The organism is Hyphomonas sp. (genome assembly GCF_036964145.1).
Lineage (GTDB): Bacteria > Pseudomonadota > Alphaproteobacteria > Caulobacterales > Hyphomonadaceae > Hyphomonas.
Genome location: NZ_JBALUC010000002.1, coordinates 286,217 through 981,824, shown reverse-complemented (window position 1 = coordinate 981,824; position 695,608 = coordinate 286,217). Strand labels below are relative to the sequence as shown.

Sequence of the window (695,608 nt, the reverse complement as noted above, 5' to 3'; positions counted from 1 at the left end):
TGTCTGGCAGTCAGGTCCGGGTGAAGACCCAGTATTTGTTGATCAGGAAATTGACCGTCAGCGAGGCCGCCGCCGCAAGGCCGAAATAGACCAGCGCGAGCAGGGGGCCTGGGGCGCGGATCAGTTCGAGCGCGCCGATGATGCCGACCCGTACGCAAAAGGCTGCCCCGAGGGAGGTGAAATTGCGCACCAGCCGCCCGGACGACACTGTCGAGCTGTCATGCCGGAACGTCCAGAATTCATGGATGAAATAGAAAATGAGTCCGGTCACGACAAAGGCGATGGCCGCTGACAGGGTGAGGCTGAAATGCGCGCCGAGGCGCAGCGCCATGGTGAGGACCAGATCCAGGCCAAACGCCGCGATGCTGGCCAGCCCATAGCGGGCAGCCGGCCGGCTGAGCAGGGCGGAGAGCGGCGATTTCATCATTTGAAACAGGTCCCTGGGAGCGAGATGACAGATCCTGTCGAGTGTCGGCGAAAAGCGTGAGGCCTTGGTTAAGGCAAGTTGAAGGGGGGTGGGGGAGCCTGCCACATCTTGCGACAAATGCCGCTCATTCCGGCAAAGTCCCGCAAGACGTCCGCGCTATTCGGGGCGTATGGCAAGACGGATCGATTTCATCATAGCCGGCGTCCAGAAGGCCGGCACCACATCGCTGGACGCCTTCCTGCGCCAGCATCCCGACATCTGCATGGCGAGGAAGAAGGAGCCCCATTTCTTCGACACGCGCCCGCCGACCGGTATCCGCCTGCTCGACTACTGGCTGTATCATCGCCAGTTCGACTGGAACGCCTGGCGCGATGGCTCTGTGCTGGGCGAGGCGACGCCGATCATCAGTTGGTGGAGCGGAGCGCTGGAGCGGGTCTGGACATACAATCCCCGGATTCAGATCGTCGTCATACTGCGCGACCCGGTCGAGCGGGCCTGGTCGCATTACCGTATGGACTGCCGGCTCGGCCGCGAGACGCTGCCCTATCCGGTGGCGATCCGGCAGGAGCGCGAGCGCGCCCGGCGGGCCCTGCCGGAGCAGGACAGGGAGCGCTCCTATCTGGCGCGGAGCTATTACGCGCCCCAGATCCGGGAATTGCGGCGGCTGTTCTCCGACGACCAGCTATTGTTCCTGCGCAGTGAGGACCTGGCCGGGGATTCCCAGAAGGAACTGGCCAAGGTGTGCCGGTTCCTGGGCGTGGCGGCCCATCAATTCGACATAGCGGAGCGTTACAATGCTGCCCCCGATGAAGACCGGATGAGCTCAGACGATCGGGACTATCTGCGACGTGTCTTCGCGCATGACGCGGCTGAAACCCGCGCCCTCCTGGGCTGGGATCAGGGCGCATGGAGCGTGTGAGGACACGGCTGGCGCCACGCCCTCATGCCTCATGGGCGAGGGGGGCGGTCCCATGCAAGAACGAAGGAAGTAGCTTTCCCTTTCCAGGGCTCCCAGTAAGACTTGCGGCCTCACTGCATCTGGAAAGCTGAAGATAGGCGAACAGCTGGGAGCCAGTATCGCAGGACCCGCTGTGGCGGCCATGCGAGATGACATGAGGAACGAGAATTGGCCCGCTGGAACGCTGAAATCCGCCCAATTCGAATTGCGGGCCCTGTTCGGTTTGCCACCTGTCTCGGAAATGCCGCCTGAGCGATAGAGGCTGAGAGTTTTACCCCTGTGAGTCTTTCTGCATAAAAGCTTCACGACTCAGTTGACGCGGGCCTATCGATCCCATAAACCCCCGACTTCGCCGGGATGGCAGCGCTTTATAGAGCGAACGCTCCCTCGAAACAGACAATTTAATCCCACGTAACGCCCTGGCGCACTTTTGCGCCACGTTGGGGCTAACGTGTTTTGTGCGGACGGACCGAACGATGGAACGACAAAATATCCGGATCAGGCTCAAGGCCTTCGATCACCGCGCCCTCGACATGTCGGCGAAAGAGATTGTGAGCACGGCCAAGCGCACCGGCGCTGAGGTCAAAGGCCCGATCCCGCTGCCGACCCGTATCGAGCGCTTCACCGTGAACCGCTCGCCGCACATCGACAAGAAGTCGCGCGAGCAGTTTGAAATCCGGACCCATAAGCGGATCCTCGACATTGTAGACCCGACCCCGCAGACCGTGGACGCGCTGATGAAGCTCGACCTGTCGTCCGGCGTTGGCATCGAAATCAAACTTGAGGGAGGCCGCTAATGGCTCTGCCAGCACCCCGTTCCGGCGTGCTTGCCCGCAAGGTTGGCATGACACGCGTATTCGACGAGACCGGCCGCCACGTGCCCGTCACCGTCCTGTCGCTTGATGGCTGCCAAGTTGTTGGCGTGCGCACCGAAGAAGAGCGCGCCGTGAAGACCAAGAAGGGTGGCGACGTCACCCGCACGGACGGCTACCAGGCTGTCATTCTCGGCATCGGTGAAAAGAAAGCCAAGCGCACGTCCAAGGCGCTGCGCGGCCAGTTTGCGAAAGCCGGCGTTGCGCCAAAGCGCAAGCTGCGCGAATTCCGCGTCTCTGGCGACCTGCCGGAAGTTGGCGCTGAAGTTCAGGCTGACCATTTCGTTCCGGGTCAGAAAGTTGACATCGCCGGCATCACGATCGGTAAGGGTTTTGCCGGTGCGATGAAGCGCTGGAATTTCGGCGGCCTGCGCGCGACGCACGGTGTGTCCATCTCTCACCGTTCGCACGGTTCGACGGGTATGAACCAGGATCCGGGCCGCGTGTTCAAGAACAAGAAAATGGCCGGTCATTACGGCGTTGAGCGTGTCACCACCCAGAATTTGGAAGTGGTCCGCACCGACGTTGAGCGCGGCCTTATCCTGGTCAAGGGCGCTGTGCCCGGCCATGACGGCAGCTATGTCGAAGTCCGCGACGCGGTGAAGAAGGCCCTTCCGGCCGACGCACCAGCGGCTGGCTCCTTCAAGGCGGCAGGCGCGGCTGATGCGCCAGCGGCTGAAGCAACTCAAGAGGGTGCTGAATAATGGAACTCGCAGTCAAAACCCTTGCCGGCAAAGAGGCTGGAAACATCACGCTCGACGATGCCATCTTCGGCATCGAAGAGATCCGTGGTGACATCCTGCAGCGGACGGTTCGCTGGCAGCTGGCCAAGCGCCAGGCTGGTACGCACAAGACCCAGACCCGCGGCGAAGTCAGCCGCACCACGAAGAAGTACATCCGCCAGAAAGGTTCCGGCGGCGCGCGTCACGGTTCCCGTAATGCGCCGATCTTCGTCGGTGGTTCTGTCGCGCACGGCCCGAAAGTCCGCAGCCACGCTCACGACCTTCCTAAAAAGGTCCGCAAGATGGCTCTGGCGCACGCCCTGTCTTCCAAGGTGAAGGCCGATGCGGTCATCGTGCTGGACGAGGCAATCCTGTCGGCTCCGAAAACGAAAGAGCTGGTTGGTCAGTTCGCCGGTCTCGGCATCGAGAACGCCCTGATCATCTCAGGCACGTCCGTGGACGAGAATTTCGCCAAGGCGGCCCGCAACATTCCTAACGTCGACGTGCTCCCTGTCGCTGGCCTGAATGTCTATGACATCCTGCGCCGCAAGAAGCTCGTCATCACCAAGGAAGCGGCCGAAGGCATCAAGGCCCGTTTCGACGGCGCGAAGGAGGCTAAGTAATCATGGCCGACATCAAAGAACATCACTACGACGTCATCCGTCGCCCGCTGATCACCGAGAAATCCACTCTGGTGGCTGAAGACAACAAGATTGTCTTCGAAGTGGCGATCGACGCTGACAAGAAAGCGATCAAGGACGCTGTCGAAGCGCTCTTCAAGGTCGAAGTAACCAAGGTCAACACTCTGGTCCAAAAGGGCAAGACGAAGCGTTTTCGTGGCTATGAAGGTCGTCGCAACGACATGAAAAAAGCCATCGTGACGCTCGCCGAGGGCCAGTCCGTCGACATCACGACGGGCCTCTAGGGGAGAAGGACGAGAAACATGGCACTGAAGACTTTCAACCCAACCTCCCCAGGACGCCGCCAGCTGGTGCTGGTGGACCGGTCTGACCTTCACAAGGGCAAGCCCGTCAAGGCGCTGACCGAAGGCCTGACCAAGAAGGGTGGACGCAACAATACGGGTCGTATCACGGCTCGCCGCATCGGTGGCGGCGCGAAGAAGCTGTACCGCAAGGTCGACTTCAAGCGTAACCGCTGGGACATGCCGGCCACTGTCGAGCGCCTGGAATATGATCCGAACCGCACGGCCTTCATCGCGCTGATCAAGTACGAAGACGGCCAGCTGTCCTACATCATCGCGCCACAGCGCCTTGAAGTCGGCGACACGGTGGTCACGTCCAAGACGGCAGACATCAAGCCGGGCAACACGCTTCCGCTGAAAAGCATTCCGGTCGGTACGATCATTCACAACATCGAGCTGAAGCCCCAGAAGGGCGCGCAGATGGTTCGCTCCGCTGGCACCTATGCCCAGCTGGTCGGTCGTGATGGTGGGTACGCCCAGATCAAGCTGACTTCCGGCGAACTTCGCATGGTGATGGATAGCTGCCTGGCAACCGTCGGCGCCGTGTCCAATCCGGACAACATGAACCAGGTTCTGTCCAAGGCAGGCCGCAAGCGTCACATGGGCAAGCGCCCGTCTGTCCGCGGTGTTGTCATGAACCCGGTTGACCACCCACACGGTGGTGGTGAAGGCAAGTCGTCCGGTGGACGTCACCCAGTGACGCCATGGGGTAAGAAAACACGCGGTCCGAAGACCCGTAAAAACAAGGCAACGGATCGTCTGATCATCCGTCGCCGTAACGCGAAACGCTAAGAGGAGCCGCAAGACATGCCACGTTCTGTCTGGAAAGGCCCGTTCGTAGACGGCTATCTGCTCAAGAAAGCAGAAGAAGCGCGCGCCTCTGAGAAGCGCGTTGTGATCAAGACCTGGTCGCGCCGTTCAACGATCCTGCCTAACTTTGTCGGCCTGAATTTCCAGGTCCACAATGGCAACAAATTCATCCCGGTTTCCGTCTCTGAGGAAATGGTCGGTCACAAGTTCGGCGAGTTCGCGCCAACGCGGTCCTACTATGGCCACGGTGCGGACAAGAAAGCGAAGAGGAAGTAGTCATGGCTAAAGCCAAGAATCCTCCGAAGCAGGCTTCGAATGAATCGCGCGCCGTGCTGCGCATGTACCGTTCCAGCCCGCAGAAGCTGAACCTTCTGGCTCAGCAGATCCGCGGTATGCCGGTCGAGCGTGCGCTGGCCCAGCTGCAGTTCTCGCCGAAGCGTCCTGCCCAGGATGTCCGCAAGCTGCTGCAAAGCGCCATTGCGAACGCCGAGAACAATCACGGCCTCGACATCGACAGCCTCGTCGTTGCGGAAGCCCATGTCGGCAAGAACCTCGTGATGAAGCGTATTCGCGCCCGGGCTCGTGGCCGCGCTGCGCGCATCCAGAAGCCATTCTCGCAGATGACCATCATCCTGCGTGACACCTCAGTTGAAGCGGAGGCCGCATAATGGGTCAGAAAGTAAATCCGATCGGCCTGCGTCTGGGCATCAACCGGACGTCTGACAGCCGCTGGTATGCCGACACGGCCGATTTCGGTCGCCTGCTGCACGAAGACATCGCGATCCGCAAGGAAATCCGCAAGCGTCTGAAGCAAGCCGGCATCTCGAAGATTATCATCGAGCGTCCGCACAAGAAATGCCTCATCACGATCCACACGGCACGTCCGGGTCTCGTGATCGGCAAGAAGGGCGGCGACATCGAAGCCCTTCGCAAGGTTCTGTCGAAGATGACGACCGACGAAGTCCGCGTGAACCTGGTCGAGATCCGCAAGCCGGAAATCGATGCCACGCTGATCGCCGACGACATCGCACGCCAGCTTGAGCGCCGCGCCTCGTTCCGTCGCACCATGAAGCGGGCCATCCAGTCCGCCATGCGCCTCGGCGCTGACGGTGTGAAGATCATGGTGTCCGGTCGTCTTGGCGGCGCAGAGATTGCGCGGACCGAGAAGTATGCAGAGGGCTCCGTGCCGCTGCACACGCTGCGCGCCGACATCGATTACGGCACTGCAGAAGCTGCCACCACTTACGGCATCATCGGGATCAAGGTCTGGGTCTACAAAGGCGAGATCATGGAGCACGACCCGATGGCTCAGGACAAGCGTCTGGAATCTTCCGGCCAGTCCCGTGCACGTGCCAATGCCAACCAGCGCGGACCGGCCACCGGTGCGCAAGCCGCCGGAGCGTAAGAGATGCGTCAACCGAAGCGAACCAAATTCCGTAAGGCCTTCAAGGGCCAGATCCGGGGCAATGCCAAGGGCGGTTCATCGCTGGCATTCGGCGAGTTCGGCCTGAAGGCTCTCGAGCCGGAGCGGGTCACCGCGCGCCAGATCGAGGCAACCCGCCGGGCTGTCACGCGTCACATGAAGCGTCAGGGCAAAGTGTGGATCCGTGTATTCCCGGACCTGCCTGTGTCTGCGAAGCCGATTGAAGTCCGGATGGGTAAGGGTAAAGGCTCTGTCGACCGTTGGGTCGCCCGCGTCGCCCCTGGCCGCATCCTGTTCGAAATCGACGGCGTGTCTGAGGAAATCGCTCGCGAGGCTCTGCGCCTCGGCGCTGCGAAACTTCCGATCAAGACGAAAGTCGTCAAGCGGATCGAGGGTATCTGATCATGAAAGCCCAGGATGTAAGAACCAAAAGCCTCGACCAGCTCAAGGATGAGCTCGTCAAGCTGAAGAAAGAGCAGTTCAACCTGCGTTTCCAGACGGCCACCGGCCAGCTGGAGAAAACGGCCCGAGTGAAGGAAGTCCGCCGCGATATTGCACGCGTCAAGACGATCCTCCGCGAGAAAGCCGAAGCAGGTCAGGCGTAGGAGAGAGATCATGCCAAAGCGTATTATGGAAGGCGTCGTGGTCTCTGCCAAGCAGAACAAGACCGCAATCGTCCGCGTAGAGCGGACCTTCACCCACTCGGTGATGAAGAAGATTGTTCGCCGCTCTAAGAAGTATCACGCCCACGATGAAGCCAATGCGGCTGTCGAGGGTCAAATCGTAACGATCCAGGAGTGCGTTCCGCATTCCAAACTGAAACGCTGGGAACTTGTGACCGGCGGGGAAGGTGACGCATGATCCAGATGCAATCAAACCTTCGCGTCGCCGACAATTCCGGCGCGCGCCGCGTTCAGTGCATCAAGGTGCTGGGTGGCGCAGGCCGCCGGTATGCATCGGTTGGTGACGTGATCGTGGTGTCCATCAAGGAAGCAATTCCGACGGGCCGCGTGAAGAAGGGTGACGTCCGCAAGGCTGTCGTCGTTCGCGTGGCAAAGGACATCAACCGCCCGGATGGCACGACCATCCGTTTCGACTCAAACGCTGCCGTCCTCATCAATACCAATGGTGAGCCAATCGGCACTCGTGTGTTTGGCCCGGTCCCGCGTGAACTGCGCGGCAAGAACCAGGTCAAGATCGCGAACATGGCCCCGGAGGTCTTGTAAGATGGCTGCTAAGATCAAAAAAGGCGACTCGGTTGTCGTGATCGCAGGCCGCGACAAGGGTACCAAAGGCGAAGTGCTGAAGGTGCTGGTCGACGAGGACCGCGTGGTTGTACGCGGCGTCAACGTCGTCAAGAAGCACCAGAAGCCGAGCCAGATGGATCCCGGTGGTCTGAAAACGTTCGAAGCACCGATCCACGTGTCCAACGTGGCTCATGCCGATCCGCGTGACGGAAAAGCAGTGCGTGTTGGTTTCAAAACTGATGAGCATGGCCGCAAGACGCGCTTTGCCAAACGCTCAGGGGAGTCCATCGATGTCTAAGGCATACGAACCCCGTCTCAAGACGAAGTACCGTGATGAGATCCGGGCCAAGCTGCAGGAGCAGTTCAAGTATTCGAACCCGATGAAGGTTCCGAAGCTGGACAAGGTCGTGATCAACATGGGTGTCGGCGAAGCTGTCTCCGACTCCAAGAAGATCAAGGCTGCCCTGGCCGAACTCGAACTGATCGCAGGCCAGAAGCCTGTCGCCACCAAGGCGCGCAAGTCGATCGCTGGCTTCAAGCTGCGCGAAGGCATGCTGATCGGTGCGAAAGTGACCCTGCGCCGTGAGCGCATGTACGAGTTCCTTGACCGGCTCACCAATATTGCGCTGCCGCGCGTGAAGGATTTCCGTGGACTGAACGGAAAGAGCTTCGACGGCATGGGCAATTACGCCATGGGCCTCAAAGAACACATCGTTTTCCCGGAGATCAATTACGATCAGGTGGAAGATATTCGCGGTATGGACATCATCGTCTGCACCACGGCTGAAACCAACGAAGAAGCCAAGGCACTCCTCGCCGAGTGTGGCTTCCCGTTCCGGAACTAGCGCCAGGAGATCTGCTGATATGGCAAAGAAGAGCGCAATCGAGAAGAACAAGAAGCGTCAGAAGCTTGTTGAAAAGTACGCTGCAAAGCGTGCTGAGCTGAAGGCTGTCGCCATGAATGAAGACCTTTCCCTGGAAGAGCGCTTCAAGGCACGTCTCAAGCTTGCTGAACTTCCGCGTAACTCGGCCCCAAACCGTGTGCGCAATCGCTGTGAAGTAACCGGGCGTCCGCGCGGCTACTATCGCAAACTTAAGATGTCGCGGATCGCGCTGCGTGAGCTTGGCTCAAACGGTCAGATCCCCGGTCTCGTGAAGTCCAGCTGGTAAGAGAGGAGGATATCAAAGATGAACATTTCTGATCCCCTCGGAGATATGCTGACACGCATCCGCAACGCTCAGATGCGCGGCATGTCTAAAGTCGTCACCCCGTCTTCGAAAATTCGGGTCCGCGTTCTGGAGGTTCTCATCAATGAGGGCTTCATCCGCGGCTACACCGAAGTCGAGAAAGACGGACACAAGAATATTGAAATCGAGCTGAAGTACTATGAAGGCCAGCCGGTGATCTCGGAGATCAAACGTGTCTCCAAGCCAGGCCGCCGGGTGTACTCTTCTGTCTCCGACATTCCGCTGGTGCGCAATGGTCTGGGCATTTCGATCCTTTCGACTTCGAAAGGCGTAATGTCTGACAATGCAGCCCGCAGCGAGAATGTGGGCGGCGAAGTGCTCTGCCGCGTATTCTAGGAGAGCTATCATGTCACGTATTGGTAAACTCCCGATCGAAGTCCCGAATGGCACGACCGTGTCCGTCGAAGGCCAGACGATCAAGGCCAAAGGCTCCAAGGGTGAGTTGTCTCTCGTCCTGTCCGAGCTGATCACGCCAAAGCTTGAAAACAACGAGCTGACCGTCACGCCACGCGAAGATCTCGTGAAGGCTGCAAATGACCGCATCGAGGCTGAAAAAGCTCGTGGTCGTCGTCTGCCGACTTTCGCCGAAGCCCTTGATTCCAAGGCCCGTACGCAGTGGGGCACCGCCCGTGCCCGCGCCGCGAACATGGTCGAAGGTGTATCGAACGGATATTCGAAGACGCTGGAACTGGTCGGGGTCGGTTATCGTGCCCAGATGCAGGGTAACGATCTCAAGCTCGCACTCGGCTTCTCGCACGATGTGATCTTCAAGGCTCCGGACGGCATCAAGCTGGAAGCGCCGAAGCCAACCGAGATCATCATCTCTGGTGCAGACAAGCAGTCTGTTGGCCAGGTTGCTGCCGAGCTCCGCGAATTCCGTCCGCCTGAGCCATACAAAGGCAAGGGTATCCGTTATCAGGGCGAATATGTCCGCCGCAAGGAAGGCAAGAAGAAGTAAGCCCATGAAAAGCTCACGCGATAAGATGCTGCGCCGCGCCCAGCGGGTTCGTACCAAGCTCCGCAAGGTTGCTGAGGGTCGTCCACGCCTGTCGGTTGCGCGCAGCCACAAGAATATTTCCGCCCAGATCATCGATGACGAAAAGGGCATCACGCTCGCTTCGGCTTCGACGCTGGAGAAGGACGTACTCGGTTCGGCCAAGACCGGTGGTGACGCCGCTGCGGCTGCCCTCGTCGGCAAGACGCTCGCAGAGCGCGCGAAAGAAGCCGGCGTCGAAGACGTCGTCTTTGATCGTGGCGGTTACATGTTCCACGGCCGGGTGAAAGCCCTGGCAGACGCCGCCCGTGAGGGCGGTCTCAAATTCTAAGGAGAGGCCCTATGGCTGAAGAAAGAGGAAGAGGCCGCCGGAATCGCGATCGCGACGAGGAGCAGTCCGACATCGTCGACAAGCTGGTTGGTATCAACCGCGTCGCGAAGACGGTCAAAGGCGGTAAGAATTTCGGTTTTGCTGCCCTGGTCGTCGTTGGTGACCAGAAGGGCCGCGCAGGCTTCGGCAAGGGCAAGGCCCGCGAAGTGCCTGAAGCGATCCGCAAGGCCACGGAAGAAGCCAAGCGCAACATGGTTCGCGTGCCGCTTCGTGAAGGCCGCACCCTGCATCATGATGGCCGCGGCCGTCACGGCGCAGGCAAGGTGGTGCTGCGTGCAGCGCCTCCGGGTACCGGCGTGATCGCGGGTGGTCCGATGCGGGCTGTCATGGAAGTGCTGGGTGTCCAGGACGTGGTCGGCAAGTCGATCGGTTCCTCGAACCCGTACAACATGGTACGTGCAACCTTTGACGCGCTCAAAGAGCAGAACAGCCCGCGGACCGTTGCGTCCAAGCGTGGCCTGAAGGTTCAGGATGTCGTCGGTCGCCGCAATGATGGCGCGTCCGAAGCCGGCATGGCTGACGCGACGAACTAGGGAAGGGCGAAAGAATGGCTAAAAGCAAAGTCACTGTCCGCCAGGTTGGCAGCCCGATCGGCCGCAAACCTGAGCAGCGCCAGACCCTGATGGGGCTGGGCCTGAACAAGGTCGGCCGCACCAAGGAACTCGAAGATACGCCTTCTGTGCGGGGCATGATCCGCAAGGTGGCTCACCTGGTTGAGGTGGTTGGCGAGTAGTCGCCACCATCTGCAGCCGCACGATATCGAAAGATAGACCGATGAAACTGAACGAATTGTCTCCCGCTGAGGGCTCAACAAAGAACCGCCTGCGCGTTGGCCGCGGCGTCGGCTCTGGCAAGGGCAAGACGGCTGGTCGCGGTGTCAAAGGCCAAAAGGCCCGTTCCGGCGTTGCCGTGAATGGCTTCGAGGGCGGCCAGATGCCGATCTACATGCGTCTGCCGAAGCGTGGCTTCACGGCCCGCAACTCCAAGACTCATGCCTGGGTGAACCTTGGCCGTCTGGGCAAGGCGATTGCTGCTGGCAAGCTTGACGCCAAGAATGTGACCGAAGAGTCGCTGGTGGCTGCTGGCCTGGTACGTAATGTGCGCGACGGTGTGCGTCTGCTGGCCAAAGGTGACGCACCCAAGAATCTGAATATCACTGTGACAGGTGCCTCCAAGGGAGCTATTGAAGCTGTCGAGAAGGCTGGCGGTAAAGTCACCGTCACGGGCCCGGCGAAAGACGCTGCTGACGAATAGTTGGCGGTTTTTACCGGGAACCCCTTCACAAATACTGTTTCGCCGCCGATTTAGGCGGCGAACGCTTTTTCAGGGAGGTCAAGCGGCCCATGGCGAATGCTGCCGAACAAATGGCTCGGAACATGAATTTCCGGAGCTTTGCAAAAGCCAAGGACCTGCAGAGCCGGATCCTGTTTACCCTCGGGATCCTGATCCTCTACCGTCTCGGGACGTTCATCCCGCTGCCCGGCCTCGACCCGCAGCAATACGCGCAATTCTTCGAGAGCCAGTCCGGTGGCCTGCTCGGCAACATGAACATGTTTGCCGGCGGCGCCGTGGAGCGGATGGGGGTCTTCGCCCTGAACGTGATGCCCTACATCACGGCCTCGATCATCATCCAGATGCTGACCGCCACCTCTCCGACGCTGGAAAAGCTGAAGAAGGAAGGCGAGGCAGGCCGCAAGCAGATCAACCAGTACACACGTTACCTGACGCTGGGCTTTGCCCTGGTGCAGTCCTTTGCGATTGCCGGCGGCCTGGCCGCTGTGCGAATCGAGGGCATCTCGTCCTGGTTCTTCATCCTGACCGGCGTTGTGACGCTGACCGGCGGCACGATGCTGCTGATGTGGATGGGGGAGCAGATCACGGCGCGCGGCATCGGCAACGGCATCTCGCTGATCATCTTCGCCGGCATCATCGCCGAAATGCCGAAGGCGATCTTCAATTTGATCTCGCAGGCCCGCACCACGTCTGTGAACGTGGCGTTCGTCGTGGCCATTGCCGCCATGGTGATCGCGCTGGTTGTCTTCATCGTCTTCATGGAGCGCTCGCAGAGGCGGCTTCTGATCCAGTATCCGAAGCGACAGCAGGCGCATGGCGTCGCGCAGGGCCAGAAGAGCTTCCTGCCGCTCAAGATCAACACATCTGGTGTTATCCCGCCAATCTTCGCCTCTGCGCTGCTGATGCTGCCGCTGACGGCGGTGGGCTTCCTGGGTGGCAATCCGGCTGATGCCGAAGCCTCCGGCGCTGTGAGTGGCGTTCTAGGCTGGCTGGCGACGCATTTCGCGCCGGGCTCGTGGACCTACATCACGTCTTACGGGGCGATGGTGATCTTCTTTGCCTTCTTTTACACCTCCATCATGTTCAATCCGGAAGAGACGGCGGACAATCTGCGCAAGTATGGCGGATTCATCCCCGGCATCCGTCCCGGCTCGAACACGGCGGCCTATATTGACTATGTTTTGACCCGACTGACGACCATCGGCGCCCTGTACCTGATGTTCGTCTGTATCCTCCCCGAACTCCTGCGGCGATATTTCCCAGAGATACCTTTCTATATTGGCGGTACTTCTCTTCTGATCGTTGTGTCTGTTACGATGGATACAGTTACACAGATTCAGTCGCATTTGATCGCGCACCAGTATGAGGGCATGATCAAGAAGTCGAAACTCGGGGGTCGTAAGAGATGAACCTAATTCTGTTCGGGCCGCCAGCGGCCGGAAAAGGCACGCAGGCGAAACGCCTGGTCGAGGAGCGGGGGTTCGTCCAACTCTCTACCGGTGACATGCTGCGCGCGGCGCGCGCGTCTGGCTCCGAGCTCGGAGAAAAGGTCGCCAAGATCATGGATGAGGGCAGTCTCGTTTCCGATGAGATCGTCATCGCCCTGATCGATGAACAATTGGAAGTTCAGGCCGGCGCGCCGGGATTCATCTTTGATGGCTTCCCGCGCACCGTTGGCCAGGCTGAAGCGCTGGATCGTTTGCTCGAATCCCGCGGCGAAGCCGTCAATCGCGTGATCCGCATTCTTGTCGATGATGACAAGCTGCTGTCACGGGTCACCAAGCGGTTCGAAGAACAGGGTCGCAAGGATGACAACCCCGAGACGTTCTCGAAACGGCTCGAAAAATACTACGAAGATACCGCGCCCCTGGTGCCTATTTATGCCGAGCGTGGTATCCTCGTGGAAGTCGACGGAATGGGCTCTATCGAGGCGGTTGCTGCCGCCATCGACGCGGCCCTGAAAGAGACGGCGTAAAGGTGGGATTCCGCGGTTGACGCGTTAATTTCCATCGTTATAAGCCTCGTTTCTTAGCTTTAGGCTTAATCGCCGGCGCGCAGGACGGATGTTTCCGCCTTGGCGCGCTCTTTATGTATGAACAGTCCGCTTAGGAGATCGGCCTTGGCCCGTATTGCAGGCGTTAACATCCCGACCAACAAGCGCGTGGAAATCGCGCTGCGGTACATTCATGGCATCGGCCCGTCCATGGCTCGTGAAATCATCGAAAAGGTTGGCGTTGAGCCGACCCGTCGCGTGAACGAGCTGACCGACGCCGAAGTCATCAAGATCCGTGAAACGATCGATGCCGACTATCTCGTCGAAGGTGACCTTCGCCGTGACACGTCGATGAACATCAAGCGCCTGATGGATCTCGGTTCTTACCGTGGCCTGCGTCACCGCCGTAAACTGCCGGTTCGCGGTCAGCGTACTCACACCAACGCCCGTACCCGCAAGGGCCCGGCTAAGCCGATCGCCGGCAAGAAGAAATAGGATAGTCTTCAATGGCTCGTGAAACGACCCGCGTCCGCAAGAGAGAGCGCAAGAACATCACCTCCGGTGTTGTTCACGTGAACTCCAGCTTCAACAACACCATGGTCACCATCACGGATGCCCAGGGCAACACGATCTCTTGGTCGTCCTCCGGCATGATGGGCTTCAAGGGGTCGCGCAAATCGACGCCTTACGCAGCCCAGATGGCCGCAGAAGATGCTGCGAAGAAAGCCATGGATCACGGCATGCAGACTGTCGAAGTCAGCGTGCGTGGACCGGGCTCCGGCCGTGAGAGCGCCCTGCGCGCCCTCCAGGCGGCTGGCCTGACGGTTACGGCCATCACAGACACGACGCCAATTCCACACAATGGATGCCGCCCACCGAAGCGCCGCCGCGTCTAGTTCGTAATTTCCCGGCGGCGCAATTTCGCGCCGCCAGACCCATTCTAAGGATTCGTCGCCCATGGCAGACATCGAACCCACCAACGTCAACGACCGTAACTGGAAAGTGCTGATCCGCCCGAACCGTCCTGTCGTTCAGGCCGGATACGATGCCAAGCGCAAAGCCAAGCTCGTGATCGAGCCGCTCGAGCGTGGTTATGGTACGACCCTCGGTAACGCGCTGCGCCGCGTGCTGCTGTCGTCCCTGCAGGGTGCTGCGATCATCGGCGTCCAGATCGACAATGTCGTTCACGAGTTCTCTGCGATCCAGGGTGTTCGCGAAGACGTCACGACGATCGTGCTGAACCTGAAGCAGGTCGCCATCTTCATGGAAAGCGACACGCCGAAGCGCATGGTGCTGAAGGCGAAAGGCCCGGGCGAAGTCAAGGCCGGCCAGATCGAGACCTCGGGCGACACGAAGATCCTGAACCCTGACCTCGTCATCTGTACGCTGGATGATGGTGCGGAAGTTCGCATGGAATTCACGATTGCGACCGGCAAGGGCTATGTCCCGGCCGAGGCGCACCGTCCGGAAGACGCGCCAATTGGCTATATTCCGATTGATGCGATCTACAGCCCGGTTCGCCGCGTTGGCTACCAGGTCGAAGACACCCGTGAGGGGACGGTTCTCGACTATGACAAACTGACCCTGGACATCGAGACAGACGGTTCCGTGACGCCGGAAGACGCTGTGGCCTATGCCGCACGTATCCTACAGGACCAGCTGCAACTGTTCATCAACTTCGAAGAGCCGACCGTTGAAACGGGCGCGCAGACGGAAGAAACCGATCTCGGCTTCAACCCTGTCCTGCTCAAGAAGGTCGATGAGCTCGAACTGTCCGTTCGGTCGGCGAACTGCCTGAAGAACGACAACATTGTTTACATTGGTGACCTCATCCAGAAGTCCGAAGCAGAGATGCTGCGCACGCCGAATTTCGGCCGCAAATCCCTGAACGAGATCAAGGAAGTCCTCGCCGGTCTTGGCCTGCACCTCGGCATGGAAGTGCCGGACTGGCCGCCGGAAGACATCGAAGGCCTCGCCAAGAAATACGACGACCACCTCTAGCCCACTGAGTAATCGGGGGCCTGACCACCTCCTTAAGGAACACGACAATGCGCCATCGCCTTGGATACCGTAAACTGAACAAGACGACATCGCACCGCAAGGCGATGTTCGCGAACATGGCTGCCAGCCTCATTGAGCATGAGCAGATCGTGACCACCCTTCCAAAGGCGAAGGAAATGGCCCCGCTCATGGACAAGCTGGTGACCCTCGCCAAGAAGGGCGACCTGAATGCGCGCCGTCAGGCTCTTTCGAAGGTCCGCGACGAAGCGGCTGTCCGCAAACTGTTCGACGTGATGGGCGACCGTTACAAGGACCGCAATGGCGGCTACACCCGCGTGCTGAAAGCCGGCTTCCGCCATGGCGACAACGCACCGATCGCCGTACTGGAACTGGTTGACCGTGACGAGAGCGCCAAGGGCGCCGCGGATCGTGCCCGTCACGAAGCCGAAATGGAGTCGATGGAAGGCTAGGCTTTCCCCGCTTCATGCAATTGTTTCAGGAGCCCCGGACCGCTGGTCCGGGGTTTCTTGCATTCCAGAATGGGTTTTCCTGCCGTTGGCCAGAAAGCGCAGGTCGCTTGCCGGACCTATTTGCCGGGCGATTTGTGCGTCGTGGCCAGAAAATCGTCGGAATACCAAGGTGAGTCCGAGGCGTGGGGATTGTGGAAGGCTGATGAGGTCAGCGTGATATAGAGCTGAAGCAGACGAGAGGCCGTGCGCGGATGGCACCGGGTCAGTTCGTCGCGAATCCGCCAGCGGAAGCCGGTGGCGAGCTCGCCAATCAACTCGGCGCCTACGCTCGACAAGCTTGCCACGTCGCGCAATCCCTGGCCGATGACATGATTGTCCAGCAATTCCTGAATGCCATATTTTGACTGAGTGCCGCGCCGGGCAAGCCTGCGCTCGGTGTCGGACAATTCGCGTTCCATAAGTGTCGCCGCCATGGCGAAATCCTGCATGGCCAGATCCCACAATTTTTTCCGGGCCATCACCACACCGCGCTGTATCAGCGCCTGACGGCGGCTGGACGGGCCGTCGATGGTTTCGCCACGGGGCAGGAATTCATCGAGCGGCCAAGAGTCATGGATTCTGCCAAAGATGATCTGGTCGTGCTGGATCCAGCGCCGCACCAGTTCCGAGACGGGAAACTTGTTGGCGCCAGCGCCGCGGTCGCCATCATGTTGGCGCTGATGGAAGACGACTGATGGGCAGGCCGCGCCGGTACTGATCCGCGCAGCGCGGAGAATGTAGTCATAGTCTACCGAGCGTCTCAGGGCAGTATTGAACGGGCCGATTGCATCCAGCAGCGTCTTGTCGAACAGCATGCCCGACTGATGGGTGAACATGTCTTCCATCGTGGCGATCAGGAAGTCGCGGGGATGGCAGTCACGCCAATAGCCGGTATCCTGCCAGATACGCGCGCCGCCATCTGCGGGATCGGTGAAACGGTCGTGGCGACCATAACTGAACCCGGCCGAAGGGTTGGCCTCCAGCGCGGCGCTCAGTTTTGCCAGCGCGTCCGGGCAGACAATGTCGTCATCATCAACGACCCAGAGCCGGGTGCCGGTCATCAGCGTCATGGCATGGTTGATCGCGGCAGACTTGCCCTGGTTCTCGGTGCGCACATAGCGCACCTGCGGGTAGCGCGCCGCTATCGCGGGCGTGTCGTCGGTCGAGCCGTCATCAATCAGGAGGATCTCGTCCGGCTGCCGGGTCTGGGCGAGCACGGAATTGAGGGTATCAGCCAGCAGGGACGCTCTGTTGTAGGTCGGAATGACTACCGAGGTCGAATGCATCCCATTTTAGTCCCGTTCTGGAGGCCGAGGCGAGCCAGTAGAGAGTTCGCCAAGAAAAAATCTGTTGAATACAAATGTACCGCAGCAGTTTTTCCAATTCATTACTTATACCTCTAAGACTAACACGAAATAGGCAAAATCTGCTGGAGCTCCGCAGCCTCCCGGAAGAAAACCGCCAAACTTCGCGGCAGATGCGAACCGGCGGCCGGGCGATTGCGCAGCGCGTTCGGCTTCCTCTGGGATTCGGTGCCGCAAGCCTTTTGGGAGGCGGCCTCAAAGCTCCCCGTTTCGGCGGCGTTTCCATTTGTGACGCGGACGTCATCGGTGTAGTCTGCTGGCAAAATAACGGGAGAGAACAACATGGCCGACGGACACGACATGGGCGAGCGCGCGAAGTTTCGCGAAATGCTGGAAGGCACCAAGGAAGACTGGGACATCATTGTCGATCATTCCAAGAGCTTCAACAAAGGCCTTGCGAAACGGGTGCTCAATCATCTGCGCCTGCTCGATGGCGACTTTGGCGGCTTCCCGATCGACCGGCTGGAGCACTCGCTGCAGACCGCGACCCGCGCCCATCGCGATGGCCGCGACGAGGAATATGTCGTCTGCGCGCTGCTCCATGATATCGGTGACACGCTCGGCAGCTACAACCATCCGGACGTCGCCGCGGCGATCCTGAAACCGTTCGTCTCAGAGGCCAATCTCTGGATGGTGGCCAATCATGGCGCGTTCCAGGGCTATTATTTCTTCCATCATCTCGGCCTCGACCGGAACATGCGCGAGCATTTCAAGGACAGCCCGCACTATGAGTATTGCGCGCAGTTCTGCCATCTCTACGATCAGGCCGCCTTCGACCCGGACTATCAGAGCGAGCCGCTGGAATTCTTCATTCCAATGGTCGAGAATGTCTTCTCGAAGCCGGTAAATTCCATGTATCTCAAGGCAATGCAGGAATAAGCGGAGGCGTTACTCCGCCGACGTTTCCAACATGCAGGGGCCTTCGCTGGCGACGCTCGTCATCGCGGCGTGAGCTTCGCATTTATTGCCATAGGTCTTGCCGTCGCAGCCGCAAACCGGCTCATATTGCTTGGTGCACATCGGGCGGACCTCTTCACAGGTGCCGGCCGCGTCCGCAATATTGCGGCAGGCGCCATCTTCCATCTTGCAGAACAGGCCGTCCTCGCACTGGATGGCGGCGATGCCGCCACAGGTCTCGCCCACGCCAGCCATGATCGGACCGGTCGGCTGCTGCGCCTGAGGGGGCGGCGGTGTGTCGGCTTCAACGGGGGGAAGGTCTGCCGGGGGGGACTGGAGCCAGGCGCAGCTGGCCAGAAAAGTGACAGACAGAACAAGAGCGATGAGGCGCATGGTGATCTCCCTTTTTTACAGGAGATACCTGCGCCCCAATCGCGTATTTGGCAAGCCGGAGCCTAGCCTTTCATGCCGGCGGCGACAGCCGCGAAGATGTTCTGGCCGTGCTCGCCGCCAGACTGGAAGGCCGGCTTGGTGGTGGAGACGTCTGTGATCTGGTCCCATTTGGCAGCAACCGCTTCAGCCGACAGGCCTTCGCCCTGGCCAACGAAGACACCTTCGGTTTCGACAATGCGGGCCATCGAGAAGGCGCCGGCGCCCGCGGACAGGATCATGCCGGTCGGGGCGTCATCCTTGACGAGGTTCATCACGCCGGGCGTGACATATTCAGGCTTCAGCTGGGCAAGGACTTCGTCCGGCATCAGGCCTTCGGTCATGCGAGTCGCGGCAATCGGGCAGACGGCGTTGATCTTGATGTTGTTCTTCGCGCCTTCGATCTTCAGCGTGTTCATCATGCCGACCACGCCGAGCTTGGCGGCGCCATAGTTTGCCTGACCGAAATTGCCGTAGAGGCCGGTCGAGGAGGTGGTGACGACCACGCGGCCGAAATTCTGTTCCTTCATGATGTTCCAGGCGGCGTGCACCGGCATGAACGTGCCGCGAAGGTGAACGTCGATCACCAGGTCGATGTCGGCCTGGGTCATCTTGGAGAAGGATTTGTCGCGCAGGATGCCGGCATTGGCGATGATGATGTCGATGCGGCCCCATTTGGCCATCGTGTCGTCGATCATCTTCTTGACGCCGGCCTCGTCGGAAACGGACGAGCCATTCGCGATGGCTTCGCCGCCCATGGCCTCGATTTCCTTGACGACCGCTTCGGCAGCTTCGGAATTGCCGCCCGTGCCGTCCAGCGTGCCGCCGAGATCATTGATGACGACCTTGGCGCCGCGGCGGGCAAGTTCCAGCGCGTGGCAACGGCCGAGACCGCCGCCGGCACCTGTAACAATGGCGACGCGATCGTCGAAACGGATATCTGACATGGGAGGACTCCTCATTCCTTGACTGTTCTGCCCGTGTCTCAACAGACGCTCACGTAAACGTCAAGCATGCTCCTAGCGTCACCTCTTGCGCGGATTGCCGCGCCGTGATTGCGTTTCGGCCAGCCGAAGAAAAGTATCCAGGGAGGATCATCATGCTGGCTTACGTGACATTGGGATCGAACAACAAGGACAAGGCGCTCGAATTCTATGACGCCGTGATCGGAGAACTGGGCGGACAGCGCGTCTTCGCCAATGACCGGCTTCAATTTTATGGCACCGGGCCGGGCCAGCCGATGATCGCGATTGGCGGTCCTTATGATGGCGAAGCGGCCTCTGTCGGAAACGGCGTTATGCCGGCGCTGGGCTGCAAGGACACCGAGACGGTCGACCGCGCCTACAAGAAAGCGCTTGAGATGGGCGGCACCTGTGAAGGCGAGCCGGGCAACCGCATGCCGACCTTCTACGGCGCCTATTTCCGCGACCCGGACGGCAACAAGATCTGCGTCTGCAAGCTGGGCTAGGTCTCAGCCAAGCGCCGCCAGAAAGACTTCGAGCGTCTCTTTCGCGAAGAGGCGCATGTTTTCCGGGCGGTCGCTGAGGCCGGTCTCCAACGTGGTGGAGATCTCGAACCGGTTCGGGCCGACCACGGCGATGCAGGTGTGGCCTGCGGCGTCGCCATAGCCATTGCCGGTCGGGCCGGAGGCGCCAGTTTCGCAGAGGCCCCAATCGGCGGCGAGCTTGCCGCGAATGGTATTGGCGAGCAGGCGGGCATAGGGCTCGGTCGAGGAGCGCATGTCGCCAATATCCTCGCGCGTCAGGCCTAGCAGATGTTTGAACGCCTTGGGCGTGTAGATGACCCCGCCCCCCCGATAATAGGATGAGGCGCCGGGCACGGCGAGCAGCGCCGCCGAGATAAGGCCGCCAGCCGAGGATTCCGAGATGGCCACGGTCTCGCCGCGGGCCTTGAGCGTGTCCGCGATCTGTTGCGCGATGGGGATGAGGGTTTCCATGCGCGTCACTTGAGCAGCCGGGTGGGCACTGTGCAAGCCGGACGTCGGGAGAGGGCCAGGCCCTGGTCTCCCGCGCCGGTGCTTTGACTTCGCCCATCCTTCGACTTCGCTCAGGATGAGCGCTGCAACCTGGCAGCAGAGTGCGGACTCATCCTGAGCGAAGTCGAAGGATGGGCAGGCTGGGGGAGTTGCACGCAGTTGCGCACATGAATACTTCCCCTTCGGCCAAGGCGCCGCTAAGCCTGAATGTGACAGTTTGGGGAAAGGGAGCGGCGAATGCTTTCCATCGCAGGGTATGAATGGGGCTGGGACAATGCGCGGGCGCTGCTCGGCATCTTGCTGATCTATGGCGTGTGCTGGGTGCTTTCGGAGAAACGAAAGCTGTTTCCGTTCCGGCTGATCATCGGCGCGACGATCATGCAATTTGTGTTCGCGCTGATCCTGTTTGGCATCCCCTTCGTGCGAGCGATCCTGTTCAAGGCCAATGACGTGGTTGATGGCCTGCAGAATGCGACGCGTGCCGGCACGAGCTTCGTGTTTGGCTATGTCGGGGATAATGTTGCGGCCGACCAGCTGATGGGCGGGTCTCCACCGCCGCTGTTCTTCTTCCAGATCCTGCCGATCGTGATTGTTGTGGCCGCGCTGTCCGCCATTCTCTGGCACTGGCGCATACTTCAATGGGTCACAAACGGGTTCGCCTATATCTTCCAGCGCGCGATGGGGCTTGGCGGGGCAACGTCTCTCGCCGTGTCCGCTAATGTGTTCATGGGCATGACGGAAGCGCCCGTACTGATCCGGCCTTATATCAAGGGCATGACACGCTCAGAGCTGCTGATCATGATGACGGCGGGCTTTGCGACCATCGCAGGCAGTGTGCTTGTGGTGTACGGGGCGTTCCTTGAAGGCAAGATGGACAATCCGCTGGCGCAACTGCTGACGGCCTCCATCATGGCGGCCCCGGCAGCGGTGGCCGTGGCGCTCTGCCTGATCCCGGAAACGACGCCCGCGACCGAGCGGATGAAGGAACCGGATTTCAGCTATTCTTCCACGATGGATGCTTTTTCGACGGGCGCCTCTGACGGCCTGAAGATCGTCCTGAACATTGCGACCATGCTGATCGCGGCGCTGGCGCTGCTCTGGCTGGTCAATGCAGGGCTGGGCGCATTCCCGGATGTGGCGGGTGCACCGCTCTCCATCGAACGTATCCTTGGCTGGATCTTCGCGCCGCTGATGTACATGATCGGCGTGCCGATGGGCGAGGCGGCGCAATCGGGCTCGCTGATGGGCGTGAAGACGGTGCTGACCGAATTCGTGGCCTTCCTGCAGCTCGCTGAAGTGCCCCAGGACGCGATGGACCCGCGCACGCGCATCATCACCGCGCACGCCATTTGCGGCTTCGCGAACTTTGGCTCAATGGGCATCCTGATTGGCGGCCTGACGATTGTGGAGCCTGCGCGGCGGGATGATTTCCTGGCGCTGGCCTGGCGGACGCTGCTGGCCGGGACGCTGGCGACGTGCCTGTCGGGCGCCGTGGTCGGGGCCTTGCCGTACCAGCTGTTCGCGGGCGTGGGCGGCTGATCTTTCGGCTCGCTTCCCGCACGGTCAGGCCTAGACTTTAGGGCTGAGATTGGCACGAGTGCGGGATATGAAAATGAGACGATTTGGGATTGGACTGCTGGCCGCCAGCGGTATGGCGCTGGCGACGGGGCTACCAGCTTGGGCGGAGGTGGACGTCGAGCCTCTCCCTGCTTGCGACGAAATCGAGCCGCCATATGCCGGAGAAACAGAGGGCGGTGACCTGGTACTCTTTTGTTCCGGAATGCACGCATATGACCCTGTGCGTGTATATGGGGATCGTTGGTATTCTCAGCCCGGCAGCGTCGCGAGGCTCGACGCGGAGGAAGTGTTTGATGCACGAGCAGACCACCCCGCCGAAATCTTGAACAAATTGCCCGGCGTGAACATTCAGATGAATTCCGGGCAGGAGCATCTGGTCGCGATCCGCTCACCCGTCCTGACCGGCGGGGCCGGGCAGGGCAGCTTCCTGATCCTCGAGAATGGCGTGCCGGTGCGGTCACCGGCCTTCGGCAACGTCAACAGCCTGTTCGAGCCACATCATGAAGTGGCGAGCGCGATTGAAGTCGTGCGCGGGCCGGGCAGTGCGAAATACGGCTCGAACGCCGTGCACGGACTGGTCAATGTGATCCTGCCGGAAGTCGGAGGCGGTAGCGAAGCGGTCGGCAGCTACGGCACGCTGGGCCGCTGGCGCAGTGATGTGACACTGGACGAGGGCGAGCATTGGCTGGCGGCGGTGTCGCTACAAAAGGATACAGGCTGGCGCGACAATACGGGCGTGGACCAGCAGAAGCTGACACTGGTCGGAGACTGGATGCTGGGCGACTGGGACACCACGACATGGCTGACCGCGTCAAACCTCAACCAGGAAACGGCGGGCTTTGCGCAGGGACCGGATGCTTACAAGGATGAGGACATTGCCAAATCCAATCCGAACCCGGAAGCCTATCGCGATGCGTGGTCGGCGCGGGCAGGCGCGCGGCTGTCTCGAGACTTCAGTGGCGGCACGCTGACCCTGACGCCTTATGCGCATACCCAGTCGATGATCTTTGCGCAGCACTTCCTGCCGAATGGCGGGGTGGAGAAGAATGGCTCGACCGGCGGCGGTCTGATGGCCCGCTATGAGCGGGAGGTCTCCGACAGCCTCACATGGCGCATTGGCGCGGATGTCGATGTGGCAAGCGGTTGGCTGAAGGAAATCCAGCCCGATCCCTTCGGCTTCTTCCCCGGAGACTCGCGCTTCCCGCAGGGCAAGCATTATGACTACACCGTAGATACGTTGATGGGCGCAGTCTGGGGAGAGCTGGATTTTGCGCTGAGCGAGGATGTGCGTCTGCTGGTGGGCCTGCGCGCGGAAGGCCATGAGTATGACTATTCGACCGATCTGGCCTCCGGCATCAATGGCCGCTTCAATGTGCCCGATGACCGGACAGATTCGTTCGACCTGCTGACGCCGAAGCTGGGCCTGATCTGGTCGGTAAGCGAGGACGTTGATCTCTATGCGAACTATGCGCGGGGCCAGCGCGCCCCGCAGGCCTCTGATCTCTACCGCCTGCAAAGCCTGCAAGTGGCCGGGCAGGTGGAGGAAGAGACGCTCGACAGTGTCGAGATTGGCGCGCGGGGCAACGCGCTGGACGGTCGGCTGGTCTATGATGTTGCGGCCTACTGGATGGAGAAGGACAATTTCTTCTTCCGTGACAGTGATGGGCTGAACGTTCCCGATGGGGCGACCGAGCACAGGGGCGTGGAGGCCTCCACGGCATTTGAACTGACGCCTGCCCTCACTGTATCGGGCTCAGCCAGTTGGTCTGATCAGACTTATGCATTCGACCGGATCACGGGCTCCGGCACCGAGACGATCCGCGACGGCAACGAGATCGACACGGCGCCGGAATGGCTGGCCAATGTCTCGCTGGACTGGCAGGCGACGGACGCGATCAAGCTGTCGCTGAATGTCGATCATGTCGGCGAATATTTTGTCGATCCGGCGAACACGACGACCTACCCCGGACATACTGTGCTGGGCGCGCGGGCCGCGTGGGCCTTCAGCGAAACGGCCGAGCTGTTCCTGATCGTGCGGAATCTGACAGACGAAAAATATGCCGACCGGGCGGATCTCGCCTTTGGCAATGAACGCTACTTCCCCGGCGAACCTCTGAATGCGACGCTGGGCATGAGAAAAACATTCTAGGAGGAAACCGATGAAACTCTATCATAGCCCCAAGGCCCCAAATCCGGACCGGGTCGTCTTTTTCCTGCGCGCGAAAGGCAAGCTGGACGCGGTGGAGCTGGAAGAAGTCTCCATCATGAAACAGGAGCACCGGACGAAGGAATATCGCGAAGTGTCTCCGTTTGCGCAGGTGCCGGCGCTGGTGCTGGATGACGGCACCAAGATCACCGAAAGCCGGGCCATCTGTACCTATTTCGAGAATGTTTTCCCGGAGCCGAACCTCATGGGAACGGACGCGAAAGAAAAGGCCCTGATCGAGATGTGGGATCGCCGGGTCGAACTGATGTTCATGGTGCAGTTCGCGACCTGGTTCCGCAATGCGCATGAGATGATGGCGCCGCTGGAAGTCCCGCAAAGCGCCGAGGCCGCTGCCAAGGGCGAGAAGAACGCGAAACGCATGGCGGAACGGTTCAATGCACATCTCGCCGACCACGAATTCCTCGCGGCCGACCGGTTCTCGATTGCGGACATTACGCTGTTCATTACCTGTGGCTTCTGCCGGGTGATGAAATGGTCCCCGCATAAAGAGCATGAGCATCTCGGCCGCTGGTATGAGGCCATGAAGGCGCGCGGTTTCGCGGGCTAGGAGCGCTGCGTCAGCAACCTTCCACCCAAAGGGGGATGAGTTTGTTGATCTCTGCGTTAAACGCCCAAACGCTGAGAATGTAGGCGGACTCCTTGATCCGTATGATCGGCGCATGCGCTGTCATCAATTCGGCAATGAGTGCGGGGTTCGTCCCTTCCAGGAATATGCCCGTGTCAGCATAATGGCATCGATTGTCCCGGTCTGGTTCACAAAGAGAAGGTTGCATCAGGACGGATTGAAAGCTGTCGGGCAGATTATCGATCGTGTCTTCAGAGCGAAGGCTATCGGTGATGGCGACTTGTGACTCCGCAAGCAACTGCGAACAACTTACATCCGCTTCGTCGATGATTTTCCTGCCTGTCGGAAGGGTGATCGGCTGCCCATTGGAAATGATTAGTTCTCGGGCGACGACCGGGAGAGCGTCATGATCTGAGGAAGTGTGCAAATGGCTTTTCAGCAGGACGGTTTTGCCAATCGCTGCGAACTCAATCTCCACGGCATCCCTTGCCTCGCATGCCTGCGGCTGTGCCATGGCGCTCGGCGCAGCCGATACGAACAAACCGAAAAGGAGAAGCCATTGTCTCATCAATTCGCATTCTTTACCCAGATCATGAGCAAGATATGTCGAAAGTCTGATCAATTTCGCTTATCGGATGAGATCCTCAGGCGTTCTTGATGTTCATGCCGCCATCGACCGGGATATGCACGCCTGTCAGGAAGCTGGCCGCCGGCAGGACAAGCGACAGCGTCATGTTGGCGACCTCTTCCGGAATGCCGTAACGGCGCAAAGGCACGCGGCGCTTGGCGTAGATTTCCTTGTGCTCGTCCTGGATGCCAGCGGTGATACCTGTATGGATCGGGCCGGGGCAGATGGCGTTGACGGTGATGCCTTCACGGCCGAGGTCGACCGCGAGCCCGCGGGTAAGGCCGATAACACCATGCTTGGCAGCGACATAGGGCGAATTACCCGGCGTGGCCCCAAGGCCTTCCGTGGACGCAATATTCACGATGCGGCCGAACCCGGCCTTGCGCATATAGGGCAGCGCGGCTCGGATGGCGCGCTGGTGGGAGGTCAGCATGACATTGATGCTGGCGGCCCACGCCTCTTCATAGCTTTCCTCGGCAACGTCCGCCATCCTTGCGAAGCCGGCATTGTTGATGAGGATTTCGAGCCCGCCGAAATGCGCGGCAGTCTCGTCCACGACGCGCTTGATGGCATCCTTGTCGCCGACATCCAGCGCCCAGCCCTGCACGTTGGAGAATCCTGCGTCGCGGATTTCCTGCACGACAACATCGACATTCTCCTGCTTGAGGTCTGTCACGGCGACGTTCGCGCCCTGACGGGCAAAGAGGTGCGCAGTCGCGCGGCCCATGCCGCTGGCGGCGCCGGTGATGAGGGCGGTCTTGCCTTCGATGGAGCGGGAGAGGTCCTGATAGGGCGGATGGCTCATGAGCGTTTCTTTCGTTTCTTGATCGTGCCGGAGAAATTGAGGACAGGGCGGCCATTGGCCGTGACGATGCCGCGCACAAAGGTGATGGACCGGCCCTTGCGGAGCACGTCTCCGCGCGCCTCGATGAATTCGCCTTCCAGCGCGCCATCCAAGAATTCGGAGGTGAAAGCGACCGTAACACCATACTCGCCCTCCATGCCGTCATGCGCGATGGCAAACAGGGAGAAATCGGCAAAGGCCATCAGGCAGCCGCCATGCATGACGCCGCCGGCATTCATGTGCTTGTGTTCGGCGCGAAAGGCCGCGACCGGGCCCTGGTCGTCAGTCTTGAAATAGAACGGACCGGCGGCGTCGTGTTCGAATGGCTCGTCGGGCCATGTCTGCCATCCGGCAAACTCCCCGGTTTGTAAGGTTTGTGCGGTCATTCCGCCTCCCTGCTGTTTTTCGGGCACGATACCGCACAGTCACCCTTCGACAAGCGTGCCGTTGGGGCATAGATTGCGCGGGAAAGAACATCACCGGAGGAAAAACTATGGCATTCGATGCCGAGATCCGCGCGGCGCTGATTGAACAGGTGCGCCGCTTCGTGACCGAGAAATGCGTGCCGATCGAAGCGCAGGTCGGCGACGAGGACGAAGTTCCGCAGGATGTGGTCGATGAGATGAAGAATCTCGGCCTGTTCGGCATTGCCGTGCCGGAAGAATATGGCGGCCTCGCCCTGGACATGGAGACCGAGGCGCTGGTGGCGATGGAGCTGGGCGAAACCTCTCCGGCCTTCCGCAGTGTCGCTGGCACGAATATCGGCATTGGCAGCCAGGCGCTCGTCCTGTTCGGAACGGATGCGCAGAAGGAAAAATGGCTGCCGGGCATCGCCTCGGGCGATTTGATTGCGAGCTTTGCGCTGACCGAGCCGGAAGCGGGCTCCGATGCGGGCAGCCTGACGACCAAGGCGATCCGCGACGGCGACCATTATGTGCTGAACGGCACCAAGCGCTACATCACCAATGCCAACAAGGCTGACCTCTTCACGGTGATGGCGCGGACCGATGTGGATACGCCGGGCCCGAAGGGCGTGTCCGCCTTTGTCGTGGAGCGCGATACGCCGGGCGTGTCGGTTGGTGTGCCGGAAAAGAAGATGGGCCAGCAGGGCGCGCACATTTGTGACGTGATCTTCGAGGATGCCCGCGTGCCAGCCGGGAACATCATCGGCAAGGAAGGCGAAGGCTTCAAGGTGGCGATGAGCGTGCTCGACAAGGGCCGCCTGCACATCTCTGCCGTGGCGACGGGCGTGTCGAAACGCCTGATCCGCGAGATGGTGAATTACGCGCTGGAGCGGAAGCAATTCGGCACGGCCATCATGAATCACCAGATGATCCAGGCGATGATCGCCGACAGCCAGGCCGAGACCTATGCGGCCGAATGCATGATCATGGACGCGGCGCGCCGGCGCGATGCGGGCGAGGACGTCACCCTGCTTGCATCTTCGACGAAACTGTTCGCCACCGAGGCCTGTGGCCGGGTGGCCGATCGCGCGGTGCAGGTGTTTGGCGGCGCAGGCTATGTGTCCGACTATGGCATTGAGCGGTTCTATCGCGATGTGCGTATCTTCCGCCTGTATGAAGGCACCAGCCAGATTCAGCAGATCATCATTGCGCGCGAATTGGCCAAGGCGGCGAAAGCGGGGAGACTTTAAACCATGTTCGAACACGATCTGACCGACCCGCATGATGTGGGCCTGAATGCAGAACGGCTGGCGGCCATTCCGCAGTACTTCAAGGAAAACTATCTCGACACCGGCAAGCTGCCCTGTGTCGCGACGCTGGTGTCGCGCGGCGGCGAAGTGGCGCTGGAAGACTATTCCGGCACGACGCATCTGGGTGAAGGCGAACCAATCGGTCCGCATACGATCTTCCGGATCTATTCCATGACCAAGCCGGTCACCTCGCTGGCGGCGATGATGCTGTTCGAGGAAGGCCGGTTGCGTCTCGATCATGAGCTCGCGCGCTACATTCCGGAATTCGAAAACGTGCAAGTGTTCGATAGCGGCAATCGCGAGGACTATACGACGCGCGCGCCGGACAGGCCGATCACGCTGCTGGATCTGTTCACGCACACATCCGGGATCACCTATGGCTTCCTGATGCAGGACGAGCCGGACGCGATCTATCGCAAGCACAAGATTTCCACGACGCCGGAAACCCTGCTGGAAATGAGCCAGCGGATTGCTAAACTGCCACTTGCCTTCTCACCCGGCACCCGCTGGGGCTATGGGCACTCGATCGACGTTCTGGGCGCGGTGGTCGAACTTGTGGCCGGCCAGCCTCTGGATGAATTCTTCCGGGAACGTATCTTTGGTCCGTTGGGCATGGTAGACACGGATTTCTGGGTGCCGGAAAACAAGATCGACCGGCTGATGGCCTGCTACAACAAGCATCCGCTGACCGGTGAGGTCACCATGTCCGATGCGGCCGGCAAGGATTCCAAGCTCTACAGCAAGCGGCCCAAACTGTTGAATGCCGGCGGCGGGCTTGCCTCTACCGTACGCGACTATCACCGCTTCTGCCTGATGCTGATGCGCGGAGGCACGCTGGATGGGGCTCGCATCATCAGCCCGAAAACATGGGAGTTCATGCGCCAGAACCATCTGCCGGGTGGCAAGACGATCAAGGAGATGGGCGACAAGACCTTCTCCGAGGCGCGTATGGAAGGCAATGGCTTCGGGCTTGGCGGGTCGGTACTGACCGATACGGTCGCGTCGATGCAGCCGTCCAGCCTGGGCAATTTCAGCTGGGGCGGCCTCGCCTCGACCTTCTTCTGGATCGATCCGGAAGAGGAAATGATTGCCATCCAGGCGACACAGATGATCCCGTCAGGTACCTATCCGATCCGGCCGCAACTGCAGCAACTCGTTTATGCGGCGGTGGACTGGTGAGCGAAGAGAAAGCCAATCCTGTGCGGCAGGCCATCCTGGACCTGACCGCAGCCTGCGGGCCGGGCAAGACGATCAGTGCCGAACAGACCGCCAGGGCGGTAAGTGAGGCGAACTTCCAGCGCGTGCTGAAGGATGTGCGCGCCGAGGCCATCCGCCTGCACAAGGCCGGGACCGTGCTGATCTATCGGAAAGGCAAGCCGGTCGAGGATCCGGACGTGTTCAAGGGTGTCTACCGCCTCGGGCTTCCGGCCTGACGCGGCCTACTCGCCGAAGCGGCGGATTTCGGTCCGGAATCTCCGGCCATTTGCGGTCAGAACGTAGAGCCGGTCATATTCGGTGGCCTCGACAATCGGCGCGCCGGGCTTGCCGCCGAGTTCTTTGACGAGCTGCGGCGTGGTGTTGGAATGGCCGACCACGAGGATGTTTCCGGGCGTCGCGCGGAGCATGTTGGCAAAGGTTTCCAGATTGCTTGCATCGTAGGGCAACACTGTGAGGCCCGTTGCCCTGGCAATCGGTACCGCCGTTTCACGTGTGCGCCGGGTCTCGGTTGAGTAGATCGCCGTGAGACCGGCATCTTTCAGTTCGTTTGCGAGGATCTCTGCGCGGGCGCGGCCTATCAGCGTCAGGGGCGGATTGTCGCCGGTGGCTTTTTCAGCGTGGCGCACGAGATAGATCTGGCGCGCCTCCGGCGGCGGCGATGAGGCGCAGGCGGCGAGTGTGACCGAGGTCAGGAGGGCGAGGACGAAGCGGCGCGTCAGCATCAGGCGGCCACCGGCTTGGCCATCAGATGGTCGAGCGAGAAGGCATCCTTCGTTGGCCCGTTCTTACGCAAGGATTGCAGCTTGTCCCATCCGTCCTGCATCGTGAAGTGCTCCCCGCGTGGCGCCCACCACAAGACAAAGCTCGCCCCGTCGGACCGGTCAAGCTGGTTGGCCAGGCGGCGCATGCCTGCCGGGTGCGTGTGGCCGCCATAGGAGAACTCCCTGAGCGTTTCCACCGACTTCCATCCCGCCATGGTGCAAACGTCTGGCGCCGCCAGTCCATCGGGATAGGGAAAGGCATGCTGCATGCCGTACCAGTCCCCATTGGGACGCCGGATTCCATGCGTGTGCCAGTGGAGTCCTTCAAACGAATCCGCATCCGAAAAGATGCGCGGCAGAATCGCCATGAATACCCGAACGAATTCATTCTCCATATTGAAGGCGCCCAATGGGCGCGCGCAATTGAAGTGAATCAATCGATATTCTGTTGTCATTGAAGTGTCCCCGTCCAATTCCGACAGGGATATGACAAAGCGGTTTCGCAATTGTTAAAAGAGACCAAAACCCTGAAGGGGCTCCCTTCGAATCATTTCCCCTTGAATTCAGCGGGCCTTTTCTGAAGGAACGCGCTGACGCCTTCCTTGAAATCGTCCGTACGCCCCGCAGTGCGCTGGGCCAGCCGTTCGTCATAGATCGCTTCGTCGAAATCGGATTCGCAGGCTTTCCAGATCAGTTCACGGGCAAGCGACAGGGCGATGGTCGGGCCGGTGGCCAGCTTTTCCGCCATTTCCAGGGCGGTCGGCATCAGCTGGTCGTCTTCAACGATGCGGTTGATCATACCCCATTCCATGGCCTTTTCGGCCGGAACCTTGTCACCGAACAGCGCCATTTCCATGGCGCGTACACGGCCGATGGTGCGGGCCAGCAGCCAGGTTGATCCGCCATCCGGCACAAGGCCAATGCGGCGGAATGCCTGCAGGAAATAGGCGTTCTTCGCGCACACGACGATGTCACCAGCCAGGGCCAGCGAACAGCCGACACCGGCGGCAGGTCCGTTGACAGCGGTAATGACCGGGTGCGGATGTTCCCGGATAGCCTGCATCAGCGGATTGTAATGCGTGGTCAGGGCGCGGCCGGCATCGGGCTTGGAGCCTTCATGGCTGAGCTTCACGCTGAGCCCGCCAGGACCGAGATTGGCACCGGAACAGAAGCCACGGCCGGCGCCGGTCAGGATAGTGCAGCGCGCTTCATCGGCGGCAACTTCAAAGGCGTGCAGCAATTCCTGGGCGGTATCGACGCCGCAGGCGTTCAGCGTGGACGGGTCATTGAAGCTGATGATGGCGATATCGCCTTTCAGCTCGTAGGAAATCTTTGTGTAGGCCATGCAATTCGCTCCCGATGGGTGTTTTTTACCACCCTATTGTGTCGTCCGCCCCGCGTGAACGCCTGACCCAACGGAAATGTTTTTTATTTTGTTCAGCGATCAATGCGCGCTACACTTCGGCGAGGAAACGACCCAGAGGAAGAGACACATGGCCCTTGATAGCGCTGCCGGATCCGGCATGAGTTCCATTCTGAGCCGCCAGAAAGCCGCGCATATTCGCGATGGCATTCCATCTGTCGCCAAGCGGATCGAATGGCTGGACAAGTCGATCGACCTGCTGGTCACGCATGGGGATGCCCTGAGCGAAGCGATGCGCGAGGATTTCGGACACCGCTCCGTGGACCAGTCCGCCCTGACCGACATTGCCGGCTCGATTGGCGCACTGAAATTCTCGAAGAAGCATGTTGCCAAATGGATGCGGCCGGAAAAGCGCAAGACCGAATTCCCGCTCGGCCTGCTCGGTTCGCGCGCCGAGCTCCAGTTCCAGCCAAAAGGCGTGATCGGCGTGATCAGCCCGTGGAACTTCCCCGTAAACCTGACTTTCGCGCCGCTTGCAGGCGTCTTTGCCGCCGGCAACCGCGCGATGATCAAGCCATCGGAATTCACCGAGGCGACGTCGGACCTGATGAAGCAGCTGTTTGCTCAGTATTATGACGAGGAAGAAGTCGCGGTCATCACCGGTGGCCCGGATGTTGGCGCCGAATTCTCGAAGCTTGCCTTCGATCACATGATCTTCACGGGCGCCACCTCCATCGCCCACCATGTCATGCGGGCGGCGGCGGACAATCTGGTGCCCCTGACGCTGGAGCTGGGCGGCAAGAGCCCGGTCGTGCTCGGCCGGTCCGCAAATATGGAAAAGGCTGCCAGCCGGATCATGGCGGGCAAGACGCTGAATGCGGGGCAAATCTGCCTGGCGCCGGACTATGCCTTCGTGCCTCAGGAAAAGACGGCGGAATTCGTCAGCGCCGCCACCAAGGCCGTCGAGAAAATGTATCCATCTGGTCTCAAGGATAATGAGGATTACACCTCGGTCGTGAACCAGCGCCATTATGACCGGATCATGAGCTATATCGAGGAGGCCCGCGACAAGGGCGCCGAAGTCCACGAGATCAATCCGACAGGAGAGAATTTCTCCCAGCAACCTCACCACAAGATTCCACCGCACATCATCGTCAATCCAGGCGATGATCTGAAAGTGATGCAGGACGAAATCTTCGGACCGATCCTGCCGATCAAATCCTATGGCGAGACCAAGGATGCCGTGGCTTATATCAATTCGCATGACCGTCCGCTCGGCCTGTACTATTTCGGTGAGGACGCGACCGAGAAGGATTATGTCCTGAACAATACGACGTCCGGCGGTGTGACCGTGAATGACGTGATCTTCCATGTCGCGCAGGAAGACCTGCCTTTTGGCGGCGTCGGCCCCTCCGGCATGGGCAGCTATCATGGCCGCGACGGCTTCATGGAGTTCAGTCACAAGAAAGCCGTGTACACACAAACGGGCAGCGAATTGCTCGCCATGATGCGCCCACCCTATGGCGACAAGTTCCGCGGCCAGGTGAAAGGCCGCATCAAGCGCTAGGCACCAGAGTCAGATACAAGAAAGCCCGCCAGCAATGCTGGCGGGCTTTTTCTTTTGCAGCCTGTTCGGACTAGCGCTTCAGGAAGGCCGGAATATCGTTGCCGAAGCCTTTGACCTTTTCAGGGGCCGGATCGAGAATGGGATCGTCGTCCTTGCGCTTGCGGTCCCGTTCGCGGTCGCGTTTCGGCTTTGCTGCGCGCTCTCGCTTTGGCTTTTCGTTCGGACGGTCGTCCGTTTTGACATCGGATTTCGGCTCAGCCTTTGCCTTGGGCTCTTCAGCCTTGGCTTTAGGTTCGGACTTGGGCTTGGACTCGTCTGGTGTCGCCTCTTCCAGCTTGTCGGTGTTCTCGTCACGCCGACGGCTACGCGAGCGACTGCCGCGTGACTTGTCGTCACGACTTCCCGATCGGGAACGGCCGCGGCTGCGACTTTCGTCCGGTGGCAGGTCTCCGAGTTCCTCGAGCAGGCCCTCGGGCATATAGTCCTCGACATCCTGCTGGATCATTTTGAGGACGAAGCCCCAGGATTTCTCGTCAGACGGCGATACAACCGTGAAGCTTTCGCCCGTGCGTCCGGCGCGGCCGGTCCGCCCGATCCGGTGAACGTAATCCTCGTCTTTGGGCGGCGGCGAATAGTTAAAGACATGCCCGACGTCCGGAATGTCGAGCCCGCGTGCGGCGACATCGGATGCAACGAGCAGCTTCAGGTCGCCGTCACGGAAACGCTGCAGCACCTGGGTGCGGAACGCCTGCGGCAAGTCGCCATGAATGGCGGCAGCGTCGTGGCCATGCTTTTGCAGCGAGGCCGCGACGATATCGACTTCGACCTTCCGGTTACAGAAGACGATGCCGTTTTTCACGTCGCGGGATTCGATCACGCGGCGCAGCGCGGTGCGCTTGGCCTTGGCATCATTGGTCGGAATGTGGACCACGTGCTGTGTGATCGTCTTGGCTGCGTCCGTCGGGCGGGCAACTTCGATCTTGACCGGGTCACGCTGGAAGGTTTTCGCAAGCCTCTGAATGTCGGTCGGGAAGGTTGCCGAGAACAGCAGAGTCTGCCGCTTGGCTGGAATCTTGGAGACGATCTTCTCGATGTCAGGAATGAAGCCCATGTCGAGCATGCGGTCGGCTTCGTCGATGATGAGGTAGTCCACCCCCATCAGCAGCAGCTTGCCACGTTCGAACTGGTCCATCAGGCGTCCGGGAGTCGCGATTAGCACGTCGACGCCGCGCTGGAGCAGGCCTTCCTGTTCCTTGAAGCTGACGCCGCCAATGAGCAGGGCCATGGTGAGTTTCAGGTGCTTGCCATATTTCTCGAAGTTTTCGGCCACCTGCGCGGCCAGTTCGCGCGTCGGGCAGAGGATGAGGCAACGGGGCATGCGGGCCCGAGCCCGTCCGCGCGCCAGGCGGTGGATCATCGGCAGCACGAAAGCCGCCGTCTTTCCGGTGCCGGTCTGGGCAATGCCCGTGACGTCGCCGCCAGCAAGAATATGGGGGATGGCTTCCGCCTGGATCGGCGTGGGCGTTGTATATCCCGCCTCTTCCACAGCCTTAAGTACGTTCGGCCCAAGGCCGAGGTCTGCAAATGTTACGTCAGTCAATTTTATGGTTCCTGGAATGGTTTCTGATTTAACCCGGCGGCCTTGAGAGCCGCAATTTCCCGCGTTCAGCGCCTCAGTGCGCTTTTGGCGGGCCGGGCGAATTCCATGCCCGGAGCGTCGTGTTGCGCTGCACATAAGCCAAATTGTGGATAAATGGAAGGGGCCGTCCCCAGCTTTCGCCCAAGGGCGCGCGGGTCAGACACGATAGCGCTGGACGTCGTCGATCAGATTCTGCAGCACACGCTTGGACCGGCCCCAATCGAAGGCCTGTCCGGGAACGGTAATTGTGCCTGTCAGCAGCGTACCCTCGTCGCGCGATTCCAGCGTGATGATCATATTGCCTTCCCAGGACCAGACCGAAGACGCCATTTTGGAGTTGAGGATGCAGCCATCGCCTGCTTCTGAAATATCGACAATCGGCTGGCTGCGGCTGGCCAGCGAACAAACCACGGCGGCCATGGTCTCGCCGAACGTGTTGCGAAAGCCTTGCGACAGTTCACGATCCGTCTTGAGACCCATCCTGGCATACATCGGGATGGCAATATCCTTCATGGCGGCGAGCGGCAGCCCACCCGCGCCAGCTGCGGCCAAGACCGGTTCGGCGTATTTGAAGAATTGTTCGGCGGTCATGCCCTGCGGCGTGGCACCGGTGACGCGTACCACGCGCGCGCGGACGTCCGGGTGATTGATGATTTCGCCCACATTCATCGAGTTTCGCCAGTCTATGCTGGGGTCAACGATCTGTGGAGGGAGGGATGGCGGTGAGGCGGAGTGCGCGCTGTCTGTAACAGCTGTCCCGCAATTGGCGCAGAAGCGGTGGCCATCTCCCAGCTTCTGTCCGCAATGTGTGCAAAACATGGGAGATCCCCTCGTACATATGACGAGGGGACCTTACCCCAAATCAGGCGCCCGCGTCAGCGAGATTCTGGTTCACGAAATCCCAGTTGATGAGATTGTCGATGAAAGCGTCCATATAGTTTGGACGGCTGTTCTGGTAATCGAGATAGTAGGCGTGTTCCCAGACATCCATGGTCAGGACCGGCGTAGCGTCGATGTCGGTGACCGGCGTTTCCGCGTTCGGAGTCTTGGTGATGTGCAGCTTGCCGCCCTTGTAGACCAGCCAGGCCCAGCCCGAGCCGAACTGACTGCCGCCAGCCGCCTTGAAATCCTTCACGAACTGGTCGTAACCACCCAGATCGCGATCAATCAGGTCGGCCACTTTGCCGTGCGGTTTGTCGCCGCCGCCCGGTTTCATGCAGTGCCAGTAGAAGGTGTGGTTCCAGACCTGGGCCGCATTGTTGAACAGGCCGGCCTTGCCGCTATCAGCTGCGGCTTTCTTGATGATGGATTCGAGCGACTCGTTTTCGAGGTCGGTGCCCTCGATCAGGCCGTTGAGATTCTTGACATAGGCGGCGTGGTGCTTGCCGTGGTGAAAGTTCAAGGTCTCCTCGGAGATGTGCGGCGCCAGGGCGTCGCGTCCATATGGGAGATCAGGGAGGGAAAATGCCATTTTGGGCGTCCTTTCTTGCAGCAAAGTATCTGGTCTAATTACGCGTCTTCCCACATATGGGTTGCATGTCAAACCCGACCAGCCCTCTTTCCAAATCTCAATGGGCCGCGATCGACAAGCGGATTCTTCGCGCAGACGAGGACCGCTGGATTTCCAGCCGCTATGCAAAGGACGATCAACGACAGGCGCTGACGGCCCTTTATGCGCTCGCCTATGAGCTGGCACGGATCAGGCTGGTGGTCTCCGAGGAAGGGCTGGGCCTGATTAGGTTCCAATGGTGGCGAGACGCCATTTCCGAGATCGAAGGGGGCAAGGTGCGTGAGCATGATGTCGCCCGCGCCCTGAAGGAAGAGGTCGAGGCGGGCCGCCTGAAACCCCGCGCCCTGCAGGATCTGATTGATGGTTATCAGGCCGCCTTTGAAGCTCAGGACCGGGCGTTGGAGCCGGAAGGCTGGCTGGCGCTGACGGCGGCGCATGTGCTGACGCCGATGCATGGCTGGGCCGAGGAAATCCGGGACGTTGCGCCCTATTTTGCCGCCGCCCGCCGCTCTGACTCCAAGGCATACGGTCCGATCCTGCCGCCTGCGCCGAAGCCGATCCGGCCAGCCATCGCGCATTTCCGGCTGCGCAAACTCTACACCGAAGGCAAGACGCCGAACGCCATTCAGAAACGGCTCTGCGTGCTTCAGGCGATCCGCAGCGGCAAGGTCTGATCGGAACGCAACTCGTCACGCCGTGACACGTTGGTTCCTCATTCCCGGCCCTCTGCCTGCCCAGTGAAGGAGTGATCCATGTCCGCCAGCAAACCTGTTGCCCGTCTCTACCGGATGAAAACGCCGTCGCATGTCTGTCCGTTCGGACTGAAAAGCCGGGCGCTTCTGAACCGCAAAGGGTATGCGGTCGATGATCATCTTCTGACCAGCCGCGAAGAGGCCGATGCCTTCAAGCGCGAGCATGATGTGAAGACGACGCCTCAGACTTTCATCGATGGAAAGCGGATCGGCGGGTATGATGCCTTAAAGAAATTCTTCGGCCAGCCTGCGAAGGACAAGGACAAGAAGACCTATACGCCGGTCATTGCCATCTTCGCGTCGGCAGCTTTCATGGCTTTGGCTGTCAGCTGGGCCGCCTATGGCAGCCTGCTGACCGTCCGCGCCGCAGAATGGTTCATCGCGATCAGTATGTGCATCCTGGCCATCCAGAAATTGCGGGACCTTGAAAGCTTTTCGAATTCGTTTCTCGGCTATGACCTGCTGGCACGGAAATGGGTCAGGTACGCCTATATCTATCCGTTTGCGGAATTGCTGGCAGGCGTGTTGATGATTGCGGGCGCATTGATCTTCATCGCTGCGCCGGTCGCCCTGTTCATCGGCACGATTGGCGCCGTGTCGGTGTTCCGCGCGGTTTATATTGAAAAGCGGGACCTGAAATGCGCCTGTGTCGGTGGAGACAGCAATGTGCCGCTGGGCTTCGTCTCACTGACCGAAAACCTGATGATGATTGCGATGGCCGTGTGGATGCTGGCCAAGTAAGGCTCAGGTGCCGCGCGTATCGCCATACAGGTGTATGTGCAGGCGGTCGGTAAAATTGTAGCCGGCTTCAAGACACGCCTCGGCAAGCCAGGGCTCTCGCGCGCGAAGTTCGGCTGGCGTCCGGCCCTCGGGCATCAGCCATACACGGCTGGCTGGCATACCAGCCTCGGCAACGAGCGCGTGAACTTCCTCGAGGTCTGAAGGACTGGCCACGACAATCTTGAAGTTCGCGCGCGGGTCGCTGGCATAAAAGTCGAGCACTTCGGGCCTCAGCCGGATCGAGGCCGCATTGCCGGAATGGGCAAGCTTCGGGGAGACGTTAAATTGATCGATCAGCTGTGCGGCGAGGCCGATGGGCTTGATCGTGCCATTGGTCTCGATCTCGATATAGAAGTCTGGGTCGAATCCCTTGAGGCGCTGGATCAGTTCGCCGAGGTCTCGCTGTTGCAACAGCGGCTCGCCGCCCGTGAAGATGATGCGGCGGCAAGGCTGGCTGATCAGTCTCTCGGCCAGCGTCTCCACAGATACATCGACGGTCTCTGCAGCGCGGTCGAATTTCTTCGGGGCGCCCGGCAGGTCATCGCGATGGGAAAACTCCGTTCCCTGAAAATTCCATGTATAGGCCGTATCACACCAGACGCAGTGCAGGTTACACTGGGAAAAGCGCACAAACACGCTCGGCTTGCCGGCCGAGACGCCCTCACCCTGCAGCGAATGGAAGATCTCGGGCACGCCGGGCTCTGTGACGGCGAGGCGCATGTCTATTCCGCCGGGACCAGGCTGGTGGCCGACAACCAGGAATCAAAGTCTTCCAATGCCCGTACAGCCTGCGCACGCTTCTTCGCGCGGCCCTTGTCCTTGCCACGCAGGCGCTTGCCGTCGGGCCCGTGCTTCGGGAAATCGGCAATGTCCGGGAACAGGCCGAAATTGACGTTCATCGGTTGGAAAGTTGCCTTGCCTTCGAGATGGCCGCCGGTGATGTGGCGGATCAGCGAGCCGAGCGCGGTCGTCTCCGGCGGCGGCGCCAAGGGCTGGCCCAGACGCTCTGCTGCGGCGAAGCGACCGGCGAGCAAGCCCATGCCCGCGCTTTCGACATAGCCTTCGACGCCCGTGACCTGACCGGCAAAGCGCAGGCGCGGCAGGCTCTTCAGGCGCAGCTGCTCGTCGAGCAGTTTGGGTGAGTTCAGGAAGGTGTTGCGATGGATGCCGCCAAGGCGTGCAAACTCTGCCTTTTCAAGGCCGGGGATCATGCGGAAGATATCGGTCTGCGCGCCATATTTCAGCTTGGTCTGGAAGCCGACCATGTTCCAGAGCGTGCCGTGGGCATTGTCCTGGCGCAGTTGGACGATGGCATGCGCCTTGATGTCCGGCTGATGGGGGTTGGTCAGGCCGACCGGCTTCATGGGGCCGAAGCGCAGCGTCTCGCGCCCGCGTTCCGCCATAACTTCGATGGGCAGGCAGCCTTCAAAGTAAGGCGTGTTCTTTTCCCATTCCTTGAACTCGGTTTTCTCGCCCGAGATCAGCGCGTCGATGAAGGCGTTGTACTGGTCTTCATCGAGCGGACAGTTGATGTAGGCCGCCGTGTCGCCGCCGGGGCCGGGCTTGTCATAGCGGCTCTGGCGCCAGGCCTTGGTCATGTCGACGGAGTCGAAATAGACGATCGGCGCAATGGCATCGAAGAAAGCGAGATCATCCTCGCCGGTATGGGCGTGGATCGCTTCTGCGAGCTTTAGCGAGGTGAGCGGTCCGGTGGCCACGATCACGCTGTCCCAGTCTTCGGGCGGGATACCGTCGATTTCCTCGCGGACGATGGTGACGTTCGGGTGGGCTTCCAGCTTGGCGGTAACCGCCTCGGCAAAGCCTTCACGGTCCACGGCCAGCGCGCTGCCGGCGGGTACCTGGTGCTCGGCCGCCGTATGCATGATCAGCCCGTTCGCGCGGCGCATTTCCTCATGCAGCACGCCGACCGCGTTCGACACATGGTCATCCGAGCGGAACGAGTTGGAACAGACCAGTTCGGCCAGCTTGTCGGTCTGGTGGGCATCGGTGCCTTTGACGCCGCGCATTTCGTGCAGGATGACGGGCACGCCTGCATTGGCGGCCTGCCATGCGGCCTCGGATCCGGCCATGCCGCCGCCGATGATATGAATAGGTTTGATGCTCATGCGGCGGATGTGCGGGGCAAGGGCGGCGTCGTCAAGGTGGCGTTTGCCGTGATTCCCCGTGGCGAGGCCGCGACCGGGCGTGTAAGGAGTCGGATATGACTCGCAAGCTTTCTATTCCTGACCTCGTAGCAGAGGCATGGTCGTTGGCCCTGGGGGCCGCGCGGCCGAGCCTGGTTCTCATGCTCGCTCTTATTGTTGCAGGCGGCATCTACACCTTTGCGGTAGGGCCCGGATCTGCAATCGGGGATGCAGCGCCCGCGATTGCGGCGCTCGTCGTGTTTGTCGTCGGGATCGAATTCTCGCTCGTGGTCTACCGCGCCATGCTGGAGACGCGCACAGGGGATCGCCTGCGCCTCGCCCATGCGAATCTGGCGATTTATGTCGCCTTCCTGTTTGTGGGTGCTTTCGTCGGCTTCTTCCTGTTGATCCTCCCCGGAATCCTGCTCAAGGCGTCGGGCCGGGTTGAAATCGATGCAGAAACGCCGCCGGACGTGGTTCAGGCGGCTTTGATCGACATGTTGCCTACAGCTTATGGCGCTGTCCTGATCCTCGCCTGTGTGGCCGGGGCTGCGGTTCTATTCTACATGGCGCTGCGTCTGTTGCTGATCGGTGCGGCGACCGTCGCCACAGGCCAGACCCTGGTGTTCCGCACCTGGTCCTGGACGAAGGGACACGCCCTGCGGCTCGGCCTCGGCGCGCTGGTGACGCACATACTGCCGTTTGCCGTGGCCGTGCTGGTCAATTGGGGTTTGCGGAATGTCTGGGGCGACAGCGCCCTTGGCGCCTTCCTGTCAGGCGCCGTCGGCATGGCCCTGCTGGTGCCCTTCCTGCTGGGCGGACATGGCCTTGCGGTGGCCGCCCTGCATCGGCTGCATCCGGAGACGGCTACCACCGAGTGATTGCGCCTGTCACATAAATCGCCCTATCCTGACGCCTGATCAGCAGTTCAGGGGGGCTCTGCCAGATGCCAAGCCGGTTTTCGTTTGATGGCGCGCTGATGTTCGCATTTCGCGCGGCATATGCGCGAAGCTTCCTCTGGATGTTTCCGCTCGCGTTTGCGGGCGCGTTCACGGCTTTCAGCCTGGCGATCCTGATTTTTGCCAAGGATGATTTTGTGCAGGTGTTCCAGTCCATCGAGATGCTGGAACAGGCCTCGGTCGGACAGGATGATCCTCAAGCCGTATTCGCCGCGATTCTCGGCGCCATGCAGCCGCTGGTCGGGTGGGCGATCTTTGGCACGTTGGGCAGCTGGATCATCTGGGCCATGTTCGAGGCCGCCTCGCAGCGGCGCTATGTGCGTGACGAGCGTTTTTCCCTTGGGTTCGGTGGGGATGAAGTACGAATCATGGCGGTCGGGTTCTGTTGGGCGGTCATGCAGACCCTTTTCACCATTGTGCCATTCATCATGATTTTCAGTTCAATCTTCGGCGCGGTGGGCATGGTTGAAGCAGGCGCTTCAGAGAATGAAATCGCGAGGCGCGTCATCGGGCCGATCCTTGGTGCGTTCGGGCTGGGGTTTGTCCTGTTCCTGATCTATGTCTTCTTCGCGACCCGTCTTGCTCCATGCTTTGCTTTGACCATCAAGGACCGGGAGTTCCGATTCCTCGATGCCTGGAATGTGTCGCGTGGGCGGTTCTGGCCAATCCTCGGGGCGTATCTCATCCTCACCATCGTGGGCGGAATTGTTGTCAGCATCGCCGACCAACTGCTCCAGCTTCCGATGATGTTCACGGCGGCGCCCGCCCTTGAGAATGCTCAGACGGGTGAAGACATAGTTGCGGCCTTTATGAGCGGCGGGGTGATCGTTGCGTTGGCGATCTACATGATCGCGCGCCTGTTCCTGTCGGGTCTGCTCATGCATGTCGCCGGCGCACCAGCCGCGTTCGCCGCACGGCATGATCCGCGCGGCAGTGTGGACGATACCTATCGCGTGGATACGTTCAGTTAGAGGGAGGGCATCTGATGAACACTCTGGAATTTTCAGTCGGGAATGCGATGGGGCATTTCAACAAGACGGGGGGACCGAAAGGGTTTCTCTGGAAGTTTGCGCTGGCCTATGCGCTGTGCGCAATCGTGGTCCAGGGGCTCAGCATGTACCTGATGACCCCGATCTATGCGGCCGCCTTTAATCCGCTCGTCATGGAAGACCCGGATCTGATGGATCAGGTCATGCTGGAAAACATGGGCCGGGTTGCGATCGGGTATCTGGTCGCCTTTGTGGCCGGAATTCTGCTCTGGATGATGTTTGAAGCATCAAGCCAGCGTCGCTATATGCGGGCCGAAGGCTTCAGCCTGAAACTGGGCGCAGATGAAGGCCGGCTGCTGGTTGTCGGTCTGTTCTGGATCGGCCTGATACTTGCCCTCTATATCGCGATGTTCCTTCTGATGCTTATCCCGATCTCTCTGGGACTGGCCCTGGGAAGCGACGGGGCTGTGATCACGGCGCTGGTGACATTCGTGATATTTGTTGCCTATATCGTCCTGGCGATCTGGATCATGGTGCGCTTCTCACCGGCGGCCGCCCTTACGATCCGCGACCGCAAGATCCAGTTTGGCAGCGCGTGGCGCGTGACCAAGGGCAAAGTGTGGACCCTGATCGGCAGTTGGCTCGTGCTGGGCCTGATCATGATGGTCGTCATGATGGTGCTCTATATGGTGTTCGCCGTGACAGCGGTCATGTCGCTGATGCCGGTGATGCAAAGCGGCTCGGATGATCCTGCTGAGGTCATCGCTGCCTTCGCCACGCCGGGCTTTATCATTCCAGCCATCATCTTCGGCTTGGTCTATGTCGGACTGGCGGGTGCGATGATGCACGTGTTCGGTGGCCCCGCAGCCTTGGCTGCGAAGACCGACCCGAACTGGACGGATACAGACGCGATCAACGAAACCTTCGTCTAGCGCGGCAATCGCCTATTTGGCAGGGCTCGGCGAACGGGATTTCCGCTTTGCCGGGCTCTTGGCGTTTGGCGTTGTCTTGGTCGTAGCTTTTGCGCGCGCTTTGGTTTTCGGTTTTGCTACAGCTTTCGGTTTCGCGGGGGCCTTGGCCGCGGCCTTCTTTGGTTTGGCGGCGGGCTTTGCCTTGCTCGTGCTCTCAGCTCGCAGGCGCTTGTTGCGTGCGGCGCGGCGCTCATCCTGACGGCGGAAGGTCTCGGCGAGGTGCTTGCCGGTCCAGCTGTCCTCACACGCGGCAATGTCTTCCGGCGTACCGAAAGCGACCAGTTCTCCGCCGCCATCGCCGCCTTCGGGGCCGAGGTCCAGCACCCAGTCCGCCGTCTTCACGACATCCAGATTGTGCTCGATCACGACGACCGTGTTGCCGGTATCGACAAGCGAGTGGAGCACTTCGAGCAGCTTGCGGACATCCTCGAAATGCAGGCCGGTGGTTGGCTCGTCGAGAATGTAAAGCGTCTTGCCGGTTGCGCGCTTGGAGAGTTCCTTGGCGAGCTTGACGCGCTGGGCCTCACCACCTGACAAGGTCGTGGCTTGCTGGCCGACCTTCACGTATCCAAGGCCAACTTCGTTCAGCGTGTCGAGCTTGGTCGCAATGGCGGGGACAGCGGAGAAGAATTTCGCCGCATCTTCGACCGTCATGTCCAGCACATCCGCGATGGACTTGCCTTTGAACAGGACTTCCAGCGTTTCGCGATTGTAGCGTTTGCCCTTGCAGGTTTCGCAGGTGACATAGACGTCCGGCAGGAAGTGCATCTCGATCTTGATGACACCATCGCCCTGACAGGCTTCGCAGCGGCCGCCCTTCACATTGAAGCTGAACCGGCCGGGCGCATAGCCACGCGCCTTGGCTTCCGGCAGGCCGGCGAACCAGTCGCGGATCGGGCCGAAGGCGCCGGTATAGGTGGCCGGGTTCGAGCGCGGCGTGCGGCCGATCGGGCTCTGGTCGATGTCGATGACCTTGTCGAGATGCTGCAGGCCTTCGAGGCTTTGGTAAGGCTGCGGCGGACTGGACGCGCCGTTCAGCTTGCGGGCCAGCGCCTTGTAGAGCGTCTCGATGATCAGCGTGGACTTGCCGCCGCCGGAGACGCCCGTGATGCAGGTGAAGCTGCCCAGAGGGATCGTGGCGTCGACATTCTTCAGATTGTTGCCGGTTGCGCCCTTCAGCGTCACCTTGCGCTTGGCCTTCTCGACCGGGCGGCGCGGCGGGATCGGGATTTCCTTGGTGCCGTTCAGATAGTCGGCCGTCAGGCTTTTCGGGTTGGCCATCACTTCGTCTGGCGTACCCTCGGCGATGATCTGGCCGCCATGCACGCCCGCAGCCGGGCCCATGTCGATGACATGGTCGGCGGTGAGGATTGCGTCCTCGTCATGCTCCACGACGATCACGGAGTTACCGAGGTCGCGCAGGCGTTTCAGGGTTTCCAGCAGGCGGTCATTGTCGCGCTGGTGCAGGCCGATGCTCGGCTCGTCGAGCACGTAGAGCACGCCGGTCAGGCCGGAGCCGATCTGGCTGGCGAGCCGGATGCGCTGGCTCTCCCCGCCGGACAGCGTGCCCGAGGCGCGGCTGAGCGTCAGATATTCGAGACCGACATCATTGAGGAAGTCGAGCCGGTCATTGATTTCCTTCAGGATGCGTCCGGCAATCTCGTTCTGCTGCTTGGTCAGCGATGTGTGGACCTTGCCGAACCATGTGTGGGCATCCTTGATCGAGAAAACCGAGGCATCCGAAATATCGAGGCTGTTGATCTTCACCGCCAGCGCTTCGGGTTTCAGACGCTTGCCGCCGCAGGCCGGGCAGGGCGCGGCCGCCTGGAATTTCGCGATCTCGTCGCGCACCCACTGGCTGTCGGTTTCACGGTAGCGGCGCTCAAGGTTCGGAATGACGCCCTCGAACGTCTTCTTCACCTCATAGCGGCGCATGCCGTCGTCATAGACGAAATTGATTTCTTCCTCGCCCGTGCCGAACAGGATCATCTGGTGGATGTCCTCCGGCAGTTTGTTCCAAGGCTTCTTGAGGTCAAACCGGTAATGCGCGGACAAGGCCTGCAGGGTCTGTGTCTGATAGGGGGAGGTTGACTTGGCCCAGGGCGCGATCGCGCCATTCAGCAGGTCAAGATCCTTGTCCGGAACAACCAGGCCGGCATCCACTTTCAGCTGTTCGCCAAGACCGTCACAGGTCGGGCAGGCGCCAAACGGATTGTTGAACGAGAACAGGCGCGGCTCGATCTCGGGAATGGTGAAGCCGGAGACCGGACAGGCGAAATTGGCGCTGTAAGTGATGCGCTTCGGCTCGGTCTCGCCGTCTTCCAGATCAGCATATTCGCCGATGGCAATGCCATTGGCGAGGCCGATGGCCGTTTCGAAACTTTCGGCGAGGCGCTGTTCCATGCCTTCGCGCACGACAATCCGGTCAACCACGACGTCGATGTCATGCTTGAATTTCTTGTCCAGCTTGGGCGGGTTTTCCAATTCGTGGAACTCACCATCCACTTTCACGCGCTGATAGCCATTCTTCAGCAGCTCGGCGAATTCCTTGCGATACTCCCCTTTCCGTCCACGGACGATGGGCGCCAGCAGGTAGAGGCGCGTGCCTTCCGGCAGATCCATGGTGCGGTCGACCATCTGGCTGACGGTCTGGCTTTCGATGGGCAGGCCCGTGGCCGGCGAATAAGGAATGCCGACGCGTGCCCAGAGTAGGCGCATATAGTCATAAATCTCGGTGACCGTGCCGACGGTCGAGCGCGGATTGCGGCTGGTCGTCTTCTGCTCGATCGAGATCGCGGGCGAGAGGCCTTCGATGCTCTCGACATCCGGCTTCTGCATCAGCTCCAGGAACTGGCGCGCATAGGCCGACAGGCTTTCGACATAGCGGCGCTGGCCCTCGGCATAGATCGTGTCGAAGGCGAGCGAGGATTTCCCCGAACCCGACAGGCCGGTCATCACGACCAGCTCGCCGCGGGGGATATCCACGTCGACATTCTTGAGATTGTGTTCCTTGGCGCCGCGCACGCGGATGAAGGGAGACTCGGCCATTCTGGGGCTCTCTTGAAAAGTTTGGGCTTTGGGAGGCTACGCAAGACAATGTGTGCCGCGAATCTGATCGTTCCACAAGAACAAATGCGGAACTACCGTAAACGCTGCGAAAAAGACCCCAATTCCGGCAAATTATATGAAATTTCATGCAATGTCTGAGCGGGACCTCAACCATGAGCCGGTAAACCTGCCCCTGGAGTTTGAGGGAGCGCAGGCGGGATGATGCAGGTTGTGATGGAGAGATTGCTGAACGTGGCCTTGCCGCTGTTCGTGGCGCCCTTCCTGATCTTCACGGCGCTCGCATTTCTGAAAAAGGGAAAGGCCGCATTCAATTGGTCATCCGGCCTGACCGAAAGCGTGCGGGTGAATACGGCGCTGATGCTGGTCAATTCGGCCCTAGCCCCCTTTATTGCCCTGACACTCGGCCCCCTCCAGCAGTTTATGGATGCTGGCGGCATCTGGAGGCTTGATCCGGCGCTGTGGCAGGCTCTACCGGCTTGGCTGGTGGTGCTGCTCGCCGTGATGCTGGCTGACTTTTCAGATTATTGGGTACACCGCTTGATGCACACGAAATGGCTCTGGCCGTCGCACGTGATCCATCATTCCGACACGGTGATGAACAATACGACGTCGGTGCGCATGCATATCATCGAACTGATAATCATGGCTGCCTCCTTCCTCATGGTCGCAACAGTGATGTCATTGCCGCCAGTACTGGCGGGCCTCGCTGGCCTGTTCATCCCCTTCTACAACCGCTTCGTGCACCTTGATGCCGACTATCATTGGGGGCCGTTGAACCGAATCCTCAATTCTCCGCGCTTGCACCGCTGGCACCATGCCGACGTGCCGGAGGCCTATGGCAAGAATTTCGCGAACATGTTCAGCCTGTGGGATACGCTGTTCGGCACGTACTACCTGCCCGGTGTGTGCCATCACGACCTCGGCGTGAAGGATGGTCCGGAACAGAATTTGCTGCTCAACTATGCTTGGCCGCTCAAGACTCTCGCGGAAGCCGTTCCCCCATTGCGCCAGCGCCTTCTCCGGAACAGCTAGCAAATCAGGGCTTGCCTCTCTGATGATGCAACGGTAAGAACAAATAGCGAACAAACTTTATGCTTGGGCACAGGGTAGCGGGGTTGTGCGGAAGGCAGGGGAATTCTCACCCTTACGGGCGACAGGCTGGCCATTGCAGGGTAAAAGCGAATTCGAATCGAAAGCGAAACAGATCGGAGCGGAGTTGGAACCATGGCAGGATCAGTGAATAAGGTCATTCTTGTCGGCAATGTTGGGCAGGATCCGGAAGTCCGCCAGTTCCAGAATGGCGGTCAGGTGGCCAGCTTCTCGCTCGCCACGTCCGAAACCTGGAAAGACAAGAATACCGGCGAGCGCAAGGAAAAGACCGAATGGCACCGCGTCTCGGTGTTCAGCGAAGGTCTCGTCCGCGTCGTTCAGAACTACATCAAGAAGGGCTCCAAGCTCTATATCGAGGGCCAGCTTGAGACCCGCAAATGGCAGGACAAGGATGGCCAGGACCGCTACACGACTGAAGTCGTGCTGCGTGGCTTCAATTCCACGCTGACCATGCTGGACAGCCGCAATGAAGGCGGTGGCCGGTCATCCGGCAATGATTTCGGCGGTTATCAGGGCCAGAGTGGCGGTCCGCGCCAGATGAGCGGCCCAGAGGAGAGCTTCAGCCAGGATCTCGACGACGAAATCCCATTCTAGGATGAAGCGTGCGGGCTGGCATCCTGCGCACTGGTTCGCGGCCGCTCTGGTCGCTGTGCTGTGCGCCTGCCAGTCCTCCCCGCTCCCTCCGGTCGGGAGCCTTGATGACATCCTCGCAGGGGAATCCCTGACACCAGACACGGCGGCGCTCGTTGTCTATCGGCTGGAAGACGGCCGGACATGGACCAGCAGCGGCGAACGGCCTGCCAAACGGTTCGTGGCGGCCTCGACTTCCAAGATCCCGCACACGCTGATTGCCCTGGAGACCGGCGCGGTCAGCGGGCCGGACGAATGGTTTGACTGGGATGGCGAGACGCGGTTCCTGCCAAGCTGGAATGAGAGCCAGGACTTTGCGACGGCGTTCCAGCGCTCCACCGTGTGGATTTACCAGACAATTACCCCGCGCATTGGCAGCGCTACGCTCGGCGACTGGCTGACCAGATTTGGCTATGGCAATGCCGATACGGGCGGTGAGGCGGACATTCAGACCTATTGGCTGAAAGGCCCCCTGAAGATTTCTGCGCGCGAGCAGGTGGCGTTCCTGGCAAGAGTGTCCGCTCGGACGCTGCCGCTCTCTGCGCGCACCTATGAACACGCCCTTCCCATGATGCTGGCCGAAGAGGGCGATGGCTGGTCAATTCATGCCAAGACCGGCTGGAAAAGTGTTCCGGGCGAGACGGATATCGGCTGGTATGCGGGCTGGCTGGAGCAGACCGGCGGCACTGCGCCGGGCACCTATGCCTTTGCGTTCAACATGAACATGGACGCCGACAATCCGGCGCTGAAAACCCGTCGGGACGCCGTGCAGAAGGCGCTCGAGGCCATTGGGGCTATGACGCCCCCGTCAGAGACCCCTGATTGAGGCGTTTTCGCCCGTAATTACTGCTATTTTGGCCCTGTCGCATTTGTTTCAATGACGGCGGGATGCTAAACATGATCCTGTATCGGAACAGGTGATTCCCGTTAATTTCACCGTAGCCAGGACGAATTCTCCATGAGCGACGACACAACTCCGCCGGACGAGCCGGAAACGCCTGAAAATGGCGGCGAGGGCAGCGCGCCCCTTCCGGACGGCATTGAGCTGATTTCCATCGAATCCGAGCTGAAAAGCTCCTATCTCGACTATGCGATGAGCGTCATCGTGAGCCGGGCGCTACCAGATGTGCGCGACGGCCTGAAACCCGTTCACCGCCGCATTCTCTATGCGATGAATGAGGGCGGCAACACGCCCAGCAAACCCTACAAGAAATCCGCCAATATCGTTGGTTCGGTGATGGGTAATTACCACCCGCACGGCGACTCCGCGATCTATGATGCGCTGGTGCGCATGGCCCAGCCCTTCTCGATGGGCGCAACCCTCGTTGACGGTCAGGGCAATTTCGGTTCGATCGACAATGATCCGCCGGCTGCCATGCGTTACACCGAAAGCCGGATGACGAAAGTGGCGACCCATTTGCTCGCCGACATCGACAAGGACACGGTCGACTTCCAGGACAATTATGACGGGTCCCAGAAAGAGCCGATTGTCCTGCCGGCGCAGTATCCGAACCTGCTGGTCAATGGTGCTGGCGGCATCGCGGTCGGCATGGCGACAAATATCCCGCCGCATAATCTCGGCGAAGTGATCGACGCGACGCTGGCAATCATCGAAGATCCGACGCTGGACGAAGAGGCCCTGCTCGAAATCGTGCCCGGTCCGGATTTCCCGACCGGCGGCCAGATCATGGGCATGTCCGGCAGCCGCAAGGCGATGACCACGGGCCGTGGCAGCGTCATCATGCGCGCCAAGACCGACATCGAGGAAGCCAAGAATGGCCGTCAGGCCATCATCGTGACCGAGATTCCGTATCAGGTGAACAAGGCCGCGATGATCACGAAGATCGCGGAGCTTGTGCGCGAGAAACGGATTGAGGGCATCTCCGATTTGCGCGACGAATCCGACCGCAATGGCATTCGGGTCGTCGTCGAACTGAAGAAGGATGCAAGCGCCGAAGTCGTGCTCAACCAGCTCTTTCGATTCAGCCAGATGCAGACGAGCTTTGGCGTCAACATGCTGGCTCTGAATGGTGGCCGGCCGGAGCTGATGAACCTGCGCAAGGTGCTCGATTGCTTCATCACCTTCCGTCAGGAAGTCGTGGTCCGGCGGACAAAGCACGAGCTGAACAAGGCACGCGACCGCGCCCACCTCCTGGTCGGCCTGGCAATGGCCGTCGCGAATATCGACGAAGTCATTCGCATCATCCGCTACTCGCCCGACCCGAACGCCGCCCGTGAGGCGCTGCTCGAAAAAGCCTGGCCGATCATGGACATGGGCCCGCTGCTCGACCTGATCGCAGACCGCCGCACCCGCAAGGGCGACGGCGACACGATCTATCTGTCCGATGAGCAGGCCCGCGCGATTCTGGCATTGCAACTGTCTCGCCTGACCGGCCTCGGCCGTGACGAGATCGGCAACGAGGCCAAGGGTCTGTCCGAGAAGATCGAGGAATATCTCGGCATCCTGCGCTCGCGCCAGCGTGTGCTGGATATCATCAAAGGCGAACTCTCTGAAGTGAAAGAGAAATTTGCTGTGCCGCGCCGGTCGGAATTCGCCTTTGGCGGCATCGACATGGAAGACGAGGACCTCATCGAGGTCGAGGAGATGGTCGTGGCCGTGACGCATGGCGGATACGTCAAGCGTACCCCGCTCTCGACCTATCGGACGCAGCATCGCGGAGGCAAGGGCCGCTCCGGCATGAACATGAAGGACGAGGATTTCGTCGTGAACGTGTTCTCGGCGACGACGCATACCGAAGTCCTGTTCTTCTCGTCGGCCGGCATGGTCTACAAGGAAAAGGTCTGGCGCCTGCCGATTGGCGGACCGAACTCCCGCGGCAAGGCCTTGGTCAACATCTTCCCGCTGGCCGCCGATGAGCGCATCGAAAGCGTCATGCCGCTGCCTGAGGATGACGAGTCCCGCAACGAGCTGGACGTCATGTTTGCCACCAAGACCGGTACAGTCCGCCGCAACAAATTGTCGGATTTCATCCGCGTGAACCGCAATGGCAAGATCGCCATGAAGCTCGATGAGGGCGACGGCATTGTCTCGGTGAAGATCTGTTCGGAGAAGGATGACATCCTGCTGACGACGGCGCTCGGCCAGTGTATCCGCTTTGCGGTGCCGGATGTGCGCGTCTTCGCCGGCCGCAACTCCACCGGTGTCCGGGGTATCCGTCTGGGCGACGGTGACGAGGTCATCTCCATGGGCATCCTGCGTCATATCGACGTGACCTCTGAAGAGGCGCGTGGGTATCTGAAGCACGCCGCCGCCATGCGGCGCGCTGCCACCGGCGAGGAAGAGGAAATCTCCGAGGATGATGGCGAAGAGACCGTTGCAGAAGCCGCGCTGAGCGCTGAGCGTATCGCCGAACTGGGCGCTGCCGAGGAGTTCATCCTGACCATCGCCGATGACGGCATGGGCAAGCGCTCATCCGCCTATGATTACCGGGTTACCGGGCGCGGCGGCAAAGGCCTCGTCGCCCAGAACATCTGGGGACGCGACAAGAAGCAGGGCCCGGTCAAGCAGGTCGCGCAATCCTTCACGGTGGGCGATGGCGACCAGGTCATGCTGGTGACGGATGCGGGGCAACTGATCCGCACGCCCGTTGAGCAGATCCGCATTGCGGGCCGGTCTACGGGTGGTGTCTGGGTGCTGCGTACGGCCGAAGGCGAGCGCGTCGTTTCTGTCGCACGGCTTGTGGAAGACGCTGAAACCGCTATGGATGGTGCCGAAGACGCGGGAGAGTAAATCCCGCGCCAAAAAAACGGACCTGAAAGGCGGGGAGGACAGGCTTTTGCATCGCGTTGGACTATATCCAGGAACTTTCGACCCGCCGACAAACGGCCATCTCGATATCATTGGCCGGGCACGGAAGCTGGTGGACACGCTGATCATCGGCGTGGCAATCAATGAAGCCAAGAAACCCCTGTTCCCCTTGCAGGAACGTGTCGACATGGTGCGGTCTGAATGCGGCAAGATGAACGGGCCGGGGCTCGCCGAAATCAAGGTCATGCCGATGCATGGCCTGCTCATGAAGTTCGCCGAGGCCTGCGAAGCGCACATCATCGTGCGGGGCCTGCGCGCCGTGCAGGATTTCGAATACGAATTCCAGATGACCGCCATGAACGAGCAACTGAATCCCGACATTGAAACCGTGTTTCTGATGGCCGATGTTAGGCATCAGGCCGTGGCTTCCCGGCTCGTGAAGGAAATCGCGAGCCTGGGCGGGGATATCACGCCGTTTGTAACGCCCGACGTAAAACGGGCTCTTCTAGAGAAGTATGAAAAATGAAGTTTGCCGCTTTCGCGCTCGCCGCTTCCGCCCTCGCCCTGACAGCAACGGCAGACACTCCAGACAGCGCAGCGCCAGCGGAAGACGCTCCGGTAACCTACACGGCTAACCAGGCCAAGGCGGATCCGGCCAACTGGCGCGCGGTCGATCCGGAACGACTTTTCATTTTCAATACGAACAAGGGACGTATCCTGATCGAGGCCTTCCCCGAAGTTGCGCCGAAGCATTATGAGCAGTTTGCGGCCATCATCCGGTCCGGTGACTATGAAGGCACCAAATTCCATCGTGTGATCGAGGGCTTCATGGCGCAGGGCGGCGACATTCGTGCGATCAATGGCGTCGGCTCCGGCCTGCCGAATATCGAGGCTGAATTCACCTTCCGCCGTAATCCCGAAGACATGCCGCTCGACTATGCAATCGGTGATCGGGAAGACACAGATAACGGCTACATCAACGGTTTCCCAATTGCGACGCGACCCCTCTGGCTTGCCCAGGATCTCGGCAATGAAACCATCGAGAGCTGGGTCCCCCATTGCGCCGGCGTTGTCTCCACCGCGCGGCTCGGCAATGATGTGAACTCAGGCAATTCGCAGTTCTTCCTGATGCGCGGCCACACAGAACACCTCGACAAGCAATACACGGCCTGGGGCCGTGTGCTGGATGGACAGGATGTGGTCATGTCGATCAAGAAGGGCCCGGACGGCACCGATGGCGTCGTGCGCGATCCCGACACGCTGGAATCCGCCGCTGTCGCCGCCGACCTGCCTGAGGGCAATCGCCCGGAAGCCTGGGTGATGCGGACCGATAGTGAGCTGTTTGCCAGCCTGATTACCGAGCCCGGCCGCCCGCATGTCTGCAGCCTGCCGCCTGTCCCGACGGTTGTTGAAGACTAGGGACACCCCCGGTCGAGGCACTGCCCCATGGACCTGTCCAAATTCCAGTTTGACCTGCCGGAGCAGCTGATTGCGCTGCGCCCGGCCGAGCCGCAGGATTCTGCCCGCCTCCTCATCGTGCACGGCGATGGGCGGCTGGAAGATGCGAGCGTGCGTGACCTGCCGCGCTACCTGTCTGCCGGCGATATCATGGTGTTCAACGACACCCGCGTCCTGCCTGCTGCCCTGAAGGGCGTGCGACCTGCGCGCGATGAGACAGGGCAGGATGTCGCCTGCGATGTTAATCTGACTGAGCGGATGGACGAGCGTTGCTGGCGTGCCTTGGCGAGGCCAGGACGGCGCCTGAAGGAAGGCGACATGATCGTCTTCGCTGAGGGCTTTATGGCAGCGATCACCGGTCGGCATGAGGGCGGTGAGATCGAGCTGAGCTTTTCGCTGGCGGGCGATGAGCTGACGGCCGCGCTGGAGGCGCATGGGGCGATGCCGCTACCGCCCTATATCGCGCGCCGCCGCCCGGCCGATGCACGTGACCGGGAAACCTATCAGACGAAATTCGCTGGTGAGGATGCGGCGTCCGTCGCCGCGCCAACGGCGGGCCTGCATTTCACGCCTCGCCTGCTGGCGGAAGTCGACGCCGCGGGTATCAGGCGAGAAACGGTGCGACTGCATGTCGGGCTCGGGACGTTCAAGCCCCTTGAGGCCTCGCAGCTGGAAGCCAACCGCCTGCATGAAGAATGGCGTCGCCTGACGCCGGAAGTGGCTGCATGTCTGAATGCGGCGCGGGCCGATGGGCATCGGGTTGTGCCAGTGGGCACGACGGCCATGCGCACGCTGGAAAGCTGTGTGGACACAGGGGGTCAGCTTCACCCGGCGACTGGGCCGACGGACATCTTCCTGAAGCCCGGCGATGCGATACGGGGGACGGACGCCCTGGTCACGAATTTCCACCTGCCGGGCTCCAGCCTGTTCATGCTGGTCTGTGCCCTGATGGGAACGGATATCATGCAGGCCGCCTATGCGCACGCCATTGCGAACGAATACCGTTTCTACTCGTATGGCGATGCCTGCCTGTTGCTTCCATGAAAAATCCCCGTGCACGCGGCACGGGGATTTGGTCAGGGATGGAGTAGGGATTAGCGGACTTTCACCACGGCCCGTACACCTTCCGGCTCGAACCGGCGTCCGCGATCATTGTAGCAAAACGTCGTGTCATATCGGACGCGCTCACCATCTTCCCATGTGTACTGGAAGGATTCGTAGCAGTCATAACCTTCGTAACGGGCATTCCAGCGATGGCTGCGGCGCACTTCATGGCGCGTGTGCCAGTGACCGGATTCATAGCCATCATAAACATAGGTTTCGTGGCGGTGTCGCGGATGGGGATCCGAGGTCTTCACGCCTACATCTACATCTGTATCCACGCCCACGCCAAGGCCCAGCTGAGCGTGTGCAGGGGCCGTGGCAAGCGCGGTTGCGGCACCAAGGGCGCCAGCAGCGGCAACATACTTCAATGACTTCATCATGGTCAGCTCCTTCAATAGCTTACGCTATAAACGGGGCGCTGATGCTCAGGTTCCTGATGTCTTTGTATTGCCTTATTTCGGCAGGGCGGGCTGTCCCAGCTCGTCACGCGTCCTGATGGCCTTGGCGGCGGTGATGCGCGCCAGCAAGCGGCCATTGGCATCTTTCCAGTCGGCTTCGACGAGACCTGTCGTGCGGCCGCGACTGACGAGCCGCCCTTCAATCGTGATCAGGCCGTGGCCTACGGGGCGCAGGATACGGGTCTGCAATTCCATCGTGGTGAACCATTCGCCCTCGGCGAGCGCGCTCGCCATGGTGATGGAGACGATATGATCGGAGAAGCCGGCGACCCAGCCGCCAAAGGCGCGGTTCTCGCTGATGTCACGGTCGCCTGTGTTTGGCCATTCGTACCGCGTATAGCCATAGTCGAATTCCTTCAGCCAGAGATCCGGACGGATGCCGAGATTCTTGAGGCCGAGCGGAGGTTGCCAGGTGCCATCCTGAAGATTGCTGAGAAAGGTTCTTGCCTGTGGGGACAGGGTGCGTTCCGTCATGCGAGTCTCGCGCCGTTGGGGACCGGATGGTCAGATGAAAACAGGACGATTCGGTCGTCCGCATCCGGAAATCCCAGCGTCAGGACTTCCGACATGAATTTGCCGATCTGGCGCGGCGGGAAATTGACCACCGCTGCGACCTGGCGTCCGATGAGCTGGTCGGGCGTATAGTGGTCGGTGATCTGCGCCGACGATTTCCTGGTTCCCACGCCGGGGCCAAAATCGATCAGCAGACAGATGGATGGTTTACGCGCGCCCTCAAGCGGCGCCGCCTCCACAATGGTGCCAACGCGAATGTCGACCTGCCGAAATGTGTCGAAGCTGGTTTCGTCGGCTGGGCCGGATTCAGGGGAGTCAGTCAGATGCATGGATCAGACAATCACGGATCCGCCATCCACAACCACCATCTGGCCGGCCATGTAGGCCCCCGCCTTGGAGGCGAGGAAGACAGCGGCGCCGGCAATATCTTCGGGATCGCCGATGCGGCGCATGGGCGTGCCTTTTTCGACGCGTGCAGCCATTTCCGGGTTTTCCCACAGGGCCCGGGCGAAATCGGTCTTGATCAGGCCAGGCGCGACGCAATTCACGCGGATATTGTGAGGGCCGAGCTCCAGCGCGTAATTGCGGGCCAGCTGGAAGTCGGCGGCTTTGGAGATATTGTATGCGCCAATCGTGCTTGAGCCCTTCAGGCCACCGATCGACGAGATGATCACGATGGCGCCATCCTTGCGCTCTTTCATTTCAGGCGCGACCAGTTGGATCAGCCAGTGGTTCGAAATGATGTTGTTGGACAGGATCTTCTCGAAGGATTCGTCATCAATCTCTTCCAGCGGGCCATAATACGGGTTCGACGCCGCATTGCAGACGAGAATGTCGATCTGGCCGAACTCGGCCCGTGTCTTCTCGGCCAGATTCTTCAGGTCATCCTTTGAGGAGATATTGGCCGGGATAGCGATGGCCGTCCCGTCGCCATGCTTGGTGTTCAATTGGTCGGCGACGTCCTGGCAGGGGCCCGGCTTGCGGGACGAGATCACGACGCGCGCGCCCTGTTCGGCCATCTGTTCCGCAATGGCCTTGCCGATACCACGCGAGGATCCGGTGATGATTGCGGTTTTTCCAGTCAGGTCAAACAGGCTCATGATGGCGCTCCCTTGTGCATTTCGTTTCAGACTCGTTACCACAGGAGTCCGCTGCGAACAGGGGTCACGCTAGGAAAGGGACTCTCAGAGGAGCTTCCATTCCATCATCAGGATTTCGGCGAGCCGCTCGGTGCGCTTGCGGACCACTTCAGAGGTCCAGGCCTCCTGATCGACCAGGTCACGGGTCAGGGCGAAATCCTGCCCGCCGCCGCCATTGAAATAGACATCCTTCTTGGCCCGGTAATCCATCCGGTCGGCCTTCTGGTTCACCTTGTTGGTCAGCAGCACGAAATTGCCTAGCGTGTCGCATTGCTCGCGGCGTTTTGCCGGGTCCGGCCAGATGATCATCCAGTGGCTGTCCTCGCTGATATTGCGCGGCAGGACATGTTCCACGGTCGCGTCGGACTGAGGTGGGATGGTGAAGCCCCCATCCAGCGCCGCATTCAGGCGCAAGGCCATCGACCGTCTCTGGCCGAAGGTCGCAAACCGGCCGAGCATGCGGTCAAAGGCGCGGCGGGACTCGTCCTTGGTAATATTGAACGGGCTTCCGCGACCGAATAGCGTCCGGTTGGAGCTGATCGTCTCATTGACCTTGTTGAAGCGCTTGGTGCGCTGGTCACGGTCGGTCAGCACCAGCATGATGATGTAGGAGAGCCGCTCCAGCTTGGCGAAGAATTCCGGGGCGGATTCGTGATCCACGCCATGCTCCACCAGGAATTTCAGGGCTGGGGCCCGCCAGCTGGTCTGGTCCAGGGCGCGCATCTGGTTCAGCTTGTCGCTGATCAGTTTGGCGTGCGTGCCATGTTCCAGCCGGGCCGTTGTGATGACCTTGTAGGCGTCGACATAGCGCGGGAGCACATCGTCCAGGAAGCCCCGCGCCGTGATCTTGGGAATGACATTCTTGAGGAAGCCTGTGATCAGTTCGCCCTTGGACGATTTGTCATAGATCGACCGGATCTGGCGGAGCAAATCGTCAAAGGCACTACCGCCCAGCGCGGCTTCGTGCTCGGCCCAGCGTTCGGAATAGAAGGCGGCCTCTTCGGTCGTGAATTTCGAGCGCTGGAACAATTCGGTCTTGATGATGTCGTGCGCGCCGGGCTCTTTGCCGCGCGTGTTAAGTACACGGAACACCTTGAATCCCTGGTCCTTGTCATTGACGACCACACGCACCAGCGCGCAGCGATTCATCGAGACATCCGCCAGCGAGCGGCGGTCCTCTTCCGAGAGGGCCCGGACGCGCTTCAGCAGTGTACGTGCATTCTGGACCATGCGTTGCTGGCTGTCGCTTTCGCCGGACTCTCCATCCAGCTTCAATGTCGAGCCCGGAGTCTGGATCATGTGGCGGAAAAAGGGGCCGTCCATATGGTTGAGTTGCAGGCGCCAATTGGCGGCCTCGCCCAGCATAGGCCGTGCCTCGTCGGCAATCAGAGCGTGAATTTCTGCGCTTTTCGAGGGCTCGGATTCAATATCCCGGAGGACCGCCAGAAGAATGGTCAAGGTGGTCAGTCGCTGCTGGCCGTCGACGATCTCCAGCAGGCCTTCTTCGTTCCCACGGTTCAGCACTACGGCACCAATAAAGTGTGGCGTCCCTGTTTCGGCGGCATCCAGCAGATCGGTCAGGAGTTCGCCAGCTTCGCGCTCGCCCCAAGAATAGCTTCTCTGGTAGGGCGGCATGCAGAGCCGTTCGCTGGGCGCGAATATATTCTTGAGCGAACTCTCCTGAGCACGTACGCCGAGATCCATACTGGCATCCTCTATACAAGCTTTCTGCCTAGCCCTTGCCAAGTGTCATCACAACGGCACATGAACGGCTTGCAATGCCTTTGCGGAAAAAGTGTGACAGGAGAGTAACGCAATGAAGCTGGTTCGGTTCGCAGAAAAAAATGGCGCGCGCTACGGGATCCTGAAGGGAGACAAGGTGCATCCCACAGAGGCGGTAACGCTCCAGGATGCGTTGCAGCTTACAGGATCGGTTGCGCCGGCAATTCCCTTAGAGTCTTTGGACCTGCTCGCGCCTGTAGAGCGCCCCCGCAAGATATTGGGTATCGGTGTGAACTATGCTGCCCATGCCGCCGAGAGTGTCAGTTTCGTGGATACAAAATCTCCGCAGGTGCAGAAATGGTTCAACAAGCAGGCCACATCGGCCAATGCGCCCTATGGCCAAGTGCATCTACCCAAGGTTTCGGATCAATTGGACTATGAAGTCGAACTTGTCTTGGTCATCGGCAAGCATGGGCGCCATGTCCCGCCGGAGCGGGCAATGGAGATTGTTGCGGGCTTCTGCGTGGGCTGTGACTATTCGGTCCGTGACTGGCAGAAGGCGAGCCAGACCATGATCATGGGCAAGGGCTTCGATACGCACGCGCCCTTTGGTCCGGCCATTGTGACGCCCGACGAAATTCAGGACCTGCCTTCGCTGGAGCTACGCAGCTATGTGAATGGCGAGTTGCGCCAGACGGGTCATGTCCGCGACATGATCAATGACATCCCGGCCCAGATCGCCCACCTCACAGCCGCGTTCACGTTGGAGCCCGGCGACCTCATCTTCACCGGAACGCCCGCAGGTGTCGGGGCCGCGTTCACACCGCCGAAATGGCTGAAGGCGGGCGACCGGGTCCGGCTGGAAATCGATCAGGTGGGAATGATTGAAAACGAAATCGTAACCGAACCCGGAAACACCTGGATCGGGTAGGGCGGATACTTTCATGAATCTTCGAGGTCTTGTTTTCGGTGCAAGTGCAGCCGCGCTGGTCGCCTGCAGTCCGGCGCCAGCGGGCGATGCCGCAGCCGTGACAGCGGGCACGCCCGTGCGGTCCACGGATTTTGCCGTCCTGCCGTGCGCGCACCGGGATTTGCCCGGGCCCTGCGCCATTGTGCTGGCCGGGGGCAAGCGTGTGGTGTTCGGGGCACCTGCCGGCATGACGCTGGATATGACGGAAGACGGGTTGAGGAACACCGATGCCGTCATGCTGCTGTCCTTGCGCGGGGAGGACATTGAAGGCTTGGACGAGATGCGGAATGCGGCCTGGCGGGCAGGGCGGGGGGCTTCGCTTCCCGTGGCGGGTCCGTCGGGGACAGGCGATTTTCTCGGTCTGTTGAACCGGGCCTATGAAGTGTCCGATGCCCTGATCTATGTCGAAGACCGACCTGCCGGCGGGTTCGACGCCGCGCTGCTGGCCGTGCTGCCCGGAGAGGGAAGGCACATGGCGACCGTGTTCGACACCGGCGATTTGCGCGTCACCAAGACCGAGGCTGGCACCGACCGCGCCTACTATAAGGTGGACTATGCCGGACATGATCTCCTCATCAGCGCTTGCGGGGCAAGCCTCCCGGAAACCGCCGTATCAGAGGCTGACCTAGTGCTGGAGTGCGAATCGGACTGGCCGAGGGACAAACCGGTTTTCGTGTTTCGCGACGGCTCGGTTAACTGAAAGATTAACAGCGGCCTGCTTTTCCACAGCTCTTCGAATTCGTTCAGGACAGGCCCCAGCCAGTTGATCCCGAGGTAAACACCGCGACCGGGACGCCTCGGACACAGGCCGGGCCAGTACTAATCACCTTGTCCCTGCGGGCGACGCCTGCCATGCTTGCCGGGATGGGATTGTGGCTTGTTTACAACGGCGCTGTGACAGGATTGCCGCGGTCGACAAATTCTTTCAATTCCTCGCAATTCGTTAACCAATTAGGCCTAGCTGTTAACATTGATGGGTTGTATCGGGTGCTGACGTAATGACTTTTGTACTGTTCCTTCTCTACGCAGCCATTGGAGGCGGTGCCGGGTACGGCGTCTTCACGCTGACCGATGTAGGCTTGCCAATGTCGATTGCGGCGGGCGGCATCGTCACGGCGTTGCTCGGCCAAATTCACCTTCTTGCCACCTCGGGCCGCTCCAACAAGGAGCTTGATGAGCGCATCGACCGGGTCGAGCGCACGGTTCGGGATTCAGCTGAACGTGTTGATGTCGTTGTCGCGCGCACGGATGCGGTCGAAGCCACGGTAAAGCATGAGCTGACTGAGCGGCGCGACGCCCTCGTGACCGAGATGAAACAACTTGAAAGCCTGATCGACCGGCTGTCGAAAAGCTTCGAGTCCAAGCTTACCGAGACGACCAGTGCCGCCATTGTGGCGCCGGAGGAAGATGCGGTCCTGCGCGATGTGCGCGACGCGTTGAAAGACGGCCGGGTTGATCTTCACCTGCAGCCGATCGTGTCGCTGCCCCAGCGCCGCGTGTCCTTCTATGAAGGGTTCACGCGTCTGCGCCGTCCGGACGGATCGCTGGTCTTGCCGGCAGAATTCCTGGATGCTGCCCGCCGCGCCAAGCTGATGGGCATCATCGACAATTTCACCCTGTTCCGCTGCGTACAGATCGTACGCCGACTGGCCGAACGCGACCGCCGCGTTGGCGTATTCTGCAATATTTCCGCGGCTTCGCTGGAAGATACGACCTTCTTCCCGATGTTCCTCGAATTCATGACCGAGAACCGCGACCTGTCCGGCGCGGTCATTTTCGAGATCACGGCAGATCGCTTTGAAACACGCTCTCGTGCCATGCGGGACAATATGGACAAGCTGACGGCCCTCGGCTTCCGTTTCTCAATCGATCATGCCGACAATCTGGGACTCGACCTGCCGCGCCTCCAGTCGGCGGGTATCCGCTTCGTCAAGATGAACGGCACCCATCTGATGGACCAGCTGCGCGATCCAACCGGCCCACGTCCTGTCTCCTCGATCAATCGCCGTGTGGATGGAGAAGAAGTCAGCGCCGTGTTCTCGCGCTACGGCATCACCATGATTGCCGAAAAGATAGAGGACGAAGCCAGCGTGGTCGAAATCCTTGAATATGACATTCCTTACGGTCAGGGCCATGTGTTCGGCGCGCCGCGCCCGATCAAATCTTCCCTGATGGAAGAGACCGCGCCGCCGCAGGAACTCGTTCAGCGCCTGTCGAGTTTCGGCTAGGACAACCACCTTCAATTCGCCCCAATGCTAGGCTGTCATAGCTCCAGAACAGGAGGTGTCAGCATGAAGCGGTGTTTTCTGATCGGGCTTGCGATGGGGATTGCCCTGCCGGCCCTGGCTGACCCTGATGCCGTGCAGCACATCAGTGCCGACCTGCCGGGCCCTGTCGATTTCGAAGCGCCAGAGGCCCTCGAAATGATGACGGAAGGCGTGGTCCTGCTGGACCTGCGCATCGCGCCGGAACTCGAGCCGGGCATCCTTAGGGCGGATGGCAGCTCTGGAAGCCTTGAAGGCTGCGAGTTTGGCCCTGTCGAGTCCGAGATTGTGAGGGTCGCAACCGGATCAAATCACATGCTCCTGGAGATGCGCATGGGTCAGCCGGACCAGCACGCCGCGAACCTCCTGTCCTGCAATTATGATCCGAGCCTGATCTCGGAGGATGGAGTTGGCCATATGATCCGACTCAAGGGGTGCTTCTTCGCGCATGCCATCGCGATCCCGACAGCGGTGCAGTGGCGGCTCAACCCCTTGCCCGCTTCAGCCTGCAGTTTTGGCGATTGACCGCCTCTGCGGGGCATCCTACGTCCAATCATATGACAGAATTGAAGTTTCCGGGCGGCTTGTCCGAAATCGCTGGCCAGTACGACATCATCCTGTGCGATGTCTGGGGCGTGATCCACAATGGCCGGAAAGCCTTTGACGAGGCGTGCGCGGCGCTTGAAAACTTCCGAGCGCAGGGCGGCAAGGTCTGCTTGATCACGAATGCGCCCGTGCCGAAACAGCAGGTGCTGGACTATTTCAAACCGCTCGGCGTGCCGGATACCGCCTATGATGATTGTGTCTCCTCCGGGGATGCGACGCGCGAAGAGCTCAAAAAGCGGCAGGAGAAAGTGTTCTGGATCATCGGGGAGAATGGCCGGTGGGAACGCGATCCGTTTCTCTACAAGGGGCTCGACCTGACATTCGGCGCGCCTGACGAGGCCGACGTCCTGTTGTGCGTGGGCCTGACCGATTCCCTCAACGACCATCCGTCAGACTATGCCGACCAGCTGAAGCCCGGCATCGAGCGCGACATTCCCATGATCTGCGCCAATCCCGACAAGCAGGTTCGAATCGGGAACCAGTTGCACTGGTGCGCCGGGGCGCTTGCGGAAATCTATGAGGATATGGGCGGCAAGGTCATCTATCCGGGCAAGCCGCATGCGACGATCTACGATCTCGCTATTTCCCGTATGGATGCTGCAACGGCCAGCAAGTCGCGCGTTCTGTGCATTGGCGACAGCCCGACCACCGACATGCGGGGCGCCCGCCTGCAGGGCTATGCTGGCCTCTATGTCGGGACCGGGCTGACTGAGCATGGAAATGACTTCCAGGCCGAAGTTACAGACCTTTTGGCGGACTATGGCGAGCAAGCGACTTACGCAATGACTGGCCTCAGGTGGTGACGTGCTGCGCTGCAGCGTGTAACGAAACTGCCGAAAAGCAATCAGGAGCCCGAGCGGGATGAGTGTATTCACCGGTTACAAATACGAAGACCTCGACATCGGCATGTCGCATGAGACTGTGCACGTGATCACGGAAGACGATATTCAGCGCTTTGCGGAAGTCTCAGGCGACTTCAATCCGCTGCACATGTCCGACGAATTTGCCGCCAAGACGATCTTCGGCAAGCGTATCGCGCATGGCGCGCTGACCGCGAGCTACATTTCCGGCATCCTCGGCAACAATCTGCCCGGTCCCGGCGCGATCTTTATTGGCCTGTCGATGCGCTTCAAACGCCCGGTACACATTGGTGATGAGGTCACTGTGCGGGCCGAAGTCTCCGAGAAGAAGGAACGCGGCAACCGCGTGACGCTGAAGGTGGATTGCACGGTCGATGGCAAGCGCGTCATTACCGGTGAAGCCGAAGTGGTGGCACCGCGCCGGGGGGATTGATGGGGATTTTCGCCGACTATCGCGGCTTGCCGGACTCTGCGCGTGGCGCGTCGATTGCCCTTGGCAATTTCGACGGACTGCATGCGGGCCACAAGGCAGTGATAGCGGCTGCCCGCGAGGCGGGTGGAGGAGCCTTCTCCGTAGCGACGTTCGAGCCGCCCCCACACGCCTATTTCCGGCCAATGGATCCGCCATTCCGGATTTTCCGGCCCGAGCGCCGCAATGCGACCATCCTGGCAGAGGGAGCCGAGTCGGTCTTCGAACTGCCCTTCAATGGTGAGATGGCCTCCAAGACGGATGAGGAATTCGTCCGGCAGGTGCTGGTGGACGGGCTGGGCGTCAGCCATGTCTCGGTCGGGTTCGATTTCCGCTTTGGTCGGGGGCGTATGGGGCATGCCCAGCGGCTGGCGAGCCTCGGGCGGGCGCTTGGCTTTGGCGTCACGATTGTCGAAGAAGTCCAGAACGAAGACGAAAAGGCCTCTTCCACGGCGATAAGGCAGGCGCTGAGAGCCGGCGAACCGGAAGCTGCGGCCGCAATTCTTGGAGGACCCTGGATCGCAGATGGCCCGGTGCTGAAAGGCGAACAGAATGGCCGCAAGTTTGGCTATCCGACGGCCAATACCAATCTCGGCGAATTGATCCATCCGAAATACGGTGTCTATGCCGTAAAAGTGCGCATCGACCGGACCGGTGACTGGATGCCGGGCGTCGCGAATTTCGGGCGCACACCGACCACCGGGCTGCGTGATCCGCTCCTCGAGGCGCATATCTTTGATTTCGTGGGGGATATTTATGGCCGCTGGATGGAAGTCCAGATGCTGGCCTATCTGCGACCGGAACTGATGTTTGACAGTCTGGACCTGATGGTGGTCCAGATGGGGAAGGACGTAATAGAGGCAAAACGACGGTTGAAGGCGTCCTGATTAATTCAGGTTATTGTCAATTCGCCGCCATAATCCATTCGTAAGCAACTGATGCACTGGTTAGAGGGACGACCATGTTGACACGGTTACTGAGTGCGGGACTTGTTCTGGCGTTGGCGCCTCCTGCGTTCGGCCAGGCCGATCCCGTTGAACCGGCCGAGATCAAGCCGATCCAGATCATTCAGTCGATCACAATGGATGATTTGCGGTTCCTGCTGGACGAGTTGGGCGCGCAGTTCGTTGCAGCTGGTCGCACCGGCGACGGCGCCCCATTCGTGTTTGGCCAATTCGATGACGGCCTGACCTTTGGCGCCTACGCGGTTTGCGCAGGGCCGGATGGTACGGATTGCCGAGGTCTTGAAATGATGGCGGTCTATGGCTCCAGCGCGAGCAGTGACGTGATTTCCGGCATCGACCGGGACTATCCCGCAATCTCCCTCTACAAATCTGATACCCAGAAGGTTCGCGTGTCCCGCTACGTGATCCTCGATCATGGCATCAGCTGGGACAATCTGCTGGAGAATGTCACCGTCTTCCGGATGCTCTGCGGCAAGGTTTCGGAGCGTCTCGCCCATTTGCCTGGGGCCGAGGCTGAGGCTGAGTGGAAATAGTGACTCATTAAGCCGCGCCTGCTACGGAAACGGCATGGCACGGACATGTTTCATTCGAATTAGCCGCCCGGCTGCGCGCTGACCCGGTCTCCGGGGCCGCGAAGCCGGGAGCCCATGCTCTGACTGCATGAAAAAAGCCGTGGCCATTGCCCGGCATTTCCGTACAACACGCCAAAACTGCCATAGGCCCGACATGACTGATTCCCTGACCGACCGCGATTATCGCGACACGCTGTTCCTGCCTGCCACCGAATTTCCGATGCGCGGCGGCCTGCCGAAGCGCGAACCGGACTGGATCAAGCGCTGGGACGAACTGAAACTTTATGAAAAGCTGCGCGCGGATGCGAAAGCACGCGGCGCCAAGCCCTGGATCCTGCATGATGGTCCGCCCTATGCGAACGGCCACATCCATCTCGGCACGGCGATGAACAAGATCGTCAAGGACATCATCGTGCGCTCGCACCAGATGACCGGCCATGACGCAGCTTACCTGCCGGGCTGGGACTGTCATGGCCTGCCGATCGAATGGAAGGTGGAAGAGGAGTTCCGCAGCAAGAACCGTGGCAAGGATGATGTTCCGGGTGACGAGTTCCGCGCGGCCTGTCGCGCCTTTGCCCAGAAATGGGTAGACGTACAGGCGAAGGAATTCCGCGCGCTCGGCATCGAGGGCGAGTGGGACAATCCCTATCTTACCATGAAGTTCGAGAGCGAAGCCTCCATCGTCGGCGAGTTCCTGCGCATGGCAATGGGCGGCACGCTGGTGCGCGGCGCCAAGCCGATCATGTGGAGCCCCGTGGAGCGCACGGCGCTCGCCGAAGCGGAAGTGGAATACCACGACCGCAAAGTGCCGGTGATCTGGGTGAAGTTCGGCATTCCGTCCCGCGATGATGGCGCAAAGCTGGTCATCTGGACCACAACGCCGTGGACGATCCCGGCCAACCAGGCGGTCTCCTACAGTACGGACATTTCCTACGGTCTCTTCGAGGTCGAAACCGTGATGAGCGAGGAAGATCTGGGCTTTCCTCCGTATGCCGCTGCAGGCGACAAGCTGATCCTCGCGGACAAGCTCGCGCATGACGTGCTCGATGCTGCCAAGGTTTCCGGCTTCAAGCGTATCGGAGACGTAGACCCTGCGTCACTCGGTTCGCTGGCTCACCCGCTGGCCGGACTGGATCCTTTCTTCCAGCACGAGATCCCTCTGCTCGCAGGTGACCATGTCACCGATGATGCCGGTACAGGGTTCGTGCACACGGCACCAGCGCACGGTGAAGACGATTTCAATGTCTGGGTCGCCTCCGGTCGCAAGGCCTCCGACATTCGTGACATCGTGAACCCGGACGGCGCGTATCAGCATCCGGAGCTTCCTGAAGCATTGCAGGGCCTTGATATCATCCGCACCAGCGGCAAGAAGCGCGGCGAGCCGGGCAAGGCGAACCCTGAAGTCATCAAGCTGCTGGCCGAGAGCGGGAACCTGCTCGCGCGCGGCATCACCACGATCCGCGATGCGCACTCCTGGCGCTCCAAGGCGCCGGTCATACGCCGCGCGACGCCGCAATGGTTCATCTCGATGGACAAGCTTGGCCCGAACGGCAAGAGCCTGCGCGAGAATGCGCTGAAGGCGATTGAAGACACGGATTTCTTCCCGGCCGCTGGCCGCAACCGCCTGCAAAGCATGGTCGAAGGGCGCCCGGACTGGCTGATCAGCCGCCAGCGCAATTGGGGCGTGCCGATCACCATTTTCGTCAACAAGGATGGCCAACCGCATACGGCTGCGCTGGAAGCAGATCAGGCAGAACAGCTCAACGAAGCCATCAAGGCCGCCATCGCCAAAGGCGGGGTCGAGGCCTGGTTCGATACGCCTGCGGAAGACTTCCTGGCGCCGCTAAGTCTTGATGTTGGTGCATGGGACAAGGTCACGGACGTGCTCGACGTCTGGTTCGATAGCGGCACGACACACGCCTTTGCGCTGCGCGAGCGCGGCATCATCGACCCGGAGACCGGGCAGGCCGACCTCTATATGGAAGGCTCCGACCAGCATCGCGGCTGGTTCCAGTCCTCGCTACTGGAATGCTGCGCAACGCGCGGCATGGCGCCTTACAAGCAGGTGCTTACGCATGGCTTCATCGTCGATGCTGACGGCAAGAAGATGTCGAAATCAATCGGCAACACGATCGAACCCGAGCAAATCCAGAAACAATACGGGATCGAAATCCTGCGCATCTGGACCGCATCCGGTGACTATACCGAAGATCTGCGTATCTCCGACGAGATCATCAAGGGCTCGGTCGAAACCTATCGCAAGCTGCGCAATACGGTGCGCTACATGCTCGGCGCGCTTGATGGCTGGACCGACGCCGAAGCGCTTCCGCGCGAAGAGATGCCAAGCCTGGAGCGCTGGGTGCTGCATCGTCTTGCCGAACTCGATGGCCAGATCCGCGCTGCGTATGACGTATATGACTTCAAGCGCATCATGGCGCTGCTGATCAATTTCTGCGGCGTTGACCTGTCGGCCGTCTATTTCGACATCCGCAAGGACAGCCTCTATTGCGACCCGCGCTTCGAGACTCAATCGGCGTGGGACGACGCAACCGCTACCTATGGCAACCGCCGCCGCGCGGCGCGCACCGTGATGGCTGCCGTGCTGGAACGCCTGCTAACCTGGCTCGCGCCCATCATGCCGTTCACCACGGAAGAGGCCTTTCTCGAAAGCCACATCAATGATCGCGCCGACTCCGTCCATCTCCTGCAATTCCCGACAACGCCGGAAGGCTGGAAGGATGAGGCGCTCGCGGCGCGCTGGGCCAAGATTTTCACGGTTCGCCGCGTCGTCACCGGCGCGCTGGAAGTCGAGCGCCGCGAGAAACGGATCGGGGCATCGCTCGAAGCTGCACCAAAGGTCCACATTGCGGACCAGAGCCTTATCGACGCCTTCAAGGGCGAGAACGCGGCGGACATCTTCATCACATCCGGCGCCGAATTGATCCACACATCCAACGGCAATGGCAGCGGGTTCACGCTGGACGATACCGATGGCGTCACCGTCTATCCGGAAAAGGCGGACGGCATCAAATGCCGACGCAGCTGGAAGTATTTCGATCCGGCCACCGCCGATCCGGCTTTCCCGGATATCACGCCGCGCGATGCGCTGACCGTGAAAGCCTGGGACAAGGCCGCAGGATGAGTGCTCAGAATCGCTTGATCAGACTCCCTGAAGCTGCAATCTGCGCGGGATGAAATTGAAACTTTCCAATTACTGGGCCGTCGCGCTCATTCCGGTGTTCGTGCTGGTGGACCAATGGTCCAAATGGCTGGTTCTGAGTGAACCCCGATTCAACGCCATAGCCTGTCTGGAAACGCGGCAGAGCTGTGGGCATATCCCCGTGCCGGGGCCGATCGACCTGACCATGGTCTGGAACCGGGGCATGAGCTATGGCCTGCTCCAGTCCGATGGTATCGGGCGCTGGCTGCTCGCGCTGGTGATGCTGGTGATCGCACTTGGCTTCCTGTACTGGCTGGTGCGCTATGCCGACCATTGGCTGCTGAAGCTGTCGCTGGGCATGGTTGTCGGAGGAGCCTTCGGCAATCTGATTGACCGGGTCCAGTTTGGCGCCGTGGTGGACTTCATCAATGCCGGCGACCTGTATTTCCCATGGATCTTCAACGTGGCCGATGCTGCAATTAGTGTCGGCGCGGTCTTGCTGTTTGTTGACCAGTTCTTACTGTCGGGCCGGAAACAGGCTAAGAAACAGTCCTGAGTATTATTAATCGTGATGGCGAGGACGCCCTGATATGAAAAAACAGATTATCCTTCTGGCCGCAGGCGCCGCACTGGCTGCTTCGACGGCCTGTACGTCTTCCGGCAGTGGGTCTCGCACCCCGGACGAGTTCCGCGTCGTCACCATGGCTCCGCTGACCGTTCCGCCGAATTACAAGCTGCGCCCGCCGGAAGCCGGGGGCGCCCTGCCGCCGGAACTGGATGGCTCGCGCACCGAAGTGACCGCCGCCTTTGGCGCCACCATCGGCCGCAATGCCAGCGCGTCCGAAAAGGCCCTCGTGGCTGCGGCCGGCGCGAATGCTGTGGATCCGGTTATCCGCACGCAGGTCGACTATGAAGAGACCAAGACGATCCGCAAATCGACCAGTATTGCCGACCGCATCCTGTTCTGGCGCGCGGACGACGAGGAAACCGCCGAAGGCGTGGCGACCGATAATGCCACAGGCGGTGTGCCGGTCGTGATCGAGCAGTCCAGTGATGCCCCGCGCATCAAGCTGCCGGGAACCTGATAGCTCTACCCATTATGCGTCAGTCGAACACCTGAGAGGAACAAAGCCCATGAAACGGATACTCACCGGGGGGCTTTTGGCGCTCTCGGTTTTCACGTCCAGTGCCGTCGCAGATGACAGCGCCTGGGCCCCGATCGTCTTCAATCTCGACAATGGCATGGAAGTCGTGGTCGTGCCCGACCATCGCGCGCCGGTCGTAACGCATATGGTCTGGTACAAGGTTGGCGCAGTCGACGAGGCCGAAGGCAAGTCCGGCATCGCGCACCTGTTCGAACATGTCATGTTCAAGGAAACCGACGACCTCGCCCCCGGTGAGTTCGACAACATTGTCTCGCGCAATGGCGGGGTCAGCAACGCTTTCACCAGCTGGGACTATACCGCCTATTACGAGCGCGTCGCCAAGGACCAACTCGGCACGATGATGGGGCTCGAAGCCGAGCGCATGACCGACCTCATCATCAATGACGATCCAAACGGTCCGTTCATTTCCGAGCGGGATGTGGTCAAGGAAGAACGTCGCCAGCGCATCGACAACAATCCCGGCGTGATCCTGCAGGAAATGGTTCTGTCTGAACTCTGGAAGGGTCATCCCTACGAGATTACGGTCATCGGCAACATGGACGAAGTGGCCGCCCTGACACCCGCAGACGGCATGGCCTTCTACAAGGAATATTACAGCCCGGAGAATGCGATCCTCGTCGTTGCCGGAGATGTGACACCAGAAGAAGTGCGCACGCTGGCCGAGGAGCATTATGGTGTGATCGCGCCGACGGGCACGGCTCATGGCGAGCGCAAATGGGCGCCCGTGCCGCCGCTGACCGAAACCAAGGAACTGGTCTATTCAGACCCGAAGGTACGCCAGCCCAGCTGGAGCCGGTATTATTCCGGCACGTCCGAGACTCGCGACCGTGAGCTTTCCTATGCGCTGGATGTCGGCCTCGAAGTGCTCGGCGGTGGCATGACCAGCCGGCTCTACCAGTCACTGGTCGAGGACCAACAGGTCGCAATCAGCGCCAATACCTTCGCGTGGACCACGCTGCACGATGAAGGCCCGGCCGTCATCACGGCCAGCCCGGCGCCGGGTGTCGCCCTGGAAGACCTTGAAGCGGCCGTCATGGCCGAAGTGGAGAAGGTGCTCGACGAAGGCTTTACCGACGCCGAAGTGGAACGCGCCCGCAACAAGCTGGCGGCCCAGGCGATCTATGCCCGCGACAGCCAGTCCAACATGGCCAATACATTTGGTTCGACGCTCGCCCTCGGCGGTTCGGTCGATGATGTACTGGACTATCCGGACGCCATGCGCACCATCACGACTGAACAGGCCATCGCGGCCGTCCGCGAAGTCTTCGGCGCTGACCGTCACTATATCGAAGCACATCTGCTGCCTGCAGAGGGAGACTCCTGAGATGAAACCTTTTGACCTCATCATCGGCGCTGCCCTCGGTCTTGGGCTGACGGCCTGCGCGTCGCTCGACAGCTTGCAGGATGATACGGCAGTTGTCACCGAGCCCTCGCCCGTTGAAGCGGCTGTTGAAGACAGCGGGCTGAACGTCGTCGTCCACGAAGGCGATTTTGCGGAAATCCAGCAATTCACGACGCCGGGCGGGATCTCGGTCTGGCTGGTTTCCGAACCCTCCATTCCGATCCTGTCCGTAGCCCTGGCATGGGAAGGCGGCGAAGCGGCCGACCCTGAGGGGCTGGAAGGCCTTGCCGACGCGGTGACCTATCACATGAATGAAGGCGCTGGCGATCTCGACTCGCTCGCTTTCCAGACGCGGATGGAAGAGCTGAACATGAGTTTCGGCTGCAGCGCGTCCAGCGACTGGACGTCCTGTTCCGCGTCGATGCTCACCGACAATGCGAATGAAGCCATGGACCTTGTCGCGCTGTCCTTTGAAGCGCCCCGGTTCGATGACGGACCCTTCGCCCGCTTCTTGCGTGAACAGGAAGTGTCGCTGAACACACGCGAGACCAATGCGAACTATCTGGCGGGACGGGCCGAGGCGCAGGCTCTCTATCCCGACCATCCCTATGCCCGGGAAAAATCTGCCGATAGCATTGCGGCTCTGACCCCGGAGCTCGCCAGGGCCCACATGCGTAAGCTGATGGTCAAGGATAGCCTGATCGTGACGGCGGTCGGTGCGGTTACGCCCGAAGAGCTTGCCCCGATGATCGACGAGATCGCCGCGAATCTTCCGGACAGTAGCGAATTGCCGGAAACGCCGGAGATCAGCTTCACGACGGACAAGGCCTTTGAGCCCGTCATCGTGGACCTTCCGCAGCCGCAAAGCCTGGTTCGTTTTCTTGCGCCGGGTCTGAAGCGCGAAGACCCTGATTTCTTCACGGCCTATGTCCTGAACTACACTTATGGCGGCGGAGGCTTCGGCAGCCGGCTGATGGAATCGCTGCGGGTCCAGAAGGGCCTCACCTATGGCGTCTATTCCTGGCTGTCCTTTGACGAGAAGTACCAGAATTGGGGCGGCAGCGGCCAAACCAAGAATGAAAGCGTTGGCGACTTCATCGACGCGCTCAAGGCCGAGACCGCGCTGATCGCGGAACAGGGCGTCACTGCAGAGGAACTGGCCGACGCAAAGGCCTATCTCACCGGCTCCTATCCGCTAGCCTTCGATTCGAACGCCAAGATCGCCAGCCAGATGATGAGCGTGCGCCAAGATGATCTGGGTGTGGACTATTTTGATCGGCGCAATGCCCTGATCGAGGCCGTCACACTGGAAGACGTGAACCGGGTGGCCGCAGAATTCCTGCAGCCAGACCGATTCAGTTACATTGTGGTGGGCCAGCCCGAGGGCCTTGAATAAGCTGCTGGCCTAGTCCGCCGTCTTTCGGGGGGCGGACAGGCCGGTAGTTGCCGCATCAAAGGCGCTGTCCCGGTTGTAGCTGTAAAGCTCGGCCGGGCGTCCGCCAGTGCTGGTCTCCATCGCGCCCGTCCCGACAACAAAGCTGGTCTTGTCCAGCGCGCGCCGAAAATTCTGGGTGTGCAGGGACAGGCCGAGAATGCCTTCGACCGCCCGCTGCAGCGAAGAGAGTGTGAACCGGTCGGGCATCAGTTCGAAGACGACCGGGCGATACTTGATCTTGCCGCGCAGGCGCGAAATCGCCGTCGCGAGAATACGGCGGTGGTCGGACGCCATGGGTTCACCGAGGCGCACATCCGGCTCCGGCAGTCCGGCATCGCGGGCGCATTCGATCACAAGGCCGGCTTCATAGAGCAATTCGTACCGGTCCAGCACGCGCTCCTCGATCCAGCGAATGCCATCGAGCGCAAAGGCGGCGCGGGCGCGTTCCAGCCGACGCTCATTCCCGGCGGCCCAAGTCATCAGGCGGGGGGCGATGTGAGCATCAATAAGGGCAGGCCGTCCGTTTCGATGATCTTCCCACGGAAAATACCGGTACCAGGACTGCCAGCGCGCTTCGAAGGAGTCTCCGGCCGGGCGGGCCTCTGGCGTCAGGGCGAGATAGCCGACTGAAATGACGCGCGCATTCGGCGCTGCGCCAGATAGTGTTGCCTCCGGCGTCTCGCGGTCCTTGTCCCCAAACGTATAGAGTTGTTCGACATAGCCGAGTTCGAAGCCGGTCTGTTCGCGGACCCAGCCGCGTAGTGACAGGTCAAAGGTGCGATGACGGTCTGGGTCAAACACACCAAAGGGCAGGGCATATTCCCCCGTTTCGCGCTGGGTGACGAGCACACGCGGCGCGTCTGTCTCCACGGCGACCATCACGGCGGACAGGCCAATCAACAGTGGAGATGACTGGGTCATGCGATGGGCTCTATCTGCTTGTTGATCTGGGCGTAGCGTTTCAGGAAAACTGCCTGAGCATCTGTGACCGATTTCGGTTTCAGCCGCAATTTGGTGTCTTCAGGCGGCTTGCCAAACAGTTTGTTTGATTCGTCCTCGGAGAAACCGGCCAGTTGAATGGCCTCGCTCCAGGCGCAGATCAGGTCGGCCTTCTTGATCAGGCGCTTCAGTCGTTGTGGTGTGACGGGGGCCAGTCCGAAACGGATATGGATCGCTTCCTGCAGCCGCGCCTCGATGGTCTTGTAGCCTTCGCCGAGCAGGGCCTTGAACGGTGAGATCATGTCTCCGATCACATATTCCGGACTGTCGTGCAGCAGGGCCGTCAGGCTCTGCTGCGGGGTAAGGTCCGGTTGCAAGGTTCGGCAGATTTTTTCTACCAGGACGGAATGTTCGGCCACTGAGAATGCATGCTCCCCACGGGTCTGGCCGTTCCACCGGGCGACGCGGGCAAGTCCGTGGGCAATATCCTCGATTTCCACATCCATGGGCGAGGGATTCGCCAGATCGAGTCGGCGGCCCGACAACATGCGTTGCCAGACACGCGGGGCCTTAACAGATTGCTTCACACGGGACGTCATCACCACCTTCTTTAAGGCATTTGTAATAGGGGTAAAGAAACGAGGGCATTCCGGTTACGAACTCGTCCCCTTTTCGCCCTGATTGGCAAATGCGCTGTTAAGGCGTTTCGGGCAAAAGGGGTGGGTGAACAAGGGCCGCGTTCACGAATTCGCGGCCAATCCAAACAAGAGGTGACCATGCTGGATTCTTTGACGAGTGTAGTATCTACCCAGGCCATTGCGTTCGGCGTCCTGCTGATCGGGTGCAGCATTGTCGTTATTGAAGCCGTCCGCGCCAGCAAGGAAATCCTCTGGGGCGACATGTTCATGGACGATCTGGACGACTAGGCCGGATCCAGACCGTCTCAGGCCGCTTTCTCGACAAATACCGTTCCCGCAGAATAGCCGGCGCCGAAAGAGCAGATCAGGCCGCGTTGGCCGTGCTTGAAGTCGCCGGAATTCTTGTGGAACGCGATGATCGAGCCAGCCGATGATGTGTTCGCATATGTGTCGAGCACGGTTGGGCTTTCATCATCTGTCGCTTCACGCCCAAGAACCTTGGATGAGATCAGCCGGTTCATGTTGGCATTGGCCTGGTGCAGCCACATGCGGCGCAGGCCTTCCGGCTTGATGTCCAGTTCTTCCATGTGCTCGGCGATCATGTTCGCCACCATCGGCACGACTTCCTTGAACACTTTGCGGCCTTCCTGGACGAACAGCTTGTCCGGGGCGTCGATGCCTTCCGGCGCGGCGCGGTTCAGGAACCCGAAATTGTTGCGGATATTGTTCGAAAACTGGGTCTTCAGCTTGGTGCCGAGGATTTTCCAATGACCGACCGGGGCGATGCTTTCCTCTTCGACGAGGACGGCCGTGGCCACATCGCCAAAGATGAAATGGCTGTCGCGATCTGTGAAGTTCAGATGGCCGGAACAAATTTCCGGGTTGACCATCAGTACTGATTTTGCGCTGCCGGACCGGATGAAGTCTGCCGCCGTCTGGATGCCGAACGTGGCGGACGAGCAAGCGACATTCATGTCAAAGGCAAACCCGCCACAGCCCAGCGCATCCTGGACTTCTACCGCCATCGCCGGATAGGCGCGCTGCATGTTGGACGCGGCGCAGATCACGGCGTCGATGTCTTCAGCTTTGCGGCCGGAGCGTTCCAGCGCGTCACGCGCGGCATGGACGGCAATCTCGGCGAGCACGGAGATGCGGTCATTCGGGCGTTCGGCGATGCGCGGCGCCATGATGTCCGGGTCGAGAATGCCGGTCTTGTCGATCACATAGCGCGACTTGATCCCGGAGGCTTTCTCGATGAACTCGACCGAGGAATGCGTCTTGGGCTCGATCACACCTGCGCTGATGTCGGCGCCGCGCTCACGGTTCCAGATATCAGCCCACATGTTGTAGCTGTTCACCAATTCCTCATTGGAAATGGAGTTAGGCGGCGTCCAGAGTCCTGTCGCCGAAATCACGGGTGTGTTCATACTGCCCTCTATTCCAGAACCGCCGATCTGCGGACCAATTCTGTTTGAGTCTACAAAGGTTTAGCTTTCCGGGCAGTGTTGGTCGAGTTACCCGGTTTGGCAAGTGCCTGGTGTACTCACTTCTTCGGGACACTGTGCCCGAATTCAGGCCGCTCGCTGCTCCAATGTTGCGGTACGCCGCGAGGCTCCTTCAGGGCTTCAAAGGCCTCGGCCTGTTTTTCAGTGGCGGCGCGGGAAGCCGCATCGCGCTCCTGGCTTGCTTGCATCAGAGCAATTTCCGTTTCAATGCACCGGTCGCGGGTCTCCGGATCAGGGGCAGTTCGGCATCGGCTCCAGGCCTCTGCCCGATTGGCGCGGTCAACCGATGAGGTCGCGCAGGCACCCAATGTTGGCAAAGCAATAAGGGCAGTGGCAATCAAACGCGTCTTCATGGATCAGGTCTCCTGAACGGCGGTGTGTCTGGGACAGGTTACATCATGGTCGTTGACCATGCCAACCGCCTGCGCCCATGCATAGACAATGGTTGGGCCAACGAATTTGAACCCGCGTTTCTTCAGATCCTTGGACATGGCCGCTGACCAATTGGTCTGGGTCGGTGCCTCCCGGAAATGGCCCCAATGGTTTACAATCGGTTTCCCGCGGACGGCCCGCCAGCAATAGTCCGAAAATCCCTCACCTGCCTCTTCCATGGCGAGGTAGGCCTGTGCGTTGCCGATGACGGCCTCGACCTTTTTTGGGCTGCGGATGATGCCGGGATTTTTCAGGGCCTTGGCGACGCGGGCCGGCGTCCAGCGGGCAATCCGCTCCGGGTCGAACTCGTCGAATTCCTCGCGGATGCTGCCGCGTTTGCGCAGGATCGTGATCCAGGCGAGCCCGGCCTGCATGCCGTCCAGTTGCAGCTTTTCCCAAAGCGCGCGGCCATCATATTCGGGCACGCCCCATTCGGTATCGTGATAAGTCCGGTAGAGGTCATCGGTGAGCGGGGCCCAGGCGCAGGGAAAGGTCTCAGTCATGGGCAGGTTCCGCCAGATGTGCGTCGATTTCGGCGCGTTGCCAATCGGTCAGGTCAAATGAGACCGGCGCGCCATTGCAGGTGAAGGATTTGCCATCCTGTTCGGCCTTGGCCAGGCGGTCGGTGCGGATCAGGGCGAGGCCGTTCGTGCCCGCCACGCTCGTCACTGTGCCAATCGGAGCTTCCGCAAGAATGTCCATGCCGGCTTCCAGCGTCTCGCCCGAAACCTTCACGGTGCGCTTGCGGATCTTGCCCTTGCGCTTCATGCGGCTCGCCACTTCCTGACCGACAAAACAGCCCTTCTTGTAGTCGATACCGTGCATCATATCCATGTTGATATCGGTCGGGAAAACCTCTGCCGCGCGATAATCCGCGCCCCATTCCGGCACGCCCGCCGCGATGCGCGCGGCGTGCCATTCCCCGGCCGGCATATCGATCCCGGAGACGCCAACCGGCGTAATCGCGCGATGCGGCAATTGCGGGGAGCGAACGTCGATCCAGCTGCCTTCGGTCACGACATCCCCGGTGAGCCGGTCAATCGCGACGTCATTGCGCATCCTGAACATCTTCAGGCGCTTTTCCAGATCGTCCGCAGCCTCGGCATGGATATCGATATAGATGTTTTCGAGCGCCAGCATGGCGAGATAATCCGCAATCACCTTGCCTTGCGGCGTCAGAAGAGCGCCGTAACGCATCTCGCCGGTTTGCCAATTGTCGACCGAATGGGTCACGGTGCGTCCGAGAAGATGCAACATGTCCGGTCCGGTCAGGCGGATGATGGCGCGATTTGGAAGAATGCGTTTCATCTACCTCTTGTAGGTATGGTTTTGACCCATCTCAAGGGAGCGTCGCCATTTGCCTGTACCGAAAAACCACCCTTGACTTAGCCCCTCCGGAGTCACACCCCATCTGTCATGACCTATGATCTGATCCTTAAAGGCGGCACCGTCGTTTCTCCCGGCGGCATGACCCAAACCGATGTCGGCGTGATCGGCGAACGTATCGCGCATATTGGCGATCTGACCGGCGTGGATGCCGGGGAGATTTATGACGCGACCGGGCTGCACATCCTGCCGGGCGTTATCGACAGTCAGGTCCACTTCCGTGAGCCCGGTCTGGAATACAAGGCCGATCTCGAAACAGAAGCGCGCTCGGCCGCGCTGGGTGGAGTGGTAGCCGTGTTCGAAATGCCGAACACCAACCCTTCCACAACGACGCCGGACGCCATGACTGACAAGCTGGCCCGCGCCAAGGGGCGGATGGATGTCGATCACGCTTTTTATGCAGGCGCGACGCATGAAAATATCGACCTGTTGCCCGAGATGGAAAAGATGCTCGGCTGCTGCGGTGTGAAGGTCTTCATGGGCGCCTCGACGGGCGACCTCCTGATCAAGGATGATGAGGGCGTCGAAGCCGTCCTGCGCGCGATCAAGCGCCGCGCGGCTTTCCATTCCGAAGACGAATACCGCCTCGAAGAACGCCGCAGCCTGGCCGTGCCCGGTGACTGGCAGAGCCATATTGTCGTTCGCGACGTCGAAGCGGCCGTCAGTTCGACACGCCGCCTGTTGCGTCTCGCGCGCAAGACCGGCAAGCGCATCCATGTGCTGCATATCTCGACCGCCGAAGAGATGGAGCTGTTGCGAGACGCAAAGGATCTGGCCAGCGTAGAAGTGTTGCCCAACCACCTGACCCTCGCTGCGCCGGAATGTTATGAGCGTCTCAAGGGCTTTGCCCAGCAGAACCCGCCGGTGCGCGAACAGCGCCATCAGGACGCGCTCTGGCGTGCCTTGAATGCAGGTATTGTCGATGTGCTGGCCACCGATCACGCGCCGCACACACGCGAGGAAAAGGAGCGGCCCTATCCCGCGTCGCCGTCCGGTATGCCGGGCGTGCAGACGATGGTGCCGGTCATGCTGACCCATGTGAACAATGGCAAGCTGACCCTCCAGCGCTTTGTCGAACTGACCAGTGCCGGGCCGCAACGCGTCTTTGGCCTCGCAGACAAGGGACGCATCGCCGAGGGCTATCATGCCGACTTCACGGTGGTGGATCTGAAACGAAAAGAAACCATCACGGAAGAATGGTCGAAGTCGAAATGTGGCTGGACACCCTATGATGGCTTCGAGGCAACCGGCTGGCCGGTCGCGACCATCATCCGCGGCGGCTTCGTCATGCGCGATGGCGAGATCGTGAAGAAAGGCGGCGGACAGCCGGTTCGCTTCAATGAGACACTGGAGCCGATGGGGTGATTCCTGCCCCGTTGCTGAAAGGCTTGCGCACGCGCTATGCCGAGCCGCAGCGTCACTATCACACTTGGTTGCATATCGAGGCGATGCTGAAGCATTTTCGCCGCTGGGAAGACGAGTTCCACCGCCCGGAGCCGGTCCTGTGGGCGCTCTACTGGCACGATGCGATTTATGACCCTGCTGCAAGGGACAATGAGGAACAGAGCGCGCAATTGCTTGAGCGCGAGGCGAGCGGACACCTGACGCCCGAGAACACAGCCTTCGCTGCGAAGATGATCCGTGCCACGGCAGAGCATGTCGTGCCACCCGGTCTGAACGCTCAGGACACCGCCGATCTTGCCCTGTTTCTCGATCTCGACCTGTTCATTCTCGGAGCGCCTAAATCCGTCTACGATCGCTATGAAGCCGATATCCGCGCCGAATATGCCTTCATGCCGGATGATGCATACCGGACGGCCCGGACTGCCATCCTGCAAGGCTTCCTCAGCCGAGAGCGGCTTTACTTCACACAGCAGGCCCATAGAGAATGGGAAGAAACGGCCGGCGCGAATTTGGAGCGGGCCATTGCGGTGCTGGAGCAGGGTGAATGAAGAAGGAACGCAAGGGTCTCAACCGGGCGCTGTTCTGGCTGTACGAAGGTACCGGCCGATGGCCGTTCCTGTTCCGCTGGGCCATGCTGGCCTTCGATTTCGTGACCATTGGCTATTTCCTCTGGGCGCCCTTTGACCAACGCGACCGGACCCATGTGGCCATCGATTACGTCATCGGCGGCATCATCCTGGCAGATCTGCTCGCGCGGTTTTACATTGCCCGGCATCGCTGGAACTTTGTGGTGCGTCCGATCAATATTGCCGACCTTGTCGTCGTGATCACCATGTTTGCGCCGCTGCTGGTGTCGAATTTTGCGTTCCTTCGCGTGCTCCGGGCGGTCCGGGCCATTCGCGCCTTCACCTTTATCAAGCGGGTGAAAGTGATCACGCCCTTCTTCCAGCGGCACGAACGGGTCATCGACAAGGTGACCAATCTGCTCGTCTTCGTCTTCATCATGGCCGCGCTCGTCTATTCCACCCAGGTCGGCATCAATGACGGCATCCACACCTATATCGACGCGCTTTATTTCACCGTCACCAGCCTGACGACGACCGGCTATGGAGACGTGCTGATGGTTGGCCCCGGCGGCCGGCTCCTGGCGATCATCGTAATGGGGTTGGGCCTGACCCTTTTCCTGCAGCTGCTCCGCACGATCGTGGACCCGCGCGACAAGGTGGAACAGGAATGCGAGGAATGCGGGCTGCGACTACACGAACGCGACGCTGTGCATTGCAAGCATTGCGGAGAAGTGATCCATATTCCCACAAGCGGCTTCGAGTGAGCCGGAAAGACTAAAAAATACACGGGAAGAAACGCGCGCACCATGCCTGACACGTCGGACATACCCTTCCGGGAAGTACCCTACCTGCCGCTGAAGCTGGAGGTCGACGGCAGGCCCGACGGCACGATCTATCTCGACAATGGACAGCCACTGAAAACCTGCCCGTCGCACATGCTGGCGGCGCTCGTCCATTGGGCCGAGCATCGGCCTGACACAGTATGGCTGGCGGAACGCGATCCGGAGAACCCGGCCGCCGAAGGCTGGAACACGATCACCTATGCTGCCGGGCTCGATACCGTGCGCCGGCTCGCGCAGGGCTTCCTCGATGCAGGCGCCGGACAGGACGCGCCGCTGATGATCCTGTCGAAGAACTCCATTGCCAACGCCCTGATCATGTATGCCGCCATGTGGGCGGGCAGCCCGGCCGTGCCCGTCACACCAGCCTATGCGCTGCTCAGTGAAGACCTTGGCCGCCTCAAATACATTGATGGCCTGACCCAGCCGAAATTCATCTATGTCGAGGATGGTGCGGACTATCAGCGCGCGCTGGATGGGCTGGATATCGAAGGCCGCCTCGTCATTTATGGTGGCACCGCGCCGGAGCGTTGCGACGCGGTGCGTTTCGAACAATTCATGCGGTCGCCTATCTCGGCGGTGGATGAAGCCTATGCCCGTCTCACGCCGGACACGGTGGCGAAATATATGATGACCTCCGGCTCTACCGGTGAGCCGAAGGCGGTCATCAATCTGCACGGCATGGTCGCATCCAATGCCCGAATGATCCGTTCGGTCTGGGACGAGAAGCGGCTCGATGAGCTGACGGGCGGCCCGCAGGTCATGTGCAATTTTCTGCCCTGGAGCCACACCTATGGCGCGCATTCGATCCTGCACAACATGCTCGACTGGGGCGGCACCCTCTACATTGACCAGGGCGCGCCAACGCCCGCGCGCCTGCCGGAAATGCTGCGAAATCTGAAAGAGGTCTCCACCACCCAGCACACGACCGTGCCGGCGGCATGGGCCGCGCTCGCAACCGAACTCGAACGCGATGATCAGCTGGCAGAGGTTTTCTTCAGGCGGCTCGTTTGCATGGCCTATGGCGGCGCGTCGATGGGGCAGGATATCTACGAGCGCATTCAGGCCGTCGCCGTGCGCACCACGGGCGAACGGATTTCCCTGTCGGCCGGCTATGGAGCGACCGAAACCGCGCCGACAGCCTCGAACGTCCACTGGCCAAATGACCGAATGGGCCTGATCGGCCTGCCGCTGCCGGGCAACACGTTCAAGATGGTGCCTAATGCCGAAAAGATGGAGCTGCGGGTCAAGGGCGTGAACGTAACGCCGGGCTATTTCCGCAACGACGTCAAGACGACCGAAGCCTTTGATGAGGAGGGCTTCTACAAGCTAGGCGATGCAGTGAAATTTGTCGATCCGGGCGATCCTGAGCGCGGCCTCGCCTTTGACGGGCGCACCGCGGAGGAATTCAAGCTCGCCAATGGCACGTGGGTATCGGCCGGCACGGTCCGGGTTCAAGCCGTGGCGGCCACTGGTGGCGCGCTGTCAGACGCCGTGGTCTGCGGCCTCAACAAGAATGATGTCCGTCTCCTCGGTTTCCTCAACGAGGCGTGGTGCCGGCGGCTGGTTGGGAAGGATCTGCCTCTTGACCAACTGGTCGCGCACCCAGCCATACATGAGAAAATACGCGAAGGCCTCGCCCTGCACAACAAGGCACACCCAAATGTGTCTGCGCGTGTCGCCCGTGTGCTGCTGCAAACTTATCCTCCGCTGGCGGATAAAGGCGAAATCACGGAAAAAGGCTATATCAACCAGTCGCGCACCCAGGATCTCCGAAAGGACCAGGTCGACACGCTGTTTGCGGAAACAGGCGAAACGCCTGCGAATTTGCTGATCCTGTAGCGCACGATACCGAACACGAACAAGAATCTCAAAGGGAACCCGGATGACAGACCAGCCAACCCAGTCCATGACCGGCGCCGAGGCGCTCGTATCCACGCTGGCCGATCATGGCTTGACGGCGTGCTTCGCCAATCCCGGCACATCGGAAATGCATCTTGTTACCGCGCTCGACCATGAGCCGCGCATCAAGTCGACGCTCTGCCTGTTCGAAGGTGTTGCAACCGGCGCTGCCGATGGCCATGCGCGTGTGACCGGCACGCCTGCCATGACGCTGCTGCATCTCGGTGCGGGCTATCTCAATGGCGGCGCAAACATCCACAATGCCCGCCGCGCCTGGACACCGATGATCAATGTGATTGGCGATCATGCCGTGCCGCACCAGCGCTATGACGCGCCGCTGGCTTCGGATGTTATCGGCATGGCCGGTCCGAACTCCCGCTGGATCAAATCTGCCGACAAGGTCGGGCAAGCCGGCGATCTGGCCGCGCAGGCATGGGAGGCAAGCTTTGGGCCCGAACCCGGGCCAGTCTCCCTGATCCTTCCGGCCGATACCGCCTGGCTCGAAGGCGGGAAGCCCGGTGCAACGCGCGCCCGGCCATCGCTGCGCCAGCCTGATCCGATTGCCATTGATGCCGCCGCTGCCGCCGTTAAATCTGCCAGCAAGCCGATCATCATCATTAACGGAACCGCACTGACCGAAGCGGGCCTCGCGCAGGCCGCGCGCGTGAAAGCCGCAGGCGTACGTGTGCTGACCGACACCTTCTTCCCGCGACAGGCGCGCGGGGCGGGCCGGTTCATTCCGGACCGGATGCAATACTTTGCCGAAGGCGCCATGTCGGATCTCGACGGTTCAGACTTGATGCTGATTGCAGGCACGCAGGTGCCAGTTGCCTTCTTCGCCTATCCGGGCAAGCCAAGCGTGCTCGTACCAGAAGGCTGCGTGCCCATGATGATGGGCGGCCCGGACACCGACAGCGCCGCGATTCTTGAAGCGCTCGCCGATGCGCTCGGCGCGAAGGAAGCCGCGCCAGTGGCTGAACTGGACCTGCCCGGTGCACCCACGGGCGACTTGAACGCGGCAACCATTGGCGCCTCCATCGCCCGCCACATGCCGGAAGGCAGTTTCGTCTCGGATGATGGCGTCTCCAATGGCCTGCCGAGTTTCCTGATGACCCAGCGCGCGCGGCCGCATGACTGGATGATGCTGACGGGCGGCGCAATCGGGCAAGGCATGCCGCTGGCGCTCGGCGCGTCACTTGCTGCGCCTGATCGCAAGACGCTTTGCATCACCGGCGACGGCGCGGGCATGTACACCAATCAGGCGCTCTGGAGCATGGCACGCGAAGGCGCCAACGTGGTCAATGTGGTCTTCGTCAACCATTCCTACAGGATCCTGAATATCGAGCTGGCGCGCACGGGCGCCGGCAATCCCGGGCCTGCTGCGCAGGAACTGCTCGGCCTCGGCCATCCGGAAATCGATTGGGTCAAGCTGTCAGAGGCGCAGGGCGTCCCCGCGGCGAATGCGACGACGGCGGAAGAGTTCGATGCCGCACTGGAGCGCGCCTTCGCCGCCGACGGGCCCCAGCTCATCGCGGCGCACGTTCCAGCGCGCTAGGCGCTATTCCCGCCCGCGGTCGAGGTCTTCCTCAATCTCGATATCGACCGGCTCTCCGCTGAGGCGGTGACGGTAGACCTGCGTGTTCTCAAGGACGCGCTGGACGTAGTTGCGGGTTTCCGAGAACGGAATGAATTCCACCCAGTCGATCGGGTCGACCTGTCCCGTGCGCGGATCGCCATAATCCTGGATCCACTGGCGCGGACGGCTCGGGCCCGCATTATAGGCGGCGGCCGTCATGATGTAGCTGCCATTGAAGCGCGACAGCAGCGTGTCGAGATGCTGGCCGCCAAGGGTCATATTGTAGCCTGGATCATCCGTCAGCCACGAAGTGCGGTAAGGCAGGCCGCGAAGTCGCGCTTCGTTGCGAGCGGTGGCCGGCATGAACTGCATCAGGCCGCGCGCGCCGACATGGCTGATCGCGTTCGGGTTCATTTCGCTTTCCTGCCGTGACAGGGCAAGCATCAACGGGCGCTCCACCTGCGGCTCACGCAATAGCGGATAGGCGACCACCGGGTAGGCGGCATCGGTCGAGACAATGCCCTTGGCGAGGCCGGCTTTCGCGCCACGCACGCCGACATCCGGCACCTGGTATTCCGCCGCAATGCGGGCGAGCAACAGGTATTCGGTCTCGGTCTCCAGCAGATCGTCGAGGTGATAGGCAAATTCGCGGAACAGGCGTTCCTCACCGCTTTCGCCAAGCAGGCGGAGAGCCTGGACCATAGGCTTGGCTTCGAACGCTTCGATCTGTTCAGCGGTCGGTTCGACGGTTTTCGGGAAGGCGAGTTTCTTGTCGTCCAGCCGCTCAGCGGCGAGCTGTCCATAATAGGTGAATTTGTGCTCGGCGGCGGCCGAGTAATCGGTGCGCGCTGCGTCGGGCTGGCCCAGCGCATCGCGGGCGCGCCCAGCCCAATACTTGCCACGTGCAAGGCTGATCGGCGTGGAGACGCCGTCGGCCATCGTCTCGAAATGTTGCAGGCTGCGGTCCGCATCATTCTTCAGGCGCAACGCAATCCAGCCGGAGACCCATTCGGCTTCGGCAAAATCACTGCCCCCATCCATGCCATGTGGCGCGGCCAGTTGATAGGCGCGCGCCCAGTTGCCATCTTTCAGATCCGTGCGGATCGCGATGTTGCGCTCGTCCCAGAGACGGGACCGGCCGGCTTCCGGAATCTTGCTTCCATCGATATCGGTGAGCAGAGGGGTGGCCACATCCTGATTGCGCAGTTTCTGGCGGCGCCACTTGGCGCGCTCGTACAGGAGGCCGGGATTGTCCTGCAGATGGCTCGGCACCGCATCGACCAGTGCGTCGACATTGCGCGCTCGCGCGGCGAGCGCGATGCGGGCGTCGACCAGTTTGCGATAGTCGGCGGTCAGTAAGTATTTCAGCTTCGAGGCGGCGGTGCGCTGGTTGGTCCAGAGCAGGAATTCGACACGGGCCCGGTGATCGTCCTGCGTCAGCTGCTTGCCATAGGTGGAGAGAACTTCGCGCTCGACCTCGCGTTCAAGGGAATTATTGTGCCAGGCGTCGCGAACGGCTTCCAGCGCCTTGCCCGGTTCGCCAATCGCGCGCCAGCTGTCGGCCAGCGTGATCTTGCCGGCGCCCGTGATCGGGCCGGATTCGGTCAGCCAGTCGATGCGCTCCTTGTGACTGAAGGAGGAGTCTCCGATGATTTCCTCGGCCCGGCGGCGCATGGAGGTCCGCTTCGGCCAGTCTTCCAGCTTGTCCAGCGCATAGGAAACTTCCGAGAAATTCATGCCCGGAACGCCGCGGCTGGCGCGAATCCACATGATGAGGTTGCGCACATCGGCATCAGACGCCTGCGTCTGCAAATGGGCCACTGTGGGCCAGTCATAGCGGTCCGCCGCGCGCAAGGCCTTGTGCAGGATCTCCGCATTCCGGGAATCTGTCACGGAAGACACGTAAGGACGCGCGGGCTTCAGGCTCGGCGCCTCCGGCATAGCGGTAGCTGCAGCGGCCTGTGACAGGGCGGCAAGGGAAGCAAGAACGGCAAGGGGTCGCATCATGAAACGGTTCACCAGAGTTTATTTCTTGGCCAAAGCGTGAGAAGGCAATGACGATTCATACTCGATCAAACCAAACAACACCTGAATCGCGGCAAATTTACGATGTTCCATGGCTCAATCCCAGCGCTCGTCACACCCTTCAAGAATGGTGCCGTTGACCGGGACGCGTTTGCGGCGCTGGTAGAGCGCCAGATTGCGGGCGGCTCCAGCGCGCTCGTGCCGGTCGGCACCACAGGCGAGACGTCCACACTCTCCACGCAAGAGCATAAGGATGTCGTAACACTATGTGTGGAAATTACCAAAGGCCGCGTGCCCGTGATAGCCGGGGCCGGGGCCAATGCCACAGATGAGGCGATTGAGCTGGTCGAGCACGCCAAGACCGTCGGCGCTGACGCCGCGCTGGTGGTTTGCCCCTATTACAACAATCCCAATCAAGAGGGCCTTGAGGCCCATTTCCGCGCGATCAATGACTCGGTCGCGCTGCCCGTCCTGCTCTACAACGTCCCCGGTCGCACAGTCGTCGATCTCGCGCCGGATACGGTCGCGCGCCTCGCCCAGCTGCCGAATATTGTCGGTATCAAGGATGCGACCGGCGACATGGACCGGGTCAGTCAGCACGCCGCCGCGATCCCCGAAGGCACGCAATTTGTGCAGCTGTCCGGCGATGACCCGAGCGCACTCGGCCACCTTGCCATGGGCGGCATGGGCTGCATCTCGGTCACCGCGAACGTCATGCCGGAAGCGTGCGCCGCCATGCACACGGCTTTCCATGCTGGAAACCTCGATGAGGCCCGCGCCATCGAGCGCAAGCTGATCGCGCTGCACAAGGCCATGTTCTGCTCGCCATCGCCCGGACCGGCGAAATATGCCCTGTCCCGGCTTGGCTTCTGCACTGACGAGGTGCGCCTGCCGATCACCAGCCCAGGTGCAGAAAAACGGGCTGAAATAGATCAGGCCATGGCGCTTGCGGGCCTGAACGCTTAAATCAGGGCGATGTCGAAGAAAAACCAGACCAAGGGCCGCTCGGATGGGCTGGTCGCGGAGAACCGCCGCTCCCGCCGTGATTATGCGGTGGAGGACACGCTGGAGGCTGGCCTGATGCTGGTCGGGTCCGAGGTGAAATCCCTGCGCCAGGGCAAGGCCAACATCGCCGAAGCCTATGTCAGCCCGGAAGATGGCGGTCTCTACCTGATCAATGCGGATATCCCGATCTACAATGCGGCCAACCGGTTCAATCATGAGCCGAAGCGCAAGCGGAAGCTGCTCGTGTCGAAGCGGGAGCTGGCCAAGCTCACCCAGTCCGTCGACCGGGCCGGGCGCACCATCGTGCCGCTGAAGCTCTACTTCAACGAGCGCGGCATCGCGAAGATCCTCATTGGTCTCGCCACAGGCCGCAAGAGCCATGACAAGCGCGACGTCGAAGCCAAACGCGACTGGCAACGCCAGAAGGCGCGGATCCTGAAAGAGGGCTAGCCGGTCACGGTTTTCGCCATCGCAAACACATCCTCGAACATTTCCGGCGTCAGGCGGCGTGTGTTCGTATTGTAGCGGCTGCAATGATAGGATGAGATCAGCGCCAGAGGGCGTCCCTCGAATTCCACATCATAGTGCGTGCCATGGCCGAAGGGATAATCCTTCAGCTTCAGGCCGAGCGTGCGCACCGTGGAATCATGGGAAATCTTGCCGAGGCAGATCATCGCCTTGAGATTTGGCAGCGCGGCGATGCGCGCGGCGAGGAAAGGGCGGCACTGGTTGATTTCGGCGCCGACTGGCTTGTTCTGCGGCGGCACACAGCGCACGGCATTGGTGATCATGGCGCGTTTCAGCTTCAGCCCGTCATCTGGCCGCGCCTGATAGGTGCCGGTCGAGTAGCCGAACTTGTCGATCGTCGCATAGAGCAGGTCGCCGGCCCAGTCGCCGGTAAACGGCCGGCCCGTGCGGTTCGCCCCGGTCACGCCGGGTGCAAGACCCACGATCAGCAATTCCGCATCGTCCGGCCCAAAGCTCGGCACAGCTCCATTGAACCAGTCCGGCTCTTTCGCCTCGACCTCCTCCCGATACGCCACAAGGCGAGGGCAAAGCGGGCAATTGGCGGGGGCTTCGGGTGGAATACCCCTCTCCCCATCGGGGAGAGGGGCAGGGGTGAGGGGGCGCTTGGGCAAAGTCAAAGTCCTAATCTCTCCTGAACGAGGCGCATGAGATGGTCGGCGTCAAAGGCATCAGACGAAGGAACTCGCAGGAAATCCCAACCAAGTCCACGCAATGCCTGCTCACTGACGGCATCCCGCGCCTTCACCTCCGGCAGCTTGTGGATGCCGCCATCAATCTCGATGATCAGCCGGACTTTCGTGATGGCGAAATCGACTATGTAGCCGTTAATTGGATGCTGGCGACGGACAGGAAAGCCCTGCTTGCGTAACTGGCGGAGGGCTTGCCAGGCGACCTGTTCGGGCGCGTTGGAGTCCTGCCGCAAGCGACGCGCGCGGGGCGTCGACAGGTTTCTCGTCATCGGCTCCGCACTCCCTCACCCCCGGCCCCTCTCCCTCAAGGGAGAGGGGAGATTATCAGTACCCATCCGCGCTGCCATCCTTGCGCATTTCGGTGGCGGCGATCCAGGCGCCGGTGTTGAAGTCGCGCATGATGGCCTGATAGCCGCCCGCATTGGCCTTGCAGCACTCGACCGCGTGGCCGCGCGCTTCCACCTCGGCGCGGGTTTCCGGTGGAATGCCGCTTTCCAGATGCACGACGCCCATGTCGGTTTCGCAGGCATTGCCATTGAGATCATCCGTCGGCTCGCAGCCACCAACATGCTCCCAGCGCGCTGCGTCGCCAGCCTCCTGAAGCCCCATGTCGAAATCGACAAGGTTCAGGATCACCTGCACATGGCCCTGGGGCTGCATGCCGCCGCCCATCAGGCCGAAGCTGAGCCAGGGCTCGAACGGGCAGGCCTGCTCAATCGGTTCGGCGCGGACCTGACAGCCTGGCATGTCCTTCTTGAAGGCAAAGGCCGGGATGATCGTGTGGAACGGCCGCTTGCCGGGCTCGAACACGTTGGGGTGGGCCGGGTCGAGGCTGAACAGCTGGCCCCGGTCCTGGAACATGAAGCCGAGCCCGTCGGCGACAAGGCCGGAGCCCATGCCGCGATAGTTCGACTGGATCAGCGAGACCATCATGCCGTGCTTGTCGGTGACAGTGAGATAGGTCGTGTCGCCGTCTTGGAGTGTGACATCTGCGTCGGCAAAGCCTGCTGCGGGCGGAGACATCGCCTGTTCAAGATCAATTTGACCAGCCCGTTCAGAATTGTAGCCCTCACGCACGAAGACCTTCGGATCGATGCCGGACGTTTCTGGATCAGCATACCCCTTGGCCCGGTCCGCAAACGCGAGCCGTTTGGCCTCCACCTGCGCCATGATGCTGTCGGCGGACCCGAAGCCCATCTCGCGCAGGTCGAACCGTTCCAGCATCTGTAGCATCTGCAGCGCCGCGATGCCCTGCGTGTTCGGCGGCAGCTCGCAAACCTTGTAGTCCGCGCGATAGGTCACGCAGATTGGCTCGACCCATTCGCCGGTATGGGTGGCGAAATCCGCATAGCGCAGGAAGCCGCCGATCCGCTCGAAATAGTCATCCATGATGTGGGCGGTCTCGCCGGAATAGAATTCATCGCGGCCCTTGTAGGCGATCCGCTCCAGCGTGTCGGCAAGATCCGGATTGCGGAACAGGCTGCCTTCGTGTGGGGCAGGCGAGAAATAGGTCGCCTTGGCATTCTCATACTCTTCCAGCATGCCGCTCTCATAGGCGGGCTCGAAGCGTTTTGGGCCAAAGCTCCAATAATAGGAGATCACTTCCGGGATCGGCGCGCCTTCGCGCGCATAGCGGATCGCCGGTTCGAGATTCATGTTCATCGGCCGCTTGCCGAATTTCTCATGCAGCGCAAACCAGCCATCGACCGTGCCGGGCACCGTCACAGGCGCAGCGCCGAAGGGAGGGATTTCCTCACCGTCCATGAATTCGTCGGCCTTGGCCTGGATATCTTCCAGCGTCGCGCCCTTGGGCGAGCGGCCGGAGCCATTATAGCCGTAGAGCTGCTCGGTTTCCGGGTCCCAGACAATGGCGAACAAATCGCCGCCAATGCCGTTCCCGGTCGGCTCGACAAGGCCGAGCATGGCGTTGGCGGCAATGGCGGCATCGACCGCCGATCCGCCAGCTTTCAATACGTCGAGCGCGGTCTGTGTAGCCAGCGGATGGGCAGTGGCGGCCGCGCCATTCGGGGCCACCACTGAGGAGCGCGTGCCAAGGTCCCGTCCGGTGATCATCCGGTCTCCCGGTCCCGGCGGCGTGGCTTCGGCATCCTTTTCAATGGATATCCGGACCACTTTCTTTTGCATGACCTTGGCGGTGGCGTCTATTTGCGTTTCATCCTGTGCTGGCGGTGTAGCGCATGCGCACAATCCGATAACCAGCGCTGTCACGGCGATTGCCTGAACGGGTCTCATCAGCCTCTCCTGTCCTCGTTTGAGGAGAGCTTAGCGCGCTTCGGGGCAGAAGCGAGTCCCAGTGAGGGCGAACAAACGCGTCGCGCGGTTCCCATGCCCGGCCCACGGTTTCGAGATAGGAGTGGATCAATCCCTCAAGCATAGCTGACCACCTCCCACTCGATATCGTCATGGTCGTGGAAGTAGAACCGGCTGCCAGGGTCATAGGTCTGGTGACTATGGGTACGATAGCCGGCCTCAAGGATCTTCTGCTCGGTCTCATCAAGGTCATCCACCAGGATACCGAAATGATTGACCGCGCCGGTCCGGTAATAGCTTTCCTCATCCGGGCGCTCCTGCTGGGGCAGGGCATAGAGGGCGAGATAATCCTCGTCGGTGCCGACATGCACCGTATAGCCATCATATTTGGATGGCCCTTCCCAGCGCACTTTCCAGTCAAACAATTGCGTCAGCATGGACGCGGTTTTCCTCGGGTCGCTGACCGTAACGTTCACGTGCTCGAACTTGGCAATACTCATTGTTTTCAACTCCATTTCGTCTTCATCAAATCTCTGATAAGGCTGTCGTAATTCCTCAACTTAAGTTGAGGTCAAGCGTGAAATGGGAGATTCTTGATGGCCGTTCAGAAGGGTCTGGCAATCGGAGATGTGGCGGCGCGGACCGGGCTGTCCGTCTCGGCGATACGGTTCTATGAGGGACGGGGGCTGGTCCATCCGGAGCGCTCCGCTGGCGGCCAGCGTGTCTTCCTGCGCTCGGACATCCGCCGCCTGTCCTTCATCCTGATCGCCCAGCAGATCGGCCTGACCATTGAGGAGATTGCGGCGCTTCTCTCCTCCTTGCCGGAACGCCGGACGCCGACCAAGGCGGACTGGGGCCGAATCAGCAAGGCATTCCGCACCATGCTGGATGAGCGCATCGCCTTGATGGAGCGCACACGCGACAAGCTCGATGGCTGTATCGGCTGCGGGTGCCTGTCATTGAAGAAATGCGCGCTTTACAATCCGGAGGACCGCGCGCGGAGCCTAGGCACGGGGCCGCGTTTCCTGCTGGAGAATATTAGCCGGGTCAGCGGTGGCGCCTAGTCTTTGCGCTCCGGCGGCTGCGGAAAATAATGGGTCGCCATGCGCGTGGCGATCTCCTGGCCCTTCACGGCGAAATCGGCCTCGGCCTCGATCGCGCGATTGTCACAGGTCTGGTAGAGGCGGCCCGCGCTGGTGAAGGCCTCATTGAAGGCATCAACCAGCGAACTGCGCACGGCGCCGCGATTGGGGGCCTCATATTTCAGCATGTCGGACATGTAGCGCCGCCAGTACTGGTCATCGCGACCATTGCATTTCACGCGAATAGCATGCGCCGCCCCCAGCGTTGCCGCCAGATCGGAGGCATCGCGGAAGTAATCGGGGCCACGAATCGGAATTCCCGACTGCGCCGAGCTTGCGCCACAGAACAGCAGCGCGCTAAGCAGGAGAGCATGAAAACCTGTTTGCTTCATGCGACGACTTTTGCGCGCATTCGTGAAAGGCTCAAGGGCCTTGAACACAAGATCGAGTTCATCGTGATGGACGAGGATGGCCTCTTCTCCCATGCCGGGGACGGCTCGGTGGTGCATCACCCGAAACCGGACATCGTGTTCGGCAATACCGATGTCTGGTTCGGCAGCCATGCCCGCGATTTCATGATCACTGTGCTCAAGACGGGCGGCATTGACTGGTTCCAGTCTTCGGCGGCCGGGCTGGACAATGCGGCGCTGATCTCGGTCGGCAAGATCTCCCGAATCTATACGACCAACCACACCCAGTCGGAGGCGATGGCCGAATGGGCCTTGTGGCAGGCGTTCGACTTCCTGAAACACGGGCCCCAGCACCGCGCCCAGCAGGCGGACGGCGCATGGGAGCGCGTGGAGATGCGGGAGATAATGGACTCGCGCTGGCTCATCGTCGGTTTCGGATCGATCGGGTCGGCGGTTGGCAAGCGGGTCCAGCTGCTCGGCGGCCATGTCACGGGCGCGCGGCGGTCGCCGGGGCCGGCCAAAGGTGCCGACCATATCGTGCCGATGGCACTGGTGAAGAGTGAACTGGCGCAGGCCGACATTGTCCTGCTCAGCCTTCCGCTGACGGATGAAACGGCTGGCATGGTCGATGCAGAGTTTCTGAGCGCCATGCGGCCCGATGCGCTCCTGATGAATCTCGGTCGCGGGCCCTTGGTGGACGAGGCCGCGCTGCTGGCCGCGCTCGATGCAGGTCGCCCGGCCTTTGCGGCCCTCGACGTCACGGTGGAGGAACCCCTCCCAAAGGACAGTCCGCTCTGGCGCCATCCCAAAGTGGCCGTCACGCCGCATGACAGCGCTGCCACAGCCGCGACCTACATCCGCGCAGATGAAACCTTCCTCGACAACCTCCAGCGCTATCTTGCGGGCGAACCGCTGAAGCATGTCGTGTCACCGGAGACCTTTGCCGACTGACCAATGGGAACCGGCGGCATAGCGGCGCGTTCTGACTGGCAGATATCTGCCACCGGAGGAATTCCCATGTCATCACTCATTCTGCGTTCGCTCATGAGCGGCAGCGCCGCATTCATGCTTATCGGATGTGCCAGCGCCGAGCATCATGAAGCCACGCCGCCGCAATCCATGAACGTCACAGGCACGCAGGGAACGGAGCTTGTCGCCACGCCGCTCGAAACCTTTGACAGCGCCTGGGCAATGACGTTCCTGCCGGATGGACGCGCACTGGTTTCGGAGAAAGATGGCAATCTCTGGCTGCTTGATGCGTCCGGCAAGAAGCTCGGAGAAATTTCAAATGTGCCCGCCGTGACCGCGATGGGTCAGGGCGGTCTCGGCGACATCATCATTCATCCGGATTTCGCGTCGAATGGCACGGTCTTCCTCTCCTATGTCGAGCGCGACGAGAACGATAATGATTTGAGTGGGGCCGCCGTTGAGCGGGCCACGCTGACGCTGACCGAGACGGGCGGCGCTCTGGAAAGCCGGGAGGTGATCTGGCGTCAGACGCCAAAGGTGAAGGGCAATGGCCATTATGGACATCGGCTTGCGATTGCGCCAGATGGCCACCTTTTCATCTCGTCGGGTGAGCGCCAGAAATTCACCCCCGCCCAGAACATGGCAATGAATCTCGGCAAGGTCATCCGCATTAACCAGGACGGTTCGGCGCCCGAAGACAATCCATTTTACGGGAATGGCGCCGTTGCGGACCAGGTCTGGACGCTCGGCCATCGCAATCCGCTCGGACTTGCATTTGACGGCAAGGACCAGCTCTGGGTGGTCGAGATGGGGCCGAAGGGCGGCGACGAGCTGAACCTCATCGTCAGGTCGGAGAATTACGGCTATCCCGAAGTCTCCGAAGGCGACCATTACAGCGGCAAGCCAATCCCGACGCATGAAAGCAATCCGATCTTCGAGGATCCGGCGATTGCCTGGAACCCGGTCATCAGTCCCGCCGGACTGGTCTTCTATGATGGCGACATGTTCGGCGACTGGCAGGGCAACGCCTTTATCGGCGGTTTGTCTTCACAAGCCCTGATCCGGGTCTCCTTCGAAACCCAGCCCACGGACAATCTCGGCCAGCCGCCCAGCTCGGGCCAGACGGAACCGGTCGCCGTGGAGGCTGAGCGTTATGAATGGGGAAAACGCATCCGCGAGGTGGAGCAGGGGCCAGACGGCGCGCTCTATGTTCTGGAAGACAAGGAAGGGGGGCGCCTGATCCGGCTGACACCCGCCAGCGCCTCGGAATAATCTAGCCTGACGTGGAAAAACTGATCGGCCAGAGGGTCCTTGCCGGAGGCGGCAAGGGCCTTCAGCTGTTTCTGGAGGTCTCCGCGAATCTGGCGTTTCACCACAGCGAACGCCGGTTGGCTCGTCAGATCCTGCGCAGCCTTTATAGCAGAAGGTTGCAACTGGTCAGGCGAGGCCAATTGATCCGCCAAGCCTTCCGACATCAGCGTCGAAGCCCTAACGATCTCGCTACTCAGCGTCAGCCGTCTGAGCAAGCCGGAGGAGATCTCATGCCGGATCACCTCCAGGGGACCTGCCGGGAAGGGAACACCAGCGCGCGCTTCGGTGAGGCCGAACTTGGCGTCAGTGTCATCCGTCACCACACGGAAATCCGCACACAGCATCAAGACGAAGCCGCCTCCCAGGGCATGCCCATTCACGGCTGCAATGACGGGTGCGGGGTGGCTGACAATCGCGGACACCATCCGGGTTATGGCACGGATCATGTCGACCTTCTCCGGGCCGGAATAGGCGCCGAACGCCCGCGTATCGACGCCGGCCGAGAAAGCCTTGCCGGTTCCGGTCAGGATTATCGGGGCAGAGGAATCCGCCGTCTCGAACGCAGACCGGACCGCGTTGATTGTGGGCAGGTCGAGGGCGTTGACCGGGGGCCGGTCCAGACGGACCTGGGTCACGCCCTCCATCTGCGAGAGGTGGATGCCCGTGTCAGGCATTCACAGGCGTTTTCAGGCTTGCCATCCGGTCGATAGCCGCTTCGGCATCCCGCATGATGTCTGCCACGATCTCGGCCACCGGCTTGACCTCTTTCACACCGCCAGCCGACTGGCCCATGGCGAAGCAGGAATCGTCGGGGTTGAGCTTGGCTTCATCCGTGATGCCGCCAATGCCGCCGATCACGCCTGTCTTGGTGGAGTGGATCGCCTGATAGGGGAAGGGCTGGATGTCCTGCGGGCGGCCTTCCCAGTCCTTGATATACTCATTGGTGCGGCAGCGCATCGGCTTGCCGGAATAGCAGCGCGTCCGGGTCGTGTCCGTATCGCCTGCGCCGACAACCGTGTCCTTGTACATCTGCGCGGCATGCGCCTCGGTGGAGGCAATGAAGCGCGTCCCCATCCAGACGCCGCAGGCCCCAAGGGCGAGCGCCGCCGCGAGGCCCCGGCCATCATAGATGCCGCCGGCCGCGATGACCGGGATGTTCACCGCTTCCACCGCCTGCGCCACAAGGGGCATCGTGCCGACAAGACCCGTATGCCCGCCGCCTTCGCCACCCTGCAGGATGACAGCATCACAGCCGGCCTGCTCGGCCTTGATCGCATGCTTCACCGCGCCGCCGACGACCATGACTTTCACATTCGCCTTCTTCAGGCGCTCCATGATCGGCATCGGAACGCCAAGTCCCGCGATGAAACTGTCAGCGCCATTATTGATGATGACATCGACGCTTTCTTCGAGGCTTTCCGGGCTGGCGGCCAGAAGATCGACGCCGAAGGGCCGATCGGTCAGCTCGCGCACACGCTTCATCTGGCCTTCAATGAAATCCGGCGTCGTGCCGGCCATGCCCAGAACGCCATAGCCCCCCGCATTGCACATGGCCGCGCAAACCTCGGCATAGGAGACGCCGCCCATGCCCGCGAGCATGATAGGATGTTCGGTGTTCAGCATTTTCGTGAGGTCGGTGTGCAAAGCCATTGTGGCGTCTCCCTGATTTTTTAAGTGTCTGCCATGACCGTAAATTGCCGTCCTTGCGTCAACGCAAGGCGGTTTGATCGAGCCACTCTAATCTGCTGAAACAGCGTCAAAGCGAGGACGATATGAGACAGGTTATTTCCAGTGTTGCGGGCATGTTCGTGTTGATGGGATGCGCGGCGACAAGTGAACAGGCACCGGCTGTAACGGGGCCATCGGAGTGCATGGGAGGTTATATTGCGCTCTCGGCGGGCGATTCGGTGAAACCCTTCGATTCCGATGATATCCGCGAGGAAAGCGAGGTTGAAGAGGCTTGCCCCGACGAATCGGAAATCGACGTCACGGCAACACCAGATGATGAATAAATGCCCGTTCGGCCTCAAAAGTGCGTCGTTAGAGCGCGAATTCGGCGAAATGGGCCTGATTTGCGCTAAATATGCTGCGCCAGATCATCAGCGGAAACCATCTTTGCGTCATGGGCGGCAGATGGTAAACCTGTGCCCGGTCATCTTTGACCTGAAGTAGGGGAAGAAAGTATGAAACAACTCCTGATTATCGGTGCCGCTGCGCTTGTTCTCGCTGCGTGCGCTGCAGAAGAAACCACGGCGCCTGAAGATACGACGGCTGCGGAATCCATTGAAGACGCTGCGGACGACGCAGGTGATGCAATGGAAGATGCTGTTGACGATGCAGGCGACGCACTCGACGAAGCTGGCGACAACATTGAAGAAGCTGCGGACGACGCAGGCGACGCAATGGAAGAAACCGCTGACGACGCTGAAGATGCTGCTGACGATGCTACGGACGAGCCGAACGAGTAATCGGTCTGGCCTCTCCATATACGGAAAAGGGCTGCCCTCGGGCAGCCCTTTTTTGTCTCTGCTATATTGATCAGAATTTCTGGTACGCACCGTCGATCAGCAGCGTGTCGCCGGAATGGAAGCTTGACGCATCGGAGGCGAGATAGACCGCGATGCCGCCAAAATCTTTCGGCTCGCCCCAACGCCGGATCGGTACGCGGGAAATCACCTTGCTATTGAACACTTCGCTGTCTTGACCGCCTTCGGTCATGTCGGTGGCGATCCAGCCGGGCAGGACGGAATTTGCCCGAATTTGATACCGGCCATATTCGACGGCAATGGCATTCATCATGGCGATCAGGCCGCCCTTGGTGTGGCCGTACGCCTGGTTACGGGCTGCGCCGGACAAGGCTGCCAGGGAGGCCGTCCCGACCAGTGAGCCGCCCGGATCGCCTGCCTTGGCCCGTTTGACCATGGATTTGGCGGCCTCGCGCAAGGTCAGGAAGGCGCCTTCGGAATTGATGCGCTGATTGAACTGCCAGGTTTCCAGCGTCATTTCGTGAAAATTGGCCGCGCCCCGTCCAACGCCGGCATTTGCGATGCAGGTGTCGATGCGCCCGAATTCCTCTTCGGTCTCGGCCATGGCCTTCACGATCTGGTCTTCTTCGGCCACGTCCACCTGTTTCGCGGCGGCTCTCCCTGTGCCCAGACCTTCGAGTTTTTTCAGGGCGGCGGCATTGTCGTCCGTCTTGCGGCCCCAGATCACGACGTCGGCATTGGAGGCGGCCAGCGCTTCCGCCATGCCGAGTCCGATTCCCTTGTTCCCGCCGGTGATGACGCAGACCTTTCCGGCCAGATTGAATGGGGCATATGTCATTAGGTGTCCTCCGCGACGTTTATGATTGGGCTGCAGATCAAGCGGGTGACGTAGCGGCGGTCAAGCCTCATTCGGTCCCATGCGCCTGAAGCCGCGCGGCGGCGATGATGCGGCGCGTCTCGTCCCAGAGCGGCAGGTGGGCCAGCCGGTCCGGGCCAATCCATTCGGCATGGGCGGCGTCATCGCCTGCCACCGGGTCGCCGGATACCCAGAGCGCGACATAGTCGAACAATACATAGTGACGGGTGACCGAGCCTGTCTGGCGAGACGTGAAAATTGCGTCCACCACATCGACCAGCCCGATAATGCGCGCTGTGACTCCGGTCTCCTCGGCGAGTTCTCTCAGCGCCGCATCCTCGGCCCGTTCCCCGAATTCGATCCGTCCGCCGGGAAGGGACCAGTCGCCTTGCAAGGGCTTGGTGCCGCGCCGGATCAGCAGGACATCATTGCCCTTGAAACACACCGTTCCAACGGCCGGCACCGCCCGCTGGGGAACAGGATCCTCCATCGTCAGGCTTCGCAGAGCGCGCGCAGGCCCGCCAGTTCCGCCTCAAGCTCCCCACCCGAGCGGGCGCGGGGATTGCCGGTGCGCTGCTGGAGTCGGGACATCAGCGGCATCCTGAGCAGTGGAAGGACCGAGGGGTCGGTTCCGACCAGCCGGGCGGCGCCCACCATGTCCTTGCGCTTCAATGCGGTCACGATCTTGTCGAACACGACTGCGCGCCGGATCGATTTCAGCCGGGCGGCATGGGCAGCGGTCACTTCGGCGTGCGGAGTCGGTTGGCGCAGCGCTTCGCTGGCGGTGCGCTCCAGCGCGTCGAGCGCGACCGCATCGAGGCGATGCGAAATGGAATTCCCGTGCTTGCGATAGAAATACATGACGTCCGGAATGCTCATCATCCGCGCGCCGGTCGACAGGAGCCGCACGATCAGATCGTAATCCTCGCCGATCCGCATGGTCTCATTGTAGCGGAGCGAATGGGCTTCCAGCGCGCTGAACCGGATCAGCGGCTTGGCATAGCCGAGCTTGCTGCCCCGTCCGTACAGCATGTTGGCCTTGATGTATTCGCTCTCCATGATCCGGGCAGGACGGTCGCGCAGATCACCCTCGAACATGGTGAAGATGTTGGCCGGGCCGTCAGACTGGAACACGGCCAGATTGTCGATCAGGATGTCGGCGCCCGTATCTTCGGCCGCATTCAGCATCCGCTGCAGGCGGTCCGGCCGGATCAGGTCATCGCTGTCCACAATGGCAATCCAGTCGCCCTTGGCCTGGTTCAGCGCGTGGTTGCGCACCGGCGCGGGACCGCCATAGCGTGTGCCGCTGAATACTTTCAGGCGGGCATCCTTTTCGGCGATTGCCTGCGCGATCTCGACGCTGCGGTCGCTGGACCCGTCATCAACAAGGATCAGTTCAAGCGCGGGAGTCGTCTGGGTCAGCACAGACTGAATTGCGCTCGCCAGGAAGGCTTCGCAATTATAATTGGCCATGATGACGGAGATCACGGGCTTTGGCGGAATCTCATAAGGCACAGCGGCTTACCTGTTCATCCTGCTTGGTTACGCAGCTTTTATCGCAAGCTATGTGCCAATATCGACCAAAATCGACAGGCTGGTCCAATTTAGCCCGGCCCAGTCGTGGTTCGGGCGGCGCAGGCGTCATACGCCTGTGGTGAGGTCTCATTAAGACCACACCTGCATTGTGAAATCTCAGTCCGGACAACAGGAAAACCGCCATGGCAAAGCAGAAGCAGCGGGAGCTCAGCCTCGCTCTCCAGGGGGGCGGCGCGCATGGCGCCTATACATGGGGCGTGCTGGACCGGCTGGTAGAAGAGAAAGACCTCGAAATATCAGCCATTTCCGCCACCTCTGCCGGGGCCATGAATGCGGTCGCCTTTTCGGCCGGCATGGCCGAAAACGGGATGCAGGGCGCAAAGGACACACTGGAAGCCCTCTGGCACGGCATATCCCGGTCTGGGCGCAACTCGGCGCCCTATGGCGCGCTCAGCCCCATCGTCTTCGCCTATGCCAGCGCCCTGCAGAGCCTGGCCAGCCCGTATGACCTCAACCCGTTCAATATGAACCCCTTGCGCGACGTGGTTGACGATGTGATCGACTTTTCGAAAGTCGACGCCTCCGGCATCAAGCTTTACCTCTCGGCCACCAACGTTCAGTCCGGCCATGTGACCGTCTTCAGCGATGGCGACATCTCCATCGATACGGTGCTGGCCTCGGCCTGCCTGCCGCAGACCTTCCAGGCGGTCGAGATAGATGGCGAGGCCTATTGGGATGGTGGCTTCATGGGCAATCCGAGCCTGTTCCCCCTGATCTATTCGGGCGCCCCGCGTGACGTTTTGCTGGTCATGCTCAACCCGATCCGCCGCGATGGCATCCCGAAACGGGCTGGCGAGATCCAGGACCGGATGAACGAGATCAGCTTCAACGCGGCCCTGATCGGAGAGCTGCGCGCCATCGCCTTCGTCCAGCGCCTGCTTGATGATGGCATGCTGAAGGAGCCTATGCTGAAGAGATACCGACGTCTGAACATTCACGCGATCAAGGGCGGTCAGGATCTGCTTGAATTCAGTCTAAGGACGAAATTCGATACAAGCTGGGATTTCCTGATCAAACTACGCGACATTGGCCGCGGAGCTGCCGAGAAATGGCTGGCCGAATGCGGAGACTTTATCGGGACAAACCAGACCACCCTCGATCTGCGTCAGGAATTCTTCGAAGGCTAGGCCCGCTTCAGGAACCAGATCCGGGCTGCGCCATAGTCGCGCGTCTCGACCGTTTCCCAACCCTTCGGCGTGAGCGTCTCGTCGACCCCCGTCTCGACGACGGCCAGCGCATCATCGGTGAGCCATTTGCCAGACACGAGACCCGCAAGCGCGGGTTCGACGAGCCCTTTATTGTAGGGCGGATCGAGGAAGGCGAGCGTGAAGGGCGCGCCGGCACTGGCCGGCTTCTCGCCCAGATCGGTGGCTGAACGCCGGTGCAGTCGCGTGTTTCCGAAGAGGCCCAATGTTTCGATATTGTCGCGGATCGCGCCGCGCGCGCCATGATCGGTCTCGACGAACAGGCAGAACGCCGCGCCCCGGCTCATCGCTTCCAGCCCCAGCGCGCCGGAGCCCGCGAACAGATCGATCACCCGCGCGCCGTCAATCTCGGGCGCCCAGTCGGCGTGGGCCAGCATGTTGAAGATCGACTCGCGCGCCCGGTCTCCCGTGGGCCGCGTGCCTTGTCCCTTCGGCGCCGCGATGGCGCGGCCCTTGTGCTCTCCGGCAATGATACGCATTCGACAGGCAATCCCTTTACTTTGCGCCCGTGTAAGGCGATCCCATCCATATGACAATTCTCGCTGATCCCATGACCCGCGCGCTGGAACTGGCGCGGCAGGCGGCCGCGGCGGGCGAAGTGCCGGTCGGCGCCGTGATTGTGGATACGGAGACGGGCGAGATCGTGGCCGAGGGGTCAAACCGCCCGATTGCCGGGCATGACCCGACCGCCCATGCCGAAATCGTCGCCCTGCGCGCCGCGGCTGAGGCTAGGGGAAATTACCGGCTGACCGGCCTGCACCTCTATGTGACACTGGAGCCGTGCGCGATGTGCGCCGGCGCGATCAGCCTTGCGCGGATCGGGAAGGTCGTCTTTGCTGCCTGTGATCCGAAGGGCGGCGCCGTGATCCACGGGGCGCGCTTCTTCCAGCAGCCGACCTGTCACTGGCGACCGGAGGTCGAGCAGGACGAGGCAGCAGGCGAGACAGCCAGCGCGCTGCTGAAGGATTTCTTCAAGGCCCGGCGCAGCTGAGGCCATATCGAGTGGGGCAATACTGAGAGGGGCATGGCAGAACCGGGACACGAGATTCTGATCAAGGACGCGATCGTCTTCCTGTTTGCGGCAGGCGTGGTCGTCCCGGTATTCCGTTATCTGAAATTGCCGGCCGTGGTCGGCTTCATGCTGTCCGGCATCGCGCTGGGGCCCTACGCACTGGGCTCACTCGCCCATAGCCATCCCTTCCTCGAATACTTCTCCATTTCAGAACCCGAGGCGGCGGCCCCGTTTGCCGAACTCGGCGTGCTCTTCCTCCTGTTCCTGCTGGGGCTCGAATTCTCATTCGAGAAGCTCTGGGGGCTGAGGCGCGCCGTATTCGGTGCGGGCGGCCTGCAAGCCGCGATCAGCGCGCTCGTCATCGGCCTGATTGCCTGGCAGATCGGCTTGCCCGCAGAGGCTGCCATCATCTGCGGCCTTGCATTAGCCCTCTCATCCACCGCCATCGTGATGCAATTGCTGATCGAGCAGAAACAGGCGGCCCAGCCCGTCGGCCGCGCCGCGCTCAGCGTGCTCCTGTTCCAGGACATCCTGGTTGCGCCGATCCTGATCTTTGTCGGCTTCGTCAATATCGAGGCCGGCACGAATCTGAGCACGGTTCTGCTTGAGGCGCTGGTCAATGGCGTCATCGCCATCATCGTCATTCTCGTGATCGGGAGGTTCGGCCTGCGGCGCATGTTCCGCCTCGCCGCCGCAGCTGGCGGGCGTGACTTCCTGATGGCGCTGACCCTGCTGACCGTGGTGGGCGCCGCCGCGATCACGGCAACGGCAGGTCTGTCGCTCGCCCTCGGCGCCTTCCTTGCGGGCCTCCTGCTGGGTGAGACCGAGTTCAAGCATCAGACCGAAGTGGACCTCGAACCCTTCAAGGGCATCCTGCTCGGCCTGTTCTTCATGACCGTGGGCATGAGCCTGAACCTGCCCTCCATCCTGTCTCAGCCCTGGGTGATCCTGAGCGGGCTCGGCGCACTACTGGTCCTGAAACTGGTGATCGGCTTCGGGGCTTTGCGACTGTTTGCAGGCCCCACACCCATGTCTGTCGAAGCGGCCTTCCTGCTCGCGCCTGCCGGGGAATTTGCCTTCGTCGTGATCGCAGCGGCCACGGCCATCGGGGCGCTGGCATCGGAGCCGGCTGGGCTCATGGCGGCGATTGCCGGGCTCTCGATGTTGCTGATCCCTGTGCTCGGGAAGATCGGCAATTACCTGTCTGATCGGCTATCAGGTCCGGAACCGACCCACACGCTGGAAGATGATTTTTCCGCCCTTGAAGGTCACGTCATCATTGCCGGCTTTGGCCGGGTCGGTCAGGCGGTGGCGCGCATTCTCGCCTCCGAAGAGGCAGAGATTGTCGCGCTTGAGCGGAGCGCCTTCAATGTCTCTCATGCCCGCAATGCCGGCTGGCGCGCCTATCTCGGCGATGCGGCCCGCCCGGAAATCCTGCACAGTGCGGGCGCCGATGGCGCGATGATGTTCATCGTGACCGTGGACGACGTGACCGCTGCCGAGGCGATGGTGAAGGCGTTCCACAAGCTGCGCCCCGACGCGCCGATCATCGCCCGCGCCCGCGATCATGAACACGCCCAGCGTCTGATGAATGCCGGGGCCAAGGAAGTGATTCCGGACGCCATCGAATCCGGCCTCCAGATGGCCGGCCGGACCCTGTCGGAATTCGGCTATAATGACGAAACCATTCGCGACCGTCTGGCGGCCGAACGCGACGAGGAATACCACCGCATCGCACGGTGATCCGGGTCAGATCCAGCCTGCGGTTTCTGCGAGCAGCCAAAGCCCGATTGCCAGGAACAGCAGCGCCGCAATCCGCCGCACCACCGGCAATGGCACGCGCCGGATGACCGCCTCGCCAAAATAGACCGCCGGTACATTGGCCAGCATCATGCCGAGCGTCGTGCCCAGCGTGACGAGAACCACATTCTCGAATTGCGCGCCCAGCGCGATGGTCGCGATCTGGGTCTTGTCGCCCATCTCCACGAGGAAGAAGGCGACAAGCGTCGTCAGGAAGGCGCCGTCGCGAAGTCGCGGGCGTTCATCCTCGTCGAGCTTGTCCGGGATAAGGGTCCACGCCGCCATCAGGATGAAGGACACGGCGATCAGGTAGCGGAACCAGTCGCCCTCCAGGAAAGCCGCCGCCTGCGAACCGACCAGCGCGGCAAGGAAATGGTTCGCGATGGTTGCCGCAAAGATCCCTGCGACGACGGCCAGGGGCCGGCGGAACTGAACAGCCAGCAGGATGGCCAGCAATTGTGTCTTGTCGCCGATCTCGGCGAGCGCGACCACGAGTGTGGAGGTGAACAGGGCTTCCATGAAAGACAGTCTCCAGGCCGGGCAAATCTGACGCAATGACACCACCATTCCGTGCCCGGCCCGAGCAGGAAAGCGGCGTCATTGGTCTCGCCCGAACGGTTGCCCGTTCCCTTCGCGCCACGGCCTGCTGGCCGAGTATGTTGACGCGGAGGCCCGGTCTGGCGACCGGCTGGCTACTCCCCAAGTGACAGGCGTCTGCTACAGGCATGCTCGCCGAGATGCAAGTCTTAGGCGCCTGGCGTATCCAGACCCGCAGCCGCATCGAGAATGAGGGCCCGCAGCCAGGACAGGGCCGCATCCTCGGAATTCTCCCGGCGCCAGTAGAGTTCGCTGTCGAGCTGCGGGAACACGCCGGGCAATTCATGCGCCACAAGCCCCGGCGACTGAGTCAGCAAGGCTGGCACGGTCAGCGCAAGGTCTGTATGCCGCACAATTTCGAGCGCAGGCATGTAATGCGGCAGGCGCATCACCGGCGTGATGCGGGCCCCGTGCGAACGCGCCACTTCCTCGACATAGGACCGGCCTTCGCGGCGGCTGGAGACGACCACATGGCGCAGCGCGATGAATGTCTCAAAGGTCAGGGGTTCCTGCGCGGCGGGATGGTCTTCGGACACTACGCAGACATAGGGCGTTGTCATCAGGGGCTCGCGCTCAAGGTCTGTCCCGCGAATGCCGGGCACATCAATGGCAAGGTCCAGCCGGCCGGAGGCGAGTTCGGTCGAGATCGCGCCCCGGTTCAGCTGGGTCCAGGAAATGCGCACGCCGGGCGCAATGTCCTGCAGATGTCGCGCAAGCCGTGGGGCGATCATGAACGCCCCGGCGTCGCGCGCCGAAATGTTGAACACCCGTGTCGACCGGGAGGGCTCGAACACCGAGCGTGGCTCCAGCCCGGCGCGCAGCCGGTCCAGCGCGTCGCGCACGGCGGGCATCAGCGCCTCGGCCATTGCGGTCGGCTTCACGCCGCGCCCTTCGCGCACAAACAGCGGGTCCTCGAAATGGGTGCGCAGCCGGGCCAGCGCATTGCTGACCGCCGGTTGCGTGATGTGCAGGAACTCGCTCGCCCGCGTCAGGCTGCGCTCGGTATAGACGGCCTCCAGTACGGGCAGCAGGTTCAGGTCCAGAGATCTGAGGTTCATACACGCTCCAATTCATCACAATTGGTGATGTATGGGCTTCATATAATAAATTTCCCGAATGATCGAGGGCGCGCTAATATCAGCCCCAGAATAGAGGATCCTGAATGAGCGCGGCGCTGACGCCTCCAAAAACCAGAGACTTGTGCGCAGCGGCCCTAGAGCCAGCCTGCCGCGCGCATCAGCATGACTGCGCCGACCGCCGTGACGAGATACTTCATGTCCCGCTTGAAGCCCCCGTCACTCATCCGGTCGAGCACCTTGCCGCCCAGCGTTGTGCCCAACATGGACAGCGGCGCCGCTGCAAGGATCAGCCAGGCCGGCGGCAACGCCTCCATGCCTGTCGCCATGATGACGGGCACGCTCCAGAAGATGATCTTCACGAAATGCGCCAGAACCTGCGTCACGGCCTTGGTCGCGACAATCTCATGGCGGTGCATGTCCGTATGCACGAAGAACTGGTCCATCAGCGGGCCGGCGACGCCCGCAATCGTGTTCAGGGCCTGAACAACAAAGCCCGCGCCTTCGGCCTGGAAAGGCTTCTGGATATCAAGGTCCGCGATGGATTTCGGCAGCCAGACCAGCAGCGTCACCAGCCCCAGCATCAGGTAAACCATCTGCTTGTCCGGGCGCCAGCTCAGCGCGAACAGCAACAGGACTGCTGCAGCCGAGCCCAGCGCGTAGCGGCGGAAGATAGTCCAGTCGATATGCGCGCGCCAGAGATACGCCCGGTAACCATTCGACACCATCTGGACCGCGCCATGAATGATCATTGCGGTGGCCACCGGCACCAGCGCGGTCAGCACACCCATGAAGATCACACCACCCGCCATGCCGAAAATGCCGGACAGGAAGCTTGTGGCCAGCACGGTCACCAGAATGATGGAAGCGGCGAGCGAGGTCATGGCGCTGGCCTAGACCGGTTTGCAGGAAAACACCAAATCGCGCACGTCCTCAAAAACGCGCGACACAAAACATTTCAGAGAAACAATTTGCGGTGTCGTTGCCGCAAGGACTACCATTCCCCCAACAAGAAAGTCTGAGAGGAGACCCCCAAATGGCGGATACCGAAGTGTCCATGGACACACAAAACGAGCTCAATGATCTGCGCATGTCAGATGGAGCCGTGCCGCTTTACGAGCATGTGAAGAGCTTCATCAAGGATGTCGTAAATCCCATGAGCGAGGAATTCCATCGCCTTGGCGAAGGCAAGACCGACATCTGGTCCTATGCCCCCGGCCAGCTGGAAGCGTTGGAAAAGGCAAAGGACGAAGCCAAGAAGCAGGGCCTCTGGAACTTCTTCCTGCCGGACGCCGAAACCGGCGAAGGCCTGAAGAACCTCGACTATGCCTATATCGCCGCTGAACTCGGCAAGAACCCGCTGGCCTCTGAATCCATGAACTGTTCCGCCCCGGACACCGGCAATATGGAAGTTCTTGAGCGCGTCGGCACGCCAGAGCAGAAAGAGCGCTGGCTGAAGCCGCTGCTCGAAGGCAAGATCCGCTCGGCCTTCGCCATGACCGAGCCGGCCCTGCCATCATCGGATGCCAAGAACGTCTCCATGAGCGCCGTGCTCGAAGGCGATGAATGGGTCATCAATGGCGAGAAATTCTACATCTCCGGTGCCGGCGACCCGCGCTGCAAGATCATGATCACCATGGTCAAGACCAGCCCCGACGCCGCCCCGAACAAGCAGCAGAGCCAGATCCTGGTGCCGCTGCCGCATCCGGGCGTCACCATCCTCGGCCCCATGCACGTCTTCGGGGATCCGGATGCGCCGCATGGCCACATGCATATCCGGTTCGAGAATGTACGTGTGCCGAAGGAAAACATGTTGCTCGGCGAAGGTCGTGGCTTCGAGATTTCCCAGCTCCGTCTCGGGCCTGGCCGCATCCATCACTGCATGCGGTCGCTCGGCGCCGCTGAAAAGGCACTCGACCTGATGGTCCGTCGCGGCATCAACCGCGAAGCTTTCGGCAAGCCGCTGGTCAAGCTCGGCGGCAACACCGAGATCATCTCCCGCGCCCGCATCGATATCGAAGCCATGCGCATGATGGTGCTCAAGGCTGCCAAGGCGATGGACGTTCTCGGTAACAAGGAAGCTCGCGTCTGGATTTCCATGATCAAGGCGATGGTGCCGGAACGCGTGTGCGAGATCATCGACCAGGCGATCCAGATGCACGGCGCTGCCGGTGTGTCGCAATGGACCCCGCTGGCTGGCATGTACACCCAACAGCGTACGCTGCGCCTGGCCGATGGCCCGGACGAAGTGCACCACATGGTCGTCGGCCGCCACGAAATCCGCAAATACCAGGGCGGCGAGGAAGATGCCTCGCTGGCGTCGGTCTGGCGGAAATAGGCTCAGGCCATACGCAATATCGGGAAAAGGGCGGCTCGCGGGCCGCCCTTTTTTGTTCCCGGTAGGAAAAGCCGGAAAATCATGTAGCTTGTTCGTCTTGGTAGGGAGGACGCCATGATACGCATTTCCAAGATCATTCTGATCGTGTTCGTCGGGCTGCAGGGCCTGTTCTATGCACTCAACAATATCGTGAATTTCGAGGCGGCCACCAGTTTCGTGCAAGGCGTGTTGCCTATGGCGGGTAACGAGGCGTATCCGAACGCTTTCGGCCCGGCGGTAACATCCCCCGCCCTGATCATGATCGTCCTATGGGTGATCATTCTCGGAGAGCTTCTGGTCGCCGCGTGCTCCTTCAAGGGCGCCTTCGACATGTTCCGGGCGCGCGCGGCTTCGCCAGAGGTCTTTGACGCGGCCAAGACATGGGGCCTGATGGGCTGCATCATGGCGCTGCTTGTCTGGTTCGGCCTGTTCATGGTGATCGGCGGGGCCTATTTCCAGATGTGGCAAACCCCGCTCGGCGGCGCGGCGCAGGGAGGCGCTTTCCAGTACGCCATGTCTAGCGGCGTGGTGCTCCTGTTCGTGAATTCGAAGAATTAGGGCCGCCTAGAACGGCACGTTCGGATCGTCTTCGCCCGCGCCGCCGATCTCCAGCCCCGCAAAGTCGAACACGCGCGGATCGTGCAAATGGCTCGGCCGCACCGTGGCCAGCGCGTGCGCCATGACCTGCCGCACGCCGGGCTTCTTGCGTTCCCACTCGTCCAGCATCTGCTTCATCGCCACGCGCTGCAGCCCGTCCTGGCTGCCGCAGAGATTGCACGGGATGATCGGGAATTCCATCGCCGTGGCGAACTTGGCCAAATCGTCCTCGGTAGCAGTGATCAGTGGGCGGAGCACGAACACGTCGCCCTCATCATTCAGCAGTTTCGGCGGCATCGCGGCCATGCGTCCGCCATGCACGAAATTCATCATGAAGGTTTCCAGCGCATCGTCACGGTGATGGCCGAGCACGATGGCCTCGCAGCCTTCCTCGCGTGCGATACGATAGAGGATGCCCCGGCGCAGGCGCGAACACATCGAACAATAGGTCCGCCCGGCCTCGACCTTTTCCGTTACGATGGAATAGGTGTCCTCGGTTTCGATCCGGTATTTTACGCCGACACTCTCCAGCCAGTCCGGCAGGACATGTTTCGGAAAGCCCGGCTGGCCCTGGTCCAGATTGCAGGCCACGAGGTCCACCGGCAGCGCGCCCTGCCATTGCAGATCCAGCAGCACCGCCAGCAGGCCATAGGAATCCTTGCCACCGGAGAGGCAGACCAGCCATTTCGGACGGGGCCTCTCGCCGGCATCCACCGCACGCCGTTCGACCATCTTGTAATCGTCGATCGCCTTCAGCGCGCCGCGTACCAGCCGCTTGCGCAGCTTCTTGAAGCTGACCCCGGAGGGCGCATCCGCAAACAGGGATGGGGCAAGAGGCGGGGCTGTATCGGGCATGGGGGCATTTGCCATGCGGTAAGGGCCGCAGGCAAGGCTTTCTGGCTGGCCCTAGGCAGGAATTGACAGGCCGGAGGGCGTGACGGACACTTCCGCGGCAGTGAAGGACAGACATGATGTGCCCGCCACGTTTCCTTGCCGCGATCCTGGCCTGCCTGGCCGTAATCAGCCCTGGCCCGGCGGGGGCCGAGACGCCGCGCGATCATGTGCGCCGGGCGGAGGCCGACACGGCATCCCCGCCCGCCAGCCTCGCAGAGGTCGACTGGCTGGTTGGCTACTGGATCGGGGACATGCCGGAAGGCCCGGTGGAGCAGGTTTTCCTGCCTGCCGACAAGGGACAGCTGCCCTCCTTCGTCCGGGCGACCAATCCGGACGGCATCATCTTCTACGAGATTTCGAACATCATCGCCCAGGACGGGACGCTCTTCATACGCCTGCGCCATTTCACGCCTGGCCTGAGCGGCTGGGAAGACCAGTCGGGCCCGATCGACCGCAGGCTCCTCGCGATCGAGGGTGACACGCTCTATTTCGACCGCGTCAGCTTCCGGCGCACCGGCCCGGATGCCTATACCGTCTATTTCCTGAACATGGACGGGGACGCAGAGCGTGAAACCCTTGTCATTCCGTTCCGGCGTGTGGCGGCGTTCACCTTCAGCGACTAGCCTAGCGCGCCAGGAACGGGATCCGGAAGAAGCGCTTGATGCTCCACCAGACGCGCAGGCGCTTGTTGTTCGGGGCATCATTGCTGCCGCGCGGGATCAATATGTCGTTCATGCGCGGCTGGTAGCGGCGGATCAGGTCTTCCTCGACCCGCGCCCGGTCGGCCGGCTTCTTGAGGACCAGCACGTGCCGCTCGGTCGCGCCGCGCTTCCACCAGGCTTCCCACCAGCGCTCATGCCCGATCAGGCGGCTTTTGAAGTTCGCGGCCTTGCCGATGTACAGCGGGAACAGGAAGAAGACGAAGCGGCGCTGCACGAAGACATAGATCCCGCCCTCATTCGGCAGGCCTTTCGGCGTCAGCGTGATCTTGAAGCGATAGGGCCGTCCCGACTCGCCCCACCAAGTATGCCACCCGAACAATATCCACATGTCCTCATGCCCTCCAGATTGGCGCGAAGCTCTCTTGCTACGGTTAATCAGCCGTTAAAATGTGGCGGTTTCGGGGGCCTGAGGGGGAGAAATCCTTCCGGATCCGCCCAATTGGTTAAGCTCCGAGCCGGGAGCAGGGCAGGGTGGCCAGGGCCAAATCAGACCCGCGCCATCGCCCGCTTGACCGGCGCGAAGCTCATCCGATGGTGGGCGCAGGGCCCGTGCGCCATCAACGCCTCGGCATGGGCCGCCGTGCCATAGCCCTTATGCCGGGCAAAGCCATAGGCCGGAAACGCCAGATCCATCTCCTTCATCAGCGCGTCGCGCACCGTCTTGGCGAGGATCGAGGCGGCGGAAATGGCGGGCTCCGTCAGATCGCCCTTCACGATGGCCGTCGCCGCGCAGGGCAGGCCGCCGGGCAGGGCGTTGCCATCCACCAGAATGTGCCCCGGCGCGAGGCCGAGCCCCGCCACGGCCCGCTCCATCGCCAGGAAGGTCGCCTGACGAATGTTCAGCCGGTCGATCTCCTCCGGGCTCGCATGCGCCACGCTCCACGCCGCCGCCCGCGCCCGGATCATCGGCGCCAGCGCGTCGCGCTTGGCTTCGGACAGCTTCTTGGAATCGGTCAGCCCGTCGATGGGCTGCGCCGGATCGAGGATCACCGCGCCCGCCGTCACCGGCCCGGCCCACGGGCCCCGGCCTGCCTCATCCACGCCGGCCATGATGATCTGGATCGTCGCCATCGGCCCATCAAAACGCGAGTCGCTCTTGCGCTCCAGCGCGCTCCGGGTTTCTACTGCACACATGACACAGCCATACCGCATCCAGATGCACGAGACCGGCGGGCCTGACGTCCTCAAGGTCGAAGACTTTATCCCCCGCAAGCCCGGCCCCGGTGAAGTGACCGTCCGCCAGAGCGCGGCGGGCCTCAATTTCATCGACACCTATCACCGCACCGGGCTCTATCCCGTGAAATTCCCCTTCACGCCCGGCCAGGAAGGCGCGGGCGCCGTGCAGGAAGTCGGCGAGGGCGTCACCCATCTGAAGCCCGGCGACAAGGTCGCCTATCTGGGCAGCGGCACCTACACGACGCATTTCACCGGCCCGGCCGACCGCATGATCCTCCTGCCGGACGAGATCCTGCCGCAGGATGCCGCGGCGGTCCTGCTCAAGGGCCTCACCGCCTGGGCGCTCCTGTTCGAAATCCGCCCGCTCCAGGCCGGCGAGACCATTCTCGTCTGGGCGCCGGTCGGCGGCGTCGGCAGCCTGCTCGTGCCGTGGGCGGCGAGCCTCGGCGCGCGCGTGATCGCCGTCACTTCGACCGAGGCCAAGGCCGAGAAAGCGAAAGCCCTCGGCGCGTCAGACGTGATTGTCGGTTATGAAGGCGTTGCGGCCAAGGTGAAGGAACTCACCGGCGGGCGCGGCGTCGATGTCGCCTATGACAGTGTCGGCAAGATCAGCGCCCAGGAAAGCCTGAGCAGCCTGCGCCCGCGCGGCTGGTTCGTCACCTATGGCAATGCCTCCGGCCCGGTCGACCCGATCCCGCCCGGCCGCCTCACCCAGGGCGGCTCGCTCATCATGACGCGGCCCTCCCTGTTCAATTTCATTCCGGATGCGGACAGCCTCGCCCGCGGCGCCGGCCTTCTCTTCAGCGCCCTGAAATCCGGCACAATCCACGCCGACATAGGCCAGCGCTTCCCGCTTTCGGAAGCGGCGAGGGCGCACGAGGCGATTGAGAGTGGCACGACGACCGGCGCGACGGTGCTCGTCCCGTAGGGCGGGTCAAGACCCGCCAAACAAAGGCACCAAGGAGAAACGCCATGCCGGATTATAGACGTCTCTATATTCCGGGTGGCACCTTCTTCTTCACGGTCACGCTCAAGAACCGTACCTCGGATGTGCTGACAGCAAACATTGAGGCGCTCCGCCAAAGCTGGCGAGACGTGCGCGCACGTCGCCCGTTCGAAACGCCCGCTGCAGTCGTGCTGCCGGACCATACCCATTTCATGATGACCTTGCCGGAAGGCGACCACGATTATTCAACCCGCATACGCCTCATCAAGGCAGGGTTCACCAAACGCCTGCCGGAGACCATCAAGCGTGAGGGCCGGAAAGGTGAACGGAATATCTGGCAACAGAGGTTCTGGGAACATGCGATCCGGGATGAAAAGGATTATGAGGCGCACGTGAATTACATTCACCACAATCCGGTTAAGCACGGTTATGTCGATGATCCCGACAAGTGGCCCTTCTCGACATGGCATCGCTTCAAACGCGATTATGGAAAAGCATGGAGACCTGGGTTATGGCGGGTTACGCTCCGCTAACCCGCCCTACAAAAACCAAAACCCCCGTAGGGCGGGTCAAGACCCGCCATGCCCCGGAACGCGGCACGGTGACTGGGGCTACGGTGCTGACACCCGTTAGAACGATATTATAGAAGAGCACTTAGCAATCTTTGAAAACTACAAAGTATACGGAATAATTTAGGTGTAATTTAATTGCTTTGGATGCGGTATCCCCGTCTTATGGCATGGGGCCGAAGTGCTTAAAAATACAAAGTGCATGCCCCTATTTTTGCGCAGCGATAACTTTCTCTAAGATTTCGTCTACGACTTCAAAAAATACCTCTGAATTATTGAAAAAACTGGGATATGCTAGCTGCAGTCCCTCAAAGGAGTCAGCTGAAACAAGGGCCACATGCTGGTGTGCTATATCCTTGTATTCTTGTTCCAGCTCCACATAGTGGGCATTTGCGGATGCAAATTCATCAAATGTATAATCCGTATAGAAATATTTTGGTATTTTGGAGTCAAATCTTATAAGGTACCAACTGGCAGTTGTGTTCGAGATGTCAGTGTTTTTCAGGGCTGAGCGGAAGCCGGATAACCACAAAAATGGTCTTAAAATTTTGAGATTATCTACGAGTTGATCGCCAAGTTCAATTATCGAACTAGGCGCATTCGGTGGCTGGGACTCATTTTCAAGATACGCAATTCCGCAAGAAACCAAAAAGAAGAATTGTAGCCACTGCTCATCTCCAACACCTCGCTTGAGATCTTCATTTCGGAAAAATCCGGCAAGTTCGACAGCGGTCGCCCAAGCATGTTGACGTCGAGATCGAACCTGCACCTCACAGAATGTCCCATTGATATGAGGGCGTTTCGATGAGTTATTTTTGTAGACTAAATGTATGCTTCTGTATCCAGTCGATTGTGGCTTCGCGATATAGTCTTGGACCTTTACGAGACTATGTTCTGTTCTGCTGCTTATCAGCCTACGAACTACTTTTTGTGCATCGCTAGAAGATGCAAGTACGGCGCGGCACCCAGAGATGTCTTGCATCTGAGTTAGACGCCCCGCGCGATTTGGGCCTCCCTCAAAGCGGAGCTTTAAAATAATCGAGCGAATTCTTTTCAGTCTCTGAGAATAGAGTGCATCTTTTTGTACTTTATTGGTATGGAGCTTCAAAAGTCTGCTTATACTTTTTAAGTGCGAGTTATGAAGTGCTCGCCACTCAGTTACCGACGCATAAGCAGCATTGAATTCTTTATCGTCGGTTTCTCTCGATAACTTGCGGAGAATATTACCAGCTTTGTCTATTTGATTTTTTGAGAAAGACAATTCACCACTCACTCTCAAAGGGGTGCATCTGATCTGAGGAGCAAATGCATAGTTACCCTCTAAGCGTAACAAGTTTGGTAGGATTATCTATCAGACGAAGAAAATAAATCTTATCCCACCCCTCTGAGCCCTGCCGTATGCTTACTCGCATGTTCGACCGGGACTCCCTCATCAAACGCGCGCTGGAAACGGGCTGGCCTTTTGTGGCCGGGCGGATGGAGGAGGTGCGCGGCGCGCTCACCGCGCCAATTGAGGGCGCCGTGCCGCGCGCACTCTATTACGCATCGCTCCGTACCCTGCGCGCCCTGGAATCCCTGGTCCGGCGCATGCTCTATCTCATGTCGCTGGAGCTGGACGTCAGCTGGACCGCGCCGCGTCCGCGTGAAACGGACTGGAACAGGGTGAAACGGAATGAAACGGTCTGCGACGCGCTGAAACAGGATGACACCGCCTGCAACGCCCTGGCACAGCCTGCGACCCGCCGGATCGCGCTGGCCGACACGCTGACCCTCTATTTCCCGCCGCTGGAGCCGCCCGAGACCCAGGCGGTCACATACGGGGCCCGGCCCTCGATCTGGATGCTGGGCATGCCCCGCGCGCCAGAGCCCGAAGGCCCGCCCGAAACGCTCGATCCCGCGCCCTTGCTCGCCCGGCTGGAGCGGCTCGCCACCAGCTGCGCCGACCCGGCCGCCGAGGCGATCCGCATGGCGCGCTGGCAGGCGCGGCGGCTCGCGCGGATGCAGGCCGGCACGCGCGGGCGGACGCATCCGCTGCGCACGGGCCGCCCGCCGGGCTATGCGAAAGACCGGCTGAGGCGCGATCCGCTGCAGAGAAAGCTCAAGGATTTCTGGCACTTCTGCCATTGGGCCGATGAGGCCGCCTATCGCCCGCCGGACCGGGCCGACGGGCGTCCGGCCCCGGCCTGACCGGGGCGGCGAAAGGTTAAAATTCGGCAATGTGAGGGGGCTGCAATCTCCGCCCACCCGCGCCTTGGGAGGGGCTAAGGGCGAGCGGAGCCATGGGCGGCTGGGTGCAGTTGATGGGTACCGCCCATTAGGGTTCGGTGTGCTGCAGGTATTACAGGTTCTGCAGACCCGAGGGGGCGTGGCGCGAATCCGGGAGAGGGGTGTGTATTCGCGTCACGGGTGAATTATGCGCCACAGGTGTGAAAGCCGCGTTTCCGGAAACGGCGCAATTGCCGGTATGCCGGAAAGCGCGCGCTAACCTTGATTCATCATTTACGATTAAGGCGCGGCCTGTAGCTCCAGCAGCAGGGCCGGGTCGATATAGAAATCGCCGTCCCGGCTGCTCGCCTCCGGATTGCGCCACTTCACCGCCCAATGCAGATGCGGGCCCGTCGTGCGGCCGGAATTCCCGGTCTTCGCCAGCAGGTCGCCGGTGCCAACTTCATCGCCCGCCGCCACATCGACGGACGAGAGGTGCATGAACACCGAGACGAGGCCATGCCCATGGTCGAGGAAAACGGTGCCGCCTTCATAATAGAGATCCGGATCGGCCAGGATCACCACGCCCGGCGCCGGCGCGCGGACTTCGGTGCCGATCGGCGCGGCCATGTCATAGCCGCGATGCACCGATGTGCTCTCGCACGGCTCGCCGGTAACTTTCGAGACGCCGCTATATTTCCGCGTCGGCCCGAAGGGCGACGAGGCCGGGGCGTCGGCAGGCTTCACGAATCCCTCCAGCGCGCCGGGGCCGGGATTGAAGCTGGCAAACGCATCCTGCTTCTTCACCCAGCTGCGCGAGGCATGGGCTTTCTGCTCCGGCGAGCGGGCATCCACCTTGTCGCAGTCGAGCCCGGTCAGCTCGCGATATTCATCATGGCGCTCGGCAATCTGCAGGTCGCCAAAGGCGCCGCTGTCATGCGTCCAGCCGACCACGCTCGGCGCGCGCGTGCTGAGCCCGAACTGCGCCGTGCCCATTTCGCTGACGGTCAGCCTGGTGCCGGCCACCGTGAAATGGCTGCCCGGCTTCGCGGAACAGATCACCAGCCCGCCCTGCACCAGGACGCCGCCACAGTCCGGCGCAGCCGATTCGGCGGGCGCCTCGGCAATGGGCGCGGGGGCAGGTTTTGGTGTGGGCCCGGTTTCCGGAATGGGCGCAGGCGTGGGGGCCGGAGACTCGGCCGCAGCGCACGCCACGACAAACGCCGACAGGCCGACCAGAATTGCGCGGCGCATCAGCTGCCGGCCTTGGCCATGCGCTGGCTTGCCGCGTCGGCATCCCAATAGGCTTCCTGCAGGTCCACGCTCCAATAGCGCAGGCCCTGCAGCGGAATCTTCCGGCTGGTCACGGCGCAGGTGACATAGTCTCCCGGCGTGATCATTTCGATGTCGGCGTCGAGATAGCGAAGGCGGGCTTCGCCGGCGGGGCGGCTGGATCGGTCAAGCATGGACGGGATCATGCCTGAAACGCAGCGAAAAGAAAAGATGTAGCGCGCAGGAAGTTTCCCCTTTGTTCCGCAGAACAAATATGGTACATCGTGCTCAGCAACGGCAAACGGGGGCCTTGCCAAATGCGGCCCCATGGTAGACCTAAGGAGACGACTCATGGCCAAAGCGGCGCTACAACTCGTGGACAAGGAATCAGGCGTGGACAAGCAGAAAGCTCTTGAAACAGCTTTGGGCAATATTGAGCGGTCCTTCGGCAAGGGCTCGGTCATGCGCCTCGGCGACAAGAAAGTCATGGATGTCGAAGCGGTGCCTACCGGCTCGCTCGGTCTCGACATTGCGCTCGGCATTGGCGGCCTGCCCAAGGGCCGCATCATTGAAATCTACGGCCCGGAAAGCTCGGGCAAGACGACCCTGGCCCTGCACAGCGTGGCAGAGGCCCAGAAGAATGGCGGCGTCTGTGCCTTCATCGACGCCGAACATGCGCTGGACCCGCTCTATGCCGGCAAGCTGGGCGTTGACCTTGATGATCTGCTGATCTCCCAGCCGGACACGGGCGAGCAGGCGCTTGAAATCGCCGACACGCTGGTGCGCTCCGGCGCGGTCGATTTGCTCGTCATCGACTCGGTGGCGGCCCTCACGCCGCGCGCCGAACTTGAAGGCGAGATGGGCGATTCCCTGCCGGGCCTGCAGGCCCGCCTGATGAGCCAGGCGCTGCGCAAGCTGACCGGCTCGATCTCCAAGTCCAAATGCATGGTGATCTTCATCAACCAGATCCGGATGAAGATCGGCGTCATGTTTGGCAGCCCCGAGACCACCACCGGCGGCAACGCGCTGAAATTCTACGCCTCCGTCCGCCTCGACATCCGCCGCATCGGCGCGATCAAGGACCGGGATGAAGTCATCGGCAACCAGACGCGCGTCAAAGTCGTCAAGAACAAGGTCGCGCCGCCCTTCCGTCAGGTCGAATTCGACATTCTGTATGGCGAAGGCATTTCCAAGACGGGTGAACTCATTGATCTCGGCGTGAAGGCCGAAGTCGTCGAGAAAGCCGGCTCCTGGTACTCCTACAAGGGAGAGCGCATGGGCCAAGGCCGTGAGAAGACCCGGAATTTTCTGAAGGAAAACCCGGCCATTGCCGACGAGATCGAAGATGCTATCCGGCGCAATGCGGGCCTGCTGGCGGATGAATTGCTGAATGCCGGCATGGAATCCGAACAGGATGACGATCTGCCGGACGCCGCCGAAGGCTGATTGCCCAAACCTTCCCCAGATCTCGATCTGATTATGATCCGGTCCTGAAACCTGCGTTTCGGGGCCGGAAATCCCATCTCTCTCTCAAGAGAACTGTCCCTTTGTGGCGCACCCCGCTTGGCGTGCCGCAAAGGGACCTTTATATCGCCGGTGTAATATTCGTGCCGATCGACTCGGCCGTAACACTGATCGCAAGGACACAGAGCTGCCCATGACCGGCGTAAACGAGATTCGCGAGACCTTTCTCTCCTTCTTCGAGAAGCGGGGGCATTTGCGTCAGGCGTCCGCGCCATTGATCCCGCAGAACGACCCGACCCTGCTGTTCGTGAATGCCGGCATGGTGCCGTTCAAGAACATCTTCACCGGCGCCGAGACCCCGCCCGCCCCGCGCGCCACCACGTCTCAGAAATGCGTGCGCGCCGGCGGAAAGCACAATGACCTCGACAATGTCGGCTACACGGCCCGTCACCATACTTTCTTTGAAATGCTGGGGAATTTCTCCTTCGGCGACTATTTCAAGGAAGAGGCCATCGAATTCGGCTGGGAGCTGTGCACAAAGGAATTCGCGCTTGATCCGAAAAAGCTGCTCGTCACGGTCTATGCCGAAGATGATGAAGCCGCAGCGCTGTGGAAAAAGATCGCCGGCCTCGACGATTCCCGGATCATCCGGATCGGCACGTCGGACAATTTCTGGTCCATGGGCGATACCGGCCCGTGCGGGCCCTGCTCGGAAATCTTCTACGATCATGGCGAAAGCGTTCCCGGAGGCCCTCCCGGCAGCCCGGACGAAGATGGCGACCGGTTCATCGAAATCTGGAACCTCGTTTTCATGCAGTTCGACCAGCAGGCCGACGGCACGCGCAAGAATCTCCCCAAGCCCTCGATTGATACCGGCATGGGGCTGGAGCGGATTTCGGCCGTCCTGCAGGGCGTCCACAACAATTACGACATCGATCTGTTCAAATCGCTGATCGCCGCCGAGGAAGACCTCTATGGCGCGAAGGCCGCAGGCGACCAGCTTGCCTCCTTCCGCGTCATTGCCGACCATCTCCGGACGTCGGCTTTCCTGATTGCCGATGGCGTCCTGCCGTCGAATGAAGGCCGCGGCTATGTCCTGCGCCGCATCATGCGCCGCGCGATGCGCCACGGGCACCTGCTCGGCGCGCGTGAGCCGCTGATGTACAAGCTGGCCCCGGCACTGATTTCGGAAATGGGCAAGGCCTATCCGGAACTGGGCCGCGCCAAGGCTGCCATCGAATCCGCGCTCGAACAGGAAGAGGGCCGCTTCCAGCGCACGCTGGGCAATGGCCTGTCATTGCTCGACAAGGAAACCGCCGCCATGAAAGCGGGCGATGCACTGCCCGGCGATGTCGCGTTCAAATTGTCGGACACGTATGGCTTCCCGCTCGACCTGACGCAGGACATCCTGCGCGGCCGCGACATGAGTGTCGATGTCGAGGGCTTCGAGACGGCCCTTGAACAACAGCGGCAGGACAGCCGCGCTGCCGGCTTCTCGTCAGGCGATCAGGCAACGGACGATATCTGGTTCCGCGTGCGCGATGATGCCGGCGCCACGAAATTCACCGGCTATGACGGCACGGAAGGCAAGGGCAAGCTGGTCGCCATCGCGTCCGGCGGGGCGCGCGTCGATACGCTGTCGGCTGGTCCGGCGGAACTCGTCTTCGATACGACGCCCTTCTATGCCGAATCCGGCGGACAAGCTGGCGACCATGGCGAGATCGTCTTTGATGGCGGCGCGCGCTTCATCGTGCGCGACGTCCAGAAGCGCGCCGGCGACCTGCATGTCCATATCGGTGAACTCGTCTCCGGCGAGGCCAAGCTTGGCGACACGGCCAGCCTGCATGTCGATGCCGGCCGCCGCCGCGCCATCATGGCCAATCATTCGGCCACGCACATCATGCATGCAGCGCTGCGCAAAGTACTTGGCGAGCATGTCACGCAGAAGGGCTCGCTGGTCGAGGCCGACCGGTTCCGCTTTGACTTCTCTCATAACGGCCCGATGACCCAGGCCGAACTCGAAGCCGTCGAGGATGAGGTCAACGCCCAGATCCGCGAGAACCACCCGACCGGCATTCAGGTCACCTCGCCAGACAAGGCCATCGAGGCGGGCGCCCTGGCCCTGTTCGGTGAGAAATATGGTGACGAAGTCCGTGTGCTGTCCATGGGCGCGGGCGATGGTCAGCGGTATTCGGTCGAGCTGTGTGGGGGCACGCACGTCGAGCGCGCCGGCGATATCGGGGTCTTCGTGATCACGTCAGAAGGCGGCGTGTCCGCCGGGGTACGCCGCATCGAGGCGGCCACAGGTGCCGAGGCGTTGGCCTATCTCAAGGGCCGCGCGCAGATCGCCGCAGACCTTGCCGAAAGCCTGAAAGTTCCGCTCAAGGATGTTCCGCGCCGTGTGGCGGCGCTCGGCGAAGAGCGCCGGTCTCTGGAAAAGGAACTGGCCGATGCCAAACGCAAGCTCGCAATGGGCGGGGGCGGCGCAGCAGCCGCAGGCCCGGAAGAGATCAATGGCGTGAAGCTGATGGCGCGCATTGCCGAAGGCGTGGGCGGCAAGGAATTGCGCACGCTGGTCGATGAGGCCAAGGCCCAGATCGGGTCCGGCATCGTGGCCTTTGTCGGCGTGGCCGATGGCAAGGCCGGGGTCGCCGTGGGCGTCACCAAAGACCTCACCGACACCTATTCGGCAGTCGATCTCGTCAAGGCGGCCAGCGAAGCGCTGGGCGGCAAGGGCGGTGGTGGCCGGCCGGACATGGCCCAGGCGGGCGGCCCGGATACCGACAAGGCCGAAGACGCGCTCGCCGCGGTCCGCGCCGCGATCGCGGGCTGACCTCCGGGCATCGGACAATTGACTCACGCTGCGGGGCGCCTATGTAGGAGCCCCGTGGTGATTTGGTCGGTCGGCTTGCAGCCACGTTAAACAACTTGCTAAAAGGCTGCGCGGGAAATCCGAACACGCTTACAGCAAGATTCCGACTGGCCGAAACTGGTAGCGGAGTAGAGCCTATGCCCATTCGAATTCCTGACGGATTGCCCGCGCGCGAACTGCTCGTGCGTGAAGGCGTGCAGGTGCTCGATGAATCCATCGCGACGCGCCAGGATATCCGCCCGATGCGGATCGCCTTGCTCAATCTGATGCCCAACAAGATCGAGACCGAGTCCCAGATCGCGCGGCTCGTCGGCGCGACGCCGCTGCAGGTCGAGCTGACGCTGGTCCGCATTGGCAGCCACGTCGCCCGCAACACGCCGGAAGACCATCTGATCTCCTTCTATCATACCTGGGACGAGGTGAAGGACCGCAAGTTTGATGGCTTCATCATCACCGGCGCGCCGGTCGAGAAACTGCCCTATGAAGACGTCTCCTATTGGGAAGAGCTGAAGGAGATTCTCGACTGGACCGAGACTCATGTCCATTCCAGCTTCTTCATCTGCTGGGGCGCGATGGCGGCCATCCGGCATTTCCATGGCGTGCCCAAGCACATCCTCGACGAGAAGGCCTTCGGCGTCTATCGCCACCACAATCGCAAACCGGACTCGCCTTTCCTGACGGGGTTCTCGGACGATTTCTCGATCTCGGTGTCGCGCTGGACAGAAGTGCGCCGCGAGGATCTGCCGGACGGCAGCGGGCTCAACGTGTTGATGGAGAGCGACGAGACCGGGCTCTGCCTGTTGCAGGAGGCCCGCGGCAACCGGCTCTATATCTTCAATCACATCGAATATGATTCCACCTCGCTGGAGGCTGAATATCGCCGCGATGTGGCCGCCGGGCGAAAGATCGCCGTGCCGGCCAATTACTTCCCCGAGGATGACCCCAGCCGCACGCCGAAGAACCGCTGGCGGTCCCACGCCTTCCTCCTGTTCGGAAACTGGATCAACCAGATGTACCAGACCACGCCGTATCATCTGGAAGACATCGGGACGGAACGGGCCGGGGACAGCAAGGTTCGGTAGCAAATTCTGGTGGGTAAACTGGCAAAGAGCCCTCGCTTTCGCGTCGGGCATTTTTCGCCGAAAATTGATCCACTGGATCAATTTTTGCGCCGAAGGCGCACTGGCGAAAATGGTCGGAGTGAGAGGATTCGAACCTCCGGCCCCTGCCTCCCGAAGACAGTGCTCTACCAGGCTGAGCTACACTCCGCGCCGAAGAACGGGGCTTTTACGCCCGCGCGCAGATTTTTCAAGAGGGGGATCTGAAGGTCGTGGCATCACGCCGCAGCGGGCAGAAATGGCTCGTCTTCGCCCGGTGCCCATTGCGGATATTTCGCCATCACACCTGTGAACAAGGCGCTCTGCTTGTGGCCGTCCAGCCAAGCCTGAAGCGCTGGCAGATCCTGCGCCAGGAACCAGTCCATGTCGGTATGGGCGAACTGGCGGATGAAGGGAAAGATGGCGATATCGGCAAGGCTCCGCGTCGGCCGCGCCAGCTGGCCACCCTGCGCCTCGATGCGCGCATTCAAATCCTGAAGTATCTCCAGCCCCGCCATCCGCGCCGCGCCGGGCGCGAGATCTTCGTCGGAATAGCGATTGGGGTATTTATAGCGGTCCAGCGCGCGTTTGAACGGGCCGTCATTGCGGGAGATCAGCATGTCCGTCGTTTCCGGGTCGGCTTTCAGCCAGCCTTCGGGATCATTCTGTGCCAGAGCCCAGCGCATCACGTCGAGGCTTTCGTCCACAATGTCGCCAGAGGAGGTCACCAGAACGGGCACAGTGCCTTTCGGGCTCGCGGCCAGCATGTCGGCAGGCTTGTCGCGCAACACGACTTCGCGGAGGCGGACCGGAAGTCCGGCCATCGACAGGCCCATCCGGCCCCGCATGGCATAGGGGCAGCGCCGGAATGTGTAGAGCAGATGTTCGGGCGTGCTCACGCGTCTTCGCTCCGGCGTGCCTCCGGGCCCATATGTTCGGCACCGCGCTGGCGGGCGAGGTCGATCTGCTTCTGGCGCTCGGCAAAGCGGGCGCGCTGTTCGTCGCTCATCTCGTCGATGCAATGCGGGCAGGAGACGCCGGGCACATAGGTGGACCTGGCCTTGTCCTCATCGGTGATCGGTCGCTTGCAGGCATGGCACATGTCATAATTGCCGGGAGAGAGATCGTGCTTCACCGAGACGCGCTCGTCGAAGACGAAACATTCGCCGCGCCATTTGCTCTCGGTTTCCGGCACGGTCTCAAGATATTTCAGGATGCCGCCCTTCAGGTGGAACACGTCCTCGATGCCTTCGGCCTTCACGAAGCTCGTGGCTTTCTCGCAGCGGATACCGCCGGTGCAGAACATGGCGACCTTGGGCGTGCGGCCTTCGGCGGCCAGTCTCTCGCGGAATTCGCGGAACCAGTCCGGGAATTCACGGAACGTCTTCGTTTCCGGGTCGATCGCGCCTTCGAACGTGCCGATGGAATATTCATAATCATTGCGCGTATCGATCAGCACGGTGTCCGGGTCGCTGATGAGGTCGTTCCACTCGGTCGGCTCGACATAGGTGCCGACCAGCGCATTCGGGTCGGTGCCCGGTATGCCCATGGTCACGATTTCCTTTTTCAGCCGCACTTTCAGGCGGAGGAAAGGCATCTCGTCGGTTTCGGAGAACTTGGCTTCAAGGTCTGCCGCGCCCGGCAGGGCACGCAAAGTGGCCAGTACCGTCTCGATGCCTTCGGCTGTCCCGGCAATCGTGCCGTTCACGCCTTCAGAGGCGAGCAGCACCGTGCCCTTTACGCCCGCTCCGCAGAGCGTCTCCGCCAGCGCGGCCCGGCGGGCCTCAAAGTCCGGAAAGGAAAAGAATTTGTAGAAGGCAGCAACAGTGTAGGTCATGCCGCGCCTTATGCCAGATCACTGGGTTTCATACCAGTTTCGACACCAGCATGACGGCCACGGGCCTGCCGCATTACCGGACGCGGTTTGATCCAGGCCAAGGCACGTCCGCGCAAAGCCATGAACGCTGGGGGGTGAAGCCTGACGGAAAGGAGGCCTGCATGGGCAGGATCATCTATTATGCGCCGCGTGTGCTGGGCATTCTCGGCATCCTGTACCTGTCTCTGTTCGCTCTGGACGTGTTCAGCATGGACGCGCCCTGGCACCAGCAATTGCTCGGCTTCCTGATCCACATGATTCCGAACTTCGTGCTGATCGGATTGCTGGTGCTGGCGTGGCATTTTGAGCGGATTGGCGGGTCGCTGTTCGTGGCGGCGGGACTGATGCCCATTTTCCTGCTCAGCAATCCGCTCTGGGTCAATCTGATGCTGGGCGGGCCATTTATCCTGACGGGGCTGCTGTTCTGGCTGAGCTTCTGGTGGAAGCACAGGCCGGTCAGGGCCTGACCGGCTTACTCCGCAAGAATGCGCGGCAGTTTGAACGTCACGGTCTCACGTGCCGTTTCCACGCGCTCGACCGACACGTCGAATTTTTCGCTACAAGCATCAATCACGCCCTGCACCAGATCTTCCGGCGCGCTCGCCCCAGCCGTCAGGCCCAGCGTTGAGACCCCGTCGAGCCACGACCAGTCGATATTTTCGGCGCTGGCGATCAGTTCGGCGCGGGCTGCGCCAGCCCGCTTGGCGACTTCGACCAGGCGGACGGAGTTGGAACTCGTCTTGGCGCCAATCACGAGGACGAGGTCGGCGCCGGGCGCCAGCGACTTCACGGCGTCCTGACGGTTGGTGGTCGCGTAGCAGATGTCTTCCTTGTGCGGGCTGGAAATGCCCGGAAACCGCGCTTGCAGCGCCGCGACAATGTCGGCTGTATCATCCACCGACAGCGTGGTCTGGGTGACGAAAGCAACATTGCCCGGATCCTTGGGGGCGAAATGGGCAACATCCTCCACCGTCTCGATCAGGGTGATCGTATCGCCCGGCAACTGGCCCATCGTGCCAATCACTTCAGGGTGCCCGGCATGGCCGATCAGCACGATTTCCCGGCCTTCGCGATGGTGACGCTCGGCCTCGACATGCACTTTGGAGACGAGCGGACAGGTGGCATCGACGAAGATCATGTTGCGGCGTTGGGCCTCGGCCGGCACCGATTTCGGCACGCCATGAGCCGAGAAAATGACCGGGCGGTCTTCCGGGCACTCGTCCAGTTCCTCGACAAAGATGGCGCCAAGCGCCTCAAGCCGGCTGACCACATGCGCATTGTGGACGATTTCGTGGCGCACATAGACCGGCGCACCCCATTTTTCGAGCGCTTCCTCGACAATCTGTATTGCCCGATCGACGCCGGCGCAGAACCCGCGCGGCGCGGCAAGTCGGATCACAAGAGGCTGGCTGTCGTTCATTTCATCCTACTTCCTGCCTGTGGGCGTTGCGCCGAGACGTCTGGGCCTTTAACACATCTGCAGCAACAGATGGACAGGCCTTTGCATCAGGCCAAGAAGGACACGCCGACGCATGATCAAATATGCCCCACTTCTCGCCGCGGTCATTCTCACTGGCTGTGGTGCCGGCAAGATCGCGGACAGTTTCGACACGCGCCAGAATGCGGGTCCGTGCCCGCCCGTTGGTGCCCTCTATGATTCGTCACGCTATGTCGAATTTGATGGCGGCGGAGAGCTTTATTCCAACATCGAGTACACTGGTGAAGTGATCGATGTGCGCCTGTTCTGCCGCTATGTCGGGGACAACCCGCTGGAAGCTGAAGTCGAGATCGACTTTGCCTTCGGCAAGGGGGCAGCAGCAGATTCCAACGCCCATACGTATCCCTATTATGTTGCGGTCACGCGCCGGAACGGCAAGGTGCTGGCCAAGAAATACTTCAACACCGAAGCCAATTTCCAGGGGCAGAATCTGACCGGGAAAACGGAAGTCATCGGCACGATTGAAATCCCGCGCGTGGATGAGTCGATTTCGGGTACCAATTTTGAAGTCGTCGTTGGCTTCGACCTGACCGAAGAGCAGCTTGAGTTCAACCGTCTGGGTAAGCGTTTCCGCATGGATGCCGGGCAGTAAGCAATGGCCAGCCTGATCAATGATCTGTCGGTGGCCGCCAGCGCCGCCTTTGAGGCCATGGGCCTTGAGTCGAAATGGGGCGCCGTGCGCCGCTCTGACAAGCCTGAATTTGCGGACTTCCAGTGCAATGGCGCCATGGGCGCGGCGAAATCCGCCGGCAAGAATCCGCGCGAGATTGCCAGCGAGATCGCCGCGACGCTGAAAGACCATCCGATGGTCCTCTCCGCGGAAGTTGCCGGACCCGGCTTCATCAATATCCGCGTCTCCGACGAGGCCATGTCGGCGCGCGCCGCAGGCATCCTGTCGGACGACATGGCGGGCGGCGAGCTGGCCACCGACCCGAAGGTCACAGTGATCGATTTCGGCGGCCCGAATGTGGCCAAGCCGATGCATGTCGGCCATCTGCGCTCTGCCGTGATCGGCGACACGCTGGTGCGTCTGCTCCGCTTCCTGGGCGACAAGGTGACGGGCGACACTCATCTCGGCGACTGGGGTCTCCAGATGGGCCACCTCGTGACAGAACTCCATGACGAGCAGCCGGACCTGATCTATTTCGATGCGGTCTATGAAGGCCCGTATCCCGAAGAGCCGCCCGTCACGATTGAAGACCTTGCCCGGCTCTACCCGGCCGCCAGCAACAAGGCCAAGGCCGACCCGGCGCGCAATGAGCGCAGCCAGAAAGCCGTCGCCGAATTGCAGGCCGGGCGGCCGGGCTATCGCGCATTGCTGAGGCATTTCATCGATGTGTCGGTTGCGGCGCTCAAGATCGACTATGAATTCCTGAACGTCCATTTCGACCTGTGGAAAGGCGAAAGCGATGTCGACCATTTGATTCCGGGCCTTGTCGAGAAATTCAAGGAAGCGGGTCTCTCCGAAGAGGATGGCGGCGCCGTCATCGTCCGCATCGAGCGCGAGAGCGACAAGAAGGACATGCCGCCGATCATGCTGGTCAACAGCCGTGGCGGCACGGGCTATCACACCACTGACCTCGCCACGATCAAGGACCGGATGGAGCATATGGACCCGGTCCCGGAACTGATGCTCTATGTCGTGGACCAGCGTCAGGCGCTGCATTTCGAACAGGTGTTCCGCGCCGCCGAATTGCTCGGCCTGATCGATGAAGGCCATATGGAACATATCGGCTTCGGCACGGTGAACGGGCCGGACGGTAAACCGTTCAAGACCCGGGAAGGCGGCGTGCTGCGGCTGGCAGACCTCAACGCGATGGCCTTCGAGGAAGCCCAGAAGAAGATTGCGGAAGCCGGAAAGTTGCCGGAAGACATGTCGGAAGACGAGCGCCGCGACGTGGCCGCCAAGGTGGCGCTTGCCGCGCTGCGATTTTCGGACCTGCACAATACGCGCACCAGCAATTACGTCTTTGACCTCGACCGCTTCACGAGCTTCGAAGGCAAGACCGGGCCATATTTGCTCTATGCGGCTGTACGGATCAAATCGGTCCTGCGCAAGGCAGAAGAGGCTGGCCACAAGGCGGGCGAGATCAGGATCGGCCATGATGCCGAGCGTGCCCTCGTGCTGCAGCTGGATGGCTTCGCCGCGACGCTTCTGCAGGCGCGGGAGAAGCGCATGCCGCACATTCTGTGTGAGCATGTCTACAATCTCGCACAGGGCTTCAGCGCCTTCTATGCGGCATTGCCTATTGCCTCCGAAGAAGACCCAGACCTGCGCGCCAGCCGGCTCGCTTTGTCCGCCGCCGTGCTCAAGCAGCTCGAAACCGGCCTCGACATTCTCGGCATCCGCATTCCGGAACGCATGTAGGCTGACTGCCCGCACGTGGGTCGCATCTTATGTTCAAGGATCAGTTGAGATAAGTGGGCCGACCCATACCCTGTATCAGTCGCGGTGACGTAGCAGGACCCAGTCTACCTTGCCGAGTTCGAACCCGTCCTTGGCTGCGCGTTCCCATAAGGGGGTGTGATGGTCGCCGACAATGAGAATGTCCGTGGGCGCAAGTTCCGGATCGGCAGCAATCTCACTCACTTGTTCGAACACGATCGACCACAGATTTGACAATTCACAAACTGTCTTATTGTGGATTCTGGGCATTTCCGAGCGGCACGCCATAGGATCGGCCTCGTTCTTCACAAACGGGATGTGGCTGTTCAGTGTCAGCCAGTAGATGAATTTCGGCGTCTCCGGCTCAGCCTTGAGCGCGGCGTGGACGGCTTCCCCGACATCGGCGTCGCAGAGCCCATTGAACACGCTGCCGCATCGCCTGACGAAGTGTTCAGGCTGCTCGACTTCGAGCTGGTCCAGGAATTCCAGTTTCTGGAAGCCGATGTCCGGGTACCATTTGTCACGCTGGAACATGTCCGTGCCGAAACCGTGAAATGCAATGGTCTCATAACCCGCCGCGGCAAGCTTGTTGGGCAGGCAGTCCCCGGTTGGCGTGCCGGTCAGGTAGTCGATATAGTCGCCCCAGCGATTGCACAATTCCCGCGCAGCGGCGCCGGTGGTCGAGCCGGAATAATATGTCTGCCCAGCCTCAATCACGTAGCGTCCCTGAGGCAGATTCTGCGTCAGCATTGAGTTCAATGCGTCGCGCTCCTCCGGATCGGAGAACGCGCCCAGCCCCTCGACCATGACGATCAACATGTTGGAACCGCCGCCAATGATCGCATCTGCGCTCATGCCCGTCTGCACACGCGCGCTGTCGAACGCCACATCGGGTTTTCGGAAATAAGGCTGCGTCCAGGCCAGGTCGGCGCAGGAGAGTGCGGCTGCGACCAAGAGGGCCGGCACCAGTGAAGCTTCGCGCAGGCTGGCACGGTGGCGGCTGATCAGATACGCGGATAGCGCCGACGTCGCCGTGACTATCACCGCGATGGAAACATAGAGTAGCGATGCCGCCGGATTGATCGAGGCGGAGTATTGCAGCGAATTCAGCGCGACATCCAGAGGCAGGTGGAAGGCGATCATGACGATCAGGGTCACGTCCACGACCGCTGCACCAAAGAACAGAAGAAAGGTCAGTCGGGCGGGCAGGAATAGCCCGACAACCCCCGCGGCAAGATACAGAAAGGGTGAGATCAGCCGCGACGCAATGTAGAATGGCGCTGTGAGAAGGAACAGAAAATTCGGGATCACGACCGCAAAAAGCACGAACAACAGGGAATTGCGCGAGAACACCGCGTATCCGTTCTTGTTCGCGCGCGCCTGAATATTTGTGAGCATGGTCACATATCCGCCAAAGCCGTCGATATGCGGGCATCATAGCCGAAAACCCCTAAAGCCCAATTAACCGCGGGCCCACTCAGGTGAAATGCGCATGCGCGGTTCGGCGCATCCTGCCAGCCCCGCGCATGTGGGAGTGTCGCTCCCGCAGCTTTGCCTCTAGGATTTTCTTTGACGAGATTTGTAGAGGAGAATGGACATGGCCAAGAATCTTCCCGTGTCAGCGGAAGCGGGGCCGGGCGCCTCATCGAATTGGGAGTTTGCCTCCCAATGGTCGAAAGCCTGGAAAGTCATCAAATGGTCCGGCGCGGCGTTGCTGACGCTCGCCTTCCTGACCGTGATCGGGCAGGGCTTCCTGTTCTACCGGCTGTTCGATGATGTGCATCCGGTGCTTGGGTACGCGTTCATCCTGTTGCTGGCCGGATTGCTGATCGTCCTCGTCGGACGGCCGCTGGCCTCCTTCCTGTCCATGCCGGTGGCGGCAAAGCCGCCTCACACCCCCTTCGACATCGAAAATCCCGACATATCGCTCCTGTCGCAGCGTCTGAAATACGACCTCAAATACCTCGCCATGCTGAAGCGCAATCCGCTCCTGACCGAGGAAGTGGCGTCGATTGAGGAAGGCATGGTGGCCGGGCGCGCTTTGCTGGGCCGGTTTGCGGCGGCGGACATGACGGAGGCCGCAATGGTTGCGGCAGATCTTGAGGCCTTCCAGAAGCGCCATATCGAAATTCACCTCAAGAAACTCGATGCCAAGGTCGACAAGCTGATCCATGCGGAGGCCGTGGGCGTTGGTGTGGCCACAGCTTTCTCGATGAACGGGACAGTGGATGCGTTCGTCGTGCTGTGGCGCAATGCCAATCTGATCGCCAAGATCTCCCAGATCTATTTCGGTCGGCCCCATCTGGGCGGCACATTGCTGATCCTGCGAGACGTCGCGGCTATCGTCGTGGTGAGCCGCGCGCTGGAGGATGTCACCGACATGACCGGCGATGTGATCGGCGGGCTGTTGGGGCGCATGGGCGGCCTGATTGCCGGGCCGGTCATGGACGGCGCGGTGAATGCGATGCTGACGCTGAAGATGGGCTATCTCGCCAAGCGCCGCTGCCGGGCCTTCGAGGGCTGGTCCGCGCGACAGGCCCGCTCGATCTCTGCCGAAGCACTTGCACGCGTAAAAAAGGAATCCGGCTCGGTCGCGACGGATCTGCTCAAGCGTTGCGGCGGGCTTACTTCGCGCGCGGCCTGGGCGGCAGAGCAGACCATGTCGGGCTCGAAAAATGCGTGGTCGATGGTTCAGGGCTGGTTCGGGCGCAAGGCGACAGAAGTCTGATGCAAGCCGGCCTGCCTGTTCGCCGGGCAGTGTCGGCGTTCGCGCAGGCGATTGCTGACTCTGCGCTTGCTGGCCACAAGAATCCACGCTAGTTCGACTCGCATAGACGAACTCCTCCCGGGAGAGAGCGGGTACCCAACCCCGCCGCCGAAGGCGCAACCGCCCCGGAAACGCTCAGGCAAAAGGACCGGGAGAGAGACAACACGCTGGAAAGAGACGGGCTGATGGTGCCGTCTCGCCGAAGGAGCAAGCCCGCATGCCGGGCGGAATCTCTCAGGCGCCCAGGACAGCGGGGGCGACGATGCGCAGCTTGAGGCTGCCCCGTCTCCTTATGAAAGGGCGTCATGGCCGACACGACGACAGAGAATTTGAAGCGCACGCCGCTCCATGCCTTGCACGAAGAGCTGGGCGCGAAGCTTGTGCCGTTCGCCGGCTATGAAATGCCGGTTCAGTATCCGATGGGCGTGAAGGACGAACACCTCTGGACGCGCACGCAGGCGGGCCTGTTTGATGTCTCCCATATGGGTCCATGCTTCCTGTCGCTGGCCGATGGCATTGGCGGCGGTGATGACGCGCATGCCGAGATCGCCGCGCTGGTCGAGACGCTGGTGCCGTCCGATATTGCGGGCCTCAAGGAGGGTCAGGCGCGCCTGACCGTGCTGCTCAATGAAGAGGGCGGCATTCTGGACGACCTCATCATCACCCGCCCGATCGGCGAAGAGGCGCAGGGCTCGCTCTACATCGTCGTCAACGGCGCAGTGAAGGATGCCGACTGGGCGCTCTTTGAGCGGAGCTTCGAGGGCAAGGCCGTGCTGACGCGCGCCGATGACCGTATCCTGTTCGCCCTGCAGGGGCCAAAGGCCGCCGATGTGATGAGCGACTTCTTTCCCGGCTGCGAAGAGCTGAAATTCATGCGTCACATGCCCTTCGAGCTGAATGGCTCGCGCTGCATTGTGTCCCGCTGTGGCTATACCGGTGAGGACGGATTTGAAGTGCTCGTCTCGTCTGAGGCCGGCCTGCCGCTGGTCAGGGAAATGCTGACCGACGACCGCGTGAAACCGATTGGCCTCGGCGCGCGGGATTCGCTGCGCCTCGAAGCCGGGCTCTGCCTTTACGGGCATGACATGGACACGAGCCGTGATCCGGTCGAGGCCGACCTTGCCTGGGTGATCCAGAAGAAACGTCGCGAACGCACAGACTTTCCGGGGGCGGAACGTATCCTCAAGGCGCTCACCGATGGCCCCGCAGAACTCCGTGTCGGCATTCGCCCGCTGGAGCGCGCGCCGGCCCGCGAAGGCACAATCATCGAAGTCGACGGCGAGTCCGTCGGCATCGTTACGTCAGGTGGCTTTGGTCCCAGCGTCGATCATCCGGTGGCGATGGGCTATGTGCGCCGCGATCTCGCTGAGCCCGGCACCAAAATCGATCTCATGGTGCGCGGCAAGGCGCGCCCGGCGGAAGTGGTCTCGCTTCCATTCGTTCCCCACAATTACAAGCGATAGGAGTGTCCCTCATGACCCGCTACACCCAGCCGACCACCTTCTTCACCAAGGATCATGAATGGGTCACAGTCCATAATGACCTCGCCACTGTGGGCATCACCCATTACGCCGAAAACCAGCTGGGCGACATTGTCTTCGTTGAGCTGCCGGAAGTTGGGGTGGAGTTCTCCACAGGCGACGACATGGCCGTGGTCGAGAGCGTGAAGGCCGCTTCCGATGTCTACGCGCCGATCAGCGGCAAAGTGGTCGAGGTGAACCCTACGCTGGCCGACAAGCCGGAGACCGTGAACGAATCCCCGCGCGAGAATGGCTGGTTCTGCGTGCTGGAAATCAAGGATGGCGCCGAGATCGCCAGCCTGATGGACGAAGACGCCTACAAGGCATTCTGCGAGGGCCTGTAGGCCCCGAGACTCTGACGGAGCAAGCAAAAGCATGAGATACCTCCCCCTGTCCCCGGAAGACCGCGCAGAGATGCTGGCAACCATTGGCGCCGGTTCGGTCGAAGATTTCTTCACGGACGTCCCGGAAGCCGCGCGCCTTGGCAGCACGATTGAGGGCCTGCCGGACCATCAGGGGGAACTCGCCGTCGAGCGCCACATGACGAAGCTTGCGGCGAAGAACCGCTCGGCCTCGTCCGGTCCGTTCTTTGTCGGGGCAGGCGCCTACAAGCACCATGTCCCGGCGACGGTCGACATGGTGATCCAGCGGTCGGAATTCCTGACGACCTATACGCCCTACCAGCCAGAGATCGCACAGGGTACGCTGCAGACCCTGTTCGAATTCCAGACCCAGGTCGCGGCCATGACCGCGATGGATGTGGCGAACGCCTCCATGTATGACGGCTCCACGGCCTGCGCTGAGGCGGCGATCATGGCGACGCGGGTGACGCGCCGGAAGAAAGTGATCCTGTCGGGCGGGCTGCATCCGCATTATGCCGCCGCCACTAAAATGGTGTGCGAGGCGCAAGGGTTCGAAGTGGTCCAGTTGCCCGCAGCCGTGGATGGCGAGAATGCGCTGGCCGATGCGGTGGACGACCAGACCGCCTGTGTCATCGGTCAGAGCCCGAACATTTTCGGCACCGTGACGGACCTCTCGAAGTCGGCGGATGCTGCCCATGAAAAAGGCGCGCTGCTCGTCTCCGTCTTCACCGAGGCGGTTTCGCTCGGCCTCATTACGCCGCCGGGCGAGATGGGCGCAGACATTGCTGTCGGCGAAGGGCAGTCCATCGGCAACGGCCTCAATTTCGGCGGCCCTTATGTCGGCCTCTTTGCCTGTACCCAGAAGCTGGTGCGCCAGATGCCCGGCCGCCTGTGCGGGGAAACTGTGGACGCCGACGGCAATCGCGGTTTCGTGCTGACGCTGTCGACCCGCGAACAGCATATCCGCCGCGACAAGGCGACTTCAAACATTTGCACCAATTCCGGCCTCTGCGCGCTGGCCTTCACCGCGCACATGACGCTGCTCGGCGGAAAGGGGCTGGAACAGATGGCCCTGCTGAACCACGAAGCGGCCTGCGATCTCGCTGATGCGCTGGAAGCCGTGCCCGGCGTGGAAATCCTGACGCCGCGCTTCTTCAATGAGTTTGCCTTCCGCACGCCGATGGACGCAGAAGCCGTACTGGCTATGCTGGACGAAGCTGGCGTGGTCGGCGGGGTCCGCGCCAGCCGCCTCTTCCCCGATGGGCATATGGGCGACGTTATCCTCTGCGCCGCCACTGAATGCACGACGGCCGACGATATCGCCGCCTACGCCGCCGCCCTGAAGGAGATCATCTGATGACCATGAACGCACAAGGCCGCCCGACATCTCCTGCACAGGCTTCCAACCAATCCGTGGACACCGTGTCTGGCTCCAAGGGCCTGTTGCAGGCCGAGGGCCTGATCTTTGAGGTTGGCACCGCTGACACGACCGGCGTTGACCTTCCCAAGCCGACATACCGCACCGGCCGTCTTGGCGGTGTTGCACGCAGCCAGCCGACCGGCCTGCCAGGCCTGTCCGAACCGCAGACCGTGCGTCACTATATGCGTCTCAGCCAGAAGAACTACGCCATCGACCTTGGTCTGTTCCCGCTGGGCAGCTGCACAATGAAACACAATCCGCGCCTCAACGAGAAGCTCGCGCGTTTGCCCGGCTTTGCGGACATCCATCCGCTGCAGCCACAGGCGACCGTGCAGGGTGCGCTGGAACTGATTGACGAATTGGCGACCTGGTTGAAGACACTCACCGCGATGCCCGCCGTCGCAATGAGCCCCAAGGCGGGTGCGCATGGCGAATTCTGCGGCATGATGGCGATCCGCCAGGCGCTGGTCGCACGCGGTGAGGCCGAGACCCGCAAGCGCGTGCTGGTGCCAGCCTCCGCGCACGGAACGAACCCGGCAACGGCCGTCCAGTGCGGCTTCATCGTTGACGAGATCAAGGCCAATGCGCGCGGCCGGGTGAACATTGAGGAGTTGAAAGCGAAGCTCGAAAAGTCCGACGACATTGCCGGCATCATGCTGACCAATCCGAATACGTGCGGCCTCTTCGAGACCGACATCAAGGAGATTGCCGACCTGATCCATGCGGCGGGTGGCTATTTCTACTGCGACGGCGCGAACTTCAATGCCATCGTTGGCCGGGTCCGCCCCGGCGACCTCGGCGTCGATGCGATGCACATCAATCTTCACAAGACCTTCTCTACCCCACATGGCGGCGGTGGGCCGGGCTCTGGCCCGACTGTGTTGTCAGACGCGCTCGCGCCTTACGCGCCCGTGCCCTTCGTTGTGAAGGATGAAGACGGCGTCTTCCGCCTCGTCGAGGACATGGAAGGCGACGCCAGCGAGAGTTTTGGCCGCATGGTGGCCTTTCATGGCCAGATGGGCATGTTCGTCCGGGCGCTGACCTATATGCTCAGCCACGGCGCAGACGGCCTGAAGCAGGCTTCTGAAGATGCCGTGCTGAACGCCAACTATATTCAGGCACGCCTGAAGACGGTGATGACGCCGGCCTTCGAGGGCTATTGCATGCATGAGGCATTGTTCTCGGATGCCTTTACGGCGGACGGGATCGAGACCATCGACATTGCCAAGTCGCTGATCGATGAGGGCTACCATCCGATGACCATGTACTTCCCGCTGGTCGTGCATGGGGCGATGCTGATCGAGCCGACCGAGTCGGAATCTAAAGCCGAGCTAGATCGCTTCTGTGACTCGCTGGAATCCATTGCCCGACGTGCCGCTCAGGGAGACGAAACGATGAAGGGCGCCCCTTATCTCGCTCCGATGCGCCGGCTCGACGAAACGCAGGCGGCCCGCAAGCCTGTGCTCAAATGGACGCCGCCGGAAACGAGTTCTGTCGCAGCGGAATAAGGATCAGGGCGCAACCTGGCCGAGCGGCTTTGGTCGCTCGCGCCGGAAAATAGCGGCCCGCGCCTTGGCGAAGCCGACAATCATCGGGCGCTCGATGAAGCGATAGGTCAGGGCGGCGACGATCAGGCAGGTCGTCAGCGCCACGATGTAGAGCACGATATTGTCGAGTGGCCCGGCATGCCCCGTCTGGAAGATTGGCGCGAGAACCGGGATCTTCGCCAGCTCTGCGAATCCGAGCCGGATGGGCGCCAGCAGGATCGGATGACACAAATAGAGCGAGAATGACCAGTCGCCGACCCGTGCAAGGCTGCCATAGATACGTAACAGGCCGGGCTTCATGGCCCGGATCCGCGCCGGCATGGCCTGCCCGCCCAACCAGCCTCCCCAGAAGACCACCGCCATCGCCATGCCGCCGACAATGATCGACATGAAGGTTGCGGCCGAGCGGGCGCTCCAGGGGGCCGTGTCGAGGAGGTTGTAACCGAACCCGATCAGGCCGGCGACCACGGCGCCTGCGCCCGCCGGGACAAGCCAGGCTTGCCGGCGCCTCAGTTCCAGCGTGGCGAACCCGTAAACCAGCAGCGTGCAGGGCAGGCCGAACCAGAAGACGCGGCCCCACATCATCAGGTCTGCATCCTCGGTGCCCTGCAGGCCGAGAGACGCCATCATCCAGAGCACGGCAACCATCGTAACCGCTCCGCTGCGCCACGCGACGCCGGAGCTGACCAGCAGGCCGACCACGGCCCCCATGATGAATTCCATCGTCATGGGATAGAAAATCAGCGTTCGGTAGTCCGCGCCGAAGGGCTCAGTGAAACCGACAAAGGTCCCGCCGGCAATTGCGCCGCCCCATGCGAGCAGCACCCATAGCCAGGTGCGCCGGGGCAGGAGGAGCAGGAAGGTGAAGGCGACATAGAAGTAGATCTCATGCACCAGCGTCCAGCCCACTCCCAGCACCGGAGGGGCATTCTGTGGCACGAGCAGGAAGGATTTGATCAGATACGGGATAAGGGGTTGGCCCTGGCTGACATGTTGCCAGCCCTCGCCGAGGCCGAAATCATTGTACACGAAGAACATCAGCGTCATGACGCCCGCGAAAATCCACCAGAGCGGATAGATACGTGTGACGCGGGCGAACAGGAAATCGAGGCTGGACCGGATGCCGGGTTTCATACCTTCGGTCACATAGACCATGATGAAGCCCGAGATTACAAAGAACAGATCCACACCGGCATAGCCGTTCGAAATGACGCCATTCAGAAGGGGAAGTTCCTGCAGATCATTCTTGCCAATGGCCAGAATTTCCATTGCGCGGATATGGTAGATAACGACCAGCAATGCCGCCATACCGCGCAGGATTTGGATGGACTGAAGTTTCATGCCGTCCTCTAGCCAGGTTGCCGCGCATGACAGCAAGAATTCGCATTTTGTAGCAATCAGGTAACGCAGACGCCAGACTTTGACCACATCCTGCCGATAGAACTGGCGGCGCCCTAATATTTCACCATATTCAGCACCATGGCCGACGATGAAACCCCCACGCCAAGCGATCAGAGCGAGACGTCGAAGTCCGCAGCCGGGCTGCGCAATGGCGTGAACGTGGCGTTTCGCCAGATCTTGGCGCTGACCGGCCTGATCATGATCGTGGTGGCCATTCCGATTGCGTTTGTGACGCCAATCATTCCAGTAGGCCTGCCGATCGCCATTGTTGGGGTCGTGTTGCTTGGCCGCAATGCGATGTGGGGCCGGCGCTGGATGGAGAGCGTGTTGGCCCGGCATCCTCGCGTCGAGCGGTTTGCCCCCAACTGGCTCATGCGGCTCGTCTTTGGCCGGGATAAGAAAGACCCGCTCAAACCGGATACGTAGAAGCAAATTGCCGCAGATGTGGCGGCTCTGGAAGAAATTCACGTCTGTTTCCGGATCAGGCCTTGAAGCGCCGGGAAATGTCAGCAGTATGCCGGGACCTATCTGCGGACACGGGGCGACAGAAGATGCGGACATTATTTGGGGTGGCGGCTGCCTGCGTGGCAGCATTAATACTTTCGGCGTGCGGCGGAGGTGACGATGCAAAGAAGACAGCCTCTGCGGATGACGCGTTCGATCGCAATCCTTATCCCTCTACGTATACGCCCTTTCCGAACGCGCCGGTCCTGATCACGAATGCCACCATTCTGGATGGTGAAGGCAATCTGATCGAAGATGGCAGCCTGCTGTTGCAGGATGGCAAGATCGTTGCCCTCGGCGCCGACATAGAAGCGCCGGACGGGGCCGAGACCATCGACGCCACAGGCCGCTGGGTCACGCCCGGCATCATCGACAATCACAGCCATCTCGGCGTCTACCCCTCGCCCGGCGTCACCGCGCATGGGGACGGCAATGAAGTCTCCGGCCCCGTCACGGCGGAAGTCTGGTCCGAGCATGGCGTCTGGCCGCAGGACCCGGGTTTCACCCGCGCCATCGCGGGCGGCATCACCTCCCTGCAAGTGCTTCCCGGAAGCGCCAATCTGTTCGGCGGACGGGGCGTGATCCTGAAGAACGTGCCGAGCCGGACCGTGCAGGGCATGAAATTTCCTGACGCGCCCTACACGCTGAAGATGGCCTGCGGGGAGAACCCCAAACGCGTCTATGGCTATGGCAATGGCGGATTTCCGGGCGGGGCCCCGTATTCTCGCATGGGCAATGTCGCCGGCTACCGGCAGGCCTGGATCCGGGCGGCGGAATACAAGAGCAAGTGGGAGAAGTTCGAAAATGAAGGCGGTGAGCCGCCGGCGCGTGATCTCGAACTCGATACGCTGGCCGGGGTCCTGAACGGCGACATCCTCGTACACATGCATTGTTACCGCGCCGACGAGATGGCGCAAATCATGGATATGTCGAAGGAGTTCGGCTACAAGGTCACCGCCTTCCACCATGCGGTCGAAAGCTACAAGATTGCCGACAAGCTGGCCGAGTATGGCGCCTGTTCTTCCATGTGGGCCGATTGGTGGGGCTTCAAGATGGAAGCCTATGACGGCATTCGCGAGAACATTCCGATGGTCCACAAGGCCGGCGCCTGCGCCATTGTCCATTCCGATAGCGATGTTGGCATCCAGCGCCTCAATCAGGAGGCGGCAAAAGCCTGGTCTGATGGCAAGAAGGTCGGGATCGACATTCCGAAAGAGGTCGCCTGGACCTGGCTCTCCCTGAACCCGGCCAAATCGCTCGGCATTGATGACCGGACTGGCAGCCTCAAGCCCGGCAAGATGGCGGATGTCGTCATCTGGTCCGGCGACCCGTTCAGCGTCTACTCCGCGGCCGATCAGGTCTTCATCGATGGCGCCCTGATGTTCGACCGTGACCATCCTGAAACCAATCCTGTCATGGACTTTGAAATCGGCCAGCCTGGTGAAGGAGACCGGAAATGATCCGCACACTACTCACAAGCGTTGCCGCATTGGGCCTCGCAACCACGCCTGCGCTCGCCGAAACACTGGTTATTCGCGGGGAAACGGTTTGGACCGGCACCGCGCAGGGCGTGATCGAAAACGGAATTGTCGTCATCGAGGATGACCGGATCGTCGCGGTTGGCGGGTCCGGGACAGAAGTGCCGGACGGTGCGACGGAGATTGCCGCAGCGTGGGTCACGCCGGGCCTGATCGCCGCTTTCTCCCAGACAGGTCTGGTGGAAGTCGATGCCGAGGATTCGACCAATGATACAGCTGCGGCGATGTCTGGCTTCTCAGCCGCGCTGAACGCGGCCGATGGCTTCAATCCGGATGCGACCGCGATTGATGTTACCCGCATCGAGGGGTTCACGCGCTTGGTTGTGGCGCCGGGTACTGGCAACTCGCTGTTTGCCGGACAGGGCTTTGTGGCGGATGCGAGCGGGGATCTGGATACCGAACTGGACGAAAAAGTCTTCACCTTCATCAGGCTCGGTGAAGCGGGGGCCGGCCTTGCCGGGGGCTCGCGCCAGGCTGCCATGATGCTGCTTCGCGCCGCCCTGGATGACGCCCGCAGCTATCCTGCGCGCTACATCACCCAGAATGACGGCGCCGTGCTGAACCGGGTTGATGCACAGGCCTTGGCGCCAGCTGCACGCGGCCAACAGCTGATCCTTGTCCAGGCGAGTCGCGCCAGCGATCTCAACGCCATCATGGATCTGGCAGAGGATGAGCCGTCGCTGAAATTTGTGATCGTCGGCGCGGACGAGGCGTGGCGCGTAGCCCCGCGGCTCGCGGACACAGGCATTCCGGTCATCATCGATGCGTTCTCCAATTTGCCGGCGTCCTTTGAGAAACTGGCGGCAACCTCGGAAAATGCGGCCCGGCTGGCTGACGCGGGCGCGACCTTTGCCATCGCGAATGTGGGTGATGGCAGCCATCAGGCCCGCCTCGCGACACAGCTGGCCGGCAATGCTGTGGCCAATGGGCTGTCCTTCGACGACGCAATGATTGCATTGACCAGCGCCCCCGCAGACATTTTTGGTCTCACCGGCTTTGGTCGCCTCGCGCTAGGGGCTCATGCTGATGTGGTGGCCTGGGATGGGGATCCGCTGGAAATCGTGTCCAGTCCTGTGGCCGTGATCATTGATGGCGAACAGCAGTCGATGGAATCCCGCCAGACCCGTCTGCGGGACCGCTATCTCAACCTCGACGAATCCGAACGGCCCCACGCCTATACGCGGCCGTAAGGAGGGCGCGTCCTATTGCTGGGCGCGGGCGTTCAGGTTTTCGATCAGTTCGGGCGTGATGGAGCCCGTTACCGTCAGAAACTGGCTGCTCTGATAGTCACGGATGGCAGCGGCCGTATCAGGGCCGAGGGCGCCGTCAGCTGACCCGATATTGTATCCCAGTGCTGTCAGCGCCAATTGCGTCGCTCTGACCTGGGCCGGATTTCCGAGATTCCAAGCCTGCGCCCCGAACCGGCCATTTGCGGCGGCATTTGCGCGTGAGGGCCGCCAGTCTTCCGACTGGACACGGGCGTGGTTCACGGCTTCCTGGGAAACGCGTTGGGAGAGTTCCATCACCTTAGCGGGTGCGCCGGCATCGCCATTCTTCGCCGCGATCATGAACCAGTAGAGTGCTTCGGTCAGGTTCGGGCTGATGCCCAGACCTTGCTCATACAGCACGCCCAGATTGTACTGGCTGTCCACGATGCCGAACTCGGCGCCCTTGCGAAACCATTCCACGGCGCCCGCATAGGTCTGGTCGCCGCCTTCGCCTTCAGCCATGAAGACGGCAAGATCATGCATCGCCTTCACATTGCCACCTCGCGCGGCTTTCTCGGTCCAGTCCCGCGCAAGGGTCAGATCCTTTGGCACGCCCGTGCCTTTTTCATGCAGTTTCGACAACGTGTACTGAGCGATGGGCAGGCCCTTGTCCGCGCTCTCGCGCATCAAGGCGGCGCCCCCCTTGAGATTGCCATCGGAAAGTTGCTGCTGGGCAAGTTGGAACTGTGCGATGCCGTTGCCGGTTGCGGCCGCGTTCGCCAGCTTGCCCACGGGTGGAATGGGGGAAAAAGTCTTTGCAGGCTCGACGCGCGCGCTTGCGAGGACCGGCGTGGGCTCAACCAGTTCGATGGGGGCTTCGGTTTCGGCTACAGGTTCCACCAGCTCCGGATCTGACACGCCGGTCTCGGTTTCGAACGGGGCGATCCCATCCTCTTCAAACAACAATGCATCTTCAGCTATTGCCGTGTCGTCTGTTTGCGGCGCATCGGCTTCCGCGACGCTGATTGCAGCCATGTCGGCTGGCGCCGAGACTTCTGCGACCGCCGCAGGTGCCTGCTTGCCGCGAAGATAGAGATATCCGCCCACTGCGGCGCCCGTGATCACCACGGCAGAGGCCGCCGCATAGAGGGGCAGCTTTCCATTTCCGCTGAGGCGTGACCCTTTGTCAGCGCGGTTGGTCGACGTTCCGGCGCTGAGGTTCGTGTCCTTCCGACCGGAAGAGGCCGCAATGGCGGCGCGACGGGCCATGTCGATATAATTGGCCGCAGGTTCTTCGGGCTTGGGGGCGCTCTCCTCCGTCTCCGTCAGGGCACGGACCTCTTCCGCAGAGTCGGTATCTGTGTCGAATTCATCATCCTCAAAGATATCCGATTCCCGCGCTTCGGTGCGGCTGTCCTCGTAATCGTCAAGGCCGACCATAGGGTCCAGAGTGACGGCCACCTCGTCATCCCCGGTCTCGGAAAAAGCGTCGTAGAAATCGTCTTCCGCATTATCCAGGCCAGAATCGGCGTCCAAATCATCGCCGGCGAGGTCGTAGTCTTCCTCATAGGCCTTGGACTGAGGTTCGGCGTCCGCTTCGGCCTCGACCTCTACCGGCTCATCCGTTTGGGTCCAGTCGGCCAGGAAAGTTTCGCTGTCATCCGCCGGGACTGAGTCCTGCGGCAGGCCTGGCTCGAATTCCGCATCATATTCGTCAGCCAGGAAATCAGAAGAGTTATCGTCCTCCTGGAATTCCTCCAGCAGGCGATCGGTCTCATTGATCGCTTCCATCGTTGCCAGATCTTTTGGCTCCGTTTTTGCGGACTCGAATGGCACGGCCGAGTCTTCCAGCATTTCCAGGCGGGTGGCGAGAGATGCCATTGCCTTCTGGATGGGAGATAGGGAGACGGCGGTCTGGGTCTGCACTTCTTCGAGGCGCTCCGAGATGCCTGACAGGGCTTCGGACAGTTTCTGGTCCGCCCGCTTGCGGTTCTCGTCGATCTCGCCTGCGAGTGTTTGAAGCGCCTTATCCTGGCGCGCCTGCAGGCGGCTTGCAACGGTGGCGACCTGATCTCCGATCTGGGAAATGGCTTCGGCGCTGCGCTGCTCGCTGGCGTTCACGCGCTTGTCCAGATTTGCCCCGAAGTCTTCCATCCGGCTGCCGACCAGGTCTCCGATACGCTTAATTTCCGAGGAGACCGCGTCCATGTCCTGTATCTGGCGGTCTTCGCCGGCCGTGAGTTTTTCACGGACATCATCGAGCCCAGACTTCAGGTCTGCGACAGTTTCCTCGCTGGTGCCCGTCGCGGCGCGCGCAATCTCTTCGGCCAGCTCTGCGCGGGCTGTGTCGACTGTGCTGCGCACGGTCGACATGATCTCTTCAAAGCGTGACTCGAATTCTGCCCTCAGGCGGTCGGCCAGGTCAGGTTCGACGGTCTTCGACAGGGTTTCGATCTTTGCGTCGAGATTGTTGAAAGTGGATTCAAGGCTGAGCAGGGCCGCGTCCGTGGTCGTCTCTGCGCGGTTAAGGCGGTCCTGCGTTCGCGTCAGCGTGTCTTCCACGCTTTCCATCGACTGCGCCACACGGGCCTCGACGCCGGCCAGACGCTCATCGGTCTTGTCTACGCCGGAGAGGCGAAGGTTCACATGCGTTTCGAGGTTCGACAGCCGGTCAGCCAGTTCGCGTGCGGTGCCTTCGGCGCGCAATTCGGCCTGATCGACAGCGCGTTCGACACGGGAGGCGGCATCAGAGAGCGTATGCTCGACCTTCACTTCCATGCTCTCGACGCGGTCGGTGAGATCGGCGAACCCGGTTTCCACCCGGCCCTTTATGGCCTGGGTTTCATTTTGTGCCAGTTCACTTTCCTCGAACACATGGCTGGCCAGCTTGCCCAGCGCCTGTTCGAGCGATTTCAACGCTTCCAGGTTTTCCCGTGATGAATCGTCGGCTTCCAGCTTCTGCACCTTCGACTGGAGGGCTGAATGCGTTTCCCGCAATTCTTCGATCAGGCCTTCCACGTGCCCGGAAATCGCAGAGGAATTCTGCTCGGCGTCTTCCAGTCGGGCGACCAGACCGAGAATGGTGTGATCCATGCCAGTGATCGCGAGGGTGGAGCGGGCTTCAGTCGCTTCGATGCGGCGGGTCAGCTTGTCGAGTGTGTCATTGGCGGCGTTCGGCGTCGGCCGGCGATTCTCGAAGGGATAGGCCACTTCATTGGGCCGTGGCGCTTCCACGGACATCAATAGCCGGTTCAGATATTCCCCCAGCGTAATGCCTTCGGCATGCGCCGCCTCGCGCGCGGCATCACGCGCGCGCTGGTCAATTCCTTTGACGCTCCAGGGCCCCGTCTGGCTCATCCCCACTCTCCTAATCGCGCTCATTTTGCCCGTGATTATTAATCTTCGGGGCAAAAACGTTCAGATTCAGAATCGGTGATGACAGGCACCGCATTAAGGGCAGGTTAAAGGTAAAGAAAACCCATGGATCTGGTAACTCTACATCAAGGAGAGGCGAAAATTCGCTATCTCAGAAAAAGTTTACGTTGACGTTCGCGTAAGCCGTGATTTAGGTTTGTCGCATGATGACCAACAAGCTCTCCAAGATTTCCGCTGCGGACTCCCGCACCTACACAATTTCCGAGCTTGCTCGCGAGTTCGGTGTGACGCCGCGGGCGCTGCGTTTCTACGAAGACAAGGACATGCTGCACCCCGCTCGTGACGGGATGACGCGCGTCTATTCCAACAGGGATCGCGCGCGGCTGACAATTATCGTCAGGCTGAAACGTCTCGGCCTGCCGCTTGCGGATATCCGCGAGATTCTCGACCTTTACGTGCTGGATGATGGCCAGCGTGCCCAGATGCGAATGTCGCTCGACAAGTTCCGCAAGCAAGTGAAAGAACTTGAAATCCAGAGAGGCGATATCGACACGGCCCTGACAGAACTGCGCAAGGGCATTTCCTGGCTGGAAACCCAGATCGCCAATACCGGCCCGTCCGACGAGAACAAGCGACAGCTTGCGGCGTATGACGAGATTGCCCGCAGACAACTCGACGAAGTCTGATCTGCACTGCCCCAAATTGTGCCCCGCCTGGCAAATGCTAAGGTGGGGCAAATTCATTTAGATGAGCGTGCCGCAGGTCCCTGCGATTTGGGCGCTTGATTGACAGGAAGTACACAATGCCCCGTTACGATGCGCCAATTCGCGACATGCAATTCATCCTGCAGGAACTGCTGCAGATACAGAACTACTCAAACCTGCCGGGCTTCGAAGAGGCCACGCCGGACCTTGTCAATGCGATCCTCGAAGAGGGCGGCAAGTTTGCCAAGGAAGTCCTGTTCCCGCTGAACGCCGTCGGTGACCAGCAGGGCTGTGTTCGCAGTGACGATGCCAGCGTGAAGACGCCGGACGGCTTCCCGGATGCCTATAAGCAGCTGGTAGAAAATGGCTGGCCGCTCCTGTCGGCCGATCCGTCTATGGGCGGGCAGGGCCTGCCGCATGTTGTCAACATCGCCTGGACCGAAATGGTGTCTTCCGCGAACATGGCCTTCGGCATGTATCCGGGCCTGACGCATGGCGCGTTCCAGGCACTGATGGCGGGGGGCTCCGACGAGCTGAAGGCAAAGTACGGTCCGAAGATGGCTTCGGCCGAATGGGCCGGCACAATGAACCTCACCGAGCCGCAATGCGGCACCGATCTCGGCCTGATGAAGACAAAGGCCGTGCCGCAGGGCGATGGCACCTACAAGATTACCGGGCAAAAAATCTGGATTTCCGGCGGTGAGCAGGATCTTACCGAAAACATCATCCACCTCGTGCTGGCGCGCATCGAAGGCGCGCCGGAAGGCATCAAGGGCGTGTCCCTGTTCGTCGTGCCGAAATACATGGTGGGCGATGATGGCTCGCTCGGCGAGCGCAATGCCTGTTCCTGTGGTGGCCTCGAAGAGAAGATGGGCATTCACGGCAACGCGACCTGCGTCATGAATTATGACGGCGCTACCGGCTGGCTGGTCGGCGAAGAGCACAAGGGCATGCGCACCATGTTCGTCATGATGAATGAGGCGCGCCTCGGCGTCGGCCTGCAGGGGCTCTCGCAAGCGGTCATTGCCTACCAGAATGCGGTCGATTTTGCGAAAGACCGTCTCCAGGGCCGCTCCCTGACCGGGCCGAAAGCGCCGGAGAAGCCCGCCGATCCGATCATCGTGCATCCAGACGTGCGCCGCATGTTGATGGACCAGAAGGCTTTCCTCGAGGGCGCCCGCGCGCTGACCTATTGGACCGCGTTCCAGGGCGACCTGCAGCATAAATCCCCGGACGAGAATGTCCGGGAAAAGGCGGGTGACTACATGGCCCTGCTGACGCCGGTCATCAAAGCCTATCTGACCCATATGGGCTTTGAAAAAGCCAATCAGGCGCTGCAGCTTCACGGTGGATCTGGCTTTACGCGCGAATGGGGCCTTGAGCAGATCGTCCGCGATTGCCGTATCACCCTGATCTATGAAGGTACGAATGGCGTTCAGGCGCTCGACCTGGTCGGCCGCAAGCTGGCCTCCAATGGTGGCCGCGCCGTGTTCAGCTTCTTCGGCGAAATCGACGAATTCATCACTTCTGTTGAAGGCAGCGGCGACATGGACCCGTTCGTCCAAGGCCTGTCGACGTTGAAGGGCCAGTTGCAGGAAGCCACGACCTGGCTGATGCAGAATGGCATGACCGATTTCAACAATGCCGGCGCATCCAGCCACGACTATCTCCACCTGTTCGGCCTGACGGGGCTCGCATTCATGTGGGCAAAGATGGCCAAGGTGGCGCTGGACAAGAAGTCGGAAGGTGACCCCTTCTATGACGAGAAGCTGACGACCGGCTATTATTTCGTGGACCGGATGGTGCCGGATGGCGCGGCGCATCTCGCCAAGGTGAAGACGGGTGCAAAATCCATGATGGCCTTGCCGGCTGAGGCGTTCTAGGGCGCCATGATGTGAATTTGGATGGCGCGCACTCTCTGAGCAGGGCGTGCGCGCTATCACACAAAAATTTCATGCGATTCCCGGCGTTGTGACGTTGGGAGAGGGCTGGGAATTCGCCATATCCGTCGTTACATGTTTACGTGAACGTAAGCGGTAACCACAAGCCGCGCCAAGCGGAGGAAGAAGTATGCAAGCCAGTCCCCTAGATGTCCCAAAGGCCGCTTGGCGCCAGGATGAAGAGCTCGAGATTTTCTCGGATGCCGTCGGCCAGTTCTTCGAGAAGGAATGTGTGCCGCACGTGCCTCAATGGCGCAAGGACGGCATCGTCCCGATGGAAATCTGGAAGAAAGCCGGCGAGATGGGCCTGCTCGGCGCGTCTGTGCCGGAAGAATATGGCGGCGCGGGCGGCGACTTCCGCCACGAAGCGATCATCATCGAGCAGCAGCAATGGAAGGGCGTCGACGGGTTCGGCATCACGCTGCACAATGCGATCATCGCCCCTTATATTGTAGCCTACGGTACTGAGGAGCAGAAGCGCCGCTGGCTGCCGGGAATCTGTACCGGCGATTTGGTTACTGCGATTGCAATGACCGAGCCGGGTGCTGGCTCTGACCTTCAAGGCATGAAGACCACGGCCAAACGTGACGGCGACGACTATGTTATCAATGGCTCGAAGACCTTCATTTCGAATGGCCAGACCGCAAACCTGATCCTCGTTTGCGTGAAGACGGACCCGACCCAGGGCGCCAAGGGCATTTCGATTGCCGTTGTCGAGACAGACAAGGTGGAAGGCTTCCGCCGTGGCCGTAACCTTGAAAAGGTCGGCCAGCATGCTGCAGATACATCTGAGCTGTTCTTCGATGAAGTGCGTGTGCCAGCTTCCAACCTTCTTGGCGAAGTGGAGGGCAAGGGCTTCATCCAGCTAATGCAGAAACTGCCGCAGGAACGCCACATCATCGGCCTGCAGGGCGTCGGCATGATCGAGCGGGCGATCCACGAGACCGTCGAATATGTGAAGGGCCGCAAGGCGTTCGGCGGCACGATTTTCGATTTCCAGAACACCCAGTTCAAACTGGCCGAATGCAAGACTGAAGCGACCGTCGCCAAGGTGTTTGCCGATCATTGTACGGAGCGCCTGCTCAAGGAAGAGCTCGACGCCGCCACCGCGTCCATGTCGAAATACTGGATCTCTGATCTCCAGTGCAAGATCGTCGACGAGTGTCTCCAGCTGCATGGTGGGTTCGGCTACATGGACGAATATCCGATCGCGCAGATGTATGCAGACGCGCGCGTTCAGCGTATCTATGGCGGCGCCAATGAAGTCATGAAAATGCTGATCGCGAGGACGCTCTAGTTTCCAATGCCTGACAGTCATCTCATTCGTGATGTCTTTCCGAAGCCGAGCCCGTCCTCGACATCGCTTGGCTTTGAACTCCTGGCGCTCGACATGAAAGCGCTGACAACCCGGGTGCGCTTTGAGGGCCGCCCGGAGTTCTGCAATCCGGCAGGTGTCATCCAAGGCGGCTATCTTGTCGCCATGATGGATGATACGATTGGCATGCTCGCCGGGATGAAGGCGGGCAAGACGAAGCTCCCTTCGACGGTTGATTTGCACACTCATTTCCTGCGCCCTGTCCGTAAAGGCGTCATCGAAGTTTCAGCGCGTCTAAGGAATGTCGGCCGCGCCATGTTGTTCGCGGAAGCCGAACTGTTTGATTCCCGCGGCAAGGAAGCTGCCCGTTCCGCCGCGAGCCTGACCCTCAATCCGGTACTAAAACCGGCAACCTGATCTTACGTTTTAGAAGGAGCCTCTCCAATGACTGAAGCCTATATCTACGACGCGGTGCGTACGCCCCGCGGTAAAGGCAAGAAAAGCGGATCGCTGCACGAAATCACCGCGCTCAGCCTTGCGACCCAAGTCCTGCAAGCCATCCGTGACCGGAATGAACTCGACACGTCCAAGGTGGACGATGTTGTTCTTGGCTGCGTCAGCCCGGTGGGCGAGCAGGGCGCAGACATCGCGCGCGTCGCCGTTCTGAATGCCGATTATGCTGAAACGACCGCGGGCGTCCAGGTTGACCGCTTCTGCGCCTCCGGCCTCGAAGCCTGCAACATGGCCGCGTCCAAGGTCATGACCGGCGAGGCCGACATGGCCATCGGTGGCGGTGTTGAAAGCATGAGCCGCGTGCCAATGGGCGCGTCCGGTGGCGCGTGGTCTTCCGACCCGCAAGTCGCCCTCAAAACGTACTTCGCCCCGCAGGGTATTGGCGCTGACACGATCGCCACCAAGTATGGCTTCTCCCGTGATGACGTTGACGCCTTCGCCGTTGAGAGCCAGAAGCGCGCCGCAACGGCCTGGAAAGAAGGTCGCTTTGCCAAATCCATCGTTCCGGTGAAAGACCAGATGGGCGGCATCCAGCTGGCCCATGACGAACACATGCGCCCTGACGCTGACATGCAGTCGCTCGCGGCACTGAACCCCTCCTTCGCTGGCATGGGCGCCATGGGCTTCGATGAAGTCATCAAGCAGCGCTATCCAGAACTGGAAGCGATTAATCATGTGCACCATGCCGGCAACTCGTCCGGCATCGTGGATGGCGCTTCAGCGGTCCTGTTCGGTTCGAAGGAAATGGGCGAGAAGTTCGGCCTCAAGCCGCGCGCGCGCATCCGCGCCATGGCCTCCATCGGCTCCGAGCCGGGCATCATGCTGACCGGCCCGACCTATGTGTCCCAGAAGGTTCTGAAGAAGGCCGGCATGGAAGCCAGCGACATCGACCTTTACGAACTGAACGAAGCCTTTGCATCGGTCGTCCTGCTGATGATGCAGAACCTCAATATCCCGCATGAAAAGATGAACGTGAATGGCGGCGCCATCGCTATGGGCCACCCGCTCGGCGCGACCGGCGGCATGATCCTCGGCACGATGGTCGACGAACTGGAGCGCTCCGGCAAGGAAACCGCTCTTGTCACCCTCTGTGTCGGCGCCGGCATGGGCACCGCCACGATCATCGAACGCGTTTAATCAAGATACAGACGAACGGAATACACGATATGGAACTCGAAACATTCGGTTGGGACGTCGATGGTGACGGCATTGCGCACGCAGTCTTTGATGTGCCAGGCCGCAGCATGAACACGCTGACGGCAAAAGCTGTTGCTGATATCATCGCAATCTCCAAGGAAGTCGCGTCCAATGACGCCATCAAGGGCCTGGTGATCTCGTCGGGCAAGCCGAGCGGCTTCTGTGCCGGGGCGGATCTTGGTGAAATGAACCAGAGCGCTGGCGCCGGAAAGTCGCCTGTGGACATGTCCGAAGCAGAGCTGAAAAAGGCGCAATTCGATCGCGGCTTTTCGCTCAATAAGACGCTGCGCGAACTGGAAACCTGCGGCAAGCCGGTGGCCGTCGCGCTGAACGGCCTTGCCCTTGGCGGCGGTCTCGAAGTGGCGCTGGCATGTCATTATCGCGTTGCGGCGAATGACAATCCGAAGCTGCAATTCGGCTTGCCGGAAGCCAAGATCGGCCTCCTGCCGGGCGCAGGCGGCACCCAGCGCCTGCCACGCCTGATTGGCGTTCAGGCGGCTCTTCCACTGATCCTGCAAGGCGAAAGCTTCAATGCCGAGAAGGCGCTCGCCATGGGTGTCGTCCAGGAACTCGCGCCGTCGTCCGAAACGGTCGACAAGGCAAAAGCCTGGGTCAAGGCCAATCCGAAGGCGCAAGCGCCTTGGGATGAAAAAGGCTTCAAGGTTCCGGGCGGAGTCGTGCATCGCAGCCCCGGCGCTGGCCAGGTTGCGACCATGTCGAACGCCATGCTGATGGCCAAGACTTATGGCAACTATCCGGCGCAGAAGAACATCCTGTCCTGTGTCTATGAAGGCATCCAGGTGCCGATCGATGCCGGTCTCCGGATCGAGACACGTTACTTCATCAACACGCAGCAGCGCCCGGAAGCGAAAGCCATGATCCGGTCCCTGTTCCTGTCGATGCAGGAATTGTCCAAGGGCGGGAACCGCCCGGCCGGTCATCCGAAGACGGAGTTCAAGAAGATCGCTGTCGTCGGCGCGGGGCTGATGGGCGCAGGCATCGCTTATGTCCAGGCCAAGGCCGGTATCCCGACCGTGCTCGTCGATGTTTCGAAAGAGAATGCCGAGAAGGGCAAGGATTATTCCCGCCGTCTCGTAGAGAAGGCCGTCTCTCGGGGCAAGTCCACGCAGGAGAAGGGCGACGCTTTGCTCGACCTGATCACGACGACGGACAATTATGATGACGTCAAAGGGTCAGATCTGGTCATCGAAGCCGTGTTTGAGAATGTCGAACTGAAATCCAAGATCACCAAGATGGCGGAAGCCGTTCTGGACGAAGACGCAGTCTTCGGATCGAACACATCGACACTGCCAATCACGGGTCTCGCAGAAGCATCTACGCGCCCGGAAAACTTTATCGGCATCCACTTCTTCTCGCCCGTCGAGCGCATGGGCCTCGTTGAGATCATCAGCGGCGAAAAGACCAGCGAAGCGACCCTCGCCAAGGCGGTCGATTATGTGCTGGCCATCCGCAAGACGCCGATTGCCGTCAATGACAGCCGCGGCTTCTATACTTCGCGTTGCTTCGGCACCTATACGCGCGAAGGCATGGAGATGCTGGCCGAAGGCATCAAGCCGGCGATCATCGAGAATGTCGGCCGTCAGTCCGGCATGCCGATGGGCCCGCTGGAAGTTTCCGACTCTGTTGGCCTCGACACCGCACTGAAGGTGACACGGGCAACCGCTGAAGCCGCTGGCATCGATCTGCAGACGGATGACCGGACGCAGTTCCTCGCTTGGCTCGTGGAAGACCAGGAGCGCGTGGGCCGCAAGGCCGGCAAGGGCTTTTACGACTACAACGAAAAGGGCAAGCCGGAGCGCCTCTGGCCAGACCTGAACACGCAGCTTGAAGTGAAGGTGGACGAATGCCCGCCAGACCTGAAGAAAGAGCTGACCAACCGCTTCCTGATCCGTCAGGCTGTGGAAGTGGCCCGCTGCTTTGAAGAGGGTGTCATCACCGATGCGCGCGATGCCGACATCGGCTCGATCCTCGCCTGGGGTTTCGCGCCATACACTGGCGGCTGCTGTTCCTACATCGACCTGATCTGGGGCATCAAGGAATTCGTCGCCGAGGCGGACAAGCTCGCGGACAAGTATGGTGACCGGTTCCGTCCGGGCGACCTGCTCCGCGACATGGCGGCCAAGGGCGAAGGCTTTTACGACCGCTTCCCCCCAGCCGGCAAAGCTGAGAAAGTCGCTGCGTAAGTCCTTGTCGCCGAATATTTTCACGCCTTGAGCGAACATTGAAAGACCGGTCGTGATTGTTTCACGATCGGTCTTTTTTTGTTGCTGACCCTGACAACCAATACGGGAAATGTGTTCTCGCGATCACTAAAGGTCGCGGGGAAAATGGGGAGAATTCCATGCTGAAATATGTTGCGGTCGCTGCGGCCGCGATGAGCCTTTGCGCATGTGCCACGGTCACAAAGGGGACCGAAGACACGGTCACATTTGAATCTACGCCTTCGGGAGCAGCCGTTTCTTTCAACGAAGTCACTGGACGCATCAATCAAAGCGGATGCACAACTCCGTGCACGATTGAATTGAACCGCAAGTACACCTACTCGGTTGAATTCGAGAAAGAAGGTTACGAAACATGGGTTCAGTTGCTTGAGCCGAAACTCTCGGGTGATGGGACAGCTGGCATGGCTGGCAACATTCTGCTCGGCGGAGTTATTGGCGCTGCGGTGGATGCTTCCACAGGCGCGATGAATGACCTCAGGCCGAATCCAATGGTTGCAACGCTGGTTTCTCTTGAAGAGCCAATCGAAGTTGAGCCTACCGAAGAGGTTGCTGAAACAGCGACAGACGCAGCCGATGAGGCTGGTTCATGATCTGCCTCTTTTAGGGCAGCTCTTCATGAAAAAGGCCGGAGCATTGCTGCTCCGGCCTTTTTTTGTTGTCTTGGGGAACTGACCGCCTAGCGCTTGGCGCGGGACCACCAGCCGGAGCGTTTGGGCTCGGCTTTCTTGGCCGGCTTGGCTGCGGGCTCAGGGGCCGGTTCGGGCGCAGCCTGGTCGGCCATGGCGGGTTCGGCCTCTGGCTCAGGCTTTGGTTCCGGCGCAGGCGTCTCGGCCACGGGCTCTGGTTTGGCCTCAACGATCGGCTCAGCTTCTGGCTCAGGCTCGGCCTTGGCCGGTTCACTGGCCTCTGCCTCACTGCTGGTTTCAGCGGCCAATGCTGCGTCCTTTTTCTTGGCGCGTGAGCGGCGGGGGCGCTTCGGTTTGGCCGGCTTTTCTTCACTGTCGGCTGGAGAATCTTCCGTCTGCGCCTCAGACGGAGCGGTCTCTTCAGCCGGTGCCTTGGCCGGCGTGTCTTCCGCAGCGGGCTCTTCGCTTACCTTGGCTTCGCTCGGCGGAATATCGTCCAACATTTCCGGAGCACTCGCAGCGAGGCCGTCCAGATAGGCGCCGCCATCTGCTGGCGCTCCATCGGCTGCCTCGGTGCGGGTGTCTGAAGACCGGCGCCGCCGACGACCTCCGCGACGGCCCCGGCGGCGGCGCTTGCGAGGGGCGCCATCCTCTGAGTCGTCGTCAGTGTCTGACGTGGCTTCGGCGCTGTCGTCGCCGTCTTCATCGCCATCCTCGCCGTCAAGCCTGGCTTCGTCATCCTGCGACTCGGCTGCTTCCTGTTTCCGGCCACGCCCGCCCCGGCGCCGACGGCGCTTGCGGCGGGTGCCTGTGGATTCATCATCTTGTTCGGAGGATGCTTCGGCGGTGGTGTCGTCTTCGCTCTCGTCGTCTTCATCCTCGTCATCGCTGACAATTTGCTTGCTTGGCTTGGCAAGCGAGCGGGGTGGCTTGCGCTTCTTCGGCTTGCCGTTCGGGTCACGCTCGGCATCGATCACGAAGTCGCCCGGAAGCATGTCTTCGGAAGAGTGAATGGAAACGGCAAAGCCGGCCATCCGCTCAACTTCGACCAGGGCTTCCCGCTTGTTGTTCAGCAGATAGAGCGCCACATCGGTCGGAGCCTTCACCGAGATGGCTTTCAGGCCGCCCATGGAAGAGCGCGCCTCAATGGCCCGGATCAGCTGCAGAGCCGCCGACGGGATGGAACGGCGACGGCCAGTGCCGTTGCATGCTTCGCACGGATCGGAGGTCGCCTGCAGCACGCCCTGGCGGCGACGCTGGCGGGAAATTTCCATCAGGCCGAATTGAGAGATGCGACCATGCTGGACGCGGGCGCGGTCCACCTTGAGGTGATCCTTCAGCTTTTTCTCGACGGCGCGATTGTTCTTGTTCTCATCCATGTCGATGAAATCGATCACGATAAGGCCGGCGAGGTCCCGCAGGCGCATCTGGCGGCAGGCCTCTTCCGCCGCTTCGAGGTTCGTGCGCAGGGCGGTCTGCTCGATATTGCGCTCGCGGGTGGACTTGCCGGAGTTCACGTCAATTGCGACCAGGGCTTCAGTCTGGTTGATGACGAGATAGCCGCCGGATTTCAGCTGGACGGTCGGGGAGTAGATGGAATCGAGTTGCTGCTCGACCGCTTCCGCCACGAAGAGCGGATCTTCCTCTTTCCATTGCTGAACCTTCTTGGACTGGCTCGGCATGATCAGCTTGGCGAGGTCCTTGGCTTCCCGATAGGCGTCCTCGCCATGGACGAGGACTTCCTCGATATCCTTGTCGAACATGTCTCGCATCGCCCGGTGGACGAGCCCGCCCTCGGCATTGATCAACATCGGCGCTTCGGAGGTCAGCGTCTTCTCGACAATGTTTTCCCAGAGCTTGGAGAGGTATTCATAGTCGCGCTTGATCTCGGCCTTGGTGCGCTTGGCGCCAGCAGTCCGCACGATCAGACCCATGCCGTCCGGGACATCCAGTTCGGAGACAATGGATTTCAGGCGTTTGCGGTCGGCGCCATTGACGATCTTGCGGGAAATGCCACCGCCGCGGGGCGTGTTCGGCATCAGGACCGAATAGCGGCCTGCGAGAGAAAGGTAGGTGGTCAGGGCTGCGCCCTTGTTGCCACGTTCTTCCTTGACGACCTGGACCAGCATCACCTGGCGGCGGCGGATGACTTCCTGGATCTTGTAGCGTTTGGAGATCGACGCCCGGCTGGACTTCTTGCGGCGCGGCGTAGATGCGGTCTTGGCTTCACCGCCATTTTCCTCGGAGGAGTCTTCGGATTCATCAGAATCCTCGTCGTCCGCATCATTGTCAGCTTCATCAATGTCGTCGAGGTCGGCGCCATCGCCGTCCTCATCATCTTCGTCTTCGATCTGGGCAGCGGCTTCTTCGGCCGCTTCCTTCAGCAGGGCTTCGCGGTCTTCCGCCGGAAGCTGGTAATAGTCGGGGTGGATCTCGCTGAAGGCCAGGAAACCGTGGCGATTGCCGCCATACTCAACGAAGGCTGCCTGCAGGGAAGGCTCTACGCGCGTTACTTTTGCGAGGTAGATGTTTCCGCGGAGTTGTTCGTTGCCAGTTGTTTCAAAGTCAAAGTCGTCGACCTGACCATTGTTGACGATCGCGACACGGGTCTCTTCCGTATGCGAGGCGTCGATTAGCATGAGTTTGCTCATGTAAAGGAACCTTATGAGCCGGCGCGGCGGCTGTGGATGCGTCAACGCACCTCAAGCCAGCCGCAAGGCCGGTCTGTAAATTTAGGGGGAGGATACGGTCACACCGACCCGACTGCCCCATGGGCAGTACAGAAAAATCGGTTTTGACTACTGTACCCGCGTACATCTTCTCTGCTTTCCGGAGCGCGGCGCCCGCTTGCCTTTTCGGTGAAGCCGGGATCGCTGTCGCGACGTTGGGAAACTTGCTTGGTAGGCCTGATTGGCAGCTACCGGACGATACTGCCCAATTTTGACCGTCAAGAAAAGACCAAAAAGGGCGCTGAGGCTGTGTAATACGTATCCTGTGGTCAATGCTGGGTTAATATTCGGTCTGGTAGGGAAAACCCTCGAATCCGGAATACATGAGTTCTGATGACTTTTATACGCCTTCTTTGTCTTGTGATCCCCTGTCTCTACGCGGGTTTTGCTGCCTCGGCCAATATTAACCGGGTGCAGGTGGTGGGCAATGGAGAGCCGACCCGGATCACGGTCTGGGCAGATTCCGAGCAGGAGGGCCGCGCCTTCCTCGCCGAATCGGGCGACGCCCGCAGTCTCGTGCTGCCGATACAGGGACCTGTGACCCCCGCCGTGGGCGATGGCGGCGGCGGAGTGGCCACTTGGGCCTTGTCCGAAGGCGCGCTCAGCTTCGCGCTTGAGCGCCCCCTGATGGTCGCCCGTGTCCTGTCCCTGCCACCCGCAGGCAATGAGCCCTCCTACCGCGTCATCATTGACTTGCAGACCGTCTCCGAAGCCAGATTCAGCAGCGCCGCGAAGAAGGATATGCGCAAGCTGGCCTCCTACCAGGCCAAGCAGCGCAAGGAAGAACTCGCCATCGAGCTTGCCTCGCTTCGGCCGGACGCGCCGTTGCCAGCGTCCCGTCGCATGGTCGGTCAGTCCTACACCGTCGTCATCGATGCCGGCCATGGCGGCAAGGATCCCGGCGCGCGGGCCATTACCGGGGGTGTGGAAAAAGATATCACCCTGCGGGCGGCATTGGCGCTTAAACAGATACTCGAGGCTGATCCGCGCTATACGGTGCGCCTGACCCGGGACACCGACGTCTATGTCGACCATGAAGTACGCGTCAGCATGGCCCGCGATTGGGGCGCCGACCTGTTCATTTCCCTGCATGCCGATGCGGCGGGCAATCGCGAAGTGGCGGGTGCGTCGGTCTATACGATCAGCGCCAATGGCGAACGCCGGATCGACAAGGAAGCCAACCGCAACAATTGGCGCATTCCCCTTGAGGATGGTGCGCCCCAGCGCGTCAGCAGTATTCTCGAAGACCTCGTGAAACGTGAAACCAAGACGCACTCGTCCGAATTTGCGGAGATGTTGTTGCCGGAACTGGAGAAGTCCGGGCCCGTCCTTCGCAATACGCATCGTGAGGCAGGCTTCTATGTTCTGCTCGCACCGGATGTCCCGGCCGTCCTCTTGGAGATGGGCTTCGTGACCAATCGCTCCGATGCCCGGCGCCTGCAATCCGACCGCGACCTGCGCAAGGCCATGTCGGCCGTCAAGCGCGGGATCGACCGGTTTTTCGACAAGCAGGACATCCTGCTGGCGGGGCAGGGTTAGAGCGGGGGAAATCCCTTGCAGCGGCGCACCGATACTGAGAAGTTGGCCTCTATGATCTTGTTGCGTTGCATTGTGATGTCGTCACTTCTGGCACTCTCAGCTTCCTGCTCAAACAGCGGGGGGCTGCGCCATCTCGACCCGTCACTTATCCACAATGGACGCCCGACAGAGGCCGAGGCCTATAGCGATTTCCTGATCGCTCGCTTCGCCGCGATGACCAACGACCCGCAGAAGGCGGCAGAACATTACGCCTTGGCGATTGATACGGCGCCAGAGAAATCCGGCATAGCCGATCGCGCCCTGTTCGCTTCGCTTCTGTCCGGCGATTACCGCGAAGGGGTCCGACTTGCCCAACGCGCAAACACGCTCGGCAGCGAAGCTGCGCTGGTTCGACTGACCCTGGCGGTTGAGGCATTGCGGGTCGGCCGGGACGACGAAGCCCGTCAGATGCTGGAGCAGACCCGATTTGGCCCGTTCAACCGGATGATTGCGCGGGGCCTGTCGGCCTGGCGCGTGGTCGACACGCAGGGAACTGATGCGGCGGTGCGCTATCTTGAGGATGGCTTGTCCGGTGATCCGCGACTGGACAGCGCGACCCTCTACATGATGGGCCTGATCGAGATGTCCGCCGGCAATGATCATACGGCGCTGTCGGTCTTCAATACGCTTTGGGAATCCGGAGCGCGCCTTGCCGTCGGCGTTGAGGCACATGCGCAGCTCCTGGCGTCTCGTGGCCAGCGCGCCGAAGCGCTCGAAATTCTCAACACGTTCGACGAAACTGTTGGCCACAACGCCTCGATTGCGCGCCTGCGCCAAGCGATCGAAGCGGGCGAGAGGATCAAGGTCCGGCGGCTGGACCCGGATGAGGGGGCTGCATTGGCGGTCTACGTTCCCGCCGCCGCCCTGATGAGCCAGACCGATGATGATGTGTCGGCGGTTTATTTCGTTCTGGCCCTTGCTCTGGATTCAGACCTTCACGTCGCCCGGTCGCTCTGGGCGCAATCGCTGTCGAATGCCGAACGCTGGGACGAAGCCATCTCCGTGCTCGCGCGCATTCCGGAAGGGTCGGCCTTCTACGCCACATCCCGTGGCCAGATTGCCTGGGCGTTGCAGCGCAGTGGCCGCAGCCAGTCGGCGCTGGCCGTCGCTGCCGAGGCACTGGACCATTCACCGGACCGGGGCCTGAAGGTGCAACTGGCCGATTTGTATCGCGCCGTGGGCAGGCAGGCTCAGGCCGAGGAATTGCTTGATCAGATCATCCGTGAGGATGCGCGCCATAACCGCGAAGACTGGCGACTGTTCTTTGCGCGCGGCGTATCCCGCACCGAACTCGGCGATTGGGCGGACGGCGAGCGCGACCTGCTCAAGGCGTTGACCCTGCAGCCTGACGATGCGTCGTTATTGAACTATGTTGGCTATTCCTATGTGGACCGCGGAGAACATCTGGACCTGGCCATGGACATGATCCGGCGGGCGGCCGAGATGGAGCCGAATGCCGGATATATCATCGACAGTCTCGGCTGGGCGCACTACCGCTTGGGCAATTATGACCAGGCGACCGAACACCTCGAACGGGCAGTGGAACTGGAACCCGGTGATCCGGTCGTGAACGATCATCTGGGGGATGCTTATTGGCAGACTGGCCGCAAGCTGGAGGCACGGTTCCAGTGGCGGCGCTCCCTGACCCTCGATCCCACCGATGGGGAGCGTGACCGGATCGAAGCGAAACTGGTGGCCGGGCCAAGCATCCCACTGGTGAAGCAGGCGGAGTCCGACGCGGGCGTCCAACTGCCCAAGCCCGTCCGCCCCTAGCCGACATGGCGATCTGAGATGCCGACATCCCTCGCACCTGCCAAGGTCAATTTATTCCTGCATGTCGGCGCCGTTCAGCAGAATGGCCGGCACCCGCTCGATTCCTTGATCATGTTTGCAGGCCCGGAGGCGGCCGACCGTGTTTCTGCGGAACCGGCGGATACGCTGACGCTCGATATTGCCGGCCCATGCGCCGCTCATCTGGATGCCGATGACGATAATCTGGTGCTTCGTGCGGCCCGCGCCCTGTGCGCCAGAGAGGGCAGGGCGCGGGGCGCCGCCCTCACGCTCGAAAAGCATCTCCCGGTCGCAGCGGGCATCGGGGGCGGCTCGGCTGACGCTGGCGCGGCCCTGCGGGTCCTGCAGGAGCTTTGGTCACTGGATAGCGATCTTGTCAGGCAGGTGGCGGCGCCCCTCGGGGGAGACGTGCCCGTCGCGCTGGAAGGGCGCACCGCCCTGATGCAGGGCGAAGGCGAAATTGTCCGCGCTCAGACGGGCTTGCCCCAACTGCCTACCGTGCTCGTCAATCCGGGCCTCGATTGCCCTACGGGACCTGTCTTCCGCGCCTTCGATGAGGGCGCAGGGGGAACCGGTTTCGCAGCGCTTGAGGCCGTGCCCGATTTGCCCTCGCCCGCAGAGGTAATCGAATGGCTGAAGGACCAGCGTAACGATCTTGAGCTGCCGGCGATCCGGCTCGTTCCGGAAATTCGGGGCGTGCTGGACACCCTGAACGTAACACCGGGCGCGCGGCTCGCGCGTATGAGCGGATCAGGGGCGACCTGTTTTGCGCTGTTTGAAACGATTGAAGCCGCCCAATCCGCCGCCAGGACCCTTGAACGCGCGCACCCGTCATGGTGGATTCGCGCCACAAGTTTGGGGGACGCGCGGTGACAATTCTTTATTTGATTGCCGGTTCGGCCCTAATCTCCTTCGTGCTCTGCACGCTCATGCGCCGCGTGCCGCTGCTTGATGCGCCGGATGGCGGCCGCAAGCAACAGAAGGCGCCCGTGCCGCGAACCGGTGGGATTGGCATCCTCGGCGCGATCCTGATCACGCTTGCCGCGTTCGCGCTGTTGTCCGACCCCGCGTCCCTCAACGGGATGGGAGCCGGCCAGTTCCTGTTCGTGGTGGCGCTCGCCCTGACGCCTTGGGTGATTGGATTTCTCGATGATTGGCTCGGCTTGTCGGCGCTCCTCAAGCTTGTGCTGCTATGTGGTTGGGCCCTCGTTGCCGCGGTTCCGTTTTTCCTGTCTGGCGGGGCAGGCGGGTGGCTGATCGGACTGGCCGTGATCGCCTGGCTGATCGTAATCACCAATGCCGCCAATTTCATGGACGGGGCGAATGGCCTGGCCATGGGATCGGTGGCGATCATGCATCTGGGCCTGTTCCCGCTTTTTGCGGTGCTCATGCTATGCTTTGGCAATTGCGTGCGGGATCCGGCCGGCGAGTTCGCCATGGTCGCGCAGTTCGCCATGTTTGGTGCCGTGCTGGGTTTCCTTGTCTGGAACATGCGCGGGGTGCTTTATGCTGGCGATTGCGGCTCCCTTGGCGCGGGCGGGCTGTTTGGCCTGATGGCGGTCTACCATCTGGGCGAGGGCATGGATGGTGTTCGTGCGGCCCTGTTGGGCCTAACGCTGGCGCTGCCCTTCCTGGTCGATGTCTTGCTGACTCTTGTGTGGCGCAGCTTCAAAAGACGCAATCTGTTACAGGCGCATACTGACCATGCCTATCAGCGCCTGATTGCGCGCGGCTGGGGCCATGTCGGTGTGGCGGCATTCTGGTGGGGCATGACACTGATCTGCGCCATTATGGGGGTGGTCACCCTGTTCGGCGCCGCAGAGTCAGCGGAACAGGCGAATGCCTTTCCTGTCCTGCAACTGGTTACGCTGCTTGCGCTTGCGGCGATCGGGGCAGCTTTCTGGTCGCTGGAGCGCTTTCGCGCTCAGTAGGCCCGGCTCACACAGAAATCCGTCAAATCTTCAAGGGCGCGGCGATAGGGCGACTCCTCAAGCGTCCTCAGCGCCCCCTTGGCGAGTGCGGCATAGGCTTCGGCTTCCTGCACGGTTGCTTCGGCGGCCCCAGTGGCGCGGATCAGGTGAACCGCATGAGCGAGGTCTGCGTCCTGCTGGGTTTCCGGGTTCATGGCCCGGTTCCAGAACAGACGGTCCTCATCTGAGCCGCGACGCTTCGCGATGATGATGGGCAATGTAATCTTGCACTCGCGGAAATCGTCGCCGACAGACTTGCCAATGACAGATGTGGTGCCACCATAATCCAGCACATCGTCGATGATCTGGAAGGCCAGGCCGAGATTCTTGCCATAGGTGGCGAGGGCATGCGCGTAACGGTCGCCACCGACCGACATGGCGCCGGTTTCCGCGGCCGCTTCGAACAGCGCGCCAGTCTTGGCCTCGATGATGGCCAGATAGTCCTCGGTGGGCAGGTCACGGGCCTGCATCGCCGCCAATTGGCGGACCTCGCCTTCAGCAATCACGGTCGAAGCTGTCGCCAGCCGATTCAGGATTTCGAGGCTGTTGGTCTCGACCAGCAGATTGAAGGCGCGGGCAAACAGAAAATCGCCGACCAGGATCGAGGCCTTGTTGCCCCAGATCGCTTTAGCGGCGGGTTTTCCGCGGCGCAAATCGCTCTCGTCGACCACATCATCATGCAGCAGGGTAGCCGTGTGAATGAATTCCACGGCGGCAGCTAGAGCATGAGTGGCCTTGTTGGGCTCTCCAACCGCATGGGCGGAAATCAGTGTGATCAGGGGCCGAAGCCGCTTTCCGCCTGCCGAGACGATATAGCCCGACAGGTCCGGGATTACGGAGATCGGGCTCGCCGCGCGGGTGGCCAGTAAAGTTTCGACTTCACCGAGGTCTTTGGCCACAAGCGTCTGCATTCGATCCACGATGGAACCGGCGGCCTCTTTGCCTCTTGGTTTTGGCGAAAGGATCACGTTGTTGCTGGCTCCCATCATTTCTCTGACGAAATGGGAAATAGTCTTAGGATGAGTTCGCATCAAGCGCGCCGTGGCACCCCGACGCATCTGACGGCGATGTGTTGTGGCGAAATCTCGCTTGGTATGCGAAACATATAGGTAATTGGATCGTTGAGAATACTCCAACAAGGAAAGGTTCCCACATGAAGCCATATGCAATCCTGATTGCCGCCGGCCTGCTCGCAGCGTGCGCATCGAATGCCGCCTATGGGCCAGCGTCAAAATCCGGAGCGATGGGCTATTCCAGCCAGCAGATCGAAACCGGCCGCTACCAGGTCTCCTATACGGATTCCGATCCCTCCCGTGCGCGCGACCGGGCGTTGCTCCGGGCAGCCGAACTAACGCTGCAGGAAGGCTCCGACTGGTTCGAGATCACCAGCAGCTTTACAGACCGGTCAGAAGAGGGCCGGAGCGGCGGCTCCAGCGTCTCGATTGGCGGATCTTCCGGGTCACACGGCCGAAGCAGCAGTGTTGGCGTGGGCGTGGGGATTGGTATTCCGATCAACGGGAGCAGCAGCGGTTCGGTGACGGAAGTGCTCGAAATCGTGACTGGCAAGGGTGCCAAGCCCGACCGGCCGGCGGTATATGATGCCCGTTCGGTCGACATCAATCTGCGCGGAACGGTGACCGAATGAAGGAAGTCTTCCGGACCAACGACCTCGTCAAGCTGAGCTATATTGAGCATCTGCTACAGGAAGCTGGCCTCAAATATTTCATTGCCGACCAGCATATCTCGGCTGTGGAAGGCAATATCGGCGCGTTTCCGAGGCGCGTCATGGTGCCCGAAGAGCTTCTGCAAGCGGCCGAAGCGACCCTCTCAGAAGTCGAACGCGGCTAGTGGGCGGGATTACGGAAGACACGCTCTATCAGGGACAGATCACACTGTTCCAGCCTGAAAAGGGATTCAGGGCGAGCACGGATTCGCTCATGCTGGCTGCCGCGCTGCCGGAAAAACAGGGCGGAGCCGCCCTGGAGATCGGGTGCGGATGTGGGGCCGCGCTTTTGACGGCTGCGTTCCGCCTGTCACAGATGCGTGTGACGGGCGTCGATATTGATGAGGGCATGACCAGTCTCGCGCAGCAATCTGTCTCGTCCAACCAGTTCGAAGACCGGGTCTGTGTGGAAACCGGCAATGCCGCCGAATGGGTGCGCGACAAGGAAAACCGGTTCGACGTTGTTTTTGCCAATCCGCCCTATTTTGAGCCTGGCCGAATTTCGGCGCCAGGCGCGGAGAAAGCCGGCGCTTACCTCGAATCGCTCAGTCTTGACGGCTGGATCAAGGCGATGGCCTTTGCGGCCAAGCCCCGCGCGCCTGTCGTCATCATTCATCGCGCTGCCGAGCTCGCCCGGATTTTGTCTGTCCTTGACCGGCTCACGGGGGAGATCACCGTCCTGCCGATTGCGTCCCGGCATGGCGAAGAGGCCCGCCGGGTATTGGTGCGTGGGCGCAAAGGACTGAAACGCGGGCAGGTGCATTTGCTGGCACCGCTGCTCACCCATACGGTAGAGGGACAAGCCAGCCCGGAGCTCAACGCGATCCGGCACGGCGAGGCCATCAACTGGTAATCCGGTTTTTCTGGGAATTGCCACATTTGCGGTCTAGGGTCGTGATTAGGGTAGGGCGCAGAAAAGGAGTTGGCCATGTTCGGATTTTTGTTCTTCGGCTTCCTGTTCATCGGTCTGGTCCTGGCGATGCTCGGTCATGGCGGTTTCTATCGCAAGGTCACCGGTCGCGGCGCAGGATCGAACGATCATGAAGATTCGCGCGGGTCTTTCTGATCGCATTCCCGTGCTTGCCTCGCCCAGCGCGCGGCTGTAACCCGGCATGTAATCGATATCCGGATCCGAGCCATGACCGCCCCCAAGGCACACGCCAAACCGAAATCCTTTCAGGACCTCATCCTGACGCTCCAGGCCTATTGGGCCGACAAGGGCTGCGCGATCCTCCAGCCCTATGACATGGAGGTTGGCGCCGGGACGCTGCACCCTGCGACTGTCCTGCGAGCACTTGGGCCGAAGGAATGGCGCGCCGCCTATGTGCAGCCCTCGCGCCGCCCGAAGGATGCGCGCTATGGCGAGAACCCGAACCGGCTCGGCCATTACTACCAGTTCCAGGTCATTCTGAAACCGAACCCTGACAATCTTCAGGACCTCTATCTCGAAAGCCTCTACGCCATCGGCATCGATCCGACCGTCCATGACATCCGCTTTGTCGAGGATGACTGGGAGAACCCGACTGTGGGCGCCTGGGGCCTCGGCTGGGAAGTCTGGTGCGACGGGATGGAAGTCAGCCAGTACACCTATTTCCAGCAGGTCGGCGGGCTCGACGTGTTTCCTGTGTCAGGTGAGCTGACCTATGGTCTCGAACGTCTCGCCATGTACGTGTTCGGCGTCGACAATGTCTATAATCTGCCATTCAACGATCCGGAAAGCGCTGTGCCGCTGAGCTATGGCGACGTGTTCCTTGAAAACGAGAAACAGCAATCCGCATTCAACTTCGAGCATTCCGATGTCGAGATGCTGAAGCGCTGGTTTGCCGATTGTGAAAACCAGTCGAACGCCCTGCGCGATGCTGGCAAACCTTTGCCAGCTTATGACTATGCGCTGAAAGCATCGCACACCTTCAACCTGATCGACGCGCGCGGCGCCATCAGCCCGACCGAGCGTCAGGCCTATATTGCCCGTGTCCGGGACCTTGCCCGCGGCGCGGCGGCGCAATGGGCCGAGCAGGAAGACGCGCAAGCCTAGACTCGATCTCTGACAGATTTGGTCATTCCGCGCGGTAGGGGTAACCTTGCCGGTGTGGGAGGACGCGTCATGTTACGCTGGATACTCGTTTGCCTTATGGGCCTCTGTCTCGCGCTCGGCGCGGACGCGAAGACCAAGCGCGCCCTGATCGTCGGCGTTGGCGACTACGAACAATTGCCAGACCTGCAGAAGACGACCGGGGACGCCACCGGCTATTCCGAAGCGTTTGGCGAGGAACTGGGCTTTGAAGTCACCCGCCTGATCGATCCGGGCACGATTGAGTTTCTCGAGGCGCTGGACGGTTTCCTCCAATCCATCGAGCCGGGCGACGAGGTGGCTTTCATCTTTTCCGGGCATGGCTGGTCGGACGGGGCCGACAATTTCCTCGCCTTGACCGATGCGCCGCTCGAATCCTCCGAATTCGCCCTGAAACGCCAGACCGTGTCGCTGTCGAATGACGTGTTGGCCGAGATCAAGGCACGCAAGCCGGGCCTGTTGTTCGCCATTGTGGATGCCTGCCGGGACAATCCCTTCGACACCGGAACGCGCAGTGTGACCCGCGGCCTGTCGCGGCTTGAGATCGTGCCCGGCACTTTGGTCGTCTATGCGGCGGGCACACGCCAGAAGGCGCTCGACCGGCTGGGGCCGGAGGACGAGTCGCCCTATTCGGTGTTCACGCGCAGTCTGTTGCCTCGCCTCAGCGATCCGGCCAATCCGTTGCTGCGCAGCGTGGACGAGACGCGCACCGAAGTTGCGACGCTGGCCTCCTTGATCAATCATGAGCAACGCCCGGCGATCTATTCCGATGTGTCGCTGGATTATTGTTTTGCTGGCGCGTGCCGGGTGGAGACCGGCATGGATCAGGAAACCACTGATTGGGTCGAAATCTCCAGCGCCGGTTACACGGCAGTCGACCCGTGTACCAAATATGCGCGGCATTTGGAGCGCTATCCCGATGGCAAATTCGCCGATGTCGCGAAGCGCAATCTTGCCAATCCGCCCTGCGCCCGCACGCGTCTGAAGCTGAAGGAAGTCTCCCATTTCGGAGACCTGAACGGCCATAGCGACGAGATCTATGGGGTCGATTACAGTCCGAGCGGCCGCTTCGTGGCGAGTGCGTCGGCGGACAATACGGCCCGTCTCTGGATCGTCGGCATGAGCGCGGATCTGTTCGGGGAGACAACCGAGTTCAAAGGGCACACGGCACCCGTCCTGACCGTGCGCTTCAGCCCGGACGAGGAACGGTTGGTCACGTCATCGGAAGACGGTACGGCGCGCATCTGGAGTGCAATCGGCGGCGAGGCCCGGCTGGTGCTGGAGGGGCATCAGGGCGTCGTTTCTTACGCCGAATACAGCCCCTTCGGGGACCGGGTGATGACTGCCTCCTATGACGAAACTGTACGTATCTGGGACGCGCGCACGGGCGAGGAGATGTTGCGCCTGTCGGGCCACTCGGGCGCGGTACGGTCAGCGCGGTACAATTTTGATGCAAGCCGTATCGTCACGGCGTCGAATGATGGCACGGTGCGTGTCTGGAATGCCGAGACCGGCGAGCAACTCCGCATGGTCGAGTCCGGCGCTGTGCCGGCAACCTATGCCACCTTCAGCCCTGATGGAGAGCGCATCCTCGTTGCCTCTGCCGACAAGGCGGCCCGCATCTGGAGCGCGGATGGCGAAGTCCTCGAACTGACCGGCCATGACGCTCCACTCTGGAATGCGGCCTTCAGCGCGGATGGGGAATTCGTGGCCACCAGCGCCATGGATTTGTCCGGCAGGATCTGGGATGCCGAGACCGGGGCTTACCTGGCCGGTGTGCAGGATTTGAGCATGTTCGGCGCGAACTGGATCGAGTTTGCGCCGGACGGCAAAAGGCTGGTCGTGTCCATGAAGGGCGGCGCCGTACAACTGTGGCAGCTCAGCTTCGGGGCCGACTAGACGGCCCATCTGCACGTCCAGCGCTTGACCCCGCCGCCCGCGCTAGTATGCCGTGCAAGCTTGTAATTACTGGCTGGACCCCTTCATGGCAGACCTGATTCTCGAACTCTTCTCAGAGGAAATCCCCGCGCGCATGCAGGCGAAGGCCGAGAGCGATCTCGGTGCGGCGCTGGAAAAGACGCTGGGCGAGGCGGGGCTGAACTGGTCGAAGCTGGAAACGGCCTCCGGTCCGCGCCGCCTGGCCGTGTTCGTGGACGGGCTGTCGGAGCGCTCCGCCGATGTGAAGGAAGAGCGCAAGGGCCCCAAGGTCGGCGCACCGGACAAGGCGGTCGAGGGCTTCCTGCGCGGCGCAGGGTTGAGCGATATCAGCCAGGCCGAAGTGCGTTCCGATCCGAAGAAGGGCGACTTCTACGTTGCCGTGATCGAAACGCCGGGCCGGGATGCGACCGACATCATCGCCGAGGCGGTGCCCGCCATCATTCGCGGCTTCCATTGGCCCAAGAGCATGCGCTGGGGCACCGGGGAGCTGCGCTGGGTACGCCCGTTGCAGCGGATTGTTTGCGTACTGGATGGGAAAGTGGTGCCGTTTGATGTGGATGGCATTGCCAGCGGCGACGAGACCGAAGGCCATCGCGTGCATGGCCGCGGACCGTTCAAGGTAACCTCCCGCAAGGATTATGAGGGCCACCTCAGCGGCGCAGGCCATGTGAAGCTGACGCGAGATGCGCGGCGCGAGGTGATCCTCGCCGGCATCGAAAAGGTGTGCGCGGATGCCGGCCTCGAATGGATTGAAGACAAGGGCCTGCTTGAAGAAGTCGTTGGCCTCGCCGAATGGCCGGTCGTCGTGCTCGGCGACATGGACCCGGCCTTCCTGGCGCTGCCGCCGGAAGTGATCCAGCTGTCCATGCGGACACACCAGAAATACTTCGCCGTGAATGACAAGACCACTGGGAAGCTTGCGCCGAACTTCATCCTTGTTGCGAATATCGAGGCCGCTGATGGTGGCAAGAAGCTCGCCGAGGGCAATTCACGTGTCCTGTCGGCGCGGCTCGATGATGGGCGCTTCTTCTGGGAGAAGGACAAGGCGACCCCGCTAGAAGAGATGGCCAAGAAATTGTCGACCATCGCCTTCAAGGCTGAACTTGGCAGCCTAGGCGACAAGGTGGAGCGCGTCGCCGCGCTCGCCCGCGAACTCGCCCCCAAAGTTGGTGCCGATCCGGAGATTGCCGAACGCGCCGCGCGTCTCGCCAAGGCCGACCTCGTTTCAGAAATGGTTGGGGAGTTTCCAGAGCTTCAGGGCGTCATGGGCCGGTACTACGCGTTGGAAGCGGGTGAGCCCGAAGCCGTCGCCGATGCCATCCGCGATCATTACAAGCCGCAAGGGCCGAGCGACTCCGTCCCGAGCGACCCGGTCGGCATCGCCGTTGCGCTCGCCGACAAGCTGGATACGCTGGTTGGATTCTGGGCGATTGATGAGAAGCCGACCGGCTCAAAGGATCCTTTTGCGCTGCGCCGGGCGGCGTTGGGCGTCGTTCGGATATTGTTGGAATATAAGATTTCTTTGCAGATTAACCCTGCTCTGGTTGCCAAATGGTATGCAAATGCTGTGGTTCAAACGTTCGAATGGTCTCTTGAACAAAGAGTTCAGGAAAGCTTTTCCAGTTATAGGGACGAGGATAAGTTAGAGGCCTCATCGTTAGAATGGCTCCTGCTCGATCATGACAAATTGTATTCGGCAAATGTAGCTTCAATTAGGAAACTTACGGCGGCCATAGAGGTCGCACCCGAGAGTTACGGAGGGAGCAAAGCGGAAGCGGAAGCGGCTGAATCTGCGGAAAAGCGCGTCATATCCCGGGCGAAGACTATAGATAAAATTGTTTCACTCGCTGAAGAAATTCAGTGGGAATTTGATTCCGCTGAAGGACGGTTTAATATTGCTTGGGAGCCAGAACTGCCGGAATGTATACGTGTCGTTTCATCGTCGTTGGGTGAAGATCTCCTCTCCTTTTTCGCCGACCGCCTGAAGCAGCACCTCCGCGACCAGGGCCAGCGCCATGACCTGATCGATGCCGTCTTCGCCCTCGGCGAGGATGATCTTGTGCTCATCACGCGCCGCGTGGAAGCGCTGGGTGCGTTCCTCGATACCGAAGACGGCGCAAACCTGCTCGCAGGGTACAAGCGCGCGGCCAACATCCTGAAGGCTGAGGAGAAGAAGGGCGATCTGCCTGCTGACCTCTCCGTCAATGACGCCCTCATCGCCAAGGGTCCAGCCGAGGAAAAGGCCCTCGCGAAAGCCCTGTCCGATGTCGAGGCCGCCATTGAAGGCCCGCTCAAATCCGAAGACTTCACCGCCGCCATGGCCGAACTCGCCAAATTGCGTGGTCCGGTGGACGATTTCTTCGAAGCCGTCATGGTCAATGACGAGGATTCCGCAGTGCGCGCGAATCGCCTTGCGCTGCTCACAAAAATTCGTGGAACGCTTCACCGCGTAGCGGATTTTTCCCGCATTGATGGCTGATACAGGTTAGAGCGCCCCCGCGCCGCTGTGTCAGACTGAAACGGCCCGTCTGCACGGGAACGCGCCAATGTGTCACGAACAACGTTGTCACCCGGCGCGTGCCCTTTCGGACACTGGCCAATGGCGCTGCAATGCAGCATAGGAATTGCAATTCGCCCCGCGTAAGCACGGGGCATTCGAGATATGTATCGGAAGGCAGAATTCATGGGTGAAGCGGCACTGAAACCAGCAGACGAAACCTGGGTGTATGCTTTTGGAGGCGGCAGCGCAGATGGCGACGCCTCAATGAAAAATCTTCTTGGCGGCAAGGGCGCGAATCTCGCTGAAATGGCCAAATTGGGCCTGCCAGTGCCACCGGGATTCACGCTGACGACCGCAGTCTGTACCGCCTATTACGAATTGGAGCGCCAATATCCGGCGGCGCTTGAAGCGCAGGTCGATGCTGCGCTGGAAGCGGTGGAAAAGGAAACCGGCAAAGGCTTCGGAGACCCTGAAAACCCGTTGCTCGTCTCCGTGCGTTCCGGCGCGCGCGCCTCGATGCCCGGCATGATGGATACGGTTCTGAACCTCGGCCTGAACGAGACGGCCGCAGCGGGCCTTGCCAAGAAAGCCGGCGAGCGCTTCGCCTATGATTCCTATCGCCGCTTCATTCAGATGTATTCCAATGTCGTGCTGAACATCAGCCATGACGAATTCGAGCACATCCTGGACGATTACAAGGACCGTCAGGGCTATGATCTCGATACCGAGATGACGGCCGATGACTGGAAGAAGATCATCTCGCTCTACAAGGATGCCGTTCAGTACAATCTCGGTCGCCCGTTCCCGGATGATCCCAAGGAACAGCTCTGGGGCGCCATCACAGCCGTGTTCGGCTCCTGGATGAATGACCGCGCGATCACCTATCGCAAGCTGAACGACATTCCCGAGGAATGGGGCACCGCCGTCAACGTGCAGGCGATGGTGTTCGGCAATCTCGGCGAGACGTCTGCCACGGGCGTGGCGTTCACGCGCGACCCGTCGAATGGCGACCCGGTGTTTTATGGCGAATACCTGATCAACGCGCAGGGCGAAGACGTTGTGGCGGGCATCCGCACGCCTGCGCCGATCTCGCGCGAGCGCGCCGACACGCTGGGCTCCACCGATGCACCGCTCGAAGAGTCGATGCCGGAAGTCTACACCCAGCTGCGCGACGTCGCGAACGCGTTGGAGCAACACTACAAGGACATGCAGGACCTTGAGTTCACGGTCGAGGATGGCCGTCTCTACATGCTGCAGACCCGGACCGGAAAGCGGACGGCGGCGGCAGCGCTCAAGATCGCGGTCGACATGGCCCGTGAAGGTCTGGTGACGGAGGAAGAGGCTGTGCTGCGTCTTGAGCCGTCCCAGCTCGACCAGCTGTTGCACCCGACCATTTCCGAGGATGCCAAGCGCGACGTGATCGTCATGGGCCTGCCCGCCAGTCCCGGCGCGGCGGTCGGCAAGGTCGTGTTCGAGTCAGAAGACGCTTGGGCAATGGCCGAAAAAGGCGAGGATGTGATTCTCGTGCGTATCGAGACCAGCCCTGAAGACATCAAGGGCATGCACGCCTCCCGCGCCATTGTGACGGCGCGCGGCGGCATGACCAGCCACGCCGCCGTTGTGGCGCGCGGCATGGGGCGTCCGTGCGTCTGTGGCGCCGGTGGCCTGCAGATCGACTACAAGACTGGCGTGTTCCGCGTCATGGGACGCGAGATCAAGAAGGGTGAGGTCATCACCGTGGACGGCGCGACCGGCCAGGTGATGATGGGCGCCGTAGAGATGCGCCAGCCTGATCTGTCGGGCGATTTCGGCCTTTTGATGGGCTGGGCCGATAAGGTGCGCACTCTTAAGGTGCGGGCCAATGCAGAAACGCCACTCGACACCCGCACGGCTGTCGATTTCGGCGCCGAAGGGATCGGCCTCTGCCGCACCGAACACATGTTCTTTGAGGAAGAGCGTATTCCGGAAGTGCGCGCCATGATTCTCGCGGATAGCGAGACTGGCCGCCGCGCCGCGCTTGATAAGCTGCTGCCAATGCAGCGCAGCGATTTCGAGGAAATCTTCCGCATCCTGGAAGACCGCCCGGCTACGATCCGTCTTCTGGATCCGCCGCTGCACGAATTCCTGCCGCACACCGATGCAGACATGGATGAGGTGGCCAAGGCCTCTGGTGTCAGCGCTGAGGAGCTGCGCCGCCGCGCCGCCGAACTGCATGAGAGCAATCCCATGCTGGGCCATCGCGGCTGCCGCCTTGGCATCACCTATCCGGAAATCTACGAGATGCAGGCCCGCGCGATTTTCGAGGCCGCCGTTAATGTTTCAAAGGAAACCGGGCGTAAGCCGATCCCGGAAGTGATGATCCCGCTGGTCGCCACCCACAAGGAACTGGCGATCCTCAAAGCGGTCGTCGACGAAGTGGCCAAGTCGGTCTTCTCCGAAACCGGCGTCGCGCTGGACTATATGGTCGGCACGATGATCGAGCTGCCGCGCGCTGCGCTGCAGGCTGGAGAAATTGCGAAATCAGCGGCGTTCTTCTCCTTCGGAACCAATGATTTGACGCAGACGACGCTGGGGATTTCCCGCGATGATGCCGGTCGGTTCCTGAAAGCCTATGAAGACAAGGGCATCTACGAAAAGGACCCATTTGTGACACTCGACCAGGTCGGTGTAGGCGAATTGGTCAAAATGGCCGCCGAACGGGGCCGTAATTCCCGCCCCGGAATCAAGCTCGGAATCTGCGGAGAGCACGGCGGAGACCCTGCTTCGATTAACTTTTGTCACCTGACGGGACTCGATTACGTGTCCTGCTCTCCCTACCGTGTGCCAATCGCGCGTCTCGCAGCGGCACACGCGGCCCTGAAAGCCAGATAGAGACATACGTCACCGCCGAATCGGGCAGGATTTGGGTGTTGCGTTCGCGCAACACCCATTTTTGTGCAGTGCGAAAAGTTTCACGAATTTTGCAGAAATATTCCACTGTATTACAGAGACTTGCCGGGCTTCTCTTCATGTGACGGTTTAAATCTGGAAACCGGGGCTCATCTATCCTGACAGAAAAGTCACTCACATATCTGGCCAGCTTCTTGCTAGGTACCCTGAGAGATGGATATCCAAGTCCAATCGGGGCCTGAAAAGGTCTCATCCTATTAAGTCAAACCAACAACACCCGGGTTTCATATGACGGAATATATCGTCTGCCGGGGGATTGGGGAGCGGTGATGTTAAGAGTTCTTCAACCACGAAGGGCGACTCTATCGCCAATGCGTGGGCTCCAAGAGCAGCTCAAGCGTTGGTGGATGGCTATGACGAATGAAGAGCAAAGAGATATTGTCATTCGCGGTGCGACCATTGCGGTCTGTGCCGTCGCAGCGACTGTAACTCTGCCCCTGATCGGCGAACTCCAGATGGAGAAGCGCGCCGAAGCTGATTTCCACGCGGAAGCAGTACGCCTGGCCTCCATTGAGGACGGCGGCGTGACTGTGCGCGCAGATCCCATGACGCCCAGCCTGCTGGACACGCCGTGGATCCGCACTGTCGAGTACACGCTGAAGCGCGATACCGATTCTTCCATGAGCCGCTATGCGATGCGCGACCGTGATGGTGCAGCGCTTTCATCGCTGGTTTCGTTCCGTCCGGAACACATCAAGCGCGCTGAAAAGATTAATGACGAGGCGCAGTGCCTGTCCCAGGCGATCTATTACGAGGCCGGGACGGAATCGCTGGGCGGCAAGATGGCCGTCGCCGAAGTCATCGCAAACCGGGTCCGCGACCACCGCTATCCTGACAGCGTCTGTGACGTTGTTTTCCAAGGGGCGACGCGCACTACGGGTTGCCAGTTCACCTTCACCTGTGACGGCGCCCTGACCCGCGCCCCACGCGGCCGCAACTGGGACACTGCCCAGAAGGTTGCTGCGCATGTCCTGATGAACCTCAACGAGGAGCGGACCGGCGGCGCGACGCACTATCACGCCACCTATGTGGACCCGATCTGGAGCGCCGGCCTGATCAAGACCGACAAGATCGGCCTGCACATCTTCTACCGCTTCCCGCGGGGCGCCGAATGGGCGCAGGTCCGCCAGAATTACAATCGCAAGCGCGAGCGTGTCATCACGGCTGCGGCCGAGGCGGATGTGAATGCGGCGGCAACGTCCGTTATCAAAACCACCGACGACGCCAAGGTCGAGAAAGTGGCCATGAACGCCCCGGCACCGACCCTGTCGCCTGCTTCGGTGACTACGTCGACGCGCACGATCACCAATGGCGCGCCGAAATTCAACACGGTGCGCAAATCATCTGATGTGTCTGCCTATACGGCGGCCCAGGTGACGCAGGCGGCGGTGAAAAGCTCCGCTTCAGCCGCCGGCGCCATGAACTAGCGTCCTAGTCGCGAGAGGGTACGCCCTCTCGCACACGCTTGCGGATCGCCCCCGGCAACCAGCGCGACATGAAACGGGCTCGTTCGGCATCCTTGCCCACCATGTAATGTGTATCCTTGCCATGCGCAGCGTCCCAGGCGCGTTCCGCGGCCATCGAGACCGGATACACATTCATGCCATTCTCTCGCAATTGGTCCGACATCTTGTGATTGGACCCCTCGCGGTCGCCCATTTCGAGAATCGGCGTTTCGACGAACCAAGGCATCAGGCTGGTGACGCGAATGTCGAGATCGCGGAATTCGGCGTCGAGCGCTTCCGTCAGGCCCCGCACGGCAAACTTGGTGGCCGAATAGACTGCCAGCTGCGGGGATCCGACCACACCGGCTGTTGAGGCCGTGTTCACGACACGCGCGCCAGATGTGGCCTTGAGCAAAGGCAAGGCAGCCTGCACCCCGTTGACCACGCCTTTGACATTAATGTCGATGATTGCGTCATTGTCTTCGCCGGTAATGTCCTCGAACCAGCCATGACGGCCAATGCCGGCATTGTTGAAGAGTACATTCATGGCGCCTTCGGTGGCTTCGCCAAAATCCTTCGTGGCGGCGGCCCAGTCTTCGCGGTTGCGGACATCGAGCTTCGCCTTCATGCAATTGGACGCGCCGATTTCCGCTTCGACAGCGTCGAGGCCTGCGGTATTTACGTCATAGAGACCGCAAAACCAGCCCCGCTTTGAAAAATGACGTGCTGTCTCGGCGCCGATACCGGATGCTGCGCCTGTGATGAAGATACTCTTTCGTCCGCCCGCTCGGGTCATGGGCATTTCCTCTTGCTGTCAGGGACTGGTCGCCCTTTTCAGCAGTGTCAGACGACATCCATGCCCACGTCAAGATTGGGCGCCGAATGCGTCAGGGCGCCCACGGAGATGAAGTCCACGCCCGTCTCGGCGATTGCCGCTACGGTACCCAGATTGACCCCGCCGGAGGCTTCGAGTGTCACGCGGCCCTGATTTATCTCTACGGCGCGGCGCAGCGTGTCCGGGGTCATGTTGTCGAGCAGGACGGCGTGTGGGCCATGCTTCAGGGCCTCCTCGAACTGGTCGAGCGTGTCGACCTCGATCTCGATCATGCGGAGGTGACCGGCATAGGCCTTAGCTCGCTCCAGGGCGAGTGCGACCGAGCCATCGCACGCAGCGATGTGATTGTCCTTGATCAGGATGGCATCATCCAGGCCGTAGCGATGCGCGGTGCCGCCGCCGCAGCGCACGGCGCGTTTTTCCAGCGCGCGGTGGCCGGGCGTTGTTTTCCGTGTACACACAATTGTCGCGGATGTGTGGGAAATCTTCTCCACATAATTGCTTGTCATCGTCGCAACAGCGGAGAGCCGGCCGATGAAGTTGAGCATGGTACGCTCGGCGGTCAGAATTGAGCGCGCGCTGCCATCAAGTCGCGCCACAACATCGCCGGGCTTTACGGCTGCGCCATCGCCCATCTGGATATCCAGCTTGACGGACGGGTCGATCAGAGTGAGCGCATGCGCGGCAACGTCGAGGCCCGCGATCACGCCCGGTTGGCGCGCGGCGATGACGACGCTGAGCTGTGTCTCAGGCGCGATCGTCGCGTCCGTCGTGAGGTCTCCCGCGCGGCCGAGATCTTCGGCCAAGGCCAGGCGGACGATGGGGTCGAGGATAATGGCGGGGAGGGGCGGCGGGATCAGGCTCATGTTCGGGCGGTCTCCTCAAAATCTCTCAGCAGGAACTGGCGCTCCGGCGCAATCATGTCCGGATAGTCGGACCGGAAATGGCCGCCCCGGCTTTCCTTGCGGTTGAGCGCGGCCTGAACGATCAGTCTGGCCGTGGTCAGTACGCGTGCGGCGCCATGAATAGTCTGCAGACGGTCAATCAGGTCGAGAACACGGGTCATGCCGGCAGCGTCACGCACAACGCCGCAGCGTTCGGACATGGCCCCGCGCAGCTCCTGCAAAGCTGGAACGGGCAGGGCACCGGGCACGTGACCGGTGGAGGCGTCAGGCGTTGCAAGATCGGTGTCTCGCAGGCGTTCCGCAATGCGATGCGCGAACACGACGGCTTCCAGCAGCGAGTTCGAGGCGAGGCGATTGGCGCCGTGAACGCCGGTCGAGGTGCATTCACCGCAGACGGACAATCCATCCAGGCTGCTGCGGCCCCAGAAATCCGGAACGATGCCGCCCATATGATAGTGCGCCGCCGGAGCGACAGGGATCATCTCGATACGTGGGTCAATCCCGGCGGACATGCATGTGCCGTAGACGGTCGGGAAATGATCCGGGAAATGTTCACCCACGGCCTTGCGGCAATCGAGGAAGGCGCCGCGACCTGACAGGCGCTCAGTATGGACGGCGCGGGCCACCTCATCGCGGGGCGCCAGCTCTGCCAATTCGTGATAGCTGGCCATGAAGGCTGTGCCGTCGCGATTGTGCAGGGTCGCGCCTTCGCCGCGTAAGGCTTCGGTTGCCAGTGGCGCCGGATCGCGGCCAATGTCGATGGCGGTCGGGTGGAACTGGACAAATTCGAGATCGGCAATCAGCGCGCCGGCTTCCCATGCCATAGCGACGGCATCGCCGCGCGCTTCGGGTGGATTGGTCGTGACCTGGAACAGGCCGCCAGACCCGCCGGTGCACAACACGGTTTCCCGTGCCGTCCGTGTGGAGAGCGTGCCCGATACATCCCGCAGGATGACGCCGGCCACTTGCAGATTGGCGTCCTGCATCAGGCCGGTGGCGCGGACGCCTTCAATGACGGTGATGTGGGGTGCGGCGGCGACGGCTGAGACCAGCGCATCCATGATGGCCTTGCCGGCAAGGTCTCCGGCCACGCGCGCGACGCGTGGGTGCGAATGTGCCGCTTCCAGCGACAAGGCGAGTGCGCCATCGGGCGTGCGGTCAAACGGAACGCCCAGCGCAACAAGATCGCGGACCCGTGCCGGGCCTTCTTCGGCGATGAGGCGCGCGATGATCGGATCGACGAGCCCTGCGCCTGCCGCGACCGTGTCAGCGGCATGTTGTTCGGGGCTGTCCAGGGGATGCATGGCAGCGGCAAGGCCGCCTTGTGCCCATGCGGAGGAGGCAGCCTGGCCAAGCGGGGCCGGGGAGATGACGGTGCAGGGGCGCGGCGCCAGTTGCAGCGCCAGGAACAGGCCAGCAAGGCCGGCGCCTACGATCAGAACGTCATCATCGACTGGCCCACTGGCCGTCAGGGTTTGCGGAATGGAGGCGCTCACGGATCAGGAGATGCCGTCATTCGCGCGGCGGAATTCCGCCGGTGCGGTCACTGCGGATACCAGCGCGCCAAACATCCGGTCCGCCGACTGGATGGTCAGCGTGAAATTGTCCGGCACATAGATCAGGCCTTCGACCTTGGCTTCCAGCATTTCCTCGATCTGCGAGCGGATCGAGATCTGGTCGCCGAAACGGCGGGCCTTGCAGGACTGCCGCACGACTGACCGGCCCCACATGGAGCAGACTTCAACGGCGGTCAGTTCGCAGCTATACTGGCCTTCTTCCGGGTGCGGAGAGAGGTACATGGTGCCAGACATCATGCACTCCCCATTGCGATAGGGTTTTGTCTGGAAGCTCCAGGTGCCGAGGACATCCGAAGGGTCTCCTTCAACTTTGCTGTCGGCATGGGCGGGTGCGCAGGCCAACAGGCCAGCAATCGCCATTGCCGCGAGACCGAATTTGCCTCGGACCATCCTACCTCTCCTTGCGCCCAAAGACACATTACGCCGCTCCCCCGCGTTTGCACAACCTGTCTGACTGCTAGACGACCATTTCGATCTCAAGTGGCTTCAAACCGGTCTTGAAGGCGAGGGGTTTGGCCATTTTCGGCAGGGCCATCATTGCATCCAGGGCCTGCTTGGCGCGGATGCGGACATCCTCGGGAATGAGCACCTCATATTCGCCCGTGACCAAGCAATCATAGATGTTTTCCAGAGTGATACGCTTCATGTGCGGGCAGAGATTGCACGGACGGATGAAGTTCACACCCGGATTGGCTGAGGCGACATTGTCGCTCATCGAGCATTCCGTCAGCAGGACCACCTTGTTCGGGCTTTCCTCGGCCACATAGTTGGCCAGCGCGGAGGTCGAGCCGGCAAAGTCTGACGCTTCCAGTACGTCCGGCGGACATTCCGGGTGGGCAAGGATGACCACGCCCGGATGGGCCTCGCGCAATTGCTCGACATCATCGGCGCTGAACATCTCGTGCACTTCGCACGCGCCCGGCCAGGTCATGACGCGGATGCCCGTCTGGGCGGCCACGTTTTTGGCTAGGTACTGATCCGGCACGAGGATCACCGTATCGGTGTTCCACTCCGCAGCGATGGCTTCGACCACTTGCGCTGCATTGGAGCTGGTGCAGGTGATATGGCACTCGGCCTTCACCTCAGCGGTACAGTTCACATAGGTCACGATCGGGTAGTTCGGGAATTTCTCCTTGATCAGACGCACATCGGCGCCGGTGATCGAGGCGGCCAGCGAACAGCCAGCGCGCGTGTCAGGAATAAGCACCGTCTTCTCAGGCGCGAGGATCTTGGAGGTCTCGGCCATGAAGTGCACACCGGCCTGCACGATGATATCGGCATCCACATTGGCAGCTTCCCGGGCCAGTTGCAGGCTGTCACCGCGAAAATCGCCCACAAGCTGGAAAATGTCCGGCGTCATGTAATTGTGCGCGAGGATGACCGCGTTCTTCTCTTTCTTGAGACGGTTGATTGCCGCCACGAGGGGCGCAATAGCGGGCCATTCCATCGGTGTGATGAAATCCTGAACGAGCGGATAAAGCGCGTCCGTTTCTGCCTTCACGGCGTCATCATAGGAAAGACCACGCGCTTCAGCAGCAGATGCGCCGCGCAGCGGGGTCGGGGTGGGACAGCCGGGGCCTGAATCAATGAGACGTGCCATGTTTTCCTCCTTCGCAGATCGACTTATGCTCGATCTGAGTATAATATAGGCCCGAAATCTGGCGCTTCAAGGGGACTGGCCTCCAAACGTCAGGGATTCAGGTCGCTCTTACGACAGAAACTTGAAGCTTATGCGCACTCTGAGCAAAAGGGGTGTAACGCCTGAGAAAAGATCAGGCAAGCCAATTTTTGACGTGAACCTCGCGTCAGCCCTCGTCGAACAATTCCAGCGCTGCAGCGGTCATGGCTTCGACGCCGGTGGCGATGGTCGGGTCATAATCTGGCGCGAAGAAAGGTGAGTGTAGTGAGGGCAGGGGCAGGGAGCTGTCCTGGGACGCCTCATAGCGCGACGGCTCTACCGCGCCGACCCAGAAGAGGAGGCCCGGAATGTTCTCGTCGGTTCGGCCGAACTGGCTGAAATCCTCGCCGCCCATCACCGGGGGCACTTCCTTGACATTGTCCTTGCCGATCGTATCGGCAATCGCGGCCATCGCCTTGTCCGCAAGGTCGGCATTATTGAACAGGGACGGCGTATAATCCTGCTCCACCTTGATCTCGGGCGCCGGCGCGCCGAAGGCTTCGGCCTGTGCCTTGGCGATGCGCTCGATACCATCGAGCAGCATCTTGCGGGTCGCGTCATCATAGGACCGCACGGTCAGGAGCAGGGTCGCCTCGTCCGAAATGATGTTGTGCTTGGCGCCGGCCTTGAACGACCCGACCGTGACCACGGCGGAATCCTGCGGGTTGGTGTTGCGGGATACGAGGCTCTGCAGGGCGACGACGATGTGCGATCCGATCAACACAGGGTCGCGCGTCGTGTGCGGGTAGGCGCCATGCCCGCCAACGCCTTTGACCGTGATGTCGACACTGTCGACATTCGCCATGGCATAGCCCTTGGTATAGACGACCGTGCCCGCAGGTGCGGAGGCGGAAACGTGCAGGGCGAGATTGTAGTCCGGCTGCGGGAAGCGACTGTAGAGGCCGTCGGCCAGCATGGCCTGGGCGCCAAGGCCGATCTCTTCGGCAGGCTGGGCGATCATGACGAGTGTGCCGTTCCACTCATCCTTGCGGGCCACGAGCGCGCGCGCCGTACCGATCCAGCTGGTCATGTGGATGTCGTGACCACAGGCGTGCATGACCGGGCTCTCGACGCCGGTCCATGTGGTGGACCTGACTTCGGAGGCGAAAGGAAAGCCGGTCTGGTCGGGAACGGGCAGGGCGTCCATGTCGGCGCGGATCATGAGGGTCGGGCCATCGCCATTGCGCAACACGCCGACCACGCCGTGTCCGCCCACGCCATCCTTTACGGCGCCGACATCCTTCATCGCCTTTGCGACGACCCAGTCCTGTCCAATGCCGGTGGTGACGTCAAAGCCGAGATTTTCCAGTTCGGACGCCATCAGCGCAGCGGATTTCGCTTCCTTGAAGGAGAGTTCAGGATTGGCGTGCAGTTGCTTGTAGATCTCGATCAGCTCGGCATCGGCATGGGGCAGGTTTGCCGCCTGGGCGGATGCTGGCCCAACTTCGCCAGGCGCGGCCGGGGTTTCAGTCGCTTCGGAGGTGCCGGCGCCTGCGTCGGAGGTCAGGGTTTGGGGCGTCTCAGGGGCGTCATTTCCGTTCCCGCAGGCAGCGAGCGCGAGGGCGAGGGAAGAGATGGCAACAGTGCGGAACATGGGAATTGGCCTCCGGCTGGGGTAAGCAGTCAGCGTAACGGCGTTTTCCGCGCTGCCAAGGGGGCTAAAATGTCCTGCATTCTACGGCAATCGCCGGGTTGCGCCGGAGTGCTGCGCTGCATATAAGGGGCGGTCCAAAGGAGATTATCTGCTCATGGCCCGCGTTACTGTCGAAGATTGCGTCGAAAAGGTCCCGAATCGTTTCGAGCTCGTCCTGCTTGCCGCACACCGTTCCCGCATGATCCGCGAAGGTTCGCCGATCACCGTGGACCGCGACAATGACAAGGATCCGGTCATTTCGCTGCGCGAGATTGCTGATGAGTCGATCGATCTGAAAGTGGTCAAGGAAGCCCTCATCTCCAACCTGCAGGATATTCGTCCGGGCGAAGAGAACGAGCGCGAAGCCGACCGCATGGCTCTGGAATCCGCACCGGCGGCAACCGAAGAAGACGTCATGCGCGCCTATCAGGCTGAGCTGGAGTCCGGACGGGACGACCGGCTGTAGGAGGCCAGATGGACGGCAGCACCCTTTCCGCGACGGATGAAGGGGCTGGCGACACAGCTGGCACAGAGCGACCGGCTGCGGAAAAGCCCGCGCCGCGTGAGGTTCTCACCCGAGAACAGCTGATTTCAAAAGTTCGGGCGTATCACCCAAGGGTGAAATCCGAACTGCTGGGCGCCGCCTACGATTTTGCGAAAAAGCATCATGGTGAACAGAAGCGCGACTCCGGCGATGCGTATTATTCGCATCCCGTAGAGGTCGCGAGCCTGCTCGCCGACGTCAAGCTGGACGAAATCACCATTGTTGCCGGCCTGCTGCATGACGTGGTCGAAGATACCGAGATCGATATTGGCGATGTCGAGGTGCGCTTTGGCGCCGACGTGGCCGAACTGGTCGATGGGGTCACCAAGCTCGACAAGCTGGAATACAGTTCCAAGGAGCTGGCGCAGGCTGAGAACTTCCAGAAATTCATTCTCGCAACAACCAGCGATATCCGCGTTCTGCTCGTGAAGCTGGCCGACCGGCTTCACAATATGCGCACGCTGCATTTTCGCAAGAAGGCTTCCAGCCGGGAACGCACCGCGCGTGAGACGATGGATATTTACGGCCCGCTCGCGCGGCGTGTGGGCCTCTACCAGATTGCCGCCGAGATGGAGGATTTGGCCTTCCAGGAGCTCAATCCTGAAGCGCGCCGCGCCATTCTCTACCGCCAGGAAGAACTGGCGCTCGAAAATGCGGACGATCTTGAGCGTATCCGGGGCGATCTTGAACAATTGATGGAAGTCTCCGGCATTCCTTGCCGGGTAAAAGGGCGTCGGAAACAGCCCTATTCGCTATGGCGGAAGCTGGAGAAGAAATCGATTTCCTTCCGCGATGTGGCCGACCTGTTCGCGTTTCGCGTGATCGTGGAGAATGTCGACGATTGTTACCGGGTTCTTGGAGAGATCCACACGCTCTGGGCCTGCATTCCGGACCGCTTCCGCGACTATATCTCTGTGCCGAAGCCGAACGGCTATGCGAGCCTTCACACGACTGTGCGGGCCTCAGGCAATCGGCGTGTCGAACTCCAGATCCGCACCGAAGAGATGGACCGGACCGCAGAATTCGGCGTAGCCGCGCATTGGGGCTACAAGAATCGTTCCTATGGCTTCGACATCGACTCCGCGCGCGCCGCTGGCCTCGATCCCTCAGCCAATCTCGAAGCGTTTGCAGAACTACTTCAGGATGGCGGCGATCCGAGCGAGTTCATGGAGCACGCCAAGCTGGAAATGTATCGCGAGCACGTCTTCGCGTTCACCCCGAAGGGCAAGCTGATCATCCTGCCGGCGGGCGCCATGCCGCTCGACTTTGCCTATGCGGTCCACTCCGCAGTGGGCGACACATGTGTCGGCGCCAAGATCAATGGTGAGGTCAAGCCGCTGCGCCGCCCGCTCAAGAATGGCGACGTGGTGGAAGTCATCCGGGGCAAGGCGCCTCACGCCATTCATGGTTGGGAAGCGCTGGCGATCACGGGCCGCGCCCGGTCAGCGATGCGCAAGCTGGTGCGCGAGAAGGAAACGACCGAGTTCCGGCGCCTTGGCCAGGGCCTGATCAACATGGCCCTGCGCCGGGCGGGCATCGATCCGGTCGATGTGAAGATGAACCATACGGCGCGACTCGCCGGCTTCGAGAACATGGAAGACATGGCCGAAGCGCTGGGGCGTGGTCGGATTTCATCGAATGATGTGATTCTGGCGGCCTTCCCCGGCTATCGGCCGGAACGCGAGGGCGACCCGTCCAAGGTGCGCATGGACAGTGAGCACACGCCGCTCATGGTCTCCGGTGCCGATCTGTCGCCGGGCGTGACGCTGCATCTGGGCAATTGCTGTTGCCCACTGCCGGGCGACCGGATCATGGGGGTTCATGAACCTGGCAAGGGCATCGTGGTCCATGTCGCCAGCTGTCCGAAACTGGCTGAATATGACGACAAGCCCGAGCTTTGGGTCGATCTGCGCTGGACCGAACTGGCGCGCACCGGCGCGGTCGCAATTGGGCGAATCCGCATCAATGCCTCGAACGAGCGGGGTGTGCTGGCCAAGCTCTGCGCTGCCGTGGCACAGGCCAGCGGCAACATTACCAGCATCCATACTGTGGACCGCCATGAGGACTTCACCGAAATTCTCATGGAAATTGAGGTTGAAGACCTCAAGCGCCTGACGCAGATACTGGCCGCGCTCCGGTCGATCGCGGTGGTCGACCGAGCTGTACGCGACCAGGAGGGCGAAAATGACGAATGATGATGTGTTGAATGTATTCCGCGAAGCCGGGGCTTTGCTGGAAGGTCACTTCATTCTGTCGTCCGGCCGCCGCAGCCCGGTCTTCCTCCAGAAGGCGCTTGTCTTTTCCCAGCCTGACCTGTCGGAGAAACTCTGCAAGGCGCTGGCGGATAAACTCACTGCAGAATTCGGCAAGATCGATGTCGTGGCCGGCCCGGCTGTGGGTGGCATCATTCCGGGCTATGAACTGGCGCGCCAATTGGGCGCCCGGTCGATCTTCGCTGAACGCGTCGATGGCCAGCTCCAGTTCCGCCGGGGCTTTTCGATTGCCGAGGGCGAGCGTGTGCTGATCGCGGAAGACATTGTGACGACCGGCCTTTCATTCCGGGAAACCGTCGAGGCGCTGGACGCGCTTCCGGGCGACGTCGTGGGCGGCGCCTGTATCATTGATCGGTCGAATGGCCGCGCCGATGTCGGCTGCAAACTGATCTCTCTCGCGGCTGTGGACTTCCCGGATTACGATCCGAACGATCTGCCGCCCGATCTGGCCGCGATGGAAGCTGTAAAGCCGGGCTCGCGAGGCCTCGCCTGATGACAGGCCCGATCCGTCTCGGCGTGAACATCGATCACGTTGCCACGATCCGCAATGCACGGGGCGGAGACCATCCGGACCCGATGCGCGCAGCGCAGATCGCGGCTGAGGCGGGCGCGGACGGCATCACGATCCATCTGCGCGAAGACCGGCGCCATATTCGCGATGGCGATCTCGAAGCCATTCGCGCAGCCTCCAGCCTGCCGATCAATCTCGAAATGGCCGCCACCGAAGAGATGACGGATATTGCCTGCAAGTTCCGTCCGCATGCGGCCTGTATCGTTCCGGAAAAGCGCGAAGAGCGCACGACGGAGGGAGGGCTCGATGTCGCGGGCTTGCACAATCAGATTGCACCTGTTGTTCGCCGTCTCAACGAGTCCGGCGCGAGAGTGTCGCTGTTCATCGAGCCGGATCCGGTCCAGATCGCCGTGGCGGAAGTGCTTCAGGCCCCTGTCGTGGAACTTCACACCGGAAAATATGCCGAACTCTGGATCGAAGGCGGCGCCGAGGCGGCCGCGCCGGAACTCGAGCGGCTGAGAATCGCTGCGGTCGAGGCACGCAAGCGGGGCGTTGAGCCCCATGCAGGTCACGGCCTGACCTTCGAGAATGTGGCGCCCATTGCAGCGATCCCGGAACTTGCCGAACTGAACATCGGGCACTTCCTGATCGGCGAAGCGATCTTCATTGGGCTCGAGGCGGCGATCCGGGAAATGCGCCGCCTGATGGATGAGGCGCGCGCATGATCATCGGTATCGGGAACGATCTCTGCAATATCGAACGCGTACAAAAGACCCTCGCCCGCTTTGGGGAGCGGTTCGAAAATCGCGTCTTCACGGATGTCGAGATCGCGCTGGCGCGCCGCCGTCGCCTGACGGCCGAGACCTATGCCAAACGGTTCGCGGCCAAGGAAGCCTGTGCCAAGGCGCTGGGCACAGGCGTACCCCGGCGCGGCGTGCACTGGAAACATCTGGGCGTCATCAACCTGCCGACCGGCAAGCCGACGCTGGCACTGACGGGCGGCGCAGCAGAACGTCTCGCCGCCATGATGCCGGACGGTCATGAAGCCGTCATCCATCTCACCATCACCGACGACTATCCCTGGGCCGAGGCTCACGTCATCATCGAAGCCTTGCCGGTGCGACCGGCATGAACTCGCCCAGACCGAAGCGCACCCGCCTGCGAGCGAAGGGAAAAGGCAGCCAGCCTTCGCTGGCCGAGGCCGATATCAAAACGCTGGAATCCATTCTCGGACACAAATTCAAAAATCCGGAAACGCTGATCCGTGCCCTGACCCATCCGAGCGCGGTTGCGGCGGTGGACTCGGTGAGACTGTCGAACCAGCGGCTCGAATTTCTCGGTGACCGAGTGCTGAATCTGGTGATTGCCGAACGCCTTATCGACCGGCGCAGGCTGGAAAGCGAAGGCGATCTTGCACCGCGCCTGAACAGTTTTGTCCGCAAGGGGGCGTGTGCAGAGGCCATGCGTTATCTCGGGATTTCCCAATTCCTTATCATGTCGGATGGCGAGATCGCTTCCGGCGGGCGCGAGCGCGAATCCACCTTGGGCGATGCCTGCGAAGCCATTATCGGGGCAATCTACCAGGATGCCGGCCTGTCGACGGCCCGGAAATTCATTGAGAAAGGCTGGGCGCCGCAATTCGAGGCGGCCCCGGCCCAGACCAAGGATCCCAAGACCCTGCTGCAGGAATGGGCGCAGGGACAGGGTTTGCCGCTGCCGGATTATGACGTGCTCAGCCGGTCCGGCCCAGACCACGAGCCCACGTATGAAGTTGAGGTCAAAGTGGCCGACCGAGGCGCGGCTGTTGCCGCGGGCTCGTCAAAGCGCGATGCTGAGCGTAATGCTGCCGCCCTTCTCCTAGAAAGCCTGACCGGAACCCCATGACAGATATCCCCATCACCCATGCTGGATTTGCCGCCATTATCGGCGCGCCGAATGCGGGCAAGTCCACGCTGACCAATCGCCTGGTCGGAACCAAGGTGGCAATCGTTACGCACAAGGTGCAGACGACGCGCTTCCCGGTGCGCGGCGTCGCGCAGGTGGACGGCACGCAGATCGTGCTGGTCGACACGCCCGGTATTTTCGCGGCCAAGCGCCGGCTCGACCGCGCCATGGTCAAGGCGGCCTGGAGCGGCGCGGATGATGCGGACGCCATCGTTCATCTGATCGACGCTTCGGCCTGGGTGGCCGAACGCGAGAACCGGGTCGACGGCGCGCAGAAAAAGTCTCTGGAAGATGACCGCCGCGTGATCGAGCAGTTGAAGCAGAGCGGGCGCAAGGCCCTGCTTGCCTTGAACAAGATCGATCTGTTCCCGCATGATCAGGTCCTGCCCATTATTGCGGAGCTGAACGAAACAGGCGTCTATGAAGAAGTCTTCATGATCTCCGCCGAAAATGGCGAAGGCGTCGAAGCGCTGGAAAAGGCGCTCGCGAAACGTATGCCGGAAAGCCCGGCGCTCTACCCACCGGACCAGATCGCAGACCTGCCGATGCGCCTCCTTGCCGCTGAAGTGACGCGCGAAAAACTGATGCTGCGCCTGCATCAGGAATTGCCCTACCAGCTGATGGTCGAGACCGAAGCCTGGGAAGAGAAGAAAGACGGCTCCGTCCGTGTGCAGCAAGTCGTGGTCGTCGGCCGCGAAAATCACAAATCCATGGTGCTTGGCAAGGGCGGCGCGGCGATCAAGGACGTCGGTCGCAAGGCGCGCGAAGAACTCTCCGAAATGCTCGGCCGCAAGGTCCATCTCTTCCTGTTCGTGAAAGTGGATGAACGCTGGCAGGAACGCCGCGAGAGTTACCAGGGGCTCGGCCTGGAGTTTGATGTTTGAACTGGTCGGATGACGGCATAATCCTGGGCGCACGCCGCTTTGGAGAAGGTGGCCTCATCCTCGACGTTCTGACCCGCACGCGCGGTCGCCGGTCCGGCCTCGTCTATGGCGGCTCCTCCCGCAAGCGCCGCGCGCAATACGAAGCCGGCAATTCCGTATCCCTCAGCTGGACGGGGCGTCTCGAAGACGCGCTCGGCCGGTTTGATGTGGCTGAGGCCAGTCGGGAACGCGCTGCACGCGTGCTGGACGACGCGGCTGCCCTCGCCGCCATTTCCGCCGTCACGGCCATCCTGCGCGGCGGGCTGAATGAAGGCGACGCTGCAGGGTCTGCTCTCTTCGAGGCGACAGAACTCCTGCTCGACCAGATCGAGGCGCAGGAAATCTGGCCGGCGCTCTATGTGCGCTGGGAACTCGGCTTGCTCTCCGCACTCGGCTTCGGGCTCGATCTCGATGAATGCGCGCTCAGTGGCGCGAATGATGGTCTGACGCATGTGTCGCCGAAGACGGGCCGGGCCGTACGGGGCTCAGAGGCGGAGGAATATGTCGACCGCCTGCTGCGCCTGCCGCAATTCCTTGTCGAATCCACAGCCCATGTCGCGCCCGAGGATATTGCGGATGGCCTCAAGCTGACGGGTTACTTTCTGGAAGAGCGGTTGTTTGGCGGTCTCAATCGCGGTGTCCCGCCGGAGCGGATGCGGCTGGTCGGCCGCATCCAGAAGCGGGTCTAAGCGCTGACGCTTGGGCGTTGGCTGACCCGGGCAAACCAGGCCCCGATATGCTTCAGGTCCGGATTGAGCGGCTGGCCGACCTGATGGCCGAAGGCCAGGAAACAGAACAGCATGATGTCAGCCAGGCCGAAGGCCTTGCCTGCCACATACTCACGGCCGTCAGCCATCTGTTCGTCCAGAAAGGCGAGTCCATCCTGTGCGCAGGCTTTCAGACCGTCAGCAGCTTCCGGAAGGCAGCGCATCCGGTCCTGGAACATCGGCAGGCCCTCGGCGGCGCGGAAAGCTGTGGTTAGCGGCTCAACAATCTTGAGGTCCACCCACCGCGTCCAGCGGCGGTTCTGGGCGCGCGCTTCCGGCGTGTCCCCCATCAGGCGGTCGCCGGGCTGGGTTTCGTCCAGATACTCGCAAATGGCGGTGATCTCCGTCAGGATGCTGCCATCATCGAGTTCAAGGGCGGGCAGCTGGCCGGCCGGGTTCTTGGTCGTATACGGCGCCTGCCGGTTTTCTCCGGCCATCAGGTCGACCTCCTCCTTGGGCAGGTCGATGCCGCGTTCCGCCATGAACATGCGAACCACGTGCGGGTTCGGGCCTATGGAATTATACAATTTCATTCTATTTCCTTCCCTCTTGTGGCGCTGACTGTCGCGCGGCGAGATTACACGCGCAAGGGCTGTCATATTCAGAAGCCGTTCATTTTCCGGTGTGCTAGGTAGCCGGTGAGGACTGGGGCGTTCCGTGCAAACGAAAAGGCTGATGCCATGAAGAAAACTGTTTTTGCCGTTACTGCCGTCGCCATGCTGTCACTGGCTGGCTGCATTCACGTCGATGCCGACGAACACGGCCGCGATGCAATGTATGAAAATACTGAAACCGCGCTCCGCGTCTGCGGCGGCGAAGGCCGTGTGAAGGAAGTCAATGAAGACGGCTTCAAATGCATTGACTAGCCCAGTGCGGCGCTAGTCACCGGCATACTTTCCCCCCGCCCATGTCGAGATGAAAATGATCGGCATGGGCGGCATTGTATTCAGGTCCCAACGTCACCGAGAACAGCTCGCACGCGCCCTTGTGGATTCGGCGCAGGAATTTCTGTTCGGGCCCGCCCGCATCCCAATGCGTCTTCACGCTGATCAGGCGGCCATCTTCCAGCCGAAAGCCGGACACGTCGATCGCATTGCCAAGCCCGTGCTGTGACATGCGACCGGTGCCGGCAATGTTGCGGCAGGAAAAGCTGCCATAGGTTTCGATCCGCGCGATGGGAGAGCCGAGAATGTCGACGGCAGCCGGACGGGCGACATGCCGCTCCCATGTATAGAGGGCGGCGGCCTCTCCGCAGGTCATGCGCAGCGTGGCGGAATAGGGAGTCATCGTCTGGTCCAGGGTCAGCGCGTTGTACAAGCCGCAGCCGGCCTGCATGTCCTGGTCTTCCAGCGGCGTGTAGAGCACCCCGGCCTCGTCCAGCGCGGTGAAACAGACTTCGCGGTTCTTCTTGGCACGGGTCAGCTTGTGCCAGGTACCGATGCCGGGCGTTTCGGTCAGATCAACCGGCGCAAAGGGATTGTGGCGCGGCGGGGCCAGCCAGACAAAGGCCAGCAGCACCAGCGCAGGCAGGCTTAGCAACAGGATCCATGCCCGGATTGCATTCATCAGCAGCTGTGCCCTTTTCCTTTCCTTAACCAAAGCGACGTTTGTGTTAACGTGCTCCGGCCCTTGAGTCGCTGACTTTAATCAAGGGCCTGCACCAGAATGTGGCACGAACTGCAAAGAGGCCAGAATGTCCGATTTGATTGACGGGACGCCGGAAGACCGGATCATCAACGAGCCGATGAGCGAGGCGCTCTCCAAGCGCTATCTCGCCTATGCGCTCTCGACGATCACGTCCCGCGCGCTGCCGGATGTGCGCGACGGTCTGAAGCCCGTCCAGCGCCGTATCCTCTATGGCATGCGCGTCCTGAAGCTTGATCCCGAGGGCGGCTATCGCAAATGCGCCAAGATCGTCGGCGACGTGATGGGTAACTTCCACCCGCATGGCGACAGCTCGATCTATGACACGCTGGTCCGCCTCGCCCAGGATTTTACCGTTCGCTATCCGCTGGTCGATGGCCAGGGCAATTTCGGCAATATCGATGGCGATAGCGCGGCTGCGTATCGTTACACCGAGGCGCGCATGACCATTGCCGCCGAGCTGTTGCTGGATGGCCTCAACGAGAACGCCGTCGATTTCCGCGCCAACTATGCGGAGAATGACGAAGAACCGGTCGTGTTGCCCGCGGGCTTCCCCAATCTGCTCGCCAATGGCGCCAGCGGCATTGCGGTCGGCATGGCGACGTCCATTCCGCCCCACAACGCCGCCGAATTGATCGATGCGGCCCGGCTGCTGATCGAGAAGCCGAAGGCGACGACCAAAGAATTGATGGATTTCGTCCAGGGGCCGGACTTCCCCACGGGCGGCATTATCGTCGAAACCAAGGAAGCCATGCTTCAGGCCTATGAAACCGGCCGCGGCAGCTTCCGCATGCGGGCGCGTTGGGAGGTCGAGGATACCGGCCGGGGCACCTATCAGATCATCGTCACCGAGATCCCCTACCAGGTCCAGAAATCCCGCCTGCTCGAAAAGCTGGGCGAACTGATCGAAGCGAAGAAACTGCCGCTGCTGGATGATGTGCGCGATGAGAGCGCCGAGGATGTCCGGCTGGTCCTGGTCCCGCGCTCGAAGACGGTTGAGCCGGAAGTCCTGATGGAAAGCCTCTACAAGGTCTGTGACCTCGAGACACGCTTCAGCCTGAACATGAACGTGCTGCACAAGGGCGCGCCGCAGGTCATGGGCCTGAAGGACGTGCTGCAGGCCTATCTGGAACATCGCCGCGAGGTGGTTGTCCGCCGGGCCGAGTTCCGCCTCGACAAGATCGAGAAGCGCCTGCACCTGCTCGATGGCTATCTGATCGCCTATCTCAACATTGATGAGGTGATCCGGATCATCCGCTATGAGGACGAGCCGAAAGCCGTCCTGATGTCGACGTTCAATTTGACCGATATTCAGGCCGAAGCGATCCTCAATCTCCGTTTGCGGGCCTTGCGCAAACTGGAAGAGATGGAAATTCGCGGTGAGCATGACCGGCTCAGCGCAGAGCGCGAAGAACTCAACAAGCTGATCGGGTCCACACGCCGCCAATGGAGCAAGGTCTCCAAGGAACTGAAAGAGGCTCGTGAAGCGTTTGATCCGGGCTCCGAACTTGGCCGCCGTCGCGCGACCTTCGGCGAAGCTGCAGACGTTGACCTCGCGGCCGCGCTGGAAGCTTCCCGTCCGAAAGAGCCGCTCACCATCGTGCTGTCCCAGCAGGGCTGGATTCGCGGCATGAAGGGACATGGGCTCGATCCGGAATCTGCGAAATTCAAGGATGGTGACGAGCTCTATCTCTCCGAAGAAGTGATGAGTACGGACAAGATCATCCTGATGGCGTCCGATGGCCGGGCCTTTACCCTGCCGGCTGACAAGCTGCCGGGCGGTCGGGGACATGGCGAGCCGATCCGCCTGTCCATTGATCTGGAAGACAGTGTCGACATTGTCGCCATGTTCCGCTTCGAACCTGACCGCAAGCGGGTCGTCGCCTCCAGCGAGGGCTATGGCTTCGTGGTTGAGGAGAAGGAATTGGAGTCCAACCGCAAGGCGGGCAAACAGGCGGTCAATACCGGCAAGGGGGAACTCAACATCTGTGTCCCGGTCGAGGGCGACATGCTGGCCGTGGTCGGATCAAACCGCAAGCTCCTGATCTTCCCGCTGGACGAACTGCCGGAAATGGCGCGCGGCAAGGGCAACAAGCTGCAATCCTATAGCGGCAAGTTCAAGCTCAAGGATCTGATGACCTTCGACAAGCGTGACGGCCTGATTGTCATGACGGGCGGTCGCCACCGCGCCTTCCCGGAATGGGAAGAGTGGATCGGCAAGCGCTCGCAGGCCGGCAAGACCGTTCCGAAAGGCTTCCCGAAGGGCGGGACGTTCAGCGGCTAGGCTGACGGGTCCAGTCCGAAAGCCTTGTAGGCATCCTTCCGATTGCCCCAAAACGGGGTAATGTGGGAGGGAACCTGAAGCTTTGTCACCGGCTGAGCCTCGAACGGCGCGGCAGGTTTCGGGCCGACAAGTATGGCGTTGAACTTGCCACCCCTCGCATCGTTCAGGATCCACTCCGGTCGCTTGCCGGTCAGCTTCTTGATATCCTGACGGTAAAACCGTTTTGCGGCGCGGTATTCCTGTTGCCACTGCGTCTTGTATCGGCTGAGGTCCACGTTCGGATTGAGTTTCCTGGCTGACGCGACCCGGTCCTCAACCGGGATGATGCGGCCCGGAGCTGAGACGTAACATTTCCTGGTTGGAGAATTGTCGAAGGAGATGATCCCCGTTCGCGAGGCATCCACTCCATTTGCAATGGCGCCCGCTTCATAGGAGTTGATGACCACGCCGTCGATTTCCACCCCAGGGGCGCGCTGAATGTTCCACAGAACGGAGTCATAGGATGTGAGGTACAGGAAGACCGGCGTATCGGTCTCCGTCACAAGGACGTCGATCTGGCGAGCATTGTTTACCGCATTCCCGATAGCCATGCCGAGGGCTTCGCGCTGCATGGCCGTCTTGGCGTTTTTTGTGCTCTCCCGGATCATGGCTTTCCGCTCGGCAATTGCTTCCGGCGTATCCTTCCGGTTGATATGATGCAGCGGCGTCCGGACCCCACCGCCATACGTGTAGACATAAGCCGCACGCGCATTGCTGCTGGCCTTCGGGGTCCGGCAGGATGCATTCGTGCGCACGGCCTCCGGCTGGGCGGGAAGGATTGATGGGCTCAGCGAGGGCGTTCCAGTCGTGACCTGTCCATAGGTGACCGGGGCCTGCCCATCCGCGATGACAAGCGGTGTGGAGGCCTCAATGGATGTGCCACCCGCATTGCCGCAAGCGGACGCGAAAAGAAGGGTTGTTGCCAGCACAATATTGCGCATTCCGGGCCTCCCGCCATGAAGGTTTCTTCCGGATCTATATCACTCTAGTGTTTCGATAGGGTTGATCGGGTGGCTGAAATTCCATTTTGGTCGAAAGGAAACGCCGTGGGCAGACGGCTTACCGGTCCAGCAAGGCCATTGTGTCCGTCATCAGCGAGCCGATCTCGGTGTGCAGGACGAGGTCCGCGAAGGGGTCCTGATCGGTCGGTTCGCGATTGATGATCGCCATGCGCGCGCCATTGCGCTTGGCTTCCATCGGAATGGCCGAGGCGGGATAGACGACCAGGGACGAGCCGAGCACGATCACGAGGTCGCATAGCAGCGCTTCTTCGCTGGCGCGCAGCATCTTGTCTTCTGGCATGGATTGGCCGAACGAGACCGTCGCATTCTTGAGCAAGCCTGTGCAGAAGATGCAGGTGAGATCCTCATCCTCTTCCCAGCGAGGCTTCAGGGCCTCGAATTCGTAGCGCTTGCCGCATTGCAGGCATTTGGCATAGCTCGCATTGCCGTGGATCTCGATCACCTTGTCGTCAGGTACGCCGGAATCCTGATGCAGATTGTCGACATTCTGTGTGACCACGGAAGAAACCTTGCCGCGCTTCACAAGATCGGCGATGGCGTAATGGCCGACATTCGGCTTGGCGCCGGTCCAGCCTTCGGTGCGATTGAACACACGCCGCCAGGATTCCCGCCTTGCGTCGCGGGAGGCCACGAAGTCCTGGAAATAGATCGGCGACATCTTGCTCCACACGCCGCCGGGGCTGCGGAAATCGGGGATACCGCTTTCGGTTGAGATGCCTGCGCCGGTGAAAATCATCACGCGTCGAGCGTCCGAGATCATTCTTGCAAGTTGGCCTGAATCCGTCATGAGCATCTTCTATGCATTGCTGTGTGCACTCTCCCCTCTCTAGCAGCTAATGAATTGAAAGGATTTGTAAAGCGGTGCCTTGGGATAGGTGCGTGGAATTATCTATACGACCGTGCCGAAGGCAGCGCCGATCAGGCCGGTCACCAGCATCGCTGCTGCGCCCCAGAAGACAATTCTCACAATCGCCTTCGTCTTGGCCGCGCCGCCCGCCTTGGCCGAGGCCATGCCCAGCAGGACGAGGGCGAGGAGGGAGACGATTGCGACCACCGGCGTGATGAGGTGCATCGGCGCAAACAGGGCCGCGAGCAGGGGCAATACCGCGCCCGCCGAAAAGCTGAGCGCTGAACTGATCGCCGCCTGGACGGGCCGGGCGGTTACGATCTCATTTATGCCGAGTTCGTCGCGCGCATGGGCCTCCAGCGGGTCTTTTTCCATCAGCTGGCGGGCGACTTCATACGCCGTATCCTTTTCGACTCCGCGATTGATGTAGATGTGGGCCAGTTCGATCAGTTCGGCCTCGGGATGGTCGCGCAGGGCAGTGCGTTCAATATCGAGATCGGCCTGTTCGGTGTCAGCCTGCGACGACACGGAGACATATTCTCCTGCCGCCATCGACATGGCCCCGGCGACGAGCCCGGCCAGACCCGCCGTCAGCACCGCGCCCATAGACGCTTCGGCAGAGGCGACCCCGATCACAAGGCTGGCGGTCGAGAGAATGCCGTCATTCGCGCCAAGCACAGTTGCGCGCAGCCAGCCGATACGATGGCTGTAATGATGTTCGCCGAGGGGAAAGGGTGAGGCCATCTCATTTCTCCGGAGTGTTGCTGAAGGAGGCGATATATCCTTGGGCAGGTCAAGTCTGTCGGATGCGGGCGAGGGCGCGGTCCCTTGCGCTTGGCGCCGGGCGCGGATACCTCTTTCACATCTGGTTCTTATGGAGGGACGCCCGATGAGCCCCATTCTAGTCATTCTGGCCGCAATAGTCGCGATCGTCGGCTTTGTGATCCTGATCTACAACGGCCTTGTGATGAAGCGCCAACGGGTCAATCAGGCCTTTGCGGACGTGGATGTTCAACTGAAACAGCGCCAGAATCTGATCCCGAACCTTGTCGAGACCGTGAAGGGCTATGCCTCTCACGAGAAGGAAACGCTGGATGCGGTCATCAAGGCGCGCAATGCCGCGCAGGCTGCCAGCACACCCGGTGAAATGTCTCAGGCCGAAGGCATGTTGACTGCCTCGCTGGGCAAGCTGTTTGCGCTGGCCGAAGCCTATCCGGACCTCAAGGCCAATACGAACTTCCTGCAGCTTCAGTCGGAACTGTCTGCCATTGAAGACAAGCTGGCCGCGGCCCGCCGCTTCTACAATTCCGCGGTTCAGGACTACAACACGTCCCGCGAGCAATTCCCGGGCTCCATCGTGGCTGGCATGTTCAATTTCGAAGGCCGCGAATTCTTCGATGTCGGCGTCGAGGGCCGCGAGGCCCTGTCCACGGTTCCAGAAGTCAAATTCTAGGCTACACTGCCGCCTCCGGATCAGGAGGTGGGACCATGAAATATCTTGCGATCAGTGCGGCGCTTGTCCTTGGGGCTTGCGCCGCAAATTCTGTCGGGTGGAGCGCTTCCACCTGGAGCGGCCTGCCAGACCGCACGGTGGCGGGCGGTGGCTACAGCTTCTTCGCCTCACCGGCCGAGGGGCAGGGCTTCAAGCTGAAATTCTCCGTCAAGACCGATGGCATGTTCGGCGTGGCTGAAGCCCCGACCGAGGACGCGCTGGTCGAGGCCGCCAGGGCCGCGGCGCCTGAGGGCTGCAATTTCGTGTCTCTGGAGCGCAGCGCTGACGGCGGCGCAGTGGCCGACTATGATTGCGGCTGAGCCGCGAACCAGGGTTCCAGCAGGCTGATCGCCTCCTCGATCTGAAGCGACGAGAGCGCAAACGAAAACCGCATGAAGCGATGGCCTTCGACCGGGTCGAAATCGACGCCCGGCGCGGTGGCAATACCGGTGTCCTCGAGGAGCTTCAGGCAGAATGCGAGGCTGTCATCGGTATATTTCGAGATGTCCGCATAGATGTAAAACGCCCCATCCGGCGGCGCGATCTTTTCAAGCCCGAGGCGCGGCAGGGCCTCCAGCATCACTTCGCGATTACGGCGATAGACCTCGACATGGCCATCCAGTTCCTCCGCGCTGTCCATCGCCACGAGGCCGGCATGCTGGGACAGGGATGGCGGCGTCAGGAACAGGTTTCCGACATAGGCGCTGGTCCGCGCGGCGCCATCCTTCGGGGAGACCAGCCATCCGAGTCGCCAGGCGGGCATCGAGAAATATTTCGAGAATGAGTTCACGATGTACGCATCCGGTTCGAATTCCAGCATGGACCGTATCTCCGGCCCGTAGCTGAGGCCGTGATAGATCTCGTCCGAAATGATGCGGATATTTTTCGCCTTGGCCACGGCGGCGATTGCTGCAAGGTCATCCTCGGGGATGATCGTGCCGGTCGGATTGGCAGGGCTGGCGATGATGACGCCCGCCGGCACCGGGTCGAGGGCGTCCAGCGCGGCGGCGATCAGCTGGTAGCGCACGTCTGCGCCGCAGGCGATCTCGACGGGTTCCAGATTGAGCGCGCGCAGCGTGTTGCGATAGGCGACATAGCCGGGACGGGCGAGGGCGATCCGGTCACCCGGACTGAACGCCGTGGAGAGCGCCAGCACGAGGGCAGGCGAGGCGCCGCAGGTCAGCGTCACGCGGCCCGGCGTCAGGTCTACGCCATACTCGTCCTTGTAATGCCGGCAAATGCGCTCCTTGAGCGGACGGCTTTCCCAATAGCCCATCGGGTCGGTGTCGAGCACGTCATGCGCGCGGGCGATGGCGCCCTTCGGCGCAGGCGTCGAGGGCTGGCCGAATTCCATATGCAGGATGCGGCGGCCCTCGGCCTTCAAATCATGCGCGCGCTTGCTGACCGAAATCGCGCGAAACGGATCGATGTCTTGTCCCATACTATCGGGCGGTAACCGCCGGCAGCCAGGTTGCCAAGGCGGGAATTGCCGCAACCAGCCCGATCAGCAAGAGCTGCAGCACGATGAACGGCACCGCGCCTTGCCATATCTGCAGCGTCTTGATGCTCGCCGGTGCCGCGCCGCGCAGATAGAACAGGGCAAAGCCGAAGGGCGGTGTGAGGAAGCTGGTTTGAAGGTTCAGCGCCATCAGGATGGCCAGCCAGACCGGGTCAAAGCCGAGGATAATCAACGGCGGTGCGACCAGTGGCACGACCACGAAGACGATTTCGATGAAGTCGAGGAAGAAGCCCAGTACGAACATCACGATCATCGTCATGACCAGCGCGCCCCATTTGCCGCCCGGCATCGAATGGAGGATGTCCGCGACAATGTCGTCGCCGCCATAGCCGCGGAAGACGAGGCTGAACAGCGACGCGCCGATCAGGATCAGGAACACCATGCTGGTGATCTGCGTCGCGCTCTTCAGGGCCGGCATCAGCTGGCGCATCCGGCGCAACACGACGAGCCCGGTTGCGACTCCGGCAAAGAAGACCACCGAGGCGAGGATTGTCAGGAGGATGCCGATCTCGTTCGCGCGGCCAATCGTGGCGACGCCGGTGCGCAGATCGAACAAATTGCGCAACAGGATGATCGCGATGACGCTGCCGAGGCCCGCCATGAGCAGCCATGTGATGCGGCGCTCATGATCGTCATCGGCAAGGCGCAGACCCGCCAGCAATACCGCGCCAGCCACGCCAATAGCGGCCGCTTCGGTCGGCGGGGCCACCCCGCCAAGGATTGCGCCGAGCACTGCCACGATCAGCAGGAGCGGCGCCCCGAGGCCGAAGGCGACTTCCTTGGCTGTCAGCGGCGGGCTGCCATCATCCTGTACGGGCGGACAGCGTTCCGGGTGGCGGATGGCGGTCAGCGCGATCCAGCCCAGATACAGGCCCACCAGCAGGAAGCCGGGGATCAGCGCGCCCGCGAACAAATCGCCTACAGATACGACAAATGACCCTGCCGAGCCTGTGGCCTGACTCGCCTGGCTGGCGGCATTCGAGATCGCATCTGCGAGCAGGATCAGGACAATGGAAGGCGGGATGATCTGGCCCAGCGTGCCCGAGGCGGCGATGGTGCCGGTGGCGAGGCGCGGGTCGTAGCCCTGCCGGATCATGGTGGGCAGCGCGATCAGCGTCATGGTGATGACCGTTGCGCCGACAATGCCGGTGGAGGCAGCCAGCAAGGCGCCCACAAGCACGACCGCATAGCCGAGCCCGCCGCGCACCTTGCCGAGCAGGCGGCTGGCAATGTGGAGCAGGTCTTCCGCGACACGCGACCGCTCAAGGATAACACCCATCAGCACGAACAGTGGCACCGCGATCAGCGTCTGGTTTTGCATGATGGAGCCGCCAAGGATGCGGCTGGGCAGGTTCCTCAGGAACGCTTCGTCAAACACGCCGATGCCAATGCCCACCAAGGCGAACAGGAGGGCGACGCCGCCCAGCGTCAGGGCAACCTGATAGCCCGCCAACAAAGCCAGAATGGCGCAGACGAACATGGAAATGGCAAGGATGACCTCAAGCTCCATGGACGCCTCCATGCGGCGCTTCTTCGGGCATGTCGTCCAGTTTGCCGTTCAGGCGCAGGGCGGCCTTCAGCGCTTCCGACAGGCCCTGCGCCAGCATCAGGACGGCAAAGGCCGGCAACAGCGTCTTGAACAGGAAGAGCAGGGGCAGGCCATCGGATTCGCGCGAGCCCTCGAACAGCGCCCAGCTGCGCGCAAGGCCCTGTTCGGTCATCGCCAGCAGGCGGATGCAGATCGGGAACAGGAAGAGATAGATGCCGGCGAGTTCAACCCAATTGCGCCCGCGCGCGCCGAAGCGGGGCCGCAGAATATCAACCCGGACATGGGCATCATCGCGCAGCGCCGAGGCCGAGCCGAGCATGAACATGGCGGCGAAGGCATAGATCACGATCTCGTTCAGCCAGGTGAAGGACAGGCCAAAGGCGTAGCGAAGCAGCACGACCAGCAATTGCGCGCCGACCAGGATAATCGCACTGGCAATGGCCCCACCCAGCGCCCAGCTGGAGAGGGCGTCGATGCGCACGATGAGCCATTTGGCAATCCGTTCGACCGGCTCGGGACAGATCGTGATGACCAGCGGCAGCACAAGCAGGGGCGACAAGGCAAGGCCCAGCCATTTCAGCCATCCGCCAAGGGTGAGGAAGATTTCCGGAGACATATCCAGCCCGCCCCCGGCCTATTTGTTCGAATTGCGGGCGGCGTAATACGGCCCTTCGGACACGTCGGCCCAGCCGCGCATCAGTTTCAGGCTCGCCTCGAAGCTCTCATAGATGCGCTTTTCGATGCCATCCCTGCCGGAGGCCGCGCGAACATCCCAGGCGGCTTCGGCCATGCGGCTGACGACTTCATCCGGGTAGCTGCGCATCTGGACGCCATGCTCGTGTTTGAGCAGGTCCAGATGGATGGCGTTCTGATAGGTGAATTCGCCGAGCGAGCTGTGGTTCACACTCTCGCACGCGGCCTTGATGATGGCCTGTTCGCCGGGGGTTAGCCCCTCCCAGACGCGGAGGTTCATGCCGACGGCAAGGCTGGCACCCGGCTCGTGAAAGCCTGGTCCGTAATAATAGGGGGCCTCCCGGTAGAAGCCGAGATAATAGTCATTCCACGGACCGACCCATTCCGTGGCGTCGATCGCGCCGGTCTGGAGGGACTGGTAGATTTCACCGCCGGGCAAGGCGACCGACGATCCGCCGAGGGCGCGCAGCACGTCGCCGCCCTGGCCCGGAATGCGCATCTTGAGGCCGACCAGATCGTCCAGCGTATTGATTTCCTTGCGGAACCAGCCGCCCATCTGGTGGCCGGTATTGGCGGCCTGAATGGATTTGATGCCGAACTGGGCCGACAATTCGTCCCACAATTTCTGGCCGCCGCCAAAATCGATCCAGCCCATGATCTCCTGCGCGGTCATGCCGAAGGGCACAGCGGTGAAGAACGGATAGGCGCTGGATTTGGCCGTCCAGTAATATTCGGCGCCATGATACATGTCGGCCGAGCCATTCGAGACGGCATCGAAGCATTCAAAGGGCGGGACAAGTTCGCCGGCCGCATAGACCTTCACTTCCATCAGGCCGTCGGACATCTGCTGGATACGTTGCGCAACGCGTTCGGCCGCTTCACCCAGACCGGGCAGGCCCTTGGGCCAGGTGGTGACCATGTTGAAGCGGCGCCGGTTGCGCGCAATGGAAGGCGCGGCAAGGTCTGCCGCCTTTTCGGGATTGGCAAAGGCGGCTGCAGCACCGGCAAGGCCGAGCGCGCCTGCCCCCAGCAGGTTTCGTCTATGGATCATCTGTCCTCCCCGTGCCTCCCCGAACTCCCGGTCGGGTTACAGGCTAAATCGTGTCATTCGTCATCGCTCAGCGGACGCCACACGTCGCCATCGAGCACTTCCAGCGGCTTGTAGCGCCGCTTGTAGTCCATCTTCTGGCTGCCCTTTACCCAATAGCCAAGATACACGTGCGGCAGGCCCAGATCCTGTGCGTGCAAAATATGATCGAGGATCAGGTAGTGCCCGAGGCCCCGCGAGGTGAGCTCAGGGTCGAAGAAGGTGTAGACCATCGAAAAGCCATCGCGGAGCACGTCCGTGATCGAGGCGGCGACCAGGGGCGAATCCTCGTCCGGTCCGTCGCGATATTCGAAGATCAGGCTCTGCACCGGGCTGCCGCCGACCATGGCGCTGTAGTCCCGATAGGACATGTCGGACATGCCCGCGCCGTCATGGCGGGTCTTCACATAGGATTTCAGCAGCCGGTATTGTTCGCGGCTCGGCTGGGCCTCGACCGGGCGACGGATCAGCGACGCATTGCGGTTCAGGGTACGCCGATCATTGCGCGACAGCTCGAAATCCCGCGTCGGCACGCGCACGCTGCGGCAGGCATTGCAGCGCGGGCAGGCCGGGCGATACGCAATGGTCTGGCTGCGCCGGAAGCCGGCCTGGCTCAAGGAATTATGGACGAGATCCGCTTCTCCGATGGCCAGATTGGTAAACGCTTTCCGCTCCTTCTTGCCCGGCAGGTACGGGCATGGGCTCGGATTCGTTACGTAGAACCGTAGCGAGCGCTCAAGCCCTGGGGGCAGGATCTGGGAGTCGGTGAACTTCATATCTGCGACGATACACTTACAAATCGAACCGCCAAGGGGCGAATATCGTAAATACGATCCAAAGTATTATGACGAGGGGACCCCCAAACTTCATGAAATCCCCGAATTTGTAATGTCCGGGGCCCATCACCAGCATGTTGGTCTGGTAGGCAATTGGCGTCGCGAAGCAGCAATTGGCGCCATAGATCACGGCCAGCAGGAAGGGCAGCGGGTCTTCGACTTTCAGCTCGGCTGCGGCAGACAGGGCAATCGGCGAGAACAGGATGGCCGTGGCCGCATTGGAGAGAAGGTTGGTCAGCAGGGCGACCGCCAGGAAAATCGCCGAGAGAACGGCCAGCGTGCCATAGGGCGAGGCCAGATTGACCACGGCATGGGCGATCTGGGCGGCTGCGCCGGTCTTTTCCAGCGCCATGCCCATGGCCAGCGCGGCGCCGATGACCAGGAAGATGCGCAGATCCAGAGCCCGGCTGGCCTGGCGCGTGTTCAGGCATCCGGCGATCAGCATGGCGACAGCGGCCAGAACCGATGCGTGCAGGATGGACAGCATGCCCGTTGCCGCAAGGATGACCATGGAAATGGCAATCACGCGGGCGGCCAGCGCCTTGGTGGTGAGAGGGATTTCGGTCTGGGACCATTCCAGCAGGATCAGGTCCCGGCTGGAGCGCAGCTCCCGAAAGGCTTCGACAGGACCGCAGAGCAGAAGCGTGTCACCCGATTCAAGCCGGATTTCGCCGAGCTTGGTCCGGATCATGCGGCTGCGGCGCTGGATGCCGAGCGTTACGGCGCGGGTCAGGCGGCGGAAGCCGAGCATTTCGACGGTCCGGCCAACCATGCGCGAGCCGGGCGCGATCACGGCTTCGGTCAGGGCCAGCGTGCCGGGGCGTGAGGAATCTTCAAGGTCTGCACCGGAGGCCTGCCAGACCTGTTGCAGAAAGTCCGGCTGGCGCGCCAGCACGTTCTGGAGTGCGGCGCGGGTCGCGGCGATGATGACAAGATCGCCGACCTGCAGGCTGATATCCTCATAGGGCGGCAGGAAGGCGCGCTCGCCGCGCTGGATCATGCGCACGGTCATGTCCGGCAGGTCGGCAAACATGCCGGCGACCGGCTTCTTGCCGAGCAGGAAACTGCCATGCGTCACTTCGATCTGGGCGACGAATTGTTTGCCGGAGGGCTGGACAATGTCATCCGACAGGCCGCGCCGGTGCGGCAGCAGGAAGCGGGAAAAGATGAGGATATAGAGGAGGCCGGCCCCGGCAAGGATCAGGCCCATCGGAGTCTGGTCGAAGAAGCCGAGTTGCTCGCCCGTAATCCGGTTATAGGATTCAGCCGCGAGCAGATTGGTCGAGGTCCCGATCAGCGTGGTCATGCCGGCGAAGATGGACGCAAAGCTCAGCGGCATCATCAGGCGCGACTGCGGCGCGTTCATGCGCATGGCGATGGCGGTCATCACGGGCAGGAACATGATCACGATGGGCGTATTATTGACGAAGGCACTGGTCACGAAGACGCCGATAAAGGCCAGCAGCAGCGTGGTGACCGGCCGCTTGTCATATCCGGCGAGCAGGGCCTTGGTCGGGCCTTCCAGTGCGCCCGTCTGGAACAGGCCCTGTCCCACCACGAGCAGCGCCATGATGGTGATGAGCGCGGGGTTGCCAAAGCCGGACAGCAGGTCGGCCGCGCTGATCGCATTGCCATCAACGTCTCGCGCGCCGGGGATGATGAAGACCAGCAACAGGCCTGCAATGACGCAAACCGACACGAACTCCATCGACCAGCGGTCGAGCATGTAGAAGGTGATCGCCGCACAAACGATGGCGAGGCTCGCCCACATCGGCCAGGTTTGGACGAATTCAGATAGCATTATGGCTCCGGTTCATCAGCACGCCCCGGCACGCCAAGAAAGGACTAGCCGTCAGAATGAAGCAATATGCTTATCCGGCGATTGGCTGACAAGTGGGGCTCGCCCGGATTGAGGGGCTGGGTGTCGGCCAATCCTGTTACAGCGCGTACACGCGCAGGAGAAACGCCAGCTGCGACCAGGATGCGACGAGCAGCGTTTGCGCGCTCTGACGAGATGTCCCAATTGGTGCGTTTCGAATCATGGGTGGCGAAGGCATCGGTGTGGCCTTCGATGGTCAGGGGCCCGGCCAGGCCTGACATGACCAGTCCCAATTGACGGGTCAGATCCGCGCCGGCATCGGTCAATGCGCCGCTTTCGCTGGCAAACAGAGGGCGGGCCTCTGTGTCGATCAGGTTGATGCGGATGCCGTCGGCTTCCTGCACCAGTTGAAGATTGTCGCCTGCCGCGCTGAGCGCTCCATCTGTACGCAGCGTCTCATATAGGCGGAAGGTCTCTGTCTGGCGGATTTCGACCAGCGGGCCAGACGTGGCGGCAGAGCTGTTGTCGCCTGTGAAATAGTCGGCAATCACCGTGCGGGATTCCGGAGATACGCCACTCACCAGCCACAACATCAGGAAAAAGGCCATCAGCGCGGTCAGGAAATCGGCATAGGCCATCTTCCATGTCCCCATCTTGCGACGGGGCGCGCCAGGCCTTCTGCCCGGAAAGCGTTGCAAATTGGTGGTGGCAATCGCCATGCGCTACGTGTTCCTTCATTCTGACAGGAACCGTGCTTGTACCAAGGCTTGGTTTATGGGCGTTGAGGCCAAACGGTTGGATTTGCGTGAAATTCAATCTATCAGGTCCGCAGTACATATGGAGACATGGCATGGCGAAAACGGCGTTTCTTGGCCTGGGAGTGATGGGCTTCCACATGGCGGGGCATCTGGCGGCGAAGGGCCATCAGGTGACCGTCTGGAACCGGACTGAGGCCAAGAGCCGGGAATGGACCGCCCAGCACAAGGGTGAGGTCGCCAAGGACCCGGCGGCAGCGGCCTTCGGCGCCGAATATGTGTTCTTGTGCCTCGGCGACGACCCGGATGTGCGCGAAGTGTTCGAGCAGTTGGAGCCAAGCCTCGGCGCGGGCATGATCGTGGTTGATCACACAACGGCGTCGGCGGGACTGGCGCGGGAACTGGACGAGCGCTGCCGGGTGAAGGGCGCGCGCTTCCTGGATGCCCCGATCAGCGGCGGTGAGGCCGGCGCGGTCAATGGCAAGCTGACCATCATGTGCGGCGGCGAGGAGAAGGCGTTCAAATCGGCTGAGCCCGTCATGGCGGCCTATGGCAAGAACATGACCCTGATTGGCGAGAGCGGCGCGGGGCAACTCGCCAAATCGGTCAACCAGATCTGTATCGCCGGCATCGTTCAGGGCCTGGCGGAAGGCCTGCACTTTGCCGAGAAGGCCGGGCTCGACGCCGAGAAGGTGATCGCGGCGATCAGTGGCGGCGCGGCCCAAAGCTGGCAGATGGAAAATCGCTGGAAAACGATGGTCGAAGGCAAGTTCGATTATGGCTTTGCCGTTGACTGGATGCGCAAGGATCTCCGCATCACGCTGGAGGCCGCGCGCGAGAATGGCGCCAGCCTGCCGCTGACGGCGACAGTGGACCAGTATTATGCCGACGTGCAGGCGATGGGTGGCGAGCGCTGGGATACGTCCAGCCTGATCGCCCGTCTGAAGCGGGACTAGGCCGGGATGCGCCTGCTGGAAGTTCACCTGCCGGATGATGAGAGGTTTGACCTGGTCATCCGGGCCGTCAAGGCGGCCGATCCGATCGACTATTATGTTCAGGATACAGAGCGCAAGGACCGCAAGCTGATCTCGGTCTTCATGCGTGAAGGCAGCGGTCAGGCCCTGATGGACAATATCCAGACGGCGCTGGAAACCTGCAATGATTATCGCATCACCGTGTTGCCGGTAGAGGCGACCGCCCCGAACATCGAGGAAGCGACCGACCAGAAGGCCGAGAAACAGGCCCAGGCCACACGCGAGGAAATCTATTCCGACGTCTCGACCGGCGCGCGGCTCGACCGCGACTTCATCATCATGGTCGTTCTGTCGACCATCGTGGCAGCGATCGGCCTGAATTCGGACGGGATCGCCGCCGTTATCGGCGCGATGGTGATTGCGCCGCTGCTGGGGCCGGTGCTCGGTTTCTCGATGGGCGCCGCGCTGGGCGATTTCAAACTGCTGAAGCGGGCCTCGGTGACGCTGGCGTCCGGGATCGGGATTGCGCTGGTCAGCGCGTGGATCCTGTCCTTCTTCCTGCAGATTGATCTGGAAAGCCGCGAATTGATGTCGCGCGCCGAAGTCCGCCTGGACGGTCTGGCCCTGGCCATGGCGGCTGGCGGCGCGGCGGCCTTGTCGCTGACACGGGCGCAGGCCTCGGCGCTGGTGGGGGTGATGGTCGCCGCAGCCTTGCTGCCGCCGGGGGCGGCGCTTGGCCTGTTCGTGGGCTCGGGGTACTGGACCCTTGCCATGCGCGCCGGCCTGCTCCTGTCGCTCAACGTGGTGGCCCTGATTCTGGCGGCCCTGATCGTGTTCCGGCTACGGAAAATAAGGCCGCGGGCCTGGATCGATCAGAAGAATGCCGACCGGGCGGTCTGGATCAATGCCGTGCTGTCCGTGCTGTTGCTCGCGGCCGCGACAGCGCTGATCCTCTGGCTGGACCTTGGTGCAGCCGTCTCAGTGGGCTAATGCGATGAAATTTTGAGGTTTTGCGCTGAATGTGTTAGAATGAGTTTCCGCTCACAATACAGGACTTCGCATATATACATGACGACCACAAAACCGATTGCCAAAACGCCGCAAACCCGTGTCGAACGCTACGTCACCAATTTGAGTGATCCGGTTCGCCGCGCCGAATGCCAGGGACTGCTGGAGATGTTCGCGCGCGTGACGGATCTGCCAGCGGCAATCTGGGGGACGAGCAAAGTTGGTTATGGCCGTTACAAGTACGAGCTTGAGGGCGGCTTCAAGAGTGAATTCATGATGACCGGGTTCGAGCCGGGGAAACGATGGCTGACGGTCTATCTGTCCCCGGACTATGAAGACTTTGCAGAGGTGCTCGCCCGTGTCGGCAAGCATGAGCGGCATAAATCATGCATCCGGATCAAGGCCCTGAAAGATGTCGACCTGGGCGCACTGGAAGAGCTTGTGAAACTGGGGCTCGCATCCACCGCCCGCAACTATCAGACAAGCGAACTGTAACGGGTAGCAACACCGCATGGCCAAAGCCGGGAACAAGACCAGGCCGACGGACGTGTCGCCGGCAGAATTTGTCGCGGCAGTGGGGCATGATACCCGCCGTGCGGATAGCGAAGCGCTGCTCGGCTGGTTCGGGGAGGTCACCGGCTACACCCCGAAAATGTGGGGGGCGAGCCTGATCGGATATGGCCGCTATCACTACAAATATGACAGTGGCCGCGAAGGCGACATGCTGATTACCGGCTTTTCACCGCGCAAGACCAATCTCGTCCTGTACATCATGCCGGGCTATCGCGACCTGAGTGACAAGCTCGCCCGGCTCGGCAAGCACAAGATCGGCAAGAGCTGTCTCTATATCAACAAGCTCGCCGATATCGACATGGATGTGCTGCGCGAGATTGTCGAAGACGGCGTTGCCTACATGACAGCCAATTACGAGACTTGGCCGGATTAGGCCGTTTTCGCAGCCCGTTGGGCGCTTCATCTGAGCGGAGTCCGGTGGGGCGGGTTTACATCTGCCTGAGAAACCCTAGGTATGGCCCTAATTCGACAGAGTACCCGTGCGCGCGATGCGGCCTCTGAAATTCCACCCGCGACGATTGGAGAGAGACCATGACGCAAGTGAAAACGGGCGATACCGTACACATCCATTACACCGGCACCCTGAATGATGGCACCACATTCGACAGTTCCGAAGGCCGCGAGCCGCTGTCCTTTCAGGTCGGATCCGGCCAGATCATTCCAGGCCTCGACTCTGCCATTCCGGGCATGACCGTTGGCGACAAGAAAACCGTCAATGTTGCCTGCGACGATGCTTACGGCCAGATGAACCCGGCCATGCGCCAGGATGTGCCGCGCAACGACATTCCTGCAGAAATCCCGCTGGAAGTCGGCACGCGCCTGCAGATGCAGACACAGGACGGCCAAGTTGTGCCAGTAACCGTGGCCGCTGTTGAAGAGAGTTCGGTCACGCTGGACGCCAACCACCCGCTCGCAGGCGAAGACCTGACTTTCAACATCGAACTGGTGAAAATTGGCGAAGCAGCCTAGCTCCTGGCAGATTTCAAATTGGAAACGGCGGATACCCCGAGGGGTGTCCGCCGTTTTCGTTTCAGGCAGCAGGAAGGACCGGCGAGGCGGCAGCCTTCCGGTTGGGTGGGTCTGAATTCGGGCAGACCATCCGTGTCAGGAGGTATCGGGGGCGACAGGGGCGAATCCTGAGACGGTCGCGGCTTTCGCCTGTGTTACCGGCGCCGCACAGCACCTTGCGAGCGGGATAAAGCCCGTGGCGAGCGTGGCTGGCAGGGCGCTCCAGCGCGATGGGCGCTCCCATGCCGGGATCGCGGGCGCCGTATAGCGGTAGCGGTGCGGATCAGGGGCGTCCGCCATCGCGTCGATGGAGAGATTGCCGAAGCGGTCGATGCGCAGCAGCACAGTGCGCCCGGTCTCCCGCTGCCAGGCTTCGAGCCGGCGCAGATTCAGCCAGAGCCAGGGCCAGAAGAGCGGCCAGACAAAGGCGTAATAACGGGCGTGACGCGGGTCTGTCATGATTTGCATTATAAGCCGGGCACGGAGGGGGTGGGATAAGGTTTTTTGAAGGCCAGTGATTTCAACAGGTTGTGCGGCTGGCATGGGGGATAGCGGGGAAGATCAGTCCGTGTCTCCGGTGCAGGCCTGAGTCCTTGGCGGTCAGAGTGTGGAGCCGTCGCGGGAGGGTCCGGCGTTCGCCGGGAACACGGACGGGAAGAGAGAGTCAGAACACACCCATCTCGATGCCCGCGCCGAGGGCGGCGCCAAGGTCGCGGCAGTTGGCGAGATCGTTTTCCGGGATCGTCTTTTCTGCGAGGATCTCTGTTTCCGTTTGCGCATGCGTGCAGATGATGAGCGGGGACTGGACCTGTTTGAGCCGCCAGCCTGTGGCAATGCGGGCCGCCTGACGCGCCGCATTCTCGCCATCCGAGCCGGCGCAGATCATCAGGCCGTAGGGGCGGCCCTCGATCTTGCCGAGGACGGGATAGTAGCAGCGGTCGAAGAATTCCTTCATGGTGCCCGACAGCGCCGCGAGGTTTTCCGGCGCGGCGAAGAGATAGCCCTTCGCGGCGAGCAGGTCGTCCGGGCCAGTGTCTTCGGCGCGTTTGAGAACGGTTTCGGTTTCCCCGCCCGCCGCCTTCGCTGCGGCCTCGGCCATCTGGCGGGTGCCGCCGGTGCGGGAATGATAGATGATCAGGAGTTTGGTCATGCCCCTTCATTCCAAGCCTCACGTGGCAGGGCAAGACCCTCGCTCAGGCGTCGATGGCCTCGAACCGTTTGCGATAGGCGTGCGGCGAGGTGTAGGCGATCTGGCGGAAAGCGGTGCGGAAGGTCTCGACCGAGGCGAACCCGCTTTGCAGCGCCACATCTGTGATGTCGAGCGGGGTCGATTCCAGCAGCTGCATGGCCCGGAAGACCCGCTCGCGCCGGAGCCATTTCAGGGGCGTGGTGCCAGTGCCTTCCCGGAAGCGGCGCAGGAAGGTCCGCTCGCTCATGCCGGCCTGACGGGCGAAGCACGCAATGGTCAGCGGCTGGTCCAGCATTTCGCGCGCCCAGTCCAGCACGGCGGCGACCGACTTGCCGGGCCGTTCCTGTACCGGCGCCTCGATATATTGGGATTGCCCGCCATCGCGGTGCGGCGGGGCGACGAGGCTGCGCGCAACCTTGTTGGCTACGCCGGACCCATGATCCTTGCGAATGACATGAAGGCTGGCATCGATCGCCGCGCTGCTGCCGGCTGAGGTGACGATGTTACCGTCATCGACATAGAGCACGTCATCAACGACCTCGATCTCGGGAAACAGCTCTTTCAGCCGGGGAAGATGGCGCCAATGCGTGGTGGCCTGTTGGCCATCCAGCAGGCCGGCATGGGCAAAGACAAAGGCGCCGGTGCAGAAGGAAAGCAAGCGCGTGCCGTTCGCATGGGCGGTCCGAACCGCGTCCAATATCTCTTGCGGCGGGGGGGCGATGATGTTCTGCCAGCCGGGAATGATGATCGTATCCGCCTCATAGAGGCTCTCGATACCATAAGGGGATGTGATGGCGTAGCCGCCAATCGCCTGGGTGGATTGGTTTGGACAGGCTACCCGGAACTCGTACCAGTCCTTCTCCACTTCCGGGCGGGGCCAGCCGAAGATTTCAGCCGCGATGCCGAATTCAAGCGGCCAGAGGCCTTCATAAGCCAGAGCGACAATGCGGTGACGCGCAGGGGTGTTCCGGTCCGTCATGGGGGGCTCCCAGATTGGCGAAAATCGACCATATAATGGCATTATTGCCAATTCTGCACGGCAGCGCAATCCCCTACCTATGAAGCATTGAAACGCCAGTTGAGGAGCGCGTCACTATGAAATGGTCAAACATCCTGAACAGAGGGCTTGCGGGGCTGGTTGCCGCTATTGCTCTTGCCAGTACGCCTGCAGCTGCAGATTCAGCGGGCATGTATATCCGTAAACTGTATTTTACGCCGCCCCCGGCTGAAGCCTGTGCAGAGGCGGCGCAACGCGCAGGCGAGGCATCCCGCGACGGTCTTCGGGCCTGCAGCGAAGCGCTGGAAGATCCTGAGACGGATGAAGAGGTCCGGGTGGCGGTGCTGACCAATCGCGCCATCCTCTACCGGCGGGTAGGGAAACTCGCAGAGGCGGCGTCAGATTGCGAAGCGGCGCTAGCCTCTGGACAGGCCGTGCCGGGCACGATCATCAGCTGCGGCGGGGTCTATGTCGATGCCGGGCAGCCGGAAAAGGCGGTGCAGGTACTGTCATCGGCGGATATCTCCGCCCCGGAATTGCAGTCGCGCCTCTACCACAATCTCGCGCTCGCACATCATGATCTCGGCGCGTATGCAGAGGCCTATGACTATCTCGAACAGGCGCTGGCAGCTGAGCCGGGCTTTGCGCCGTCCGCCGAATTGAAGGCGCTCTACCGCGTCGTCGAAACAGAGTGATGAATCAGGGCGTCCCTGCCAGGACGCCCTTTTTTTCAGGTCAAATACCGACCAGGCCTATTCGGCCGCAACCGGCGTGAATTCGGCTTTCCAGTCATCCATGGCGTGGCGATTGTCATGGTCCCACGGGTGGAAACCGGGCTTGAACCAGGACAGCCATGTCTTCCAGCCCTTGCCGAACAGGGACGGCTTCTTCCAGAGAAATTCCTTCACGGCGCGGTCGGCATCCTTGCGGCTATAGCCATCGGCCTCCAGCAACATGGCGGCATAGGTCGCGATATTGGCGGTGAAGTGTTTGGTGATCAGCAGCATGGACAGGCTGCGCCGGAAATAGCGCTTGATGGCGGGCCAGTCTTTCGTGGCCTCCAGGAAGACGTCATAGGCAACCGCCTTGTGCTCGGTCTCTTCCATGGCGTGCCAGCGCCAGAGGCGTTCCAGCGCGGGATCGGTCTTGCTGAAGATCGGGACGCCGTTCACCTCGAAGCCGAACATGAGATCGGCCATCATCGCTGTGAAATGCTCAAGGCAGATCGTGGCCAGCAGCATACGGAACGGTCCGCCGGAGCGTCCGAATGTGATCTTCTCCATGATCGCGGCTTCGATCTCTGCGACCGGGTATTTCTCGCGGTCGATCTTGTTGTTCAGTAGATGATGCTCGCGCGAATGGATGGCTTCCTGCGTGATGAAATCCTTCACGTCAGCGGCGAGCTGGCCGGACACCTCGCTGCGATAAGCCTTCACGGCATCCATGAACATGCGCTCGCCCTCCGGGAAGGTGAGCGACATGGCGTTGAAAATGGCGGTGGCGACGGGGTCTCCATCGAGCCAGGGGCCATTATCTGCGGCGGCCATGTCGAAATGGAGATCGCGCGGCAGAATTGTGATGCCGTCGGGTGTGCGTTTGCTTGTCATTATGTTTAGTGCCTTCAGGAACAATAATAGCAATTGTCTCGAAGCCACAATTGAGGTTACTGACAAAAATGTCAATAACGAAACACAAGAATTCTCCCCGAATCCGTCGCACGCCGGAAGAGTCGCGCGCCAACATCTTGTCGGCGGCGGAAGACCTGCTGGTGGAACAGGGGCCGCAATCCCTGCGGCTGGCCGATGTCGCCCAACGGGCGAGCGTGGCGAATGCGACGGTGCTGCACCATTTCGGGTCCATCGACGCGGTCCAGCAGGCGCTCATGGAGCGGATGATCGCGGATCTGGTCGAGAATATCCTGTCGGTCGAGATTCCGGCCGATGCGCCCCTGGAAGTGCGGACGGCCGGGCTGAAGACGCTGTTCGACGCATTCGAGACCCGCGGCGCCGCGCGGCTCGCCGCCTGGCTGGAGCTGACCGACGAGACCAGCCGGCTGACCGTGGTGCGCGAAGTGGTTCAGGAAGTCGCGCAGAAGAAGATGGGCAATGCCGGCGTGCCGGCAGATGTGGCCGAGGACATCATCCTGCTCAGCGTGACGCTGGCCGTCGGCGTCGGCCTGTTCGGCGCGACCCTCGGCCGCCTGATCGGCAAACCCCCGGAACGCGCGCGGGAGCTGACACTGCAGATGCTGATGGCGAACCTGGAGCGGCTGTCGTCTGACCGCTGATCGTCGCGGGCGTTTAGTCCGTATTCACGGGCTCGCAATTCCTGCGGCGTTGAACAGGGCTGCCCTGCGGGTGAGGTCGGCCGGGGACCAGATTTCTTCATATTGGTAAAATCGGTCAGCGACTTTCGCGCCTTCCGGAAGGTGTATCCAGGGCTGTTTGGAGCACGTATAGATGTGGACATCGGGCGGCATCAGATCAGGAGTGTCCAGTGTGCCGACGCGGATGAAGTGGATGCGCTCTCTCAGGCCGGACATGTGGTAATGGCTCCAGACCGCGACGCGGCAGTGCGGGCAGCGCGCGATGATCTGGCCTTTCCCGCTCGGAGACTCGACGGTGAGCGCTTCGGTGTCTCCTGACAGTATTTGTACGCGGTCAGCTTCGATCAATGCGTTGAGCGCGAAGGCCGAGCCCGTTTGCCTCTGGCACCAGCGGCAATGGCAGCAATGCACGATCATGGGCTTGGACAAGACCGTGTAGCGGACATGGCCGCATGTGCAGCCGCCTTCGACGGGTTCGGATGTTTCGGTCATCTTTTGCCTTTCCATCTGGGCGCTGTGGTCCGACAGTCTGCTCATTATGCCCGGGTGACAATGTCATGCTTGTGGGTATCCAGAAACGCCATGACCTCTCCGCCTTCGGTTGCCCCAACGCCGAGTTCCCCGGCGACACTGACGACTATTTCGAGAAACCGTGTCCAGTCCGCGTGTGTGATGCCCATTCCGGCATGGGCCAGCGCCATGTCACGTCCGGTATAGTACATCTGGCCGCCGGTCTCCCGGACGAGATAATCGACCAGCATCTGAAGATCCCGGGCGTTCCGATCTTCCCCGCGATGGGCCCAGAAGCGCCCGAGCAGGCTGTCGGCCTGTGCCTGGCCAATCAGTTCGCCGGCAAACAGGGCGATGGCGTCATAGCCGCCGAGGCGGTCATAAAGCGATACGGTCATACTTGATGCTCCTGTTTTTCACTCTGTTTTCAATACGGGCCACGGATTGTTCGAACCCGGCCGGGTCTGCGTGTCTGGTTGCCAATTGGGTTGCATTCGCGCACGGTCGCGGAAATCCGGGAAATATCGACAGCGGGTTTGCAAAAATGCACGCGGGAGGACAGGCGGGATGCAATGGGACGATGCGCGGCTGTTTCTTGCGCTGGCCCGCGAAGGCTCTTTCAGCGGCGCCGCCAAGCGGCTGGGCGTGCAGCATTCGACGGTTTCGCGGCGCATCCATGCGCTAGAAAAGGACCTCGCCACGCCTTTGGTCGAGCGCAAGGCGACGGGCTATGTGCTGACCGGGGCAGGCGAAGCCTTGAAAGAGTCCGCCACCAGGATTGAACGGGAACTCCTGTCCTTCGAAGCGGTCAGCGCCGGGCAGAGCGAGGAGGCTTCGGGAGAACTCCGTGTCACGGCAATTGCCAATATGGCCTCGTCGGTGCTGATGCCGCTATTCGCCCGGTTCAGTGCCGCCTATCCGAACATCGACCTGCGGGTGGAGGTGACCAATGATTCCGTGCGGTTGGCGGAACGGGACGCGGACGTTGCGCTGAGGCAGACGAATAATCCCGGTGAGACATTGATCGGTACGCGGCTGACGACGGTCGCCTCCGCGGTATACGGTTCAAGCGACTATTGCGCGGCGCTCGCGGCCGGGCGCGTCCCTGAGAAATGGCTGGGCGTCGATTGCTGCGAATATCACAGGAGCTGGACGAAACAGGCCAGGCCCCAGCTCGATCATTCCTTCTGCGTCGATGACACGTCGCTGACGGCCGCGGCTCTGAAGGAGGGGCTTGGCGTCGGATACCTGCCTTGTTTCATGGGGGACAGCGAGCCCAATCTGGTCAGGTTTCGGGAACCTGAAAAACATCACGAACTCGGATTATGGCTGCTCTACCACCGCGATTTGCGGAGTACGAAACGCGTCATGCTGTTCCGGCAGCATATGCAAAGGGAAATCAAGGACATCAGCGCGCTGTTCGAGGGAGCCGCGTCCTGAGGGGCTGAACCCTCTGGCATGCTGTATGCTGGAAGCAGCTATATTCACCCCAGTTTATCCGCAGCATCTTCCGCAAAGTAGGTGATGATGCCGCTCGCGCCGGCGCGTTTGAAGCACATCAGGCTTTCCATCATAACGCGGTCGCCATCGATCCAGCCATTCTGGGCGGCGGCCTTGATCTGGGCGTATTCGCCGGAGACCTGGTAGGCAATTGTGGGGACGCCGAAGGTGGAGGAGACGCGCTGTACAATGTCCAGATACGGAAGGCCGGGCTTGACCATGACCATGTCGGCGCCCTCGGCAAGGTCGAGCGCGACCTCGCGCAGGGCTTCGTCTGAATTGGCCGGGTCCTGCTGATAGGTTTTCTTGTCGCCCTTGAGCGAGGCGGCCGAGCCGATGGCATCGCGATAGGGGCCGTAAAAGCCGCTGGCATATTTGGCGGCATAGGCGAGGATCATCTGGTTGGTGAAGCCCTCGTCCTCGAAAGCGGTGCGAATGGCGCCGATGCGCCCATCCATCATGTCCGACGGGGCGACGACATCCGCGCCCGCGCCGACATGGACCAGCGCCTGCTGGACCAGTTTTTCCGTGGTCGCATCATTCGGGATAGTGCCGTCTTCGTCGAGCAGGCCGTCATGGCCGTGGCTGGTATAGGCGTCCAGCGCAACATCGGTGATCAGGCCGACTTCCGGGGCCGCATCCTTCATCGCCTTCAGGGCGCGCGGCACGAGGCCGTCCGGGTCCAGCGCGCCGGAACCCGTCTCGTCCTTTCCGTCTGCACCAATGTAAGGAAACAGCGCGATGGCCGGAATGCCAAGCTCGCGGGCGCGGATCGCGGCCCTGGCGGCATCCTTGACGCTGAGCCGGTCAATGCCGGGCAGGCTGCCGACCGGCATGCGGTCGTCGCCATCATGGATGAAGACGGCCCAGATCAAATCGGCGGGTGTCAGCACGTTTTCGCCGACAAGCGAGCGGATCCAGGGGGCCTGGCGCAGGCGGCGCATGCGGATGGCGGGGAAGGCTTGGGGGAATTGGGTCATGTGAGTCTCATTGGTCCAAAACCGGGATGGCTACAACCAGCCAATTTTACGCACCATGAAGCAGCGCTTCGAAACGTCCAGTTCCTCGGCCTGGATGCGTTCAAGCTCCAGCATCCAGTCGGCCATGTCGCCGCGCTTGATCTCGCGGAAGCCATGCTTGGCGTAGAAGGGCCCATTCCAGGGCAGATCCCGAAAGGTTGAGAGAGTGACGCGCCGCAGCTTCCGGCGCTTGGCCTCGTCAATGACGCGGGTCAGCAGGTCCGCGCCGATGCCACGCTGGCCGTGGTCCGGGTGGACGCTGATCTGGTCCAGATAGAGTGTGCCGCCACGCAGGGAGACCAGCGCAAAGCCAATGGCTGTGCCAGAGTCCAGCCGGGCGGTGAACAGGTCGCCATTCTCCGCGGCGCTGGCAAGGATATCGACCGGGACATGATCTTTCAGGGCTTCGTCGGACAGGAGGCCGGTGGGAACAAATAGCGCGCTGGCGGCGCGATCAACCTCGGCCAACAGGCCGACTTCAGATGCGTCCGCACCCTCAATTCCGTAAGGTGAGGTGGCTTGTTGCATTGACATTGCGCGCTGCCCAATCGATTCCCATCCCAACCTCTTACGCGAAAAAACGGGAAATTAACAATGAGTGCTTTGTTTTCCGATGAACAATTGATGATCCGGGATATGGCTCGCAAGTTTGCCGAGGCGCAATTGCTGCCACATTCGGAAGCATGGGACCGCGACAGCCATTTCCCGGTCGATGTGATCAAGCAGGCCGCCGAGCTCGGCTTTGCAGGTATTTATGTCCGCGAGGATGTCGGCGGCAGCGCGCTAACGCGGACCGATGCGGCGCTGATCTTCGAACAGCTTTCCTATGGCGACGTCTCCACGGCGGCGTTCATTTCCATCCACAATATGGCGAGTTGGATGATCGATACATTCGGGTCGGACGCCCAACGCCAGGCCTGGCTGCCGCGCCTGACCTCGATGGACCTGATTGCGTCTTACTGCCTGACCGAGCCGGGCGCAGGCTCGGATGCGGCCAGCCTGAAGACGCGGGCGGTGAAGGAGGGCGATGACTATGTCATCACCGGCACGAAACAATTCATCTCCGGCGCGGGCACGTCTGACGTTTATGTGCTGATGGCGCGCACCTCCGATGATGGCGCCAAGGGCGTCTCTGCCTTCATCATCGAAAAGGATACGCCGGGCCTCAGCTTTGGCGCGAATGAACGCAAGATGGGCTGGAAGAGTCAGCCGACGCGGCAGGTGATCCTGGACGGCGTGCGTGTGCCGGCGGCAAACCGGATCGGCGAGGAAGGCCACGGCTTCCGCTTTGCGATGGCGGGGCTGGATGGCGGGCGCCTGAACATTGCGGCGTGTGCCCTTGGCGGCGCACAACTCGCGCTCGACAAGGCGGTGGCCTATGCCAAGGAGCGTGAACAATTCGGCAAGGCGATTGCGACCTTCCAGAACACCGCGTTCAAGCTGGCCGACATGGAGACCGAGCTGCAGGCCGCACGGGTCATGCTGTATGAGGCTGCCGGTCGGCTGGACGGCAAGACGCAGGATGCGACGCGCTGGTGTGCGATGGCGAAACGGTTCGTTACGGACACGGCGTTCAAGGTGGCGAATGACGCGCTGCAGATCCATGGCGGATACGGCTATCTGGCCGATTATGGTGTGGAGCGGATCGTGCGGGATTTGCGTGTGCACCAGATCCTCGAAGGCACGAACGAGATCATGCGCGTGATCATCTCGCGGGACATGCTGAAGGATTAGGCGCTGCCGGGGCTGCAGAGGCGGCCTTGTAAAATCTGCCTGATTTCCGAACATTACAGATAATTATGCCTGTTTTGAGCGTATAGGGACAGTTTTTTACCGTCCGCGCCTCGACATATGGCCGCGTATGCTATGATCTAAGGCTCTTGTAGAGTTCTGGTGAATAGGAGGGCCCGTGATGAAAATGGTCCGTAAGCTGTCGATAGGTTTTGCGCTCATTGTCATGGGGGCGTGCGCCAGTAGCCCGCCTGACCTGAATGACAATCTGATTGTCCGGGGCGACCGGGTCGGCGATGTCGAACTTGGCATGACCTTGTTCCAACTGTTCGCGGCAAGGGGCGCCCCCCGGATGACCACCCCGATCCCCGGTACGCGGGCCACCACCTATTCCTATGACGGTCTCGTCGTGGCAGCCGATGATGCGGTCTACTGGATCATCGCGCGCGACCCGCGTTACCGCACCGAAATCGGGGTCGGCAGCGGCGCCGAGCAAATCCTTGCGCGCGGCGCCTATGGCAAGCCGAAATGCGTTGTCACGGAAAACGATGTCACTGTGTACGATTATAGCGACATCTATTTCGAAGTGGACAACAAAAGCGGCAAGGTCAAAGAGGTTGGCATTATGCGCGACACGCAGACCTGTGACGGATAATGCGCCATGCCTGCGGGCATAAAGTGTTTGCCCCCGGAAACCATTTGAACCGCAATCCGATCTGCGGCACCGTGCGGCTGAGTTTCAGCTGATCGAAGAGGTGTGCCTGTGCGGGGAATGAAGAGTCTGGTTTTGGCGTTGGTGGCGGCGGTTGTCCTGCCACTGGCTTGGGCCCAATCTGGGGATTGGGCCGAGGAGACCGGGGCGCTCACCCACAAGGACGGGTTTGTCGATCTCTATCTTGATGCCGAGGGCGGGCGCATTCTCGTTGCGCTGCCCGCGCCGGACGAGGAAGGTGTGGCCCTCCGAGCGATCCAGGCCACAGGACTGACGGCGGGCCTCGGCTCCAATCCAATTGGCCTTGATCGCGGGCTTGCCAATGGCGGCGAGATTGTCGCCTTCCGCAAGGTGGGCGACAAGATGGTCGCGGAAATCGAGAACTGGACCTATCGCGCCCGCGCCGACAATCCGCTGGAGCGCAGGGCCGTGAGGGACTCGTTTGCGCGCAGCTTTATCTGGTCCGGCGACATAATCGGCACGGGGCCGGACGGCGAAGTGCTGGTGGACATGTCGAGCTATCTGACGCGCGATGCGCTCGGCGTGCGGGCAGCGCTGAAAGAGCATCCGAAGGGCGGCGTCTACCAGTTGTCAGATGATCTCTCCATGCCGGACGTGGCGGCGGCGCTCGCCTTTACGGACAATGTCGAGTTCGATGCTTTCCTGACGCTGACGAGCGATGAGCCGAAATCCGAAGTCTCGGCCACGGCGGCGGATGCGCGCTCGGTGACGCTGGTCCAGCACATCTCGCTCGTGCGCTTGCCGGATGAGGGCTACACGCCGCGCCTGTTTGATCCGCGTAGCGGGGCGATTGATGTCGGTTTCTATGATTTCTCGGCGCCGCTGAGCGGGCAGGTGGGGCAGGCCTTCGCGCGTCGCTTCCGGCTTGAGAAACAGGACCCGTCCGCGGCGAGCAGCCCGGCGAAAGAGCCGATTGTCTTTTATGTGGATTCCGGCGCGCCAGCGGAAATTCGGGACGCCCTGATCGAAGGTGCGTCCTGGTGGGCCGAGGCCTTTGCGGCGGCAGGGTTTCCGGACTCCTATCGCGTCGAAGTTCTGCCCGATGGCGCGCATCCGCTGGATGTGCGCTACAATGTGATCCAATGGGTGCACCGCCAGACGCGGGGCTGGTCCTATGGCGGCGGGCTGACCGATCCGCGTACGGGCGAAATGCTGAAAGCCAATGTCATTCTCGGCAGCCAGCGCGTGCGTCAGGACCGGATGATCTTCGAGGGGCTGGCGGGCGCGTCGAAGACCGGCACAGGCGCGGCGGATGATCCGGTGCAGATCGCCCTGTCACGCATTCGCCAGCTGGCCGCGCATGAAGTTGGCCACACGCTGGGCTTTGCCCACAATTTCGCGGCCTCTTCAAACGATCGGGCCTCAGTGATGGATTATCCCGCGCCGCTCGTCTGGGTCGGGCAGGATGGCAATCTCGATTTTTCCGCCGCCTATGACACCGGCATTGGTGAGTGGGACAAGGTCTCCACCATGTGGCTCTATCGGCAATATCCGGACGGCACAGATGAAGACGCGGCCGGGGATGAATTGCTGGAATCGGCCTGGGCCAGTGGGCTGCGCTTCGTGGACGATCCGCAGGGGCGGGGCGTTGGCACGGCGCACCCTTATTCCAGCGTCTGGGACAATGGCGCCGATCCGGTTGCGGCCTTGCTGGATGTGGTGCGGGTGCGAAAGGTGGCGCTTGATCGCTTTGGCCTCGACGCCCTGCAGACCGGCGAGCCGACCTCGCGTCTGCGCGCGGTGATCGTGCCGGTCTATCTCTATCATCGCTATCAGGTGAACGCAGCGGCCAAGATGATTGGTGGCTATGATTTCCATTATGCCGAAGCGGGCGATGCGAATGTCGGCGGTTCGCCTGTGCCGGCCGACCAGCAGCGCGGCGCGCTCAGCGCCTTGGTGGCGACGCTGGACCCGGCGGCGCTCGATCTGCCGGACCGGACGCTCGACTTGTTGACGCCGCCTCTGGTGACTTTCCGAGGGGCCGGGGCAGGTGCCGAGTATTTTGCTGGCGAGACCGGGGCTATGTTCGACTTGCTCACGGCCGCCGATACCGCCGCCTCGCAGACCTTGGCTGCCTTGCTGCACCCTGAGCGCGTCGCACGCCTGATCGAGACCGAGCGCCGCAACCGGAATGCGCTCAGCTATGGCGATGTCCTGCGTGAGGTGGAGGACGCCCTGTTCGGCGAGGCGGAGACGCCGCGCCAGGCCGGCATCCTGCGCCGGGAACAGATGCGCTATGTGTCGACCCTGATCGATCTTGCCGCCAATACACAGGCCACGCCGGAGACGGTGACACAGACCAATGCCTATCTCAGCGCCCTGTCGCGCCGGATCGTGTCCCGCTCGCGGCGCGCCGACCCGCTTGATGTGGCCGTGCGGGACGAGCTGTCCCGGCGGATCACCGCCCATCTCGACAGGCCATCCCCGCCGCTCGTGCCATCGGCGCCAGACGTGGAGATTCCGCCGGGCAGTCCGATCGGTGCCGGCAGTGCCGAAGCCTGCTGGCATTGCGACACGACACTCCTGCCGCGCTAGAGGGGCGGTGTGGGGCTTGGCCCCTTCGCGGGAAATGGAGGACACAGGTTCCTGACGGCGCGCCGGGCTTAATCGGCGGCGCGCCCCCTGTAGGGGTATGCAAAACAGAAAATGACCGGCGCACGACGCTGGAGACAAAGGGATAGAACATGTCGAATGAGGTATCGGTCCAGGTCCACCGGGGCATGGGACGCATCACGCTGACACGGCCAAAGGCGCTGCACGCGCTGAACGCACCAATGTGCGAGACCATCCTGGCGGCGCTGGAGCGCTGGGCAGGGGATCCGACTGTCCACCTCATCATGATCGACCATGAAGAAGAGACGCGCGGCTTCTGCGCGGGCGGCGACATTCGCATGCTGGCAGACAGCGGCGCGGGTGATGCGCAGGAGGCGCGGGCCTTCTTCAATGTCGAATATCGCATGAATGCCGCGCTGAAGACTTTCCCCAAGCCTGTGCTGGCGATCATGGACGGGGTGACCATGGGCGGCGGCGTGGGCCTGTCGGTGCATGGCTCCCACCGCATTGCCACCGAGCGGACCCTGTTCGCCATGCCTGAGACGGGCATCGGCCTGTTCCCGGATGTCGGGGGCGGCTGGTTCCTGCCGCGCCTGTCCGGCTATCTCGGCACATGGCTCGCGCTGACCGGCGCGCGGTTGAAGGACGTGGACGTGGCGGCGGCGAGGGTGGCGACACATTACCTGCCCTCGGAACTCGTCCCGAATTTGAAGAAGCAGGTAGAGAGTGCGGATTTTTCGGTTGGTGCGGCCGAGATGCTGAACGAGATATTGCGCGGCATGACCCATCCCGTGCCGGCGGGCAGCTTTGAGGCGCATCGCGACATCATCGATGCCTGCTTTGCAAAAGACACCGCCGAAGAGATCGTCGCCGCGCTGGAGGCATCGAGCGATGAGTGGGCCGCAGCGCAGGCCGCCACGATCCGCACCAAGTCTCCGGAGACGGTGAAGGTAGCCCTGCGCCAGGTGCGCGAAGGGGCGAAGCTCGACAGTTTCGAGGACAATATGCGGATGGAATACCGTATCGGCTGGCGCAAGGTGCAGAGCCATGACTTCCTCGAAGGTGTGCGCGCCGTCATCATAGACAAGGACAATGATCCCAAATGGAGTCCTGCCACTCTGGAAGGTGTCAGCGAAGCTGACGTCGCCAGGTATTTCGATCCATTGGGGGATGACGAGTTGAATTTCGGAGACTGAAGTATCCGGCCTCTCAATTACCTGCGGATATCTTCTTCTGGCATCTGAATACTTCGCCCAGAGTCTCCGTCGATCGCCTGTTTACACTTTGAAAACGGTTTTTGGGCCGCTCTTGGGCGCGCCTGGCCATGAGCGCGTCTGAATTGCGTGCCCCGCATCTCCGGAACCTGCTGGACTGGCAGGTTTACCGGGATTGCGGACCTCCAACTCATTGCGGAGTAGTAACGGTTAATGTATTCGCGCGAATATTAACTCTCTTCTCTTGCGAAAAGGGCATGCTTATCAATTCATTAGGAATGCTCGTGTATTTCTACTCAAACTACAACAAAAGTTGAGTGAATAGTTGAGTGGTGGTGAATATGATGATTGCAGAAACGCAGGATACTGCGAACAATTCGTTGGGCGAGTCTTTCCTGAAGTCTTTGTCTTTGCTTGAGCAGGCGCACCGTCGTCTTCATGATGTTGTGAAGGACGATCTGGAGCGCGGTGGCGAGCGGTCGCTGACAGGCGTTCAGGCGCTCCTTCTTTACGAGATTGGCGAAGGCGAAGCCCCGGCATCTGTTCTGCGGGCCCGTGGCGCCTTTGCCGGCACCAGCCTCTCCTACAACGTCAAGAAACTCCAGGAAGGCGGCTATCTGATCCAGACCCGTTCCGAAGATGACAAGCGCACCGTGACGCTCAGCCTGACCGAGCGGGGCCTGAAGGTTCGCAAACGGGTCGAGGCCCTGTTCGAGAAGCAGGCTGGCGCTCTTGAGCCAACTGCCAGCGTGCGTCCGGATGACCTGTCGCAACTGAACAAGACCATTTCGCGCCTGGAGCGCTTCTGGTCAGACCAGATCCGGTTCCGCCTCTAAGCGCGCCGCATATCTTCGATATGGCAAAAGCCCTCGTCCACTCTGGCGGGGGCTTTTTTATGTGGTGCACTTCGCAGGTTGGCCTGCACGCGGGAGAGAAATGGGTTTTCAACCCCAGATTTCTTCTCTAGGTTTTCCGGCAATGAGGGGATTGGGGATCTTTGCATGGGGATTGGCTGTGGCCGGTCCGGCCTCGGCGGGCCCCTGGGCGCAGGCGCCCGGGGGCTGGTATGCCGAGGCCAAGATCACCGAGGAAGAACTGGAAGGCGTACGGGGCAACCGGGTCGAACTCTATGGAGAGTATGGGGTCGCGCCGTACTGGACCGTCACTGCCAAGTCCGAGGCTGTGGCCTATGAAATCGGCAGCCAGTTCGACAAGGAATTCTGGCGCGCCACGCTGCGGCGGCAACTCGTCTCCCACAAGGGCTGGGCCGTGGGGGTTGAAGGCGGCTTGGTGCATGGCAGTTCGCTGGCCGGCGTGTTTGGCTGTGATGGCTGGGGCGCCGAAGCGCGCCTCAGTGGCGGCCTGTCGGGCCTGCGGGGCGGGCGCAATTTCTATGTGTTCGCCGATGCGGTGGCGATCCGGCATGAAGATGGCTGCGTTCGCCAGCGCGCGGAGTTCGGCTATGGCGTCGATATCTGGCAGGATTTCTTCATCAGCCAACAGCTGTGGATCGAGCGCGGCAATGAAACGGCGGACTCAAACAAGTATGAAACCAAGCTGGGCTATCATTTCGACTGGGCAGATCTGGCCGTCGGCTACCGCGAGGAATTCGCCGGAGAGTTTGACGAGCATGCCGTGCTGCTCGCGCTCATTCTCCGGCGCTAGGGCGCGGGCCTATTCTGCCGGAACGTCTTCCGCCTCATAGCCGGTTTCGCTCATCAGATACGCAACCACGGCAATTCGGTCGTCAGGCTTGCGCACGCCTGCAAACGTCATGCGGTTACCCGGCAGGAAGGTACGCGGATTTTCCAGCCAGTGATCGACCTTATCCGGTGTCCAGATAAAGTCGGCTTCCTGTAGCGCTGGTGAATAGGCAAAGCCCTCCAGCGTGCCGGCCTCGCGGCCGAACAGGCCGTGCAGGTTCGGGCCAACCAGATTGCCGCCGCCTTCAGCCGTGATGTGGCAGGACTGGCAGAGTTTCCAGGTACGGCGGCCGCGCGCATAGTCGGCCGTATTGTAGGGGGCCGGCAGGGCTGCGAAAGGCGATACCGCGTCGGCAGCGGCTTCGACAGCCTCATTCGGCGCCGCGGCGGGCGTTGCCGCAGTTTCAGCCGGGGCTTCTGCCGCAGGCGTCGCAGCGGGCGGGGTTTCGGGGGCGGGCGCTTCGGACTTGCCACAAGCGGCAAGTACCATGACAGCGGCGATAGCGAGGGAAGAAGTCATCTTCATGGAATTACAAGGCTCCGGAATGTCTCGGGCGCACTGTGTGGGGTAACCAGACGGAAGGCAACCGGCCTGCGTCAACAGGACGCCGCGCCCTTGTGGGGCCGCTGCGTTCGTGCCGCGGCCTGTCGAAACGTGCGGGCAGGCGGGGACAAAGCGGGTCGGGCGCGTTATTGTGACCGAATGGCTGATTCCGTCCGATCCCGCCCCGAAATTCGCAAACTGCCGCCCGATGTCGTCAACCGGATCGCGGCGGGCGAGGTGGTCGAGCGCCCGGCTGCCGCCGTGAAGGAATTGGTCGAGAACGCGCTGGACGCCGGGGCGCGCCGCGTGACCATTTCCATCGAGGCGGGCGGCCTGAAACGGATCATCATCGAGGATGATGGCTGCGGCATGTCTGCCGATGATCTGCTGGTTGCGCTGGAACGGCATGCCACCTCGAAACTCGTGCCGGATGCCGGCGGCCGGGTGGACCTCCTGAACATCCATACAATGGGCTTCCGGGGCGAAGCGTTGCCCTCGATTGCCTCGGTCAGCCGTTGCAGCATCTCATCCCGCGCGGCGGGCGAGGATGCGGCGGAAGTGTTTGTCGAGGCGGGCCGGATGGAAGGCCCCCGCCCGGCCGCCTTTACCGGGCGCGGCGAGACGGGCACACGGATCGAAGTGCGCGACCTTTTCTATGCCACCCCCGCCCGGCTGAAATTCATGAAGGGCGAGCGCGCCGAAAGCATGGCCGTGACTGACACGGTCAAGCGTCTCGCCATGGCCAATCCACATGTGGCTTTCTCGCTGGAGAATAATGGCCGCAACTCCTTGCGTTATGCGGCGGAGGCCGAGGGCGCCTCTGGCCAGCTTGCGCGGCTGGGCGCGATCATGGGGCGGGATTTCCGTGAGAACGCGCTGGAGATTGACGCCGAGCGCGAAGGCGTGCGGCTTGCGGGCTTTGCTGGCCTGCCCACGCTCAATCGCGGCAATGCCCAGATGCAATTCCTGTTCGTCAATGGCCGGCCCGTGAAGGACCGTATGCTGAATGGCGTCATCCGCGCCGCCTATCAGGATTTCCTGGCGCGCGACCGCCACCCGCTGGCGGCGCTGTTTGTCGACCTCGACCCGGAATATGTCGATGTGAACGTGCATCCGGCGAAGACCGAAGTGCGCTTCCGCGATGCCGGGAATGTAAGAGGGTTGATGATTGGCGCGCTGCGGCATGCGCTGGCTGCCGCCGGGCACCGCGCCTCGACGACGGTGGCGAATTCTGCGCTCGGAAAGGTCAGGATCGAGGAAGTGACCTCGGCCAATCTCTGGTCATTGCCCCCTGCGCCCGAGAGACAGGCTTCCCCCTCCTCCTATTACCGGCAGCCCTCGGGCATTGATTTCGATCAGCCCTTGCCACCGTCAGGCGATGTGATGGCGGGGCTGCATGAGGCGCCTGCGCCGGACTATCGCCATGACGGCGCGCCCTCAGCCCGTGTCGAACCGGAGGCGCCCCCCGCGCACGGCATGCCTGCCGACTTTCCGCTCGGTGTTGCGCGGGCGCAATTGCACGAGACCTATGTCGTTGCCCAGACAGCCGACGGCATCGTCATCGTGGACCAGCATGCCGCGCATGAGCGGCTCGTCTATGAGGACATGAAACGCCAGATGGCGGCAGGCGGTGTGAAGCGACAGGCGCTGCTCATCCCGGACGTTGTGGAATTATCGGAAGACGAGGCCACACGCGTTCTGGAGCGGGCAGATGAACTTGCCGAACTCGGGCTCGAGATCGAGCCTTTCGGCGCTGGAGCCATCTGTGTGCGGGCGACCCCCGCCCTGTTCGGCGAAATGGATGCGATGGGCCTGGTGCGCGACCTTGCTGATGATTTCGCTGAATATGATGCGGGTCTCGCGCTCAAGGAACGGTTCGAGGAAGTCATGGGGAACATGGCGTGCCGCGGCTCGGTGCGGGCCGGGCGGCGTCTGAATGGCGAAGAGATGAACGCGCTGCTCCGCCAGATGGAAGCGACGCCTCATTCCGGCCAGTGCAATCATGGCCGGCCAACTTATGTTGAGCTGAAACTGGCCGATATCGAACGCCTGTTCGGGCGGCGCGGTTAGGCCGGATGGACGCCCTGATCTTTGATTGCGACGGCGTGCTGGTGGACTCCGAGACCATCTCCATCGCGACCGAACGGGACATGCTTACCCATTGGGGGCTCGACTATCCGTTCGAGATTTTCGTTTCGCGTTTTGTCGGCCTGCACAATCGGGACTTTCATGCGGCGCTTGCAGAAGATGCCATCGCCAATGGCCGCCCCTTGCCGCATGATTTTGCCGACCAGTTGCAGGCGCGAATCTGGCAGCGTTTCGAAACGGATTTGCGCGCCATTGAAGGCGTGCTGGAAGTTAGCGCGGCGTTCGCTGGCGCGCAGGCTGTGGCCTCGTCTTCGGAAGTGCCGAAGCTCGTCCGCAAGCTCCACCTGACCGGCCTGCACGATACTTTTGCGCCGCACATCTATTCGTCCGACCTTGTGACGAATGGCAAGCCGGCACCGGACCTGTTCCTGCATGCCGCAGAGCAAATTGGGGCTCGCCCCGACGGATGCCTTGTCATCGAGGACAGCGTGAATGGTGTGAAAGCCGCGCGCGCCGCAGGAATGATGGCGTGGGGCTTCACGGGCGGTGGTCATGCCGATGCCGGACTTGGCGCGCGACTCAAGGCAGCGGGCGCACATGACGTCTTTGCGTCGCATGCGGAGATTGCCGCAGCGCTTTCCAGCTGATCTGTTCAGGCCTTTGGGAAAACGTGCCGCAGGGGTGCCCACTCTGTTTCATGAGACCCGCTGAAATTCGGCTTTGATGGATCGGTCAGCCGGCCGCGCGGCGCGGTATAGCTGTCGATCTGGCGCACAGGATTTTCCCGCCACTGAATGTTCACGGCCCAGAGCTTCGGAAAGAAGTAGAGCGTCGAATAGGGCAGATGGTCATGGATCCACCAAGCCAGTTTCTGCCAGTCCCCTTCTGCGTGGAAGGCGTCATAGAAGGCCGGGATAACAATGCAGGCCGTCGCGCCCATATTGCCGTTCGCGTCCCGCCGGTCCCATATGTGATGGCCGTAATTGCTCTCGTTCGAGGCGCAATTATAGCCCTTCTTCTTCTCCCGTTGCATCTGGTTGCCGAAGCCATTCACTTCGGCAGAGCGATAGGCGGACCGGATGGCGATGCGCCCGAACACGTCCTGCAAGGGCTCAAGCAGTTCCGTGCAGAGCTTCGTCCCAGCGGCAATGGCAAGGTCCGGGTCCTCGGGAATGTTCGAGAAGCCGTGAAGCGCGGCGATATCCGAATACAGGAAGTCGCGCATGAAGAAGGAGTTCGACAGGCGCGCGCGTCCGAACTCCGAAAGGGCATCGACACTGGAGGGCGGTTTCATGGGCGCGTCTCCTATCGTCTGGGCGTGCGGCTAGTCTTCGTTGCTGATATCTGCGTCGACGACTTCGTACATTTCGGGCGTGCAGGTGCCTTCGGTGATGCGGTCGCGTTTCAGGGTCAGCGTGTCGCCCACTGTCGGGAGGGTGCCAAGATATGAGCCGGGGACCCAAAACTCGCCTTCGGGCCCCTCGAACAGGGCGCCATCCTCATCGACCTCTGTCACTGTTGCCGTGATGATTGAGGTTTCATAGCTGCACGGCCCGCCGACGATTGGGGGCGTGGGTTCGCAAGCCATGAGCGGCGCGAACAGGCCGAGGGCGATAAAAGTGTTCCGCATGTGATGTGTCTCCCCTGTGTGCGCAAACGCTACAGCGATCCACCGGGAAGGCAAGACGTCACCGGGTCAGGAATTGATGACGCGGCCGGGATTCATGATCCTGTTCGGGTCGAGGGCGCGCTTGATGGCGCGCATGGTTTCGGTAGCGGCTTTGGGACGGATGCGTTCCAGTTCGTCTCGCTTCAGTCGGCCGACTCCATGCTCGGCGCTGATGGATCCGTCAAAGCTCATGACCTGATCATAGATGATGCGGAAGACCGCCTGATCCTGACCGCGCAGCACGGGGTGCTCGGCGTTCGCCGGTTCGCAGACGGAGTAATGGAGGTTGCCATCGCCGACATGACCGAAGATCACGAATTCCGCCGTCGGCACCTGCTCCAGAACGGCAGCGTTGCACGCGTCGATGAATTCCGGGATGCGGCTGACGGGGACCGAAATGTCCTGGTTCAGTGCGGTGCCATAGGCGCGCTTTGACAGGGGAATGGTCTCGCGGATGTGCCAGAAACTGTCGGCCTGCGCGACGCTTTCCGCGATCACGGCGTCCTGAACGAGGCTGCCTTCATAGGCAGCGGCGAGCGCGCCCTCCAGCACCTCGCGGGCATGTTCGGCGCGCGACATGGAGACTTCCATCAGCACGCGCCAAGACAGGTCCGAGGGCAGAGGATCGCGCGTGTCGGGCGCATCGGCCTGCACCATCGTGACGGCATTGGCCGGAATGATTTCGAAGCTCGTCACCGTATCGCCCGCATGATCGCGGACGAGGGCGAGCAGTTTCACGACATCGTCTGCCGTCGCGCACGTCACCCACGCGCTGGCGCGCTGGACTTTCGGGAAGAGCTTCAACGTTGCCGCCGTGATGATGCCCAGTGTGCCTTCGGCGCCAGCGAACAGATGTTTCAGATCATAGCCGGTATTGTTCTTGCGCAGACCCGACAGGCCGTTCCAGATCTCGCCATTCGGCAGCACGACTTCGAGGCCGAGGATCAGGTCGCGCATCATGCCATAGCGCAGCACCGCGACCCCGCCGGCATTGGTGGAGATCAGGCCGCCAATGGTGGCCGTGCCTTCCGAGCCGAGTGACAGCGGGAACAGGCGCTGGGCGTCATCGGCAGCCTGCTGGGCCGTGACGAGCGGGGCGCCCGCCTCGATCACGAGCGAATTGTTGAAGGCGTCGAGCGCCCGCACGGCATTCATTCGCTGCATCGAGACGCAGATTTCGCCATGTGGCGTGCCCGCATCGACGAGGCCGGTATTGCCGCCTTGCGGCGTGATTGCGACGTTATGTTCATTGCAGAGACGTACAAGCGCGGCGGTCTCTTCGGTCGTTGCGGGCTTGGCGAGGAACGGCGTCTCGCCCTTGTATGTGCCCCGCCAGGGCGACGAGACCTTGTCGAGATCTTCGGTCTCCATGCTCCACCCTTTCGGGCCGAGCAGATCCTTGGCGGCGGTCAGGAAGTCCGGGCTGAGCTCTATCATGGTTCCAATTTAGTCATTTCGCGTGCGATTTCGAGCCCGCCGGGTTGGTCTTCGAGTGCAGCAATGACGCGCCGGCGCGCCTCGACGGGCTTGTTCTGGTTCAGCTTGCGAATGCCTTCGAAGCGCGTCGCCGTCATCTCGAATCCGGTAATGGCGGTCAGCATCCCATCAAACTTCTGGTCGTTAATCTGGTCGCGTGTCCAAGGTGGTTTTGGGGCCAGATCGGCTTCGAGCTGGCCGCACAGATCGTCCAGTTGCGCAGCTGTGCCGGCATGATCCAGCGCGATGACGGGGCCTTCGGCTTCGACCGAAATATAGTTCCAGGTTCCGACCTGATCGTCCTGTTCATACCATGTCGCTGAGATATAGGCATGAGGCCCGGTGAAAACGACCAGTGCTCGCTTGGTCTCCTCGATGGCCTGCATGGCGGGATTGGCATTGGCAAGATGAAAGCGAACGATCACGCTCTCGCCACGTCGTTCCAGCATGATCGGCGCGTGGGCTACGTGCGACTGGCAATTCCGTGTGCCGATTACAATCGCGAAGGAATGCGCGCGGGCCGTTTCGATCAGATGATCGGGATTGTGTTCGTGAAAGATGCGGTTCGGATGCATGAGGTCACTCCCTGTGGGCGGCGCGGGCGAGACGGTCATTGATCGCTTCGCCGAGGCCTTCGTCTGGAATGTGCGCTACGGCAATGCGGTCGGAATCTGTATCCAGCTTCCGCAGCATAGCGAATAGATTGGCCGCAGCTTCTGCCAGATTACCATTCGGCGACAAATTTGTTCCCCCGAATGTATCCGGCCCGAAGCCGAGCCAGGCTTCCCCGGATTCGGGAGCGTCGGCATTCAGGCGCAGGCGGGCATTGGGCGCGTAATGGCTTTTCAGCTGGCCCGGTGCGGAGATGCCGTCCTCCTCTCCTGCGCGGGTCAGTGGCTCGCCCAGGAATGCGTCGAGGGCGGAAGTTTCGACGGCTCCAGCCCGCAGCAGTACGGGGTGATCCCCGACAAAGGAGACAATCGTGGATTCAATCCCTTGCGTGCACGGGCCGCCATCAAGGATCAGGTCAACCTTGCCATCGAGGTCGGTTTTCACATGGTCTGCTAGGGTCGGGCTGATATGGCCCGACCGGTTGGCCGAGGGCGCGACGACCGGGCGGCCAAAACCCGCGATCAGGCTGCGTGCGCCCGGATGGGCGGGCATGCGGATCGCAATTGTGTCGAGGCCGGAGCGCGCAAGGTCACAGACCGTTCCGGTTTGCGCGACGGGCAGGACCAGTGTCAGCGGGCCGGGCCAGAAGTTCCGGGCGAGCGCCAGCGCAGCCTCGGAGAATACCGCTTCAGCCTGCGCCATCTCGAAGGAAGCCACATGGGCGATCAGCGGATTGAATTGAGGGCGCCCCTTGGCGGCGTAGAGCCGCGCCACGGCATCCGGGTTCGACGCGTCACAGGCCAGGCCATAGACGGTCTCTGTCGGCATGGCGACGAGCCCGCCCTTGCGCAGAAAGCTGGCAGCGAGCTGGAGCGTGCCGGGGTTGATGGGCGCAATCGCAGTCATGCGGCGGGCTTAGCACTGGCGCGCTAGCCCCGGAAGCCGCTGGCGCATCTATTTGCGCGTCGCGGTGCCGGTGACCGTCACAGTGACATCCTCGCCGACCCAATTCCCTGCCGGGTCTGAATCCTGACCGAGATCGAACGCCTTGCGGTTCATGACCGCCGTGCCGTTCAGCGTGGCGGTGTCGCCGTCGATATCCAGCGTGAAGTCGAGCGGGACCGTCACCAGTTCGGTTTTTAGCGAAATCGAGGCGTCAGCCGTATAGCCGGTCTCTGTCTCACGGAAATTGGTGAGCCGGATGCGAGCCTCCGGAAACGTGTTCGTGTCGAACCACTCCCGCCCCTTGAGGCTGTCATTGTAGAGCTTCTTGCCTGCATCCGCTGTCGCCGAGCGAACGGTCACGAGGACGTGCGAGTTGGCCAGATCCTCCGGATAGAATTCCACATCCGCCGACCAGTCCTCGAACGTTCCGGTAAAGTCGGCCTTGTCATAGATGCCAGTGAAGCGGATCTCGGATGCGCCATAGTTCACGTCCCAGTTCGCTTCGATCGTCTCGTCAGCCGGGATGACTGACTCGCCCTCTTGCGGTGCGGCGCCGCTCGCCGGGCCTGACCCGGCAATCGGGATCAGTGCGATCAAGGCGAATGCGATAATGGCGGCGCCAAAGGCGCGCACATAACCGCGCGAAGATTTGGGCGCTGCGGACTTTCCGAACAGGCCCGGCAGCATCTTTTTCAGGACGCCGTCTTCGGCGGCAAATTCATGCTTCACCGCCCCAGCGACATGCAGGCCGAGCAGGACGATCAACACCCATGCGCCCTTGGAGTGAATGTTCTCGAGGATGACATGCCCGATATCCGAGCGCAGGAAATCCGGCGCGGGCAGGTGCGGCCAGCTGACCGATCCGAACAGGACGGTCGGCACCTTGAATTTCGAGGTCGAGACCAGCAGCCACCCTGCCAGCGGCAGGATGACCATCAGGCCGTAAAACGTCATGTGCACGAGATGGGAGGCGAGCTTTTCATAAGCCGGCATGTCGTCAGGCAAAGGCGGCGGCGGGTTCATGGCCCGCCAGATCACCCGAACCAAAGTCAGGAACAGGATCAGGATCCCGATCGATTTGTGAAGCTGGAACCGGACTTCGTTTTCATCCATGTTCCAGCCGAGCCAGATCATGAAGAGAAGAAGGCCCGCCATCACCCAGTGAAGGGTGATGGCGACGATCGTATACCGAGACGTTTCAGCCTTCATAAGGGTCGGTCTTCCTGTCTTATTCGGCGGCTTTTGCGAATTCCGCTTCGATCATGAGGTGGATCTCGTCACCGAGATTTGGCACCATATTCGACAGGCCGAATTCGGAACGATTGAAAGAACCCGTGGCCGAGAAGCCGATCTTCGGCTGTTCCGGGGCCCAGGGGAAGGTCGCGGTACCATTATAGGTCACGTCCAGCGTGACAGGCTTGGTCACGCCCAGGAAGGTCAGATCGCCCGTGACGGTGCCAGTGCTCGGTCCGGTCTCGGTGATTTCTGTCGAGGTAAAGGTGATTTCGGGATATTCGCCAGCGTTGAAATAGGTCGGGTCCTGCGCGATTTCCTCGTCAAACGTGTCGTATGGGGAATCGGCATGGGTGGCCTTGAAGTCAGCCGGATAGTCGGTTTCGACCGAAGTCGGGTCAACGGTCACGGTCAGAGACGTGGCAGAGGCATCGTCCGGATTGAATTCCAGTGTGGCGTCCATCTTGGTGAAACGGGCGGTATAGTTGGACAGGCCGAAATGGTTGACGGTCCAGACCAGCGACGCATGTGTCGGATCGAGGACATACGTGCCAGCCGGGCCCATTTCCGGGACCGGAGCGGCGTCTTCTGCCGACGCTGCTGCGGTTTCAGCGGTCTCGGTCGCTGGCGTCTCGGCTTCAGCAGCCGGGGCGGTGGTCTCGGCCGCGCCGCAGGCGGCGAGGGCGAAGATGGAAATGGATAGAAGGGATTTGCGCATGGTCTGGTCTCCTGGACATCTGCTAGAACGGTCACAGTGATTATAGGGCGCAGTTGGCGTGGCACCATCCCCACGCTAAATGCTTGTCGAGATATAACCTATTCGGATTCTAGGAGAAATACATGGCCTATGACGCGCCGCTCAACGATATGGCGTTCGCGCTCCAGTCAGTTGCGGATCTGTCCCGGCTGGAGGGGCTGGAGCCTTTCGGCAATTACGACCCGGATCTGATTGCGCCAATCCTGGAAGAGGCCAACAAACTTGCGCGGGACGTGCTGGCCCCGCTCAATACGTCTGGCGACGCACATGGCGCCCAGCTCACCGAAGAGGGTGTGAAGGCTGCGCCGGGCTTTGCCGAGGCCTATGCCCAGTTCCGCGACGGTGGCTGGATGGGGCTGTCCGCGCCAGAGGAATGGGGTGGCCAGGGGCTGCCCAAGGCGCTCGCTCTGGCGGTGATGGAGATGTTCCATGCCGCGAACATGTCGTTCGGCCTTTGCCCGATGCTCAGCTTTGGGGCGGTGGAGGCGCTGCTGGCCCACGGCACGGACGAGCAGAAGCAGACCTACCTGCCCAATCTCGTTTCCGGCACCTGGACCGGCACGATGAATCTGACCGAGCCGCAGGCTGGCTCGGATGTGGGCGCGCTGAAGACCAGGGCGGCGCCGAAGGAAGACGGTAGCTATGCGATCAGTGGGCAGAAGATCTTTATCACATGGGGCGATCACGACATTGCCGAGAACATCATTCATCTCGTCCTGGCGCGCCTCCCTGATGCGCCAGCAGGATCGCGAGGCATATCCCTCTTCCTGGTACCGAAACGGATCGTAACCGCAGACGGCAGCCTCGGGGAGCGCAATGGCGTCAAATGCATCGGTCTCGAAAAGAAGATGGGCATCCATGCCTCGCCGACCTGTGTGATGGAATATGATGGCGCCACGGGGTGGCTGATCGGGCAGGAGAACAAGGGCCTCGCCTGCATGTTCACCATGATGAATTCCGCGCGCCTGAATGTCGGCCTGGAAGGCGTCGCCGTGGGCGAGGCGGCCTATCAGGCCGCGCTCGATTATGCCCAGGAGCGCAAACAGGGCAAGGCGGAAGGCGTCGATGGCCCCGCCCCGATCCTCCATCATGCGGATGTGCGCCGTACCCTGACGACCATGCGCGCCCGGGTCGCGGCGGCGCGGTCGATCTGTTACGCCTGTGGGGTCGCGGCCGACCTCGCAGAAGCTTCGCCCGATGAAGAGACACGCGTATCCGCCAAGATGCGCGAAGACCTGCTGACGCCGATTGCCAAGGCGTGGTGCACGGACATGGGCGTCGATGTGGCGAGCCTGGGCGTACAGATACATGGCGGCATGGGCTTCATGGGCGAGACTCTGGCAGGCCAGCTCTATCGCGACTCCCGTATCGCGCCGATCTATGAGGGCACGAACGGTATTCAGGCCATCGACCTTGTTGGACGGAAACTGACCGGCACGAATGGCGAGTCGATGCGCGTCATGCTGGGTGAGGTGGAGGCGACGGCCGCGAATGCGCGGGCGACCAATGATCCGCAACTCGTCCAGATTGCGGATCGCCTGCGCGCTGGCGCCGAAGCCCTGCGCGAAGCCAGCGACTGGATGCTGGAAGCAATGAAGGATCGCGACCAGGACAAGGCGCTTGCGGGCGCGACGGCCTATCTCGCGCTGGCGGGAGACGTGATTGGCGGGCACTTCCTGACGCGGGCGGCGGTCGCTGCGCGCGGTGAGGAGAGTGGGTTCCGCGCCCGCCAACTGGCGCTGGCAGGTTTCTTCGCGGAGACGGTTCTGGCCACCGCGCCGGGCCGGGTTTCCGGCATCACCGCAGGCGGCTCGCCCTTCCTCGACAATAGCGAAGCCCTGTTCGGCATCGCCTGAAATCCGGTCAGGTGCTGAGCTTCGGCAAGGCGATCAGGCAGAGGACAGAGGCGCAGGAGACGGCCGCTGCAATCGCGGCGAGCGGAGCCATGCCCAGCGTGACGAACGGAGCCGCGACGGCTGTGCCTGCGGCGGTCGTGGTCAGGATGGCCACGAGCACGAGCGCCGATCCGCGCGCATCGTCCCCGCGTGCGGCGACTACGGCGCGATAGAAGCCGGGCGGGCCGCGAAAGCCGAGGCCAAGGTTGACCGGCACGAATAGCGCAGCGAGGGCGAGCGGGTCGGTGCCCCCCGCCAATGCGTATCCAAGAATGCCGAGCAGGCCCGCAGCGGACAGGACAGAACCAGACAGGATCATGATTTCCGGCCCTAGCCGGGCGGCCAGCTTGCCGGCGAAATTCGACCCTGCAATGAAGAAGGCGATCCCGGTCACCTGCATGATGATGAAGTCCCCGAGATCGCCGCCCAGACCCTTGGTGATCATGGCCGGGGCGCCGAACACGAAGATCAGCAATCCGCCCAGCGTGAAGGCCTGGCTCAGCGCATATCGCAGGAAGGTCGGGTTGATGAGGTGGCGCAGATAGCTGCCTGGCGCGCGCGTCGAAGGCGGCGCAGGCATCCGGTGGCGCAGCAAGGTGACCAGCGCCGCGACGCCGAGGCTCAACACGCCGAGGACGAGGAACGAGCTTTTCCAGCCAAAGGCCACCAACAGCCATACGCCCAGCACGGGGGCAAGGGCAGGGATCAGGGATTCGATGCTGGCCATGAAGCCGAGCGCGCCGACGGCTTTCTCCTCGGAGAACATTGCCCGGATCATGCCCGGCGCGAACACGGCTGCGGCTGAACTGGTCAGGCCTTGCGCAAACCGCAGGCCCACCAGGGCGGGCAGGGACGGCGCCGCCATGCAGGCAAGGGACACCAATGCATAAGCCGCAAGGGACAGAACCAACAAATTGCGCTGGTCTATCCGTGCGCCAAGTTCTCCGAACACGAGAAGGCCGATACACCCGCCCGTCACAAAGGCGGCAAGCACTATCTGGGCCATCGCCTGTGAGCCCCCGAGCGTGTCCGGCAGGGAAGGAACCGCAGGCAGGACCAAATCTGTTCCTGCAAGACCGAGAATGGTCCCGAGGACTAACAGGCCAAAGGCGAGCAGGGGCGCGGCGGCGCGGCGTTCCGTCATTCTTCAATTCATCTCCGTGCGGGGCGCACGCCTATGCCGGAAATGGCCCGGAATGTCGAGCGGAGCATGTTGATCTGACCGTACGTTTCGGCGTGTGGCCTTGTTCAGGCAGGAACTTCCTGTTCGGCGAATTGTGAAGGTGGCAGGCCCACATGGCGGGTAAATGCCACGCTGAACGCGCTGGCCGATCCGTATCCGACACGCCGGGCAATTTCGGCGATGGTGCCATCGTTCTCGCGCAGCATCTTTTTTGCCAGTGCCATGCGCCAGGAGAGCAGATATCCCATGGGGGAGATGCCGACAGCCCGATTGAACCGGTCGAAGAAAATGGAGCGTGAGAGCGCGGCCTCTTTTGCCAGTTCCGCGATCGTCCACGACCGGGCGGGATCTTCGTGTATTCGGCGAATGGCCGCCGCGAGGCGCTCGTCAGCTAGTCCCCGCAGGAAGCTGGGTGACTCCGTCTGGACCGTCGTTGAACGGAGGGCTTCGATGAACATGACTTCCAACAGGTGGGACAGGATGACGTCTCGTGCGGGCCGGGTCTTGCGCGCTTCGTCCCCAACAAGCCAGACCAGGCTGGCGAGCCGATCATCTGCGCGTAGATGAACGCGGCGTGGCAGGAGCGACAATAGGAGACCGGCGTCAGGTGAGGCGAGGATGCAATATCCTAAAAGAAGCCGCACATCAGCCCGGCCGCTCTGGGCGCCTAGCCGGACGTGCGCTTCTCCAAGCCGCACAGGTTGTGAGTATGGCTGATGGGCAGGTGGCGGATCAGCGCTCATCATTGAGAATTCATGCACCGATGGAATGAGCACGAAGTCGCCCGCCTCAAGCATGACGGGGGCGTGGTCCCTGGCTTCAAGCCAGCACGAGCCGCTAAGGACGACGCAATAGAAAGGACGCCCATACTCCGTGCGGCGGACCCGCCACCGCCCCGCCGCTTCGATCATTTTCGAATAGGGGGTAGTCGGTTGGAGCAGGGAGACAATTTCAGCCAGAGGGTCGGTCAATTCCGGACTCCTGCGAACGAGATACCGACTTTTGATTATAGCCCGTCCGACGCTGCTGGCTATATCTTCAATTCGGTTATTCGCTCACCAAACAGGAGTTCCCATGAATACCATACTCATTACCGGTTGCTCGTCCGGATTTGGCCTTGAAACGGCTCGTTACTTCCATGAGCGTGGTTGGAACGTCATTGCCACCATGCGAACGCCTCGCGAAGATATTCTTCCGACTGATGACAGGTTGCGTGTTCTGCCGCTCGATGTGACGGATCCACAAAGCATTGCGCAAGTGGTCAAGGTGGCAGGCCCGATCGATGTATTGGTCAACAATGCAGGAATCGGCTGGCTGAATGCGCTCGAAGGCAGTCCGATAGAAACCATTCGCGACATCTTTGAAACGAATACGTTCGGAACCATGACAATGATGCAGGCGGTGTTGCCGCAGTTTCGCGAACGGAAGGCGGGAGTGATCGTGAATGTGACCTCTACTGTGACGTGGATGCCGTTGCCCTTGCTGTCAGTATATACAGCCAGCAAGGCGGCTGTGAACGCCTTCAGCGAGTCCGTCGCAATCGAACTCCGGCCGTTCAATGTGCGCGTCAACGTGGTTCTGCCCGGTCGCGCGCCGGAAACTCGCTTCGCTGATAATGCGATGGGGCGCATGAACGGTTTCCCTGAAGTCTATCAGGAGCTGGCTCAGAGCACGATGGAAGGTTGGGAGGAGGATACGTCTGAACTTACAAAGTCGATTGATGTGGCGGAGGCAATTTGGCGAGCCGTCACCGATCCGACGACCCCGTTTTTTGAGCCTGCCGGAGCCGATGCTGTCGCTTTGGGCAATTCCTCCTGACCTGAGCCGGGCCCTGCCATCGGCGTAGCGCTGCGATCAGGCGGGCCCCCCAATGTCGACTGAATGTTGCGGGGGGCGGCCCGCGCCGATATGACGGGCCGCAGCATATCAGGAGGCGCGACACGCCATGGCTTGGACCAAAACCTATTCCGGCGACGAGCCCTTGCGGATCAACAAATGGCTGGCGCTGGAAGGCGTGTGCTCTCGCCGCGAAGCGGACTCCCTGATCGAGCAGGGTCTGGTCAAGGTCGACGGTGAGAAGGCGATCTCGGGCCAGAAGATCGAGACAGGCCAGACGCTGGACCTCGCGCAGAAGGCTTCGCGCCGGCTCGACAACCAGCTTTCCATCCTGTTCCACAAGCCGATTGGCATTGTTTCGGGTACACCGGAGGGCGACGAGATTCCCGCTGTGCGGCTCATTTCAGGCGATAGCCTCTCGGGAAAAAGTCATGCCATTCCGGGGCGCTACAACAAGCTCGCGCCCCTCGGGCGTCTGGACAAGGATTCCCGCGGCCTGCTGATCATGTCTGAAGACGGCGTGTTGGCAAAAGCCGTGATTGGACCGGAGAGCCAGCTCGACAAGGAATATCTGGTCAAGGTGAAGGGTGAGGTTACGCCCGACAAGCTGGGCAAGTTGCGTCATGGTCTCGAGCTGGACGGTCGTCAGTTGAAGCCTGCCATCGTCGAACAAGTGAAACAGCAGGAGCTGAAATTCATCCTGAACGAGGGCCGCAACCGACAGATCCGTCGTATGTGCCAACTGGTTGAACTGCATGTCGTTGATCTGATGCGGGTGCGCGTTGGGCCGTTGGAACTGGCGGGCCTGCCGGAAGGCAAATGGCGCCCGATCAGCGGCCGCGAGCGCGAGGCCCTGTTGAAGGGCGATGCGCCGCGTCCGCGCAAGCCGAGGCCGGACAGACCGGATCGTCTCGCACGTCCGGAGCGAAGCGACCGTCCTGACCATCCGGCACGGTCTGAACGCCCTGACCGGTCCGGCAAACCGCCCCGGCGGCCTGATCGTCCGGATTCACGGGCTGGCGGAAAGCCTGGTGCGCCATCCGGAGAGAAAACGGTCTCCCCGCTAAAGGGCGAGAAATTCAAGCGCACGAAGCTGAAACCCCGCAAGCGCACGCCCATCAAATGAGGGATCTGGTCATCATCATGGGCGTCGCGGGGAGTGGGAAATCCTCCATTGCCGAAGCTCTCTCCAGGGCCGAAGGCTGGCCTTTCGTGGAAGCGGATGTCCACCATTCCGCCGCCAACAAGGAGAAGATGGCCTCCGGCACACCCCTGACAGATGCAGATCGCGCCGACTGGGTGCGCAGCATGGGCGAGACCATGACCGCCATGCCGGAGGACCGGGTGGTCCTGGCCTGTTCGGCGCTCACGCCCTTTGTCCAGACAGGCCTGCGCGAGCAGAGCGGCCGGACTTGCCTGTTTGTCCTGCTGGACGTGCCAAAAGACGAGCTTGCGCGGCGGATTTCCTCGCGCGCCGACCATTTCATGCCGGTCTCGCTGCTCGACAGCCAGCTGGCCGCGCTGGTCCCGCCGGAAGACGTTATCCGGGTCGATGGCACGGCAGCTCCCATCGCTCTGGTTGAGGATATTCGCACACGTCTCGCTGTGGCATGACCTTGCGGTACGGCTCGACGGACGCAAGAAGCTGCGTATCCTCCTGACATGGATGGTACAGAAATCAGCAAGCCGAAACGGCCGCGCCTAGATTATCCTCACGGACAATCGGCACCTGCTCCCGGCGAAATCAGGGAAATTGCACCGGGCCTGTTCTGGCTGGCCATGCCGCTGCACTTCTCCCTTAAGTTCATCAATGTCTGGCTGATCGATGATGGCGACAGCTGGACGATTGTCGACACCGGGATTCCGTATGACGAGACGCGCGCGGTCTGGCGGAAATTGCTGGCCGACCGGATCAGCGAAAAGAAGCCCCTGAAGCGGGTAATCGTCACCCACATGCACCCCGATCATATCGGCACGGCTGGCTGGCTCTGTCACAAATGGGGCGCGGAATTGTGGATGACGCGGCTGGAATACACGACGTGCCGGATGCTCGTCTCCGATACCGGGCGCAGCGCACCAAAGGCCGGGCTCGACTTCTATCTGCGCGCCGGCTGGAACAAGGCCCAGCTGGACCAGTACAAGGAAAAGTTTGGTGGCTTCGGAAAGGCCGTGATGCCCTTGCCTGATTCCTTCCGGCGGCTGGTCGATGGCGACACGTTCGAAATGGGCGGTCAGGTCTGGGAAGTCATTACCGGCAGTGGCCATTCGCCGGAACATGCCTGTCTCTTCTGCCCGGCGCTCAACATCCTCATTTCAGGTGATCAGCTGTTGCCGCGAATCTCGTCGAATGTGTCAGTCCATCCGACCGAGCCGGCGGCCAATCCGCTGCTTGACTGGCTCGAAAGCTGTGAAAAGCTGAAACAGCGTGTGCCCGAAGACGTGCTGGTCTTGCCCGCGCACAACGAGCCTTTCACGGGCGCGCACAAGCGCCTGCAGCATCTGATTGACGGTCACCATGTGGCGCTCGCGCGATTGTTGCAGCGTCTGGGACGGTGCCCCATGAAGGCCGTAGATTCCTTCACCACCCTGTTCGGCCGGGCGATTGCGGATGATGAAGTCGGCATGGCGACAGGCGAAGCGCTGGCCCACCTCAATTACCTCATCTATCGGGGGGATGTGTCGGTGACACGAAATGAAACCGGAATAGACCTCTACAGCCTTAACTAGAGACTGCGTTCGCGGCTTTTGCAGCAGTGGGCGCGTTTTCACCTTCGCAATCACCTATTCTTTCGTCTAAACAGGTCGAACGTCACAAAGACGATCGATGAGGTTCCGATGGCATCAGATGGCAACAGCGCGGCGCACGAAGAAGTCGCCGAAAAGCCGGGCCTGGGGGCCAAGCTCAAACAGGAACTTCGTGAATGGGGCGCCACGCTGGCTGTGTTCGTGCCCGTCTTCCTGCTCTTCTCCGGCCTCGCCTATGAGCAGCGCGTGATTCCCTCCGAGAGCATGGTGCCGACGCTGCAAGTGTCTGACCGCGTCGCCGTGGCGAAATTCGCCTATGGTTATGACCGCTATTCCCTGCCTTTCTCGATGGGCCGGTTCATCCCGCTGCCCGAGGGCCGGATCTTCGCCAGAACGCCCACGCGCGGCGATGTCGTGGTCTTCGAACACCCGCACACTGGCCGGGTCATGATCAAGCGCCTGATCGGCCTGCCGGGTGACCAGATCCAGCTGATCGGCGAACAGGTCTATCTCAATGGGGAGCCGGTCGAGAGCGAGTATATGCGCACGATCCGCTATGTGCCGCACAATGCCGTGGCCATCGACATTGCCCATGAGTGGCAGGAGACAATTGGCGACAAGAACTGGGTCACACATCGCCAGGAAAAGGGCGGACGGGGCGACAATACAGATCTGTTCATCGTGCCTGAGGGCCATGTCTTCATGATGGGCGACAACCGGGACAACTCCCTCGACAGCCGTTTCCCGAGCGGGCATTGCCCGGCCATTGAGGGCGTAGTCGACCGCGCAGGCTGCCAGCCGCGTGTCCCGGCAGATGTGGCCTCGATCGGCTTCGTCCCCATGGACCACCTGATTGGCCGCGCGGAAACCGTTCTCGTCACCTTTCACAAGTGCAAGCTGCAGGACGAGGAACCCTGCCGCAAGCGCGTGTGGAAGGGGCTCTGAGCCACCGGTTTTTCACAGCTTGACCATCCGGCAAGTGTACAAACGCGCCTTGCCGCAGGGGGGCAACCCCGTTAGGGCAATTTTGGAACAGTGGTCACCGGGCCCGCAAGAACGAGTACAGTGTGTATGGCGATGCCAGACAAGACATCGACAGGCCGGCAGCGCGGTCCCATCATTATTTCACGTCATGGTCGGCCGGCTCTGGACCGGACGGCTGGCCCACGCCTGAACTGGAAGCAGTATCGCGACTGGTGGGAGCGCTATGAGATCGGCCCTCTGGCCGACGATCAATCGCCGCCCGAAGGTCTGGTCGAAGCCGTGGTCGATGCCGAAATCGTCTTCGCCTCCGCACGTCTCAGGGCGCAGCAGACTGCCGCCCGCGCCGCGCCCCACATGCAGGCACTGTTCGATCCGGTGTTCAATGAGGCGCCCTTGCCTCCGCCGCTCCTGCCAGGTGTCCGCTATTTGCCGAAGACCTGGAACATCCTCGCACGGGCAGCCTGGTTGAACGGACATGCACTGGATGGGGAAAGCGTGAAACAAGCCCGCCAGCGCGCGGCGTCTGCCGCAGCAAAGCTCGACGCGGCTTCCACCGAAGGCAAGGTCTATCTGGCCGCTCATGGCTGGTTCAACCGGATGCTGCGTCCGGAAATGAAAAAGCTGGGCTGGAAGTGTTCGTATGATGGCGGCGACGCTTATTGGAGCTACCGCATCTACGAATACCGGTAAATCTGGTCTGGAAGTGGTTGTGGACCTCAGGTCGCCGCTCTAATGTCACGGGAATTTCAAGAAAAGACGAGGCCGAAGAATGGCTGATGCGAAAGAGAAACCAGTTGATAAACTGACCTTCGAGGAGGCGCTTGCCGAGCTCGAAATCATCGTTCGCCAATTGGAAGCGGGCGAAGTCGAACTGGAGAAATCCATCGCAATCTACGAACGCGGCGCAGCGCTGAAGGCGCATTGCGAGTCGCGGCTCAAATCCGCTGAACTCAAGGTCGAGCAGATCGTCCAGGGGGCCAATGGGCCAACCACGGAATCCGCCAATTTCGACTAAGGGGGCTTCGATATGGGCGAAGCCCAAGACTTCGAACAGCGCCTGAAAGAGGTCGCCGACCGGGTCACTGTGGCGCTGGATCAGCTGATCCCGCCAGCGGGTGGGCCTGAGGCAAACCTGATGCGCGCGATGCGCCATGCAGCCTTGGCCAATGGCAAGCGCATGCGGCCTTTCTTCCTGCTCGAAACCGGCGCCATGTTCGATGCACCGGAAAAGACGTTGCTGCGGGCAGCGGCCGCGCTGGAATGCGTACACTGCTACTCGCTCGTGCATGACGATCTGCCATGCATGGATGATGATGATTTCCGGCGCGGGCAGCCGACGGTCCACAAGGCCTTCGATGAGGCAACGGCCGTGCTCGCCGGGGATGCGCTGCTGACGCTCGCCTTCAAGATCCTCGCCTCAAACGAAACCCATGATGATGCCTCCGTGCGGGCCATGCTGATCGAGCGGCTGGCCGATGCGTCCGGCGCGCGTGGCATGGTGGGCGGCCAGATGATCGATATGCTGGAATCCGACAGCCCCCGCGACCTCAACACGATCACCCGCATGCAGCGCCTGAAGACGGGCGCGCTGATTTCCTATGCGACGGAGGCCGCGGCGATTGTGGGCCGGGCCCGGGAAGCTGAACGCAATGCCTTGGCGGGCTTCTCGAACGACCTTGGCCTTGCCTACCAGATCGCCGACGATTTGCTGGATGCCACCGGTCATGAGGACAATGTTGGCAAGCCGCTACGCACCGATGAAGCAGCAGGAAAAGCCAATTTCGTGACCATTCTTGGCATAGATGGCGCACGCCAGCGGGTGCACATTCTCGCTGCACAGGCGAAGGAACACCTCGCAATTTTCCGCGAAAAGGCCCATATACTGCTGCAATCAGTCGATTTTGTGCTCGATAGAACGCATTAAGACCTGGTCAGAATTATAAATACGAGATCGAGCTAAAACTGGAATGACCGACGCCCGCCCCAATCGTCTGCTGGACGCAATCAATTCTCCTGCTGACCTGAAAGGCCGCTCCCGAGCGGACCTGAAGCAGATTGCGGATGAAGTGCGCGAGGAAGTCATCGACGTGGTCTCGGTGACCGGCGGGCATCTGGGATCCGGACTCGGCGTGGTCGAGTTGACGCTGGCCATCCATTCCGTTTTCGACATGCCGGCTGACAAGCTGATCTTTGATGTCGGACACCAATGCTATCCCCACAAGATCCTGACAGAACGGCGCGACCAGATGCGCACGCTGCGCCAGCCCGGCGGCCTGTCAGGCTTCACCAAGCGCGCCGAGAGCGAATACGACCCTTTCGGCGCGGCGCATGCCTCAACCTCGATCTCTGCCGGACACGGCTTTGCCAAGGCGCGGGACCTTCAGGGCGGCGACAATCATGTGGTCTGCGTGATCGGTGACGGCTCCATGTCTGCGGGCATGGCCTATGAGGCGATGAACAATGCCGGCGCCGACAAGTCGCGCCTGATCGTTATCCTGAACGATAATGACATGTCGATTGCTCCGCCCGTCGGCGCGATGAGCAATTACCTGTCGAAACTGGTTTCCTCGCGCCCCTATCGCGGCCTGCGCCGGATCGCCAAGAAAGTTATCACGCCGATGGGACTGGAAAGCCCGGCCCGGCGCGCCGAGGAATACCTGCGCGGCTTCGCCATGGGCGGAACGCTGTTCGAGGAACTTGGCTTCTATTATGTCGGCCCGATCGACGGCCACGATCTCGATACGCTGCTGCCGGTACTCGAAAACGTGAAGGCGATGAAGGATGGCCCCATCCTGATCCATGTCGTCACGCAGAAGGGCAAGGGCTATGCGCCTGCCGAAAACTCTGCCGACAAGTATCACGGCGTGTCGAAATTCTCGGTCATCACCGGCGAGCAATCCAAGCCGAAGCCAAAGGCGCCGAATTACCAGAAAGTCTTCGGTCAGACCCTGGCGAAACTCGGCGAAACCGACGACAAGATCTGTGCGATCACGGCCGCCATGCCATCCGGTACCTCAACCGACATTTTCGCCAAGAAATTCCCGGACCGCCATTTCGATGTCGGTATCGCCGAACAGCATGGCGTGACTTTTGCGGCCGGTCTCGCGGCCGACGGCATGAAGCCGTTTGCGGCGATCTACTCAACCTTCCTTCAGCGCGGCTATGATCAGGTCGTCCATGATGTGGCGATCCAGAAACTGCCCGTCCGGTTCGCCATTGATCGCGCAGGCCTGGTCGGCGCTGATGGCGCGACGCATGCTGGCAGCTTTGACATCGGGTATCTCGGCGCGCTGCCGGGCATGGTCTGCATGGCCGCTGCCGATGAGGCAGAACTCGCCCGCATGGTAGTGACCTCTGCCCAAATTGATGACGGCCCGTCTGCCTTCCGCTATCCGCGCGGTGAGGGCACCGGCGTTGCCGTTCCGGAAAATCCTGAACCCCTCGAAATCGGCAAAGGCCGTATCGTGCGCGAAGGCACGACGATTGCCATCCTGTCCTATGGCACACGCCTCGGTGAGGCCGAGAGGGCCGCCGAAATGCTGGCCGCACAGGGCCTGTCGGCCACGGTGGCGGATGCCCGCTTTGCCAAGCCGCTGGATGCGGATCTGGTTGAACGTCTCGCACGGGACCATGAAGTGCTGATCACCGTGGAAGAAGGCGCCACGGGCGGCTTTGGCAGCTTCGTTCTGGAGCATCTTGCCTGTGTTGGCGCGCTCGACACCGGCCTGAAAATCCGCCCGATGACCCTGCCGGACATCTTCCAGGATCAGGACAGCCCGTATCAAATGTACGAGACGGCCGGTCTCAATGCTCGCCACATCGCCGCCAAGGCGATTGAGGCTCTGGGCCGGGGCGACATTGCCGAAATCAACCGCCTCGCCAGCGCCTGATATCTATCTGAAAAGCAATTTGCGACATGCGGCGAACCGGTCTTATGTGCCGCGCATGAGACGCTTTCCCTTTTACACTTCGATCACCGCAGCCTTGCTGCTGGCAGCCTGCGCCACAGCCCCTGAAGCGACAGATTCCGGCCCGCCGCCGGAAACCGTCATCGCGCAGGCCTTGGCCGACTCAAATCCCTATGACGCCGACCGGATGCTGAGCGAATTGCTGGCGCGCAATTCCCTGACGACCGAGCAGAAGGTGCAGGCGCTGTACCATCGCGGTAGCCTGCGCCGTCAGTCCGCCAATGACCGGCGGGGCGCAATCGAGGATTTCGAGAAATTGCTGAAAATGGCGCCGGACCATGCGCTGGCCGCGAATGCGAAGACCGAGCTTGGCTATGTCCGCACGGATGTCGACCAGATCGAAGCGTCGATGAACCGCTTCCTGACGCTGGCACAATGGTTCGACGGTGTCTGGACCTTGGGAAACCATGAAGAGGCCGTCACGCGGTATCGTAAATCCGGCCTGGCCCCGACGCCGGAGCAGGTCGAGACGCTGACGGATGCGGGCTATATCTGCAAGACGAAAGACTCGGATACCCGCCTGCACGAGTATGGCGATGAGCGGGATGACCTTGCCGGGCTGGAATGGTGTGAAGACCTGACCAGTTGAAAGGTCACATAAAATCCACATTAACGCCCTGTCAGCGCGCGCCTTGTGCGACTAGGACTAGGCATTGTCATTCTGTTCCCTTCTGGAGATACCTCATGATTCGTTCCGGTCTTATCGCTGCCGCCTCCGCCCTTGCGTTGGCGGCCTGTACGTCCGCCCCCGATACAGCCGGGACAAAGGGTGCCGCCCCGCCGGCGCCGATGACCGAAACCATGTCCAGCTACGCGCTGGCCATGACCACAGTCGAGGGCCTCGAAGAGGCGGGCAATACGCAGACGGCCATTGATCGGCTCACCCAATTGTCGGGCGATCCGGACCTGACGCGGGAACAGCTGGCCGAGACGCTCCTGCGCCGCGGTGACCTTCGCGTCGGCCAGTCCGGCTATGACGTAATGGGCGCGATCGAGGATTTCGAGGAAGTCGTGAACACGCTCGACGACACGACAGTACATCCGGAGGCCGTTCTGGCGTTGGAAACGGCGCGCGGCAAGGCGGACTCGCTGATGACCGTGCTCAACCAGCCGGAAACAACCCGCCAGCAGAAATTCGATATCCTGATGCAGCTTGGCCGTCATGAAGACGCCATTGATCTGATGATCGCCAGCGACCTGACGCCGGACAATGAAACCCTGATCGCGATGTACCAGATCGGTTATCTCTGCGAGGGGGATGAATTGACCGGGCGCACCTATGACGCGGTCGAGCCGGATGGCACCGACCATGCGCTACGTTTCTGCGATTTCGGCAAATAGTCACTGCCGACCCAACAACGTTTTTTCGCCGTCAGCGCGTAGCTCTTCCAACCTGAAGACGTCGTGCTGGCGGCGCATTGCGTTCAGGGACATGATTTTGCCCTGCTCGCAAAGAATTGTCGGCTGAACGGTCAATTTTTCCTTCAATACTTGGAGTGGGCGTGATTGTGTGGATGAAACACACAATCAGAGGAAACCCATGCCTGCAGACACCTTGCCGAACTGGCCCGCCATGTCCATCGCTCAGGCGAACGAGCTCCTGGCTGCGGAAGGCTCTCCGCTCGAGATCACCGATGCTGTGATCAATGGCGTGGATATGAAGATATACAAGAATGCCCCGCCGACCATTCCGCTCATCCTGCAGCTCGCAAGCGTACAGTTCGGCGACCGGGATTTCATTGTCTATGAAGACGAGCGCGTCACGTTCGACGCCCTTGCCCGGGCCGTGATCAAACTCGCTGGTGTGATGCGCGAGACATATGGAATCGAGAAGGGTGACCGGGTTGGGATCATCATGCGGAACTATCCGCAATGGCCGGTCGCCTTCTTTGCCGCCTCGATGATCGGGGCCATCGCCACACCTATGAATTCCTGGTGGACCAGCGAGGAGCTGGAATACGGCCTGTCCTTCGCCGGCGTGAAACTGGCCTTTGTCGACCCTCAGATATTTGAGCGGATCAGAGCCGAGTGGGAAAACCTGCCGGAGCTGAAAAATGTCGTCATTGCCCGCGATCCGGAAGGAGAATATGGGGACCCGCGTGTGGCTCAGATGGAACAATATATCGGCGGCGCGAACGAGTGGGCCAACCTGCCGGAGGTTTCGTGGCCAGCCATCGATATTGGTCCGGAAGACGATGCAACGATCATGTATACGTCGGGTACGACCGGCAAGCCGAAGGGCGCGCTGGCGCCCCATCGCGCGGTCGTCTCCAACATGTTCAATTCCATGACCTGTCAGGCGCGCATGTTCCTACGCAAGGGCGAGCCCCTTCCCGAGCCGGACCCGAACGAGCAGCGAGCTACCCTGCTGGCCATTCCGTTCTTCCACGCAACGGGCGCGTTCGCGATCATGATCCCGTCCCTGCTGCGCGGTGACAAGATCGTCTCGATGTACAAATGGGATGCAGGCAAGGCCCTGCCGATCATCGAAGAGGAGAAGGTCACGGCGGTCGGCGGTGTCCCGGCGATTGCATGGCAGCTGCTGGAACATCCGGACAGGGACAAATATGATCTGTCTTCGATCGCGGCGATTTCCTATGGCGGTGCACCGTCCGCGCCGGAACTGGTCTCGACCATCAAGAAACGCTTTCCCGATGCCGCCCCCGGCAATGGCTGGGGCATGACGGAAACCTGCGCCACGGCCACGCTGAACATTGGCGAGGATTATGTGAACCGCCCAGCTAGCGCAGGGGCGCCGCCGAAGGCTGTTGAGCTGAAAGTCTGCGATCCTGAGGGCAACACTCTGCCTCAGGGCGAAGTGGGCGAACTCTGGTGCAAGGGGCCGATGAACTGCAAGCTCTACTGGAACCGGCCAGATGCCACGGCGGAGACCTTCCGTGATGGCTGGGTGGTCACCGGCGACCTCGCGCGTATTGATGAAGAGGGCTTCCTGTATCTCGTCGACCGGGCCAAGGACATGCTGATCCGTGGCGGTGAGAACGTCTACTGTATCGAGGTCGAGAATGCCCTCTATGAGCACCCGGCCGTGATGGACGCTGCCGTGGTGGGCATCCCTCACAAGATTCTCGGTGAGGAAGTTGGCGCGGTTGTGCAACTGAAACCCGGCATGCACGTTACCGAGGACGAATTGAGAGCGCATGCTGCAAGTCATTTGGCGGCGTTCAAGGTGCCGGTAAAAGTTCACTTCATGACCGAGCCACTCCCGCGCAATGCGAATGGCAAGATCCTGAAGCCCGTCTTGCGGGAACAATTCAAGTCATAGGATCCACACGATGACTGCAAAACGACGCATTGGAGACCGCGAGGTCTATCCGGTCGGGCTCGGCTGTATGAACATCACGCATGCCTATGGCCCGCCCATGGATGAGGCGGATGCGAAGGCCCTGCTCGTACGCGCGCTGGACCTCGGCTACGATTTCCTCGACACGGCCACCCTCTACGGGTTTGGCCGGAGCGAGGAATTGATCGGGCAGGCCCTGAAGGACCGGCGGGACAGCTATTTCCTCGCCAGCAAGTGCGTGCTGGGCTTCAAAGATGGCCAGCGCACGCTGGATGCACGTCCGGAGTCGATCAAGGCGGCCTGCGAGGCCAGCCTGAAACGCCTGCAGACAGAGGCGATTGATCTCTACTACATGCACCGGCCTGACCCGAACGTACCGATTGAGGACTCCGTCGGCGCGCTGGCGGATTTGGTGAAAGAGGGCAAGATCCGCACGATTGGCCTGTCCGAAATGGGCGAAGCCGATTTGCGCCGTGCCCATGCGGTCCATCCGATTGCGGCGATGCAGAGCGAATACTCGCTATGGGTACGCAACCCGGAAATCGCGATCAAGGCAGCCTGCGAGGAACTCGGTGTGGCGCTCGTGGCTTTCTCGCCAGTCGGGCGCGGCTTTCTGGCTGATCCACCCGTCGATCTCGCTCATTTTCATGAGTCGGATTTGCGCGGGTCGATCTTCCCGCGCTTTGCGCCTGAGAATTATGCCGGCAATCTGCCCTTGCTGGATGAGGCACGGGCATGTGCCAGGGAAACGGACTGTTCGGTGGCCCAACTCGCCCTCGCCTGGACGCTGGCCAAGGGTGACAACATTCTGCCGATACCGGGCACGACCAATCTGTCACATCTGGAAGAGAACTGGCATGCGGGCAACATTCAGTTGTCGGACGACATCGTAGCGCGACTGGATGCGTTCTTCCTGCCCGAAAAGGCGGTGGGCCCGCGCTACAATGCGATGGGGCAATCCGTTGTGACCACGGAAATGTATCCGTTCGAGCAGGCCCAATGACACGCGATCCCGATAGGGCTTACCCAAAGTCCGAAAGCGGCAAGCCGGTGGCTCTGGAGTCGCGCGACACGCAGACGGATGGCCGGCGCTATTCGCCATCGGTCGCGCGCAATCGCGATCCGATCCTGAATGTCTTCCGCGAGCATGTCTGTGAGGCAGGTCATATGCTGGAGATTGCTTCCGGCACCGGCGAGCATGGTGCCTATCTGACTGAAGCACTCACCGGCCTCCACTGGACCTATTCGGACATTGATGCCGAAAGCCGGCGCAGTCAGTCGGCATGGAAGGCCGCAAGCGCACATAACCGGCTGGACGGGCCTGCCGTCGTGGATGCCTCGAAGAGGCAATGGGGCGACGTCGAACGCCCCGGCCATTGGGATGCCATCGTCTCGATCAATATGATCCATATCGCACCTTTTGAAGCGGCCCTCGGCCTGATTGCGGGCGCGGGACGGCTCCTGAAGCCGGGTGGCAAGCTGTTCCTGTACGGCCCTTTCGCGCGCAATGGCGAGATCGCCCCGTCCAATGCCGCCTTCACGGAAAGCCTCCAGTCACGCGATTCTTCATGGGGTGTGCGCGATCTCGACCGTCAGATCATCCCCTTGGCAGAAGAGGTGGGCCTGAGTGTGGCGAACATTGTTGAAATGCCTGCCAACAATCTGAGCGTGATCTTCCAGAATCAGGCCTGATCACCGCCGCCGAACCGCTCCGTCCATTCTTCGACCTGGCTGTCTTCGATCTTCTGAAACAACACGTCCGGCGGAGAAATCTCCATGCCCGGCGGCAGGCTGTTCAGCAGGCCCGGAATGTCGCGGAACTGGAAGCTCCGATGCTCCTCGGGAATGCCGAGCGCATCGAGGATTTTCTTGCCCGCGTCGGGAATGATCGGTAGCGCGAGAATACCAAACAGGGCCGCGAGGTTCAGGCCTGTGCGCACGCCGACAGCGGCCGCATCCACATCTGACTTGTACTTCACCCACGGCTCGGCCTTGGTGAGGTATTCATTGCCGGCGGCCCAGATCGCGCGGGTCTCGGCAGCGGCCTTGCGGAATTCCATGGCTTCATAATGCTCGATCAGGCGTGGCAGGCGCTCCTGCAGCTCTGCCACCATCCACGCTTCGGCGTCGCCGGCCTCGCCCGTCTCCGGAACCTTGCCGTCGAACTTCGACACCGTGTATTTGGTGATCCGGTTCACGAAATTGCCGAGCACATTGGCGAGGTCTGAATTGACCGCGGCCTGGAAACCTTCCCAGGTGAAGGCGGCATCCGAGCCCTCTGGGGCATTGGCGATCAGATACCAGCGCCAGTAATCGGCTGGCAGCAATTCCAGCGCCTGGTCCATGAAGACGCCGCGCTTGTTCGACGTCGAGAACTTGCCGCCATACCAGGTAACCCAGTTGAAGGCCTTCAGTTTGTCGACCGTCTTCCATGGCTCGCCAGAGCCAAGCAGTGTCACAGGGAAGCTGACCGTGTGGAAGGCGACATTGTCCTTGCCCATGAACTGGACATACTCAGTGTCATCAGCGCCCTTGTCGGTGCGCCAGAGCGCTTCCCAGTCATTCCCGGTCGCTTCGGCCCATTCCTGCGTGGCCGCAATGTATTCGATGGGCGCGTCGAACCAGACATAGAAGACCTTGTCTTCATAGCCCGGACGCGGATTGCCATCGTCGTCCAGCACCGGCACGCCCCAGCTCAGGTCGCGCGTGATGGCGCGGGCGATCAGGCCCTCATCCAGCCATTTGTTGGCGATGGAGACGGCCAGGCCAGGCCATTGGGCGCCCTTGCTGTTGACCCATTCGCGGATCTTGTCCTGCATCTGCGCCTGCAGCAGATAAAGGTGGTTCGTGTCGCGGATTTCGATATTCTTGCTGCCGGACACAGATGAGTACGGGTCGATCAGGTCGACAGGATCGAGCAGTCGTCCGCAATTGTCGCACTGGTCCCCGCGCGCCTTTTCGAAGCCACATGTCGGGCAGGTGCCCTCGACATAGCGGTCTGGCAGGAAACGGCCATCATCGACCGAGTAGACCTGCTTGGACGTGCGCTCCTCGATCAGGCCATTCTGTTCCAGAACTTGCGCGAAATGCTGGGTCAACGCGCTGTTGGCCGGGCGCGAGGAGCGTCCGAACCAATCATAGGAGAGGTTGAAGCCTTCGCCGGCCGCGCGCTGGATTCCGTACTGCTCGTCGCAATATGCCTGCACGCTCATGTCGGCGGCCTGGGCGGCCAGTTCTGCTGGCGTGCCATGCTCATCCGTTGCGCAGATATAGGTCACGTCATGGCCCATCAGCCGCATCACACGGGAATACACATCGGCCGGCAGCATGGAGCCAGCCAGATTGCCGAGGTGCTTGATGCCGTTGATATAGGGCAGGGCGGACGTAACGAGAATGCGCCGGGTTTGCGTCATGGAGATGCGATCTTTCCCAAATAGCGTTGCAAGCAGGCCCGGGCCGGGTGTCCGGGTGCCCAGCACCTTTTAGCGATGCACGCCGGAAAGGAAAGAATTGTAACGCCTGAAATAACAGGGCGCCCGTTATAAAGAACGCCCCGAACACGCTGCAAGGGCGTTCGGGGCGAGGGGTTCCAGGACGCGGTGAGGAATCCTGGAATTTCCGGGAGGAAACCTGTTGGCCTAGAGGCCGTAGCCGGTGGTGGCCTTGACGGTGAGGTCGACCCGGCGCGCCATCGGGAAGGTGAGGGCTTCGGTCGGGGTGGCTTCAGCCGCCGGGACAAAATTGGTGCGGACGTCGCGGGCGCGGATGCCGCGGGCATTCAGGGCCTCGAGTACGACCGCAGCACGAGCTTCCGACAGGCTGGTGGCTGCGGAGTCGTCAGAGGCATCGGCAGAAATCACGCGGGCCTGAATATCCGACACCGCGCATCCGGCGAGTTGGTCGCCGGCAGTATTGAGCGAACGAGCAGCATAGGAGGAGAGGACCGATTCCTGCTTTGAGAAATAGACGGTGATCTTTGTGTCCTGACAGGTCTTCTCGAAAGGAACATGCACCGGCTCCAGCGGTGGGGCCTTCGGCGCGTCCGACATGGCGGGAAATGCCAGCGCGATGGCGGCAATGCTGAATCCGGCAAGTATTTGCGCGCGTCTCATATCCGTCTTCCTTCAGGCTCTCGGGTCATCTGACACCCATCCACGCCACATCTTGATGTGTGATCTCGTTAAGGATTGGATAGACCCAGTTTGAGGCGGAAATATGCGGCTCGCGGGGCGAATGGGGCAGAGTTGGGGAATTTGAAAGAAAACGGGAGCCTTGCCGGCACCAAAATGACTGGAAGACCCGCTTGCATGGCCGCGCTGATCGAAGTAGTGACAGCCATTCCAGCGTGGCCGGCTTAGCTCAGCTGGTAGAGCATCTGATTTGTAATCAGAGGGTCGGGGGTTCGAGTCCCTCAGCCGGCACCATTAAAAACAAGGACTTGAGGCGGTTCCTGTTCCCCAGATCATCCGAAAAATCGCTCTGGGGGTCCATTTGGGGTTCCAGCTCAGAAAATTGTGAATTTCTTCAGTCTAAAAGTGGATCAGCGGCATCGCGGATGCCTGCCTGCTTTGTCATGCCGGCTCGATCAAAGAAAAATGTGAAGTCGGACGCTGCGAACCGGGAGCTCCGATCAAGATTGCAAATATATGCTGCAGGCGATCGCCCCCGCCCGCGATATCGAAGCGGCGGTCGGCATCATCGACCGCCTGCCTGAGCCGCGACCTGAAGCAGCAAAGCCGGATGCCGCCAGGTCCCACCGGGAAAGATGGCGCCTGCCGGCCATCTCGCGGGGCGCGGCGGCCGCCTGCCTCCTTGTGGTCTTTGCCATGCCATGCCTGACGCCGGCGGCCGCGCGTACGCCGGAGGTCTATCGCACCGGTATCGGCGAGCGTCAGGACGCCGCTCTCGAAGACGGATCGACCGTGCTGCTTTCTCAGTGACCTATGTGGAATAGCGCTACCAAGGGTAGCGACTTTTAGAGACCTGCGTCGCTGGACCCACTCGTTCCGTTCAAAGGCATTCAATCGTGCTTGCAGCAAATGCGCAATATTCTGGTCTCGGGACAGACGATAAAATGTATGCGTCCCGTAGAAGCCCAAGTAATTCTTGTTAAGGTTGTTTTTTTGCTTGGAGTAGCCGTGATGCCGTGGCACGCTAACTCGAAAGAGCGTGATTCATGGATTTTATTTGGATTGGCACGATCTCGATTGCAGTGGCTCTATTTTCGAGCGGGTGTGAGCGGCCTTCCAAAGGGAAGGAACTCGACGCTATCAAAGCCTACCACATTTGTATTGGGGACCTCCTGCTGACCATTCCCAGCGAAGAGGCGATTCAATTCGGGGCGGATGGGCGTTGGTTGTTGAGCCAGAGAAATTCTGAACTCACTGTCGACACGTTCGGCTGGACGTCAAAGCATGAATTTGCGGTCCAGGCCCCAGACGGGAGCGAGCTTGTCGGGTCTTTCTTCATGTCGGCAGCTGAAGGCGAGGGGGAGAGCGGGCGACAAGAGGAGGCGGCAGCACAAAGAGCGGAACGACTGGCAAATTCGTCAGCTCAGCAGATTGGCCAATTTCTTGGAAAACCTGCCTACTTTACGGTCAGTGAGCTGATTCTTCCGGGAAATGATTATAAAATCCGTAAGATGACGATGTTCAGGAAAATAACTGACCGTGTTGATATGAGCATGCGACTTGATAGCAGAAAGATCAGCAGGGACCGGGTGCCGGAATTCCCCGCGGGGCTGGAAGACGCGCTTACCCGCTGGTCGTCAGGACAAGTGCTGAACGAGCCTGATGGGATTCCTTCATGCCCCCCTTTATCAAATTAGTCGACAGGAGAGAACTGTGTTTGCTTTTACCCAGAGCGAAATAGACCAAATCGAGACTGCGCGCGAATATTTGCTTTACCCGCAGCACGAAAGCATTGCGAGGTTTGAGCTACCGGACGACGACGCGTTCGATTTTTCGGGACTCCTGGCCGGACATTGTCGCCAGCTTCAAAGAGATTTACCCTGAAATCCTGGTAAATATCATTGACGCGCCGGGTGAAGAATTGAGTGAACTTCTTCGCGCAGGCCGGATCGAGATAGCCTTAAGCCATAGTGCTTCGGGCCAGGACATCGAATCCGTATCGTTATTTCATGACCGATTGGTTCTGGTTGGCAACATCAACTCTGCGACGACCTCGAATAGAAGCCTTGCCTGGGCGGACCTCGGTGACGAGCCCATCATAGCAATGGTGAACGGCACGACGATCCGTGCGCTCATTGATGCTGCATGCGCGCAGGCGGGCATCCAGTTGAACATCGTTCTGACCCCCCGTCTGATTCCAACAGCGCTTGCCTTCGTGCGATGCGGGCTCGGATGCGCCATACTTCCAAATTCGGTTCCATCCGGAAGTGAGTTTTCAGATCTGCCCCAATATGAACTCGTCAATCCAAATATCAGGCGCGAAATTGCGATGATGCGGCTGAAGTCTTCCGCCCGTGCACCAGCAGCGGAGGTGTTTGCAAAACATCTGTCAGATCGCTACTGTCAGAGGATACCGGAGTGAGTGACACTATATAGCTAGCGAAGTACGATTGGGGCGCTGGCGCTAGCAGAATGTATCGAACTTTAAGCCGATGCCTCCACAGTCTCTCAATTGAGGCGCAGCCATTGGCTGTTCAAGGCGCAAAGGGAGACATTCGCGACAACGTGATCCCTGCGCGGGCTTTTCCCTTACCTTCAAAACCGGCTAGGTTGCGAACGACGCCCTGTACGGGGCCTGTGCCATGCCTGCTATTTGGGGGATAGAGAATGAGATTTGGTCTGTCGGTTCCGTTCCGAACGCTCCTCAATCTTGAATCCGAGATCGTTGGCGTTCACAGGAAAGATGCTGAGATCGCTCTGAGGCAGGCCTTTGAGCCGATCGGCGATCTGGAAGCCGTCGCCTCATTGCAGATTTTTGCAGGAAATGCGTCGGGCAAATTGAAGACCCTGTCTGATGATGCCTTGCCCTGGTTCTCAAGGCCGATTGCCGCAATGGCCCTCTCCGACAGCTGGCTCGAAGAACAGGGCGCGCGCAAATCAGGGGATGAACCAGATAGATCCGGCTCGGCCGGACGGGGCATAGCGGTAAGCCAGGCGCGGGTCGAGATTTATGACAATACACTCGCCATACTGAGCCTGATTGGCGACATTGATGTTGATGCTATTCCGCCAGACTGGACGGCCGATACGTTCGAGCGATATCTGTCCGAATTCGCAGAAGGCCTTGTTGCCCCGCTCAACAATCTTCTGGTCATGCCAGCCATCACCCGCCTGGAAGCCCGCAAGGTCGACTGGCCCCACAAGCCCTATCTCATGCGACCGCGCCAGAAATACCAGATATTCTTTGATCTGAATGATCACGATTTTCCCAGATGGGACGAATCTCGTTCTGCTTTCTTCTGGGCTCATCGAATCTACCAGCTGGATGAGGACCAGCGGTCGGAGTCAGACCTGACCACCTTGTTGCGGCTGAACGAAATCCGAACCTATGGGCTTCACGGCAAGGATGGTTCGATGGTCTATACCGGGTCCAGTATTGTTCGCGACGAGGCCGACCTCGATGCGTTCCTGAAGGCGTCCTCTTTGGCGCAGTATTTCTATTGCATACTTGATGTTCTGAATGACAATCAGAACTCGGTCTATCGGGCCCTGTCGGCCGCATCGACTCGGCGCGAGGTCGAACGCCTTATCCCCCGGTTTCACCGGATGGAGAATTTTGTCGACTATGTCTTCAATGAAGCGCGAGATGCTGAAATATCTCTACAGGGGCCGCGGCGACGATACTTTGAAACGCTGTTCAAGACGTTTGGGATGGACCATCTGGCCGATACGCTGAGGTCGAGGGACCAGTTGGTACGCTCGAGACTGGATCGCAAATCGTTTCAGGTCGCCAAAACGGACCGACGGCTCCTGCAATTTGCCCTGTTTGTCCTCGGTGCCACGCAAGTTTTCAATTTCGTGCTCGATATATTCGGTTATGTGAAGCGTCCGGAGCCGGGACAGGTGCCGGGCCTGGTCGATTTGTTTGGCTGGCTCGACATCAATCTGACCTTCAATGCCATCATCCTTCTCGTCATCCTGGGAGCGCTGTATGCCTCATTCCGACGAAATTAGCCTTCTGGCCGAACTGATCTCGGATATCCGCTCAGGCCGTGTGCTGGCTGAGCTTTCCGAGGCCCGGTCTCATATTGCCGAGCAGTACCAGGCCTTCGAGGATATCATGGCGGCAGACGCGCCGCCGCATATTTACGGGGTCAACACATTGCCCGGGCATCGGGAGGGCGAGCCCATGCCAGCCGATTTCGCTTTGTCCTATCAGAGAGACCTGATACACAATCATTGTCTTCCGCAAACGGAGTTTGTGGACAGGGAGACGGCCCGGTTCATCCATCTCGCGAAATGTTTGACCATATCGGCCGGTGGCGCGCTGATCTCCCCCGACCTCTACCAAATACTGCTTGACCTATCCGCAGATCCTGAGTTCGCGCCGCAGATTCCGGCTGGTGCCTCCTATTCGTCGGGAGATGTCATTCCGGCTGCCTATTGGGCGCGGTCCGTGCTTGCTGCCCGTCCGGATTATGAATTGAAGCCTGGCGAGGGGATGGCCCTGATCAATGGTGCCTTCGTCCATATCGGAACGGCGCTGGCCGGGTTTGAACGTCTTGAAAAGGCCTGGACGACCTATCTGGAAACCACGCGGCAATTTCTCATGCGGGTGCCGGCCAATGATGCCTTCCTGGCACCTGTCGCTCAGCCCCGGGTCGAGGCCGCGCTGTGCTTTATTACCGAGGCGAGCCGGTATCCCGCTCCAGGCGACCTTCAGCCACCTGTCGCCATCCGCGCCATTCCCCAGACCCTGTCTGCCTTTCACACAGCAATTGCCGGCTTCGCTCGAGAACTCCTCAACACTCTGAGCCAACCAAGCTCCAATCCGCGCATCGGCAAGACTGGCCAGGGCGAAACGCGCATTCTGCCGAGCGGGTCCTTTGTTGCGCCTTCCCTGTCGCTCGCCACGGGCCAGTTAATCGATAGTATCCTCATGCTCGGCTGGACCCTTGTTCGGCGGATGGAATATTTTCTCAGCGGCCAGGTCGAGGGTGTTGCCCGCGATGGCACTGGGCCGAATGATCCCCTGGGGCTGATTCAATGGCCGAAACTGGCAGCGGCGAATCTCGAGCAAATGCGGATGCTGCACAGTCGCCGTGTTTTCGCGTCAGGGGGGGCAACCTCTTATGGCGTTGAAGATTTCTGGACATATGGGATGATCGTCTCTCGACAACTCTCTGACTGCTTGCAGCAGCTGCAGGACATAATGGACATGGAGCAATCTGTTCAAAGACAGACAAGCAATGACAGGTCTATGCAAGCTGGCGAGACGGGGGATCCTGGCGCGGCACGCGCATCCAGGCTTCCGGAAGCGGCAGGATTTCGCCCGTTCGAAGTCAGCTCCTGAAAACAGGATCAACTCATCGCGACCCTGCCCAATTTTCAACTTGGTGCCATGACCTAGAGGAAACCCAGCGTCTGCCTGGAGTCATCTATACTCAAGACCTGGTAGGGCTTCGCTTGGCCTTCGGGGGGCTGCTCTGAGTCACCCGAATTTTTTGGGTGCGATTGCTGCAGACTTGCATCGTTCGTCCATCAGGGAACCAGAGCACAGTCAAATCCATTGTCGGCATCTCTTCTGTTAAAAGTCATCCACCATACTCTGTGACCCGGCATATTATCAGCGGGAAACAGAACTGGCCCATCATTGACTGGGAGCCTTGATCCGTACGCAGTAGGCAATAACTGTTTTCCGGCGAGGATGGGGCGCGTCGCACTCGGGTTCAAGGCGGCTGGTGCGATATAGTTTGCACTACGAAGTACATAATCTGGCACCACAATCGATTGTTACGGCCTACACGTCGCCTAGCATCTGTTTGATCAGAACGGGTCGATCTTGCGACCACGATCTGCCGCCAACTCAAATTGACAGATGCGATAGCTGCCAATGATCGGGCAGTTTTCTCTGATTTTCTGCCTGGAACACAAAAGCTCGCGATATTCATAAAATAGTTGCCAATCCAATCCAACTTGTATTACATGCAATACTAGTTTCATGGAAGAGATTTTTTATGGCTCACGTCCCCTCCAAGCCGCTAGCCGGAACAAAAGTTGTGGAGTTTACCCATATGGTCATGGGGCCTGCGGCTGGACTAGTGCTTGCGGATCTCGGCGCCGAAGTCATCAAAGTCGAGCCAATCGGCGGCGACAAGACGCGTCGGCTGAAGGGGTCAGGAGCCGGCTACTTCGCCATGTACAATCGTAACAAGTCCAGTATTTCCGTTGACTTGAAGTCAACTCGGGGCGCTGACCACGTCAAGGCGTTGATCAATGAAGCGGATATATTCATCGAGAATTTCAGGCCAGGCGCGCTGGACCGGCTGGGGTTCGGGTATGAGACGTTATCGGCCACAAATCCCGGGCTGATCTATTGTAGTGAGAAGGGCTTTCTTCCAGGTCCATATGAGGGGCGAACAGCCCTGGATGAGGTTGCCCAAATGATGGGTGGTCTTGCTTATATGACAGGTCCGCCTGGGCGACCGCTTCGCGCGGGTGCTTCGGTCATTGATGTTGCCGGGGGTATGTTTGGAGCGATCGCGATATTGGCAGCTCTTCAACAGAGAGCTTCGACCGGGAAGGGTCAGCTCGTGTCCGCTTCCTTGTTCGAGACAACCGCGTTCCTCGTGGGGCAGCACATGGCACAATACGCGGTTACCGGGGCGCCTGCTGCGCCCATGCCAGCCAGAATTTCCGCCTGGTCCGTCTATGATGTTTTCGACGTCTGTGACGGCGAGAAAGTCTTTGTGGGAGTGGTATCGGACACGCAATGGCAGAAATTCTGCGAGGCATTTGACCTGTCGGATTGGCTGGCTGACGAAAGTCTGTCCAAGAACAATGAGCGTGTGGCCAGACGCGAAGAGCTGATTCCACGTCTCAAGGCACTGTTTTCGACGTTCGACAAGATGCAATTAATGGAGAAGCTCGAACGGGTTGGCTTGCCTTTCGCGCCCATATCCAAGCCGGAAGATCTGTTCGAAGATGAGCACCTGAACGCGAATGGCGGCTTGCTGGACATCGTCCTTCCCGACGGGGGAGAGACGAAACTACCTTCATTGCCGGTCCAAATGGACGGCCTGCGCCCAGGTCTCGAATTAAATCCGCCCAGAGTCGGTGAGCATACTCGGCGTGTGCTGTTGGACCTCGGAGTCCCCGACCAGGAGATTACGGAATTGTCAGCGCAAAACCTTATTCAATGTGAGTGAGCGTGTCGCTCCCCCAGCCTGGTTTCCATCGAACCATATCCTTTAAACCTGATAGATTGAGCTGTGTATGAGTGTTCCTGAACACAATATTGTCATTGTTGGCGCCGGGCCGGTGGGGCTTTTTACTGCGTTGAGATTATCGGAATTTGGCATTGATTGTGTCGTGTTGGAGGCTGAGGCAGAGCTGCAGGACGACCTGCGCGCATCAACTTTTCATCCCCCCACCCTGGATATGATGGAGGAGTACGGAATCACCGCCAAGCTGCTTGAGGCGGGGCGTATCTGTCCGACCTGGCAGATTAGAATGCACTCTACGGGAGAAAGGGCAGAATTTGATCTGTCCATTCTCGAAAGGGAGACGCGGCATCCGTATCGATTGCAGTGCGAGCAATCCAAATTGTGCCGCTTTCTCTACGATGAATTGCGTGCCCGGAAGAATGTTCAGGTGCTTTTGGGTCATACGGTTAAATCCGTGTCCGAGCATGACGATGGCGTGAACATGACAGTGGAATCGGCCGGGGGAGAGAGTGTGGTTGCGGCCCGATATGTCATCGGGGCCGACGGTGCGCGAAGCATCGTCCGGAAAACGATGGGTCTTCAATTCGAAGGTGTAACCTATCCTGAGACTACCATACTGGCGACAACACATTTCCAGTTTGAGGAGCACTTGGACAATCTGTCTGGTATAAATTACGTCTGGAAGCCGGGCGGTACATTCACCTTGCTCCGCCTACCAGATCTTTGGCGATGCAGCCTGTACCCAGACGAAGGAGAGACAATTGAGGAAGCGACGCGCCTGTCTTCGATTGAAAGAAAGCTTCAGCAAATTGTTCCTATAGATGAACCGCATAGCGTATTGGAGGTTCGCCCATATCGCCTGCATATGCGCATTGTGAATGATTACCGAAAGGGTCGCCTTGTACTTGTTGGCGATGCTGCGCACCTGAACAGCCCAAGCGGCGGAATGGGTATGAATGGCGGGTTGCATGACGCCTACATCCTGACAGACAAGTTCCGGCAAATGGCGTGTGGTGCAAGTGAAAGTCTCCTTGATCAGTATACGCGCCAACGTAGACCGGTAGCTCACGAACAAATCCTGAAACAGGCCGATGGAAACCGTAAAAGGATGCAGGAGCGCGACCCCGGCAAGCGTCAGGAAGCTTTCGATAGGCTCCAGGCAATCATCGCCGATAAGGAAGAGTGCAAGGCGTTTCTGATGAATTCTTCAATGATAACCGGATGGCGGAGGTCCCAGGGCATCAAATGAATTTTTTTCCCGATCCGAGATATGACTATGGCAACAATGGACGGCTGGGAGTGGCGACGCCCCAGGCAAACCCGACGGTTGAAGCCGAGTTTTCAATTCTGTTTCCAAGAACTGTTTCACTACAGGCGAGTCGCCTGATTTGCGACGCCGCGGATCCGAAGCAGAGGTTGATGAGCTATATTCAGAATCTCGACAATACGCTGCTTGGCTATGGTGGGATGAAGCTGACCAGTTTCGGATTTGCTTGTACCGGCTCCTCGTATCTTGTTGGTGCGGACGCAGAACAGGCGATAGAAGAAAAGCTGTCTGACCGGTTCGGCTATCCTGTTGTGATGGCCGCTTCGGCGATCCGGGCCGCTTTACAAGCCCTGGGAGCCGAGCGGATTGTTCTTGTCTCTCCTTATCCGGATTGGCTGTCAGATGCCGCACATGCATATTGGACCGCTTCAGGGTTCCACGTAACGAATGTGCGGCGCGTTCAAACCCGGACATCCAACACTGAAACGATTTACGAGCTTTCCAGTGCTGATGCTCTGCCATTGTTGCAGGATAGCATGATGAAGGGTGTGGATGCTGTGCTGATAAGTGGGACAGGCATGCCCACGCTATCCGCGATACATGATGTAAAGCTCAATGTGCCCATCATCTCGTCGAACCTCTGTTTGGCCTGGCGGCTTCTGCAGATCGCTGGAAAGACAGAGCTTCTAGAGGCTGATGATCCGCCCTACATCCAAGGTTGGGACGTGCGCTTGTCAGAAGCACGATCCAGCGCACTAGCCAGCTAGGTGTGGCGCCATTGCGGGCGGGCCGTCGCGCTGTCGCGCGACAGGCGCATATTGTATTCATATTTGTCAGGCCGATAGAGACTGACTTGAAACAGGAATGGCTTTTCCATCTTATCAAACACGATGCGCCGTAGTTCGATCAAGGCTGACCCTACTGGGACTCTCAGGGCAGAGGCGGCTGGATCTTGAGCAAGCCTGGCACTTAAGGTCTGGTCCGCTGAAGACGCGAACAAACCCGTTTTCTCAATCTGGACGAGAATGGGCTCGCTCCCGAGATCGTCTTGATTCAAGGTCTGGGCAGCGTCAGGCGCAACATAAATCCGGCTGTAGGAAAATGGGGTGTCCGCATGAGATCGTAGGCGCGTGACGGAGAAGCACTTTTCTGAATTCTGCAGACGCAATGCAGATCGGGCATCGGGAGTGGCCAGCTTCCAGCCTGCTTCGATGTTTAGTGCCTTGGCTGCCAAGCCGCGAGTGAGCAGGTTGTCTACAGGGCCTTCAACGATTGGTTCGGGTACGTCATTCTCAAGTACAGCCACGCATGTCCGTGCGCCGCGGCGGCGAACGATAAGGCCCTCTTGCTCCAGCACATCCAAGGCCTTCCGTACTGTGATGCGGGACACACCATATTCAGCCGTCATATTGTTTTCCGATTGAAGCGCCTGACCTGGTTGTAACTCACCGTCGCGGATCTTCTGTGCCAGCAAGACATACAGCTTGTAGTAAGCGGGCACGCCCCCTCTTTGCGAATCTGGCGTAGAGAATACGCCGCCAGTATTGCCAGTCTGTTTGCTCAATTTGATAGCTCCCTGAACGGTGTTTAAGCACAGACTGGCTTCTTCGCCAAACAATCAATCGGAAAGCCGGACACCTTGAAAAAAGTGACAAGTCCGACCGAACTTGTCTTTACTTTAGATCAAGTTCAAATAAGATATATCTTTATAGTCGATTGATGTTTCCAACATGTGTTTGTTTGGATGGAAGTCGTCTGCCGGGGAAACTCGGCTTGCATTGAAATTGGGTGATAAGGAGAGATTCCATCACCTGCGGCAGGAGACGCTTTATGCTTGCGCGAGCAAAACCCGAATTTGCAATTCCCGAGGTGTGCAGGAACTTTGTGAATGGGCAATGGGTGATATCGAGCGTTCGATTGCCCGTAATCAATCCGGTTGACGAGCAGGTCCTGACCGAAATTGCCGAGGCTGACACAGGTCTTGTTGATGAGGCGGTTCGCGCCGCTCGTCTAACCTTCGAACAGGGCGTTTGGTCAAAGCTCGGGCTTGAGGATCGCCAAAAGGTTCTATTTCGAATTGCGGATTTGATAGACGAGCATGCCGACGAACTGGCCTGGCTCGAATCAATGAATATTGGATCACCATTGAGTCAGTGTCGCGGGCGGCATGTTCCCCGCGCAGCTTACAATTTTCGTTTCTTCGCAGAGTATATCTCTCAGAGCCGGAGCGATGCGTATACTCAGCTGGAGAATTATCTTTCCGTTGTAACAAGAGAGCCGGTGGGGGTTGCGGCCCTGATCGGACCGTGGAACGCACCAATCGCCCTTACGTCAATGAAGATTGCTGCGGCTTTGGCGTTCGGCAATAGCTGCGTTGTCAAACCTTCGGAGATTTCTCCGTTAACCGCCGTGCGGATGGTGGAGCTTATTCGGGATTCTGGTGTGCCGGACGGTGTGGTCAATTTGGTCAATGGATCGGGCACGGTCACTGGGGCCGCATTGGCGTCGCACCCGGATATCGACGTATTGTCGTTCACGGGCGGTACAACAACAGGGCGTGCAATCATGTCTGCCGCCGGAAAGAATTTGACGCCAGTGACTTTGGAACTCGGTGGAAAATCAGCGAATATTATCTTTGATGATGCTGACTTTGACCGCGCGCTTGACGGGGCCTTGATCAGTATCTTCAGCAATAATGGGCAGCAATGTCTGGCTGGTTCCCGAATTCTCCTCCAGGAGGGAATTGCTGAAAAATTCATGGATGCGTTTATCCAGCGAACCAGGAATCTGAAAATCGGAGACCCGCTCCTGCCCGAAACGGAAGTCGGTCCCTTGGCGACGAAGCAGCATTTTGAACGCGTGCACAGTTTCGTGGACACGCTGGAGGCGGATGGCTGCAAATTGCTGGTGGGCGGAAAGCGGTGCTCGGGATTCGACAAGGGTTTTTACTACGAGCCGACCGCCGTGCTCGCGCCAGACAACAGTGCGGTCGTTTGTCAGGAAGAAATCTTCGGTCCGTTTGCGGCATTTCAGCTATTCAAGACACCCCAGGAGGCATGGGATATCGCCAATGACAGCAAGTTCGGGCTGTTAGGATATGTTTGGACCAGTAGCTACGCAACCGCGATGGCAGCCCATGAGACTGTGAAATCAGGAGTGCTGTGCATCAACTCCCCGATAATTCGGGAGTTGAGGGCGCCATTTGGGGGGTACAAAGAGTCGGGTGTCGGCCGGGAAAGTGGCGCGGCGTGCGAAGCCTTCTACAGCGAGGTCAAGACAACAGCGTTTCTGACTGGCGATGTTCCATTGAGAAAGCTTGGACTGGGAGAGGCCTGATGTCTGTTAATGCAGAAACAAATCCAGCCGGAACGGGCTCCGCAGAACTGTCGGACAGCGCACTTGGCAAGTTGCCGCTTTGGCTTTGCATGGGATGGGGTATTGGAACTTTGGGCATGTCCGTCATGTTCAATTCGGTGAATCTCCTGCTCGCCAGGTTTGCAACAGATTATCTGGGGATAGCCGCCAGCACCTTTGGTTTGATCTATTTCGTTTCGAAGATCTACGATGCCGTGACGGACCCGACCATGGGCTGGTTGTCTGACCGAACAAAATCGAGATTTGGTCGACGCAGGCCCTATTTGCTTCTGGGCGGAGCAATTTCGGCTATCGCCTTCATTTGTATATTCAATACACCGAGTATTGATACTGCTACCAATGCTGCGTGGATACTGGCATTTGGCATGATCCTGTATTCCACAGGCTACACGGTCTTTAATGTTCCGTATCTCTCGATGCCGGTTGAAATGACGAATGGGTATTTGGAGCGGGCGCGCCTGATTTCCTTCCGGGTTTACGCGATTGGCATCGGCAGCTTAATTGGCCTGTCTGTCGCGCCGACCCTCATCCCGATTTTTGGCGGAGGGAAAGAGGGACACGCGGCTCTGTCCGTCGTATTCGGAGCCGTAATTTTTTCCGCGAGCGTTCTCTGCTTTCTGATGACACGCAATGCGCGTGCGACCCAGAAGGTCGAGTCGTCGTCGCTCAGTAGAAAAGACCAATTCAAGCTGATTTTGTCCAACAAGCCATTTCTGGTGCTGGTTGGCGTGAAATTCATGCACCTGGCTTCCCTCGCGATTACGCAAGCTGCTTTTATCTACTTCGTCGTCTACGTCCTTGAGAAGGGATATGTTGCGGTGGGTATGCTCGGCTTGGCGAATGCGATTGGCATGCTCATTGGAACGCCGATCTGGTATGCGGCTGCACGAAAGCTCCGGGACAAGCGTACGCTTTACATGATCGCCTCTGCCTTGGCGGCCTGTATCATTCTGAGCTGGTGGTTCGCAACGCCTGCCGAGCCGATGGCTGTCACCATGCTGCGCAAGCTACTGCACGGTATCGCGACGGCTGGCTCACTGCTGTTCGGGCAGTCCATGCTTCCAGATGCGATTGCCCATGATGCCAAGCGATCAGGACTACGCCGAGAGGGTATTTTTTCCGGTATTTTTACGACAGCGGAGAAAACAGCCTTTGCGGTAGGCGGGGCGCTGACCGGGATATTTCTTGGGGCGATGGGATATGTTTCATCCACGAGTGGATCTGTCGCGCAGCCAGAGAGCGCTATCTTGGCCGTCTATATCTGTCAGTCGATCCTCCCGGCCCTGATGTTGTTGCTCAGCATCCTCCTGCTGACACAGTACAATTTGAGCGAAGACGAAGTCGAAGCCAATGCCCGGCAAGCGGGCGCATCATGATCAGACCCAGAAACCTCGTAATGTATGGGAGTGCCTGATGGCTCGGAATACACAGCATGAAATGTTGACCTCTCCATCTTCTCGGATCAGAGCGCGGCAGCGATTTGTTCTGGCCCTGAAGAGAAATGGCGAGCAATTACGTCGTCAGCTTGTCGAGAGTGTGGACACCCGCTTTTCTGCCCCCGGGAATGATGCAGAGGGAAATTTTCAGCAGGCCGTGTCCAAACTCTACTCGGAAGACGCGTATCGCGCCGTCTGTCTCGTGAAGCGTGCCGGTCAGGAGATGATGTGGAATACGATCGGCGATGCAATTGACGTCGAATTGCCAAGATTGAAAGGCCTGTTGGAAGATGCCGGCAAGCGCGATGTTGGGGGTAGTCTCAATCTGAGAGACGACGTGTCACTGCCTGAAGAATGGACGACGGCCCGTGTCCACCTCCAGCCTGGTGGATATCTAAGAGATGATGGAGACCAGGACGTGGTCGCCGGCGCTCTCTATGAAGAGGGAGGCGCCCTCTATTCGCGGGGGCAGGGAGTCGGTACGAAGGAAAGCAAGGCCGAGTGCATCATCCGCTTTTTGAAGGGGTGGAAGCCGGATTTTCAGCCTCGCCGCATCCTCGATATTGGCTGTTCTGCCGGGGCATCGTCGGTGCCCTATGCGATAGCGTTTCCTGAAGCGGAGGTTCACGCAATCGATATCGGCAAGGGCCTGTTGCGTTATGCACATGCGCGCGCTCAGTCAATTGGGGTGCCCGTTCACTTTCATGAGATGAATGCCGAGCAAATCGATTTTCCGGATGAATCTTTCGATTTGGTCGTGTCGCACAACGCGATGCATGAAATGGCGTCCTTTACACAGCAAGCGATGTTCAACGAGTCCTTCCGTCTTCTCCGCAGGGGCGGTGTGTGTATTCACCAGGATCTTCCATTGAAGTTCGCTGAGATGTCACCCGTTCGGCAAGCTGATATCATGTTCGATGAATGGTATAATGGGGAATTGCATTGGTCGGACTATGCGGGAACCGATTGTCAGGCTGGACTGGAAGCGGCGGGCTTTGATCAGGCCAATATTGATTGCAAGCCATTTCCATTGCTCGACGAGACGATGAGCTGGCTGTTGGCTGCAGCTGAAAAGACTGTGTCGGATGAAATGTCATGAGCAGGATACCGCCGCCGATATCAAAACATGAAGACAATGGCGTCAGTTTCTTTGAGACGCCCGGCGTGGACATGCTTTACCGAACGTGCCTGGCCTTGGCTGAAGAGTTGGCCATCACTCAGGACCGACTGGATACGCTTGAGCGAGTATTGAGCCAGAGAGGCCAAATCGATCTTGAAGAGGTCGATCACTTCGAACCGGACGCCCATGCGGAAAGCCAGAAGCACTGCCTGGCGGCGCGCTTGAGCGAAAATGTGCTCGCCCCCATCAAGGCACTTGTCGAGCAGTATGAGGTCCGCGATCCCGAGGCAGAACGGGGGAGGCCCCATGAAAAGTAGTTAGCAAACTCACGGACGATTACGTCGACACTACACTTTTTGCAATTCTGTCAACGCCGGGGACCTTGTCATCTGGTGGCAGGATCAGCTTTGCCTTCAAGCGGAGGGGGCTCGCTGTTCAATACAAACATCCGCATGGTGAAGCAGGCTTTATACAGATTAAATGGACTAAGGGAAACAGTCCTAGAAATGCCAATCTTCACGGAAGGGGAATACTCATGACCAAGATTACCGCAATACGAATTGCAGCGCTCGCAACCACGTCTCAACTCGTTTTGGGACTGCCGGCGTTGTCGGGTGCCATTGCCCAGGAGGCTGAAGCGCTTCCCCCAGGGGAACAGGCGGAATCCGACTCTGCCATGAAGCTGAACACGATCATAATCAGCGCGCGAAAGCGTGAGGAATCGCTTCAGGATGCGCCGCTTTCAATTAGCGTCCTGGATTCCGAAGCGATCGCCGAAATGGGTGTGAAAGATATCAGCGAGTTGTCCAACTTCACGCCTGGATTCACCATGGAGAAGTTCGGCGGACGTCGGGGGGCTGAAGGCGATACATCGCGACCCGTCATTCGGGGACAGGCGAATATTCTGGGCGAGACCAATGCAGCTGTGTTTGTCGACGGAATTCCTTTCTCGGGATCGTTCCTGTCCTATCCGTTTGCTTCGGTCGAGCGTGTCGAAGTCGTAAAAGGCCCACAAGCGGCACTGTTTGGTCGCTCGACTTTTGCGGGCGCTGTCAATGTCATCACAAAGCGAGGCACGAATGATTATGAGCATAACGTCACGGCACGTCTCGCCCAGGATGACGAATACGAAATCAATCTGTCGAGCAGCGGCCCGCTGGTCGAGGACAAATTGTTCTATTTCCTGAATGCGCGGAAGTATGAATATGGAGGCGAGTACAAGAACACTCTAACCGGCCAGACAATTGGTGACGAGAGTTCCTGGGGGCTCAACGGGTCTCTGGAGTTCCACCCTTCCGAAAACGTCACCATGCTGCTGAGTGGAGGGTATAATGAAGACGATGACGGCATACCTGCCCAGATCTCGCAGAGCCGTTTGTACAATAATTGTTTTCTGGATCAGGCCCGCCAGTATTATTGTGGTGAAGTTGTCGAGTTCGACGAGGTTACACTCAATACAGACGGTTTGGGAAGTGAGGTCGGTCTGGATCGGCAGATCTCGCGAGTTGTGGGCAAGGTTGAATGGGATATCGGCGGATCCGGATATGTGCTGACGTCCAACTCCGGTCTTACAAAATCAGAGTCGGTTTTCGGACATGACGGTACTTATCTCGGCGACCTAATCAATCTCTATGGAGGGATCTTTACCCGGGTCGAGACCACAGATCAGGAAGAATGGTCCAGTGAACTGCGACTGGATACGCCTGTCGAGAAATCACTACGCGGTACTGTGGGTTTGTTCTACTACGACCGCGAGAAGGAAGCCGAGCGCCGGCGTCCCGAATCGACTGCAACGCTGACGGACTACGGTAACGCCTATACCGAAAACTGGGCGATCTTTGGTGCTGCGGAATATGATCTGACGGATCGACTGACGGCTCGGGCCGAAGTTCGATATCAGGAAGACACGATCGGTGTCGACTACACAACCGGCACTATGTATGAGACGACTTTTGACAGCGTCACGCCCCGGTTCACCCTGAACTATGATGCCAGTGAAGACGTCATGGTCTACGGTGTGATCGCGAAAGGCAACAAGCCTGGATATATCAACACGGCGTCCAGCCTCCCGGAGAATATACGGTATGCCGACGAAGAGGAATCCTGGAACTACGAGATTGGTGCCAAGACTACGTTGATGGACGGACGTCTGCAGCTGAACGGCGCGGTCTATTATATCGACTGGACCAATCAGCAGCTGTCGGACTCGGTATTCGTGAATGGTGTCCCGCAATCTGTCGTGACCAATGCGGGTGAGACTGAAGTCAAGGGTGTGGAGATCGACACGCACTGGTTGGCGACAGACCATCTTGTCTTCAGTCTTGGCTATGCCTACGCGGACACCCAAATAACGGATTTCTGTGACCCGACCCAAGGCTCGGAACTCACAGGGTTTGATTGTGTCAATTCGGATGGAATTCAGGGTGGGCAAGTTGCCGGAAATCAGATTCCGAACGCTCCGAAGCACCATCTAGTCGTGTCTTCCGAGTTCACGTATCCGCTTTTGCGAGGTGGCGAGTGGTTTGTGCGCCCGGACTATTCCTATACCAGCAAGAAGTATGCTCAGGTTCACAATCTGGCCCATACTGGTGATCGGAGCTTGTTTAATCTCAAGACGGGCGTGCGCATGGATAATGGTGTGACCTTCACCATGTTCCTCGACAATGTCTTCGATGATCGCACGCCGTCTACCCTGGTTCGCTATGCGGACCTGGTCAACCTTAACACAGGTCCAAACGGAAATCCGGCGCTCGATAACGTACCGGGTACAACATCGACGGAGCGCGCATTCCTGATGCCGCTTGCGAAGTCCCGTCAATTCGGGATCCAGCTGTCCTACGACTTCTAAGAGTCTCATCAGGCAGGATCATATGAAGGGCCGGGCATTGCTAAATGCCCGGCCCTTTACGTTTTGGCGGCCGACGAACATCTTGCCAAGAGGGGCATTCAGATCATGAAGATGCGACTGAACCGGGGGTTGACTATGGAGCCGTGCTTGCGCCTTTGAAGAGGCGCGATACCAGGTGAGGGACGAACGCGCCGGCCCATGGCGCGATCCTTGCCCAGACCGATCCGGGGCCAGAGGGCAATAGCCATTCATAGGATACTGAAAGTGCAAAGCCGATCAACATCGAGAAGAGGATCGTTGTGCCCGAGGAGCGATGTCTGAGGACTCGCGCCACAAGTGTTGGTCCGAAGCTCGCTCCTAGTGCTGTCCAGGCGAACAGAGTGCGTTCGAAAATTGTAGAGGGGAGCGTGAGGGTAATTATAACTGCCGCAGCACAGACGGATAGAATGGACAGGCGTGTAACGAATATGTCCCGACCTCGGAACTTTCGTGCAATGCCCAGATCATGACTGATTGCGGCCCCAGCCACGAGGAGCTGGCTGTCCACTGTGGACATAATGGCCGAGAGGGTGGCCGCCGCCACAATGCCTGAAAGCATTCCAGGAAGAAGCTCTGCGGTAAGACGGAAGAAAATGGATTCTGGAGCGACTTGCGGGTCGAGAAGAGTTCTGGCGCACAAGCCGAGGATCGCCATTCCGCCATAGACGATCGCGGCCCAACCGATAGCCACGCCGGCCCCGACGACCCTTGACCGGGTGTCACGCGCAGCCATGATCCATGTAACCAGGTGTGGTTGACCGAGGGCGCCAAAGCCCGTTGCGGTCATGCCCAGTGCAAAGCCGCCTGCAATCCATCCTGTTCTGTTGCCAAATATATCAGAATAGGACGCAGGTGCTGTATTAAAGACCTGGCCAATTCCGCTGAAGCCGCCAGCCTCGAAGAATGCCAATACCGGCAACACGATGGCTACGCAGCCAATCAGAATACCCTGCAACGTGTCGACCACCGATATTGCGAGGAAACCACCCAACAGCACGTAGACAAGTATGATCGCGGCTCCGAGCAAGACGCCCGCCACCATTCCGGTCGAGAACAGATCATCAAACGCCTTTCCTGCCCCCTGGAATTGTGAGGCGACATAGTATGAAAAGCAAAACGCGATCATGAGCGACGCGGCAACGCGGATGAGTCTTGATGTGCCGGGGCTACAATCAATGGTCAGGAAGTCGGAGAACGTAACAAGCCCCAGCTTGTGACTATCTGACTGCAGAATCCGGCCGGCCCACAACCAGACCGCAGCGTATCCAGCCAATATACCTGGAACCATCCAGAGCGCGGACAGGCCGACTGAATAAACAAATCCTGAGAACCCCAAAAGTACCCACGCGCTGGAACTGGAGGCTGCATATGCCAATCCAACGATCAGAGGACCCAGTTTTCGCTCTCCCACGAGGAAGGAGTCTTCAGACGTCGCCCTTCGCGCAAAAGAAAGACCTATAGCGACCAGGATTGCCGAATATGTGACGAGCGTAATTAGAGCAGGATAGTTCGTCATGACAGGCAGGTATCAAACCTTCGGGCTTGCACTTGCCGACACATAACCGAGAGGTAATCCTGCCCCAGGAACAAATCCGAAGAGTTCTTCTTCTGGCAGAACTGAGTGTAAAATGTCGCGCGTTGAAACAAGTTTGGAAATATCGATGCCGGTCGTGACGCCCATGGATTCAAACATGAAAACCAGGTCTTCGGTCACGATGTTTCCGCTGGCTCCGGGCGCCGTTGGACAGCCTCCGAGGCCTCCAAGAGACGCGTCAAATGTCGTAATGCCTTCCTCAAATGCCGCGAGTGCATTTGCAAGACCAAGCCCACGAGTATTGTGCAGGTGAACACCGGTCAGATTGTCAATTCCGACCACTTTTTTTACCGCTCTGATCATATGTTTTACGGCTCGTGGATCGGCATAACCCGTCGTGTCTGAAAGGCCGACTTCGTCGCAGCCGGCTTGCATCAGTTTCTCGGCGCAGGTCAAAATTGTGTCCTGAGAAATTCGCCCTTCCAATGTACATCCGAACGCGGTGGAAAGAGACCCTTCGAAATGCGGCCGTCGGCTTTTTGGAAGGCGCTTAATCAGCTTGGAAATCTCTTCAGCTTCAGCGATGACCTGGGCGTGGGTTCTCCGAATGTTGCGAATGGAATGGGTTTCGCTCACGGAAAGTGGCAGAGTGATTTTATCAGCGCCAGCAGCGATTGCGAGTTCAGCACCCTTCAGGTTTGGTACCAAGACAGCGACTTCGAGATCTGGCAGGGTTCGAGCATGTTGGACTATTTCAGCCGTATCCTGCATTTGAGGCAACAGTCTTGGGGAAACAAAGGAGCCGACCTCAATTTCCCGAATCCCTGTTGCCGCCAGGGCGCTGATCCAGTCCTTTTTGGACTGGGTAGGCATAATACTCTTACAGTTTTGAAGTCCGTCACGAGGGCCGACCTCGCTAATTAATACCTGCGCTGAGTTCATGGAGGTGCTTTCTAAGTCTTAGGAAATGATGCGTCCGCGGTCTCAATGCGCAGAGCTGTAAATCCAGGGCCTGAGTGTTTCGTCTTCCCTGTGAAAGTGCCTGATCTGCTCGAAACTCCTTAGCGTCAGCTCAATTGGGTCCAGGCCTTCTACCAGCAACCGTTTTCCGTAGGCGCTGATGTCGAATGGCATCGCTGAATTGTCGCAACGTAGAGTCTGTTCGGGAAGGTCAATCGCGAGTGTGGTATCCCGATCCAAGGCCATGATTTTATCGATGTCTTCGGAATTCAACCGAATGGGCAGTATTCCGTTTCGCAAACAATTATTGAAAAATATATCTCCGAAGGAGCGTGCAATGATGACCCGAATGCCATACTCGAAAAGTGCCCAGACAGCATGTTCTCTTGAGGATCCGCACCCAAAGTTTTCTCCCGATACAAGAATAGTCGTACCTGAGCGCTCTGGATCATTCAGGACGAAGTCAGGGTTCGGGGTCCGGTCATCTGCAGACAAGTATCGCCAGCCTGCAAACAATCCGTCTGCCAGACCTGTGCGCCCGACGGTTTTCATCTCCCTCGAGGGGATGATCTGATCTGTGTCAATATTATCGACTGGCAGGATAGCGAACTTTCCTGAATGGCGTATAAAGGAAGCTCGTTTCATGCGTCAATTTCCGCCATGACGGATCCAGATTGTGAGATCATACCCGCAACAGCAGATGCTGCGACGGTTGCCGGACTCGCGAGATGGGTTCGAACACAGGGCCCCTGTCGTCCTTCGAAGTTCCGATTGGTAGAAGAGATCACCCTGGCTTCGGGGGGGAAGGTCACGCCACCGGCATAGAAGCACATTGCGCACCCTGGAGCGCCCCATTCAAATCCGGCAGACTTGAATATGATGTCCAATCCCTCAGCTTCTGCCTGTCGCTTAACTAGCTGGGATCCGGGCACGCATATGGCCTGTACGTGACTGGCCACTTTGCGCCCAGCAAGAATTTTAGCGGCCGATCTTAGATCAGACAATCGCCCGTTGGTGCACGAACCAATGAAAGCGCCATCAATCCTTAGTCCAGCCAAGTGGACACCAGGTTCAAGCCCCATATAGGCGAGGGCGCGCGAATCTGCTTTCTGCGGAATAGGGGTGTTGATCGCAGAGGACTGCGCCGGGCTGGTTCCCCAGCTTACGAGTGGGTTCACCTTGCTGGCATCAATCGAAAGTTCATAGTCAAATTCGGCGTGTTCGTCGGTTTCAAGTGCCATCCACTGCTTTGCGGCGCGGTGCGAGTGTTCTTGCGCCGGTGAGAAAGGCCGGCCTTTGACATATTCAAATACTTTGTCATCCGGCCGGATAATCGCCGTAAATGCGGAAAATTCGACAGCCAGGTTACACAGCGTCAGTCGTTCTTCGACGGACAGGTTCTCAACGGCACTTCCGGCGAACTCGACGGCGCAACGCTTTCCTCCCGATGCTCCATGTCGCGCTATGATGTGCAAGGCGAGGTCTTTGGCTCCCGTTCCCTCCGGCAGTTCGCCATGAATGGTAATTCTCATCTGGGGCGGCTGGTTCACGCGAAGGGCTCCCGTCGCCATCGCATGTTCAGCTTCGCTTGATCCTATACCCCAAGCCAGCGCGCCAAGTGCACCCAGGCTGCAAGTATGACTATCCGGGCAGACAAGTGACGCGCCAGGTATGGCGATGCCAAGTTCTGGAGCAATGACATGAACAATGCCTTGGCGAGAGTCATTGCTGTCTATGAGGTGGATGCCAGCGTACTGGGCCATATTGCGGGTTTCGCGGATGAACACTTCTCCACCGGGCGAGCGTGCATCGTCAGCCGCCCGATCTGAACGATACGAGACAATGTGATCCATAATTGCAAAGACGCGGGACGGTGCGTGGACGGCATGTCCCGTCTCCGCGAGCATTTTCAGGGCTACACCACCGGTGCGTTCGTGCAAGAGAATGCGGTCAATCGCGATGAGGTCAGCCCCATCTCCAGCGCTTCCAATTCTGTGCGATGCCCAAAGCTTGTCAAAGAGTGTTTGCGGTTTCGAGCTCAATTCTGTCTCGCTATTTTTGTGCTACCGGGTTTCTGACGGGATCAGTCGACAAGGTCGACGGTAAGACAGGTGCTGGCCCCCTCTGCTTCGCTCTCGACTTGAATTATCCGTATAAAAAGATATAACATTTGTAAAGTGCGTAATTAATGTCAGATATTGCGCATCACAGTCAACCCAGCGCCTCCATTATGAACCCGTGTGCGAAAGTCCGCCGCTATGGACTGGACATCGCTCAAAAGATATAACATTTAGAATGTGGATGTCGAGAGGGGCAATAGTATGAGCGAAACAGGCAATCACCCAACGATGGAGCGGTCCGACCTAACGGCGAGAGAGATTTTCGAACAAGTTCGGTCAAACCCCAAGCGAGCCCGTTTCGGATTTGGAGAGAAGATCGCAATTGTAAACGTCGACCCGCAGAAGGCTTACACCCGGCCCGACCTGTTTCCGCAATCAGGCTATATTACAGACCCGGATCAGATCACGCACATAAACGCTCTTTCAGGTGCAGCTCGCCGAAAGGGGCTACCAGTTGTGTGGACTCATGTCTACTATATGGACAATGCGGCGGATGCGGGCGTATGGGGAACGCGCACGAACACCGAAAACAGTCTCCAGAATATCAAGGCAAACAGTGTTCGCTCTGAGTTTGATGACAGACTGGAGATCGATCGCTCGGTCGATGCAATTTATGAGAAGAAAATGCCTAGCGCCTTTTTCGAGACGCGTCTTTCCAGTTTCCTCACATGGCACCGCGTTGATACGGTCGTTGTTACCGGCGGATCGACCAGCGGATGTGTTCGGGCCACGGCAGTGGACTCGCTGTCGCATGGATACAGGACAATTGTTCCGATCGAATGCGTGGCCGACAAGCATGAAAGCTTCCACTTCGCCAACCTGACAGACCTGTTGATAAAATATGCAGACGTTGTGTCGGTTCGACAAGTATTCGACTGGATAGAGGAGTACGTCGGCTAATGCTATCAGATCCCAACCTCTATGATTACTGGCCATATGCGGGAAGGCCCAAACTTGTCTGGCCGGGGGGAAAAAAACTGGCATTCTGGATTGCCCCCAATATCGAGTATTATGAGTACGCGCCGCCAGCCAACCCAAAACGGCAGGCGTGGCCAAGGGGCAATCCGGACATTGTAGGCTATTCACAAAGAAGCTGGGGCAACACAATTGGCCATTGGCGGCTAATGGAGCTTCTCGACAAATACGGCATGCGGGGGTCGATCTCCCTGTCGATTGGGTTGATCGACCATCATCCTGAAATCATTGAGGCCGTTGCGGAAAGAAACTGGGAGTTCTTCTCTCATGGAATTTACAATACGCGATTTTCTTATGAGATGACGGAAGACCAGGAGCGCGCGGTTATCCGTGACTCTATCGAGAGCGTGGAGCGGGCAACTGGACAACGTATACGTGGATACCTTGCTCCTGCCCTGACTCATACGGAGCGGACGATGGATCTGATAGCGGAAGAAGACTTCTGGTATACGTGCGATCTTTTTCAGGACGACCAGCCCCAGCCCGTCAAAACAAAGAGCGGGAAGCTGATATCTCTTCCGTACTCACTCGAAGTCAACGACGTCATCACCTATTCGGTAATGGGGTATACTCCTGATCAATATACCGACATATTGAAACGACATTTTGATCAACTCCTCGAAGAGGGGGAGGAGAGTGGTACGGTCATGTGTATCCCGCTTCATGCATATCTTGTGAGTCAACCACACCGGCTCCGGCCCTTCGAGGAGGCTCTTGCATATATCGCATCCCATTCCGATGACGTCTGGATCACTACCGGACAGGAAATCGCCGACTATTTCCGGAACACATACTGGGACCAGAGCCTGATGGATATTCGGGCGCGCGGCGTTACTAAGGGAGGGAGCGGTTTTGAAATTGCCTGAGAGCTACCTTGAATATTCTGAGCGGAGCTACGGTCTGGATCATGATCGGCATGATTGGATACCTGCGGACCGACGCGATCCATTGCAACTGAAGAGTGGGAAAAAGGCTGCAGCCTTTATTGTCGTGCCGCTTGAGTTCTTTCCCCTGGATCCGCCTGCGAAGCCTTTCTCGCACCCTGGTTCAATGAAAACGCCTTACCCGGATCTTCGGCACTATACCACGCGGGACTATGGCAATCGAGTGGGTGTCTATCGGATACTCAAAGCTCTGGCAGATGTTGGTCTGAAGGCTACGTTTGCTGTGAATGCCGCTGTCGCCGATCGCTATTCGCCACTTTTGAAAGCCGTGGAGCAAGCTGGGCACGAAATAGCGGCACACGGAGTGTCAACTGCGCATATCCACCATGAGGGGCTTTCATGCCAACAGGAAGAGGAATTCATTGCCCGGTGTCGCGCTGAGTTCCCGGATGCCAAAACCTGGATGAGCCCGGCTAGAAACCAAACTTATAGAACCCTCGACCTGCTTGCGAAGGCAGGTTTCGAAGTCTGTCTTGATTGGGAGCCTGACCAAAGGCCGCTTGCCCTCAGGACAGAAAATGGCTCGATAACGAGCTTGCCACTGATGAATGAGTTGTCGGATTTCACATTGTTGCTGGATCGACGGCAACAGGCCGACGATTGGGCGAGGCAGATTCTGGAAGCCGCGCAGTTTCATCTTGATGCCTATGCTGATGCTGGCGCGCAATGCTTCGGCTTTACGCTCACGCCCTACATCGTGGGACAGCCCTTCAGAGTATTGTCACTCAAAAATCTGTTGAGCGGGTTGGTTGGAATGCCGGAACTCGAGGTAGTCACTGCAGCACAAGTCAGTTCATTATTTCTGTTGCCGGGCCAGGCATGATAACAGCTTTGGATGCTTACACGCCTGCAAGAAGTAACTCCGCCGATTGATGGCTTTCAGACGACAAATGCCAGTTCAACGGCTATATAAAACAAAGACCCTGTCTGAGCCAGAACGCGGAACCATAGAATTATGCTCGTAGATGTCGATCTCAAGATTTCGGCGGATCAGCTCAACGAAGAGTCTGACACCCCCCTCTATCAACAAATATATGGGTTGATCCGCAAAAGTATTCTTTCTGGAGAAGTCGCTTCAAAGAGCAGGCTTCCTGCAGAGCAGGTGCTTATCGAGCGTCTGGGCGTATCCCGTATCACAGTAAAGCGCGCCTTCGATGAGCTGGCACTGGCAGGGCTCGTTCGACGGCATCGAGGAAAGGGAACGATCGTTGCCTATGATGCGACCGCAGCCGTCGTAAAAGGCAGTTTTGATAATTTGATCGACGGTCTCAAACGTATGGGCCTCGAGACGGAAGTCGAATTGCTGTCGTCCGAGATGATGAATGCAGATTCGTGTATTGCGGAGTCCCTGGGCCTGGTTCCCGGTGACTCGGTCCAACAAATTGTCCGATTGCGGAGATTGGATGGAGAACCCTTTTCCTACTTGATCACGTTTGTTCCCGAGGACGTAGCGGCTGAATTCAGCAAACATGACCTGGCTACCCAGAACCTCCTTGAGCTGCTGGAAAAGTCTGGGCATTCTCCGGTCTCTGCGGACCAAACAATCATGGCTGCGTCCGCCGCCCCGGATGTTGCATCAGCCCTCGGACTGAACACAGGCGCACCAATCCTTCGTATTCATCGCATCATGCGGGACCGGAACGGGCGCTCGGTTCAGGACGTGACGGCCCACTACCGCGCGGACAGATTTCACTACCAAATGCATTTGACGCGAGATGATCCAGAGTCGGATTGGATGACGAAATAGCCTGATGGCAGTATTGGGTAATATCGCGGATCTAAGCGACTTCCATGCACGGGCCTGGAGGTAGACGACGTGAGGAAAATACTTCTACGATCCCGCCTCGCCATTGCCGTGATCTATCGTGATCCCCCGTCATACTACTAGGCGCCCGAAGAGGGGCCGGCGGAATTCGTCATGTGCACCACGATGGCCAATAAGGGAATTTCCAAATTCGTCACGGGGGATCCGGACCCGCACATGCCAGCCGTGCTCCAGGAGGCGGATATTCCCGTCTGGCTGGGAGACACCGGTGCCAGCCTGGACGAGGTGCGGGCCTGCCTGCGCCCCTTCGAGGATGAGGGGGCCTGGGAGATGCGGCCGGAGGCGGGTCGCAAGGCCTCCCGGCGCGCATTGCCGCCGAAAAGGGCGCAAGGCGACCTGTTCTGACACCTGATCCACAGGTTTCATCATGGCCTCGCTGCTTCAGACTCCGATGACTGGCTTGACTCTGGTCACGCATAAAGAACAAAAAGAGAACTTGAGGCGTGGACATCAGCTTTCCGAAACGGACCGGCGGACGGAGACCGGCATGCTCCGAGGCCGGGCGCGCGGCAATGTATGCCTTGCGCCTGGGCTCGCACTCGCGCGCGGGCGGGTGCACGAGATCATGGGCGACAGCGCGGATGTGTTTGCGCTGCTGGCCGCCGGGGCCTGTGATGGACTTGTCGTGTGGGCTGCGAGTTGAAAATTAATCAGTAAACGGATTTGATTCGCAACTCTCAAAGACCTCATCGGCCCAAGCCTGAAGTGCGGTTCGCTTTTCTCCATCATAGGAATGCAACTCGTCAATCTGCGTGACGCCACTTTCGACGTGCCCAAGTATCTTTGAGACAACAAGTCTCTGGAAACCCAATCTAGCGATATGCGTTCCGGCTGTGCGGCGCAAATCGTGGTAGCGCCATTCGTCCATCGGGGCAGCTTCATCGAGACGATGTTTCAATTTGGAGTATCCCGAGAATGTGCTGCGCCCGTCATGCGTGATGACGATGTCCTCGTCTCCTTGGCGGGAAAGACTTTCAATCAATTCCAGGAGTTGGCTTGAAAGGGGGATCGAATGGGTCCTGTCGCCTTTCATCTTCTCTCTGGGTATTGTCCAGACGCCGCTCTCGATATTTGATCGCCGCATGGTTGCGACGGTCTCACGGCGTTGTCCGGTAAGGAGTAGGGTCTTCACGAAGGCTGCCTGGGTCGGGTGAACGCTGTCGAGTGCTGACCAGAGCGATTTGATCTCGGACATCGACAGGAAGCGGGTCCGCTGCTTCTCCTTGGAGGGGGCTTTCAGTCCGTAGTAGGGAGTCATATCCATGATGCTGCGCTCGACGGCCCAATTGAACAGCTTCCTGACGACGGCGAGATTTCGGTTCGCATGAATGGGGGTGCCATCATCGACCATATCATCGAGCATGGCGCGCACTTCGCGCTTGTTGATCGTGACGGGATCCCGGCCTTTGAAACGCTTGGCAAAGTGATTCAATGCGTTGCGGTATTGTATTCGCGGCTGAAGTCAAACATGTTCCTGAAAATGTTTTTCGGAGACTTTCATGCCGGGTGCCCGTTTCTGCGTAACGACAGCATTAAAGATGGCAGCGTACGCGTCATGCTCACTTTTAGAATGTGAATGCTTCGTCGTGACTGCCGCCACTGTTCCTTTTGTATTCTGACTATATCTGTCAATCGACCTCGCAGCTATCGGCCGGGGATAGGGCTGGGCAAAGAAAGGGCCGGTTGAACCAAGCGGGAGTGTCTGCGTTGCTTGTAGACAAGACAGGAGACAGAACATGACAGGGAACAAGAATGAGAAAGCGCCGACAGCGGATCAGCTCAGAAGCCGAATTGATTCCGGTGGCATGGGCGACAAGACCGACCATCCCGATCTCGCGGCAGCGCCGCTGGGTACGGATGACGAAGCTGCTGGAACACGGCCAACGCCAAAGCGACGGGCAATGTCGGCGAAGCCTGACCCATCAGGAGAGGAGGATAATGCGCCCGACAAGCCGCAATCATTCTGGGGCGTGATATCTGTTGTGCTGGCCATTGCCGTACTGGTTCTGATCTTTACGATTTTATGAGTGTGTGGTCGTTGAATATGCAGGGCCTCCCCTTCTACTGCACTGGGATTAGGAAAAAATCAGGTCTTTGCCCCGAGTAGAGGGAATAATGTTGGCTAGTTGGTGCCTACAGACCATGCCAGTATAATCGCCGCCAGCCAGGAGCGATGTACATGCCCGACCGATTTATGATATGGTCGGCGAGTGACGTTGAAAAACGGCCTAGATGTGGATGACATGCACTTACTGACCAACCTTTTTGGAAGCGGGATACTTGAAACGGACGCGGGACGTAAACTCCCAACCGAATATTCGATACAGATGTATTCCACCCATGGCACGCTGAGACTGGCGGGAGATCTGCATTTTGATTCCCCCGCACCCCAGACTTTGATGATGGGTCGCAAGCTGGCTCTACAGCTGCAGACCGGAGAATCAATCATTTTGTCTCTGCGGGAATTGCAACAAGAAAACTTTGTCGCTCGGGCCGAAATTCATGAAGGTTTACTGACCATTCTGTATCCTGGAATGCGGCTGCATTGAGGTCAGGCGGTCGCTACTGGCTGGACAGGGCGGTTACTCCGGCCAACGCGCAGAACCCGACGGCAATGGCAAGAGTCGAGCCCCATCGGGGAGGTTTGGGAGCATCACCTTCCGGCACAAGGTCTTCCAGCGTCGCCACAAGCAGGAGGCCTGTGACGAGTGCCAGGCTCGCGCCGCGCATCTGGTCATCTGCATCGCGCAATATGAGATACCCGAGACCTGCGCTCACAAATGCGCAAAGGCTGACTGTCCCCCCTGCAGCCCATAGACTTCGGGCCCCCAGATCCGTGCGTCGCAAATTCGATCCGGCCGCAAATCCGCCTGGAATATTGGCCACGAGCTGCGCCCCTGCCAGGAGTGCGCCAAGTTTCAGGGACGCGGCAGAACCCGCCCCTGTCATAAGGCCGTCCGTTGTCAGGTCGGCGCCAAGTGCGGCGAACACCATCCATGTTCCGGCCCGCCCGCCTGTGCGGCCCGCCAGGTAGCGCGCGGCGTAGAAGAGCAGCAGTGACAAGGCGGCGCCGGCAAAGATCGCAAAGACAAGTTCTACGAGCGGGGTGGTTTCCTGTATCCGAGGCATGAGTTCGAGCGCGATCAACCCCATCGCCACACCCGCTGAACTGTGGAGCAAGACCCCGATAATCCATCGCGGCAGGGCAATCAGCCTCGCCAGGAGAATTCCCAGGAGATTGCCTGCAGCGGGGAGGGCTGCATAGCCAAGAATTTTCAGAAATGTGTACGGATCATTCATCTCAAGCTGCCGCACACAGGAATCATGAACCCTGCTATGGCGGTCATCAGTATCCCGAACAGGGACACGGCAAGCAGGGTGAGGGTGACATAGGTATAGAATTGGGACACGTCGCCATCAGGGTCGCGAAAGACATTTCTTGACCGGATATTCCAGAACACAAACGCGATGCAGGCGACGAAAAGCCCTGTCGCCGCAGCGAGGATCACATGCCATAAACTGGCGGGGATCAGCGCGGACTGACAGACCAGATGCTGAACGCCATAGGCCAGCCCGAAATGTCCGGCCCATGCCAGAATGCCGGAGAGGCTCAGCGCGCCATAGAGCAAGAACTTGGCAGGCGGTCTTCCGTTCATGCCAATGGTCCCATGATGCGAGGAAACCCATGGATCAACAGCAGACCCAGCAAGGCCTGACCCACGAGATAATAAAGAAGAAGTGATGTGTTTTCGAGGCTCGCCACGCGTATGCGATCAAGCTTGCCAACCAGGATTCGCGCGATGCAGTAGAAACACATGATGAGGATAGCCAACATGATCTGCGCTGACAGAATGATGCCGAGATAGACCATGGCTGCATAGCTTGAGCTTTGAGGTCGAAGGCCCTGGGCCCAATGACCCTGGAATTCCAGTCCGAGTCCGGCGACGGCAAACAGCGCTGCGAGCAAGACGAGCCCCGCCGACATTAGCGAGCGGCGACCCGGCGCTTTGAGACGGCGCCGGGCGTTCCATATCACGCCCGCTGAAATGATGAGAAACAGTGCAGAGAGAAATGGCCTGAGGGGACCGGGCAGGAATGGGCGTCCAGCGTGCCAGGCGTCAGGCGAGACCGTCCAGAGATAGAGGTAGGAGAACAGGTAGGCAAAGAACAACGATCCGGCGACGACCATCAGAACAATCATGGCCCACCAGCCATGTGCCATCGGTCCCGTTACATAGACCGGCAAGTGCAGGCCGCCGCCAATGTCTACGGGGCCCTTGTCCGGTCCCTTATCGATGCCCCAGACCCAGACAAGACAAGACAGGATGGCGAGCACGCCGCAGACCAGCGCAGGCATAACCAGTTTGACCGTGAGCAGAAGAAAGAAGGCAGCCGTGAACACGGCTGCCAGAACGTGCGACCAGCTGGGACCCGGCATCTGGATTACATATTGCGGACGGGCATGAATGGGCGACGTAATGAGAGTTTCGCGACCGCCGGTCGGTGCGTTCGGCAGATAATGCTCTCCCGCTGCCACGGCGCGCGGAAGATCCGGATCATCCCAGAGCGGGTAGCGGCTTGAGACATGCGGGATCGAACGGGTCGAATAGACATCCTGGGGGAGAAATTCCAGCGTGCCGGCCCCGAAGGGATTGTCCTTTCCCCCTTCGCCGACGCGAAAATTTCGTGTCAGATCTATGATGAAGACAAAAACGCCAGCTGCGATTGTGAAAGCGCCAAGGGTCGAAAGCAGATTCAGAGGCCCCCATCCCATGGCCTCGGAATAGGTCCACACACGTCGCGGCATTCCGAGCAGGCCAGTGAAATGCATGGGCAGGAAGGCAACATTGAACCCGATGAACATGAGCCAGAAGGCCCATCTGCCGAGCCGTTCCGACAATTGGCGTTTCGCAAGGATTGGCACCCAGTAATAGAAACCTGCAAAGAGCGGAAACACCATGCCACCAACCAGGACATAATGCATGTGGGCGACGATGAAATACGTGTCATGAGCCTGCCAATTGAACGGGACCATAGCCACCATGACCCCTGTCAGGCCCCCAATCAGGAAAATCGCCAGCATGCCGAGAACGAAGAGGGAGGGGGTTGTGAATTGTATTTTCCGGTTCGAGGCGGCAAATGTGGCGATCCAGGAGAAGAACTGGATTCCCGACGGAATGGCGACGGCCATGCTCGCCGCCGAAAAGAAGGCGAGAGATAAGGCCGGAATGCCCGTCGTGAACATGTGGTGGACCCACAGGCCGAAGCTGAAGAACCCTGTCGCAGCAATAGCCACGACGATCAGATTATACCCGATTAACGGCTTGCGCGCGATTGTCGGTACGATCATCGAAACGAGTCCGGCCGCAGGCAGGAAAATGATGTACACCTCCGGATGGCCGAAGAACCAGAAAAGGTGCTGCCAGAGAAGCGGATCCCCACCAAGGTCAGCCGTGAAGAACGGCCAGTCAAAGGCCCGCTCTATCTCCAGCAGCATCGTCGCCAGGATGACGGCGGGAAATGCGACCATGATCATGCCAGCAAATATCAGCATGGCCCAGCCGAAGATCGGAAGCTTGTCGAGCGACATGCCGGGGGGCCGGGTCCGGAAGACACCAACGATGATCTCGATCGCTCCGGCGATTGCGGAAATCTCGATAAATCCGATACCCAGCAACCAGAAATCCGCATTGTCGCCGGGCTGAAATTCGGTCAGCGTCAGGGGTGGGTACATGAACCAGCCGCCCTGAGGGGCCAGATCGAAAAAGATGGTCAGAAAGAAGACTGACCCGCCCACAATATACGCCCAGACCGCAAAGGCCGAGAGGCGCGGAAAGGGCAGATCGCGTGCGGCCAGCATCTGGGGCAGGAGCAGGACGCCCAGCGCCTCCATCGCCGGCACGGCGAACAGAAACATCATCGTCGTGCCGTGCATTGTGAACAACTGATTGTACAAATCCTGGTTCACGAAGTCATTGCCCGGCACGGCCAGCTGTGTTCGCATGATCAGTGCCAGGATTCCGGCAAGGACAAAAAACAGGAATGCTGCTCCGAGATAGAGCAGACCGATGACAGTATTGTTCACGGCCGTGGGCAGGCGCCATCCCTTGGGCGTCGCCCAGATGCGCAGCAAGTCTGCCTCTTCTCCGGCCGGTCTTGGGACGGGACTGATCGTTTGTCGGCCCTTCTCGTTCATGCTGTACCTCCGTACCCGGACAGGATCAAAGCCGCCCGCATCTGGATCGGGTCTGGTCGCTGCGGCGCCAGCCGCGTGAACGTGTCCGACCTGCGGACATTGAACGTCATCATCATTCCAGCTCCGACAGATAGGTCACGATCTCCGCCTGCTCGGAGGCCGTCAGAAAATCATAGTCCGGCATGAGATTGTCCGGCTTCACTTGGTGGTGGTCGTCCAGCCAGCGTGCCAGGCCTTCCGCATCATTTTCAAGCGTTCCAGCTCCCAGGCTTGGCCGCGAGGCGAGATGTGTGAGATCAGGCCCCACACGGCCGCGGGCAGAACTGCCGCGGATTGTATGGCATCCGCCACAGCCCGCCGACTGGAAGGCGCGCTGTCCGGTTGTTTCCTCTGCATGCGCCGGTTCAGCCTGGCCAGCGAGCCAGCGCTCATAGGAGGGGGGCAGCATCGCCGTTACGGACAGCGCCATCAGGGCGTGTGCTCCGCCACAATATTCTGCGCACTGGCCCCGTACCGTGCCAGGCTCTGAGGCCAGCAGGGTCAGCATGTTCGTGTGTCCGGGAATCATGTCGAGCTTGCCCGCATAGGCAGGAATCCACAGGCTGTGAATTACATCCGCCGAAATGAGCTCAAGACGGACGGGCTCACCGACGGGAATCCGGATTTCATTGGCAGCTTCAATCTCTGATCCATCCGGCTGCAGATAGGTAACACGCCACCACCATTGCAATCCCTCCACTCGGATCACATGAGACGGCTCATCCGGACCGCTCTCCGGAACGGGGCCCGCGCGGAGCACCGCGAAGCTGTAGATCATCAGCAGGGACAAAACCACGGCCGGGAAGGTTATCCCTCCGTGAACGACCAGAGTATGCGCGGACAGGAAAGAGCGCCAACGGCGCGGCCCGCGTAGGGCGATCAGGAGCGCACCCGACACGAGCAGGAAGATGATAGCGCCCCCAACGCCAAGCAGCACAGTGAGGGCCAGTGTCCTGTCGGATTCCGCTCCCCCGCCCGACAGCGCAGATTGCTGTCCCTGACAGGCTGAGAGGAACAGCGCCATGCCCAGTCCCGCAAGTCCACGCCCCGCGCTCATGGCACTTCTTCCCCTATGGGACGGCTCGCATACCATGCCACGACATCATCAATTTGTTCATCGGACAGCTTGCCCATGGCGTTTGCCATAAGCGCGGCCAGCGGCGTTTCGTTTGTGTGACCTGTTTTCCAATGCTTCAAACGGGCGGTCATATAGCTGGCGGACTGCCCCGCAAGACGAGGATACTCGGGCTTAGCCGCGCTGTTATGGCAGGCTTGGCAGGCCGCAACCCGATTGTCCGGATCCCCGTTGAGAGCGATTTCGCGTCCTCTTTCAGGATTTCCCGTAAAGGCAGAGGAGGAATGTGGGATCGGGGCCAGGTCTGCATAGTAAGCTGCGACGTCGGTGAGCAAGGCGTCCGGTATTTCCGCTGCGATTGGTTCCATGATGCCGCTCTGACGCGTATCTGCGCGATACTCCTTCAGCGCCCGAAGCAGAAAGGCGTGTGGCTGTCCGGCCAGGCGCGGAATCTTGTCACTGACCGGCGGCGCAAGGCCGGTATCGTGACATTTCGTGCAGGTGGTCATGGTGAGATTCGTGGCGCGCCCAGAGATGAGGTGCTCCACTGTCACGGGCGTGACAGATCCATTCCCGGCGGCAAGACGCCGGAATTCAGTCTCCGTCAATTCGGGCAGGGCGCGAAGGAAGGCCACCAGGGCCCAGATTTCATCATCCCGGTGCGGAGCCGCCCAGCCGGGCATCCCGGCATATTGCAGTCCATGCTTGATGATCCAGTGAAGTTCGCTGTCACTCCAATGGTCGACCGCTTCCCCCAGTTTGGGGGGGACGGGAAGCATGCCTTGATAGATCGGATTGACGGCCTGGTCCGGTCCGCCATGACAGGGAGCGCACCCTGTCTGGAAATGGGCTGCTCCCAAAGCAATCAATCCCGGGTCTTCAAGATCAGGCGGCGTCAGACGTGGCGCATTGGCCTCTACGGAATTTCGCATGCCCAGTTCGAGAAACCAGTTCAGCCAGGCCGGATGGCCCCGGCTCGCGGCGACATTGTAGAGTCCGGACCAGGCGACCAGCAAGGCTACCCCCAAGCCCAGCAATGCGGCGCCGCCAATCGCCCCAAAGAGTCGTCGCCAAGTGAGAGTAATATCAATGCTCATGCCACGATGTCCGGCCTGACCTCCGGTTTGGACAGGTCAGAAAACCATCTGGCCACCAGATAGATACTGGCCCCGACATATGTCAGCGGACAGGCCGTCAGCATTAGAAGGCCGGCCGCCTGCTGATCCTCTATTTGGAGCATATGCCCCATTCCCGGATAGAGCGCCCGTGGTGCGAATACGAGGAGAATGGCAAACAGACAGACAAGTTTGCCGGTCAGGAGCAACGGCGCGATGACCCATATCCGGTTGTTTGCTATAGCCACCAGAACACAGATCCAGAACCAGGAAGCCGCAAGGGCCAGAAGCCCAAGCATGCCTAGCTGTATGAACAGGCTGGCCTGCATGGAACCTATCATCACCAGAGGGCTGTGCCAGAGAGCCAGAAAGGTCAGTTGGAGAAGACTGGCCACAACGAGGCGCGGGGACACCTGTCTGGCCAGACGCGGCCATTGCTGGATGAAGAGCCAAGCGACCAGCGGCGCCAATACGCTCATGGCGAAAATATGCGCCGCCATGTGGTGCGTGAGGCTTCCGGCCTGGATTGTCAGAGCCATTCCTGCGAGACCCATGACCAAGGCTGCTTTCCCCACGCCCAATAGGCCGGAATGCAGGACATCCGGTCTTGGGCCGGGAAGTAAAACCTCCGTTGAGCGAATTCTGTTGACCATATTTCATCGCGCGCGACTGTTAGTCTCTTCACTATCCAAACCGGTTGATCATCGAATGGTTCCGGGTACAGGAAGAAAATTCAGCCGCCTTATGGAAAAATAAGGTCGTATGCGGATTATAAATTCCGGAACAAAGTAAAAGTCTGCACGTTTCCCATGACCTGAGTTCACGACACACGTACAGGGGAGGCATCTCATGTCGCCGAGTTCGAGCCGTCAAATAGTCATTCAGGGATTGGGTCTCCTCATAGGCGGGGCCGGCCTTGTGTTATTGATCGGGGGCGCGCGCCTGGTCACTCTAGGCGGAAGTGCTTATTACGCCCTCTCCGGTCTTGGCCTTCTCGTTTCGGGCGCGCTGCTCTTCCGCCGACAGCTAGCGGGTATCTGGATATATGTGGGGGTATTCGTCCTCACGCTATTCTGGGGCATCCTGGAGGCCGGAGGTGATTTCTGGGCCTGGGTGCCCCGATTTGTCAGTCCGTTTGTTCTGCTGCTTGCTGTGCTTGCCATGTTACCGATGCTGGACAGGGGGCGCTGGAGCTGGGGAAAATACGGTGTTCTGGCTACGGTATTGAGTGTCGGGTTCGCCGCGCTGGGCATCATAATGTATGAGACTCCAGGTGGCCCCGAGCGTCTGACGGAAAATCGTCCGGCCGTGGACACACCGGGAGATGCCGACTGGGTCAGTTATGGGAACAGTCAGGCACAACGTTATTCGGGCTTGCAACAGATCAACAGATCCAATGTGGCAAAGCTCGAACGGGCTTGGCTGATCCATACAGGGGATCTGCCGGAAGACACCGAGAACAACTCCTATGGGGCAGAAACCACGCCCCTCAAGATTGGCAACCGCCTGTATCTTTGCTCCGCCACAAACCAGATGATGGCGCTCGATGCCGCAACGGGCGAGGAGATCTGGCACTACGACCCCAATGTGGACAAGAATTGGATTCCCTATACGGCAGCCTGTCGAGGGGTTGTTTATTATGAGAGTGATCTTGATGCCGAGGCTGCGTGCCATGCACGGGTTATCGAGGGCACTTTGGATGGCCGGATCATCGCTGTCGATGCTGAGACGGGCGAGCCCTGCACAGATTTCGGACAGAATGGAGAGGTGGATATCAAGACAGGCATGGGAGATATCGTCCCGGGCATGGTCTCGATCACGTCCCCGCCCAGCGTCGTGTCAGGCGTTATTGTTACAAATCACCAGGTGTTGGATGGGCAGAAACTTGAAGCGCCGTCCGGCGTCATCAAGGGCTTTGATGTCATGACGGGGGAGTGGCTCTGGTCCTGGGATATGACCCGCCCGGATATTTCCATTGCTCCGCCGGAGGGAGATTATTTCACGCGGGGTACGCCCAACTCCTGGACTGTTGCGGCCGGCGATGATGAATTGGGCTTGGCGTATATTTCCATGGGCAATTCTGCCGTCGACTATTGGAGCGGCAGCCGAACCGAGCCGGAAAACACGTATGCCACTTCGCTGGTGGCGTTGGACGTGCGGACAGGGCGACCATCCTGGCACTTCCAGACTGTCCACAAGGACGTGTGGGATTATGACCTCGGCTCCCAGCCATCCCTGTTCGATTTTGAAGGCTCTGAGGGCACGATTCCGGCGATCCTGATCCCCAGCAAGCAGGGCGATCTCTACATTCTGAATCGTGCCACGGGCGAGCCGCTTGTCGATTTCGAAGAAAGAGCGGTGCCCCAAGGTGGCGTGGAGCCAGACGAGCGAAGCGAGACCCAGCCCTTTTCCCGCTATCATACGCTCGCCAAGCCCCCCCTTGAAGAAAAGGACATGTGGGGGATGACTTTGATTGATCAGATGTTTTGCCGCATCCAGTACAGAAAGGCCGCCTATGACGGCATCTATACGCCGCCGACGGTGGATCAACGCTGGATTCAGTATCCCGGTTATAATGGCGGGTCCGACTGGGGCAGCGTTGCCATTGATCCTGAGCGTGGCCTGATCATTGCCAATTACAATGACATGCCGAATTACAATCGTCTGGTGCCGCGGGAAGAGGCCGACCGGAAAGGGTGGGCGCCTCGCGAGGAAGCCCGCGGCGGGAGTATGGCGCATGGCGCCGAAGGCGCGGGCGATCCGCAGGCCGGTGCGCCCTATGCGATTGATGTCAATGCGGGCTGGCGCATGCCTGTCACGGGCTTGCTCTGCAAGGAACCCCCCTATGGCGGTATCCGGGCGATTGATCTGGACAGTGGCGAGACTGTCTGGGACAGGCCTCTGGGGACGGCCAGAAAAAATGGTCCCTTCGGCCTGCCCACCGGCATTCCCCTGACCATAGGTACGCCCAATAATGGCGGGCCGCTGGTGACGGCGGGGGATCTTGTGTTCGTGGCTGCGGCGACCGATGATCTCATCCGCGCCATTGACCTGCGGTCCGGAAAGACCGTCTGGCAAGATACGTTGCCGGCGGGCGGACAGGCGACCCCGATCACCTACAGTGTGGGAGGACGTCAGTATCTCGTCCTGATGACCGGCGGGCACCATTTCATGGAAACCCCTGTGGGAGATCAGATCATTGCCTGGGCCCTGCCGGATGATGTGAGTAACTGACTTTGTGGTATCAGAGCGTTGTTACGGAACCGGATTGAACTCATCGGCATTGATAGGATCAGGAGACTGACATCATGGCCATGCGCGCATACTGGAAAGGGCATTTACGCCTTTCTCTCGTGAATATCGGAATAGAGCTCTACACGGCAACCTCCTCCTCGGGCCGGATATCCCTGAGGCAGATTCACAAACCCAGCGGACAGCGGATTCATTACCAGAAAATTGCTGATGGCGTCGGTCCGGTAGATACGGATGATATCGTCAAGGGATTCGAATTGGCGAAGGATGAATATGTCCTGCTGGAGCCGGAGGATCTGGACGAGATCAAGCTCGAAAGCCGACGGACGATTGATCTCGTGCAGTTCGTCAATGCCTGCGAAATTGACCCACGGTACTTCGAAAAGCCCTATTATGTCGTGCCGGCTGAAGATGAAGTTGCGGCCGAAGGATTCACTGTCATCCGGGAAGCCCTGCGCCAATCAAAAATGGTGGGCCTTGGCCAGATGGCAGTTCGGGGACGGGATTATGTGGTTGCCATCCGTCCGTGCGGCAAGGGACTGCTTCTGGAAACGCTTCGCTTCGCAGAAGAAATACGCTCGAGTGACTCCGTGTTTGACGACATTCCCGACTTGGAGCCTGAGCAGGAAATGCTCGATCTCGCGGAAGAACTCATTGAACGGAAGGCTGCACCCTTCGAGGCAGAGGCGTTCGAATCCCAATACACTGAAGCTTTGCGAGACCTTATCGAAGAAAAGCGTGAGGCGGGTGCAGTAAGTCGTGATGAGTCCGACGGAGCGGGATCGAGCGGGGGGCGGGGCAATATTGTTGATCTGATGGAAGCGCTCAAGAAAAGCGTGGAAAAAGGCGGTTCGAAAAAAAGAAAAACATCGAAATCGAAGCGCAAGTCAAAATCCAAATCGGACGAGGCCGCATGATTCATGGCCGACCTGTTGCGACCCTATCGTGAAAAACGGGATTTTTCCCAAACGCCTGAACCCGACGGAGAAGAAAGCGCCGCTGCTTCGGGAAAGAAAAGGGGGCTCTCCTATCTGATCCAGAAACACGCCGCGAGCCGCCTCCACTATGATTTCCGGCTCGAGCTTGAGGGTGTGTTGAAGAGCTGGGCTGTTACCAAGGGCCCAAGCCTCGATCCATCAGACAAACGGTTGGCAGTACGGACAGAGGATCATCCCCTGGCTTATGGGGATTTCGAGGGCGTCATTCCCTCTGGATATGGTGCAGGCACCGTCATGCTCTGGGACCAGGGAGTTTGGAGGCCGCGGGGCGACCCGCACAAGGGATTACAGGAGGGCGTGTTGAAATTCGACCTCGAGGGTCACAGGCTCTCCGGAGGATGGGCGCTCATCCTGATGAAATCGAAAAGCCGGAAAGGGCGCGAGAACTGGTTGCTGGTCAAGGAGCGCGATAAGGCGGCCGACACAAAGCAAGATCCCAGAAAAACCTGGACGACAAGTGTGATCTCGGATCGCAGTTTCGAGGAAATCGAGAAGGGGGCTGAGAGGGCGCAGCCTAAATCCACCCGGCCTGAGCCCCCGGAAGAATTGCTGCCGGAGTTTACACCGCCCCAACTTGCCAGTTTGCGGGATGCGCCCCCGGCCGGGGAAGATTGGATACATGAACTGAAATTTGACGGATATCGGATTCAGGCTCTGATCTCCGGCGATCAGGTCAGATTGATGACCCGCAACGGGCATGACTGGACGGCCCGCTATCCCACCATCAGCCGGGCGTTACGGGATATCGGTTCTGGCTCGGCTGCCCTTGATGGTGAACTTGTTGCCTTGGACGCACACGGCCATAGCCGGTTTGGTGCTTTACAGGCCGCTACCTCCGGGGATCAGGACGCACACCTTGCCTATTATGCCTTTGATCTCTTGTGGCTGAATGGAAAGGATTTCCGAGCGCTTCCCCTCGAAGAACGCAAAACGCATTTGCGATCCTTTTTGCCAGATAATCATGACATTATTCGCTATTCGGACCATGTCGACGGACAAGGCGACGATGTCATCAGCAAGGCATGTCGTATGGGGTTGGAAGGGATCGTTTCGAAGAAGCGGACGTCCCGATACCGGTCCGGTCGCGGGAAAAGCTGGCTGAAGTCGAAATGTGTCGGTCGCGATGAATTTGTTATTGCGGGCTACCGGACGTCTCGTAAACGTGGGCGACCTTTCGCATCACTCCTGCTGGGAGAGTATGTTGGCGAAAGACTTGTTTATCGAGGGCGTGTGGGAACAGGCTTTACCGAGACGAGTCTTAAACAGCTCTCGGAGAGCCTGTCGAAGAGGGTTCGCAAAACCCCACCCTTCGTGGATGTGCCGGCGGCGGTGAAACGGGACGCGGTTTGGGTGTCGCCTGAACTTGTATGTGAAATAGCCTATACAGACCGGACTGAGGACGGATTGCTACGGCATCCCAGTTTTCTCGGTTTGCGAGAGGACAAGGAGGCTGCCGAGGTGAAAAAACCTGAGCCGGAACATCGCCCGGATGTGCAAAGAAAGGAGGACCTCCAGATCGAAGGGGTCCGGATCACGCATCCAGACCGGATCGTGTTCGAGCAGCAAGGGGCGACCAAAGCCGAGATTGCCGAATATATGTCTGCCATAGCCAATCGGATGCTTCCCTTTTTAAAGGATCATCCAGTCAGCTTGGTCCGCTGTCCGGCGGGAGCTGGTGATGCCTGCTTCTTCCAGAAACATCACACTGGCTCTCTACCGGATGCGATCGGCAAGACCCGGATTCGCGAGCGCGATGGCGAATGGGCGGAATACCTGATCCTCAACTCATCGGCCGCGCTCGTGTCGGCGGCGCAAATGGGCGCATTGGAATTACATGTCTGGGGCGCCAAGACCGACCGGCTGGAGCGTCCTGATCGCCTCGTTCTCGATCTTGATCCAGATGAGGCTGTCGAGTTCAACGAGGTGAAGACAGCGGCGATGGAGGTTCGGGATGTCCTGGCGAGTGCTGGGCTGACGTCGTTTGCACTTCTCACGGGGGGCAAGGGTATACACGTGATCGCTCCGCTTGAACGGCGTAGAGACTGGCCTGACGTCAAGGCTGCGGCGAAAGGGCTTGCTGAACATCTGGCCCGCGCGGCGCCGGACCGCTATGTCTCGGTCGCTTCGAAAGCCAAACGCAAAGGGAAAATCTATATCGACTGGCTTCGCAATGAGCGAGGGGCAACGGCAATCTGTCCCTATTCGCTCCGTGCGCGACCCGGCGCGCCGATTGCGACCCCTATTGCGTGGGCTGAGCTGGGACGTATCGAACGGGCCAATCAGTATACGCTTTCGAATATCCTGCGTCGGCTGGGAGCATTGAAACAGGATCCCTGGGCGGCCTACTCGGATCTGCGGCAATCCCTATCCGCCCGTACCTTGGACGTCTTAAGTGGGGCGTGATCTTTCTTGCACGGATCGACAGCTATGTTGGTTATGCCGAGCAGGTCATTTGTCGGTTTCTGATCTCATGCCGCGCGCCAATTCAATTAACCGCCACGACTTTTCCGACATAAGTCTTTTGGCCGTTTCACGGTCAAGATGTGGCTTGTCTCGTGGCTCAAGACGCGCTCGAAGGTATCGCCCGGTCGCGCGTACCTGGGCACGGTAAGCGGGGTATTCGTCCTCCAAGCGCGAAATCAATTCTTGTACTGCCGGATCAGGCTGTCCGGAATCGACGGCGCGAGGCAAACCGTCCAATAGATGGATCGTCGATCCCTTCAACGCGGTCCAGCCATCCTTTAATATGCTTAGCGAAATCACCGAGGCCATCAGCGCGTCCGCCCACCACCAGCCACAGGCAATTCCCACTATACCCGCAATGCTGGCCACACCGGTCTGCCAGTCAGCCGCGTTCGTGTCGGCGTCGACGAACAAGACTTCGTCATGAAGACTCTTGGCAATCTTTCGTTTGGCCCGACCCAGAATGACGGGTGGAATAATGCTGAAAAGCAGGACCCCACTCATGATCCACCCCATCCAGACCTGATGACCAAAAATGGTCTTCGATCCAATGGTGGGATGTTTCATTGTCACAAGAGACTGCAGGCCCTCATAGAGGAGGAACGCGCCAATAGCACACAGAGCAGACGCGGACAAAAAGAAGGCCAAGGTTCCCGCACGCTGAAATCCGTAGGGAAAGACAGACGTCTCACCCTTTTCTTCCACATGCCGGGAGAGCAGGAAGAAAATAGGCGCAAGCAAACTTAATACATCTTCAATCCAGGCTGTTTTGAACGCTTGCGAACCGCCCATCGCGGCAGACATGGCGCCGACACTTATCATGACCCAGAATATGGTTTGCCATTCAAGTTTCTCCGCACGCCTCAGATCATTTTCTATCTGTTCGGGCGGACGCGGTGCGGCGATCATTTTGAGCCTCCCAAATGATTGTTAAGTACAATCAGCCATTCATTTTCGCCGGAGCGAACGGCCCAGACTCGCGGCTTGGTCCAACCCGGATGGGCAAAGGTCTGCGTGAGGCCCACCTGCTTGCGATAGGGCGTTTCTTTTGGAAGAGAAGCGACCACATCAAGTTCACCTTTTGAAAGAAGCTCAATCAGTTCATCCGTAGTCCCCTGCACAACATGTAGCTCTGCCTGTCTGGTTTGAGCCAGTGACTTGAGGTGGGCTGTATCAAATTCTGTCTGAGCCTGATTGCCGACCATCCCGGCACGCAGCGTCCCACCCCTCACCGTATCCGTGGTATGGCGAGGGTCGACTGGCAGCCCACATGCGGCCACACCGATCAGAACCAAACAAAGCAGATATGTGTGGGTGAAACCGCGCAGAAATCGCATTCCCAAACTCTCTTTGAACAAGACGAAGAAAAGGACTCAACCGCCGTCTTCTCCGGTAAGTTCCCGTTTCAAAGAATAATTCCCCGTCTGCGCCGCAATCACATCGGCCCATTCAAGACATTCGGCGCACGCGCAGGAGAGCGTAACGCCGGGAACGGTTATGGTATTCCACAGTGAAGCTCGCATCTATCCTGCGTAAAAACTCCTGATGAATATTGAGACCGGAGCGGGCCGCGTCGGAAAAGGTCTCGCAATGGTGAGCCAGGACAAGCGCCCCGTTCGGGCGAAGCCGTCTCGCGGTTTCGCGTGCCAGACCGTTCAGATCCTGATCCGACAGATAATAGAGAACTTCAGAGATGACGATCAGGTCATAGCTCATGTCGGGAAATCTGTCGGCGAGGGCCAATTGGGAAATTTTCACACGTGGAAGCAGCCCCGCGGCCTTTCGGACGAGTTGGACGCCGGTGGAGGTGCCCTCGGTTGAGGTCAGTCTGAGCGAACGGGCCGCCAGCATGGGTGTGTTCGATCCATTGCCAGCTGCAAGTTCGAGGACGCGCCCATACTTGCCAGTGCCCACCGCTCGTCCCAGAGCGGCCCGCTTTACCCGTTCATATCGGGAGTTCCAGGTTCGCCACGGATCGGGGTTCTCGGCAAACTTCCGTTCAAAATCGTCCAATGAGATCGCACCGCGTTTCATCGCATGCCAAAATATTCGTTCGGGCCGGCCAGACTCTGAATAAGCGGGCGATCCATGCAAAATCCATCGGGATCATCTTCGATCAGCCCTGTCTGGCTGCGATAGGTTGCAATAGCGGCAGCTTTCATCAATCGGCTGTCCTTCAAGGGTAATTTGTACCGGGGAGGATTGGTGGGCTGCGAGGCATCCGGCCAGATCATATAAGTGAGCTGATGCACCCGGGGCGGCCATGTTTCCTGACAGGCCCGGGCGACGATCCTGTGATCTGCGTGAAAATCAAAGACAGTGGGCCGTACCACCAAATCCGGCTCCTGCCCCTGGGCAAGTTTCTGTTTGAGACGACTGAACCCGGTCGGAGGCATATCTTGTAGACCACTGTCGGGAAAATCGAGAAAGGTGATGGCCGTTTGAGGGATACCGATGCGGGCCAATGCATGGCGGGTTTCGTGTCTTCGGCGGGCTATCAATCTTGCAGGAGGCCAGGCCTTGCTTTTGTGGGACGCCGCCCCATTGGTCACGACGGTAATGCGAACATCGGTCCCATGCCGGACAAGATGGCGCATCAGGCCGAACGCACCAATCGTTTCATCATCCGGATGCGGTGCCACGATCAGCGCTAGCCGTATGTTCTTGAGCGGCAGAGGATTATTCATAGCTGAGGCTGTATGCCCCCCGCTGCGGCGGCACGCCCAACCTTCTGTTTATGAGCGTCGGGTGCCGGTTGGCGCAGATAGACCATGAGATTGCAAATAATGTCCGATAACGGGTGGTCCCGGAACATTGATTTGACGCCGACACATTGCTGGGCAAGCAGAATGGCGCGCTCGGCCTGATCGCATACAACGGTACGGGCATGGGCGACCCTTGCCAGTTTTGTTTCGACGGTATCCTCTGAACAGCTTGCAGTTTGCCGAACCAGTGCAGCAGAAATATCCGCGCATGTATAGAGTTCAGCCAGCCGGTCTGTCTGATGGACGTCCTGGTCACGCCCAGTCTTGATGAGATGATCTCTGACGCCGTCAAAAAGTGCAGCAATGGCGCCCGCCTGTACGGCCACAAATCGTAACGCCCCCCCACTGAACCAAGGCTCTTTTTCGTAATCTCCAGGTTCGCCGACCTTCCAGTCTGATTGGCTGATGGCTCCGTTCCATCGCACAATATGTGTCTCTGAGGCCTGCATCCCGATTACATTCCACCAAGTCGTGTCGATCTCTGGAGGAACTTTGCTGAGGTCGAGCAAAAGAAGTTGCACATGATCCTTGTCGCCCGCATTCAGCGTGACGAGTGCATGGGACAGGATGCCTGCACCACTGGCGAACGCTTTGCCCCCTGACAAGGTCTCGTTGATAAGGGACAAGGGCGCCCCCGGTAAATCCGCGTTCCAGACACCCACGCTCGCTCCTGATTCCAACAAGGCGTCGAGGTAACTCCGATCTGCCTGGCCGAGCGTGCGATACAGAATTTGTATGGCGTCGACATGTCCCTCCAGCAGCCGTGCAAAAGGCAGGCTTTGCCGGCCGGCGGCGTAAAGGGTGCGAAGCAGGGCAAGATTGTCTCCATTCTCGCTTTGGGTCAGATCGATGCCCTGCAGCCATAGGCGGAAATTCTCACCGAGAGCCACGAAAGGCGCGTGAGGTGCGTTCAGGACAGATGCGGACAATGATCGGGTCATCAAGCGACAGCCCGATCCGTATCCTTTGCCCAAAGTGTACCTAGCAGGCGTTCGGCCTGTGGGAGAGGGATAAGATCACTCTGGTCGGCGGCATTGAGGGGGGCTATCGTCTCCACAAAGGCATCGCTGGTCCTGACGATTGCTGCGACCTCGTTCAGGTGTTCCGGATACAAATTAAAGTGTTGCGCTACCGGGCTCATGCGATTTGTTTCGAAGGCGTAGCGCAAAGCTGCCTGTTTTCGGAAATGCTGCGCCAATCGAACAGGATTCGGTACATTGGGCGGTGCTTTTTGTGGGAGTTGCGACCTGAGTTCATGCGCCAGGCCGTCCGGCGCGCGTCCGACCGTGCGCCCTGACGTCAGGACCCTAACGCGCCCATCTTGCCTCACCAGATAGTTTTGTCGCCTTGCTCTTTCGGCGAGGGCCGTGTCTTCGCCGTGCGCAAGGTCCAGAAAACCGCCGAGCTCGCGATAGACTGAAGCACGAAATGCGAGACTGGCGCCCCCGAGAGAGGGATGGCTTGGAGCAGGATCATAGCTGATGGGGTCGAGCGTCCTACGGAACCGGTGGAGCTCAAATTGGTAATCTTCCAGGCGTGTGCGCCAAGTGCCAGCACGCCGTCCGTTGCGAATAATATGCCCCGCTACAACATCGACAGTTTGCAGGGACCGACAATTCATTTCGACCCAATTGTTTGCAGGAAGGGAATCCGCGTCCGTGGTGAGCAGGAATGCCTTCTCAGCCGGACCTAGCTGTGACAAGCAAAGCCTCATGGCCGCCGCTCTCGCGCGACCAGCATTGGGCGCACTGCGAGGGAGCGTTCCCGTGCATATTTCGAAAGGTAGACTCCCGGCACGGTCTGATAGAATGGTGGCACTTTGATCCGTGCATCCATCAAGCAAGAAGCACGCAGTAAAGGCACCAGGTCCCACTGTCTGCCTGGCAAGAGCATCCAGCAGACGCGTGAGCCGTCGGGCTTCATTTCGGACAGGAATGCCAATGGCTATCTGGCCGTGCACTGACGAGCTCACAAAGTCCTCTCAAGCGCATCTAGTTTGCGACTGTGCTCGGCGAGTGAGTTTGTGGGCTTGCGAATGCTTGCCCGCGACGCCTGCAAATATGCCTTCACATTTGCGTAACTGACACAGCCCGCCCTCTGGTTCACTATGTGTGAAATTTGGTCGCTCGCCGTCCAGCGATCCCGCAATTCTTCAAAGTAAAGCTCGAAATGGTTTTGCGGGTCGGACATCACGAACCTCCATCTTATCTCGATTGCGGATGCTATAGGTTTCAACTCTCAAGCATGAGATTTGGTTCCTGACACATTGCTTGCCATTCGATGATGCAGACGTCAGCAATGGGTGCAAAGGAAGACATGTGGATTCAGATCATGCAGCGAGTGGCTCTGGCATCGGCAGACTGTCGGCCAGAATACCATTCACGCTGAACTGCCGACGCCGCGCATACTCACATTGCGGTCATGGAGCTTCAGCGACTCGTGCGAAAGGATCGACGAGGTGATCTCCTGATCAAGAGGGCCCAGCTAGTCCACGCGAATTTCGATGTAATACGCGCACTATCCCTACCACTAATGCTCATTTTGTCTGCATGATGTGATTTTCTAGGCGGTCCCGGTGCCTTTCCCAGGTCGGAAATTCGAATATCGATCGGGCGGTGAACTCAGGCGATATTTGCCAGAGGCTTTTCATCAAATTGCGCAAGTACGAAACGAGCGATCCGCACAACGAGGTCATCCGGGTTGAACGGCTTTGACACATAGTCTGCCGCGCCGAGATGAAGCGCGTCTTCCACGTCAGTTTCGCCCCGCCGTGCGGTGAGCATGAAGACCGGAATGTGAGCTGTTTCAGGATCGGATTTCAGCTGGCGTAGCGTTTCGTGACCATCCATAACAGGCATCATGGCATCGAGGATAATCAGGCCCGGCGGGTCACTTTTAACGCTGTCGAGTGCCCCGCGGCCATTTTCGGCCTGATCGATCCGGCATCCCAGCCGTGAGAGTTTGTGCACGAGAAGAGTTCTCAACATGCGGTCATCGTCAACGACAAGAATTCTATCTATTGCCATGGTACTTGTCCTACTTCGTGTTGAGATTCATCATGGCGAAGTTTGGCTGACATATGGTTCACGGAATCATCGAAAGCGACGCATCATCTTAAGCCATGCTTAACGCTCGGCCGTCTCGCCGTGATCAGTTGTGCGCATGTGAGAAATCAACCGGCATCTTTTGGTGTGGCGCCCCAGAATTCACGCTTGTTTGTCGGTTCTGGCAACAAATCTGAAGGCCGCTTCGGATACATCAGGCAAGCAATAGCGATGTCAAAACTATTCCAAAGCGATAGATCTTGGAAGTCTTTGTTTTGCCAAGAATGCTTAATTGCAGTGGAACATGGAACCGTTTTGCCGCGTAATCCGTACTTATACATGTATCATGCGGTGTGACTGAGATCGCAGGGTGGTCAGCACGTTAGATGGGCTGAATGGTAATGGTTACTCAACCCGGTTCGACAAGCGTTTTGTTGTTAACTCAACCCAGTGTGGTTTCTAAAGTTATGGAGCCTTTGCCTCCCTTCCAGTCGGAGCGCCAAACGCTCTACACGCCCGCTGATGAATTCTTCGAGAATATCGTTTCGCTGCTCCGCAATATGCTGGGTGTCGAATCCACCACGATCATTGTCACCGACGGTGAGCAGCGATGGCTGAAAGCGTCTACAGGTCTTGATCCCGATGAAATTTACAGTGACGTCAAATTCTACGCAGGCGTGCCAATCTATTCGGTGAACGATGAGATCATCGGAACGATATCGGCGCTCGATTCGTGCGAGCGAGACTTGCCGCCCAGTCAGATACAGGCGCTTGAAGATGTGGCGCGGGTGGTAACGGATTTCTACGAATTAAGACGGCTGGCCCTGAGTGACGGACTCACTGGTTTGCTCACACGCCGGGCTTTTGAGAATGAGGCCGAGCGACTGACTCAACTCTGTAGCCGGCACCGGCACCCGCTCACCTTGATCTATTTTGACGTCGATCACTTTAAATCCATCAATGACACCTATGGTCACCCTGCGGGTGACAAGGTCTTGAAGGCGGTCGCGGAAACGTGTCGCACATATCTTCGTCAAAGCGACGTCTTTGGTCGTCTCGGAGGAGAGGAATTCGCCGTCTTGCTTCCAGAAACGGATGAAAAAAACGCAGTCATGGTGGCGGAAAAACTCCGCATAGCAATCGGCGCGATGCGGTTCAACTTCCAGGATACGACGGTGGCCGTCACCTCGAGTTTTGGTGTGGCCACCCAGTCAGACCGAACCTATGACCTATCCACTTTGCTGGCCCGCGCGGATACGGCGATGTATCAGGCAAAGCAAGCTGGTCGAAATCGCTGCATGGTCTGGGGCGCAGGCGACCGCGTGGAAACGGTTGTCAGACGTAGGGTGCTTAAGGCCGGTCAGGTCGCCTTTTCAGGCACGCATGCCTCGATCGATTGTACGGTTCGTTCGCTGGGGCAGGCGGGAGCTGGCCTGGACCTTGTGACAACCATGAATGTCCCGGATGAATTTCATCTGCTTATTCGGTCCGATAAGCTCAGAGTTGCCTGCAAAGTGGTGTCGAGAACCCGGACGCATCTCGACGTCGAGTTCATTTGATCCTTGTAGGGGCCAGCGCCTTCTCAATCTTTGAAAAATTGCCGCCAGCGACGCAGCGCCTGGTAATACTTCCTAGTCTGCCGAGGAATCCTGTTGCCAATATTCTGCCAGCTTGTCTGGCAAGGTCAGAGGATCGAAGGGCTTGGGAATAATCCCGATAGCCCCAAGCTGAAGATAGGCTTCCTGCTCATGGGCCTGGGATTTCGCTGTCATGAAGACGGCTGGGACTGCCGCGCCGTTGGGAAGCGCGCGGATACGCCGAAGTGTTTCGGGGCCATCCATTTCCGGCATCATGACGTCAAGCAGCAACATATCGGGAGCAAAGTCATGAAATTGCGCCACGGCATCTGCACCGCTTATACAGTGATGCAGCTCCAATCCTCCAAATTCTTCTAATGCCATGACCGCCAGTTCCGCGACCATCGGATCGTCTTCAACAAATAGTATCTTGTTCAGGCCGTTTGCCATCTGCGTCTCCTTGTTTCGTCGAAGATGTGCACGTAGGAAAGTTCAGCCTGAAAGTGGCGCCGTGACCCTCCACGCTATCATAAGTAATTTCTCCGCCCAGGGATTCTACAATTGATTTAGTGATGTTCAGGCCAAGGCCGGACCCGCCTGCCATACGTGTGGCTGACCCGTCAGCTTGGGCAAACCTCTGGAATATCTTGTCCCGGAACGAGGTCGGAATGCCCGGACCCTTATCAGATACCGATATCTGAATCCGGTCATTTGCCTGTTCCGTGATCTCAATCATGACGGCTTCGCCCTTCGGGGAAAATTTGGCTGCGTTGGAGAGAAGGTTGACGAGTGCCTGATTGAAACGGGAGGGATCCACTATACTGTAGGTTTCCGGAGTATCTGCCTTCAGCTGAAAGGTAACACCATATTTCTCCGCCAGACTTTGGTGACGCTCCACAATGTCCGTCACCAGTCCTTTCATATCACAGACTTCGGGATAGAATTCCATTTTCCCTGCAGCGATTTTCTCGACATCCAGAATGTCATTGACCAGGCGCCCCAGCCTTTCCGTGCTCAGTAGGGAAATGTCCAGCAGGCGCTCTTCTTTAGGTCCGACTTTCCCGCGCAGCCGTTTTTGCAAGATGCCGAGCGAGGCCTGGATCGAGGTCAGGGGAGTACGCAGCTCGTGGTTCACTGTCGAGACGAACTCGCTCTTTAGAGTCTCCATCTGTTTGCGTTCTGTAATGTCCCGTACGATTCCGATGAACATGATCTGACCTCCGGCATCGACCTTGCTCAGCGAGATCTCCATGGGGAAGGTGGAGCCATCCAGACGGCGGCCTTCCGATTCCCGGGTGACCCCGACCACACTGCCAGGGGAGGATTTTTGATCCGAACTCAAAAACGGTTCATAGTCGGTAAGAATCGATTCCGGCATCAGCAATCCAATGTTCCGTCCGGTCATGTCCTCATGAGAGGCACCGAATATTCGCTCGGAAGATGGACTGAAATCCTGGATCATCCCTTCTTCGTTGGTTGAAAATATACCATCGAGCATATTGTCAAAAATGGCCCGAACCCGCGCTTCGGCCCCTTTCAGGTCTTGCGCCAATCCCTGGAATGCTCCCGCCAGTTCTCCGATTTCGTCAGCACGTTCGATCGCTAGCGCGGGCACGCCGCCAGACAGTCTCGCTTGCCGGATGGATGTGGTCATCGCGAGCAAGGGCGCGGTCAGTCGTGTTGATGTCCAGGCAGCCCCGCCGAGCGACAATCCGATCAACAACAAGGCAAGCAAGGCCCCTTCGTTTCGGATGCGCAGCACACCCGTCATCAACTCGCTATGAGGGACGCGGATAGATATGATGAGGTGTGAATCATCCAAGCGCTGACTAATCGGTAGTCTTGCGGAATAGATCAGATCATTTTCCGTATTCAGCAGCCATGTCGAAGCATGCTGTTCACGCTTTGGGCGAAGCGCCGCGAGCAGTTGTGCGCGCTCGCCCGACCCCTCCAGATTGTACTGGAATGCGGTGACCGATCCGTCAGCATGTTGTTCCATATAATCGCCGGATTCATTGGAGACAATGATATTGCGTTTCAACTGTATGACGTCAAACCGTTCTCGGAGCATGGCGCTGTAATCGGTGTTAATCACCACCATGCCGAATATTTTGCCCTTCGAGTCGAAGATGGGCACGATGGCGCGCAGGGTGGGGACGAGATCGCTGTCAAGCGTTCCAAATTCGCGATTATAGGTGACATTCGAGAAATAGGCCTCACCTCGCGCGAGAGTCAGCGCTTTCTGAAAATAGACTTCCTCCGACTTGGCTTGCAGCCGTGACTCCGTGACCCGCTCCCACCCATTGGAGGCCCGGTTGACTCGCACAAGCTCTCTGCCCTTATTGTCGAGACCGATATACCGCATTTGTGTGTAGGTAGTCCGCTCACGCATCATTGATACAAAAATGTCTTCCAGGCGCTGGCGCCACTGATCCGTCGTGGACCCGTCCAGCGGATCGATCTGGTTGTTGGCCGCACTTCGCAGCATGCCCTGGATGGGGGGCGTGCGTGAGACGACAAAGGCATCATTGATCATCTCGTCATAGGTGCGCTTGAATTCCAAGGCTACCAACTGGGCTTCATGAGCCACATTTTCCACGGCCATGTCACGCGAGAGGGAAGTGGTTCGTAAAACAAGGAGGGCGCCCAGCGCAAGTGACGTTACCAGGGACACGCCGCAGGCAAGCAGAATGATCTTGCTGCGCAAGGACTGGGGGACAAAGGACGTCAAACGTCTGGGGTATGGTTTCATGGCGCGCTCTCTTTGGCGGTAGCAATCCGTCAGCTGATGCGACGCTTTGCAGTCATTTGCCTGCGGAAAGCTGTACAATTTCTTACTGCTTATGCGGACCCCCGGCCCGCCATATATGTGTTTGACTCATCGATCTGTCGTTCCGCCGCAGGAGACTGGATGGATTCGTGGCAAGCCTTGTTCGCTCCGGCACCTGCAACTTGGCCTTGTCATGCCGAGGATAGGAGTGGGAGGAGGGATGACAGCGCTCCGTTGGCGGAGACGGTGTCAGGACGCACGCTGCTCGCGGCCCTCATTCCGAAAAGCTCGGAACACAGAGAGTCTGTCAGGCCCGCCCCCCAACCCTGCGGCAATCAATTGCCCCTCATCGTGTTCCCCATTGGAGGAATCGTTTTCAACATCCACTCTCCGAGCGGAAGTCTCACGCCGCTCCGCGACTTCGATGAGGGAGCCTAGGCCGGCGTCCGGGTTCCGGATGCACCCAGTACACAAGCGTTCGTCTCCATATCTGCTGATACAGGATCGCTGCAGTCCGCTGAAGGAGTGAACTCATTTTACGCGAGGGGGCCACAATCGTGGTCAAATGATGCCGCCCTATTGTAAATGACTGTCCGCTGGATAGTATTTATCCCAATATTTGCTGAAATTCTTCTTTGCCTAAGCAAGTTGTTTGGTTGGCGGCCGTGTCTAACTGCCCTGCAACTTCCTCGATTCTGGAAACCAAGATGTCAAACCAACGGATCGACTGGGACAAGCTGCGCGTTTTCAAAGTGGTGGCCGAACTGGGCAGCATGACGGGGGCAGCTGCGAGACTGAAAGAATCTCCCCCCACGGTCAGCCGCAAGATCGACGAACTGGAAGAGTTCCTGAGCAGCAAGCTGTTCAGTCGCTCAACGCGGGGGATGGAGCTGACGGAGACCGGCAAGACGGTCCTGCGCTATGCGCGGCAGATGGAAGAATCGGCGAATGCGGCTTTCAGCAAGGCGATTGGCAAGAGTGACGGGCCGGAAGGGCGGATCACGATTGGGACGGGCGATGGAGCCGGACCTTACTGGATCGCGCCGCGCCTGGCAGAGTTCCAAAACGTGCACCCCAAGGCCCAGATCCGCATGCATGTGCAGGAAGAGGAACCGGACCTGCTGAATGAAGAGGCCGATATCGCGATCCAGTTTACCGAATCGCGCGACCCGGAAATCATCTCGCACAAGCTTGGCACGCTTCACTATATCGGCTTCGCGTCGCAGGATTATCTGGACGCGCAAGAGACCCTGCCGTCCAGCCTGTTCGAGTATCACCAATACCGATGTATCCTGCATGAATCCTATGTTCAACAGGTTGAGCGATGGGCACCCAAGGCGGCCGAACTGAAGAAGATGATCGACTTCGCCTTCGTCACCAATTCGGCGAGTGCCATGATCGCGCTGTGCCGGCAGGGCGGGGGCATCGCTTTGCTGCCGACCTATTTGCAGGATGTCTTCCCGGACCTGGTGGCGCTGGACATGTCCGAAGTCGCGCCGATCCAGTTCTGGATGGCGTATACAGAGCAGACGCGCCGGTCGCCGCTTGGCAATTTGATGATCGAGTGGATCAAGGCCCAGTTCGACAAGCAGGTCTCGCCCTGGTTCACCGACGAGTTCTATCATCCGAAGCAGCGCCTCGGCCTTGCAAGCGATACGGATGAGAGGGCCCCCTTGCCGCGGGTGGCCGGCTAGTCAAAGGGGACGAGCTTAGTCGCTCGACATTGCCCGCAGGACTTTCGCCATGATGCTGAGGCGCTCCTTGGACGGGGTACGGTCGATCCAGGAATGGCATTCGGCGCGAACCTTGGCCGATGGATCGGTGTCCTTACCGTCTTCAGCATTTTCGTCTTCGAAAAGGCTGGCGATCGAGACACGAAGAACTTCCGCGACATTGGCGAGCATCCCGGCGCTCAGACGGTTCGTGCCGGTTTCATACTTCTGCAGCTGCTGGTGGCTGATGCCGAGCTCAGAGCCAAGTTCAGCGAGGGTCAGATTACGGTCCAGGCGAAGTTTTCGAATTTTTTCGCCAACCATCTGATCGACTGCCGTAGGGGCTCTGGAAGTAGATTGCTTCATGACCTGCTCGCTCCATATATCCATCAGAGGTAATTAGATTTCCCGCAAAGGGTGTTATGGCAAGACCAGCACTACCCAAGAAAACGGAATGCAGATCTAAATTTGCATTTCAATCTCATTACCGTTCCAATATTGGACTGTTTTGTGACGGCGAAAAAGCCATAAAAAGCAGTGCTTTCTGCTATGTCACAACCCATGTTAGGAAAGGTCCGATCCCACCTGAAGTGGATTAAGCCTCTGCAATTTTTAATAATCCTTTTTCCACTTAATTGAGAGCTTGGCCTCCCCGTCTGTAGTAGTTTCTGAAGTAACGGAAACCTGTGGTCTTGGCTCCCACTCAACTTCAACGGAACTTCCTGCAGCTCCGGCCGAGTTTAACTCAAGATATACATCGTCTGCGATGTATTGTCCTACGCCTACTTGTGCGGAGCCTTCCTCATTGGTGCCGAACGACAAACGGTCGATTCCCAAGGCCGCCTGAAGCTCGGAGGTCGGATCGAAGCCCGAGCTGTTGCCACTGAGTCGCGCGATGGAGTTGGCCAATTGGGCTGCTTCGAGGGCTGACAGATCCACCGATGACCGCCCGAACAGGAGGCGTGAGAGGATTTCATCCTCTGGCAAATCAGGTGAACTGCTTAGGGCAATGCTCGGGCTGGTGGGCGATCCCGCGAGCGCGACCGTTGCATCAAATCCATTGACGCTCCGCTCCGCCTCGACATCCAGCCGGGCCCGGCGCAGCGGGCCCTCGAAATAGACTGCCCCCTTGTCGAAGACGAACGGCCGGCCGGCGAGTGCGAGCGTGCCGCGACGCATGGTGGCCTGGCCATTGAGAAGCGGATCCGCCGCGGTCCCGGTGAGTTTCAGGTCTGCGCCCCACTCGCTTTCGAGGCCGCGCCCATCGATGAACACGCGCCGGTCGGCATTGATGTCGAGGTCGAGGGACAGAGACTGTCTCAGGGCGCTTTGGCCAGCGCCTTCTTCGCCGTCCTCTTTCCAGCGCACATCAATGGCCTGCGCCTTGGAGGAGGGAAGATTGTCGAGATTGAACCGGGCGGATTGGATGTCCACGGTTCCGGAGACGGTTCGCTGGTCCGTATTGCCAGTCAGGTTGACCTTGCCATCTGCGCGCAGCGAGTCGCCGTCCCGGTTGTAGAGCAGCAGGCCGGCGAACTCTGTGGTCAAATTGGTCTCATCGGTCGAGAGGGTGCCGGAGACGGTGGCGGTGCCGCCATCGGCGCCATCACCGGTCCCGGTCAGGCGAAGGGCGGCATCGGAGTAGGCGACTTCCAGGTCCAAATTCACGAGCCTCAAACTGGTCGCGCCGAATTCATAAATGCCATCTGCCAGTTCCGCTTCAGCGCGGACAGTCGGGGCCTTAAGGGTTCCCGAAAGCTCGGCGGACGCGTCGATCACACCGCCAACATCATGGCCATAGGCGAGCGCGAGGGAGCGCAGGTCAGACAAGTCGCCCTTCAGATTTGCCGTGCCCTGCATCGGCCGGTCCATGTCGAAATGGGCGATGCCCTCGGGCTCAGCCGCGACGGGAAGCGTGGCTGAGCCCGCCAGGCGCAGCTCGCCATAATCGCCTGCGCCGTCTATCATCAACGCCCCATTGCGCAGATGGCCGACCAAATCGACCGCAAGAGACCGCTCCAGCCCCGGCAATGGCCCTTCGACATTCATGTCGAAACGGCCTTCCGGATTGGCGCCGAAGAGCAAGAAGTCGCCGTCACCATTCACCATGACCCGGCGTGTCGCGATTCCAGCGGAAGCCAGCACGGGCGCGAGGTCGACATTCTCTACAGTGAGACTCATGCGGGGCGTGCGGGTCTGCTCGGCAATCCGTGCCTCGATGGAGCCGCCAAAGATTGCGAGGTTCGCTTCGATGGAGGGCGTTTCACCCAGACGCCAGCTAATGGGCTGGACCGAGCGAACCTGTTCTCCCAGCAAGGTGCCATCCAGCTCAATCTGACCGCTCGGATATTCCGCTGCAAAATCGGCTGCCCCCAATATATCGAGGGCGGTCGGCCGGGTTTCATGTTCGCGTTTTACCTGCACCGCGAAATTATAGCCTTCCGGCGCATTCCGGATTTGGCCGTTGATCGAGTCGAAACGGAGCGAGGGGGACAGCCAGACATTCTGGACCTGACCGGAGGCGGTGATGGACATGTCTGCGTCCGGCGCCCGGTCCACACTCAGCTTCACATCGAACGCGCCGACATGCCGTGCCCCGAGATTGAAACGTTCGCCCGCGACGTTGAGGGTGAGATCAAGCCCGCGCTTGCCGCCATAGATCAGGGACCCGGACAGCTGGGCGGTCTCATAAACAGACCGGATATCCCGCAAGGCGAAGACGCCATCAGCCCAGGACGCTATCGACGTGATTTCGACGGGCTGGTTCCCCGTATCACCGGACAGGCCGATAGGACCGGCCCAGCCATCATCTGTCCGGCTCAGATCGACCGCCGTTTGCAGAGCTGTGACATCAATGGAGTTGCGGCTGAGGGCGCCGCCCGTCGAGGTCAGTTTGATGGATTGAATGCCCTTCAGGCCGGACAGGCTGAGCGTGCCCGCATTCAGATTGAGGTATGTGCCCGATATCTCAATGGCTGCACTCTGTTCGAACTGGCCGGTCAGTGTTGTGGCGCCGTTGGAGGCATATTTGCCGGACAGCATCAGCTCCAGCTTGTCGCCATCGATCCTGGCCGACCGTACCTGATAAGCCTTGTCCGCTCTCTGAATGCTGGCGCGCACGCGGGCAGACTCTCCCAGTGCCTGGGCGACCGTTGAATTGACTTCACTAATGCCTTGAGCCGTCAAATCCGCAACAATCAGGGGCGATTTGAAGTTGCCGGTTACGCCGACAGAGCCGGTGGCAGACAGGCGCGGGGCGGAGACCAGCAGGCCAGACACCTGTTGCAGGCGGGCCTGCAGGTCCAGCGTCTTCTCGCGGGTACCAATGGTGCCGCTTGCTGCGACCCGTCCGGTGGACAACCGCATGGTGGAGGGCGCCAGCGTGACAAGGCCGGTATCGCGATTGTAGTCTCCGGCCAGCTCAAATTTCGGGGCCTTGCCGGCAATCCGCTGCGCCGTCGCGCTGGAGGACAAGACGCCCGTTCCGGCAAGCGTGCCCTCGAAACGGATACGCCTGTTGTCGGACACGATTTTCACGGGTCCTTCAAGCATGTCAAAAGGCAGATCAGCAGTGCTGTCAGCTGTCAGCCTTGCCGTGCCGTTCAGGGCAGGCGTATCCATCGGATCGGCAAGCGTGCCGGTAAAGGTGAGATCCGCATCAAGGCTGGCCAGCTCCTCAAGTCCCGAGAATTTGACATCGAGATTGACGGGGCCGTCGAAATCCTGTGCGCGGCGTCGATATATGCCGTTAGCGGAGAAGGTGCCCGAGGCCAGCGTACCGGACATATTGAACGGGATTTTCGCTTTCCGGATATCGCCGTCGAGCGTCAGGCGCGCGGCGGGACCGATCAGCGTCTTGATCCTGTCCGACAGGGGCAGGCGCGTTGCGTTGACATTCGCGCTGGCCAGCAGGTCGCCTGCCGTGATCTTGCCGGTCAGTTCCGCAACCGGCGCACCGGAGATTTTCAGTTCGGCAAAGCCGTCGCCATTGTCCAGCGTGCCGCTGGCGCGCGCCGTCAGCAAGGCGCTGTCGCCGTCGGGCAGTCTGGCGAGCGTCGCCAGCGTGCCGCCCGCAGGAGCCTCCACTTCAGCATCAAGGCTGTATGCGCCGGACGCGGTGCGCTTAAGCGTTGCGTCTACCCTGTCGCCCACACCTTCCAGCGGGAGTGCGGTGACTGCCAGATCGAACGTCCGGGCTTTTGGCAGGCGGAAGCGCCCGTCGATTTCAAATGCTGCGCGTGGGCCTGCCACGCCCTCCTGCAACAGCAATTCTGCAATTTTCAATTCGTCCAGCGAGACGGCCCATTTGCCCGAGGATCCGGAGTCCGGACTGTCATCCTGCTCCGTCACGGGGCGGCGGAGGACGTCGACCTTGCCAGCGCTTATCAGGTCCAGCTTGATCGTTCGCGACATCAGCCGCGCGGGCGACCAGGCGAGGTCGACATTCTCGACCGACAGCCAGACGCCTTCGGAATCGGTCAGTGTGATCCGGTCCGCACCGAGCCGGTCCAGAGGGTCGCCGGTAAGGCCTTCAATCTGCAGCGTGCCCAGCGATCCGGCCTTCCGGCCATCAATCTGGGATTCCACGAAAGCGCGCCCGCCGCTCGAGGCGATCCAGAGGCGCGTGGAAACGAGGATCACGGCCAGCACGACCAGAACTGACAGGATGGCCATCAGCCACCGTCGCCGCCGGACCATGTCGAGGAGAGTTGTCAGGGCTGCCATCAGAAGGCCTGCCCGATGGAGACATAGACCTGAACCGGGTCTTCACCTTCCCGCCGGTCAAGCGGTGTGGCGATGTCGAACCGGACCGGTCCGAAGCCCGGATAGAAGCGCACGCCGAGACCGAAGGAGGTTCGCATCTCGCTGAAGGCTTCATCAATCGAGCGCGCCGCATATCCGGAATCGACAAAGGCGACATAGCCCCAGCGCTCCGACTTGCGCCAGCGCAGCTCCGCCGTGGCCGCAAACATGGCGTCGCCGCCAATGATATTTCCGTCCGCATCTGTCGGGGACAGGGATTGGTATTCGAAGCCACGTACGGATCCGCCGCCGCCGGCAAAGAATTTCCGATCCACGGGTACGCCGTCATCGCCCAGGAAGGTCCCGGCTTCAGCCCTGACGGCGGCGACCAGCCGGTCGGAAATTTTCTGGTACGTCGAGGCGGAACTGGTGATTCGTGTGTAGGAAGCTTCGCCACCACCAAAGGAAACGCCCGGTTCGACGCCCAGAGACACCCGATTGCCCGCCTGCGGATCAAGTGGCTTCGAGACCGTGTCATAGGTCGCGCCGAGCGGGAAGGAGAGCGTCACCTGCTCGCGATAGTCATCGACTCCTTGCGCGCGCAATTCATAATCCGTCGAGCGCGTGGCATCGACCTTCGCTCCGGCCGAGACCATGAAATGGTCGTTGAATGGCTGGGACAGGCTCGCCGATACGCTGGCACCTTGAAGGTCGTAGGCATCGGTTTCCTCGGCGCGCACGCCGGTCTCGGCCATGAAGTCCCGGCCATAGCGGCCAATGTTCGGTCGCTCGTAGCTGAGTGTCAGGCCGCTGGCGCGCGTGGCGATCTGGGCCTCTACGCCGATTGTGTCGCCGATGCCGGTCAGATTGCGACGTTCCCAGCTGGCGGTCGCGCCGACGCCGTCAGACGTCGAGACGCTGACGCCCGCGCCGATCGAGCGGCGCTTGCCTTCCGAGAGCTGGAGATCGACTTTGTGCAGGCCGTCCGTGCCCGGAGTCTTCTGGACATTCACCCCGATGCCGTCAAACAGATCCGTTCCCCGCACGCGCGTGCGCAGCGTCTCCATTTTCTCCGGTGAGTAATAATCGCCAGGTTTCCAGTTGCGCAGGATCTGAATCGCGCGGTCTTCGGTTTTCAGATCGTCCGGAATGACCAGTTCGCCGAGCCGGACGCGGGGGCCCGGTACCAGCTGGTAGGTCAGATCCAGCGTCTTGTCCGCCCGCGAGGCGAGCGCGTCGATGCCCTGGCTTTCGGCAAAGGCATAGCCTGAATTCCGCAATTGGGTGACGAGTTGTCGTTCCAGCGCCTCGATGTCGTCGGTCACCGCCCAGGTGCCAATGCCCAGTTCGTCCGTGGTGATGCCAAGCTGGTTGCCCACGTCATCCGGCAGGTCATCGGTGCCCACCAAGGTCACGGATGCAATCGTGAACCGTTCGCCGATATCCACATCCAGGCGCGGGCGCGTGACCATGTCCTCGACCAGATCGGGACTGACGAGGGCCATGAAGTAGCCTTCCGAGGCGAGATACTCTTCCAGCGCGCTGGCGGCCTGTGTCGCACGTCGGCGCACATCAAGCAGGCTGGTCGGCTCACCTGCGCGGATCGCGACCGCATCGCGCGCATCATCTTCCAGATTGTTTGGCAGACCGTCGATGGTGACCGGAATGATGGTGTTTCCGGAAATTGCCGTCTCACTGTCACCATTGCCGCGCAGATAGGCGCAGGCGGGCATCAGGCTGAGCGCCAGGCAGCAGACAGCCATCCTGCCTCGGGGCAGGGCAAGTCTGTCCGATGGGCGTTCTGCCCGGTTTACCATCTTTCCTTCGATCCTTGCGTATTCATTGAGATATGTGCGTTATTGAGCTGAGTGTACGGTGAACAAGTTTGCTGAAATTTGTCGCTTCCAACCCGATAGCTGTTTTTTTGTCCATTCGCGACGAAATCAGACCCCGCAAAAATACTCATCATGGGCCAGATTGTGCGACTTATGGCGGGCCCCCATATTGGCAACTCCATTCTTTCCCACGGGGATTTTCATGACATATCTGATGGTTCTGGGCGGTCTCGTCCTCCTGTTTATCGGAGGCGAGGGACTGGTTCGGGGCTCTGTGAGTGTTGCGCGCAAGCTCAACATTTCCGACCTGGTGATCGGCCTGACCCTGGTCGGCTTCGGGACGTCGGTGCCCGAGCTTGTGACCAGCCTGCGCGCCATCAATGAGGGCGCCGTCGGCATTGCGGTCGGCAATGTGGTCGGGTCCAACATTGCCAATATCCTGCTCGTGCTCGGCATAGCCGCACTGATCCATCCCATCATCACCAATCCTCGTGCCCTGATGCGGGATACGTCGGTCATGGTCATCGTCACCATCCTTCTATGCGGGCTCATTTGGTTTGACCTCTTCTCCCGCCTTGCAGGATTCATGCTGATGGCGTGTCTGGTGGCGTATGTGGGCTTTTCGCTGTTCGCGGACCAGACGACCGGGGATGAAGCCTCGGCCCTGCATGCTGAAGAGGCTGAAACGGTCGAGGCGAATTATGGGGTCATATTCGGCATCCTGATGGCGCTGGCAGGTCTTGTCGGCGTTGTGTTCGGGGCCAAACTGCTCGTCGATGGCGGGGTAACCATCGCGCGGGAGTTCGGTATCAGCGAAACCGTCATCGGCCTGTCCATCGTGGCCGTGGGCACCAGCCTGCCAGAACTTGCCACGTCGGCGATCGCAGCCTTTCGCGGCAAGGCGGATGTCGCGCTCGGCAATATCATCGGCTCCAACATCTTCAACATTCTCGGCATTCTGGGCGTCACGGCGCTGGTCCATCCGTTCAGCGTGCGTAGCGTGCCGGTCGGCGATGTCACCACGGATGCGGTCACGTCCGGGGCGGGCACCAGCCTGATCAGTTTGGGCGATATGTCCGCGCTGATCCTGTCGGTCGGGCTGATGGTCCTGTTTGCGATCACTGGTCGCCTGATCGCGCGCTGGGAAGGGGCGGTTCTCCTTTTCGGCTATGCGCTCTATATGGGGCTCACCTTCAATCTCATTCCCGTACCGGCGATCCTTTAATATGGCTGACAATCCGATCTATCAGGGCCTGGACCAACTCGGCCAGAACACAAACCAACCGCAAAGCCCGGAAGAGGCGCAGCTGGAGCGCGTGCCCAACCCGCATGCCGGCGCACTCTACCTGACCCGGTTCGTGGCGCCGGAATTCACCTCGCTCTGCCCGGTCACGGGCCAGCCGGACTTTGCCCATCTCGTGATCGATTATGCGCCCGGCGAATGGCTGGTGGAATCCAAGAGCCTGAAGCTCTACCTGACCAGCTTCCGCAATCATGGTGCTTTCCATGAGGATTGCACCGTCTCCATCGGCAAGAAGATCGCTGATTTCACCGAGGCGACCTGGCTACGCATTTCCGGTTACTGGTATCCGCGCGGCGGCATTCCGATTGATGTCTTCTGGCAGTCCGGGGAAATCCCGGCCGGTCTTTACGTGCCCGATACGGGCGTTGCCCCCTATCGCGGACGAGGCTAGCGCGACCAGCGGGTGATGATCTCCGACATGTTGGCCCGGCCGCGTTCGGGCGGGTCGATCTTTGAGGTTCCCAGATACATGAAACCGGCGACGCGTTCGGTGGCCGACAGGCCCAGGGCGTCAGCCACTTTCGCGTCAAAGGCCGGCCATTCGCTCAACCAGGCGCCGGCCCAGCCGCTGGCATTCGCCGCCAGCAACAGATTGTAACAGACCGCTCCGGCGGAGAGTTCCTGTTCCCAGACCGGCGTGCGGCCATCATCCTTCGGCGAGGAGATCACAGCCACAACGACCGGCGCCCGCAGGAACAAGCCGGCTGCCTCCAACAGATCCTTCGATTCCGCATCCGATTTGGTCTCGCCCAGAATGCGCGCCAATTCCTGGCCGAACTCGGCGCGGGTATCGCCCTCAAACACAATGAAGCGCCACGGCGTCATGCGGCGGTGATCTGGCACCCGGGCGGCGATCTCGAGCAACTCGTCGACGGCCGCCGGGGTGGGGCCGGGCTCCCCGATGAAATGCTTTCCGGCAGACCGGCGCAGGGCCAGCAATTGGCGGGCCTCCTCACTGGGACGGGTGGCGAGCATCGGCGTGGCAATGGCGGGGGCGGGGGGGAATCGCTTTGTCATGGCGGCAACATAGGTAGTTGCGACTCATTCTTAAAGACGTGTGTTAACAAATGCAGGCTTGAGAAGTGGGGTAGAAAGACGTACAAGAGTGAACAGTGTTCACTTTCTGAACACTTTGTGCGGGCAGTGGGTCAAATGCAGACAGATTCCCCTTCCGAGGAGACGCCGGCCGACCGCCGCCGCTTGCGCGTGCGAGAATCCATTATTTCTGCGGCTGAGCGTGTCTTCGCCAAAGAAGGCGAGAGCGGCCTCTCCATTCGCAGACTGGCGGACGAGATCGACTACTCGCCCTCGGCAATCTACAAATATTTTGGCTCCAAGGATGAATTGATCGACGAGTTGAAGGAAGCGTTCTTCGAGCGTCTTCTTGCAAAGATTGATGGCAGCTCCAGTGCGGACCGGCCCTTTCTGCAGCGGGCCAAAGCCTGCGTGGCAACCTATGTTGATACCGCGGTCACAAGGCCTTTCCACTATGCGGCGGCGTTTTCGAGCATCAAGCATGCGCTTCCCGAGAATGGCGGTGGCCCCCTGTCATGGGACGGCTTCGTGACCACCTCGAAAGGGCAGGCCTTTGGTGTGCTGATCAGCATGGTCACCGAAGGGCAGGAGCTGGATATCTTCGATCCCTCCCTTGATCCTGTCATGGCGGCCAAATCGCTGTGGGCCGGGTCCCACGGCCTCGCGCAATTGCTGATCCACATGCCCCATTTCCATCAGCTGGTTCCGGAACAACAGCCGATGGCCGCAAAAGACTTCATTGAATTTCATGCCGACCTCCAGGTCCGGGGGCTGCTCAAGCCCGCTGACGGATCCGGAAATGGCAGCCTCCCAGGACAAAACTCATGACCGAGATTCATCACACCACCGGAGACACCGCGCGTGACAAGCGGCCGACGGTCCTCAAGGGGCTGTTCTTCCTCATCATCCTGCTGCTCGTATGTGCCGGCCTGGTGTTTGCGGCGGCGCAGCTGCGCAGCAAGGAAGGCCCCAAGGTCGCCAAGACTGCGCCTGTCCCGATGGCGGTTCAGGTTGCCCCGGTCGAGCTGGTCTCTGCATTTACGCTGAACGAAACCTATTCCGGCCTAGCCGAAGCCCGCCGCAATTCTGCGCTCGGCTTCTCCAGCGGCGGCCGGATCGAAACCATCGCCGTGGATGTTGGCGACCGCGTCAAGCGGGGCAGCATCCTCGCCAGCCTCGACACGCGCGGCCTGCGGGCGCAATTGGCCTCGGCAAGCGCTGTGGTCGATGAAGCCCGCGCAGCGCACGCACTTGCGCTCAGTACGGTGGAGCGCCGCCGCACGCTGAAACTGCAGGGGCATGTCTCCCAGCAGGCGGTCGACGAAGCCGAGGCGCAGGCCAATACAGCCCTTGCCCGTGTCGAAGCGGCCAAGGCACAAGCCGATATTTTCCGTGTCCAGATTGACCTGTCCCGCATCACGGCGCCATTCGATGGCGTGGTAACGGCGCGCATGTCGGATGAGGGCGCGATTGCCGGCGCCGGCCAGCCGATTCTGGATCTGGTCGAGGCGGCGCATCTCGAAGCGCGCATCGGCCTGCCCGCCAACAGTGCGGCGCGTCTGGTACCTGGGGATGCCTACACCTTGCAGGCGGATACGGGCGCGGTCGAAGCCGTACTGCGCAGCGTGACCGGCGTGATTGATCCGGCGCAGCGGACGGTCGCTGCCGTGTTTGAAATCAATGACGCCGAAATCATTGCCTCCGGCGCCGTGGTTCGTCTGAACATGGAGCGGGATATTGACGAGCCGGGCTTCTGGGTGCCGGTCAAGGCACTGTCGACGGCTTCGCGCGGCCTGTGGACCATTTATGTGGCAGAGCCGACGGAGTCCGGCTGGCACGTCGCTTCCCGCCCGGTCGAAATGGTGCATACGGATGGCGATCGCGCCTTTGTCCGCGGCGCCGTCACGGCGGGGGAGCGCGTCATTACCGATGGGCTGCAGCGTATTGTGCCCGGCCAGCCGGTTGAGCCGCGGGATGCCCACCGCGCCTCTACCGTGAATGGTGGCTAAGTCCATGTCGACACTCTTCTTCAAGCTGCCCCGACTTGCCATTCTGGCGATCCTCGTTGTCCTTATCGGCGGATTGGGCGCCATGCTCACGCTGGGCCGTCAGGAAGACCCGACCCTGATCGAACGGTATGGTTATGTGCTCACGCCGTTTCCCGGCGCAGACGCCGAGCGCATCGAAGCGCTGATTACCGAGCCGGTTGAAGCCGCCCTGATGGAGCTCCCCGAAGTCGAGGAAGTCAGCTCGACCAGCCGGGCGGGCTTCTCGCAGGTGCGGGTCGAAATCCGGGAAGACCTCTCTGAAGCCGAAGTCGACGATACCTGGACACTGATCCGGGGGCAGGTCGAGGAAGCGCGCGCGCAATTCCCGACCGGCGTCGGCGCACCGGAAGTCGAACGCCTCTATGTTGGCGCCGCGACACTGGTGGTCGGTCTGACCTGGACGGGCGAAGGCGATGTGCCCCTGACCGTGATGCGGCGTCTCGCGCTTGATCTGGAAGACCAGTTCCAGCGCTTGCCGGGCACGGAAGAAACGCAAACCTATGGCATGCCGGTCGAGGAAGTGCGCGTGGTCGTTGACCCGCAGGCGCTTTCTGCTGCGGGCCTGTCCTTCCGGCAGGCCGCCGCGCTGATCGCCTCCGCAGATAGCAAGACCCCCGCAGGCCGGCTGCGCGGCGAAGGCGGCACGATCGGCTTTGAAGTCGGCGGGGAATTCGACGGCATCTCCCGTGTCCGCCAGGTTCCTCTGCTGCAGCGCGCCGACGGCTCCGCTGTCCGTGTGGCGGATGTGGCGCGGGTGGAGAAGGGCTTTGCCGATCCGTCAACGCAACAGGCCTACGAGAACAATCTCCGCACTGTTCTGGTTGGCGTTTATATCTCGCCGGGACAGCGCGTCGACAAATGGGCCGAAAGTGCCCGTGCCATTTCTGACAATTTTGCGGCCAACGCGCCTCCGGGCTTGAAGGTCGAGGCCGTCTTTGACCAGAGCCTATACACAAATGACCGCCTGAACGGGCTGGCGAAAAACCTGCTCTTTTCGGCTTTCATCGTCATTGTCGTCCTGTTCGTCACCATGGGCTGGCGCTCGGCCATCGTGGTCGGCATGGCGATCCCGCTGACGGTCAGCCTCGTGCTGATCCTGTTCAGCGTGTTCGGCCATCCGCTGCACCAGATGTCCGTGACCGGCCTCGTCATCTCGCTCGGCCTGCTGATCGACAATGCCATCGTGGTGGTCGATGAATTCGATCAGATGCGTGCCAAGGGCCAGACGAGGTTCGAAGCCATCCGGCAGAGCCTCAACCATCTGGCCGCGCCGCTCGCCGCCTCGACGCTGACCACGGCGCTGGCCTTTGCGCCCATCGCCATGCTGCCAGGCGGCGCAGGCGAATTCGTCGGCATGATCGGCCTGTCGGTCGTCTTCTCGATTTCTGCCTCTTTTGTTGTTTCGATCACGGTGATCCCGGCTATGGCCGGATGGTTTGACCGCAAGCGCGGCTGGGAAACCGGTCAGCCGAAACGCCCGCGCCGCTGGTGGCGCGACGGCGTGACCAATGATTTCATCTCCGATGGCTACCGCGCCTCGATCGAAGCCGTGCTGCGCTACCCCTTGCTGGGCATCGCCGCCGGTGTGGCTCCGGCCATATTCGGGTTCTGGCTGGTCGGGCAATTGCCGTCGCAATTCTTTCCGCAGACGGAGCGTGACCAGTTCCAGGTGTCGCTGCAACTCTCCCCTGAAGCCGATATCAATGACACGGTGGAGATCGTTCATCGCGCCACCGACCTGATCAATGGGATTGAAGGCGTCGAGGACGTTACCTGGGTGCTCGGCCAGCCATCCCCGCGCGTCTACTACAACATCCTCAACAATACCGAAGGCGTTGAAGGGTTTGCCTCCGGCTGGATTCAGCTGGATTCGAACGAGCGCACGCACGAGATCGTGGGCGAAGTTCAGCGCAGGGTCCGCGACGAATTCCCGAGCGCGCGCTTCCTGGCGCTGCCCTTTGAACAGGGCCCGCCCGCCGATGCGCCGATCGAGTTCCGCATCATGGGCAATGATTTTGACACGCTTGACATGATCGGCGACCAGACACGCGCCGTGCTCGGACAAACACCGGGTGTCACCTATACCGTGGCCTCCCTCGAACTGGGCGCGCCGACCATGCGGCTTCAGGCCGATGAGGCCGCCTCCGCCATGGCGGGCGAGCGCCTGACCGACATTGCCGCAGACCTCAGCGCTGAACTGGAAGGTGTCCGGGCCGGCTCCGTCCTTGAAGGGACAGAAGAACTGCCCGTGAAAGTCATCGCGCCCATGTCACGCCGCTCGGGCATGACAGATCTGCGTTCGGCTACGGTTGGCTCAGGCTCGGGCACACCGATCTCCGCGCTGGGCGATGTCACGCTGGTGCCTGAAACGGCGGTCATCACGCGCCGCAACGGCCAGCGCATGAACCAGATTCTCGCCTTCCTTGATCCCTACACGCTGCCGGCGCCCGTGCTGGAAGATTATCAGGCCCGCTTTGCGAAAACAGGATTCCATGTCCCCGCCGGGTATGAAGTCCTGATCGGCGGTGAGGCGGAGAATTCCAGCGATGCAGTCGGTAATCTGGCCGCCGTGGGCGTACCGCTGGTCATGGTCATGGCCGGCGCGATCATGCTCGTCTTCAATTCGTTCCGCATGATGTTGCTTGTGCTCGCCACAGGCTTTCTGTCGCTCGGGTTCGCGTTCTTCGGGGTCTGGCTGTTCAATCTGCCGTTCGGGTTCAACGCCATCATTGGCGGGCTTGGCCTGTTCGGCATCGCGATCAACGGCTCGATTGTGGTGCTCTCCCTGTTGAGGGCCAGTCCCGCAGCCATGGCTGATGATGTGATTGCACAACGCGAGGTTGTTGTGGATGCCACCCGTCACATCGTGGCCACGACGCTGACGACGATGGGCGGCTTCGTGCCGATCCTGTTGTCGGGCGACTCCTTCTGGATGCCTCTGGCCGCCGGAATTTCGGGCGGTGTGGGCGGTTCAGCCCTGCTGGCGCTCTATTTCACGCCGGCCGTTTTCCGCATCACCACGGCAAAACCTGTTCGCACGGCCCTGCGCCATATGTTTAACCGCTCCGAAATGCCTGCCGAGTAATTGGCGCACAAGGACTTGCACTTGGGCAAAAATCGCCCATGTCGTTTAGTCAGGGACTGGAAGGAAGAGACATGCCAGAGAACCCGGATATTGGCGCCCCGGCGCCCGCCTGGAACCGTTTGCGCTTTGAAGCGCGCGCCGCTGCTGCGGACGAGCCGACGCTGTCGAGCTATCTGAACTCCGCGATCCTGGCGCATTCGACCCTGTGTCAGGCCTTGTCCTTCCATCTCGCGGAAAAGCTTGGCAATCCCGTGATGAGCACGCAGCAGGTTCGCCAGATCCTGAGCGATACCTATGATTCCCATCGGTCGCTGGTGGCTTCTGCCGAAGCCGACATGCAGGCTGTGCTCGAACGCGACCCGGCTTGCCGCGGCATGCTGCAGCCCTTCCTCTACTTCAAGGGATTCCTCGCGCTGCAGACCTATCGCGTCGCCAATTTCCTGTGGCGCGAAGGCCGGGAAACGCTGGCCTTCCATTTCCAGAGCCGCGCCTCCGAACTGTTCGGTGTGGACATTCACCCCGCTGCCCGTATCGGCACGGGCGTGATGCTCGACCATGCGTCCGGCATCACGATTGGTGAGACGGCCATTGTCGGCGATGACTGCTCGCTGCTGCACGGCGTCACCCTGGGCGGGACCGGCAAGGAAGTCGGCGACCGTCATCCGAAGATTGGCCGGGGCGTGCTCCTGTCTGTCGGCGCCAAGGTCTTGGGCAACATCCATATTGGCGACGAAGCCAAGGTTGCGGCCGGCAGTGTGGTGCTCAAGGACGTGCCCGCCAAGTGTACCGTCGCGGGCGTTCCGGCCCGGATTGTCAGCGGTCCGTCCTGCTGTCACCCGGCCCAGACCATGGACCAGACGATTCCCGACGAGATGGGCAAGTAATCCCAAGTTTCGCCTGACAGGCGTTACCGGTGAATACAACTCCCGCCACGGCTGAATTGTAGCAAGTTTTGACAGCTTTATTGTCTCCACCGGCGTTTCATTTCGGGATCGGAATGTTGTTGGAGGCCTTTGTTTCAGATAATGTTTGACGCAATGCCCGGTAACGGGTGGGGCGTTTACGACATATGAAACGAGGGCGGCAGTTTGAGTGACAGCACCAGCACCGAAGGCCGGCTTCTGCGCACGCGCAAGGTGCGGCGCGCTCAAAGCGACCGCTTGCCTTTCGTGCCCTATGCTGGCGCTCCGATCATTGCGCTTGGATTGCTCTTGCTGTTCGCGCTCTGGCCTTTTGCCTTGGGCGTCATCCAGCTTTCGACCGAACGCGCCGCCGCGCAGGCATTGGCCGACATTGATGCCGCATGGGCCCGGCCCCGCGTATCCGGTCAATGGGTGACGCTTGAGGGCCGCCCGCCGAGCCGTCAGGCCGCCGAAGGCGCGCTGTCAGCTGTGCGCGACGCGCGGGCTTCGACCCTGTTCGGCAAGGCGCGACCCGTGACACGGGTCCGGGACGGCTTCGACTGGAGCGCCCTCGGGGATTCGCCCGACGCCAGCAGCATCAACTGGTCGTTCCGGGTCGCCAATGGCGTTCTGACGCTGGACGGCGACATGCCCAACAACACAGTCCGTGAGCAAATCGTTGCCGCTGCCCGCACGGAGATTGACCCGCCCCGCATCGTGTCGGTGCAAGACAGCCTGTCAATCACGAACGACCCGTCGCCGGACGGCTTCCTGGAAGTTGCCTTGCGCGGCGTGGACACCGTCTCACGCTGTGATCGGGGCGTGGCGGGGTTCAACACCAATCGCTTCTCGCTGAGCTGTGAATTGCCCGCAGCTGAAGCGGCGACCGTGCGCGACCTGGCGCTGGCTCCTGTCCCGTTGGGCGAAGTGGGCGCCGTCGACATCATTTCCCGCGAGGCCGTGGATTCGTGCGAATCCTCGCTGACGGATTTGCTCGGCGATACGCGGATCGAGTTCCAGTCTTCCAGTGCCGTAATCGGGGCCGGAAGCGCCAGTTTGCTGGACGATGTGGCCGAGGCGGTCCGGGCCTGTCCGGGTGCGCTGCGGATTGCTGGCTATACTGACAGCACGGGCCTACCGGAAACCAACAGGCAGCTGAGTCAGGCGCGCGCCGAAGCTGTGCGCAACGCGCTGATCGCGCGCGGGGTGCCGCCGAACCGGCTAGTCGCGACCGGCTATGGCGACGCCAGCCCGATTGCCCCGAACAATACTGCCTACGGCCGCGCCCAGAACCGCCGAATAGAGATACGGGTGATCCGTGTCTCCGAATGATTTCCTCCTGATACGTCGAAAGTAAACATCATGTGGTTTCTTCTCATCCAGATCTTGCTGCTCATGCTGTTCGCCGCGCTGGCGGGCGCGATGCTGGCCTATTGGTGGATGCGCAACCGGTATGAGGATGTCACCGAGACATATGAAGACCTGATGGACCGCAGCGCGTTGGCCGATGCCCGGCCCGGCGTGACCCGCGAAGACCTTGCGGCGCATTTCGCCGCGATTGAAGAGCGCCTCTCTACCCTGCCGACGCCCGTCACACGGGATGAACTGTATGCCAATTTCAGCAGCATGGGCGAGCGGCTGACCAGCCTGCCCATCCCGGACGTGTCCCCGATCAATGCGCGCCTGCAAGCCATCGAGTCCCGGTTGGCCGACAGTGGCTCGACCTTCGACCCGGTGATTTCCCGGCTGGCGGATCTCGACATGGCTGTGGGCCAGTTGAAGAATGCCGACCTCGACAGTCTCGAAGCGCGCCTGTCCCGCATCGAGGATAACGTCAACGTGCTGGTCAACACCGAGCCGCCCCAGATGCCGGCCTTCCCGGAAGTCGATCTCGGCCCGATCCATAGCGGCCTTGCGCGCCTCGAACTGGCGCTCGAAAACATCGACGTGCCGATGACGGACCTTGAGCCGATCCGCAGCGATTTTGGCCAGATGGAAGCCCGGCTCGCCGAATTTGCCGAAGGGCTAGACGCCCAGCGCAAGGCCGACAATGAGAGCATGACCATCCGCCTGCAGACCCTGTCATCCTCGCTGGCCTCGCTGCGCATGCCGGATGTCGACAGTCTCCGTGACCGCCTGGCCAAGCTCGAAACCGCCATCGGGAATCTGTCCCAGACCGAAATCGATCTTGGCCCGGTGACCGAGACGCTCCGCCAGATGGAGCGCGACCTGAAGAACACGCCGGACCATGTGCGCCTCACCCACAACAAGCTGGCCGATCTCGAAGGCGGCACGGCGGCGCTGCATTCCAAGCTCGCCGCGCTGGAGGCTCATGTCTCCACGATGGACCGGACGCCTCTGGATCTGTCGCCGCTACAGGCCCGCTTCGCCAATATTGAATCGTCGATGGCGGCGCTGCGCATCGACATGCAGTCCCTGCCGGATGTGGCCCCGCTGGAACGGCGCCTCGCCGCGCTGCAGGAATCGGTCCTGACGCTTCAGGATCCGGACCTGTCCAGCGTCACCAATTCGCTGCGCAAGATGGAAGCGCGCCTGAACATGGGCGCGGTCGAGGACCGGCTGACCTCCATCGAATACGGCATGGCGGCGATGCATCATATGGTGCGCACGCTGCAGGAAACCGCCTATACGCGCACCGATATTGACTACAGCCAGCGCGTCCCGCTGTCGGCGGCGCAATTCACGCAGAAAACGGAACCCGCGCCGGCGGCCCCTCCGCCTCCGCCACCACCCCCTCCGCCGCCCGCGGCGACAGAAACCGTGCGGACGGTCGAAATCCGCCGCGGCGTGGACCCGATTGCGGGCGCGCGTCGCCCGGATGACAAGGCAAACCTCCTGGTCGAGGCCGCCTTCGGCCGCGAGGATGATCTGGAGCGCGTCAATGGCATTGGCCCGATGCTGGCCGAATTGCTCAATGAAATCGGGGTGTTCTATTTCTGGCAGATCGCCGAATGGGGCCCGGACGAGATCAGATGGGTCGATGACAAGCTCGAACATTTCAAGGGCCGGATCCAGCGTGATGACTGGGTCGGGCAGGCGAAACTGCTGGCGGCCCAGCCGGACGTGGCCCAGCGTCCCGGCACGGCCTGACACGGCTTTCCGGCGATACGGCCACCCGCCCCCTTTTCTCCTGAGGGAAATTGGGGTTAGTTAACGCGGCGCGCTCGGGGGACGATGTAGCGACCAGCGGAAGGGGACGCCCGCCATGCTTCGGACCGTACTGACACTATTCCTGTGCCTCATGCTGGGGCCTCTGGCCCTGGCTGACAGCGGCGATCCTCCGCGTTACGCCCTCATCATTGGCAATTCCAGCTACCAGCAGACCGGATGGCAACTCGCCAACCCGGCCCGCGATGCCCGGCTCATGGCCGATACGCTTGGCAAGGTCGGCTTTTCCGTCGATCTCGTGCTGGATGGCACCGAAGAAGAGATGGAGCGGGCCTTTGCCAGCCACGGCGCGCGGCTGAAGGCGGGCGGTCCGGCCGCCATCGGCCTGATCTATTATGCCGGGCATGGGGTCCAGTCGCAGGGGCTGAATTATCTCGTGCCGGTGGACGCCAATGCCCGCTCAGAACAGGATATCTGGCGTCAGGCGCCTCGGCTCGGGGATGCGTTGCGCTATGTGGAACATGCCGGCAATGCCGTGAATTTCGTCATTCTCGATGCCTGCCGCGATAATCCGCTGCCCAGCGCCACGCGCAGCGCCGCCGGGGGATTGGCCGAGGTGAAACCCGCACGCGGCCTGCTCATCTCCTATTCCACGGCGCCCGGCTATGTCGCCTATGATGGCGAAGGCGGCAATTCGACGTTTGCCCTGGCGCTGGCCGAGACCATCGGGCAGCAGAACCTCATCGCGGAACAGGTGTTCAAGCGCGTGGCCGACCGGGTGAACCAGTCGACCAATGGCTTGCAGACCCCGTTCTACAATTCCGGCCTGACCGGCGCCGATTTCTGCTTTGCCGGCTGCAATGGGGGCGCGGTGCCCCAGCCGGTCCCGATCAGCTCATCGGCGGTGTCGCATGGCGCGCGCAATTCTGTCTCGCGCAGTGCGGGTGATGCCGCCGAAACCACCCCGAACGCGGATACGGCCCCCGCCTTCACCGAAGTCTCGAGCCTCCTGCGTGCTGCGGCCTTCATGGCGGCCGAAGCGGGCGGGGACGTCTCCGAGCGCAAATTCAGGGACTGCACGGATTGCCCGGATATGGTCGCCCTTCCTGGCGGCGAGTTCATGATGGGCTCCCCCGAGACCGAAAAAGAACGCAAGGACAATGAAGGCCCGCAATGGCGCGCCACGATCGAGTCGTTTGCGGCTTCGGCTACGGAAATCACCTGGGGCCAGATCAATACCTGCATCGCGGCCGGGGGGTGCGCGGGCAATGAAGCGGGCGCCGAGACCCGCAGTGACCAATGGCAACAATCCGCCTTGCCGGTCATCAACATCACCTGGGTCGAAGCCAAGGCGTATATTGACTGGCTGAACACTCTCGTGGAGGGCGAGCCTTATCGCCTGTTGAGCGAGGCCGAATGGGAATATGCTGCCCGGGCCGGCACGACGACCCCGTTCAATACCGGCGAGACGTTGACCGACACGCAGGCCAATTTCAATGCAACGCGCTCCTATAATGACAGCCCAAGGGGCAGCTGGCCGCGCCGCCCCATGCCGGCGGGCTATTACCCGGCAAACGCCTTCGGCCTGCACGAGATGCATGGTAATGTCGCCGAGTGGGTCGCTGATTGCAGTGTACGCTCCTATCTCGGCCGGTTCGGCACAGCGACGGTCTATGATGAACGCAATTGCCGGACCCGTGCAGTGCGCGGCGGCAGTTGGGAGAAGGTGCCCTCCTATGTGCGCTCGGCCATACGGGACGGGTTCCCGGTTACCGGGCGCGATGACGGGATCGGCTTCCGTGTGGCGAGGGACAGGGAGTAGCAGATGAAGACGATCAGCCCCCTGATCAGCCACCACCGGGCCGAACTGAAGTCCGAGGCGCGGCTCAACCGCTATCTGTTGCTCGGGGCAATCTTCATGGCGTTGGTCTCGTTCAGTGTCTTCCTTTCCACATTGCTTGGACATTATCCCTTGCCGCTGGGCGAGGATGTGTTTGCCAACAATCCGGAACGTATCATCGGCGCGTCGAACTTCTTCGTGGCCACCGCCATCGGCGCGGCGCTGCGCATGTGGCGCAAGCGGCAGCTGCGGATCAAGCTGCTGATCGCGGAGGCTTTCATCCGGGAAGATGACGAGGATACGGGTCTGCGCCTGTTGCTCGAACCCGTCTTCGGATCAACCGTCTGGGACGGGGCCAGTACGCCCATCCTCGCACACAGGAGCCCGGCATGAACCCGCAGGCAGATCCCGGCAACACGCCCGTTACCTCGCTTGACCTGCTGCGTGAGCTTCAGGGCGAGCAGAAGGCGTTTCGTTTCCTGATCCGCGCGCTGGCCGTGCTGCTGGTGACGGCGGCGGTGATCGCGGTCGGCAGCGTGATCTATTTCTACGTCGCGCTACAGGGGCTGAAATCCGAATATGCCTATCAGGCGCGCCTCAACGAGATAAACCTCCGCATCGTGGCCGGTGAAGCCAGCCGCCAGCGGGAATCGACGCAGGCGCAACTGGTCGCCATTCGTGAGGAGAATGAGTCCGCGCGCCGACAGGCCGAACTGTCCCGCGAGCTGCAACAGGCCGGCTCCGCCCGCCAGATTGCCGCCTACAAGGACCGTGCCATCAACATTGCGCGCAGCCATGTGCTCGGCAAGACGATGAATGACGTCACCTCGCAAGTGGTCAGCATGGTGCTGCGCGCCGATGGCGGAGATGTCCGCCTGCTGAGCGACGAAGAACACGAGCTGTTGCTGGCCGCGCTGAATGATTGGGGCGGCGAGGTCGAGTCGACCGAAGTTCGCGCCGCATTCCAGAAATTGATGGAGGCCGAGGAGCTTTCCGACCAGGCCATGGGGGCGGCGGGGCTTGCGATGCTGGAATATCGCGCCGCCGATGAAGCTTCGCTGGTCTGGAACAAGGGCTGCTCGACCGTGGTCGATTATGTGAACCAGGCGAGCGCCCGCGATCTGCACGAGCCCATGCTGCTGATCTGGAAGGGTCAGTGCCTGCGCAAGCGCGGCGATGCCCTGCTCGCCTATCGGGCCTTCAGCGAGGCGGCGCATCTGATCGTGGCCGACCCGGAAGAGATCACGCTGGAACAGGAACAGATGGCGCATCATGGCGTCGGCACGACTCTGGTCGCGCTTGCCGCCCAGCGCCAATTGCCGGAAGGGCGCTTGCCCGAAGAGGCCCTGCAGGAGGCGCTGTCCGAATTGCGCACGGCCGCCCGCATCCGGGCCGCACGCGGCGCCACGCAGGTGGGCGTCGCCTATACGGAAGAGAATATCGGCTTCATCCACATTCTCGACGAGGACTGGCCTGCCGCCCTGGATCATACCAAGCGCATTGACGACATCCTGCCGCTTGCCTGGAACCTCACGGTTCGCCACATCGCCGCGCGTGAGAATGAGGCCGCCCTGCGCCAGGTCGGGGCCAGCCGCGAGGCGCTCGAGAACATGGAGACCATCCAGGACGAGACCGCCATGGTGCTGTCCCTGATGGCGTGTGACCAGATCGACAAGCCGGAGTTGCAGCGTCTGCTACCCGGCCGGTTCGAGACCGTGCTGGAAGACCTCTCGGCGCATTGCGCACTGGAGGCAGAGCGCAGCTGATTTACAGGCTGGGCGGTTGCAACCGCATCGAAAACCTCTAGGTTGCGCCGCGAACAAGAACCCAAAGGAGCCCGATTATGGAGCGCGAAGAAACGCTGCGCCTTGAAGCCTACCTCAAGGAAAAACTGCATCCGGGCCTGCGCCTGGTCGCCCGCGACAAGACCGATGATTCCGTCGAATGCTATCTCGGCGCCGAATTCCTGGCGGTCGTCTACAAAGATGTGGACGAGGGCGAGACCTCTTACCAGTTCCAGATGACGGTGCTGGAAGAAGACATCAAATAAATGCCCCTGACGGCACCCGCGCTATGCGGGTGCCTTTGGGAATGGCAAATCCTTGAGGTCCGGCTCGATCCATTCGCGCCGGGCCTTTTTGTTGAACAACGTGTCCTTCCGCCAGTATTCCAGCAGCCAGTCGGGCTTTCCATAGGGACCGGCCAGCAGGCGCGACAGGATTTCATGCAGAGGCATGCCGTCGGGCGCGCTCGTCAGGGCATGGGCCGTCACGCGCAGCGAGGCGATGGTGATGGTCTCGTGATAGCCTTCGCTGTCGGTGTTCTGGCCGCCGACAGATTCATTGAAGGCGCGGATCATTCCCGGCATGTCACGGAAAGCGGCGTGTTCATCCTCGGACAGCAGGCAGAGCGCGCCCGCCCAATGGGCGGCGTGGGTCCATCTTTCCTTGGGCAGTGTGCAGGCGCGGAATGCCTTGGTCAGCGCCTTGATATCGGCATCGGTTTCAAAACTCATCGTCCAGTTCCTTCAAAGTCTGGCGGGGCACAAACGAAAGCCCCGCCGGGTGGCGGGGCTTGTCGGTCGATCACTCTGTAACGACAGGTCGTCAGCAGGGCATTCGCCAGACACAAGCACGCGCCAGCTTGGAAAGCTGAATCTGCTGTTGGAAGCGTGTCGCGGTCTTGTGCATGCGGGCGGGATACCGAATCTTGCGAAACCTGGCAAGTACGTACTTGTCCGTAGGCGGAGGCTGACGACCCTTCTGGATCGCCAGCCCCGTCAGGGAGTCCGCCCGGCTTCTGCCGCGCTTGTCCTCTTGCGGCCTATTCGGCCTCGTCACGCACGGCGATGGCGGTTGCGGGATAGTCGGTCCAGATGCCGTCGACACCCGCCTCGATCAGGACTTTCAGTTCCTGCTCTGCCGTCTCGAAACCTTCGGCCGGATCGTCATCGCGCACCGTGTAGACATGCACCACTTTTCCAAGCGCGTGGGCGCGGTCGACATAATCGGTCGTGCCGCCAGTTTCGGTCAGGATCATCGCCTTGTGCGGGCCAACGCCCATGGTGGGGATGTCCTCCAGCTTCATGTCGAGCCCCAGAAGTTCCGCATAGGGCGGGCCGACAATGTTCTGGACCAGCGGGAGGTCGCTTTTCGCGGCGACCTGTGCAAGAAAGCCGGGCTCGAAGCACTGGATGAAGACCGGGATGCCAGCTTCGCGCAGGCCGCGGCGGGCAATCGTGTCGAGGATCGGGTCCACCATATCGAGGCCGGCGGCTGAGAAATTCGAGGGCCATTTCGCTTCGATGTGCAGGCCGACGATCCGGCCCTTCTCGGCATTCTCCAGGACGAGATCGATGATCTCGTCAAAGGTGACGATATCATACTGGCCATCATAATCATGCGAACGGCCTTCGACGCGCTGGATTGCTTTCAGAGTCTTCAGTTCGGCCAGGGTGAAATCATCGGACCACCAGTCATCCATGTCGCCCATCGGCATCTTGCGGACCGTCTTGCGATCGGCAAATTCGTCATGCTCGGCGATGTTGGTTGTGTCGGACAAGTAGCCGTCATGATTGGCGACGAGCACACCGTCTTTCGTCATCACCAAATCCGGTTCGATGAAGTCCGCCCCTTGATCGATGGCGGTCTGGTAGGCTTTCAGCGTGTGCTCGGGATAGAGGCCGCTGGCACCGCGATGCGCGATGATGATAGGCTTCTGGCCGTCCAGTGTCTTGTACTCGGTGGGCGTGTCTGCCTCAGCCGTTTCTGCGGCCGGGACTTCTGCCACCGGGGCGGTGGCGACCGTATCGGCGGCCTCGTTACAGGCGGCCAGCAAAAGGCTGGCAAGGATCAGATATTTTCTCATGGCGGATATCCTGTCTGGGAAAGTCCGGGGCGAACATCTGTCCGCCCCGGGAAGGGGGAGTGCCTAGAATTTGATGTAGGCGCCGGCTTTCAGCATTTGCGGCTTGCCGCGAATGATCGTGTGCAGGCCGAAGGCACCGCCCGTATTGCCGACATCGATCAGGTATTCCTCGTCGAAGATATTCTCGCCGAGGACATAGACGCCCCAGGCCTCGTCTGCGCTGTCAAAGCCCACCCGCAGGTTCGCGATGCCATAGGCGTCCTGTTCTTCGTCGACAAAGGTGCCGTCCGGATAGGATTCCCGCACACGGACAAAGCCCCCATTGCCGTCAGCGGCATAGTCATAGCCATTGTCATCTTCGAAATAGTGATGATCCTTCCAGACATAGCTCGGCACGATGGAGACATCGCCATGCTGACCGGCCGGGATCGTGATATCAGCGGCCAGCGAGAAGCTGTGCTCCGGGCTGATGCGGAAGCTGTTGCCAGAAAACTGCAGCGGGTTCCCGTTGTCGTCTTTGTCGTCATATTCCGAATGCGTGTAGGCATAGGTGCCGAGCAGGCGGATATTGTCGGTGATCAGCGCCTGACCATCGAATTCGAGGCCGTACTGCGTGGCGTTGCCCGAATTCTCGGTGATGAAGATGCCCTGGACCGGATCGAAGCGGGTCGTCTGGAAGTCCTTGTACTCGCCATAATAGACAGAGCTGGTCATCTGGACCCGGTTGTCCCAGAAGCGGCCAAAGAAACCGGCCTCGATATTGTCCAGCATCTCGGCGTCGATGACGCTGTAGGTGGCGCCGGAGGCCGACAGCACTTCCGGGCGACGGCCGCGGCCATAGGCAACCCAGGTGTTGATGTTGTCCGACAGGCGATAGGCGGCGTTCAGGCGCCAGGTGAAGGCCCCGTCGGTTTCTTCGGAAGCCGAGGCCTTGTTGTTCAGCGTCTCGGCGCTGAGCAGCAGGGACGGGGACAGGGTCACACCATTCAGGCCGCCAAGGGCCACCAGATAGGGGTTCGATTTAAGGACATGCCCAAGCGAACTCGCGGCGAGATCCTCTTTCGTATAGCGCAGGCCGCCGGTGAGCTCGATCCGATCGGTTAGCTCATAGGTGACGTCGCCGAACAGATCATATGTGTCGCGCTCATCAGTCGAGATCTGTTCTTCGAGTTGCTCGTCATAGAGCGGCACAAGCTGTCCCTGCAGGAGGGCAGCGAGGGCGGAATACTGCAGCGGCGTGTCGAAGCTGCCGAAATTCGCGCCGCCGGGCACACCCGCCAGCTGGAGGGCGCCCTGCATCTGTTCGACCGTCAGGCCGGCAGCGCCGGCAAGGGTCGGGGCAAACAGGGATTGGGCATAGGCTTCGTCGGTGGAGAAGCGCAGGATGTCCTTGCCGTTCACGGTGAAATAATTGCCGCCGAAGAAGGCCGACAGCTTGCCGCCGGCATCATAGTTCAGGCGCAATTCCTGGCTGAACGTGTTGGCCTGACGGGCCTGATAGAATTGCAGCACGTTGAAGGCCGCGCCATCAGAGTCCCAGGCCTCGTTCGAGAACAGGTTCCGGTAATCGGTCAGCGAGGTCAGCGACCAGGCATCATTGAGGTCGTATTCGACATTGGCGGTGACGTAGAACAGCTCACGGTCATTGCCGAGCTTGCCGCGCACCTGGTCGTCATTGACGTTCATGGCCGTGGCGCCGAACGGATCGACCTTGCCATTCACTTCGAAGAAGCCGGAGGTGAACTGGGTGCCGGTGGAATCGTCCTCCTGATAATTGACGAACAGGTCGGCGCGCAGTTTGTCGGTCGGCTCCCAATGCAGCGCCGTGCGCAGGGCCAGCGTGTCCTGACCCATCAGGTCCGGCGAGTTCGCGGTATTGGGCACATAGCCGTCCATGTTCTTGACCTGACCGGCCACACGCAGGGCGAGTGTATCGCTGAGCACATAATTGTAATGGCCTTCGCCGCGCAGGAAGCTGTAATCTCCGCCTTCGAGGCTGACCTTGCCCGAATTGCCGTCGAGCGAGGCGCGGTTCTGAATGAAGTTGACGCCGCCGACCAGCGCGCCCTGACCGAACAGGGTGGCTTGCGGGCCTTTGACCACTTCGACCCGTTCCATATCATAGATGCCGAGGTTGGTGGCGAACGGGACGTTGCCGATGGCAACGCCGTTCTGGAACATGGCGACGCGGGGGGTGCCGCCATCGGAGACCACGCCGCGCAGCGAGTAGCTCGGCGCGTTCAGGCTCTGGGCCTGAACCTGCAGGCCCGGTACGAAATTGCCGAGATCCTCAAAATCATCAGCCGCGAGCAGGTCAATCAGATCCTGGTCTGCGACGGAAACATTGATCGGCACGTCGATCAGGGATTGCTGCTGCTTCTGGGTCGTGACGGTCACGACTTCGAGGTGTCGCGCCTGATCCGTACCGGAATCCTGTGCGTGAGCGGATAATTGTCCGGAAAAGCTGAGCGCGGCTACGGCCGTCGCGGAGAGGTATGCGTGTTTCATGATTTGACCCGTTGAGTAGGCGCCCCGTGCGCTGTCGCGCGGTGGGTACTGAGCGGGACGAGCGGGCTCAAATCAAAGTTTTACTACAATGATGACAGCAGAATGCGCGTTCTCGCAGGGCGGGAAAAAACTGCCGGGAATGTCATGAAAAGTTCTGGAAACTGCGCTTGGGGCTACCGATCCAAAGTATACGGATGAATAAAACCTGACATTCGATCCGGTGATGAACAAACGCCAATTTGCCGCACCGGGCAGACTTGCTCAACAAATGGGCAGGTTGGCGGCAGAATCACATGGGTAGGTTTCGGGGCTATTAGGGTCGGACTCAGAACAGTGAGCCCTGATCGCCCTTCGGTTTTGCCCCGCCAGCTTGGGAAACAGGCTTCGGCTGGATCCTCGGCGCAGCTGTCGGAGGCGGGGGCGTGCTGGTGCCATCCGGCCGGGCCATGACATCGCCATCGCCAAAGCTGACCCGGAACGCCGGGCTGGCGGCAGCGGTCCCTGCCGACCGGATCAGGTTTCCGTCCGTATCGCGAACAAGCGCATAGCCGCGCTTCAGCGTGGACTGGTAGGAGAGGGTCTCCAGCAGCTTGCTCTGTGAGGCGAGCGCAGTGCGGCGTCTCTCGATCAGGCGCGTCAGGGCCGGGCGGGCACGCACGGCGGTATCGCGCAGGCGGTGCTTGGAGGCGCGGATATCGGATTTCAGGCTGGCGGGGCTGATCGCCATGCGGGAGAGGCGCACACGGGCTGTCTGGACAAGCGCGAGTGCGGCCTTTGGCAGGCTGGCGCTGGCATAGTCGAGGCGCTGGCGCTTGGCCTGCAACAGGGTTTCAGGCCGGGGCAGGCGGGCGGCGGCCAGCTTGTCGCGGGACTGGCCGGTGCGACGGGCGAGGGCGCGCTTCAGGCGTTCGCCATGCTCGCCGGTCATCAGCAGGAGTTCGGACCGCACGGGCACGGCAATCTCGGCCGCGCCGGTCGGCGTCGGCGCGCGCGCGTCGGACACATAGTCGATCAGCGTCGTGTCGGTCTCGTGCCCGACCGCCGAAATGAGCGGAATCTCGCTATTGTAGGCCGCGCGGACCACAGCCTCTTCATTGAACGGCCAGAGATCCTCGATGGAGCCGCCGCCGCGCGCGACAATCAGCACGTCGGGGCGATCCTCGCCGGTCATGGCGTTGAAGCCTTCAATGCCGGCGGTGATCTGGCCCGCGGCGCTGTCACCCTGAACCAGGGCCGGCCAGACGATCACGCGGACCGGGAAACGGTCGCGGATGCGGTGCAGGATATCGCGGATCACCGCGCCTGTCGGGCTGGTCACGACGCCGATCGTGCGGGGTAGATAGGGCAGGGCCTTCTTGTGCTCTGGCGCGAACAGGCCCTCGGCCGCGAATTTCTTTTTCCGCTCTTCCAGCAGCGCCATCAGCGCGCCTGCGCCGGCGGGGCGCATGGAGGCGGCAATCATCTGGTAGTTCGAGCGGCCCTCATAGATCGAGAGGCGCCCTGTCGCGATGACTTCGAGGCCTTCCTCCGGCTTGAAGGGCAGGCGGCTGACCTGGCCCTTCCACATCACCGTGTTCAAGACCGCCCGGTCATCCTTGAGGTCGCAATACATGTGCCCCGACCGGGCAATCGTCACCCGGCCCAGTTCGCCGCGCACGACGACATGGTCATAATTGGTCTCGACCGTCCGCTTCAGGCTGGCGGCAAGATCGGAGACCGACAGGGCGGCATCATTGGAAGGAGGCGATTCAGACGGCATTCCGACAGTCATAAGGCGCGGGGCCGGAAGGGCAAGTGTGCTGACATTTGGCCGCTGCAGTCATGAGAGGTTAACATTCCTTGTAGATGTTTCGATCAGGTGAATTGAGAAGTGTCTGCGTCATGAATCATTCTTCCAGGCTGCTGGATACGCTGCCCAATCTGGCATTCGCCAGTGTTGCGGACAGATGGGCCTTGCCGCTGGTCGTCTATGACAGCGAATTGCGCTTCGTCTACGCCAACAAGGCGTATCTGGAAGTGACCAACACGATCTGGGAACAGATCGAGGGGCAGTTCATCTTCGATATCTTTCCGGAGGTTCCCGAGCGGCGCGCGCCGGTTGAGGCGCTCATGCGTCGCGCGTTGGCGGGAGAGACGACCTCCCTGGATGCGGTTCCCTATGAAATCGTGATGCCAAACGGCTCGCGGGAGATGCGGGTCTGGCAGGCTGTCCAGGATCCGTACCGGGACGCCCAGGGCAGGGTCACACACATCATCCAGCGGGCCGAAGACATCACGGCCCAGATGGAGTTGCAGCGCCAGAACGATTTCATGCAGAACGAACTGGCGCACAGGATCCGCAACATGTTCTCGGTGATCATGGCGACCTCACGCATTTCCGGCGCCACTGCGGAGAATGTCGAGACATTTGTCGACGATTTCAACGAACGGCTGGTCTCGATGAGCCGCGTTTATTCAAGTCTCAACAATAATGACTGGAGGGGCCTGAGCTTGCGGAAGATTGCTTCCGATGAGCTTGAGGGCCTGCTGGGCCGGGGCAGCAATCGCTACACGCTGCGCGGGGACGATATCCTGCTGACCGTCAAGGCGAGCAAGGATGCCGCCCTGATCATCCACGAACTCGCGGCGAACGCCCGCAAGTTCGGATGCTTCAGCGTGCCGGAGGGGCATCTTGCTTTCGAATGGTACCTCGAGGGCCGCGTCCTGCATGTCCACTGGACCGAAACGGGCGTGCCTGATGTGCGCCCGCCGACCCGATCCGGCTTCGGCTCCCAATTGTTTGAGATGTTCCCAAAGATAAAGGCGACGCGGACCTTTGCGGCGGATGGTATCCAGATGAAAGCGGAAATCCCCCTTGTCAAATCCCCGATTGATATGCCTGTCAGCTGACCTTGCGGTCAGGCTCTGACAGGATCAGCGAAAGCTTCGAGAGCAGTTTGCTGGTCACGATGGGTTTCGACAGGAAGGGGGCCTGGCTGAATTCCTCGCCGCTTGATTCCGGCGTGTTGCCGGACACGGTGACAAACGGAATGCCATGCGCGATCAGCCGGTTGGCCACGGGAGACGAGGTCTCACCGGCCAGATTGATGTCCAGCACGGCGCAGTCGCATATGTGCTCATCAAGTAGCGTCATCGCTTCATAGACCGAGCCGACCGGCCCGACCACGTGATAGCCTGCATCTTCCAGCGCTGCGGCCATGTCTATGGCAATGATGGCTTCGTCCTCGACGACGAGGACCCGGCGAGCGCCATTGGCCGACTGGGCCACATTGGGTGTCTTCGACGGGCGGGACAGGTCCGAAGAGGAATCGTTCGCCTCAGCCACGAAATCGGCCTCAAAGACGCGATCATCCACGCTGATCAGATACCATTGCAGGCCTTCAGGGGCGAATTCGAGCTTCACGGGGTAGCCGAAGGCAATGCGGGTCATCCTTTCGATGACCGTGGAGCCGAACCCGCGTCGCTCGGGAGCGGTCACCGGGGGGCCGCCGCTTTCGGTCCAGTTGATTTCGAACCGGTTCGTGCCGTCTTCCTGGCGGACATTCCAGCGGATGTGGACCTGGCCCGTATCATTGGAGAGCGCGCCATATTTGCCGGCATTGGTGGCCAGTTCGTGGAGGGCCATGCCGAGCGACTGGGCGGCCGCGGAGGTCAGGCGCACATGCGGGCCTTCGAGGAAGATGCGGGTGTCAATGAAATCTTCGAGATGGGCGAGCTGGGAACTCATGATGTCTTCGACCCGCGCGCCGCGCCAGCCGGAATTGACCAGCAGGTCCTGGCTGGAGGCAAGCGAGCGCATCCGTTCGGCGAACCGGTCCATGAAATTCTCGCCGCTGGCCATGGTCTGGCGCGCAATCGCCTGGACCAGGGTCAGCATGTTCTTTGAGCGGTGGTTCACCTCGCCGAGCAGCAGCTGGATGCGCTCTTCGCGCTGCTTCTGGTCTGTGACATCGGTGTTCGTGCCGAACCACATCTGAATCTGGCCGTCTTCGCCGCGGATCGGGTGCGCCCGGGAGAGGAACCATCGGAACTTGCCGTTCCTGCCGCGCAGGGGGAAGGTGTCTTCCCAGATTTCACCTTTGTTCAGAGAGTCCAGGAAGTGCTCGGTCGCCCGCGCCTCATGTTCCGGGTGATGTACGGAGCGCCAGCCATGCCCGAGTGTCGCGGCTTCATCCGCGCCGGTGTATTCGTACCAGCGCTTATTGTACCAGAATATCTGACCTTTCGGGTCTGACATCCAGGCGAGTTGGGGGATGTTGTCGGCCAGCGCCTTGAATTGGGTTTCGCTCTGGCGCAGACGTTTCTGGTTTTCCTGTTCCTGGGAAATATCGCGCACGATCTTGGAGGCCCCGACGATCTTGCCGGAGTCATCATGGACTGGAGAGACCGTGACCATGATAGGGATGGGGGTGCCATCCTTGTGCAGGCGGACCGTCTCGAAATTCGACACGGTGCGGCCAGCCTGGATCGAGGCGAGGATGTCGTCCTCTTCCGATTGGCGGTCTTCGGGGATCAGCAGGCGAATGGACTTGCCGACAATTTCGCTTGGCGTATAGCCGAAGACACGCTCGGCAGCTGGATTCCAGCTGGCGATGACGCCGTCCAGGGTTTTGGAGATGATGGCATCCGAGGAGGATGCGATGATGGCGCTGAGCCAAGAGCTCTCCGCTGCCGAAAGGGCAGGGACGGCCGAAACCGGCGAGGGAGCGCTAGACAGACGATCCCGTTTCATGCGGGGCTCCCGGAAAGAGTGTGCAGCGCCCGATGCGCTGTTTTCAACTTTTCATTTAGAACGGATCAGTGCCGTTTGTCCATAACCCAGATTAGACAGATTGCGCGGAAGGCAGTATTCAGTTCCCTGAATCAAAAGAGAAATTGCCGGACAAAAAAAGCAGCAGCGATGCCTTGGCACCGCTGCTGAGTGAAAGATCAATACCGGATTCGCAGGTCCGAGATGGACTGGGCGATCTTGGTATAGGCTTCGGTCAGTTCCTCGGAGCTTTCCGGGGTAAACGCGAAGTCATCACCAGAGGAGCAATAATTGAGGATGGCCTTACCCTGAGTGGGCGCCTGGAAGGCGACGGTGTAGATTTTGACGCCCTCAGCCTTGATATTGTCGCAGAGTTTCTTCGACTGGTCGAAGGAGCTGCCCTGGCCCGGCGCATACTGGTTCAGGAAGTCACCATCGGTCATGACGATCATGGCCTTGGCAGAGTCGGGCTCGTCATAGGGATACGGGTCAGAGCCAGCCGGCCAGATCGTGTCCCAGTCAGGGGCGATCAGATACCAGCCCCAGGCGATACCGATATGGCCGGCGGTGCCGCCATTGGCATACAGGCTGTCAACATAGTCGAACAACTTGTTGCGATTGCTGGTCATCGGCAGAACAGGGATTGGGCTGCAGGTTTCCTTAGTCCATTCCGGATTACCCCAGCGGTCTTTTTGGAGATTACCCCAGCGGTCGTAGCGGAGGGAAGCTCCCGACGCTTCGATCCATGCATAAGGGCCTGGATCCGCATCGGTGTAGGCCTTGCTGCCGAGGCGTTCCTTCACACATGTATTGTTGAGCGTGAGCGCGGCGACCTTTTCGACGTCCACATATTTGTCGATCCAGCCCTCCCGCCAGCAAGAGCCCCTCCACTCCATGACGCATCCCCATTCCCGACCCGCTAATTCGGTTTCTGTATATTTTTCGGTCACGACCCGGATCGGCGTCTTGCCGGTGACTTTCAGGAAATAATCCTCGCCAGCGTCCGCCATGTACGAATAGGATGTCATGCCGATGCGGACTTCACCGGTCGTGCCATCATCGTCTTTCGGGAGCAGCACGTTGACCGCTGTGTCGGCGGCGCTCTTGAGCGCTTCGATCTTGGAGCCGTTCATCGAACCGGAAATGTCGAAGACGAAGGCGATGTCGACCTTGCCGATACCGTAGGTCGAAGCGGACGTGACGCCGAAATTCAGTTCCTTCGTGCCGGTCAGCTGCATGATCGAGGTCGGCTGGGCGCACCGGACGCTAACGGAGATGTCCTGCGACCCGCTCGAAATGGTCGGAACGGGATCGGCACAATCGGTGCCCTTGCCCTGGGCTTTCATGGCCGACTTGAAATAGTTCTCGAGATATTTCTTGATCTCGGTGTCGGACTTGCCCTCCTGCATTTCGCGGGCGCCGGCGATGACCGCGCTGTCCAGAATGAACTGGACGCGGTTCTTGGCCGTGTTGACCTGTTGCAGGTCGATCGCGAACCCCATGAGAAGGAACAGGGGAATGGTCATCAGCGCGAAAATGATCGCGATGTTGCCCTCTGTGTCATGCTTCAGCCGGCGAAATTTGTTGACGGCTTGCCTTGCGAATGTTGAATATTTCATCTTGCCCACCCCGGATACGGCCGCACCTGGCCTTAAAAGGTTCTCGGTGCACTTTCGCAGAACGGGATAACTTCTCGGTGAAATCGGGGGGTGAAATTTCTCCGGGGGCGGAAAGACTCCCTTAACCAGCACACGCGGCGCGACAGCCCTAAGGCGCCGCGCAAAGAGCCTGTATTTCCGAGCTGTTTCAGGATGTGTCGGGCGGTAGCAAATCGCGTGTGAAGGCGTGTAGTTGGCGGGCGCTTTCCTGTTGCAGATGCCTCAGTTTGCGCGAGTGGAAGGCAGGCGGAACAGAGGCCCGGAGGATCCGGGTTCCTGTAACCATGAGACGCCGCATCCGGTCGATGTATTCGGCCGCATGATCGAGCGCGTGGTTAATCGCCAGCACCCGCCGGACGAGTTTTCCTGCAGGTAAAATGTCAGTTGGCTGCGGGGGATAGTCTCTGAGGTCGACCGGCGTATCCGCGTCGAGGAAGCGGATGCGCGGGCCGGTGCGAAAATGGGGTTTTGGCGGCGTCCGGGACACCTGACGGGCGCTTTCCCTCAGGCGAAAGCGCGGCGCTGCCGGCTTGCGTCCGGTTTGAGCGCCCGCCGGAACCGGCGCCCCTGTCCGGGGCGGCTGGATCGGCGCGGGGGCTTGCGGTGGCAGCGGCCCAAGCTCCAGGGCTGCCAGGCAGAACAGGCGCCGCAGCACAGCCTCCAGGAAGCCGACAAGGCCCGCCAGCGGCTCAAGCTCGGCCCGCGGCAGGAAGGGCTTTGCCGCGACCGGCCACAGGCCGAGCCGCTTCTGGGCCGCCGAGGCAAGATAATCGGCCGCGTCCCACCAGAAACGGGTGAGGCCCTGAAGGGCGGGAGGGAGCGGCGGTGTCATGAGGCTGAGCCTGACTGCGCCAGCGCTCAGATGGATTGGCGCGCGCCGAAACCGGGGCGCCAAACCTGTAGCTGTTTGTAAACGCAGCGATACTTCCAGCTGACACGCCGGAGCGAACCGGGGACAGGGCGCCGGCTTTCGCCGCTCCGGGTCGCCGTTGAGGGCTTGATTCCCGCCGCCAACCTGCGCAATGAGCGCAGTCATGAACATACTTCTGATCGGATCGGGCGGGCGTGAACACGCCCTGGCGTGGAAAATGGCGCAGTCGCCGCTGGTGGACATGGTGCATTCGACGCCGGGCAATCCCGGCATGGACGATATTGGCCCGTGTTTCGATGTGGGCGTGACCGACATTCAGAAGCTGGTGCAGCTGACCCTGCAGGTCGAGCCGGACCTGATCGTGATCGGGCCGGAAGCGCCGCTGGCGGCGGGCCTGTCGGACATTTTGCGCGCGCGGGGCTTCGACGTGTTCGGGCCGAGCCAGCAGGCGGCCCAGCTGGAAAGCTCGAAAGCCTTCTCCAAGGCGCGCATGGTTCAGTATGGCGTGCCGACGGCGGCCTATGGCGAGTTCACCGATCCGGTGCTGGCGAAATCCTATCTGCGCACTCTCGAAGCGCCTTACGTGCTGAAGGCCGATGGCCTCGCCGCCGGCAAGGGCGTCGTGATCGCCGAGACGCTGGACCAGGCCGATGCCGAGATCGACGAGATGCTGTCCGGCAAGTTCGGCGACGCGTCCGCAACGCTGGTGATCGAGGAATTCATGCATGGCGAGGAGGCCAGCATCTTCGTCATCACCGATGGCACGGGCGCGATCTATTTGCCCGCCGCGCAGGACCACAAGCGCGCGGGCGATGGCGATACCGGACCGAACACGGGCGGCATGGGCGCCTATGCACCGGCGCCGGTCGTGACCGATGAGATCCTTGCCCGCGTGAAGGCCGAGATCGTCCAGCCCATGCTGACCGGCATGAAGGCGGACGGTATGCCGTATCAGGGCGTGCTCTATGTCGGCATCATGGTCACGGCGGACGGGCCGAAAGTGGTCGAGTTCAATGCGCGCTTCGGCGACCCGGAATGCCAGGTGCTGATGAAGGGCCTCGCGGGCGACATCGTTCCGGCGATCCTCGGCGCGGCGACGGGCGGCCTTGAGGGCAATGAAGAAGCGTTCGAGGCGCTGCTGGAGCTGGACCGGTTCGAGCCCACGGCAACGATTGTTCTGGCTACGGAAGGCTATCCCGGCAGCTATGCCAAGGGCTCGGTCATTCGCGGCGTGAAGTCTGCCAATGATTTGCCCGGCGTGACCGTGTTCCAGGCGGGCACGGACATGGATGAGGGCGGCGCGCTGCTCGCCAATGGTGGGCGCGTGCTGGCCGTGACGGCCAGTGGCGACGATTTGCGCGAAGCGGTGGAGCGGGCCTATGCTGGTGTCGACGCCATCGACTGGCCGGAAGGCTTCTGCCGCCGGGACATTGGCTGGCGCGCCCTGACGTAAGAAGATTGGAGCCCGGATCATGAGCAAATTTGTGTCCGAGGCATTCCGATCAAGCGCCCGCAAATGGACGGGCCGGGCGAGCCTGGCGCTTGGTGCGTTGGTCGCGGCCTGTGCCAGCCAGCCCGCCGCCCCGACGCTGGATGGCGATTTGCTGATTTCGCATGTAAGAGTGGTCGATTTTTCGGGCGAGGCGCCGGATGTGCGCGAAGATGCATTCGTGCTGGTGGATGAGGGCGCGATTATCGCCCTGGCGGACACCCGGGCAGGCCTGATTGCGGACGCAGAACAGGATGCCAGCGGCCTGACGCTGATCCCCGGCCTGACGGACATGCATGTTCATGTCTGGGACGAGGCGGAGCTGGGCGCGTATCTCTCCTGGGGCGTGACACGGGTGCGCAACATGTCGGGCCTGCCCTTTCACCTGACCCTGGCCGAGCAGGTTGAGGCAGGGAATGTGCTGGGTCCGCATCTGCTGACCACCGGGCCGATCCTGAACAGTGCTGGCCCGAATGCGCAGGTGAACCACCAATTGGTCGAGACGGAAGAGGAGGCGCGCGCCGCAGTGGCGTGGCAGGCCGAGCAGGGCTTCACGCGGCTGAAAGTGTATTCGAATTTGACCCGCGAGGCGTATGACGCCGTGCTGGAAGAGGCGGAGGCGCGAAACCTGATCGTGACGGGCCACACACCGGAGGGCGTACGCGGGCCGGGCGTGCCGTTCGAGGCGCCGTTCGACATTGCGTTTGGCGAGGTGCTGGGCGATGGCTTCGAGACCATCGAACACATCGAGTCGATTGTCTGGCACGGGTTGAGCGACCGGCAGGATGAGGCGGCCGCGCGGGCGTTGGCCAAGCGCATCGCGGCCTCTGGGGTGCCGGTGACGCCGACATTGCTCGCCTATCACAATCTCTGGCGCGTGGGCGACACGCAGGGCGCAGCGCTGACCCGTCCGGGGACGGAGATGCTGAACCCAGTCGTGCAGCAGACCGAACGTAACTATCAGGAATTCTGGGCGAACCAGCCGCCGGGGCCGGCAGCGCAGAGCGATGCCTTTTACGGGCGCGTCACGAAGATCTTCCAGGAAGAGGGCGTGACCCTGGTGGCCGGAACGGATGCGGGCATCTTCACCAATGTACCCGGCCTGTCCCTGGTCGAGGAACTGGGCCTGATGGTTCAGGCGGGGTTGACGGAATTCGAGGCGCTAAAATCCGCGACCCATGCGCCGTCTGTCGTGCTGGACCAGGAGGGGCTGGACGGCTGCGCACGCAGAGGCTGCGCGGCGGATCTTGTGCTCTATGCCTGTGATCCGTTGGCGGATATATCCTGTCTTCACGTGCCGCACGCCATGATCCGGGACGGGGAATGGCTTTCCCGGGAAGATCTGATGGCCCTGCGCGAAGCGGCGCGGCACCATAATCTGGAGCGCACGCAGGAAAACGTGCTGGGCGGGCTGGCGGCGCAGGGCGTGGATGTGTCGATGCTGGGGCTGGAAGGCGCGACGGAATAGGGTGTCAAAGCGCGTCTGAGTTGGGATTCGCGCCAGAGCAAACATGGCGCGTTGGACAGGGACGGACACTTGCAATGGAGCGGGAATTCAGAATGCGACGTGTGGTTTCGGCCTTGATGTGGTCCTTGTTGGCGTCATCGCCGCAAATCTGATTTGGGGCAATGCGTACTTTGCCGCGTTCTGTTCGGTCCAATTGGTTCAGGCGGTCCTGGTGTTCACAAATTGGGACCAGAAGCCATTCCACTAGGTTATTGTCCCTTGTTCCGCCGCTGGCGGTATCCTGCTGTTGTCCCTGATTTTGATGCAGGCAGTCTTGGGGAGTTGAGATCGTCCCAGACTCGATGAGGGGAGGCAAAAGCGCCTACCCTTCCGCCGCTTCCAGTTTTTCCGCAGCGTCCATCCACTCGGTTTCGGCGGATTCCGCCTTGGCGGCGTGGGTGGCGCGGTCTTTCAGGAGTTTTTCGAGTTCGTCCGTGGACGGATTGCCGCTGGCGAGCCTGGCGTCGATCTTCGCGATGGCGGTATTGGCCTTTTCGAGGCGGTCTTCGGCGTCGCGTGCGGTTTTCTTCAGGGCGCTGAGGCGTTTCTTCTCTTCGGGAGAGGTTTCCTTGGGCGCGGCGGACTTGGCCTGTTTGGCAGGCTTTGCCCCCTTGGTGTCGTCGCGGTCGGCCTTCATGACGAGTGCGCGATAGTCGGCAAGGTCGCCATCATAGGGCGCGGCGCGGCCATTATTGACCAGCCAGAGACGGTCGGCCGTGGCCTCGGCGAGATAGACATCGTGGGTGATGAGCAGGACAGCGCCGGGGAATTCGTTCAGCGCATAGATCAGCGCCTCGCGGCTGTCGATGTCGAGGTGGGAAGTCGGCTCATCAAGGATCAGGATGTGCGGCGCCGCCGAGGACATCAGGCCAAGCAGGAGACGCACCTTCTCACCGCCGGAGAGCTTCTCGACATTGGTTTCGACCTTCTCATGGGAAAAGCCCATCGCTGCCGCTGCGCCGCGCACTTTTGCCTGCGGCGTGCCGGGCGGCATGATGCGCTGGACGTGCATCAGCACGCTGTCGCCTTCGGAGAGTTCGTCGAGCTGGTCCTGCGAGAAATAGCCGATGCGGACGGCCTTGGGCACGACGCGGTCGCCGCCAATCAGGGACAGGCGCTCGCCGATGGATTTGACGAGCGTGGTCTTGCCCTGTCCATTGGCGCCGACAATCGCGATACGGTCGTCCGGGTCCAGACGAAGATTGACCTTGTCGAGGATGATTGCATCCTCGCCATAGCCGAGCGTGGCATTGCGCAGTTCCAGCATGGGCGGGGCAAGCTTGTCCTTTGGCGGGGCAAAGTGGAACGGCGTCGTGCGGTCACCCACCGGGATGGAGATGTCCTGCATCTTTTCCAGCATCTTGATGCGCGACTGGGCCTGCCGGGCCTTGGACGCCTTGGCGCGAAACCGGTCCACGAAGGCCTGCAGATGTTCGCGGTCCTTGTCCTGCTTGGCTTTCTGGGATTCCAGCTGGGCGAGCTTGGCGGCGCGCAGTTTCAGCCAGTCATCATATCCGCCCGGCGTGATCGAGAGCTTGCGATGCTCCAGTGCCATTGTGTGCGTGACACAGCGGTTCAGCAGCTCGCGGTCGTGCGACACGATCAGGACGGTGTACGGATATTTCTTGATATAGGTTTCGAGCCAGGCCGCGCCTTCAAGGTCGAGATAGTTGGTCGGCTCGTCGAGCAGCAGGAAATCCGGCTGGGAGAACAGCACGCCGGCAATCGCCGCGCGCATGCGCCAGCCGCCGGAGAATTCCTTCGTGGCGCGGCCAAGGTCTGCGGTGGTAAAGCCGAGACCGTTGAGCACTTCGGCGGCGCGCGCCTCGGCCGTCCAGGCATCAATGTCGAGCAGGCGCTCATGGATCTCGCCGATCCGGTCCGGGTCGGTCGCGGTCTCGGATTCCTGCATCAGGGCGTGGCGCTCTGTGTCGGCGGCAAGCACGACATCCAGAATGGTCTCGTCGGTGGCCTCGACCTCCTGCGCGACCCAGCCGAGCCGGGCGCCGGTATTCAGGCGGATGGCGCTGTCATTGCGCGGGTTTTCCACATCCTCGCGGATCAGGCGCAGCAGGGTGGATTTGCCCGTGCCGTTACGGCCGACAAGGCCGACTTTCCAGCCGGACGAGATCTGCGCCGTGGCAGATTCAAACAGGGGCCGGGCTTCGACCTGAAAATCGAGGTTTGAAATGGTAAGCATGGGCGGCGGTCTACTAGAGACTCCCGCGAAAGCAAGGGCGCGGGTGCGCTATCGGATGATGCGGGCGATCCGGGGCAGATTGCGGGCATTTGCGGGCGGGCGAGATGAGAGAGTAGACCCGCCATGCCACCAGTAGGGGGAAACTGAAAATGGCATGGCGGGCGGTTCGCTGCGTCTCTCTTGGGGGAGGGGGGACAACGCAGCGAACGCGAACCTCTCTCTCCACACTGATTTAGGAAGCCTGCCCGTGAGGCCAAGGGCCTCACGCCTTCGTGATGGGTGAAGTTTGGGTAATGTTTTGCCCGCCGTGCGGGTGATGCCGGATCAGTCCGGTTCCGCTAGCAGCGCAAGGATGGTGCGTACCTCATCGAGCTGTGCCTGGGTAATGCTGGCCAGATTGTACTGGAACACCAGGATCGTCTGGAGCTGGGGTTCGGCCTGTCGCAGGGCCGCCCAGTCATAGTCGACAATGAAGGTGGCGGAGGATGGCTCCGTGTTCACGCGCACGGCGTCGATATACAGCGGGCTGGCAGTGGTCGAGGACTGCGCCGTCAGGGCGCGCTGATAATTGTTGTCGTACCGGACGATGTTCTGTCCATAGCTTGTCAGGGCCCGCCTCAGGCGCTCGTCCCGGATCTGGGAGAGGCTGCCCGTGGAAATCATTTCGAGATATGTCGCAGATTCCGTGGGCAGGGGTGAGGTGAGCGCCGGCGCGAGGAGAAGCTGGTAAAGATTGTCGATGTCCGGAGGCGTTTCATGGGTGCGCACGAGCTCCACAAGCCTGCCCGTGTCTTCGGCAACCTGTTGGGCCTCCGCCGCAGCCACGGCGATGGCAGTTTCCGCTTCGCGGAAATCCTCTTCCAGCCGTTCGAGCAGCAGGACTTCGTTACCGCGCGCGACGCGGGCCTCATTCCAGTTATTGACCTGCAGACCGATGAAGACGCCGAAGACAACGATCAGCGTTTCGATCACGACGGTGAACCAGTCCTGCTCGCGCAGCGCGGTCGTCAGGCGCCGGAGGATCATTGTGCCGCCTCCTCATGTGTTATCCCAAGTGCGCTGTCGATCAGCCGATGAATCTCAGCAAGCTGGGCGTCCCATGGCAGCAAACCGTCGCGCAGGTATGCGTCATAGGCGTCAAGGTTTTCGGCCACCGCATTCAGAAAGGCTCGATCCTCTCTCATGGCTTCCAAGTCGCATTCGGGTCGCGTCTGCATTTCGCCCAGCTCGGCATCAAAGACCGGTTGAACCTTTACAAGTTCTGGTCTGAGCATCAGCAAATTATTCGCCAGGGCGTGATCTTTCTCGATATAGGCCAAAAGCGCTTCAACGCGTTGCTCATAGTCAACAAGTGCTGCGCGTAGCGCCGGGTCCCTGATAATGGAAAGGCGCCCCGCATTTGTCAGCTCCGTGACCGAGGGCAAACTGAGGACGTTGATATTGTAGTAATGAGATGTGGCGATCGCCATGCATTCGGCTTGAGTCAGTCGGTCTCGCTCAACGACGTCAAAATGACTTCGGTCGCTGAACGAAGATCATTCACGACAGACACCCTGCGTGCACGAACCCGTTCTGACGATTGCTCAACCCTGACGATATCCGGGTGCAGGCGTTCCATGAAATCGGCTTCGGCGACGCGGTTGCCGCGCGCCACGTTCCAGTTGTTCACCTGCAGACCAATAAACACGCCGAAGACGACGATCAGGGTCTCGATCACGACAGTGAACCAGTCCTGCTTGCGCAGCGCGGTCGTGAGGCGGCGCAGGATCATGAGGCCCGCTCCCGCTCTTCCGCGAGGAGCTCAAGGATGTCTTTGATCTGGTTACGGTACCTGATCAGGAATAGGTGATAATTGTCCTGGATAAGATATGCGTTCTGCAACGCAATATGGATCTCGGGATCCTCTAGCAGGACCGTGTGATCGACTGTTTCAACTGCTCCGATCTGGGCGAACGTCTCGGATGGGGTGCCCGGTGCAACCAGTGTTTTCGCCCTGGAGAGGACCCGTGCCAGCTCATCGACTGGCGCGGTGAACGAGCCACTGAAAATTTCGCGACCAAAGGTGATCGAGCTGTCGAACTCATAGAGCTCGTCTCGCAAGTCGCCATTCGCGATCAGGTTCATGCGCCCGGTAGAGACGAGCTCCTGAAAGGCCGCCGAAGGTCCGGGGAACGTCGACACCGAGTCCACGAGCGCGAGGTCTTCGTTTAGCGTCTGCTCATCGAGGTCGCCTGTACGAATGCCCGTGATGAGCCGGCTGGTTGCTTCGAGCACCAGGACTTGCTGGCCAATACCGCGATTGGTGAGCGTGAGCTGCACTTCGAAATCACGCTCCAGCCTTTCCAGAACATTCCGGGTATCCGCCCGCTCGAACCGCGCCTGGTTCCAGTTATTGACCTGAAGGCCGAGAAACACACCAAACATGACGATCAGCGTCTCGACCGCGACGGTGAACCAGTCCTGCTTGCGCAGCGCGGTGGTCAGGCGGCGGAGGATCATGGGATGATCTCCGGATTCAGGGGTTGATTCAGCAGCGAACCTTCACGTATCGATTGATCGGTTCTCAAACAGCTTGCGGAGAATTCCTTTCCGGACTCAAGCCTTTCTGTCAAACAGGCAGACCAGCTTGAAAGGCGCCGGACCTCGCCCCGATACTCACGCAGCCGGTCCATGTTCGCCTGGTATGTTGGCCGCAGTGATTTTCCGTCTGGTGTATAAAAATGCATTGAGTCAGATTTTTCATAGGGCAGGATCTCTGTCTCGACGAAGGTTACATAACGAACATATTTTTCCCCTACGCCGTCCTGCTCGGAGTAGTAGAAGTTCAAATCAAAGAGCATGACCGGATCAAACAGGCCTGCGATGTCCATTTGTTGTAGCACTGTCCATGTGAGGGGGGCCTTGTCCGATCCGTCAATCCGGAAATAGAAGGGGACCGGCTGCTCGCCGCGTTCGTAGGCCGCGTGCCAGACGGTAAGTCCTGTGTCGATCACGCGAACTTGCAATTGCTCCTGAACGTAGATGGCGTCTCTTAGGTCGGTGGCCAGCGCCCTGATAATCTCGGCCCGGCGCGATTCTGCCGCACGCGCCTCATTCCAGTTATTGACCTGCAGGCCGAGGAAGACACCCAGCACCACGATCAGCGTCTCGATCACGACGGTGAACCAGTCCTGCTTGCGCAGGGCGTCTGTCAGGCGGCGGAGGATCATGTGCTGGTCTCCTCACTGAGAGTCGCGAGATAGTCGTCGAGCGCCCTCTCAACCTGTGCCAGATAGTCAACATAGATGGCCTGCAAGACTGCCACATTGGCGGCGAGACCGATGATTTCGGTATTCCCGCAAATCTTTCCGGGGGTCAGCAATTCATAGCTGCCGGGATCGTAGCCACCCATGGGGACCACCACGATTTCGCTGCGCCCAGTCAACGAAACCCCGGCCACTCTTTGCGCTTCCCGGTTGGCATCCTGTTTTACGCGGATATAGCGTTGCCACTGGCGATCGACGAAACCCATTTCATCCGTCATGGTCTGAATATTGGCGCGGATACTGGTCGACCGGATAAGCGACAGACTGCCTGTATTCAGCGCTTGCTCGGCATTTGCCAGGGAAAACCGTGGCGGCGGAAAATCCGCGATACTGATAATCAGGATCGTCAGTTCGTCACTCATGGCCATGCAGGACTCTTTGTCCCTGAGCGCCAGGGCGAACCGAGCGGCGTCATCGCTGATCCCCTGATGGACCTCTATGTAACGCGACATTTCGCTGCGCGCTGTGGTGGCCTCAGACACCATGCGGGTCATCAAATCAGCCGCCTGTCCCCTGTCTGCGCGCGCATCATTCCAGTTTGCGACCTGAATACCGATGAACACCCCGACCACGACGATCACGAAATCCAGCCCCACCGCAAACCAGTTCTGGTCCTTCACATGTCTGGTCAGGCGGCGGAGGATCATGGGTTTCTGCCTGCGATGGTGCGGAGACTTTTTAGCGTGTCCGCATTGACGGTTTCGAGATCGGTGATCGCGGTTTCCAGGTCGGCGAAGCGGATCTGCAGCGCTTCCACAATTTCTGCGTCAGTGCGTAACAGCGTGGCGGCAGCGGCGATGGCATCCGGCGCAAGCCCCAGCTCGCATGGATAGGCCAGCGAGCCGATGATCGCATCATAGTCGCCAGTCGGTGCGAACCGGTCGCCGCACTTTTCAAGCAGCGCCTGCTGGACATCGGCAGGCACGCGGCGCCGGAACAGTGTCCTTATGGGCGCCTCACGCCCCTCGTCGGCAATCACATCGATAAGCGTCGTCGTGTAGATAGAGACGGCCGTCGCTCGAAGCTTATCACTCGCGATCAGCCCGATATCGCCAGTCGAGATCAGCTCGTCAAACGTCGCACGGTTCCGGTCCATGTATTTGTACTGGGTCGCGCGATAGGCGCTGACCAGGAATTGCTCATCAGACAAGTGCCCCGTGCCCGACAGTGCGTCGATCGCAGCCTTCGCTCCGGCGCGGACGTCCCGATTGTAGGCGATCAGGTATTCATAGGCCCAAGCTTCATAGCGCAGGTCCTGCGTCAGGCGCTCGCTGAACACGACCGCGCGCTGGCGCGTTTCGCGATCGTCGTTCCAGTTCGACGCCTGCAGGCCGATGAACACACCCGTCACCACAATGACGAAATCCAGCCCCACCGCGAACCAGTTCTGGTCTTTGACATGTCTGGTCAGGCGCCGGAGGATCATGGTCAGTCTACTCCACAGCCTGTAGCTGGTCCCAGAGATCAATCGGCGGCGTATCATTCACCATACCGTCGACCATGTCCGCGAACCCGGCATTGAAATAGCCCCGGCAGAGCTGCCACAGCGCCCGTCCGCGCGGCGTGCCGAGGACGAAGTAGATCACACCCTGATACGTCTCCCACGACTCCTTCGTGATCGCGCCGTTCTGGTATTGTAGCCATTCATACTCGCGCGCCCGCATCTGGCCGATCATCCAGAAAAACAGCTTGGTCTTTTCCTCGAAGCTGGGTGTTTCGGTTTGCGAAAAAATGCGGCCGAGTTCCGGGAAATCGACGAATTTGTAGACGCCGGTCTGGTCATAGGTGAGCTGCGCCTGACGGGCTTCGGAACGCATCTGCTGCGCCCCCTGATGAACCTGCAATGCAAGGTAAATCAGCGTTCCAGCCACAACGGCCACACCAATGATCTGCGCAATAAGGGCGATCTGTTCGAGAGTCATGGCTCCATCTCCAGCAGTGGCGCTGTCGGGCCAGCCTTGATCAGCCCGTCGACAAGGTCGCGGAAGCCGGGCGGGAAGTGGTGGCGCCGCGCCTTCCAGAACCCCTGATAATATTTGGAAGCCAGATGGTCGCGAAAATGGTTTTGCGAATGCAGCCAGAAGTCTTCCTCGAAGACCTTCTTGCGGGCCTGGTAATGCATCACCTGATAGCCGCGTGTGACCATTGTGTAGAAGACGTTGAGCCGCGTCCTGTCAGTGGCCTCAAACTTTTGGGGATCTGTTTCCAGGCCCTGCAGGAACAGATCGACCATCCCGGCTTCGCTGAGGATCTTCATATGGTCGCGGAAGATGTCATAATAGCCAACCGCCGCCGCGATGCGCTGCTGGTCGGCAGAGTGTCTCAGCTGGAAACCGACGAAGATCAGCGACGCAATCACCGCAACCGACGAGACAATTCCGGCAACGAAATAGAGCTGCTCCAGCGTCATTCCTGTGCCCCCTCATCTGTTTCGTCGGCCGCCGCTTCTGCCGGTAATTTCAGTGCGTCCAAGTACCCGACGAGGAAATCCTCATCGAGGGCGGCGATGATCGGCGCGGCGTCCCTTTGCATCGCCGTGCCTTCCCAGCCGGGCGCCTGCAGCGCCCACCAGTGTTTGGCAAACCGCGATCCGAAATAGAAAGGGGCCGTGTTCGCGATATGCTGGCGCACGCGCTCGTCCGAGATCAGCCCGGCATCGCGCATCATGAACATCTGGTCCCATTGCAGCATGATCGCGACGAGGACGCTGCCAACCGCCTGGTTCTCGGTGTCGCTCAAGGCTTCCGGTGTACGGATCGCCTTGACCCAGATGGCCGACATCTCCGGCCTGGCGATGTTGAACTCGATCTGGGCCAGCAAATCATTCTTCTGCTGGTCCATCGCCGCGCGCGTCAGAGCCGCGTTCTGGCGAACTTCCACGATCAGGACGGCAAGGCCCAGCAGGACGCCGACATTGGCGGCGAGGGTCAGCCAGCGATTGAGCCGCTCCAGCGGGGCGGGGCGCGGCGCGGCGGGTGGCACTGTCGGGGATGTCGCGACGGGCGGTAGGGGCGGTGTATCAACACGCGCTGGCTTGCGCCGCAGACGGGAGAGTATGGACGGACGTTTCACGAGACGTCCCGCCTCGCACAATTTGTCCCAGGATGATCAGACGTATCGTCTGCCAGCATGTTTTCGTCCCCCAGTCGGGCACTTTAGGCCGCGAATGGGGGGTGACAAGGGTTTTCCGGGAGGCTTAGCGCCCCACGTATATCAGCGTGCCTTGCGGGACGAGGGTCATGAAGGTGTCGAGGTCGGCGCGCGAGAAGGCGATGCAGCCATTGGAGCGCCCGAGCTGTCCATAGTTTTCGATCATCGCAGGTTCCGCATAGGCGGCGGAATGGATGACGATGGCGCGGCGGCGGGCATTGGCATTGGTCTTGTCGAGGCCATCGAGACGCAACGAGCGGCCATGCTTGCCGTAATATTCCTCGGCCGTGAGATAGGCGCCTTGCGGACTCGCCGAGGAGCCGGGCACATCGGAGAAGGCATCGAGGTAGCCATCATGATCCTTGTCGGAGCCCCGGCCGTGCGTGGTCCGGTAAGCGGAGACGAGGCCGGTATCGAGATCGACAATGAAGAGCCGTTCCCTGGCGGAATGAAGGCTGTAATCGACCACGACCAGCTGGCGCGAATGGGTGAGATCGGCATGCCGGCTCATCGCCTTGACGGCCTTGCCCAGCAATTCGGGCCGGATCAGACGATCCGGGTCAATCTCGGCCGCGCGGGCCTGGAAGGGCAGGAAACAGAGGCAGAGCAGGATCAGGTAGCGGGACATGGACAATCGGGCTTTCGAGCGTGTGAACAAGATGGCTTTGAGCCGGGCGGTCGGACAGATGAAGGGTACGCTTGAGATGCTGGAAGACAAGGGCGATTTCGCGGACAAGGATGACGACCAGAATTGCCGCCAGGGTGAGCATGGCTAAACTGAGCAGAGCGAGGGCCGTGGCAAGGGTCTCCATTTTTCGCACGGTGCGAACCTTTCATGTGAACTGGCCGGTGCGGACGTCGCGGAAGGCCTTGGCGTCGCGTAAGCCGTGAGTATGGTATGACAGGAAAAGTTGAACAAAAGAGGGCAGAAAATGGCCGAGGGAGAATCCGCTGCAGAATTGTTCACAGGCACCAAGCCTGTGGTCGAGTCGCACAAATTCGATGAGGCGAAGCTCGCCGCATGGATGGACGCCAATGTCGAGGGCTATGAAGGCCCGCTGGAAGTGCGTCAGTTCAAGGGTGGCCAGTCCAACCCGACCTACCAATTGGTCACGCCGAACAAGAAATATGTCATGCGTCGCAAGCCGCCGGGCAAGCTGTTGCCAAGCGCGCACGCCGTGGACCGGGAATATCGCGTGATTTCCGCGCTCTACCCGCTCGGCTATCCGGTGGCACGACCGTATGGCCTGTGCACGGACGAGAGCGTCGTCGGCACGATGTTCTATATCATGGACATGGTGGAAGGTCGCATCCTGTGGGATGGCACGCTGCCCGATTATGAGCCGGCCGAGCGCCGCGCGATCTATGAGGCGAAGGTGAAGACCTTTGCCGATCTCCATAATGTTGACTGGCGCGCCGCCGGGCTCGAAGGCTTTGGCAAGGAAGGCGACTATGTGGCCCGTCAGATCCATCGCTGGACAAAACAGTACAAGGCATCTGAGACGATTCACATTCCTGAGATGGAACAGCTGATCGAATGGCTGCCGAAGAACATCCCGGCCGGTGACAAGACCACGATCGTGCATGGCGACTATCGCCTTGACAATATGGTGCTGCATCCGACCGAGCCGAAAGTGATCGCGGTGCTGGACTGGGAACTCTGCACGCTGGGCGATCCGCTGGCCGATTTCTCCTATCATTTGATGAACTGGGTGATGCCACCAGGGGATACCTCGCGCGGCTCGATCATGGCGATTGACGATCTGGAGGCCTGGGGCATTCCGACCATGGACGAATATGTCGACATGTACTGCAAGCATACCGGCCGCGACGGCCTGCCGGAACTCGACTATTACTTCGCCTATAATGGCTTCCGGCTTGCCGGCATTCTGCAGGGCATCATTGGCCGCGTGCGCGATGGCACCGCCAACAGCGCCAATGCGGAATCGAATGCGGCGCGCGTCGTGCCGCTGGCCAAATTTGCCGCCGACTTTGCCCGCCGCGCCGGGATGCCCGGATGAGGTCTGCGCCGTCCGGCCCGCCGGGCAGCGGATCTGAGTACCGGCAACTGGGCCGCCGCGACATCTGGCTGCTGACGCTGGCCAGCGCGGTGGTGACGGCGAACGCCTATTATATCCATCCGATCATCGCGCTGGTGGCGGAGGATTTCGGCGTGTCGCCGTCGGAGATCGGGCTGGTGCCCGCGCTCAACCAGATTGCGCTGGCGCTCGGTATTTTCCTGCTGTTGCCGCTGGGCGACCGGTTCTCGAACCGGCGGCTGGCAACCGTGTTTGCGGCGGGCCAGTTCCTCGGTCTTGTCGCAATGGCGCTCGCAACGGATTTCCGCCTGTTTGTGGCGGGCTCCACCTTTCTCGGTTTCTCGACCATCACGCCTTACCTGTTGCCGGCCTATGCCTCGAAACGTGTCTCGGTGCGCCGCCTCGGCCAGACCACGGCGATGCTGACGACGGGCGTGATTGCGGGGATCCTGGTCGCGCGGGTCGGCGGCGGCTGGCTGGGCGAGCATTATGGCTGGCGGACGGTCTATTATGTGGCGGCAGCCCTGATGGGCGCGGTGACGCTGCTGCTGCCGCAGATCATGGACGAGCGCCAGAAACGGGACGAGTCGCGGTCGGGGCGCAGCTATCTGCGGCTGGTCGTGTCGGTGTTCCCCGTCGTGCGCCGCCATCCGGAAGTCCTGTTGTCGGGGACCATTCAGGGGCTGGGCTTCGGCATCTTCCTGGCGGTCTGGTTGGGGCTGGGCCTCTACCTGACCAGCCCGGAAATGGGCTATGGCGCCGATACGGTGGGCTATCTGGCGGCGCTGTCGCTGATGAATGTCTTCACCACGCCTTTCTTCGGAAAATGGGCCGACCGGATCGGGCCGCGGCGCTTGCGGGCTTTTGTGGCGCTGATCCAGTTTTCCGGCGTCTGCCTGCTCGGCGTGTTCGGGCACAGCCTGTGGCTATTGCTGGTGCCGCTGATGTTGATGAATGTGGTCGGGCCCTTGGTGGATGTGACCGGGCGCATGACTTTCCTGACCCAGCCCCCGGACGTGCGCACGCGCCTGATGACGGCATATATCGTGCTGATGTTCACCGGCGGCGGGCTGGCGAGTTGGGGCGCGACGTCGGTGTATGAGCATTGGGGCTGGCACGGCACGGCGACGCTTGCGCTGGTCATGTCGGCAATCCTGCTGACGCTGGCCCTGATTTCTGTCAGGCTGGATCCGAAACGGCCGCGCGATACCGACGCTGAGACCTAAGAGACCGAGACTGACGAGGGAGAGACCGACAATGACTGAGACGCTCAAGGGGCCGCTGCGCGCGCCCGCCCAGATGCTGCAAGAGCAATCCTATGGCGGACACAAGAGCCTGCATGATGATTCCGAAGCCGAACGGCTGGGCATCAAGGCGGGGCCAATCGAGGGCCCGACGCATTTCTCGCAATTCGTGCCGTGCCTGGCAGAGATCTGGGGTGATGCCTGGTTCGAGCGGGGCTGTTTCTCCAGCCACTTCCTGAACATGGTGTTCGAGGGCGAGAAGGTGCGGGTCGAAGTTGACCGGCCGGCCGCCGGCGAGACGCGGACGATGTGCCGGGCCTTCAAGGAGGATGGTACGCCGGTGCTGGAGGCGAGCGCCTCCATCGGGCCGGATCATGGCGAGACCTTGCTGGAGGCGCGCATGGCGAAGCTGCGCCCGGCAGGCGATCTCGTGATCCTCGCGGATCTGCATGTCGGCATGACCGGCGCGGCGGACGAAGTGGTCACGATGGGGCCTGACCAGCATATGGGAAATCTCTATCCCTTCTCGCTGGCCGACAAGCTGAAGGTCATTACCGAGCCGATGGATGTCTATTCCGACGGATCGGCAGGCAAGTGGGGCAAGCCCATCGTGCCGCTGGAGATGGTCAGTGTGCTGGGCAATTATTCCAACCGGAATTCCGCATTTGGTGTCAAGCAGCCGGCGATTGGCCTGTTTGCCGATCTGGAAATCCGCATGATTGAGGGGCCTTTGCTGGTCGGTGAGACCTATGTGTTGCGCCGGGAAGTCGTGGCGCTGTCGGAAAGCCGCCGGGTCGAGAATTACTGGGTCCGCACGCGTTTCTTCGATGCGGCGGGCGAAAAGCAGGTCGCCGAAATGCTGCTGAATCATGGCGTGATGAAAGCGAGCTATCCGCATTATCCTGCCGACCGGTTGCCGGCCTGAGGAGGATCGCATGAAGGGATTGCTGTATCAGGGCACGCGCGACATTGCCTATGGCGAGGCGCCTGAGCTGAAGCCGGAAGACACGCGCAGCGCCATTGTGAAGATGACGGCGTGCGGCATCTGCGGGTCGGACCTGCACATCTATCAGGGGCACGGCTTCAGCGATGAGACCGGCTACTGCGTCGGCCATGAAGCCGTCGGCGAGATTGTCGAGACGGGCAGCGGCGTGTCGCGTTTTCGCGCAGGCGACCGGGTGATGATCTCGGCCGCCGTGGGCTGCGGCGCGTGCGTGCCCTGCATGTCCGGCAACATGAATGAATGCGACACACATGGCGGGCGTTGCTATGGGCTCGGCCCCGGCCTGCAGGGCGTTCAGGCCGAATATGCTATGGTGCCGGTCGCGGATTTCGGGCTGGCGCGCATTCCGGACGGGATCAGCGATGACCAGGCCGTTCTGCTGACGGATAATTTGCCGACAGCGTGGCATGGCCTGAAGGGCGCGGACATTCATCCCGGCGCGACGGTCGCCGTGGTCGGGTGCGGCCCGATTGGCCTGATGGCCGTGGAGGGCGCATTCCTGATGGGCGCGGCGAAAGTCTACGCGATCGACCTCGTGCCGGAGCGGCGCGCCATGGCCGAGGCGATGGGCGCAATTGCGCTGGACGCGGGTGAGGCCAAGGCCGTGATCGCGGAACAGACCAAAGGCCGGATGTGCGACAGCGTCGTGGAATGCGTCGGGGCAGACCCGGCGATCCATCTGTCGCTGAAACTGGCAAAGGCGGCGGGCACGCTCTCTTGCATCGGCGTGAACCAGACGATGGATTTCAAATTCCCGATGGCGCTCGCCTTTATCAAGAATCTGACCTTCCGGACGGGCACCTGTTCGGTGCCGCAGCATTGGCCGGAATTGATTCCTCTGGTGCAGGCGGGCAAGCTGACCCCGGAACGCACCATTTCTCACCATATGCCCCTGTCGGAGGGGGCAGAGGCATACCGCATGTTTGACGCGCGCGAGAACGGCGCAATGAAAATGATCCTGACACCCTGATGGAGGCTGACCTGATGACTTCGATGATGACCAAACTGGCCGCGAGCGCGGCGCTGGCGACCGTGATGAGCGGCGCGGCAATGGCCGAGACGACGCTGATCCATGCGGGGCATGTGCTGGCCGAGCCGGGAGAAGGCTACCTGACCCGCCAGACCATCACGGTCGAGGATGGCGAGATCGTCTCGATCGAAGCGGGCTACAAAAGCGCGCCGCGCGGCGCCGAGCTGATTGATCTCAAAGAGGCGTATGTCCTGCCGGGCCTGATCGACAGCCATGTTCACATCACCGGCGAGAACGGACCGAACGAACGGATCAAGGCGTTCGAGGACACGGATGTGGATGCGGCCTTCGATGGCGCGGGCTTTGCCTACAAGACGCTGCTGACCGGCTTTACCACGGTGCAGGATGTCGGCGCGGCGAATGATGCGATCTTCGGCCTGCGCGATGCGATTGCCAAAGGCAATGTGCCGGGGCCGCGTATCCGGGCCGCAGGCCAGGCGATCAGTGTGACCGGCGGGCATGGCGACATCAATGGCTATTCGCCAGCTGTCATGGCGATGTTCACCGGCAAGAATATCTGCAATGGCGCGGATGATTGCCGCCGGGCCGTGCGTCAGCAGATCAAGGAAGGTGCGGACGTCATCAAGATCACGGCGACAGGCGGTGTCCTGTCAAACACGCGCGCCGGACTGGAACAGCAGTTCACGGATGATGAATTGGTCGCGATCATTGAAACGGCGCATTCGATGGGCCGGAAGGTGACCGGGCATGCGCATGGCAAGGGCGGCATCGTGTCCGCGCTGAAGGCCGGCATCGATTCCATTGAACACGGCACCTATACCGATGATGAAACCATTGCCCTGTTCAAGGAGTATGACGCGGTGCTGGTGCCGACGGTGCTGGCCGGGGCAACGGTGACGGGCTGGGTCAACGAGCCCTGGCTGCCGGCGCCGAGCCGCGAGAAGGCGGCGGTCGTCGGACCGCTGATGCTCGACATGCTGCGCCGTGCGCATGAGGGCGGGGTCACGGTGGCGTTCGGCACGGATACGGGCGTGTCCAAGCATGGCGACAATGCGCAGGAATTCGCGCTGATGGTGGAGGCCGGGTTCACGCCGGAAGAGGCCATCCGCGCAGCGACCGTGGTGGCCTCCGAACATGTCGAGATGGCGGACGTCATCGGCACGATCACGGCGGGCAAGCATGCCGACATCATTGCGGTCATGGGTGACCCGTTGCAGGACATCACCGAATTGCAGGATGTGGATTTCGTGATGAAGGGCGGAACCGTCTACAAGCAGGCGCAGTGACCCGGTCGGACTTCGCCTGAGCCGCGAAGCGTTTTGACAATCCCCGTCAATCGCCGGAGACTTGGCGGAATGTCTATTCATGCGGGGCGGGACCGTCGCAAGACCACAGTGAGTTACCAGAGTGAGTTGTATGAGACCTGATCGATTTCTTGCCTGTTCCCTTGCAGGGGCTGCGCTGCTTGGCGTGGCGGCCTGTGGCGGCGAGACAGCCGACGCCCCGGCCAAGGCGGCAACGAATGACCAGGTCCAGTGCGTCCAACTTGCCGAGGGCGATTATTACTGGGACGGGACAAGCTTTGTCGTGTCCAGCGCGCCGCCACCGGCCCTTCCTGCGAGGGCGGATACGCGCCCTGCAAGTGCCGCCTGGGTGACCGATCTGGAGCGCACCTTCCCGGATGCGGGCCTTCCGTGGATGGGCCTGCATGTCAGCGGGCCCGTGGCTGTGGTGACCGGGCTTGCCCCGGACCCGGCGGCCAAGGAGCAGGGTTTCCTGGTAGGGCAGACGGCGCTTGAGGAGAATGAAGAGGTCGCGTCCGATGTGACGCTGGTCGTTGATGGCATTGCCGTCGAAGAGGGCGAGCGGGGCGTGGGTGAAGCGCTGGCCACCCTGACCGATGGTGAGGCCAGCGCGGGCCGATGCCAGACCGCTTTCAACACCACGATGGCCGGACGCTCCATCATGTTCCAGAGCAATCTCGCCATTGTCTCGCCGACCAGCGAACGCTTGCTGGACGCGCTGACCGGGGTGGCGCTGCTGTGTGATGCCTATGCCATCGAGATTGGGGGCCACACGGATTCACGTGGCTCGAACCAGTATAATGAAGTCATCTCGCAACAGCGCTCGGACGCGGTGCGCGATTACATGATTGAGCGTGGCGTGGATGCCGAGGCGCTGATCGCGAAGGGCTATGGCGAGTCCCGTCCGCTGGACCGGGCGGAAACCTATGAAGCCTGGGCAAAGAACCGCCGCATGGAATTTCTGGTCTCGGAACGCCGCTAGAGCGCTCCAGGTGTGCGACCTGCCCCCGCTGTTTGGCCGCAGCGGGGGCTTTTGTCATTCTGGGGGTCAGACCGAGAGGATCAGGCCTTCGGACGGGCTGACCTTGGCATCGACCGTCTGGGCCCAGGCCTTGGCGATGGCCTCCGGCCCTTTCGCATGGCGGGGCGTCACGAAGTCGGTCGAGGCAGTATAGAAGCTTTTCAGCGCCGCGCCGAGCCGGCGATTGATTTCGGCCCCGCCCAGCGTGGCCGCGCGGTCGGCGGCATAGGTCGGCACGAAGAAGAATTCCGGTTGCGGGTCCGGCAGGGCAATGGGCGAGCGGTCGCCTTCCCAATCGGTCACGCCGATGACGAGGCTGCGCACGAGCCGATCCTTGAGGGCATTGTGAACATCGGCCGTCAGGGTCGGGCGGCCGAGGAAGTCCACAAAGGCGGTGAGCCCCCGCGCGTGCAGGCGGTCGGCATCGTCATAGGTGCGAACGCGGCCATAGAGGCCGGTATTTTCGAGGAAGTCCTTGTTGCCGGGCGAGGTCAGCGCGACCGTATCGACACCGCCGCGGATTTTCAGGCAATGCGCCAGCGCCATCGCGGTTTTCGAGGAGGCGGACGAGATCACGACCGTTTCCGGCACCGGATCGCCGGTCTCCATCAGGCAGTCATCAATCATCCAGCCGGTTGTGAAGAGCGGACGGAACAGCATTTGCTGGTCTTCGAGCGCCGCATCATAGGACGGGTCGCCAGCGGTATTGATGTAGGTGTTGTAGATCGGTGGCAGGCCCTGGCGATGGGCCGCGCCATCGAGGAAGCCATGCGCGCCAACGCTGACCGGCTCGACGTCGAAATGTTCGGAAATGGGGAGGTAGCCATAGAAACGATCCCCCTCATTGATGAAGTCCACATGGGATTCAATGACTGTGGCGAAGCCCCAGACCGGCACACGGCCAAAGCTGGCATCGGAGGTGGGGAAGAAATTCCAATACTGCATCTGCTCGCCAAAGGTGGCGTAGGTGACATTGTTGGCCGTCAGGGCGAATTTGTCGACCTGGAGCCGAACGGCATTGTCGCCGAGGACAGGCAGGTCTGCGGGTAGCCAGCGCGTATCGCGCAAATCATCACGGCGGATCAGGAAATCACTCATGTCTTCGCTTTCTTGCTCTTGCCCGTAAAGGCCGCGATTCGGTCCTGCATGTCAGGTCCGACGCCTTCGCAATTGAGTATCTCCCATTGCAGGCCGCTGTCCATGTCGCGCGCGTCGGTGGCTTCGAGCAGGCGCTTGTTGGCGGCATGGGAGAAGGGCGAATTCGCGAGAATGCGGCGGGCGAGATCCTCACAGGCGGCCTCGAAGTCGGCGTCTGGCACGATCTGTTCCACGAGGCCAATGCGGAAGGCTTCGTCGGCGCGGATCATGTCGGCGGTAAACATCAGGCGCTTGGCGGTCGCCACCCCGACGCGGCGCGGCAGGCGCTGGCTCATGCCCCAAATCGGGGTGAGCGCCCATTTGGCATGAGTATCGCCGAAACGGGCGCTTTCGGCGGCAAGGATGAAATCGGCGGCGAGGGCGACTTCCAGCGCGCCGGTATAGCAATGGCCATGCACCGCCGCGATGACGGGCTTGGGCAGGCGCTCCATCAGGCGCAGCGTCTCCGAATGCCAGCCGGGCGAGGGCACTTTCTCGCCTTCGGCAATGTCGCCAAGGTCATGGCCTGCCGAGAAGCATTTGCCGGCCCCGCGCAGGATGACGCAGCCGATGGTATCGTCGGATTGCAGGTCCAGCACATGGCGGCGCAATTCGCGAAACATGGCGACGGTGAGCGAGTTCAGCTTGTCCGGCCGGTTGAGAGTCAGGGTGGCGAGGCCATCCTTGTCCTGACGCGTGACCAGCGGCGCGGTCATGTGCCGAGATCCACCATCAGGCTGGAAATGGCGTGGACGAAATTGCTGGGCGCGAGGGTCTGCTCGCCGGTCCATTTGATGTCCGGGAAGCGGCGCAGGATGTTCCGGTAGGCCGAGTCGAGCTGCATGTTGGCGACGCGCTGGCCGAGGCAGACATGCGGGCCGTGACCGAAGGAGAGGTGTTCCTTCGCATTCTCGCGGGTGATGTCGTACTGGTTCGGGTTCGGGAATTTCGCCGGGTCGCGGTTTGCGGCGGCGTAATACATGACCACCTTGTCGCCCTCGGCGATGGGCTGACCGCCCAGTTCGGTCTCGGTCGTTGCGGTGCGACGCATATAGGTGACCGGGCTGACCATGCGGATCGATTCATGGACGAAGTTCGGGAACAATTCCTCATTCGCCATCAGCTTGGCCTTCTGGTCCGCGAATTCCGTCAGCAGGCGCATTGTGCCGGAGAGGGAGTTACGGGTCGTGTCATTGCCGGCGAAGACGATCAGCAGCCACGAGCCGTCAAGGAATTCCGGGCTGAGCGGCTTGCCGTCGATTTCGACATTGGCGATGGCGGAGAGGAGGTCGTTCTGCGGGTTCTCGCGGCGCTTGGCCAGCATGTGGCGGCCATAGTCGAACATGGCCTGGATCTCGGACATGAAGGCCATCATCTGTTCCGGCGTGACATTGCCGAGACCTTCCTGCTGGGCCTGGTATTGCGAATTTTCGAGGAAATGCATCCAGTGGACGAGCTTCGGCCGGTCCTCTGCGGGCACGCCGAGAATTTCGCATAGCGTGAAGAGCGGCAGTTCGGCGGAGAACATTTCCACCATATCGACCACCGGGCCCTGTTTCTCCATCGCGTCGAGGAGCAGATTGACCTGGACGTCGACGCGCTTCTTGAGTTCGGCCACGAAACCGGGCCGGAAGAATTGCATATGCTCCATGCGGAGCGTGGTGTGATAGGGCCGGTCGAGATTGATCAGGCTGTTGAGGCTCGACGAATGAAGCAGCGGGTGGCGGGGCGTGTCTTCCTGGCCATAGGTCATCAGGATGCCGCCGCGTTGCGAGGAATAAGAGGCCGGGTCCAGCTCGACCTGTTTGACGAGGTCGTAAGAGGCGACGGCCCAGAAACCCGCGCCAACCTGTTCGGGATGCCACATGACCGGGGCTTTTTCACGCATTTCGGCAAAGGCTTCATGCGTGTAACCGCCGCGCGACGAGAAGACGGTCGGGTCGGTCAGGTCGACCGGCGGGGCGAAATCATGGATGGGCGTGTGCTTGGGCGGCCGTGGCGGGGTATCGACCTGATAAGTGTCGGTCACGTTCTGTAGTGGCATGGAGCGCTCCTAGAATTTGTACCTCACGGGGATGGATTTCGGCCCGCCGACAAAGTTTGCCTTGATGAAGGTCGGGTCGCCTGCCAGTTCGATGGATTTCAGGCGGGAGAAGAGTTCTTCATAGATGGCCTGCATCTCAAGCCGGGCGAGGTGCATGCCGAGGCACATATGGCCGCCATGACCGAACGAGATGAGCTTGTTCGGGCTGCGGGAGATGTCGAATGTGTACGGATCGTCGAACACGTCTTCGTCGCGATTGCCGGACGGGTAGCAGAGCAGCAGGCTTTCGCCCTTGAGGATCTTGCGGCCACGCAGTTCGTAATCCTCATGCGCGGTGCGCATGAATTGCTTGACCGGCGTGGTCCAGCGGATGGCTTCGTCCGTGGCGGTGCGGGAGACCGCTTTCGGGTCATCCATCATCTTCTTCAGTTCGGACGGATTCTGCAGCATGCCGAGCACACCGCCGCCGGTTGAGGCGCTGGTCGTGTCATGGCCGGCGGCCGCGACGATGATGTAATAGCTCATCGCTTCCAGCTGGCCGATCGGTTCGCCGTCCACCATGCCGTTGGCGATGACGGTGGAGACATCGTCTTTCGGGTTGGCACGGCGGTCAGCCGTGATGCCTGTGAAGTACATGAAGAATTCGGCAAGTGTCTCGTTGATCGAGGCGAGGCCCTTTTCGACATCCTGTTGTTCGGCAAGCGTCTTGTCGCGCATCAGATCTTCGTCCTGCGCGCCGAAGATTTCCTGCGTCAGCTTCAGCATCATCGGCTCGTCGGATTCCGGTACGCCGAGAATCTGCATGATGACGCGCAGCGGATAATAGAGCGCCACATCGCGCTGGAAGTCGCATTCGCCGCCAAGGTCTTCCATCCGGTCGACATATTTCTTCGCGATCTGGCGGATGTCGTCTTCGCGCTTTTTCACGTTCTGCGGCATGAACCATTCCTGGGTCAGGTGACGCAGCTTGAAATGCAGCGGGTCGTCGAGCTGGACGAGGGTTTTCAGGAGGTGCGGACCGCCCATCTGGGCGTAGACTCCTTTTTCGGCGTCTTCATAGGAGAGCATCTCCCGTTCGCCATTGGTGAACAACTTGTTCTGGCGGCTGACTTCCATGATGTCGGCATGCTTGGTGAGCGCCCAGAAGGGACGATACCCTTCCGGCTCGCACCAGGCGACCGGGTCTTCGGCGCGTAGTTTGCGGAAGGCAGCATCCAGCTGGTCCGGATCGGCATAGATGGCCGGGTCCACGATGAGGTTACGAGTGGCCTCTGCTGCGGCGCTCATTGTCCGGCCCCGGTCCATCTTGGTCTCGGGCGGCGTGGCAAGGGCAGTTTCAGCCATATTCCTCTCCGTATTTGTTTTATTTTTTTGGTTTGCGTTTCCTCGTGCCGACTCTAGCCGATGCCGGGCCCTTGCCAAGGCGTGACTTCGGGGCAGGCTTTCCACTCCCACGGGTGGGGCGAGCGAGTTCGGGCGGGCGAGCCGCGTGTTCATTGGTCATCAGATGGCCAATGGCCTGTTGCAGCAGGTCAGCCGGGACTTCCTCGACCGCGCCGGGGCGCAAATCATCCAGCAGGAAGGGGCCGTACTGGACACGGATCAGCCGGTTCACCATCAGGTTCACCGCTTCCAGCGCGCGGCGGACTTCGCGTTTCTTGCCTTCGGACAGGGTAACGGTCAGCCAGCTGTTTGCGCCGGTCTCGCGGTCGAACACGGCGGTGATGGGCTTATAGTCGACGCCATCAACTGTGATGCCCTCGGCGAGTTCTGCGATCTTGTAATCGGTAACTGTGCCCTTGGCCCGCACGCGATAGGTGCGTTCAAGCTCATTCTTCGGCAGTTCCAGCGCGCGGGCGAGCGCCCCGTCATTGGTCAGCAGCAAGAGGCCTTCGGTGTTCAGGTCGAGCCGGCCGACGGTAACGACGCGGGGCAGGGATTTTGGCAGTTCTTCAAAGACGGTGCGTCGGCCTTCCGGGTCGACCGTGGTTGTGATCAGGCCGGCCGGCTTGTGGTAGCGCCAGACGCGGGTGGCGTCCGGTGCCTGGATCGTCTTGCGGCCAACACGGATCTCTTCGCGGCCGGTGACCTTGAAGGCGGGCGAGGTCAGCTTGACGCCATCCACCGTGATCTTGCCGTCTTCGATCATGCGCTCGACTTCGCGGCGCGAGGCGACCCCGGCGCGGGCGAGGTATTTGGCGATCCGTTCGCCTTCGCTCCAGTCTTTTTCTTCGGCTGGGCGATGGGATTTCTGTGCGGGGGCTTGCTTGCGCGGGCCGGAAGGTTTCCGGCGCGGGCGGCCCGTCTCTCGACGCTCCGTCATGGGATTTTCTTTCTGTAGGTCTAGAACAGGAATTGAAGGAAGGGCGCGGCAATAGCAAGGCCCAGAATGATTTCCATCGGGATCCAGACCGGGATCAGGCCGGCCTCCCGGTTCTTCGTGCGGTCAAAGACCAGCGACATGAGGCGTCCGATGCCAGCGCCGATCCAGCCCGCAGCCAAGGGCAGAACCACCAGCGTGGTCAGGATGTCCGGCTCGGCGCTGCCGAGATTGAGGATCAGGACAGCCGTCATCAGGTGCGAGAACAGGAACAGGCCGCCATAGGTGGCGCGGAATTCCGAATAGCCGCCGGGACGCAGCGGGTCCGGATCCTCGACAAGGCGGACGATCTTGCTGGCCCAAGCCGGGGAGAACATGGCCGACAGGCCGAGGACCGCACCAAACAGCAGGGTGACGAGGGAAATGATTTCACCAATATTCATGAGGCTCGTGCTCCGGGGTTACGCCCCCAATCTAGAATGATTTGACGGAAAGCACAGGCCTTGAAAGCGGTCAGGACGCCTTGCTGTACAGGTCGATCGTCTTGGCGATCTCCTGGGAAGGCCGTCCGAGCAGGTAACCCTGGCCCCGGCGGACACCCAGCAATTTCAGCGTATTCAGCTCCGCTTCGGTCTCAATGCCCTCGGCAATGATATGGGCGGAGGTCTCGCGCGTGTAGAACAGGAGCGCGCCGATCAGGGCGCGTCGGGCAAGGTCTGAATCCACATTCCGGGTCAGGCTCATGTCGACTTTTACATAATCCGGATTGAGCTGGACGATGTGGCGGAGCGAGGAGTGACCGGCGCCGGCATCATCCACAGCGAGCCGAAGGCCCGCATGGCGCAGGGGCCGCAACACCTTGGTGAAGCTCTCATAATCGTCGATGACGGCGTGTTCGGTGATTTCCAGCAGGATACGGTCCAGAGGCAGCTTCAGGAACGTCTCGGCGAACTGGTCGCTGATCACGGTTGAGGGCGAGGCGTTGACGGAAATGTACTGGTCGGGGGCAATCTGGCTGATCCGTTGGACAGCCTGACGGATCGAGGCAAGTTCCAGTTCGACGGCAAGGCCCACTGCCGCGGCTTCGTCGAACCAGACATCCGGTGATCGGTACGGTTCTGCGGAAAAGCGGCAGAGCGCCTCGTAGCCGCTCGGCTTCATCTGGCCAAGATCGACAATGGGTTGGTAGGCAATGGCAAAGGCGCTGGTGTCGAGCGTTTCGAGAATGCGCTCACGGATTTCCTGAAGCGCCCGTCTTTGCGCGTAATCCTTGTCGATCTGTTGGGCGGCAAGGTTTGCGAACAGGCGCATGGTTTCGAGGTCGCGCTCATTGAGGCTGGTGTTCGGTTCCGGGCCGAGACAGCAGAACATGCCATAAGGCGTGCCATCCTCCAGCCGGATCGGAATGCTCATATGCGCGCCAATCGGGATTTCCCGTGTGATCGGCATAGCCTCGGCGAGAGAATTTTGAGACGTATCCGGAATGAGTTCCGGCAGGCGGCCTTCCAGGATATGGAGGCAATAGACTTCGGTCAGGTCGCGGCTGTCACCCGGTTTGATCAGGTGTTCCAGACCCGGAGCATCGACGTAGCGGAAAACGGATTCGCCATCGACGAACTCGGACACATAGGCAATCGGCATGCCCAAATGCTGGCGAATAGCGTTCAATGCAGAGTTGATCGCCTGCCGGGAGTTTTCTTCACGTCCATCCAATGGCGATGAAGGCAGCGTGAATCCGGTCATTCGATTGGCCCCTGAGCCTGCAATATCCCACCGGCACACATGCCGGCTACACATATCGACCGTATCCCAGTGTCCCTTAAACTCCGTTCCAGACTTCTTTGAAGCCCAACATTGTTTCTTCGGACTTTCGTAAGAGTTTGATTTTCCGGCACTTCGTCCCCGTGAAACTTGCGGTCGCGACATTTTTCACTCTTTCGGCGAGCGACGCCACGGGTGTAGGCATAGGGTCCGTGGGAGCGGGATGACATGGCCGGGCGCGCATGAAACCGAAGATACTGACAACGATCCAGACCTATACCGGGCAGCTGTTCCTGGCGGACCTCTTCGCCGGGGTGACGGTGGCATTGGTGGCTATCCCGCTCAGCCTGGCGATTGCCATTGCGTCCGGGGCCGATCCGGCCACGGGTCTGGTTACGGCGATTGTGGCCGGGTTCCTGATCTCCGCGCTAGGCGGCAGCCGCGTCCAGATTGGCGGACCGACCGGGGCGTTCATAGTGGTCGTGTTCGGCGTGATCGCGGTGCATGGCTATGACGGGCTCGTGCTGGCGACCTTCATGGCGGGTATCATCCTGATCCTGGCGGGGCTGATGCGCGCCGGGAATTTGATCAGTTTCGTGCCGGAAGCCGTGGTGAACGGCTTTACTATCGGCATTGCGATCATCATCGCGGCCAGCCAGTTGAAGGATCTGTTCGGCCTCACGACACCCGACCTGCCCGCAGAATTCATCAGCAAGCTGGAAACGCTCTGGGCGGCGCGGGGCACGCTGAACTGGGCATCGCTGGGCATCGGCGCGGCGACCATGGCGCTGATTATCGGGCTGCGCCGCATCGCCCCGAAATTTCCAGGCCTGATCCTCGCGGTCGGCCTGACTTCTGCGGCGGTGGCCGTCTTTCACTTGCCGGTCGACACGATTGGTAGCCGGTTTGGCGCATTGCCGAGCCAGTTGCCGATGCCGAAATTGCCGGTGCTCAGCGTGGACCGCATTACCGAATTGCTGCCCTCGGCCTTCGTGATTGCCTTCCTGGCGGGTGTGGAATCGCTGCTCTCGGCGATGGTGGCGGACCGGATGACGGGCGGGAGATACCGGCGCAATGCCGAAGTGCTGGCGCAGGGCGCGGCAAATATCGGCTCGGCGCTGTTTGGCGGCTTGCCCGCAACAGGCGCAATCGCGCGCACGGCGACCAATGTGCGGGCCGGTGGCAAGACGCCGGTTGCGGGCATTGTCCATGCGCTGACCATTCTGATCGCCGTCCTGTTTGCGGCGCCGCTCGCTGGCTATCTGGCGATGCCGGCGCTGGCGGGCCTGTTGATGCTGACAGCGTGGAACATGAGTGAGCCACACAAATGGCGTGGCTATCTGTCGGAAGAGAAAGCAAACATCGCGCTGTTGGGGATCACGCTGGTGCTGACCGTGGTTGCGGATCTGACGATTGCGATCGGGGTGGGCGTGTCGCTTGGGCTCGCGATCCGGTTGCGGCGCCGCCATGTGGGGCCTGCCGACTGGGACGAGCCGAAACGTTAGGCGGGATCAGGTGATGCCTGCGGCCTTCCAGGCCTGCTTGGGCCAGCGGCGATGCTGCCAGAACCATTGGCCTGGATTGGCGCGGATCTGTTCCTCGATGAAATCGGTGATGCGCTGGACGCTCTGGCGAATGTCGGCGGTCTCGTCCCCAGTCGTTTCCGGCACGAAGGGCTCGTGGAAGGTAATCCGGAACCGGGCCGGGCCGGTACGCACGGTCGAGACGGGCACGATGGGCACACCATATTTCATGGCGAGGCGCGTCGGGCCCGGCGCGGTCATGGCCTCATGCCCGAAGAAGGGCACGGCAATGCCCTCATTGAATTTCTGGTCATTCATCAGCGCGATGGTCTGGCCCTTGGAGAGGGCGCGCATCAGCTCGCGTGTGCCGACGCCTTTCGGCGCATTGATCTGCGTGCCATAGGCGGCGCGGAGGTCGGAGATGCGGCGGTCGATATGGGGATTGTTCAGCGCGCGATACGTCATCACCGCATCCGTCAGGCGCTGGGTGATCGTCGCCGGCATGATTTCCCAATTGGCGAAATGACCGGAGATAAAGACGGCGCCCTTGTCGCTGGCCTTCAGTTGGTCAAGAATGTCGAGGCCGATGATCTCCACCCGTCCTGACGTGTACGGATCAATGGAGGGCAGGTGCGGCAGCTCTCCGGCCACGCGGCCTGCATTCTCCCACGCGGCAAGCGCCGTTTCCTCGATCTTGGCATCAGACCAGTCCGGGAAGGCAAGGCGGAGATTGCGTTTGGTCGTCTTGTGCTGCGACAGGCGAGGGCCGATCTTCTTCATCAGCCAGCCACCAAAATTGGAGGCGCGCTCCGGGCCGAGCAGTTTCATTGGGCCCCAATAGACCAGATCCCAGGCAATCGTTTCCAGCCGCCATTGCACGCGCTGCCAGAAGGTCGCGCGATTGTCGATGTCCTTGGGGCGGACGTATTTCGGGGCAGGCTGGGTCATGCGGCGTCTGGATAGAGGATCGGGTTGAGCAGGGCGTCAAGCTGGCGGATGTCTTCAAACTCCGCCCGGACAGAGAATTGCAGGATGCCACGCCGGTCATCGGGATGGATGCGGACATAATCCTTGCTGGTCGTGATCAGTTGGGCGTCGTGGGTCTTGGCCAGCTTGTGAAGGAAGGCGAGTTCCTTCTGGGAATAGTCATGATGGTCCGGATAGCCGACGGCTTCGCGCAGGTCGCCGCCTTCCGCCTTCAGACTGTCGAAGAATTTCTGCGGGCGCCCGATGCCAGCAAAGGCGACGAGGGGGCCGGTAGGCGGCGCTTCCGACGGAACGATGCGGGCGCGCAAGACGGGCAGGCCGCTTTGTTGCACCTGTGGCGGGACATTGCCCTCTCCCATCAGGATCACCGCCTCGGCGCGGGCGAGGCCATCGGAGACCGGTTCCCGCAAGGGGCCTTTGGGCAGGACATGGCCATTGCCGAAGGGCGCGGCGGCATCGACCACTATAAGAGAGAGGTCTTTCTCCACGCCGGGATTCTGGTGCCCATCATCCATGATTGCGACCTTGGTGCCATAGAACGCCATCATCTGGATGCCCGCGAACCGGTCCTTGCCGATCCAGCTCTCGCCGGTCTGGGACAGGAGGAGGGGTTCATCGCCGCACATCTCCGCCGTGTGCCAGGTCGGGTAGATTTTCTGCGGACTGATCTCGGAGCCGCCATAGCCACGCGACAGGCTGGAGGCGTGAAGGCCCTTCATCTCTATATGTTGGCGGATCGCCTGGACGATGGGTGTCTTGCCGACGCCGCCTGTCGTCAGGTTCCCCACACAGATGACGGGGATGGAGGCGCGCGCCGGAATGGCCTTGGCCAGCTTGCGACGGATGCCCCATGTATAGAGAGCGGCGAGGGGCGTGAGCAGGGCGCGGGTCAGGGGAGCAGCTTCCCGGGATTTCGGGTCGAGCCCTGCCGACCAGAAGTGCGGGGCCTTCATTGCAACAGGCCCGGTTCGGGAAGCAGCGGCAGCAGCGCTTCGAGCGTTACCGTCATGGGAGCGTCGGCCGCCTCATTCAGTTCCGCAAGGGCTTCCGGGGCGGGCGGGTCCATGGTCAGGAGCGCCTTGCCGATGGCCTTGGGCGTTTTCAGGCGCCGGATCAGGCCGCGCTGCTCCAGATCGTCCATGATGGTGGCGAAGTTGAAGACCTCCGGGCCGGTCACGACCGGGCGGCCCAGCCGGACAGGTTCCAGCGGATTGTGTCCGCCGACGCCTTCGGCATGGCCGCCGCCGAGGAAGACCGAATCTGCCAGGCGGTACCAGAGGCCCATTTCGCCCATCGTGTCCGCGAGCAGGACGCGTGTGCGCGGGGTCGGCGTTTCGCCGCGTGACCGGCGGGCGAGCGGCAGGCCGCGGGATTTCAGCAGGCTTTCGATGGCGTCGCCGCGATCCGGATGACGCGGGGCGATGATCAGCGCCGTGTCCTCATCGCCTTTCAGGGCGTCGAGGAAGACAGCCTCTTCGCCGTCATGGGTGGAAGCCGCCAGCACGCAGCGCCTTGTGCCGAGGAAATTCTCGCGCAGGCGGCGGGTTTCGACCTCGCTGGCCGAAGGTGGTGGCAGGGCCGATTTCATGTTGCCGGTCGACTGGACGGGCTGGCCGAGCAGGGTTTCCAGACGGCGGGCGGTATCGGTATCGGCGGCGAGGACCACATCGAACTGGCCGACAAGGCGCTGGAAGGCGCCGCTGAGCTTCTGCCAGCCTTCGGCAGAGGAATCCGTCATGCGGCCATTCACCAGCGCGCGCTTCGCGCCGGCCTTTTCGGCTTCCAGGATCAGGTTCGGCCAGAATTCACCTTCGCCGAAGATGCAGAGGTCCGGCTGCCAGTGCCGGATGAAGCGGCGGGCAATGGCCGGCGTGTCGAGCGGGGCCATGAGATGAATGGCGCGGTCCGGCAGGGCGGGGCCAAGCAGGCGGGCCGAGGTCTGGGTCTGGCTGGTGAAGAGGAGGAGGAGGTCCGGGCGCTTTTCGAGCAGGCGCTGGCCGAGTTCGAGCAGGAGCTGCGTTTCGCCAACGCTGGCACCATGCAGCCAGACCAGTGTACCGCCCGGCATGCGGCGGGGCATGTTGCGGGCGAGCCGCTCATTGATGCGGCCATAGTCTTCCTTGCCCGCGCGGGCACGGCGCTTCATCACGCCGCCCAGGAAGGGCGATGCGGCCTGAGTCAGGGTCCGGTAGAGGTGGATCGCAGCTGTCATCTGGTCTCTGACCCCGGTTTCGTCTCGTGAGCGTAGCCCGCGAGCATGTCGGCTCTCTGTGTCGCCTCATTAAGACGTTTTTGCAACTCCGCCTGAATCTCCTGAGGGTCGCTGTCGCGCGGCACGAGGAGGGGCTCGCCATAGACAATGGCGCCCCGGGCGAAGGGATATGGGATAATCAGCCGGTCCCAGGTTGACAGGCGCGTGGCCGGCTTCACCGACAGGGCATAGGGCAGGAGGGGGACGCCAGCGCGCTGGGCGATCATGATGGCGCCGGGGCTGACGATCTCTGCCGGTCCGCGCGGCCCATCGGGCGTGATACAGACGGCGGTGCCGGATTTCAGGAGTTTCACGGCCTCGGCGATGGCACGAATGCCGCCCTTGTCCTTCTTGGCCTTCTTCTTGTTGCCGGCAGACCCCCGGATGGGATGCAGGCCGAGATGGGCGATGGCGCGGGTGACGGCCTCGCCATCGGGGGACAGCGAGACGAGCATCGCCCCGTTACGGATCTCGCCCGGCCAATGTTTCATGTTGCGATGCCAGCCGCTGGGCAGGACCATGATGCGGGAATGCCAGGCGGCGATGACGATGCCCTTATGGCTCGCCCAGGCAGCGCGCGCGGGACCTTCGCCTTCGACTTTCCATCGAACGGAGCGGGCAATCAGCGACATCCAGCCCCAGATCAGGACGCCGAGCAGGATGGTCATTGGCTTGGAACGGAACAGGGATTTCATCGCACCGCCTTATACTGCGCTTCGGCACGCCGACCATGAATTAGATGCGTGAGAGGTGTGAATGACAGGTTTCGACAGAAACCTGAGGCCGAATGGTGGGCGATAGTGGGTTCGAACCACTGACCCCTGCCGTGTGAAGGCAGTGCTCTACCACTGAGCTAATCACCCAATTCAGCGAAGCAAATGCCGTAATCCGGGCACGAGTCGAGGTCAAGTCCGGATGTCTTCTGGCGCTGATTCTCGAAATATTCGGGGTTTTAGATATGCAAAACAAGATGGCTTGTATGAGATACAATCGTTTGCGCATGCATCCTTGAAGGGAAGATTTTGCCCCATTTTCACCTTTTCGGATTCGTGTACCTCGATCTGGTTACAAGGATTTGGGGGTTCTTTAGATTTTTTCTAACTATCACGTCATTTTTGTTTGCGGTAACACAAACATGAACAGATGTTCAGGATGAACAGATGTTCATCTCAGAACCTTACACTAGTTTCATTCGAAATTAGCCTTGAGAAAAACACAAAAGATGGTCATGTTCCGGTCACACAAGGACGGTCCGGCCAACGGGCTGCGTGTAAACACATAAGAAGGACAGGCGGGGGCAAAAGGCCCCAATAACAGTACAGCCTGAAGAGAGAGAAAACATGAAAGACTGGTGTGACGAAGAAGGCGCTAAGCGCCTGCGTGAGAAAATTAGTGCCTATTGGGCCGAGCGTGGCTATGAAGTTGATGTCGATCTGATCGATGCTGGCTTTGTTCCCGCAATGCGCTCTGCCCGCACTGATGTGCGCAGCAATATGGTGAACGGCATGCCGCGCCGCCGTATTGCAAACGAAACGGGCTCTGCCCGTCCCAGCTACCGGCCACGCGAACAGCGTGAAGTTTCGGCCTAGCTGATCCAATTCTCCAGAACAGCAATCAAACCGGAATAGTGCTCCAGCACGATGTCGGGCTTGAGCTGTTCTGAAGATTCCTCCTCGTACCCGAACGGGACGAAAATGAAGGGCAGCCCGGCATTCCGGGCTGCCCTTTCGTCTGTGCGGGAGTCTCCGACCATGAGCGCGCGCTCTGCTGAGCCGCCTGCCGCCTGGATCGTGCGCAGGATATGGTCCCCGTCCGGCTTGCGGCTGGGGACGCTGTCCGCCCCCACAATCGCTGCGAAATGATTGGCGAGGCCGAGTTCGGCCAGCAATTGGTCGGTCAGGGATTGTTTCTTGTTGGTGCATACGGCCAGAATCGCGCCGCGGTCTGCCAAGCCCGTCAACGCTTCGACCGCGCCCTCGAACGCATGGGAATGGTCCGCAATATTGGCGGCGTAATAGTCCAGGAATTGTTCGAGAAACGCATCGAGGTCGGAATCTGAGGGCGTCACACCATGCGCCAGCAGGCCCTGCACGATCATGGCGCGGGCGCCCTGTCCGATCATGGTTTCGATTGTATCCAGCGTGACGGGCGCGAAATCAGCCTGGGTCAGCACATGGTTCAGGGCTTCCAGCAAATCCGGCGCCGTATTTACGAGCGTGCCGTCGAGATCGAAGACAATCGTCCATCCGTCGAAGGGTTTTGACATACTGGCCGTATTTCCTTTTCGGTCTCGCCTTGAATCGGCCTTTGGTCTAGGCGAAAGGACTATGGAAAGCGAGAGGGCAGAACCTGTGGAAAAACCGGCCAGACAACGCGCAGCGGTCATTCTTGCAGCAGGCAAGGGCACGCGGATGAAGTCCGATCTGCCCAAGGTGATGCACAAGGTCGCCGGACGGCCGATGGTGGACTGGTCGATTGAACTGGCGCGAGACGTCGGCTGTGACCGGATCGTGGTCATCGGGCACCCCTCGCAGCAGGTCCTGATCGATCATGTCGGAGCCTCGCTCGGCAGCGACTCCCTTGCCTATCAGGACCCGCCGATGGGCACAGGCCATGCTGTCCGCTGCGCCGAAGACGCACTGTCCGGCTTCGAGGGGGATCTCGTTGTCCTGTATGGGGATAGTCCGCTTGTGCCGGACTCAGCCATCGAGAGCCTGTTCGACAGCCTCAGCGACGGCGCCGCGATCGGGGTGCTGGGCTTTGATGCGGCAGAGCCCGGTCTTTATGGCCGGCTCATCACGTCCGGTCATGGCGACCTCGAAGCGATCGTTGAGGCGCGCGAGGCGACACCGGAACAACTTGATGTGACACTCTGCAATTCCGGCGTCATGGCGGGCGATACGGCCACCATGTTCAGCCTGTTGCAGAAGGTGACGAACGACAATGCCAAGGGCGAATACTATCTGACCGATCTTGTCGCGCTGGCGCGCGCCGAAGACATGACCTGCAAGGCCGTGCGCTGCGCCGAAGATGATCTGATCGGATGCGATTCCAAGGCTGACCTCGCCGAGGCAGAGGCCATTTTCCAGAGCCGGCGCCGGGTGCAGGCCATGGCCGACGGCGTCTCGCTGATCGCGCCGGAGGCGGTCTGGTTCTCGTACGACACCATGCTGGAAGCAGATGTGACCATCGAACCTAATGTCGTGTTCGGGCCGGGCGTGAGCGTGCAGACCGGCGCTGTGGTCAGGGCTTTCAGCCATCTGGAAGGCGCCAGGGTCGGACCGGGCTGTTCGGTCGGGCCCTATGCGCGCCTGCGACCGGGCACTGTTATGGAAAAGAACGCCTTTGTCGGCAATTTCGTCGAGGTGAAAAACACGCAGATGGGCGAGGGCGCGAAAGCGAGCCATCTTTCCTATCTGGGCGATGGCCAGATCGGCGCGGATGTTAACATTGGGGCGGGCACCATCTTCTGCAATTATGACGGCTTCCTGAAATACCAGGTCCGCATCGAGGATGGCGCCTTCATTGGCTCCAACAGCGCGCTGGTCGCGCCGGTCAGGATTGGACGCGGATCTGTCATCGGTTCCGGCAGCGTCATTACCGACGATGTGGCAGCAGATGCGCTGGCGCTGGGGCGCGCCCGTCAGACCGAAATCAAGGATTGGGCAATTGAATTCCGGAGCCGCAAGGCGTCGGAAAAGGCAGACAAGCAAAAAGGCTGAGGCGGATGGCGAACGAACACGAGAAAGAGAATGCCGCGATGGCGGCAATGGAGTTCGTCGAAGACGGCATGACGATTGGGCTCGGCACTGGCTCCACAGCGAAATATTTCGTGCAGATGCTGGCCGAGGAAGTGGCGGATGGCCTGGTCGTCCGTTGTATCGAGACGAGCGAGCAGACCCGCCGGCTGGCCAACAGCCTCGGTGTGCCGCTGATCCCGTTCGAACAGGTCGAGCGTATTCACCTGACCGTCGATGGCGCTGACGAGGTCGATCCGCAGGGCCAGCTGATCAAGGGCGGTGGCGCGGCGCTGCTGCGCGAGAAGATCATCGCCAATGCCAGCGATCACATGGTGGTGATCGCCGATCCGTCCAAACAGGTGGCGCGGCTGGGCAAGTTCCCGCTGCCGGTGGAGGTGACCCCGTTCGGCTACACGATCACGGCGAAGCTGGTCTATGACGTGCTGACGGCGTCCGGCATTGACCGTCCGCGCGTGGGGCTGCGGTCATTGTCGAATGGCGAACTGGTCGTCACCGATGGCGGCAATCATATCCTCGACTGCCATTGTGAACGCATCCCGGACGCCGAGGCGCTGGCGGCGCGTCTGTCCAATGTGCCGGGGGTTGTGGAGCATGGTCTGTTCATCGGTCTCGCGCGCACGGTGATCATTGGCAATGAGAATGGCGCCACAGTGTTTGAATTCTTCTGATCGGCCCTCATATGGAGGGGCGAAACCTGTAAAGATTCAAGGACCCTTCCATGACAGATGCGACCCATGACTTCGACCTTTTCGTAATCGGCGGAGGGTCGGGCGGTGTTCGTGCGGCGCGTCTTGCGGCGCTGTCGGGGGCCAAGGTCGGCCTGGCGGAAGAGTATCGCATGGGTGGCACCTGCGTAATCCGCGGCTGCGTGCCGAAGAAGTTCATGGTCTATGCCAGCAAGTACGGCAAGGACATCCAGAAGGCCGCCGGCTATGGCTGGTCCACGGGCGAAGTCTCGTATGACCATTCCGTCTTCGCGTCCGCCATGCATGCTGAAGTCGACCGCCTGTCCGGTATATATTTCCGCAATCTGAACAATTCCGGTGTCGAGATTTTCGAAGACCGCGCCGAATTTGTCGACAAGAACACGCTGCGCCTGAAGAACAGTGACAAGACGGTGACCGCGAAGAAGATTCTCGTCGCGGTCGGCGGGCGTCCGTGGCGGCCGTCGCCAGAAGAATTGCCGGGAGTCGAACACACGATCACGTCCGACGAGATCTTCGAGCTGGAAGCATTGCCGAAGCATCTGATCATCGCGGGGGGCGGTTATATCGCCGTTGAGTTCGCCCACGTATTTGCCGGTCTCGGGGTGCCGACCTGCCTCGTCTATCGCGGCGAGGAAGTACTGCGCGGCTTTGACGAAGATGTGCGCACCGAAGTGCATGAGGGGCTGAAAGAGGCCGGCGTACAGGTGATTACCGGGGCTGTCTTTGACAAGATCGAGAAACGCGAGGGGGCAGACATGCCCCTGCACCTGACCTTGAGCAATGGCCACAGCCTCGATTGCGACGTCATCATGATGGGCGTCGGGCGCCGTCCGAATACGGAAGGCCTTGGCTGCGAGAATGCCGGGATCACGGTGAACGAAAAAGGCGCCATTCCGGTCGATGAATGGTCGAAGACCAATGTCGACACGATCTGGGCCGTGGGCGATGTGACCGACCGTGTCGCGCTGACCCCGGTGGCGATCCGCGAGGGCCATGCCTTTGCCGAGACCGAATTCTACGACAAACCCTGGCATTTCGACCATAGCGACATTCCAACGGCGGTCTTCACCCAACCGGAAGTCGGCACTGTGGGCATGACCGAAGCCGAGGCCCGCAAGGCATTCGGCGAGATCGACATCTACAAGTCCAAGTTCAAGCCGATGAAGAATGCGCTGAACGGCGATCAGACGCGCACCCTGATGAAGCTGGTCGTGCGTGCATCAGACGAAAAGGTCCTGGGCGTTCACATCGTTGGCGACGATGCGGCCGAGATGATCCAGATCGCAGGGATCGCCGTGAAAATGGGCGCGACAAAGCCGGACTTCGACCGTACCTGCGCGCTGCATCCTTCCTCGGCCGAGGAATTGGTGACGATGCGCCAGAAATGGGTGCCGGACGTCCAGAGCGCTTAGGTCGCGCGCGCTCCCCCGCGTCGCCCTCAGGCTTCGAAGAGCATCTTCAATTCCAGCGCGACGGTTTTCAGGCTTTCCCGAATGGGTTTCAGCCCGCCGCCGCGGCCGGAATGGATGGTGAGTTGCTTCCATGCCGGTTCGCCCTCACGCGGAGCCTTTACCTGTAGGTGGCCCGACCGGGGCAGGGCTGCCCGCAACAGGGACGCGGCCAAGTCGAAGCCAGCCTTGGAATTGTAAGCGCCATTGCGGGCGTCGGCCTCGAACGTGGATTGCTCTGACCGGCCAACCGCATTGAACATGACTGACAAATCAGGACGATGCTCTGGCGCAATCTGTTCACGGATGACCTGGTTCAACAGGCGGACGCCACGCAGGGAGTAGATGTCGGCATGCATGGGCGCGAGCACGCGATCAGCAGCCTCAAGCACGCAGCGTGTCAGGAAGGTGGCGTTCGGATTGGTGTCAAACACGATCAGATCATAGTCGCTGCGATAGCGTTCGATCGATTGCAGGAAGTGCTCCTTGATGCGCGCGAGCGAGACAGCATCTGTCGCGAAAGCATATTTCGAAATCTCGAATTGGCCGGAAATCAGATCGAGCCGTCCGCCGGGGCTGCCATCGCCCATCAGGTCATGAACCAGCTTTTCTTTCGGAACGGGCGCGAAGGGATCAGTCGACAGGGTGAGCCAGGACTCGCCGGGGCTGGTCGCATCCCGCGCATGGATGCGCGATTTCTCGAACAGCGAAATGACCGATTTGTCGGCCGCTGCGCTGGCGTCTGCCACGTCCATCTCGAAGAAGGTCTGGGTCAGATTGTATTGCGGGTCGAGATCAACCAGCAGGATGCGCCCGCCGAGCGCGCCCTGCCATGCGCCGAAGACCTGGCTGGAGACGGTCGTCTTGCCGACGCCGCCCTTCAAATTCATCACGGCCAGGACCGGGCATTTGCGCTTGTAGGCCTGACGGGTTTCGTTGACGAGCTGTTGCAGGCCGTCCGGCGTGGTCGACGACAGGCGCAGATGCGGCAGGACTTCATGCTTGAAGAAGCCGTTCAGGCGCGCTTTGTCGATCTGGTACGGGATCAGCTTCAGGCCGCGGGTCTTGGCGCGTTCGACATCCTGGCGCACGGCCTTTGACCGGACCGAGGAGGCAGAGACAAGCACGATCATTGCAAAGGCGTCGTCAATCGACTGGTTCGCCATGTCGCGGGAAGCCCCGTCATTCGGAACATACCAGTCCGGAATGGCCGCCGCGCGAAGCGCTTCGTGCAACGCCAGCAGCGCATCGAAATCCTTGGCGGAATGGCTGATATAGACGTGGGACATGACTAGGTTTGAGATTCTCCGGAAGACAACAGGCCTATGCAATCCCTAAAAGGCCAAATCATGATTCCTCGGCTAATCTGCTGTGAAATTATAGTGAAACTTGAGCATGTGCCTGCCATGTGATTAATGCGGCTCTTAATTGGAGTAACCGAGATGACCTGGACCCCCTCAGATTGGCGTCAACTGCCAGCGAAGCATATTCCGGAAGACTATCCGGATTCTGCCGCGCTTGCTGCAGTCGAGGAAAAGCTGAAAAGCTTTCCGCCGCTGGTCTTTGCAGGCGAGGCGCGCCGGTTGAAGCAGCGACTTGGCGAAGTGGCGGCCGGAGAGGCATTCCTTCTCCAGGGCGGTGATTGCGCCGAGAGCTTCAAGGAGTTCCATCCGGACAATATCCGCGACACGTTCCGCGTGATCCTGCAGATGGCCGTCGTCCTGACCTTTGCCGCGTCGAAGCCTGTGGTGAAGGTCGGCCGGATTGCCGGCCAGTTCGGCAAGCCGCGCTCGTCCCCCATCGAGACGATTGATGGCGTCACGCTGCCTTCCTATCGCGGCGATAACATCAATGGCATGGACTTCACGCCAGAGAGCCGCGTGCCGGACCCCGAGCGTCTGACACAGGCCTATTCGCAGTCGGCGGCGACGCTGAACCTGCTGCGTGCCTTCAGCCAGGGCGGCTATGCCAATTTGTCCAATGTGCACCGCTGGATGCTGGGCTTTGTGGACCGTAGCCCACAGGGCGAGCGTTACGAAAAGCTGGCGGACCAGATTTCGAAGTCGCTCGACTTCATGAAAGCCTGTGGCGTGACGCCGGACAGCGTGCCGCAAATGTCTCAGGTCGAGTTCTACACCAGCCATGAAGCGCTGCTGCTGGGCTATGAAGAGGCCATGACGCGGATCGATTCCACGTCTGGCGAATGGTACGACACGTCGGCCCACATGCTGTGGATTGGCCACCGCACGCGCCAGATCGATCATGCCCACGTCAATTTCTGCAAGGGCATTCGTAACCCGATCGGCATCAAGTGCGGACCGGGTCTGGAGACCGAAGAATTGCTCCGCCTGATCGAGACGCTGAACCCGAATGACGAGCCGGGCCGGATCACGCTGATTTCCCGCTTCGGATCGGAGGGGGTGGCCAAGGGCCTGCCGCCTCTGGCACGCGCCGTGAAGAAGAGCGGACGGACGGTTGTCTGGTCGTGTGACCCGATGCATGGCAACACGCTGAAGACCGATAGCGGCTTCAAGACGCGCCCTGTGGACCGCATCCTGTCGGAAGTGCGCCAGTTCGTAGACGTGCTGTCGTCAGAAGGCTGCTATCCGGGCGGCGTGCATTTCGAGATGACCGGCCAGGACGTGACCGAATGTATCGGCGGCGCCCAGGCGATTTCGGAAGGCGACCTGTCATCGCGATACCACACCCATTGCGATCCTCGCCTGAATGGCGAGCAAGCCCTTGAACTGGCCTTCATGATCGCGGAGAAGCTGCAGTCCGTCGGTGCCTCCGGCACTGCCGCGCTCAAAGCGGGATAGAAAGACAGTTCCATGCGCACGCATCGCCTGGGCTGGCCCGCCTGGGTGCGGCCAGCTGACATTGCAGACCTGTTGCGGCTATCGGTACCGATAGCCTTTACGCGCATGTCGCAAATGCTGATGGCAGTGACGGATGCGGTTGTGCTGGGGCAATATGCGCCTGGTGAGCTGCCTTATATTCTGAACTCGTGGCTGCCGATGGGCGTATCGCTCGGGTTGGGACTTGGCATCCTGTTGGGGGTGCAGGTGCTGACCTCAGAACTGCTTGGTATTGGGCGAGAGAAGGAAACCGGCCGCATCTTCCGGCGCGGCCTGTGGACCAGTGTCTGGCTTGGTACCCTATTGATGGCGGTCGTCTACTTTTCGGCCAGCGCGCTGTTCACATGGCTCTTTGTAGATATTGCTCCTCCGACCGAGGTTGCGGTATCGGTCGACCCTCATACAGTTGCTGAATCTGTCGCGGGCGTAACCCGTATCCTGTCCTATGGGATGGTAGGCTTCATGATCTCCACGGTTTGTGGCTACTATCTCGAAGCACTGCGTCGGCCCTTGCTCGTATCGGGTGTGATGTATCTCGGTGTGTTCATCAATGTGATCATTGACCTCGCATTAGTCGGCGGATTTTGGGGGTTCGAACCCATGGGTGCCGCAGGTGTGGCGTGGGCGACTACAGGCTCTCGCCTGTTGATCACGATCCTGTTGCTCGTTGCCGTGATCTTACTGACTCCCGCATTCAGAAAGTCTCCAGCCAGTCCCGAAAACGAGGCCAAAAGACAGCTGTCGGTCGGCACGGGCACCGCTATCAGCAATGTTGCCGAGTGGGGTGGTTTTAACCTGACCTATGTGATCGCGACATGGATCAGCCTCGCTGCCAATTCGGTCTATGGCTATGCAATCCAGATAATGGGGCTTTGCTTCATGTTCTATCTGGGCATCGCGACCGCCACCAGCGTCCGTGTGGCGGAGGCCTATGGCCGACGAAACCTGACAGAGATGCGGGACGCAGGACGCCTTGGCGTGGCAGCCACACTTGTGATGGGGGTGGCGCTTGGTGTGGTTCTGATCGTTTTCAACAACTCGTTGGCCGGCTTCCTCGTGAAGGATGATGCCATGATCAACGGTGTTCATCTCGCATCGGGCATCGCTGCCCTGCTCGTGATGGTATCGTTTGTAACGGTTTTTGACGGGCTGCAGGCAACCGCCTCATTCGCGCTCAGGGCGCAGGAGATCGTCTGGTCGCCGAGCCTGATCCATATCGGCTCGTTCTTCCTCGTCATGCTGCCATCCTGTTACTGGCTCGGCATTGTCGAAGGCCGGGGCGCGCAGGGCATGATGGAAGGCGTGTTTGTCGGCGTGTTCACGGCCGGGATCCTGCAGACCCTGCTGCTGGAATGGAAAACGGCGCGCCAGCCGAGCCGACGCGCCGTTTGAATTCCTTGTGTCAGGGCCCGAAGGCCCTGAGGAACCCTAGAGGTCTTTCAGAGCCGAAGCCGGCTTGAAAGCAGCCGATGTCTTTTCCGGGATCTTGATTTCTTCGCCGGTGGCTGGGTTGCGGCCCGTGCGCGCATTCCGGGTTTTAGCCGAGAATGTGCCGAAGCCTGCGATCGCCACTTGCTGACGGTCTTTCACGGCGCCAGCAATTGCGTCGAAAACAGCGTCTACAGCCTTGCCGGCGTCGCTTTGCGACAGTCCGGAATCAGATGCGACAGCTTTTGTAAGTTCGCCCTTATTCATAGGGGTTCTCCTCTAATGTTAAACGGCGATCCCCCGCCGTTGCAGCGACATACCCACGATTCGTAAGGCGTGAATATGACGAAAGCCCAATAAAGACGGGCTATGCGCCGAGAATCCAGCCCTCTTCTGACTGAATTTGCGATATTTTTCCCTCGTCAAGAGAGTTATTTGTGGAAATTCGCCCGTTCAGACGGCCTTTTTCGTCCATTTCCGAATAGTAATGGGCAATCTGGCGGATCTGCGCGGCATCCGGTGTTTCGCCCTTTTCAGGCTTGGCGGGAATGAGAGACGGGTAGATTTCCGCGAAAACGACCTGCACGCCGTCGAGCGACTCCTCGGTCATATCGCCCTCCTCGAACTCGAAGGGCCAGACGCGCGAGGCCGGCAGGGCCTGACGAAGGGCGTGAACGTGCGGGATGCCGGTCAGGGACTGGCTGCCCACGCTGCCGGTATAGGCGAGCTGCCAGACCGATTTCGGCTGGCCGCGTTTGGAGGTCCGCATCTGGGATTCCACGATGCGGTATTCCGGCAGGGCCTGGCCGTCGAAATCCGGTTTCTTGTCGGACAGTGTGGAGACGACATCCCGCGCCGGAGCTCCCCAGAACGGGAACGGCCCCTTGGAGATGGCATAGTTCATCCCGGCCGCGATGGCGAAGCGCGGATTGGAATTGTCTGCCTTATCCTTCATCTTGGAGGCGAGGTGGGCATGCATCGCCTGCCAGGGCGCTTTGTCGGACGTGTCGAGGCCGAGAGCCTCGGCGGTCCCGGCCGGATAGCCCAGCGAGAAGTCAAAGCCGATCAGGACGCGGTCGCCGCGCCCTGTCAGCTTGGCGATGATGCCTTCCAGAAAGGATCGCGCCTTGAGACGTGTTTCGATATTGACGGACTGGTATTGCAGCTTGAGCCGGGCATCCCTTGCGAGGATCCCGATCCAGATGGAGTTCTTCCCCGTCACAGGTTTTGACGCGGCACTCCAGTCCACCATGATATAGGCATCAAACAGACGCGTCATAACTACCCCAGTTTGACCAGCATTTTGCCCGTGTTTGCGCCCTCGAAGAGGCCGAGGAAGGCTTCAGGCGCTTTGTCGATACCGTCCTTGACGGTCTCTTCAAACTTCATCTGACCAGCCGAGATCCATTTCGCCATGTCCTTGAAGAAGGCGGGCTGCATGTCGGCATGCGTCGAGACGATGAAGCCCTGGATCTTCAGCTGCTTGCCGACGACCTGGATGATATTGTGCGGGCCGGTTGGTTGGCCGGTTTCATTGTACTGGGCAATCATGCCGCATTCGGCAAAACGCGCCATTGGACGAGCAACCTCGATCGCGGCGGTCAGGTGATCGCCGCCGACATTGTCGAAATAGACGTCAATGCCTTTCGGGGCGGCGCTGCGCAGCGCCTTCACGAGCCCTTCGAAGCCGCCCGCCGCCTTGTAGTCGATAACATGGTCTGCGCCGAGCGATTTCACGAACTCGCATTTTTCCGGGCCCCCAGCCGAGCCGATGACGGTGCAATTGTTGATCTTGGCGATCTGGACGACCGTGGAGCCGACGGCGCCAGCTGCGCCGGAGACGAAGACCGTGTCGCCTTCCTTCAGTTCGGCAACGCGCAGAATGCCTGCGTAAGCGGTCAGGCCCGGCATGCCCGCGACGCCGAGGAAGGCGCTTTCGGGCAGGCCGATATCCGGCAGTTTCTGCGCCATCACGACTTCCGGCCGCGCAACCCACGCGGTGCGCCAGCCCGCCATGGAGGAAACCAGGTCGCCCTGCTTGTAGTCGGGATGGTTCGAGACGGTGACGCGGCCGACAGCGCCGCCCTGCATGGTCTCGCCGATCTGGAAAGGCGGCACATAGCTTTCGCGGTCATACATACGTCCGCGCATGTAGGGATCTACCGACATCCACTCATTCTTCACCTGGATCTCACCGGCGCCGGGCGGGGCGATGTCGATAGTTTTCTTCTGGAAATCCGACAGTTTGGGCATGCCGACGGGGCGCTCGGCGAGGGACCATTCGGTGGATGTGAGGGCTGTCATGGTGTTTTCCTTCCTCTGTTCTTGTTGAGGCGTAAGTGGACCGGCATCCCGGACCTGTGAAGAGGGCACGCGAAAGAATCTGTAATTCTCTGTGTCAGCCATGCCTGAGCCCAAGGCTTGCAGCGCCGGGCGATGCAGTGTCTTTAGGGGGCCGAAGAGGGCCAATCTGTTATGACCACACTGAGAGTAGGCGTCGCGGGCGCCGGAGTTTTCGGCAATTACCACGCCCAAAAGGCTGCCGCCTCTGCCCGAACCGAACTCGTCGGGGTCTATGATATTGATCTGGACCGGGCGACCGCGATTGCCAGCCGGTTTGGCGCCAAGGGGTTTGACAATTACGAAGCCTTTCTCGAAGCGTGCGATGCCATCGTGATCGCGGTTCCGGCCATCTGGCATGAGAAGCTGGCCCGGCAGGCCATTGAAGCCCACTGCCATGTGCTGGTAGAGAAACCATTGGCGCTGACCGGCAAGGCCGCCCGGGATCTGGCCGACGAAGCCGCTGCACGCGGACGTATCCTGCAGGTAGGACATCAGGAGCGGTTCGTGGCGCGTGCCATGGGTGTGCTGGCGATTGAAGAGCCCCCCCTGTTGATCGAATCCGTCCGCGCCGGACCGCCGGCGCCAGATAATCGGGCAGGCGATGTGTCGGTGATCTGGGATCTCATGATCCACGATCTCGACCTTGCCGCCATGATGATGGGGAATGAATTCACCGGCGTCATGGCGAGCGGCAAGCGGGTGCATTCAGACCATATCGACGAAGCCAGCGCCCAGTTCACCTATGCGAGTGGCGGCGTGGCGCGCCTGATGGCCAGCCGCGCGGCAGAGGCCCGTCAGCGCACCATGCATGTTGTCTATCCGTCGGGAGAGATCTCGATCGACTTCCTGACGCGGCAGTTGGTCAACACGACGCCTTATGAGGTCCGCGTCGAGATCGCGGCAGACCTGCCTGATCCGCTTGGCGCGGCGGATGAGGGGTTCTATGCCGCGTGCCTAGGGCTGGGACGTAGCCCGGTGCCGGCGCACGGTACGGTCGGCGCTGTTGCCATGGCGGAAGCCGCCGAAGCAGCCGCACTGGCAAAGCTGGACGGCTAGCGCGTCCTTAGCGCTTCTGTTTGGGATCGTGCTTTGGCGCTGGCGCGAGGCGCATCACTTCGGTCTGGAAGCGTTCGTCATTGCCTTCGGCCAGGAAGGGCAGGGCGTCTGAGATCGCCTTTACCAGCGGATCGAACCAGTCATGGTCGGCCTTTGAGAAATCGGACAGCACGTAAGGCATGACCCGCGACTTGTCGCCGGGGTGGCCGACACCGATGCGGATCCGGCGCACATTTTCGCCAAGATGAGCAATCATCGAGCGGACGCCGTTGTTGCCGGAATGACCGCCGCCCTGTTTCAGGCGCACGCGGCCGGGCGCGAGATCGATCTCGTCATGCAGGACAACCACGTCTTCCGGAGACAATTTGTAGAACTGGGCGACCTTGGAGAGGGCGCGGCCGGTCTCATTGTAAAAGGTCTGCGGCTTGACGAGCAGCGTCTTGATGCGGTCCGGGCCGATAAAGCCCTCCGCAATCTCGCTTTCGAATTTCGAGCGCCAGGGCTGGAATCCATGCGCGGCGTGAATCTCGTCCAAAACGAGAAAACCGGCATTGTGCCGGTTCTTCGCATATTTTTCGCCTGGATTTCCCTGACCGGAAAGAATGAGCACGATGCGGCCTCCCTCTTCCGAAATAGCAGGGTTTGGCTGTGTGCCCAGCCCCAAAAGGCTGGACACACGAGACCAGAATTTGCCGATCAGTCTTCCGACTCCGCTTCGGCGTCGGTTTCAGCTGCGGCTTCTTCGCCTTCAGCCTCTTCACCTTCTTCCGTCGTGGTATCGGCGGTTGCCGTACGGCCAGCGATGGTCGCGATGGTGAAGTCGCGGTCGGTGATGGTCGGCTCGGCATCGCCCGGCAGGGTGATGTCGGAGATTTTCACATTGTCGCCGATTTCCAGCGTGGAGACGTCTGCTTCCAGCGATTCCGGAATGTTGCCGGCCGGAACAAGCAGCTCGACCGTGTGGCGCACCACGTTGAGCGTGCCGCCCTTCTTGAGGCCCGGAGACACTTCCTCGCCCATGAAGTGGACCTGGACTTCCACCTTGATCTTCTGGTCGCGGCTGACGCGGAACAGGTCGACGTGCATGGGCTGGTCGGAGACCGGGTGCATCTGGATCGCCTGAGGGATCACGAGCTGTTTCGTGCCCTTGTGGACGAGCGTTGCGGTGGATGACAGGAAGTGGCCGGTTTCAATGGCCTTGAGCACTTCGTTGCGCTTCAGGGTAATCGCAACGGGATCTTCGCCGCCACCATAAAGAACGCCGGGCACAAAGCCTTCGCGACGTGCTGCGCGGGATCCGCCGCTGCCGACGCGCTCGCGCAGTTCGACATTGAAAGTAATTTGGGATTTGGACATTGGGGTTTCCTTTCGCCCTCGACTCCGCCTCTCCGCATTCGGGATGAGGTAAGAAGCTGACACGCACGGCCTTGCGCCGCCGTTTCTGAAGGCGCGCATATATGCGATACGGCCTGTACTGGCAAGGCTTTGCCGCAGGGGACGTTAGACCAAAGTCCTGCCTTGCCACACGGCGCGAGACGCATATGGTCGTGTCCGGTCAAGAAGGAAGCGTCTGCGGCAGCATGAAACATCACATCATGATCTCTCTCGGCATCCTGATGGGCCTTATTTTCGCGTTCCGGGCGGCCGTGGCGATCCTTGAGCCGGGGCTCGGCTTCCGCGAAGCCTATTTGCTGGGCGGACTGGTCCTGTCGGGCTGGCTGATCATGGGTGGCATCTCCGAATGGCGCCATGCGCGCAAGACCCAGCCCGCTCCCGGCCCTGAGACCGATTAGGTAAAACCGGCATTAAGACCAAAGTTCAGGTTTCATATTCCTCCTGCTTCCGGCAGCCTGCAGGCTGCGGAACTGCGCAAAGACAAAAAATGTCATGGGAGGAAACACGTGTCAGAACCTGGCTACAAAATTGATGGGAAGGGGTATTGGCGAGAAGTCATCCGATTGACCCTTTCCCTGCTCGTCATCTGGTTTGCGGTCTCATATGGGGCAGGCATCCTGTTCCGGGACCTTCTGGATAATCTGTCGATCGGCGGCGCGCCGCTAGGGTTCTGGTTCGCCCAGAACGGATCGATCTACGTCTTCGTTGGACTGATCTTCTACTACTGCCGGGCAATGAACCGGCTGGAGAAGAAATACGGCGTGGAGGGCTGAGGTAATGGGGCAGGATTTCTGGACATATTTCTGGGTGGTTGGCACCTTTGGGACCTACATCGCGATTGCCGTGTGGGCCCGGGCCTCATCCACCGATGATTTCTATGTTGCTGGCCATGACGTGCACCCGACGGTGAATGGCATGGCGACCGCGGCCGACTGGATGTCGGCAGCTTCGTTCCTTTCAATGGCCGGCCTGATTGCCTTCCTGGGCTATGGTGGCTCGGTCTACCTGATGGGCTGGACCGGCGGGTATGTGTTGCTGGCCCTGTTGCTGGCGCCGTTCCTGCGCGAATTCGGCAAGTTTACCGTGCCGGACTTTGTGGGGGACCGTTACTATTCGACCACGGCACGCCTGATCGCGGTGATCTGTGCGCTGTTCGTGTCCTTCACCTATATTGCTGGACAGATGAAAGGCGTGGGCGTGGCCTTTTCAGGCTTCCTCGGCGTCGAGTTCAACACCGGCATCATGGTCGGCATGGGCATCGTCTTCATCTATGCCGTGCTGGGCGGCATGAAGGGCATTACCTATACTCAGGTCGCGCAATACTGTGTGCTGATTTTTGCCTATACGGTTCCGGCGGTCTTCATTTCGCTGATCGTTACCGGTAATCCGATCCCACAACTGGGCTTCATCTCGGATGTGAGAGGGGAAGACATCTCGATGCTTGGCAAGCTCAACACGGTTGTGACCGATCTCGGCTTCCAGGAGTATACGCAGACGAACAAGACCACGTTCGACATATTTGCCATCACCGGCGCGCTGATGTTCGGCACGGCAGGCTTGCCGCACGTGATCATCCGCTTCTTCACGGTGTCGAGCGCGGGTGCGGCCCGGGTTTCTGCCGGGTGGGCACTGGTGTTCATCGCCTTGCTCTACACGACGGCCCCAGCCGTGGCCTCCTTCGCGCGGCTCAACTTCATCGATACGGTGAATGAGTCGACCTATATCGCGGATGATGCCGACTATGAGACCGAGGCTGCGGCGATCGTGGCAGCCGGTGGGAAGCCGACGCCGAAATGGTTCAAGGATTGGGAAAAAACCGGTCTGCTGGGCATTGAGGACAAGAATGGCGATGGCGTGATCCAGTATCGTGCGGGTGACGACAATGAAGTCACCAAGCTCGACCGGGATATCTTCGTGATGGCCAATCCGTCGATCGCGAACCTGCCGGCCTGGGTTATCGGGCTCGTGGTTGCAGGCGGCCTTGCGGCGGCCCTCTCCACGGCAGCCGGATTGTTGATGGTCATCTCGTCATCGATCTCTCACGATCTCTGTCGGAGAACCCTGTTCAAGGACATGTCAGACAAGGACGAATTGCGGGTTGCGCGTGCCTCGGCCGCCGGCGCGGTGGTCCTTGCCGGGATCATGGGAATGAACACGGCAAAGCTTGGCTTTGTGGCGCAGGTGGTTGCCTTCGCCTTTGGCCTGGCGGCAGCGTCGCTCTTCCCGGTGATCGTGCTGGGCATCTTCTGGAAACGGATGAACCGGGAAGGGGCCATTGCGTCCATGCTGACCGGCCTCATCTCGACGTTCAGCTATATCTACTACTTCAAGTTCGTGAACACGGATCCTGCAGACTGGTGGTTCGGTGTGTCGCCGGAAGGCATCGGCTTCCTGTTCATGTTCCTGTCGCTGGCTGTTGGCATTGTGGTGGCCCTCGTGACCGCCCCGCCGCCGCAGGACATCCAGGACCTGGTAGAAGACATCCGCGTGCCGGGCACACGGAGATCGCACGGCATTGCGGACGAAGGCATGGCACCTGTGCCTGCCGAATAGCCTCTCCCGGCGAACTCCAAACTGACGGGTGGCCCCTGCCGGGGCCACCCTTTTTCCGTTTTTACGGCTGCTGTCTTATAGACGTAAGGCCAATTTCCCGGTTCGATGCCGTGTGTAACTCTGGCATGAACCGTATCGAGAGGTGCAAATGCCTGTCTGGCTGATCCTTGGAGCGACCACGCTCTACATGCTTGGCCTGTTCCTGATCGCCTGGCGCGGGGACCAGACGGCAATGCGGCCGGGATTCACCCAGCATCCGCTGGTCTATTCGCTCGCGCTGGCAGTGTATTGCACATCCTGGACATTCTTCGGCGCCGTTGGCACAGCGGTGGAAAGCGGATGGGATTATCTGACCATTTATCTGGGCCCCACGCTTGTGTTCGTCCTGTTTCCGGGCCTCGTGCAGCGGATCGGGGATGTCACCCAGCGTGAAGGCATCTCGTCCCTGTCGGATTTCCTGTCGGCGCGCTACGGCAAGAGCCGGGCGATTGCGGCCGCCGCAACTCTCGCGGCTGTGGCAGGGAGCCTGCCCTATATCGCGCTGCAGCTGAAATCGGTCGGCATGAGTTTCCAGGCGCTGGCCTATGGCTCCGACGGGGCGGCGAATACGCCGGCCAATGAGACCGTCCTGCTGACGGCATTTGCTCTCGCCATCTTCGCCATCCTGTTTGGGACAAGGCAGTCGGATGCCACGCGGCATAATTCTGGCCTGATGCGTGTGCTCGCGGTGGAGGCGGTACTCAAACTCGCGGCGCTGATCGCCGTGGCCGTATTGTCCATCCAGCTGTTGGTGAATGGCAGCGTGCCAGAGAATGCCCCTGTAGCGCACACTTTCGAGACGTTTCGCTTCTCCGAGCGCTTCATCACCATGACCCTGTTGGCCATGGCGGCCATCATCTGCCTGCCAAGGCAGTTCCATGTCGCAATGATCGAGCGCCAGACGCAGAAGGACCTCGAGACGGCGAAATGGGTGTTTCCCGTCTACATGTTGCTGACGAGCCTGGTCGTCATTCCGATCACGATTGCGGGCATGGCCATACTCGGTCCGGGCGCGCAGCCGGATCTGTTCGTGCTGGACCTGTCGCTCCAGCGCGGCAGCGGCTTGCTGGCAACGCTGGTCTTCCTGGGGGGCTTCTCGGCGGCGACGGGCATGGTGATTATTTCCACCGTGGCCCTGTCCACCATGGTGACCAATGACCTCGTCGTGCCCGCCATCATGCGGTCCGGGCGTTTTGCCAGTTTGAGCGGTGATGCCGGTGCAAGGATCGTCCTGACGCGGCGGATCGTGATCATTGTGCTGTTGATGCTGGCCTATGCCTATTACCGGCGTGCGGGGACAGGCGAGGCCCTGGCGCAGATCGGCCTGCTCTCCTTTGCGGCTGCGGCGCAGTTCGCACCGGGCCTGATCGGCGCGGTCACATGGGGTCATGGCCGGCGGTCGGGCGTGCTGGCCGGGCTGATCTCCGGCATGGCGCTTTGGGCCTATACCTTGTTCCTGCCGGCCATTGTCGGGTACGACGCGATCACGGCCATTGTCCCCTCGGCGCTGGATCCGCATGCGATGTTCGGGCTGAAGATCGAGGACAGTCTGACTCATGGCGTCCTGCTCAGCCTTGGCACAAATCTCCTTCTGTTTGTGATCGTTTCGCTACGCGCGCGGGAGCGTCTGCGCGACCGGGTACAGGCGGCGGTGTTTGTCGGCGGCGACCAGGTCATCGAGATTGCCGAGGGCGCGGTCGACACACACGCCTTCAAGGTCTCCCCAAACGGGTTGAAGACGTTGGCATCCCGCTTCCTGACGCCCGAAGCGGTGGATCATGCCTTCGTGAAGTTCGAGGAAGATACCGGCATCGCCGCCTCAGGGGATGCGCCCGCCAATTGGCTGCTTGTTCAGCGCACGGAAAAGCTTCTGGCTGGTGCCCTCGGTTCGTCCTCGGCCCGCGTGGTCCTGTCGTCCGCGATTGGCGGCAGTGACGTTACCCTGCCAGATGTGCTGTCCATGCTGGACCACAAGACACAGGCTGCGCGGTTCGAGCGGCACATGTTGCAATCAATGCTGGAGAATATCCCGCACGGTATCAGCGTGGTGGATTCGGACCAGAAGCTCGTTGCGTGGAATACCGCCTATGTGGACCTCTTCAACTATCCCCCTGCAAAGGTCGTGGTCGGTGTGCCTGTGGCGGAGCTGATCGAACACAATATCCGGACCGGATGGATTGATGGCGATCCGGCTGAACAGGCAAGGCGCCGGGTGGCGCATATGCGGTCCGGTCGGGCCTACACCTATGAACGGCGCAATCCTGACGGTTTGTATTTGCGCATCAGCGGCAACCCGATGCCCGGCGGCGGCTATGTGACGACCTTCGCGGACATTACCGAAGACAAGTTGCGGGAACAGGCGCTGGTCGAGGCCAATGAAATGCTGGAAAGCCGCGTGAAGGAGCGGACGCGGAAGCTGGAAGCCATGGCGGATGACCTGAACCTCGCCCGGCAAGAGGCTGAGGGTGCCAATGCGTCCAAGACGCGCTTCCTGGCCGCTGCCAGCCACGACCTGCTGCAGCCGCTGAATGCCGCGCGGCTATATCTGGGGTCGATCATCGCGAATGGATCCGCTCCGGATCTGGCCACACGGGCTGACCGGGCCATTCAGTCTGCGGATGAGTTGCTCAAGGGCTTGCTCGACATTTCGAGGCTGGATCACAGCCAGGTCAAGGCAGTGCCGGTGAAATTGCCGCTGGGACCGTTGCTGGAAGACCTGATTGACGAGTCACAACCCATGGCGGACCGGTCCGGACTGGAGCTGCGTGTGGCGCCGACGAAGCTGGCTGTGTTCGCCGACCCGGACTACCTCAAGAGCATCGTGCGGAACTTCATTTCCAATGCCCGCCGCTACACCAAGTCAGGCGGGGTGCTGGTCGGCGCGCGCCGGCGGGGCCGCAAGGTCCGGATTGAAGTGTATGATACCGGGCCCGGTATTCCCGCTGACCGATTGGAGCTGATTTTCGAGGAGTTCCGCAAATATGAGGATTCCGACAATGTCGGTATTCGCGGCGCCGGTCTCGGCCTGTCCATTGTGCGGCGTCTGGCCAGCCTGATGGACGCCAAGATTGACGTCCGGTCCACGCCGGGAAAAGGGAGCGTGTTCTCGGTGACGGTGCCTATGGCGGAAACGCCGCCAGTCCGCAGGGGCAAATCGGTGAATGCCTTCACGCGCGACGATACAAGCCTGAAGGGCATCAGCGTTCTCTTTGTCGATGACGAGCCGGCGATTGTCGACAGCATGACCCGCCTGCTTGAAAGCTGGGGGTGCCGGGCGACGAGCGTCCGTACCGTGGCTGAGGCCGTGGGGTGTCTGAAGGATGAGTGCTTCGATGCCCTGATTGCGGATCTTGATCTTGAAGACGAGGTCAGTGGTCTCGATCTGATCCAGCAAAATCGTGCCCGATTGCGCGACCCGGCCAATGTCTTGTTGCTGACGGCGGCGACCAATGTACCGGACCTCTCCAAGGCACGAGGGGCGAGCGTCCCTGTCCTGCGCAAGCCCAGCAATCCGGTGGACATTCGCCAGTTTCTGATGATGTGCAAGACGCGCGGACGCGGTCAGGCGTTCGAGGCGCTTCCGACCGAAGTGTCTTCCTGATAAATCAGCAGGGCCTGGGTCCGGTTGTTGGCGCCGAGCTTTCGGAAAATGGCCGTCATGTGCGCCTTCACCGTCGCAACGGAAATGTCCATTTCGTGGGCGATCTGCTTGTTCAGGAGACCGGCCGACAGGCCTGCGAGTACGCGCCGCTGGGCGGGGGTGAGGCTGGCAATACGTTCGGCTGCCGGGCTGGCGGGCAGGTGGGTGCCATTGGTCTTTGGGAACCATGTGCCGCCATCCAGCGTGGTTGCCAGCGCCGCGGACAGATCTTCCAAGGACATGCTTTTCGGCAAGTAACCGGCCGCCCCAAGGGCGCCCGCCATTTGAAAGGCCTTGGGCGTTTCCGTGGCCGAGACGACCACGATGGGGCAGCCGGGTTCTGCGGCGAGCAGGGTGGTGAGCCCCTCGAACTCGGCGCAATCTCCGAGATTCAGGTCGAGCAGGATCAAATCCACCGGATTCGACCTGAGAATGTCCAACGCGCCGGACAGGTTACTTGCATGGGTTGCCTCTGCGCCGGAAGGAAAGGCGCATTCCAAGGCAGTTTCAAGCGCATCCCTGAACAATGGATGATCGTCCACGATCAGGACGCGGGGCGCGTCCGGCATCTTGTTCCTCCCCATTTCCCCGCTGCTTAAGCAGTCTCTACGGTTAGCCACGCAGTGTATCCCATAAAACATGGATTGTCTCCGGGGGCTCTTAGACTTTTGTCTTAGCACCAATGGCTAATGGCGGAGCAGCAGCATCAGTCAGATACTTCCCTCACACAAAAAATAGAGGGAGGAAATCATGTCACGAGCGTTGAAGGTGCTGATGTTGTCATCGGTCTCGGTTGTCGTCGCATTAGGTGCGGTGGCGCAGGATACGTCGCTGGAAGATCGGATAGCGGCGCTGGAGGCGATGGTCTCCGAACTCAAGACCGAGTTGGCCACTGAACGGGCGAGCCGGGAAGAAGACGTCGTGCGGATTGAACGCACGGTTACCGAAGCCCCTGCCGCTGCGCCTGCGCCCAAGACTGACGGGTTCCTGGTTGGCGACACGACACTGAAATTCGGCGGCTTCGTCGATGCGGATGTTCACGTCACCTCGCTCAGCGACGGCGCCATCGCCGGCAGCTCCATCGCGCGCGATTTCTACATTCCAAGCGCGACGCCCATCGGGGGAGAAGAAACATCGTTCACGGACTTCACTGCAGAATCCTCACGGTTCTTCCTGTCGGCCTCACGTCCGGTGGGAGACGACACTCTGAGCGCGCATATCGAAATGGACTTTCTGGGGTCAGGACAAGGCAATGAGCTTGTCTCGAACTCCTATTCGCCGCGTCTGCGCCGCGCCTTCATGAAATACAAGAACTGGCTGGTCGGACAGGAATGGTCGACCTTCCAGAACACATCCGCCATCCCTGAAAGCGCGAGCTTCCTGATCCTGTCGGATGGCATGGTGTTCGTGCGCCAGCCACAGATCCGCTATACGAATGGCAATTGGCAATTCGCGGTCGAGAACCCGAATACGACAACGCTCAATGCGGGCTCGCGTGACGAGAACCTCATCCCGGATGTGGTCGCGCGCTACAATATGACCGGTGATTTCGGCAACGTATCCATTGCGGGTATCGCGCGGCAATTGCGCGCAGATTTCGGCACAGAGGAAGACGAAGCCTTCGGCTACGGGCTCAGTGTTTCCGGTCGGCTCATGATGGGTGAGAAGGACGATTTGCGCTTCAACCTGGTCGGCGGGGAAGGCATCGGCCGGTATGTCGGCCTGGCGGCCAGCCGCTCCACGGCGCTGGACCCGAATGGCGATCTGGAGGCGATCCCGAGCTATGGCGGCCTTGTAGCGTGGCGTCACCCATTCGGCGAGACCGCGCGTTTCAGTGGCGGCTATTCCGGCCTGTTCATCGACAATCCGGAGTATATGGGCGGTGGCGTGACCTCTTCGGTGCAGTCGGTATTTGGCGCAATCCTGTGGGATGTTGCCCCGAATGTGACGCTGGGCACAGAGCTGCTGCACGGCATCCGCGAAGAGGAAAGTGGCGCGGATGGGTCGATCACACGGTTCACCTTCTCCACAAAGTATGCATTCTGACAGGAGGACAAACATGCCAGACGGAGAGCCATTCATGAGCGACGCACAAAAGATATATCCGGTACCGGCGGAGTTTGCAGCAAAAGCGAACCTGACCCCGGAAAAGTATCGCGAAATGTATGAGGCCTCGATCTCCGACCCGGAAGCTTTCTGGGGTGAGCACGGCAAGCGGCTCGACTGGATCAAGCCCTACACGGTGGTGAAGGATGTCTCCTGGGAGACGGGCGACCTGCATGTGAAGTGGTTTTCCGATGGCGTGTTGAATGTATCGGCCAACTGCCTTGACCGGCATTTGGAAACGCGGGGCGACAAGGTGGCCCTGATCTGGGAGGGCGATGAGCCCGGCAATACCCACAAGATGACCTATCGCCAGCTTCATACGGCCGTTTGCAAGTTCGCGAACGTCCTGAAGAAGATGGGCGTGAAGAAAGGCGACCGGGTCACGATCTACATGCCGATGATCCTGGAAGCCACATATGCCATGCTGGCCTGCACGCGGATCGGCGCCGTGCATTCCATCGTGTTCGGTGGCTTCAGCCCGGAAGCGCTCTCCGGCCGGATTACGGATTGCGAATCCAAATTCCTGATCACAGCCGATGAGGGCGTTCGCGGGGGGCGCCGTGTGCCGTTGAAAGTGAACGCGGACAAGGCGGCCGAGATTGCCGGCGGCATGGTCGAGAAGATGCTGGTCGTGAAGCGGACCGGCGCTGAGGTCGGCATGAAGGAAGGCCGGGACTATTGGCTTCATGAGGCCGCCGAAGGCATTTCGTCGGACTGCCCACCTGAGCCGATGAATGCCGAAGACCCGCTCTTCATCCTCTACACGTCGGGGTCGACCGGCCAGCCGAAAGGTGTGCTGCACACAACCGGCGGCTATCTGGTCTGGGCGTCGATGACACATGAATATGTCTTCGATCTGAAGGAAGATGATGTCTTCTGGTGTTCGGCCGATGTCGGCTGGGTGACCGGCCATACCTATATCGTGTACGGACCGCTTGCGAATGGGGCGACGAGCCTCGTCTTCGAGGGGGTGCCGACCTATCCGGACGCCTCACGCTTCTGGCAGGTCTGCGACGAGCAGAATGTCACCATCTTCTATACGGCGCCAACCGCCATCCGCGCCCTGATGCGCGAAGGCGAGGGGCCGGTGAACAAGACATCCCGAAAATCCCTCCGTCTGTTGGGCACCGTCGGCGAACCGATCAACCCGGAGGCTTGGGAATGGTATTTTCACGTTGTGGGCGAAGCGCGGTGTCCGATTGTCGACACATGGTGGCAGACCGAGACGGGCGGCACCATGATTGTGCCTCTACCCGGAACCACCGACATGAAGCCCGGCGCCGGTAGCCATCCCTTCTTCGGCGTCAAGCCTGTTCTGGTGGACGCAGAGGGCAATGTGCTGGAAGGCGCAACCGACGGAAATCTGCTGATTACCGACAGCTGGCCCGGCCAGATGCGCACGGTCTATGGCGATCATCAGCGTTTCATCGACACGTATTTCACGGCCTACCCCGGAACCTATTTCACGGGTGATGGCTGTCGCCGTGACGAGGACGGTTTCTACTGGATCACGGGGCGTGTGGATGATGTCATCAATGTCTCCGGGCACCGGATGGGGACAGCAGAGGTCGAAAGCGCCCTGGTGAGTCATGACGCCGTCGCTGAGGCGGCCGTGGTCGGCTATCCGCATGATGTGAAGGGACAAGGCATCTATGCCTATGTGACGCTGCGCCAAGGCGTTGAGGTGGACGATGCGCTGGTCAAGAATTTGATCCAGCATGTGCGTCAGGAAATCGGCCCGATTGCCAGCCCTGACCTGATCCAGATCGCGCCGGGCCTGCCCAAGACGCGGTCCGGCAAGATCATGCGACGGATCCTGCGCAAGATTGCCGAGAACGAGTATTCAAATCTTGGCGATACATCGACATTGGCCGAGCCTGAAGTTGTCGACGATCTGATCAACAACCGCCAGAACCGCTAACGGCTTACATCGCCGGTAGGTCAACGACGAACCGCGCGCCCCCTTCTGCGCGGTTCTCGGCCCAGACCTTGCCGCGATGGGTCGTCACGATCTGCTGGACAATCGAAAGACCGAGACCGGAATTGTTGCCAAAGGCAGTTCCGGCCGGGCGATCTGTATAGAAGCGGCTGAAGATCTTTTCGAGCTTGTCTTCCGGCACGCCGGGGCCGCTATCCTCGATCATGATGCGGGCAATGGTCTGTGGACCGTCATTCGACTGGTCGACGATGACATTGACCTGCCCGCCAGCTGGCGAGAAGGAGCGGGCATTGTCGATCAGGTTGCGCACCACTTGGCCGAGGGGGCCGTCGCGGCCTCTGACCAGAAGCCGTGCCCCCATCGTGTCGTCGCGATAGTGGACCGAGACGGCGCCCTCTTCACGGCTGAAGGCTTCATAGGTCTGGACGACATCGTGAACGAAGCCGGCAATATCCATCTGTTCGGTCGGCACGCGCGTCATTTCCGCTTCGATACGGGATGCGTTGGAAATATCTGTAATCAGACGATCCAGCCGTTTCACATCCTGGGCGATGACCTGCCGCAGGCGCTCTAGCGCGACCGGGTCGTCCTGCACACGGTCAGCAGTTTCAACGGCCGAGCGGATAGAGGTGAGGGGGTTCTTCAATTCATGGGCAACATCGGCAGCGAATTGTTCATTCGCCTCGATCCGCTCCAGCAAGGCTTCGGTCATGCTCTGCATCGAGGCGGCGAGATTGCCGATTTCATCCTTGCGATTGGTCAAGGCCGGAATGTCGATCCGGTCGGACGCGCCCGACCGGATACGGTCGGCCGCAATTGACAGGCGCCGGAGCGGCCGGGCGATGCCGAGGGTGAGCAGGATTGATGTGATGAACGCCACGAGTACGGCGACCCCGATAAAGGGGATGAGGGCGGCGCGTTCAGCGCGGATGATCTCGTCAATGTCGTTCGATTCCAGTGTCAGGACGCCGACAACGGCCGAGACGCGCTGGACCGGCATGGAGACGGAGATGATCCGCTGGCCGCGATCGGAGAAACGCTGGCTGGCAGCTTCCTGTCCGCGGACCGCAATCTCGAATTCCTCCTCGAAACTCTGGGCGACAAGGGCGTCGGAGCCACGCCGGGGCATGATGGGCCCCAGTGTGTTGCTGGCCCATTCCGACAGATTGGCACCGAGGCGGGCGAAGCTGCTGGGTTCCTGCAAGGGAGGCAGGGCGTCTATGTCGACTCGCTCGGAGAGATAGAAGCTGTCGCCGACCAGTTCGCCATCGGGAGAGTAGATGCGGGCGCGTACCCGCTCCGGCAGGTTCAGGCGGACAATGGTCTGCCGGGCGGCGTCTTCGTCGAGTTTGGGCGCGGGCGTGGTGGCGTCATCGCCCAGCAGGCTGGTGAAGATCTGTGCCTGGGCAACGAGGTCCTGTTTCTTTGAGACGACGAAGCCGGCGCGCATCTCGTTCAGGACCATCGCGCCGATGATCAGGATGGCAAGGCCGGCAAGGTTGGACGCGAAAATCAGACGAGCAATGCGCGAGCCAAAGATTTTCGACCCGTGGCGCGCGATCGCTTTTCGCCTGATTTTCCTGTCCGTCATTCCGGCTTACCTGCCTGCCTGAAATCAGGCGTCAGCAGCCACCTTCATGCTGACAATCTTGTCGGGAATGCGGGGTGGTTCACCCTTTGCCAGCTGGTCGATGACGTCCATGCCTTCACTGACCTGGCCCCAGACCGTGTACTGGCGGTTCAGGAAGCTGGCATCATCAAAGCAGATGAAGAACTGGCTGTTGGCCGAGTTGGGGGCCGATGTGCGGGCCATTGAGCAGGTGCCGCGAACATGGGGCTCTGCGTTGAATTCCGCTTTCAGGTCCGGTTTGGAGGAGCCGCCCATCCCCGTGCCTTGCGGGCATCCGACTTGGGCCATGAAGCCGTCGATCACGCGGTGGAAGACGATGCCATCATAAAAGCCTTCGCGGGCCAGTTCCTTGATCCGCTCGACATGGCCGGGAGCCAGGTCCGGACGCAGGTCGATTTTCACCGAGCCCTTGGAGGTTTCGAGGAGAAGCGTGTTTTCCGGGTCTGCCATGAAGTTATCCTATTGCTTGTGTTAGTCTCGTGTCTGGCTATTGAATGATGGAGGGAACGGCAAGTGGGTGGCGCATTTTACTCGCCGGGCCGCGCCCTAGGAGTGTCGTCATGATTGCACCAATCATTTCTCCCATTCTGGTGATCGTGCTGTTCGTGCTGGGCTGCCTGCACCTGCTGTGGGCCTTTGGCAGCACTTTCCCCTGTGCGAACGAGCAGGCCCTTGCCCGCGCCGTGGTTGGGCGTCGGGGAATTACCAGAATGCCGTCCGCCCTGTCCTGCATGGTGGTGGCCTTCTGCCTGTTTGCGGCCGCTATCCTGGCAGCCATGCTGGGTGGATATGTAACCCTGCCCCTGCCGTCCCTGGTCCAGAAAGGCTTGCTGAGCTTGGCGGGACTAATAGCCGGACTCGTATTCCTTGGACGCGGTGTCATCGGAATCCTGCCAGCTTTCGAGCGTTCAGCCCCTGAAATGCCTTTCCTGACGCTCAATCGCCGGGTGTATTCACCGCTGAGCTTCTTGGTTGGGCTTGGATTCATACTGCTGGTCCTCAGCTTGCCGAACTGGAGCTTGCGGCTTTGGGGCGTGTAGGCTGGCCGATCCGCTCGACATGATCGGCGGCGGACAGGCCGTCCTCTCCGGGCGCGAACATCATTTGGGCGAACGCGAAATGGTTCAGGTCGGCGGTGATCAGGGCATGCGCCGCTGACAGGCGGCGATGCAACGTTCCGCCAAACCATTGCCCCATCCCTTTCACCTGGTCGGACCGGTTTGGATAGCTTGGCCGGGCATCGACATGGATGATCATGTCGGCGTTGCGCGGCATCGGGGGCGGGTTGAGGCGGGATTTCGGAACAGGGTCCACACAGACAAGCAAATCCACCGAAATTGGTCGCATGGCCTTCAGCACGCGCAGCGCGGTGTCGCCGCCCCAGCTATGGCCGATGAGGACGAGCTTGCGCCCGATCTCGGCGTCGCGCCGGGCGATATGATGGATGCGCCGGGACGCATAATGAGGGAAATAGTGCGCATCATGGTGCGCCTGGTGGGCGAATTTGCGCTGACGTTCATCCGCGTAGGCGGCCACGAGGCGTGTGCGGGTGTCACCCGCCCCGCCGATATAGAGCTCGGTGATCCCGCGCTTATTCGGTGTAGCGGTAACCGACGCCATACAGGGTCTCGATCGCGTCGAATTCATCCGTCACTTCGCGAAACTTCTTGCGAAGGCGCTTGATGTGGCTGTCGATGGTGCGGTCGTCGACATAGATCTGGTCGTCATAGGCGGCGTCCATCAACTGGTCGCGGCTTTTAACATAGCCGGGACGCTGGGCGAGCGCCTGCAGGATCAGGAATTCCGTCACTGTCAGACGGACCGGATGGCCATCCCAGGTGCAGGCATGGCGGTTCGGGTCGAGAGTCAGCTTGCCGCGCACGATTGGCTTCTGGTCGCCGTCTTCAGAGCCTGCCACACCGCCGCGAGCCCGGCGAAGCACCGCTTTCACGCGTTCGGCCAGGAGGCGGTTGGAACAGGGCTTGCGGACGAAATCGTCCGCGCCGATATTGAAGCCGATGACTTCGTCGATTTCCTCGTCCTTGGACGTGAGGAAGATGACCGGCAGTTCGGAAGTCTGGCGGAGGCGCCGCAGCAGCTCCATACCGTCCATCCGGGGCATCTTCACGTCCAGGATTGCGATGTCCGGTGGCGTCTCCGTGAGCGCCGGCAGGGCCGCCTCCCCATCATGATAGGTGCGCACATTATAGCCTTCGGCCTCGAAGAAGATTTTCAGGGACGCAACGATGTTCTCGTCATCATCCACCAGCGCCAATGTCGTCATCGCTCTATCCTTCTCAGCCAACGCATATCCGTGAACGGGATCTGGCCGTCTCGCATTACGGTGTTCAAACATGGTTCGCGTCACGGCAAAAGCCCTCCTTCAATGCAATTACAATGAAATCAAGGGATCAAGGCGAGCGAAGGCTCACATTACGGCAATTTAAGGGAGATTGGGAGACTGCGCAGACTAGCTGAGCGCTTCTTTCAACTGATCTGGAGTTACCGGCTTGATCAGAACCCGATAGGGATGGTTCTGCGAAATACGCTCCAGTGTCGCGGGCTCGTTCGATCCTGTCACATAAATGACCTTCAGGTCGGGTTGTTCCGGTGAGATCGCCTTGCCGATATCGACCCCATCCATGGAGCCATTCAGCCGCATGTCCATCAGCACATGGGACGGCTTTTTCTCGCGCAGGGCACGCAGCGCGCTTTCGCCATCTGCAGCGGTGCCCACGACCAGAGCCCCGAATTGTTCGCATGTGCCTTGGAGGAAAAGCGCGATGAGGGCGTCGTCTTCAACGATGACGACGCGAGGTTGATTAGTCATGAGGTGGGCTCCAATCGGTCGCTTGGGATACGGATACGGGTGGTGGTGCCATTCTTGGAACGGACCTCGAGGACGCCGGACAACTGGGCCGTGAGCGCTGTAATGATTGCGGAGCCCGAGCTTCCCTCTGGCAGGTTTCCCGCTTCGGGATCCCTCAGGCCTTTCCCATTGTCGGAGACTGTCAGGATGCTGTCTGATCCGTTCGATTCGAACGAAACTGTAATGACGCCTGGCGATGTCCCGCTTAGCGCGTCGTAATCGAATGCGTGCTTGAATGCGTTCGAGACCAGTTCGTTGATCAGAAGGCCTAGCGTGATGGCCGCATCCAGCGTGATCTTGCGGTCTGAAACTTCGGTCACAAGTCGGGTATGAGATGCGCCGCCACCTAATCCGCGCTCCAGACGTCCGCAGAGTTCCCCGAAGAAGTCACCGGCGCTCAGATTGGTGCGAGTGGGTGAGGCGAGCAACAGGTTCTGCACGACCCCGAGAGACTCGATCCGGCCGGAGATGGACCTCAGGGCATCTTTGGATTCCTGATTGGACAGGCTCCGGCCCTGAATGAACAGCAGCGCGTTGATCTGCTGCAAATTGTTCTTCACACGGTGATAGACTTCACTGAGCAAAAGGTCCCTGTCGGTGACTGTCTGGGTGAGCTGCCCGATCAGATCAGATTGTTGATGGTGCGCGCGGTTCTGGTTCGTCGCCAGAACGAGCAGCGCGATAAACAGCGCGGCAATCATGATGGTGGCGATCAGGCTGAGGCTGAAATTCTGATTCAGCAGACCTGCCTTCGAGAGTACAAGCGCGGCATAGCACAGACCCACCGGGATACCGATCAGGGGGATCACGAGACGGCGCGCGTTCCGGCTTCCGGGACCTTGTCCCACGAAGACCTTCATCCAGCCAATGTCCCGGCGGCTGAGCAGTATCGAGAGAAATATCAGAAAGAAGGCCACGGATGTTTGGAGTGACATCGCCCGGAAGAGCGAGACACTGTAAAAGGCACTGGCATCAAACAAATGTCCTAGCAGGCCCACAGTGGATATGATGAAGCCAATGCTCGCGAGTATCAGCAGCGCGCATTGTCCCCAACGGCGCTGACTGGGCTGAAGGATTATGCTTGTCCCCAGGCACGAGAAACAAAACGCCGTCATCGTCGACATCATCTGCTTTGAAGATTCACGAAATCCCTCGAAGATATTTCCATCGAGGCCTGCGCCATTGACGCGCAGATAGAGAAACTGATCGAGGCAGGCGAGGCCGACAACAAGACATGCGAGTGTCCAGACCAGCCATTTCGTCCGGCGTCCCATAACGCTCAGGGTCAGGATAAGCGCAACGGCGGCGCCTATCATGAGGGCGGCCGTGCTGGGGACCATCGCCGCCCAGTTGGAATTGGGAGAAGTCAGGTATCCGAACTGGAAGGTCCATCCGAGCAGCACGATGGAGCAGAGCGCAATGACCGCGCCGGTCAGAACGTAAATGTCCTTGTGTGTGTCCTTCAGGGACGTGTCATTTCTCGTGATCGAAGGGCTCTGACCTGACATGTCCTGCATTTCCGCAAGAGCTCCCGCTTATGCCAGCGATTGCCCAGTTAAATGATCCGAGTGCTGTGTGAACCAGCGGGATAAGGGAGGTGTGGGAAAATTTACCTACACATTAACGTAGATTAGTGCCAGAATGATGAGCAGTTACAGCTGCATTTTGCTCGTGGACCGCTGTTCCGGCTACTGGTCGTGCATGGAGATGATCCGATAGGTGCGCAGCGACCCGGCATCATCGCGTTTCAGGATGCGAATGCCTTTTCCGATGGAAATGCCGGAATTGTCCAGCGAATCCCAGCGCAGATTGTAGGACTGGTAAGATAGCACGAAGGGCGAGGTTCCCTCAATCCTGTGGGCGGTCGATTTGATGTAATCGAACGAGGGCCAGTGGGAAGTGTAGTCTTCGAGAAAGACCCTGATCGCCTCTCGCCCTTCCACGGGTGGGCTGTCATGGGGCATCATCACGGCATCCTCCGCATAGACATGGTATAGAATGTCGGGCTGGTGCCTTAGCATGGCTGCGTCGTTGAATTGATTTACGGCCGCCAGATCGAAGGAGACGCCTGAACCGACCGGCGCAGAGGGCGTAAAGGCCATGTGCACGCCGGGCAACGCGTCGAAGAGTTTGGAATTTCGGATGTCGGGATAGGCTTCATCAAAATTCCACCCCTGTGTGAGCAGGGTGTAGTTTCCCGATGCGTCTTCCTGCCAGATGTCGAAATACGATCCTGAAATTTCCGCCAGGTCGCTCGAAGGCGAGCCGGCAGGTATGTAGGCAAGGCGGAACGCGCCAATGTCGACGCGGAGGTTGTCGATGGGGATCGTTTCCGTCAGGGTCTTTTCGAACTGCGCGATGTCAATGCCGTCAAACAGGGTCTTGTAATAGCGGGTGGCAACGTCCGGGCCCACCATTGTCTTCTGGAATTCCGGCATGATCTGGATATCCGGATCGAAAGCAGACTTCAGTGCGACAACGTCTTCCTGGGCGATTGCCGTATCGATCTGTGTCCGGAGGAGCGACAAATCGGTTTCCGCCATTGCCGCACCTGAGATGGCCCAGATAATACCGCTGATAACAATAGCGCGTAACATGACCCTGCTCCCCTCAGTGACGCTTCGAGAACGGTAACATGAGGGAGGCAAGAGCCAGTGTGAAAACTTGGTTAGGTTGCTAGTGCGCCTCGGCCCAGTTCTTCGCGGCGCGCGCGTCCACAACCAGCGGCACAGACAGGTGCAAGGCTGGCCCGGCTGCCCCTTGCATGGTGGTGCGGACGATTTCGATCAATTTGTCGGCTTCCTGTTCGGGGCACTCGAAAACAAGTTCATCATGCACCTGCAACAACATGCGCGCCGACAGGCCCGCCTTGGCAAGAGTCTCCGGCATGCGGATCATCGCACGCTTGATGATGTCGGCGGCTGAGCCCTGGATCGGCGCGTTGATCGCCTGGCGCTCGGCGAAGGAGCGTTGCGGGCCTTTCGACTTGATGCCCGCAAGATTGATCTTCCGTCCGTAGGCGGTCGTCACATAGCCATGTTCTTTTGCAAACGCCTTGGTTTCGTCCATATATGCCCGGATGCCGGGGAAGCGTTTGAAATAGGTCTTGATGTATTCGCTGGCTTCGCCCTGCGGAATGCCGAGCTGGCGCGCGAGGCCAAACCCGGAAATGCCATAGATGATGCCGAAATTGATCGCCTTCGCCTGACGGCGGACCATCGGGTCCATGCCTTCGATGGGTACGCCGAACATCTCGCTTGCCGTCATGGCATGGATGTCGAGCCCATCCTTGAAGGCCGTCTTCAGCGCATCGATGTCGGCGATGTGGGCCAGGATGCGCAGTTCGATCTGGCTATAGTCCGCGCTGACCAGTACGTTGCCTTCATCCGCAATGAAGGCTTCGCGGATCTTGCGGCCTTCCTCGGTGCGGACCGGGATGTTTTGCAGGTTCGGGTCGGTGGAAGAGAGGCGTCCGGTCTGTGCAACCGCCATGGAAAAGCTGGTATGGACGCGCCCTGTGGCCGGATTGATGGCCGCCTGTAGCGCTTCGGTATAGGTCGAGCGGAGCTTGGACAGGGTGCGCCAGTCGACGATGGTGCGGGGCAGGGGATGGCCCTCCGCGGCGAGGCTTTCGAGCACGTCGGCATCAGTCTGCCAGGCGCCGGTCTTGGTCTTCTTGCCACCTTCCAGGCCCATCTCGTCGAACAGGATTTCGCCGAGCTGTTTCGGGCTGCCGATATTGAATTCGCGCCCGGCCTGTTCATACGCCTCGGCCTCCAGCGCGGCCATGCGCTGGGAGAAATCGGACGACAGGCGGGAGAGATGATCGCGGTCGACTTTGATCCCCTCCTGCTCCATGCGGGCAAGGACGGGGACGAGCGGCCGTTCCAGCGTCTCGTAAACCGTCGTGACCTTTTCCGTGCGCAGCTGGGGTTTGAAAACCTGCCAGAGACGCAGCGTGATGTCAGCATCTTCGGCGGCGTACTCGGTCGCCTTGTCAAGCGCGATGCGATCGAACGTCACCTGGGACTTGCCGGTTCCGGCAATCTCCTTGAACGGAATGGTGGCATGTTCGAGGTAGCGTTCCGACAGCGTGTCCATGCCGTGATTGTGCTTGCCGGCATTCAGGACGTAGGAGAGCAGCATCGTATCATCGATAGGCGCGACATTGATCTTGTGCGTGGCGAAAACCGAGAGGTCGTATTTGATGTTCTGGCCAATTTTTAAGACGGACGGGTCTTCGAGCATCGGTTTCAGCGCACGCAGGGCATCCGTCATACGAATCTGGCGGGGCGGATCCGCGCCGAACATGTCGCCGTCACCCGCATTGTTAGGATCGACATGGGCGAGCGGGACGTAGCAGGCCTCGTTGGGTGACAGGGCGAGCGAGACCCCGACAAGATTGGCGGTGATCGAATCGAGACTGTCGGTTTCCGTGTCGACCGCCACGAAGCCTTGCTTGGTTGCGCGGGAGATCCATTCTTCCAGCTCTTCGAAATCGCGGATGCAGATATATTTGCTCCGGTCGATCGGGTCTGCGGCCGGCTGGGCGGATTCAATTGCGCCTTCCAGTTCCATCATTTCGCGTACGCGGCGGGTGATGGTGCGAAATTCCATTTCCTCCAGGAAATTGATCAGCGTGTCCGGATCAGGGTCCTGCACGGCAAGGTCTTCCAGCGGCACGTCCAGCGGCACGTCATCCTTGAGCGTCACCAATTGCTTGGAAATGCGGATCAAATCGGCATTCTCGATCAAGGTCTGGCGACGCTTCGGCTGCTTGATCTCTTCGGCGCGCGCGAGAAGGGTTTCGAGGTCGCCATAGGTGTCCAGCAGCTGGGCGGCTGTCTTCACGCCAATGCCGGGCGCACCGGGCACATTGTCGACGCTGTCCCCCGCGAGCGACTGGATATCGACAACCTTCTCCGGGCCGACGCCAAATTTCTCGAACACGGCCTCCCGCCCCAGCGTCTTGTTCTTCATCGTGTCGAGCATGACGACGGTATCAGAGACCAGTTGCATCAGATCCTTGTCGGACGAGACAATCGTGACGCGCGCGCCCTTGGCCTCCGCCTGACGGGAATAGGTGGCGATCAGATCGTCTGCCTCGAAGCCTTCCTTCTCGATGGCATGGGCCGCAAAGGCCTCAGCGGCGCGGCGCACGAGCGGGAATTGCGGGCGCAGTTCTTCCGGCGGTTCGGACCGGTTGGCCTTGTACTGGTCGTACAATTCGTTCCGGAAGGTGATCGAGGATTTGTCAAAGATGCAGGCGAAATGGGTGGGCCGCTCATCGCCCTTCAAATCTTCCAGCAGCTTGAACAGCATGTTGCAGAAACCGCTCACAGCGCCGATTGGCAGATCGTCGCTCGCACGGGTCAACGGGGGCAGGGCGTGGAAGGCGCGGAAGATGTAGGCGCTGGCATCCACCAGATAGAGATGACTGTCCTTGTCGACGGGGGCAGTGGCCATGGTTCGGGAATCCTTTGCTGGCCGAATGTGTAGCCCGTGTCATGCGCGGCGTCACCCATCCGGACAGGTGGAATGCACCCGCACCTGTGCGGATTTGCCGAACGTGCCGCCGGAGCATAAACTGTGCCCCATATTCTGGGAGGGAATGATGAGCGAGACACTGGAACCAAAAACCGCCGGCACGCCCTGGCATCTCTGGGTGGTGAGCATTCTGGCCACCTTGTGGAATGCGATCGGGATATTCGATTACACCGCCACGGTGACGCATTGGGCGCCGTACATGTCAAACTTTACCGAAGAGCAACAGGCCTTTTTCTATTCGTTTCCTGTCTGGCAATATGTGATCTGGGCATTCGGAGTCTGGGGCGCCTTTGTCGGCTCCATCCTGCTGCTCCTGCGCAGCCGCTTCGCCGTGTGGGCGTTCGCGATTTCCCTGGTTGCCGCGCTGGCCTCGATGATCCACGGCATGTCGCTGAAGGATGTTCCGGAAGGGGCGTCGAACCCTGCATTCGCAGCCATCATCATCCTGATCGGGGCCTTGCTGTTGGCCTATGCTTGGTGGATGACGCGACGCGGTGTCTTGCAGTAATCGGGATTTGACCTAGCCTCCCTGCCAAAATGAGGGAGGATACACATGACCGAGATGAACAAGAGCTGGGTATTGCGCCAGCGGCCTGTGGGTGACCTGAAGGAGGGAGATCTCGAACTGGTCGAGTCGCCGCTCGCGCCTCTGGAAGAAGGCGAGGTGCGCACGCGCCTGATCTACCTCTCGCTCGACCCGACCAATCGCATCTGGATGAGCGATGTGGATGGCTATTTGCCGCCGGTCGGCATTGGCGATGCCATGCGCGGCGGCGGGTTGGCCGTTGTCACCGAAAGTCGGTTTGATGGCCTGAAAGAGGGCGACATCGTCAATACCGGGCTCGGCACCTGGTCCCTTTATTCGAATCTTCCCGGTAGTTCGCTGAATGCCCTGCCGCGCCTGCCGGGTGTGCCGCTGACCGCCTATATGGGCCCGCTCGGCGCAACTGGCATGACGGCCTATTTCGGCCTGATGGATATTGGCAAGCCGAAGGCTGGCGAGACCGTGGTCGTCTCTGCGGCGGCGGGCGCGGTCGGCTCCATGGTCGGCCAGATCGCAAAGATCCAGGGCTGCCGCGTTGTCGGCATCGCGGGCAGCGCCGAAAAGTGCAAATGGCTGACCGAGACAGCCGGCTTTGACGCGGCCATCAATTACAAAACCCAGGATGTCGGCGCGGCGCTGGACAAACATTGCCCGAATGGCATCGACATCAATTTCGAAAATGTCGGCGGTAAGATCATGGACCAGGTGATTGCACGCCTGAATGACTTTTCCCGCATGCCCCTGTGCGGCCTGATCAGCACCTATAATGCGACAGATCCGGTGCCGGGGCCGTACAATTTCTCGAATTTGCTGATGCGGCGGACGCTGCTCAAGGGCTTCATCGTGATCGACTATTTCCCTCGCTTCCCGGAGGGCATTCAGCAAATGGCCCAATGGCTGATGGCCGGCAAGATCAAGTTCGAGACCGATATTGTTGACGGTCTGGAAAATGCGCCTGCCAGCCTGTCGCGCCTTTTTGAAGGGAAGAACCTTGGCAAGCTGATGGTTCAGGTCAGCGAACCGCCCGCTGCCTAAATTAACTTAAGTTCAGGTGGCGTTCAGCTTGGCCCTGTATCTCTGATTGCAGACGGGGCTGGGATTGAGGGACGCAGGCTTGTCGAAAGTAGAGGAATTCGGCGATTGCGCTGAATTCCTCTACAGGACCAGCGGCGCGATCCAGTAGCCGACCGCGGCAATGATCACGATACCTGCCAAATTGATATAGAAACCCTTGCGGATCATCTGCTGGATGGTGATGTGGCCTGTCCCGTAGACGATGGCATTCGGCGCTGTGGCCACCGGCAGCATGAACGCGCAGGATGCGGCGATGGCGGCAGGTCCCAACAGGCTTTCCGGGGCTGTGCCAAGCGCGATGGCCAGAGAGCCGAGCACGGGCGCGAGCGTCGTCATGGTGGCTACATTGGAGGTCACTTCGGTCAGGAAGATGACCAGTGCGACTACGATCACGATAAAGACCAGAGGCGGCAAGACATCGAGTATCCGCAGATTTGCCCCGATCCATTCCGAGAGTCCCGTACGCGATATGGCCTTGCCCATGGCGATGCCGCCGCCAAACAGGAGCAGCACGCCCCAGGGGATTTGTTCAGCTTCCTTCCAGTCAAGCAGGCCGCGGTCTTCGCCGCCGCCCGCCGGAACGAGAAACATGAGCACCCCACCAAAAATGGCGATCATCATGTCGACTTCCGCGCCGCCATAATTTGCCAGCAGCTCTACGCCGGAGGCTTCAAGGAAAAGCTGAATGGGCAGTCTGAGCAACCAGAGGGTCGCCGTAATTCCAAATACGATGGCCACACGCTTTTCCTGGAGGGTCATCTTGCCGATATCGATCAGCTGGGATTTGACATGAGCTGACACGGTTTGGGCATTTTCGGAATGGATTGGCATACCGCGCGTGACGTTCCACCACGCCACGGGCAACAGCAGCGCCATGGCCGGCAGGCCGAAAGCCATCCATTGGGCAAAGCCGATATGGGCGCCCGCTTCGGTCTGCAGCCAGCTGATCGCGATCAGATTTGTTGGCGTGCCAATCGGCGTCGCGACCCCGCCAATCGAAGCCGCGTAGCAAATGCCAAGCATCAGCGCGGTGGTGAAATTTTTTGAAACGTTTCCGAGCACGGCGCTGGCGGAAATGGCGATGGGCACCATCATCAGAGTCGAGGCGGTGTTGGAAATCCACATCGACAGGACAGCGGTGGCCAGCATGAAGCCGAATACGATAGCGCCAGGTGACGTGCCGACCCGGCTGATGACGTTCAGCGCAATGCGCTTGTGCAAATTCCAGCGCTCAATGCCCAGCGCGACGATGAACCCGCCGAGCAACAGGATGACAATGTGATTGGCGTAGTCACTGCCGGTCTGGGACGGCGAGCCCGCGCCGACCAGCGGCAGGACGAACAAAGGCAACAGGGAGGTGGCAGGGATCGGGATGGCTTCGGTCGCCCACCAGACGGCCATCAGGACCATGAGCGCACCTGTGCCCCACGCCGCATTGCTCAGGCCCTCTGGTGCGCCGACAAGCAGCATCAGCGCAGCCAGCGCTGGCCCCAGAAACAGGCCGATCTTTCGCGCCCCCAGCTGCATTCAGCTTCCCCTCATTGCCTCGAACCCTGCTTCCAGGTCGGCAATTAGGTCATCCGTCCCCTCAAGACCCACATGAATACGTAGCAAGGGGCCGTCCTTTTGTTCAATCCAATGGCCTTTTGCCCGTTTCAGTTGCGGGTCACAGGGGATGATCAGGCTTTCAAAGCCACCCCAGGAAAAGCCCATGGAAAAGAGTTCAAGCGCGTCAAAGAAGCGTTTGAGGACAGCGGGATCTACGGCTTCGAGAATGACGGAAAACAGGCCGTTGGAGCCGGAGAAGTCTCGTTTCCACAATGCGTGGTCGGGATGCTCTTCGAGCGCCGGATGCAGCACCTGCGAGACTTCGGCGCGGCCTGACAGCCATTGGGCGAGCTTGAGGCCAGCTGCCTCGTGCGCGTCCATGCGCGTCTTCAGGCTGCGCAGGCCGCGCAGCGCCGTATAGGCATCGTCCGGAGCGAGGCTGATGCCCCAATCCTCGCCGCAATCGATGATCTGTTGCGCCACCCGCTTGTCACGGCTCATGACCGCACCGCCGAATATATCGGCATGGCCAACGGCATATTTGGTCAGCGCCTGAACGGAGATGTCGACGCCGAGGTCGAGCGGCTTGTGCAGCAGGCCTGCGCCCCACGTATTGTCCAGAATGGTGCAGATACCCCGCTTCTGGGCGATCTCAACGATGGCTGGCGTGTCGCTGATCTCGAAGGTGAGTGAGCCGGGGGATTCCAGATAGATAATGCGTGTGTTCGGTTTGATCAGGTTTGAAATGGCTGCACCGCAGCGCGGATCGAAGCGGGTGGCTCCTACCCCCATCCTGTCGAGGCGGCGTTCGAGATACCGCGCGGTCGGTCCGTAGGCGGAATCAGTGAAGAGGACGTGGTCGCCTGCCTTGACCTGGCTGCCGATGGCGAGCGCGCAGGCCTGAAGCCCATTCGCGGTGAGCTTGGCATGGGTGGCATTCTCCAGCACGCATAGCGCGGCTTCGAGTTCACGATGGACGGTGAGGCCCATGCGGCCATAACCGGGCTGGGCCCCATAGAGATCTGAAGCGGTGTCGAATAAAACAGTTGAGGCCCGTTCGATCGGCGGATTGACTGTTTTCTGATCCATCCGGCGGCCACGCGTATGGATGAGGCGTGTCGCGGTGTCCTTCGTCATGCCGGGCCCGTGGCGATGGGGCGGGATCCGTCGGACGCCCATTCTGTCCACGATCCGTCATAGACCGCGACGTCCCAATTGCCGAGCCGGGCAAGCGCGAGCGCGACGACGGCGGCCGAGACACCTGACCCGCAGGTCGCGATCGTTGTGGAGGATGGGTTCGGGAACAGTTTGGCAAGCTCTTCGGCCGATTTCATCTTGCCATCAGGGGTACGAAGTCTCTCCGACGGCAGGCATACGCTGCCCGGAATATGGCCGGAGGGCAGGCCTTCTCTGGGCTCCGGCGCCTCGCCTGAAAAGCGCTCGGCGGACCGGGAGTCAATGATCGTGGGGAAGCCGCTCTTGGAAGCGGCCAGCATTTGCTCTGCATCCTTGATGAGATCTGACCGTACGCGCGCGGTGAAATGCCGCTCAACCGGGACCGGAGGCAAATCCTCGATTTCGCCGCCGGCTTCGGTCCATGCCCTTAGCCCGCCATCCAGGACTTTCACGTCTCGTTGGCCCATCACGCGAAGCATCCACCAGACACGCGCGGAGGCGAAGAAATTGAACTGGTCGTAGACGATGATCCGGTTGCCATCGCCGAGGCCCAGTTTGCGGACGCGGGATGAGAACATGACCGGGTCCGGCAGCATGTGGGGCAGGTCAGTACCGCCCGCCTTGATCGCATCGATGTCAAAATAGACCGACCCCGGTATGTGGCTCTCGGCCCAGGCCTGGCGCCCGGTCTTCTTCATATTGAGGAAGGGTGCGAACCAGGTGGCATCCACAACTCGGACATCGGGCGCGGAGATATGGTCTTTGAGCCATTCGGCGGTGACGAGTGGGTCTCCGGATTCCATGATTCAGGCCTCCATCCAGGTTGGGACCGGCAGGTCCTTTGATCGCAGGAAATCGGGATTGTAGAGCTTCGACTGGTAGCGGGTGCCATAGTCGCAGAGCATCGTGACGATGGTGTGCCCCGGTCCGAGGTCCTTTGCCATTTGCACTGCGCCCGCGACGTTGATCCCGGCCGAGCCGCCCAGACAGAGCCCTTCATTCTGCACGAGGTCGAACAGGATGGTGAGGGCCTCTTCGTCCGCGCAGCGATAGGCGCGGTCTACTTCGATCCCTTCCAGGTTTGCGGTGATCCGGCCTTGGCCGATGCCTTCGGTGATGGACGTGCCTTCAGACTTCAGTTCGCCAGTCTTGTAATACTCATACAGCGCGGCGCCGCCCGGATCGGCGATGCCAATCTGGATGTCCTTGTTCTTCTCCTTCAGCGCCATCGATACGCCGCCCAGCGTGCCGCCGGACCCGACCGCGCAGATAAAGGCGTCAAGCTTGCCGTCAGTCTGGGTCCAGATTTCCTGGCCTGTCGTGTCATAGTGCGCCTTGCGGTTTGAGACATTGTCGAACTGGTTGGCCCAGATGGCCCCATTCGGTTCGGACTTTGCGAGATCTTCCGCGAGGCGTTTTGAAAAGTGCTGATAATTGTTCGGGTTCTTGTACGGGACGGCGTCGACCTCAATCAGCTCAGCGCCGAGCAGGCGGATTGCGTCTTTCTTTTCCTGGCTCTGCGTGCGGGGCATGACGATGACGACGCGATAGCCGAGCGCTCCCCCAACCAGAGCAAGTCCGATCCCGGTATTGCCCGCAGTCCCCTCGACGATGGTGCCGCCCGGCTTCAACTCGCCGGCCGCTTCCGCATCGCGTACAATTCCGAGCGCAGGCCGGTCTTTGACGGACTGTCCGGGATTGAGGAATTCGCACTTTCCCAGGATTTCGCAGCCGGTTTCGTCTGAAGCCTGGTTCAGGCGAAGCAGGGGGGTGTTGCCGATAAGGTCGATTACCGAGCGATGAAACTTCATCAGGTAGAGTCCAATTCTGGTCGTTTGTCCTTGAAACGAAGCTAGTGCGGCCGGGCTGCTTTCACAACAGCCGTAAAGACCGCAGGCGCAGGTGATCCGTTTGCCTGCTTCCAGCGTACCGAGTGAGGAACTGACCAGCCTGTACAGGACGACCTGCTTGACCCGCACCGACACCTATATCGCCTTCATGATGGACCATGTTGCCGGAAACCACCCGGAATCTTTTGCGATTGCGGCAGACCTGCATGTCTCGTTGAGTGCGAACGGGGCCGAAGCGGCCGATTTGTGGGCGATGATTGGTGGTGCGTTGTTGGAAGAGTCTCTTTCTGCACCATCTCCCGTATTTGGCGGGCATCGGAGGCGGCCTGCCCCATCCTCGCATGTATCGGTTGGCGAAATTCTTTCCCGCTCAGGTAACCAGTTACAGTGGCGGCGTGGCCTGTCCGGCGTTCACTACGCCCCGGCCGGAGCGCCGGGCACGAAATTCATGAAGCTTGAGCCTGGCAAAAGTGCGCCGATGCACGGCCATGGCGGCCTTGAAGCAACCGTCGTCCTGTCCGGGCGTTTTACAGATGGACACGGCACCTATACGCGCGGCGATCTGGTCCTGGGAGAGCCGGGACTGCGTCACAAGCCTGCAGCGGTAGGCGATGAAAGTTGTATCTGTTTCGTGGCTCATCGGCCCAGCAAGTTCTGGAGATATTTTCAATGAAACGCTTTTTCTTGCTTGCCCTGGCTTCTATTGCGCTGCTGACAGCACCTGCGCTGGCGAAATCCTCTGACGCCACCTGGTCACCGAAGCCCGGTGACGTAATCAAGTTCAACGTGTTGCGGAAGGGCAAGCCTTTCGGCTCGCATTCGGTCAAGTTTGAGCAGGATGGGGAGGGGCGGCTTATCGCCAAAACGAATGTGAATTTGAAGGCGGGTTTCGGTCCCATCACCGTATTCAAATATGAACTCAACGCCATTGAAGTCTGGCAAGACGGAAAGCTCGTCTCGCTCTCTGGCGAGGTGAATGATGATGGGGATGAGGGATTTGTCCAGGCCGTGCGGAGTGGCGACAAGCTGGATGTCGATGGCACGAAATTCGAGGGTGAGGTTCCCGCGTCGATCATTCCGTCCAGCCATTGGAATTTCGCCGAGACCCAGGTTTCGAAACTCCTGTCCACGGGCAATGGAGAAATACTTGACGTGGCTGTGTCCGAGCAAGGGCGCGAGACCATTACCGCCGCGGGCAGACAGGTCGAGGCGACCCGATACCTGCTGGATTCCGATATTGATGTCACGCTCTGGTACGATGCGGCAGGGCGGTGGTTAAAGCTCGCTTTCAAAGCCCGTGGCCAGGATATCGAATATGTGCTGGCCAAATCGTATTGAGCCAAACAGGTCGCAACCGTCTCTGTACCTCTAAAATAAATTTATAGAAAAATTTCGAGGTGACTTGGATCGGGTGATCGCCGGATCAGCTAAAGCCCGCTGAAATCCTTGGATATTTTCTCAACCAAAGATTGATGGCTTATGAACCGTTACTGGTTCCCTGAAATTTCGGACTTCTAACTACACGCATTTTCATCATGGCCGCGTAAAGGATTGCCGCAGTGGTGATTCCGAGAAATCGGATGAATTCCGGGGTGGACGCATGAAACTTTCAGTCTTGAAGGATGGCGGCAATGAGCCGCTGTCCGAGATCGCTAAGGATCGGGAAAACGAACGGAAGCATGAGGCGGCATGGCGAGCGAACCAGCTTGAGATCGTGGGTGCCATTACGATTCCGTTGGTCCTTGCCAATCTGATCAACGCATCCGTTGTCTGGTTGTCTTTTCACGACACGTCGGCCGGAATCTACTTGTCTATCTGGATATCATGTATCGCAATTATCTGCGCTGCTGCTGTCCTGGCGAACAAGGTCCGGAGATTTCGTCATCGCGGCTTGGCGACCTCTCGCCGCCTTCTGAAGGAATATACAGTTGCGGCAGCCATTGCCGGCCTGCTCTGGGCGGTTGTGCCGATCATGGTGATGAATGTCACTGACAGTTACGGGCAGATGATCCTGGGTGTCATTCTTGCCGGTACCATGTTTACCGGTGCCTTCCTGATGTCCCGGATACCGCGCGCCGCTTTTGCGTTCATTGTGCCGATCGCGCTGGGGCTGGTGGTGGAAATGCAGTTTCAGCAGAATCCGAAATATCTCTACGCATCCATCCTCACGCTGGTCTATGTCGCCACTCTTATCCTCGCCATCCGGTGGTCACATCGCCAGTTTGTGCGGCAGAGCGTGAATGAGGCCGCCGTCAAGGATCAGTCGCAACTGATTGGCCTGTTGCTCAGGGATTTCGAGGAAAGCACATCTGACTGGCTGTGGCAGACAGATCCGCAGGGCGTTCTGGTCGATATTCCGCTCGTCTTCGAAGGAGCCGAACATGACAATGGCTATTTGACGCTCGGTAGTCTCTTGGTCAGCCAGTTCGAAGCCGATGAATCGACCAAGGTACTCAATACGAGCCTGATGCGCCGGCAAGGGTTCCGGGACATTGCCATGCAGCTCAAGGATACCGATGAGGACCGTTGGCTGTCGCTCACCGGCAAGCCGATCTTTGACAAGGGCGTGTTCCGTGGGTTCCGAGGGGTTGCGTCTGATATCACCCAGTCCAAGGAGATTGAGGACCGGATCGCCTTCATGGCTCATTATGACGGGCTGACCGGCCTGCCGAACCGGATGAACATGCAGGAGCGGCTGGAAAAGGCGCTGCGCAAGCAGGAAACCAAAGCTACCCAGCGCGCGCTGGTCTGGCTCGACCTCGACAATTTCAAATGGGTCAATGACACGCTTGGACATCCAGCCGGCGATGAATTGCTGCAACATGTGTCTGGCCGCCTGAACGAGCTGAGCGCGGACCAGGATACGGTCGCCCGCATCAGCGGCGACGAGTTCGCCATGATTGTTGAACGACCATCCATGGACGATCTTGAGCTTTTCTTCGACGAATTGACTGAACGCCTGAGTGAACCCTACGATTTGTGGGGGTCGACGGCGAATTGCTCGGCCTCTGTCGGTGTGCGCATGTTTGATGCGCATACGAAAGATGCACGGACTATGCTGAAGCATGCTGACCTCGCGCTCTATCAGGCCAAGAAGCTGGGCAAGTCGACCTGGTGCCTGTTCACGCCAGCACTGGACGAGCGCGCGCGGGCCCATTTGCAGATCGAGGCAGACCTGCACTCAGCCTTGGAACGAAACGAATTCCAGCTCTACTTCCAGCCTCAAGTTGATGCGCATACGCATGAAATGGTTGGCTGCGAAGCCTTGTTGCGCTGGATTCATCCAGAGCGCGGCCTGGTCTATCCCGGCGAGTTCATCGAGCATGCGGAAGACAATGGCCTGATCACACGGATCGGAGACTGGGTCATTCGCGCGGCCCTCGCCGAAGCCCGCCGGTTGCCGAACCATATCAAGGTCTCGGTCAATATATCGCCGCTGCAGATCCATTCCTCAAACCTGATGACGACGATCGTGAACGCAATTGCCGCCAATAAGACCGACCCGCGTCGCCTTGAACTGGAAATTACGGAATCGGTGCTGATGTCGGACACCACTTTCACCCTCAAGCGGTTGCACAAGCTGAAGGAAATCGGCGTGGGAATCGCGCTGGACGATTTCGGTACAGGCTATTCCTCGCTGTCCTATTTGCGCAGCTTCCCGTTCGACAAGATCAAGATCGACAAGAGCTTTGTTCGCGATATTGAAAACCAGTCCGACAGTCGCGCCATCACGCAAGCCACAATTGCGCTGGCGCACTCGCTGGGCATGCGGTGCACCGCCGAAGGTGTCGAGACGCGCTTCCAGGCAGACTTCCTGCGGGACATTGGCTGTCAGGAATTGCAGGGATTTTTCATCAGCCGCGCCAAGCCGCTCGATGAGCTGCAGCATGTTGTCGACCTCAAGCCAGCGGACTGGGCGTCAGCAGAGGCCAATGGCCCAAAACCCGTCCAGAAGGTCAAACTTCACGTTGTGAAATCGGCGCAGGGATAAGAAATCAGCTCAGTTGTCCTGGGGGGGCTCTGATTCCTTTTTCTTCCGATTGCTCAACAAACCGCCAAGCGCCTTGATCGCGGCATCTTCGGCAGATGTTTCGGCGGGGACATCTGTGTCAGAGGAGTCGGCCTCTGGTTTTTTGATTCCAAGCAGGCCGCCAATGACATCTTCCGTGCTGCCGGACTCGGCCGAGCCGGAGACGCCCAGCTCTTCAAGAACGCGGGAACCCAGTTCGGCCTGAAAGGCGGCGCGCACACCGCTCAGATCCGGCGTGACCTTTGGGTTGGTCCAGGCGCCGGAGATGCGCACGGGCACCGGAATCCCGTTCAGCTGGATCACACTGCCCTGACCTTGCGCCGACTTGTCGACACTGGTGGCAAGCCGCAAATCCATGGATTGACCGGCGAGATTGATCTGACCGGTGCCGTCAATGCCCAGCACAGGGCTGAGCAGTTTCATGACATCGACATTGGCAACGCCGTCATTCACTTTCAGCACGGTGTTGAAACTCGAAAAATCGGTTTCGGCATTTTTCGATAGGGCTTCCCCGAAATTGAGGTTCTGGATCGAGCCCGTCGCCAGCGCCTGCTTGAGCGAAGAGGCGCTGCGTACGAGGGCCGCGACGTTCAACCCCTTGATCACGCCGTCGGACAAATTGGTTGAGACCTCACCATCGATGGCTTGCATGATTTGATCGATGGATGTGCCGGTGGACTGGGCCGAGACCTTGAACTGGCCGGTGCCGGTCAGGCTGTCGAAGCCTGCGAGCGTACCGAGCAGATTGGAGACGGCGACGTTCTGGCCCTGCATGTTGAAATTGACCTTGGGCGTCGCGGGACGGGCGTCGACCGTAAGCTTGCCGAGCCAGTCGCCATTGAATGCCTTGAATTGGGAGAGGTCGGCCGTCAGCAGGCCATTGGTCAGGTCGACCGCCATAACGGTATCCGTCAATACGATCTCACCCACGGTGAGTGTGCCGACCTTCAGATTGAGATCCGCATTCACGGATTTGAGGCTGCTCAGGTCGAGCGGTTCATCGCTCCAGGGCTGAATGCCCTGGGATGGCTGGCTTTGGTCCGGTTCGCCCATGAAGGGCGTCAGGTCGAGTGTCGGGAGGGTCAGGTCACCCGTGATGCGCGGGGGCGTACCCGACAGGTCCAGCCCGGCCTTGCCGGTGCCGGTCAGATCGTCGAGCGACAGGTCGAGATTGTTGAGCATGATGGATTCGAAGGATCCGGCGGCGGTGCCGGACACAGCAAAGGCCTGCAGCGTATCACCGGAGGCTAGGTCGACTTCTGCGGTGCGAAGCAAGTCACGCATCCGGTCGCTCGCCACCGACAGATCGCCGTTCACTGTACCATCGCCTGCGAGCGAGACCGCTCCCTTATAGGAGGCCCTTAACAGATCACTGGTGTGCGACATGTCGAGTTCGGTCAGCGACAAAGCATCCAGCGCACCTGTGGCTTTACCGGAAACCTCTACGCGGCCCAAAGCGGCCTGAGCGGGCAGGTCTAGGTCGAATTGTTGCGCAAGTGCCGCCGCATTCGGCAGAGCAGCTTCGAAGGCGCCGCCGAGGCGCGGGGCGTCTCCCAGCTGGAGGCTGCCCTCATAGTGGAGGTCGCCGAGATCGGATGTCAGGTCGAGCCGCGTATTGGCTGGGGCATTGCTGGTCAGCGCGTTGGGAGCGTCCAGCCAGAGATCCATCGCAAAGGCCTGGTCCTGAAACCGGCCACTCGCTTCGGCGCTGAGCGGCTGGTCCATGCCGCGCAGGGAGGCCTGCAGGTCGAGTTCGGACACTTGGTAGGTCTGGCCAGCTTTGTCATCCTGGAAGGTGAGGGAGGCGTTCTGCAAGACAGCCGATTGAATGCCGGCTTCGAAGCCGCCTCCTGAGTCTTCGGTAGAGGGGGTGGTTTCATCCTTGGCGGCGAGCTCCCAATTGGTGCTGCCATCGGTCTTGCGCTGCAGGAAGACATTGGCGTCCACGAACGCGATCTCCTGCACATCTACGCGGCGGGAGAGCAGGGGTATCCATTTGACCGATCCGCGCAATTCGCCGGCCTCAATCATGTTGGGGGTCGCGAATCCCTCAGGATTGGCCACGGTGACCTGCTGGACGGAAGCCGAGATGCGCGGAAACACAGAGATGTTCACATCACCTGCCAGTGTCACCTCGCGCTGCAGGGCGTTTGTGGCCGCTCTTTCGATCTGGGCCTTGTACACTGACTTTGGAATGAAGAAGGGCACTGAAACCGCTGCGATAATCAGCAGGATTGCGATGCCGGAAATGATAAGGAGAACGCGCTTCATGGAATAACCTCAGGACTGGGTGTCTAACCTGATGTGGGAATATGGCCGGGGAATGACACCTTTATACAGAAAAGTGCAAATTCGCGTGAAGTTCCCCGCTTGACCCGCCATGCCGGGTTTAATAGAGAAGCGCTTCGCCGAGTTTCGGCAAGGAAATGCGCGGGTGTAGCTCAGCTGGTTAGAGTGCCGGCCTGTCACGCCGGAGGTCGCGGGTTCGAGCCCCGTCACTCGCGCCATTTCTCTCGAAATGGTTTCCGTGTAAAGCATTGAAGTTAAACGATATTTTTGATCTCGTTTGCTTCGCTTTGCATAAAATGGCCGGAATCTGTGGACCAAAATGGGACCAGATTGTGGACCAATGGTCGGCGTCATGAAGCGCGTCGACGACAATTCCTACCTCGAACAGCGAGGCCGCGTCTGGTGGTATAACCGCCGTGTGCCGAGTAAGTTCGCGCACCTTGATTCGCGCAAGCGGATCAAGGAATCGCTGGGGACCACTTCAATCGACCAGGCTCGCTACAAGCGCGACTTGCTGGCCGAAGCCGATGACCATTACTGGGCATCGTTGAAGATCGCCGAAGAGGTCGGGCCCTCATCCAGTCGGGAAACTTCGGAGGCCGTTCGTCGCCGCTATCGCATGGCGACCGTCAAGGCGCTGGCGAGCGGCTTCACCTATCAGCCCATCGACCATCTCGCGACTGTTGCGCCGCTTGAAGAGGCGCTGGCACGGCTGCTTGCGGTTCATCAGAACGCAGGGCCCGCCGAAATCCCCAAAGTGCGGGACGCCGAAGCGCTGCTTGGCGGCGCGCCGAAACCGACTGTCAGCGTGTCCGAGGCTTTCGAAGTCTATGTGAACGAGATCGCGTACAACGCGCAGCTGTACAAATCGCCGAACCAACGCGCATCGTGGGAGAAAACTAAGCGAACCTCAGTTCAGTATTTTATCGACTTTGCCGGTGACATTGCCCTTGAGGAGATCACCCGTGACCTCGCGCTCAATTACCAGAAGCACTGGGCCAAACAGGTCAGACCCAAGGATCAGAACGCAAAGCCGGTCGCGCCTAACACCGCTAACCGTCACATCGGCAATATCCGTTCGCTCTATGCCGATTACTTCAAGCACATTGGCGAAGAGGAACGTCCGAACCCCTTCCGCAATATGCACTTCAAGGCGAAGGCGAGAACCGAAGTGCCGCCATTCTCATCCAACTGGGTGCGGGAGAAGATTCTTGCGCCGGGTGCTACCCGTAAATGGCGGCCGGAACTGCAGCTCATTACGCTGATGCTGATCGAGACAGGATGCCGACCGAGTGAGATCATCAACCTACGCGTTGAAGATTTTCACATTGATGAGCCGGTGCCCTACATCTCCATCCGCGCACGGACGGACCGCGAAGTGAAGACCGACACCTCCGAGAGGGACATTCCGCTGGTCGGCATCGCACTCGAAGCGGCAAAGCGCGCGGCGCCGAAAGCCTTTGCCCACTACTACGACAAGGGCGAGCTTTTCTCCGCCAACATGATGAAGAACTTCCGCAATCGCGGCCTGCTGGAGTCGCCCGACCACAAGATCTACTCATTCCGCCACGCCTTCGAGAAACGCATGCAGGAAGCCAATATCGACTACGGCCTGCGATGCCTGCTCATGGGCCACAAGACGACAAGACCCGTCTATGGCGACGGTGGCTCGCTTGAGTATCGGCGTGACGAACTGCTCAAGATCATCCACCCGTTTGATCCTCGGGTGATGGAGTTGTTTGATCGCGAAAATGTACTCTGGGCAGTCGGCGGCTCCGCAAAATCATGAGTCAGGCTTTTGCGCTTTGTGTCGCTCGAGAATGTGCGCAGCAGACGACATCCAGGACAAGTCTGCGCCAAAGGAGGCGGCAATCGCGTGAAGGGCGGATGCGTTTGCGACCAAAAAGCTCCAACATAAATTGATGTACTCGGTTCCGGTTGCAGCCAACGCCCCGCCCGGAATACTTCCCGTGATTGCCGCGCCGCCGAGAGCGGCGCCTGTGAACAAGGCTGCGGTCCCAACTTGCTTTAGAATGAACCGAGTCAGGTTGCCGAACGTGTGTGCGGCGTTCTGATTCGACCGGCCTGGCTGGGGGCCGTGCCCTATCTGCGACGATGCCTGTACAACGAGTTCGCGGACGTCATCGGCAAACAGGCTTCGTGCACTGGCAACGGCATCGGCAAAATCATCCGCGGCCCTTCGCATTGCTTCTGTATCTGATGGCGTCCGTTGATAGGCGGCAGAATTCTCGGCGATCCTGCGTCCTTCCGGGTGGGCCATAATGTAAGCGCGGTTCAGGTCCAGCACAGAGGACAGATGCGCCTCAACACTCAACGGGAATGACGGAAGATAGTCCCGCGCGATCGCTTTTTCGGTTGCCTCACCGACGTTCGCCAGCCGTATGCCGCGAGAATAAACCTGCGAAATAGAAATCGAATCAGCGCTGATGGTAGCGTGATAGCGCTGCACGGCATTCAGAAGATCCGTATGCGCATTCGTTCCATTGAGTTCGTGTAGTAAATCCTGCGTTGCCTCACGTAACTCATCGAGCAAAGGGTTGTTCGCATCCGGCGTCGTCGCATCAGGAGGGATCGCCATATGGATCAGGCCATCACCGCCGACCTCAAACGCTGGCTCAGCAACGGCCTCTGGAAGGCCTTGAATTAAATCTTCAAGGTCGCGCGCGATTGCGGAAACTTCTAAATCATCCGGCTCGTTGTCCTCATACTGATCATAGTCCTCGGCACTTGCGACGGGTGCCCAATCCGTCAATCCGTCAGATTCGATTTCATCGACAGCAGCTTCGATGACGTCGTCGGGCAAGTCTGGGAAGTTCTCAGCCAGTTCCTCGCGTGCATCGTAAGGGCCGCCATAAATCCATTGGTAGCCGCCTTCGGCGCTGATATAGGGTAGCCGCTGGGCCGGATCTTCATAACGCTCAAAGAACCATTCAACCAGCGCGTCTATCTGCGCCTGTCGGTCTTCTTCGTCTATTCTTTCGTCGCCGTCTTCGTCCGGGTCTGGCGGTTCGTGTTCCAGTCCAAACTCAAGGTTGTTCAGCAATTCATGCGGGCCGACATCGGTCTCGCGATAATTTTTTGCGCCTATTGGATATTCCCAAATCGACCAGGTGAGCTGCCCAAGCTCCGGATGTTCAACGACTGCCGAATAGGCTGTTTCCGGTCCCATGCTGCGTTCTTCACTGGAGACGCTTTCGAAGTCGAGCATGTCGGCATCAATCTCATAGACCTGACCGCTCTGAGCGTGACGGATATGTGCGGTTCCATTTACATAGACCATTCATGTTCTCCGTCAGATATAGAATTTGAACGGCTGCTTTCCGCCGCCTCTCGCGCTACCCATAATCAGAACGTCACCGACTTTATTCGCGAATCGGATGGTGACGGGCAGGCCGTCCGAGTAGTTGCAGGCGTTGTAGTTGATTTTCGTCAACGCCAAGATGTCGGACAGCACCGTTTCAATATCCGGTCTTTCGCCGGATGACTTTAGTACAGTCACGTTCAGAGGGTTTGGCGTTTCTGGACCAATGTATGTGTCCAATCTCGGTGCGTAGCCGGATGTCCAGAGGAAGGCGTTATTCTGATCGAGGATCATGGCCGTGCCGCGCAAGGTTGGATACTTTCCGTCCCGGAACAGCTTCACCTGGCCGGTCGTCGTCTTAATTCGAACACCGACGATATTCGTTTCCTTGGGGGCGGCTGCCTCAAAGGCGCGCCATTCTTCGCTCGAAAATCCAGCGCGCCCGTGGATGAAGAGTTCCTTTGGGGGTGCGCCGAATTTCTCCTCATACGTCTCAAGGACTTTGCCGATGAGATCCCGGGCGGCGGTGCTCTTCAAGTGGAACTCGCCGTTTTCCGTTTGCCAAGGGCCATTTGCTCCACGGAAGACGATCCCGTCGCCTTCTGACAAAAACATCTGTGCCGCGCAGCATGCATGATTGTTCCTGTCATTTGGGAGGTTCTTGAAGACGAGCCCAACATAGCAGACGCCATCGCGCATATTAGCGATCTTCCACGGCGGTTCGGCCTGCGTTTTGTAGTAGAGACCAGTAGCCAGATTCCAGGCAATTGTGGCTGCATCCTGGACACCGCGGATAGGATAGCCGTGGGCATTTGTGAATGCTTCCGGCGCAAGCGTTGTTTCCCGCACGAGCTGCGAAGTGTAGCCCAGCTTCAGAAGCTTGGCTTTTGCCTGACGATGGAAGTCCGGAACGTCATCGAAGATGTCTTCTTTCGTAAGATCGATTACATCTTCCAGAAGCGGCAAGTTGCTGCGCTGCTTCTGACGCTTCACATATTCGCCAGGAGATAGAGTCACGCCGCTGCGCCGAGCCTGGCGTGTGCAACGCGTATAGATAATTTCTGGCAGGACAAACGCCCAGACGTCGGGACGTCTTTCTTCGTTTTCGTCATGATGGCGAACGCGTTCGAGAAAAACTTCAACTGTCTGGGCGACCGCTTCATGGTGGTTTTGCAGGGCTGTGGTTGTCTCAATCTTGTCGCCGTCGACCACGTATTCAATGAAGTCTCGGGGGTCGAAGCTAACACCAAAGGCCGCAGGCATCCCCGGAAAATTGCTGAGATGGAGACGATGTTCCTTGTCCGTCTTTTTTGGGGGCGGCACAAGCACATCGCCGAGCACGCTGCGCCCCCAGCGCCGGAAATATTCCAGTCCCTCTGTTGTGCCGATGACGCCTATGGTGATGACCTTGTTGCGATCATCCGCTTTGTGGGGTCCGTAGAGATATAGCCCGTCTTTGGGATGGTCCGTCGATTGACCGAAACCGAATGAGAGAGCTGGTTCCGGGAGGTGAATAAGTCTCGGCGTAACGACGTCAAATTTCATTTCTGCGCCTCCTCTTCATCGGAGGTATCCCCATCCTCGGGGTCAAAATCGCCAGCCAGAGTCGAGGGATCAGTTTCTTCGGCGTCCTCGTCGTCATGGACGATCGGTGTCGTCACCGGTGAAATCATCTGTATAGGCATTACGTTGAGGACGAGATTGCCGCCCGCGCCGATGGGAAGTGAGATATAGGAATCGCCTCCCGCCACAAGCTCCAGAAACGCCATCATGCGACCGTGCCAGGACTTGTTCCTCCAGCCCTTGCAGTCGCTGCGCCGATGACGGTGCTGCCTCTCCTTATCGTCGATGATGCTGCCCTGACGGTCCTCATCTCCTTTAGCGTTTTCCTTGATATCCGAAAACAGAACCCGAGCCTTGAGCCGGAAATGGGGGAAGGGATAGAGATTGGGAATTGCGCTCACGCCGTAGGACCAAACCCGCCCCTTTGCGACGTTCCGCAGAACCGACCTACGCTTGCCTTCCTTTGGCCCCCATGCCACGCGTTCGTTGATGCGAATCTGCGCGGGGGCGGCATGATGCCCGAGACCGCTCGCCCACCCATATTCTTGAAACCCGATCGAAGAGAGACGTCGCTCCCAGGCCTGACGGAATAGCGCGACTAAAATATTTTTGGCTTCACGACTCTTTATGTCGAGTTCCGACCACCCCTTTTCCATGAAAGATGAAAGGCGACTCGTAGCAATCGTCTTGATCGGTCCGAACCCCTCGAAATGCTCGGCCATTTCCAAGGGGGAAGCGAAGGTGATGAAACCAGATAAGTGAGGATAAGTGGGAAAAGCGAAGCTGTTCGCGCGCCTTTTCAGCTTGTCGCGATCGCAAGGTCCAGTCGGCGCGACATAAGCGATCTCGTCTGGCGCGTTTTCGATCGCGACCCAATTGCTGGTCAGGGTTTCGGCGCGGTTTTCCAGTCTGATCTCATTTCGCCTTCGGTGCTGCTCCCATTGCGGCTGAATCAAAGGTTCATTGAGTTTTGGGACGTTCTGCTTTTCGAGCGTCTCTAACAGATCAGCGAGACCATCCGCATAGCTATCTTCGAAGTTCAGATATTGTAGTTCTCCCATGCCGAAGACTTTGCGGAAGCTCCTAACGCGAAGCGGTATCGTGAATTTTTCATCACCGGTCGTGCGGGAGACGTCGGCTGCAATGCCAATTTCTTCCTGCACGCCGTTTTTATGCAAGCCATCTCCGGCGCAAATCAGCAATTGCTTTACCGCCCGGTCCTGCAAAGTACGGGTCAATGTTTTTCGCCAGCGTTCACCTCCTTCGAGATTCAGAATGTCGGCGAAAACCTGGTATCCTGCAGCCTCAAGGCGCGGGGCGAGCCACTCTGTGAATTCATTATCCTCTGGCGTCGCTTTTGTGACGAAGAGGACAGTGCGCTCATTCTGTGTTTTTTCCATGGAGCATTCGATTCAGTGGGATCCGACTATTTATGTAATTCAATTTTATGGAGTTTTCTGCGTGGTATCTGCAGAAAACAGTCGCTTGAGTCTTTCGTCGGTTTCCCATGCAAGCGCTGGAATACCAAATCTTTCTCCCCGAAACTCACATATCGTGTGCACGCCTGTCTTGTTGAACCATAGCCGCCAGGTCTGGTTTTGTGTCGGGGTTGCGGCGGCGAAGGCGGCGCAGGAGAGAATAGCCGCATTTGGCCGGTGCTCGGGATCGCGCACTGACGCATAGCGGATCAGCCCGATACTCTCCGCACGCGCAGCTTCTTCGAGTTGCTGGCACGCTTCGTAGTCGTTTGGATGCGTCCAGAGGTTGGCAGCGTCGCTAAATGGCTTTGACATGAGATCTATGGCTGCGTCGGTGCGGACCGGCACGTCGAATGTGGTGTGCTCGCTCGGCTGCGCCGGAAATGGCGTGCCCGGAGAGTCTGCGTAGAAGAGCAGCAAATGAAACGCGGTTTCGATGATCGCTGTCGCCGGTTCTTCGGACACATAATAGACGCCGGGCGTCGGTCCGGCGCGGCGGAACCGCGAGCCGTTCGGATAGAGGCCGTAGCGGAACGGCGTCATGTAGAGATAGTGGAGCCCTGCGCAGTCGGGGGGTACAGGCGGCTTTGTTTCTTCGAGCATGTCTTCGAGAAGACGCTGCTCATCCAGCGTATCAACAAGCTGAAGCGTGGAGACGATGTGTTGCGCCTCCACGCAGCGCCAGAAAACGCGGGATACGCCTTGCCGCTCAGAGCGGAGCGCGTCTGGAATCCAGATAGGCAAGGCCATGGGTCAGTCCTGTAATCGTCTTGATCTGATCGAGTGGACGACCGCCAAGCGCCCGGTTTTCATTGCGTAGCCAGGCGTTGGCCACCTTGCCGTCGCCGCCGGTGATCGCATCAAGCGACCGGAACAGGCGAACGAACAGCGCTCCCAGTTCAAACGGCTTGGTGCCTTCCTCCAGCCGGAACTCATCCTTGCGCATCCGCGACACGGTCGGTTCCGAAACCCCCAAAATCAGGGCCATGTCCTTCCCGGAAAGACCAAGCTTTTCAGCGGCCCGGACCACGGCCATGGTCATCACCCGTGCCCGTTCCTGTGCGTCGATGGCTGCTGTTTGGGACATTGAGCGATCCTTTCCACTGAAGGGATATATAGCGGTTCTTTCTGAGGAAATCAAGAGCGCCCTCGCTTTCTCGGCCGAGCGGGCATGTTCGCGCCGATGGCGTCCTCGATCCGGTCGGCCGCCGAGGCCCGCTCGCGGACTTCCCGGTCGAACCGGTCGAACAGGGGAAAATACTTCTCACCGCAATGGCGCACGACGAGCGCCGCAATGCGGCGGCCTTTTTCAAGATCATGCAGGCTGAGGCTCATTGGGGCGCCAGACCCTTTGCTAGTTGGTCTTCGTCCGGTTCCAGACCATGACGCCGGTGCCGTCCTTTTCATTCTCGAAGAAGGCGGCGCGCACGGGGCTGGCAAAGCTTGGATCGTCGAGCTTGACGGCGAGGTACGGGGTTTCGCCGTCCTTGCTTTCCTGACGCCAGGCCGCACCGAGTTCGGCCCCGCCGGCATAGAGCCGGAAGTCGGGTGCGCCATCTGATGCCTTGTCACTGTTCGGGACAAGCTGTGCTTTGACGTTGATGGTCATGGTACGGATGGTGCCGGTATAGCTGCCATCTTTCAGGGTGAACGTGCCGATCTGCGCCATGGGTTAGTCTCCTTTGCTGGCGTTGGAATGAAGGGCGCGGCGCGCCCGTTTGAACCCGGCATCTGACGCCAGGAAGCTTTCGATCATGGCGGGGATGAGCGCTTCGGGCTTTTCCTCCGCGCCATAGGTTTGCCGGTAGATTTCGGCATAGTCGCTGAGGGCGCTGGCGAGGTCGGGATCGACCGAGAGGCTCATACGCACCGGGGTGCGATCGGGTAACTGTCCAAGGCGTAGGGTCATCTGCTTGTTCCTTGTGGATGGGGTCTGAGGATGAGGTCGCGGGTGACGACCACGCGCACGGGCCAGCCCGGCCGCACACGGACCGTCGGCTGAATGCCAAGGTTGCGTTCGACGACGCGCTGGCCGGCCTGGTTGACGGTGTCGGTCGTGCCGCGTCGGATCGCGCGTTCGAGATCGCCGTCACCGTCTGCACCGAGTTCTGCGCCGACGCCGAGAATGGTGGCGAGGCCTGCTGCGATGAACACGCGGTCCCAATGATGATCGGTTCGATCCGAGAGACCCGCAAAGCCTTGCGCATCAGCGCCTGGCGCGGAAATCACAATCGACGACCCGTCCGGGAAGATGATCCGGTCCCAGGTCACGAGTGCGCGGTCCTGCCCGAAAGAGACTTCCGACTGGTAGCGCCCGATCAGGCGCGAGCCCTGCGGGATGAGGAGGTATTGGCCGGTGACGGTGTCATAGACGGGCTGGGTGAGCTGCGCGACGATCGTGCCCGGCAGGTCTGAGTTGATGCCCGTGACCATTGAAGCCGGAATGAGCGTGCCAGCCATGACCTGATACGGCGAGGCAGGGTCTTCCACGCCGTGTGGATTGTAGATGTCGCTTGCTGGTCCTTCGCTCGTAAAGGCGAGCTTGCGGGACTGGAGATTTGTATCGATAGGCTGTCCGAAAGCGGACCGTGCGCCTTGCGGCAGAGCGGCGAGCGCCAGAAGCTCAGAACCCAGATCAAGCGCGGGGTCTCGATAAGCAGGACGGGTGTCGGTGGTGCTTGCCGTGCCGCTCTGAGAATCGAGTCGGAAAAAGACCGGTGCGCGGGCGGCTTCATCGGCAAGGGCGGCCTCGCGCATGCGCCTTGCACGTTCGGCCTCGTCGGCTGGGTTCGGGCGAAAGTCATCCTCGAACCGGGTCACATATTCCGGTTCGATACCGAGCTCGCGTTCGGCGCGCAGCATGGTCGCGCCGAGATCGCCCGAAAGCGGTGGGCCAAGACGCGTGACGCGGTCCTCGACGGATGTGATGTCGCTATAGCTGGTCGGAAGCGTTGAGAGACCTTCGGGCTTGCGCGTGTTCGTCGTGTTGTAGAGCTCGCGACGGGCATCCGGATCGGTAGCGGTTGGCGGTTTGAGGGCAACGCTCATGGCTGCGAACAGGGCGAGCACGCCGAGGCCTGCGCCGACCATCAATACTTTGCGATTGATCCGCGTCACCGGCTTCGGGCTGGAGCGGATCTTCAGCCGCTCGGCATGTTCGTCGAAGGGAATGGGCTCGGACATCGGCTCAGTTCCCGAACAGGCCAGCCAGCGGCGAGCGCCGCTCGTTGCGTGAGATTCGCACCACGGTCTGGTTCCGCTCGCCGAGGCGCAACTCGGCCGCACGGAACAGCCGGTCCACGACATAATAATTGCCGCGCACACGGTAGTTCACCAGTTCCGCATCACCGTCCGTGCCGAGCACGAAAAGCGGCGGCATGTCGGTTGTGGCGATGTCCTCCGGCATCTGGATGAAGACCTGACGGCCATCATCAAAGACGCGGACAGGCTTCCAGTCCGGACTGTCGCCGGAGAGGCGATAGTCGAAGTTCAGGCCTTCCAGCGTCAGGCCGCGCTCAATGCTTCCCGCGTCCCGTGCGATCGCGCGCTCATTGCGGGCAGTGAGGCCTGCGAGTTCATCCGCGGGGTAGCGCCAGGACAGAGCGGCCATATAGCCGCCGCCCGTGCTTTCAAGTTCCAGATGATAGGTGCGCCGGTCCGTGGCGATCATCAGATTGGTGCGAATGCCGGAGGAAATCGGTTTGACCAGCACATGCGCGCGGGAAGTGTTTCCAGAGCCGGAGATCGTATCGCCCACGACCCAGCGGACCGTGTCGCCTGCCGAGACCGAGACCAGTTCCTCGCCCGGCTGCAGGGCAATGTCCGAAACCTGTCCGGGGCTGGCATAGAGCCGGTAGAGCGCGCCTTCTGTATAGGGATAGACCTGGATCGCGTTCACATAGCCATCGACCGAAGGTTCGATAAGCGCGCCGGTGCGGCCCTGTCTGATGGCTTCAGCCGGTGACACTGAGGGACGCGATATCGTCCTTGTGTAGGTCCGCGTCACGCTGCCATCGGCATTGGTGGTGACACGCGCGCCGATGGGCATCATCTGGCCGGGCAGCGGCAGCGCGACGGCGGTTTCGACGATCTCCACCGGATAGTCGGTCCTATCCTCGACGGGCTTGGCCGCGACAAAGGCGCTCGCATCGATAGGTTCAAGCTCGGTCGTGGCGCAGGCCGTGGTAAGTGCGAGGGCCGAAGTGGCAAGCAGAATACGAAGCATGGGGATCATTCTCCTGTAACGAGGTCCTGACCCCAGTTCAGGGCATGGACATAAAGGCCGAGCGGATTGGCGCGCAGGGTCTCTGCATCCGTCGGCGGCTGGGTGATGATTGTGAAATTGCCGGTGAACCTTTGGGCGCTGACGAGCGCACCATTCTCATAGGTCTTCTCGATCCAGCGGGCCTGGAAGCTGTCCTCCGAGACGCGAACCACGCTGACCACGTCCACGGTGCGGGATTTGCGCCCGACATCGGCGAAAGGATCATTGGCGGAGGCGTATTCGTTGAGCGTGGTGGCGGCGCGGTCGGTCACGAAGTCATAGGCGCGCAGCCAGTTCTCGCGGACGACGACAGGGTCAACGGAAAGCCCCCGGACATGTTCTATGAAGTTCGCAAGGTGATGGGCGATCTGGGCATCGGTCGGCGTGTAGCTTGTCGTGGCCGGAGCCACAGCGCGGGCCGCACCCGTCTCATCGACTTCGACCACATAGGGCGTGACGGTGGATTGCATCGAGCGCCAGACCAGCGCGCCGGAGGTGACGAAGCAGAGCCCGAGACAGCCGAGCGCCATGAGCCGCCAGTTCTTCGCCTGCACGCGGGCGGAGCCTATTCTTTCATCCCAGACCTGTCCGGCCTTCTGATATGGCGTCTCGGGGAACGGGCTGCGGCCGTAGCTTGAAGATGAACGCTTGAACGCCATAGATCAGACCTCCTGTCTTGTTGGGTTGAAGCGGGAGCCTGCGGGCCGCTGCCGCGGCGTTCTTCGCCTACAATCCATCCCCCGGATGGATTGTTTTGCCTGCGGCAAACCGGCTGCGAACTCCCAGATCTGGCCCGCCTTCTGGTAAGGCGTTTCGGGAAACGGGCTTGGTCCATAGCTGGAGGAGGATCGCCTGAAAGCCATCGTCTAGTCGTCCTTGTCTCTGAGGGTGGGGTTTGCGCCCGAAGCGCCGCGATCACCGTCGCGCAGGGAGTGCGCGGCCATCTGGCCTGCCTGTCCCATGCGCTGGCTCGCCTGCATGCGCCGCGCCCAGCCGGGGCTTTGGCTTGATGATGATCCGGAGGCAGAGTTTTGCATGGACGCGGCCTCAGACCCGCCGGTGGCGCGCCAGGCGCCCTGACTGCCGCGTTGGTAGGCGTCTCTGAGGGCTTGAGCCGGGCGCGATGCTGTGCGACGCATAGCGTCGCCGCCTGCACGGGCGACACCGGCAAGGCCTGCGGCGACGCCCGCTGCGCCGGATGCGCCAGAGGCGACCGATCCCAGCGTATAAGAAGTGCGCGCCGCGCCGGCCATGCTGGCGCCGGCCTTGACGGCGGAGGACGCCCCGCCCGCGACGGCGCCGACGGCAGCGCGGCCGCCCATCCCGGCGACATAGGTTCCGGCTGTGACACCGGCGGCCGCGCCTGCGGCGGAACCCGCGCCGAGTTGCGGCGCACCGGTGATCAGGCCGGAGGCGATGCCGGGCGCAAAGATGCCCATCCAGAAGAAGACGATCGCGGCGAGCACCGTGCCCATGACTTGCGCGAGCGTCACATCATCGCCGGTACGGAACGCATCGGTCACGGATGAGAAGAGCGTCGAGCCGATGCCAATAATGACGGCAAGCACCATCAGCTTGATGCCCGAGGTGATGACATTGCCGAGGACGCGTTCAGCCAGGAACGTCGTCTTGTTCCAGAGCGCAAACGGCACGAGCACGAACCCGGCGAGCGTCGTCAGCTTGAACTCCAGGATCGTGATGAAGAGCTGCACGGCCAGCACGAAGAAGGCGACCATGATGATCGCCCAGGCGATGAACATCACCGCGATCATGATGAAGTTATGGAAGAAGGAGATTGGCCCCAGCATGTCGCTGATCTCTTCCAAGAGCGGCTGACCGGCGTCGAGACCGACACTGGCGATGAAGCCGGGGCGCAGGAGATCATCGGCGGTCATGGTCCCGCCGCCAGCGGTCACGCCAAGCTCCGCGAAACTGTCAAAGACGATCCCTGCGAGAAGAGAGAAATTGCCAATGATGAAGGCGAAGAAGCCGACATAGAGCACCTTCTTGAGGAGCCCGGCGATCACGTCCGTGTTCTGGGAGAGCGCCCAGAACAGGCCTGCCAGCGTAATGTCGATAGCGATGAGCGTGGTCGACAGGTATGCGACATCGCCCGCCAGCAGGCCGAACCCGCTGTCAATGTAGGCGATAAAGGTCGCGAGAAATGTGTCGATCACGTCCATGGGGCGCTACTCTGCGAGGAAGGCCCGGGTGCGGGCGCGGCCGCGTTCGGCCTCGGCCAGCTGGCGCGCGCGTTCCAGCGCCTCGGCGCGGTAATGGGCGGCCATCATGGCTTCCATCTGCATCAGCTGCTCAGTCTGCAGGGCCTCGATCTGGTTTCCCGCCTGCGCGACCTGGAGATTGCCGACGGCGGACTGGCTGTCGGCGATCAGCCGGCCGAGACTGTCACTGTCAGCCCGCGCTGTGGAGACGACCTGCGCCGTGACGGTCAGACTGTCCCGGTAAGCCGTGCGGGACTGACGCCAGCGGGCGCGGGCCTCTTCGACGAGGACGGCCTGGCGCGGCGGTTCACTGCCATAGTCTTCAGGGTACACCTCTTCATACTCGCGCTCGATTTCCTCGACGCGGTAGCCGATGCCTTCGGCCTCGCGCATCAGCTCCTCGATGCGGCGCATGCGGCGCAATATGTCGTCGACGATACTATCGGGCAGCGCCTCCAGATCGCGCGCCATGTTCTCCAGCATCTCGATTTCATGGGTGAGCTGCTGGATTTGCTGGTTCACTTCCTGAAGCGACCGGATCGCCTGGTAGATGTTCTGGATGTGATTGGCCGGGTCATAGACCGTCCATTGGGCGGCGGCTGGCGGGGCGATGAGGATGGAGAGCGGCGCGGCGCAAATGAGGGCGGAGGCAAGGAAGCGTTTCATCGGGGGCTCCTATTCGGCGGCGATGGCGTGGACTGATTGGATCGGATCGGCGGCTTCAGGCGCATGGCCGGGCCAGCGGGTGAGCAGCTCAGCCGCCCAGGGCAGGCCTTTCTCGATCAGCCAGCAGGCAGCAAAGCCGTCGCCTTCCGTCTCGGCCCAGATGCGGTCCATGCGGGCCTGATTTTCCGGCGAGGACGCCCCGCAAACCGAGAGGGCGATGGGTCCAAGTCCCAGATCAAAGACGCGCGCGCCGAGGGGTGACTGGTAATAATAGTCGCGCTTCGGCGTGGCTCTTGAGATCAGTTCGATCTGGCGGGTATTGAGTCCGAAGCGCTCATAGGTCTCTTTCGATTGCGGTTCCTGCGCGCGTTCATTCGGGAGGAAGATCCGTGTCGGACAGGACTCGACGAGTGCAGGCGCGATGCTTGAGTTCGCGATGTCGGCCAGGCTTTGTGTTGCGAACACGACAGACACGTTCTTCTTGCGCAGGGTTTTGAGCCATTCGCGAATGCGCGCCGCGAACATCGGATCATCGAGGAACAGCCAGGCTTCATCTAGGATGAGCAGCGTTGGTTTGCCGGTGAACCGGGCTTCAAGTCGGTGGAACAGGTAAGTGATGACGGGGGCGACCGCGCCTTTCGCGTGCATCAGCTCTTCCATCTCGAAACAGACTGTATCGGCGAGGGCGAGGCTCTCCTGATCGGCATCGAGAAGGCGGCCATGCGGGCCTTCCAGCGTGAACGGGTGGAGCGCCGATTTGAGCGTGTCGTCCTGCAGCATCAGGCTGAGGCCTGTCAGCGTGCGTTCGTTTTCAGGCGCTGAGCTGAGAGACTGGATCGCTTCCCAGAGCCGGGCTTTCAGGTCCGGCGTCATGCTGACGCCTTCATTTGTGCAGAGACCTGTCAGCCAGTCAGCGGCGAAACTCGCGCCATGTTCGGTGTCGATGTCCTTCAGGGGCTGGAGGCTTGGGGCGTTCGAACTGCCAAGGTCGATATGCGCGCCGCCCATGCAAAGCGTTGCAGCGCGCGCGGACCGGCCCTTGTCGAAGATGAAGACCTGGGCGTTTGTGTAGCGCTTCCATTGCAGGGCGAGCAGGGACAGGAGCACGGACTTGCCCGCGCCGGTGGGACCGACGACAAGCGTATGACCAACATCGCCAATGTGGAGATTTAGGCGGAACGGTGTTGTGCCGTCGGTCTGTGCCTGGATGAGCGCAGGGGCTTGTAGGTGTCGATTGGCGTCTTCGCCCGCCCAGACCGCAGACAGCGGCACCATATGGGCCAGGTTCAGCGTGTGCAGGATGGGCTGACGGACATTGGCATACGGATGACCGGGCAAGCTCCCGAGCCAGGCATCGACGGCGTTCAGGGTCTCGCGGATTGCGGTGAAGCCGCGGCCATTCACGATGCGCTCGGCCACGCGGATATGTTCGTCCACCACGCGCCGGTCGGGATCGGCGACAGTGATCGTTGTGGTCACATAGCCATAGGAGACAAGGTCGGAGCCGAGTTCCTGTAGCGCGGCGTCGGCATCACCCGCCTTATTGTCGGCGTCATTGTCTACGAGGGCCGCCTGTTCATTGAACAGGGTCTCGCGCAGGACCGCGCCGATCGATTTGCGTTTGGCGAACCAGTGGCGGCGCTTCTTTCCGAGCACTTTTTCAGCTTCGGCCTTGTCCATGGCGATGAAGCGCGTTGCCCAGCGATAGGCAAAACCCTGCCGGTTCAGCTCATCAAGGATGCCCGGCAGGGTCGAGGCCGGAAAACCGAGAATGGTCAGCGTGCGCAAATGCGCGTCACCGATCATCGGCTCCAGCCCGCCAGCGAAGGGCTCATCGGCGAGCACGGCGTCGAGGAAGACCGGCAGCTCAGGCGTCACAACAGGATGGCGCTTGATCGAGATGGTCGAGTGGAGATAGGTCAGCGTCTCATCGTCAGTTAGCTTACCAATCTCGGCGAGGCAGGTGGAAAGGAGATCGAAGACGCGGTCCGCGTGCTGCTGGAACGTCTCCAGCCGGTGCCGCCAGGTCGCGGCATCTTCGGTCTCAGCGCGCTGGATCAGCGCCTTCTCGGCGCGGCCCGTCGCATCGGCAGGCGGTAGCCAGAGGAGGTTTAGATAGTAGGCACTCTCGAACCGGGCGCCGCTTTCTTCGGCTTGCAGCGCGCGTTCCTGATCGATGAGCCAGGACAGCGCATCTGGAAACTCCGCCTCCGGATAGTCATGCACCTCGTGGCGCTGCGCCTCGAAGAAGAGCGCCCAGCCTGAGCCAAACCGGCGCAGGACATTGTTGACCCGGGCCATAACCGAGACGAGTTCTTCCTCGGTCGAACTTTCAAGGTCAGGGCCACGATATTTGAATGTCGTCTGGAAGCTGCCGTCCTTGTTGAGGACGACGCCCGGCGCAACGAGACAGGCCCATGGTAGATAGTCGGCGAGAAGCGTTGGTGTGTCGGCATATTCACGCAAGTTCAGCATGTCAGATGCTCCTTGTGGCGCGTCGAACGGCTCGCAACGGCCATGAAATCCGGATCAGACCGCGCCATGAACACGGCCGCTGAATGCCCGACGGTCCAGAGCACGAGGCCCGGTATCCAGAGCTGGAGCCCAAGGCCGACCGCGGCAGCGAGCGTCCCGATGGCGATGGCGGCCGTGCGCGGTGCGCCCGCCATCAGGATCGGCTCGGTCAGCGAGCGATGGAGGGGGATTTCATAGCCTTCCGCCACTAGACCAGCGCTCCGCCGCCAAAGCTGAAGAAAGTCAGGAAGAAGCTGGTGGCGGCGAAGGCGATCGAAAGACCGAACACAATCTGGATCAGCTTTCGCATCCCGCCGCTGGTCTCTCCGAAAGCCAAGGTCAGACCGGTCAGCGTAATGATGATCACCGCGACGATCCGCGCGACGGGCCCTTCAATAGATTGCAGGATCTGATCGAGCGGACCTTCCCAGGGCATGCCGGAGCCTGCCGCATGGGCGGGACCGGCGATCATCAGGCCGAGGCCGATACAGGCCGCGACCTGAACCGTTCGGTTTACGGTCTGAAGGTGGGTGTAGAGGGTCATAGTGTTTCTCCATGTTGGACGAGGGACAAAGAGCGGGAGACGAGCGGCTGGGTCTGGTAGCCCTCGCCGTCAAAGCCGGTGACGCGGAGCGCCTCTTCAACGCGGCGCTGGCCGCCCGCGCGGTTCATGAACACGACGACGTCAATCGCCTCTGCGATGAGGTCGAAGGGCGCGCGCGGTGTGGCTTCCAGTGTCAGCTGTTCAAGCCGCGCTAGCGCGCCGTGGGCGGAGTTCGCATGCAGCGTGGTGATCCCGCCGGGATGGCCGGTGTTCCAGGCTTTGAGCAGGTCGAGCGCTTCAGCCCCGCGCACTTCGCCGATAATGATCCGGTCGGGGCGCAGGCGCAGGGTCGAGCGGACAAGGTCCTGCAGGCTGGTGCTGCCGCGATGGGTTCTGAGCTGGACGACATTGGGTGCGGCGCAGCGCAGCTCCCGCGTGTCTTCAAGGATGACGATGCGGTCGTCATGTAGTGAGGGCTCTGCCAGCAAGGCATTGGTAAATGTCGTCTTGCCAGAGGACGTGCCGCCGGCGATCAGAATGTTCGCATGCGTTGCAATCGCGTCCTTGAGCGCTTGGGCCAGCGCAGGCGCCAGCGCGCCCTGGGTGACATAGTCGCCGAGTTCAAACGGTGTGGTCGCAGGCTTGCGGATGGAGAAACATGGCGCGGTTGAGACGGGTGGGAGAAGCCCTTCAAACCGCTCGCCGCTGCCGGGGAGTTCAGCAGAGATAATCGGGGAGGTGCGGTTTGCGGCTACTCCCACCCCAGAGGCCACGAGCCGGATGACGCGCTCGCGGTCGGAAGACGGGAGAGTGTGTTCAGAGATGATGAGGCCGATGCCAGCCTTCTCGATCCAGACCGATCCATCAGGATTGGCCATGATTTCGATCGTATCTGGCGCTTCCAGCGCTTCGCGCACCACAGAACAGAACGCGGTGCGCAGCATTGCGCTGCGACGGTCTTCTGTTTCGCTTTGGTGCGCGGGCTTGTCCATTTCATAAGGCTCCTGTCACTCACGTTTCCGAGTGACCAAAGCCTGACAGCCCATGCGATTTTCGGGGAGTGGGACTGCGGGCCATATCCAGCAACGCCCCGCGACCTGCTGCAGATGAATGCAAACGCGAACCTGTAACTATTGCTACAGGTTGCGACTGTAAAAATCCCTCATGAGGAGAGTTTGAATAGTGATCAGATGCTCAAATTATTCCCGTAAGATGCTGTTCATGCATTAAGTAATCTGCGCGTATGAATTCAGTCTTCAATTTCAGGTTGGCACTCATCTTGCTGAATTCCCCTGTGAAGGGAGCTGATGATGAAGACTTTTACCTTGAGTTCGGAAGGCGTCCTGGCGCGCTACGATTACCTTTCGCGCCTGTCGCCTGATCGCTGGGCATGGGAATATGCAAGGCGCAATCCCGACCTCAGACGCGATGCAGAGGCGCGGTCGGACGACGATGTATCTGAAATGAAAGCGCCTTGCGCCGATATTCGTCTCTTGAAGCCCCGCAACCCGCAGCGCCTCGCTCACCGCTGGGGCCTTATGTTCATGCCCGATCCAGACCTTAATGGGTTTGAAGCCGATGCGGTCTGGAACAAGCATGTGTTTCCCGATCAGGTGGAAGTGAACTGCTCACCACGGGCGCCGGGCGAAAGCTGTGATATCTGGGACAGCACGGTTCCAATTTGCCAAATCACCCACATTACCGATTTGCAGGCCCGCGAATTTCTTCTGATCCGCGGCAAGGGCTGCGTCGTGCAGGTGCGCTGCACCGGCGTTTCGATTCTGGGGCTCGAACCTGTTCGGATGAAACTGACCATCTCTGATCTCAAAGCCTATGAGCGCAAACTGAAAGCGCAGAAAGCCGCACTTGCCCTGATCGAGGAAGGCAGCGTGCCCGAGGCGCCGCTCTGGACCAAAACCACGCAAATCCTGCGTGACGGTTTGGTCGCCCTCGATTGTCTTGAGCTTGGCATGTCACGGCGCGAAATCGCCATTGTTCTCAACGGCAAAGCGGCCGTCGATGCCGAGTGGAGCGATGAAACCGGCACCATGCGGGACGCCATCCGCTACATTATCAAAAAGGCGGAGGGGCTGCGGGATGGCGGCTATCTGGTTGAACTTCTCGGCGCACAGCTGGGGTTTAATCAGCGTGCCGCATGAGTGAAGTCTTCACTCATTGCGGGCAAGCTCTCTTAGAACGTCGCTCTTGCAGGTCTGATATGCCCGTCGCCTGAAGTCTCCGCCGCTCTTGAGTCTGGAAGCCGGTAGGATGAGTCCGCACTCGGCACGGACCGCTTCAGCTTCGATGACATCTAATGGTTGGAAAGCTTTTGGGGCCGACGCGCATCCCGCGAGCGAGGCGGCTAAGGTCCCCGTAATGAACAAGTTCCGCAAATTATTCATCGACATACGTAGACTACTTTTGTGAATGATTACTTTTCAGTTTTAGTCAGAAACACTGAGCCGCGCTGGCGGCACCAGGGCGTTTGATTGAATTCGGCACCAGAAGATCCTCAGTTTCATCAATGTTCGCGATCCTGGAACGCAAGTAGTCGCAAAGCGTTGAACACGACGATCAAAGTTGAACCTTCGTGAATGAGGACAGCGGGCCCGATCCCGAGACCGAAAAGCGTCGCGGGAATAAGAAACGCGACGATGCCGAGGCTGACCCAGAGATTTTGCCGGATAGTGCGACTGGTTGCCCGGCTCAATCCGACTGCAAATGGCAGCGTTTCAAGATCATCAGCCATGAGGGCAATGTCAGCGGTCTCAAGCGCAACGTCTGAGCCCGCCGCTCCCATGGCAATACCGACAGTCGCATTAGCCATGGCAGGCGCATCATTGACGCCGTCCCCAACCATAGCGACACCGCGGCCTTGCTTGAGCGATTTGATCTTGGTGACTTTGTCATCGGGCATGAGATCGCCGAAGGCCTCGTCCAGCCCAACGTCTCGCGCGACAGCATCTGCCACATTCTGATTATCGCCCGAAATCATCATCATGCGGGTCACGCCGATGTCGCGCAGCCGCGCTATGACGGTTTTCGCGGCTTCGCGCGGCGTGTCCATCAGACCGATTACGCCCAGATAGCGCTCACCATGGCGCACAATCATCGTTGTGCGGCCATCGGCCGACAGCGAATTGACGCGCTCTGCCAAGTCCTCGGGCACTGGCTTGCCGTCCACCTCATCAAACAAGGCCGATTTGCCGATATGCACAATCTGGCCATCATACATGGCGGAAACACCGCGACCGGTTATGCTTGTAAAATCGGTTGCGCTGTCGGGGATTGATCCGAGGCGCCTTTTCGCATCGCGCACCACGGCCTCGGCCAGCGGATGATCACTCAGCGTTTCAACAGCGGCGCTAACCCTGAGCAAAGTGTCTTCATCGACATCGCCGAAAGGCACAATATCCACTAGGCGCGGCTCGCCCTCCGTCAGTGTGCCTGTTTTGTCAAAGGCGATGGCGTCGAGCCGTCCGAGCGCCTCAAGCGGCGCGCCGCCCTTGATCAACACGCCGCCGCGCGCGGCGCGGGCCACGCCGGAGAGAATGGCGCTTGGGGTTGCAATGGCCAGCGCGCAGGGGCTTGCCGCCACCAATACAGCCATGGCTCGGTAGAAGCTTTCGGAAGCCGTCTCGTCCAAAACAAGGAAGGCCAGCGACGTAACAACCGCCAGAACAATGACGCACGGCACAAATATGCGCTCGAACTTTTTGGTAAAACTCTGGGTCGGTGACTGGCGTGTTTCAGCCTCGCTCACCATGGTGACAACGCGGGCCAGCGTCGTCTCGCCCGACAATTTGGTCACTTCTATATCAAGACTGCCGGACCCATTGATTGACCCCGCGAACACGCGGCTTTCGGCCTTCAGCGCGTCAGGATTAGCAGCTGCCTTTTCGCGGTCAGCCACGGGTCTTTTGTCTACGGGCGCGCTTTCGCCTGTAATGGGCGCCTGATTGACGGCGCTTTGTCCGCTGACCACAAATCCGTCGGCTGGCAAGCGCTCATTGGAACGCACCACAACGACATCGCCGACAACTAACTCGTCAATCGCAATGGTTTCTGTCGTCTCACCCCTACGGACAAGCGCCTCATCCGGAGTGAGATCCGACAAAGCCGAAATCGCATTGCGCGCCCGGGCCATGGCATAGTTTTCAAGGGCATGGCCAATGGCAAACAGGAAGAGAAGAAAAGCACCTTCCGCCCATTCGCCGAGAATGGCGGCGCCCGTAGCAGCCACCAGCATCAGAAAGTCGATCTGAAACTGGCCTTTGAGTATTTTACCCATGGCCTCACGCAGCGCGAAATAACCGCCGAAAAAGTAAGCCGCGAGCAGGAAGCCAAATCCGATGGGGTCCGGTAGAAACCCAAGTTTGGGTCCGAGCCAGCCTGCCAGCAGGCAAAGTCCAGCTAGCCCGGCAAAGATGATTTCCGCGCGCGGGCCCACTATACGGCTAATGACATCGCCATGGTCATGACCATGACTGTCAGTGTCATGATCATGATTTGAGTGTTTCGGGGGTGACATAAGCGTCTCCAAAAAAGTGACGCCTTGGCGGATTACACCGCCAAGGCGGAGTGATTTATTCCGCTGGCACAGTTTCGGGGTTGTGCCGTGTTTCCAGTAGCGAATGATGCGAGTCAGGTTTTGGCGAGAACCACCGATGCAATGCCGGCATCACGAGCAGCGTCAGCAGAGTTGAAGAGACAAGCCCGCCTGTGACGACAGTTGCCAGAGGCCGCTGTACTTCGGCGCCGACGCCAGTCGCAAACAGCAAGGGCGCAAGTCCCAAAGCGGTTGTCATCGCCGTCATCAGAACGGGTCTGGCGCGCATCCCAGCCGCATCGATTGCGAGCGCATCCCGGTCCCGCCCGGCGCGGGCGAAATCATCCATGAAGCTCACCAGGACCATCCCGTTGCCAAGTGCGATACCAAACAACGCGATGAAACCAACCGTCGCGGGAACCGAGACAGGCAGGCCTGTAATCCAGAGTGCGAGCGCGCCTCCGGTTAACGCCAGGGGGATGTTCAGCAGTATGAGAATTGCCGATTTAAGCCGTCCGAATGTCAGTAGCAGGATCAGCAATACAATGCCGAGCGTGATTGGTATCACAACTGCGAACCGAGCATTGGCCTGTTGCTGCAATTCAAACTGACCGCCCCAGACAACGCGGTAGCCTGCAGGCAGGTCAAGATTGGCGTCCGTCAGAGCTTGCGCCTCCGTTACAAAAGACCCGATGTCACGGCCCCGCACATTGGATTGGACAGTGATAAAGCGCTCGCCATCCTCTCGCGTGATCTGGCGCGGACCAATCACGGTCTCGATAGTGGCCACGCTTTCCAGCGTGACACGTGCGCCGGTCGGCGATTCCAGCACCAAACGGCGGATGGCTTCGGCTGTATCGCGGCTCTCTTCATGAAACCGCACGACGATCGGGAATTGCCGAACGCCTTCAAACAGAGCGCCGGCTTCTGCGCCGCCGACCGAGGTCCGCAAGGCGTCAAGCGCGTCCTCAACATCGAGACCATACCGCCCGAGGGCCGCGCGATCGACACGCACCACGAGTTGTGGCGCCCCTGTAATCTGGTCAGCCTGAACTTCAGCTGCCCCATCGACCTGTTGCAAGATGGCCTGTAGCTCTTGTGACTTTTTCAACAGGACATCACTGTCCGGCCCGAAAATTTTCACGGCAAGTTCTGCGCGCGTCCCGGTCAAAAGCTCATCAACAGACATCGCGATAGGTTGACCGATATTGACGACAATACCGGGCACACCTTCGAGATTTTCCGATATCGCTGTGCGCAAGTTCTCCGGCGACAAGCCTTTGCGCCACTCCGACCTCGGATTGAGTTCAACAAAAGCTTCCGCACTATTGGTCGGGTCGGCGTGGGCCCCGACCTCACCGCGACCGATTCGGGTCACGATAGACTTGATTTCCGGAAAGGCCGTCAGAAGCCTTTTCTCAACGCGGGTGGTCGTTTCCGCCGCTTCTGTCAAAGAGATAGATGGTGCCATGGTCACGCGGAGTAGAACATCACCTTCTTCAAGCGAAGGAGTAAATTCAGACCCGAGGCGCGATCCGGCCAGTCCGCCCGCTACGAGGAGGATGGCGGCCAGAGCAATCGCCGCCAAACGCTGGCGAACGAAGAATCCGGCGGCTTGGCTGACCGTGCGGGCAATCCATCCCGGACGGTCCTCACGCGGCTTTTTGCTCCGACGCATGACCCCATTTGCGAGCGATGGCGCAATCAGCGCGGCGTAGAACAATGACCCCGTCATGGCGAGCGCCGCGGAGGCTGCCAGAGGCCGGAAGGTTTTACCTTCCACGCCTTGCAGCGAGAAAAGCGGCAGAAAGACGACGATCACCACCGCAACGGCCGCAATTAGCGGCGCTATGACTTCCGCAGCCGAGCGCGCCACAACATCTCTCTGATCGACAGACGGATCGCTTTCCCGGAATCCCCGGTCGACATTTTCTGCGATGACGATAGCCCCATCCACCATCATGCCAATGGCAATGGCCACGCCGCCCAGCGACATGAGGTTGGCACTGATGCCGAGCCATTGCATCGCGATGAAGGCAAAGCCCACGGAAAATGGAATAGAAAGGACAACAACCAGGCTTGGACGCCAGCCGCCCAGAAAGACGAAAACGACCAGTGCGACGAGTAGCGCGCCCTGCCACAGCGCCGTTGTCACCGTGGCGGCAGCTTTGTTGACCAGTGTTCCCTGATCATAATAGGGCACGGCGTTGACGCCTTCCGGCAGGTTTTTGTTGATTTCCTCAAAGCGTGTCTGAACGCGCGCAATCACATCGGACGTATTGGCGCCATAGAGTTTGAGCACCAGTCCCGCGACCACTTCACCTTCGCCATTGGCGGTGGCCAGGCCCTGGCGTACCCCGCCGCCGACAATGATTTCACCGAGGTCGCGTACCCGCACGGGGCGGCCATCATCGACATTGACGACAATTTCCGCAAGATCTTCAACCGATCGCGCCAGTCCGACGCCGCGGACCGTATATTGCTCGGCCCCGATTTCGAGAAATTGTGCGCCTTCGGTCTTGTTGCCGCGCTCAAGGGCGGTCATCACATCACCAATCTGGATGTCGTAAGCCAATAGCGCGTCCGGATCGAGCCTGACCTGATACTGCTTTTCATAACCGCCAAGTGACAGCACTTCGGTGACGCCGGGCACAGTCTGAAGCTGGTATTTGATGATCCAGTCCTGGATTTCGCGCATTTCTACAAGATCGCGCGCGCCGGTCTCATCTTCGAGACGGAAATAGAGAATAATCCCTAGACCTGTTGAAATCGGCCCCATTTGCGGGTCACCAAAGCCATCGGGGATATTGCCGCGCGCTTCGGCGAGGCGTTCACCAACAACCTGGCGCGCAAAATAGACATCCGTGCCGTCTTCAAAATAGATGTTAACGACGGACAGTCCAAAGTTTGAGACCGAGCGCATATGGTCTAGCTTTGGCAAGCCGGACATGGCGGTCTCGATTGGATAGGTCACGTAGCGCTCCACCTCTTCTGGGGCGAGGCCTTCGGTTTCTGTGAAGACCTGAACGAGTGAGGGTGTCACATCGGGAAAGGCGTCAACGGGTAGCGCCTTGAACGCGAATAATCCGCCAAGGGTCATGGCGAGCGCCGCGATGGCGGCGAGCAGCCGCCCTCCGGCGATACGGTGCATTAAATTTATCATATCAAATGTCCTAGTGGCCGTGGCCATCGCCAAAGGCGTCTTTTTCGAGTTGAGCTTTGAGGGTGAAGGCACCGTCTGTCACGACTGCCTCACCCGCCATTAGGCCGGAGCGGATTTCCACAAACCCGCCGGATTTGGTGCCTGTCATCACTGCGCGCGGTGCATAGCCGCCCTCGACAGGGACGAACACGGAAGGTCTGTCTTCAACCAATTGAATGGCTGCTTCCGGTACGCGCAAAACCTGCTCAGATGTGCCAACACTGAGATCGGCCGTGACATACTGACCAGGTCGCAGTGTGCCATCCGGGTTGTCAACGATCACGCGGGCCGTCGCGGTGCGTGACGTTTCGCTGATGACCGGCAAGACAAAGGCAATTGTGGACTGCGCAAGGATTTCACCGCTGTCGGTTTTTAGCGCGACAGGAGCGCCGACGCGAATGCGGGCGATGTCCTGTTTGTAAACGGCAATATCCGCCCAGACGACACTATCGTCGACAAGGGTGAACAGCGGATCAGCGCCGGCATCCCCGGCTGAGACCGTTTCGCCCAGCATGACCGTGCGGCGCACCACCGTTCCGGCAATCGGCGCTGTCAGATAGGCATTGGCATTATCGCCGTCAGCCGCCGTGGAAATGCGCTCCAGTGCGGCATGACTGACACCTGCGGCATGGAGCTCATTTTCAGCCGCGTCACTATCGGCTTTCGCAGCTTCAAATTCCGCCCGCGCGGCTTGCAAATCGGCTTCCGAGGTGATCTTGTCCGCAAACAGTTTTTCCTCGCGGGCCAGCGCCTGACTGGCCAGAGCTTTGCGCGTTTCCGCCGTGAGCCAAGCGGCTTTCAGACCTGCGAGTTCACGGCTCTTGATCAGCGCCAGCGTATCGCCGCGTGCCACGTGATCCCCTTCGCTCGCATAGAGTTTGCCAATTACGCCGCTGACCTTGGGCGAGACATTGGCAACACGATCAGCGTCAAAGCGGATTTCGGCCGGAAGGCTGAGAGATTGCGCAATCGCCCCCTCTGCAACAATTGCTGTTTCAATACCGGCCTCAGTGGCCGCGTCCTGGGTTAGTTTTACAACGTCGCCTTCGGATTCACTATGATCATCATGGCCGTCAGGCTCGCCGTCACTTTCCGCATGATCGTCATGCTCATCATCTTGATCGGTCTCGCCATGGTCATCGTGATCCGCTTTTTCTTCGGCATGATCATCGTGATCATCGTGATCAGCGGTCGCGGCGGAGGTTTCGCTAGCGACCCGATTTGTATCCGGGGTTGCATTGCCGCATCCCGCCAAAATCACGGCCAGAACCATCATGGTCGTTGGCAAAATATGTGTCTGTTTCATTGGAAGTCTCCATTAAACGGGGCGGCACCGATCAGGCTTTTGAGACGCATGAGGTCCGCATTAAGGGTACGCCGCGCGTCAATTACGCTGACGCCTGCCTCGATCAGCCCTTTACGGGTATCGAGCGTTGATGTGAGGTCAAACCGGCCTGCCGCGTAGCCTTCAACAGATGCGTCGTAGGCGGAACGGGCCGCAGGTAGCGCCTCCTGTTCGAGTAGCGTCAGCCGGGCCTCGGCGGCGCGCACCCGCGCGGCGGCGGCCTGTTGCTGCGACCGCAATCTGGCCTCAACGGCGACGGCGCTGATACGTTCGGCATCGGCGCGATAACCCGCTGCGCGAGCGGCGTCGCGGTTACGGTCAAAAAGCGGAATCGGCACGGTGACCCCGACCAGGAGCGCATTGTCGCCGGTCTCTTCAAATTGGCGAACGCCCGCACTAACCGTGACATCAGGAATACCGGCCGCGCGGGCGGCGTCCTGCTCAGCGTCGCGGGCTGTTGCTCCAGCTTTAGCCGCGGCGAGCGCCGGGTGCTCGTCAAGCCCGCGCGTCTTTGAGAGTATTTCACTTTCATCAGACAATATGGCGCGCGGGGGCGCAAAAACCGGCGTTGAGCTTCCCCAAAGCGCGGCGAGTTCATAGCGGCGTTGATCAATTTCAGCGTCTGCGGCAAGTGCGGCGGCTTTGAGTGCAGCCGCATCTGCCTCGGCGCGCGAGCGCTCCGGCGGGGCGGCCGCGCCGGCCTCAACACGTTTCGCAACGGTTTCAGCCAAAGACACGGCGAGATCCGCCGACTCCCGTGCCAGCGCTGCGAGTTCTGTCGCGGCGATCAGGTCATGATAGAGCAGCGCTGCTTCTAGCTCGGTCTCTCTTAATATGACGCGGCATTCAGCGTCGGCGAGCGCTGCCCGCGCCCGCGCGGCACGCTCGCGCTTGGCTCTTTTACCTCCAAGCTGGAATGTCTGCTCAATGGCGAGCGTGGTTTCGGTTTGGTCAAACCCGTTGAGCGGTCCGGTGCCTGAGAAGTTTTCAATTTCCAGTCCGATTGACGGATTAAGACGGCGCCCAGCCTGATCGGCTTCGGCTGCGCTGGCGCGCGTCTCCAGTGCGGCCCGGCGGACATCCGGGGACGCATGACGGATTTGCATGAGCGCCATAGTGAGGGTTAGCGGCGCATCGGGCACGATGGTCGGCGCGCTGCCTGTTGGCCCGTTGCACGGGGCCGCGACCGCTGTGCCTGCAAAGGCAGCCGCGATCAGGACGCAGAGTGCGCCCTGTTTGAATTTTGGCATGGGATATTCTTCCTTGTGATAACCTGAATCGACATCAAACCCACGCGCAAAAGGCGCGGATTCAGAGAGTCAGGTTAGGCACGCGGAGGACGATAAAGACCGTGAGGACCAGCGCGCGGAACGTGCTGGTCTGCGCCGGGGCGAAGCCCCGATGTAGCTGATAAAGCGTAAGAGAAGGTCAGGCTGTTCATACCCACCATATGCAAATGGCATGGCCCGCAGCTATGAGTATGATGTTTGTGGGCCGGACGCTGCTCACTATCATCATTTTCAGTGTCACCGATTTCGGCGGCATGATGCGCTTCAGCGTCTGCGGTCATACAGGCAATCTCTTCAGCGTCCACAGGATGAATATCGGCCGCCGTTGCACCCATACCAAGGGTCACGCTCAACATGAGCGCAAGCCAAAACCTGACGGTGCATATGACGGTTACAATTTTCATTCGCTCAACGACTATCCTATTTCATTGTCAAAATCATTAAATCTATTCATTTATTTAGTGCGGCTCAGTGTCATGACCCGTCTTTATCGCAATCTCGCTGCATTTAATGCGTTCCCGAATATCGCCCTTGGCATTTCGGGTGACAAATCTATCAGCGTCCAATGTCATAATACTGAGTTCAACAGCGGGTTTTGATTGCCCGCTGGGATCGAGCGGAAAGTCATTATGCGTCATGGCCAGCACGTCGCCGTTGCGGTCCCAACTGCCAATCGCATGGACCGGCCCTTTGGCGCTGAGGAGGACAAGCACGACCCCATCCGATGAAAAATAAGTAATCGGAGCGGTTTCACAGGCGTCACCGTCGGTCCCGCTGGCCCAGGCCCCGAGCGGTTGTAGCGTCTCAGTGAGCGGATCGGCAAAGCTGGCGCAGCTTGCTACGAGCGCTGAGGCGGCCATTGCGAGGCCAACGCGAAGTGAATCGAATTTGATCATGTCGGTTTTATAGCCCCTACAGTGGCTGTAGGGGCAAGCGAATTCTTACATCGACAACTATTAAGCATGGGCCAGATTAATCAGCCGCTATTTTTGTTCAGCATTATCCGTCCGTCGTGGCTTCGTGAGTAACTCAGAGATCAACAGTAAGCCGACACCGCAGACAATCGCGCTATCGGCGAAGTTGAACGCGGGCCAGTGGTAGTTATTGATGTGAAAATCTAAAAAATCGGTCACCGCTCCATGTCGCACGCGATCGACTATGTTTCCGAGTGCTCCACCTGTAATCAGCCCGAGTGCGGTTGCGATCTGGCGATCAGCGGTGCGCCATAACCAATAGAATAAAACCGCGACGATCGATAGAGCGGCTAGAGTAAGGAGCCAGGGAGGCAGGCTGCCTAGAAGACCAAAGCTGATACCATTGTTCTTGAGCCGCACAATGTTGAAGAATGGAAGGACCGTCACACCGTTATCCAGGGCATCAATATTGAGGATAAGTGCTTTAGTGAGTTGATCTATCGCCAGAACGCCCAGACCAATGATGAATCCAATCTTCTGAATGGTCATATTGCGGCTCTGAGGTCGTTGCGTGCATCGCGAATTATTGCCCATGCAGAATGCAGGAATAGCCCGGCGATCCCGACTGCAACCACGAGATCGGGCCAACCGTGACCGAGCCAGGCGACCAAACCTGCTGCCACAATTACGGCCGCGTTCCCGATGGCGTCATTACGTGAAAACAACCAAACCGCGCGGACATTAGCGTCGCCTTTTCGGTGAGGGAGTAGCGGTAAGACGGCGATGACATTTATGACGAGCGCGATGAGCCCGAACATGCCCATCAGGGCAGCGTCAGGTATCGTTTGATTAAGAAGACGCCACACCGTATTCGCGAGTACGCCGAAGCCAAGCAAAGCCAGGAATACGCCTTGAATCATGGCTGAACGAGCGCGCCAGGCAAGACTCCAGCCGATTGCGAGCACGCCGAGGAATGTAATGAGACCATCACCGACAAAATCTAACGCATCAGCTTTTAACGCCTGTGAACCGGCGAAAAAACCCGCGATCATTTCCACAATTCCATAACCAACGTTCAGGAAAATTACGATCCAAAGGGCGCGTAAATACTCCGGATTCTTTTGGGTTTGTGAGGCGGCGGGGCCATCATCGCCTGGCGCAATTCTCTCGAAGCCGTAACCGGTTTTGGCGACGCCAAGTTCGATTTCTGGAAGTTGGGACTCTGAAACCCATAGCGTCATAATATGTGTCGCAGCCGAAACTTTGACGGCTTTTGGGGCGACACCAGCCGATTGAGCCGCCCGTTCGATTTCGGCAGCATCTCGCGCGCAATCCATTCCTGATACCCGGTAACGAAACGGGAGCGAAGTGTCGGAGCCTGCTGTTGGGGAGGTAGATGTTTTGCTCATGACAATGCTCTCAATTGAGAGACTACACGTATGCTTTGTCGTTGTTCCATTCAGTCTCGCCCATCCAAATTTATCGGGAGGTGCTTTCAATAATGGAAGAGAATTACCATCTACAGTCACTGTAGGGTCAAGCGGTTTGCTCAAAAGGTCGAAAGCCGCTCATGCGCATCTGCGATGCATTCGCTATGATCATTGAGCGTTGAAATGATCCGACACGTGTCAACCCGGCCGCCCTCGCAGCACGTAATCATCCGTTTGAGCTCCGCCTCAAGCGCTTCAAGCTGCGTCAGGCGTTTGCGCACATCTGCAAGCTGTTCACGGGCTATCGCGTCCACGGCCGTGCAATCCTGATCCGGCTGAGTTTGCAGATCAATCATTTCACGAACGGCCTCCATCGGAAAACCAAGATCACGGGCATGCCGTATGAACGACAAACGCTGCACGGCCTCATCGCCATATAGCCGTTGGCCGCTCGAACTTCGGTCCGGCTCGCCCATCAAATCAATCGATTCATAATAGCGTATGGTTGTCACTTTCACGCCCGCCGCTTTCGATAAACGACCAATGGTCATCTGCGTCATTCCGGGCTCCAAAGAAAAGTCTTGCCTCTATAGTCGCTGTAGACTGTAGGGTTTCTTCGAGAATCGTCAATGGGGAATAGGATTAGAAGATGTCGGGTTGCTGTGAGGACAAAACATTTGATGGGGTTTCGCCTGCTTATAAGCGGGCTCTGATGGCCGTCATCGCCATCAATGCGGTCATGTTCTTTGTTTGAAATGACGGCGGGGATAATGTCGGGCTCTCAGGCCCTCAAAGCCGACGCACTCGACTTCGCAGGCGATACGGCGACCTACGCGCTCAGCCTCTTCGTTATCGGGGCGAGCCTGAGGACGCGGGCGCTTGCATCGCTGATCAAAGGCGCCTCGCTCGCAGCGATCGCGATCGCCGTCCTCGGCATGACCGTGTTGAGGGTCATGAACGGCGCGCCGCCGGAAGCCGCAACCATGGGAGTGGTCGGCTTTCTGGCACTGTCCGCCAATGTCGCGAGCGTGCTGATACTGCTGCGCTGGCGCGACGGCGACAGCAATGTGCGTTCGGTCTGGCTCTGCTCGCGCAATGACGCCATCGGCAATGTCGGCGTGATCGTCGCTGGCGGGGTTGTCGCGCTGACCGGAACGGCCTGGCCGGACCTGCTTGTCGCCGCCCTTCTGGCGGGCCTGTTCCTGAAATCGGCGAGCGCCATCACGCTGCAGGCCCTGCGGGAACTGAACACAACCGGCGCGTCGCATGCGACTCCGGTCGAATCGTCCTCATGAGCCTGCGCATTCCACCTCTTGTTCAGGTCCTGATCTGCGGTGCGATCGGCTGGGGACTGTCCTCTGTCACGCCTTTTCTGGCGTTCGAAGGCGTGTGGCGTTCTGCGGCGGCGTTGCTTTTCATCGCTGCTGGCATGGCCATTCTGGCGCTCGCGCTCGGCGCATTCATCCGCGCCCGCACAACCGTCAATCCGCTCGCCCCTGAAGAGGCTGCCACGCTGGTCACCACAGGGCTTTACCGCATCAGCCGCAATCCGATGTATTTGGCCATGGCGGCCATTCTGACAGGCGGCGCGTTTCTGATGGGCAATTTGTCCGCTTTCGTAGCTCCAATTCTCTTTGTCTGGCTGATGACTGAGTTTCAGATCAAACCGGAAGAGCGCGCGCTGCAGGCGAGATTCGGTGAAGCGTTTGACGCCTACCGTATCCGCACGCGGCGCTGGATTTAGGAGGCGCGCCTGTGTTCAATACACCCCTATGGATGGAATGGCTGGCGTTCGGATTGTCAGTGTCCGGAGCGGCAGCGATCTTTTCGCTGTGTGCGGTATCGCTGTTCCGACGCGATTTTCAGTTTTTTCCGCCTCCGGAAAAACGGAGCTGGCAATACCGGACGTTCTGGGCCTTTTTTCGTTTGTTTCTATACCCGCTTGTTGCGCTCTCCATCCTCGTTTTTGAGCCGGCGGAGGATGCGGGGGCCATGGCCCGGCAAGGTGTCGGCGGCGTGCTGGCGGTCACGGGTATTGGCCTTGCCTTCTGGATCTCAATCCAGATGGGCTGGCGCAATGCCTTCGGCGAAGCGCGGGGGCTGGTGACAGATGGCTGGTTTCGTTTCAGCCGGAACCCGATCTATGTCGTGACCTGGCTTGGTCTGCTGGGCTGGGCGATCATCTTGAACGATTTGCGCGTAACGTTTCTGCTGTCTTTATGGGCAGCGATGTACTGGCTCGCTCCGAGGATAGAAGAGCCCTGGCTGGAACGCCAGTATGGGGATGAGTATTGCGCCTATAAGCAGCGAACGCGGCGTTTTTTCTAAGGGCGGTGTTCGGCTGTTCGACCAAGGAAAGGGCGCCCCGGCCTTCGCCGGCCGGGCTGGCGTGAACCAGGCCATCGCTGCGCGCCGTCCCGGCCCTTCGGGCTTTCATCCCTGGCGCAGTTTTTAAGCAGTGTTGTGAAGGATTCGGTCGGCGCTGGCGCGCCGGCATGTTTGCTTCTTTTTTCCCTCTCAGGCGGGGGCGGAGGCGCGCATGCCAGATGGCGGCGCTCCCGGAAGGGGGGCGGCGTCTTGAAGATCGTCTATGTGCCTGCGGCCTCCTACCTGACCCCTTCCGCTCACGCCTGACGCCATCTGGCCAGCGGCCTCTCACCGCCCCCGCCTTGCGGGAAAAAAGCGGGGGTCAGAGGAGGCAGAGATGGCGCAGCGCCGCAGACAACGAAACACGCGGAAAGACCTTTATTCAGAGGTCACGGATAACATCATCGCGGAACTGGAACAGGGGCGCGCGCCTTGGGTGCAGCCTTGGGGCGGGGTGGAGGGGGCTACTCCGCTTGGCTTGCCCGAGAATGGCGCGACGGGCAGGCGCTATTCCGGAATCAATATTCTGCTTTTATGGGGCGCGGCGATTGAGCAAAGCCGTTCCTGTCAGACATGGCTGACCTTCAAACAGGCGCTGTCACTTGGCGGGTGTGTTCGCAAAGGCGAGCGCGGCACGACGGTTGTTTATGCCGACCGCTTCACCCCGAAAGCCGAACGGGAACGTGTGCGCGAGACGGGCGAGTCGCCGGGCACGGTGCCGTTTCTCAAACGCTATACCGTGTTCAATGCAGACCAGTGCGACGGCCTGCCCGAAGACCTGACCGCCAACGCGCCCGACTTGCCGGAGCGCGAGATTATCCCCCGCGCCGAAGCGCTGATTACAGCGACGGGCGCGGATTTCAGGATTGGCGGCGACCGCGCCTACTATGTTCCGTCCAGGGATTTCATTCAGGTTCCGCCGCAGCCTGCTTTCTTTGACCAGATCAATTATTACCGCACCTGCTTTCATGAGCTTGGCCACTGGACCGGGCACCCGAAACGCCTCGCCCGCGACCTGAAAGGCGCATTCGGCACCAAAGATTACGCCCGCGAGGAACTGGTGGCGGAACTCGCCAGTGCGTTCATCTGCGCGGACCAGTCCATCGCCCCGACCGTGCGGCATACGGATTACATCGGTTCTTGGCTGGAAGTATTGCGCGAGGACAAGCGCGCCATTTTTCGCGCCGCGTCGCTCGCTTCCAAGGCGGCTGATTACATTCTCGCTTATGCCGCGCCGGACCCCTGCAGCGCTGCCGCAGCGATGGAAGCGGCGCCATGGTGAGGCAGATAAACAAAAGGTCCGGGGGACATTTTGTCTGCCGAACGAATCCGCCCTTTCGCATCAGCCGACTCGACGCGGCGCTTGCATCGCTTGACGCCGAAGACATTGGCGCATGGGCCGTGCTGGTCTGCGGCTGTTTCCACATTTTCGAGAGCGAGGGGGCGGCGCATCGCGCCTACCGCCTCTGGCTTGAAAACCGCCCTGTGCGCTGACGCACGGGGCATCCCACCAACTGCACATCATGAAGGAGGCAACGCCATGCAGTTAAAACATATCCCTATCACCGACATGAAAGTGTCCCGGCTCAATATGCGCCACGGGCGCAAAGCGCCCGACATTTCCGACATCTATCCGTCGATAAAGTCGCGCGGCGTCTTGCAGACCATGCTGGTCCGCAAGGAAGGTAGCAAGTATGGCGTTGTCGCCGGACGCCGCCGTTTCTTCGCCCTCAAACGCCTCGCCAAGGAGACAGGCAAGGCGCAGAAAGCGCCCTGTCTCGTTATGCAATCCGGCGATGACATTGCCGCGCTGGAAGCGACCCTTGTCGAGAACACCACCCACCTTCCAGCCGACGAGTTTCTGCAATATGACGTCTTCGCCCGGCTTGCTTCAAAAGGCGAGACCGTCACGGTGATTGCAGAGCGCTTCGGCGTCACCGAACTCATGGTGCGCCGGGTGCTGGCGCTGACGGCGCTCACCGATGATATCAAGGCGCTCTACAGGGCCGAAATCATCGACAAGCGGACGCTTTACGCCCTGACGCTCGCCACAAAAGAGCAGCAGGAAGACTGGCTGACCCTGTTGAACGCGGAAGACGAATACGCCCCGCGCGGCGAGCAGTTGAAAGACTGGCTCACAGGCGGCGGCCGCATCACCACCGACAAGGCGCTGTTCGATTTGGAAGCCTATGACGGGACCGTGCTGACCGACCTGTTCGGCGAGACTGCCATTTTCGGGGACGCTGACCTGTTCTGGACTTGCCAGAATGAGGCCATCGCCGACATGGCCGAACGCTACCGGAATGAGGGCTGGGCCGAAACCGTCGTGCTGGAACGGGGCGCGCACTTCCTGACATGGGAGCATGGCAAGCGCAGCCGGAAAGACGGCGGCAAGGTCTATATCGAGACCCGCCATGACGGCTCTGTCACGGCCCATGAAGGCTATCTGCCATCAAAGGACATCGAGAAAATCGAGCGTATCCTTGGCCGGGGCGGCGATGGCGAGAACGGCAAGCCCGCCCCAAAACCGGAAATGTCCGGTCCCTTGGCGGAATATGTCGCGCTGCACCGTCACGCCGCCGTCAGGGCGAGTCTGTGCGATGCGCCCGGCGTCGCGCTGCGCCTCGCCGTCGCCCATCTTGTCACCCGCTCGGATAACTGGCGGCTGGACGTTGAGCAGCAGCGCACACGGAAGGAAGCGACCGCGGAAAGCCTCGCGGCTTCGGCAGGGGAAGTGAAGTTCGCCGCGCACCGCGCCAAGGCCAAGGCGCTGATTGGGCAGGATGACCAAGACGGTTCGCTGGTGGCGGAGAATGCTTTTCCCGCCGACCCTTGCGAGACCTTCGCCCGGCTTCTGGCGCTCAGTGATGAAGAGGTGCTGCATGTTCTCGCCGTCGCAATGGGCGAAACCCTGCAGGCAGGTTCGCCCGCCGTCGAAGCCGCCGCACATGTGACGGACACGGATTTTGCCGCGCTGTGGTCGCCCGATGAGGCGTTCTTTTACTTGCTGCGCGACAAGCGCGTCATCAATGAAGTGGTCGCTGAAATCGCCTCGCCATCCACGGCCCGGTCTGTCCTGACCGATACCGGAAAGGCGCAGAAATCCGTCATCCGCAACCGCATCGCCGGGCATGGATGCGACCCCGACCCGGACTGGCGGCCCCGCTGGATGCGGCAGTCGCCATCCTCTTATCTTGACGGCGCGCCATGCCCGCCCGCCGAAGCGTGGGAGGCCGTCAGGGGTCTGTTCGAGGACAGCGAGGACAGGGCTTCGCTCGAAACCCCGGAAGCAAAGACAGCCATCGCCGCCTGACACGCCTCCCGTAAGCGGCATGGTTCGGGACCGTCCGGCAGTTTTGCCGGGCGGTCTTTTCCTGTTGGTGGCGCGGAAGCAAGCTCGCGAAACGACATGGGTGGTTTCCTTACCAACTGCCCTGTTTGTTCCTGACATATTGGCGTGCCTGCCAGTTGCAAACACCTCTGGCATTGCACGAAGGACGCCCCGAGCGGCCCCGTTTCCTTGCCTGACCTGGACGACCGCCTGCGGGCCATGAAACCGCCCATCGCCAGAAATTTCCTCTGCTGTTCGGTCTGAAGAAGACCGAACGCGCATTCACCGCGAATCAAATTTCCGCCACCGGGCGGTGCTCCGCTTTGCTGCGCCCGCTTCGCGGTTCAGACCTGCCGCCCGCCGTCCCTTTAGGTCAGCGTCAACGGAGCCATCGGGGCGCCCGCGACACGAAGCCAAAAGGAGATATGAAAATGGCTAACGCACTTGGATATGTCAGCGAAACAGACACAGGCTTTGAAGGCGCACTTGCCATGATGAGCCTCAACACGCCGATCCGCATCATCAAAAATGACGAAAAGACCGCCGACAAACAGCCCGATTTCAGGGTCTATGCCGGAGAGAAAGGCTCCGATATTGGCGGCGGCTGGGTCCGCACCGCGAAGTCTTCGGGCCGCGAATATGTCTCGCTCACCCTCGCAGACCCGATGATCGGCCCGCGCAAAATCTATGCGAACCTCGCCCCGGTCAAGGATAAGGATGGCCGCCACGTCATCCTCTGGAACCCGCAGGGCTAGACGCCGAAACACCAACCATAACGCCGCCCCGGAGGCTTTCTCCGGGGCGGTTTTTTTATGCTTTTTCCTTGGTTAAAACGTCGGGGGAAAATTCATGTGATCCATTTTCCCTCTGCAAAATCCCGCAATCTCCGCCAATCCTTTCGTCTCAAAAGTGATGAAAGGACACTGTGTACAATGACGAAAAACAGACGAAATGATCGCCGAAACGATGGCTGGCCGGAGCTTTTGAGTGTCGAGGAAGCGGCAGAATTTCTGAGGCTGAAACGCTCAACGCTTGACCATTATCGCTGCGAGGGACGCGGGCCGATTTACCGCAAACATGGCGCGCGGGTCTTCTATCCGAAACCCGATCTCATCCGCTGGTCAGAGCGCAATTCCTATGCGTCCACATCCGAACGCCTGCAGAAGCCGGAATGAAAAAGCGCACGCTTTGGATGACAGGATTTAGCGCCGGTCTTGTCTTTTTCGGTCTGGTTCTCGACCCCGCAGATCGCTTGATCTGGAACCGGACCGCGAGCGCACCGACAGGGCTTTACTGGCTGAGCGACGCGCCCTTCACCCCTGGCCGATGGGTCGTCGTCTCCAGCCAGAGCGTGCAAGCGAACTGGGCGCAGGAGCATGAATTTGTTGGCGAAGACTGGCCGTTATTGAAACAGATTGCCGGGGGTCCCGGCGATGAAATCTGCCGGACCGGACGCGACATTCTGATCAATGATGAAGTTGTGGCGGAAGCGCTGATTGTCGATTCCAGTGGCCGAAACCTGCCTGTGTGGGATGGCTGTGTCCGGCTTGAAAGCGATGAGCTTTTCCTGCTGACGCCGCATCCGGCGTCGCTTGATGGCCGGTATTTCGGTCCCGTAAAACAAACAGACCTGGATGGCGTCGCCATCCCCGTTTTCGTGGCCCGGGACAGACAGGGCGCAAGCGGATGCAAAGCGATACATGCGGATGCAAGGGAATCAGAAGCGAACCCGGTAGGGCAAGATTGAAGCTATGGCACCACATGGCGCCTAACCCCTTGTCTGCACATCTGTTTTTTGGCGCCCTTTGCACAGCATTGTGGTGCATGCGTTTCTCGAAACGCGTTGAAATTACTGAATATTCCTTGGTGCACGGATTGAGTGACCTCCGATGAGCGAGGAAAGACCCTTCACGCCGCGGCTCGGACGTATACGCGATCAAGGCGCGCCCGCAGGCAAGCGCTTGTCACGCCAGCTGAATAAGGCCGGAGCGAGACTTTCCAAAGCCTCTCGCAAGTCTGCCTTTACAGGCGCGCGTTATGGCACGGGCGGCGCGGCCCGAACCGGTGGTTCTCGCCATAGGCATTTGTCTCGCCAACACATGCGCCGCGTCATTGTCAAAGTGCATATCGCAAGAGCGCGCGGCGCAGGTCCCGGACTCTTTCGCGCCCATGTCAGCTATCTGCAGCGCGACGGTGTCGATCGCGAGGGAGAAGGAGGCATTCTTTATGATCGCGATCAGGAGGGGATCAGCCCCCGCGAATTTCTGGAGCGTAGCGAGCATGACCTCCACCAGTTTCGGATCATCGTCTCGCCGGAAGATGGCGCACGTATGGGGGACCTCAAACAGGCCACGCGCGAACTGATGGCGAGAATGGAAAGGGATGTCGGGCGGCGTCTCGATTGGGTCGCCGTTGATCACCACAATACAGGCCATCCGCATACCCATATTGTTGTGCGGGGTCGCGACGCCCGGATGAAGGATGTCGTCATCGCGCGGGACTATCTCACAAAGGGCCTCCGAGAAGCTGCCGAAGAACTCGCCACGCAACGGCTCGGACCGAGGCGAACATTGGAGATCGCGGGTGCGCGTCAGAAGCAGGTGGATCAGGACCGCTGGACAGGGCTCGATTCCGAGATCGAAACGCGATTGGAGAACGGCGCATTCAGGCTAGGTGATGCAAGCTCGAGCAAAGAGCGGTTTGATCGGTCCTTGCGCTTCGCGCGCATCAGGCACCTTGAATCTCTTGGCCTGGCTGAACAGGACGGCACGCTCTCCTGGCGAATGAAACAGGGCTGGCAAGAGCAGCTAAAACGCAGAGCACGGCGCGGCGATATCATCCGCACACTTGCCGCTGAATTCGGCGAACGAGAGTCCGACATTCGATTTGTTCAGGACCGCGCGAAAGACGCCGCCCCCATTCGCGGGGTCGTGAAGGCTTATGGCCCGGAGGATGAACTTCGCGATACGCGCTATCTGCTTATTGAAGATTTTGACGGTGGCATCTGGCATGTGCCTTCTGCAGCGGTCGATGTTCACGCCCGCCCGCCGCAAGGCGCAGTGGTGGAGCTCTCCCGCGCGCGAGCCGTGGCGCGTTCCTCGGACAAGGCCATTGCTGAGGTCGCAGAGCAAACCGGCGATATCTGGTCGGAAGCCCTGCACGCCCGCCACGATCCCGGATCAAAACCAGCCTATCATCTGACACTGAAGCGGCGGCTCGAAGCTTTGCGGCGTGTGGGTATTGGGGAGCGCCTTGCGACCGGTGAATGGCACATTGGCGAAGACTTTCTGGAGCGCGCAGCGGCATATGAGGCGGGCCGATCCGGCGGCGTCAAATTGAGTGTCCTGTCCTGGCTTTCACCGAAGATGCAGATCGACCGCCTCGGCGAAACATGGATCGACGACCTGTCAGAGGATGCAGCAGCGCAGCAGCAAACCTTGAAGGACTTGAAAGCAAGTCGGCAGATCTGGCTCCGCGAACAAGGCTATCTGGGTGCGGGCCAATCAGAACTCATGGAAGAGCAGAAAAGCAAGCTGCGCGCTCTGGAACTGAAGCGTGAGCGGGACACCATCGCAGTCGCTTCAGGCCGAACCTCTGTTCAGCTGGCGAAAGGGGATCGGTTTGAGGGCAAGCTCGAAGGGCATGTCGACCTTGCAGCCGGGCGTATGGCGATCATTGGCAACGCAAAGGAATTCGCGCTGGTGCCATGGCGTGGCAGTCTTGGTCGGCAAATGGGACGAGAACTGACCATAAAACGCACCGCGTCGGGTATTGGCTGGAGCATGGATATGGGGCGTTCCAGAGGGCTGTCTCGCTAGACGGCTTGGATGGCTTTGCAAGGCGCTGCGGGAATTGGCGCAGAATCCCGCTGGTCCAAGACCAGTCTCAGCAATCATTCTTGGGAGACGACAAATTGCTCTTTCAAGGAGGCACGCCATGACCGGCACAAAGATACTCATTGGCCAGATCATGGTGGTGTTCGCGCTGATCATCGGAGCGGTCTGGCTCGCCACACAAATGACCGCTGACGCGCTTGGCCATCAGGCAGCGCTTGGCGCGCCCTGGTTCATCGCAGGCGAAACACCAATCTATAAACCGTGGCGGCTGTTCCAATGGTGGTACGCCTATGAAGCCTATGCGCCGGAAGTGTTCGCACGTGGCGGGCTGATCGCGGTCTCCGGTTCGGCGCTCGGCTTTCTGGCGGCGATCATTGGTTCTGTCTTGCGCAGTCGCCACGAGCGCCATGTCACCACTTACGGCTCGGCGCGATGGGCCAGCGCACCCGATTTGAAACGCGCCGGATTGTTTGCGGATAAAGGCGTGTTCCTGGGGCGTTGGCAAAAGCGCTATCTGCGTCATGACGGCCCTGAACATGTCATGGCGTTTGCACCAACGCGTTCAGGCAAGGGCGTGGGGCTGGTTGTACCAACCCTGTTGTCCTGGACCGGCAGCGCCGTCATCCACGACATCAAGGGCGAGAATTGGGAGCTCACGTCTGGCTGGCGATCCGGATTTTCCCGATGCGTGCGGTTTGATCCAACCGACCGGCGATCCCCGAAATATAATCCACTTATGGGCGTGCGCCGCGGCGAGCATGAAGTACGCGATGTTCAGAACATCGCTGACATACTGGTTGACCCTGAAGGCTCGCTGGAGCGCCGAAACCACTGGGAGAAGACCGGACATGCCTTGCTCGTCGGTGTCATCCTGCACGTGCTTTATGCAGAAGCAGACAAGACACTCAGCGGCTGCGTGCGGTTCCTGTCCGATCCGAAACGCTCCTTCGCCGTCACACTCCGTATCATGATGACAACGCCTCATCTGGGGGAGAGAGGGGTGCATCCGATAGTTGCGCAGGCCGCTCGAGAACTTCTCAACAAATCAGAGAATGAGCGCTCCGGGGTTCTGTCCACGGCTATGAGTTTCCTGTCGCTTTATCGTGACCCCGTGATCGCAGAAATCACCAGCCGGTCGGACTGGCGCATTGAGGACCTGGTCGAAGAGGAGAGCCCGCTATCGCTCTATCTGGTCGTCCCCCCGTCAGACCTCTCACGGACGAAACCGCTGATCCGGCTGATCCTCAATCAGATTGGACGCAGGCTGACAGAAGACTTGCCCGAAAAGAACCGCCGAAAACTCCTCTTCATGCTGGATGAGTTTCCAGCGCTCGGACGGCTCGACTTCTTTGAAAGTGCGCTCGCCTTCATGGCAGGCTATGGCATTCGGGCCTATCTGATCTCGCAATCCCTAAACCAGATCGAAAAGGCTTACGGGCCGAACAATTCGATCCTCGATAACTGCCATGTCCGAATTGCCTTTGCGACCAATGATGAGCGCACAGCCAAACGTGTCTCTGATGCCCTTGGCACGACTACCGAGCTTCGTTCCCAGAAAAATTATACCGGCCATCGGCTAGCGCCTTGGCTCTCCCACATGATGGTTTCGCGACAAGAAACTCAGCGCGCTCTGATCACGCCGGGTGAGGTCATGCAGCTGGCTGCATCGGATGAAATTGTCATGGTGTCAGGTGCGCCGCCCGCACACGCGCAGAAGCTGCGATATTTCAAGGACCGAAATTTCACCAAACGCGTCTTGTCACCAGCGCCAGTCGAATGGAGCGGCCAAGCATGTGACGCCGAATGGACATCCATTGTTGCGGCCCCGCCGTTCCAGGAGCCGGAGGCTAAGAAAGATATCGGACAACCCGATAGTGTGTCACTGAAACGGACGAGAGAACCTGAGTACACGAATGATGATACGCGTGAAAAATGCGTACGCGAGCCAAGTGCTGACGCCAACATAGACGATGAGATTGATCCGACCAGCGATCAAAATCTGGAAACCGTAAGACGCGCCGTAGCGGCAGATCGCGGCGATCCTGACGTCCTTCCGGGGTTCTGAGTGGATGGGAAAGCCGCGCGTCAACATACGGATTTCGACAAAGCTCTATGCGCAACTGTGTGAGGCAGCTGACAAGCCAGGGGTGACAAAAACGGCGATCGTTGAAGACGCACTGAGAGCATGGTTCGATCCAGAAGCGCGTTCAGTGCTGGAAGAGCGTTTGCTCGCCCGCATGGACGCCTTCGATCAGCATCAGGCGGATATGGAAAAGGACCTAGCCTACACTTACGCCACGCTGTCGCACTTTGTGTACTATTGGCTTACGCGGACCGAACCTATTCCTGAGGGGGAGCGTGATATCGCGCATGCGCTGGGGCAGAGGCGATTGGAGTATTTCAATGAGCAGGTGAGCAGCAAAATGTCTGCCGCGCCTGAGCCGGCCGCCTAGACGGGAGAAATGGACCCATCATAATTCTCGGTTCAGAAGTCTTGATTCGGAAGTATGGATACATTTCACACGAGCAGGCGCTGGCTCGATGGTTTCGTTGCGGTGCGAGTTCCGTACATGCCCACCAACCGAGACAACAATATTACCGTATACAGAACACCAATGACCGCCTCGAACGCGGCGGCGGCTTGAGGGTAATGCCCTTGAGGGGTGATATCGCCATATCCGAGTGACCTAGCCCCCTGAACTGCAGCCATGTTTTAGTTATAGAACTAGGCTGTTCAGGGGGCTAGGTCATCTGGTCGGACGATCGCGGATGTCGGGCATGGAAGGATTTGAGCAGGATAAGGCCCTCTCGTATCGCGGAATGACGATCTGTTGGCGTGAACTGGTATGACTCTAACAGAGCCATCTTTCACCAGAGTTCATAATCTACTTTCGCGTCCTTGTGCATCATAGCGGGAACGGAAACACGGAGCACAAAAGGGCTCTTGGGAGGATATATATGAACCAGAAGTTTAGACTCAATTTGAGCGGCGCAGCAATTTTGCCGATCGCCATTGCCCTTGCCACGCCGGCCTATGGGCAAGTGGCAGATGTCCCTGCCGAAACAGAAGCGGAGCGGGAAGCAAGACTGACAACAGTGACTGTTACGGCACGTAAACGGGACGAGACGCTGATCAATGCGCCGGTGGCCGTGACCGCCGTTTCCGGAGCAGAGCTGGAAGCGCAAGGGGTCACGAACCTTGAGCAGATTTCCGCGCGCGTGCCGGGCCTGCAGGTCGGTCGGGGAGCGCAAACCTCGAACATCTTTATCCGAGGTGTCGGATCTGGTATCAACAAGGGATTCGAGCAATCGGTTGGCCTTTATGTGGATGGCGTTTATCAGCCGCGCAGCCGCCAATTCTCACAGTCCCAGTTCGACCTGCAGCAAGTCGAGGTTCTGCGTGGGCCCCAAGGCGTTCTATTCGGTAAGAACACGGTTGCTGGCGCGATCAAGCTTGAAACGGCCTCGCCAGAAGTCGGAGAGGAACTCAATGGTTGGGTCGGTGTCACCTGGGAACCAGAATTCAATACGCAAAGCTACTCGGGCGTCTTTTCCGCGGGCTTGGCGGATAATTTGGCAGGCCGGTTGGCAATTCGTTATACGACAACTGACGGATATGTTGAGAACCGTGTCTTTGATCGCGACGAAGCCGAGCGCGAAGACATGTTCGCCCGGGCGACGCTCGCCTGGCAACCAACGGAGAGTTTAAACGTTGAGACGAAACTGAGCTATCTTGAAATGGACGGGGTCGGTAAGGAGCTTACCATTAATGCGATTGATGATCGCCTGCCGACGCCTAGCACGATAGCGCTCTCACAAATGCTTCATCCAGACTTTGGAGTTTCTACTGGCGATACCGCTTATGTCAGCTTCAGCGGCAATCCCGCATTCCGTGTCGGCGATCCTCCAATCTCCGACACGGAGACAACCGAATCATTGAGCGGATCTGTGAAGGCAGAATGGGAGTTCGATAACTTTACCCTCACTTCGATTACTGGCTACTCCTCTTTCGATTTCGCTCAACATCACGATGTGGATTTTCTGCCTGTCAGCTTCATTCACAATCTTGATGAAGAAGAACTGGACATGTTTAGCCAGGAACTTCGCATTGCCACAGACTGGGATGGGCGCATAAATTTCTTGGGCGGGCTGTATTATGAAAACCAGGATGCTTATATTGAAGAGACAACGGCGTTCAATGGCACATTTGGCGTTTTGCCAACATCGATTTTGCCCGGCGGTATTGTTAACGTTGCTCAACGCACTTTCTTCGATCAACAAGCCGAAACGATTGCGCTTTTTGGCGAGCTTGGCATTGACCTGACCGACAGCGTCACACTTGAACTAGGTTTGCGTTACTCCGAAGATGAGAAGAGCATCGATAAGAGTGTTGTTGTTGGAGCCGGCACACCCCGAGACTTCGTTGGCCTTGTCACACCCGCAGACACGATCGGGTCTGCCGATCTAACCGAATATCTAACCGCCGCCGCTACTGTTGGGGGTGCAGATGGATTGAACTCTGCAACGACTTTTGCCGCATTGCTCAACCGCTTTGCTGCTGACCTCAACGATACGCGAACAGAAGATCATCTTGATCCATCTGTAAAACTGCGCTGGCAGTATGCTGACAACGGGTCGGCCTATATTTCCTATTCCACTGGCTATAAATCTGGTGGTTACAATTTCAGTCCTGACACGGCGGAACCGGATGGGAGCCCGCGTCCGGGTCATGAATTTGAGGATGAGAAAGTCACGGCTTGGGAAGCTGGTATCAAGCACCAGTTCATGGGTGACCGTGCTCGCATCGGGGCAATCATTTTCCGAAGCGAGTTAGAAGACCTGCAGGTAACCTCGTGGAGTGGGACAAGCTTCGTGGTTGGGAACGCGGCTGAACTTCAAGTGCAGGGGCTGGAACTTGATGGCCAGTTCCTTCTCAGCGACGAAATCGAGATTGGCGGTGCGTTCGCCTATCTCGATCACGAATTCCAGTCCTTCCCAGGGGCAGGGTGTTCAGTGATCGAAACGGGCTTGGGCACATGCCCGGATTCTGCAGGTGTGGGTACCAAGGACCTTGCCGGCGAACGCGGGGCCTTTGCGCCCGAGTTCAGTGGTAACGTCTATCTCGCCTTCAATCGCAGTTTCGAGAATTTCGATCTGAATGCCCGGATTGGAGCCAACTTCAAGGACGAGATGTTCCTGGATGGCGACCTCGACCCGAACGCGTTTCAGGAAGGATATACGAAATTCGATGCTCATGTCGGGGTGGAGTTTGGCCGCTACGAATTCCGTGTATTCGGTCGCAACCTAACCGATGAAGCCACCTATACCGCCTCGGTCGACGCGCCACTCAGCCCGGGCGTGTATGTTGGCTGGATCGAAGAGCCGCGCGTGATTGGTGCCGAAGGCCGTATAAATTTCTGATCGTCTTGTAGCAGCCTCCTTTCCATCGAAGGGAGGCTGCTCCAGACTTGAGCAGTTGAAAGCTGACAATAGCAGGTCAGGAGCTTGCGAACATGAAACTCGATGGAAAAGTCGCTGTGGTTACAGGTGGTGCCTCTGGACTAGGCGCTGCTGCGGCGCGCAGTTTTGTTGAGCAGGGCGCACGCGTCGCGCTCTTCGATCTGAGCGAAGTCGCAGGAAACGCGCTCTGTGGCGAACTTGGAAACAAGGTCTGCCAGTTCTTCAAGGTCGATGTGACCGATGATCAATCGGTTGCGGATGCGGTGACAAATACCGTCGAGAAATTCGGGGCCATTCAGATTGCTGTCAACGCGGCAGGCATTCCGGCACCGACCAAAATTCTCGACCGGGACGGCAACCCTTGTCAGCTCGACAAGTTCACCAAGGTGATCATGGTCAACCTCGTCGGCACGTTCAACGTCATGAGTAAATGCGTCGCCGTCATGGCGAGGAACGCACCAGACGATCTGGGCGAGCGGGGAGTCGTTATCAATGTGTCATCCGGTGCCGCCTATGAAGGGCAAATAGGTCAGGCCGGCTATTCAGCGTCCAAGGCGGGTGTGATCGGTATGAACATGCCGGCGGCGCGGGAACTCGGAGCCGTCGGCGTCCGTGTCAACGCGATCGCACCGGGGCTGTTTTTGACACAGATGGTGAAGAGTCTGGGTGAGAAGGTGGTCGTTTCACTGGTCGACACTGTCGAGGCGCCACGCCGCGCCGGAGACCCCATGGAATTTGCACACGCATGCCAGTTCATCGTCGAGAATGGATACTTGAATGGTGAAACAATTCGCCTCGATGCGGCAACACGTTTGAGGGCGAGATAGTGGGGATTGAAACCGGCATCACCGAGCTTGAGAGGATATTCACCCTGCAGCGTTCCCTCACGCGAGAGCAGGTGTCCTGCAGCTATGAAACCCGGATGGACCTGCTGGCTCGTCTTGGGAAAATGTTCGAGACGCATGAAGACGAACTCATTAACGCGGTTACGGCTGATTTCGGAATACGCAGCCGGTATGAAACCATCCTGACAGACATCATGCTGGTTCTGTCGGATGTGAAATTTGCACGGCGCCATTTAAAACACTGGATGAAGCCGCGCAGTGTCAAAACTGACACGTTTGGATTGCCGGGATCTTCGCGGCTAATTCCGCAACCCCTTGGTGTCGTCGGCATTCTCGGAACCTGGAACTATCCCTATGGCACAGTATTCGCCGGTGCGGCGGGTGCGTTGGCGGCTGGCAACCGGATTATTGCCAAGCCAAGTGAAATTTCGGCTCATTCAGCTGAAATTTCGCAGCGTCTTGTTCGCAAGTATTTTTCAGAAGAAGAGATGGCAGTGGTAATCGGCGGCCCGGATGTCGCGCAGCAGATGACGTCTCTTCCATTCGATCATATTCTCTTCACCGGTTCGCCCAATACAGGTAAAAAAGTCGCCCAGTCGGCCGCAGCCAATTTGACACCAGTGACGCTTGAGCTTGGCGGCAAGTGCCCCATTATCATTGATAAAAGTGCTCATTTTCCAGAAGTCGCGCAGAGCCTTGTTTTCGGCAAGCTCCTCAACGCAGGACAAACGTGCATCGGTGTCGACTACGCATTCGTTCCAGAAGGGAGTGTAGAAGACTTTGTGTCAGCGCTCGCCAGGCAGGTGCACAAGTGTTTTGGCGAGATCGAAGCCAATCAGGACTATACAAGCATTATAAATCACCGGCAGTTTGACCGTTTGCGGGGACTGGTTGAAGACGCCCGCGCAAAAGGTGCCGGAGTGACCAATCTCGCAGGCAGTGGCGATGGCATGTTCGAGGCTGCTCATCGAATAGCCCCGCTGGCTGTGACCAATGTTGCAAGCGATATGGGGCTGATGCAGGAAGAGATTTTCGGGCCGATTCTGCCGATCCTGACCTATCGTACGGAAGACGAAGTAATCGAGTACATCAATGCTGGCGAGCGGCCACTGGCACTTTACTATTTCGGTAAAGACAGTGCAGGTCGACGAAAAATCCTTGGCGAAACCCATGCTGGCGGCGTGACCCTGAACGGCACGGTGATGCACGTCTTCCAGCGCCGTCTTCCATTTGGCGGCATCGGGCAAAGCGGGATCGGATCCTATTTGGGGCCGGGAAGTTTCGAGCGGTTCAGTCATTTGAAGCCGGTGTTCTCACAATCGAAGATCAGTGTGCTTAGCCAATTGCTGCCTCCCTATTCTTCGAAGACGGGCTGGTTGCTGAATCTATTTAAAAAGCTGCTTTAAATCGATCCTGTACGCAGCAATCTTAGGGTGGTGTAGACAAAAGGGAGGACAGTCTCTGTGTTCGGAATTTTCTCAAAAAAGCGCAATGACCGTGAACTGATGCCTGTTGACGTCGCTCCAAGTTCTGCTGCAGCATTGGTTTCGACAGAAGGCGGGCGGGTAAATTACAGCCGTGTCATGCAAGGGCTCGCGGAATCCTTCGGAGATCGTGAGGCGATTGTGAATCTTGAGCGTGGCCGCCGGCTGAGTTTTCGTGACTATCACATCATAACCAATCAGATTGCACATATTCTCAATGGAAACCTGAATCTCGGCGCGGGCGACCGATATGTCTGTATGCTGCAAAATGACAATCTCTCCCTGTTCCATTGGGGGTCAGCTGCAAAAGCTTATGCAACATGTTGTCATGCCAACTACCTCGACAGCCTGGAAACGCATCTTGGCCAGATCGACATCGTCAAGCCCAAAGTCGCGTTCATCGAGAATGACCTCCTAGCCTCCCATGCTGGCCCGCTTACCGAACGCGGCATTCAGATTGTTGTGATGGATGCTCTGGTCAAGCCATATTCAGGCGTGTTGGCCCTTCCCGATCTTTTGGCGAACGCGTCGACAGAGAACACAGATATTGAAATCGATGATCGAACGCACGTCGTGCTCATGCGCTTTACAGGAGGCACGACTGGTGACAGCAAGTGCGCGAAGTATTCAATCGACAACATTCTGGGGTGCCGCGATAGTTTCCTGACACTTCCAGACCCGGATTTCTTCGATGGCTGCCGCATGCTGCATATAGCTCCCATTAGCCATGGCAGCGGTATGATGCTTTTGCCGGTTCTGTTCAGCGGTGGTTGCACGGTCACAATGAACGAGCCCAGTCTGGAGAACTGGTGCCGCTATATCCAGCAAGAGAAGATTTCTCACGCCTTCATCGTACCGACTCTGGCGTACCGCCTTTTGGAAATGCCCGAAGCACGAGAGTATGACCTATCCTCATTGCGCACGGTGTTGTATGGCGCGGCCCCCATGAGCCCGGCCAAGGCCAAGCTCCTGGTTGAGCGATTCGGTTCAATATTCACACAAGTGTACGGCTCCACGGAACATCTGGCGGCAACCCTCTGCCTGAGCAAGAAAGATCATATCGTGGACGCCGAGACTGAAGGCCGACTCGCGTCCGCGGGTCGACGCTCAACCGGGATCGAACTGTCGGTTTGCGATGATGACGGTAATCCAGTTCCTGTAGGCGAACTCGGCGAGTTCTATTTGCGATCGCGCTCAACCTGTCTTGGCTATGAAGGCAATCCAGAGAAGACGAAGGAGGAATTCGTCAACGGATACTGGAAGTCAGGGGATATCGGATATACGGACGAAAACGGATATTGCTACCTGGTTGATCGGAAGAAGGACATGATCATCACGGGTGGTTTCAATGTCTATGCGACTGAGGTTGAGGCCGCAGTCAACTCCCATCCTGGCGTTTTGATGTCAGCGGTTGTCGGTGTTCCCCACGAAGAATGGGGCGAGGCTGTACATGCGGAAGTCATCCTTAACGACTCTGTTGAGGTGGCCGAATCTGACCTGATTGCCTATGTAAAAGAGCAGATCGGATCTTTCAAAACACCAAAATCCGTGTTGTTCGTGGAGGAACTGCCTCTGAGCGTCGTTGGTAAGGTGTTGCGAAAGGATGTACGTAAGAAATACTGGGGCGGCCAGGTCCGCAGTATTGGCTGAAGCGTGTACAATCCTGTTCAAAAATTGGACAAACCGTCATGAACCGATAAAGCTTGTCATCGAAGACGGTCGTACAGGACAATCGATATTTGAACCACACATCATCAGGTAAGGCGCAACCAGAATTGAGTGAGACGCGGTCAGTCATTGCATCCTGGCTCATACAGATTGTGGCCATATTGGACGAATTTGACTTTTCCATTGATGTACCAGATCTACTGCGGCGTGCGGAAGTTGATCCTGATATTCTCCAGGACCCGAATGCCAGGGTGCGGTCTAGACGATTCAGTCGCTTCATTGAGCTCATCGTAGAGGCGACAGGTGATGAGACGATCGGGCTGAAGCTGGCCGAGCGAAATACGCCCGGCTCAATGCATGCGCTTGGGTATTCATTGTTCTCAAGCCGAACGCTGGAAACATTCTTCCACCGGTTTGATCGTTTTTTCAGGCTAATTTCTCATTCTGCTGAGACAAGGTCTGAAATCAGGAAGGGGTGCCTCATTCATTCCATTGAACTCAAGGAAGACGTGCCGCCGGTCCGCCAGGATGTTTTTTTGGCGACGGTGCTTCGCTTCGTCAGAATGGTTTACCGAGCGGACTATTCTCCTGTTTTGGTAAGAATGCGTCGTCCGAAACCTGGTAAGGTCGCGATGGATGAATTTGATGCCTTTTTCTGTTGTCCGATCGAATATGGTCACGACAGTCTAGAGCTGCATGTGGCCGAGAAGGACTATACGCGCGTGCTGCGCGGCGCGAATTCCGACATTGTTCGAAGGAATGACCAGATTGCGATGGAATACATTGCCCGGTTCGATGAACAACAAATTATTCCGCGGATCCGGGCGGCGATTGTCGAAATGCTACCGGATGGAGCTGTCTCCCTGGAGTCGGTTTCAAGAGAGCTAAATACAAGTAACCGAAGTCTTCAGCGCCAATTGCAGGATGAGGGCACAACCTTCAACACCGTGCTCGACGATGTTCGCCAGCATCTCGCTATCGGCTATTTGCGGACAGGTCGTCGGTCCATCAAGGAGATATCGTATCTGTTGGGATACAAGGACCCCAGCAATTTCTCCCGTGCGTTTCGCCGGTTAACGGGGCAGTCCCCGCAGGAATTCCTCGAGAATGAGCGCCAGCTGGACGATAGCTGACATCGCTAGAGCTCTGCATTGCCTTGGGAGGCTCGACTGACGACGCTTTGGCGCACGGTGACATGCGTCTGATGTTCAATAAGTTTTCTGGCCCGATAAAGTGAAGCCTCATCTGGAACGGGCCAAGTTTTGGAGCGAACGCGGCCCAATGCTTGGAATTGGACAATTGTCGTTTGAAACCCTGAAATTTGAGGCGGAAGATTCGTGTGCACGAATTACCCTGACGCGTCCGAGCAGCATGAATGCACTGTCCGCTCTAATGGTGAATGAACTTGCGCAATGTGTGAAAGATGTTGCCGAGCGCGATGAGATTCGAGTGCTGACTATCACTGGGAGCGGGCGCGCCTTTTGCTGCGGTGCTGACCTGAAGGGCGTTTTGGGGGAAGTTCAGGCTGGTGACAATACCGGGTTTCTTGGCTTCCTTCGCGACATTCAGAACGTGTTTTTGGCTATTCGTGCTTTGCCGAAGCCGACAATTGCAGCGCTCAATGGATTGACTTTGGCCGGCGGACTGGAGCTAGCCATGACCTGCGATGTCGTGATGGCGGCGCGCAGTGCGCGGCTGGGCGACGCCCATTCCAATTTTGGTGTTCTGCCGGGCGGCGGGGGATCTCTCTTGCCGAGGTATGTTGGCGAAAAGAAAGCGAATTATCTCCTATTCTCCGGCGATCATTGGTCGGCGGAAGCGTTTCGTGAAGCCGGATTTGTAAGCCAAGTTGTTGAGGATGACGACTTGTCATCGGTTGCAGAGGCGCTTGCTGCAAAGCTGGCGGAGAAAAGCCCGCTTGTACTTCAGCGTATGAAGGAGATGGTTGCCGGAAGCGCACACTTGTCCGCGCGCGAAGCCATCGCGTTGGAAATGCGCCATCTCGAAGCGCATGCAAAATCCGCTGACTTCCTCGAAGGGCTTTCAGCCTTCAGTGAGAAACGAACACCGAAATATTCAGGCCAGTAGCGGCCATCTGTAGATGGGGAGAGAGTCTTGTCGGATAGTAAGATTTATATTGTAGGCGTCGGCATGACGCATTTCGGGCGGCATCTGGAAGCAAGTATTTCTGAATTGCTGGACACCGCCATTTTGCGTGCGGCGGATGATGCAGGCTGCACCAAGGCCGCCGTGGAGGCAGTTTACCATTCCAGTGCGACCCAAGGGTTCTTGCAGGGACAAACCTTTGTTCCTGGCCAGGTTGCGCTCAGCAAGATCGGGCTGACAGGTATTCCCGCATTCAATATTGAAAACGCCTGTGCGTCCAGTTCATCCTCCTTTCACCTTGCTGTTCAGGCGCTTAAGGCTGGTATGCAGGACGTTGTCCTGGCGGCGGGTGTCGAGAAAATGAACGTGCCTGACAAGGCGAGGATGTTCGCTGTGTTCGATGGCGGTTGGGATGTTGAGACACCTGAGGAGAATGCCAAAAGGCTTCTCCAGTTGGGCGAAGGTGTTGCCGAACCGGAGGGATCGGAATCTGAACGCCCTTATAGCGTATTCATGAAAATCTACGCAGCGTTCGGCCGGAACCATATGAAGCGCTATGGCACGACTCAGCGCCAGATTGCTGCGATAGCCGCGAAAAATCATCAGCATTCAGAGCACAATGAGTATTCGCAATACCGTCAGCCTTACACGATTGATGAAATTCTTTCAGCACCTCCCATCACTTACCCTTTGACGCTGCCAATGTGCTCACCGATCTCGGATGGTGCTGCAGCGGTCATCCTTTGCAATGAGGAAGGCTTGAGGAAGATTGGTGCCACTACGTCACGAGCCGTCCAGGTTATGGCCAGCGCCGTTGCAAGTGGAAACCCCGCGCGCAGCGCCGATGCACCGGAACGCCATGTTGCGCGAATTGCCGCTGAGAGGGCGTATGAAATGGCCTGCCTTTCACCAGAAGACATGGACGTTGCCGAGGTGCACGATGCAACCGCGATTGGTGAGTTGATGCACGCCGAGAACTTGATGTTAGTTCCGATCGGTGAAGCAGGCCCGGCAGCGGAACGCGGGGACTTCACGATTGGCGGCTCAATCCCGATCAATCCGTCTGGCGGGCTGGAGTCCAAAGGCCACCCCATCGGCGCAACCGGGCTGGGGCAAATTCATGAGCTTGTCACCCAATTACGCGGCGAAGCTGGAAAGCGCCAGGTTGATGGTGCCCGACACGCTATCCACGAAAACAGCGGCGGCCTAATTGGCATTGAGGAGGGTGTTGCTGTGGTCAACATTTTCAAGAGGGCAAATGCATGATTGGGGGATTAGATATTTTCTTTGACAAGGCTGAGCTCGCCGCAATCGAAAGCCTGCGTCGCTATCTTGATGAGCAGCTGGAGCCGGAACTGGCTGCGCATGGGGAAGACTTCGTTCCAAAGGACAAAATGCAAAGCTGGACGCAAAAGCTGGCAGAATTTGGTCTCGTCAACGCCCCACAGCCGGAATCTGCCGGCGGGCTGGGGTTGTCCTGGAAGCTGCACGTTCAACTAATTGAAGAGCTTGCCTATAGTTCGGGAGACTTGGCGATAGCCGCACTTGTTAATGGCAGCGCAGCGTCGATGCTGGTCAAACTCGCGCCGGAGCACATCAAGACACGTTACCTGCCTAGATTGTTGGCGGGGGAACTTTTTGCGTCTGTCGGCATTTCCGAGCCGGATGTCGGTTCGGATGTCGCGGCGGCGAAAACCAGGGCTGTGCGAGATGGTGACCATTGGGTGATTTCTGGTGAGAAAACATGGATCACCAATGGTGAGTACTCAGATTTTTTCATCTGCACCTGCCGAACTGGCGAGAACGAACTGACCCATATCCTGCTCGATCGCAATGAGCATCCTTATGAAGTCCGCGGTATTCCAAAGATCGCGCTCAATCGACAATCAACATCACAGGTTTTTCTCGATGATGTGCGCGTTCCGGTCGAGAATACTATCGGTGAAATAGGCTCGGGTCTGAAGAACACGCTCACCCTGTTCGAACGCGCGCGAGTTCACGTCGGGTCGTGGGGCTATGGCATGGCGCGGCGCGCGCTTGATGAGTCAATAAAATATGCAATCGACCGTTCGCAGCATGGCAAACCAATTGCCGGCCACCAGCTCATTGCAGAAAAGTTAGCTGTAATGGCCACAGAGATCGATGCAGCGCGCCTGTTGTCTTTGCGCGCAGCGGGCATGATTGACGCCGGACAGCGCTGCGACAAGGAGTGCGCAATGGCAAAATGGTACGGTACCGAAATCGCTGTCAGTGCAACGCGCCAGGCAGTACAGATTCACGGCGGTAATGGCGTCACGAAGGAGTTCATTGTCGAGCGCCTCGCCCGCGAAGCGATGATCGCACCCATTCCGGATGGAACGACTGAGATCCAGAAACTCCTTATCGGGCGGAGCCTGACGGGCGTCTCGGCGTTCAGGTGACGTCCCGTGTCTAAAGGGCCTCTGCAGGGCATTCGGATTGTCGAAATCGAGGGCATTGGGCCGGCGCCCTTTTGTGGCATGCATCTGGCCGATCTGGGCGCGGATGTCGTTCTCATAGAGCGAAAGACCAAGGGCTCCGATCCGGGATCGACTTTGCCTGTCGGCATTCTGAAAAGAGGCAAGCGCTCGATCGCTCTGGACCTGAAAGACTCTGAAGACCGCGCGGTCGCGCTGGATCTGATTGCGACGGCGGACGCCCTGATCGAGGGCATGCGGCCGGGAGTGATGGAACGCCTGGGCCTTGGTCCGGAAGTTTGTCTGGGGCGGAACCCACAGCTTGTCTTTGGTCGCATGACGGGCTGGGGGCAGGCGGGACCGCTCGCCCAGGCGGCTGGACATGATATCAATTATGTATCCGTCAGTTCAGCTGCCTGGTTTGCAAGCCCAACTGGAACGCGATCACTGCCGCCACCAGGCTTGGTCGGGGACATTGGCGGCGGTGCGAACTATCTGACGATTGGCATTCTCGCGGGCATTCTAAAGGCCAGAGCCACCGGTGAGGGCGATGTGATTGATGCAGCGATTGTCGATGGGTCGGCGCATATGATGAACCTCATCTTCGATTTGCTGCCCAGCGGCATGATGCAAGCCGAGCGCGGGCGCGGCTTTCTGGATGATTCCCCTTGGTACAGTTCCTATCGCTGTGCAGACGGGCGTGACATCACGCTTGGCGCGCTAGAACCGAAATTTTACGCAGAACTTCTACAGCGCCTCGGTCTTACAGGCGATCCCGACTTCGAAGACCAGTATGATCGTGATAGCTGGTCGAAGCAGTCAGAGAAGTTTCGTGCTCTTTTCGCAACCGAACCATCTGCATACTGGCAAGACTTACTAGAGGGGACCGATGCATGCTTTGGCCTTGTGGAAAGTCCGATCAGTGCACCTTTGCACCCTCATAATCTGGCGCGCGGAATCTTTGAAAACAGCCAGGGTTATGTTCAGGCTGTTCCGGCCCCGCGTTTCCAATCGAACGTGCAGGCAATCCCCGGTCCAGCACCTGAGCATGGTCAGCACCAGCAAGAGCTGCTCAAGGAGTTGAAAACCCGCAACTAGATCCGTTGCAAGTAGGTGTCCCAGGCTTTGTCGCTGGCACAAAATGACGGAACATTGGCGTTGCGCGGGGCTTGAGAAACTTCGCCGTTCCAGTGCAATCTTGCTTGGTATGAGAAAAAATCCAGAACCTCATCCACTGGGGTGTCCGGGAGGACAAAATGAACGGCAAAAAAATGCCCGCTACAGCGCTGAAAGTCATTCTGACGGGCGCTACGATCGGTCTTCTGGCTGCCTGTGGAGGGGCGGTCGACTCTGGCGACGCTTCCACACAAGCCTCCCAGGGGATCAATGAGGAACGTTTGCTCAATGCCGCAGGCGAACCACATAACTGGCTTACTCATGGTGGCACGTTTTCAGAAACGCGGTTTAGCGCGCTTGACGCCATTAATCTGGAAACAATCGACCAGCTGGATCTTGCCTGGGCGGCACCGCTTGGCAGCTATCGTGGCGTAGAGGCAACCCCGATCATTGTTGATGGTGTCATGTACACTACGGGTTCGTGGAGCGAAGTGCTGGCGCTTAATGCTGCCACAGGAGAAATTCTTTGGCGCTACGATCCGGAGGTTCCCCGATCAAAGGGCGCACATGCTTGTTGCGATGTCGTCAATCGCGGCGTGGCTGTCTATAACGACAAGGTCATATTCGGGTCGCTGGATGGTCGTCTGATCGCTCTTGATTCAAAGTCAGGCGAACAGATCTGGGAGACCCGTACTGTACCGCTCGAAGAACCCTATACGATCACAGGGGCGCCTCGCATTGTGAAAGGCAAGGTCATCATCGGAAATGGCGGTGGTGAGTTCGGCGTTCGCGGATTTGTTGCAGCCTATGATGCTGAAACAGGTGAACAGGCCTGGAAGTTCTACACTGTGCCGGGAAATCCGGATAATGGATTCGAAAACGAAGCCATCGAGATGGCTGCTGAGACCTGGACAGGCGAATGGTGGAAGCTGGGCGGTGGCGGGACTGTCTGGGACAGCATGGCATTCGATCCTGAACTGGACCTCCTCTATATCGGCGTTGGAAACGGCTCGCCCTGGAATCAGAAAGTACGAAGCCCGGACGGCGGCGACAATCTGTTCCTGTCATCAATCGTCGCGTTACGTCCAGACACAGGAGAATATGTCTGGCACTATCAGACGACGCCGGGCGAAACTTGGGACTACACAGCTACGCAGAATATCATTCTAGCTGATCTTGAGATCGAGGGAGAGCTTCGTCAGGTGCTGATGCAAGCGCCGAAAAACGGCTTCTTTTATGTCATCGACCGAATAAGCGGCGAACTTATTTCCGCAGAGCCATTTGTTCCCATTAACTGGGCCACACATATCGATATGGAGACCGGGCGTCCTGTTGAAAACCCCGAGGCGCGCTATCTGTCTGGTGGACCTGCGCTCGTCAAACCCAGCCCATTTGGTGCCCACAACTGGCACCCCATGTCATTCAATCCGGAAACAGGGCTGGTATATATTCCCGCACAAGATGTTCCTTTCCTCTATTCCGATCAGATCGAGGGCGAGATTGCCCGCTTTGACCGAGACGCATTCAATATCGGTGTCAGCCTGACAGACGCATTACCGGAAACAGAAGAAGCACGTCGCACACTTCTGCGCCAACTTGTCCAAGCACATCTTGCTGCCTGGGATCCGGTAGCTCAGAAAGAAGTCTGGCGTGTTCAGCATGAGCGAATGTGGAATGGAGGTACGCTGACAACGTCTGGAGATCTGGTATTCCAAGGCACGACGAGCGGCGTTTTCAATGCTTACAACGCCAAAACAGGCGAAGAACTGTGGTCGTATCCGGTTGGTGTCGCAATGGTCGGTGGACCTGTGGCGTATGAGGTCAATGGCGAGCAGTATGTTGCTGTATCAGCTGGTTGGGGCAGTGGTGCCAATTTGCTCGCCGGCTTCTATGTCGGGCAGACAGGAGGCCCGGTTGAAGGCCATGTACTTGCCTTCAAACTTGGCGGAGAGGGCGAGCTAAACGTCGCCGCGCTTCCGCAGAAGGCAACGCCTGAGCCAGCGCGACAGCCGCATTCGGCTGAAGCGGTTGTACGGGGCACAGACCTCTACGGTCGATTCTGCGGTGTCTGCCATGGCGGCGCGGCCATTTCGTCCGGAACGCTCCCCGATCTGAGGCAGTCAGCGACTCTCGGGATAGACACTTTTGATGCTTTCCTCCTTCAAGGGGCCGGCGAAGCGATTGGCATGCCCAACTTCGCCGGCCGCCTAAGCCAACAGGAAGTCGATGATATTGAGGATTTCATCCTCTCTCGAGCCTGGATGGCGTTTCAAGACGAGCAACAGTCGACGTCTCAAGCTGAATAGTATTCTGACAATTCGCTAAACCAGTACAAATCTGTCACTCTGGGAGACAACAAATGAAACCTCATATCGCTGCTGCTGCAGTCGCAATCGTAGCCGTGCTTGGTGCATGCTCCACTATCCCAGTCTTTGATGCGTCGGGTCCGGAGTTTCCTCCAATGAACCCAAATCTGGTGGACAGCGAGCTTGCCACCACGCATTTTAATCCGGCTCAACAGGATTCCCTTCCGTTTGCTGGGCCGGTCGGTATTCACGAGATTGATGATGAGGGTATTCAAAGGGTCCCGGCAGGGTTGGTGAACCTCACGCTTATGCAATTACCAACTTATCCTTCAGGTGAGCAGGTGGCCATCTCCGCCAACAATAATCGTATCTCCAAAATCCTGATTAGCGATGGCAAGTTTCAACTGATCAATGCTCTGCCTGTGGAAGGTCAACCCTTCATGTCTGTCGAGGATGCTGAACGTATCGCCGTCGAAATGGATAGTACGGCCTCAGAAGCTGAACTGCTTGGCTATCTCAATCGGAACTATCCACGTTATGTTGAGCGGGTCGTCGCCAGAGCAGCAATCTATAATGTCGTCGACCGCAATGGTGACTTCTACACTGTCGTCAACAACGATGTCGTCGTTTATGGTGATGCCGAACCCGGCAATCCGCTGTCACCACTGGTGGAAAAGCGCCGCTTTCAGCTGCCGCGCGAATATTTCAATCCAACACTGGAAGACCCTGATGCTGTGTTCGGATTGAATCTGACTTATGATGGCATGCTGGCGCTGGTGACGATGGGCGGCGTTGTCGTCATCGTAGACCGAAATTTTGAACAGGCACCGATCATTCATGAGTTGGCTGACGATGAGCAGGTTACGAACTCGATCGCCATTGATGAGGGTGGTGGCATTTATGTTCTCTCAAATAGGAGGCTCCATAAACTGGTTTGGGACGGGGAAACACTTCACTCTAGAGGGTATGGCGCGTGGTCATCAGAATACGATTCCTTCACCGGCAAACTTGGCGGCGTGAGTCTCGGCAACGGATCAGGCTCTACGCCCTCACTTATGGGCTTCGGAGACGAGGAAGACAAACTTGTTGTCATCACGGACGGAGAGTTGATTATGAATGTCGTCGCCTTCTGGCGCGACGATATTCCAGAGGATTTCGTCCAGAAGCCAGGGACCAAATCGCGTCGAATTGCCGACCAGATTCAGGTTAGTTTCGGAAAGTCTGACCTTGAGCGCGCCCAGTCTGAGCAATCCGTTGCGGTATATGGCTACGGTGCCTTGGTGGTAAACAACACATTGCCATCGCCATTGCCAACAATGCTGGAGAATGTTGTCATGTCTGGTAGACTACGCAAAGGACCGACGGGTGCTGAAAAGTTTGAATGGGACGTTGAAGCTGACCGCTGGGTGCGTGCCTGGGCAAATCCCACTGTATCGAGCCCATCAACCGTCCCCATGATTTCTGGCGGCGCCCAACAGGTCTATGTCAATGGTTTCGTAGACGGAAAATGGGAGGTCACAGGTCTTGATTGGGAGACGGGTGAAGCCGTTACACGGCTTCGCCTTGGTGATAGCCACATTTACAATGGCGCTTACTCTGTCATTCACCTCCTGCCGGGCGGCGATATCGTTCTTGGAGGATTGCTGGGCATGATGCGGATATCGGTCGAGCGCTAGGTGTTGACTTTAGTATGATGTGTTGAGTTTCGGCGCTCTGTGCATTGTAGTTAGCGGTGAAATCTAGTTCTATAGATCAAGCTTGATTTGGCAGGGAGTACAATCCGCGTTAACTATGGCTATCGGTGCCGGTGAGCGGCGTCGAACTCAAGCGGTCTACAAAACTGTGGACCAAAATCAGACCGAGCTGAGGACCAAGAATCGATTACACTTCCCGTAAGTGATTGAAAAATATGGATAAAAAATATGGAATGTGGCACGTCACTCGCGCCATTTTCTCTTCAGGTGACACTGAAAATCTCCGACTGTTAGAGAATTTGGTTTTGAGCCAATGAGGGCTCCAAACCCGACAGGGGCTATTCCTATCGAAAGCGGGCCCAGAGGACAGCGCACAGGCTGGAACTCACGGCCAATGCGGCCAGCAAATCTATCCAACCGTCGTACAGCAGGGCAACGATGAGCCCTGTCAGGACAATAACGAACAGCAGCGCCGGAATGGCGAACACGTTCCGGAGCATATAGGTGAGGCCGGCTTTTGCCTTTCGCTCGCTCATGTATTGGTCCGCTCAAGGAATGTCTTGTTTTCGGTGCGGCGTCTGGCCGGTTCTCGCCTGGCAAGCCAGAGATACAAGCCCGTGACGAGCACCACGATTGTAATCAGGTCGAGCGCGAACCAGACAAGTTTCAGAAACAGGCCGCCATAATCGCCAAAGTGCAGCGGCCGGGAAAGCGATAGCGCTTTGGTGTACCAGGGCATTTCGCGCAGGCCGGCCACGTCTCCCGTGTCCGCATGCACGAGAACGGGCGTGATAATGTTTTCCGTCAGCGGGGAATTGCCGTGGAGAAAGATCGCATAATGGGCCGAGGTGGAGAAACCGCTGCCGGGGAAGGCGACGAATTGCAGCTCCATCTCCGGAGCCAGTCGGACGGCTTCGTTCACCGCTGCGGCAAGCGAGGCGCGCTCACCAGTCTGGACCGCGCCCTCATTCTCGGCAACGAGATCAGCCAGTTCGCTCGTGCGCCATGTGTCGATGATGGGCTGTTCGAGTGTATTTATCACGCCGGTCAGCCCGACCACCAGGGCCCAGGCCAGGGTCACGATGCCCAGCAAATTGTGATAGTCGAGCCACTTCAATCTCGTTGATTGCTTTCGGCGTAGCGTGCCGAAGTCGAGTTTCCGCATGAACGGAGCATAGAGGACAACGCCAGAAACGATTGCGAGCGTGAAGAGGAATCCCATGAATCCCAGAAACAGCATTCCCGGAAGCCCGAGAAACATGTCGGTGTGCAGCTGGAGCAGGAATTCCATGACGCTTTCGCCGCGGTCTGCGGGGGGAACAAGTGCGCCTGATGTCAGATCAAATGAAGCGAAATGCATCGCCGTGCCGGGGGCATCGGCGCTCGGTCCCGTGGTGACGTTCACGACAGGGCGATCAATGTCGAAACTCATGAAGATCGGCACCTCGCCGGGCCGGTTGGCCAGCGAGGTGCCCAGAATTTCGTCCAGCGTCAGGTGGTCCCCGCCCGGATTGGCGGGCTGCCAGGTTGCAGGATTGAGGGCGGCGTCGATCTCATCATGGAAGATCAGCGGTAATCCCGTGATGCAAAGCATGAGCAGGAAGAGCGTGCAGACAAGGCTCGTCCATTTATGAACCCAGCTCCACGCTCTGATCGTACTTGATCGCATTGCCGCCCCGGTCCGGATTTCTAGAAGTCGACCGAGGCCGACACGCTAAAGGTACGCGGATTGCCGAGGATCAGGTAGTTTGCCCCCGGAAAGCCCCCCGTTGATGCCCAGTAGGCCTCATCGGTCAGGTTTTCGATTCGCGCGCGCAAGGTGACAGGCCGCTCGGCAATGTCCAGCGTATAGCGGGCGCCAATATCCAGCCGGGTCCATCCATCGAGCTCCACCGTGTTGGCCGCATCGGCATATTGCTCGCCAGTAAGGACAATCCGGCCGTCAAGCGTGAGGCCGGAGATGGCCGCAACGTCCCATTCCGCATTGAGGTTCGCCTGTATCTCCGGCACGCCGATCGGGGCATTGCCTTCATTTAAGCCATCTTGCGTGCGGGCGAGTTCGGTATCGAGGAAAGTCGCCCCGCCCAGAAGACGCAGGCCTTCCAGCGGCTCGCCGAAGACACTGAGTTCAACACCTGTGTTTTCCTGCTCACCGGAGGCGCTGAATACCTGATCGACTACGATAGAGTTCGGCCGGGTCAGTTGGAACAGGGCGATTGTCGCGCCGACATCGCCGCCATCATACTTGGCGCCAATTTCATACTGGTCACCTGTGAAGGGCTCCAGCACCTCGCCGGCATTGATGATGGTGACACCGCCGCTCGTGGCCGGGGCAATCTCGCCGGGCTGGAGGCTTTCAGCATAATTTCCGTAGACAGAGATCTCATCGGTCGCCTTGTAGACCAAGCCGAAAGCAGGAGTCAGCTTGTCTTCCGAATAGCCGGAAAGGCGTTGACCGGAAGTGTAGTCAAAGGTCTTCGTCTCGATGTCTTGCTGGCGCAGACCAATTGTGGTGAGCAGGCGCCCATCGAGGAAAGACAGCGTATCGGCGATGGCGAGCGACTGGTTCGTCACCTCTTCGGTCTTCAGAGGGCTCGAGAGGTCGCCCCCTATGAAGAAGTCCGCCGCGGGCGGCGCGACATCAACAGGCATATAGAGATCTGTTGCGAAGGGCGCAAAGAAGCTGGAGAAGGCGTACGCATTCTTTGATTCCAGCTTAACCGACGAGGCCGAGACAACCACGCGGTGGCCGATCGACCCGGTCATGAACTCAGCGCTGAGGCCAGTATCAAATGAGATGACATCGTCTTCGCGCGTATTGTCGAACCGGTAGGCCGTCAGGCTGCCATCACGGGCTGCGCTGGGATTGGCAAGGACGTTGGCTTCTTCGCCCTTGCGGGCGCCCGCGCCCAGCCACACGGAAATATTGTCTGAGAGGTCGTATTCACCTCGCACGACACCGAACAGCTGTTGTTCGTCGGTATAGGTCCAGGGCTGGGCGAAGTTCGTGTCCGCGTCGGGCTCTGCTGGTACACCTGCGAGTGGCGTCACTTGCGGGCGCGGCGCGTCGATCCGGTTGTCCTGATAGCCTAGGTCCGCAGAGAATCGAAAGCGCTCACCGGCATAATCGGTCCCGAGGGAGAAGACCGACAAGGACCGATCCTGATCCTCTACGGCAGTTTCCCCATCGCGCAGCACGGCGTTGAACCGCACGCCCCAGTCACCGGTCGCACCGAACCGGTCACCCAGATCGACAGCGCCATAGGCCTGACCGTTGTTTTCATATCCGAGCGTCACGCGGCGTACACCATCGGCAGGTGCGCGCTTGGGGACGAGGTTGATCGTGCCGCCGACGCCGCTGCCGCCTGGGGCTGCGCCGTTGATGAAGGCGTTCGCGCCGCGGAAGACTTCAACGCGTTCCAGCAATTCCGCGGCCACGAACTGACGCGGCAGGATGCCGTAGACCCCATTCAGAGTGAGGTCGTCGGAATAGACCGGGAAACCACGAAGTACATAGACTTCCTGAAAGTTGCCGAATCCCTTGGCGACCCGCACGACCGGGTCGTTCTGCAGCACGTCCCCGACGCTATCGGATTGCTGGTTAAGCACGAGGTCAGATGTGTAGGCGGTACCCGAGAAGGGTGCATCAAGGAAATCGAGATTGCCGAGCAGGCCAGCGCGGCCGCCGCGTGCGACCTGTCCCCCGGCAAACTCCCGGGTCAGTTCGACCTGCGAACTATCGCTGACAATGACGGTTTCCAGCCGGCGCTCGTCTTCCGTCACGGAATCCTCCTGAGCGGTCGCAAACGGCGAAAGCGCGGCGAGCACGAGGCTGGCCGCCATGAGATTCCTGTGCATCGGTTTCAATTTCACAATCCCTTTTCTTGAGAATAAATCGCAATGGTTGCTCAGTAAATGCAAATCATTTGCAATTCAAGACAGTCCCGACAGAGCCTTCAGGGCTCTCAAGTTATCAGGAAGCTCGGGTGCGGGGCAGGTATCCCACACTCAGGTTCGAAGGCTTGATCTACGGGAAAGACTGTCTCCGAAATCAAGCAAATCTTAAGACGAGACCTCAGTCTTTTTGGCAAAAATTAAGTTATATTTGAGGGTTCTGGCCTAGCTGTATTCTTGTGATTTGGGATCAGTGTGGCGTGGCAATGAAGAGGTTTATAAGCCGGACTTCTGACGGGTCCCAGAAGGCCGGGGCCTTGTGGTTCTGCGTCCTATTTACGCTCGGCTTTGTTCCGCTGGCGCTGATATTCGCCTTTGCACCCTCGGGTGTGCATCTTCCAGCCTGCTATCTGCTTGCGGCAGTCTGTGTGGGGTTGGCAATTTTCCTCTTCAGGGACAAGTCGACATCCCTTGCCAACAAACTCTTCGCTTCCACAGCGGCAACAGCCGGTGCGGAGCCAAAGGCGTCTGGCCAGAATTCGCTGACGGGCTTCTCGGGTCAGGAAACGCTTCTGTCGATCCTTGCTGAGGAGCTTACCCCGGCGCTCCCTCCGACCCTTCTTGGAATTATCCGCATTTCAAACTATGACCGGATGGCCGCCATCGATGTGGCCGTAGCGGACCGGGTGCTGAGCGCATTCCACCAGCGGCTACAGAATGCGCTTGGAAAAACAAGACGCCTCGCGCGCGTGGAACGAAATTGTTTTGCAATCTGGTTTGGCGGACCCGGCGACCTGCACGCGGCAAAAGCAGAACTTCAAGCCCTGAGCTATGCGTTGACACAGCAGATTCGCGGAGACGCCTTCACCATTGAGCCTGAACTGGAAGTCGGTTCGGCGGCGACGAGCCAGCAGGCGGAACCTCCGGCAGAACTGATCAGCCGTGCGCTCGCTTCCCTGGCCAAGCCAGGAGTAAGGGGCGGTGTTCTCGATCCTGTCCCAGAGGGCTCAAGGACAGACCTGCGCCGCCGGTTTGCGCTGGAGCAGGATTTGCACCGGGCTATCGGCAATGGTGAGTTGGCACTTCATTATCAGCCTTTCATCGACACCTCCGAAATGCGGGTCACAGGCGCAGAAGCCTTGTTGCGCTGGAGCCACCCAGAGTTGGGTGCGATATCGCCCAGCGAATTTATTCCGATTCTGGAAGAGTCCGGCCTGATGCAGGATGTGGGGATATGGGTGCTCAACACCGCTTGCCGACAGCTGCGCGAATGGCGCGGTGCCGGAAGTCCGGACTTCAAGATGGCGATTAATCTGTCGGCCCGTCAGCTACAGAACCCGGATTTGAAGAACATGATTGGGCGCACAGTGTATAATCACGGTCTGTCGCCATCCGGTATCGAACTCGAATTGACCGAAACTGCGGCCATGGAAGATTCGGCGCTAACTTTGGAATTGTTCAGCAGTTTGCGAGAAGCGGGGTTCAGCCTCGCTATTGATGATTTCGGAAGCGGCTATTCGAGCCTCAGCTACCTGAAAAATCTTCCCTTCAGCAAGCTGAAGATCGACCGCGAATTTGTCTCATATGTTGATCAGAGCAGTGCGAGCCGAGCCATTTGCAAGGCGCTGCTTGAACTCGCGTCCGGTCTTGGCATTTCGGCCATTGCGGAAGGCGTCGAGCGTCGCGAAGAAGTCGACGCTCTGGCCCGCATGGGCTGCACAAGCTTCCAGGGATACTATTTCGCCAAGCCAATGGATGCTGCCTCCTTTGCCGAGATGACGTCTAACTCAGACTGGCTGGCAGAGCTCTGTTCGCCTGCCGCGGCCATGAGCAATGAATTGAAAAGGCGCTATTCATGATGAAATTGATTGCGACCCCGGCGCTGGCAGCCATGCTGATGACCACAGCATGCATGCATACACCCGAGGAAACGGGTCCGGTAGAAACAGGCCAGCCGGTTGAGGAGACGCTTGAACCTGCAGAAGTGCAGGAGACCACGCCGCCTACGACACGGGAGCGCGCGCAGCGCGCTATTCAATTGCTCGGCGAAGGCAAGGAAATGCCTGCAATGGTCGAGCTGGAAGCCATACTTGCCGAGAAGCCGCAGGACAAGATCGCCCTGAAGCTGCGTGACCAAATCCTGAAAGACCCCGGCGAATTACTGGGCGAAAGCCACAAGACGTACACGGTCAAGGAAGGCGAAACGACCTCGTCACTCGCGCGCAGATTCCTTGGGGACCCTCTGCTTTTCTATGCTTTCTCCCGTTACAACAATCTTGAGGCGCCAAACCGGTTGATGGTGGGGCAAGTCCTGAAGTTGCCGGATCGTTCCGTCGAACAACCAGAAGCGCCGGTGGAGGCAGGGGAAGTTCCGAAGCCTCGCGTTGAAACGGAAATCGTATCCTCAGAAGATGCGGCGACCGCGAATGCTTTGCGTCTGGAGGCCCTGGAAGAGCTGAACGCAGGTGAGGCCGAGACTGCAATGACCTTACTTCGGCGCGCCCTGGCCCTCAACAGCAACAACCCAAACATCGCTGCTGACCTGGCAAAGGTCGAACGCATCCAGGCAGCGCTTACCAAATCGAGATAATTACGCCGGGCGAAGCAACAGGTGTCGCAACGTCCGGCCAACCAAGGTGAACACATGAAACGCGTCGGTCGGTATAAAATTGAGGCACGCATCGGGCAAGGTGCGATGGCCGAAGTGTATCGTGCGTATGATCCCAAAATCGACCGTGTGCTGGCTATCAAGGTTCTCAAGCAGGAGTATTGTGAGAACCCGGAATATGCGAAGCGATTCATTCGCGAAGCGCGCGCTGCGGGCGCCCTCTCGCACCCTAACATTGTGACCATCTACGATGTCGGCGACGCTTCGGGATATCCCTACATCGCCATGGAACTCCTCGCCGGGGAGTCGCTGGACAATGCTCTGCTGGCGCGTGGGCAATTTGGTATTGGGACCGTCCTCGGCATTGGTCAGCAACTGGCCGATGCGCTGAATTACGCTCATGCGATGGGCATCGTTCACCGCGATATCAAGCCGTCAAATATCATACTCGGACAGGATGGCCGTTCGATCAAGATCCTGGACTTCGGGATTGCCCGTGTCGCTGAAGGTGGCGCAGAAGCCCAGAAAGAAGGTCTGATGATGACCCAGATGGGGCAGGTTCTCGGCACGCCCCGTTACATGAGCCCGGAGCAGGCTTTGAGCGGGGAAATAGATGGCCGGTCTGACCTGTTCTCGGTTGGCGCGGTCCTCTACGAGCTGCTCACCGGACGACCGGCATTCAACGGGAACAGCATTGCCACGCTCGCGGTGCAGATCACGCAACACGAGCCTACGCCCATCAATACTGATCCAGCCTGCCCGCGCGGATTGGAATTCATTGTAAAGAAACTGCTCGACAAAAAGCCTGAACGACGTTTCTCGAGCGGGGGAACCCTGCTTGAAGCGCTGAAGCGGGAAAGAGAAAATTACGACGCCGTATATGCGGACGGACGGCGCAGACGTCTTTCATTGCAATTGCGATTGACACTGTCGGCATGCGCAATCTCCATCGTATGCCTGTTCGCGGCGGGCTCATTCGTCGTTGGCCATCAGGACAAGACGATGGAGCGGCTCGCGGTCACGTCAGGATCTTCGATTGCCTCTTTTGTGGCGACAAACAGTGCCCTCCACGCAGTGGAGAATTCGCCCTTGCCGGAGGAAGAGCAGGACTGGCTGAACGTCCAGGCTTTCATCAACTCGGCTTCGTCAGATCCCAATGTCACTGACATGACCGTCGTCGACCGTCAGGGCGTGATCCGTGCGGCTTCTGATCTTTCCCTGGTGGGGACGGTCAACACCGACCTCAAGGATCAAGGCAAGCTGACGGGCGACAGTGGGGTGAGAGTGAGTACGGTGAAAGGCGAGGACGGGGTGGAAAACTTCCGTTTCACACATCCCATTACCTATTCCGGTCTGAACTTTGGCGTCGTGGAAGTCGGCATGCCTAAAAATGAGTTGCGCTCAGCTGCGGGCTACATGCGCAACATGCTGATAATCCTGGCAGTCCTTGTGGTCGCCATGGTGGGCTGCCTAAGCTACATCGCGACGCGAACTCTTCTTCTTCCGCTTCGTCGATTGAAAGTGGCGCTGAGGGATGCTGCAGGAGGCGATGTCGACTTCCTGATCTCTCACCAACGGAAAGATGAATTCGGCGAGCTTTATGACAGCTTCAATGCGTTTGCCGTTTCAGTTCAGTCGCGCGGTGAGCCAGATTCCGAAATGGCATCTCGTCCGAATGAAACGGTCATCCTGTCCGAGCCGGACGAAAACGATGACACGTCGACGCCCACAAAACTTGCGGTGGTGTCCCGATGATTACGCTTCGTCTGTTCCGTGAGGATGATCCCGGTCACCTGATCGATTCCTACATCATGGGTGATGGGGACGTCACTGTAGGACGAGATCCTGCGGCAGTTTGGGTCATTGAGGATGCGCACCGGCAATTATCACGCTTTCACTGCACGATCTGTGCACGCGACGGGCGCCTCTTCGTGCGGGATACAAGTACCAACGGGGTTTACCTTGGTGCCGATCGGACGCGGGTGGAGCATTCGGTGGAGACAGCTGTTCCGGCCGGCGAGAGTATTCAGATCGGTAATTTTGTCCTTCAGGTCGACGTGGACCAGAATCTCATCGAAGATCCGGGCAATGCCTCGGATATGCGCAAGAAGGGCGCCCCCCTTTCTGATGACATGTGCGAGTCCCGCACCAGTATAACGAGTGAAATCTGGCCCGAACCGGATCGAAGAGCCAAATCTCGGTCGGACGATGCTGAAGCCACAAGTGAAGTCGTCATGCTGGAAGCCTTCTGTGAAGGTGCTCAGCTGGACCCGTCCTACCTTACCAGCGAAGATCCGGTTGAGATCATGCGTCGCCTCGGAGAGATGTACCAACAGGTAGTGGTGGGTCTGGGAGACCTGATGAGTGACCGGGCGTCGATGAAGGCCGAATACAGCCTTGATCGCACAACCATCGGCGCGACCGACAATAACCCCCTCAAATGGGCACCTACTCATCGGTTGGCTGTCGATCTGATTTGCAATCGCACGGGCGGCTTCCTGAAGGGGGGCGACGCGATCAAGGAATGCTTCGAAGACCTGAAAGGGCATTCACTCTGTCTCGTCGCCGGTTCCAGGGCGGCGGTGAACTCTGTGTTGGAGCGACTGGACCCCAAGATGATAGGCGCTGAGGCCAAGCCGAAAGCGGGCTTGTTCATGGAGCGATCGGACGTGTCCATGCGTTGCATGAAGTCTGCGCATGCTGAACTCTCGAAGGATCCCTTCAATGATCCGGACAGCACGGTCAATGTTGCCTTCAAGCGCGGCTATGAGCAGCGCGCTAACGAGTTGAAGGCAAAGGATCCCTGTGAATGAGCTGGCACTTTCCTTCAAAAGACATGAGCGCGGTTGCGGCCCGTTCGCGGCGGTTCTGTTTCCAATCAACCGGGCGGACTGATTGCGGGCAGGTCCGTACCTTGAATGAGGATGCATTCCTCGAAAGCCCGGATGCGGCTCTGTGGGCAGTCGCCGATGGCATGGGTGGCCATAGTGGTGGGGACGTGGCCAGCGCTTTGGTCACCCGGCGTCTGGGGCGGATTGCGCGCCACGATACAGCATATGCCTTGCGCCGCGAGGTGGCGCGGCAGCTTACACAGGCAAACGACGAACTCCTTACCCTCTCGCAAAGCAGCGCACGGGGCAGCATGGGGGCGACGGTCGCTGTTCTGACGGCGTGTGATGGTTACTATTCCTGCACCTGGGCGGGAGACAGCCGCATCTACCTCCTGAGGAGAGGGCGGTTCCGCCGGATCACGACCGATCATAGTCTTGTGCAGTCACTCATCGATGCAGGTGAAATCACGCCGGAGGAAGCGCGACGGCATTCCCAGGCGCATGTCGTCACACGGGCCATCGGTGCAAGTTCCAAGCTTTCCCTGGAAACCGCGAACGGCGAATTAGAGGCGGGCGACCGGTTCCTTCTGTGCTCGGATGGATTGACCTCGGTTCTGGAGGATAAACATATCCTCTCTCTGATCGCGGGTGTCGACAAGGAAACGGCGATTGATCGCCTGATTTCGAACACGCTCAATGGTGGCGCGCCGGACAATGTGACGGTAATTATAATCGACGTGGCATCCCAAGGCGCATAGCCTGCGAACCTGATATTGTAAGCTCAATGAGCGGCTTGAGAAGTGTGAGCCTGCGGCGCCCGTGCTCGTGCGCAGTTCGACTGCCAGAAAGCTTCGCGGAAGGTTGAGCCCTCATGCAGTGTCACAGGGTTCAGGCTCCCGGCCTTTCCAGGGGCTGAAAGGCAAGGGCAATGTTGGATCATCTCAAAATCTGGAACGATAAGCCGAGCAGTGGAAGGCGTGGATTGTCGCTGATCTGGATGCTGTTTCCATCGGTGGTGCTGGTCATGATGGTAACCTTCATGGCCGTGCAGTTCCTGCGCATAGATCCGGATAGCGCGACGCTCTCACTCTCTGAGCGCATGGATCTTGGGCGCCTCGCCGGCGAGGTGAGCGACAATCTTCCCTTTATGTTGCTGCTGGTGGGGCTGATGATGACAGGTATTCTGATGACCCTGCACATTGGGTTGCGGCCGTTGCGGCAGATATCAGAACGCGCCGCCCGGATCGGCCCAGCCACTATAGGCGAGCGGCTGTCGCTGAGGTCGTCGCCCAAGGAAATCACGCCCCTTGTGGTCGCTTTCAATGGTGCGTTGGATCGTCTTGAAGCCGGGCTGCGGGCTCAGCAGGAATTTTCCGCGAATGCAGCACATGAACTCCGGACACCGCTTGCGACGTTACGGGCACAGGTCGAGAGTCTTCTGACGCCGGACGAGCGTAAGGACGCTATAGAAGAGTTCGACCGGTTGTCGCGTCTGATCACTCAACTTCTCGCTCTGGCCGAGGCCGACAGCGGCAAGGATCTGGGCAAGGCCCCTTTCGATCTGGTTGAGGTGGCCCGGTCTCTTACCAGCGATATGGCCAGCACCATTCTTGCGAGTGGACGGGACATATCATTCGAGAGCGCTCATCAGCGGTGGGATTGCTACGGTACGGTCGCGTTGGTGCATATAGCGCTCCGAAACCTGCTCGAAAATGCCGTACGGCATACGCCTCCTGGCAGCGAAATCCTGGTGTCAATCGATATGCAGGGACAACTCGCCGTGAATGATGACGGGCCGGGTGTGCCGCAAACTGTTCAGAACCGTCTCTTCCAGCGGTTCAGCAAGGCAGACACGCAGAGCCCCGGAGCTGGGCTAGGGCTTTCGATCATACACCGGGTGATGGTGCTGCATGGCGGTGAGGCGCGGTTGGACCCGACTGACGATGGCGCGCGGTTCGTACTCGACTTTTCTCAGCGCGGCGGCTGACACGCCCAATTTCGAGCCATCTGAAAGCTCCCTGCAAGGCTGACTACCCATAGACCGCCCAACGGTTTGGACGCGGCTGTTGGAGCCGAAGGCCGGTCTTGGAGAATTTAAACATGATACAGATGACGCGGACTACCCTGGCTCTGATTGCTATTGTCGGAGCTGGAGGTCTGGTCCCGGCGAAGGCGCAAGCCCAAGGGGCGGCGGGACCTGAAAATCAGGATGGTTTTCAGTTCGAACTCGGGGCGGGAGCGTTTGTGGGGCCCGACTATAAGGGCAGCAGCGATTATCGGGTCATGCCGATTCCCTTCGCGTCCATTCGTTACACGCGCGGCGATCGGTATGTGGCGCTTGATGGTCCCGGGCTGAAGGCGAATATCGTCTCGGGTGGCGACTTCGAGCTGGGCCCCCTTATTACGTTCGAGATGGGACGTGACAATGATATCGAAAATCGCACCGTGCGCCGCCTTGGGGAGGTCGATGATGCAATCATGGCCGGAATGTTCGCCAGCAAACGCATAGATTTGAGCGGTCCCGCAGGCATTGAGGTCGGGGCCCAAGTGCTGACCGATGTGAGCGGCACAAATGACGGCATGACCGCCAAGTTCGAAGTAGGATACAACCGGTTTCTATCGCAGCGGACCATGCTCATGATCGGCGCTTCGACGAGTTGGGCTGATGAGAAATACATGCAGGCCTATTTCGGTGTGACGCCAGTGGGCGCGGCGGCCAGTGGACTTCCTGTCTACACTGCTGGCTCAGGTGTTGAAAATGTCGAATTGTCGGCGGGCCTCATGTATAGGATCAACGAAAGATGGAGCGCCCTCGGCATGGTCAATTACCAGCGCCTGCTCGACACTGCTGCCGATAGCCCCATCGTCCAACTCGAAGGGTCGGAAGATCAGGCCGGGATCATGTTCGGCGTCAGTCGCTCATTCTAGGGAACGTGCTTATGAGGCTGCTCTTCATTGAGGACAATGCCAAGCTCGGAGGGGCAACCAGCAAGTCACTGACGCGCGCAGGGTTTGCTGTCGACCTTTTTGAAACTCCCGAGGATGGTTGGCATGCCTGGCAAGTGGTGACCTATGATGTCGTCATTCTGGACATCATGTTGGCGCGGGAAAGCGGACTTGATTTGTTGTCACGTGCGCGAGACGCAGGGCTTTCCACGCCGGTGCTTCTTCTTACTGCCCTGGGGAGTGTGGATCAGCGCGTGCATGGGCTGGATACCGGGGCGGATGACTATCTGGTCAAACCCTTTGCGATCGAGGAATTGGTGGCGCGGCTCAGGGCCCTCAGCCGACGTCCGCCCGCACAAGCCGACCCCGTCATCCGCTATGGCGATGTCGTTTACGACACTGCCGCGCGGGATATATTCGTAGGAAAGGCGCATGCGCCCTTGTCGCGAGGAGAAAGTATTGTTCTGGAGCGCTTCTTGAGAGCACCTGGCCGGGTGATCACCAAGGATCAGCTTGGCGAGAGTCTTCATTCTCTTGACCAGGAGTTCACTGACAATTCGATTCAGGTTCATGTCCATAGAGTACGCCGAAAACTCGCAGACATGGGAGCAAACGTCTCGATACGGACGCTCCGAGGTCTGGGCTACATGGTCGTGATCAATCCCGGACTTGCAGACACATAAGGTCGCATCATGAGACGTTTCAGGGGCGCTGCATTTGCCTCTCTCACCATGGCGACTTGCATCACAGATCTGGGACAGAACGTGGCTGCCGACAGTGGCGGCCACGTTCTGTATTTCGGCGTATAGGATCAGTAATTATCCTTGTTGTCCTGCTCGTCGACAATGCCATCCTTATTGGAATCCAGGGTGGAGAACATGCGTTCGCCCGACGCATGGAATTCGTCCAGCGACAGGTTTCCGTCTTCATTCTTATCGAGCACTGTGAACCGGAAGTCAGCCTGGTCGATCTGCCGCTTATGCTGCTCTTCCAATTGCTCGATGAGTCGAATCTCATATTCCGAGACATATTCTTCTGATTGAACATTGCCGTCTCCATTCGCATCGCGTCGATGGTAGCCGTTGGCACGTTCTGCCATGAATTCGGCCTGCGTGACGTGGCCATCGCCATCCACGTCATACTTGGAGAAAAAGGCGTCCTTGCTGTGTCCGCCGGCGGAGCGACGGGCTGGGGCTGTTTCCGTCGTGTCGGTAGATGCAGCTGTAATCTGAATATCTGCCGGCGCGGTGGCATCATGGATCGCACAGGCAGCGAGAGGTGCGAATGCCAAAGTCAACAAGAGGGGGGAAATGCGTTTCATGTTCTGAGTTCCGTTTCAGTTGGGTGTTTGTTATCGAGCCACTTCGAAAGTCAGCGAGGTCGTGTAGCTGCGTTCGTCTGTCTCGGCGCCGGCAGGGGCATCTGCTGCGTGGCGGGTCATGATCAGGTATTTTCCTGGCGTGTCGAAGGACAGGGTCACGGTCCCGGACGCGTCCGATTCCACATGGCGTTCGTATTTGGGGGACTCGTAAGCTCCGCCTTGTCGCTTGATTTCTACCGATTGGCCCGCAAGCGGTTCGCCGTCGAAGAGGAGTTGGAATTCAAACCCTTCTCCGAGATAGATTTCACTCGGATGGGTGACTGGTTTGATGAGCAGTTGCCCGATGGGTAATTCGACGGCGTCCCAGGTCGAGGCGCCTTTCGTGACATAGACGTCAGCGACGGTTTCGGTCTGGCTTGTGATCACTTCAGTCGCGTTTTCGGGCACTTCCGCATCGGGTCCGAAGATCGGTTTCCATTCACCATCGACGAGAGCTTTCTGGCTTTTCCGGCCCATGCGAACGCCGGTGGTGAACCGATAGGTGCCCTCAGTGTCCAGATCGCTTTCGAGGACAACCAATTGGCGAAATTTTGTGAGTGTTTTGAAATCATCCCGCGAACCATCAGGAAGAATGACATGATAGTCATCGGAGAGGACCGCGATTTCAGGAACGAAGGGATCTTCGCTGAAGGAAGCTTGAATTGTGACCTGACTGCCCTCGGTGGTGATGAAAGTATTGGGATACATAAAGGATGTATGCGCTTGGGCCGCTGCACAAAGTGTGGCGGCACACACGATTCCAACGGCGCAAAATTTTAGAAATGTCATGAGATCCCTCATCCATGTAATTGAGAATAATTATCACTTGCACATACTGAGAATGCGATTTAGTTGCAAGTAGAGAATTATTGAAATGTGCGGTCGCTTCGTGGACGGGCTCTTAATCCGGTCAGTATGCGCACACAAAACTCACGGAGAGCGTTGATGCGAAAGACATTGGCCGGATTGGCCCTGGCTCTGCTCTTGTCGGTAATGCTATCGGATGCGGCAGCGGCCGACATCTACAAGCGACACCATGACCATGTCCTCGGGACCTCATTAGATCTGGTCGTGAACGCGCCCTCAGAGACCGCTGCTGACACGGCAGAAAACGCAATCATCCAGGAAATCGAACGTCTGCGCGCTGTGTTCAGCACGTATGATACCTCCAGCGAAATATCCCGGCTGAACCAGGCAAGCAGTATGGAAGCATCTGCTGACATGATCCGTGTGCTTGAACAGTGTGAGGCCTATCGCACACTGACCTCAAACGCCCTCAGCTGCCGTATCGGTGGACTTCTTGATGTCTGGGCCTCAGCCGAACACGAAAACAGACTGCCTGACCGCCCGGCCATGCGTGTTGCGGCTGGGGAAATCCGACGGACGAGTATCCAGACCGATATGAAAACACGAAGGATCAGTCGGCCCGAGCTAGTGCGGTTTGCCGCCGATTCTCTCGCAAAGGGTTACATACTTGATGCTGCGCTGGAGGTCGCCAGCGCGGCTGCACCCGAGGTGTCGGGGATATTGATAAATATCGGTGGAGACATCCGGTCATGGGGTGATGGCCCTCAAGATGGGCAATGGGCTGTGGCCGTAACGCCGACTTCCGAACTGGGAGAGGGCGGCTCCGCGCCACATGCGCATGTGCTGATAGATGAGGGCGCCATCGCGACCAGCGGGTTGGGGCCGCGTAATCGGACAATTGAAGGCGAAGCCTATAGTCATGTCATCTCCCCGGCTGACGGTTGGCCAGTTTCTCACATTCAGAACGCAACGGTTCATGCTTCCGACGCGATGACGGCAGACGCCATCGCCACCGCCCTTCTGGTAATGGACCTCAAGCCGGGGCTGGTTCTTGTGGAGAATATGTCGGGAGTGGAAGCCGAGATTGTCACGGCGGATCAGCGGCGCCACCCGACATCAGGATGGGCGGCCTTGGAATCGATGCCAAGGAAAGAAGCGGAGGCGAGTGCGAACTGGCCTCAAGATTTTGCCTTCACGATCAATTTTAGCATTCCTGAACATGATATTGCGGACTATGAGCGGCCCTATGTGGCGGTTTGGATCGCAGACAAACAGCGTAACCTCATCCGCATTCTGATGCTGGCTGGCCAGCAAGAACGCTGGATGGAGGAGAACTATTACTGGCACCGGCGCTTTGGCAGAAAGGCAGGGAGTCTCGTCGACGCCATTGCGGGCCCGACGCGCGGGCCGGGTCAATATGACCTTCTATGGGACGGCCTGACAGATGATGGCGACCCAGCACCTGCAGGCGATTACATCCTGCACCTCGAAGCCGCTCGCGAGCATGGCGATCACCAGCACGAAAGCATTGGGTTCACGGTCTCAGATGACCCGTTCACTCACCAGGTCGAGCCTGGGAGCGAGATAGGACCAGTGATGATCCGCTTTGGCGTGAAAGACTAAGCCTCAAGCGCCAAGCCTGAATTTTCTAGATGCCCTCGATCTCGACGGTGAAGTTGCGGCTTATGCCGGTTGGCGGCGGCGGAAAGGGCGACGCCTTCTTTACAAAGATCAAGGCTTCACGGTCGAAGCGGGACGAACCGGAACTTTGGGACACTTCAATATGCTCGATCGTACCGCGCGAAGCGATCACAAACCGGATATAGGCTGAGCCGGGGCCAGACGCGCGCGGCCGGCGCAACCGGGACAAGTGTTTCATGACCCTGCCGGAATAGTTCGAATACTCGGAGTTTCCTGCGGCAGCTGGCTGCGCACTGGATGAGTTTGCGAGGCTCGATGGCTCCGCGGTAGGGCTTTCTGAGGCAGAGTTAGGATCGATTTCGGAATGGGGGCCGCCGTCATTCGAGGCCTGTTCCATCGACTCTGAGGAAATTTCCCGGTGGGCCTGCGGCGCACTCTCTGATGTGGGAGGGGACTCCTTGGCAACAAGTGCGGATTCGACCTGCGGGGCCTGTTCGGGTGGGGCGTCTGGTTTAGGCGGAGGAGGGCTTTTTTCCGTAACCGGTGGTGCCGAAACGGCGTCCATAGGCTGCGCTGGTTCTGTTTCGGCGGTATGTGCCGGCGGCTGAGGTTCTGGCGGAGCGTGGTCTGCCAGTGGCTGTTCCTGTTCAGGAGGTGCCGGGTCGGTTTCCTCCGACTCCGTGCTTTCGAGTGACTCGGCATTCGTCGCCGAAGCAAGCGAACCAAACTGCACGCTGAAACCATCGCCTGCGACCAAGGGCGGCGGAGCGTGGGAGACTGTATAGGCAAGCACGCTCAAATGGGTTGCTGCGGCTGCCGACAGGGCAACTGAGAATTTCAGGACGTTTATGCGGGTCATACTGCGGTGTCCTCTGTCACGATAATGATGTCAGTCTGTCCGTTCGCGCGTAGTTCTTTCACCAGTTCGAGAAGCTGCGCCGCTGGCAGGTGGCGGTCAGGGAGGAGGCGCAGCGGAGTGGCATCTGTGTTGCGACTTTGGATAATATATTTCATGTCGATAGGGATGCCGCCCCTGCGCAATTGGCCAGACGAGTCGATGGCCACCGCATCTGGCGCGACGCAGCAGTCGAGGTCTTCGGTTTGCACAAACCTGATGGATGGATCAGGGGGAGAGGAAAGGGATCCGGCAACCATGAAGAAAATCAGGATCAGGAAGACGATATTGATCAGCGAAATGACGGGATCACGGGGAGCTTTTTGTCTGCGGCGCTTCATGTCGGCTCCATCACCATTACCTCAAGCCGAGGCAGGCGTTTGAGCTCGGAGAGCACATCAATCAGACTCTGTGTCGTGACATCATCGGTGACGGTTACTGAAACAATAGGTGTGTCTTCGCCTGAGCCCATCCTTTCGAGCCGGTGGATGAGGTGATCCAATCGCACGGGCTCGTCCTCAAGAAGAAGGCCGTTAGCTCGAACTGTTAGTGTAAGAACAGGGGTGTCTGCCGTTACTTCGCTGCCCGATGCTGTAGAAGAGATGTCGATCTCGGAGAAGTTTGAGAAAGTCGATGCCAGCATAAAGAAGAGCAACAGAAGGAAGATCACGTCGATGAGCGACGTGATTGATGCGCGGCGGCGACGGCGGACGCGTCTAAGTGCCATACCCTACCGCGCCGATCTCTGTGGTAGCCGCTTCACGCGTCTTCGGTGTTACGAGAATCGTAAAGGCATGTTCTGCAAAGGCGCGTTCGCGGTCGGTCTGAGCTTCAAACCAGGACAGGGCGATGGAGGTAGGCATGGCGACGGACAGCCCTGCCGCAGTCGTCAGCAATGCGACCCAGATACCGCCCGCAAGCGCTGACGGATCTACCTGAGAGCCCGCCGATTGCAAGGCCTGAAAGGCGTCAATCATGCCGAGCACTGTCCCGAGAAGCCCGAGCAGCGGGGCCAGCTGGGCGATCGTGTCGAGGATGCGAAAGCCGCTTTCATAGGGTTGCAACGCCTGGTCTGCTTCGGCCTCGAGTCGCGCGATGAGGCCGTCTCGTCCTCGCAGCGGCAACGCTGAAAGGATAATGCTCGCGAGCCAATGCTTTGAGGCCGCTAACTTGGCCCGTGCATCGCCTTCCCGTCCGCCATCCAGCGCGCGAACCGCAGATTTCAATGGCTTCAACTGCCCGATCCCGTCTGATCGAAACTGCCAGTATTTGAAGCCTGTGAGTCCCAGCGTGAAGATCGATGTAAGCAGCAGGATGACGAGGATTGGACCGCCGATGTCGTACAGGGCTTGGAACATTGAGATCATTGGCTTTTCCAGTCAGGTATCGTTTGTGCCGTCCGCCCAGGAGGCGCCTTGGTAAAGGGGTGCGAACACCCTGCGGGAGCTGAAACGCCGCAGGGTGTTCACGTTGAGCATGTCCCCTCTGGGCGGAGGGAGGAGACGGCTCAGAAGGCTTTCGACACAGTGAATTTGATGTTCCGTCCGGCTGCAGGGCGTGTGGACAGGAGCGGGGTGTAGGTGTGGTCGAACAGGTTCTCCAAGCCAAACCGGAAGGATGTGCCTTTCAGGACCCCTTCCTGCGGCGTGATCGTGGCGCGCAGGTTTGCCGTGAGGAAGCCTGGGGTAATCGTGCCGTTGCGGTCTGCTTCATCCGCAGCGACAAACTCGCTGGACAGGTCAGCCAGGCGGGCAAATCGCTTGCCCAGAGTCAGGCGTGCCGTGTTGGCGGGAGCGTTGGTCCAGTCCGTGATCGAATTATCCGTTCGGGTTTGCTCCGCGTCCACAATGTTGGCGTTGACGTCAACATAATATCCGTCGCGGCGTGCATAGGAGCCCTCCAGCTCGAGACCCTGAAGTTCAATGGAGTCGACCCCGGAGTAGGACGTGTTGTCTTCCTGGTCCGTATGATAATAATTCGCCTTCATGGCGAGGGTATCGTCTTGGCCGAAGACGCCGATACGGTCATAGGATGCGCCGAATTCGTAGGTTTTTCCGATTTCGGGCTGGGTCATGTAAATCTCGTTCTCGAGATCATCGAGAATGGGCAGGCTCTCCGTATAGGCATAGCTGCCGAACAGGGCGAGGCCATTGTCGAACTGGTAGCGGAGTGACGCGCCCCCCATGAGGGCATCATTGTCATAGCTTGCAGTGCTGCCATCATCGAGGGTGCCCTCAACTTCGGACGTCTCGAAACGAATAGCCGGTGCAAAGGTCCAGCCACCGAGGAAGTCGATCTGGTCGACTGCGAACAGAGCGATGCGGTTGTCTTCACCGCCGGGCGCGGAGCTTGCATCGAGGCGTTCCTTCTGGATGAATTCGATGCCTGTGCGCAGGTCGTGAACAAGTGCGCCTGTTTCAATATAGGCGGCGTTCTTCACTGTGAACTTGGTTGTCTCATAGCGATGATCTGCGTCGACCGTGGCGAAGCACCCCATAGGACCGCTGCCAACAACACATTCCTGCTCAATCTCTTGGTTTGCGTAGGTATAAATAGCATCGAGGTTGATCAGGTCATTCGAGACCGGATTGAAGTTATAGGCGAGTGAAACGGTCTCGGATGTCGTGTCCCGATCTACGTTACCGAAGACGCCGCCCGTCGTGCCGAAGGAATCGTAAGGTTTGTCGCGTTCTGTTGTTTCAGAATTGGTATAGCTGGCACGGAGGCTGTGATCGCCCGCTGTATACCGGGCTTTCAACAGATAGGAGGGCAGTTCAAATTCGCTGTTCTCAATGACGTTATCATCGCCATCTTCCTGATTGTGTTGTTCGCGCCAGGCATAGTTTGCGAGCAGTTCGAGGTTCTCGGTAGGCTGGATTGCGAGCGTGCTGGAGGAATTGAACCCGTCCATGTTTGTTGCGCCCCCCAGGGTCTGGCGAAATGCGAGCCCGGTTTCGCCGCCCGTCAGGTCTGAGGCGTCAATCGTTTCAAGGCGGACGACGCCGCCGATGATGCCAGAGCCGTATTCAAAACTGCCCACGGTCCCGCGGATCACTTCGACGCTCTTGTACAGGTAGGGGTCGGTATAGAGTTGGGTCCCGATCCGGTAGAGTTCTTCCGAACCCACGCTCGCGCCATCCACCTGAATCGCAACCTTCTGATCGGTCCCATATGTGCCATTGGCGCCAAAGCCGCGAATATTGATGCCTGAGCCGGTTGGAGTTGAGCCGTTCACGAGGGAGACGCCGGGAACCGAGTCAATCAGTTCGGCGACTGTACCGGCTTGGCGATCCTCAATTTCTTCTTGGTCGACCACGGTAACCGGGGTGGCGGTGTCAGTCTGGACGTCCCGCTTACTCTCGCCGAGCGTCAGTGTGCCGAGAAATTCGCCAGTCTCGGATTCCGCAGTTTCTTGTGCAGACGCGGGTGCCTGAAGCAGGACGGCAGAAACGATCGCGGTCGCGCCGAGCAGGGCAGTTTTATGGTTTAAAATATGGTTCATGGACCCCTCCAATTAGTTTCGATAATGCAACTCAGTCGCAATGTGGGGCCGGGATAGCGTGTGCCTTCGAGTATTGCAAATGAAAATTATTCTCAAATTGAGTCTATTTGGCTGGTCGCCTCTGGATTAAGCGAATCCGCACTTCGGGGGGAGAAGTCGTTGATCTCGAATAGGACGGATACGCAGGCGAATGCGTCAGAGGACAAAATCTTCTGTCCCTTGGTTCAGTACGCGCGTACGACATGACAAGTCGAAAGCTGCTTCACCAAGATTCAGATCGGTCTAATTCGTTGTAATCATTAGGCTATAGCGGGAAAAGCCGTAACGGCGGCCGTTATGCCGATGCTTCGAACACTGGCCAATAGTCAACGATCTCGCCCTCATCATAAACAGCGATGTCTCCGAATTGCAGGAAGACCGCCTCGCTCTGGTGAGGTCGGAAAAAAACGAACTCGTCTGGCGTGATGTTGAGCTTAGGACCGCCATTGAGCATTTCCTGATTTGAGGATCTGCCGAAAGTGGAATTGTAGCTGAGGCCGGGCGGATCAACAGGGTCGGCGAGCCAGTGGCCCCCATAGATGAACACCGTCTTGCTGTAGTTTGGATTCCAGGCGCGTGTCGCGCCGTCGGCAAACTCGAGGCCGGGCATGCGTGTCTTTGGAATGGATTTGATCACGGGTGTCGCGATGAAACTTGCGGGAAGGTGGGGGTCCAGCAGCTCGGTGTCAAAATGCGTAGGCTTCACCAGGCATGACCCGGCTGACACTTCATTCGCGATCTTGGTGTCTTCATAGTAGCGATAGGTTGGACTTCCCGCGGCATTGCGAGTGATGTGAGCGATGGCTTCGCTTCCAAATACTTCTGCGGCCTGCTCCAGCGCTGTGCGATATGTCCGCCAGGCGCCGGCAAGGGCTTTGTCACGCCAGCCCAGCGTGGTCGGCAGGCTGGGGATGTGTGGTTCGTATCCCATGAAGCCCGCAAATTCCAAGTTCGGATCGGTCTTGATTTCCTTAAGTACCGCGTCCAGGTTTGCGCCCGTTTCGAAACCGCCTCTGTGGAGCCCTACATCGAGTTCCAGATTGACTCTCAGCGTGCGGTTCAGGGTCCTCGCAAGCTCCTGATATTGCGAAAGTCGCTTTGGTGTATCGATGAGCCATTGAATGTGATCTGCCGCCTCAATACGGGTGGGGGGCAATTTCTCGAAATAGAGACGCGCGGCCTGTACGGGAAGTGGCTTGCCCACAAGCTGGCTGGCCTCTGGCATGAGGTCGCTCAACGCGACAAGCATGGGCAGGTTGAACGTCATGAGTCGATCAGTATTCGCGCGCTGGGCAACATGCTGAATGAGGCTGATGGACGGCAGGGATTTCGCAACAATACGATAACCCATGCCCTCAGGAAGATGCCTCTTGAGCGCGTCGATATTCGCGTTGAGCCTGGCGCGATCAATCACCAGGGTCGGGGTCGCGATGCCGGCATTCATCAGGGCCTGCTGAATGCTCAGGAAATATGGGTCCCGTGGACCGCTCTTGTCATGTGGTTTCGACATCAGGGCTGCAACTCCCGCTATGGCTGTGCCGCCGATCAAGAGGTTCCGTCTGCTGATCTTAGGCACGGAAGGTTTCTCCAAATAGGTCGGCGAGATGAGGGTTCAGGAATTTACCCGTGGGATCGAGCGAGCGGCGCAGTTCAGAGAAATTGGAAAAATCCGGATAGAGCACTTCCAGATCCTCGCGCGTCTGACTGTGATGCTTGCCCCAATGGGGACGGCCGCCATGTTCCCTGAAAATCGGCTCGAACTCCGAGAAGAAATAGTCATAAGGCTCGTCAACCGCTGCGTGGATGGCAATGGACATTCGCGGACCGCCATTGAACGGGCTTAGCCAGGCATCATCCGGCGCAGTGAAGCGCACCTCCATGGGGAAGAACGCATCCTTGCGACGATCCATTTTGGCGATGATCTGGCGCACGGCTTCAAGGCCGTTTTCCCGTGGAATGTGATATTCCATTTCGTTGAATTTTATCGGACGGGTCGTGGCGAGAAGCTGGAGCGACGCATCACTGACATTTTCGACTTCCCCGCTTGGAAGCGCAGACTGGGCAATCCGTTTTCTTAGCCAAGGCCACCACCCGAATTGATCTCGAAGCTGTTTAAGTCCTTCCAGCATTTCATCGTCATCATTGGACGGGTGAAGGCCGGTGATCTCACCCTCATGCAGATCATTAACGATGCTGGCGGCGATGCCTGTCCCCGGAAGGTAGTAGAATTCAAAGTTTCGATGGCTGTCGGCACGAACCAAGGCTTCGTCCAAAACAATCTCTATGGGTTCAGCGGTGACGATGCGTTTCAGATTGAAGGCAGGGATCGTCTGAACCGTGTATTCCGAGACCACCCCCAAGGCGCCGAGTGAGACTTTGCCTGCCGCAAACAGGTCTGGATCGCTCTCACGAGTAACCTCCCGTACGCTGCCGTCCGCCGTGACCAGTTTGAAGGCATGGATATAGTCATGAAGCGCGGTCAGGCTTTGTCCCGTGCCATGTGTGGCGGTCGAGAAAGAACCGGCAAGGGTCTGATCGACAATATCTGGAAGATTTGGAAATGCCCTGCCGACATCGTTAAGCTGCGAGGCGGCTTGGAACAGGACGGTACCAGCGCCGAAAGTCGCGCGCCCAGTGGTGTCATCATACGATTTCAAGCCGGAAAGTTGGCCTACATCGAGGATCATCCCTTCGCTGGGAACCAGACCGGAAAAGGAATGGCCGCTGCCCCTTGGGCGAATGCGTCCTGCACTCGTCCGGACCAGCTCCGATAGCTCGGCTTCCGACGCGGGAGACTGGAATTGTTTTGGCGTCGCGCTCTGCGCGCCGGACCAATTCATCCAGCTTTCTTCGCCGGCCGGTGCGTCAGGGAAGTCGGGAGTATAGTCGTCCCGGACAAAGCTTTTTGAGCCCCACGCCACATGTTGAACGGCTGGAATGGCTGCTGCCGCAGTGAGCCCGGCACCCGCGAGAATGACATTTCGTCTGGAGACACCCATTGCACCTAACCCCCCCGATAATGATAGCGAAGACTATCGGTATTTTTCTGTCTGTCCAGTGTCAATGAAGTGCAATTCCGTCATGACCGATCTCGTGAAACCCCAGACAACAAGACGCTCGGCGCCCAATCAGGCGCGCAGTCGGCAAACTCTTGAGCAGATTCTGGCCGCTGCTGCCGATTTGCTGGAGGAGGTCGGGTTCGAAAAGCTCTCGACCAATATGATCTGCAAACGCGCGGGCCTGACGCCCCCAGCCTTGTACCGCTACTTTCCGAACAAATACTCGGTCCTGAAGGAGCTGGGGGAGCGTTTGATGGCGGAGCAGAACAAACTTCTCCAACAGCCAGGCCTGGAAGCAAACGATCTTGAAAGCCTGGGGGTAGAGATTGAGAAACTTCTGATCGAGACCATCCGGGTTACACGCCAGACCAAAGCGGGCGGCTGGATCATGCGATCCATGCATGCCACGCCGGTTCTGGCGGATGTCAGGCTGGAATCCCACAGGCAGATGGCACGCCAGCTTGCGGACGAGATATCCAGAAGGTGGGCCGATTTGGATCATGACCTCGTCTTCCAGTCAGCGCGACTCAGTGTCGAGATCGGATATGCCGTGGTCGAAATGGTATTCGATGAGCGCACAATCGACGAAGCTGCGACTATTCGGATGACAGCCGAACTCCTATCATCCAATTTGCAAAGATTGGTCAGTGATCAAATTTGATGTGCTCGGGGGTCAAGTCTGTGACCGATTGGGCCCCCATAAGCGTCATCGCCACCCGCATTTCCTTTGCATAGAGGTCGAGCAGGTTTTCCACGGCTGTCTGGCCTCCCGCCGCCAGCGCGTAAATGTATGACCGGCCAAGCATGACGGCATCGGCGCCAAGGCAGAGCGCGCGGACGACGTCAAGGCCGCTGCGAAAGCCGGAATCGACCAGAACTTTCGTCCGCTTGTCAGCCGCGCCGACAATGTCGGACAAGACACGAATACTGGAGGAGACACCGTCGAGTTGACGTCCGCCATGGTTCGAAACGACGAGACCGTCTGCGCCGAGCCTGATGGCATCCTCTACATCGTCCGGGTCCAGAATACCTTTGATGATCAGGTTTCCGGGCCAGAAATCCCGGATCCATTCCAGATCCTTCCAGGAAATGTCCGGATCAAAATTCTCGGCCAGCCAGCCCATATAGTCGACGAGCTTGGTGCGCTGGCGACGATAGGCGGAGATGTTACCAAGATCGTGGGGCCGGCCACCCAGGCCCACTGATATTGCCCAGTGCGGATGGGTAATCGCTTGCAGCATCCGCCGGATGTTGGCGTTCGATCCGCTCATGCCGGAATGCGCATCCCGGTAGCGGCTGCCCGGCACAGGCATATCGACCGTAAAGACGAGGGTCTTCACACCTGCCGCAAGGGCGCGTTCCAAAGCGGACTTCATGAAGGCCCTGTCCTTCAATACGTAAAGCTGGAACCAGATCGGGCGATCAGATGCAGGCACGACTTCCTCGATCGGGCAGACCGAGACCGTGGAAAGCGAATAGGCAATGCCCGCGGATTCCGCCGCCTTGGCGGCCTGTACTTCGCCGCGGCGGGCATACATGCCAGTCAGGCCGACCGGAGCCAGCGCCAAGGGCAGGGCGAGCTTCTCTCCAAAAAGAGACGTACTGAGATCAATCTCGGCGGTCCCTTTCAACACACGCTGACGAAGTTCAATCGCCTGCATGTCTGAAACGTTGCGCCGAAGGGTTTCCTCCGCATTGGCGCCGCCATCGATATAGTCAAACAGGAAATGCGGCAGCCGACGCCGTGCGGCAGCGCGGTAATCATCAGGCGAAGACACGATCATGCGGGGGGTTCTGGCATGCTGGCCATGACCCGGCAAGCCATTGTTTTAAGGTCAGTTCTGTCTCCAGCAGGACTATTTGAAGGCATTCCCGCTTCGGATGCCAAACACCTTGAAGATCATGGCAGCGGGGCAAAATCCGGTGAAGGCGGCCTGGAACATGTTGAGGCCGGCAAAGGCTGTCAGCAGGAACCAGTAGGGCGAGACCCAGTAACCCAGCGCGAGGCTGATCAGGACCACCAGTCCGGCAAATGCGAGTACGGCGCGATCGAGATTCATATCTGTTTTCCTTGATTGAAATATGGTCAGGCTGAGGGGTTGAGAATGTTTACGCTTTCGATCCATTGGGTCAGCATTGGGGCTGTCTGGACGCCAGAGCGCTGGTCGATCACCCGGCCAGCCTGGAACAGGAAAAGCGCGGGAATGCCGCGAACCTGCAAACGGGCAGCCGCATTGGGATGAGCTTCCGAATTGAGCTTCAGGAAGCGCAGATTGCCCGCAAAGTGATTGGCGGCCTCCGCATAGGACGGCCCCATCATCCGGCACGGACCGCACCAGGGCGCCCAGACGTCCAGAAGAAAACTGCCTTCATCGCGTGCCAGCAGGCGATCCAGGATCTTCCCATCCACATCAACAGGCACCTTGCCCGCAAGAAAGGCTTTGCACGATCCGCAATGACCCTGACCTAAAGCCTTTCCAGCCGGGACACGGTTTACCGCGCCACACGCCGTGCAGACAATGTGATGGGCATTTGTCGTCATGAGTGCCCTTTCAATTTGTGGGTCTTCAACAGGCCAAGCGCCGCATTTTCGTAGAAGGTTTCCGATTTGCCCGTGCGCAGCTTGTGCAGGAAATATTTCTCAAAGCCCGCCTTGGCCAGATGAACCCATCCGCCCGAGGCAGACCAGTTGACGTTGCGGGGCGGGATTTGCGGCTGGGCCACGAAGGCCACGCCCCCATCTCCGAAATCAGCAAGGCAGATGGCGTTCCAGGTTGCCTTGTGAGTCGGCTGCTCGCCTTCAATGAGTTGCGCAATATTGCGCGCTGTTGCTTCGACCATGGATTCGATCATGAAGCCTGTCTTCGGCACACCGACCGGCACGGGTGTCTTGCCCATAGGCGGAATGGCAATGCAGACCCCGATGCCGAAGACTTCGGGCCAGGCCGTGTTGCGTTGGAACTCATCGGTCAGGATAAAGCCTTTCGGGTTTACCAGGCCTTCAATGTCGCGCACGGCTTTCACGCCCCGGAAAGGCGGCATCAGCATTGTGTATCGCGTGGGCAGTTCGTGAGCCTGTTTTACCGAGCCATCCTCATTAAGTTCCTCAACGCTCACCTTGTCGGCTTCCGCCTTCACAACGCGTGCATTCGTGATCCACTTGATGTGGCGGTCACGCATTTCACTTTCGAGCAGGCCTTTCGTGTCGCCGACCCCATCCAGGCCGAGATGGCCGATATAGGGCTCTGGCGTGATAAAGGTGATGGGCACCTGGTCGCGGATTTTTCGCTTGCGCAATTCAGTCTCGATAATCATTGCGGTTTCATAAGCAGGACCAAAGCAGGAGGCGCCCTGTGCGGCGCCGATCACGATGGGGCCGGGATTCTTGCAGAATGCTTCAAAGGCTGCGGCGCCCTTTTCGGCGTGATCAATATGGCAGACAGACTCAGTCTGGCCATCGGGCCCGAGGCCCTCGACATCATCAAAGGCGAGCTCCGGACCGGTGGCGATAACCAGATAATCGTAATCCACCTGGGTTCCGTCAGGCATGCGGACACACTTACTGACCGGATCGACTTTTTCCGCCTTGCCGACGATCAGCTCAATGTTTCGCTTGTTCAGCGGCTTTGCGAGATCGACCGTGATCTCTTTCCGGTCCCGCCAGCCGACCAGCACCCACGGATTTGAGGGCTGGAACTGGTAATAATCGGTCTCGCTGATGATCGAGACCTGATGCTTGCGACCGAGCGTTTTCTTGATCTCATAGGCTGCGACCAGTCCACCCAAGCCTGCTCCGAGAATGACAATTTTCGCCATGACTATTCCTCCACGACAGGAAAATGTTGTATATTAGCACTTTCGCAAATACGCAATCTTACCTATATGGGGCGATAGGGCATTGCGCTACATCAAATCCCTGAATGCGCGATGGCGGCAGGCAGGCTTGGCAGAGGAAGAATTCATGGCTGATAAATATGACCTGACACCCCAGAGTGTTCTCAAGGACCTGAGAGCGGGCGAAATTCTGCTGATAGATGTGCGTGAACCGGCAGAATTTGCGAATGAGCGGATTCATGGCGCGCTCCTGCATCCGCTATCGACGTTCGAGCCAAAGGCATTTCCCACAGATGGAAATCGACGGATCGTATTCCAGTGTGGGTCCGGCAAGCGGTCAAGAATGGCGCTGAACAATTTCATGAAAGAAACCGGCATTGAGGCCGCTCATCTTGCAGGCGGTATCGCGGCATGGAAGTCAGCGCAGCAACCCTGCATTCGGTTGGACCCGGCGACGGGCGCCATCGTCGACAAAGGGGATTATTGATATGATTGCGCGACTGATCAGCAGCTTGGCCGTGGGCCTCGTCGTCAGTGCGACGGCCTTGGCGCAGACGCTCACAATCCAGGAAGCCATCATTACGGACTATCGACCTGTCGTCGGGCGGATTGAGGCCAGTGACACGACGATGGCGCGGTCGCGTCTTCAGGGCGTGGTCACACAGCTGAGTATTGATGAGGGGCAGGTGGTAAAAGCTGGTGAAGTGGTTGCGTTCATCGCCGATGACACGATTGCACCTCAGATCAATGCCCTTAAATCCCGCGTCGATGGTCTCACGGCCCAAGTTACCCAACAGGAAGAAGATCTGGCGCGCGCCAGCAAACTGCTTGCAGATGGCTTTTACCCGAAGGCCCGGTTCGAACAGGAAAAAGCCGCGCTGGATATCGCCAAGACCAACCGCGTCTCCGCAGAAGAAGAGCGCCGCAGCCTGATCGCTCGCCGTGCGGAAGGATATGTTCGCGCGCCCGTCGACTCGCGGGTGACAGAGGTTCTTGTGGTCGAGGGCAGCGTTGTGTCTCCAGGCCAGGTCCTCGCCAATCTTGCCACGCTCGATGGCTTGGTGCGCCTCTCTCTGCCGGAGCGGCATTTGAGCTTCCTGGTCGAGGGCGGGGAGGTTTCCTTGCGCTTGCCCGCCCGTGAAAACGACGTGCGCACCGCCCGGATTGAAAAGATTTATCCAGCACTGCGCGACGGTGCCGTGGTCGCGGACGCCGTGGTCGAGGGCGGCCTCAATGCGCTGGTTGGCGAACGCGCGGATGTTCTCGCGCCAGTTGGTGACCGCCGGGCGATCATCCTGCCGCAGGAGTATGTCACGACCCGCTATGGCGTGGACTTTGTCCGCGTCAAAGTCGGTGAGCGCTTTGTCGAGGCGCCGGTCGTTCTGGCCGAGCCGCTGGTGTCGAATGGTGTTTTTGAAGTTCTGTCCGGTCTGAGGCCGGGCGATGTCGTTGCCTTGCCTGGGACTGAAAACTCATGAAGGCCGATATCTCCGGCTCGATTACACGAGCAACAATCCGGTCACCTCTCACGCCGCTCATTCTGCTGGCAGCGCTCGCTGTCGGGCTGATCGCGCTGCTGACCATCCCCCGCGAGGAAGAGCCGCAGATATCGGTTCCGATGGTCGACATCCTTGTCCAGTCGCCTGGTCTGCGGGCGGCCGATACAGTCGAGCAGGTGACAGAACCGCTGGAAGAGATCGTCAAGGCGATTCCGGATGTCGAGCATGTCTACAGCCAGAGCCGGGATGATGGCGCCATCGTCACAGCGCGGTTCATGGTCGGGACGGACGCGGATGATGCGATCCTGAGAATTCATGAGAAGATCCGGGCCAATATCGACCGGATTCCCCCTGAGGTTCCCATGCCACAAGTCGTGGGCCGTGGCATTGATGATGTGCCGATTGTCGCCCTGACCCTGTCTCCGGAACCCTGGACCGGGGATGTCTGGAATGACACCAGCCTGCGTATGCTGGCAGATGAAGTGCTCAAGGAACTGGTGAAAGTCGAGAATGTCGGGCTGACCGATGTGATTGGCGGACGCAGTCTTGAACTCCGCGTCGAGCCGGACATTGAGGCCTTATCATCCTACGGCGTATCGCTGCAGGCTCTGGTGGACGCGACCGCGCAGGCGGTACAGGCGCGCCCGATCGGTACGGCGCGTGGGTCGGGTGACTCGATCATCATCCAGGCCGGCGACCGTATTACGGCTGTAGGAGATCTTGAGCGACTGGAAATCCAGGCGCCGGACGGGCGCATGGTCTATCTCTCCGATGTTGCGCGAGTCCGCGTTGCAGGCATTGAAACCGAGGCGCGGGCCTGGACGCTGGAGCGGAATTCCCAGCGCTCTGAATTTGAAGCCTTGCCGGCGGTTACGCTGTCGCTTGCGAAGCGGCCAGGCGCCAATGCCGTGGTTGTTGCGGACGAGATTCTCGAACGCCTTGAACTGCTCGAGCGGGAGATGATCCCCGAAGGCGTCCATATTGCGGTGACCCGTAATTATGGTGAAACGGCAAACCACAAGGCCAATGAGCTGCTCTTCCATCTGGGGCTGGCAACGGTTTCGATTGTGATCCTGATCGCCTTCGCGATCGGCTGGCGCGAAGCGCTGGTCACACTCATTGTTATTCCGACCACCATCCTGCTGACCCTGTTTGCGTCGCTGATGATGGGCTACACAATCAACCGGGTCAGCCTGTTTGCCCTGATCTTCTCGATCGGTATTCTGGTTGATGATGCGATCGTCATGATCGAAAATATTTCCCGACACTGGGCCATGAGAGACGGCAGGACGCGCATACAGGCGGCCATTGATGCGGTGTCGGAAGTTGGCAACCCAACGATTGTTGCCACACTGACTGTCATTGCGGCCCTGTTGCCTATGATGTTCGTGTCCGGGTTGATGGGGCCTTATATGGCGCCCATTCCGGCGAACGCGTCCGCAGCCATGCTCTTTTCCTTCTTTGTCGCGGTGGGCATCGCGCCTTGGTTGTTGATGAAGATTGCCGGAAATGCACCGGTCAGTGGCCATGCGGAGCATGAGGAAACCCGGCTGGGCAAGTTCTACAGATCGGTCGCAGGGCCAATCGTTGCGAGCCGGAAGAATGCCTGGCTTTTCCTAGTGATTGTCGGCATTGCCACGCTTCTGTCGCTCACGCTGTTTGCGACCAAGTCGGTCACGGTCAAATTGCTGCCGTTTGATAACAAGTCGGAAATCCAGATTGTGCTCGATATGCCGGAAGGCGCGGCTCTGGAGGAAACCGAGCGCACACTGTTTGCGCTGGCCGCCACCATGTACGAGGTCGAGGAGGTGGAATCCGTCCAGGCCTATGCTGGCACCGCGGCGCCCTTCAATTTCAATGGCCTGGTCCGCCACTATTTCCTGCGCGCTGCGCCGGAGCTGGGAGACCTTCAGGTCAATCTGCTGGAAAAGAGCCACCGCGTCCGGTCGAGCCATGATATCGCCCTTGTCCTGCGGGACGCGTTGCATGCCGTGCCGCTACCGGAAGGCGCCAGTGTCAAAGTAGTCGAAGTGCCGCCCGGCCCGCCTGTCCTGTCTACGCTGCTCGCCGAGATCTATGGCCCCGACGCTGAAACCCGGCGCAAGACGGCCGATGTGGTGGAGCAATTGTTCCGGGAGACAGAGTACATTGTCGATGTCGACAATTCCTTTGGCGGCCCGCAGCCGCGTCTTGTCCTGTCGGTCAATGAAACCGTGGCGTCAGATCAAGGAATCGCGGAGCAGGATGTCCTCGATTCCCTCGCCCTGATCTATTCCGGTCAGATTGTCGGCGTTGCCCCGCGCGGCGAAGGACGCGATCCGCTTTCCGTGGCCGTCCGCCTGCCGAAATCGGCGCAGGTCTGGTCGGAGCGCACGGCGAGCCTGCCGGTCCCCATGCGGTCGGGAAACCAGTCTGTTGAACTCGGTACGCTGGTCGACGCGCACATGGAATCGGGATCAGCCACGATCTTCCGGCGGGATGGGTATTTCGCTGACATGGTCATGGGCGAACTCGCCGGCCGGTTCGAAGCGCCAATCTATGGCATGCTGGAAATTCAGGATCGGGTCGCAGCATATGACTGGGAAGGCGCAGGGCTCGAGCAGCCTGCCATTCGCCTTTATGGTCAGCCATCTGATGAGTCAAAGCCGTCGCTCCTCTGGGATGGGGAATGGGAAATCACTTATGTCACCTTCCGTGACATGGGCATGGCCTTCGGTGTGGCGCTCGTCGCGATCTATATCCTTGTGGTTGCCCAGTTCGGCACGTTCCGGACCCCGCTCGTCATCCTGACGCCTGTGCCGCTCACGCTAATCGGCATCATGATAGGGCATTGGCTGTTCGGCGCAGCATTCACAGCAACCTCCATGATCGGCTTCATTGCCCTGGCGGGGATCATCGTGCGCAACTCGATCCTGTTGGTCGACTTCGTGCGGCATGGCCAATTTGCGGACAAGCCGCTGAGTGAGGTCCTGCTGGATGCCGGGGCGATCCGGTTCAAGCCGATCCTGCTCACCGCCCTGGCGGCGATGATCGGGGCGGCCGTGATCCTGACGGACCCCATCTTCCAGGGGCTTGCGATTTCGCTCCTGTTCGGTCTCGCTTCGTCCACGGCCCTGACCGTGCTTGTCATCCCGGCCATCTATGTTGCGCTGAAAGGCCCGGACTGGGTCGCGCCCGTTAAGACAAATGCAGACGGCGACGCTTCCGATCACACCGAGGTGCAACCTGCATGACCAAGCGCCAAGGTATCCAGCCCGATCCTGATGCGGTGGAGGCCTTGGCGGACCAGATTGGCGATGTCTGCGCTACCCTGAGAGCGATGGCCAATGAGACCCGCTTGCGCATTCTCTGTGTGCTGTTCGATGGTGAGATGCCGGTGAACCAGATCGCGGAGTCTGTCGATCAGTCCCTTTCGGCCGTGTCGCAGCATTTGTCCAAACTGAAGGCCGAAGGACTGGTGACGTCTCGACGGGACGGGCAGACAATCTTCTACCGGTCGACGGGAGGCGTGGGCACAGCGGTCATCCAGACGCTGTGCAAATTCTACGAACATTGAAGTCTGGGGCAGGCCGTTCGATTCGTACGCTCCGGAACTGTCCCTCACGGCCAAACACGGGATCAGTGGACCTGCTTCGCGGCCTCTGACAACCGGTCCAGCATATCCTGGGGGTCTGAGGATTTCTCGACGACGTCCGTGTACCCAGCCTTTATCGCGCGATCCCGCAGTGTCGCCGAGTAGAATCCTGTGATCAGGATGGCGGGAGTTCTGTCCCCGGCAAGTCTCATCTTTTCCAGTAGGTCCACGCCGTCAAACCGTGGCAGCTTGTAGTCAATCAACAGGCAGTCCACCTGCAGGCTCGGCTGGTTCATCAGGATTTCCATGCCGTTCCTGTAGGAGTCGACGGCAAACCCGCGTGAGCGCAGGAGCATCATCAGAGAATAGCGGACTTCCTCATCATCTTCGACAAGGGCCACCTTCAGCAGTTTGGGCTGTGAAGCTGATTGATTCATGAAGTAGTGGTCTCGAAATTACTTGAGTCATACCTCTACGAGTGGCGAGGTTTGACGTCTCTAGGTACTCTTACCTATCAGACCTGAGTGCGGCCGCGGTCCGCCATGAAGGCGATTCGCAGGGCTGCAGAGAGACTGTCTGCTTCCAGTTTTTCCATGAGATTCGCGCGGTGGATCTCCACCGTCCGGGGCGAAATCGACAGCGTGTCGGCGATGGCCTTGTTGGTCATTCCATCGACCAGGCAGTCGAGCACTTCTGTCTCTCGCGTTGTCAGTTGCGTGAGTTTCGCGACAGCTTCGTTTTTCAGTCCGGTCTGGGCTTCTTCGTCGGCCATGCGACTGAAGCCGGTCTCGATAGCCTCCAGAAGCGCCTTCTTTTCATAGGGTTTTTCAAGGAATTCGATGGCGCCATTCTTCATTGCCTGGACAGCGACGGATACATCTCCATGACCTGTCAGCACGATAATTGGCATCTTGTTGCCCCGGTCTGACAGGGCCTGCTGAACCGCCAGTCCATCCATGACAGGCATCCGCACATCGAGGAGGATACAGGCAGATTCGTTCGGTGCGTATTCGTCCAGAAAGGTCACGCCGTCAGGATAGGTTTTCACCGTATAGCCGGCATGACGCAGCATGAAGCTGGCGGAATGCCGGATGGCATCATCATCATCGACGAGAAAAATGGTTTTGGTCATTGTTTGCTCACCCTGCAACGTCAGTGGCGACTCTTAAAGTAAACGTGAAGGAGGCTCCAGAGCCGGGTTCAGACGTTACCGCTATCGAACTCCCATGAGCTTCAATAATGGTCTGGCAAATCGATAGCCCGAGGCCCATGCCGCTGGCTTTCGTTGTCTGGAACGCATCGAAGGGGGAATGGAGCAATTCTTCCGAAAGGCCGGGACCATTGTCCTTCACCTCAATCGACACTTCGTCGCCCGACATGCGCGCATGAATCCAGACCTGAGGATTCTCTGTATCGGAGAGGGCCTCGATCGCGTTCCGGACGAGATTGGCGAAGACCTGCCGCAATTGGAGTCGGTCGGCCATGACCGATATGTCGGGATCTTCCATCCTGAGCACCACCCGGGCGTGTTGGCCCTCGATGCCGACCTTGGCAATGGTCACGGCATCATCGATGATGCCCTTCAGGGCCGCGGGTCTCAGATCGAGTTCGCCGCGCGAAACATAGTCGCGCAGCCGGCGAACGATCTGCCCTGCGCGGATCGATTGTTCCGCCGCAGCCGACAGCGCTTCCTGCACCATGGCGAGATCATTTTCACTGGGCTCATCCAACAGATCTCGTGCGGCTTCGAGATAGTTGGCAACGGCGGTCAGGGGCTGGTTCAGTTCGTGCGCCATGGCGGATGCCATGGTGCCCACTGCGCTCAGACGCGAAAAATTTCCGAGTTCTGCCTGGAGCTCGCCGATTCTGTGCACATTGGCCTGTTTCTCGGTGATGTCGCGAATGAAGCCGGTGAACAGCTTGCGGTCACCGATATTGGCTTCGCCGATCTTCAGTTCGACGGGAATTGATTCGCCATTGGCGAGGCGCGCTTCCACGATCCGCCCGATGCCGATGATCTGGCGCTCGCCGGTCGCGAGATAATTGCGGATGTACTGATCGTGATGCGTCTGGTCAGACTGGGTCATCAGGCATTTGATGTTGGTCCCGACCACATCTTCTGATTTGTAGCCGAACAAATTCTCGGCTGCGCGGCTGAACGCCATGATGATTCCGACATCATCAATCACGATCATCGCGTCTGGCACGGACAGCAGGATGGATGTGAGAATCGACTGGAGGGAATCCGAATCCTGAAAGTCGGAATTCTCGATGCGCCAGAGATCAGACAGGGGATTCGGCATGTCCCCGCCACTGTAGGTGCGCCGGGACATTTAGGAAAGTACGGACCTCGTGCGGAGACGCGAATGCCGCAGGTCGTTCAGCAGCAGCGCGCCGGCCGTCAACACTCCCAGCAGAAGGGCGTAACAGCCCCAGCAATGCATAGGGGAGACGCCGCCCCCCTCAAGAGGCACCGTGACCGACTCTCCGAGGCAACTCGGGATGATAAGCGTAGCCTGGGCTGAAGCCTGCAATGTCATCTTGATAATGCCCGCCACGATCAGTGCAGCAGCGGCGGCGTAGGAATAGGTTCGTTTCATGGACAGCGCCCTCCAGTTCGAGCCTCCGTCTAGAAGACGAGGACGAACTGTCCCATAGGGGAAAGCCCCTATACGCGCGGCGAAGCGATCATCCTAATCAAGCCCAATACGACTGAACCGCTACACTCTGCGGAAGGGGCTGAATAGAATGACATCGAGAACCATTTCATCAAATCCCGGTGGTGGGAGCATCGCAAGTGTTTCTGCACTGGTCGCGGTGTTCGGGGTCCTGGCCCTGATCATCGCGGGGCGCACAATCGATCATGCCATGGGCATACAGGCGATGACGTTCATCGTGCTGGTGACGGCATTTCTCGTCGGCACGGGAATGTGGGCCGGCAATCTGATCAATCGCAATCCATTCGACGAAACTCGTTATGAGGACACGCTGGTCAAGTTTGGTGTGTTCGCGTCCGTATTTTGGGGGATTGCCGGGCTTCTGGTCGGTGTGATCATCGCGCTGCAACTGACCTTTCCGAACATCTTCTATTTTCCTGAATTCGGATGGACGAATTTCGGCCGGTTGAGGCCTCTGCATACCAGTGCGGTGATCTTTGCGTTCGGTGGCAACGTCTTGCTGGCGACCAGCTTCTACGTGGTCCAGCGCACCTGCCGGACCCGTATCGCAGGCGGCATGTGGCCGTGGTTCGTTTTCTGGGGCTACCAGTTCTTCATCGTGCTTGCGGCAACCGGCTATCTGCTCGGCGTCACGCAGTCGAAGGAATATGCTGAACCCGAATGGTATGTGGACCTCTGGCTGACCATCGTCTGGGTGGCCTACCTGCTCGTCTTCCTCGGCACGCTGTGGAAACGAAAAGAGCCGCACATCTATGTGGCGAACTGGTTCTACCTGTCCTTCATCGTGACCATTGCGATGCTGCACATCGTCAACAACCTCTCGATTCCGGTTTCCTGGACCGGCACGAAGTCGGTGCAGATATTTGCCGGCGTGCAAGATGCCATGACGCAATGGTGGTATGGCCACAACGCGGTCGGCTTCTTCCTGACCACCGGCTTCCTCGCCATCATGTATTACTTCATTCCGAAGCGGGTGAACCGGCCGGTCTATTCCTACCGCCTGTCGATCGTCCATTTCTGGAGTCTGATCTTCATCTATATCTGGGCCGGTCCGCACCATTTGCACTACACGGCGCTGCCGCAATGGGCGCAGACCCTCGGCATGACCTTCTCAATCATGCTCTGGATGCCCAGCTGGGGCGGCATGATCAACGGTGTCATGACCCTGTCGGGCGCCTGGGACAAGCTGCGCACGGATCCGGTGGTCCGCATGATGGTCGTCTCGCTGGCCTTCTACGGCATGGCGACCTTTGAAGGGCCGCTGATGTCGGTTCGCGCCGTCAACTCGCTCAGTCACTATACGGAATGGGGCATCGGCCATGTCCATTCGGGCGCACTCGGCTGGGTCGGCTATATCAGCTTCGGGGCGCTCTATTGCCTCGTGCCGTGGCTCTACAAGAAAAAGGCGCTGTTCTCGAAGTCTCTCGTCGAGTGGCACTTCTGGATCTCCACGATCGGCATCCTGTTCTACATGATCTCCATGTGGTTCGCCGGGATCATGGAAGGCCTGATGTGGCGCGCCTACAATGAATACGGCTTCCTCGAATACAGCTTCGTCGAGACCGTTGAGGCAAAGCATATCAGCTACATGATCCGTGCCCTTGGCGGTGGCCTCTACTTCAGCGGCGCCCTGATCATGGCCTACAATCTCGTGCGCACCGCACTGGGCCATGGCGCTGCCGAGCCGGTCGACTCCAAGCCTGACCCATACGCAACTCCCGAACCGCGCACGACGCTGGTTCCAGCTGAATAGGAGCGACTCCATGAGCATCATGAACAAACATGGGTTGCTGGAGCGGCACTCGCTTCTGCTCACCGTCGGCATCCTTGTCGTTGTGTCGATTGGTGGCCTGATCCAGATGGCGCCCCTCGCCTACATGGACAACACCATCGAGAAGGTGGACGGGATGCGTCCTTATACGCCGCTCGAACTTATGGGCCGGGATATCTATGTCCGTGAGGGCTGCTATGTCTGCCACAGTCAGATGGTGCGGCCCCTGCGCGACGAGGTCGAACGTTACGGCCACTACTCTCTGGCGGCGGAAAGCATGTACGACCATCCGTTCCAGTGGGGCTCCAAGCGCACGGGACCGGACCTGGCCCGTGTCGGCGGCAAGTATTCTGCGGAATGGCAGGTCGACCACCTCAAAGACCCGCGGGCGCTAGTCCCGGAAAGCGTCATGCCGCCTTACGCCTTCCTGGCGGACAAGAAGCTGAACTTCGACCGTATCGCGGAGCGCCTGCGCACGGAGCGCATGCTTGGCGTACCCTACACGGATGAAATGATCGAGAATGCCGAGGGCCATCTCTACGCCCAGGCCGATCCAGACGAAAAAGGATATGATCACCTTGATAGCTTACTTGAGCAATATGATGGCGCATCCGGGCGCGAGGGCTCCGTTGAGTTTCGCGACTATGATGGTGATCCTGGGCGCGTCACGGAGATGGATGCCATTGTGGCCTATCTCCAGATGACCGGCACGCTCGTCGACTTCTCGACCTATGAAGCTGATGACCTCAGCAACCGGCGCTAGGAGGCAACCCGCATGTATGAAGCACTCTCAAGTTTCGCCCAGACCGGTGGCCTGGTCTACTTTGTCCTGATGTTTGCCGGAGCCCTTGTCTACGCCCTTTGGCCCAGCAACCAGGATACTTTCGACCGCGCCGCCAATTCTCCGCTTGAAGACAAGGGGCCATCAAATGACTGATGAAACCAAGGACATCGACCAGTATTCCGGCGTTGAGACGACCGGACACTCCTGGGACGGGATCAAGGAACTGAATAATCCGCTGCCGCGCTGGTGGCTGTATGTCTGGTACATGTCAATCGCGTGGGCGATCGTCTACATGATCCTGATGCCTGCCATTCCCGCCCTGCCGGGGCTTGGCACCAATACGAAGGGCCTCCGCGGTCATTCGGACCGGGTCGAAGTCGCCAAGGCGGTCACTGAACTCAAGACGGCGCGGGATGCACAATCCGTCGTCCTTCTGGATGCCGGGCTCGAGACAATTGAGACGGACCGCACCTTGCAGCAATTTGCGCTCGCCATGGGCGAAAGTGCTTTCGGGGACAATTGCGCAACCTGCCATGGGGCAGGGGGACGCGGCGCAATTGGCTATCCGGCGCTGGCAGATGATGTCTGGCTCTGGGATGGGTCGCTCGACGGTATTGAATACACGATCCGTCACGGTATCCGTCACGATACGGATGATGTAACACGTTTCTCCGCCATGCCCGCTTTTGGCCGTGATGGCCTGCTGAAGCGTAGCGAGGTCGACGATCTGGCGCAATATGTGCTCAGTCTGTCGGGGCGTAGCGAGAACAGCGACGCCGTCGCACGGGCAGCGCCGATCTTCCAGCAGCAATGCTCTACCTGCCATGGGGCAAACGGAACGGGGGACCGCACGCAAGGCGCGCCGAACCTGACCGATGCGGAGTGGCTGTATGGCGGCCGCGTGGCAGATATCGAAGCCACGATCTACAATGCGCGTAACTCCCACATGCCCGCATGGGATGACCGGCTCGACGATGCCACCATCAAGGCGATTGCCGTATATGTGCACTCGCTGGGCGGTGGGGAATAGGGGCCTTTCATGGGCAGCACGACGCTGATCGAACAGACCACGGACCTCTCCACCCCCACGGGTGGGGAGCCTCCGCGTCATGAGGACCTCTACGCCAAGCGCAAGCAGATCTACCCCAAGCTGGCACATGGTAAGTTCCGGATGGTCAAATGGATCGTCATGGCGGTCACGCTCGGCGTCTATTACGGCTTGCCATGGGTGAGGTGGAACCGGGGCGAGGGCATTCCCGATCAGGCCGTGCTGGCCGATTTCGCAAGTGAGAAATTCTACTTCTTCTTCATCGAGCTCTGGCCACAGGATATTCACTATATGGCGGGCGGGCTGATCCTTGCCGCGCTGTTGCTCTTTCTTGTGACGTCACTGCTGGGACGGGTTTGGTGCGGGTACACCTGTCCGCAAACCGTCTGGACCGATCTTTATATCTGGGTCGAGCGCGCCTTCGAAGGCGACCGGGCGGCCCGTATGCGGCTCGATAATGCGCCTTGGACGGCAAACAAGCTCGCCCGCAAACTCGGCAAGCATATTGTCTGGCTGGTCATTGCCTTCTGGACCGGCGGAGCCTTCATTCTCTACTGGCATGATGCGCCGACTGTCGCCTCCGGTTGGTTCACAGGCGATGCCCCCCTCACGGCCTATTGGTTCGCCGGTATTCTCACCCTCACGACCTACTTCCTGGCAGGGACGATGCGCGAACAGGTGTGTACCTATATGTGCCCCTGGCCGCGCATTCAGGGCGCGCTGACGGATGAGCAGGCCCTCAATGTTACCTATCGTTATGACCGGGGCGAGCCACGCGGGCCGAAGCGCAAATCCGAAAGCTGGGATAATCGCGGTGACTGCATCGATTGCAATCAGTGCGTTCAGGTCTGCCCGATGGGCATCGACATCCGCGACGGGGAACAACTCGAATGCATCCATTGTGCGCTTTGTATCGATGCCTGTGACGAGATCATGGTCAAGGTTGGTCGGCCCAAAGGCCTGATTGCCTATGACACGCAAATCGCCGTGGCGGCGCGCAATGAAGGCCAGACACCGCCCAAGCACAGGCTCATCCGGGCCCGGACCGTCGTTTATGCCGTTGTCATGCTGGCTATTGGCGGATTGATGGCGTGGGGGCTTGCGACCAAATCGACGATTGAAGCGAATGTCCTGAAGGACCGCTCGCCGCCCTTTGTGACCCTTTCAGATGGTCGCATTCAGAATGGATACACGCTCAAGCTCGTGAACAAGGCAAGTGAACCGCGTACAATGCTACTCAGTGTCAGCGGACCGGAAGGCGTGTCCTATAAGGTCATCGGCATGGAGCATGACGGGGAAGACGTGCTGGAGCTGCCGGTCGAGGCGTTTGGCGTGGATCGTTACCGCATCCTTGTTTCGGCTGATGCGGGCGCCCCTCGCCGGCAGGTGATCTTCACCGTGCGCGATGGGATGACAGGTGAAACGGATGTGAACATGTCTTCTTTCAGAGGAGCTGAACAATGACTGACCAGACGATGATGGCAGACGAAACCGCGCCCCGCGGGAAACTCACCGGATGGCATGTCCTCTGGATCATGCTCGGCTTCTTTGGCCTGATGTTCACGGTGAATGGCATCTTCCTTTATCATGCCATCACCAGCTTTCCCGGCGAGGACGTGAAGAAGTCCTATTTGCAGGGACTGGACTATAACAGCGCGCTTGAGGCGAAGGCAGCTCAGGAACTGCTCGGCTGGAACGCTGCGGCTGGCCTTTATGATGAGAACCTTGTTTTCAATCTGGTCGATGCCGACGGCAATCCGATTTCGGCGCGTCTCGTGTCTGTCGAATTGCGCCATCCGGGAAGCACGACTTACGATGAAAGCGTGGTGCTCGAATCGTACGGTTCGGGCGACTATGTGACGAGTGTCTCCGAATTGCCGACTGGCCGATGGGACGCCCAGTTTCAGGTCTTTGACCCAACCGGAGAAAAAGTTGTGTTTCGCGCGAACAAGCGGATCGTGATTGTGCCATGACAGCGCTGATCCCCACCGCACCCGGCTGTCCTTCAGGCCTGTCGCCTGTCACCGCGCGGGATACCAAGACGGGCTATACGGGCTTCGTCCGTGATGTGGGCGACGAACACGCAATCGATCTCGTGGTGCGGGGGGCGAAATGTGGTGGCTGTCTCAGCAAGATCGAGAAATCCGTCTCAGCCCTGCCGGGTGTGACGCAGGCGCGGTTGAACCTGTCGAGCGGACAGATGCGGGTACGGTGGACCGGCCCGCTTGCCGCTGACAGGATTGCCCAGACGATTTCCGATCTTGGATATGGCGTTGCGGCGCAGGCAGCCGATACCGGCGCAGCCGACAAGGCGCGCGAAGAACGCTCCCTCCTTATCTCGATGGGCGTTGCGGGCTTTGCGGCGGCCAACATCATGTTGTTGTCCGTATCGGTTTGGGCAGGAACCGGGGAAATGGGCGAAGCCACACGGCAAACGCTGCATGCGCTCTCCGGCGTGATTGCCCTGCCGGTCCTCCTGTTCTCCGGACGCCATTTCTTCCGGTCGGCCTGGGCTGCCCTGCGCAACGGTCATGCGAACATGGACGTTCCGATCTCGCTGGCCCTCAGCCTCGCCTTCGGAGTCAGCGTCTTCGAAACCCTGCGCGGCGGCGAACATGCCTATTTCGATGCGGTCGTGATGCTGTGCTTCTTCCTGTTGATCGGCAGGTTCCTGGACGCACGTCTGCGCCGACAGGCTCATGCGGCCGCAAATGCCCTGGCGGCGATGCAGACAAGCGCCGTGACGCGTCTCACCGACAAGGGGGAGGCCGTCTCTGTTGCGGCGAGAGATGTCGCCGCAGGCGACCGGATCCTGCTGGCACCGGGCGAACGTGCCATGGTCGACATGCGGATCTTTGACGGTGTTAGCGATGTGGACGAAAGCCTCGTGACGGGGGAATCCCTGCCGCGCACGTTCTCTCCCGGCATGACCCTGCATGCGGGCGCCATCAACGTGTCGGCGCCCCTGCGGGGCGAAGCACTGAAAGTCGTTGAAGAGTCGCTGCTGTCCCAGATCGGGGAAATGCTGGAAGCTGGCGAACAGCGCCGCTCGGCCTATCGCCGGATCGCTGATCGTGCAGTCTCTATCTACGTACCATTCGTTCACACGACTGCAGCGCTGGCCTGTCTCGGATGGCTCTTGCTCGGCGCATCGCTGCCTGATGCCCTGATGATCGCTGCGGCGACCCTGATCATTACCTGTCCCTGCGCGCTCGCCCTTGCGGCGCCCGTGGCTCAGGTCGTGGCAGCCGGTCGTCTGTTCCGCAAGGGTGTGTATCTGCGGTCTGGTGATGCCTTCGAACGGCTTGCGGAAATCGACCATATTGTCTTCGACAAGACGGGAACGCTCACCCTCGGCACACCGAAGCTCGAAGGCATGGTTTTGAGGGGCCAGTCCCTCGCGCTGGACTCCCCGGAAGCCAAGGCCATGTTGGCCGACGCGGCGAGCCTGGCGCGGGTCAGCCACCATCCGCTATCCCGCGCCCTGGTTGCCACGGCAGGCCCAGGCGCCGCGCGGGAAGGTGTGCGGGAGATCGCCGGATGTGGGCTTGAAGCTTCGGTGGACGGCCAGACATGGCGGCTCGGCTCTGCGAACTGGATCGGCACCGACAAGGCCTTGGCCGCTGCCTCCGGGCCGTCCCTGTGGTTTGCGCGGGGGGATGCGCCAGCCGTGCAATTCCGGTTTGTCGACAATGTTCAGCCCGGCGCTGCGGAGGCACTGAACACGCTGCGCGCCCAGGGCATCGACCTGGAGATTGTCTCGGGCGACCAGAACGGCGCTGTCGCATCGCTCGCCGGAACGCTTGGCATTGCCGATTGGACCGGAGAAGCCTCGCCACAGGCGAAAGTCGCCCGTCTGGAAACCCTGCGGGGCCAGAACCACCGCGTCCTCATGGTGGGCGACGGCCTGAATGATGCGGGCGCGCTCTCTCTAGCGCACGCTTCGCTGGCTCCGGGGGCCGCGATCGACATCAGCCAATCCGCCAGCGACGCCGTGTATAGTGGCGGGCTCGACGCCATCCCCGTGATCTTGCGAGTCGCCAGGAAAACCCGCGCAATCATGCGGCAGAACTTTGCACTGGCAGCCGCCTATAATGTCATCGCCGTCCCGATTGCGGTGACGGGTCATGTCACCCCGCTGGTGGCCGCCATTGCCATGTCGCTGTCCTCCATTATCGTCACTCTGAATGCGATGCGGCTTCAGATTGAGGAATAGAAATCCATGACGATCATCGTCTATCTCATTCCCGTTGCCTTGGGGCTGGGTCTGCTGGGGCTTGGCGCCTTCATCTGGTCCATACGCTCCGGTCAGTTCGACGACATGCAGGGGCCTGCCTACCGCATTCTTGACGATGATGACGATACCCCCGCCTGAGCATTTTGGGGCCGCCTAAACGGATCGGACCCAAATGACTTGGCGAAACGGATGCGACACGGCTTATAGGACAGCATGACCACATTTCTGATTCTCGGCGGCGCAAGGTCCGGCAAGAGTTCGCGGGCGCAATCGCTTGCGGAGGCAGCCGCACCGCGCCGCGTCTTCGTGGCCACGGCCGAGGCGCTCGACGAGGAAATGACAAGCCGGATCAGCAGGCACCAGGCAGATCGGGGGGAAGGCTGGCGGACCATCGAAGCGCCGATTGATCTGGTGTCCATAATCCAGAACTCATCCGCTTCAGATGAATTCGTTCTGATTGATTGCCTGACGCTCTGGCTGTCCAACCTCTTCCATCATGACCGTGACGTTGAGACGGAAGTGGCCGCACTTTGTGAGGCGCTCCGAGCCTCGCCGGCTCAAATTGCGCTCGTCTCAAACGAAATCGGTCTGGGTCTTGTGCCGGAGACCCCGCTGGGCCGGGCTTTCCGCGATGCGCAGGGCCGGCTCAACCAGAAGGTCGCCGCCGTGTGCGATCATGTGGAATTTGTCGCGGCCGGCCTGCCGCTCAAGCTGAAGGGCTGAGCGCTGCTCTCAGGCGGGCTTCGCCAGCTTCGTCGGCAGGTAGGCCAAAGCGGAGATGCTCCTCCGACCAGGGGAAGCGACGCACATAGATGCCAGCTTCGGCAAGCTGGCGCCAAACCCCATGCGCACCTTCGCATGAGACAAAGCGAAAAAGATCGGTTCCCTGAATATGTCTGAAGCCAACATCGCGTAAGATCAGGTCGAGTCGCTTACGCCCCCCTTCAAGTCTCTTGCGCATATCTGCCTGCCAGGCATGGTCTGAATAAGCTTGGGCCCCAACTTCCAGCGCGAGGCCTGATACAGGCCAGACCCCCAGCAGATTTGTCATCTCCGCGAGAATTTTCTCCGGTGCGAGAATGGCTCCAAGACGCAGGCCAGCCAAACCAAAGAATTTCCCGAAAGACCGAAGCACAATCAGGCCGGGTTCACCGCCATATTGGGCGAGGCTGAGGTCGGGAGCGAGGTCGGCATAGGCTTCGTCAACGATCAACCAGCCCCCGCGTTTCGCCAACTCCCGCCTGAGCGCGTTCAATTCGGAGGGATCGAAAAACCTGCCATCGGGATTGTTTGGATTGCAGAGCACAACGGCATCTGCCGTTCTGGTCAGCGACATGGGGTCATGCGTCTCGATCACCTCGCACCCCGCTGCGCGCCAGACCTGGGCATGATCCCCATAGCTTGGGTGAAGTACGACAATGCGGTCAGGCGAGATGATCCGGGGCAGGAGCCGGATAAGCAATTCGCTCCCCGGTGCAAGCACCACTGTATCAGAGGAGGCGCCAATGGCGTTCGCCAACACCGACCGGCAATGATGATAGGCGGTTTGGGTGGGCAAATGCTGGAGGGTGTCCGACGGAAAGGGCGAGACAGGATAGGGCCACGGATTGATCCCGGTCGACAAGTCTACCCACGGCTTGGGCGCGTCGGGAAACGCCTCACGCATCCGATCAAGAGAGCCGCCATGCAAAAGATCGTCCCTCACACCAAGACCTCCGACAGCGCCATGAGCGCAAGAATTCCCAGTGCGAGCACACAAACATTTCTATAAAGGCCCAGTCCGCGCTTGAGGTCTTCCGGCGCCGGATCCCGCGCTTCGCCATTCAGCCACGGCTCATTATTCGTCTGTCCTTCGTATGCGCGCGGACCGGAGAGCCGTATGTCCAAGGCTCCCGCCATGGCGGATTCGGGCCATCCTGCGTTCGGGGAGCGGTGATGGCGCCCATCCCGCAGCATGATTTTTACGGCGCGCCACCGGACTGCAACTATACAGATCAGGCCGCCCGTGAGTCGGGCCGGGATCAGATTTACGAGATCATCAAGGCGCGCTGCCACGCCACCAAAGGCGGAGTATTTTTTACTCCGATGTCCAATCATTGAGTCCAGCGTATTGATCGCCTTGTAGGCGGCCATGCCGGGCAGGCCGAAAAGCATTCCCCAGAAGACAGGTGCTATCACGCCGTCAGACATGTTCTCCGCGAGGCTTTCCAAGGCCGCGCGGGCGAGTCCTGTATCGTTCAACTGTGCCGGGTCCCGCCCGACGATCATCGACACGGCTTGCCGGGCAGAGCCGAGATCTCCGGTAGCCAAAGGTCGTGCCACATTGGCGACATGTGTGTAGAGGCTGCGCGAAGCAATAAGCGGTGAGGCCAGGGCGGCTTCAACCAGAAATCCTGCATATGTCTGCGGCAAGGCAGACGAGATCGCGTATGCCAAGGCGGTCACGCCGCCTACAATCAGGAGTGTGGAAATGCCGCCCAGGACATAGCGGAGGGCATGAGCCCACTCCGCTCGGTTCAGGGTCTGGTCCAGGCGGTGGATCAAGCCTCCGAGCCATACGACCGGATGCCCAATACGCTTGTAAACTTGGTCAGGCCATCCGAACGCGGCCTCGATCCCCCACGCGCAGAGCATCAACAGCGCGAACCCCATCAGGCTTTCCGGCGCCAGCCGGGCGCTTCCGCCAGTTTCAGCAGGGCATCAATGTCGACGGCCTGTTCCACACCATCGGCCAATTCATCAAGAGCGGTATCCACGGCTCCCTCGTAATCCAGACTGGACTGGCCCTCATATCCCGCTTGCTTAAGCCAGGCTGCGCGAAACGCGTTGCCCGAGAAGGCCCCATGCAGATAGGTGCCTGCGATCCGCCCATTCGGGCTGCGCGCGCCGTCAGCTTCGTCCTGGAAGCGCGCGAACGGCCGATCCGTGTCAGGCCCGGCGGTTCGCCCTGCATGGATGACGTAACCCGATGTCTCGTGCCCGGTTACCGCGCATACGCCAATGACCGGACGCACATCCTTGTGGCGCGTCATGACCGTCTCAACATCCAACAGGCCGAGACCCGGCGCATCGCCCGGCTCGCCATCGACGCCGAGAGCGTCTGAAACGCGGCGCCCAAGCATCTGGTAGCCTCCGCAGATGCCGAGTACCCGGCCACCGGCGCGGGCATGGGCGATGATGTCATGATCCCAGCCCTGGGCGCGCAGAAATGCCAGATCGCCCAGCGTGGATTTCGTGCCGAACAGGATAACCACATCGATGTCGCGTGGAATGGGCTGGCCCGGTGGGATCCAGCTGAACGCAACATCCTGTTCCAGTTTCAGGGGATCGGCATCATCGAAATTCGCAATCCGCGACAGCATCGGTGCGGCGATCTTCAGTGTCTTGCCTGCGGGAGAGGGTGGCCTGTCGAGCGCGAGCGCATCTTCGGCGGGCAATTTGCTGGCAGCGGGCAGCCAGGGGATCACGCCGAGGCAGGGCCATTTGGTGCGCGTTTCGATTTCGGTCACGCCATCATCGAACAGGCTGAGATCGCCCCGAAACTTGTTGACGAGGAATGCTCGGATCATCGCGGCATCCTTCTTGTCGATCACCTTCCGTGTGCCGACGAGGCTTGCGATCACGCCGCCTTTTTCAATATCTCCGACAAGGCAGACCGGCACGCCTGCGCGCCGGGCGAAGCCCATATTCGCGATGTCCCGGTCTCGCAGATTGGTCTCGGCCGGACTGCCCGCACCCTCGACGATGACAAGGTCGTGCGCAGCGGTCAGCCGGTCAAAGCTTTCGAGAACCGCGCCCAGCAACTGGTCGCGATTGGCCATATAGTCCGCTGCTTCCATGGCGTGCAGTGCCTTGCCCTGCACGACGATCTGGGCCGTGCGATCAGATTGCGGTTTCAGCAGGACAGGGTTCATGTCCGTATACGGCGCGAGTCCTGCCGCGCGCGCCTGCAGGGCCTGCGCCCGTCCGATCTCGCCGCCGGTCGGGCAGGCGGCCGCATTGTTCGACATGTTCTGCGGCTTGAAGGGCGCCACGCTGAGGCCGCGTCGCCTCGCGATCCGGCAGAGAGCGGCTGTCAGGACAGACTTCCCGACATCCGAACCCGTGCCCTGCAGCATCAAGGCCCGCGCTGTCACGCGGCACCTTCGATATGGATGTGGGCGCCATCAACCCGCGCCGTGACGCCATAGATGTCTTTGAGCCGCTCTGCCGTCAGCGTCTCGGCTGGGGGACCGTCCGCAACAATCCGGCCTTCCTTCATCCAGATCAGGCGCGATGCATAGCGCGCGGCCAACTGAATATCATGCAGCACCACAAGGGCACCGCCGCCCTGGTCGACATAAGCCCGGATCAAGTCAAGGATACGGAATTGCTGACGCGGGTCGAGCGCGGCAATCGGCTCATCCGCCACCAGCAGCGGCGCTTCGGCGGCAAAGGCGCGGGCACAATGGACGCGGGCGAGTTCCCCACCCGAAAGCGTATCTGTCCGACGGCTTGCCAGGTCGGTCAGTCCGCAAGCCTCCAGCGCGCGGTCCACGGCTTCGGCATCCAGCCCTTTCAGGTGGCCGAGTGGCGCGCCATGACTGAAGCGCCCGAGCGACACCACATCCCGTACCGCATTGGGCCAGGCCAAGGGCCGGATCTGGGGCAGGTAGGCAATCTGCCGGGCGCGCTGCGCAGGCGAAAGACTGTGAACTGGCTCTCCGTCCAGCAAGCTGCGTCCGTCATCGGCGGATTGCAGTCCGATCCCGGCGCGGATCAGGCTCGTCTTGCCTGCGCCATTGGGGCCGAGCAGAGCAACGAACTCGCCCTGGGCCAGTTTGAAACTGGCGCTCTCTACTAGCGTCGTAGCACCTGCGCAGAGGGTGAGGTTTTCAACACTGAGATCAGTCATTTCCGCCCCGCCTCTGCATGGCGATCCAGACGAAGGCCGGTGCCCCGATCAATGCCGCCACGACGCCGAGCTTCAGTTCGGCCGAGGTCGGCAACAGACGCACGAAGATGTCCGCCACGACCAGGATCAGGCCGGAGAGCAGCGCCGATGGCGCAAGGGAACGCGCCGGATCATGGCCCACGAACGGCCGGATGAGGTGCGGCGCGACAATGCCGACAAAGCCGATGGCGCCGGCCAGTGCGACCGCCCCACCTGTGGCGAGGCCTGCGCCGACCACTGTGAAGATGCGCTGGCGTTGCAGGTCGAGCCCGATCCCGCTTGCGGCTTCCTCGCCCAGCGTCAGGGCCGACAGGCCGCGCCGGGTGGCGAACAGGATTGCGCCGCCGGCCAGGATGAAGGGCGCGGCGAGGGTGATCTCGTCAAAGCTGCGATTGGCGACCGACCCCAGCATCCAGTTGATCATGTCCGACAAGGAGAATGGGTTCGGCGCGAGGTTCATCAACAGGCTCATCGCCGCCCCGGCAAAGCTCGACAGGCCCACGCCGATCAGGATCAGTGTAACCACGGATTGTGTGCGAAGGGCGGCGAGGGTGATCAGGGCGGTAGCCGCCAGGGCGCCGATGATCGCTGCGAGAGGCACGGCCCAGGGCGTGATCGAGGCGATCCCGTAATAAAGCGCAAACGTGGCCATCAGCGAGGCCGAGGCCGAAACACCGAGCACACCGGGCTCTGCCAGCGGATTCCGCAGCAGACCTTGCAAGGCCGCGCCGCTGATCCCGAGGGCTGCACCGACGATATAGGCGGAAATCGCGCGCGGCAGGCGGATCTGCCAGACGACCAGACGGTCGCCGGCGTCTGCACCGCCGAACAGGGCCGCCAGCAGCCGGTCAGCGGGAAGGGCGGTCGAGCCGAGGAAACAGGCGGCAATGATGGCGAGCACACTCGCCCCGATCAATACCGGCATCAGCAGACTTTCGCGGGTCATTGCGTTTCCCCTCCGGCCAGCGCCTCAATCGCGTCCATCAGGAACCAACCGCTGCAGGAGGTCCATGCGCCTTCCAGCGAGACCACTTCGCTCTGGGTGAGTTGCGCTTTCGCGACCGGGTGTTTCATCGGGCTCCACGCATCGGGATGATTGGTCCGTGATCCGAAAAAGGCGGCCGCCACAACATCGGGCTTTTCATAGGCAAGGGTCTCCAGAGGAAGGGACCGCCAGCCATATTGGTCTTCCATATTGGTCAGGCCTGCGGCCACGATCATTTCGTGGATCAGGGAGCCGGGGCCTGTCGTGACGCCTGCGGGCGTCATGTAGAGCGCTGTCTCGCCGGTGCTTCGCTTTTTCAGGTGGGCCAGCCGCTCCTGCATGTCTTCATTAACGGCTGCGCCGCGTTCGGATTCTCCGAGCGCGTCGGCTATACGCTGCGTGTTTTCCATCACGGACGGAATATCCGGTGTCCAGCCAATGTCCACTACGGGCACGCCGGCCTTCTCGAAGAAGGCTGCCGCGTTGGGTCCGCCCCCATAGGAGCGAACCACAAGGTCCGGTTTGAGGATCAGCACGTCTTCCGCATTCGGGCGCACCGTCGGCACACCGGCTGCTGCTGCTCGCATATAGGAGAATTCCCGGCCTGCATCCGGCGACAGCGCAAGGATGCGGTCGCGGTCCACGAGTTTGAGAACATATTGGTCGGCACAATAGTCGAGGCTGACAATCCGGGCAGGCCGTTCGGGTCTTGCGGGCGTCTCCTGGTTCACCCGTTCGCAGGCGGACAGGAAGAATGCAAGGAACAGGATCATCAGTCTCGACATGGGGGCGCCTTAGTATCGCAACCGGATTCCGATAGAGCCGGACAGGCCGGGCGTGCCATAGCCCAGGATCTGCTGGTACTCTTCATCGAACAAATTCTCGATCCGGCCATACAGCTCAATGGTCTCGTTGAGATCATAGCTGCCGGTCAGGTCCACACGGGTCCAGCTGTCCAGTTCGGAGCCCTCTGTATTGGCTTCCTCGCCATTGTACTGAACCAGTACGGCGCCCGAGATAGGCCCGTCCGGGTCAAGCGACACGCTGACATTGCCCGTATTCTCCGGGAGACGGGTCAGTTCATTGCCCTCACCGTCTTCGGCGTCGATGAAGGTGTAGCTTGCCGCCACGCCCAGCCAGTCAGTCACACTATAGGCGCCGGTCAGCTCGATGCCCTGAGAATCCACAAGCGCGATATTGTCGTATCCGGCCGTGTAGGAAAAATCGATCAGATTCTCGGTCTCCTGATCGAACACGATCGCGCCAAGTGTCAGGCGCTGGTCGGATGACTGCCACTGAACGCCGATGTCAAATGCTTCGGAGGTTTCCGGTTCGAGATTGGCATTCGGCTCGGTCTGTCCGCAGAAGGAGCAGATATAGGTCGACTGGAAGATGCTCGGGGCCTTGAAGCCCTGGGCCCAGCTGGCCTTGAAGGTCACTTGCTCGGTCGCAGTCCATGCGGCGGCCACACGTCCGGTTGTTTCTGATCCAAATGTTTCGTGGTCATCCACCCGAAGCCCGCCCGTGAGGGTCAGATCTTCGACGGGCTTGAATTCGTACAGGGCGAAGAGACTGTCGATGGACGAGTCCTGCTCATTCGCAGAGGTCTCTTCACGTTCCGCGCCAAACGCCAGCGTGTTGGCATCATTGATCGCCAGTGTGCCCTGGTAGCGATAGAGAACCCGGTCGCCCTCAGTGAAGTAGCTCTGAACTCCATCTGAGATATTTTCCCGTTCGATATCGGCATAGCCGATCTGAACGAGGTTCTCGAGCCGGCCATCCAGCAGGGGAATTTTCAGCGAGATATTTCCAGACAGGGTTTCGGAATTGCTGACTTCGTCGCCATCCGCCACGCTGCCCTGCGCGCCAGAGGCATAGCTGTCATATTCGGATTCTGCATCACTCCAGAGAAGGCTTGTGTCCAGCCGGATATTTGCAGGAAGGTTCAGCCCGCCCTTCGCCGCGATGGTGTGAGACTCATAACCATCGTCTTCGGAATTGCCATTGGCTTCGTCCGCCTTGGAAATGCCGTCACTGCTCAGGCCGGTGGCCGCCAGCCGGAAATCCCCGGTTTCGTTCGCATTGCTGATCGCGGCGCCGCCGCGAAGCGTGTTGAAGGAGCCGTATTCACCGAACAGCGTGCCCGACAGGCCCTCTGCCGGCCGCTTGGTCGTAATGGAAATTACGCCGCCAATGGCGTCACTGCCCCAGAGCGTCGATTGGGGGCCTTTCAGTACTTCGATGCGGTCGATATTATCCGTGTCCAGATGGGCGAAATTGTAGCCGCCGCCGGTGCCGGTCGGATCATTGACCGGAATGCCATCAATCAGGACCAGCGTCTGGTCCGTCGAGGCGCCGCGGATGCGTACGCTGGCATTTCCGCCGAATGCGCCATTCTGGTTGATGGTCACACCGGGCGCAGTGGCGACCGCGTCGAGCGCAAAGTCGACGCCCAATTGGTCGAGATCCTCTCGTGTGATGACGGAGACGCTGGAGCCGACTTCCGTCAGTGTCTGATCTAGGCGCGATCCGTTGACGATGATCGCGTCCAGTTTTGTTTCATCGGCACCCGTGATCTGGCCGGTGGCCGAGACGGTAAAACCGAAAGCAACAGCCCCAAGCAGGACGGTTTTGTACAACATGTGTTTTCCTCGCATCCCAGCCGCCCGAATGGTGGATGCAGTTCATAACGACAATCTGGCCTCACCGGGAATTCGGTGCGGACGGCCAGGCCCAAGGGTTCAGATGTCGTTACAAAGGATAGGCTCGTAGCCTTCCCGCCCGCTGAGAACTATTCCCGGCCTCCGGACGAACGACGCGATGGCAGGTCTCCTGGCTCACCGATCGTCGTTCCTGGCCGCCTTCCCAGAGCGATTGCTCCAGTGGCTGTTTGGCCTTGAACTCCCGGTTCACAGTTGCGGGTACAGCGCCGAATTCACATCGGCTTCCCTCTTAGCTTTCCTTGCAGAAAGCACCATCTGGGAGTGGTAATGTTGCAAGCCTCCCGGCCTGTCAATACTGCCCGCGCGACAGGATGCGCGGCAAAATGTTCAGAAATCCACGCCGCGCTTGGCCTTCAGGCCCGCCTTGAAGGGATGCTTCACTTCGACCATTTCGCTGACAAGGTCGGCATAGTCGCACAGTTCCGGTTTCGCATCACGTCCGGTCAGGATGACGCTGGTTTGGCCGGCGCGTGCTTTCAGCCCGTCCAGCACGTCATCAGTCGAGAGATAATCATAGCGCATCGCGATATTGATCTCGTCCAGAACAATCAGATCATAGCGTCCACTCGCCATCATCTCCCTGGCGCGCGCAAAGGCAGCCTCGGCAGCGGCAATGTCGCGGGCCTTGTCCTGGGTGTCCCAAGTGAAACCTTCGCCCATTGTGTGCCAGTCGAGCTGATCGGGAAATTTGTCGAAGAATTGCCGCTCGCCAGTGATCCACTTTCCTTTGATGAACTGAACCACACCCACACGCTGTCCCCAGCCCAAGGCGCGCGCGATGACGCCAAAGGCCGAACTCGACTTGCCCTTGCCATTGCCGGTATGGACGAGGACGAGGCCGCGATCCGGCACCGCCGCTGCTTCGGTCTTCTGTCGCTGCTCGGCTTGCAGCGCTTTCATCTTTTCGGTGTGGGAGGGATCGTGCGTCATGTTGCGTCTGGCCTTCTCGCATGTTCCAGCAGGGTGATGTGGCCGCTAAAGGCGACGGAGCTGCGATAATGATGTTGGCCCCCCAAGGCAGCGAAGACCGCCTTGATGACGCCGGCATGTGTGACGACCAGCGTGTGGCTACCTGACTGGTTGAACTCGGTAATCGCCTCCTGCGTGCGCGCCGTCAGCATGGCGACGCTTTCGCCCTCATGTGGCCGGGCATGAAGGAAGTCAGACGCCCAGGCATCAAGCTCGGGCCGTGGTACCTTGTCCCACGCCTGCATTTCCCACCTGCCGAAATCCATCTCGACCAGCCGGTTATCCTGAACCACCTCCAGCCCGCTACGCGTTCCGACGAATTCGGCGAGCTGCAGGCATCGGCTGAGTGGACTCGTTACGATCCGGTCGATGGGCGGAAGCCCGGACAGCACGATCTCGGCTTCATCGGGAAACGAAGTCGCGAGCGTCAGGTCTGATCGCCCGTAGCAGGTACCGGGCGCGACATCGGGGGTCGTATGGCGAAGCAGGGTCAGAGCCATGCGAGGAGCCCCAGATAGAATCCGATCTCGCTGGCTTGCTGCACCGCGCCGAGCGTGTCGCCGGTATAGCCGCCGAGTTTTGGCTCAAAGAACAGACGCATAAGAACATGCGCGAAACAGAATGAAACAAGGCCGAACAGGAGTGAAACAACAGGAAACAGGACCGCACCGACTGCAACAGCCCCCAACGCCGTGACACCGGCAATCATCAAACTGGTGGCGGAAATGCCTGACACCACGGGCTTTCCGGTCCCTTTCTCACGCACATAGCGGCTGGTCGCGATCACGCACACCGCTGAAAACCTTGAAATACAATGTGCTATCGGCAGGGCGAAGCAAATCCATGCCGGTGGCATTGACCACAGCGCGCCGGCCTTGAGCGCCAGCGCCGTGAACAACGCAGCCGCCCCATAGGTGCCCAACCGGCTGTCCTTCATGATCTCCAGCGCGCGCTCCCGCGTCAGCCCGCCGCCAATGCCGTCAAACGTGTCCGCCAGGCCATCCTCATGGAAGGCCCCCGTCATCAGGAGCCCAGCCCCCACCGCTAGCAGCACGGCCAGCAAGGCTGGCAGCATCAGCGCGGCCAACCAGAAGATAGCTGCAGACGCGAGCCCGACCAGCAGACCCACGAGCGGGAAATATCTCGGAGCCTGCGCCAGACGCTCCGCCGTGAAGAGCCTATCGGTCCTGAGCGGTAACCGGGTCAGGAATTGCGCGGCCAGTACGAATTTGGCGAGTTCGCCCGTCATGCCGGCCCGCTGACCCCGGCGCTCTCGAAACTCGCCATCTCTCGCAGCATTGCCGCGGCTGCTTTCACCAGCGGGAAAGCGAGCAGGGCGCCCGTACCTTCGCCGAGGCGCATGTCGAGCTGCAACAGGGGCGTCGCCTCCAAGGCCTCAAGCACACGGGCATGCCCCGCCTCGGCGGACCGGTGCGCGAAGACCATATGGCGTCGGCATCCAGGGCTTAGTGAGGTCGCCGCCAGGGCTGCGACGGTAGCGATAAAGCCATCCACGATCACGATCTTGCCGTTGCCCGCTGCGCCGATCATCGCGCCCACCATCATGACGATTTCAAAGCCGCCATATTCCAGCAGGGCAGCGGGGGCATCCAATTGAGTACCTGTTCGGCCTGCAGCCTGTTCCAGCAGGGTCCGCTTGGTGCGCAGCCCCTCATCATCAAGGCCCGTGCCGCGTCCGGTAAGGTCACCAACCGGAATACCGAGAATTTTCGCGGCGACGAGGCTTGCCGACGATGTGTTGCCAATGCCCATCTCGCCGAAACAGGCAACTGTCTCATCGCCCTCATGACCCAGCGCTGAACCAGACGACAGCGCGGCATCCCGTTCAGATGGCGTCATGGCTGGCTGTTCGATTGCGTTCGCGGTGCTGCCGGAAATACGTCGCTGTATCAGGTCGGGATGGTCCAGAGGGTCGTCCGCCACGCCGGCATCCACGACCCGCACGCTTGCCCCAACCGACCTGGCGAACACATTCGCGGCGGCGCCTCCGGACAGAAAGTTCAATACCATCTGGCGGGTCACATCCTGCGGGAAAGCCGAAACGCCTGCGGTCGCCATGCCATGGTCGGCGGCGAAGATGGTCAGGCTGCAACTGTCTGCGCGCGGCTCGAGGGACATCTGGATATATGCAATCTGCGCGGCGAGGGTTTCTATGCCGCCCAACGCCCCGAGTGGCTTGGTCTTGCCATCGATTGCGGCCTGGACCTGGGCCCTAAACTGTTCATCGGAAAAGGGTGCATCCGGTGTTGAAAATGTCTGCATAGTGAAGAAAGCCTGCCCGTATGAATCGTTTCGCGGGGAGTTCTATGCAGGCTCGGAGCGGATTGTACAGGCTCGGGAAGAGGCGAGGCATCCGATTTCCGTCTCGCCTTGGCCTCCCCCCGTCCTGTTTTGGATGTTGGCTTCGCGTCTCAAAATAACGAACCAGACTGGTATTTCTGGCATATTGCTTGCGTACGAAATTGGGCAGATTATGCATAATGCAAACCTGTCTGGTTTTGGGACTAAAATGAGTATGAACGCCTCTGGCCGTAACAGAATTCTCTTCGTCACCCACGGGCCAGGTCGAGGCCGTAACGTTCCAACAGGCGATGTTTTTCTGAACCGGCTGGCGGCGAATTCCGATCCTTTGCTGAAGCAAATCCGCATTCACCGCACCGGCGATGCTCGCGCAGACCTGACCGATGTTGGGTTGGTTGTGTTCTGGCTCGGCGACCCGTTGATGCAGAAATACCCCGCCTGCTATCTGGACGCGATGGCGATTGCCGACGAGGCGGCTGACCGCGGCATCAGGGTGCTCAATCATCCCGATGCGCTCAGCAACACAACCAAATCGGTGCAAGCGGAGATCTGGGCAAAGGCAGGCGTTGCAAGCGCTGCCGCTGCCCCGGTGACAAACTCCCTGGAGATGCCCGGTGCGATCGACCGTGTCGGGTTCCCGTGTATCGTGCGCAGTGACCAGGAGCATGCCCAGCGACATGTCGCTACGCTGTTCGGTCCAAAAGACGCTCTGGTCTTGGACAGTGAAGACATCTTACCCGCTGTTGTGCTCCATCTTTACGATATTCGTGAAGAGTACCGCCAATCTGACCCGTCCGATCATAGCCTGTTTTCCCGCTATCATCACAAGGCGCGGGCCTTCGTGATTGGCGACCGGGTGATGGCCAGCCATCTGTTTTTCTCGCCTGAGCGGATTGTCGGTCTCTCCAATTGCCTGTTCCAACGGGAAGCGAGCCGCCGGCGCACCATGGTCAGACGCTTCGGGTATCATCACGCTCTGCTCAACCAGTTGCTCGAAGCGGACGACGCCTATTTCAATGGGCCCGTGCAGGGCGCCCGTGAACTTGTAGGCGCTGTGAAAGCGCTGGGCCTGGATTTCGCCGCTGTGGATTACAGCATACAGCCCGACGGACGGATTATTGTTTGGGAAGCAAATCCATATTTCTGGCTGCCCGACGGCAAAGCGAGTGTCTTGTCCCGGCAACGCAATGCGGTTGCACGCGTGGACCAGACGTTTGACTGGTTTGCAGCCTGTATCAAAACCTATTGTAGTGATTTGCCCTATCTGTCTGTGGTTTCGTCCACATGAGGTGTTGGTTTGGCCTGTGGAGTGACTTCGAATGAGTTCGACCGATCAACTCTCTGCACTGGCGTTCCTACGCGTCGACTGGGTCGATTACGCCAAGGGCATCTGCATCATTCTCGTGGTCATGATGCATGCGGTGTATGGCGTTGAGCATGTGTTCGGTGGGGAAGGGTGGATGCACCCGGTCGTCGAGTTCGCCCGGCCGTTCCGTATTCCGGATTTCTTCCTGGTCGCGGGCCTGTTCCTGCGCCGGTCAATCCATGGGCCTCTGGTCGACTATCTCGATCGCAAAGTTATCCACTTCATCTATTTCTATGTCCTCTGGCTGACGCTCCAATTCCCGGTCGTGGAGTTCGACGCCATGATGTCCGAGCCCGGCTACTTCCTGAAGCTCTGGGCCTTCAGTTTCATTGAGCCAACCAATTCGCTCTGGTTCGTCCATATGCTGGCTATCTTCTATGTCGTCACACGGCTGCTGCGGAAGGTGCCAGTATGGATCGTGCTCACGGGTGCCTTTGTTCTCCAGTCCCTCTACCAGCTGGTGGTGATCGATACCGGCTGGGGAGTGATTGACCGGTTCGCCAATCGCTATGTCTATTTCTTCATGGGGTATGCGTTCGCGCCGCAGATCTTCCGCTTCGCGGAGAGGGCAGCAAAAGCGCCAGTGATTGGCGGAATTGGCTTGCTCGGTTGGGCGGCTCTGAACGCGTGGGCCGTGAGCTTTGGGCTGCACGAGGAAGTCCTCTTCAGCTTCATTCTCGGCCTTGCAGGCGCAACCGCAGTCTGCATCGTATCCGCATTGTTGACGCGGTTCCGCGCGGCAGATTTCCTGCGATATTGCGGGCGGCACTCGATCGTAATCTACCTGACCTATGCATTCCCGCTGGTCGCCATGGAGCGGCTCGTATGGCCAAAAACAGGCGCGCCATTGGGCGATGTGGGGTTCGCATGCGCCGTGACCCTGGCCTTGGCCGTTGGCCTGCCGCTCGCCTTTCACGCCCTCATTCGCGGAACGCCCTTGAAGCTGCTGTATGAGCGTCCGGACTGGGCCAGCCTGTCAGGCAGTCAGCGCGGACAAAGACGCGCCGCGCTGTCGGCAAAATAGCTTAGACGTTGAACCGGAACAGCATTACATCGCCGTCCTGGACGATGTATTCCTTGCCTTCGGAGCGCATCTTGCCGGCTTCCTTGGCGCCCGCTTCGCCGCCAAATTCGACATAGTCCTTGTAGGCGACGGTTTCAGCGCGGATGAAGCCCTTTTCAAAGTCCCCATGAATGACCCCGGCGGCTTTGGGTGCCGACCAGCCCTTCCGAATCGTCCAGGCGCGCGCTTCCTTGGGGCCGACTGTGAAATAGGTCTGCAGGTTCAGCAGGTCATAGCCGGTATGGATAAGGCGTGTCAGGCCGGGCTCTTCGAGGCCCAGCGTCTCAAGATATTCGCTGCGATCCGGCTCATCGAGCAGGGCGAGTTCCGCTTCGATCTGAGCGGAAATCACCACGCATGCGGCGCCTTCCTCGGCGGCGCGAGCTTCCACACGCTTCGAGTATTCATTGCCAGTTGCGGCGCTGTCTTCATCGACATTGGCGACAAACAGGACAGGTTTCGATGTCAGCAGCTGCAGCATGTTCCACGCTCTTGTGTCATCCTTCGAAATGACGGCGCGGCGGGCCGGGCGACCTGCATTCAGCTCCACGAGGGCAAGGTCGATCAGGGCGACTTGGGCTTTGGCTTCCTTGTCGCCGGAATTGGCTTTCTTCACGACACCGGCCTTGCGCTTTTCAAGGCTTTCCATGTCGGCCAGCATCAGCTCGGTCTCGACCACTTCAAAGTCGGCAATCGGGTCGACCTTGCCGCTGACATGCGTGATGTCGTCATTCTCGAAACAGCGCAGGACATAGATGATCGCATCTGTCTCGCGGATGTTGGCGAGGAATTTGTTGCCGAGGCCTTCACCCTGGGAGGCGCCCTCGACGAGGCCGGCAATATCCACGAAGTTCATGCGGGCCGGAATGATCTCTTTCGAGCCGCCTACAGCAGCCAGCTTTTCCAGCCTGGGCTCCGGCACGGCCACTTCGCCGACATTGGGCTCAATCGTGCAGAAAGGATAGTTCGCTGCCTGGGCGGCGGCTGTCTGGGTAAGCGCATTGAAGAGCGTGGACTTGCCCACATTGGGAAGGCCGACGATGCCGCATTTGAAACCCATACCGGTCTCCTGATTAACTGTTTCGCCGCGCAATTAGCCGGATTTTCAGCCGAAAAACAGACTGAAATATCGCCTGAAAGCGGAATTGGGTGGAATATTAAGGGTCTATGGGTATGCTTGGCCCATTACTTCAAGAGGTAGCGCGCATATGGCGTACGATGTTTTCCTGGTATCGGCGATCGAAGATCGTGACATGGCGAAGCTGGTGGCGCGTCGGCTCCGTTCGCTGAAATTCAAGGTCTGGTTCGACCAGAAGCAGACCGACAACACGTTCGACGCCAAGGATGCGCGCAATGCGGGCAATTCCAGGCACATGCTGGTCATGTGGTCCGAGCATGCGGTGAAGAGCGACTGGGTGCGCGCGGCGGCCTCGATTGGCCATTCCCGCTCCGGCATGCTGGCTCAGGTCAGCCTCGACAAGACGATCCCGTATGAGCCGTTCAAGAGCGACAAGCGGTTTTCGATCGAGGGCATGACGTCTCGCAAGACGCCTGAAGGCTTCTACAAGATGATCGAGGAACTCGCCCAGCGCGATGGTCGCTCCGATCTACGCGAATGGATGAACTTCGGATCGAAGGATGAAGAGGCCCGTGAAGACTGGCTTGCTGCCCATCCTGACGATCCGCTGGCAATTGATGCCCAGAAGAAGCGCGAAAAGGCGATGGGTATCAAGCCCGCTCCGGCGGCAGAGACCGCCAGCGCAGCGGCGCTTGCCAAGGCCTCGGTGAAATCCCAGCCCAGCAGTTCAAGTTCTGCCAGCCGTCCTGTCAGCCCGGCAGTGCCGGCTGGATCCGATCCGTTGGGCATGGGATGGGGCACGATTGCCGCTGTCGCCGCGGCTGTGTTCGCCATGTTCTTCCTGAGCTGGATCTTCCGGTCCCAGACCATCACAGCCCCCGCGCATGCGGGCGCGCCGGGCGTCGGCAATGCCTACGTTCTTCAGGAAGCCTGTCCTGCCGGGCAAGTGCCAGCCTCATTGATGAAAGTACTCGAACCCGGCCCGATCATCAACGACACCGAAGAGCCAGAACCCGACAATTAGGCCGGGTAATCAGCCTAATCGAACACCGCAATGGTCTGGCGGCCGATCATGATCGGCTGGCCGGACGTGTTCCAGAGCGTCATGGCTTGGCTGTTATAGCCATCCTTTGACGTATCGGCGACGTGCCGGGCCTGGAACCAGCCTTGTTCAGTCTGGATGTCGTCGGTCAGGAATTCCGCCATCCACGTCATGGAGCTGATACGGGCGTGACCTGTCAGCATGGCCAAGGCGGCGGGGGGCGGGGCGTCCGCAAGCGCGAGAACGGACAAAGCATCGGGCGGTACGGCGCCATCCTTGTGGCGCATCCAGAGCGACATGTCCGCATCCGGGGCACCCGACATGGGGGGCTTGCCCTTGGCCAGCCTGATGTTGAAATTGCGGGTGAAGGCGGGTCGTTTTGGCGATTCGCCAAAGAAGGACGCGGTCTCGTCCGGCGCGGTGACTTCGGGGGCAGGGAGATGGGCGAAATTGAGGGAGGACTCCCGGTGAGCGCCAAAGGCGAAGATCGCCTCAGCCGCCACGCCGGTTTCGCCGATCATCCGCACGCTCGTGAACACCGTGTTCTTGCCTTCGCGCAGCAAGGTGGCCGTGCACTCAACGTCTCCGGAAACAGGGCCGACAAAGGCAATCTGGGCGGAACGGATCGGTCGCCCTCCCGAGGTCGGCATGGCCGCCTCAAGGCAAAGCGCAGCAGTCAGTCCGCCATAGGTCGTGCGGCCCTGCATCCAGGAGTCGGGGACATGGAACGACATGGCAGTCTCGCCGGTCTGTTTGCCGCTGTGCATGAGGGTTTTGAAGTCCATGAAAATCTCCCTGAAACCAGAGCGCATACATAGTCAGTTCTGGAAGGGAACCAACTCATGACGCTGGGGTATATCGTCAAAAAAAAGCGCCCCAGCACAGGACTGGGGCGCTCATTTGTCAGTGTGTCCGCGGCTTAGTGCTGGCTTTCCGGTGTGGTCACTTTCAGGCCGTCCAGATCTTCCGACACGGTGATCTGGCAGGACAGGCGGGAATTTTCCTGAACGTTCTCGGCAAAATCCAGCATGGATTTTTCCATCTCTTCCTGCTCGCCGACTTTGTCCATGAAGGCCTGGTCGACATAAACATGGCATGTGGCGCAGGCGCAGGCGCCGCCGCAATCGGCGTCTATGCCGGGAATGGAATTCTTGATCGCGGCTTCCATTACGGTTTCGCCGTTCTGGGCTTCGACGACGCGCTCGGTGCCTTCGCTATCGATATAGGTAATTTTCGCCATGTGCGGGTTTCTCTCCTTCAAGCTGCCACTGAATTAGTGGCAATCTCTTTCATTGATATTGATGTGTCTGCAAGAATGTCAGCCGAGAGTTTCGCGCCTGACATAATGAGCTTCTTGGACGCCAGGAATTCTGGCGGGCTGTTGATCGCGTCAACGGCAATCAGTGTGCCGTTCTTCAGATAGAAGGCCGCAAACTTGCGGTCTTCGGGCCACCCCCGCACGACGATCTGGTCATACCCGGCGCTGAGGCCCGCAATCTGCAGCTTCAAATCATACTGGTCCGACCAGAACCACGGGCAGTCCTCATTCGGGCGCGGCTTGCCGAGAATGGCGGCGGCGGCGAGTTTCCCCTGCTCGATCGCGTTGTGGACACTTTCAAGCCGTCCGGCCCGGCCGAAATGGACCAGCGGACGACTCGCACAATCGCCGGCGGCGAAGATTCTCGGATCAGAGGTCCGGGCGTCGCGGTCCACGAGGATGCCATTATTGCAGGCGATGCCGGCGTCCTTGGCCAATTCTTCATTGGGCAGGATGCCGATACCAACAAGCACAATGTCTGCATCGAGCCTGGTTCCATCGCTGAGCACAGCGGCGGTCACGGCGCCATCCTTGCCTTCCAGTTTTGACAGGCTGGTTATGGTACGGATATCGACGCCCTGCCGGCGATGCTCAGTTTCGTAGAATTCGCTCATGACCGGACTGGTCACACGGGCAAGTACACGCGGCGCCATTTCAAGGACGGTGGTCTTGAGGCCCATCTGCTGGGCCACGGCAGCCGCTTCCAGCCCGATATAGCCCGCGCCCACGATCAGGATGGAGCGACCGGCGACCATTTGCGGCCGGATACGCTCAACATCCGCGAGGCCGCGCAGCGCGTAAACATGCTCAAGATCTGCGCCTTCGATGGGCAATCCGCGGGGCCGCGATCCGGTGGCGATGATCAGCGCGTCATAGTCGAGATGACCGCCATGCTCGAGTTCCACCTTGCGGGCTGTCCGGTTGATGGCGGTTGCGCGCGTCGAAAGGACCAGTTCGACATTATTGTCGGCATACCAGGCGGCGGGTTTGAAATAGAGCCGCTCTTCCGCGAACTCGCCCTTCATATAAGCTTTTGACAGGGGTGGGCGCTGGTAGGGCAAGGCAGGCTCTTCGCCGACCAGCGTCAACTCGCCTGTATAGCCGCCCATGCGGAGGGACTGGATGGCCTGAGCCGCAGCCTGCCCACCCCCAATTACCACAATCCGTTTTGCGTCTGTCAGATCCAATGTGTCGTTCCCGGCCTACGTAGCGTCAATTCGTGACGCCTGCGTCATTTTTTAGAGTTCTAGGCCAGTCTGCCTGCTACTGCAAGGCATGTCACCACGCGTATTGCCGCAATTTGGTCAGGAAGCGATGGTGTGTGGCTGTAGTCTTTTATAAGCACATGATGATGAAACTTACCTATCGACTCGAAGATGAAGCGCGAACGCTGGAATTGGGGGCTGCGATGGCTGGCCTGCTGAAGCCAGGCGACGTGATTGCCCTGCATGGCGGCTTGGGTGTCGGCAAGACGACGTTCACGCGCGGTCTGGTCCGCGCGCTGGTGCCGGATGTCGAGGAAGTGCCGAGCCCGACCTATACGCTGGTACAGGCTTATGACGCCCCGGGTTTCCCGGTTTGGCATTTCGACCTCTACCGGCTGGAATCCCCTGACGAGATGGAGGAAATCGGCTGGGACGAGACGCCGGAGGGGGTGGCCATCGTCGAATGGCCCGAGAAAGCGGGAAAGCACCTCCCGGCCTGGCGGCTGGACATCGTCTTTGACTTTGAAGGCGAACATCGGCTCGTATCGCTGGAACCCCATGGCGAAGACTGGCAGAGACGCTGCGATGAATTTCAATTCTAGTTTCCGCGACGGGCTGATTGCCGGTTTCCTCGCGCGCCATGGCTGGGGCGATGCGCAGCTGCAGCCCTTGGGGCAGGATGCCTCGACCCGTCGCTATATTCGGCTGGTGAAGCCGGGCGGCATGACGGCAATGCTGATGGATGCACCGCGGGTCGAGGCTGACCCATGTCCGCCGGACGCCGACGACGCCACACGCAATGCGATGGGGTGGAACGCCCAGACGCGTCTTGCCGCATCCCGGGTGGATGCCTTTGTCCTGATTGCCAACCACCTGAGAACGCTTGGATTTGAAGCCCCGGAGGTTCTGGCCCACGACACCGAAGCCGGGCTCGCCATCTTGCAGGATTTCGGCGACGGGATGGAGCTTGCCCGTCAGATTGAGCGGGACCCCACCCTGGAAGTCCCGGCCTACACGCTTGCAGCCGACATGCTGGCGCGGCTCCATCGGGAGCCGATCCCGGACACAGTCACGTTCGGCACTGAACAGTGGCCGATCCTCGACTTTGACCGCCTCGCTCTGGCCTCGAATGCAGACCTCTATGCGGACTGGCTGCCGGTTGAGGCAGGAGGCGTTGCCCTGACTGGCACGGCCCGCGCCAGATGGGAGTCTGAACGCGACGCCCTGATCGAACAGGCACTATCCTTTCCGCGTGTCTTCACGCTGCGCGATTACCATGCCGAGAACTTGCTCTGGCTCGGCGACGACCGCATTGCGCTGCTCGATTTCCAGGACGCGGTGAAAGGCTGGGACGCATGGGACATGGCCATGTTGACCCAGGACGCGCGACGGGACGTTTCACATGAGGCCTCCGAAGCCGCGATCCGGCACTATCTCGACCAGACTGGCAAGACGCGCGAGGCCTTTGACGAGCGGCTCGCCGTAATCGGTGCTCTCAACGCGCTGCGCATTGCTGGCGTGTTCTCCCGGTTGCAGCATCGCGATGGCAAGGCCCGGTATGGTACATTCCAGCCGCGCCAGCTGAAATTGCTCGCCCGCAATCTGTCCCATCCCGCTCTGGAGCCGATGGCGGCCTTCGTGCGGGAGACGACCCCTTTCGTGTTCGAGGAAAGCTGATGTCATCAAATGTTCCGCATACGGCAATGGTGCTGGCCGCTGGTCTCGGTACACGGATGCGGCCGCTGACGGACACATGCCCGAAGCCCCTGATTGAAGTTGGCGGCAAGCGTCTGATGGACCGGATGATTGAGCCACTGATCGAAGCTGGCGTGCAGCGGATCGTCGTGAATGTCCACTGGCTCGCCGACCAGGTGGAGGCCCATGTGGCGGGCCTCAAGGGCGTGGACCTGATCGTGTCGGACGAACGGGGCGAGGTGCTCGAAACAGGCGGCGCGTTGGCGAAGGCCGCGCCTGTGCTCGGCGATGATCCCGTCTTCGTCGTCAATACAGATGCGTTCTGGGGCAAGGGGGATGCCACCCCGTTGCTCGAATTGGCCGAGGCGTTTGACCCTGAGCGGATGGACGAACTCCTGCTTCTTGCGGACACGCAGCGCAGTCTTGGATATGGCGGCGCAGGAGACTTCCTGCGTGCGGAAACAGGCAGCCTGACCCGTCGCGGCGAAAATCCGTCTGCGCCCTGGGCTTATGCCGGCGTGCGCATCCTGAAGCCGCAGGCCTTTACGGGCCTGGAGGTGGAGCGCTTCTCCGTAGCCTGGCGTATCTGGGGGCCATTGGTCGAATCCGGGCGGCTGCACGGTCTGCCGCTGGACGATTTCTGGCTCCATGTGGGCGACCCTGAAGCCCTGAAGGATGCCGAGATGTGGCTGCGCTGCCATGGCGAATGATCCTGCCCTGTTTGGCGTTGGCGCGCCGAAAGTCTGGTCGATCCCGCCGGGGGAAAACTTCCTGAAGGCCCTCGCAGCGGAGCTGGCGCGCGCGGTGGATTTGCCCAACACGCCGGATGCCTTGGCGGACGCGACCATCTATGTGCCGAACCGGCGGTCTGCGCGGGAACTGTCCGCCGCCCTGTTCCTCGCCGCGAATGAAACCCCGATCCTGTCGCCGGACATCCGTGCGATGGGCGATCTCGAAAGCGACGAGGCGCCGCCTGTCGCCGAGTTTTCCGTTACCGATTTGCCACCGGCCTTGGCGCCGGCCACCCGGCTCGGAACGCTGGCCTCTCTGGTGCAGGCTTATTACCGCGAAAGTTCCGGCATGGATGTGCCGCCCTCGTCGGCGCTGGCGGCGGCGAATGAACTGGCGCGGCTGCTGGACCAGGCGCATCTCAGCCCAGAGGCAGATTGGAGCGGCCTGCCGGATCTTGCCAAGGATGCAGACCTTGCTCAGCATTGGGCGAACTCGGCCAGGTTTCTGGAAATCATCACGGATGCCTGGCCGGAATGGCTGAAGGAGCAAGGCGTCACCGACCCGCTGAGGCGGCGCTTGCTGGCAGCCGAAGCCACGGCGCAGGCTTGGCTTGCGCATCCGCCGGAAGCCCCGGTCATCATCGCGGGTTCAACCGGGGCCACGCCTGCCGGACGCGTGCTGATGAAAGCCGCCCTTCAATTGCCGATGGGGCTGATCGTCCTGCCGGGGCTGGACCTAGCCTCGTCAGAGGACCAGCGGCTGGCAATTCGATCCGAGATCGGACATCCCCAGAACACATTGTTGAACACGCTCGACGCTTTGGGCATCGCGCCAGATGATGTTCCCGAATGGCCGGGTATCGAGGTCGGCCCAAAACGCCATGCGCGACGCCGGATGATCATGGAAGCGCTCGCGCCTGCTGATGCCACAGCGGACTGGCGCGATACGCTGGACCAACTCGCCGCCAGTGCAGGCACTGACGTGGCAAGCTTCGCCGAAAGCGCGCTTGAAGGGCTGTCCCTCATCGAGGCGCCGGACGAGGCCGCCGAAGCCAGCGCCATTGCCCTCATGCTGCGGGAGACGCTGGAGGAGAAGGGTCGGACAGCGGCGCTGATTACACCGGATGCGGGCCTCGCGCGTCGTGTATCCGCCTTGCTGAAACGCTGGAACATCAGCGTTCCCCCCTCGGCCGGCATTCCGGTTGGACGCACGGCAGCCGGCAGCTTCGTGGGGCTCTGCGCGAAATGGGCGGTTGATCCGGGCGATCCCGTCTTGATGGTATCGGTACTGACTCACCAGCTGGCAGCGCCGTTGGAGGGCCTTGCGGATCTGGAGATTCACTTCCTGCGCGGCCCGCGGCGATGGACATCTCTACAGGAATTGGTGGAAAGCATCCGCACGCGCGACACGATTGAGCCCTATCCCCAATTCGGGCCGGACGACCAAATGAGGGGGATCGCGCTCGTCGAGTCCCTGATTACACGGTTCGACGACGCGAATGCGGATCTGAGCGAAACCGAAATGGTCACCGGCGCTGACGCCATCCAGCGCATCGCGGCCCTGGCGGAATCCGTCAGCGAAACGCCCATGCCGTGGGCAGGTGAAGATGGCGCGGCCACCAGTCGTCTGCTCGAATTCGTGCGGGAAGTCTCGGACTCCCTCGGCCCGATGCGGCCTGTGGCGCTTGCCGATCTCGTCAATTCGCAAGCGTCCCAGATGACGGTCAGTTTCGGCGAGGCAGAACACCCGCAACTCTCGATCTGGGGACCCCTGGAAGCACGTCTCCAGTCTGCCGACCGGGTGATCCTTGCCGGACTCAACGAGGATGTCTGGCCGAAGCGGCCGGCGCCGGATGCCTTCCTGCCACGCCATTTCCGCGCGCGCCTTGGCCTTGGGGACCCGGAAGAGCGGATGGGGCTCGCTGCCCATGATTTCGCCCAGCTTGCCTGCGCGCCGGATGTGACACTTGTCTACTCCTCGCGCCGGAATGATGCGCCCGCAGTGGCCTCGCGCTGGGTCTGGCGCCTCAAGACGCTGGCGGAAGGGGCACTCGAAAACCAGGCCGCGGATCATTTCGCGCCGCAGGCCTTTGATCCCATCAAACTGGTTGAAGCGCTGAAGCTGAACCAGATCGACGCGCTGCCGGATTTCAGCGCCGAGCCAACCCCGTCGGCGCGGCACGAAGGCTGGCCTTCGCGCCTGTCCGCCACGCGGGTCGACCTCTTGCAGCGCGATCCCTATGCCCTCTGGGCCGAACAGGTCCTCGGCCTCTCTGCGGTGGATGCGCTCAACGATGAACTCGGCCCTGCGCCGCGCGGCACCGCGATCCACAGGGCGCTCGAACTGTTCGAGGAAGACGGCAAGCCAAAGACGGCCGACCAATTGATGGCGCTGCTAAAGCAGGAACTCTTGCGCGTAGGCGAACCTGCCGATGCGTGGGCCGCGCGCGAGGCGGTCTGGCAGCGCACGGTTGACTGGTACATGGTCTGGCGCAGTCAGCGGGATACGTCAGGCGGAAAATTGAAACAGGAGGTCCGGGGGCGGATCGACTATAGCGTCGCCGGTCAGCCATTCACGCTGTCCGCCACGGCCGACCGGATCGAGCAAACGTCCAATGGCGATCTCATCATTGTCGACTTCAAGACGGGCAGCCCGCCGCGCGACAAGGAAGTCGCCACCGGCCTCAGCCAGCAAATGCCTTTGCAGGCACTAATCGCGCAAAAAGGCGGCTATGAGGGCGTGCCCGCGGCGCGGGTCGACCAGCTTCACTATGTGGCCTTCAAGGCGAAGCCGGAGGCGTTCAGCCTGGGCGGCAAGCACAATCTTCCAACAGAACCGGCAGAAATGGCGGAACTTGCCGAGAGCGGCCTGTTACGCCTTATCGAAGCCTATCGCGAGCCATCCTCGAAATTCCTGTCTGCGCCACGCGTGAAATTCGTCAAATATGACAATGGCTACAACCTGCTTGCCCGGCGTGCGGAATGGGCGGGCGATACCGAAGAGGGGGAGGGCGGGGATGCCTGATGTGAAAACGCCACTCACTCCGCCGGATACGGAAGATTACCACCGCGCCAATACGGCGCAACTCGTCTCGGCAGACCCCGCGCGGCCGGTTTTCGTCATGGCAAATGCGGGCAGCGGGAAAACGAAAGTCCTGATCGACCGCGTCGCGCGGCTCCTGTTGCGCCGTGAGGACGGACGGGTTGGCGCCGCCCCGGATTCAATTCTCTGCATCACCTATACCAAGGCCGCGGCAAACGAGATGCTGTCGCGCCTGTTCCGCACACTCGGCAAATGGTCGATCATGCGCGACGACAAGCTCCGTGAGGAATTGTCCCGCCTCGAAGGACGCTCGACAAACGCCTATAAGACCGATGATCTCAGAGCGGCCCGGGCCCTGTTCGCTCGCGCACTTGAGACGCCGGGCGGCCTGCGGATTGAGACGATCCATGCCTTCTGTGCCCGTATTCTGAGGCGGTTCCCTCTTGAGGCGGGTGTGCTGCCCGGCTTTGCCGAGATCGAGGAAGACGAAGCCCAGGCGATCTGGCAAAATGTGCGCGCGCAGGCCGTTCTGAAGGCGAGCGAGACTGCGCCGGAGGCCCTTAACGTGCTCGCGCTGGAAGGCGGACATGATGGGGCCGACATCGCGCTGAATGCCATGCGCTTCAAGATGAGCGCCTATCTGGACTTCGCCGAAGCACACGCGTTCAATCAGGCCCAAATACGGGCCACGCTGATTGAAAGCCTGAATGCGCCCGAAGCGAGCCCGGCGGACATTCTGGAACTGGCCATGGGGCCGGAGATGCCAGTCGTCGCGTTGCGCGAAGCGCTGATCAGCCTGCAGGCTTCCGGCAAGCGAGACGATACCCGTACCGCCAATGCCGTTGAAGCCGCGCTCTACGAAGAGGATCCCGCGCGCCGTTGGGAGTGCTACAAGGGGGCCTTCTTCGGCGCTCAGGGCAATCCGTACAAATCGCTTTACAATGCCGAAGCTGGCAAGGATGCCAATGTCGTCGCGCTGTTTGCCACCAAGGACGAAATCGGGTCAGAAGTGGCGCGGGTGGAGGCCCTGGCGGTAAAGCTGAAACTGGCCGAAACGGTGGAGCGTACCTCCGCGCTGCTGGAAGTCGGGCTGGATGCGCTGGTCGCGTATCAGGACGAGAAACGCCGCCGCGGCGCCCTCGACTTTGATGATCTCATCCGCAAGACGCGGGACCTGCTCACACGGACGGGCATGTCTGACTGGGTGCTTTACAAGCTGGATGGCGGAATCAGCCATATCCTGCTCGACGAGGCGCAGGATACGAGCCCGGAACAGTGGGAGCTGATCAATGCGCTCACGGAGGAGTTCACTGCAGGTGTCGGCGCGGAGCGTCAACAGGATCCGCGCACCCTGTTCGTCGTGGGAGACGAGAAGCAATCCATCTATTCCTTCCAGGGCGCAGACCCGGCCCAGTTACGTGCTCAGGAACAGGAGTATATCCGCAAGGACCCGGCGGTCCTGTCCCAGACGATGGAAATGTCATTTCGGTCCTCGCCGGAAATTCTGGGTTTTGTGGACGCAGTCTGGAATTCGGCCCCGCCGGTCAATATTGCCTCCGGTGCGCAATCACCGCTGACGGCGGATGGTGTGAAGCACACCGCGCGCCGGGCGAACCAGCCGGGACTGGTGGAGCTCTGGCCAGTCGATGAACGCGATGAAGATGAGGATGCCGATGCCTGGTCTCGGCCCGTCAATGCCTTGCGCTCCAGTTCGCCCAAGGCGCGTCTGGCCACGCGGCTCGCCCAGCGACTGAAGAATATGGTAGAGAGCGACGAGACGGTCTGGGAGGAATTGCCGGATCGGCGCTGGCAACGCCGCCCGATGAAGCCGGAAGACATCTTGATCCTCGTTCGAAGCCGTACGGGCGGCCTGTTCGATGCGATGATCTCGGCGCTGAAGGCCGCAGGCTTGCCGGTTGCTGGCGCGGACCGGTTGAAGCTGACAGATCACATCGCAGTGCAGGACTGTCTGAATCTGATGCGGTTTGCGCTTCTGCCCGAGCGGGATTTGACTCTGGCGGAAATTCTGCGCGGTCCGTTTGTCGGTCTCGTGGATGATGACCGCTTCCTGTTTCCCCTGGCGAACAAGCGCGGGAAGGGTGAGACATTGTGGTCTCGGGTTCAGGCAAGTCAGGACCCCGACGTCAAGAAGGCTGCCGCCTTCCTCGCAACTCTGATCTCCAGTCGTCATGAACCTCCATATGAATTCCTCTCCGATATTCTGGATGTTCCGGGCTCGGATGGCCTGACCGGCTGGGACAGGATCAATGCGCGGCTTGGTACGCCCGCGCATGACCCGGTAGAGGCATTGCTCTCTCGTGCGCAGGGCTTCGATGCGACGGAGCCGTCTTCCCTGCAGGCCTTCGTCGCCGAAATGGAATCCAGGCTCGTCGAGATCAAGCGCGACCTTGCCGCGCCGGAAGGGCAGGTCCGCGTTATGACCGTGCATGGCGCCAAGGGCCTGCAAGCGCCGGTCGTGGTGCTGCCGGATACAACGGCCGGGCCGAAGACAGTGTCGTCCTCCATGTTCGTCGTCGACGGCGTGCCCATCTGGTCGCCCCGCAAGAACAGCGATGTCCCGGCAGCAGAGTTTGAGCGCGCTGTGGCCAATGCGAAATCCGAAGAGGAATTCCGCCGGTTGCTGTACGTGGCGCTGACCCGCGCGCAGGACAGGTTGATCATTGCCGGCCATTGGCATGGCGCCCGGCCTCCCGGCTATCATGACCGCAGCTGGTATGCGCTGTGCGAAGCCGCGATGAGTGGGCTGGCCGGAGAAGCCTATGACAGCGGCGTGCGCCGGTTCGGAAACCTTCCGCCAGCGCTCGCGACTGCGGCCTCCCAACAATCGGCCAAAGCCGTTTTGCCGGACTGGGTGTTCACACCGCCCCCAGCGCCCGAAAGCCGCCGCCGGTTCGGGGCGCCGTCCAGCCTGCTTGGGCGCAAGACACCCGTGCTCGCGCCCTTCAGTCAGACCCGCCAGGATCGTCTGCGCCGGGGCCGGATCATTCATGCGCTGCTGGAATATTTGCCAGCCCTGGCGCCAGACCTGCGCGAAGGCGCCGCCGATCGCTATCTGTCCCGCCTGCCAGATCTGGACGACCCGGCGCGCTGCGAGATGAAAGCGGCCGTTTTCGGCATTCTTGACGCGCCTGACATGCAGCGCCTGTTTCAGCCGGGCGGCCGGGCTGAGGCCGCCATTGTGGGCTCCGCGCCGGAATTGCCCGAGGGGTTGATCGTCAATGGCCGGGTCGACCGGCTGGTCGTGACCGAGGATGAAGTGTTGATCATCGACTTCAAGACCGACCAGCCCGCCCCCGACAGTCCGGACGGCGTGGCAGAGACCTATCGCGCCCAGATGGCGGCCTATTGGGCTGTCCTGCGACGGGCCTATCCCGGCCGGACTGTGCGCACGGCGCTCTGCTGGACTGACGGTCCGCGCCTGATGTTCCTGCCGGAAGAGATGTTGTTAGAAGCTCTAAAGGGTGCGCAGAGCGCGGTTTGACTTCCCAAACGAGTTCCTATGTATGTTCCAACTGAAGCAGAAAGCATGAAGGAGCCACGCAATGGCTGCGGTGAATGTTACGGACGATGATTTTGATGGCGTAATCGGTGGATCCGATGTGCCGGTGGTCGTGGATTTCTGGGCCGAATGGTGTGGCCCGTGTAAGCAGATGGCCCCCCATATTGACGCGGTCTCCGAGGAACTCGACGGCCAGATCAAGGTCGCCAAGATCAATGTCGACGAAAACCCAGTGGCCCCGTCCAAATATGGCGTGCGCGGCCTGCCAACGCTGGTGATGTTCAAGGATGGCAAGGTTGCCGCCACGCATCTCGGCGCGATGAGCAAGCAAGCCATCTCCGACTGGATCAAGCAGAGCGTCTAAGCGCTTCGCCCCGTAAATATTGAAGAAACGCCGGCAGTTCTGCCGGCGTTTTTTTATGCGGCCTGCGAGGTCAGGGCGATGAAGACGTCTTCAAGGTCTGGCGCTTCGGTGACGAGGTCGCCAATACCGATCCCGTTCGAACGCACGGCTTCCAGAACGCGGCCGATTCCGGTCTCGCTGGTCCGGAACGTGATGGCGATATCGCCATCGGGGCGGACGATTGCGTCCATGTCCGACAGGGCAGCCGGAACAGCCGTCAGCGGTTCCTTCGGCGTGATGACCAGCGTCTTGTAGTCGAGGCGCGAGAGCAGGACAGGCGTCGGTTCGCAGGCAACGATCTCGCCATGATTTACGATGGCGATCGAATCACACAGCTCTTCGGCTTCTTCGAGATAGTGAGTCGTCAGGATGATCGTGGTGCCATTGTCGTGCAGCTCGCGCACATAGGTCCACAGCGACCGGCGCAACTCCACGTCCACGCCTGCGGTCGGTTCATCAAGGATCAGCACCGGCGGATTGTGCACCAGCGCCTTGGCCACCATCAGGCGGCGCTTCATGCCGCCGGACAATTGGCGCACATAGGCGTCTTTCTTGTCATCAAGGCCGACGGCAGTGAGAATTTCGAGGCTCCGGCGCTCCGATTTCGGCACGCCATAGAAGCCGGCCATCAATTCAAGCATTTCCAGCGGGGTGAAGAAGGGGTCGGCGACGATTTCCTGATTCACCACGCCAATCGCGGCGCGGCTCTGGCGCGGGTATTCGTCGATATCCAGGCCCCAGATACTGGCCGAGCCGGACGTCTTGTTCACAAGGCCTGCCAGGATGTTGATGAAAGTCGATTTGCCGGCGCCATTCGGCCCGAGCAGGCCGAAGATGGAGCCGCGCGGGATTTCCAGATTCAGACCCTTCAGCGCATGCTTTTCAGGCATTTTGCCGGAGGCACGATAGATTTTGTTGAGGTCTTTGACTTCAATGGCGAAGTCGGGGGCAGGTTTGCTGGACGACATGCGGGGGGCCTTTTCACTCTGTCCATTCGATCTTGCGCCGATGGACGGTGCAATCTAGGTAGGACCATGTGGCACCGGTAACAACCATGCCGACGAAATTGCAGATGGAATTACAACTCATGTCCACGAAACGCGATGTGTTCGACCCGCCAGAAATCTCGATGGTGACCAGCCACAGGGTCTCGTGCAATGGCGGCGGCGGCGCGCTGGGACATCCGCGCGTCTGGTATGAGATGGGCGATGATGATTTCGTCGAATGCAAGTATTGCGACCGCAGATTCGTCCTGATCGGCGGCAAGCAAGATCCCTCGCGGGCGCGATGATCGCCGCAGGATGATGAGTGAGGTGTCCGAATGCGGGTCCTGATAGCAGGCGGAGGCATTGGGGGCCTGACTGCCGCTCTGGCGCTCGATCATTTCGGACATGACGTTTTCGTCTTCGAGCAGTCCGGCGTGCTGGATGAGGTCGGCGCGGGCATCCAGCTTAGCCCCAACGGGATGCAGGTGCTCAGCCAGCTCGGTGTATCGGCCCGTATTCTCAAGGATGCATTCCGGCCGAAAGCCCTGGAAATGCGCATGGGCCGAAGTGGCAAGCTCCTGTTCGACATTCCGCTCCGCAAGGCCGCGATCAATCGCTGGGGCGCTGACTATCTCCATGTTCACCGGGCCGACCTGATTCAGGCCCTGTATGAAGCGCTTGTCACGCGGCGACCGGATGCGGTCAGCCTCGGCAGGAAAGTGATCTCCTACCAAAAGGATGACTCAGGCATTCAGGCAACGCTGGATAGCGGTGAAATGATCGAAGGCGACCTTCTTGTCGGGGCGGACGGGATTCATTCTGTCGTCCGCGCGCAGATGCTGGGGGCAGAAGCACCGAGATATACCGGCATGACGGCCTGGCGGGGCATTGCGCCCGTCTCTGCCCTGTCACACGCTCCCCCACCCACAGCGACGGTATGGACCGGATCGCGCCGACACGCCGTGACCTATTTGCTGAGAGGCGGAAGTCTCGCAAATTTCGTCGGCGTGGTGGAGCGCAAGGAGAAGCATCTCGAATCCTGGACAGCGGAAGGCTCGCGCGAGGATGCGCTGGCAGACTTCAAGGGATGGCACGCTTCGGTGACAGGCATCATCGAGCAGGCGCCGGTGCTGCATCGCTGGGCCCTGTTTGACCGGGACGAACTGCCCCGCTGGTCGGATGGCCGGACCGTGCTGCTGGGAGACGCCTGCCACCCCATGCTGCCCTTCCTGGCGCAGGGCGCAGTCATGGCGATCGAGGATGGATATGTGCTCGCCCGGGAAATCTCTTCCGATGTGCCCCTGCCGGACGCGCTCAAGGCCTATGAAACGGCGCGCAAGCCGCGCACCAGCAAGGTGCAGGCCGGTGCTCGGGAAAATTCCAAACTGTTCCACCGCAGTAACCCCATCACCCAGCTGTCGACCTATGGTCCCATGTGGATGGCAGGCCGTATGATGAAGGGGTTCATTCATTCCCGGAATGACTGGCTCTATGGGCATGACGTCACGCTGGGCTGAGCGGTGCGCAGCTTGTCAGCCTGCCGGGAACCGGGCATTCAGAGGTTTCAATTGAAACAATAATCAGGTTCATATGCTCTCAGTTCTCGACCTTTTTCGCGTGGGAATCGGCCCCTCCAGCTCCCACACAGTGGGGCCGATCCGGATCGCGGCGCGGGTGGTGGATACCCTGACGGCAGCGGGTCAGACTTCGCAAGTTTTCCGCGTTGAGGTCGAGTTGCAGGGCTCGCTGGCGCTGACCGGGGAGGGGCACGCAACGCCGAAAGCGGTCATGCTCGGCCTTGCCGGGTTTGCGCCCGAAACCCTCGACCCGGATGCGGCGGACGCAGCCGTCGCGGAAATCCGGGAGACCCGCCATCTGAGTCTCGCCGGGCAACATCAGATCGCGTTTGATCCGGACAAGGACATCATCCTTGCCTATGATGTCATTCCCAGCCTGCACCCGAACGGCATGCGGATAAGAGCTTATGGCGCGTCGGATGATGTGCTTCTGGATGAAACATGGTTCTCGACGGGTGGCGGCTTCATAGCGTCCCAGCGCCAATTGGAAAAACCACTCGAAGACGATCTGATCCAGACGCAGGCCGAAGTACCTTATCCCTACACATCAGCCGCAGAATTGATTGCAATGTGTACGGAGAACACGCTCACCATCGAACAGCTGGTGTTGGCCAATGAGGATGCCCTGCGGCCTCGGTCCGAGACCGTTGCGGCGCTCGACCGGATCGCCGAAGTCATGATGAAATGTATCGACCGGGGGGTGTCACAGGGCGGCATCCTGCCGGGCAGGCTGAAGGTCAAGCGGCGCGCGGCGGCGCTCTGGGAGAAGCTGGCCAATGATCGCGGGTCGAACGAGCGCGAGCAATTGTTCGACTGGCTCAACGTCTACGCCATGGCCGTCAATGAGGAGAATGCCTCGGGCGGACAGGTCGTCACCGCGCCGACCAATGGCGCCGCCGGCATTATACCTTCCGTAATCCGTCACTATTGCAGCGATACAGACGATTCGCTGGAGCGCACACGCCGATTCCTGCTGACGGCGGGCGCAATCGGGATTCTCTACAAGCAGCGCGCCTCCATTTCAGGCGCGGAAATGGGATGCCAGGGTGAAGTCGGTGTGGCGTGCTCGATGGCGGCGGGCGGCCTCGCGGCGGTCTGGGGAGCAAACCCGCAGCAGGTGGCCAATGCTGCCGAGATCGGCATGGAGCACAATCTGGGCCTGACCTGCGATCCAGTCGGCGGGCTCGTCCAGATTCCCTGCATCGAGCGGAATGCCATTGGCGCGGTGAAAGCGGTCAATGCCGCCCGCCTCGCTCTGCATTCGACGGGGCACTCGCACGTCTCCCTTGACCAGGTCATTGAGACAATGCGGCAGACCGGGCTCGACATGTCCTCGAAATACAAGGAAACCAGTCAGGGCGGTTTGGCCGTCAATGTGGTGGAATGCTGATGACGAAGGTCAACAATCTCGGATCCTTGCTCGACAGTTTGCGTGAGCAGACCTCCGGCGAGAAGGTCAGTGTCGGCGCGATGCTGGACGCTGTGGGCCGACGTTCCTACGGGCCCTTGCTCCTGCTGCTGGGCTTTGTCTCGATCAGCCCGTTGACCATCATTCCCGGTGCAAACTGGCTTGTCGCCCTGATCATCCTGCTGATTGCCGGGCAGATCGTCTTCGGCCTGAAATATCCTTGGGTGCCGCGCCGCATTCTCGATTTCGAGTTTCCGCGGTCGGCGCTGATCCTGGGCGTGGAACAGGCGCATCCTTATGTTTGTCAGGTCGACCGCTTCCTGAAGCCGCGACTCGCTTTTCTGACCGACCCGCCCTTTGTCCAGCTCGTGGCGTTGATCTGTATCGCGGCGGCGCTCGTCTCGTTTCCACTCGGTCTGATTCCGTTCGGGCCGGTCCTGCCGGGTTTGACGGTGCTCCTGTTCGGTCTGGCGCTGACAGCGCGCGACGGATTCGTGCTGATTCTGGCGGCGCTGGGCCTTGCTGGCAGCTGCTATCTCGTCATCCGGCTCTGGGAACGGCTGATCGGCTGAACCGACAGGTTTCGGCCTGTACGGGCGTTTTCTGAAAATGGGGGGAAGGTGGCTCCGCGAGTAGGACTCGAACCTACGACCGGGCGATTAACAGTCGCCTGCTCTACCAACTGAGCTATCGCGGAACAGCCGGAGACGGGTGAATAGCAGACCCGAAAACCCGTTCAAGCCCCCACATGCTGCGAAGTCATAAAAACTTGCAGATTCCGCAAAAAAAAGGCGGGAGACAAGCTCCCGCCGAGGCGTTGGGTGATGGTGGGTGTCTCCAAGAGAAGACAGGTTCACTTTCCCCCAAAAGGGTTAACGGGCTGTAAACGGTTTGCAAATGTGCGACTGAAAATTCGCGATATCCTGTTTACGCCTCCGAAATCATGGATGTCGGACAGGCGGGTGCCCTGTGTAGGGCGGCGCTCATCCTGCAGGGCGGATCAGAGGAATGATTTGGAAGTCTGGAGGCTCCGGCCGGAATCGAACCGGCGTACACGGATTTGCAATCCGCTGCGTGACCACTCCGCCACAGAGCCGTTCCAGAAGGCGCGTCACTTAGCAACGAACTTCGCCGCTTGCAATCTGTCCTTTTCATGCGCCGTGCGTTTATCGCGCATTGCGCCCCCGAAAACCCATGATAAAGGGCTGGATACCACACTATAGCAAGCCCGAGAGGGAATCGAGATGAACTACGACAAAGCCCGTGAGATCATGGTCGACACGCAGGTGCGACCAAACGATGTCTCCGATCCGGAAATCGTCTCGGCCTTCCTGAAAACGCCCCGCGAGGCCTTCGTGCCCACATCGCGCAAATCCGTGGCCTATTCCGAGCTTGAAATCGAGACCTCCGAAGGCCGCGCCCTGTGGACGCCGCGCGATACGGGCAAGCTGGTCAAGCTCGCCGCGATCAAGCCGTCGGACATCGTGCTCGTGATCGGTGCCGGCTCCGGCTATGAAGTGGCCCTGATCAGCCGTCTTGCTGAAACCGTCATTGCCCTCGAAGATGAGGATGCCCGCGTGGACGCCATGTCGGAACGCTTCGCTGCGCTCGGCATCGATCAGGCCGTCGCCGTAAAGGGCGATCTGGCTGCTGGCCTGCCAGATCAGGCGCCGTTCGACGTCATTTATGTCTGCGGCATGGTCGAAACCGTTCCTGAGGCCTGGACCTCCCAACTCGCCGAGGGCGGGCGCCTTGCGGTTGTGATGCTGGAACGAGAGGGCCTTGGCCGTGGCAAGGTCTACACGCGCGCAGGCGATGCGGTGTCCGCCCGCGAAGGATTCGACGCTTTTCCGCCGAAATTTTCCGCATTTGACCGCAAGAAGGCATTTGTCTTCTGACAAGCGACGGGCCGCGACAATTTGTTAAGACTCCAGAAAAGTGAACAGTGTTCACTATTGCCGTCAGAACCCTTATATTAGGGATCAAGCATATAGGGCGCTCAGCCGGTCTGGGGCCTCAAGGAGCGCCGCATGAAATTCCACCGACCACTCGCTGTCAGCCTTTTCGCTTTCGGCCTCAGCGGGATGCCCGCATCCTACGCTGAAACCCTCTCTGATGCGATTGATGCAGCATTGGCAACCAATCCGGGACTGCAATCCCAGCGGGTCCAGACGGATATCGCGCTTGAAAATGTGGAACAGGCCCGGTCCCAGCGCCGTCCCACGCTCGATCTGTCGGGCAGCGCTGGCTACGAATATATCGATTCCAACGCCGCATTTGCCGATTTGTCCGGCACGAATGGTGATCGCCCGATTGCCAGCGCGCAGCTCCAGGCGGCGATGCCGATCTATACGGGTGGACGCATCAGTGCGGGCATCCGTCAGGCCAGGGCCGGGGTCGATGCCGCCGAGTCGCAGTATGACGCGGCTGTCCAGGACCTGATCCTCCAGGTCATTACAGCCTATGTCGACGTCCGCAGCGACCTCGAAACCGTTGCCATCCGGGAAAACAATGTGGAAGTGACGGGCGAACAGGTCCGCGCGGCGTCAGACCGGTTTGAGGTCGGTGTGGTGACCCGGACCGATGTCTCGCTTTCCCAGGCCCGCCTTGAAGGCGCCAGGGCCGCTCTGGCCGGCGCGCAAGCCACGCTCGAAGCGGACATTGCCAACTATCAGTTCCTCACCGGCCTTGCGCCGACCGAGCTTGCGCCGCCCCCGCCGCTGCCGCCCTTGCCGGCATCGCTCGAAGAGGCGGTCCAGATCGCGCTCGATACCAATCCTGACCTGATCGCGGCCCGTCATTCCGAGCGCGCGGCCCGCGAGGCGATTGAAGTGGCCCGCGGCCAGTACAAGCCGCAGATCAGCATTGTCGGTACAGCGGCCCGCCAGGAAACCTATAATGACTTCACCCAGCGCGATTCGAGCGTGTCGGCCGTGGCGCAGGGCACCATTCCGCTCCTGTCCGGCGGCCTGATCAAGAGTCAGGTGAAATCGGCCCGCCTGCAGCGCACACAGGCCCAGCGGCAGATTGATACGCTCCAGCGCAGAATTCGCGCTCAGATCGCGCAATCATGGTTTACCTATGAAGCCTCGTTGCGCTCCATTGCGGCCTCCGAACGCCAGGTCGAGGCGGCCCAGATCGCCTATGACGGCGCCAAGGAAGAACTGGCCGTGGGCATCCGCACGACGCTCGACGTGCTGGACCAGGAACAGCAATTGTTCGAGGCGCGCCTTGCGCTGGTGCAGGCAGAGCGTGACTCCTATGTGGCGGCGCACAACCTCCTGCGGGCCACCGGACAATTGTCGCCGGATATGCTGCTTCTGGATGGCCTGGTCGGGGACTCGCGTTAACAACGATAAATGCTTGTTAACACAATCCCCGTAGCGGTTAATGCATAGGGATTCGTACCGCACGGAATATCAAGGGGCTGGCTATGGCCAATGAAGCGCACAAAGAACCGACGATGGAGGAAATCCTCGCGTCGATTCGCAAGATCATCTCGGATGATGACACGGCTCCGCAGGCCGCAGAACCAGCCCCTGTGGAAGACACACCTGCGCCTGTAGAGGTCCAAGCCTCTTTCGATGAGGACGATTTGCACGACATTGATGATGTCATGTTCGAAGAGGCGTCTGAGACAGAAGAGGTCTCCACCGAAGAAGTCGTTGCCGACGCGGAAGCCTTCGAGGTCGAATTCGAGCAGTTCGAGGCTGATCCCGACGAAGTCAGCGAACCGCCGAGCTTCGAGGAAATGCTGGGCGCGGCCCGCGCCGTCGTGGCAGCGCCCAAGGCACAAGAAGCAGAAGAAATTGTGGAAGAAGTATTCCCGGAAGCGATCGTCGAAGAGGTTGCGCCGGAGCCCGAGCCTGAACCTGAACCCGCTGCCCCGGAACCGGTGGCGGCATCTGTGGAGGAAGACATGGCGGCAACCGCACGCTACCAGCAAACAGTCCTGACTGATGACCAGACCGCCGATGTGGCCGCTGGCGCACTCGGCAAGCTCATTTCCAAGATGGATATGGGCGGTGACAACACGATTGAGGCGCTCGTCCGCGAGCTGCTCAAGCCGATGATGAAGGAATGGCTCGACGCCAACCTCGCTAAGATCGTCGAAGAAAAGGTCGAGGCAGAAGTACAGCGCATCGCCCGCATGGCGCGCTAGCCTCTCCTGACAAATACGTTATAGGGAAGGGCGCGCCGTCACGGGCGCGCCTTTTCTTTTATATGGATAACGCCTGAACCGATGCTCGACCAAAGATTTGACCCCGCAGAAGCCGAACCCCGCCTCTACAAGGCCTGGGAAGAAAACGGATGCTTCAAGCCCTCCGGCGACACGTCTGCACAGGCCTATTCGATTGTCATTCCGCCGCCGAACGTGACCGGCGTGCTGCACATGGGGCACGCGCTGAACAATACGCTCCAGGACGTGCTGATCCGGTTCGAGCGGATGCGCGGCAAGAATGTGCTCTGGCAGCCGGGCACGGACCATGCCGGCATCGCGACCCAAATGGTCGTTGAGCGCCAGATGGCCGAATCCGGTGAGAATATCACCCGCCGGGACATGGGTCGCGAGGCCTTTGTTGATCGCGTCTGGGAATGGAAAGAGGAATCCGGCGGCGCCATTGTCGGCCAGCTGAAACGCCTTGGCGCGTCGTGCGACTGGTCGAAGGAAGCCTTCACGATGGGCGACCGCAACCATCCCGACAACAACATGATGCGCGCGGTCACCAAGGTCTTCGTCGAGCTCCACAAGAAGGGCCTGATCTATCGCGACAAGCGGCTCGTGAACTGGGACCCGCACTTCCAGACTGCGATTTCCGATCTCGAAGTCGATCAGCGCGAAGTGCCCGGCCATTACTGGCATCTGCGCTATCCGCTCGCGGACGGCGTCACCTATATGCATCCGATCAAGGATGAAGACGGCAATACCGTCGAGACGGAGATGCGCGACTATATCGTCGTGGCCACGTCCCGTCCGGAAACCATGCTCGGCGATACCGGCGTGGCTGTGCACCCGGAAGACCCGCGCTATGCAGGCCTGATTGGCAAGTTTGTCGAACTGCCGATTGTCGGCCGCCGTATACCGATCATCGCGGATGAGTATGCCGACCCGGACAAGGGCTCTGGCGCCGTGAAGATCACCCCCGCACATGATTTCAACGATTTCGAAGTCGGCAAGCGCGCGGGCCACACGCCCCTGAATATCCTGAATGCGACCGCGCATATCGTGGACGGCGAAGAGGCTGACACGGCCGGCATTCCGGCTGAGTATCGCGGCCTCGACCGGTTTGATGCGCGCAGGAAAGTTGTCTCGGCTTTCGAGGAAGCTGAACTCCTGCAGGAAATCGAGAACCTCAAGATCGAGCAGCCCTTCGGCGACCGCTCAAACGTTGTCATCGAACCGTGGATGACGGATCAATGGTATGTCGACGCCAAGACAATGGCCAAGCCTGCCATCGCCGCGGTGAAAGAGGGCAAGACCAAATTCGTCCCGGAGAATTGGGAAAAGACCTATTTCAACTGGATGGAAAACATCCAGCCCTGGTGCGTCTCCCGCCAGCTCTGGTGGGGACACCGGATTCCGGCCTGGTATGCGCCTACAATTGAGCAACTTGAAAGTGATCAGGCCTACTTCCCTGGGAAAGTGTTCGTAGCCGAATCTGAAGAAGATATGCTCGCTCAAGCCCGAGAATACTACGGCAGCGAAATTGAAGTGTCTGTCGTTGATACCGGCATTGGAGGAGCTAAAATTTGGGGTGGTGGGACTTCGGCTGGTAAAGCGAGTTCCGCAAATATCGCTAGAGATCCTGACGTCCTCGACACATGGTTCTCCTCCGCCCTCTGGCCGTTCTCCACGCAGGGCTGGCCGGACAAGACGGCTGACCTCGACACCTTCTTCCCGACGGCGACGCTCGTCACGGCCTTCGACATCATCTTCTTCTGGGTCGCCCGGATGATGATGATGAGCCTCGAATTCATGGGGGAAGTTCCGTTCAAGGACGTCTACATCCACGCCCTCGTGCTCGACGAGAAGGGCCAGAAGATGTCCAAGTCCAAGGGCAATGCCATGGACCCGCTGGAACTGGTCGACGAATATGGCGCGGACGCGCTGCGCTTCACCATGGGCCGCATGGCCGGGCAGGGGCGCAATATCCGCCTCTCCAAACAGGCCGTTGAAGGCAATCGCAACTTCGCCACCAAGCTCTGGAATGCGGCGCGCTTTGCCGAAATGAACGAATGCGGCGCACCGGGCGAGATTGACTATGACCGGGTCGAAAGTCCGGTAAACCGCTGGATCCTGTCTGAACTCTCCCAATGTGCGGCAGAAGTCAGCAAGGGCATCGAGGATTACAAATTCAACGAAGCCGCGGGCGCGCTCTACAAATTCATCTGGAACACGCTCTGCGACTGGTATCTCGAACTCATCAAGCCGCTGCTCGCGGGCATGGACGACGCCGCCAAGCAGGAAACCCGCATGGTCTGTGGCTATGTGCTGGATGAATCGCTGAAGCTGCTCCATCCCTTCATGCCCTTCGTCACCGAGGAATTGTGGGAGCGCCGCGCCGAGGGCCGCGCAGAGGCCAAGGGCTTCCTGATGCACCAGTCCTGGCCCTCGACTGAGCCGTTCACGGATGAGGCCGCCGCGGAAGAGATCAATTGGGTGATCGACATGATTACCGAACTCCGCTCGCTCCGGAACGATCTCGGGGTCCCGGCGGGCTCCAAGCTGCCGCTGACCCTGGTCAATGCCGGTGCGGAAATCGAAAACCGCGCGATGAGCCATGAAGACGTCCTGAAGCGCCTTGCGCGTCTCGAAGACATCTCGATGACGGATACCACGCCCGAAGGCGCGGTCACGGCCGTGATCGGCGAGACCATGTCCGCCCTGTCGGTCGCTGACATTGTCGACATTGATGAGGCCCGCAAACGGCTCGACAAGGAACTGGCCCAGCTCGACAAGGACATCAAATCCACCGAGGGCAAGCTCTCGAACGAAAAATTCGTCTCGCGGGCGCCGCCAGAGATCGTTGAAGAGAACCGCGAGCGCATCCGCGACTGGACGACGCGGCGGGAAAAGCTGAAAGCTGCCCGCAAGGGGCTTGAAGGTCTCTGACCAATGCGGGCATCCTGTTCCGGCATGAACAGGAGCTGCCCCCATGACATTTCGCAAACTGGTGATCGCTGCGGCGGTCTTCCTCGGCGCGTGCGCCACATCGCCAGACCCTGAGCCCGCCACGCCCGAATGGCGGCTGGTGATTCATGGCGGCGCAGGCGTCATCACCCGCGAAGGCATGACTCCGGAAAAGGAAGCGGCCTATACCGCCGCGCTGGAGACCGCGCTTGAGGCCGGCGCTGTTATCCTCCGCTCCGGTGGCAGCGCGCTGGACGCTGTCGAGGCGGCCGTCATCCCAATGGAAAACGATCCGCTGTTCAATTCCGGCTATGGGGCGGTCTTTACTGCCGCAGGCACGCACGAACTCGACGCCTCAATCATGGATGGCCGGGACCGCAATGCCGGCGCCGTTGCTGGCGTCACACGGGTACGTAACCCGATCAAGGCGGCGCGCGCCGTGATGGACAAATCCGAACATGTCATGTTCGCGGGCACGGGCGCCGACGCTTTCGCCGAAGCGCAGGGCCTCGACATGGTCGACAATTCCTATTTCGACACCGACCACCGCCGCAAGGCGCTGGAGCGCGTCCTTGAGGAGCGCAGCCGCACCGCCGCCGATCGCCACGGCACGGTGGGCGCCGTCGCCATCGACCGCGAGGGCAATCTTGCTGCTGCCACGACTACCGGCGGCATGACGGCCAAGGCCGCGGGCCGCATCGGGGACTCGCCGCTGATCGGCGCGGCCACCTATGCCGAGAATGGCGTCTGCGCGGTCTCGGCAACCGGGCATGGTGAATATTTCATCCGGGTGGGCGTGGCCAAGACAATTTGCGACAGGGTGAAACTTGCTGATGACGAAATCGAACCGGCTGCAACATCTGCGCTCGCCGAAGTCGCGGAATTGGGCGGCGATGGCGGCGTCATCGTGATGAATGGGGATGGCGGATACGCCTTCGTATTCAACTCGGAAGGCATGTATCGGGGCGTCGTTGACGCTTCAGGGGCAAGAACTGCCATCTATGGCGACGAATAGCCCCTTTTCCGCAACAGGATTGCGCGCTAGGGGCAATGCAGAACACATCAGGATAGGACCGTCATGAGCAAGACCTGGGACAAATCGAAACTTCCCTCCCGCCACGTTACCGAAGGACCGGAGCGCGCGCCGCATCGCAGCTATCTCTACGCGATGGGACTGTCGACCAAGGACATCCAGAAGCCCCTCGTCGGTGTTGCCTCCTGCTGGAACGAGGCCGCGCCCTGCAACACCGCCCTGATGCGCCAGGCGCATGCCGCCTCCGAAGGCGTCAAGAAGGGCGACGGCACCCCGCGCGAATTCTGCACCATCACCGTGACGGACGGCATTGCGATGGGCCATGAGGGCATGCGGTCCTCGCTGGTCAGCCGCGACACGATTGCGGACTCGGTCGAACTGTCCATGCGCGGCCATTCCTACGATGCGCTGGTCGGTATTGCCGGCTGTGACAAATCCCTGCCGGGCATGATGATGGCCATGCTGCGCCTCAACGTGCCGAGCGTCTTCCTCTATGGCGGCTCGATCCTGCCGGGCTCCTATGAGGGCCGGGACGTCACCGTGCTCGACGTGTTTGAAGCCGTCGGGGCGCACGCCGCTGGATCGAATTCCATGACTGACGAGAAGCTCCACGCGCTGGAAAAGGTCGCCTGTCCGGGCGACGGGGCGTGCGGCGGCCAGTTCACCGCGAACACGATGGCTTGCGTCTCTGAGGCCATCGGCCTCGCCCTGCCGCTCTCCTCGGCGCTGCCCGCGCCTTACACCGACCGCGACGGCTATGCCGTGGCCAGCGGTGAAGTGGTGATGCAACTGGTTGAGAAGAATCTGCGCCCGCGCGACATCTGCACGCGGGAAGCCTTCGAGAATGCGGCCATCGTCGTCGCTGCGACCGGCGGCTCGACCAATGCGGCGCTTCACCTGCCAGCCATGGCGCATGAGTGCGGCGTTCAGTTCGATCTCGAAGACGTCGCAAAGATCTTCCAGAAGACGCCATACATCGCGAACCTCAAGCCCGGTGGCGACTATGTTGCCAAGGATTTCGGCGAAGCGGGCGGTGTGCCCATGCTGATGAAGACGCTGCACGAATCCGGCCTGATCAATGGCGACTGCCTGACCGTTACTGGCCAGACCTGGGCAGAATACCTCGAAGACATCGAGTGGGACCCGAACCAGAAGGTCATCTATCCGGCAACCGATCCGATCTCGCCAACCGGCGGTGTCGTTGGCCTGTGGGGCTCGCTCGCCCCCGATGGCGCCATCGTGAAAGTGGCCGGACTGCACACGCTGCAATTCTCCGGGCCGGCGCGCGTCTTTGATGGCGAGGAAGCCTGTTTCGAAGCCGTGTCCAACCGCGACTACAAGGAAGGCGAAGTTCTCGTCATCCGATACGAAGGCCCCAAGGGAGGCCCCGGTATGCGGGAAATGCTCTCCACCACCGCCGCGATCTACGGTCAGGGCATGGGTGACAAGGTGGCCCTGATCACCGATGGCCGCTTCTCCGGCGCAACGCGAGGCTTCTGCATTGGCCATGTCGGGCCGGAAGCGCAGGAAGGCGGGCCCATCGGCCTGCTGAAGGATGGCGACATCATCACCATCGATGCGGAGAAAGGCACGATTGATGTCCGCCTGACACCCGCTGAACTGGAAGACCGCAAACGGCAGTGGAAGCCGCGCATCACGGCCTATGGCTCCGGCGCGTTGCAAAAATATGCCGCGCTCGTTGGCCCGGCCCACAAGGGCGCGACGACCCATCCGGGCTTTGCGGGCGAGCGGCACGTCTACGCGGATATCTGATACAGGTTTTACCTGTCACGGAATCCAAGCTTAACTGGGGCGGTCTGTTTTTGAGAGGCCGCCCCAGATGACTCAGGACATGTTCCCGACCGATCCAGCCCCGGCGCAGCAGCCGGTTGATCCGGATATCCAAAAGGCGCTGGGGGATTTCCCCGATGAGTTCAGGGATTTCCCGCGTCTTTTCCAGGATGAGATTCGCCCGGCCTTGCTGACCCGCGAGGCCGAGCGCCAGGTCGCCGTCGCAAAAGCGCGGCAGGCACGCTATGTCGGCATTGCGGTGGCCGTCCTGGGCGGGCTGGCCGGCGCGTTCCTCATCCGTCACCCGTTCGCGGCGATCATCGCCGTGATTGTCGGTCTGGGGTACATGTTCTGGGGCGGTCGGGATGTGCGCCGGTTCAGCAAGGAAGCCAAGGATCTGATCGTCCTGCCTGTGGTTCGCAAGCTCGGGCTGGATTTCACGGCTGAGCCGGGGTCTGTCGAGTCGATCTACAAGCATCATGATGTCGGCCTGGTGCCGAGCTGGGACCGGGCCAATTATGAAGACCTGCTGACCGGCAGGCGCAATGGCGTCGAGTTCGAATTGTTCGAGGCGCATTTGGAAGAGCGCCGGACGTCGAGCGATTCCAAGGGACGGACCCAGACGCGCTGGGTCACTGTCTTCAATGGGCAATGCCTGCGCTTTGAATTTCCCAAACGCTTCTATGGCCGCACACTGATCACGCGGGATGCCGGTTTCTTCAATCGGTTCGCCGGCGCCAAGGGCATGTCGCGCGCCATGCTGGAAGACCCGGTCTTCGAGAAGATTTTCGAGGTCTACACGACCGACCAGGTTGAGAGCCGCTATTTGCTGACGCCGGATCTGATGCAGAATCTCGTCGATCTGGAAAAGGCCTTTCATGGCGGGCGCCTGAAGACCTGTTTTGACGGCGGCGAGATGTTCATCACGCTGGAGGGCGGCAATCTGTTTGAGCCGGGTAGCATGTTCAAGCCGCTCGACAGCGTTGACCGCGTGCGGGAGCTTTTGACCGATTTTGCCGCCATCTTTCGCATTCTGGATGCTGTGGTCATTGGCCGGCGTCAGGAGGGCCTTGAGCGAGATCGAGGCGTCTGAAATGCGGCCCTTCCGGGGCAGCCGCGTTCAGCTTTGCTTCAGTGACTTTCCGCCATAAAAACGTGAGCTTAGAGAGAGGCCCCGTTTCATGATCAAATCCATTGCCACCAGTTTCCTGCTTGTCCTTGCCGCGCAAACGGCTGTTGCAGAGGCGATGACTGCGGCGGATGTGAAGCGCTGCAATGCCATGGCTGCGACCATGGCGCCCAAAAAGGCGGAAATTGAAACGATTCAGATGAAACGCGATGACATGGCGGCGGACGTCGAGCTGAAAGGCGAGGCGTGGGAAGATGCTGAAATCCACCGCCTGGTCTCTGCTGCGCATGCCGCGAAGGCGGATGAAACCAAGGCCGCCTACCAGGCCGCCAAGAAAGAATTGATGGGCACCGACCAAGCGCTACAGGCGCTGGCACGTCAATTCAATCATGATATCATCTCCTACAATCAGAGCTGCGCAACCGCCAAATAGTCGGCTCGCCATTTCCCAATTCCTTCTGGACCTCGGCTCGCGATGATGCGCATCTTGCGCATCGTCGTCGCACCGACTCGCGAGAACTGTAAAATCCCTATCATGTGTCAACGTTGACAACTTGATTTTGTTAGGCTCCTTGTTGTGCGATAACATTCGAGGCATAGCTTCGGTATAAGCAGAAAAAGCGGGCAGGGGGTTGCCTGCCGCGAAACATGGGAGGGCGCGCGGTATGAGCGACGCATCAACGACTGTAAGTATGGATACAGGACAGGGCAGTTTCGGCCAGGTCCTTCTCATCACCGCCGTCGCCACGATCGGCGGATTTCTTTTTGGGTTCGACTCGGGCGTGATCAACGGAACCGTTGACGGCTTGCGGGTTGCCTTCAATTCGCAGGATGTCGGGACGGGCTTCAACGTCGCGTCCATGTTGCTGGGCTGCGCGGTCGGCGCAGCGCTGGCGGGCACCCTGTCCGACGCATTCGGCCGCCGCACCATGATGATCGTTGCCGCCGCCTGCTTCATCATTTCCGCCTGGGGCTCGGGCGTTGCCGGTTCGTCGGCAGAATTCGTTGTCTATCGCGTCATTGGCGGTCTCGCTGTCGGCGCGGCCAGCGTCATGTCGCCCGCCTATATCTCCGAGGTTGCGCCTGCGAAGTATCGCGGTCGTCTCTCCTCGATCCAACAGGTCGCGATCATCAGCGGTCTCTTCCTGGCCTTCGTGTCGAACTACCTCATTGCCCAGGCCACTGGCGGATCGGCGATGAATGAATGGCTGCTCGGCTTTGAAGCCTGGCGCTGGATGTTCTGGATGGAACTCCTGCCGGCCACGTTCTTCCTTGTTGCGCTCCTGTTCATTCCGGAAAGCCCGCGTTTCCTCGTGGCCCAAGGCTCGACGGACAAGGCCCGTTCAGTGCTCTCCCGCCTGGCCGGTGCAAAGGCAGCTCATCGCAAGGTCGACGAGATCGAGCAATCGCTTGCCAATGACCACAAGCCGTCGCTCAAGGACGCGCTTGGCCAGTTCGGGTTCAAGCCCATCGTCTGGGTTGGCATCGGGCTCGCCGTGTTCCAGCAACTCGTCGGCATCAATGTCGTCTTCTACTATGGCGCCGTGCTCTGGCAGGCGGTTGGCTTCTCCGAAAGCGACGCCTTGCTGATCAACATCATTTCCGGTGCAGTCTCGATCATTGCCGTGATCATTGCGCTGCTTCTCATCGACCGGATCGGCCGCAAGCCGCTGCTCTGGATCGGCTCGGTCGGCATGACCGTGACCCTGGCCATCGTGGCGTTCTGCTTCTCGAAAGCGATCACGATCGAGGGGGCTGTCAGCCTTCCGGGGAGCTATGGCCTGATCGCGCTGTTGGCGGCCAATGCCTATGTCGTGTTCTTCAACGCGTCCTGGGGGCCCGTCATGTGGGTCGCGCTGGGCGAGATGTTCCCTAACCAGGTGCGCGGCGCAGGTCTCGCCATTTCGGGCTTCGCCCAGTGGATTGCAAACTTTGCGATCACGATGACTTTCCCGATCATGCTCGCAACCGCCGGTATCGGCCTCGCCGGTGCCTATGGCTTCTACGCGGTGTGTGCGCTCATCTCCGTCTTCTTCGTCTTCAAGGCGGTCAAGGAGACCAAGGGATTGGAACTCGAGGAAATGCAGGGATAGGCCCTTCGAACTTTCAGCCCTCGCCGATCCGTCGGCGGGGGCATTTTTTTAGAAAATACATATGGGAGGTAGCGATGGCCAAGGCTGTCCGGAAATCGTCAATCATTTCGCTGCTGGGCGGCGTGGCTTGCGTGGCGCTGGTCGCCGGGTGCAGCCACATGCCCCTCAAGTCTGACGCCGTGGAGACGGCCCAGACGGCAGAGCCGGAGCAGACGGCCCTGATGACCGAACAGGATCTGGCCGTCACGCCAGACCTCTGGCCAGAGATCACGGTGCCGGATCTGGACCCGGTGATCGAGGCGCGCATCGACGAGATCATGGCCAAGATGACGCTGGAGCAGAAGGTCGGCCAGGTCATCCAGGGCGACAGCGACAGCCTCACGTCGGAAGACGTGAAGAAATATCGGCTTGGCTCCGTGTTGAGCGGCGGCAGTTCCGCGCCGGGCGATGAGCCCTTCGCGCCCATGGACGCCTGGCTCGCGGATGCCGACGCCTACTGGCAGGCTTCGGTTGATCCGGAAGGCGTCGAGATCGCCATACCCGTCATCTGGGGCATCGACGCCGTTCATGGTCATGCCAACCTGACGGGCGCCACGATTTTCCCACACAATATCGGCCTTGGCGCCGCCAATGATCCGGACCTGATCGAGGAGATCGCCCGGATCACGGCCGAGGAACTCATCGTTTCGGGTCATGACTGGACGTTCGCGCCTACCATCGCCACCCCGCGTGATGATCGCTGGGGCCGGACCTATGAAGGTTATTCCGAACGCCCGGAGATTGTCCGCGCCTATGCCGAACGGATCGTCTACGGATTGCAGGGGCGGCCAGCAGACGAGAGCTTCCTCGGTGACGGCCACGTCATTTCCAGCGCCAAGCATTATGTTGGCGATGGCGGTACACTGGACGGCATCGACCAGGGCGAGACCCAGGCGACCGAGCAGGAACTGATCGACATTCACGCTCAAGGCTATTTCACCGCGCTCGAAGCCGGTGTGCAGACCGTCATGTCCTCCTTCTCCAGCTGGCAGGGCGTCAAGATGCATGGCAGCCACGCCATGCTGACTGAAGTACTGAAAGATCGCCTCGGCTTCACAGGCTTTGTCGTCGGTGACTGGAATGGCCACGGACAGGTGCCAGGCTGTACAAATACGGATTGCCCGCAATCGCTGAATGCCGGCCTCGACATGTATATGGCGCCGGACAGCTGGAAGGGCCTCTATGAGAGCACGCTTCAGCATGTGAAGGATGGCAACATCCCGATGGAGCGCCTTGACGATGCCGTGCGCCGTATCCTGCGTGTGAAGCTTGCCTATGGCATTTTCGACAAGCCTGCCCCGAGCGAGCGCCCCGGCGCAAATGATGAAAGCCTGCTGGCAACCCCAGCGGCCCGCGAAGTGGCCCGACGGGCCGTGCGGGAATCCCTTGTCCTGCTCAAGAACAATGACAACCTTCTGCCGCTCAGCACGGAACAGACCGTTTTGGTCATCGGCGACGGCGCCGACAGCATCACCAAGGCGGCTGGCGGCTGGACCCTGTCCTGGCAGGGCGGCGGCTATGACAATGGCCACTTCCAGAATGGCGAATCCATCCTGGAAGGTATCGAGGATGCCTTGCTGCCAGGGGGCGGTACGCTGGTCTTTGATCCGGCAGGCGAATCCGATGTCGACGCCGATGTCGTGATCGCGGTGTACGGCGAAAACCCGTATGCGGAAGGCATTGGCGATGTTCGGACGATGGATTTCGTCCCGAACGGTTTCGACACCACGAAGCTTGAAGCCTTCAAGGACAAGGGCATTCCGGTCGTGTCGGTCTTCCTGTCCGGTCGTCCGCTCTGGGTGAATCCGGAGATGAATGATTCCGATGCCTTCGTGGCGGCCTGGCTTCCGGGCTCCGAGGGGGGCGGCGTGGCCGATGTCCTGTTCCAGACGGAGCCGGAGTATGATTTCACCGGCCGCCTGTCCTTTTCCTGGCCAGCAACGGCCCAGCCCGGACGCCTCAATCCGGAAGATGCGCCTTACGAGCCGCTGTTCGAATACGGATATGGCCTCAGCTATGCCTCCGCAGCTTCAGAGCTTGGCGAGCTGAGCGAAGATCCGGGCTTGTCAGAAGAGCTGATGGGCAATGCTGACCCGCGCACCCTGTTCAAACGGGGCCGGCCCGGCGACCGGTGGGCCACGCTTCTGGCTTTCGAAGGTGCCTACACGACGCTTCAGCCCGGTCTCACCGAACTCGCTGGCCTTTCGATCAGCCGCACGGATTATGACATTCAGGAAGATGGTCTGGTGCTGACCTGGTCTGAGCCGGCCGGTGCGCTCTACTTCGGATCGTTCACCAATCCGGTCAATTTGAATGCAGACGGAGACACTGCGCTCGACATCGTCTTCGCGGCCAAGGTGCCGGACGGCGGCGAACATGCCGTTACGATCAGTGGCTCCTGTGACCAGGATGGAAATTGCGAGGCAGTTGAAACGGTCACGGTCACAGGCGCGGAATGGGCTGAGTACCGCACGCCGGCCGCCTGTCTCGGGCTGACGGATATGACCAGTGTTCAAATTCCGGCCGTGATCGGGACGGAAGAAGCCGGCACCGTCGCCATGGCGGACATCCGGTTTGAACCGTCAACGGGCGAGGCGGCCTGTACCGACTAGAAGCAGCCTGCTTCATTTCAAATCAACAATGGCGGCCTCAACTGAGGCCGCCATTTTAATGTGTGTGTGGATCAGTCCTGTTCCGACTGCGCGTAGACCCCCAGAAGCGTGCCGACAAAGCCGCCGGCCTTTTCGGTGCTGAGGATCGTGCCATCTTCTCCCAGCGCAACAGGCTGCCATTCGCCTTCAGGAGAGGCCTGATAGAAGTCCATCTCGGGACCATGCGCGGCGATTTTCAGCTTCAGCGGCTCGCCCGACGCGGCAAGGGCCGGAACTTCGGTGACAATCTCACCGTCCGGATCTGCGTCTTCGCTCGCGCGCCTGCGCAACCGTACGACAGATGCGCCGTCCTCATTGAGGGAAAGGCCGAGCGTGTAATAGGCCGCATCATTCTGGAACGCGGCGAGGCCCGCTTCATCATCGGAATCGCCCGGCACGAACATGACTTCTGTATAGGCCTCGGCATTCGTGTGCTGCTGGCGTCGCCCGAGGAAGGAGGGGTGCCCCGGATCGCCGACTCCTTGGGCGCGTTTCTCAAGCACAAGGTCACCAGTCTCAAGCCGGTAGCCGTCTTCTGAAGGAATGCGCACGGTGAGCCAATGGAGCGGCAATGCCTCCTCATCGAAGGCGTCCGTATAGGTGAAATTTCCCGTCAGGGGCAGCGGCGCGTCCGGTTGGGCGGGAAGGGCAGGCCGGTCAATGACATGCGGGATCACGTCTCCGGGTGCCGTAATGCGCGGGATTCCATTCTCCCATGTCACCGGCATCAGGAAGGTTTCCCGGCCTGTATTGTACTCATTGCCCTGATAGGGCCGTGTGCCGAGGAAGACAGCCCACCAATTGCCGTCACCATCCTGTGTGAAATCAGCATGCCCGACCGACGTGATCGGCTCCGGCCGGTCTTCGGGAAGGTCGCGCTGCGTCAGGACCGGGTTATCCGGGTGCGGCGTAAACGGCCCAAGCGGAGACTCGGCCGTCAGGATAACTTGTGAATGCTGCGGGCCGGTGCCCCCTTCGGCTGCGCTCAGCAAATATTTGCCATCCACCTTGTAGAGATGCGGGCCTTCGATCCAGACGGGCTTCTTTGACAAGTCCACGCCGCCATTCACGGCAACGACCGGCTCGGAGACTTGCGCGAAACTCTCCGGATCGACCTCGCGAATCCAGACGGCGCGGTGGCCTTGATAGAGTGGCTCGCCCTCAGGGGCATCATTGTTCAGGATGTAGGCCTTGCCACCCTCATCGAAAAAAAGGGACGGGTCGATCCCGCCGACATGTGGCAGCCAGACCGGATCGGACCAGGGCCCGGCCGGGTCGGTTGCGGTCACGATGAAATTGCCGCCGCAATCGACGCAGGTATTGATCACATGGAACAGGCCGTCATGGAACTCGATGGTCGGGGCAAAGACGCCGCGCGACACGGTGAGCCCGGAAAAGTCCAGCATGTCCGGCCGGTCGATGACATTGCCGATCTGGGTCCAATTGATCAGGTCGCGGCTATGGAACACCGGAATGCCGGGATAGTGGGTGAAGGAGGAATTCACGAGGTAATAATCCTCGCCTACTTTCACGATGCTGGGGTCCGGATAATAGCCCGCCAGGATGGGGTTGCGCGCCTGACCCTCAGAGAGGGGCAGCTCAAATATCGGGTCGCTGCCACTATAGGTCAGGTAAGCGAAACGCGCTTCCGCGCTTGCAGACGGTGGGGTGACCGGGGCGTCAGCGAGCCCGCAGGCCGCTGCCAGGGTGAGCGCGCCGGTACCGGCAGCGGATCTCCAATTTCGTATTCGCGTTTGCATGGCTCCGCTCCCTCTGTCGCCTGTCCGGTATGGACCCGGTTTCTATTCGGGGTATGATAGCGTTACCAAAGGGGAATACCAAGGCCGCCAAGAGCCGCATTCAACAGGGAGGAAACCATGACCGGATTGACCAGACGCGACACCTTCGCCTCGGTTTGGACGAGGGGTGGAGCGGGCGGAAAATGGTGGGGTTCACGCCCGGCGCCCCATGAAACCAGATATCGCGGCAAGAAGATGCGCGCCTGAGGGGCAGATGCGCTCAGGTCCGCACCCTGTGTGTGCCCTGACCTGCGCCACATTACCCCATCTGGCTGAATCGTCTTGAAAAACTTGCAGAAACGGTTTGATGTCCCGACGTTCAGGCGACGCAAGACATAGAAGGAATAGCAGGATGGGACCCCTGCTGACGGGATAAGAAACACAAATATGGCCGAAAAAATTACAAAAACAGGACGGCGCCAACACGCGACGATCAAGGAAGTTGCCGAACTTGCCGGCGTGTCTCAGATGACGGTCTCGCGCGTGCTTAATCGCCGGGACGTGGTGCGCGAAACCACCCGCGCCCGTGTCGAGGAGGCCATCCGGGAATTGAAGTACCGACCGAACCTGCTGGCCCGCAGTCTTGCCGGTGGCAGTTCACTGTTTATCGGCATGATCTTCAACAATCCCAGCAACTCCTATCTCAGCGAGCTGCTGATCGGCGCGATGAACCGCTGCCGCGAAGCGGGGCACCATCTGGTGCTCGAGGATTTCTCCTCCTATCAGGACCCTTCCGATGTGGACGAGCTTGTCGGCCGTGTCAGTGGTGCCGGCCTGGACGGCATTCTCGTCGTGCCGCCGCTCAGCGAAGACGACCTCCTTCTGTCCAAGCTGGAAGAGGCGGGCATCCCCTGCGTCCTGATCGCGCCGCGCACCCAACCGGAATCCGGCACGAGCCTCGCCATCGACGACGAGGCCGCCGCCAAGCGCATGACGGAATACCTGATTGCTCATGGCCATACCCGGATCGGCTTCGTGATCGGCGCCGAAGACCAGATCTCGTCGCATCGCCGCTATAGCGGGTTCCAGCTGGCAATGAAGGAGCATGGCCTCGACATTGATCCCAATCTCGTTCGGCGCGGCCGGTTCACTTACCGCAGCGGGATGGAAGCGGCCGACAAGATGCTGGATCTCGCAGACCAGCCCACGGCAATCTTTGCCAGCAATGATGACATGGCCGCCGGCGTGATCGCGTCGGCTTTCCGTCATGGCAAGCGCGTTCCGGAAGACATTTCCGTGGTCGGATATGATGACACGCCCATCGCGAGCGCGATCTGGCCGCAGCTGACCACGGTCCGCCAGCCGATCGCCGAAATGGGCTACCAGTCAGTCGATTTGCTGGCATCCTTCATCACCCAGGAAGAGGGCGAAGCGGGCGATCTGAACCCTGTTCTGGATGTCGCGATCATCGAACGCGATTCCGTGATCAAGGTCTGAAGCCAGACGCCTCAGGCCTCGCGGATGGTCAGGCTGATCCTTGCCGACAGCGTTTCACCGGGGGCAAGGCTGTGCAGCCCTGTCAGTTCGGCCGGATGCTGGCTGTTGACTGCGTCAGGCGCGTGGCTGACGGGTTCGACGCAGAAGAAATCCTGTCCCTTTGGCGTGTAGATCACCATGTGGCCGAGCACAGCGTCCGAGACCATTTCAACGCGCAGATTCCGGCTGGGCCATTCGATGCAGCTGAGCCGGTCTGACACGGTGAAGGCATTGTCGAGGTCAAGTTCATCGACAACACGCCACTCAGACACATCAGCGCCTGCGGCGGGCACATCCAGCCTGTTTGGGATCATGCCCTCATCCGACGTCCAGACCCGATCAACCGGCACGGTCACGCGTGCATCCATGCGGGGGAAATAGGGATGCCAGCCAAGCCCGGCAGGCATGGAGTCTTCGCCGTGATTGGTCAGGCGAAGCGTCAGGTCCAGGCCGTCGTCCCGCAGGGTGAAATACTGTTCCGCGCGATAGGCCCACGGCCAGTCTCCGGGCCTGTAGTCAAACACCAGCCGCGCATGATCACTGCCATGCTCTGCCACCTGCCAGGCCGCATGCCAGGCCTGACCGTGAATGGCGTGCGGTTCGGGCAGGAAGTTCGGCGCGAGGGACACAGCGTGGCCATTCCAGACAAAGCGGCCTTCGGAAATCCGGCCTGAGAACGGGAATAGGGGGAACCCCCCAGTCTGCAGCGGACTTTCATCCGCAGTGCGCGCAAAAGGGCGCAGAATGTCCTGGGTCTTGTAGCTCAAGCCGCCCACACTGCCGCCGAGGTCGGGCAGCAAGGTCAACTTCATGGCTTTGGTTTCGAGTATGAGGCGCGACAGCGCAGTTGAATCGGCCAAACCCCGATCTCCCTTATCCGCAAGTGTTGGCTACAAAGCATGCTAACGCTAACATGAAAAGCTGGATCGGTCTTTTTGCCGGACCTTGACGTTGCGGCAGAGGCGGATCTGCCGCGTTTCGGCAAGTTGATATTCCGCTCTTGCGATGGCAAAGGTGAAATGATAGCGGTATCATTTAGTGGACAGCCGCACTCAGACGGGCTGCCAGGGAGGATATTTGGAACGTGTTTCTAGGGATCGACATAGGCACATCCAGCGTGAAGGCAGCGCTGATTGATGAGGCAGGACGCCAGGTTGAAGTCAGCCAGGCGGAGCTCCCGATTTCGCGTCCCAAACCCCTCTGGTCCGAACAAAATCCATCCGATTGGTGGACCGCCACGAACATGGCCGTCGCCAAGCTGGATGTGAATCGCCGTCATCAGGTGAAGGCTGTCGGCCTGTCCGGCCAGATGCATGGCGCGACCCTGCTCGACAAGTCGCTCGCCTCGATCCGGCCGGCCATTCTCTGGAATGATGGGCGCAGCTTCGAAGAATGCCGAGACCTGCAGGAGAGCACACCCGCTTTCGTGTCCAAGGGCGGCAATCTCGTGATGCCCGGCTTTACCGCGCCGAAGCTCGAATGGGTGCGCCGGCACGAGCCGGAGGCCTTCGACAAGGTGCACAAGGTGCTCCTGCCAAAGGATTATGTGCGCCTGCGCATGACCGGCGATCTGGCGTCCGACATGTCGGATTCCTCCGGCACGCTCTGGATGGATGTTGCCGCGCGGACCTGGTCGGAAGAATTGCTCGCGGCCTGCGGCCTGACGGTCGATCACATGCCAAAGCTCTATGAGGGTCATGAAGTGACCGGCGTTCTGCGTCAGGAAGCGGCCGAAGCCTGGGGCATGGACCGCGTGCCGGTGGTTGCCGGCGGCGGCGACAATGCAGCGGGCGCGGCCGGGGTCGGCGTGATCGATGAGGGCGAAGCGCTCCTCTCTCTCGGAACCTCCGGCGTGATTTTCGTTGCGGGCAATACGTTCCGTTCCAATCCCGATTCTGCGGCGCATGCCTTCTGTCATGCCTTGCCGGACCGGTGGCACCTTATGTCGGTCATGTTGAGCGCAGCCAGCTGCCTCGACTGGGCCGTCAAACTGACCGGGACATCCGACGCAGGTGAGCTCGTGCGGCTCGCGCAGACAGAGGCAGGCCTTAACGGGTCTGAACTCTTCCTCCCCTATCTGTCTGGCGAACGCACGCCTCACAATAATCCCCATGCGTCGGGTGTCCTGTTCGGTTTGACCCATGATTCCGGCCCGGCGCAGATCGGCCAGGCCGTGCTCGAAGGCGTGGCCTTCGGCATGGCGGACGGCTTACGCGCGCTCGTGGAGTCCGGCGTGGATGTGCATTCGATTTCTGTCATCGGGGGCGGGGCCCAATCGACCTATTGGGGCCGTATCCTGTCCGCTGTTCTGGACCGCCCGATGGTCTACCGCGATGGCGCGGCCACAGGCCCGGCGTATGGCGCCGCGCGTCTGGCCCGCTACGCCGTGATGGGCGGCTCGGTCGATGAAATGTTCGAGGCACCCGAAGTGCTTCAGATTGTTGAGCCGAAGGAAAGCGACAGCGACCGGCTGGCCCCCAAATATGAGAAATTTGGTACATTGTACCGTATGCTGAAAGATGCGTTCTGAGGAGAAATAAAGACATGGCTGACGGACAGATCAAGGTAGGCGGCGATCCCGTCTTCAAGAACATTGACCCGATCAAGTTTGAGGGACCAGACAGCGATAATCCGCTGGCTTACCGTTATTACAACAAGGACCAGATGGTCATGGGCAAGCGGATGGAAGACCATCTGCGCATGGCCGTGTGCTATTGGCACACCTTCTGCTGGGACGGCTTTGATGTCTTCGGTGGTGGCACGTTCAATCGCCCCTGGCATGGCGCCGCGAATGACCGCGCCGCAGCCGATGCGAAGATGGCTGCAGCCTTCGAATTCTTCAGCAAGCTCGGCCTGCCTTACTATTGCTTCCACGATGTGGATGTCACCGAAGACTCTCCGACACCGGACGATCTGTCGAACAATCTCAAGCGCCAGGCCGACCGCCTCGCAGCCTATCAGGAAGCGACCGGCATCAAGCTGCTCTGGGGCACGGCCAATCTGTTCAGCAATCCGCGTTTCGGTGCGGGTGGCCTGACCAACCCGAACCCGGAAGTCGCCGCGGTTGCCGTCCGCCAGATCCGCGATTGTATGGAAGTGACGCAGGCGCTTGGCGGCGAGAATTACGTGCTCTGGGGCGGCCGCGAAGGCTATGACACGCTGCTGAACACGGACCTCGACCGCGAACTCGGCAATTTCGGACGCTTCCTCGCAATGGTTGTCGACCACAAGCACAAGATCGGCTTTGAAGGAAAAATCCTGATCGAGCCGAAGCCGCACGAGCCGATGTATCATCAGTATGATTTCGACTCCGCGACCGTCTATGGCTTCCTGAAGCGCTTCGGCCTCGAAGACGAAGTCCAGGTCAACATCGAGCCGAACCACGCCACGCTGGCAGGCCACAGCTTCGCCCACGAGATCGCCACGGCTGTCTCGCTCGGCATCATGGGCTCGATCGACATCAATTGCGGCAACTACCAGAATGGCTGGGACACCGACCAGTTCAATCTCGACACCCGCGACATCACGCTGGCCCTGATCGAATTGCTGCCATCCGGCGGCCTCGACACCGGCGGCTTCAACTTCGACGCCAAGGTGCGCCGCCAGTCGAGCACGGTCGAAGACCTGTTCTATGCTCATGTCGGCGGCGTTGACGCCCTGGCCCGCGCGTTGCTGTCGGCCGCCGACATTCTTGAAAAGGGCGAGATCGCCAAGCTCAAGACGGAACGCTATGCTGGCTGGGAGAATTCCGACCTCGGCAAGATGATGCTGTCGGAAGGCGCGAGCCTCGAAAGCATCGCCAACAAGGCCGCCGAATCGGGCGTGAATCCGTCCCACACCAGTGGTCGCCAGGAAATGCTGGAAAACTTGGTGAACCGCAGCCTGAAGTAAACCGGACAGCGGCAGGCCTTGCCGGCGTGTTTTGAGCGCTGGCAAGGCCTTGTCACTGTAGGGAAAAAGAAGCTAGGTTTGTCCGCCATACCCCTATGAGCGGACGAACTTGCTTGCGGCGGATTTCTGCTGCGCGATTGGCTTGCTCCTGAGGGTTCCAATTGAGGAGCCGCGATGACCGACGGGCTGAAAACGCACAGGACTACCGGACATGTCCGGCCCGCCACGATCATTGACGTGGCGCGCGAGGCAGGCGTGTCCTTCAAGACCGTCAGCCGCGTGCTGAATGGCGAGACCAATGTGCGGGAAGAAACCCGTGTAAAAGTGCTCGAAGCGGTCAAGACGCTCAACTATCGCACCAATCACAATGCGCGGAATTTGCGGGCGCGGCACAGCCACATCATCTGCCTGTTCTATGCCAACCCGTCGCGCAACTATATCGGCGAAGTCCAGCTCGGCGCGCTGCAGCGCTGCCAGGCTTATGGCTACAGTCTCATCACCGAGGATTGCAGCGACAATCATCCTTCGCTTCTGGCCCTGCGGGCGGAGACCAAGCTGGCGGGCGCCATCCTGACGCCGCCCTTGTCCGATGATGAGAAGCTGATTTCCGAACTCCAGAACCGGGGCATCCCCTTCGTCCGCATCGCGCCGGCCGAAGATGTGGATCACGGTCAGGATGTTGCCATCGACGACGCCGCCGCCGCGCGTGAGATGACCGAATACCTGATCGGGCTCGGCCATCGGCGCATTGGCTTCATCAAGGGAGCCGATTCCCATGCGCAGGCGGTCCGACGCTTTGCCGGCTACCGGCAGGCCCTGGAAGAAGAGGGCATCCCCCTCGACCCGGACCTCGTCCAGAGCGGCGACTTCGCGTTCGATTCCGGCGTTTCATGTGCTGAAACCCTGCTGTCGCTGGAGGACCGGCCCACCGCCATCTTTGCCAGCAATGACGACATGGCTGCTGGCGTGCTGGCCGCTGCCTATCGCGGTCAGGTCAATGTGCCGAAGGATCTCTCCGTGGTCGGCTTCGATGACACGCCGCTCGCCACCACGATCAGCCCGTCCCTGACGACCATCTACCAGCCGAGCCGGGAACTTGCCGCCGAAGCGGTCAGCATGTTGCTGGAAGAGTCCGCACCCGGGGGCGAAGCGCCCCGGCACAAGCTGCTCGATTACAAGCTGATGCTGCGGGAATCGACCGCTGCGCCGCAGGGCTGACGCACAAATCGCGAGTTTCCCAGCCCGTCGCTTTCGTGTAAGTCGCGCGGCGATGACCAAGATTACCCCCCTCTCGCATATCGCCCAGACCAAGCCCTATGTGCCCGGTGGCAAGCTCGTCGGCGCGAGCGGCTCCGTGATCATGCTGGCCTCCAATGAAAACCCGTTCGGCCCCAGTCCCAAAGCGATTGAGGCGATGAAAGCCGTGGCGGGCGAGGTGCATGTCTATCCTGATCCGGAATACCGGGCCTTGCGGGAAACAATTGCAGAGGCGGTTGGCATTGTCGATTCGAGCCGCGTGGTGGTCTCCGCCGGGTCGGACGAAATCATCCACCTGCTGACCCAGAGCTATGCCGGGCCCGGCGACGAAATCCTGTTCACCGAGCATGCCTTTTCCATGTATCGCGTCTCGGCCCTGTCACATGGGGCCACGCCGGTTACCGTGCCTGAAACCGATCTGACCGCGGGCGTGAACGCGATCCTTGGCGCGGTATCGGAGCGGACGAAAATCCTCTTCCTCGCCAATCCGAACAATCCGACCGGCACGATGCTGCCCGTCGAGGCGCTGGAGCAGCTGCAGGACACCCTGCCGCCGCATGTCTTGTTCGTGGTCGACGGCGCCTATGCTGAATATGTCGGCCCGGAATACGAAGCGCAGATTCGGGACCTCGTGGACCGGAAAGCCAATACGGTGATGATGCGCACCTTCTCCAAGATCCACGGGCTTGCCGCCCTGCGTCTTGGCTGGGGTTACATGCCCGCCGAGATCGCCGAGACCTATCAGCGTATTCGCGGGCCCTTCAATGTGAACGGCCTGGCTGTGGCCGCCGGCATGGCCAGCATTCAGGATACCGACTTCCTGGCCAAGAGCCGCGATCATAATACCGTCTGGCGCGCCCGCATGACCGAGGCCCTGAACGCGATGGGCCTTCCGACCCCGCACAGCGACGCGAACTTCGTGCTGCCGGAGTTCGGCTCCTCAGAGCGCGCTGCGGCGGCGAACGACTTCCTCAAGGCGCGCAACATCCTTGTCCGCGCTGTTGGGGGCTACGGCCTGCCGGAACGGTTGCGGATTACAGTTGGCTCGGCAGACGACAATCAGGCGGTCCTGGCCGCGCTGAAAGAGTTCACCGCGTCACGCTGATATTGTCGATCAGGCGCGTCTTGCCGAGCCATGCCGCGCCGAGCAGCCGCGCAACCGTACCAGCGGGCAGGGGCACGTCAGGCAGGTCTTCCAGGGAGTCGGGATCGACAAGGCTGACATAGTTCATCTCCGTGAAGCCGGACGCCATGATCAGGCGCCGGGCTTCCTCCAGCACGTCTGACGGCGTCGCGCCCAGAGACAGGCGAACCGAGGCCCGGTGCAAAGCGGCCTGCATCGCCCCGGCTGCACGGCGCTGTTCGGGCGATAGGTAGAGATTGCGCGAAGACTGCGCGAGCCCGTCCGAGTCACGGGTCGTCTCCCCGCCGAGGATTTCAATGGGGAAACCGAGATCCTTCACCATCCGGCGGATGATCTGCAGCTGCTGGTAATCCTTCTCCCCGAACACGGCGACATCCGGCTGGACGTGCAGGAAGAGGCGCGCCACCACGGTCGCGACACCATAGAAGAAGTGTGGTCGGTAGATCGCGTCCAGCAGGTCTGACATCTGCTCGACGCGCACATTCGTGCGCGTGCCTTCCGGGTACATTTCCTCGACCGTGGGCAGGTAGACGAGATCGCATCCCGCCGAATCGAGTTTGGCCCGGTCGGCCGACTCGTCGCGTGGATATGTGTCGAAATCCTCGCCAGGTGCGAACTGTGTGGGGTTCACAAACACGCTGGCGACCGTTTTTGTCACCTTGGTGCGGGCCTTTTGCACAAGCGACAGATGCCCCCCATGCAGGGCCCCCATTGTGGGAACAAATCCAATAGTTTCACCGGCTTGGCGCCATGCCCGAATCTGTTGTTGCAGCGCGGCCCGCGAGCGTACCGCGTCCGTTAACTTACCTGTCATGGAATTCACTATGAAAACTTCCTGTATGAGGATTGTTTAAAACATCCTGCCAGAGGATTTCGTAAACGCGTTGTTAACCCATTCGGAGGAATTTCAAACCTATGACACATCGCATTCTCGCTCCGCTTAAAACCTTCGCGCTTTCTATCGGTCTCCGACTGGCAGCAGGCAAGTCCAGGCTTGCTGAAACCGCCATACCCGAGCCGATCCGGGAATATCTGAACCCGAATGCCGTTGACGAATGGATGTTTGATCGCGACGGCAGCCCGGTAACTGAATCCGCGGCGCTCTACACACGCGATCTCGGACGCGTGTCCAACACGCTCTCCAGCCTTCGCGGCCTGCTCACCGACATTGCGGCCCACGCACCTGTCAGCGCCGAGTTGCCGATGCAAGCCGCGTTCGGCCCGATCATGTCGGACGATGTGCTGTTCGATGGCGAGCCGATGGCCGCGCATTATGGCGACATGCCTGCTGAAGACGCCGACCTGTTCATGGACGTGATCTCCAGCGGCAAGCCTGCCAGCGCCGAGATGTCTCACGTCGCCTGAGCCCTAACCAACCAAATTGTCCCGCAAGGAGTTGTCGATAATGCCCGCTGATGGATTCGCCCCGCTCGAAACGGTTAGCGGCCCGGACCTGTCAGCGCAGCAGCGCGAGGCCCGGGTCATTGTCGTTGGCAATGAAAAGGGCGGAGCGGGCAAGTCGACGGTCTCCATGCATTTGTCGGTCGCGTTGATGCGGATGGGCAAGAAGGTCGGGGTCATCGACCTCGATGTCCGTCAGCGCAGCCTGACACGCTATCTCGAAAACCGTCTCCGCTGGATGCAGTCCACCGGCGCGAAGCTTCCGATGCCGGAAATCGTGCGCGTGGATGCCTCCACTGAACGCGATCTCGACAAGGCCGAATCCGAAGAGACGCAACGCTTCCTCAGCAGCGTGGCGCGCCTGAAGAAGGCCTGTGATTTCATCATCATCGATGGTCCGGGCGGCGACACATATCTCTCGCGTCTCGCGCATGTGAATGCCGACACGCTGATTACGCCGCTGAATGACAGCTTCGTTGATTTCGACCTGCTGGGCGATGTGAACCCGCAGACGCTCGAAGTGTTGCGCCCGAGCTTCTATTCCGAAATGGTCTGGTCCTGCCGCAAGAAGAAGGCGCAGACGTCGCGCCGTCCGATCGACTGGATCGTCATGCGCAACCGCATGTCGCCGCTTGCCGCGCGCAACAAGGAACGCGTTGGCGAAGCGTTGACCAATCTCTCCAAGCGTATCGGCTTCCGTCTCGCGCCTGGCCTTTCCGAGCGTGTGATCTATCGCGAACTGTTCCCGGCCGGCCTGACCCTGCTGGACCTCACCGAGAAGGGCTCCAACGTCTCCTTCACGATGAGCCATGTCGCCGCCCGCCAGGAAATGCGCGACCTGTTGATCGTCTTGCAGCTACCCGAACTCGTCGGCGCCGAAATCGAGTTCTGATCTCCCGAAAAATATCCCGATAAAAGGCCGGCCTCAGGGCTGGCCTTTCGCGTTTCACAGGCTCACACTCCTCCGAAAACTGGAGGACACGGAGATGGTATTCAACAATAGCGACTGGCTGGCACAGGTTCAGGAAGAGATTGTCGATCCGGATCGCGAGATCATTGATCCGCACCATCATCTCTGGCCGCAGGCGGACATGCACTACAATGTGCCGGAATTCCTGAGCGACCTGACCAGTGGGCACAATGTGGTACAGACGGTCTTCATGGAGTGTGGCGCGGCCTATCGCGAGGATGGGCCGGACCATCTGAAACCCGTTGGTGAGACCGAATTCGTGGCAGCGGCTGCCGCAGAGATGAAAGCGAAGGGCGGGCCCTATATTGCCGGCATTGTCGGCCATGCGGACCTGCGCAGTTCGCGCCTGGAGGAAATCCTCGACGCCCATATGGACGCCGCCAAGGGCCTGTTCCGCGGCATCCGTCATGCCGGGTCGCGCGACACCAGCGGTGCCACCTTGCGCATTCCGGGCCGCGCGCCCGAGCGTCTCTATGCGGATGAAGATTTCCGCCGGGGTCTCCAGCTGCTCGGCGAGCACAACCTCTCCTATGACACCTGGCACTATCACCACCAGAACCGCGACTATCTCGATCTGGTGAAGGCGGTGCCAAACACGACCATGGTGCTCGACCATTTCGGCACGCCGCTGGGCATCGGGCCCTATGCCGAGAAACGCGAAGAGATCTTCGAGCAGTGGCAGGACGACATGGCCGACCTGTCCCATTGCCCGAATGTCGTCGCCAAGCTCGGCGGCCTCGCCATGCCGGACAATGGCTGGGGTTGGCATGAGCGCGACACGCCGCCAACCTCGGACGAGTTCGTGCTCGCCCAGCAGCGCTATTACGATCACATGATTGACTGTTTCGGCGCGGCCCGCTGCATGTTCGAGAGCAATTTTCCGGTGGATCGCTGGTCCATCAGCTATCCGGTCCTGTGGAACGGATTGAAAAAGATTGCCGCGAAATACTCGGAAATTGAGCAACGTGCGCTATTCACGGAAACCGCGCGGCGCATCTACCGGCTGTAGCGCCGTCTAGGCAGGGGCCAGCATTGACTTTATAGGCCTCGGCCCATGACGACATTTCCATTCGAGATCAAGGCGACCGAGGGCAAGGCCCGCACGGGTACGCTCATGACACCGCGCGGCGACATCCGCACGCCAGCCTTCATGCCCGTGGGCACGGCCGGCACGGTCAAGGCGCTCTATATGGACCAGGTGAAAGAGGCCGGGGCCGATATCATCCTCGGCAACACCTATCATTTGATGCTGCGGCCCGGCGCAGAGCGCGTGAAGCGGCTCGGCGGCCTGCACGCCTTTGCGCACTGGGATGGCCCGATGCTGACCGACAGTGGCGGTTTCCAGGTCTGGTCCCTGGCGCAATTGCGCAAGATGGATGCCGACGGCGTAACCTTCCAGAGCCATATTGATGGTTCCACCCACCGGCTGACGCCTGCGCGCAGCATCGAGATCCAGGCTGACCTGCTGGGCGCCGACATCTCCATGCAGCTGGACGAATGCACCGACTATCCCTGTTCGCACGCAGAGGCCGAGCGCAGCCTCGACCTGTCGCTTGATTGGGGTCAGCGGAGCCTCGACGCCTTCGGTGACCGCGAGGGCCAGACCCTGTTCGGCATCGTGCAGGGGTCCAATTTCGCCGACCTGCGGGAGAAATCCGCCAAGGGGGTCATCTCCCAGGGTTTTGGGGGCATCGCGCTCGGCGGGCTCGCTGTGGGTGAGGGGCACGACCAGATGTGCGCCACCATCGACATGACGGTGCCGCACTTGCCGGGCCATCTGCCGCGCTATGTCATGGGCGTCGGCAAGCCCATCGATCTGGTGGAGAGCGTCGCGCGCGGCATCGACATGTTCGATTGCGTCCTGCCCACGCGGTCTGGCCGTCATGGACAGGCCTGGACGTGGGATGGGCCGGTGAACGTCAAGAATGCGCGGTTCGCGGAAGACACCTCACCGCTCGACGAGGCGGTGAATTGCCCGGCCAGCCAGGATTATTCACGCGCCTATTATCACCACCTCTTCAAGGCAGGCGAATATCTGGGGCCCATGCTGCTCAGCTGGCACAACACGGCCTTCTTCCAGGCCCTGATGCAGGAAATCCGCCTCAGTATTGCGGAGGGACGGTTTGAAGCCCTTCGTCATCGACTGCAGACGGCGTGGGCGTCGACGAAGTCGGCTCCGAAGGACCAACAGGCGTAAGATTTTCCAGCTGCTTCTGCTGGTAGGAATCATAGGCGCCTGAATTCTGCACGGTAGGCGCATCACCCTTGAAGGTGACCGCCGTCGGGTCGCGCTCTGCGGCGAAGTCCGGACGGGCAGGCAGGGGGCAGTCCATGGCGAGGCCCATGCCTTTCAGATAGGCGCGCCGCTGGGCGCCAATCTTGTAGGCCAGATTGTACTTCTTCTCATGGCTTTCCGCGCCAGTAGCCTTGCGCACGATTCCCCGGAACGGGATCAGGCCGCGGGCCTCCGAGGCGATGGCGCCGAGGGTCGCATCCGCAGCCGAATCTGCCAGCTTCTCGGTCCGCAATCTTTCATCCGGTACCGGTGTGTCCCAGTCCGGCCCGAGCACCGCGTCGAGTTCTGCCAGGCGGCGTTCGACCTCGTCGCAATTCATCTTCTCCGGCATGTCATAGGGACTCTGAACCCCTTCGAGAATTTCCGGAATCGGCTCGCGGCGCAGATTGAAATCCTCCAGCGGGGACAGAGCTGCATCCGACAGGCCGTTCCGTGTCTGGGTATAGGCGCTGCCGGCGGCGTCCCCGACATTTTCGGTCAGGCTGCCATCCGACTCGGTTTGTTGGGTTGTGGGAGCAGGCTGGCTGGCGCACGCGCCAACTGCTGCAAGTGTAAGGAAAAGGGGGAATATACGTCTCATGCGGCGAGGGTGATGCGAAAATTGTGGCGACTTCAAGCCATACAATGCAAGAGGCGGTTGACCGCTCGGTTCTGGTCGCCTAAATCGCGCGTTCCGGCGTGCCCTTAGCTCAGCTGGTAGAGCAACTGACTTTTAATCAGTAGGTCACAGGTTCGAACCCTGTAGGGCACACCATTTCCTTCCGATGACGTGAAACGGCAGAAATCGATCGAGCATCGATTTCAGGCATGAAATACGCGACGCGCCTGTCCGATTACCCCGATTTAACCCTGCTTGCGACGTCTCCTGGGAACATCCCGCGCTGATCGCCCGTTGGTTTTCCGAAAGGAGACCATCATGAACAAGCAAGAATCAGATCTCGACACCCAGCGCCAGAATGACCTCAGCCAGCAGCGAGGCGATGGCGAGACTCCCGGCCGTGAAGACACGAATCAGGCTGGCTACCGGAGTACGGACGACCAGCCGCAGGACGGCGAGCATGGCTTCCTGCGCGATGACGGTCAGAAAGACCGCCCCGAGGCGCCCGGTACCGCCGCAGAGCGCGCCCAGCACCTCGATGAAGGCAAGAACCCGGTCCTGATGCCACGCGACGGACGCCATCCGAATGCTCCAGAGACGCTGGACGCCGACACAGGCGCCGCAGACACCAAGGCTGGAGCCCTCAAACCAGCCCCCGACACGCAGGAACTGGAAGACGCCTATTCGAAGAACGATCCGGGCGTGGAAACCAAAGACTAGGCAGCAGGAAAAGCCGGACTGGGCATCGCCCATCCGGTTTTCTGTCAGGTCCTGGCGGATGGAGCGGAGCTCCGGACGCTGGGGCCTTTTTTGTGAATTGGATGGAATGGAATGACCCCGAGTGCACGCGAGGCTCCGTCCATCCGCCGGGAGCGCCAAGAAGGAGATGCCAATCCTCTTCGCGCTCCGGACCTTCGTCGGCACTTTCATCGCAGGATGCCGACAGGGCTGACTGTACAGCTCTACCCATCCGGTTGGATTCGGGCCCTCCCCATACATTGAAAAGCCTGGCCAAAATCGCGAGGCGGCAGGGGATAGTGACAGGCGAACCGTTGTTCCCGGCACCCTGAAGCACTACCTGTGCGGCGCAGGGAGGACACGCCCATGGACAGACTTGCGCGGAACGCGGTTCGGGACCGTTTGCTGGAGCGTCTCGGCGTCAGGCGGCCGCTGATCATGGGCATCCTGAATGTGACGCCCGATTCCTTTTCCGATGGCGGCGCGCATGACTCTCTGACGTCCGCGCTCGCCCATGCCGCGCAGATGGAAGACGAGGGGGCTGACATTCTCGACATTGGCGGCGAGTCGACGCGGCCCGGAGGTGATCCGGTGAGCCTCGAAGACGAATGGGCCCGCGTGCGTGAGCCCATTACGCGCCTTGCCGGGCCGGACGCCTTGCCGCTCTCCATCGACACCTACAAGGCCGAGATCGCCCGGCGCGCTGTCGAGACGGGCGCGGTGCTTGTGAATGATGTCTGGGGCATGACCAAGGATGAGGGCATGGCCGACGCCGTGGCCGAGACCGAAAGCCTTGTCTGCATCACGTACAATCGCGGCAAAACGGATGGCGACATAGACCTCCGCGAGGACATGGCGGAGTTCTTCGGGCGCGCCTTCGACATGGCCGACCGCGCCGGCATTCCCCGCGCGCATATCCTGCTCGATCCGGGCGTCGGCTTTGCCAAGACCTATGACCAGAATTTCGGTGTGCTCGCGCACCTCGATGTGCTGGTCGATACCGATTGTCCAATCCTGGTCGGGATCTCGCGGAAATCCTTTATCGGATGCCTGACCGGCAAGCCTGTGGACGAGCGGCTCGTCGGGACGCTTGCCGCCGGGCTCGACAGCGTCTACCGGGGCGCAACCATTCTTCGCGTCCATGACGTCGCCGCGCACCGCGAGGCGCTCGACATGTTTCAAGCCATTGGGAGCGCCATTTGACCGACCGCATCTTTGTTTCCAACCTTTGCCTTCACGGCTTTCATGGGGTCCACAAGGCGGAGAAATCCCTCGGCCAGAAATTCTTCATCGATATCGACTGCCGCCTCGGCCAGCCCGCAACGTCAACTGACCAGATGGAAGAGACGGTCCATTATGGGGAAGTCTGTGACCTTGCCGAAGACCTGTCCGGAAAGACTGTATTCAATCTGATCGAAACCTTCGCCGAACGCATCGCCGATGCGATCCTGGCCAAGTGGGACATTGTCGAGGAAGTGACCGTTACGGTCCGCAAGCCGTCGGCGCCGATCCGGCATCTGGTGGACCATGTCGGCGTGTCGATCACCCGCAGCCGCAATGGCTGAGGCTGCGCTCGGCCTCGGCACCAATCTGGGCGACCGCGAGGCGGCGCTGGCACAGGCGGTGGACTTGCTGGCCGCAACGCCGGGTATTGAGCTTGCTGCCGTCTCCAATCTCTACAGCAGCGCACCCTGGGGCGTGGCGGACCAGCCGGACTTCCTGAACCTCTGTATACGCGTGGAAACGAGTCTGGGACCGCTGCAGTTGCTGCATGCCTGCAAGTTGGTGGAGGCAAAGCTCGGCCGGCAGGAAAGGTTGCGCTGGGGTCCGCGTGAGATGGATGTGGATGTGTTGCTGATGCAGTGCGTGGCGCTGGATACAGAGACGCTGGCGATCCCGCACCCGCGCATGGCTGAGCGCCGGTTCGTGCTGGAGCCGCTGGCGGAGATTGCGCCGGACTGGGCTCTGGAAGACGGCACCGTGACAAGCAAATCGGCCGCCCTCAGGAAGAAGGCGGCCGATCAGATTTGTGTATTGGATGAGGCGGCAACGCGTCGGTTTGCGTCGCTGCGAAGCGCCTAGAGGTTCTTCACAATATCCTCGACCATCTTCTTCGCGTCTGCGAGCAGCATCATCGTGTTGTCGCGGAAGAAGAGTTCGTTCTGGATGCCGGCATAGCCGGAGCCCATCGAGCGTTTGATGAACAGGACCGTCCCGGCATTCTCGACGTCAAGGACGGGCATGCCATAGATCGGGCTGGTCTTGTCGGTCTTGGCGGCCGGGTTTGTCACGTCGTTCGCGCCGATGACGAAGGCGACTTCGGAATTGCGGAAATCCGAGTTGATGTCTTCCAGTTCGAAGACTTCATCATACGGCACCTGCGCTTCGGCGAGCAGGACGTTCATGTGACCCGGCATCCGGCCTGCAACGGGGTGGATGGCGTATTTCACTTCGACGCCTTCTTCCTTCAGCTTGTCGCACATCTCTTTCAGCGCGTGCTGGGCCTGAGCCACGGCCATGCCGTAACCGGGCACGATGATGACCTTGGAGGCGTTCTTCATGATGAAGGCCGCGTCTTCGGCTGAGCCGCGCTTGAACGGACGGTCTGCATCCGCGCCTGCGCCACCGGCCGCCGCATCATCGCCGCCAAAGCCGCCAAGGATGACCGAGATGAAGCTCCGGTTCATGCCTTTGCACATGATGTAGGACAGGATCGCACCCGAAGAACCGACGAGGGCGCCGGTGATGATCAGCGCGAAATTTCCGAGCGTGAAGCCGAGCGCTGCGGCGGCCCACCCCGAATACGAGTTGAGCATGGACACGACGACCGGCATGTCCGCGCCACCAATCGGGATGATCAGCGTGATGCCGAGGATCAGGGCAAGAACCGTGACACCCCAGAAGGCCCACTGGGCCGAGCCGTTCGACTGGATCAGGATGACCATCAGAACGATAATGCCAACTGCGAAGGCGATGTTCAGCAGGTGACGGGCTGGCAGCATGATCGGGGAGCCGGACATGTTGCCATTGAGCTTGGCGAACGCGATCAGCGAGCCGGTAAAGGTCAGCGCGCCAATGGCAGAGCCGAGACCGAGTTCGATCAGGGACGCGGCCTTGATGCCTTCAATGCCGGTAATGCCGAAGCTGATCGGCGAGTAGAGCGCGGCAGCCGCCACGAGCACGGCGGCGAGGCCGACGAGGCTGTGGAAGGCCGCGACGAGCTGGGGCATGTCCGTCATCGGGATCTTGCGGGCGATGATTGCGCCGATCGTGCCGCCAATGGCGACCCCGCCAAGGATCAGGCCCCAGGTCTGCAGGTCAAGCTGTGACCAGACCAGCGCCAGCGTGGTGCCGACGGCGATGGCCATGCCGATCATGCCATTGCGGTTGCCGGCGCGGCTGGTCGCCGGGCTGGAGAGACCGCGAAGGGCGAGAATGAAGAGGATGCCTGCGACGAGGTAGAGCATCGGCGCCCAGGTTGAGTGGAAGGAGTCCATGTCTTAGTCCCCCTTCTTCTTGTACATGGCGAGCATGCGCTGGGTGACGAGGAAGCCCCCGAAAATGTTCACGCTGGCAAGGATCACGGCGACCGTGCCGAGGATCTTGGAGACCCAATTGTCGGAGGTAAGCCCCATCGTGGCAGCCGCGACGAGCGCACCAACGATGATCACGGACGAAATGGCGTTCGTCACAGCCATCAATGGCGTGTGCAGGGCCGGGGTGACCGACCAGACGACATAGTAACCGACAAAGCAGGCCAGCGCGAAGATGGCCACGAGGAAGACGGTCGAGTCAATGCCACCGGCATCTGCGAAGGCGGGCAGCGCAAAGCTGGCCGCAGAAAGCGTCAGGAGTGCGCGCTTCATGATTGGATCCTTTCGTTCACCGTCTCGCCATTGCGCGTGAGCAGCATGGCGGTGACGATTTCGTCGTCGGTGTCGAGATTGAGGCTGCCATCCTCGGCTGTCACCAGCGGCAGGAAGGCGAGAAGGTTTTTGGCAAACAGGGACGAGGCGTCTGCGGGCAGGCGGGCGGGCAGGTTCGAGAACCCGGCCACTTTGACGCCGTTCACATCGACGATCTCATCCGGCTTGGAGAGCGGGCAGTTGCCGCCCTGGCTGACCGCCATGTCGACGATGACCGAGCCCGGCTTCATGGTTTTCACCATTTCCTCGGTGACGAGGACCGGCGCGGCGCGGCCGGGAATCAGGGCGGTCGTGATGACAATGTCCTGCTTGGTGATGTGACTGGCCGTCAGTTCGGCCTGCTTGGCCTGGTATTCCGGCGACATCTGTTTGGCATAGCCACCGGCGGTCTCGGCGGCCTTGAACTCCTCATCCTCGACCGCGATGAATTTGGCGCCGAGCGAGGCGACCTGTTCCTTGGCGGCGGGGCGCACATCAGTTGCGGTCACGACTGCGCCGAGGCGGCGGGCCGTGGCGATGGCCTGAAGGCCGGCAACGCCCACCCCCATGATGAAGACCTTGGCCGGGGCGATGGTACCGGCGGCCGTCATCATCATCGGCATGGCGCGGCCATAGATCTGCGCGCCCTCGATGACGGAGCGATAGCCGGAAAGGTTCGATTGGGACGACAGGGCGTCCATGCTTTGCGCGCGAGTGATGCGCGGCGTGAATTCCATGGACAGGGACGCGACTTTCTTCGCATTGAGCGGCGCCGCGTCCAGATTGGTGGGGTCCATCAGGGCGATCAGGGCGACGCCCTCGGGCAGGGCGTCCATTTCCCCGGCTTCCGGTGCGCGCACCTTGAAGACGATGTCAGCGCCTTTCGCCGCCGCCGCCGCGTCTGGTGCAAGGGTGGCCCCCGCATCAGAAAAGCTATCGTCAGGGAAACCTGCGACAGTGCCCGCTCCGGACTCAATTGTAACCGAGTGGCCAGAGGCCACCAACTTCTTGACGGTTTCTGGTGTAGCCGCCACACGGGTTTCACCAGCTCGTCGTTCCCTCAGCACAGATATTTTCATATCAACGGGATAGAGGAAAAATATTGCGGCGCGCAACACGAATTTTTGAATTGGAGGGCATGAGATTGTTCAGTTTAGCTAATAAGACGGCATTGGTCACCGGCGCATCGAGCGGGCTGGGGCGGCATTTCGCCAATGTGCTGGCCGATGCCGGGGCACATGTCGTCCTGGCCGCCCGCCGCCTGGACAAGCTGGAAGAACTGGCCGGAGAAATCCAGAGACGCGGGGGAAAGGCGCTGCCTGTGGAAATGGATGTCACGTCCGAAGACAGCGTGACCGGGGCCTTCGCAGAGATTCGCGAAGCGCTGGGCCGCCCCTGCGACATCGTGGTCAACAATTCCGGGCTGTCGCGGGATGGCTGGTTCTGGGAAATGCCGGAAAAGGACTGGGATACGGTCATCGAAACGAATCTCACAGGTGTCTGGCGTGTGGCGAAATATGCGACCAAGGCGATGATTCAGGCCGATTCGGCCGGCTCGATCATTAATATCGCGTCGATTACAGCCCTTCGTCCGTCGAACATGATCTCCGCCTATTCAGCCTCCAAGGCCGCAGTAGACCATCTGACCCGCACCATGGCGCTGGAGGGCTCGCGACATGGAATTCGCGTCAACGCCATCGCGCCCGGCTACTTCAAGACGGCTATCAATGACGAGTTTCTTGATTCCGAAGCAGGAGAGAGAATGGCGAAGCGTGTGCCGATGCGTCGTTTTGGCAATTATGACGAATTGACGGGGCCTCTCCTGTTGCTGGCGTCCGAGCAGGGCAGCTACATGACCGGATCGACTCTGGTCGTCGATGGGGGACATACGCTGACCCCCCTTTAATACTTGCAGTTTGCGGCTCGTCGGCCTATAGGCGGCGCTCTCCACTCAAGCATGGTTATTACCAAGTTAAGGGAAGTGCCGCCGCATGCTCAGACAAATCCTGTCCACCGGTGTCGCGGTCCTTGTTACCGGGAACATGACTTCTGCCGCGACAGTTCGGAGCAATGGCTCGGAGGCGATCTCGGAACTCCGGGAAACGGGAGATGCGCGCCTGAAGACTTTCGTCATTCTGGAAGACCAGGAAGAAACAGGCACGATGCGCTGCGCGCTTGGTTTTCAGGCCCCTCAAGGCGGCGTCTTCCTGGGGGCCGTCCCGAACTAACCAGTCAATTTGATTCTGTTAGGTATCGGTTAGGCCTCGTCTGGCATAATCCGCATGAGCTACCGGAGAATTCAGATGGCCCTTCCGCAGAGCAAGTCAGCGATTCAGGAAGAATCCGGCGCGCAGGATGTCGAAAAACCTGCCGAAGCTGCGTCTGCACGCGTGCCGTCAGCGCAGCCCGCCGACCCACGATATCCGGCAGCAGAGCTCTCCCCGGCGCGCCGGCTGCAGAATCTTCTGGAAGCGGAAATGCGTGGACGCCGGGCTCCCTCGGTGAAGCGCTCCCTGACTATGGTGCTCGTTTTGTCGCTGGCCTGTAGTGTTGCTGCGTTAAGCCTGTACAGCCTAGGCTGGATGTAGGCTTTCGGGCACTTTCTTGCTCCAAGTTAACGCCATTTAAGTCCAAGACTGCTTAGACCCCCGCAAGGTGGGCCCGGGCCTACATGTTGAATTCCAAGGAGCTTCCTGTTCATGCGCGTTAGAAAAGCCGTTCTTCCTGTGGCCGGATTTGGTACGAGGGTCCTGCCCGCTACGAAGGCTATCCCGAAAGAAATGCTGCCGGTCGTGGACCGGCCTGCCATTCAATATGTCGTGGATGAAGCCCTGGAAGCCGGAATCGAGCACATCGTCTTTGTGACGGGACGTAACAAGGGCTCCATCGAAGACTATTTCGACATTGCCTATGAACTGGAAGTCGCTCTCGAAGCGAAGGGCAAGGATGCCATCCTCGAACAGGTGAAGCAGACCAAACTGCCGGCCGGATCGGCCAGCTTCGTGCGCCAGCAATCACCGCTCGGTCTCGGCCATGCGGTCTGGTGCGCGAAGGATATTATCGGCAATGAGCCGTTCGCGGTGCTGTTGCCGGACGTCCTGGTCAAGGGCAGCTCGTCCTGCCTCGCGCAGATGGTTGAGGCCTATGACAAGGTCGGCGGCAATATCGTCGCTGTGGATCAGGTGCCGATGGAACGGGTCTCCTCCTATGGTGTGATCGCCCCAAAGGGGGACCGTGATGGCCGCCTGATCGAGATGACCGGCATGGTCGAGAAACCGCCGGTCGCCGATGCGCCATCCAACCTCAAGATCACAGGCCGTTACATTCTGCAGCCGGAAATCTTTGGCCTGCTGGAAAGCCAGGGCAAGGGTGCCGGCGGAGAGATCCAGCTGACCGATGCCATGGCCCGCCTCATGGAAGCCCAATCCTTCTTCGCCTACGAGTATGAAGGTCAGGATTATGATTGCGGCTCCAAGCTCGGTTATTTCGAAGCCGTGCTCGGCTATGCGCTGGCCAGTGACGAGATTGGCGCAGACGCCCAGGCGCTCGCCAAGGCCATGCTGGACAAGCTCTAGGCTTTGCAATTGCGTTGCAGGTCATGCCGGTTCGGTCTAGGCCTGCGGCATGACATCTGACGTACTTCCCGACTTCAATGACGTTCTTTCCGCCGCCGAACGTGTGCGGGGCGTCGCGCGTGAAACGCCCGTCCTGACGCATGACGCGCTGGATGAAATGGCGGGCGGATCGCTGTTCATCAAGGCCGAGTGCCTGCAGGTGACGGGCAGCTTCAAGATTCGCGGCGCCATGAACCGGCTGTCGCAAATACCGGCTGGCCAGCGCGCGGCCGGCGTTGTGGCCTTCTCCTCCGGAAATCATGCGCAAGGCGTCGCCCGCGCAGCACGCCTGCTGGGCATGCCTGCTCTGATTGTGATGCCGTCGGATGCACCCCAGATCAAGGTTGCTGGCGTGGAGGCCGATGGCGGCATCGTCCGCTTGTATGACCGGGAGACCGAGAGCCGCGAAGAGATCGCCGCGCAGGTTGCAGCCGAGCGGGGCGCGGTCGTGGTGCCGAGCTTTGACGACAAGGACATTATTGCCGGGCAGGGCACTGCCGGGCTCGAATTTGCGCGCCAGATGGAACAGGCGGGTACCCCGCTGGACCATCTGATCTGTTGCGCCGGGGGCGGGGGCCTGATTACCGGCGTTGCGCTGGCGATGGAGCATCTGTCACCGGACACCAGGATATGGGCAGCCGAACCAGCCGGCCATGACGATTGGGTGCAGTCCCTGGAGGCCGGGGACATCCGGGCAAATGCGCCGGGCACACGCTCCATCTGCGACGCCATCCTGACGCCCGCGCCGGGCAAGATCACGTTCGCGCTTGGCAAGCGCCTGCTGAGCGGCGGGCTGGTCGCGTCGGATGAAGAGGTGCGAGACGCCATGCGGGCGGCCTTCCGCTATCTGAAGATCGTGGCCGAACCCGGCGGTGCAGCAGCGCTGGCGGCGGCCATCAAAGGCCTGCCGGACGAGATGCGCGGCAAACGCATTGGCGTGCTGGTGACGGGCGGAAATGTTGATGCCGAGCAGTTTGCAGCGGTCCTGACGCGCTGAGTCCTGCCTTCGGTTAACCGGCAGGGGCGGAACATTAAGGCCTGTGACCTGGATCATTTCACTATGGTTAACGCGCCGTTCTGATCACGGGGGAGATTTTCCCGCAGGTCTTCAACAGACCTTATCGCATGACAGTTAATCATGAATGCTGATGAGTGCGCACAATGCGCGGGAGAGGGCATTCAGAATGAAACTGGCACCCCTGATCAGTCTTGGCCTGTCGGCGGTCCTCGGCATCGCTGCCGTGTTCCTTGGCCGTTACTACATGTCGTCGAATTCCAATGACGCGGCGGCGCAAATGTCTGCGCCGGTCGTGCAAATGTCGTCCGTGGTCGTCGCCGCTGCGGCGATCGAGCCGGGCGAGGAAGTTTCCGCCAGCAATGTGAAGACCCTGAACTGGCCGACCGAGTCCATTCCCGAAGGTGTCGTGACAGACGCGGCTGAACTCTCCGACATCCTGTATGCGCGCGGCCTGATCCTTCCGGGCGAGCCAATCATGTTCGAAAAGCTCGATGCGGCCGGTAACCTTCTTACCCTCGCTGCGGCCATCGAGCCTGGCATGCGGGCCGTCTCCATCACGGTACGGAGCGATACCGGCGTGGCCGGGTTCGTCCTGCCCGGTGACCGGGTTGATGTGAACGAATTCATTCAACGCGAACCGGGCCAGTCCGCAAACTCCTATGGCGGTGACGCCGTGCGGGTGACCGCTGACCTGATCGCGCGACCTGTCCTGAAGAATGTGAAAGTGCTGGCCGTCGACCAGACCTTTGAGTCCAATCTGGAAGGCGCACGTCCCTCCAGCACGGTGACTCTGGAAGTCTCACCCGAAGGCGCGCTGAGACTTGGGGCTGTCGGCATGCAGGGCGCCTTGGGGCTGGCCCTGATCGGCCGAGAGGAAGAGGCGGATGTCATCACGCTGGTGAAGTCGGAGCCGAAGAGGGCTCCCATACGCCGCATCGCGCCGCCGCGCCCGTCCACCGCAAATGTCCGTGTCATCAATGGCGACCGTGAAACCACGGTCACTGCACCGGTTGCGAAACCGAAATCGCTGACCGAGGAGGCAAACTGATGCCCAAGCTTACCTATATCATGCTTCTCCTGGTCATCGGTATTGTCGCGATTGCGCCCGCCCATGCCTGGACCGAGCGCACCACAGGCCCTGACGCCAAGGTGCTTGTCCTCGAAAAAGGCCGCTCGACCGTGATCGAAGCCGATCAGGGATTCTCGACGCTGGTCGTGGCCGATCCGGACATTGCCGAAGCCATGGCCACGTCCAACCGGTCTTTCTTCCTGCGGGGCAAGGTGCCGGGGGCGACCACGGTGCTGATCTACAATGAGGCCGGTGAGATTACCGAACTGATTGATGTGGAGGTCGAACTCAGCCTTGATGAATTGCGGACTGATCTTGGCAATCTGCTGCCGGGAGAGCGCATTGATGTGTACCCTGTGCATGATGGCGTCTTTCTTGACGGAAAGCTGACCACGGCCGCCGCCGCTGAAATGGCGGTGCAGGTCGCTGAGCGCTACGTACCGGGCGGTGTCGCCAATGGCCTGTCCGTTGGGCAGAGCCAGCAGGTCCTTCTGGAAGTTCGCTTCCTCGAAGCGAGCCGCAACGCCGTCAAGGAGATCGGCTTCGGCAACTCCATGGACGCCCGCGATGCGGTCGCCTTCACAGAGCCATCCACCGTGTCCGGACTGGCCGCCAAGACGGTGGCCCTGTTCACGAATGTTGGTGGCGAGAACATTGATGTTGAATTGCGCGCCCTCGAAGAGAAGGGAATTGTGCGGACGCTGGCCGAGCCGAATCTGGTGGCCTTGTCGGGCGACACGGCAAGTTTCCTGGCAGGGGGCGAGTTCCCCATTCCGGTCTCGAGCGAGAATGGCCAGGTCTCAGTCGAGTTCAAGAAGTTCGGTGTGAGCCTCGACTTCACGCCGACTGTGCTGGGTGACGGGCTGGTGAATTTGCGGGTGCGCCCGGAAGTGTCACAGCTCGACCGCAACAATGGCATCAGGGCTCAGGACATCGAGATCCCCGGTATTTCCGTTCGCCGCGCCGATACGACGGTTGAACTGCATGACGGCCAGGCTTTTGCGATCGCCGGCCTGTTGCAGAATGATTATTCCAATGATGTCCGGCAAACGCCGTGGCTGGGCAATGTGCCGGTCCTGGGCGCGCTGTTCTCGTCCAAGCGCTACCAGCGTCAGGAAAGCGAACTGGTGATCATCATCATTCCGCGCCTCGTCCAGCCGGCGCCGCATCCCTCGCTTCTACGGTCCCCGCTTGAGGCATTTGCCGAGCCGACCGAAGACGAATTCTTCCTCCTGAACCAAACTGCCGCCGTGCCGCTCGCCGGCGAAGGAGAATGACATGACCCGCAAGCATTTCGTACCCGGTGTCCTGATGGCCAGTCTGCTCCTCGTCGGCTGTGCCAGCTATGACAATCAGGACAAGTACCTTCTGGGGCAGGCAACGGCGGACAATATCCGCCAGCAATCCGTGCGGGACGTAAACCTCAGCAATTCCAAGGCCGTGGAATCCACGTCCGGCCTGCGGGCTGCCAATGCCGTGAAAGCCCTGAATGAAGGCAAGACGAAGGAGTTGCGGGATTCCTCTGTCAGCGCTTCGGGAGGCAGCTGATGTCGGGTGTAGCTCGAAACCTTGCCGGGTCAGGGACTCCTGCGCCCGCGTCCGGGGTGATCCCTGCGATTGCCGCACTGGCCGGGCCTGAGCGTCTGGCGCAACTCAAGACAATCTGCCGGAATGTCATTGACCTGTCCTCGATGGACTCGGCCACGATCGTGGAGAAATTCGGCGGCGCGCTGATCCTGCTGGAGCAGGGACAGGCGGGGTCGGAACAGGTGGTGCTGGGTCTGGCCGTCGATAAGCCGGATAGCGCCGTCCTGATGGTCTCGGACAATTTGCCGGTCCATATCGTTCGGGCCCTCATGAAAATCGAGGCATCGGACATCCTGCCGGTAAGTGCGGGCGCCGAAGAAATTCTTGAATCTGTAGACCGTATCCGCGCCGCCGCAGAAGCGGCCGTAGCAGGGGGCGATGGCCCGGCTTCGGCGGTTTGCTGGGCGTTCCGCGGGGCCGTTGGCGGCGCCGGGGTCTCCACCCTCGCCATTGAGAGCGCGTTTTCCCTTTGCGAGAAAGTCGGGCCGGGCAAGGTCTGCCTTGTCGACCTGAACGTCGCGGATGGCATGGTCAGCTCGTTCCTGGAAGCCGTTCCGAAACTGGACCTGGCCGCGCTGTCGGCGGCGCCGGAGCGTCTGGATGCCCGCCTGCTGGCGGCCTGGTGCTGGCAGCATGAGGATGGCGTCTCGACAATTTCCGCCCCGCGTAACCCGGACGCAGATGCGCTGGCCACGGAGGCCGCAATCCTGCGCCTGCTGGATGTCGCCTGCGCCGAATTCCCGTATGTGCTGGTTGACATGCCGCGTCACATGATGCCCTGGACCAAGCCGATCCTCGGCGCGGTCGATGAGGCGGTCATCGTCAGTGAGCTGACCGTACCCAGCCTCCATGCTGCGGCTGACATGGCGCGGGAAGTGGACATGCTGCGCAGCTCCGACCGCAAGGCGAAGCTTGTGCTGAACCGGATGTTCCCGAAGAAGAAATTCCGCGCCGAATTTGCCGTGGACAAGGCAGAGAAGGCCATCGACCGCAAGATCGACGAAACCATTACCTCCGACTGGGATGCCGCCCGCACGGCCGTGAACCTCGGCAAGCCGATTGGCGAAGTGAAGCCGAAGAGCGCGCTGGTTGCTGATGTGTCGCGACTGGTCGACAGCATGATGCCTGAAGCCGCGCGGCAGCCGGTCCAGCAAACCAATGGGAAGAGGAGAGCGAAATGAGCCGTTTCGGATTTTCCAACACGGCTCCCAAGCCAGAGCCGGTCGAGACACCGAAAGACGACGCTTCTACCCCGGCCGCGCCAAAGCCTGCACCGCCTCCGCCCGCGAGTGATACCAAAGCCTTCGACCAACTGGACGCGAAGCTGCGCATCCATGCCAAGCTGATTGATGAACTCGACCTGTCGGCCCTCGACAAGCTGGATGATGAAACCATGCGCCGCCGTGTGCGGGGCATCGTTTCGGAAATCATCAAGAAGGAAGAGATGGCCCTGTCCGCCGCCGAGGAAGCGAGCTTCGCCGACGCGGTGATGGATGAGATGACCGGCCTCGGCCCAATCGAGCCACTCCTGAAAGACGACTCCATTGCCGATATCCTGATCAATGGCTGCAATCAGGTCTATGTGGAGCGGCACGGCAAGCTGCAGCTGGCGCCCGTTCGCTTTGCCGATAATGACCATCTGTTGCGTATCGTGCAGCGCATCGTGGCGGCTGTGGGCCGCCGGGTGGATGAAAGCCAGCCCCTGGTCGATGCGCGTCTGCTGGATGGGAGCCGGGTCAACGCCGCCGTCCTGCCCATCGCCATTGATGGCCCACTCGTTTCGATCCGGAAATTCTCCAAATCGCCCCTGACCATGGACAAGCTGGTCGGGTTTGGCGCGATCCCGGAACCGGTCGCCAAATTCATTCTCGGCGCGGTGAAGTGCCGGGCCTCGACCGTGATCTCCGGGGGGACCGGCTCGGGCAAGACGACGCTGCTGAACGCGCTGTCGGCCGCTATCAATGAAGACGAACGCCTCATCACGATCGAGGACGCCGCCGAACTCCAGCTCCAGCAGCCGCATGTCGCCCGGATGGAAACCCGTCCGCCGAACATCGAAGGCAAGGGCGAGATCCGCCAGCGCGAGCTCGTCAAGAACGCCCTGCGTATGCGCCCGGACCGCGTGATCCTGGGCGAGGTGCGGTCCGAGGAAGCCTTCGACATGCTGCAGGCCATGAACACCGGCCATGAAGGCTCGATGGCCACGATCCACGCCAACAATCCGCGTGATGCCCTGACCCGTCTGGAACAGATGGTGATGATGGGCGGCATGAAGATTTCCGAAACGGCCATCCGTGGCCAGATCGCTTCGGCTGTGAACTTTATCGTCCAGGCAACGCGTCTGTCGGATGGCTCGCGGAAAGTGGTCTCGATTTCCGAAGTCACAGGCATGGAAGGCGCGGTCGTGCAGCTGCAGGAAATTTTCCGCTTTGAGCGCACGGGTACGACGGATGAGGGCAAGGTGCAGGGGCATTTCGCCGCCACCGGCCTGCGCCCCAAATTTCTCGACGAGATGGAACGGCGCGGCGTGCACATGCCAGAAGGCATGTTTGATCCGTCTACGCGGTACTAGGAGGGCAGACCCGTGTCGTGGATGCCCGACATAGCCAATATCAGCCTGACAATCCTGATCCCGTCGATCATGGCGATTGGAGCGATCTTCCTCGCGATCCAGTCCGTCAAGGGCCTGGTGACCGAGGCGCAGACGCGCCGCGTCGTGAACAAGCGTCTTCAGTTCAAGGAACGGTTCGAGTCAACGAGTGAAGCCATGATCGAGCTGCGCAAGAGCCGCGGCCTCGACAAGAATGGCAATCTTGCGATGCCCTTGCGTTGGTTCAACCAATTGGTAGTGCGTTCCGGTCTCAAATTCCAACCCGTGAAATGGTTCGGCATGTCGGCCGGCGCCGCTCTCGCAGCGGGCGTCGCCTATTGGCGCTTCGTTGGGGGCGCTGGCCCGGCAGTTGGTATTGCTGCAGTCCTGTTTGCGCTGGCTCCGATCATCTGGCTGAAAATGGTTGCTGGACGGCGCATGAAGAAAATGTCCCAACAATTGCCTGACGCGTTGCAGATCGTTTGCCGCAGTCTCGAGGCGGGCCATCCGGTGGCGACGGCGGTGTCGCTGGTCGCGCGCGAAATGCCTGATCCGATCGGCACTGAGTTTGGTATGGCGGCGGACGAGGTGTCCTACGGCATGTCGCTGACCAATGCGGTGCAACGCATGGCCGAACGTGCCGGCGACCCGGATGTGGAATTGTTCGTGGCCACGGTGCGCCTGCAAGAGAAGACAGGCGGCAATCTCTGCGAACTCCTGAAGGCGAACACAACAACCATCCGTGAACGCCAGACCATGCGCCTGAAAGTGAAGGCCGCCTCATCGGAGGGGCGTGCTTCTGCGATGATCCTGACGTCTGCGCCCTTCATTGTGATGTCCGGCATCCATGTCCTGAGGCCGGAATTCTATGGCGACGTCATCGACGAACCGCTCATACGGCTCGTGTTTCCGATCCTGTTTGTATGGATGGGGATTGGCAATCTCGTCATGCGCAAGATGATCAATTTCAAGATGTAGGCCCTCAGCAAACCCATGTCTCTTTCCCCCTCTGCCCTGATCCCGATCGTCATGCTGGCCATTGCCGGCGTCCTGGCTGTGCCTGCCATCATGGCATTCGTCCGGAGCTGGAAGGCCAAGGAAGATCTGGAACGCCGGCTGGAGCGTCGTGGCTCCCGGCCAGCCCCGCAGGAGACCCGGAATGTCAGCCGGATTGGCCGGGCCGTCATAGGCCTCGGGAATCGCGCGACGCCCTCGAATGAGGAAGCTGTCAGCGCTGTACGCGCAAAACTGCTTCAGGCGGGTTTCACAAACCAGGCTGCCGTCGGGCGGTATTATGTGGCGCGTATCGCGTGTGTGGTGTTGCCCCAGATCGCGCTGCTGATTGCCTTGCCCCAGCTGGACGGCGTGTCGAAACAGACCCTGCTGATGGTAAGTATCGGGCTGATCATTGCCGGCCTGCTTGCGCCTGACATGTTCGTGTCCCGGCGCGCCAAGGCACTCCAGCAGCAATGCTCGTCGGGTTTCCCCGACATGATGGATCTCATGGTGGCCTGTGTTGAAGCCGGCCTCAGTCTCGATGCCTCGGTCCAGCGGGTCGGGGAGGAACTGGAATTGCGCCACCCCAACATTGCCGAGCACATGCAAAAGCTGTCTCTGGAGCTCCGAGCAGGCAAGGCGCGCAAGAATGCGTGGCGCACCTTTGCTGACCGGATGGGCATTGAAGAGGCCAGTTCGCTCGCCACAATGTTGCGCCAAGCAGAGGAAATGGGGACCAGTTTGGGCCAGACCTTGCGTGTTTTCTCGGCAGATATGCGCAAGCGGCGCATCCTGATGGCCGAGGAAAAAGCCATGGCCCTGCCAGCTAAACTGACTTTGCCCTTGATTATATTCGTTTTTCCTGTCCTGCTGGGTGTTCTGATCATGCCGGCTGTGGTGAAAATGCAAGGCGCACTTTAGTGAATTCCCGGCTAGGCGAGTCAGCCGGTCATTGCTAACTTGCCCCCATGACAACGACCTATCTTGATTTCGAAAAGCCCATTGCGGAGCTGGACGCGAAGATCTCCGAACTGGAAGCGCTTGCTTCCAGCAAGGAAGGGCCATCGATCACCGACGAGCTGAAGAAGCTGAAGGCCAAGTCGAGCAAGCAGCTGAAGGAGATGTACTCCGATCTCAGCGCGTGGCGGAAGACCCTCGTGGCGCGCCATCCTGACCGGCCGCACCTGTCCGATTTCATCGAGAACATCTTTGACGATTTCGAGGAACTCGCTGGCGATCGCGTCTTCGGCAATGACGAAGCCATTGTTGGCGGACTGGCACGCTTCAAGGGGCGCCCGGTCGTGATCATGGGCCATGAGAAGGGCCGCACGATCGAGAAGCGCCTGAAGCACAATTTCGGCATGGCCCACCCGGAAGGCTATCGCAAGGCGGTGCGCCTGATGGATATGGCCGAGAAATTCAATTTGCCGGTTCTGAGCTTTCCGGACACGCAAGGCGCCTATCCCGGCAAGGGCGGCGAAGAGCGTGGCCAGGCCGAAGCGATTGCACGCGGCACACAGCGCGGCCTCTCGCTGGGCGTACCCTTCGTTACCCTGATCATCGGTGAAGGCATGTCGGGCGGCGCGATCGGTATCGCGGCGGCCAACAAGGTGCTGATGATGGAGCACGCCATCTATTCCGTGATCTCTCCGGAAGGCTGCGCTTCAATCCTCTACCGCGACGCTGCCAAGGCGAAGGAAGCGGCTGACGCGATGAAAATCACGGCTCCAGATCTGTTGAAAACAAAAGTCATCGACGGCGTCGTCAAGGAACCCGTCGGTGGGGCGCATCGCGACCCGAAACGGGCCATGGCCGCTGCCGCGAAGGCGCTCGACGAGGCCCTGCAGGAACTCGAAGGCATGAGCCCCTCGGAACTGCGCACCCAGCGCAAGGAGCGTTTCTACGCCATTGGCCGCGAAGGCCTGTAGCGACGTAGGGCGCATGGGGCGCTGACCCGATGGCCGAGAAGGACTGGATTTCCAGATATTTTGCCCCACTGGCCAATACCAGTGGGGCCGCTGGCCTGCGGGATGATCTCGCTGTCTTGACGGTGGCAGACGGGCCGACCGTTATTACCGTGGATGCGCTGGTCGAGGGTGTGCACTTCCTGCCCTCCGATCCCATTGAGACGGTTGCGCGCAAACTGGTCCGGGTGAACGTCTCCGACATCTACACTGCGGGAGCTGTGCCTGCTGAAGCCTTGCTGACGCTCGGTTGGCCGGAGGGACGCCCGGAAAGTGACCTGGCCGCATTTGCCAGCGCACTTGGTGAGGAGTTGGAAGTCTTCGGGGCCCGCCTGATTGGCGGGGATACGGTGCGCCCTCCTGGTGGTGTCTTCCTGTCGCTCACCCTGACCGGAACCTGTCTGGCTGATAAACCCATACGTCGCATGGGCGCGCAGGCCGGCGAAGATCTCTGGGTGACCGGACGTATTGGCGCGGCCTGTCTGGGGTTTGAGGCTCTCAAGCGCGGGGAGGTCGATGATCTTCATATCGACGCTTATCGGGTGCCACGGATCCAGCCCCCCAAAGCTGCGCATCTGATTGCACGTCAAGCTTCGGCCGCGCTGGATGTGTCTGATGGCCTGCTGGGCGATGCGGCGAGCCTTGCGAGTGCCTCCGGAATAGGCGTTCGGATTGCGCTTGAGGCGGTGCCTTTTGCCGGGAATCCCACGGAAACCAATGAGATGCTGCGCCTCTCGACCTGGGGCGATGACTACCAGTTGCTCTTCACGGCCGAAAAATCGCGCCATGACGATATCCTGGCGGAGGCGGCGGAATCCGGCGTCATTGTTACGCATATCGGTGAAACACGACCAAATGGGGGCCTTGTCGTCACCCTCCGCGATAGCCCCGTTAACCTCCCGGAAACTCTCGGCTTCGAGCATGGCTGAGCAGGGTATTGGGCTGACTCGCCCCTGACGGGAGGCATATTGCCTAATCCCGGCAGGGCGGGCAGGCTGGTCATCTAAAATAAACAGTCCATGATCAGGAATAACCTGGCGTTGAAGTTCTGTTTTAAGGGAAGGAAACGTAATCCATGTGGTATTATCTCGCTCTCGCGGCGGGGGTCTTGTCGGTCCTCTTTGGCTGGCTCCAGATCAATTCGATCATGAAGGCCCCAGCTGGTGATGCGCGTATGCGCGAAATTGCTCAAGCGATCCAGGAAGGCGCCAACGCCTATCTTGGCCGCCAGTACCGGACCATCGGCATTGTCGGTGTTGTCGTTGTGGTGCTGCTCATCATCTTGTTCAGGAATTGGCAGGTGCCGCTCGGCTTCATTATCGGCGCGACCTTGTCCGGCGCGGCCGGTTTCATCGGTATGAAAGTATCGGTGCAAGCCAATGTGCGTACGACCGAAGCGGCCAAGTCCGGTCTCAATGCCGGCCTGAAGCTGGCCTTCAAATCCGGGGCCATCACCGGCATGCTCGTCGTCGGCCTCGCCCTGCTGGGCATCGTTGTCTATTACGGCCTGCTCACTATGGTCACCGGGCTTGATCTCGGAGACGAGGGCGAAAAGCGTCTTGTCATCGACTCGCTCGTGGCCCTCGGCTTCGGCGCCTCGTTGATCTCGATCTTTGCGCGTCTCGGCGGCGGTATCTTCACCAAGGGCGCAGATGTCGGCGGTGACATGGTCGGCAAGGTTGAAGCCGGCATTCCGGAGGATGATCCGCGTAACGCTGCCACGATTGCAGATAATGTGGGCGATAATGTCGGCGACTGTGCCGGCATGGCAGCCGATCTGTTCGAGACCTATGCCGTCACGCTGGTGGCGACGATGGTGCTCGGCGCGATCTATTTCTCAGGCTCGACCTATATCGTCGAGATCATGATGCTGCCGCTGGCGATTGCCGCCGTTTGTATCGTGACGTCAATTATCGGCACATATTTCGTGAACCTCGGACCTGGCAAGACAGACGTCATGTGGGCGCTCTACAAGGGCCTCATCGTGACGGGAGTGCTGTCCATTGGCGGGCTCGCCCTGGCAATTGCCACCGTGCTGCCGAATGGCTTCGGCGTGCTCGACAATGCCGGTGAACGACTCGGCCTGGCAAATGACGTGACCGGCTGGATGCTCTTCGGATGCGGAATCGTTGGCCTCGTCGTGACAGGACTGATCGTCGTGATCACAGCCTATTACACCGAAACCAAGTATCGTCCGGTTCGCTCCATCGCGCAGGCCTCAGAGTCTGGCCACGGCACGAACGTGATCCAGGGCCTCGCGGTCTCGCTGGAATCGACGGCCCTGCCGGCCATCGTGATCATTGCCGGCATCATCCTGACGTTCAATCTCGCGGGCCTTTACGGCATCGCGATTGCGACCACGACCATGTTGGCGCTCGCCGGTATCATCGTGGCGCTGGACGCCTTCGGACCGGTGACGGACAATGCAGGCGGTATCGCGGAGATGGCGGAACTGCCCTCCGAGGTACGGGAAACGACTGACGCGCTGGACGCCGTCGGCAATACGACCAAGGCCGTGACCAAGGGCTATGCCATTGGTTCTGCAGGTCTCGGTGCGCTCGTTCTGTTCGCGGCCTATTCGGAAGACCTCAAATACTTCTCGGCGCGCGCCGTGGAAGGGGATTTCTTCTACAACGCAACGGCTGATTTCTCGATTGCCAACCCATATGTGGTGGTCGGTCTGCTGTTCGGGGGGCTGTTGCCATTCCTGTTCGGGGGCCTCTCCATGATGGCTGTTGGCCGGGCGGCGCAAGCCGTGGTCGAGGAAGTCCGCCGTCAGTTCCGCGAGATGCCGGGCATCATGAAAGGCGAAGTGAAGCCTGATTATGGCCGCGCCGTTGACCTGCTGACGCAGGCGGCGATCCGGGAAATGATCGTCCCGTCACTTCTGCCGGTCCTGTCGCCGATCGTCCTGTTCGGTGTGATCTTTGCCATTGCCGGCAAGGGGGCTGCGCTCGCAGCGGTCGGGGCGATGCTTCTCGGCGTGATCGTGACCGGCCTGTTCGTGGCTATCTCGATGACGTCCGGAGGCGGCGCCTGGGACAATGCCAAGAAATACATCGAGGACGGCCATCATGGCGGCAAGGGCTCAGAGGCCCACAAGGCTGCTGTGACCGGCGATACGGTCGGCGATCCCTACAAGGATACGGCTGGTCCGGCCGTGAACCCGATGATCAAGATCACGAATATCGTGGCCTTGCTGATGCTGGCGGTCCTCGCAGGCCACTAGTTGAATGAATTTTTTATGGAAGGCCCCGGTGCGAAAGTGCCGGGGCCTTTGTTTTTTCGGAAAATATCCGACCCATAGAAAAAACCAATATTAAGTTATACTTCTATCGATTGGTTCTATTCTGAATCCTTGCGTAGGCTCATGATCGTCGTCAAAGGATCAGAATCGCACCTGCGCTATCATTTCCATTGGCGACTGATTTCAAAAGGGAGTGTTCCGGTGGAACAGCTTCCAGGCAAATGATCTACCCAGGGAGATGAATATGGACGGAAATGACGCAGCCCCAGAGGGCAAGTGCCCGGTAATGCGTTCGCTACGAGGGCGCATGAACCGCGACTGGTGGCCGAACCAACTCGACCTCAGCATCCTTCACCAGAATCCTCCGCTCGGTAATCCGCTGGGTGAGACTTTCAAATATTCCAAGGAATTCAACAAACTCAATCTGAAGGAGATCAAGCAGGACCTGTTTGCCCTGATGACAGATTCCCAGGATTGGTGGCCGGCTGATTATGGCCATTACGGGCCTTTCTTCATCCGCATGGCCTGGCATAGCGCCGGCACCTACCGAACGGGCGACGGGCGGGGCGGTTCGACCTCTGGCTCGCAGCGTTTTGCGCCGCTGAACAGCTGGCCGGACAATGCCAACCTCGACAAGGCACGCCGCCTGCTTTGGCCGATCAAGAAGAAATACGGCAACAAGATCTCCTGGGCCGACCTGATGATCCTCGCCGGCAATTGCGCCATCGAATCGATGGGCGGCAAGACGTTCGGATTCGGCGGGGGCCGGGAAGACATCTTCGAACCTGAGAAGGACATCTACTGGGGCACTGAAGAAGAGTGGCTCGCCACCAGCGACAAGCCCGGCAGCCGTTACAGCGGCGAGCGTGTGCTCGAAAACCCGCTGGCGGCTGTTCAAATGGGTCTCATCTACGTCAATCCCGAAGGCCCTGACGGTAATCCCGATCCGCTGGCGTCCGCCAAGGACATTCGCGAAACCTTCGCCCGGATGGCCATGAATGATGAAGAGACCGTGGCGTTGACCGCAGGCGGTCACACCTTCGGCAAATGCCACGGTGCCGGGGATGCGGCTATGATCGGGGCGGAGCCTGAAGGCGGAGACATCGCCGAACAGGGGCTGGGCTGGCAGAGCAAGTTCGGCATGGGTCACGGCGATGACACGATCACCAGTGGCATCGAAGGCGCCTGGACCCCGAACCCGATCAAATGGGACAATGGTTATTTCGACATGCTGTTCGGCTATGAGTGGGAACTCGTGAAGAGCCCCGCCGGTGCCTTCCAGTGGCAGCCAAAGGATGTGGACGAGGCGCACATGGCGCCAAAGGCCCACAACCCGTCCGAGAAGCAGATCACGATCATGACCACGGCCGACATGGCCATGCGGATGGATCCGGAATACGAGAAAATCTCGCGCCGGTTCCATGAAAATCCGGATCAGTTCGCGGACGCCTTTGCCCGCGCCTGGTACAAACTGACCCATCGCGATATGGGTCCGGTTGTGCGCTACCTGGGTGAGGAAGTGCCGAGCGAAGAGCTGCTATGGCAGGATCCGATACCGGAGGTCGATCATGAACTGGTCGATGCGAACGACATCAAGGAACTGAAGGAAAAGATCCTTTCGTCCGGTCTGTCCGTATCCGAACTGGTCTCGACGGCTTGGGGTGCAGCATCCACCTTCCGCGGCTCCGACAAACGGGGCGGTGTGAACGGGGCACGTATTCGTCTCGAACCGGCAAAGCATTGGGAGGTCAACGAGCCTGAGAAGCTTGCGAAAGTTCTCGGCCTCCTGGAAAGCGTCCAGCGCGCCTTCAACTACGCCCAGACGGGCGACAAGAAGGTCTCGATGGCTGACCTGATCGTTCTGGGCGGCGGCGCCGCGATCGAGAAGGCTGCCAAGGATGCAGGCTTTGACATCACCGTGCCGTTCACACCGGGCCGCATGGATGCCTCGCAAGAGCAAACGGATGTGGAATCCTATGCCGTGCTTGAACCGAAGGCTGACGGGTTCCGCAACTATCTTCAGGTCGAGTTCTCTGTCCCGACGGAGGAATTGCTGCTTGACCGAGCCCAGCTGCTGACGTTGACCGCACCAGAAATGACGGTGCTTGTTGGTGGCCTGCGTGTCCTCGGTGCCAATTATGGAGACTCTACGCATGGGGTCTTCACCAAGCGTCCGGGCACCCTGTCCAACGATTTCTTCGTGAACCTGATGGACATGGGCGTTGCCTGGAAAGCAGCGACCGAAAAGCAGGACGTCTTTGAAGGACGTGACCGCGAAAGCGGTGAGGTGAAATGGACCGGAACGCGGGTTGATCTCGTCTTCGGATCCAATTCGCAACTGCGCGCCCTGTCCGAAGCCTATGCGCAGGACGATGCGAAAGAGAAGTTCGTGCACGACTTCGTCGCGGCCTGGACGAAAATCATGGAAGCCGATCGGTTCGACCTCGAACGCGACTAGTCACTTTCCATCAGATTGAAATGCGGCGCTCCGGGAAACCAGAGCGCCGTTTTCTTTGTGTCGCATAGAAAGCCTATTTGACGAGGGATGCGGCCATGCGCTGGAACTCTTCCTGGCTGAGGGTTTCGGCGCGTGCGGTCGGGTCTATGTCGAGGCTCTGGAGCCACTCCACTGCCTTGAGACCGTGACGCTTTGCCAAGGGTTTCAGGCTCGCCCGCAACATCTTGCGACGCTGGCCAAAGGCGGCGCCCGATACTTCTTCGAGCTTGTCGAGATGCGGGAAGACCTTTTCGGCGGGCAATGGATGGAGCACCGCAACGGCGCTATCCACCTTTGGCGGCGGCCGGAATGCGCCAGGGGGCAGCGTGAAGGCGATATGCGGATCTGCGACGGCATGTGCGAGCACGGCAAGGCGGCCATAATGGTCCGTCTTCGGCTTGGCGCACACGCGCTCGGCGACTTCCTTCTGGAACATCAGGGCCATTTCGCCGCGCCATGCCGCCGCCTTCAGCCAGTTCACCAGCAGCGGTGTGCCGACATTATAGGGAAGGTTGGCAATGATCATTGCGGTCATGCTGGCGCCCAATTCCGTGAGGGTTTCTTCCCAGCGGACCTTGCGCGCATCCTTCAGAATAACATGCAACCGTCCCGCTTCGGCCTCCGGCCATGATTGCAGCGCTTCTGCAAAGCGTTCATCGGCTTCGACGGCAATCACCTTTCCGGCGCCCTGGTCGAGCAGGGCGCGGGTCAGGCCGCCGGGGCCGGGGCCCACTTCGATGACAGTGCGGCCTTCAACCGGGCCCGCTGCCAGCGCTGTACGCTTGAGGATATCCGGATCGAACAGGAAGTGCTGGCCCAGCGCCTTGCGCGCGGTCGCCTGTGTCAGGCCCGGAGGCGTCTCGTCGCGGCTCATGAAATCTGCTTTCGGTTGTTGGCAATCATCCGGGCTTGCCGGATGGCGGCGATCAGGCTGTCGGGTCGTGCGGTGCCGCTCGCGGCGGCGTCATATCCCGTACCATGGTCAGGGCTGGTGCGGATGATAGGCAGGCCGAGCGTCGTATTCACGCCGCCCCACATGTCCAGTGTCTTCACAGGGATAAGGCCCTGATCGTGCGTCATGGCGATGATGGAATCAAATCGTCCGTCCAGGGATTCGGCGAATACGGTATCAGCAGACCGGGCGTCGGACATGTCGATCCCTGCAGCGCGCAATGTGGCCGCGGCGGGATTGATGATGTCGATTTCCTCGCGACCGATCGTGCCATTCTCCCCGGCATGCGGGTTCAGGCCCGTGAAGGCGAGGCGCGGGGAGGCGATGCCGAAATCCTTGCGCATGGAGGCCTCGACAATCTTGCCCAGCCGAATGAGATCGTCCGTATTCAACTGGGCGAACACATCCTTCAAGGCGACATGGATGGTGGCCAGGGCCACGCGCAGCCCGCCGCCCGTCAGCAGCATGACGGGCTGGAGGGGCGTGTTCGTGGCCTCGGCGCAGAGCGTCGCGACGAATTCGGTGTGGCCGGGATGCCGAAAGCCTGCCCCATAGAGCAGGGCCTTGTTGATCGGATTGGTGACCATGCCGTCAGCCGTTCCGTCGAGGCAGAACGCCGTTGCCTGCTCGATGGAGGCGATGATGGCCGCAGCTGCCGCGGCATCCGGTGTGCCGTCCTGAACGTCCGGAACGCTGTCCAGGGGCAAGACGGGCAGGGCGGTTGTGAAGACCTTGCCGGCCTCTGAGGGGTGCGAAATCGTCTCCACGGGAACGCGGCCTGCATACAGGTCCGGCGCCCCTATCACGAAGAAGGCGCAGGCAGACTCCTGCCGGAGCTGTTCCCAAGCGGATACGGTGATCTGCGGTCCCACGCCAGCGGGATCGCCCATCGTCACCACGAGCGGGGAAGGGCTTGTGTCAGTCACTCAGGCGGTTTTCACCCAAACAGCAAGCCTTGCAAGGCCTAGCGATAGATAATCGTCGCTTCGCGGCGCATGTCGCGCAGCTCACGTTCGGAGATCATGCTGAGTTCCTGATCCTTGAGACGGCCTTTCAGGTCGTCGCGGGACGGCAGAGCCTCGGCGCCATCTTCGCGGCGGCAGACATACATGACCGCAAGACCCCGGCCAGCGGCGAAAACCTCCGTTGGCTGGCCCACTTCGGTTGCGAGCACCAGATCCTTGCCCTCGGCGCCGAGTTCCTCGACGTCGATATCGGTCAGGTCGGCATGACGGAGATTGGACTTTGAGTTGGAGACGCTCTGCACGTCCTCACAGGTCTCGATCGCCTCCATGGCGGCCTCAAGATCGGGGGCGTTGCCATCCGTCACTTGCAGGCGAATAAGATCGACCTTGGTGGTCAGCTTGGCCGGCTCGCGCTTGCTGGCGAGGTTCAGAATGTAGATGCCATTTTCGATGGAGACCGGGCCGACGATGCCCGGTCCCGGCGCGTCTTCGACCGCCTGGGCAAGGGCCGGATCGAGGTCACCAGTGGAAATCCAGCCCATATCGCCGCCCGTCGCGGAAGTTGGCGCAGACGAAATGCGCTGGGCAGCAATGCGGAAATCGGCGCCCTGATTAAGTTGTTCGATGATGGAACTGGCGGCTTGCAGCGCCTGGGACTTGGTTTCTTCATCTGGCGCATAGAGGAAGATTTCCGAAATGCGGTACTGGGTTTCCTGCAGCGAGCTGCGTACCCGGTTCAACTGGTCATCGACCTGGTTGTCGGAAATCCGGATGCGGGACCCGTAGAGACCGCTCATCACACGGCTCCAGGCGATCTCGGCACGCATCTGCTCCTCGAGGCTGGCCGGGTTCACGCCGGCTGCCAGCAATTGCTGCTTGAGCTGGTCGCCCGTGGCGCCCGATTGACGTGCCATGTCGTCCACTGCGGAATTGATCTCTTCCGGCGCGATCTCCATTTCGAATTCGGCTGCCTTTTCAAGCTGGAGCCGTTCGTCGATCAGCTGTTCAAGCGCCTGTCCCGTAATCTGCTGAATCTGTTCTTGCGACGGTTGCTGGCCGCCCAGGCTGAGCAGCAGGAGCCGCGCGCGCTGGCGCACGTCGGAATAGGAAATTGGCTGGTCGTTCACGATCGCGGCGACGCCTTCCAGCGCCAGACGCTCCTGTGCGCCGGTATCTTGCGCGGTCGCGGTGTACCCGACCGGAAGGGCCGAGAGAAGGACAGCGGCGAAAATCTGACGAACCATAAATGGCCTCCGTTGAGTGCCCAGCCGGGCCCCGTGGCAATTATACTGGCGGACCATACAAGTCCTAGAATCCTGCGCAACGGATCAGGGCAGTCTCCCCTGAATTCTTACGGAAATTTAGGGGAAGGTGAAACCGCGATCTCAACCTGAGAGGGCCGAATCAATCGAATTCGCTAGATCCGAAATCTCCAATGGTTTTCAGGGAGAAGCGGAATTGGATATTTTCTTCCGGGCCGAGTGTGCGGTCCTGCAATTCCGAGCGCTGGTAGACAATTTCAAATCGCGAACATTCGTCCTCGAACGCAATACCGTATTCTTGCCGGGCATTGAGATTGGATTCGATGTCGCGCAGCTGCCCGAAGAAGACGGAATACTGATCCGTGACTCTGACTTCCCCGCGAAGCAAAATGCCTTCGTCGCCTCCGCCGCTAATCGCGATGCGCTCATCCACCTTGTAATATTGCGCCACGGCGCGCAAGCGCTTGTAATTTGAAGACAATTTGGCATCGATTCGGTTCAGGCTGAAGCCGTCCTCGTCCAGGCGGGCGCGAGTGTCCACACGCAACAGACTCCCGAAATCTGCGGTCGCAGAGATCAACCAATCTGATGAAGTTCCGTCGAGATTGCTGATCGCATCGAAGGAATCATCCGGTCTGGAGCGCCAGCGCTTGCCGACTGTGGCGCTCAGGTCCGGACCGTTTTTCCAAACGGCACGCGTGGTAATGCCGGCCGCGAGTTTTCCATCGCCTTCATACAGGTCGAAGGCGCCGAATCCGTTGGCCTCGAACAGTGAGGATTCATCGGCTTCATAGAGCAGGCTGTCTTCGTTCGGGATTGCATCATCGTTTACATTGGACAGGCCCCAAGCCGCCATGACGGCTGGCTCGATCATGAGATCGACTGTCTTGCCCGGACGGATCATGGGATAGGCGAGCTTGCCGCCGATATTGCCAACGGCGCGGGAGACGCTTTCCTCGCCCGATGCGTCTTCGTCCAATCCGTAATAATCGGCACGAACTTCGGCAAATTGCTCGAATGTGAATCCGCCTGGCAAAACGTTGAGATCGGTCCAGTCCGCGCCAACACTGACCCGGTGACTGTCTTCCCCCAAATCCCGGCTCAGGATGGCACTTGAGGCGTTGACGCTGGCAAAGCCCATATTGCCAAGGTCCCAGTATTTTTCGCCATAGAAAACAGGCAGGGCCGTCGGAAGTTCGCCGTCATCATCGTTTTCGCGCAATCCCTGGAATTTCAATAAGGCGACGTCAGTATAATAGTCGTTGCCTTGGCCAATGGCGAACAATTGCGTCAGGAGGCGGCGGGGCTGGCTGGCGTAGAGGCCGCGCTGTTCATTTTGCCCGTCCAGGTCGTATCGGCGGTCATAGAGGTCATCTGTCTGATGCTCGATGCCGAAGCCCCATTTCCATTGATTGTTGATAGCAAACAGGCCGCTTCCATAAATGTGCCCGCGTAATTTTTCTTCTCCCAAAAGTTCGCCGTCGCTGTCGAAATCCTGCTCATTGGTGAAACTCGTATTGATGTTGATCGCGCCAGAATAGAACTTCTTGCGGTAATCAAGTTCCAGCAAGGGATTCACATTCTGCGTGACCAGGGGCGAGATCGTCAGTTCGGACGAATCCGAAATGGCCCAATAATAGGGTTGCTGGTAGAACCAACCGAGTTTTGACGAGTTGCCGGCAGAGGGGATCAGAAGGCCTGATCGCCGTTCGGACGTGGGATCCGGGTGGGCGAGAAAAGGAAAATAGAATACCGGGATGCCCGCAACTTCAATCACGGCATCGCGATAGGAGATCATCTGGCTTTCCTGGTCCAGCACGGCGCGCCGCGCCCGGACGGACCAGGTCGGGGTCTTGTCTTCCTCGCAGACCGGACAGGCGGTGTAGACCACCTGATCCAGCGCGTTCACGCCGTTTGACTGCCGGATTGCGGAGTTTGCCGCAACTGTGGCGCCTTGATCGAGTCGTGCGGAAAATCCGATCGCGTAACCGTCTTCCAGTGTGGAATCGACCTCGATTTCATCCGCGAATTGCTGGCTGCCCGTTTCATCTATGATAATGACGTTGCCGCTCGCGCGGACCTTGTCGGTCGTTCGGTCATAGACCAGCTTGTCCGCCCGCAGGATGCGCCCCTGATAGAGGGCTTCGACATTCCCTTCAGCGACGAGTTTATTCTCGTCGCGGACTTCGTAGACATAGTCCGCTTCCAGGACGACACGCTCGTCTGGCTGGGCAGGTTGCGGACTGGCAGGGTCTTCCTGGGCAATGGCGTACCAAGGGAGAGAGGCCGCCAGTCCAAGTGCGGCCGCAACATGATGCCATTTTGCCAAAACGCGTACCCTTACAGCTGTTTCTGAACGCCGGATGCGGCGCTTCTGCGCTGCGCCGTCACTCAGTTCCATTGGGAGGCTTAGAGAGGAAGGCGGGAATCGTCCAGCCATGAGACGATTCCGGCTGATTTTTCATGTTTCTGACGATGCGCCCACGACACAGGCGGGATTAGAAAGCGCGCGAGGCCAACCCGCCCGGTAGCGTGATGGCATCCCCGGCCAGTTCCAGTTCCATCAGGCCAGCGGCGCACCGCGCGGGTGTGGCCCCTGCGGCGCGGGCAATTTCGTCCAGGGGCATGGGATGCGGGGACAAGGCCTGCTGGATCCGGGCAAGCAGGTCAGCCGGAAGCTCGGGGTCCGGCGGACCCTCGAAAAGGTCGCCTGTCGCGGCCACGCCTGAAAAGGACAGGCTTTCCAGTATTTCGAGAATATCGTCTGCATGCCGGACCAGCGTCGCGCCCTGCCGGATCAGATGATTCGTGCCCGCAGACCTCGGATCAAGGGGCGAGCCGGGCACCGCCATGACATCGCGCCCCTGTTCTCCGGCCATGCGTGCAGAGATGAGCGAGCCGGACCGTTCGGCGGCCTCGACGACCACAACACCGCGCGACAGGCCTGTGATGATCCTGTTGCGGCGCGGGAAATCCTGCGCCTTGGCGCGATAGCCGTACGGGCTTTCGGACAGGATCAGTCCTTTCGCCGCTATTTCCGCATAGAGCCGGTCATGCTGAGGCGGATAGACATGATCCACCGCGCCGCCGAGAACGGCGATTGTTCCTGTCGCGAGGCTCGCGGCGTGTGCTTCGCCATCAATTCCGAGGGCCAGTCCGGAAACGATGACGAAGCCGGCCCGTCCCAGCTCTGATGCAATGTCCCGGGCGAGCTTGCGACCGGCTGCGGAAGCATTCCGCGCGCCGACAATAGCGACAGTGGGCTTTGTGGCGAGGTCGATCTTGCCCAGAGCCGTCAGGATCGGCGGCGGCGGGTCGAGGGTCTTCAGCAGGGCAGGATAGGCAGGTTCGCAACTGGCGATCACTTGCGCGCCGTATTTCCGTGTCAGGTTCAGTTCGCGTTCTATATCGGCGATGGCCGGAGGGACCAGTTCACGGCCTCGGCCGCTCTTGCGCGTCAGCTCTGGCAGTCCTTCCAGCGCGGCCCCGGCCGATTTGAATTTGCGCAGCAGTTGGAAAAAGGTGACCGGGCCGATATTCGGTGTACGCGCGAGCCTCACCCAGTCGATACGCTCGGCATCACTGAGAGGCCGCGCGGGCGTCATGCGTTCGGGTCTGCCGTTTTCTTGGTGCCGAATTTGGGCTCCTCACCCCTCAGCAGGCGGCCGAGATTGGTGCGGTGCGTCCAGAACACAAAAAGTGACAACAGGGCGAGCCCGCCAATAATGAACATGTTCCGTTCCCCGAGCAACCAGGCGCCGGGCGGGACAAGGGCCGCAGCCGTCAATGCTGCGAGCGAGGAGATGCGGGTCAGCGCAAACAGGCCAAGCCATATCGGCGCCGCTACGTAGAAACCGGGCAGGGAGACGAAGGGCAACAGGCCGGCATAGGTCGCGACGCCCTTGCCGCCCTTGAAGCCAAGCCAGATGGGATAGCAGTGTCCGATGAAAGCGAAGGCGCCTGCCACGAAGCCGACTTCTCGCCCGGCAACCATGCCGAATGCAAGCGCGACCAAGCCAGCCTTGAGGCTGTCCAGTAGCAGGGTGGCGAGCGCAAGGTCCTTTCGCCCAGTGCGCAACACATTCGTTGCACCAATGTTTCCCGAACCTATGGACCGTATGTCGCCAAGGCCCGCCGCACGTATGAGGAGCAGGCCGAACGGGATCGAGCCGGCGAGATAGCCGCAGAGCGCTGCCAAGGGGAATGCCAGCTCAGCTGTCATATGGATCTCCTCAATTCCCAATTGAAAATTCTACGAATGGAACCGGCAGGGGGCAAGGCCCGGCCTTGTTACCGCGCAAAAACCTGTTCGCCCCCGACAAAGGTCTTCAGGACCCGGCCTTGCAGCCGGCGACCGTCGAAGGGGGAATTGGTTGATCTGGACAGAAGGTGCTCGCGCTCGCAAAGCCAGGGCTTGTTCGGATCGAACAGGATGAAATCTGCAGGCGCCCCTTCAGAGAGGCGTCCTTCTGGCAATCCAATCATGTCCGCCGGTCTGGAGGTGAGTGGTGCAAGCGCCTCCAGGAGTGTCAGCGGGCCGTCATGCACGAGGCTGAGCAGGGCCGACAGCGTGGTTTCGAGTCCTGCCGCGCCGAAGCTCGCCTCGCCAAAGGGCAATCGTTTTTCTTCCGGCGGTTGCGGATCATGCGCTGACACCACAGCGTCGATCTCGCCTGCCTTCAGGGCGGCGATCATGGCCAGGCGCGTGTCCTCGTCCCGGAAGGGCGGATTGACCTTGCAATAAGTGAGATAGTCACCGACGTCGAGCTCGTTGAAGAACAGGGAATGGGCGGCGATAGTCGTGAAAACGCTCGCGCCACGAGCGCGGGAATCTGCCACCAGTTCAAGCGTGCGCGGGGTCGATACCTGATCGAGGATCAGCGTGCATCCGGTGGCCTCAGCAAGCATCAGGTCACGCGCCGCACCGATCCATTCGGCTTCTCTCGGGATACCAGACAGGCCCTTGCGAGCCGCAAATGCTCCCGCATTCATGACCCCGGAACCCTTCAAAGCACTGTCATCCGGACGGGACATGACGATGGCGCCGCGGCTGGCGGCATAGGTCATCGCGCGCTTCAGGATGGATGGGTCACCAATCGGGGCATCACCATTGGTGAACAGGACTGCGCCGGCATCAGCCATCAGGCCGATTTCTGCCATGGCCTTGCCTTCAAGGCCGGTGGTGAGCGCACCCGCGGCATAGATGCGCGTTTTTGCACTGACCTTGGCACGGTCTGAAATGTAGCGAACTAGTGCGACATCATCCACGACCGGCTTGGTATCCGGCATGACGACCAGGCTGGTCACACCGCCAGCCACAGCCGCGCGGGACGCTGTTGCAAGTGTTTCCTTCTGTTCGTCACCGGGCTCGCCGGTCTTCACGCGAAGGTCAATCAGGCCAGGCGCGAAGCAGAGACCGCCCGCATCGAGGGTTTCGCTTGCGCCTTTGTGAGCACTGCTTGCGCCCGGCGAGATCGCCGTGATGCAGCCGTCTTCAACGAGGATGGCGCCGATTTCATCTGTTCCGGAGGCAGGGTCGAGCAGGCGGGCATTGAAGATGGACAGGCTCATGGACGGCCTCCTGCCAGCAAATGGAGCACGGCTTCACGGACCGCGACGCCCATTTCCACCTGTTCGGTAATCACCGAACGCTCACCATCCGCGATGGCGCTCTCGATCTCGATGCCGCGATTCATCGGGCCGGGGTGCATGACGATGGCGTCCGCCTTCGCATGATTGAGGCGTTCCTCAGTCAGGCCGAAATAACGGAAATATTCCCGCCGGCTGGGCAAATAAGCGCCATCCATGCGCTCCAGTTGCAGGCGGAGCATCATCACGACATCTGCGCCTTCCAGCGCCGCGTCGAAATCCGATGTGGCCGAGGCGGCGCCCCATGTCTCGGTGCCGGATGGCATTAGCGTGCTCGGTGCGCAGAGATGCACTTCCGCGCCGAGCAGGTGCAGCGCCAGCGTGGTCGAGCGGGCGACGCGGGAATGGACAATGTCGCCGCAGATGACGACTTTGAGTCCCTCGATCCGGCCCTTGTTGCGGCGGATGGTCAGCGTGTCGAGCAGGCCCTGGGTCGGGTGTTCATGCGTGCCATCGCCAGCATTGATCACGGCGCAATCGACCTTGCGGGAGAGCAGCTTTGCCCCGCCCGAGGCCGAGTGCCTGACCACCAGCACGTCCGGTCTCATGGCGTTCAGCGTCATCGCCGTGTCGATCAGCGTTTCGCCCTTCTTCACAGAAGACTGCGCCACTGGCATCGAGACAACGTCGGCGCCGAGCCGACGGGCGGCGATCTCGAAGCTGCTCATGGTGCGGGTCGAGTTCTCGAAGAAGAGATTTACGACCGTCTTTCCGGACAGGACCGGATCGGCGCGTTTCCCGGACCGGGTCGCTTCGGCATAGTCGTTTGCCAGATCGAGAATATGAGTGAGATCGAGCGGGTGAAGGCCATCAATGCCCAGCAAATGCTCGTGGTCGAAGGAGTAATGGATTGCCGCCTTGCTCATGGAGGCCCTTTCGATTTTCGGCGGTTTAGGCGCGTTTCCGAGTCGGGGCAAGAGGGTCAGAGTGTGAGAAGCAGGTAGAGGGCCGGGAGCGTAATCATCGCGAGGACCGTTTCGACGGCAATCAGATTGGCTGAAAGCGCCGCGTCGCCGCCCAGTTCCTTGGCAAGGATGTAGGAGCTGGTGGCGGTTGGTGTAGCGGCGCAGATCAGGGCGATCACCAGCGGTGTGCCTGTGACGCCGAGAAGGATGCAGAAGCCAACGGCAAACGCCGGGAGGCCGAGCAATCTGACCAGTGACCAGCTGAGGGTGCGGGGCCCGGCGCGCCGCAAGGCTGACAGGTCGACGCCTGCCCCCGCCGACAGGAGGCCGAGAGCCAAGGCGGCATCACCCAGGATGCGAAGGCTGTCATCCAGCAGGCGTGGCAGGGTGATGCTCGCGCCGGCCAGCGCGAGCCCGCCAATACAGGCAATCACGATCGGGTTCTTGAACAGCGCCACAAACGGGTTGGGCTTCGGTCCGTGCGGCGCGTCTGCATGGGCGATGAGGGCATAGACCGAGAGAATGTTGGCGGTCGGAATCATCACGGCGGCGGCGATAGTGACGAGGGCGAGGCCTTCTTCGCCGAACAGGAGGCTGCCGATGGAGAGGCCAATCATCGTGTTCCAGCGTACATTTGACTGAATCACCGAGCCGACTGCAGGCCCCGGCATGTTGGGCAGGAACCGGGCGAGCCATCCGACACCGCCGAGGGCGAACTGCGCCAGGATAAGCGCGGCGGCGAGCCCCCAGGGCGCTTCCTCGAAAGGGGCGTTGGCCAGTGTGCGAAGGATCAGGGCCGGGAAGAGGACGACATAGGAGAGGCGCTCAATGGCGCGCCAGCTATCGGTCGGGATCCATTTCCGAACCGACAGGATGTGGCCGAGCGTCACGATGGCGATGACGGGGAGCAGGGCGTAGAGAAAGCCCGACATCAGGCGCGGGCCAGTCTTTGAAGAGCGTCATTGAGGATCACGGCGGCGGCCGAGGCATCGATTCGCTCGGCGCGACGCTTTCGGGAGAGGTCAGCCTCGATCATCGCATTTTCAGCTTCAACAGTCGAAAGCCGCTCATCCTGGAACAGGATCGGCACATCACGGTGTTTCATGATGTGCCACGCAAGCGCCCTGACCGATTGCGCCCTTGGGCCTTCGGATCCGTCCATATTCAGGGGCAGGCCCATCACGATGCCAACGGCGACACGATCATCATAAAGGTGGAACAAGCGATCAAGGACAGGTGCCAGCTTCTTGCCGCGCGGTATGGTCTCGACCGGGCTGGCCAGCATGCGCAGGCCGTCGGCAGACGCGATGCCGAGCGTCTTCGTGCCGGGATCAATGCCGATCAGCGCGCCGGTTTTCGGAAAATGGTCAGGATCAGTTATGGGCATGAATAGCCCACATAGCGCCTTGATGCCGTGTTGCCTATGGCGTATTCGGGCGGCTCGATTTCAAGTGTTGGAGCTCGCTCATGTCTGTCACCAAGGATGATGTCCGCAAGGTTGCTCGCCTGTCGCGCATTGCCGTCAGCGAACAGCATGTCGAGGAACTGGTGGGGGAGCTGAATGGCATCCTCAGCTGGATTGACCAGTTGAACGAGGTCGACATCGAGGGTGTCGAGCCAATGACCTCCGTCGTCGAGACCGACCTGCCGATGCGGGACGATGTCGTTACGGACGGCAACATCCGGGATCAGGTTCTGGCGAATGCCCCGCGCAGTGAAGACGGCTTTTTCGTCGTCCCCAAGGCTGTCGAATAAGACACGCCACAGTGTCACCCGACCAGTTTTGCCGTAGATTGCGACCATGGAGCGGCTGACAGTTCTCTACAACAGTGTGTGTCCCGTCTGCCGGGAAGGCATATGCCATTTCGAACGACGCAGCCTGACAGGCACGGATCTGATAGACTATGTCGATGTCTCCCGGACGCCCGAGCGCTACCTCAATCGGGGCATTTCCCTGGAGGATGTCCGTCTGAAGCTGTATGCGATTGAGGCGAATGGCCAGATTTTGAAGGGATGGCCCGCTATTGCAGAAATCTGGCGCCGTACCCCCGGCTACGGATGGTTGGCCTGGCTCGGGAGTCTTCCGGGGCTAAACTACCTTTCCCAAAGTCTCTACCATGTAACGGCGCACCTGTTATGGCGCTGGAATCGGATGTGTGGGCGCTGGTGAGGATCAGAGGATCTGGTCCGCGAATTCTTCGTAGTCGATCAGAATTTCGGTCTCGGCGGGGATGGGTTTCCGCGCGCTCAGGCTCACGGTCTGCGCTTCGGCGTCAACCGTGAAGTCCGCATTTGCGTCAGGGCTGTGATTACACATCGAGATCAGGCCGAATGCGACTGCGGCACGCATATGTCCGTTCTCGTTTTCGTCGACATAGAAGACGTAGTGATGAATCTGGGTACCCCGGATAGCCGCTGTGTCCTCCTCCCTGAGGATAAGCAGAGGATATGTGGCGATCAGATCCCCCGTCTCAAAGGAAACGGTCGCGAACAGGCCGCGACCGTGAAAGGGAGATTGGCGAACCTCAACGGGTGAGGCGTATCCGATTTTCTGCATGGGCCTGATTACCACGTCCCTGTCAGGCGGGCATCAGCTATCTTCGCCATCTTCGGATGTTTCTTCAGGCGTTTCCTCTATGGCGTCCGGATCCCATTTGTACATGCTCTTGACCAAGCATTTCTGCGAAGCGAAGGGGGGAAGTTGCGGGGTGGGAAACAGGCTGGTCGAGGCAATGACTGCGTCTCCCTTGCCTAGACAGCCGCCGGTTTTGTCAAAGCCGAGTTGCATGGCATCCTCCAGCGGGGTGCAGGAGCCGAAGGTTTCGATCACGTAATGGTCCCCGCCTTCCCGGACGATCACGGTATCCCGGGTGGTCTCGCTGAAACCGTCGATCGTGGAGGCAAAGCAGATTCGGTCAACTTCTTCGCCGAGGCGCGGATCACCGGCATAACGTTCGATGCCCTTGGGGCGGTCTTCCAGATTTTCAGTGCTTGTGCAGGCGCTGAGAAGCAGGGGAGTAGCGAGGCTGAACAGGATAAGGCGCACGAGAAACTCCGGTCTGGTTCGTTCTGGTTGAACTGTGCACCCTTTCCTGTCAACTGACAAGAAGGCTCACGAAGGCTTGAACTTTCCCCCCAAGCCGTCATAGCAGGCGGGCAGATTTCTTCTCAGGATATCCGATGACCGAACTGACCAAACTTACCCTCGCTGCAGCGCTCGATGGCTTGAAAGCCAAGGAGTTTTCCTCGCGCGAGATCACCCAGCAATTCGTCGACGCCATTGAAGGCGCACGGACGCTGAATGCCTATGTGGTCGAGACGCCAGAAAAGGCGCTGGCCATGGCCGATGCCTCCGACGCGAAACTGGCCAAGGGCGAGGGTGGCAAGCTGGAAGGCGCGCCGCTCGGCATCAAGGACCTCTACTGCACCAAAGGCGTGCGCACCACGGCGTGCAGCAACATCCTCGGCGAGTTCACCCCGACCTATGAATCCACCGTCACCCAGAACCTCTGGGACGAAGGTGCGGTCATGCTGGGCAAGCTCAACATGGACGAATTTGCCATGGGCTCGTCGAACGAGACCTCGCGGTTCGGCAATGTCATCAACCCTTGGCGCCGGAAGGGCGACAATCAGGGCCTGACACCGGGCGGTTCGTCGGGTGGCTCGGCCGCGTCAGTGGCGGCGGATCTCTGCCTCGCGGCGACGGCCTCGGACACCGGCGGTTCCATTCGCCAGCCCGCTGCGTTCACCGGCACGGTCGGCATCAAGCCCACCTATGGCCGTGCCAGCCGCTATGGCATGGTGGCCTTTGCCTCCTCGCTCGACCAGGCCGGTCCGATCGCGAAGACGGTTGAAGACAGCGCGATCCTGCTGGAAGCAATGTGTAGCCACGATTTGAAGGATTCCACGTCCCTGAACGTCGAGACGCCGGACTGGCGCAGCGATGTGGGCCGCGGTGTCGAAGGCATGCGGATCGGTATTCCGAAAGAATACCGGATGGAGGGCGTGTCCGAAGAAATCGACAAATTGTGGGAGCAGGGGATCGAGTGGCTGAAAGCTGCAGGCGCCGAAATCGTCGATATCAGCCTGCCGCACACGAAGTATGCCCTGCCAGCCTATTATATCGTTGCGCCTGCAGAGGCGTCCTCAAACCTCGCTCGCTATGACGGTATGCGCTATGGCGCGCGGGTCGCTGGCGAGAACTTGACCGCAACGTATGAAGGCACGCGGGCAGGCGGGTTTGGCGCCGAAGTCCAGCGCCGCCTGATGATCGGCACCTATGTGCTCTCATCCGGATATTATGACGCCTATTATCTGCGCGCCCAAAAGGTCCGCACCAAGATCCTCAATGATTTTGTTGAAGCCTTTGAGAGCTGCGATGCGGTACTGACGCCGACCTGTCCGAGCCCGGCCTTTGCGTTTGGCGAGAAAAGCGGTGATCCGGTCGAGATGTATCTCAATGACGTGTTCACCGTGACGGCCAACCTTGCGGGTCTTCCCGGCATTTCCGTTCCGGCGGGCCTGTCGTCCAGCGGCCTGCCACTCGGCCTTCAGGTTATCGGCAAGGCGCTCGACGAAACCGCCTGTTTCCGCGTCGGCGGCGAATTGGAACGCGCAACCGGCTTCGTGGCCAAGGCTGACAAGTGGTGGTAGGTTTCGGGCATGAACATGACCCGTTTTCTCCTTCTCTTTGCTGTCCTGCTTGCCTTCTGCCTCGCCCTGATGGCGGCGATGATGGCGCAATATGGCTACAGCCTGTTTGCGCCCGAAATGCGCAACATGTTGCTCGTGGCCTTTCTGGTCGCGGGCTATGTCTCTTTTCGGATCTCGCGCATCATTGCCCGGCGCAAGCAGCGCCTCGAAGACAATCCTCAGCCGGATGGTGCAGGTAAGTCCAAACTGTCCGGCCTGTTCAGCGGCAAGAGTGCGGCGCAGACAGCACGGGAAGCGCGTGTGGCCGCGCGGCGGAAGAAGCTGGTCGAAGAGGGTAAGCTGGAAGAGGTGCCAGAAGACCCCCAACCCGTCGCGGAAAACGAAGGCCCTGTCCGCGTCGCCCAATCTGCCTCCATTAAGGACCGGATGGCTGCGCGCGCCGAGCGGGTGCGCCGCGCGAAGGAAGCCGGCAAGCTGGACTAGCTCACGCCTTGGAGGGCTTCAGCGCGCCGACTGGCCGTGCCTTTGGACGCACGATGATCTGATCCGGTTTGGCCTCTTCAGGGGCATTTCCGCCCGGGCCCGGCTCGTCATCATCATCCTTGCCCGAGTCGCGCGTGGTCACTTTCGACAGATAGACTCCGACGCCAATCAGGCCGCCAACGGGGCCGCATTGCAGCATCATGGCAAAAATCCAGAGCAGTGGCATGTCGAGGTCCATGTTCTGGAGCGACAGGAGCATGCCCCCCAGAAGGACGGAGCCCACGGCCATGCCGCCGGCGAATCCCAGGATAAGATGCTTGAGAAAGCCGCGAACCACCGGCTTTTCGTCCTCGCTTGAGGCGTCCATCATCATCTTGAAGATCATTCCGGCGCTCCCTTTTTCCTCCACAGGGAGGATTATTCGCCCATATCCTGAAAATTGGAAGAGCTGGCGCCAATCGAATGGTATTCACGGCTCGACAGTGACGCGATCAGGCGGGTAGAAGAACGCAGAAACAGAGTGTCAGCAGAGAACAATATGTCAGCGCGCAAACCGTATGTAATCAAGGGTGAAACAGGTGACTGGGAGCTGGTCATGGGCCTCGAAGTCCACGCCCAGGTCTCGTCCAATGCAAAGCTGTTTTCCGGCGCGTCTACGGCGTTCGGCGCGGACCCGAATTGCAATGTGTCACTGGTCGATGCGGCCATGCCGGGCATGCTGCCGGTCATCAACCGTTATTGCGTCGAGCAGGCGATCCGCACCGGGCTTGGCCTGAAGGCGCAGATCAACACCTATTCCCGCTTCGACCGGAAGAATTATTTCTATCCCGATCTGCCCCAAGGCTACCAGATCAGCCAGTTCGCGCATCCGATTGTCGGCGAAGGCGAAATCGAGGTGGATGTTGAGCCCGCGCATGGCGGCGACGCCTATGCCTTCCCATGCCGTATCGAGCGCCTGCACCTCGAACAGGATGCCGGCAAGTCGATCCATGACATGGATCCAAGCTCGACCTATGTGGACCTCAACCGGTCCGGCGTCGCGCTGATGGAAATCGTGTCCATGCCGGACATCCGCACGCCAGCCGAAGCCGCCGCCTATGTGAAAAAGCTGCGCGCCATCGTGATCGCGCTCGGCACCTGTGATGGCGACATGGAGAAGGGCAATCTCCGCGCGGACGTGAACGTGTCAGTCTGCCGTCCGGGCCAGTATGAGAAATTCCGCGAGACGGGTGATTTCAGCCATCTCGGCACGCGCTGCGAACTCAAGAACATGAATTCGTTCCGCTTCATCCAGCAGGCCATTGAATACGAAGCCCGTCGTCAGATCGAGATCCTTGAAGATGGTGGCTCCATCGACCAGGAAACACGCCTGTTCGATCCAGTGAAGGTCGAGACTCGCTCCATGCGCTCCAAGGAAGATGCGCATGATTACCGCTACTTCCCGGACCCGGACCTGTTGCCGCTGGAAGTCGAGCAGGCCTGGATCGAGGAAATCCGCGCCACCCTGCCGGAACTGCCAGACGAGAAGCGCGCCCGCTTTGAAACCGATTATGGCCTGTCGCGGTATGACGCCGGTGTGCTGAGCGCCGACGCCGAAAAAGCCAGCTTCTTCGAGGACGTGGCGAAGGGCCGCGATCCGAAACTTGCCGCGAACTGGGTAACCCAGGAATTGTTCGGCTATCTCAACAAGCAGGATATTGAGCTGGCCGACAGTCCGGTATCCGCCTCCAGCCTCGGCGGCCTGATTGAACTGATTGCCAATGACACGATCAGCGGAAAGATCGCCAAGGATGTCTTTGCCCGGATGATCGAGGGTGAAGGTGAAGCTTCTGATATTGTCGCAAAGCACGGCCTGAAACAGGTGACCGATACTGGCGCGATCGAGAAGATCGTTGACGATATCATGGCCGCCAATCCGGACCAGGTGGCCCAGATCAAGGAAAAGCCCAAGACGATGGGCTGGTTCGTGGGCCAGGTGATGAAGGCTTCCGGTGGCAAGGCCAATCCGAAAGCCGTCAACGATATCCTGAAAGCGAAGCTAGGGCTCTAGCGCCTAGAGCTTGGACTTGATGCGATCGGCCAGCACGCCGAGCTTGGCCGTGTCCGCCATTTCGCCCGAGCCATGCCGGCCGAGCGCCACATCCTTCCATCGCGGAATGATGTGGAAGTGGAGGTGATAGACGGTTTGTCCGGCGGGGGCGCCATTGAACTGGGTCACGACAAGGCCGTCAGGCGTCAGGGCCGCTTCGACAGCCTGTGCCACTTTCTGCACGGTCGCCATATAGGGGCCGAGCTTGTCGACAGGCATGTCGAGCAGGTTGCGCGCTTCCACGTCCTTCGGCACGACGAGCGTGTGACCTTCGCTCTGGGGAAACACGTCCATGAAAGCGAGTGCAGCGTCATCCTCATAGACTTTGACGGCGGGCATTTCACCGCGCAGGATCTTGGCGAAGATATTGTCGGGATCGTAGGCATCGTGAAGGGTCATCTTGGGGCTTTCGGTGATGTATTAAATTTCGGGTGAGGGCAGGGCTGTTCATTCCCCTTTCTTGAACGGGGTCCGTTCGGTCAGGTATTCCTGATCCTGCTCCACCGCTTCGCGTTCGCGCTCCAGATAGTCGGCGATGGCATGGCGCAGGCCGGGATGGGCGATCCAGTGGGTGGAATAGGTGGTGACGGGCGTATAGCCACGGGCCAGCTTGTGGCCGCCCTGTGCGCCGGCCTCCACAAAGGTGAGATTGTGTTCGATGGCGTAGTCGATGGCCTGATAGTAGCAGGTCTCGAAGTGCAGCATTGATCTGTGCTCGGTACATCCCCAGTAGCGGCCGTAGAGTGTGTCGGAGCCAATCAGATTCATGGCGCCGGCAATAGGCGCTCCGTCCGACATGGCAAAGATGAAAAGGAGGTCGTCGACCATCCGTTCTCGCAAGAGCGAGAAAGTGTCCCGGGTCAGATAGGGCGAGCCCCATTTACGCGCGCCGGTGTCCATGTAGAAAATATAGAATGCATCCAGGTGGGCTTCAGTGATCTGATCGCCCCGCAAGTGGACGAACTCCAATCCTTCCTGTGCTTTCGCGCGTTCCTTCCGAAGATTCTTTCGCTTGGAGGAGGAGAGGTCGGCGAGAAAGTCGTCGAACGATCCATAGTCGCGGTTCTGCCAGTGGAATTGCTGGTCGGTACGTAGCAACAGGCCCGTCTCCGACAGCATACCGGCCTCTTCCGGTGAGGCGAAATTGATGTGCAGGGATGAAAGCTCGTTCTGCTCGGCCAGCTGGATCGCGCCGGACAGGAGTGCGGTTTGCAGGCGAATCTGGTCCGGTCCAGGTCGCACCAACAGGCGCCGGCCGGTGACCGGCGTGAAGGGTACGGCGCCAAGCAATTTGGGGTAATAGGTGCCGCCCGCGCGCTCGAAGGCATCGGCCCAGGAATGGTCGAAGACGAACTCGCCGCGCGAATGGCTCTTGCCGTAGAGCGGCATCGCCGCCTTCAACCGTCCTGTTCCGTCACGGATCAGGATATGACGCGGCATCCAGCCTGTGTTCGGTGTTGCGGCGCCGGAGGTTTCCAGTGCGTCGAGAAATTCCCATTTGAGGAACGGATCGAACCGGACGCCTGTCGGATTGGCGACCGCGTTCCATTCCTCCGGATCGACCTCCGCCATGGCTGAGGCAAAACTCAATTTCAGCGCGGTGTCATCCATGCCCTGAATCTAGGGCATGGCGTAAGCAGAAACCAGTCCCGGATCGAGATGTTCGAAGATGATGGCCACATTTTCATGCGCGGCATGGCGGACTTCTTCCAGGGAACGAACAGTCCAGGTCACAAGAGGATAGTCCTCGGGCACGTGCTTGCGGATGCCGTCCACATCCGAAATGTTGATCGCGACATAGTCCATGCCGTCTGACAGGGCGCGTTGCAGAATGTCATTGAACGCCGCCGCGCCAATCTTGTGAGAGGCGTCAATCAGCTGGCCCCGCATCATGTCAGGGGGTAGGGCGCGGACGGCCTCTTCCGAGAAACTCATGGCAGCAGCAAGGCCGGTATATTCCAGCAACATGTCTCCGGTCCGTCGCCCGAGCTCTGCCGGATCGGTGCGTCCGTCCAACTTCATCTCGGTCAGCAGGGGCAGATCATGCGGCCAGGATGCGAGCAATAGCGCGAAAGTGGGCAGTCCATGTTCCCCCGCAATCACAATATCCTGCAGATCCTTCGATCCAAGATCCTCGACCCGGTCCGGGTGACCCGCCATGCGCTCCAGCGTCTGGTCATGGAATACCACGAGTTCGCCATCTGATGCCGGGCGGATGTCGAACTCCATGCCGAGGCCAAGCTTCGCCGCCGCCTCGAATGCGGCGATTGTGTTCTCAGGCGTTTCCCGTCCCGTCCACAGGCCGCGATGGGCGTAGAGGAAGTTCGTGAGGACGAAGCGCCGGGCCATTTAGTCAGCGAGCTCGAAGATACCATCGACTTCCACCGCCACGCCGAGCGGCAGCTCAGGGCAGGAGACAGCCGAGCGAGCATGCCGGCCAGCCTCCCCGAACACGTCGACCATCAGGTCTGAACAGCCATTGATGACTTGCGGAATGTCGGTGAAGCCAGGCGCAACGTTCACGAAGCCACCGAGCTTCACCACGCGCTTGATGCGGGACAGGTCGCCAATGGCAGCCTTGCACTGGGCGATCAGATTGATGCCACAGAAGCGGGCGGCCTGCTGGCCTGCGGAGAGTTCCATGTTCTCGCCGAGGCGTCCCTTGATGAGGCCGTCAGCTGACGCGCTGACCTGACCGGACACGAACAGCATGTTGCCGCTGATGACATAGGGGACATAGGTGGCGACCGGCTTCATCGGCTCCGGCAGTTCGATGCCGAGTTCATCAAGACGGGTTTCGGGGGTCGACATGGCGTGCTCCTTGGAAATGGCGTTTCGTTTTCCCTAGACCGCCAAGGGGCGGGGCGCAAACGCCGTTCATTGGGGCGCGGTCTTCACCCGCGCCGACCGGCCTGTGATCACGGCATCGGCACCGAATTTCTGGCGGGCGAGGTCCGATGCACGCTCTGCCGCCGCACGCTTCGCGACGAGAGGGTCGAGCAGGTCGACAGCGTCCGAGCGATGCTCTGACAGGTCCGAAATGCCGACTCCGATGAGACGGAAGCGCGTCCGGCCATTGGTTTCCTTGGCCAGCAGCACTTTGGCATTCCGGAACAGGGTCTGGGCCAGCTGTGTGGGCTCTGACAGGGACATGCGCCGCGTCAGGGTCCGGAACTCGGCGGTCTTGAGTTTGAGCGTGATGACATTGCCCACGAGCCCCGTGGCCTTGGCGCGGTCTGCGGTCTTCACACAGAGGCGCCAGAGCTGGTCTTCGAGCCAGGCCGGATCTGACACGTCGTCATTGAACGTGGTCTCGGAACTGACCGATTTGCGCTCCTCATCATTTCGGACCGGCCGGTTGTCGATGCCATGCGCCCGATTCTTCAGCCACATGCCCGTTTCGCCATAGCGGCCGATCAGTTGCTTCAACTCTGCCTTCTGGAGGTCTTCTATCGTGTCGTACCCATCGCGGATCAGTTTCTGGGCCAGTTTCGGGCCTACGCCATGAATGAACCCAACGGGCCTCGGTGCGAGCAGGGCTTCGGCTTCGTCTGCGCCGATGACGGCGAACCCTCTCGGCTTGTCCAATTCGCTCGCGGTCTTGGCCAGAAATTTGTTGGTCGACAGGCCAATCGAGACGGTGATCCCGATATCCCGTTCGATCTCAGCGGCGAGCCGGACGAGAGACACGGCCGGGGGTGCCTTGTGGAGGGTGCCCGTGCCGCTGAGATCAAGATAGGCCTCATCCACCGAAACGGGCTGGATCATGGGGGTCAGCGCCTGCATCTTCTCGCGCATCTGGTGGGCGGCGAGCCGGTACTTTTCGCCATTCGGCTTGATCACGACGGCGTCCGGGCAGGCCTTCAGCGCCTTGAACATCGGCATGGCCGAGCGCACACCATAGAGACGAGCGATATAACAACATGTGGAGACGACCCCCCTTTTTCCGCCGCCCACAATGACCGGCCGGTCTTTAAGGGAGGGATCGTCGCGTTTTTCGATGGCTGCGAAGAAAGCATCGCAATCGAGATGAGCAATCGCCAGCGTTGTGATGTGTTTGTTGCGGATTACACGATGCCGTCCGCAGCGAGAGCAGGCGTCGCTGTCGTCTTCTGAAAGATGAAAGCAGTCTCGACAGAGCGTGAACATAGCTCCATGTTCATGCCATGTTCTGTCGTTGGCCGCAATCAATGGCGTGTAAAGACGTAAACCAGTGTTAACGATTTGGGGTGTAGCTGGCAAAAGAGCTCTTAGAATCGGCCCGAATCACAGGCAAAAACCGTATCATGACGAAGTCGCACACCAGGAAAGTTCTGGTTGTTGAGGATAACGAACTCAACATGCGCCTTTTCTGCGACTTGTTGGATGCCTTCGGCTTCGAAACCTTTCAATGCCGGGACGGTGCGAAAGCCGTCGAGATTGCGCGTCAGGAACTGCCCGATCTCATCATCATGGATATCCAGTTACCGGAGGTCTCAGGCCTCGACATCACACGCTGGCTCAAGGACGACGACAAGGTTGCTCATATTCCGGTGCTGGCGGTAACCGCCTTTGCGATGCGCGCCGACGAACAGCGCGTTCGGGAGGCGGGCTGTGAGGGATACCTTTCCAAGCCCATCCAGATTGCAACATTCATCAAGGCGGTTGAGGCGTTGATGCCCAAGGAGGCAGCGTGACAGCGCGCGTCCTTGTCGTAGATGACATCGAAGCCAACCGGCGCCTGCTGCAGGCCAAGCTGGAAGCGCAATACTATACAGTGATGTTGGCAGAAAACGGCATCGAAGCGCTGAGTATGGTAGAGCGGAGCGAGCCGGATATTATCCTGCTGGACGTCATGATGCCCGGCATGGATGGCTATGAAGTCTGTCGCCGCCTGAAGGAAAATCCCGCCACAAATCATATCCCGGTCGTCATGGTGACAGCCCTGAATGATGTGGAAGACCGTGTCCGGGGCCTCGAGGTCGGCGCAGAGGACTTCCTCACCAAGCCGGTCGATGATTTTGCCCTGATGGCCCGTATGGGGGCGCTGACCCGCTACAATGCGGTTGCCTCGGAGCTGCGCCAGCGCCAGGCCAGCGGTTTGCGCGCCGGCATCGACGGGGGCGACGGCGTTCATGTGAAGGACCAGCCTGCACGTCTGTTCGTGGTGGATGACAATCCAAGAACGTCAACGCGCATTGCTGACACATTGCGGTCCGGTGGCCACACCGCGATCACCCTGCTGGAAGCTGGAGGGATGAAGGGACTGAACGAACTCGGCGTGGACATTCTCGTCCTGTCCATGCTCAGCGACCGGTATGATGCGCTGAAGCTCTGCGCACACTTCAAGATGAATGAGGCGACCCGCTCGATATCGATTCTGCTGATCTGCGACCCGGATGATCGCCAGCGCGCCGGCAAGGGGTTGGATCTCGGCGCGAGCGACGTGATCTTCGCGCCCATCGAGAAACAGGAATTGCTGGCTCGGGTTCGCACGCAGGCGCGCCGTACCCGCTATATCGAAATGCTGAGGGATCGTGTGGATCGCGGTCTCGAACTGTCCGTCATCGACCAGCTGACAGGGCTCTATAACCGTCGTTACATGAACAACCAGCTGGAACAGCTGATGCAGCGCTCTCTGATGGGCGGGCGTCCTGTCTCCGTGCTCATGGCCGACATCGACCATTTCAAGGCGGTGAACGATACCTATGGCCATGATGCAGGTGACGAAGTGCTTCAGGAGATGGCCAAGCGCCTGAAGACCAATAGCCGGGTAATGGATGTGGTCTGCCGTCCGGGCGGCGAAGAATTCATGGTCATCATGCCGGATACGCCGGGCGATCTGGCCTGCGCCGCGGCGGAGCGAATCCGCCGGTCGGTCGCCGCAGAGCCATTTGTGGTGAGTGGCGGCGCGCGTGAGATTTCGATCACGCTGAGCGCCGGGGTTTCGACCATCAGAGGTGCCAGTGACACGATTGCAGACCTGATCAAGCGCGCTGACACGGCCCTCTATCAGGCCAAGGCCGCCGGACGTAACCGCGTCGAAAGTATTGCCGCCTGATTGACTTGGCGGGCGGTGCGCCCCAATGCGCTGCACATGACTGACCGGTTCTCGGCATTTCGCCATTCCTCCTATCGCAGATATTTCCTGTCGCGCTTCATGACCTCGCTTGCGGCGCAGATCGTCTCCGTCGCCGTGGCGTGGCAGATGTATGATGTCACCCAGAACGCGGCGCTGCTCGGCTGGATCGGCCTCGTCCAGTTCCTGCCGGCCTTGCTGCTGGTCGTTGTCACGGGCGTAGCATCTGACCGGCTGGGGCGCCGGAACGTCATGGGCGCGTCGGTCAGTGTGGAGTTGCTGTGCGCCGGGGTGATCCTTGGGCTGGCGCTGACGGGCCGGTTCGACCCGCTGGTCGTACTCGCGACGCTCACGGTGTTTGGCGTTGCCCGGGCATTTTACACGCCCGCTTCGTCCAGCCTTGCCGTCAACCTGGTGCCGCGTGAGGACTTCGCGAATGCCGTCGGCTGGTTGGCGTCATCGTGGCAGGCGGCGTCGATCCTGGGGCCGGTTGCGGGTGGTTTGCTCTATGGCGTGGGGGCGGGGTTTGCCTATGGAACGGCTGTCAGCCTGTTCGCGGTAGCGGCCATCCTCATCTTCTCCATACCGAAGCCTCCCCAGCGTATTGAACGCGAACCAACCACGCTCGGCGTCCTGCTGGGGGGCTTCAAATACGTCTTCAACCAGAAAGTCGTGCTGGGGGCGATCTCGCTCGATCTGTTCGCTGTATTGCTCGGCGGTGCGGTCGCCCTGCTGCCAATCTATGCGCGGGACATTCTGGAGATCGGTGAAGAGGGGCTTGGCTTGTTGCGGGCGGCGCCCGGCATTGGCGCGCTGATCATGCTGGCGATCATCACGGCGTTTCCGATCAAGGATCATGCCGGCCTGATTCTTTTCATATCCGTCGCGTTGTTCGGTATTTCGACCGTCGTGTTCGGCTATTCGAATGTCGTCTGGCTCTCGATTGTCGCGCTCGTCTTTGTCGGGGCATTCGACATGGTGTCGGTTTATATCCGCGAAATCCTGCTGCAGCTCTGGACCCCCGACCAGGTGAGAGGGCGGGTGAATGCAGTGAATTCGATTTTCCTCGGGGCGTCCAATGAGCTGGGCGAGGCTCGGGCTGGTTTCATGGCCGCCAAATGGGGCGCCGTCTTCACGGTCGTGGCGGGCGGCTACGCGGCGGTGGGCGTCGCGGCGGCGTGGTCAGTCCTGTTCCCCGGCATCCGCAAGACGCGTGACCTGCATCATGGCGTGCCGGAGGACTAGGCAACAAAAAACCCGCTCTTGTGGAGCGGGCTTTTCGAAACAATGCATGAAAACAAGGATCTTACTTGATCTTGCCTTCTTTGAACTCGACGTGTTTCTTGGCAACCGGGTCGTACTTACGCTTGACCATTTTCTCGGTCATGTTGCGTGGGTTTTTCTTCGTCACGTAGAAGAAACCGGTGTCGGCCGTCGAATTGAGGCGGATCTTGATGGTGGCTGGTTTGGCCATGACGAATGCTCGCTTGTGTTAGCGTCTGAAACTGGAAAGCGGCTTAATGGCGATGTGCGCGTCGGAAGTCAAGCGCCATTGCTGCTAGAGGCGGTCGGTCGAATGTCCGCTACGGGTCCAGCGCAGGAAGGGCGGGCCGCGGTTCAGTGACGGCTTGTCCAGTCTTTCCTCGATTTCCCCCAGCATGAAGCGGGTAACATTGGGCAGATCGAGCGCGAGCGCATCTTTCAGTGTCACCCATTGCAGGTCTGACAATTCCGCGCCGTCGACAGGTGGACGCTCGTCGATCAGGGCTTCTTCGGCATTCGCCATGAAGAATCGGGCATCGAATCGCTTCGGCCTATAGGGGGGCGTAATGGCGCGGCCAATGAAGGTCAGGGGCGTAAGATGCGGCGCGGCATCGAGGGCGTGGAAGCGTTTCCAGCCCTCCACATAGCGCTCCGGCATCTCGGCTTCTCGCGCGACCAGCAGGCCGGTCTCCTCAAACGTCTCACGGATGGCCGTCAGGCCGAACGCGCGTGGCTTCCGGCGGGTCTGGATGCGCAGCAGGCGCTCCTGCTGGGGCGCAAACTCACAATAGGAGACAGCCTTGCCGTCCTGTGGATCCACACGCCCGCCGGGAAAAACATATTTGTCCGGCATGAAGGCGTGCCGGGCCGACCGCTTGCCCATCAGGACGCGGGGTTGCGCCGCATCCCGGCGCACCAGGATCAGGGTTGCCGCATCTTTCGGGCGAGGGCTGCGCTTGCGAGTCTCGATGACATCGCCATCGTCTTCCTTGTCAAACGCAGAGCCCATCAGCGTATCTGAATGCGGATTCGAATTCATGTCCACGCTATTTCCGGCTCTTGCGCTTGTGCTTGGGCAGCGTCTTCTTGCTGAACTTCCCTTTGCCAGGGCCCTTGCCGGTGGGCTTGCCAGGACCGGTTTTCCGGCGAGGCGGTCGACCACCGCCCGTATTGTGGCTCTGACGGGCCTCCCGGCGGCCCTCCGGGGCCGGCATGGGTTCGGACAACATTTCCAGCAGGAGGCCGCCCTGCAAGGGTGTGACCTCTTTCAGCTTCACGCGGACGATCTGGCCGAGGCCATAGGTCTTGCCTGACCCGCGCGCATAGATCTGCATCGCGGCATCATCCAGCACCCAGTAATCATCCGAGATGGACGAGATCGGCACGAACCCATCCGCGCCGGAGCCCGCAAGGGCGATGAACAGGCCCGCGCCCGTGACGCCGGTGATCCGCCCTTCGAACTCGCTGCCGACACGGTCTGCGAGGAAGATGGCGAGGTAGCGGTCGGTCGCTTCGCGCTCGGCGGCCATGGAGCGGCGCTCGGTATCGGAAATGTGTTGCGCCATTTCTTCCAGCCGTACCGACATGTCCTTGGACAGGCCGTCCGGGCCAAGCCCGAGCGAGGCGATCAGCGCGCGGTGCACGATCAGATCGGCATAACGCCGGATGGGCGAAGTAAAGTGCGCATACCGGACGAGGTTGAGGCCGAAATGGCCGAGATTCTCTTCCGAATAGATCGCCTGAGCCTGCGTCCGCAGCACCATTTGCGTGACCATCTGGTCATAGTCGCCTTCCCGGATCTCTCCCAGCAGGCGGTTGAAATTCTCGGTCTGCGGGCGCTGGCCGATATTCCATTTCATGTCGATGGTCTGCAGGAATTCCGCAAAGGCCGCGATCTTGGCATCCGTCGGCGTGTCGTGGACCCGATAGATCAGCGGGCTTTTCTGCTTCTCCAGGGTTTCAGCCGCAGCCACGTTTGCCTGGATCATGAATTCTTCGATCAGGCGGTGCGCGTCGAGGCGTTCCTTGGTGATGATGCCTTCGATTTCGCCATCCTTGGAAAACAGGATACGGCGCTCGGGCAGGTCGAGGTCCAGCGGTGAACGGTCGTCCCGTGCCTTCGAGAGTGCCGCATAGGCGCCCCAGAGCGGCTTCAGGACGGTTTCCAGCATGTCGCCAGCTTTGCCGCCCGGCTTGCCGTCAATCGCCGCCTGAGCCTCCTCATAGGAGAGCTTGGCTGCGGACTTCATCATGCCGCGAATGAAGCGGTGCGAGCGCTTGGAGCCCGACTTGTCGAAGATCATTTCCACCGCCATGCAGCGGCGCAGCTCGCCCTCGCGCAGGGAGCATTCATCTGCCGACAATTCAAACGGCAGCATCGGCACCACGCGGTCCGGGAAATAGGTGGAGTTGCCGCGCTTGAGGGCTTCGCGGTCGAGCGGCGAATCCGGCGTGACGAAGGCGGCCACGTCCGCGATGGCGACGATCACGCGCCAGCCATCGTCGAGCTGTTCGGCATACACGGCATCATCATGGTCGCGCGCATCATGCGGGTCGATGGTGATCAGCGGGATCTGCGTCAGATCCTCACGTTCGGCGGGGGCAGGCTTCGGATTGCGGGCCTGTTCCAGCGCGGCTTCCGGAAACTCGACCGGAATGCCGTGGGCATGGATGGCCAACAGGCTGGCCGAGCGGGGATCGCTGATATGGCCGATCACTTCGCGGATCACGCCGAGATTGGGACCATATTGCCGGCGGCCTTGTGGCTTTGGCGTCGTGATGACGAGATCGCCATCCTCGGCGCCATTGCGGTCGGCTTCCTGGATCAGGAATTCGCGGCGTTCCTTGCGGTTGGCCGGGGTGACCTTGCCGCCGCGCGGACCTTGCGAATACATGCCGACGAGCGAATTGGTCAGCTGTTTTTCCAGCACGGTCAGCGCGCGGGCCTGCCAGTCGCCATCGACCTGGGTGATCTTGCACAGCGCGCGGTCGCCTTCGCCGGGCTCGGTGGCCTCGCCTTTCTGTTTACCGGACAGGCCGGAATAGATGATGTCCGGCCCAAACGGGCCATTGTCACCGAGGGCCTTGCCGATCAGGTCGCCATTCTCGTCAGTATGGGTAAATTGGACAACGCCGGTCGAAGGGGGCCGATCCGCTTGGGACCAGGCACGTTTGCCTGTCCGCTCCAGCGTGCCATCGGCCTCCAACTCCTTCAGGATTTCGCGCAGCACGGCGCGCTCGCGGCCTTTTACGTGCAGGCCGCGGGCAATGTCCTGTTTGGTCGTTGCGTTCGGATTGTCTCGAATGAAATCGAGCACTGTTTTCTTATCTGGGAAACTCATACGGCCCATATAGGGGGACTCGCGGAAAAATGCGCGGGGGTTTTATGCAGCGCGCGATTTCAGGGTCATTCGACAGCTTCCGGCAGGGACATCACATCTACTGGTGTAAGGGCGAAGGACCCAGCCTGTACGCCCCATTTCCCGGTCAGCACCTCATAGTGAAGGTGGCGGGGGATCTGATAGCCCGCCGTGTTGCCCATCATGCCGAGATATTGCCCTGCAATGACGCGCTCGCCTTCGTCCGGGTCTGCGAAGCTTTCGAGGTGGGCATAGCGCGTGAAGACACCGCGGCCATGATCCAGCACGATCATGTTGCCATAATCGCTGCGATATCGTCGCCGGCGTATTTCCCCGTCCGCAGCGGCGAAGACGGGCACCGCCTCCTGGCTGTAATAGTCGAGACCCTTGTGCACGCCGCCATTCCTTGGCCCGAACACCGATGACAGGCATCCGCCGCCGACGGGGGCGGTGGCCAGCCGGACCGTGCCTTCCGCCAGCACGAAAGGTTTGTAATCGGTCACGACGAGATCCCTGTCGACATTGGAACCGAAGCTGGGCGAAAGCCCCTTGCAGGCCGTCAGCCTGTCCAGAAACCCAGCCGGGCTGGGCGCAAGCGACAGGATGGTCGGCGGAATGACCGGCTCGGGGGCGGACGGCTCCGTTTCGACGACCTCAATGACAGTCAGGGCCGTATCGGGAGGCATAGCGGTCTTGTCCAGTTCCTGTGCGATCAGGACTGAAGCGAGCGTCACCGCTCCGAGAAAGGCGAATTTCTCAATGGTGGACATGGCCAAAAAACCGGCACCCAACGATACGTTAACAGTAAACCACTCGATAGGGATTGGAGCAACCGAGGCTTGCCCCGCTGCGGCGGGGCCCCTAACTGAATTCGTACAATTCCAGATCAGTCCTTTTTGGCGGCGGGTGCTTTCTTCTTCGCCGGCGCCTTCTTCTTGGCGGGGGCTTTTTTCTTGGCAGGCGCCTTCTTGCCGCCCTTGGTCGCCTTGGCGTTGATCAGCTCGATGGCCTGTTCCAGCGTGACCACATCCGGCGTCACGTCCTTGGGCAAAGTCGCATTGGTCTTGCCATGCTTCACATATGGCCCGTAGCGGCCTTCGAAGACCTCGATGGCGCCGCCATCCGGATGATCGCCGAGGGATTTCAGCGCGGCGCCTCCTCCTCGGGCCCCCTGTTTGGCGCGCTTGTCGGCAATCAGCGTGACGGCATGATTGAGGCCGATGGTGAAGACGTCGTTGGGATCCTTGAGGTTCGCATAGGTCTTGCCATGCTGAACATAGGGGCCGAAGCGGCCGAAATTCGCCAGGATCGGTTCATTGTCTTCCGGGTGCCGACCGACTTCGCGTGGCAACATCAGCAGTTCGACGGCGCGGTCGAGCGTGATGTCCTGCGGATTTTCCTTCTCGGCCTTGGTCAGGGAAGCGCGCTTGGGCTTCTCGCCATTCGCCATTTCGACATAAGGGCCGAACCGGCCAGTCTTGAGATAGATCATCTCGCCGGTGTCAGGGTGCAGGCCCAGCTCGTTGCCGTCCGGGTTGATCGCCGCGGCGGCGTCGCCATCGGCGCTGAACTGACGGGTGAACTTGCACTCGGGATGGCGCGAGCATCCGACAAAGGCGCCAAAACGGCCGAGCTTCATTGACAGCTCGCCTTCCTTGCAGAGCGGGCATTGGCGAGGGTTCTCGATCGGATTGCCTTCGGCATCCTGGCGCGGGAACACATAGGCGCCGAGTTCTTCGTTGAGCACGTCCAGCACGGCCGAGACGCGAAGGTCTTTGGTCTCATCAATGTCGGCGGCGAATTGCTGCCAGAATTCCTTCAGGAAGGCTTTCCAGTCGAGCTTGCCGTCAGAAATGATGTCGAGCTTCTCTTCGAGGCCCGCCGTGAAGTCATATTCGACATAGCGCCGGAAGAAGTTCTCGAGGAACGCTGTCACAAGGCGGCCCTTGTCTTCCGGGATCAGCTGTTTCTTCTCGATGCGGACATAGTCGCGGTCTTCCAGCGTCGAGAGCGTCGAGGCATAGGTGGACGGGCGGCCAATGCCGAGCTCTTCGAGCTTCTTGACCAGCGAGGCTTCGGTGAAGCGCGGCGGGGGCGTCGTGAAGTGCTGGCTGGCTTCGGCCTTCAGCAGGTCGGCATGCTGGCCTTCTTCCATCTTGGGCAGGCGGTTCTCGTCATCATCGCCATCATCGCCTTCGTCGCGGCCTTCGGTGTAGAGTTTGATATAACCATCAAACACCAGGACCTGGCCGGTTGACCGGAGGACGGCGCGCTTGTCTTTCGAGGTCATGTCGATGGTCGTGCGCTCGAAACGGGCGGTTTCCATCTGCGAGGCGACCGCGCGGCGCCAGACCAGCGTATAGAGTTTCTTCAGGTCGCCATCGCCATGATAATCTTCCGGGCGCAGGTCGAAATTGGTTGGCCGGATGGCTTCGTGTGCTTCTTGGGCGTTCTTGGCCTTGGAAGAATATCGGCGGGTCTTTTCCGGCAGGTAGCGCGCGCCATAGTTCGACTGGATCATCGACCGTGCGGCCACATAGGCCTCTTCGGCCATATTCACGCCGTCGGTCCGCATATAGGTGATGCGGCCTTCTTCGTAGAGCTTCTGGGCGGCCTGCATGGTCCGCTTGGCGTTGAATCCGAGCTTGCGGGACGCTTCCTGCTGCAGCGTCGAGGTGATGAAGGGCGGGGGCGGGTTACGCTTGACCGGCTTGGCCTCGACCGAGGTGACGGAATAGCCGCCGCCCTGGACGATTGCGAGCGCCTTGTCGGCGTCGCCCTTGTTGCCGAGCGTGAACTTCTTCAGCGTCTCGCCATCAAGGCTGTAGAGGCGCGCTTCGAAATCCGTGCCGTCCGGGGCCCGGAGGTTCGCGGCAACATTCCAGTATTCCTGCGGCCGGAACAGTTCAATTTCGTTCTCGCGGTCACAGACAATGCGCAGCGCTACAGACTGGACGCGGCCAGCCGAGCGGCTGCCGGGCAGCTTGCGCCACAGGACCGGCGACAGGTTGAAGCCGACCAGATAGTCGAGCGCGCGGCGGGCGAGATAGGCATCGACCAGTTCGCCATCGATCTGGCGGGGATGCTCCATCGCGGTGGTGACGGCGTTCTTGGTGATCGCGTTGAAGACGACCCGCTCAACCGGCGTGTCCTTCTTCAGGGCGCGGCGCTTGCGCAGGGCCTCGACGAGGTGCCAGCTGATGGCTTCGCCTTCGCGATCGGGGTCGGTTGCGAGGATCAGCGTGTCGGCCTCTTTCAAGGCCGCTGCGATTTCCGAGATGCGCTTGGAGGATTTGGAATCCGCCTCCCAGACCATTTCGAAATCATTATCAGGGTCGACCGAACCATTCTTCGAAGGCAGGTCGCGGATATGGCCGTACGACGCCAGGACCTTATAGTCCTTGCCCAGATACTTATTGATGGTTTTTGCCTTGGCGGGCGACTCGACGACGACAAGTTTCATGCGCTTACCTCTTTAAGGCGGCGAGAGATGGGCTCGGGAGACGGGCCGTGTCAAGGCCGGGGTGTGATTAGCCGTCTTCCCGATAGGCGATGAAGGTGAGCGTGCAGAACAGCACGAACAGAGGCGGACTCCATGCCGCGATGGCGGGGGGCGCAGCGCCCGTCGCCCCAAGGCTGGAGGAGAACTGTGTGAAGAAGTAGAGCCCGACCGCCGCCAACGATCCGATGGCGAGAAGCTGTGAATTTCCGCCCATGCGCTGGAGGCGCAGGCAGACCACCGCGCCGATCAGCGCCATCGCCACGAAGAGCGCCGGTAGGGCCATAAGGGCGTTCAGGCGCATCTTGTAGCGGGATGCATCCAGCCCTGCCGCCTGCGTCTGGTTGACGAAATGCGGCAAACGCCAGAAGCCGATTGTGTTTGGCGAAGCGAACTTGTCGAGCAGGGTGACCGCATCCAGCGTGGTGGGGATGGCGAGATTGTCCTTGAATTCCGGGGGCTGGTTCGGGACGTTCTCGATGACGCCTTCCAGCTGCCAGAAGCCATCGCGGAGGATCGCGCTGTCCGCATCGATCCGGCGCGCAAAGGCATAATCATTGGTCGGGCGGCCATCTGCGTAGAGGCGCTCTTCCTGGATCATCTTCACATCCTGGAGGTTCACCCCGCCTTCGCCGACCCGCTTGGCGTGGATGACGATCTGGTTCGTCTCGTCGCCCTGGCGCAGCCAGATGCCGGTATCAGAGACCGAAAGGGTCGGGCGGCCTTCATTCAGCAGGCGGTCGCGGGTCTGTTCAAAGGATTCCGACAGCTTCGCTGCGAACGGGTTCAGGACCATCATGGTGAACAGGCCAAGGACCACACCCAGCACCATGACCGGCGTCAGGAAGCGCCAGGCGGAAATGCCGCTGGCCCGGATGATAGAGAGTTCAGACCGGCGATTGAGCCGGGTAAAGGCCATCATGGAGGCGATCAGCAGCGCGAAGGGCAGGGTCTGCTCGACAATCTGGGGCAGCTTCATCAGGGACAGGTTAACGGCGCCGAGAATACTGAGGCGCACATCGCCGCCCACTGTCCGGAGTTGTTCGACGACATCAATCATCAGAATGGCGAGCAGGAGGATGCCAAGCACCAGGGCGAGACCCTGGAGGCATTCTTTCAGGATGTATCGCTGGATCTTCGAAAACAGGGGCATCAGCTTGCCGATCCGGTGGGGTTGCGGAACAGCTCAAGCGGCGGCCGCTCAATCTTGCCGAGATGGCGCCCCCGGGCGAAATAGATGTAGCTGAAGGCGCCTATTACGCTGAGCGGCGCGAGCCATTGGAGAAGGTTCAGCGCCGGGTCATTGGCGGCGGCAGACTGAAGCACCAACTGGACAATCAGGACGCCAATCGCGCCAGCTGTGGCCCAGGCGATCCGTTTGGTATAGCCCTTGCGGCTGAAATCCCCACCCAGAACGGCGAAGATGGCGAGCAAGGTCATGACAATGTTCAGCAAGGGGGTGGTCAGGCGGCTGTGGGCCTCGGCAAGCAGGGAGTCCGCGTCTTTCAGTTCAAAATAATTGGTTCGGTCGACGAAGAACAATTCATACAGATACTTGTCCGATGCCTTCAGGACGAGATCGGAGTCTTCTTTCATGAAGTCGGTCAGATCGAACAGGTATTGGTCGAATTCAAGGATCGACAGCTGGTTGTTGGCGTCGAGCTGCTGGCTGGTGGCATCTCGCAACAGCAGAGTCGGGCTGCCTTCAACCTCGATCAGCGCAGCGCTGCGTGCGAGAATGTCGGTGGGGTTCTCCGGATCGGTCATGTCCGAGATCAGGACGCCGCGGAGTTCGCCGCCAGCCTGTTCGCGCGCATAGAATGTCAGCCGGTCCCCATTGGACGTGAACTGTCCCGGCCGGATGAGGGCGGCGGCAAGATCGGCGCGGGCGGTTGCCACAGTCTCCCGCATGGCGCGCTGGGCCATGGGCTGGACCCAGAGGTTCACAGCCAGATGCGCGACCAGGCACAGCACCGCGAGCCGCATAATGGGAGAGGCGATCTGCCAGCGCGTCATGCCGGCGGCTTGCGCCACGACGATCTCGCTGTCCTTGTGGATGCGGTTGAGCGACCAGACGCTGGCGACAAACAGGGCGAGCGGGGTCAGCAGTGCGATGATCTGCGGTGCGCCCAACATGACAATATAGAAATAAGTGATCGCAGACTGGCGGTTTTCGAGGATCAGGTCGGTACGCGACAGGCCCTGGGCCAGCAGGGCCAGCATGGCGAGCCCGCCAATGATGATGACCACAGCCCGCAGGACTTCGAAAAACAGGTATGTCTGGACTTTGGTCATAAGGCGATCAGCAGGCTTTTCGCAGAATCCTTCAGAAAGGGGTGATATTTCCCTAGCTAACGAGTTGCGCAACGCGCGTCGACGTTTAGTTTCCGCTGCAAATGGAGAATCCACACATGAAAATCACATTCGCTGAGAGTGCCAAGGCTGACATCATTGCCTTTCTGGTCGATGAGGACGGCGATCTTCCAAAGGCCGCAGCCGGGCTGGACGAGAGCGCGGGCGGTTTGCTGTCCGAAGCCATGCAGGGCAGCCGGTTCAATGGCAAGAAAGACCAGCAGGCCTTTATTGTCCTGCCCAAGGGCAGCGAAGCCCGGCGCGTGGTGCTGATCGGCGCCGGCAAGACCGACAAGCGCGATGCGCGGGTTCTTGAAGGCGTGGGCGCAAACCTCTTCAAGTCACACGCCACGAGCGGGTTCAAATCCCTGGCCATTCATGCCGCCTCGGCTGATGATGCTGCCCGGATGGCGCTCGGCGCAAAGCTCGCCAGCTACCGGTTTGATAATTATTTCACCAAGCTGAAGGACGACCAGAAGCCGAGCCTTGAGAGCGTGACGTTCATTGTTGAAGACGTTCCGGGCGCAGAAACTGCATTCGTTCCGCTGAATGCGGGCGGTGAAGGCACCAAGCTCGCGCGTGACCTCGTCAACATGCCGCCGAATGACCTCTATCCGGCCAGCTTTGCAGAGAAGTGCCGCGAACTGGGCCAGTATGGCGTTCAGGTCGAAGTGCTGGGTGAAGCTGAGCTTGCCAAGCTTGGCATGAATTCGATGCTCGGCGTCGGCCAGGGCAGTGTGAAGGAAAGCCAGCTCGGCATCATGAAATGGATGGGCGGCGCCGAAGGCGAGGATCCGGTAATCCTGATCGGCAAGGGCGTCTGCTTCGATACGGGCGGCATCTCGCTGAAGCCGGGACCGGGCATGGAAGACATGCGCGGAGACATGGGCGGCGCGGCCGCTGTAACCGGCACGATCCGGGCGCTCGCTGAACGCAAGGCCAAGGTCAATGTGATCGGTCTGGTCGGGCTCGTCGAGAACATGCCGGATGGCGATGCAATCCGTCCCGGCGACATTCTGAAGTCGGCTTCCGGCCAGACCATCGAGGTCCAGAACACCGATGCTGAAGGCCGTCTCGTTCTGTGCGACGTGCTCTGGTATGCGCAGGAGCATTTCAAGCCGAAGGCGATGGTGGACTTGGCCACGCTGACCGGCGCGATTGTGATCTCGCTGGGCCATCATCATGCCGGCCTGTTCACCGAGAGCGACGACCTGGCGAACGAACTGTCCAAAGCTGGCCAAACCGAAGGTGAGCGCGTCTGGCGCCTGCCGCTCGGGCCGGAATATGACTCACTGCTGAAGTCCAAATTTGCCGACATGCGCAATATTGGTGGCCGGGCCGCTGGCTCAATCACGGCGGCGCAATTCCTGAAGCGCTTCGTGAAAGAGGGCGTGAAATGGGCGCACCTCGATATCGCTGGCGTCGCCTGGGTCGAGGGCGAGAAAGCCGCCTTCGATGTCAGCTGGGCGTCTGGCTTCGGCCCGCGCCTGCTCGATCGCTGGATCGCAGACAATTACGAGAACTAGGTGATGTCAGAGGCGCCGAAGCCTGAATGGTGGTTCTACCATCTCTCCCGCACCACGCTGGAGCAGGCTGCGGCGCCGCTGATGCAGAAATGCCTCGATGCGGGGTGGCGCGTTCTGGCGGTCAGCCCGAGTGTCGAGCGCCGTGCGGCGCTGGATGCGAGCCTGTGGACCTTCGACGAGAAGACCTTCCTGCCGCATGGCCAGGCCGAAGCGCCGGGGCTCGATCCGTCGCGCCAGCCGATCCTGCTGTCAGGCAAGCCGGACAATGTGAACAAGGCCGACGCGCTGTTCCTGATGGATGGCACCAAGGCGCCGGTCGATGCGCCTTATACGCGCTGCATGGTCATGTTTGATGATGGCGATCACGACACGCGATCGCTCGCGCGCCAGCAATTCAAGGCGGCCAAGGATGCCGGGCTGGTGACACGCTATTTCCAGCAGACGCCGAATGGCGGCTGGCAGGAAGCGGGCTAGTCTATCTCAAAGGATAAGAAAGACGACTATTTACGAAAAAATTGATCAATTGTTTCGATAAAACTGTTGGCTTTGGCGATTTCGTCGTCTGTGAAGGTTCGAGCCAGACTGTCTTCGGCGGCTGTAATATCGTCAAGTAGCTCGACGATTAAGGCATCCGTAAAGTTTCTAGCTTCTTGCCCTGCTCGAAGTTCAATTTCATTTATCAAATACAAAGTAAGCCTTTTGACTTCCTCGCTAGGCGCACTACGGATTTCATCCTCAAAAATGTCTTTAGAGTATTTTTGAAAATCCGATGCTTGCTTGATGTATCTACCTGCATAGTACAGTGCAGATCTCGCGGTCGCTTCATCGACCCCTTTAAGTAATAATGAAATATCTATCATCCTTAGCCAATCCTGATAATATCAAACTCGGACTGTGGGACATCGGCAACGATGTATTCGTAAGAAAGTGGGTTTGCCCGATCAAGTATATCAACTTTTTTGTAGTACGGAATTGCTGCTACACGGGGTATGATACAAAGCATTGGCCGAAATTGATGGGGCGGCGCATTGTCGGCGATCGCATAAATCTCGCGGACCTCATCTGAATCGATCATTTCTCTTTTTTGCATGACGTCAGCCCCCCGACGAATTCCCATTCGATTCAATTTTATTTTCGTTCCGTGACCATCTGCCCCGTCAATTTCGTTCTTGATGATATTATAAATTTCTAGTGGTGACGAACTCGGAGGAACAGTAAAATGGGGAGAAGTAAAATCGGAACCGAAATAGGGTGTACACCACATGTAATGCCGATTGGCATAGTACTTAACTCCTATTGAGTAGGCGACAGCTGTAATCGTTGAATACAGTATAGGATTAGAAATTTTCTCTATCGACAATTTATCACCAGTATGCAGGCCCATATTATGGGACTTGGCGCCCCTATAAGTTGATTCTGAGTGCAAGATGAATTCAAGTACTTAGTTTCAGGCCTTTTTCACGAATTCGGATTTCAGGCCCATTTGGCCGATGCCGTCTATCTTGCAGTCGATATCGTGGTCGCCGTCGACGAGGCGGATGTTCTTGACCTTGGTGCCGCGTTTGACGACCGAGGACGATCCCTTGATCTTGAGATCTTTGATGACGGTAACGGTATCGCCGTCTGCGAGCGGGGTGCCGTTGGAGTCCACGATGGCTGGCGCTTCGGCGGCTTTGGTATCCTCCAGGCTCCATTCATGGCCGCATTCCGGACAGATCAGCAGTGCGGCGTCTTCGTAAGTGTATTCGGAATTGCAATTGGGGCAGGGAGGCAGCGCGCTCATGGATGGGGTCCTTGGGGTCGGGTCCTTGGAAAAGATCAGGCCCCAGCCCCTAGGCCCGTCGCGGCCCATGCGCAATAGCGGCCTTCGATGCTTGCCCCGCTGGGCCCGCCCCGCTATAGGCCGCGCCAGAACCCTTTTTTCCCTTTCAAGCAGGATGTCATCATGGCTGTTCAGCGCACTTTTTCCATCATCAAGCCCGACGCCACCGAGCGTAACCTGACCGGCGCCGTCAACGCCGTCATCGAGAAAGCCGGCCTCCGCATCATCGGCCAGCGCCGCATCCAGATGACGCAGGCCCAGGCCGAGCGTTTCTACGGCGTCCACAGCGAGCGGCCTTTCTTCGGCGAGCTGGTTGAATTCATGACCTCCGGCCCGGTCGTTGTTCAGGTCCTCGAAGGTGAAAACGCTGTCGCAGCCTACCGCGAAGTGATGGGCGCCACGAACCCGGCCGAAGCCGCTGACGGCACGATCCGCAAACTGTTCGCCAAATCCATCGGGGAAAACACCGTGCACGGTTCGGACTCCGAAGAGAATGCCGCGATCGAGATCGCGCAATTCTTCTCCGAAGCTGACATTGCTGGCTAAGGCGACGCCTTCGGGCAATGAGAATTCAGAGAGGGCCCGCCGCAAGGTTGGGTCCTTTTTGTTGCGCGCAGCACAAACGGCCGGGCAGGTGGGGCCTTCCGGTAGTTTCGAGATCAGCTTCAAGGCTGGCGGAGTCATGTGTCCGGACGCGGCAGGTGATAGAGCCTGCATTCCTGGCGAAAGCCGGGATCTCTTGCTGCAGGAGGCCCCGGCATTCGCCGGGGACACGGATCGGGGGTGAGGATGATCAACTTGCCATGAACCGCTTCGCGGAATCTTCGTGAGGGCTGGTAATCGAAACCGGGACGCGCAGGTGTGCGTCCGCAGAGATCATCCGATAACTGAACGATGACGACCTGCCCTGTCGGGGTGACGGCCCAGAGTATTTGGGCGCCGGGGCCTCCGGCCTGCCGGAACCATGCTCTCAGACGCTGGATGCGCCAGAAGATCAGGGGCCAGATGAGCAGGAGATGCCAGGGCAGGCCCGGCAAGGGCTGGAAGAGGGAAAAGGCCGGCATCGTCAGTTCAGCATATTGGCGCTGCGTGTCCGACGAATTCGAAAGATGGTGAGGTGGGTGGCGGCGCCTAAGCCCGCGCCTGAATGTCCGCGCAGGCCTTGGCAAGTGCTTCCGGATAGAGCTGGTGCTCGACGGGCAGGAGGCGGGCGGCGAGGCTGTCGGCGGTGTCGCCCGGCAGGATGGGCAGGCTGGCCTGCTGGATGATTTCGCCATCATCGACACCGGGGCTGACCCAGTGGACGGTACAGCCGGCTTCGGTGTCGCCTGCGTCGAGGGCGCGCTGGTGCGTGTCGAGGCCCTTGTATTTCGGCAGCAGGGAGGGGTGGATGTTGACCATCCGGCCCTGCCATTTGTCGACGAACCAGGGTGTCAGAACGCGCATGAACCCGGCAAGGGCGATGATTTCGACGCCTGCCTCTGTGAGCTGTTCGTGCATGGCGCGCTCAAAGGCTTCGCGGTCCTTGCCATAGGTCTTGTGATCGATGGCGGCAGTCGCAATGCCGTCGGCTCTTGCCGTCTCCAGCCCTTTGGCGTCCGGCCGGTTGGACAGGACAAGGACGGGCTTGGCCGGATAGGCCGGGTCCTGCGCCGCATCCAGGATGGCTTCCATGTTGGAGCCGCGCCCGGAAATCAGGATGGCCAGTCTCAGGCGGGTCATGCCGGAGCGAGGTCGCCAAGGATGACCGGCTGTTCCCCCATCAGGCTAAGCTGGTTCATCACGATCTCGGCCATGTCCGGCTCGACGGAGAAGACCATGCCAATGCCCATATTGAAGGTGCGGTGCATCTCGTCGAGTTCGACCCCGCCGGCCTCCTGCAACCACTGGAAGACCGGGCCGGGGGTCCAGCTGTCTCTATCAATGCGGGGCACGAGATGGTCGGGGCACATGCGCGGGGTGTTTTCCGTCAGGCCGCCGCCGGTGATGTGGGCAAGGCCATTGATCAGGCTGCCCTTGATGAGCGGCAGGGCGGCTGCGGAATAAAGCCGTGTCGGGGTCAGCAGCGCTTCGCCGAGCGTGCCGTCGGAGAAGGGCGAAGCGGCGTCATAGGAGAGGCCCTCGCGCTCGACGATGCGGCGGATCAGGGAATAGCCATTCGAATGCGGGCCGGACGAGGCGATGCCGATCAGCACGTCGCCTGAGGCCATGTCGCCCATGCGCGGCAGGACCTTGGCGCGGTCGACGGCGCCGACGACGAATCCGGCGAGGTCGTAATGGCCGGGCGGGTACATGCCGGGCATTTCAGCCGTTTCACCGCCGACAAGGGCGCAGCCGGACTGGCGGCAGCCTTCGGCGATGCCCGCGACGACTGCTTCGGCGATGCCGGCTTCGAGCTTGCCGGTCGCGAAATAGTCTAGGAAAAACAGCGGCTCAGCCCCTTGGGCGAGCACGTCATTGGCGCACATGGCGACGAGGTCTATGCCGACCGTGTTGTGGATGCCTGTCTCGAAGGCCAGCATCAGCTTGGTGCCGACGCCATCGGTGCCGGAGACGAGGACCGGATCCTCATAGCCGGCGGCTTTCAGGTCGAAGAGGGCGCCGAAGCCGCCGAGCCCGCCCATGACGCCTGCGCGTGCGGTTGCCTTTGCCAGCGGGCCAATGGCCTCAACCAGCCTTTCTCCTGCCTCAATGTCGACACCGGCATCACGGTAGGAAAGGGGAGTTTTGGATGTATCGCTCATGATGACTCGCGCGTTAGCATGGGGAAAACGTCTCTGCCAGTGCCGCTTGCGGTTCCAGCCCCAGCTCTGGCTTGCTACAAGAGGTCTACACGGAGGCCGTTGACCATGATTCGTATCCTTATTGCGTCCCTTTTCGCCCTCGTTGCCCTCGGGCTGGGCGCCTCCGCAGATACGCGGGATGTCTACACGATCTCGAATATCGAAGTGGATGAATCCGCGAGCACGCTGATTGAAGCGCGCGAACGGGCGATGGCTTCGGCCCGGATCAAGGGGGCGCGCGTCCTGATCGACCGGATCACCCTGGCGGATGACCGCATGGCGGCAGGCGGCATCCCGATTGACGCCGCACTGGCCAACCGCCTGTCGGCAGCGGTCGATGTGCAGGAAGAGACGGCCGGGAACGGTCGTTACAAGGGCACGCTGGCGATGGTCTACAATCCGCGCATGGTCCGCGCGCACCTCGACTCGCTGTCGGTGCCCTATGTCGATACGCAAGGCCCCAAGGGCCTGCTGGTGCCGCTCGCCGCCTCTGCCGGTCTGGAAGCGGCCTGGCGCGAAGCGCTCGGCACTGGGCGCGATGAGACCTTGTCGCCTTTCGTGACCTCCAACAGCCCCGGTTACAGCGCGTTCAGCGACTGGATGGAAATATCGCCGGAAGCCTCCGCCTTGGGCGCCCGTCGCGGCATTCTCGCAGATTTGTCAGGCAGCGATGGCGCATGGCGCGTGACGGTCTCGACGGTGACTGCTGCCGGGACCGAACCGGTCGGGACGACCTCCTACGCCCAGACGCTTGAGGGCGCGGTCGAGGCGATGCTCAGCCTGCTGGATGAGAACTGGAAGCGGACCTCGGTTATTCGCAGTGGGGAACGTACGCCCGCCACCGCAAGCGTGCGCTATACCTCGCTCGCCGAATGGAACACGCTGCGCGGCGCGTTGGCGCGCTCACCGCTGATTTCGGAATTCCGGATCGAAGCCATCGCCCGTGACGGCGCATTGGTCGCGTTCTCCTATGCCGGGGATCCACCGCGCCTGCAGAATGACCTGCTTCAACGCGGTGTGTCGCTGTCCGAAAATGATTATGGCTGGATCGTCCGGTCTGCCGTTTCATCCTCGGGGGAACCGTGAGCCCGGCACCCCCTCACAGGCCCCAAAAGCCGAGCCAGCTGAGTCTCGGCTTTCCTGCAAAAGAACCCACGCTCGACGCGCTTCTGGTCACGGAAGCGAATGAGAGTGCGTTGGCCGTGCTGGGCGCGCCGCAGAGCTGGCCGTTTCCGGTGATCTGCCTGCTGGGACCGCCGCGCTGCGGATTATCTGTGCTGGCGCGGGCCTGGTGCCAGGAATTTGGCGGCAGCTATCATGTCGCCAAGGAGTTTTCCCGGCTGAAATCGCGCGGCCTTGCGGCGCTCGCATCCGGCTTTGTGGCGGTGGATGATGCTGATCTGGTCAGGAAGTCCGAGAATTTGTTGACGCTGATCAATTCGGCGACGGCCGAGGGCGGGCATGTGCTGCTGACGTCCAAACGCCATCCGAGCCAGTGGCAGACGCAATCGGCTGACCTGAAATCGCGGCTGATGGCCCTTCCGGTGATCGAGATCGGGGAGCCGGACGAGAAAATGCTGATGGCGCGGCTGGAATCGGCGGCAGAGCGCTATTTCCTAAAGCTGGACCCGGAGGTCATTAAGTATCTGGTGCCCCGTCTGGAACTTTCCTATGAGGCAATCGAAATATTTATAGAGAAATTGAATGATAAGGTGACCGAAGCGGGCAGGGCGCCTTCGGTGCCGCTGGCCAGGGAAGTCGTCGAAGAGCTGGGCTGGGCCGATCCCGATCAGAGGTCCATGCTCTAGACCTGAAATGAATTGCGGAGTTGGCATCATGGCCGATGGACAGTCTGGTACCCAGAAGCAGCTGATGAGCGCTCCGGAGCGGTTCCTGAACCGGGAATTGTCCTGGCTCGAATTCAACCAGCGTGTTCTGGAAGAAGCCTCCAATCAGGACCATCCGCTGCTGGAACGCCTGCGCTTCCTGTCGATCTCGGCGAGCAATCTCGATGAATTCGAAATGGTTCGCTATGCGGGCCTGCGCGAGCAGGTGCGGGCGGGCGTGGTGAAGGCCAGCCAGGACGGCCTCACCCCCGGTGAACAGGTCGACCGGATCGAGGAAACCTCGCTCAAACTGATTGCCGAGCAGCAGGAGCGCTGGCGCAGTCTGAAGAAGGAACTGCATGCCGAAGGCGTTGACGTGCTCGGCGTGAAGGATCTGAACAAGAAGGACCGCCTCGAACTCGACAAGTATTTCCGGTCCAACATCTTCCCGGTCCTGACCCCGCTTGCGGTCGACCCGGCGCATCCTTTCCCGTTTATTCCCAATCTCGGCTTTTCGATCGCGATCAATCTGGTCGCGAAGGGCAATGGCGAGGACCATGTCGGGATCATTCCCTTGCCGGCCTTTGTCCGCCGTTTCATCCGGCTGCCAAAAGGCACGAAGGGCAATCTGCGCTTCATCGCGCTGGAAGACGTCATCGGCATGTTCATTGACGAGTTGTTCCCCGGCTTTGAGGAAAAGGATCGCTGTCTGTTCCGGGTCATCCGGGACAGCGATATCGAGATCGAGGAAGAAGCCGAAGATCTGATCCGCGAATTCGAGGTTCTGCTGAAGCAGCGCCGCCGGGGACGTATCGTCCGCATTCGGATGCAGTCGAGTGCGCCAGAGGATTTGCGACGGCTGATCACGCATGAGATCGGCGCCGAAGAAGCCGACATCGTTCTCTATGATGGCATCCTCGGCATGGCGCAGCTGTCGGAGCTGATCGTCAGTGATCGTCCGGATTTGCAATTTCCGTCTTATGAGCCGCGCTATCCGGAACGTATCCGCGAAATGGGCGGCGACTGTTTTGCAGCGATCCGGGCCAAGGACATTTTGGTCCACCACCCGTTCGAGACATTTGATGTGGTGGTGCAGTTCATCCGCCAGGCTGCCGCCGACCCGCAAGTGGTGGCCATCAAGCAGACACTTTACCGGACCACAGCAAATTCTCCCATTGTCGCTGCGCTGATTGAGGCGGCCGAAGCTGGGAAGAACGTCACGGCGCTGGTTGAGATCAAGGCGCGCTTTGATGAGGAGGCCAATCTCCGTCTCGCGCGTGATCTTGAACGTGCCGGCGTGCAGGTTGTGTACGGATTTATCGAGTACAAGACACATGCCAAGGTCTCTCTCGTGGTTCGGCGTGAAGGCGACGAGCTGCGCACCTATACCCATTTCGGCACGGGAAATTATCACCCGATCAATGCCCGTATCTATACGGATTTGTCCTTGTTTACTGCCGACGCCGCGCTGGGGCGCGACGCCAACCGATTGTTCAACTTCGTCACCGCCTATCGCGAGCCGCCGTCTGTTGGCCCTGTCATGGAAAAGGTCTCGATGTCGCCGCTCGACCTGAAGGAAAATCTGATCGGGATGATCGAGGCGGAGGCGGACGCCGCGCGCAAGGGAGAACCCTGCGGCATCTGGGCGAAGATGAACTCGCTGGTCGATGGCGAAGTCATTGACGCGCTCTACGCGGCGAGCCAGTGCGGTGTCCCGATCATTCTGGTTGTGCGCGGCATCTGCTGCCTGCGGCCGGGGGTTCCCGGATTGTCGGACAACATTTCCGTCAAGAGCATTGTGGGCCGGTTCCTCGAACATTCCCGCATCGTCTGTTTTGCAAATGGTGAAGTCCTGCCATCGCCCAAAGCCAAAGTATTCATTTCATCGGCGGACTGGATGCCGCGCAATCTGAACCGGCGCGTGGAAGCCTTGGTGCCGGTCGAGAACCCGACGGTTCACCGTCAGGTCCTGAACCAGATCATGGTGGCAAACCTGAATGATGAGCAGCAGAGCTGGATCATGCGCGAGGACGGCGTCTATGAGCGCATGGAGCTGAGAGCGGGCGCCGAATCCTTCTCGGCCCATACCTATTTCATGGATAATCCCAGCCTGTCCGGACGCGGGAGCGCGCTGGAAGTCAGTCTGCCGCCGCGCCTCAAACCGCGGGAAGGCGTCTAGACTTGATGTTTCCGAAGTCCGAGCGCGCCGCCATTATCGACATCGGGTCAAACTCGGTCCGTCTCGTGATCTATGATGTGCTCGGCACGTCGATCCTTCCGACCTTCAATGAAAAGGTCATGGCGGGTCTGGGTCAGGGTCTCATGCAGACCGGCAGGCTATCGCCTACCGGGGTCGACTCGGCGCTCAAGGCGCTCGGCCGGTATCGCGCGATCCTGAGAGCCCTGAATTTGCGACACTATACGGCCGTTGCCACCGCCGCTGTCCGGTCGGCGGAGAACGGTCCGGAATTCATAAATCTGGCCTCGAAGGCATTGGGACGGCGCGTGACTATCCTGTCCGGCGAAGATGAGGCCCGCTTGTCAGCTGTAGGCGTGGAAGCGAGCTTTCACGCGCCGCATGGCCTGATTGGGGATCTCGGCGGCTCCAGTCTCGAATTCAAGCAGATCGGGGGCAAGGCCGAGCGAGGCGAAAGCCTGATGCTGGGTCCGCTCTCGCTGGTCGAGGGTGACATCGATCTGAAGGCTCTCCGCAAGACTATCCGGGCTGAACTCAAGACATCTGACGTCCTGGCGCGGTCATCCGGCCGGTTCTATGCGGTCGGCGGCGCGTGGCGGACCATCGCCAAGCTGAACATGCAATTGGAGAATTATGCGCTCCAGGTGCTGCAGGGCTACCAGCTATCGAAAACGCAGGTCGACAAGGTCGCCAGGCTTTGTTTCGACAGTCTGACCAATTCGACCGCGCGCGCCATGCTGGAATCCATCGACAAGCGCCGCGCAAAGCATTTGCCCGTCGCGGCCATGCTGCTTCAGGAGATTCTGGCCACGGGCCGGCTAGAGGGTGTGACGATCTCGTCTGCCGGTCTCCGCGAGGGTGTGCTGCGAGACGCGCTCGGCGCACCGGCACATGACCCCTTGATGGATGGCGCGATCGCGTTTGCGCGGCTCGACAAGAACCAGATCCTGTTCGGAGAGGCGCTGCACGAATTCATCGCGCCCGCCTTGGCGCCGGAGCCGGACCTGTTCGGATCCCCCGCTGCCGACGCGAGAATTGAGAAAGCTGCCTGCATGATGGCGGACAGCGCCGGGCGCTTCCATCCGGATCACCGGTCTATCATGGCGTATGATCAGGCGTTGAGGGCGCCCTATGTCGGGGTCTCGCATAGTGAGCGCGCCCTGATCGCCTATGCGATTGGTTGTCGCTACGAAAAGGATTTCAAGCGGCCGGATGACTATGTCGGCCTGACCACGCCCGAGCAGGACGAGCGAGCCCGACAGATTGGCAGCGCCATGCGTCTCGGGGCGGTGTTCTCCGGACGGTCCGGGCCTATCCTTCAGCGCGCGCGGCTCGTGCGCACGCATGATGCGCTGGAATTGCGGGTTTCCAAGGCTGATGCGGCCATGGTGTCCGATACTGTGGAACGCCGCCTCTCACAGACGGCCAGCCAGCTCCGGCTGAAGCCGGATGTGGTCATCAGCTGACGCTAGACATCGAACAGACGGACCTGGCCCCCTTCGAAGGAGACTGCCAGCTTGCCGTTCAGCAGGGCCTGTGCCCGCTGTCCGAACATGTCATACCGCCAGCCGGACATGGCCGCGATCTCGTCACCGGTCTCGCCGCGGGCAATCCGGTCGATGTCGGACGCATTGGCGATCAGACGCGGAACCACGTCATTCTCTTCGCTGACATGCTTCAGGAGGACTTTGAGGAGTTCCGGTGCACCGGCCGGTATCTGGGCGTTCTGGACACGGGGGCCGAGTTCAGGCGCGAACTTGTCCGGATTGTCGATGGCATCGGTGACCGCTTCGAGCAGGCCCTGGCCGAATTTTGACCGGATGAACCCGTTGGGGACCGCGCGCAGCTGGCCGAACTCGCCCTCGGAGCGGGGCTTCTGGCTGGCGATTTCCTGAATAGCGTCATCCTTCAGGATACGGCGGCGCGGCTTGTCGAGCTCCTGGGCAAGCGATTCCCGCCATGCGGCGACCGCTACAACGATGGCCGCATAATCCTTCTTGGGCTTGCGCAGTTTCAGGCGCTGCCAGGCATTGGCCGGGTCAGTATCGTACTTTGCGGGATCTTCGAGGTCTGCCATCTCCTCGCGCACCCAGCCGAGGCGGCCACGGGTCTCGAGCTGGTCGCGCATCTTGAGATATGCATCGCGCAGATGGGTCACGTCGCCGAGGGCATAGACGAGCTGTTTCTGGCTCAGCGGGCGGCGTGTCCAGTCGGTGAACTGGCTGGATTTGTCGATCTGCCGCTTCAGCAGGCGCTGGACCAGATTGTCATAAGAGATCGAATCGCCAAGGCCGAGCGCCATGGCGGCAACCTGGGTGTCGAAGATCGGGCCGGGTGGATGGCCAATCAGACGGTTGAAGATTTCAAGGTCTTGTCGGGCAGCGTGGAAGACCTTTACCCGGTTGTCCGCAGCGATCAGGTCGAGGAAGGGACCAATGTCCAGATCCTCGGCCAATGGGTCGATCAAGCCTTCTACGCCGGGGGCGGAGGCTTGGACAAGGCAGAGTTCCGGCCAATAGGTCGTTTCCCGGTGGAACTCGGTATCGACACAGATAAAGTCGGATTCTGCGAGCTTTCCGCACAGGTCTTCCAGTGCCGACTGCTCAGTAATGGGAGTCAGGGTGTTGTCAGTCATCGCGCGCTTGCGTATCGCATCGCCTTGACAATTGCGAGAGCTTGAATGCCTTTCGCGCCTTTATTTCTGTTGGACCGAATTTCCGGAGAGAGCATCCGATGCACGCCTATCGCACCCACACTTGCGGGGAACTTCGTAAGTCCCATGTCGGTGAAACCGTAAAACTGTCTGGCTGGCTTCACCGCCGCCGCGATCATGGCGGGGTGATGTTCATTGACCTGCGGGATCATTACGGCCTGACGCAGATCGTGTTCAATCCGGGCTCGCCCGGGTTCGGTACGGTTGAGCGCCTGCGTGCGGAGAGCGTGATCACGCTGGAAGGCAAGGTCGTGGCGCGCGATGAGAGCCTCGTGAACCCGAACCTCGCCACGGGTGAGATCGAAATCGTGGCTGGCGAAGTCATGGTCCAGTCGGAAGCCGCCGAACTGCCGCTGCCGGTGTTTGGTGAACCGGACTATCCGGAAGAGATTCGCCTGACGCATCGCTATCTCGATCTGCGCCGCGAGACGCTGCACAAAAACATGATCCTGCGTAGCCAGGTGATCGCCAGCCTGCGTCGGCGCATGCTCGAGCAGGGCTTTACCGAGTACCAGACGCCGATCCTGACGGCTTCCAGCCCCGAAGGCGCGCGTGACTTCCTCGTGCCGAGCCGGATTCATCCGGGCGAATTCTACGCGCTGCCGCAGGCGCCGCAGCAGTTCAAGCAATTGCTGATGGTGTCGGGCTTTGACCGTTACTTCCAGATTGCGCCGTGCTTCCGCGATGAAGACGCCCGTGCAGACCGCTCGCCGGGCGAATTCTACCAGCTCGACATCGAAATGAGCTTTGTCACGCAGGAAGATGTCTTCAACGCGATCGAGCCGGTGATGGCCGGCGTGTTCAGCGAGTTCGCTGACTGGGAAGGCAAGGGCCGCAAAGTGACGGACGGCGCGTTCCCGCGTATTCCTTATGCTGAAGCGATGGCGAAGTATGGTTCCGACAAGCCGGACCTGCGCAACCCGATCGAACTGGCGGATGTGTCCGAATTCTTCGAGGATGACAGCAAGACGGGCTTTGGCATCTTCGCCAAGATCATTGGCGGCGGTGGACGCGTGATCGCGATCCCGGCGCCGAAGGCCGCTGCGGAGAAATCCCGCAAATTCTTCGACGAACTGGACAAGTGGGCGAAGAAAGAGATGCAGGCGCCGGGCCTCGGCTATGCCCGCCTCAAGGAGGCCGATGGCGGCGGTGTCGACAGCCAGGATCCGGTCCTGAAGAATTTCGAGCCTGCCCATCTGGCCGCGCTTCTGGAAAAGCTCGGCCTTGGCGCCGGGGATGGCATCTTCTTCTCTGCCGGGAAGAAAAGCGACGCCTACAAGCTCGCGGGGGCCGCGCGGACGAAGGTCGGCGAAGAGCTGGGCCTGATCGAGGATGGCGTCTTCCGGCTCTGCTGGATCATCGATTTCCCGATGTACGAGTATGACGAAGACAACAAGAAGGTCGATTTCAGCCACAACCCGTTCTCGATGCCCCAGGGCGGGATGGACGCATTGCTGGCGGCTGACACGGAAGAAAAACAGCTCGACCTCAAGGCCTACCAGTACGACATCGTTTGCAACGGTGTGGAGCTGTCATCCGGCGCGATCCGGAACCACAGCCCGCAATTGATGCTGAAGGCGTTTGAACTGGCAGGCTATGGCCCCGACGTCGTGGAAGCGGAGTTTGGCGGCATGCTGAACGCGTTCCGTTATGGCGCGCCGCCACATGGCGGGATCGCACCGGGTGTCGACCGGATCGTGATGTTGCTGGCAGATGCCGAGAACATTCGTGACGTGACGCTGTTCCCGATGAACCAGCAGGCGCGCGACCTGATGATGCAGGCGCCAAGCCCGGTGGATGAGAAGCAACTCAAAGAGTTGCACATCCGGCTGGCCCCGCAAATGAAGTCCGAGAAATAGTTTCCGGCAAATCGGATTGAGAAGGCGGAGGGCTGAGCTCTCCGCCTTTTTCTTTGATCTGTGGGTAAGCTTACTTGCTGGCGATAGCCGCAGGCGCTGTCGCCGTGCCGCACAGGGGCAGGGTGAATGTGGCCGGCAGACTGGTGCTGAGCGAGACGCACGCGCCCTCGAAGTCAGCAAATTCGGCGCCCTGAATACCGGTCAGGTCGGCATCGATGAACCGGACATCCTTGAAGGATGCGTTCTGGATCATCGCATTGCGGAGTTGGGCGCCGGTCATGTTCGCGCCATTGAAGATCGCCCCGGTCAGAATGGACTCATTGAGCCAGGCGCCTGTCATGTTTGCTCCCGACAGATCCGCAGTTTCCATGCGGGAGGCAGTCAGATCCGCCGAGGCGAAATTGGCGCCCACGAGCAGGGCGCCCTGTAGGTTGGCCCCGCGAACATTGGCACTGCGGAAGTCTGCGCCGGTCGCCTGAATGCCCTGCAGGCGGGCGTCAGACAGGCCAGCGCCGGAAAAGCGGGCCGAGGTCAGGGTTGCGCCACGCATGTCGGCGCTGGTCGCGTCGGCATTCTCGAAATTGGCATTGCTGGCCTGCACACCGCGCATGAAGGCATATTCCATCTTCGCGCTGGAATAGTTTCCGCCAGCCAGGGACCAGCCTGTCAGATTTTTCCCGGAAAGGTCGCACTCGCCGCAGGCACCTGCATAGCCGGGGGACCATGCCACGGGTTGGCTCTGCGCCTTTGCCGACAGGGGGGCAAAGGACATGGCTGATGCGACAAGTAATGCATATACCAAACGGGTCATGCATTATGGATAGCGCCTGATTTTGTTGCTCCAAACTGAACAAACAGTAAGGAGTGTCTAAATCAGCAGAAGTGTTGCAATTCCGCCATGCCTTGGAAAACGGCTATTAACCGAAATCAGGCGCAGAAGACCGTCCCTGTTTATTGAAACCGGCACAGTAATCAGGACGGAATTTCACTTGTATCCTGCAATTCCTGTCCGCACGTGTCGCACTCGGATTCACCGCCTTCGCTGATCTGGAACACAGTAAAGCTGCCGCAATTCGGGCAGGCGTCGCTGAGATATTCCGGTGCGTTCAACGAATCCGATTCGCCCTCGTCCTCTGACAGCTTCTCTTCGCGTTTCTTGTCGAGGATGACGATATTGTCGGGCAGCTGCCCGCGCGAGAAGCCCCGCGAAATCAGCTGGGCGGCTTCTTCGGTGAACTCGGCTGGCTCGCGTGTCCCATCACCGGCGCCCCTGCCGAGGCCGTCATGGGTGACGTCCACTTCGGCCAGATCATCCCGGCCCAAATAGGACACGGCCAATTCGCGGAAGATATAGTCCAGGATCGAGGTTGCCTTAGTGATCCGATCATTCCCGGTCACGGCCCCGGCAGGCTCGAATCGCGTGAACACGAAGGCATCCACGAATTCTTCCAGCGGCACGCCATATTGCAGCCCGATCGAGGTAGCGATGGCGAAATTGTTCATCAGGCTCCGGAAGGCGGCGCCTTCCTTGTGCATGTCGATGAAGATCTCACCGAGCGCGCCATCATCGAACTCACCAGTGTGAAGGTAGACCTTGTGACCCCCAACGGAGGCCTTCTGGATGTAACCCTTTCGGCGATCAGGCAGACGTGTGCGAGCATTCTGGCCTTGGCCGGATGGCCCGACGCCGTGGGAGGATTCGTAAGGCACCTCCGCTTCGGTCGCCAACTCGTCTGCAAGTTCGAGAATGCGGTCCATCCGGTCGGCCACTTCCTCATTCGCAGGGGCCCGGATTCCGACGAGCAGGGCAGAGAGGCCTGCCGCGATGGCTCTGTCGGCCATGTCGAGACCGTTGCGGCCGCTGACCCGAATGGTCGTCTGCCCTCCAAGTGCATCCGCGCAAGCAGTGGCAAAAGCGATTTCAGCCTCGGCACTGACAGACAGATCGAGTCCGCATTGACGGAAGGCATTTGCGGCCACGTCTTCTGCGGTGCCGTTCACGGAGGCTTCGGCGTTCGCGATGTCCTTTCGGGAGAATCCCATGGCCGAGAGCAGGGCGAGACCGTCCGAATCGAAATTCTCCGGTGCCAGCTTCAGATCTTCGCTGATGATCTCGTCGCCAAGTACCCAGCGCGAAAAGGCGGCATTCAGAGGCAGGCCTTCACTGAGAGCGCGCGACACCCGGTCGAGCGCCGCTTCCGAGAAGCCGCGATCCCGCAGGCGATCCGCGCCGAGGGCGGATTCCAGGTCGTCCCCGCCACAATTGGCGACACTGCCCAGGATGGTGGGCAGGGATTCCGGGGCTGTGCGGGAGATTGCCAGCCGGGCGCATCGGGCGAGCGTGGGGCCTTCATCGGAATAGGCAAGTACGGTGCGCACGGGTGCAGCGCCCTCGCTCTCGCAGTCCGGCATCAGGTCCGAAAGATCGGCGGAAGGCAGGATCGCGACCGCGCATGACTTCCGGGACGACGCTCTGCGGGCTTCAAGGCCGAGCACCCCAGCATGGGCCGCTGTCAGCGATGTACCGGCAGCGCAGGATTTCACCAGGGCGCAGAGTGCGGCCGCCACAGCCCGGCCATCGTCGCTGTCATAGGCAAGGCCCAGTGACAGCACTGCCGCGCCAAGACCATGAATGACAAGCAGCCCGTCCCCGAGGCTTCTGCCGGCGGCTTCAGCCACCGAGCAAAGGAGATCTGCTTCAAGGCCATCCGGGCTGATCGCCAGGGACACATCCAGCAGTCGGCAGGCGAGTCGCGCCGGGGCGAGGTCTTCCTGGGCAAGCAGGATTTCTGCACCCTCCTTGAGCGCGCCCAGGAGCAGCGCGTCGAATTCCTTGCTGGCGGATTCGGCGCTGAAGACCGCGGTGGGTGGGGGTTGGTTGTTGGCAGCGGCGATTCGCAAGGCATCTGCCGTGCGTACGAACCCGTCCGGCTGGCGCAGGGCTTCCTCGAGAATGTCCTGGGGCAGGCCGGAGGCGATGGCTTCGGCGAGTTCGGCATTACGCGGCGCATTGCCGAGGCGCTCCAGCATCTCGGCGGTGGCGATCTGCGTAGCGCCCAGCAGTCCTGCAGAAGCGTAGGCCGACGCGACATTACGCAGGGATTCGTCGGTCACCGGCCGACGTCGCCGCCCGGCGGCGCGGAAGGCTGTGCCAAATTCCATCTCCGGAGAGAGCAGGCTGTCGGCCTCGGCGGCCTCCAATATGGACTCAATCTCAGCAGTTTTCATCAAACCCTCCTCGCGAATCATCAGCGAATCACTGGATAAAGCGTGACGGTTCCCGCCAGAGGTATCAACCATTTCGGCTTCAAAATTAGCTGTGCGATCATAAAATCGTGCGTCGCATTGCCTGCGGCTGCCGTATGGATTAACTGCCCGGAAGACGCCATATTACGGCCAACAAGACAGGTCAGGACATCCTCACGATGCTGAAACAGATTTTTACCTGGTGGAGCGGCAATACCATTGGTGCGGCTTTTGATATCAAGCGGCGCTCTGGCTATGTCGGGACCGACGAGTACGGCAACCGCTACTTCGAGGAGCGCAAGCCTTCGCTGGAAGGGCGCAAGCGCCGCTATGTGATGTACAAGGGCCTGGCCGAACCGTCCAAGGTGCCGGCCGACTGGCATGGCTGGCTGCACCACACGATCGACGAACCGCCGACCAAGTCGCCGCTGACGCGCCGTGACTGGGAAACCGATCACAAGCCCAACATGACGGGCACACCCTACGCCACCAAGCCGAAAGGCAGCCTGTCGACCGGCATGGCCCGCCAGAAGGCCACGGGCGATTACGAGGCATGGACTCCGGATGCGTGAATCACTCTTTGAAACCCTGATCGGCGCCGCGGTTGTGGCCGCGGCCGGCACCTTCCTCTGGTTCGCCATCGACCGGGGCGGAGAGACCCAGTCCCAGGGCGACCAGTATGAGGTCGAGGCGCGGTTCAATAATGTCTCCGGCATCTCGCGCGGGTCCGATGTGCGCATTGCCGGTGTAAAGGCTGGGATCGTCAAAAGCATCGAGGGTGACCCGGAACGATTCGAAGCGGTCGTGACCATCAGCCTGGATGAGAAATGGGCGCTGCCGGAAGATACCGATGCACGCGTTTCAACAGACGGCCTGCTCGGCGGCGCCTACGTCGCGCTGGAGCCCGGTGGCAGTTTTGACAATATCCCTCAGGATGGGTCGGGCGAGATCAAGTATACCCGCGGCAGTGTTGACCTGCTGACACTGTTTGCGTCGTTCGCGTCCGGCAGCGGCGAAGGATCATCCGATCCTGCGACTGAGCCGGCTGCCGCGACAGATGACGGCTATCCGGATGAGGACTACCAGTAATGCGAACGCTGGTTTCTGCTCTTGCGTTGACTGCCCTTGTGGCAGGCGCCGCGCATGCGGCCACCTTCGTGAAGAAGGACACGGCGACTCTCCGCGCGCTCGACAAGATCACGGGCCGCTCCACCGACATCAATGTGAAGGTCGGCGAGCCGGTCGTGTTCGGATCGCTCAAGGTGGAATTGCAGGTCTGCTACCAGACGCCCCCGGAAGAGGCGCCTGAAAGCGCCGCCTTTCTGAAGATTGCCTCCACCCAGCCTGTAGCCGTCGAAACGATGGAAGCGGCCGTGGATGCAGAAGATGTCGAAACGGTCAGCGAAGACAACCCAGAGCTCTTTTCCGGCTGGATGTATGCGTCATCACCCGGACTCAGCGCTCTGGAGCATCCTGTCTATGACATCTGGGTGATCCGCTGCGCGGCGCCTGATCCGGTGAAACTCGCGCCTCGGCCCTCAGAAGACGATCCGGAATTCGAATAGAATTTTGTCTCGACGTTCAAGGCTTCCTTGAGCAGCTTCTTGAAGTCCTGACGCGGGATTTCCACGAGTCCGAACTGTTCCAGATGCGGATTGTGAAATTGTGCGTCCAGCAGGACGAACTTGTCTTCCAGCAGATGCGCCACCAGGTGGACCAGCGCGATCTTGGACGCATCGGTCGCGCGCGAAAACATGCTTTCACCGAAGAAGGCGCCTCCCAGGGCGACGCCATACAGGCCGCCCACGAGTTCATCGCCATCCCAGCATTCAATCGAATGCGCATATCCTTCGCGATGAAGCGTGCTGTAGAGATTCAGGATCGGCGAATTGATCCAGGTGCTTTCACGGCCCTCTGCGCTTTCGGCGCACATCTCCATCACTCGTGTGAACGCCTGATCGACTGTCACGCGAAAGGGGGCCTGTTTCACTTTGCGGAGCAGGCGCTTGGGCACATGGAAACCCTTGAGCGGAATGATCCCGCGCATGTCAGGGTCGACCAGAAACAGATTCGGATCGTTGCGTGCATCGCCCATCGGAAAAATCCCGCGACGATAGCAGGCGAGCAAGTCAGATGAGCTGAATCGCTGCGACATAGCTTTTATATGAACAAGCGCACAAAGTGATGTCTACCCTTTGTCGACCCTCTCGGCCCGCCAAGGGAGAAAAAATTCCTAGCTCTCGGTATCGGGTTGATTCTCAAGAAACTTTTCGAGCCAGTGAATATTGTATTCACCCGCGAGCACTTCATCATTTTCAACGAGCCGGCGATGCAGGTCGAGGGTCGTGAAGACCCCGCCAATGACCATTTCCTGCAATGCTCTGCGAAGGCGCATGATGCATTCCCGCCGCGTGCGTCCATGCACGATCAGCTTGCCGATGAGCGAGTCGTAGTGCGGCGGAATCCGGTATCCGGAATAGGCCGCGCTATCGAGACGGACGTCGGGGCCGCCCGGTGCGTGGAAATCCGTGATCAGGCCCGGAGACGGAATGAAGGTTTGCGGATGCTCGGCATTGATCCGGCATTCGATGGCGTGGCCGACCAGCATGACGTCTTCCTGACGGAAGGAGAGTTGCTTGCCTTCGGCAATCCGGATCTGCTCGCGGACGAGGTCGATGCCGGTGATCATCTCGGTCACAGGATGCTCGACCTGAAGACGCGTGTTCATCTCGATGAAGTAGAACTTGCCGTCCTCGTAGAGGAATTCGATCGTTCCGGCGCCGCGATAGCCGAGCTTTTCCATGGCGCGGGCACAGATGCCGCCAATCTCTTCGCGCTGGGCCTGGTTAAGGGCCGGTGAGGGCGCCTCTTCGAAGACCTTCTGGTTGCGGCGCTGGAGGGAGCAATCGCGCTCCCAGAGGTGCGCGACATTGCCATGCGTGTCAGCAATGATCTGGACTTCGATATGTCGTGGGCCCTGAAGGTATTTCTCCAGGTAGACGGCGTCATCGCCAAACGCAGCCTTGGCCTCGGTCTTGGCGGTGCGGACCGCGTTTTCGAGGTCAGCTTCGGTCTTGGCGAGTTTCATGCCGCGACCGCCGCCGCCAGCAGAGGCTTTCACCAGGACAGGGAAGCCGATCTTCTTGGCGGCCTTCTTGGCTTCGGCAATCGAAGACAGGGCGCCTTCCGAGCCGGGGACACAGGGCACGCCAGCTTCGATCATCGCGGCCTTGGCCGCGATCTTGTCGCCCATGATGCGGATATGCTCGGCCGTGGGGCCAATGAAGGCCAGTCCATGCGCTTCGACCATTTCGGCGAATTGGGCATTCTCGGACAGGAAGCCATAGCCGGGATGGATCGCATCGGCGCCGGTGATCTCGGCGGCAGCGAGGATCTGCGACTTCTTCAGATAGCTTTCCGATGATGGCGCAGGCCCGATGCAGACGCTTTCGTCGGCGAGCCGGACGGCCATGGCGTCACTGTCCGCCTCAGAATGGACCACGACCGTGGACAGGCCCATTTCCTTGCAGGCGCGGTGAATCCTGAGCGCGATCTCACCGCGGTTTGCGATGAGAACCTTCTTGATGACAGGTTGGTCAGCCATATTACTCGATCAGTATGAGAGCTTCGCCATATTCGACTGGCTGGGAATCCGAAACGTATATTTCCTTCACGACGCCCGCCTTGTCGGCCTCGACCGGATTGAACGTCTTCATCGCTTCGACGAGAAGGACGGTATCGCCCTTCTTCACCTTGTCGCCAACAGCCACGAATTGTTTCGCGCCGGGTTCGGGCGACAGGTAGACCGTGCCGACCATGGGAGACTTGATTGCCTTGTCAGACGCCGCAGGCGCGGCGGGCGCGTCGCCGATGGGTGCTGCAGCAGGGGCGGCGGCGACAGGGGCTGCTGCCGGTGCGGCCATGGCGGCCTGAACAACAGGCGCAGCAGGCTTGCTTACGCGGATGCGCAGGCCTTCATGTTCAACTTCAACCTCGCCGAGGTCTGCTTCCCGCAGAATGGCTGCGAGTTCCCGGACAAGTCCGGTATCCAGCTTGTTCTTGGTGGTGCTCATGGGATGTCAGGTCTCTTATTTGCCCGTCAGGGTCTTTGCCGCCATTAGCGCCAGCTCATAACCATAGGCACCAAGGCCTGCAATCGTGGCCTTCACGGCGGGGGAAACATAATTCACCTGGCGGAACGCCTCACGCGCCGCAGGATTCGACAAATGCACTTCAATTACAGGGATCTTGCACGCTTTCAGCGCATCGTGAAGAGCAATGGAGGTATGTGTGTAGGCGGCCGCGTTCAGAATAATTGCGGACCCATGTTCGGATGCCTCCTGGATCCAGCCGACCAGTTCACCTTCATGATTCGTCTGGCGCAGTTCCAGCGCGGTTCCGTCTGCCAGGGATTCAAGGCGCGCATGGATGTCGGCCAGCGTGTCTTTCCCGTAAATCTCCGGCTCACGTGAGCCGAGAAGGTTGAGGTTCGGGCCTCCGAGGACATATACGGGCTTGGACATAGTGTTCCGTCTTGCTCTGTAACGCCCGGCAAGGCAAGGGGGCCGGTGAACGGAGAAAACCCGAATGTTGATTACAGTCAATGGCGAGTCTCGCGAAGTCGAACCTGGCACGACGCTTGCCATGCTGGCGCTTCAACTGGCAGGCGAGTCGGGCCGTGATCAGCGGGGGATTGCGATCGAACGCAATCTGGAGATTGTCCCGAAATCGGAACATGCCAGCACTGTGATTGAAGCGGGTGACCGTATAGAACTGGTCCAGTTCGTGGGGGGCGGCTGACCGCCTTCCACCTCAATCCGGTACCCCTCCTATTCTTTTGACGACCAGACAGGCCAGAATTTTGACAGATCCCCTCATCATCGCCGGCAAATCCTATAATTCCCGCCTGATCGTGGGCACGGGAAAGTACCAGTCCTACCAGCAGAACGCAGATGCGGCGCGGGCAGCGGGGGCGGAGATCGTTACGGTCGCCCTGCGGCGAGTGAACCTGTCCAATCCCGATGAAGAGCGGCTGACCGACTTCGTGAAACCGAATGAATTCACCTATTTGCCCAACACGGCCGGCTGTTACACGGCGGACGAAGCGGTCCGCACCCTGCGGTTGGCGCGGGAAGCCGGGGGCTGGAATCTCGTAAAGCTGGAAGTGCTGGCGGACCAGAAAACCCTCTATCCGAACATGCCGGAAACGCTTGAGGCGGCCAAAGCCCTGATCGCCGACGGGTTCGAGGTCATGGTCTATTGTTCCGATGACCCGGTCTACGCGAAGATGCTGGAAGATGCCGGGTGTTGCGCGATCATGCCGCTTGGCAGCCTGATCGGGTCCGGACTTGGCATCATGAACCCGGTAAATATTCGCCTGATCGTCGAACAGACGCGCGTGCCGGTGATCGTGGATGCGGGCGTGGGTACGGCCTCTGACGCCACCATCGCGATGGAGCTTGGCTGCGACGGCGTACTGATGAACACGGCCATTGCCGCCGCAAAAGATCCCATCCGCATGGCCAAGGCCATGAAACATGCCGTGATCGCAGGCCGCGAATCCTATCTCGCCGGCCGGATGCCCAAGAAGATGTATGCCGATCCGAGTTCCCCGCTCGCCGGCCTGATCTGATCAGAACAGGGCGAGCCCCGCATACAGAACCAGGCACATCAGGAATCCGACCACGCTGATCAGCGTGGTGGAGACGGTCCATGTGCGCAGCGTCTCGCCAGGCGTTATGCCGAAGATGCGCCCCACGAGCCAGAAGCCGCTATCATTCACATGACTGCCGGTCGTGGCCCCCGCGGCGATGGCGATGGCGACGATACCAAGCTGTGGGGCAGAGAGACCAGCCAGGGCCACGATGGGGGCTGTGAGCCCGGCGGACGTGATCATGGCGACCGTTGAACTGCCTTGCGCGAGGCGCAGGATGACGGCCAGTACATAGCCCGCGAACAGGGGGCCAAAGCCCATGCCGAGCGCAGCATTCGCGATCTGCTCCCCCGCGCCTGTATCGACCAGAACCTGTTTGAAAGCGCCGCCCGCGCCGGTGACAAGGATGACAGCGCCGGTCGGCTCAAAAGCACGCGCCATCGCATCCGACATCAGTTTCCGGCTCTGGACGGTCTTTGGATAAAGCAGCAGCCAGGACGCGCCACACGCAATCAGGAGCGCACTGAACGGGTGCCCGACAATTTCCAGGACATATCTGATTGGGCCTGACGGCAGGATATCGGCGAGCGTACCCATCAGGATCAGGATAAGCGGGAGCGTAATGAGGAAGATCGCCCGCTCCGGCTGTGGGGCTGGACGGTCGGCTTGGGTGTCAAGATCGTCCAGTTCGAAGGCGGGATTGCCGATTGGCATCCGGCTGCGATTATCCAGGAAGATCGCGAAGAGCGGCCCAGACACGGCGAGCGCCACGCCCCCGGTAATCGCGCCGAACAGGATGACCCAGCCCAGATCGGCGCCAATCAGTTCCGCGATGGCGATAGGTCCGGGCGTGGGCGGCAGGAAGGCGTGGCCGACAGCGAGGCCAGCCATCAGGGGCAGGCCGAGCGACATGGCGGGCTTGAGTCGTTCATGGGCCATGGTCAGGATCAGCGGCGCGAGAATGATGAGGGCGACGTCAAAGAAGACGGGCGTCGAGGCCAGAAGTCCGATGCCGGCAATCTTCCACTGATTGGTCTTGAAGCTGGATGTGTTGGACAGCTTCGAGGCAAGCGCATCGAGAGCGCCCGAGGCCTGAAGGATGGCGCCAAACAGAGCGCCGAGGCCAATCACAGTGGCGATGAAGCCGAGCGTTCCGCCCATGCCGCTGGACAGGGTGGCAAAGGCTTGCTCCGGCGCCATTCCGGCGGCCAGCGCGCTGAATATGCTGACCAGCAGCAATGCGGCGAATGCATTCAGCCGCGCGCGCAGGATGAGCACGAGCAAGGCGGCAATGCCGAATCCGGTTGCAAGCAGGGGCCGGTAAACGGTGAGGGCTTCGCTCAGCTCCATGCGAGACCGGTTGCCTTCGTCCGGATACGCACCAAGGTATCGTGAGCTGTCATGTAGAGCGTCTGGCCATCCGCGTCGCCGAAGCAGCAATTGGCCGTTGCCTTGCCGGTATTGATCCGCGCGAGGGGTTTGCCGTCCGGGGAGAGGAGGAAAACGCCGCCGGGACCGGTTGCGAAAATATGCCCGGAACTGGCGACTGCCATGCCGTCGGGCAGGCCCGGCGCAGACTCTGACATGAACGGTTTGGCATCGAACAGGACAGAACTGGACGTGCCATCCGGAGACATGCGCAGGATCACCGGCTGGTCCGGGTCAGACTGGCTGACATACAGGGTCTGGCTGTCGGGCGACAGGGCCACGCCATTCGGGAAGGTCATCGTGTCGATGAGACGTGTGAGGCTGCCATCCGGCAACAGACGATAGACGCCATTGGCATCCTGCTCCTTCAGCGGCGAGTCATTCATACCCTCCAACCCATAGGGCGGGTCGGAGAAGAACAGGCTGCCGTCAGGTCCTTCAACGATGTCGTTCGGGCTGTTGAATTTCTTGCCATTGAAGGTCGCGGCGAGGGTTTCGCGCTGACCGGTCGTGAAATCCATCTTTTCGATGGCGCGTCGTCCATGATTGCAGATAAGCAGAGAGCCATCCTGCGCGATGGCAAGTCCATTGGCGCCGGGCTCGCGGAACCCCGTCGTTTCCCCGAGCGCGACACCCGATGGGTTCAGGAACTCCGTCGCGCCGCCGGCCTCGGACCATTTCCAGGCGATATTGCCCGGCACGTCCGTGAAATAGAGACAATTGCGGGCCCGGTCCCAGACCGGCCCTTCGCTCCATGTATAGCCGGAGGAGAGGGTCTCAATCGGCGCCGAGACATCGATAAGGCGCGTGGCGGCCGGGTCGAAAATCTCGACATGCGATGCCGAAGGCGCTGGGTTCGTGCGTGTCGCACAGGCTGAGAGCAGGGTGGCTGCGGCGGCAGACCCCATGAAGCCGCGTCGTGTCTGGATCATTCTACGGAAATCCTTGTTGCGATGGCACTGGCTGGTACGCCTGTCTCGCGTCCCTCGGTGATCTCGATGTCGGCGCGGCTGCGAATATCGTCCGCAGAGGCACCCACCATGAATTCGATCTTCCCAGGTTCGACCACCCAGCCGGTTCGCGCGCCATATAGCGCCGTCTGGTCAGGCGAGACGGTGAAGGTCACCGTGCGGGATTCCCCAGCCGGAATAAGGGTCCGTGTAAAGCCTCTAAGTTCCCGCTTCGGTCGGGCAATGCTCGCCAGCGGGTCCCGCATGTAGAGCTGGACCACCTCGTCCGCATCGACATCACCGGAATTGGTCACGCGGACACGGAGGACGATGTTGCCATTGCCTTGGATGGCGCTGGTAAGGTCACCATAGTCAAAGCTGGAATAGCTGAGCCCATGCCCGAACGGGAAAAGCGGGGTGATCGGAATATCGATGAACCGGTTTGTGTCTTTCGACAGATCCGGATCGGCAGGGCGCCCGCCCGGATATTCGGAATAGGTGTGTGGCACCGCGCCGGTGCGACGCGGGAACTCGATGGGCAAGCGACCTGCTGGTGAGACGTCACCCCAGACCACGTCTGCCAATGCGTTCCCCGCTTCCACGCCCAGCATCCACGCATTGAGTACGGCATCGGCGGCTTCGGCTTCCTGCTCGATCGCGAGCGGGCGTCCTGTCACGAGAATGATCGTCACAGGCTTGCCGGTCTCGAAGATGGCATTAGCCAAATCTGTCTGGTTCTTCGGCAGGGAAATGTCAGACCGGCTGCGCGCTTCACCGGAGAGATCGAAATCCTCTCCGATTACCAGCAAGACCTGGTCGGCGGCCATGGCTGCATCCACAGCCTCTTCAATTGAAGACTCCACATCCATTGAGGGATGCGCGCCGGCCGCATAGGTGACGGTCGTGCCGTCCGGCACGTTCTGCTGCAAGCCTTCAAGCAGGGAGACGACGTCTTCCGTCTTTCCCTGGGCGCGCCAGGAACCGAGCTGGGTCAGCTTGTCCTCTGCGAGGCCACCAATTACCGCTACGTTTTGCGGCGCCTTTGAGAAGGGCAGAGTCTGGTTATCATTCTTGAGTAGCACCATCGACCGGACTGCGGCCTCGTGCGCAGCCTGGCGGTGGGCATCGCTGAGCAGGGTGGCCGTCTCCCGCTCAGTGTCGTGATAGGCCATCGGATTGTCAAAGAGGCCAAGACGTTCCTTTGTCGTCAGGATGCGAGCCACGGCTGCATCAAGATCGTGCGTCAGACAGTCATCCTGCTGCACGGCGTTCTTGATGCGGGTTGGCAGGACCATGCTGGTCATGTCCATGTCGACCCCGGCGCGCAGGGCGAGCACGCCTGCCTCTTCCTCGGTTTCGGCGACGCCATGATTGATCAGTTCGGCCACCGCGTTCCAGTCGGACACGATCATGCCGTCAAAGCCCCATTCGCCGCGAAGGACATCGTCTATGAGATATTCATTGGCCGTGGACGGAACACCTGCCACGTCATTGAAGGCGGTCATCATGGAGCCTGTGCCGGCTTTGGTCGCGGCGTAGAAGGCTGGTAGATAGGTTTCCATCAGGCTCTGTTCGCTGATGTCAGCCGATCCATAGTCCCGTCCGCCGGTGGGGACACCATAGGCCCCGAAATGTTTCGTGGCGGCGAGGATCGTGTCCGGTGCGGCAAGGCTGTCGCCCTGGTATCCTTCGACCTGGGCCACGGCCATGCGGGAGCCGAGATACGGGTCGGCGCCCGCGCCCTCGACAATCCGCCCCCAGCGTGGGTCACGGGCGACATCCACCATGGGCGCGAAGGTCCAGTGCAGGCCTGACGCAGACGCTTCATCGGCGGAAATTGCGGCGGCATCCTTCCACACGGACGGATCCCATGACGCGGCCATGGCCAGCGGGACAGGGAAGATCGTGCGGTAGCCGTGGACCACATCCATCGCAAACAGGAGCGGAATGCCGAGCCGGCCTTCTTCGACTGCTACTTTTTGAAGTTCCCCGAGGGGCTCGGCGCCCGCGACATGCAGGTAGGAGCCGATCTGCCCGCTCCGGACCTTGTCGAGCTCTTCCGGGGTGAGCTTGGAATTGAGCGATTTGCTGCGACCGCCAGCGGCCTGATTGAGCTGACCCAGCTTCTCGTCAATCGTCATTTGCGAGACCAGCGACCGCACACGTTCCGAGGCGCTGGTCAGGCTCACATTCGCTGAGCAGGCTGGCGTTTCAGAACTGGCCGGCATGGTCGCAGGCGTTTTGGCGACATATTGTGTCGGTGTGGCGCAGGCGGATGCCAGCAATGTGGCTGACAAGAAGCTGGCCGCAACCGCGCGCCTCGTGCCCGTATGAGCATCGGTCATGATTTCCTCCCCATGAATGCCGCGTCAGACGCGTTTTCCTTAGGGCAATCATTGGGGGAGTGGCGATTTATGTCAACGCTAACATTTTGGTGTCTACAAACCGTCGTGCCGGTCTGAGGCTGACACAATTGCGTGGGTCAGCGTAAAGGCTAAGCCTTGACGAGGCCAATCTCGCGCAGGCGCTCCATCAGGTAATCTTGAGCGGTTATGGGCGCTTCAGCCTTGCCCCCTTCGGCCACGCAGCCGGGCAGGGCTTCGATCAGGTAATCCTGATTGAAATGCAGGAAGAAGGGGGTGGAATAGCGGGGGAATTTTGCGCGTTCTGGCGATGGGTTCAGCACGCGGTGCGTGGTCGATGGCAAGACCCCGCCTGTCAGGCGCTGCAGCATATCCCCGCAATTGATCACCAGCGCGCCGGCCGGCGGATTGACGTCCAGCCATTCGCCAGACTTGTGGAGGACCTGAAGTCCGGCTTCTTCGGCGCCAAGCAGCAGTGTGATCACATTAATGTCTTCATGCGCCCCCGCACGGACCGTGCCTTGGGGTGGCGGGGTCTGCTGCGGCGGATAGTGAAGCAGGCGCAGGATGGAATTGCCGAAATTGACCTTGTCGTCGAACCAGCTCTCGGAGAGACCGAGATGGAGCGCGACGCCCTCCAGGATTTCCCGGCCCATCTCGTCCAGTGCATCAAACAATGCCCGCGTTGCTGCGTCAAAGGTCGCGACTTCCGAAACGCTCGGCGTATCCGCCATGGTGTCGCGATAGGGGCTGTCCTCCGGCAGGGCGCGGCCGGTGTGCCAGAATTCTTTCAGATCGGCATGGGCATTGCCCTTGGCGTTCTCTGTGCCAAAGGCGGTGTATCCGCGCTGGCCGCCGCCTTCGCGTCCGTCATATTTCAGCTTTGTTGCGTCCGGCAGGGCAAAAAAGCCTTTGGTCGCCTTGAGATTGCGATCAATGACGCCCTGATCGACCGTATGTCCCGACACCACTGCAAAGCCGGTCTCCCGGAAGGATTGACACAACGCATCGCCGAATGCCTTCTTGTCGGACTTGAAGAGATCAAATGGAACAGGTTTGAAATAATCGGTCATCATGGTGGGGGTCTCTGGCAGGATACAATCCCTAGATTAGCACAGAGCGCGGCTCGGGCCATACGTAACCCCACATAGGACGCAGTGCGGTGCGGGGCGTGCCCAGCGGGGGCCAGGACAAGAGATTTTGACCGCTCCACCGAACTCAGGGGCTTGCGATCAGGATTGGGTTTCTCTAGACCCCATATTCCGCGCTGGAGAGGTGGCCGAGTGGCTGAAGGCGCGCCCCTGCTAAGGGCGTATACGTTAACGCGTATCGAGGGTTCGAATCCCTTCCTCTCCGCCAGCTTACTGAGTTATCTGTTAAGCCCCTGATGTCACAAGAAAAAACATAAGTTCCCGTCAATACTACATTCTGTTTGTGTGACAAGTTGTGTGACGTGTGTGTGACTGACTTCAGCACCAAAGTTTATGCGACGGGGCCGTGATTGCTGGTTCATCGTGTTGTCAGTCGGAAATAGTCAACGACCACTTCATCCCGAAACCAGACATTAGCGTTTCGGCGGCTTCTTTCTTGCGAGTTAAACCGGACAAACGAGATTGCTGATTCTTGAAAAAGGCGCGCATCTAAGAACTGCCTGAGTTCATGGGGCCACGTCGCCAATCGAAATACTCTTCTGGATCTAGGAAGTTGTGCCGATAGGCATTACCTAATGGTCTGATGTCTATGTATTACTCTCGCATTTCCGACCGGAGTAAAATCTCCACAAGATCCGGCACCAATGTTGTTTTGCCGACGGACTTTAGTCACCTCACATCTCTTGTAATTGGTCGGTGTTCTTATCTGCAGAGCTTGATACAGGAAGTGATATATGCGTCGCACGGTCCAGAAATTCGATCCAGCAAAACCGCGTTAGCTGAGAATCCAAACCCTAAAGCCAGAATGGAGTTTCTGTGTTCTTTCGAGTACAAAACGCCTGATCCAGTCATCGCAACAGTTTTTGAGTACGCACAAAAACTGTTCCGTGATATCTACGAGCTGCGATGCGTGCTGGCCCATGAAAATTGGATGTCGAGTGACGACTTTGAAGGTGTCGTTCTTTTTTCTGAGCTGGGAGAAGAAGCAAGACGTCTAATGATCTCTGCCAAGGTTGAGTATAACAACGATACAACGCCCAAGGCGACTTTCGATGGCATCATGCGCTATATACAGAAGATCAAAGTTGTTTCACCGGTGAACCTTCGCAAAGCCCTTCAGGATACGGATTTGTGCTCGTGGATCTTGATGACAATTTCTCACCTGCTGAAAGAAGCAGATGAAAACAAAAAAATCGCCCTGCGCGAGACGTTTTCCGTTTTCGGCGGCACTGCGCATTTGTTTGAACAAGAGAATTCTAAAAATAAAACGGTTTCGGTTCGGTCACTTCGGACAAACTCGATCAAACAGTGAGTTATCAGTCCGGATCAACAGACAATAAAGATGTTTGGGACGGCAAACCTCCACGACCTTAACGACCGCTTTTGCGCCCCTCTCAGACATAAGAAGTACCCGCACCTAAGGCCGGCTTTTAATTTCACGATCTTTGGCTCAAATGCGACCACCCCTCCAATAGGGAAGTTGGGTAAACGAAATTTTCCCTGCCGACTGAGACCCAACTATCTCCAAGTCGGTCGAGGAATAATCAGAACCGACGAAAACGCTGTAAACATTGGTGGTCTGGACAATTTGCTACGCGTTAATCCCTCATTCCACGGGTATTTGCAAAAAGTTCTGAGCCAAAGTATTGGAGCTCACTCATGCACAAATGTGGAATAGTCTATAGATCGAAAAATACTGTACTAGGAATTTCACCTGTCGGCTGGCGCATGCAGGTACTCCGAGCAGAACCAATTCTGACAGCGTCCGGCCCTAGGGTGAGATTGTTCAGTTAGATCAATCGGATCTCACTAAGCTTGCTACATCGTGCTGTACGGAGTCCGTAGAGCGCGTTCGACTACCTTCTGTTGAGAGAGATCCACCCAAATCTCGAAACCACGCTGTACGAGTCTCTCAGAGCGCTGTAGCTGATGCTACGCGCACCATCCTTAGTCGTCATCCAAGACTTGAAGTGCATCGTTTGGGAGCGGGCGCTGAAGGTGCAAACTGTCTTCGCCCCCACCCAGCCATTCGAGGCATTCGTCTGGATCATGCAATATGACAGGCATGGCTTTTTCATGCACGGGGCGCACCACGTCATTCGCCTCGGTCGTGAGGAAGGCGTAAAGCTCCCAGTCCCGCTCTTCCCTTGAGCGTCGGGATTTCCCAGGTTGCTCAGCGAGGCGTTCCCCAGACCAGGGGCGCCAGATCCCAGCAAAGAACGCGATCGGGGTGTCTGGCACTGCGAACCATGTCGAGTCCCTGACTGGTTCTGCGAACGCTGTGAAGGGGACAAGGCAACGATACTCCGGTGACATCAGCCATTCTCGGTTCACGTCTCGCCACCAGCGACTTTCCAGATTGCGGATATTGGTGATGGGCTGGCGCTGGTTGGGGATCGGCGGAAAGCCCCACCGCAGCATCGCCAGTTCACAACTCCCGCTCTCATGGTTGCGTATGATTGGCGCATCCTGATCAGGATAGATGTTTTCCTGGGGAATGAGGTTGTCTGTCGCTGGGGTGGTCACCAGCTCGCGTTCCAGCAACCGCATGAAAGCGCGCATCTCCGAGACGGAGCCCCACTGGGCATATCTGTTACACATGAAAGCAGTGAAATTCGTCTTGAAACTATTAGCAAGCGCTTGACGCATGTTCCTGTTTCGTTCTCTTTGTCGTGTTTTCCAGAAGGGAGACACGAAGATGCGAAAACCCGAGACGATCGAGAGCCTGTACTTAGACTTTGACGGCTTCTTTGCCTCGGTCATGCAGCAGGCCATGCCCGCCCTGCGAGGCCGACCGGTCGGGGTGATCCCGTTCGAGAGCGATGCGGCCGACAGCACCGTCGTCATCGCCTGTTCCAAGGAAGCCAAGGCTATGGGATGCCAGAATGTCATGCCTGTGCCGGAGGCGCGCCGGATCTGTCCCGATATCGTGCTGGTGATGCAACGACCGGATCTGTTTCGCCGGGCGCACAACACGTTGCTGAACGAGATCGCCTGCGAGATACCGATAGAGACCGTCAAATCCATTGATGAACTTTGTTGTCGTCTGGATCCTGGGGACATGCGGGCACCGGGAGACCTGGCGGATCGATTGAAGCAACGCATTTCTGAGAATGTCGGTCCGTATATCACTTGCTCGATCGGGTTTGCGGCGAACCGGCTCCTGGCAAAGACCGCCTGCAAGATGGATAAGCCGAATGGCACGACGATCTGGCATCCAGACGAGATGCCCGCGCCCTTGCTCAAGGTGCCACTAGAAGACATCTCCGGGATTGGCGCTCGCTTGCAGGTGCGATTGGAGCGAGCCGGTATCACCACAATGCAGGGATTGTTGGCAACGCAGCCCAAGCAACTCCGCAGTCTCTGGGGGAACGTCAATGGCGAGCGCATGTGGTACGCGCTTCACGGCTATGATGTGAAATCTGTGCCAACGTCTCGCGGCATGTACGGGCATGGGCGCGTGCTGCCACCGGGTTGGCGGACGCCGGACAAGGCGGAGGGGTGCTCACGTCTCTTGTTGATGAAGGCTGCACGCCGGATGCGTAGGGAAGGGTATTATGCCCGCCGCTTATACCTGTGGCTCGATATTCGCGGAGGAGGCTGGTTTGGAGAACATACGCTTCCGAGTGTTCATGACGATCACGCTTGTCTGGCCGCGCTGAAGAAGATCTGGGAGCGCGCCCGGAGACAGATTGGACGCAGGCCGAATATCATCCGTGTAGGGGTGACACTGCTTGATCTGGTCCCTGCCAAAAATCGCCAACTCGACCTGCTCACAGACGATGATCAAGAATGCCAGCGTTGGGAGACGCTTACCCAAACAATAGACCGGCTGAACACTCAGTTTGGAAAACGTGTGGTCACTTTGGGGGAATGGACGCCGCCTCCGGGCGGGTTCACTGGAGGCAAGATTGCGTTCACACGCATCCCTAGTGCGGAGGATTTCTGGTGAGCTGGCTGACGGACATGCGCTTGAAGGATCTGGACGAAAGCCAGTTCCTGGAGGCAACGTGTATCAGGTGCTTGCACACTTGGCTGCAAAGCCCAACGCACCTCCTTATCAAGGTGGACCACCGGGATGTGTATCTGGATGAAGTTGCCAGGCATCTTGCATGTCCACGCTCTGGATGCCGACATGTAGGTGTCCGGTTGGCGCTTGTTCGAAACGATGACACGAGCGGCTTTGTCGGCGGAATGCCGTGATCTATTCGCAGTCATTCAGAGAAGCGCTATGAAGTTCCAAGTACGGGTATTTCTCGACGGTTTGAGCCGACGATATTGAATGCACCCGGGTGGAGGAGGGCGGCGATCCCTAAGACTTCTCTACTTAGCTTCGACTGCGCTCTCAGGAGTCCGTGGAGTGCGTTTCACCTTTCAGTGCTGGATTGCGTCCTGAAGTAGTCAAACGCGCTCTGGTGACTCTCTCTGAGCTTCTACTCCAAGCTTCGTAACGAACTCCCCGCCCGTGAAATCATCGATGGCTTGCGCGGCTGATCGAGAACTGGAGACTGTTCTGTAATCTCGCCAGACCGCACTAACCCTTAAGCCGCAAACCGCGCGCGCCCAGAACCATCTTGCCTGCGACCGTCATGCCGCCTCATAGGTGCGAGGCGGCATGACGTGGTCACTGGAGTTCATAGAAGCTGGCAGACGGCGCCTGTCCGGCGGCATGGAGCGCCAAGCGACGTGCAGTTAAGGAAGCGGCCGAAAGCGCGAGATGGGCATCGGAAGGGATTTGTTCCCGCCCCAACCCTGGAACACCGCATTTTCAAAAAATGCGTGGCCTGGGATGGGGAGTTCGGCGGTGGAATGAGTGACACTCCGCAACAGAGGAAGGAGCGAAATGACATATGTGACCGCCGCTACGAATATGTCCATGTATCTTCATTTTACTTTAGCATTCTACGCCTATCGTGCGGAGGGTTCAGGGAGAGTCCTTTGCGCGCATCAATTTTCTATTTTGTCGCCTGCGCAGCTGCGCTTGCGGTTCCCGAGACCGCACGGGCGGAAACGGAGTCGACGGCGACTTCGACCATTACTATCACTATTCCTCCCCTTGCTGAGGCAATGGAGGCCGAAGCATCCGGAGCGACTGGTGCCTGGACGGTGTCTTCACAAGGCCAGGGATTTATGGTGGGCGTGATTTCAACAAGGAATGCTGGCGGCGATGAAACCAAGCAGCTTTCTGTTCTGAGTGGAGAGCTCAGTCGGGTGGATGTGCACCTGACTTCCGATGGTGTGGCTACAGGTTTGGAAGGCCGCATTGACGAAGCGGACGGCGCGTTGACAACATACGTCTATCCCTTGCCAGCCAGCGTCCTGCGGGGTGCAAAAGCGGACACACAAATACTATTCTCGGCGATCTAGATCACGCTCGTAGTTCGCGTTGAGAGACCGCTTGTGAGACCCTGATTGTTTTGATACCAAATCGCTTCTGACAGATCGGGTAGTGGTAATCATGATCAAGATTCATGGGCGTTGGTTGGCAGCCCGCCAGGCTGGCCTCCTGAGATGGTTTTCCAGTATATATTTCAAGAGGGCGCTGGCAGGTCTGGCATTGGCCGCAGCGCCATTGACAGCGCATGCTCAATTGACCGTCGACAAACTCTGGATGGATTTCGAGAACAATTCAGCGGGGCGTGAAGATGTTCTGCTGCGAAACGATAGTGACCGTCGATATTACATCTCGGTCGAGCCCGCCGAAATCGTGAATGCCGGGCGCGATGATGAAATGCGTAAAGAGTATCAGAATCCGCAGGATCTTGGTCTTCTGATTTCTCCAAACAGGTTGGTTCTGGAACCAGGACAGTTCAGAGCGCTCAGAATAGTGTCCATCAATGATCAACTATCGGTCGATCGCGTTTACCGGATTCGTGTTACCCCCAAGATTGGTGCAATTGAAGTGGACAATGCCGAGGGCGACGACCGAGACGCCAATCTGGTTGTTCTCATGGCCTATGATCTGCTTGTCATAGTCAGGCCGGATGGGGCGACCACACAAATCGTCCCGGAGCGGACCCAAGAGCAGATTACGCTGCGCAATATCGGGAATACGAATATTTTGCTGATTGACGGCGAGGCCTGTCCGGAAGGAGAGCTGCCGCGTGATTGTGTAACGTTGCCTGACACGCGACTGTATGCCGGTGCGGCGATCACGTTCGACCTTCCGGAGCCAGGGGCTCGGGTTCGATTCGTATCTCGCGAGCGGACACATACGCCTCCGAAGCAAATAAGCTTCTAGCGGAGCCTCGCCTGCCTCTCGTCCCTTCGCCTCTGAAGCGAATACAACAGGCGCCGCGCCTAACGCCGATCATCGTCCGGAAAAAAATCAACCAAAAGTAACGAAATCTCCAAAACCGCCCTTGCGATTAACATGTCGTTAATGATTATGTCGCGTGGGGGCGAAGAATTGTTCCTCCCAGCTCAACACATGGAGAGACATAAATGATCAAGAAGATTATGATCGGCTTTGGGGCGGCTGCGATGCTTGCTTCTGCTGCTCAAGCGCAAGACAGCACGTTCGGTGCAACCTCGACTGATACGGTCAACATAACAGCCGATGTAGCACCTGTTGTTCGCGTTTCCGGATTGGATGACGTCAATTTCGATCTGAATGAAGCCTTCTTCAACCAGTCGGGGCCGAACACGTATCAGAACCAGATGTTCTGTGTTTACTCCAACGTATCGAACGCTGGCAGCTTTTCGATCTCCGCCACTGGCACTCCAGCTCCTGCATACGGTTCGAATGCCTGGGCTGTGACCAATGCGGGTGACGGTTCCGAACTCGCTTTCACGATGAAAGTAACGGATAGCAACCTTGATCGCGTTGTCGGCCCTGGCGACAACTGGTCCGGCTTCTCATCCGCCGAATGGAATGCGGCCCGCCCTGATACAGGCGATTGTTCCGATACGGGTGACAATACCCGTCTGCAGATCACATTCAGCAAAGACAATGTTCTCGGCGCCAATGCCGGCACATATGCTGGTTCGATCACTCTGGTCGCAAGCGCGACATAATCTCTTCGAGACAGGGGCGTCCGGATTTGCGGCGCCCCTGGCTCATATCGGGTGGTAGGCGCATGTCGCTTCTGGGTTTCAGGTCTTTGGTACTGGTGGGACTCTGCGTGCTGGCAGAGGGCCGGATTGCTCGGGCCGATATTGACTCCCATTCTGTGCCCACCGTGCGTTTTCTGTCCAGTATGCCGGGACATCTTGACTGGAGGGGGCGCGGCGATGTCAGCCTGCAGCACACTTTCTGCGTTGAAAGTGCCACAGGCCATTTTGTGCTGGACGTTGCCTCCATGACCGGCGGTCTCAATGGCCAGACAATTATTCCCTATGAGGTGACCATAGAGATCAATGGCCGAGTACAAACGGGTGTGATCTCTCGGAATTCGCCGATATTCTCGTTTCGGGGAGAAACGTCGCGCAGCAGTAATTGCCTGGTACCGTCCAATGTCGGCGTGCTGACGGTACGGTTATTGCAAAAGGATGCGATGGGCGCCGTTTCTGGAAGCTATGCAGACCAATTGAGTGTTTCAGTCGCTTCCAACTGATCCGGCTTTTATTCACACCAGGGCTTTGCGCGGGGGCAGACCATTCAGACAGTTGAGGGTAAGCTTCGCACCCAATCCTGGTTGAGATGCATTCGGTGGACCACGTTTCTGACGGGGGTCCCCTTGCTATTGGTCCGGACCCCTCTGGCGCATGCTTCCACACTTGATGTTCAGGCGCCGATCCTGATTTCGGAAAGTACGCGCCGTGAAGGCCAGAATGGACGGACCGAGCTCCAGGACGGTATATCCGTGCCGCCTCCCGCCAGCGCTTCGGCACCCAAGCCAACCCGTGTGCAATATGCGCCACCTGAGGGGTTCGAGGATCTGGATGGCCCGGTCCAAACTTTCTTCGATATATATTATCTCGACAAACGAATGGGCCTGTATGAGGGCACACTGGATGGCGGGAAATTTGTGTTCAGCAACCCGGCTGAAATTGCATTGCGATTGCCGGACGTATTGCCAGCCAAAGTCGAGGCGCTCCTCTCCCAGCCCCTGGATTCGCACGAAGCCCTCAGATGTCTTCCCGGTGATCAGACGGGGTGTGGCACACTCGTGGCGGGCGAGAGCGGTATTGTGGTTGACCCTGAGCGATTCCGCATAAACCTGTTTCTGGGACGGGATTTCCTGTCCAGCGCACCCCAGCGTGAAATCCTGTTGGGAAATCCTGTTTCCGGACCTTCACTTATCCAGAATATCGCCGGAAGTATTTCGTCTTCCTCACAAGCCAGTGACAGCACGCGATTCGGGCTTGTTCTAGACACATATGCCAGCCTTGAGAAAACGTCGGTGGTTTCCAGAATAAATGCTGACGATTCCCGGGGATTCCGGTGGCAGGAAGCCTATGCTCAACACTATTTTTCGAAAGTTCGGGTAGCCGGGGGTCTCATTCAGGAGGAGGGATCGGCAAATCTGGATTCCTCCATGTTCTATGGCGCGGAAGTGTCCTCCTTCGATCGACGTGACAGGTCACGCGACCAGAGCAGTGGTACGCCGGTAGATGTGGTTTTGCCGACGGCGAGCCGGGTTGAAATATACAGGAACGGAACTCTGATTTCCGCCAGACAGTATCCAGCCGGTCTTCAGATCCTCGATACGAACAATTTGCCGATCGGCAGCTATCCGATCCGAATTGTCGCGCGTGATGCTTCGGGGATTATTCTTGACGAGACACGAACCTTCTCCAAGACGCCAGACCTGCCCCCACCGGGTGAAACCAATTACACGTTTCGGGCAGGTGTGAGGGCCACAGAAGGTGGGCTGTATTCGGCAGATGAGACCGGGCAGGCCGACTTTCTGCCAGAGAGCACGGGAGAATCGATCATCTCGGCTTCAGCCACGAGACGATTGTCGCAGTCGACAGCGGCAACTATCGGGGTCACGGCCGTAGATGGCGAGATTTATCCGGAAGCGGAGTTCCAGATCTATCGGGGAGACCTGCGCGCCGTGGCGGCTCTTGCGCTCGGACCTGACAATCAGTACAGCGCCGTCGCGAACGTGAATTTCCGTGTAGGTGATGTAATAAGTTCGATCAGTGCCCGACAGACAGAAGCACATCCACTTGTCGACACCGATCGGTATGACCCCGATATCTACAGACCTTTCTTTCAGTCTGAGCGGTCTGTCTTCGGAAGCTTGTCGATGCCGGTCTATGGTGGATCCCTAGGCCTCCGCGCCGGGTATTCGGAAAGTGACCTGGCGTCTCAGAGGGAGACTTTTGGGCTGAGCTATACGCGTCCGTTCCGAAACAACCGGTTCGGAAATGGAATTCTTGCGTTCGATGCAGTCTCCTCCAATGAGGAAACACGCATGGGAATACGATTGACGTTTCGTCGATCGGTTGAACGAAACGCCAGTGTGAACGGAAGCGCAGGATTCGATTATTCGAAATTCGACACTGGCCCGGATGCCACGACGAGAACGGATCCACTGGCCATCCTCGGCTATACGCGCTCCGGCCAGTATCTTGGGGCGGCAGTCAGCGGTAATGTCAATGCGGGCACCTCGAATGGGGACACCAGCCTGATCTTTGACGGTGTCGCGGCGTCTCGGCGGGGTGAAGTGGATGTCGCCGCCGGGATCTCCCGGGCCAGAGACGACGATGAAGCAGAAATATTTCTGGCATCCAATATTCAAACGGGCTTCATATACGGGGATTCCAAATTGCATGTTGGAACGCTTGGCTTCGGCAATGCGGCCGTGCTTGTCGACGTTCCGGAGTCAGACGACCTGAATCATCCTCGCGAAGGTCGGTTCAAGGTCATCGTGGGAAGCCAGGAGAGTACCAGCGTGCGGGTGGGGCAAAGTGCCTCCATTCTTGTTCCTTCTCTGACAAATGCCCGCGTGGGCCTCGTGCCCGAGGGGGCGCCACCATTCGACATCGACCTGACTCCGCGCGAAGTGCCGCTGTATCCGGGGAATGTGGTCCGTATGACGTGGAAGGCTTCTTACATTGTTTCTGCGATCGGTCGGATTGTGGATTCAGAGGGGCGTCCACTGGCAAATGCCATCGTCCAGACATCCAGCGATTTGGCGGTCACAAACAGAGAGGGGTATTTTTCGATTTCTGGAAAGGTGGATGACGATGTACGTGTGCGTACCTATGAGGGTATCGAATGTGGCAGCGTTGCTCAGCTGCTGACTCAGACGTCAGAAAGGAAATATTTGCGGTTGGGAGATCTGACCTGCCAGGTCGACCAGAGAACCGTAGAGACCAAACCGGACGAAGCGCGCGAGGCAACGACTGCCGCGATGGTCTCACCTGGCGAACAGTCAGACGTTCATGAGCTGGAGACCTCCATCAAGGTTTCGGCGCTCACCAGGAATGATGTGCCAAGTGATATCGAGACCATACAGGATAGTTCCTCCGTGGTCAGGAACCACGAATCCAACCTGGCGGGGACTTCAGAAGACATGGCGACTCGGCGTCGGAGACTTTTCCGGAAGGCGGCGCTGAAGCAGGATATCCATTTTCTCATGCGGCCCGTTGCTCGCGTCTATCTGACGCCGGTGCCTCGCCCGATCTTTGTGCGTATGGAGAAGGACGCCTTCGCACAGGGCGCGCAGACGCGTCGCCACCCTTCTGGCTGGCGGGGAACAGGGACGTATGACCGCCGGGAATCGGGTCTTTTCGGCAGAGGGCCTGGTTCAGGACGTCACGCTTCGCCTTCGGTTCTGGTCCGAAACCTCCCTGTCACCACACGGCGTCTCGAAGCGGCGCTGGCACGCCTGGAACGTCTCAAATCAGCGTTTGACGCCCGCGATCTGATGGCAGTTCGAAGCGAAGTGCAGCCGAAGCCCGGACGAGATTGGATCGAACAGGAGTTCGCCCACGCGGTATCCCATTGGCTCAAAGCCGGTTTTGTTGCTTCCGGAGGAGACATGCGGGTGTCTATGAAAGAGCCCATTCTACCCGGTATATGAGATGAAGTCGGGTTAAATCTTCAATGCGTTGGGCGCTTGGGCGAAGGGTATCGGCGTAGCCAGACTTGAGGCGGCGCAGGCTCACGGAAGTCGGCGAACAAAGGAGTCTCACCGCAAGCCGCTCCACCGCGCAGGGGCCCTCCCCCTTAATTATACCCTCTCTTCGGTCAGGCTTGTTGTCCCGGGTAGCGGGCTGCATGGGGCAGGCCGGAGACGACCGGAGGGGATCCGTGACATTTACCAGAACATTGGGCCGGGGAGCGGCCATTGGCTTGCTTGCCAGCCTGTTGGCCGGGACGCAGCCTGCCTGCGCACAGGAGACGGATGCGGCCTTGTCCGTGCCCATACAGATCGAGGCCGGCCCGCTGAGCGCCGCTCTGAGGGAGTTTGCCGCGCAGGCGGGCACACCGGTCCTGTTCTCGGAGCAGCTGACCGCGGGATACAGAGCTGACACGCTCACGGGTACGCTCAGACCGGAGGACGCGCTGGCGCAACTCCTGTCGCAGACAGAGCTTGAAGCCATGTCCGGGCCCGGGGGCGTGTTCGTGATCCGCCGGAAGAAGGGGGAGGAAAAGCCCGCCCGGATCCCGGAGGCGGCGCCCGCGCGGGAGCCGTCCAGTCCCGATTCGGAGGCCGGAGCGGCAGCCCGTGAAACCGAAATGGCCGACCGGCTGATCGCAGACACGATCCTTGTCACCGGCACGAGCCTGCGCGGCCTCGCCCCGGAAACCTCGCCCCTGCAGGTCTATGACCATGACGATATCCTGGGGAGCGGGGTCACCACGATCGACCAGTTCATCCGGGCCCTGCCGCAGAATTTCGGGGGCGGCTCCAGTGAGTTCACCTCGGTCGGCCTGCCCAATGATGCCAATTCCCGGGCCAACAACACCTATGGGGCGAGTGCCAATCTGCGCGGGCTCGGATCGCGTGGCACGCTCGTCCTGCTGAATGGCAGCCGGCTTGCGCCGACCTCGGAGATTGGCGATTTCGTCGACCTGTCCCTGATCCCGGTCTCGGCGCTGGACCGGGTGGAAGTCCTGACCGACGGAGCCTCGTCGATCTATGGCGGGGATGCCGTGGCCGGGGTGATCAATTTCATCCTGCGCGATGATTTCGACGGCGCCGAAACCGCGCTGCGCTATGGACAGGTCACGTCCGGCGAGATGCAGGAGATCCGCGCCAGCCAGACGCTGGGGCGGAGCTGGTCGGGGGGCAATCTGCTCGCCACCTATGAATATTTCGATCGCGGCAACCTCACCCTGGCCGACCGGCCGGAGATCGGCCTGTTCGACGGGGCGAGCGACGCGTTTGACCTGCCGGATCCGGCCCTGTTCGATCTCCTGCCGGAGCAGCGCCGGGACAGTCTGGTGCTGGCCGGTCGGCAGGATGTGACCGCGCAGCTCAGCCTGGATGCCACGCTGCTCTATTCCGACCGGTCGACGCATCGCTCGCAATTCGGGCGCAATGGAACGGTGGAACATTCCGGCAGCGGATCGGAGGGCCTGACCCTGGCTCTCGGGGCAGACCAGGACCTGCCGGGCGGCTGGCTGGTCTCGCTGGAGGCGAGCTATAGCCAAGTGCGCAATGAGGAGCGTCGCCGCGAAGTCTACCGCGTGGATGATCTGCCCTTTTCCGACAGCCGGATCGAGACCGATTCCGATGTCTGGGCGGTGGATGCCCGGATCAGCGGCGATCTGATCCAGCTGCCAGCCGGGCCGCTCAAGGCGGCGCTGGGCGCGCAAATCCGGCAGGAATCCTTTGCCAATGAAATCCTCGGGGACCGGATCAGTGCGGAAGGCGAGCGGGACGTGGCGGCCCTGTTCGGCGAAGTCCAGATTCCGCTCGTTGGGGAAGGTACTGCGCGGCCCGGCCTGCAGCGGCTCGAACTCAACCTGTCCGGTCGCCTGGATGAGTATTCCGATTTCGGCAGCAGCGCCAATCCCAAACTCGGCCTGCTCTGGTCGCCGGTCGGCGGGCTCAATCTGCGCGGCTCCTACAGCACCTCCTTTGCGCCGCCCGCACTTGGCCGGGCCTTTTCGGTCAGCCGGACGGGCCAGATCCTGCCCTATCAATTCATTCTCGACCTGTTCGGACTCGAGGCGCCCGATCCGGGCCTGGCCGACATGGATTACATGCAGATACTCGGCACGCAGGCGGACCTGGACCCGGAGACCTCCCGGACGTTCACCCTGGGCTTTGATGCCGCCCTCCGGCGCGGCCCTCATGCCTGGCGGGCCAGTGGGTCCTGGTATGATATCGAATTCGAGGACCGGCTGGGCACGACGCCGGTCCCGAATGGATTGCTGGATTTTCATGCGCCGAATATCGCCTGGGAAGACCCGTCTGCCTTCCCGGAGGGCAGCGTGATCTTCTATCCGACCGCGCAGGAGATCGAGGCTCTGGTCGCGACCTTTCAGCGCCCGATCGGCGTGCTGATGGATGCGAGCCTGGATCGGGTGGGCATCATCAACAATGTCAATGTCGTGCGCAATCTCGCCCGGACCGAGACGCGCGGAATTGATCTCCAGCTGGACTATGAGACGAAGACAGAGTGGGGTGAGTTCTCCGCCAGCCTCAATCTCAACCATATTCTGGACTTCACCCAGCAGGCGGCCGCTTCCACACCGGCGGTTCCGGCGATCGACACCTATCTCAATCCGGTCGACCTCAAAGTGCGTGGGCAGTTCGGCTGGTCGCGGGACGGGCTCAGCGCCAATCTCTTCCTCAATCATAGTGATGCCTATCAGACCGACGGGACCGAGGCAGCGGTGCCCATAGAAGCCTGGACCACGGCCGATCTCAGCCTGACCCAGGAGGTCCGCTTCGGGGAGGCGGCCTGGCTTCGCGCCGCCCGGCTCAGCCTGTCGGTCATCAATCTGTTCGACGAAGCGCCCCCGCAAACCCCGTCTGACGGGGTCTATGGCCTGGCGGGATACGATCCGACAAATGCGTCCCCCCTGAACCGGTTTGTCGCGATCGAGATTCGCTCATCCTTCTAGCCAGGCCGGGGGCCGGGCCCGGACGGTCCCGGCCCCCATCTCCTTTCCAGCTCCATCGGGTGCCCTGATGTCGTCTCTGTTTCGCAGTCTTGCCCTGTTCGCGGCGCTCTGGAGCCTTGCCAGCCTTGCCCTGGCAGATCCCCCCGGCCGCAGGCTGGCCCTTGAGGATCTGATGAAGCTGGAAGGCATCGGCCGCGCCCTGCCGGACCCGTCCGGACGCTGGATCCTGTTCGAGCGGATCCGCCCGTATGACTCCTATCCCGATTACGGGTTCGGCATGTATGCCTTCCGCAAGAGCGGCCATGAAATCTGGCGGCTGGATGTGCGGTCGGAGGCGCCGCCGGAGCGGCTGCCGGGACTCGATCCGGACGCGCATACCTATTTGCAGGGCCTGTCGCCGGATGGAAGGATCCTGGTCCTGATTGAATGCCGGGACGGATCCACCCGGCTGGTCCTGTATGATCTGGCGACCGGGGAGAGTTTCCGCCCGGACAGGGTGCCGGCCCTGTCCCGGCTCGGGATTCATGAACCGGTCTGGATCTCGGACCATGACCTCGTCTATGCGGCGCTGCCAGAGGGCGCCCAACCGCCCGACACAAGCATCCGCATGGCCACGGGAAGGGCCCGTATCGCCCTCTGGGAAGCGGCCTGGCGCGGCGATACAGTGACGGCGAGGGAGGTGCGCAATGATCTGGCCGGGCAGGCCGTGGCGGGGGAACTGGTCCGGCTGGACGTTCGATCCGGCCAGGTCCGCCATCTCGCAGACGGCCTGCATGCGGATCTCTCCCTGTCGCCAGATGGCCGACATCTGGCGGCGCTGGCCATGATCCGGGATCGGCGGCGGGCAGAGCGCGACCGGGCCAGACTGGATAGCGTGCATCATGAGCTGCGTCTGATCGATCTGGCGACGGAAAACATCGATGCGCCGGCGCCGGGACTCGATGTGTCTCCGGGCAGCCTGGCCTGGGCGGCGGATAGTCGGAAGCTGGCCCTGTTTGCCGTCCCGGAAGGCGCGCCCTGGTCCCGCGGCACGCACCAGGTCCTGAATCTGGGCCGGGACCGGCTGAGACCCTATCCGCATCCGGGGCTCGACCTGGTCTCGGAACGCGAGCGGAGCCTGTTGCAACGGCCGGAACGGGCCCTCCTGCTGGACGCGGGGCTCGCCGTCCTTGCCCGGCCGGCAGCGGATCCGGAAGCCGGGGAGTCGCATTTCACCTATCGGGATATTGCCGAGGACAACCTGGCCCGGCCGGACTGGTATCTGATTTCGCCGGGCCAGCCCCATCGGAATTTGACCGAGGGGCTGGAGGCGGTGTCCCCCATCCCACTGGATGCCGGCGCCTCGCATCTTGTCGTCCAGGCCGGGGACGGGATCTACCGCATCGACCCGTCCGGGCGACAGGCCAGGCTGACCCCGGATGGATATTCGGACATCAAGGTGCACTGGCCATCCAGCATGATGGCCGCCCCCGGCATCCTGCGCGCCGCATTCGGCACAGAGAGCCTGATCGAGGCCCGAACGGGCAACACCCGACGGGTCGGCCTGATCGGTTTTTCAGAGGAGACGCCCCGGCTGCAGCACATGTTTGGCGGGCTCGGTCGGAACGCGCAGGCGCTGGCCCTGAGCGCCAGCGGCGACGCGCTCCTGATGAGGCAGGATTCCGAAACCGGGACGCAGCTCGTTCTGATCACGCCGGAGGGGCGCGCCCGGACGCGTCTGTCCCTCAACATGCATCTCGAAGGCCTAGACTGGGGCGAGTGGCAGTCACTGTCCTATACGGTGCCGGATCCGGCGAGGCCGGGACGGACGCGGATCGTGACATCCTGCATCCTGATGCCGCCGGGCCAGGCGCCCGCGTCTCCGCCGCCCATGATCCTGGATATCTATCCGGGCGCGCGGCCAGGCTGCACCGCCCGCACGCCTCGTCTGGCCTATCCCGATCCGCATTCGCCCTATCTCTGGGCGGCCAGAGGCTATGCCTATGCCCGGATAGCGGCGCCGCGGGACCTGATCCGCACCGAGGCGGGCCCGATCGCAGGACTGCCGGACATGGTTGGGGCGGCGCGCCAGGCCATTCTTGCGGCCGGACTGGCCGATCCCGACCGGCTGGTGCTGCACGGGCTCAGCCAGGGCGCGGTGTCGGCGCTCCATGTGGCGGCGAAGACGGAGGGATTTGCGGCCGTGATCGCCCAGAATGGCTGGGCGGATCTGATGAGTCATTATTTCGGCCCGCCGGGCATTCATGCCGACCTGTATCCCGATCTTCTGGGCACGAACATGCCGCGCTACGAGGCCGGGGCGGGCAGTGATTTTGCCATGGGGCAGACACCGTTCGAGGCGGCGGAGCGCTATGTGCGCAACAGCCCGCTCCTGATGGCGGGCGAGATCCGGATACCGGTCCTGCTGGTCCATACGGATATGGACGGCTTCCCGAAATCGCAATTCGACCAGATGTATGCCGCGCTCGCGCGCCAGGGCAATCCAGTCCGCTATGTCTGGTATGCCGGCGAGGGCCATGGCATTTCGAGCCCGGCCAATATACGCGACCTCTGGGAGCGCCTGGCCCGCTTTACCGGGGAGACGGTCCCCGCGCCCCCTCCGGCCGGATCAGCGCCGGACCAGGCGGGCGGCCCGTGAGGCTGCGGCGCGCATCCAGGCTTCCAGCGTGTAGAGCTGCAACAGGTCGCGAAACGTGGAGGGGGCCATCATGGCGCGATCCGCGAGGAGGCGGTCCAGTTCGTCCCGGCCCAATAGGCCCGCCTCCATCAGGCATCCGTCCGACAGCGCCGCGCTGACGGTCTCCCAATTGCGACTGAGCTGCCGGGCAAAATATTGTGTGGCTTCCCCCTTTGTTGTCCGATGGCGGATTTGTTCGGGCAGATCGGCCGTAAAGGCCATGCGGGCCAGGCCCCGATTGATGCCGCCCAGGCATAATTGCCAGACCGGGATTTTCAGGCAGAGCTCGATCAGGGGTTGGGAGAGAAGGGGGTGAATGACATGCCGGCCGCTCGCCTGGGCGAGGGGATCGCGGATCTGGAACAGGTGCGGCAGGGTGCTGATCTGTTCGAACTTTCCGGGCGGGAGATCACCGGGGTGCAGGGCCCAGTCCGGCAGGCCTTCCAGCCACGCCCCGGTATCTGAACTGGGCAGATCCAGCCGGGCGAGACGCTCCCATATGGCCGTCTTCAGGGCACTGCGCGCCGGTCGGCCCAGCAGATAGGGCAGATTGCTGGCAAAGGTCTGCCAGAGGGAGGTCTCGGAGAGGCGGGCCGCATTCAGCCATTCCGTCCAGAGCCGGGCATAGGCGCCCTGTCGGACACAATCGGTCAGGCCCAGGGGAGACCGGGTCATCAGGAACAGATGATCCCCGCCCTGACCGGTAAAGAAGGTTGTGCCAGGGGATCTGAGCCGGTCTGGAAGGATTCTGTCGAAGCCCAGACCCAGGAAATTGCGCCAGGGGCGCGCCGAGGGCGGATGGGCGTCCGGATCCGGCAGGGGGCGGGTGGGAGCGACATCAAGGGCAAGGAGGTCCAGGCCGAGATGCGCACATGTGGCCTGGGCATGGACAAGTTCCGGGGCATCTGCCGAGCGAATATGCTGATGGACAATGTCCAGGCGCTTGTCATCGCACACCCTGGCGAGACAGGCGGTCACGATGGAGGAATCGAGCCCTCCGGACAGATCCATGACGATATGCTCACAGGCTGCGGCCCAGCTTCCGACACAGTCCCGGACGGTGTCGCGCAAGGCCTCCGCCGCGTCCTCATCGGACAGGCGGAGCGGCTGGCTTGCCAGGCGCCGGGGATCCCAGAGGGTCTCAGGCGGTGAAGCATTCCGGCTCAGCTCCCGTCTCTGGCCGCCGCCCAGCTCGCGGATTTCGCCATAGCCGGTCCGGCCCGTCTGGATCTTGTCATAGACACGCAGGCGCCGCAGACTGGCCAGGTCCAGGGTCAGGCCCGTTGAAAACTCGTCCGGGCAGGTTTCGAGATGCGAGAAGACACAGGCGATCTCTCCGAGCCAGCGATACAGGCAGGGAATGGCAGACATCGGATCGGCAAGCAGGCTGGCGGTGTCTCCTGTCTTGAGGATCAGCACATAATGCCCCCAATATTCCGTCATCAGGGCCCTGCCGCCCGTCCGGCAGATCCGGCGGGTTTCCTCCGGGCCCAGCCGGTCGAGGGGCCGCTGGGCGCCCGCCTCCCTGCGAAACAGGGTGCCATAGAGGCAGCCGGCCGGGCCACCCTCAGCGTCGTGAAGGGGCAGGATCCGGCAGGCAGGCTGCCCTGTGGGGCTCAGATCGGCCAGATACAGGCCAGGCATCCGGAAGACGGTCGGCCTTTCAGGCTGATGCGTTTCGAGAGCCGAGACAAGATGCTCGGCCCGGCGCGTGGCGTCTTCATTCCCGGCCGGCCAGGCCAGACAGGCAAAACAGGGCGGCATGGCACGCCTCCCTAGACAGACAGGATCTTGGTATAGGACAGAACCGTATCCTGATGATCATTGAGGACAATACCTTCATGCTCGACCCAGCAATGGGCACAGAAGGGGGCGAGGCGGACACCGAATTCCCAATCCGCCGGAATGCCGAATACATTCAGATACCGGACAAGCAGCAGGCTGCGGAACAGGCAGGATTCGTGCCGGGTAAAGAGGAAGGGGGTGAGGCGATGGAGCGAGCGCGCATGATCGATCGCTTCATAGAGATAATTGGGCCCCTCGGGGAGCTTGTCCTTCCAGCGTCCCGCCGCCTGGATCATGTGTCTGAAAGGACGCAGACGCGTCAGGACCAGGCTGGACAGGAGGGCCCGCAGAAGGGGCAGGGGACGCATGCGCGCCTGCAGGACGTCGCCATGGGCAGATCCGATCGGCGGCGGGCGCACACAAGGCCTGCAGCCCGGCGCAGCAGCGTGCATCTCGCGCAGGAGGTCCAGATGTGTGAACCGGCTTTTCGCTCTGCGCAAATCGGCCGGCAGGACTGTATCTGCGTCCAGCGCATACAGCGCCTGAAAAGCTTCGGCATCTTCTCCCGTCAAGGCGAAATAGCGGTCTGCCTCGATGTCCAGAAAAATGAGCGTGGAATCGATTGCGCAGACATGAAGCTGCGGGCGCAAGCCAAAGGCATATTGGGAGGTGGCACGCGGTGGAGGGCGGCAGGATAAGGCCGCTGGGTGCGCGGCCTCATCCCATGTGCGGGCCGGATCAGCCGGCTTCATCGCGGGAGGTCGGCGAAACGCCGAATTCGAAAGGTTGCCTGAAGCGCCCTTTGGTTTCTTCCGAGACGCTGCCGAGATCCAGCAGGTCGGAATCTTCCACCGGGGTCTGGTCAACAATATCGCGTTCCATATCGAGTTCCTTTCTGTCAGGAGGGTCGCCGCAACAATACGGCAGGTAGAATATAGTATAAACCAGTAGGAGAGTCGAGACGGGTCTCATTGAAGATTCTGGGTGGATGCCAGGCCCGTCAGATTCCGCCGGAAGGCGCCCCTGAGCCTCGGAGGCGCGCTCAAAAGGTGCCAGCTGCGGAAGGGTGGGTCCAGAGGTCCGGGTCTGCCGCGGTCTCCAGAGGTATGGCGATCGGGGTGTGGGCCAGAAGTGCCAGGGCTTTTGCCTGATCCTGCTGCAGCAGACATTGGCGCGCGCGGTGCGCGCAATAATAGGCGCGGGCATGGGGCGAGACCTGATACAGGGCCGGCGAGGCAATGGCCGAGGCAAAGACCGGATCCGGTATGGTCCAGGACGGGCCATAGACTTCCGCCAGATACCGCGCAGCCTGGGAGGGCGGAAGGCGCGCCAGGCCGAATTCATCCGGCGGGCCGGGGGCAAAGCGCGCCACGCGCCACTGTATGTCGCCGGCATGATGGCTGAACCCGTAGAGATAATGGTCATCCTCAAGGGTCAGGTGAAACAGGTCCAGGCTGACGCCCTTGTGCGAGACCGGCAGGTAACGGTCACCGGTCCGGGCATGCCGGTTCAGGACAAGGCCGGGATGGGTGCGCACTATGTCCACCGGATCGGCGCAGCAGGGGTCTGCGGCCAGCAGGCCGATATCCACATCACGATCCTCCGGCAAGGGCGCGCCGGAGCGGGAGAGACCGAGCTGCGTGCCGGCCAGGGCGACGGGGATATAGCCATGCGACCGCATCAGATGGGCGACCTGCCGCACCGCCTGCAGCGTCGAGCGGGCAGGAAGGTGCGGCCGGGACGGGCGGGCAGGCATGTGGCGCCTGGTCAGGGCCAGGAGCGAGTTGATCTTGTGCGCGCAGGCGGGCTCGAACTCGCCCGAAAAATAGCAGGCCCGGGCGATGGCATCCTGCGCCCGGCAGGGATCCTGGAAGGCCGCCCTGTGGCGCAGGGCAAAACGCCGGGCAGATTGCGCATCCCGGCAATTCAGATAGGCATCGACACAGGCGATCAGATGGCGAGGCTCCGGAGCGGAGCGATCACAGAGATCCAGCAGGACGCGCAGGCCGGCCTGAAGCGCCAGCAGGCGTTCGGGTTCGCGTGGCGTGATGTCGGCAATCGAATTCCAGGCGCGCCAGGAGTCCGGGACAGATTCTGCAAGACGGCGAAAACACTCCAGGGCGTGGCCCCGCCGTCCGGCCAGAAAGAGGGCGAGACCATATCCCAGGCTGGCCGATTCATGATCGGGGTACTGCGCAAGTACGGGTTCCAGGGTCTGGCAGGCCTGGGCGGGCTGGCCCAGCCCGACCTGGACCCGCCCGAGCAGGATACGGGTCGAAACATGATCAGGACGCAAGCTGGCCGCGGTCTCAAGGCAGGCGAGCGCCGCTTCATCCTTCCCCTGCCGCAAATATGCGACAGATCGCCAATAGGTCTCCTTCCAGCCCGTGTGCGGTGCTTCATTTGACCTGTCAGGGGACGGAGGCTTTGGCATGTCGGTCAACTGGGCCCGGAGCTTTGCGGGATATCGGTCTCCGCCTGCACATGCTGGATGTGTCCGGAATGACAGGAAGACCGGCACAATTCCTTGGTATACACATACCATAAAACAACCCAAGGGAGAAGAATATTTCTGCCTTGTGAGGTCTGAAGTGTATGGTCGGGATGGAGCAACAGGGTCCGATATGGCGATGGGTTCGACGCCTGCCGGGCAGACCCTATCTGGCCGTGAACCATCCGGTCCCGGATGAGGGCTGGCCGGGGAATCCCTTGTGAAGACAGGCGCCTCGAATTTGGGGTATGCTGTCTAAAAGAGTCTGAGTGAAATGACGATTTGGCGCGCTCACTTGTTGTACAGGCGAGCTGCCGTCAGAAGGAGGAAACTGACATGAGGACAGGCCGGGCCAGAGGGCCGACTTCCAACAACCGGCGCTCCCAGGGCGTTCGCGCCAAGCCAACCTCCCGGTCTCCGACGGAGATCGACAAACTGGTCGGAACGAATGTCCGCCGGGTTCGGCTGGAGCGGGGCCTCACCCTGTCAGATCTCGGCGAGCAGCTGGGCATCAGCCATCAGCAGCTTCAGAAATATGAAACCGGCACCAACCGGCTGAGCGCCGGCATGCTGTGCGCACTGGCGGAGGTCCTGGAAGTGAGGATCGAGTCCCTGTTCAACGACGTCTCGGCCAAATCCCGGGGACAGGCCGACCAGACCCCCGATCCGTTCTCGGATCTTCACAGCGAAGCCGCTTTCTGGGTCAAACGCATCCGGTCCAAGGCGACCCTCGAACTCACGGTCAGGATACTCAAAGCCCTGTCATCCTGATCTAGCAGCGCAGGACAATTTTGCATTCTGATTGACCCTCCTGGCAGGGGGGCCTCGTGCCGCGTGGGCTACAGCGAGCCTGGTCCGATGCAGCGGGTCAGGCTTTCGGCGTCGTCTCCAGCAGCCTTCCCAATTCATCGGCGGCCAGTTCGAGCGGGCGGCCGCTCTGGTCGACACGTGCCTGGATGAGCGCGCCCTGCAGGGCTGAGACACAAAGAATGGCCAATCGCGCAGCGGCGGTGCGGGAAAAGCCATCCGAGACGAGCTTGTCCGTGAGGATGGCGGTTCTGGCTGCATAGGCCGTGCGTCCCGCTTCGGTCACGGCGCGGTCTCCCGGGGCCATTTCGAGCAGGACCGTCGTGATCGGACAGCCATCCCGGAAGCGCGAGGCTTTCATCCATCCGGCCAGCAGGCGGGCATGCGCGCGCAGGAGTTCGGCCGTGGACCCGGTCTCTTCTGCCAGGTCCGTCACGGTCCTGGCAACCCGGAGGCCAGCTTCTTCGATGGCCGCGGTCGCGATGGACGCCTTCCCCTTGGGGAAGTAATAATAGAGCGAGCCCTTCGGGGCGCCGCTGGCGTCGACAATGTCATTGAGCCCCGTGCCGGCATAGCCCTGCCGCCTGAACAGGGTAACCGCCGCATTGATGATGGGGGCGCGGTGCTTGGGGGTGGCCGGCATCAGACATCTCCTTCAAATATATATTGACTGGTCTACATCAGTTCGTCAATCCAGAGGCTGACCAACACACAGGAGGATTTCATGTCAGGCAGGATTGCATACGCCTATCAGGACGGAGTTGCGACGATCACGATGAATGATGGCAAGGTGAACATCCTGTCCACCGCCATGCTGGCCGAGATCGGCGACGCGCTGGACCGGGCCGAACAGGATGCGGCCATTGTCGTGCTGCAATCCGCGCGACCGGGTATTTTTTCGGCCGGGTTTGACCTGAAAATATTCGCTGCGAATGACGCGCAGGCAAGCCTCGACATGGTGAAGGGCGGGGCAGAGCTCGCTTTGCGCCTGATGGCATTTCCGCATCCGACCCTTGGTGTGATGCAGGGGCATGCCTATCCGATGGGCACGTTCCTCCTGCTCGCCTGCGACTTGCGGCTTGCCAGTGCGGGCAACCATCGCATGGGACTGAATGAAGTGGCGATCGGCATCGCCCCGCCAGGTTTTGCGGTCGAGCTGGCCCGCAGCCGGATGCATCCGGCCTGGCTCAGCCGCACCGTGGCGCTCGGTGAAATGTTCACACCGGAGGCTGCGCTGGAAGCAGGCCTGCTGGACCGGGTTGTCGCGCCAGAAGCGCTCGATACGGAGCTCTCCCTTATTCTGGAAGGCATGAAAGCCGTCCACCGACCTTCCCACGCCCTCGCCAAGAGACGCCTGCGCCATCCTGCCATGGCCGCCATCCGGGAGGCGATCGACCGGGAGCTGACGATCGAAGCCTACACATCGGGCGCGCGGGCGCCGTCAGACATTGTATTGCCGGGCGGGCCGGGGATGTGAGGGCAGACAGGTCACCCAAATTCAAGCGCTGACCGTCAGCGAAATGGCCGAAGAGGCAGGTGTCACGATTCAGACAGCCAGCTCACATCTGTCCAAGCTCCATACCGGCGGTCTATTACGCCCCCGCAAACAGGGGCGGCACAAATATTATGCTCTGGCCAATGAAGACGTGGCCCGGTTACTCGAAGGGGTGATGGGCTTGGCGGCGGGAGTCGGCCATTTGCGCAGGCGCACCGGTCCTAAGGATGCGCAATTGCGTCAGGCACGCGTCTGTTACAATCATCTGGCCGGCGCGCTGGCCACGCAGATGTTCGACAGCCTGATGGCCAAGGGGCATCTTGTCCTGAAGCGTGATGACCTGATTTTGACCGATGCAGGAGCCGCCTTCGCCCGGGATTTCGACATCGAGCTTGATGTCTTGCACAGCGCACGCGCGCCGCTCTGTCGTGAGTGTCTGGACTGGAGCGAACGCAGATCGCATCTGGCAGCAAACCTGGGGCGGGCTTTCCTGATCCGTTTCGAAGAATTGTCCTGGGTCAAGCGCGTTGAGCAAACCCGTATTGTGTCTTTCTCTCGCAGCGGGGACGAAGCGTTTCGCAAATTGTTCTCGATCGTTAAACCGTGAGGATACCGGACCGTGATGCTCATGCGATCACATCGTATCGCGGCGCTTGACGCCGCTCGAGTCACAGGCTGGCGCGACATGTGGGATCTGTCATTTGATGGCAACCGGACAGAACGGGTCAGAGACGGATGCTCTCTAGTAGACGGAAAGGTTGCACCAGGCCAGTCCAGAGGCAGTCGTTCCGGCTTGTAAAGCTGTGTACAGAGGGAGTGATTTTCCTCTCGGTAACAGACCGCTCGCAGAAATGATCAATCGTATCGCCGATTAGACTGTCTTCCAAATATCCTCCATCCTCATGTCTTGCCTTTTGATTGTACGATCTTCATCAACACTTTCCCCTCGACAACTTGACCGTTTTCTTCAACAGAAAGCCCCAGGACTTCACCCTCAAATGGCGCGCGAAGCACGTGTTCCATCTTCATGGCTTCGAGGGTTACCAGCGCCTGATCTGCTTTGACGACTTCACCTTCCGATACGGCTACAGTAACGATACGCCCCGGCATGGGTGAAAGAATGCTGCCATCCGATGCTGTCGATCCGACCATGCTGGTATCATATATGGGAAGTGACACTTCAAACGGCCAACCCTGTTCCACGAGAAGAACTCCCTCATCCAGAGGCAAGAGAGTAGTTGGCTTCACGCGGACCGTCTGCATTTCGGCGGTCTGATTTTTACCGTCGACGGAAATCCGGACTTCCAAGTCCACAGGTCCGTTAAGGCGGAAGCCGGTCAACAGGACCCAAGGGACAAGAGCAGGGGTCTCACCCTCATACGCCGACCGCGCTTCACCCAGCATTTGCGTTGCCGCCGCGAGGCCCTCCTTTGTAGGCTCAGGGCGAGCCACCAGTCGATCCAGATGCTCGTCGATATGACCTGTGGTCGCCACGCCCTTTGCAAAGGTTTCATCACGAAGAAGACAGGATAGAAAGCCCGCATTATTCTGAACCGGATAGGTGGCCACACTGTCGCATGCGTTGGCGAGGCTTGTGCGGGCTTCGTCTCGAGTGTCACCCGTGCAGATCACTTTCGCGATCATCGGATCATAGAAGGGAGAAACTTCACCATCCTGGCTGACGCCGCTCTCGATCCGAGCTGAGTCGAGCGGAAGTTTCAACACACGCAGCGGACCGGGCGAGGGAAGAAAGCCTGTGACCGGATTCTCCGCGTAAATCCGCGCTTCCATCGACCAGCCCTGGATACTGAGATCAGATTGGGCGAGGGGGAGCGGCTCACCGGATGCAACCCGCAGCTGCCATTCCACAAGGTCCACGCCCGTAATCTCTTCAGTCACGGGGTGTTCCACCTGGAGACGTGTATTCATTTCCATGAACCAGATGCGATCTGCACTCAGTGATCCGGACCCGTCAGCGATGAACTCAACCGTGCCGGCGCCAACATAGTTCACTGCGAGGGCGGCGTTGACGGCAGCTGTGCAGATGGCCTGACGCGTCTCCTCATCCATTCCGGGGGCCGGGGCTTCCTCAATGACTTTCTGGTGTCGGCGCTGAAGCGTACAGTCACGTTCGAACAAATGAACGATATTTCCGTGGGTGTCTCCGAACACCTGGACTTCGATGTGCCTGGGATTGACGATCCACTTTTCGAGCAGCACGGTCGGGTCACCAAAGGACGCCGTGGCTTCCCGCTGGCAGGATGCAAGGGCCGCCTCAAAGTCCTTGGGCTGATCGACTTTGCGCATGCCCTTGCCTCCGCCGCCAGCGACTGCCTTGATCAGAACGGGATAGCCGATTTCGGAGGCCTGCCGTTTCAGATGGCTGGGAGACTGGTTGTCGCCGATATAGCCAGGCGTGGTCGGAACGCCGGCCCTTTGCATCAGCTTCTTGGCAGCGTCCTTCAGGCCCATGGCCCGAATGCTGTCCGGATATGGACCGACCCACACCAGCCCGGCTTCGATGACCCTGGCTGCGAAATCAGCATTTTCCGATAGAAATCCATACCCGGGATGGATTGCCTCGGCATCGGCCAGCCGCGCCGCCGCAATCACGCGATCGCCAACAAGATAACTCTTCGCGGCCGAAGAGGGTCCGATGTGAAGAGCCTCGTCGGCTTGAGTCACATGCGGCGCTGCCGCATCGGCATCCGAATAAACAGCGATGGTCCGTATGCCCAGCCGTCTGGCTGTGCGAATGATACGGCAAGCAATCTCACCGCGATTGGCTATAAGTAGGGATTGAATCATTTTGCTACATCCTGAAGACGCCGAATTGAGCCCGTTGGGAAATGGGAGCGTTTAAGGTTGTGGAAAAGGCGAGGCCGAGAACATCGCGGGTTTGAGCTGGATCAATGATGCCATCATCCCAGAGTCGTGCGCTTGCATACCAAGGATTGCCTTCGGTTTCGTACTTGTCCCGGATCGGGGCTTTGAACGTTTCGGCTTGTTCGGGCGTCCAGGTATCGGCATCTCGGTGGACCGTGGCGAGAACGCTCGCTGCCTGTTCCCCGCCCATCACCGAGATCCGGCTATTCGGCCAGGTGAACAGAAACCTCGGCTGATAGGCCCGCCCGCACATGCCGTAATTGCCCGCGCCAAAGCTGCCACCGATCAGTAGGGTGATTTTCGGGACTTGCGCCGTCGCTACAGCGGTCACGAGTTTTGCGCCATGCTTGGCGATGCCTTCGGCTTCATACTTTCCGCCAACCATGAACCCGGAAATATTTTGCAGGAAGAGAAGGGGAATCCGGCGCTGGCAGGCTAGTTCGATAAAATGGGCACCTTTCTGCGCGCTTTCAGAGTAAAGGACGCCATTATTCGCAAGGATGGCGACCGGCATCCCCCATATATGGGCAAATCCGCAGACGAGAGTTGTGCCATAGAGTGGTTTGAATTCATGGAATTGCGAGCCATCGACAAGCCGCGCGATAATCTCCCGAACATCGAATGGTGTCCGAAGATCGGGCGGTAAAATGCCATATATTTCTTGTGGTGCATAAAGCGGGGGACGAATAGGTTGACGATTGACCTCCGTCTTGCGGTTCTGAGGTAGGGTAGCCACAATATCACGAACAAGGATAAGGGCATGTTCATCGCTTTCCGCCAGATGATCGGTGACACCTGATTTTCGGCTGTGAGTGTCCCCACCGCCCAGGGCCTCGGCAGAAATCACCTCGCCGGTTGCCGCCTTGACCAGGGGAGGGCCAGCCAGGAAAATGGTGCCTTGTTCACGAACGATGATGGATTCATCCGACATCGCTGGCACATAGGCCCCCCCCGCCGTGCAACTGCCCATGACGCAGGCGATCTGAGCTATGCCGCGCGCAGACATGTTTGCCTGATTGTAGAAGATGCGGCCAAAATGTTCCTTGTCCGGAAAAACCTCGTCTTGATGGGGCAGGTTCGCTCCGCCAGAATCAACGAGGTAAATGCAGGGCAACTGGTTCTCGAGGGCGATCTCCTGCGCGCGCAGATGTTTTTTTACCGTCAATGGATAATAGGTGCCTCCCTTGACGGTTGCGTCATTGGCAATGATCATCACTGACCGGCCGGAGACCTGGCCGATACCGGTTATCAGTCCCGCGCCCGCAATGTCTTCTCCATACATGCCATAGGCTGCCAGTTGCGAGAGTTCGAGGAAGGGGCTGGCAGGATCTAGCAGGTACCGCACCCGATCCCGAGGCAGCAGCTTACCTCGCGATATGTGTCGATCACGCGCCTGCGCATTGCCGCCGAGTGCCGTGCGGGCGACATCCTCATGAAGTCGCTGGCGAAGCGCGCGATTGATCCGGTCATTGTGGACGAAGCCGGGATCGGCTGGGCTCAGCTGACTCTTGAGTGTCGGCCCGCTCATCCTTTCATGAGCTCCCGGCCGATCAGAAACCGCCGAATCTCGTTCGTTCCTGCGCCAATGTCGTAGAGCTTTGCATCGCGGGCAAACCGTTCTACGGGCCATGCCTTAGTGTAGCCTGCACCACCCAATGCCTGGATGGCTTGCATCGAGGTTCGCACCGCATTCTCGCTCGCCATCAGAATGGCACCCGCCGCGTCAAACCGGGTGGCTCGCCCTTCGTCACAGGCTTTGGCGACGGCGTAAACATACGCTCTTGCGGAGTTCAGTGCGACATACATGTCGGCAAGTTTTGCCTGCATGAGCTGAAAATTGCCGATGGGTTGGCCGAATTGTTTCCGTTCGCGGACATAGGGCAGGACGGTATCGATGCAGGCCTGCATGATACCGAGGGGGCCACCGGACAGAACTGTACGCTCATAGTCGAGACCGCTCATCAGGATAGCCGCGCCCTGGCCGATGTCGCCCATCACATTTGCGTCAGGGACAAAGCAGTCCTGGAACACCAGTTCTCCGGTATAGGAGCCACGCATTCCCATCTTGTCGAGCTTTCTCGTGACGGAGAATCCCTCAAAATCGTTCGCAACCAGAAAGGTCGTCACCCCTTTCGACGCTGCCGCCGGATCGGTTTTTGCGTATATGACCATCGTATCGGCGATGGGACCGTTGGTGATCCAGTATTTACTGCCATTGAGAACAAATCCGCCCTCCGCCTTTTCAGCCTTCAAAGTCATACTCATGACGTCAGAGCCGGCACCTGCTTCCGACATGGCGAGCGCGCCGACATGTTCGCCGCTTAAAAGCTTTGGCAAGTAACGGCTTTTCTGATCAGCGCTGGCCCATCGTCTGATCTGGTTGATGCAGAGATTCGAATGGGCCCCGTAAGAGAGCCCGATGGAGGCGGAAGCTCTGGAGATTTCCTCCATGGCTACAACATGATGCAGGTAGCCCAGTCCAAGTCCGCCATCTTCTTCGTCAACCGTGATTCCATGAAGCCCCAGTTCTCCCATGAGGGGCCAGATCTCCCGCGGGCATTCATCGGTGCGATCAATCTCCGCGGCGAGCGGCAAAAGCTTGCTACGAGCAAATCGCGTGCAGGTCTCCCGAATCATGTCGGCGGTGTCGCCCAGAGAAAAATCAAACAGCGTCATGTGCCAGCCCCCGAGATTGCGGATTGAAGTGAACTAGCAAACTTCATCAAATAGGGAAAATTGAATAAAATCGACCCATAGTATAAATGATATCTATGATTGACCGTTATCTCGTCAGATACTTTCTCGCTGTTGTGGACAGCGGCAATTTTTCCCGCGCGGCCCAGCGGATGAATGTCGCCCAGCCGACCTTGTCCATCGGTATTGCCAAGCTGGAAGAAATGGTCGGTACAAGCTTGTTCAACCGGAATAACAAACGGGTAAACCTGACAGATGCCGGGGCGCGATTCCTGCCCTATGCACGGCGCATCGAAAGTGAATTTAACCGCTCTCTTGCTGCCATTCAGGAGGTGCAGCCCTACAGGGTCCTGAAGCTTGGAATCCTGAACACTATTTGCTCCACACTTGTGCAGTCGGCCATCACACAGATGTTGGCTGCCGACCCCTCCCAACGCATTGAAGTCGTCGACGGATCGGAGCGCGAGCTTGTGAACAGTCTCGGTCGAGGCCGGATCGACATTGCCCTCACCCTGGTGGAGAGGGGAGGGGATCGCTATTGCGAAGAAGTGCTGTTCGAGGAAAATTATGTCGCGGCCTTGCCCCGCACCCATCCGCAGGCAGGCAAGAGCATTCTCAAAGCAGAAGAACTGGCCGGTAGCATAATGATTGTTCGCCGCCAATGTGAAGCATTGTCTGAGACCAGCCGATACTTTACCGAGCGCGGCGTGCGGCCATTTTTTGCATACCGGTCCTCACAGGAAGACCGGGTGATGGCGATGGTCGCGGCCGGTCTGGGCTTGACTGTGGTCCCTGTCTCCCACACGGCGCACGGCGTATGGCAGGCGCGACTGAACGGCTTTGACCTGACCCGAAAAATCGGGCTGATGTTCTCTCCCGACGTGAACCGTACGGTGCTTGACGGGTCGCCCGCCCTTCAGAAATTCAGGGAAGTGGTCAGTCGCAGAGGTTAGGAAGAGGCCTTGAAATCTACTGTGTGAGCAGCAGATTCGCATCCGAAGCTGTCGACACTCCGTGCGATGGGCTTCTCCGAATTCAAAAAGTCTCTGCCTTCACGATTGGTATGAATAGGTCGAAGCGGAAAACTGTTCTGCGATACATCAGCATCCTGACGCTCCCAAATTGCAGCCTGGTAGGAATGCATTAAATAGAATCCGGAATTAAACCTCGCGTCGTGCTCGTGAGATGAAAGCTCTGGACGGTGAATCAGCAATCATGGCGGACCGGCGTCTCAAAATCCAGGGCCCTTTCCAGTGTGCTGGTCTCGTCAGGCACAATGTTGCGTCCACATCGAGCATGGCTCTTGGCGCCTAGACCATTTGGGCGCATGCGATGTCGGCATGCTGATCGATTCGACCCCCGGACCCTGCCGATGTTGCCAAGCGACCCTGCCCGAGAGGATGGAAAGCCTTCTGTGTGCACTGGTGTTTTTACCATTTTCGAGGCTGAACCTGCTGTCAGAAAACTCGTGGCGTTACTATATTGGATTGACCGCCAGCCAGGGTTGAAGTCTTCAAGCACTCTATATTGCGCGCTTACTTGCTTATCGACCCCTGCGAGCACATTCAGCCTTCTAGCGCATCAAGTACTTTCAGGCGATCAGCCTGACGGCACACCAGTAGGTCGGGCAGGTAGGGGTCGGTCTGATTGTATCTCAGCGGTGTGCCGTCAAGCCGCGAGCAGTGCAGACCGTGAGCCATGGCGACGGCGGCGGGGGCGCAACTATCCCATTCATACTGGCCTCCGGAATGCAGGTAGATATCTGCGTCCCCCCTTATGATCGCCATGGCCTTTGCGCCTGCGCTGCCCATTGGCACCAGCACTGCACCAAGCTGCTCGGCAACCGCGACAGCCTCTTTAGCCGGACGAGTGCGGCTTACGACCATGCGCAGCGTCTCGGGAGCACGAGGGACGAGTCCCGGTCTGTCGCTGCGCAATACCTGACCAAGGTCTGGTAGTGCCACTGCTCCGATCTGAGACTCGCCATTTATGGCGAGAGCAACATGCACGGCCCAGTCGGGACGTGCTTCACCATATTCTCGGGTCCCGTCGACTGGATCGATGATCCAAACACGTTCCTTCGACAGACGCTCCTCCGTGTCTTTGCTCTCTTCGGAGAGTAAACCATCATTTGGACGCTGCTGACGCAGGGCATGAATGAGAAATTGGTTGGCCGTCTGGTCGCCGGCATACCCGAGAGATTTGCCTTCGAACATGTCCGAGTCGCGGACTTGCAGGAGTATCCTGCCTGCTACCTGGGCGAGGTGGGCAGCGAGTTCGGCATCAGTCATAATCATACCATTCACTTTAGGGGAAGGATGCTGCGAATGATATGACTGGCGGCCTCTCCGGCCGACATGTCGACCGTGTTCACACGGATTTCCGGATTTTCCGGGGGTTCATAGGGGCTGTCGATACCGGTGAAGTTCTTGAGTTTGCCTTCCCGCGCTTTCTTGTACAGGCCCTTTACATCGCGTTTTTCAGCAATCTCAATTGGCGTGTCGACGAAGATCTCGATAAATTCATGCTCTGCGAGCATGTCTCTCACCATTCGTCGCTCTGCGCGGAAGGGGCTGATAAAGGCAGTCAGAACGATGAGTCCTGCCTCAGCCATCAGTTTCGTGACCTCGCCGACACGACGGATATTCTCAATGCGGTCAGCCTCAGCGAAGCCGAGATCCTTGTTCAACCCGTGGCGGACATTGTCACCATCGAGAAGGAATGTGTGACGGTTCATCAGATTGAGGCGCTGTTCCACCTCATTGGCGATGGTGGACTTCCCAGACCCGGACAATCCCGTGAACCACAGTACACGGGGAGTCTGGTTTTTCATCGCGGCGTGATCTGCTCGGGTGATGGTTGTCGGCTGCCAATGCACATTCTGGGAGCGGCGCAGGCTGAAATGCAGCATGCCAGCCCCAACTGTTGCATTCGTCACCTTGTCAATCAGAATGAAGCCGCCGAGCATCCGGTTTTCTGCGTATGGCTCGAATACGACCGACTTGTCCGTCAGTATTTCCGCAACCCCTATCTCGTTCAATGACAGTGTCTTGGCAGCGAGATGCTCCATCGTGTTGACATCAACTTCATACTTCGGTTGCATTACCGAGGCTGAAACGGTCTGTGTAC

The 695,608-nt window shown here is 60.2% G+C and carries 656 protein-coding genes, 8 tRNA genes, 3 pseudogenes and 4 riboswitches (1 of these 671 only partly in view); of the genes and pseudogenes, 368 read left to right on the top strand and 299 right to left on the bottom strand.

All coding sequences use genetic code 11. From position 1 onward, the window contains the following. Window positions 1-10: 10 nt before the first annotated feature. Window positions 11-427, bottom strand: a complete 417-nt coding sequence (locus tag V7660_RS09715) for a GtrA family protein (RefSeq protein ID WP_335602881.1) — start codon at window positions 425-427, stop codon at window positions 11-13. A 169-nt stretch (window positions 428-596) separates the two neighbouring features. Between V7660_RS09715 and V7660_RS09710 the strand changes: the two genes are divergently transcribed. The 28 genes from V7660_RS09710 to rplQ all read left to right on the top strand — a co-directional run bounded on the left by V7660_RS09710 (window position 597) and on the right by rplQ (window position 15,831). Next, on the top strand, window positions 597-1,346 hold the full coding sequence (locus V7660_RS09710; protein ID WP_335602880.1) for a sulfotransferase domain-containing protein: 750 nt from the start codon (window positions 597-599) through the stop codon (window positions 1,344-1,346). 515 nt (window positions 1,347-1,861) lie between these two features. Beyond that, window positions 1,862-2,182, top strand: coding sequence for a 30S ribosomal protein S10 (gene rpsJ, locus V7660_RS09705; RefSeq protein WP_027836784.1), 321 nt, complete (start codon window positions 1,862-1,864; stop codon window positions 2,180-2,182). Beyond that, a complete protein-coding gene (gene rplC / locus V7660_RS09700) occupies window positions 2,182-2,961 on the top strand; it encodes a 50S ribosomal protein L3 (protein ID WP_335602879.1) in 780 nt (259 codons plus the stop codon). The genes rpsJ and rplC overlap by 1 nt, the downstream gene beginning before the upstream one ends. Next, window positions 2,961-3,602 carry a 50S ribosomal protein L4 gene (gene rplD / locus V7660_RS09695; protein WP_335602878.1) on the top strand — a complete coding sequence of 214 codons (642 nt, stop codon included), beginning with the start codon at window positions 2,961-2,963 and terminating at the stop codon, window positions 3,600-3,602. The genes rplC and rplD overlap by 1 nt, the downstream gene beginning before the upstream one ends. A gap of 2 nt (window positions 3,603-3,604) precedes the next feature. Then, window positions 3,605-3,904, top strand: coding sequence for a 50S ribosomal protein L23 (locus tag V7660_RS09690; RefSeq protein WP_335602876.1), 300 nt, complete (start codon window positions 3,605-3,607; stop codon window positions 3,902-3,904). 18 nt (window positions 3,905-3,922) lie between these two features. After that, window positions 3,923-4,753: a 50S ribosomal protein L2 gene (gene rplB / locus V7660_RS09685; protein WP_335602875.1), complete on the top strand. Its 831-nt coding sequence runs from the start codon at window positions 3,923-3,925 to the stop codon at window positions 4,751-4,753. Between the two features lie 15 nt (window positions 4,754-4,768). Further along, complete coding sequence (gene rpsS / locus V7660_RS09680) at window positions 4,769-5,047, top strand: 30S ribosomal protein S19 (protein WP_034814209.1); 279 nt, start codon at window positions 4,769-4,771, stop codon at window positions 5,045-5,047. Between the two features lie 2 nt (window positions 5,048-5,049). Beyond that, window positions 5,050-5,439: a 50S ribosomal protein L22 gene (rplV, locus tag V7660_RS09675; protein ID WP_335602874.1), complete on the top strand. Its 390-nt coding sequence runs from the start codon at window positions 5,050-5,052 to the stop codon at window positions 5,437-5,439. Continuing rightward, the gene (gene rpsC / locus V7660_RS09670; RefSeq protein WP_335602873.1) at window positions 5,439-6,176 is read left to right on the top strand and encodes a 30S ribosomal protein S3; all 738 of its coding nucleotides are present in this window, start codon (window positions 5,439-5,441) and stop codon (window positions 6,174-6,176) included. Before rplV ends, rpsC begins: the two co-directional genes overlap by 1 nt. A 3-nt stretch (window positions 6,177-6,179) precedes the next feature. Next, window positions 6,180-6,596 carry a 50S ribosomal protein L16 gene (gene rplP / locus V7660_RS09665; protein ID WP_335602872.1) on the top strand — a complete coding sequence of 139 codons (417 nt, stop codon included), beginning with the start codon at window positions 6,180-6,182 and terminating at the stop codon, window positions 6,594-6,596. 2 nt (window positions 6,597-6,598) lie between these two features. Beyond that, a complete protein-coding gene (gene rpmC, locus V7660_RS09660; RefSeq protein WP_034814205.1) occupies window positions 6,599-6,799 on the top strand; it encodes a 50S ribosomal protein L29 in 201 nt (66 codons plus the stop codon). Between the two features lie 10 nt (window positions 6,800-6,809). After that, window positions 6,810-7,055 carry a 30S ribosomal protein S17 gene (gene rpsQ, locus V7660_RS09655; RefSeq protein ID WP_034814204.1) on the top strand — a complete coding sequence of 82 codons (246 nt, stop codon included), beginning with the start codon at window positions 6,810-6,812 and terminating at the stop codon, window positions 7,053-7,055. Continuing rightward, window positions 7,052-7,420, top strand: coding sequence for a 50S ribosomal protein L14 (rplN, locus tag V7660_RS09650; protein ID WP_034814203.1), 369 nt, complete (start codon window positions 7,052-7,054; stop codon window positions 7,418-7,420). Before rpsQ ends, rplN begins: the two co-directional genes overlap by 4 nt. 1 nt (window position 7,421) lies before the next feature. Further along, entirely contained in the window at window positions 7,422-7,739 is a 318-nt protein-coding gene (gene rplX / locus V7660_RS09645; RefSeq protein ID WP_335602871.1) for a 50S ribosomal protein L24, read from the top strand. Then, window positions 7,732-8,286 carry a 50S ribosomal protein L5 gene (gene rplE, locus V7660_RS09640; protein WP_335602870.1) on the top strand — a complete coding sequence of 185 codons (555 nt, stop codon included), beginning with the start codon at window positions 7,732-7,734 and terminating at the stop codon, window positions 8,284-8,286. Before rplX ends, rplE begins: the two co-directional genes overlap by 8 nt. 19 nt (window positions 8,287-8,305) lie before the next feature. Then, window positions 8,306-8,611, top strand: a complete 306-nt coding sequence (rpsN, locus tag V7660_RS09635; protein WP_034814198.1) for a 30S ribosomal protein S14 — start codon at window positions 8,306-8,308, stop codon at window positions 8,609-8,611. A gap of 18 nt (window positions 8,612-8,629) precedes the next feature. After that, the gene (rpsH, locus tag V7660_RS09630; protein WP_335602869.1) at window positions 8,630-9,025 is read left to right on the top strand and encodes a 30S ribosomal protein S8; all 396 of its coding nucleotides are present in this window, start codon (window positions 8,630-8,632) and stop codon (window positions 9,023-9,025) included. A gap of 10 nt (window positions 9,026-9,035) precedes the next feature. Further along, complete coding sequence (rplF, locus tag V7660_RS09625) at window positions 9,036-9,647, top strand: 50S ribosomal protein L6 (protein ID WP_335602868.1); 612 nt, start codon at window positions 9,036-9,038, stop codon at window positions 9,645-9,647. Window positions 9,648-9,651: 4 nt separating this feature from the next. Beyond that, the gene (gene rplR / locus V7660_RS09620) at window positions 9,652-10,014 is read left to right on the top strand and encodes a 50S ribosomal protein L18 (protein ID WP_206992494.1); all 363 of its coding nucleotides are present in this window, start codon (window positions 9,652-9,654) and stop codon (window positions 10,012-10,014) included. Window positions 10,015-10,025: 11 nt separating this feature from the next. Then, window positions 10,026-10,607 carry a 30S ribosomal protein S5 gene (gene rpsE, locus V7660_RS09615; protein WP_034814187.1) on the top strand — a complete coding sequence of 194 codons (582 nt, stop codon included), beginning with the start codon at window positions 10,026-10,028 and terminating at the stop codon, window positions 10,605-10,607. Window positions 10,608-10,621: 14 nt separating this feature from the next. Beyond that, window positions 10,622-10,807 (top strand): 50S ribosomal protein L30, encoded by a 186-nt coding sequence (gene rpmD / locus V7660_RS09610; RefSeq protein ID WP_335602867.1) that lies wholly within the window; start codon window positions 10,622-10,624, stop codon window positions 10,805-10,807. 41 nt (window positions 10,808-10,848) lie between these two features. After that, a complete protein-coding gene (gene rplO / locus V7660_RS09605) occupies window positions 10,849-11,328 on the top strand; it encodes a 50S ribosomal protein L15 (RefSeq protein ID WP_335602866.1) in 480 nt (159 codons plus the stop codon). An 89-nt stretch (window positions 11,329-11,417) separates the two neighbouring features. Then, window positions 11,418-12,776 carry a preprotein translocase subunit SecY gene (secY, locus tag V7660_RS09600; protein WP_348211551.1) on the top strand — a complete coding sequence of 453 codons (1,359 nt, stop codon included), beginning with the start codon at window positions 11,418-11,420 and terminating at the stop codon, window positions 12,774-12,776. Continuing rightward, entirely contained in the window at window positions 12,773-13,342 is a 570-nt protein-coding gene (locus V7660_RS09595; RefSeq protein WP_335602865.1) for an adenylate kinase, read from the top strand. Before secY ends, V7660_RS09595 begins: the two co-directional genes overlap by 4 nt. A gap of 144 nt (window positions 13,343-13,486) precedes the next feature. Continuing rightward, entirely contained in the window at window positions 13,487-13,855 is a 369-nt protein-coding gene (gene rpsM, locus V7660_RS09590; protein ID WP_335602864.1) for a 30S ribosomal protein S13, read from the top strand. 11 nt (window positions 13,856-13,866) lie between these two features. After that, complete coding sequence (gene rpsK / locus V7660_RS09585; RefSeq protein WP_034814179.1) at window positions 13,867-14,256, top strand: 30S ribosomal protein S11; 390 nt, start codon at window positions 13,867-13,869, stop codon at window positions 14,254-14,256. Window positions 14,257-14,317: 61 nt separating this feature from the next. Next, window positions 14,318-15,361 (top strand): DNA-directed RNA polymerase subunit alpha, encoded by a 1,044-nt coding sequence (locus tag V7660_RS09580; protein WP_335602863.1) that lies wholly within the window; start codon window positions 14,318-14,320, stop codon window positions 15,359-15,361. A 47-nt stretch (window positions 15,362-15,408) separates the two neighbouring features. Further along, window positions 15,409-15,831: a 50S ribosomal protein L17 gene (rplQ, locus tag V7660_RS09575; RefSeq protein WP_335602862.1), complete on the top strand. Its 423-nt coding sequence runs from the start codon at window positions 15,409-15,411 to the stop codon at window positions 15,829-15,831. Window positions 15,832-15,947: 116 nt separating this feature from the next. Here rplQ and V7660_RS09570 read toward each other — a convergent pair whose 3' ends face one another. Beyond that, complete coding sequence (locus tag V7660_RS09570) at window positions 15,948-17,156, bottom strand: glycosyltransferase family 2 protein (protein ID WP_335602861.1); 1,209 nt, start codon at window positions 17,154-17,156, stop codon at window positions 15,948-15,950. Between the two features lie 360 nt (window positions 17,157-17,516). Between V7660_RS09570 and V7660_RS09565 the strand changes: the two genes are divergently transcribed. Continuing rightward, on the top strand, window positions 17,517-18,113 hold the full coding sequence (locus V7660_RS09565; RefSeq protein ID WP_335602860.1) for an HD domain-containing protein: 597 nt from the start codon (window positions 17,517-17,519) through the stop codon (window positions 18,111-18,113). 9 nt (window positions 18,114-18,122) lie between these two features. On the opposite strand, the gene V7660_RS09560 is transcribed toward V7660_RS09565, so the two are convergent. Then, window positions 18,123-18,524, bottom strand: coding sequence for a Kazal-type serine protease inhibitor family protein (locus V7660_RS09560; protein ID WP_335602859.1), 402 nt, complete (start codon window positions 18,522-18,524; stop codon window positions 18,123-18,125). A gap of 62 nt (window positions 18,525-18,586) precedes the next feature. Continuing rightward, window positions 18,587-19,507 carry an SDR family NAD(P)-dependent oxidoreductase gene (locus tag V7660_RS09555; RefSeq protein ID WP_335602858.1) on the bottom strand — a complete coding sequence of 307 codons (921 nt, stop codon included), beginning with the start codon at window positions 19,505-19,507 and terminating at the stop codon, window positions 18,587-18,589. 152 nt (window positions 19,508-19,659) lie between these two features. Between V7660_RS09555 and V7660_RS09550 the strand changes: the two genes are divergently transcribed. Continuing rightward, window positions 19,660-20,028 carry a VOC family protein gene (locus V7660_RS09550; RefSeq protein ID WP_335602857.1) on the top strand — a complete coding sequence of 123 codons (369 nt, stop codon included), beginning with the start codon at window positions 19,660-19,662 and terminating at the stop codon, window positions 20,026-20,028. 3 nt (window positions 20,029-20,031) lie between these two features. On the opposite strand, the gene V7660_RS09545 is transcribed toward V7660_RS09550, so the two are convergent. Then, window positions 20,032-20,517 carry a CinA family protein gene (locus tag V7660_RS09545; protein WP_335602856.1) on the bottom strand — a complete coding sequence of 162 codons (486 nt, stop codon included), beginning with the start codon at window positions 20,515-20,517 and terminating at the stop codon, window positions 20,032-20,034. Between the two features lie 276 nt (window positions 20,518-20,793). Here V7660_RS09545 and V7660_RS09540 point away from each other — a divergent pair, with 276 nt between their 5' ends. The 3 genes from V7660_RS09540 to V7660_RS09530 all read left to right on the top strand — a co-directional run bounded on the left by V7660_RS09540 (window position 20,794) and on the right by V7660_RS09530 (window position 24,908). Further along, the gene (locus tag V7660_RS09540) at window positions 20,794-22,095 is read left to right on the top strand and encodes a NupC/NupG family nucleoside CNT transporter (RefSeq protein WP_335602855.1); all 1,302 of its coding nucleotides are present in this window, start codon (window positions 20,794-20,796) and stop codon (window positions 22,093-22,095) included. A gap of 73 nt (window positions 22,096-22,168) precedes the next feature. Further along, window positions 22,169-24,283, top strand: coding sequence for a TonB-dependent receptor (locus V7660_RS09535; protein ID WP_335602854.1), 2,115 nt, complete (start codon window positions 22,169-22,171; stop codon window positions 24,281-24,283). A 10-nt stretch (window positions 24,284-24,293) separates the two neighbouring features. Continuing rightward, complete coding sequence (locus V7660_RS09530; protein WP_335602853.1) at window positions 24,294-24,908, top strand: glutathione S-transferase family protein; 615 nt, start codon at window positions 24,294-24,296, stop codon at window positions 24,906-24,908. Window positions 24,909-24,918: 10 nt separating this feature from the next. Here V7660_RS09530 and V7660_RS09525 read toward each other — a convergent pair whose 3' ends face one another. The 3 genes from V7660_RS09525 to V7660_RS09515 form a co-directional block, all read right to left on the bottom strand. Then, window positions 24,919-25,494 carry a hypothetical protein gene (locus V7660_RS09525; RefSeq protein ID WP_335602852.1) on the bottom strand — a complete coding sequence of 192 codons (576 nt, stop codon included), beginning with the start codon at window positions 25,492-25,494 and terminating at the stop codon, window positions 24,919-24,921. A gap of 76 nt (window positions 25,495-25,570) precedes the next feature. Next, window positions 25,571-26,359, bottom strand: coding sequence for an SDR family NAD(P)-dependent oxidoreductase (locus V7660_RS09520; protein ID WP_335602851.1), 789 nt, complete (start codon window positions 26,357-26,359; stop codon window positions 25,571-25,573). Further along, window positions 26,356-26,784 carry a PaaI family thioesterase gene (locus tag V7660_RS09515; RefSeq protein WP_335602850.1) on the bottom strand — a complete coding sequence of 143 codons (429 nt, stop codon included), beginning with the start codon at window positions 26,782-26,784 and terminating at the stop codon, window positions 26,356-26,358. Before V7660_RS09515 ends, V7660_RS09520 begins: the two co-directional genes overlap by 4 nt. A 107-nt stretch (window positions 26,785-26,891) precedes the next feature. Here V7660_RS09515 and V7660_RS09510 point away from each other — a divergent pair, with 107 nt between their 5' ends. From V7660_RS09510 to V7660_RS09500, 3 genes are read left to right on the top strand one after another with little or no spacing between them, the layout of a single operon-like run. Next, window positions 26,892-28,052: an acyl-CoA dehydrogenase family protein gene (locus V7660_RS09510; RefSeq protein ID WP_335602849.1), complete on the top strand. Its 1,161-nt coding sequence runs from the start codon at window positions 26,892-26,894 to the stop codon at window positions 28,050-28,052. 3 nt (window positions 28,053-28,055) lie between these two features. Then, window positions 28,056-29,291 (top strand): serine hydrolase domain-containing protein, encoded by a 1,236-nt coding sequence (locus tag V7660_RS09505; protein WP_335602848.1) that lies wholly within the window; start codon window positions 28,056-28,058, stop codon window positions 29,289-29,291. Beyond that, window positions 29,288-29,545, top strand: a complete 258-nt coding sequence (locus V7660_RS09500) for a DUF3253 domain-containing protein (protein ID WP_335602847.1) — start codon at window positions 29,288-29,290, stop codon at window positions 29,543-29,545. Before V7660_RS09505 ends, V7660_RS09500 begins: the two co-directional genes overlap by 4 nt. Before the next feature lie 6 nt (window positions 29,546-29,551). Here V7660_RS09500 and V7660_RS09495 read toward each other — a convergent pair whose 3' ends face one another. The 3 genes from V7660_RS09495 to V7660_RS09485 all read right to left on the bottom strand — a co-directional run bounded on the left by V7660_RS09495 (window position 29,552) and on the right by V7660_RS09485 (window position 31,436). Further along, entirely contained in the window at window positions 29,552-30,052 is a 501-nt protein-coding gene (locus V7660_RS09495) for a SixA phosphatase family protein (protein ID WP_335602846.1), read from the bottom strand. Beyond that, window positions 30,052-30,546 (bottom strand): DUF3291 domain-containing protein, encoded by a 495-nt coding sequence (locus V7660_RS09490; RefSeq protein ID WP_335602845.1) that lies wholly within the window; start codon window positions 30,544-30,546, stop codon window positions 30,052-30,054. The genes V7660_RS09495 and V7660_RS09490 overlap by 1 nt, the downstream gene beginning before the upstream one ends. A gap of 92 nt (window positions 30,547-30,638) precedes the next feature. Continuing rightward, complete coding sequence (locus tag V7660_RS09485; protein WP_335602844.1) at window positions 30,639-31,436, bottom strand: enoyl-CoA hydratase/isomerase; 798 nt, start codon at window positions 31,434-31,436, stop codon at window positions 30,639-30,641. Window positions 31,437-31,584: 148 nt separating this feature from the next. Between V7660_RS09485 and V7660_RS09480 the strand changes: the two genes are divergently transcribed. Further along, window positions 31,585-33,021 carry a coniferyl aldehyde dehydrogenase gene (locus V7660_RS09480; protein ID WP_335602843.1) on the top strand — a complete coding sequence of 479 codons (1,437 nt, stop codon included), beginning with the start codon at window positions 31,585-31,587 and terminating at the stop codon, window positions 33,019-33,021. A 70-nt stretch (window positions 33,022-33,091) separates the two neighbouring features. Here V7660_RS09480 and V7660_RS09475 read toward each other — a convergent pair whose 3' ends face one another. The 4 genes and pseudogenes from V7660_RS09475 to V7660_RS09465 all read right to left on the bottom strand — a co-directional run bounded on the left by V7660_RS09475 (window position 33,092) and on the right by V7660_RS09465 (window position 36,131). Continuing rightward, window positions 33,092-34,621 carry a DEAD/DEAH box helicase gene (locus tag V7660_RS09475; RefSeq protein ID WP_335602842.1) on the bottom strand — a complete coding sequence of 510 codons (1,530 nt, stop codon included), beginning with the start codon at window positions 34,619-34,621 and terminating at the stop codon, window positions 33,092-33,094. A gap of 195 nt (window positions 34,622-34,816) precedes the next feature. Next, entirely contained in the window at window positions 34,817-35,329 is a 513-nt protein-coding gene (locus V7660_RS09470; protein WP_335602841.1) for a hypothetical protein, read from the bottom strand. Between the two features lie 87 nt (window positions 35,330-35,416). Beyond that, a pseudogene (locus tag V7660_RS17255) lies at window positions 35,417-35,479 on the bottom strand (zinc-ribbon domain-containing protein); the annotation flags it as partial. A 43-nt stretch (window positions 35,480-35,522) separates the two neighbouring features. After that, on the bottom strand, window positions 35,523-36,131 hold the full coding sequence (locus V7660_RS09465) for a superoxide dismutase (protein WP_335602840.1): 609 nt from the start codon (window positions 36,129-36,131) through the stop codon (window positions 35,523-35,525). Window positions 36,132-36,196: 65 nt separating this feature from the next. Here V7660_RS09465 and V7660_RS09460 point away from each other — a divergent pair, with 65 nt between their 5' ends. Together V7660_RS09460 and V7660_RS09455 are read left to right on the top strand one after the other, a co-directional pair. Beyond that, on the top strand, window positions 36,197-36,844 hold the full coding sequence (locus V7660_RS09460; RefSeq protein WP_335602839.1) for a squalene/phytoene synthase family protein: 648 nt from the start codon (window positions 36,197-36,199) through the stop codon (window positions 36,842-36,844). A gap of 78 nt (window positions 36,845-36,922) precedes the next feature. Next, window positions 36,923-37,663 (top strand): glutaredoxin family protein, encoded by a 741-nt coding sequence (locus V7660_RS09455; protein WP_335602838.1) that lies wholly within the window; start codon window positions 36,923-36,925, stop codon window positions 37,661-37,663. 3 nt (window positions 37,664-37,666) lie between these two features. Here V7660_RS09455 and V7660_RS09450 read toward each other — a convergent pair whose 3' ends face one another. Beyond that, window positions 37,667-38,422: a 7-carboxy-7-deazaguanine synthase QueE gene (locus tag V7660_RS09450; protein ID WP_335602837.1), complete on the bottom strand. Its 756-nt coding sequence runs from the start codon at window positions 38,420-38,422 to the stop codon at window positions 37,667-37,669. Between the two features lie 2 nt (window positions 38,423-38,424). After that, complete coding sequence (trmFO, locus tag V7660_RS09445; protein WP_335602836.1) at window positions 38,425-39,828, bottom strand: methylenetetrahydrofolate--tRNA-(uracil(54)-C(5))-methyltransferase (FADH(2)-oxidizing) TrmFO; 1,404 nt, start codon at window positions 39,826-39,828, stop codon at window positions 38,425-38,427. A gap of 95 nt (window positions 39,829-39,923) precedes the next feature. On the opposite strand from trmFO, the gene V7660_RS09440 reads away from it, so the two are divergent. The 3 genes from V7660_RS09440 to V7660_RS09430 all read left to right on the top strand — a co-directional run bounded on the left by V7660_RS09440 (window position 39,924) and on the right by V7660_RS09430 (window position 42,726). Then, on the top strand, window positions 39,924-40,727 hold the full coding sequence (locus V7660_RS09440; RefSeq protein WP_335602834.1) for a hypothetical protein: 804 nt from the start codon (window positions 39,924-39,926) through the stop codon (window positions 40,725-40,727). Window positions 40,728-40,792: 65 nt separating this feature from the next. Beyond that, window positions 40,793-41,776: a hypothetical protein gene (locus tag V7660_RS09435; RefSeq protein WP_335602833.1), complete on the top strand. Its 984-nt coding sequence runs from the start codon at window positions 40,793-40,795 to the stop codon at window positions 41,774-41,776. Between the two features lie 14 nt (window positions 41,777-41,790). Continuing rightward, a complete protein-coding gene (locus V7660_RS09430) occupies window positions 41,791-42,726 on the top strand; it encodes a hypothetical protein (protein WP_335602831.1) in 936 nt (311 codons plus the stop codon). A 12-nt stretch (window positions 42,727-42,738) separates the two neighbouring features. On the opposite strand, the gene uvrA is transcribed toward V7660_RS09430, so the two are convergent. Beyond that, a complete protein-coding gene (gene uvrA, locus V7660_RS09425) occupies window positions 42,739-45,813 on the bottom strand; it encodes an excinuclease ABC subunit UvrA (RefSeq protein ID WP_335602830.1) in 3,075 nt (1,024 codons plus the stop codon). A 219-nt stretch (window positions 45,814-46,032) separates the two neighbouring features. On the opposite strand from uvrA, the gene V7660_RS09420 reads away from it, so the two are divergent. The 7 genes from V7660_RS09420 (at window position 46,033) to queA (ending at window position 53,845) form a co-directional block, all read left to right on the top strand. Next, on the top strand, window positions 46,033-46,866 hold the full coding sequence (locus tag V7660_RS09420) for a sterol desaturase family protein (RefSeq protein ID WP_335602829.1): 834 nt from the start codon (window positions 46,033-46,035) through the stop codon (window positions 46,864-46,866). A 192-nt stretch (window positions 46,867-47,058) separates the two neighbouring features. Continuing rightward, the gene (gene ssb, locus V7660_RS09415) at window positions 47,059-47,538 is read left to right on the top strand and encodes a single-stranded DNA-binding protein (RefSeq protein ID WP_335602828.1); all 480 of its coding nucleotides are present in this window, start codon (window positions 47,059-47,061) and stop codon (window positions 47,536-47,538) included. A 1-nt stretch (window position 47,539) separates the two neighbouring features. Beyond that, entirely contained in the window at window positions 47,540-48,400 is an 861-nt protein-coding gene (gene blaOXA, locus V7660_RS09410) for an OXA-1090 family carbapenem-hydrolyzing class D beta-lactamase (protein ID WP_335602827.1), read from the top strand. 132 nt (window positions 48,401-48,532) lie between these two features. After that, window positions 48,533-51,325: a DNA gyrase subunit A gene (gene gyrA, locus V7660_RS09405; protein ID WP_335602826.1), complete on the top strand. Its 2,793-nt coding sequence runs from the start codon at window positions 48,533-48,535 to the stop codon at window positions 51,323-51,325. A 46-nt stretch (window positions 51,326-51,371) separates the two neighbouring features. Then, window positions 51,372-51,869 carry a pantetheine-phosphate adenylyltransferase gene (coaD, locus tag V7660_RS09400; RefSeq protein WP_335602825.1) on the top strand — a complete coding sequence of 166 codons (498 nt, stop codon included), beginning with the start codon at window positions 51,372-51,374 and terminating at the stop codon, window positions 51,867-51,869. Then, entirely contained in the window at window positions 51,866-52,762 is an 897-nt protein-coding gene (locus V7660_RS09395) for a peptidylprolyl isomerase (RefSeq protein WP_335602824.1), read from the top strand. The genes coaD and V7660_RS09395 overlap by 4 nt, the downstream gene beginning before the upstream one ends. A gap of 27 nt (window positions 52,763-52,789) precedes the next feature. Beyond that, window positions 52,790-53,845, top strand: coding sequence for a tRNA preQ1(34) S-adenosylmethionine ribosyltransferase-isomerase QueA (gene queA / locus V7660_RS09390; protein ID WP_335602823.1), 1,056 nt, complete (start codon window positions 52,790-52,792; stop codon window positions 53,843-53,845). 50 nt (window positions 53,846-53,895) lie between these two features. Here queA and V7660_RS09385 read toward each other — a convergent pair whose 3' ends face one another. From V7660_RS09385 to V7660_RS09365, 5 genes are all read right to left on the bottom strand, one after another. Next, window positions 53,896-54,285 carry a hypothetical protein gene (locus V7660_RS09385; protein ID WP_335602822.1) on the bottom strand — a complete coding sequence of 130 codons (390 nt, stop codon included), beginning with the start codon at window positions 54,283-54,285 and terminating at the stop codon, window positions 53,896-53,898. 72 nt (window positions 54,286-54,357) lie between these two features. Further along, entirely contained in the window at window positions 54,358-54,837 is a 480-nt protein-coding gene (locus V7660_RS09380) for a PaaI family thioesterase (protein WP_335602821.1), read from the bottom strand. Continuing rightward, on the bottom strand, window positions 54,834-55,205 hold the full coding sequence (locus tag V7660_RS09375; protein WP_335602820.1) for a tRNA-binding protein: 372 nt from the start codon (window positions 55,203-55,205) through the stop codon (window positions 54,834-54,836). Before V7660_RS09375 ends, V7660_RS09380 begins: the two co-directional genes overlap by 4 nt. 3 nt (window positions 55,206-55,208) lie before the next feature. Then, entirely contained in the window at window positions 55,209-55,976 is a 768-nt protein-coding gene (locus V7660_RS09370; protein ID WP_335602819.1) for an SDR family NAD(P)-dependent oxidoreductase, read from the bottom strand. 84 nt (window positions 55,977-56,060) lie between these two features. After that, window positions 56,061-57,719 carry a DUF262 domain-containing protein gene (locus V7660_RS09365; protein WP_335602818.1) on the bottom strand — a complete coding sequence of 553 codons (1,659 nt, stop codon included), beginning with the start codon at window positions 57,717-57,719 and terminating at the stop codon, window positions 56,061-56,063. Window positions 57,720-57,831: 112 nt separating this feature from the next. Here V7660_RS09365 and V7660_RS09360 point away from each other — a divergent pair, with 112 nt between their 5' ends. From V7660_RS09360 to V7660_RS09300, 13 genes are all read left to right on the top strand, one after another. Next, the gene (locus V7660_RS09360; RefSeq protein ID WP_335602817.1) at window positions 57,832-58,668 is read left to right on the top strand and encodes a fumarylacetoacetate hydrolase family protein; all 837 of its coding nucleotides are present in this window, start codon (window positions 57,832-57,834) and stop codon (window positions 58,666-58,668) included. 13 nt (window positions 58,669-58,681) lie between these two features. Next, window positions 58,682-59,407: a hypothetical protein gene (locus V7660_RS09355; RefSeq protein ID WP_335602816.1), complete on the top strand. Its 726-nt coding sequence runs from the start codon at window positions 58,682-58,684 to the stop codon at window positions 59,405-59,407. Window positions 59,408-59,705: 298 nt separating this feature from the next. Continuing rightward, entirely contained in the window at window positions 59,706-60,935 is a 1,230-nt protein-coding gene (locus V7660_RS09350) for an EAL domain-containing protein (RefSeq protein WP_335602815.1), read from the top strand. A 63-nt stretch (window positions 60,936-60,998) separates the two neighbouring features. Further along, window positions 60,999-61,496, top strand: a complete 498-nt coding sequence (locus V7660_RS09345; protein WP_335602814.1) for a hypothetical protein — start codon at window positions 60,999-61,001, stop codon at window positions 61,494-61,496. 32 nt (window positions 61,497-61,528) lie between these two features. After that, window positions 61,529-62,380: a TIGR01459 family HAD-type hydrolase gene (locus V7660_RS09340; RefSeq protein WP_335602813.1), complete on the top strand. Its 852-nt coding sequence runs from the start codon at window positions 61,529-61,531 to the stop codon at window positions 62,378-62,380. A 58-nt stretch (window positions 62,381-62,438) separates the two neighbouring features. Next, on the top strand, window positions 62,439-62,870 hold the full coding sequence (locus tag V7660_RS09335; protein WP_335602812.1) for a MaoC family dehydratase: 432 nt from the start codon (window positions 62,439-62,441) through the stop codon (window positions 62,868-62,870). Further along, window positions 62,870-63,793 carry a riboflavin biosynthesis protein RibF gene (gene ribF, locus V7660_RS09330; protein ID WP_335602811.1) on the top strand — a complete coding sequence of 308 codons (924 nt, stop codon included), beginning with the start codon at window positions 62,870-62,872 and terminating at the stop codon, window positions 63,791-63,793. The genes V7660_RS09335 and ribF overlap by 1 nt, the downstream gene beginning before the upstream one ends. 74 nt (window positions 63,794-63,867) lie before the next feature. Beyond that, window positions 63,868-64,404, top strand: coding sequence for a hypothetical protein (locus tag V7660_RS09325; protein WP_335602810.1), 537 nt, complete (start codon window positions 63,868-63,870; stop codon window positions 64,402-64,404). Between the two features lie 193 nt (window positions 64,405-64,597). Continuing rightward, complete coding sequence (ileS, locus tag V7660_RS09320) at window positions 64,598-67,585, top strand: isoleucine--tRNA ligase (protein ID WP_335602809.1); 2,988 nt, start codon at window positions 64,598-64,600, stop codon at window positions 67,583-67,585. A 49-nt stretch (window positions 67,586-67,634) separates the two neighbouring features. Then, the gene (lspA, locus tag V7660_RS09315) at window positions 67,635-68,159 is read left to right on the top strand and encodes a signal peptidase II (protein WP_335602808.1); all 525 of its coding nucleotides are present in this window, start codon (window positions 67,635-67,637) and stop codon (window positions 68,157-68,159) included. Window positions 68,160-68,193: 34 nt separating this feature from the next. Then, window positions 68,194-68,688 (top strand): DUF3035 domain-containing protein, encoded by a 495-nt coding sequence (locus V7660_RS09310; protein WP_335602807.1) that lies wholly within the window; start codon window positions 68,194-68,196, stop codon window positions 68,686-68,688. 49 nt (window positions 68,689-68,737) lie between these two features. Then, window positions 68,738-70,093 (top strand): M16 family metallopeptidase, encoded by a 1,356-nt coding sequence (locus V7660_RS09305; RefSeq protein WP_335602806.1) that lies wholly within the window; start codon window positions 68,738-68,740, stop codon window positions 70,091-70,093. A 1-nt stretch (window position 70,094) separates the two neighbouring features. Continuing rightward, on the top strand, window positions 70,095-71,507 hold the full coding sequence (locus V7660_RS09300) for a M16 family metallopeptidase (RefSeq protein WP_335602805.1): 1,413 nt from the start codon (window positions 70,095-70,097) through the stop codon (window positions 71,505-71,507). A gap of 9 nt (window positions 71,508-71,516) precedes the next feature. On the opposite strand, the gene V7660_RS09295 is transcribed toward V7660_RS09300, so the two are convergent. Together V7660_RS09295 and V7660_RS09290 are read right to left on the bottom strand one after the other, a co-directional pair. Continuing rightward, complete coding sequence (locus V7660_RS09295; protein WP_335602804.1) at window positions 71,517-72,467, bottom strand: NUDIX hydrolase; 951 nt, start codon at window positions 72,465-72,467, stop codon at window positions 71,517-71,519. Further along, on the bottom strand, window positions 72,464-73,084 hold the full coding sequence (locus tag V7660_RS09290) for an HD family hydrolase (RefSeq protein ID WP_335602803.1): 621 nt from the start codon (window positions 73,082-73,084) through the stop codon (window positions 72,464-72,466). The genes V7660_RS09295 and V7660_RS09290 overlap by 4 nt, the downstream gene beginning before the upstream one ends. A 177-nt stretch (window positions 73,085-73,261) precedes the next feature. Between V7660_RS09290 and V7660_RS09285 the strand changes: the two genes are divergently transcribed. Next, entirely contained in the window at window positions 73,262-73,411 is a 150-nt protein-coding gene (locus V7660_RS09285; RefSeq protein ID WP_335602802.1) for a hypothetical protein, read from the top strand. A gap of 17 nt (window positions 73,412-73,428) precedes the next feature. Here V7660_RS09285 and V7660_RS09280 read toward each other — a convergent pair whose 3' ends face one another. From V7660_RS09280 to ygfZ, 4 genes are all read right to left on the bottom strand, one after another. Then, complete coding sequence (locus tag V7660_RS09280) at window positions 73,429-74,550, bottom strand: beta-ketoacyl-ACP synthase III (RefSeq protein WP_335602801.1); 1,122 nt, start codon at window positions 74,548-74,550, stop codon at window positions 73,429-73,431. 116 nt (window positions 74,551-74,666) lie between these two features. Further along, window positions 74,667-74,981 carry a hypothetical protein gene (locus V7660_RS09275; RefSeq protein ID WP_335602800.1) on the bottom strand — a complete coding sequence of 105 codons (315 nt, stop codon included), beginning with the start codon at window positions 74,979-74,981 and terminating at the stop codon, window positions 74,667-74,669. A 3-nt stretch (window positions 74,982-74,984) separates the two neighbouring features. Then, window positions 74,985-75,563, bottom strand: coding sequence for a DNA-3-methyladenine glycosylase I (locus tag V7660_RS09270; RefSeq protein ID WP_335602799.1), 579 nt, complete (start codon window positions 75,561-75,563; stop codon window positions 74,985-74,987). Further along, complete coding sequence (ygfZ, locus tag V7660_RS09265; RefSeq protein ID WP_335602798.1) at window positions 75,556-76,368, bottom strand: CAF17-like 4Fe-4S cluster assembly/insertion protein YgfZ; 813 nt, start codon at window positions 76,366-76,368, stop codon at window positions 75,556-75,558. Before ygfZ ends, V7660_RS09270 begins: the two co-directional genes overlap by 8 nt. A gap of 108 nt (window positions 76,369-76,476) precedes the next feature. Between ygfZ and V7660_RS09260 the strand changes: the two genes are divergently transcribed. From V7660_RS09260 to V7660_RS09240, 5 genes are all read left to right on the top strand, one after another. Further along, a complete protein-coding gene (locus V7660_RS09260) occupies window positions 76,477-77,811 on the top strand; it encodes a dihydroorotase (RefSeq protein ID WP_335602797.1) in 1,335 nt (444 codons plus the stop codon). Continuing rightward, on the top strand, window positions 77,808-78,398 hold the full coding sequence (locus tag V7660_RS09255; protein ID WP_335602796.1) for an HD domain-containing protein: 591 nt from the start codon (window positions 77,808-77,810) through the stop codon (window positions 78,396-78,398). The genes V7660_RS09260 and V7660_RS09255 overlap by 4 nt, the downstream gene beginning before the upstream one ends. After that, entirely contained in the window at window positions 78,395-79,180 is a 786-nt protein-coding gene (locus tag V7660_RS09250; protein WP_335602795.1) for an ion transporter, read from the top strand. The genes V7660_RS09255 and V7660_RS09250 overlap by 4 nt, the downstream gene beginning before the upstream one ends. Before the next feature lie 42 nt (window positions 79,181-79,222). Then, window positions 79,223-81,097 (top strand): feruloyl-CoA synthase, encoded by a 1,875-nt coding sequence (locus V7660_RS09245; RefSeq protein WP_335602794.1) that lies wholly within the window; start codon window positions 79,223-79,225, stop codon window positions 81,095-81,097. Between the two features lie 67 nt (window positions 81,098-81,164). Beyond that, the gene (locus tag V7660_RS09240; protein ID WP_442910040.1) at window positions 81,165-82,712 is read left to right on the top strand and encodes an acetolactate synthase large subunit; all 1,548 of its coding nucleotides are present in this window, start codon (window positions 81,165-81,167) and stop codon (window positions 82,710-82,712) included. A gap of 3 nt (window positions 82,713-82,715) precedes the next feature. Here the strand turns inward: V7660_RS09240 and V7660_RS09235 are convergent, their stop codons facing one another. Then, window positions 82,716-84,740, bottom strand: a complete 2,025-nt coding sequence (locus V7660_RS09235; protein WP_335602792.1) for a lytic transglycosylase domain-containing protein — start codon at window positions 84,738-84,740, stop codon at window positions 82,716-82,718. A 102-nt stretch (window positions 84,741-84,842) separates the two neighbouring features. On the opposite strand from V7660_RS09235, the gene dapA reads away from it, so the two are divergent. Continuing rightward, on the top strand, window positions 84,843-85,724 hold the full coding sequence (gene dapA, locus V7660_RS09230) for a 4-hydroxy-tetrahydrodipicolinate synthase (RefSeq protein WP_335602791.1): 882 nt from the start codon (window positions 84,843-84,845) through the stop codon (window positions 85,722-85,724). Between the two features lie 9 nt (window positions 85,725-85,733). After that, window positions 85,734-86,213, top strand: a complete 480-nt coding sequence (gene smpB / locus V7660_RS09225) for an SsrA-binding protein SmpB (protein WP_335602790.1) — start codon at window positions 85,734-85,736, stop codon at window positions 86,211-86,213. On the opposite strand, the gene V7660_RS09220 is transcribed toward smpB, so the two are convergent. The 4 genes from V7660_RS09220 to V7660_RS09205 all read right to left on the bottom strand — a co-directional run bounded on the left by V7660_RS09220 (window position 86,210) and on the right by V7660_RS09205 (window position 89,751). Then, a complete protein-coding gene (locus V7660_RS09220; RefSeq protein ID WP_442910039.1) occupies window positions 86,210-86,902 on the bottom strand; it encodes a uracil-DNA glycosylase in 693 nt (230 codons plus the stop codon). The genes smpB and V7660_RS09220 overlap by 4 nt on opposite strands. Before the next feature lie 2 nt (window positions 86,903-86,904). After that, window positions 86,905-87,249: an endonuclease domain-containing protein gene (locus tag V7660_RS09215; RefSeq protein ID WP_335602788.1), complete on the bottom strand. Its 345-nt coding sequence runs from the start codon at window positions 87,247-87,249 to the stop codon at window positions 86,905-86,907. Between the two features lie 55 nt (window positions 87,250-87,304). Continuing rightward, a complete protein-coding gene (locus tag V7660_RS09210; RefSeq protein WP_335602787.1) occupies window positions 87,305-89,233 on the bottom strand; it encodes a gamma-glutamyltransferase family protein in 1,929 nt (642 codons plus the stop codon). 134 nt (window positions 89,234-89,367) lie between these two features. After that, window positions 89,368-89,751, bottom strand: a complete 384-nt coding sequence (locus V7660_RS09205; protein ID WP_335602786.1) for a VOC family protein — start codon at window positions 89,749-89,751, stop codon at window positions 89,368-89,370. Window positions 89,752-89,847: 96 nt separating this feature from the next. Here V7660_RS09205 and soxR point away from each other — a divergent pair, with 96 nt between their 5' ends. Beyond that, window positions 89,848-90,315: a redox-sensitive transcriptional activator SoxR gene (soxR, locus tag V7660_RS09200; protein ID WP_335602785.1), complete on the top strand. Its 468-nt coding sequence runs from the start codon at window positions 89,848-89,850 to the stop codon at window positions 90,313-90,315. Here the strand turns inward: soxR and V7660_RS09195 are convergent. Further along, window positions 90,312-90,725, bottom strand: a complete 414-nt coding sequence (locus V7660_RS09195; RefSeq protein WP_290502148.1) for a TIGR02301 family protein — start codon at window positions 90,723-90,725, stop codon at window positions 90,312-90,314. The genes soxR and V7660_RS09195 overlap by 4 nt on opposite strands. Here V7660_RS09195 and V7660_RS09190 point away from each other — a divergent pair. Further along, the gene (locus V7660_RS09190) at window positions 90,705-91,694 is read left to right on the top strand and encodes an NAD(P)-dependent oxidoreductase (protein ID WP_335602784.1); all 990 of its coding nucleotides are present in this window, start codon (window positions 90,705-90,707) and stop codon (window positions 91,692-91,694) included. The genes V7660_RS09195 and V7660_RS09190 overlap by 21 nt on opposite strands. 114 nt (window positions 91,695-91,808) lie before the next feature. Next, the gene (locus tag V7660_RS09185; protein ID WP_442910038.1) at window positions 91,809-92,984 is read left to right on the top strand and encodes a PQQ-dependent sugar dehydrogenase; all 1,176 of its coding nucleotides are present in this window, start codon (window positions 91,809-91,811) and stop codon (window positions 92,982-92,984) included. Here V7660_RS09185 and V7660_RS09180 read toward each other — a convergent pair. Together V7660_RS09180 and V7660_RS09175 are read right to left on the bottom strand one after the other, a co-directional pair. Beyond that, window positions 92,918-93,697, bottom strand: a complete 780-nt coding sequence (locus V7660_RS09180; protein ID WP_335602782.1) for an enoyl-CoA hydratase/isomerase family protein — start codon at window positions 93,695-93,697, stop codon at window positions 92,918-92,920. The genes V7660_RS09185 and V7660_RS09180 overlap by 67 nt on opposite strands. Continuing rightward, entirely contained in the window at window positions 93,690-94,673 is a 984-nt protein-coding gene (locus tag V7660_RS09175) for an NAD(P)H-dependent flavin oxidoreductase (RefSeq protein ID WP_335602781.1), read from the bottom strand. The genes V7660_RS09180 and V7660_RS09175 overlap by 8 nt, the downstream gene beginning before the upstream one ends. A 122-nt stretch (window positions 94,674-94,795) precedes the next feature. On the opposite strand from V7660_RS09175, the gene V7660_RS09170 reads away from it, so the two are divergent. Continuing rightward, on the top strand, window positions 94,796-95,035 hold the full coding sequence (locus V7660_RS09170) for a hypothetical protein (protein ID WP_335602780.1): 240 nt from the start codon (window positions 94,796-94,798) through the stop codon (window positions 95,033-95,035). Window positions 95,036-95,206: 171 nt separating this feature from the next. Next, window positions 95,207-95,491, top strand: coding sequence for a hypothetical protein (locus tag V7660_RS09165; RefSeq protein ID WP_335602779.1), 285 nt, complete (start codon window positions 95,207-95,209; stop codon window positions 95,489-95,491). Between the two features lie 70 nt (window positions 95,492-95,561). Here the strand turns inward: V7660_RS09165 and V7660_RS09160 are convergent, their stop codons facing one another. The 3 genes from V7660_RS09160 to V7660_RS09150 form a co-directional block, all read right to left on the bottom strand. Continuing rightward, the gene (locus tag V7660_RS09160; protein WP_335602778.1) at window positions 95,562-96,347 is read right to left on the bottom strand and encodes an SDR family NAD(P)-dependent oxidoreductase; all 786 of its coding nucleotides are present in this window, start codon (window positions 96,345-96,347) and stop codon (window positions 95,562-95,564) included. Window positions 96,348-96,414: 67 nt separating this feature from the next. Then, window positions 96,415-96,855, bottom strand: a complete 441-nt coding sequence (locus V7660_RS09155; protein ID WP_335602777.1) for an NUDIX hydrolase — start codon at window positions 96,853-96,855, stop codon at window positions 96,415-96,417. 2 nt (window positions 96,856-96,857) lie between these two features. Continuing rightward, on the bottom strand, window positions 96,858-97,880 hold the full coding sequence (locus V7660_RS09150) for a glycosyltransferase family 2 protein (protein ID WP_335602776.1): 1,023 nt from the start codon (window positions 97,878-97,880) through the stop codon (window positions 96,858-96,860). Between the two features lie 203 nt (window positions 97,881-98,083). Here V7660_RS09150 and V7660_RS09145 point away from each other — a divergent pair, with 203 nt between their 5' ends. Next, window positions 98,084-99,088 carry a patatin-like phospholipase family protein gene (locus V7660_RS09145; protein WP_335602775.1) on the top strand — a complete coding sequence of 335 codons (1,005 nt, stop codon included), beginning with the start codon at window positions 98,084-98,086 and terminating at the stop codon, window positions 99,086-99,088. Here V7660_RS09145 and rsmD read toward each other — a convergent pair. After that, window positions 99,085-99,645, bottom strand: a complete 561-nt coding sequence (rsmD, locus tag V7660_RS09140; RefSeq protein WP_335602774.1) for a 16S rRNA (guanine(966)-N(2))-methyltransferase RsmD — start codon at window positions 99,643-99,645, stop codon at window positions 99,085-99,087. The genes V7660_RS09145 and rsmD overlap by 4 nt on opposite strands. Window positions 99,646-99,695: 50 nt before the next feature. Here rsmD and V7660_RS09135 point away from each other — a divergent pair, with 50 nt between their 5' ends. Both V7660_RS09135 and V7660_RS09130 read left to right on the top strand, forming a co-directional pair. After that, entirely contained in the window at window positions 99,696-100,157 is a 462-nt protein-coding gene (locus tag V7660_RS09135; protein WP_335602773.1) for a nucleoside deaminase, read from the top strand. Between the two features lie 33 nt (window positions 100,158-100,190). After that, entirely contained in the window at window positions 100,191-101,921 is a 1,731-nt protein-coding gene (locus V7660_RS09130) for a cation:proton antiporter domain-containing protein (protein WP_335602772.1), read from the top strand. Between the two features lie 6 nt (window positions 101,922-101,927). Here V7660_RS09130 and V7660_RS09125 read toward each other — a convergent pair whose 3' ends face one another. The 3 genes from V7660_RS09125 to V7660_RS09115 all read right to left on the bottom strand — a co-directional run bounded on the left by V7660_RS09125 (window position 101,928) and on the right by V7660_RS09115 (window position 104,535). Then, window positions 101,928-102,497 (bottom strand): TMEM165/GDT1 family protein, encoded by a 570-nt coding sequence (locus V7660_RS09125; protein WP_335602771.1) that lies wholly within the window; start codon window positions 102,495-102,497, stop codon window positions 101,928-101,930. A 14-nt stretch (window positions 102,498-102,511) separates the two neighbouring features. Then, a riboswitch (yybP-ykoY riboswitch) is annotated at window positions 102,512-102,692 on the bottom strand. Window positions 102,693-102,724: 32 nt separating this feature from the next. Beyond that, on the bottom strand, window positions 102,725-103,633 hold the full coding sequence (locus V7660_RS09120; protein WP_335602770.1) for a LysR family transcriptional regulator: 909 nt from the start codon (window positions 103,631-103,633) through the stop codon (window positions 102,725-102,727). Window positions 103,634-103,788: 155 nt separating this feature from the next. After that, a complete protein-coding gene (locus tag V7660_RS09115) occupies window positions 103,789-104,535 on the bottom strand; it encodes a sulfite exporter TauE/SafE family protein (RefSeq protein ID WP_335602769.1) in 747 nt (248 codons plus the stop codon). 152 nt (window positions 104,536-104,687) lie between these two features. Here V7660_RS09115 and V7660_RS09110 point away from each other — a divergent pair, with 152 nt between their 5' ends. Further along, complete coding sequence (locus tag V7660_RS09110) at window positions 104,688-105,989, top strand: acyl-CoA dehydrogenase family protein (RefSeq protein WP_335602768.1); 1,302 nt, start codon at window positions 104,688-104,690, stop codon at window positions 105,987-105,989. Window positions 105,990-106,103: 114 nt separating this feature from the next. Beyond that, window positions 106,104-106,586 carry a DUF2165 domain-containing protein gene (locus tag V7660_RS09105; RefSeq protein ID WP_335602767.1) on the top strand — a complete coding sequence of 161 codons (483 nt, stop codon included), beginning with the start codon at window positions 106,104-106,106 and terminating at the stop codon, window positions 106,584-106,586. A 6-nt stretch (window positions 106,587-106,592) separates the two neighbouring features. On the opposite strand, the gene ttcA is transcribed toward V7660_RS09105, so the two are convergent. Further along, entirely contained in the window at window positions 106,593-107,480 is an 888-nt protein-coding gene (ttcA, locus tag V7660_RS09100; RefSeq protein ID WP_335602766.1) for a tRNA 2-thiocytidine(32) synthetase TtcA, read from the bottom strand. 116 nt (window positions 107,481-107,596) lie between these two features. Between ttcA and V7660_RS09095 the strand changes: the two genes are divergently transcribed. After that, the gene (locus V7660_RS09095) at window positions 107,597-108,142 is read left to right on the top strand and encodes a DUF6265 family protein (protein ID WP_335602765.1); all 546 of its coding nucleotides are present in this window, start codon (window positions 107,597-107,599) and stop codon (window positions 108,140-108,142) included. Window position 108,143: 1 nt separating this feature from the next. Here V7660_RS09095 and V7660_RS09090 read toward each other — a convergent pair whose 3' ends face one another. Together V7660_RS09090 and rnhB are read right to left on the bottom strand one after the other, a co-directional pair. After that, complete coding sequence (locus tag V7660_RS09090; RefSeq protein ID WP_335602764.1) at window positions 108,144-108,569, bottom strand: GIY-YIG nuclease family protein; 426 nt, start codon at window positions 108,567-108,569, stop codon at window positions 108,144-108,146. 158 nt (window positions 108,570-108,727) lie between these two features. Continuing rightward, complete coding sequence (gene rnhB, locus V7660_RS09085) at window positions 108,728-109,312, bottom strand: ribonuclease HII (RefSeq protein ID WP_442910037.1); 585 nt, start codon at window positions 109,310-109,312, stop codon at window positions 108,728-108,730. 61 nt (window positions 109,313-109,373) lie between these two features. Between rnhB and V7660_RS09080 the strand changes: the two genes are divergently transcribed. Both V7660_RS09080 and V7660_RS09075 read left to right on the top strand, forming a co-directional pair. Beyond that, window positions 109,374-110,345, top strand: a complete 972-nt coding sequence (locus tag V7660_RS09080; protein ID WP_335602762.1) for a quinone oxidoreductase family protein — start codon at window positions 109,374-109,376, stop codon at window positions 110,343-110,345. 44 nt (window positions 110,346-110,389) lie between these two features. Continuing rightward, complete coding sequence (locus V7660_RS09075) at window positions 110,390-110,896, top strand: REP-associated tyrosine transposase (RefSeq protein WP_335602761.1); 507 nt, start codon at window positions 110,390-110,392, stop codon at window positions 110,894-110,896. 244 nt (window positions 110,897-111,140) lie between these two features. On the opposite strand, the gene V7660_RS09070 is transcribed toward V7660_RS09075, so the two are convergent. Next, on the bottom strand, window positions 111,141-112,205 hold the full coding sequence (locus tag V7660_RS09070; protein ID WP_335602760.1) for a RelA/SpoT domain-containing protein: 1,065 nt from the start codon (window positions 112,203-112,205) through the stop codon (window positions 111,141-111,143). Between the two features lie 125 nt (window positions 112,206-112,330). Here V7660_RS09070 and V7660_RS09065 point away from each other — a divergent pair, with 125 nt between their 5' ends. Continuing rightward, a complete protein-coding gene (locus V7660_RS09065; protein WP_335602759.1) occupies window positions 112,331-113,119 on the top strand; it encodes a hypothetical protein in 789 nt (262 codons plus the stop codon). Between the two features lie 318 nt (window positions 113,120-113,437). On the opposite strand, the gene V7660_RS09060 is transcribed toward V7660_RS09065, so the two are convergent. Together V7660_RS09060 and V7660_RS09055 are read right to left on the bottom strand one after the other, a co-directional pair. Continuing rightward, on the bottom strand, window positions 113,438-114,391 hold the full coding sequence (locus V7660_RS09060; RefSeq protein WP_335602758.1) for a M23 family metallopeptidase: 954 nt from the start codon (window positions 114,389-114,391) through the stop codon (window positions 113,438-113,440). After that, a complete protein-coding gene (locus tag V7660_RS09055) occupies window positions 114,391-114,603 on the bottom strand; it encodes a DUF2093 domain-containing protein (RefSeq protein WP_335602757.1) in 213 nt (70 codons plus the stop codon). The genes V7660_RS09060 and V7660_RS09055 overlap by 1 nt, the downstream gene beginning before the upstream one ends. Window positions 114,604-114,760: 157 nt before the next feature. On the opposite strand from V7660_RS09055, the gene recA reads away from it, so the two are divergent. The 3 genes from recA (at window position 114,761) to V7660_RS09040 (ending at window position 119,827) form a co-directional block, all read left to right on the top strand. Further along, complete coding sequence (recA, locus tag V7660_RS09050) at window positions 114,761-115,855, top strand: recombinase RecA (RefSeq protein ID WP_206992586.1); 1,095 nt, start codon at window positions 114,761-114,763, stop codon at window positions 115,853-115,855. 211 nt (window positions 115,856-116,066) lie between these two features. Then, a complete protein-coding gene (alaS, locus tag V7660_RS09045) occupies window positions 116,067-118,706 on the top strand; it encodes an alanine--tRNA ligase (RefSeq protein WP_335602756.1) in 2,640 nt (879 codons plus the stop codon). A 44-nt stretch (window positions 118,707-118,750) separates the two neighbouring features. Then, window positions 118,751-118,828, top strand: a riboswitch (SAM riboswitch). Window positions 118,829-118,882: 54 nt separating this feature from the next. Continuing rightward, window positions 118,883-119,827 (top strand): homoserine O-succinyltransferase, encoded by a 945-nt coding sequence (locus tag V7660_RS09040; RefSeq protein WP_335602755.1) that lies wholly within the window; start codon window positions 118,883-118,885, stop codon window positions 119,825-119,827. A gap of 110 nt (window positions 119,828-119,937) precedes the next feature. On the opposite strand, the gene V7660_RS09035 is transcribed toward V7660_RS09040, so the two are convergent. From V7660_RS09035 to trhO, 3 genes are all read right to left on the bottom strand, one after another. Continuing rightward, a tRNA-Pro gene (locus V7660_RS09035) sits at window positions 119,938-120,014 on the bottom strand. A 67-nt stretch (window positions 120,015-120,081) separates the two neighbouring features. After that, a complete protein-coding gene (locus tag V7660_RS09030; protein WP_335602754.1) occupies window positions 120,082-120,741 on the bottom strand; it encodes a glutathione S-transferase in 660 nt (219 codons plus the stop codon). Further along, window positions 120,738-121,679: an oxygen-dependent tRNA uridine(34) hydroxylase TrhO gene (gene trhO / locus V7660_RS09025; RefSeq protein ID WP_335602753.1), complete on the bottom strand. Its 942-nt coding sequence runs from the start codon at window positions 121,677-121,679 to the stop codon at window positions 120,738-120,740. The genes V7660_RS09030 and trhO overlap by 4 nt, the downstream gene beginning before the upstream one ends. Window positions 121,680-121,840: 161 nt before the next feature. On the opposite strand from trhO, the gene V7660_RS09020 reads away from it, so the two are divergent. Next, window positions 121,841-122,185, top strand: a complete 345-nt coding sequence (locus V7660_RS09020; RefSeq protein ID WP_335602752.1) for a DUF7670 domain-containing protein — start codon at window positions 121,841-121,843, stop codon at window positions 122,183-122,185. A 5-nt stretch (window positions 122,186-122,190) separates the two neighbouring features. On the opposite strand, the gene ispH is transcribed toward V7660_RS09020, so the two are convergent. Continuing rightward, window positions 122,191-123,138 carry a 4-hydroxy-3-methylbut-2-enyl diphosphate reductase gene (gene ispH / locus V7660_RS09015; RefSeq protein WP_335602751.1) on the bottom strand — a complete coding sequence of 316 codons (948 nt, stop codon included), beginning with the start codon at window positions 123,136-123,138 and terminating at the stop codon, window positions 122,191-122,193. Between the two features lie 112 nt (window positions 123,139-123,250). Between ispH and V7660_RS09010 the strand changes: the two genes are divergently transcribed. After that, window positions 123,251-123,808 (top strand): hypothetical protein, encoded by a 558-nt coding sequence (locus V7660_RS09010; protein ID WP_335602750.1) that lies wholly within the window; start codon window positions 123,251-123,253, stop codon window positions 123,806-123,808. Window positions 123,809-123,811: 3 nt separating this feature from the next. Then, entirely contained in the window at window positions 123,812-125,584 is a 1,773-nt protein-coding gene (argS, locus tag V7660_RS09005; RefSeq protein WP_335602749.1) for an arginine--tRNA ligase, read from the top strand. A gap of 75 nt (window positions 125,585-125,659) precedes the next feature. On the opposite strand, the gene V7660_RS09000 is transcribed toward argS, so the two are convergent. Beyond that, entirely contained in the window at window positions 125,660-127,000 is a 1,341-nt protein-coding gene (locus tag V7660_RS09000; protein ID WP_335602748.1) for a sulfatase-like hydrolase/transferase, read from the bottom strand. Between the two features lie 199 nt (window positions 127,001-127,199). Between V7660_RS09000 and V7660_RS08995 the strand changes: the two genes are divergently transcribed. The 5 genes from V7660_RS08995 (at window position 127,200) to gcvPB (ending at window position 133,179) form a co-directional block, all read left to right on the top strand. Next, the gene (locus V7660_RS08995; RefSeq protein ID WP_335602747.1) at window positions 127,200-128,330 is read left to right on the top strand and encodes a DUF697 domain-containing protein; all 1,131 of its coding nucleotides are present in this window, start codon (window positions 127,200-127,202) and stop codon (window positions 128,328-128,330) included. Window positions 128,331-128,438: 108 nt separating this feature from the next. Further along, a riboswitch (glycine riboswitch) is annotated at window positions 128,439-128,530 on the top strand. A gap of 144 nt (window positions 128,531-128,674) precedes the next feature. Next, a complete protein-coding gene (gene gcvT / locus V7660_RS08990) occupies window positions 128,675-129,832 on the top strand; it encodes a glycine cleavage system aminomethyltransferase GcvT (RefSeq protein WP_335602746.1) in 1,158 nt (385 codons plus the stop codon). Window positions 129,833-129,843: 11 nt separating this feature from the next. Beyond that, window positions 129,844-130,233: a glycine cleavage system protein GcvH gene (gcvH, locus tag V7660_RS08985; protein ID WP_335602745.1), complete on the top strand. Its 390-nt coding sequence runs from the start codon at window positions 129,844-129,846 to the stop codon at window positions 130,231-130,233. 31 nt (window positions 130,234-130,264) lie between these two features. Beyond that, a complete protein-coding gene (gcvPA, locus tag V7660_RS08980; protein ID WP_335602744.1) occupies window positions 130,265-131,608 on the top strand; it encodes an aminomethyl-transferring glycine dehydrogenase subunit GcvPA in 1,344 nt (447 codons plus the stop codon). Further along, a complete protein-coding gene (gene gcvPB / locus V7660_RS08975) occupies window positions 131,608-133,179 on the top strand; it encodes an aminomethyl-transferring glycine dehydrogenase subunit GcvPB (protein ID WP_335602743.1) in 1,572 nt (523 codons plus the stop codon). The genes gcvPA and gcvPB overlap by 1 nt, the downstream gene beginning before the upstream one ends. A gap of 3 nt (window positions 133,180-133,182) precedes the next feature. Here the strand turns inward: gcvPB and V7660_RS08970 are convergent, their stop codons facing one another. Further along, window positions 133,183-134,559: an acyltransferase family protein gene (locus tag V7660_RS08970; RefSeq protein ID WP_335602742.1), complete on the bottom strand. Its 1,377-nt coding sequence runs from the start codon at window positions 134,557-134,559 to the stop codon at window positions 133,183-133,185. Between the two features lie 138 nt (window positions 134,560-134,697). On the opposite strand from V7660_RS08970, the gene V7660_RS08965 reads away from it, so the two are divergent. The 3 genes from V7660_RS08965 (at window position 134,698) to V7660_RS08955 (ending at window position 137,851) form a co-directional block, all read left to right on the top strand. Continuing rightward, window positions 134,698-135,045 carry a hypothetical protein gene (locus V7660_RS08965; RefSeq protein ID WP_335602741.1) on the top strand — a complete coding sequence of 116 codons (348 nt, stop codon included), beginning with the start codon at window positions 134,698-134,700 and terminating at the stop codon, window positions 135,043-135,045. Window positions 135,046-135,170: 125 nt separating this feature from the next. Continuing rightward, window positions 135,171-136,583: an amidohydrolase gene (locus V7660_RS08960; RefSeq protein ID WP_335602740.1), complete on the top strand. Its 1,413-nt coding sequence runs from the start codon at window positions 135,171-135,173 to the stop codon at window positions 136,581-136,583. Beyond that, window positions 136,580-137,851 (top strand): amidohydrolase family protein, encoded by a 1,272-nt coding sequence (locus tag V7660_RS08955; protein WP_335602739.1) that lies wholly within the window; start codon window positions 136,580-136,582, stop codon window positions 137,849-137,851. Before V7660_RS08960 ends, V7660_RS08955 begins: the two co-directional genes overlap by 4 nt. 12 nt (window positions 137,852-137,863) lie before the next feature. Here the strand turns inward: V7660_RS08955 and V7660_RS08950 are convergent, their stop codons facing one another. Then, on the bottom strand, window positions 137,864-141,226 hold the full coding sequence (locus tag V7660_RS08950) for a peptidoglycan-binding protein (RefSeq protein WP_335602738.1): 3,363 nt from the start codon (window positions 141,224-141,226) through the stop codon (window positions 137,864-137,866). A gap of 221 nt (window positions 141,227-141,447) precedes the next feature. Between V7660_RS08950 and V7660_RS08945 the strand changes: the two genes are divergently transcribed. The 7 genes from V7660_RS08945 to V7660_RS08915 all read left to right on the top strand — a co-directional run bounded on the left by V7660_RS08945 (window position 141,448) and on the right by V7660_RS08915 (window position 149,746). Further along, a complete protein-coding gene (locus tag V7660_RS08945; protein WP_335602737.1) occupies window positions 141,448-141,930 on the top strand; it encodes a MerR family transcriptional regulator in 483 nt (160 codons plus the stop codon). A gap of 116 nt (window positions 141,931-142,046) precedes the next feature. Next, on the top strand, window positions 142,047-143,831 hold the full coding sequence (locus V7660_RS08940; protein WP_335602736.1) for an acyl-CoA dehydrogenase C-terminal domain-containing protein: 1,785 nt from the start codon (window positions 142,047-142,049) through the stop codon (window positions 143,829-143,831). A 187-nt stretch (window positions 143,832-144,018) separates the two neighbouring features. Beyond that, window positions 144,019-145,185 (top strand): acyl-CoA dehydrogenase family protein, encoded by a 1,167-nt coding sequence (locus tag V7660_RS08935; protein ID WP_335602735.1) that lies wholly within the window; start codon window positions 144,019-144,021, stop codon window positions 145,183-145,185. Between the two features lie 6 nt (window positions 145,186-145,191). Next, a complete protein-coding gene (locus V7660_RS08930; RefSeq protein ID WP_335602734.1) occupies window positions 145,192-145,620 on the top strand; it encodes a PaaI family thioesterase in 429 nt (142 codons plus the stop codon). 27 nt (window positions 145,621-145,647) lie between these two features. Beyond that, window positions 145,648-146,853 carry an acetyl-CoA C-acetyltransferase gene (locus V7660_RS08925; protein WP_206992606.1) on the top strand — a complete coding sequence of 402 codons (1,206 nt, stop codon included), beginning with the start codon at window positions 145,648-145,650 and terminating at the stop codon, window positions 146,851-146,853. A gap of 29 nt (window positions 146,854-146,882) precedes the next feature. Next, complete coding sequence (locus tag V7660_RS08920) at window positions 146,883-149,117, top strand: 3-hydroxyacyl-CoA dehydrogenase NAD-binding domain-containing protein (RefSeq protein ID WP_335602733.1); 2,235 nt, start codon at window positions 146,883-146,885, stop codon at window positions 149,115-149,117. A gap of 158 nt (window positions 149,118-149,275) precedes the next feature. Then, window positions 149,276-149,746, top strand: a complete 471-nt coding sequence (locus tag V7660_RS08915; protein WP_335602732.1) for a PEGA domain-containing protein — start codon at window positions 149,276-149,278, stop codon at window positions 149,744-149,746. An 86-nt stretch (window positions 149,747-149,832) separates the two neighbouring features. Here the strand turns inward: V7660_RS08915 and V7660_RS08910 are convergent, their stop codons facing one another. Continuing rightward, window positions 149,833-152,433 carry an Rne/Rng family ribonuclease gene (locus V7660_RS08910; RefSeq protein WP_335602731.1) on the bottom strand — a complete coding sequence of 867 codons (2,601 nt, stop codon included), beginning with the start codon at window positions 152,431-152,433 and terminating at the stop codon, window positions 149,833-149,835. Between the two features lie 411 nt (window positions 152,434-152,844). Here V7660_RS08910 and V7660_RS08905 point away from each other — a divergent pair, with 411 nt between their 5' ends. Genes V7660_RS08905 through V7660_RS08890 form a run of 4 tightly spaced genes read left to right on the top strand, consistent with a single transcriptional unit; the run spans window position 152,845 to window position 157,811 of the window. After that, entirely contained in the window at window positions 152,845-154,050 is a 1,206-nt protein-coding gene (locus V7660_RS08905) for an N-acetylmuramoyl-L-alanine amidase family protein (RefSeq protein ID WP_335602730.1), read from the top strand. A gap of 51 nt (window positions 154,051-154,101) precedes the next feature. Then, window positions 154,102-155,862 (top strand): tetratricopeptide repeat protein, encoded by a 1,761-nt coding sequence (locus tag V7660_RS08900; protein ID WP_335602729.1) that lies wholly within the window; start codon window positions 154,102-154,104, stop codon window positions 155,860-155,862. Window positions 155,863-155,880: 18 nt separating this feature from the next. Beyond that, window positions 155,881-156,753, top strand: coding sequence for a 4-(cytidine 5'-diphospho)-2-C-methyl-D-erythritol kinase (locus V7660_RS08895; RefSeq protein ID WP_335602728.1), 873 nt, complete (start codon window positions 155,881-155,883; stop codon window positions 156,751-156,753). Next, the gene (locus V7660_RS08890) at window positions 156,750-157,811 is read left to right on the top strand and encodes a glycosyltransferase family 4 protein (RefSeq protein ID WP_335602727.1); all 1,062 of its coding nucleotides are present in this window, start codon (window positions 156,750-156,752) and stop codon (window positions 157,809-157,811) included. Before V7660_RS08895 ends, V7660_RS08890 begins: the two co-directional genes overlap by 4 nt. Here V7660_RS08890 and V7660_RS08885 read toward each other — a convergent pair. Next, a complete protein-coding gene (locus V7660_RS08885) occupies window positions 157,805-158,761 on the bottom strand; it encodes a polyprenyl synthetase family protein (protein WP_335602726.1) in 957 nt (318 codons plus the stop codon). The two genes, V7660_RS08890 and V7660_RS08885, sit on opposite strands and share 7 nt — an antisense overlap. Window positions 158,762-159,003: 242 nt before the next feature. Here V7660_RS08885 and V7660_RS08880 point away from each other — a divergent pair, with 242 nt between their 5' ends. From V7660_RS08880 to V7660_RS08840, 9 genes are all read left to right on the top strand, one after another. Further along, window positions 159,004-159,495 (top strand): CC0125/CC1285 family lipoprotein, encoded by a 492-nt coding sequence (locus tag V7660_RS08880; protein WP_335602725.1) that lies wholly within the window; start codon window positions 159,004-159,006, stop codon window positions 159,493-159,495. Further along, window positions 159,492-159,698 (top strand): putative signal transducing protein, encoded by a 207-nt coding sequence (locus tag V7660_RS08875; protein WP_335602724.1) that lies wholly within the window; start codon window positions 159,492-159,494, stop codon window positions 159,696-159,698. The genes V7660_RS08880 and V7660_RS08875 overlap by 4 nt, the downstream gene beginning before the upstream one ends. Continuing rightward, window positions 159,698-160,426, top strand: a complete 729-nt coding sequence (locus V7660_RS08870) for a tRNA1(Val) (adenine(37)-N6)-methyltransferase (protein WP_335602723.1) — start codon at window positions 159,698-159,700, stop codon at window positions 160,424-160,426. Before V7660_RS08875 ends, V7660_RS08870 begins: the two co-directional genes overlap by 1 nt. Before the next feature lie 75 nt (window positions 160,427-160,501). After that, window positions 160,502-160,639 carry a hypothetical protein gene (locus tag V7660_RS08865; RefSeq protein WP_335602722.1) on the top strand — a complete coding sequence of 46 codons (138 nt, stop codon included), beginning with the start codon at window positions 160,502-160,504 and terminating at the stop codon, window positions 160,637-160,639. Between the two features lie 72 nt (window positions 160,640-160,711). Further along, the gene (locus V7660_RS08860; RefSeq protein WP_335602721.1) at window positions 160,712-161,608 is read left to right on the top strand and encodes a glycine--tRNA ligase subunit alpha; all 897 of its coding nucleotides are present in this window, start codon (window positions 160,712-160,714) and stop codon (window positions 161,606-161,608) included. A 69-nt stretch (window positions 161,609-161,677) separates the two neighbouring features. Beyond that, window positions 161,678-163,543 carry a caspase family protein gene (locus tag V7660_RS08855; RefSeq protein ID WP_335602720.1) on the top strand — a complete coding sequence of 622 codons (1,866 nt, stop codon included), beginning with the start codon at window positions 161,678-161,680 and terminating at the stop codon, window positions 163,541-163,543. An 85-nt stretch (window positions 163,544-163,628) separates the two neighbouring features. Next, the gene (gene glyS, locus V7660_RS08850) at window positions 163,629-166,061 is read left to right on the top strand and encodes a glycine--tRNA ligase subunit beta (RefSeq protein WP_335602719.1); all 2,433 of its coding nucleotides are present in this window, start codon (window positions 163,629-163,631) and stop codon (window positions 166,059-166,061) included. A 204-nt stretch (window positions 166,062-166,265) separates the two neighbouring features. Then, on the top strand, window positions 166,266-168,953 hold the full coding sequence (ppdK, locus tag V7660_RS08845) for a pyruvate, phosphate dikinase (RefSeq protein ID WP_335602718.1): 2,688 nt from the start codon (window positions 166,266-166,268) through the stop codon (window positions 168,951-168,953). A gap of 425 nt (window positions 168,954-169,378) precedes the next feature. Further along, window positions 169,379-170,458, top strand: a complete 1,080-nt coding sequence (locus tag V7660_RS08840) for a cell wall hydrolase (protein WP_335602717.1) — start codon at window positions 169,379-169,381, stop codon at window positions 170,456-170,458. A gap of 4 nt (window positions 170,459-170,462) precedes the next feature. Here the strand turns inward: V7660_RS08840 and V7660_RS08835 are convergent, their stop codons facing one another. The 6 genes from V7660_RS08835 to V7660_RS08810 all read right to left on the bottom strand — a co-directional run bounded on the left by V7660_RS08835 (window position 170,463) and on the right by V7660_RS08810 (window position 177,065). Beyond that, window positions 170,463-171,272 carry an SDR family oxidoreductase gene (locus tag V7660_RS08835; protein WP_335602716.1) on the bottom strand — a complete coding sequence of 270 codons (810 nt, stop codon included), beginning with the start codon at window positions 171,270-171,272 and terminating at the stop codon, window positions 170,463-170,465. Window positions 171,273-171,319: 47 nt separating this feature from the next. Continuing rightward, window positions 171,320-172,177: a carboxylating nicotinate-nucleotide diphosphorylase gene (gene nadC, locus V7660_RS08830; RefSeq protein ID WP_335602715.1), complete on the bottom strand. Its 858-nt coding sequence runs from the start codon at window positions 172,175-172,177 to the stop codon at window positions 171,320-171,322. Continuing rightward, complete coding sequence (locus V7660_RS08825) at window positions 172,174-173,712, bottom strand: L-aspartate oxidase (RefSeq protein ID WP_335602714.1); 1,539 nt, start codon at window positions 173,710-173,712, stop codon at window positions 172,174-172,176. The genes nadC and V7660_RS08825 overlap by 4 nt, the downstream gene beginning before the upstream one ends. A gap of 3 nt (window positions 173,713-173,715) precedes the next feature. Then, on the bottom strand, window positions 173,716-174,183 hold the full coding sequence (locus V7660_RS08820) for a hypothetical protein (RefSeq protein ID WP_335602713.1): 468 nt from the start codon (window positions 174,181-174,183) through the stop codon (window positions 173,716-173,718). Window positions 174,184-174,250: 67 nt separating this feature from the next. Then, window positions 174,251-175,393 (bottom strand): quinolinate synthase NadA, encoded by a 1,143-nt coding sequence (gene nadA, locus V7660_RS08815; RefSeq protein WP_335602712.1) that lies wholly within the window; start codon window positions 175,391-175,393, stop codon window positions 174,251-174,253. Window positions 175,394-175,598: 205 nt separating this feature from the next. Beyond that, window positions 175,599-177,065, bottom strand: coding sequence for a M20 metallopeptidase family protein (locus V7660_RS08810; RefSeq protein WP_335602711.1), 1,467 nt, complete (start codon window positions 177,063-177,065; stop codon window positions 175,599-175,601). A gap of 154 nt (window positions 177,066-177,219) precedes the next feature. Between V7660_RS08810 and rpoZ the strand changes: the two genes are divergently transcribed. The 8 genes from rpoZ to recO are packed head-to-tail and all read left to right on the top strand — an operon-like array spanning window position 177,220 to window position 183,988. After that, window positions 177,220-177,570: a DNA-directed RNA polymerase subunit omega gene (rpoZ, locus tag V7660_RS08805; protein ID WP_335602710.1), complete on the top strand. Its 351-nt coding sequence runs from the start codon at window positions 177,220-177,222 to the stop codon at window positions 177,568-177,570. Window positions 177,571-177,578: 8 nt separating this feature from the next. Further along, complete coding sequence (locus V7660_RS08800) at window positions 177,579-179,843, top strand: RelA/SpoT family protein (protein WP_335602709.1); 2,265 nt, start codon at window positions 177,579-177,581, stop codon at window positions 179,841-179,843. Further along, a complete protein-coding gene (gene pyrE / locus V7660_RS08795) occupies window positions 179,833-180,414 on the top strand; it encodes an orotate phosphoribosyltransferase (protein WP_335602708.1) in 582 nt (193 codons plus the stop codon). The genes V7660_RS08800 and pyrE overlap by 11 nt, the downstream gene beginning before the upstream one ends. After that, window positions 180,414-181,157 (top strand): pyridoxine 5'-phosphate synthase, encoded by a 744-nt coding sequence (locus tag V7660_RS08790; RefSeq protein WP_335602707.1) that lies wholly within the window; start codon window positions 180,414-180,416, stop codon window positions 181,155-181,157. Before pyrE ends, V7660_RS08790 begins: the two co-directional genes overlap by 1 nt. Next, window positions 181,154-181,564, top strand: coding sequence for a holo-ACP synthase (gene acpS, locus V7660_RS08785; protein ID WP_335602706.1), 411 nt, complete (start codon window positions 181,154-181,156; stop codon window positions 181,562-181,564). The genes V7660_RS08790 and acpS overlap by 4 nt, the downstream gene beginning before the upstream one ends. After that, on the top strand, window positions 181,561-182,316 hold the full coding sequence (gene rnc / locus V7660_RS08780) for a ribonuclease III (protein ID WP_335602705.1): 756 nt from the start codon (window positions 181,561-181,563) through the stop codon (window positions 182,314-182,316). The genes acpS and rnc overlap by 4 nt, the downstream gene beginning before the upstream one ends. Further along, complete coding sequence (gene era / locus V7660_RS08775; protein WP_335602704.1) at window positions 182,313-183,260, top strand: GTPase Era; 948 nt, start codon at window positions 182,313-182,315, stop codon at window positions 183,258-183,260. The genes rnc and era overlap by 4 nt, the downstream gene beginning before the upstream one ends. Beyond that, window positions 183,257-183,988 carry a DNA repair protein RecO gene (recO, locus tag V7660_RS08770; protein WP_335602703.1) on the top strand — a complete coding sequence of 244 codons (732 nt, stop codon included), beginning with the start codon at window positions 183,257-183,259 and terminating at the stop codon, window positions 183,986-183,988. The genes era and recO overlap by 4 nt, the downstream gene beginning before the upstream one ends. On the opposite strand, the gene V7660_RS08765 is transcribed toward recO, so the two are convergent. Then, window positions 183,985-184,599, bottom strand: a complete 615-nt coding sequence (locus V7660_RS08765) for a glutathione S-transferase family protein (protein WP_335602702.1) — start codon at window positions 184,597-184,599, stop codon at window positions 183,985-183,987. The two genes, recO and V7660_RS08765, sit on opposite strands and share 4 nt — an antisense overlap. A 147-nt stretch (window positions 184,600-184,746) precedes the next feature. Here V7660_RS08765 and V7660_RS08760 point away from each other — a divergent pair, with 147 nt between their 5' ends. Further along, entirely contained in the window at window positions 184,747-184,932 is a 186-nt protein-coding gene (locus V7660_RS08760) for a hypothetical protein (RefSeq protein WP_335602701.1), read from the top strand. Between the two features lie 16 nt (window positions 184,933-184,948). On the opposite strand, the gene V7660_RS08755 is transcribed toward V7660_RS08760, so the two are convergent. Next, window positions 184,949-185,632 carry an extensin-like domain-containing protein gene (locus V7660_RS08755; protein WP_335602700.1) on the bottom strand — a complete coding sequence of 228 codons (684 nt, stop codon included), beginning with the start codon at window positions 185,630-185,632 and terminating at the stop codon, window positions 184,949-184,951. Window positions 185,633-185,759: 127 nt separating this feature from the next. Here V7660_RS08755 and parC point away from each other — a divergent pair, with 127 nt between their 5' ends. After that, window positions 185,760-187,994 (top strand): DNA topoisomerase IV subunit A, encoded by a 2,235-nt coding sequence (parC, locus tag V7660_RS08750; RefSeq protein WP_335602699.1) that lies wholly within the window; start codon window positions 185,760-185,762, stop codon window positions 187,992-187,994. Here parC and V7660_RS08745 read toward each other — a convergent pair. The 3 genes from V7660_RS08745 to V7660_RS08735 all read right to left on the bottom strand — a co-directional run bounded on the left by V7660_RS08745 (window position 187,991) and on the right by V7660_RS08735 (window position 190,646). Then, window positions 187,991-188,974 (bottom strand): hypothetical protein, encoded by a 984-nt coding sequence (locus V7660_RS08745; protein WP_335602698.1) that lies wholly within the window; start codon window positions 188,972-188,974, stop codon window positions 187,991-187,993. The two genes, parC and V7660_RS08745, sit on opposite strands and share 4 nt — an antisense overlap. Window positions 188,975-189,092: 118 nt before the next feature. Then, a complete protein-coding gene (locus tag V7660_RS08740) occupies window positions 189,093-189,848 on the bottom strand; it encodes an SIR2 family NAD-dependent protein deacylase (RefSeq protein ID WP_348211396.1) in 756 nt (251 codons plus the stop codon). Between the two features lie 96 nt (window positions 189,849-189,944). Continuing rightward, window positions 189,945-190,646 carry a VIT1/CCC1 transporter family protein gene (locus V7660_RS08735; protein WP_335602696.1) on the bottom strand — a complete coding sequence of 234 codons (702 nt, stop codon included), beginning with the start codon at window positions 190,644-190,646 and terminating at the stop codon, window positions 189,945-189,947. Between the two features lie 145 nt (window positions 190,647-190,791). Between V7660_RS08735 and V7660_RS08730 the strand changes: the two genes are divergently transcribed. Further along, window positions 190,792-191,355: a LemA family protein gene (locus V7660_RS08730; RefSeq protein ID WP_335602695.1), complete on the top strand. Its 564-nt coding sequence runs from the start codon at window positions 190,792-190,794 to the stop codon at window positions 191,353-191,355. A 35-nt stretch (window positions 191,356-191,390) separates the two neighbouring features. After that, the gene (locus V7660_RS08725; protein WP_335602694.1) at window positions 191,391-191,714 is read left to right on the top strand and encodes a hypothetical protein; all 324 of its coding nucleotides are present in this window, start codon (window positions 191,391-191,393) and stop codon (window positions 191,712-191,714) included. On the opposite strand, the gene V7660_RS08720 is transcribed toward V7660_RS08725, so the two are convergent. The 7 genes from V7660_RS08720 to V7660_RS08690 are packed head-to-tail and all read right to left on the bottom strand — an operon-like array spanning window position 191,699 to window position 199,616. Continuing rightward, entirely contained in the window at window positions 191,699-192,835 is a 1,137-nt protein-coding gene (locus tag V7660_RS08720; protein WP_335602693.1) for a pyridoxal phosphate-dependent aminotransferase, read from the bottom strand. The two genes, V7660_RS08725 and V7660_RS08720, sit on opposite strands and share 16 nt — an antisense overlap. 1 nt (window position 192,836) lies before the next feature. Continuing rightward, entirely contained in the window at window positions 192,837-194,423 is a 1,587-nt protein-coding gene (locus V7660_RS08715; protein ID WP_335602692.1) for a TRAP transporter large permease, read from the bottom strand. Continuing rightward, on the bottom strand, window positions 194,413-195,078 hold the full coding sequence (locus V7660_RS08710; protein WP_335602691.1) for a TRAP transporter small permease subunit: 666 nt from the start codon (window positions 195,076-195,078) through the stop codon (window positions 194,413-194,415). The genes V7660_RS08715 and V7660_RS08710 overlap by 11 nt, the downstream gene beginning before the upstream one ends. 18 nt (window positions 195,079-195,096) lie before the next feature. After that, window positions 195,097-196,206, bottom strand: coding sequence for a TRAP transporter substrate-binding protein (locus V7660_RS08705; protein WP_335602690.1), 1,110 nt, complete (start codon window positions 196,204-196,206; stop codon window positions 195,097-195,099). Between the two features lie 53 nt (window positions 196,207-196,259). After that, window positions 196,260-197,018 carry an arginyltransferase gene (locus V7660_RS08700; RefSeq protein WP_335602689.1) on the bottom strand — a complete coding sequence of 253 codons (759 nt, stop codon included), beginning with the start codon at window positions 197,016-197,018 and terminating at the stop codon, window positions 196,260-196,262. A 16-nt stretch (window positions 197,019-197,034) separates the two neighbouring features. Continuing rightward, window positions 197,035-198,879 (bottom strand): SLC13 family permease, encoded by a 1,845-nt coding sequence (locus V7660_RS08695; RefSeq protein ID WP_335602688.1) that lies wholly within the window; start codon window positions 198,877-198,879, stop codon window positions 197,035-197,037. A 44-nt stretch (window positions 198,880-198,923) separates the two neighbouring features. After that, on the bottom strand, window positions 198,924-199,616 hold the full coding sequence (locus V7660_RS08690; RefSeq protein ID WP_335602687.1) for a flagellar motor protein MotB: 693 nt from the start codon (window positions 199,614-199,616) through the stop codon (window positions 198,924-198,926). 131 nt (window positions 199,617-199,747) lie between these two features. Here V7660_RS08690 and V7660_RS08685 point away from each other — a divergent pair, with 131 nt between their 5' ends. From V7660_RS08685 to V7660_RS08665, 5 genes are all read left to right on the top strand, one after another. Further along, on the top strand, window positions 199,748-200,608 hold the full coding sequence (locus V7660_RS08685) for an NAD(P)-dependent oxidoreductase (protein ID WP_335602686.1): 861 nt from the start codon (window positions 199,748-199,750) through the stop codon (window positions 200,606-200,608). A 6-nt stretch (window positions 200,609-200,614) separates the two neighbouring features. Next, on the top strand, window positions 200,615-201,616 hold the full coding sequence (locus V7660_RS08680) for a TIGR00341 family protein (RefSeq protein ID WP_335602685.1): 1,002 nt from the start codon (window positions 200,615-200,617) through the stop codon (window positions 201,614-201,616). Between the two features lie 78 nt (window positions 201,617-201,694). Next, window positions 201,695-202,129 carry a DUF1801 domain-containing protein gene (locus V7660_RS08675; protein ID WP_335602684.1) on the top strand — a complete coding sequence of 145 codons (435 nt, stop codon included), beginning with the start codon at window positions 201,695-201,697 and terminating at the stop codon, window positions 202,127-202,129. Between the two features lie 16 nt (window positions 202,130-202,145). After that, a complete protein-coding gene (locus tag V7660_RS08670; protein ID WP_335602683.1) occupies window positions 202,146-202,580 on the top strand; it encodes a DUF1801 domain-containing protein in 435 nt (144 codons plus the stop codon). Window positions 202,581-202,738: 158 nt separating this feature from the next. Beyond that, complete coding sequence (locus tag V7660_RS08665) at window positions 202,739-203,176, top strand: FKBP-type peptidyl-prolyl cis-trans isomerase (RefSeq protein ID WP_335602682.1); 438 nt, start codon at window positions 202,739-202,741, stop codon at window positions 203,174-203,176. Between the two features lie 135 nt (window positions 203,177-203,311). On the opposite strand, the gene V7660_RS08660 is transcribed toward V7660_RS08665, so the two are convergent. From V7660_RS08660 to V7660_RS08650, 3 genes are all read right to left on the bottom strand, one after another. Further along, entirely contained in the window at window positions 203,312-203,674 is a 363-nt protein-coding gene (locus tag V7660_RS08660; protein WP_335602681.1) for a hypothetical protein, read from the bottom strand. Between the two features lie 205 nt (window positions 203,675-203,879). Next, window positions 203,880-204,365, bottom strand: a complete 486-nt coding sequence (locus tag V7660_RS08655; RefSeq protein ID WP_335602680.1) for a flavodoxin family protein — start codon at window positions 204,363-204,365, stop codon at window positions 203,880-203,882. A 43-nt stretch (window positions 204,366-204,408) separates the two neighbouring features. Next, window positions 204,409-205,383, bottom strand: a complete 975-nt coding sequence (locus V7660_RS08650) for a helix-turn-helix domain-containing protein (protein WP_335602679.1) — start codon at window positions 205,381-205,383, stop codon at window positions 204,409-204,411. A 116-nt stretch (window positions 205,384-205,499) separates the two neighbouring features. On the opposite strand from V7660_RS08650, the gene V7660_RS08645 reads away from it, so the two are divergent. After that, window positions 205,500-206,096 carry a tetratricopeptide repeat protein gene (locus V7660_RS08645; RefSeq protein WP_335602678.1) on the top strand — a complete coding sequence of 199 codons (597 nt, stop codon included), beginning with the start codon at window positions 205,500-205,502 and terminating at the stop codon, window positions 206,094-206,096. Window positions 206,097-206,153: 57 nt separating this feature from the next. Here V7660_RS08645 and V7660_RS08640 read toward each other — a convergent pair whose 3' ends face one another. After that, a complete protein-coding gene (locus tag V7660_RS08640; RefSeq protein WP_335602677.1) occupies window positions 206,154-207,008 on the bottom strand; it encodes a metal-dependent hydrolase in 855 nt (284 codons plus the stop codon). Between the two features lie 68 nt (window positions 207,009-207,076). Between V7660_RS08640 and V7660_RS08635 the strand changes: the two genes are divergently transcribed. Then, window positions 207,077-207,688, top strand: coding sequence for a TetR/AcrR family transcriptional regulator (locus tag V7660_RS08635; protein ID WP_335602676.1), 612 nt, complete (start codon window positions 207,077-207,079; stop codon window positions 207,686-207,688). 24 nt (window positions 207,689-207,712) lie between these two features. Here V7660_RS08635 and V7660_RS08630 read toward each other — a convergent pair whose 3' ends face one another. Further along, entirely contained in the window at window positions 207,713-208,219 is a 507-nt protein-coding gene (locus V7660_RS08630) for a GFA family protein (protein ID WP_335602675.1), read from the bottom strand. A gap of 44 nt (window positions 208,220-208,263) precedes the next feature. Then, entirely contained in the window at window positions 208,264-208,635 is a 372-nt protein-coding gene (locus V7660_RS08625; protein ID WP_335602674.1) for a group I truncated hemoglobin, read from the bottom strand. 169 nt (window positions 208,636-208,804) lie between these two features. Between V7660_RS08625 and V7660_RS08620 the strand changes: the two genes are divergently transcribed. Continuing rightward, entirely contained in the window at window positions 208,805-209,677 is an 873-nt protein-coding gene (locus V7660_RS08620) for a LysR family transcriptional regulator (protein WP_335602673.1), read from the top strand. Between the two features lie 44 nt (window positions 209,678-209,721). On the opposite strand, the gene hemB is transcribed toward V7660_RS08620, so the two are convergent. Further along, a complete protein-coding gene (gene hemB, locus V7660_RS08615; protein WP_335602672.1) occupies window positions 209,722-210,717 on the bottom strand; it encodes a porphobilinogen synthase in 996 nt (331 codons plus the stop codon). Between the two features lie 30 nt (window positions 210,718-210,747). Continuing rightward, on the bottom strand, window positions 210,748-211,290 hold the full coding sequence (locus tag V7660_RS08610; protein ID WP_335602671.1) for a GNAT family N-acetyltransferase: 543 nt from the start codon (window positions 211,288-211,290) through the stop codon (window positions 210,748-210,750). 60 nt (window positions 211,291-211,350) lie between these two features. Between V7660_RS08610 and V7660_RS08605 the strand changes: the two genes are divergently transcribed. From V7660_RS08605 to V7660_RS08580, 6 genes are all read left to right on the top strand, one after another. Beyond that, window positions 211,351-212,490: an acyl-CoA dehydrogenase family protein gene (locus V7660_RS08605; protein WP_335602670.1), complete on the top strand. Its 1,140-nt coding sequence runs from the start codon at window positions 211,351-211,353 to the stop codon at window positions 212,488-212,490. A gap of 178 nt (window positions 212,491-212,668) precedes the next feature. Continuing rightward, on the top strand, window positions 212,669-213,142 hold the full coding sequence (locus tag V7660_RS08600) for a hypothetical protein (protein ID WP_335602669.1): 474 nt from the start codon (window positions 212,669-212,671) through the stop codon (window positions 213,140-213,142). A gap of 117 nt (window positions 213,143-213,259) precedes the next feature. Further along, on the top strand, window positions 213,260-215,755 hold the full coding sequence (locus V7660_RS08595) for a zinc-dependent metalloprotease (RefSeq protein ID WP_335602668.1): 2,496 nt from the start codon (window positions 213,260-213,262) through the stop codon (window positions 215,753-215,755). A 149-nt stretch (window positions 215,756-215,904) separates the two neighbouring features. Further along, window positions 215,905-216,969 (top strand): enoyl-CoA hydratase/isomerase family protein, encoded by a 1,065-nt coding sequence (locus V7660_RS08590; RefSeq protein WP_335602667.1) that lies wholly within the window; start codon window positions 215,905-215,907, stop codon window positions 216,967-216,969. A 359-nt stretch (window positions 216,970-217,328) separates the two neighbouring features. After that, the gene (locus V7660_RS08585) at window positions 217,329-217,823 is read left to right on the top strand and encodes a MarR family winged helix-turn-helix transcriptional regulator (protein ID WP_335602666.1); all 495 of its coding nucleotides are present in this window, start codon (window positions 217,329-217,331) and stop codon (window positions 217,821-217,823) included. Between the two features lie 142 nt (window positions 217,824-217,965). Then, on the top strand, window positions 217,966-218,652 hold the full coding sequence (locus V7660_RS08580; protein WP_335602665.1) for a hypothetical protein: 687 nt from the start codon (window positions 217,966-217,968) through the stop codon (window positions 218,650-218,652). Window positions 218,653-218,661: 9 nt separating this feature from the next. Here the strand turns inward: V7660_RS08580 and V7660_RS08575 are convergent, their stop codons facing one another. Beyond that, window positions 218,662-219,216 (bottom strand): c-type cytochrome, encoded by a 555-nt coding sequence (locus V7660_RS08575; protein WP_335602664.1) that lies wholly within the window; start codon window positions 219,214-219,216, stop codon window positions 218,662-218,664. Window positions 219,217-219,393: 177 nt separating this feature from the next. On the opposite strand from V7660_RS08575, the gene mutL reads away from it, so the two are divergent. Further along, window positions 219,394-221,304 (top strand): DNA mismatch repair endonuclease MutL, encoded by a 1,911-nt coding sequence (gene mutL, locus V7660_RS08570; RefSeq protein WP_335602663.1) that lies wholly within the window; start codon window positions 219,394-219,396, stop codon window positions 221,302-221,304. Window positions 221,305-221,309: 5 nt separating this feature from the next. Continuing rightward, window positions 221,310-221,969: an HAD family hydrolase gene (locus V7660_RS08565; RefSeq protein ID WP_335602662.1), complete on the top strand. Its 660-nt coding sequence runs from the start codon at window positions 221,310-221,312 to the stop codon at window positions 221,967-221,969. Window positions 221,970-221,974: 5 nt separating this feature from the next. Here V7660_RS08565 and V7660_RS08560 read toward each other — a convergent pair whose 3' ends face one another. The 7 genes from V7660_RS08560 to V7660_RS08530 all read right to left on the bottom strand — a co-directional run bounded on the left by V7660_RS08560 (window position 221,975) and on the right by V7660_RS08530 (window position 227,975). After that, window positions 221,975-222,616 (bottom strand): hypothetical protein, encoded by a 642-nt coding sequence (locus V7660_RS08560; RefSeq protein ID WP_335602661.1) that lies wholly within the window; start codon window positions 222,614-222,616, stop codon window positions 221,975-221,977. Between the two features lie 30 nt (window positions 222,617-222,646). Next, complete coding sequence (locus V7660_RS08555) at window positions 222,647-222,952, bottom strand: hypothetical protein (protein ID WP_335602660.1); 306 nt, start codon at window positions 222,950-222,952, stop codon at window positions 222,647-222,649. Between the two features lie 66 nt (window positions 222,953-223,018). Next, on the bottom strand, window positions 223,019-224,428 hold the full coding sequence (locus tag V7660_RS08550) for an FAD-binding oxidoreductase (protein ID WP_335602659.1): 1,410 nt from the start codon (window positions 224,426-224,428) through the stop codon (window positions 223,019-223,021). Continuing rightward, window positions 224,425-225,042, bottom strand: coding sequence for an FMN-binding negative transcriptional regulator (locus V7660_RS08545; RefSeq protein ID WP_335602658.1), 618 nt, complete (start codon window positions 225,040-225,042; stop codon window positions 224,425-224,427). The genes V7660_RS08550 and V7660_RS08545 overlap by 4 nt, the downstream gene beginning before the upstream one ends. A gap of 4 nt (window positions 225,043-225,046) precedes the next feature. Beyond that, window positions 225,047-225,985 (bottom strand): L-threonylcarbamoyladenylate synthase, encoded by a 939-nt coding sequence (locus V7660_RS08540; protein ID WP_335602657.1) that lies wholly within the window; start codon window positions 225,983-225,985, stop codon window positions 225,047-225,049. 48 nt (window positions 225,986-226,033) lie between these two features. Further along, window positions 226,034-227,233: a cytochrome b/b6 domain-containing protein gene (locus V7660_RS08535; protein WP_335602656.1), complete on the bottom strand. Its 1,200-nt coding sequence runs from the start codon at window positions 227,231-227,233 to the stop codon at window positions 226,034-226,036. A gap of 19 nt (window positions 227,234-227,252) precedes the next feature. Then, the gene (locus V7660_RS08530; protein WP_335602655.1) at window positions 227,253-227,975 is read right to left on the bottom strand and encodes a YceI family protein; all 723 of its coding nucleotides are present in this window, start codon (window positions 227,973-227,975) and stop codon (window positions 227,253-227,255) included. A 122-nt stretch (window positions 227,976-228,097) separates the two neighbouring features. On the opposite strand from V7660_RS08530, the gene V7660_RS08525 reads away from it, so the two are divergent. After that, window positions 228,098-229,870: an acyl-CoA dehydrogenase gene (locus tag V7660_RS08525; protein ID WP_335602654.1), complete on the top strand. Its 1,773-nt coding sequence runs from the start codon at window positions 228,098-228,100 to the stop codon at window positions 229,868-229,870. Window positions 229,871-229,877: 7 nt separating this feature from the next. On the opposite strand, the gene V7660_RS08520 is transcribed toward V7660_RS08525, so the two are convergent. Both V7660_RS08520 and V7660_RS08515 read right to left on the bottom strand, forming a co-directional pair. Next, complete coding sequence (locus V7660_RS08520; RefSeq protein WP_335602653.1) at window positions 229,878-231,053, bottom strand: MFS transporter; 1,176 nt, start codon at window positions 231,051-231,053, stop codon at window positions 229,878-229,880. Window positions 231,054-231,157: 104 nt separating this feature from the next. Then, window positions 231,158-232,063: an AraC family transcriptional regulator gene (locus V7660_RS08515; protein ID WP_335602652.1), complete on the bottom strand. Its 906-nt coding sequence runs from the start codon at window positions 232,061-232,063 to the stop codon at window positions 231,158-231,160. Window positions 232,064-232,166: 103 nt separating this feature from the next. On the opposite strand from V7660_RS08515, the gene V7660_RS08510 reads away from it, so the two are divergent. The 14 genes from V7660_RS08510 (at window position 232,167) to V7660_RS08445 (ending at window position 245,618) form a co-directional block, all read left to right on the top strand. Then, window positions 232,167-232,910 carry an SDR family oxidoreductase gene (locus V7660_RS08510; protein ID WP_335602651.1) on the top strand — a complete coding sequence of 248 codons (744 nt, stop codon included), beginning with the start codon at window positions 232,167-232,169 and terminating at the stop codon, window positions 232,908-232,910. Between the two features lie 127 nt (window positions 232,911-233,037). Beyond that, window positions 233,038-234,054 (top strand): pseudouridine synthase, encoded by a 1,017-nt coding sequence (locus V7660_RS08505; protein WP_335602650.1) that lies wholly within the window; start codon window positions 233,038-233,040, stop codon window positions 234,052-234,054. Beyond that, a complete protein-coding gene (locus tag V7660_RS08500) occupies window positions 234,051-234,542 on the top strand; it encodes a gluconokinase (RefSeq protein WP_335602649.1) in 492 nt (163 codons plus the stop codon). Before V7660_RS08505 ends, V7660_RS08500 begins: the two co-directional genes overlap by 4 nt. A gap of 48 nt (window positions 234,543-234,590) precedes the next feature. Continuing rightward, entirely contained in the window at window positions 234,591-235,655 is a 1,065-nt protein-coding gene (locus V7660_RS08495) for an MBL fold metallo-hydrolase (protein WP_335602648.1), read from the top strand. Between the two features lie 108 nt (window positions 235,656-235,763). Continuing rightward, complete coding sequence (gene lepB, locus V7660_RS08490; protein WP_335602647.1) at window positions 235,764-236,618, top strand: signal peptidase I; 855 nt, start codon at window positions 235,764-235,766, stop codon at window positions 236,616-236,618. Window positions 236,619-236,750: 132 nt separating this feature from the next. Then, window positions 236,751-237,347 (top strand): histidine phosphatase family protein, encoded by a 597-nt coding sequence (locus V7660_RS08485; protein ID WP_335602646.1) that lies wholly within the window; start codon window positions 236,751-236,753, stop codon window positions 237,345-237,347. 79 nt (window positions 237,348-237,426) lie between these two features. Continuing rightward, the gene (locus V7660_RS08480) at window positions 237,427-237,672 is read left to right on the top strand and encodes an exodeoxyribonuclease VII small subunit (protein ID WP_034813920.1); all 246 of its coding nucleotides are present in this window, start codon (window positions 237,427-237,429) and stop codon (window positions 237,670-237,672) included. Window positions 237,673-237,684: 12 nt separating this feature from the next. Further along, complete coding sequence (locus V7660_RS08475) at window positions 237,685-238,581, top strand: polyprenyl synthetase family protein (RefSeq protein ID WP_335602645.1); 897 nt, start codon at window positions 237,685-237,687, stop codon at window positions 238,579-238,581. A 43-nt stretch (window positions 238,582-238,624) separates the two neighbouring features. Next, window positions 238,625-240,547: a 1-deoxy-D-xylulose-5-phosphate synthase gene (dxs, locus tag V7660_RS08470; RefSeq protein ID WP_335602644.1), complete on the top strand. Its 1,923-nt coding sequence runs from the start codon at window positions 238,625-238,627 to the stop codon at window positions 240,545-240,547. A gap of 55 nt (window positions 240,548-240,602) precedes the next feature. After that, window positions 240,603-241,214: a tetratricopeptide repeat protein gene (locus V7660_RS08465; protein ID WP_335602643.1), complete on the top strand. Its 612-nt coding sequence runs from the start codon at window positions 240,603-240,605 to the stop codon at window positions 241,212-241,214. A gap of 95 nt (window positions 241,215-241,309) precedes the next feature. Further along, entirely contained in the window at window positions 241,310-241,966 is a 657-nt protein-coding gene (locus tag V7660_RS08460) for a hypothetical protein (RefSeq protein ID WP_335602642.1), read from the top strand. 199 nt (window positions 241,967-242,165) lie between these two features. Continuing rightward, complete coding sequence (locus V7660_RS08455; RefSeq protein ID WP_335602641.1) at window positions 242,166-243,908, top strand: class I adenylate-forming enzyme family protein; 1,743 nt, start codon at window positions 242,166-242,168, stop codon at window positions 243,906-243,908. Window positions 243,909-243,918: 10 nt separating this feature from the next. After that, the gene (locus V7660_RS08450) at window positions 243,919-244,929 is read left to right on the top strand and encodes an aldo/keto reductase (protein WP_335602640.1); all 1,011 of its coding nucleotides are present in this window, start codon (window positions 243,919-243,921) and stop codon (window positions 244,927-244,929) included. After that, entirely contained in the window at window positions 244,926-245,618 is a 693-nt protein-coding gene (locus tag V7660_RS08445) for a DUF938 domain-containing protein (protein WP_335602639.1), read from the top strand. Before V7660_RS08450 ends, V7660_RS08445 begins: the two co-directional genes overlap by 4 nt. On the opposite strand, the gene metG is transcribed toward V7660_RS08445, so the two are convergent. Beyond that, window positions 245,609-247,339, bottom strand: a complete 1,731-nt coding sequence (gene metG, locus V7660_RS08440; protein WP_335602638.1) for a methionine--tRNA ligase — start codon at window positions 247,337-247,339, stop codon at window positions 245,609-245,611. The two genes, V7660_RS08445 and metG, sit on opposite strands and share 10 nt — an antisense overlap. A 225-nt stretch (window positions 247,340-247,564) precedes the next feature. Then, window positions 247,565-248,038 carry a hypothetical protein gene (locus V7660_RS08435; RefSeq protein ID WP_335602637.1) on the bottom strand — a complete coding sequence of 158 codons (474 nt, stop codon included), beginning with the start codon at window positions 248,036-248,038 and terminating at the stop codon, window positions 247,565-247,567. A 236-nt stretch (window positions 248,039-248,274) separates the two neighbouring features. Here V7660_RS08435 and V7660_RS08430 point away from each other — a divergent pair. From V7660_RS08430 to V7660_RS08390, 9 genes are all read left to right on the top strand, one after another. Beyond that, window positions 248,275-248,350, top strand: a tRNA-Thr gene (locus V7660_RS08430). A gap of 222 nt (window positions 248,351-248,572) precedes the next feature. After that, window positions 248,573-248,866, top strand: coding sequence for a hypothetical protein (locus tag V7660_RS08425; protein WP_335602636.1), 294 nt, complete (start codon window positions 248,573-248,575; stop codon window positions 248,864-248,866). 236 nt (window positions 248,867-249,102) lie between these two features. Further along, on the top strand, window positions 249,103-249,753 hold the full coding sequence (locus V7660_RS08420; protein ID WP_335602635.1) for a hypothetical protein: 651 nt from the start codon (window positions 249,103-249,105) through the stop codon (window positions 249,751-249,753). A gap of 104 nt (window positions 249,754-249,857) precedes the next feature. Beyond that, window positions 249,858-250,478, top strand: coding sequence for a LysR substrate-binding domain-containing protein (locus V7660_RS08415; RefSeq protein WP_335602634.1), 621 nt, complete (start codon window positions 249,858-249,860; stop codon window positions 250,476-250,478). 245 nt (window positions 250,479-250,723) lie between these two features. Further along, window positions 250,724-252,070, top strand: a complete 1,347-nt coding sequence (locus tag V7660_RS08410; protein ID WP_335602633.1) for a hypothetical protein — start codon at window positions 250,724-250,726, stop codon at window positions 252,068-252,070. Next, window positions 252,048-253,409 carry an aromatic amino acid lyase gene (locus V7660_RS08405; RefSeq protein ID WP_335602632.1) on the top strand — a complete coding sequence of 454 codons (1,362 nt, stop codon included), beginning with the start codon at window positions 252,048-252,050 and terminating at the stop codon, window positions 253,407-253,409. The genes V7660_RS08410 and V7660_RS08405 overlap by 23 nt, the downstream gene beginning before the upstream one ends. Window positions 253,410-254,073: 664 nt before the next feature. Then, window positions 254,074-255,264 (top strand): CaiB/BaiF CoA transferase family protein, encoded by a 1,191-nt coding sequence (locus V7660_RS08400; protein ID WP_335602631.1) that lies wholly within the window; start codon window positions 254,074-254,076, stop codon window positions 255,262-255,264. 67 nt (window positions 255,265-255,331) lie between these two features. Next, the gene (locus tag V7660_RS08395) at window positions 255,332-256,531 is read left to right on the top strand and encodes an FAD-dependent oxidoreductase (RefSeq protein ID WP_335602630.1); all 1,200 of its coding nucleotides are present in this window, start codon (window positions 255,332-255,334) and stop codon (window positions 256,529-256,531) included. Continuing rightward, window positions 256,528-257,316, top strand: a complete 789-nt coding sequence (locus tag V7660_RS08390; RefSeq protein WP_335602629.1) for a maleate cis-trans isomerase family protein — start codon at window positions 256,528-256,530, stop codon at window positions 257,314-257,316. Before V7660_RS08395 ends, V7660_RS08390 begins: the two co-directional genes overlap by 4 nt. On the opposite strand, the gene V7660_RS08385 is transcribed toward V7660_RS08390, so the two are convergent. Beyond that, complete coding sequence (locus V7660_RS08385; protein WP_335602628.1) at window positions 257,313-258,113, bottom strand: GntR family transcriptional regulator; 801 nt, start codon at window positions 258,111-258,113, stop codon at window positions 257,313-257,315. The two genes, V7660_RS08390 and V7660_RS08385, sit on opposite strands and share 4 nt — an antisense overlap. A gap of 266 nt (window positions 258,114-258,379) precedes the next feature. On the opposite strand from V7660_RS08385, the gene V7660_RS08380 reads away from it, so the two are divergent. The 5 genes from V7660_RS08380 (at window position 258,380) to V7660_RS08360 (ending at window position 265,328) form a co-directional block, all read left to right on the top strand. Then, complete coding sequence (locus tag V7660_RS08380; RefSeq protein WP_335602627.1) at window positions 258,380-259,885, top strand: aldehyde dehydrogenase; 1,506 nt, start codon at window positions 258,380-258,382, stop codon at window positions 259,883-259,885. Beyond that, a complete protein-coding gene (locus V7660_RS08375; protein WP_335602626.1) occupies window positions 259,885-261,300 on the top strand; it encodes an MFS transporter in 1,416 nt (471 codons plus the stop codon). The genes V7660_RS08380 and V7660_RS08375 overlap by 1 nt, the downstream gene beginning before the upstream one ends. A 37-nt stretch (window positions 261,301-261,337) precedes the next feature. After that, window positions 261,338-262,459, top strand: a complete 1,122-nt coding sequence (locus V7660_RS08370) for a class I SAM-dependent methyltransferase (RefSeq protein WP_335602625.1) — start codon at window positions 261,338-261,340, stop codon at window positions 262,457-262,459. Continuing rightward, window positions 262,456-262,797, top strand: coding sequence for a hypothetical protein (locus V7660_RS08365; RefSeq protein WP_335602624.1), 342 nt, complete (start codon window positions 262,456-262,458; stop codon window positions 262,795-262,797). The genes V7660_RS08370 and V7660_RS08365 overlap by 4 nt, the downstream gene beginning before the upstream one ends. 218 nt (window positions 262,798-263,015) lie before the next feature. Next, a complete protein-coding gene (locus V7660_RS08360; RefSeq protein WP_335602623.1) occupies window positions 263,016-265,328 on the top strand; it encodes a TonB-dependent receptor in 2,313 nt (770 codons plus the stop codon). A 133-nt stretch (window positions 265,329-265,461) separates the two neighbouring features. On the opposite strand, the gene V7660_RS08355 is transcribed toward V7660_RS08360, so the two are convergent. The 4 genes from V7660_RS08355 to V7660_RS08340 are packed head-to-tail and all read right to left on the bottom strand — an operon-like array spanning window position 265,462 to window position 269,903. Then, window positions 265,462-266,883 (bottom strand): sodium/proline symporter, encoded by a 1,422-nt coding sequence (locus V7660_RS08355; RefSeq protein WP_335602622.1) that lies wholly within the window; start codon window positions 266,881-266,883, stop codon window positions 265,462-265,464. Window positions 266,884-266,895: 12 nt separating this feature from the next. Beyond that, window positions 266,896-267,843 (bottom strand): hydroxymethylglutaryl-CoA lyase, encoded by a 948-nt coding sequence (locus V7660_RS08350; RefSeq protein ID WP_335602621.1) that lies wholly within the window; start codon window positions 267,841-267,843, stop codon window positions 266,896-266,898. Window positions 267,844-267,885: 42 nt separating this feature from the next. Beyond that, window positions 267,886-268,506: a 3-isopropylmalate dehydratase small subunit gene (gene leuD / locus V7660_RS08345; RefSeq protein WP_335602620.1), complete on the bottom strand. Its 621-nt coding sequence runs from the start codon at window positions 268,504-268,506 to the stop codon at window positions 267,886-267,888. Continuing rightward, window positions 268,503-269,903, bottom strand: a complete 1,401-nt coding sequence (locus V7660_RS08340) for a 3-isopropylmalate dehydratase large subunit (RefSeq protein WP_335602619.1) — start codon at window positions 269,901-269,903, stop codon at window positions 268,503-268,505. Before V7660_RS08340 ends, leuD begins: the two co-directional genes overlap by 4 nt. A 306-nt stretch (window positions 269,904-270,209) precedes the next feature. Here V7660_RS08340 and V7660_RS08335 point away from each other — a divergent pair, with 306 nt between their 5' ends. The 6 genes from V7660_RS08335 (at window position 270,210) to V7660_RS08310 (ending at window position 274,368) form a co-directional block, all read left to right on the top strand. After that, window positions 270,210-270,881, top strand: a complete 672-nt coding sequence (locus tag V7660_RS08335; protein WP_348210815.1) for an isochorismatase family protein — start codon at window positions 270,210-270,212, stop codon at window positions 270,879-270,881. Further along, entirely contained in the window at window positions 270,881-271,822 is a 942-nt protein-coding gene (locus V7660_RS08330) for a polysaccharide deacetylase family protein (protein WP_335602617.1), read from the top strand. The genes V7660_RS08335 and V7660_RS08330 overlap by 1 nt, the downstream gene beginning before the upstream one ends. After that, window positions 271,809-272,723, top strand: coding sequence for a polysaccharide deacetylase family protein (locus tag V7660_RS08325; protein ID WP_335602616.1), 915 nt, complete (start codon window positions 271,809-271,811; stop codon window positions 272,721-272,723). The genes V7660_RS08330 and V7660_RS08325 overlap by 14 nt, the downstream gene beginning before the upstream one ends. Before the next feature lie 132 nt (window positions 272,724-272,855). Next, complete coding sequence (locus tag V7660_RS08320) at window positions 272,856-273,647, top strand: GntR family transcriptional regulator (protein ID WP_335602615.1); 792 nt, start codon at window positions 272,856-272,858, stop codon at window positions 273,645-273,647. A 171-nt stretch (window positions 273,648-273,818) separates the two neighbouring features. Continuing rightward, window positions 273,819-274,070, top strand: coding sequence for a hypothetical protein (locus tag V7660_RS08315; protein ID WP_335602614.1), 252 nt, complete (start codon window positions 273,819-273,821; stop codon window positions 274,068-274,070). A gap of 142 nt (window positions 274,071-274,212) precedes the next feature. Further along, the gene (locus tag V7660_RS08310) at window positions 274,213-274,368 is read left to right on the top strand and encodes a hypothetical protein (RefSeq protein ID WP_335602613.1); all 156 of its coding nucleotides are present in this window, start codon (window positions 274,213-274,215) and stop codon (window positions 274,366-274,368) included. A gap of 3 nt (window positions 274,369-274,371) precedes the next feature. On the opposite strand, the gene V7660_RS08305 is transcribed toward V7660_RS08310, so the two are convergent. Continuing rightward, window positions 274,372-275,076: a tyrosine-type recombinase/integrase gene (locus V7660_RS08305; RefSeq protein WP_335602612.1), complete on the bottom strand. Its 705-nt coding sequence runs from the start codon at window positions 275,074-275,076 to the stop codon at window positions 274,372-274,374. Here V7660_RS08305 and V7660_RS08300 point away from each other — a divergent pair. The 3 genes from V7660_RS08300 (at window position 275,050) to V7660_RS08290 (ending at window position 276,274) form a co-directional block, all read left to right on the top strand. Next, entirely contained in the window at window positions 275,050-275,301 is a 252-nt protein-coding gene (locus V7660_RS08300; protein ID WP_335602611.1) for a hypothetical protein, read from the top strand. The genes V7660_RS08305 and V7660_RS08300 overlap by 27 nt on opposite strands. Window positions 275,302-275,461: 160 nt before the next feature. Further along, the gene (locus V7660_RS08295; RefSeq protein ID WP_335602610.1) at window positions 275,462-275,752 is read left to right on the top strand and encodes a hypothetical protein; all 291 of its coding nucleotides are present in this window, start codon (window positions 275,462-275,464) and stop codon (window positions 275,750-275,752) included. 183 nt (window positions 275,753-275,935) lie between these two features. After that, complete coding sequence (locus V7660_RS08290) at window positions 275,936-276,274, top strand: hypothetical protein (protein ID WP_335602609.1); 339 nt, start codon at window positions 275,936-275,938, stop codon at window positions 276,272-276,274. Window positions 276,275-276,287: 13 nt separating this feature from the next. On the opposite strand, the gene V7660_RS08285 is transcribed toward V7660_RS08290, so the two are convergent. The 6 genes from V7660_RS08285 to V7660_RS08260 all read right to left on the bottom strand — a co-directional run bounded on the left by V7660_RS08285 (window position 276,288) and on the right by V7660_RS08260 (window position 282,689). Then, window positions 276,288-277,025, bottom strand: a complete 738-nt coding sequence (locus tag V7660_RS08285) for a ZIP family metal transporter (RefSeq protein WP_335602608.1) — start codon at window positions 277,023-277,025, stop codon at window positions 276,288-276,290. Continuing rightward, complete coding sequence (locus tag V7660_RS08280; protein ID WP_335602607.1) at window positions 277,022-277,381, bottom strand: hypothetical protein; 360 nt, start codon at window positions 277,379-277,381, stop codon at window positions 277,022-277,024. Before V7660_RS08280 ends, V7660_RS08285 begins: the two co-directional genes overlap by 4 nt. Beyond that, window positions 277,378-279,921 carry a cbb3-type cytochrome c oxidase subunit I gene (locus tag V7660_RS08275; RefSeq protein ID WP_335602606.1) on the bottom strand — a complete coding sequence of 848 codons (2,544 nt, stop codon included), beginning with the start codon at window positions 279,919-279,921 and terminating at the stop codon, window positions 277,378-277,380. Before V7660_RS08275 ends, V7660_RS08280 begins: the two co-directional genes overlap by 4 nt. Window positions 279,922-280,033: 112 nt before the next feature. Beyond that, complete coding sequence (locus V7660_RS08270; protein WP_335602605.1) at window positions 280,034-281,017, bottom strand: cytochrome c oxidase subunit II; 984 nt, start codon at window positions 281,015-281,017, stop codon at window positions 280,034-280,036. Beyond that, the gene (locus tag V7660_RS08265) at window positions 281,014-282,132 is read right to left on the bottom strand and encodes a c-type cytochrome (RefSeq protein WP_335602604.1); all 1,119 of its coding nucleotides are present in this window, start codon (window positions 282,130-282,132) and stop codon (window positions 281,014-281,016) included. Before V7660_RS08265 ends, V7660_RS08270 begins: the two co-directional genes overlap by 4 nt. Beyond that, window positions 282,129-282,689, bottom strand: a complete 561-nt coding sequence (locus V7660_RS08260) for a hypothetical protein (protein WP_335602603.1) — start codon at window positions 282,687-282,689, stop codon at window positions 282,129-282,131. The genes V7660_RS08265 and V7660_RS08260 overlap by 4 nt, the downstream gene beginning before the upstream one ends. Before the next feature lie 310 nt (window positions 282,690-282,999). Between V7660_RS08260 and V7660_RS08255 the strand changes: the two genes are divergently transcribed. The 3 genes from V7660_RS08255 to ligD all read left to right on the top strand — a co-directional run bounded on the left by V7660_RS08255 (window position 283,000) and on the right by ligD (window position 288,803). Continuing rightward, entirely contained in the window at window positions 283,000-285,384 is a 2,385-nt protein-coding gene (locus V7660_RS08255) for a membrane-bound PQQ-dependent dehydrogenase, glucose/quinate/shikimate family (protein WP_335602602.1), read from the top strand. Window positions 285,385-285,458: 74 nt separating this feature from the next. Then, window positions 285,459-286,319, top strand: coding sequence for a non-homologous end joining protein Ku (ku, locus tag V7660_RS08250; RefSeq protein WP_335602601.1), 861 nt, complete (start codon window positions 285,459-285,461; stop codon window positions 286,317-286,319). Window positions 286,320-286,322: 3 nt separating this feature from the next. Next, window positions 286,323-288,803, top strand: coding sequence for a DNA ligase D (gene ligD / locus V7660_RS08245; protein WP_335602600.1), 2,481 nt, complete (start codon window positions 286,323-286,325; stop codon window positions 288,801-288,803). A gap of 45 nt (window positions 288,804-288,848) precedes the next feature. Here the strand turns inward: ligD and V7660_RS08240 are convergent, their stop codons facing one another. The 7 genes from V7660_RS08240 to V7660_RS08210 all read right to left on the bottom strand — a co-directional run bounded on the left by V7660_RS08240 (window position 288,849) and on the right by V7660_RS08210 (window position 294,654). Then, a complete protein-coding gene (locus tag V7660_RS08240; protein ID WP_335602599.1) occupies window positions 288,849-289,772 on the bottom strand; it encodes a cation transporter in 924 nt (307 codons plus the stop codon). Beyond that, window positions 289,769-290,200 (bottom strand): hypothetical protein, encoded by a 432-nt coding sequence (locus tag V7660_RS08235; RefSeq protein WP_335602598.1) that lies wholly within the window; start codon window positions 290,198-290,200, stop codon window positions 289,769-289,771. Before V7660_RS08235 ends, V7660_RS08240 begins: the two co-directional genes overlap by 4 nt. 112 nt (window positions 290,201-290,312) lie before the next feature. Further along, window positions 290,313-290,876 carry a class I SAM-dependent methyltransferase gene (locus V7660_RS08230; protein ID WP_335602597.1) on the bottom strand — a complete coding sequence of 188 codons (564 nt, stop codon included), beginning with the start codon at window positions 290,874-290,876 and terminating at the stop codon, window positions 290,313-290,315. A 17-nt stretch (window positions 290,877-290,893) separates the two neighbouring features. After that, window positions 290,894-291,550 carry a PIG-L deacetylase family protein gene (locus V7660_RS08225; protein ID WP_335602596.1) on the bottom strand — a complete coding sequence of 219 codons (657 nt, stop codon included), beginning with the start codon at window positions 291,548-291,550 and terminating at the stop codon, window positions 290,894-290,896. Beyond that, window positions 291,547-292,518: an acyl-CoA dehydrogenase gene (locus V7660_RS08220; protein ID WP_335602595.1), complete on the bottom strand. Its 972-nt coding sequence runs from the start codon at window positions 292,516-292,518 to the stop codon at window positions 291,547-291,549. The genes V7660_RS08225 and V7660_RS08220 overlap by 4 nt, the downstream gene beginning before the upstream one ends. Before the next feature lie 50 nt (window positions 292,519-292,568). After that, window positions 292,569-293,588, bottom strand: a complete 1,020-nt coding sequence (locus tag V7660_RS08215) for a glycosyltransferase (protein ID WP_335602594.1) — start codon at window positions 293,586-293,588, stop codon at window positions 292,569-292,571. A gap of 661 nt (window positions 293,589-294,249) precedes the next feature. Beyond that, window positions 294,250-294,654: a response regulator gene (locus tag V7660_RS08210; protein ID WP_335602593.1), complete on the bottom strand. Its 405-nt coding sequence runs from the start codon at window positions 294,652-294,654 to the stop codon at window positions 294,250-294,252. 413 nt (window positions 294,655-295,067) lie between these two features. Between V7660_RS08210 and V7660_RS08205 the strand changes: the two genes are divergently transcribed. Then, entirely contained in the window at window positions 295,068-296,231 is a 1,164-nt protein-coding gene (locus tag V7660_RS08205) for a GGDEF domain-containing protein (RefSeq protein ID WP_335602592.1), read from the top strand. 72 nt (window positions 296,232-296,303) lie between these two features. On the opposite strand, the gene V7660_RS08200 is transcribed toward V7660_RS08205, so the two are convergent. Together V7660_RS08200 and V7660_RS08195 are read right to left on the bottom strand one after the other, a co-directional pair. Next, window positions 296,304-296,699: a response regulator gene (locus tag V7660_RS08200; RefSeq protein ID WP_335602591.1), complete on the bottom strand. Its 396-nt coding sequence runs from the start codon at window positions 296,697-296,699 to the stop codon at window positions 296,304-296,306. After that, the gene (locus V7660_RS08195) at window positions 296,665-299,001 is read right to left on the bottom strand and encodes an ATP-binding protein (protein ID WP_335602590.1); all 2,337 of its coding nucleotides are present in this window, start codon (window positions 298,999-299,001) and stop codon (window positions 296,665-296,667) included. Before V7660_RS08195 ends, V7660_RS08200 begins: the two co-directional genes overlap by 35 nt. Window positions 299,002-299,726: 725 nt before the next feature. Between V7660_RS08195 and V7660_RS08190 the strand changes: the two genes are divergently transcribed. Further along, window positions 299,727-300,713 (top strand): LysR family transcriptional regulator, encoded by a 987-nt coding sequence (locus V7660_RS08190; protein ID WP_335602589.1) that lies wholly within the window; start codon window positions 299,727-299,729, stop codon window positions 300,711-300,713. Window positions 300,714-300,728: 15 nt separating this feature from the next. Here the strand turns inward: V7660_RS08190 and V7660_RS08185 are convergent, their stop codons facing one another. The 3 genes from V7660_RS08185 to V7660_RS08175 all read right to left on the bottom strand — a co-directional run bounded on the left by V7660_RS08185 (window position 300,729) and on the right by V7660_RS08175 (window position 307,237). Beyond that, window positions 300,729-301,097: a helix-turn-helix domain-containing protein gene (locus tag V7660_RS08185; protein WP_335602588.1), complete on the bottom strand. Its 369-nt coding sequence runs from the start codon at window positions 301,095-301,097 to the stop codon at window positions 300,729-300,731. Between the two features lie 246 nt (window positions 301,098-301,343). Further along, window positions 301,344-305,456 (bottom strand): translocation/assembly module TamB domain-containing protein, encoded by a 4,113-nt coding sequence (locus tag V7660_RS08180; RefSeq protein WP_335602587.1) that lies wholly within the window; start codon window positions 305,454-305,456, stop codon window positions 301,344-301,346. Continuing rightward, complete coding sequence (locus V7660_RS08175; protein WP_335602586.1) at window positions 305,456-307,237, bottom strand: autotransporter assembly complex protein TamA; 1,782 nt, start codon at window positions 307,235-307,237, stop codon at window positions 305,456-305,458. The genes V7660_RS08180 and V7660_RS08175 overlap by 1 nt, the downstream gene beginning before the upstream one ends. A 274-nt stretch (window positions 307,238-307,511) precedes the next feature. Between V7660_RS08175 and V7660_RS08170 the strand changes: the two genes are divergently transcribed. Continuing rightward, complete coding sequence (locus V7660_RS08170; RefSeq protein WP_335602585.1) at window positions 307,512-308,534, top strand: calcium/sodium antiporter; 1,023 nt, start codon at window positions 307,512-307,514, stop codon at window positions 308,532-308,534. Window position 308,535: 1 nt separating this feature from the next. Continuing rightward, complete coding sequence (queF, locus tag V7660_RS08165) at window positions 308,536-309,003, top strand: preQ(1) synthase (RefSeq protein ID WP_335602584.1); 468 nt, start codon at window positions 308,536-308,538, stop codon at window positions 309,001-309,003. Here the strand turns inward: queF and V7660_RS08160 are convergent. Next, the gene (locus V7660_RS08160) at window positions 309,000-309,629 is read right to left on the bottom strand and encodes a nitroreductase family protein (protein ID WP_335602583.1); all 630 of its coding nucleotides are present in this window, start codon (window positions 309,627-309,629) and stop codon (window positions 309,000-309,002) included. The two genes, queF and V7660_RS08160, sit on opposite strands and share 4 nt — an antisense overlap. Window positions 309,630-309,764: 135 nt before the next feature. On the opposite strand from V7660_RS08160, the gene V7660_RS08155 reads away from it, so the two are divergent. The 10 genes from V7660_RS08155 to V7660_RS08110 all read left to right on the top strand — a co-directional run bounded on the left by V7660_RS08155 (window position 309,765) and on the right by V7660_RS08110 (window position 322,701). Further along, window positions 309,765-310,475: a TetR/AcrR family transcriptional regulator gene (locus V7660_RS08155; protein ID WP_335602582.1), complete on the top strand. Its 711-nt coding sequence runs from the start codon at window positions 309,765-309,767 to the stop codon at window positions 310,473-310,475. Next, the gene (locus V7660_RS08150) at window positions 310,472-311,656 is read left to right on the top strand and encodes an efflux RND transporter periplasmic adaptor subunit (protein WP_335602581.1); all 1,185 of its coding nucleotides are present in this window, start codon (window positions 310,472-310,474) and stop codon (window positions 311,654-311,656) included. The genes V7660_RS08155 and V7660_RS08150 overlap by 4 nt, the downstream gene beginning before the upstream one ends. Window positions 311,657-311,660: 4 nt before the next feature. After that, the gene (locus V7660_RS08145; RefSeq protein ID WP_335602580.1) at window positions 311,661-314,780 is read left to right on the top strand and encodes an efflux RND transporter permease subunit; all 3,120 of its coding nucleotides are present in this window, start codon (window positions 311,661-311,663) and stop codon (window positions 314,778-314,780) included. A 71-nt stretch (window positions 314,781-314,851) separates the two neighbouring features. Next, entirely contained in the window at window positions 314,852-315,664 is an 813-nt protein-coding gene (gene cysE / locus V7660_RS08140) for a serine O-acetyltransferase (RefSeq protein WP_335602579.1), read from the top strand. 204 nt (window positions 315,665-315,868) lie between these two features. Further along, window positions 315,869-317,014, top strand: coding sequence for an OmpA family protein (locus V7660_RS08135; protein WP_335602578.1), 1,146 nt, complete (start codon window positions 315,869-315,871; stop codon window positions 317,012-317,014). Between the two features lie 30 nt (window positions 317,015-317,044). Then, on the top strand, window positions 317,045-318,793 hold the full coding sequence (locus V7660_RS08130; RefSeq protein ID WP_335602577.1) for a hypothetical protein: 1,749 nt from the start codon (window positions 317,045-317,047) through the stop codon (window positions 318,791-318,793). Window positions 318,794-318,908: 115 nt separating this feature from the next. Then, window positions 318,909-320,633 carry an SUMF1/EgtB/PvdO family nonheme iron enzyme gene (locus tag V7660_RS08125; RefSeq protein WP_335602576.1) on the top strand — a complete coding sequence of 575 codons (1,725 nt, stop codon included), beginning with the start codon at window positions 318,909-318,911 and terminating at the stop codon, window positions 320,631-320,633. 3 nt (window positions 320,634-320,636) lie between these two features. Then, window positions 320,637-321,044 carry a hypothetical protein gene (locus tag V7660_RS08120; protein ID WP_335602575.1) on the top strand — a complete coding sequence of 136 codons (408 nt, stop codon included), beginning with the start codon at window positions 320,637-320,639 and terminating at the stop codon, window positions 321,042-321,044. Beyond that, complete coding sequence (locus V7660_RS08115; protein WP_335602574.1) at window positions 321,041-322,417, top strand: hypothetical protein; 1,377 nt, start codon at window positions 321,041-321,043, stop codon at window positions 322,415-322,417. Before V7660_RS08120 ends, V7660_RS08115 begins: the two co-directional genes overlap by 4 nt. 77 nt (window positions 322,418-322,494) lie before the next feature. Further along, a complete protein-coding gene (locus V7660_RS08110) occupies window positions 322,495-322,701 on the top strand; it encodes a DUF3126 family protein (RefSeq protein WP_206992712.1) in 207 nt (68 codons plus the stop codon). Window positions 322,702-322,722: 21 nt separating this feature from the next. Here V7660_RS08110 and V7660_RS08105 read toward each other — a convergent pair whose 3' ends face one another. From V7660_RS08105 to xseA, 4 genes are all read right to left on the bottom strand, one after another. Next, complete coding sequence (locus V7660_RS08105; protein WP_335602573.1) at window positions 322,723-323,166, bottom strand: hypothetical protein; 444 nt, start codon at window positions 323,164-323,166, stop codon at window positions 322,723-322,725. A 308-nt stretch (window positions 323,167-323,474) separates the two neighbouring features. Then, window positions 323,475-324,518: a glycerophosphodiester phosphodiesterase family protein gene (locus tag V7660_RS08100; RefSeq protein ID WP_335602572.1), complete on the bottom strand. Its 1,044-nt coding sequence runs from the start codon at window positions 324,516-324,518 to the stop codon at window positions 323,475-323,477. Between the two features lie 63 nt (window positions 324,519-324,581). Then, window positions 324,582-327,026 (bottom strand): TonB-dependent receptor, encoded by a 2,445-nt coding sequence (locus V7660_RS08095; RefSeq protein WP_335602571.1) that lies wholly within the window; start codon window positions 327,024-327,026, stop codon window positions 324,582-324,584. Between the two features lie 325 nt (window positions 327,027-327,351). Beyond that, on the bottom strand, window positions 327,352-328,785 hold the full coding sequence (gene xseA / locus V7660_RS08090; protein ID WP_335602570.1) for an exodeoxyribonuclease VII large subunit: 1,434 nt from the start codon (window positions 328,783-328,785) through the stop codon (window positions 327,352-327,354). A gap of 122 nt (window positions 328,786-328,907) precedes the next feature. Here xseA and V7660_RS08085 point away from each other — a divergent pair, with 122 nt between their 5' ends. Continuing rightward, a complete protein-coding gene (locus tag V7660_RS08085) occupies window positions 328,908-329,915 on the top strand; it encodes a sensor histidine kinase (RefSeq protein WP_335602569.1) in 1,008 nt (335 codons plus the stop codon). Here V7660_RS08085 and V7660_RS08080 read toward each other — a convergent pair. From V7660_RS08080 to V7660_RS08070, 3 genes are all read right to left on the bottom strand, one after another. Continuing rightward, on the bottom strand, window positions 329,908-331,758 hold the full coding sequence (locus V7660_RS08080; protein ID WP_335602568.1) for a PAS domain S-box protein: 1,851 nt from the start codon (window positions 331,756-331,758) through the stop codon (window positions 329,908-329,910). The two genes, V7660_RS08085 and V7660_RS08080, sit on opposite strands and share 8 nt — an antisense overlap. Before the next feature lie 197 nt (window positions 331,759-331,955). Further along, a complete protein-coding gene (locus V7660_RS08075) occupies window positions 331,956-333,395 on the bottom strand; it encodes a pilus assembly protein (RefSeq protein ID WP_335602567.1) in 1,440 nt (479 codons plus the stop codon). A gap of 187 nt (window positions 333,396-333,582) precedes the next feature. Then, entirely contained in the window at window positions 333,583-334,266 is a 684-nt protein-coding gene (locus V7660_RS08070) for a hypothetical protein (protein ID WP_335602566.1), read from the bottom strand. 202 nt (window positions 334,267-334,468) lie between these two features. On the opposite strand from V7660_RS08070, the gene purD reads away from it, so the two are divergent. Together purD and V7660_RS08060 are read left to right on the top strand one after the other, a co-directional pair. After that, window positions 334,469-335,758: a phosphoribosylamine--glycine ligase gene (gene purD, locus V7660_RS08065; RefSeq protein WP_335602565.1), complete on the top strand. Its 1,290-nt coding sequence runs from the start codon at window positions 334,469-334,471 to the stop codon at window positions 335,756-335,758. A gap of 19 nt (window positions 335,759-335,777) precedes the next feature. Then, the gene (locus V7660_RS08060) at window positions 335,778-337,262 is read left to right on the top strand and encodes an amidohydrolase family protein (RefSeq protein WP_335602564.1); all 1,485 of its coding nucleotides are present in this window, start codon (window positions 335,778-335,780) and stop codon (window positions 337,260-337,262) included. Window positions 337,263-337,623: 361 nt separating this feature from the next. On the opposite strand, the gene V7660_RS08055 is transcribed toward V7660_RS08060, so the two are convergent. The 12 genes from V7660_RS08055 to V7660_RS08000 all read right to left on the bottom strand — a co-directional run bounded on the left by V7660_RS08055 (window position 337,624) and on the right by V7660_RS08000 (window position 346,584). Beyond that, complete coding sequence (locus tag V7660_RS08055) at window positions 337,624-339,501, bottom strand: ABC-F family ATP-binding cassette domain-containing protein (protein ID WP_335602563.1); 1,878 nt, start codon at window positions 339,499-339,501, stop codon at window positions 337,624-337,626. Window positions 339,502-339,825: 324 nt separating this feature from the next. Next, window positions 339,826-340,527, bottom strand: coding sequence for a hypothetical protein (locus V7660_RS08050; protein ID WP_335602562.1), 702 nt, complete (start codon window positions 340,525-340,527; stop codon window positions 339,826-339,828). Further along, the gene (locus V7660_RS08045) at window positions 340,524-340,970 is read right to left on the bottom strand and encodes a hypothetical protein (protein WP_335602561.1); all 447 of its coding nucleotides are present in this window, start codon (window positions 340,968-340,970) and stop codon (window positions 340,524-340,526) included. Before V7660_RS08045 ends, V7660_RS08050 begins: the two co-directional genes overlap by 4 nt. A gap of 14 nt (window positions 340,971-340,984) precedes the next feature. Then, window positions 340,985-341,272 carry a hypothetical protein gene (locus tag V7660_RS08040; protein ID WP_335602560.1) on the bottom strand — a complete coding sequence of 96 codons (288 nt, stop codon included), beginning with the start codon at window positions 341,270-341,272 and terminating at the stop codon, window positions 340,985-340,987. Further along, on the bottom strand, window positions 341,269-342,000 hold the full coding sequence (locus tag V7660_RS08035) for a hypothetical protein (protein WP_335602559.1): 732 nt from the start codon (window positions 341,998-342,000) through the stop codon (window positions 341,269-341,271). The genes V7660_RS08040 and V7660_RS08035 overlap by 4 nt, the downstream gene beginning before the upstream one ends. Beyond that, window positions 341,997-342,710 carry a hypothetical protein gene (locus V7660_RS08030; RefSeq protein ID WP_335602558.1) on the bottom strand — a complete coding sequence of 238 codons (714 nt, stop codon included), beginning with the start codon at window positions 342,708-342,710 and terminating at the stop codon, window positions 341,997-341,999. The genes V7660_RS08035 and V7660_RS08030 overlap by 4 nt, the downstream gene beginning before the upstream one ends. Next, window positions 342,707-343,453: a hypothetical protein gene (locus tag V7660_RS08025; RefSeq protein WP_335602557.1), complete on the bottom strand. Its 747-nt coding sequence runs from the start codon at window positions 343,451-343,453 to the stop codon at window positions 342,707-342,709. Before V7660_RS08025 ends, V7660_RS08030 begins: the two co-directional genes overlap by 4 nt. After that, the gene (locus tag V7660_RS08020) at window positions 343,450-344,232 is read right to left on the bottom strand and encodes a DUF6090 family protein (RefSeq protein ID WP_335602556.1); all 783 of its coding nucleotides are present in this window, start codon (window positions 344,230-344,232) and stop codon (window positions 343,450-343,452) included. The genes V7660_RS08025 and V7660_RS08020 overlap by 4 nt, the downstream gene beginning before the upstream one ends. A 7-nt stretch (window positions 344,233-344,239) precedes the next feature. Beyond that, entirely contained in the window at window positions 344,240-344,728 is a 489-nt protein-coding gene (locus V7660_RS08015; RefSeq protein WP_335602555.1) for a hypothetical protein, read from the bottom strand. Then, window positions 344,725-345,216, bottom strand: coding sequence for a hypothetical protein (locus tag V7660_RS08010; protein ID WP_335602554.1), 492 nt, complete (start codon window positions 345,214-345,216; stop codon window positions 344,725-344,727). Before V7660_RS08010 ends, V7660_RS08015 begins: the two co-directional genes overlap by 4 nt. Further along, window positions 345,213-345,878 (bottom strand): hypothetical protein, encoded by a 666-nt coding sequence (locus tag V7660_RS08005; protein ID WP_335602553.1) that lies wholly within the window; start codon window positions 345,876-345,878, stop codon window positions 345,213-345,215. Before V7660_RS08005 ends, V7660_RS08010 begins: the two co-directional genes overlap by 4 nt. 124 nt (window positions 345,879-346,002) lie before the next feature. After that, window positions 346,003-346,584, bottom strand: coding sequence for a murein L,D-transpeptidase catalytic domain family protein (locus tag V7660_RS08000; RefSeq protein WP_335602552.1), 582 nt, complete (start codon window positions 346,582-346,584; stop codon window positions 346,003-346,005). Here V7660_RS08000 and V7660_RS07995 point away from each other — a divergent pair. From V7660_RS07995 to V7660_RS07965, 7 genes are all read left to right on the top strand, one after another. Next, window positions 346,583-346,732, top strand: coding sequence for a hypothetical protein (locus V7660_RS07995; RefSeq protein ID WP_335602551.1), 150 nt, complete (start codon window positions 346,583-346,585; stop codon window positions 346,730-346,732). The genes V7660_RS08000 and V7660_RS07995 overlap by 2 nt on opposite strands. Window positions 346,733-346,888: 156 nt before the next feature. Then, window positions 346,889-347,977, top strand: coding sequence for a phosphotransferase family protein (locus V7660_RS07990; RefSeq protein ID WP_335602550.1), 1,089 nt, complete (start codon window positions 346,889-346,891; stop codon window positions 347,975-347,977). Continuing rightward, the gene (locus V7660_RS07985; protein ID WP_335602549.1) at window positions 347,974-349,221 is read left to right on the top strand and encodes an MFS transporter; all 1,248 of its coding nucleotides are present in this window, start codon (window positions 347,974-347,976) and stop codon (window positions 349,219-349,221) included. Before V7660_RS07990 ends, V7660_RS07985 begins: the two co-directional genes overlap by 4 nt. Window positions 349,222-349,252: 31 nt before the next feature. Next, window positions 349,253-350,164, top strand: a complete 912-nt coding sequence (locus V7660_RS07980) for a hypothetical protein (RefSeq protein WP_335602548.1) — start codon at window positions 349,253-349,255, stop codon at window positions 350,162-350,164. Window positions 350,165-350,174: 10 nt separating this feature from the next. Continuing rightward, window positions 350,175-351,212 (top strand): alcohol dehydrogenase catalytic domain-containing protein, encoded by a 1,038-nt coding sequence (locus V7660_RS07975; RefSeq protein ID WP_335602547.1) that lies wholly within the window; start codon window positions 350,175-350,177, stop codon window positions 351,210-351,212. Window positions 351,213-351,226: 14 nt separating this feature from the next. Further along, window positions 351,227-352,519: a metal-dependent hydrolase family protein gene (locus V7660_RS07970; protein WP_335602546.1), complete on the top strand. Its 1,293-nt coding sequence runs from the start codon at window positions 351,227-351,229 to the stop codon at window positions 352,517-352,519. Window positions 352,520-352,649: 130 nt separating this feature from the next. After that, window positions 352,650-353,519, top strand: coding sequence for an OmpA family protein (locus V7660_RS07965; protein ID WP_335602545.1), 870 nt, complete (start codon window positions 352,650-352,652; stop codon window positions 353,517-353,519). Between the two features lie 66 nt (window positions 353,520-353,585). Here the strand turns inward: V7660_RS07965 and V7660_RS07960 are convergent, their stop codons facing one another. From V7660_RS07960 to V7660_RS07930, 7 genes are all read right to left on the bottom strand, one after another. Further along, window positions 353,586-354,656, bottom strand: a complete 1,071-nt coding sequence (locus V7660_RS07960) for a DUF2855 family protein (RefSeq protein ID WP_335602544.1) — start codon at window positions 354,654-354,656, stop codon at window positions 353,586-353,588. Then, window positions 354,653-355,411, bottom strand: a complete 759-nt coding sequence (locus tag V7660_RS07955; RefSeq protein WP_335602543.1) for an enoyl-CoA hydratase/isomerase family protein — start codon at window positions 355,409-355,411, stop codon at window positions 354,653-354,655. The genes V7660_RS07960 and V7660_RS07955 overlap by 4 nt, the downstream gene beginning before the upstream one ends. Then, the gene (locus tag V7660_RS07950; RefSeq protein WP_335602542.1) at window positions 355,408-356,739 is read right to left on the bottom strand and encodes a cytochrome P450; all 1,332 of its coding nucleotides are present in this window, start codon (window positions 356,737-356,739) and stop codon (window positions 355,408-355,410) included. The genes V7660_RS07955 and V7660_RS07950 overlap by 4 nt, the downstream gene beginning before the upstream one ends. A 9-nt stretch (window positions 356,740-356,748) precedes the next feature. Next, the gene (locus tag V7660_RS07945) at window positions 356,749-358,083 is read right to left on the bottom strand and encodes a cytochrome P450 (RefSeq protein ID WP_335602541.1); all 1,335 of its coding nucleotides are present in this window, start codon (window positions 358,081-358,083) and stop codon (window positions 356,749-356,751) included. Between the two features lie 19 nt (window positions 358,084-358,102). Beyond that, window positions 358,103-359,062: a pseudouridine synthase gene (locus tag V7660_RS07940; RefSeq protein WP_335602540.1), complete on the bottom strand. Its 960-nt coding sequence runs from the start codon at window positions 359,060-359,062 to the stop codon at window positions 358,103-358,105. Window positions 359,063-359,082: 20 nt separating this feature from the next. Continuing rightward, the gene (locus tag V7660_RS07935; protein WP_335602539.1) at window positions 359,083-359,502 is read right to left on the bottom strand and encodes a DUF4345 family protein; all 420 of its coding nucleotides are present in this window, start codon (window positions 359,500-359,502) and stop codon (window positions 359,083-359,085) included. Window positions 359,503-359,572: 70 nt separating this feature from the next. Continuing rightward, the gene (locus V7660_RS07930) at window positions 359,573-360,802 is read right to left on the bottom strand and encodes a sensor domain-containing phosphodiesterase (RefSeq protein ID WP_335602538.1); all 1,230 of its coding nucleotides are present in this window, start codon (window positions 360,800-360,802) and stop codon (window positions 359,573-359,575) included. Window positions 360,803-361,062: 260 nt separating this feature from the next. Here V7660_RS07930 and V7660_RS07925 point away from each other — a divergent pair, with 260 nt between their 5' ends. Beyond that, complete coding sequence (locus V7660_RS07925; RefSeq protein WP_335602537.1) at window positions 361,063-362,325, top strand: SulP family inorganic anion transporter; 1,263 nt, start codon at window positions 361,063-361,065, stop codon at window positions 362,323-362,325. Window positions 362,326-362,331: 6 nt separating this feature from the next. Here the strand turns inward: V7660_RS07925 and V7660_RS07920 are convergent, their stop codons facing one another. The 5 genes from V7660_RS07920 to V7660_RS07900 form a co-directional block, all read right to left on the bottom strand. Next, window positions 362,332-363,291: a lysophospholipid acyltransferase family protein gene (locus V7660_RS07920; RefSeq protein ID WP_335602536.1), complete on the bottom strand. Its 960-nt coding sequence runs from the start codon at window positions 363,289-363,291 to the stop codon at window positions 362,332-362,334. Continuing rightward, the gene (lpxK, locus tag V7660_RS07915) at window positions 363,288-364,283 is read right to left on the bottom strand and encodes a tetraacyldisaccharide 4'-kinase (protein ID WP_335602535.1); all 996 of its coding nucleotides are present in this window, start codon (window positions 364,281-364,283) and stop codon (window positions 363,288-363,290) included. The genes V7660_RS07920 and lpxK overlap by 4 nt, the downstream gene beginning before the upstream one ends. Further along, a complete protein-coding gene (locus tag V7660_RS07910; protein ID WP_335602534.1) occupies window positions 364,280-365,542 on the bottom strand; it encodes a 3-deoxy-D-manno-octulosonic acid transferase in 1,263 nt (420 codons plus the stop codon). The genes lpxK and V7660_RS07910 overlap by 4 nt, the downstream gene beginning before the upstream one ends. Then, complete coding sequence (locus tag V7660_RS07905) at window positions 365,539-366,276, bottom strand: lysophospholipid acyltransferase family protein (protein WP_335602533.1); 738 nt, start codon at window positions 366,274-366,276, stop codon at window positions 365,539-365,541. Before V7660_RS07905 ends, V7660_RS07910 begins: the two co-directional genes overlap by 4 nt. 93 nt (window positions 366,277-366,369) lie before the next feature. After that, window positions 366,370-366,444: transfer RNA gene (locus tag V7660_RS07900), tRNA-Val, on the bottom strand. 477 nt (window positions 366,445-366,921) lie between these two features. Between V7660_RS07900 and V7660_RS07895 the strand changes: the two genes are divergently transcribed. Further along, entirely contained in the window at window positions 366,922-367,170 is a 249-nt protein-coding gene (locus V7660_RS07895) for a hypothetical protein (protein WP_335602532.1), read from the top strand. Here the strand turns inward: V7660_RS07895 and V7660_RS07890 are convergent. Beyond that, window positions 367,167-367,847, bottom strand: coding sequence for an HAD family hydrolase (locus V7660_RS07890; RefSeq protein ID WP_335602531.1), 681 nt, complete (start codon window positions 367,845-367,847; stop codon window positions 367,167-367,169). The two genes, V7660_RS07895 and V7660_RS07890, sit on opposite strands and share 4 nt — an antisense overlap. A gap of 61 nt (window positions 367,848-367,908) precedes the next feature. Between V7660_RS07890 and glmU the strand changes: the two genes are divergently transcribed. The 3 genes from glmU to gor are packed head-to-tail and all read left to right on the top strand — an operon-like array spanning window position 367,909 to window position 371,461. Then, window positions 367,909-369,303 carry a bifunctional UDP-N-acetylglucosamine diphosphorylase/glucosamine-1-phosphate N-acetyltransferase GlmU gene (gene glmU, locus V7660_RS07885; protein WP_335602530.1) on the top strand — a complete coding sequence of 465 codons (1,395 nt, stop codon included), beginning with the start codon at window positions 367,909-367,911 and terminating at the stop codon, window positions 369,301-369,303. Between the two features lie 5 nt (window positions 369,304-369,308). Then, a complete protein-coding gene (gene rpiA / locus V7660_RS07880) occupies window positions 369,309-370,010 on the top strand; it encodes a ribose-5-phosphate isomerase RpiA (RefSeq protein WP_335602529.1) in 702 nt (233 codons plus the stop codon). 50 nt (window positions 370,011-370,060) lie between these two features. Next, window positions 370,061-371,461: a glutathione-disulfide reductase gene (gor, locus tag V7660_RS07875; protein WP_335602528.1), complete on the top strand. Its 1,401-nt coding sequence runs from the start codon at window positions 370,061-370,063 to the stop codon at window positions 371,459-371,461. Window positions 371,462-371,487: 26 nt separating this feature from the next. Here the strand turns inward: gor and V7660_RS07870 are convergent, their stop codons facing one another. Beyond that, window positions 371,488-372,786, bottom strand: coding sequence for an AAA family ATPase (locus V7660_RS07870; protein WP_335602527.1), 1,299 nt, complete (start codon window positions 372,784-372,786; stop codon window positions 371,488-371,490). A gap of 153 nt (window positions 372,787-372,939) precedes the next feature. Here V7660_RS07870 and V7660_RS07865 point away from each other — a divergent pair, with 153 nt between their 5' ends. After that, a complete protein-coding gene (locus tag V7660_RS07865; protein WP_335602526.1) occupies window positions 372,940-374,316 on the top strand; it encodes a class II 3-deoxy-7-phosphoheptulonate synthase in 1,377 nt (458 codons plus the stop codon). A gap of 12 nt (window positions 374,317-374,328) precedes the next feature. Next, window positions 374,329-375,747 carry an MATE family efflux transporter gene (locus V7660_RS07860; RefSeq protein WP_335602525.1) on the top strand — a complete coding sequence of 473 codons (1,419 nt, stop codon included), beginning with the start codon at window positions 374,329-374,331 and terminating at the stop codon, window positions 375,745-375,747. Between the two features lie 36 nt (window positions 375,748-375,783). Here the strand turns inward: V7660_RS07860 and V7660_RS07855 are convergent, their stop codons facing one another. The 3 genes from V7660_RS07855 to V7660_RS07845 form a co-directional block, all read right to left on the bottom strand. Further along, window positions 375,784-376,050: an HU family DNA-binding protein gene (locus tag V7660_RS07855; protein ID WP_335602524.1), complete on the bottom strand. Its 267-nt coding sequence runs from the start codon at window positions 376,048-376,050 to the stop codon at window positions 375,784-375,786. 100 nt (window positions 376,051-376,150) lie between these two features. Next, window positions 376,151-377,062: a hypothetical protein gene (locus V7660_RS07850; RefSeq protein ID WP_335602523.1), complete on the bottom strand. Its 912-nt coding sequence runs from the start codon at window positions 377,060-377,062 to the stop codon at window positions 376,151-376,153. A gap of 2 nt (window positions 377,063-377,064) precedes the next feature. Then, window positions 377,065-378,087, bottom strand: a complete 1,023-nt coding sequence (locus tag V7660_RS07845; protein WP_335602522.1) for an NADP-dependent oxidoreductase — start codon at window positions 378,085-378,087, stop codon at window positions 377,065-377,067. 171 nt (window positions 378,088-378,258) lie between these two features. Between V7660_RS07845 and V7660_RS07840 the strand changes: the two genes are divergently transcribed. Then, the gene (locus V7660_RS07840) at window positions 378,259-379,182 is read left to right on the top strand and encodes a Gfo/Idh/MocA family protein (protein ID WP_335602521.1); all 924 of its coding nucleotides are present in this window, start codon (window positions 378,259-378,261) and stop codon (window positions 379,180-379,182) included. A gap of 7 nt (window positions 379,183-379,189) precedes the next feature. Here the strand turns inward: V7660_RS07840 and pth are convergent, their stop codons facing one another. Beyond that, window positions 379,190-379,792, bottom strand: coding sequence for an aminoacyl-tRNA hydrolase (pth, locus tag V7660_RS07835; protein WP_335602520.1), 603 nt, complete (start codon window positions 379,790-379,792; stop codon window positions 379,190-379,192). 86 nt (window positions 379,793-379,878) lie between these two features. Then, on the bottom strand, window positions 379,879-380,538 hold the full coding sequence (locus V7660_RS07830) for a 50S ribosomal protein L25/general stress protein Ctc (RefSeq protein WP_335602519.1): 660 nt from the start codon (window positions 380,536-380,538) through the stop codon (window positions 379,879-379,881). A 224-nt stretch (window positions 380,539-380,762) separates the two neighbouring features. Between V7660_RS07830 and V7660_RS07825 the strand changes: the two genes are divergently transcribed. From V7660_RS07825 to V7660_RS07810, 4 genes are all read left to right on the top strand, one after another. Beyond that, window positions 380,763-380,975 (top strand): hypothetical protein, encoded by a 213-nt coding sequence (locus tag V7660_RS07825; RefSeq protein WP_335602518.1) that lies wholly within the window; start codon window positions 380,763-380,765, stop codon window positions 380,973-380,975. Between the two features lie 108 nt (window positions 380,976-381,083). Further along, window positions 381,084-381,350, top strand: coding sequence for a DUF4212 domain-containing protein (locus tag V7660_RS07820; RefSeq protein WP_335602517.1), 267 nt, complete (start codon window positions 381,084-381,086; stop codon window positions 381,348-381,350). A 4-nt stretch (window positions 381,351-381,354) separates the two neighbouring features. Further along, window positions 381,355-383,130, top strand: a complete 1,776-nt coding sequence (locus V7660_RS07815; RefSeq protein WP_335602516.1) for a sodium:solute symporter family protein — start codon at window positions 381,355-381,357, stop codon at window positions 383,128-383,130. Between the two features lie 148 nt (window positions 383,131-383,278). Further along, on the top strand, window positions 383,279-386,770 hold the full coding sequence (locus V7660_RS07810) for a PAS domain-containing hybrid sensor histidine kinase/response regulator (RefSeq protein WP_335602515.1): 3,492 nt from the start codon (window positions 383,279-383,281) through the stop codon (window positions 386,768-386,770). Here the strand turns inward: V7660_RS07810 and V7660_RS07805 are convergent. Further along, window positions 386,731-387,378, bottom strand: coding sequence for a response regulator transcription factor (locus V7660_RS07805; RefSeq protein WP_335602514.1), 648 nt, complete (start codon window positions 387,376-387,378; stop codon window positions 386,731-386,733). The genes V7660_RS07810 and V7660_RS07805 overlap by 40 nt on opposite strands. A gap of 181 nt (window positions 387,379-387,559) precedes the next feature. Between V7660_RS07805 and V7660_RS07800 the strand changes: the two genes are divergently transcribed. Together V7660_RS07800 and acs are read left to right on the top strand one after the other, a co-directional pair. Further along, on the top strand, window positions 387,560-388,855 hold the full coding sequence (locus V7660_RS07800) for a DcaP family trimeric outer membrane transporter (RefSeq protein ID WP_335602513.1): 1,296 nt from the start codon (window positions 387,560-387,562) through the stop codon (window positions 388,853-388,855). 34 nt (window positions 388,856-388,889) lie between these two features. Next, window positions 388,890-390,836 (top strand): acetate--CoA ligase, encoded by a 1,947-nt coding sequence (gene acs, locus V7660_RS07795; RefSeq protein ID WP_335602512.1) that lies wholly within the window; start codon window positions 388,890-388,892, stop codon window positions 390,834-390,836. A gap of 4 nt (window positions 390,837-390,840) precedes the next feature. Here the strand turns inward: acs and V7660_RS07790 are convergent, their stop codons facing one another. Together V7660_RS07790 and V7660_RS07785 are read right to left on the bottom strand one after the other, a co-directional pair. Further along, the gene (locus tag V7660_RS07790) at window positions 390,841-392,445 is read right to left on the bottom strand and encodes a stimulus-sensing domain-containing protein (RefSeq protein WP_335602511.1); all 1,605 of its coding nucleotides are present in this window, start codon (window positions 392,443-392,445) and stop codon (window positions 390,841-390,843) included. 24 nt (window positions 392,446-392,469) lie between these two features. Continuing rightward, window positions 392,470-392,934 carry a peptidylprolyl isomerase gene (locus V7660_RS07785; RefSeq protein ID WP_335602510.1) on the bottom strand — a complete coding sequence of 155 codons (465 nt, stop codon included), beginning with the start codon at window positions 392,932-392,934 and terminating at the stop codon, window positions 392,470-392,472. A 110-nt stretch (window positions 392,935-393,044) separates the two neighbouring features. Here V7660_RS07785 and V7660_RS07780 point away from each other — a divergent pair, with 110 nt between their 5' ends. Continuing rightward, a complete protein-coding gene (locus V7660_RS07780; RefSeq protein ID WP_335602509.1) occupies window positions 393,045-393,524 on the top strand; it encodes a DUF3995 domain-containing protein in 480 nt (159 codons plus the stop codon). Here the strand turns inward: V7660_RS07780 and V7660_RS07775 are convergent. From V7660_RS07775 to polA, 6 genes are all read right to left on the bottom strand, one after another. Continuing rightward, window positions 393,484-394,104, bottom strand: a complete 621-nt coding sequence (locus tag V7660_RS07775; RefSeq protein ID WP_335602508.1) for a hypothetical protein — start codon at window positions 394,102-394,104, stop codon at window positions 393,484-393,486. The genes V7660_RS07780 and V7660_RS07775 overlap by 41 nt on opposite strands. Continuing rightward, a complete protein-coding gene (locus tag V7660_RS07770; RefSeq protein WP_335602507.1) occupies window positions 394,076-394,768 on the bottom strand; it encodes a response regulator transcription factor in 693 nt (230 codons plus the stop codon). The genes V7660_RS07775 and V7660_RS07770 overlap by 29 nt, the downstream gene beginning before the upstream one ends. A 186-nt stretch (window positions 394,769-394,954) precedes the next feature. After that, window positions 394,955-395,314 carry a response regulator gene (locus V7660_RS07765; RefSeq protein WP_335602505.1) on the bottom strand — a complete coding sequence of 120 codons (360 nt, stop codon included), beginning with the start codon at window positions 395,312-395,314 and terminating at the stop codon, window positions 394,955-394,957. Beyond that, the gene (locus V7660_RS07760; protein ID WP_335602504.1) at window positions 395,311-396,861 is read right to left on the bottom strand and encodes a sensor histidine kinase; all 1,551 of its coding nucleotides are present in this window, start codon (window positions 396,859-396,861) and stop codon (window positions 395,311-395,313) included. Before V7660_RS07760 ends, V7660_RS07765 begins: the two co-directional genes overlap by 4 nt. 180 nt (window positions 396,862-397,041) lie before the next feature. After that, window positions 397,042-397,950: a hypothetical protein gene (locus tag V7660_RS07755; protein WP_335602503.1), complete on the bottom strand. Its 909-nt coding sequence runs from the start codon at window positions 397,948-397,950 to the stop codon at window positions 397,042-397,044. A 79-nt stretch (window positions 397,951-398,029) separates the two neighbouring features. Beyond that, the gene (polA, locus tag V7660_RS07750; RefSeq protein ID WP_335602502.1) at window positions 398,030-400,819 is read right to left on the bottom strand and encodes a DNA polymerase I; all 2,790 of its coding nucleotides are present in this window, start codon (window positions 400,817-400,819) and stop codon (window positions 398,030-398,032) included. Window positions 400,820-400,967: 148 nt separating this feature from the next. Here polA and V7660_RS07745 point away from each other — a divergent pair, with 148 nt between their 5' ends. Together V7660_RS07745 and V7660_RS07740 are read left to right on the top strand one after the other, a co-directional pair. After that, complete coding sequence (locus V7660_RS07745; protein ID WP_335602501.1) at window positions 400,968-401,408, top strand: hypothetical protein; 441 nt, start codon at window positions 400,968-400,970, stop codon at window positions 401,406-401,408. Window positions 401,409-401,462: 54 nt separating this feature from the next. Continuing rightward, on the top strand, window positions 401,463-402,479 hold the full coding sequence (locus tag V7660_RS07740) for an NADP-dependent oxidoreductase (RefSeq protein WP_442910036.1): 1,017 nt from the start codon (window positions 401,463-401,465) through the stop codon (window positions 402,477-402,479). Window positions 402,480-402,599: 120 nt separating this feature from the next. Here the strand turns inward: V7660_RS07740 and V7660_RS07735 are convergent, their stop codons facing one another. From V7660_RS07735 to V7660_RS07720, 4 genes are read right to left on the bottom strand one after another with little or no spacing between them, the layout of a single operon-like run. After that, a complete protein-coding gene (locus tag V7660_RS07735) occupies window positions 402,600-404,045 on the bottom strand; it encodes an SLC13 family permease (RefSeq protein ID WP_335602499.1) in 1,446 nt (481 codons plus the stop codon). Continuing rightward, the gene (metC, locus tag V7660_RS07730) at window positions 404,046-405,203 is read right to left on the bottom strand and encodes a cystathionine beta-lyase (protein ID WP_335602498.1); all 1,158 of its coding nucleotides are present in this window, start codon (window positions 405,201-405,203) and stop codon (window positions 404,046-404,048) included. Next, on the bottom strand, window positions 405,200-406,045 hold the full coding sequence (locus V7660_RS07725) for a sulfurtransferase (protein ID WP_335602497.1): 846 nt from the start codon (window positions 406,043-406,045) through the stop codon (window positions 405,200-405,202). The genes metC and V7660_RS07725 overlap by 4 nt, the downstream gene beginning before the upstream one ends. Before the next feature lie 3 nt (window positions 406,046-406,048). Continuing rightward, entirely contained in the window at window positions 406,049-407,053 is a 1,005-nt protein-coding gene (locus V7660_RS07720) for a cysteine synthase A (protein WP_335602496.1), read from the bottom strand. Between the two features lie 157 nt (window positions 407,054-407,210). Here V7660_RS07720 and V7660_RS07715 point away from each other — a divergent pair, with 157 nt between their 5' ends. From V7660_RS07715 to V7660_RS07705, 3 genes are all read left to right on the top strand, one after another. Next, window positions 407,211-407,765 (top strand): cupin domain-containing protein, encoded by a 555-nt coding sequence (locus V7660_RS07715; RefSeq protein ID WP_335602495.1) that lies wholly within the window; start codon window positions 407,211-407,213, stop codon window positions 407,763-407,765. Beyond that, complete coding sequence (locus V7660_RS07710) at window positions 407,762-408,430, top strand: DUF6134 family protein (protein WP_335602494.1); 669 nt, start codon at window positions 407,762-407,764, stop codon at window positions 408,428-408,430. Before V7660_RS07715 ends, V7660_RS07710 begins: the two co-directional genes overlap by 4 nt. A 262-nt stretch (window positions 408,431-408,692) precedes the next feature. Further along, a complete protein-coding gene (locus tag V7660_RS07705) occupies window positions 408,693-411,083 on the top strand; it encodes an EAL domain-containing protein (RefSeq protein ID WP_335602493.1) in 2,391 nt (796 codons plus the stop codon). 9 nt (window positions 411,084-411,092) lie between these two features. Here V7660_RS07705 and V7660_RS07700 read toward each other — a convergent pair whose 3' ends face one another. Beyond that, window positions 411,093-413,393: an AsmA family protein gene (locus tag V7660_RS07700; protein ID WP_335602492.1), complete on the bottom strand. Its 2,301-nt coding sequence runs from the start codon at window positions 413,391-413,393 to the stop codon at window positions 411,093-411,095. Between the two features lie 159 nt (window positions 413,394-413,552). Between V7660_RS07700 and V7660_RS07695 the strand changes: the two genes are divergently transcribed. Next, window positions 413,553-413,629, top strand: a tRNA-Asp gene (locus V7660_RS07695). 134 nt (window positions 413,630-413,763) lie between these two features. Then, entirely contained in the window at window positions 413,764-415,200 is a 1,437-nt protein-coding gene (locus V7660_RS07690) for a DUF6538 domain-containing protein (RefSeq protein ID WP_290481384.1), read from the top strand. On the opposite strand, the gene V7660_RS07685 is transcribed toward V7660_RS07690, so the two are convergent. From V7660_RS07685 to trbB, 17 genes are all read right to left on the bottom strand, one after another. Beyond that, window positions 415,195-416,712 (bottom strand): hypothetical protein, encoded by a 1,518-nt coding sequence (locus V7660_RS07685; protein ID WP_290495706.1) that lies wholly within the window; start codon window positions 416,710-416,712, stop codon window positions 415,195-415,197. The genes V7660_RS07690 and V7660_RS07685 overlap by 6 nt on opposite strands. 12 nt (window positions 416,713-416,724) lie before the next feature. Next, on the bottom strand, window positions 416,725-418,278 hold the full coding sequence (locus V7660_RS07680) for an argonaute/piwi family protein (RefSeq protein WP_035549539.1): 1,554 nt from the start codon (window positions 418,276-418,278) through the stop codon (window positions 416,725-416,727). Beyond that, window positions 418,275-419,696, bottom strand: coding sequence for a toll/interleukin-1 receptor domain-containing protein (locus tag V7660_RS07675; RefSeq protein WP_051602527.1), 1,422 nt, complete (start codon window positions 419,694-419,696; stop codon window positions 418,275-418,277). The genes V7660_RS07680 and V7660_RS07675 overlap by 4 nt, the downstream gene beginning before the upstream one ends. A 45-nt stretch (window positions 419,697-419,741) precedes the next feature. Further along, complete coding sequence (locus tag V7660_RS07670) at window positions 419,742-420,524, bottom strand: RES family NAD+ phosphorylase (protein WP_290495704.1); 783 nt, start codon at window positions 420,522-420,524, stop codon at window positions 419,742-419,744. Further along, the gene (locus tag V7660_RS07665; protein WP_035549543.1) at window positions 420,484-420,861 is read right to left on the bottom strand and encodes an antitoxin Xre/MbcA/ParS toxin-binding domain-containing protein; all 378 of its coding nucleotides are present in this window, start codon (window positions 420,859-420,861) and stop codon (window positions 420,484-420,486) included. The genes V7660_RS07670 and V7660_RS07665 overlap by 41 nt, the downstream gene beginning before the upstream one ends. Window positions 420,862-420,911: 50 nt before the next feature. Next, on the bottom strand, window positions 420,912-421,109 hold the full coding sequence (locus V7660_RS07660) for a hypothetical protein (RefSeq protein ID WP_035549544.1): 198 nt from the start codon (window positions 421,107-421,109) through the stop codon (window positions 420,912-420,914). Between the two features lie 19 nt (window positions 421,110-421,128). Continuing rightward, on the bottom strand, window positions 421,129-421,443 hold the full coding sequence (locus V7660_RS07655) for a DUF736 domain-containing protein (RefSeq protein ID WP_035549546.1): 315 nt from the start codon (window positions 421,441-421,443) through the stop codon (window positions 421,129-421,131). A gap of 3 nt (window positions 421,444-421,446) precedes the next feature. Further along, the gene (locus V7660_RS07650) at window positions 421,447-421,683 is read right to left on the bottom strand and encodes a DUF2274 domain-containing protein (RefSeq protein ID WP_035549547.1); all 237 of its coding nucleotides are present in this window, start codon (window positions 421,681-421,683) and stop codon (window positions 421,447-421,449) included. Next, entirely contained in the window at window positions 421,680-422,957 is a 1,278-nt protein-coding gene (locus V7660_RS07645) for a TrbI/VirB10 family protein (protein ID WP_290495703.1), read from the bottom strand. Before V7660_RS07645 ends, V7660_RS07650 begins: the two co-directional genes overlap by 4 nt. A 4-nt stretch (window positions 422,958-422,961) precedes the next feature. Then, entirely contained in the window at window positions 422,962-423,999 is a 1,038-nt protein-coding gene (trbG, locus tag V7660_RS07640; RefSeq protein WP_112061497.1) for a P-type conjugative transfer protein TrbG, read from the bottom strand. Window positions 424,000-424,004: 5 nt separating this feature from the next. Further along, window positions 424,005-424,697, bottom strand: a complete 693-nt coding sequence (gene trbF / locus V7660_RS07635) for a conjugal transfer protein TrbF (RefSeq protein WP_035549550.1) — start codon at window positions 424,695-424,697, stop codon at window positions 424,005-424,007. 207 nt (window positions 424,698-424,904) lie between these two features. Then, window positions 424,905-426,221: a P-type conjugative transfer protein TrbL gene (gene trbL, locus V7660_RS07630; protein ID WP_035549552.1), complete on the bottom strand. Its 1,317-nt coding sequence runs from the start codon at window positions 426,219-426,221 to the stop codon at window positions 424,905-424,907. 6 nt (window positions 426,222-426,227) lie between these two features. Further along, complete coding sequence (trbJ, locus tag V7660_RS07625; protein WP_035549553.1) at window positions 426,228-426,926, bottom strand: P-type conjugative transfer protein TrbJ; 699 nt, start codon at window positions 426,924-426,926, stop codon at window positions 426,228-426,230. Between the two features lie 9 nt (window positions 426,927-426,935). After that, window positions 426,936-429,401 (bottom strand): conjugal transfer protein TrbE, encoded by a 2,466-nt coding sequence (gene trbE, locus V7660_RS07620; protein ID WP_035549554.1) that lies wholly within the window; start codon window positions 429,399-429,401, stop codon window positions 426,936-426,938. Then, a complete protein-coding gene (locus V7660_RS07615) occupies window positions 429,395-429,649 on the bottom strand; it encodes a VirB3 family type IV secretion system protein (protein WP_035549555.1) in 255 nt (84 codons plus the stop codon). The genes trbE and V7660_RS07615 overlap by 7 nt, the downstream gene beginning before the upstream one ends. Then, window positions 429,649-429,984: a TrbC/VirB2 family protein gene (locus V7660_RS07610; RefSeq protein ID WP_035549557.1), complete on the bottom strand. Its 336-nt coding sequence runs from the start codon at window positions 429,982-429,984 to the stop codon at window positions 429,649-429,651. Before V7660_RS07610 ends, V7660_RS07615 begins: the two co-directional genes overlap by 1 nt. Beyond that, window positions 429,981-430,976: a P-type conjugative transfer ATPase TrbB gene (trbB, locus tag V7660_RS07605; protein WP_290495700.1), complete on the bottom strand. Its 996-nt coding sequence runs from the start codon at window positions 430,974-430,976 to the stop codon at window positions 429,981-429,983. The genes V7660_RS07610 and trbB overlap by 4 nt, the downstream gene beginning before the upstream one ends. Window positions 430,977-431,291: 315 nt before the next feature. Between trbB and V7660_RS17250 the strand changes: the two are divergent. Continuing rightward, a pseudogene (locus tag V7660_RS17250) lies at window positions 431,292-431,516 on the top strand (transcriptional regulator domain-containing protein); the annotation flags it as partial. Between the two features lie 12 nt (window positions 431,517-431,528). Next, window positions 431,529-432,143, top strand: coding sequence for a DNA -binding domain-containing protein (locus tag V7660_RS07600; protein ID WP_335602491.1), 615 nt, complete (start codon window positions 431,529-431,531; stop codon window positions 432,141-432,143). Between the two features lie 362 nt (window positions 432,144-432,505). On the opposite strand, the gene V7660_RS07595 is transcribed toward V7660_RS07600, so the two are convergent. The 9 genes from V7660_RS07595 to V7660_RS07555 form a co-directional block, all read right to left on the bottom strand. Continuing rightward, window positions 432,506-434,515, bottom strand: coding sequence for a heavy metal translocating P-type ATPase (locus tag V7660_RS07595; protein WP_290495699.1), 2,010 nt, complete (start codon window positions 434,513-434,515; stop codon window positions 432,506-432,508). A 55-nt stretch (window positions 434,516-434,570) separates the two neighbouring features. Then, window positions 434,571-437,696, bottom strand: a complete 3,126-nt coding sequence (locus V7660_RS07590; protein ID WP_034827860.1) for an efflux RND transporter permease subunit — start codon at window positions 437,694-437,696, stop codon at window positions 434,571-434,573. Window positions 437,697-437,706: 10 nt separating this feature from the next. Then, window positions 437,707-439,041 (bottom strand): efflux RND transporter periplasmic adaptor subunit, encoded by a 1,335-nt coding sequence (locus V7660_RS07585; protein WP_034827838.1) that lies wholly within the window; start codon window positions 439,039-439,041, stop codon window positions 437,707-437,709. Beyond that, window positions 439,038-440,330: a TolC family protein gene (locus V7660_RS07580; RefSeq protein ID WP_034827840.1), complete on the bottom strand. Its 1,293-nt coding sequence runs from the start codon at window positions 440,328-440,330 to the stop codon at window positions 439,038-439,040. The genes V7660_RS07585 and V7660_RS07580 overlap by 4 nt, the downstream gene beginning before the upstream one ends. Window positions 440,331-440,404: 74 nt before the next feature. Next, window positions 440,405-440,773 carry a DUF2946 family protein gene (locus tag V7660_RS07575; protein ID WP_290495698.1) on the bottom strand — a complete coding sequence of 123 codons (369 nt, stop codon included), beginning with the start codon at window positions 440,771-440,773 and terminating at the stop codon, window positions 440,405-440,407. Window positions 440,774-440,827: 54 nt separating this feature from the next. Next, window positions 440,828-441,265: a hypothetical protein gene (locus V7660_RS07570; protein WP_034827842.1), complete on the bottom strand. Its 438-nt coding sequence runs from the start codon at window positions 441,263-441,265 to the stop codon at window positions 440,828-440,830. Between the two features lie 87 nt (window positions 441,266-441,352). Further along, complete coding sequence (lspA, locus tag V7660_RS07565) at window positions 441,353-441,832, bottom strand: signal peptidase II (protein WP_051594959.1); 480 nt, start codon at window positions 441,830-441,832, stop codon at window positions 441,353-441,355. Then, window positions 441,829-442,620, bottom strand: a complete 792-nt coding sequence (locus V7660_RS07560) for a cation transporter (RefSeq protein WP_112061941.1) — start codon at window positions 442,618-442,620, stop codon at window positions 441,829-441,831. Before V7660_RS07560 ends, lspA (V7660_RS07565) begins: the two co-directional genes overlap by 4 nt. A gap of 212 nt (window positions 442,621-442,832) precedes the next feature. Further along, window positions 442,833-443,273 carry a MerR family transcriptional regulator gene (locus V7660_RS07555; protein WP_051594960.1) on the bottom strand — a complete coding sequence of 147 codons (441 nt, stop codon included), beginning with the start codon at window positions 443,271-443,273 and terminating at the stop codon, window positions 442,833-442,835. Window positions 443,274-443,362: 89 nt separating this feature from the next. On the opposite strand from V7660_RS07555, the pseudogene V7660_RS07550 reads away from it, so the two are divergent. The 11 genes and pseudogenes from V7660_RS07550 (at window position 443,363) to V7660_RS07500 (ending at window position 454,700) form a co-directional block, all read left to right on the top strand. Next, window positions 443,363-444,008 (top strand): annotated as a pseudogene (locus tag V7660_RS07550) (cation transporter). Further along, window positions 444,005-444,457: a methyltransferase family protein gene (locus V7660_RS07545; RefSeq protein ID WP_034827847.1), complete on the top strand. Its 453-nt coding sequence runs from the start codon at window positions 444,005-444,007 to the stop codon at window positions 444,455-444,457. The pseudogene V7660_RS07550 and the gene V7660_RS07545 overlap by 4 nt, the downstream one beginning before the upstream one ends. Window positions 444,458-444,468: 11 nt before the next feature. After that, window positions 444,469-445,041 carry a methyltransferase family protein gene (locus V7660_RS07540; RefSeq protein ID WP_139068905.1) on the top strand — a complete coding sequence of 191 codons (573 nt, stop codon included), beginning with the start codon at window positions 444,469-444,471 and terminating at the stop codon, window positions 445,039-445,041. Between the two features lie 376 nt (window positions 445,042-445,417). Next, window positions 445,418-446,362, top strand: a complete 945-nt coding sequence (locus V7660_RS07535; protein ID WP_051602529.1) for an ArdC family protein — start codon at window positions 445,418-445,420, stop codon at window positions 446,360-446,362. Window positions 446,363-446,620: 258 nt separating this feature from the next. Next, window positions 446,621-448,393, top strand: a complete 1,773-nt coding sequence (locus tag V7660_RS07530) for a ParB/RepB/Spo0J family partition protein (protein ID WP_035549568.1) — start codon at window positions 446,621-446,623, stop codon at window positions 448,391-448,393. Between the two features lie 449 nt (window positions 448,394-448,842). After that, the gene (locus V7660_RS07525) at window positions 448,843-449,166 is read left to right on the top strand and encodes a DUF736 domain-containing protein (protein WP_035549592.1); all 324 of its coding nucleotides are present in this window, start codon (window positions 448,843-448,845) and stop codon (window positions 449,164-449,166) included. A gap of 177 nt (window positions 449,167-449,343) precedes the next feature. Then, the gene (locus V7660_RS07520) at window positions 449,344-449,586 is read left to right on the top strand and encodes a helix-turn-helix domain-containing protein (RefSeq protein WP_051602531.1); all 243 of its coding nucleotides are present in this window, start codon (window positions 449,344-449,346) and stop codon (window positions 449,584-449,586) included. A gap of 17 nt (window positions 449,587-449,603) precedes the next feature. Then, complete coding sequence (locus tag V7660_RS07515; protein ID WP_158535336.1) at window positions 449,604-450,158, top strand: S26 family signal peptidase; 555 nt, start codon at window positions 449,604-449,606, stop codon at window positions 450,156-450,158. 142 nt (window positions 450,159-450,300) lie between these two features. Then, window positions 450,301-452,229, top strand: coding sequence for a DUF3363 domain-containing protein (locus V7660_RS07510; RefSeq protein ID WP_272981634.1), 1,929 nt, complete (start codon window positions 450,301-450,303; stop codon window positions 452,227-452,229). A 118-nt stretch (window positions 452,230-452,347) separates the two neighbouring features. Next, a complete protein-coding gene (locus V7660_RS07505; RefSeq protein ID WP_290495695.1) occupies window positions 452,348-454,312 on the top strand; it encodes a conjugal transfer protein TraG in 1,965 nt (654 codons plus the stop codon). Between the two features lie 4 nt (window positions 454,313-454,316). Next, a complete protein-coding gene (locus tag V7660_RS07500) occupies window positions 454,317-454,700 on the top strand; it encodes a hypothetical protein (protein ID WP_035551450.1) in 384 nt (127 codons plus the stop codon). Window positions 454,701-454,765: 65 nt separating this feature from the next. On the opposite strand, the gene V7660_RS17245 is transcribed toward V7660_RS07500, so the two are convergent. Then, window positions 454,766-454,957, bottom strand: coding sequence for an ion channel (locus V7660_RS17245; protein WP_081806120.1), 192 nt, complete (start codon window positions 454,955-454,957; stop codon window positions 454,766-454,768). A gap of 248 nt (window positions 454,958-455,205) precedes the next feature. On the opposite strand from V7660_RS17245, the gene V7660_RS07495 reads away from it, so the two are divergent. The 11 genes from V7660_RS07495 (at window position 455,206) to V7660_RS07445 (ending at window position 471,343) form a co-directional block, all read left to right on the top strand. Then, a complete protein-coding gene (locus V7660_RS07495; RefSeq protein WP_065382680.1) occupies window positions 455,206-457,668 on the top strand; it encodes a TonB-dependent receptor in 2,463 nt (820 codons plus the stop codon). A 92-nt stretch (window positions 457,669-457,760) separates the two neighbouring features. Then, the gene (locus tag V7660_RS07490) at window positions 457,761-458,534 is read left to right on the top strand and encodes an SDR family NAD(P)-dependent oxidoreductase (protein ID WP_034763796.1); all 774 of its coding nucleotides are present in this window, start codon (window positions 457,761-457,763) and stop codon (window positions 458,532-458,534) included. Next, complete coding sequence (locus V7660_RS07485) at window positions 458,534-459,958, top strand: aldehyde dehydrogenase family protein (protein WP_233348649.1); 1,425 nt, start codon at window positions 458,534-458,536, stop codon at window positions 459,956-459,958. The genes V7660_RS07490 and V7660_RS07485 overlap by 1 nt, the downstream gene beginning before the upstream one ends. Before the next feature lie 57 nt (window positions 459,959-460,015). Continuing rightward, entirely contained in the window at window positions 460,016-461,686 is a 1,671-nt protein-coding gene (locus tag V7660_RS07480; RefSeq protein WP_197020228.1) for a class I adenylate-forming enzyme family protein, read from the top strand. An 89-nt stretch (window positions 461,687-461,775) separates the two neighbouring features. Then, complete coding sequence (locus V7660_RS07475) at window positions 461,776-462,837, top strand: helix-turn-helix domain-containing protein (protein ID WP_175354394.1); 1,062 nt, start codon at window positions 461,776-461,778, stop codon at window positions 462,835-462,837. Window positions 462,838-462,985: 148 nt separating this feature from the next. Further along, complete coding sequence (locus V7660_RS07470; RefSeq protein ID WP_083180593.1) at window positions 462,986-463,792, top strand: enoyl-CoA hydratase/isomerase family protein; 807 nt, start codon at window positions 462,986-462,988, stop codon at window positions 463,790-463,792. Window positions 463,793-463,819: 27 nt separating this feature from the next. Further along, complete coding sequence (locus tag V7660_RS07465) at window positions 463,820-465,076, top strand: thiolase family protein (protein WP_233348651.1); 1,257 nt, start codon at window positions 463,820-463,822, stop codon at window positions 465,074-465,076. Further along, complete coding sequence (locus V7660_RS07460) at window positions 465,073-466,230, top strand: acyl-CoA dehydrogenase family protein (RefSeq protein ID WP_051599724.1); 1,158 nt, start codon at window positions 465,073-465,075, stop codon at window positions 466,228-466,230. Before V7660_RS07465 ends, V7660_RS07460 begins: the two co-directional genes overlap by 4 nt. A gap of 6 nt (window positions 466,231-466,236) precedes the next feature. Next, window positions 466,237-467,343: a CaiB/BaiF CoA transferase family protein gene (locus V7660_RS07455; protein WP_035551462.1), complete on the top strand. Its 1,107-nt coding sequence runs from the start codon at window positions 466,237-466,239 to the stop codon at window positions 467,341-467,343. Window positions 467,344-467,501: 158 nt separating this feature from the next. Continuing rightward, complete coding sequence (locus V7660_RS07450) at window positions 467,502-469,667, top strand: PQQ-dependent dehydrogenase, methanol/ethanol family (protein WP_233350862.1); 2,166 nt, start codon at window positions 467,502-467,504, stop codon at window positions 469,665-469,667. Between the two features lie 53 nt (window positions 469,668-469,720). Continuing rightward, a complete protein-coding gene (locus V7660_RS07445) occupies window positions 469,721-471,343 on the top strand; it encodes a hypothetical protein (protein WP_139068737.1) in 1,623 nt (540 codons plus the stop codon). A 362-nt stretch (window positions 471,344-471,705) separates the two neighbouring features. Here the strand turns inward: V7660_RS07445 and V7660_RS07440 are convergent, their stop codons facing one another. Genes V7660_RS07440 through V7660_RS07430 form a run of 3 tightly spaced genes read right to left on the bottom strand, consistent with a single transcriptional unit; the run spans window position 471,706 to window position 475,219 of the window. Continuing rightward, window positions 471,706-471,897 carry a hypothetical protein gene (locus V7660_RS07440; RefSeq protein WP_335602490.1) on the bottom strand — a complete coding sequence of 64 codons (192 nt, stop codon included), beginning with the start codon at window positions 471,895-471,897 and terminating at the stop codon, window positions 471,706-471,708. After that, entirely contained in the window at window positions 471,894-473,030 is a 1,137-nt protein-coding gene (locus tag V7660_RS07435; RefSeq protein ID WP_335602489.1) for a PepSY-associated TM helix domain-containing protein, read from the bottom strand. Before V7660_RS07435 ends, V7660_RS07440 begins: the two co-directional genes overlap by 4 nt. Window positions 473,031-473,050: 20 nt before the next feature. Then, window positions 473,051-475,219, bottom strand: a complete 2,169-nt coding sequence (locus V7660_RS07430; protein ID WP_442910035.1) for a TonB-dependent receptor — start codon at window positions 475,217-475,219, stop codon at window positions 473,051-473,053. A 302-nt stretch (window positions 475,220-475,521) separates the two neighbouring features. Between V7660_RS07430 and V7660_RS07425 the strand changes: the two genes are divergently transcribed. From V7660_RS07425 to V7660_RS07390, 8 genes are all read left to right on the top strand, one after another. Then, complete coding sequence (locus V7660_RS07425; RefSeq protein ID WP_335602487.1) at window positions 475,522-477,114, top strand: putative bifunctional diguanylate cyclase/phosphodiesterase; 1,593 nt, start codon at window positions 475,522-475,524, stop codon at window positions 477,112-477,114. Then, a complete protein-coding gene (locus V7660_RS07420) occupies window positions 477,111-477,845 on the top strand; it encodes a LysM peptidoglycan-binding domain-containing protein (protein WP_335602486.1) in 735 nt (244 codons plus the stop codon). Before V7660_RS07425 ends, V7660_RS07420 begins: the two co-directional genes overlap by 4 nt. Before the next feature lie 54 nt (window positions 477,846-477,899). Beyond that, window positions 477,900-479,618 (top strand): serine/threonine-protein kinase, encoded by a 1,719-nt coding sequence (locus V7660_RS07415; RefSeq protein ID WP_335602485.1) that lies wholly within the window; start codon window positions 477,900-477,902, stop codon window positions 479,616-479,618. Next, window positions 479,615-480,676: a type VI secretion system-associated FHA domain protein gene (locus V7660_RS07410; RefSeq protein ID WP_335602484.1), complete on the top strand. Its 1,062-nt coding sequence runs from the start codon at window positions 479,615-479,617 to the stop codon at window positions 480,674-480,676. Before V7660_RS07415 ends, V7660_RS07410 begins: the two co-directional genes overlap by 4 nt. Before the next feature lie 101 nt (window positions 480,677-480,777). Beyond that, window positions 480,778-481,452 carry a PP2C family protein-serine/threonine phosphatase gene (locus V7660_RS07405; protein WP_335602483.1) on the top strand — a complete coding sequence of 225 codons (675 nt, stop codon included), beginning with the start codon at window positions 480,778-480,780 and terminating at the stop codon, window positions 481,450-481,452. Between the two features lie 224 nt (window positions 481,453-481,676). Next, window positions 481,677-482,681: a HAMP domain-containing sensor histidine kinase gene (locus V7660_RS07400; protein ID WP_335602482.1), complete on the top strand. Its 1,005-nt coding sequence runs from the start codon at window positions 481,677-481,679 to the stop codon at window positions 482,679-482,681. Window positions 482,682-482,794: 113 nt separating this feature from the next. Next, entirely contained in the window at window positions 482,795-483,622 is an 828-nt protein-coding gene (locus tag V7660_RS07395) for a MipA/OmpV family protein (protein WP_335602481.1), read from the top strand. 11 nt (window positions 483,623-483,633) lie between these two features. Then, window positions 483,634-484,323 carry a response regulator transcription factor gene (locus tag V7660_RS07390; RefSeq protein ID WP_335602480.1) on the top strand — a complete coding sequence of 230 codons (690 nt, stop codon included), beginning with the start codon at window positions 483,634-483,636 and terminating at the stop codon, window positions 484,321-484,323. Between the two features lie 128 nt (window positions 484,324-484,451). Here the strand turns inward: V7660_RS07390 and V7660_RS07385 are convergent, their stop codons facing one another. Continuing rightward, window positions 484,452-484,961, bottom strand: coding sequence for a hypothetical protein (locus tag V7660_RS07385; protein ID WP_335602479.1), 510 nt, complete (start codon window positions 484,959-484,961; stop codon window positions 484,452-484,454). Window positions 484,962-484,991: 30 nt separating this feature from the next. Next, window positions 484,992-485,789, bottom strand: a complete 798-nt coding sequence (locus V7660_RS07380) for a DUF4198 domain-containing protein (protein ID WP_335602888.1) — start codon at window positions 485,787-485,789, stop codon at window positions 484,992-484,994. Window positions 485,790-485,945: 156 nt separating this feature from the next. On the opposite strand from V7660_RS07380, the gene V7660_RS07375 reads away from it, so the two are divergent. Then, a complete protein-coding gene (locus V7660_RS07375; RefSeq protein WP_335602478.1) occupies window positions 485,946-487,430 on the top strand; it encodes a DUF2271 domain-containing protein in 1,485 nt (494 codons plus the stop codon). A 25-nt stretch (window positions 487,431-487,455) separates the two neighbouring features. Here V7660_RS07375 and V7660_RS07370 read toward each other — a convergent pair whose 3' ends face one another. The 7 genes from V7660_RS07370 to V7660_RS07340 form a co-directional block, all read right to left on the bottom strand. Further along, window positions 487,456-488,307 carry a TonB family protein gene (locus V7660_RS07370; RefSeq protein ID WP_335602477.1) on the bottom strand — a complete coding sequence of 284 codons (852 nt, stop codon included), beginning with the start codon at window positions 488,305-488,307 and terminating at the stop codon, window positions 487,456-487,458. Beyond that, window positions 488,304-488,684 carry an ExbD/TolR family protein gene (locus tag V7660_RS07365; RefSeq protein ID WP_335602476.1) on the bottom strand — a complete coding sequence of 127 codons (381 nt, stop codon included), beginning with the start codon at window positions 488,682-488,684 and terminating at the stop codon, window positions 488,304-488,306. Before V7660_RS07365 ends, V7660_RS07370 begins: the two co-directional genes overlap by 4 nt. After that, window positions 488,681-489,070 carry an ExbD/TolR family protein gene (locus tag V7660_RS07360; protein WP_335602475.1) on the bottom strand — a complete coding sequence of 130 codons (390 nt, stop codon included), beginning with the start codon at window positions 489,068-489,070 and terminating at the stop codon, window positions 488,681-488,683. Before V7660_RS07360 ends, V7660_RS07365 begins: the two co-directional genes overlap by 4 nt. After that, window positions 489,060-489,710, bottom strand: coding sequence for a MotA/TolQ/ExbB proton channel family protein (locus tag V7660_RS07355; RefSeq protein WP_335602474.1), 651 nt, complete (start codon window positions 489,708-489,710; stop codon window positions 489,060-489,062). The genes V7660_RS07360 and V7660_RS07355 overlap by 11 nt, the downstream gene beginning before the upstream one ends. 140 nt (window positions 489,711-489,850) lie before the next feature. Next, window positions 489,851-491,845 (bottom strand): TonB-dependent receptor domain-containing protein, encoded by a 1,995-nt coding sequence (locus tag V7660_RS07350; RefSeq protein ID WP_335602473.1) that lies wholly within the window; start codon window positions 491,843-491,845, stop codon window positions 489,851-489,853. 334 nt (window positions 491,846-492,179) lie between these two features. Further along, window positions 492,180-493,394 (bottom strand): alanine racemase, encoded by a 1,215-nt coding sequence (locus tag V7660_RS07345; RefSeq protein ID WP_335602472.1) that lies wholly within the window; start codon window positions 493,392-493,394, stop codon window positions 492,180-492,182. 58 nt (window positions 493,395-493,452) lie between these two features. Next, on the bottom strand, window positions 493,453-494,883 hold the full coding sequence (locus tag V7660_RS07340; RefSeq protein ID WP_335602471.1) for a D-arabinono-1,4-lactone oxidase: 1,431 nt from the start codon (window positions 494,881-494,883) through the stop codon (window positions 493,453-493,455). An 82-nt stretch (window positions 494,884-494,965) separates the two neighbouring features. On the opposite strand from V7660_RS07340, the gene V7660_RS07335 reads away from it, so the two are divergent. Next, window positions 494,966-495,604, top strand: a complete 639-nt coding sequence (locus V7660_RS07335) for a TetR/AcrR family transcriptional regulator (protein WP_335602470.1) — start codon at window positions 494,966-494,968, stop codon at window positions 495,602-495,604. Here V7660_RS07335 and lldD read toward each other — a convergent pair. From lldD to V7660_RS07315, 4 genes are all read right to left on the bottom strand, one after another. Then, window positions 495,588-496,727, bottom strand: coding sequence for an FMN-dependent L-lactate dehydrogenase LldD (gene lldD / locus V7660_RS07330; protein WP_335602469.1), 1,140 nt, complete (start codon window positions 496,725-496,727; stop codon window positions 495,588-495,590). The two genes, V7660_RS07335 and lldD, sit on opposite strands and share 17 nt — an antisense overlap. Before the next feature lie 72 nt (window positions 496,728-496,799). Continuing rightward, window positions 496,800-497,003: a YgaP family membrane protein gene (locus tag V7660_RS07325; protein WP_335602468.1), complete on the bottom strand. Its 204-nt coding sequence runs from the start codon at window positions 497,001-497,003 to the stop codon at window positions 496,800-496,802. A 26-nt stretch (window positions 497,004-497,029) separates the two neighbouring features. Beyond that, entirely contained in the window at window positions 497,030-497,485 is a 456-nt protein-coding gene (locus tag V7660_RS07320) for a thioredoxin family protein (protein WP_335602467.1), read from the bottom strand. Beyond that, entirely contained in the window at window positions 497,482-498,759 is a 1,278-nt protein-coding gene (locus tag V7660_RS07315) for an NAD(P)/FAD-dependent oxidoreductase (RefSeq protein WP_335602466.1), read from the bottom strand. The genes V7660_RS07320 and V7660_RS07315 overlap by 4 nt, the downstream gene beginning before the upstream one ends. A 145-nt stretch (window positions 498,760-498,904) precedes the next feature. Between V7660_RS07315 and V7660_RS07310 the strand changes: the two genes are divergently transcribed. The 4 genes from V7660_RS07310 to V7660_RS07295 are packed head-to-tail and all read left to right on the top strand — an operon-like array spanning window position 498,905 to window position 503,832. Further along, entirely contained in the window at window positions 498,905-499,264 is a 360-nt protein-coding gene (locus V7660_RS07310) for a rhodanese-like domain-containing protein (RefSeq protein WP_335602465.1), read from the top strand. A gap of 1 nt (window position 499,265) precedes the next feature. After that, the gene (locus V7660_RS07305; protein WP_335602464.1) at window positions 499,266-500,255 is read left to right on the top strand and encodes an efflux RND transporter periplasmic adaptor subunit; all 990 of its coding nucleotides are present in this window, start codon (window positions 499,266-499,268) and stop codon (window positions 500,253-500,255) included. Further along, a complete protein-coding gene (locus tag V7660_RS07300) occupies window positions 500,252-503,509 on the top strand; it encodes an efflux RND transporter permease subunit (protein WP_335602463.1) in 3,258 nt (1,085 codons plus the stop codon). The genes V7660_RS07305 and V7660_RS07300 overlap by 4 nt, the downstream gene beginning before the upstream one ends. Beyond that, on the top strand, window positions 503,506-503,832 hold the full coding sequence (locus tag V7660_RS07295; RefSeq protein WP_335602462.1) for an ArsR/SmtB family transcription factor: 327 nt from the start codon (window positions 503,506-503,508) through the stop codon (window positions 503,830-503,832). Before V7660_RS07300 ends, V7660_RS07295 begins: the two co-directional genes overlap by 4 nt. A gap of 62 nt (window positions 503,833-503,894) precedes the next feature. Here V7660_RS07295 and V7660_RS07290 read toward each other — a convergent pair whose 3' ends face one another. The 4 genes from V7660_RS07290 to V7660_RS07275 form a co-directional block, all read right to left on the bottom strand. Further along, window positions 503,895-504,287: a response regulator gene (locus tag V7660_RS07290; protein WP_335602461.1), complete on the bottom strand. Its 393-nt coding sequence runs from the start codon at window positions 504,285-504,287 to the stop codon at window positions 503,895-503,897. Window positions 504,288-504,364: 77 nt separating this feature from the next. Then, complete coding sequence (locus V7660_RS07285; RefSeq protein WP_335602460.1) at window positions 504,365-504,982, bottom strand: response regulator transcription factor; 618 nt, start codon at window positions 504,980-504,982, stop codon at window positions 504,365-504,367. Between the two features lie 7 nt (window positions 504,983-504,989). Further along, on the bottom strand, window positions 504,990-506,153 hold the full coding sequence (locus tag V7660_RS07280) for a PAS domain-containing sensor histidine kinase (RefSeq protein ID WP_335602458.1): 1,164 nt from the start codon (window positions 506,151-506,153) through the stop codon (window positions 504,990-504,992). 30 nt (window positions 506,154-506,183) lie between these two features. Further along, complete coding sequence (locus tag V7660_RS07275; protein ID WP_335602457.1) at window positions 506,184-506,450, bottom strand: hypothetical protein; 267 nt, start codon at window positions 506,448-506,450, stop codon at window positions 506,184-506,186. Window positions 506,451-506,598: 148 nt separating this feature from the next. On the opposite strand from V7660_RS07275, the gene ccoN reads away from it, so the two are divergent. From ccoN to cobU, 9 genes are all read left to right on the top strand, one after another. Continuing rightward, window positions 506,599-508,281, top strand: coding sequence for a cytochrome-c oxidase, cbb3-type subunit I (ccoN, locus tag V7660_RS07270; RefSeq protein ID WP_335602456.1), 1,683 nt, complete (start codon window positions 506,599-506,601; stop codon window positions 508,279-508,281). 10 nt (window positions 508,282-508,291) lie between these two features. Beyond that, window positions 508,292-509,062, top strand: coding sequence for a cytochrome-c oxidase, cbb3-type subunit II (gene ccoO / locus V7660_RS07265; protein WP_335602455.1), 771 nt, complete (start codon window positions 508,292-508,294; stop codon window positions 509,060-509,062). Window positions 509,063-509,074: 12 nt separating this feature from the next. Beyond that, window positions 509,075-509,236 (top strand): cbb3-type cytochrome c oxidase subunit 3, encoded by a 162-nt coding sequence (locus tag V7660_RS07260; protein WP_300269710.1) that lies wholly within the window; start codon window positions 509,075-509,077, stop codon window positions 509,234-509,236. Beyond that, the gene (gene ccoP, locus V7660_RS07255; RefSeq protein ID WP_335602454.1) at window positions 509,229-510,113 is read left to right on the top strand and encodes a cytochrome-c oxidase, cbb3-type subunit III; all 885 of its coding nucleotides are present in this window, start codon (window positions 509,229-509,231) and stop codon (window positions 510,111-510,113) included. Before V7660_RS07260 ends, ccoP begins: the two co-directional genes overlap by 8 nt. A gap of 9 nt (window positions 510,114-510,122) precedes the next feature. Further along, window positions 510,123-511,595: a cytochrome c oxidase accessory protein CcoG gene (gene ccoG, locus V7660_RS07250; RefSeq protein ID WP_335602453.1), complete on the top strand. Its 1,473-nt coding sequence runs from the start codon at window positions 510,123-510,125 to the stop codon at window positions 511,593-511,595. Further along, complete coding sequence (locus V7660_RS07245) at window positions 511,592-512,104, top strand: FixH family protein (RefSeq protein ID WP_335602452.1); 513 nt, start codon at window positions 511,592-511,594, stop codon at window positions 512,102-512,104. Before ccoG ends, V7660_RS07245 begins: the two co-directional genes overlap by 4 nt. Further along, window positions 512,101-514,347, top strand: coding sequence for a heavy metal translocating P-type ATPase (locus V7660_RS07240; RefSeq protein ID WP_335602451.1), 2,247 nt, complete (start codon window positions 512,101-512,103; stop codon window positions 514,345-514,347). Before V7660_RS07245 ends, V7660_RS07240 begins: the two co-directional genes overlap by 4 nt. A gap of 6 nt (window positions 514,348-514,353) precedes the next feature. After that, window positions 514,354-514,506 carry a cbb3-type cytochrome oxidase assembly protein CcoS gene (gene ccoS, locus V7660_RS07235; RefSeq protein WP_335602450.1) on the top strand — a complete coding sequence of 51 codons (153 nt, stop codon included), beginning with the start codon at window positions 514,354-514,356 and terminating at the stop codon, window positions 514,504-514,506. A 75-nt stretch (window positions 514,507-514,581) separates the two neighbouring features. Further along, on the top strand, window positions 514,582-515,091 hold the full coding sequence (gene cobU / locus V7660_RS07230; RefSeq protein WP_335602449.1) for a bifunctional adenosylcobinamide kinase/adenosylcobinamide-phosphate guanylyltransferase: 510 nt from the start codon (window positions 514,582-514,584) through the stop codon (window positions 515,089-515,091). On the opposite strand, the gene cobD is transcribed toward cobU, so the two are convergent. The 11 genes from cobD to cobT all read right to left on the bottom strand — a co-directional run bounded on the left by cobD (window position 515,075) and on the right by cobT (window position 526,261). Continuing rightward, window positions 515,075-516,073 (bottom strand): threonine-phosphate decarboxylase CobD, encoded by a 999-nt coding sequence (gene cobD / locus V7660_RS07225; protein ID WP_335602448.1) that lies wholly within the window; start codon window positions 516,071-516,073, stop codon window positions 515,075-515,077. The genes cobU and cobD overlap by 17 nt on opposite strands. Then, a complete protein-coding gene (gene cbiB / locus V7660_RS07220) occupies window positions 516,070-517,020 on the bottom strand; it encodes an adenosylcobinamide-phosphate synthase CbiB (RefSeq protein ID WP_335602447.1) in 951 nt (316 codons plus the stop codon). The genes cobD and cbiB overlap by 4 nt, the downstream gene beginning before the upstream one ends. Next, complete coding sequence (locus V7660_RS07215; protein ID WP_442910034.1) at window positions 517,020-518,486, bottom strand: cobyric acid synthase; 1,467 nt, start codon at window positions 518,484-518,486, stop codon at window positions 517,020-517,022. The genes cbiB and V7660_RS07215 overlap by 1 nt, the downstream gene beginning before the upstream one ends. A 14-nt stretch (window positions 518,487-518,500) precedes the next feature. After that, window positions 518,501-519,262 (bottom strand): ABC transporter ATP-binding protein, encoded by a 762-nt coding sequence (locus V7660_RS07210; RefSeq protein ID WP_335602445.1) that lies wholly within the window; start codon window positions 519,260-519,262, stop codon window positions 518,501-518,503. After that, entirely contained in the window at window positions 519,255-520,247 is a 993-nt protein-coding gene (locus V7660_RS07205; protein WP_335602444.1) for a FecCD family ABC transporter permease, read from the bottom strand. The genes V7660_RS07210 and V7660_RS07205 overlap by 8 nt, the downstream gene beginning before the upstream one ends. Continuing rightward, window positions 520,244-521,071 (bottom strand): ABC transporter substrate-binding protein, encoded by an 828-nt coding sequence (locus V7660_RS07200; RefSeq protein WP_335602443.1) that lies wholly within the window; start codon window positions 521,069-521,071, stop codon window positions 520,244-520,246. The genes V7660_RS07205 and V7660_RS07200 overlap by 4 nt, the downstream gene beginning before the upstream one ends. A 9-nt stretch (window positions 521,072-521,080) precedes the next feature. After that, entirely contained in the window at window positions 521,081-522,928 is a 1,848-nt protein-coding gene (locus tag V7660_RS07195; protein ID WP_335602442.1) for a TonB-dependent receptor plug domain-containing protein, read from the bottom strand. Window positions 522,929-523,091: 163 nt separating this feature from the next. Continuing rightward, window positions 523,092-523,280, bottom strand: a riboswitch (cobalamin riboswitch). Between the two features lie 56 nt (window positions 523,281-523,336). Further along, window positions 523,337-523,939 carry a cob(I)yrinic acid a,c-diamide adenosyltransferase gene (gene cobO, locus V7660_RS07190; RefSeq protein WP_335602441.1) on the bottom strand — a complete coding sequence of 201 codons (603 nt, stop codon included), beginning with the start codon at window positions 523,937-523,939 and terminating at the stop codon, window positions 523,337-523,339. Further along, a complete protein-coding gene (gene cobC / locus V7660_RS07185) occupies window positions 523,936-524,478 on the bottom strand; it encodes an alpha-ribazole phosphatase (RefSeq protein ID WP_335602440.1) in 543 nt (180 codons plus the stop codon). Before cobC ends, cobO begins: the two co-directional genes overlap by 4 nt. Continuing rightward, entirely contained in the window at window positions 524,469-525,227 is a 759-nt protein-coding gene (cobS, locus tag V7660_RS07180) for an adenosylcobinamide-GDP ribazoletransferase (RefSeq protein ID WP_335602439.1), read from the bottom strand. Before cobS ends, cobC begins: the two co-directional genes overlap by 10 nt. Then, window positions 525,224-526,261, bottom strand: coding sequence for a nicotinate-nucleotide--dimethylbenzimidazole phosphoribosyltransferase (gene cobT / locus V7660_RS07175; RefSeq protein ID WP_335602438.1), 1,038 nt, complete (start codon window positions 526,259-526,261; stop codon window positions 525,224-525,226). Before cobT ends, cobS begins: the two co-directional genes overlap by 4 nt. A 1-nt stretch (window position 526,262) precedes the next feature. On the opposite strand from cobT, the gene V7660_RS07170 reads away from it, so the two are divergent. Further along, the gene (locus V7660_RS07170; protein ID WP_335602437.1) at window positions 526,263-527,588 is read left to right on the top strand and encodes a hypothetical protein; all 1,326 of its coding nucleotides are present in this window, start codon (window positions 526,263-526,265) and stop codon (window positions 527,586-527,588) included. Between the two features lie 31 nt (window positions 527,589-527,619). Further along, window positions 527,620-528,690: an acyltransferase family protein gene (locus V7660_RS07165; RefSeq protein WP_335602436.1), complete on the top strand. Its 1,071-nt coding sequence runs from the start codon at window positions 527,620-527,622 to the stop codon at window positions 528,688-528,690. A gap of 1 nt (window position 528,691) precedes the next feature. Here the strand turns inward: V7660_RS07165 and ychF are convergent, their stop codons facing one another. Next, on the bottom strand, window positions 528,692-529,789 hold the full coding sequence (gene ychF, locus V7660_RS07160; protein ID WP_335602435.1) for a redox-regulated ATPase YchF: 1,098 nt from the start codon (window positions 529,787-529,789) through the stop codon (window positions 528,692-528,694). A gap of 148 nt (window positions 529,790-529,937) precedes the next feature. On the opposite strand from ychF, the gene V7660_RS07155 reads away from it, so the two are divergent. Beyond that, the gene (locus V7660_RS07155) at window positions 529,938-530,831 is read left to right on the top strand and encodes a toll/interleukin-1 receptor domain-containing protein (protein ID WP_335602434.1); all 894 of its coding nucleotides are present in this window, start codon (window positions 529,938-529,940) and stop codon (window positions 530,829-530,831) included. Between the two features lie 14 nt (window positions 530,832-530,845). On the opposite strand, the gene V7660_RS07150 is transcribed toward V7660_RS07155, so the two are convergent. The 3 genes from V7660_RS07150 to V7660_RS07140 form a co-directional block, all read right to left on the bottom strand. Continuing rightward, the gene (locus V7660_RS07150) at window positions 530,846-531,634 is read right to left on the bottom strand and encodes a thioesterase family protein (RefSeq protein WP_335602433.1); all 789 of its coding nucleotides are present in this window, start codon (window positions 531,632-531,634) and stop codon (window positions 530,846-530,848) included. Window positions 531,635-531,768: 134 nt separating this feature from the next. Continuing rightward, window positions 531,769-532,089, bottom strand: a complete 321-nt coding sequence (locus tag V7660_RS07145) for a 2Fe-2S iron-sulfur cluster-binding protein (RefSeq protein ID WP_335602432.1) — start codon at window positions 532,087-532,089, stop codon at window positions 531,769-531,771. Between the two features lie 17 nt (window positions 532,090-532,106). Further along, window positions 532,107-533,354: an NAD(P)/FAD-dependent oxidoreductase gene (locus tag V7660_RS07140; RefSeq protein WP_335602431.1), complete on the bottom strand. Its 1,248-nt coding sequence runs from the start codon at window positions 533,352-533,354 to the stop codon at window positions 532,107-532,109. Between the two features lie 134 nt (window positions 533,355-533,488). Between V7660_RS07140 and tsaE the strand changes: the two genes are divergently transcribed. The 6 genes from tsaE (at window position 533,489) to trxA (ending at window position 542,725) form a co-directional block, all read left to right on the top strand. Continuing rightward, window positions 533,489-533,974 carry a tRNA (adenosine(37)-N6)-threonylcarbamoyltransferase complex ATPase subunit type 1 TsaE gene (tsaE, locus tag V7660_RS07135; RefSeq protein WP_335602430.1) on the top strand — a complete coding sequence of 162 codons (486 nt, stop codon included), beginning with the start codon at window positions 533,489-533,491 and terminating at the stop codon, window positions 533,972-533,974. Beyond that, window positions 533,958-535,049 (top strand): aminoglycoside phosphotransferase family protein, encoded by a 1,092-nt coding sequence (locus V7660_RS07130; protein ID WP_335602429.1) that lies wholly within the window; start codon window positions 533,958-533,960, stop codon window positions 535,047-535,049. Before tsaE ends, V7660_RS07130 begins: the two co-directional genes overlap by 17 nt. Further along, a complete protein-coding gene (locus V7660_RS07125; RefSeq protein WP_335602428.1) occupies window positions 535,049-535,777 on the top strand; it encodes a nucleotidyltransferase family protein in 729 nt (242 codons plus the stop codon). The genes V7660_RS07130 and V7660_RS07125 overlap by 1 nt, the downstream gene beginning before the upstream one ends. Then, window positions 535,767-538,823, top strand: coding sequence for a double-strand break repair protein AddB (gene addB, locus V7660_RS07120; protein WP_335602427.1), 3,057 nt, complete (start codon window positions 535,767-535,769; stop codon window positions 538,821-538,823). Before V7660_RS07125 ends, addB begins: the two co-directional genes overlap by 11 nt. Further along, window positions 538,816-542,343 carry a double-strand break repair helicase AddA gene (gene addA / locus V7660_RS07115; protein WP_335602426.1) on the top strand — a complete coding sequence of 1,176 codons (3,528 nt, stop codon included), beginning with the start codon at window positions 538,816-538,818 and terminating at the stop codon, window positions 542,341-542,343. Before addB ends, addA begins: the two co-directional genes overlap by 8 nt. A gap of 61 nt (window positions 542,344-542,404) precedes the next feature. Continuing rightward, window positions 542,405-542,725 carry a thioredoxin gene (gene trxA, locus V7660_RS07110; protein WP_335602425.1) on the top strand — a complete coding sequence of 107 codons (321 nt, stop codon included), beginning with the start codon at window positions 542,405-542,407 and terminating at the stop codon, window positions 542,723-542,725. A gap of 53 nt (window positions 542,726-542,778) precedes the next feature. On the opposite strand, the gene V7660_RS07105 is transcribed toward trxA, so the two are convergent. Then, window positions 542,779-543,732: an ABC transporter ATP-binding protein gene (locus V7660_RS07105; RefSeq protein ID WP_335602424.1), complete on the bottom strand. Its 954-nt coding sequence runs from the start codon at window positions 543,730-543,732 to the stop codon at window positions 542,779-542,781. Window positions 543,733-543,851: 119 nt separating this feature from the next. Between V7660_RS07105 and V7660_RS07100 the strand changes: the two genes are divergently transcribed. The 4 genes from V7660_RS07100 to V7660_RS07085 all read left to right on the top strand — a co-directional run bounded on the left by V7660_RS07100 (window position 543,852) and on the right by V7660_RS07085 (window position 547,307). Beyond that, window positions 543,852-544,055, top strand: a complete 204-nt coding sequence (locus tag V7660_RS07100; protein ID WP_335602423.1) for a zinc-finger domain-containing protein — start codon at window positions 543,852-543,854, stop codon at window positions 544,053-544,055. Between the two features lie 30 nt (window positions 544,056-544,085). Next, window positions 544,086-545,267 (top strand): FAD-dependent monooxygenase, encoded by a 1,182-nt coding sequence (locus V7660_RS07095; RefSeq protein ID WP_335602422.1) that lies wholly within the window; start codon window positions 544,086-544,088, stop codon window positions 545,265-545,267. Between the two features lie 73 nt (window positions 545,268-545,340). After that, entirely contained in the window at window positions 545,341-546,717 is a 1,377-nt protein-coding gene (locus V7660_RS07090; RefSeq protein ID WP_335602421.1) for an L-serine ammonia-lyase, read from the top strand. After that, window positions 546,717-547,307, top strand: a complete 591-nt coding sequence (locus tag V7660_RS07085) for an exopolysaccharide biosynthesis protein (RefSeq protein WP_335602420.1) — start codon at window positions 546,717-546,719, stop codon at window positions 547,305-547,307. The genes V7660_RS07090 and V7660_RS07085 overlap by 1 nt, the downstream gene beginning before the upstream one ends. A gap of 49 nt (window positions 547,308-547,356) precedes the next feature. Here V7660_RS07085 and V7660_RS07080 read toward each other — a convergent pair. Beyond that, window positions 547,357-547,432: transfer RNA gene (locus V7660_RS07080), tRNA-Asn, on the bottom strand. 325 nt (window positions 547,433-547,757) lie between these two features. After that, a tRNA-Cys gene (locus V7660_RS07075) sits at window positions 547,758-547,831 on the bottom strand. A gap of 148 nt (window positions 547,832-547,979) precedes the next feature. On the opposite strand from V7660_RS07075, the gene V7660_RS07070 reads away from it, so the two are divergent. From V7660_RS07070 to V7660_RS07025, 10 genes are all read left to right on the top strand, one after another. Then, window positions 547,980-548,633, top strand: coding sequence for a protein-L-isoaspartate O-methyltransferase family protein (locus V7660_RS07070; protein WP_335602419.1), 654 nt, complete (start codon window positions 547,980-547,982; stop codon window positions 548,631-548,633). Window positions 548,634-548,765: 132 nt separating this feature from the next. Beyond that, the gene (locus V7660_RS07065) at window positions 548,766-550,085 is read left to right on the top strand and encodes a TolC family outer membrane protein (RefSeq protein WP_335602418.1); all 1,320 of its coding nucleotides are present in this window, start codon (window positions 548,766-548,768) and stop codon (window positions 550,083-550,085) included. Window positions 550,086-550,168: 83 nt separating this feature from the next. After that, complete coding sequence (locus V7660_RS07060) at window positions 550,169-550,897, top strand: DUF2497 domain-containing protein (RefSeq protein ID WP_335602417.1); 729 nt, start codon at window positions 550,169-550,171, stop codon at window positions 550,895-550,897. Window positions 550,898-550,978: 81 nt separating this feature from the next. Then, on the top strand, window positions 550,979-553,849 hold the full coding sequence (locus V7660_RS07055; RefSeq protein WP_335602416.1) for a valine--tRNA ligase: 2,871 nt from the start codon (window positions 550,979-550,981) through the stop codon (window positions 553,847-553,849). 43 nt (window positions 553,850-553,892) lie between these two features. Continuing rightward, entirely contained in the window at window positions 553,893-554,882 is a 990-nt protein-coding gene (locus V7660_RS07050) for an isoaspartyl peptidase/L-asparaginase family protein (protein WP_335602415.1), read from the top strand. 63 nt (window positions 554,883-554,945) lie between these two features. Next, window positions 554,946-556,673, top strand: a complete 1,728-nt coding sequence (gene ilvD, locus V7660_RS07045) for a dihydroxy-acid dehydratase (protein ID WP_335602414.1) — start codon at window positions 554,946-554,948, stop codon at window positions 556,671-556,673. Between the two features lie 67 nt (window positions 556,674-556,740). Next, entirely contained in the window at window positions 556,741-557,784 is a 1,044-nt protein-coding gene (locus V7660_RS07040) for a DUF3137 domain-containing protein (RefSeq protein WP_335602413.1), read from the top strand. 88 nt (window positions 557,785-557,872) lie between these two features. Then, complete coding sequence (locus tag V7660_RS07035; RefSeq protein WP_335602412.1) at window positions 557,873-558,253, top strand: hypothetical protein; 381 nt, start codon at window positions 557,873-557,875, stop codon at window positions 558,251-558,253. A gap of 232 nt (window positions 558,254-558,485) precedes the next feature. Continuing rightward, the gene (locus V7660_RS07030; protein ID WP_335602411.1) at window positions 558,486-559,913 is read left to right on the top strand and encodes a sugar porter family MFS transporter; all 1,428 of its coding nucleotides are present in this window, start codon (window positions 558,486-558,488) and stop codon (window positions 559,911-559,913) included. A gap of 74 nt (window positions 559,914-559,987) precedes the next feature. Next, window positions 559,988-562,564, top strand: a complete 2,577-nt coding sequence (locus tag V7660_RS07025; RefSeq protein WP_335602410.1) for a glycoside hydrolase family 3 protein — start codon at window positions 559,988-559,990, stop codon at window positions 562,562-562,564. Window positions 562,565-562,635: 71 nt separating this feature from the next. Here V7660_RS07025 and V7660_RS07020 read toward each other — a convergent pair whose 3' ends face one another. Further along, entirely contained in the window at window positions 562,636-564,363 is a 1,728-nt protein-coding gene (locus tag V7660_RS07020; protein WP_335602409.1) for a glycoside hydrolase family 43 protein, read from the bottom strand. Window positions 564,364-564,789: 426 nt separating this feature from the next. Between V7660_RS07020 and V7660_RS07015 the strand changes: the two genes are divergently transcribed. Further along, window positions 564,790-565,839: a LacI family DNA-binding transcriptional regulator gene (locus V7660_RS07015; RefSeq protein ID WP_335602408.1), complete on the top strand. Its 1,050-nt coding sequence runs from the start codon at window positions 564,790-564,792 to the stop codon at window positions 565,837-565,839. 11 nt (window positions 565,840-565,850) lie between these two features. Here the strand turns inward: V7660_RS07015 and V7660_RS07010 are convergent, their stop codons facing one another. After that, window positions 565,851-566,738, bottom strand: a complete 888-nt coding sequence (locus tag V7660_RS07010) for an aldose 1-epimerase (protein ID WP_335602407.1) — start codon at window positions 566,736-566,738, stop codon at window positions 565,851-565,853. Between the two features lie 224 nt (window positions 566,739-566,962). On the opposite strand from V7660_RS07010, the gene xylB reads away from it, so the two are divergent. From xylB to hisC, 4 genes are all read left to right on the top strand, one after another. Further along, window positions 566,963-568,408, top strand: a complete 1,446-nt coding sequence (gene xylB, locus V7660_RS07005) for a xylulokinase (protein WP_335602406.1) — start codon at window positions 566,963-566,965, stop codon at window positions 568,406-568,408. A gap of 14 nt (window positions 568,409-568,422) precedes the next feature. Beyond that, window positions 568,423-569,769: a xylose isomerase gene (xylA, locus tag V7660_RS07000; protein ID WP_335602405.1), complete on the top strand. Its 1,347-nt coding sequence runs from the start codon at window positions 568,423-568,425 to the stop codon at window positions 569,767-569,769. Between the two features lie 174 nt (window positions 569,770-569,943). Further along, window positions 569,944-570,987 carry a LacI family DNA-binding transcriptional regulator gene (locus tag V7660_RS06995; RefSeq protein ID WP_335602404.1) on the top strand — a complete coding sequence of 348 codons (1,044 nt, stop codon included), beginning with the start codon at window positions 569,944-569,946 and terminating at the stop codon, window positions 570,985-570,987. A gap of 52 nt (window positions 570,988-571,039) precedes the next feature. Beyond that, window positions 571,040-572,131, top strand: coding sequence for a histidinol-phosphate transaminase (gene hisC, locus V7660_RS06990; RefSeq protein WP_335602403.1), 1,092 nt, complete (start codon window positions 571,040-571,042; stop codon window positions 572,129-572,131). Here the strand turns inward: hisC and panC are convergent. Then, window positions 572,115-572,984 (bottom strand): pantoate--beta-alanine ligase, encoded by an 870-nt coding sequence (gene panC, locus V7660_RS06985; RefSeq protein WP_335602402.1) that lies wholly within the window; start codon window positions 572,982-572,984, stop codon window positions 572,115-572,117. The genes hisC and panC overlap by 17 nt on opposite strands. Window positions 572,985-573,085: 101 nt before the next feature. Here panC and V7660_RS06980 point away from each other — a divergent pair, with 101 nt between their 5' ends. From V7660_RS06980 to tgt, 4 genes are all read left to right on the top strand, one after another. Beyond that, window positions 573,086-573,535 (top strand): hypothetical protein, encoded by a 450-nt coding sequence (locus V7660_RS06980; RefSeq protein ID WP_335602401.1) that lies wholly within the window; start codon window positions 573,086-573,088, stop codon window positions 573,533-573,535. Window positions 573,536-573,575: 40 nt separating this feature from the next. Continuing rightward, a complete protein-coding gene (locus V7660_RS06975; protein WP_335602400.1) occupies window positions 573,576-574,463 on the top strand; it encodes a division plane positioning ATPase MipZ in 888 nt (295 codons plus the stop codon). 94 nt (window positions 574,464-574,557) lie between these two features. Continuing rightward, on the top strand, window positions 574,558-575,550 hold the full coding sequence (locus V7660_RS06970) for an amidohydrolase family protein (protein WP_335602399.1): 993 nt from the start codon (window positions 574,558-574,560) through the stop codon (window positions 575,548-575,550). A 45-nt stretch (window positions 575,551-575,595) separates the two neighbouring features. Next, the gene (tgt, locus tag V7660_RS06965) at window positions 575,596-576,738 is read left to right on the top strand and encodes a tRNA guanosine(34) transglycosylase Tgt (protein WP_335602398.1); all 1,143 of its coding nucleotides are present in this window, start codon (window positions 575,596-575,598) and stop codon (window positions 576,736-576,738) included. On the opposite strand, the gene V7660_RS06960 is transcribed toward tgt, so the two are convergent. Further along, window positions 576,644-577,417: a hypothetical protein gene (locus V7660_RS06960; RefSeq protein WP_335602397.1), complete on the bottom strand. Its 774-nt coding sequence runs from the start codon at window positions 577,415-577,417 to the stop codon at window positions 576,644-576,646. The two genes, tgt and V7660_RS06960, sit on opposite strands and share 95 nt — an antisense overlap. Before the next feature lie 98 nt (window positions 577,418-577,515). On the opposite strand from V7660_RS06960, the gene V7660_RS06955 reads away from it, so the two are divergent. The 5 genes from V7660_RS06955 (at window position 577,516) to folK (ending at window position 580,255) form a co-directional block, all read left to right on the top strand. Then, window positions 577,516-577,591, top strand: a tRNA-Lys gene (locus V7660_RS06955). A gap of 162 nt (window positions 577,592-577,753) precedes the next feature. Further along, window positions 577,754-578,155 carry a hypothetical protein gene (locus tag V7660_RS06950; protein WP_335602396.1) on the top strand — a complete coding sequence of 134 codons (402 nt, stop codon included), beginning with the start codon at window positions 577,754-577,756 and terminating at the stop codon, window positions 578,153-578,155. Window positions 578,156-578,539: 384 nt separating this feature from the next. Further along, window positions 578,540-579,376 (top strand): dihydropteroate synthase, encoded by an 837-nt coding sequence (folP, locus tag V7660_RS06945; protein ID WP_335602395.1) that lies wholly within the window; start codon window positions 578,540-578,542, stop codon window positions 579,374-579,376. Continuing rightward, a complete protein-coding gene (gene folB, locus V7660_RS06940; protein WP_290495586.1) occupies window positions 579,373-579,738 on the top strand; it encodes a dihydroneopterin aldolase in 366 nt (121 codons plus the stop codon). Before folP ends, folB begins: the two co-directional genes overlap by 4 nt. Further along, a complete protein-coding gene (folK, locus tag V7660_RS06935; RefSeq protein WP_335602394.1) occupies window positions 579,731-580,255 on the top strand; it encodes a 2-amino-4-hydroxy-6-hydroxymethyldihydropteridine diphosphokinase in 525 nt (174 codons plus the stop codon). Before folB ends, folK begins: the two co-directional genes overlap by 8 nt. On the opposite strand, the gene V7660_RS06930 is transcribed toward folK, so the two are convergent. From V7660_RS06930 to V7660_RS06920, 3 genes are read right to left on the bottom strand one after another with little or no spacing between them, the layout of a single operon-like run. After that, window positions 580,252-581,670: an NAD(P)(+) transhydrogenase (Re/Si-specific) subunit beta gene (locus tag V7660_RS06930; protein ID WP_335602393.1), complete on the bottom strand. Its 1,419-nt coding sequence runs from the start codon at window positions 581,668-581,670 to the stop codon at window positions 580,252-580,254. The two genes, folK and V7660_RS06930, sit on opposite strands and share 4 nt — an antisense overlap. Before the next feature lie 3 nt (window positions 581,671-581,673). Further along, window positions 581,674-582,039: a proton-translocating transhydrogenase family protein gene (locus V7660_RS06925; protein WP_335602392.1), complete on the bottom strand. Its 366-nt coding sequence runs from the start codon at window positions 582,037-582,039 to the stop codon at window positions 581,674-581,676. After that, entirely contained in the window at window positions 582,036-583,157 is a 1,122-nt protein-coding gene (locus tag V7660_RS06920; protein ID WP_335602391.1) for a Re/Si-specific NAD(P)(+) transhydrogenase subunit alpha, read from the bottom strand. The genes V7660_RS06925 and V7660_RS06920 overlap by 4 nt, the downstream gene beginning before the upstream one ends. A gap of 59 nt (window positions 583,158-583,216) precedes the next feature. Here V7660_RS06920 and V7660_RS06915 point away from each other — a divergent pair, with 59 nt between their 5' ends. The 16 genes from V7660_RS06915 (at window position 583,217) to katG (ending at window position 600,621) form a co-directional block, all read left to right on the top strand. Next, window positions 583,217-583,984: an SDR family NAD(P)-dependent oxidoreductase gene (locus V7660_RS06915; protein WP_335602390.1), complete on the top strand. Its 768-nt coding sequence runs from the start codon at window positions 583,217-583,219 to the stop codon at window positions 583,982-583,984. Between the two features lie 85 nt (window positions 583,985-584,069). After that, the gene (locus tag V7660_RS06910) at window positions 584,070-584,306 is read left to right on the top strand and encodes a hypothetical protein (RefSeq protein WP_335602389.1); all 237 of its coding nucleotides are present in this window, start codon (window positions 584,070-584,072) and stop codon (window positions 584,304-584,306) included. Window positions 584,307-584,381: 75 nt separating this feature from the next. Next, window positions 584,382-584,666 carry a hypothetical protein gene (locus V7660_RS06905; protein WP_335602388.1) on the top strand — a complete coding sequence of 95 codons (285 nt, stop codon included), beginning with the start codon at window positions 584,382-584,384 and terminating at the stop codon, window positions 584,664-584,666. Window positions 584,667-584,777: 111 nt separating this feature from the next. After that, window positions 584,778-585,653, top strand: a complete 876-nt coding sequence (gene galU / locus V7660_RS06900) for a UTP--glucose-1-phosphate uridylyltransferase GalU (protein ID WP_335602387.1) — start codon at window positions 584,778-584,780, stop codon at window positions 585,651-585,653. A gap of 49 nt (window positions 585,654-585,702) precedes the next feature. Beyond that, a complete protein-coding gene (locus V7660_RS06895; RefSeq protein WP_335602386.1) occupies window positions 585,703-586,689 on the top strand; it encodes a threonine ammonia-lyase in 987 nt (328 codons plus the stop codon). A 187-nt stretch (window positions 586,690-586,876) separates the two neighbouring features. Continuing rightward, the gene (gene cpaB / locus V7660_RS06890; RefSeq protein ID WP_335602385.1) at window positions 586,877-587,758 is read left to right on the top strand and encodes a Flp pilus assembly protein CpaB; all 882 of its coding nucleotides are present in this window, start codon (window positions 586,877-586,879) and stop codon (window positions 587,756-587,758) included. Beyond that, complete coding sequence (locus V7660_RS06885; protein WP_335602384.1) at window positions 587,758-589,056, top strand: type II and III secretion system protein family protein; 1,299 nt, start codon at window positions 587,758-587,760, stop codon at window positions 589,054-589,056. The genes cpaB and V7660_RS06885 overlap by 1 nt, the downstream gene beginning before the upstream one ends. A gap of 1 nt (window position 589,057) precedes the next feature. Continuing rightward, complete coding sequence (locus tag V7660_RS06880) at window positions 589,058-589,327, top strand: hypothetical protein (RefSeq protein ID WP_335602383.1); 270 nt, start codon at window positions 589,058-589,060, stop codon at window positions 589,325-589,327. Next, a complete protein-coding gene (locus V7660_RS06875) occupies window positions 589,327-590,547 on the top strand; it encodes an AAA family ATPase (protein ID WP_335602382.1) in 1,221 nt (406 codons plus the stop codon). The genes V7660_RS06880 and V7660_RS06875 overlap by 1 nt, the downstream gene beginning before the upstream one ends. Continuing rightward, window positions 590,544-591,938, top strand: a complete 1,395-nt coding sequence (locus V7660_RS06870) for a CpaF family protein (RefSeq protein WP_335602381.1) — start codon at window positions 590,544-590,546, stop codon at window positions 591,936-591,938. Before V7660_RS06875 ends, V7660_RS06870 begins: the two co-directional genes overlap by 4 nt. Before the next feature lie 21 nt (window positions 591,939-591,959). Then, window positions 591,960-592,934: a type II secretion system F family protein gene (locus V7660_RS06865; RefSeq protein WP_335602887.1), complete on the top strand. Its 975-nt coding sequence runs from the start codon at window positions 591,960-591,962 to the stop codon at window positions 592,932-592,934. A 15-nt stretch (window positions 592,935-592,949) separates the two neighbouring features. After that, a complete protein-coding gene (locus tag V7660_RS06860) occupies window positions 592,950-593,873 on the top strand; it encodes a type II secretion system F family protein (protein WP_335602380.1) in 924 nt (307 codons plus the stop codon). A 47-nt stretch (window positions 593,874-593,920) separates the two neighbouring features. Beyond that, window positions 593,921-594,880, top strand: coding sequence for an acetyl-CoA carboxylase carboxyltransferase subunit alpha (locus V7660_RS06855; protein ID WP_335602379.1), 960 nt, complete (start codon window positions 593,921-593,923; stop codon window positions 594,878-594,880). Between the two features lie 29 nt (window positions 594,881-594,909). Next, the gene (gene thiL / locus V7660_RS06850) at window positions 594,910-595,845 is read left to right on the top strand and encodes a thiamine-phosphate kinase (RefSeq protein WP_335602378.1); all 936 of its coding nucleotides are present in this window, start codon (window positions 594,910-594,912) and stop codon (window positions 595,843-595,845) included. Between the two features lie 146 nt (window positions 595,846-595,991). Beyond that, on the top strand, window positions 595,992-598,145 hold the full coding sequence (locus tag V7660_RS06845) for a sodium-translocating pyrophosphatase (protein WP_335602377.1): 2,154 nt from the start codon (window positions 595,992-595,994) through the stop codon (window positions 598,143-598,145). A gap of 262 nt (window positions 598,146-598,407) precedes the next feature. Then, window positions 598,408-600,621 (top strand): catalase/peroxidase HPI, encoded by a 2,214-nt coding sequence (katG, locus tag V7660_RS06840; protein WP_348210699.1) that lies wholly within the window; start codon window positions 598,408-598,410, stop codon window positions 600,619-600,621. A 73-nt stretch (window positions 600,622-600,694) separates the two neighbouring features. Here the strand turns inward: katG and rsmA are convergent, their stop codons facing one another. The 10 genes from rsmA to ruvX form a co-directional block, all read right to left on the bottom strand. Next, the gene (gene rsmA, locus V7660_RS06835) at window positions 600,695-601,534 is read right to left on the bottom strand and encodes a 16S rRNA (adenine(1518)-N(6)/adenine(1519)-N(6))-dimethyltransferase RsmA (protein WP_335602375.1); all 840 of its coding nucleotides are present in this window, start codon (window positions 601,532-601,534) and stop codon (window positions 600,695-600,697) included. Next, window positions 601,531-602,538: a 4-hydroxythreonine-4-phosphate dehydrogenase PdxA gene (gene pdxA, locus V7660_RS06830; RefSeq protein ID WP_335602374.1), complete on the bottom strand. Its 1,008-nt coding sequence runs from the start codon at window positions 602,536-602,538 to the stop codon at window positions 601,531-601,533. Before pdxA ends, rsmA begins: the two co-directional genes overlap by 4 nt. 38 nt (window positions 602,539-602,576) lie before the next feature. Then, complete coding sequence (locus tag V7660_RS06825; protein ID WP_335602373.1) at window positions 602,577-603,821, bottom strand: peptidylprolyl isomerase; 1,245 nt, start codon at window positions 603,819-603,821, stop codon at window positions 602,577-602,579. A gap of 160 nt (window positions 603,822-603,981) precedes the next feature. Further along, a complete protein-coding gene (locus V7660_RS06820; protein ID WP_335602372.1) occupies window positions 603,982-606,168 on the bottom strand; it encodes an LPS-assembly protein LptD in 2,187 nt (728 codons plus the stop codon). Window positions 606,169-606,337: 169 nt separating this feature from the next. Next, the gene (dprA, locus tag V7660_RS06815; protein ID WP_335602371.1) at window positions 606,338-607,444 is read right to left on the bottom strand and encodes a DNA-processing protein DprA; all 1,107 of its coding nucleotides are present in this window, start codon (window positions 607,442-607,444) and stop codon (window positions 606,338-606,340) included. Then, window positions 607,441-608,061, bottom strand: coding sequence for a glycerol-3-phosphate 1-O-acyltransferase PlsY (gene plsY, locus V7660_RS06810; protein WP_335602370.1), 621 nt, complete (start codon window positions 608,059-608,061; stop codon window positions 607,441-607,443). Before plsY ends, dprA begins: the two co-directional genes overlap by 4 nt. Window positions 608,062-608,129: 68 nt before the next feature. After that, window positions 608,130-609,410, bottom strand: coding sequence for a dihydroorotase (gene pyrC / locus V7660_RS06805; protein WP_335602369.1), 1,281 nt, complete (start codon window positions 609,408-609,410; stop codon window positions 608,130-608,132). Then, window positions 609,407-610,354, bottom strand: a complete 948-nt coding sequence (locus tag V7660_RS06800) for an aspartate carbamoyltransferase catalytic subunit (protein WP_335602368.1) — start codon at window positions 610,352-610,354, stop codon at window positions 609,407-609,409. The genes pyrC and V7660_RS06800 overlap by 4 nt, the downstream gene beginning before the upstream one ends. Window positions 610,355-610,410: 56 nt before the next feature. Further along, window positions 610,411-611,325, bottom strand: a complete 915-nt coding sequence (locus V7660_RS06795; protein WP_335602367.1) for an AEC family transporter — start codon at window positions 611,323-611,325, stop codon at window positions 610,411-610,413. Further along, window positions 611,325-611,780, bottom strand: coding sequence for a Holliday junction resolvase RuvX (gene ruvX, locus V7660_RS06790; protein ID WP_335602366.1), 456 nt, complete (start codon window positions 611,778-611,780; stop codon window positions 611,325-611,327). Before ruvX ends, V7660_RS06795 begins: the two co-directional genes overlap by 1 nt. 80 nt (window positions 611,781-611,860) lie before the next feature. Between ruvX and gatC the strand changes: the two genes are divergently transcribed. Continuing rightward, window positions 611,861-612,148, top strand: a complete 288-nt coding sequence (gene gatC / locus V7660_RS06785) for an Asp-tRNA(Asn)/Glu-tRNA(Gln) amidotransferase subunit GatC (RefSeq protein ID WP_335602365.1) — start codon at window positions 611,861-611,863, stop codon at window positions 612,146-612,148. 46 nt (window positions 612,149-612,194) lie between these two features. Beyond that, window positions 612,195-612,563, top strand: a complete 369-nt coding sequence (locus V7660_RS06780) for a thiol-disulfide oxidoreductase DCC family protein (protein ID WP_335602364.1) — start codon at window positions 612,195-612,197, stop codon at window positions 612,561-612,563. A 3-nt stretch (window positions 612,564-612,566) separates the two neighbouring features. On the opposite strand, the gene V7660_RS06775 is transcribed toward V7660_RS06780, so the two are convergent. Together V7660_RS06775 and V7660_RS06770 are read right to left on the bottom strand one after the other, a co-directional pair. Further along, a complete protein-coding gene (locus V7660_RS06775) occupies window positions 612,567-612,950 on the bottom strand; it encodes an SET domain-containing protein-lysine N-methyltransferase (RefSeq protein ID WP_335602363.1) in 384 nt (127 codons plus the stop codon). Between the two features lie 33 nt (window positions 612,951-612,983). Beyond that, the gene (locus V7660_RS06770) at window positions 612,984-613,439 is read right to left on the bottom strand and encodes a DUF6491 family protein (protein ID WP_335602362.1); all 456 of its coding nucleotides are present in this window, start codon (window positions 613,437-613,439) and stop codon (window positions 612,984-612,986) included. Between the two features lie 134 nt (window positions 613,440-613,573). Here V7660_RS06770 and gatA point away from each other — a divergent pair, with 134 nt between their 5' ends. Beyond that, on the top strand, window positions 613,574-615,046 hold the full coding sequence (gene gatA, locus V7660_RS06765; RefSeq protein WP_335602361.1) for an Asp-tRNA(Asn)/Glu-tRNA(Gln) amidotransferase subunit GatA: 1,473 nt from the start codon (window positions 613,574-613,576) through the stop codon (window positions 615,044-615,046). 15 nt (window positions 615,047-615,061) lie between these two features. Further along, window positions 615,062-615,529 carry a hypothetical protein gene (locus V7660_RS06760; protein WP_335602360.1) on the top strand — a complete coding sequence of 156 codons (468 nt, stop codon included), beginning with the start codon at window positions 615,062-615,064 and terminating at the stop codon, window positions 615,527-615,529. Between the two features lies 1 nt (window position 615,530). On the opposite strand, the gene V7660_RS06755 is transcribed toward V7660_RS06760, so the two are convergent. After that, complete coding sequence (locus V7660_RS06755) at window positions 615,531-615,914, bottom strand: hypothetical protein (protein WP_335602359.1); 384 nt, start codon at window positions 615,912-615,914, stop codon at window positions 615,531-615,533. A gap of 153 nt (window positions 615,915-616,067) precedes the next feature. Between V7660_RS06755 and gatB the strand changes: the two genes are divergently transcribed. Next, window positions 616,068-617,579 (top strand): Asp-tRNA(Asn)/Glu-tRNA(Gln) amidotransferase subunit GatB, encoded by a 1,512-nt coding sequence (gatB, locus tag V7660_RS06750; protein ID WP_335602358.1) that lies wholly within the window; start codon window positions 616,068-616,070, stop codon window positions 617,577-617,579. Between the two features lie 3 nt (window positions 617,580-617,582). Here the strand turns inward: gatB and V7660_RS06745 are convergent, their stop codons facing one another. The 5 genes from V7660_RS06745 to V7660_RS06725 form a co-directional block, all read right to left on the bottom strand. Continuing rightward, window positions 617,583-618,017: an HIT family protein gene (locus V7660_RS06745; RefSeq protein ID WP_335602357.1), complete on the bottom strand. Its 435-nt coding sequence runs from the start codon at window positions 618,015-618,017 to the stop codon at window positions 617,583-617,585. Between the two features lie 48 nt (window positions 618,018-618,065). Then, window positions 618,066-619,229 (bottom strand): GNAT family N-acetyltransferase, encoded by a 1,164-nt coding sequence (locus tag V7660_RS06740; RefSeq protein ID WP_335602356.1) that lies wholly within the window; start codon window positions 619,227-619,229, stop codon window positions 618,066-618,068. 9 nt (window positions 619,230-619,238) lie between these two features. Continuing rightward, the gene (locus tag V7660_RS06735) at window positions 619,239-619,967 is read right to left on the bottom strand and encodes a glycerophosphodiester phosphodiesterase family protein (protein WP_335602355.1); all 729 of its coding nucleotides are present in this window, start codon (window positions 619,965-619,967) and stop codon (window positions 619,239-619,241) included. Then, window positions 619,968-620,429: a RidA family protein gene (locus V7660_RS06730; RefSeq protein WP_335602354.1), complete on the bottom strand. Its 462-nt coding sequence runs from the start codon at window positions 620,427-620,429 to the stop codon at window positions 619,968-619,970. It abuts the gene before it with no gap. Window positions 620,430-620,495: 66 nt separating this feature from the next. Next, the gene (locus V7660_RS06725) at window positions 620,496-621,767 is read right to left on the bottom strand and encodes a DNA polymerase IV (protein WP_335602353.1); all 1,272 of its coding nucleotides are present in this window, start codon (window positions 621,765-621,767) and stop codon (window positions 620,496-620,498) included. A 137-nt stretch (window positions 621,768-621,904) separates the two neighbouring features. On the opposite strand from V7660_RS06725, the gene V7660_RS06720 reads away from it, so the two are divergent. From V7660_RS06720 to V7660_RS06710, 3 genes are read left to right on the top strand one after another with little or no spacing between them, the layout of a single operon-like run. After that, complete coding sequence (locus tag V7660_RS06720) at window positions 621,905-622,294, top strand: response regulator (RefSeq protein ID WP_034813323.1); 390 nt, start codon at window positions 621,905-621,907, stop codon at window positions 622,292-622,294. Continuing rightward, window positions 622,291-623,658, top strand: coding sequence for a PleD family two-component system response regulator (locus tag V7660_RS06715; protein WP_335602352.1), 1,368 nt, complete (start codon window positions 622,291-622,293; stop codon window positions 623,656-623,658). Before V7660_RS06720 ends, V7660_RS06715 begins: the two co-directional genes overlap by 4 nt. A gap of 36 nt (window positions 623,659-623,694) precedes the next feature. After that, complete coding sequence (locus V7660_RS06710; protein WP_335602351.1) at window positions 623,695-624,921, top strand: MFS transporter; 1,227 nt, start codon at window positions 623,695-623,697, stop codon at window positions 624,919-624,921. Between the two features lie 61 nt (window positions 624,922-624,982). Here V7660_RS06710 and rpmG read toward each other — a convergent pair whose 3' ends face one another. From rpmG to V7660_RS06675, 7 genes are all read right to left on the bottom strand, one after another. Beyond that, window positions 624,983-625,150 carry a 50S ribosomal protein L33 gene (gene rpmG / locus V7660_RS06705; protein WP_034789743.1) on the bottom strand — a complete coding sequence of 56 codons (168 nt, stop codon included), beginning with the start codon at window positions 625,148-625,150 and terminating at the stop codon, window positions 624,983-624,985. 84 nt (window positions 625,151-625,234) lie between these two features. Beyond that, window positions 625,235-625,978, bottom strand: a complete 744-nt coding sequence (locus tag V7660_RS06700) for an NUDIX hydrolase (RefSeq protein ID WP_335602350.1) — start codon at window positions 625,976-625,978, stop codon at window positions 625,235-625,237. A 7-nt stretch (window positions 625,979-625,985) separates the two neighbouring features. Continuing rightward, window positions 625,986-628,280, bottom strand: coding sequence for a ribonuclease R (rnr, locus tag V7660_RS06695; RefSeq protein ID WP_335602349.1), 2,295 nt, complete (start codon window positions 628,278-628,280; stop codon window positions 625,986-625,988). Between the two features lie 65 nt (window positions 628,281-628,345). Then, window positions 628,346-629,068, bottom strand: coding sequence for a M23 family metallopeptidase (locus V7660_RS06690; protein ID WP_335602348.1), 723 nt, complete (start codon window positions 629,066-629,068; stop codon window positions 628,346-628,348). A 116-nt stretch (window positions 629,069-629,184) separates the two neighbouring features. Continuing rightward, a complete protein-coding gene (gene topA, locus V7660_RS06685) occupies window positions 629,185-631,761 on the bottom strand; it encodes a type I DNA topoisomerase (protein WP_335602347.1) in 2,577 nt (858 codons plus the stop codon). 67 nt (window positions 631,762-631,828) lie between these two features. Beyond that, window positions 631,829-632,950, bottom strand: coding sequence for an LPS export ABC transporter permease LptG (gene lptG, locus V7660_RS06680; protein ID WP_335602346.1), 1,122 nt, complete (start codon window positions 632,948-632,950; stop codon window positions 631,829-631,831). Next, complete coding sequence (locus tag V7660_RS06675) at window positions 632,950-634,092, bottom strand: LptF/LptG family permease (protein ID WP_335602345.1); 1,143 nt, start codon at window positions 634,090-634,092, stop codon at window positions 632,950-632,952. The genes lptG and V7660_RS06675 overlap by 1 nt, the downstream gene beginning before the upstream one ends. A gap of 116 nt (window positions 634,093-634,208) precedes the next feature. Between V7660_RS06675 and V7660_RS06670 the strand changes: the two genes are divergently transcribed. Further along, complete coding sequence (locus tag V7660_RS06670) at window positions 634,209-635,675, top strand: leucyl aminopeptidase (RefSeq protein ID WP_335602344.1); 1,467 nt, start codon at window positions 634,209-634,211, stop codon at window positions 635,673-635,675. 3 nt (window positions 635,676-635,678) lie between these two features. Continuing rightward, window positions 635,679-636,149 carry a DNA polymerase III subunit chi gene (locus tag V7660_RS06665; protein ID WP_335602343.1) on the top strand — a complete coding sequence of 157 codons (471 nt, stop codon included), beginning with the start codon at window positions 635,679-635,681 and terminating at the stop codon, window positions 636,147-636,149. A gap of 26 nt (window positions 636,150-636,175) precedes the next feature. Here V7660_RS06665 and V7660_RS06660 read toward each other — a convergent pair whose 3' ends face one another. The 3 genes from V7660_RS06660 to V7660_RS06650 form a co-directional block, all read right to left on the bottom strand. Then, a complete protein-coding gene (locus tag V7660_RS06660) occupies window positions 636,176-636,535 on the bottom strand; it encodes a hypothetical protein (RefSeq protein WP_335602342.1) in 360 nt (119 codons plus the stop codon). A gap of 2 nt (window positions 636,536-636,537) precedes the next feature. Beyond that, entirely contained in the window at window positions 636,538-637,059 is a 522-nt protein-coding gene (locus V7660_RS06655; RefSeq protein ID WP_335602341.1) for a hypothetical protein, read from the bottom strand. Window positions 637,060-637,122: 63 nt separating this feature from the next. Next, window positions 637,123-637,458 (bottom strand): zinc ribbon domain-containing protein YjdM, encoded by a 336-nt coding sequence (locus V7660_RS06650; protein WP_335602340.1) that lies wholly within the window; start codon window positions 637,456-637,458, stop codon window positions 637,123-637,125. A 162-nt stretch (window positions 637,459-637,620) separates the two neighbouring features. Here V7660_RS06650 and ndk point away from each other — a divergent pair, with 162 nt between their 5' ends. After that, window positions 637,621-638,043 carry a nucleoside-diphosphate kinase gene (gene ndk, locus V7660_RS06645; protein ID WP_034814231.1) on the top strand — a complete coding sequence of 141 codons (423 nt, stop codon included), beginning with the start codon at window positions 637,621-637,623 and terminating at the stop codon, window positions 638,041-638,043. Between the two features lie 134 nt (window positions 638,044-638,177). Here ndk and V7660_RS06640 read toward each other — a convergent pair whose 3' ends face one another. The 3 genes from V7660_RS06640 to purM form a co-directional block, all read right to left on the bottom strand. After that, complete coding sequence (locus V7660_RS06640) at window positions 638,178-638,561, bottom strand: hypothetical protein (protein ID WP_335602339.1); 384 nt, start codon at window positions 638,559-638,561, stop codon at window positions 638,178-638,180. 67 nt (window positions 638,562-638,628) lie between these two features. Beyond that, window positions 638,629-639,219: a phosphoribosylglycinamide formyltransferase gene (gene purN / locus V7660_RS06635; protein WP_335602338.1), complete on the bottom strand. Its 591-nt coding sequence runs from the start codon at window positions 639,217-639,219 to the stop codon at window positions 638,629-638,631. Beyond that, on the bottom strand, window positions 639,216-640,241 hold the full coding sequence (gene purM, locus V7660_RS06630) for a phosphoribosylformylglycinamidine cyclo-ligase (protein WP_335602337.1): 1,026 nt from the start codon (window positions 640,239-640,241) through the stop codon (window positions 639,216-639,218). The genes purN and purM overlap by 4 nt, the downstream gene beginning before the upstream one ends. A 105-nt stretch (window positions 640,242-640,346) precedes the next feature. On the opposite strand from purM, the gene V7660_RS06625 reads away from it, so the two are divergent. From V7660_RS06625 to V7660_RS06610, 4 genes are read left to right on the top strand one after another with little or no spacing between them, the layout of a single operon-like run. Next, window positions 640,347-641,366: a hypothetical protein gene (locus V7660_RS06625; RefSeq protein ID WP_335602336.1), complete on the top strand. Its 1,020-nt coding sequence runs from the start codon at window positions 640,347-640,349 to the stop codon at window positions 641,364-641,366. After that, window positions 641,363-642,088 (top strand): DnaA ATPase domain-containing protein, encoded by a 726-nt coding sequence (locus V7660_RS06620; RefSeq protein WP_335602335.1) that lies wholly within the window; start codon window positions 641,363-641,365, stop codon window positions 642,086-642,088. Before V7660_RS06625 ends, V7660_RS06620 begins: the two co-directional genes overlap by 4 nt. 28 nt (window positions 642,089-642,116) lie before the next feature. Next, window positions 642,117-644,285 (top strand): RNA degradosome polyphosphate kinase, encoded by a 2,169-nt coding sequence (locus V7660_RS06615; RefSeq protein WP_335602334.1) that lies wholly within the window; start codon window positions 642,117-642,119, stop codon window positions 644,283-644,285. 5 nt (window positions 644,286-644,290) lie between these two features. Beyond that, on the top strand, window positions 644,291-645,769 hold the full coding sequence (locus tag V7660_RS06610) for a Ppx/GppA family phosphatase (protein WP_335602333.1): 1,479 nt from the start codon (window positions 644,291-644,293) through the stop codon (window positions 645,767-645,769). A gap of 2 nt (window positions 645,770-645,771) precedes the next feature. Here V7660_RS06610 and rnd read toward each other — a convergent pair whose 3' ends face one another. Continuing rightward, complete coding sequence (gene rnd, locus V7660_RS06605; protein ID WP_335602332.1) at window positions 645,772-646,938, bottom strand: ribonuclease D; 1,167 nt, start codon at window positions 646,936-646,938, stop codon at window positions 645,772-645,774. Window positions 646,939-647,036: 98 nt separating this feature from the next. Between rnd and aspS the strand changes: the two genes are divergently transcribed. Then, on the top strand, window positions 647,037-648,875 hold the full coding sequence (aspS, locus tag V7660_RS06600) for an aspartate--tRNA ligase (protein WP_335602331.1): 1,839 nt from the start codon (window positions 647,037-647,039) through the stop codon (window positions 648,873-648,875). Between the two features lie 70 nt (window positions 648,876-648,945). Here aspS and V7660_RS06595 read toward each other — a convergent pair whose 3' ends face one another. Both V7660_RS06595 and V7660_RS06590 read right to left on the bottom strand, forming a co-directional pair. Further along, a complete protein-coding gene (locus tag V7660_RS06595; protein ID WP_335602330.1) occupies window positions 648,946-649,686 on the bottom strand; it encodes a pentapeptide repeat-containing protein in 741 nt (246 codons plus the stop codon). Between the two features lie 161 nt (window positions 649,687-649,847). After that, window positions 649,848-652,103, bottom strand: a complete 2,256-nt coding sequence (locus tag V7660_RS06590) for a TSCPD domain-containing protein (protein WP_335602329.1) — start codon at window positions 652,101-652,103, stop codon at window positions 649,848-649,850. A 197-nt stretch (window positions 652,104-652,300) separates the two neighbouring features. Between V7660_RS06590 and V7660_RS06585 the strand changes: the two genes are divergently transcribed. Genes V7660_RS06585 through V7660_RS06575 form a run of 3 tightly spaced genes read left to right on the top strand, consistent with a single transcriptional unit; the run spans window position 652,301 to window position 653,686 of the window. Continuing rightward, a complete protein-coding gene (locus tag V7660_RS06585) occupies window positions 652,301-652,693 on the top strand; it encodes an NADH:ubiquinone oxidoreductase subunit NDUFA12 (protein WP_335602328.1) in 393 nt (130 codons plus the stop codon). Continuing rightward, on the top strand, window positions 652,686-653,210 hold the full coding sequence (mlaD, locus tag V7660_RS06580; protein ID WP_335602327.1) for an outer membrane lipid asymmetry maintenance protein MlaD: 525 nt from the start codon (window positions 652,686-652,688) through the stop codon (window positions 653,208-653,210). Before V7660_RS06585 ends, mlaD begins: the two co-directional genes overlap by 8 nt. Next, window positions 653,210-653,686, top strand: coding sequence for a DUF2155 domain-containing protein (locus V7660_RS06575; protein ID WP_335602326.1), 477 nt, complete (start codon window positions 653,210-653,212; stop codon window positions 653,684-653,686). Before mlaD ends, V7660_RS06575 begins: the two co-directional genes overlap by 1 nt. Here the strand turns inward: V7660_RS06575 and aat are convergent. The 4 genes from aat to V7660_RS06555 form a co-directional block, all read right to left on the bottom strand. After that, complete coding sequence (aat, locus tag V7660_RS06570) at window positions 653,599-654,276, bottom strand: leucyl/phenylalanyl-tRNA--protein transferase (protein WP_335602325.1); 678 nt, start codon at window positions 654,274-654,276, stop codon at window positions 653,599-653,601. The two genes, V7660_RS06575 and aat, sit on opposite strands and share 88 nt — an antisense overlap. Before the next feature lie 78 nt (window positions 654,277-654,354). After that, complete coding sequence (gene accC / locus V7660_RS06565; protein ID WP_335602324.1) at window positions 654,355-655,725, bottom strand: acetyl-CoA carboxylase biotin carboxylase subunit; 1,371 nt, start codon at window positions 655,723-655,725, stop codon at window positions 654,355-654,357. A gap of 1 nt (window position 655,726) precedes the next feature. Beyond that, on the bottom strand, window positions 655,727-656,194 hold the full coding sequence (gene accB, locus V7660_RS06560) for an acetyl-CoA carboxylase biotin carboxyl carrier protein (protein WP_335602323.1): 468 nt from the start codon (window positions 656,192-656,194) through the stop codon (window positions 655,727-655,729). Window positions 656,195-656,209: 15 nt separating this feature from the next. Next, window positions 656,210-656,644 carry a type II 3-dehydroquinate dehydratase gene (locus tag V7660_RS06555; protein ID WP_335602322.1) on the bottom strand — a complete coding sequence of 145 codons (435 nt, stop codon included), beginning with the start codon at window positions 656,642-656,644 and terminating at the stop codon, window positions 656,210-656,212. Window positions 656,645-656,708: 64 nt separating this feature from the next. Here V7660_RS06555 and thiS point away from each other — a divergent pair, with 64 nt between their 5' ends. Together thiS and V7660_RS06545 are read left to right on the top strand one after the other, a co-directional pair. After that, entirely contained in the window at window positions 656,709-656,921 is a 213-nt protein-coding gene (thiS, locus tag V7660_RS06550; protein WP_335602321.1) for a sulfur carrier protein ThiS, read from the top strand. Between the two features lie 61 nt (window positions 656,922-656,982). Further along, window positions 656,983-657,753 (top strand): thiazole synthase, encoded by a 771-nt coding sequence (locus V7660_RS06545; protein ID WP_335602320.1) that lies wholly within the window; start codon window positions 656,983-656,985, stop codon window positions 657,751-657,753. On the opposite strand, the gene V7660_RS06540 is transcribed toward V7660_RS06545, so the two are convergent. The 4 genes from V7660_RS06540 to V7660_RS06525 all read right to left on the bottom strand — a co-directional run bounded on the left by V7660_RS06540 (window position 657,754) and on the right by V7660_RS06525 (window position 663,588). Continuing rightward, entirely contained in the window at window positions 657,754-659,124 is a 1,371-nt protein-coding gene (locus tag V7660_RS06540; RefSeq protein WP_335602319.1) for a GntP family permease, read from the bottom strand. After that, entirely contained in the window at window positions 659,115-660,134 is a 1,020-nt protein-coding gene (locus V7660_RS06535) for an SMP-30/gluconolactonase/LRE family protein (RefSeq protein WP_335602318.1), read from the bottom strand. Before V7660_RS06535 ends, V7660_RS06540 begins: the two co-directional genes overlap by 10 nt. Next, on the bottom strand, window positions 660,131-662,497 hold the full coding sequence (locus tag V7660_RS06530; RefSeq protein ID WP_335602317.1) for a glycoside hydrolase family 3 N-terminal domain-containing protein: 2,367 nt from the start codon (window positions 662,495-662,497) through the stop codon (window positions 660,131-660,133). Before V7660_RS06530 ends, V7660_RS06535 begins: the two co-directional genes overlap by 4 nt. 149 nt (window positions 662,498-662,646) lie before the next feature. Beyond that, window positions 662,647-663,588, bottom strand: coding sequence for an isopenicillin N synthase family dioxygenase (locus V7660_RS06525; protein WP_442910033.1), 942 nt, complete (start codon window positions 663,586-663,588; stop codon window positions 662,647-662,649). Between the two features lie 196 nt (window positions 663,589-663,784). Between V7660_RS06525 and V7660_RS06520 the strand changes: the two genes are divergently transcribed. After that, window positions 663,785-663,874 (top strand) — tRNA-Ser (locus tag V7660_RS06520). Between the two features lie 375 nt (window positions 663,875-664,249). Then, window positions 664,250-664,978, top strand: a complete 729-nt coding sequence (locus V7660_RS06515) for a hypothetical protein (RefSeq protein ID WP_335602315.1) — start codon at window positions 664,250-664,252, stop codon at window positions 664,976-664,978. Between the two features lie 635 nt (window positions 664,979-665,613). Here V7660_RS06515 and V7660_RS06510 read toward each other — a convergent pair. Next, window positions 665,614-666,267: an SOS response-associated peptidase gene (locus V7660_RS06510; protein WP_335602886.1), complete on the bottom strand. Its 654-nt coding sequence runs from the start codon at window positions 666,265-666,267 to the stop codon at window positions 665,614-665,616. Between the two features lie 97 nt (window positions 666,268-666,364). On the opposite strand from V7660_RS06510, the gene V7660_RS06505 reads away from it, so the two are divergent. The 8 genes from V7660_RS06505 (at window position 666,365) to V7660_RS06470 (ending at window position 680,282) form a co-directional block, all read left to right on the top strand. Next, window positions 666,365-667,618, top strand: coding sequence for a Y-family DNA polymerase (locus V7660_RS06505; RefSeq protein WP_335602314.1), 1,254 nt, complete (start codon window positions 666,365-666,367; stop codon window positions 667,616-667,618). A 986-nt stretch (window positions 667,619-668,604) separates the two neighbouring features. Then, the gene (locus V7660_RS06500) at window positions 668,605-669,033 is read left to right on the top strand and encodes a hypothetical protein (protein ID WP_335602313.1); all 429 of its coding nucleotides are present in this window, start codon (window positions 668,605-668,607) and stop codon (window positions 669,031-669,033) included. Between the two features lie 91 nt (window positions 669,034-669,124). Then, on the top strand, window positions 669,125-669,907 hold the full coding sequence (locus V7660_RS06495; RefSeq protein ID WP_335602312.1) for a hypothetical protein: 783 nt from the start codon (window positions 669,125-669,127) through the stop codon (window positions 669,905-669,907). A 203-nt stretch (window positions 669,908-670,110) separates the two neighbouring features. Further along, complete coding sequence (locus V7660_RS06490; protein ID WP_335602311.1) at window positions 670,111-670,683, top strand: hypothetical protein; 573 nt, start codon at window positions 670,111-670,113, stop codon at window positions 670,681-670,683. A 62-nt stretch (window positions 670,684-670,745) separates the two neighbouring features. Further along, window positions 670,746-671,222 carry a hypothetical protein gene (locus V7660_RS06485; RefSeq protein WP_335602310.1) on the top strand — a complete coding sequence of 159 codons (477 nt, stop codon included), beginning with the start codon at window positions 670,746-670,748 and terminating at the stop codon, window positions 671,220-671,222. 375 nt (window positions 671,223-671,597) lie between these two features. Beyond that, window positions 671,598-674,645, top strand: a complete 3,048-nt coding sequence (locus tag V7660_RS06480) for a TcfC E-set like domain-containing protein (RefSeq protein ID WP_335602885.1) — start codon at window positions 671,598-671,600, stop codon at window positions 674,643-674,645. A 230-nt stretch (window positions 674,646-674,875) separates the two neighbouring features. Then, window positions 674,876-677,644, top strand: a complete 2,769-nt coding sequence (locus V7660_RS06475; protein WP_335602309.1) for a TonB-dependent receptor — start codon at window positions 674,876-674,878, stop codon at window positions 677,642-677,644. Window positions 677,645-677,711: 67 nt separating this feature from the next. Beyond that, window positions 677,712-680,282: a S9 family peptidase gene (locus tag V7660_RS06470; RefSeq protein WP_335602308.1), complete on the top strand. Its 2,571-nt coding sequence runs from the start codon at window positions 677,712-677,714 to the stop codon at window positions 680,280-680,282. Here V7660_RS06470 and V7660_RS06465 read toward each other — a convergent pair. The 4 genes from V7660_RS06465 to V7660_RS06450 form a co-directional block, all read right to left on the bottom strand. Continuing rightward, complete coding sequence (locus V7660_RS06465; RefSeq protein WP_335602307.1) at window positions 680,253-682,085, bottom strand: asparagine synthase-related protein; 1,833 nt, start codon at window positions 682,083-682,085, stop codon at window positions 680,253-680,255. The two genes, V7660_RS06470 and V7660_RS06465, sit on opposite strands and share 30 nt — an antisense overlap. Before the next feature lie 11 nt (window positions 682,086-682,096). Further along, on the bottom strand, window positions 682,097-682,756 hold the full coding sequence (locus V7660_RS06460) for a lasso peptide biosynthesis B2 protein (RefSeq protein WP_335602306.1): 660 nt from the start codon (window positions 682,754-682,756) through the stop codon (window positions 682,097-682,099). 88 nt (window positions 682,757-682,844) lie between these two features. After that, window positions 682,845-682,988, bottom strand: a complete 144-nt coding sequence (locus V7660_RS06455) for a hypothetical protein (protein WP_335602305.1) — start codon at window positions 682,986-682,988, stop codon at window positions 682,845-682,847. Window positions 682,989-683,148: 160 nt separating this feature from the next. Next, the gene (locus V7660_RS06450) at window positions 683,149-684,540 is read right to left on the bottom strand and encodes a tetratricopeptide repeat protein (protein ID WP_335602304.1); all 1,392 of its coding nucleotides are present in this window, start codon (window positions 684,538-684,540) and stop codon (window positions 683,149-683,151) included. Between the two features lie 393 nt (window positions 684,541-684,933). Here V7660_RS06450 and V7660_RS06445 point away from each other — a divergent pair, with 393 nt between their 5' ends. Then, window positions 684,934-685,368 carry a helix-turn-helix domain-containing protein gene (locus tag V7660_RS06445; protein WP_335602303.1) on the top strand — a complete coding sequence of 145 codons (435 nt, stop codon included), beginning with the start codon at window positions 684,934-684,936 and terminating at the stop codon, window positions 685,366-685,368. 97 nt (window positions 685,369-685,465) lie between these two features. On the opposite strand, the gene V7660_RS06440 is transcribed toward V7660_RS06445, so the two are convergent. Beyond that, window positions 685,466-686,047, bottom strand: a complete 582-nt coding sequence (locus V7660_RS06440; RefSeq protein ID WP_335602302.1) for a TetR/AcrR family transcriptional regulator — start codon at window positions 686,045-686,047, stop codon at window positions 685,466-685,468. An 81-nt stretch (window positions 686,048-686,128) separates the two neighbouring features. Here V7660_RS06440 and V7660_RS06435 point away from each other — a divergent pair, with 81 nt between their 5' ends. Then, window positions 686,129-686,881: a crotonase/enoyl-CoA hydratase family protein gene (locus tag V7660_RS06435; RefSeq protein WP_335602301.1), complete on the top strand. Its 753-nt coding sequence runs from the start codon at window positions 686,129-686,131 to the stop codon at window positions 686,879-686,881. Between the two features lie 43 nt (window positions 686,882-686,924). After that, complete coding sequence (locus V7660_RS06430; RefSeq protein ID WP_335602300.1) at window positions 686,925-687,506, top strand: ArsR/SmtB family transcription factor; 582 nt, start codon at window positions 686,925-686,927, stop codon at window positions 687,504-687,506. Between the two features lie 293 nt (window positions 687,507-687,799). Here the strand turns inward: V7660_RS06430 and V7660_RS06425 are convergent, their stop codons facing one another. From V7660_RS06425 to V7660_RS06415, 3 genes are read right to left on the bottom strand one after another with little or no spacing between them, the layout of a single operon-like run. Then, complete coding sequence (locus V7660_RS06425) at window positions 687,800-689,707, bottom strand: acetyl/propionyl/methylcrotonyl-CoA carboxylase subunit alpha (RefSeq protein ID WP_335602299.1); 1,908 nt, start codon at window positions 689,705-689,707, stop codon at window positions 687,800-687,802. A 4-nt stretch (window positions 689,708-689,711) separates the two neighbouring features. Next, a complete protein-coding gene (locus V7660_RS06420) occupies window positions 689,712-691,313 on the bottom strand; it encodes a carboxyl transferase domain-containing protein (protein ID WP_335602298.1) in 1,602 nt (533 codons plus the stop codon). Further along, entirely contained in the window at window positions 691,310-692,461 is a 1,152-nt protein-coding gene (locus V7660_RS06415; RefSeq protein ID WP_335602297.1) for an acyl-CoA dehydrogenase family protein, read from the bottom strand. The genes V7660_RS06420 and V7660_RS06415 overlap by 4 nt, the downstream gene beginning before the upstream one ends. A 170-nt stretch (window positions 692,462-692,631) precedes the next feature. On the opposite strand from V7660_RS06415, the gene V7660_RS06410 reads away from it, so the two are divergent. Beyond that, window positions 692,632-693,432 carry a LysR family transcriptional regulator gene (locus V7660_RS06410; RefSeq protein WP_442910027.1) on the top strand — a complete coding sequence of 267 codons (801 nt, stop codon included), beginning with the start codon at window positions 692,632-692,634 and terminating at the stop codon, window positions 693,430-693,432. Window positions 693,433-694,044: 612 nt separating this feature from the next. On the opposite strand, the gene V7660_RS06405 is transcribed toward V7660_RS06410, so the two are convergent. Both V7660_RS06405 and cysN read right to left on the bottom strand, forming a co-directional pair. Next, window positions 694,045-694,770: a 3'(2'),5'-bisphosphate nucleotidase CysQ gene (locus V7660_RS06405; protein ID WP_335602295.1), complete on the bottom strand. Its 726-nt coding sequence runs from the start codon at window positions 694,768-694,770 to the stop codon at window positions 694,045-694,047. Between the two features lie 11 nt (window positions 694,771-694,781). Next, window positions 694,782-695,608: the final stretch of a sulfate adenylyltransferase subunit CysN gene (gene cysN / locus V7660_RS06400; protein ID WP_335602294.1), read on the bottom strand. Its footprint extends 1,099 nt past the window's final position; 827 of the gene's 1,926 nt are visible here — the last part of the coding sequence; its start codon lies beyond the right edge, outside the window; the stop codon is at window positions 694,782-694,784.

What these genes read in the sequence shown, in the direction of transcription:
- V7660_RS09715 (WP_335602881.1), bottom strand. Translation starts at nt 427, where the DNA reads ATGATGAAATCGCCGCTCTCCGCCCTGCTCAGCCGGCCGGCTGCCCGC.
- V7660_RS09710 (WP_335602880.1), top strand. Translation starts at nt 597, where the DNA reads ATGGCAAGACGGATCGATTTCATCATAGCCGGCGTCCAGAAGGCCGGC.
- rpsJ (WP_027836784.1), top strand. Translation starts at nt 1,862, where the DNA reads ATGGAACGACAAAATATCCGGATCAGGCTCAAGGCCTTCGATCACCGC.
- rplC (WP_335602879.1), top strand. Translation starts at nt 2,182, where the DNA reads ATGGCTCTGCCAGCACCCCGTTCCGGCGTGCTTGCCCGCAAGGTTGGC.
- rplD (WP_335602878.1), top strand. Translation starts at nt 2,961, where the DNA reads ATGGAACTCGCAGTCAAAACCCTTGCCGGCAAAGAGGCTGGAAACATC.
- V7660_RS09690 (WP_335602876.1), top strand. Translation starts at nt 3,605, where the DNA reads ATGGCCGACATCAAAGAACATCACTACGACGTCATCCGTCGCCCGCTG.
- rplB (WP_335602875.1), top strand. Translation starts at nt 3,923, where the DNA reads ATGGCACTGAAGACTTTCAACCCAACCTCCCCAGGACGCCGCCAGCTG.
- rpsS (WP_034814209.1), top strand. Translation starts at nt 4,769, where the DNA reads ATGCCACGTTCTGTCTGGAAAGGCCCGTTCGTAGACGGCTATCTGCTC.
- rplV (WP_335602874.1), top strand. Translation starts at nt 5,050, where the DNA reads ATGGCTAAAGCCAAGAATCCTCCGAAGCAGGCTTCGAATGAATCGCGC.
- rpsC (WP_335602873.1), top strand. Translation starts at nt 5,439, where the DNA reads ATGGGTCAGAAAGTAAATCCGATCGGCCTGCGTCTGGGCATCAACCGG.
- rplP (WP_335602872.1), top strand. Translation starts at nt 6,180, where the DNA reads ATGCGTCAACCGAAGCGAACCAAATTCCGTAAGGCCTTCAAGGGCCAG.
- rpmC (WP_034814205.1), top strand. Translation starts at nt 6,599, where the DNA reads ATGAAAGCCCAGGATGTAAGAACCAAAAGCCTCGACCAGCTCAAGGAT.
- rpsQ (WP_034814204.1), top strand. Translation starts at nt 6,810, where the DNA reads ATGCCAAAGCGTATTATGGAAGGCGTCGTGGTCTCTGCCAAGCAGAAC.
- rplN (WP_034814203.1), top strand. Translation starts at nt 7,052, where the DNA reads ATGATCCAGATGCAATCAAACCTTCGCGTCGCCGACAATTCCGGCGCG.
- rplX (WP_335602871.1), top strand. Translation starts at nt 7,422, where the DNA reads ATGGCTGCTAAGATCAAAAAAGGCGACTCGGTTGTCGTGATCGCAGGC.
- rplE (WP_335602870.1), top strand. Translation starts at nt 7,732, where the DNA reads ATGTCTAAGGCATACGAACCCCGTCTCAAGACGAAGTACCGTGATGAG.
- rpsN (WP_034814198.1), top strand. Translation starts at nt 8,306, where the DNA reads ATGGCAAAGAAGAGCGCAATCGAGAAGAACAAGAAGCGTCAGAAGCTT.
- rpsH (WP_335602869.1), top strand. Translation starts at nt 8,630, where the DNA reads ATGAACATTTCTGATCCCCTCGGAGATATGCTGACACGCATCCGCAAC.
- rplF (WP_335602868.1), top strand. Translation starts at nt 9,036, where the DNA reads ATGTCACGTATTGGTAAACTCCCGATCGAAGTCCCGAATGGCACGACC.
- rplR (WP_206992494.1), top strand. Translation starts at nt 9,652, where the DNA reads ATGAAAAGCTCACGCGATAAGATGCTGCGCCGCGCCCAGCGGGTTCGT.
- rpsE (WP_034814187.1), top strand. Translation starts at nt 10,026, where the DNA reads ATGGCTGAAGAAAGAGGAAGAGGCCGCCGGAATCGCGATCGCGACGAG.
- rpmD (WP_335602867.1), top strand. Translation starts at nt 10,622, where the DNA reads ATGGCTAAAAGCAAAGTCACTGTCCGCCAGGTTGGCAGCCCGATCGGC.
- rplO (WP_335602866.1), top strand. Translation starts at nt 10,849, where the DNA reads ATGAAACTGAACGAATTGTCTCCCGCTGAGGGCTCAACAAAGAACCGC.
- secY (WP_348211551.1), top strand. Translation starts at nt 11,418, where the DNA reads ATGGCGAATGCTGCCGAACAAATGGCTCGGAACATGAATTTCCGGAGC.
- V7660_RS09595 (WP_335602865.1), top strand. Translation starts at nt 12,773, where the DNA reads ATGAACCTAATTCTGTTCGGGCCGCCAGCGGCCGGAAAAGGCACGCAG.
- rpsK (WP_034814179.1), top strand. Translation starts at nt 13,867, where the DNA reads ATGGCTCGTGAAACGACCCGCGTCCGCAAGAGAGAGCGCAAGAACATC.
- V7660_RS09580 (WP_335602863.1), top strand. Translation starts at nt 14,318, where the DNA reads ATGGCAGACATCGAACCCACCAACGTCAACGACCGTAACTGGAAAGTG.
- rplQ (WP_335602862.1), top strand. Translation starts at nt 15,409, where the DNA reads ATGCGCCATCGCCTTGGATACCGTAAACTGAACAAGACGACATCGCAC.
- V7660_RS09570 (WP_335602861.1), bottom strand. Translation starts at nt 17,156, where the DNA reads ATGCATTCGACCTCGGTAGTCATTCCGACCTACAACAGAGCGTCCCTG.
- V7660_RS09565 (WP_335602860.1), top strand. Translation starts at nt 17,517, where the DNA reads ATGGCCGACGGACACGACATGGGCGAGCGCGCGAAGTTTCGCGAAATG.
- V7660_RS09560 (WP_335602859.1), bottom strand. Translation starts at nt 18,524, where the DNA reads ATGCGCCTCATCGCTCTTGTTCTGTCTGTCACTTTTCTGGCCAGCTGC.
- V7660_RS09555 (WP_335602858.1), bottom strand. Translation starts at nt 19,507, where the DNA reads ATGTCAGATATCCGTTTCGACGATCGCGTCGCCATTGTTACAGGTGCC.
- V7660_RS09550 (WP_335602857.1), top strand. Translation starts at nt 19,660, where the DNA reads ATGCTGGCTTACGTGACATTGGGATCGAACAACAAGGACAAGGCGCTC.
- V7660_RS09545 (WP_335602856.1), bottom strand. Translation starts at nt 20,517, where the DNA reads ATGGAAACCCTCATCCCCATCGCGCAACAGATCGCGGACACGCTCAAG.
- V7660_RS09540 (WP_335602855.1), top strand. Translation starts at nt 20,794, where the DNA reads ATGCTTTCCATCGCAGGGTATGAATGGGGCTGGGACAATGCGCGGGCG.
- V7660_RS09535 (WP_335602854.1), top strand. Translation starts at nt 22,169, where the DNA reads ATGAGACGATTTGGGATTGGACTGCTGGCCGCCAGCGGTATGGCGCTG.
- V7660_RS09530 (WP_335602853.1), top strand. Translation starts at nt 24,294, where the DNA reads ATGAAACTCTATCATAGCCCCAAGGCCCCAAATCCGGACCGGGTCGTC.
- V7660_RS09525 (WP_335602852.1), bottom strand. Translation starts at nt 25,494, where the DNA reads ATGAGACAATGGCTTCTCCTTTTCGGTTTGTTCGTATCGGCTGCGCCG.
- V7660_RS09520 (WP_335602851.1), bottom strand. Translation starts at nt 26,359, where the DNA reads ATGAGCCATCCGCCCTATCAGGACCTCTCCCGCTCCATCGAAGGCAAG.
- V7660_RS09515 (WP_335602850.1), bottom strand. Translation starts at nt 26,784, where the DNA reads ATGACCGCACAAACCTTACAAACCGGGGAGTTTGCCGGATGGCAGACA.
- V7660_RS09510 (WP_335602849.1), top strand. Translation starts at nt 26,892, where the DNA reads ATGGCATTCGATGCCGAGATCCGCGCGGCGCTGATTGAACAGGTGCGC.
- V7660_RS09505 (WP_335602848.1), top strand. Translation starts at nt 28,056, where the DNA reads ATGTTCGAACACGATCTGACCGACCCGCATGATGTGGGCCTGAATGCA.
- V7660_RS09495 (WP_335602846.1), bottom strand. Translation starts at nt 30,052, where the DNA reads ATGCTGACGCGCCGCTTCGTCCTCGCCCTCCTGACCTCGGTCACACTC.
- V7660_RS09490 (WP_335602845.1), bottom strand. Translation starts at nt 30,546, where the DNA reads ATGACAACAGAATATCGATTGATTCACTTCAATTGCGCGCGCCCATTG.
- V7660_RS09485 (WP_335602844.1), bottom strand. Translation starts at nt 31,436, where the DNA reads ATGGCCTACACAAAGATTTCCTACGAGCTGAAAGGCGATATCGCCATC.
- V7660_RS09480 (WP_335602843.1), top strand. Translation starts at nt 31,585, where the DNA reads ATGGCCCTTGATAGCGCTGCCGGATCCGGCATGAGTTCCATTCTGAGC.
- V7660_RS09470 (WP_335602841.1), bottom strand. Translation starts at nt 35,329, where the DNA reads ATGAATGTGGGCGAAATCATCAATCACCCGGACGTCCGCGCGCGCGTG.
- V7660_RS09465 (WP_335602840.1), bottom strand. Translation starts at nt 36,131, where the DNA reads ATGGCATTTTCCCTCCCTGATCTCCCATATGGACGCGACGCCCTGGCG.
- V7660_RS09460 (WP_335602839.1), top strand. Translation starts at nt 36,197, where the DNA reads ATGTCAAACCCGACCAGCCCTCTTTCCAAATCTCAATGGGCCGCGATC.
- V7660_RS09455 (WP_335602838.1), top strand. Translation starts at nt 36,923, where the DNA reads ATGTCCGCCAGCAAACCTGTTGCCCGTCTCTACCGGATGAAAACGCCG.
- V7660_RS09450 (WP_335602837.1), bottom strand. Translation starts at nt 38,422, where the DNA reads ATGCGCCTCGCCGTCACAGAGCCCGGCGTGCCCGAGATCTTCCATTCG.
- trmFO (WP_335602836.1), bottom strand. Translation starts at nt 39,828, where the DNA reads ATGAGCATCAAACCTATTCATATCATCGGCGGCGGCATGGCCGGATCC.
- V7660_RS09440 (WP_335602834.1), top strand. Translation starts at nt 39,924, where the DNA reads ATGACTCGCAAGCTTTCTATTCCTGACCTCGTAGCAGAGGCATGGTCG.
- V7660_RS09435 (WP_335602833.1), top strand. Translation starts at nt 40,793, where the DNA reads ATGCCAAGCCGGTTTTCGTTTGATGGCGCGCTGATGTTCGCATTTCGC.
- V7660_RS09430 (WP_335602831.1), top strand. Translation starts at nt 41,791, where the DNA reads ATGAACACTCTGGAATTTTCAGTCGGGAATGCGATGGGGCATTTCAAC.
- uvrA (WP_335602830.1), bottom strand. Translation starts at nt 45,813, where the DNA reads ATGGCCGAGTCTCCCTTCATCCGCGTGCGCGGCGCCAAGGAACACAAT.
- V7660_RS09420 (WP_335602829.1), top strand. Translation starts at nt 46,033, where the DNA reads ATGATGCAGGTTGTGATGGAGAGATTGCTGAACGTGGCCTTGCCGCTG.
- ssb (WP_335602828.1), top strand. Translation starts at nt 47,059, where the DNA reads ATGGCAGGATCAGTGAATAAGGTCATTCTTGTCGGCAATGTTGGGCAG.
- blaOXA (WP_335602827.1), top strand. Translation starts at nt 47,540, where the DNA reads ATGAAGCGTGCGGGCTGGCATCCTGCGCACTGGTTCGCGGCCGCTCTG.
- gyrA (WP_335602826.1), top strand. Translation starts at nt 48,533, where the DNA reads ATGAGCGACGACACAACTCCGCCGGACGAGCCGGAAACGCCTGAAAAT.
- V7660_RS09395 (WP_335602824.1), top strand. Translation starts at nt 51,866, where the DNA reads ATGAAGTTTGCCGCTTTCGCGCTCGCCGCTTCCGCCCTCGCCCTGACA.
- queA (WP_335602823.1), top strand. Translation starts at nt 52,790, where the DNA reads ATGGACCTGTCCAAATTCCAGTTTGACCTGCCGGAGCAGCTGATTGCG.
- V7660_RS09385 (WP_335602822.1), bottom strand. Translation starts at nt 54,285, where the DNA reads ATGATGAAGTCATTGAAGTATGTTGCCGCTGCTGGCGCCCTTGGTGCC.
- V7660_RS09380 (WP_335602821.1), bottom strand. Translation starts at nt 54,837, where the DNA reads ATGACGGAACGCACCCTGTCCCCACAGGCAAGAACCTTTCTCAGCAAT.
- V7660_RS09375 (WP_335602820.1), bottom strand. Translation starts at nt 55,205, where the DNA reads ATGCATCTGACTGACTCCCCTGAATCCGGCCCAGCCGACGAAACCAGC.
- V7660_RS09370 (WP_335602819.1), bottom strand. Translation starts at nt 55,976, where the DNA reads ATGAGCCTGTTTGACCTGACTGGAAAAACCGCAATCATCACCGGATCC.
- V7660_RS09365 (WP_335602818.1), bottom strand. Translation starts at nt 57,719, where the DNA reads ATGGATCTCGGCGTACGTGCTCAGGAGAGTTCGCTCAAGAATATATTC.
- V7660_RS09360 (WP_335602817.1), top strand. Translation starts at nt 57,832, where the DNA reads ATGAAGCTGGTTCGGTTCGCAGAAAAAAATGGCGCGCGCTACGGGATC.
- V7660_RS09355 (WP_335602816.1), top strand. Translation starts at nt 58,682, where the DNA reads ATGAATCTTCGAGGTCTTGTTTTCGGTGCAAGTGCAGCCGCGCTGGTC.
- V7660_RS09350 (WP_335602815.1), top strand. Translation starts at nt 59,706, where the DNA reads ATGACTTTTGTACTGTTCCTTCTCTACGCAGCCATTGGAGGCGGTGCC.
- V7660_RS09345 (WP_335602814.1), top strand. Translation starts at nt 60,999, where the DNA reads ATGAAGCGGTGTTTTCTGATCGGGCTTGCGATGGGGATTGCCCTGCCG.
- V7660_RS09340 (WP_335602813.1), top strand. Translation starts at nt 61,529, where the DNA reads ATGACAGAATTGAAGTTTCCGGGCGGCTTGTCCGAAATCGCTGGCCAG.
- V7660_RS09335 (WP_335602812.1), top strand. Translation starts at nt 62,439, where the DNA reads ATGAGTGTATTCACCGGTTACAAATACGAAGACCTCGACATCGGCATG.
- ribF (WP_335602811.1), top strand. Translation starts at nt 62,870, where the DNA reads ATGGGGATTTTCGCCGACTATCGCGGCTTGCCGGACTCTGCGCGTGGC.
- V7660_RS09325 (WP_335602810.1), top strand. Translation starts at nt 63,868, where the DNA reads ATGTTGACACGGTTACTGAGTGCGGGACTTGTTCTGGCGTTGGCGCCT.
- ileS (WP_335602809.1), top strand. Translation starts at nt 64,598, where the DNA reads ATGACTGATTCCCTGACCGACCGCGATTATCGCGACACGCTGTTCCTG.
- lspA (WP_335602808.1), top strand. Translation starts at nt 67,635, where the DNA reads ATGAAATTGAAACTTTCCAATTACTGGGCCGTCGCGCTCATTCCGGTG.
- V7660_RS09310 (WP_335602807.1), top strand. Translation starts at nt 68,194, where the DNA reads ATGAAAAAACAGATTATCCTTCTGGCCGCAGGCGCCGCACTGGCTGCT.
- V7660_RS09305 (WP_335602806.1), top strand. Translation starts at nt 68,738, where the DNA reads ATGAAACGGATACTCACCGGGGGGCTTTTGGCGCTCTCGGTTTTCACG.
- V7660_RS09300 (WP_335602805.1), top strand. Translation starts at nt 70,095, where the DNA reads ATGAAACCTTTTGACCTCATCATCGGCGCTGCCCTCGGTCTTGGGCTG.
- V7660_RS09295 (WP_335602804.1), bottom strand. Translation starts at nt 72,467, where the DNA reads ATGACCCAGTCATCTCCACTGTTGATTGGCCTGTCCGCCGTGATGGTC.
- V7660_RS09290 (WP_335602803.1), bottom strand. Translation starts at nt 73,084, where the DNA reads ATGACGTCCCGTGTGAAGCAATCTGTTAAGGCCCCGCGTGTCTGGCAA.
- V7660_RS09285 (WP_335602802.1), top strand. Translation starts at nt 73,262, where the DNA reads ATGCTGGATTCTTTGACGAGTGTAGTATCTACCCAGGCCATTGCGTTC.
- V7660_RS09280 (WP_335602801.1), bottom strand. Translation starts at nt 74,550, where the DNA reads ATGAACACACCCGTGATTTCGGCGACAGGACTCTGGACGCCGCCTAAC.
- V7660_RS09275 (WP_335602800.1), bottom strand. Translation starts at nt 74,981, where the DNA reads ATGAAGACGCGTTTGATTGCCACTGCCCTTATTGCTTTGCCAACATTG.
- V7660_RS09270 (WP_335602799.1), bottom strand. Translation starts at nt 75,563, where the DNA reads ATGACTGAGACCTTTCCCTGCGCCTGGGCCCCGCTCACCGATGACCTC.
- ygfZ (WP_335602798.1), bottom strand. Translation starts at nt 76,368, where the DNA reads ATGAAACGCATTCTTCCAAATCGCGCCATCATCCGCCTGACCGGACCG.
- V7660_RS09260 (WP_335602797.1), top strand. Translation starts at nt 76,477, where the DNA reads ATGACCTATGATCTGATCCTTAAAGGCGGCACCGTCGTTTCTCCCGGC.
- V7660_RS09250 (WP_335602795.1), top strand. Translation starts at nt 78,395, where the DNA reads ATGAAGAAGGAACGCAAGGGTCTCAACCGGGCGCTGTTCTGGCTGTAC.
- V7660_RS09245 (WP_335602794.1), top strand. Translation starts at nt 79,223, where the DNA reads ATGCCTGACACGTCGGACATACCCTTCCGGGAAGTACCCTACCTGCCG.
- V7660_RS09240 (WP_442910040.1), top strand. Translation starts at nt 81,165, where the DNA reads ATGACCGGCGCCGAGGCGCTCGTATCCACGCTGGCCGATCATGGCTTG.
- V7660_RS09235 (WP_335602792.1), bottom strand. Translation starts at nt 84,740, where the DNA reads ATGATGCGACCCCTTGCCGTTCTTGCTTCCCTTGCCGCCCTGTCACAG.
- dapA (WP_335602791.1), top strand. Translation starts at nt 84,843, where the DNA reads ATGTTCCATGGCTCAATCCCAGCGCTCGTCACACCCTTCAAGAATGGT.
- smpB (WP_335602790.1), top strand. Translation starts at nt 85,734, where the DNA reads ATGTCGAAGAAAAACCAGACCAAGGGCCGCTCGGATGGGCTGGTCGCG.
- V7660_RS09215 (WP_335602788.1), bottom strand. Translation starts at nt 87,249, where the DNA reads ATGACGAGAAACCTGTCGACGCCCCGCGCGCGTCGCTTGCGGCAGGAC.
- V7660_RS09210 (WP_335602787.1), bottom strand. Translation starts at nt 89,233, where the DNA reads ATGAGACCCGTTCAGGCAATCGCCGTGACAGCGCTGGTTATCGGATTG.
- V7660_RS09205 (WP_335602786.1), bottom strand. Translation starts at nt 89,751, where the DNA reads ATGAGTATTGCCAAGTTCGAGCACGTGAACGTTACGGTCAGCGACCCG.
- soxR (WP_335602785.1), top strand. Translation starts at nt 89,848, where the DNA reads ATGGCCGTTCAGAAGGGTCTGGCAATCGGAGATGTGGCGGCGCGGACC.
- V7660_RS09190 (WP_335602784.1), top strand. Translation starts at nt 90,705, where the DNA reads ATGAAAACCTGTTTGCTTCATGCGACGACTTTTGCGCGCATTCGTGAA.
- V7660_RS09195 (WP_290502148.1), bottom strand. Translation starts at nt 90,725, where the DNA reads ATGAAGCAAACAGGTTTTCATGCTCTCCTGCTTAGCGCGCTGCTGTTC.
- V7660_RS09185 (WP_442910038.1), top strand. Translation starts at nt 91,809, where the DNA reads ATGCTTATCGGATGTGCCAGCGCCGAGCATCATGAAGCCACGCCGCCG.
- V7660_RS09180 (WP_335602782.1), bottom strand. Translation starts at nt 93,697, where the DNA reads ATGCCTGACACGGGCATCCACCTCTCGCAGATGGAGGGCGTGACCCAG.
- V7660_RS09175 (WP_335602781.1), bottom strand. Translation starts at nt 94,673, where the DNA reads ATGGCTTTGCACACCGACCTCACGAAAATGCTGAACACCGAACATCCT.
- V7660_RS09170 (WP_335602780.1), top strand. Translation starts at nt 94,796, where the DNA reads ATGAGACAGGTTATTTCCAGTGTTGCGGGCATGTTCGTGTTGATGGGA.
- V7660_RS09165 (WP_335602779.1), top strand. Translation starts at nt 95,207, where the DNA reads ATGAAACAACTCCTGATTATCGGTGCCGCTGCGCTTGTTCTCGCTGCG.
- V7660_RS09160 (WP_335602778.1), bottom strand. Translation starts at nt 96,347, where the DNA reads ATGACATATGCCCCATTCAATCTGGCCGGAAAGGTCTGCGTCATCACC.
- V7660_RS09155 (WP_335602777.1), bottom strand. Translation starts at nt 96,855, where the DNA reads ATGGAGGATCCTGTTCCCCAGCGGGCGGTGCCGGCCGTTGGAACGGTG.
- V7660_RS09145 (WP_335602775.1), top strand. Translation starts at nt 98,084, where the DNA reads ATGGCAAAGCAGAAGCAGCGGGAGCTCAGCCTCGCTCTCCAGGGGGGC.
- rsmD (WP_335602774.1), bottom strand. Translation starts at nt 99,645, where the DNA reads ATGCGTATCATTGCCGGAGAGCACAAGGGCCGCGCCATCGCGGCGCCG.
- V7660_RS09135 (WP_335602773.1), top strand. Translation starts at nt 99,696, where the DNA reads ATGACAATTCTCGCTGATCCCATGACCCGCGCGCTGGAACTGGCGCGG.
- V7660_RS09130 (WP_335602772.1), top strand. Translation starts at nt 100,191, where the DNA reads ATGGCAGAACCGGGACACGAGATTCTGATCAAGGACGCGATCGTCTTC.
- V7660_RS09125 (WP_335602771.1), bottom strand. Translation starts at nt 102,497, where the DNA reads ATGGAAGCCCTGTTCACCTCCACACTCGTGGTCGCGCTCGCCGAGATC.
- V7660_RS09120 (WP_335602770.1), bottom strand. Translation starts at nt 103,633, where the DNA reads ATGAACCTCAGATCTCTGGACCTGAACCTGCTGCCCGTACTGGAGGCC.
- V7660_RS09115 (WP_335602769.1), bottom strand. Translation starts at nt 104,535, where the DNA reads ATGACCTCGCTCGCCGCTTCCATCATTCTGGTGACCGTGCTGGCCACA.
- V7660_RS09110 (WP_335602768.1), top strand. Translation starts at nt 104,688, where the DNA reads ATGGCGGATACCGAAGTGTCCATGGACACACAAAACGAGCTCAATGAT.
- V7660_RS09105 (WP_335602767.1), top strand. Translation starts at nt 106,104, where the DNA reads ATGATACGCATTTCCAAGATCATTCTGATCGTGTTCGTCGGGCTGCAG.
- ttcA (WP_335602766.1), bottom strand. Translation starts at nt 107,480, where the DNA reads ATGCCCGATACAGCCCCGCCTCTTGCCCCATCCCTGTTTGCGGATGCG.
- V7660_RS09095 (WP_335602765.1), top strand. Translation starts at nt 107,597, where the DNA reads ATGTGCCCGCCACGTTTCCTTGCCGCGATCCTGGCCTGCCTGGCCGTA.
- V7660_RS09090 (WP_335602764.1), bottom strand. Translation starts at nt 108,569, where the DNA reads ATGTGGATATTGTTCGGGTGGCATACTTGGTGGGGCGAGTCGGGACGG.
- rnhB (WP_442910037.1), bottom strand. Translation starts at nt 109,312, where the DNA reads ATGGCGACGATCCAGATCATCATGGCCGGCGTGGATGAGGCAGGCCGG.
- V7660_RS09080 (WP_335602762.1), top strand. Translation starts at nt 109,374, where the DNA reads ATGACACAGCCATACCGCATCCAGATGCACGAGACCGGCGGGCCTGAC.
- V7660_RS09075 (WP_335602761.1), top strand. Translation starts at nt 110,390, where the DNA reads ATGCCGGATTATAGACGTCTCTATATTCCGGGTGGCACCTTCTTCTTC.
- V7660_RS09065 (WP_335602759.1), top strand. Translation starts at nt 112,331, where the DNA reads ATGCTTACTCGCATGTTCGACCGGGACTCCCTCATCAAACGCGCGCTG.
- V7660_RS09060 (WP_335602758.1), bottom strand. Translation starts at nt 114,391, where the DNA reads ATGCGCCGCGCAATTCTGGTCGGCCTGTCGGCGTTTGTCGTGGCGTGC.
- V7660_RS09055 (WP_335602757.1), bottom strand. Translation starts at nt 114,603, where the DNA reads ATGCTTGACCGATCCAGCCGCCCCGCCGGCGAAGCCCGCCTTCGCTAT.
- recA (WP_206992586.1), top strand. Translation starts at nt 114,761, where the DNA reads ATGGCCAAAGCGGCGCTACAACTCGTGGACAAGGAATCAGGCGTGGAC.
- alaS (WP_335602756.1), top strand. Translation starts at nt 116,067, where the DNA reads ATGACCGGCGTAAACGAGATTCGCGAGACCTTTCTCTCCTTCTTCGAG.
- V7660_RS09040 (WP_335602755.1), top strand. Translation starts at nt 118,883, where the DNA reads ATGCCCATTCGAATTCCTGACGGATTGCCCGCGCGCGAACTGCTCGTG.
- trhO (WP_335602753.1), bottom strand. Translation starts at nt 121,679, where the DNA reads ATGACCTACACTGTTGCTGCCTTCTACAAATTCTTTTCCTTTCCGGAC.
- V7660_RS09020 (WP_335602752.1), top strand. Translation starts at nt 121,841, where the DNA reads ATGGGCAGGATCATCTATTATGCGCCGCGTGTGCTGGGCATTCTCGGC.
- ispH (WP_335602751.1), bottom strand. Translation starts at nt 123,138, where the DNA reads ATGAACGACAGCCAGCCTCTTGTGATCCGACTTGCCGCGCCGCGCGGG.
- V7660_RS09010 (WP_335602750.1), top strand. Translation starts at nt 123,251, where the DNA reads ATGATCAAATATGCCCCACTTCTCGCCGCGGTCATTCTCACTGGCTGT.
- argS (WP_335602749.1), top strand. Translation starts at nt 123,812, where the DNA reads ATGGCCAGCCTGATCAATGATCTGTCGGTGGCCGCCAGCGCCGCCTTT.
- V7660_RS09000 (WP_335602748.1), bottom strand. Translation starts at nt 127,000, where the DNA reads ATGCTCACAAATATTCAGGCGCGCGCGAACAAGAACGGATACGCGGTG.
- V7660_RS08995 (WP_335602747.1), top strand. Translation starts at nt 127,200, where the DNA reads ATGGCCAAGAATCTTCCCGTGTCAGCGGAAGCGGGGCCGGGCGCCTCA.
- gcvT (WP_335602746.1), top strand. Translation starts at nt 128,675, where the DNA reads ATGGCCGACACGACGACAGAGAATTTGAAGCGCACGCCGCTCCATGCC.
- gcvH (WP_335602745.1), top strand. Translation starts at nt 129,844, where the DNA reads ATGACCCGCTACACCCAGCCGACCACCTTCTTCACCAAGGATCATGAA.
- gcvPA (WP_335602744.1), top strand. Translation starts at nt 130,265, where the DNA reads ATGAGATACCTCCCCCTGTCCCCGGAAGACCGCGCAGAGATGCTGGCA.
- gcvPB (WP_335602743.1), top strand. Translation starts at nt 131,608, where the DNA reads ATGACCATGAACGCACAAGGCCGCCCGACATCTCCTGCACAGGCTTCC.
- V7660_RS08970 (WP_335602742.1), bottom strand. Translation starts at nt 134,559, where the DNA reads ATGAAACTTCAGTCCATCCAAATCCTGCGCGGTATGGCGGCATTGCTG.
- V7660_RS08965 (WP_335602741.1), top strand. Translation starts at nt 134,698, where the DNA reads ATGGCCGACGATGAAACCCCCACGCCAAGCGATCAGAGCGAGACGTCG.
- V7660_RS08960 (WP_335602740.1), top strand. Translation starts at nt 135,171, where the DNA reads ATGCGGACATTATTTGGGGTGGCGGCTGCCTGCGTGGCAGCATTAATA.
- V7660_RS08955 (WP_335602739.1), top strand. Translation starts at nt 136,580, where the DNA reads ATGATCCGCACACTACTCACAAGCGTTGCCGCATTGGGCCTCGCAACC.
- V7660_RS08950 (WP_335602738.1), bottom strand. Translation starts at nt 141,226, where the DNA reads ATGAGCCAGACGGGGCCCTGGAGCGTCAAAGGAATTGACCAGCGCGCG.
- V7660_RS08945 (WP_335602737.1), top strand. Translation starts at nt 141,448, where the DNA reads ATGATGACCAACAAGCTCTCCAAGATTTCCGCTGCGGACTCCCGCACC.
- V7660_RS08940 (WP_335602736.1), top strand. Translation starts at nt 142,047, where the DNA reads ATGCCCCGTTACGATGCGCCAATTCGCGACATGCAATTCATCCTGCAG.
- V7660_RS08935 (WP_335602735.1), top strand. Translation starts at nt 144,019, where the DNA reads ATGCAAGCCAGTCCCCTAGATGTCCCAAAGGCCGCTTGGCGCCAGGAT.
- V7660_RS08930 (WP_335602734.1), top strand. Translation starts at nt 145,192, where the DNA reads ATGCCTGACAGTCATCTCATTCGTGATGTCTTTCCGAAGCCGAGCCCG.
- V7660_RS08925 (WP_206992606.1), top strand. Translation starts at nt 145,648, where the DNA reads ATGACTGAAGCCTATATCTACGACGCGGTGCGTACGCCCCGCGGTAAA.
- V7660_RS08920 (WP_335602733.1), top strand. Translation starts at nt 146,883, where the DNA reads ATGGAACTCGAAACATTCGGTTGGGACGTCGATGGTGACGGCATTGCG.
- V7660_RS08915 (WP_335602732.1), top strand. Translation starts at nt 149,276, where the DNA reads ATGCTGAAATATGTTGCGGTCGCTGCGGCCGCGATGAGCCTTTGCGCA.
- V7660_RS08910 (WP_335602731.1), bottom strand. Translation starts at nt 152,433, where the DNA reads ATGAGCAAACTCATGCTAATCGACGCCTCGCATACGGAAGAGACCCGT.
- V7660_RS08905 (WP_335602730.1), top strand. Translation starts at nt 152,845, where the DNA reads ATGACTTTTATACGCCTTCTTTGTCTTGTGATCCCCTGTCTCTACGCG.
- V7660_RS08900 (WP_335602729.1), top strand. Translation starts at nt 154,102, where the DNA reads ATGATCTTGTTGCGTTGCATTGTGATGTCGTCACTTCTGGCACTCTCA.
- V7660_RS08895 (WP_335602728.1), top strand. Translation starts at nt 155,881, where the DNA reads ATGCCGACATCCCTCGCACCTGCCAAGGTCAATTTATTCCTGCATGTC.
- V7660_RS08885 (WP_335602726.1), bottom strand. Translation starts at nt 158,761, where the DNA reads ATGCAGACGCTTGTGGCCAAAGACCTCGGTGAAGTCGAAACTTTACTG.
- V7660_RS08880 (WP_335602725.1), top strand. Translation starts at nt 159,004, where the DNA reads ATGAAGCCATATGCAATCCTGATTGCCGCCGGCCTGCTCGCAGCGTGC.
- V7660_RS08875 (WP_335602724.1), top strand. Translation starts at nt 159,492, where the DNA reads ATGAAGGAAGTCTTCCGGACCAACGACCTCGTCAAGCTGAGCTATATT.
- V7660_RS08865 (WP_335602722.1), top strand. Translation starts at nt 160,502, where the DNA reads ATGTTCGGATTTTTGTTCTTCGGCTTCCTGTTCATCGGTCTGGTCCTG.
- V7660_RS08860 (WP_335602721.1), top strand. Translation starts at nt 160,712, where the DNA reads ATGACCGCCCCCAAGGCACACGCCAAACCGAAATCCTTTCAGGACCTC.
- V7660_RS08855 (WP_335602720.1), top strand. Translation starts at nt 161,678, where the DNA reads ATGTTACGCTGGATACTCGTTTGCCTTATGGGCCTCTGTCTCGCGCTC.
- glyS (WP_335602719.1), top strand. Translation starts at nt 163,629, where the DNA reads ATGGCAGACCTGATTCTCGAACTCTTCTCAGAGGAAATCCCCGCGCGC.
- ppdK (WP_335602718.1), top strand. Translation starts at nt 166,266, where the DNA reads ATGGGTGAAGCGGCACTGAAACCAGCAGACGAAACCTGGGTGTATGCT.
- V7660_RS08840 (WP_335602717.1), top strand. Translation starts at nt 169,379, where the DNA reads ATGGCTATGACGAATGAAGAGCAAAGAGATATTGTCATTCGCGGTGCG.
- V7660_RS08835 (WP_335602716.1), bottom strand. Translation starts at nt 171,272, where the DNA reads ATGACCCGAGCGGGCGGACGAAAGAGTATCTTCATCACAGGCGCAGCA.
- nadC (WP_335602715.1), bottom strand. Translation starts at nt 172,177, where the DNA reads ATGAGCCTGATCCCGCCGCCCCTCCCCGCCATTATCCTCGACCCCATC.
- V7660_RS08820 (WP_335602713.1), bottom strand. Translation starts at nt 174,183, where the DNA reads ATGGTCCGAGGCAAATTCGGTCTCGCGGCAATGGCGATTGCTGGCCTG.
- nadA (WP_335602712.1), bottom strand. Translation starts at nt 175,393, where the DNA reads ATGGCACGTCTCATTGATTCAGGCCCCGGCTGTCCCACCCCGACCCCG.
- V7660_RS08810 (WP_335602711.1), bottom strand. Translation starts at nt 177,065, where the DNA reads ATGTTCCGCACTGTTGCCATCTCTTCCCTCGCCCTCGCGCTCGCTGCC.
- rpoZ (WP_335602710.1), top strand. Translation starts at nt 177,220, where the DNA reads ATGGCCCGCGTTACTGTCGAAGATTGCGTCGAAAAGGTCCCGAATCGT.
- V7660_RS08800 (WP_335602709.1), top strand. Translation starts at nt 177,579, where the DNA reads ATGGACGGCAGCACCCTTTCCGCGACGGATGAAGGGGCTGGCGACACA.
- pyrE (WP_335602708.1), top strand. Translation starts at nt 179,833, where the DNA reads ATGACGAATGATGATGTGTTGAATGTATTCCGCGAAGCCGGGGCTTTG.
- V7660_RS08790 (WP_335602707.1), top strand. Translation starts at nt 180,414, where the DNA reads ATGACAGGCCCGATCCGTCTCGGCGTGAACATCGATCACGTTGCCACG.
- acpS (WP_335602706.1), top strand. Translation starts at nt 181,154, where the DNA reads ATGATCATCGGTATCGGGAACGATCTCTGCAATATCGAACGCGTACAA.
- rnc (WP_335602705.1), top strand. Translation starts at nt 181,561, where the DNA reads ATGAACTCGCCCAGACCGAAGCGCACCCGCCTGCGAGCGAAGGGAAAA.
- era (WP_335602704.1), top strand. Translation starts at nt 182,313, where the DNA reads ATGACAGATATCCCCATCACCCATGCTGGATTTGCCGCCATTATCGGC.
- V7660_RS08765 (WP_335602702.1), bottom strand. Translation starts at nt 184,599, where the DNA reads ATGAAATTGTATAATTCCATAGGCCCGAACCCGCACGTGGTTCGCATG.
- V7660_RS08760 (WP_335602701.1), top strand. Translation starts at nt 184,747, where the DNA reads ATGAAGAAAACTGTTTTTGCCGTTACTGCCGTCGCCATGCTGTCACTG.
- V7660_RS08755 (WP_335602700.1), bottom strand. Translation starts at nt 185,632, where the DNA reads ATGAATGCAATCCGGGCATGGATCCTGTTGCTAAGCCTGCCTGCGCTG.
- parC (WP_335602699.1), top strand. Translation starts at nt 185,760, where the DNA reads ATGTCCGATTTGATTGACGGGACGCCGGAAGACCGGATCATCAACGAG.
- V7660_RS08745 (WP_335602698.1), bottom strand. Translation starts at nt 188,974, where the DNA reads ATGCGCAATATTGTGCTGGCAACAACCCTTCTTTTCGCGTCCGCTTGC.
- V7660_RS08740 (WP_348211396.1), bottom strand. Translation starts at nt 189,848, where the DNA reads ATGCTCATGACGGATTCAGGCCAACTTGCAAGAATGATCTCGGACGCT.
- V7660_RS08735 (WP_335602696.1), bottom strand. Translation starts at nt 190,646, where the DNA reads ATGGCCTCACCCTTTCCCCTCGGCGAACATCATTACAGCCATCGTATC.
- V7660_RS08730 (WP_335602695.1), top strand. Translation starts at nt 190,792, where the DNA reads ATGAGCCCCATTCTAGTCATTCTGGCCGCAATAGTCGCGATCGTCGGC.
- V7660_RS08725 (WP_335602694.1), top strand. Translation starts at nt 191,391, where the DNA reads ATGAAATATCTTGCGATCAGTGCGGCGCTTGTCCTTGGGGCTTGCGCC.
- V7660_RS08720 (WP_335602693.1), bottom strand. Translation starts at nt 192,835, where the DNA reads ATGGGACAAGACATCGATCCGTTTCGCGCGATTTCGGTCAGCAAGCGC.
- V7660_RS08715 (WP_335602692.1), bottom strand. Translation starts at nt 194,423, where the DNA reads ATGGAGCTTGAGGTCATCCTTGCCATTTCCATGTTCGTCTGCGCCATT.
- V7660_RS08710 (WP_335602691.1), bottom strand. Translation starts at nt 195,078, where the DNA reads ATGTCTCCGGAAATCTTCCTCACCCTTGGCGGATGGCTGAAATGGCTG.
- V7660_RS08705 (WP_335602690.1), bottom strand. Translation starts at nt 196,206, where the DNA reads ATGATCCATAGACGAAACCTGCTGGGGGCAGGCGCGCTCGGCCTTGCC.
- V7660_RS08700 (WP_335602689.1), bottom strand. Translation starts at nt 197,018, where the DNA reads ATGAAGTTCACCGACTCCCAGATCCTGCCCCCAGGGCTTGAGCGCTCG.
- V7660_RS08695 (WP_335602688.1), bottom strand. Translation starts at nt 198,879, where the DNA reads ATGCTATCTGAATTCGTCCAAACCTGGCCGATGTGGGCGAGCCTCGCC.
- V7660_RS08690 (WP_335602687.1), bottom strand. Translation starts at nt 199,616, where the DNA reads ATGGCGATTGCCACCACCAATTTGCAACGCTTTCCGGGCAGAAGGCCT.
- V7660_RS08685 (WP_335602686.1), top strand. Translation starts at nt 199,748, where the DNA reads ATGGCGAAAACGGCGTTTCTTGGCCTGGGAGTGATGGGCTTCCACATG.
- V7660_RS08680 (WP_335602685.1), top strand. Translation starts at nt 200,615, where the DNA reads ATGCGCCTGCTGGAAGTTCACCTGCCGGATGATGAGAGGTTTGACCTG.
- V7660_RS08675 (WP_335602684.1), top strand. Translation starts at nt 201,695, where the DNA reads ATGACGACCACAAAACCGATTGCCAAAACGCCGCAAACCCGTGTCGAA.
- V7660_RS08670 (WP_335602683.1), top strand. Translation starts at nt 202,146, where the DNA reads ATGGCCAAAGCCGGGAACAAGACCAGGCCGACGGACGTGTCGCCGGCA.
- V7660_RS08665 (WP_335602682.1), top strand. Translation starts at nt 202,739, where the DNA reads ATGACGCAAGTGAAAACGGGCGATACCGTACACATCCATTACACCGGC.
- V7660_RS08660 (WP_335602681.1), bottom strand. Translation starts at nt 203,674, where the DNA reads ATGACAGACCCGCGTCACGCCCGTTATTACGCCTTTGTCTGGCCGCTC.
- V7660_RS08655 (WP_335602680.1), bottom strand. Translation starts at nt 204,365, where the DNA reads ATGACCAAACTCCTGATCATCTATCATTCCCGCACCGGCGGCACCCGC.
- V7660_RS08650 (WP_335602679.1), bottom strand. Translation starts at nt 205,383, where the DNA reads ATGACGGACCGGAACACCCCTGCGCGTCACCGCATTGTCGCTCTGGCT.
- V7660_RS08645 (WP_335602678.1), top strand. Translation starts at nt 205,500, where the DNA reads ATGAAATGGTCAAACATCCTGAACAGAGGGCTTGCGGGGCTGGTTGCC.
- V7660_RS08640 (WP_335602677.1), bottom strand. Translation starts at nt 207,008, where the DNA reads ATGACAAGCAAACGCACACCCGACGGCATCACAATTCTGCCGCGCGAT.
- V7660_RS08635 (WP_335602676.1), top strand. Translation starts at nt 207,077, where the DNA reads ATGTCAATAACGAAACACAAGAATTCTCCCCGAATCCGTCGCACGCCG.
- V7660_RS08630 (WP_335602675.1), bottom strand. Translation starts at nt 208,219, where the DNA reads ATGACCGAAACATCCGAACCCGTCGAAGGCGGCTGCACATGCGGCCAT.
- V7660_RS08625 (WP_335602674.1), bottom strand. Translation starts at nt 208,635, where the DNA reads ATGACCGTATCGCTTTATGACCGCCTCGGCGGCTATGACGCCATCGCC.
- V7660_RS08620 (WP_335602673.1), top strand. Translation starts at nt 208,805, where the DNA reads ATGCAATGGGACGATGCGCGGCTGTTTCTTGCGCTGGCCCGCGAAGGC.
- hemB (WP_335602672.1), bottom strand. Translation starts at nt 210,717, where the DNA reads ATGACCCAATTCCCCCAAGCCTTCCCCGCCATCCGCATGCGCCGCCTG.
- V7660_RS08610 (WP_335602671.1), bottom strand. Translation starts at nt 211,290, where the DNA reads ATGTCAATGCAACAAGCCACCTCACCTTACGGAATTGAGGGTGCGGAC.
- V7660_RS08605 (WP_335602670.1), top strand. Translation starts at nt 211,351, where the DNA reads ATGAGTGCTTTGTTTTCCGATGAACAATTGATGATCCGGGATATGGCT.
- V7660_RS08600 (WP_335602669.1), top strand. Translation starts at nt 212,669, where the DNA reads ATGAAAATGGTCCGTAAGCTGTCGATAGGTTTTGCGCTCATTGTCATG.
- V7660_RS08595 (WP_335602668.1), top strand. Translation starts at nt 213,260, where the DNA reads ATGAAGAGTCTGGTTTTGGCGTTGGTGGCGGCGGTTGTCCTGCCACTG.
- V7660_RS08590 (WP_335602667.1), top strand. Translation starts at nt 215,905, where the DNA reads ATGTCGAATGAGGTATCGGTCCAGGTCCACCGGGGCATGGGACGCATC.
- V7660_RS08585 (WP_335602666.1), top strand. Translation starts at nt 217,329, where the DNA reads ATGATGATTGCAGAAACGCAGGATACTGCGAACAATTCGTTGGGCGAG.
- V7660_RS08580 (WP_335602665.1), top strand. Translation starts at nt 217,966, where the DNA reads ATGAGGGGATTGGGGATCTTTGCATGGGGATTGGCTGTGGCCGGTCCG.
- V7660_RS08575 (WP_335602664.1), bottom strand. Translation starts at nt 219,216, where the DNA reads ATGAAGATGACTTCTTCCCTCGCTATCGCCGCTGTCATGGTACTTGCC.
- mutL (WP_335602663.1), top strand. Translation starts at nt 219,394, where the DNA reads ATGGCTGATTCCGTCCGATCCCGCCCCGAAATTCGCAAACTGCCGCCC.
- V7660_RS08565 (WP_335602662.1), top strand. Translation starts at nt 221,310, where the DNA reads ATGGACGCCCTGATCTTTGATTGCGACGGCGTGCTGGTGGACTCCGAG.
- V7660_RS08560 (WP_335602661.1), bottom strand. Translation starts at nt 222,616, where the DNA reads ATGAAACCGCCCTCCAGTGTCGATGCCCTTTCGGAGTTCGGACGCGCG.
- V7660_RS08555 (WP_335602660.1), bottom strand. Translation starts at nt 222,952, where the DNA reads ATGCGGAACACTTTTATCGCCCTCGGCCTGTTCGCGCCGCTCATGGCT.
- V7660_RS08550 (WP_335602659.1), bottom strand. Translation starts at nt 224,428, where the DNA reads ATGATAGAGCTCAGCCCGGACTTCCTGACCGCCGCCAAGGATCTGCTC.
- V7660_RS08545 (WP_335602658.1), bottom strand. Translation starts at nt 225,042, where the DNA reads ATGCATCCGAACCGCATCTTTCACGAACACAATCCCGATCATCTGATC.
- V7660_RS08540 (WP_335602657.1), bottom strand. Translation starts at nt 225,985, where the DNA reads ATGACTGCGATTGCGCCCATCAACCCCGGCACGCTCCAGCTCGCTGCC.
- V7660_RS08535 (WP_335602656.1), bottom strand. Translation starts at nt 227,233, where the DNA reads ATGAAGGCTGAAACGTCTCGGTATACGATCGTCGCCATCACCCTTCAC.
- V7660_RS08530 (WP_335602655.1), bottom strand. Translation starts at nt 227,975, where the DNA reads ATGCGCAAATCCCTTCTATCCATTTCCATCTTCGCCCTCGCCGCCTGC.
- V7660_RS08525 (WP_335602654.1), top strand. Translation starts at nt 228,098, where the DNA reads ATGGCCTATGACGCGCCGCTCAACGATATGGCGTTCGCGCTCCAGTCA.
- V7660_RS08520 (WP_335602653.1), bottom strand. Translation starts at nt 231,053, where the DNA reads ATGACGGAACGCCGCGCCGCCGCGCCCCTGCTCGCCTTTGGCCTGTTA.
- V7660_RS08510 (WP_335602651.1), top strand. Translation starts at nt 232,167, where the DNA reads ATGAATACCATACTCATTACCGGTTGCTCGTCCGGATTTGGCCTTGAA.
- V7660_RS08505 (WP_335602650.1), top strand. Translation starts at nt 233,038, where the DNA reads ATGGCTTGGACCAAAACCTATTCCGGCGACGAGCCCTTGCGGATCAAC.
- V7660_RS08500 (WP_335602649.1), top strand. Translation starts at nt 234,051, where the DNA reads ATGAGGGATCTGGTCATCATCATGGGCGTCGCGGGGAGTGGGAAATCC.
- V7660_RS08495 (WP_335602648.1), top strand. Translation starts at nt 234,591, where the DNA reads ATGGATGGTACAGAAATCAGCAAGCCGAAACGGCCGCGCCTAGATTAT.
- lepB (WP_335602647.1), top strand. Translation starts at nt 235,764, where the DNA reads ATGGCATCAGATGGCAACAGCGCGGCGCACGAAGAAGTCGCCGAAAAG.
- V7660_RS08485 (WP_335602646.1), top strand. Translation starts at nt 236,751, where the DNA reads ATGCCAGACAAGACATCGACAGGCCGGCAGCGCGGTCCCATCATTATT.
- V7660_RS08480 (WP_034813920.1), top strand. Translation starts at nt 237,427, where the DNA reads ATGGCTGATGCGAAAGAGAAACCAGTTGATAAACTGACCTTCGAGGAG.
- V7660_RS08475 (WP_335602645.1), top strand. Translation starts at nt 237,685, where the DNA reads ATGGGCGAAGCCCAAGACTTCGAACAGCGCCTGAAAGAGGTCGCCGAC.
- dxs (WP_335602644.1), top strand. Translation starts at nt 238,625, where the DNA reads ATGACCGACGCCCGCCCCAATCGTCTGCTGGACGCAATCAATTCTCCT.
- V7660_RS08465 (WP_335602643.1), top strand. Translation starts at nt 240,603, where the DNA reads ATGAGACGCTTTCCCTTTTACACTTCGATCACCGCAGCCTTGCTGCTG.
- V7660_RS08460 (WP_335602642.1), top strand. Translation starts at nt 241,310, where the DNA reads ATGATTCGTTCCGGTCTTATCGCTGCCGCCTCCGCCCTTGCGTTGGCG.
- V7660_RS08455 (WP_335602641.1), top strand. Translation starts at nt 242,166, where the DNA reads ATGCCTGCAGACACCTTGCCGAACTGGCCCGCCATGTCCATCGCTCAG.
- V7660_RS08450 (WP_335602640.1), top strand. Translation starts at nt 243,919, where the DNA reads ATGACTGCAAAACGACGCATTGGAGACCGCGAGGTCTATCCGGTCGGG.
- V7660_RS08445 (WP_335602639.1), top strand. Translation starts at nt 244,926, where the DNA reads ATGACACGCGATCCCGATAGGGCTTACCCAAAGTCCGAAAGCGGCAAG.
- metG (WP_335602638.1), bottom strand. Translation starts at nt 247,339, where the DNA reads ATGACGCAAACCCGGCGCATTCTCGTTACGTCCGCCCTGCCCTATATC.
- V7660_RS08435 (WP_335602637.1), bottom strand. Translation starts at nt 248,038, where the DNA reads ATGAGACGCGCGCAAATACTTGCCGGATTCAGCATTGCCGCCATCGCG.
- V7660_RS08425 (WP_335602636.1), top strand. Translation starts at nt 248,573, where the DNA reads ATGCTGCAGGCGATCGCCCCCGCCCGCGATATCGAAGCGGCGGTCGGC.
- V7660_RS08420 (WP_335602635.1), top strand. Translation starts at nt 249,103, where the DNA reads ATGGATTTTATTTGGATTGGCACGATCTCGATTGCAGTGGCTCTATTT.
- V7660_RS08410 (WP_335602633.1), top strand. Translation starts at nt 250,724, where the DNA reads ATGAGATTTGGTCTGTCGGTTCCGTTCCGAACGCTCCTCAATCTTGAA.
- V7660_RS08405 (WP_335602632.1), top strand. Translation starts at nt 252,048, where the DNA reads ATGCCTCATTCCGACGAAATTAGCCTTCTGGCCGAACTGATCTCGGAT.
- V7660_RS08400 (WP_335602631.1), top strand. Translation starts at nt 254,074, where the DNA reads ATGGCTCACGTCCCCTCCAAGCCGCTAGCCGGAACAAAAGTTGTGGAG.
- V7660_RS08395 (WP_335602630.1), top strand. Translation starts at nt 255,332, where the DNA reads ATGAGTGTTCCTGAACACAATATTGTCATTGTTGGCGCCGGGCCGGTG.
- V7660_RS08390 (WP_335602629.1), top strand. Translation starts at nt 256,528, where the DNA reads ATGAATTTTTTTCCCGATCCGAGATATGACTATGGCAACAATGGACGG.
- V7660_RS08380 (WP_335602627.1), top strand. Translation starts at nt 258,380, where the DNA reads ATGCTTGCGCGAGCAAAACCCGAATTTGCAATTCCCGAGGTGTGCAGG.
- V7660_RS08375 (WP_335602626.1), top strand. Translation starts at nt 259,885, where the DNA reads ATGTCTGTTAATGCAGAAACAAATCCAGCCGGAACGGGCTCCGCAGAA.
- V7660_RS08370 (WP_335602625.1), top strand. Translation starts at nt 261,338, where the DNA reads ATGGCTCGGAATACACAGCATGAAATGTTGACCTCTCCATCTTCTCGG.
- V7660_RS08365 (WP_335602624.1), top strand. Translation starts at nt 262,456, where the DNA reads ATGAGCAGGATACCGCCGCCGATATCAAAACATGAAGACAATGGCGTC.
- V7660_RS08360 (WP_335602623.1), top strand. Translation starts at nt 263,016, where the DNA reads ATGACCAAGATTACCGCAATACGAATTGCAGCGCTCGCAACCACGTCT.
- V7660_RS08355 (WP_335602622.1), bottom strand. Translation starts at nt 266,883, where the DNA reads ATGACGAACTATCCTGCTCTAATTACGCTCGTCACATATTCGGCAATC.
- V7660_RS08350 (WP_335602621.1), bottom strand. Translation starts at nt 267,843, where the DNA reads ATGAACTCAGCGCAGGTATTAATTAGCGAGGTCGGCCCTCGTGACGGA.
- leuD (WP_335602620.1), bottom strand. Translation starts at nt 268,506, where the DNA reads ATGAAACGAGCTTCCTTTATACGCCATTCAGGAAAGTTCGCTATCCTG.
- V7660_RS08335 (WP_348210815.1), top strand. Translation starts at nt 270,210, where the DNA reads ATGGAGCGGTCCGACCTAACGGCGAGAGAGATTTTCGAACAAGTTCGG.
- V7660_RS08330 (WP_335602617.1), top strand. Translation starts at nt 270,881, where the DNA reads ATGCTATCAGATCCCAACCTCTATGATTACTGGCCATATGCGGGAAGG.
- V7660_RS08320 (WP_335602615.1), top strand. Translation starts at nt 272,856, where the DNA reads ATGCTCGTAGATGTCGATCTCAAGATTTCGGCGGATCAGCTCAACGAA.
- V7660_RS08315 (WP_335602614.1), top strand. Translation starts at nt 273,819, where the DNA reads ATGTGCACCACGATGGCCAATAAGGGAATTTCCAAATTCGTCACGGGG.
- V7660_RS08310 (WP_335602613.1), top strand. Translation starts at nt 274,213, where the DNA reads ATGCTCCGAGGCCGGGCGCGCGGCAATGTATGCCTTGCGCCTGGGCTC.
- V7660_RS08300 (WP_335602611.1), top strand. Translation starts at nt 275,050, where the DNA reads ATGAATGGGGGTGCCATCATCGACCATATCATCGAGCATGGCGCGCAC.
- V7660_RS08305 (WP_335602612.1), bottom strand. Translation starts at nt 275,076, where the DNA reads ATGGTCGATGATGGCACCCCCATTCATGCGAACCGAAATCTCGCCGTC.
- V7660_RS08295 (WP_335602610.1), top strand. Translation starts at nt 275,462, where the DNA reads ATGACAGGGAACAAGAATGAGAAAGCGCCGACAGCGGATCAGCTCAGA.
- V7660_RS08285 (WP_335602608.1), bottom strand. Translation starts at nt 277,025, where the DNA reads ATGAATGATCCGTACACATTTCTGAAAATTCTTGGCTATGCAGCCCTC.
- V7660_RS08280 (WP_335602607.1), bottom strand. Translation starts at nt 277,381, where the DNA reads ATGAACGGAAGACCGCCTGCCAAGTTCTTGCTCTATGGCGCGCTGAGC.
- V7660_RS08275 (WP_335602606.1), bottom strand. Translation starts at nt 279,921, where the DNA reads ATGAACGAGAAGGGCCGACAAACGATCAGTCCCGTCCCAAGACCGGCC.
- V7660_RS08270 (WP_335602605.1), bottom strand. Translation starts at nt 281,017, where the DNA reads ATGAGCGCGGGGCGTGGACTTGCGGGACTGGGCATGGCGCTGTTCCTC.
- V7660_RS08265 (WP_335602604.1), bottom strand. Translation starts at nt 282,132, where the DNA reads ATGAGCATTGATATTACTCTCACTTGGCGACGACTCTTTGGGGCGATT.
- V7660_RS08260 (WP_335602603.1), bottom strand. Translation starts at nt 282,689, where the DNA reads ATGGCTCTGACAATCCAGGCCGGAAGCCTCACGCACCACATGGCGGCG.
- V7660_RS08255 (WP_335602602.1), top strand. Translation starts at nt 283,000, where the DNA reads ATGTCGCCGAGTTCGAGCCGTCAAATAGTCATTCAGGGATTGGGTCTC.
- ku (WP_335602601.1), top strand. Translation starts at nt 285,459, where the DNA reads ATGGCCATGCGCGCATACTGGAAAGGGCATTTACGCCTTTCTCTCGTG.
- ligD (WP_335602600.1), top strand. Translation starts at nt 286,323, where the DNA reads ATGGCCGACCTGTTGCGACCCTATCGTGAAAAACGGGATTTTTCCCAA.
- V7660_RS08240 (WP_335602599.1), bottom strand. Translation starts at nt 289,772, where the DNA reads ATGATCGCCGCACCGCGTCCGCCCGAACAGATAGAAAATGATCTGAGG.
- V7660_RS08235 (WP_335602598.1), bottom strand. Translation starts at nt 290,200, where the DNA reads ATGCGATTTCTGCGCGGTTTCACCCACACATATCTGCTTTGTTTGGTT.
- V7660_RS08225 (WP_335602596.1), bottom strand. Translation starts at nt 291,550, where the DNA reads ATGAATAATCCTCTGCCGCTCAAGAACATACGGCTAGCGCTGATCGTG.
- V7660_RS08210 (WP_335602593.1), bottom strand. Translation starts at nt 294,654, where the DNA reads ATGGCAATAGATAGAATTCTTGTCGTTGACGATGACCGCATGTTGAGA.
- V7660_RS08205 (WP_335602592.1), top strand. Translation starts at nt 295,068, where the DNA reads ATGGTAATGGTTACTCAACCCGGTTCGACAAGCGTTTTGTTGTTAACT.
- V7660_RS08200 (WP_335602591.1), bottom strand. Translation starts at nt 296,699, where the DNA reads ATGGCAAACGGCCTGAACAAGATACTATTTGTTGAAGACGATCCGATG.
- V7660_RS08195 (WP_335602590.1), bottom strand. Translation starts at nt 299,001, where the DNA reads ATGAAACCATACCCCAGACGTTTGACGTCCTTTGTCCCCCAGTCCTTG.
- V7660_RS08190 (WP_335602589.1), top strand. Translation starts at nt 299,727, where the DNA reads ATGTCAAACCAACGGATCGACTGGGACAAGCTGCGCGTTTTCAAAGTG.
- V7660_RS08185 (WP_335602588.1), bottom strand. Translation starts at nt 301,097, where the DNA reads ATGAAGCAATCTACTTCCAGAGCCCCTACGGCAGTCGATCAGATGGTT.
- V7660_RS08180 (WP_335602587.1), bottom strand. Translation starts at nt 305,456, where the DNA reads ATGGCAGCCCTGACAACTCTCCTCGACATGGTCCGGCGGCGACGGTGG.
- V7660_RS08175 (WP_335602586.1), bottom strand. Translation starts at nt 307,237, where the DNA reads ATGGCTGTCTGCTGCCTGGCGCTCAGCCTGATGCCCGCCTGCGCCTAT.
- V7660_RS08170 (WP_335602585.1), top strand. Translation starts at nt 307,512, where the DNA reads ATGACATATCTGATGGTTCTGGGCGGTCTCGTCCTCCTGTTTATCGGA.
- queF (WP_335602584.1), top strand. Translation starts at nt 308,536, where the DNA reads ATGGCTGACAATCCGATCTATCAGGGCCTGGACCAACTCGGCCAGAAC.
- V7660_RS08160 (WP_335602583.1), bottom strand. Translation starts at nt 309,629, where the DNA reads ATGACAAAGCGATTCCCCCCCGCCCCCGCCATTGCCACGCCGATGCTC.
- V7660_RS08155 (WP_335602582.1), top strand. Translation starts at nt 309,765, where the DNA reads ATGCAGACAGATTCCCCTTCCGAGGAGACGCCGGCCGACCGCCGCCGC.
- V7660_RS08150 (WP_335602581.1), top strand. Translation starts at nt 310,472, where the DNA reads ATGACCGAGATTCATCACACCACCGGAGACACCGCGCGTGACAAGCGG.
- V7660_RS08145 (WP_335602580.1), top strand. Translation starts at nt 311,661, where the DNA reads ATGTCGACACTCTTCTTCAAGCTGCCCCGACTTGCCATTCTGGCGATC.
- cysE (WP_335602579.1), top strand. Translation starts at nt 314,852, where the DNA reads ATGCCAGAGAACCCGGATATTGGCGCCCCGGCGCCCGCCTGGAACCGT.
- V7660_RS08130 (WP_335602577.1), top strand. Translation starts at nt 317,045, where the DNA reads ATGTGGTTTCTTCTCATCCAGATCTTGCTGCTCATGCTGTTCGCCGCG.
- V7660_RS08125 (WP_335602576.1), top strand. Translation starts at nt 318,909, where the DNA reads ATGCTTCGGACCGTACTGACACTATTCCTGTGCCTCATGCTGGGGCCT.
- V7660_RS08120 (WP_335602575.1), top strand. Translation starts at nt 320,637, where the DNA reads ATGAAGACGATCAGCCCCCTGATCAGCCACCACCGGGCCGAACTGAAG.
- V7660_RS08115 (WP_335602574.1), top strand. Translation starts at nt 321,041, where the DNA reads ATGAACCCGCAGGCAGATCCCGGCAACACGCCCGTTACCTCGCTTGAC.
- V7660_RS08110 (WP_206992712.1), top strand. Translation starts at nt 322,495, where the DNA reads ATGGAGCGCGAAGAAACGCTGCGCCTTGAAGCCTACCTCAAGGAAAAA.
- V7660_RS08105 (WP_335602573.1), bottom strand. Translation starts at nt 323,166, where the DNA reads ATGAGTTTTGAAACCGATGCCGATATCAAGGCGCTGACCAAGGCATTC.
- V7660_RS08100 (WP_335602572.1), bottom strand. Translation starts at nt 324,518, where the DNA reads ATGAGAAAATATCTGATCCTTGCCAGCCTTTTGCTGGCCGCCTGTAAC.
- V7660_RS08095 (WP_335602571.1), bottom strand. Translation starts at nt 327,026, where the DNA reads ATGAAACACGCATACCTCTCCGCGACGGCCGTAGCCGCGCTCAGCTTT.
- xseA (WP_335602570.1), bottom strand. Translation starts at nt 328,785, where the DNA reads ATGCCGTCTGAATCGCCTCCTTCCAATGATGCCGCCCTGTCGGTCTCC.
- V7660_RS08085 (WP_335602569.1), top strand. Translation starts at nt 328,908, where the DNA reads ATGAATCATTCTTCCAGGCTGCTGGATACGCTGCCCAATCTGGCATTC.
- V7660_RS08080 (WP_335602568.1), bottom strand. Translation starts at nt 331,758, where the DNA reads ATGAAACGGGATCGTCTGTCTAGCGCTCCCTCGCCGGTTTCGGCCGTC.
- V7660_RS08075 (WP_335602567.1), bottom strand. Translation starts at nt 333,395, where the DNA reads ATGAAATATTCAACATTCGCAAGGCAAGCCGTCAACAAATTTCGCCGG.
- V7660_RS08070 (WP_335602566.1), bottom strand. Translation starts at nt 334,266, where the DNA reads ATGACACCGCCGCTCCCTCCCGCCCTTCAGGGCCTCACCCGTTTCTGG.
- purD (WP_335602565.1), top strand. Translation starts at nt 334,469, where the DNA reads ATGAACATACTTCTGATCGGATCGGGCGGGCGTGAACACGCCCTGGCG.
- V7660_RS08060 (WP_335602564.1), top strand. Translation starts at nt 335,778, where the DNA reads ATGAGCAAATTTGTGTCCGAGGCATTCCGATCAAGCGCCCGCAAATGG.
- V7660_RS08055 (WP_335602563.1), bottom strand. Translation starts at nt 339,501, where the DNA reads ATGCTTACCATTTCAAACCTCGATTTTCAGGTCGAAGCCCGGCCCCTG.
- V7660_RS08050 (WP_335602562.1), bottom strand. Translation starts at nt 340,527, where the DNA reads ATGATCCTCCGGCGCCTGACGACCGCGCTGCGCGAGCAGGACTGGTTC.
- V7660_RS08045 (WP_335602561.1), bottom strand. Translation starts at nt 340,970, where the DNA reads ATGGCGATCGCCACATCTCATTACTACAATATCAACGTCCTCAGTTTG.
- V7660_RS08040 (WP_335602560.1), bottom strand. Translation starts at nt 341,272, where the DNA reads ATGATCCTGCGCCGCCTCACGACCGCGCTGCGCAAGCAGGACTGGTTC.
- V7660_RS08035 (WP_335602559.1), bottom strand. Translation starts at nt 342,000, where the DNA reads ATGATCCTCCGCCGCCTGACCACCGCGCTGCGCAAGCAGGACTGGTTC.
- V7660_RS08030 (WP_335602558.1), bottom strand. Translation starts at nt 342,710, where the DNA reads ATGATCCTCCGCCGCCTGACAGACGCCCTGCGCAAGCAGGACTGGTTC.
- V7660_RS08025 (WP_335602557.1), bottom strand. Translation starts at nt 343,453, where the DNA reads ATGATCCTCCGCCGCCTGACCAGACATGTGAAGGACCAGAACTGGTTT.
- V7660_RS08020 (WP_335602556.1), bottom strand. Translation starts at nt 344,232, where the DNA reads ATGATCCTCCGGCGCCTGACCAGACATGTCAAAGACCAGAACTGGTTC.
- V7660_RS08015 (WP_335602555.1), bottom strand. Translation starts at nt 344,728, where the DNA reads ATGACTCTCGAACAGATCGCCCTTATTGCGCAGATCATTGGTGTGGCC.
- V7660_RS08010 (WP_335602554.1), bottom strand. Translation starts at nt 345,216, where the DNA reads ATGACGCTGGAGCAGCTCTATTTCGTTGCCGGAATTGTCTCGTCGGTT.
- V7660_RS07995 (WP_335602551.1), top strand. Translation starts at nt 346,583, where the DNA reads ATGGACAATCGGGCTTTCGAGCGTGTGAACAAGATGGCTTTGAGCCGG.
- V7660_RS08000 (WP_335602552.1), bottom strand. Translation starts at nt 346,584, where the DNA reads ATGTCCCGCTACCTGATCCTGCTCTGCCTCTGTTTCCTGCCCTTCCAG.
- V7660_RS07990 (WP_335602550.1), top strand. Translation starts at nt 346,889, where the DNA reads ATGGCCGAGGGAGAATCCGCTGCAGAATTGTTCACAGGCACCAAGCCT.
- V7660_RS07985 (WP_335602549.1), top strand. Translation starts at nt 347,974, where the DNA reads ATGAGGTCTGCGCCGTCCGGCCCGCCGGGCAGCGGATCTGAGTACCGG.
- V7660_RS07980 (WP_335602548.1), top strand. Translation starts at nt 349,253, where the DNA reads ATGACTGAGACGCTCAAGGGGCCGCTGCGCGCGCCCGCCCAGATGCTG.
- V7660_RS07975 (WP_335602547.1), top strand. Translation starts at nt 350,175, where the DNA reads ATGAAGGGATTGCTGTATCAGGGCACGCGCGACATTGCCTATGGCGAG.
- V7660_RS07970 (WP_335602546.1), top strand. Translation starts at nt 351,227, where the DNA reads ATGACTTCGATGATGACCAAACTGGCCGCGAGCGCGGCGCTGGCGACC.
- V7660_RS07965 (WP_335602545.1), top strand. Translation starts at nt 352,650, where the DNA reads ATGAGACCTGATCGATTTCTTGCCTGTTCCCTTGCAGGGGCTGCGCTG.
- V7660_RS07960 (WP_335602544.1), bottom strand. Translation starts at nt 354,656, where the DNA reads ATGAGTGATTTCCTGATCCGCCGTGATGATTTGCGCGATACGCGCTGG.
- V7660_RS07955 (WP_335602543.1), bottom strand. Translation starts at nt 355,411, where the DNA reads ATGACCGCGCCGCTGGTCACGCGTCAGGACAAGGATGGCCTCGCCACC.
- V7660_RS07950 (WP_335602542.1), bottom strand. Translation starts at nt 356,739, where the DNA reads ATGCCACTACAGAACGTGACCGACACTTATCAGGTCGATACCCCGCCA.
- V7660_RS07945 (WP_335602541.1), bottom strand. Translation starts at nt 358,083, where the DNA reads ATGGCTGAAACTGCCCTTGCCACGCCGCCCGAGACCAAGATGGACCGG.
- V7660_RS07940 (WP_335602540.1), bottom strand. Translation starts at nt 359,062, where the DNA reads ATGACGGAGCGTCGAGAGACGGGCCGCCCGCGCCGGAAACCTTCCGGC.
- V7660_RS07935 (WP_335602539.1), bottom strand. Translation starts at nt 359,502, where the DNA reads ATGAATATTGGTGAAATCATTTCCCTCGTCACCCTGCTGTTTGGTGCG.
- V7660_RS07930 (WP_335602538.1), bottom strand. Translation starts at nt 360,802, where the DNA reads ATGACCGGATTCACGCTGCCTTCATCGCCATTGGATGGACGTGAAGAA.
- V7660_RS07925 (WP_335602537.1), top strand. Translation starts at nt 361,063, where the DNA reads ATGAAACCGAAGATACTGACAACGATCCAGACCTATACCGGGCAGCTG.
- V7660_RS07920 (WP_335602536.1), bottom strand. Translation starts at nt 363,291, where the DNA reads ATGACCCAGCCTGCCCCGAAATACGTCCGCCCCAAGGACATCGACAAT.
- lpxK (WP_335602535.1), bottom strand. Translation starts at nt 364,283, where the DNA reads ATGAAGGCCCCGCACTTCTGGTCGGCAGGGCTCGACCCGAAATCCCGG.
- V7660_RS07910 (WP_335602534.1), bottom strand. Translation starts at nt 365,542, where the DNA reads ATGACAGCTGCGATCCACCTCTACCGGACCCTGACTCAGGCCGCATCG.
- V7660_RS07905 (WP_335602533.1), bottom strand. Translation starts at nt 366,276, where the DNA reads ATGAAATCCCTGTTCCGTTCCAAGCCAATGACCATCCTGCTCGGCGTC.
- V7660_RS07895 (WP_335602532.1), top strand. Translation starts at nt 366,922, where the DNA reads ATGAAAGACTGGTGTGACGAAGAAGGCGCTAAGCGCCTGCGTGAGAAA.
- V7660_RS07890 (WP_335602531.1), bottom strand. Translation starts at nt 367,847, where the DNA reads ATGTCAAAACCCTTCGACGGATGGACGATTGTCTTCGATCTCGACGGC.
- glmU (WP_335602530.1), top strand. Translation starts at nt 367,909, where the DNA reads ATGGAAAGCGAGAGGGCAGAACCTGTGGAAAAACCGGCCAGACAACGC.
- rpiA (WP_335602529.1), top strand. Translation starts at nt 369,309, where the DNA reads ATGGCGAACGAACACGAGAAAGAGAATGCCGCGATGGCGGCAATGGAG.
- gor (WP_335602528.1), top strand. Translation starts at nt 370,061, where the DNA reads ATGACAGATGCGACCCATGACTTCGACCTTTTCGTAATCGGCGGAGGG.
- V7660_RS07870 (WP_335602527.1), bottom strand. Translation starts at nt 372,786, where the DNA reads ATGTCCCACGTCTATATCAGCCATTCCGCCAAGGATTTCGATGCGCTG.
- V7660_RS07865 (WP_335602526.1), top strand. Translation starts at nt 372,940, where the DNA reads ATGACCTGGACCCCCTCAGATTGGCGTCAACTGCCAGCGAAGCATATT.
- V7660_RS07860 (WP_335602525.1), top strand. Translation starts at nt 374,329, where the DNA reads ATGCGCACGCATCGCCTGGGCTGGCCCGCCTGGGTGCGGCCAGCTGAC.
- V7660_RS07855 (WP_335602524.1), bottom strand. Translation starts at nt 376,050, where the DNA reads ATGAATAAGGGCGAACTTACAAAAGCTGTCGCATCTGATTCCGGACTG.
- V7660_RS07850 (WP_335602523.1), bottom strand. Translation starts at nt 377,062, where the DNA reads ATGACGCGTCTGTTTGATGCCTATATCATGGTGGACTGGAGTGCCGCG.
- V7660_RS07845 (WP_335602522.1), bottom strand. Translation starts at nt 378,087, where the DNA reads ATGACAGCCCTCACATCCACCGAATGGTCCCTCGCCGAGCGCCCCGTC.
- V7660_RS07840 (WP_335602521.1), top strand. Translation starts at nt 378,259, where the DNA reads ATGACCACACTGAGAGTAGGCGTCGCGGGCGCCGGAGTTTTCGGCAAT.
- V7660_RS07830 (WP_335602519.1), bottom strand. Translation starts at nt 380,538, where the DNA reads ATGTCCAAATCCCAAATTACTTTCAATGTCGAACTGCGCGAGCGCGTC.
- V7660_RS07825 (WP_335602518.1), top strand. Translation starts at nt 380,763, where the DNA reads ATGAAACATCACATCATGATCTCTCTCGGCATCCTGATGGGCCTTATT.
- V7660_RS07815 (WP_335602516.1), top strand. Translation starts at nt 381,355, where the DNA reads ATGGGGCAGGATTTCTGGACATATTTCTGGGTGGTTGGCACCTTTGGG.
- V7660_RS07810 (WP_335602515.1), top strand. Translation starts at nt 383,279, where the DNA reads ATGCCTGTCTGGCTGATCCTTGGAGCGACCACGCTCTACATGCTTGGC.
- V7660_RS07805 (WP_335602514.1), bottom strand. Translation starts at nt 387,378, where the DNA reads ATGCCGGACGCGCCCCGCGTCCTGATCGTGGACGATCATCCATTGTTC.
- V7660_RS07800 (WP_335602513.1), top strand. Translation starts at nt 387,560, where the DNA reads ATGTCACGAGCGTTGAAGGTGCTGATGTTGTCATCGGTCTCGGTTGTC.
- acs (WP_335602512.1), top strand. Translation starts at nt 388,890, where the DNA reads ATGAGCGACGCACAAAAGATATATCCGGTACCGGCGGAGTTTGCAGCA.
- V7660_RS07790 (WP_335602511.1), bottom strand. Translation starts at nt 392,445, where the DNA reads ATGACGGACAGGAAAATCAGGCGAAAAGCGATCGCGCGCCACGGGTCG.
- V7660_RS07785 (WP_335602510.1), bottom strand. Translation starts at nt 392,934, where the DNA reads ATGGCAGACCCGGAAAACACGCTTCTCCTCGAAACCTCCAAGGGCTCG.
- V7660_RS07780 (WP_335602509.1), top strand. Translation starts at nt 393,045, where the DNA reads ATGATTGCACCAATCATTTCTCCCATTCTGGTGATCGTGCTGTTCGTG.
- V7660_RS07775 (WP_335602508.1), bottom strand. Translation starts at nt 394,104, where the DNA reads ATGGCGTCGGTTACCGCTACACCGAATAAGCGCGGGATCACCGAGCTC.
- V7660_RS07770 (WP_335602507.1), bottom strand. Translation starts at nt 394,768, where the DNA reads ATGACGACATTGGCGCTGGTGGATGATGACGAGAACATCGTTGCGTCC.
- V7660_RS07765 (WP_335602505.1), bottom strand. Translation starts at nt 395,314, where the DNA reads ATGACTAATCAACCTCGCGTCGTCATCGTTGAAGACGACGCCCTCATC.
- V7660_RS07760 (WP_335602504.1), bottom strand. Translation starts at nt 396,861, where the DNA reads ATGTCAGGTCAGAGCCCTTCGATCACGAGAAATGACACGTCCCTGAAG.
- V7660_RS07755 (WP_335602503.1), bottom strand. Translation starts at nt 397,950, where the DNA reads ATGTTACGCGCTATTGTTATCAGCGGTATTATCTGGGCCATCTCAGGT.
- polA (WP_335602502.1), bottom strand. Translation starts at nt 400,819, where the DNA reads ATGGCCACTGCCCCCGTCGACAAGGACAGTCATCTCTATCTGGTGGAT.
- V7660_RS07745 (WP_335602501.1), top strand. Translation starts at nt 400,968, where the DNA reads ATGAGCGAGACACTGGAACCAAAAACCGCCGGCACGCCCTGGCATCTC.
- V7660_RS07740 (WP_442910036.1), top strand. Translation starts at nt 401,463, where the DNA reads ATGAACAAGAGCTGGGTATTGCGCCAGCGGCCTGTGGGTGACCTGAAG.
- V7660_RS07735 (WP_335602499.1), bottom strand. Translation starts at nt 404,045, where the DNA reads ATGCAGCTGGGGGCGCGAAAGATCGGCCTGTTTCTGGGGCCAGCGCTG.
- metC (WP_335602498.1), bottom strand. Translation starts at nt 405,203, where the DNA reads ATGACGAAGGACACCGCGACACGCCTCATCCATACGCGTGGCCGCCGG.
- V7660_RS07725 (WP_335602497.1), bottom strand. Translation starts at nt 406,045, where the DNA reads ATGGAATCCGGAGACCCACTCGTCACCGCCGAATGGCTCAAAGACCAT.
- V7660_RS07720 (WP_335602496.1), bottom strand. Translation starts at nt 407,053, where the DNA reads ATGAAGTTTCATCGCTCGGTAATCGACCTTATCGGCAACACCCCCCTG.
- V7660_RS07710 (WP_335602494.1), top strand. Translation starts at nt 407,762, where the DNA reads ATGAAACGCTTTTTCTTGCTTGCCCTGGCTTCTATTGCGCTGCTGACA.
- V7660_RS07705 (WP_335602493.1), top strand. Translation starts at nt 408,693, where the DNA reads ATGAAACTTTCAGTCTTGAAGGATGGCGGCAATGAGCCGCTGTCCGAG.
- V7660_RS07700 (WP_335602492.1), bottom strand. Translation starts at nt 413,393, where the DNA reads ATGAAGCGCGTTCTCCTTATCATTTCCGGCATCGCAATCCTGCTGATT.
- V7660_RS07690 (WP_290481384.1), top strand. Translation starts at nt 413,764, where the DNA reads ATGAAGCGCGTCGACGACAATTCCTACCTCGAACAGCGAGGCCGCGTC.
- V7660_RS07685 (WP_290495706.1), bottom strand. Translation starts at nt 416,712, where the DNA reads ATGGTCTATGTAAATGGAACCGCACATATCCGTCACGCTCAGAGCGGT.
- V7660_RS07680 (WP_035549539.1), bottom strand. Translation starts at nt 418,278, where the DNA reads ATGAAATTTGACGTCGTTACGCCGAGACTTATTCACCTCCCGGAACCA.
- V7660_RS07675 (WP_051602527.1), bottom strand. Translation starts at nt 419,696, where the DNA reads ATGGAAAAAACACAGAATGAGCGCACTGTCCTCTTCGTCACAAAAGCG.
- V7660_RS07670 (WP_290495704.1), bottom strand. Translation starts at nt 420,524, where the DNA reads ATGGCCTTGCCTATCTGGATTCCAGACGCGCTCCGCTCTGAGCGGCAA.
- V7660_RS07665 (WP_035549543.1), bottom strand. Translation starts at nt 420,861, where the DNA reads ATGTCCCAAACAGCAGCCATCGACGCACAGGAACGGGCACGGGTGATG.
- V7660_RS07660 (WP_035549544.1), bottom strand. Translation starts at nt 421,109, where the DNA reads ATGAGCCTCAGCCTGCATGATCTTGAAAAAGGCCGCCGCATTGCGGCG.
- V7660_RS07655 (WP_035549546.1), bottom strand. Translation starts at nt 421,443, where the DNA reads ATGGCGCAGATCGGCACGTTCACCCTGAAAGATGGCAGCTATACCGGC.
- V7660_RS07650 (WP_035549547.1), bottom strand. Translation starts at nt 421,683, where the DNA reads ATGACCCTACGCCTTGGACAGTTACCCGATCGCACCCCGGTGCGTATG.
- V7660_RS07645 (WP_290495703.1), bottom strand. Translation starts at nt 422,957, where the DNA reads ATGTCCGAGCCCATTCCCTTCGACGAACATGCCGAGCGGCTGAAGATC.
- trbG (WP_112061497.1), bottom strand. Translation starts at nt 423,999, where the DNA reads ATGCTTCGTATTCTGCTTGCCACTTCGGCCCTCGCACTTACCACGGCC.
- trbF (WP_035549550.1), bottom strand. Translation starts at nt 424,697, where the DNA reads ATGGCGTTCAAGCGTTCATCTTCAAGCTACGGCCGCAGCCCGTTCCCC.
- trbL (WP_035549552.1), bottom strand. Translation starts at nt 426,221, where the DNA reads ATGGACGTGATCGACACATTTCTCGCGACCTTTATCGCCTACATTGAC.
- trbJ (WP_035549553.1), bottom strand. Translation starts at nt 426,926, where the DNA reads ATGAAACGCTTCCTTGCCTCCGCCCTCATTTGCGCCGCGCCGCTCTCC.
- trbE (WP_035549554.1), bottom strand. Translation starts at nt 429,401, where the DNA reads ATGCTGAACTTGCGTGAATATGCCGACACACCAACGCTTCTCGCCGAC.
- V7660_RS07610 (WP_035549557.1), bottom strand. Translation starts at nt 429,984, where the DNA reads ATGACCCTCTACACCCACCTTCAGACCGTAAACCGAACGGTTCAGGTC.
- trbB (WP_290495700.1), bottom strand. Translation starts at nt 430,976, where the DNA reads ATGGACAAGCCCGCGCACCAAAGCGAAACAGAAGACCGTCGCAGCGCA.
- V7660_RS07600 (WP_335602491.1), top strand. Translation starts at nt 431,529, where the DNA reads ATGCCCGATCCAGACCTTAATGGGTTTGAAGCCGATGCGGTCTGGAAC.
- V7660_RS07595 (WP_290495699.1), bottom strand. Translation starts at nt 434,515, where the DNA reads ATGTCACCCCCGAAACACTCAAATCATGATCATGACACTGACAGTCAT.
- V7660_RS07590 (WP_034827860.1), bottom strand. Translation starts at nt 437,696, where the DNA reads ATGATAAATTTAATGCACCGTATCGCCGGAGGGCGGCTGCTCGCCGCC.
- V7660_RS07585 (WP_034827838.1), bottom strand. Translation starts at nt 439,041, where the DNA reads ATGAAACAGACACATATTTTGCCAACGACCATGATGGTTCTGGCCGTG.
- V7660_RS07580 (WP_034827840.1), bottom strand. Translation starts at nt 440,330, where the DNA reads ATGCCAAAATTCAAACAGGGCGCACTCTGCGTCCTGATCGCGGCTGCC.
- V7660_RS07575 (WP_290495698.1), bottom strand. Translation starts at nt 440,773, where the DNA reads ATGAAAATTGTAACCGTCATATGCACCGTCAGGTTTTGGCTTGCGCTC.
- V7660_RS07570 (WP_034827842.1), bottom strand. Translation starts at nt 441,265, where the DNA reads ATGATCAAATTCGATTCACTTCGCGTTGGCCTCGCAATGGCCGCCTCA.
- lspA (WP_051594959.1), bottom strand. Translation starts at nt 441,832, where the DNA reads ATGACCATTCAGAAGATTGGATTCATCATTGGTCTGGGCGTTCTGGCG.
- V7660_RS07560 (WP_112061941.1), bottom strand. Translation starts at nt 442,620, where the DNA reads ATGGATTGCGCGCGAGATGCTGCCGAAATCGAACGGGCGGCTCAATCG.
- V7660_RS07555 (WP_051594960.1), bottom strand. Translation starts at nt 443,273, where the DNA reads ATGACGCAGATGACCATTGGTCGTTTATCGAAAGCGGCGGGCGTGAAA.
- V7660_RS07545 (WP_034827847.1), top strand. Translation starts at nt 444,005, where the DNA reads ATGAGCCTGCGCATTCCACCTCTTGTTCAGGTCCTGATCTGCGGTGCG.
- V7660_RS07535 (WP_051602529.1), top strand. Translation starts at nt 445,418, where the DNA reads ATGGCGCAGCGCCGCAGACAACGAAACACGCGGAAAGACCTTTATTCA.
- V7660_RS07530 (WP_035549568.1), top strand. Translation starts at nt 446,621, where the DNA reads ATGCAGTTAAAACATATCCCTATCACCGACATGAAAGTGTCCCGGCTC.
- V7660_RS07525 (WP_035549592.1), top strand. Translation starts at nt 448,843, where the DNA reads ATGGCTAACGCACTTGGATATGTCAGCGAAACAGACACAGGCTTTGAA.
- V7660_RS07520 (WP_051602531.1), top strand. Translation starts at nt 449,344, where the DNA reads ATGACGAAAAACAGACGAAATGATCGCCGAAACGATGGCTGGCCGGAG.
- V7660_RS07515 (WP_158535336.1), top strand. Translation starts at nt 449,604, where the DNA reads ATGACAGGATTTAGCGCCGGTCTTGTCTTTTTCGGTCTGGTTCTCGAC.
- V7660_RS07510 (WP_272981634.1), top strand. Translation starts at nt 450,301, where the DNA reads ATGAGCGAGGAAAGACCCTTCACGCCGCGGCTCGGACGTATACGCGAT.
- V7660_RS07505 (WP_290495695.1), top strand. Translation starts at nt 452,348, where the DNA reads ATGACCGGCACAAAGATACTCATTGGCCAGATCATGGTGGTGTTCGCG.
- V7660_RS07500 (WP_035551450.1), top strand. Translation starts at nt 454,317, where the DNA reads ATGGGAAAGCCGCGCGTCAACATACGGATTTCGACAAAGCTCTATGCG.
- V7660_RS17245 (WP_081806120.1), bottom strand. Translation starts at nt 454,957, where the DNA reads ATGGCTGCAGTTCAGGGGGCTAGGTCACTCGGATATGGCGATATCACC.
- V7660_RS07495 (WP_065382680.1), top strand. Translation starts at nt 455,206, where the DNA reads ATGAACCAGAAGTTTAGACTCAATTTGAGCGGCGCAGCAATTTTGCCG.
- V7660_RS07490 (WP_034763796.1), top strand. Translation starts at nt 457,761, where the DNA reads ATGAAACTCGATGGAAAAGTCGCTGTGGTTACAGGTGGTGCCTCTGGA.
- V7660_RS07470 (WP_083180593.1), top strand. Translation starts at nt 462,986, where the DNA reads ATGCTTGGAATTGGACAATTGTCGTTTGAAACCCTGAAATTTGAGGCG.
- V7660_RS07460 (WP_051599724.1), top strand. Translation starts at nt 465,073, where the DNA reads ATGATTGGGGGATTAGATATTTTCTTTGACAAGGCTGAGCTCGCCGCA.
- V7660_RS07450 (WP_233350862.1), top strand. Translation starts at nt 467,502, where the DNA reads ATGAACGGCAAAAAAATGCCCGCTACAGCGCTGAAAGTCATTCTGACG.
- V7660_RS07445 (WP_139068737.1), top strand. Translation starts at nt 469,721, where the DNA reads ATGAAACCTCATATCGCTGCTGCTGCAGTCGCAATCGTAGCCGTGCTT.
- V7660_RS07440 (WP_335602490.1), bottom strand. Translation starts at nt 471,897, where the DNA reads ATGAGCGAGCGAAAGGCAAAAGCCGGCCTCACCTATATGCTCCGGAAC.
- V7660_RS07435 (WP_335602489.1), bottom strand. Translation starts at nt 473,030, where the DNA reads ATGCGATCAAGTACGATCAGAGCGTGGAGCTGGGTTCATAAATGGACG.
- V7660_RS07430 (WP_442910035.1), bottom strand. Translation starts at nt 475,219, where the DNA reads ATGCACAGGAATCTCATGGCGGCCAGCCTCGTGCTCGCCGCGCTTTCG.
- V7660_RS07425 (WP_335602487.1), top strand. Translation starts at nt 475,522, where the DNA reads ATGAAGAGGTTTATAAGCCGGACTTCTGACGGGTCCCAGAAGGCCGGG.
- V7660_RS07420 (WP_335602486.1), top strand. Translation starts at nt 477,111, where the DNA reads ATGATGAAATTGATTGCGACCCCGGCGCTGGCAGCCATGCTGATGACC.
- V7660_RS07415 (WP_335602485.1), top strand. Translation starts at nt 477,900, where the DNA reads ATGAAACGCGTCGGTCGGTATAAAATTGAGGCACGCATCGGGCAAGGT.
- V7660_RS07410 (WP_335602484.1), top strand. Translation starts at nt 479,615, where the DNA reads ATGATTACGCTTCGTCTGTTCCGTGAGGATGATCCCGGTCACCTGATC.
- V7660_RS07395 (WP_335602481.1), top strand. Translation starts at nt 482,795, where the DNA reads ATGATACAGATGACGCGGACTACCCTGGCTCTGATTGCTATTGTCGGA.
- V7660_RS07390 (WP_335602480.1), top strand. Translation starts at nt 483,634, where the DNA reads ATGAGGCTGCTCTTCATTGAGGACAATGCCAAGCTCGGAGGGGCAACC.
- V7660_RS07385 (WP_335602479.1), bottom strand. Translation starts at nt 484,961, where the DNA reads ATGAAACGCATTTCCCCCCTCTTGTTGACTTTGGCATTCGCACCTCTC.
- V7660_RS07380 (WP_335602888.1), bottom strand. Translation starts at nt 485,789, where the DNA reads ATGACATTTCTAAAATTTTGCGCCGTTGGAATCGTGTGTGCCGCCACA.
- V7660_RS07375 (WP_335602478.1), top strand. Translation starts at nt 485,946, where the DNA reads ATGCGAAAGACATTGGCCGGATTGGCCCTGGCTCTGCTCTTGTCGGTA.
- V7660_RS07370 (WP_335602477.1), bottom strand. Translation starts at nt 488,307, where the DNA reads ATGACCCGCATAAACGTCCTGAAATTCTCAGTTGCCCTGTCGGCAGCC.
- V7660_RS07365 (WP_335602476.1), bottom strand. Translation starts at nt 488,684, where the DNA reads ATGAAGCGCCGCAGACAAAAAGCTCCCCGTGATCCCGTCATTTCGCTG.
- V7660_RS07360 (WP_335602475.1), bottom strand. Translation starts at nt 489,070, where the DNA reads ATGGCACTTAGACGCGTCCGCCGTCGCCGCCGCGCATCAATCACGTCG.
- V7660_RS07355 (WP_335602474.1), bottom strand. Translation starts at nt 489,710, where the DNA reads ATGATCTCAATGTTCCAAGCCCTGTACGACATCGGCGGTCCAATCCTC.
- V7660_RS07350 (WP_335602473.1), bottom strand. Translation starts at nt 491,845, where the DNA reads ATGAACCATATTTTAAACCATAAAACTGCCCTGCTCGGCGCGACCGCG.
- V7660_RS07345 (WP_335602472.1), bottom strand. Translation starts at nt 493,394, where the DNA reads ATGTCGAAACCACATGACAAGAGCGGTCCACGGGACCCATATTTCCTG.
- V7660_RS07340 (WP_335602471.1), bottom strand. Translation starts at nt 494,883, where the DNA reads ATGGGTGTCTCCAGACGAAATGTCATTCTCGCGGGTGCCGGGCTCACT.
- V7660_RS07335 (WP_335602470.1), top strand. Translation starts at nt 494,966, where the DNA reads ATGACCGATCTCGTGAAACCCCAGACAACAAGACGCTCGGCGCCCAAT.
- lldD (WP_335602469.1), bottom strand. Translation starts at nt 496,727, where the DNA reads ATGATCGTGTCTTCGCCTGATGATTACCGCGCTGCCGCACGGCGTCGG.
- V7660_RS07325 (WP_335602468.1), bottom strand. Translation starts at nt 497,003, where the DNA reads ATGAATCTCGATCGCGCCGTACTCGCATTTGCCGGACTGGTGGTCCTG.
- V7660_RS07320 (WP_335602467.1), bottom strand. Translation starts at nt 497,485, where the DNA reads ATGACGACAAATGCCCATCACATTGTCTGCACGGCGTGTGGCGCGGTA.
- V7660_RS07315 (WP_335602466.1), bottom strand. Translation starts at nt 498,759, where the DNA reads ATGGCGAAAATTGTCATTCTCGGAGCAGGCTTGGGTGGACTGGTCGCA.
- V7660_RS07310 (WP_335602465.1), top strand. Translation starts at nt 498,905, where the DNA reads ATGGCTGATAAATATGACCTGACACCCCAGAGTGTTCTCAAGGACCTG.
- V7660_RS07305 (WP_335602464.1), top strand. Translation starts at nt 499,266, where the DNA reads ATGATTGCGCGACTGATCAGCAGCTTGGCCGTGGGCCTCGTCGTCAGT.
- V7660_RS07300 (WP_335602463.1), top strand. Translation starts at nt 500,252, where the DNA reads ATGAAGGCCGATATCTCCGGCTCGATTACACGAGCAACAATCCGGTCA.
- V7660_RS07295 (WP_335602462.1), top strand. Translation starts at nt 503,506, where the DNA reads ATGACCAAGCGCCAAGGTATCCAGCCCGATCCTGATGCGGTGGAGGCC.
- V7660_RS07290 (WP_335602461.1), bottom strand. Translation starts at nt 504,287, where the DNA reads ATGAATCAATCAGCTTCACAGCCCAAACTGCTGAAGGTGGCCCTTGTC.
- V7660_RS07285 (WP_335602460.1), bottom strand. Translation starts at nt 504,982, where the DNA reads ATGACCAAAACCATTTTTCTCGTCGATGATGATGATGCCATCCGGCAT.
- V7660_RS07280 (WP_335602458.1), bottom strand. Translation starts at nt 506,153, where the DNA reads ATGCCGAATCCCCTGTCTGATCTCTGGCGCATCGAGAATTCCGACTTT.
- V7660_RS07275 (WP_335602457.1), bottom strand. Translation starts at nt 506,450, where the DNA reads ATGAAACGAACCTATTCCTACGCCGCCGCTGCTGCACTGATCGTGGCG.
- ccoN (WP_335602456.1), top strand. Translation starts at nt 506,599, where the DNA reads ATGACATCGAGAACCATTTCATCAAATCCCGGTGGTGGGAGCATCGCA.
- ccoO (WP_335602455.1), top strand. Translation starts at nt 508,292, where the DNA reads ATGAGCATCATGAACAAACATGGGTTGCTGGAGCGGCACTCGCTTCTG.
- V7660_RS07260 (WP_300269710.1), top strand. Translation starts at nt 509,075, where the DNA reads ATGTATGAAGCACTCTCAAGTTTCGCCCAGACCGGTGGCCTGGTCTAC.
- ccoP (WP_335602454.1), top strand. Translation starts at nt 509,229, where the DNA reads ATGACTGATGAAACCAAGGACATCGACCAGTATTCCGGCGTTGAGACG.
- ccoG (WP_335602453.1), top strand. Translation starts at nt 510,123, where the DNA reads ATGGGCAGCACGACGCTGATCGAACAGACCACGGACCTCTCCACCCCC.
- V7660_RS07245 (WP_335602452.1), top strand. Translation starts at nt 511,592, where the DNA reads ATGACTGACCAGACGATGATGGCAGACGAAACCGCGCCCCGCGGGAAA.
- V7660_RS07240 (WP_335602451.1), top strand. Translation starts at nt 512,101, where the DNA reads ATGACAGCGCTGATCCCCACCGCACCCGGCTGTCCTTCAGGCCTGTCG.
- ccoS (WP_335602450.1), top strand. Translation starts at nt 514,354, where the DNA reads ATGACGATCATCGTCTATCTCATTCCCGTTGCCTTGGGGCTGGGTCTG.
- cobU (WP_335602449.1), top strand. Translation starts at nt 514,582, where the DNA reads ATGACCACATTTCTGATTCTCGGCGGCGCAAGGTCCGGCAAGAGTTCG.
- cbiB (WP_335602447.1), bottom strand. Translation starts at nt 517,020, where the DNA reads ATGGGGTTCGCGCTGTTGATGCTCTGCGCGTGGGGGATCGAGGCCGCG.
- V7660_RS07215 (WP_442910034.1), bottom strand. Translation starts at nt 518,486, where the DNA reads ATGCTGCAGGGCACGGGTTCGGATGTCGGGAAGTCTGTCCTGACAGCC.
- V7660_RS07210 (WP_335602445.1), bottom strand. Translation starts at nt 519,262, where the DNA reads ATGACTGATCTCAGTGTTGAAAACCTCACCCTCTGCGCAGGTGCTACG.
- V7660_RS07205 (WP_335602444.1), bottom strand. Translation starts at nt 520,247, where the DNA reads ATGACCCGCGAAAGTCTGCTGATGCCGGTATTGATCGGGGCGAGTGTG.
- V7660_RS07200 (WP_335602443.1), bottom strand. Translation starts at nt 521,071, where the DNA reads ATGTCGAGACTGATGATCCTGTTCCTTGCATTCTTCCTGTCCGCCTGC.
- V7660_RS07195 (WP_335602442.1), bottom strand. Translation starts at nt 522,928, where the DNA reads ATGTTGTACAAAACCGTCCTGCTTGGGGCTGTTGCTTTCGGTTTTACC.
- cobO (WP_335602441.1), bottom strand. Translation starts at nt 523,939, where the DNA reads ATGACGCACGATCCCTCCCACACCGAAAAGATGAAAGCGCTGCAAGCC.
- cobC (WP_335602440.1), bottom strand. Translation starts at nt 524,478, where the DNA reads ATGGCTCTGACCCTGCTTCGCCATACGACCCCCGATGTCGCGCCCGGT.
- cobS (WP_335602439.1), bottom strand. Translation starts at nt 525,227, where the DNA reads ATGACGGGCGAACTCGCCAAATTCGTACTGGCCGCGCAATTCCTGACC.
- cobT (WP_335602438.1), bottom strand. Translation starts at nt 526,261, where the DNA reads ATGCAGACATTTTCAACACCGGATGCACCCTTTTCCGATGAACAGTTT.
- V7660_RS07165 (WP_335602436.1), top strand. Translation starts at nt 527,620, where the DNA reads ATGAGTTCGACCGATCAACTCTCTGCACTGGCGTTCCTACGCGTCGAC.
- ychF (WP_335602435.1), bottom strand. Translation starts at nt 529,789, where the DNA reads ATGGGTTTCAAATGCGGCATCGTCGGCCTTCCCAATGTGGGCAAGTCC.
- V7660_RS07155 (WP_335602434.1), top strand. Translation starts at nt 529,938, where the DNA reads ATGGCGTACGATGTTTTCCTGGTATCGGCGATCGAAGATCGTGACATG.
- V7660_RS07150 (WP_335602433.1), bottom strand. Translation starts at nt 531,634, where the DNA reads ATGGACTTCAAAACCCTCATGCACAGCGGCAAACAGACCGGCGAGACT.
- V7660_RS07145 (WP_335602432.1), bottom strand. Translation starts at nt 532,089, where the DNA reads ATGGCGAAAATTACCTATATCGATAGCGAAGGCACCGAGCGCGTCGTC.
- V7660_RS07130 (WP_335602429.1), top strand. Translation starts at nt 533,958, where the DNA reads ATGAATTTCAATTCTAGTTTCCGCGACGGGCTGATTGCCGGTTTCCTC.
- V7660_RS07125 (WP_335602428.1), top strand. Translation starts at nt 535,049, where the DNA reads ATGTCATCAAATGTTCCGCATACGGCAATGGTGCTGGCCGCTGGTCTC.
- addB (WP_335602427.1), top strand. Translation starts at nt 535,767, where the DNA reads ATGGCGAATGATCCTGCCCTGTTTGGCGTTGGCGCGCCGAAAGTCTGG.
- addA (WP_335602426.1), top strand. Translation starts at nt 538,816, where the DNA reads ATGCCTGATGTGAAAACGCCACTCACTCCGCCGGATACGGAAGATTAC.
- trxA (WP_335602425.1), top strand. Translation starts at nt 542,405, where the DNA reads ATGGCTGCGGTGAATGTTACGGACGATGATTTTGATGGCGTAATCGGT.
- V7660_RS07105 (WP_335602424.1), bottom strand. Translation starts at nt 543,732, where the DNA reads ATGTCGTCCAGCAAACCTGCCCCCGACTTCGCCATTGAAGTCAAAGAC.
- V7660_RS07100 (WP_335602423.1), top strand. Translation starts at nt 543,852, where the DNA reads ATGTCCACGAAACGCGATGTGTTCGACCCGCCAGAAATCTCGATGGTG.
- V7660_RS07095 (WP_335602422.1), top strand. Translation starts at nt 544,086, where the DNA reads ATGCGGGTCCTGATAGCAGGCGGAGGCATTGGGGGCCTGACTGCCGCT.
- V7660_RS07090 (WP_335602421.1), top strand. Translation starts at nt 545,341, where the DNA reads ATGCTCTCAGTTCTCGACCTTTTTCGCGTGGGAATCGGCCCCTCCAGC.
- V7660_RS07085 (WP_335602420.1), top strand. Translation starts at nt 546,717, where the DNA reads ATGACGAAGGTCAACAATCTCGGATCCTTGCTCGACAGTTTGCGTGAG.
- V7660_RS07070 (WP_335602419.1), top strand. Translation starts at nt 547,980, where the DNA reads ATGAACTACGACAAAGCCCGTGAGATCATGGTCGACACGCAGGTGCGA.
- V7660_RS07065 (WP_335602418.1), top strand. Translation starts at nt 548,766, where the DNA reads ATGAAATTCCACCGACCACTCGCTGTCAGCCTTTTCGCTTTCGGCCTC.
- V7660_RS07060 (WP_335602417.1), top strand. Translation starts at nt 550,169, where the DNA reads ATGGCCAATGAAGCGCACAAAGAACCGACGATGGAGGAAATCCTCGCG.
- V7660_RS07055 (WP_335602416.1), top strand. Translation starts at nt 550,979, where the DNA reads ATGCTCGACCAAAGATTTGACCCCGCAGAAGCCGAACCCCGCCTCTAC.
- V7660_RS07050 (WP_335602415.1), top strand. Translation starts at nt 553,893, where the DNA reads ATGACATTTCGCAAACTGGTGATCGCTGCGGCGGTCTTCCTCGGCGCG.
- ilvD (WP_335602414.1), top strand. Translation starts at nt 554,946, where the DNA reads ATGAGCAAGACCTGGGACAAATCGAAACTTCCCTCCCGCCACGTTACC.
- V7660_RS07040 (WP_335602413.1), top strand. Translation starts at nt 556,741, where the DNA reads ATGACTCAGGACATGTTCCCGACCGATCCAGCCCCGGCGCAGCAGCCG.
- V7660_RS07035 (WP_335602412.1), top strand. Translation starts at nt 557,873, where the DNA reads ATGATCAAATCCATTGCCACCAGTTTCCTGCTTGTCCTTGCCGCGCAA.
- V7660_RS07030 (WP_335602411.1), top strand. Translation starts at nt 558,486, where the DNA reads ATGAGCGACGCATCAACGACTGTAAGTATGGATACAGGACAGGGCAGT.
- V7660_RS07025 (WP_335602410.1), top strand. Translation starts at nt 559,988, where the DNA reads ATGGCCAAGGCTGTCCGGAAATCGTCAATCATTTCGCTGCTGGGCGGC.
- V7660_RS07020 (WP_335602409.1), bottom strand. Translation starts at nt 564,363, where the DNA reads ATGCAAACGCGAATACGAAATTGGAGATCCGCTGCCGGTACCGGCGCG.
- V7660_RS07015 (WP_335602408.1), top strand. Translation starts at nt 564,790, where the DNA reads ATGGCCGAAAAAATTACAAAAACAGGACGGCGCCAACACGCGACGATC.
- xylA (WP_335602405.1), top strand. Translation starts at nt 568,423, where the DNA reads ATGGCTGACGGACAGATCAAGGTAGGCGGCGATCCCGTCTTCAAGAAC.
- V7660_RS06995 (WP_335602404.1), top strand. Translation starts at nt 569,944, where the DNA reads ATGACCGACGGGCTGAAAACGCACAGGACTACCGGACATGTCCGGCCC.
- hisC (WP_335602403.1), top strand. Translation starts at nt 571,040, where the DNA reads ATGACCAAGATTACCCCCCTCTCGCATATCGCCCAGACCAAGCCCTAT.
- panC (WP_335602402.1), bottom strand. Translation starts at nt 572,984, where the DNA reads ATGACAGGTAAGTTAACGGACGCGGTACGCTCGCGGGCCGCGCTGCAA.
- V7660_RS06980 (WP_335602401.1), top strand. Translation starts at nt 573,086, where the DNA reads ATGACACATCGCATTCTCGCTCCGCTTAAAACCTTCGCGCTTTCTATC.
- V7660_RS06975 (WP_335602400.1), top strand. Translation starts at nt 573,576, where the DNA reads ATGCCCGCTGATGGATTCGCCCCGCTCGAAACGGTTAGCGGCCCGGAC.
- V7660_RS06970 (WP_335602399.1), top strand. Translation starts at nt 574,558, where the DNA reads ATGGTATTCAACAATAGCGACTGGCTGGCACAGGTTCAGGAAGAGATT.
- tgt (WP_335602398.1), top strand. Translation starts at nt 575,596, where the DNA reads ATGACGACATTTCCATTCGAGATCAAGGCGACCGAGGGCAAGGCCCGC.
- V7660_RS06960 (WP_335602397.1), bottom strand. Translation starts at nt 577,417, where the DNA reads ATGAGACGTATATTCCCCCTTTTCCTTACACTTGCAGCAGTTGGCGCG.
- V7660_RS06950 (WP_335602396.1), top strand. Translation starts at nt 577,754, where the DNA reads ATGAACAAGCAAGAATCAGATCTCGACACCCAGCGCCAGAATGACCTC.
- folP (WP_335602395.1), top strand. Translation starts at nt 578,540, where the DNA reads ATGGACAGACTTGCGCGGAACGCGGTTCGGGACCGTTTGCTGGAGCGT.
- folK (WP_335602394.1), top strand. Translation starts at nt 579,731, where the DNA reads ATGGCTGAGGCTGCGCTCGGCCTCGGCACCAATCTGGGCGACCGCGAG.
- V7660_RS06930 (WP_335602393.1), bottom strand. Translation starts at nt 581,670, where the DNA reads ATGGACTCCTTCCACTCAACCTGGGCGCCGATGCTCTACCTCGTCGCA.
- V7660_RS06925 (WP_335602392.1), bottom strand. Translation starts at nt 582,039, where the DNA reads ATGAAGCGCGCACTCCTGACGCTTTCTGCGGCCAGCTTTGCGCTGCCC.
- V7660_RS06920 (WP_335602391.1), bottom strand. Translation starts at nt 583,157, where the DNA reads ATGAAAATATCTGTGCTGAGGGAACGACGAGCTGGTGAAACCCGTGTG.
- V7660_RS06915 (WP_335602390.1), top strand. Translation starts at nt 583,217, where the DNA reads ATGAGATTGTTCAGTTTAGCTAATAAGACGGCATTGGTCACCGGCGCA.
- V7660_RS06910 (WP_335602389.1), top strand. Translation starts at nt 584,070, where the DNA reads ATGCTCAGACAAATCCTGTCCACCGGTGTCGCGGTCCTTGTTACCGGG.
- V7660_RS06905 (WP_335602388.1), top strand. Translation starts at nt 584,382, where the DNA reads ATGGCCCTTCCGCAGAGCAAGTCAGCGATTCAGGAAGAATCCGGCGCG.
- galU (WP_335602387.1), top strand. Translation starts at nt 584,778, where the DNA reads ATGCGCGTTAGAAAAGCCGTTCTTCCTGTGGCCGGATTTGGTACGAGG.
- V7660_RS06895 (WP_335602386.1), top strand. Translation starts at nt 585,703, where the DNA reads ATGACATCTGACGTACTTCCCGACTTCAATGACGTTCTTTCCGCCGCC.
- cpaB (WP_335602385.1), top strand. Translation starts at nt 586,877, where the DNA reads ATGAAACTGGCACCCCTGATCAGTCTTGGCCTGTCGGCGGTCCTCGGC.
- V7660_RS06885 (WP_335602384.1), top strand. Translation starts at nt 587,758, where the DNA reads ATGCCCAAGCTTACCTATATCATGCTTCTCCTGGTCATCGGTATTGTC.
- V7660_RS06880 (WP_335602383.1), top strand. Translation starts at nt 589,058, where the DNA reads ATGACCCGCAAGCATTTCGTACCCGGTGTCCTGATGGCCAGTCTGCTC.
- V7660_RS06875 (WP_335602382.1), top strand. Translation starts at nt 589,327, where the DNA reads ATGTCGGGTGTAGCTCGAAACCTTGCCGGGTCAGGGACTCCTGCGCCC.
- V7660_RS06870 (WP_335602381.1), top strand. Translation starts at nt 590,544, where the DNA reads ATGAGCCGTTTCGGATTTTCCAACACGGCTCCCAAGCCAGAGCCGGTC.
- V7660_RS06865 (WP_335602887.1), top strand. Translation starts at nt 591,960, where the DNA reads ATGCCCGACATAGCCAATATCAGCCTGACAATCCTGATCCCGTCGATC.
- V7660_RS06860 (WP_335602380.1), top strand. Translation starts at nt 592,950, where the DNA reads ATGTCTCTTTCCCCCTCTGCCCTGATCCCGATCGTCATGCTGGCCATT.
- V7660_RS06855 (WP_335602379.1), top strand. Translation starts at nt 593,921, where the DNA reads ATGACAACGACCTATCTTGATTTCGAAAAGCCCATTGCGGAGCTGGAC.
- thiL (WP_335602378.1), top strand. Translation starts at nt 594,910, where the DNA reads ATGGCCGAGAAGGACTGGATTTCCAGATATTTTGCCCCACTGGCCAAT.
- V7660_RS06845 (WP_335602377.1), top strand. Translation starts at nt 595,992, where the DNA reads ATGTGGTATTATCTCGCTCTCGCGGCGGGGGTCTTGTCGGTCCTCTTT.
- katG (WP_348210699.1), top strand. Translation starts at nt 598,408, where the DNA reads ATGGACGGAAATGACGCAGCCCCAGAGGGCAAGTGCCCGGTAATGCGT.
- rsmA (WP_335602375.1), bottom strand. Translation starts at nt 601,534, where the DNA reads ATGAGCCGCGACGAGACGCCTCCGGGCCTGACACAGGCGACCGCGCGC.
- V7660_RS06825 (WP_335602373.1), bottom strand. Translation starts at nt 603,821, where the DNA reads ATGGTTCGTCAGATTTTCGCCGCTGTCCTTCTCTCGGCCCTTCCGGTC.
- dprA (WP_335602371.1), bottom strand. Translation starts at nt 607,444, where the DNA reads ATGACGCCCGCGCGGCCTCTCAGTGATGCCGAGCGTATCGACTGGGTG.
- plsY (WP_335602370.1), bottom strand. Translation starts at nt 608,061, where the DNA reads ATGACAGCTGAGCTGGCATTCCCCTTGGCAGCGCTCTGCGGCTATCTC.
- pyrC (WP_335602369.1), bottom strand. Translation starts at nt 609,410, where the DNA reads ATGAGCCTGTCCATCTTCAATGCCCGCCTGCTCGACCCTGCCTCCGGA.
- V7660_RS06800 (WP_335602368.1), bottom strand. Translation starts at nt 610,354, where the DNA reads ATGAGCAAGGCGGCAATCCATTACTCCTTCGACCACGAGCATTTGCTG.
- V7660_RS06795 (WP_335602367.1), bottom strand. Translation starts at nt 611,325, where the DNA reads ATGTCGGGCTTTCTCTACGCCCTGCTCCCCGTCATCGCCATCGTGACG.
- ruvX (WP_335602366.1), bottom strand. Translation starts at nt 611,780, where the DNA reads ATGCCCATAACTGATCCTGACCATTTTCCGAAAACCGGCGCGCTGATC.
- gatC (WP_335602365.1), top strand. Translation starts at nt 611,861, where the DNA reads ATGTCTGTCACCAAGGATGATGTCCGCAAGGTTGCTCGCCTGTCGCGC.
- V7660_RS06780 (WP_335602364.1), top strand. Translation starts at nt 612,195, where the DNA reads ATGGAGCGGCTGACAGTTCTCTACAACAGTGTGTGTCCCGTCTGCCGG.
- V7660_RS06775 (WP_335602363.1), bottom strand. Translation starts at nt 612,950, where the DNA reads ATGCAGAAAATCGGATACGCCTCACCCGTTGAGGTTCGCCAATCTCCC.
- gatA (WP_335602361.1), top strand. Translation starts at nt 613,574, where the DNA reads ATGACCGAACTGACCAAACTTACCCTCGCTGCAGCGCTCGATGGCTTG.
- V7660_RS06760 (WP_335602360.1), top strand. Translation starts at nt 615,062, where the DNA reads ATGACCCGTTTTCTCCTTCTCTTTGCTGTCCTGCTTGCCTTCTGCCTC.
- V7660_RS06755 (WP_335602359.1), bottom strand. Translation starts at nt 615,914, where the DNA reads ATGATCTTCAAGATGATGATGGACGCCTCAAGCGAGGACGAAAAGCCG.
- gatB (WP_335602358.1), top strand. Translation starts at nt 616,068, where the DNA reads ATGTCAGCGCGCAAACCGTATGTAATCAAGGGTGAAACAGGTGACTGG.
- V7660_RS06745 (WP_335602357.1), bottom strand. Translation starts at nt 618,017, where the DNA reads ATGACCCTTCACGATGCCTACGATCCCGACAATATCTTCGCCAAGATC.
- V7660_RS06740 (WP_335602356.1), bottom strand. Translation starts at nt 619,229, where the DNA reads ATGGATGACACCGCGCTGAAATTGAGTTTTGCCTCAGCCATGGCGGAG.
- V7660_RS06735 (WP_335602355.1), bottom strand. Translation starts at nt 619,967, where the DNA reads ATGGCCCGGCGCTTCGTCCTCACGAACTTCCTCTACGCCCATCGCGGC.
- V7660_RS06730 (WP_335602354.1), bottom strand. Translation starts at nt 620,429, where the DNA reads ATGTCGACCCCCGAAACCCGTCTTGATGAACTCGGCATCGAACTGCCG.
- V7660_RS06725 (WP_335602353.1), bottom strand. Translation starts at nt 621,767, where the DNA reads ATGTTCACGCTCTGTCGAGACTGCTTTCATCTTTCAGAAGACGACAGC.
- V7660_RS06720 (WP_034813323.1), top strand. Translation starts at nt 621,905, where the DNA reads ATGACGAAGTCGCACACCAGGAAAGTTCTGGTTGTTGAGGATAACGAA.
- V7660_RS06710 (WP_335602351.1), top strand. Translation starts at nt 623,695, where the DNA reads ATGACTGACCGGTTCTCGGCATTTCGCCATTCCTCCTATCGCAGATAT.
- rpmG (WP_034789743.1), bottom strand. Translation starts at nt 625,150, where the DNA reads ATGGCCAAACCAGCCACCATCAAGATCCGCCTCAATTCGACGGCCGAC.
- V7660_RS06700 (WP_335602350.1), bottom strand. Translation starts at nt 625,978, where the DNA reads ATGAATTCGAATCCGCATTCAGATACGCTGATGGGCTCTGCGTTTGAC.
- rnr (WP_335602349.1), bottom strand. Translation starts at nt 628,280, where the DNA reads ATGAGTTTCCCAGATAAGAAAACAGTGCTCGATTTCATTCGAGACAAT.
- V7660_RS06690 (WP_335602348.1), bottom strand. Translation starts at nt 629,068, where the DNA reads ATGTCCACCATTGAGAAATTCGCCTTTCTCGGAGCGGTGACGCTCGCT.
- topA (WP_335602347.1), bottom strand. Translation starts at nt 631,761, where the DNA reads ATGAAACTTGTCGTCGTCGAGTCGCCCGCCAAGGCAAAAACCATCAAT.
- lptG (WP_335602346.1), bottom strand. Translation starts at nt 632,950, where the DNA reads ATGCCCCTGTTTTCGAAGATCCAGCGATACATCCTGAAAGAATGCCTC.
- V7660_RS06675 (WP_335602345.1), bottom strand. Translation starts at nt 634,092, where the DNA reads ATGACCAAAGTCCAGACATACCTGTTTTTCGAAGTCCTGCGGGCTGTG.
- V7660_RS06670 (WP_335602344.1), top strand. Translation starts at nt 634,209, where the DNA reads ATGAAAATCACATTCGCTGAGAGTGCCAAGGCTGACATCATTGCCTTT.
- V7660_RS06665 (WP_335602343.1), top strand. Translation starts at nt 635,679, where the DNA reads ATGTCAGAGGCGCCGAAGCCTGAATGGTGGTTCTACCATCTCTCCCGC.
- V7660_RS06660 (WP_335602342.1), bottom strand. Translation starts at nt 636,535, where the DNA reads ATGATAGATATTTCATTATTACTTAAAGGGGTCGATGAAGCGACCGCG.
- V7660_RS06655 (WP_335602341.1), bottom strand. Translation starts at nt 637,059, where the DNA reads ATGGGCCTGCATACTGGTGATAAATTGTCGATAGAGAAAATTTCTAAT.
- V7660_RS06650 (WP_335602340.1), bottom strand. Translation starts at nt 637,458, where the DNA reads ATGAGCGCGCTGCCTCCCTGCCCCAATTGCAATTCCGAATACACTTAC.
- ndk (WP_034814231.1), top strand. Translation starts at nt 637,621, where the DNA reads ATGGCTGTTCAGCGCACTTTTTCCATCATCAAGCCCGACGCCACCGAG.
- V7660_RS06640 (WP_335602339.1), bottom strand. Translation starts at nt 638,561, where the DNA reads ATGCCGGCCTTTTCCCTCTTCCAGCCCTTGCCGGGCCTGCCCTGGCAT.
- purN (WP_335602338.1), bottom strand. Translation starts at nt 639,219, where the DNA reads ATGACCCGCCTGAGACTGGCCATCCTGATTTCCGGGCGCGGCTCCAAC.
- purM (WP_335602337.1), bottom strand. Translation starts at nt 640,241, where the DNA reads ATGAGCGATACATCCAAAACTCCCCTTTCCTACCGTGATGCCGGTGTC.
- V7660_RS06625 (WP_335602336.1), top strand. Translation starts at nt 640,347, where the DNA reads ATGATTCGTATCCTTATTGCGTCCCTTTTCGCCCTCGTTGCCCTCGGG.
- V7660_RS06615 (WP_335602334.1), top strand. Translation starts at nt 642,117, where the DNA reads ATGGCCGATGGACAGTCTGGTACCCAGAAGCAGCTGATGAGCGCTCCG.
- V7660_RS06610 (WP_335602333.1), top strand. Translation starts at nt 644,291, where the DNA reads ATGTTTCCGAAGTCCGAGCGCGCCGCCATTATCGACATCGGGTCAAAC.
- rnd (WP_335602332.1), bottom strand. Translation starts at nt 646,938, where the DNA reads ATGACTGACAACACCCTGACTCCCATTACTGAGCAGTCGGCACTGGAA.
- aspS (WP_335602331.1), top strand. Translation starts at nt 647,037, where the DNA reads ATGCACGCCTATCGCACCCACACTTGCGGGGAACTTCGTAAGTCCCAT.
- V7660_RS06595 (WP_335602330.1), bottom strand. Translation starts at nt 649,686, where the DNA reads ATGACCCGTTTGGTATATGCATTACTTGTCGCATCAGCCATGTCCTTT.
- V7660_RS06590 (WP_335602329.1), bottom strand. Translation starts at nt 652,103, where the DNA reads ATGAAAACTGCTGAGATTGAGTCCATATTGGAGGCCGCCGAGGCCGAC.
- V7660_RS06585 (WP_335602328.1), top strand. Translation starts at nt 652,301, where the DNA reads ATGCTGAAACAGATTTTTACCTGGTGGAGCGGCAATACCATTGGTGCG.
- mlaD (WP_335602327.1), top strand. Translation starts at nt 652,686, where the DNA reads ATGCGTGAATCACTCTTTGAAACCCTGATCGGCGCCGCGGTTGTGGCC.
- V7660_RS06575 (WP_335602326.1), top strand. Translation starts at nt 653,210, where the DNA reads ATGCGAACGCTGGTTTCTGCTCTTGCGTTGACTGCCCTTGTGGCAGGC.
- aat (WP_335602325.1), bottom strand. Translation starts at nt 654,276, where the DNA reads ATGTCGCAGCGATTCAGCTCATCTGACTTGCTCGCCTGCTATCGTCGC.
- accC (WP_335602324.1), bottom strand. Translation starts at nt 655,725, where the DNA reads ATGGCTGACCAACCTGTCATCAAGAAGGTTCTCATCGCAAACCGCGGT.
- accB (WP_335602323.1), bottom strand. Translation starts at nt 656,194, where the DNA reads ATGAGCACCACCAAGAACAAGCTGGATACCGGACTTGTCCGGGAACTC.
- V7660_RS06555 (WP_335602322.1), bottom strand. Translation starts at nt 656,644, where the DNA reads ATGTCCAAGCCCGTATATGTCCTCGGAGGCCCGAACCTCAACCTTCTC.
- thiS (WP_335602321.1), top strand. Translation starts at nt 656,709, where the DNA reads ATGTTGATTACAGTCAATGGCGAGTCTCGCGAAGTCGAACCTGGCACG.
- V7660_RS06540 (WP_335602319.1), bottom strand. Translation starts at nt 659,124, where the DNA reads ATGGAGCTGAGCGAAGCCCTCACCGTTTACCGGCCCCTGCTTGCAACC.
- V7660_RS06535 (WP_335602318.1), bottom strand. Translation starts at nt 660,134, where the DNA reads ATGATCCAGACACGACGCGGCTTCATGGGGTCTGCCGCCGCAGCCACC.
- V7660_RS06530 (WP_335602317.1), bottom strand. Translation starts at nt 662,497, where the DNA reads ATGACCGATGCTCATACGGGCACGAGGCGCGCGGTTGCGGCCAGCTTC.
- V7660_RS06525 (WP_442910033.1), bottom strand. Translation starts at nt 663,588, where the DNA reads ATGACCGATTATTTCAAACCTGTTCCATTTGATCTCTTCAAGTCCGAC.
- V7660_RS06515 (WP_335602315.1), top strand. Translation starts at nt 664,250, where the DNA reads ATGTCTATGTATTACTCTCGCATTTCCGACCGGAGTAAAATCTCCACA.
- V7660_RS06510 (WP_335602886.1), bottom strand. Translation starts at nt 666,267, where the DNA reads ATGTGTAACAGATATGCCCAGTGGGGCTCCGTCTCGGAGATGCGCGCT.
- V7660_RS06505 (WP_335602314.1), top strand. Translation starts at nt 666,365, where the DNA reads ATGCGAAAACCCGAGACGATCGAGAGCCTGTACTTAGACTTTGACGGC.
- V7660_RS06495 (WP_335602312.1), top strand. Translation starts at nt 669,125, where the DNA reads ATGATCAAGATTCATGGGCGTTGGTTGGCAGCCCGCCAGGCTGGCCTC.
- V7660_RS06490 (WP_335602311.1), top strand. Translation starts at nt 670,111, where the DNA reads ATGATCAAGAAGATTATGATCGGCTTTGGGGCGGCTGCGATGCTTGCT.
- V7660_RS06485 (WP_335602310.1), top strand. Translation starts at nt 670,746, where the DNA reads ATGTCGCTTCTGGGTTTCAGGTCTTTGGTACTGGTGGGACTCTGCGTG.
- V7660_RS06480 (WP_335602885.1), top strand. Translation starts at nt 671,598, where the DNA reads ATGGGCCTGTATGAGGGCACACTGGATGGCGGGAAATTTGTGTTCAGC.
- V7660_RS06470 (WP_335602308.1), top strand. Translation starts at nt 677,712, where the DNA reads ATGTCGTCTCTGTTTCGCAGTCTTGCCCTGTTCGCGGCGCTCTGGAGC.
- V7660_RS06465 (WP_335602307.1), bottom strand. Translation starts at nt 682,085, where the DNA reads ATGCCGCCCTGTTTTGCCTGTCTGGCCTGGCCGGCCGGGAATGAAGAC.
- V7660_RS06455 (WP_335602305.1), bottom strand. Translation starts at nt 682,988, where the DNA reads ATGGAACGCGATATTGTTGACCAGACCCCGGTGGAAGATTCCGACCTG.
- V7660_RS06450 (WP_335602304.1), bottom strand. Translation starts at nt 684,540, where the DNA reads ATGCCAAAGCCTCCGTCCCCTGACAGGTCAAATGAAGCACCGCACACG.
- V7660_RS06445 (WP_335602303.1), top strand. Translation starts at nt 684,934, where the DNA reads ATGAGGACAGGCCGGGCCAGAGGGCCGACTTCCAACAACCGGCGCTCC.
- V7660_RS06440 (WP_335602302.1), bottom strand. Translation starts at nt 686,047, where the DNA reads ATGCCGGCCACCCCCAAGCACCGCGCCCCCATCATCAATGCGGCGGTT.
- V7660_RS06435 (WP_335602301.1), top strand. Translation starts at nt 686,129, where the DNA reads ATGTCAGGCAGGATTGCATACGCCTATCAGGACGGAGTTGCGACGATC.
- V7660_RS06430 (WP_335602300.1), top strand. Translation starts at nt 686,925, where the DNA reads ATGGCCGAAGAGGCAGGTGTCACGATTCAGACAGCCAGCTCACATCTG.
- V7660_RS06425 (WP_335602299.1), bottom strand. Translation starts at nt 689,707, where the DNA reads ATGATTCAATCCCTACTTATAGCCAATCGCGGTGAGATTGCTTGCCGT.
- V7660_RS06420 (WP_335602298.1), bottom strand. Translation starts at nt 691,313, where the DNA reads ATGAGCGGGCCGACACTCAAGAGTCAGCTGAGCCCAGCCGATCCCGGC.
- V7660_RS06415 (WP_335602297.1), bottom strand. Translation starts at nt 692,461, where the DNA reads ATGACGCTGTTTGATTTTTCTCTGGGCGACACCGCCGACATGATTCGG.
- V7660_RS06410 (WP_442910027.1), top strand. Translation starts at nt 692,632, where the DNA reads ATGAATGTCGCCCAGCCGACCTTGTCCATCGGTATTGCCAAGCTGGAA.
- V7660_RS06405 (WP_335602295.1), bottom strand. Translation starts at nt 694,770, where the DNA reads ATGACTGATGCCGAACTCGCTGCCCACCTCGCCCAGGTAGCAGGCAGG.